816 protein-coding genes, 6 tRNA genes, 3 rRNA genes, 10 pseudogenes, 3 CRISPR repeat arrays, 3 riboswitches and 1 other annotated feature (2 of these 842 only partly in view) are annotated in these 922746 nt (G+C 46.6%); of the genes and pseudogenes, 620 read left to right on the forward strand and 215 right to left on the reverse strand.

Features of this window, described 5'->3' with window-relative positions:
• A pseudogene (locus AC1S8V_RS04310) lies at positions 1-138 on the forward strand (SDR family oxidoreductase) (it extends 766 nt beyond the left edge of the window).
• Between the two features lie 261 nt (positions 139-399).
• Complete coding sequence (locus AC1S8V_RS04315; RefSeq protein ID WP_482072574.1) at positions 400-1395, forward strand: cysteine peptidase family C39 domain-containing protein; 996 nt, start codon at positions 400-402, stop codon at positions 1393-1395.
• Positions 1396-1465: 70 nt separating this feature from the next.
• Here AC1S8V_RS04315 and AC1S8V_RS04320 read toward each other — a convergent pair whose 3' ends face one another.
• Positions 1466-1909, reverse strand: a complete 444-nt coding sequence (locus AC1S8V_RS04320) for a hypothetical protein (RefSeq protein ID WP_482072575.1) — start codon at positions 1907-1909, stop codon at positions 1466-1468.
• A 58-nt stretch (positions 1910-1967) separates the two neighbouring features.
• Here AC1S8V_RS04320 and AC1S8V_RS04325 point away from each other — a divergent pair, with 58 nt between their 5' ends.
• Together AC1S8V_RS04325 and AC1S8V_RS04330 are read left to right on the forward strand one after the other, a co-directional pair.
• On the forward strand, positions 1968-2387 hold the full coding sequence (locus AC1S8V_RS04325; RefSeq protein ID WP_482072576.1) for an ester cyclase: 420 nt from the start codon (positions 1968-1970) through the stop codon (positions 2385-2387).
• A 129-nt stretch (positions 2388-2516) separates the two neighbouring features.
• Positions 2517-4895, forward strand: coding sequence for a GH36-type glycosyl hydrolase domain-containing protein (locus AC1S8V_RS04330; RefSeq protein WP_482072577.1), 2379 nt, complete (start codon positions 2517-2519; stop codon positions 4893-4895).
• Between the two features lie 186 nt (positions 4896-5081).
• On the opposite strand, the gene AC1S8V_RS04335 is transcribed toward AC1S8V_RS04330, so the two are convergent.
• Positions 5082-5843 carry a GNAT family N-acetyltransferase gene (locus AC1S8V_RS04335; protein ID WP_482072578.1) on the reverse strand — a complete coding sequence of 254 codons (762 nt, stop codon included), beginning with the start codon at positions 5841-5843 and terminating at the stop codon, positions 5082-5084.
• 147 nt (positions 5844-5990) lie between these two features.
• Between AC1S8V_RS04335 and AC1S8V_RS04340 the strand changes: the two genes are divergently transcribed.
• Positions 5991-6653, forward strand: a complete 663-nt coding sequence (locus AC1S8V_RS04340) for a M48 family metallopeptidase (RefSeq protein WP_482072579.1) — start codon at positions 5991-5993, stop codon at positions 6651-6653.
• 112 nt (positions 6654-6765) lie between these two features.
• Here AC1S8V_RS04340 and AC1S8V_RS04345 read toward each other — a convergent pair.
• Positions 6766-6900: pseudogene (locus AC1S8V_RS04345) on the reverse strand (winged helix-turn-helix domain-containing protein); the annotation flags it as partial.
• Positions 6901-7028: 128 nt separating this feature from the next.
• Here AC1S8V_RS04345 and AC1S8V_RS04350 point away from each other — a divergent pair.
• The 4 genes from AC1S8V_RS04350 to AC1S8V_RS04365 all read left to right on the forward strand — a co-directional run bounded on the left by AC1S8V_RS04350 (position 7029) and on the right by AC1S8V_RS04365 (position 9804).
• Entirely contained in the window at positions 7029-7415 is a 387-nt protein-coding gene (locus AC1S8V_RS04350) for an iron chaperone (RefSeq protein WP_482074383.1), read from the forward strand.
• 46 nt (positions 7416-7461) lie between these two features.
• Positions 7462-7629 carry a hypothetical protein gene (locus AC1S8V_RS04355; RefSeq protein ID WP_482072580.1) on the forward strand — a complete coding sequence of 56 codons (168 nt, stop codon included), beginning with the start codon at positions 7462-7464 and terminating at the stop codon, positions 7627-7629.
• A 99-nt stretch (positions 7630-7728) separates the two neighbouring features.
• Positions 7729-9027 carry an IS110 family RNA-guided transposase gene (locus tag AC1S8V_RS04360; protein WP_482069879.1) on the forward strand — a complete coding sequence of 433 codons (1299 nt, stop codon included), beginning with the start codon at positions 7729-7731 and terminating at the stop codon, positions 9025-9027.
• A 444-nt stretch (positions 9028-9471) separates the two neighbouring features.
• Positions 9472-9804 (forward strand): isochorismatase family protein, encoded by a 333-nt coding sequence (locus AC1S8V_RS04365; RefSeq protein WP_482072581.1) that lies wholly within the window; start codon positions 9472-9474, stop codon positions 9802-9804.
• 287 nt (positions 9805-10091) lie between these two features.
• On the opposite strand, the gene AC1S8V_RS04370 is transcribed toward AC1S8V_RS04365, so the two are convergent.
• Positions 10092-10379, reverse strand: a complete 288-nt coding sequence (locus AC1S8V_RS04370; protein ID WP_017690567.1) for a DUF6809 family protein — start codon at positions 10377-10379, stop codon at positions 10092-10094.
• A 137-nt stretch (positions 10380-10516) separates the two neighbouring features.
• Here AC1S8V_RS04370 and AC1S8V_RS04375 point away from each other — a divergent pair, with 137 nt between their 5' ends.
• From AC1S8V_RS04375 to AC1S8V_RS04395, 5 genes are all read left to right on the forward strand, one after another.
• Entirely contained in the window at positions 10517-10732 is a 216-nt protein-coding gene (locus tag AC1S8V_RS04375; RefSeq protein ID WP_211083057.1) for a helix-turn-helix domain-containing protein, read from the forward strand.
• Between the two features lie 103 nt (positions 10733-10835).
• Complete coding sequence (locus AC1S8V_RS04380; RefSeq protein ID WP_339304021.1) at positions 10836-11045, forward strand: helix-turn-helix domain-containing protein; 210 nt, start codon at positions 10836-10838, stop codon at positions 11043-11045.
• 198 nt (positions 11046-11243) lie between these two features.
• Positions 11244-12827 (forward strand): glycosyltransferase family 39 protein, encoded by a 1584-nt coding sequence (locus AC1S8V_RS04385; protein WP_482072582.1) that lies wholly within the window; start codon positions 11244-11246, stop codon positions 12825-12827.
• Between the two features lie 4 nt (positions 12828-12831).
• Complete coding sequence (locus AC1S8V_RS04390) at positions 12832-13380, forward strand: hypothetical protein (protein ID WP_482072583.1); 549 nt, start codon at positions 12832-12834, stop codon at positions 13378-13380.
• Between the two features lie 417 nt (positions 13381-13797).
• Positions 13798-14787: a phosphotransferase enzyme family protein gene (locus tag AC1S8V_RS04395; RefSeq protein ID WP_482072584.1), complete on the forward strand. Its 990-nt coding sequence runs from the start codon at positions 13798-13800 to the stop codon at positions 14785-14787.
• Between the two features lie 85 nt (positions 14788-14872).
• Here AC1S8V_RS04395 and AC1S8V_RS04400 read toward each other — a convergent pair whose 3' ends face one another.
• The 5 genes from AC1S8V_RS04400 to AC1S8V_RS04420 all read right to left on the reverse strand — a co-directional run bounded on the left by AC1S8V_RS04400 (position 14873) and on the right by AC1S8V_RS04420 (position 16956).
• Entirely contained in the window at positions 14873-15151 is a 279-nt protein-coding gene (locus tag AC1S8V_RS04400; RefSeq protein ID WP_482072585.1) for a hypothetical protein, read from the reverse strand.
• Complete coding sequence (locus tag AC1S8V_RS04405; protein WP_482072586.1) at positions 15148-15351, reverse strand: S-layer homology domain-containing protein; 204 nt, start codon at positions 15349-15351, stop codon at positions 15148-15150. The genes AC1S8V_RS04400 and AC1S8V_RS04405 overlap by 4 nt, the downstream gene beginning before the upstream one ends.
• A gap of 52 nt (positions 15352-15403) precedes the next feature.
• Positions 15404-15802 (reverse strand): hypothetical protein, encoded by a 399-nt coding sequence (locus AC1S8V_RS04410; protein ID WP_482072587.1) that lies wholly within the window; start codon positions 15800-15802, stop codon positions 15404-15406.
• Between the two features lie 50 nt (positions 15803-15852).
• Positions 15853-16206 (reverse strand): CAP domain-containing protein, encoded by a 354-nt coding sequence (locus AC1S8V_RS04415; RefSeq protein WP_482072588.1) that lies wholly within the window; start codon positions 16204-16206, stop codon positions 15853-15855.
• A 147-nt stretch (positions 16207-16353) separates the two neighbouring features.
• A complete protein-coding gene (locus tag AC1S8V_RS04420; protein ID WP_482072589.1) occupies positions 16354-16956 on the reverse strand; it encodes a hypothetical protein in 603 nt (200 codons plus the stop codon).
• Positions 16957-17199: 243 nt separating this feature from the next.
• Here AC1S8V_RS04420 and AC1S8V_RS04425 point away from each other — a divergent pair, with 243 nt between their 5' ends.
• Both AC1S8V_RS04425 and AC1S8V_RS04430 read left to right on the forward strand, forming a co-directional pair.
• The gene (locus tag AC1S8V_RS04425) at positions 17200-17646 is read left to right on the forward strand and encodes a hypothetical protein (RefSeq protein ID WP_482072590.1); all 447 of its coding nucleotides are present in this window, start codon (positions 17200-17202) and stop codon (positions 17644-17646) included.
• Positions 17643-18083 (forward strand): hypothetical protein, encoded by a 441-nt coding sequence (locus AC1S8V_RS04430; RefSeq protein ID WP_482072591.1) that lies wholly within the window; start codon positions 17643-17645, stop codon positions 18081-18083. The genes AC1S8V_RS04425 and AC1S8V_RS04430 overlap by 4 nt, the downstream gene beginning before the upstream one ends.
• Positions 18084-18198: 115 nt before the next feature.
• On the opposite strand, the gene AC1S8V_RS04435 is transcribed toward AC1S8V_RS04430, so the two are convergent.
• Positions 18199-18603: a CBS domain-containing protein gene (locus tag AC1S8V_RS04435; protein ID WP_482074384.1), complete on the reverse strand. Its 405-nt coding sequence runs from the start codon at positions 18601-18603 to the stop codon at positions 18199-18201.
• 177 nt (positions 18604-18780) lie between these two features.
• On the opposite strand from AC1S8V_RS04435, the gene pbp4 reads away from it, so the two are divergent.
• Positions 18781-20868, forward strand: coding sequence for a penicillin-binding protein PBP4(5) (gene pbp4 / locus AC1S8V_RS04440; protein ID WP_482072592.1), 2088 nt, complete (start codon positions 18781-18783; stop codon positions 20866-20868).
• A gap of 115 nt (positions 20869-20983) precedes the next feature.
• Here the strand turns inward: pbp4 and AC1S8V_RS04445 are convergent, their stop codons facing one another.
• Positions 20984-21739, reverse strand: coding sequence for a class I SAM-dependent methyltransferase (locus AC1S8V_RS04445; RefSeq protein WP_482072593.1), 756 nt, complete (start codon positions 21737-21739; stop codon positions 20984-20986).
• A gap of 278 nt (positions 21740-22017) precedes the next feature.
• On the opposite strand from AC1S8V_RS04445, the gene AC1S8V_RS04450 reads away from it, so the two are divergent.
• The 14 genes from AC1S8V_RS04450 (at position 22018) to AC1S8V_RS04515 (ending at position 35104) form a co-directional block, all read left to right on the forward strand.
• Positions 22018-22434: a VOC family protein gene (locus AC1S8V_RS04450; protein ID WP_482072594.1), complete on the forward strand. Its 417-nt coding sequence runs from the start codon at positions 22018-22020 to the stop codon at positions 22432-22434.
• A gap of 151 nt (positions 22435-22585) precedes the next feature.
• Positions 22586-22762 (forward strand): hypothetical protein, encoded by a 177-nt coding sequence (locus AC1S8V_RS04455; RefSeq protein WP_482072595.1) that lies wholly within the window; start codon positions 22586-22588, stop codon positions 22760-22762.
• A gap of 35 nt (positions 22763-22797) precedes the next feature.
• Positions 22798-22974 (forward strand): hypothetical protein, encoded by a 177-nt coding sequence (locus AC1S8V_RS04460; RefSeq protein WP_249913492.1) that lies wholly within the window; start codon positions 22798-22800, stop codon positions 22972-22974.
• A gap of 151 nt (positions 22975-23125) precedes the next feature.
• Positions 23126-23725 carry a TetR/AcrR family transcriptional regulator gene (locus tag AC1S8V_RS04465; RefSeq protein WP_482074385.1) on the forward strand — a complete coding sequence of 200 codons (600 nt, stop codon included), beginning with the start codon at positions 23126-23128 and terminating at the stop codon, positions 23723-23725.
• Between the two features lie 32 nt (positions 23726-23757).
• Positions 23758-24978: an MFS transporter gene (locus tag AC1S8V_RS04470; RefSeq protein WP_482072596.1), complete on the forward strand. Its 1221-nt coding sequence runs from the start codon at positions 23758-23760 to the stop codon at positions 24976-24978.
• A gap of 137 nt (positions 24979-25115) precedes the next feature.
• The gene (locus AC1S8V_RS04475; RefSeq protein ID WP_090904771.1) at positions 25116-25283 is read left to right on the forward strand and encodes a DUF3934 family protein; all 168 of its coding nucleotides are present in this window, start codon (positions 25116-25118) and stop codon (positions 25281-25283) included.
• Positions 25284-25448: 165 nt separating this feature from the next.
• Entirely contained in the window at positions 25449-25880 is a 432-nt protein-coding gene (locus AC1S8V_RS04480; RefSeq protein WP_482072597.1) for a MarR family winged helix-turn-helix transcriptional regulator, read from the forward strand.
• 80 nt (positions 25881-25960) lie between these two features.
• Positions 25961-27136 (forward strand): YhgE/Pip domain-containing protein, encoded by a 1176-nt coding sequence (locus AC1S8V_RS04485; RefSeq protein ID WP_482072598.1) that lies wholly within the window; start codon positions 25961-25963, stop codon positions 27134-27136.
• Between the two features lie 626 nt (positions 27137-27762).
• Positions 27763-29315, forward strand: a 16S ribosomal RNA gene (locus AC1S8V_RS04490).
• Positions 29316-29629: 314 nt separating this feature from the next.
• Positions 29630-32557: ribosomal RNA gene (locus tag AC1S8V_RS04495) — 23S ribosomal RNA — on the forward strand.
• 139 nt (positions 32558-32696) lie between these two features.
• Positions 32697-32813, forward strand: a 5S ribosomal RNA gene (rrf, locus tag AC1S8V_RS04500).
• The 16S, 23S and 5S rRNA genes sit together here, the layout of an rRNA operon.
• Positions 32814-33061: 248 nt before the next feature.
• The gene (locus AC1S8V_RS04505) at positions 33062-33685 is read left to right on the forward strand and encodes a deoxynucleoside kinase (RefSeq protein WP_339308755.1); all 624 of its coding nucleotides are present in this window, start codon (positions 33062-33064) and stop codon (positions 33683-33685) included.
• On the forward strand, positions 33682-34338 hold the full coding sequence (locus AC1S8V_RS04510; protein WP_482072599.1) for a deoxynucleoside kinase: 657 nt from the start codon (positions 33682-33684) through the stop codon (positions 34336-34338). The genes AC1S8V_RS04505 and AC1S8V_RS04510 overlap by 4 nt, the downstream gene beginning before the upstream one ends.
• A 283-nt stretch (positions 34339-34621) precedes the next feature.
• Positions 34622-35104, forward strand: a complete 483-nt coding sequence (locus tag AC1S8V_RS04515) for a hypothetical protein (RefSeq protein ID WP_482072600.1) — start codon at positions 34622-34624, stop codon at positions 35102-35104.
• A gap of 563 nt (positions 35105-35667) precedes the next feature.
• Here AC1S8V_RS04515 and AC1S8V_RS04520 read toward each other — a convergent pair.
• The 7 genes from AC1S8V_RS04520 to AC1S8V_RS04550 form a co-directional block, all read right to left on the reverse strand.
• On the reverse strand, positions 35668-36411 hold the full coding sequence (locus AC1S8V_RS04520) for a MerR family transcriptional regulator (protein WP_482072601.1): 744 nt from the start codon (positions 36409-36411) through the stop codon (positions 35668-35670).
• 318 nt (positions 36412-36729) lie between these two features.
• Positions 36730-37395, reverse strand: coding sequence for a thiamine phosphate synthase (gene thiE, locus AC1S8V_RS04525; protein WP_482074386.1), 666 nt, complete (start codon positions 37393-37395; stop codon positions 36730-36732).
• Entirely contained in the window at positions 37395-38207 is an 813-nt protein-coding gene (gene thiD, locus AC1S8V_RS04530; protein WP_482072602.1) for a bifunctional hydroxymethylpyrimidine kinase/phosphomethylpyrimidine kinase, read from the reverse strand. The genes thiE and thiD overlap by 1 nt, the downstream gene beginning before the upstream one ends.
• Positions 38204-39133: a hydroxyethylthiazole kinase gene (gene thiM / locus AC1S8V_RS04535; RefSeq protein WP_482072603.1), complete on the reverse strand. Its 930-nt coding sequence runs from the start codon at positions 39131-39133 to the stop codon at positions 38204-38206. The genes thiD and thiM overlap by 4 nt, the downstream gene beginning before the upstream one ends.
• Positions 39134-39420: 287 nt before the next feature.
• Complete coding sequence (locus AC1S8V_RS04540) at positions 39421-40494, reverse strand: ABC transporter substrate-binding protein (protein ID WP_482072604.1); 1074 nt, start codon at positions 40492-40494, stop codon at positions 39421-39423.
• 163 nt (positions 40495-40657) lie between these two features.
• Complete coding sequence (locus AC1S8V_RS04545) at positions 40658-41470, reverse strand: ABC transporter permease (RefSeq protein ID WP_482072605.1); 813 nt, start codon at positions 41468-41470, stop codon at positions 40658-40660.
• Positions 41451-42224, reverse strand: coding sequence for an ABC transporter ATP-binding protein (locus AC1S8V_RS04550; RefSeq protein WP_482072606.1), 774 nt, complete (start codon positions 42222-42224; stop codon positions 41451-41453). The genes AC1S8V_RS04545 and AC1S8V_RS04550 overlap by 20 nt, the downstream gene beginning before the upstream one ends.
• A gap of 158 nt (positions 42225-42382) precedes the next feature.
• Positions 42383-42485, reverse strand: a riboswitch (TPP riboswitch).
• Between the two features lie 205 nt (positions 42486-42690).
• On the opposite strand from AC1S8V_RS04550, the gene AC1S8V_RS04555 reads away from it, so the two are divergent.
• Together AC1S8V_RS04555 and AC1S8V_RS04560 are read left to right on the forward strand one after the other, a co-directional pair.
• Entirely contained in the window at positions 42691-44679 is a 1989-nt protein-coding gene (locus AC1S8V_RS04555) for a glycoside hydrolase family 127 protein (RefSeq protein WP_482072607.1), read from the forward strand.
• A 139-nt stretch (positions 44680-44818) separates the two neighbouring features.
• On the forward strand, positions 44819-48775 hold the full coding sequence (locus AC1S8V_RS04560; protein ID WP_482074387.1) for a DUF5695 domain-containing protein: 3957 nt from the start codon (positions 44819-44821) through the stop codon (positions 48773-48775).
• Between the two features lie 176 nt (positions 48776-48951).
• Here AC1S8V_RS04560 and AC1S8V_RS04565 read toward each other — a convergent pair whose 3' ends face one another.
• Positions 48952-49899, reverse strand: coding sequence for a helix-turn-helix domain-containing protein (locus AC1S8V_RS04565; RefSeq protein ID WP_482072608.1), 948 nt, complete (start codon positions 49897-49899; stop codon positions 48952-48954).
• Between the two features lie 118 nt (positions 49900-50017).
• Between AC1S8V_RS04565 and AC1S8V_RS04570 the strand changes: the two genes are divergently transcribed.
• The 15 genes from AC1S8V_RS04570 (at position 50018) to AC1S8V_RS04640 (ending at position 69716) form a co-directional block, all read left to right on the forward strand.
• Positions 50018-51337 carry an ABC transporter substrate-binding protein gene (locus tag AC1S8V_RS04570; protein ID WP_482072609.1) on the forward strand — a complete coding sequence of 440 codons (1320 nt, stop codon included), beginning with the start codon at positions 50018-50020 and terminating at the stop codon, positions 51335-51337.
• Between the two features lie 110 nt (positions 51338-51447).
• Entirely contained in the window at positions 51448-52320 is an 873-nt protein-coding gene (locus tag AC1S8V_RS04575; protein ID WP_482072610.1) for a carbohydrate ABC transporter permease, read from the forward strand.
• A 5-nt stretch (positions 52321-52325) separates the two neighbouring features.
• A complete protein-coding gene (locus AC1S8V_RS04580) occupies positions 52326-53180 on the forward strand; it encodes a carbohydrate ABC transporter permease (RefSeq protein ID WP_482074388.1) in 855 nt (284 codons plus the stop codon).
• Between the two features lie 141 nt (positions 53181-53321).
• Positions 53322-54197, forward strand: coding sequence for a radical SAM/SPASM domain-containing protein (locus AC1S8V_RS04585; RefSeq protein WP_482072611.1), 876 nt, complete (start codon positions 53322-53324; stop codon positions 54195-54197).
• A 326-nt stretch (positions 54198-54523) separates the two neighbouring features.
• Entirely contained in the window at positions 54524-55192 is a 669-nt protein-coding gene (locus AC1S8V_RS04590; protein WP_482072612.1) for a pectate lyase, read from the forward strand.
• A 386-nt stretch (positions 55193-55578) separates the two neighbouring features.
• Positions 55579-56172, forward strand: a complete 594-nt coding sequence (locus AC1S8V_RS04595) for an ECF transporter S component (protein ID WP_482072613.1) — start codon at positions 55579-55581, stop codon at positions 56170-56172.
• Positions 56173-57750, forward strand: a complete 1578-nt coding sequence (locus AC1S8V_RS04600) for an ABC transporter ATP-binding protein (RefSeq protein ID WP_482072614.1) — start codon at positions 56173-56175, stop codon at positions 57748-57750.
• The gene (locus tag AC1S8V_RS04605) at positions 57725-58519 is read left to right on the forward strand and encodes an energy-coupling factor transporter transmembrane component T family protein (RefSeq protein ID WP_482072615.1); all 795 of its coding nucleotides are present in this window, start codon (positions 57725-57727) and stop codon (positions 58517-58519) included. The genes AC1S8V_RS04600 and AC1S8V_RS04605 overlap by 26 nt, the downstream gene beginning before the upstream one ends.
• 101 nt (positions 58520-58620) lie before the next feature.
• A complete protein-coding gene (locus tag AC1S8V_RS04610; RefSeq protein WP_482072616.1) occupies positions 58621-60924 on the forward strand; it encodes an outer membrane protein assembly factor BamB family protein in 2304 nt (767 codons plus the stop codon).
• Positions 60925-61055: 131 nt separating this feature from the next.
• Positions 61056-61865, forward strand: a complete 810-nt coding sequence (locus AC1S8V_RS04615) for a methionine ABC transporter ATP-binding protein (protein ID WP_482072617.1) — start codon at positions 61056-61058, stop codon at positions 61863-61865.
• Complete coding sequence (locus AC1S8V_RS04620; RefSeq protein ID WP_482072618.1) at positions 61862-62533, forward strand: methionine ABC transporter permease; 672 nt, start codon at positions 61862-61864, stop codon at positions 62531-62533. Before AC1S8V_RS04615 ends, AC1S8V_RS04620 begins: the two co-directional genes overlap by 4 nt.
• A 68-nt stretch (positions 62534-62601) precedes the next feature.
• On the forward strand, positions 62602-63438 hold the full coding sequence (locus AC1S8V_RS04625; RefSeq protein ID WP_482072619.1) for a MetQ/NlpA family ABC transporter substrate-binding protein: 837 nt from the start codon (positions 62602-62604) through the stop codon (positions 63436-63438).
• Positions 63439-64098: 660 nt separating this feature from the next.
• Positions 64099-65919 (forward strand): methyl-accepting chemotaxis protein, encoded by a 1821-nt coding sequence (locus AC1S8V_RS04630; RefSeq protein ID WP_482072620.1) that lies wholly within the window; start codon positions 64099-64101, stop codon positions 65917-65919.
• A gap of 70 nt (positions 65920-65989) precedes the next feature.
• A complete protein-coding gene (locus AC1S8V_RS04635) occupies positions 65990-66295 on the forward strand; it encodes a hypothetical protein (RefSeq protein ID WP_482072621.1) in 306 nt (101 codons plus the stop codon).
• Between the two features lie 229 nt (positions 66296-66524).
• A complete protein-coding gene (locus tag AC1S8V_RS04640) occupies positions 66525-69716 on the forward strand; it encodes a hybrid sensor histidine kinase/response regulator (RefSeq protein WP_482072622.1) in 3192 nt (1063 codons plus the stop codon).
• A gap of 19 nt (positions 69717-69735) precedes the next feature.
• Here the strand turns inward: AC1S8V_RS04640 and AC1S8V_RS04645 are convergent, their stop codons facing one another.
• The gene (locus AC1S8V_RS04645; protein ID WP_482072623.1) at positions 69736-70410 is read right to left on the reverse strand and encodes a response regulator transcription factor; all 675 of its coding nucleotides are present in this window, start codon (positions 70408-70410) and stop codon (positions 69736-69738) included.
• A 152-nt stretch (positions 70411-70562) separates the two neighbouring features.
• Entirely contained in the window at positions 70563-71426 is an 864-nt protein-coding gene (locus tag AC1S8V_RS04650; protein ID WP_482074389.1) for a helix-turn-helix transcriptional regulator, read from the reverse strand.
• 138 nt (positions 71427-71564) lie between these two features.
• On the opposite strand from AC1S8V_RS04650, the gene fabF reads away from it, so the two are divergent.
• Positions 71565-72803: a beta-ketoacyl-ACP synthase II gene (gene fabF, locus AC1S8V_RS04655; protein ID WP_482072624.1), complete on the forward strand. Its 1239-nt coding sequence runs from the start codon at positions 71565-71567 to the stop codon at positions 72801-72803.
• A gap of 122 nt (positions 72804-72925) precedes the next feature.
• Here the strand turns inward: fabF and AC1S8V_RS04660 are convergent, their stop codons facing one another.
• A complete protein-coding gene (locus AC1S8V_RS04660) occupies positions 72926-74155 on the reverse strand; it encodes a nitrate/nitrite transporter (RefSeq protein WP_482074390.1) in 1230 nt (409 codons plus the stop codon).
• Positions 74156-74582: 427 nt separating this feature from the next.
• Between AC1S8V_RS04660 and nirB the strand changes: the two genes are divergently transcribed.
• The 8 genes from nirB to AC1S8V_RS04700 all read left to right on the forward strand — a co-directional run bounded on the left by nirB (position 74583) and on the right by AC1S8V_RS04700 (position 91322).
• Complete coding sequence (gene nirB / locus AC1S8V_RS04665; protein ID WP_482072625.1) at positions 74583-76766, forward strand: nitrite reductase large subunit NirB; 2184 nt, start codon at positions 74583-74585, stop codon at positions 76764-76766.
• A gap of 20 nt (positions 76767-76786) precedes the next feature.
• Entirely contained in the window at positions 76787-78919 is a 2133-nt protein-coding gene (gene nasC, locus AC1S8V_RS04670) for an assimilatory nitrate reductase catalytic subunit NasC (protein WP_482072626.1), read from the forward strand.
• A gap of 338 nt (positions 78920-79257) precedes the next feature.
• Entirely contained in the window at positions 79258-79677 is a 420-nt protein-coding gene (locus AC1S8V_RS04675; RefSeq protein ID WP_482072627.1) for a hypothetical protein, read from the forward strand.
• 24 nt (positions 79678-79701) lie between these two features.
• Positions 79702-84672 (forward strand): DUF5724 domain-containing protein, encoded by a 4971-nt coding sequence (locus AC1S8V_RS04680; protein ID WP_482072628.1) that lies wholly within the window; start codon positions 79702-79704, stop codon positions 84670-84672.
• Positions 84673-85252: 580 nt separating this feature from the next.
• Positions 85253-87964, forward strand: coding sequence for a glycoside hydrolase family 3 C-terminal domain-containing protein (locus AC1S8V_RS04685; protein ID WP_482072629.1), 2712 nt, complete (start codon positions 85253-85255; stop codon positions 87962-87964).
• Between the two features lie 145 nt (positions 87965-88109).
• Entirely contained in the window at positions 88110-89675 is a 1566-nt protein-coding gene (locus AC1S8V_RS04690; RefSeq protein ID WP_482074391.1) for a glycoside hydrolase family 30 protein, read from the forward strand.
• A gap of 155 nt (positions 89676-89830) precedes the next feature.
• Positions 89831-90271 (forward strand): GNAT family N-acetyltransferase, encoded by a 441-nt coding sequence (locus tag AC1S8V_RS04695; protein WP_482072630.1) that lies wholly within the window; start codon positions 89831-89833, stop codon positions 90269-90271.
• 64 nt (positions 90272-90335) lie between these two features.
• Positions 90336-91322 (forward strand): WXG100 family type VII secretion target, encoded by a 987-nt coding sequence (locus AC1S8V_RS04700; RefSeq protein ID WP_482072631.1) that lies wholly within the window; start codon positions 90336-90338, stop codon positions 91320-91322.
• 263 nt (positions 91323-91585) lie between these two features.
• Here AC1S8V_RS04700 and AC1S8V_RS04705 read toward each other — a convergent pair whose 3' ends face one another.
• Positions 91586-92374, reverse strand: coding sequence for a formate/nitrite transporter family protein (locus tag AC1S8V_RS04705; protein WP_169482905.1), 789 nt, complete (start codon positions 92372-92374; stop codon positions 91586-91588).
• A gap of 346 nt (positions 92375-92720) precedes the next feature.
• Between AC1S8V_RS04705 and AC1S8V_RS04710 the strand changes: the two genes are divergently transcribed.
• The 6 genes from AC1S8V_RS04710 to AC1S8V_RS04735 all read left to right on the forward strand — a co-directional run bounded on the left by AC1S8V_RS04710 (position 92721) and on the right by AC1S8V_RS04735 (position 101189).
• Positions 92721-94814, forward strand: a complete 2094-nt coding sequence (locus AC1S8V_RS04710) for a B12-binding domain-containing radical SAM protein (protein WP_482072632.1) — start codon at positions 92721-92723, stop codon at positions 94812-94814.
• A 15-nt stretch (positions 94815-94829) separates the two neighbouring features.
• On the forward strand, positions 94830-96680 hold the full coding sequence (locus tag AC1S8V_RS04715) for a B12-binding domain-containing radical SAM protein (protein WP_482072633.1): 1851 nt from the start codon (positions 94830-94832) through the stop codon (positions 96678-96680).
• Positions 96673-98109 carry a coproporphyrinogen-III oxidase family protein gene (locus tag AC1S8V_RS04720; RefSeq protein WP_482072634.1) on the forward strand — a complete coding sequence of 479 codons (1437 nt, stop codon included), beginning with the start codon at positions 96673-96675 and terminating at the stop codon, positions 98107-98109. The genes AC1S8V_RS04715 and AC1S8V_RS04720 overlap by 8 nt, the downstream gene beginning before the upstream one ends.
• A complete protein-coding gene (locus AC1S8V_RS04725; RefSeq protein ID WP_482072635.1) occupies positions 98106-99593 on the forward strand; it encodes a peptide ABC transporter substrate-binding protein in 1488 nt (495 codons plus the stop codon). Before AC1S8V_RS04720 ends, AC1S8V_RS04725 begins: the two co-directional genes overlap by 4 nt.
• A 17-nt stretch (positions 99594-99610) precedes the next feature.
• A complete protein-coding gene (locus tag AC1S8V_RS04730; protein ID WP_186327758.1) occupies positions 99611-99775 on the forward strand; it encodes a hypothetical protein in 165 nt (54 codons plus the stop codon).
• Between the two features lie 106 nt (positions 99776-99881).
• The gene (locus tag AC1S8V_RS04735) at positions 99882-101189 is read left to right on the forward strand and encodes an MFS transporter (protein ID WP_482072636.1); all 1308 of its coding nucleotides are present in this window, start codon (positions 99882-99884) and stop codon (positions 101187-101189) included.
• Positions 101190-101320: 131 nt separating this feature from the next.
• Here AC1S8V_RS04735 and AC1S8V_RS04740 read toward each other — a convergent pair whose 3' ends face one another.
• Both AC1S8V_RS04740 and AC1S8V_RS04745 read right to left on the reverse strand, forming a co-directional pair.
• Complete coding sequence (locus tag AC1S8V_RS04740; protein WP_482072637.1) at positions 101321-101539, reverse strand: bacteriocin immunity protein; 219 nt, start codon at positions 101537-101539, stop codon at positions 101321-101323.
• A 358-nt stretch (positions 101540-101897) separates the two neighbouring features.
• A complete protein-coding gene (locus AC1S8V_RS04745; RefSeq protein ID WP_482072638.1) occupies positions 101898-102887 on the reverse strand; it encodes a quinone oxidoreductase family protein in 990 nt (329 codons plus the stop codon).
• A 138-nt stretch (positions 102888-103025) separates the two neighbouring features.
• On the opposite strand from AC1S8V_RS04745, the gene AC1S8V_RS04750 reads away from it, so the two are divergent.
• The 4 genes from AC1S8V_RS04750 to AC1S8V_RS04765 all read left to right on the forward strand — a co-directional run bounded on the left by AC1S8V_RS04750 (position 103026) and on the right by AC1S8V_RS04765 (position 107897).
• Positions 103026-103886 (forward strand): LysR family transcriptional regulator, encoded by an 861-nt coding sequence (locus AC1S8V_RS04750; RefSeq protein WP_482074392.1) that lies wholly within the window; start codon positions 103026-103028, stop codon positions 103884-103886.
• A 35-nt stretch (positions 103887-103921) separates the two neighbouring features.
• Positions 103922-105022: a threonine aldolase family protein gene (locus tag AC1S8V_RS04755; protein WP_482072639.1), complete on the forward strand. Its 1101-nt coding sequence runs from the start codon at positions 103922-103924 to the stop codon at positions 105020-105022.
• 325 nt (positions 105023-105347) lie between these two features.
• Positions 105348-106727, forward strand: a complete 1380-nt coding sequence (locus tag AC1S8V_RS04760) for a discoidin domain-containing protein (RefSeq protein WP_482072640.1) — start codon at positions 105348-105350, stop codon at positions 106725-106727.
• 291 nt (positions 106728-107018) lie between these two features.
• Complete coding sequence (locus tag AC1S8V_RS04765; protein ID WP_482072641.1) at positions 107019-107897, forward strand: LysR family transcriptional regulator; 879 nt, start codon at positions 107019-107021, stop codon at positions 107895-107897.
• Here AC1S8V_RS04765 and AC1S8V_RS04770 read toward each other — a convergent pair.
• Both AC1S8V_RS04770 and AC1S8V_RS04775 read right to left on the reverse strand, forming a co-directional pair.
• Entirely contained in the window at positions 107894-108883 is a 990-nt protein-coding gene (locus tag AC1S8V_RS04770; RefSeq protein WP_482072642.1) for an aldo/keto reductase family protein, read from the reverse strand. The genes AC1S8V_RS04765 and AC1S8V_RS04770 overlap by 4 nt on opposite strands.
• Before the next feature lie 96 nt (positions 108884-108979).
• On the reverse strand, positions 108980-110017 hold the full coding sequence (locus tag AC1S8V_RS04775) for a PocR ligand-binding domain-containing protein (protein ID WP_482072643.1): 1038 nt from the start codon (positions 110015-110017) through the stop codon (positions 108980-108982).
• A gap of 305 nt (positions 110018-110322) precedes the next feature.
• Between AC1S8V_RS04775 and AC1S8V_RS04780 the strand changes: the two genes are divergently transcribed.
• The 7 genes from AC1S8V_RS04780 (at position 110323) to AC1S8V_RS04810 (ending at position 118911) form a co-directional block, all read left to right on the forward strand.
• Positions 110323-111465: a glycerol dehydrogenase gene (locus AC1S8V_RS04780; protein ID WP_076333049.1), complete on the forward strand. Its 1143-nt coding sequence runs from the start codon at positions 110323-110325 to the stop codon at positions 111463-111465.
• A complete protein-coding gene (dhaK, locus tag AC1S8V_RS04785) occupies positions 111465-113234 on the forward strand; it encodes a dihydroxyacetone kinase subunit DhaK (RefSeq protein WP_482072644.1) in 1770 nt (589 codons plus the stop codon). The genes AC1S8V_RS04780 and dhaK overlap by 1 nt, the downstream gene beginning before the upstream one ends.
• A 359-nt stretch (positions 113235-113593) precedes the next feature.
• Positions 113594-114622, forward strand: a complete 1029-nt coding sequence (locus AC1S8V_RS04790) for a siderophore ABC transporter substrate-binding protein (RefSeq protein ID WP_482072645.1) — start codon at positions 113594-113596, stop codon at positions 114620-114622.
• 31 nt (positions 114623-114653) lie between these two features.
• Positions 114654-115664: an ABC transporter permease gene (locus AC1S8V_RS04795; protein ID WP_372238406.1), complete on the forward strand. Its 1011-nt coding sequence runs from the start codon at positions 114654-114656 to the stop codon at positions 115662-115664.
• Entirely contained in the window at positions 115661-116725 is a 1065-nt protein-coding gene (locus tag AC1S8V_RS04800) for an iron chelate uptake ABC transporter family permease subunit (RefSeq protein WP_482072646.1), read from the forward strand. Before AC1S8V_RS04795 ends, AC1S8V_RS04800 begins: the two co-directional genes overlap by 4 nt.
• Positions 116722-117474, forward strand: a complete 753-nt coding sequence (locus AC1S8V_RS04805; RefSeq protein ID WP_482072647.1) for an iron ABC transporter ATP-binding protein — start codon at positions 116722-116724, stop codon at positions 117472-117474. Before AC1S8V_RS04800 ends, AC1S8V_RS04805 begins: the two co-directional genes overlap by 4 nt.
• Before the next feature lie 258 nt (positions 117475-117732).
• Entirely contained in the window at positions 117733-118911 is a 1179-nt protein-coding gene (locus tag AC1S8V_RS04810) for an alanyl-tRNA editing protein (protein ID WP_482072648.1), read from the forward strand.
• Between the two features lie 298 nt (positions 118912-119209).
• Here the strand turns inward: AC1S8V_RS04810 and AC1S8V_RS04815 are convergent, their stop codons facing one another.
• Both AC1S8V_RS04815 and AC1S8V_RS04820 read right to left on the reverse strand, forming a co-directional pair.
• Positions 119210-119557 (reverse strand): DUF1801 domain-containing protein, encoded by a 348-nt coding sequence (locus AC1S8V_RS04815; protein ID WP_482072649.1) that lies wholly within the window; start codon positions 119555-119557, stop codon positions 119210-119212.
• Positions 119554-119913: pseudogene (locus tag AC1S8V_RS04820) on the reverse strand (GNAT family N-acetyltransferase); the annotation flags it as partial. The pseudogene AC1S8V_RS04820 and the gene AC1S8V_RS04815, both read right to left, overlap by 4 nt.
• A 91-nt stretch (positions 119914-120004) precedes the next feature.
• On the opposite strand from AC1S8V_RS04820, the gene AC1S8V_RS04825 reads away from it, so the two are divergent.
• The 3 genes from AC1S8V_RS04825 to AC1S8V_RS04835 all read left to right on the forward strand — a co-directional run bounded on the left by AC1S8V_RS04825 (position 120005) and on the right by AC1S8V_RS04835 (position 122385).
• Positions 120005-120460, forward strand: coding sequence for a GNAT family N-acetyltransferase (locus tag AC1S8V_RS04825; RefSeq protein ID WP_482072650.1), 456 nt, complete (start codon positions 120005-120007; stop codon positions 120458-120460).
• Between the two features lie 153 nt (positions 120461-120613).
• Positions 120614-120895 carry a hypothetical protein gene (locus tag AC1S8V_RS04830; protein WP_482072651.1) on the forward strand — a complete coding sequence of 94 codons (282 nt, stop codon included), beginning with the start codon at positions 120614-120616 and terminating at the stop codon, positions 120893-120895.
• Positions 120896-121032: 137 nt separating this feature from the next.
• Positions 121033-122385: an amino acid permease gene (locus tag AC1S8V_RS04835; RefSeq protein ID WP_482072652.1), complete on the forward strand. Its 1353-nt coding sequence runs from the start codon at positions 121033-121035 to the stop codon at positions 122383-122385.
• A gap of 103 nt (positions 122386-122488) precedes the next feature.
• Here AC1S8V_RS04835 and AC1S8V_RS04840 read toward each other — a convergent pair whose 3' ends face one another.
• Positions 122489-123463, reverse strand: coding sequence for an alpha/beta hydrolase (locus AC1S8V_RS04840; RefSeq protein ID WP_482072653.1), 975 nt, complete (start codon positions 123461-123463; stop codon positions 122489-122491).
• Positions 123460-124089 carry a TetR/AcrR family transcriptional regulator gene (locus AC1S8V_RS04845; RefSeq protein ID WP_482072654.1) on the reverse strand — a complete coding sequence of 210 codons (630 nt, stop codon included), beginning with the start codon at positions 124087-124089 and terminating at the stop codon, positions 123460-123462. Before AC1S8V_RS04845 ends, AC1S8V_RS04840 begins: the two co-directional genes overlap by 4 nt.
• 325 nt (positions 124090-124414) lie before the next feature.
• On the opposite strand from AC1S8V_RS04845, the gene AC1S8V_RS04850 reads away from it, so the two are divergent.
• Positions 124415-126169, forward strand: a complete 1755-nt coding sequence (locus tag AC1S8V_RS04850) for a methyl-accepting chemotaxis protein (protein ID WP_482072655.1) — start codon at positions 124415-124417, stop codon at positions 126167-126169.
• A 168-nt stretch (positions 126170-126337) separates the two neighbouring features.
• Here AC1S8V_RS04850 and AC1S8V_RS04855 read toward each other — a convergent pair whose 3' ends face one another.
• The 3 genes from AC1S8V_RS04855 to AC1S8V_RS04865 form a co-directional block, all read right to left on the reverse strand.
• Positions 126338-126484, reverse strand: a complete 147-nt coding sequence (locus tag AC1S8V_RS04855; RefSeq protein WP_482072656.1) for a hypothetical protein — start codon at positions 126482-126484, stop codon at positions 126338-126340.
• 21 nt (positions 126485-126505) lie between these two features.
• Complete coding sequence (locus AC1S8V_RS04860) at positions 126506-127018, reverse strand: GNAT family N-acetyltransferase (RefSeq protein ID WP_482072657.1); 513 nt, start codon at positions 127016-127018, stop codon at positions 126506-126508.
• A 129-nt stretch (positions 127019-127147) separates the two neighbouring features.
• Entirely contained in the window at positions 127148-127912 is a 765-nt protein-coding gene (locus tag AC1S8V_RS04865; protein WP_482072658.1) for a helix-turn-helix transcriptional regulator, read from the reverse strand.
• A 409-nt stretch (positions 127913-128321) separates the two neighbouring features.
• On the opposite strand from AC1S8V_RS04865, the gene AC1S8V_RS04870 reads away from it, so the two are divergent.
• From AC1S8V_RS04870 to AC1S8V_RS04890, 5 genes are all read left to right on the forward strand, one after another.
• Positions 128322-130643 (forward strand): beta-L-arabinofuranosidase domain-containing protein, encoded by a 2322-nt coding sequence (locus AC1S8V_RS04870; RefSeq protein WP_482072659.1) that lies wholly within the window; start codon positions 128322-128324, stop codon positions 130641-130643.
• Between the two features lie 82 nt (positions 130644-130725).
• Positions 130726-131292 (forward strand): Uma2 family endonuclease, encoded by a 567-nt coding sequence (locus AC1S8V_RS04875; protein ID WP_482072660.1) that lies wholly within the window; start codon positions 130726-130728, stop codon positions 131290-131292.
• A 396-nt stretch (positions 131293-131688) separates the two neighbouring features.
• Positions 131689-132420 (forward strand): hypothetical protein, encoded by a 732-nt coding sequence (locus tag AC1S8V_RS04880; protein ID WP_482072661.1) that lies wholly within the window; start codon positions 131689-131691, stop codon positions 132418-132420.
• A gap of 12 nt (positions 132421-132432) precedes the next feature.
• Positions 132433-134121 (forward strand): vWA domain-containing protein, encoded by a 1689-nt coding sequence (locus AC1S8V_RS04885; protein WP_482072662.1) that lies wholly within the window; start codon positions 132433-132435, stop codon positions 134119-134121.
• A gap of 20 nt (positions 134122-134141) precedes the next feature.
• Positions 134142-135281, forward strand: coding sequence for a toxic anion resistance protein (locus AC1S8V_RS04890; RefSeq protein ID WP_017690481.1), 1140 nt, complete (start codon positions 134142-134144; stop codon positions 135279-135281).
• Positions 135282-135425: 144 nt separating this feature from the next.
• Here AC1S8V_RS04890 and AC1S8V_RS04895 read toward each other — a convergent pair whose 3' ends face one another.
• Positions 135426-136049, reverse strand: coding sequence for a hypothetical protein (locus tag AC1S8V_RS04895; protein WP_482072663.1), 624 nt, complete (start codon positions 136047-136049; stop codon positions 135426-135428).
• Between the two features lie 155 nt (positions 136050-136204).
• Positions 136205-136798 carry a TetR/AcrR family transcriptional regulator gene (locus AC1S8V_RS04900; protein ID WP_482072664.1) on the reverse strand — a complete coding sequence of 198 codons (594 nt, stop codon included), beginning with the start codon at positions 136796-136798 and terminating at the stop codon, positions 136205-136207.
• Between the two features lie 192 nt (positions 136799-136990).
• Between AC1S8V_RS04900 and AC1S8V_RS04905 the strand changes: the two genes are divergently transcribed.
• A complete protein-coding gene (locus AC1S8V_RS04905) occupies positions 136991-137749 on the forward strand; it encodes an SDR family oxidoreductase (RefSeq protein ID WP_482072665.1) in 759 nt (252 codons plus the stop codon).
• Between the two features lie 163 nt (positions 137750-137912).
• On the opposite strand, the gene AC1S8V_RS04910 is transcribed toward AC1S8V_RS04905, so the two are convergent.
• The gene (locus AC1S8V_RS04910; protein WP_482072666.1) at positions 137913-138947 is read right to left on the reverse strand and encodes a LacI family DNA-binding transcriptional regulator; all 1035 of its coding nucleotides are present in this window, start codon (positions 138945-138947) and stop codon (positions 137913-137915) included.
• Between the two features lie 446 nt (positions 138948-139393).
• On the opposite strand from AC1S8V_RS04910, the gene AC1S8V_RS04915 reads away from it, so the two are divergent.
• From AC1S8V_RS04915 to AC1S8V_RS04930, 4 genes are all read left to right on the forward strand, one after another.
• Positions 139394-140680, forward strand: a complete 1287-nt coding sequence (locus tag AC1S8V_RS04915; protein ID WP_482072667.1) for a sugar ABC transporter substrate-binding protein — start codon at positions 139394-139396, stop codon at positions 140678-140680.
• A 43-nt stretch (positions 140681-140723) separates the two neighbouring features.
• A complete protein-coding gene (locus AC1S8V_RS04920; protein WP_482072668.1) occupies positions 140724-142079 on the forward strand; it encodes a sugar ABC transporter permease in 1356 nt (451 codons plus the stop codon).
• Complete coding sequence (locus AC1S8V_RS04925; protein ID WP_482072669.1) at positions 142076-142912, forward strand: sugar ABC transporter permease; 837 nt, start codon at positions 142076-142078, stop codon at positions 142910-142912. The genes AC1S8V_RS04920 and AC1S8V_RS04925 overlap by 4 nt, the downstream gene beginning before the upstream one ends.
• A 148-nt stretch (positions 142913-143060) precedes the next feature.
• On the forward strand, positions 143061-144347 hold the full coding sequence (locus tag AC1S8V_RS04930; RefSeq protein WP_482072670.1) for an MFS transporter: 1287 nt from the start codon (positions 143061-143063) through the stop codon (positions 144345-144347).
• Between the two features lie 94 nt (positions 144348-144441).
• Here the strand turns inward: AC1S8V_RS04930 and AC1S8V_RS04935 are convergent, their stop codons facing one another.
• A complete protein-coding gene (locus AC1S8V_RS04935) occupies positions 144442-146589 on the reverse strand; it encodes an alpha-amylase family glycosyl hydrolase (RefSeq protein WP_482074393.1) in 2148 nt (715 codons plus the stop codon).
• 460 nt (positions 146590-147049) lie between these two features.
• Here AC1S8V_RS04935 and AC1S8V_RS04940 point away from each other — a divergent pair, with 460 nt between their 5' ends.
• From AC1S8V_RS04940 to AC1S8V_RS04950, 3 genes are read left to right on the forward strand one after another with little or no spacing between them, the layout of a single operon-like run.
• A complete protein-coding gene (locus AC1S8V_RS04940; RefSeq protein ID WP_482072671.1) occupies positions 147050-148429 on the forward strand; it encodes an alpha/beta hydrolase in 1380 nt (459 codons plus the stop codon).
• On the forward strand, positions 148426-149844 hold the full coding sequence (locus AC1S8V_RS04945; RefSeq protein ID WP_482072672.1) for a cysteine peptidase family C39 domain-containing protein: 1419 nt from the start codon (positions 148426-148428) through the stop codon (positions 149842-149844). Before AC1S8V_RS04940 ends, AC1S8V_RS04945 begins: the two co-directional genes overlap by 4 nt.
• Complete coding sequence (locus AC1S8V_RS04950; RefSeq protein ID WP_482072673.1) at positions 149838-151253, forward strand: ANL family adenylate-forming protein; 1416 nt, start codon at positions 149838-149840, stop codon at positions 151251-151253. The genes AC1S8V_RS04945 and AC1S8V_RS04950 overlap by 7 nt, the downstream gene beginning before the upstream one ends.
• 108 nt (positions 151254-151361) lie before the next feature.
• Here the strand turns inward: AC1S8V_RS04950 and AC1S8V_RS04955 are convergent, their stop codons facing one another.
• Both AC1S8V_RS04955 and AC1S8V_RS04960 read right to left on the reverse strand, forming a co-directional pair.
• Positions 151362-153134, reverse strand: coding sequence for an alpha-glycosidase (locus tag AC1S8V_RS04955; RefSeq protein WP_482074394.1), 1773 nt, complete (start codon positions 153132-153134; stop codon positions 151362-151364).
• 213 nt (positions 153135-153347) lie between these two features.
• Positions 153348-153926, reverse strand: coding sequence for a hypothetical protein (locus tag AC1S8V_RS04960; protein ID WP_482072674.1), 579 nt, complete (start codon positions 153924-153926; stop codon positions 153348-153350).
• A 389-nt stretch (positions 153927-154315) separates the two neighbouring features.
• Between AC1S8V_RS04960 and AC1S8V_RS04965 the strand changes: the two genes are divergently transcribed.
• The 14 genes from AC1S8V_RS04965 to AC1S8V_RS05030 all read left to right on the forward strand — a co-directional run bounded on the left by AC1S8V_RS04965 (position 154316) and on the right by AC1S8V_RS05030 (position 176450).
• The gene (locus AC1S8V_RS04965) at positions 154316-156388 is read left to right on the forward strand and encodes a pectate lyase family protein (RefSeq protein WP_482072675.1); all 2073 of its coding nucleotides are present in this window, start codon (positions 154316-154318) and stop codon (positions 156386-156388) included.
• Positions 156389-156731: 343 nt separating this feature from the next.
• A complete protein-coding gene (locus AC1S8V_RS04970) occupies positions 156732-157745 on the forward strand; it encodes an ABC transporter substrate-binding protein (protein ID WP_482072676.1) in 1014 nt (337 codons plus the stop codon).
• Positions 157746-157842: 97 nt separating this feature from the next.
• Entirely contained in the window at positions 157843-158856 is a 1014-nt protein-coding gene (locus AC1S8V_RS04975; protein WP_482072677.1) for a FecCD family ABC transporter permease, read from the forward strand.
• Positions 158853-159896 carry a FecCD family ABC transporter permease gene (locus tag AC1S8V_RS04980; protein WP_482072678.1) on the forward strand — a complete coding sequence of 348 codons (1044 nt, stop codon included), beginning with the start codon at positions 158853-158855 and terminating at the stop codon, positions 159894-159896. The genes AC1S8V_RS04975 and AC1S8V_RS04980 overlap by 4 nt, the downstream gene beginning before the upstream one ends.
• Before the next feature lie 13 nt (positions 159897-159909).
• Positions 159910-160731 carry an ABC transporter ATP-binding protein gene (locus tag AC1S8V_RS04985; RefSeq protein WP_482072679.1) on the forward strand — a complete coding sequence of 274 codons (822 nt, stop codon included), beginning with the start codon at positions 159910-159912 and terminating at the stop codon, positions 160729-160731.
• A gap of 567 nt (positions 160732-161298) precedes the next feature.
• Positions 161299-162324 carry an ATP-grasp domain-containing protein gene (locus AC1S8V_RS04990; protein ID WP_482072680.1) on the forward strand — a complete coding sequence of 342 codons (1026 nt, stop codon included), beginning with the start codon at positions 161299-161301 and terminating at the stop codon, positions 162322-162324.
• A 68-nt stretch (positions 162325-162392) separates the two neighbouring features.
• Positions 162393-163748 carry a diaminobutyrate--2-oxoglutarate transaminase gene (locus AC1S8V_RS04995; RefSeq protein WP_482072681.1) on the forward strand — a complete coding sequence of 452 codons (1356 nt, stop codon included), beginning with the start codon at positions 162393-162395 and terminating at the stop codon, positions 163746-163748.
• Positions 163742-165175, forward strand: coding sequence for an MFS transporter (locus AC1S8V_RS05000; RefSeq protein WP_482072682.1), 1434 nt, complete (start codon positions 163742-163744; stop codon positions 165173-165175). Before AC1S8V_RS04995 ends, AC1S8V_RS05000 begins: the two co-directional genes overlap by 7 nt.
• The gene (locus AC1S8V_RS05005) at positions 165153-166940 is read left to right on the forward strand and encodes an IucA/IucC family protein (protein WP_482072683.1); all 1788 of its coding nucleotides are present in this window, start codon (positions 165153-165155) and stop codon (positions 166938-166940) included. Before AC1S8V_RS05000 ends, AC1S8V_RS05005 begins: the two co-directional genes overlap by 23 nt.
• Positions 166915-168750, forward strand: coding sequence for an IucA/IucC family protein (locus AC1S8V_RS05010; protein ID WP_482072684.1), 1836 nt, complete (start codon positions 166915-166917; stop codon positions 168748-168750). Before AC1S8V_RS05005 ends, AC1S8V_RS05010 begins: the two co-directional genes overlap by 26 nt.
• Positions 168747-169523 carry an HpcH/HpaI aldolase family protein gene (locus AC1S8V_RS05015; protein WP_482072685.1) on the forward strand — a complete coding sequence of 259 codons (777 nt, stop codon included), beginning with the start codon at positions 168747-168749 and terminating at the stop codon, positions 169521-169523. Before AC1S8V_RS05010 ends, AC1S8V_RS05015 begins: the two co-directional genes overlap by 4 nt.
• Positions 169520-170833 carry a type III PLP-dependent enzyme gene (locus AC1S8V_RS05020; protein ID WP_482072686.1) on the forward strand — a complete coding sequence of 438 codons (1314 nt, stop codon included), beginning with the start codon at positions 169520-169522 and terminating at the stop codon, positions 170831-170833. Before AC1S8V_RS05015 ends, AC1S8V_RS05020 begins: the two co-directional genes overlap by 4 nt.
• Complete coding sequence (locus AC1S8V_RS05025; RefSeq protein WP_482072687.1) at positions 170793-172640, forward strand: IucA/IucC family protein; 1848 nt, start codon at positions 170793-170795, stop codon at positions 172638-172640. The genes AC1S8V_RS05020 and AC1S8V_RS05025 overlap by 41 nt, the downstream gene beginning before the upstream one ends.
• A gap of 315 nt (positions 172641-172955) precedes the next feature.
• On the forward strand, positions 172956-176450 hold the full coding sequence (locus AC1S8V_RS05030; RefSeq protein WP_482072688.1) for a glycoside hydrolase family 2 TIM barrel-domain containing protein: 3495 nt from the start codon (positions 172956-172958) through the stop codon (positions 176448-176450).
• 108 nt (positions 176451-176558) lie between these two features.
• Here the strand turns inward: AC1S8V_RS05030 and AC1S8V_RS05035 are convergent, their stop codons facing one another.
• Positions 176559-177008: a hypothetical protein gene (locus tag AC1S8V_RS05035; protein WP_482072689.1), complete on the reverse strand. Its 450-nt coding sequence runs from the start codon at positions 177006-177008 to the stop codon at positions 176559-176561.
• A gap of 172 nt (positions 177009-177180) precedes the next feature.
• Here AC1S8V_RS05035 and AC1S8V_RS05040 point away from each other — a divergent pair, with 172 nt between their 5' ends.
• The gene (locus AC1S8V_RS05040; RefSeq protein WP_482072690.1) at positions 177181-177654 is read left to right on the forward strand and encodes a DUF4362 domain-containing protein; all 474 of its coding nucleotides are present in this window, start codon (positions 177181-177183) and stop codon (positions 177652-177654) included.
• Positions 177655-177765: 111 nt separating this feature from the next.
• On the opposite strand, the gene AC1S8V_RS05045 is transcribed toward AC1S8V_RS05040, so the two are convergent.
• Complete coding sequence (locus AC1S8V_RS05045; RefSeq protein ID WP_482072691.1) at positions 177766-178152, reverse strand: VOC family protein; 387 nt, start codon at positions 178150-178152, stop codon at positions 177766-177768.
• Between the two features lie 279 nt (positions 178153-178431).
• Between AC1S8V_RS05045 and AC1S8V_RS05050 the strand changes: the two genes are divergently transcribed.
• The 4 genes from AC1S8V_RS05050 (at position 178432) to AC1S8V_RS05065 (ending at position 184899) form a co-directional block, all read left to right on the forward strand.
• Positions 178432-179592: a CdiA C-terminal domain-containing protein gene (locus AC1S8V_RS05050; protein WP_482072692.1), complete on the forward strand. Its 1161-nt coding sequence runs from the start codon at positions 178432-178434 to the stop codon at positions 179590-179592.
• An 18-nt stretch (positions 179593-179610) separates the two neighbouring features.
• Positions 179611-180099, forward strand: coding sequence for a hypothetical protein (locus AC1S8V_RS05055; RefSeq protein WP_482072693.1), 489 nt, complete (start codon positions 179611-179613; stop codon positions 180097-180099).
• Between the two features lie 641 nt (positions 180100-180740).
• A complete protein-coding gene (locus AC1S8V_RS05060; protein ID WP_482072694.1) occupies positions 180741-183878 on the forward strand; it encodes a DEAD/DEAH box helicase in 3138 nt (1045 codons plus the stop codon).
• Between the two features lie 22 nt (positions 183879-183900).
• Positions 183901-184899, forward strand: coding sequence for a hypothetical protein (locus tag AC1S8V_RS05065; RefSeq protein WP_482072695.1), 999 nt, complete (start codon positions 183901-183903; stop codon positions 184897-184899).
• Between the two features lie 71 nt (positions 184900-184970).
• Here AC1S8V_RS05065 and AC1S8V_RS05070 read toward each other — a convergent pair whose 3' ends face one another.
• Together AC1S8V_RS05070 and AC1S8V_RS05075 are read right to left on the reverse strand one after the other, a co-directional pair.
• Complete coding sequence (locus tag AC1S8V_RS05070; protein ID WP_482071163.1) at positions 184971-185927, reverse strand: IS30 family transposase; 957 nt, start codon at positions 185925-185927, stop codon at positions 184971-184973.
• 158 nt (positions 185928-186085) lie between these two features.
• Positions 186086-186439 (reverse strand): helix-turn-helix domain-containing protein, encoded by a 354-nt coding sequence (locus AC1S8V_RS05075; protein WP_482072696.1) that lies wholly within the window; start codon positions 186437-186439, stop codon positions 186086-186088.
• Between the two features lie 143 nt (positions 186440-186582).
• Here AC1S8V_RS05075 and AC1S8V_RS05080 point away from each other — a divergent pair, with 143 nt between their 5' ends.
• From AC1S8V_RS05080 to AC1S8V_RS05120, 9 genes are all read left to right on the forward strand, one after another.
• Positions 186583-187098 carry a hypothetical protein gene (locus AC1S8V_RS05080; RefSeq protein ID WP_482072697.1) on the forward strand — a complete coding sequence of 172 codons (516 nt, stop codon included), beginning with the start codon at positions 186583-186585 and terminating at the stop codon, positions 187096-187098.
• A 632-nt stretch (positions 187099-187730) separates the two neighbouring features.
• The gene (locus AC1S8V_RS05085; RefSeq protein WP_482072698.1) at positions 187731-189545 is read left to right on the forward strand and encodes a type I restriction-modification system subunit M; all 1815 of its coding nucleotides are present in this window, start codon (positions 187731-187733) and stop codon (positions 189543-189545) included.
• Complete coding sequence (locus tag AC1S8V_RS05090; protein WP_482072699.1) at positions 189542-191017, forward strand: restriction endonuclease subunit S domain-containing protein; 1476 nt, start codon at positions 189542-189544, stop codon at positions 191015-191017. The genes AC1S8V_RS05085 and AC1S8V_RS05090 overlap by 4 nt, the downstream gene beginning before the upstream one ends.
• Positions 191018-191526: 509 nt before the next feature.
• The gene (locus AC1S8V_RS05095) at positions 191527-191853 is read left to right on the forward strand and encodes a nucleoside triphosphate pyrophosphohydrolase (protein WP_482072700.1); all 327 of its coding nucleotides are present in this window, start codon (positions 191527-191529) and stop codon (positions 191851-191853) included.
• 154 nt (positions 191854-192007) lie between these two features.
• Positions 192008-192148, forward strand: a complete 141-nt coding sequence (locus AC1S8V_RS05100; RefSeq protein ID WP_482071479.1) for a hypothetical protein — start codon at positions 192008-192010, stop codon at positions 192146-192148.
• A gap of 180 nt (positions 192149-192328) precedes the next feature.
• Entirely contained in the window at positions 192329-193744 is a 1416-nt protein-coding gene (gene ltrA, locus AC1S8V_RS05105; RefSeq protein WP_482072701.1) for a group II intron reverse transcriptase/maturase, read from the forward strand.
• 85 nt (positions 193745-193829) lie between these two features.
• On the forward strand, positions 193830-196175 hold the full coding sequence (locus AC1S8V_RS05110) for a DEAD/DEAH box helicase family protein (protein ID WP_482072702.1): 2346 nt from the start codon (positions 193830-193832) through the stop codon (positions 196173-196175).
• A 349-nt stretch (positions 196176-196524) separates the two neighbouring features.
• Entirely contained in the window at positions 196525-197475 is a 951-nt protein-coding gene (locus AC1S8V_RS05115) for a hypothetical protein (protein WP_482072703.1), read from the forward strand.
• Between the two features lie 83 nt (positions 197476-197558).
• The gene (locus AC1S8V_RS05120; RefSeq protein ID WP_482072704.1) at positions 197559-198500 is read left to right on the forward strand and encodes a hypothetical protein; all 942 of its coding nucleotides are present in this window, start codon (positions 197559-197561) and stop codon (positions 198498-198500) included.
• A 12-nt stretch (positions 198501-198512) separates the two neighbouring features.
• Here the strand turns inward: AC1S8V_RS05120 and AC1S8V_RS05125 are convergent.
• The 4 genes and pseudogenes from AC1S8V_RS05125 to AC1S8V_RS05140 form a co-directional block, all read right to left on the reverse strand.
• Positions 198513-199025, reverse strand: a pseudogene (locus tag AC1S8V_RS05125) (metal-dependent hydrolase); the annotation flags it as partial.
• Between the two features lie 25 nt (positions 199026-199050).
• Positions 199051-199818 carry a MerR family transcriptional regulator gene (locus AC1S8V_RS05130; protein ID WP_482072705.1) on the reverse strand — a complete coding sequence of 256 codons (768 nt, stop codon included), beginning with the start codon at positions 199816-199818 and terminating at the stop codon, positions 199051-199053.
• The gene (locus AC1S8V_RS05135; protein ID WP_482072706.1) at positions 199793-200719 is read right to left on the reverse strand and encodes a DUF2268 domain-containing putative Zn-dependent protease; all 927 of its coding nucleotides are present in this window, start codon (positions 200717-200719) and stop codon (positions 199793-199795) included. The genes AC1S8V_RS05130 and AC1S8V_RS05135 overlap by 26 nt, the downstream gene beginning before the upstream one ends.
• 59 nt (positions 200720-200778) lie before the next feature.
• The gene (locus tag AC1S8V_RS05140; RefSeq protein WP_482072707.1) at positions 200779-202035 is read right to left on the reverse strand and encodes an MFS transporter; all 1257 of its coding nucleotides are present in this window, start codon (positions 202033-202035) and stop codon (positions 200779-200781) included.
• 276 nt (positions 202036-202311) lie between these two features.
• Here AC1S8V_RS05140 and AC1S8V_RS05145 point away from each other — a divergent pair, with 276 nt between their 5' ends.
• A complete protein-coding gene (locus AC1S8V_RS05145) occupies positions 202312-203613 on the forward strand; it encodes a galactokinase (RefSeq protein ID WP_482072708.1) in 1302 nt (433 codons plus the stop codon).
• Between the two features lie 95 nt (positions 203614-203708).
• Here the strand turns inward: AC1S8V_RS05145 and AC1S8V_RS05150 are convergent, their stop codons facing one another.
• Positions 203709-204722 carry a DUF7309 domain-containing protein gene (locus AC1S8V_RS05150; protein ID WP_482072709.1) on the reverse strand — a complete coding sequence of 338 codons (1014 nt, stop codon included), beginning with the start codon at positions 204720-204722 and terminating at the stop codon, positions 203709-203711.
• Between the two features lie 284 nt (positions 204723-205006).
• Between AC1S8V_RS05150 and AC1S8V_RS05155 the strand changes: the two genes are divergently transcribed.
• From AC1S8V_RS05155 to AC1S8V_RS05175, 5 genes are all read left to right on the forward strand, one after another.
• Positions 205007-206275 (forward strand): DUF2399 domain-containing protein, encoded by a 1269-nt coding sequence (locus AC1S8V_RS05155; protein WP_482072710.1) that lies wholly within the window; start codon positions 205007-205009, stop codon positions 206273-206275.
• Positions 206260-207684 (forward strand): hypothetical protein, encoded by a 1425-nt coding sequence (locus AC1S8V_RS05160; RefSeq protein ID WP_482072711.1) that lies wholly within the window; start codon positions 206260-206262, stop codon positions 207682-207684. Before AC1S8V_RS05155 ends, AC1S8V_RS05160 begins: the two co-directional genes overlap by 16 nt.
• The gene (locus AC1S8V_RS05165; RefSeq protein WP_482072712.1) at positions 207674-208390 is read left to right on the forward strand and encodes a hypothetical protein; all 717 of its coding nucleotides are present in this window, start codon (positions 207674-207676) and stop codon (positions 208388-208390) included. The genes AC1S8V_RS05160 and AC1S8V_RS05165 overlap by 11 nt, the downstream gene beginning before the upstream one ends.
• Before the next feature lie 6 nt (positions 208391-208396).
• Positions 208397-211639 carry an SMC family protein gene (locus tag AC1S8V_RS05170; RefSeq protein ID WP_482072713.1) on the forward strand — a complete coding sequence of 1081 codons (3243 nt, stop codon included), beginning with the start codon at positions 208397-208399 and terminating at the stop codon, positions 211637-211639.
• A 274-nt stretch (positions 211640-211913) separates the two neighbouring features.
• A complete protein-coding gene (locus tag AC1S8V_RS05175) occupies positions 211914-212195 on the forward strand; it encodes a hypothetical protein (RefSeq protein ID WP_482072714.1) in 282 nt (93 codons plus the stop codon).
• Between the two features lie 102 nt (positions 212196-212297).
• Here the strand turns inward: AC1S8V_RS05175 and AC1S8V_RS05180 are convergent, their stop codons facing one another.
• From AC1S8V_RS05180 to AC1S8V_RS05195, 4 genes are all read right to left on the reverse strand, one after another.
• Entirely contained in the window at positions 212298-212843 is a 546-nt protein-coding gene (locus AC1S8V_RS05180; protein WP_482072715.1) for a hypothetical protein, read from the reverse strand.
• 96 nt (positions 212844-212939) lie between these two features.
• Positions 212940-214103 (reverse strand): Ger(x)C family spore germination protein, encoded by a 1164-nt coding sequence (locus AC1S8V_RS05185; protein WP_482072716.1) that lies wholly within the window; start codon positions 214101-214103, stop codon positions 212940-212942.
• Entirely contained in the window at positions 214100-215602 is a 1503-nt protein-coding gene (locus AC1S8V_RS05190) for a spore germination protein (protein ID WP_482072717.1), read from the reverse strand. The genes AC1S8V_RS05185 and AC1S8V_RS05190 overlap by 4 nt, the downstream gene beginning before the upstream one ends.
• The gene (locus tag AC1S8V_RS05195; protein WP_482072718.1) at positions 215574-216695 is read right to left on the reverse strand and encodes a GerAB/ArcD/ProY family transporter; all 1122 of its coding nucleotides are present in this window, start codon (positions 216693-216695) and stop codon (positions 215574-215576) included. The genes AC1S8V_RS05190 and AC1S8V_RS05195 overlap by 29 nt, the downstream gene beginning before the upstream one ends.
• Positions 216696-216894: 199 nt before the next feature.
• Here AC1S8V_RS05195 and AC1S8V_RS05200 point away from each other — a divergent pair, with 199 nt between their 5' ends.
• From AC1S8V_RS05200 to AC1S8V_RS05290, 19 genes are all read left to right on the forward strand, one after another.
• Entirely contained in the window at positions 216895-217788 is an 894-nt protein-coding gene (locus AC1S8V_RS05200) for an NAD(P)-dependent oxidoreductase (protein WP_482072719.1), read from the forward strand.
• A gap of 278 nt (positions 217789-218066) precedes the next feature.
• On the forward strand, positions 218067-218798 hold the full coding sequence (locus tag AC1S8V_RS05205; protein ID WP_482072720.1) for a nuclease-related domain-containing protein: 732 nt from the start codon (positions 218067-218069) through the stop codon (positions 218796-218798).
• Positions 218799-219058: 260 nt separating this feature from the next.
• Positions 219059-219916, forward strand: coding sequence for a hypothetical protein (locus AC1S8V_RS05210; protein ID WP_482072721.1), 858 nt, complete (start codon positions 219059-219061; stop codon positions 219914-219916).
• Positions 219917-220269: 353 nt separating this feature from the next.
• Positions 220270-220716, forward strand: a complete 447-nt coding sequence (locus AC1S8V_RS05215; protein ID WP_076253393.1) for a tellurite resistance TerB family protein — start codon at positions 220270-220272, stop codon at positions 220714-220716.
• Positions 220717-220751: 35 nt separating this feature from the next.
• Positions 220752-221345 (forward strand): TerD family protein, encoded by a 594-nt coding sequence (locus tag AC1S8V_RS05220; protein WP_482072722.1) that lies wholly within the window; start codon positions 220752-220754, stop codon positions 221343-221345.
• A gap of 90 nt (positions 221346-221435) precedes the next feature.
• Positions 221436-222011 (forward strand): TerD family protein, encoded by a 576-nt coding sequence (locus AC1S8V_RS05225; RefSeq protein ID WP_091015801.1) that lies wholly within the window; start codon positions 221436-221438, stop codon positions 222009-222011.
• A 93-nt stretch (positions 222012-222104) separates the two neighbouring features.
• Complete coding sequence (locus tag AC1S8V_RS05230) at positions 222105-222686, forward strand: TerD family protein (protein WP_482072723.1); 582 nt, start codon at positions 222105-222107, stop codon at positions 222684-222686.
• A 30-nt stretch (positions 222687-222716) separates the two neighbouring features.
• Positions 222717-223979 carry a TerD family protein gene (locus AC1S8V_RS05235; RefSeq protein WP_482072724.1) on the forward strand — a complete coding sequence of 421 codons (1263 nt, stop codon included), beginning with the start codon at positions 222717-222719 and terminating at the stop codon, positions 223977-223979.
• 137 nt (positions 223980-224116) lie between these two features.
• Positions 224117-225319, forward strand: coding sequence for an HpcH/HpaI aldolase/citrate lyase family protein (locus AC1S8V_RS05240; protein WP_482072725.1), 1203 nt, complete (start codon positions 224117-224119; stop codon positions 225317-225319).
• A 67-nt stretch (positions 225320-225386) separates the two neighbouring features.
• Positions 225387-226682, forward strand: a complete 1296-nt coding sequence (locus AC1S8V_RS05245; RefSeq protein ID WP_482074395.1) for a phosphoribosyltransferase family protein — start codon at positions 225387-225389, stop codon at positions 226680-226682.
• Positions 226679-227830, forward strand: coding sequence for a cysteine protease StiP family protein (locus AC1S8V_RS05250; protein WP_482072726.1), 1152 nt, complete (start codon positions 226679-226681; stop codon positions 227828-227830). The genes AC1S8V_RS05245 and AC1S8V_RS05250 overlap by 4 nt, the downstream gene beginning before the upstream one ends.
• Positions 227830-228678, forward strand: a complete 849-nt coding sequence (locus tag AC1S8V_RS05255; RefSeq protein WP_482074396.1) for an HAD family hydrolase — start codon at positions 227830-227832, stop codon at positions 228676-228678. Before AC1S8V_RS05250 ends, AC1S8V_RS05255 begins: the two co-directional genes overlap by 1 nt.
• The gene (locus AC1S8V_RS05260; RefSeq protein WP_482072727.1) at positions 228679-229728 is read left to right on the forward strand and encodes an ATP-grasp domain-containing protein; all 1050 of its coding nucleotides are present in this window, start codon (positions 228679-228681) and stop codon (positions 229726-229728) included.
• 266 nt (positions 229729-229994) lie between these two features.
• Positions 229995-230747 (forward strand): hypothetical protein, encoded by a 753-nt coding sequence (locus tag AC1S8V_RS05265; RefSeq protein ID WP_482072728.1) that lies wholly within the window; start codon positions 229995-229997, stop codon positions 230745-230747.
• A gap of 11 nt (positions 230748-230758) precedes the next feature.
• Positions 230759-231862 carry a toxic anion resistance protein gene (locus AC1S8V_RS05270; RefSeq protein ID WP_482072729.1) on the forward strand — a complete coding sequence of 368 codons (1104 nt, stop codon included), beginning with the start codon at positions 230759-230761 and terminating at the stop codon, positions 231860-231862.
• Positions 231863-232003: 141 nt separating this feature from the next.
• On the forward strand, positions 232004-232570 hold the full coding sequence (locus tag AC1S8V_RS05275; protein ID WP_482072730.1) for a hypothetical protein: 567 nt from the start codon (positions 232004-232006) through the stop codon (positions 232568-232570).
• 78 nt (positions 232571-232648) lie between these two features.
• Positions 232649-232837 carry a hypothetical protein gene (locus AC1S8V_RS05280; protein ID WP_482072731.1) on the forward strand — a complete coding sequence of 63 codons (189 nt, stop codon included), beginning with the start codon at positions 232649-232651 and terminating at the stop codon, positions 232835-232837.
• 244 nt (positions 232838-233081) lie between these two features.
• A complete protein-coding gene (locus AC1S8V_RS05285; protein ID WP_482072732.1) occupies positions 233082-234890 on the forward strand; it encodes an ABC transporter ATP-binding protein in 1809 nt (602 codons plus the stop codon).
• The gene (locus AC1S8V_RS05290; protein ID WP_482072733.1) at positions 234871-236709 is read left to right on the forward strand and encodes an ABC transporter ATP-binding protein; all 1839 of its coding nucleotides are present in this window, start codon (positions 234871-234873) and stop codon (positions 236707-236709) included. The genes AC1S8V_RS05285 and AC1S8V_RS05290 overlap by 20 nt, the downstream gene beginning before the upstream one ends.
• Positions 236710-236840: 131 nt before the next feature.
• On the opposite strand, the gene AC1S8V_RS05295 is transcribed toward AC1S8V_RS05290, so the two are convergent.
• A complete protein-coding gene (locus AC1S8V_RS05295) occupies positions 236841-238832 on the reverse strand; it encodes a DUF4832 domain-containing protein (RefSeq protein WP_482072734.1) in 1992 nt (663 codons plus the stop codon).
• Positions 238833-239474: 642 nt separating this feature from the next.
• Between AC1S8V_RS05295 and AC1S8V_RS05300 the strand changes: the two genes are divergently transcribed.
• From AC1S8V_RS05300 to AC1S8V_RS05330, 7 genes are all read left to right on the forward strand, one after another.
• Entirely contained in the window at positions 239475-240575 is a 1101-nt protein-coding gene (locus AC1S8V_RS05300; protein ID WP_482072735.1) for a Gfo/Idh/MocA family protein, read from the forward strand.
• Positions 240576-240586: 11 nt separating this feature from the next.
• Complete coding sequence (locus AC1S8V_RS05305; RefSeq protein ID WP_482072736.1) at positions 240587-241477, forward strand: carbohydrate ABC transporter permease; 891 nt, start codon at positions 240587-240589, stop codon at positions 241475-241477.
• A gap of 12 nt (positions 241478-241489) precedes the next feature.
• Positions 241490-242323, forward strand: coding sequence for a carbohydrate ABC transporter permease (locus tag AC1S8V_RS05310; RefSeq protein ID WP_482072737.1), 834 nt, complete (start codon positions 241490-241492; stop codon positions 242321-242323).
• A gap of 70 nt (positions 242324-242393) precedes the next feature.
• Entirely contained in the window at positions 242394-243737 is a 1344-nt protein-coding gene (locus AC1S8V_RS05315; RefSeq protein ID WP_482072738.1) for an ABC transporter substrate-binding protein, read from the forward strand.
• A gap of 303 nt (positions 243738-244040) precedes the next feature.
• The gene (locus AC1S8V_RS05320; RefSeq protein ID WP_482072739.1) at positions 244041-245066 is read left to right on the forward strand and encodes a LacI family DNA-binding transcriptional regulator; all 1026 of its coding nucleotides are present in this window, start codon (positions 244041-244043) and stop codon (positions 245064-245066) included.
• Positions 245067-245204: 138 nt separating this feature from the next.
• Complete coding sequence (locus tag AC1S8V_RS05325; RefSeq protein WP_482072740.1) at positions 245205-245771, forward strand: helix-turn-helix domain-containing protein; 567 nt, start codon at positions 245205-245207, stop codon at positions 245769-245771.
• A 226-nt stretch (positions 245772-245997) separates the two neighbouring features.
• Positions 245998-247242 carry a CynX/NimT family MFS transporter gene (locus AC1S8V_RS05330; RefSeq protein WP_482072741.1) on the forward strand — a complete coding sequence of 415 codons (1245 nt, stop codon included), beginning with the start codon at positions 245998-246000 and terminating at the stop codon, positions 247240-247242.
• 164 nt (positions 247243-247406) lie between these two features.
• On the opposite strand, the gene AC1S8V_RS05335 is transcribed toward AC1S8V_RS05330, so the two are convergent.
• Positions 247407-248312: a helix-turn-helix domain-containing protein gene (locus AC1S8V_RS05335; protein ID WP_482072742.1), complete on the reverse strand. Its 906-nt coding sequence runs from the start codon at positions 248310-248312 to the stop codon at positions 247407-247409.
• Positions 248313-248591: 279 nt separating this feature from the next.
• Here AC1S8V_RS05335 and AC1S8V_RS05340 point away from each other — a divergent pair, with 279 nt between their 5' ends.
• Positions 248592-249437, forward strand: coding sequence for a sugar phosphate isomerase/epimerase family protein (locus AC1S8V_RS05340; protein ID WP_482072743.1), 846 nt, complete (start codon positions 248592-248594; stop codon positions 249435-249437).
• A 61-nt stretch (positions 249438-249498) separates the two neighbouring features.
• On the forward strand, positions 249499-250509 hold the full coding sequence (locus AC1S8V_RS05345) for a Gfo/Idh/MocA family protein (protein WP_482072744.1): 1011 nt from the start codon (positions 249499-249501) through the stop codon (positions 250507-250509).
• Positions 250510-250620: 111 nt separating this feature from the next.
• Here AC1S8V_RS05345 and AC1S8V_RS05350 read toward each other — a convergent pair whose 3' ends face one another.
• Entirely contained in the window at positions 250621-252231 is a 1611-nt protein-coding gene (locus AC1S8V_RS05350; RefSeq protein WP_482072745.1) for a bifunctional metallophosphatase/5'-nucleotidase, read from the reverse strand.
• A gap of 258 nt (positions 252232-252489) precedes the next feature.
• On the opposite strand from AC1S8V_RS05350, the gene AC1S8V_RS05355 reads away from it, so the two are divergent.
• The 6 genes from AC1S8V_RS05355 to AC1S8V_RS05380 all read left to right on the forward strand — a co-directional run bounded on the left by AC1S8V_RS05355 (position 252490) and on the right by AC1S8V_RS05380 (position 257910).
• Positions 252490-253485 (forward strand): phosphate/phosphite/phosphonate ABC transporter substrate-binding protein, encoded by a 996-nt coding sequence (locus AC1S8V_RS05355; RefSeq protein ID WP_482072746.1) that lies wholly within the window; start codon positions 252490-252492, stop codon positions 253483-253485.
• 178 nt (positions 253486-253663) lie between these two features.
• Positions 253664-254461: a phosphonate ABC transporter ATP-binding protein gene (gene phnC / locus AC1S8V_RS05360; RefSeq protein WP_433754050.1), complete on the forward strand. Its 798-nt coding sequence runs from the start codon at positions 253664-253666 to the stop codon at positions 254459-254461.
• On the forward strand, positions 254458-255309 hold the full coding sequence (gene phnE / locus AC1S8V_RS05365) for a phosphonate ABC transporter, permease protein PhnE (protein ID WP_482072747.1): 852 nt from the start codon (positions 254458-254460) through the stop codon (positions 255307-255309). Before phnC ends, phnE (AC1S8V_RS05365) begins: the two co-directional genes overlap by 4 nt.
• On the forward strand, positions 255306-256112 hold the full coding sequence (gene phnE / locus AC1S8V_RS05370) for a phosphonate ABC transporter, permease protein PhnE (RefSeq protein ID WP_482072748.1): 807 nt from the start codon (positions 255306-255308) through the stop codon (positions 256110-256112). The genes phnE (AC1S8V_RS05365) and phnE (AC1S8V_RS05370) overlap by 4 nt, the downstream gene beginning before the upstream one ends.
• 243 nt (positions 256113-256355) lie before the next feature.
• Positions 256356-257324: a hypothetical protein gene (locus tag AC1S8V_RS05375; RefSeq protein ID WP_427435762.1), complete on the forward strand. Its 969-nt coding sequence runs from the start codon at positions 256356-256358 to the stop codon at positions 257322-257324.
• Between the two features lie 49 nt (positions 257325-257373).
• Positions 257374-257910 (forward strand): hypothetical protein, encoded by a 537-nt coding sequence (locus AC1S8V_RS05380; RefSeq protein ID WP_482072749.1) that lies wholly within the window; start codon positions 257374-257376, stop codon positions 257908-257910.
• A gap of 77 nt (positions 257911-257987) precedes the next feature.
• On the opposite strand, the gene AC1S8V_RS05385 is transcribed toward AC1S8V_RS05380, so the two are convergent.
• Both AC1S8V_RS05385 and AC1S8V_RS05390 read right to left on the reverse strand, forming a co-directional pair.
• The gene (locus tag AC1S8V_RS05385) at positions 257988-260777 is read right to left on the reverse strand and encodes a DUF5689 domain-containing protein (protein WP_482072750.1); all 2790 of its coding nucleotides are present in this window, start codon (positions 260775-260777) and stop codon (positions 257988-257990) included.
• Between the two features lie 222 nt (positions 260778-260999).
• Positions 261000-261476, reverse strand: a complete 477-nt coding sequence (locus AC1S8V_RS05390) for an RNA polymerase sigma factor (protein ID WP_315938010.1) — start codon at positions 261474-261476, stop codon at positions 261000-261002.
• A gap of 210 nt (positions 261477-261686) precedes the next feature.
• On the opposite strand from AC1S8V_RS05390, the gene AC1S8V_RS05395 reads away from it, so the two are divergent.
• The 7 genes from AC1S8V_RS05395 to AC1S8V_RS05425 all read left to right on the forward strand — a co-directional run bounded on the left by AC1S8V_RS05395 (position 261687) and on the right by AC1S8V_RS05425 (position 271366).
• On the forward strand, positions 261687-262400 hold the full coding sequence (locus tag AC1S8V_RS05395; protein ID WP_347399689.1) for a response regulator transcription factor: 714 nt from the start codon (positions 261687-261689) through the stop codon (positions 262398-262400).
• Positions 262397-263863, forward strand: a complete 1467-nt coding sequence (locus AC1S8V_RS05400) for a sensor histidine kinase (RefSeq protein ID WP_482072751.1) — start codon at positions 262397-262399, stop codon at positions 263861-263863. Before AC1S8V_RS05395 ends, AC1S8V_RS05400 begins: the two co-directional genes overlap by 4 nt.
• A complete protein-coding gene (locus AC1S8V_RS05405) occupies positions 263860-265023 on the forward strand; it encodes a hypothetical protein (protein WP_482072752.1) in 1164 nt (387 codons plus the stop codon). Before AC1S8V_RS05400 ends, AC1S8V_RS05405 begins: the two co-directional genes overlap by 4 nt.
• Positions 265024-265225: 202 nt before the next feature.
• Complete coding sequence (locus AC1S8V_RS05410; RefSeq protein ID WP_482072753.1) at positions 265226-265909, forward strand: ABC transporter ATP-binding protein; 684 nt, start codon at positions 265226-265228, stop codon at positions 265907-265909.
• An 18-nt stretch (positions 265910-265927) separates the two neighbouring features.
• Positions 265928-267298, forward strand: coding sequence for an ABC transporter permease (locus tag AC1S8V_RS05415; RefSeq protein WP_482072754.1), 1371 nt, complete (start codon positions 265928-265930; stop codon positions 267296-267298).
• A gap of 28 nt (positions 267299-267326) precedes the next feature.
• Positions 267327-268403, forward strand: coding sequence for an efflux RND transporter periplasmic adaptor subunit (locus tag AC1S8V_RS05420; protein WP_482072755.1), 1077 nt, complete (start codon positions 267327-267329; stop codon positions 268401-268403).
• A 518-nt stretch (positions 268404-268921) separates the two neighbouring features.
• Entirely contained in the window at positions 268922-271366 is a 2445-nt protein-coding gene (locus AC1S8V_RS05425; RefSeq protein ID WP_482072756.1) for a glycoside hydrolase family 6 protein, read from the forward strand.
• Between the two features lie 158 nt (positions 271367-271524).
• Here the strand turns inward: AC1S8V_RS05425 and AC1S8V_RS05430 are convergent, their stop codons facing one another.
• A complete protein-coding gene (locus AC1S8V_RS05430) occupies positions 271525-272352 on the reverse strand; it encodes an HAD-IIB family hydrolase (RefSeq protein ID WP_482072757.1) in 828 nt (275 codons plus the stop codon).
• A gap of 85 nt (positions 272353-272437) precedes the next feature.
• Here AC1S8V_RS05430 and AC1S8V_RS05435 point away from each other — a divergent pair, with 85 nt between their 5' ends.
• Together AC1S8V_RS05435 and AC1S8V_RS05440 are read left to right on the forward strand one after the other, a co-directional pair.
• Entirely contained in the window at positions 272438-273424 is a 987-nt protein-coding gene (locus tag AC1S8V_RS05435; RefSeq protein ID WP_482072758.1) for a LacI family DNA-binding transcriptional regulator, read from the forward strand.
• A 407-nt stretch (positions 273425-273831) separates the two neighbouring features.
• Complete coding sequence (locus AC1S8V_RS05440; RefSeq protein ID WP_482072759.1) at positions 273832-276243, forward strand: rhamnogalacturonan lyase; 2412 nt, start codon at positions 273832-273834, stop codon at positions 276241-276243.
• Positions 276244-276517: 274 nt separating this feature from the next.
• Here the strand turns inward: AC1S8V_RS05440 and AC1S8V_RS05445 are convergent, their stop codons facing one another.
• Positions 276518-277459 (reverse strand): helix-turn-helix transcriptional regulator, encoded by a 942-nt coding sequence (locus tag AC1S8V_RS05445; protein WP_482072760.1) that lies wholly within the window; start codon positions 277457-277459, stop codon positions 276518-276520.
• Positions 277460-277635: 176 nt separating this feature from the next.
• Here AC1S8V_RS05445 and AC1S8V_RS05450 point away from each other — a divergent pair, with 176 nt between their 5' ends.
• Complete coding sequence (locus AC1S8V_RS05450; protein WP_482072761.1) at positions 277636-278250, forward strand: Type 1 glutamine amidotransferase-like domain-containing protein; 615 nt, start codon at positions 277636-277638, stop codon at positions 278248-278250.
• Between the two features lie 33 nt (positions 278251-278283).
• On the opposite strand, the gene AC1S8V_RS05455 is transcribed toward AC1S8V_RS05450, so the two are convergent.
• Positions 278284-278895 carry a histidine phosphatase family protein gene (locus AC1S8V_RS05455; RefSeq protein WP_482072762.1) on the reverse strand — a complete coding sequence of 204 codons (612 nt, stop codon included), beginning with the start codon at positions 278893-278895 and terminating at the stop codon, positions 278284-278286.
• A gap of 181 nt (positions 278896-279076) precedes the next feature.
• Between AC1S8V_RS05455 and AC1S8V_RS05460 the strand changes: the two genes are divergently transcribed.
• The 10 genes from AC1S8V_RS05460 to AC1S8V_RS05505 all read left to right on the forward strand — a co-directional run bounded on the left by AC1S8V_RS05460 (position 279077) and on the right by AC1S8V_RS05505 (position 289403).
• On the forward strand, positions 279077-280090 hold the full coding sequence (locus tag AC1S8V_RS05460; RefSeq protein ID WP_482072763.1) for an AraC family transcriptional regulator: 1014 nt from the start codon (positions 279077-279079) through the stop codon (positions 280088-280090).
• A 198-nt stretch (positions 280091-280288) separates the two neighbouring features.
• Entirely contained in the window at positions 280289-281794 is a 1506-nt protein-coding gene (melA, locus tag AC1S8V_RS05465) for an alpha-galactosidase (RefSeq protein ID WP_482072764.1), read from the forward strand.
• A 230-nt stretch (positions 281795-282024) separates the two neighbouring features.
• On the forward strand, positions 282025-282384 hold the full coding sequence (locus tag AC1S8V_RS05470) for a PadR family transcriptional regulator (RefSeq protein ID WP_482072765.1): 360 nt from the start codon (positions 282025-282027) through the stop codon (positions 282382-282384).
• Positions 282381-283076, forward strand: coding sequence for a permease prefix domain 1-containing protein (locus AC1S8V_RS05475; protein ID WP_482072766.1), 696 nt, complete (start codon positions 282381-282383; stop codon positions 283074-283076). Before AC1S8V_RS05470 ends, AC1S8V_RS05475 begins: the two co-directional genes overlap by 4 nt.
• A gap of 32 nt (positions 283077-283108) precedes the next feature.
• Positions 283109-283630 carry a DUF4825 domain-containing protein gene (locus AC1S8V_RS05480; protein ID WP_482072767.1) on the forward strand — a complete coding sequence of 174 codons (522 nt, stop codon included), beginning with the start codon at positions 283109-283111 and terminating at the stop codon, positions 283628-283630.
• Positions 283631-283762: 132 nt separating this feature from the next.
• Complete coding sequence (locus tag AC1S8V_RS05485) at positions 283763-284533, forward strand: amino acid ABC transporter substrate-binding protein (protein WP_482072768.1); 771 nt, start codon at positions 283763-283765, stop codon at positions 284531-284533.
• A 112-nt stretch (positions 284534-284645) separates the two neighbouring features.
• On the forward strand, positions 284646-285305 hold the full coding sequence (locus AC1S8V_RS05490) for an amino acid ABC transporter permease (protein ID WP_482072769.1): 660 nt from the start codon (positions 284646-284648) through the stop codon (positions 285303-285305).
• 33 nt (positions 285306-285338) lie between these two features.
• Complete coding sequence (locus AC1S8V_RS05495; RefSeq protein ID WP_482072770.1) at positions 285339-286094, forward strand: amino acid ABC transporter ATP-binding protein; 756 nt, start codon at positions 285339-285341, stop codon at positions 286092-286094.
• A 375-nt stretch (positions 286095-286469) separates the two neighbouring features.
• Positions 286470-288578, forward strand: a complete 2109-nt coding sequence (locus AC1S8V_RS05500) for an RICIN domain-containing protein (RefSeq protein ID WP_482072771.1) — start codon at positions 286470-286472, stop codon at positions 288576-288578.
• A gap of 480 nt (positions 288579-289058) precedes the next feature.
• Positions 289059-289403 carry a DUF4190 domain-containing protein gene (locus AC1S8V_RS05505; RefSeq protein WP_482072772.1) on the forward strand — a complete coding sequence of 115 codons (345 nt, stop codon included), beginning with the start codon at positions 289059-289061 and terminating at the stop codon, positions 289401-289403.
• Between the two features lie 130 nt (positions 289404-289533).
• On the opposite strand, the gene AC1S8V_RS05510 is transcribed toward AC1S8V_RS05505, so the two are convergent.
• The 3 genes from AC1S8V_RS05510 to AC1S8V_RS05520 form a co-directional block, all read right to left on the reverse strand.
• The gene (locus AC1S8V_RS05510) at positions 289534-291720 is read right to left on the reverse strand and encodes a YhgE/Pip family protein (RefSeq protein WP_482074397.1); all 2187 of its coding nucleotides are present in this window, start codon (positions 291718-291720) and stop codon (positions 289534-289536) included.
• A 77-nt stretch (positions 291721-291797) separates the two neighbouring features.
• Positions 291798-292376, reverse strand: a complete 579-nt coding sequence (locus tag AC1S8V_RS05515; protein WP_482072773.1) for a TetR/AcrR family transcriptional regulator — start codon at positions 292374-292376, stop codon at positions 291798-291800.
• 402 nt (positions 292377-292778) lie between these two features.
• Positions 292779-293303, reverse strand: coding sequence for an HPP family protein (locus tag AC1S8V_RS05520; protein WP_482072774.1), 525 nt, complete (start codon positions 293301-293303; stop codon positions 292779-292781).
• A 118-nt stretch (positions 293304-293421) separates the two neighbouring features.
• Here AC1S8V_RS05520 and AC1S8V_RS05525 point away from each other — a divergent pair, with 118 nt between their 5' ends.
• Positions 293422-294306, forward strand: coding sequence for a LysR family transcriptional regulator (locus AC1S8V_RS05525; protein WP_482072775.1), 885 nt, complete (start codon positions 293422-293424; stop codon positions 294304-294306).
• Positions 294307-294660: 354 nt separating this feature from the next.
• Positions 294661-296528: direct repeats of the CRISPR family, unit length 33 nt; unit sequence GTCGCACTCCGTATGGAGTGCGTGGATTGAAAT.
• A 176-nt stretch (positions 296529-296704) separates the two neighbouring features.
• Here AC1S8V_RS05525 and AC1S8V_RS05530 read toward each other — a convergent pair.
• Complete coding sequence (locus AC1S8V_RS05530) at positions 296705-296935, reverse strand: helix-turn-helix domain-containing protein (protein ID WP_482072776.1); 231 nt, start codon at positions 296933-296935, stop codon at positions 296705-296707.
• A 397-nt stretch (positions 296936-297332) separates the two neighbouring features.
• Between AC1S8V_RS05530 and AC1S8V_RS05535 the strand changes: the two genes are divergently transcribed.
• The 9 genes from AC1S8V_RS05535 (at position 297333) to cas2 (ending at position 308432) form a co-directional block, all read left to right on the forward strand.
• Positions 297333-297689 carry a hypothetical protein gene (locus tag AC1S8V_RS05535; protein ID WP_482072777.1) on the forward strand — a complete coding sequence of 119 codons (357 nt, stop codon included), beginning with the start codon at positions 297333-297335 and terminating at the stop codon, positions 297687-297689.
• 344 nt (positions 297690-298033) lie between these two features.
• Positions 298034-298533: direct repeats of the CRISPR family, unit length 33 nt; unit sequence CGTCGCACTCTATATGAGTGCGTGGATTGAAAT.
• A gap of 283 nt (positions 298534-298816) precedes the next feature.
• Positions 298817-299608 carry a hypothetical protein gene (locus AC1S8V_RS05540; RefSeq protein WP_482072778.1) on the forward strand — a complete coding sequence of 264 codons (792 nt, stop codon included), beginning with the start codon at positions 298817-298819 and terminating at the stop codon, positions 299606-299608.
• Between the two features lie 798 nt (positions 299609-300406).
• Positions 300407-302863: a CRISPR-associated helicase Cas3' gene (cas3, locus tag AC1S8V_RS05545; protein WP_482072779.1), complete on the forward strand. Its 2457-nt coding sequence runs from the start codon at positions 300407-300409 to the stop codon at positions 302861-302863.
• Positions 302864-302940: 77 nt separating this feature from the next.
• Complete coding sequence (cas5c, locus tag AC1S8V_RS05550) at positions 302941-303663, forward strand: type I-C CRISPR-associated protein Cas5c (protein WP_482074398.1); 723 nt, start codon at positions 302941-302943, stop codon at positions 303661-303663.
• On the forward strand, positions 303660-305588 hold the full coding sequence (gene cas8c / locus AC1S8V_RS05555) for a type I-C CRISPR-associated protein Cas8c/Csd1 (protein WP_482072780.1): 1929 nt from the start codon (positions 303660-303662) through the stop codon (positions 305586-305588). The genes cas5c and cas8c overlap by 4 nt, the downstream gene beginning before the upstream one ends.
• Positions 305589-306458 carry a type I-C CRISPR-associated protein Cas7/Csd2 gene (gene cas7c, locus AC1S8V_RS05560; protein WP_482072781.1) on the forward strand — a complete coding sequence of 290 codons (870 nt, stop codon included), beginning with the start codon at positions 305589-305591 and terminating at the stop codon, positions 306456-306458. It begins immediately after the preceding gene.
• Positions 306445-307104 (forward strand): CRISPR-associated protein Cas4, encoded by a 660-nt coding sequence (cas4, locus tag AC1S8V_RS05565; RefSeq protein WP_482074399.1) that lies wholly within the window; start codon positions 306445-306447, stop codon positions 307102-307104. The genes cas7c and cas4 overlap by 14 nt, the downstream gene beginning before the upstream one ends.
• Positions 307101-308132, forward strand: a complete 1032-nt coding sequence (cas1c, locus tag AC1S8V_RS05570; protein ID WP_482072782.1) for a type I-C CRISPR-associated endonuclease Cas1c — start codon at positions 307101-307103, stop codon at positions 308130-308132. The genes cas4 and cas1c overlap by 4 nt, the downstream gene beginning before the upstream one ends.
• 9 nt (positions 308133-308141) lie before the next feature.
• On the forward strand, positions 308142-308432 hold the full coding sequence (gene cas2 / locus AC1S8V_RS05575) for a CRISPR-associated endonuclease Cas2 (RefSeq protein WP_482072783.1): 291 nt from the start codon (positions 308142-308144) through the stop codon (positions 308430-308432).
• Positions 308433-308625: 193 nt separating this feature from the next.
• Positions 308626-310147: a CRISPR direct-repeat array (repeat unit 33 nt; unit sequence GTCGCACTCCGTATGGAGTGCGTGGATTGAAAT).
• 432 nt (positions 310148-310579) lie between these two features.
• Here cas2 and AC1S8V_RS05580 read toward each other — a convergent pair.
• Positions 310580-312316 (reverse strand): methyl-accepting chemotaxis protein, encoded by a 1737-nt coding sequence (locus AC1S8V_RS05580; protein ID WP_482074400.1) that lies wholly within the window; start codon positions 312314-312316, stop codon positions 310580-310582.
• Between the two features lie 519 nt (positions 312317-312835).
• On the opposite strand from AC1S8V_RS05580, the gene AC1S8V_RS05585 reads away from it, so the two are divergent.
• The 12 genes from AC1S8V_RS05585 (at position 312836) to AC1S8V_RS05640 (ending at position 332295) form a co-directional block, all read left to right on the forward strand.
• On the forward strand, positions 312836-313045 hold the full coding sequence (locus AC1S8V_RS05585) for a tautomerase family protein (protein ID WP_091015745.1): 210 nt from the start codon (positions 312836-312838) through the stop codon (positions 313043-313045).
• Between the two features lie 56 nt (positions 313046-313101).
• Entirely contained in the window at positions 313102-314019 is a 918-nt protein-coding gene (locus AC1S8V_RS05590; RefSeq protein ID WP_482074401.1) for an ABC transporter permease, read from the forward strand.
• 12 nt (positions 314020-314031) lie between these two features.
• Positions 314032-314910 (forward strand): carbohydrate ABC transporter permease, encoded by an 879-nt coding sequence (locus AC1S8V_RS05595; RefSeq protein WP_063567831.1) that lies wholly within the window; start codon positions 314032-314034, stop codon positions 314908-314910.
• 42 nt (positions 314911-314952) lie between these two features.
• Entirely contained in the window at positions 314953-315990 is a 1038-nt protein-coding gene (locus AC1S8V_RS05600) for a response regulator transcription factor (RefSeq protein WP_482072784.1), read from the forward strand.
• Positions 315987-317825 carry a cache domain-containing sensor histidine kinase gene (locus AC1S8V_RS05605; RefSeq protein ID WP_482072785.1) on the forward strand — a complete coding sequence of 613 codons (1839 nt, stop codon included), beginning with the start codon at positions 315987-315989 and terminating at the stop codon, positions 317823-317825. The genes AC1S8V_RS05600 and AC1S8V_RS05605 overlap by 4 nt, the downstream gene beginning before the upstream one ends.
• 31 nt (positions 317826-317856) lie before the next feature.
• Positions 317857-318624, forward strand: coding sequence for an SDR family NAD(P)-dependent oxidoreductase (locus AC1S8V_RS05610; RefSeq protein WP_482072786.1), 768 nt, complete (start codon positions 317857-317859; stop codon positions 318622-318624).
• A 34-nt stretch (positions 318625-318658) separates the two neighbouring features.
• Complete coding sequence (locus AC1S8V_RS05615; RefSeq protein WP_482072787.1) at positions 318659-321028, forward strand: DUF4962 domain-containing protein; 2370 nt, start codon at positions 318659-318661, stop codon at positions 321026-321028.
• Between the two features lie 141 nt (positions 321029-321169).
• Positions 321170-322720, forward strand: coding sequence for an extracellular solute-binding protein (locus AC1S8V_RS05620; RefSeq protein ID WP_482072788.1), 1551 nt, complete (start codon positions 321170-321172; stop codon positions 322718-322720).
• Between the two features lie 29 nt (positions 322721-322749).
• Entirely contained in the window at positions 322750-327105 is a 4356-nt protein-coding gene (locus AC1S8V_RS05625; protein ID WP_482072789.1) for an alpha/beta hydrolase fold domain-containing protein, read from the forward strand.
• 342 nt (positions 327106-327447) lie between these two features.
• Positions 327448-329421: a CotH kinase family protein gene (locus tag AC1S8V_RS05630; protein WP_482072790.1), complete on the forward strand. Its 1974-nt coding sequence runs from the start codon at positions 327448-327450 to the stop codon at positions 329419-329421.
• Positions 329422-329936: 515 nt separating this feature from the next.
• A complete protein-coding gene (locus AC1S8V_RS05635) occupies positions 329937-331616 on the forward strand; it encodes a methyl-accepting chemotaxis protein (RefSeq protein WP_482072791.1) in 1680 nt (559 codons plus the stop codon).
• Between the two features lie 34 nt (positions 331617-331650).
• Positions 331651-332295, forward strand: a complete 645-nt coding sequence (locus AC1S8V_RS05640) for a CatB-related O-acetyltransferase (protein ID WP_482072792.1) — start codon at positions 331651-331653, stop codon at positions 332293-332295.
• A gap of 328 nt (positions 332296-332623) precedes the next feature.
• Here AC1S8V_RS05640 and AC1S8V_RS05645 read toward each other — a convergent pair whose 3' ends face one another.
• Together AC1S8V_RS05645 and AC1S8V_RS05650 are read right to left on the reverse strand one after the other, a co-directional pair.
• Positions 332624-332896 (reverse strand): HU family DNA-binding protein, encoded by a 273-nt coding sequence (locus tag AC1S8V_RS05645; protein WP_036606368.1) that lies wholly within the window; start codon positions 332894-332896, stop codon positions 332624-332626.
• 99 nt (positions 332897-332995) lie between these two features.
• On the reverse strand, positions 332996-333196 hold the full coding sequence (locus tag AC1S8V_RS05650) for a cold-shock protein (RefSeq protein WP_017690333.1): 201 nt from the start codon (positions 333194-333196) through the stop codon (positions 332996-332998).
• A 168-nt stretch (positions 333197-333364) separates the two neighbouring features.
• Between AC1S8V_RS05650 and AC1S8V_RS05655 the strand changes: the two genes are divergently transcribed.
• The 7 genes from AC1S8V_RS05655 (at position 333365) to mglC (ending at position 343008) form a co-directional block, all read left to right on the forward strand.
• Complete coding sequence (locus tag AC1S8V_RS05655; RefSeq protein ID WP_482072793.1) at positions 333365-334255, forward strand: tyrosine-type recombinase/integrase; 891 nt, start codon at positions 333365-333367, stop codon at positions 334253-334255.
• A gap of 344 nt (positions 334256-334599) precedes the next feature.
• Positions 334600-336207 carry a response regulator gene (locus tag AC1S8V_RS05660; protein WP_482072794.1) on the forward strand — a complete coding sequence of 536 codons (1608 nt, stop codon included), beginning with the start codon at positions 334600-334602 and terminating at the stop codon, positions 336205-336207.
• A gap of 26 nt (positions 336208-336233) precedes the next feature.
• Complete coding sequence (locus tag AC1S8V_RS05665; RefSeq protein WP_482072795.1) at positions 336234-338030, forward strand: histidine kinase; 1797 nt, start codon at positions 336234-336236, stop codon at positions 338028-338030.
• A complete protein-coding gene (locus tag AC1S8V_RS05670; protein ID WP_482072796.1) occupies positions 338008-339180 on the forward strand; it encodes a substrate-binding domain-containing protein in 1173 nt (390 codons plus the stop codon). Before AC1S8V_RS05665 ends, AC1S8V_RS05670 begins: the two co-directional genes overlap by 23 nt.
• A 150-nt stretch (positions 339181-339330) precedes the next feature.
• The gene (locus tag AC1S8V_RS05675) at positions 339331-340392 is read left to right on the forward strand and encodes a galactose ABC transporter substrate-binding protein (RefSeq protein ID WP_482072797.1); all 1062 of its coding nucleotides are present in this window, start codon (positions 339331-339333) and stop codon (positions 340390-340392) included.
• A 75-nt stretch (positions 340393-340467) separates the two neighbouring features.
• Positions 340468-341973, forward strand: coding sequence for a sugar ABC transporter ATP-binding protein (locus AC1S8V_RS05680; RefSeq protein ID WP_482072798.1), 1506 nt, complete (start codon positions 340468-340470; stop codon positions 341971-341973).
• A 15-nt stretch (positions 341974-341988) separates the two neighbouring features.
• Positions 341989-343008 (forward strand): galactose/methyl galactoside ABC transporter permease MglC, encoded by a 1020-nt coding sequence (gene mglC / locus AC1S8V_RS05685; protein ID WP_482072799.1) that lies wholly within the window; start codon positions 341989-341991, stop codon positions 343006-343008.
• 239 nt (positions 343009-343247) lie between these two features.
• On the opposite strand, the gene AC1S8V_RS05690 is transcribed toward mglC, so the two are convergent.
• Positions 343248-343583, reverse strand: a complete 336-nt coding sequence (locus tag AC1S8V_RS05690; protein WP_482072800.1) for a hypothetical protein — start codon at positions 343581-343583, stop codon at positions 343248-343250.
• 259 nt (positions 343584-343842) lie between these two features.
• Between AC1S8V_RS05690 and AC1S8V_RS05695 the strand changes: the two genes are divergently transcribed.
• A complete protein-coding gene (locus AC1S8V_RS05695) occupies positions 343843-345414 on the forward strand; it encodes an ATP-binding protein (RefSeq protein WP_482072801.1) in 1572 nt (523 codons plus the stop codon).
• A gap of 162 nt (positions 345415-345576) precedes the next feature.
• On the opposite strand, the gene AC1S8V_RS05700 is transcribed toward AC1S8V_RS05695, so the two are convergent.
• The 4 genes from AC1S8V_RS05700 to AC1S8V_RS05715 form a co-directional block, all read right to left on the reverse strand.
• On the reverse strand, positions 345577-346524 hold the full coding sequence (locus AC1S8V_RS05700; protein WP_482072802.1) for an iron-hydroxamate ABC transporter substrate-binding protein: 948 nt from the start codon (positions 346522-346524) through the stop codon (positions 345577-345579).
• 61 nt (positions 346525-346585) lie between these two features.
• Positions 346586-347602, reverse strand: coding sequence for a FecCD family ABC transporter permease (locus AC1S8V_RS05705; protein ID WP_482074402.1), 1017 nt, complete (start codon positions 347600-347602; stop codon positions 346586-346588).
• 2 nt (positions 347603-347604) lie between these two features.
• Positions 347605-348576: a FecCD family ABC transporter permease gene (locus AC1S8V_RS05710; RefSeq protein WP_482074403.1), complete on the reverse strand. Its 972-nt coding sequence runs from the start codon at positions 348574-348576 to the stop codon at positions 347605-347607.
• A gap of 201 nt (positions 348577-348777) precedes the next feature.
• Positions 348778-350508: a helix-turn-helix domain-containing protein gene (locus AC1S8V_RS05715; protein ID WP_482072803.1), complete on the reverse strand. Its 1731-nt coding sequence runs from the start codon at positions 350506-350508 to the stop codon at positions 348778-348780.
• 394 nt (positions 350509-350902) lie between these two features.
• Between AC1S8V_RS05715 and AC1S8V_RS05720 the strand changes: the two genes are divergently transcribed.
• Both AC1S8V_RS05720 and AC1S8V_RS05725 read left to right on the forward strand, forming a co-directional pair.
• Positions 350903-351904 carry a Gfo/Idh/MocA family protein gene (locus tag AC1S8V_RS05720; RefSeq protein ID WP_482072804.1) on the forward strand — a complete coding sequence of 334 codons (1002 nt, stop codon included), beginning with the start codon at positions 350903-350905 and terminating at the stop codon, positions 351902-351904.
• A 21-nt stretch (positions 351905-351925) separates the two neighbouring features.
• Complete coding sequence (locus AC1S8V_RS05725) at positions 351926-352549, forward strand: pyroglutamyl-peptidase I (protein ID WP_482072805.1); 624 nt, start codon at positions 351926-351928, stop codon at positions 352547-352549.
• A gap of 637 nt (positions 352550-353186) precedes the next feature.
• Here the strand turns inward: AC1S8V_RS05725 and AC1S8V_RS05730 are convergent.
• Together AC1S8V_RS05730 and AC1S8V_RS05735 are read right to left on the reverse strand one after the other, a co-directional pair.
• Complete coding sequence (locus AC1S8V_RS05730) at positions 353187-354029, reverse strand: 1,4-dihydroxy-6-naphtoate synthase (protein WP_482072806.1); 843 nt, start codon at positions 354027-354029, stop codon at positions 353187-353189.
• Positions 354026-354931, reverse strand: coding sequence for a futalosine hydrolase (locus AC1S8V_RS05735; protein WP_482072807.1), 906 nt, complete (start codon positions 354929-354931; stop codon positions 354026-354028). The genes AC1S8V_RS05730 and AC1S8V_RS05735 overlap by 4 nt, the downstream gene beginning before the upstream one ends.
• A gap of 1118 nt (positions 354932-356049) precedes the next feature.
• Between AC1S8V_RS05735 and AC1S8V_RS05740 the strand changes: the two genes are divergently transcribed.
• From AC1S8V_RS05740 to AC1S8V_RS05790, 11 genes are all read left to right on the forward strand, one after another.
• Positions 356050-356439, forward strand: a complete 390-nt coding sequence (locus AC1S8V_RS05740) for a GntR family transcriptional regulator (RefSeq protein ID WP_482072808.1) — start codon at positions 356050-356052, stop codon at positions 356437-356439.
• Positions 356432-357334 carry an ABC transporter ATP-binding protein gene (locus AC1S8V_RS05745; RefSeq protein ID WP_482072809.1) on the forward strand — a complete coding sequence of 301 codons (903 nt, stop codon included), beginning with the start codon at positions 356432-356434 and terminating at the stop codon, positions 357332-357334. Before AC1S8V_RS05740 ends, AC1S8V_RS05745 begins: the two co-directional genes overlap by 8 nt.
• Complete coding sequence (locus AC1S8V_RS05750; RefSeq protein ID WP_482072810.1) at positions 357309-359333, forward strand: hypothetical protein; 2025 nt, start codon at positions 357309-357311, stop codon at positions 359331-359333. Before AC1S8V_RS05745 ends, AC1S8V_RS05750 begins: the two co-directional genes overlap by 26 nt.
• A gap of 288 nt (positions 359334-359621) precedes the next feature.
• Complete coding sequence (locus AC1S8V_RS05755; protein WP_482072811.1) at positions 359622-360728, forward strand: hypothetical protein; 1107 nt, start codon at positions 359622-359624, stop codon at positions 360726-360728.
• Positions 360729-360816: 88 nt separating this feature from the next.
• Positions 360817-361830 carry an alpha/beta hydrolase gene (locus AC1S8V_RS05760; RefSeq protein WP_482072812.1) on the forward strand — a complete coding sequence of 338 codons (1014 nt, stop codon included), beginning with the start codon at positions 360817-360819 and terminating at the stop codon, positions 361828-361830.
• A 52-nt stretch (positions 361831-361882) separates the two neighbouring features.
• Positions 361883-362419, forward strand: coding sequence for a nickel-responsive transcriptional regulator NikR (nikR, locus tag AC1S8V_RS05765; protein ID WP_482072813.1), 537 nt, complete (start codon positions 361883-361885; stop codon positions 362417-362419).
• 288 nt (positions 362420-362707) lie between these two features.
• The gene (locus AC1S8V_RS05770) at positions 362708-364366 is read left to right on the forward strand and encodes an ABC transporter substrate-binding protein (protein WP_482072814.1); all 1659 of its coding nucleotides are present in this window, start codon (positions 362708-362710) and stop codon (positions 364364-364366) included.
• A gap of 44 nt (positions 364367-364410) precedes the next feature.
• Positions 364411-365406: an ABC transporter permease gene (locus AC1S8V_RS05775; RefSeq protein ID WP_482072815.1), complete on the forward strand. Its 996-nt coding sequence runs from the start codon at positions 364411-364413 to the stop codon at positions 365404-365406.
• A complete protein-coding gene (locus tag AC1S8V_RS05780) occupies positions 365403-366404 on the forward strand; it encodes an ABC transporter permease (RefSeq protein WP_482072816.1) in 1002 nt (333 codons plus the stop codon). Before AC1S8V_RS05775 ends, AC1S8V_RS05780 begins: the two co-directional genes overlap by 4 nt.
• 2 nt (positions 366405-366406) lie before the next feature.
• Complete coding sequence (locus AC1S8V_RS05785; RefSeq protein WP_482072817.1) at positions 366407-367363, forward strand: ABC transporter ATP-binding protein; 957 nt, start codon at positions 366407-366409, stop codon at positions 367361-367363.
• Positions 367353-367958 (forward strand): ABC transporter ATP-binding protein, encoded by a 606-nt coding sequence (locus tag AC1S8V_RS05790; protein ID WP_482072818.1) that lies wholly within the window; start codon positions 367353-367355, stop codon positions 367956-367958. Before AC1S8V_RS05785 ends, AC1S8V_RS05790 begins: the two co-directional genes overlap by 11 nt.
• A 186-nt stretch (positions 367959-368144) precedes the next feature.
• Here the strand turns inward: AC1S8V_RS05790 and AC1S8V_RS05795 are convergent, their stop codons facing one another.
• Together AC1S8V_RS05795 and AC1S8V_RS05800 are read right to left on the reverse strand one after the other, a co-directional pair.
• Positions 368145-369338 carry a MalY/PatB family protein gene (locus AC1S8V_RS05795; protein WP_482072819.1) on the reverse strand — a complete coding sequence of 398 codons (1194 nt, stop codon included), beginning with the start codon at positions 369336-369338 and terminating at the stop codon, positions 368145-368147.
• A gap of 415 nt (positions 369339-369753) precedes the next feature.
• The gene (locus AC1S8V_RS05800) at positions 369754-371763 is read right to left on the reverse strand and encodes a S9 family peptidase (protein WP_482072820.1); all 2010 of its coding nucleotides are present in this window, start codon (positions 371761-371763) and stop codon (positions 369754-369756) included.
• A 524-nt stretch (positions 371764-372287) separates the two neighbouring features.
• Here AC1S8V_RS05800 and AC1S8V_RS05805 point away from each other — a divergent pair.
• The 6 genes from AC1S8V_RS05805 (at position 372288) to AC1S8V_RS05830 (ending at position 376468) form a co-directional block, all read left to right on the forward strand.
• Entirely contained in the window at positions 372288-372845 is a 558-nt protein-coding gene (locus AC1S8V_RS05805) for an STM3941 family protein (RefSeq protein ID WP_482072821.1), read from the forward strand.
• A 48-nt stretch (positions 372846-372893) separates the two neighbouring features.
• A complete protein-coding gene (locus AC1S8V_RS05810; protein WP_482074404.1) occupies positions 372894-373757 on the forward strand; it encodes an aldo/keto reductase in 864 nt (287 codons plus the stop codon).
• A gap of 218 nt (positions 373758-373975) precedes the next feature.
• Positions 373976-374362: a GntR family transcriptional regulator gene (locus AC1S8V_RS05815; RefSeq protein WP_482072822.1), complete on the forward strand. Its 387-nt coding sequence runs from the start codon at positions 373976-373978 to the stop codon at positions 374360-374362.
• On the forward strand, positions 374355-375053 hold the full coding sequence (locus tag AC1S8V_RS05820; protein ID WP_482072823.1) for an ABC transporter ATP-binding protein: 699 nt from the start codon (positions 374355-374357) through the stop codon (positions 375051-375053). Before AC1S8V_RS05815 ends, AC1S8V_RS05820 begins: the two co-directional genes overlap by 8 nt.
• Positions 375050-375790, forward strand: coding sequence for a hypothetical protein (locus AC1S8V_RS05825; RefSeq protein WP_482072824.1), 741 nt, complete (start codon positions 375050-375052; stop codon positions 375788-375790). The genes AC1S8V_RS05820 and AC1S8V_RS05825 overlap by 4 nt, the downstream gene beginning before the upstream one ends.
• A 177-nt stretch (positions 375791-375967) precedes the next feature.
• Positions 375968-376468: an LURP-one-related family protein gene (locus AC1S8V_RS05830; protein WP_482072825.1), complete on the forward strand. Its 501-nt coding sequence runs from the start codon at positions 375968-375970 to the stop codon at positions 376466-376468.
• A 137-nt stretch (positions 376469-376605) separates the two neighbouring features.
• On the opposite strand, the gene AC1S8V_RS05835 is transcribed toward AC1S8V_RS05830, so the two are convergent.
• Together AC1S8V_RS05835 and AC1S8V_RS05840 are read right to left on the reverse strand one after the other, a co-directional pair.
• Positions 376606-377490 carry a WYL domain-containing protein gene (locus tag AC1S8V_RS05835; RefSeq protein ID WP_482072826.1) on the reverse strand — a complete coding sequence of 295 codons (885 nt, stop codon included), beginning with the start codon at positions 377488-377490 and terminating at the stop codon, positions 376606-376608.
• The gene (locus AC1S8V_RS05840; RefSeq protein WP_482072827.1) at positions 377438-378793 is read right to left on the reverse strand and encodes a helix-turn-helix transcriptional regulator; all 1356 of its coding nucleotides are present in this window, start codon (positions 378791-378793) and stop codon (positions 377438-377440) included. The genes AC1S8V_RS05835 and AC1S8V_RS05840 overlap by 53 nt, the downstream gene beginning before the upstream one ends.
• Before the next feature lie 234 nt (positions 378794-379027).
• On the opposite strand from AC1S8V_RS05840, the gene AC1S8V_RS05845 reads away from it, so the two are divergent.
• From AC1S8V_RS05845 to AC1S8V_RS05855, 3 genes are read left to right on the forward strand one after another with little or no spacing between them, the layout of a single operon-like run.
• The gene (locus tag AC1S8V_RS05845) at positions 379028-379828 is read left to right on the forward strand and encodes a nucleotidyltransferase domain-containing protein (protein WP_482072828.1); all 801 of its coding nucleotides are present in this window, start codon (positions 379028-379030) and stop codon (positions 379826-379828) included.
• Positions 379829-379885: 57 nt separating this feature from the next.
• Entirely contained in the window at positions 379886-381355 is a 1470-nt protein-coding gene (locus AC1S8V_RS05850) for a 3' terminal RNA ribose 2'-O-methyltransferase Hen1 (RefSeq protein ID WP_482072829.1), read from the forward strand.
• A complete protein-coding gene (locus AC1S8V_RS05855; protein ID WP_482072830.1) occupies positions 381352-384030 on the forward strand; it encodes a polynucleotide kinase-phosphatase in 2679 nt (892 codons plus the stop codon). Before AC1S8V_RS05850 ends, AC1S8V_RS05855 begins: the two co-directional genes overlap by 4 nt.
• 150 nt (positions 384031-384180) lie before the next feature.
• Here AC1S8V_RS05855 and AC1S8V_RS05860 read toward each other — a convergent pair whose 3' ends face one another.
• The gene (locus AC1S8V_RS05860; protein WP_482072831.1) at positions 384181-384573 is read right to left on the reverse strand and encodes a RidA family protein; all 393 of its coding nucleotides are present in this window, start codon (positions 384571-384573) and stop codon (positions 384181-384183) included.
• 437 nt (positions 384574-385010) lie between these two features.
• On the opposite strand from AC1S8V_RS05860, the gene AC1S8V_RS05865 reads away from it, so the two are divergent.
• Positions 385011-385262 carry an RNA-binding protein gene (locus tag AC1S8V_RS05865; protein WP_145320846.1) on the forward strand — a complete coding sequence of 84 codons (252 nt, stop codon included), beginning with the start codon at positions 385011-385013 and terminating at the stop codon, positions 385260-385262.
• A 64-nt stretch (positions 385263-385326) separates the two neighbouring features.
• Here the strand turns inward: AC1S8V_RS05865 and AC1S8V_RS05870 are convergent, their stop codons facing one another.
• On the reverse strand, positions 385327-386247 hold the full coding sequence (locus AC1S8V_RS05870; protein ID WP_482074405.1) for an AEC family transporter: 921 nt from the start codon (positions 386245-386247) through the stop codon (positions 385327-385329).
• A 121-nt stretch (positions 386248-386368) separates the two neighbouring features.
• On the opposite strand from AC1S8V_RS05870, the gene AC1S8V_RS05875 reads away from it, so the two are divergent.
• The 3 genes from AC1S8V_RS05875 (at position 386369) to AC1S8V_RS05885 (ending at position 389309) form a co-directional block, all read left to right on the forward strand.
• Positions 386369-386884, forward strand: coding sequence for a mismatch-specific DNA-glycosylase (locus AC1S8V_RS05875; RefSeq protein ID WP_482072832.1), 516 nt, complete (start codon positions 386369-386371; stop codon positions 386882-386884).
• 258 nt (positions 386885-387142) lie between these two features.
• Entirely contained in the window at positions 387143-387718 is a 576-nt protein-coding gene (locus AC1S8V_RS05880) for an RNA polymerase sigma factor (protein WP_482072833.1), read from the forward strand.
• Entirely contained in the window at positions 387696-389309 is a 1614-nt protein-coding gene (locus AC1S8V_RS05885; RefSeq protein WP_482072834.1) for a hypothetical protein, read from the forward strand. The genes AC1S8V_RS05880 and AC1S8V_RS05885 overlap by 23 nt, the downstream gene beginning before the upstream one ends.
• Positions 389310-389541: 232 nt before the next feature.
• Here AC1S8V_RS05885 and AC1S8V_RS05890 read toward each other — a convergent pair whose 3' ends face one another.
• Entirely contained in the window at positions 389542-390603 is a 1062-nt protein-coding gene (locus tag AC1S8V_RS05890; RefSeq protein ID WP_482072835.1) for a LacI family DNA-binding transcriptional regulator, read from the reverse strand.
• Between the two features lie 157 nt (positions 390604-390760).
• Between AC1S8V_RS05890 and AC1S8V_RS05895 the strand changes: the two genes are divergently transcribed.
• The gene (locus AC1S8V_RS05895) at positions 390761-392080 is read left to right on the forward strand and encodes a glycoside hydrolase family 125 protein (RefSeq protein ID WP_482072836.1); all 1320 of its coding nucleotides are present in this window, start codon (positions 390761-390763) and stop codon (positions 392078-392080) included.
• 596 nt (positions 392081-392676) lie between these two features.
• The gene (locus tag AC1S8V_RS05900; protein ID WP_482072837.1) at positions 392677-393429 is read left to right on the forward strand and encodes a hypothetical protein; all 753 of its coding nucleotides are present in this window, start codon (positions 392677-392679) and stop codon (positions 393427-393429) included.
• 155 nt (positions 393430-393584) lie between these two features.
• Here AC1S8V_RS05900 and AC1S8V_RS05905 read toward each other — a convergent pair whose 3' ends face one another.
• Positions 393585-394646 carry a Gfo/Idh/MocA family protein gene (locus AC1S8V_RS05905; RefSeq protein ID WP_482072838.1) on the reverse strand — a complete coding sequence of 354 codons (1062 nt, stop codon included), beginning with the start codon at positions 394644-394646 and terminating at the stop codon, positions 393585-393587.
• Positions 394647-394781: 135 nt separating this feature from the next.
• Complete coding sequence (locus tag AC1S8V_RS05910; protein ID WP_482072839.1) at positions 394782-395669, reverse strand: sugar phosphate isomerase/epimerase family protein; 888 nt, start codon at positions 395667-395669, stop codon at positions 394782-394784.
• Between the two features lie 129 nt (positions 395670-395798).
• Here AC1S8V_RS05910 and AC1S8V_RS05915 point away from each other — a divergent pair, with 129 nt between their 5' ends.
• The gene (locus tag AC1S8V_RS05915) at positions 395799-396695 is read left to right on the forward strand and encodes a helix-turn-helix transcriptional regulator (RefSeq protein ID WP_482072840.1); all 897 of its coding nucleotides are present in this window, start codon (positions 395799-395801) and stop codon (positions 396693-396695) included.
• A gap of 244 nt (positions 396696-396939) precedes the next feature.
• On the opposite strand, the gene AC1S8V_RS05920 is transcribed toward AC1S8V_RS05915, so the two are convergent.
• Positions 396940-397623, reverse strand: a complete 684-nt coding sequence (locus AC1S8V_RS05920; protein WP_482072841.1) for a serine/threonine protein kinase — start codon at positions 397621-397623, stop codon at positions 396940-396942.
• A gap of 353 nt (positions 397624-397976) precedes the next feature.
• Here AC1S8V_RS05920 and AC1S8V_RS05925 point away from each other — a divergent pair, with 353 nt between their 5' ends.
• Positions 397977-398894: a RecB family exonuclease gene (locus AC1S8V_RS05925; protein WP_482074406.1), complete on the forward strand. Its 918-nt coding sequence runs from the start codon at positions 397977-397979 to the stop codon at positions 398892-398894.
• A gap of 162 nt (positions 398895-399056) precedes the next feature.
• Here AC1S8V_RS05925 and ald read toward each other — a convergent pair whose 3' ends face one another.
• On the reverse strand, positions 399057-400190 hold the full coding sequence (gene ald / locus AC1S8V_RS05930; protein ID WP_482072842.1) for an alanine dehydrogenase: 1134 nt from the start codon (positions 400188-400190) through the stop codon (positions 399057-399059).
• A gap of 204 nt (positions 400191-400394) precedes the next feature.
• Here ald and AC1S8V_RS05935 point away from each other — a divergent pair, with 204 nt between their 5' ends.
• The gene (locus tag AC1S8V_RS05935) at positions 400395-402050 is read left to right on the forward strand and encodes a PucR family transcriptional regulator (protein ID WP_482072843.1); all 1656 of its coding nucleotides are present in this window, start codon (positions 400395-400397) and stop codon (positions 402048-402050) included.
• A 52-nt stretch (positions 402051-402102) separates the two neighbouring features.
• On the opposite strand, the gene AC1S8V_RS05940 is transcribed toward AC1S8V_RS05935, so the two are convergent.
• The gene (locus tag AC1S8V_RS05940; RefSeq protein WP_482072844.1) at positions 402103-402393 is read right to left on the reverse strand and encodes a hypothetical protein; all 291 of its coding nucleotides are present in this window, start codon (positions 402391-402393) and stop codon (positions 402103-402105) included.
• A gap of 321 nt (positions 402394-402714) precedes the next feature.
• On the opposite strand from AC1S8V_RS05940, the gene AC1S8V_RS05945 reads away from it, so the two are divergent.
• Complete coding sequence (locus tag AC1S8V_RS05945) at positions 402715-404784, forward strand: ATP-binding protein (RefSeq protein WP_482072845.1); 2070 nt, start codon at positions 402715-402717, stop codon at positions 404782-404784.
• A 47-nt stretch (positions 404785-404831) separates the two neighbouring features.
• Here AC1S8V_RS05945 and AC1S8V_RS05950 read toward each other — a convergent pair whose 3' ends face one another.
• Positions 404832-406682, reverse strand: a complete 1851-nt coding sequence (locus AC1S8V_RS05950; RefSeq protein ID WP_482072846.1) for a sigma-54 interaction domain-containing protein — start codon at positions 406680-406682, stop codon at positions 404832-404834.
• Positions 406683-407191: 509 nt separating this feature from the next.
• Entirely contained in the window at positions 407192-408115 is a 924-nt protein-coding gene (locus tag AC1S8V_RS05955; protein ID WP_482072847.1) for a proline dehydrogenase family protein, read from the reverse strand.
• A 411-nt stretch (positions 408116-408526) separates the two neighbouring features.
• Between AC1S8V_RS05955 and pruA the strand changes: the two genes are divergently transcribed.
• Both pruA and rpoN read left to right on the forward strand, forming a co-directional pair.
• Positions 408527-410074: an L-glutamate gamma-semialdehyde dehydrogenase gene (gene pruA / locus AC1S8V_RS05960; RefSeq protein ID WP_482072848.1), complete on the forward strand. Its 1548-nt coding sequence runs from the start codon at positions 408527-408529 to the stop codon at positions 410072-410074.
• A 315-nt stretch (positions 410075-410389) separates the two neighbouring features.
• Positions 410390-411694: an RNA polymerase factor sigma-54 gene (rpoN, locus tag AC1S8V_RS05965; protein WP_482072849.1), complete on the forward strand. Its 1305-nt coding sequence runs from the start codon at positions 410390-410392 to the stop codon at positions 411692-411694.
• Positions 411695-411824: 130 nt separating this feature from the next.
• Here rpoN and AC1S8V_RS05970 read toward each other — a convergent pair whose 3' ends face one another.
• Positions 411825-413258: an aspartate ammonia-lyase gene (locus AC1S8V_RS05970; RefSeq protein ID WP_482072850.1), complete on the reverse strand. Its 1434-nt coding sequence runs from the start codon at positions 413256-413258 to the stop codon at positions 411825-411827.
• 325 nt (positions 413259-413583) lie between these two features.
• Between AC1S8V_RS05970 and AC1S8V_RS05975 the strand changes: the two genes are divergently transcribed.
• On the forward strand, positions 413584-414861 hold the full coding sequence (locus tag AC1S8V_RS05975) for a methyl-accepting chemotaxis protein (protein ID WP_482072851.1): 1278 nt from the start codon (positions 413584-413586) through the stop codon (positions 414859-414861).
• Positions 414862-415059: 198 nt separating this feature from the next.
• Positions 415060-415905 carry a hypothetical protein gene (locus tag AC1S8V_RS05980; RefSeq protein WP_482072852.1) on the forward strand — a complete coding sequence of 282 codons (846 nt, stop codon included), beginning with the start codon at positions 415060-415062 and terminating at the stop codon, positions 415903-415905.
• A gap of 464 nt (positions 415906-416369) precedes the next feature.
• Here the strand turns inward: AC1S8V_RS05980 and AC1S8V_RS05985 are convergent.
• A pseudogene (locus AC1S8V_RS05985) lies at positions 416370-417343 on the reverse strand (ring-cleaving dioxygenase).
• A gap of 459 nt (positions 417344-417802) precedes the next feature.
• On the opposite strand from AC1S8V_RS05985, the gene AC1S8V_RS05990 reads away from it, so the two are divergent.
• Positions 417803-418564: a YwaF family protein gene (locus AC1S8V_RS05990; RefSeq protein ID WP_482072853.1), complete on the forward strand. Its 762-nt coding sequence runs from the start codon at positions 417803-417805 to the stop codon at positions 418562-418564.
• Positions 418565-418698: 134 nt separating this feature from the next.
• Here AC1S8V_RS05990 and AC1S8V_RS05995 read toward each other — a convergent pair whose 3' ends face one another.
• The 3 genes from AC1S8V_RS05995 to AC1S8V_RS06005 form a co-directional block, all read right to left on the reverse strand.
• Positions 418699-419493: an SDR family oxidoreductase gene (locus tag AC1S8V_RS05995; RefSeq protein ID WP_036612094.1), complete on the reverse strand. Its 795-nt coding sequence runs from the start codon at positions 419491-419493 to the stop codon at positions 418699-418701.
• Positions 419494-419701: 208 nt separating this feature from the next.
• Positions 419702-419965, reverse strand: coding sequence for a YqkE family protein (locus tag AC1S8V_RS06000; protein ID WP_036612099.1), 264 nt, complete (start codon positions 419963-419965; stop codon positions 419702-419704).
• 486 nt (positions 419966-420451) lie between these two features.
• Positions 420452-421102, reverse strand: coding sequence for a peptidylprolyl isomerase (locus tag AC1S8V_RS06005; RefSeq protein WP_482072854.1), 651 nt, complete (start codon positions 421100-421102; stop codon positions 420452-420454).
• A 166-nt stretch (positions 421103-421268) separates the two neighbouring features.
• Here AC1S8V_RS06005 and AC1S8V_RS06010 point away from each other — a divergent pair, with 166 nt between their 5' ends.
• Positions 421269-422573, forward strand: coding sequence for an MFS transporter (locus AC1S8V_RS06010; RefSeq protein WP_482072855.1), 1305 nt, complete (start codon positions 421269-421271; stop codon positions 422571-422573).
• Between the two features lie 103 nt (positions 422574-422676).
• On the opposite strand, the gene AC1S8V_RS06015 is transcribed toward AC1S8V_RS06010, so the two are convergent.
• From AC1S8V_RS06015 to AC1S8V_RS06025, 3 genes are all read right to left on the reverse strand, one after another.
• Positions 422677-422868 (reverse strand): hypothetical protein, encoded by a 192-nt coding sequence (locus AC1S8V_RS06015; RefSeq protein ID WP_482072856.1) that lies wholly within the window; start codon positions 422866-422868, stop codon positions 422677-422679.
• Positions 422869-422907: 39 nt separating this feature from the next.
• Entirely contained in the window at positions 422908-423279 is a 372-nt protein-coding gene (locus AC1S8V_RS06020) for a hypothetical protein (RefSeq protein WP_482072857.1), read from the reverse strand.
• Positions 423280-423400: 121 nt separating this feature from the next.
• A complete protein-coding gene (locus AC1S8V_RS06025; protein WP_017690239.1) occupies positions 423401-423562 on the reverse strand; it encodes a hypothetical protein in 162 nt (53 codons plus the stop codon).
• A gap of 144 nt (positions 423563-423706) precedes the next feature.
• Between AC1S8V_RS06025 and AC1S8V_RS06030 the strand changes: the two genes are divergently transcribed.
• Positions 423707-423988 (forward strand): hypothetical protein, encoded by a 282-nt coding sequence (locus tag AC1S8V_RS06030; RefSeq protein ID WP_062832955.1) that lies wholly within the window; start codon positions 423707-423709, stop codon positions 423986-423988.
• Between the two features lie 189 nt (positions 423989-424177).
• The gene (locus AC1S8V_RS06035; protein WP_482072858.1) at positions 424178-426040 is read left to right on the forward strand and encodes an ATP-binding protein; all 1863 of its coding nucleotides are present in this window, start codon (positions 424178-424180) and stop codon (positions 426038-426040) included.
• Between the two features lie 77 nt (positions 426041-426117).
• On the opposite strand, the gene AC1S8V_RS06040 is transcribed toward AC1S8V_RS06035, so the two are convergent.
• Together AC1S8V_RS06040 and AC1S8V_RS06045 are read right to left on the reverse strand one after the other, a co-directional pair.
• Positions 426118-426378 carry an NHLP leader peptide family RiPP precursor gene (locus AC1S8V_RS06040; RefSeq protein ID WP_260870959.1) on the reverse strand — a complete coding sequence of 87 codons (261 nt, stop codon included), beginning with the start codon at positions 426376-426378 and terminating at the stop codon, positions 426118-426120.
• A gap of 36 nt (positions 426379-426414) precedes the next feature.
• Positions 426415-427362: a hypothetical protein gene (locus AC1S8V_RS06045; RefSeq protein ID WP_482072859.1), complete on the reverse strand. Its 948-nt coding sequence runs from the start codon at positions 427360-427362 to the stop codon at positions 426415-426417.
• Between the two features lie 445 nt (positions 427363-427807).
• On the opposite strand from AC1S8V_RS06045, the gene AC1S8V_RS06050 reads away from it, so the two are divergent.
• The gene (locus AC1S8V_RS06050) at positions 427808-428545 is read left to right on the forward strand and encodes a hypothetical protein (RefSeq protein WP_482072860.1); all 738 of its coding nucleotides are present in this window, start codon (positions 427808-427810) and stop codon (positions 428543-428545) included.
• A 36-nt stretch (positions 428546-428581) separates the two neighbouring features.
• Here the strand turns inward: AC1S8V_RS06050 and AC1S8V_RS06055 are convergent, their stop codons facing one another.
• Complete coding sequence (locus AC1S8V_RS06055; RefSeq protein ID WP_482072861.1) at positions 428582-429835, reverse strand: acyltransferase; 1254 nt, start codon at positions 429833-429835, stop codon at positions 428582-428584.
• A 138-nt stretch (positions 429836-429973) separates the two neighbouring features.
• Positions 429974-430969 carry an LCP family protein gene (locus AC1S8V_RS06060; RefSeq protein WP_482072862.1) on the reverse strand — a complete coding sequence of 332 codons (996 nt, stop codon included), beginning with the start codon at positions 430967-430969 and terminating at the stop codon, positions 429974-429976.
• 150 nt (positions 430970-431119) lie between these two features.
• On the opposite strand from AC1S8V_RS06060, the gene AC1S8V_RS06065 reads away from it, so the two are divergent.
• From AC1S8V_RS06065 to AC1S8V_RS06090, 6 genes are all read left to right on the forward strand, one after another.
• Positions 431120-431461 (forward strand): phosphatase PAP2 family protein, encoded by a 342-nt coding sequence (locus tag AC1S8V_RS06065; protein WP_482072863.1) that lies wholly within the window; start codon positions 431120-431122, stop codon positions 431459-431461.
• Between the two features lie 219 nt (positions 431462-431680).
• Positions 431681-433429: a methyl-accepting chemotaxis protein gene (locus AC1S8V_RS06070; protein ID WP_482072864.1), complete on the forward strand. Its 1749-nt coding sequence runs from the start codon at positions 431681-431683 to the stop codon at positions 433427-433429.
• 342 nt (positions 433430-433771) lie between these two features.
• Positions 433772-436765, forward strand: a complete 2994-nt coding sequence (locus AC1S8V_RS06075; RefSeq protein WP_482074407.1) for a glycoside hydrolase family 9 protein — start codon at positions 433772-433774, stop codon at positions 436763-436765.
• An 89-nt stretch (positions 436766-436854) separates the two neighbouring features.
• A complete protein-coding gene (locus tag AC1S8V_RS06080) occupies positions 436855-440130 on the forward strand; it encodes a glycoside hydrolase family 48 protein (protein WP_482072865.1) in 3276 nt (1091 codons plus the stop codon).
• Positions 440131-440336: 206 nt separating this feature from the next.
• Complete coding sequence (locus tag AC1S8V_RS06085; protein WP_482072866.1) at positions 440337-441512, forward strand: glycosyl hydrolase family 28-related protein; 1176 nt, start codon at positions 440337-440339, stop codon at positions 441510-441512.
• 336 nt (positions 441513-441848) lie between these two features.
• Entirely contained in the window at positions 441849-442640 is a 792-nt protein-coding gene (locus AC1S8V_RS06090) for a C40 family peptidase (protein WP_482072867.1), read from the forward strand.
• Positions 442641-442760: 120 nt separating this feature from the next.
• Here the strand turns inward: AC1S8V_RS06090 and AC1S8V_RS06095 are convergent, their stop codons facing one another.
• The gene (locus AC1S8V_RS06095) at positions 442761-443666 is read right to left on the reverse strand and encodes an ArsR/SmtB family transcription factor (protein ID WP_482074408.1); all 906 of its coding nucleotides are present in this window, start codon (positions 443664-443666) and stop codon (positions 442761-442763) included.
• A gap of 183 nt (positions 443667-443849) precedes the next feature.
• Between AC1S8V_RS06095 and arfA the strand changes: the two genes are divergently transcribed.
• A complete protein-coding gene (gene arfA, locus AC1S8V_RS06100; protein ID WP_482072868.1) occupies positions 443850-445355 on the forward strand; it encodes an arabinosylfuranosidase ArfA in 1506 nt (501 codons plus the stop codon).
• An 84-nt stretch (positions 445356-445439) separates the two neighbouring features.
• Here arfA and AC1S8V_RS06105 read toward each other — a convergent pair whose 3' ends face one another.
• Entirely contained in the window at positions 445440-446198 is a 759-nt protein-coding gene (locus tag AC1S8V_RS06105; RefSeq protein WP_482072869.1) for an MBL fold metallo-hydrolase, read from the reverse strand.
• A gap of 131 nt (positions 446199-446329) precedes the next feature.
• Between AC1S8V_RS06105 and AC1S8V_RS06110 the strand changes: the two genes are divergently transcribed.
• Positions 446330-446761, forward strand: coding sequence for an Lrp/AsnC family transcriptional regulator (locus AC1S8V_RS06110; RefSeq protein WP_482072870.1), 432 nt, complete (start codon positions 446330-446332; stop codon positions 446759-446761).
• Between the two features lie 34 nt (positions 446762-446795).
• Here the strand turns inward: AC1S8V_RS06110 and AC1S8V_RS06115 are convergent, their stop codons facing one another.
• The 3 genes from AC1S8V_RS06115 to AC1S8V_RS06125 all read right to left on the reverse strand — a co-directional run bounded on the left by AC1S8V_RS06115 (position 446796) and on the right by AC1S8V_RS06125 (position 450953).
• On the reverse strand, positions 446796-447296 hold the full coding sequence (locus AC1S8V_RS06115) for a DUF5381 family protein (protein WP_482072871.1): 501 nt from the start codon (positions 447294-447296) through the stop codon (positions 446796-446798).
• Between the two features lie 104 nt (positions 447297-447400).
• Positions 447401-449218 carry an ABC transporter ATP-binding protein gene (locus AC1S8V_RS06120; protein ID WP_482072872.1) on the reverse strand — a complete coding sequence of 606 codons (1818 nt, stop codon included), beginning with the start codon at positions 449216-449218 and terminating at the stop codon, positions 447401-447403.
• Positions 449211-450953 carry an ABC transporter ATP-binding protein gene (locus AC1S8V_RS06125; protein WP_482072873.1) on the reverse strand — a complete coding sequence of 581 codons (1743 nt, stop codon included), beginning with the start codon at positions 450951-450953 and terminating at the stop codon, positions 449211-449213. The genes AC1S8V_RS06120 and AC1S8V_RS06125 overlap by 8 nt, the downstream gene beginning before the upstream one ends.
• A gap of 524 nt (positions 450954-451477) precedes the next feature.
• Here AC1S8V_RS06125 and AC1S8V_RS06130 point away from each other — a divergent pair.
• From AC1S8V_RS06130 to AC1S8V_RS06165, 8 genes are all read left to right on the forward strand, one after another.
• Entirely contained in the window at positions 451478-452401 is a 924-nt protein-coding gene (locus AC1S8V_RS06130) for an S-layer homology domain-containing protein (RefSeq protein ID WP_482072874.1), read from the forward strand.
• Positions 452402-453397: 996 nt separating this feature from the next.
• A complete protein-coding gene (locus AC1S8V_RS06135; protein ID WP_482072875.1) occupies positions 453398-454369 on the forward strand; it encodes an ABC transporter permease in 972 nt (323 codons plus the stop codon).
• A 15-nt stretch (positions 454370-454384) separates the two neighbouring features.
• The gene (locus tag AC1S8V_RS06140) at positions 454385-455293 is read left to right on the forward strand and encodes a carbohydrate ABC transporter permease (RefSeq protein WP_482072876.1); all 909 of its coding nucleotides are present in this window, start codon (positions 454385-454387) and stop codon (positions 455291-455293) included.
• A gap of 41 nt (positions 455294-455334) precedes the next feature.
• Complete coding sequence (locus AC1S8V_RS06145) at positions 455335-456930, forward strand: extracellular solute-binding protein (protein ID WP_482072877.1); 1596 nt, start codon at positions 455335-455337, stop codon at positions 456928-456930.
• A gap of 90 nt (positions 456931-457020) precedes the next feature.
• A complete protein-coding gene (locus tag AC1S8V_RS06150; protein ID WP_482072878.1) occupies positions 457021-458307 on the forward strand; it encodes an alpha-L-fucosidase in 1287 nt (428 codons plus the stop codon).
• A gap of 63 nt (positions 458308-458370) precedes the next feature.
• Positions 458371-459393, forward strand: a complete 1023-nt coding sequence (locus AC1S8V_RS06155; RefSeq protein WP_482072879.1) for a carbohydrate-binding family 9-like protein — start codon at positions 458371-458373, stop codon at positions 459391-459393.
• Between the two features lie 7 nt (positions 459394-459400).
• Positions 459401-462037, forward strand: a complete 2637-nt coding sequence (locus AC1S8V_RS06160) for a transglutaminase domain-containing protein (RefSeq protein ID WP_482072880.1) — start codon at positions 459401-459403, stop codon at positions 462035-462037.
• Positions 462038-462042: 5 nt separating this feature from the next.
• Positions 462043-463089 carry a glycoside hydrolase family 18 protein gene (locus AC1S8V_RS06165; protein WP_482072881.1) on the forward strand — a complete coding sequence of 349 codons (1047 nt, stop codon included), beginning with the start codon at positions 462043-462045 and terminating at the stop codon, positions 463087-463089.
• A 156-nt stretch (positions 463090-463245) separates the two neighbouring features.
• Here AC1S8V_RS06165 and AC1S8V_RS06170 read toward each other — a convergent pair whose 3' ends face one another.
• Positions 463246-465546, reverse strand: a complete 2301-nt coding sequence (locus AC1S8V_RS06170) for a helix-turn-helix domain-containing protein (protein ID WP_482072882.1) — start codon at positions 465544-465546, stop codon at positions 463246-463248.
• A 298-nt stretch (positions 465547-465844) separates the two neighbouring features.
• On the reverse strand, positions 465845-467359 hold the full coding sequence (locus AC1S8V_RS06175) for a glycoside hydrolase family 43 protein (RefSeq protein WP_482074409.1): 1515 nt from the start codon (positions 467357-467359) through the stop codon (positions 465845-465847).
• Between the two features lie 165 nt (positions 467360-467524).
• Here AC1S8V_RS06175 and AC1S8V_RS06180 point away from each other — a divergent pair, with 165 nt between their 5' ends.
• On the forward strand, positions 467525-468394 hold the full coding sequence (locus AC1S8V_RS06180; RefSeq protein WP_482072883.1) for a helix-turn-helix domain-containing protein: 870 nt from the start codon (positions 467525-467527) through the stop codon (positions 468392-468394).
• A 114-nt stretch (positions 468395-468508) separates the two neighbouring features.
• Here AC1S8V_RS06180 and AC1S8V_RS06185 read toward each other — a convergent pair.
• From AC1S8V_RS06185 to AC1S8V_RS06200, 4 genes and pseudogenes are all read right to left on the reverse strand, one after another.
• Positions 468509-468799 (reverse strand): annotated as a pseudogene (locus AC1S8V_RS06185) (YdeI/OmpD-associated family protein); the annotation flags it as partial.
• Positions 468800-468810: 11 nt separating this feature from the next.
• The gene (locus AC1S8V_RS06190) at positions 468811-469320 is read right to left on the reverse strand and encodes a DinB family protein (RefSeq protein WP_482072884.1); all 510 of its coding nucleotides are present in this window, start codon (positions 469318-469320) and stop codon (positions 468811-468813) included.
• 83 nt (positions 469321-469403) lie between these two features.
• Positions 469404-470321 (reverse strand): helix-turn-helix transcriptional regulator, encoded by a 918-nt coding sequence (locus tag AC1S8V_RS06195; protein ID WP_482072885.1) that lies wholly within the window; start codon positions 470319-470321, stop codon positions 469404-469406.
• A gap of 270 nt (positions 470322-470591) precedes the next feature.
• The gene (locus AC1S8V_RS06200; RefSeq protein ID WP_482072886.1) at positions 470592-471509 is read right to left on the reverse strand and encodes an ArsR/SmtB family transcription factor; all 918 of its coding nucleotides are present in this window, start codon (positions 471507-471509) and stop codon (positions 470592-470594) included.
• Between the two features lie 397 nt (positions 471510-471906).
• Here AC1S8V_RS06200 and abnA point away from each other — a divergent pair, with 397 nt between their 5' ends.
• The 8 genes from abnA (at position 471907) to AC1S8V_RS06240 (ending at position 481115) form a co-directional block, all read left to right on the forward strand.
• On the forward strand, positions 471907-472818 hold the full coding sequence (gene abnA, locus AC1S8V_RS06205; protein ID WP_482074410.1) for an arabinan endo-1,5-alpha-L-arabinosidase AbnA: 912 nt from the start codon (positions 471907-471909) through the stop codon (positions 472816-472818).
• A gap of 132 nt (positions 472819-472950) precedes the next feature.
• Positions 472951-474291: an ABC transporter substrate-binding protein gene (locus AC1S8V_RS06210; protein ID WP_482072887.1), complete on the forward strand. Its 1341-nt coding sequence runs from the start codon at positions 472951-472953 to the stop codon at positions 474289-474291.
• 157 nt (positions 474292-474448) lie between these two features.
• Positions 474449-475339 (forward strand): carbohydrate ABC transporter permease, encoded by an 891-nt coding sequence (locus AC1S8V_RS06215; protein ID WP_036611613.1) that lies wholly within the window; start codon positions 474449-474451, stop codon positions 475337-475339.
• A 26-nt stretch (positions 475340-475365) separates the two neighbouring features.
• Positions 475366-476208: a carbohydrate ABC transporter permease gene (locus tag AC1S8V_RS06220; RefSeq protein WP_036611483.1), complete on the forward strand. Its 843-nt coding sequence runs from the start codon at positions 475366-475368 to the stop codon at positions 476206-476208.
• Positions 476205-477683 (forward strand): family 43 glycosylhydrolase, encoded by a 1479-nt coding sequence (locus AC1S8V_RS06225; protein WP_482072888.1) that lies wholly within the window; start codon positions 476205-476207, stop codon positions 477681-477683. The genes AC1S8V_RS06220 and AC1S8V_RS06225 overlap by 4 nt, the downstream gene beginning before the upstream one ends.
• Before the next feature lie 857 nt (positions 477684-478540).
• Positions 478541-479521 carry a glycoside hydrolase family 43 protein gene (locus AC1S8V_RS06230; RefSeq protein WP_482072889.1) on the forward strand — a complete coding sequence of 327 codons (981 nt, stop codon included), beginning with the start codon at positions 478541-478543 and terminating at the stop codon, positions 479519-479521.
• A 201-nt stretch (positions 479522-479722) separates the two neighbouring features.
• A complete protein-coding gene (locus AC1S8V_RS06235; protein WP_482072890.1) occupies positions 479723-480568 on the forward strand; it encodes an EcsC family protein in 846 nt (281 codons plus the stop codon).
• 58 nt (positions 480569-480626) lie between these two features.
• On the forward strand, positions 480627-481115 hold the full coding sequence (locus AC1S8V_RS06240) for a prolyl-tRNA synthetase associated domain-containing protein (RefSeq protein ID WP_482072891.1): 489 nt from the start codon (positions 480627-480629) through the stop codon (positions 481113-481115).
• A gap of 126 nt (positions 481116-481241) precedes the next feature.
• Here the strand turns inward: AC1S8V_RS06240 and AC1S8V_RS06245 are convergent, their stop codons facing one another.
• The 7 genes from AC1S8V_RS06245 to AC1S8V_RS06275 all read right to left on the reverse strand — a co-directional run bounded on the left by AC1S8V_RS06245 (position 481242) and on the right by AC1S8V_RS06275 (position 487217).
• A complete protein-coding gene (locus AC1S8V_RS06245) occupies positions 481242-482516 on the reverse strand; it encodes an MFS transporter (protein WP_482072892.1) in 1275 nt (424 codons plus the stop codon).
• Between the two features lie 519 nt (positions 482517-483035).
• Entirely contained in the window at positions 483036-483527 is a 492-nt protein-coding gene (gene queF / locus AC1S8V_RS06250) for a preQ(1) synthase (RefSeq protein ID WP_076319044.1), read from the reverse strand.
• A gap of 208 nt (positions 483528-483735) precedes the next feature.
• Positions 483736-484509, reverse strand: coding sequence for a 7-carboxy-7-deazaguanine synthase QueE (queE, locus tag AC1S8V_RS06255; RefSeq protein WP_482072893.1), 774 nt, complete (start codon positions 484507-484509; stop codon positions 483736-483738).
• The gene (gene queD, locus AC1S8V_RS06260; RefSeq protein WP_482072894.1) at positions 484502-484993 is read right to left on the reverse strand and encodes a 6-carboxytetrahydropterin synthase QueD; all 492 of its coding nucleotides are present in this window, start codon (positions 484991-484993) and stop codon (positions 484502-484504) included. The genes queE and queD overlap by 8 nt, the downstream gene beginning before the upstream one ends.
• Positions 484990-485670: a 7-cyano-7-deazaguanine synthase QueC gene (gene queC, locus AC1S8V_RS06265; RefSeq protein ID WP_482074411.1), complete on the reverse strand. Its 681-nt coding sequence runs from the start codon at positions 485668-485670 to the stop codon at positions 484990-484992. The genes queD and queC overlap by 4 nt, the downstream gene beginning before the upstream one ends.
• Before the next feature lie 368 nt (positions 485671-486038).
• A complete protein-coding gene (locus AC1S8V_RS06270) occupies positions 486039-486743 on the reverse strand; it encodes an AIM24 family protein (protein WP_482072895.1) in 705 nt (234 codons plus the stop codon).
• Positions 486744-486761: 18 nt separating this feature from the next.
• Complete coding sequence (locus AC1S8V_RS06275; protein WP_482072896.1) at positions 486762-487217, reverse strand: hypothetical protein; 456 nt, start codon at positions 487215-487217, stop codon at positions 486762-486764.
• A gap of 331 nt (positions 487218-487548) precedes the next feature.
• Between AC1S8V_RS06275 and AC1S8V_RS06280 the strand changes: the two genes are divergently transcribed.
• The 3 genes from AC1S8V_RS06280 to AC1S8V_RS06290 all read left to right on the forward strand — a co-directional run bounded on the left by AC1S8V_RS06280 (position 487549) and on the right by AC1S8V_RS06290 (position 489751).
• Positions 487549-487716: a hypothetical protein gene (locus AC1S8V_RS06280; protein WP_482072897.1), complete on the forward strand. Its 168-nt coding sequence runs from the start codon at positions 487549-487551 to the stop codon at positions 487714-487716.
• A 207-nt stretch (positions 487717-487923) separates the two neighbouring features.
• Entirely contained in the window at positions 487924-488628 is a 705-nt protein-coding gene (locus AC1S8V_RS06285) for a hypothetical protein (protein WP_145320700.1), read from the forward strand.
• 151 nt (positions 488629-488779) lie between these two features.
• Entirely contained in the window at positions 488780-489751 is a 972-nt protein-coding gene (locus tag AC1S8V_RS06290) for a helix-turn-helix transcriptional regulator (RefSeq protein WP_482072898.1), read from the forward strand.
• A gap of 59 nt (positions 489752-489810) precedes the next feature.
• Here AC1S8V_RS06290 and AC1S8V_RS06295 read toward each other — a convergent pair whose 3' ends face one another.
• Positions 489811-490482 (reverse strand): 3'-5' exonuclease, encoded by a 672-nt coding sequence (locus AC1S8V_RS06295; RefSeq protein WP_482072899.1) that lies wholly within the window; start codon positions 490480-490482, stop codon positions 489811-489813.
• Positions 490483-491057: 575 nt separating this feature from the next.
• On the opposite strand from AC1S8V_RS06295, the gene AC1S8V_RS06300 reads away from it, so the two are divergent.
• Positions 491058-492863, forward strand: coding sequence for an FAD-dependent oxidoreductase (locus AC1S8V_RS06300; protein ID WP_482072900.1), 1806 nt, complete (start codon positions 491058-491060; stop codon positions 492861-492863).
• A 374-nt stretch (positions 492864-493237) separates the two neighbouring features.
• Positions 493238-495022 (forward strand): proline--tRNA ligase, encoded by a 1785-nt coding sequence (locus AC1S8V_RS06305; protein WP_482072901.1) that lies wholly within the window; start codon positions 493238-493240, stop codon positions 495020-495022.
• Positions 495023-495590: 568 nt separating this feature from the next.
• Here the strand turns inward: AC1S8V_RS06305 and AC1S8V_RS06310 are convergent.
• From AC1S8V_RS06310 to AC1S8V_RS06320, 3 genes are all read right to left on the reverse strand, one after another.
• Positions 495591-497390 carry a 5'-nucleotidase C-terminal domain-containing protein gene (locus AC1S8V_RS06310; protein ID WP_482072902.1) on the reverse strand — a complete coding sequence of 600 codons (1800 nt, stop codon included), beginning with the start codon at positions 497388-497390 and terminating at the stop codon, positions 495591-495593.
• 181 nt (positions 497391-497571) lie between these two features.
• Positions 497572-497988, reverse strand: a complete 417-nt coding sequence (locus tag AC1S8V_RS06315) for an ImmA/IrrE family metallo-endopeptidase (RefSeq protein ID WP_482072903.1) — start codon at positions 497986-497988, stop codon at positions 497572-497574.
• A 42-nt stretch (positions 497989-498030) separates the two neighbouring features.
• Positions 498031-498474, reverse strand: a complete 444-nt coding sequence (locus AC1S8V_RS06320; RefSeq protein ID WP_482074412.1) for a helix-turn-helix domain-containing protein — start codon at positions 498472-498474, stop codon at positions 498031-498033.
• Positions 498475-499315: 841 nt separating this feature from the next.
• Here AC1S8V_RS06320 and AC1S8V_RS06325 point away from each other — a divergent pair.
• The 7 genes from AC1S8V_RS06325 (at position 499316) to AC1S8V_RS06355 (ending at position 505312) form a co-directional block, all read left to right on the forward strand.
• Entirely contained in the window at positions 499316-499798 is a 483-nt protein-coding gene (locus AC1S8V_RS06325; protein WP_076209562.1) for an ArpU family phage packaging/lysis transcriptional regulator, read from the forward strand.
• Positions 499799-499897: 99 nt separating this feature from the next.
• A complete protein-coding gene (locus AC1S8V_RS06330) occupies positions 499898-501565 on the forward strand; it encodes a GAF domain-containing sensor histidine kinase (RefSeq protein ID WP_482072904.1) in 1668 nt (555 codons plus the stop codon).
• A 17-nt stretch (positions 501566-501582) separates the two neighbouring features.
• Positions 501583-502320 carry a response regulator gene (locus AC1S8V_RS06335; protein WP_482072905.1) on the forward strand — a complete coding sequence of 246 codons (738 nt, stop codon included), beginning with the start codon at positions 501583-501585 and terminating at the stop codon, positions 502318-502320.
• A gap of 193 nt (positions 502321-502513) precedes the next feature.
• Positions 502514-503089 carry an NADPH-dependent FMN reductase gene (locus AC1S8V_RS06340; RefSeq protein ID WP_482072906.1) on the forward strand — a complete coding sequence of 192 codons (576 nt, stop codon included), beginning with the start codon at positions 502514-502516 and terminating at the stop codon, positions 503087-503089.
• 24 nt (positions 503090-503113) lie between these two features.
• The gene (locus tag AC1S8V_RS06345) at positions 503114-503599 is read left to right on the forward strand and encodes a VOC family protein (protein ID WP_482072907.1); all 486 of its coding nucleotides are present in this window, start codon (positions 503114-503116) and stop codon (positions 503597-503599) included.
• Positions 503596-504231, forward strand: coding sequence for a VOC family protein (locus tag AC1S8V_RS06350; protein ID WP_482072908.1), 636 nt, complete (start codon positions 503596-503598; stop codon positions 504229-504231). The genes AC1S8V_RS06345 and AC1S8V_RS06350 overlap by 4 nt, the downstream gene beginning before the upstream one ends.
• A 121-nt stretch (positions 504232-504352) precedes the next feature.
• Positions 504353-505312 carry a hypothetical protein gene (locus tag AC1S8V_RS06355; RefSeq protein ID WP_482072909.1) on the forward strand — a complete coding sequence of 320 codons (960 nt, stop codon included), beginning with the start codon at positions 504353-504355 and terminating at the stop codon, positions 505310-505312.
• 95 nt (positions 505313-505407) lie between these two features.
• Here AC1S8V_RS06355 and AC1S8V_RS06360 read toward each other — a convergent pair whose 3' ends face one another.
• Positions 505408-505890 (reverse strand): hypothetical protein, encoded by a 483-nt coding sequence (locus AC1S8V_RS06360; protein WP_482072910.1) that lies wholly within the window; start codon positions 505888-505890, stop codon positions 505408-505410.
• A gap of 577 nt (positions 505891-506467) precedes the next feature.
• Here AC1S8V_RS06360 and AC1S8V_RS06365 point away from each other — a divergent pair.
• Positions 506468-508318: a DUF4127 family protein gene (locus AC1S8V_RS06365; RefSeq protein ID WP_482072911.1), complete on the forward strand. Its 1851-nt coding sequence runs from the start codon at positions 506468-506470 to the stop codon at positions 508316-508318.
• Positions 508319-508322: 4 nt separating this feature from the next.
• Here the strand turns inward: AC1S8V_RS06365 and AC1S8V_RS06370 are convergent, their stop codons facing one another.
• Positions 508323-508667, reverse strand: a complete 345-nt coding sequence (locus tag AC1S8V_RS06370; protein ID WP_482072912.1) for a YfjL-like protein — start codon at positions 508665-508667, stop codon at positions 508323-508325.
• Positions 508668-509137: 470 nt separating this feature from the next.
• On the opposite strand from AC1S8V_RS06370, the gene AC1S8V_RS06375 reads away from it, so the two are divergent.
• The 5 genes from AC1S8V_RS06375 (at position 509138) to AC1S8V_RS06395 (ending at position 513343) form a co-directional block, all read left to right on the forward strand.
• Entirely contained in the window at positions 509138-510031 is an 894-nt protein-coding gene (locus AC1S8V_RS06375; RefSeq protein WP_482072913.1) for a hypothetical protein, read from the forward strand.
• 390 nt (positions 510032-510421) lie between these two features.
• Positions 510422-510622: a YqzN/YkzM domain-containing protein gene (locus AC1S8V_RS06380; protein ID WP_017690177.1), complete on the forward strand. Its 201-nt coding sequence runs from the start codon at positions 510422-510424 to the stop codon at positions 510620-510622.
• Complete coding sequence (locus AC1S8V_RS06385; RefSeq protein ID WP_482072914.1) at positions 510622-512085, forward strand: phage tail sheath subtilisin-like domain-containing protein; 1464 nt, start codon at positions 510622-510624, stop codon at positions 512083-512085. The genes AC1S8V_RS06380 and AC1S8V_RS06385 overlap by 1 nt, the downstream gene beginning before the upstream one ends.
• Before the next feature lie 241 nt (positions 512086-512326).
• Positions 512327-512734: a phage tail tube protein gene (locus AC1S8V_RS06390; RefSeq protein WP_124117078.1), complete on the forward strand. Its 408-nt coding sequence runs from the start codon at positions 512327-512329 to the stop codon at positions 512732-512734.
• A gap of 174 nt (positions 512735-512908) precedes the next feature.
• Positions 512909-513343 (forward strand): phage tail assembly chaperone, encoded by a 435-nt coding sequence (locus tag AC1S8V_RS06395; protein ID WP_017690174.1) that lies wholly within the window; start codon positions 512909-512911, stop codon positions 513341-513343.
• A gap of 443 nt (positions 513344-513786) precedes the next feature.
• Here AC1S8V_RS06395 and AC1S8V_RS06400 read toward each other — a convergent pair whose 3' ends face one another.
• Entirely contained in the window at positions 513787-514443 is a 657-nt protein-coding gene (locus tag AC1S8V_RS06400; protein WP_482072915.1) for a leucine-rich repeat protein, read from the reverse strand.
• On the opposite strand from AC1S8V_RS06400, the gene AC1S8V_RS06405 reads away from it, so the two are divergent.
• From AC1S8V_RS06405 to AC1S8V_RS06555, 31 genes are all read left to right on the forward strand, one after another.
• Positions 514376-515170, forward strand: a complete 795-nt coding sequence (locus AC1S8V_RS06405; RefSeq protein ID WP_482072916.1) for a hypothetical protein — start codon at positions 514376-514378, stop codon at positions 515168-515170. The genes AC1S8V_RS06400 and AC1S8V_RS06405 overlap by 68 nt on opposite strands.
• A gap of 54 nt (positions 515171-515224) precedes the next feature.
• A complete protein-coding gene (locus AC1S8V_RS06410) occupies positions 515225-515854 on the forward strand; it encodes a LysM peptidoglycan-binding domain-containing protein (RefSeq protein WP_482074413.1) in 630 nt (209 codons plus the stop codon).
• Positions 515851-516837: an XkdQ/YqbQ family protein gene (locus tag AC1S8V_RS06415; RefSeq protein ID WP_482072917.1), complete on the forward strand. Its 987-nt coding sequence runs from the start codon at positions 515851-515853 to the stop codon at positions 516835-516837. Before AC1S8V_RS06410 ends, AC1S8V_RS06415 begins: the two co-directional genes overlap by 4 nt.
• Complete coding sequence (locus AC1S8V_RS06420) at positions 516830-517240, forward strand: hypothetical protein (RefSeq protein WP_482072918.1); 411 nt, start codon at positions 516830-516832, stop codon at positions 517238-517240. The genes AC1S8V_RS06415 and AC1S8V_RS06420 overlap by 8 nt, the downstream gene beginning before the upstream one ends.
• Complete coding sequence (locus AC1S8V_RS06425) at positions 517233-517688, forward strand: DUF2634 domain-containing protein (RefSeq protein ID WP_482072919.1); 456 nt, start codon at positions 517233-517235, stop codon at positions 517686-517688. Before AC1S8V_RS06420 ends, AC1S8V_RS06425 begins: the two co-directional genes overlap by 8 nt.
• Before the next feature lie 4 nt (positions 517689-517692).
• Positions 517693-518832 (forward strand): baseplate J/gp47 family protein, encoded by a 1140-nt coding sequence (locus AC1S8V_RS06430; protein WP_482072920.1) that lies wholly within the window; start codon positions 517693-517695, stop codon positions 518830-518832.
• Positions 518833-518969: 137 nt separating this feature from the next.
• The gene (locus AC1S8V_RS06435; RefSeq protein WP_482072921.1) at positions 518970-519560 is read left to right on the forward strand and encodes a YmfQ family protein; all 591 of its coding nucleotides are present in this window, start codon (positions 518970-518972) and stop codon (positions 519558-519560) included.
• Positions 519560-521008 carry a pyocin knob domain-containing protein gene (locus tag AC1S8V_RS06440; RefSeq protein WP_482072922.1) on the forward strand — a complete coding sequence of 483 codons (1449 nt, stop codon included), beginning with the start codon at positions 519560-519562 and terminating at the stop codon, positions 521006-521008. The genes AC1S8V_RS06435 and AC1S8V_RS06440 overlap by 1 nt, the downstream gene beginning before the upstream one ends.
• A gap of 436 nt (positions 521009-521444) precedes the next feature.
• On the forward strand, positions 521445-521876 hold the full coding sequence (locus AC1S8V_RS06445; protein WP_482072923.1) for a phage tail terminator family protein: 432 nt from the start codon (positions 521445-521447) through the stop codon (positions 521874-521876).
• 49 nt (positions 521877-521925) lie between these two features.
• Positions 521926-522135, forward strand: coding sequence for a YqzN/YkzM domain-containing protein (locus AC1S8V_RS06450; protein ID WP_482072924.1), 210 nt, complete (start codon positions 521926-521928; stop codon positions 522133-522135).
• A complete protein-coding gene (locus tag AC1S8V_RS06455; RefSeq protein ID WP_482072925.1) occupies positions 522135-523451 on the forward strand; it encodes a phage tail sheath family protein in 1317 nt (438 codons plus the stop codon). Before AC1S8V_RS06450 ends, AC1S8V_RS06455 begins: the two co-directional genes overlap by 1 nt.
• A 1-nt stretch (position 523452) precedes the next feature.
• Positions 523453-523911, forward strand: a complete 459-nt coding sequence (locus tag AC1S8V_RS06460) for a phage tail tube protein (RefSeq protein WP_017690162.1) — start codon at positions 523453-523455, stop codon at positions 523909-523911.
• Positions 523912-524081: 170 nt separating this feature from the next.
• Positions 524082-524504, forward strand: coding sequence for a phage tail assembly chaperone (locus AC1S8V_RS06465; RefSeq protein WP_036611390.1), 423 nt, complete (start codon positions 524082-524084; stop codon positions 524502-524504).
• A 201-nt stretch (positions 524505-524705) separates the two neighbouring features.
• On the forward strand, positions 524706-526679 hold the full coding sequence (locus AC1S8V_RS06470; protein ID WP_482072926.1) for a hypothetical protein: 1974 nt from the start codon (positions 524706-524708) through the stop codon (positions 526677-526679).
• Complete coding sequence (locus AC1S8V_RS06475) at positions 526680-527375, forward strand: LysM peptidoglycan-binding domain-containing protein (RefSeq protein WP_482072927.1); 696 nt, start codon at positions 526680-526682, stop codon at positions 527373-527375.
• Positions 527376-527388: 13 nt separating this feature from the next.
• Complete coding sequence (locus AC1S8V_RS06480) at positions 527389-528399, forward strand: XkdQ/YqbQ family protein (RefSeq protein ID WP_482072928.1); 1011 nt, start codon at positions 527389-527391, stop codon at positions 528397-528399.
• Positions 528400-528405: 6 nt separating this feature from the next.
• On the forward strand, positions 528406-528663 hold the full coding sequence (locus AC1S8V_RS06485) for a DUF2577 family protein (protein WP_482072929.1): 258 nt from the start codon (positions 528406-528408) through the stop codon (positions 528661-528663).
• The gene (locus tag AC1S8V_RS06490) at positions 528660-529073 is read left to right on the forward strand and encodes a DUF2634 domain-containing protein (protein WP_482072930.1); all 414 of its coding nucleotides are present in this window, start codon (positions 528660-528662) and stop codon (positions 529071-529073) included. The genes AC1S8V_RS06485 and AC1S8V_RS06490 overlap by 4 nt, the downstream gene beginning before the upstream one ends.
• Positions 529066-530124 carry a baseplate J/gp47 family protein gene (locus AC1S8V_RS06495; RefSeq protein WP_482072931.1) on the forward strand — a complete coding sequence of 353 codons (1059 nt, stop codon included), beginning with the start codon at positions 529066-529068 and terminating at the stop codon, positions 530122-530124. Before AC1S8V_RS06490 ends, AC1S8V_RS06495 begins: the two co-directional genes overlap by 8 nt.
• Complete coding sequence (locus AC1S8V_RS06500; protein ID WP_482072932.1) at positions 530121-530666, forward strand: putative phage tail protein; 546 nt, start codon at positions 530121-530123, stop codon at positions 530664-530666. Before AC1S8V_RS06495 ends, AC1S8V_RS06500 begins: the two co-directional genes overlap by 4 nt.
• A complete protein-coding gene (locus tag AC1S8V_RS06505; RefSeq protein ID WP_482072933.1) occupies positions 530667-533864 on the forward strand; it encodes a pyocin knob domain-containing protein in 3198 nt (1065 codons plus the stop codon).
• 1037 nt (positions 533865-534901) lie between these two features.
• The gene (locus AC1S8V_RS06510) at positions 534902-535399 is read left to right on the forward strand and encodes a phage holin family protein (RefSeq protein WP_482072934.1); all 498 of its coding nucleotides are present in this window, start codon (positions 534902-534904) and stop codon (positions 535397-535399) included.
• Between the two features lie 372 nt (positions 535400-535771).
• On the forward strand, positions 535772-536719 hold the full coding sequence (locus tag AC1S8V_RS06515) for a glycoside hydrolase family 25 protein (protein ID WP_482072935.1): 948 nt from the start codon (positions 535772-535774) through the stop codon (positions 536717-536719).
• 921 nt (positions 536720-537640) lie between these two features.
• On the forward strand, positions 537641-539287 hold the full coding sequence (locus AC1S8V_RS06520) for an ABC transporter substrate-binding protein (RefSeq protein WP_482072936.1): 1647 nt from the start codon (positions 537641-537643) through the stop codon (positions 539285-539287).
• A gap of 201 nt (positions 539288-539488) precedes the next feature.
• The gene (locus AC1S8V_RS06525; protein WP_482072937.1) at positions 539489-540493 is read left to right on the forward strand and encodes an ABC transporter permease; all 1005 of its coding nucleotides are present in this window, start codon (positions 539489-539491) and stop codon (positions 540491-540493) included.
• A gap of 230 nt (positions 540494-540723) precedes the next feature.
• Positions 540724-541623, forward strand: coding sequence for a nickel transporter permease (gene nikC, locus AC1S8V_RS06530; protein WP_482072938.1), 900 nt, complete (start codon positions 540724-540726; stop codon positions 541621-541623).
• A 732-nt stretch (positions 541624-542355) separates the two neighbouring features.
• Positions 542356-544236, forward strand: coding sequence for a molecular chaperone HtpG (htpG, locus tag AC1S8V_RS06535; protein ID WP_482072939.1), 1881 nt, complete (start codon positions 542356-542358; stop codon positions 544234-544236).
• 668 nt (positions 544237-544904) lie between these two features.
• Positions 544905-546320 (forward strand): deoxyguanosinetriphosphate triphosphohydrolase family protein, encoded by a 1416-nt coding sequence (locus tag AC1S8V_RS06540; protein ID WP_482072940.1) that lies wholly within the window; start codon positions 544905-544907, stop codon positions 546318-546320.
• Positions 546321-546341: 21 nt separating this feature from the next.
• A complete protein-coding gene (locus tag AC1S8V_RS06545; RefSeq protein WP_482072941.1) occupies positions 546342-547367 on the forward strand; it encodes an MsnO8 family LLM class oxidoreductase in 1026 nt (341 codons plus the stop codon).
• 285 nt (positions 547368-547652) lie between these two features.
• On the forward strand, positions 547653-549365 hold the full coding sequence (locus tag AC1S8V_RS06550; RefSeq protein WP_482072942.1) for a methyl-accepting chemotaxis protein: 1713 nt from the start codon (positions 547653-547655) through the stop codon (positions 549363-549365).
• A 269-nt stretch (positions 549366-549634) separates the two neighbouring features.
• Positions 549635-550612: a TRM11 family SAM-dependent methyltransferase gene (locus AC1S8V_RS06555; protein WP_482072943.1), complete on the forward strand. Its 978-nt coding sequence runs from the start codon at positions 549635-549637 to the stop codon at positions 550610-550612.
• Positions 550613-550738: 126 nt separating this feature from the next.
• On the opposite strand, the gene AC1S8V_RS06560 is transcribed toward AC1S8V_RS06555, so the two are convergent.
• Positions 550739-551695: a D-2-hydroxyacid dehydrogenase gene (locus tag AC1S8V_RS06560; protein ID WP_482072944.1), complete on the reverse strand. Its 957-nt coding sequence runs from the start codon at positions 551693-551695 to the stop codon at positions 550739-550741.
• A gap of 207 nt (positions 551696-551902) precedes the next feature.
• Here AC1S8V_RS06560 and thpR point away from each other — a divergent pair, with 207 nt between their 5' ends.
• Both thpR and AC1S8V_RS06570 read left to right on the forward strand, forming a co-directional pair.
• Positions 551903-552505 carry an RNA 2',3'-cyclic phosphodiesterase gene (gene thpR, locus AC1S8V_RS06565; protein ID WP_482072945.1) on the forward strand — a complete coding sequence of 201 codons (603 nt, stop codon included), beginning with the start codon at positions 551903-551905 and terminating at the stop codon, positions 552503-552505.
• 130 nt (positions 552506-552635) lie between these two features.
• Entirely contained in the window at positions 552636-553493 is an 858-nt protein-coding gene (locus AC1S8V_RS06570; protein WP_482072946.1) for a cell wall hydrolase, read from the forward strand.
• A 274-nt stretch (positions 553494-553767) separates the two neighbouring features.
• Here AC1S8V_RS06570 and AC1S8V_RS06575 read toward each other — a convergent pair whose 3' ends face one another.
• Positions 553768-554982 carry an MGDG synthase family glycosyltransferase gene (locus tag AC1S8V_RS06575; protein WP_482072947.1) on the reverse strand — a complete coding sequence of 405 codons (1215 nt, stop codon included), beginning with the start codon at positions 554980-554982 and terminating at the stop codon, positions 553768-553770.
• A gap of 381 nt (positions 554983-555363) precedes the next feature.
• Here AC1S8V_RS06575 and AC1S8V_RS06580 point away from each other — a divergent pair, with 381 nt between their 5' ends.
• From AC1S8V_RS06580 to AC1S8V_RS06595, 4 genes are all read left to right on the forward strand, one after another.
• The gene (locus tag AC1S8V_RS06580) at positions 555364-555945 is read left to right on the forward strand and encodes a TetR/AcrR family transcriptional regulator (protein WP_482072948.1); all 582 of its coding nucleotides are present in this window, start codon (positions 555364-555366) and stop codon (positions 555943-555945) included.
• A gap of 205 nt (positions 555946-556150) precedes the next feature.
• The gene (locus tag AC1S8V_RS06585) at positions 556151-558433 is read left to right on the forward strand and encodes a YhgE/Pip family protein (RefSeq protein WP_482072949.1); all 2283 of its coding nucleotides are present in this window, start codon (positions 556151-556153) and stop codon (positions 558431-558433) included.
• A gap of 672 nt (positions 558434-559105) precedes the next feature.
• A complete protein-coding gene (gene gltB / locus AC1S8V_RS06590) occupies positions 559106-563704 on the forward strand; it encodes a glutamate synthase large subunit (protein ID WP_482072950.1) in 4599 nt (1532 codons plus the stop codon).
• Positions 563705-563932: 228 nt separating this feature from the next.
• Entirely contained in the window at positions 563933-564088 is a 156-nt protein-coding gene (locus AC1S8V_RS06595) for a hypothetical protein (RefSeq protein ID WP_482072951.1), read from the forward strand.
• Between the two features lie 97 nt (positions 564089-564185).
• On the opposite strand, the gene AC1S8V_RS06600 is transcribed toward AC1S8V_RS06595, so the two are convergent.
• Positions 564186-564554, reverse strand: a complete 369-nt coding sequence (locus AC1S8V_RS06600) for a helix-turn-helix domain-containing protein (protein ID WP_047841965.1) — start codon at positions 564552-564554, stop codon at positions 564186-564188.
• Positions 564555-564931: 377 nt separating this feature from the next.
• Here AC1S8V_RS06600 and AC1S8V_RS06605 point away from each other — a divergent pair, with 377 nt between their 5' ends.
• The 28 genes from AC1S8V_RS06605 to AC1S8V_RS06740 all read left to right on the forward strand — a co-directional run bounded on the left by AC1S8V_RS06605 (position 564932) and on the right by AC1S8V_RS06740 (position 592165).
• Positions 564932-565336, forward strand: a complete 405-nt coding sequence (locus AC1S8V_RS06605; RefSeq protein WP_482072952.1) for a hypothetical protein — start codon at positions 564932-564934, stop codon at positions 565334-565336.
• Between the two features lie 154 nt (positions 565337-565490).
• Positions 565491-566249 carry a CpsB/CapC family capsule biosynthesis tyrosine phosphatase gene (locus AC1S8V_RS06610; protein ID WP_026081230.1) on the forward strand — a complete coding sequence of 253 codons (759 nt, stop codon included), beginning with the start codon at positions 565491-565493 and terminating at the stop codon, positions 566247-566249.
• Between the two features lie 34 nt (positions 566250-566283).
• Positions 566284-567039, forward strand: a complete 756-nt coding sequence (locus AC1S8V_RS06615; RefSeq protein WP_482072953.1) for a YveK family protein — start codon at positions 566284-566286, stop codon at positions 567037-567039.
• The gene (locus AC1S8V_RS06620; RefSeq protein ID WP_482072954.1) at positions 567020-567697 is read left to right on the forward strand and encodes a CpsD/CapB family tyrosine-protein kinase; all 678 of its coding nucleotides are present in this window, start codon (positions 567020-567022) and stop codon (positions 567695-567697) included. The genes AC1S8V_RS06615 and AC1S8V_RS06620 overlap by 20 nt, the downstream gene beginning before the upstream one ends.
• A 187-nt stretch (positions 567698-567884) precedes the next feature.
• The gene (galU, locus tag AC1S8V_RS06625) at positions 567885-568787 is read left to right on the forward strand and encodes a UTP--glucose-1-phosphate uridylyltransferase GalU (RefSeq protein WP_091035105.1); all 903 of its coding nucleotides are present in this window, start codon (positions 567885-567887) and stop codon (positions 568785-568787) included.
• Positions 568784-569482 carry a sugar transferase gene (locus AC1S8V_RS06630; RefSeq protein ID WP_482072955.1) on the forward strand — a complete coding sequence of 233 codons (699 nt, stop codon included), beginning with the start codon at positions 568784-568786 and terminating at the stop codon, positions 569480-569482. Before galU ends, AC1S8V_RS06630 begins: the two co-directional genes overlap by 4 nt.
• A gap of 34 nt (positions 569483-569516) precedes the next feature.
• A complete protein-coding gene (locus AC1S8V_RS06635; RefSeq protein WP_482072956.1) occupies positions 569517-570863 on the forward strand; it encodes an O-antigen ligase family protein in 1347 nt (448 codons plus the stop codon).
• Positions 570860-571318, forward strand: coding sequence for a PssD/Cps14F family polysaccharide biosynthesis glycosyltransferase (pssD, locus tag AC1S8V_RS06640; RefSeq protein WP_482072957.1), 459 nt, complete (start codon positions 570860-570862; stop codon positions 571316-571318). The genes AC1S8V_RS06635 and pssD overlap by 4 nt, the downstream gene beginning before the upstream one ends.
• Entirely contained in the window at positions 571315-571794 is a 480-nt protein-coding gene (gene pssE, locus AC1S8V_RS06645) for a PssE/Cps14G family polysaccharide biosynthesis glycosyltransferase (protein ID WP_482072958.1), read from the forward strand. Before pssD ends, pssE begins: the two co-directional genes overlap by 4 nt.
• 34 nt (positions 571795-571828) lie before the next feature.
• A complete protein-coding gene (locus tag AC1S8V_RS06650) occupies positions 571829-572899 on the forward strand; it encodes a glycosyltransferase family 4 protein (RefSeq protein ID WP_482072959.1) in 1071 nt (356 codons plus the stop codon).
• Between the two features lie 21 nt (positions 572900-572920).
• Entirely contained in the window at positions 572921-573856 is a 936-nt protein-coding gene (locus tag AC1S8V_RS06655; RefSeq protein WP_482072960.1) for a glycosyltransferase family 2 protein, read from the forward strand.
• A gap of 15 nt (positions 573857-573871) precedes the next feature.
• Complete coding sequence (locus AC1S8V_RS06660) at positions 573872-574894, forward strand: glycosyltransferase (protein ID WP_482072961.1); 1023 nt, start codon at positions 573872-573874, stop codon at positions 574892-574894.
• Between the two features lie 26 nt (positions 574895-574920).
• Entirely contained in the window at positions 574921-575820 is a 900-nt protein-coding gene (locus AC1S8V_RS06665; protein WP_482072962.1) for a glycosyltransferase, read from the forward strand.
• Between the two features lie 10 nt (positions 575821-575830).
• Positions 575831-577204 carry a lipopolysaccharide biosynthesis protein gene (locus AC1S8V_RS06670; RefSeq protein ID WP_482072963.1) on the forward strand — a complete coding sequence of 458 codons (1374 nt, stop codon included), beginning with the start codon at positions 575831-575833 and terminating at the stop codon, positions 577202-577204.
• Positions 577191-578219 (forward strand): polysaccharide pyruvyl transferase family protein, encoded by a 1029-nt coding sequence (locus AC1S8V_RS06675; protein ID WP_482072964.1) that lies wholly within the window; start codon positions 577191-577193, stop codon positions 578217-578219. Before AC1S8V_RS06670 ends, AC1S8V_RS06675 begins: the two co-directional genes overlap by 14 nt.
• Positions 578216-579598: a sugar phosphate nucleotidyltransferase gene (locus tag AC1S8V_RS06680; RefSeq protein WP_482072965.1), complete on the forward strand. Its 1383-nt coding sequence runs from the start codon at positions 578216-578218 to the stop codon at positions 579596-579598. Before AC1S8V_RS06675 ends, AC1S8V_RS06680 begins: the two co-directional genes overlap by 4 nt.
• A 32-nt stretch (positions 579599-579630) precedes the next feature.
• On the forward strand, positions 579631-580962 hold the full coding sequence (locus tag AC1S8V_RS06685; RefSeq protein ID WP_482072966.1) for a UDP-glucose dehydrogenase family protein: 1332 nt from the start codon (positions 579631-579633) through the stop codon (positions 580960-580962).
• A gap of 14 nt (positions 580963-580976) precedes the next feature.
• On the forward strand, positions 580977-581903 hold the full coding sequence (locus tag AC1S8V_RS06690; RefSeq protein ID WP_482072967.1) for an LCP family glycopolymer transferase: 927 nt from the start codon (positions 580977-580979) through the stop codon (positions 581901-581903).
• A gap of 20 nt (positions 581904-581923) precedes the next feature.
• Positions 581924-584047, forward strand: coding sequence for a hypothetical protein (locus AC1S8V_RS06695; RefSeq protein WP_482072968.1), 2124 nt, complete (start codon positions 581924-581926; stop codon positions 584045-584047).
• Between the two features lie 126 nt (positions 584048-584173).
• Positions 584174-584659, forward strand: a complete 486-nt coding sequence (locus AC1S8V_RS06700) for a VanZ family protein (RefSeq protein WP_482072969.1) — start codon at positions 584174-584176, stop codon at positions 584657-584659.
• Positions 584660-584752: 93 nt separating this feature from the next.
• The gene (locus tag AC1S8V_RS06705) at positions 584753-585274 is read left to right on the forward strand and encodes a hypothetical protein (protein WP_482072970.1); all 522 of its coding nucleotides are present in this window, start codon (positions 584753-584755) and stop codon (positions 585272-585274) included.
• A gap of 363 nt (positions 585275-585637) precedes the next feature.
• Positions 585638-585817, forward strand: coding sequence for a hypothetical protein (locus AC1S8V_RS06710; protein ID WP_036611302.1), 180 nt, complete (start codon positions 585638-585640; stop codon positions 585815-585817).
• 32 nt (positions 585818-585849) lie between these two features.
• Positions 585850-586758, forward strand: coding sequence for an ABC transporter ATP-binding protein (locus AC1S8V_RS06715; RefSeq protein WP_482072971.1), 909 nt, complete (start codon positions 585850-585852; stop codon positions 586756-586758).
• On the forward strand, positions 586751-587542 hold the full coding sequence (locus tag AC1S8V_RS06720; RefSeq protein ID WP_482072972.1) for an ABC transporter permease: 792 nt from the start codon (positions 586751-586753) through the stop codon (positions 587540-587542). Before AC1S8V_RS06715 ends, AC1S8V_RS06720 begins: the two co-directional genes overlap by 8 nt.
• 166 nt (positions 587543-587708) lie before the next feature.
• Positions 587709-588782 carry an AI-2E family transporter gene (locus AC1S8V_RS06725; RefSeq protein ID WP_482072973.1) on the forward strand — a complete coding sequence of 358 codons (1074 nt, stop codon included), beginning with the start codon at positions 587709-587711 and terminating at the stop codon, positions 588780-588782.
• A 224-nt stretch (positions 588783-589006) separates the two neighbouring features.
• Positions 589007-589402 (forward strand): GntR family transcriptional regulator, encoded by a 396-nt coding sequence (locus AC1S8V_RS06730; protein WP_482072974.1) that lies wholly within the window; start codon positions 589007-589009, stop codon positions 589400-589402.
• A 24-nt stretch (positions 589403-589426) separates the two neighbouring features.
• A complete protein-coding gene (locus AC1S8V_RS06735) occupies positions 589427-590527 on the forward strand; it encodes a DUF1648 domain-containing protein (RefSeq protein ID WP_482072975.1) in 1101 nt (366 codons plus the stop codon).
• A gap of 54 nt (positions 590528-590581) precedes the next feature.
• The gene (locus tag AC1S8V_RS06740) at positions 590582-592165 is read left to right on the forward strand and encodes an alpha/beta hydrolase family protein (protein ID WP_482072976.1); all 1584 of its coding nucleotides are present in this window, start codon (positions 590582-590584) and stop codon (positions 592163-592165) included.
• 89 nt (positions 592166-592254) lie between these two features.
• Here AC1S8V_RS06740 and AC1S8V_RS06745 read toward each other — a convergent pair whose 3' ends face one another.
• On the reverse strand, positions 592255-593613 hold the full coding sequence (locus AC1S8V_RS06745; RefSeq protein WP_482072977.1) for a hemolysin family protein: 1359 nt from the start codon (positions 593611-593613) through the stop codon (positions 592255-592257).
• Positions 593614-593979: 366 nt separating this feature from the next.
• Here AC1S8V_RS06745 and cls point away from each other — a divergent pair, with 366 nt between their 5' ends.
• Together cls and AC1S8V_RS06755 are read left to right on the forward strand one after the other, a co-directional pair.
• A complete protein-coding gene (gene cls / locus AC1S8V_RS06750) occupies positions 593980-595419 on the forward strand; it encodes a cardiolipin synthase (RefSeq protein ID WP_482072978.1) in 1440 nt (479 codons plus the stop codon).
• Between the two features lie 348 nt (positions 595420-595767).
• Positions 595768-596676: a YitT family protein gene (locus AC1S8V_RS06755; RefSeq protein WP_482072979.1), complete on the forward strand. Its 909-nt coding sequence runs from the start codon at positions 595768-595770 to the stop codon at positions 596674-596676.
• A gap of 57 nt (positions 596677-596733) precedes the next feature.
• Here the strand turns inward: AC1S8V_RS06755 and ligD are convergent, their stop codons facing one another.
• The 4 genes from ligD to ku all read right to left on the reverse strand — a co-directional run bounded on the left by ligD (position 596734) and on the right by ku (position 600994).
• Complete coding sequence (gene ligD, locus AC1S8V_RS06760) at positions 596734-597624, reverse strand: non-homologous end-joining DNA ligase (protein WP_482072980.1); 891 nt, start codon at positions 597622-597624, stop codon at positions 596734-596736.
• A gap of 72 nt (positions 597625-597696) precedes the next feature.
• A complete protein-coding gene (locus AC1S8V_RS06765) occupies positions 597697-598647 on the reverse strand; it encodes an ATP-dependent DNA ligase (RefSeq protein WP_482072981.1) in 951 nt (316 codons plus the stop codon).
• Between the two features lie 250 nt (positions 598648-598897).
• Positions 598898-599767 (reverse strand): VOC family protein, encoded by an 870-nt coding sequence (locus AC1S8V_RS06770; RefSeq protein WP_482072982.1) that lies wholly within the window; start codon positions 599765-599767, stop codon positions 598898-598900.
• 315 nt (positions 599768-600082) lie between these two features.
• The gene (gene ku / locus AC1S8V_RS06775; protein WP_482072983.1) at positions 600083-600994 is read right to left on the reverse strand and encodes a non-homologous end joining protein Ku; all 912 of its coding nucleotides are present in this window, start codon (positions 600992-600994) and stop codon (positions 600083-600085) included.
• 407 nt (positions 600995-601401) lie between these two features.
• On the opposite strand from ku, the gene AC1S8V_RS06780 reads away from it, so the two are divergent.
• The 7 genes from AC1S8V_RS06780 to AC1S8V_RS06810 all read left to right on the forward strand — a co-directional run bounded on the left by AC1S8V_RS06780 (position 601402) and on the right by AC1S8V_RS06810 (position 607781).
• The gene (locus tag AC1S8V_RS06780) at positions 601402-601698 is read left to right on the forward strand and encodes a hypothetical protein (RefSeq protein ID WP_076209630.1); all 297 of its coding nucleotides are present in this window, start codon (positions 601402-601404) and stop codon (positions 601696-601698) included.
• 4 nt (positions 601699-601702) lie between these two features.
• Complete coding sequence (locus AC1S8V_RS06785; RefSeq protein ID WP_482074414.1) at positions 601703-601879, forward strand: H-type small acid-soluble spore protein; 177 nt, start codon at positions 601703-601705, stop codon at positions 601877-601879.
• A gap of 221 nt (positions 601880-602100) precedes the next feature.
• Positions 602101-602583 (forward strand): tRNA (adenosine(37)-N6)-threonylcarbamoyltransferase complex ATPase subunit type 1 TsaE, encoded by a 483-nt coding sequence (gene tsaE / locus AC1S8V_RS06790; RefSeq protein ID WP_482072984.1) that lies wholly within the window; start codon positions 602101-602103, stop codon positions 602581-602583.
• Between the two features lie 2 nt (positions 602584-602585).
• On the forward strand, positions 602586-603434 hold the full coding sequence (gene tsaB, locus AC1S8V_RS06795; protein WP_482074415.1) for a tRNA (adenosine(37)-N6)-threonylcarbamoyltransferase complex dimerization subunit type 1 TsaB: 849 nt from the start codon (positions 602586-602588) through the stop codon (positions 603432-603434).
• A 198-nt stretch (positions 603435-603632) separates the two neighbouring features.
• A complete protein-coding gene (rimI, locus tag AC1S8V_RS06800) occupies positions 603633-604154 on the forward strand; it encodes a ribosomal protein S18-alanine N-acetyltransferase (protein ID WP_062833068.1) in 522 nt (173 codons plus the stop codon).
• Positions 604151-605206 carry a tRNA (adenosine(37)-N6)-threonylcarbamoyltransferase complex transferase subunit TsaD gene (gene tsaD, locus AC1S8V_RS06805; protein WP_482072985.1) on the forward strand — a complete coding sequence of 352 codons (1056 nt, stop codon included), beginning with the start codon at positions 604151-604153 and terminating at the stop codon, positions 605204-605206. The genes rimI and tsaD overlap by 4 nt, the downstream gene beginning before the upstream one ends.
• Positions 605207-605723: 517 nt before the next feature.
• Positions 605724-606062, forward strand: a binding site (T-box leader).
• A 162-nt stretch (positions 606063-606224) separates the two neighbouring features.
• Complete coding sequence (locus tag AC1S8V_RS06810) at positions 606225-607781, forward strand: 2-isopropylmalate synthase (protein ID WP_482072986.1); 1557 nt, start codon at positions 606225-606227, stop codon at positions 607779-607781.
• 639 nt (positions 607782-608420) lie between these two features.
• Here AC1S8V_RS06810 and AC1S8V_RS06815 read toward each other — a convergent pair.
• Positions 608421-610379 carry an ABC-F family ATP-binding cassette domain-containing protein gene (locus AC1S8V_RS06815; protein WP_482074416.1) on the reverse strand — a complete coding sequence of 653 codons (1959 nt, stop codon included), beginning with the start codon at positions 610377-610379 and terminating at the stop codon, positions 608421-608423.
• Between the two features lie 280 nt (positions 610380-610659).
• Here AC1S8V_RS06815 and AC1S8V_RS06820 point away from each other — a divergent pair, with 280 nt between their 5' ends.
• The 9 genes from AC1S8V_RS06820 to AC1S8V_RS06860 all read left to right on the forward strand — a co-directional run bounded on the left by AC1S8V_RS06820 (position 610660) and on the right by AC1S8V_RS06860 (position 616944).
• Positions 610660-611298 (forward strand): 5-formyltetrahydrofolate cyclo-ligase, encoded by a 639-nt coding sequence (locus tag AC1S8V_RS06820; RefSeq protein ID WP_482072987.1) that lies wholly within the window; start codon positions 610660-610662, stop codon positions 611296-611298.
• Positions 611299-611313: 15 nt separating this feature from the next.
• Positions 611314-611817 (forward strand): cyclic pyranopterin monophosphate synthase MoaC, encoded by a 504-nt coding sequence (gene moaC / locus AC1S8V_RS06825; RefSeq protein ID WP_339307274.1) that lies wholly within the window; start codon positions 611314-611316, stop codon positions 611815-611817.
• A gap of 37 nt (positions 611818-611854) precedes the next feature.
• Entirely contained in the window at positions 611855-612340 is a 486-nt protein-coding gene (locus AC1S8V_RS06830; RefSeq protein WP_215078340.1) for a MogA/MoaB family molybdenum cofactor biosynthesis protein, read from the forward strand.
• A 208-nt stretch (positions 612341-612548) separates the two neighbouring features.
• Positions 612549-612797, forward strand: a complete 249-nt coding sequence (tatA, locus tag AC1S8V_RS06835; protein ID WP_336759396.1) for a twin-arginine translocase TatA/TatE family subunit — start codon at positions 612549-612551, stop codon at positions 612795-612797.
• Between the two features lie 78 nt (positions 612798-612875).
• Complete coding sequence (gene tatC, locus AC1S8V_RS06840; protein ID WP_482072988.1) at positions 612876-613658, forward strand: twin-arginine translocase subunit TatC; 783 nt, start codon at positions 612876-612878, stop codon at positions 613656-613658.
• 400 nt (positions 613659-614058) lie between these two features.
• Positions 614059-614340, forward strand: coding sequence for a co-chaperone GroES (gene groES, locus AC1S8V_RS06845; protein WP_017690077.1), 282 nt, complete (start codon positions 614059-614061; stop codon positions 614338-614340).
• A 73-nt stretch (positions 614341-614413) separates the two neighbouring features.
• Complete coding sequence (groL, locus tag AC1S8V_RS06850) at positions 614414-616048, forward strand: chaperonin GroEL (protein WP_482072989.1); 1635 nt, start codon at positions 614414-614416, stop codon at positions 616046-616048.
• 183 nt (positions 616049-616231) lie between these two features.
• On the forward strand, positions 616232-616468 hold the full coding sequence (locus AC1S8V_RS06855; RefSeq protein ID WP_482072990.1) for a hypothetical protein: 237 nt from the start codon (positions 616232-616234) through the stop codon (positions 616466-616468).
• 128 nt (positions 616469-616596) lie between these two features.
• The gene (locus AC1S8V_RS06860) at positions 616597-616944 is read left to right on the forward strand and encodes a hypothetical protein (RefSeq protein ID WP_482072991.1); all 348 of its coding nucleotides are present in this window, start codon (positions 616597-616599) and stop codon (positions 616942-616944) included.
• A 126-nt stretch (positions 616945-617070) separates the two neighbouring features.
• Here the strand turns inward: AC1S8V_RS06860 and AC1S8V_RS06865 are convergent, their stop codons facing one another.
• Together AC1S8V_RS06865 and lacZ are read right to left on the reverse strand one after the other, a co-directional pair.
• Positions 617071-617517: a hypothetical protein gene (locus tag AC1S8V_RS06865; RefSeq protein WP_482072992.1), complete on the reverse strand. Its 447-nt coding sequence runs from the start codon at positions 617515-617517 to the stop codon at positions 617071-617073.
• Between the two features lie 394 nt (positions 617518-617911).
• On the reverse strand, positions 617912-621031 hold the full coding sequence (lacZ, locus tag AC1S8V_RS06870) for a beta-galactosidase, LacZ type (RefSeq protein WP_482072993.1): 3120 nt from the start codon (positions 621029-621031) through the stop codon (positions 617912-617914).
• A 93-nt stretch (positions 621032-621124) separates the two neighbouring features.
• Between lacZ and AC1S8V_RS06875 the strand changes: the two genes are divergently transcribed.
• The 7 genes from AC1S8V_RS06875 to AC1S8V_RS06905 all read left to right on the forward strand — a co-directional run bounded on the left by AC1S8V_RS06875 (position 621125) and on the right by AC1S8V_RS06905 (position 626582).
• Positions 621125-621991, forward strand: a complete 867-nt coding sequence (locus AC1S8V_RS06875) for a helix-turn-helix transcriptional regulator (RefSeq protein WP_482072994.1) — start codon at positions 621125-621127, stop codon at positions 621989-621991.
• A 196-nt stretch (positions 621992-622187) separates the two neighbouring features.
• Entirely contained in the window at positions 622188-623123 is a 936-nt protein-coding gene (locus AC1S8V_RS06880; RefSeq protein ID WP_482072995.1) for a helix-turn-helix domain-containing protein, read from the forward strand.
• A gap of 27 nt (positions 623124-623150) precedes the next feature.
• Entirely contained in the window at positions 623151-623639 is a 489-nt protein-coding gene (locus tag AC1S8V_RS06885) for a DinB family protein (protein WP_482072996.1), read from the forward strand.
• 188 nt (positions 623640-623827) lie between these two features.
• On the forward strand, positions 623828-624115 hold the full coding sequence (locus tag AC1S8V_RS06890) for a hypothetical protein (protein ID WP_482072997.1): 288 nt from the start codon (positions 623828-623830) through the stop codon (positions 624113-624115).
• A gap of 505 nt (positions 624116-624620) precedes the next feature.
• Positions 624621-624824: a hypothetical protein gene (locus tag AC1S8V_RS06895; RefSeq protein WP_482072998.1), complete on the forward strand. Its 204-nt coding sequence runs from the start codon at positions 624621-624623 to the stop codon at positions 624822-624824.
• A gap of 27 nt (positions 624825-624851) precedes the next feature.
• Positions 624852-625574 (forward strand): adenosine deaminase, encoded by a 723-nt coding sequence (locus AC1S8V_RS06900; RefSeq protein ID WP_482072999.1) that lies wholly within the window; start codon positions 624852-624854, stop codon positions 625572-625574.
• Between the two features lie 486 nt (positions 625575-626060).
• Positions 626061-626582, forward strand: coding sequence for a GNAT family N-acetyltransferase (locus tag AC1S8V_RS06905; protein WP_482073000.1), 522 nt, complete (start codon positions 626061-626063; stop codon positions 626580-626582).
• Between the two features lie 35 nt (positions 626583-626617).
• On the opposite strand, the gene AC1S8V_RS06910 is transcribed toward AC1S8V_RS06905, so the two are convergent.
• Entirely contained in the window at positions 626618-627826 is a 1209-nt protein-coding gene (locus tag AC1S8V_RS06910) for a hypothetical protein (RefSeq protein WP_482073001.1), read from the reverse strand.
• 50 nt (positions 627827-627876) lie between these two features.
• The gene (locus AC1S8V_RS06915; protein ID WP_482073002.1) at positions 627877-628227 is read right to left on the reverse strand and encodes a hypothetical protein; all 351 of its coding nucleotides are present in this window, start codon (positions 628225-628227) and stop codon (positions 627877-627879) included.
• Positions 628228-628662: 435 nt separating this feature from the next.
• On the opposite strand from AC1S8V_RS06915, the gene rhaD reads away from it, so the two are divergent.
• The 7 genes from rhaD (at position 628663) to AC1S8V_RS06950 (ending at position 641377) form a co-directional block, all read left to right on the forward strand.
• Positions 628663-629508: a rhamnulose-1-phosphate aldolase gene (gene rhaD / locus AC1S8V_RS06920; RefSeq protein WP_482073003.1), complete on the forward strand. Its 846-nt coding sequence runs from the start codon at positions 628663-628665 to the stop codon at positions 629506-629508.
• Between the two features lie 263 nt (positions 629509-629771).
• Positions 629772-631589, forward strand: a complete 1818-nt coding sequence (locus AC1S8V_RS06925; RefSeq protein WP_482073004.1) for an APC family permease — start codon at positions 629772-629774, stop codon at positions 631587-631589.
• A gap of 342 nt (positions 631590-631931) precedes the next feature.
• On the forward strand, positions 631932-632894 hold the full coding sequence (locus AC1S8V_RS06930) for a carbohydrate ABC transporter permease (protein ID WP_091033725.1): 963 nt from the start codon (positions 631932-631934) through the stop codon (positions 632892-632894).
• The gene (locus AC1S8V_RS06935; RefSeq protein ID WP_036669010.1) at positions 632891-633712 is read left to right on the forward strand and encodes a carbohydrate ABC transporter permease; all 822 of its coding nucleotides are present in this window, start codon (positions 632891-632893) and stop codon (positions 633710-633712) included. Before AC1S8V_RS06930 ends, AC1S8V_RS06935 begins: the two co-directional genes overlap by 4 nt.
• A 350-nt stretch (positions 633713-634062) precedes the next feature.
• Positions 634063-635436, forward strand: coding sequence for an ABC transporter substrate-binding protein (locus tag AC1S8V_RS06940; RefSeq protein ID WP_482073005.1), 1374 nt, complete (start codon positions 634063-634065; stop codon positions 635434-635436).
• Positions 635437-635865: 429 nt separating this feature from the next.
• Positions 635866-641031, forward strand: a complete 5166-nt coding sequence (locus AC1S8V_RS06945; RefSeq protein ID WP_482073006.1) for an S-layer homology domain-containing protein — start codon at positions 635866-635868, stop codon at positions 641029-641031.
• A gap of 133 nt (positions 641032-641164) precedes the next feature.
• Positions 641165-641377, forward strand: coding sequence for an immunity 17 family protein (locus AC1S8V_RS06950; protein WP_047842001.1), 213 nt, complete (start codon positions 641165-641167; stop codon positions 641375-641377).
• A gap of 257 nt (positions 641378-641634) precedes the next feature.
• On the opposite strand, the gene AC1S8V_RS06955 is transcribed toward AC1S8V_RS06950, so the two are convergent.
• Positions 641635-645042, reverse strand: a complete 3408-nt coding sequence (locus AC1S8V_RS06955; RefSeq protein ID WP_482073007.1) for a glycine betaine ABC transporter substrate-binding protein — start codon at positions 645040-645042, stop codon at positions 641635-641637.
• A complete protein-coding gene (locus AC1S8V_RS06960) occupies positions 645008-646237 on the reverse strand; it encodes a quaternary amine ABC transporter ATP-binding protein (RefSeq protein WP_482073008.1) in 1230 nt (409 codons plus the stop codon). The genes AC1S8V_RS06955 and AC1S8V_RS06960 overlap by 35 nt, the downstream gene beginning before the upstream one ends.
• Positions 646238-646737: 500 nt before the next feature.
• Between AC1S8V_RS06960 and AC1S8V_RS06965 the strand changes: the two genes are divergently transcribed.
• Positions 646738-647313, forward strand: coding sequence for a GbsR/MarR family transcriptional regulator (locus AC1S8V_RS06965; RefSeq protein ID WP_458125718.1), 576 nt, complete (start codon positions 646738-646740; stop codon positions 647311-647313).
• A gap of 114 nt (positions 647314-647427) precedes the next feature.
• Here the strand turns inward: AC1S8V_RS06965 and AC1S8V_RS06970 are convergent, their stop codons facing one another.
• Both AC1S8V_RS06970 and AC1S8V_RS06975 read right to left on the reverse strand, forming a co-directional pair.
• Positions 647428-649053 carry a helix-turn-helix domain-containing protein gene (locus AC1S8V_RS06970; RefSeq protein ID WP_482073009.1) on the reverse strand — a complete coding sequence of 542 codons (1626 nt, stop codon included), beginning with the start codon at positions 649051-649053 and terminating at the stop codon, positions 647428-647430.
• A gap of 184 nt (positions 649054-649237) precedes the next feature.
• Complete coding sequence (locus AC1S8V_RS06975; RefSeq protein WP_482073010.1) at positions 649238-650524, reverse strand: DUF5050 domain-containing protein; 1287 nt, start codon at positions 650522-650524, stop codon at positions 649238-649240.
• 336 nt (positions 650525-650860) lie between these two features.
• Here AC1S8V_RS06975 and AC1S8V_RS06980 point away from each other — a divergent pair, with 336 nt between their 5' ends.
• Positions 650861-651847, forward strand: coding sequence for a Gfo/Idh/MocA family protein (locus AC1S8V_RS06980; protein ID WP_482074417.1), 987 nt, complete (start codon positions 650861-650863; stop codon positions 651845-651847).
• 3 nt (positions 651848-651850) lie between these two features.
• Here the strand turns inward: AC1S8V_RS06980 and AC1S8V_RS06985 are convergent, their stop codons facing one another.
• Genes AC1S8V_RS06985 through AC1S8V_RS06995 form a run of 3 tightly spaced genes read right to left on the reverse strand, consistent with a single transcriptional unit; the run spans position 651851 to position 654467 of the window.
• Complete coding sequence (locus AC1S8V_RS06985; RefSeq protein WP_482073011.1) at positions 651851-652699, reverse strand: MurR/RpiR family transcriptional regulator; 849 nt, start codon at positions 652697-652699, stop codon at positions 651851-651853.
• A 36-nt stretch (positions 652700-652735) separates the two neighbouring features.
• The gene (locus AC1S8V_RS06990; protein WP_482073012.1) at positions 652736-653569 is read right to left on the reverse strand and encodes an ABC transporter permease subunit; all 834 of its coding nucleotides are present in this window, start codon (positions 653567-653569) and stop codon (positions 652736-652738) included.
• Positions 653562-654467: an ABC transporter ATP-binding protein gene (locus AC1S8V_RS06995; protein WP_482073013.1), complete on the reverse strand. Its 906-nt coding sequence runs from the start codon at positions 654465-654467 to the stop codon at positions 653562-653564. Before AC1S8V_RS06995 ends, AC1S8V_RS06990 begins: the two co-directional genes overlap by 8 nt.
• 446 nt (positions 654468-654913) lie before the next feature.
• Here AC1S8V_RS06995 and AC1S8V_RS07000 point away from each other — a divergent pair, with 446 nt between their 5' ends.
• Positions 654914-656749: an HSP90 family protein gene (locus tag AC1S8V_RS07000; protein ID WP_482073014.1), complete on the forward strand. Its 1836-nt coding sequence runs from the start codon at positions 654914-654916 to the stop codon at positions 656747-656749.
• On the forward strand, positions 656749-657798 hold the full coding sequence (locus AC1S8V_RS07005; RefSeq protein ID WP_482073015.1) for a hypothetical protein: 1050 nt from the start codon (positions 656749-656751) through the stop codon (positions 657796-657798). The genes AC1S8V_RS07000 and AC1S8V_RS07005 overlap by 1 nt, the downstream gene beginning before the upstream one ends.
• Before the next feature lie 152 nt (positions 657799-657950).
• Here AC1S8V_RS07005 and AC1S8V_RS07010 read toward each other — a convergent pair whose 3' ends face one another.
• The 4 genes from AC1S8V_RS07010 to AC1S8V_RS07025 all read right to left on the reverse strand — a co-directional run bounded on the left by AC1S8V_RS07010 (position 657951) and on the right by AC1S8V_RS07025 (position 662605).
• Entirely contained in the window at positions 657951-660158 is a 2208-nt protein-coding gene (locus AC1S8V_RS07010) for a serine hydrolase domain-containing protein (RefSeq protein ID WP_482073016.1), read from the reverse strand.
• Positions 660159-660209: 51 nt separating this feature from the next.
• The gene (locus AC1S8V_RS07015; protein WP_482073017.1) at positions 660210-660980 is read right to left on the reverse strand and encodes a DUF3169 family protein; all 771 of its coding nucleotides are present in this window, start codon (positions 660978-660980) and stop codon (positions 660210-660212) included.
• 1 nt (position 660981) lies between these two features.
• Positions 660982-661191: a helix-turn-helix transcriptional regulator gene (locus tag AC1S8V_RS07020; RefSeq protein WP_017690042.1), complete on the reverse strand. Its 210-nt coding sequence runs from the start codon at positions 661189-661191 to the stop codon at positions 660982-660984.
• A 163-nt stretch (positions 661192-661354) separates the two neighbouring features.
• Complete coding sequence (locus tag AC1S8V_RS07025; protein WP_482073018.1) at positions 661355-662605, reverse strand: MDR family MFS transporter; 1251 nt, start codon at positions 662603-662605, stop codon at positions 661355-661357.
• 165 nt (positions 662606-662770) lie between these two features.
• Here AC1S8V_RS07025 and AC1S8V_RS07030 point away from each other — a divergent pair, with 165 nt between their 5' ends.
• The 7 genes from AC1S8V_RS07030 to AC1S8V_RS07060 all read left to right on the forward strand — a co-directional run bounded on the left by AC1S8V_RS07030 (position 662771) and on the right by AC1S8V_RS07060 (position 673605).
• Positions 662771-664654 carry an ABC transporter substrate-binding protein gene (locus tag AC1S8V_RS07030; protein WP_482073019.1) on the forward strand — a complete coding sequence of 628 codons (1884 nt, stop codon included), beginning with the start codon at positions 662771-662773 and terminating at the stop codon, positions 664652-664654.
• Between the two features lie 163 nt (positions 664655-664817).
• Entirely contained in the window at positions 664818-666017 is a 1200-nt protein-coding gene (locus AC1S8V_RS07035; protein WP_482073020.1) for an outer membrane lipoprotein-sorting protein, read from the forward strand.
• A 394-nt stretch (positions 666018-666411) separates the two neighbouring features.
• Complete coding sequence (alr, locus tag AC1S8V_RS07040; RefSeq protein WP_482073021.1) at positions 666412-667599, forward strand: alanine racemase; 1188 nt, start codon at positions 666412-666414, stop codon at positions 667597-667599.
• 259 nt (positions 667600-667858) lie between these two features.
• Positions 667859-668140, forward strand: coding sequence for a CopG family ribbon-helix-helix protein (locus AC1S8V_RS07045; protein ID WP_017690037.1), 282 nt, complete (start codon positions 667859-667861; stop codon positions 668138-668140).
• A 3-nt stretch (positions 668141-668143) separates the two neighbouring features.
• Positions 668144-668494 carry a type II toxin-antitoxin system PemK/MazF family toxin gene (locus AC1S8V_RS07050; protein ID WP_024630714.1) on the forward strand — a complete coding sequence of 117 codons (351 nt, stop codon included), beginning with the start codon at positions 668144-668146 and terminating at the stop codon, positions 668492-668494.
• A 235-nt stretch (positions 668495-668729) separates the two neighbouring features.
• Entirely contained in the window at positions 668730-670919 is a 2190-nt protein-coding gene (locus AC1S8V_RS07055) for an alpha-galactosidase (protein ID WP_482073022.1), read from the forward strand.
• Between the two features lie 463 nt (positions 670920-671382).
• Positions 671383-673605 (forward strand): Tex family protein, encoded by a 2223-nt coding sequence (locus tag AC1S8V_RS07060; RefSeq protein ID WP_482073023.1) that lies wholly within the window; start codon positions 671383-671385, stop codon positions 673603-673605.
• A 183-nt stretch (positions 673606-673788) separates the two neighbouring features.
• Here AC1S8V_RS07060 and cmpA read toward each other — a convergent pair whose 3' ends face one another.
• Both cmpA and AC1S8V_RS07070 read right to left on the reverse strand, forming a co-directional pair.
• Positions 673789-673932: a cortex morphogenetic protein CmpA gene (cmpA, locus tag AC1S8V_RS07065; RefSeq protein WP_017690033.1), complete on the reverse strand. Its 144-nt coding sequence runs from the start codon at positions 673930-673932 to the stop codon at positions 673789-673791.
• Positions 673933-674113: 181 nt separating this feature from the next.
• Positions 674114-674470: a hypothetical protein gene (locus tag AC1S8V_RS07070; RefSeq protein ID WP_036669053.1), complete on the reverse strand. Its 357-nt coding sequence runs from the start codon at positions 674468-674470 to the stop codon at positions 674114-674116.
• A gap of 119 nt (positions 674471-674589) precedes the next feature.
• On the opposite strand from AC1S8V_RS07070, the gene AC1S8V_RS07075 reads away from it, so the two are divergent.
• The 3 genes from AC1S8V_RS07075 (at position 674590) to AC1S8V_RS07085 (ending at position 675315) form a co-directional block, all read left to right on the forward strand.
• The gene (locus tag AC1S8V_RS07075; RefSeq protein ID WP_482073024.1) at positions 674590-675051 is read left to right on the forward strand and encodes a SprT family protein; all 462 of its coding nucleotides are present in this window, start codon (positions 674590-674592) and stop codon (positions 675049-675051) included.
• Positions 675052-675144: 93 nt separating this feature from the next.
• Positions 675145-675220, forward strand: a tRNA-Asn gene (locus AC1S8V_RS07080).
• Between the two features lie 6 nt (positions 675221-675226).
• A tRNA-Ser gene (locus AC1S8V_RS07085) sits at positions 675227-675315 on the forward strand.
• Between the two features lie 221 nt (positions 675316-675536).
• On the opposite strand, the gene AC1S8V_RS07090 is transcribed toward AC1S8V_RS07085, so the two are convergent.
• Positions 675537-676235 (reverse strand): ArsR/SmtB family transcription factor, encoded by a 699-nt coding sequence (locus AC1S8V_RS07090; RefSeq protein ID WP_482073025.1) that lies wholly within the window; start codon positions 676233-676235, stop codon positions 675537-675539.
• A 107-nt stretch (positions 676236-676342) separates the two neighbouring features.
• On the opposite strand from AC1S8V_RS07090, the gene AC1S8V_RS07095 reads away from it, so the two are divergent.
• A complete protein-coding gene (locus AC1S8V_RS07095) occupies positions 676343-677002 on the forward strand; it encodes a flavin reductase family protein (protein ID WP_482073026.1) in 660 nt (219 codons plus the stop codon).
• Positions 677003-677098: 96 nt separating this feature from the next.
• Positions 677099-677770, forward strand: coding sequence for an MgtC/SapB family protein (locus AC1S8V_RS07100; RefSeq protein WP_482073027.1), 672 nt, complete (start codon positions 677099-677101; stop codon positions 677768-677770).
• Between the two features lie 64 nt (positions 677771-677834).
• Here the strand turns inward: AC1S8V_RS07100 and AC1S8V_RS07105 are convergent, their stop codons facing one another.
• Together AC1S8V_RS07105 and AC1S8V_RS07110 are read right to left on the reverse strand one after the other, a co-directional pair.
• The gene (locus AC1S8V_RS07105; RefSeq protein ID WP_482073028.1) at positions 677835-678731 is read right to left on the reverse strand and encodes a Cof-type HAD-IIB family hydrolase; all 897 of its coding nucleotides are present in this window, start codon (positions 678729-678731) and stop codon (positions 677835-677837) included.
• A 4-nt stretch (positions 678732-678735) separates the two neighbouring features.
• Entirely contained in the window at positions 678736-679512 is a 777-nt protein-coding gene (locus AC1S8V_RS07110; RefSeq protein WP_482073029.1) for a DeoR/GlpR family DNA-binding transcription regulator, read from the reverse strand.
• 309 nt (positions 679513-679821) lie between these two features.
• On the opposite strand from AC1S8V_RS07110, the gene AC1S8V_RS07115 reads away from it, so the two are divergent.
• The 4 genes from AC1S8V_RS07115 (at position 679822) to AC1S8V_RS07130 (ending at position 680774) form a co-directional block, all read left to right on the forward strand.
• Positions 679822-679893 (forward strand) — tRNA-Glu (locus AC1S8V_RS07115).
• A gap of 106 nt (positions 679894-679999) precedes the next feature.
• A tRNA-Lys gene (locus AC1S8V_RS07120) sits at positions 680000-680075 on the forward strand.
• A 17-nt stretch (positions 680076-680092) separates the two neighbouring features.
• Positions 680093-680175 (forward strand) — tRNA-Leu (locus AC1S8V_RS07125).
• Positions 680176-680348: 173 nt separating this feature from the next.
• A complete protein-coding gene (locus AC1S8V_RS07130; RefSeq protein WP_482073030.1) occupies positions 680349-680774 on the forward strand; it encodes a helix-turn-helix domain-containing protein in 426 nt (141 codons plus the stop codon).
• 110 nt (positions 680775-680884) lie between these two features.
• Here AC1S8V_RS07130 and AC1S8V_RS07135 read toward each other — a convergent pair whose 3' ends face one another.
• From AC1S8V_RS07135 to AC1S8V_RS07160, 6 genes are all read right to left on the reverse strand, one after another.
• Positions 680885-681787, reverse strand: coding sequence for an urease accessory protein UreD (locus AC1S8V_RS07135; RefSeq protein ID WP_482073031.1), 903 nt, complete (start codon positions 681785-681787; stop codon positions 680885-680887).
• On the reverse strand, positions 681762-682481 hold the full coding sequence (ureG, locus tag AC1S8V_RS07140) for an urease accessory protein UreG (protein ID WP_482073032.1): 720 nt from the start codon (positions 682479-682481) through the stop codon (positions 681762-681764). Before ureG ends, AC1S8V_RS07135 begins: the two co-directional genes overlap by 26 nt.
• Before the next feature lie 33 nt (positions 682482-682514).
• Positions 682515-683207, reverse strand: coding sequence for an urease accessory protein UreF (locus AC1S8V_RS07145; RefSeq protein WP_482074418.1), 693 nt, complete (start codon positions 683205-683207; stop codon positions 682515-682517).
• A 274-nt stretch (positions 683208-683481) separates the two neighbouring features.
• Positions 683482-685200, reverse strand: coding sequence for an urease subunit alpha (ureC, locus tag AC1S8V_RS07150; protein ID WP_482073033.1), 1719 nt, complete (start codon positions 685198-685200; stop codon positions 683482-683484).
• Positions 685197-685586, reverse strand: coding sequence for an urease subunit beta (locus AC1S8V_RS07155; RefSeq protein ID WP_482073034.1), 390 nt, complete (start codon positions 685584-685586; stop codon positions 685197-685199). The genes ureC and AC1S8V_RS07155 overlap by 4 nt, the downstream gene beginning before the upstream one ends.
• A 17-nt stretch (positions 685587-685603) precedes the next feature.
• Positions 685604-685906 carry an urease subunit gamma gene (locus AC1S8V_RS07160; RefSeq protein ID WP_062833121.1) on the reverse strand — a complete coding sequence of 101 codons (303 nt, stop codon included), beginning with the start codon at positions 685904-685906 and terminating at the stop codon, positions 685604-685606.
• Between the two features lie 261 nt (positions 685907-686167).
• Between AC1S8V_RS07160 and urtA the strand changes: the two genes are divergently transcribed.
• The 5 genes from urtA (at position 686168) to urtE (ending at position 691065) form a co-directional block, all read left to right on the forward strand.
• Positions 686168-687418, forward strand: coding sequence for an urea ABC transporter substrate-binding protein (gene urtA / locus AC1S8V_RS07165; RefSeq protein WP_482073035.1), 1251 nt, complete (start codon positions 686168-686170; stop codon positions 687416-687418).
• Positions 687419-687601: 183 nt separating this feature from the next.
• Positions 687602-688507 (forward strand): urea ABC transporter permease subunit UrtB, encoded by a 906-nt coding sequence (urtB, locus tag AC1S8V_RS07170; protein ID WP_036610830.1) that lies wholly within the window; start codon positions 687602-687604, stop codon positions 688505-688507.
• A 21-nt stretch (positions 688508-688528) separates the two neighbouring features.
• Positions 688529-689620, forward strand: coding sequence for an urea ABC transporter permease subunit UrtC (gene urtC, locus AC1S8V_RS07175; RefSeq protein ID WP_482073036.1), 1092 nt, complete (start codon positions 688529-688531; stop codon positions 689618-689620).
• Positions 689583-690392, forward strand: a complete 810-nt coding sequence (gene urtD, locus AC1S8V_RS07180) for an urea ABC transporter ATP-binding protein UrtD (RefSeq protein ID WP_482073037.1) — start codon at positions 689583-689585, stop codon at positions 690390-690392. The genes urtC and urtD overlap by 38 nt, the downstream gene beginning before the upstream one ends.
• A complete protein-coding gene (gene urtE / locus AC1S8V_RS07185; RefSeq protein WP_482073038.1) occupies positions 690370-691065 on the forward strand; it encodes an urea ABC transporter ATP-binding subunit UrtE in 696 nt (231 codons plus the stop codon). Before urtD ends, urtE begins: the two co-directional genes overlap by 23 nt.
• A gap of 33 nt (positions 691066-691098) precedes the next feature.
• Here the strand turns inward: urtE and AC1S8V_RS07190 are convergent, their stop codons facing one another.
• The 3 genes from AC1S8V_RS07190 to AC1S8V_RS07200 all read right to left on the reverse strand — a co-directional run bounded on the left by AC1S8V_RS07190 (position 691099) and on the right by AC1S8V_RS07200 (position 692939).
• On the reverse strand, positions 691099-691734 hold the full coding sequence (locus AC1S8V_RS07190) for a hypothetical protein (RefSeq protein ID WP_482073039.1): 636 nt from the start codon (positions 691732-691734) through the stop codon (positions 691099-691101).
• 28 nt (positions 691735-691762) lie between these two features.
• Positions 691763-691966, reverse strand: coding sequence for an XRE family transcriptional regulator (locus tag AC1S8V_RS07195; protein ID WP_482073040.1), 204 nt, complete (start codon positions 691964-691966; stop codon positions 691763-691765).
• Between the two features lie 271 nt (positions 691967-692237).
• Positions 692238-692939, reverse strand: coding sequence for an urease accessory protein UreF (locus AC1S8V_RS07200; RefSeq protein ID WP_482073041.1), 702 nt, complete (start codon positions 692937-692939; stop codon positions 692238-692240).
• Between the two features lie 425 nt (positions 692940-693364).
• Between AC1S8V_RS07200 and AC1S8V_RS07205 the strand changes: the two genes are divergently transcribed.
• Positions 693365-693447 (forward strand) — tRNA-Leu (locus AC1S8V_RS07205).
• 147 nt (positions 693448-693594) lie between these two features.
• On the opposite strand, the gene AC1S8V_RS07210 is transcribed toward AC1S8V_RS07205, so the two are convergent.
• Positions 693595-694074: a glutathione peroxidase gene (locus AC1S8V_RS07210; RefSeq protein ID WP_076330010.1), complete on the reverse strand. Its 480-nt coding sequence runs from the start codon at positions 694072-694074 to the stop codon at positions 693595-693597.
• Positions 694075-694435: 361 nt separating this feature from the next.
• A riboswitch (cyclic di-AMP (ydaO/yuaA leader) is annotated at positions 694436-694611 on the forward strand.
• A 115-nt stretch (positions 694612-694726) separates the two neighbouring features.
• On the opposite strand from AC1S8V_RS07210, the gene AC1S8V_RS07215 reads away from it, so the two are divergent.
• Both AC1S8V_RS07215 and AC1S8V_RS07220 read left to right on the forward strand, forming a co-directional pair.
• Complete coding sequence (locus AC1S8V_RS07215) at positions 694727-695125, forward strand: hypothetical protein (protein ID WP_482073042.1); 399 nt, start codon at positions 694727-694729, stop codon at positions 695123-695125.
• Between the two features lie 378 nt (positions 695126-695503).
• Complete coding sequence (locus AC1S8V_RS07220; protein WP_482073043.1) at positions 695504-696187, forward strand: HAD family hydrolase; 684 nt, start codon at positions 695504-695506, stop codon at positions 696185-696187.
• 131 nt (positions 696188-696318) lie between these two features.
• Here the strand turns inward: AC1S8V_RS07220 and AC1S8V_RS07225 are convergent, their stop codons facing one another.
• Entirely contained in the window at positions 696319-697614 is a 1296-nt protein-coding gene (locus tag AC1S8V_RS07225) for an Nramp family divalent metal transporter (RefSeq protein WP_482074419.1), read from the reverse strand.
• 397 nt (positions 697615-698011) lie between these two features.
• Between AC1S8V_RS07225 and AC1S8V_RS07230 the strand changes: the two genes are divergently transcribed.
• The 16 genes from AC1S8V_RS07230 (at position 698012) to AC1S8V_RS07305 (ending at position 712467) form a co-directional block, all read left to right on the forward strand.
• Positions 698012-698431, forward strand: a complete 420-nt coding sequence (locus AC1S8V_RS07230; protein WP_482073044.1) for an organic hydroperoxide resistance protein — start codon at positions 698012-698014, stop codon at positions 698429-698431.
• A 210-nt stretch (positions 698432-698641) separates the two neighbouring features.
• Positions 698642-698887, forward strand: a complete 246-nt coding sequence (locus tag AC1S8V_RS07235) for a zinc ribbon domain-containing protein (RefSeq protein ID WP_482073045.1) — start codon at positions 698642-698644, stop codon at positions 698885-698887.
• A 99-nt stretch (positions 698888-698986) separates the two neighbouring features.
• Positions 698987-699265, forward strand: coding sequence for a hypothetical protein (locus AC1S8V_RS07240; RefSeq protein WP_482073046.1), 279 nt, complete (start codon positions 698987-698989; stop codon positions 699263-699265).
• A gap of 138 nt (positions 699266-699403) precedes the next feature.
• Positions 699404-699826 carry a thiol-disulfide oxidoreductase DCC family protein gene (locus AC1S8V_RS07245; RefSeq protein ID WP_482073047.1) on the forward strand — a complete coding sequence of 141 codons (423 nt, stop codon included), beginning with the start codon at positions 699404-699406 and terminating at the stop codon, positions 699824-699826.
• 67 nt (positions 699827-699893) lie between these two features.
• Positions 699894-700757 (forward strand): DUF6612 family protein, encoded by an 864-nt coding sequence (locus AC1S8V_RS07250; protein WP_482073048.1) that lies wholly within the window; start codon positions 699894-699896, stop codon positions 700755-700757.
• 211 nt (positions 700758-700968) lie between these two features.
• Complete coding sequence (locus AC1S8V_RS07255; protein ID WP_482073049.1) at positions 700969-701352, forward strand: VOC family protein; 384 nt, start codon at positions 700969-700971, stop codon at positions 701350-701352.
• A 162-nt stretch (positions 701353-701514) separates the two neighbouring features.
• Positions 701515-702735 carry a nucleotide-binding protein gene (locus tag AC1S8V_RS07260; protein ID WP_482073050.1) on the forward strand — a complete coding sequence of 407 codons (1221 nt, stop codon included), beginning with the start codon at positions 701515-701517 and terminating at the stop codon, positions 702733-702735.
• The gene (locus tag AC1S8V_RS07265; RefSeq protein WP_482074420.1) at positions 702732-704036 is read left to right on the forward strand and encodes a TadA family conjugal transfer-associated ATPase; all 1305 of its coding nucleotides are present in this window, start codon (positions 702732-702734) and stop codon (positions 704034-704036) included. Before AC1S8V_RS07260 ends, AC1S8V_RS07265 begins: the two co-directional genes overlap by 4 nt.
• 40 nt (positions 704037-704076) lie before the next feature.
• A complete protein-coding gene (locus tag AC1S8V_RS07270; RefSeq protein ID WP_482074421.1) occupies positions 704077-704820 on the forward strand; it encodes a type II secretion system F family protein in 744 nt (247 codons plus the stop codon).
• 12 nt (positions 704821-704832) lie between these two features.
• Positions 704833-705702 (forward strand): type II secretion system F family protein, encoded by an 870-nt coding sequence (locus AC1S8V_RS07275; protein WP_482073051.1) that lies wholly within the window; start codon positions 704833-704835, stop codon positions 705700-705702.
• 11 nt (positions 705703-705713) lie between these two features.
• Entirely contained in the window at positions 705714-705905 is a 192-nt protein-coding gene (locus AC1S8V_RS07280; protein ID WP_169480099.1) for a Flp1 family type IVb pilin, read from the forward strand.
• Positions 705886-706563, forward strand: a complete 678-nt coding sequence (locus AC1S8V_RS07285; protein WP_482073052.1) for a TadE/TadG family type IV pilus assembly protein — start codon at positions 705886-705888, stop codon at positions 706561-706563. Before AC1S8V_RS07280 ends, AC1S8V_RS07285 begins: the two co-directional genes overlap by 20 nt.
• Before the next feature lie 64 nt (positions 706564-706627).
• A complete protein-coding gene (locus AC1S8V_RS07290) occupies positions 706628-708769 on the forward strand; it encodes a hypothetical protein (protein ID WP_482073053.1) in 2142 nt (713 codons plus the stop codon).
• A gap of 28 nt (positions 708770-708797) precedes the next feature.
• The gene (locus AC1S8V_RS07295) at positions 708798-709829 is read left to right on the forward strand and encodes a pilus assembly protein (RefSeq protein WP_482074422.1); all 1032 of its coding nucleotides are present in this window, start codon (positions 708798-708800) and stop codon (positions 709827-709829) included.
• An 11-nt stretch (positions 709830-709840) separates the two neighbouring features.
• Positions 709841-710356, forward strand: a complete 516-nt coding sequence (locus tag AC1S8V_RS07300; RefSeq protein WP_482074423.1) for an A24 family peptidase — start codon at positions 709841-709843, stop codon at positions 710354-710356.
• Between the two features lie 338 nt (positions 710357-710694).
• Complete coding sequence (locus AC1S8V_RS07305; RefSeq protein ID WP_482073054.1) at positions 710695-712467, forward strand: DUF6382 domain-containing protein; 1773 nt, start codon at positions 710695-710697, stop codon at positions 712465-712467.
• Between the two features lie 25 nt (positions 712468-712492).
• On the opposite strand, the gene AC1S8V_RS07310 is transcribed toward AC1S8V_RS07305, so the two are convergent.
• Together AC1S8V_RS07310 and AC1S8V_RS07315 are read right to left on the reverse strand one after the other, a co-directional pair.
• The gene (locus AC1S8V_RS07310) at positions 712493-713404 is read right to left on the reverse strand and encodes a TIGR01777 family oxidoreductase (RefSeq protein WP_482073055.1); all 912 of its coding nucleotides are present in this window, start codon (positions 713402-713404) and stop codon (positions 712493-712495) included.
• 160 nt (positions 713405-713564) lie between these two features.
• Entirely contained in the window at positions 713565-714032 is a 468-nt protein-coding gene (locus AC1S8V_RS07315) for a DUF2621 domain-containing protein (RefSeq protein WP_253506432.1), read from the reverse strand.
• A 170-nt stretch (positions 714033-714202) separates the two neighbouring features.
• Between AC1S8V_RS07315 and AC1S8V_RS07320 the strand changes: the two genes are divergently transcribed.
• Together AC1S8V_RS07320 and purU are read left to right on the forward strand one after the other, a co-directional pair.
• Entirely contained in the window at positions 714203-715309 is a 1107-nt protein-coding gene (locus tag AC1S8V_RS07320) for a deoxyribonuclease IV (protein ID WP_482073056.1), read from the forward strand.
• Between the two features lie 43 nt (positions 715310-715352).
• Positions 715353-716246 (forward strand): formyltetrahydrofolate deformylase, encoded by an 894-nt coding sequence (gene purU, locus AC1S8V_RS07325; RefSeq protein WP_062833143.1) that lies wholly within the window; start codon positions 715353-715355, stop codon positions 716244-716246.
• A gap of 74 nt (positions 716247-716320) precedes the next feature.
• Here purU and AC1S8V_RS07330 read toward each other — a convergent pair whose 3' ends face one another.
• Complete coding sequence (locus tag AC1S8V_RS07330; protein WP_482073057.1) at positions 716321-716800, reverse strand: hypothetical protein; 480 nt, start codon at positions 716798-716800, stop codon at positions 716321-716323.
• 434 nt (positions 716801-717234) lie between these two features.
• Between AC1S8V_RS07330 and tkt the strand changes: the two genes are divergently transcribed.
• The 5 genes from tkt (at position 717235) to AC1S8V_RS07355 (ending at position 722931) form a co-directional block, all read left to right on the forward strand.
• Positions 717235-719277 carry a transketolase gene (gene tkt / locus AC1S8V_RS07335; RefSeq protein WP_062833145.1) on the forward strand — a complete coding sequence of 681 codons (2043 nt, stop codon included), beginning with the start codon at positions 717235-717237 and terminating at the stop codon, positions 719275-719277.
• A gap of 150 nt (positions 719278-719427) precedes the next feature.
• Positions 719428-719745, forward strand: coding sequence for a pyrimidine/purine nucleoside phosphorylase (gene ppnP / locus AC1S8V_RS07340; protein ID WP_347399506.1), 318 nt, complete (start codon positions 719428-719430; stop codon positions 719743-719745).
• A 372-nt stretch (positions 719746-720117) separates the two neighbouring features.
• On the forward strand, positions 720118-721473 hold the full coding sequence (locus tag AC1S8V_RS07345) for a glucose-6-phosphate isomerase (protein WP_017689982.1): 1356 nt from the start codon (positions 720118-720120) through the stop codon (positions 721471-721473).
• Positions 721474-721690: 217 nt separating this feature from the next.
• Entirely contained in the window at positions 721691-722323 is a 633-nt protein-coding gene (locus AC1S8V_RS07350; RefSeq protein WP_036610785.1) for a YigZ family protein, read from the forward strand.
• Between the two features lie 5 nt (positions 722324-722328).
• The gene (locus AC1S8V_RS07355) at positions 722329-722931 is read left to right on the forward strand and encodes a TetR/AcrR family transcriptional regulator (protein ID WP_091015271.1); all 603 of its coding nucleotides are present in this window, start codon (positions 722329-722331) and stop codon (positions 722929-722931) included.
• A gap of 189 nt (positions 722932-723120) precedes the next feature.
• On the opposite strand, the gene AC1S8V_RS07360 is transcribed toward AC1S8V_RS07355, so the two are convergent.
• Positions 723121-723522 carry a secondary thiamine-phosphate synthase enzyme YjbQ gene (locus AC1S8V_RS07360; RefSeq protein WP_482073058.1) on the reverse strand — a complete coding sequence of 134 codons (402 nt, stop codon included), beginning with the start codon at positions 723520-723522 and terminating at the stop codon, positions 723121-723123.
• Positions 723523-723976: 454 nt separating this feature from the next.
• Between AC1S8V_RS07360 and cysT the strand changes: the two genes are divergently transcribed.
• From cysT to AC1S8V_RS07385, 5 genes are all read left to right on the forward strand, one after another.
• Positions 723977-724792: a sulfate ABC transporter permease subunit CysT gene (gene cysT, locus AC1S8V_RS07365; protein ID WP_145320373.1), complete on the forward strand. Its 816-nt coding sequence runs from the start codon at positions 723977-723979 to the stop codon at positions 724790-724792.
• Positions 724789-725586 (forward strand): sulfate ABC transporter permease subunit, encoded by a 798-nt coding sequence (locus AC1S8V_RS07370; protein WP_482073059.1) that lies wholly within the window; start codon positions 724789-724791, stop codon positions 725584-725586. The genes cysT and AC1S8V_RS07370 overlap by 4 nt, the downstream gene beginning before the upstream one ends.
• A gap of 1 nt (position 725587) precedes the next feature.
• Complete coding sequence (locus AC1S8V_RS07375; protein WP_482073060.1) at positions 725588-726652, forward strand: sulfate/molybdate ABC transporter ATP-binding protein; 1065 nt, start codon at positions 725588-725590, stop codon at positions 726650-726652.
• 25 nt (positions 726653-726677) lie between these two features.
• Positions 726678-727742: a sulfate ABC transporter substrate-binding protein gene (locus tag AC1S8V_RS07380; RefSeq protein ID WP_482073061.1), complete on the forward strand. Its 1065-nt coding sequence runs from the start codon at positions 726678-726680 to the stop codon at positions 727740-727742.
• 157 nt (positions 727743-727899) lie between these two features.
• Positions 727900-728346, forward strand: coding sequence for a hypothetical protein (locus AC1S8V_RS07385; RefSeq protein WP_482073062.1), 447 nt, complete (start codon positions 727900-727902; stop codon positions 728344-728346).
• 68 nt (positions 728347-728414) lie between these two features.
• Here the strand turns inward: AC1S8V_RS07385 and AC1S8V_RS07390 are convergent, their stop codons facing one another.
• Positions 728415-728579 carry a hypothetical protein gene (locus AC1S8V_RS07390; RefSeq protein WP_482073063.1) on the reverse strand — a complete coding sequence of 55 codons (165 nt, stop codon included), beginning with the start codon at positions 728577-728579 and terminating at the stop codon, positions 728415-728417.
• Between the two features lie 54 nt (positions 728580-728633).
• Here AC1S8V_RS07390 and AC1S8V_RS07395 point away from each other — a divergent pair, with 54 nt between their 5' ends.
• From AC1S8V_RS07395 to clpP, 3 genes are all read left to right on the forward strand, one after another.
• Positions 728634-729440, forward strand: coding sequence for an MBL fold metallo-hydrolase (locus tag AC1S8V_RS07395; RefSeq protein WP_482073064.1), 807 nt, complete (start codon positions 728634-728636; stop codon positions 729438-729440).
• Between the two features lie 118 nt (positions 729441-729558).
• Positions 729559-730431 carry an RNA polymerase sigma factor gene (locus AC1S8V_RS07400; protein ID WP_482073065.1) on the forward strand — a complete coding sequence of 291 codons (873 nt, stop codon included), beginning with the start codon at positions 729559-729561 and terminating at the stop codon, positions 730429-730431.
• 18 nt (positions 730432-730449) lie between these two features.
• Positions 730450-731031 (forward strand): ATP-dependent Clp endopeptidase proteolytic subunit ClpP, encoded by a 582-nt coding sequence (clpP, locus tag AC1S8V_RS07405; protein WP_017689971.1) that lies wholly within the window; start codon positions 730450-730452, stop codon positions 731029-731031.
• An 85-nt stretch (positions 731032-731116) separates the two neighbouring features.
• Here clpP and AC1S8V_RS07410 read toward each other — a convergent pair whose 3' ends face one another.
• Positions 731117-732553, reverse strand: a complete 1437-nt coding sequence (locus AC1S8V_RS07410; RefSeq protein WP_482073066.1) for an aminotransferase-like domain-containing protein — start codon at positions 732551-732553, stop codon at positions 731117-731119.
• A gap of 120 nt (positions 732554-732673) precedes the next feature.
• Between AC1S8V_RS07410 and AC1S8V_RS07415 the strand changes: the two genes are divergently transcribed.
• Positions 732674-733612 carry a DMT family transporter gene (locus tag AC1S8V_RS07415; RefSeq protein ID WP_482073067.1) on the forward strand — a complete coding sequence of 313 codons (939 nt, stop codon included), beginning with the start codon at positions 732674-732676 and terminating at the stop codon, positions 733610-733612.
• Between the two features lie 220 nt (positions 733613-733832).
• Here AC1S8V_RS07415 and AC1S8V_RS07420 read toward each other — a convergent pair whose 3' ends face one another.
• Positions 733833-734636, reverse strand: a complete 804-nt coding sequence (locus AC1S8V_RS07420; RefSeq protein ID WP_145320352.1) for a Cof-type HAD-IIB family hydrolase — start codon at positions 734634-734636, stop codon at positions 733833-733835.
• Positions 734637-734879: 243 nt separating this feature from the next.
• On the reverse strand, positions 734880-735884 hold the full coding sequence (gene lplA / locus AC1S8V_RS07425; RefSeq protein ID WP_482073068.1) for a lipoate--protein ligase: 1005 nt from the start codon (positions 735882-735884) through the stop codon (positions 734880-734882).
• 219 nt (positions 735885-736103) lie between these two features.
• Here lplA and cobD point away from each other — a divergent pair, with 219 nt between their 5' ends.
• From cobD to AC1S8V_RS07480, 11 genes are all read left to right on the forward strand, one after another.
• On the forward strand, positions 736104-737258 hold the full coding sequence (gene cobD, locus AC1S8V_RS07430) for a threonine-phosphate decarboxylase CobD (protein ID WP_482073069.1): 1155 nt from the start codon (positions 736104-736106) through the stop codon (positions 737256-737258).
• Positions 737239-738057, forward strand: a complete 819-nt coding sequence (locus AC1S8V_RS07435; RefSeq protein WP_482073070.1) for an adenosylcobinamide amidohydrolase — start codon at positions 737239-737241, stop codon at positions 738055-738057. Before cobD ends, AC1S8V_RS07435 begins: the two co-directional genes overlap by 20 nt.
• 47 nt (positions 738058-738104) lie before the next feature.
• Positions 738105-739085 carry an adenosylcobinamide-phosphate synthase CbiB gene (gene cbiB, locus AC1S8V_RS07440; protein WP_482074424.1) on the forward strand — a complete coding sequence of 327 codons (981 nt, stop codon included), beginning with the start codon at positions 738105-738107 and terminating at the stop codon, positions 739083-739085.
• On the forward strand, positions 739076-739735 hold the full coding sequence (locus tag AC1S8V_RS07445; RefSeq protein ID WP_482073071.1) for a histidine phosphatase family protein: 660 nt from the start codon (positions 739076-739078) through the stop codon (positions 739733-739735). The genes cbiB and AC1S8V_RS07445 overlap by 10 nt, the downstream gene beginning before the upstream one ends.
• A gap of 139 nt (positions 739736-739874) precedes the next feature.
• Positions 739875-740021, forward strand: a riboswitch (cobalamin riboswitch).
• A 442-nt stretch (positions 740022-740463) separates the two neighbouring features.
• Positions 740464-741462 carry an ABC transporter substrate-binding protein gene (locus AC1S8V_RS07450; protein WP_482073072.1) on the forward strand — a complete coding sequence of 333 codons (999 nt, stop codon included), beginning with the start codon at positions 740464-740466 and terminating at the stop codon, positions 741460-741462.
• A complete protein-coding gene (locus AC1S8V_RS07455) occupies positions 741459-742505 on the forward strand; it encodes a FecCD family ABC transporter permease (RefSeq protein WP_145320342.1) in 1047 nt (348 codons plus the stop codon). Before AC1S8V_RS07450 ends, AC1S8V_RS07455 begins: the two co-directional genes overlap by 4 nt.
• A 137-nt stretch (positions 742506-742642) precedes the next feature.
• Complete coding sequence (locus tag AC1S8V_RS07460; protein ID WP_482074425.1) at positions 742643-743395, forward strand: ABC transporter ATP-binding protein; 753 nt, start codon at positions 742643-742645, stop codon at positions 743393-743395.
• A gap of 45 nt (positions 743396-743440) precedes the next feature.
• Positions 743441-744598 (forward strand): nicotinate-nucleotide--dimethylbenzimidazole phosphoribosyltransferase, encoded by a 1158-nt coding sequence (gene cobT / locus AC1S8V_RS07465; protein WP_482074426.1) that lies wholly within the window; start codon positions 743441-743443, stop codon positions 744596-744598.
• A complete protein-coding gene (gene cobU / locus AC1S8V_RS07470; RefSeq protein WP_482073073.1) occupies positions 744595-745152 on the forward strand; it encodes a bifunctional adenosylcobinamide kinase/adenosylcobinamide-phosphate guanylyltransferase in 558 nt (185 codons plus the stop codon). The genes cobT and cobU overlap by 4 nt, the downstream gene beginning before the upstream one ends.
• The gene (gene cobS, locus AC1S8V_RS07475) at positions 745149-746033 is read left to right on the forward strand and encodes an adenosylcobinamide-GDP ribazoletransferase (RefSeq protein ID WP_482073074.1); all 885 of its coding nucleotides are present in this window, start codon (positions 745149-745151) and stop codon (positions 746031-746033) included. Before cobU ends, cobS begins: the two co-directional genes overlap by 4 nt.
• Before the next feature lie 54 nt (positions 746034-746087).
• On the forward strand, positions 746088-747671 hold the full coding sequence (locus tag AC1S8V_RS07480) for a cobyric acid synthase (protein WP_482073075.1): 1584 nt from the start codon (positions 746088-746090) through the stop codon (positions 747669-747671).
• A gap of 126 nt (positions 747672-747797) precedes the next feature.
• Here AC1S8V_RS07480 and AC1S8V_RS07485 read toward each other — a convergent pair whose 3' ends face one another.
• Positions 747798-749498, reverse strand: a complete 1701-nt coding sequence (locus AC1S8V_RS07485; protein WP_482073076.1) for a methyl-accepting chemotaxis protein — start codon at positions 749496-749498, stop codon at positions 747798-747800.
• A gap of 342 nt (positions 749499-749840) precedes the next feature.
• Here AC1S8V_RS07485 and AC1S8V_RS07490 point away from each other — a divergent pair, with 342 nt between their 5' ends.
• Together AC1S8V_RS07490 and AC1S8V_RS07495 are read left to right on the forward strand one after the other, a co-directional pair.
• Positions 749841-751238 (forward strand): L-cystine transporter, encoded by a 1398-nt coding sequence (locus AC1S8V_RS07490; protein WP_482073077.1) that lies wholly within the window; start codon positions 749841-749843, stop codon positions 751236-751238.
• A gap of 265 nt (positions 751239-751503) precedes the next feature.
• Positions 751504-752187 (forward strand): queuosine precursor transporter, encoded by a 684-nt coding sequence (locus tag AC1S8V_RS07495; protein WP_482073078.1) that lies wholly within the window; start codon positions 751504-751506, stop codon positions 752185-752187.
• Positions 752188-752477: 290 nt separating this feature from the next.
• Here the strand turns inward: AC1S8V_RS07495 and AC1S8V_RS07500 are convergent, their stop codons facing one another.
• A complete protein-coding gene (locus tag AC1S8V_RS07500; RefSeq protein WP_482073079.1) occupies positions 752478-753566 on the reverse strand; it encodes a M24 family metallopeptidase in 1089 nt (362 codons plus the stop codon).
• 252 nt (positions 753567-753818) lie between these two features.
• Here AC1S8V_RS07500 and AC1S8V_RS07505 point away from each other — a divergent pair, with 252 nt between their 5' ends.
• Positions 753819-755030 (forward strand): PQQ-dependent sugar dehydrogenase, encoded by a 1212-nt coding sequence (locus AC1S8V_RS07505; protein WP_482073080.1) that lies wholly within the window; start codon positions 753819-753821, stop codon positions 755028-755030.
• A gap of 269 nt (positions 755031-755299) precedes the next feature.
• Here AC1S8V_RS07505 and AC1S8V_RS07510 read toward each other — a convergent pair whose 3' ends face one another.
• Positions 755300-756031 carry an MBL fold metallo-hydrolase gene (locus AC1S8V_RS07510; RefSeq protein WP_482073081.1) on the reverse strand — a complete coding sequence of 244 codons (732 nt, stop codon included), beginning with the start codon at positions 756029-756031 and terminating at the stop codon, positions 755300-755302.
• 56 nt (positions 756032-756087) lie between these two features.
• Positions 756088-756630, reverse strand: a complete 543-nt coding sequence (locus AC1S8V_RS07515) for a hypothetical protein (RefSeq protein ID WP_482073082.1) — start codon at positions 756628-756630, stop codon at positions 756088-756090.
• A gap of 104 nt (positions 756631-756734) precedes the next feature.
• Here AC1S8V_RS07515 and AC1S8V_RS07520 point away from each other — a divergent pair, with 104 nt between their 5' ends.
• A complete protein-coding gene (locus AC1S8V_RS07520; RefSeq protein WP_482073083.1) occupies positions 756735-757598 on the forward strand; it encodes an SDR family oxidoreductase in 864 nt (287 codons plus the stop codon).
• A 12-nt stretch (positions 757599-757610) separates the two neighbouring features.
• On the opposite strand, the gene thrS is transcribed toward AC1S8V_RS07520, so the two are convergent.
• From thrS to AC1S8V_RS07535, 3 genes are all read right to left on the reverse strand, one after another.
• Positions 757611-759611: a threonine--tRNA ligase gene (gene thrS, locus AC1S8V_RS07525; RefSeq protein WP_482073084.1), complete on the reverse strand. Its 2001-nt coding sequence runs from the start codon at positions 759609-759611 to the stop codon at positions 757611-757613.
• 472 nt (positions 759612-760083) lie between these two features.
• A complete protein-coding gene (locus AC1S8V_RS07530) occupies positions 760084-761844 on the reverse strand; it encodes a sensor histidine kinase (protein ID WP_482073085.1) in 1761 nt (586 codons plus the stop codon).
• Complete coding sequence (locus AC1S8V_RS07535; protein WP_482073086.1) at positions 761841-762602, reverse strand: response regulator transcription factor; 762 nt, start codon at positions 762600-762602, stop codon at positions 761841-761843. The genes AC1S8V_RS07530 and AC1S8V_RS07535 overlap by 4 nt, the downstream gene beginning before the upstream one ends.
• Before the next feature lie 220 nt (positions 762603-762822).
• Between AC1S8V_RS07535 and AC1S8V_RS07540 the strand changes: the two genes are divergently transcribed.
• The 8 genes from AC1S8V_RS07540 (at position 762823) to AC1S8V_RS07575 (ending at position 770532) form a co-directional block, all read left to right on the forward strand.
• Positions 762823-763923: a peptidoglycan DD-metalloendopeptidase family protein gene (locus AC1S8V_RS07540; protein WP_482073087.1), complete on the forward strand. Its 1101-nt coding sequence runs from the start codon at positions 762823-762825 to the stop codon at positions 763921-763923.
• Positions 763924-764236: 313 nt separating this feature from the next.
• Positions 764237-764740 carry an N-acetyltransferase family protein gene (locus tag AC1S8V_RS07545; RefSeq protein WP_482073088.1) on the forward strand — a complete coding sequence of 168 codons (504 nt, stop codon included), beginning with the start codon at positions 764237-764239 and terminating at the stop codon, positions 764738-764740.
• A gap of 364 nt (positions 764741-765104) precedes the next feature.
• Positions 765105-765524, forward strand: coding sequence for a hypothetical protein (locus AC1S8V_RS07550; RefSeq protein WP_482073089.1), 420 nt, complete (start codon positions 765105-765107; stop codon positions 765522-765524).
• Entirely contained in the window at positions 765521-766810 is a 1290-nt protein-coding gene (locus AC1S8V_RS07555) for an ammonium transporter (protein ID WP_482073090.1), read from the forward strand. The genes AC1S8V_RS07550 and AC1S8V_RS07555 overlap by 4 nt, the downstream gene beginning before the upstream one ends.
• A 150-nt stretch (positions 766811-766960) precedes the next feature.
• A complete protein-coding gene (locus AC1S8V_RS07560; RefSeq protein ID WP_482073091.1) occupies positions 766961-767893 on the forward strand; it encodes a DUF1963 domain-containing protein in 933 nt (310 codons plus the stop codon).
• A gap of 403 nt (positions 767894-768296) precedes the next feature.
• Positions 768297-768764 (forward strand): DinB family protein, encoded by a 468-nt coding sequence (locus AC1S8V_RS07565; RefSeq protein WP_482073092.1) that lies wholly within the window; start codon positions 768297-768299, stop codon positions 768762-768764.
• A 145-nt stretch (positions 768765-768909) separates the two neighbouring features.
• Complete coding sequence (locus AC1S8V_RS07570) at positions 768910-769866, forward strand: aminoglycoside phosphotransferase family protein (RefSeq protein ID WP_482073093.1); 957 nt, start codon at positions 768910-768912, stop codon at positions 769864-769866.
• Positions 769867-770025: 159 nt separating this feature from the next.
• Positions 770026-770532, forward strand: coding sequence for a DUF2569 family protein (locus AC1S8V_RS07575; RefSeq protein ID WP_482073094.1), 507 nt, complete (start codon positions 770026-770028; stop codon positions 770530-770532).
• A gap of 121 nt (positions 770533-770653) precedes the next feature.
• On the opposite strand, the gene AC1S8V_RS07580 is transcribed toward AC1S8V_RS07575, so the two are convergent.
• Together AC1S8V_RS07580 and AC1S8V_RS07585 are read right to left on the reverse strand one after the other, a co-directional pair.
• Entirely contained in the window at positions 770654-771112 is a 459-nt protein-coding gene (locus tag AC1S8V_RS07580) for a threonine/serine exporter family protein (RefSeq protein ID WP_482073095.1), read from the reverse strand.
• Positions 771113-771130: 18 nt separating this feature from the next.
• On the reverse strand, positions 771131-771892 hold the full coding sequence (locus AC1S8V_RS07585; RefSeq protein WP_482074427.1) for a threonine/serine exporter family protein: 762 nt from the start codon (positions 771890-771892) through the stop codon (positions 771131-771133).
• Positions 771893-771990: 98 nt separating this feature from the next.
• Here AC1S8V_RS07585 and AC1S8V_RS07590 point away from each other — a divergent pair, with 98 nt between their 5' ends.
• Positions 771991-772122 carry a hypothetical protein gene (locus AC1S8V_RS07590; RefSeq protein ID WP_482073096.1) on the forward strand — a complete coding sequence of 44 codons (132 nt, stop codon included), beginning with the start codon at positions 771991-771993 and terminating at the stop codon, positions 772120-772122.
• 6 nt (positions 772123-772128) lie between these two features.
• On the opposite strand, the gene AC1S8V_RS07595 is transcribed toward AC1S8V_RS07590, so the two are convergent.
• From AC1S8V_RS07595 to tynA, 9 genes and pseudogenes are all read right to left on the reverse strand, one after another.
• A complete protein-coding gene (locus tag AC1S8V_RS07595) occupies positions 772129-772434 on the reverse strand; it encodes a hypothetical protein (protein ID WP_047842070.1) in 306 nt (101 codons plus the stop codon).
• Between the two features lie 64 nt (positions 772435-772498).
• On the reverse strand, positions 772499-773542 hold the full coding sequence (locus AC1S8V_RS07600; protein WP_482073097.1) for a S66 family peptidase: 1044 nt from the start codon (positions 773540-773542) through the stop codon (positions 772499-772501).
• Between the two features lie 97 nt (positions 773543-773639).
• Positions 773640-774974 carry a DUF4179 domain-containing protein gene (locus tag AC1S8V_RS07605; protein ID WP_482073098.1) on the reverse strand — a complete coding sequence of 445 codons (1335 nt, stop codon included), beginning with the start codon at positions 774972-774974 and terminating at the stop codon, positions 773640-773642.
• Positions 774971-775486: a sigma-70 family RNA polymerase sigma factor gene (locus tag AC1S8V_RS07610; protein ID WP_482073099.1), complete on the reverse strand. Its 516-nt coding sequence runs from the start codon at positions 775484-775486 to the stop codon at positions 774971-774973. Before AC1S8V_RS07610 ends, AC1S8V_RS07605 begins: the two co-directional genes overlap by 4 nt.
• A 174-nt stretch (positions 775487-775660) precedes the next feature.
• Complete coding sequence (locus AC1S8V_RS07615) at positions 775661-776182, reverse strand: ankyrin repeat domain-containing protein (protein WP_482073100.1); 522 nt, start codon at positions 776180-776182, stop codon at positions 775661-775663.
• Between the two features lie 34 nt (positions 776183-776216).
• Complete coding sequence (locus AC1S8V_RS07620; protein WP_482074428.1) at positions 776217-776621, reverse strand: NUDIX domain-containing protein; 405 nt, start codon at positions 776619-776621, stop codon at positions 776217-776219.
• 210 nt (positions 776622-776831) lie between these two features.
• A pseudogene (locus AC1S8V_RS07625) lies at positions 776832-777320 on the reverse strand (GNAT family N-acetyltransferase); the annotation flags it as partial.
• Between the two features lie 199 nt (positions 777321-777519).
• Complete coding sequence (gene flgB / locus AC1S8V_RS07630; protein ID WP_440387604.1) at positions 777520-777930, reverse strand: flagellar basal body rod protein FlgB; 411 nt, start codon at positions 777928-777930, stop codon at positions 777520-777522.
• Between the two features lie 200 nt (positions 777931-778130).
• Positions 778131-780416, reverse strand: a complete 2286-nt coding sequence (tynA, locus tag AC1S8V_RS07635; RefSeq protein ID WP_482073101.1) for a primary-amine oxidase — start codon at positions 780414-780416, stop codon at positions 778131-778133.
• Positions 780417-780611: 195 nt separating this feature from the next.
• Here tynA and AC1S8V_RS07640 point away from each other — a divergent pair, with 195 nt between their 5' ends.
• Positions 780612-781460, forward strand: coding sequence for a helix-turn-helix domain-containing protein (locus AC1S8V_RS07640; protein ID WP_482073102.1), 849 nt, complete (start codon positions 780612-780614; stop codon positions 781458-781460).
• 48 nt (positions 781461-781508) lie between these two features.
• On the opposite strand, the gene speD is transcribed toward AC1S8V_RS07640, so the two are convergent.
• The 3 genes from speD to AC1S8V_RS07655 form a co-directional block, all read right to left on the reverse strand.
• Positions 781509-782324, reverse strand: a complete 816-nt coding sequence (gene speD, locus AC1S8V_RS07645) for an adenosylmethionine decarboxylase (RefSeq protein WP_482073103.1) — start codon at positions 782322-782324, stop codon at positions 781509-781511.
• 129 nt (positions 782325-782453) lie between these two features.
• The gene (locus tag AC1S8V_RS07650; RefSeq protein WP_482074429.1) at positions 782454-783032 is read right to left on the reverse strand and encodes an SLOG family protein; all 579 of its coding nucleotides are present in this window, start codon (positions 783030-783032) and stop codon (positions 782454-782456) included.
• A gap of 62 nt (positions 783033-783094) precedes the next feature.
• Entirely contained in the window at positions 783095-784237 is a 1143-nt protein-coding gene (locus AC1S8V_RS07655; RefSeq protein WP_482073104.1) for an RluA family pseudouridine synthase, read from the reverse strand.
• A gap of 189 nt (positions 784238-784426) precedes the next feature.
• Here AC1S8V_RS07655 and AC1S8V_RS07660 point away from each other — a divergent pair, with 189 nt between their 5' ends.
• Positions 784427-784828: a hypothetical protein gene (locus AC1S8V_RS07660; protein ID WP_482073105.1), complete on the forward strand. Its 402-nt coding sequence runs from the start codon at positions 784427-784429 to the stop codon at positions 784826-784828.
• Between the two features lie 122 nt (positions 784829-784950).
• On the opposite strand, the gene AC1S8V_RS07665 is transcribed toward AC1S8V_RS07660, so the two are convergent.
• Positions 784951-785661, reverse strand: a complete 711-nt coding sequence (locus AC1S8V_RS07665) for a GT-D fold domain-containing glycosyltransferase (protein ID WP_482073106.1) — start codon at positions 785659-785661, stop codon at positions 784951-784953.
• Between the two features lie 91 nt (positions 785662-785752).
• On the opposite strand from AC1S8V_RS07665, the gene AC1S8V_RS07670 reads away from it, so the two are divergent.
• From AC1S8V_RS07670 to AC1S8V_RS07805, 28 genes and pseudogenes are all read left to right on the forward strand, one after another.
• Positions 785753-785887, forward strand: coding sequence for a hypothetical protein (locus AC1S8V_RS07670; protein WP_482073107.1), 135 nt, complete (start codon positions 785753-785755; stop codon positions 785885-785887).
• A 91-nt stretch (positions 785888-785978) separates the two neighbouring features.
• Entirely contained in the window at positions 785979-786668 is a 690-nt protein-coding gene (locus tag AC1S8V_RS07675; protein ID WP_482073108.1) for a glycosyltransferase, read from the forward strand.
• Between the two features lie 18 nt (positions 786669-786686).
• On the forward strand, positions 786687-787676 hold the full coding sequence (locus tag AC1S8V_RS07680; protein ID WP_482073109.1) for an SDR family NAD(P)-dependent oxidoreductase: 990 nt from the start codon (positions 786687-786689) through the stop codon (positions 787674-787676).
• A gap of 34 nt (positions 787677-787710) precedes the next feature.
• Positions 787711-789117, forward strand: coding sequence for a nucleotide sugar dehydrogenase (locus tag AC1S8V_RS07685; RefSeq protein WP_482073110.1), 1407 nt, complete (start codon positions 787711-787713; stop codon positions 789115-789117).
• Complete coding sequence (locus AC1S8V_RS07690; RefSeq protein WP_482073111.1) at positions 789104-789850, forward strand: class I SAM-dependent methyltransferase; 747 nt, start codon at positions 789104-789106, stop codon at positions 789848-789850. The genes AC1S8V_RS07685 and AC1S8V_RS07690 overlap by 14 nt, the downstream gene beginning before the upstream one ends.
• Before the next feature lie 132 nt (positions 789851-789982).
• The gene (locus AC1S8V_RS07695) at positions 789983-791092 is read left to right on the forward strand and encodes a glycosyltransferase family 2 protein (RefSeq protein WP_482073112.1); all 1110 of its coding nucleotides are present in this window, start codon (positions 789983-789985) and stop codon (positions 791090-791092) included.
• Positions 791093-791582: 490 nt separating this feature from the next.
• Positions 791583-792190: pseudogene (locus AC1S8V_RS07700) on the forward strand (Rpn family recombination-promoting nuclease/putative transposase); the annotation flags it as partial.
• A 276-nt stretch (positions 792191-792466) separates the two neighbouring features.
• The gene (gene recQ / locus AC1S8V_RS07705) at positions 792467-794347 is read left to right on the forward strand and encodes a DNA helicase RecQ (protein ID WP_347388119.1); all 1881 of its coding nucleotides are present in this window, start codon (positions 792467-792469) and stop codon (positions 794345-794347) included.
• An 840-nt stretch (positions 794348-795187) separates the two neighbouring features.
• Positions 795188-797230: a B12-binding domain-containing radical SAM protein gene (locus AC1S8V_RS07710; RefSeq protein WP_482073113.1), complete on the forward strand. Its 2043-nt coding sequence runs from the start codon at positions 795188-795190 to the stop codon at positions 797228-797230.
• Between the two features lie 511 nt (positions 797231-797741).
• Positions 797742-798161 (forward strand): tyrosine-type recombinase/integrase, encoded by a 420-nt coding sequence (locus AC1S8V_RS07715; protein ID WP_482073114.1) that lies wholly within the window; start codon positions 797742-797744, stop codon positions 798159-798161.
• 285 nt (positions 798162-798446) lie between these two features.
• Positions 798447-799052, forward strand: a complete 606-nt coding sequence (locus AC1S8V_RS07720) for a dienelactone hydrolase family protein (RefSeq protein WP_482073115.1) — start codon at positions 798447-798449, stop codon at positions 799050-799052.
• Positions 799053-799284: 232 nt separating this feature from the next.
• Positions 799285-799743 (forward strand): hypothetical protein, encoded by a 459-nt coding sequence (locus AC1S8V_RS07725; protein ID WP_482073116.1) that lies wholly within the window; start codon positions 799285-799287, stop codon positions 799741-799743.
• Positions 799744-799915: 172 nt separating this feature from the next.
• The gene (locus tag AC1S8V_RS07730) at positions 799916-800362 is read left to right on the forward strand and encodes a hypothetical protein (RefSeq protein ID WP_482073117.1); all 447 of its coding nucleotides are present in this window, start codon (positions 799916-799918) and stop codon (positions 800360-800362) included.
• Between the two features lie 664 nt (positions 800363-801026).
• Positions 801027-801776 carry a metallophosphoesterase family protein gene (locus tag AC1S8V_RS07735; RefSeq protein WP_482073118.1) on the forward strand — a complete coding sequence of 250 codons (750 nt, stop codon included), beginning with the start codon at positions 801027-801029 and terminating at the stop codon, positions 801774-801776.
• Positions 801777-801911: 135 nt separating this feature from the next.
• Positions 801912-802490 (forward strand): DUF6155 family protein, encoded by a 579-nt coding sequence (locus AC1S8V_RS07740; protein ID WP_482073119.1) that lies wholly within the window; start codon positions 801912-801914, stop codon positions 802488-802490.
• A gap of 276 nt (positions 802491-802766) precedes the next feature.
• Positions 802767-803183, forward strand: coding sequence for a GNAT family N-acetyltransferase (locus AC1S8V_RS07745; protein WP_482073120.1), 417 nt, complete (start codon positions 802767-802769; stop codon positions 803181-803183).
• A gap of 408 nt (positions 803184-803591) precedes the next feature.
• Complete coding sequence (locus AC1S8V_RS07750) at positions 803592-804092, forward strand: RNA-dependent RNA polymerase family protein (protein ID WP_482073121.1); 501 nt, start codon at positions 803592-803594, stop codon at positions 804090-804092.
• A gap of 44 nt (positions 804093-804136) precedes the next feature.
• Positions 804137-804973 (forward strand): hypothetical protein, encoded by an 837-nt coding sequence (locus AC1S8V_RS07755; RefSeq protein ID WP_482074430.1) that lies wholly within the window; start codon positions 804137-804139, stop codon positions 804971-804973.
• Between the two features lie 442 nt (positions 804974-805415).
• Entirely contained in the window at positions 805416-805619 is a 204-nt protein-coding gene (locus tag AC1S8V_RS07760) for a helix-turn-helix domain-containing protein (RefSeq protein ID WP_482073122.1), read from the forward strand.
• A gap of 139 nt (positions 805620-805758) precedes the next feature.
• Positions 805759-806316 carry a DUF6933 domain-containing protein gene (locus AC1S8V_RS07765; RefSeq protein WP_482073123.1) on the forward strand — a complete coding sequence of 186 codons (558 nt, stop codon included), beginning with the start codon at positions 805759-805761 and terminating at the stop codon, positions 806314-806316.
• A 778-nt stretch (positions 806317-807094) separates the two neighbouring features.
• Positions 807095-807424, forward strand: a complete 330-nt coding sequence (locus tag AC1S8V_RS07770; protein ID WP_482073124.1) for a DUF3024 domain-containing protein — start codon at positions 807095-807097, stop codon at positions 807422-807424.
• Between the two features lies 1 nt (position 807425).
• A complete protein-coding gene (locus AC1S8V_RS07775) occupies positions 807426-807770 on the forward strand; it encodes a hypothetical protein (protein WP_482073125.1) in 345 nt (114 codons plus the stop codon).
• 35 nt (positions 807771-807805) lie between these two features.
• Entirely contained in the window at positions 807806-808273 is a 468-nt protein-coding gene (locus AC1S8V_RS07780) for a UPF0158 family protein (RefSeq protein WP_482073126.1), read from the forward strand.
• Positions 808274-808342: 69 nt separating this feature from the next.
• A complete protein-coding gene (locus AC1S8V_RS07785) occupies positions 808343-808870 on the forward strand; it encodes an IS1096 element passenger TnpR family protein (protein ID WP_482073127.1) in 528 nt (175 codons plus the stop codon).
• 36 nt (positions 808871-808906) lie between these two features.
• Complete coding sequence (locus AC1S8V_RS07790; protein WP_482073128.1) at positions 808907-809416, forward strand: DUF6933 domain-containing protein; 510 nt, start codon at positions 808907-808909, stop codon at positions 809414-809416.
• A 312-nt stretch (positions 809417-809728) separates the two neighbouring features.
• The gene (locus tag AC1S8V_RS07795; protein WP_482073129.1) at positions 809729-810295 is read left to right on the forward strand and encodes a histidine phosphatase family protein; all 567 of its coding nucleotides are present in this window, start codon (positions 809729-809731) and stop codon (positions 810293-810295) included.
• Between the two features lie 88 nt (positions 810296-810383).
• Positions 810384-810734, forward strand: a complete 351-nt coding sequence (locus tag AC1S8V_RS07800; RefSeq protein ID WP_482073130.1) for a hypothetical protein — start codon at positions 810384-810386, stop codon at positions 810732-810734.
• A gap of 46 nt (positions 810735-810780) precedes the next feature.
• The gene (locus tag AC1S8V_RS07805; protein ID WP_482073131.1) at positions 810781-811365 is read left to right on the forward strand and encodes a chloramphenicol phosphotransferase CPT family protein; all 585 of its coding nucleotides are present in this window, start codon (positions 810781-810783) and stop codon (positions 811363-811365) included.
• Positions 811366-811407: 42 nt separating this feature from the next.
• On the opposite strand, the gene AC1S8V_RS07810 is transcribed toward AC1S8V_RS07805, so the two are convergent.
• Positions 811408-811779 (reverse strand): hypothetical protein, encoded by a 372-nt coding sequence (locus AC1S8V_RS07810; RefSeq protein ID WP_482073132.1) that lies wholly within the window; start codon positions 811777-811779, stop codon positions 811408-811410.
• Positions 811780-811938: 159 nt separating this feature from the next.
• Between AC1S8V_RS07810 and AC1S8V_RS07815 the strand changes: the two genes are divergently transcribed.
• From AC1S8V_RS07815 to AC1S8V_RS07850, 8 genes are all read left to right on the forward strand, one after another.
• Positions 811939-812232, forward strand: coding sequence for a hypothetical protein (locus AC1S8V_RS07815; RefSeq protein ID WP_482073133.1), 294 nt, complete (start codon positions 811939-811941; stop codon positions 812230-812232).
• Positions 812233-812368: 136 nt separating this feature from the next.
• On the forward strand, positions 812369-813409 hold the full coding sequence (locus AC1S8V_RS07820) for an ABC transporter substrate-binding protein (RefSeq protein WP_482073134.1): 1041 nt from the start codon (positions 812369-812371) through the stop codon (positions 813407-813409).
• A 1-nt stretch (position 813410) separates the two neighbouring features.
• Positions 813411-814187, forward strand: a complete 777-nt coding sequence (locus tag AC1S8V_RS07825; protein ID WP_482073135.1) for an IucA/IucC family C-terminal-domain containing protein — start codon at positions 813411-813413, stop codon at positions 814185-814187.
• Positions 814188-814232: 45 nt separating this feature from the next.
• A complete protein-coding gene (locus AC1S8V_RS07830; RefSeq protein WP_482073136.1) occupies positions 814233-815954 on the forward strand; it encodes a helix-turn-helix domain-containing protein in 1722 nt (573 codons plus the stop codon).
• 231 nt (positions 815955-816185) lie between these two features.
• On the forward strand, positions 816186-816443 hold the full coding sequence (locus AC1S8V_RS07835) for a hypothetical protein (protein ID WP_062833241.1): 258 nt from the start codon (positions 816186-816188) through the stop codon (positions 816441-816443).
• A complete protein-coding gene (locus AC1S8V_RS07840) occupies positions 816433-816705 on the forward strand; it encodes an aspartyl protease family protein (protein WP_482073137.1) in 273 nt (90 codons plus the stop codon). Before AC1S8V_RS07835 ends, AC1S8V_RS07840 begins: the two co-directional genes overlap by 11 nt.
• A gap of 154 nt (positions 816706-816859) precedes the next feature.
• Complete coding sequence (locus tag AC1S8V_RS07845) at positions 816860-817168, forward strand: hypothetical protein (RefSeq protein WP_482073138.1); 309 nt, start codon at positions 816860-816862, stop codon at positions 817166-817168.
• 21 nt (positions 817169-817189) lie between these two features.
• Entirely contained in the window at positions 817190-817669 is a 480-nt protein-coding gene (locus AC1S8V_RS07850; protein ID WP_482073139.1) for an SRPBCC family protein, read from the forward strand.
• 169 nt (positions 817670-817838) lie between these two features.
• Here AC1S8V_RS07850 and AC1S8V_RS07855 read toward each other — a convergent pair whose 3' ends face one another.
• The 3 genes and pseudogenes from AC1S8V_RS07855 to AC1S8V_RS07865 all read right to left on the reverse strand — a co-directional run.
• A complete protein-coding gene (locus AC1S8V_RS07855) occupies positions 817839-818504 on the reverse strand; it encodes an outer membrane protein assembly factor BamD (protein ID WP_307538682.1) in 666 nt (221 codons plus the stop codon).
• A 16-nt stretch (positions 818505-818520) separates the two neighbouring features.
• Positions 818521-819186, reverse strand: a complete 666-nt coding sequence (locus AC1S8V_RS07860) for a zinc-dependent metalloprotease family protein (RefSeq protein ID WP_482073140.1) — start codon at positions 819184-819186, stop codon at positions 818521-818523.
• A 103-nt stretch (positions 819187-819289) separates the two neighbouring features.
• A pseudogene (locus tag AC1S8V_RS07865) lies at positions 819290-819415 on the reverse strand (IS30 family transposase); the annotation flags it as partial.
• Between the two features lie 232 nt (positions 819416-819647).
• Between AC1S8V_RS07865 and AC1S8V_RS07870 the strand changes: the two are divergent.
• The 7 genes from AC1S8V_RS07870 to AC1S8V_RS07900 all read left to right on the forward strand — a co-directional run bounded on the left by AC1S8V_RS07870 (position 819648) and on the right by AC1S8V_RS07900 (position 826551).
• Positions 819648-819878: a hypothetical protein gene (locus AC1S8V_RS07870; RefSeq protein WP_482073141.1), complete on the forward strand. Its 231-nt coding sequence runs from the start codon at positions 819648-819650 to the stop codon at positions 819876-819878.
• A gap of 83 nt (positions 819879-819961) precedes the next feature.
• Complete coding sequence (locus tag AC1S8V_RS07875; RefSeq protein WP_482073142.1) at positions 819962-820597, forward strand: chloramphenicol acetyltransferase; 636 nt, start codon at positions 819962-819964, stop codon at positions 820595-820597.
• Positions 820598-820699: 102 nt separating this feature from the next.
• Positions 820700-821074, forward strand: a complete 375-nt coding sequence (locus AC1S8V_RS07880; RefSeq protein WP_482073143.1) for a hypothetical protein — start codon at positions 820700-820702, stop codon at positions 821072-821074.
• A 111-nt stretch (positions 821075-821185) separates the two neighbouring features.
• On the forward strand, positions 821186-822991 hold the full coding sequence (locus AC1S8V_RS07885; RefSeq protein ID WP_482073144.1) for a serine hydrolase domain-containing protein: 1806 nt from the start codon (positions 821186-821188) through the stop codon (positions 822989-822991).
• A gap of 139 nt (positions 822992-823130) precedes the next feature.
• Entirely contained in the window at positions 823131-823406 is a 276-nt protein-coding gene (locus AC1S8V_RS07890) for a hypothetical protein (RefSeq protein WP_482073145.1), read from the forward strand.
• Between the two features lie 512 nt (positions 823407-823918).
• A complete protein-coding gene (locus tag AC1S8V_RS07895; protein WP_482073146.1) occupies positions 823919-824305 on the forward strand; it encodes a site-specific integrase in 387 nt (128 codons plus the stop codon).
• Positions 824306-824721: 416 nt separating this feature from the next.
• Entirely contained in the window at positions 824722-826551 is a 1830-nt protein-coding gene (locus tag AC1S8V_RS07900; RefSeq protein ID WP_482073147.1) for an NACHT domain-containing protein, read from the forward strand.
• A 379-nt stretch (positions 826552-826930) separates the two neighbouring features.
• On the opposite strand, the gene AC1S8V_RS07905 is transcribed toward AC1S8V_RS07900, so the two are convergent.
• Positions 826931-827182 (reverse strand): helix-turn-helix domain-containing protein, encoded by a 252-nt coding sequence (locus tag AC1S8V_RS07905; protein WP_482073148.1) that lies wholly within the window; start codon positions 827180-827182, stop codon positions 826931-826933.
• A gap of 164 nt (positions 827183-827346) precedes the next feature.
• On the opposite strand from AC1S8V_RS07905, the gene AC1S8V_RS07910 reads away from it, so the two are divergent.
• Both AC1S8V_RS07910 and AC1S8V_RS07915 read left to right on the forward strand, forming a co-directional pair.
• The gene (locus AC1S8V_RS07910; RefSeq protein WP_421898256.1) at positions 827347-827532 is read left to right on the forward strand and encodes an aspartyl-phosphate phosphatase Spo0E family protein; all 186 of its coding nucleotides are present in this window, start codon (positions 827347-827349) and stop codon (positions 827530-827532) included.
• 35 nt (positions 827533-827567) lie between these two features.
• Positions 827568-827870: a hypothetical protein gene (locus tag AC1S8V_RS07915; RefSeq protein WP_482073149.1), complete on the forward strand. Its 303-nt coding sequence runs from the start codon at positions 827568-827570 to the stop codon at positions 827868-827870.
• Between the two features lie 125 nt (positions 827871-827995).
• On the opposite strand, the gene AC1S8V_RS07920 is transcribed toward AC1S8V_RS07915, so the two are convergent.
• From AC1S8V_RS07920 to AC1S8V_RS07930, 3 genes are all read right to left on the reverse strand, one after another.
• Positions 827996-829675 carry a type 2 periplasmic-binding domain-containing protein gene (locus tag AC1S8V_RS07920; protein ID WP_482073150.1) on the reverse strand — a complete coding sequence of 560 codons (1680 nt, stop codon included), beginning with the start codon at positions 829673-829675 and terminating at the stop codon, positions 827996-827998.
• Between the two features lie 309 nt (positions 829676-829984).
• Positions 829985-831595, reverse strand: a complete 1611-nt coding sequence (locus tag AC1S8V_RS07925; RefSeq protein WP_482073151.1) for a response regulator transcription factor — start codon at positions 831593-831595, stop codon at positions 829985-829987.
• Between the two features lie 269 nt (positions 831596-831864).
• On the reverse strand, positions 831865-833676 hold the full coding sequence (locus AC1S8V_RS07930; RefSeq protein WP_482073152.1) for a sensor histidine kinase: 1812 nt from the start codon (positions 833674-833676) through the stop codon (positions 831865-831867).
• A 170-nt stretch (positions 833677-833846) separates the two neighbouring features.
• Here AC1S8V_RS07930 and AC1S8V_RS07935 point away from each other — a divergent pair, with 170 nt between their 5' ends.
• The 5 genes from AC1S8V_RS07935 to AC1S8V_RS07955 all read left to right on the forward strand — a co-directional run bounded on the left by AC1S8V_RS07935 (position 833847) and on the right by AC1S8V_RS07955 (position 838090).
• Entirely contained in the window at positions 833847-834809 is a 963-nt protein-coding gene (locus AC1S8V_RS07935) for an ABC transporter permease (protein WP_482073153.1), read from the forward strand.
• Positions 834810-834825: 16 nt separating this feature from the next.
• On the forward strand, positions 834826-835698 hold the full coding sequence (locus tag AC1S8V_RS07940) for a carbohydrate ABC transporter permease (protein ID WP_169479013.1): 873 nt from the start codon (positions 834826-834828) through the stop codon (positions 835696-835698).
• Positions 835699-835973: 275 nt separating this feature from the next.
• Positions 835974-836555, forward strand: coding sequence for a hypothetical protein (locus AC1S8V_RS07945; RefSeq protein ID WP_482073154.1), 582 nt, complete (start codon positions 835974-835976; stop codon positions 836553-836555).
• Positions 836556-836597: 42 nt separating this feature from the next.
• Positions 836598-837155: a GNAT family N-acetyltransferase gene (locus AC1S8V_RS07950; protein WP_482073155.1), complete on the forward strand. Its 558-nt coding sequence runs from the start codon at positions 836598-836600 to the stop codon at positions 837153-837155.
• Between the two features lie 293 nt (positions 837156-837448).
• Positions 837449-838090 (forward strand): FusB/FusC family EF-G-binding protein, encoded by a 642-nt coding sequence (locus AC1S8V_RS07955; protein WP_482073156.1) that lies wholly within the window; start codon positions 837449-837451, stop codon positions 838088-838090.
• Positions 838091-838218: 128 nt separating this feature from the next.
• On the opposite strand, the gene AC1S8V_RS07960 is transcribed toward AC1S8V_RS07955, so the two are convergent.
• Positions 838219-838806 (reverse strand): NAD(P)H oxidoreductase, encoded by a 588-nt coding sequence (locus AC1S8V_RS07960; RefSeq protein ID WP_482073157.1) that lies wholly within the window; start codon positions 838804-838806, stop codon positions 838219-838221.
• Between the two features lie 247 nt (positions 838807-839053).
• Between AC1S8V_RS07960 and AC1S8V_RS07965 the strand changes: the two genes are divergently transcribed.
• The 11 genes from AC1S8V_RS07965 (at position 839054) to AC1S8V_RS08015 (ending at position 845304) form a co-directional block, all read left to right on the forward strand.
• Positions 839054-839452: a winged helix-turn-helix transcriptional regulator gene (locus AC1S8V_RS07965; RefSeq protein ID WP_482073158.1), complete on the forward strand. Its 399-nt coding sequence runs from the start codon at positions 839054-839056 to the stop codon at positions 839450-839452.
• Positions 839449-839943 (forward strand): NUDIX hydrolase, encoded by a 495-nt coding sequence (locus tag AC1S8V_RS07970; protein WP_482073159.1) that lies wholly within the window; start codon positions 839449-839451, stop codon positions 839941-839943. The genes AC1S8V_RS07965 and AC1S8V_RS07970 overlap by 4 nt, the downstream gene beginning before the upstream one ends.
• Before the next feature lie 3 nt (positions 839944-839946).
• On the forward strand, positions 839947-840393 hold the full coding sequence (locus tag AC1S8V_RS07975) for a hypothetical protein (protein ID WP_482073160.1): 447 nt from the start codon (positions 839947-839949) through the stop codon (positions 840391-840393).
• 300 nt (positions 840394-840693) lie between these two features.
• Positions 840694-841557, forward strand: a complete 864-nt coding sequence (locus AC1S8V_RS07980) for a DUF4085 family protein (protein WP_482073161.1) — start codon at positions 840694-840696, stop codon at positions 841555-841557.
• Positions 841558-841650: 93 nt separating this feature from the next.
• Positions 841651-841923, forward strand: a complete 273-nt coding sequence (locus AC1S8V_RS07985) for a hypothetical protein (RefSeq protein ID WP_482073162.1) — start codon at positions 841651-841653, stop codon at positions 841921-841923.
• 22 nt (positions 841924-841945) lie between these two features.
• Entirely contained in the window at positions 841946-842161 is a 216-nt protein-coding gene (locus AC1S8V_RS07990; protein ID WP_482073163.1) for a hypothetical protein, read from the forward strand.
• Positions 842162-842749 carry an HAD-IIIA family hydrolase gene (locus AC1S8V_RS07995; protein ID WP_482073164.1) on the forward strand — a complete coding sequence of 196 codons (588 nt, stop codon included), beginning with the start codon at positions 842162-842164 and terminating at the stop codon, positions 842747-842749.
• A gap of 20 nt (positions 842750-842769) precedes the next feature.
• Positions 842770-843243 carry an NUDIX domain-containing protein gene (locus tag AC1S8V_RS08000; protein ID WP_482073165.1) on the forward strand — a complete coding sequence of 158 codons (474 nt, stop codon included), beginning with the start codon at positions 842770-842772 and terminating at the stop codon, positions 843241-843243.
• Positions 843244-843323: 80 nt separating this feature from the next.
• On the forward strand, positions 843324-843650 hold the full coding sequence (locus tag AC1S8V_RS08005; RefSeq protein ID WP_482073166.1) for a hypothetical protein: 327 nt from the start codon (positions 843324-843326) through the stop codon (positions 843648-843650).
• Between the two features lie 62 nt (positions 843651-843712).
• A complete protein-coding gene (locus AC1S8V_RS08010; RefSeq protein WP_482073167.1) occupies positions 843713-844117 on the forward strand; it encodes a hypothetical protein in 405 nt (134 codons plus the stop codon).
• A 119-nt stretch (positions 844118-844236) separates the two neighbouring features.
• Positions 844237-845304 carry a glycine-rich domain-containing protein gene (locus AC1S8V_RS08015; protein WP_482073168.1) on the forward strand — a complete coding sequence of 356 codons (1068 nt, stop codon included), beginning with the start codon at positions 844237-844239 and terminating at the stop codon, positions 845302-845304.
• Positions 845305-845418: 114 nt separating this feature from the next.
• Here the strand turns inward: AC1S8V_RS08015 and sstT are convergent, their stop codons facing one another.
• Together sstT and AC1S8V_RS08025 are read right to left on the reverse strand one after the other, a co-directional pair.
• Positions 845419-846636 carry a serine/threonine transporter SstT gene (sstT, locus tag AC1S8V_RS08020; RefSeq protein ID WP_482073169.1) on the reverse strand — a complete coding sequence of 406 codons (1218 nt, stop codon included), beginning with the start codon at positions 846634-846636 and terminating at the stop codon, positions 845419-845421.
• A 269-nt stretch (positions 846637-846905) separates the two neighbouring features.
• A complete protein-coding gene (locus AC1S8V_RS08025) occupies positions 846906-847889 on the reverse strand; it encodes a cation diffusion facilitator family transporter (RefSeq protein WP_482073170.1) in 984 nt (327 codons plus the stop codon).
• A 263-nt stretch (positions 847890-848152) separates the two neighbouring features.
• Here AC1S8V_RS08025 and AC1S8V_RS08030 point away from each other — a divergent pair, with 263 nt between their 5' ends.
• The 8 genes from AC1S8V_RS08030 to AC1S8V_RS08065 all read left to right on the forward strand — a co-directional run bounded on the left by AC1S8V_RS08030 (position 848153) and on the right by AC1S8V_RS08065 (position 854798).
• A complete protein-coding gene (locus AC1S8V_RS08030; RefSeq protein WP_482073171.1) occupies positions 848153-848830 on the forward strand; it encodes a response regulator transcription factor in 678 nt (225 codons plus the stop codon).
• Positions 848827-850203: a sensor histidine kinase gene (locus AC1S8V_RS08035; RefSeq protein WP_482073172.1), complete on the forward strand. Its 1377-nt coding sequence runs from the start codon at positions 848827-848829 to the stop codon at positions 850201-850203. Before AC1S8V_RS08030 ends, AC1S8V_RS08035 begins: the two co-directional genes overlap by 4 nt.
• A 67-nt stretch (positions 850204-850270) precedes the next feature.
• A complete protein-coding gene (locus AC1S8V_RS08040) occupies positions 850271-851401 on the forward strand; it encodes an ABC transporter permease (protein WP_482073173.1) in 1131 nt (376 codons plus the stop codon).
• Positions 851398-852075 (forward strand): ABC transporter ATP-binding protein, encoded by a 678-nt coding sequence (locus tag AC1S8V_RS08045; protein ID WP_482073174.1) that lies wholly within the window; start codon positions 851398-851400, stop codon positions 852073-852075. Before AC1S8V_RS08040 ends, AC1S8V_RS08045 begins: the two co-directional genes overlap by 4 nt.
• Positions 852076-852238: 163 nt before the next feature.
• Positions 852239-852757 carry an NUDIX hydrolase gene (locus AC1S8V_RS08050; RefSeq protein WP_482073175.1) on the forward strand — a complete coding sequence of 173 codons (519 nt, stop codon included), beginning with the start codon at positions 852239-852241 and terminating at the stop codon, positions 852755-852757.
• 86 nt (positions 852758-852843) lie between these two features.
• Positions 852844-853437, forward strand: coding sequence for a DUF4304 domain-containing protein (locus AC1S8V_RS08055; RefSeq protein ID WP_482073176.1), 594 nt, complete (start codon positions 852844-852846; stop codon positions 853435-853437).
• Positions 853438-853478: 41 nt separating this feature from the next.
• On the forward strand, positions 853479-854486 hold the full coding sequence (locus tag AC1S8V_RS08060) for a phosphotransferase (RefSeq protein WP_482073177.1): 1008 nt from the start codon (positions 853479-853481) through the stop codon (positions 854484-854486).
• 18 nt (positions 854487-854504) lie between these two features.
• Complete coding sequence (locus AC1S8V_RS08065; RefSeq protein ID WP_482073178.1) at positions 854505-854798, forward strand: RNA polymerase alpha subunit C-terminal domain-containing protein; 294 nt, start codon at positions 854505-854507, stop codon at positions 854796-854798.
• A 19-nt stretch (positions 854799-854817) separates the two neighbouring features.
• Here AC1S8V_RS08065 and AC1S8V_RS08070 read toward each other — a convergent pair whose 3' ends face one another.
• Together AC1S8V_RS08070 and AC1S8V_RS08075 are read right to left on the reverse strand one after the other, a co-directional pair.
• Entirely contained in the window at positions 854818-855600 is a 783-nt protein-coding gene (locus AC1S8V_RS08070) for a hypothetical protein (protein ID WP_482073179.1), read from the reverse strand.
• A 1-nt stretch (position 855601) separates the two neighbouring features.
• Complete coding sequence (locus tag AC1S8V_RS08075) at positions 855602-855763, reverse strand: hypothetical protein (protein ID WP_482073180.1); 162 nt, start codon at positions 855761-855763, stop codon at positions 855602-855604.
• Between the two features lie 173 nt (positions 855764-855936).
• On the opposite strand from AC1S8V_RS08075, the pseudogene AC1S8V_RS08080 reads away from it, so the two are divergent.
• From AC1S8V_RS08080 to AC1S8V_RS08115, 8 genes and pseudogenes are all read left to right on the forward strand, one after another.
• Positions 855937-856344, forward strand: a pseudogene (locus AC1S8V_RS08080) (DUF2569 domain-containing protein); the annotation flags it as partial.
• 127 nt (positions 856345-856471) lie between these two features.
• Positions 856472-857086, forward strand: a complete 615-nt coding sequence (locus AC1S8V_RS08085; protein ID WP_482073181.1) for a histidine phosphatase family protein — start codon at positions 856472-856474, stop codon at positions 857084-857086.
• A gap of 25 nt (positions 857087-857111) precedes the next feature.
• Positions 857112-857573: a GNAT family N-acetyltransferase gene (locus AC1S8V_RS08090; RefSeq protein ID WP_482073182.1), complete on the forward strand. Its 462-nt coding sequence runs from the start codon at positions 857112-857114 to the stop codon at positions 857571-857573.
• A gap of 92 nt (positions 857574-857665) precedes the next feature.
• Positions 857666-858241: a GNAT family N-acetyltransferase gene (locus AC1S8V_RS08095; protein WP_482073183.1), complete on the forward strand. Its 576-nt coding sequence runs from the start codon at positions 857666-857668 to the stop codon at positions 858239-858241.
• Positions 858242-858270: 29 nt separating this feature from the next.
• Positions 858271-858903 carry a hypothetical protein gene (locus tag AC1S8V_RS08100; protein WP_482073184.1) on the forward strand — a complete coding sequence of 211 codons (633 nt, stop codon included), beginning with the start codon at positions 858271-858273 and terminating at the stop codon, positions 858901-858903.
• A gap of 289 nt (positions 858904-859192) precedes the next feature.
• Positions 859193-860179, forward strand: coding sequence for a radical SAM protein (locus tag AC1S8V_RS08105; RefSeq protein WP_482073185.1), 987 nt, complete (start codon positions 859193-859195; stop codon positions 860177-860179).
• A 431-nt stretch (positions 860180-860610) separates the two neighbouring features.
• Positions 860611-861633 carry a phosphodiester glycosidase family protein gene (locus AC1S8V_RS08110; RefSeq protein ID WP_482073186.1) on the forward strand — a complete coding sequence of 341 codons (1023 nt, stop codon included), beginning with the start codon at positions 860611-860613 and terminating at the stop codon, positions 861631-861633.
• Positions 861630-862643 carry a GtrA family protein gene (locus tag AC1S8V_RS08115; RefSeq protein ID WP_482073187.1) on the forward strand — a complete coding sequence of 338 codons (1014 nt, stop codon included), beginning with the start codon at positions 861630-861632 and terminating at the stop codon, positions 862641-862643. The genes AC1S8V_RS08110 and AC1S8V_RS08115 overlap by 4 nt, the downstream gene beginning before the upstream one ends.
• A 154-nt stretch (positions 862644-862797) precedes the next feature.
• Here AC1S8V_RS08115 and AC1S8V_RS08120 read toward each other — a convergent pair whose 3' ends face one another.
• From AC1S8V_RS08120 to AC1S8V_RS08130, 3 genes are read right to left on the reverse strand one after another with little or no spacing between them, the layout of a single operon-like run.
• Complete coding sequence (locus AC1S8V_RS08120) at positions 862798-864252, reverse strand: PTS transporter subunit EIIC (RefSeq protein ID WP_482073188.1); 1455 nt, start codon at positions 864250-864252, stop codon at positions 862798-862800.
• 29 nt (positions 864253-864281) lie between these two features.
• Positions 864282-864788, reverse strand: coding sequence for a PTS sugar transporter subunit IIA (locus tag AC1S8V_RS08125; RefSeq protein WP_482073189.1), 507 nt, complete (start codon positions 864786-864788; stop codon positions 864282-864284).
• Positions 864785-865669, reverse strand: a complete 885-nt coding sequence (locus AC1S8V_RS08130; protein WP_482073190.1) for a PRD domain-containing protein — start codon at positions 865667-865669, stop codon at positions 864785-864787. The genes AC1S8V_RS08125 and AC1S8V_RS08130 overlap by 4 nt, the downstream gene beginning before the upstream one ends.
• A 299-nt stretch (positions 865670-865968) precedes the next feature.
• On the opposite strand from AC1S8V_RS08130, the gene AC1S8V_RS08135 reads away from it, so the two are divergent.
• From AC1S8V_RS08135 to AC1S8V_RS08325, 39 genes are all read left to right on the forward strand, one after another.
• Positions 865969-866679 (forward strand): AAA family ATPase, encoded by a 711-nt coding sequence (locus AC1S8V_RS08135; protein ID WP_482073191.1) that lies wholly within the window; start codon positions 865969-865971, stop codon positions 866677-866679.
• 53 nt (positions 866680-866732) lie between these two features.
• On the forward strand, positions 866733-867221 hold the full coding sequence (locus tag AC1S8V_RS08140) for a cysteine hydrolase family protein (protein WP_482073192.1): 489 nt from the start codon (positions 866733-866735) through the stop codon (positions 867219-867221).
• A gap of 32 nt (positions 867222-867253) precedes the next feature.
• Positions 867254-867490: a hypothetical protein gene (locus AC1S8V_RS08145; RefSeq protein ID WP_482073193.1), complete on the forward strand. Its 237-nt coding sequence runs from the start codon at positions 867254-867256 to the stop codon at positions 867488-867490.
• A 195-nt stretch (positions 867491-867685) separates the two neighbouring features.
• Entirely contained in the window at positions 867686-868207 is a 522-nt protein-coding gene (locus AC1S8V_RS08150; protein WP_482073194.1) for a GNAT family N-acetyltransferase, read from the forward strand.
• Between the two features lie 263 nt (positions 868208-868470).
• Positions 868471-868953: a hypothetical protein gene (locus AC1S8V_RS08155; RefSeq protein WP_482073195.1), complete on the forward strand. Its 483-nt coding sequence runs from the start codon at positions 868471-868473 to the stop codon at positions 868951-868953.
• 59 nt (positions 868954-869012) lie between these two features.
• Complete coding sequence (locus tag AC1S8V_RS08160; protein WP_482073196.1) at positions 869013-869648, forward strand: hypothetical protein; 636 nt, start codon at positions 869013-869015, stop codon at positions 869646-869648.
• Positions 869649-869768: 120 nt separating this feature from the next.
• Positions 869769-870251, forward strand: coding sequence for a GNAT family N-acetyltransferase (locus AC1S8V_RS08165; protein ID WP_482073197.1), 483 nt, complete (start codon positions 869769-869771; stop codon positions 870249-870251).
• A 32-nt stretch (positions 870252-870283) separates the two neighbouring features.
• Positions 870284-870574: a hypothetical protein gene (locus AC1S8V_RS08170; RefSeq protein ID WP_482073198.1), complete on the forward strand. Its 291-nt coding sequence runs from the start codon at positions 870284-870286 to the stop codon at positions 870572-870574.
• A 33-nt stretch (positions 870575-870607) separates the two neighbouring features.
• Complete coding sequence (locus AC1S8V_RS08175; RefSeq protein WP_482073199.1) at positions 870608-871111, forward strand: DUF4188 domain-containing protein; 504 nt, start codon at positions 870608-870610, stop codon at positions 871109-871111.
• A 25-nt stretch (positions 871112-871136) separates the two neighbouring features.
• Positions 871137-871637, forward strand: coding sequence for a hypothetical protein (locus AC1S8V_RS08180; protein WP_482073200.1), 501 nt, complete (start codon positions 871137-871139; stop codon positions 871635-871637).
• A 205-nt stretch (positions 871638-871842) separates the two neighbouring features.
• Entirely contained in the window at positions 871843-872289 is a 447-nt protein-coding gene (locus AC1S8V_RS08185; RefSeq protein ID WP_482073201.1) for a LytTR family DNA-binding domain-containing protein, read from the forward strand.
• Positions 872286-872696: a hypothetical protein gene (locus AC1S8V_RS08190; RefSeq protein ID WP_482073202.1), complete on the forward strand. Its 411-nt coding sequence runs from the start codon at positions 872286-872288 to the stop codon at positions 872694-872696. Before AC1S8V_RS08185 ends, AC1S8V_RS08190 begins: the two co-directional genes overlap by 4 nt.
• Positions 872697-872711: 15 nt before the next feature.
• On the forward strand, positions 872712-873110 hold the full coding sequence (locus tag AC1S8V_RS08195) for a hypothetical protein (RefSeq protein WP_482073203.1): 399 nt from the start codon (positions 872712-872714) through the stop codon (positions 873108-873110).
• A gap of 494 nt (positions 873111-873604) precedes the next feature.
• Positions 873605-873883, forward strand: coding sequence for a hypothetical protein (locus AC1S8V_RS08200; RefSeq protein WP_482073204.1), 279 nt, complete (start codon positions 873605-873607; stop codon positions 873881-873883).
• Between the two features lie 59 nt (positions 873884-873942).
• Entirely contained in the window at positions 873943-874782 is an 840-nt protein-coding gene (locus tag AC1S8V_RS08205) for a P-loop NTPase family protein (RefSeq protein ID WP_482073205.1), read from the forward strand.
• Between the two features lie 62 nt (positions 874783-874844).
• Entirely contained in the window at positions 874845-874982 is a 138-nt protein-coding gene (locus tag AC1S8V_RS08210; RefSeq protein ID WP_482073206.1) for a hypothetical protein, read from the forward strand.
• A 35-nt stretch (positions 874983-875017) separates the two neighbouring features.
• Complete coding sequence (locus AC1S8V_RS08215) at positions 875018-875515, forward strand: YcxB family protein (protein ID WP_482073207.1); 498 nt, start codon at positions 875018-875020, stop codon at positions 875513-875515.
• A gap of 15 nt (positions 875516-875530) precedes the next feature.
• A complete protein-coding gene (locus AC1S8V_RS08220; protein ID WP_482073208.1) occupies positions 875531-875716 on the forward strand; it encodes a hypothetical protein in 186 nt (61 codons plus the stop codon).
• A 127-nt stretch (positions 875717-875843) separates the two neighbouring features.
• Entirely contained in the window at positions 875844-876413 is a 570-nt protein-coding gene (locus tag AC1S8V_RS08225; protein ID WP_482073209.1) for a phosphoglycerate mutase family protein, read from the forward strand.
• Between the two features lie 20 nt (positions 876414-876433).
• Complete coding sequence (locus tag AC1S8V_RS08230; protein WP_482073210.1) at positions 876434-876604, forward strand: hypothetical protein; 171 nt, start codon at positions 876434-876436, stop codon at positions 876602-876604.
• 11 nt (positions 876605-876615) lie between these two features.
• The gene (locus AC1S8V_RS08235; RefSeq protein WP_482073211.1) at positions 876616-877131 is read left to right on the forward strand and encodes a nucleoside deaminase; all 516 of its coding nucleotides are present in this window, start codon (positions 876616-876618) and stop codon (positions 877129-877131) included.
• Complete coding sequence (locus tag AC1S8V_RS08240; RefSeq protein ID WP_482073212.1) at positions 877128-877502, forward strand: hypothetical protein; 375 nt, start codon at positions 877128-877130, stop codon at positions 877500-877502. The genes AC1S8V_RS08235 and AC1S8V_RS08240 overlap by 4 nt, the downstream gene beginning before the upstream one ends.
• Before the next feature lie 41 nt (positions 877503-877543).
• Positions 877544-878086 (forward strand): GNAT family N-acetyltransferase, encoded by a 543-nt coding sequence (locus AC1S8V_RS08245; protein WP_482073213.1) that lies wholly within the window; start codon positions 877544-877546, stop codon positions 878084-878086.
• 20 nt (positions 878087-878106) lie between these two features.
• Complete coding sequence (locus AC1S8V_RS08250; protein ID WP_482073214.1) at positions 878107-878772, forward strand: Type 1 glutamine amidotransferase-like domain-containing protein; 666 nt, start codon at positions 878107-878109, stop codon at positions 878770-878772.
• The gene (locus AC1S8V_RS08255; RefSeq protein ID WP_482073215.1) at positions 878765-879658 is read left to right on the forward strand and encodes a PhzF family phenazine biosynthesis isomerase; all 894 of its coding nucleotides are present in this window, start codon (positions 878765-878767) and stop codon (positions 879656-879658) included. The genes AC1S8V_RS08250 and AC1S8V_RS08255 overlap by 8 nt, the downstream gene beginning before the upstream one ends.
• A gap of 40 nt (positions 879659-879698) precedes the next feature.
• Positions 879699-880151, forward strand: a complete 453-nt coding sequence (locus AC1S8V_RS08260; RefSeq protein ID WP_482073216.1) for a GNAT family N-acetyltransferase — start codon at positions 879699-879701, stop codon at positions 880149-880151.
• A 25-nt stretch (positions 880152-880176) separates the two neighbouring features.
• On the forward strand, positions 880177-880767 hold the full coding sequence (locus AC1S8V_RS08265) for an HD domain-containing protein (RefSeq protein WP_482073217.1): 591 nt from the start codon (positions 880177-880179) through the stop codon (positions 880765-880767).
• A 133-nt stretch (positions 880768-880900) separates the two neighbouring features.
• On the forward strand, positions 880901-881680 hold the full coding sequence (locus AC1S8V_RS08270; RefSeq protein ID WP_482073218.1) for a hypothetical protein: 780 nt from the start codon (positions 880901-880903) through the stop codon (positions 881678-881680).
• 138 nt (positions 881681-881818) lie between these two features.
• Complete coding sequence (locus AC1S8V_RS08275) at positions 881819-882499, forward strand: zinc dependent phospholipase C family protein (RefSeq protein ID WP_482073219.1); 681 nt, start codon at positions 881819-881821, stop codon at positions 882497-882499.
• A 98-nt stretch (positions 882500-882597) separates the two neighbouring features.
• Positions 882598-883020 carry a YhfM domain-containing protein gene (locus AC1S8V_RS08280; protein ID WP_482073220.1) on the forward strand — a complete coding sequence of 141 codons (423 nt, stop codon included), beginning with the start codon at positions 882598-882600 and terminating at the stop codon, positions 883018-883020.
• A 27-nt stretch (positions 883021-883047) separates the two neighbouring features.
• Positions 883048-883608, forward strand: coding sequence for a GNAT family N-acetyltransferase (locus tag AC1S8V_RS08285; RefSeq protein ID WP_482073221.1), 561 nt, complete (start codon positions 883048-883050; stop codon positions 883606-883608).
• Positions 883609-883741: 133 nt separating this feature from the next.
• Entirely contained in the window at positions 883742-884239 is a 498-nt protein-coding gene (locus AC1S8V_RS08290) for a PH domain-containing protein (RefSeq protein ID WP_482073222.1), read from the forward strand.
• Positions 884236-885789: a PH domain-containing protein gene (locus AC1S8V_RS08295; protein ID WP_482073223.1), complete on the forward strand. Its 1554-nt coding sequence runs from the start codon at positions 884236-884238 to the stop codon at positions 885787-885789. The genes AC1S8V_RS08290 and AC1S8V_RS08295 overlap by 4 nt, the downstream gene beginning before the upstream one ends.
• Positions 885790-886103: 314 nt before the next feature.
• Positions 886104-886880, forward strand: coding sequence for a Cof-type HAD-IIB family hydrolase (locus tag AC1S8V_RS08300; protein WP_482073224.1), 777 nt, complete (start codon positions 886104-886106; stop codon positions 886878-886880).
• A gap of 109 nt (positions 886881-886989) precedes the next feature.
• Complete coding sequence (locus AC1S8V_RS08305) at positions 886990-887160, forward strand: YHYH domain-containing protein (RefSeq protein WP_482073225.1); 171 nt, start codon at positions 886990-886992, stop codon at positions 887158-887160.
• A 35-nt stretch (positions 887161-887195) separates the two neighbouring features.
• Positions 887196-887858: an HAD family hydrolase gene (locus AC1S8V_RS08310; protein WP_482073226.1), complete on the forward strand. Its 663-nt coding sequence runs from the start codon at positions 887196-887198 to the stop codon at positions 887856-887858.
• Between the two features lie 69 nt (positions 887859-887927).
• Positions 887928-888452 (forward strand): NUDIX domain-containing protein, encoded by a 525-nt coding sequence (locus AC1S8V_RS08315; protein WP_482073227.1) that lies wholly within the window; start codon positions 887928-887930, stop codon positions 888450-888452.
• Positions 888415-888516 carry an RsiV family protein gene (locus AC1S8V_RS08320; RefSeq protein WP_482073228.1) on the forward strand — a complete coding sequence of 34 codons (102 nt, stop codon included), beginning with the start codon at positions 888415-888417 and terminating at the stop codon, positions 888514-888516. The genes AC1S8V_RS08315 and AC1S8V_RS08320 overlap by 38 nt, the downstream gene beginning before the upstream one ends.
• A 226-nt stretch (positions 888517-888742) precedes the next feature.
• Positions 888743-890530 (forward strand): cellulose binding domain-containing protein, encoded by a 1788-nt coding sequence (locus tag AC1S8V_RS08325; protein WP_482073229.1) that lies wholly within the window; start codon positions 888743-888745, stop codon positions 890528-890530.
• 137 nt (positions 890531-890667) lie between these two features.
• Here the strand turns inward: AC1S8V_RS08325 and AC1S8V_RS08330 are convergent, their stop codons facing one another.
• The gene (locus tag AC1S8V_RS08330) at positions 890668-891828 is read right to left on the reverse strand and encodes a glycosyltransferase family 4 protein (RefSeq protein WP_482073230.1); all 1161 of its coding nucleotides are present in this window, start codon (positions 891826-891828) and stop codon (positions 890668-890670) included.
• Between the two features lie 211 nt (positions 891829-892039).
• On the opposite strand from AC1S8V_RS08330, the gene AC1S8V_RS08335 reads away from it, so the two are divergent.
• The 7 genes from AC1S8V_RS08335 (at position 892040) to AC1S8V_RS08365 (ending at position 900011) form a co-directional block, all read left to right on the forward strand.
• Positions 892040-892609 carry a DMP19 family protein gene (locus AC1S8V_RS08335; RefSeq protein ID WP_482073231.1) on the forward strand — a complete coding sequence of 190 codons (570 nt, stop codon included), beginning with the start codon at positions 892040-892042 and terminating at the stop codon, positions 892607-892609.
• A 28-nt stretch (positions 892610-892637) separates the two neighbouring features.
• Positions 892638-892922 (forward strand): hypothetical protein, encoded by a 285-nt coding sequence (locus AC1S8V_RS08340; RefSeq protein WP_482073232.1) that lies wholly within the window; start codon positions 892638-892640, stop codon positions 892920-892922.
• Between the two features lie 222 nt (positions 892923-893144).
• A complete protein-coding gene (locus AC1S8V_RS08345) occupies positions 893145-893600 on the forward strand; it encodes a PTS sugar transporter subunit IIA (protein ID WP_482073233.1) in 456 nt (151 codons plus the stop codon).
• Entirely contained in the window at positions 893600-893917 is a 318-nt protein-coding gene (locus AC1S8V_RS08350; RefSeq protein ID WP_105408018.1) for a PTS fructose transporter subunit IIB, read from the forward strand. The genes AC1S8V_RS08345 and AC1S8V_RS08350 overlap by 1 nt, the downstream gene beginning before the upstream one ends.
• Positions 893918-893945: 28 nt before the next feature.
• Complete coding sequence (locus AC1S8V_RS08355; RefSeq protein ID WP_482073234.1) at positions 893946-895064, forward strand: PTS fructose transporter subunit IIC; 1119 nt, start codon at positions 893946-893948, stop codon at positions 895062-895064.
• Between the two features lie 248 nt (positions 895065-895312).
• Positions 895313-897991, forward strand: coding sequence for a mannosylglycerate hydrolase (gene mngB, locus AC1S8V_RS08360; RefSeq protein ID WP_482073235.1), 2679 nt, complete (start codon positions 895313-895315; stop codon positions 897989-897991).
• A gap of 52 nt (positions 897992-898043) precedes the next feature.
• Complete coding sequence (locus AC1S8V_RS08365) at positions 898044-900011, forward strand: BglG family transcription antiterminator (RefSeq protein WP_482073236.1); 1968 nt, start codon at positions 898044-898046, stop codon at positions 900009-900011.
• 106 nt (positions 900012-900117) lie between these two features.
• Here AC1S8V_RS08365 and AC1S8V_RS08370 read toward each other — a convergent pair whose 3' ends face one another.
• On the reverse strand, positions 900118-900891 hold the full coding sequence (locus tag AC1S8V_RS08370; RefSeq protein ID WP_482073237.1) for a sporulation protein: 774 nt from the start codon (positions 900889-900891) through the stop codon (positions 900118-900120).
• Between the two features lie 225 nt (positions 900892-901116).
• Between AC1S8V_RS08370 and AC1S8V_RS08375 the strand changes: the two genes are divergently transcribed.
• The 17 genes from AC1S8V_RS08375 (at position 901117) to AC1S8V_RS08455 (ending at position 915203) form a co-directional block, all read left to right on the forward strand.
• Complete coding sequence (locus AC1S8V_RS08375) at positions 901117-901557, forward strand: cupin domain-containing protein (protein WP_482073238.1); 441 nt, start codon at positions 901117-901119, stop codon at positions 901555-901557.
• 15 nt (positions 901558-901572) lie between these two features.
• The gene (locus AC1S8V_RS08380; protein ID WP_482074431.1) at positions 901573-902112 is read left to right on the forward strand and encodes a GNAT family N-acetyltransferase; all 540 of its coding nucleotides are present in this window, start codon (positions 901573-901575) and stop codon (positions 902110-902112) included.
• A gap of 47 nt (positions 902113-902159) precedes the next feature.
• On the forward strand, positions 902160-902684 hold the full coding sequence (locus AC1S8V_RS08385; protein WP_482073239.1) for a YfiT family bacillithiol transferase: 525 nt from the start codon (positions 902160-902162) through the stop codon (positions 902682-902684).
• 37 nt (positions 902685-902721) lie between these two features.
• Positions 902722-903243 carry an N-acetyltransferase family protein gene (locus AC1S8V_RS08390; RefSeq protein ID WP_482073240.1) on the forward strand — a complete coding sequence of 174 codons (522 nt, stop codon included), beginning with the start codon at positions 902722-902724 and terminating at the stop codon, positions 903241-903243.
• Positions 903244-903360: 117 nt separating this feature from the next.
• Positions 903361-903744, forward strand: coding sequence for a VOC family protein (locus tag AC1S8V_RS08395; RefSeq protein WP_482073241.1), 384 nt, complete (start codon positions 903361-903363; stop codon positions 903742-903744).
• Between the two features lie 220 nt (positions 903745-903964).
• Positions 903965-904684, forward strand: coding sequence for a class I SAM-dependent methyltransferase (locus tag AC1S8V_RS08400; RefSeq protein WP_482073242.1), 720 nt, complete (start codon positions 903965-903967; stop codon positions 904682-904684).
• Positions 904685-904734: 50 nt separating this feature from the next.
• The gene (locus tag AC1S8V_RS08405; RefSeq protein WP_482073243.1) at positions 904735-905511 is read left to right on the forward strand and encodes an SDR family NAD(P)-dependent oxidoreductase; all 777 of its coding nucleotides are present in this window, start codon (positions 904735-904737) and stop codon (positions 905509-905511) included.
• A 191-nt stretch (positions 905512-905702) separates the two neighbouring features.
• Positions 905703-906392 carry a winged helix-turn-helix domain-containing protein gene (locus tag AC1S8V_RS08410; RefSeq protein WP_482073244.1) on the forward strand — a complete coding sequence of 230 codons (690 nt, stop codon included), beginning with the start codon at positions 905703-905705 and terminating at the stop codon, positions 906390-906392.
• Positions 906389-907393: a sensor histidine kinase gene (locus tag AC1S8V_RS08415; RefSeq protein WP_482073245.1), complete on the forward strand. Its 1005-nt coding sequence runs from the start codon at positions 906389-906391 to the stop codon at positions 907391-907393. Before AC1S8V_RS08410 ends, AC1S8V_RS08415 begins: the two co-directional genes overlap by 4 nt.
• Before the next feature lie 116 nt (positions 907394-907509).
• Positions 907510-908265, forward strand: a complete 756-nt coding sequence (locus AC1S8V_RS08420; RefSeq protein WP_482073246.1) for an ABC transporter ATP-binding protein — start codon at positions 907510-907512, stop codon at positions 908263-908265.
• A complete protein-coding gene (locus AC1S8V_RS08425; RefSeq protein WP_482073247.1) occupies positions 908262-910187 on the forward strand; it encodes an FtsX-like permease family protein in 1926 nt (641 codons plus the stop codon). Before AC1S8V_RS08420 ends, AC1S8V_RS08425 begins: the two co-directional genes overlap by 4 nt.
• A 198-nt stretch (positions 910188-910385) precedes the next feature.
• Positions 910386-910925, forward strand: coding sequence for a ClbS/DfsB family four-helix bundle protein (locus AC1S8V_RS08430; protein ID WP_482073248.1), 540 nt, complete (start codon positions 910386-910388; stop codon positions 910923-910925).
• Between the two features lie 3 nt (positions 910926-910928).
• Positions 910929-911354 carry a GNAT family N-acetyltransferase gene (locus AC1S8V_RS08435; RefSeq protein ID WP_482073249.1) on the forward strand — a complete coding sequence of 142 codons (426 nt, stop codon included), beginning with the start codon at positions 910929-910931 and terminating at the stop codon, positions 911352-911354.
• Between the two features lie 56 nt (positions 911355-911410).
• Positions 911411-911845, forward strand: a complete 435-nt coding sequence (locus AC1S8V_RS08440; protein WP_482073250.1) for an N-acetyltransferase family protein — start codon at positions 911411-911413, stop codon at positions 911843-911845.
• Positions 911846-911953: 108 nt separating this feature from the next.
• On the forward strand, positions 911954-912376 hold the full coding sequence (locus AC1S8V_RS08445) for a hypothetical protein (RefSeq protein WP_482073251.1): 423 nt from the start codon (positions 911954-911956) through the stop codon (positions 912374-912376).
• Between the two features lie 176 nt (positions 912377-912552).
• Positions 912553-913773, forward strand: a complete 1221-nt coding sequence (locus AC1S8V_RS08450; protein WP_482073252.1) for an RtcB family protein — start codon at positions 912553-912555, stop codon at positions 913771-913773.
• Positions 913774-914024: 251 nt separating this feature from the next.
• Positions 914025-915203, forward strand: coding sequence for a DUF4272 domain-containing protein (locus AC1S8V_RS08455; protein ID WP_482073253.1), 1179 nt, complete (start codon positions 914025-914027; stop codon positions 915201-915203).
• Positions 915204-915398: 195 nt separating this feature from the next.
• Here AC1S8V_RS08455 and AC1S8V_RS08460 read toward each other — a convergent pair whose 3' ends face one another.
• Positions 915399-916439, reverse strand: coding sequence for a substrate-binding domain-containing protein (locus AC1S8V_RS08460; RefSeq protein ID WP_482074432.1), 1041 nt, complete (start codon positions 916437-916439; stop codon positions 915399-915401).
• Positions 916440-916967: 528 nt separating this feature from the next.
• On the opposite strand from AC1S8V_RS08460, the gene AC1S8V_RS08465 reads away from it, so the two are divergent.
• The 4 genes from AC1S8V_RS08465 to AC1S8V_RS08480 all read left to right on the forward strand — a co-directional run.
• Positions 916968-918350 carry an ABC transporter substrate-binding protein gene (locus AC1S8V_RS08465; protein WP_482073254.1) on the forward strand — a complete coding sequence of 461 codons (1383 nt, stop codon included), beginning with the start codon at positions 916968-916970 and terminating at the stop codon, positions 918348-918350.
• Between the two features lie 247 nt (positions 918351-918597).
• Positions 918598-921525 (forward strand): extracellular solute-binding protein, encoded by a 2928-nt coding sequence (locus AC1S8V_RS08470; protein ID WP_482073255.1) that lies wholly within the window; start codon positions 918598-918600, stop codon positions 921523-921525.
• Between the two features lie 75 nt (positions 921526-921600).
• A complete protein-coding gene (locus tag AC1S8V_RS08475; RefSeq protein ID WP_047842211.1) occupies positions 921601-922512 on the forward strand; it encodes a carbohydrate ABC transporter permease in 912 nt (303 codons plus the stop codon).
• Between the two features lie 2 nt (positions 922513-922514).
• Positions 922515-922746, forward strand: partial view of a carbohydrate ABC transporter permease gene (locus AC1S8V_RS08480; RefSeq protein ID WP_482073256.1) — the start only. The gene runs 632 nt beyond the window's last position; 232 of the gene's 864 nt are visible here — the first part of the coding sequence; it begins with the start codon at positions 922515-922517; the stop codon falls past the right edge of the window.

A 922746-nucleotide genomic window follows, 5' to 3' on the forward strand; every position in this document is an offset into this window, starting at 1 on the left:
TTGGCTCCAATACACCGCTTGGCCGTGCAGGACAAACCTGCCGAGATGGCTCCGGCATTTGTGTTCCTAGCAAGCCAGGAATCCAGCTATGTAAGCGGCGAGACACTGAATGCGAATGGCGGTACGGTTAGTCCATAAATAGCCTTAGGTAATATAGTCATTGTTACAGAGGATACTGTCTCCATATTAGGAGGGCGGTATCCTCTTTTTTGTCATTATACATAGGAGGATTAAAATAATTTTCTGTAATGAAAGCGTTCTTATTTAAAACGGAAATACTCCATGGTAATATGTTGAAGAACATACTATTTACTCCCATCTCTGAGAGTGCGTTGCTTATTCGATTTAACGTGTTCAGATGAATACACTATGCCTAGGAATCGAAGGAGGAATTCGATAATGGCCAAGAATGTACTTAAACTAGGTGACCCTGTCATAAGCACGTACACATCATACGGGACATTAACATCCATTATGAACGAAGATTTATGGCCATGGATTTTCAATAACTTTATACAAATCAGGTATGCACATGGATGGGGGATTTTCTCGTTTGATTCTCATCAGTTTCTGCTAGGTACCTGTCCGGGGATCTCCTTTTACAATCTGCCCCAAGAAATTGTGATTAGCAAATGGGGAACATCACTTAGGCATGTGATTACGGAAGCGATAGACATGGGATATTATCTATATATTTATGCAGATAGATACTATATTGCCAGTACAGACTATTATCAGAAGGAACATCTCATGCATGAAATATTAGTGTATGGCTATGATCTGGATCAGAATTTGATATACATTGCGGATAATCTGGAAGACGGGAAATTCATACAATCTGCATGCAGCCTGGATGAACTCGAGAAAGGCTATTGGACCATGTCTAATGAGTACAGTTTTTGGACAGAGGTGAGGTTTCTCAAACCTATCCAGAATATCAATTATGCAATTCATGTGGAGCAGATTATAAATGCGATGGAAAACTACCTTAATTCAAGCGAGACATATGACTTAGTGCGAGATCAGAAATACGATTTTGGAATGCAAGCCATTCAACGCATCTTTGCTGATATTGAGCATGCAGCCTTAGTTGAAGAAGCGATGGATCCACGAGTCTTTCATCTCTTGTATGAACATAAGCTACTTATGGAGCTGCGTTTATCTTATCTAATGGAGAAATCAATAATTGATCCAGATACAACCTTTATGGAATTAAGCACCAGTCTGAAACAGGACTACTTTAAGCTGAGAAATATAGTCCTTAAATACAATATAACGCGTGACGCAAATACACTCCGTAAAATAAGTGAGAGACTGCAAGAAAATCTCATGAAAGAGAAAGAATTTATTTCGTCTTTTATTGCCAGATTGCAAAAGGTCACAGCGCTGGCTTGAAGCCTCAAAGAATACACAAAAATCCTCATTTGTTTGTTGCAGAGCAAATGAGGATTTTTGTGTATTGAAGTTATTTCTGATCCGGTTTCGGTTCCAAAATGGCATAACTACCGAGTGTGGCCAATTGTGCTGTATTCAGAAGGGCTTCATCCACTGCAGCGAGGGCTTCGCCGGCAGCTGTCATCAACTCGTCGGAGTCAACAGGTGAGGCGAAACGGAGAATGACCCGGTTCTCTCCTTTTTTGAGTTCAGTCTCAGCCTTAGTTTTGTACTCATTCATGGATGCGACTTCGAGATCATTCTGCACATAATAATCATTGGCATCGCTCTCGCCACCAAACATCGCGAGCTCGGAATCAAGCCAGTAATCCTTATCCGCTATTGTTTTCTGACTTGCAGCAGTCTCATCGTTGGCATTGTACAGGAAGTAGGGAATATAAGGGTAGGGTTTAAGTCCTGTAGAACAATAGAACAGATGTAATTCCGTAGCGTGGGGTTCAATGCTAAAATACAAGAGTTACTACATATTTATATAAACAAGCGGATAATATGAATAGACTGGAGTGGCTCAGATGACAGCAGAACAGATTGTCAGAACCTTTTTTGAAGAGGTCCGATCAGGCCGTAATCCCGATTATGCAAGCAGCGTGATGGCGGAACAAGTATTGGCTCATCAAGTGATATCTGAAGAAGAGGTCACGGTGGCCCGAACACCTTCCGATTATGCGGATCATGTGCGAGAAATGATCGAAGCGTATGGAGAGTTTTCACTCGAAATACAAGAGTTACTTACGCAAGGTGATAAAGTCTATGTGCGCTGGAGACAAACGGGTACCCATGTTGGCGAAGTGGACGGATACAGCTCAACCAACCTCCCGGTGATTGAAATTGCGAGTGCGGTATACCGAGTGGAAAACGAACGAATTGCAGAGTATTGGATTCAGATCGACAGGTTGGGCATCGAGAAACAATTGGAACGTAATCGGAGCTGAGTTTTTCAGCTCTTTTTTAGTTTTCAGTTCTTTGTAAGCGTTCCCGTGTTATAATGAACGAAGTTGTATACAAGTTACCTAAAACGTTTTCTGTCTTTTAACTCCATAATCTGAAAGCGAGGTTCAGTGATGATTAAAGCAACGGAAGATAATCAATATGTTGAACTAACAAGCCCGACAAGTTTACCGAAGGCATCCGGATTCCTTTGGAATGAAAAGATGATGATTCATGTGAATTGCCGGGGATATGCTGTGGCCCAATTCATGCAGCCCGAACCTGCCAAATACTCGTATGCGCCCAACCTGGAAGCGAAGACGTTTATGCAGCCGGAGCAGCCATATTATGCCCACCATCCGGGACGGTTTGTCTATATTAAAGATGAAGTAAGTGGCGAAATCTTCTCAGCCCCGTATGAACCCGTTCGCAAGCAGGCGGATAGCTATACGTTCGCTGTAGGCAAACACGATATTCACTGGAAAGTGATTCAGGACGACATTTGCGTCGAGATGTCTCTGCGTCTGCCGAAGGAAGATGTGATGGAGCTGTGGCGTGTGAAGGTGACTAATCTTTCTTCCAGAAAACGCAAGCTGAGTATCTACCCGTATTATACGGTCGGCTATATGTCCTGGATGAACCAGTCCGGTTCATATGTGGAAGATTTGCAGGGCATTGTCTGTTCGGCCATTACGCCGTATCAGAAATATCAGGATTATAGCAAAATCAAAAACTACAGCGACAAAACCTATCTGCTTGCAGATCACCAACCGACCGCCTGGGAAGTGAATCATGAGAGCTTTGAAGGCGAAGGGGGACTTCATAATCCTTCCGGACTTCAGTCGGAGACACTGGCTGGAGGAGATGCACGGTATGAGACACCTGTGGCTGTATTGCAATACAGAGTAGAGCTGGAAGCGGGAGCGGAGCAGGCGTATCGATTTATCTTTGGCCCGGCTCATGATGAGACAGAGATTGAGAGCATTCGTCAGCATTATTTTGTGAAGCAGAATGAGGAAGGACAGGATGGCTTCACCGCAGCCGAACAGGAATATGCTGAATATATTGCAGAAGGGCAAGGAAACATCCAGATTGAGACAACGGATAGTTGGCTAGATAATGTCGTGAATTACTGGCTACCTCGCCAGATGTATTATCATGGCAAAACCAATCGTCTGACAACCGATCCGCAGACGCGGAATTATTTGCAAGACAACATGGGCATGAGTTACATTCAGCCGCAGATTGCGCGGGCTGCGTTCTTGACCGCTCTGTCTCAGCAGCATATAAGCGGCGCAATGCCAGACGGAATTATTTTGCACCCGGATGCAGAATTGAAATATATTAACCAGGTTCCTCATACCGATCACTGTATCTGGCTTCCGGTCTGTATGAAGACCTATTTGGATGAAACAAATGACTATAGCATTTTGGAGGAACAGGTTCCTTTTACAGACAGTGAACAGAAGGTTACCGTACTTGAACATATGAATCTCGCGATGCGCTGGTTGATCCATGAGCGGGATGCGCGCGGGTTAAACTATATCAATCAGGGTGACTGGTGTGATCCGATGAACATGGTGGGATACAAAGGCAAAGGCGTATCTGGCTGGCTGACCATTGCGACGGCATATGCGTTCAATATATGGGCAGATATTGCAGAGCAGGCAGGGCATACCGAGGTTGCAGCGGAATTCCGTCAAGAAGCCAATCGGACCAATGCGGTAGCGAATGAGTATCTGTGGGATGGGAACTGGTACGCCCGAGGCATTACGGATGATAACGTAGTGTTTGGTGTAAGCAAAGACGTGGAAGGACGCATCTATATCAATCCTCAGAGTTGGGCACTTATGAGCGGTGCTGCAGATCAGGAGAAACAGGAGAAGTTAATCCGCGCCGTAGAGGAGCAATTGGAGACGCCGTATGGTGTTGAGAAGCTCGCGCCGTCCTTTACAGCCATGCGGGAGGATGTAGGTCGTGTTACGCAGAAACATCCGGGAAGTGCAGAGAACGGAGCCGTGTACAATCACGCGGCGGCTTTCTATATTTATGCGTTGTATCTGGTGGGCGAGAAGGAGAAGGCGTATCGTCTGCTGCGTAAAATGATTCCGGGCCCTGATGGCGAGGATATTCTCCAGCGGGGGCAACTACCTGTATTTATCCCGAATTATTATCGGGGAGCCTATCGGCAATTCCCGCGTACAGCCGGGCGCTCCAGTCATCTGTTCAACACGGGCACGGTGCCTTGGGTGTATCGTTGCCTGATCGATGGCCTGTTCGGACTGCAAGGTCATGCACAAGGACTTCAAGTGCGTCCGCAGTTGCCTGAAGATTGGAACGAGGCATCAGTTATGCGGTTGTTCCGCGGGGCTGAGCTGCATGTAAACATGAAGAAGGATGCAACTGTCCAGACGATTGAAGTGCATGTTGACGGTCAACGAATTGAAGGCGACATCATCAAGAATATACAGGCCGGCGTGAAATATGAGGTGCTGGTGAAGCTGCCTCTGTAGAAAAACGCAGGGGGTACTGCTGAACGATGTGAAGAGTTTTGGACAATCACGAAGACAAATTAAAAACTGCCTTTCCTTTATAGAAGGAGGGCAGTTTTTGCTTTCAAGATGTTGTTTTGAATTAATCTGTTTGTCAGACTGAATATGATGAAAGAATTCACAAGCTAAGCTTGATTAGCAAACACTCTATTCTTTGACTCTGTACCAATAGCTATAAATCTCTGAATAACTCAGCTTGGCGTAAAGCTTTAACGCAGGTGCATTATTCGCAACCACTTGCAGGTAACTGGAGGTAGCGCCCTGTCTTTTTGCCCAATGCAATAGATGCAAGATCATCTGTTCAGCAAGTCCCCGATTCCGGAAGTTAGCGTCTGTAATGATGTCATATAATCCTATATAGCCACGCTCGATTACACCGAACCCACACGCGACGACTTGCCCGTCGATCAACAGCGAGATGAAACCTACCTTTGTCCGGATATTGTCCAACATTAATTCCGTCGTTTCCCGTTGCAGATCATTCACCTGATTTAGCCTGCAAAAATGATCCAGCCACGCTGTGGTCAACTGTTCGTCGATCTGTACAGCTTGGTGCACAGGCTCTTTGATCTCTTCCAGACTCCGAGTCTGGATACGGGTCAAATCGACAACGCCATACCCTTTTTCTTGCAAAAGTTGGTCGAGATGATCCGGCTGAATAAACGGTGTGATTTTGAATATGGTATTTAACTGATTGGAGGCATAGATGCGCTCACATTCCTCAATCTTTTCATGCACATCCAGAGTGGAGTAGTGGATCGGTTGAACGGAGTTGGCACGTTTGGTATATCCTTTGGCAAAACGTAGTACCCAACCGTCATATAGTAAGGTGGACAAGGGTTGCCAGTGGTTAAGCGATAGTTCTTCAATGGTTTTGTGTTCTGTATCTGCTGTATGCGTCATATCCATCCTCCGATTTCATGATTAAATAATAATACATATTAATGCATAAAAATACAACACAAATAGATATATCGCCAAACAGTATGCATTATAGCCGGAGATGGTATACAATTTGATTTGGTTGAATGAATAACTTCAGAAGCGGAGCGCATTATGTTAACGATAGAGATGCAAGGCCATAGTATTAACTGTCATATCGAATACGGCAAACGCAAGAAAGTTTCCATCACGATGGACTTGCCTTATATGGTAACGATCAAAGCACCCAATGGTACCAGTGAAGACATGATCCGGCAACTTGTAGAGCGGCATGGGGATGTGATTTTGAAGAAATCCGTTCTCATGCAGCGGGCGCTTGAAGGTCCTCAAGCCAAGGAATATGAAGATGAGGGCAAAGGGAAGTTTTTGCTTTTTGGCAAGGAACACGCACTGCATGAATTAATTCCTGTAGAGGGGCTTACAGAAGAAGAGCTGCGAGCGAATCTGAAGAAGTTTTATTTTGCCGAGTGTAAACGCATGATTGGGGAGCGCATCGGACGCTATCAGCAGGAGTTGAAGGTGAAGCCGAAGTCGGTAGAGATCGTAGATTCTCCCACCAAGTGGGGCAGTTGCAGCTGGGACAAAAAGCTTACGTTCAATTACCGCTTGGCGATGGCACCACTGGAAGTGATGGATTATGTCATCATTCATGAACTTTGCCATATTCACCACATGAATCATGATCGCTCCTTCTGGCGGCGTATTGGCAGTATCATGCCGGATTACAAAACAAAAGAAGATTACCTGATGCGAAATGGTCGGGCCATGACGTTGTAATTCCAGACCTAAGCTTTCACTTGGATACGCCATATCCTTCCATTATCATTTGTGAATTCCGCGAAGTCCCCACTGTTGCAGTGAGCGGCCTCGCGGATTTTTGTTGTGTCTATTGACATAATATTTTCAAGTGATGAGAGGCAATAGGGCGTGACATGGGGGCATGCTCTGCAATCTGTGATACGTTCATGCTCTCTTGATAAGAGCTTAGATTCTCGTAAATATCAATGACTTTATGGTTACCCACCGACTAATAAAATTAATATTCCAAGTTGCAGGAAAATAGCTGTTCCGTTTGTCCATATGAAGTACAATAAAAGCAAATATGCCCGTACCACGAATCCATTGATATATCCGTGGTGGAAGGAGTCCAAGATGGCTGAGAGTAACCATTATTCGGTGCTGGTAGATGAGTATATCTCGGAGTTTGCACCCGATGTACAGGTGAGATTACAGGCAGTAAGACAGCTTATTCGCGAGTCGGCTCCACACGCCGAAGAGAAGATCAGTTACAAGATGCCCACGTATGCCCAGTATGGGAATCTGGTTCATTTTGCCGCATACCAGCATCATATTGGCTTTTACCCTGCTCCCAGTGGGATTCTGGCGTTCAAGGAGGAACTTTCCAAGTATAAAGGGGCTAAGGGATCTGTCCAGTTTCCGCTGGATCAGCCATTGCCGGAGGATCTGATCCGCCGGATTGTGGAGTTTCGGGTGAAAGAAAATGTGGAAAAAGCCCGGGAGAAGAAACAGAAGAAGTAGGAAATGATGGATAAAAACCTGTTAGTCTACTGAAGGGGAATTGCAGATGAACAAAGCACTAATCGTGTTGGATGTGCAGTATGGGATTACATCAATGAAGGATTTCACAGCTCAGTTGGGCAAGATTGAAGCGGTTATCGCTGATTTTGAACAGCAACATGAGCCAGTCATATACATGAAACATGTAGATTACGATCAGGAGCTATTCCTGTAATGAAGTAATTTGAGTTTTGAATGAAAAATGCGCCTCTAGTATACTGGGAATCGTTGTTCCGGACAAGAACAATACCCACATACGAAAAGAGGCGCACAAATGAAGTATAAGATGAAACAGAAACAGAATCAACGTATTACGCGAATTACGGAAGGTACGCTAGTCATAGGAGCAGACATTGCCAAAAAGATTCACGTAGCTAGAGCGGTAGATTTCCGCGGCATTGAATTAGGAAAAGACTGCGTGTTCCACAACAATAAGGAAGGGTTAACGAAGCTAGTAACATGGATGAAAGAACTTCAGGAGGTTCATTTGAAAACGGACATTGTTTTCGGAATCGAGCCTACCGGGCACTACTGGTTTCCGCTAGCTGCTTTTCTGGAAGCTCGAGATATAAAGGTCGTCATTGTGAACCCGCATCACGTAAACAAGAGCAAGGAACTTGAGGATAACTCCCCGACGAAGAGCGACTATAAGGATGCCAAGGTAATCGCAGACCTCATACGCAATGGGAAGTACTCTGAGCCTAAACTACCGACGATGGAATACGCCGAATTACGGATTCTCATGAATTTTCGTGAAAAGGTTATGGTGAGTTTGAATCAAGTGAAGGCCCGCGTGCATAACTGGATCGACCGCTATTTCCCTGAGTATCTCAGCGTGTTTAAGGACTGGGAAGGCAAAGCTTCGCTAATGACCATGCGCCAGTTTCCGACACCGGAAGAGATCGTCTCTACAGGCGCCAGAGGCGTTCTCGCACACTGGAAAACGGAAGTGAAGCGCGGAGTCGGTATCAAGAGAGCGGAAAAGCTCTTTGCGACAGCCGGGACATCCATCGGGCTTACCGAAGGGTTACGAGCTGCGAGACTGGAGCTTCTGAGCTTGCTCGACCAGTTTGAGCTTTTCTCTAAACAGGTGGAAATGACCATGAATCAGGTCATGGACATCTTGAGTGAGATCCCGGGAACAACGCAGATGTTGAATATACCAGGCGTTGGCGCGGTTACCGTTGCAGGATTTCTGGCTGAGGTTGGCGATCTGAGTCATTACGACCACGGACAACAAATCATCCGGTTGGCGGGCTTGAATTTAAAAGAAAATAGTTCCGGTAAACGGAAGGGTAAAACGGGCATCACCAAGCGCGGACGCTCCAGGCTCCGAGCCTTGTTGTTCCGTTGCGTCATGCCAATGGTAGCTAAGAATGAGGAATTCAAGGCGCTTCACAGGTATTTCACAACACGAAGTCAAAATCCATTGAAGAAAAAGCAGTCCCTTATTGCGCTGTGTGGCAAACTGATACGCGTCTTGCACACGCTGGGGACAAAGCAAATCGCATATCATGCAAACGATGTTCTTGGACCTGTACGACAAAAACAGCTACAACAGAACGCAGCTTAAATTCAAACCAATACTACCTGAACCTCATCTCAACATCAGATATACAACTTGACAAATGAAGCACCGGAGAAGCCGAAGTTGAATAAACCATAAGGGCAATGACCCCGTATAGGAGCGAGAATCGGCCTCCACCCCTTGGCAGGTAGAACGAAGGAATGTAAGGGCAACGACCCAGCGTGACATGGGAGGGTAAACCCCAAGGGAAGATGTGGAGATCCACTGTGCGATCATACGTATCATCCACAGTTTGGAAAATCGAGTCCAAGCCCTGTTCCCGTCACCGGCCTTTTCAGAAAAATATGGTTCTAAACCAATCTCCTTCCATTACCCTGAGATGTCGAAGTTGTAAATCTAAGAATGAGAGAGAAAACAGGCGAAAACATTACTTTTTAGTGGGAGGGTTCTTCACTGTTCTATAAAGATGTTGCGAACCTGGAAATTATAATGAGTACCGGTAAGTATCCCGTTATGGAGAAAAGCAAACCAAGTGCTTTCAGCAATCCAGAGCTAAAAACTTGGCTACATGAGCATCAGGTAGGACATGTATTTATTGTTGGATTCAACATGGAATATTGTTGTCTGTTTACGGCAATTACTGTGGAACACGAAGGGTTTAAGGTAACCTTGATTGAGGACGCAACAGGTTCGGTGAACACAGCGGAGACGTATGAGATGCCGGGTCTGGACATTCAGGATTTTGTCGGTTCGATTCTGAATTGGTCTAATTGTATTGAAGTTTTATATGTGGATGAGTATAAAGAAATGTATCGTATCTAGCGTAGTTTACATGTGACGCCGGAGATTTGAGTATGGTATAATAAGAGCAGATTAGACGTAAAATGCAAAGAGAGCCGTGCTGGTAACACGACTCCTCCGAGCAATTGCCGCTTTTAAGGGCGGTGGGCTCCGCTTAGAAAGATGATCAAAAATAGACCGCATCCTTTTGCGAGGGGGGCGGTCTATTTGTGTGTATTGGACAGCTTCGTGCAAGGTAGCCGACCGACCCTTTTAAGCCTATTCTATTGCTTTGTTGATTATAGCATATTTTGTAAGAAGCCAAGTTGTTAGAAGCTGTTTATATGTAACTCGTTCATTAGCTGAAGGGCATCCCGAAACCCTTGTAAATAAATCTCTCTTTCGAGAAGTGTTTGCATAGAGAGTTGAGTATCTTCATATAGAAAAAGGGTTTGATTCAGTTGCTCCGGTAAAGCTTGGCGAATATTATGAAAGTAATGATCAGATTCTTTAGATAGTTGGGTATAATCAGGCTGCGTGTGAGATAAATTGTTGTATAATAACTCTAAGCGCGTTCGGATTAACGGTTCTGCTAAAGATTCCAGAGATTCTAGCATGTTTTCTCCCTACTTTCTATATGTATAGACTAATAATAACTCGTTGAGTTATGTTTGTAATTATATTAACTCACTGAGTTAATATCGTCAAGAGTTATTGAATGTGATATAAAATAAATATTGAGGGATGTTCATAGATGATAAAATTTACTCTCGACGAGGTTCTCAAAGATAAAGGAATGACCATGTACGCCTTAGCTAAAAAATCCGGTGTACGACCCAACACAATAGGTCAGTGGGTAACGGGTAATGGTGCTGAGGTCAAATCCATCACCATCGATACACTTGAACGAATTTGTCTTGCATTGGAATGTAAGCCAGGAGATATAATCAAGATGATTGATGAAAATTAAATAGTTGTACAATAGTTTAAGGCGTGTGAGAATCAAGTTTTGATATAAGTAATTCTGCAACTCTGTATTATCTGCTCTTTATGCTATCTGGAGGAGAATTCGTATGATCAAGATTCATTTATCTCGTATTATGGGTGAGAAAAGAATTAATATTGCTGATTTATCCCGACTAACCGGATTACATAGAAATGGGATTGCCAAATTATATAATGAAGAAACTGATGGTGTGAAGTTTGATACGCTGAATCGAATATGTGAGGCTTTGGATTGTGAGATCCAGGATATCATTGAGTTTATCAAGGAAGAGAAGTGATCTTCAAAATTAGCCTAAGGCCCTATACTTTTAAAAAATTGGACATATAGACCGTTACCTTATCGAAGGGAAGGTCTTTTTTTGTTTGTATACACATGCTGATCTGCACCGATTGCAAGCGTTACTCCCTTTCAGCGATTTTTCAGCCAGAGCCATTATAATACTCACGGAATCCTGTAATGGAAAAGGAGTTTTGGCATGTCTAAGATGCTGCAAAAATCGTTTTATCTCATTCTGCTCGTGTTTGTTACGGTGTTTATTGCTTCGTCCTTGTTGGTTCGGGCACAGTACAACTATGCCTTGTATGGGGACAATCCCATTTTGGGCATGCAGCAGTGGAGTGTTTTTCTCCCGGTCATTCTTTTGCTTCTTGGTTCAGGTGTCGGGCTGTATGCTCTGTGTCTGAAGCTGAACAAATACAGTCCGAGGGTTGTTATTCCGATCGTGCTGTTATGTTCTCTGGCCATTCAGATCATCATCATTTTCGTATTTCCGAGAGTGCCCACCGATGATTCACAGACTGTTCTCTCACTCGCCATGAACATGCTGTATGACCAAGACTACTCTTCGTTTGAAACGGGTGGTTATCTGCACATGTTCCCGTTCAACTATTCGATCGTGTTGTATCTGAAGACATTGCTGTACCTGTTCCCGGACAACTATCTGGTCATCAAACTATGTAATATGTTGTTCTCAACGTTAACGACGTTCATGATTTATCTTATCTATAAACAAGTGAATGACAGATCTACGGAACGTGATTACGGTGTGTTGATCTTTGCAGCAACGTACCTGCCGTCTCTGTTCCTGAACAACCTGATCTATAACGATGTGATTGCCACAGCTTTTCTGACATCGTGCCTATACTTTATCATTCGTTTTGTGCGTGAAAAGTCTTGGAAAACAATCGTCATTGCCGCCGTTTTCCTCGCGATGGGCAACTACTTCCGAAGTATCGGTGTGATCGTGCTGATTGCAGCCATGATGTATATCCTGCTGAATATGCGGAGCATCGGAGCGAAGAAAGTTCTCATTTCCATCGGTGTGCTGGCTATGTTGTTTAATGTACCAACCTGGACTCAGAATGCGGTTCTTCAATCCTCCGGTGCAGTGAGTGCGCCTGTTGGAGAGAATGCGGCACCGGTCTATATGTGGCTGAACATGGGGATTAATCTGGAGCGTTTTGGCTTCTGGGACAATATGGAGAGTTATCAGATCTATCAGAGGCAGGCCAACTACAATAAGGCCGAGAGCACAGCATTGTTCAAACAAGAGATTGGCAGCAAGCTGTCCGAAGCAAGTGCAGGTGATTTGGTGCAGATGTATTACAAAAAGATCATATGGACCTGGACCGAAGGGACATACCAGATGGACCGATACGGAATTGGCAATGAAAGTTCCTTGGGTGCAGGAAGAGGAAGGGGAGGCGCAATCGCAGGCTCTTACAGCTATACCAATGCGATAACAGAACTGTTTCAGGGGAATTCGGCTTATCGGACGGGGTTACTCTGGATCGTATATGTGATGAATTTCTTGATGTACTGTTTTATTCTCATCCGGTTGATCGGTGGTATTCGTCGTAAACGGTATGATGAAGTTTCATTGATCCTGGTCATTCTCGGATTCATCGGGTTTTATATTCTGTGGGAGATTAAGTCCAGATACATCTACCCTGTATATCCACTGTTGGTTGTGCTGTCCTATATGGGATTCAAAGATACGTATGATTTCATATTCCATCGTAAAGGTACCTTGGAGAAATATTCTCTGAGAAAGAGGTGATCATATGCGAAAGAATAAATATTTCACATCGGTTACAATACTCCTTTTGCTGGGGTGCTCGGTTATGCTTACGGCTTGTGATGTTATAACCGCGCAAAATATTACCAACGCCGGTTCCGCGCAAGGCATGAACGGAGGCGGTATGCCGAATGGCGGTGGCCTGGGAATGAACGGAGGAACACCGAGAGGTGCAAGGGACGGCGTGGGCATGAATGGCCGTACAGGCAGTCCGGACATGACGCAGGGGATGATGAATGCCGACATGACAGGTAGAGTCATCTCCGTGAATGGCAACACAGTCACTCTGGCGTTACTTGAGGTGCAGGATAACTCATCTCCGAGCAGGGAATGGAAGGATACCGGAATGGAAATGAAATTAAATATAAGCGATGATGTTGCTATCACTGAAGGTATGGAAACGCCGCGTTCGGGCAATTTCAGCCCAAGTGCAAATTCGTCCATTCATGTGTCTGGTCTTCAAAAAGAAGACATCGTTATGGTGTGGTATAAGGACAACACCGAGACGGTCGAACGGATGGCAGTTGTCCAGTAAAAAATGATGGGATTATCGTCATTTTGTAATTGCTTACATTTGGCTTATCGGCTATTATGGTAACAACTGTTTTTTTGAAGGGAGTGAGCGTCATGAAACGACGGTCTAAGATGGTATGTTCTATTACTACAATGAAGGTAAGAACGAACTGAATAATTCCGGCAGACCATCAGATGCAGGGTGGAACACATTTAGTTGAACTTATTGTTTCCCAGTCGATCTGAGATCTGCCGATATATAGGGATATAACTGCTCATTTTTTTTCTGGCGTATGCGAGGTTTATTTGCTTGTGCAAATTTCTCATACACTCAGAATTTTTTAAAGCCGCAGGCATAGCCTGCGGCTTTTTGCGCGCAAAAATAGGTATTCGATGGCTACAAGAATCCACATGAAACGATCAAAAAGGAGAAATGCCCATGTTAAAATTAAAATATTTATTTCAAAATAACGATCTTGCCGAGATGATCCTGAAGAATTGGAGTTATGATCCCGAATCGCTGGACATGTTTCAGTATTATCGCATATCTTCCAATGCCGTGTATCCGTTCAGAGATCAGGGTGAAGTTCGATTGCTTCGTTTTGCCCCGGTAGAGGAAAAAAATCAAATCAATCTTAGCGCAGAATTGGAGTTTCTCCGTTATCTTCGAACGAATCATTATGGAGCCATGGAGGCTGTACCTTCTCATTCAGGGACAGAACTCGTAGAGGCTCACACCCCATGGAGAGCGTACTATGCTTCCGTATTCAAGCGAGTCCCCGGATCGCAGTTAGGAAGCATCAATTTAAATGACTCCATCCTGTACAGCTATGGTCAGGCATTGGGTGAGCTGCATCAGCTATCGCGTACTTTCACGCCTGAGCAGGGGGAGAAGCGGCGCTGGAGCTATACGGATGTATTGAATTGGATGCAGGAGAACCTGAAGGAATTTCCAACAGAGACAGCAGCTCTGAATGAGGTGGAGTTTCTCCGAACATATTTTGCGACTTGGCCAATGACCCGGCAAAATTTCGGACTCATCCACTACGATTTTGAACCGGACAATGTCTTCTATGACGAAGGGAGCAAGTCTTGTTATGCCATTGATTTTGATGACTCGATGTATCACTGGTACGCGATGGATGTAGAGCAGAGTCTGGATAGCTTACGTGAGGAGATCGAGCCTGAGCAATGGGAACTGAAGAAGCAATTGTTCCTGAACGGCTATTGGTCCAAGGCGGGGGAACGTTATGATCTGGAGAAGATGTTCCCCGCTTGTCGCCGTTTTGCCGACTTGTACGGATATGTGCGCATGCTTCGGTCTGTTGCAGAGCAGTGGTCACATGAGCCGGAGTGGATGAGCGGACTAAGAGCGAGGTTGGAGAGAAAAATGACAGAAAAGGCAGAGAAATTCGGTCATCCGATTTAATTTCCACCCTAAATCGGTGCTTCCTTCGAAAAAAACAAACCAGCTGGGTATTTCGATGTAGAATCCCCAAGCTGGTTTTTATATGTTACTCGGTATAGTCACTAATCGCAGTTCGCCCTGCCTCTACACTGATCCAGTAGGAATAATCTTCGCGCACGTCGACATAGAGGTTGTGTTCTTTCACATCAAGGCTACTTACCGTTAGTTTGAAATTGCCATAGGCATCTGTTGTAACCTGCTGCGTCTGAATGTGTTCTACAACAGGCGAAGGTCCATGGATTTTAATGGGCATCGTCTGGTTAGCATACGCCGGGAACGTACCTTGAAGGACCAGAGTGTGATCAGTAGAATACACGGCTTTCATGGTCTGATCCGGAAGTCCGCCGTTCTTTTCATTCTCGCTAGCTTCGGTAGCGTTCTTCCTTTGACAGCTTGCCCCTCCGCAGCATCGATTCTCTGAATGACAGGGGAGTTGGCATACAGCTTGAACAACATGGAGAGAAATTCGGCTTCACTCACCTGATTGTTGGGTTTAAACGTTCCATCCTCGTACCCACTGACCATCCCCTGTTGAACGGCCCATTGAATGGCATCTTTCGCCCAATGTGTGCGGATATCACTTAATTGGGGGATCGATTCCCGTTACCGTAACAGAGACAACAGCTTCTTTCCCTTCAAAACGAATCCGAATTTCGGCTTTACCAGCCTGAAGTCCAAGTATTTTGCCATCCTGGATGGCAATGCGATCTGACGTCGTGGTGAAGGAAACGTTAGACTGTGGAACATAGGATGTTCCATTATCATTCACGGCAGTGATCGAAGGCAGATCTATCTGTTCTCCTGCTCGAACGTTCAGGTTCTGTTGTCCTGGCGTTATCCGGGTAAGCATTGCATCCTGAACACCGTCAACATGGAAGAAACGTGTGGAGTATGAGATTTCCGCTGCTGTACCGTTCTTCTTTTGCAGACCTGTAATTCGAATGTTGAACGTATCGCCATTCTTTAACAATTGCACATCGTCAGGACGGAAGATGATGGCGTAGCCATATCCACCTGTCTCTACATTTAAGCATGAATGCTTTTCGTCAGGACAGTATTCTTGGAACTGCTGGTAACGTACAGATTGGAGCTGCTGGCAGACTTTGAACCTGTGTCAAAGAAATTCTTTGGCATATCTCCCGGCTGCTTGGGATAATGGGACAGGTATCCTCCTGTGGAGACCACGACAGCTCCATGCTGAGCTTGACGGTTCAGTGTCGGATCAAGGACAAGATCGCCCTGCAAACCTGTGATAAAACGATAAAAATTGGCTGCGTTCAGGCCCTGCTCCAGATAAGCGTCACTTACTGCACCAGCAGAGTAGGGAGCACTTGTCGAAGGTGTTTCTGTATACAGGGGGGATGATTCATTGTCATTCATCCACTGATTTCATTTCTGTACAATCTCCTGCTGACTTCGCTCAGGCAGCAAACTGTCGATCTGTTCTGCATGTGCCGCTCATTTCTGAGCGAATGAAGAACATATGCATGTACAACATGTGACCTTCCTACATATGTATCTATTCTTTTAGTCGAGAATCAGGTCAAAATCAGGTTCACACATATAATCTAAAGGGTACAGATCATCTCGGGACGAGATTAATGCACGGAAGTGCAGGTAAAGATTATTTGGCTGTACCACAACGTCACCAACACGATACGGAACAAGCTCAGCTACCACAAACACATCCTCCGCGCGATTACATTTAAAAATAACATTCTTCGGATTAATGACTTCCTCCAGATAACTGTAAGTCATCACGTGAAATGTTTGTCCACGACAGGTTGTCTTGATCACTTTATAGGACTGTGTGCGAACCAGATCCAGATAACGTTCCAGCTGGAACGTATGCTCAAATTGCGTAATATAACCTTTTTTGTCCACATCAATCGTAAACTCCACATCATAGCTCACATGCATTTCATCTTTATAAGTTCCGTTCATGACCTTCATGGCGTCAAAGTGTGATCCGAATTCCGGATCTTCCACATAGGGAATGGTAACGAGTTCAGGATCAACATGATCTGTAATCTGGCTGTTCATGGAAGGTGGGGTGTAATACTTCGATGGTTGAAGATCAATCGATCCAATCATGCTTCCTGGGAAACCGGGGCTGCAAGTTATTCGCATAGTCATCTCCTTTAAATTTAATCAGTAGTTAGACGAATGACTTAGGAGAAAGTTGCACCAGAATCAGGCGATGGAGTTGTATTTCCAATCATCCTGCTCTTTTGATACAGTAACTGTAGGACATATTGGAGGTTATATCATATATGGAACAAGCCCTTCAGATACTGATGCGTAATGCGCGTGCAGAAGAGCACCCACCTCCCCATATCTGGATATGAGCAAAATTGAATTAGGAGGCCTACAATGTTATCCAATAAAGTGATTGATCATTGCCAGGAGCAAGGCTGGTGGCATGAAGATGTTCCAGCAGCATATGAAGAAGCATTGCGAAAGCTTGAGATTGATCTTCAGTCTGACTTCGCACAATTTTATTTACATGCAGAGGATGGACCGACTTTTTACAGCAGACATCAGGAGTTGTATCAGATCTGCTGGTTTATGGAGAACACCGTATATATGGAAGACATGAACGTAGCGCAGCTCACATTGGGACTACCCGAGGCGTATATTCCACTGGACAGTTTTGAAGGTGAAGGTGGATTTTTCTACAACCGTCAGACGGGAGAAGTGGTGCTGGTGGAACTGGGTGAGTCCATCGAACGGTTTCTCAATGGCGAGAGTAAGCCGCAGTGGGCTGATTTCAATGCTTTTCTGGAGTGGTATTTCGTTCTGGAGGAGGCTGTGCAATGAAAGATCTATCACCAGAACATGCCGAACGGGAGCGACAAATTATTGAAACGGTAGAAGCCGGTAATGTGCTGGATGAGACGCAGCAACATGAACAAGCGCTCATCTATTATGATCAGGCATGGGGTATGTTGCCCGAGCCAAAGATGGGATGGGAGATTGCGAGCTGGATCGCATCCTGTCACGCGAATGCGCATATAGATCTGAAGCAATATGGACTGGCAAAGCCGTGGGCTGAGATATCGTTACATACGCGGAGTACGGATAGAAATACGAGTCCATTGATCGATCTCGGCATGATCTGCATGAGACTTGAACAGCATGACGAGGCGTATTCGTATCTGCATCAGGCGTATGAGTTCGGCAGAGAGCGTGCATTTCAGGGAAGCCCAAGAGACGTGTTGAGTTATTACAAGGAAGAGCGGGCTAAGCGCAAGTAGAGTAATTCTGACCATACCATGAAAACGAAAAGGGTACCCCCATTGGCCAATCATTGACCATAAGCGTACCCTTTCGAGTTGAATATTCGTTTATTACGGGAAATTCCGCTTGAATCTAATCCGAAATGTTGCGCGTATAATATTCAATAATATCCTTACGACGGATAATACCGAGGAAGACACGATCGACATCTACCACGGGCACAAAATTTTGGTCTGCTGCAAGTGTCAGCATATCCTCCATTTCAGCCTCAATGTAGACACATTCATTATATACCCGATTGTTAATCTCATGGACTTGAACCTGATCCATATTATCGAAAGTCAATCCGGGTGTATTTCGCATTTTCCATAACAAATCGCCTTCGGACAGAGTAGCAACATATTTTCCATCCTGGTCAATCACGGGAATGGCGGTGTAGTGCTGCGATTCCAGTTGCTCAATAGCATCTTTCATGGAAGCGGTAGACTTGATATAGGCCACTTCGGTTTTGGGGAGTAAAAAATAGCTGATTTCCATCATCGGGCTCCTTTTCAGCCTTTTGCATAGCAAAAAAGCTTTAGTATGTAATCTCACTCTCCTTATTTAAACATATTATGTGAGCTTTCGGCTATTTTTAATGATAAATTCGTCAGATTTGTTTCATTGTTTAAATGGCTCTGGAAATCTATAGTGTATATTAGAGGTGATGTGACCATGAAATCCAAACGTAAATTAATGTACGGACTGCTGCCCATCTTGTTTGCAGGTGGAATCGGAATGTATCTATACATGCAGAATAACAAAGAAGCAGAAGCCAAGCCCCAGACTACCGTGAATCAGTACATAGAGCATCTGCAAAAAAAAGAGTTTGACCAGCTATATACTTTGATGACGTCTGCTTCGCTGGAAGAGTCGGGCATGAACAAGGAACAATTTGTTGAGAAATACAATGCGATCTATTCGGGTATGGAAGTATCCACCGTCAAGGCGGAGGTTAAGCCTGTGGATGTTGCCGAAACGGCGGCTGATGGCAGTAAGACAGATGCTGAGGATAAAAACCCGGATACGTATGAGGTGGACTATAACCTGCAACTGACAACCTTTTTGGGAGAAGTCAGCGAGACGCACACATTGAAACTGGTCCGGCAGGAGCTTGAGGATGGAGGGGAAAACTGGCAAATTACCTGGCAGCCTTCACTGATCCTGAATGACATGGTTAAGGGCAGTAAGGTACGCGTGAGGACACTGTTCCCGGAGCGTGGAGACATTGTGGATCGTGATGGTTTGCCGCTTGCTACCAAGGGCACGATGAATGAATGGGGCATTGTACCTGAGAAACTCGGTGATAACCCGGACCAGATGATTGCCCGAATCGCGAGTCATTATCAGGTTTCGGAAGATGCTATTCACAAGGCGCTTGCGCAGACATGGGTGAAGCCGGAATATTTTGTCCCGATTGGTTCAACGGAGGAGTTTGACGTGCCAGCGACTTTAAGCGGGGTTACGATGCAAAGCAAAGAAATTCGTTATTATCCGCTCGGCGAGGCAGCTGCACACCTGATTGGTTACGTACGTAAAGCCACCAAGGAAGATCTGGATAAGGATACGGAAGGGTATTATCGCGCAGAGGATTGGATCGGTAAAGCCGGTTTGGAGCAGTCCATGGAGAAACAGCTGCGCGGTGAACGTGGTGGTCTGATTGAAATCACCGATGAATCCGGTAACTCCCTTTCTGAGCTTATTCGTAAAGATGCTGTAGATGGACAGAATATTCAACTGACGATTAGCTCCAAACAGCAAAAGAAATTGTATCAGACATTATCCAGCGGTGGAGACGCGGGTGCGATGGTTCTCATGAATCCGACGGATGGCAACCTGTTGGCGATGGTCAGTGCGCCCTCCTATAACCCGAACAAGATGGTTACAGGACTTACACAGGCAGAGTGGGATGCTTACTCGGCGAATGAAAAGCTTCCTTTTATCAACAGAGTCACTACCCGGTATGCACCAGGATCAACCTTCAAAGCGATTACAGCCGCAGCAGGACTAATGGAAAAGGTGACCACAGCGGACAAAACACATAATATCTCTGGCTTGCAATGGCGTAAAGACGATAGCTGGGGCGGGTATTATGTCAAGCGTGTGAAGAGCTTATCCCCGGTGAATATGGTCGATGCACTGGTGTACTCGGACAATATTTACTTTGCAATGGAAGCCATCGAGATGGGCAGCCCCAAGTTTATTGATGGGATCCGGAAGTTTGGTTTTGGCGATAACTTTGGACTGGATGAACTGTATCTGAAGCCAAGCCAATATGCCAACGAAGCGCATCTGGATCTGTCGTCCGAGGTATTACTCGCTGATACGTCCTACGGGCAAGGGGAGATGTTAATGTCCCCGATTCATCTGGCATCGTCATTTACACCTTTTATTAATGAGGGGAAACTGGTGAAACCTGTCCTGATCGAGGGAAAAGAAACTTCAGACCCAGAGGTGATTATTACTCCCGAAGTTGCGAATACGGTTAAGGATGCTTTGGGAGAAGTTGTCTCCCGGCAGGGAGGCACCGCTCACTCCTTGAATTCAATACCTGGAGGACTCGCCGGTAAGACGGGAACAGCGGAGCTGAAAGCGAAGAAGGGAGAGAAGGGTCAAGAGAACGGATTTTTCGTGGTGTTTGATACCGATTCTCCGACCTTCCTGTTATCAGCTGTAATTGAAGAGGTGAACGGCCGGGGCGGAAGCCACTATGTCGTGGATAAATTAAAGCCTTTTTTGGAAAAGTTGGAGATTAGGCAGTAGTCTGATGTAATCAATAGATAGCTTTGCAATTATAATAAACAGCCCGGTCACCATCATGTTATGGTTCTCACATGTGACCGGGCCTTTTTATATTATTTTATAGATATGAAATCATTTATTTCCTTGCAGTAATCATAAAGCGTGCCGAGTTGGTACGAATGCCCTTCTCGTCGTGATTTTCTTTCACAAACTGCTGGAATCGTTCGAAGTCAGTTTCTACCTTTCCGAAATCAGGAATGATGGGTGCGTGGGTTAGGAGAAACATCAAATCTTCGGGTGTAGCGTAATGCTCCACCACATTATATTCACGGGCCTGAATGTCATGGAAACCTGCTTTTTGAAGTTCATGCTTGTATCGTTCCATCAATGTGCCAGGTTGAATGCCAAGACTTTGTCCACGGCCAAAAGCTTCCGAAATGTTGGATTTATCGTGTTCACTGACCTGCTGGGTTAGAAATATCCCACCCTGAGCAAGAACCCTGAATACTTCTGAAGCAGAGAATCCGGAGTGTCTGGAGGATACCACATTAAAGAAGTGTTGGGGAAATGCCAGTTTCTCTGCTTCCATATGCAAAAAGCGTACATTGGGATGAGGGCCCGCAGCCTGAAGATTCTGCTGTGCCGTTTCAATCATTCCTTGAGAGAGGTCGATTCCCACCAATAACAAGGCTTCTTTGGCAATGGAGAGAATAGCTTCTCCACCACCCGTCCCAATATCCAACAACAGATCGGACGATCGCGTATGGCGAACAACTTCCTCATAGAAGTTCCAACCGATTTTCTCCGAGACAACGTTCATGGAGCTGAAGTTCCAGCCATTCGTCCGGCCTATGCGTTCATAAAAGTCAGCGTAATCTATTTTGTTTTTCATTTTCATATGCCTCCAATGTGATTTTGTTTGAACAGGACAAGAGAGTTATGCCAAATCGTTCTATTGTAAATGGTCGAATAGGATCAAATGGACAGACGTGTCCCTTGATAGCTGGTACGCGTTTTGACCCAGCCCGACGACTACTTACTTCGAACAATACGGAGCAACATCCGTGTCACCTCACAAGTTGGAATGTCTCCATTATATTCAATTGACAGCGTATACGCGAGGTGTTATTTTGAGGTGGAATCTATTCTATGAGTTCGAGGTGATCCAGGGTGGCTATTCGTGCTAAGCAGATTTTTGTCAATTTACCTGTCCAAGATTTGAAGAAATCCGTTGATTTTTTTACTAAGGTGGGTTTTGAGTTTGACGCCAAATTTACGGATGAGTCCGCTACCTGTATGATCATCGGAGATAACATTTATGCCATGCTTCTGGTGGAGGAGCGTTTCCAATCCTTCATCTCGAAAAAAATCTCCAATGCTGCCGATACAACCGAAGTTATCGTTGCCCTGTCTGTGGATAGCCGTGAGCAGGTGGATGTAATTGTACAAGCTGCCCTTGACGCAGGAGCGAAGCCATACAACGAACCACAGGATCATGGATTCATGTATGGATGGAGTTTTCAAGATCTGGATGATCATCTGTGGGAAGTTTCCTATATGGACCTAAGTGCTTTTCCTTCGGAGTAACAAAATGAAAATAAGTAGAGCCTTCCTATAGTAAGTAGGAAGGTTTTTTTGCATCCATTTATCATCGGAATTATGCATTCACACATCCCCTTGTACATGGACATGAATAGGATAACGCATGCTTGATTAAAACGATCACAGGGAGATGACCATGACTCGTTCAAACGTGAAAAGTTATCGCTATCGTATTGGTAAAAAGCAATATATCGTGATCCAGATTTACCAGACGGCGAAGGGCTATGCCAACTCAGGGAACGTACTTGCAAGTAATGCAGTTAACGTGCAGATCATGAAACAGAAAGGTCGCCGTTCTTCTCGCAGACGTTAGTCTGGCAGCGGAAAGAGAAGTGGAGAGGGGGATGAATGATGAGTACACGAAAAAAGAAAGCAAAGCAGGTTAACCGGGTGGATGTGGACAAAAGCCGTTTGAAATTCCAGGCGCGACAGTCTGCTAAAGCTTCGGTTGGACAGGGCGGTAATGCATTCGCGATCAATGCCAACGAACTGGGCAACATCCGGGTGCGCGCAGGACAGCAATAATCTAGATAGAGGTACCATACGAGAATGGTCAATCAACAAAGGAGAGCTGGCATCGTTACCAGTTCTCCTTTTTGATTGCATATATTGATTGCAACTGTTAAAATACAAAACGAATGTTCAGTATGCATGGAACGGAGTGAAACGAATGAATATGAATAAAAAACAACTTCAGACTGAGCAGACCAAGAAAAAACTTGCGGATGCTTCCAAAGCCCTTTTTGTACAAAAAGGCTATAAAGCAACGTCCATTGAGGATATTGTAGCTGCGACGGGCAGCAGCAAGGGCAATATATATTACCATTTTAAAAGTAAAGAAGGCCTGTTCCTCTATCTAATCGATGAGTGGGATCGGGAGTGGGAAGAGAGTTGGGCCGCTAAAGAACATCTTTATCGCACCTCCACGGAGAAGATTTACGGCTTGGCGGAACAATTGATACTGGATGACATGAATCATCCTTTGACCAAAGCAGCCGATGAGTTCTTCACTGGGGAGAAGAAAGAAAATGATATCGAGGAACGAATAGCCGTAATGTTCAAGCGGCATCTTCAATTTAACAAACAAATGATAGAACAAGGGATTGAGAGCGGTGAGTTCAAAGCAGACAATGTAGATAATCTCGCGCTCATATTGGAAAGTACCATTATTGGTCTTAGTCAGATGTCACGGGGGATGGAGCCTGATCAGGCTCTCGCATTATACCGCCAGGCTGCCAGTGTATTCTTATATGGGATTGCAAAAGATAAAGCTTAAGCAACATTTTGACAACTACGGAGGATGGAATCATGGCATTACTAACACGGAACAGGGGCGCATTGCTGCTGTTAATGTTTAATATTTTTCTTGTTTTTACGGGTATTGGTCTGGTTGTGCCGATCATGCCTGCGTATATGGATCTACTGCATATCACCGGATTCACGGTTGGATTGCTGGTAGCGGCATTCTCCTTCACACAGTTCCTGTTCTCCCCGCTTGCGGGTCGTTGGTCGGATACGTTGGGACGTAAAAAAATTATCGTTGGCGGCATGCTGATCTTTGCCGTATCCGAGTTTATGTTCGGTGCGGTCAATGCACCAGTGCTGCTCTTCGCAGCCCGGATGCTGGGTGGTATTGGAGCAGCGATGATCTTCCCGGCAGTTATGGCATACACCGCGGATATTACGACAGAGGAAGAACGCGGCAAAGGGATGGGTTTGATTAATGCAGCGATTACAACCGGATTTATCATCGGCCCGGGAATTGGAGGATACATTGCGGACTTTGGCATTCGAATTCCGTTCTACGCCGCAGGGGTTGCCGGTTTGCTGGCATCAATTATCACATTGATTATTTTGCCTGAATCCACGCGAAGCACAGGAGAGCAAAGTAAACCTGTGGCTGGTGCAGTGAAGGTCAAAGCTCCGGGTATGGTATCCCAATTACTGAATTCGTATCGTGAACCGTACTTTTTCAGCTTGATTATCGTGTTTGTTATGGCATTTGGTCTGGCTAACTATGAGACGGTATTTTCACTGTTTGTGGATCACAAGTTTGGTTTCACGACGAAAGACATTGCATTCATTATTACATTTGGTTCCATCGCGGGTGCGGTTGTGCAAGTATCCCTGATCGGTTGGTTGCTCAACCGGTTTGGTGAAAAGATGGTCATTTCGGTCTGTCTGTTGTTTGTAGCGGTATTTATACTGTTGACTTTGTTTGTGCATACGTACTGGCTCATTCTTGTTGTAACTTTTATCGTCTTCTTGGGAATGGATATCTTACGTCCGGCGATCAGTACACAGATGTCCAAATTGGCACAAGAACAACAGGGCTTTGTGGCCGGACTGAACTCGGCCTACACAAGTTTGGGGAATATCGCAGGTCCAATCGTAGCGGGAGCACTATTTGATGTGAATATTAACTATCCTTACGTTTCAGCAGCTGCCGTTCTGGCGATCTGTTTCCTGTTATCCCTGCGGGTACTCAGAGGGGGCAAAACTGTGAAACAACCGAAGGCTGAAATGTAATTGTTCGGAAAAGACGTAGGAGCATCGATTTTTGGTATAATAAGAACTGCTGGAAGTGAATTAGATGGGCTGGGTTGCATAATAAGTTACCGAGGACGGTCATTTTTAAGCATATACAGGATTATTGGAGTGATAACATGAGCAAAGCAAAAGGAAAAGGCGGCACCGGCCGCGGTACAGGCAAAAAAGGCTGGAACCGTTGGCAAGCAGCTGCTAACCGGGCGAAAAGTGCCCCGAAGCCTTATAAAAGTAAAGGCACGAAGAAGAAGGATGATACCGAAACTTCAAGTGGCAAGCCCGAGTAAGTGTGGCTTGACGATGCCAGAGGAGAGAGCTGCCTGACTATCGGGTGGGTCTCTTTTTGTTTGGAAATATAAAAAATTAAATTGACAGTATTGTAGATCTGGTAATAATATAGAGCTTACGCAAATTAGATGGTAGTGCTACTATATGAAGAAAGGAGCATCAGCATGCCTGTAAATATGGATGAAAATCCACTTGGGCTGATTTTGTCACGTACGTATCTGGCATACAAAAAAACAACAACCAGAAATCTGAGTGAACAGGATATTACGCCGGAACAATTTGCAGTTTTGAATGAATTGAGCAAGGCGGAAAGTCATATATCACAGAAGAGACTGGCTGAATTAACCGTTCGGGACCAGACAACTGTGGGGAAAATTATAGACAAGTTGATTCGCAAAGGTCTGGTGACCAGAGAAGAAGATCCACAGGACCGCAGAGCGGTTTTGCTTTGTTTGACGGCGGAAGGACTGGAAATGAATAACGTCCTGACACCAAAGGCAAAACAGCAAGAGCAAGAGGCACTCGCAGAATGTTCCCCTGAAGAGCTTGAAGTATTCATGAATGTGATGAATCGAATCTATGAAAAGATGAAATAAATTTTTTTGGCCAAATACATGCATGTGCATATATATGTAGTGCAATTATTTTAATTTTAACCATTGGGAGTCGTGAACGAATGAAAAGCTTCAAAGAATTTTTGAAAGTACCACAGACGAAAATAGGATTGGTTTTTGCGCTAATTGTTCCGTTGTTATTTGTTGTGATCTGGATGACGGGTTATCATCAGGCCACGGAGAGAGTAGATCAACTTCAAGTTGCGCTGGTGAACGAAGATGGGACACCGGGAACAGAAGTGCAGAAGCAGATTGAAACGCTCGCGCCGTTCCAGGTACATGTGCTGGGTTCTGCGAAGGAAGCCGAGCAACAGATGAATGCAGGTAACTATGCCATGGTTATTGTGATTCCGGAAGGGTTTGCTGACCAGATTGGTAGCGATACAGAGGCGAGCTTGTCCTTTTATATCAATCAGGGAAATGCCGATGTAGCCAAATCGATTGTGGAACATGCTGCGACCGGAATGACTGCACAAATGGGTCAAGGGATTCTGGAATCGAAGGTTCAAGTGACGCTCGATAACGATAGTATTAACAGTAAAGAATTAAGTGCAGCTATTGGACAAGCGATGGCGAAGATGAATGAAGGGCCTGTGAAGGCTGAAATTAATAAAACGAACAGCGTGAGTGATTTTGCAACATCAATGCTGCCCATGATTCTGGGTTTTATCACCTACATTGCTTCGATGACCATGAACATTCAGTTCAATATTACGTCGAATGTCATGAAGCGTACCCATTCCAAATGGGAAATCTTCTGGGGACGGCAATTGCTGTTATTGTGTATAGCTGTGATTGTTCCCCTAATTGTGGATACAGTAGCTCTTCAGTTCACGGATGTTGCGAGCTCCTTCGGCGCTTTGTATCTGTATCATGTGTTGGTGAGTCTGGCTTGTATCTGTTTTACACAAATGAGTTTTGCCCTGTTTGGCAATGCAGGCCCTCTATTTAATGTAGCGATGGTTCCGCTCCAGTTGATGACAGCAGGAAATATCATTCCAGCCGAGATGTTGGCACCATTCTACCGTTATATCGGAAACTTTCTGCCCGCTTCCAATGGGGTACAGGGATTTATGCGTTTGATCTATAGTGGAGAAGCAGTGGGGGGATACATGGTTCATCTTCTATTGATCTCGATTATTACGTGGGGAATTACGTTGCTGCGAGTTGGCATGCAAAAAGCAGGTAATGGACAGATGACGATGACGTCTCCAGCATCAGCACAGGCACAGCATTAAAGGTTTCTTTCTATATATATTGTAATAACACACAAAAAAAGTGGTCCGCGTATAGTTATATGCGTGAATCACTTTTTTTGTTTAACTTCTATAGTACTTCTACTTATACTCGTGATAACTTTCGGCGCACCCTTTAATCTTACTTGATGTTGATAAAAGGATAAGCATAATTGAGCTTATTAATGAAGCTAAAATATATCAAAGGAGATTTAGTCCCCATAATTCTAAACGGAGAGCACCACAGTAAAAGGTAGTTAATTTTCAGTAAATGAATTTTATTAAATTAAGTGTTGTAATCAATATCTATCCGTGATATATTATTAATCCGGCCAAAAAGACACGAGAAATAAAGTGCCGCAAGCGAATAAAATAAGCTTCGAAAGAAACTTAAAAAAGAGCTTGCAAAGTTGGTTCGGACATGATATTATATAAGATTTGCTGAAGAGAACAACATTCAGTGAAAAAATGAGTTTGATCTTTGAAAACTGAACAACGAGTGAGTAAACATTCTGCTTGCAGAATGAACGCGAAAGTTGGAAACAAGCCTTGGCTTGGATCGACTGGAGCACAAATGAGATTTTTAATCTCGTCAGATTCAAAATGAGCTTATCGCTCTTTTCAATACTTTATTGGAGAGTTTGATCCTGGCTCAGGACGAACGCTGGCGGCATGCCTAATACATGCAAGTCGAGCGGAGTTGATAGGAAGCTTGCTTCCTGGATACTTAGCGGCGGACGGGTGAGTAACACGTAGGCAACCTGCCCTCAAGTTTGGGACAACTACCGGAAACGGTAGCTAATACCGAATAGTTGTTTTCTTCGCCTGAAGAGAACTGGAAAGACGGAGCAATCTGTCACTTGGGGATGGGCCTGCGGCGCATTAGCTAGTTGGTGGGGTAACGGCTCACCAAGGCGACGATGCGTAGCCGACCTGAGAGGGTGATCGGCCACACTGGGACTGAGACACGGCCCAGACTCCTACGGGAGGCAGCAGTAGGGAATCTTCCGCAATGGGCGAAAGCCTGACGGAGCAATGCCGCGTGAGTGATGAAGGTTTTCGGATCGTAAAGCTCTGTTGCCAGGGAAGAACGCTTGGGAGAGTAACTGCTCTCAAGGTGACGGTACCTGAGAAGAAAGCCCCGGCTAACTACGTGCCAGCAGCCGCGGTAATACGTAGGGGGCAAGCGTTGTCCGGAATTATTGGGCGTAAAGCGCGCGCAGGCGGTCATTTAAGTCTGGTGTTTAATCCCGGGGCTCAACCCCGGATCGCACTGGAAACTGGGTGACTTGAGTGCAGAAGAGGAGAGTGGAATTCCACGTGTAGCGGTGAAATGCGTAGATATGTGGAGGAACACCAGTGGCGAAGGCGACTCTCTGGGCTGTAACTGACGCTGAGGCGCGAAAGCGTGGGGAGCAAACAGGATTAGATACCCTGGTAGTCCACGCCGTAAACGATGAGTGCTAGGTGTTAGGGGTTTCGATACCCTTGGTGCCGAAGTTAACACATTAAGCACTCCGCCTGGGGAGTACGGTCGCAAGACTGAAACTCAAAGGAATTGACGGGGACCCGCACAAGCAGTGGAGTATGTGGTTTAATTCGAAGCAACGCGAAGAACCTTACCAGGTCTTGACATCCCTCTGATCGAATCAGAGATGGTTCTTTCCTTCGGGACAGAGGAGACAGGTGGTGCATGGTTGTCGTCAGCTCGTGTCGTGAGATGTTGGGTTAAGTCCCGCAACGAGCGCAACCCTTATATTTAGTTGCCAGCACTTCGGGTGGGCACTCTAGATAGACTGCCGGTGACAAACCGGAGGAAGGTGGGGATGACGTCAAATCATCATGCCCCTTATGACCTGGGCTACACACGTACTACAATGGCCGGTACAACGGGCTGCGAAATCGCGAGATGGAGCCAATCCCAACAAAGCCGGTCTCAGTTCGGATTGCAGGCTGCAACTCGCCTGCATGAAGTCGGAATTGCTAGTAATCGCGGATCAGCATGCCGCGGTGAATACGTTCCCGGGTCTTGTACACACCGCCCGTCACACCACGAGAGTTTATAACACCCGAAGTCGGTGGGGTAACCGCAAGGAGCCAGCCGCCGAAGGTGGGATAGATGATTGGGGTGAAGTCGTAACAAGGTAGCCGTATCGGAAGGTGCGGCTGGATCACCTCCTTTCTATGGAGAATCGTTTCCCGAGTGGAAACATTCAAATACGCAGACTTGATCTGCACAAACTACTCACTCGTTGCTCAGTTTTGAGAGCTCAAACTCTCAAACAGCTTGCTTTTGCATGGAGCTTGTTCTTTGAAAACTAGATATCGAAACGAAACAAACGCGAATTAGAACATTCCTTTTTAGCTGAACTTGTGTTAAAACAAGTTTCAATAAAAACGGTAGTTAATTGCTTTTGCGATGGTATTGGATGGGAGCGACTTTTGGCTTTGCGCAAGCAAAACAAGGGAAGCGAGCAGTCAAAACCGGAGCAATATGGTTAAGCTACTAAGAGCACACGGAGGATGCCTAGGCGCTAGGAGCCGATGAAGGACGTGGCGAACAACGAAACTGCCTCGGGGAGCTGTAAGCAAGCTTTGATCCGGGGGTGTCCGAATGGGGAAACCCAGCTGGGGTAATTTCCAGTTACTCACAACTGAATACATAGGTTGTGCAGAGGCATACCAGGGGAACTGAAACATCTAAGTACCCTGAGGAAGAGAAAACAATAGTGATTCCGTCAGTAGCGGCGAGCGAACGCGGAGAAGCCCAAACCAGAGAGCTTGCTCTCTGGGGTTGTGGGACGTCTCACATGGAGTTACAAAGGAACCGGTTAAGCGAAGAGGTCTGGAAAGGCCCGCCAAAGAAGGTAAAAGCCCTGTAATTGAAAGTTGGTTCCCTCCGAGACGGATCCCGAGTAGTGCGGGGCACGTGAAACCCCGTATGAATCCGGCAGGACCATCTGCCAAGGCTAAATACTTCCTAGCGACCGATAGTGAAGCAGTACCGTGAGGGAAAGGTGAAAAGCACCCCGGAAGGGGAGTGAAATAGAACCTGAAACCGTGTGCTTACAAAAAGTCAGAGCCCGTTTTAGGGGTGATGGCGTGCCTTTTGTAGAATGAACCGGCGAGTTACGTTCCCGTGCAAGGTTAAGGTGAAGAGCCGGAGCCGCAGCGAAAGCGAGTCTGAATAGGGCGAGTGAGTACGTGGACGTAGACCCGAAACCGGGTGATCTACCCCTGTCCAGGGTGAAGGTGCGGTAACACGCACTGGAGGCCCGAACCCACGCATGTTGAAAAATGCGGGGATGAGGTGGGGGTAGCGGAGAAATTCCAATCGAACTCGGAGATAGCTGGTTCTCCCCGAAATAGCTTTAGGGCTAGCCTCGGAAAACAGAGTCGTGGAGGTAGAGCACTGATTGGGTGCGGGGCCCGCAAGGGTTACCAAGCTCAGTCAAACTCCGAATGCCATAGACTTACTTCCGGGAGTCAGACAGTGAGTGCTAAGATCCATTGTCAAAAGGGAAACAGCCCAGACCATCAGCTAAGGTCCCCAAGTGTGTGTTAAGTGGGAAAGGATGTGGAGTTGCACAGACAACCAGGATGTTGGCTTAGAAGCAGCCATCATTGAAAGAGTGCGTAATAGCTCACTGGTCGAGTGACTCTGCGCCGAAAATGTAACGGGGCTAAACACACCACCGAAGCTATGGCTTGATGCTTTGCATCAGGGGTAGGGGAGCGTTGTGTTGGGGTTGAAGGTGTACCGTAAGGAGCGCTGGACACAACACAAGTGAGAATGCCGGTATGAGTAACGAAAAGATCAGTGAGAATCTGATCCGCCGAAAGCCTAAGGGTTCCTGAGGAAGGCTCGTCCGCTCAGGGTAAGTCGGGACCTAAGGCGAGGCCGAAAGGCGTAGTCGAAGGACAACAGGTCGAAATTCCTGTACCACCGTAAGCCGTTATGAGCAATGGGGGGACGCAGTAGGGTAGTGACGCGGACTGATGGATGTCCGTCTAAGCAGTAAGGCTGATGTGTAGGCAAATCCGCACATTGTAAGGCTGAGCTGTGATGGGGAGTGAAAATTACAGTAGCGAAGGTCATGATCTCACACTGCCAAGAAAAGCCTCTAGCCAGGTGATGGTGCCCGTACCGCAAACCGACACAGGTAGGCGAGAAGAGTATTCTAAGGCGCGCGGAAGAACTCTCGTTAAGGAACTCGGCAAAATGACCCCGTAACTTCGGGAGAAGGGGTGCCCCGGTAGTGTGAATAGCACGAGGGGGCCGCAGTGAAAAGGCCCAAGCGACTGTTTAGCAAAAACACAGGTCTGTGCGAAGCCGTAAGGCGAAGTATACGGGCTGACGCCTGCCCGGTGCTGGAAGGTTAAGGGGAGTGGTTAGGGAGTAATCCCGAAGCTGTGAACCGAAGCCCCAGTAAACGGCGGCCGTAACTATAACGGTCCTAAGGTAGCGAAATTCCTTGTCAGGTAAATTCTGACCCGCACGAATGGCGTAACGACTTGGGCGCTGTCTCAACGAGAGATCCGGTGAAATTTTAATACCTGTGAAGATGCAGGTTACCCGCGACAAGACGGAAAGACCCCATGGAGCTTTACTGCAGCTTGATATTGAATTTGGGTACGATCTGTACAGGATAGGTGGGAGCCTTTGAAGCAGGAGCGCCAGCTTCTGTGGAGGCAACGTTGGGATACCACCCTGATCGTATCTAGGTTCTAACCTGGTACCGTAAACCGGTGCGGGGACAGTGTCAGGTGGGCAGTTTGACTGGGGCGGTCGCCTCCTAAAGAGTAACGGAGGCGCCCAAAGGTTCCCTCAGAATGGTTGGAAATCATTCGAAGAGTGCAAAGGCATAAGGGAGCTTGACTGCGAGACCTACAAGTCGAGCAGGGACGAAAGTCGGGCTTAGTGATCCGGTGGTACCGCATGGAAGGGCCATCGCTCAACGGATAAAAGCTACCCTGGGGATAACAGGCTTATCTCCCCCAAGAGTCCACATCGACGGGGAGGTTTGGCACCTCGATGTCGGCTCATCGCATCCTGGGGCTGAAGTAGGTCCCAAGGGTTGGGCTGTTCGCCCATTAAAGCGGTACGCGAGCTGGGTTCAGAACGTCGTGAGACAGTTCGGTCCCTATCTGTCGTGGGCGTAGGAAATTTGAGAGGAGCTGTCCTTAGTACGAGAGGACCGGGATGGACGTACCGCTGGTGTACCAGTTGTTCCGCCAGGAGCACCGCTGGGTAGCTATGTACGGAAGGGATAAACGCTGAAAGCATCTAAGCGTGAAGCCCCCCTCAAGATGAGATTTCCCAGTATGTAAGACCCCTTGAAGACGACGAGGTAGATAGGCTGGGGGTGGAAGTGCAGCAATGCATGGAGCTGACCAGTACTAATCGGTCGAGGGCTTATCCAATATGCAAGTTGTAAATCGCAGGTTTCGTTTCGAATCTAGTTTTCAGAGAACAACACTCTGAAGATGCGCTGAACCATTCATCCACACAGCCGTGCCCGGACCGAATGGAACGCGAACGCATTTGTTATACAAATGCCCGTTTGGTGGCGATGGCGGAGGGGTTCCACACGTACCCATCCCGAACACGACCGTTAAGCCCTCTAGCGCCGATGGTACTTGGACCGCAGGGTCCTGGGAGAGTAGGACGCCGCCAAGCAATACAGAGACACACTTGAATGATTTCAAGTGTGTCTTTTTTATTTTTATTACGTTGTATACAACGTAATATTTTAATAGATAGAGAACTAATTACGTGTGACAGAAGGTTTACAATAGCATTGGTTCCGATTTGACTTGTTTTATACATAAAATACTGGCGTCCCAATCCTTAAAGCTGTGATACAATAGGTGAGGTCTATATAGAAACGGAAACACGCATAAGTACGAGGAGGAACAGTGAACACGATGAAATCAGCCCCGTTTATTGCCGTGGAAGGTCCGATCGGAGCGGGGAAAACAACGCTGGCAACGATGCTTTCCCATGAATTGAACCTTCCGCTGGTTAAAGAAATCGTAGAAGAGAACCCATTTCTGGCTTCCTTTTATCAGGATATCGACGAGTGGAGTTTCCAATTGGAAATGTTTTTTCTGTGTAATCGGTTTAAACAATTGGAAGACACGGGTGCTCATTATATAGAGCAGAATACCCCAGTCATTTCGGACTACCATATTTATAAAAATATGATTTTTGCCGATCGTACCTTGAAGGGAACGAAACGGGATAAATATCGCCAAATCTATCATCTGTTAACAGATGATCTGCCAAAGCCCAATCTGGTGCTCTATATTGAAGCTGAACTGGATACGTTGATGTACCGCATTAACAAGCGTGGACGCTCATTTGAGCAGGATATGGACCCGGCATATATGGAACAACTGATCGCCGATTATAAAACAGGCATGGACTATCTGGCAAATAGCTCAAATCCGCCAGTAATCATTAAGGTCAATGCAGAGCAACTCGACTTTGTGGAACATCCTGAACACTTCAGGCAAATTGTTAATCAGGTAAAGGAGTATATCATATGAATAACTATGGCATTCCAACGAATGCATTAATTACGGTAGCAGGTACGGTTGGAGTGGGCAAATCCACGTTAACGGCTGCACTTGCACAGCGTTTGAATTTCAAGACTTCTCTGGAACAAGTTGATCATAATCCATATTTGGAGAAGTTCTATCATGACTTCGAGCGTTGGAGCTTCCATCTGCAGATTTATTTCCTGGCAGAGCGCTTCAAGGAACAGAAGAAGATTTTTGAACTGGGTGGGGGATTTGTACAGGATCGTTCCATCTATGAAGATACGGGCATTTTTGCACAAATGCATGCAGATCAAGGAACCATGTCTGCAACAGATTTCGAGACATACAGCAGTTTGTTTGAAGCGATGGTAATGACACCGTATTTCCCACATCCAGACGTGCTGATCTATCTGGAAGGCAGTCTGCCTTCGATTTTAAACCGAATTACGGAACGCGGACGCGAGATGGAGATTCAGACGGACCGTTCGTACTGGGAACACATGCACGAGCGCTATTCGGTATGGATTAATCAGTTTACGGCCTGCCCTGTGCTGCGCTTGAACATTGATGAGTATGATGTGCATGATCCTGCATCGGTGGATGCCATTTTGGCACAGATTGCAGCTGTCATTCAGCCTTCCAAGGAAGCTCAAATATAAATATAAAATGCAAGCAACGGCAAACATCCCTTTTACGGCTATTAGGCTGCTAAAAGGGATGTTTTTTCGTATCATGAGAGTGCTTAGGATGCATTCTGTATGAATGTAAAATCGTTTATCTAAGTAAATATGGAAACAAACACCAAAAATATATCTATTCTAACATAATAGATACATGACACTAAAAGTAGAAAGTTGTTGAATAATAGGTCTTTTTGTGGTTTCATAGGATAGGTGAATTCTGGAAAATAAGCATAAGCATGACTCAGGAGGGAAAGACAACGTGGAAGAGAAACAAGGAATTAAAATCGGTATGCCGATCATTGGTGGCTTAATTGCAGCCATTCTGGGAGGCGTTGTATGGGCAGCTATTGCTGCAATGACCGAGTATGAGGTAGGACTGATTGCCATTTTGATTGGAGCGCTCACGGGTTACGCAGTTGTGTTGTTCTCCAATAAACGAATTGCGACGGTACATAAAGTCATTGCCGTACTTTTTGCGCTCGTCGGCATTTTGTTGGGGAAATATCTGACGGTGGTTTATTTTACTTCCGAACTGTTTGGTGATGTAAGCGTGATGGAACTCGTGTTTGATAGCGAGATGATCAGTGCGTTTGTGGAAACCTTCCAGGAGTACTTCAGTCAACCGATTGATTTGTTATTCATTGTGCTTGCAATTGTATCTGCGTGGCAGATTCCTGGCCGGATGGCGAGAACCAGTCTAGCCACGGATGCATCTTCATCGGATCACGCACCTAGAGCTTAATCGGATAGACGGTGGACGCTGGCAGTAAAATGAAGAACGTTTGACAGAAGAAACTTAATGCTGATCATCCTAAGCATCTGGTGAAAAGGTTATATCGAAGGACTGGGAGCAGAAGAAAACGTAGTAAAAAGCATCTACTTTAAAAGATATTTATAAAGTACTCAGAGTGAGCAGCAGTTAGGCTTGTTCACATTGCGGCTGAGTCACTTCCATATACAAAAGGGACGATACGCCTTAGGGCGTACGTCCCTTTTGTATATCCACTGGGCAGTAGGCGGGAAATGGCTCATAACTACTGCAGAAACTCGTATCGATTTAAATTACTTACCACATAACCCTAGTATATATCAACATGTTCATAAGGTTAATTACAAGAAAGATATGGTCACCCCAGGAGGTAGGTTCAAATATCCGAATGGTCATTTAACTGCGAATAAAGCTGATGACGAGAATATTTTTACCTTTACAGGACAGAGGGCTAACTTCCAGATTATCGTTTACAGTCCACATCTGACGGCAATGAGAGTTGAATAATACCGTATGTGGTTGAAGACAGGGCTATATTATTTGTTTTGGTCAGCAAATACAGCCATAGCATCTCTCATAAATACTGCCAATCCATCGCCAAACTGATCAATATTACGTGTGAAGCGTTCATCGTCCACGTACATCTGACCGAGTCCTCTGAAGGCTTCAGGTGAGTAGTTTCCCATTTGGTTCAGCCAAGTGTACCACTCTTTGATGCCGGCCTGTGCCTCCGCAGATGCTGGTTCTGTGTGACGAAGTGCAGACAGTCGCTTGTAGATTTCGTTCATTTGATCGGATAGAGCTTTCTGCTTTTCGCCCGACTGACTGTGCAGCTTCTGGTTTGCCTGATCAACGGCATGGTTTCCCCAGCGCTCCCGCGCTTCCTGTTCGTACGGATTCTGGCTAAAATCAAATCCTTCGAATTGTTCTTTGGCTGTCATTTTAATTTCTCCTCTCACATGTAAAACTGTTCTATCAATGGTGGCAATCATCTGGTCCAAGCGTTGGCGCTTCTCTAATAGAATTAATCGATGCATAATTAGTGCTTCCTCCGGATCGAAAGAGGGGTTGGTTATAATGTTTTTGATCTCTTTTAGAGAGAAGTCGAGTTCCTTGAAAAACAAAATCTGCTGCAACCGTTCCAGATTGGCATCTGAATATAATCGATATCCGGCAGAAGTTACTTCGTCCGGGGTTAATAGTCCGATCTCATCATAATGATGCAGTGTGCGCACACTGATCGAGGCAAGTTCGGCAACTTCTTTTACCTTCATGGGCATGAGTGAAACCTCCTTACAACACCGATTGTACAGTGTCACGTTACGTGAGAGTCAACTGTTGAAAATGAAAAAACAAGATGCGAGCATGGAAGCTGCATCTTGATCATGGATTGGTGACTAGATGTGACTGGTGTGACGAAATTATTGTATCATTCAGTCACTGTAGGGGAGCGGATGCGCTTCTGAGTCGAAGACATAGACTGCCGCACCGCAGGGGTGTTTTGAGGCTCCTCTGTTATGGAGAGGAGAGCGAGCGGTTATATGCTGCACCATGTATTTGGTGCAGCCCAAGGGGTTGGCAGTGCAGGGAGAGCAGGGCTACGCCTGCATCCCGCGCACTGCCGCAGCGAACTGCGCAGCCGCTGCGCACACATCGGCCGCGCCCGCGATGGCGGAGATGACGGCTACGCCGTCGGCTCCAGCCGCCATCACGGCGGCCGTGGTATCGGGCGTAATGCCGCCGATACCCACAATCGGAACTGCGATGCCTGCGGCGCGCAGTTCCGCCACCCCTGCGGGGCCCAGCACAGCGTGGGCATCCGCTTTGGAGCGCGTCGGGTACATGGGCCCGACGCCAAGATAATCGGCGCCCGCCTGCACGGCACGGCGCGCCTCATCCACGGAGTGGGCGGATACGCCAAGCATCCGCCCATCTCCAATGCGGGCGCGTACCAGCGCCGCGTCCGCATCATCCTGGCCGACATGCACGCCGTCGGCCTCTACTGCTACAGCCAGCTCCACATCATCGTTCACGATGAACGGGACCCCGTGCTGGCTGCACACCTCGCGAAGCCGCATCGCAAGCGTGATGCGAGCTTCGTGAGCCAGGGCGCCAGTTCCCTTTTCGCGGAACTGGAACAGCGTGATGCCGCCAGCAATGGCCTGGCGCAGCACTTCCACTGGGTCTTGCGTTGTATTGACGCTACCCATCACCAAATACACCTGCATCGTACGTCGTACGGCATCTGCATCCCAAAGGCGCATCACTGCTCACCCCGCTGTCTGCGCTGATACGCAAAATGATTCGTAGGCCCATGTCCGGCCCCAATCCCCAGCTCATCTTCGATGGCTGCCTGAATGAAGGCTCGCGCGGTCGTAACGGCAGCCAGAACCGATGAACCCTTAGCTAACTCTGCGGTGATGGCAGCAGAGTAAGTACATCCCGTTCCATGCGTATGGCGTGTGATCACACGAATATTCTCCAGATAATGAAAAGTCTGTCCATCGTAGAGCACATCAATAATCATGCCGCTACCCTCATCATGGCCTCCTTTGAGCAAAGCATACGTCGAGCCCATCTCTACGATCTGCTTTGTGGCTTCTTCCCGGGCGCTCAGATTCGTAATGGACATCCCGGTGAGCAGTTCTGCTTCCGGAATATTGGGTGTTGTGATCAGGGCATGAGGCAATAGCTCCGTGACAAGCGCCTGTACAGCTTCCTGCTGAAGCAGAGGAGCACCACCTTTGGCGACCATCACGGGGTCGATGACCAGATTAGACCAACGGTATTGCTGCCATTTTTCAGCGACGAGCCGAATAATCTCAGCACTATATAACATGCCGGTCTTCGCCGCAGTTGGCTGAAAGTCTTCCCCGGTCGAGTCCAGTTGTTGTTTGATACCATCGTAAGGGATGGGGAAAACGCCTTGCACACCTGTTGTATTTTGAGCAGCAATTGCAGTGATAACGGTCATGCCGTATACCCCAAGCTCCTGGAATGTTTTCAAATCAGCCTGAATTCCTGCACCGCCTCCGTTATCGGAGCCTGCAATGGTTAGCGCTTGAGCAATGCTCATACTGCACCTCCACGGATCTGACAGATCTGTGCGCGTTCTGCCAAGAGGTCGGGTGTCACTTGTGCCAGTTGATTCAACAATTCAATCTGGAAGCTGCCCGGCCCCTGATGAGCTGTCCGCTCTGCCGCCAATTCAGCTGCTACACCATAAAACGCGAGCGATTCAACAACACTGCCTAGAAGGTCGGCTTCCGATACCGCTATGGCTGTAAAAGCGCCAATCACTGAACTTAACAGACAGCCAGCACCCGTCACCTGAGTGAGCAGAGCATGTCCATTACTCGTGAGGAATGTGGATTGTCCATCGGTAATGATATCTTCTTTCCCCGTAATGACCACGACACACCCAAGTTTATGTGCTGCCCGCTCCGCAATGTCGATCCGGTCACCTTCACCTGATCCTGCATCCACACCTTTAATACTCCAACTCTCACTGATGACATTGGCGACCTCCGCCACATTGCCGCGCAGTACCGTGAGACGAAGTTCACGAACGAGCATCTGCACGGTTTCCGTGCGATAGGCGGTTGCACCTGCACCGACGGGGTCGAGCACAACAGGCACGTGATGCGCATTAGCTGATTGGCCAGCCAATCGGATCGCCTGAACGACTTTGTCATCGAGTGTACCAATGTTGAGTACCACGGCTCCTGACATCTTGGCGACATCGGCAACTTCCTCATGAGCATAGGCCATAAAAGGGGACGCACCAAGTGCAAGCAGACCATTGGCTGTAAAGGGAGCCACGACAAGGTTGGTAATGTTATGAACAAGCGGATTTTGCGTACGAACACGTTCCAGATAAGACATATAATTTCCTCCTTGTTTTGTATGTTTTCCAGAATCCTCTGACCAAAAAGCTAAAAAACGGCTGTTTATTCGGATATAACATGTCTCAGATTCCTTAGATTTCTGCAACCGCTCCAAATCCTTGAATAGGACGCCACAGATTCGTTAGCGCTCGCTGCATGCTCTGTTTCGATCAAGTTAAGGAGCGTTTCAGCTTCCAGTAGCCTTGAAGATAGGCGCTAATGTACATTACTAAATACATATCAACAAGCCACCCAAACGCATATCAAGCTACCCAGATGCACATCAAGCCACTTAGGATTGTTATAAATTCTTATCCTCAGATGCTTGCTTCAGGCCAATTCCATTTCGCAAACCTTGATGCATCTGATCTCCACGTTCTTGCTAACTTTGCTCTCCTTTACTTACTCTCCGTGCAGATTAATAAAAGCATCCTCGGCTTTCACTGATTCAGGAATCAATTCGTTTTCAACGAGCCATGCACGTACATTCTCCCACGACTCCATTTCCTGCCGACCAAACGGTTGACCTTCTTCATTCATAAGTGGCAGTAAAATAGCCAGACTTTTGGTTTCGATCTCGGCATCTAGCGGAGATGTTTCATTCTCATGAGCGAGCAGAATATTCAAGGCTTCCTCTGGGTGCTCCGTTACATATTTCTGGCCCTCCTGAATCGCTTTGACGAACCGGGTAAGTTGGTCCTTTTTCGCTTCAATGCCCGTTTCACTTGCGGTCAGGACCAATTCATAATAATCAGGCATACCATAATCGACGGGGTTAATCGATGTCATGGTATGTCCTTCTTTCTCCAGAATCAATTGCTCATGGTTAATAAAACCACCCATAATTGCATCCGCCTGTCCGGAAGCCAGCGAAGGAATCAGATCGAACCCGACGTCGACCAGATTCATGTTGTCCGGGTTGCCGCCATCGTGGCTGATCATCGTACGCACCATTGCTTCATACAGAGGAATCGAAGAATAACCGACAGTTTTTCCGTCAAGATCTTTGGGTGAACTCACGTTGCCATTTGCTTCGGTCAACAGATGCACAAGCGGGTGCCGAACAACAGCAGCAATGGAACGTACAGGAATGTTCTCGCCACGCGCGAGCAAGATTTGGGGCTGGTAGCTTAGAGCCAGATCAATTTTACCGGCAGCAACAAGTTTGAGTGAATCATTGGTATCCGCAGGCATCTGAATTTCGACATCCAGACCTTGGTCTGCAAAGTACCCTTTTTCCTGAGCAACATAGATGAAGGAGTGTACTGCATTCGGGTACCAGTCGAGCATGATGGACAGTTTATCTTTGGTGTCTGATGCTGGTTCTGTTACAGACGAGTCTGTTTGCTGTGCGTTGGTTGCCGAATCTGTTGTTGGTGTGTTTTTGCTAGTACTCGTGGTGCTGCATCCACTAACGATCAGCAACAGGCTGATAAGCATGATGGGAAGCAGGGAGTGTATACCTTTGTTATTCATAAATGAAGTTCCTCATTTCATCGTTTTGATTTGTAGAAAATGGACAGCAGCATGTTAACGGACCATGTGACAATGTACGGATTGAAGATGCTGCTTAAATTGTGCATAAGCTATGTTTTGAAGATCGTAACTCCTGTATTTACATCTAATTTCTGTCTAAGTTTTATCCAACTTTCCTTTTGCCTCCATGACGATGACGCCGTAAGCTAAACCGTTTCTCCAGCCAAGCAATCAGTGCAAACAAAACGATCCCCAGCAAGGATAACAGCACAATAGCGGCAAACATCGCATCCGTATTCATATTGCTGGACATGCGGCGGCTGAAGTAGCCGAGCCCTTTACTGCCACCGAGCCATTCGCCAATCGTTGCCCCAACCACGCAGTACACTACAGACATCTTTAGCCCCGAGAAAAAAGAAGGGAGTGCCAGCGGAACCTGGAGTTTGCGAAAAATATCCCATTTGCTGGCGCCCATGGTGAGTAGCAGTTCACGCTGCTCTGGGTCGCCTTGGCGGAGTCCATCGTAGGTACTGACCACAATGGGGAAGAACGCGATCAGGCACACCACGGCGACTTTGCTCCAAAGTGTATAGCCAAACCACAGGATGAATACAGGGGACAAGGCAATCAGCGGTATGGTCTGACTGACCACAACGAAGGGATATAAGGCCTTTTCAATCGAGCGGTTCATATGCATGCCTGTTGCTAGTGTAATTCCGGTCACTATGGACAAGCCAAAACCAACGGCAACCTCCATAAAGGTAGCCGGCAGATGTATGGTCAGCAGCAGACGACGATGCTCAACCAGTGAGCCAGCGATGGAAGTGGGTGCGGGAATGATAAAGGAAGGCACCCATCCCAGACGTACAATCGATTCCCAGATCGCCAGTAATAAGAGCATGAGCACAATAAACAAACCATATTGGAAAAACCACTTCGAGAGCCACGTCCGGACGCTAACCTTGTCGCTTCGCATGTAATTGTTCCTCCAGTTGTTGTCTCATCTGCACGAGAGCCGGTTCGTAGATCAGGTCCGAATGTCTTGGGCGTGGCAAAGGAACCGTCATTTCCCGCAGCTGCTGACCTTGCCCCCCTGGAGTTAACAGAATGATACGGTCACTTAACAGCAAGGCTTCTTCGATGTCATGTGTAATGAACAGCACGGTTTGGCACAATCCCTCCCACAGCTCCAACAACCAGCGATGCATTTCTCGTTTGGTTAAGGCATCGAGTGCACCGAAGGGTTCATCCAGCAACATGAGCTGCCCGCCTGTAAGCAAGGTACGAAGCAGTGCGACCCGCTGCCGCATGCCGCCGGATAACTTATCCGGATAGGCCTGTTCATAACCCGACAGGCCGAACCTTGCTAATCCAGCTATGATGTCGGCCCGTAACTTGTCCTTGTCTTGTCGGCCTGGTGCCAACTCGGCAGGCAGCATGCAGTTCTCCATGACGGTTCGCCAGGATAACAGCAGATCTTTCTGCGGCATATAGGCGACTCGTCCGAGCCGTTGTCCTTGCGGTACATCGGCAATGTCGATGGTACCGACGGTTGGCTCAAGCAAGCCTGCGAGCAGCTTGAAGAGAGTGCTTTTACCTGATCCGCTGGAGCCGATGAGCGAGACAAATTCTCCTTTTTGTACCTGAAGCGACACATTGGCGAGCACGGGGGAATCCTTTTTTTCGGGAAAAGCGAAGCTTACGTTGTGAATGGTTACATGGTTGGTCATCTGATCCTCACCCCCTTGATGTCAGACTGCAGGAATAACAACGGCATCTTGTACTCTGCAAAAGAAACAAAAAAGACCCACCCATTTCCGGAGAAATGAGTGGGTCTGTAAGTTAAATTCGCAATTTATCTTCACATACATGAAAAAATTCTGCTTACTAAAAGGCCGCTCCACTTCCCTCCGCTGGTATGATCCAGATCAGGTTCAAAGGGTCCGAATAGTCATATTCGTCTCAGCCGCAGGGCTCCCCTAGTGCAAAAGTTCAAGATATGCAGTTGTGTGTTCAGCATATATCACTCGAACATGAACTGTAAAGAGGCAGCATGATTGAATTCACGAGATGAACTTGGAGTCAGATCCGAGGAGTGAGGTTGTAATCATACAAATTTCAGTTGGAAATGATGATTTCATCGACCTGTAATGATTTGTAAAATGAGGATATTGAATAGAACAAGGAGAGGTTCCGATGAGAAATAAAATAAAAGATCCATTCTGGTCCCATTATGTTGATCTGGTGCGGACCGTGGTTGTCCCCTATCAATGGGAGGCACTGAATGATCGCATCGAGGGGGCTGAACCCAGCCGGGCCATCCGTAATTTCCGCATTGCTGCGGGTGAAGAAGAAGGAGAGCACTACGGCATGGTCTTTCAGGACAGTGATGTAGCCAAGTGGATCGAAGCTGCGTCATACCTGCTTGCAGCCGAACCAGATCCGGAACTGGAACGCATTGTGGATAGGGTCATCGAGACCATTGCTCATGCTCAACAAGCCGATGGATACTTGAATACCTACTTCACACTAAAAGAACCTGGAGCACGCTGGACGAATCTGGCGGAATGCCACGAACTGTACTGTGCAGGTCATATGATTGAAGCGGGTGTTGCTTATTATGAGGCAACGGGTAAACGTAATCTGCTGGATGTGGTCATTCGTCTGGCCGATCATATTGGGACGATATTCGGTACAGAACCGGGACAATTGCCTGGTTATGATGGACATCAGGAGATTGAACTGGCCCTATTCAAGCTGTATCAGACCACTGGGAAAGAGGCCTATCTGAATTTGAGCCGTTATTTTCTGGAGCAGCGGGGAACCCGTCCACACTATTTTGTGGAGGAATGGGAGAAGCGTGGGCGTAGTGTACATTTTGGAGAGCTGGATATGGTTCACCGTCATAGCTACTCCCAGTCTCACCTTCCGATTCGAGCGCAGGATACAGCCGAAGGCCATGCGGTTCGCTTGGTGTATATGTGTGCTGCAGTGGCTGATGTAGCGGCAGAGATGGGAGATGAGTCGCTGAAAGAAGCATGTGAGCGATTATGGAACAATACGGTCAACAAGAGAATGTACATTACGGGAAGCATCGGTTCATCTGCAAAAGAGGAAGCATTCACAGGGGATTACGACCTGCCGGGAGATACCGCATATGCAGAGACTTGTGCGTCGATTGGATTGATTTTCTGGGCAAAACGCATGTTTCAGATCAAGCCGGACAGCAAGTATACGGACGTATTGGAGCGAGCGTTGTACAATACCGTAATTAGCGGCATGTCACTGGATGGACAACGCTTCTTCTATGTGAATCCGCTCGAAGCCGATCCGGAGCTACACAAGGTCAATCCCAATTATGCGCATGTGCGGACACGTCGGCAGGGATGGTTCGGTTGCGCTTGCTGTCCACCCAATATTGCACGATTACTGGCTTCATTGGATCAATATGTGTATACCACCGATGAGGCTGCATCCACACTGTATGTGCAATTGTATATCGGTGGCGAAGCGGCGTTTACATTGAATGGTACGGACTTTTCCGTCAACATGAACTCGACCTATACCTCCAACGGCGAAGCGGTCATCCGGATCGAGTCTGTTTCCGGTGAGGAGACAGGATTCACAATGGCATTAAGAAAACCGGATTGGTGTGTATCTCCGCAGTTGTGGATTAACGGAGAAAAGGCAGATATAGACGAAACCATAATTGAATGCGGTTACATGAAAGTGCAACGATGCTGGCAAGCCGGAGATGAGATCAGGTTACGTTTTCCCATGGAGGTGTTACGCATGAGAGGGCATGACCACATCAGGGATACGTTTGGTAAAGTGGCCACTCAGCGCGGGCCCTTCATGTATTGTCTTGAAGAAACGGATAACGGTGCAGGATTATATCGTATTGAATTACCGGCATCAGCGAAATTTGAGGTGAACCATGGGGGAGGGAATCTGTTGGGTGTTCCCGATCTTACCATAGAGGCAAGGCGACTCGTCTCCCATGAGGGTGGTGCAGTTCAACTATATCGCAGTGATGTGAAACGGGACGTTCAAGCCGTGACGCTGCGATTCGTTCCCTATTTTACATGGGCGAATCGGGAAGAGGGCGAGATGAGTGTCTGGGTTCGAGAGAGGGACGGGGAGGGTCAACAACAACATGGAAAGGAGGTGATTCACGGGGACTGAAGCAGGCTTGGAATCGGTTGTTGTGGACTCCTTGTTCAGATAAGACGGAAGAATGAAGAACGGCTATAAGTCGTGTACCAGCCTATGAACGTTAACGATGAATCCATAAGAGGAGGCCAAGTTCATGAGGTTAAAAATGATGTTGAGCGCAGTGCTATCCCTGGCGGCTGCGCTTGTATTTGCTACGGATCAAACGTATGCCCACGAGTTGTCCACTGACAAGCTCATTCTCCAGACGGGAAGTCATGGCGAAATCTCTTCCATTAAGATCAAGGGCGATGCTTTTCCGACGGAATACGTTATGAATGCAACCGTTGCGCCAGAACAAAATACAGCAGACCACCAGTGGCTCGGTGAACTAATGTTCACGTACCGACTGAATGGTGGGGCGTGGACCAAAGCCTGGACCAATCTGTCAGCAGATGGGCGGACTATCACGAATTCCGGCAATCAGGTGACGGTGACATATGCCAATGCATCCAATGCCCAGGGTATCCGCAATTTCAAAGTGATCGAGACCTACACCACCCAGACAGATGGCTCCATTCTGTGGAAGATTGAAGTGCAGAATACGAGCGGCCAGAAGCTTGAGATTGGTGATTTGGGTCTGCCCTTGCCATTCAATGAACAGTGGACCTACGGGGATGCGATCTATGAGACACGAGTCGTTACACACTCGTTTGTTGGCAACAACAGCTCCTATATTACAGCCAGCCGTCCAAGCGGCATTGGTTCTTATCTGATGCTGATTCCGGATGCAACGACAGGAGCCGGATTCGAGTATCAGGATCGGTGGCGTAATGAAGAACATCCGGGTAGCAAGTGGGCCTGGAATCCGGCAAATGAAGGCAAATGGATTGAAGGACTGAACGTCTTCTATATCCATTCCAACGTGATCAAATCCACCAACCGGGGATATCTGCCGAATACAAGCCTGGTTCTGGAAGCAGGCCAGTCGAAGACGTACGGATTCAAGTTTCTGGCTGTTGCGGACGAACATGCAGCGAAGAATGCACTATATAACGCGGGACTTATTGATGTAACCGTAGTTCCTGGCATGATCGTGCCGACCAACCAGAAAGCAAAGGTGGATCTGCGTACATCCAAGACCATCACCAAAGTGCAATATGCGAATGGAACGGTTGTACCATTAAAGGAAAGCAAGCCTGGCGATCATAAAATCTATGAATTGCAGTTCAGCCAGCTGGGGCCCAATAACGTGACTGTGGAGTATGATGGCGGCAAAAAAACGGTGCTGCAATTCTATGCTATTGATCCAGTCGACAAAGCGTTGCAGGATCATTCGACCTTTATGGTGGATAAAACCCAGTGGAACCTGCCGGGGGATATCCGGGACAAAGTGTTTGATGACTGGATGATGAATACCAAGTCCAAACGTAATGTGTTCAACGGCTACTGGGGTTGGGGCGATGACTGGGGACTGACGCATGGACAGTTTCTGGCTGAAAAGAACACGCTGACACCCGTTGCCCGGGAAATTCGGGCCGTGGATGATTACCTGGAGACATCGATCTGGACCAATCTGATGAATGGACATCATGAAGATTATCTAATCCACGATTTTCTGATGCCAGAGCCGAATACAACACCAACCTACCGTGGATATGCTTATCCACATGTGTATAACACCTATTTCAGCATGTATAAAATTGCGGATTTATACCCTGATCTCGTTACTTACAAGCATGACAAAGAAACCTATCTGCTGCGCGCTTATAACATTTTCAAAGCCCTCTACGAGGGGCCTGTCGCCTACAACTGGAATACCGGGCTGATGGGAGAATTGACAACTCCGGATATCATTCAGGCTTTGAAAAAAGAGGGCTATGACACAGAGGCCAACGATATCATCACGAAAATGCGAACGAAATACGGGAATTTCAAGAATACAACTTATCCTTATGGCTCGGAATACAGCTATGACAATACGGGCGAGGAAGCCGTATACACGCTGGCGAAGTTGCATTCCGATCAAGTAACAGAGCAGAGTAGAGCATTGGAGATTATGGGCAAAATCAATCTCAAGACCCGTGCTTCCCGTGGACATATGCCAGTGTGGTATTACTACACGGACCCGGTAACGATTACCGGGGAGAATTGGTTTAACTTCCAGTACACGACCTCTCTGGCCGGATACGCCATGGATGACTGGATTCGGTTCCATGAAGGCACCAAGCGGGAAGAACAACAGCGCTTGTCCTATGCCGCGAAGATCGCCAACGTAGGCGCCATTAACTCGGGACAGATTAGTGCTGATCCGGACAATTTTGGTGCAGCTTCCTGGACGTATCAGGCGGAGAAAGGTAACTATGGGACAAATGGAACGGGCGGTGGCGCCAATGTACCACTATTGAATGGTTGGCGCGGGATGACAGGGGAAGCAGATCTTGGCCTGTTCGGTGCATTGCAGACATTGAGTGCAGATATTGCGGTGGACCCGATCTTTGGACTGACAGGGTACGGTGCAGATGTCACACTTACGAATGGACAATATAATATCACTCCACTGGATGGATTGTATAAGAGACTTAATCTGATCACTGAAAAGCTGTACATTGAACTGAACAAAGACCAGTATACAGGGGCCAAACTGGCTGTTGCGAAGGATTATGTCTGGCTGGATATGAAGAATCTGACGCCAGGCCAGCCGCACCAGACGTCCATTACGTTCCAGGGTCTGAAAACAGGCACATATCTGATTAAGGTGGACGGTCAGGTGAAAGGCAAATTCAATGCCTATCAACCGGTGAATACGTTGAAGGTAGATGCAGGTACAGCGGCGTCTTACAGTGTGGAGCTTACGCCTACGACCCCGGATGCCAACGCGGCTCCAACGGTTGACGCAGGAACGGATTCTTCCATCACGTTGCCTGACAAGATCCGTCTTCAGGGAACGGTTACCGATGATGGACTGCCGAGTGGTCAGTTAACTTTGGGATGGAGTTTGGTGAATGGACCGGCAGGAGCACAGGTCTCTTTTGCATCGCCAAATTCAGCGTATACGCAGGCAACCGTTTCGGCTGCGGGCGTGTATACATTCCGTTTAACGGCTAATGATTCGATATTGTCGGCAAATGACACCGTGCAAGTGACGGTGAATGCCGCACCGCCACTTCCGGAGAAGATGGCACAGTACAATTTTGACGAGAACACAGGCACAGCTGCCGCGGATTCTTCCGGTAGTGGCAACCATGCGACTGCCAAAGGTACAACATCCTGGGTAACCGGCAAAAAGAATCGTGCCATTAGTCTGTCAGGTACGGACGGTTATGTGCAATTACCTGAAGGTATTGTCAGCAGGGCCGATTCCGTAACCATCGCAACCTGGGTGAAGGCGAACGCTCTCAGTGATTTTACCCGCATTTTCGATTTTGGTTCAGGGACGGGAACCTATATGTTCCTGACGCCGAAGGTGGGGAACAATATGAGATTTGCGATCACCACCGGAGGGAATGCTGCAGGCCAGGAACAGACGATTAATGTGCCAGGTCTCCCGGTGGGCGTGTGGAAACATGTGACTGTTACCCTGACAGGCAACACCGGCATCATCTACGTGGATGGTGTGGAAGTCGGGCGGAATAACAATATGACATTGAAACCGTCCAGTCTCGGTCAGACCAAGAATAACTATATTGGCAAGTCACAGTACCCTGATCCGTATTTTAACGGGCTCATTGATGATTTCCGTATCTATAGCCGTGCGCTGAGCGCAACCGAAGTGGCAACCCTTGCATCCAGTACTTCGCTGGCGCTGAATGGGGAGGATGAAGTTGTTGTCCTGCCAGATCCGTCTGAAGAGAATACACCTCAGCCGAACGTTAGCAAAGTGGGAAGTGTGGATGTGACGGCTGTGGTGGGTGAAATGCCATCCTTACCTGCCGTTGTTGCTGTGACGTACAGCGATGGCACAACAAAGGACGTTACGGTGGTCTGGAATGAGATAACGGCTCAGCAATTAGCAGCTGCGGGCACGTTCACGGTTGAAGGAGCCGTGGAGGGTACGGAACTGAAGGCGCAAGCGAACGTGACGATCGTTATTGCACCTGAGGAGGAGCCAGTGGCTGGTGAAAGTTGAATGGATGTAGTCGTTAACCGTCAAGTAACAGGTATTAGGTAGCATCCTATATTCAATATCCGATATTATTGCGGATTGTACATGAAGTAGCGCCCAGTTTGTTCGAAGATAACTGTTGCAGAGCAACGTGATCTCGACCTACCGGGCGCTATTTTGCTATATCAACTTGGACAGACTTATAGCGACTTGGGTTTGTATTCGGTACCGGTAAATTTGTTACGGAAGTTGGAGGGTGAGATGCCTTCTTTTTTGGAGAAACAGGAAGAAAAGTAGGATACATGATTGAATCCAATCTCCTCGGCAATGCGAGCAACGGACCAGGCCGTTTGCAGCAGCAACTTTTTGGCCTGTTCGAGTCTGTAGTGTAACAGATATTCCATCGGTGTCATGCCGTAGACCTTTAACATACTTCGGGCCAGATAGTTCGGGTGATAATTCAGTTCCTTTTGCAGCAAAGGATTGGAGATCGGAAGTGAGTAATTATGACGGATATATAATTCAATCTTCTCGGCGATGCGAATGGCGGTTACATCGGACAGGGAGGATAGTCCACGATCGAGATGCTGCATGAATTGTTGAAAGGTCGCCTGTCTTTTCCAGTTTCGCATGGACTGGGGTTCCTGATCAAGCTGTGAAAAGTGTTCCAGCATCTCCATTTCCTTGAGTGAAATTCGCAGATGTTTGGGAATGAAGATGGAACATACGTCACAATGATTCAGATATGCGCTTTTCTTGTGTGTTTCAATAAGGTGGGCCTGATTCGCCAGACACTCATCCATATCGCTGGATTGCTTCCAGCTGCCATAGGTTTGAAAATGAATCCAGAGCAGTTCTGTCTCCGTTTCACATGCAGCACTGCCATAATGGTGGCCATCAGGCATCAGAATCAAGGCTTCTCCTTCCTGAAGTCGCCATTCCGTTCCATTCTCGTTGATGGCGAGAGAACCACGGGTAACGACAATGAGATCAAATACACCGATGTCACTGCGGCTGATATGGTATTCACCAGCTTCGTAATACGCACGTCCACAATCGATAAAATAGGGAATGGGCGGGGTGATGAAGTGAAGTATGGGTGAGTCCAATCCGGCACCTCCGAACAGGTTGGAATATTTAAAATTCATGTTGGCATCGAGCATTTATTTTTTATAATACAGCAAGTAACATAGAAAATAAAGCGCTTACGAAATTGGCTTTATCCTTCATCTGATTCATATCACAGCCTTGGGAAGGGGATTGTACATGAAGAAAATGCTGGTTTGGTTAGGGGTATGTATTCTTGCGGTAATGACGGTCTTGAGTGGATGCAGTACGACAAAGGAAGCGTCCAATGGGTCATCTGGGGGGAACGGAGGAAACGCACAAGGGGGAGCGACCAAACTCATTTTCTGGACGTTTGTAGACTCGCATCAGAAGTTTTATGAAAGTATGGCAGAGCAGTGGAATCAGGAACATCCGGATCAACAGATTGAATTGGAAGCGACCACGATTCCGTACGATGATATGCATACGAAGCTGCTGCTTGCATTACAGTCGGGTGTAGGCGCACCGGATCTGGTGGATATTGAGCAGAGTAAATTCCCCAATTTCATGAAAGGTGTTCCGCAACTGGTGGATCTGACAGACATGATCAAGCCAGAACTGAATAACATTGTACAATCCCGTGTCGAGATCTACAGCAAGGAAGGCAAATATTACGGTATCGATTATCATGTCGGTGCGACTGTAATGTACTACAACCAGGAGATTTTGGATCAGGCGGGTGTGAATGCAGATGATATCAAGACCTGGAGTGATTTTGAACAGGCAGGAAAACAGGTGCTCGCGAAGACAGGCAAACCGATGATTACATTTGAAGGTAACGGTAACTGGTCCTGGTGGCCGGCCATCAGTCAACAGAAATCGGATCAGGTGGATGCTGACGGTAATGTTACGGTGAACGCGGCTGTGAATGTGCAGACGATGGAGTTCTTCCAGCAGATGGTGAAGGAAGGGGTAGCAGCTGTCGCTCCAGGGGCAGGACATGATACGGAAGAATACTTCGGTTATATGGACCAAGGCAGCGCGGCGGCGGTATTTATGCCATTCTGGTTCATGAATCGGTTCACGGACCATATTCCGGATCTGAAGGGGAAAATGATCATTCGTCCGATGCCGGCATGGGAAGAGGGCGGCAATCGTTCAGCAGGTATGGGTGGAACAGCAACGTCCATTACGAATCAGTCCGGCGCTGTGGAGCTTGCCGAGCAGTTCCTCGCCTATGCGAAATTGTCCAAGGAAGGTAATCTTCAAATCTGGAAACAGCTTGGATTTGACCCGATTCGTACCGACGTATGGACCGATTCAGCCATGAAGGAATCGAACAAATACACGGATTACTTCGGTGACGATATCTTCGATACGCTGCTGAGTGTGAAAGATGAGATTGCTCCGGTCAATATTCGGGAGAAGTCACCCGAAGTGTTTGATGCGGTCCGTAACAAAGCCATGCCAGATATCTTTATTAATCTGAAAGATCCTGAACAGGTATTGAATGCTGTGCAGGCTGAGTTAACCCGTTAACCTAAACATAAAGAGTATACGGTTCATTCCAGGTTGGAGGTTGGTCCACAGTGCAGCTGCAAAAGGAAACAACGGTTTCTGTACGCGCTACCAGGCGGCGGAGAGTACGGATGAGTGCCAGAACATGGGCACCGTATCTGTTTGTGTTACCATTCATTTTGTCTTTTCTCATTTTCTTTGCCTACCCGTTATTTCGAGCCGGGGTTATGAGTTTCCAGCAGGTGCTTCCTGGAGACGTACAGTTTGTGGGGCTTGAGCATTACGGCAAACTGTGGAATGCCGATTTTCGGGCAGCGCTGTGGAATAGTACGCGTTACACGTTCTGGACGTTGCTCCTGCTGGTACCCATTCCGCTTGTGCTTGCTGTATTGCTCAATTCAAGTCGCATGATGGCTCGCAATGTGTTCCGCTCGGCTCTGTTTATTCCGGCACTGACCTCCGTTGTTGTAGCGGGGGTTGTGTTCCGGCTTATCTTCGGCGAGCTGGATGGTGCGCTGATGAATTCCATCCTGAACCTGCTGGGTATTCCGAGTCAGCAATGGTTGTACAGTTCGTCCCTTGCGATGGTCGCACTGGTTGTACTGGCAGGTTGGCGCTGGATCGGGATTAACATGCTGTACTTTCTATCGGCATTGCAGAGCATCCCCAAGGATCTGTATGAGGCGGCAGATATCGATGGGGCGGGTGTGCTGAACAAATTCACCAAAATTACCGTGCCGATGCTCAAGCCAATCACGATCTATGTGGTGACGATAACCTTATATGGCGGATATGCCATGTTCACGGAGAGTTACATGCTCTGGGCAGGCAAACCGTCTCCGCAAAATATCGGGTTAACGATGGTGGGGTATATCTACCAACAAGGTTTCCAGTATTTCAATCTTGGATTCGGTGCAGCAATTGGCATTACGTTGCTGGTGATAACACTCCTGATTAGTATGCTTCAGTTGACCGTACTCGGCATGTTCAGGAAGGAGGATTAGTCTTGATGCATAGATGGGGAATTAAACTGAATGTGGCTTCGCTACTGTTACTGGTGTTGTTCATGATCCTGGGTATCTTGATGCTGTTTCCGTTATATGCACTGATCCTCGCTTCGCTGAAACCGGCAACGGAATTGTTTCGATATGGACTTAATGTCCGATGGGATTGGGCGTTGATGAGCTTCGAGAATTATAAATCGATTTTCACCGGAACGGGAGCAGCAGGGAACTATTTTATATGGTACAAAAACAGTCTGGTCATCACGGCATTATTCACGGTATTAAGTCTGCTGTTCTCCTCGATGGTCGGATATGGGCTTGGGGTCTATCGCTTCAGGGGACAGAATCTGATCTTCACCTTGGTGCTGGTCGTCATGATGATCCCGATGGAGATTATCCTTCTTCCCTTATATGAACTTACAATTAAGTTGAAGCTGATCAATACGGTGTGGGGCGTTATTCTGCCTTTCATCGTGGCACCTTTACCTATTTTCTTTTTCAGGCAGTTTGCGCAAGGTTTGCCGAAGGATTTTATGGATGCAGGACGAATTGACGGTTGTACGGAGTTTGGCATCTTCTTTCGGATTATGGTGCCGCTGATGGCCCCTGCATTTGGGGCGATAGCCATCCTGCAGGCCATGAACAGCTGGAATAACTTTCTCTGGCCACTCGTGGTGCTTCGGACAACAGAACAATTTACCTTGCCAATCGGACTCGCATCTTTCGTATCACCACTCGGCAATCATTACGAAGAACTAATCGCTGGAGCCGTACTTGCCATTGTACCTATTCTGATTCTGTTCCTATTCTTCCAACGCTTTTTTATCTCAGGACTCACGGTTGGCGGGGTCAAAGGGTAATGGCATAAATCTTTAAACCTGTAAACAGTTCAACAATTTACCTCGGCTCACGAACCCGATATAATAGGGATGGCCCGTATAGGCCGGATCACAAAATGCAGGTGGGATTGTTCTCCCTCCTAGGCAGAATGGGGACCCAAGTTGAAAACGTTCAAAAAAGTATATATTGAGATCACGAGTATCTGCAACCTGGCTTGCAGCTTCTGTCCACAGACGCAACGTGCCAAAGGATTCATTGACCCTGAAGTCTTCAACAATATACTGGATCAAGTTAAACCACATACCAACCATATTTATTTACATGTCAAAGGTGAACCCTTGTTGCATCCCAAAATAGATCTGCTGCTTGATTCCGCACATGAGAAGGGACTCAAGGTGAACATTACAACGAATGGTACGCTGCTGCCCAAGACTCAGCATAAATTGCTCGGCAAACCGGCGCTGCGGCAGATGAACTTCTCCCTGCACAGCTTCGATGGGCATGAAGGTTCAACCGACCGTGACGGATACCTGCGTCATATTTTGTCCTTTGTACACGAGGCTGTTAAGCACAATGTCATCATCTCATTCCGGCTGTGGAATCTGACGCAGGATAACTTCACGAATGCTCAGATGAATCGAAATCGCGAGACCCTTGAAGTGCTGGAACGTGAATTCAATCTGGACTTCCGCATTGAGGAAAAAGTGGTTCCAGGTAGCGGAGTCAAAATTGCTCCTAATGTATACCTGAATCAGGACCATGAGTTCCAGTGGCCAAGTCTGGATGCACCTGAAGATGACGGCAAAGGCTTCTGCCATGCGCTGCGTGGTCAGGCAGCTGTGCTTGTAGATGGAACAGTGGTTCCATGCTGTCTCGATGGTGAGGGTGTGATTAACCTGGGTAATGTGCACGAGAAGTCATTCTCGGAGATAATTGAGGGTGAGCGAGCGAACAATCTGGTATATGGCTTCTCCAGGCGGGAAGCTGTGGAAGAGTTGTGTCGAAAGTGCGGTTATCGTCAGCGGTTTGGAGCCTAGAATATAAAGTGAAATATAATCATGTTTTCATAAGATCACGTTGTCTGTAACCGATGATGTGGTCTTTGTTGTGTATATGGGGCTGTAAATAGAGCATATCCGAAGTTGATATCGGTACATAACAAGTAAACACGATACTGCAAAGAATGCTGAGGCATCAGGTTTTATGCTGAAAAATGTAAACATGACCTAATGATTATTCTCGTAACATTCCCTTTTTTGGTAGGATCAGGGTAGGTTCTGAAGACAGAGATTTCTATCTTAGTTTATATGAAGACAAGTCTCTGCTTGAACCTATTCAATCCAAATAAGGGAGGATGTTTATTATGAAAAAGATGTTGACGGTATTGTTGTCGGTTGGTCTGCTTGCTTCTGCATTTGGTGCAATTCCGGTGTCTGCTGCTCCCGAGATTGTAAAGACAACAATCATTGTTCCCAAAGGAACGACGTATGATGGTAAAGGCAAGAGTGTTGCCGCAGATCCCAAAACATTAGGAGATGGCAGCCAGGCCGAGAACCAAAAACCCATTTTTCGACTGGAAGCAGGAGCTACGTTAAAGAATGTTGTGATTGAAGCACCGGCGGCTGATGGGGTGCACTGTTATGGTAACTGCAATATTGAAAATGTAACCTGGAAGGATGTTGGTGAGGATGCACTCACATTGAAATCCGCAGGGACTGTGAACATTACAGGTGGTGCGGCATATAAGGCCTATGACAAAGTGTTTCAAATGAATGCCTCCGGTACAATCAACATCAAAAATTTCAAAGCAAATGATATCGGCAAGCTGGTGCGTCAAAATGGCGGAACGTCCTATGCGGTAACCATGAATGTGTCCAACTCGGACATTTCCAATGTGAAGGATTCCATTTTGCGGACAGACAGCAGTACATCACAGGGCAAAATAACGAATACCCGCTATTCCAAAGTACCAACCCTGTTCAAGGGATTTGCTTCAGGTAAAACCAGTCAATCCGGGAATACGCAATATTAAGGCATTGCCACAAATACCCATCTGATGTACATTAGAAGCAATGAAATAAAGTGAACCGGGAGCTCAATGAAGTTGGGCTGAGAGAGTGGCCTTGTGCCGCTGACCGTACATCTGATCTGGGTAATGCCAGCGTAGAGAACATGGATTTACAATGTGTAAGGATGAAATGTGCAAATTTACGGGGGATAACAACAGGACTTCTTTCAGCTGTGGTGGTTGGTCTGCTGCAACGGAGAGGGAATGCTTGATATTCCGTCTTTGCGGCATCCATCCAATACATGATTGTGAGAATTGTACACTGTACGTAAGGCCTGCCCGGAACCGGGGAGGCTTTTTTTTGTTTACTTTTAAAACCCGATGGGGAGCAGAGGAAGGAAGTAGAGAAGATGGCAGCAACAGCAGGCAACAAACGATTGAAACTAACGGATATTTTGGTAACCATCGTGATCGCAGTGGTGTTTGGAGTGATTTACAAGATATGGGGACCTACGTATGACCTGATGAAACCCTTCGGCGTTCATGCGGAGCAGATGATCTATGGCATGTGGTTTATGGCGGGCACGTTTGCTTTTGTCATCATTCGTAAGCCGGGTGTGGCGATTCTTGCTGAAGTTGCAGCTTCAACGGTGAGTGCTTTTCTGGGCAGTGAATGGGGCATGTCCACACTGGTGTATGGTCTGTTGCAAGGATTGGGAGCTGAGATATTCTTCGCCGCATTTCTGTATCGAAAAACCAATCTGTTTGTCACCTGTCTTGCAGCCATAGGAGCTGCAGCGGCTTCGCTTTTGCTGGATTACCAGTACGGGTATATTGATTCACTCTCGGCATGGAATTATACGTTATTTATCGGTTTCCGCTTCATTGGAAGTATCCTGATTGCCGGAGTGTTCGCTTATTATCTCGTCAAAGCATTGGAACTGACAGGTGTAACACGCTCGCTCAGACCGGTATCCAAACAGGATTATGAGGCACTGGATTAGATGAACGGGGAAGGGAATTCGCAAGCGGTAAGTGTGACGAATCTAAGATGCAAGTTCCCGGGAGAGAAGGCCTTGGTATTTCAAGGCTTGTCTCTCTCTGTGCGTCAAGGGGAGAAAGTGCTGTTGCTTGGTCCGAGCGGCTCCGGTAAATCGACGTTATTGCAAATACTGAGTGGTCTGATACCACGTTCGGTTGAGATCCCCATGAAATGTGATGATATCCAGGTTCCAGCAAAGGCCGGAGTGGTCTTTCAAGACCCGGACACCCAGTTCTGTATGTCCTATACGGATGAAGAGATCGCATTTGTTCTGGAAAACCGAAATATACTGCGTGAAGAGATGGCGGATCTAATTGAATATTATCTGAAACAGGTTGGGTTATCCTTTGAACAGAATCGGACATGGATCCAATCCATGTCTCAGGGAATGAAGCAGCGTCTTGCGATCGCATCGATGTTGGCCATGGACCCGGAGGTATTGTTTCTGGATGAACCCACTGCACTGCTGGATGATGAAGGGACTTCCCAGGTGTGGGATACCGTCAAACGGATTGCCAGTGACAAAACGATCATCATCGTTGAACACAAAATAAACAAGATTGTGGATATGGTCGACCGCATCATTGTGTTATCTCCTGAGGGGGAAATCGTGGCGGATGGCCCCTCGCAGCAAGTATTTACAGAGGAAAGGGAAAAGTTGAAGGCTTATGGAATTTGGTATCCAGGCGTGTGGGAAGAGCGGGAGCAGGAGAGGGCAGCAAAAGAAGAAAAGGGAAATACTTCTGGAGAGCACCGGGCCTGTGAGGATCAGGGCTTCCCAAGCTTGGAAGCACAGCAATCGTCTGGCTTATCCGATCCAACGGGTATATTCCCCATATCTCACGTATCATCCTTATCGCCTGTATCACCGCCACATCAGCCTGCACTGAACTTGCACCAGTTCACCGGATGGCGTGGGAAAACACCTTTCATTCAGGTGGAACAGGCCAAGGTATGGCATGGGGATTGGATTGGGATTGTCGGAGCCAACGGAGCTGGCAAAAGTTCGTTGTTATTATCCCTGATGAATATTCTGAAAACGACAGGTGATTATGAGGTGGATGGTCAGCCCTCCGGTAGGACGGAGCAACTCGCAGATCGAATCGCGTTTGTATTTCAGAATCCGGAATTTCAATTTGTGACCAATACCGTCGCGGAAGAAGTGGGATTCTCCTTGCTTGGAGGCAGGCTTACAGCGGAAGAAAGACGTATCAAAACGAATCACATGCTGAAGCAATTTGGACTAATCGATCTGTCCGAGCGACATCCCTACCAAATATCAATGGGCCAGAAACGACGCTTGAGTGTTGCCTCTGCACTGGTGAGAGAGCAGCGAATACTGCTGCTGGATGAGCCTACATTTGGGCAGGATGCCCGCAATTCGTTCGCCATGTTAGCACAACTGGAGCAATTGCGGCGTGAAGGAACAGCCATTGTGATGGTTACCCATGATCGTGAAATTGTAAAAAGATATTGCACCCGAATCTGGACGGTGGATGACGGGAGGTTATCTGATGCAACTGTCGTTTCCTCATCGTGAAACCTGGCTTCATGCCGTCAATCCGGGATTAAAGATGATCATTCTGACGATGATGTTTGTCATCGTTATCCTCATTCACAATCTGAATGTAATGGCCAACGTTGCGTTGGCGATGATGCTGTTACTGTGCTGGACAGGTCATCCGTGGTATAGATTGATGCTGTACGCATCACCATTCATTCTGGTATTTATCTCCACTTCCACAGGCATGATGATGTTTGGTAAGGGAGAGACCACGTGGTATAAGTGGGGACTGATTCATATTACAGAAGAAAGCTTCTATCGCGGTCTACACTTGGGTTTTCGCTCACTGACTATGGCAGCGGCTGGCTTGCTGTTCGGACTGACAACGAAGCCGGTACGGCTGTTTTATTCCCTGATGCAGCAGTGGAGGCTTCCCGCAAAATATGCCTATAGCTTTCTGGCCGCGATGCGCATGATCCCGATTTTGCTGGATGAATTCCAGACGCTCCGTTACGCTATTCGTATTCGTGGAACACAGCAACGCGGCTCTCGCTGGAACGTGTATGGTACACTCAAGCGTTACGCTATTCCGTTGCTGGCACAGAGCATTCGCCGTGCACAGCGAATGGCGGTAGCGATGGAAGCGAAAGGATTTACGGATGGCGCGAGCCGAACATATTACATTCAGATTGGCTATTCGCGAGCTGATCTGTGGTTTATATTTTATTATATCCTCACCTTAACAGCTGCTTATTACATCGGGGTTACCTTTCCTTATCATGCTACGATGGTGGATGTAAGGTAATATTGGGAGATAGATAGAAATATATTGAGGTGAACGGTAACTTTTTCCTTTTTGCTGCGTCTCTATTGGAAATAACTTCTGATGGATGGGGATGAACGAGAGTGAAGACGGGTCCTGACTGGCAGAGAACGGGGTACAAATGGATTACCATGACTGGATTATCAGCTGTACTGTTGACGGGATGGATGCTACTGGATTCCAAAATGGTAGTGTTTGGAGGACAAGCTTTGGTTACAACGCCACAAGCCTTGGGTGCAAGTTCTCAAGTCTTATCAACACAGTTGGCCTACAAACAAGGAGATACCGTTACGCTCATGAATGACATACCTTTGTTCAAAAACAGAAGGGACGGCAGTGTGGCTGCTGACCAGATGGGGATTGAATACTATACAACAAAAAACGAAAAGTATACGTTGGCCTCGGTTCGAGGCGAGTGGGTGCAGCTTAAGTCAACCGATCATGGAGACTTCTGGCTGCCAAGTTGGTATGCACTGAAGGAGAGCAGAAACATGACGGAAACAGCTCCCCAAAGCTTCACGCTCAAATCAGGCAGCAAACTGTATTTGGCTCCAGACAGTTCCACAACCTGGTCTTTTGAGAAAGCGCTAACAGATAAGGCTGTTATTGTTGCAAAGTGGAAAGGATGGTATGGGGTCTCCATTGCCCCACGAGTCTGGAATAAAGAATCCTCCACGTATCGGCCAGGACTCTTCTGGATCAAGGGACAGGCTATAGAACAGCAGATGAATGTGGCTGATGGCTGGTTCAATAAGGAGGCATCGCTCCCGACTTCGGTTATTCGTCATCTGACAGATATTAAGCTGAACAAGGCAACCACCTCCAAACAAGTGGCTGAGTGGTTAGGCGAGCCGGATTGGAAAGAGAGTTCAAGCAATTTGAATGATACGGGTTATCCAATGAGTATTGGACAGACCTGGAGATATGAGCGGGAAGATGCACAATTTTTGGTCACATTCAACAAGAATGGCAAGCTGGTTAGAACACGCTGGAATCTACCAAAGGATGATCGAAATGTTGTGACTTCCGATTGGAACATCAGTCGGGCGGAGGAATATGGGTACACGACAAAAATCTATGGCACAACGCTGCCGACGACAATCCCTTGGCAACCGGTATGGAGCAACCGGGGGGATATCAACTACACTTTTTTACAAGCAGCCACGGATGACGTGCTCCTGTTGAAAGGGGATGACGGTGGATTTAGCGGGGGGTACTACGAAGGTTCCATATACGCTATTGACCGACATTCTGGCCAGAAATTATGGGGGACTAATGGGGGTTTTGGCAGGCAACAGGCAGAGGTGGATACAGGACACCAATACGTTACAATCTACAGCGATTATGACCCTGACAAGAAAAAATACGTGGATCGTATTCGTCATCTCAACTTGAAGAACGGACAGGTCAGGTGGACGTACACCCCTAAGCAAAATTTTAGACTAAATGGCATCACCGCAGCGAAGAACGTTGTGGTTGTGGATAGCCCGGTTGTAGAGGGCTCAAGCAACAGCTGGTTGACGGTTCTGGACAGTGCAAACGGAAAAACATTGTGGACGCGAAAACTGGCTAAGAGTTACGAATTATTGAACAAGAGTGCAGATGACCCTTATGTGTTGTATTGGGAAAAGAATAAGCTGATTGCAGCCGATCCGCAATCAGGGCGAACCGTATGGAGCTTGAAGGCCAAACGATCCACCATAGAACAATTTGTGAATGATCCATATTTTGATGGAATCGAGCGTCTTGACCCCTTTGCAACCACGAATGCTGAAAGATGGCTATCACTAGATAATCAGTGGCTTCTGCTTGATCTGAACACAGGCAAGAAACTTGCGCAATTTCCTGCTCGGGCAGGACAGAGATTTGAGGAGCTGAATGATGGCATGCTGTTGATCCGTGAGAACAAAAACGGCGATCATTACGGAGAATATGAAGATTTTACAACCACCCTGTACGATGCCAAGACAGGCAAAACACGCTGGACGCTCAAGGGCAAGATTGAACGAGGACTGGTGGAAGACGATCAGTTGTATGTGATTAAGAACGGCTATCCAGCGGCTTTGGATTATGATACGGGGGAGACGCGCTGGAATGCCAAAGATACGATTGCAACTCTAAGGTATCCAACGAATCAGGGAAGTTATCTGGTCATTGATGATCAGTTGCTGCTGCCCATGGACGAGAACTGGTTGGTATTGAATAAAAATAATGGAGCATTGTTAGGTCGTGTACATGACGTTTTGATGGGAAACCCGGAGCATCGCGACCGGGATGCAAAGAATGGAATGATCAACCGAATCGGAAATGAAGTGTATGTGGGTTCGTCCAACGGACGTTTTCGTTTGTATGAAGCTATCCATCTGAAGGAGGCAATCTCACCTTAAAAGCTTGTCTCATAAGGGATGTTGATTTATTATAAATGAACAGGCTTGCTCGCGCTCCGGTTATCGGCTGTGCGGGCTTTCTTCATGTGTTCTTGAAGAACCATGCATGATCATTCACGGGAGGACTCTCCATGATCTCATTATATGGTGTAAGCAAACGTTATAACGAGCGCGGTTCCCGTGCAGATCAGGGATTCGAAGCATTAAGCTCGGTGTCCCTTGAAGTGGGACAAGGAGAAATTCACGGCATCATAGGTTCGAGTGGTGCAGGCAAATCCACGCTTCTGCGGATGCTCAACGGATTGGAAAAGCCGGATGATGGTGAGGTTGTTGTGAATGGGCAGCACCTGACCCAGATGAATGAGCGGAGTCTGCGTCAGGCACGAAGATCCATTGGCATGATCTTTCAACACTTCAACCTTGTCAGTAACCGAACGGTGAGTGGCAATGTCTGCATGCCGCTGGAACTCGCGGGTGTATCCCGTGTGCAGCGAGTCGAACGTGGACTTGAGGTGCTGAGGTTTGTTGGACTGGAAGACAAGGCAGATCAATATCCTGCACAGCTTAGCGGAGGACAAAAGCAGCGTGTGGCCATTGCACGAGCACTCGCCAGTCGTCCGGATGTGCTGCTCTGTGATGAACCGACCTCTTCGCTTGATCCACAGACCACAAACGGCATACTGGATGTGCTGCGTCATATCAATGAAACGTTGGGCGTGACCATTGTTGTGGTGACACATGAGATGGAAGTGGCTCGCAGACTATGTCACAGGATATCCGTCATGAAGGATGGGAGACTCGTTCGAACGTTGTCTAAAGCGGAAGTGAACAGTATCCCTGCACCGCAGCCTGATCTGCTGACCTCTTTGCTTGCAGGTGACAAATACGGGATGACAGGTTCGTCTCTATCACGTCAGGCAGAACAGGAGGATAAGCCATGAGGTTACCTGAGTCTGTGCTGAAGTATCAGGATGAGATATGGCAGGCGATCGGAGAGACGTTTGTCATGGTGGGCATCTCCATTGCGGCAGCAGTTCTGATTGGGTTACCTCTGGGTACACTGCTGTACCTGTTTCGGAGAGGACAACGGTATCAGAATCAAACGCTGTCTTTTATCCTCGGTAGTGTCGTCAACATCGTTCGGTCGTTTCCGTTCTTACTGCTGGTTGTATTCATGATTCCATTCACACGAATCGTCGTGGGAACGTCCATCGGTACACTGGCGGCAACCGTTCCACTCTCGGTCATTGCGATTGCTTACTATGCCAGACTGGTGGAGCAAGCGTTGCTGGATGTACCCAAGGGAGTGGTTGAAGCGGCCGCATCCATGGGGGCATCGACGATGCAGCTTGTCGTGAAATTCCTGTATGTGGAGGCACGGTCTGGCCTTGTACTGGGACTCACGACAGCGACCATCAGCTTCATCTCTTACTCGACGGTGATGGGCATTGTAGGTGGCGGCGGGGTTGGCGATTTTGCCATTCGCTACGGTTATCAGCGCTTCGAAACGGAGATTATGGTATTTACGATCGTCATTATGATTATCCTGGTACAGATGATCCAATTCACAGGTAGCAGACTGTCCCACTGGCTGGATCGCAGATCCTGAACGGTTGGTTGGACCGCGCATTATCAAGAATAACCAATACAGATTATACGATGAGGGGTAGACATGAAATGAAAGCAAAAATGATGTTTATGTTGCTTGCAGTGATGCTGGTTGTAGCTGCTTGTGGACAAAAAGAAGAAACACCTGCGGCAGAAGGAACAAAGGAAGATCAGGCAGGACAAGAAGTTACGTTAAAAGTAGCAACCTTGATTCCACCGATGACAGACGTACTGGACATTGTAAAACCGTTGTTGAAGGAAGATGGCGTCAATCTGGAAGTTGTTGTACTGTCCGATAACGTTCAGCCGAATACGGCACTGGCGAACAAGGAAGTAGATGCAAACTTCTTCCAGCATGTTCCCTACATGACCCAATATAATGAAGCAAACAATGCGAATCTGGTGGCAGTACAACCCATCTATAACGCCATTTATGGAGGCTACTCCAAGAAGTACAAATCCATTGAGGAATTGCCAGAAGGTGCAACCATAGCAATTGCAAACGATCCTTCCAACATTGGTCGCTCTCTTGTGATGCTGGAGCAAAACGGATTGATTAAGCTGAAAGACGGCGTAGGTTTTAACGCCACACAGGCAGACATCACCGAGAATACGAAGAACTTCAAGTTCGAGGAAGTAGATTTGTTGATGCTGGCTCGCATGATGGACGATGCCGATCTGGTAGCCATGACTCCGGCATATGCCAGTCCGCTCGGTCTTACACCGAAGAAGGATGCACTGTTAACTGAGAAGGATGATTCGCATTTTGCGATCACCATGGTTGCCCGTGAGGATAACAAGGACTCTGAAGCCATTCAGAAGTTGGCTAAACGTATGGCGGGTCCAGAGGTCAAAGCCTTCTTTGAAGAGAAATATGCAGATATTGCTATCCCGGCATTTGAATAGTGAATATGTAGTCCTAATGTGAACAGCCTTTGAGATCTGAGCGATAACGCTTGGATCTTTTTTTATGGATCCGCAGGCTATTAACAAGTGTTTAGAAAGTTAACAATTTGGTCATATCGCTGGTTTACTTTATTTAATAGTTTTTTCGTATAATTTGTTTGAAAGTAGTTCTTTAGGATTATAAATTAAGAGATTTAAGTAATGTTTTTAGCGCGAAAAATGTCTTTTACGAGAGGTAGGACCTACTTTTTAATATCTTGAGGAAGGAGGGCTCTGTACTCTAAAAGAGCTATACAAGAGCTATATAAGCTGTACTAATCATTTACACGAAAACGGAGAGGACAGAAAAAACTGAAAAAGCGAAGCTAAAAGCTTTCTGCAAGAAAGCTACTTCGGAAGCATACGCTTCGCCTTTATCACCGGGTTTTCCCTTGAGAAGGGGAATCAAAAAATCTGGGGATAACAGCGATTGGAAGGTTGTTCTGTCATCGGAGTGGCAAGTGTAAATAATCCCTAGTTCAACTTATAAGTAGAACAAGTAAAACTAAATTAATCTGGAAGAGGTAGAGAAAATTGTCCCGAAAAAATAGCAAATCGAATTGGTTCAACAAGATCCATAATAACTTTAAGACAAAGCTGGTCGTGTCCTTTATTGCTTTCTTGGCAATTCCATCGTTCAGTATTGGAGTCATGTCTTATAACAGTGCGAAGAATGAAGTGGAGAAGCAAATTCTACATAGTGCGATGGAAAATGTGAATCTTGCCAGTGCGACCATCGATCTTTCGATTAATGCCAAGCGCGACCACATTGAATATTATGCGAATACGCTCGCAGAGGAATTGCGTCAAGAAGATGCTGAGGTTCGGGTTGTAAACGAATTGAAGGGGTACGCTGCACAGAACACAGACATCATCACCATAGGTGTGGGAACAGAAGCCGGTGTGTATCTGATGTCCTCTGATGCAGAGATGCCTCAGGATTACGATCCCCGAGTAAGACCATGGTATACCGAAGCAATGGGAGATCCGGAGCAGGTAATTGTTACAGATCCTTATATTTCTGCCGAGACAAACGAGATCACCATCACAATTGCCAAGGCATTGAATGACCAATCCGGTGTAGTCCAGCTGGATCTGGATCTGTCGAATATCAGTACCTTGGTGAGTGGAATTAACGTGGGAGAACAGGGATATCTGATTCTATTGGATGCCAGCGAAAAGTATATCTACCATCCCACGGTAGAACCCGGAACAGATGCAACAGAGGATTTTTGGACACCGGTGTATGCGAATGAATCGGGCAACTTCAACTATACCTTTGATCAAGCTGATAAAGTGATGTATTACGCTACTAATGCATCCACCGGATGGAAGGTCGCTGGCACCATGTTCTCTTCTGAGGTAGACGACGCGGCAGCGCCTATTCTAAATCGAATGATTATTGTTATTGTCTCCTGCCTCGTCGTTGGTATTGTGGTTATCTGGCTGGTGATGCGATCCATCATTAGACCCATTCGTCAGTTGAAGGATCAGGCGATTCAGGTGAGTGAAGGGGATCTAACTCAAACCATTACTAGCACAAGCCAGGTTGTCATCTCGTCGGATGAAATGACTCAGAGTGCGGAATCAACCAGTGCGGCCAGTGAGCAGGTCGCGCGAGCCATTCAGGAAATTGCGAGTGGTGCCGAGAAGCAGACCCAAGGTATTGACCACAACCATCAGGCCATGAATGAAATTACGATTGGGATAACACGAATCGCCGAACGTTCCATACAAGTCGCTGATTTGACTAAACATACAACGGTACAAGCGGAAGAAGGTGGCAACACCGTGAAGCAGACGGTGGGCCAGATGCACTCGATTCAAGAAACGGTAGCGCAGACGAATCAGATGATTCAGCGATTATATGAACGATCACATCAAATTTCAGCCATCACGGAGTTAATCGGAAATATAGCCAAGCAGACCAATCTGCTCGCGCTGAATGCATCCATTGAAGCTGCTCGTGCAGGTACGCATGGGAATGGATTCGCCGTTGTAGCAGCAGAGGTACGCAAGTTGGCAGAGCAATCAGGGCAATCCGTCAATGAAATTACCGTGCTAACCACGGCGGTACAGGAAGATATGGCTGCTTCCGTTCGCATGATGGAGAAAGTGACCACAGAGGTCGGAGAGGGTATGGAAATCTCAACAGAGGCCATTCGGAAATTTGAACGCATTCTGGAAAGTATGCGGGAAACGACACCTCAGATCGAAGAAATTGCAGCTACATCGCAAGAGATCACGGCAGGTGTACAGGAAGTATCCGCTGTGTCCAATGAACTGGCAGGTATTGCTTCAGGCAACGCCGCGGCCTCCGAAGAAGTTGCTGCTTCCTCAGAGGAGCAATTGGCAGCAATGCAGCAGATCTCTGCCTCGGCTCGGGGCCTGTCCTCCATGGCTGAACAGCTGCAGCGCCTCATTAGACAGTTTAAGTATTAAAAGGAATTGAGCAGACAGTACCACACAGAGACGGCTTTACATCATGTTTCATCAGAGGGAGTGAACAACCATGCAACTAGAACTCAAGGCCTTCTTACTGCTAACGGATGCGGTCATGATTACAGATGAAGATGGTGTGATTCTGGATGTGAACTCCGTTTATGTAACAAAAACAGGATCCTCACGGGATAGCACCATAGGTCAGCCTGCCCGATTGCTGATGGATACCCACTGGAGAGGAAACCAGACCTGGTCCGGCGTAGCCAAACTAATGAAGGCTGATCAGGAAGTGTGGGAAGCCCAAGTTACGATTACATCGGTTTATTTGGATGATTCTCTTTTTTATATCAGTATATTTAATGATGAATTTTCTTGAAATAAAATTGTTGTTTTGTGATAAGGGTATGTTAGTTGGAAGTAGTAATTATTTTCAAAAAAAGGTCAATATCGTCAATTGAATAAGGGAGCCCGGCATACTATGATTTGTGTACTGGGGAACTGCGACCGTGAATCTGACAACATTCATTGAATGCATGAAATCCTGAAGTCGTAATGTGGACGGTGACCATTTGCTACGCGATCTTGTATTAAATTTCACGCTAATTTTGATCTTTGTTTTTCTGATTCATCACTATCTGAACCAAACAAATGCTACCCGTTCAACATCCATCACGACTCGGATCATTATTGGTATTACGCTAAGCATGTTGGGCACGGCGCTCTATTATTTCTCTATTGTGCTTGAGGATGGAACATTGTTGAATTTCCGGGCCAGTGTGTATCTGCTCGCTGCTTATTTTGGTGGGAGTGGCTCTGCATTCGTTACTTTTGCATTCATGTGGATTTTTCGGATTAATATGGGGCGTAATCCCTTGTTGGAGAACTGGCAGTATGCGTTGACAGAATTGTTATTTGTTGTAGCCATATGCCTGATCTTTAAGTATGTCAGGGGATTTATGCAGAAGTGGTTGTCCGGAGCGTTGCTACTGCTAACTGTGTATGAGTTTTTTGTACTACAGATATATTCTCCTTCTCTGCTAATGATGGGGCAGATTCTCCTTTTTCAATGTATCTGCCTGCTGTCCGTTATATTATTCCTTTACTATCTGAACCAAAATCATCGATACAAGAGATTGGTCATTCAGAGGGATCAGGAAATGCTGGAGATGCTTCGTATGCAGCCGGGTTTTACTTTTAAAATCCGAAAACAGAACGGAAAATTCGAGTATCTTGTGCTTGAAGGAGAGATGCTCTCCCGACTGGGCTTGGATATGAGTAGTCTGAAGCAAGATTACAAACTGGGCACATTGGATATTTTACCTCAGGAAAAGGTAGAATTTCTGCGAAAGCAGTTCGACCGGGCATGGAAAGGGGAGTCTTTTTTTTACGAGATTGAGCATGGAGGTTACTATTCACTAGTGAAGCTTCGTCCGCTGCGAGAAGAGGGTATGGTGAAGTATGTCATAGGATATGGACTTGATATTACGGAACACAGAGCAGTTAAACGAAGGGTTCAAGAGAGTGAAGAGCGATACCGTACACTTGAACGAGTGTCAACAGACTGGTTTGTCGGTTTGGATGGCAACAGGTGTGTGGTGTCAGTTAATCAGAAATTTCTGGATGTTCTTGATCTCGACAGGCATGAAGTAATGGGCCGTCAGCTTGAAGAATTGATATTCATTGAGCAGTCGGCGAACTGGTTGTTATCTTTTCAAAAAGTCTTACACCACAATATACCTCAGGATACGGAATTGAGTCTCATTGTTGGGGAGGGAAAAGAACAACATGTTCGGGTTCACCTATACCCTGTAAAGGCCCCTAACTCGTGCGAGAAAGTCAAGGCAGTTATTCATGACATTTCGGATCAGTACCGACGTGTTAAGGCTGACAAAGCAAGTCAAGCAAAGAGTGAGTTTCTTGCATTCATGAGTCATGAGATTCGTACCCCACTGAGCGGAATTATCAGCTTTTCGTTGTTGCTGCAACGGACAGATCTAACCTCACAACAATTAGATTATTTGAGTAAAATCAATGCGTCCTCACAAACCTTGCTTACTCTGGTGAATGATATTCTTGATTTCTCGAAAATGGAGGCAGGTAAACTGGATTTGGAGAAAGTACCCTTTTCACCAGAGGATGTGTTCAAGCGTGTGGCAGATCAGATCGGTGTGGCCCTCGGGTACAAGGAGATCGAAGTCATCTTTAAGACCGACGCGGATCTGCCACTAACGGTTATTGGTGATCCTTTTCGACTTGAGCAGGTGTTATTGAATCTGCTCAGTAACGCGATTAAATTCACAGAACATGGATATGTTATCTTGCAGGCAGAGGTAATTTCATTGGAGGCCGAGCGAGTACAGGTTCGTTTTGAGATAGAAGACACGGGGATTGGAATTTCACTTGAACAACTGGACCAGCTTTTTGTCCCGTTTACGCAAGCGGAACCTTCAACTTATCGAACATATGGTGGCTCTGGACTTGGGCTGGTCATCTGTTATCTTCTGGTAACCTCCTTGGGAGGAAACTTGCGGGTGGACAGCGTGCTTGGAGAGTACAGTCTATTTTCATTCGACTTGATATTTGAACTTGCAGATTCGGAAGAAGAAGAGAGTTTCTCCCTGCAGACACACCCTCTCCTATATGGTGCGAATGATGTGGTTATCATTGAAGATGATGAACGAATGGGTGAAAATCTGAAGCAGCTGCTCTATTCATTCGGGATGAATCCGACGCTGTATACTTCCTTGAATCATATGATGGAGAGTGATTGGTATACTCCTGAAGTCGAAGGGGCAAGTTCGATGTTGATCATGTTGGATATGGATATAGAGGACACAGTCAACGGTTTGTTATGGGACAACTTCATGAAGCGATTGGATCGGACGAAGATTCAGATGTTGGGGTACACACGTGCATTTAGTGAAAATGCGCTGTGGATGGAGGAGAGATCCGTGCACCCTGATATCATGATGGTCAAACCGATTACACGTCTGGGATTATTCGAAGTCATACTTGCACTTCAGGGTGAAGGGCCGCTGGCAAAAAGTCAGTTGGTAGAAGGGGACGACCCTTATTCGCTTGATCAGAAACGACACATCTTGATAGCTGAGGATCATGAGATCAATCAACTGGCGATTCGGGCGATGCTGCAACATGAGGGGTTCCAGGTGACGCTGGCAGCCAGTGGCACAGAGGTTCTGAGAAAGTTAGACGAACAAGTATGGGAACTGATTTTAATGGATCTGTACATGCCCGACATGAATGGAGTGGAAGCAACGCGACATATTCGCAAGATGAGGGAATACGATCGTACGCCTATTATTGCGCTTACAGCAAATGCCCTACCAATAGATCATGAGAGATGTATGGAAGCTGGGATGAATGCCATCCTGACCAAACCCATCCATGAACAACAGATCGCAGACATATTGGCAACATGGATTGATATGAAAGGTATGCGGGAGATTAGCGGAATTGATGCAGATAAGGCGATCAGGCAGATGGGCGGCAAGCCACATATTCTGCAATATGCGCTCACGAAATTCAGGATGGAGTATGACTCGTTTCAGAACAAACTGACCACTCAACTTCGCCAGCAGCAGATTGCTGGTGCGATTCGCAGCGTTCATTCTCTCCGAGGCGTAGCTGCCAATCTGCATGCAGTGGAGCTGTTACGTCTGGTTCTTCAACTGGAATTACTTTTATCCTGTTCGTTATTCGAAGAAGAGGAACTGAGTTCGGTATTGGAGAAGGTGCAAAAGGAGATTGATATCATTACCGGATCTCTACCCTGGTGACATGAATGAAGCTGATGTGTTAAGGAGTGAACTTATATCCGATCCCCCAGATGGTTTGAATATATTGGGGGTTTTTCGGATTTTCTTCAATCTTTTTACGGAGCTTGGTAATGTGCACATCTATGGTGCGATCATTAATATAAGCATCAATACCACGAATGGCTTCAATCAAGGCATAACGACTGTAGACCTTGCCAGGATTGAGGACAAACAGCTTCATGATCTCAAATTCGGAGAATGTCATTTCCACTCGCTGGTTATTCAACAGGATGGCTCTCCGAGCCAAATCGAGAGATATTCCGGAATCCTGTACAGTGACAATGGAGCTGTTCAATATGGAGTAACGACGCAATACAGCCTCAATACGTGCTTTCACTTCCTGCATGCTGAAAGGTTTGCATACATAATCATCAGCTCCGTCTATTAATGATCGAATTCGCTCAGAGACTTCGGTTAATGAAGAGATGACGATGATGGGGATTGCCGTATGTTGACGTATGAGAGAACAGGGATTCTTGCCTTCCGAATCAGGGAGCAACAGGTCAAGAAGCAGGATATCATGCCGCGCTTGAAGCTGTAGAAGACCATCTCTTACGTTATCGACGCGGATAACATCATACCCCTCACCTTGCAAATACAGGGATAATGTATCTCCTAACATGTTATCGTCCTCAATGATAAGCACTTTGGTCATGATATTCCTTTCTGAATCCACTTCGTGTAGAAGGTCTACGATCCATGTGTTAGCTTAAATTTACTTATTCATGTATACCCTGATAATTAAAATATGCAACATAAGGATGTCAGGATTCTAACATGACTGGGCAAGACCTGAGAGATTCTGAGTTAATGCGTGCCAAGATGTGAATCTGCTTCACGCTCGATCAGGTGCATCAATTTGCGCTCGGTAGCGGTCTCTGGTGCCGGGGTGTAGACACTGCAACGTAGATCAGAGCTGCCTTGAACCTGCAACGAAGTCAGATCAAACAACATTTTTCCTGCTTTGGAATGTCTGAATTCGATTAATACATCCGGTGCACTGCTGACACTGCTTTGTTTCCAGAGCGTATGAAAATCGGGATGTTTGTTCATCATGTCATCCAGAAATAAATTATACCATTCATCATCGACATACTGACCATAATAAGCACGAAAAATCGCCAGAAATCCGCTAACAAAATCCTCCCAGTTCACCGCGAGCCTGCGAAATTCCTTTCGATCAAATAACAGACTGATCATATTCCGCTGTTCGGGGGGAATCTGTTCAAAATCCATAAAAACATGCCGGGCCGCGTCATTCCAGCCGACGATGTAACAACGCCGATCCGAGATCACGGTAGGGCAATATTGAAGTTCCTGCAAGATTTTTCGCAAGGAAGGGTGAAGTTGAACAGGTTCTTCTTCCAGCGTAGGCAGCTCCGAATGATGTTCCATGGCGAGCGAAAACAGATATTTTCGTTCATCCGCAGTAAGCCTTAGTGCTGAAGCGATGTTGTCTAAAACGGAATGGGATACCTGAATATCCCGACCTTGCTCAAGCCAGGTATACCACGTTGTGCTCACGCCTGCCAGTTGGGAAACCTCTTCTCTCCTCAGCCCGGGCGTTCTGCGCCGACTTCCCGTGGGTAAACCGACCGATTCCGGAGAAATTTTGGAGCGTTGTGTTTTCAGAAAAGTAGACAGGGCTTGTAACCTGACATCGTAGTTCAATCCATCACCTTCGATCCTCATTATCATGGTAGTCATTATACTATTATAATTGACAACTTGTAATAGGATATTCGAAAGTGCACTATTAGTGTCATAGCGTAAGAGTAAGGTAGCAAAACGTGCTGAAGGAGGATGGACATGGAACGAGTTGTGATTACGGGGATGGGAGTTATCTCTCCTTTGGGAAATGATGTAGATACATTCTGGAATGGATTAATTGAGGGTAGATCAGGTGTATCGCCTATAGAACATTTTGATACAGCTTCTTACAAAACCAGAATCGCTGGCGTGGTCCGTGAGTTTGAGGGTGAAGAGCGTTTTGGGCGCAAGGAGGCAAGGCGTATGGACCGATTCGTTCAATTTGCTATTGCTGCCGCAGATCAGGCCGTATCGCAATCAGGCCTCGTGATGGACGAACTGGACCGTGAGCGGGTAGGTGTGTATATTGGTTCCGGCATAGGCGGAATCCAGACATTGATGGAACAAGGCAAGGTCCTGTCCGATCGGGGACCTGCGCGAGTCAGCCCAACCCTGGTACCTATGATGATATCCAATATGGCTGCGGCTATGGTCAGTATGAGGTTCGGTTGTTGGGGGCCGACATTGTCGCCCGTAACGGCTTGTTCCATTGGCAATACAGCCATTGGAGAGGCTTTCCGGTTAATCCGCCATGGCGGAGCCGATGTCATTATTGCTGGAGGAACAGAAGCGGCTGTAACCGAAGTGTCGCTGGCAAGCTTCGGTAATGCGACAGCGTTGTCTACAAGAAATGAAGCGTTCCAAACAGCAAGCCGTCCATTTGATGCGGGGAGAGACGGTTTTGTCATGGCAGAAGGCGCTGGAATTCTGGTCGTCGAATCCCTGTCTCATGCACTGGCAAGAGGGGCGAATATTCTGGCTGAAGTGATTGGATATGGTGCCAGTTCAGATGCGTATCATATGGTAGCTACCCATCCGGAAGGCCGGGGTGCATATCTGGCGATGAAGGCATCATTGAGAGAGGCTCAGATTGGCCCAGAAGACATCGATGTGATTAATGCTCATGCCACCAGTACAGAGGCGGGTGATCTGTCCGAGACGAGAGCGATCAAACAACTTTTCGGGACAGCTGCCTATGATATTCCGGTCACAGCGAATAAGTCCATGACGGGACATATGCTTGGTGCAGCAGGCGGTGCGGAGGCGATCTCGCTTATCCAAAGCCTGCGACATGGCATCATTCCTCCAACGATCAATCAAGAGCAGAGGGACCCCGAATGTGATCTGGATTACGTACCTAACGAGGCAAGAAAAGCAGAGCTGCGGATTGGGATGTCTAATTCCTTTGGATTCGGGGGCCATAATGCCGTTATTGTTCTTCAAAAGTATTCATCTTGAGCAGAAAGAACAGCCGTAACCAAAGGAACAGCGCTGCCTGATGGGGCTACGCTGTTCCTTTGGTTACTTATGGATCATCCGCAAATACTGTACCGTGGTTGACGGCCGAGTGATTTTACACCTTACGAAGAGAGAGACGTCGATTCAGCCATGCCTTTGTTACCTCGGCTCAGCCAGCTTACACGCCAGCGGGATTGCATGAAGAGAACAAGGAACAGGGAAGCTGCTGCAATCAGGCTAAGAATGACAAAGCCTGGCGTGTAGGATTGATAACTGTTATACAGTTGGCCGAGAATCAGCGGCAGCGCGTACCCGCCCAATCCGCCAGCGGCACCTACTATACCTGTCATCAGACCAATCTCGTTGCCGAACCGTTGAGGAACCAGTTGGAACACAGAACCATTTCCGGCTCCCAGACACATCATACCGAGGAATAGCATGACGACTACAACCGGAAGCGGTGGCATGAAGGATACACCGATTAACATGACACAAGCTCCTGTGTATAGGAATGTCAGCATGCGGGTTCCACCAATTTTGTCCGCCAGGTAACCCCCAACAGGCCGGAAGAAACTGCCTGCGATCACACAGAACGTGGTAATGTCTGCCGCACGAACAGGAGAGAGTCCATACTGGGTGTTGAAGAAGATGGTGAGATAGTTACATAATCCAACGAAACCGCCAAAGGTTACACAATAGAATGCACAGAATACCCAGGCATCTTTTTGTTTAAGCAGACTTCCGTATTGGGACAATTTCTTGGGTTCAGGCCGATTAGGGCTATTCTTGGCAAAGAGAGAAAAGAGAATAAATACGATAGCGATTGGTATAATAGCAAGTCCGAACACGACTTCCCAGCTGCCAAAATGTGTAGCCAAGCGATTGGCAAACAACGTCGCGAGTACGGTTCCGCTGTTGCCCGCCCCGGCAATACCCATGGCTAGACCCTGATGCTCCTTGCCATACCATTGGCCCGCCAGAGGTAGCGCAGCGGCAAAGGAGGCGCCTGCCACACCCAGCAAGAGTGCTACCACGTACAGTTGGTTTAAGGAATCAACCCATAACCAGCCGAGTAACAAAGGAAGCAGTGTGACAAGCATACCGATCTGTGCGGTCAGTTTCGGCCCCATATAATCAGACATGAAGCCAAGCACAAGCCGCAGGATGGAGCCACCAAGTATAGGTAACGCGACCAGATTGGCCTTCTCCAGCGGAGTCATTGGATAGTCCAATGCAATGATAACTGCGAGTGGGCCAAGCATCCCCCATATCATAAAACTGATGTCAAAATACATAAACGCCCCGAAGAGGGTGGGCTTATGCCCGCTTTTCCAAAAACTTTTGCTCTCCATCATCCATCATCGCTCCTCATCCAATTGAAATCTTCGTGATTTGTCTATGTGCGTGTTGAGGCAGAAAAAGGCCGCAATTCGTCCAGATATGAACGATTTGCGGCCCCGTTGCCGACAGGCGGTACACGTCATTGTGTTCCCGCATCTGAGTTGATCACAGCACTGTGATTTTGATTCAAATTATAATCAAGAGAAAATAGAGATGTCAACAAAAATTACACGAAATTTTAAATAATTCATTTTTTAATCATGTTTCGGGTTTATCATGTTAATTATGTTGACATATGATTGAGATTCCCTTAATCTGAATCTAATATGAATCTACACAATGGCGTGTGGATTCCGGAGGCAACGGTGCCCTTTTCCGAATCATGGAGAAGGGATTTTTCTGTTTATTTTCAGGAGTGAGAGAGATAGGGGGCAGCCCATGAGCAGAAGCAAACTGGTGATTATCGGGAATGGCATGGCTGGAGTGAAGTGTGTCGAAGAGATCATCGCACTGGAGCCTAATATGTATGAGATTGTAATTTACGGTAATGAACCCCGTCCCAACTACAATCGGATCATGCTATCGAAAGTATTGCAGGGTGAGCATTCGTTACAGGATATCATTATCAATGATTGGACCTGGTATGCCGAGCATCATATACGGCTATGTACAGGTGAAACGGTGCATCGCATTGATACCCGTGGAAAATATATAGAGACGGAATCCGGAATAAAAGAAACCTATGATGTCCTGATTCTGGCGACGGGGTCTTCACCGTTTATCCCACCGATTCCGGGAATGGATAAAGAGCGTGTCATGTCTTTCCGAACGATTGATGATTGTACGCGCATGTCTGATTATTCCAAAGCATATCGTAAGGCCGCAGTCATTGGTGGAGGTTTGCTGGGTCTGGAGGCTGCGCGTGGGTTGCTGCATCTGGGCATGGAAGCTGTGGTGGTCCATAACGCACCTTACATTATGAACCGACAGCTCGATCAGAAGGCTGCAGCGATGCTTCAACAGGAACTTGAAGGGCAGGGCATGTCCTTTCTTTTGGCCAAAAATACGCAGAAAATTACCGGGCGATCACAGGCCCAAGGGCTGCTATTCACAGATGGTTCCAAGCTTGAAGCTCAGGTTGTCATTGTCGCTGTTGGGATTCGGCCGAATGTGGACCTGGCCAGACGAAGCGGAATCGCTACGAATCGGGCAATCATGGTGGATGATTATATGCGCACCAGTGCACCGGATATATACGCCGTTGGGGAATGTGCTGAACATCGGGGAATCAGTTATGGGCTGGTTGCCCCCTTATACGAGCAGGGGAAAGTACTCGCACGTACGCTCTGTGGACGGGAAACGCCTGAATACAAGGGTTCAATTCCTTACTCACAATTGAAGGTATCGGGAGTTGATGTTTTCTCGGCGGGTGAGATTAGCGGTGAAGGCATGCAGACTGCAATTCAACATCTGGATGGCATTCGAGGCACGTACAAAAAAGTACTGATGCAGGCTGGCAAAGTACGCGGCGCCATTTTATTTGGAGATACAGCTGAAGGAACGGCATTGCTTGGACTGGTGCAACGAGGTGCGGATGTAACGGAATTGGCTCCGCGTGAAGGGGCCCCGGACCCGGCTGAGGTGGCTGCTGCGGCATTACCGGCTCAGGAGACCGTATGTGCCTGCAACAATGTGACCAAGGCTGCCATTATGAAGGCTATTCAAGAACAGGGCCTCGAGACGGCAGATCAGGTTAAGGACCAGACGAAGGCTTCAGGTTCATGCGGTGGCTGTCGCCCGATGGTGGCTGCTCTGTTGAAACATACACATAATCTGAAAAATAACGGTGGTACTGGCGTAGTAACCACACCAGAGAAAATGGCTCCAATGCCTGTATGTGGCTGTACTGAACTTGGGCATGCAGGGCTAAAGGAAATGCTGGATGACATCGTTGTTATGGAGATAGACCTATCAGACATACCTTTGATTCTGCAGAAAATGGGTTGGGGTTCGGAACATGGTTGCACGGTATGTCGCCCCGTAATCCATTATTACTTACAGGTATCCAATCGATCGATCAATGACAGAGAGATCATGAATACGGAATATCTTATAGTTGAACGAAATGGAAATCAGGCTGAATTTTCAAGGGATGATGAGATCGAAGGTCACTCGGAGGTTCAGGTGCGCTGGGATGATTATATCCCATTGTCATTCTATGCAAGGGATGCAGGGAGCTTGGCTGCGCAGCTTCGTACGCGTTGGATCGGTGCAGCGATGCCGTCACCCGTAAATATAGGCGTCGCACCAGGAACGGGATCATTGGTTAGCGCACTTGTGCAGGACATCGGTTTGCTGGCTTCACCAGCTGGCTGGGAGATCTATGCAGGCGGTCATGCAGAGCATCCGGTCAAGCAAGGTGGCTTGCTCGGGGTGGCTGAGTCAGAAGTACAAGCGGCCACACTCGCATCAGCCTGCCTTCAATGGTATCGCCAAACCGCCTGGTATGATGAGCCATTATGGGCATGGACCGAGCGATTGGGATTCATGTCGATTCGGGAAACGTTGCTGGATGACCAGTTGCAGAAGGAACTTGCAGCTACACTTCAAGCAGATATATAGATGAAAGGCGGGGATGGAAGATGGGATTATCCGTGAGTTCAGAACCAACAGCCTCCAAGCTCTATGTAAAGGAAACCCAGTGTCCGTATTGCAGTGTGCAATGCAAGATGACTGTTGAAGAACTGGCTGCACCTATTGCAGGCCAGCGTCGTGGTGAGTATACAGTTCAGGGTGTTCCAAATGAAGCCTCTCAGGGCAGGCTGTGTGTGAAGGGTATGAATGCTCATCAACATGCGCTCAGTGGTCAACGATTAATGCATCCACTGATTCGTCGCGATGGCGAGCTGGAACCCTGTTCCTGGGAAGAGGCCATTCAGACCATCGCAGAGCGGTTCCAGGACTTGAAAGATTCTTATGGAGCAGATACGGTCGGGGTGTACGGAGGCGGATCTTTGACGAATGAGACGGCCTACCTGCTGGGCAAGTTCACGAGGGTTGCGTTGGGGACGAAGTATATCGACTATAATGGACGGTTCTGTATGTCAGCTGCGGCTTCGGCTGGCAGTAAAGTGTTCGGGATGGACCGCGGATTGACGTTCCGCCTGTCCGATATTCCGAAGGCGGGCTGCATTGTACTGGCAGGTACCAATATTGCAGAATGCCAACCTACCCTTCTGCCATACTTCAATCAGGCGAAGGAGAACGGAGCCTTCATTATCGTTATTGATCCACGCAAGACGGCAACCGCAGCCATTGCCGATCTTCACTTGCAGGTGAAACCTGGCATGGATGCCTTGTTGGCGGATACCATGTTGAAAGTGATTATGGATGCCGGCTTGGTGGACCCTCATTTTATAGGCGAACGAACGCATGGTTACGAGCAATTGATACAAGGGTTGGCTGATCTGCAACTCGAACAGGCAGCGCAAGCGTGCGGGGTTGATCTGGCGCTGATTCGTCAGGCAGCGATGGCCTATGGTGAGGCAGAGACAGGCATGATCATGACAGCACGTGGTGTGGAGCAGCAGACGGATGGGCATATGGCCGTGAGGCACTTTCTGAACCTGGTGCTGGCGACTGGCAAAATCGGCAGAGAAGGCTGCGGGTATGGCGCCATCACAGGTCAGGGGAACGGGCAAGGTGGACGGGAGCATGGGCAAAAGGCTGACCAGCTGCCGGGTTATCGATCCATTGAAAATGAAGCTGATCGTGTCTATGTGGCATCCGTCTGGGGCGTGGACCCTGCAAGTTTGCCAGGCAAAGGAGTCTCGGCCTACGAGATGATGGAGAAGGTCCATGATCAGGAGATTCGGGCATTGCTCGTAATGGGCTCCAACCCGGTCGTATCCAATCCCAATGTGCGTTTGGTGGAAGAAGGTCTGCGCAAGCTGGACTTTCTGATCGTGGCAGATATGTTTCTGTCCGAGACAGCGCGAATGGCCGATCTGGTTCTCCCGGTTACGTCTTATATGGAGAATGAAGGTACACTCACCAATCTGGAGGGGCGTGTTTTACTTCGTGAACAGGGGCGACCTGCGCCGGGAGAGACGCTCGATGATTGGGATATATTATGCCGAATTGCTGCGCAATTGAACAAAGCCGCTTACTTTCAATATGACACTGCTGAGGATATCTTTAATGAGCTTCGTGTGGCGAGCCGTGGTGGAGTGGCAGATTACTATGGCATTACCTATGAGCGTTTGCGTAACGAGAAAGGGGTGTACTGGCCGTGTTCTGCCCCGGAGGAGCAGGGAGAAGGGCTGCTGTTTGGTGAACGATTCGCTCATCCCGACGGCAAAGCGGCTTTCACCTTTGAGTCAAGCCCGGGATGGAATGATGTATCTCCGGAATTCCCCTTGATTCTGACCAATGGACGTGTGCTTCCTCATTATCTTACTGGTGTGCAGACACATCGTAGCCCGGCACTCGCAGCCCGTGAATTGGAGAACTTCGTTGAACTTCATCCGGCTACCGCTTCCCGTCATCGCATTCACGATGGAGAGTGGGTAGAGATTCAATCGGTGTACGGAAGCTTCACGGTTCGTTCGCGCATCAAAGATTCCATTCGGGAGGATACCTTGTTCGTACCGATGCATTGGGGTGGTATTCAGAATGTGAACCGGGCAACCAGACCGGAACTGGACCCGTTCTGCCGGATGCCTGGGTTCAAGACAGCAGCCGTAACCATTCGACCGTTGCGATTGGCCAAATGATTCATACCGATTTCAGATTACAGGTTTCCAGCGTCATAAGCTGTTTTGATGGTAGCTTAGCGGCTGCGCAGTCCATATTTATATGAGACTGTGCGGCTTTTTTTGCGTATATGTACGCAAGTAGGCCATAGTTCCGTGGTTCCACGTAAACATGAGGATTGGCTCATGAATATGGTTTGTATTTTAGTTATGATGTTCATTAGGGGTACATATGTACGTATTTTGATTATGTTTTGAGTCAGATAGCAGTTTCACGTTTAGGCCATTACACTTCGTGGTATAGATATCGGGGCTTATGGAAGCTTCTTCAAATAGAGCAGGACAGAGGGGGCAATACAGTGAACGTATGGATAACGGTAAAAAGTCTGGGTAAGCGCAAGCCGGTACTTGCCAAGCAAGCTGCCGAACTTCCGGAAACAACTCATACGTTAAGGCAGCTCATTGAGAACATGGTGGCTCTGCAAGTGAAAGCTCTTCAAGACAAGAACCAACAGGCAGAATTGCTCGCCTACCTGATGCCGGATGAGATTGAGGCGCAGGGAGCGGCGGGGAAAGTCGGATTTGGTGCAGTTTACAACGAGGGTGTTCCTGATCTGGTGGTTGCGATGGAGACAGCGATAACTGCCTATGAGGATGGATTGTACAAAGTGTTTCTCAACGATGAAGAATTGCAGGAGCTGGACGAGTCACTTGTTATAAAAGACGGCGATAACGTGGTATTTATCCGTTTTACAATGCTTGCCGGACGTCTGTGGTAGAGAGCGATCAAGGAGGAGAACAGGATGAATCAGGAAGATCAGGTACAGGTGTATATGGATGGATTGCAGGATAGAGCCAAGTCGTTCACAGGGGTACAGCTTGAGCTGGCAGGCTATGTTGTGGAGATCGCCGGGTCTACGTATTTGCGTGGAGACGAAAAGATGTTTTTGAATACAGAAGGGTTGCTTGGAAGGCTTGCCGCGGAAACGCAGAAACCATTATTCCAGCCACTATTGGATGTGCTCCAGCATCTGGCGAGCGAGTCATTGGTTGAACGATTCCGTTATATCGCAGAGCGTGCAACTCGTTTTCCATACAGTAACAACTATGAACGCCGGCCTTTTCGCACATCCGATCCGGAGCAACATGTAGCACAGGTCATCCGCAAACTGATGGGATTGTTCCGAATGGAAATGCAGAATTTCTCCCTGGAAGAATATGTGTCACTTCGTGAGTACAAGCTGGATTATCTGCATGAGATCCGTTGGGTCCTGGCGGATTGTATCGCATATGAACTGGATCATCAGGGCGGAGGTATGAAGCAGGCACTGCACGATATTATATATGGTGACAATCAGACGGCATTGTTAACCCATGAAATGATCAAAGGCATATTCATGAGCGATCAGGCGGATGCCTATCAGATGGTGGGTGAGCTGCTGGTTGCAGCAAGGTTGCAGGAAGGACTGCGCCAAAGCATTGTGGAGCGGATGGATGAAGGGACACTGGAAGCCTATATTTACATATTAAAAATCATTATCGACAACAACCTGATTCGTTTCAGTTCCGTGGTAAGAGCGCTCGCCGTATGGACGGGGATCGGCATAGAAGCAGCCAACCAGCGTGTTGCCGCACAGTTGATTGAACAGGCCTATCAGGCGCTTGTGCAACCAGAAGTACGCGAGGCCTGGCAGCAGGAAGCAAACGCCAACAAACTCTTTATCAGTCTGTGGGCGACAGCGGTCATTGAAGAGAATGAATTGAAGATCAAGATAATCGAGATTATGGATCAAGGTCAGTTATATCAGAAGATTGTTGCCCAATATGTACTGGCTAACAGCCAGAACAGGGAGCTTCGTTTGCACATTGCACGTCGTTATCTGGAGGCTCAGGATACCGAGTTGATGCACTGGATTGTGACCAACTATGATGCGATGTATATGTACAACTGGAGTTTCGAGAATGGAGAAAATCAGCGTAGCGTCTACGTGTGGCCATTGCCTGCTCTTGGAGATAAGGCCTTGCGGCGTCAGGACTTTGATCGGTTCAAACAGATGCTTGCTGTCATTCCAAAAGGCGGGTCAGGTGGACCGTCGGGTGTATTGGAGTATGTTCACTACCGGATTGATACGGATGATGTAGTGAAGAAAATGTTATATCTGGCCGCTTATGATATGGACCCGGAATGGATCGGTGAAGTCATCGCAATTAAGGACCATTTGAGCCCGGAACTGCGCGGAGAACTGTTGTCCCAGTTTGTTCAGCATCCCGAGAATGAGGTGCAAAGACAGTTTGTGTTTGAGAGTTTGTCTGATAAAAGTATGAGTAACCGGGAGAGTGCACTCGCCAAAGCGAAGCTGCTCACGTTGACGGTTGATGAGATGAAACAGATGGAGGCGTTGATGAAGCTCAAGACAGGCTCACTTCGTCAGAAGGTCATCCATGTATTATTACTGCAACCCGTGGACCAATTGACGGTCTCACTGAAGCGACTTTTGCAGGCTAAGAGTGAACTGCAGCGTCTGGGAGCGCTCGAATTGTTGACCGAGATTGCGGCAGATCCGGAGCGGGCAGACCAGCAGGAGCAATTGCAGCCATTGGCACAGCTGATTGAGACACCCACTGCCAAGGAACAGAAACTGCTGGATAAGCTGACAGATCAGGGGAGTCGTTACACAGCCTATAATGGATTTGGTTTATTCGATCCGAAGCGACGTGAGCCATTGCTGGATGAGAAGCGTGACCTCAAGGGCCGTACTCCGAAGGATATCTTTACGCTCTCTCTGGATAAGACCAGACCATTCCTGGAGGGGCTCAATGCATTGGTGCATGAACACAGGGATTATGAGTATGAAGTGGAGTACTACGCTGGATACAAAGACACATTGTTAGTCGGAGCGAGTCTTCGCTCCAGGGTTCCGTATGCAGAGCGCAATGAAATGAAGCAGCTTGATCAGTTTCCGCTTCATGACGTATGGGAGAACTATATTCAACATGCCGGGTTCAGCAGTGTGGAACTGATGCAGCTATACATGGTTATACAGCTCCGGGAGTTCAATGGCAATTTGAGCGATTTTTATAGTTATTTCCGTGAGCAGTATGACTATGACGAATTGCAGAAGATTCCGTTATTGGAAGGCTGGCGCAAGTCGTTTGCCGAGCAGATCTACCCTATGGAGGATATTGAAAAGCTACAGCAGATGCTGGATTCGTTAACGTATAAGGATCAGGTAGTGGTGCTGATATCGGCGGCATTTCTGGATAGCGATCCGATCGACACGTTTGAAATAGCTGAGAAAACCTGGGCCTCCATCATCGCGAGTATGCCTGCTGATCGACTCGAGAAGGAGTCAGGCATGCTTCATATTCTGACTGGACCTTGGAATTATGTAGTTCGTGGCAAAATCCATGACGATGACAGCTTCAAACGTTTCTTCCAGACAGCTTACCAGTTCACCAGTCTTGTAGAGAGTAGTCAGCCGCTGTCTTTACTGTCACTTGAAGATTTCCTGCGTGCGTACCAGTTGAACCTGATTGATGATCAGGAGATATATCGACAGGTGCTGGTCGGTGGGAATCGTCTGTTGTTTATTCGGGACTTAACATCCACTCGTACAGAAGTGATCGCGAGTGATCCGAAGCTTGTTCAATTGCGAGATGCGGTGGTCGATCGCATTTTGGAGATTGAGCTGACCCGGGGAGAGCTCTCTACAGAAGTAAGCACACTTGCCATGAAACTGGATCGAATTGAAGGCATGGAACACTGGGTACATCTGGTCTCTGCGATGGATCAGGATACATTTGTCCGTGGATATATCTACAGTTATGGGGACAACACAACACGCAAAGAGACATTCAGCTATCTGATTCAGAATTGTCATCCACGGGATGGAGAAGATGAGAAACGACTCGGAGAGTTGCTCCAGAAATATCCGGTGAATGAGAAAAAATTGCTGGAAGCAGCCATGTACGCCCCGCAGTGGATGGAGATTGTTGCGAAACATCTGGGATGGGAAGGTCTTCGCAGTGCAGCCTGGTACTTCCATGCCCATATCAATGAACGCTTTACTGCGGAGAAAGAAACCATCGTGGCCCACTATTCTCCAATCTCACCACAGGACTTCAATGAAGGTGCGTTTGATATCGTGTGGTTTGAAGAGGCCTATGCTGCTGTCGGGGAGGAACGGTTCAATCTGTTATACGATTGCGCCAAATATATCTCTGGCGGAGCCAATCACCGCAGATCTCAATTGTTCGCAGATGCTGCACTGGGCAAGCTTCGACTGGACGATATGCGTGAGTCCGTGTCAGACAAGCGAAACAAGGATCATTTGTTAACCTACAGCCTGATCCCATTCGCGGCTAATCGGGAACAGGATCTGCGTGAGCGATACGACTTCATTCAGAAGTTTCTGATGCAGAGCAAACAATTCGGTGCACAACGCCGTGCCAGTGAAGGTGTGGCATCACAGATTGCACTGGGCAATCTTGCTCGTAATGCAGGTTATGCCGATGTTACGCGGCTGATGTGGGACATGGAAGCACGTAAGTTGGATGAGATGAAATCCTTCTTTGAACCTCATGCATTGGATGCTGACACGACAGCACAATTGGTCATTGATGAGGAAGGCCAACCCGAGATGGTTATCGTTAGCAAAGGCAAGACACTCAAGTCTGTACCTGCCCGGTTCAAAAAAGATGGATATATCGCTGAACTGAAAGAGCTCAAATCGGATCTGGTGGATCAGTATCGCCGGGCACGGCAGGAGCTGGAACGTTCGATGACTGCTGGAACATCCTTTACACGTCAGGAAATTGCCAGTCTGATGCAAAATCCGGTTATACAACCGCTGGTAAGAACACTTGTATTCCAGTCAAGTGACAAGACGGGAAGATTCGATGTATCGTCCAGTGGTTTGGTTGCTCCAGGACCGGAGGGTACGATCCATGCACTATCGGAACAGGATCAACTGTTGATTGCTCATCCGCTTCATCTGTATCAGAGCGGAAGCTGGAGTGAATTCCAGCGGGATCTATTCAACCGTCAGGAGCGTCAGCCGTTCAAGCAGGTATTCCGTGAGCTGTATCTTCCTAATGAGGACGAATTGGCTAATGGTACGGTGTCCCGCCGCTATGCCGGTTATCAGATTCAACCGAAAAAAGCAGTGGCTCTGCTGAAAGGACGCCAATGGACGGTCAGTTATGAAGAAGGTCTACAGAAGGTAAGCTACGAGCATAACCTGATCGCGAACCTATATGCCATGGCGGATTGGTTCTCACCGGCAGATACCGAAGCACCAACGCTGGAGACGGTGCAATTCTACGATCGCAAGAGCTACAAACCTGTAGCGCTGCAAGATGTGCCGTTGACGTTCTTCTCGGAAGTCATGCGTGATATCGATCTGGTGGTCAGCGTTGCACATGTGGGAGGCGTAGATCCGGAGGCCAGCCTGACAACAATCGAGATGCGTCATGTCATTGTGAATGAATCGTTGCGTCTGCTGAAAATTGACAATGTACGTTTGGACGGGAATTACGCACGAATTGATGGTGAATTGGGTGAGTATGCTGTTCATCTGGGGAGTGGTAATGTGTTCAAACAAGCCACAGGTGCACTTCATATTGTTCCGGTGCACAGTCAGCATCGGGGTCGAATCTTCCTGCCATTCCTCGATGAAGATCCGAGAACAGCTGAGATTCTGTCCAAGGTGATGTTGCTCGCCGAAGATAAAAAGATCAAGGACCCGCAGATTCTGGCACAGTTACAGAACTAGAAGTGAACCGCCCCTCGTCGTGGGGCGGTTTTTTTATCTGTTACTCTGGAGAGATTCCAACATAAAGGCAACGGAGGAACCTGTTAAAAGGGACTTCAGTTGCTTTTATATTATTGAATATTTCAATGGGCGGGATTGGTTCCAGTTTCAAATAGACTTAGGACCCAGAGCGTCTGGGCATATTCCTTAATCTGATAATTAATTGCATTAATTGGTTGATCGGGAGTGGGTCGAACTGACTGTTTTTAAAAGTAAAGAATTTGTTCTAAAGTGGTTACGAAAATGTAAATAATTCGTTTTCTTATTCTGTTACCCGAATCCAAAGAGAGATGATTCCAAAGAACTAGGCTTGTTCTAATCGAGCTTTTACCAAATTTAAGGGGATGTAATTCATGAACAGGTCGGCTATCGTTAGGAAGCGAAATCTGCTGACTTGCTTGCAGGTTGCAGTTTCAGAAGCCATGTGCAGGACGACCTGAATGCTTGAAAGACTGGGATCAAGCCAGTTTGCATTCCCTTGTATACATGTATTCAAGATGTGTGCGAGAAAAATGATCAAGAGAGAAGGAGAGCTTACAACATGAACAGAAGACTCAATCTGATTTTCCTCAAACGATGGTTTATGTTATTAATCATCGTGGCGGTTGCGGCTATGCCGCTACACGCCTTCGCCGCGGAAGCGGAATCCGGGGCCGATCGGCCATGGATGAACACATCTCTATCTGCGGAAGAACGCACCGAGCTACTGCTCAAGGAGATGACGCTGGAGGAGAAAGTTGGATTCGTAACAGGAAAAGTCAATAACTATTATGGTTTCTATAATGATGGATTGGAGCGCCTCGGCATTCCGGCATTACAGATGGCAGACGGACCTGCAGGGGTACGTGTGGCTAACCCGGATGTGCAGGACAAAAAGTCCACAGCATTGCCTGCACCCATCGCGCTTGCCGCTTCCTGGGATACCAATCTTGCCAAGAAATATGGCGATCTGATCGGTCAGGAAGCACATGATACAACACATAATGTAGTTCTGGGTCCTGGACTGGATATTGCACGTACGCCATGGGGTTCCCGTAACTTCGAATCCCTCGGGGAAGATCCGCTACTGGCTTCGGGCATGGGTGCAGCCTATGTGAACGGGATTCAAAGTAATCCGGTTATCGCTACAGCGAAACACTATATCCTGAACAACCAGGAGACGGAACGTTTCACGACCAATGCTATAGCGAGTGAACGTGCGATTCAGGAAGTCTATGCGCGTCCGTTTCAGGCCATGGTCGAAAAAGCGGATCTTGGTTCGGCTATGTGTTCATTTAACCAGGTGAACGGTACATATGCTTGTGAGAACAAGGAGATGCTGACGGATGTCCTTAGGGATCAGTTTGGCTTCGAAGGGTTCGTCATGAGTGACTACGGTGCAAACTTCAGCACGGCCAAATCCGCTAATGCCGGCTTGGATCTGGAGACACCTGGAGAGCCTTACGGCAAATGGGGAAGTAAGCTACTGGAAGCCGTGAATAATGGCGAAGTGAGCGAGCAAACCATTGATGAGAAGGTTAGACGCATTTTGCTTCAAATGTTCGATAAAGGGCTGTTCGACAACCCTGTAACGAATACACAAATCAATGCCAAGAAAGACGGCAAACAAGCACGTGAAATTGCAGAAGAGAGCATGGTTCTTTTGCAAAACAACGATAATACGCTACCGCTGTCCAATAAAAACGTGAAATCTATCGCTGTCATCGGACCGGATGCTGATAACGCATCTGCTGCTGGTGGAGGTAGCAGTCTGGTTAATCCGACGTATACCGTAAGTCCACTGCAAGGCATTCGTGATCGTGCCGGTAATGATGTGGATGTAAAATATGCTGCCGGAACCGATCCAATCTCCGCAGGAGATGCATTTAATGGACCGTCTGCTGTACCTTCCACTCTTTTATCACCAGCGGATGCTCAGAAAAGTGAAAGAGACTATGGTACAGATCGAGCGGAATACGGTCTGCGTGCCGAATACTGGACAAACAAAGATATGGAAGGCAATCCTTCTCTGGTTCGTACAGATAATCAGGTCAACATGAATCTTGGATTCTACAACTATGAAGGTTTTAACGCACAATCATCCAAGCTTCCCGTGACACCAACGAAATTCAATGCCAAAATGTCCGCTCGTTGGACAGGGGCGATCACAGCACCTCAAACGGGTGAATATAAACTGTCCCTGACCAGTCTAGGTTCTGCGAAACTGTATGTGGATGATGAGTTACTCGTAGACAATCAAGGTGAAACATTGAGTACAACAAAGAAAGAAATCTCGTTTAAAGAAGGCGAGTCCCACAATATTCGAATTGAGTATCGTACGGATTTCCCGGTACAGACCAATCATGATATGGGTGCACAGGTTCGTTTTGGCTGGGAAGCTCCAGAAGACGCTGTTGATATCAAAATGCAACAAGCAGTTGATCTGGCGAAAAAATCCGATGTTGCCGTCGTGGTAACTCGTACGTATGACAGTGAAGGTTACGTCGACCGTTCCGACCTGGAGCTGCCGAATAACCAGGAACAGCTGATCCGCAAGGTAGCGGCAGCCAATCCAAAAACGATCGTTGTGCAAATGAGTGGTCGTGCTGTTGAAATGGATTCCTGGCAAAAAGAAGTGCCATCCATTGTTCAGGCTTGGTATGCAGGTCAGGAACAAGGTAATGCAGTGGCACGTGTGCTGTTCGGTGATGTGAATCCATCCGGTAAGTTGCCGGTGACGTTCCCATCAGATGATTCCCAGACCCCGGTATCCACTGCGGAACAATTCCCGGGTGTGAATGGGGTGGGCAACTACTCCGAAGGTATCTTTGTAGGGTATAAAGGATATGACAAAGAAGGCATGACACCGGCGTTTGCCTTTGGACACGGACTGTCGTATACCGATTTTGATTATCGTAATCTGCATGTGAAAAACACTGGCAAAGGCGATAAGGAAACCGTAGAAGTATCCCTGAATCTGCGTAACATCGGTAAAGTTTCCGGTGCAGAAGTTGTACAGGTCTATGTTGGCAATCTGCCAACTAAAGTTGAAACACCAGAGAAACAACTTGCTGGTTGGGCGAAGGTCGATCTGAAGGCAGGCAAGCAGCAACGGGTCAACATTCAACTGGATCGCAGCGCATTGTCCTATTGGGATGAAACATCCCATGAATGGGTAATGCCTAAGGGTAAAGTTCAAGTGTATGTTGGCAGTGCATCAGATGATATCCGTCTGACAGGCAGTGTGAATATCGGAAGCAAGTCCGGTAAATAAAATTGCAATCAGGGAGAGTGGAAGGTTGTTCTCCCAGTGAAGTTATTTGCGTCAAATGCAGTTTGTTCTACTTCATATATATAGGAAATTGAGTCGTGGCCTAGTGGCCGCGGCTTTTTCCACAATGGAAGGAGAGTGAAGCGTGATGAACATAGGTTGGCGAGAACATCCCAAACGATGGATGATCCTGTTGATCGCTGTTTGTTGTGTCGGTGTAGGAATCTGGCTTATCTTCAACCGAAGTGAACAACCCGTTCGGCCACCGGTTGTAGACAAGCAAAGAGCGACCGAAGTCTGGTTAACCACGGGAGATCAGCAAAATCTGCTCACACCACAGAAGCCCATTCCAATTACAGTTCACCATGATGCAGACACAAGTTCTTCAGTTTCTTCGACGCAGGAGTCAGACATTTCTTCGTCGGAGTTTACCATACAGATTGATCCAGACAAGACCTATCAGACCATGGATGGATTTGGTGCAGCGATGACGGGTTCGTCGGCACATCTGATCAACGAGCTTCCAGAGGAGCAGCAAGAACAACTACTGAAGGAACTGTTTACGACGGAAGGGCTGAACATGGATATGGTGCGTCATACGATTGGTGCCTCCGATTATTCGGTGGATGAATCAGGTGAGGCTTCAAGTTATACCTATGATGATATCGAGTCTGGCACGGATTATGAGATGGAACACTTTTCGATTGATAAGGATCAGGAAGTTGTGAATAAGCTGGAGCGTGTAGCTGGGCTGAAACCGGATCTTAAAGTGTTGGGTACACCGTGGACGGCCCCTGCATGGATGAAATATGGGGAGAAGACCATTAACGGCTGGTATCTGGATTACAACGATCCCCAGGTGTATGAAGCGTACGCGAGCTATTTTGTGAAATATATCGAAGCTTATCAGGCGAAGGGCATTCCCATCTACGGAATAACGTTGCAAAATGAACCGGAGTTCACCTCGGATAAATATCCCAGTATGAGTATGAGAGCCGAAGAACAAGCCATGTTCATTCGGGATTATCTCGGCCCGGCGCTACAGGATGCGGGACTGGATACGCGAATCATCGCGTATGATCATAACTGGGATCAGGCGGTCGAATATACCAGCAAGGTACTTGGTGATGAGCAAGCTGCTACCTATATCGATGGATCTGCTTTTCACTGTTATGCAGGTGATCCATCTGCCATGTCGGAAGTGCATGAGCGCTTCCCGGACAAACATATCTATTTTACCGAATGCAGTGGTGGGGAGTGGAGTCCTGACTTTGGCGAGAATCTGAGCTGGCAGATGTCCAATCTCATTATTGGTGCACCTCGCAACTGGGCAAAAAATATATTGCTCTGGAACATCGCACTCGATCCGCAAGGGGGTCCCACGAACGGTGGCTGTGAGAACTGCCGTGGGGTTGTGACGATAGACCCGGAGCGTGATGTTATCACTAGAAATGTCGAGTATTATGCGTTAGGTCATATCAGCCGTTATGTGCGTCCGGGAGCTGTAAGAGTTGATTCTACGCAAGAACAGGGCCAGATCGAGAACGTAACCTTCCGTAATCCGGATGGAACGATGGTGTTGGTTGCAGCTAACATGGGTGAGGCAGAAGTTTCCTTTGATGTAGTCATGGGCGGAGATTCGTTTCAATATATACTGCCTTCCCAATCGGCAGCAACCTTCCGTTGGAATCCCAAAACGGGGGGAGAACGTTGACTCAAGATTGGAAATTATGGGTACAGATTGAATGATGGACATGGTAAAATACACGTAGAGTTATTTCAAATTTGATGCATTAAATAAGTCCGATCTCAGGATCGGGCTTTTACATAGCCTTTTACTTTTACTAGAAAAGGGAGAATACATTGGACATGATAATGGTTGCATATCGGGAACAAGATCATGAAAAGTTGGTTGGAATCTGGGAGAGTGCTGTTCGGGCAACCCATACGTTTTTGGAAGAGCATCACATTCAGTTCTATAAAAAAGTGGTGAGCGATGTGTTGCAGCACAGACAATTTGAGGTTTGGGAAGCGCTGGATACGGAGCAACAACCCGTGGGTTTTATTGGTTTGCATGATAATTTTATTGAGATGTTGTTTGTAGAGCCGAGTCAACACGGACAGGGTCTGGGACGTCTTCTAATAGACCGTGCCTTCAAAATCAAAGGTCGTCACCTCAAGGTGGATGTCAATGAGCAGAATAGTGGAGCAGCCCGATTCTATCAAAAGATGGGATTTGTACAGATAGGAAGGTCCGAGTTGGATAGTTCCGGTAATCCGTTTCCGCTATTGCATCTGGAGATTAAATAGGAACAGGCTGCGAGTTATCATTGGTTGACCATAGGATAAATGACCACGAAGAGGAGTGTGCAGGATGACACAGATCAAGGTGACACCGGAACAACTGGAGACGGTCAGTGGGCAGTTCGCTAAGGCACATCAGCAATTATCGGGATTCATGTCCACATTGGACGGCAAGATGAGTGTCATGCGCAGCAATTGGGACGGGATGGAACGGGAACGTTTCTATAACGATTATTCAACGGCTCAAGGCACGATGAAGTCCGTTCTGGAACGGGTTCTGTCTATTCAATCGGAACTGAAGAAGATCGCTGAGCGTTTCCGCACGACGGATGAAGAGGCGGTAAGCAAGGCTCTTATGGCGGCTTTGACCGCGGCACAGACGCTTACAACCATGGGCAAAAATAAAGGCGAAGGTCTGGACAAAACGTCAGGCCCACCAAAGAACATGGAGGAATGGGATGAGAAGGATGCCGAGAAGTACCAAAATTATGATGAAATGCTGAAGAAAGCCGAAGAGATGGGCGACGAACAATTGGCGCAGCAGATTCAGGCCAGCATGAACATCATTCGGCTTCAGTATGAAGATGTGATCTACCAGACGGACCCGAATACGGGCAAGACGATTAAGATTACTGAAGATTCCATCGTGGGTACGTATCAGGTGAAAAGCGACAAGGGAGAAACGACCACCATCAGTCTGGATAAACAGGGCAATGTGGTGGACTATAGCAAGGATACGGAAAAGTATAAGTATTCGGAGCAAACGCACACGACCAGTCAAGGAGAGCATCTCTTTGGCAAAGTGGCACAAACGGCTACAGCCTACGGCATTGGTCTTCTGCTCACAAGCAAGACTGGCTCTGCCTTCACGGAACATGCGACAGGACTCGGTTCATCCTTCGTCGCGGACAAATTCCTGTTCTCCGTGCCGGAGGAAGGCGAGACACGTACGATGATCTACCGAACCAATAAGGAAACGGGCAAAATGGAAAATATGATCGTGGTCACGCGTGGCGACAACGATATTGAATATACTCCGTGGCGGGATTACTACTAAGCCGCGGATGGGTCGACAAGCGGGCAACGCAGGGCTACCTGATTGCGGCCTGCTTGCCGACCCACCGCATGGAGCCATGTGGTTGTATATCACATGGCTATGCGTGTGGAGGGCAGGCTGCTTATCCGTGAGCCTGCCCATAGAGAAACACCCCGGCAACCTTCTCTCTGAGATGGGCAGGATGCCGGGGTGTTTTGGGTTCTCCTTACCGAGCAGCCACGGTCGAATGACCGGGCTGTAAGGAGATCTTTTTTTGCCAGATATTAATGTGTCTCTTCATCGAGAAACGGTTTGTTCACCGCATAATACATAAAGCCCATCAGCAGCACACCGCCCACCAGATTACCCAAAGTCACGGGAACCAGGTTGTGAATCACGCCTTCAAATGAGATCGTCCCCGGATGGTTCAGCACAAGTGCAATCGCGAACGTACACATATTAGCGATGCTGTGCTCATATCCCGAGATGAAGAAGCAGAACACGAAGAGCATCATGGCGAACATTTTGGCTCCATTCTCCTTCATGAACATCGGCACAAAGAACGCCATACATACAAGCCAGTTACACAATATTCCCCGGAAAAAGAGCTGCATGGTCGGAACTTCCATCTTGTGCTCCACCACGCTTAACAGAAAACCATTCACCTGGGACGAGTCGAACAATCCCGTCAGGTAAATTAACAGGGCAAACACGGCCGCGCCCATCAGGTTACCGCTATAACTCGCAATCCACAGCTTGATGACTTCGAACCAGCGCAGTTTCTTGCGCAGCGCCGCATACGTGTAATAAAACGTATTGCCCGTGAACAGGTCACCACCACCGTAGGCAATCAGAATAATTGCCGCGCCAAACGTAATTGCTGCCATAGGATAGGTGAACGGGGACTGCTCCATATAAAAGAAGTTACCTGTCTTAAACGCCACGATGACGCCGAATCCAATAAACATACTAGCCAACATGGAGCGTGCAAGGTACCTGATTAAGCTTTGTTTATAAATCTTGTGTTTCTTCAGAGCCAGTTGTTCCACGTTGCGTAAAGCTTCCGTTTCCATAATTATCCTCCAGTGTGTTATGAGTGAACTAAGTTTTCTACATTATAACTGTATTTTGATTTGAGGGTTTACAGAATTTTGAAAATTGAATATAGTAAAAAATAAAAAACCTTTTTATGTATGAAAAACTTCTTTATCCCATCTAATTTACATTAAATGTAACGTTGATTTCAAGAACCGATACGACAGAAACTTAACTCCTGCACATCCTGCGTCTATTTACTCTCAAACTCTTCTCTTCCAATGAATGCAATGAGCTGAATCATTCTAACAGTCACCAGCCCTGAAAGTGAGGTGCTTCAGCATACAAACAAATCACAAGCTCTCTTACCCTTTAACCGTTGAAGTGTTTTCAACCGAAAGATTCTCCGATCAAGCCGAGATTACACGGTCTTGGGCAGCGATTGGTGTTCAGGTTCAGTGGATTTGGAGGTTGATACCGGAACTTCCGTCGATTCGGATTCTAGGCAAGGAAATTCGCATTGACAAAGCAACATTAATCCATTCAAGAGAAGGGGCAGTTCAGATCATTCTTTGCGAAGCCATATCTAACAATGGACAAGCTGTACAAGAAGTCATTCTCGATGAATTTTTTTATGATGCCGAATGGAGAAATCGTATTTTACTAAGTGGAGAACGTATTCTTGAGAATCTCGATAGAAGCGAACTTGGAAATATTTTAGCCCATGTCATTTCAGGAGTGAACTACATGGGTACCCGTACGAATACCGCTGAGCAGCGATACAGCTTGTACAATCCAGGCGAGCTGTTGCTCACCCCATCTCAGCAATTGATGGCGCGTGATCGTATTTTGTTTGAGTTTCAATCTCCGCCAGTTCAGCAACGGGGAAGGATATTATGGATTTTCGCTAATCCATATACGGACCTGATAGCAGGTCCGTATGGTCTGGATATATTGAACGGCATTAGCCGTGAGCATGGGTATCAGACGCGGCTGGTGAATCCTTTTTTGGAATATCTTGAACCGGAGCAGGGGTTGAAGGAGATCATCAGGGATTTTGAACCTGATCTGATAGGGCTCTCTCTTCGCAATATGGATGATGCTCTAATCATTCACAGTCTGGATGGAGATTCGAACGCTGTGGATACTCAGGATTTGCTGAAAAGAGTTCGAACATTGGTGGAAGGGGGCATGAGAGGATACGATGGACCTGTAATCATGGGAGGAGCTGCATTCGGCACGGCGCCTAAACTGCTGCTTGACTATTTCGGACTGCATTATGGTGTTATCGGAGCCGCGGATGAGGCGATTGGTCAGTTGTGTTCCATGTGGAGACCCTGTGATGTTCACGAGAAGGAACATCGTTGGCAAGCTGGTTTTCATAATATATGGAGGAATTTACCTGGTGCTGTCTGGACGGAAGGCAACGAATTTCATCATTGTCCTGCGAGTACATCCCGTGTACTCGAGCAGTCCTCAAGAATACGCAGAACCTTGCCATATACCCTGATGAATCGAAAAGAATGGATGCCTGAACCGGTAAGAGGTGCTCAGGGCTGTGCGTTAGGCTGCAGCTACTGTTTGGAATCGGTGAATCGTAAAGTCATGAGTTGGCGTAGCGTGGAAGACGTCGTGGATGAAATGGAATTCTCGTTACTGCATTACGGGATACAGGTGTTTCATCTTGCGGATTCTGAAGCGAACCTGCCCTTTCGGAGGCTTACCGATCTTGCCAAGGAGATTCTTCGTCGTGGGCTTGAAAAATATATTCTGTGGACGGCTTATCTAAATGTCAAACCGTTTGATACGTCAGCGATTCCTTTATTGATTTCTGCCGGATTATACCGATTCAAGTTCGCCATTGACCATTTTCACAATAATATGTTAACCAGCTATAACAAAAATTTTCGTGAAAAGGATATTGAAGTGTTGCTTGACAAGTTTCAGCCGTTTTTGAATCAAACGCAGTTTTATGCAGGAATATTGTTGGGTGGACCGGGCGAGAACGAAGAGACTTTGAATTACGCTGCACGCAGAATGCAGGATTATACGGCTAGAGGGTTTACATTCTATTACAACGTAGGTGTGAGAATTTATCCAGGAACCCCTTATGCTGAGCTATGGAAACAAAGTCGGGATAAGCAGGGCTATTACGGTCCAGGACAAGCGGATGAAGCTTTATCCCCGCTGGTCTACTGTGCCCCTGAAAGTCCTAGAGTGCTGGCAGCAAAACTGGAGAAACGGTTTGAAGATGATCCTAACGTATTTCGCATGAATCAGGAAAGAGTTCCATTGGTTGGCTACGAAGCTTATCGAAAATATCTCGTCGCTTGGCAAGCCTGGCTTGTTGGCAGGGAGGAAGAGGCCGCCTCCATTTTGGACAGTATCCCAAACTTGAGCCTGCTGAAGAAGGGTGAGGCATTGCGCCGATTACTGCGAATGCGTTCCCGTAACCTTAATAAACACCAAATGAACTAGAGGGGAGATACGGATATGAAAGTCTGTCTGGTTAGGCCGCTATTATCGTCAAATGCGTTTAACGGATATCCGCTGAATCTGCTTATTCTGGCTTCAGCCATCCGGGAAAAGGGGCATGTCCCGGTCATATGTGATTATGATTTTTACAAGGAGATCGATCCCAGTTGGATATCTGAGCCGTTTGCAGTCCGGGCTGCGGAAGATATTCTTGCCCATGAGCCGGATATGGTAGGAATTACGGCAATGTGCAGCAATTACGTACTGGCTGTGGAACTCGCTGGTGAGATTAAGCGCAAGGCTCCACATGTACATATTACATTTGGAGGACCCCACGTATCTTTATGTCCCGTCGAGACTCTGGACAGCTTTATGGCTGTTGACTCTTGTGTCGTTGGAGAAGGAGAGGTAACATTCCCTGAGTTGTTGGATGCACTTGAACATCACGCAAGCTTGGAGGGGATACCGGGAGTTCATTATCGCGATGACCAGGGGAACGCAATAAGCAACGGACCCCGCCCACTTATTAAGGATATTATGTTATCGCCTCGTCCTGCTTATGATTTGATTGATATGAGAGCATATATCGAGCATGCTGAAGATATTTACATGCAGGTATACGCAGGTTCGGGTTGTCCTTTCGACTGTTCCTTCTGTTCTACAAGCATTGTATGGGAACGTAAGTATCGTGTCATGGGTGCCGAGCGAGTTGTTAACGAAATTGAGTATCTGCATCGCACGTATGGCGTCACTCATTTTAATCTGGTACACGACAATTTATCTTCCAATAAACCCTATATCCACGGGATAGCGGAACAGATACTCGAACGAGGGCTTGATATTCGTTGGGGATTCTCCTCACGGATTGATACATTGGATGAAAAAACATGCAGGATCGCCAGTGCGGCTGGCTGCAACTATATATTTTTTGGCGTGGAGAGCGCTTCGGAGCATATCCAGCACACGATGGGTAAGCGTCTCAAAATTTCTAAAATTCATCAGACCATCCGAAATTGCCTTGAAAATGGCATCATGCCGACGACCTCATTCATTCTCGGCTTTCCAGAGGAACAGCAGGAGGACATTGAAGCTACCATTCGGCTTGCTTTTGCCTGCAAAGTTGTTGGGGCATGGCGTTCGTTCATTAATCTGTTAAGTCCGTACACAGGCACGCGGTTAATGAGAAATTCTGAAAAACTGGTCCTGGACTGGGAAAACGTTAATACGTCGATGGTCATTTTTCTTGAGGATCAGCATAAAAAAGAGATTGAAAAAAATCCGTTTATCTATGCCAACTTTTACTTCCTCGATTACTCCCGTTCCTATATGCAGGAAGGAGGATACTCCAATATCGTTGATTTTTACACCATGTGTCTCTTCAAATATCCGTATACCATCCATTATCTAATTAACGATCTGCAGCTCTCGCCACTCGATATCTATGAGTTCTTCCGTGAACAGGTGACGAAGCTTACTCCAGCCCAACGGGACCAACTGGACATTCAGATTACGGAGGAAGATTTGATTGGATTGGCAGGGGAACATTACGCCTACAATCTGGTGAGCTGCCTTAGGTACGATCAATCCATTGTTTTTGCCTCCAAAGCCGGATACGAGGGCCAGGTTTTATATAAAGGTTCGCTGTATTTACCGGATGACATCGCACCAAATCTGCTGGAACAAGAAGTGATTTTGCCAGGTATACGTTACTTTCTTCATGAGAACAAAAAGGGACATTTGGCCACATACGAGCTAACTCCACAGCAATTCGCTGCGTTTGAGCAGAAGGACCTGTCTGTGTATTACCCGGAGAGATGGGAAATGAATGTGGATCTATCCTATCAGGATGGAGGAAAACGTCATGCTTAATCCGGTAATCAATCCGCGCAAGTCTCTGCTCAAGTTCGATTTTCAATTACCTGTGTACAACTGGTACTATCCATTTCCAAATGAAGAGGATACCGTGATAGATACTACCGAAGCTTTGGAAGCAATGCCCCCTTCATCCACCCAAGGCCGGAGGGCGCTGTACTTTCATATCCCATTCTGTGACACGCTGTGTACATTCTGTCCTTTCTTTCGGTCAAGTCACTACACAGCCCAGGAAAAGACGGATGCGTATATGGATGCACTCATTCGTGAGATGAAATGGAAGGCGTCTTTTTCCGGTATTGGTCAAGTTCCCGTAGATGTCATATCCGTCGGTGGAGGAACACCGTCCGTGTTGACTGTAGAGCAAATTCTGCGCTTCGGAGAGGCGCTGCATGGTCTATTTGACCTGTCCCGGTTACAGGAGTTCACCTTTGAGCTGGAAGTTAAAAGTGTGACAAGGGACAAGCTGCAAGCGATGAAAAGCATTGGTGTGAACCGAGTGAGCTTCGGCATACAAACATTTCATCCGGTATATCGCCAGGTGTTCAATATAACATCTACCGTGGAGCAGGTGCGCGAGGTTGCCCGGATGGCTATGGATATATTTTCATACGTTAATGTGGATATGATCTTTGGTTTAGCTGGTCAGAGCCTCGATGATTTGCTGAAAGAAGCAGATCAGGCGATGTCGCTGAACACAACAACCATTGATTTTTATCCATTAAACTACATGTCAGCCAGTCTTAAGATGCATCGATTGTTCAAAGAAAACCATTTGCAGCCCTTATCACCAGCGACCAAGATCAGTTACCGAATGTTTCTGGATGAGTATATGCGTGCCAAAGGATATATTCCGATTAACGGGTACAGTTATACGCTCGATCGCAAATCGCACAGTCAACGTGTGTTGATTGATCGTGATCCGATTTTCAAATATCATGATCTGCTCTATGGATATGAAACGGATGAGGTTATCGGTTTTGGAGCCAGTGCTGTAACACAGACCCTTCATTTCAGTTCCTACAACTCAAATACCCTCAAAATTTACATGGAAGAGACGTACCTGGATCCCTTACAGCTGTCTCCACTGACACTTGGCAATAAGGAATGTCCCGAAAAAGGGATCGTTTATTTTCCTTATCGCGGCGTGCTGGATAAATCCAGAATTGACTGGGAACGGGTACCAAGCGAGACGTTGGAGGCACTGTCGCTTGCTGTAGCAGAAGGGTTGGTCGAAGAGACGGATGATCAGTATGAACTGACTCCGGCGGGATGGCTGTCCTATGTCAATTTGGTTTATTACTTAACCCCAGATTCGGGAAAAAGGTGGCTAAATGAGCGTATAGAACAGCGCATTGCCGAAGGTAGAGAGCGGGATGAAGTCCAACTATATGAATCGGTTCAGGAAGGGGTTGTAGCAAAATGAATATGATTTGGTGGGAGGATATGGTACTGGAAGGTGAGCGAAAAACGCTACATTTCCTGACACAGGTACCTCCATTAACGCTGGACCCCATGGAATCTTTTGATATCGTGACACGAAATGTGGTATCCAATCTCCATGAGGGGTTGGTTACACAAGAGCCGCGTACCCTTGAACCGCAGCCTGGCATTGCTTATTCTTGGGATGTCATAGAGCCTGGGGCAAGTTATCTGTTTTATTTACGGACGAACGCACGCTTCTCAGACGGGGAGCCGATTCTGGCGGACGACATCATCTTTTCCATTCAACGCATTGGACAGTTTCAGGGAAGTGAATTGGTCGCTACCCCAGGTGTGAACCCCAGAACGGTGAGGTTGGATATCTCTCCACCAGTGCAAGGAATTTTGGATCATCTAGCAACACCGCCTTTCTCCATTGTTTCACGTTCTGTTGTGGAAAACTATGGTTTTGCTCCAGATCATTTGGTTAGCTCAGGCCCATTCAGACTTAAGAAGGTGGGAGCATCAAGCATCAAGCACCCCTCGATCAAGTTACTGGAACGAAATCCCTACTACTGGGATCAGAAGGCTGTCAGGATTGATCAGGTGGCCTATATTCCAATTATGGATGCAGATGAGCGATTGCGTGTATTTCAAACCCGTTATTCTGCCGCAGGCAAGCGACTATACTATTTTCTTAATCATGGACCTGTGATGCGATATGAAGAATTGAAAAATAACCCTGAGCTTCAACCTGCACCAGTACATGCAACCATTGTGCTTACGCCCAACTTCAGTGTCACGCCTTTAGGGGATGTGCGTGTTAGACGCGCCCTCTCTCTGGCAATTTCACGTCAGCGGATGTTGACGGTCCTTCCCCATGTACAGGTGGCCGATGCATTAGTACCTCGGGATATGCGTGATTATCCTGAACCAAGAAAAATGATTCAAGAGGATGAATCTGAGGCAAGACGCCTCATGGCTGAAGCGGGGTACCCGGGAGGGCAACATTTTCCCGAACTCACATTAACATTGTTTGATCATGATTATCAGGAGCGGATGATTTTATATCTAATAGAAGATTTTAAGCGTGTTCTGGGTATTAAGGTGAAGTGCCGCAGGCTTCCTTGGAGTGAATATTTATTGCGACTGGAGTCTAAGGATTACGAATTGCTGTATGAGACGTGGCATGCAGATGTCCCCGATCCTGGTGCATTCCTGATTCCTTTATCGACAGATCATCCGTTTAATACGCCGGGGTACGCCAATTCAGAATTTGATCACCTAATGTTACTCTCCCTGGACGAGGTGGAAGTTCAACAACGAACAAAGCATTACCTGAAAGCAGAGTGGCTTTTGCTTGATGATATGGCTGTCATTCCATTATTGTACGACTCCCATTTTGTAATGATCGATGAAGGTGTAAAGGGAGCCCATTTAAATAAGGCCGCTGTTCTGCCACTTAAAAATATTGAACTTCTATCATGAAAGGAGGTGAGAACGATATGTCGAAAGTATTAAATACAACTCAAGTAGAAGAGGTTGTGCAACAACCAGTGGAAGAAACGGTAGAAGCTGTACTGGATAGCGAAAAAGTAACCGATACATCTGCACTTACACCTAAACGCCTGACCCGCGTTGTTACAAGCCGAGTTGTATCAGAATGGTAATTATTATGTGTTTGAGCGAGTAAAGCATGGAACGGGCTGTCTTTCACAAGAGAGCCCGTTCTGTTATTACAGCATCCAACACCTTACATAGGAGGCATCACATAGTATGAAAAACAAGACAGGCTTCAGGCAAGTCTTGCGTAATCGGAACTATATGCTGTTATGGATAGGGCAGACCGTCTCCCAGATTGGGGATGCCGTGACGCTGGTGGCGCTGCCCCTGCTGGTCTATGAATTAACACAGTCCGTTATGGGGCTGACGCTGACATTTATTATCGAAGCCATCCCCTGGATTGTGGTGGGGCCAATCGCAGGTGTATTTATAGACCGGATGAACCGTTTTGTTCTGTTGGTAGCAACTGATATCTTGCGTATGCTGCTCATCGGTGTAGTCTTTTTTACCGATCACGTCGGTGTAATCTATGGTATTGCTTTTCTGATGCAGGCCATGGCAGCAATTAATACACCTGTACGTTCCTCGATCATACCGGATTTACTGGATAAGGAGCTGTACGTCAAAGCTATTGGCATGTCTCATACAACTTTTCAGACTGTGCAGGTAATTGGTCCGCTGGTGGCGGCTGCAATTCTGTCGATGACCGGCGGCCCCCGACCAGTATTTCTGTTAGACAGTTTAACCTTCATGCTCTGTGTAGGAGCGGCCATTATGATGAAAATCCCTCCCCGAACCGCTCAGGTCGAGCAGCGGAAAGATGGACGTACGGCAGAACCCCCTCTGGTTACCTTTGGGCAGATGTTCAAAGTAGGTGCATCGTTTCTTTTTACGAATCGAGTGATGTGCTATGTGACTAGCATTAATCTGCTAAAGTCGGTTGTGCAATCGCTGGTGCTGGTTGGGACACTGCTCTATGTGAAGAGTACGATGGATCTCACTGCGAGCCAAGGAGATCGTATCTACAGTTTGGCGGTTGCAGCGATGGCGATCGGGGTCATCTCGGGCACGATCCTTATTACTGCTTTTGAGAAAAGAGTCCAGCGCCGTTATCTAATTACAGGCGGGCTTTTTCTTCAAGGCGTAACCCTGATCATGATGCAGTTTCATCCGCAGACTATCTGGTTACTCATCCTGCTGCTAATTGCTGGACTCGGGGCGAGCGGAGCGATGGCTCCTTTATCTGCATACTACGCAGAAACGACGCCGAATGAAATTCGGGGCCGAGTGTATTCTGTGACCAATTCAATGCTTCGTATCGCCGGGATGGCAGCTTATGTGCTCGCCGGTCCTGTAGGGGAATGGTACGGACCAGAAACCTTGTTCCTTGTAGTATCCGTGTTGCTGCTTGTAGGTATGCCGATCTTGACGCTATGGCTGAACGGATTATATGTACTGGCACCGAAGCCGTGCATTCCTGTTGAATCCCCTGTCCGGGATACGCACGCCTCACAGGGATGAAGAGAGGAGGAGCAGTTAATCCACTGGAGTTACTTTTGTATTTCATGAGTCTATTGGAAAAGGGAACAACTCTGCAAAATATCATCCTTTTGCTCAGCAGACATAAGTATTCGTTTGCCCCTGAATGGAGTTTATAATTGGGTTGGAAGAATGATCGGACGGGAAGCCAAGGCTTCTTCCACAATCTGTTCAGGCGTCAGGTCTCGATCATCCCAGAAAATCAGATTACTGATCTCCGCATGTGGAACCAGCTGCTGTAGCTCCGTCAACATACCATCCAACTCCGCTTCTGTTCCTTCGGAGTCCATCAGTTTGCGAACCAAATCGACTAAATGCAATGGATTGTCCATATCCATACCTCCTGAATGATTAATAGGGTGAACAAACTAGTCTTTCATGGGCTGATCTAATGGATCATATGTAACCATAATAGGCAATAATTTTGGTTCAAGCATCAGGCCAATGGGTTCTCCGTTTTGATCAGCATAAGAAATGATATAGCTTCCGAAATGAGATTCGTAGATGAAATCCTGGAATTGAAAGGAACGTTCGGGATACTTTATCTTCACATATAACGTAGTTACTCCTCGGGCAAAGGTTTCTTTCAACATAGGAATTTGGGCCAGAAGCATAACAGCAACAAGAACAATGAGTATACGTTTAGCGAGACGGATCAGTTGAATTCACCCCATTCATCTCAGACAGATGTTACTCCATAATTATAGCCAGATTACCAAACTGCTCGCCTTTTTCCATACGTTCGAATGCTTTCGCTGTGTCCTGCAACGGATAAACACCATCGATTACAGGATGTATGTCATGTTGCTCCACGTATTGCAGCATCTGGACAAACTCTTCACGGCTACCCATGGAGGTGCCAACCAGACTGACCTGTGGGAAGAAGATAGAGCGAATCGGAATGGTCAGATCATCCCCTGAGCTGGCACCATACATCACGATACGTCCACCTGGTCTGATTATATCAAAATATTTCGGGAACATGGCTTGTCCGATGCTATCCAAGATGATGTCCACAGGTTCCAGATCGCTCTGCAAGCTCCAATCGCCATGACTATCCAGCGCATGGGAAGCACCCAGGCGCAACGCCTCTTTTCTTTTGGCTTCACTTCTGGAGGTGACAGTCACCTTGGCACCAGCGGCTACGGCCATGAGCAGGGCATAGGTCGCTACACCGCCGCCAATACCGGGAATGAGGATGTGTTCACCTTGTTTCAGTTCACCGCGAGTGAACAAAGCGCGATAGGCGGTCAACGCCGAGAGAGACAACACGCCTGCTTCCTCCCAGGATATATGGGCTGGCTTAGGCAGAGCATTTTCAGCAGGCAACGTAATATATTGTGCGAGCGTTCCATCCGCAGGACCACCCACAATATCAGGAACGATGGGTACGTTATCCGCAAACTCCCAACCGAGCGTAGGATGAATAATAACTTCATCACCTACTGTGAATTCTCTTACGCCTTCGCCAATCTCAACGATGATACCTGCCCCATCCGAACCGGGAATGAGAGGGGCATCCTGACGCGCTCGTCCTGCCATGATGAACAGATCACGATGATTAATTCCAGCAGATTTCAGTTGGATTTGCACTTCCCCTGCCTCTGGTGTCCGAGATGTTAACTCTGTATATTGAAGACCTGCAAGGCCGCTCTGGCCTGAATGGATAATAGCTTTCATGTTCAATATTCCTCCTGTCTATGTAGCCGTACTTCACTACTGAGCCTCATTGTACAGATGGGACAGATTCACGTAAAATGAACAAAAATGAATGTCAGTATCATTAAAAATCATAGATATCAAGCAGGTGATCAGGGTATGGATGCAGGTGATTTGAAAATATTTCAGGCGGTTGCCCGCGAAGGTAGTATCAGTAAAGCTGCACTCGCACTCAATTATGTACAGTCCAATGTAACAACACGGATTAAACAGCTGGAGACTCAACTGCAAGTACCGCTGTTTCATCGTTCCAATCGAGGGATGTCGCTCACACCAGCGGGCGAGAATCTGCTTGGGTATGCGGATAGAATATTGGAATTATTATATGAAGCAGAGCAGGCCACGCAAGTGGGTAACCCACCAGCTGGCATGCTTCGTCTGGGTGCCATAGAGACAGCAGCTTCTACTTTTCTGACGCCCCTCTTGGCTGAATACAGTTCATGTTACCCGGAAGTACAGCATTCGCTTGTCACGGGTGGGACCCATGAACTGAACCAGAAGGTCATCCAACATGAATTGCATGGAGCCTTAATATATGGCCCGATTGATCATCCTGAGCTGAACTATATGAAGATGTATGACGAGGAATTGGTGCTGATCGCCGAACCTGGAGTACATCAATTAAACACGTTATTGTCCAGACCGATGTTGTTTTTTGAGATCGGATGCACACATCGCGATCAAGCGGAATCCTTTTTGAAAGAACAGGGTATACATACGCTTAACATCATGGAATATGGAACACTGGACACGATTCTGAATGGGGTATCTGCCGGGCTGGGTGTATCATTGCTGCCACGTTCTTCGGTTACCAAAGCAGAATCAAGAGGTGAGATCGCGGTGATGTCTTTGCCTGATCCCTATTGCCGGTTGGAAGTAGGATTTGTGTATTCCCGTGGTGAACATATATCTAGTGCGCTCAGCGCTTTGGTGGAGATTATTACAGAACCAGAACTATAAGAGGTTGAACAGGCACTATAAAGGAGTGAGTGATCTTGAAGGAAACCGCGTTAACGTTGGCTGATGCATTCAGTCAGGCAGACTTTATTCTTGGTGGGCACGGCAGTCGCAAAGTGAAGGTGCTTCAGGACGTACTGGAGCAGATCGATGGGGAGTTGTTCAGTGACCATTACGGTAACGGCCCCATCATTGAAGAATTTCAGCAACAGATGGCTGACGTTCTCGGCAAGGAATCGGCTGTGTTTTTCCCGAGTGGAACGATGGCACAGCAGATTGCATTACGGATCTGGTGTGACCGTAAAGGGGTAAAGCGAGTAGCTTACCACCCTTTGTGCCATCTGGAAATCCATGAGGAAGACGGACTGAAAGAGCTGCACCAGATTGAATCCATTTTACTGGCGGACAAGGACCGATTGATTCGATTGGAAGATATACAGGCGCTCGATCAGGACATTGCCTGCCTGCTGTTGGAACTTCCGCAACGCGAGATTGGCGGGCAATTGCCAGCATATGAAGAACTGGAAGCGATCTCGGCCTATTGCCGTGAGCGCGGGATTAAGCTGCATCTGGACGGGGCGCGCCTGTTTGAGATTACTCCCTATTATCAGAAGACACCTGCGGAGATCTGCAGTCTCTTTGATAGCGTGTATGTTTCCTTTTACAAAGGAATCGGAGGCATTGCGGGTGCTATATTGGCGGGTGATCTGGATGTGATGCAGGAATCGAAAGTATGGAAACGTCGGCACGGGGGCGATCTGATCGGTCTGTACCCGTATATTCTGAGTTCCCAGTATTACTTCAACGAACGAATTGGCAAAATGGAGCGATATTACGAGCAGGCTCAAGAACTGGCTTCCTTATTGAATGCTTGTCACGGAATACATACCTTGCCCGAGGTACCGGTATCGAATATGTTCCATGTACACTTTGCGCTCGCTGCTGCGGAAGTTGAACCAATTCTTGTGCAAATGGCTCAGCAGCATGGCATAGCAGTGACTTCGTATTTGAACAAGACGAGTGGGAACAGCTGTGCCTTTGAATTTTCTACGGGCGATCGTTACGAGCGAGTTCCACAGGACAAGCTGCGTGCAGCAATGGAATGGCTGGATCAAGAGATGCGTAAACAGGTGAGATAACAAGTAAAAGAGATTGATGTGCCAAATAAACTAAATAGTATTTATCTGCCTTGTCCAGATGCTGGACAGGGTATTTTTTGTGCACTTTTATACCTCTTTCTATGAAAGCCATTTCATGAACGAGCATATATCATTAGTCCAAAGTCCGATTTTTATCACAAGATTGAACTGAGCGATTGCATGAACCTGTAGCAAAAACAGGTATTCGGATGTATTCCAACATTTTCTTTATCATGTAAAATATTAAAGGTAATATATTCCAAACTAGGAATGGGGAGCAAATCAAGAGCGGTTCATAAAATTAGGGAGAGAAAGGATGAAGATCATGTTTACACGTCAAAAGTGCACGTTAGCTGTAATGTCACTCGCCTTATCTGCAACACTGCTGGGGGGAAGCACGGCATGGTCAGGAGAGGTGTCTGCAGCTACTGCGGCCGACTCTGGCGTATCGATCAGTGCTGTATTATCCGATATGCCTTCGGAATTAAGATCATCCATTGAGTGGGTATATGCCAATCGTATGATCAAGGAAGGTTCGGTCAATCGGAAGAACCTGATCTACGATCAGATTTTTGCAGGTCAAGGAACCATTAACTATGTTGTGCGCTGGCAGTCTACCAAAAATCTGACACTGCAAAATCGTAAAGATATTGAGAAGATGCTGGAACGACAAATGAATAACTGGACAAAACATCTGAAGGGTTATGACGGTTGGCCTTATGGTGATATTGCCGTTAAAGTAGTGGGTTGGGCAGTAGCGAATCCGGCACAGATTCAGGACAAGCAATCGAATGAAATCGTATATACGACGACAACTGTGGATGAACTGAGCAAGTCAGATCCGAGAATCCCGACAGCCTTGCCATATGCGCCTAACGCGTTGTCGCGATTTGAGCATTTTACGAATCCGAACTATGCCTATCCTGGCGGTTTGGACAAGCGGTTTGACATGTACCTGTGGGGAACGACGAACTTCGGCGGCGGTGCTGGCGGAGACTGGGGACAGCGGGTTTCGGATGATTACATTTTGAGAACCGTGAACAATCAGGAAATTGAAATTACCGAACACGAGATTGGACATGGCTTCGGCATGCCAGATTTCTATGAAGTACCGGATCGTCCGCCAGGTGGCTTCCCGATGCCAACGATTATGTGGGCAGGCAATTCGTCTACCATTACAAATTGGGATGCCTGGTTGCTTCGCTATACTTGGAGCCAGTTGAAGAAGGATACCTCACGTTTCCCGCTTGCACCATCCACCAATCAACCGGTTAATGTAGCTGCGAATGCCAAAGTGACGACATCGTATGTTTCTCCATGGGAAACGATTGCTGCGCTGAATGATGGACTGGACCCTGCACATTCCAACGACCGTACACAGGCTGTCTATGGGAACTGGCCAGAGATTGGTACGCATTGGGTACAGTATGATCTGGATCGGACCTATACGGTATCGCAAACGGACGTGTACTGGTTCAAAGATAACGGTGGCATCGATGTGCCTCGCTCGTACAAAATTCAATACTGGGACGGAAAAGCGTGGCGTGATGTGAAAAACGCCAAAGGCCGTGGCACTCGTGCAGATACGTACAATACCACGACTTTTGATCCGGTGAGCACCACGAAAGTGCGCCTTCAGATGGTATCCGGTGATGCAGCTTCCACGGGCATTCTGGAATGGAAAGTAACGGGTATTGCGTTGTAAGTGATAAGTTGATAGTAAGAATGGATCTGAACACACAGCGGCTGATCAGTGGCGAAAGTCCTGATTCAGCCGCCTTTTGCAGGAAAAGATAGACAAGTGACGAAAGGTACCTGAAAGGGGAAGTTCATCACGTATTTAAAGGGGGAGTTCAAGTGACGTCAATAGAATTAGAACCGATTCGGGAGATTGCTGTGGACTTTAATGAATTAATGACGATGCTGGCGGAGTCAGCGATTTGGGTTCAGGAACAGATGAAATAAGAGGTCAGACGGAAGGAAGCGCAACAGACGTATGGATATTCGAAAGTTAAGATACTTTATCACCGTGGCGGAAGAACTTCATTTCCACCGTGCAGCGGAAAAATTAAATATGACGCAACCACCGCTGAGCCAGCAGATTCAGAATCTGGAAGAGGAGCTAGGCGTGAAGTTGTTGGAACGTACGAGACAAATGGTTCGTCTGACGCCAGCGGGTGCCGTATTTCTGGAACAGGCCAGACTCATCATGGCCCAACTCGATCGATCCATCCAGCTTACCCAAAAGGCAGATCAGGGCATCATCGGGCATATATCCGTAGCCTTTGTGGATTCGGCTTCGGGGAGCATCATGGTGGATGTACTCAGGAAATTTCGCGCTGCGTATCCGCAGATTGAATTGACGCTGCGTGAGATGACTTCGTCCCAACAATTGCAGGCACTGGAAGACGGACAGATCCATATTGGATTTTTGCGATATCAGGAAGATACTCGTCATGTCTCATTCCGTCCCTGCCAGATGGAAACGTTGATTGCCGCGTTGCCAGATCATCACCCGATGGCTTCTCAGACTCAAGTTTCGATTCGAGAACTGGTGGATGAAGATTTTATTTTATTCCCACGTCATCTGGGCTCTCCATTTCATCGACTGGTTCTGGATTATTGCAGAGCACATGGCGTAGACCCTCGAATTACGCAAGAAGCTATCCAGATGTATACCATTGTGAATCTCGTTGCAGCGGGCATGGGTATTTCCATTGTTCCCTCCTCGGTGGATGTGTTCCAGCGAAAGGGTGTGGTCTTTCTTCCATTACAAGAAAATCCGCCCTCCGTACCGTTGTACACGGCATGGCGGACGGATATGAATCAGGAAGTGGTATCCCGTTTTATGAGCATTGTTGATGAATGTGTTTAACCCGTCTTGGCTGGATCACGCTCAATCCACGGATTCAATATTTCATCGATGCGAGACATGACCGCAGAGTCCAGTTTCACACCAGAAGCTTTTACATTTTCCAAGACCTGCTCTGGACGGGATGCACCGATAATGACGGAACTGACATACGAATGCTGAAGAACCCACGCCACAGCGAGTTGAGGAAGGGTTAGACCAATCTCTTTAGCGAGCGGAACAAGCTCTTGCACATCGGTAAGAACATCTTCACGTAACCATTGACCCGCTAATTTGTTGAAAAAGGGTGCCCCGGCCTCACCAGCTGCACGTGAACCGGCGGGCAACGCTTCGTTAGGCGCATACTTGCCTGATAGTATGCCCTGAGCCAGAGGTGACCATGTAATCTGTCCCAGACCTGCTTGGGCGCTTGCAGGTATCACTTCTTGCTCAATCACACGCCATAACATCGAATATTGGGGCTGGCTTGCAATCAAGGGTACGTGGAATTCCCGCGCCAATGCGGCTGCTCGTGCAATCTGATCCGCGTTCCATTCACTTACGCCAATGTAGTGAACCTTGCCCTGACGGACCAGATCGGCAAATGCCAAAAACGTCTCTTCCAGCGGAGTGTTGTAATCATAACGGTGAGCGTAATAGACGTCGATATAATCGGTCTGTAACCGACGTAATGAACCATTACATGCTTCCATAATGTGTTTACGGGAAAGTCCTCGGTCATTATGACCCGAGCCGGTGGGGTGACAGACCTTAGTGCACAGTTCAATACTCTCTCTTCGTATATCCTTAAGAGCCTGTCCCAGCACGGATTCTGCCTTGGTATTGGAGTACACGTCTGCGGTATCGAATGTGGTGATACCTGCATCCAATGCGGCTCGCACACATGCTTCTGCTATTCCATCATGGACTTGCGCTCCATGCGTAATCCAGTTGCCGAGTGAAATCTCACTGACGGTTAATCCACTGTTTCCTAATTTGCGATATTCCATTAATGCCGCCTCCCTAAGTCATCTGGACTCCATTGTAGCAATGGCAGATTAATAGGTGAAATATCTTTTAACCTCATCTTTGATACGAAAAAGATATCAGTGAATCTTCTCCTGGATGTATTTGCGATAGAGGGCGGGTGTAATCTCCTCGAACTTTTTGAATATTTTGATAAAATATCCCGATTCATTAAATCCCAGCTCATCACTGATCTGTGATACGGGCATGTCGGTGACCTCCAGCAATTGCTTGGCCCACTTTATCTTGAGTTTTGCCAAATAGGTGGTAAAGTTCTCACCGGTTTCCTTGGCAAACAGTCTGCTGAAATAACTCGGACTCAGGTGGCATAGATCGGCCATTTGTTTGAGTGAAACTTGTTCACTTTTGTGACTGTGAATGTACTCAAAAGCAGGCTGGAGCACCGGACTGGAGCTTTCCATGTCACTTGGGCTGTTCTTCAGATAGGCATCCGCTATCGCATTGGTCATCTCTTTTTTGATCGACTCGATATTACGAATGGAGTAACCCGGCAGAATGGTGGAGAGGTTCAGTGACTCCTGATGGCCTGAAGCTTTCTCGAACATTTCAACTAACAGATTTTTGTTGAGTGCTTCTTCCACAATATAGTTGCAGAGCAGGGATAACATGTTGGAGATTTTCACAATCTCTTCATAGGTCATCACAGGTAGCTGGGCGTAATCATCCTTTAATTCCTCCAGCTTGGCTGCATGCATGGGTACGTTTTTGGATGTGACAATTTGCTCCAAGTCACTACCCTTTTCCGGGTCGGCAAGTTTCACTTGTCCTGCCATGACAGCGCCGATATATTTGCCATCGATTGTGATCGGAATCGCGATATCTATAATATTGAAATGGCATAAATACACATAAGGCTCATTCAATCGAACGGCTTCCAGACCACCGCGTGAATCACATTTTTGGCAGTAGGGGAGAAGCTCCGGGTCTTTACGCACATTCTGGCAGAAAGCCTGACAGCTGCTGTGACTGGTTACGGGAATGCCTTTATAGTCAACGGTGAGGATCGCCAGTTTGGTCACTGTTGCGAGAGAATCTTGTAGACGCTTCCATTTATTAAGGTCGAGAATTTTGTTGATATGCAGATATTCTTTAATCATTGGTGCAACCTCCATAGGCTAACCTGATTTATAATTTAGGCCGTTAAAAGTTAGCAAGTTGTACATATTAAGATGTAATGATGACGGGTAATGTATAATGGGAGGTCAAAATTCAACCATCTCATGACAATAAGATACCATGATTGCGCCAAAAAGCAAAAAAATACGATTGTAAATTATAATAATTTGTTATCAAAGTCCACTGTAAACCTGCTGCCCATGCGTTATATTAAGGTCAATTGTAAGAAATTAAAATTTGATGTAACCACTACACTATTTCATATCCTTAGGAGGCATATAATATTATGAGAAAAGCATTTATCAGCCCAACCAAATATGTACAAGGCGAAGACGAATTGTTGAACCTGGGGTACTTTGTTAAATCCTTCGGAGAATCTGCCTTGCTGATTGCACATCCGGATGATGTACAGCGTGTCAAAGCAAAGCTTGATGCAACAGCTGAGAAATTCAATATTACGTTTGTTGAAAGCGGTTTTAAAGGGGAATGTTCCCGTGAGGAAGTTGCTCGTCTGCAAGCGATCGCGAAGGAAAAAGGATGTGACTCTACCATCGGTCTTGGTGGCGGTAAAGCCATTGATGCGGCTAAATGTGTAGCAGAAGGCGAAGCACTGATTATCTGCCCAACGATTGCGGCAACAGACGCACCGACAAGTCACTCCGCTGTATTGTACACACCGGATGGTTCTTTTGATGACTATGCTTACTTCAAACAAAGCCCAAGTGTGGTACTCGTTGATACAACGGTAATTGCTAATGCACCAACACGTTTCCTCGTATCCGGTATGGGAGATGCGCTCTCTACATACTTTGAAGCAAGAGCAACAGCGAAATCCTATTCCCGTGTAAACGCAAGTCTGCCAATGGGTTCCCGCGAAGGATACACACCATCTGCAGTAGGTACCAATGCGGCGCTTGCACTGGCAAAACTGTGTTATGAAATGCTGCTGACTGACGGTGCAAAAGCAAAAGTAGCCAGTGACAGCAACGTTGTGACACAAGCCTTGGAAAACATCGTTGAGACAAACATTCTGTTGTCTGGTCTTGGATTCGAAAGTGGCGGACTGGCCGCAGCACATGCAATTCACAACGGTTTGACTGTTCTGGAAGGCACACATCATTTCTTCCACGGTGAAAAAGTATCCTTCGGTACAATCGCACAGCTCGTCCTTGAAAATGCACCAACTGAAGAGCTGCATGAAGTCATGGACTTCTGTCTCGAAGTGGGACTGCCAATCAGCTTGGCGGATATCGGTGTAGATACGATTAGTCAGGAAGAGTTGTTGAAAGTGGCAGAGATCGCTTGTATTCCGGAAGAATCCATTCACGCCATGCCGTTCCCGATCACCGTTCCTGAAGTGGCTGCTGCCATTGCAGCGGCTGACCGCATGGGTAGGGAGTACAAAGCAGCTCGCCGGGAGGCAAAATAATGAAGAAAATTATTAACCAAGCCGAACATGTTGTTATGGAAATGTGCAACGGAATTGCGCTCGCGCACCCGGAGCTGGAATTCCTGAAAAAATACAAAGTCATCAAACGCAGAGAGATTCAGGCCGATAAAGTCAGCCTGATCAGTGGCGGAGGGAGTGGACATGAACCGGCTCACGCAGGTTATGTGGGGAAAGGGATGTTGGATGCAGCGGTATGTGGAGATGTGTTCGCATCTCCTTCCCAAATCCAGGTGTACCAAGCGATTAAGGCAACAGCCAGCAACAAGGGTACACTCTTGATCATCAAGAACTACAGCGGCGACATGATGAACTTCAAGAATGCAGCACATCTGGCTGAAGAAGATGGCATCGACGTACAGTATGTGCGTGTTGAGGATGACATCGCTGTACAAGACAGCTTGTATACCGTTGGGCGTCGCGGCGTTGCCGGAACTGTACTGGTTCACAAGATTGCCGGAGCAGCAGCCGAAGAAGGCCGTAGTTTGGCAGATGTGAAATCCGTTGCCGAGAAAGCAGCTCAGAACGTTCGCAGTATTGGTTTTGGATTCACATCCTGTACCGTGCCAGCCAAAGGTACGCCTACATTCGAAATTGCTGAAGATGAGATGGAATTCGGCGTAGGGATTCATGGTGAGCCAGGGATTCGCCGCGAGAAATTGGTATCAGCGGATGAATTGGCAGGCCGCATGGTCGAAGCGTTGCTTGCCGATATGAAACTTGATACGGATGCTTCTGCTGAGATTGCGGTGCTCGTGAATGGTTTTGGTGCAACGCCACTGCAAGAACTGTACCTGCTCAACAATTCCGTTCAGCGTGAGCTTGCAGGACATGCAGGTCTGAAGATCGCTACAACGTTTGTGGGAAACTACATGACAAGTATCGATATGGCGGGTGCATCGGTTACGATCCTGAAACTGGATGATGAACTAAAAACGCTGTTGTTCAAGGAAAGTGATACACCTGCGTTTAAAGTATCCGGTCCTCCTGTAGCACAAGTAGCGTATTCCGAGGCTCTGGAGGCTGTCGTGGGTGAAGATGCTCCGGTATCTTACGAAGTGGAGACGCCTGCAACATCTGCGGTGATTAGCAACAATCAATTCTCGTTGGACAACATCGTCTATCTGATTGATAAAATGGGCGAGATCATCATCAAGAATGAAGTACCATTCTGTGAACTGGATTCCCATGCCGGTGATGGTGATTTCGGTATGAGTGTGGCCAAAGGCTTCCGCCAGTTGAAACGCGAATGGAATCACATCATTAATGAAGATAAAAAAGACATTGGTTCGTTCCTCGATGCATGCTCCCTGGTTATCATGGAATATTGTGGTGGCGCATCTGGCCCGATCTGGGGTTCGGCATTCCGTGCGGCTGGCAAAGCAGTAGGGGATAAACAGCAATTAAACGTTGCTGAATTCGCTGAGATGATCCATGCAGCTGTGCAAGGGATTCAGTCCACAGGAGAACGTACCTTCGGACGTGGTGCTGTTGTAGGCGACAAAACCTTGATCGATGCACTCGTTCCGTGTGCCGATTCGTGGACGCAAAGTGCGGAGTCCGGAGATGACTTCAAAACCGCATTTGCCAAAGGTGCAGCAGCAGCCGTTGAAGGTGCGAAGAAAACGGAAGACATCGTGGCACGTATGGGCCGTGCCGGTACAGTTGGCGACCGTAGCCTGGGTTACCCTGATGCTGGTGCATATGCGCTGGGTGTTATTTTCACAGAGCTGTCCGAGTCGATGAAATAAGAATGTTGTGAAAATTAGATTATTTCGATGAGAGATATAAATTTATAAAGTGTTCTTACTGCAAAAGAAGTATCACATTGTGATACTTCTTTTTTGTTTGTGGTAAAATGTCGGTTTTTATGCATATAAATACATACTGTTGAATATTTGGTTCATAATTTCGCCATGAATTAAAATAATTAGGTTGTTGTAAATGCCTTCTAACTTGTTATAATATAACCTATTGATATTGATAATCACTATCATTTGTTGTTTTTGTCACTAAATTACGCACGAGGAGGTACATGATACTGATTTTATCCAAATACAATAGGCTGCATTTGGCCGAAATTTTCTAAATTCTAGGGGGTATAAATGAAATGAAAAAGTCTATTTCTTCAAAATTAATGTTTATCATGGTTGCAGCTTTAACTTTGGTGTTGGCAGCATGTTCAAGTAATGAACCTGCTACTTCTGGTACTTCTAATACAGAGGCCGCAACTGATGCTGCTACTACAGTTACAACCGTTGAAATTACGGATGCTCATGGAACAGTAACTGTACCTGTAAATCCAACGAAGGTCGTTGCTCTGGATAACAGAACATTTGAGACTCTGTCCACTTGGGGAGTCAAACTAGCAGCAGCGCCGAAGGATGTAATGCCTGCGGATTCACCATATGTGGCGGATGAATCGGTACAAAATATTGGGAATCACCGCGAACCAAACCTTGAACTATTGGCATCAATACAGCCTGACCTTGTCATTGTTGGTCAACGGTTTGCTAGCTACTATGAAGACATCAAAAAATTAGTGCCTAATGCAGCAGTGATCGACCTTAATATTGAGCTTGAAGAAACAGCATCACCTGGAGAAAACTTTGTTAATGGACTTAAAGATGCAACAACCAATTTGGGAAAAGTTTTCGAGAAGCAAAAAGAAGCTGCCCAACTGATTGCTGATTTTGATAAAGCTATTGAAGAAGCTAAGGCCGCTTATAATGGTGAAGATAAAATTATGAGTGTTGTCGTTTCTGGTGGAAACATCGGTTTCTCCGCTCCGCTTACTGGACGTGTATGGGGACCATTGTATGATATTTTCGGCTGGGTTCCGGCACTAGAAGTGGACAAATCTTCTTCTGATCATCAAGGTGATGATATTTCTGTTGAAGCGATCGCCCAAAGCAATCCAGATTGGATTTTCGTACTGGATCGGGATGCAGCTGTATCTGCTGAAGAAGGTGCCGTTCCAGCTCAGGACGTTATTGATAACTCACCTGCTCTGCAAAACACCACTGCTATTACTCAAAAACAAATCGTTTATGCTCCAAACGACACGTACACCAATGAATCCATCGAAACTTTCTTGGAGTTGATTAACAACCTTACGAAAGCTTTAGCTAAACAGTAAAAAGGAGTATGCTGCAGTGCAGAAAAATTTAATACCAAAATTAGCCGGGGTTGAGAATTCTCAACCCCAGCGTCATAATCCGAAAAAGCTATGGACCATACCTTTTATCATTGCGATTATAGCCACTATTATTTTAGGCATTACCTCACTGCTTATTGGAGTCTATGACATACGAGGACAAGCGGATGGAATGGAGATGTTCTTCATTACTCGTGTCCCAAGAACTGTTGCATTAATGCTTACCGGTGCCGCAATGGCAATGGCAGGACTGGTCATGCAGCTTATTACACAGAATCGCTTGGTGGAACCTACCACCACCGGAACAATGGAATGGTCAGGACTGGGGATCATGTTTATATATCTGGTCTTTCCTGCCCCGAGCTTAACGCTAAGAATGACTGGTGCAATCATTTTTTCTTTTATAGGAACGATGATTTTTTTTATGTTTCTAAAGAAAGTTAAACTCCGTTCGTCTTTGGTAGTCCCGATTATTGGGATGATGCTTGGAGCTGTCATTTCTGCATTTTCAACTTTCGTTGGGCTTGTGTTCCAAATGACTCAAAATATCGAAAGCTGGTTTGCAGGCTCCTTCTCATCTGTGCAAATTGGCAGGTATGAATATTTATGGCTCATCGTATTGGTGACTATTCTTATATTTGTTTTTGCTGATCGGCTGACATTAGCCGGACTAGGGGAAGATGTCGCTACCAGTCTTGGCGTAAATTATGACAGGATCATTCTTTTGGGTACTGCCCTTATTTCACTAGCCGTTGGAATCGTTGCAGCTGTCATTGGGAACTTGCCTTTTCTAGGGTTAATTGTCCCCAATATCGTTTCCATGTTTAGAGGTGACGATCTCAGGAGCAATCTGCCATGGGTGTGCTTATTAGGGATGGGTAGCATCATTGTGTGTGATATCCTGTCTCGAGTCATTATCATGCCTTTTGAAATACCTGTCTCCATGATCCTTGGAACAGTGGGAGCCGTCGTATTTATTGTCATTTTGTTAAGACAAAGGAGGTCAACAAGGAGGGTAAGATGAGCGACTTAGCAAGTAGAAATCCACTAAATATCGAAATCGATTCTAGCCGTCGTCCTAAAAAAAGATCAGCTAGAGCCTTCCGTACCAAGAAAGAAGAAAAGCGTTATTGGATTTTGCTGATAACATTGATTGTTTTGGGCATTTTTGCATCGGTTGGACTACTTGTTTATAACAATCCGGTCCCGGTATCTTCTCCTTCTTTCATACCTGTTGTTACAAGAAGAGTAGTTGCTCTGGTTTCAATGCTTATCGCTGCAATTTGCCAAAGTTTATCTACGGTTGCTTTTCAATCGATTACGAATAACAAAATTATAACTCCGTCCCTTTTAGGTTTTGATGCTATTTACTCAACCATTCATACGAGTACTATATTTTTCCTTGGTGCTACGGTATTTGTGAATTTTAGCGGTGTTGATTCCTTTTTATATCAAGTTGCTGCAATGGTCATCATGTGTTTAATCCTCTATGGATGGTTACTTTCCGGAAAATACGGCAATTTACAACTTCTACTTTTAGTCGGTATTATTATCGGGACCGGTCTGAGGTCTGTATCCTCTTTTATGAGAAGACTTCTTGCACCGTCCGAATTTGATATTTTGCAGGCAAGAATGTTTGCTTCCGTGAATAATGCGGATTCTGCCTATTTCCCAATTGCGATTCCTATCGTCATCATTGCAGCAATCCTGCTGCTTGCTAATGCCAAGAGGTTAAATGTATTGTCGCTGGGTAAGGATGTCTCGACTTCCTTGGGAACTAAACATCAAAGTAGTGTGATTTATATGCTGGTCCTGGTTTCCATTTTGATGGCCATTTCGACGGCTTTGGTTGGACCACTTACATTCTATGGATTTTTAGTTGCAATTTTGAGTTATCAGGCAGCGCAAACCTATGATCACAGATATGTTTTCCCAATGGCTCTTGCTATAGGGTTTGTGATCTTAACCGGTGCATACTTTATTATGAATCATGTTTTCAATGCCCAAGGTGTTGTTTCCATCATTATAGAATTGGTTGGCGGACTAACATTTTTAATTGTGATTTTAAGGAAGGGTTCTTTATGATACAGATCAATAATGTCAAAAAGTCCTATGCAGCCGAGGTAGAGATAGGCCCTTTGAATATTCATATACCCAAAGCTGGTCTTACTTCTTTAATTGGACCCAACGGTGCGGGGAAGTCGACGACACTTCTGATGATCGGAAGACTTTTGGATTTGGATGAAGGTCAAATTAAGGTTGCCAATATGGATGTTTCCACATCCAAATCAAGGGACCTGGCCAAAATTGTAACGGTTTTACGACAAGAAAATCATTTTGTTACAAGGCTTACCGTTAGACAACTTGCTGGATTTGGACGTTTTCCTTATTCTAAGGGAAGATTAACGGATGAAGATGAAGCTATTATTTCTAAATATATTGATTTTCTAGACTTAACTGATCTTGAAAATAGATATCTAGATGAGCTTTCTGGTGGTCAAAGGCAGAGAGCCTATGTCGCCATGGTGTTGTGCCAAGAGACGGAATATGTACTTTTGGACGAGCCTCTAAACAATCTGGATGTAGCTCGTTCTGTTCGGATGATGGAGCATTTGAGATATGCCGCTAATGAATTTGGAAGAACCATTCTGACGGTTATGCATGATATCAATTTTGCAGCCAAATATTCAGATCGAATATGTGCTATGAAAGATGGACAAATCGCCGCTTTTGGAACAGTAAAAGAAGTGATGGACCCCGAAATTTTAACAGATATTTTTGAAACGAAAATTGAAATTATCGATGGACCTTATGGACCGATAGCGATCTATTAGTTACAGGCTTCATAAAAAGTTGTTTGTTAAAACGGTTTTCAGAAAGTAGAGTGATCACTTCACTCTACTTTTTTTTGATAAATACCGAGCATCTTCCTGCAAACGTTTCTTTCTCGATCAGAAGCGATTTTCGCTCACAGAGCGTTCTTTTGGATATGAAAAGCAATCTTCTATGCCATTAATTGGCTTGACGATGCCAGATAGTGTAATCTGGAGATTATAAAAATCCAATTGAACGAGAAGGGATCGGGATCATTAATGACACAAAAAATCTATTATGACTCTGCTTACACCGGAGAATGGCATACAACGATTACAGGCAGAGTGGACAAGGAAGACGGCGTATATGTCACGCTGGCGGAGACTGCTTTTTACCCGCATGGGGGTGGACAGCCTTGTGATCTGGGACAAATTGGTGATATCGCTGTTCTGGATGTGAACATCGAAGATGGCGAGGTGTGGCATAAGCTGGAACGCGCGCCTGAACAGAATGAAGTCCAATGTGAGATTGACTGGCAGCGAAGATTCGATCATATGCAGCAGCATACGGGACAGCATTTGTTATCGGCAATCACGCTGAAGCTAACGGAAGCGATGACGCTCAGTTTCCATCTCGGTACGGAGTATGACACGATTGATGTGGCTTCGGCTGAACTGGGAGCGGATCAATTGATCGCCATTGAACAAGAAGTGAATCGTCAGATCTATCGTAACGCTCGGATCAACACTTCATGGGTTACAGCAGAAGAGGCCGCACAATTGCCACTGGTGAAGCAGCCGACGGTAACGGAAGACATTCGCATCGTCGAGATCGAGGGTGTGGAGTATAATGCTTGCGGCGGAACCCATGTGTCGGCGACAGGCGAGATCGGTATCATCAAACTGTTGAAAACCGAAAAAGTGAAGGGGGGCACCCGCATTTATTTCAAATGTGGAACAAGGGCGCTGAATGAATTCACTTCCACACAAAATGTGCTCAATAGCATCATGGTTAAATTAAAGACCAGTAAGGACGAGTTATTGGAGCGCATTGAAAAAATGGAAATGGAGCAAAAGCAGCTGCAAACCGAGCTGAATGCAGTGAAAACAACCAATGATGCCTATTATGCGGAGGAACTTCTGGCTGCTCGGCAAGGGCTGGTTATTGCTCAGGTCTTTGAAGACAAATCGCTCAAGGATATGCAGAGCCTGGCTACCAAGCTGACGGCAGAACATGAGGGGCTTGTACTGTTCGCCAGTATCTCGGAGGCTAAAGTCGTTCTGGCACAGAATGGACAACCGCCTGAATGGGCTTGTGGACCTTTCTTCAAAGGCAATCTTGGAGCCTACCAGGGTAAAGGTGGAGGCAGTGAAAAAATGGCTCAGGCAGGCTTTGCCAGCAGTGAAGATGCGCTTGCCTTTTATGAGTTCACCAAGGACCAGCTGGGACATCACTGATCTCCTTATTTAGATAAGAGACGGGTATTCAAGTGTACGTTCATGAGACAAGCACGTCACGTTGTGGCACTGTGTTAACCACCTTAATTAGTCTGGATGTTAAGCATCCAGCTCAGCAGGACGTTTCTTGGCATGCCCAGCGACTTCATATACAGACTTGTGTGATATGCAGCAGTTAGCCATGCCAGATGACCGCCGTATCCTATCAGCAATCTTAATAGCAGACTACAACAAAAAGAGGCATCCCGTAAGTTCTTGAACTTCATGGGATGCCTTTTTGATGTACAGCCAGATCTTCCTACAATTCTGCAGATGCCTGCGTCAGCAGACCGCCCAGCCATTCATAATCGGGCGTATCCTTTTCCTTGATCTTGATCGTTTTGCGCTCTTCCGGGCCTTCAAATATCCCATCAGGCAGATCGAGTCCGGTTGCATGGAAGATGGTGAAGGATAGGGCCTGTTTGGATGGCGAGATGACCGCAGCGTACTTCCCGTTTTTTAGAAAATGAGGTTTCTTGTATTGCACGCGTTCCTGCACATCAGGGATGGAATCATGTACCAACTGACGCAATTGATCAGCGACTTGAACTTGCCAGGGAATCTGAATCTGTTCAATAAACTCAGTGACTTCTGCATTCTTGGTCAATTTGGTTCACCCTCCGTATGGATCTGATTGTGTGCTTCCCATTCTGGTCTTAGAATTCCCATCATGAGGCGGTCGTAACGCTTACCATCACGATATACAGCTGAGCGTGCCCGACCTTCCAACTGAAAACCAGCCTTTTCATAGGAACGGATTGCTTTGGCATTGTAGGCGATGACATCAAGGCCAACCCGGTCCAGATTCATTTCATGGAATGCATATCGTAAAATAAGATTCAACGCTTCGGTGCCATATCCCTTGTTGCGATGTTCGGCGAGTCCGATGCCAATGGCAAGCTGTCCGCAGCGGTTGTTCCACTCAATGCTATGAATGACGACAAAACCAATCAGTGTATCCTCTTGTCATGAAACCTGACATGTTAGTAATATGAAATAATCGATTTAGATTAAATAACAAATACAATAAAAATGTCGGCAGGAGTGATACGTTTTGGAGATCAAAGTGGATGATTTGAGTGGAATACAGGTCAAAGCGTTAATTGCAGAGCACTTGCAAGGGATGGCAGCCGATTCACCGCCGGAGAGTATCCATGCGTTGAATCTGGATGGACTCAAGAAGCCTGAAATTACCTTCTGGTGTGGATGGGAAGGGGATGACTTGCTCGGCTGCGGGGCTATCAAAGAACTTGATCCAGAGCATGCAGAGTTGAAATCGATGCGTACCGCTTCGGCTCATTTGAGAAAAGGCGTAGCGAGAAAAATTTTGGCGCATATTATGGACGTTGCTGTAGAACGTGGCTATAAGCGAATCAGTCTGGAGACAGGCTCAATGGATTCGTTCATCCCGGCACGGAAGCTGTATGAAGATTTTGGATTCGAATACTGCGAACCATTTGCAGACTATATATTGGACCCGAACAGCATGTTTATGACGAAAACAATCTAAAGTGATTTGCATGAGAACCCAGTATTCTGTTGTTGCAGAATGCTGGTTTTTTTATTTGCAACATATCATACATATTCAAGTTTGGAAAAAGAGTAGAATAAACTCAATGATGCAACATGGACCATGCTATGAAAAGGGTGGAGGGAGTCGTGCATGATATATTGGTGGTTCGATCATATGAATCCGCTGTTTGCCGTCTTGGTGTTATGTCCCGTAATTGCTGTGGTGCTTGGAATCTGCAGTTATTTTGCCAAATGGTTTAGACTCTGGGTAGCGCTGATTATTTCTTTTATGCTGCCTTTGTTGTATATCGCGAGTGATCTTTCAACATTGGGTAGTAACATAGGCGCTTGGTTCATCTATGGGGCAGTGTACAGTTTGATCAGCTGGATTGTACACAGATTGCTTCGTGCCATTGTGGGGTATAAAACATAGGTTATGTCCATATATGTTTGGGATGAATTGGCCATAAGGAACTTCTGGGCTGATTGATGGACAATAGGGTATACTGGACATTATGTCTATGAAACAAGACAGCATTACAGACGTTTTTTACATCAGGAGGACTTGAATTGGCTCAGACAGAAGGAACACTACAGAAGAAGCTTAAACCAAGACACATCAGTTTTATGGCTATGGGTGGTGTCATTGGAACAGGAATTTTCAAAGGCAGTGCAGAGACGATTGGACTCGCAGGTCCGGGCGTTATTGTCACGTACATTTTTGCTGGATTATTGCTGCTGGTTGTTATGGCCGCGATGGCGGAGATGGCTACGGTGTACAAGAACAAAAATATGAAAGACTTCGTACAAGAAGCATTCGGTAGCAGAGTTTCCTTTGTTATGGGATGGATGTACTGCTTTCTATGGTTATCGGTGTGTGTCATTGAAGTGATTGCCGCCGGGAGTTTTTTGCAGTATTGGTTCACGGAAGTACCGCTGTGGATGCTGAGTCTGGCTTGTGCGGCGTTCATTATACTGGTTAATCTGCTCAGTGTGGGTGTGTTCGGTGAATTTGAATTTTGGTTGGCCGGGATCAAAATTGCCATGATCATTATTTTTATCTCCCTGGGTGCAGGGTTGATCTTTGGCATTATCCCAAGTGATAACACTCCATATCTGCAAAATTACACGCAAGCAGGCGGGTTCTTCCCGAACGGATGGTCATCGATCTTCTCGGCACTGCTTGTGGTCATGTTCTCTTATGGGGGATCGGAGCTGATTGGTCTGACCCTGACCGAGACGGAAAATGCAGAAAAAGTGATGCCCAAAATCGTGGGTAATTTCATGCTCAGAATTATTCTGTTCTTCACGTTGCCGATTCTCATCATCTGTGGTCTCATCCCATGGAATGAGATTGGGCCGGAGAGTAGTCCGTTTGTACAGGTGCTCGCCTCCACGGGACTGCCGGGAGCGGCACACATTATGAACTTTATTTTGGTGACGGCAGTTCTGTCTGCTGCGAATTCAGGGATCTACGGTGCATCACGGATGATGCACTCCATGGCAGTGGGTGGGGAAGCGCCGAAAGCATTGTCACAGACAAATCGCAACGGCAGCCCGGTGAATACGCTTTTGGTGTGCGCGGTTGTATTGCTCGGAGGTTCCATGCTTGGCCTGTTCGCGCAGCATCAACTGTTCCGTGTATTGCTCGCCGTTCCGGGGTTTGTGGTAATCCTGGTGTGGATCTGTATTGCTTCATCGCAGTTGAAGCTGCGGAAGAGATATCCGGTTCAACCAACCTTCAAAGTCTGGGGGTTTCCTTATATAACCGGAGTTGTGGTACTATGTCTCAGTGTGATTGCAGTGATGTTTGTGTTTGATGCAGGTAATCGGTTCAGCATTAGCATCTGTCTGGCCGTGCTCGCATTGCTGGTGATCTGGTCCCTGATTCGATTCAGGAGGACGAATGGACGAACAGTTTAGTATTTGTAATATATAAATGTGAGATAATACGTAACAAAGAACATCCCGGCGTTGGTACTCGAGCCGGGATGTTCTTTGTGTTAACAGTCTTTTGGTATTCAATTTATTGTCCTACATACTTATCCATAAAGTGATCTACTCTTTGGAAATATTCAGTTGGATAATGATTAATCGCATCGATGTGTTCCGTGTTTTGCGGATACCATACTTCTGCATTGGGATTATCTTTCAGGGACGCATAGATCGTTTCTGTATTTTTATAACTTATTTGCTGATCTCCAGTACCATGAATGAGCATAACCGGCTTGTCTTGCATTTTTTTAACCGCGTCCATAGGTGATACGGAATCAAGATCAACGTTAAAGACCCAATCCGCCATCCAAGTCGATGTGTAACTGAAAGGGAATGCAGGAAAACCTGAGAAGAATGGCAGGCCCTCTCTTAGGAATAAACCGGCATTACGAAATGGACTATCTGCAATTACAGCCTGGATATCATCACTTTCACTTGTGGCCAGTAGAGAAGTAGCAGCCCCCATAGAGAAGCCGATAACTCCAATATGGTCTCCTGCATGATCTCTGGATTTTAGATAGTCTACAGCCCCAAGTAAATCGTGTTTCTCACGGAGACCCAGCGTAATTAAATCCCCATCCGACTTACCCTGTGAGCTGAGATCAAAGGCCAGTACGTTATACCCCTTTGGAACGAAATGCTCTACCAACTTGGGAGTACGGCCTTTGACTAAACGATTGCTCGTATACCCATGTACGACAATAATTGTTTTGTTACTTGCTGTGCCTGAAGATATACTCGCTGGAAAGAAAGTTCCTCGAATTGTATTATCATTTTTCAAACTCTTGAATTCGACTTCCTCGTAAGGTGTTTTCTCCATATTCAATTCGTAGCTGACATTGGTATCCCGTGGATGATGTAACAACGTATCTACTATTTTATAGGATACAAAGAATACAAGAGAGACAATAAGCACAAGTGCTATCCCCAGGCCCCATAACAGTTTCTTGCGTTTCTCCATGCGACCTTTAAATGTCAGAACGGGTGGTAAAGATGGTTGACTCATTCAGATTCCTCCAGTGTTTCATCATGTTGTATTGGTGCAAACAGATAAAAGGCATGTCCCTTCAGATTCTCCCACTCAGGATGATGAAGGATGTCTTCACCGAGAGTTAAAGCTACTCCATTCAAAAAGGAGATATAACTACGAGAGATCATTGCTGGAGAGAAACGTTTGTTGAACTCCCCCATGGATTGCCCCTTTGCATAGACAGCTTCAATCGTATCGGTCATTATTTTTATGCTTTCAAGGACCTTCTGTGTAAGTTCGGGGAATCTGGTTCGTTGCCCCAAGACAGATTGAGCGAGTCGCAACTCATTGGTGTAGAAGTAAATATGACTGAATTGTTCTTCTACCATGTTTTTAATCAACGTACCTGGTGTTCCTTTTTGTTGTAGAGAAGCAAGTGATTTCTTCTGAATATCATCAAGCGGTTCAAGTACAGCGGCATGGAACAGAGCTTCTTTGCTTGGGAAGTATTGAAAGATGGTTCCGGAAGTTACTCCTGCAGTTTTTGCAATAATAGCCGTTGTGGTATTGGAATATCCGCTTTCGGCAAAAAGGATCACGGCTTCTTTTAGGATTCGTTTACGCCGCTCGAGTCTCTTTTCTTCATTAACCGGTCTGGCCAAAAGAATTCTCCTTTCATCATTTCAATTTAATTAATTAACTGATCAATTAATTAATAATATATCTGAATTAATTCCTTTTGGCAATAGTAAGTTGTTGATTCAGTTGCACTAATCTTTGAACATACTCTGATGCTTGCGTTGGAGTGTTTTGTTCCATCCAACAAAGCTACCAGGCCATGATAGCGTTTTTATGTAAACCCAATATTTTCTTGCCTAAATCGACATATTCGTTTACTATTTTCCCATACTTAGTGCTTCAAGCATGTGTTTTTTGGGTAGCGCCTAGTCAAAAAGGCTTGGGTTCACGGGAGAGGAAGAGGAGCGGATGATCGGTTTCTTTAGAAAACGTTTGGTTGTACGCATTGTTGCAGTAGTTACATTGGTCATTACGATCATTGCCGTTGGAAGCATGCTGTTACAGGTGGCCAATATGAAACTGGCTGCACAGGAGGCCATTTCGAGTTACAATATCCAAATTGCTCAGAGTTATATGAATCAGCTGGATACAGCATCTTATGCCGAGTTTGCCAAGGATCCCAAGGAGAATGACGCGTTCTTGAAGATTCGTGATGAACTGGATGATTTTCGTGTAAGTATCGGTGCAATGTATGTGTATTTCGTCAAAATAGATGACAAAGGTACGCCGCTTATTATGGTGGACGGCATGAAGGAAGCTGCCAAAGCTTCCCCGATTAATGAAGTAACGGATATTCCTGAGGATGCTGTTCAGAAGTTGTTGCAAGGGGGAACAGCCAGTTCTTCGATCATCAACAATGAGGAGTATGGCGACTACATATCCTCTTACGCTCCGATGCTGGATAGTAATGGGGCTTTAACAGGTGTGATCGGAATCGATACGGCGGTATCGGTTATTGGAAGCATTGAGTCAGACATTATGAATTCGAGTGTTCCCTTCTATGCTTTGTTGCTTTTAATTACACTTATAGGCATTGCTGTGGTCATGTGGTTTATCATAAGGGGGCTGCGGCCGCTTCAACCGCTTAAGGCGAGTGTGGAAAAAATGGCACAGGGTGAGCTTGCAGAAGCCAACCAAATTCTGACGTCATATCGTTTGCGGAGCCAGGATGAGATTGGAACAACATATCAAGCGATGATACATATGTCCGGGAATTTGAATAAGATCGTGAGTAACATGGTTGAAGGTGTAGCAGTAACTACAGATATTTTATCAGAATCAACCAAAGAGTTTAATCGCAGTACTGAAGAGATGCTCCAGATGAGCAAGACGGTTGACCAGTCTGTTGAACAGATCAGGCAAGGGGCACATACGCAGAAGCAGGGTGCAAGCGATAGCGCGAATGCGATGGAAGAGATCGCAAAAGGCATAACGGATATCTCCGAATCCTCGATGGTTGTATCAGATGCGGCCACAAGTGCACTTGCTACGGCAGAGTCGGGTAAACAGAGTATGACAATGATGAAAAAACAGATGGAGAGCATCTCAGATGTCTCGGGTGAAGTCGTGGCGATGGTTCAGGTGCTGAACAATTACTCTCAGGAAATTGGTGGTGCACTGCACACGGTTCGTGACTTTGCGAGTCAGACGAAGCTGCTTGCGCTTAATGCATCCATTGAGGCAGCACATGCAGGAGAACACGGCAAAGGTTTTGCGGTTGTGGCGGACGAAGTTCGGAAGCTTGCGGAAGCCTCAAGCACATCCATGGAACGGATCTCAGATCTGCTGCTTCGCATTCAACAAGAATCACAGCAGATTGGCTCACAGATGGGGGTTACCGCAACGGAGATTGGACAAGGTGTTACGATTACAGCAGAAGCGGAGCAAGCATTTGCCCATGTGGTTGATGCATTCCAACTCGTGACCCGTCGCATTCAGGAAGTCTCCGCTGCGACAGAGGAAATCTCGGCAGGATCAGAAGAGGCTGCCGCCTCGGTCAATACGATCTCCCAGATCTCAGCGGGGGTGTCGGATCATTCGGATGAAATCTATCGTTTAATGCGTGAACAGTCGGCCATGTTCAACAGGGTGGCGCAGACCTCCACAATGCTGGAGCAGCAGACCAACGAGATGAGTGAAGCCGTACGCAAAGTTAAAGTATAGTTTGAGTAAGGTGTAGTAGTAATAGTACCGGAAGAGATAATCAGACAAGAGTATAAAATATAGGTTTTTATGTGACTATGAAAAGTAAAAAAAGAAAAGTGCCCCTTTCTTGGAGAAGTTGGTGTTCATTCAAAACTTCCTTCAGAGGCGTGGAGCACTTTTTTACGTTTACACCGTTAAATGATCCAACTCAATCGCCTGTCTGAAGCGTTGGGCGAACCGTTCTGCCGCTAATGCGGCCTCCTTGGATTCCGTTTGGACGAAGCCAATGTGCATTTTGGGTCGATCGAACACAGCGATTTTGACTATCTTCATTAGGCTATCTGTCCATTAGGATTATGAATCATAACGGTAACAGATCGCTTTGCCTCCAGTACCCTCGGAGCTGAATTCCGCATCTTCTACAAAACCGAAACGTTCATATAGCCGGATGGCGTTAACCATCTGACCGCCCGTATATAAGTACACTGTATTTTTGCCCATCTCTTTGGCAGAATCAACGCATTGCTGGAGCAATTCTCTGCCGATTCCGTGGCCTCTCCATTGTGGATCGACACCCAACAGCCGAATAAACGGATAATCAATTGGCAGTTCAAAGTTTGGATAAGCCTTGTGCGCGGTTTCGAATAATTGGACTGTACCGACAATTTGATCCTCAATCTTGGCAATCCACAATTGTTTGAGATACGGGTTGTCCAGAGACTCTCTAATGTCTTTCAGATAGGCTTCCCATCGATCATTTTGCTCAAAAGTCTCCCGATACTCGGCATAACTTGCAACAAGGATCTCTACAATCTCTGGATGGTCCGTTTCTGCGGCAGGATGAATCGTAACGGCAGCCGTTGTCATCTTTTAATTCCCCTTCTCTTATGGGTTAAGTATGGAATACAGTTTTCTTGCATTTTACCATAACGGATTCAATCCGATTCATTCAATTTTTCTATAGTTAACTCAGTCATTTCTATCGGTCAGAGCGCGTCAGCGATTGAGCTGTGTGGAATACAGATGATTGCGATATTCAGTTGGCGTATTGCCTTCGTATTGCTTGAACATACGCAGGAACAGCTTGTAATCAGAGAAGCCGCACTGTCCGGCGATTTCTTTTACACTGGCATTGGTGTTGAGCAGCAGCTGTTTCGCCCGGCGAATTCGTTCTGTGAGGATATAGGTTTTGAGTCCAGTACCTTTCTCACGCTTCACCATTTTGGAGATATAGTCTTTGTTAAAATTAAAATTTTCCGCAATCTGACTCACCGTAATGTTCGTATGCAGATGAATATCGACCCACTTGCAGATATGGTCCACAATCGCATTGTGGGGGCGATAATCGGCCTCTATATTCCGCTCCAGCTCTCTAAACAACAATAGCAAGGCTGCGTCTGCTTCCTCCGTTGAGAAGGATGACACATGTAGCAATTGCTTGAATAACTGATTGGCCATGGAAGGTACCTGGATAGTGGCATGTGTCCTAAACCAGTTGAATTCTGCCGACATGGCATCATAGTGAACCCAGTAGAAACTGACGGGTGTGTCGCTCATCTGGTAGCCGTAATGGGTGCGGCCGGCGCGCAGAAACAACAGATCGTTGGCACGAACTACATATTGTTCCTCTTCTTCCGCGATGTACATCTCACCTTCCAGCATCAAAATGATCTCATGCACAGGCATGCTGCGTCTCATGTGGCTCCAGTTGCCTTCGGATATGAACTTGCCGCACAGGTAATGTTCCAGTGGCTTTTGCATAGGACGGATTTATCCACCTTTTCTTGGATTATGAGTCTGATGTAATTGTATTTTATTTGATAGTATGGGGATATTCAAGCTCTACAGTAGATTGATGAGTATTAGTCTTGTAGCTAATAAAACGGATTTTACCCCTCAAGAATGAATGGATATCTATATAAGTTGAACTAATCATTTACATGATAACGGAGAGGACAGAAAAAACCTGAAAAAGCGGAGCGTTCGCCTAAAAGCTTTCTGAAAGAAAGCTGCTTCGAAAGCATACGCTATCCCTGGATTTTCCCATGAGAAAGGGGATCAAAAAAATCTGGGGATAACAGCGATTGGAAGGTTGTTCTGTCATCGTAGTGTCAGTGTAAATAATCTTTAGTTCAACTTATATATTACATCCCGAGAAGGAGTGAGTGTCATGATTGATACGAAAAAAGGATTTCTGGGACCGGAACATGTAGATCTGCTAAATGGTGTGTTCCAAACTTCACAAAGAGTGGGGGAGCGTTACCTGTTAGCGCTGGATATTGATCGATTCCTGGCTCCATGCTTCGAAGCTCATGGTTTACCTGCCCGAAAAGAGCGTTATGCGGGTTGGGAGGCACGTACCATCAGCGGACATTCCCTTGGACATTATCTGTCTGCCCTGGCTGTGACGTACCAGGCAACCGGGAATATCACGTTAAAAGAAAGACTGGATTATGCGGTCACCGAACTGTCGAGAATCCAGCAGACCACGGGGAGCGGGTATATCGGTGGTTTGTCCGAAGAACCTTTCCACATGGCTTTTCGAGCAGAGAATATCGGTGGATTCAACATCGGTGAATACTGGGTTCCCTGGTACAGTGTGCACAAAATCTATCGTGGTCTGATTGACGCCTATAAACTCACTGGCAACGGACAGGCACTTGAGGTGGTTACTCGATTTGCAGATTGGGCAGTAGAAGGTTTGCTCCCGATGACAGAAGAACAGATGCAGACGATGCTTCAAAGTGAGCACGGGGGCATGAATGAAGTATTTGCACACTTGTATGGAATCACGGGCAAAGCCCTATACCTTGAGATTGCCAATAAGTTTACCCATCAATTGATCCTGAGACCCTTGGAACACAAGCAGGACGATCTTCAAGGCAAACACGCCAATACTCAGATTCCGAAAGTGATCGGTGCAGCCGAGATCTACAACCAGGACCATACCCATGAGAGTTATCGGACAGCGGCAGAGTTTTTCTGGGATACGACCATTCATCATCGTTCCTACGTCTTTGGTGCGACGAGCATATCGGAGCATTATGAAGCGAAGGGCATGGAGAGTCTCGGGATCAAGACAGGAGAGAGCTGCTGTACCCACAACATGATGCATCTGACGAAACAACTCTTTGCCTGGAATCACGATAGCGCCTACATGGACTATTATGAAAACGCCATCTACAATCACATCCTGGGCACGCAGGACCCGGATACGGGGAACAAAACGTATTTTGCCTCAACGCTGCAAGGTCACTACAAAATCTATGGTACACACGATACGGCTTGGTGGTGCTGTACAGGATCAGGCATGGAGAATCCGGGTAAATATGCCGAGGCCATCTATTTTGAAGACGAGCAAGACCTGTACGTCAACCTGTATATCGCTTCCCAGCTGGATTGGACGTCTCAGGGGATATCCCTGAAGCTCGAAACCGACTTTCCTTATTCGGAAAAGGTAACCCTGACGATCACCGGAGGCAACGCCTCGGCTCATCTAAGATTACGCGTGCCCTCATGGCTGCAACAGCCAATGACGGCAACCGTCAATGGGGATACGGAACATCCGTATACACGGATGGAACCCGGCTATCTTTCCATCGACCGCACATGGACTGCTGGCGATGTCATTACCATCACACTGCCGATGTCGCTTCGCCAGTACACCTCCCGGGATGATGCCCACAAAGTGGCATTCCTGTATGGCCCAATTGTACTCGCCGGTGCCCTCGGAAGCGAGGGTCTTCCAGAGGACACGATTGTGGACGAAACAGCACTGAATCCCAAGACCGCACCTGTACCTGTGATCTGGACGGAGCAGGAGGATGTACAAGAGTGGATCAAGGTTGTGGATGCAGACACGTTAACATTTGAACTTAGCAAAGATGTCACTTCCACAGGCCAAGCCGTGAATCTCATTCCGTTCTATGATGTGCATCATGAGTTCTATACGGTGTATTGGCCGTTTAACGATGAAGGTGATGCGCGGGAGAAAGCCTTGAATGATATCACAATCGACAGGGTTCAGGCGGATGGGCAGCAGGATGAGATTGGTCATCAACTGGATAGCAACTGCCGTGGGGAACACTATAACGGTTCGACCACGGATGGCCGTAACAAGCTGCATATGTGGCGAGAGGCTTTTGGCATCAGTGGGGCTTACTTCAGTTACCAACTGGCGGTGGATCGTGCCGTAACCAATTACCTATGTGTGGCCTATTGGGGCGGAGATCATTCTCCGTTTGAACGGGAAGGTACGTTATATGACAGACAATTCAGCATTACCGTGGATGGAACCGTCATCGGAGAGCAGCGAATTCACATGAACAAAATCGGCGAAGTGTTCTATGTGACCTATGATATTCCGGAGGCGGTTACATCAGGCAAAGACAGCGTTACGGTAATGTTCCAAGCGTTGGGTGACAACGGTTGCGCCGGAAAAGTCGTTGAGGTACGCACCACGCGAAGCAAACCGGAATCCATCTTTTCGTGAAAAGAGGCATGGTGTGAAAAGGCGCAAACACAATGTTATAATGAAAATAAATTACGGTTAGTTGTAAGAGGAGGTTGGAAGTGTGGCAAAACCCGATAATAAAGGTACGTATAGCTTTCAGGATTGGTTAACTTGGGAGGGGGCATGGGAATTAATTAACGGCAAAGCTTTTAATAATTCTCCAGCCCCCACTTCATTGCACCAGTTTATTGTGGGTGAGCTGCACTTCTCCTTGCGGACTTTTTTTCAGAATCGAAAGTGTTTCGTATTTGTTGCCCTTTTCGATGTGTATTTTAGCGAAAATGAACAATACGACGTACCAGATCACGTTGTACAGCCTGATCTATCGGTGGTGTGCTCCAAAGACCAGATATCCAAAAGTGGCTGCCACGGTGCACCTTCTTTAATTATCGAGGTGTTATCGCCTTCGACGGCGTTAAAGGATTTTAACGATAAATTTAACTTGTATCAGAAATATGGCGTGAACGAATACTGGATTGTTGACCCCGGCAATCAAACTGTCCATGTGTACACACTGGAGGATGGCAGTTACCAGACCCGTCATCTGTATACAGAGCAGGAAACGATTATTTCGGTCGTATATCCTGACTTGCATATTCCGCTGGATTCGTTGTTCAAGCTCAGGTAGTGGAAACACGAAAAAATGATGAACCAACGTATAAGAGACGAAACCGGATAATCTCCGTTTCGTCCTTTTTGCATTGCTCTTTTTCAGACAAGTCTTATATAAAAAATGACACGCATAGCTATTTTCCACGTATTACCTGATAACATTTCTTCTCCACAATCTGCCGTCTCGTAAGACGAACTTTTACGATTGACCACAAAATTTCCTGCCAAGTTCCACGTTGTCCCTGAAAATATGAAATGGGATAAGCCCAAACCACGTATATTATGAGTATCCAAATATCCAATGATATCCACCTGAGAGCGTTAACATCATGTACAATAAGAATAAGCTGAACAGGAAAATAACGACATAAAGCTTCAATATATAACATGAAAGGAGGTCGGATGATTGAACATGATCAAGTACATAAAATTGCTGGGGTTGATCTTTGGTATTGTGGCTGTGAATGTTCTCGCATTCTCACCCGGCTTTATCGGGCTGAATTTCGAAGAGGGTGCATTCACAACTGCGCTATCTGTTACCCTGTTGTTCGGCAGTGCAATGGCACTCTTATATGGGAGTTACACCTTGCTGTTCAGACAGCCCGTAGTCCTGCCCGTGAAGCATATCGAAACACATGAAGATTATGTGGAAGCACTATCTTTTTATAGACGGATCAAAGTCCTCGAAGAAGATATCACGCTGGGGCTGTCCCAACTTAACCGGATGAAAAAGAAGAAAGAAACACTCCTGAATGTGCTTCATCAGCGGTTTGATCCCGGGGAACTGAGCTACAAGAAATTCGCTTCGGTCACATTGGAAGTGGAGAAGCTGTTATACCTGAACATCCGCAGTGTATTGAACCGGTTGAATGTATTCGATGAAGCTGACTATGCCAACATGATGAAATCCAAATCCTCCACACTTCCCCAGAAGCTTTTTCAGGAAAAAACCAAGGTATACAACGATTATTTGTCTTATGTGAAGAATGCACTACACACCAATGAGGAAATTTTGCTCAAGCTGGATCAGCTGTTACTGGAGATTTCACGCCTCGACAGCTTTGAAGCCGGGGATATTGAACAGATGCCTTGTATGCAGGAGATTGATCAGTTAATCAAGCACACCAAATTATACAGACAGTGAGGGGTTGCTCGTATGGCCAAGAAGGGAAAGTTTTTTTTCATATCGATTGTAATGCTGGTACTCGTATTTGGTCTGGTCTATGCAGGGATTACACTGACGTCGAACTTTGGCAAGTCGACCACACAGGTGAGCACAGAGAATGCAGGTAAGGAACTGGGTAAACTGTATGCAGACATTGCACCAGCGACGGCGGAACCGGTCAAAGGACAGATTGATCTCGATCCGGTTGACGTGGCGGAATCGCTGCCGGATATCTCCAAATTCGCAATTGCCGTAGAGAATACAACAAATGATTACGTCGAAATCTTCTCTTCCACAGAGAAGTCGGGCAGCGGGGTAGACGGCTGGTTAACTGAGGTGGGTGAGGAGTTCAACAAAGCCAATATTACCGTTGGTGGCAAACAGGTATCAGTCAAAATCCGCAACATCGCCTCCGGTACGGCTACCGATTATATCAAGTCTGGCAAGTATATGCCGGATGCATTCACACCTTCTAACGAACTATGGGGCGAGATGGTTGAGGCTAGCGGGGTGAAGACGGAGATGGTTTCCGAGCGATTGGTCGGGAATGTTCCTGGTATTGTCATTTCCAAAGCCAAATATGACGCACTGGTTGATACGTACGGCTCCGTTAATGTGAAGACCGTAACCGAAGCGATTGCGAACAATGAACTCGCGATGGGATATACCGATCCGTTTGCCAGTTCTACAGGACTTAACTTCCTGGTAACCGCACTGAACACGTATGACAGTACTAACCCACTTGGAGAGAAGGCTATTGAAGGGTTCGAAAAGTTCCAGACGAATGTACCGTTTACAGCATCCACAACCATTCAGATGCGGGAAGCTGCCAAGTCAGGCAGACTGGATGCCTTTGTACTCGAATACCAGACGTATGTGAATACCGCTGATCTGAAGAGTGGTTACGTCTTTACACCATTTGGCGTGAGACATGATAGCCCGCTGTATGCATTGGGACAATTGCCGCAGAACAAACAGGAGATTATCCAGAAGTTTGCGGAATTTGTAACCCAGGCGAAGTACCAACAATCGGCGGAAGAGTTCGGTTTCAACGGGCTACAGGATTACAAATCCGAACTGGCTACAGTGGATGGCGGCACGTTACTGTCCGCGCAGAAAGTCTGGAAAGAGAAGAAGAACGGCAGTAAACCGATTGCCGCCGTGTTCGTGACGGACGTATCCGGAAGCATGGACGGCGAACCGCTTAACCGACTGAAAGAGTCCTTGCGCAAAGGTCAGAAGTACCTGGGCACAGAAAATAGTATTGGCCTGGTTTCTTACTCCAGCGGGGTAACCGTGAATCTGCCGATTGCCAAGTATGATACGAACCAGCAGTCCATGTTTGTCGGAACAGTTGATAGTCTGCAAGCTGGCGGCGGTACAGCGACCTTTGATGGGATCGTGGTGGCAATGAAGATGCTGGAGGATTATATGGCTGCTGATCCAAACGTGAAACCGTTGATTTTTGTCCTGAGTGATGGCGAGACCAACGAAGGTCATACCCTCAAGGATATCCGGGATCTGGTCGAAACGTACAAAGTGCCCATCTATACAATTGGATACAACGCGGACATCAAAGCCCTGGAGAGCATCTCCAGCATTAACGAGGCTGCAAGCATCAATGCCGATACCGACGATGTCGTGTACAAGATCGGAAACCTGTTTAACGTACAGATGTAAATATAAAGGGGGAACTATAGATGTCATTTTCAATGGAAATACCGAGCCAGAAGGAAATTCAGAAGGTCATTGAGGAAGAAGTGAAACCCGTGCCCGCCGAGGTCGCGGAGCTTCAACAAGTGGCAAATGCCAACGTAGAGATGATCATGACACTGGACCTTGAATCCCTGGAGAAGCGCAAAGAGATTTTGCAATCTATTGACGGTTTTGGCATGAACACGATGAGATCCTCTTCCGAGAAAAACGCCTTGCTTCAAGTCTCCGTTGGACATCTGTCCAAGACGGGAGACGAGGGCGGTCAGGTCGCCAAAGGCTTGACCGAGCTGCATATGCAACTGAAGGATCTCGACCCGAGCGTGGTCGACTTTGCCAAGACCGGTTTCCTTGGGAAATTGTTCAATCCGCTTCGCGCCTATTTCCTGAAATACCAGAAGGCTGACGCAGTCATCGCTGACATCGTAACCTCTTTGGATAAAGGTAGATCCACCCTGCGTAACGATAATACAACCCTGGAGATTGAACAGCAGAACCTGCGGGAACTTACCAAACGACTGCAAAAGGAAATCCAGCTTGGCGTGCTCATGGATGAGTCCATCGATGCACAGATTGAAGCGGCCAAGGTTCGGAATGAGGACCCTGAGAAAGTTCGATTTATTACGGAAGAAGTATTATTCCCGCTTCGTCAGCGGGTGATGGACCTGCAGCAGATGCTGGTCGTGAATCAGCAGGGCATCATGGCGATTGAAGTGGTCATCCGTAATAATAAGGAACTGATCCGAGGGGTAGACCGGGCGAAGAATGTAACCATCTCAGCACTGAAAATTGCCGTAACGGTAGCGAGTGCATTGTATAATCAGAAGATTGTATTGCAGAAGATTGAATTGTTGAACCAGACAACCAACGATCTGATCGCAGGTACATCCAAAATGCTCAAGGATCAGGGAATTGCCATCCAAAAGCAGGCGTATGAAGCCAGCATCTCCGTGGATACGATGAAACAGGCGTTCACTGATGTGTTGTCAGCGCTTGATTCCATCAGTCTTTATAAGCAGGAAGCCCTGCCAAGAATGCGCGAGACCATTAACCAGTTCCGTGAACTTGCAGATACCGGGGAGCAACAGATTCAGCGGTTGGAGAAAGGGCAGAAGCTGGGATTGTGATCAGAAGAGAGAAAAAACTACGTATTAGGTGCTTATCTTTATATATCATTAGAAAAAGCGACCGTTCTCCATTTGGCATGGGGAATGGTCGCTTTTGGATTTCTATGAATAGGTACTCTTTTTGGGTTTCTATGAAGATTGGTACTAATGTAGATACCCGATATTACGTGCATAAGGGTATATCTGCTGCTCGTATTGGTCAAGTAGAACGCCAGCCGCACGTACTTTGGCACGGCCTTGTTGCAGTATCTTAGAATTCACTTTGTTTTTGGAAACGGCTTGTTTGTACAACAAGTATCCTTCCAGCTGAAGGTAGCTTCCCTTGACATAATAGGCATGTATTTTCTTAAGTTCAGGATTGGAAGGCTTGATTTGTTTTAACATGGAGACTGTTTTTGTATAATTAGGGATCACTGTATTCGTAAGTTTGAGGTACATGGACTTGCGATTGGTTGAATTCACCTCACCTCCAACACTACTCAACGTGTTGATAGCTTTATCCTCATAAGGTACCAGACGAGATATTTGATCAAGGTATTTTTCGAAATCCTTTTGATCTTTAGTGAGCTCCTGTTCTGCATCACTTAATTCTAAGTCGTCAGCAAACTCTTCACTAAAGTCATCTTCGTCTTTACTATAACTCTGATCTGAATCTGAATATGTAGAGGTTGCTTCTTTGGCTGCATTGGCAGAACTGGCTGGAGAGAGAAGCACTCCGCCAAGCAAAACAAAACTGGTAATCAATGATATAATCCACGACTTCTTCAAATGTATTGTCATCCTCCTTTTGGTTGTATTCCATTGGATAATCTAACATATCATTACCAGAAATCACAGGAATACATTTACATAATTTCGGTGGTAAAGCTTTCTTAAAATTCCTCCAATCACCCTACTAGAGGCTAGTATGGTAATTGAAAATTTCAGTCTTTTAACACGACATTGTCAGGCCTGTAATGAATGATCTTGAACAACTCCTCGGCCATGTAGGCGGGGCTGTGCTTGAAATCTTGTCTGATCCACTCCATGATCATGCCGAATATCGCATGAGACTGGTAACTTGCTAACAGTTCAGGGTTAATGTGATGCGGGAAGATATGATTCAGATCCTGTAAGGAGAGCTCCCGAAGAACATCACAGATCATGCGCTGGAAGTTGGAAGAAGCCTCGGATTTCACAACCAGTGTGTAGAATTGTGCGTGCTGGTGGACATGTTCAAATATAGTGATTGCCGAAGAGGGCATCAGACCAACCTCGAACACTTTCAACCCTTGATAGGGTTTGCGAAAAGAAGTTACCAGATCCTGAATCACATCATCGATGATTTCGTTGAACAGGTCTTCCTTGTACTGATAGTGTCTGTAGAAAGTTCCTCGATTCAGGTCGGCTCGCTGCACAATATCCGTAATGGATATTTCTTTAAAGGGGTGTCTTTGCATCAAATGGATGAGTGCATCCTTCAGGGCAGCCTTTGATTTCTTGATTCTTCGGTCCATCGAATTCGGAGTTTCAGACATCTATTTTCCTCCTCGCCAGTTCACTTTATTAGTTAAAATACATTCAGGCTTATTAGTGTTGTTTAACGTACAACTGGACAAGCTTTTACTGATTGAAGTGAAACGCTATGACTTATTATACTAAGGATAGGAGTTAATGAACATTTGTTTGTTAACTTATTGTAAACAAATACACAAAGGAGGATACATGGAATGAAACTTCAAGATAAAGTCGCAATTGTTACAGGTGCAGGTTCGGGTATGGGGAAAGCAATCGCTACGTTGTATGCCCAAGAAGGTGCCAAAGTCGTAGTTTCAGATATCAATGTAGAATCCGCACAGGCGGTAGTTAATGATATTAAGGCCCAGGGTGGAGAAGCAATTGTACTTCTGGCCAATGTTGCCAAAGAAGAAGATGTGCAAAATCTGATCGATACGACGGTTAGCACATTCGGTACAGTAGATATTCTGGTTAACAATGCGGGAATTATGGATGGTATGGAGCCGGCAGCAGATGTAACGGATGAGAAGTGGGAAAGATTGTTCGCTGTGAACACGACCAGTGTGATGCGGACAACGCGTAAAGTATTGCCGATCTTCCTGGAAAAACAAAAGGGCGTCATCGTGAACATCGCTTCGGCAGGTGGCCTACACGGCGGACGTGCAGGAGCAGCCTATACGGCTTCCAAACATGCGGTCGTGGGCTTCACCAAAAATACAGGATACATGTATGCTGAGCAAGGCATTCGCTGTAATGCAATCGCTCCAGGCGCTGTGGCAACCAACATCAGCGCCTCCATGGCAGGTATTAGCCATTTCGGTGCAGGGCGGCAACAGCTTGGCATGGCAATCAACCCACGCATCGGGACGAGCGAAGAGATCGCCAAAGTGGCTTTGTTCCTTGGATCTGACGAGTCCAGCTTCGTGAACGGAACTGTCGTTACAGCAGATGCTGGTTGGAGCTCTTACTAATCCATTCAAGCGCAGTCGAGCATGGAGTACAGAAATAGTGTGTAAAGTCAGGAAGCCGCATGAGTATATGCGGCTTCTTTTTTTGCACCTATGCACTGTGGATAACAGCATCATAGCCCGTGTGGACAAACGTTTGCATTGCTACACGGATGCTCGAAATGAATCAATTTGAGGGTGACATTGGCTTGGAAAAGAGTGAGGATTCACGCACGATCAGACGATGGGGAATAATGACAGGATTATGAGGCTGTGATTCCCCGCTTAGAATTTTCAACAACACCTGAACGGCTGTGTAACCAAGCTGATAGGTTCCGATATCTATAGAGCTTAGTGGGGGTGAAGCCAGTTCTGATAAAGCAATATTGTTAAAACTGACGACACTAATATCTTCAGGCACCAGATAATGAAGCTCGGCAAGAGCTCTCAATACCCCAAAGGCCACATTGTCATCAATGACAACAATTGCGGTGGGTCTGTCCGGCAAGGACATGAACAGCGACATCGCTCTAAATCCACTTTCCTGCAGGAATTCGCCTTCCACAATCCAATCACTATTCGCATCCAGCCCGGCTTGGGCAAGTGCTTTTTGGTATCCTAGCATGCGATCATGCGATAACGTAATGTCTGGTGGTCCGCTGACAAATCCGATTCGAGTATGTCCCTGAGCGATCAGATGATGAGTCGCATCATAAGCGGTCTGCACATTATCGTTATCCACCATGGGGGCATTTGGATGAGCTTCACTGCGTCCGATTAACACAAAAGGAAACTTTTCCGCTTCCAAAAATGAAATGATGGGGTCGTCTCGTTTGGACCCGAGCAGCAGAATGCCATCCACTCTTCGGCCATGCACAAGGCGGGATATCGCATGCAATTCATTGTCTGATGAGGTTTCGGTTGTTAGCAGCAATTCATAATTCATACGGGTGGCGTGTGTAATGATACCTCGCAGCAGTTCTCCGAAAAAGTAATTCTGAAACAACTCTTCTGCAGGACGCGGAAGCATAATGCCTAGGGTATGCGTCGTTTTGGAAACGAGGCTTTTCGCCATGATGTTGGGATGGTAGTTCAATTCTTTCATGATTTGCTTCACTTTGAGAGACGTCTCGGTGCTGATTCTGGGATGGTTGGAAATCACCCGTGACACTGTAGAAGGGGAAACACCCGCCAATTTGGCAATATCCTTGATTGTAATCATGTAAAAAAATCCCTTCTGAACAATCGTATAAATATTCTCCTATGGTAATCCAAAGGATACGAGAAATCAATTGCTAACTGCCGGGTAAGGAATGCACGCGAAGTAAAATTAAGGAAGAAAGAGTCTGAACAAGGAAACAGGAAATTACTGTAGGTAGAAGAGAGAAATTGGTTAAAAATGAACGAATATGGCTTGTGCAAACGTTTGTGCAAAGAAAGTGCAGTATTGTATGATGTGATTGTTATTGTAGCGCTTACATCGGTGGAATTACATACTCCTTGACTTGTTTCTCCCTACATATTGAACGGATAGGTCATCTTGTCTTCCATTTGAGCAAACGTTTGTACAACAGAGAACATGGAATGCAAAACCTGGCAACATACGCAGACAAAAGGGTGAAAAGCGCGAACTTTGTTGGACCAAGCAGAGGGAAGGGGACATTTTACATGAGAAAATGGCAAGGGGCAACATTGTCCGTTATGATGGCGTTTACGCTGGCTGCGTGCTCTACGGAAGGTGGAAGCACATCTCCAACTACTGCAGGTGAGAATCCGGAGGAAGCTGTACAGCTGACAGCCGAGAACCTGCAGCCTGAAGAAGGCGCAACCCTGGTGATCTGGGAGGACAAAAATCAAAGCAGCTTTATTGAGCAAAGAGTCAAAAAATTCGAAGAGAAGTATGGGGTAACAGTCAAAATGGAGGAGTTACCTCCAACCGATCAGGTAACCAAGCTGACAACGGATGGCCCGGCGGGTCTCGCGGCAGATGTTGTAGTTTTCCCACATGATAAGATTGGTAGCGCTTCAGAGGCGGGACTTATTCTGCCCAATGACATATTCGAAGCAGAGACCGTAGAGAACACCAGCGACAACGCACTGAAGGCAGTGACGTTCAAGGATATCCTGTACGGCTATCCGTACAGCGTGGAGACCTATGCCCTTTTTTATAACAAGGCACTCTATCCGGAAGCTCCGAAAAACTTCGATGAGATTATCAGTTTCGCCAAGACATTCAATAATGTGAAGTCCAATCAGTATGCGCTGATGTGGGAATTGCAGCAATTTTACTATAATTATGCGTTCCTGGCTTCGCAGGGCGGATATATTTTTGGGGACAACGGGATGGACAGTGCGGATCTCGGTCTGAATAACGAAGGTGCCCAGAAGGGTGGACAGTTCTTGCAGACGCTGAAGTCGGAAGTGCTGCCGCTTAAGATGGGTGACGTGAACTATGATATCAAAAAAGGATTATTCTCCAGCGGCAAGCTGGCGATGGACATTAACGGTCCGTGGACCATTGCCGATTATCGCAATGCAGGTATTGATTTTGGCGTTGCTCCGCTTCCTGCAATCGATGGCAAACCGATGACATCCTTCTCAGGCGTGAAAGCCTATTATGTGAATGCATTTACGCAATATCCGAATGCGTCGAAGCTCTTGGCAGCGTTCCTTTCCAATGAAGAGGCTCAGATGGAGAACTTTGACCTGAACGGTACACTTCCTGCGAATAAAAACGTGGCTGCTGATCCGAAGTTACAGGAGGACCCAATCAATAAGGCGTTCCTGGAACAGTTCAACAACTCGACACCGATGCCTTCGCTGCCTGCCATGGACAGCGTATGGGGACCCATCACTTCGGCCATTACGGATATCTGGGATACCGATAAGGACGTGAAGGCATCACTGGATAACGCCGTAAAACAGATCCAGGAAAGCCTTGCAACCGTCCAATAAGGACGAACGACCAGGTTAGCAATAGGCGGGGAGGAGAGAGCGAATGCAACAGCAGCATGTCCCGGTGCCTGTTGGACCGAACAGGGAAAGACAGCATCGGATGACAGCGGCTATATGTTCCATCATACTGCAAGGTCTCGGACAGCTCTACAATCGACAATGGATTAAGGGGATTTGTCTACTGTTACTGGAGGGGGCAGGGCTTGCGTACCTGCTTCCTCGTCTGTCACAGGCCGTATGGGGCATATGGACACTGGGGGAAAATACACAGCGTTTTGTCAAAGTGAATGGATCCACGGTACTTCAAAAGGGAGACCATTCCATCTTTTTGCTGCTCGATGGCATTATCGTACTACTGGTGTTTTTTGTGTTTATCCTGATCTACATCCTGAATATTCGGGATGCGTATGTCACGGGGCTCGCGAGGGAGGAAGGCAAGCAGACCCTGAGTGCAGCAGCATCGCTTCGGAACATGATGGACAAAAACTTTCCGTATCTGTTCCTGTCCATCCCGGCACTGGGTATTCTTTTCTTCACCGTTATGCCCATCCTGTTTACGATCACGATTGCATTTACCAACTATTCGGCCCCGGATCATATTCCGCCAGCCAAACTCGTGGACTGGGTAGGCTTCAAGACGTTCAGTGATCTGATCCAGCTGAAATCCTGGAGCCAGACATTCTACGGCGTGCTAACCTGGACGGTCATCTGGGCCATCCTGGCGACAGTCACCACCTATTTTGGTGGCGTGCTTGTAGCACTGTTGATTGAACAGCGGGGCATACGCTTCAAGAAGCTGTGGCGGACGATTTTTATTCTGCCTTATGCCATCCCGCAGATTATCTCCCTGCTGCTTATGCGTAATCTGTTCAATGGCCAGTTTGGTCCAATCAATACGTACATGAGAGCGTTTGGGCTGGAGGGGTTGCCCTGGCTGACAGATCCGTTCTGGGCCAAGGTTACCGTCATTGTTGTCAACATGTGGATCGGTATTCCGGTCAGTATGGTACTGATTCTGGGTGTATTGACAGCCATCCCTCGTGATCTCTACGAGGCTGCTGAAGTGGACGGAGCATCTGGGTTTCAGAAGTTCCGGATCATTACAATGCCGTTCATTCTTTTTGCCACAACACCGGTACTCATCATGCAGTTCGCCGGAAACTTCAACAACTTCAATGTCATCTTCCTGCTGACCAACGGGAATCCACTGCGTGGAGACTACCAGTACGCGGGGGCGACGGACCTGCTGGTCACCTGGCTCTATAAGCTCACGCTCGACAATAACAAGTTCAACATGGCTTCAGCGGTAGGTATTATTATCTTCCTCATCATCGCTTCATTCTCCATCTGGAACTTCCGCCGCTCCAAATCATTCAAGGAGGAGGACATGATTCAATGAAGACACGTAATAATCCGCTGCGTTTGGCCCTGAGTTATGTGCTGTTGCTGATCATCGCCGTTGTCTCCATCTACCCGGTACTCTGGATCTTTCTCTCTTCCCTGAGACCCGGCGCGGCATTGTTCAGTGAACGGTTATGGCCCGAAGCATTCACGCTGACCCATTACGGGGAGCTGTTTAATAACCCGTCCTTTATGTACGGCAGATGGTATATGAATACGCTGAAAATTGCCTTTTTCACGATGATCTTCTCCACGTTGATGGTGACACTCGGGATGTATGCTTTGTCCCGCTTCCGGTTCCGTGGACGTAAAACCATTCTCTCCACCATGCTGATCCTCGGCATGTTCCCGAGTTTCATGAGCATGATTGCAATCTATATCATTTTGCTGCAAATTAAATTGCTCGATACCCACGCTGCGCTCATTTTGGTTTATTCTTCAGGGGCGGTACTGGGCGGATTTATCGTCAAAGGTTTCTTTGACACCATCCCGCGCAGCCTGGACGAAGCGGCGCGCATAGATGGTGCGAGTCACCTGCGGGTATTCACCAGCATCATCCTGCCCTTATCCAAGCCAATGCTGACTTATGTGGCACTGACCAGCTTCACGGGTGCGTGGATGGACTTTATCTTCGCCCGGCTGGTGCTGCGGACAAAGGAGAACTGGACGCTTGCAGTAGGCATGTGGGATCTGGTCAACCGTTATCAGGACAGTAACTTTACGATGTTCGCTGCGGGTGCAGTTCTGATCGCCATTCCAATTACACTGCTGTTCGTTTTCCTGCAGCGATTCCTTGTTCAAGGGCTGACGGCAGGAGCTTCCAAAGGGTAATACCGTGCCATAACAGCATAGTCAGCCGCGATACCTGCGGCACGCCAACCAGGCACTTCCGTAATGTCATGTCTTTGTCGACTGACAGAGCTGCGGAAGTGCCTGGTTCTGCATGGGCTTGAATAATGACTAGGGAGGAACGTGATGTATGGGCATGAACCCGTCCAGTGAGCCCGAGATTATGGGATACCAAGATGGACAAGCTGTATTGAATACTACAAAAGTTCCACGAACACTATGGCATAATGTCACCTTCCGCAGGATATTGTACAGCTACGGCATCTCGGTCTTTGGGGATTGCTTCAATGGGATTGCGATCAGCCTGTGGGTGTTACAGACCACAGGGAGTGCGAAGAGCATGGCGGCCGTACAGATCTGCAATATGGCCGTCAGCTTTCTGTTTGGATCGGTGGCGGGTACGGTTGCAGACCGATTGGATCGCAGGAAGCTGATGCTGGCCTCGGATGTATTTCGGGGCGTAATGGCTGTGCTGATTGCAGTTAGCTTATTTGGTTGGCATGCGCCGTTCCCGGTAGTGCTGTTGTTGCTCTCGCTTTCCATGTTTTCAAGTCTTTTTCAGGCACCTGCATTCCACGCCTCTGTAGCAAGTATGGTAGGCAGGGAGCATATTCAACAAGCAACCGGAACCATTCATATGGTGGATAATCTTGCTCGAATCAGCGGACTAGCCGCGGCAGGAGTTGCTGTTGCTGCATTTGGCGGATTCGTCGCCATATTAATTACAGGGGCAACTTTCCTGTTGTCCGCAGTCTGTGTAGTGATGGCGGGCCGCTTTCCAGAGGTACAGCGATCCGTTAGTCAGCAGACCACGTTTGCTCAGGAGTGGCGTAGTTCGTTTGGCTACATCTATCGGAATCGTCTGATTCGATCCATTGTATTGCTTAATCCGGTGCTGATCTTATTTTTCATGTCGGCGATGATGTTGGTTCAAGTGATGGCGGTCAAGGTATGGGCGGCTAATCCGGTACAGTTTGGATTGATTGAGACCTGTATTCCGCTCGGATATATGATTGGTTCTGCGCTGCTGATTGCTTCGGGGAAACGATTGAAGCGAAGAGGGAGATGGGTATTTATCGGTCTGATTGTGTTGGGGCCGATATATATTTTTTTATCGAACATGTCCTCGTCAATCATGGCACTGCCGTTAATCGTGGGTGGAGGTGCGATGTTCGCCTGCTGTACGATGCTCACCCAGATTATGCTGAGGACAGCCGTTCCGGACGAGCTGCAAGGAAGAGTCTATGGCGTGGTTGGAACAATCACCAGTACAGCGCCCATTCTGGGATTGACGGTGGTCTCCGTATTGGCAGATCAGTGGGGGGCAGCTTCTGTGCTACAAGGTGTGGGCATATTGCTGTTGGCAACAGGGATTCTGGCAGCCACAACATTGAAGTCCATCCGAACCTATCATTAGAAATGTGAGGAACTTATATAACATAATCCAATAGCAAAACCCGGAGCATACGCTGCGTTAGCGTAACTCCGGGTTACCTTGTGGACTGAATATTCTATTGCCAGTTTACATTTACAGTTGCTGTACCGCTGGTTGGTGTGGTGAACGTGTGGTTGGAACCACCTTCCCACGTAATGGTTGCACCATTTTTCTTGAAGAATTTGAACTCCAGTTGTTTCCCGGCAGGCACGCTCACATCATAGTACCAAGTTGGGTAGGCGTGGATAACCTGATTGAAAGCAGGGCCAATAGCTGTTGCACCCGTACTCCAGTTGCCGAGTTCTGCCACATTACCTGTCAGATAGATGTTCTGACCCAGTGTGGTGGAAGCATTGTTAATGACGAATCGTACGGTGACCTGATCACCCGTAAGGATAGTGAAGTTGTTATACGTATTGCTGTTGACACCATTCGCAGCTACTTTCACAGCATAATTGCCTGCGGCAACGGTTGGGATCGTAACTTTGATCTGCGTATCTTCCCAGGATGTAATGGCTGCACCGGTAACGGCTGTTGTACCGAAGTATACCGTTCCTTTGGTGGAACCGAATCCACGTCCGCTAATGGTAACGACATTACCCGGTTTGCCCATGACAGGACCCACATGTCCGATGGTTGGTGTCGTTTCGCTCGTGGTATACTGCCAGACCGCGGTTGCTCCGGCAGCCAGCGTGAATGAAGAGACGTTGCCATTGGTGGAAGTGATGTTATTACCGTTCAGTGCACCGCCCAGTACATCGGTGTAGTTGCCTGTTGGAAGTGAGGTGCTCAGATTTGTGATACTTGTTGAATTGGAGAGATTGCGATTCACTGCAACCACGGCTACACTTTTACCAAATTTGCGTTCATAGACGTACACATCATTGCTGATCCAGCGTTGCTGGGTAGATCCATACGCAATAGCCGGATTGGATTTGCGCAGAGGGGCCAGCTTGCTGATCACGTTGAAGGCAGTCGTTGTTTTGGAGAAAGAAGGCATTTTGGCCCGATTATCAGGGTCCCCGTTACCTGTCAGATACTGCTCGGTACCATAATAGATGGCAGGTACGCCGCGTGAAGTCAGCGTGAAGGCCAGCGCTTGTTCCAGACGACGGTTGTTCACGGCACTTGTTTTGAACCGATCCATATCGTGGTTGTCAATGAACGTGACTTGGTCATTCACCTGATTGTAATCCGCCGCTGTGCCCGTAATCATCGAATCGAGGGCATACATGTTGGAAGTGTTATCCCGGAAGACATCGCGCACAGCAGAGTTAAAGCGGAAATCGAGCAAGCTCATACCTGATTCGTTGGCAAATTCCGTGTTATCTGCATCTGATGCAGCTGATCCCAGGAACCATTCACCAAAAGTGAATACTGGCTGGTGTGCATAGATGGAGGACATCCAGCTCTTTTGCCAGCCGAGAGGCATATGTTTCACCGCATCAACGCGAATGCCATCCACGCCCATATCGAGCCATAGCTTGATCGCATCTTTGAAATATTGGTCAATGGTGCTGTTATTGTGATTTAGATCAGCCAGATCATAGAGGTTTTTGTAGATACCATTCTCCAGGGAGGAAAAATCGGAGCCGCCGTTGTGATGGAAATATCCATTCGTATCATTCGTGTATCCGCCAACAAGATTACCGTTATCGTACAACTTGCCATTCTCAGCAAAGGACGTATCGGTTTCCATGGCAGGAGACGTATGGTTCGGTGCAAAGTCAATGACGATCTTGATACCCTTGGCATGAGCGGTTGTAATCAGATTTTGAAAGTCAGCCATCGTTCCGAAATACGGATTGGTCTTCTTGAAATCACGTGCCCAGTAGCCATGATACGCTGTGTTGATTACGCCGCCGTAGTTGATCGTGGCGAAGATATTTTCAACGGGTTGGGAGATCCACAGTGCCGTAACGCCCAGATCGCTGAAATAGTTATCGTTGATTTTGTTGATCAAACCCTGCCAGTCACCGCCACAATACAGCTTCAGGTTGCTACAAGTGGCATCGTAGGCAGCTCCGGTAGGATTGTTGGAAGGGTTGCCGTCCAGGAAGCGGTCCGTAAAGATCTGATAGATGACATCTGTACTAAAGTTCTGCTTGTTGGTAACTGCGGTATCCGCATCGGCATAGATCGAAGAAGCAGGCAGAAAAGGAAGTGCACCGCCGGCAAGCAAACTGAGTGTCAGGGTCGTGCTGAGGAGTACGCGTTTAGCCATTTGAAACATGGTAATCCACCCTTCGTGAATGTAGTAGTTTAGATAAACAACTAACCTGGCTCTTGAATAATAGCGCTTTCAATACAACGGAGTGAGTGATACGCAGTGGATTGAAGTCTTCCCTCCTTTTGACACGCCAACAACCCCGGCATCTCCATCGGGAGTTACCGGGGTTGTCCTAAACCGCTCTGGTTTAAAAGCATGGCCCTCGAGTTATGATCACAACGCTATCGTAAGAAATATTGGATCTTATGTCAATAACTTTTTTGAGAGCATTTATTTTCTATTTTTATGTTTACAAAAGCATGTCCGGGGATTTAAACTATTCGCAGATTCACAATATAAGGGCTATGTATTCCATGGACATTCACGTGTTCTGGGACAACCCCGTCTCTTCTGAGGCGGGGCTATTTGTCTATGATGCAGTCGAATCGGGAGAAGAAAGGCGGTTGATGATCAGTTGAGTACCCATTCTGTCATCGAATGTTTGGAAGGCATTCAGGCGTCGCGGCTTGGCAATATCCGCAACATTTATGTGTATCTCCCGCCCGGTTACCATGAGCAGACAGACCGGGAGTATCCTGTGCTGTACGTTCATGCAGGGCAACGGGTTTTTGGTCCATCTGGGCCAGGCAATGAAACGTGGAATATGGATCAGGCAGCGGACGGTCTTATGGCCTCCGGGCAGATCGAATCACTGATTATTGTCGGTATTACACATGTCCGTCCAGTCACACACAACGAATTCTACCACTTCATCGCTCCTGAGAGAGAGGCCGTGAGTGTGGGTTGCTCAGGCATTGCCTATGAGCATTTCATCATTTATGAACTCAAGCCGATCATTGATCATCGGTACCGGACGCTGCCGGACAAGTCGAATACCGGGCTGTTGGGTTCATCTGCCGCGGCACTTTGTACATTGCACATGGGGATGCGAAATCCGGATGTTTTCGGGAAACTGATCATGATGTCGCCATTCTATGTGGATGTGCAGCTGGACGAAACGTTGGAAAGCGGACTGTTGGAAGAAAACATGTATCGCTTGCCAGAGGAGATGCCCGACCTTCGAATCTGGATGGATATTGGGGATACAGAAGGGCTGTTTCTGCCTTCCCAGGTCAGAAAGGTAGCTCATCAATTACTTGAAAGAGGGGTCAGGTCTGGTGAGGAATTGGCGTATCTGGAACAGCCAGATGCCTGTCATCAGGAGGGTGACTGGGGAGCACGCGTTCACCTGCCGTTATTGTACATGTTCGGTCAAGTGGGTAAGCCGTCTTCGGTCGAAATGCTTGGTAGGGATGTCATCGGGCTACAGGGCGGAATGGTCGTGAGCATCAATGCACGAATGCACTACGATAGCGGATTGGTTCAGAGTCTGTTGCACGGGAATTATACATCGAGTGCTCCGGATGTACTTCAGGTTCGTGCGAGTGGAGAGCTGGTTCCTGTCGGTATTGGAAGTGCATCCATCACTCTGACGGTGGGAGAACTGTCTACTACACGCATCTATACGGTCATTCCTGAATTGTCTACGCACGTAGAGGTCTGCATTCGTGCAGAAGTAGCCTCAGAGGAAGATGCGGAGGATACGATATATGGTGGCATGGGCATGAAGCTTGTTCGTTCCGGTCAAGGTCGATATGAAGGTAGTTACCGAGTCCCGCGTGATAGCGGCTTCTCCTTCCGGTTTACACATGGTTTCCGTCGTTTCGAGACCGATTTGGATGGCAAGCCTATTGCCAATCGGGTATTTCGAGCGACAGATGATATGTCTGTGCATTACCAAATCCAGTCCTGGGGCAGCACATCTGCCAAAGCGGGAACAGGAGGCCCAAAATGATCATTCCTTCATTCGCTCCAGTGCTGGACATTCCCTATTATTATCCCTGCAATTTCCCTCTGATTCATGAAGTGCTCCATCGACAAGGATCCATCACAAGTCTTGCACTGCTGGCGGCAAGTCGGTTGTACAGCCTTCCTTCGTGCGGGGATAACGGACTGGTGAAGCCTTATTTTCACAAGCTGGATTATGCAGAACCAATCTGGGAGATGTATGGTCAGCGGGAGCTGGGCAGCTTCGAGGAGGGGAAGACGCAGATCCGGCAGCATATCAGCGAAGGTGGGCTTTTTTTGGCTACAGGAACCAGTTATCATCTGCCTTATTGTGAGGATTATCAGAATCCCGAGTACATTCGCAAACACGTGAAGCAAGGCTCCCGTCTGCATCTGGTAGACCATTGGATTGCCGTATATGGTATGGAAGATGAGCACGTTCACGTCTACGATCCCGTGCCCTCCAAGTATATGGGGAAGGTTGCTCAAGTAGACTTTCATGACTTCTGGAAAGGCAACCAAAGAATACCCGAGCTTGCTCAGGCCAAGCGCAAAGAAGAACTCCGAACGTTTGGCACCATGGACATTCGGGCGACTGTGAAACTGGACTTAGCGGGTTATCGCGAGGTGTTGACCCAGGCACTGACAACACAGATTGAAGAATTTCTGACAGGCAGGACGATTACACAAGGAGAGCGCAATTACTATTTTGGACATGCGGTATCGCTGCAACTGTTACATGCACTGCATGAGGCGAATGAAGGGGAGCAGGCCAATGAAATGTTAATATCCGGTCTGCTGTTTGATATGCGATGGAGTCGATATTTTCTTCGAGATCTTCTTCAGGAGTCTGCCTTATGGCTTGGTTCTCCACTTGATCAATATGCAAGAGAATTTAGCGAAATTATCGTCCGGTGGGAGAAGGCATATAATAGGCTTCAGGTCAGTCGGATGAAGCAGCGTGAGCACTGGAAAGTACAGCTGACAGGTGTAATTAAAATGTTGGTCACGGATGAATGGCACTGGTATGAGTCGCTTCGACAGTCCATACCTCAAGCAGACTGCTTCCCACGTCAGACCGTTCCGATGATTGGACATGAACACAGGGAGGCGTTGCTCCGTATTGTGCTGGATAGTTGCCGAGAGTTAAACGCGTATCATAATACATCGATTCCGCTTGGTGAGGGTGGCAATGCTCCACTGTACGGACGAAGTGGACAACTGGATTCGCTGGAACTCGTGTCATTGCTGGCTGTGGTGGAACAGGGAATCGAAGATCGATGGGGTACGGGAATGGGAGCCGCTTTGTCGGAGATGGCTGCTGCTTCTTTACCGGAAAGCCCCTATCAGACCGTAGGTTCCCTTGTCGAATTTCTCGCACAGCAATGGTCGCCTGTCCGTGAGGAGGATGCAAAGTGGTGAACCAATTCTTGCTTGAGCGATTCGCGGAGCAGGGACAGCGTCCTGCACTGATCTGGAAGGATCAGGAGTACAGCTATCGGTGGCTGCTGGAACAGGTTGGTATCATGAGTGAGTGGATTGCAGCAGAAGGGCTGGCTGGGCAACTCGTCACGCTGGAGGAAGACTATTCCCCCTATGCAGCGGCAGCATTGATTGCTTTGCTCGGACAAGGTTGTATCGTGCTTCCGATGGATCGGTACCTGGTTGAAGTCAAACGACAGGAATATATCCAGCTGGCACAGGTGAAGTGGCGTTTGGGCATTGTGGAAGCCAAGTTGTGCATTCGGCAAACGTGTGAATTATCTGGTGAGGTTCCTGTGTTGTTATCCTCGCTGGCACAGGAGGGTGTAGGGGGCCTGGTACTCTTTTCATCAGGATCAACTGGAGTAAGCAAGGCGACCGTTCATCGTGCAGATCGGCTGTTACATGGTTTTCGGCGGCAGGTTCGGCCCTTGCGAACGATTCCTTTCATGATGTTTGATCATATTGGCGGTGTGAATACATTGCTGCAATCCCTGTCCAGTGGGGGCTGTTTGTGTATCATTGCGGATCGATCTCCCGAAGAAGTGTGCCGAACGATTGAGAAGTTTCGTGTGCAGGCGCTGCCTGTCTCCCCGACATTCATGAATCTGTTGCTGTTGGGCAGAAATGATGAGGGGTATGATCTGTCCAGTCTCGAGGTTGTGTCATATGGATCGGAAGTGATGCCTGAATCTGTTTTGACAGCCTGGAACCGGAGATTTCCACAACTAAGGACGATACAAGCCTATGGCATGTCTGAACTTGGCATTCTGCCAACCCGCTCCAAAGAGCCTGGCTCATTGCTATTCTCCATTCAAGATGAAGGAGTCAAGTACCGGGTGGTGGAAGGAGAATTGCAGATCCATACGGAAACAGCGATGATTGGATATCTAAATGCACCATCCCCCTTTACAGCGGATGGGTGGCTGCGAACAGGCGATGAAGCTGTGCTGGAGCAGGGGTACATTCGTATTCTGGGACGTCGTTCCGAGATCATTAATGTAGGCGGACGGAAAGTGTATCCTGCCGAAGTTGAAGGTGTTCTGGAACAGATGGAATGTATTGAAGCAGCGGTCGTTTCGGGAGAACAGAGCGGTATCACTGGTCAGAGGGTGAAGGTGACCGTACGACTGGCTACAGAGTGTACCCTTACCGATCTGCGGCGGTCTATCTGGGCATATTGTCGGGACAAGCTGCCTTCATACAAAATTCCGCAGAAAATCGTGATTACGCAAGAGGTGCTCGTAAGTTCGAGAATGAAGAAAATACGAAAACCGATGATTCCGGTGCCTTTCGCTTCGGCTGGGGAAGAGGTCGCGGCCACCACTGAACATCTGGCAGGAGAGTAGAGAACAACATCAATACTTTTTAGACTCCAAAGAGGCTGTCCCTGGTCGACAATATGACCTGGGGGACAGCCTCTTTGGAGTTATATTCCCTTGTTAGCCGTATTCATATCAGGCTTTCGCAGGTTGTTTGACCTCCATTTGCAGTAAGGAGAAGCCGTATGCTTCCAGATCGAGTGTCAGTTTATTTTGCCGAGCTTGCACGGTGTTTGATGTGAACAGATTTCGCCAGACGTTACGATCTCCCAAGGGGAGTTCAAGGGTACACGGTTCATCACCCGCATTAAGCACAAGAAGCATACGTTCACCTGAATTCGAATCCAATCGTTCGATGGCAAGACAAGGATCTCCGGCTTTCGCATATATGATCTTCAATTCTGTGCTGCGTAGGGCAGGGTGTTCTTTACGTAGGGCAATCGTACGGGTGAAGAATTCCAGAAGATCGCGGTTCTGCTTGGCCTCATCCCACTCCATACACTTGCGGCAACCCGGATCATATCCCCCATCAAGCCCTACTTCGTCTCCATAGTAGATACAGGGCACGCCTGGATACGTAAGCAGCAACGTAACGGCAAGTTTCATCTTGCGCTCATCTCCATCACACAAGGACAGCAGTCTGGGTGTATCGTGACTTCCGAGCAGATTGAAGGCGGCTTCCGTTACAGGCTGTGAATAGGCTGCGAGCAGTTTGCCAATCTCGTTCGCGAAGCCAAGTCCATCGAGCTTGCCATGCACCGTATAGTCCAATACCGAATTGGTAAATGGATAATTCATCACGGCATCGAACTGGTCTCCCTGAAGCCACATGAGCGAATCATGCCAGATCTCACCAAGCAGGTAGGCGTCGGGCTTGATGGCTTTTACCGTCTGACGGAATTCGCGCCAGAATTGATGATCCACCTCGTTGGCCACATCGAGCCTCCATCCGTCAATGTCCATCTCCTCAATCCAGAAACGTCCTACCTCCAGCAGATATGCCTTCACTTCAGGGTGTTCCGTATTTAGCTTCGGCATAAGCGGCTCAAAGGCAAAGGTGTCATAAGTCGGTATACCATCCTCCACACGTGGCGGCCAATCTTTGATATAGAACCAGTCTGCGTAGGGGGAAGAGGCTCCATTCTTCATGACATCGACAAAAGGAGGGAACTCTCTGCCGGAATGATTGAATACTGCATCCAGAACAACGCGTATACCGCGCTGATGACAGGCCTCCACAAAGGCCTTGAACTGTTCATTGGTTCCAAAGTGGGGATCAACCTTCATGTAATCGCCTGTATTGTATTTGTGATTCGTAGTGGCCTCGAACAAAGGACAGAAGTAGATAGCATTGATGCCAAGCTGACTTATATGATCCAGATGATCAAGCACACCTTGGAGGTCTCCGCCAAAGAAGTTCACCGGGGTAGGTTCTCCTCCCCAGGGTTCAGCATTTTTGGGACTGATGGATGGATCGCCATTGGCATAACGTTCCGGGAAAATCTGATAAAACACAGCATCCTTAACCCAGGCAGGCGGTTCAAAAATGTCGACCGGATTCATAAAAGGGAAATCAAAGAATTCGAGTGGATGATCAGGCAGCGCCTGCTCGAATCCGCGCTCCGTCATCCAGACCGATTCCTCTCCCTGAATCAATTGGAAGCCATACCGTAATCTGCGATAGGGAGGTGAAGTCTCGGCTTCCCAATAATCGAACATTTCATCCTTGGCAAAGATGTGCATGGGGATGTGCGTGATCGTCCGATCCCAGGCATATTTGTCCCCGGTAATAGCGATCACCGCATCCAGATCACCGCGTTTAGAACGAAGTCGCAAATGCATGGTCGAGCGGTCATAAGCATAGGACCAATTGAGTTTGGGGCGATGGTAAATGGCTTCAAGAATCATGTGAATCACTCCTCGTCAGATGATGAAATTCAGATCAATGCGGCCATTAAACGCAAAAAAGGCACAACCTCTATTGTCCACGAGGTTGTACCTTTCGGCAGCATAGCCTTTTGATTATAGTGTTATTATACGAACTAACTCAGCAAAAGAAAACACTTTTCTTCCTTAAATTTCAAATAATTTTATTCGAAACGCAGGATCTTTCCGCTTCATTTAAAATTCATATCCAAGTTTATTGGCGTAGGCAGACAGTTCTTTGTGAAACTTCTCGATATTTTTCTTGCCGGAATCAATTTTGGCATTGGCTTGTTTGAGGACAGCACTGTTTACCGTTGTTTTGGAGACCGCTTTTTTAGCGAGTTGGAATCCTTCAAGCTGTGTATAGCTACCTTTGATCAAGTTGGCATGAATTTTTTGCAACTCTGCATTTTGCGGTTTAATCAGCTTTAGCTTAGATACATATTTAGTGTAGTTAGGAATCGCTGTGTTGGTCAATTTGAGGAAAACAGACTTGCGATTGGAGGATGTAATGTAAAATCCACCTCCCAAAGCATTGAAAGCTTTCTCCTCATATACCGCTGCGGTATCCAGTTGATCCAGGTAGTTCAGGAAATCTTCTTCGTCGGCTGTAAGTTCCGGTTCTTCTTCTGACGTGTCAACTTCATAGTATTCGTCTTCCGAATATGTAGTGGTTGAGTTATCCGCAGCAGCGGCATAGGACCCTGCAGGTGCGAACACCCCGCCGAGCAAAACAAAACTCATAATGATGGATAGTACCCAAGATTTCTTCACTTGCTAATTTCCCCTATCTATAGATGTGATATTATTCCAATGGATAATCTAACATAGTACGACAAGAAATTACAGGTATCATTTTACAGTTATATGGATTTTTCATATCGTTTCATGCTGTTGCATATTGGTGAAGCGTCGTAGAGAGCTGGAGTGAAAGGGTTTATTGTAAGTAGGTATAAAGAGATATGGTTATGTTTAAACGTGTACGTTTGTTCGGAAAATTTGAATGAAGTTGGTTCTTTCAGAATATTTTCAGAAAGGATATATATGCAAAATTATACTGTACTTTAGGTTTATTTATTAATACTTTAAACCTATTTCCGTTTGTAACGGTATGCCCGATAAATAGCTTTGGAGTTGATTTATACATATTGGAGGAATAGTTCATGAGTAGAAACAAACGTTTTACCAAAATGATGGTCCTGGCGTTAAGCATAAGTCTTGTGCTCTCGCTTGGGCTGATTCATCCCGCTCAGGCGAGTGAATGGTCCCAGGATACTTTTGAGAATGGAAATACGCAGTGGACGTCTACAGGTGGTAGCTGGTCTGTCGTTCAAGATCAGGGGAACGCAGTATATTACCAATCGGGCAAGAGCGAGGCTAGAAGTTCGACAGGGGACCCGGAATGGCGTGATTACGCAGTTGCAGCGGATGTGAAAGTGGTTGATTTTAATGGATCGACTCGAACTTACGTAGCGGGCAGGTATACGGATGCCAACAACTACTATGCAGCTTCGTTGTATAACAGTGGTGGCGGAAAACTTGAAATTCGCAAAAAAGTTAATGGCTCAACCACAACACTTGCCACGAAATTGGATTATAAACTGGCAGTGGATACATGGTATAACGTCAAACTTGAAATGAGCGGCCCCTCCATTAACATGTACGTGAATGGTGTGTTGGAGCTGTCTGCTACAGATACCGATATCACTAAGGGGAGTGCAGGGCTGGTAACGTTGAAGTCCATTGTCATGTACGATAATGTAACCATTTCGAATATCGGAGATCCAGCAACAGGAACGCCGACCGATCCAACACTGGAGACTCCACCAACAGATCCTTCAACCGAAGTGCCACCGACCGATTCTACACCAGAGCCAGTAGTTCCGGATCAAACATCGGAAATGGCTGAATACCATTTGACTGGTTTTGCCGCAGCGAATACGACCGGTGGAGGTATCATCGAGGATACCGATTCACGTTATATGCAGGTATATACCGCCAGTGATCTGGCTGTGGCTTTGAAGAAAGGTTCCAAAATCAAAGTGATTGAGATCATGAATGATCTGGATCTGGGCTGGAACGAAATTCCGGCTTCAGTCAAGACGGCTCCTTTTAGCGCCCATAATAACGCCCTGACACATCCTGTACTGATGAAGACGGGTGTCAGCAGAGTGAGCATTGATAACTTTGATGGTCTGACGATTTTCTCGGCTAACGGTGCGACGATCAAACATGCCGCGTTTACGTTTAAGCGGAGCAACAATATCATTATTCGTAACCTTGCATTTGATGAACTATGGGAGTGGGACGAAGCTACCAAGGGTAATTATGACAAGAACGATTGGGATTACATCACCATTGAGAATAGCAGCAACGTCTGGATTGACCATGCGACTTTCCACAAAGCCTATGATGGCCTTGTCGATGTGAAAAAAGGTAGCCGTGGCGTCACGATTTCGTGGTCTTCTTTTGTAGGAGATGATCAAGGTCCGAACAGCTGGGTGACCCAGCAGGTGAATGCCCTCGAAGCGAATATGTCAGCTCATCCAATGTACGCTTACCTGAGAAGCAGTGCTGTTGGTATGAGTAAGGAACAGATTATTGCCATCGCATCCAGCCAGAAGAAAGGACATCTGATTGGTGCGACAGAGTTCGCCAGTGATAATGCTGACCTGGAAGTTACCCTGCATCACAATTATTATAAAGATATTCAGGATCGCATGCCGCGTGTACGTGGAGGTAATGTACATGTGTACAATATTGTTATGGATAATGCCGATACTTGGGAGATCAAAAAGAAGATAACATCCAGTATGTCCAAAGCGATCTCAGCTAAAGGATATCATTTTGGAATCACCAGTAATGGAGCAATATCTACAGAGGATGGCGCTGTATTGTTGGAAAAATCCGTCATTATTGGCGTACAGGACCCGCTGAGAAACAATCAGGTGAGTGTGTCCAAGAGTAATTACACGGGAAAAATCAAGGCAATCGATACGATATATGTATGGAATGGAGCAAGTTACAGAGGCGGAAGTGAGGATGCCAAAAGCCCACTTGTACCAGGCCCAGCAGCTGAGAAATCATTCGCTTGGAACGGATTTGCATCCTTGCCCTATAGCTACGATGCGGTTGACCCGGCTGACTTGCAGACGACACTGAATGCGAACGGTGGTGCCGGCGCGGGGCAGCTTGTATGGACACCAGTTCAGTGGCTGACAACCAGCTATAACTAAACGAATCGTTCATCTGTTTTTCTATTAGTGATTATGATTAATTATGCAAAAATGAAAACGCCTTGCCGTAGAGGAATTTACGGTGAGGCGTTTTTTCTTTAGTCAAAAGAGAGTCACAAAATAATTACATATATGTATATATAGAATGAGTATTATATTGATTTATATTATATGTATGGAGTCTAAATTTCCTTGTGTAAAGCTGTTTATCGACCTGACAAAGTTCGACATGATGTGAAAGCTTTTTCCAAATAAATGCTTGTATAATGGATTCATCTCCATTACAATACAATTGATAATGAGATTCAATATCATTTACAGAAAAAAGGGGGAGTTGGGTTACATGTTTAAAGTAAAGAAAAAGTTATACATTTATGCAGCACTTATTCTGATGATTTCGCTGCTTGCTGGTTGTGCTTCGGGTGGAAGTGCCGAGACAACGAATACGTCCAGCCAAGCTGCAAGCAGCAATGAGAGCAATAATGAAAGTGATACAACTGCCAGTGCGTCTGAAGATCAGACCCGAGTGATCAAGCACGCCATGGGCGAAACCACAATAAAGGGAACTCCGCAAAAGATCGTGACACTGTTCCAGGGTGCGAATGATGTAGTTGTTGCACTGGGCGTGAAACCGACAGGCGTGGTTGAATCCTGGGTTCAGCAGCCAGTCTATGAATATCTGAGAGCAGATCTGGATGGAGTAACCCAAGTAGGTCAGGAATCCCAGCCTAATCTGGAAGAGATCAACAAGTTGAAACCGGACTTGATCATAGCTACCAAGATCAGACATGAAGAGATCTATGAGCAATTGTCCCAAATCGCACCAACAGTAGTGACGGAGACCCTGTTTGACTGGAAAGAAACCGTGAAGACGACTGGTGAGGCGATGAATATGGTCGAGCAATCAGACAAGCTGTTGTCCGATTGGGATGCCCGTGTAGCTGATTTCAAAGAGAAAATGGGTGACCGTCTGCCAATTGAAGCAACCATTACGAACTTCAGAGCTGATCAGGTTCGTATTTTCTACATGGGATACGCAGGTAAAATTCTGAATGAACTTGGGTTCACCAGACCTGCCGGACATGACGCAGACACATGGGGAGTTGAATTGACTTCCAAAGAGAACATTCCGGATATGAATGCAGACATGATCTTCAACTTTAACTCAGGCACAGAAACAGATGCCATTCAGAAAAATTATGATGATTGGACCAGCAGTCCACTGTGGAAAAACCTTGACGCAGTCAAGAACAACCAACTGGTTCAGGTCGATGAAGTGGCCTGGAACATGGCAGGTGGATACACATCGGCCAACATAATGCTGGACGATCTATATAAGCAGTTCAACCTGAACTAACTAACAGGAGCAGGACCTGCCATGCACCAGGACATTCGTTAACGAAGTGTATGGGCAGGCAGGTCTTTTGTCATTTTACAGATGAAAGAGTGAGAGTATGTTTCCCCTTTTTACCAAGGCAAGTGCCAAGATCTATGGACTGGTTGGTTTATTCATATTACTTCTACTTGCTTGCCTAGCCAGTATGATTCTGGGACGTACACATATCACGTTTCAGATGGCATGGGATGCACTGCAATTCTATGACGAGAGTTCTGTGGAACATGTGGTTCTGCTGACGGAACGGTTGCCACGTACAGTTATTGCTGCTGTTGTGGGAGCAAGTTTGGCTGTGGCGGGCGGACTGATGCAGGCATTGACACGTAACCCGCTGGCATCACCAAGTGTGTTCGGGATCAATGCGGGTGCGATCTTTTTTATTGTCATTGCCATCGTGGTATTGTCCGTATCTTCGCTCACCACTATGATGTGGTTTGGTTTTGCCGGAGCTGCGGTTGCCGCGACGATTGTATACACACTTGGTTCCCTCGGTCGTGATGGCCTGACACCGATCAAAATTGTACTGGCGGGTACGGCTATCTCAGCGTTGTTTGCCTCGTTCACACAGGCCATTCTAGTGCTGGATGGAACCGGATTGCAGGATGTGCTGTTCTGGCTTGCCGGTTCAGTTAGCGGTCGGACATTGGATATGTTATATCCTGTTCTGCCTTACATGACAGCCGCAGCCATTGTTTCTCTGTTCATGGGCAGAGCCATCAATCTGCTCTTGACGGGTGATGATATCGCCAAAGGCATGGGACAGAATGTACTTCTGGTCAAGGTGCTCATGGGTATTGTTACGGTATTGCTGGCGGGTGGTTCAGTTGCCGTAGCCGGTTCGATCGGGCTTGTCGGTCTGGTTGTCCCGCATATCATGCGTGCACTGGTGGGCAATGATTACCGATGGCTCGTTCCTTACTCTATTGTAGGGGGAGCGATTCTGCTGCTGTCTGCGGATGTGGTTGCAAGGTTGGTGATTATGCCGCAGGAAGTTCCACTCGGTGTCATGACTGCACTGATTGGCGGTCCCTTCTTCGTGTACATTGCCCGCAAGGGGGTGACGAAGATATGAGGAAGCTGTTGACTTTCCGCAACAAAAAAGACACCATCTCGGTGCAAATGGAACGAAAATCATTGGTTGTCATCGGCATATGTATCCTCCTGTTCCTAGTGGCAGGGGTTGTTGGTACCAGTGTAGGCAGTGACTTTATTTCTCCGCTGGATGTGCTCAGAACGATATTTGGTCTGAATGCAGGGGAGCATGACTTCGTCGTGCTGACCCTGAGATTGCCACGAGTGTTATTATCCCTGCTCGTAGGTGCAGCCCTCGGTATGTCAGGTGCACTTCTGCAAGGCATTATCCGTAATCCGCTGGCCTCACCGGATGTCATCGGTATCACTGGTGGTGCAGCTGTTGCGGCTGTAGGTTTTGTTACATTGCTGGGCGGAGCGGTGAGTATCAAGTTGTTACCATTGTTCGCCATCGCTGGCGCAATTGTGACGGCATTGATCATCTACGTGCTTGCCTGGAAAAAAGGAGTCAGTCCGATCCGCCTGGTGCTGATCGGGATTGGAGTATCAGCTATTACCGGGGCCGGAACGACCTTTATGTTAATCCTGAGTCCGTTCTACACGGCAGGTCAAGCCTATATCTGGCTGACAGGAAGTATATACGGAGCATCGTGGACCGATGTCCGAACGATTTTACCGGTTATCGTGATTGTTGTACCGCTGGCGATCTGGTTCGCCCGTAGCCTGAATGCACAGGAGTTTGGAGATGATCTAGCGACAGGGCTGGGTGTAACTGTACAGCGGCATCGTTCAGCGTTGTTGTTATGCAGTGTACTGCTGGCGGGAATCGCCGTTGCGGTAGCCGGAACCATTGGGTTTGTTGGCCTGATCGCTCCACATATTGCCCGGAAGCTGGTCGGACGGATGTTCGGCAGTATGTTGATTGTATCAGGTATGGTTGGTGCTTTGCTCGTATTTGCAGCAGATTTGATTGCCCGCACGGCCTTTCTGCCGCTTGACGTTCCCGCAGGGGTATTCACCGCAGGCGTAGGTGCACCATTTTTCTTGTATCTGTTGTTCAAGAATCGAAATCAGTTTTGAGGAGGAGAGAGCCGTGAGTATTCTGGAAGCCAGGGAGCTTACTATCTCCTATGGAGCAGATCCCATTATTGAAAATTTGAACCTGACCATTCCCAAAGGGCAGATCACCGTCCTGATTGGCAGCAACGGCTGTGGCAAATCCACGTTGCTGCGCACGATGGCCCGGTTGTTGAAATCTAGCTCCGGTTCGGTGTTGCTGGATGGCGAAGAGATTGCGAAGCTGCCGACCAAGGAGATTTCAAGAAGAATGTCCATCCTGCCACAGGGTCCAACCGCGCCGGAAGGCCTGACAGTGAACCAACTGGTTAAGCAAGGACGCTATCCACATCAAACGTGGCTGAAGCAATGGTCTCGTGAGGATGAGCGCATGGTCAAGCTGGCACTGGAGTCCACACATCTGACAGAACTTGCGGATCGGCCTGTGGATGCACTGTCCGGTGGACAGCGTCAGCGTGCCTGGATTGCGATGACCCTCGCGCAGGGTACGGAAACGCTGCTGCTGGATGAACCTACAACCTATCTGGATATGACACATCAGATTGATATCCTTGATCTGTTGTTCGAGTTGAATGAACGGGAAGGACGTACCATTGTCATGGTACTTCATGACTTGAATCTGGCATGTCGGTATGCGCATCACATTGTGGCTGTTCACAACAAGTCCATCTATGCGGAAGGTAAACCGGAGGATATCGTTACACAGGAGATGGTCCGTAAGGTTTTCCAGATGGAGTGTGAGATTGCGGTAGATCCACTATTCGGCACACCAACCTGTATCCCGCATGGAAGAGGGAGGAAGCTGAATGGGGAACAGCGTTATACCCAATTGGCTTGAGGATCAAAAAGTCCGCTTTTGATTAATTCAATAATTATTCAAAACTCCACTACATGAGCATGCAAATAACAAATGAGGCAAGATATTGGTTAAAACATGTCCAATACTTGCCTGGTTTGTTGTGCCTATTAATCGATGCCAATACCCCACGGCGACTTAAACCCACACGAAATTCGATCTTATTTTTCCTTAAAAGTTTATTATTGACAATGTAGCTCGAATTGCCATAAAATAGATCCTATATGATATTGATAATCATTATCAATGTTGACTTACAAAAAAATTGATGAATGTATGAGTAATATAAGTTTAATTAATCATTTACATACAACGGAGAGGACAGAAAAAACCTGAAAAAGCGGAGCTACAAGCTTTCTGCAAGAAAGCTGCATCGGAAGCATAAGCTGCGCCTTTATCCCCGGATTTTTCCCTTGAGAAAAGGGAATCAAAAAATCTGGGGATAACAGCGATTGGAAGGTTGTTCTGTCATTGTAGTGTCGGTGTAAATAATCTCTAATTCAACTTATATAGGAGCGAATACCTTCATTCGATCGAGGAGGATTTTCAGTGTTTCCGAAAGGGATTCATAATCTGCAAAACCGACTCATTATAAGCAAAGCGAGAGAAATGGGCATCGCCTGTGAGCCACTTCTTCAGGGATGCGAAGATTTCCTGAAGCTGACTGTAGGGGACAAAGAGATCATCATTAACAAAACCAGATCTCATCGTCTGCCGTTAATTGCTGGTTTGCTCGCGAAGAACAAGCAGGCATGTAATATGTTGTTGCATGAACAGGGGATGCCTGTACCGTCATTTATCGTGATCCCGGAGATGGGAAGCGAAGCAGCAGATTTTCTGAAAAGACATGGTTCCATTGTGGTGAAACCGCTGGATGCGAGCAGCAGCATGGGCGTGACGCTGGATGTGCGTACTGAAGATGAACTGGAGGCAGCCATTCGTCTTGCAGGTGTCCATGGCAGCAGCATTATGTTGCAGCAATATGTGACTGGGATCGATTACAGAGTGCTGATCATCAACGGTGAAGTGGTGGCTGTGAACCAGTATCGACCTGTCTATGTCGAGGGAGACGGAACTTCAACCGTTCGGGCGTTAATTGAGCAGTTGAATCAGGAACGAATCGAGATGACACCCATTGGCGAGTATGAAGCGTTTCCCAAGATTAATGCAGAAGCTGAACGTCTGTTAGAGGTATTACGTGCACAAGGGACAACGCTGGATGAAGTACCTGCCGCTGGTAAAGAAGTCGAGTTATATGATCTCCGCAATTCTGCCGCCGGAAAAATCAGTGAATTCTACAAGGATTGTACCGAAATCATTCATCCTGAGAATGCCCGAATGATCATTCAAGCGGCCACAACGCTTCAGATTGATGTAGCAGGCATCGATGTTCGTTGTCGTGATATCCGGACGCCGATCTCGGCAGATCAGGGGGGCATTCTGGAAGTGAATGCTTTGCCAGATATGACACACCACGTATTCCCCCACGGCGGTACGACTCGTGATGTGGTTCGGTTATACCTGGAATACCTCTGTCAGGAGCAACTTGAATATAAGACGCATAACAACGGATAAAAGATCATGAACAAGAGTCACAGGCAGCAGGTTCAGCCTGAATCGATTATAAGGAGCGTTAGAGGGCTATGTCAGTAGAGGTGCAGACGGAATATCTGAAGATGCAAAATGAGAAGGAATCCAATGCAAGATCGTACCCCAGACATTTCCCACTTGTCATTAGCAAGGCCCATGGGGTGAAGATTACCGATACGGAAGGCCGCGTATTCTACGACTGCCTGGCTGGTGCAGGAACATTGGCGCTGGGGCATAACCATGACACGGTGGTCAACGCCATTCGCGATGTCCTGGATCAGCAGATTCCGCTTCATACACTGGATTTGGCAACGCCGCTGAAGCTTTCATACATGCAAGAGCTATTCTCCATCCTTCCAGAAGAGATGCGAGATAAAGCCAAAATCCAGTTCTGTGGTCCAACCGGAGCCGATGCGGTCGAAGCAGCCATTAAGCTGGTCAAACATGCCACAGGTGGCAAGTCCATTCTTGCCTTTCAGGGAGGTTATCACGGTTCGACCCAAGCGACGATGTCGATGAGTGGCAACCTGAGCAAGAAACAACATCTGCAAAGCCTGCTGCCGGATGTGCATTTCCTGCCGTTTCCTTATGAATACCGCTGCCCATTTGGTGTTGGTGAGGGCATGACGGCCCGGTTAAGTGCACAGTATATCGAGAACTTGCTCGATGATTGCGAGAGCGGGATTGCCGCTCCATGCGGGGTCATTGTGGAGACAGTTCAGGGCGAAGGCGGAGCAATTCCGGCAGATCTTGAATGGCTGAGGGAGCTGCGCCGAATTACGGCAGAGCGAAGTATTCCGCTCATTATTGACGAAGTGCAGACAGGCATCGGACGGACAGGCCGGATGTTTTCATATGAACATGCCGGAATTGTACCCGATGTAATCATCTGCTCCAAAGCGGTTGGCGGAAGTCTGCCGATGTCTGTCGTCATCTATAAGGAGGAACTGGATCGATGGCAGCCTGGTGCACACACAGGCACGTTCCGTGGCAATCAGCTAGCCATGGCTGCCGGACTTGCCACACTTCGGTATATCCGGGAACAAGACGTTCTGCACAACGTGCAGCTGCGCAGTGAGCAGTTCATGAGTCAACTGAATGCATTGAAAGAACGGTATGCAGAGATTGGTGACGTGCGAGGCAGAGGGCTGATGATTGGTGTTGAGGTGGTTGATCCAACAGGACGCAAGGATCGTCTGGGACATTATCTGCCTAATGGTGCGCTGGCTGAGTCTATTCAGCGTGAATGTTTCAAAAATGGATTAATTGTAGAACTGGGCGGGCGTCATTCAGCTGTTGTTCGTTTTCTGCCACCGCTGAATATTACGGAGCAAGAATCGGGTGCGATCCTTGCGATCTTTGAGAAATCGGTAGCTGAAGCGATTGCCTTAGCAACGGCCGCATGCTGAAGCTGTCCCTGATGAAAAGGCATGCAGTATTACTCGCGATTCTGATCGGTGCTTTTTCGCTGGTGCTGACCAACAGTGCATTTAACCTGCTGCTGCCTTATTTTGTGCAATATTATCAGATTTCTACGACAGCAGGCGGATGGATCATCGCGCTGTACATGCTCGCCATGACGTTAACGATGCCGCTGGCTTCCCTGATCGTGGACCGACTGGGACGTAAGCAGACATATATGCTGGGCATCAGCATCTATGGACTGTTCTCGGTGGCAGGTGCGTTGTTTTATCACTCCATCGAAGTACTCTTGCTGGTCCGTTTCATGCATGGGGTTGCCGCCGGGCTGATGATTCCGTTATCACTTGTGCTGCTGTTTGATGTCTACGGACCGGAGGTAAGGGGGCGAATTACCGGAGCGTGGGGCTTGCTGCTTATGCTGGCTCCTGCGGCTGGGCCAACGCTGGGTGGATTCATCATTCAGTATGGACGGCTTGAAATGTTGTTCTGGCTCAATGTCCCGCTGGCTGTGTTCTCGTTCATCGGGTGCGGTCGAGTCATTCAGACCTATATCCCTGCCCGCAGGAAAAAATGGCATCCAACCAGTGTCATGATGCTGATCTGCGCGGTAGGTGCCCTTAGTCTGGGCGTACAGTTGTACGCAAGTCCTGTCGTGCCGGTATGGGGTCCTTGGATGCTGATTGCGCTAGGTGTGGTGTTGCTCATTCGTTTTGTCCAGACAGAGAACGGTCGCAAGGAACCACTGATCCGGTACCAGTTGTTGCGGCGTAATGCCGTCTTTCCGCTGACCGTATTGATCTCGACGATTCAGGATTGTGTCATGTTTGGCGTGATCTTTGCATTGCCGTTATTGTTCCAGGATGTCTTCCACCTATCGCCGGCCTTGTCCGGTGCGTTGTTCATTCCCTTGTCGATCTGTACAAGTCTGTTCATGTGGATTGGCGGCAGCTTGCTGGATCGCGGTCGGTCCATGCATTTTATCGCATGGGGGACGTTGCTGGTGTCGATATCGATCTTGTCGTTTGCGGTTCTGCCCATGGGAGCATCGATCTGGGTCATCGGTATGCTTATGGCCTGCCGGGGAATTGGCGTGGGCTTGTCAGGCATGAGTATCTCTGCTATTGGTTTACAGGCGTTGCCGGAGGAAGACATGCATGAAGGCTCGGTGTTATCGACCACAATTGAGCGGCTGGCTTCTTCGTTTGCGGTGATGGGTATGACGCTGTATTACGATATGCGCTGGCAATGGCTCGCTGGAGCAGGAACATCCATGGAGCTGGCCAAATGGGGGGCGCTCAAAGAGATCTGTATCGGCCTTGGCTGCGCCATTCTGCTTACACTTCCCCTGGTCTTACTTATAACCCGAAAGAAGGTTGGCATCATTGTTCGAGATGGAAAACAAGCTCCGGTCTGAGGCTGAGCAGCAGGCCCATGAACATTCGTGCAAGCTGCTATTGAACTGTTACATCCGTGAGCTTGCGTTAGAGAAGGAAAGTGATATTCGGATCAATCCGAATACGCTGACGTACACTGTTGTTTTTCAAGTCAGTAGGGTGAAGGTGACAGGACGGCTATCCTATTACTCGGCCATGGGGGAGCATGAATACCTCAGCATGGAATCTGGCGGGGAAACGGTGCATTATCGCGACCTGGTTCGCTGGATCACATGTGAGCTAAGTGGAGATGGGGCACAGGGAGCGAGTTCGGATCACAATGGAATGATGAAAAGTGCAATGGAAATGGAGAGTCCACTTGAGCTGGAGGTTGTGCATCCAGTAGGTGAGAATACGAATCGCGTAGAGGCGGAGTATGCCAGAGATTTTGCACAAAAGGTAGATAACAGTGTGGGTAACCTTACATTGTATATCGAACAAGCAGCCGGTCTCGACATTCACGACTATCGCACATCGGAACAGTCACTGTTGGTGGGTCATCCGTTTCACCCGTTTCCGAAGAATTCCAAAGGATTCAGCGAGCAGGATGTTCAGAAGTATAGTCCGGAACTGCGAGCTTCCTTTCAACTCTGTTATATCGCCGTGAGGCAGGATGTCTATGTGCAGGAATGGGTGGAAGACGAACAGGCAATGGATTTGCATGACCTCCTGCGGAGCTATGTGGAGCCTATTTTAAAAGAAAAAACGGGTAGGTATGGGCTTCTGCCCGTCCATCCATGGCAATACGCTTACATATCACAGTTGTCCGAGGTACAGTCTTATATTGGAGATCAAAAATTAATTCTGCTCGGCAGTGCGGGGCCAACCGTCTATCCAACCTCTTCGGTCCGTACAGTCTACGTTCCCGCATGGAACTGCAATATCAAGCTGTCACTGAACATGCAGATCACGAACATGATTCGCACCAATAGTGCCGAGCAGATGCGCAGAACACTGGATGCCTCCAAATACGTCAGGCAGCATGACTGTTTCGGTGCTGAACCGCACACCCATATTGCTTATGAAATAGGTGTAGCGACCTGTGCTTTTGATGATGAGAACTTGACCAGCTTGTTTACCGTAGCTTATCGGCCAATTGAGTTCGACCCTGCGAATACGTATGTCTTATCCAGTCTGGTTGAAGCACCGCTTCCCGGGATGCGCTCCAGGCTGATGACGATGCTCGGTGGTGGACGTGACATAGCCAAGCGTTGGCTGGATTATTATCTGAAATGTTCTCTGCTGCCGATTGTACGGGCGGCGGGAGAGAAAGGCATTCATTTTGAAGCCCATTTACAGAATACCCTTGTGACATTGGAGGATGGGTTGCCTGTGGATTTTATCGTCCGCGATCTGGAAGGGGTCAGTGTGGATGAGGAACTTATCCGTGAGCAGGATCTTGTTACGTCCGATTTATTATTTTATTCGCGAGAGAAAGCCTGGGCGCGGACATCGTACTATTTTATCGTCAATCATCTGGGGTCTCTGATTCATGCCATGGCACGAGATGTGAACGTATCCGAGGAGCATTTCTGGAAGCAGGTACGTGAGGTACTTGTGGATGAACTGGAACGAACGGGCAATGAATATGTGCAACATCTGCTGACAACGGATGCATTTCTAGCCAAACAAAATCTGGTGAGTTGTCTAAGAGGGATCAGCCAGACCCCGGCCTACGTGCCGGTGAGCAATGTAATGAAACGAATAGGGAGTGAAGTGCGTGGGAGTCGTGGGATACAGGGCTGAAGCAAGCGGCAGGACAGAAGCAGTCTACGTGAGTGTACAGGAACGGATCATGCGGCAGACACTGGAGGCGATGTGGTTTGAAGGCATCTTGGACAGTCATGTAAGTGGGAGCGAATGGCGAGCCGAGGGAGTTACATCGTCAGGGAAACCTGTGGCGTACACGTGTGAAGCGGAGCGTAAGTTTTCATTTGGCCGGGTGAAGGTGAAGAAGGGGTCGATTCAAAGAGAAGGCGTGTCCTGCACCGATCTGGATCTGTTTCTGGAGGAAATGGTGCTGAACTCGTTGAAGGGGGCAAATGTGACGGCTTTTATACAGGAACTGCTCGAAACGATGGCAAAGGACAGTCAGTGCCGGGATATGTTGCCCTTGAACATTCCGAATGAAGATCGGCATTATGATGCGCTAGAAAGTCACATGACTGATGGTCATCTGTACCACCCGAGCTATAAGTCGAGGTTGGGATTTTCTATGAAAGACAATCTGGCCTATGGCCCTGAATTTAACGCGGAGGTTGCATTAGTCTGGGTTGCTGTAAAGAAAGAATTAGCTCAGACCGCTGTATCCGCGGGGTATAATTCTGAAGAACTGGTGGGGCAACATCTGACTGGGGAGGACGTACAGCGATTTCATCAGATGCTGGAGGGTGATGGGAAAGAAGCTTCTGACGCGGGTGATCGATATGTGTTCATTCCGGTTCATCCATGGCAGTGGGAGCACCAGTTGGAGTCGGTATATGCCCGTCAACGGATGGATGGAGATATCGTGTATCTCGGCCCATCGTCTTCGCCCTATCGCGCGCAACAATCGATTCGTTCACTCTCGAACCGGATAAATCCGGAAGCCCCTTACATCAAGCTGGCTCTCAGCATCACCAACACGTCGAGCACACGTATTCTGGCACAGCATACCACCCAGAACGCACCGCTGATCAGCGACTGGCTGGATAAACTCGTTCGTGAAGATGAGCTGTTGCAGCAGGCGCAGTTTGGCATTTTGAAAGAAATCATGGGACTGTCGTTCCGTTATGAGCAGTTGCCTGCAACTCAGTATGGACGGGCCTACGGTACACTCGGTGCCATCTGGCGGGAGAATGTATCGGTTCATCTGAAGCAAGGCGAGACGGCGTGGCCGCTGAATGCACTAATGTTGGTACAACCGGATGGTGTTCCATTTATCCAGGATGCTGTAGAGAGACATGGTGTGGAAAAGTGGAGCGAGGCCCTTGTGCGCACGGTTACGTTGCCGATTATCCATCTGCTCTATGCGCACGGAATCGCGCTGGAATCTCATGCTCAGAATATCATTTTGGTACTGGAAAACGATCTGCCGAAACGGATCCTTATCAAGGATCTGCATGATGGTGTTCGCTATGTACCGGATCAACTGTTACACCCGGAACGGGCACCGAGGCTGAACCCCGAGCCGGAAACCCATCGCAAGTTCAATCGGTATTCCTTCATCTATGCGGGAGATGTGTCGGAAGTCCGTGACTATACGTATGACGCATTCTTTTTTATCTGTATGACAGATATTGCGTTGGCGCTTGAGAAGTTTGGGTTGTCGGAGGAAGCATTCTGGCAGCTGTGTGCAGGTGTGATTGTGGATTATCAGAAGCAGCACCCGGAATACGCAGAGCGGTTCGTTGCATTTGACCTTTTTGCCGAAGATGCACTGATCGAAGAGATGACAAAGCGCCGTCTGTATGGGGATGGAGAGTTATATTTCCGCAAGGCGAGCAATCCGCTCAAGGTATCGAAAGATGTACTTGAATCAAAGGAAACACGCGAATTAAAGGGAATCGTCGAATGAGAATGAACAAGCTGAAGGAAAAAATTGCACGCAAACAGCCTGTCTATGGTCTTTTTGTATCCATACCACACCCGGTGATCATTGAGATGATCGGACATGCGGAATATGACTTTGTCATTATTGATCTGGAACATGCCGCAACATCGATGGAATCGGTGGAAGAGTTAATTCGGGCTACGGAACTGGTCGGCCTAACTCCGCTGGTACGGATCTCGAAGGTGGAGCGAGCGGAGATTCTTAAAGTGCTGGACTGTGGCGCCCAAGGCATCATCATTCCGCATGTCGAGCAACTGGAGCAGGTGGAGGAAGCGGTTCGTCACGCCTACTATCATCCGGTTGGCATGCGGAGCTTGAATAGTGGTCGTCCCGGTGTATTTGGGAAATATCCGCTCACCGGATACATTGAAGAAGCCAACGAACAAGTGATGGTTGTCCCCATGATTGAAAGTGCAGAGGGCGTTCGGCAAAGTGCACAGATTATGTCTCACCCACAGGTGAGTTTTGTATTGGAAGGTGCGGCAGATCTGTCGCAATCCCTCGGTGTGCCATGGCAGACAGATCACCCGGATGTGAGACGTGCTCTGGATGAATTGCATGCTACTGCCCAGCAGTGCGGAGTACCTTATGCAACGGTCACGAGAGGTGTGGAAGACATGTCGCTCTGGGCTGAGCGGGGAGTACATATTTACGTGCTTGGTGATGATCGGAATACGGCGTTTCGGGCGTATGCCCAAAAACGGAATGACTACAGGAATGCGGGTGGGCAGATATGAAACCTAGTGTATGGCATGCGATAGATGAACTACAACGCGGAATGGAAGACCCGGTATGTGCGTATGTCTATGATCTGGCTGGCATTCAGGAACAAGTACGTCAGATGCTGGACAGCATGCCCGGTAACACACAGTTGTTCTATGCCATCAAGGCGAATCCAGATCCGCGGATCATTGAGGCCTTGCTTCCATTTGTGAAGGGCTTTGAAGTGGCTTCTATCGGAGAACTGCTCAAGGTAAGGGCTGTAAGCCGAGAGGTTCCGATTCTATTTGGAGGTCCCGGCAAGAAGGAGAGCGAACTGAGGCTGGCGATCGAGCATGGCGTGAGCTACATTCATGTGGAAAGTTTGCTGGAGCTGCGCCGGATCATTGCGATTGCAATAGAGCGAGCGAAGGATCATGAACATGGGAAGGTGCAGGGGAGCAGGCAGAAGCAAAAACAGGGTCAAGCGCAGGAAGTGCGCATTCTGCTCCGGATCAATCTGCGAAGTAGTACGTTACCCCGGACGAAGATCGTTATGGGCGGCGGGCCAAGTCCTTTTGGAATCGATGAAGAGGCGGTGGAAGAAGCCGTCGAACTTATTCGTGTGGAAGGCGCGGGTGTGGTTCGGTTGAGCGGGTTCCATTTTCACTCCTTGTCCAACAATATGGATGCCAGGCTGCACGCCGAGATGATCGAGTTGTATTTGCAAAAGGTGGAGCAGTGGCAGCACAAGTATGATCTTCCTGTGGAAGTGGTGAATGCAGGAGGCGGATTCGGTGTCACGTATGATGGGAGTCCTGGATTTGACTGGGCGCTGTTTACTTCGCTGCTAGAGCAAAGTGAAGCCAGAGAGCGCCTTGCTTCACAAGGAGGTCAGCTGTATTTCGAATCGGGTCGACTGCTGGTGGCAGACCACGGGTATTACGCAGCAGAGGTTACGGATATCAAAACTTCTCATGATCAGTATTTTGCCGTGTTAAGGGGAGGTACGCACCACAATCGTTTGCCTGCTTCATGGGGTCATAACCATCCGTTTCAGATTATGGAGACGGACCGTTGGAAGCATTCATTTGCCAGACCAGAGGTAAGAGGTCGTCGAGTCCATATTGTAGGTGAGCTATGCACACCCAAGGATCGCATGCATTCCGATGCGGAGGTAACACTGCTGCGCGTGGGAGATATTATTTTGTTTGAAAAGTCTGGGGCTTATTGCTGGACCATCTCGCATCATGATTTTCTGGGGCATCCGCACCCGGCATTCCATTATCTAACGGAGGACAATAATCATGTCAACACTGATGAAGCGTTCCAGTCTGCAAGCCGCTGAACGCCGGATTATGGCGGATCTGATGAATTCATTCTTGTCGGAGCAATTGCTCCCATTGGAGGATCACCCGTTCATTGATTTTGCCGCAGCACCTGCACCGTTCCGACGATTGTACAAGGGATATGACGGCGAAGAGCACATACAGAATGGTGCTTCTCATGTCAGATTGCATACGCAAGGTGTATTGTGTCTGATTGAAACAGGAGTGAGACAAGCGATTCAGTGGGTTCAGGGTTCACCAATATATGAAGAGAAACCAGATGGAAGCTGGGTTCTCCTTGCTTCTCCGGCAGAGGTTGGACGTGCGGTGTTACAGAGGGCTTTGTCGGATGAAGAATATAGCCAGCCTGGGGTGGCTGAATTCCTGGCTAGTCTGGACATTGCTGTGGAGCAGTATGCTCTGGGCTGGGAACAAATCCAGTATCTGTCCGCCAACGTCCCAGCGTCTGCTTATGAATGGTTTATCAAGGGTGAACGCGTTGCTGCATTGCGCGATCGTCCATTTCACCCATCGTCCAAAGCTAAAATCGGATTCAACGCAGAGGATGTCACACGGTATGCAGCGGAATTCGGGAAGGCGATTTCGCTGCGCTGGGTGGCTATACGGCTGGATGCCGTGCAGCAAGGTAGTGAAGATGGACTGTCCATTTTGGACGTGTTAGACGATGTTCAGCGCGGAGTGGTGGAAGCCGAGTTTGCCCGAAAAGGGATCACGTTGGACGAATATCTGCCGATGCCTGTTCATCCATGGCAATTGCAGCATGTGATTCTGCCTCGCTTCGCTGGAGAGATCGAAGAGGGCAGCATTGTCGTATTGGATGTAGAAGTGGGCGACGTTCAGGCCACATCCTCTCTGCGCTCGATGGCTCCGTCAACTGAATCCACCCTAATGCTCAAGCTACCGGTTAGTGTTCTGTCTCTGGGGGCTGCTCGTTACCTTCCAGTAGTCAAACTGCTGAATGGCCTTGCTGGAGAACGGATGTTACGACAGGCCGTGGCTTGTGACGAGACGTTGAAGCACAAGGTGTATATGTGCGAAGAGCAGAACTGGTGGGGCTTCATGCCAGAATCCATGGGACTGTTCGATGATCATCCCCGGCATCTGGCTGCACAGATTCGTGTATATCCCGCTGAATTGTTGGGTGAAGCCTACAAAGTCATTCCAATGGCCGCACTGGGTGTGAATCTGGAAGGGCATCATCTATTAACGGAAATTCTGGGGGATAACCTGAGCAGCAGGGATGTTCTCGACTTTTATACCAGTATAGCTACTACATTCTATAATATCGTGATGCGTCTGTTCAAGGTGGGCGTTATACCTGAGATTCATGGTCAGAACTGCTGTCTGGTGTTACGGGATAATCAGGTAAAAGGTCTATTGTTCCGCGATCATGATTCCGTGCGTCTGCATCAGCCTTATCTGGACAAGCATGGTATTGCAGACCCTGCCTATCATATTCGTCCAGGCTACTCGAACAGCCTGTATAACGAGACGATTCAGAAGCTGATTTTCTATGTGCAGTCTTTGGGGACGCAGGTGAATCTGGCTGCGATCATGGAGGCACTTAGCGAGGTGTATCACATTCCGGAAACGAAGTTCTGGGAGATCACGGAGCAGGCTTGGAAGGAAGCGCTGCAACAGGTGCAGCTTCCTGAGTCCGACCGGGCCGCGCTTGCTCATGCGATATTCGAGAGCAAGGAGTGGCCCGTGAAGTTAGTTGTCCGTCCGCTGCTTGAAGCGGATGGGGTGCCTGGCGCGATGCCATCGGGCAAAGAGAAAGGGTCGAACCCTTTTTACAAAGGATAGAGGTTGAGTATGGTTGGTGTAGGCGTGTAGAGAGAAGAAGAAAGCGTGCTAAAGATAGCTATAGACGAGGTGACCCGTTTGACGGGTTGCCTTTTTGGCTTGTTGCCATCGAGAGTTCTAATGCTTGGAGGGATAAAACGTTCATCATTCTGGCTAAAAAATCTTATGAAATGCAGGTACAGGGAACAGACTGATGGTATAATCGGGTTATGTGTTATAGTCATACTTATGTATGACCGAAAAGGTTTTCGGAAAAAGCGACATCTACTGTTGTAACCGTAATCATAATTTACTTCAAGAAAGTGAGAATCTACCATGAATCAGAAGAGGCTTTTTAATGATGGATGGCAATTTGCGAAAAGCAAGCTGGATGTTACGGAACCTGCGGGTCTGGTGTATGAACCTGTAGAGCTTCCCCATGATTGGCTGATATATAATACGCTTGAACTGTATGAGGACAGCATTGGATGGTACCGCAAGACGTTCCATTACACGAAGGATGAGCAGCAGCTTTTGCTCTGTTTTGATGGCGTATACATGGACTCTTCGGTGTATGTGAACGGGCAGCTGGTTGGGGAGTGGAAGTATGGATACTCTGCTTTTGAACATGAGATCACGAATGCACTGGTGGAAGGTGACAACGAGATTGTGGTCAAAGTGGTGCATCAGAGCCCGAACAGCAGATGGTATTCCGGTGCCGGAATCTATCGCCATGTGTGGCTGAAGACGAGAGACCGCAACCATATTGTTACGGATGGAACTTATGTATCCATCAAGCAACAGCCGGATAGCTGGCAGGTGGAAGTGGATACGGAGCTGAACCTGGAACAGAATCAGCAAGCAGAGCTGGTGCATACGATCTTGTATGAAGGTCAGGTGGTGGCATCAACAAAGGCAAATGCAACTGCTGCGGTAGGTGAGGCAACGAATGTATCCATTAACAGTCAACAGCTTGGAGTACAGAATCCAAACCTGTGGAGCCCGGATGCACCACATCTGTATGAGTTGGTCACGGAGCTGCGATTGATCTCGGATGAACAGGAAGATCGGACAGTTGAGTCGGTATCACAGCGCATTGGATTCCGGAATATCCAGCTGAATGCCACTGAAGGGTTCCACCTGAACGGAGTTAAGATGAAGCTGAATGGTGTGTGCGAACACCACGATCTCGGGGCATTGGGAGCGGCGTTTAACCTGACGGCATTGCGCAGAAGATTCGTACTGCTCAAAGAAATGGGCGTTAACGCCATCCGAACCGCGCATAATATGCCTGCCAAAGAGTTCATGGAACTTGCGGATGAGATGGGTGTGCTGGTTGTGTCGGAAGCCTTTGATATGTGGGAACGTGCCAAGACGCCATACGATTATGCGAGATTTTTCCCGGAGTGGGTGCATACCGATGTGAAGAGTTGGGTGAAACGCGACCGTAACCATGCCAGTCTGATCATGTGGAGTATCGGGAACGAAATCTATGATACCCATGCGGATGAGCGTGGACAGGAAGTAACCCGGATGCTGATGGATTATGTGCTGGAATTTGATCCAAAAGGTAATGCTGGCGTGACGATTGGTTCGAACTACATGCCATGGGAAAATGCACAAAAATGCGCGGATATCGTGAAGCTGGCAGGTTACAACTACGCGGAAAAATATTACGACAAACATCATGAAGAGCATCCAGACTGGATCATCTATGGTAGTGAAACGTCTTCTGTGGTGCAGAGCCGGGGCATATATCATTTCCCGTTCGAACAGCCAATTCTGGCAGATGATGACGAGCAGTGCTCGGCTTTGGGTAACAGTACAACCAGTTGGGGCGCGAAGTCGGCAGAATACTGTATTTTGGCAGAGCGGGATACACCGTATTCGCTGGGGCAATTCTTGTGGACCGGATTCGATTATATTGGAGAGCCGACACCGTATCATACGAAGAATTCGTATTTTGGACAGCTGGATACAGCAACGTTCCCGAAAGATTCCTATTACATCTACCAAGCGGCTTGGACGGATTATAAAAAAAGTCCGATGGTTCACCTGTTCCCGTATTGGGATTTCAGCCCGGGTCAGATCATTGATGTACGCGTGTGCAGCAACGCGCCGAAGATTGAGCTGCAACTCAACGGCAAAACCATTGGCACGTACGATATCGATCATGCCAATGGAACACAGCTGTCAGGCTGGTGGAAGGTGCCGTACGAAGAGGGTGAGCTGAAAGCGATCGCTTACGATGAGAACGGTCAGATCATTGCAACCGATGTGCAAAGATCCTATACGGATGCGAAGAAAATTCGTCTGCAAGCGGATCGGGAGCAGTTGCAAGCGAATGGCACAGACCTCATTTTTGTAGAAATTGATGTGGAAGATGAAGCGGGTAATCCGGTTCACAATGCGAACAACCGCGTGCAAGTTCAGGTGACGGGTGCAGGTCGATTGCTGGGTCTGGATAACGGGGACAGCACCGACTATGATCCATACAAAGGATTGAGCAGAAGACTGTTCAGCGGCAAACTGATGGCCATTATCGGAGCGACAAATGAATCTGGAACGGTCCGGATTGAAGTTTCTTCCGAAGGGTTGGAAGGGGCTACGGCTGAGTTCGAATCGCGGGTTGTGGATGCGGAACTTGAAGTGAATGGGGTAGTTAATAATCCAACGCAAGCTGTTTTCATGCAAAATGAACAACGTCTGGTGCTTACGGGGAATGCTCAGGAGATTCCTTTGCGGAAACTCGAGATCATCAGTACTGCAGGACAGTTGCTCAATCCATCCAACCCGGAGCTCTTCGTAACCGCCAAGCTGTATCCGGAGAACACTTCCTATCGCGACATCGAGTGGGCTGTTGTGAATGATGCGGGGATTGAATCTAACATTGCCAAAGTGGAAGCCGTTCAAGCGGAAACGGGCGACAACGGTGAGCATCAACATACGGTCAAGGTATCGGCTATAGGTGACGGGGAGTTCCGGCTTCGCGCAACCAGTACCAACGGTACGGATAAAACGAAACTCATCTCCCAGCTGGAATTCAAGGCGGACGGTCTCGGAACAGCTTACAAAGATCCATACGGCTTCATCACGGGCGGACTGTACGATTACACCAAAGGTGAGGTTGGCAACGGTAATGAGCGTGGGGTAGCGACAAGTCGGGATGGAGAGACGCATGTAGGCTTCCGTAATATTGACTTCGGACCGTACGGCTCCGATACCATAACGATTCCTATTTTCACGCTATCCAGTGAGGAGTACTTCATTCAGATCTGGGAAGGTATGCCGGATGAAGAGGGAAGTACGATGATCGCAGATGTGGTGTATGACAAAGAGTCCATTTGGAATGTGTACCAGGAAGAGACCTACCAATTGTCCAAACGCCTTAGCGGGATCACGTCGATCTGTTTTGTACTGAAACAGAAGATTCATATTAAAGGTTTCTCCTTCGAACGTCAGAGTCGGGCCTTTGAACAGAATACGGCTGCATCCTGTGACCATCTCTATGGAGATACGTTCAAAATTGAGGGTGACAGAGTAGAAGGTATCGGGAACAATGTATCGCTGGAGTTTGAAAACATGGACTTTACGGCAGAAGGCACATCAAAGCTCGTGATCTACGGTCATTCACCGATGGATAAAAATACGATTCATATTCGCTTCGCAGGTGCGGACGGACAGAGCAACCAGCTGGTTGAGTTCACGCAGTCGGGTGGATATGAGGAGCGGGTGTTTGAGCTTGAGCAAGTGACAGGTGTGCAGAAAGTAAGCTTTATCTTCCTGCCAGGCAGTCAGTTTGACTTTGGCTGGTTCCGATTCGAGAAATAAGTGTGATAGAAATATAAATACCCTTCAAGCAGGCAGCGGTTCATGGCAACGTGAATCTGAATCGCTTGCGTGAAGGGTTTTTCTTGTATGTAGGTGTGAGAGAAAAGATCAATGAAACTGCTCTGCTTCAACTGAGAGATCTAAGTGATGACCTATTCTGCTATAGATGTACAACTTAATATCCGTGTCTTGTAATGCAAGCAGATTAATCGTTTTATCACTATTTCTGCTGATAGATGTTTCCATCGGTTCACTTACTTCGTTTACATACAACTTCACATATACCGTGTGGTTGCTGTTGTTTTCAATCGATATGTTGGCATGTGTCCCATTCGAAGCAATCATTGTGAAGCTGCCGTTGTATGCGGAACGACCTTCATGTTGAGTTGGAGCAATGAGCAGAACAGGTGTAGATGTTAGGGATGAGCGCTCCATTTCATGGGCTAATCCAGTTGACTGTCTCTCGTTTGTTGAAGCTAGAGCCGCTGTACTTGCTGAATGGGTGGATAGTAGTACAGATAGAGCCAGTGCTACACCGACCATTGTTTTTAACGTCATTAAATTAACCCCCTGCTAAATGATAAATTACTAAAATTTTCGTTCCTGTTACCTATAACTTTCTATGATTCTAAATGTTCGGAACAACGAGAGAGTTACAGATAAATGACAAAATAAGCATAATCATGCAACAAAGGATAAGATTGAACCGTTTCATAGATGAGGTGATGGAATGAGAAAAAATATGCTTATCCTATTGTTAGCATTAATGCTGTTAACTGCCTGTCAGGCAAATGATCCAACAACGAATGCTTCCGGAATTACGCAGGCTTTTCCAGAAATAATTGAGCCCCATAATCCAGAGCAAGCGGAGCAAAGCGGGGATGTGGTTGTGCTTCATGGAGGCATACGGAACGAAGATAAGTGGAACACATTTATGAAGAATGTGGAGAAAAAACAGCAGGATCAGGTTCGTGTAACGATGTATACCATTGAAGGTGGGCCCATTATCCAGGAATTGATCTATGATGGTACAGCTATTCAATCGACTTATGATAACTCAAGGGATCCCTATGGCTCCAAACAGGGAACGAAGACCGACACCTGCAAAGAGATCGGTACGATGAAGAGTGAGCAGGGGCATATTTACTACGTGTTAACCGGGTGTGAGAAGGAAGAGAACCCCTTTTGGATGCCTAAGCTTTAAATGAGATGTATCCATATGCAAACTCTTAATGAATTTCATAAACCCCAAAAACCTGCGAAGCCGAGGCTGTGCAGGTTTTTTGTGCTTTTTAAAAGGTGGGGAGTAGTGGGGTTATCCGTACAAAGCATTGGACAGTTCAATCAGGTTTCCGTCAGGATCACGTACATACACCGAACGAATGGGACCCAGTGCTCCCGTGCGTTCCACCGGACCTTCTTCGATCTTCGTATGATGTTGTGAGAGATGGAGAATCACTTCTTCCAAGGGTGTGTTGACCAGAAAACAAAGATCTGCCGAACCCGGCGTAGGGGTATGAGCTTTCGGTTCAAATTCTTTTCCCCGTTCATGCAAATTGATCTTCTGCTGTCCAAACTGTAATGCTTTTCGGCCTTGACCGAATTCAACTACCTTCATGCCTAATATGTTGGTATAAAATGAGATAGTTGCTTCCAGATTCTTTATGGTTAACACGAGGTGATCAAGTCGTTCTAATTGCATGGATAAGCCTCCTTCGAATTGGAGCATTTGTTCCTGTAAAACGAGGGGTGTATATAGTAGTATGTCATTTATTATACCTTAGAGCTCATTTGGATCGACATCGTATGAGAAGAAGGTAGACGAAAAACATGCACGAACACGCAAAATATCTGGCTACCGAATGTTTCCTGACTACTGAATCTTTAACGAGAAAATGAATCCTCCGTTTGATTCCAATCGACTTCTTCACTTGTTAAAATTTAGGTATAACTACTACGGTCAGGTTGGCGGTGAGGCGTAATGCAACGTATTCAGGTACATCCCGATGTGTTGGACGAGAAAGCACGATTTGTCCAGCAGAAGAAACAGGAACTCGAACGAATGGTCAGAGAACTGGAGAAATCAATCTATCTGTTGCAATCCGATTGGTCTGGAGTGACAGGAGAGCGTTTCTTCTGGGATTTTATGCAGGTGAAAGAAGTGTTCCCGACTACACTCGGGCTGTTGGACAAAATCCAGAATGAGTTCACGTTTATGGCGAGGAACTTCAGAACAACGGACGGCTCAGGCGAGGTTGCGCTGTACATTCCAGAGGAGCTAAAGCGAAATTTCGCTGTAGGGCTGCTCGATAAATCAATAGGAGAAACAATAACGGGAATGGGTCAGACGGCGGAAGCGTTCTTCTCTAACCCGTTCAGTACATTAAGCAGTGTGGCATATGCCATGACAGTGGGCAAAGTTGTGGACGTTGGGCGGGGTATTCAGTTTGCATGGGACACCGCCTGGGGCACGGGAACGGCGAGGTCTGATATAGAGCAATTTGTGGATGAGCAGAAGAAACAGATTGATCAGGATGGAATGGGTTATTATGGTGGAGCGATGACTGGTCAGGCTCTAGCCTACGTTTTGTTTGGCAAAGCTTTTCGTTCGAAGGATGACATTGGATCGGGGGGATCAGGGGGAGATAAGAAGGAGCCTGGAAAGGGAATTGACAGTCCCAGAGATCTAATAAAACCAAGTGGATCACCTAATCCAGAAGCCTTACCAAGTGGAGCGAGAACAAAAATTCCGAATAATGCGGATCAGGCGACTAAACAGTCTTTAGAATTAGAAAATGATGCTGCTGATCAATTGGCGAGAAGTGGATATCGGATTGAACAGAACCCTAAAGTTCTGGATAGTGATGGAATTGATTCCAAAAGAGATCCCGATTTTAGAATTGAAGGGCGTATATTTGACTGCTATGCACCAACTGAAAATAAAGGTATTAGAGGTATTTGGAGTGAGGTTCAAGAAAAGGTTGTGATTAAACAACAAACCAAGAATGTGGTGATTAATTTAACAAAGTGGTCTGGAGATGATTCTGCGTTGCTTAAGCAATTTAAAGAATGGGAAATCCAAGGTTTAGAAGAAGTTATCGCAATCAAAAAGGATGGTAAGATCATATCGGTATTCCCTTAAAGTAGAGGAGACAAGTCTATGGAATATTCACTTAAATTGAATGGAAAACAAGATGCGTTATGGTTGAAAAGATTAATTGAAAGTAAGAATTTTGAAGTGAATTATATGAACCGACAACACAATGCATTGTTCATTCATGAGTTTGATCTAAGCGGTGGTTTGAAAATAACTGCTTATGATAATAATTTTCCAGCCGATCATCCAGCAGCTTCTTATGAAACTATGTTTCAAGAAGAGGATTTTATGTATCAACAAACAATATCTTATGAATTGGAGAATAACCAACAATATGAATTATGGTATAAAACAATGTACGAGATTTCTTTTTCTGTTATCGGATCACTCAAAGTAGATGGAGTATTCTATCACACAGCTGGAGAAGAGATATTTTTCTTTAAAAACGGAAAGTATACGTTCAACGTAACATATCTTGAATTAATCCAAACGCATTATGGAGAACTTCTTGAGAATATCGAGTATTCGGTTTTTACGAAACCTCACAACTGAATTACAGATAAATAATATTAAAGGGCACTTCTACCAGACAAACGTAGAGGTGCATTTTTATGGAATAAGGATACTAGCAAGTACTACGAAGATGATATTGATTACTAAATGTTGAGGTGAAACAGAATGTTATTGGAAAGTGCAGTATCCAAATTAAATAATATAAATTGGGCCTTAGTAGGTCTTATCTGAATCAAAACTCATATGTGAAAAGAATATTTGATTACTATCTACAGTTGGCGAAGTACGCAGAGAGTACCCCGGGTATTAGTCAATATCTAGACATATATGAACCGTTAATTAAACTTTTTGAACGAGGCGGCTCTTTTACCATCAAACCACTCTCTCTAGAAATTATACAAGTCTCACATTTTCCACTAAACAATTGGTATGAAAAATTTGTTGAGAAAGATCCGATTGATATTTAATAATATGTATATCACTAGGTTAATATTTCACATAATGTATTCATAGAAAAAGCACTTCTACCAAACCACAAGTAGAGGTGCTTTTTCCTATGAAATCAAAACAACTAATGAAATCTTCCACAGGTTGGTCGATAATATAGAAGAAGCAACTTTTAGCTAACCGTATACATAGAGAACGATTCACAACCATCCTAACTCTCGCGAGGTATATTCATGAAACAAGGCATATATGAACAGCTTATTAACACCATCACCAGGCAGGAGATTTCGGCGCTAGACCCGGATGTGTATCACATTGGGACCGAGAAGCTGGATGCAGAGGAAGCACGTAAACTGCTGTCCACGTATTTGGCGGCAGTGACCCGGCGAGCACTAAAGATTGTACGAGAACAGACGGAAGATAAGACGGCAGTGTTGGCACAGATCCGAACGTGTAATGAGATTATTGCTACCCTGAAAGGCACGCTGGGAGAAGAAGAGTACAATGAATTGCAACTGGATGAGCAGGGGGAAGTGCTGACCCATGTGTATTCCAAGCTGAACAGCATTCGTGCGGTCCGGGATACCAAAATCGTACGTCCAGATACACCCATCTCCCAAAGTTCTTTGTTTACAGGTGCGAAGTCCGAGCCGAGTATGCTATTGGAGCTGCAAAAAGAGATCGTGACCGCCGATCGGATCGACTGGCTGGTGTCATTTATCAAATTCAGCGGGCTTCGCCTGCTTCTGGAACAACTTCAGCAATTCACGGCTGGCGGAGGCAAGCTGCGGATTATCACAACGACTTATATGGAGGCAACCGATCTCAAGGCCATTACTGAACTCAGCAAATTACCTAACACAGAGATCCAGATTTCGTATGATACCAAAGTGACTCGGCTACACGCCAAAACGTACATTTTCCACCGTGATACTGGATTCACTACAGCCTATGTCGGCTCTTCCAACCTTTCCAACCCGGCGCTGACCAGTGGTATGGAGTGGAACCTCAAGGTGACAGAGAAAGATTCACTCGATGTGTTGCGCAAGATTGAAGCCACCTTCGAGAGTTACTGGAATGACCGTGAATTCACGCGTTATATGGCTGAAGATGAAGGCCATGAGGCACAGTTGAAGGCGGCTCTGAATCGCAAAAAAGATCAGTCCAACCACTTCCACCTCGACATTCAGCCTTACGATTATCAAAAAGAAGTACTGGAACAGCTAGACGCTGAGCGTACGCTGTATGGACGAACCCGCAACCTGATCGTCGCCGCCACAGGCGTCGGCAAAACGGTTATCTCTGCCTTCGATTACAAGCGATTCCGTGCAAGCCATGCGGGAGTAAAGCTTCTTTTTGTCGCCCATCGAGAAGAAATCTTGAGGCAAAGCCGGGATACGTTCCGGTATATCCTGAAGGATATGAACTTTGGTGAGCTGCATGTTGGGAATCATCGGGCGGAGGCGCTGGAGCATCTGTTTGTTAGCATTCAGAGTCTTAACTCCATGAAGCTGACGGAGATCACCAGCCCTGAGTATTACGATTACATCATTGTGGATGAATTCCACCATGCCGCTGCACCTTCATACCAGAAGCTGTTGTCCCACTACGAACCTAAGATTTTGCTGGGACTCACTGCCACGCCTGAACGGATGGATGGCAAAGACATTACCGCCTACTTCGATCATACGATTGCCGCCGAGATCCGTCTAACTGATGCGATTGACCGGAAGCTACTGAGTCCCTTTCAATATTTTGGCGTCACCGATACTGTCGATCTGTCCCGGGCGAAGTGGTCGCGTAAAGGCTACGACCTGAACGAACTGGAGAAGCTCTATACTCATAACAAAATCCGTGCCAACCAGATCATCCAAAGTCTGAACAAATACGTAACCGATCTGGACGATGTGAAGGGGCTTGGTTTCTGCGTAGGGGTGGATCATGCGATGTACATGGCAAAAATATTTAACGAAGCCGGCATTCCATCCATGGCCCTGCATGGCGGGTCGAGTGAACAGGAACGTCACTCTGCGAAAGGACAGCTGGTGAATGGGGAACTGCGCATGATCTTTGTCGTTGATCTGTACAATGAGGGCGTGGATATCCCTGATGTGAACACCATCCTGTTCCTGCGTCCTACCGAGAGTCTAACCGTATTCCTGCAACAGTTGGGACGTGGACTACGGATGGCGGAGGGCAAAGAGTGCCTGACCGTGCTCGACTTCATCGGGCAAGCGCATCAGGAGTACAGGTTCCAGGATAAATTCCGTGCTCTGATCGGGGCCACCAAACATTCCATCTCGTACTACGTCGAGAACGGCTTCTCGAACCTGCCACGCGGCACGTTCATTCAGTTGGAGAAACAGGCGAAAGATTACATTATGCGCAACCTCAAGCAAATGAGTCGTAATCGCAGAGCGTTGATCCAGAAGCTTCAAACGTTCCAGCAAGACACCGGACTGCCGCTGACCTTGGCTCATTTTGTAGAGCATCACGGGATGACACTGGTTGAATTGTATGGTGGACGTGCGGGGAAAAGGTATTTCCGCGGCCTGTTGGCCGAAGCCGGATTAACAGCACCCATCGTGGATGAACACGAGGAGTACATCCGCAGACTGCCGTCTGTGCTGACGATTAACTCCCGAAGCTGGCTGACGTTCCTGATTGACTATATCGAAAAAGGCAAAGAACCCACGACCGCCGATGAACGGCGCATGTTGATCATGTTCTATTACACCTTCCACCGGGCTGCGCCCGAGAAATTGGGATTGAGTAGCATCGAAGAGGGAGTACAGCGTGTGCTGTCTTGTGAGGCATTCCGAGCAGAGCTTGTGGATATTTTCCAATATAATCTGGCTCATCTGCGATTTGTGGATAAAAGAAATTCGTTCCCGTACACTTGTCCACTGGATATCCACTGTATGTACTCCATCGACCAAGTGCTTGCCGCCTTCGGCTACTGGAATGCCCAGCAATCCCCCGCCTTCCGCGAAGGCGTGAAGTATTTTGCAGACGAACAGACGGATATTTTCTTTATTACACTGAACAAATCGGACAAAGACTTCTCTCCATCTACTCTCTATGAGGACTATGCGATCAACGAGCGTCTCTTCCACTGGCAGACTCAGAGCCGAGTATCAGAGCATACGGCTACCGCGCAGCGGTATATTCATCACCGGGAGACGGGCAATCGGATCGCGCTATTCGTGCGGGAGTATAAGGAGGAGCATGGCTATACGTCTCCATTTGTGTTTCTGGGCGAAGCGGATTATGTGAGTCATGAGGGGAACAAACCGATGAGCTTTGTATGGCGGTTAAGGGAAGAGATGCCTGCGAAGATGGTGGCGGTGGCGAATAAGTGTATTGTTTGAATTAAAAAGGAAGGATAAAATTATGAAAATCAATACTTCATATCTAGTTATGCTCTATATTCCACATATATTTAATATTCTTGTATTTTTATTTTCAGAAGATTTAAACACAAAGATTATAGTCACATGGTCTACGGCTACAGTTTTAGCTGTACAACTCTGTAGAGTAATTCCTAGTAGATTAGAATCTTGGATAGCATATTGCTTTTTAAATCTAGTTGTTCTGTTGCCTATTACTATGTACACTCTGGAGACGTTTTTTCTTTTGGTCACAATAGGATCGTTCTTTGTCGCATTATATTTACTCATTATGTTCCATCGATTCATTAATATTAAAATGAAGTTGGATATTTATCTATCTGTTCCAATTATGCTTATTTTAAGTTTGATGTTTTTCTTAGTTTGGATCTTTGGGTATTTCCCGTTTCTATCTAACTTAATTGAAACATATCCAACAAGTCCTTTTCTTATATCTCTAACAAAATATGTTACTTCGGACTTTATGAAGATTTTTGTAGTAGCTATTTTTTCGTTAATTCTAGTATTTAATGCTTTTGAAGCTCTATTAAAAATTGTAAAGAGTGAGAGGTTGGTTAGTAAATCAAAATATCAGATTATATTTTTATTTCTTTTCTCTTTTGGAGCTTTAATACTGCCTGATACAATTTTCTCACTTTTGTATTTATCTTTTTCTGAGACGATTGATTCCACTAAATTTATGAACCACGTAAATAATAATGATGTATCAAAAATAATTTTTTATTACATTAAATCCTTTTATTATTCCTTTTGTTTGCATTTTGCTGCCCCGATTCCTACAACGGAATTTTATAGTAATATGCAACATGCTGTGATAAGTTATCCTCATTTAAAAATATTACAATTTTTGCATTATACACAAAATAAACTTGTTGAATTAACATTATTTGCAGTTATAGCGGGTCATGTATCAAATGCCCTTGGACTTGGGACTAAAAATAGTAAAGAGGATATAAATAAAGCTGGTGAGAATCCTCTATAATTTTACCTTTGATAGTTCTCTGTTTTTTCAATTAAAGTGTTGGTGTGGAAAATTTTCCTCTCGACGGATTGTCAAACCAAGTGCGACAGTTCCTCTGTAAAAGATTCGTGAGCCGTCTTCCAACCCAAGCATTTTCGTGGTCTGTGATTCATTAGATCGAGTGAGTGTGCGAGTTCTTCATCCTCCACTTGAGCGAAATCTGTACCTTTGGGGTGGAACTCTCGTAGTAAGCCATTCGCATTCTCGTTGGAACCGCGTTGCCAAGAGGAATACGGATCAGCAAAATAAACGTGCAGGTTATGCGTGGTTTCCAGACTGGCATAACATGCAAACTCCTTTCCTCGGTCAGCCGTGGCTGTGAGAAAGGTCCCTGTAGGGTACTGTGAGATGGCTACACCGAGTGCAATCTCCATTGACAAAGCGGTACGGTCGGGCATGAGAACAGCGGTATATAGGCGTGTTTTACGTTCAATCAACGTGGCCACGCAGCCTTTACTTTTCCCACGGCCCGATACGACGGTATCCAGTTCCCAGTGCCCAAACGTTTCACGGGAACGTACCTCTTTGGGACGATCCGAAATGGATCGACCAATGGCAAATTTACCGCGAGTTTCTGCGGGTTTCTGACGCTTCCCTTTGTGCCGAAGAACCTGTAATACGCCTTGAACCAAGCGCCCCGTGTAGATCCAGCGATAGATGGTTTTGAAGGTGACGGTTGGCAGGCCTTCCATGCGGAAACGTTCGGTGATTTGTTCTGGAGACCACGTCGCCTGAAGCTTCTTCTCCAAGGAAGCAGCCAAGGCTTCTGACCATTTACCTCGAGAGACAGAAGCCTTACGGCGCTCCTCATAAGCGTTTTGAGCTTGTTCTGCCTGATAGGGTTGCGATGCAGTAACACGATCTAACTCACGACAAATCGTCGACGGATGCCTCCCTAGTACTTTTGCAATGGCTCTCGAACTTTGGCCTTGGCTGTGGAGGATTTCTAGCTTGCTGCGTTCGATTATGCTAAGATGTGAATAACTCATGGACTGATTCTCCTTGTGTGAATGCTTGTGTGGTAACTTTCATTCTACACGAATCAGGCTATGAGCCATTTTTTTATTTCCAGTAGGTGTCGCACTTCATATTACAATCTGTCTCTCAAAAAAAAGCAAAGCTTTTGTTAAATGCTTTGCTTTTTATGTTAGTCTCCTTTGGATTCATTAAGTAACTCTCTTATAATATTTCTGGATAAACGGATTTTAGTTGGAGAGGTTTCTCTCAACATATCCACTATCTCTTGAATCATTATATCTATCTCAATAAACTCAATTTCATCACTTACATAAGCAAAAAGTTGAGAGACATTGACCTCCAACGCCTTTGCTATTTTACCAAGATTAATTAAAGAAACATTCTTTTCTCCGCGTTCAACTTGTCCAATGTATGTAAAATGGAATCCACCTTTTTCTCCAAGTGCCTCCTGAGATAATCCTTTCTCTTTCCTTAAAACTTTAATTCGTGCACCGACTAATTTTAAAATTTTTCTATCATCCATACTATGCACCCCCTCTATGTAAAAGTGTAGACAAGATTTTGGGGGCTAAACATGAGTATATAAATCGTATGGTTTAACGATATTATATCTTTGAGTATTTATTTATTGTATAATATTGGTATTAACTCTTTGGAGGGATGACAATGGCAAGAAATTGGTCCATAACCGAAGCGTATTGTAATCACCAAGTAGATTTTACCCCACGTTTGCAAGACCATGATATCTCCACACAACCTAGGTCCAAACATATTCCTGCTTACCATACGCTACGTACTACAATAATGGCCTATCACCAACATGGTAAGTATCATCTCAAACTTGCAATCATCATGCGTAATCACAATCAGTTCAAAGCCTGCCTAATTCTATGTGATTGGGCTCTAGCCTCCATGATTAAGGCGCTTTATATCCATAAGTATCACTCAGTTCATCCACCCAAAGAACTCACCATGAACGAAATCTTGCCTCTAGTGCATACGGACACTGAACCCGGATTGGATATCGCTTTGTTCATCGGTACGATGCAACATATGTCATCTTTAGAGGAGTGCCCAGATTATCAGCCACTAGAATTGAACAACATCGAAAAGCTGATTCGACGAACAGAAGAGATATTGGAGGAGTTATCAGGGAGATTGATAATAGATTCATCAGAATAAATTTGTTGTTTAGGATACTTATATTTCTTAGAGTTAAAGGCTTGAGCTAAAAAGGAGAGGTATTTATCCAACTAAAGTGCGTGACGCATTAGAAATGAAATGTTCTTTAGTTTTACACCTGGAAATCGTGGGAGTTTCACTATTGCATTTAAAAGAGGTTCTAATCAAAGTTGGTGCTTGAAGTTTCGATCTATCGTGCTAATGGACGTAGCATGATCGATTGTGTTCTACAAGAAGTGATTGAAACTGCGATCGTAGTTGTGAAAGGCAGAGCGCGTACTTTTTAGGCATTCTATTTATGATTTAATATGTATTGTGTTTCTGATTTACTTCTAAATTGTAGTGCTAGTATCTCTGTTTAATCAAACAAAATATTGGTATGTTAGTTGTTCATCTGTCATTCTAACAGGTGGACTTGGTAACAAAACCATCTTGTGGAGTGTACAGGTGTTTTTCTATACTTAGGTGCTAACATAATGATTGATTAATTTTAAACAATATGATATTTTGTGGAGCAAAAATAGGAATCATTTTTTGAAGAATTTTGTTTTATTTTTGAGTATAATGTTATAAGTGATAAACTGTGATAGAAAGGCTACTAAAAAATTAAGCTAATGAGGAGTTATTATAATATGGCTAGTATAGAAAAAGATACAGAACTACAATTAAAAGAAGGTTTTCTTATAGATTATATCTCCGGAAAGCAAATTAAAGATACACCTGAAGAACGTGAAGCAGTTCAAGTTTTTTCAGAAATATTAGTTAAAGACTATGGTTATCCCAAGGAGTTTATTCAGACTCGCCCTCAGTGGAGAGTTAAGGTTAGACCTTCCGATAAGAAAAAAGAATATCCTATAGACATTGCAGTTTTTGATAGTGACGACAAGACCGATGATACCGCATATATCATAGTTGAATGTAAGAAGAAAAATAGAAAAGATGGAAGAAGTCAATTAGAAGATTATCTTAGATTTTCTAAGGCTCAATTAGGTGTTTGGTTTAATGGAGAGAACAGGCTTTTTCTTGTTAAAAACGAAAAAAATGGAAAAGTTAGGTTTGATGAAATACCTAACATTCCGAGGTATGACCAAAGGCTCGAGGATGTTGGACATTTTAAAAGGAAAGATCTGAAACCAGCAACTAATCTTAAAGTAATCTTTAAGACTATAAGGAACTATTTAGCTGCTAATGCTGTTGGTGCGACAAGGGATGAAGTATTTGCACAGCAACTGATCAATCTTATCTTCTGTAAGATATATGATGAAAGATTCACTAAGGGAGATGACATCGTCACCTTTAGAGCTGGTATTAATGAAGAAAGTACTAAGGTACACGGACGTATTGTTAAATTATTTGAACATGTAAAAAAGCAATATGATGATGTAATTGAAATAGCTGACTCAATACTATTAGATGCAAATACTCTAACTTACGTTGTGGGAGCATTGCAAAACTACTGCCTGGTTGATAGTGAAAGGGATGCAGTTGCTGAAGCATTTGAGATATTTATTGGACCTTCATTAAAAGGAGGGCAGGGACAATTCTTTACACCAAGAAACGTTGTTAAAATGATTGTCGATATGATTGATCCTGATCCACACGATAAGATTATTGACCCAGCTTGTGGAAGTGGTGGGTTTCTGGTTGAAGCATTAAGGTATGTATGGAATAAGGTTGAGTTACAGGGACGTGAATTAGGTTGGCCAGAAAGTGAGATTTATTCTGAAAAGCAGAAGGTTGCAATTAGAAACTTTCGCGGCTTAGATAAAGATAGCTTTTTAAGTAAAGTTGCAAAAGCGTATATGGCTATTTTGGGCGATGGTCGCGGCGGGGTCTTCTGTGAAAACAGTCTTGAATCCAGACAGAATTGGTCAACTGATACAAAAAGTGAGATTAATTTTGGTGGTTTTGATATTGTACTTACAAACCCTCCATTCGGTAAAAAATTGGCTATTGATTCGGAGGATATTTTATCTAAATACGATCTAGGACACGTCTGGAAGCCAAATGAGAATGGCGAGTTTGAAAAGGGAGCAAGACAAGAAAAGCAACCACCACAGATATTATTTATTGAACGTTGTCTAGACTTGCTAAAACCAGGTGGGAAATTGGGAATCGTACTTTTAGAAAGTACTTTTGGAATGCCTAAATATAGATATGTAGTTGATTATTTAACTAAGAAAACAAAAGTTTTGGCTATTGTGTCCATGCCAGAGGACTTATTCCAGCCTCATACGCATGCCAAAACATGTGTGGTTATATGCGAAAAAGTAAAGGAAAGACCAGAAAAACCCTATTCAATATTCATGAGCGAAGTAGCTTGGTGCGGCCATGATAGTAGAGGTAATCCAACATACAGGATTAATGCTGATGGCAAGAATGTGCTTCTTGATGATACTGTTGATGTAGCGGCGATTTACCATGAAGGGAGAAAGAATAATTCGTGATAAATTACTGGATTGAATCGTCTGAAATAAAAGACAACATATATATACCTAAATATTACAATCCTGGGATAATTGAAAAAATCAAAAGTTTAGAATCGACACATATGTGTAAAACAATAAAAGAACTTGTTTCTGAAGATATCATTGAATTTCATACTGGTCATGAGATTGGTAAAAGTGCTTACGGGACAGGAGATATTCCCTTTGTAAGGACATCAGATATTTCTAATTGGGAGATAAAAACCATCCCTAAACAGGGAGTGAGTAAGGAAATATATAATGAATACGCTGAGGTTCAAGATGTCAAAGAAGGAGATATTCTCTTTGTTAGAGATGGAACATACCTCATCGGAAGCAATTGTTTCATTACAAAAGTAGACAAAGAAATATTATTTCAATCACATATATTAAAGGTGAGAGTGAAGAAATCTGATTTTCTAGAACCTGAGTTACTGTTTTTACTCTTTAATACGGATTTAGTTCAAGAACAGATAAGATCTTTCCAATTCACTGCAGATATAATCGATACTATAGGTCATCGCTTTAATGAGATAGTACTACCAGTGCCTATAGAGAAAACGGTTAGAGTGGACATTGTTAAGAAGGTAAAAAAGGCCTTGATGGAGAGGCTCAAAGGAAAGGCCTTTATTAAGCACTCGCCAAAAATTGTGGAACAGGTTCTATTATCAAATAATACAGCCGAATTAGACCGTCTTCAATCGATGGATATTGATGAAATAACTGCTCTAATCTCTAATGAAACAATAACTTCTGAGTTTGGTGGTTTTAACAATTTCTTTATTAATTCAAATGAAATAAAAGACAGTATTTTTGTTCCTAAATATTATGATCCAACTATTTTGGAGGAATTAGAAGCAGTTGGAGCACATTGTGATTTAATTACTATGGGAGAACTTAGAGATCAGGAGATTATCACCTATTATACAGGGGATGAAATAGGTAAAATGGCCTATGGTACAGGTGAAATTCCGTTCATTAGGACATCAGACTTCTCAAATTGGGAGATTAAACATAATCCAAAACAAGGCATATCGGAAGAGATATATGAACAATATGCCAAACGAGAAGATGTCAGAGAGAATGATATATTACTAGTAAGAGATGGCACTTATTTGATTGGCTCATCCTGTTTAATTACTAAGTATGATTCAAAGTCTCTTTACTGTGGTGGGTTGTATAAAATAAGATGTAACGATTGGGAAACTATTGATCCATTCCTACTAGTTGGGCTGTTGAATTCATACATTGTTAAGAGGCAAATTCGTACAAAACAATTTACTAGGGATGTCATAGATACAATAGGAAATAGGATTGATGAGGTAGTATTACCAATTCCGAAGGCGTTTATGACAAGGCAAAAAATTAGTAAATTTATTCAAAATACAATTGAAACAAGAATTCACTCACGGGAAGAAATAAGTTCGTTAGCAAAATTTATCTTATCTAAATGATGTTTTTACTAATAAATACCACGTGAAATATTTCAAAAGACATCCCTCTGTTTGTTTTGTAAATTTTGAGCGATGTCTTTTGGATTTTATTTTTCCCGATTATAAAATTCAGGGTGAAAATACAAGATGATTATAATATTTAGTTTTCTATAAGAAGCACTAAGTTTAAAATATTTTAGATTATCCGCAGGAAAATAAAAAATAAAAAAAGTAAGACGAACGGATAAAGTAAAACTTTATGCACTGAAACTTGTGGAGTAAGCGTATGGCATGCCAAAATTATAGATCAAACCGAGTTATATGAATTCGATTTGATTCGTTGTACAAGACAAGATATTTTTGCAAATATGGCTGTGAATGAAATCATTACTCGTATGGAAAAACATCATACCCCAGCATTACTTTAAAAAATCCACCCATCCCTTCTCATAGCAAATGGTATAATGGCAAAAAGGGAGATTCTGGCGCGAGGCTTGAAGGCTCTCACAGCAGAAAGGATGTTATACCACATGCCTACATACAACAAATTGGTGCGGGACAAGATTCCGCATATTATCACATCCAGCGGTAAGGAATGTCGTACACGCATTCTGGACCCGGAGGAGTATAAGCAAGAGCTGAGAACGAAGCTGCGTGAAGAGTCGGATGAGTACGTAAGTGCAGCGAGCGATCAGGAAGCGCTGGAGGAACTGGCAGATATGCTGGAGGTGATCCGGGCGCTGGCAGAGGTTCACGGGGCGAATGCGGCGCAGCTTGATAAGCTGCGGGCAGACAAGGCCGAGGCTCGTGGTGGATTCCAGGAGCGGGTGTATCTGATCGATGTCGACGAAGCTTAACGTTAAACTCATTACAGACAACCTGGCCGATGAATTGATTGCCCGGATGCAGCATGCATCCGGGATTTATATGTGCGCCATGCATGGCGACTAACTAGGCGGTGAAAGTCCGCTGTGGGGGTTTGTAGTTACCAACCACTAGCCAAGAGCAAGGGTGTCCATCGCGAGGTGGAATCTGAAGGAAGCTGGCGGCAAAATTCCGGCCCGAGGAACACGAACATCATCAGGCATGGAACATGGGATGAGCTTGCATAACAAAGCAAAGTCCAATAACTACACGGACATGTCCATGTAAATGGTGCGGGTATATGGAAGGAAAGTGAGTCGTCTTACCGTGGGAGGTCTCATGGACGTGAAGAGATGGATTTCGAATCACGGTTGAAACAAGATTTATCATGAGAAGTCAGCAGACGCCATAGTACGCAAGGTGTTGCAACACCCTGCGGAAGGGCAGAACCTAAGGAGGTGTGGGTCAATGAAAGGGACTGAAGGAGGAGAAAAGTACAGCCAACCTCCGGAATCGGAGGGCTCTGCGCAGAAGAATAGTGCGGAACACGAAGGATATGCGAGAGTGTACGTTCCTGTGAGGATCGCTGAAACGGATAGCACCAACGTAAACGAGTCGGAGGAAAGATTGCTTGAGCACATCGTAAGCAGACACAACTTGAACGAAGCGTTCAAGAGAGTGAAAGCGAACAAGGGATCTCATGGGATCGACGGGATGAAAGTAGATGAACTTCTGCTCTATCTCCAAGAAAACGGAGAGACACTCAGGCGATTGATCCTGGACGGGAAATATCGTCCGAATCCCGTTCGAAGGGTAGAAATACCGAAGGAGAACGGAAAGAAGAGAAATCTGGGCATTCCAACGGTCGTGGACCGAGTCATTCAGCAAGCAATAAGCCAAATACTCACGCCAATTTATGAGAAGCAGTTCTCCGAGAACAGCTACGGTTTCCGTCCCAAACGGAGTGCACAGGATGCCATACGGAAAAGTCAAGTTAACATCCAGGAAGGATACACGTATGTCGTCGATATGGATTTGGAAAAGTACTTCGATACCGTCAACCAAAGCAAGCTGGTGGAAGTGCTGTCGAGAACGATGAAGGATGGACGCGTCATCTCGCTCATCCACAAGTTCCTGCAGGCGGGTGTCATGGTGAAGCACCAGATGGAGGAAACCGAAATCGGCGTACCGCAGGGAGGAAATGTGAGTCCCTTATTGAGCAACATCATGCTGAATGAATTGGATAAGGAACTGGAAAACAGAGGGCACCGGTTTGTCCGTTACGCAGACGACCTGCTCATCTTCTGCAAAAGCAGAAAGAGCGCAGAACGAACGCTGGCCCATATCCTGCCTTTCATCGAGGGAAAACTCTTTCTCCAAGTGAACCGGGAGAAAACCGTTGTGGACGAGGCAACGAAAATCCGATTTCTGGGCTTCGCATTCTATCATCGTAAAGGGGAGGCACGTGTCAGAATCCACCCCAAATCGATGGTGAGGATGAAAGCACGAATCAAAGAGCTGACATCGCGGAGCAATGGAGAAGGAAATGAGGCCCGAGCCAAAAAGCTTAGACGCTATATTCAAGGCTGGGTAAACTACTTCAAGATAGCGGATATGAAAAGTCTGATGCAAACCACGGATGCGTGGATGAGAAGACGAATTCGTATGGTCTACTGGAAACAATGGAAGCGAGTAAGGACCCGGTTTAAAAACCTGAAAGCACGTGGAATCCAGGTTCAGCAGGCATGGGAATACGCGAACACCAGAAAAGGCTATTGGAGAATATCCAACAGTCCTGTCCTCTCCAAGTCCCTCGGAAACCATAGCCTCAAAACCCTCGGATTTATATTCTTTTCTGATTATTACCGACAAGTCACGACGTAAACTTAGGAACCGCCGTATACCGAACGGTACGTACGGTGGTGTGGGAGGTCGGCTACTCAACTAATGGGTAGCCTCCTACCCGATTATGACGTCATTTATTATGCAGTCTGGGGTGAAGCTGCTTGCCCCACATTTGAAACGGGCGGCAGAACGTGGGGCCGAGGTGCGGATGCTCGCAGGAGATTATCTGTACATAACACAGCCAGAAGGATTGCGGGCGCTGTGTGAGGTTGATCCCCGAATTGAGACACGGCTGTGGCGAAGTATGGGCACTTCTTTTCACCCGAAAGCGTATCTGTTCGATCATGACAACGGGGAAGGACTGTTGATCGTCGGTTCGTCGAACTTCTCGTTCACAGCACTGAAGACGGGGTATGAATGGAATCTTGCGATGAATGCGGAGGCGGAGCCGTATACGTTTCAGTCAGCTTTGGACAAGTTCATGCAGAGCTTCTACCATGAGACGACATTGCCGGTGAATCCGGATTCGATTGAACTGTATGAGGCAGAGTACCGCAAATATCACCAGAAGAACCCGGAGATGATCCAGCGGATCACGGAGATGGAAGAAGCGGAATTTGGCACAGGTCTACCTGAGGACAAAGAGGAAGAAGCCGCCGAGCTATCGCTCGCCCCGATCCGGCCGCGTTTGGCACAGCTTGATGCGCTTGAAGCGCTCCATGGCACGATGGAGGAGCAGTACGACAAAGCGATGGTCGTCATGGCGACCGGGCTTGGCAAAACGGTTCTGGCGGGCTTCTTTGCCCAGCGGTTCCAGCGAGTGCTGTTTGTGGCGCACCGGGAAGAGATTTTGTTCCAGGCGAAGAAGTCTTTTCAGCGGATCATGCCGGAGCGCAGTCATGGGATATATAACGGACAGCATAAGGATGGGGCGGCGGATTGTGTGTATGCTTCGATCTTTACGCTGAGTATGCAAAAGCACCGGGACGTGTTTACGGTGGATGGCTTTGATCTGATCGTGGTGGATGAGTTCCATCATGCGGCGGCGAAGACGTACATGTCGGTGATTGAGCATTTTAAGCCGAAGTTCTTGTTGGGCATCACGGCTACCCCGGATCGACTGGATGGCAAGGATGTGTATGCGCTCTGTGATGGGAATGTAGCGTACCAGATGCATTTTATTGAAGCAATCCGGCGAGGATGGCTTGCTCCATTTCAATATTATGGGGTATTCGATGACATCGATTATTCGCAAATTCGGTGGATCGGGACAAAGTATGATGAAGAACAGCTCATGGCCGTTCAGTTGCAAGAGGAACATGTGGAGACGATCTATGAAGCCTGGCTGCGCCATAAGCAAACAAGAACGATTGGCTTTTGCTCCTCGATCCGGCAGGCGGATTATTTAGCTACCTATTTTCGCAGTCAGGGCGTGAAGGTGCTCAGTCTGCATTCGCGCACATCGGAGATGTCGCGGGAGGAAGCAATTCGGCAGCTTGATGCAGGCGAGCTGGAGGTTGTGCTGACTGTGGATCTGTTCAATGAGGGGACAGATATACCGCGTGTGGACACGCTTTTGTTCGTACGTCCAACCGAGTCGCTTACGGTGTTCACCCAACAGGTGGGGCGTGGTCTACGGCTGGCGGAGGGCAAATCGTATTGTGTCATTATCGACCTGATCGGGAATTACCGCAATGCGGATGTGAAGCTGAGTCTGCTGGACGTGCGCGGGGACGAGGAACGAAGCGGGAAAGCGATGGATTCGGCTGTGCCTGAAGTTCCGGACAACTGCGGAATTTATCTGGAGATCCGAGTGGTTAACCTACTCCAAGAGCTAAGCCGCAAACGGTTGCCACGCCGCGAGAAGTTGCATCAGGACTTTCTGAATGTGAAGCGAGAACTGGGAAGCATTCCAACATATCTGGAGCTGCATCTCATGGGACGTTCGAAGAGTATCGGGTACCGGAACGAATTTGGCTCCTATGTTGGATTTCTCTATTGGGCGGGTCTGCTGTCCCCGGATGAGGGAGAGGTGTACGTCCGGCAGGAGGCGTGGTTGCGCGATGTGGAGAAGACACTCATGAACAAAAGCTACAAGATGATCGTGCTGCTGTACATGCTGGAGCGAGGCGAAGCGCACTGGATGGACCCGATCACACCGGGGGAGATGGCAAGGTTCTTCCATACGTATCTGACGGAGAAGGAGTACCGGAAACGGAAGGACTTTTCGGACAAAGGCAAACTTGCGCTATGGGAATGGAATGAGAAGACGGCAACACGGATTGAGAAACTGATTATCGACATGCCAATGTCTATGTGGAGTGGGGCGAAGGACAGAATGACACGATTCGAGGATGGCCTGTTCTCGCTGAATGTGCAGGTGAAGGATGCGGAGGAACGGGCGCTGCTGTATCGCTGGACGAAGGAGATTTGTCTGTATCGGTTACATTCGTATTTTGAGCGAGGGTAATCCTCTTTTGGTGAGATTCATTGAAGTTGTTTTAGGATAAGTGGCAACGAGGCTGGTATAAACCTTGCTTTGATGCCACTTATATTTTTTTGATCGATTCATAACGAGTAATTTGCTTATCAATCTAGTTTTTAAATTCGTAGATAGCCAGAATTATAATAGCAATTAGTGCTATAAGAAAAAAAATAAAAAGAGTAATTAAAAGTCCGTAACCTAGTATAGAGGCTAACTTTGTAATTAATTTTTTCATTGGAAAAAACCTTTCTATTATAGGTTAATTTTACAAAATATCTTATATATAATAATATCATACATGTAAATAAATAACATATAAAGAAGGAGAAGTGAGATGAATAATTCTAGTAAGCTACTAAAACCAATACTTGCGTTCTCGTTACTGTCTGCAGCATTTATGCCTTATGCTATTTCTAGCAATACTACTTATGCAGATTCCCTCTCAGTCGAAGCATCAACTCCTATCACGAATGGCGTAAATAATGCCTGGACAGATGGTACTGTAAATAATGAACAGTTGAAAGAAGAAGCAGATTTATCGACTTGGAATATAAGATATGACGATGAGGCAAAGACGGTCTTGAAGAGTATTAAAAGCAACAATATTTCTGCTTTAAAAGCTCAGGCCCAACAAGAGGCTGAGGCCAAATTTTTGGAAGAAGTTCAACAATTCCAGTCTTCTACAAATGCCAATGATCAATTGAATTTTGCAGCGGCAGCAGAAAAAACAAAAGCACAGTATCGTTCTGATTTTAATTTGGTAGCGCTATCACTGGGCTCTTTCTCTTGCCCTTTTGCAGGACAGGCTCTTAAAAATTCGCTTCAGGACTCTCCTTCAGGACTCGATTATGCTGCAGGTAGCAGTCGTTCAAATGCATGGTCACTAACTTCAGCTTACACTACAGTTTCGATACCTATTGCCAAAGCGATTGATAATGCAAATGCTGCTGGGAAAACATTTGTTTCTGGTGATTCCAGTGTGGCTACAAGCGCTGGAAATGCGGGGTTGGATTTTTATCTGGCTCTGGGTAAAGTTACTGTTAGTTGGGCAGCTGAAAAAGTGAGTGGAAGCTGGAAAGTATATATTCATACTTATGATAAGTATGATTTTCAAGATAAAACTGTTCCAAGCAGCTTCCCGAACAACATAATCACTATTGCAAACAATGAAGGTGCTAAAGCTCAAGCAGCCGGAGCTATTGTTCCTTATTTCATTCACATCTATACCTCAACAGAATTACAAACCGTAATTTGGAAGTGTTACTTATTAGTATATAACACCTGAAAAAGAGTTTAGTTTCCCATTTTTAACAAAAGAGTGACTCTGAACTTCGGAGTCACTCTTTTTTACTTATGGAGACCTAGGTGGTGAACCTGCTTCAGGGGCTAAGCCGCAAACGGCTGCCGCGCCGCGAGAAGCTGCATCAGGATTTTCTGGATGTGAAACGAGAGCTGGGGCGTATTCCGACGTATCTGGAGCTGCATTTGATGGGACGTTCGAAGAGTATTGGATACCGCAGCGAATTTGGTTCGTATGTTGGGTTTCTGTATTGGGCGGAGCTGCTGTCCCCATATGAGGGAGAGGTGTACGTCCGGCACGAGGCTTGGTTGCGTGATGTGGAGAAGACATTCATGAACAAAAGCTATAAAATGATCGTGCTGCTGTACATGCTGGAGCGAGGCGAAGCGCACTGGATGGACCCGATCACACCGGGGGAGATGGCAAGGTTCTTCCATACGTATCTGACGGAGAAGGAATACCGGAAACGGAAAGACTTTTCAGACAAGGACAAGCTTGCGCTAGGGGAATGGAATGAGAGGACGGCAAACGAGATTGAAAAGTTGATTATCGACATGCCGATGTCCAAGTGGAGCGGCGCGAAAGGTAGTATGACCCGTTTCGAGGATGGCGTGTTCTCGCTGAATGTGCAGGTGCAGGATGCGGAGGAACGGGCGTTGCTGTATCGCTGGACGAAAGAGGTTTGTTTGTATCGGTTGCATGCATATTTTGGAGCGGGGGACAGGGAAGTAGAAAAGAAGCTGCGGCGATTCCAATTTGAATCGCTGCAGCTTTTTTTGATTACATTTAGACCTTCAAATGGAGTCTTAAGATGTTCATTAATAATTGTGCGGTTATTTTGTCACTGTGAAATAACTTCCCTTGCCGGAAATAATAGTGAGTTCATCAATTCTTACGTAATAGTTCCAGTGATATGGGGTGTTATCTGGATAGACAATAATATATTGCGGATCATTGACGGAGTAACGTTGTTGCAAAGAGTAGTTTATAATTGCATTAGAAATTCCTAAGCTTACAACAAATGAAGCCGCTAGTACTAATGAAACTATTGCAATGGGTTTAACTTTTTTATAAATTAATGTGATTGTAGTGGCAATGGCTAACAAAGCAGAAATGATGAGTTCATTATTTGATCCCAAGATTGCGAAATTCTGTTCTTGGTTCGTAAAAGGATAGAACAAATTAATTCCATTACCAAGAAGGTCTATAAGAAGATGCCCGATGAATAATGTGGCCATCGTACTTATCCATGCCCAGAAGAACCGAACGTTTAAGGTTTTATAGATGATCCAGCCATATGCAGCTCCAATCAAGGGAACCGTAGCAAGAGAATGTAACAATATATCACCAAAGTACTTAGTGATGTCAGGAGTGATAGCAATAATACAACCCAAAACAATAGTAATTATATAGTCTTTAGTAAGAGATAACCGCTTATTTAGAAAAAGTAATAGAATCGTTCCACCCGTAATCAAGTGTATAGCCATATGAAGAAACATTTGCATCGAGTTACCTCCTGAGCCTAGTTCATACATTTATGTATTTTCACTTCACACAAAATCACTTTTCCCCACCCTCCACAAAAACCATAATAGCTCGATACAAAAACCTTAAAAAATCCTCATCACCAAACTGATCAAAATAACCTGCGTATCGACGATCCGTCGTATAGGCTTCTGCAATACACCTCAAAATCTCAGCATCACAGACCATGAACTGTTCCAAGCAACTCTTCCATTCACGCACTAACGCTTGTACCTCACCAGCAGCAGGGGGCAGGTCCTGATGCTTCGCCAATTCCCGAAATACTGTCTCCATGTTGACCGAGAACTGCTGGTAGGCCTTTTCTTGCTCTTCCGCAGACAGTTCGCTCACATTGGCTTCAAATTCCTGATATTTCTTGGTATCTCCATATACAAACTTCGCCTCGGATTCATATTGCTCTTGAATGGACAGAATGGAAGAGTCGTCAAACAGATTAAGGTGAGAGATATCCGTTCCACCCACGTACTCGTCCAACTGGTCGATGATGGTTTCGAGTTTTTGTTTTCGTTGAACGAGTGTACTGCGGTGCTCTCTTAGGATATCCTTCTGTTCGTCTTTGGAAAGTTGCATCATGGATGCAATGTTTCTCAATGAGAAATTCATTTCTTTGAACAACAGAATCATCTGCAGATTCCCGAGTGCCTCTTGATCGTAATACCGATAGCCATTGTCTTCGACTTTGCTCGGTTTTAAGAGATCTGTTTTATCGTAATAATGTAATGCGCGTTTGGTGATGCCGGTGATCTGAATGATATTTTTAACGGTGAAATAGGGTGTCTTCATTCCAAAAGTCCTTTGTTTCAGCAAGGATGACACTTGCCGGAGTGATGGTTGCTTCGGTGATCGGTGTACCTGTTTTGTTCAGATAATATTGGATTAAATGATATCCGCAGGCATAGCCAGCCGCATAGGGCATACCTACGGGCGTGAAGTTTTGCATGATGGCAAGTTCATCGCCGTATAGATATGGATTAATTTGGTCAAAACCGGTGACATACAGCTGATCTTTTATCTTTGGTTTGATTACTTTATTCAAAGTCTCCATATCCGTTTTGGCTACCCAGGGGCCTAGCAAATCTTCTCCATACAGGGATGTCGCAAAGCTCTCGGCCAACCCTTCGCCAACAACCATTTCCCCAAGTGTAATCTGTGGATTCCACTGGATATGTTGATACCTCACATTATGATTGCATTCATGGGCTAACACGGATTGCATACGAGGTAGAGTATATCTACTCGGGATCAGGTTCGCAATAATATAACCCGGGATTCCACCATCTCCGCTGATACCTTCGTTCATGGTGAGTGATGGACTGTTCTTATCACCTAATAAAACCGTGTATAGATATTCGGAGACCGATAGCTCAATCCTGTGATCTGTAAAGGTGGATAGACTTGTACGAACAGCTTCATGACACTTTTGCCAAAATGCTTCAGACGAAATCGCTGCTAACGATTCGTTAATCTCGGTCGTGATATCTGCGGGAGCGATATTCATAAAATTATTCATCATGATCACATCGAAGCCGTGAGGCTCATGAGAGCGAAACGGGATCTGTTGAATGTTCCATTTGTTCATGAAGGGACCCATCATTCGCTCACGATATAACTCCAATTTCTCATCGGGTGCAGCCTGGATGATCTCCTCGTAGATTTTATCTGAACGTAACGCGGTAATCTTCATCCTTAATCTCTCCTTCATGTAAGCTTGAGATCATTATCAAGTATGACCTAACGTAACAGTCAAGCGTTGATGTCACGCTGCTGGCTCTCTGAATGATTCTGCATCTTCAGTGCGAATATCAGAGCAGACAGGATATAGATCAGGCTTAACAAGAGATAAGGGAGTTGCAACGAGAATACGCGATCAAAAGTCGTTTCACTAACCCGCACCAATAATCCGCCGAGCAGCGTACCAATAGCACTAATCCCAAAGGACAAAAAGCGAAACACGCTTCCGACCCTGCCAAGCATTTCATTAGGAACGGAACGTTGCAAGATAGACGAACGGGTAACATTGTAGATAATAATGAAAAATGCAGCACAGAAGTACAGTCCGCCTACCATATACGCATTTGTAGTTAGACCCACCACACCATAGATGATTCCCATGCACAAAATGGAGGAGATAATCAATTGTTTTGTACTCCATTTCTTGCGCATATAAGCAACAGCTTGGCTCCCTACAATGCTGCCGATGGTTGCAATGGAAATGAGGATACCGAATGCAGAAGCATCCAACTGAAGCACATCTCGTACAAAGAAGATCTGAGTAGCCAGAATGATCGAATACATCAGTGTAATAGTGACAGACAGAATGGCTAGTCCGCGGAGAAAACGATCATGATAGACATATTGAATACCCGACCACATCTCTCGTTTCCAATTCTTCATCGGGCGAACTTCCTTCTGGGTTGTTTCCGTATCCCCTGGGTAGAAGTTTCCCTTCAAACTAATCAAAAAGAGCAGAGCAATAACAGCCGTTACGGCGTCTATGGCAAAAGGAACAACAATATGCAGGGTGATAATGAACCCTCCCAAAGCAACGCCCAGAATGTCACTGGTGATTAACTGTCCGGCGGTGAACTGCCCATTGGCTTTTTCTAATTTACTCTCATCTACCAGTTGTGGAATGACCGTCTGCACCGTACTGTCGAATACGACTCGACTCAGACCAATCCCGAACATGAACAGAGCCAGAATCGGAATGCTCACCCATCCTCCCCAGATACATAACGTCAGGACAAGCAGAAGGATCGTTCGCGTAAAGCCTGCCCCAATCAGCATATGTTTGCGTGAGTAACGGTCGATGAGGACACCTACAGGAAGACTGAATAGTAGCCAGGGTAAACGAAGTGCAGTCATGGTGACGGACGCATACAGCGTATCGCTTGTAAGTGTTGATATGAGCCAAGGAACCGCAGCAAGTGTAAGTCCATCACCCAAAAATGTAAGCGAAAATGCACCGAATAACTTGGTATAGTTTGACTTGATTTTCATTGTTCCCTCCACCAATAAGATGTAAAGCATAGCAACATTGAGGTTGGAAAATAATGTGTTTTTACTCTATACAAATTTAAGTTATTGTAAAATGGTTTTCAATCCTGTTTTTACAACAAATAACTTCACAAAACGCTTACAAACTTTCAATTCTACCCTACCTTTTCCGCTACGAAGCTGAGATAATGGGAGAGGAATAAGGTATGAAACAGATGCGACAACCATGTTCACCAACAGTCTAAAAATAAAAGCTGCATATCCATAGGAGGATTATGAATGACGACACAACCATTGAATCTGATCCAATCCACGGAGGGCCAAGCGTTGCTTGCCCAAATGTATGGACAATCACAAGTAGAGGAACAGACTGCACGTTACACAAAGCTGAACGCAACGTTCGAAGAGTACTTTGGCGCACAAGAAGGAAGCAAGTTGTTCAGCGCGTCAGGACGGAGCGAGATTGGCGGTAATCACACGGATCATAACCATGGTAAAGTGCTGGCGGGCAGCATTACGCTGGATACGATTGCAGTGGCAGCACCAACTGCGGATTCGGTTATTACCTTTTATTCAGAAGGTTATGACAAGAAATATGTAATCGATCTCACGGACCTCACGCCAAATACGGAAGACGATGGCACAACAGCGTTGATTCGCGGTATGGCTGCGGGATTTGGAGAATTCGGATATAAGGTTGGCGGTTTCCAGGCGTACCTTTCAAGTAACGTGTTCTCGGCATCAGGGGTGAGTTCCTCGGCGTCATTTGAGATGCTGATCTGTACGATTTTGAATCATTTCTATAACGATGGAACACTGGATGTTGTAACCTTGGCCAAAATCGGTCAGTATGCGGAGAATCACTATTGGAACAAACCCTCCGGTCTGCTGGATCAGATGGCTTGTGCGTATGGCGGACTCATTGCTATTGATTTTGAGAATCCTGCACAGCCAGTCATCGAGCCTGTTCAGTGGGATTTCCAACAGAACGGTTACTCATTGGTCATTGTGAATACAGGTGGCAACCACGCCGATCTGACGGAAGATTACGCTGCTGTGCCATATGAGATGAGAGCGGTTGCTCAGGTATTGGGCAGTGAGTATGTTCGGGAAATTACAGCTGACTCAATCTATGCGAACCTCAAGAAGGTTCGTGAAGCTGCTGGGGACCGTGCCGTGCTGCGTGCACTTCATTTCCTGGAAGAAAACAATCGTGTCGATGGTCAGGTTCAGGCATTGCGTGATGGACGTTTTGCTGATTTCCTGAAACTGATTACAGCGTCCGGTAACTCGTCATGGAAGTGGCTGCAGAATGTATATCAGAGTGGCGCTGTGAAGGAGCAGGAGATTGGCATCGCGTTGGCACTGACCGAGAATTATCTGCAAAACCTGGGTGATGGCGCTTGTCGTATTCATGGTGGTGGATTCGCAGGGGTTATTCTGACGATCCTTCCGAACGAAAAAGTAGAAGAGTATATGTCCTGGATGCACGACATGCTGGAAACGCCGATTATTGTTGTTAATGTGCGTGCACAGGGTGCGGTATGTCTGAATGCATTGATCGCTAACGCGAACAAATAGGGATGTAGCAAATAAATCACGTGTATAAAAAAGCGGTTATCTACCCGGACTATGGCCTGGGCGGAAAACCGCTTTTGGTTATTTTATCCAAAAAACTAGTGCAAGAAATGATTCATTTCTTGTAAAACGTCCTCTACCATAGGTAGCTGCTCTGCCGTGTATACTTCAATATCGATAGAGCTAAGCAAGGGCAAAAGGGCTTGAGCCAATTCTGGTCGTGACAAAATCAGCCGGGAAGGCCTGTATTCTCGCTGCAAAAGAAGGTCAACCAATTCTTCTGCACATTGCTGAAAACTGCGTTTTTGTTCTGCGACGGCAGAGTGGATAATCATGCCGGAGGCTGGCTCAGTGACGATGATAATCTGTGGGAAATAGGGGCGTTCCTTATCACCAATGGATGTAGGCAGATAGGATAATCCGAATTCCCAGAATGATTCTGGGGGGCGAGGCAATTTGCGCAGACGCGCTTGTTGAAATTCATCAATGAATATAGATGCGGTTTCTTCTACAACGATAGGCTGTGGTTCAACCCACTGACTGCTCCAGATCAATGCTTGTCCATCAGATGAAAGCTCTGGCACACGTGTGAGAAATAATCGCTGATCTGAAGGAAAGAGCTGATCCGGGTCAGACCGTACTGCTGAAGCGACTTCAATGGCCTGCTCAACACAGGTGGCGAAGAATCGAAGGTCCTCGGCTTTCCGAACAGGTCCCGGCACGTATCCCGGTTCATACAGATGAAAGGTAGGCCAGGCGTTGCGTCCGCGGTAAGAGAAGCCTAAAGCCTTTAATTGTTTGTATTCTTCGGCAGTAAGCTCGTCCCGGTTATCGAAGGACAACAGGAAGCAGTGCTGGGTGAAAACAGGGTCTTCCGTTATGATCCCTTGCATCAGATTAGCCAAGGTATTCAGTCCTTCTGTACCCAGGTAGACAGCCATTCCATACATCTCGCCTCCGTTGCCCATCACGGTGCAGTAGCCGATCTGTCCGGATTCCGGGTCCTGGACACCAAAAGTATGGGAGTTGCTCAGCCATTGCCAGCTTGCTTGCTGTTTGAAACGATTGGCTGCTTCGTACAGCGGACGTGCTTCTTCAATAAGTAATTTCATTAATGATCATTACTCCTTCCATACCAATTCTTGATTAGAGTGATTTTACCATATTTATTCACGATTCCAAATCAATCAGCCATGATACGATAACGGACAAGGATGTTAACCCATTGTATTCAAAATCAGGTTTTATGCAGGCTAGCGTATTGCTGATACAATAGAGAATAATCTAGTACATGAGGATGAAGCGAGCAATGAGGGGATCAGAGCCAATATTGAATTACATAACGAATTATTTATTAAAGAAGGGCGAGGAGCTAAGGAGCACATCTCCAACTCGGATGGAATCTGCGGTTGAAGCGTCGCTTCATGAACTTCACATCATCCGCAAAACAGCCCGAACATTCCGTCATACAGGTACACTTATTATGGCTTTGGATTGTGCGGAAGAACCTGCAGAGAGCGGGGACGAAACCGGCTACTCGGAACAGACGCTGGCTCCGACCATTCTGCAAGGATGGACACCGGGCAAGAGGGTGGACATGGATGAATCGGAAGCATTTGATCTGATGCAGCAGGGCTGGATTATCAAGGAAATTCGATTGAAGCGGGATGGAAAGACGGTAGAGCGTGCCCATTATCGGATGGGATATCGTCTTTTTAGCTATATGGAGAGACAGGTATTATGTAATCAACAGGTTCAATCGGCTGAACTGGAGAAGTATCAATTACGTGTAGGTAATCTGACGGAAGTATACAAAGACAATCCAACCGGAAGGGCAACAGAACTCTCCAAGCCTGTACTTTTGCTGAATGAGAGTCTTCAATGGAACGTTGCTAAACTGCTGGAGAGCGAACACTTCCCTGCTCGTTGGAATGTTGAAAAGAGAATGAAGGGGTTACATTTCATACATGCGATTACAGAGATTGCGTTATCTGCTACTGTCTTTGACTGGAAGGAGATCGGTTCCCGCTATTATGGCGGAATTGGAGGTTCTAAGGCATTTGATATGCATCGGGAGGAATTCCTGTCATGGCTTGAGCACAGCTCAGGCACATCAGCTGAATGGTTGGGTATGATTAGTCCTGGGAAAATAACGCCCATGTATTTTGCAGGTCACCTGGAGGGGCAGTGGTCTTCATACAGAGCTGGACCTGTCCACGCGCTGACGGATCTGTCCATTGCCCAGGAGCATTATAGAACCAACGCTGAAACACTGTGGCTGGTGGAAAACCGGGCTGTGCTTACCCGAATGGCTGCTGAACCGGATTTCGTAGAGCAAACCAATTCACTCATCGTCTGTGTGGATGGACATATGCGCAGCTCGCACAGGACATTCATTCAACGTTTACTGGAAGAAGATAGGTCAATTAAACAAGCCATGCTGTGGAGTGATTATGATGCAGATGGACTTCTAATTACTGGTGAGATGAGCGCTGCTTTGGCTGGTCAAGAACTTGTGTTGAAATTCATAGCTCACGATCATCAGATTTATCAGGATCAGGCTGCATTTAAAGCATATATGGACTTACTACTGACGACTACTCATTTAGAACAGGAGCAGGTACTCGGTAAGCGGGAGGAGTGGACCAGATGGATCAATCTTTAATCTCTATATTTCAGCATAAGGATTCAGCACCCGAACTTCTTCAGACCATGCGGGATATTTCCTCCTTATCCGGTGTTCTGAGTGATCTGGGGTCACAGAATTTTTTTCAGACGCCCATCGAAATATTACGATTTTTACGGATCATCCAGTTAGTCAATGAGGCTGCCTTGGGGCTGGATGAACCAATTGAGAACGCAAGTACACTCTATTATCGTTATCGAAATAAATATCATGATGCTGAGCCACCGGAAATCAAGAAAGTAGAACAGATTGTAGGTGTGCTCGTTAAGCATAACTGGATTTCGAAGCAGACTCGGCAGATCAAGATGAGAGATGTGGGCAAGCGAATGATGGATGCCCTGATTCGCTTGGCGAATGACTCCTTGGCCTATTATATGCATGATGATATAGGCAGATCTCTTTTTCAAGCGAGACGGGATGCTGAGCATAGTGAGGCTTATGACGATCACGGTATATCAGGGGGCAATAAAATCGCAAGCATGATTCGTAATGTGGAGCATGCGCTTCAATTACTGAAGGAAAGAGAGTTGGAATTACTGGCTGATCGCAATGCGCTGCCACAACTGGAAATCATACATCAGCTTATGCAGGAACTTGAGCAGAAGCTGAGTGAGCGGCTTCATCAGTTTCAGACACTGGAAGACAGTCTTGTTTTAAGTCATCTTATGCAGCAGGGAACAGCCGTATTAGCAGAAGGTACCCACTTGAGTATAGGGATGATTAATAAGTACTTGAAATTCACAACCATGCAACAAACCATGTTGTCGTCTACGATTCATCCCGAGAAAGTTCGTGAATTTATTGTCAGTATGTATGATCCTCCGTTGGATTCTGACACCCCTAATGTTTACCAGCTACTTAGTTTTATGGAACAGAACCAGTATGCTGATGAAGCGATGGATGGTATATGGCTCCCCGTTAAATTTGCCTCTCCGTTGTCCGGTGCAGCTGTGAGTGAGTCAGTACAATACCTGGAGACATACGAACCTCTTACTGAACCTATAGATATGTCCGCCCCGGCTGAATTGCTGTTTGTAGAAGAAGAAGTATCTCTTGAGCAACTAAGTGAATTGATGGGAGATACCGAGTGGTTATTGACCAAATCCATGATTCAGACAGAAGCAATTGAGCAATATATGGCTGCTGTGGAAGAAGCACCTGTAGAACAGGTCATCATCGAAGCTACATCATCTGAATGGGGCGATGCAATAAATGCGCTGACTGCCATCTCTGCCCTGATCGGTAACAAAACATTGGATATGGAACAGATCAATGCCGTCGCATCAGGTCCACCGTATGCCAAGTTATGGGACTGGATCGATCCTGATGATCGGAATCAAAGGATAACCAGCCGTAAGCTGCGAAAGGAGGATCAGAATGACAGATGAGACAACAAATCTCTCTTTGGAAGAGGTAAACCAAGAGCAGGCAACCGAGGCTACAGACAACGTTAATGCTCTTCATGTGATGCAGGCGCTCAAAGGTATGCTTACAGAGCAGGAAGAGCTGGTGTTTATGAACCTGTTGTTTTCTTCGTCTGCCACGATTCGGGCAGGGAACTTTGGCTTGTCACGCCGAGAGGTTGAGAAGCAGCTGAATATTACAGGTCAGGAGGAAGCCTTTTATTCGTTTATACAGCGAGTGAATCAGGGCGTAAGCCGTTATTTTCAATTGATCTATGATGAGGATCGGGATCAGCTTGTCGTCATGATGAGAGTTCCAGCGAGAGCGGCCCGAAGTACGCTTTCCAAGGAAAGTCTGGCGATATTATTGTTCATGTTCTATCAACAGGAAGTATTGCAGCATGAGTATACACTGTTTGACCAACTTCTTGATGCATTTGGACATGAAACGACCAAGGCTAACCAGCGATTGCTCATGAATCTGGACCCTTTACGTAAAATTGGTGCTATCGAGGAGTATGATACCCGTTCACCCGAAAAGGCGTATCAATTAACGGCGATAGGAGTACATATGTTTTCCGATTCATTTTTACGCCGTACCGTCGAATTCAGTCAATCGAACCAGTTGAATAAAGAAGAAGTCATGAAATTTTTCAAAAGATATAATCTTCAACAGCAAGGAGCGGAATAACAAGAGATGATACCTTATAAAATGTGGTTCGCCGGAATTCGTGACTATGACAATACGGTAATGGATTTGTCGGGCAGACAGGAACATATATTGATTACTGGACCTAATGGGGCAGGGAAATCGACGATCACGTATTGCATGGGAGCGGTCTTGTATTCATCCAAAGTAGAACTGGAAGGTTTGAAATCCCGGAATCTGTTACCCGATCATACATGGAATGCACAGATCCGGTTGTTATTTCGCAACGAAGGGGACATGAAGATCGACGCTCCTGAATGGATTGAATTTGCGATATATATTTCGCAGGAGCCCGGATCAGGCCAGCCCATCAAGCGGGAGTATGTTGTATATTCTGGGGATCGTCCTGGAGAGTGGTTACACGAAACACGATATAGCTCAGGGGATCGGCAATATAATTTTACGGCATATAAAAGAGATCTGGAATACAAATATAAAATTGACCCTGATTTATTCTATTTGATCTGGTATCAGCAGGAGGTTAATCAGTTCGCGGTTATGCATTCGGAGGAAAGATTTCGGATATTTGCAGAGATGCATGGTATAGATGCAGTGCAGCGAAACTGGGAAGAAAGTGTGGAACAACTGCAGGAGACAAGGCAAACGCTGATTCAGGCTGAAACCAATGTGAGTAACAAAAAACAGTGGTTGCATATACAGAAGTCCAGTTTGGATCGATATGAGGATAACCGGAAACGTCTTCTGGAAGGCGGGAAATTATATGCTTCCTCCTTGCTTCAACTGGAGGATTACTACAAGCGTGAAGAAAAGGATCTCAAGGACCAGTTGGAACAACTTGAATTAGATCGGGAGAATTCGGAGGATCAGCTTGCCCACATCAGGCTTCAAGCAACAGAAATTCAAAGTAGGCAATCGGACAACGAGCAACAGATGCAGGCTCTGACAGTTGAACTGCAGCAACGTTGTAGCCGGCAAGAGGAGCTAAACGTTGAACAGGCACAAACGGTCGAGGTTATCCAGCGTCTGGAATCAGATCTGGCAGCAATCCAACAGGAGCAGCTACGGATTACCCGGACAGAGAACGAGGTGCAGCAACAGCTGGATCAGGTCGTTAAACAGTTGCAGAAGCGTGGTCTGGAGCATGAGCAGTTACAAAATAAGTTAAGCGCTGCTGATGATAGAGTTACCCAACATATCAAAGCAATTGCGTCAATGGAGACGGAAGCTGAACAAGATCGAAAGGCTGAACAGGAGCACATCGATTATTTGCAGCGGTATGCCGGGAGTTATCAGGTACAGGAAGAGATGACAGCGCTGGAAGAGCAGCTGAATGTGAGCAAGGATCTTAAACGTGAGCTGCTTCATCAGCAACAGGAGCTTCTTGAGGAAAAGGAACGTCTTGCATCCAACCGGGATTGGTCCAGCCGTCAGCGTCAGTCGTTGAGCTATTTCGATAAACGAGGGGTTCAGGCTTATCCGTTACGAGATCTAATAGAGATGGACGAAGGGGCTCCGCTTCAATCGGAGGAACGACTTGAACCGATTAAATATACCGTGTTTTTTGATGGTCGATATGCCAGTGTTCCCAATGATCTGTATCATGTGCCATTGAAGAGTGTCATTCCGGATAAATCAGTGATGAGAATTCCTTCCCTATATTTGAAGGTGAGACCAGATTTGGCTGAGGCATTATTGCCTTTCGCAATGAAAGCCCTATGGTGGGTAGAACAGTTTTTCCGGGAAGCCGAGCCCAGGATCAAAGAAGGTGTTTTGTTGGATAGCATGGGCATTCGAGGACCGCAGGAGGAGCGAAGATACATTTTGAGTGAACAGGCTCTTGTGCTCCGTAGGGAAGAGTTGGAAAAAAATATTACATTCCTGACGGGGAAGGTTGAACATACTGTCGAACGGATCACCCGCCTAGCCGGTAGGTTACAGGAACTGAACTCCATACTTCCTATGATGAAGCGTGCCGAGGCGTTCATGACGCGCGAACATGAACGCAATCATCGTAGAGACAAGCTGATGGAGGAAAATAGATTACTGGCGGCAGAACAACAAAGCATCCGGGAAATGAAGAAGCTGGAGTCCGGTATTATAAAACAACTTGTACAATTGGAGGAAGAACTTCGCGTATTGCAACTGGAAGCTGACTTTTATGTACGACTCGGTAACCTGAAAGGAAAATACGAACAATTGAATGTAAGCCAGCGCAGATTGGCTGATCTGAAGGCTCAGATTGGGAATATTCAAGATCAGATGAAGGGGGATGAGGACCAGCAGGATGCAATCAGCACTCGCTTACGGCGGTTGAAGCGTGAAGATAATGATACGCAGGCCCAATTGGAATCCGAGACCAATAAGCTGAATTGGATCAACAAACAGATGGAGAACCGTCGGGAGTCACTTGTTACTACGGAAGAAGAGCATGTGAAGATCATTCAGGAGATAGAGGATTTCAAACGGGACTCTGCGCTACTAATGGAGCAGGTTCTCGAAGAACAGCAGATTTTGCAATTGGATGAAGGTCAGGATATAGAACAGTCATCTCGTACAATACCTTCCCTTTCCCAGATTCGAATGGGCTATGAAACGGGGAAAACGAAGTATAATCACGCCCGTAATGAAGCCAACATTGATCCAGCAGCACCGGAAAACTACAGGGTAGTGAAAGAGGAATTTGAACGACTTCAGGATGAATACAAGCGGACCAAACTGTTATTTGAACAAGATGAAGAGCGGACCATTCAATTAAAGGATCAACTAGAGACAACGATACAGATGCGGGTCCTTGAGATCCAACAGCAATTTCGTTCGTACATGACGCTATTTCAGTTCGAAGGCGAAATCAACTGGGAGCAATATGCGGACAAAAAAGGGAGAACCCACTTTCATCTGTATATCCGTGCACGCAAGGAAGGACATCGAGGAACGATGGAAGATGTGAGTCTCAAGGCACGCGGAGGACGAGTTGGAAAAGGGGTATCGGGTGGAGAAGAGTCTCTGAGTTCGTTGTTATTCGCACTTGCGTTGTTGCGTAACTTGCAGACAAGCCCAGGTTTTATCGTGCTTGATGAGTTCGACAGTGCATTGGACGAACAACGCAAGCTGAAGGTCTTCGATCTGTATCATCGGGAACTGTCACGGAAATTAATTATCCTGACGCCCAAATCTCATGAGAATACCTATCTGGATCGATTCAAAAAAGCGTATGTTGTTCACCATAATCCGATTCTTACGCGAAGTAGAGTTGCAGGTATAAAGGTGTAAAGGCGAGAAAAACAATAAATTTCAATGTGCAGAGCAGTTTGTACGTGAATAATTACCAAAATGATGATAAGAAACCTTTAGTCGATTCCGGGCTTGCCCGGAATTTTTGGTGTATTCATTTATAATAAAACCCCAAACTTTGAAGGTACTCACTGTGTTATTTAAGTAGTGGTTTAGTTAGGTAGGTAGTGACCTGGAATACAGGCGTATTGATGATGGTTCGATTAGGTGAGAGGCTGTATCTCAATAATGTGCTCATGGGAGGAAGGATTAGATGATTACACCTACAGTGGCTGGGCAGGAAGAGGCTCAATTATACGAGGAGTTGCGGCGTACGATCAATGAATTCGAAGAGGGTGAGCAGCGGCAAAAAGTTCTGAGTCGGATGGTCAGACAGCTCGAGTTCGCCAAGTGGCGTAAAGATCGGATGCGCAAGGTTGATACATACTGTCAAAGGATCAAGCCCGCGACACTTTGGATCATATTAGCCACAGGCGCACTTACGCCGGTCTTGTTATTTAGCGTGTTCATCTGGGTATCGTTGTGGGTGGAATGAAGCTGTAGCGAAGAGGGATACATTATGAAGTTAATAAAAAAGAATCGCTAATCATCGGATATTAACATTCCGAGTTTAACGATTCCCTGAACTAGGTTTAGGTTAGTGGGACATTTGCGTAGATTTACCTTCTAAAGATTGTACTTTTCCCTGGATGTACTGGTGGTAATCACGGAAGCTGCTGATGTGATGCAAAGAATCGGAGTTTTCAGACTGGATCTTAATTTTACCGTCCTGAGGCAAATTTTTCATCTCAGCAATAACGGATTTGGAACCTTGGATATCACCGGACATGTCTTGAATTCGCTGTAATAATGCGGGATGTCCTTCATGCTGGAGCATTTCGGCGAGGGGTCTCATTTCCTCCAACTTTTGGCTCGACCGTTCAAGTGTGGTCATCACTTTGTCTCCATCTATACTCGCGCTAAGCGAAACCATTCGGTGAATATGATCTTTCTCCATACGCTCAAGTGCCTCCAGATGGGAAGCTTCCAGTCGTTTGGGATCGTTCCAGTTCTCGGATTGGACCGTGTTGTTTTGCTGGGACGCATTATTTGTATTTGCATTGGTATCGCCATTGCCACAACCCCATAATAGAGTCGAGCAGGTTAACACCGTTCCAACGACGATGATGCTTTTCAACCTCATACTGTCACTCCCTCAATATTTTCCTTCTGGTAGTATGAGCCGAGATTTGGTAATTATGCATCCCTTGTCCGTTCCTTCCGGGCATGGGGCTTGTTGCTACACTTTCCTCTTATATTTTCCCGTATAAGGGATCGTGAGGTGGATGTTCAGATCCTGGATCGAGTCCTCGGTGAGCATCATCTTGGTCCCGTTGTTTGATAACTTGCGCCACAGCTTCGGATTTTTGCGATACAGCTTCTCCTCCAGCCCGTAGATATCGACGCCACGTTCCAAGCCATGACGATAGGTTTGCATAATCTGCTCCCGCAGTTTGTCCTCGCTAATCTTAATCATCTGTTCATAAGAGGTAGGTACGATATATTCGTACAGGGCGGTTAAGTATTTGGCATCAATGTTGAACGTAACTTCTTCGCCCTGAATGACCGGCTTGATTTTAATGTTAGGCAAGCCAACACTGAGACCCCCATAGATCGTGCCGTCTTTTTGAATGAGTAATGGTGCTCGCCGCATGTCCTCAATCAGCCAGTGATAACCCGGGAGCTGACTTCGAGGCAAAAATGTAAAGGCAACTCCCCTTTTTTCGAAAAAGGCTCCCTCAATCATAAACAAATCCTGTTTCTTTTTGTTCTCTGCCCATTGGGTGTTATTCAGCGCAATACTGGGCAGATATGTGGTTGTAGCCGGATCATTATGGGTCGCGATAAGTTGGAAACTGAGCATGGGAGGGAACAGGGATTCTTCCCTGTAGCCTGGGAGTGGATTATGAAGAATGCTGTCCAGCGGCGACAAATTGTAGATGGATGTTGCGCTTAGAATGTCCTCCAATGGCTCTCGGGTACCATACACCCAGGTCGTATAACGTGATTCCGGGAAACGCCCCAGCATATCGAACACTTCCTTGATATGTTTGCTGGTTAATACGCCTTCAGCCATTACTATAGCTGTAACGTGCCCCCAGGCGATGTGTAATTGAGCAGTACGGAATAGCTCGTTCACCGCAAGACTCATCGTTTTTCCTTCAGCATGACCGACCCAGACGGGTGGAGTATCGGCACTTTTGGTCGAACTTTCACTTTTGGCGACACTGGCAAAATCAAGGGTTTGCACATAAACGTGATACATGCCGTCCTTGTAATCAATGCCTATCGCTTTCGCGTAGTCTACCTGTTGGATCTCAAATGCACTCCAGCAACCACTTGTCATGACACACATTGCCAGGCTTAACAAACCCAGCAATGATCGCCGCAATAAGCGTTTCATCGTCCGTTGCCTTTCTTGCGTGGCTCCTGGGTTTCGAGATATACGGGTCTGCGTTTGCCGAACCCCCTCGGCAGTTTGAATAATGAAGCTACGGCCTGTTTAAAATGGAGCGGAGTTAACGGAGCCAGATATGGAATGCCAAATGATTTGAGATCGGTCAGGTAGATGAGTAACAGGATCAGGGACAGAATGAAACCATAGATGCCGAGCGATACTCCCAGTACAAAACAGAAAAAGCGAAGGATCAGGATGGAACTCGTCATGACCTGATTTACGATCGTAGCGCCAGCAACAACAGTTACAGCAATGACAACGATCATGAGCGGGGAGACCATGCCGGCCCGAATCGCCGAGTCGCCAATAATCAGACCGCCAACCACGGTCAGCGTCTGGCCGATTGCGCTCGGCAGGCGAACACCCGCTTCCCGGAACAGCTCCATCAGGAGCATGATGAGGAACATCTCCACGCCTGATTCCATCGGCAGTCCCATCCGTCCGACTGATATCGTTGCCACCAGGGGGAATGGAAGCTGATCCATATGATATGATGTCAGCGCAATATAGAAGCCCGGCAGAAACACCGTTATCATCAAACCGAGAAAACGCAGCATTCGGCCCAAATTCACCGGAAGAAATGGAAAACTGGCATCTTCCGGGGATTTGAGCAGCAGAAACAGATTCACCGGGCCAATAATGGCACTGGGATTGCCGTCCACGATGAGGATGAAGCGTCCGTTCAGGAGACATTCTGCAGCAAAATCCGGTCTTCCCGTGTAATGAGTGAGGGGGAACAGGTTAATTTTCGAAGGGGACAACATTTCTTCCAGTTCATTCGCCGTCAGAATCCGTTCGGTTTCAATCTTCCGTAACCGATCCTGGACGTCTTCGATCAGCTCTTGATTCGCAATGTTTTTGATATACATCAGCGCCACCTTTGTTGCAGAACGTGAACCGATCAGTTCGATATTGCAGGCCAGTTGGTTCGTACGCAAACGTGTGCGTATCAGGGCAACATTGACGGCGAGAGGTTCAATGAACCCGTCTCTTGCTCCACGAATCGAAACCTCGGTGGTCGATTCCTCCGGCGTCCGAGTGGGGAGGTTGGAAATATCAATACTCCACATGGCTTGAAGAGAAGGAATACAGATCAGCATATGGCCTTCAAAAACACGGAGAGACATCAGCTCGGTTCCGAATGCCGGATCTTGCAGGTCCATCGGTGTCCACTGCAGGCTGATGCATTTCTCAATGTCGGACGTACGAACAAAGTATGTGTGCTCATACGTTCGTTTAAGTTCCGGGAGAATAATATCATAGATCGCTTCACTGTCCACCATACCACTGCAATAGGCCATAAGGATCTGCATCGGAGATTCTCCGATCATGTGACTATTAATGATGACATCATCAGATCCGGCAAAAAAGGTATTCAAGTTATGTTCGTTCATTCGGAAGGGTTCAACTTCACGATTATTCTTGGGCTGGGTTGAGATCGGCATGATCGGGAGCCTCCTTGTCTTTTTTGTGGATTAATGCAGCAATGGTTAGTATCACGGTAACGACGGATACATAGGCAAGCATGACGGGGAACTGAATATGGTCCACATAATAATCGACGTAATCAATGCGCCACCATTGCATTGCCATGAAGCTCATGATGACGGTAATGGTAAGAATGGCGATATATCGCTTCTTCGGTCTGCGGAAATTCAGCAGATCCACGATGAGATACATGGATATGGCCACCCTTGCAAAGGAACCACTAAGCCACTGATAGATGGACAAAAAATCAACGTGTTGCAGCAGCTTGCCGATATTCACAAGTTTCCATTGCTCATAGGGACTGTTTCGTTGTTTTGCTGCTTCTTCAGGACCGAATTCCACAATGGCTCCAATGGTTGGTCCGAGAGCCATACTAAGCATAAACAAACCGAGGATCAGGACATACCACCACCGAATTTTGCCTTTGACTTCATGTTGGAACAACATCAGAATCCAGATTTCCACAAGCCCGGCAAGGGAGTAGATCATGCCCCGCCACACGGGACCCATACCGTTCTCCATGATTGGGAACAATAGGCTGTAGTCTTTGTATTTCATATTGGCGGACATTACAAAATAACCGAGCAAAATCACAAAAGGCAGCAGCAGACTGGAAGTCATTGCAATGGAGCGTATGCCCTTGGCTGCCGCCCAGGCAGCAACCAGTGCTCCGCCTCCGGCCAGAACATAGGGAGGCGTGAATTGAAGATATGTAGATACAGTCCAGTTTGTAGTCTCATACAACGTATGTGTGCCAAGCATGAACAGCAGAAGGGAAGCGGAGATGCGGAAGATCCAGGAAGGTACAATTCCAAATTCACGGGTGATCCAGTCCGTCAGACGCTGCCCGCGAACCCGCCGGATGATGATATACATCATACATAGAAACAGCATAAAAAAGGGCGCAGCTACGACTACGGATAACCAGCCATCCCTGCCGGCTTCATTCAGAATGGCCGGAATGGACAGAACGTGGCATACAAGTCCGGCACTTAACAAAAGTATGGAAAAAGATAGCCATATGGTGATTTGACCTTTCTCACGACTCATGGGAATCCTCCTTTCCGATCAAGGAAGTTTCCGTTAGGTTGTACAGGAAATGGATTTTCGATTCTTAGTACATATTAATTTTTTTGAGAGCAGACAATGTAGAACAAGATAGACGGAAGAAGCAGAAAGCTTTAATATATCAATATAGCTATTCAAGAACAGCATTCCGAAACATAGAGAAACAAGGAGGAAACCTGCGATGACAAATACGACGAAGGCACCTGGAGAAACGAAAGTTGGCTTTATCGGTACAGGCGTGATGGGCAAAAGCATGGCAGGTCACATCCGGCAGGCGGGGTATCCGCTGCATGTTTACACGCGAACCGCAGCCAAGGCGGAGGCGTTGGTGAAGGAAGGTGCCGTATGGCATGATACACCAGGCAAACTGGCTGCTGCGTGTGATGTCATCATCACGATGGTGGGGTATCCGAAGGATGTGGAGGAGATTTATCTCGGTGAGGATGGTCTCGTAGCCAATGCCAAACCGGGGTCATATCTGATTGATATGACGACATCCAGTCCACTCCTGGCTGCACGAATCTTTGAAGCTGCTGAGGCCAAAGGACTGCATGCACTGGACGCGCCTGTATCGGGCGGTGATATCGGAGCGCAGAACGCGAAGCTGTCCATTATGGTTGGTGGTCGTTCGGAGGCATTTGAAGCCGTGCGTCCGCTATTTGAGCAGATGGGCACCAACATTGTGCTGCAAGGCAAGGCAGGAGCCGGGCAGCATACCAAAATGTGCAACCAGATTGCCATTGCCTCTGGCATGATGGGCGTATGCGAAGCACTCGCCTATGCCAAGACGTCTGGTCTGGACGCGGAGACCGTGCTGAAGAGCATTGCTACCGGTGCAGCCGGAAGCTGGTCGCTCAGCAATCTTGGTCCGCGCATGATCGCAGGCGACTATGAGCCGGGATTTTATGTGAAACATTTTATCAAAGACATGGGAATTGCACTGGAGTCTGCAAAAGCGATGGGCATGAAAACGCCTGGGTTGGCTCTGGCCGAATCCCTGTATCAGGAAATAGCGAATAATGGTCTGGAAGAGAAGGGTACACAGGTGCTCTACACCTATTATCTTCAGGCTTAACACCCAAGAGAACAGCAGCGTATTCTTTTTCTATTCAGGAAAGGGTTGCGCTGTTTTTTTTCAATTTTTCGGCTTGTTTATGCGTCTAAAGTCACGGGATTGGTTAAATGTTCATATGTACTTTGCGTATTGGAGAGATTTTGATCGTTTTCCCTTTATTTTTACCCCGCTTTATCCGACATAAGTAATAGAAGTTTACATAATGAATGTGTCAAAGGGTGTTATTCCTCCTGTAATGGTCACCCGTAACCCACACTATAATAGAACGGAGCTTGCCCATGTTCAAGAAAATCCTGTCTCTGTTCAAGACACAACCAGAGCTTGCGAACCAGATTACAGCCTCCGCTTCAGCGTTACCAGCGACGACAACCATTCCCCCGCGTATGGTCCGCAGTAAGCGCAAGAAAAAAGCGGAAGGGGATTGGACACGCCAGCTGGAGGAACCTAGTACAGCAGATCAGCTGATAGGTCTTCCAAGTCAATATAAAGTGCTGAACGACCTGCTCGTTACCAATCCGAAGTCACGCTCCGGTTATTCACAGATTGATCATGTCGTAATCGGCCCTCGGGCAATCTTTGTGATCGAAACCCGAAATCTGACGACAGGTGAGATTCGCGGCGGAAGAAGAGAGGCCAATTGGTCGGTCAGCAGCAGCCGGGTCAAAATGTACAATCCGCTCATGCAGCATCGTGCACATGTGGAAGCCATCCATGCACACCTCGGAGACTACAAAAGAGTACGTCTCGTCTCTATGGTGACCTTCACCAATCGTTGCCGCATTAGTGTTGATCCTGCTGTGAGATATGTGAATTCGGATGAATTGATCATCTACGACCATGAGTTGGTGGAGACGATTCAGCGCAAGACGGAACGACTTGAGACTGAAGTTCCCGAGACCGTCTTTCAAGAGAAGGATATTCAGGCGATCTACGCTCTGCTCTCATCGGTCAATTCCACGGATCCTCAGATTCGGTCAGAGCATATGGAGAAGGCTAAAGGTATCAAATAATTACGCTTCACGAACACTGTTGTCCATACGGGCGGCAGTGTTTTTGTGTTGGAGAGGAAATGTGCGAGTAGTAAAAGGCTTTAGACACAGGTATATCGTCGTATACAACCGATTTTTAACTTATGATAGAATGTAGACCATGTCCGATGGTGAATCAAGCATGTTATCTGAAAGGATATTTTTGTAAGTGAGTGTTCAAGGCTTGAAACAGAGGTTAATGGATCTCAGGAATATACAACCGATAAGGGGAAGATCATACGATGAAATGGAATGATACGATAAAGACGTTCACCGTCATGTTCAGTTTGGCAGCGATTTTGACAGCTTGTGGTGGTGGAGCTAGAGAGGCGTCATCGCCGGAGTCTGCTTCGGGTACAGAAGTTACTTCGTCGGAGACAAGCAGTCCAAATACGAACGTCACAGAAACAGTAGCATCCGCTTCGAATGGTAGTGAGCAGACAGGTTCAGCTACAGAAGAATCTTCTTCAGCTGACGACGGCAAGATTGGAAAGGATTCCACACTGGAAGAGTTGAAGCAGAAGTATGCGGATAAACTCGGTTATATCCGTATCCCGCTTACGGATCATCCCGTGCGTCGGGTCAGTGAGGCGGGTTCCAAAAACATTAATGTCGCCAATTATAGCGATGCCGTTGTGGACATGAATGCGGAGGTTCCAATTCATTCCGATTCGCAGCGGTTGATTGATGATGCCTTTCCTTATTTCACAACCGTACAGGCACCTGATGAATCTTATGTAACTTGGGAAGAAGCAACCAATATGGAACGTGCCATGGTGAAAACACTGTTTATCGCCCGTGAAGGTCTGCTGATTACTGAAGATGCGATGAAAAATAAGGATTATAGCAGTACATCGTTCCAGGATTCGATGGATTTCTTCAGGGTCACAGCGAAATTTGAATCCATGGCACCTGTTGCACAGCATCCTTATGACATTACGTTGAGTACGCTATACGACAAGGCCCGTACGTCATGGGGCAGGCTTGCTGCGATGGACCCGGAGCAGGATGAAGCGGCGTTTGCTGAGATGTACAAGACGACGAGGACTGATGCCAATAATGCCATGGGGTTGCTTAATGTTCTGTTGTCTACCAATTAGGAAGAACGTGTAGAGGAGATTTACGGAAAGGAATAGTAGTATTGAATAGAATTTGAATGAGTTGAACGAATTATATATATGCTGAGGTATTACATAGAACCCTGACTGCCGGAACGATCGGTGGTCAGGGTTCTATGTGTTGTATGCATTTTTTTGAAATCCGCTTGAAACTATATCCAGAACGATGCGTATCATAAGGTATTAATTGTTTTTTAATGTAGAATATTGCCGTATTTCAGAGTATAGTTAAGGAATAATTTAACTTATATTCAACATGATGTAGACATGAAAGTTACTGAAAAATCTTGAAAAGAATGTACGGTACACCAGGTTGAAACTATTGGAGGTTGAGTATGAGTTCATTTAAAAGCTGGTTAAATTCAACCAAACAAGGACTTGAAGAGCAAGTCAAAAAGTTTAAAAATAAAGATTTTATGGATGCCGTGGTTGCAGGTTGTGCACTGGTTGCTTTTGCGGATGGTTCCATTGACGAAGCGGAAAAGAACAAGATGGCCGGTTATATCAACTTGAGTCAGGAATTAAAAGTATTCGATATGGCTGAAGTGATTACACGCTTTAATCATTATGTCGCGAACTTTGAGTTCTCTCCAGAGATCGGGAAGCAGGAAGCGCTGAAAGCCATTGGGAAATTCAAAGCCAAGCCAGATGTAGGACGCGTTATTGTGGGTGTATGCAGTGCGATTGGTTCAGCTGACGGCAACTTTGATGATCAGGAGAAAAGAGTCGTTGCCGAGATATGCATTGTACTTGGACTGAACCCGGGTGAATTCAATCTCTAACTAGCTATTTTACATATGAAGGGAGGTGAAAATCAGTGGCAAGCATTAATTTGGTCAAAGGACAGAAAATTGATTTAACCAAAGGCAATGCAGGACTTACTGAGGTGATTGCTGGTCTCGGTTGGGACCCGGTAACTGCCAAAGGTTTCTTTGGAAGAAAAAAACAAGCGGATATCGATTGTGATACATCGGCGATCATGTTGAATGAAGAAGGCAAGTTGGTTAAGGACTCCAACCTGGTTTGCTTCCACAACAAGCAAAGTGCATGTCGTTCGGTTATCCACTCAGGTGACAATCTAACAGGACAGGGAGACGGTGACGACGAACAGATCAAAATGGATCTGTCCCGTATTCCTGCTGATGTTCATAAAGTATTAATCGTTGTTAATATCTACGATTGCGTCAATCGCAAGCAAGATTTTGGCATGATTGAGAAGGCTTATATTCGTATTCTGGATGGTAAAAATTCCAGTGAGCTCGTGAAGTTCAATCTATCCGATAACTACACAGGTTCAACAGCGTTGATCTGTGGAGAATTGTATCGTCATGGAGGCGAATGGAAATTCTCGGCAATTGGAGAGGGTTCCCATGCGGTACATATTAACGAACTCGCTCGCAGGTACTCCTAAGTACAAGATTTAATCTAATTCGACAATAATCCTAATATTCATATGTAACGATAACTACAATAAATTATAAATAAGCGAGGATGATCAACGATGGCAATTAATCTCTCCAAAGGTCAAAAGATCGATCTGACTAAAACGAACCCAGGTCTGACTAAAATTACAGTAGGTTTGGGCTGGGATACCAACAAATATGATGGCGGGAAAGACTTTGACCTGGATGTATCGGTATTCTGTGCCAATGCAAACGGTAAAGTAGAAGGCGAGAAAAACTTCATCTTCTTCAACAATCCACAAAATGAAAATGGTTCTGTTGTTCACACCGGTGACAACCGTACAGGAGATGGCGATGGTGATGATGAGCAGATCAACATCGACCTGCCTAACGTACCCGCAAATGTAGAGAAAATTGCATTCTCTATTACGATCTACGAAGCTACAGAACGTAGCCAGAACTTCGGACAAGTTTCCCGTGCTTATGTGCGAATTGTTAACGAAGCAAACAACGAAGAACTGATTCGTTTTGACCTGGGAGAAGATTTCTCCATTGAAACGGGTGTAGTTGTTGGTGAATTGTATCGTCATAACGGCGAGTGGAAGTTCAGTGCCATCGGTAGTGGTTACCAGGATGGACTGGTTGGATTGACACGCGACTACGGTTTGCAATAGGACGTACAGAATGACTTACAGGATGGGAAGAACCGTCTCCTGGACGGTTCTCCTTTTCATTTAATCAGATATCTTGGAAAGGTGGAAAAACAAATGACGATCAGTCTTGCCAAAGGACAACGTATTGACCTGACTAAGACGAATCCGGGCCTTACCCGTGTGGTGGTTGGTTTAGGTTGGGACACGAACAAATATAGTGGTGGAGTCGATTTTGACCTGGACGCTTCGGCTTTTTTGTTGTACGAAGATGGAAAAGCCAAAGGTACGGATGACTTTGTTTTTTACAACAATCCAAGCGGCGGTGCGGGTTCAGTGACACATACCGGTGACAATCGTACGGGGGAGGGTGACGGCGATGATGAGCAAGTTGTCGTTGATTTCAGCAAAATCCCTACGCACATTCACCGGATCGGAATTACGGTAACGATCTATGATGGAGATGGACGAGGACAGAATTTTGGACAAGTCTCCAATGCTTTTGTTCGTGTTGTAGATGCTGCAAGTGATCGGGAAGTGCTTCGTTTCGACCTCGGAGAAGACTACTCTACAGAAACCGCTGTGGTGTTCTGTGAGTTTTACCGTGCAGGTGCGGACTGGAAATTCCAGGCGGTAGGCAGCGGCTTCACCGGTGGACTATCTGCTTTATGCAAAAATTACGGACTGGATGCACAATAACATAACTTGGCATAGAAAGGTGATTCTGCTATGGCGATTTCTGTCGTGAAAGGCCAGAAGAGTGATCTGACCAAAACCAATCCGGGCTTGTCCCGTCTAACGGTAGGCATTGGTTGGGAGGCAGCTTCGGGTGTGGAGCTGGACACATCGGCATTCCTTCTGGCTTCAGACAATAAAGTGGCTGGAGATGAGGATTTTATCTTCTATAACCAGCCTTCTACCTCGTTCATCACGTATATGGATGGTGGGCAGGTTGGTGGCGAGAAGAAACAGTTTGCCATTGATCTTGGCAAAATCCCTGCCCGAATTGAGAAAATCGCCTTCAGCCTGACGATTCATGACGGTGAAGCACGACGACATCATTTTGGACAGGTGCAGCATGGTTTTCTACGGTTTGCCAATGCAGCTACAGGTCAGGAAGTGATGAGATATGATCTGGGCAGCGGTTTTACAGTGGAGACCGCGATTGTCATCGGTGAATTGTATCGTCATAACGGAGAATGGAAGTTTAATGCAATAGGGTCGGGTTTTGCAGGTGGTTTGAATGCACTATGTGCCAACTTTGGTGTGGATGTGGATGGTGGATCAGACCCTGCACCAACGACTTCAACCGTTCCTCCGACAGCTGTACCGACTCCACCGCCGCCCCCCCCGGTACCCGCGCCCGAGCCGACGCCTGCTCCTGTGAATTCGATCAATTTCAGCAAAATTGAATTGAAGAAGAAGGGGGACACCATTAACCTCAAGAAAAATGCGGGGGGACTTGGTGAAATCCTGATTAACCTGAACTGGAATCAACAGGGCGGCAAAGGGTTATTTGGTCGTAACAAGAGTATTGATCTGGACTTGGGATGCCTGTTCGAGATGAAGGATGGTACACGGGACGTGATTCAGGCTTTGGGACAAACGTTTGGTTCATTGAACCGTTTCCCTTATATTGCTCTAGATGGGGATGACCGGACGGGATCGGTTAAGACGGGAGAGAATCTACGGATTAATGGTGCCCGTATCTCGGAAATTGAGCGCATCTTGGTATTCACCTATATTTATGGTGGTGTGGCCAACTGGTCTCAAGTAGACGGTGTGGTAACTATCCACCAGAAGGACGGCCCAGATATCATTGTCCGAATGAATGAATACGGGAGCCCCCTTGGCATGTGTGGCATCGCGATGTTACGCAATGTGAACAATGAGACATTCAGTATTGAACGAATTGTGCAGTTCTATAATGGACATCAGGCATTGGACGAGGCCCATGATTGGGGAATGCAGTGGGTTGCGGGAAGGAAATAATCATTCGTATTTATTCATTCAATCCCTCCAGATTAAGGAGGGATTGGTTTTTATGCCCCGACAGCTGGAATCAACTATTGCAGATTGGCTATTGCCAAAGGTGCGAGGAGGAGACAATCCTGAAATATTTCAACTTTTTGAGTCTGGAAGAAGAAGATACGTTATTTTTCTCTTCACCCGTCTCGTTCAATCACCGGACTTCCAAAGATCTACTGGCATATGCTGTTGGGGCTGCTTTATATATGCCCGCGACGCGAACACATATCGCGGACGACATTATGAATGGTAAACATGAAGGTCTGACGACCATTATTATTGATCTGGAGGACGCTGTGGGTGACGACCAAGTGGAGTTTGCCGAGCAGTGTCTGGTACAGCATCTAACTCAACTGATGACTTATATGGAAACAGGCATGTTGAGTCAGGATCGAATACCTCTTCTCTTTGCTCGTGTACGTTCACCACAACAGTTGGAACGTCTGATGGATACGTTGGGAGAACTGGTATCCATGCTGACAGGCGTGGCTTTGCCCAAGTTTTGTGTGGGCAATGGAAGAGCCTATTTTGACCAGATCCGCAAGTATAATCAACGGAAACCGGATCATTATCCCGTTCTCTATGGAATGCCTATATTGGAAACGGCTTCAATTATATATCGGGAGACACGTTGGGAGACCTTACTGGGCCTTCGAAACATCCTCGATGAAAATGTTGAATATGTACTCAATGTACGCATTGGTGCGACCGATTTCTCCAGCCTGTTTGGACTACGCCGCAGCCCGGAATTGACCATATACGATATCGCCACGATCCGTGACTGCATCTCGGATATTATCAATCTGTTTGGACGGATGGACAAGCCGTATGTGATCTCAGGTCCTGTCTGGGAATATTTCAGTCAGCGGGAGCGCGTGTTCAAACCTCAATTACGACAGACCCCATTCGAAGAAACCCTGGGCAAATCAGGGCTGCATCTGAGAATGAAATATATTACGAATACAATGGATGGATTGATGCGTGAAGTCATGATGGACAAGGAAAATGGAATTGTAGGCAAAACGATCATTCATCCTTCTCATATCAAGCCCGTACAAGCGATGTACGTTGTTACACATGAGGAATATTCCGATGCCCAAGACATCATCGCCCGTAATAACGGTAGCCTGGGTGTGTTTAAAAGTAATTACTATAACAAAATGAATGAGATTAAACCACACTTGAGCTGGGCGAATCGAATTCTAATCCGATCACAAATATATGGGGTGTTACATGAACAGCAGCATTTTGTCGGGCTCTTGCCCAAGCATGAGCAACAACACAACTACGTTCCCAATTCTTGATCAATTCAGCCTGAACGCTCAGGTTACACATAACCCGCTGCAACTTCCACTAGAATCTCTATTTTCCATGGCTGCACGAATCAATAAGAAACGTTCATTTCTGTTTGTAAGCAGATTGCTGGGCAAACATATCCCAGTTAACCCGTATACTTCGCTTCTGAGCGGCGCGGCATTGGCTGTTCTGTTATATGAGCACCTGACTGAGGAGACGGAAGAGACGAAAGTTCAGATCACCGAGTGGAAACGGGAAATGGTCGAGGGACTGATTGATCCCCAGCAAGCCCGGCAAGTGTACAACATGCTGTTGCAAGAAAGCTTGAGTTTGCCGGAAACGATTCGTTTTGTTGGTTTTGCCGAGACAGCTACAGCGTTGGGCCACAGCATGTACGAGATGTTTGCTGATCAAGCTTCCTACATTCATACCACTCGCGAATATGTTCCAGCGATGCATCCGGATATTCAATTTGAAGAAGAACATTCCCACGCGATGGCTCATCGTTGTTATGCGCTGGATCATGAAGCCTTTGCAGGAGAGGGCCCGATTGTTCTGGTGGACGACGAGATTACGACGGGCAAAACCACGTTGAATATCATTCGGGATATTCAGGCTAGATATCCTCGGAAGCAATATGTGATTGCTTCACTGTTGGACTGGCGTATGGAAGCGGACGAACTTCGGTTTGCCGAACTGGAAGCTGAACTGGGAATTACCATTACACCGTTAAGCCTGTTGAAGGGCCGCATTGAAGTGGTGGGTACTCCACAGTTGGAACCAACACAGCAAGCTGATCAACCGTCCCTACACCCTGTAACCATTCAGACCTCTAGTGTTGCCGATGCCTTCGATCAGCTTCATGCCACTTCGGAGGATGGTGAAGGTAAACGTAGCACAGCGAGCTACGTCCAGCATACGGGCAGGTATGGTATGCAATCCCGGCATAATGGCGTATTGCGTCAGGAGATTAGCCGGATTGCAGAACGACTTCGGTCGCAGCGTGTGGGAGAACGGACTTTGGTGATGGGAACAGGGGAGTTCATGTACATTCCGATGCGTATTGCTGCCGAGATGGGAGAAGGCGTGTTGTATCAATCCACTACTCGCAGTCCAATCCATACACATCCGGCTCAAGAATATGCTGTTCGTAGTGGTGCAGGATATGCCTCACCGGAAGACGCATCCGTTCGTAACTTTATCTATAACATCGCTCCGGGACAATATGACGAGATTTTTGTTCTGCTGGAGAGACAGATGTCCGAAGAACGAATGGAACCGATGTTGAAAGTACTGGGGCAGTTGGGGTGCGGACACGTTCATATTGTATATTGCGGCTTGCCAGAGAAGACAGGGGACAACGAGCAATGAACTTAACTACACTGGAGCTAATCAGACAACGTGAGATTCCGTCTCCCGAGCCGATGGGCAGTTATGCTGCATCCGACGTTGTTTTCCTACTGAAGGATATCAGCCATGTGGATCTGGAAAAGGGAACGGGTGAACGAGAGCAGGCGATCCAATCCGGGATTCATTATTCGGAGATGCTGCCCGTGGAATATCAACCTACAGCAGAATACATCGAACTGTTCCATCAGACGCTGGAGCAATCCGCCGCGAGAATCGCACGTCATACCGCGATCGTGGCTGAGAAGATTGTAGAGCGCAGGGGACTGGATCTGGTTCTGGTATCTCTGGCTCGAGCCGGAACGCCTGTGGGCATCCTGATCAAGCGTTATATTGAATTGAAATACAAGGTGACGATTCCGCATTATAGCATTTCAATTATTCGTGGCATGGGTATGGACGAGAACGCAATTTTATATATTTTACAGCAGCACGGGCTGGAAACAGCCATTCAGTTTGTAGATGGTTGGACAGGAAAAGGGGCTATTCGCAAAGTGCTGAAAGAGTCCTGTGACCAAATGGAACGGACTTATGGCGTAAGTCTTGACGATGATCTTGCTGTGTTGGCTGATCCGGGGCAATGTTCAGGAACTTTTGGGACAAGGGAAGATTATCTTATTCCTAGTGCTTGTCTGAACTCCACGGTATCGGGACTGGTGAGCCGTACAGTACTTCGCGATGATCTGATTGGGCCGGCAGATTTTCACGGGGCCAAATGGTATCGTGAATGGTCCTCTGCGGATGTGTCGACCCAATACGTGGATACTATTGCTCAGTATTTTCCGCAAATGATGGACCTGACGGAGATTCAAATCGAGGACAATGCTACTGGTACTTCGGAAATTACCTGGAAAGGTTGGCAGGATATTGAGTCCATCCAGCAATCCTTTGGTATTGCGAACATCAATTTGATTAAACCTGGAATCGGAGAAACAACCCGAGTGTTATTGCGTCGGGTCCCCTGGAAAATTCTTGTGGATCGACTGGATAATCCGGATTTACAACATATCATGATGCTCGCCAGGGACAGAGAGGTTCCGGTTGAGGTATATCCGGGATTAACCTATTCCTGTTGCGGCATTATTCAATCCATGGGAGGTGGAGGAGAATGATGATCTACGCAAGTGATCTGGACCAGACGCTGGTGTACTCCCGTCGTGCGCTCCGTATTCCCGAAGATACACCGGGACTTGTTCCCGCAGAGTGGATTAACGGCAAGTTGTCCGCTTTTATGTCAGCATATGCACTGGAGCGGTTGCAGTCTTTGCCACAAGACATTGTATTTATGCCTGTGACGACACGTACCGTGGATCAGTACCGGCGCATTCATATTTTTCAGACCGAATGTATTCCGAAATATGCGGTGACGAGTAATGGTGGCAACATCATTGTTGACGGTCAGGTAGACGATGAATGGAACTTGCATATTCGTTCTTTGCTTCGTCAGCAGGCAGCTACTCCTGAAGAGATCCTGGATTTATTTGACGATGTACTGAGCCCGGAATGGGTGATTAATCAGCGATTGTGTGATGAGCTGTTCTTTGCATTGCTGATCGAACGTGACAAGCTTCCTATGGAGCGCATTGCGGACAAGATTCGGGTGTTAGAGACGCTTGGATGGGAGAGTTCGATTCAGGGTCGGAAGCTCTATCTGGTGCCTTCGGCCGTGAACAAACGAGCTGCAGTTGAGCATATTAGGCAACGTATCGGTGATGTACCTGTAATTGCATCGGGCGATTCCTTGCTGGATCGCTGTTTGCTGGACTTTGCGCACCATGCCATTGCTCCATCTCACGGAGAGCTGCATGTGGAGAGACAACGTGCACCTGAGCAAGTGCCATATCAATTTACGGAACAATTCGGTGCTTTTGCAGCAGATGAGATTCTCGATTACGTTCACCGTATTCATAACGATCAACAGACCCAGATAGACCATGCCGAGATAAGGGAGACCGTATAAATGAAAAAAATGAAGATTTACTTCAACCGTTGGTTCTCTGTAACGTATCATTATATGAATGCAATTCGGGACAATGAGGACGGCATGGAATTTGAGATCTACGGTACTCATCCTGATCCGGGACATATGGCATTACAGGGCTGTGATGTTGCAGAAGTTGAACCGCGTGTAACGGGCCGGGAATATGTTGATTTTTGCCTCGACTTTTGCCGTCGTCATCAGATTGATGTGTTTATTCCACGCTGGAACATGCTGGACATCAGCAGACATATCTCCCTGTTCGAAGAGATTGGTACACGGGTTATCGTATGCTCGGATACGGAATTGCTGGAACAATTGATGGAGAAAGACCGGTTCTATGAATCCGTGCGTGAGAAAGGCATTATGGAGATTCCGGATTATTTCACGGTCAGTAATGCTGCCCAATTTCAGCAAGCCTATGAGGCGCTGCGTGCACATGGACATGATGTATGTTTCAAACCATGCAATGGTGAGGGCGGCATGGGATTCCGGGTGATCAACAATGAAGGTGATCCGTTGCAGGAGTTGTTCGGATATGCGCTGAACTCGATTTCATATGAAGATGCCCTGCGCGCGTTCTCTTCTGCTCCGTCCTTTCCCAACGTCATGGTGATGGAGGTACTGGAAGGATATGAATACAGCATTGATTGTCTTTCGGACCGCAATGGGAAACTATTAACGGCTATTCCGCGTAGAAAAGAAAGAGGACGTTTGCGCTTGCTCGAAGAAAACGAGGAACTGCTGGCGATTGCCCGCAATGTGGCAGAGGTATATCGGATTCCTTATAATTTTAATATTCAGATGAAATATCGCAAGGATACACCGAAGCTGCTTGAGATCAATCCGCGTATGTCGGGTGGGTTGCACATGTCTTGTTTGTCGGGCGTGAACTTCCCGTATCTGGCGGTCAAGTCTGCACTTGGCCATGATATTGGACCACTTCATCCGAAGTTTGGCATTCTGGGTAGTCATATCGAACAACCATTTATAATCGACGTTCAGAAGGTAAGCGGAGTACATCACGTCTAGCTGAGAATTTCCCTCAACATTGACACCTTCTGGATGGTTTTTTTACAATACGGATAAGAGGTTATTCAAAAAGTCTACTTTTGATTACGAATAATGCCTTACGGCATCATCAGCATCGAATATGAAATTCAGCCGAAATGTCCGTTGCTCACGTAGTTTTCCTACGCTCCGCTACTCCATTTCTATCTTCATTCCATCTTCTCGGTACTGAAAACCAGACTTTTTGAATATGCACTGTATGTGTTGTTAAGGCAGGAGGACAAGTAATGTTACGGAAAACGAAGATAGGTATAGGCGCATTGGTCGGTTATGGTCTCGCGGCAATCACGAGTCCCTTTCTACCGGATGTGATCACGTGGGCAATTCCGGCGCTAGCAACTGTGGTCGGGGGACTGATTCCTTCACGTTCCACACCACGTACACAGATCGAGGGTTCGTCATCAGCTCCTGTACCCATTACAGATATCGGCAATGAATCATCCCGCTTGAACGGTGGACAAGCGCCGAGCGCAGTGCCAACAGAGGCAAGAGATGCTTCTCCGGTACAGCCCCATTCAAGTTCCACTCCCGCACAACATGCGGGCTCAGAACAAGCGAAGCCTTCCCGGACTGAACCAGATCCTGTATTTGATCCGGTGATTGAATACCTGGAAGTTCTGGAGGATATGATCATCTCCGAAGGTCAGAAGAACGAGCTGGATAATGAGATCGTGGAGAAATCACTGGCGCTGTTTGCCCGTCTGCAGCGTGTGATTCCTTCTCTTCAGGAGCTGAACAACGGGGATATCAATCATACGGTGCGCAGACTGATTTTGAAAGACCTGAACGGTTTTATCAATCCATTTCTACGTTTAAGTGGAGAAGCCAAACGCAATAATCGGCGTATGCTTCTGAATGGCCTTCGAGACGTGGATTCCAAGATATCCGATATTGTATCAACGATTGAACATAAAGACTTAATGGAGCTCCAGAACAAAGCGGAACTAATACATCAACGGTATAACAGCTCTGAATTATAGGAGGGATTGGCATGGCAACGGAATGGGCTCAGTTGAAGCAGGAAGATGAGCAACGGATTAACCAGGAAGCAACACAGCTTATTCAGAAAGTGTCCCAAAGTGATCCGGCTCACCTGGATACCTTAATGGATGATATCGGCAAGTTGGGTGTGAAAACACAAGAGAGAGCAGGACAGACCCTCAAGCTGCTCGATCGTCCAGTCAATGAACTGATGTCGGGGAATCGGGCTGAGGTATCGAACATGATCCTGAAGCTCCGTGATGAATGTGAGAGCCTGCAGCAGAGTAAAAATGTGAGTTTTGTCGGGAAGTTGTTACGTAAGAGCCCGCTGAAAAACTACGTGTACCGTTATCAATCCGTTCGCACGAACATTGATGCGATCATTAACGGATTGCGGGACGGCAAGGACAACCTGGAAGAAAGCATCGTGAATATGCGTCAGTTGAAACGTTCTTCCATTCAGGAAATCTACAATTTGCAGACCAAAATTTCCTTTGGTAATCAATTGAAAGAGTTGTTTGAAACAGAGATCGCAAAGCCTGAGAACGACAATCGTAAAGCACATCTGGAGCGTGGATTGCGCAAAGTGGTTACACGTACCCAATCCATGACAGAGATGATCATGCTATACAATCAGGCGATCGCAGCCACCGACATCATTAATGATAACAATGACAAGCTGATTGATTCAGTTAATAATGCCATTGATAAAACAGCGAATCTGATCACCGTTTCGGCCATGATTGCAATGGCACTCAATGATCAGGAGAAAGTCATTTCTGCTGTAGAAGCTACGAATAAGACGATTGAAGATCAATTCAAGGAGAACGCCAGATTGTTGAAGACAACAACAGAGAAAACGAATGAACTGTTGTCCAAACCGGCCATGTCCCTTGAAGCGGTTAATCAAGCGATGGGTGATCTGATGTCTGCTCTGGATCTGTCCGAGCAGTCCAATCGCCGGATCATCGAGAGCTGTAATGACTACACCAACAAGATGACAACACTTAACGCCAAAATGAGTGATCGACTGGGTCTGGAAGGGCCGAAGGCTGCTGCCATTCCGGAGAAAAACAAACCGGATTCCAGCGCATTAGGATCTTTCCTGGATTAGAGTAACAAGGTGAGACTCGCTGCATATGGCAGGAGATTGTTAGATGTATATCTTTCTATGAGGGGACGCCGAGTGCGTCTCTTTGTTTCATTTGATAGAGTGAAGTTAAAATTTGGGGTTATACGAAGGAGCTTGCTGAACATGCTGGACTTTTCATTCGAGATTATTGATGAGACCAAGATTAATATTCAATACAAATATGGCAGTGAGTTCTTTAACTTTAACCTGTATTATGCAAACGGGGAGTGGACACTGCATCCATTTGACGGCATACTGATCCAAAATCGTGAAATGTGCAGTCTGATTGTATCTGAGCTGCTCCGTAACAAAGATTTTCATGTCATGTTGGCCAAAGAGAAAATCATCTTATCCCAATTGCGCACCAGTGTTAACCTCCAGTCCAATGAGCCGGATGAATGGGTTGCAGATCGAAGAAACGCAGATTATTCCAGTCATGATGATGAGTTGATGGATTACATAGGGAACCACAGTTTTGAAGACATATTACAGCTTGAGCAAGAACAGATTGAGGCCAGAGTGCAATTCTTTCAACAGATCATTCAGAGAATGTTTATGGAGGGACTTGGACCTGAAGATGCCGATTTTATCAGAGTTCAGGCCGTTATACGGATATATAAAGAGACATATGATCGCCTGGGCGAGTTATATGATGACTATCGGGGTGAGCGTGGACGTAGAAGATGGTAGAAGAAGTCTCGCTTAGTATGTAAACAAATAACTATATTTCTACGAAGTTAGGCAGATCATCCTGATTTTGCAGGTGTCATGAATGCTTTTACAGAGAAGCGGATTATGCCCTTGGTGAATCGGTTGCACAATGACATTCTTGAAGATGTCGACAAAGACCCTTACATGAAATGGCCCATGGATGTATTTGCGGGGGAACCGGAGCGAATTCGTACCTATGTGGCTGAACGGCGGGAATATTTGACTGAGAGATTACATCAGCTGTAAGGATCTAACTAGTGTGGGGAAGGGAGACCTTCCTTTTTTACTGCCAAAATGATGAGAAGTTTATTGTATTGGGAAAAGTAGGGTAATAAGAATAGAAGCGGGATTGTAAAATACGCTATAATAACCATATGTGTACATAGAAATGATTACATATTGGATGCAGTGGAGAAAACAACATGTCTAATGGAGGCTCTGAGCTGGAACGTGTTATCGGTTTAGGGTGCTCCGAGCCGGAGGAATGCTTATGATCAAGCTGTTGTTCTACTTGAAGAAGTACCGAGTTGCCGCGATTGCAGCCTTGGTCATGATGTTGATTGAGCTCGTGGTGGAGCTGGCTCAGCCGTATCTGATCTCCAAGATCATCGATAACGGGATACAGCAGGGCGACCTGTCTGTCGTCTGGTTGTGGGGAGGTGTGCTCGTGGGCAGTGCTGTTGTGGCTTTTGCTGCGGGAATCGCCAGTTCGTTCTTTGCATCACATGCAAGCCTGGGGTTCGGATACGATCTGCGGGAGAAGCTGTATGAGAAAGTGCAAACGTTCTCTTATGCCGTCTTCAACCGTTTCGCGACGTCGTCCCTGATCACCCGATTAACGGGAGATGTGACCCAGGTTCAGGACACCGTCTTCATGAGTCTGCGCTTCATGACGCGTGTACCACTGGTGGTGATTGGCAGTATGATTATGGCAGTAATTGTGAATCCGAGATTGGGTCTGCTGCTGGTTGTCATGGTGCCTGTACTGCTCGTCGTTGTAGTTTGGATGATCAAAAAGGCAGCGCTGCTGTTCCGCAATGTGCAGCGCAGACTGGATGCCGTCAACGGAGTCATCCAGGAGAATCTGACAGGCATCCGGCTAATCCGTGTCTTCGTGCGGATGGGCCATGAGATTGAGCGCTTTGCCGGATTCAGCGGCAAGCTGATGAAAGGCACGATCTCCGCGCTACGCCTGACGGAGACTACGATGCCGTTCATGCTGCTGATGATGAACGTTTGTATCATCGCCGTGTTATGGTTTGGACGAGTAGACATCGCCTCCGGTAACGCGACCGTGGGTGAAGTGGTCGCCGTCATTAACTATCTTCTTCGCACGATTGGTGCCATGTCTGCGTTATCATGGATTCTGGTAACCTTCTCCAGAGCAAGCGCTTCGGCGCAACGTCTGAATGAAGTGTTCAATACGGAGGACACGTCGGAGACTGAACAGACGAAGTCTTTATCAGCTTCTGCACCATCTGCTGGATCTGTGAAATCTTCGCATTTTCCGCAATCTTCATACTCAGCGAAGAAACAGCGCGCTGTGCAGGGAGCGGTTGAATTCCGCAGTGTAGGCTTCAGTTATCCGTATAGTGAAATTACAGTACTGGATAATATCACTTTTACGGCAAACGCTGGGGAGCGCATTGCGATTATGGGAGCAACGGGCTCAGGTAAATCCTCACTGGTGCAGCTTATTCCTCGGTTATACACAGAGGATCAAGGTAAGGTACGAATCGATGGTGCTGATGCATCAGAGCTGGATCTGTCCATGCTGCGTGGTGCGATTGGTTATGTGCCTCAGGAGGTTGTCCTGTTTACCGGTTCCATACGGGAGAATATTGCCTGGGGTCAGGAAGATGCTACCTTGGATGAGATCGTGGAAGCCGCAAAGCGCGCGCAGATCCATGAAACGATTGAGAATTTACCAAACGGTTATGATACATTGCTGGGTCAACGGGGAGTGAATCTCTCCGGTGGACAGAAACAGCGACTTTCCATTGCACGAGCACTGGTACGTAGACCAAGAATTCTGATTCTGGACGATAGCACAAGTGCGCTGGATGTGGCTACAGAAGGCAGACTGCTGGATGCGCTGGAAGAATTGTCGTGTACCACGTTTATCATCACCCAGAAGATCAGTTCGACCACTTCGGCGGACCTGATTCTGCTGCTTGATGATGGACAACTCATTGGACAGGGAAAACATGAAGACCTGATGGAATCGTCAGAGCTGTATCGTCGAATTCATGAATCACAATACGGGGAGGGTGCACAGCATGTTCAAAGCATTCATTGAGCCTTTCCGTCAGCCGCCACCGCCGATTGACCCGGAGACGTTACGATCAGGCGGTGGTCGCAAACCCAAGGCAAGGGCGAAGAACTGGTCCGGTACGTTAGGCCGGATATGGACCTATCTGGCACGGCGTAAAGTCAAGCTGTCTATGGTACTGTTGATGGTGTTTGCCAGCTCCGCACTCGCTTTGCTTGGCCCCTACATGGTAGGGGTGGCCGTGGATGATTTCATCGCGGGTGAAGCCGGGGCAAGCTGGACTCGGTTTCTGATTGGATTAACCGCAGTGTATGTCTTGTTCTCTCTTACATCCTGGTTACAAAACATATGGATGATCGAAATTGCACAGGAAACCGTGTTCCGCATGCGGTATGATCTGTTCTCCCATCTGCACAAATTACCGATTCCATTCTTCGGTAAACGCCAGCAGGGGGAGATTATGAGTCGAGTGACCAATGATATCGAGAATGTCAGCGGTACGTTGAACAGCTCGGCCATCCAGATTTTTTCGAGTGTGTTAACACTGCTCGGGACGTTTGGCGTGATGCTCTGGCTTAGCCCGCTGCTGACTTTGCTTACATTTATCGTTGTACCGCTTATGGCAATGGGCATGCGCTGGATTACGCGCAGAACAGGGCCGCTCTTCAAGGAGCGACAGCGCAATCTGGGTGAGCTCAACGGGTATATCGAAGAGACGTTATCCGGGCAGCGGATCATCAAGGCATTTTCCCAAGAGGAGCGAGTGATCCGAGGTTTTGAGGAACGGAATACCCGCATCCGGATTTCCGGTTTCTGGGCACAGACAATCTCGGGGTTTATTCCGAAACTGATGAATGGATTGAACAACCTGAGCTTCGCGATTGTTGCGGGCATCGGTGGTATTCTGGCGATTCAGGGTTCGGTTACGGTTGGGGTGATTATTATCTTTGTGGAATATGCCCGTCAATTCACCCGTCCGCTGAATGATCTGGCGAACCAGTGGAATACGTTATTGTCCGCGATTGCGGGGGCTGAGCGTGTATTCGAGGTGCTGGACGAAGATGAGGAAGCGAAGGATGAAGGGGCAGCCATATCCCTGGACAAGGTGGAGGGAGCTGTTCGTTTCGACAAGGTATCCTTTGGATACGATGAAGGACGTAACATTTTGCATGACATCAGTTTTGCAGCCAAACCGGGAGAGATGATTGCCCTTGTGGGTCCGACTGGAGCAGGGAAAACGACATTGATCCAGTTGTTATCCCGTTTCTATGATCCGACTGGTGGCACAATAACGGTAGATGGACGCGATATGACCACCATTCGGCGTGAGAATCTGCGGTCCCATATGGCATTTGTACTACAGGATTCATTTTTGTTTCAGGGCACGATTCGAGAAAATATTCGATTTGGCCGTCTCGATGCGACGGATGAAGAGGTGGAAGCAGCCTCCCGGCTGGCGAATGCCCATTCCTTCATCGTGCGGATGAAGGACGGGTACGACAAAGTGCTCCAGGCCGACGGGAGCGGCATTAGTCAGGGGCAGAAGCAATTACTCGCCATTGCCCGGGCAATTCTGGCCGATCCATCCATACTCGTACTGGACGAAGCGACGAGCAGTATTGATACTGTTACGGAGATTAAAATCCAGGAAGGGTTGCAACGTCTGATGCAAGGCCGTACCAGCTTTGTCATTGCCCACAGGCTGAACACGATCCGTCAGGCCGACCGAATTCTGGTGCTGAAGGATGGGCATCTGCTGGAGCAAGGCTCGCATGATGCCCTGCTGCAACAAAGCGGTTTCTACAGCGAGCTGTATTACAGTCAACTGCGTAAGAAGGCACAGTAGCTTTTGGATAAAATCGGAATAATCGTTGTTCGGTGCGTTGGAAATGATGATTCACCTAAAAAGAGCAGGAATAAGGGTTTAATGCCCTCATTCCTGCTCTTTGCCTTTTCACCAGACGAGATAACCTGAGGTTACTTGGTTATACTGCTCAGCTTGAACGATCCGTCAGTCAGCTTATTCGTATTGGCAAAGTCCACGCCAGGTTGATTCGTTTCCGGATCAATGATCGCAATTGCGATATCATAGGTTCCGGCAGCAAGACCGGAGACCGGAATGGAGTTGGTCAGGGTGTAGGTACCCGTTTTCCACGTGGTCAGATTGACGGTTGTTGTTTTCTTCGCGACCACCGTATTGCCGCTACGCAGTTGAATTTCAACCGGCCAGGCAAATGGGAAGTGCTGTACGCCTTTATTCTCCACCTTAATCGTTGTGGTAAACGTGCTTCCGCTAATGGTGGACGGGTGCGAGATTTCCTTCACTACAAAATGATATCCCATTCGTTTCTTGAGTGCATCAATATTCGCCTGCAAAGCATGATTCAGCGGAAGTGAGGCCGGAGAGTTCGGACCGAGCCAACTCGGTTTGCTCAGTTCGGTCTGACGCAGGGTTTCCGTGAATCCGCTGCCGCTTGTTAAGGATGCCAGCATCCCCGAGGCACCGCCATAAAACTCACCACCGGAGATTCGGGTCTCCCAGAAGTTCGCATGTGCTGGCTGCTGCTGACCGATGTCATCCCAATAGCCATTCTGGGTGCCTGTGTACCAGCCCCAATCTGCATCAAAGCTGTCTTTGTGCCCAAACACATCGTTGAACATGCCCATGACCATGCCTTTGTTATTGGTTTTGGCGAGGGCGATACTACGCCGGATTAGAACCTGCATCTTATCCTCTTTACCAGCAAAGGCATCAATATAATGCTGAACATACTTGTTCGAGATATCATTGGTAGGGAAAGCGCCTGTGTAATTGGTTTCACCATTGGGTCCCACATAAGGCCAAGTATGGAACTCGCCCCAGTGTCCGAGGGAACCGATCTGGACAAAAGCGATGGGACGATCATTGGTATTGTACCTTGCGGCAATGGCATCGATCGCTAATTTATGCCGTTCTTGCAAATAGGTAGAGCTGTAGTTAGGAGAGAAGCCCATGTTGTTGCCTGTACCCATGCCGCCGGTTGTGTCGTTGTAAACCGTTCCGGGAGATTCTCCACGGGCAATCATGTCATTGTAGAGCCAGTCTGGAATATCTCGATGAGCCTGTCCTGTCGGGCTGTCCAGAATGAAGCGAAACACCACTTTGACGCCTTTGCTCTTCCAGTAGGAAAAATTATTGGTGGCTTCAATTGCACTAAAATCATACGTGCCTTTGGTAGACTCAAGCTCCTTCCAGGTCACTCCGGCATATACGAGCCTGTGCGGTTGTGCATATGTCGTGCTTTTGGCTGAAGGCGCCCAGCCTTTGAATGGATTGTTGAGTGGACTATCCAGTTCTACGGGATTCACCACAGTATTGTTCCCCGTACCATCATCCGATCCAGATGAGGTAAGAAGGTAAGCGGGCAGCGTTTGTCCTGCCGCGGGCAGTCTCGTCATATCCGAGCCGTTATCGATATACCCTACCCGTACCGTGCTACCTGCACTGATTTGCAGTGTAGATAGCGGAATAGCAACCTCGATGACGGAGGAGCTACGGTAGAATTGGGAGCTGGTCATCGTGCTGTTGAAATTCCAGCTCCAGTCGGTCCCACTGCCGCCATAGCGGTATAACCCCGTATTTTCAAGGAGCCACTCCACACCTGTAGTCCCCCAGCCCGCGGCCTGGTAACCGGTTGAAGTATTGTTATCGGTATTGATCCAGAAGTTTCCCATCGTTGTACTTAGTTCGGAGCCTTGAATAAGCAGATAGAGGTTGGTTCCATCATTAGTTGCTTTGAGTGTCTGGGCAGTGCCGCTATTGGTCGTGAGAGCACTAACGCTGTTCCAGTCGCTGACATTGCCATCAATGGTAATGGTTGCAGCAGAGGCTTTGGGTAAGGCTCCTGCAGGCAATAGCAGGGTAATCATGAGGACAAAAGCCAAAAACAGTCCAAGGCTCCGCTTGCTTCGATCAAATAATCTTGTCATGGTATACCTCCTGAGTAATGGATTTTGAATGATAACTCGTTCTGCCCGCCCCGAATTTCTATACGAGGGGAGAGTTAGGAGAGTTCAACTCCTTTCTGTTCCGCGTGAAATGTCGGAATGTTAACGTTTTATGTAAGAGTCATGGTAGTAAGTGTGGGATAATGAACTAAAAATATGGGAAATTTGTTTGCGGCAAACATGAAATGTGTCTTTAGTTCTTGGATTCCGCGTCTAAATTGCATTATAGGGGATGGAAACAGGAGATTCAATAGATATTTTTCCAGAATTTATTGAGTTTTCTATTGAAAATAAGAGTGTATTCATGGAGAATGAACATGATTAATTACAATTATAATATAGTATTTGCCGCAAATTAAACAAATTTAATTTAAAGTATATGACAATTAAACAAAAATGTAAACGCTTAATTTATGATAAATAAACAGTTATACTGTTTAGTATTATATAAAGCACATCGCAAATATGTTGCCGCAAAATAATTTATAAATTAGCCAAAAACAATTGACAACCCATAAAAACTACTTTACTATCGTTACATAGTCACAGTCTTGTTAGATTTCTTGACATCAAACTAGCTTTATGGCATTTGCCGCAAATTTACGAGCAACGGAGAGTGTAGGCATGGGAAAGATAAAAATGGCTTTTATCGGTGTAGGAGACATGGGTTCACATCATTGCATTGGTTTTGATTTGCTCGAAGATAGTGAGGTTCGTTATATCTGTGATATGAATGAGGCCAATGTGGTGCGTACGCTGGCTGAACTCAAGAACAGTAAACCCACCATTGTTAGTAATTATCGTGAACTGCTTGCCAAGGAAGATTTGGACGCAGTGGTCATCAGTGTCCCGAACTATTTGCATCGTGAAGTAGCGGTTGCTTTTCTGGAAGCTGGCAAGCATGTATTTCTGGAGAAACCGGTTGCCCATACCATTGAGGACTGCGATGCCATTATAGAAGCTGCGGAAGCCGCGGGACGGATATTGCAGATCGGATTGGTCTATCGGTATTCGAATCTGTATCGCCGGATGGAGAGAGAATTGGAGAACGGACGTCTTGGCGACGTGAAATTGATGTGGTGCAAGGAATTCCGCGATCCGTTCCCGCCTGCGGATTGGTTCTATGACAAAACCAAATCCGGGGGAGCAATTGTAGAAAAGGATTGTCATCACTTCGACATTTTCAACTGGATGATCCAGGCGAAGCCTGTCCGTGTGTTTGCCTCTGGAGGCCAGCATGTCATGAAGCAGGGAGAGCCTAATCAGATTCAGAATTCATACAGTCACTATCCGACGAAAGAAATTTCGAATACCTCCATCGTCGACCATGCATTTATTACCATTGATTATGATAACGGCAGCAAGGCCAATCTGGGCTTGTGCATGTATTTGAAACCGCGCAATCTGCTGGGAGAAGGGCTTGAGATCGGGCTGATCGGAGAAAACGGCGGTCAGATGGTGGCCCGCAATGACAAGACGATTGATATCGTTGGTGGGCAGGACTGGACGAAGGACCACCTGGAGATTGATGTGGCGTCGGATTCCATTATGGGGGGGCATACCGGGGGACAGACGCAGCGCATTGATTTTCTAAAATGTGTACAGGAAGGCAAACAGCCTTTTGCGAGTGCACAGGTTGGTCGTAACGCGTTGCTTATTGCCCTTGCGGCAGAGAAATCCATTTTGGAAGAACGGTATGTCTATTTAGAAGAAATTTCAGGCTGAGGGGTGTCATCATGAACAGGTTGAGAAAATATGACACACTGCTGTTCTTTCTCTTCATTTTGCCTTGGATCATTGGATTTATCACCTTTTTTCTGTTTCCGTTTGGAACCTCGATATTCTACGCCTTCACGGATGCCAGACTTCCTGGAGCAACCAACTTCAACTTTGTCGGTTTTGATAATTTTACACACATGATGGACGATCCCATCTTCTTGAAAAGTTTGCTGAACACCATGTATTTTGTAGTATTTGGTGTTCCGATCGTAACGGCAGGCATGCTGGGTCTGGCGATGCTGCTTAATTTTAATGTCAAAGGTATTGCCTTGTTCCGCACCTTCTTCTATTTACCAACCCTGGTGCCCATTGTGGCAACGGTCATTATCTGGCGGCTGGTATTCAACTCCGAGTTTGGCATCCTGAACGCCGGACTTGGCGCGCTGGGTATAGGAAAAGTGGACTGGATTGGCGGGGAGCATACGATTAAGCCGGTCATCATCATGCTTCAAGTCTGGATCTCCGGCAGCGGGGTACTGATCTTCTTGGCTGCATTGAAAAATGTACCCAGGCATTTGTATGAAGCGGCAGCCATCGATGGTGCCAGCGGGATTCGCCGATTTTTCCGGATTACACTGCCCATGATCAGTCCTTCCATTCTGTTTGTCATCATTATTCAGACGATGTATAACTTTCAGATGTTTACGGAAGCACTCTTGCTATCCAAGGGTGGACCGAACTACTCCGCCTATACATTTGTCTACAATATTTATAAGTCGGCCTTTACCGATCTGAAATTCAGCATGGCGATGACGCAGTCCATTTTCCTGTTCGCCGTGATCTCGCTTGTCACCCTGATCCTGATGAAAGTATCGAACCGCTTTGTGTATTACGAGGGAGAACGATAGGAGGAGAGTTACATGAACAGCCGAAAAATAGCGGTAAAAGCGTCCCAATATACATTGCTGATCGCAGCATTGATGCTATTCGCAGGGCCTCTTGTATGGATGCTCTCGACCATGTTGAAAACCAAAGCGGAAACCTATAAGGTACCTCCAACCATCCTGCCAGATGCATTCAGTCTGGAAGCCTTTGAACGGTTGTTCGCTGTCCAGCCGATGATGTGGCAATGGATTCAGAACTCATTTATCATTTCTTTTTTTGTTGCAGCGGGAGCTGTGGTGTCCAGTTCACTTGTCGCTTATGGTTTCTCCCGATTTGCAACCAGATACCGCAATATCCTGTTCCCGGTTGTACTCGTTACATTGATGATTCCCCCGTCCATTATGATGATTCCCTCGTACGTCCTTTTTTCCAAGTTAAACTGGATTGACACCTGGCTGCCGCTCATTGTGCCAGCCTGGCTGGGAGGAGCTTATTATATCTTCCTGTTCCGCCAGTTCTTCATGACCATTCCCCAGGAGCTGGATGAAGCTACATATCTCGACGGCGGCAATCGCTGGACGGTATATGCACGCGTGATTATGCCGCTGTCGAAACCCATTATTATGACAACCATCATTTTTGCCTTTGTGAATTCCTGGCTCGATTTTCTGGGGCCGTTCCTGTATATCAAAAATGCAGAATTGTTCACCCTGAGTGTTGGCTTGCAGCTGCTGATTGGTCAGACGAGTCAGGATCTGCCGGCACTTGCTGCGGGAGCATTCATCAGCATTGTTCCGATTGGTCTGCTGTATCTGTTTGCACAACGTTATATCGTTGAGGGGGTGGTGCTCACGGGCACCAAAGGGTAGAGTGGCTGCCTGCTTTCCGGTTTTCAGGTGAACAGGACTTATTGATATGACTTAAAGGGGAGCTGTGTATATGAGAGCGAAGAGTAAACGGCTATTCAATGTGTGGGCACTTGTACTTGCTACAGTGGTAGTAATCAGTGGATGTGCGAATGGAGGATCGTCCGAAAATGCCAACTCTGGAGGTTCCGGAAGCAGTGAAGGCGAGCCTGTAACCATTACGTACTCTCAATGGGGAACGGCAGAAGAGCTTCATCGTACACAGGAACTGCTGGATCAGTTCATGAAGGCCAATGGCGATATTAAGGTCAAACTGGAAGGTAAGGATTGGGGCAGCTACTGGGACGGACTCACAGCAAATGCAGCTGGGGGCACACTTCCGGACGTGTTCAAAACCAGTTATGCATACGTGGAGAAATACGCCGAGCTGGGTATTTTTAAGGAATTGGACGGCTTGCTGACGGAAAATCAGTTTGATCTGAACAACGTGGATAAAAGTCTGTTGGGTCTCCACCAGTATCAGGGCAACCAAGTATCCTTACCTATAGATGCCAACGTCATCGTATGGTATTACAACAAAGCGATCTTTGAGAACGAAGCCACGAATCCTCATAAAGCCCCCGTTCCATCGCTTGAACCCACATGGGATGAAATTACCGATATTGCAACTAAGCTGACGCTGGATAAGAACGGTAGAAGCGCAGACGAAGCGGGTTTTGATGTCGGAAACATTGTGCAGTGGGGCTTGTCCATTTCACCAGGATCTACGATGGATTGGTTCCTGGAGCCGGAGCTGTGGTCCAATGGTGCGAAGCTGGTGAATGATGATGGTTCCCTTGCCCTTGAGACACCTGAAGCGATGGAAGTGCTGAACTATTTTATCGACTTGACCAAAAAGCAAAAGATCAACACCACACCTGCACAGATTGAAGGTTTGGGTGGACAGGTGAACCTTGCGATTACTACATCCAAAGTAGCGATGAATCCGGGTGGCAGTTGGAACACAACCAACTACCAGGAGGCTGGTGTAGATTATGGTATCTCCTATTTGCCAAAATTCAAAACGAACCAAACCGTTGTTCAGCCAGCAGGTCTTGCGATTAGCTCCAACACGAAGCATGAAGAGGCGGCATACAAGCTGCTTGCCTGGCTTGCGGGTCCGGAAGGACAGACTGAACTTGCAAAGCAAGGGTATTCCATTCCGGCTAACAAGGCTGCGGCAGATGCCTATATTGCCACTGTAGGTGAAGATAATAAAATCTTCCTGGATGCACAGCAGTATGGCATTGTATCTCCTTTTACAACCAAGAAAACCGACCTGGTCTGGACGTACGGCGAGCAATCACTCAAACTTCCGCTTGCCGGAGATGGTGACCTGACCGCGGCGTTGAAGGATTTGGCCTCCAAGATGCAATAAGCAGATCAAAGACAGATGGAGATAAATAAATGGCATAATCAATTGGCGGCAGTCGTGGGGAGATCAAGCTCCCCGGGTTGCCGCTATTATGTTGTTTAGACTATCTATGTTCATCGTTATAGGGTGCGGCTCGCGAGGAGAGTAGATAGTCCATTTTGTTGTCCATTGCCTCATATCGCATTGACTTATGGTAAATTGGAATATAGAATTATATTTGCCGCAAATTTGGTTTTGCAGGAATGAAATTGCCCCAATATGAATGGGGTTTAAATACATAGTGCAGAGGAAAGGTGGGGACTTCACATGGCAAAATTGAAGGATATTGCAGAGCGGGTAGGTGTATCGATCTCTACCGTTTCGCGTGTAATGAAGAACGATGTCAACCGCTCGGTCAGCGATGAAACCCGCAAAAAAATATGGGACACTGCTGAGGAACTGGGCTATCGTTCACAGCGTCCGGTCAAGAAGAAAAAAGTTGAACCCAAAACGGCATATGCGATCGGCTGTGTAGTTGCCATTCCGCAAAATAAGTACAACAGCCCTTATTTTTCGGTCATTATGGAAGGGATCGAGAAGCAGCTTGCTGAAGCGGGCATGCGTCTGGAATTTGTGTACAGCATCGAGAACGATGGAGATACCGTGCAATTGCAATCTCTGGTGAAGGAACATCGGATTGATGGCATGATTGTAGTGGAACGGATTGACCCGGAAGCCTATCGCTGGCTCAAAACCAATGTACGGGCCGTAGTAGGCGTGGACATCACGGACCCGGACATTCCAGTCGTCGGTTATGATCGTGAAGAGGCGGCCAGAGAGGCAACGAATCATCTGATTGCGCAAGGACATCGGATCATCGCCTACATTGGCGGGGCGGAGTACAAGAATGATTTTCGTGAGGAAAAACGTTTCCTTGGTTACAGACGTGCGATGAATGATGCGGGATTACCTGTTGATGATGACTGGGTGATTGATGTGAAATGGGATGTTTCGCTGAGTTATGAATTGACCAAGCAGGCATTTACCAATAATGCGAACAGACCCACAGCTATTTTTGCCGCCAGTGATATGATGGCGATTGCCGCCATGCGTGCTGCAACAGAACAGGGACTCCGTATTCCGGAGGATATCGCCTTTTTTGGTGTAGATAATATTGAAATATCCGAATTTACCTCTCCGCCGTTATCAACCATTCATGTACCCAAGCTGGAGATGGGCATGTTCGCGGTTAAACAGCTGCTCGATTATCTGGATCATCCGTATGAAGTTGCTGTTAAAATGATCGTTCCATACCGCTGTATATTCCGCCAATCTTCCAATGGGAAAATATGATAGCTATCAACCAAAGAGTTTCCGTGTCCATTTTTGGATGGAGGAAACTCTTTTTTACTAAAAAGGGCTGTGTATGGAAATGAATCTAGATAAGCGATATACTAGCTATAATTGTTTTTTTGTTGAGGTGAATATCAAATGGACGAAGTTGATGAATCAAAACAATTTGTATTACAAATCGGCAGTGCCTTGAAAAGGTACAGAAAAGAAAAAAATATGAGCTTAGACGCCGTAGCGGAATTAACGGGTGTAAGCAAGCTTACTCTGGGGAATATCGAACGTGGCGAGACAAATCCAACCTTGGCAATAATATGGAAAATTTCAAAAGGGATTTCTTTACCGCTATTGGCTTTGTTCAAATCAGAAGACCCTGTTAGTTTGTATCGAGCAGGCGAAGGACTACGGTTTTCTAATGATCAAAAAAATTGGATTATTGAACCAGTCTTCAAAAACATAAGCAACGATATTGAAATGTGCCGGGCTTACCTACAGCCAAATAGCTCCTATCACCCTGAAGGTCATCATGTGAATACAACTGAAATTGCGACAGTAATGACTGGTTCCGTTGAAATTAAAGTCAATGGAGAGATCTACATATTGAATCAATATGATACGATCAGCTTCCGTGCAGATTGTCCACACTCTTATACCAATCATACGAATAGCGAAACAGTGCTCCATATATCCTTAAAATATGGTTTCTAAAAATTGAAAATTCCACTTATTAAATACAACTCTGAATTCCATAACGGGAATCCAGAGTTGTATTTTTGTTATGAAATGAAAAAAAAGTATTATATAAAATACTTATTGTTGAAAATGATATATTATAATATACTATTGTTGTCCGCGCGGATGTTATTGCATCGTTATTTATATTAATAAGCAGGAAACAAATCATAAGTATGAATTGAGGAAGGAAAAATGAAGAATGCCGAACAAACATAATCAAAATGCCGTACCATCCTCTATGGTTTTTCTAATTATTGGAATTATTGTTATTGCAGCTAATTTACGTACTCCCTTAACCTCAGTCGGTCCTTTAGTGAGTTTCATAAGGGATGACGTTCATATTTCAAATACATTAGCAGGCCTGATAACAACGCTCCCATTGCTTGCCTTTGCTTTATTGTCGCCTCTAGTACCCAAATTAGGACGAAGGTATGGAGTTGAACGTATCATTTTGTTTGCTCTAATCTTTCTGACGGTTGGTATTGTCATACGTTCTTTATCTGGCGTAACTAGTCTGTATATTGGAACAGCAATGATTGGATTATCAATTGCCGTATGTAATGTATTATTGCCTAGTATAATCAAAAGGGATTTCCCTAATAAAATTGGATCCATGACAGGTGTTTATTCTATTTCAATGAGTTTATGTGGAGCAATCGCATCGGGAATCAGTGTACCGCTAGCCGTGAACGCAGGTTTAAAATGGCAGGGAGCATTAGGAATATGGGGGATTCTAAGTTTTGTATCGATTTTCTGTTGGCTACCCCAATTAAGACATCAAACGAAACAAGCAACCACGACAAGTCATCAGACGGCCAGCAACAATGTGAATGTTTGGCGATCCCCTCTGGCCTGGCAAGTAACCTTGTTTATGGGTATACAGTCCATGGTATTTTACGTGTTGATTGCATGGTTGCCTGAAATTTTGAAGCAGCAAGGAATTGACTCCAACCAATCAGGATGGTACCTCTCGATCATGCAGTTAGCACTGCTTCCATTTAGCTTCATTGTCCCGGTTATTGCAGGGCGTATGTCTAGCCAACGTTTGTTAGTGGTCATCACAACCATGTTGCTTTTGACGGGAACGCTCGGACTTCTTTACGGAAGCTCCAACATTATTCTGTTGTGGATCATCATCCTCGGAATTGGTGGAGGTTTTGCCTTTAGCTTGTCTATGATGTTTTTCGGATTACGTACTGAAAATGCACATCAAGCAGCGGAACTGTCTGGCATGGCACAATCAATTGGATATCTTCTTGCCGCCATCGGTCCTGCCCTTATAGGATATCTGCATGATGCTAAGGATAGCTGGGACCTACCACTTTTCATTCTGCTTGGCGCTTCGGTCTTACTCTTTATTGTCGGTATAGGAGCAGCAAGAAACCGTTTCGTAGGTAGCCAAAATAGTTACGAGCTCCAGGGAAAGGACAATAAAAATGTTTGACAAGGGTATTGTGGCAATTGTTAAGCTAACGGGAAGATAAGTAAGCTTAACAAACTTGTCTGTTAAGGAACCGAGTTCAGAGAAGATCTACGTATTGGAAGCATAAATATGTATTTTGGCAAACTTATGGTTCAATCACAAACGTGTTGAAGATGACCGTTTTTTTACAACATTCTGGACAACTTCCGATATTCCCGGGGGGAAATGCCTTCATATTTGCGGAACATACGGCTGAAATAATGAATGTCCTGGTAACCGCTTTGTACACCTACAGCCTCAATGGAATAATCGGTTTCCCGCAGCAACTTACGTGCCTCGCTCAGGCGGATGGATTGAATATATTCGTTGGGCGGCATGCCCGCAATCTGTTTGAACAATTTGGCCATATGGTCCACGCTCAGGTTCAATTGTTTGGCGATGCTCGAATTGCTCCATGGGTCGGAAGGGGCGCCCTCTATACGTTTCATGACTTCGAGCAACTTCTCTCCGTGTACCGAATCATGGCGTGGCGAGCTTCGCCAGGATGAACGCAGCAGATGGGTCAATATCTGAAGCATCAATGCTTTGCATACCAATTCATATCCCGGTGGGCGCAGGGTAAACTCATGAACTAATTGCTCCATAAGCTGCACGGTAGCTGGAGATGGAGTATAGATCGGGTTAAAAGATAGCGGCGTCATGCCTTCTGCACAAGCTTCCACTGCGAATTTATGAGGCTGCACAGTCTCTTCGTTAACGACCATATCGGCCTCGGTCTGAATGGTCAATTCGTTGAAGAAATCAAAATGAATGCCAATGAAACGTGCTTCTGGACTGGAAACGACCTCATTCTGATGATAGACACCAGCAGGCAACATAATCAGTTGTCCCGCCTTCAAAATATGGTGTTTATCATTCATGTAGGTTGCGGCTTCACCTTGAGAGACGTACAGGAGTTCAAAATCATACAGACGTCTCTTCGCCAGCTTACCCGGAGGTAGGCTCTGGAACTGAGCATAATGTACGTTGGGGGACCATTCCTTGTAAGTGGCGGTTCGTTGCAGAGGATATATCGTTTGCTGGAGAGTCATGAATCCGATCTCCTTTCTCACTGAGATTGGCCGAAATTGATCAGTTATAAAACTGAACGGAATTGTGCAAATAATCTCTTTATATCCTAAATAAATGATCTGAATAATTATTTATAATATAAGTATTATCACATGTTTTTACGAGAGAGACAACATCACGGATTAAGATAAAAAGGAGAGGGTTAAGATGCGATCTCTCCCTCTGACTAAAGGGGTATGCTGGAGGGTCAACGTTTACCGTAATAAACAGGTTTCCATATTCTTAAGGAGGGGTTTGGGATGAAAAAAGGGATTAATATATGGTCGTTTCCAGGAGATGCCTCTATTACGGATTGTATTCAGACAACGAAACAAGCTGGCTTTGAGGGGATTGAACTATCCCTTAATGGGGAAGGCGAGTTGAGTCTGTCTGTCACAGATCAGGAGGTTCGTGATATTCAGGGACGTCTGGAGGAAGCTGAACTCGAAATCGCGGGACTTGCAACCGGATTGTACTGGGATTACCCGATGACGAGTGCCCGTCCGGAGATTCGCACGAAAGCACTGGATGTGTGTAAAAAACAGCTGGAGCTTGCCGCGGCATTTGGTGTGGATACCATTCTGGTCATTCCGGGTGCGGTGGGTGTGGACTTTATTCCAGACAACGAAGTGACGGATTATGAAGTCGCCTATGAACGGGCACAAGAAGCGATATTGCACCTGCTGCCGTATGCGGAAAGTGCCGGAGTATCGATTGGTATTGAGAACGTATGGAACAAATTTCTGGTGTCGCCGTTAGAGCTGCGTACCTTTATTGATTCTTTTAGTTCAGATTATATAGGTTCGTATTTCGATGTGGGCAATGTCGTACAGAACGGTTATCCGGAGCAGTGGATTCGCATTCTTGGTCACCGGATCAAAAAGGTGCATTTCAAGGATTACCGCCGTCAAGCAGGAGGACTTCATGGATTTGTGGATTTGCTGGCTGGAGATGTGAATTATCCGGCGGTGATGCAGGCTTTAAAAGCCATTGGTTACGACAACTACGTGACTGCTGAGATGATTCCACCTTATACTCATCATTCGAAGCAGATCATATTCAATACATCCAAAGCGATGGATGCCATTCTTGGACGTTCTCAGTAATAAGTGCATCTAACAACGTTAAAAAGAATGTAAAATCTATTTTTATTTGGGAGGTAAGAACATGTTAAAAGTGGGATTGATCGGTTTTGGGTTTATGGGACGTATGCATTTTGACAACTATGTACGCCTCGCCTCAGAAGAGGAACCCGTGGAATTGGTGGCCATCTGCGATCTGAGAATAGAGGAACTGAAGCACGGTAAAGCAGCCGGCAATATGGCAACAGAGCAAGAGGTATATGATCTCACACCTTATCGGTTGTACGACAACATCGATGCGATGCTGGAGCAAGAAGAACTGGATATCATTGATATTACTTTGCCTACACCACTACATGCTGAACTAACGTGTTCCTTGTTGGAGAAAGGTTATCATGTGTTGTGTGAGAAACCGGTTGCTCGTCATTCGTCAGAAGGCTGGAAGATGGCACAGACAGCCAAGGAGACTGGGAAAACACTGATGATTGGTCAATGTTTACGTTTCTGGCCAGCCTATGCTTATCTGAAATCCGTTGTAGAGGACGGTCGTTATGGAGCAGTTAACGCAGGTTATTTCTTCCGCGGTTCGGGTTTGCCTCAAGAGTGGTTTTTGGATGGAGAGAAAAGTGGAGGTTGCATATTAGATATGCACATCCATGATGCGGATATTATCCACTGGGTGTTTGGCAAACCGGATCAGGTATCCACGCTGGGTCGCAACGTCATTCCAGGAAGCGGCTATGATACCGTTTCTACCAATTATGTATACCCTGACGGAAAAGTGCTGAATGCCCAAGCCGACTGGACGCTGGGGGGAGACTATGGTTTCTCGATGACGTATCGCGTTAATTTGGAGCAGGGAAATCTGGTCTTTGAGAATGGTGAGCTGAAAGTAAATCCAAATAATGCTCCCGGTTTCGTCGCTGAACTGTCACCCGACTCGGGATATTATCACCAACTCAAATATTTTATCCAATCCGTTCAAGCAGGTGCGCCTGTATCGGTCTGTACACCTGAGAGCGCAACAGGAACGCTTGAATTGATTGAAGCTGAGATGAGATCGGCGGATGAGCATGGGGCATTGGTTTCAGTGTAGTAGGAGCAGGTTGAGGAAGAAGGGGCTGTCCCACTGTCATTAATATGACGGGACGGCCCTTTTAAGCATCAATGTAATTACAATCGCTTTGCCTCAATCGAGGCCATCGCCCTAATTCTGCTTGCCAACAACCTTCCAATTATCAGACTGTTCAGCCGTTAACGGTTGATGTCTGCGGATGTAATCTTCCACCAGTGCGGCCATATCCGTGGCACCTTCGTGCAGTACCTTTTTGCCTGGATACATCGCATAATCCCCGCCGCCAGCAGCGCGGTAGCTGTTCATCACCACAGAGTATGTGCCATCCATGTCCATGGGTTTGCCTTCACGTTCCAACTTCACAACTCGATTGCCTACAGGTTGGGAGATATCCAGCTCGTACTCAATGCCAGCCCACATATCGTAATTATAATGCTGAGGTTTGGGCTCCATATAGGCAGGATTCACAGCGACTTCACCAGAAGCATTCAGTTCAAAGTAACGAGCCGTTTGTTCCAGCGCCTCCCGGATATCCCGACCACTCAGCTCCAGTACTGTCAGCGTGTTGGGATAGATGAAGTTGGATAACACGTCTCGAACGGTGATATGGCTCCCGAATCCCCGAGCTTCTTCACTCAGCATGGCGGTATTGGATAGCTCAGCCCCAGTCGCTTCCATCTGCACCTGATGTACAAAAGCAATGAATGGATGCGCCTTGAGCCGCAGGGACGTAGCATTGGTGATGGATAAATCCCCAGCCACCTCGCCAATCGGTTGATCAAGCCATGCTTGTGCCTCGATTTCTACCTTATCCGTAAGTTTCAAGACCATAGCATCAGGCTCAACTTCACTATATTCATCCAGAAGTAACAACCGAGCCTGCTTATCGGCAATCTGCCACTTCCCGCTCGATGATTGTTCCAACTGAACGGATACATGCCCCGCACCATTTCCGCTGAATCCCGGCTGAATGACGGTTACGCCATGAATAGTAGCGGTAAGCTGACGATGTTGATGTCCGGTAAGCAGCACATCAATGCCTTCGATGTCCCGGCAGATGGCATAGCCTTGATTTTCTCCAGTTAACCGTTCGGCAGACTCGCCTGTCTCCAGATCACTCTCAAATCCGCCATGATAACTCACAACCATTACATCGGGTTGTTCATGCTCGCGTATATAGGTAACCCATGTACGAATGGTCTCCAAGGCATCAAGGAACTGTAAACCCTCAATATTTTTTGGGTGCTCCCAGTTCGGTATGTAATGCGTAGTTGCGCCCAACAGGGCAATTTTGACGCCTGAAGATAATGTTTTGATTATATACGGAGGACCGTAAGCAGGTACGTCCGGATGCTCATCTTTAACAATATTGGCAGACAGCCAGGGGAAGTTGGAAGCTTCAACGGCTCCGCGCAACAGATTCTGACCATAGTTGAACTCGTGATTGCCCATCACGGCAGCATCATAACCGAGTTCATTCAGTACTGCAATGAATGGATGCACTTCGTTTTTGGAAACTTGTGAAGCTGCATAAGAGGCCAAGGGTGATCCTTGCAGCAAATCCCCGTTATCGATCAGCATCAGTTCAGGGGAACGTTCGCGTTCCTTACGAATCAGGGAAGCGAGCAGGGCAAGTCCTGCCGGGCGGTATGCATTGGTATTGTAGTGAATGGGGCGGATGGCCCCGTGCAGATCACTGGTGAACAGGATGTCGAAGCTTGCCGTATGGTTTATGGATGTCATTTTACAATCTCCTCTAATATATAAGTTCAGATATATGGAATTACTATAAAACGGAGAAGACAGAATAGCCTGAAGAATCGAAATATACGCTGTTATCTCCGATGTTCTTCCTATATCTTCAACCATAATGAGCCTATTCTAACAGATACAAGTTGCGCTGACAGCCTGACAGGAAACTTTACAAAACTCCAAATTTCGTTTCACATCGCGCAAATATTTGGCAATTATAGTAGACAAGTACTGAAAAATAGAAACTCTTTGGAGGGTGTTCGTTTGAAGAAGTCTGCTTTATTTTTACCATTGTTGATTTTGGTTATGTTTCTGAGTGCTTGTGGGTCTAGTAGTACAAATGGTTCGGCTAACGGGGAAAATGCGAGTTCCAATGCATCCGGTACGTCTACGACAGAGACAGAGAAAGTTGTCGAAGGTTATGTGCCAACTGAACTGACGGTTCAATTCGTACCTTCCCAGAATGCAGACACGCTTGAAGCAAAAGCGAAACCGCTTGAAAAGTTGCTTGGTGACAAACTGGGTATTCCGGTAAAAGTCAGCGTATCCACCGACTACAACACGATTATTGAAGCAATGGCTTCCAACAAAGTGGACGTAGGTTTCTTGCCTCCGACAGCTTATGTACTGGCCAAAGAAAAAGGCGCTGCACAAGTTATTTTGCAAGCACAACGTTTTGGTGTAAATGATGAGACGGGTGCTCCAACCGAAGAGTTGGCGGATTCTTATAAATCCATGTTCATTGTGAAAAAAGATTCGCCGATTCAATCCATCGAAGAACTTAAAGGTAAAAAAGTCGCTTATCAAAACGTAACGTCTTCCGCAGGATATGTATGGCCAGCAGGTTTATTGCTCGACAGAGGGATTGATCCATTGAAAGATGTATCACCTGTAACGTTGAAAGGTCATGACCAAGGTGTTATCGCTGTATTGAACGGTGACGTTGATGCAGCAGCTATTTTCCAAGATGCTCGCAACACGGTAGCCAAAGACTATCCGACTGTATTTGAAGATACACGTGTACTGGCGTTCACTGAGCCTATTCCTAACGATACCATTGCCGTTCGTACAGACATGAATGCAGATTGGACTGCGAAGATCAAACAAGCCTTCATCGATATCGGTAAAGATACTGAAGGTCACCAGATCATCAAAGAAATCTATACGCATGAAGGTTATGTAGAGTCCGATGATAGCAAGTTCGAGATCGTTCGTCAGTATGGCGAAAAAGTGAAAGGTGAATAATTGTGATCCAAAAGTAGTTCGGGATCTGTTCACTTTGTAGTAGCTCTCTTGGATGGGAACAGCTTAATCGTAGCAATGGACAGGCCAGTTCAGCGTGATCTACGCTGCGCTGGCTTGTGCCATTATAGCAAGGACTTAGGTATGTATGATCATTATGAATGAAAGAAGGATTATTGCCATGATTGAGCTTCATAACGTTACCAAAACGTACGCTAACGGCACCAAGGGCCTGGATAATATTAATCTGAAATTTGAGCAGGGTGAATTCATTGCTGTAGTGGGCCTGTCCGGTGCGGGCAAATCAACCCTCCTGCGCTCCATTAACCGACTGCACGACATTAGTGAGGGCGAGATTCTGATTAACGGAAGCTCCATCACGAAAGCACAAGGCAAACGCCTACGCATGATCAGACGCGACATCGGTATGATTTTCCAGAGCTTCAATCTCGTGAAACGGTCCAGTGTACTCCGTAATGTACTCGCTGGACGAGTTGGATACCATTCCACCATGCGTACCATTCTGGGTCGTTTTCCAAAAGAGGATATTGAACTGGCATTTGGCGCCCTGGATCGCGTGAATATCTCGGAGAAAGCCTATTCCCGTGCAGATCAGCTGTCCGGTGGTCAACAACAGCGTGTGGCTATTGCCCGTGTACTGGCACAGGAAGCAAAAATCATTTTGGCCGACGAACCGGTTGCTTCACTTGACCCGCTTACAACGAAACAGGTTATGGATGACCTGAAACGCATCAATCAGGAGCTTGGGATTACCACCATCGTCAACCTTCACTTTATTGATCTGGCCAGAGAGTATGCGACCCGTATTGTCGGATTGCGAGCAGGTGAGGTGGTATTCGACGGCCCGGTGGAAGAGGCAACGGATGAGCGCTTTGCAGAAATATACGGCAGACCGATTCTGGCTGACGAATTGCTGGACAAGCAGGCTGTGCATGAGCAGGGAGAAGTTGTGGTATGAAGGGGCAGTCCAACGTTCCACTTCAGAATTCAGGCGGAGTGGGCAAGGAACCTGGTTCCAGCCCCGCTCAGGTTGTGAATCGCCCGAAACCGCCTGGGCGTACGAAACATCTGCTCACGCTGATTATCATTCTGCTCTTATTGTGGGCCAGTGCAAAACAGACCGATGCCGGCTTCACAGAGTTAGTTAAGGGATTCCCTGAAATGTGGAAATTGTTAAAGGATATGTTTCCACCTCGTTGGTCCTATTTTGATAATATCGTTCAAGGCATGCTGGAGACGATCCGAATGGCCCTGATTGGTACTACTATTGGTGCCATTATTGCGATTCCGGTCTCGATCATCTGTGCCGGTAACTTGATGCCGAGTCGCTGGATCTACTATCCGGCACGTTTTCTGCTGAACCTGATTCGGACCGTGCCGGATCTGCTGCTTGCTGCTTTGTTCGTAGCCGTATTTGGTCTGGGGCCAATCCCCGGAATCTTGGCACTGGCTGTGTTCTCCGTAGGTCTGATCGCGAAGTTGACGTATGAGACGCTGGAAACGATTGATCAGGGACCGCTGGAAGCGATGACGGCTGTCGGCATGAACCGGATTCAGCTCATCGTATATGGCGTGGTGCCACAATTGGCTGCCCAGTTCACATCCTATGTGCTGTATGCCTTCGAAATTAATATACGTGCTGCTGCCATTCTGGGACTGGTGGGAGCCGGAGGGATTGGACTCTACTATGAGGCCACACTTGGATTCCTGGAATATGACAAGACTAGCGTAATCATTCTGTTTACCCTCGTCATCGTCCTGGTCATTGATTATGTAAGTACTAAGCTGCGGGAGAAATTGCTATGATGAAAAATGAAACAAGCCGCATCCGGCCAAAACCACGGAAGAACCCGCTACGCTGGGTCATTGTGTTACTGCTAATCCTTGTGTATGCCTGGGCGCTTGCCGGTGTACCGTTTACTGGTTTCAAGGAAACCGCTGCCCAGATTATGAAGGCTATTGTAGCCGGGATTTTCTCACCGGACTGGGATTTTGTATATCTGCCTGAGGGAGAAGACTTGCTGCGCGGCCTACTGGACACGTTGGCAATCTCCGTACTAGGTACTGTAATTTCGGCCGTGCTCTGTATCCCGTTTGCATTCTGGTCTGCCCGTAATATGAGTGGACATCGTTCTATCTCGGGTGCAGGTAAAATGGTACTCAGCTTCATCCGTACGTTCCCTGAGATTATTATGGCCTTGATGTTCATCAAGGCAGTAGGTCCCGGATCGTTTGCAGGGGTACTCGCCCTCGGATTGCACTCCATCGGCATGTTAGGTAAATTGTACGCGGATGAAGTTGAAAATATCGACTATGGTCCATCTGAGGCGCTGCTTGCTTGCGGAGCCAATCGCCTGCAGCAGTTGTGGTTCGCCATCCTGCCGCAGGTTATGCCTGGATTCCTGAACTATACGTTGTATCGGTTCGAGATTAATGTACGCTCTGCGACCATACTGGGTGTAATTGGAGCAGGGGGTATCGGTACCCCGCTGATCTTTGCACTTAGTACACGGAACTGGCCGCGAGTAGGTATAATCTTGCTTGGTATTATCGTGATGATCACGATAATTGACTTGATCTCGGGTTATATTCGAAAGAAGCTGGTGTAGAGTTAATGTGGAAGTTGAGTTATGGATTAATGAGAGAGCTATCAAATGCCAGTATTATAACTGACATTTGATAGCCTTTTTTTATCTGGATATCTTTAGTTAAAGATATAGTTTGAAAGTTATGAATTTTGAAACAATTTCATACAAATAAATATAATCTGTGTCATTATTGAAAACTAATGTTATATATTGTTATAATTTGTATTGTAAACTCATTCAATTCTAAAGAGGGAGATTATTAGTATGAAAAAGTTTATGCTTTCTACGTTAGTACTTTTATTTATTTTAGGTTCTTATGGTTCAGCATATGCCTCAGATTTAAATTCTTCTAGCATAGAAGCTCGTATTGATCTATTGTATAAGGAAAGAGCTTCGGTAATGGCTGAGAAGAAAGAGGGTTATCTTGAAAAGTATGAATTACTAGGCATAAAGTTACGAGCTCTTGGGGTAGAGTTTCTCACAGAGGAACAAGTTCAGGAAAAGATGCGTATTGCGGAAAAGTCTGGAGATGCTGGTGCTTTGATAGATGTACCAAGTTCAAATACCATCGTGTGGTCCAGTTTTAGAAATCGTTTTGTTAAAAATGGTACAGAATATGAAGTCCAACATCTAACAGCAGAGCCGAATAGTAGTCAATCTAATCTTAAGGGGACGGGTATAGTTGCATTACAAACTTCAAGGTCATGGCAAGCGGGAGCTTTGGGACTTGCGAAAACAGTCGCATTTGAAGGGGCTTCCAAAATATCTGGCGGTGTAGATATAGCTCTTACTGTATACGATGCAGTAGCGGATTTTGTTAAAGATGTGAACTTTGGGAGAAGTACAGAAATTTCAGATGTTAGAGCTAACTATACATGGTCATATACACAGACAGTAGATTTTATGTACGTAAAAAAATCTGGAACTGCTGATAGCTCTCAAAATTTAGCATTTGTATCTACAGCAGTATCTGGAATCTACAATTGGACTATTCCATCCTTCACTTACAAGTCAAATGGTGCTATTAAACAACCTAATCTAATTACAGGACAAAAAAGATTTAGTAGTACTTCTTCTGGACATAGAAATGGTTCTTTAGCAGTGGCAGCTTTTTTAGATACATTCCAGCCAAGGAATTCCTATGTAACTAGAATTGATCTGACGGGAGTGGAGAATAAAACGGTTAAAACGATTTCTCCTCTAGCTCCAATGTTCCCTTCTCAAGTAAGATAAGTGATGTGCTGATTAACTTATTGACCATTGGTGTGAACTGGAGGTTCTAATGACATATAAATCATCTATTCTGGTTATGTTGATCGTACTGCTGGTTGGTGGTGGTCTATTCGCTTATTTTTACAAGTTTCCTAAAGAAGTCAATGTTACACGTGAAGCTGTAACCTATGCACAGGTTGATCCGGAAACTACCGAATTAACTGCAATTAAGGTAGAAGGAACGATGTACCGTCCACTATTTCGTCAGTCTACGTTCGAAGGCAGAATTACAATCGAAGGTAAAGATTTTACAACAACTGGGGATATGATGACTATCTACGTAGCGGAAAGCCAAGGAGGCATTCATATGGGAAACCTTCATTATCTAAAATCAGGTGAACCCTTGGAAACGTTATGGCATGGACTAATTTGGTTTGATTCAACGTGGGAGAATATTAATCTGAATCTTGGCAGAGCAGGACAGACGTCAGACCAGAATTTTTATGTGGTCGCTACAGCTCGCAATCAGCAAGAAGCTTACGAAGTTCAAGCGCGTATGAGTGAGCAATTTGGAGACGGATTTGCTCCTCGAAACAACATAGAATAAATAGAAAGAGGGCCTTTCTCCGTTAAACGGAGAAAGGCCCTCTTTGCGGATTATACAAGTTAAAATAATTAAAGCTCTTAGCTAGCCAAAGGCAATGCTGCTTTAGTAACTTGAACCGTAATTGTCTCTGTGCTTGTTACGCCTGCGGCGTTGATCAGCTCAGCACGGTACGTATATGTTCCGTTAGCGCGACCGGACAATTCAGTTGTAGCACTTTGAGAAGCTGGTGTTGCCGCGTTCAACGCTTGTGTGTCAATCAATACATCATTCTCATAGAGACGGTATTCGGTTGCGTTTGTACCCCACCAGAGGTTCATGGATACGTTATAGTTGCCGTCACCATCCCAGTTGTTTTGGGACAACGTAGCTTTGCCTGGAGCGGCATGGGTTACTTGTACCGTCAGCTCGTCGCTGCGTGTAGTACCTTTGTCATTGGTCAGCTCGGCTACGTAAGTATATGTTCCGTTGGCTTTACCTGTAATTGCCGTTTTGGAGGACTGAGCCGATGGTGAAGCCGCAGTCAACTTCTGCGTATCGATCAGAACGCCGTTCTCATACAGCTTGTACTCGGAACCATTTTCACCCCACCAGAGGTTCATGCTTACGTTATACGAACCTTCGAACAGGCCTGTGGTATAACCATTATCAGAAGAAAGCACCGGTTTACCCGGTGCTCCCGCAGCTGGAGTGGAAGGCACTTCGCCTCCACCTTGATCTTCAGCAGGTACAAAATCATTCAAACTTCTAGGTTTCAATTGATATACGTCTTTGAAAATAGCGGAAACACCTGTGATATCGATTTTGTCACCAGCTGCATAAGGGAAGGAAGTCTCCGTCACACCTGTACGTGTATCTACACGGATATGTGTGCTTGTTCCATCTGCTGCTACGGCGTCGAATTCAAATGATCCAACCGGTGTAGCACTGATGATATTCTCGATCGTTACATCTTTCAGTTGAACCAGTTGACCCTGGTTCGCATCTGTAATTGCTGTAACTTCGATTGGAGCAGGTACGGAAGCCGTACCTGTTTTCTCAATCGCAACGATATCGGTAAGCTCGAACTCGCTGTTATAGATGGTTGTTGCTGCCGTTACCTTAACCTTGTCACCAGCATGGAAGCCGCTAGTGTGCTGGAACACGTAGATTCCGGCAGTTTCATCCTGAAGATAGAAGGCTTGTCCACCGAATGCACCCGGCTCTGTCGTCACAACACCTTCGATGGTTACGGTAGTGCCAACGGCTTTGGTGCGTGCTTCAGCAACTGTGATCGCTGCTGGAATCGGTCCTTCTTCTTCCGGAAGCTGTTCTGCTGGCACATTGCCAACGGTCACGGCATTGGTGATCAGGTTGCTGCCATTCAGACGCAGTCTCAAGCTGGCAGCGCCAGTTGTACCCGGTTTGATGCGGACGTTCAGATCTTTGATCGCGCGACCTTTGCTGTCCGAGGTTACACTGAATGTAGAGCTATAGCCGTACGAAGTCGGCCAAGTACCACTTTCATTCTGGATCATGGCTACCTGTGTTCCGCCAGTCAGATAGATACCGGCACTATAACCGGATACAGTTGTGTTTGGAGCCATATTCTCCACAACTACACGAATCTGGAAGTCTTCTGCATTCGGAAGTGTATCCTGTTTCACGAAGCTGTAAGCAGCGTTCGCGCTGGATGCAGGGCCACCGTAAGAGCCAGCCTTGAACGTGGAACGATCGTACCACTTGTATCCGGCAGCAGGTGCTGACCAAGGTTCAGCCTGTGGTTCTGTGGAGATCGCCGGCTCTTCGAATGGCAACAGCGCTGTAGCTGTGTCCAGTTCAAGTCCGTTCACTTCAGTCAGGCTCGTGTAGTTTTCTTGTGTAGCGAGCCAGTTCACGGTATTCACGAGCAAAACCGCATCATCGGCTTCTTTAAAGCCGTCATAAGTCGTTTTGCGTGTGCCAGTCTCTTCACGCAAGTATTTTGGCGATGCATCTTCTACTGGAGAGGAGTCACCAATGAAGGCAGCTTTACCTGCACCCAGCTTGGATACGGCTACATAAGGACCTTCTTCGATCCCGCCACCGTTGTAGACGCCTTGGTCCACCGCGTTATTCCATTTTGCGTTGGTTTTTGGCAGGTACACAATGCCTTTTGCCTTTTCCGGATCAGTGATCGCGAGGGTTGAACCGGCGTGCATGGCTACAGCCGATACGCCTTCTGTGATGCCGAAGGCTTGATCTGCCGGTACGACGATATTGGCGTTGATATCGCCAAGTGCGTTATAGCGGAATCGTACACCGAAGTTATCGGACAACCAGTCCGAACTGGTTACATTCTGCATCACTTCAGAATTACGCTCATCTGTGCTCATGCCTTTGGCCGGATCTTCGAATGCTCCCCGACGATAGCCGTTGATGACTTCAGAGCCATCCCAGCGGTTTTTGTTACGGTCGGCATTATAGTGATCTCCAACGAAGAAGATGCTGCCGCCCGTTTCAACATATTGTTTCAGTGCTGCCTGTTCGGATGTTTTGAAAGGAATTTGAGGCTCTGCAATAACGAATACGTTATACTCTTTCAGATCATCATAGGTAAATGGAGTTGTCTTACGAAGTTCTTTGACATAATAACCATCATTCGCGAGTGCATTCCCGAAGTCGGAGAAACCTCCATCAATGACCCAGTCTGCAGCTCCAGCCGTTTGGCCGTGAGAGTTGTCGAACAAGACTTTTTTGCCTGCATTTTGGTTCACAACCTTTGCCTGGATGAACGGTGCCGGGTCTGTCGGTCCTTCCGCATGAACCGATGCATCTCCGTTCCATAATCCGATCTGAAGCGGCAAAGCCATGGACAATGCCAGGAGTGATTTTAAAAATACTCCTCGCATACCTGTTAATTTACCCAACCAAATCCCTCCCAAATATTAGTTGATTCATGAGTTCGTCCATATTCTACCACATGAAAATCTCACATAGTCATAACAATTTGTAAAAATTAACTCGATATTTGTAAAGTTGGGTCTTTTGGCATATCCATAGGTATTTAGGTCTGTCTTCATTTAATCCATCTGCCATGGCATATCGATTTTGCGTAAACAAAAAGCCATCTCTTATGAGATGACTTTGGCACGAATTCGATTGACGGCATGGAAGACAGAGGATTTAATCATACCTTCACTGCGATTCACCAGCTCTGCCGTTTCCTTAATGGAGTATCCATGGATGAGGCGAAGTTCTAATATTTTACGATGTTCGGTGTTGTTAATATGGGAGACAAGATCATGAACACCTTCGCTAATTTCAAGGTGGGATGTATCGACGTGATGGGTAGGTACCTCCAGACGACTGTCTCGTCTGAGTGTACGAGTCCGCCTGCGGAAGCTGTCCATTGCCAGGTTACGGGCAATGCGTTTGAGATAATAGAGAAGCCGATCTTCAGGGATATCCACGGTAACATTCATTAGTCGAATGAAACAATCCTGTGCCAGATCTTCTGCGTCTTGCGGTTGTTTGACGATATGGGATAGATACCTTGTGATTTCTGATTTATAGTTGACATAAGCATCATTAATTTGTGTGCTGTTCATATGATGTGAATCCCCCTTGATACAGATCAGGCTTGGGTCCGGTCTGGTATGAGTCTCTTATGATCCAAGTATATCGGGAGGTTGTTTCCAAACCGTTCAGAGTTGTATCGGAGTTGTAACATTTCGTGCTTCCCTCTATTCAAGCATACGGCTTGGGATACAAAATATAGGCAGATGAAATTCATAGAGCAGGGAGATTACGAAGGTATCATGAGACAAAAAGAGATTTTAATTATTGAGGACGAGGAGTCCATTCGCGATATTTTGTCCTATTCGTTACGTAAGGAAGGATTTGAGATCAAGGAAGCAGCTACGGGTAAAGAGGGTCTGAATCTGCTTCGGGATTCGAAGCCGGATCTGATCCTGCTGGATCTGATGCTGCCAGACATGAGTGGTTTTGATGTGTGCAGACAACTATCTGTGAACTCCAAGATACCCGTCATCATGATTACCGCCAAGTCAGACATGCTGGATAAAGTACTTGGCATGGAACTGGGGGCGGATGATTATATCACGAAGCCTTTTGATATCCGTGAGGTGGTTGCGCGCATTCGGGCAATCTTTCGCCGGATTGATCTCATCAGCGAGACACTGGAGAATCAATCTTATGAGGTGGTCAGGCTCGGCAAGCATATTGAGATCCGCAAGGATGAACGGGAAGTGTGGAAAGACGGGGAACGGGCAGGACTTACGAATAAGGAATATGATCTGTTGTTATTCCTGGTGACCCATCACCGGAAGGTGCATACACGTTCTGAACTGCTGGACAAGGTGTGGGGATTTGATTTTGCGGGGGATACCCGAACCGTGGACATTCATGTGCAACGGATTCGCAAGAAACTGGATAGTGGTGTGCAAGGCATTTCGATGATTGAAACGGTATTCGGTGTGGGGTACAAGCTGAATATTCAGGTACAGACATGAAGTGGACGATCCAGTTCAAAATGGTGGTGCTATTCTCGGTCATTGTATTTATCGGATTCTCCCTTCTGCTGATTCTGTCCAATAAGGTGGCACAGGAGAATATGTACCGGGAAGTGCACGAGGACATGGTGCAATCGAAGAAAAACCTGGATATCGCACTGAATCAGTACTTTCTGATTCATAACAAACGCATGAGCAGAGACTCGCTCGAAGCAGGAAGCCGCGAACTTGCGGAGCAGATTGGTTCAGCCGTTGGGGGGGAGATTACAGTATATCGTCCCGATGCTTCGTCATACGGATCGGTTGGCAAGGAGGTTAACGTTGCTAAGCGGTCTGACCATCCTGATATGGAAGAAGCCAAACAATCCCGAATCGCGTACACCACAGTCGTGGATAAAGGCCAGGTCACTGCGAGTCTGTCCTTCCCGCTCCAGATGGATCAACAATTGATTGGAATCGTACAGATGGAGAAGGATTATACGGACTTGTTCAAACGTAACCTTCGTTTTCAAAATACGATCAAGCTGTTCGCAGCGGTTATTTTCGTATTTGTATTTATCGCATCCATCTTTATTTCCCGGAAAATTACACAACCCATCCGTGTACTCACGAAACGTTCTGCGGAAGTGGCCCAGGGGAGTCTGAATGCAGACATTGAGATTACCACCAAGGATGAGATCGGTGAACTGGCTTCAAGTTTCACCGTCATGATTGATCGGGTACGGGAGCAGATTGATGTGATTGAGCGGGAGCGGGACGAAGTGAAACAAGTGCAGGCGCGAAGTAAAGTCTTTTTTGACAATGTGACGCATGAATTGAAGACACCACTAACGACGATTCTGGGATATGCCCAGATTTTGCGGGATAACGGATTTACCGATCAGGACTTTTTTGACAAAGGCATGAATTATATTATCAAGGAAAGCCAGCGTCTCAACACGATGGTTGCTGATATTCTGGAGGTGTCTGTCTCGTCTGCGGTCATTCAGGCATATCGATTTGAACGTATAGATGTATCGGACATCATTCGCGAAGCTTGTGAGGACATGTCGATTAAGGCGGGCAAGTACAATATAGGCATCCACTATGAGCTGGAAGAACACCAGTATCTACAGGGAGATCGTGATAAGTTGAAGGAGGTCTTCCTCAACGTTCTGGATAACTCGGTCAAGTACAGTGATGTGAATTCAATCATTGAGGTGCAATCTTTCCGACTAGGTGATTCCATCGCCATTGTGATCCGTGATCAGGGAGAGGGAATTGGTGCTGAAGCACTTCAGCATGTATTTGAACCTTTTTACCAGGATAAAGGGATCCATAGGGCGGAGAAAGGCAGCGCCGGGCTCGGCTTGTCAATTGTGAAGAACATCGTTGAACGTCACGGAGGAACAGTGGAGATGAAGAGTATCGTGCGTCAAGGGACACAAGTAAATATCAGTCTTCCGGGGGAAATGAACGCATGAGACATTCCGGATTTTGGCGTAAAAACCGCGACAGATTGATGCTGTCAGGGTTGTTAATCGCATTTGTCAGCGGAATTTTCGGGATTGGCAGCCTGTTCAGTATCGCAAACCTCAAACCAAGAACCGTAATTTTGCCAGGTGAGCAATTCAACAGCCGTCTGGCGCCGCCACCGAGCAGTACAATTCAGATCGAGTCGGCTACCAAGATTCCGAATGACTTCGCGATCTTTGATTTTGAAGTGGTAGACCGGAACACGATTATATTAAATCAACTGGAATCTTCCTATTCTGGGCTTCAGCTGTCTCTCCTGCATCTGGATGATAATGAAGTGAAGAGTATTGCGAGTAATACGGATTACGGTGTAGCGATCAGCCCGGATCACAAGAAAATCATTTACTCCCAGTACAGGGCAGGTCAGACGCAGAAGACGACGTATGAATATGTGATTGAGAGCGGGGAACGTCGCAAGCTTCCGAACGACAACTCGTATTATAGAGTATTTGCAGGGAACGAATCCTACATCGGTCAGGATGATCTCTTATTTAAACAAGTCGATCTGAGCCAGGGGACGAGTCAGGTCATCTACACGTATGATGAGCTGATGAGCATGTTCACAGGGCCAGGACAAGGGAAAGGTTCGAATGATACGTTTATCGTTATGGATGTCTTGCAGGTCAGTGAAGACCTGAAGCAGTTTTATATGCTAGTGATGCTGAAAGACAATTACGCCATCTATCGTGTATCGCTTGAGGACGAGCATGAAGTGAAGGCGTATGCTGCAATGGAAGACATTCAACAATTCAAGTTGCTGAAAAGTGGTGACATGCTCATCCAGGGAACGATGAATAAGGTACAGGGGCTGTATCGGTATCGTGCAGCGCAGAAGCAGTATGATCTGGTATTAAAAGGTTCCATCTGGAACTTCGAACTGGATGCAGAGGAATCGCGAATCGCTTACTTTTATCCGATGGATAATCAGAATCAGAAGAATGAGTTGCATATTGCCTACCTGAATGACAGCAAGCTTTCGTCGGATACGGTGATCTATCGCAATATTGATAACTTCATCAATCTGAGATGGAATGACGATGAGCTATTTGCAGTGGGCAGCACGATGGATAAAAGTGAGATGTACCGCTTTAGTTTCAGAGCTTGGTAAGCAACGGAAGGTATTCGAATATAGGACCTTGGTCTGGATGGAGCTGGCGATAGCTACTCTACGGACAAGGTCTATTTGTTTTGACATTTTACAAGTTGGATACAACTCCGGCCAGCCCGGATACATCTCCATCCTATAATAAAAGGGAATGTGCTGCGCGAATCTATACATATTTAGCAAGTAGAAAGGAAGACATGCAGTAATGCTTCAAGTTGAACAATTATCCCACTCGTTCCGCAATGCCCATGGAACCGTGCCGGTGCTTCAAGACATCAACCTGACGATAGGTGAAGGCAAGATGGTCGCCCTGCTAGGCAGCTCAGGTTCAGGTAAGTCCACACTGCTGAATCTGATGGCGGGACTGATGAAACCGGATCAAGGCAAGATTCTAATCGCGGGACAAGATATTGTGCGTTTCAGTGAGAACCGCCTGGCCGAGTTCAGGCGCAGTCACATCGGGTTTATTTTCCAATCCTATGAGCTGCTGTCTAATCTTACGATCCGGGAAAATGTAGAGTTACCCTTGGTGTTTATGGGCATAAGCCCTTCGAAACGTAAAACAAAAGCATTAAAGCTGTTGGAACAGGTTGGATTGGGTGAAAAAGCAAACTTGTTCCCGTCCCAATTATCGGGCGGTCAACAACAGCGTGTCAGTATTGCACGCTCGCTCATTACCGAACCCTCGGTGATCTTTGCAGATGAGCCTACCGGGAATCTGGATACTGAGACGGAAGAAGAGATTATTGCGATTTTGCAGCAGCTCAACCGGGATATGAATACTACCTTTGTCATTGTGACACATGAAGCAGAGGTCGCCGAGCAGATGCAAGTCGTGCTGACACTGCAACATGGAATACTGGTCGAAGAAGCTGTAAGGGAAGTTTGAGGCAAAAGGAGAGGAATTGTGAGAATACGGGATGTAGCACGTATGGCCTGGGGACAGATCATTCGCAGAAAGATGGTCACACTGCTGTGCATGATGGGACTGTCCATCGGCTCTGCCGCGATGATCATTGCACTTAGTGTAGGGCAGTCCGTACAGACCTATAGCGAGAAAACATTGAACGACAATTACAAGATGGATGAAATTACGATTACGCCCAATGAGGGCATTCGTACGGGCAACAGCAAGGGGAGCGGCCAAACATCGAAGTTTGAACGGGGTGCGCTGACGTTGGAAAAAATACAGATTATCCAAAGACTTCCCCATGTTGTTGCAGTGGCTCCCATGTTAAAGCTGGATTCGCTCGAAATGGTGCTTCCGGATGGTCGCAGCACCTATGTTGAGGTCATTGGTACACAACTGGAGACCCTTGACGGGTTTGGATACACATATGCTGAGGGACGTGGGGCAGAGGATGGTCGTATGGCGGTGACCAGTTATGGGGCTGCATTCGGACTTGTGGACCCCAAAGTAACTCAAAAGTTATTCGAACAGTTGAATGCTGATCCATATAACAATGAACTATTGGAAGAGTATATGGAGATGTCATCGAAGCAGGATCAGCTCGTCCAGCAGAGTGTTCAGTTTCGATATGAAGATTTTGCGAATGCAAGCAAAACCAAAATGAGCGGCTCCATACGTGTATCTGGTGCGTTGACGAAGCCTTCCAACATGGATGAGATGAGTGCTCAAAACGATAAAAAAGTATATCTGCCGCTCGATACAGCTCGTGCATTGCAGGATGAGCTTGGATTACAGCAGGCAGACAGTACTGCCGCCAAGCATCTCAATTCGGCTCTGGTCAAGGTAGAGGATAAACGTTATGTATCCCAGGTTGAAGAACAGATCCAAAAGCTGACGTTAAACACACAGAGTAATCTGTTCCAGGAGGAAGCGATGGCAGGCCAACTGGCGATGTACCAAAAAGCGGCATTGGGTATCGGTGGCTTTATCATGCTGCTGGCCTCGCTGTCCATTATTGTAGCGATGATCATGTCTACGCATCAGCGGCGTAAACAGATCGGTGTAATGAAGGTGCTGGGTGCGAATCTGTGGCAGATCCGCCAGATGTTCATTACGGAAGCAGCCATGCTTGGATTGATGGGGGGCGTGGCGGGAGTAGGGATTGCCTTTACTGCCCTCGGCGGGGTGAACAGTCTGCTGGCGAGTCAGATGGCAGATCAGGCGAATGGCCCGATGACCGTGGCTATTCAGCAGTCCGCTTTGCCGCTCGGTATCGTATTTGCTGTTTTGGTGGGTATCATCTCTGGGATCTATCCGGCGATTAGTGCATCCCGGACCAATGCATTGACTGTGATCAAATCGATGTAATTTTATCAGTGAAAGGGAAAATGGGCACATGAAGAAATGGATTAAAATCATCATCACCGTTGTACTTTTGGCAGGTGTGGGGTACTGGTTGTATGATAAGTACAAGCCGAAACCGGAGGCGCCTGTCGAGATCCCGCCCCCAATTACCTTTGATGTTACACAGGAAACGATGACGCAATCGATTCAGGTGAAGGGGAAATCCGTATATACCGATCAGACCGATGTCTTCGCCCCGTATGCTTCCAACATCAAGCAATGGCATGTGAAAAGTGGTGAGCAGGTGAACAAAGGGGATGTCCTGTTTACTCTCGACACTTCCGCGTTACAAACGGAAGTAGAGCAGTTGCAGAGCGATCTGGAGAAAGCTCAGCTGGAAAATAAAATGAATCAGGTTAGCCTGGATCAGGCGAATATGAGCGAGTCGCTTGGCGTGACGGAAGAAGAGCGCAAGAAGGCATTTGCAGACCGGGAGGGCAAACGCCTGACAAATGAATTGAATCAAAAAGCGCTGGTCCTCAAGGAGAAGGAGATACAGAAAAAGCAGGCTGAGATGAGCAAGTCTGTTGTGTATGCTTCTGCTTCCGGTATATTTCAGATGAATGAAGAGGACAGCAAGACACGTGCGGTGACGGAAGGACAGCTAATCGGGTCCATAACGAACATCAGCAAACTGAAATTTATGACGATTGTTGGCGAGGAAGAGATGTTCAGGCTCAAGGTGGGAATGCCGGTTAAGGTGCGAATGACAGCACAGAAAGACCTGCAATTCACTGGAAAGGTGAGTAAGGTATCCAAATTCGCCCGCAAGAGTACCGATACGGACCTCAAGCAAGCTTCCCAGTTTGACGTGGTCATTGATCTGAAGCCGGACGCCAGAATGTATGGAGGCGTGAGTCTGGAAGGGGATATTGAGACAACGCGGAAGGACAAAGTGACCGTTGTATCCAGCCTGGCGATCATGCGGGATCAGACCGAACCGTATGTACTGTTAGACAAAGGCAATGGACAAACAGAGCCGTTGACCATTCAGACTGGAATGGAGTCGGGGGACAAGACGGAAGTGGTAAGTGGGTTAAAACCGGGAGATATCGTCGTTCTGCCCTAGACGAGCAGTCAATTCGACCTTAATCAACACGAGGTTCATTGTGGCATATTGCCAGGATGAACCTTTGGTGTGGTTTGGGGCAAGGGATGTCCAGATTCCTGCCTGAATTATGGAAAAAAATATAATTAAATTTAGTTAATTCAATTTACAGTAATATTTACATGTCGTATAATCAGAACATAAGGAGGTGACACCGAACATCATGTTTGTAGATGGATAGGCGAAGGCCTTTTTTTAAACCTCAAAGAAAGCGCTTACTCAAATGGGGAGTCAGATATCCCGTAATCCTTTTTCACACTTCTTCATGTCTAACACACGTTCAACCACACCCACCACATTATACTCACACGGTTCGACTCCACACACGACTGTTCACTCAAGATTCCAGTTATACAACCATTTCTTTTGGAGGTGATACAACAAACTCATCCGAACGTTCTCTTCGTGCTAAGCATCTTAATGACACAGAGGATCAGACATGAGTACAACCCAATCTAACTAAAAGGAAGGTGGAACTTATGAAGACTACATTAAAAACCAAATCGAGAGGCAAGAAGATCCTGCGCAAAGGTGTAAAGCAAATGCTGGCAGCAACGCTGCTCGCGGCGGGGATTTTCCCGGGGATGTCTCCAGGCCTGACTCAGGCGGCTGAAGCACATGTGGATAATCCATTTGTGGGAGCAACCGCTTATCTGAACCAGGATTACTCAGCTCTCGTGGATACGTCCATTGCGCTGACCAACGATACATCGCTGAAGGCCAAGATGGAGACGGTCAAATCGTATCCAACGGCTGTATGGATTGACCGCATTGCTGCGATCTATGGCGGCACAGATAACGCTGGTCGCAAAAGCGTAGAGCAACATCTCGATGCCGTTCTCGCCCAAAAGAAACCGGGTACACCAATAACCGCTTCATTCGTTATCTATAACCTGCCAGGTCGGGATTGTCATGCACTTGCATCCAATGGTGAACTTCCATTAACACAGGCTGCGCTACAGACGTACAAAACGGACTATATTGATGTCATTGCAGATATCTTCGCAGATCCGAAATATCAGGATATTCGTATTGTAGCGATCATTGAGCCGGACAGTCTGCCTAACCTTGTGACCAATCTGAATACTCCGGCCTGTGCACAAGCCAGCTCAACAGGCATCTATGAAGATGGCGTCAAGTATGCACTGGACAAGCTGCATGCCATTCCCAATGTGTATAACTATCTGGATATTGGTCACTCCGGCTGGCTCGGATGGGACAACAACCGTACCGGTGCGATTGCCCTGTATACTGACGTAGTAAATGATACAGCGGCAGGTCTGCAGAGTGCAGATGGTTTTATCACCAACACTGCAAATACGACACCTACCCATGAACCGAATCTGCCTAATCCGGATCTGAATATTGGTGGACAACCGATTCGATCCTCCGATTATTATGAATGGAATCCGTACTTTGACGAGACGGATTTCACTGCAGCACTCTATTCCGGATTTGTACAAGCTGGATGGCCGAGCAGCACAGGCTTCCTGATTGATACCAGCCGTAATGGATGGGGTGGGGTGAACCGTCCAACATCAGCGACAGGAAATAATATCAATGCCTATGTGAATTCTGGCCGGGTCGATAAACGGGATCATCGTGGCAACTGGTGTAACAACAGTGGCGCAGGTATTGGTGAAGCACCTAAGGCTGCACCAGGACCAGCGCATCTGGATGCTTATGTATGGGTGAAACCTCCGGGTGAATCCGATGGCTCCAGCTCCGAAATTCCGAATAACGAAGGCAAAGGTTTCGACCGGATGTGTGATCCAACCTTCACAACTCGGGATGGTGTATTAACAGGTGCATTGCCTAATGCTCCGGTATCGGGTCACTGGTTCCATGATCAATTCGTGGCACTGGTGAAAAACTCATTCCCTGTACTGCCTGCCAGTAACGGTGGAGGCAATCCTCCGGGGGGAACAACAGCTCCGGCAGCACCAGCAGCATTGACGGCTACTGCTGGTAACGCTCAAGTCTCCTTGACGTGGACTGCTTCCACAGGGGCTACAAGTTATAGTGTGAAGCGGGCACTGAGTGCATCAGGTCCATTCACAACGATTGCAGCCAATGTAAGTGGAACGTCTTACAGCAATACTGGTCTGATCAATGGCACAACCTATTATTATGTGGTAACGGCAACGAATGCAGTAGGTGAAAGTGTTAACTCTGCAACAGCTACGGCCACACCCGTTGCAGGTGTAACTGCGCCAGCTGCACCAACAGCTTTAACGGCAACAGCAGGCAATGCACAGGTGAGCCTGACGTGGACCGCTTCTACAGGTGCGACAAGCTATAATGTGAAACGGGCGCTCAGTGCATCCGGTCCGTTCACAACGATCGCGGAGAATGTGAGTGGTACATCTTACACGAACACTTCTCTGACGAACGGCACAACGTATCACTATGTAGTAAGTGCAGTGAATACAGCAGGGCAAAGTGCCAATTCCGCTGTAGCTTCTGCGACACCTCAAAGTGTCGTTGTACCGACCAGTGATCTTGTCCTGCAATACCGTGCCGGAGATACCAATGCTCTGGATAGCCAGATCAAACCGTATTTCAATATCAAAAATCTGGGCAGTACCGCTGTGAACCTGAGTGATCTGAAGATCCGGTATTACTTCTCCAAAGAAGGATCGGCTGCGATGGATTCTGCCATCGATTACGCTCAAGTTGGCGGAGCCAATATCCAGCGTACCTTCACAGACTCGTATGTGGAGCTGAGCTTCACATCTGGTGCTGGCAGCATTCAGGCTGGTGGACAGACTGGAGACATCCAGCTTCGCATGTACAAAACAGATTGGTCCAACTTTGATGAGAGTAATGACTACTCCTTCGATCCAACCAAAACATCCTATCAGGATTGGAACAAGGTAACACTCTACCAAGGTGGAAACCTGATATGGGGCATCGAGCCTTAAAAGGAATCATCGGTGATCTGTAATTAGGTAATTCGGGAGTTAAGATAAGCTACATGCATGTTAACCCGTCAATAGTATGTAAAATACCGCCCTTCTCCGTTGAGGAAAGTGGCGGTATTTACATTGTACAGTCGATAGAACTTTCGCCAAAACATGAATTACTCCCCAAAGAAATTTCTGCATATATGCAAAATTCCCTCGGCGTATGGATAGGGGGCAACGTTGTGGTGATATGATTTTGCCTCGGTCGTTGCATTCTGGAGAAGATATCCATGGGTAACCATCTGAAGCATCTCGATGTCATTTCCACTGTCACCAAAGGCGAATGTATTGGGCAGGAGCACCTGATTGTAATCGATCAGGAATTGCACAGCCGCTTTCTTTCCGGTTCCTGCGGGGATAAAATCGACATCATAGGCATGCTCCGGATCACCCGCCTTGGGATTACATTGATTGATATTGATTCCGATTCCGTGATTGGTAGCCAGATGCCTGATAATATGAATATCATATTGGGTTTTGACTAAAGATTCTGCATAATAATAGTAGTTCATTTTGTAACCGGATTGACCTAATTGAGTCTGTTCGTGGAGAACAATGTTGTATGTTGATTTCAATTCACCAATTAAATCTTCTACATCTCTACGGGAGAATCCGGATTCTCGAATGATCTTCTGCCATGAAGGAATGGTAAGCAATTGTCCGTCATGCCGGACTTCCCATAGATCTGTCCCCAGATTGCTTGCTATAAAATGGGGGAACTGCGTCATACCGGCCGTTTTCATTTTTGCCTGTATTTGCTGAATGCTGCTTCCGGTGACCCAGGCTACTTTTACATGATGATTTCTGGCAAGGTGCTGGATATATCTTTCTAACTCGTATACCCTTCTGAGGTGTTCAGGCGAACATTCATGTGGGTAATACGTTTCGTCAAAATCAAAAAATATCAGATATTCAGTTACAGCCGGGGTATAGGTGACTTCCATTTGTGTTATTCCTCCCTAGAGTTTGTTTTCGATATCATAGTTGCTGGGAACGTTCCCAGGTCAATACTTTTCATATGAGGTGTTTATGTTGCCCACCATATTTGATATTTCACGTGTAAGTGGTCTTTCTAAATCTACGGTATCCCGTGTGTTAAACGACCATCCTCATGTATCCATTGAAAGCAGGCAAAAAGTAAAAGAAGCCATCAAGGAGCTGGGATATGTTCGCAATACACATGGGGTTCAGCTCCGCCTGCAGGCAAGCAATCATATCGGCGTGCTTGTCCCCGATGTGGAGCATCCCTATTTCAGCCAGCTTGTTAGTGCATTAGGTCGTTCCTTAGGCTCCGTGGGGTATCGACTTGTCATCTATCAGACTGAATTATCCCGCGAGTATGAACGTGATGTGTATGCCCGATTGTTACATCGGGAGATGGATGCTGTAATTATTGCGCATTCCCATTTCTCGGAGAGAGAAATTAAAGAATGGTTAGGTTCAGGCATCGGGATCATATGCAACGAAGCGATGGACGGGGAGTTTCTCGATGTCTTTCGAATGGATGAAGAAGATGCGGTTTTTCAAGCGACCTCATATTTGCTGTTGAGAGGACGCCGTCATCTGTTTTTCTGTATGGATTACCTGACACCATTGCAAGAGAAAAGATGGAACGGGTTTCAACGGGCTCACCAACAGTTCGGCCTTCCGTGTGCGAAATCACAATGTTATGCAGGTCTGGTAACTATGGAGGATGGTTATGCCTTGGGTGAACAATTATTTATTTCTGCTCCATTGCCGGATGGAATGATAACGGGTAGTGACTTTGTAGCTACTGGTTTATTGAGAGCAGCAAAGCAAAGGGGAGTATCCGTGCCTCAGGAAATGTCCGTTATCGGGTTTGATAACCATCCTGTCGGATTGATGACTAGCCCGGAGCTGACCACATTAACCAATTGTATTCCCGAAATGGTCAGGGACGTTACGGAATGTCTTACCCGGCGATTGAAGGGGATGCAATCTGCTCCTATAGTGAAAACCTACAAGACTTCGTTGATTATACGCGAGTCTACTTAGAAGAAAGTAAAAGGAAAAGAAGGATGGTGAAATCCTTTAAAGAGTGCGACAGCCCGATGTATGTGAATTGGAAAAGTATACCCCAAGTTAGTTAGTTAGTTAGTATGTGCTAATTAATTCTTTGGCGGGATAACCTCACAAACACTGAATATTAATCGTTTTGGACGGATATTTGCCTATGTCGTTCCAGGCAGGGTAGCTATAATAATACCCGACGGGCAGGATGGGGCTGCTCAGAGTAAAGAGGGCATGAAAGGGGGATGGAGCCGAGAAAGTCTGTTTAGGAAGATTATTCTTTTATATTTTTGTAAGCGCATTCAGTAAAATATGAACATATGGATTACCGAACGTCTAATCATCGATATGTATAAGCGTAACCTATTCTGTCTCAAGGAGAGTGAAGGTGGATGAACTCAGAAACAACAGCGCCGGTACATAAGAGATCGGCTTCAGGTCTGCAATCAGGTCGCAGGAAGGCACGCATACCGCTTGCAGCCAAGGTGCTCTCTTCGGCACTCAGCGTGGCCTTGCTCATTGGGGGAACAGCGGGAATCACCGGAGCAGAAGCTTCGAATGGGAAGGGTGCGCCGGAAGCCAGCCTGCAATCTAGCAAAGGAGGCAGTCACTTGAAAAGTATTCAACTGGAATATCTGGATCGCGGTCTGGTGGCTGCATCAACATCCGAAGGTGTGTTTCTTAGCTGGAGATTGCTTGGCGACGAGGCCACAGGGTACAGCGACAAAGGGCTGACAGGTACGGACTTTACCATCTACCGTGATGGCAAAAAGATCGCTACTGTTACAGATAGCACCAACTATGTAGATGCCGCAGGCAAATCCTCTTCCCGTTATGAAGTGGCAGCGGTGAACAAGAAGGGCAAGGAGGGTAAACGCAGTGCATCCGTCAAACCTTGGGCGAATGGGTATGTGGATATTCCACTGCAAAAACCTGCCGATGGCGTGACGCCTGCCGGAGAAGCCTATACGTATTCCGCCAATGACATGAGCGTGGGTGATGTGGACGGGGATGGCCAATATGAGTTTTTCGTCAAATGGGACCCCTCCAACGCCAAGGACGTATCGCAAAAAGGATACACAGGTAAAACCTATATTGATGCTTACACCTTGGACGGACAATTGTTGTACCGGATCGATCTTGGGGTTAACATCCGTGCGGGTGCTCATTATACACAGATGCTCGTTTACGATTTTGACGGGGATGGCAAGGCTGAGATGATGTTCAAGACCGCTCCGGGCACCAAGATTATCCAATATAACAAAAAAGGAAAAGTGACATCCGAGAAATACATCACGCTTCCCAAGCAGGATCGCAAGGCAGGGTACTCGAACGAAGATGATTATCGGTTGAGTGCTGACGGTTACTTCGACCACGTAGTGGATATGTTCAGAAACTGGCATAAACACGAAGAGGTTGTGAAGGGGAACTGGCCTGCGACATTGGAAGAGGCCTTTGGAATGGAGAAAAAGTACAACTATCCATTATCTCAGCAGGATGCCGAGAGCCTGGCAGACTACTTCATTGATGTGTATGCTGTAGAACGCAGCAACCGAAATGAGCTCCGCAAGTTTGAAGGTTTTATCGTGGATGGACCTGAGTATGTTACGGTATTTGAAGGCAAGTCAGGCAAAGAGCTGGAGACCATTCCGTATGAACCCGAGCGTCATGATGATGGTCTGATGTGGGGCGACTATGCCATGGCACGGATTGAACCGGGCAATCGAGTGGACCGTTTCCTGGCAGGTGTGGCGTATCTGGATGGCAAGAAACCGTCTGCTATCTTTGCACGCGGATATTATACACGTTCGACGATGGTTGCCTACAATTGGGACGGCAAGAAGCTGAAAAAGGAATGGAAAGTGGATAGCGGCTGGACGCCAATGAAGAACCCGTTCAATGATGGGCCACACGGCGTAGATGGTACAGATCCGCAATATGGCTCCATTACTACCCAGGGTGCACACTCGTTCAGTGTGGCGGATGTGGATGGAGATGGCAAACAGGAGATCATCTATGGCTCTGCTACGATTGATCATGATGGCAGCGTGCTGTACAGCTCCTCAGACCTGATGCCTGCCGAGAGTGCTGCACCGGGAACGATTGCCCGTCTGGGTCATGGAGATGCACTTCATGTTGCGGATATCGACCCGGATCGTCCGGGACTGGAGATCTTTATGGTTCATGAAGGGGGTCCGTGGGCTCCTTACGGTTATTCCTTACGGGATGCGAAGACCGGAGAGATCATCTATGGCGGGTACACGGGGAAAGATACCGGACGCGGCATGGTGGGAGATATTGATCCGACTCGTCGTGGACTAGAGACATGGGCTGTAGGCTTGTGGACCGCTACGGGTGAGAAAATCAGTGATCAGATGCCTGGTACGAATATGAACATTCGTTGGGCTGCTGATATGACGACTCAGATCGTAGACGGTGCCATCGACGTCACGCCTACGATCAAGGATTGGAAGCGTGGTACGGTGCTTACCGCAACAGGCACATTAACCAACAATCATACGAAAGGTACGCCTTCTCTCGTGGCTGACATCTTCGGGGATTGGCGAGAAGAGATGCTGGTAAGAACTGCGGACAGTTCGGCTATCCGCATCTATATGAGTACCGAGAAGACAGATCGCAAGCTCTACACGCTCATGCATGATGCGATGTATCGCGTGGGCATTGCGGGACAGAACAGTGGGTACAACCAGCCGTCCTATCCGTCCTTCTACATGGCATCGGATATGGACTGGTCAAAAGTAACGCTGCCGAAGTTCTACACACCGGGTAAAGGTGGAAAGTAAGCAGGCCGGATTAATAATAGCTAGCAATAGCAACACAACATGTGTTCAAGATCAGCCTGTAACGTAAAGCAACGTCGTCAGTTTTAAGAGTTGGTATCGAAGCTTTGAAGCTCTTGAATCCCAATGTGTCTCGGCACATGGAGGTTTCAGAGCTTTTTTTATAGTTTCCATGATTGTAGATCAGAGGTGAACTGAAGCATTCGGGGATGCAATCGAAAAGTTAGGATTGGCTTAGTTTTTCTTAGGGGGCGGTTTATTGGCAAGGAACTATGTATTAAGGGGCGTATCTCGTATATTGCTCTGTTGCCGCGTTCATTCGTTGAATTAATTCCAGTCGAACATGTTCCGGCTCTAGGCAACGCAGGCTACTTCCAAAGCTCATTAATATACCGAAGCCATAATCATCGTCTATAAAGGGGAGGTCCACCTGATATCGCTCATCTCCGAGATCGGTGATATGTTCCATCGTGCAATAATCCAGCATGCGATTCAGAGCGGATGAGTTAATGAGTAGTTTAATTGGAAAAGTTCTGGCACGCATCTGATTGGTAAAATCAGAGAAGGGATGTGGCAAGATACGCTGAGTAAAAGGAGTTTCTTCAACCGTCACCGCATACATTTTGCGTAACTTGAACAGTCTGTAACTCTGTGTTTGAGGCAGATAGGCCTGCACATACCAATAGCTTGCCTTAAACACCAGTCGTTGAGGTTCCACACCTTGAAGCTGCTCGGTTCCTTTGCGATTATAATAAGAAAAAGCTAAAGTGTACATTTTTTCCAAGGCTAATTTGATAGACTGAATAACGGTGTCGGAGTCATCAACGCCCATCCAGGACGTAAAGTCCACCATCATCTGATTTGTTTTCATAGTCATAGCATGAAACTGTTCTTCTGAAACAATGCTTCTCAACTTAACCAATGCATGGGATACTTCCTTACCTGAGAATGTGCTTTGCATTATGCCGAGTCCAGTCAGCATGGCAATCATATCATCTGTAGTAAATAAGCCCTTATTCAGTTTGTACTGCTCCATAATGCGAATGCCACCACCGGCACCAGAGCTTGTTGTAATGGGAATTCCTGCTGCATTAATGGATTCTATATCCCGATAAATGGTGCGCAGAGAAACTTCGAACAATTCGGCGAGATCTTTTCCACGAACCTTGCCACGTTGCAAAAGCAACATCACAATAGCGAGCATGCGTTCCAATTTCATAACTGATCCCTCCTTATTTCTATACGTATGAGAAGAGAGAGGCAATTTGTAACGCCTAAACTGCTGACTGTAAAAACGATAGGTTCATCACTCTTATTTTATAATGACTGACATTAAGCTGTCAGTCATTGCATGTTTTAATGAAGAGGAAGGAAAAGCGATGGGAGGCGTTAAAGATGAAAAAATTGTTTCTGACTTCATCTTTTGAAGAGACAGCGAGCTTGTTTGGTGCATTTGAGGAAGAATTGACGGGGAGAACGGTCACATTTATTCCTACAGCGGCTATTCAAGAGGAATACAATGATTATGTGCAAGCTGGCCGAAAAGCCCTTGAGGAATTGGGATTGGTGGTGGATGAGTTGGAGATATCCACAGTCTCACCTCAAGAAATAGAGAGTACGTTACAGCGAAACGATATGATTTATGTGACGGGTGGGAATACATTTTTTCTACTTCAAGAACTTAAAAAAAGCGGGGCGGACCAACGGATTCGAGCGCACATTCAGGCTGGAAAGATCTACATTGGAGAGTCAGCAGGCTCTATAATCTTATCGCCTCATATTGAATATGTGAAAGAAATGGATGATTCCATGGTGGCCCCGAGCCTTAAAAGTTATGGTGCATTAAATGTCATCGATTTTTATCCGGTCCCGCATCATGGATGCTTTCCGTTTGTTGAATCATCAGAAAAAGTTCTTGCAGAGTATCAGTCAGAGCTACCTCTAGTACCTATTACGAATGCACAAGCTATTGTTGTGGAGGGAGAACAACTCCGGATTGTTGGAGCTTAGCGTATCCTCGATTAAGCTTAGTGAAACGATCATTCAGAATTTCAGATGTTTAACGGATGCAAAGTCTTCGATGGTGTATTTTCCATTCTCATGAATTAATGTGGTGATGGAGCACTCGGGGATAAGTTGGTTCTGCAAAGTTATAAAATCGGAATGCCAGACGTTAAGCTCACGCTCGGTAAAATTTTGTACCAGAAAATCAGTAAAGAGTCCACCATGTGCAACCACAATAATGTTACGGTTCTCCTGCCCTTCATTAGCCAATTCCGTTAGAAGGGAGGCCAGACGTTCACCAGCCTGTTTGGCCGAGTCTCCTACGGGTGGAATGTAATCTGGGTCAGACGTACATCGATCCCACATTGCAATGAATTCTTCGAATGACTGATCCGGGCAATCTCCCCAATTGGCACGTTCACGCAGGCGAGGATCTACGATTATATGGGATTGAGTATGGTGGGCAATCATGCTGGAGGTTTCTTGGGCTCGTCGAAGTGGGCTGGTAAAGATTTTAGTAACGGGAAAGGTAGCTCTGGCAAAATGAAGTGCTGTGGCTTTGGCTTGTAAAGTCCCTTCGGAAGTGAGGGGGACATCCCCGATTCGTCGTTCTTTGAGACCATGTCTCACCAGGTGAAAGGTGGTACTCATGCGTGGAAACCTCCTTAAGTATAGACAGTTTATATAAAACGATTAGATTATATACTAATTATATATTTATCTAATTACAGAATACAACCATCATTTAAGTCAGGACAGTTTATATCCACCCGACAGAATTGTTACAATGGAGAAAAGTGAGGATCGATCGTTGTAGGATGGAGGTATGGATATGATTGTCACGAAGCGCTGGACAGGAAGCCTGTATCAGGAGGGACTACGAACGGAGGACTGTGGGCCGCGTTTCTATGCTTACTATTACAAGCAATGGGACGATTACCGTATGTCCTATCACCAACATGATTCCACGGAGATCATGTACATTATTTCGGGAATGTGCCGGGTAGATGTGCAGATGCCGGATGGGAGCTCGGAGCAGACTATTTTGAAAAAAGGACAGTTCATCATGCTCGACGCAGGTGTCCCGCATCGTTTGCTGGTGGAAGATGGTGTCCCTTGCCGGATGCTCAATGTGGAATTTGGATTCTCAGGCTCGCCTCCCGGACAGTTATCCATCCGTCAGCTCGCGTTGGAAGAGGAAGAAGTCCATACTCTACTCACTAATGCTTCGCCATATCTGGTACTGCCTGATCCGGAAGAGGTGTATCACATTATGAAGAGTCTGGTGCTGGAACTCGATCAGCGGGGTCTGCTGGAGCAAGGAAAAGCGACCACGCCAATGAGGATTATTTCACCAGAGGAAAGGGCGCAACAGCGCGAAGCCCGGAATCTGTCGTCTCCCGAGCAGGGGATGCTGGTGCGTACACTGTTTATCCAGTTACTGGTCCGTGTTGCACGTCTGCGTGGAGAAATGAGCCGGAGTGCGCCAGATCAGGCGGAGCTGTATGTCAAACGAACCATTGAATTCATGCATCACAATATGGATCGAAATATTCAGATGAAGGATATCGCGGCAGCCGTCAATCTGCATCCGGGCTATTTACATCGCATTTTTCGTCAGCACACGCAGCGCACACCTACCGACTACCTGACGATGCTTCGCATGGAGAAGGCCAAGATGCTGCTTCATCAGACGAATATTCCGATTTCGGAGATCTCCGACTATGTTGGAGTAGGCAGTCGTCAGTATTTTCATATGTTATTCAAGAAGACAACAGGCATGACTCCGGTTGAATTTCGCTCCTCTATGGAACGACATGTTAGTCAATACCCAGCGGATGAATGAGTCTCGATTGCAGTTATCTTTTAATATAAATGAGTATTGAATGATTGGATTAGGTTTTAAAAAGTTAGGATTTTTGACAACAAGATCTTGAACAGGTCATGATTTTGATAACGCTTCCCCTTTTGCCGTTGGTACAATGATTTCATGAAGAAAGTCATTAACCGAAGCGAAAGATTCGGATTAGGGGAGGACATAGGCATGTCATTTAAAGTGGCTTTTATCGGGGCAGGAAGTATCGGATTTACACGGGGATTGCTGCGGGATTTGCTCACGGTACCGGAATTTAACAACATCGAGATTGCGTTCTGCGATATTAACCAGCACAATCTGGACATGGTGACTGAGCTATGTCAGCGGGATATCCGTGAGAATGGATTGAATATTCAGATTCAGCCGACAACGGATCGTAAAGAAGCGTTGAAAGATGCGAAGTACGTACTGTGTACGATTCGTGTCGGGGGACTGGAAGCATTTGCAACCGATGTGGATATTCCACTGAAATATGGTGTAGATCAATGTGTCGGCGATACGCTGTGTGCAGGCGGCATTATGTATGGACAACGGGGAATCGCCGAGATGCTGGATATCTGTAAAGATATTCGTGAACAGAGCGCACCGGACGTACTGCTCTTGAACTACTCTAATCCGATGGCGATGCTCACATGGGCATGCAACAAGTACGGCGGAGTGCGGACGATCGGACTGTGTCATGGCGTACAGCATGGTCATCATCAGATTGCGGAAGCTTTTGGCTTGAAAAAGAGTGAAGTGGATATTATCTGTGCCGGCATCAACCATCAGACCTGGTACATTCAGGCGTCTCATGAAGGTAAAGACCTTACAGGTGATCTGCTCGAAGCCTTTGAGAAACATCCGGAGTATAGCCGCACCGAGAAAGTACGGATCGATATGTTACGCCGCTTCGGATACTACAGCACGGAATCGAATGGTCACCTGAGTGAATATGTGCCGTGGTACCGCAAACGTCCGGAAGAGATCAACGAATGGATCGACCTCGGCAACTGGATCAATGGAGAGACGGGTGGATATTTGCGGGTGTGTACCGAGGGGCGCAACTGGTTTGAGACTGATTTTCCAAACTGGATGAAGGATGAACCGATGCAATTCATTCCGGAAAAACGGGGCGAGGAGCACGGTTCGTACATTATTGAAGGGCTGGAGACGGGACGTGTCTATCGTGGACATTTCAATACCGTTAATAATGGAGTAATCTCGAACCTGCCGGACGATGCGATTATTGAGGCACCGGGATATGTGGATCGCAACGGCATCTCCATGCCGCATGTAGGCGATCTGCCACTTGGCCCGGCTGCGGTATGTAATGTGAGTATCTCCGTGCAACGTCTTGCGGTTGAAGCTGCGGTGAATGGAGACGACAAGTTACTTCGTCAGGCGTTCATGATGGACCCGCTCGTAGGTGCCGTGTGTAATCCAAAGGAGATCTGGCAGATGGTCGACGAGATGCTGGTTGCGCAGGCCCAGTGGTTGCCGCAGTATGGGGATGCGATTGCTGCCGCAGAAGCAAGACTTGCTGCAGGTAACTTGATTCCAACGAAGGAATATGAAGGTGCAGCACGTCTCAAGGTGAAAACCGTTGAAGAGATGCAGCAAGATCGCGATGCTGCCAACAAAAATGCGGGTGAATCCGATAAAGGAAAAGATCGCGAGAAAGTGCAGCAGTAGATAAAAGTGAGTAAGGGCTTCTCCAATGGAGGGGCCCTGTTTGTTTTTTATTTTTTTCGACATCGCTGATAACAAAGGCTCCATATTCTTCCAAACGAAAAGCGAGAGAGGAATGTTGCTAATGTTGCTCCTGCGATGCATGTTTACCATGTGACACATATTACCTTTACAGACATAGTAATATATTTTATAGTATACGCAGGATGGAAGAAAGTCGGTGAATTTCGCAGATGGATGTTCAAGTAATTAACAGTGATCTGATTCGGGGCAATATTGACCCCATCATTCTGAGTGTACTTATACCCTCAGATAACTATGGCTACAGCATTATTAAGGAGATCTATAGCAAGAGTGGAGAGCAGTTTGAATTGAAGGAACCTACGCTTTATTCCAGTTTGAAGAGGCTGGAGAAGAGTGGATATGTGGAATCCTACTGGGGGGAAGAAACTCAGGGAGGACGACGCAAATATTACCGGATTACAGTACAAGGTCTTGAAGCATATAGAGAACAGGTTCTCGCTTGGCAAGCAGCCAAGACACTGATTGACTGCATGATTGTATCTGAGGAAAGAGGAGTGGAAGACCTATGAGATTGGAAGTTCGCATTACCCGCCATATCAATCGTTTGTTCGCTCACGCACAAGATACATTGGACAATCGAGAATTAAAAGAAGAGATTCACAGTAATCTCGCTGCGCGGATTGACGACTATATCTCGCAGGGAATGAAGGAGGAAGAGGCATTCCAGACCGCCATTCAGCATATCGCTGGCATGGATCAGGTGATGAGTGACCATCGGAGGGTGCAACGTGCTCCTTACTGGACGGCGTTGTTGCAGTCTACCTTGATATATAGCCTCATCGCCTGGATCATTACCATCCCAATGAGAGTGCTGATGCAAGGCTCCGTCATTAACACTTTGCTCATGGTCGTGAGTCTCATTGTGGGTGGGACCTATGTATTGTATATGTTGACCCATAGGGCGAGCGATCCCGCGATCTCGGAGAAAACTATGGTTATTCGAACCCATGTCTTAATGCAGTGGAATCGTAGAATATGGTGGTTGTGGGCGACATTCGTGATCGTGCTGTGGGGAACGCAGGCAGCGTTGCGATTCGGAAGCAACATCTGGTTTAATCGCCCCATTCAAGTGGATGGACCCTACCAGTTTGCTGTGCTGGCCATTGTTTTTGCCGTCCCCTTATTGAGCATTATTGTTCCTTTGGTGGTGCATCGGGCGTATCGAATCGTTAGCAAGTATGAAGTGAGTGATGCGCTATGAGGATTAGAAATATATGGATTATAGCACTTGTTATGTTGGGAATCATTGGTTTGGTGATTGTTGAGGGCTTCGTTAATCCGAAGATCGAGGCGAAGCAGGCTCAGTACGAGGCAGAGCAGCAGAATCCGTTGACGCATGATTTTGCCGCTTTAGCGAAATATCGCAGTCCCTACATGGGTGATCATTCAAACCTTAGTCATCTGAATCAGGCTTTACCTTTACGTGAAAGATTGAATGGTTACCAGTTGTACCCGGAGACATTCACGGCTCAAGTGAATTACAGCTTGGATACGCGTGAGATGAACGCAGAGGAACTTGGACGGATACTCATATATAATGCAGTTGCGAACTTTGTCATGATTGATAATCTGGAGCAGGTCGTTTACCAGTTTGAGAATACCACTCATACCTTATCCCGTCAGGCTGCTTCGCAATGGGCGGCTACGGAGTTGAAGAAGCTCCAGAACCCGGAGCTATGGAATTCGACTGTACGCGAGAAGCTGGTGGAACCGGCACAAGTGAAAGAGGCTTTTTCACAGATTGTTGACAATTAAGCTGCATGAAATAGAAGGAAATAGGCAAGAGACTCGACTCTTCTCCCATGCTATGTTATTATAAATCTCTGATAACGTGGTAACGAACTAAAGCGTTTGGGTTTTGGTTATAGACATGGAGGGGTTCGAGAGATGAGAAAAAAAGCGATTCTACTATTATTCATTAGTATATGTGTATTGATTGTGGCTGGTTGTTCCAGTTCCGCAAGCAAAGACGATAACACGATTGTTGTAGGGATTGATGATAAGTTTGCTCCAATGGGATTCCGGGATGAGCAGAATGAAATTGTAGGTTTTGATATTGACTACGCAAGAGCGGCTGCAGAGAAAATGGGTAAAGAAGTCACATTTCAGCCGATTGATTGGTCTTCCAAAGAGTCTGAGCTGAACAGTGGCCGGATCGATATGATCTGGAACGGGTACACCATTACGGATGAGCGTAAAGAAAAAGTGCTTTTCACGAAGCCGTATCTGGAAAACAGTCAGGTAGCTATTACATTGGCGGACTCGCCAATCACAAAGTTGGATGAACTGGATGGCAAAAATGTGGGATTGCAGGCGCTGTCCTCAGCGGCAGATGCGTTGGCAGCAAGTCCCCTGAATGATAAAGTGAAGGCTTCTGAGTTCAAGGATAACGTACTTGCCCTGACAGATCTGAAGACGAAACGTCTGGACGCGGTAATTATCGATGAAGTGGTTGCGAGATATTACATGTCCAAGGAAGAGGGAACATTCAAACTGCTGGATGAATTTCTTGCACCGGAACAATATGGCATTGGTATCAAAAAAGGCAACGAAGAGCTCTTGGATCAGCTGCAAAAAGCACTGGATGAGCTCAATGCAGACGGAACAGCAGCTAAAATCTCTACCCAATGGTTGGGTGAAGATAAGGTTTTGAAATAGACAGGTTACACACCTGATATATAGTTAGAAACAAAACGGACCCCGTATTCCACGCTGGAGCGATTCATGCCCCAGAGGAATGCGGGGTTAACAGATTAGAGGAGACAAAATAATGAGTTGGGATTATCTATCGACCATTTTAAAACCTATGCTAGAAGGTGCACAGACCACGATTTTCATGTTCTTGCTAGCGATCGTCTTATCCGTACCGCTTGGATTTGCGGTCACACTGGCGATGAGAAGCCAGATTAAACTGCTGGCGTGGATTGCCCATACCTACGTTTACGTGATGCGAGGGACACCACTGCTGCTTCAAATTCTATTTTTCTGCTTCGGTTTACCGTTGCTTCCGGTAATTGGGGAATATTTGGTGTTTGATCGTTTTGTTGCGGCGGGGATTGCGTTCATCCTGAACTATGCGGCGTACTTCGCCGAAATCTTCAGGGGCGGGCTGCTGTCCATTGATAAAGGGCAACATGAGGCAGCAAAGGTACTTGGATTAACGAAATGGCAGACGATGACCAAAGTCATCATTCCGCAGATGATTCGTGTAGTATTGCCTGCAACGGCCAATGAGTCCATTACGCTCATCAAGGATACGGCACTACTCTATGCCGTCGCTGTACCTGAGCTGTTGTATTACGCCCAAGCGGCGGTGAATCGCGACTTGCAGTTGATCCCTTTCTTCGTGGCAGCGGTGATGTATCTGCTCATGACACTCGTACTCACGTTGTTGTTCAAGGCACTGGAGAAGCGGTTTTCATTTGAATAAATTAAATCTGATCAATCAAAGGACTGTCTGCATATGACACATATAATAGAAGTAAATCAGTTGAGAAAATCATTCGGTACACTTGATGTGCTGAAGCAGGTATCCTTCAACGTGGAACCAGGCGAGGTGATTGCCGTGATCGGGCCTTCGGGTTCGGGGAAAAGTACGATGCTGCGTAGCCTGATTCATCTGGAGGATATTTCGGGCGGAACGATTCGCATTCAGGATCAGACATTGGTCGATAATGGCCGTTACGCGGGTGCTGCGGATATTCGCAAGATGACGGATCGTATGGGTATGGTGTTCCAGCATTTCAACTTGTTCCCGCATCTGACCGTACAAGCTAATCTGGAACTCGCACCGAAGGCTTTGAAAAAAGAAAGCTCAGGCGTCATTCGGTACCGTAGTCTGGAATTACTCGGCAAAGTAGGGCTGTCGGACAAGGCCGATGTCTATCCGGCCAATCTGTCTGGTGGACAGAAACAGCGGGTGGCGATTGCCCGCGCCCTGATGATGCAGCCGGACATTCTCCTGTTCGATGAGCCGACTTCGGCACTCGATCCAGAGCTGACCGGGGAAGTACTACGCGTAATCAAGCAACTTGCACAGGAAAATATGACGATGATGATTGTTACACATGAGATGAGTTTCGCCCGTGATGTTGCGGATCGTGTATTCTTCATGGATAACGGCGAGATCGCAGAGGCAGGTCCACCAGAACAGATCTTTGGCAATCCAAAGCTTGCGCGTACCCGGACATTTTTGCAGCGGGTGGAAGTGGAAGGATAGACAACGGAAAAAGAAACCAAAAAGAGAGATATCCCATCATGACAGTTGGGGTATCTTTTTTTGAATCAAGAGATGATAACGGGAGGATTAATTTATAATAAAAAGATTTTATTTACATATTTATTTATTTTTACAAACGACAAAAACCCCCTTACTTCGACAAAGGAATACTATTAATATGAAGTGTATATCGTGTTGGAAGCTATAAATCGGTATACACCTTATCACGATGAAAGGAGGCTAATATATACATTCCTAAGATAATAATAATGTATTTCCAAGTTATGAAAGCGCTTAACTTATTTCGGCGTACACAAAACATAATCTTTATTTTGGTATATAAGTAACCCACTAGGAAGGGAGATTGATCCGATCATGCAAATTGTGCACAAGTTATGGAACAAGCTGGGGATGATGATGCTCGTTTTTGTTCTTTTGGCCGCCAGCGTGGGCAGTGGAAATGCATTAGGCGCAGCAAGCTCATCGACCACTTCGAATACAACACGAGTATCTGTACACGACCCGTCCATTTATTACGATTCAACCACAAACAAGTACTACATATACGGTTCGCACATGGCTCAGGCCAGCAGCACAGATCTCAGAAACTGGTCATACGAGGGAACACAAGGGTATGCTAACAGCACCTTGTACGCACCATCTACCTTCGAGGGCTACTATTACATTAAAAATAAAAACAGCGGCCTATACCTGGATGTCTCCGGTGGCTCGACTGCCGATGGCACAAGCATTCGTCAGTGGTCCTATAATGGATCGGACGCGCAGAAGTTCAGAATAATGCACTACGGCAACGGGGACTATTATCTTCTGACCGCCAATTCGGCCTACAGCAGCGCTCTTGACGTCAATGGCGGTTCAGCAGCCGACGGTGCCAGTATTGAGCAATGGGCGTATTGGGGCGGAACCATGCAGTTATTTCGAATTCAACAAAACGATGACGGAACGGTTGCATTGTTAACCAAGGCTTCCGGATATAGTAGTGCGTTGGATGTGGCGGACGGCAGCACGACAGCCGGTGCCAGTGTGCAGCAATGGAATTACTGGGGTGGAGATATGCAGAAGTGGGAACTGGTCAAAGCAGGCGGCACCGGCAATGCATCCCGAAGTTCGGGGGCTGCGCTGACATCGGCTCTGGCGGTATCCTATGCGTGGGCCGGTTATAACGATCAGGATAGCTCAGGCGGTCATGCCGTTTGGGCGCCGGCATCGCCGATCTACAATGCTGCATATACATGGGCGGACGGTTCCAAGGGTGCCTACATGTTGTATTACTCCACATCGTCCACCTATATTCGCTCAGCCATCGGTTTCGGCATATCCAAATCCGTTAAGGGGCCTTACGAATACATTGATACGATCGTCTACTCGGGATTCACAAGCGGAAGCAATCCGATCACGACCACGTCTTCGCTTGGAACAAAAACCGTGAACACGTGGGTTCAGAATACCAACATTCCCGAGTTAATCGACAAAGGGAATCTGTCCGGCACACGGAGCGGCTGGTTCTTGAACAATGGTGGATTTAATAATACACTTTTCCCAAACGCGATCGATCCTACCTTGACCTACGACAGCTCTGGCAAACTGTGGATGAGTTATGGATCCTGGTCAGGGGGGATTTATATCCTTCAAATCAATCCAGACACAGGCCAGCCGATATATCCGGGATCGGATAGTGGTAATACGGACCGTTACTTTGGCAAGCGCATTGCAGGAGGTTATGGGAAAACGGGAGAAGCTCCCTATATCGTGTATGACAAGGATGCAGGTTATTACTATCTGTATGTAACGTACGGCTGGCTGTCCAGTGAAGGCGGTTATCATCTTCGCATCTATCGTTCCACCACGATTGATGGAACATATACCGATGCCACCGGAAATCAGGCTGTATATGAATCTGCTTCGGTTAATCAGTCAACTCGGGGCGTGAAGTTGTTCGGCAACTATGCGCTGCCCGGTATACCGCTTGGTTACAAATCTGGAGGGCACAACTCCGCATTTGTTGACACGGATGGGGCGAGGTATCTGATCTACCATACCCGATTCAATAACGGAACGGAGTATCATGAGGTTCGTGCACATCAGCAATTCCTGAACGTCGACAAATGGCCGGTGACAGCAGTGTACGAATTTTTGGGAAGCAAAATTTCTTCTACTGGGTATAGTGCAACCGATATGACGGGAACGTACCAATTCGTTAATATGGGGCTGGATGCGTCCACCAGCAACGTAGGTATGATTCCCACGCAAAGTGTAACACTGAATGCTAACGGAACGATATCTGGTGCGGTAACCGGTACATGGTCGAATACTGCCGGTACGTATTACTGCACGATGGTCATTAATGGTGTGACGTACAAAGGTATATTCTTCAAACAGAAGAATGAGTTATCTAGCCATAACGAAGTGATGACCTTCTCACTGATCGGTTCCAACAATCAATCGATCTGGGGTTCCAAATAGGAACATGTGATCAGGTGATACAAGCACTAAATCGTGTGACATAGAGGTTGGAAGCCAGGAAACGGTGCAACCCGATTACATGATGTAAATAGAAAAAAACAAATGATTGAAAACACGTAATGAGTATATATCTATATGCTGTTATTACGTGTTTTTTTCGCTGTCGCACTCCGTATGGACAAACGACTAGGAAACAGAAGGGATTTTATTTGATGTGATCGCTAAGCTGCGTGATCTGTTCCTGAAGTTGGGCGTTCTCCTCACGCAGTTCCTTGATGGTTTGAGCATCTTCCATACTGCGCTCTATCGGCTTCAAAGTCTCGACAGACCTATCCGTTTCACTGCACAGTCATGCTTCAGCTAATTGGTCTAATGAAATGAAATAAATTGAGTGAAAGTCTATGATTAACAAAATATGGAACATAACTGCCCTTCAAATCCATTATAATGGTGTTACTTAATAAACAGGGAGGATTTACCTTGGAACATCGCGAGTATGATGTGGATAATCGTTATTATAACGACACACTGCCACCACCACCTTATGTGGTACCAAAAACTAATAGCAAGTCTATTGCAGCTCTTGTCATGGGGATTTTGTCGATCATCATTCCTTACTTGGGATTTTTGATCGGCATTGTAGCAATCATCTTTGCCTCCATATCACTTAAAGAAATCAAGTTACGTATGGAACAAGGGAAAGGGTTAGCCATTGCTGGGCTCGTTTGTGGAATCATCGGCACGGCGATCTATGCTATCATCATTTTGTTTTTATTGCTTGCAGTCTTATTTTTCGCAAGCACCGAGATTTCTTCTACATATTAGAAGTTTGAGCGGAGGTGACCTGCCTCGTTAGTTTAATGATCAAAAAAAGCAAGGACGTACCAAGCCAACACCCGCTGTGGTTTAGACGAGGATGAAGCTTGGGAATACGCCTTGCTTTTTTTATTTTCTATTACACGTGAAGCACAGCTTCCCCACTAACTTCCTCGACCTCACTGGTACGTTGCATCATGAAATACGTAAAGGTAGCAACTAAGCCAATGGCGGCAAAGATACACAGAATCCCGATTTGAGCCCAGGTTACACCGAACTGACCACTTGAGATGACTGCTTTATAACCCGTTACCGAATAGGTCATCGGCAGCCATGGATTGAAACCTTTCAGCCAATTTGGAATAAGCTCTAACGGGAACGTGCCCGCACTGGTTGTCAGTTGGAAGATTAACATCAGAATCGCCAGGAAACGACCCGGATTCTCCAGCCAGGTCACCAGTGCCTGAATGATGTACATGAAGCTTAGACTGGTAACAAAGCTGAACAAGAGAAACAATGGAACGCTCTGAACATCCAGCCCCAAGCCGTACAGTACAAGCCAGGAAGCTAGCAGAGACTGCACGGCACTCATGATGGTGAAAGCAAGCGTTCTGCTCACAAAACGATTCCAGCCACTTGCCTCGCTAACCGTGCTGCCGCGTGTGGGCACAACCAATGTCGCAATCAATGCCCCGACAAACAGCCCAAGTGACAGGAAGTATGGAGAGAATCCTGTACCATAGTTGGGTACCTCATTATATTTATGCTCATCGACCTGAACAGGCTCTGCATACATGGTTACCAGCTCATCCGTCTTTTGCACACTTCCCGTCTGCTCAGCCGCTTCATTCAGCTTGGTGGCAAGTTCGCCAGAGCCGTCTGTTAGCTTAAGAGTTCCTTCTTTTAACTGATCAGCACCGTCATCGAGCTTATGTGAGCCATCCGCAAGGATTGAGATTCCGTCTGTAAGCTGGCTTACACCCGCAACCAGCTTGCCTGCACCAGCATCCAATTGACCTGAACCATTCGCCAGTTTGGCTCCTCCAGCGGCTGCCTCGGATAATTTGGAATTGAATTGTTGTAGGCCAGTGGCAAGCTTTTCTTGTCCAGTGGATAATTGCGTGGCGCCTTGTACAAGTTGTTGTTCACCCTGCACCAACTGGCTGCTGCCTTGATGCAGTTGCTGTTGTGCAGCGTACAGGTTTTGGCTGCCTGCGACCAATTGCTGTCCGCCCTGATACACCTGTTCGCTGCCTGCGGCTACGGCCTGACTGGCTGTCAGGAGCTGCTGGACAGCCGGACTTGCGGCAAGTTCCGGACTGGCTTCAGCTAATTGGGCAAGGCCTTGTGCAACTGCTTTGGCACCTTCGCTAACTTTGGCGCTACCCTCAACAGAACTTTGCAGCCCAGCATTCAGCTTCGCACTGCCTTCCTCGGAAGCCGCCAGTCCTGCATCCAGCTTGGCTGCGCCTTCCTGAGCGGATTGAATGCCTGCCTGTAACTGTTTGCTACCTGTCTCAGCCTGGGTTGCTCCATCACCCAGCTTCGTACCTGCTGCTGCCAATTGGGACAGGCCACTGGACAGGGCACTTGCGCCAGTATGAAGATCACCTATGCCTTGGGCGAGGGTAGACGCGCCTTCTTTTAACGGAACTACGCCTGTTTCGAGCTTGTCGGTGCCTGCTGCCAGTTTGGATAGGTTCTCTTTTAATGTAGCAGCACTCTCATCCAGCTTGATTGCACCATCATGAATCTGACCTGCGCCATCCCCGGCATCCGCCAAACCGCCAGAGATTTTTTCGACCTGATCCAATAGCGTTTCCGTATACGATTCTGTGACTTTGGCAGCGACTTTGGAGCGAATTTGTTTGACCGCCGTGCCGCCAATCTGACCCGCGAGGAAGTTGTATCCTTCATTGGGTTCATAGATTAGGTCCGCGGGTTCAGGGTGTTCATCCATCAGAGTTGTTGCTTTGGTGGAAAAGTCCTCCGGAATCACAATGGTCATATAGTACGTGTTGTCTTGCATACCTTGTTCTGCTTGTTCACGAGTCACGAATTGCCAGTTGAAATCATCACTTTTTTTCAATTCATCGACCAGATTCTGACCGACCTCCAGAGATTTGTCGTTGTAGACTGCACCCTGATCCGTGTTGACCACGGCTACAGGTAATTCATTCATTTTGCCATAGGGGTCCCAGAATGCGTTCAGGAACAGGCCGCTATACAACACCGGAATGAACAGTACAACGAGAATCGGAATAAATACTTTTGGTTTCTTGAAGGCGGACTTCAGATCCTGCCCAAATACGTGGAATGATTTCATCATGTTCTCTCCCTATCCTCACGCTAATCCGTTTGTTCTATCTCTATTATGTTTTGAATCTAGTGGCATGCCGTTCTCTACGTGGGGGATAAGCCATTCTTGAGAAAGACGCCCACAAAAGCCTTGATCTGATCCTTGTGCAGCGTAGGATGCGCTTTGTTCCAATCCGATGTTAAGGTGACATACAGCTTCAGCAGGACAAAAGAAACCAGCTTGGGATCGTCCCTGCGAATCTGTTCCAACTCCATGGCACGGCTGACCTGACGCTCCAGGTATTCGAGAATGGCTGTCTCCACTTTCTGCAAACCTTCCTTGGCTTGCGGTGTACCGAACTCGTTGACCTCCTGAAAGAGCTTGATCAACAGCTCATGTTCCTCCCGGTACTCCAGCAAAGAATCCATACTCATATGCACGTTATCCAGAAAGGAGTTCTCTTCCTTCACTGTCTGCTCCGTAATCTGTCTCATATCCGCAATGATCGAGCGCAGAATCTCGCTGAACAGTTCTTCTTTATTCTCGAAAAAAGTATAGATCGTTCCCTTGCCCACATTGGCAAGTCTTGCGACTTGTTCCATCGTTGTGGCTTTGTAGCCAAACAGGGCAAAGGATTTCTCGGCAGAGTCCATCACCTGTTGCCTTCGATCTATCGTTTTCATGGTATATACACCTCCTCCTTGTAGGTTGAAAGGACAATGGGTAAGGTAAGTAATTAAATGACCTAATTACTATTACGGTCAGTTGGTCGTTAACAACTGTAGCACTTGAGAAGGGGAGGTGGATGTGATTTTTTTCATAGTGTGTATAGGGGACTTGGAAAGGAAGGAGATATAATTAAATAAGAAGTCGCTAAAACAGGTGCGAATGTGATGCTCATATGAAAAGCCTGGGGAGTTACTGCGGTAAAATATGATTAATAAAGAGGGTAAAGATACGTACTTTTTTGCTGTCGCACTCCGCATGGAGTGCGTGAATTGACATCTTTCTAGCAGGTAATATTCTGCTTGTTACAGATTTCGGGGCATTATTTTACGTCTAGTTCCTGTGATCGTTACATTAATTTATCGCCAAAATGTCGGATATTTCCTATGTTTAATCAGGTTGTTGTATAGCAAGGCAACGCACACAATAATAATAGAACCGATTAACACTGGAGTGAAAAGAAAAGACCAGGAGCTTGCGGCTGTGATCACAACGATTGGATTCGCACCTGCAGGAGGGTGTGTAGTTTTGGTTACGATCATCAAAGCAATCCCTAATCCAACAGCTAAAGATAAAGCCCAAATCCCTTGACCTATCCAATGATAAACAGCCAGTCCACATAGAGTTGTAATGAAGTGCCCACCGATAATATTCCGTGGTTGCGACACAGGAGCCTCGGGAAGTCCAAAAGCCAAAACACAGCTAGCTCCAAAAGGAGCCATCAATAAAGATAATTGCAATCCTTCAGAAAGACTCATTAACATAAATATCGTAATAAAACCACCTGTAAAAGCAACAACAGCATGCCACAGGCTTATCGTTAGTGGGGAACGAGTATCGGTTGAAAATTTGGTCATATAAGCTTTTAGATTTTTATACAACATGACTACTCCTCTACAAATGTTTTTTTCATCTACATGTCAGAGTATACATGAAGACTGGGCATCTATATAATGAATAATGTCGATGATCATTATCTAATAAATAGATGGAGTGTATATAATGCTAAACCAATTAGATGGTAAATATATGTATACTTTTTTAAAAACATATGAGCAACGAAATATAAGCAAGGCTTCTATTCAATTAGGCTACTCCCAATCTACGGTTACCAACCATATTCATATTCTTGAAGAGTTATTGAATGTACAATTGTTTCACAGAACGATCAACGGTGTAGTTCCAACCGATAAAGGTGAAATATTTGCAAAATATGCTCGAACATTTTGGCAACTAACACAAGAGCTATATGATGAAATCAATGAGATTAGCGGTATCGTTAAAATTAAAGCATTGGAATCGTTCTGTGTGACCCATTTTTCCAAACCTATCGTCGATTTTTTAGAACGGTATAATACATCTGAGATCAAATTAACGACGGGTTTTCATCAAAGTATTATAGACGATGTAATCAATCAAAAAATCGATTTTGGTATTGCTCCTGTTGATCCTAAACTTAATCAAATTAAGTGTACGCCTATTTTTGAAGAAGAATTTGTTTTTATTGGATCTAACCGCGTAACCGATGAGAGGCTGTTCAGTCATGAAATTAAAGTGATTACCTTTGGAAATAATTGCATTTATCAATCGGTGGCTAACAAGGTTCTAGTCGATCAAGGCAAATTTGATTACAAAAATATTGAATATGCTAGTCTGGAAATGATCAAGCAGACGGTGCTTAATGGTACGGGGATTGCATTAGTTCCCAAATGCTCAGTTGAAAATGAGTTATCCTCAAACACACTAAAAATTTTAGAATTAGGAAATCCTATCATCATCCGTCATAATATCATTGAATTAAAATCTAACAAAATGAACGGAATTTCTAGCTTGTTCAAACAGTTTATAATAGAGCATTTCAACCACGTTAATTCGTACACTAGCTAACCTCAGATGGGTGAATATAAAGAGCTCGCATGATCCGTATTGATTGAAAATGTAAGTTTTGGTAAGTTTAATCTTATAGTGTAAATTGATTTGTCTTCGGATCTATCAATGGATCGTTCAGATTGTTGATTGCCATGAGGTCATCTGGGCAGGTGCGAACCCTAAGCTCACATGATTTCCCTAGGAGATTCGCACCTCAGTTTTTGTCGAAAACGTCCTTTGTGTGACCTTTTGGCAACAGGTGAGTAGGATTTATGCTGATTTTTTAGCAAAATTGATGATGTAACTCTTTCGAATGCTCGGAAATACGTCATAATATATGAATATTCTAACTTTATGACGTGCGTTTCCGCTGTCGCACTCCGTATGGAGTGCGTGGATTGAAATATATATGTTCAGTCCTCCTTATCCCTGCCAGATCGGGTCGCACTCCGTATGGAGTGCGTGGATTGAAATTTTGTCTGTATAGAAAATTGTATCGAGCATATTGTGTCGCACTCCGTATGGAGTGCGTGGATTGAAATTTCCGAAACATCGCGTAGGAATCTGTCTGAGGCATGTCGCACTCCGTATGGAGTGCGTGGATTGAAATCGTTGAACCGCTGCCGCGCCACATGCTCAAGGAGTCGCACTCCGTATGGAGTGCGTGGATTGAAATAACCTTGTAAGGTCAATCGCGGCAGGGTCATGGGTCGCACTCCGTATGGAGTGCGTGGATTGAAATTGTACCTCCGTAAATGTTGTGACCCAAGAACAATTGTCGCACTCCGTATGGAGTGCGTGGATTGAAATTTCGGAGAGTTTCGCTTGGGTCGGGATAAGTTGGGTCGCACTCCGTATGGAGTGCGTGGATTGAAATTCTCTTCGCTGAACATAAGAAGGAGCTTCGCAGGTCGCACTCCGTATGGAGTGCGTGGATTGAAATTGTTTACATCATAAAAAAAAAATCTATTTCTAGCAGTCGCACTCCGTATGGAGTGCGTGGATTGAAATCTCACTCACATTTCTCTTCACGTTAACGTTCTTGCATGTCGCACTCCGTATGGAGTGCGTGGATTGAAATATGGAAGATTATATAAGGACTTTCCTGATTTGGGGGTCGCACTCCGTATGGAGTGCGTGGATTGAAATAAGATGTACATGCAGATGGTGTATGGAGGTACTGCGTCGCACTCCGTATGGAGTGCGTGGATTGAAATCTTCCAGCACCTTCACGAGCGCCACCACGCATATCGTCGCACTCCGTATGGAGTGCGTGGATTGAAATCTCAGCTGCCTTACGGATCATCTCATTCTTAATCCAGTCGCACTCCGTATGGAGTGCGTGGATTGAAATAACAGTCGTTGTAGGTGCTGTACAAACCTCTGTTAACGTCGCACTCCGTATGGAGTGCGTGGATTGAAATTCCTAGTTATAATGGCGGCTATTTTAGCAGTCTTGTCGCACTCCGTATGGAGTGCGTGGATTGAAATGGAAATGTTGATTTTAGCAACTGAATTGCTGAGAGGTCGCACTCCGTATGGAGTGCGTGGATTGAAATATAAATGAAGTTAGGACTGTCCAGATCTGAAATCAGGTCGCACTCCGTATGGAGTGTGTGGATTGAAATCAGTATCTTCGGATCGTTGTTATCCGCCATCCTTGTCGCACTCCGTATGGAGTGCGTGGATTGAAATCACCAAAGCACTCGCCCTGTTTTCAGCTCCCTACTGTCGCACTCCGTATGGAGTGCGTGGATTGAAATACGGACGGTGTGCCAAAGTATCGACCATCTACCGTGTCGCACTCCGTATGGAGTGCGTGGATTGAAATACTAGAGAAGTATGATCATGCCCAACAGTTACTGGGGTCGCACTCCGTATGGAGTGCGTGGATTGAAATCTTAGCGATACCCTTATGGGTTAACTGCGATGGTAGTCGCACTCCGTATGGAGTGCGTGGATTGAAATTCCTTCGTCTTTTTAGTTAAGCCCAAGTATGCCGCGTCGCACTCCGTATGGAGTTCGTGGATTGAAATAGTCTGCTTACTGCACATATTGAACTAAGCAGCATGTCGCACTCCGTATGGAGTGCGTGGATTGAAATAGCGGCACAGCTGGCAATGAAGGTAAGGGTATCGTGTCGCACTCCGTATGGAGTGCGTGGATTGAAATTAGTGTGATTGAATCGGATAATATTCAAGGTTGGAGTCGCACTCCGTATGGAGTGCGTGGATTGAAATGCGACTTGGAAAGAATATGGAGCGGATCTGAAGGGTCAAGTATTCGGGCAGCACGATTTGCTCCAGAGCTCTCACAAGCCGATAGACGTTTATTATTACAAGATGGTATACCGCTTAATAACTGTATATACTAAAAAACTAATTTCGTAGCTGTACAAGTAAAAAGAGTCGTGTAATTACCGACTCTTTTTGCTTTGGGGCATGTATTCCAGAAGGTCTCCCGGTGTAACATCAAGTCCGTCACAAAGCGCACCAAGAGTGTCGTAATCAATACGTTTTGTTGCGTTTCCTGCTAGTGATGTAATGGTATTACGGCTTACACCAGTTAGTGCTACAACGTCTTTATTTTGTAATCCACGATCTTTCATAATGTCCCCAAGACGACAGCGGATAAGTAATTCGTTCATATAAAATTCCTCCAATAAAAAATAATGCACAATATGTTGACATGTAATCAATGTGATAGTATGATGGGTTCAACAAAGTTAAGTCAATATGTTGACATGTTGAATTGTGGGCGAGTCTTGTTACGCCAATCGTAACAAAAGGGGTTATCTTTAGCAACATTGTAATCTAACGATATTCAAGGATGTAAATTTACTAAGCAGAAGTAAAACGATCAAATATACCGCCTCAAACATTGGAAACTTCTATAATTAGGGAGGGGAAATAAATGATTTTACATGTTAACAAGTTAATTTCGCATAACAGTGTTGTTGTGAACGCTCATACTCATGATTTTCTCATTAAAATGTCTGAGGGTAACCTTACGTTTGAAAATAGAATCAAGAAGGAAAACACGCAATGAGAGCACCTGAAAATTTGAAACTTGCTTCGTTAATACTTGGTCCTCTTGACGACGTTCAGGATTTTTATATTTACCAAGGATATGTTATGAATGAAAGTTATATCTTTTTTCTTGACGAAGGTACGCTATGGCTGCGACATGTACACAAAGTTGCTCACGTAGATCACTTATATATTAATGGAGATACCGGAGGAATAATTCTCGCTGAGCAACCCCAAGGAAATGTAAAAGAACTGATAGAGTCAATCGTGGATAGATTGTGCGGAATGGATGCGTTGACATTTCTCACGGATGTCTTATTGTGGACTCCAGAACGTGTTGATATGAATTTGAAGCTTGATCGTTTTCAATAAAAATATGATACGATGGTCATAGTAGCATTATAGAATGAGATCAAATACATTGAATATTGTCTTTGGTTCTTTAGATGTTGATATATGAAAATAAAATTTCTAAAGTAACAAAGATTAGACCTGCAAAAAGCATTACTTTAATGGTGCGAATGTTAAGCTCACATAAAATCTCTAGGAGATTCGCACCTCGAAAATTGTCGATAAAGCTAATGATGTCCCCTTTTGGCAACATAATTCTTGAATTAAATGGATTATTTGTATTAAAATGAATTTATTATCATTTACTAAATGACAGAATAACGTTAAAAACATCTTTTTCGAAACGACTATACGTTACTTTCTGCTGTCGCACTCTATATGAGTGCGTGGATTGAAATAAATTCATGTTGTTCTATGGTTGTTACCTGATCATGTCGCACTCTATATGAGTGCGTGGATTGAAATTGCAATTTGCTTTGGGCGGTTTGGCAGTTGGTGAAGTCGCACTCTATATGAGTGCGTGGATTGAAATACTACATACCGAATGATGAAATGACGCCAGATCGTCGTCGCACTCTATATGAGTGCGTGGATTGAAATTTTGATATCATTGGGACTCATGCTTCTTCCTCCCCGTCGCACTCTATATGAGTGCGTGGATTGAAATAGACCAGATCCGGCCACGATAATTTCCGATGATCGTCGCACTCTATATGAGTGCGTGGATTGAAATTCCCTCCTCATACTCTTGGATAAATTCGTTATGCCGTCGCACTCTATATGAGTGCGTGGATTGAAATAGGCCCACCAAAGGAGAGATAACACACATGGAAGTCGCACTCTATATGAGTGCGTGGAATGAAATCTTTGCAATAGCGTTGTTACAGGTACGGGTGTCTGGTGGCACCCCGGATGGAATTCAAATTGAATCCTAAAAAAAGTCTTACCTTTCTCATGTTAAGCATGGATAAGTGGGTAGGACTTTTCTATTTCAGAGAAATAAAAATAATTAAGTATAGAAACAATGCCGAAAACTGAGATGTTCTATTAAATGCAGCATATTTTAAGGTCTATTGTTAAACAATAGATTTGACCTATGGTAGAAAAATCAATATAATGTTATTAATTGTAAAATAAGGAGGAAGGGTATGTCGAGGTATTATGATGGATACGGATTAGACTCGACTGTGACACTTCTCAGAATAGCTTATGGTCTTGACAACTGGAGAGAGGTCGTTAAGTTAGGTGAAACACTTTATGAAGAATCACTTCGTATATATAATTTACAAATGTTGACTAAGGAACAGGACATCGTTGAAATACATACACAGCGGGCAATTGTCTATTACATTGGATACAGTCGTTTGATGCAAGGAATAGCGTATCAAAAACTACTAGAGTTTGATAAAGCAAGGGAATGCGTATTGCAATATAGTGATTTTCAGTGGATTAAATTGACTAATCAAGAGACACTTAATGAAATTGAATTTTATAGCGATATAGCCAAGATCAATTTAATCGTTTTGGATTTACTCGAGGGTAATGCTACAAAGCTTGATGAATACGTGGCTTACATTCAAAAGTCAAAAGGTGAGATCATATCTGGAATATTGACTCTCCTTGAAGCCAATCGTTTAAATAATTTACCTATTAAGAAGTTTGATTATCTATTTGAAGAACATCGTTTGATTAGTGATACTACCATAATGACTGATATTGATGTTTCTTATTATCTAAAATTTAGTTTTGAGTTGGCGCTGTACTATACCCGAAATGATAATAACTCCGATGCAATCGATATCTTACTGAATTGTTTGGCAATATCTCCTAAAATAAATCAGAATAAGATAAAATATGTAGCACTTTTTGAAAAAATCAGAGAGCAGGCTACACATGCACAGATTAGCTGTTACAAATCTATCTTAGAGGGGATGTTATGATGAAGAAAAGAAATACTCTAAATATAGTGTATTCAATTGTTTTGGCAGCGTTAGCAGCACTCCCAATTGAGAGTATAATGCAGTTATTTAATCATGGCGTTGGTCATTAATTTTTAAATAATCTACTGAATAAAGAAAATCCGTCCAAAGTATAAAATGTACCCTATAGAGTAGACACTTTAAAAAAGTCTCTTTATGGGGTATTTTGTTGTATTCATGATTTGAGACAAGGGATGAAGATCAACCCAAGAGTAAAGCAAAGGAAATGGAAACAACTTTACGAAAACCACGTTATCGTAAAGCAAATAATAAAGAATTAATAGAGCTATATCAAAAAAAGGATAGCTCCTTTGTCCTCGGCAGTATGGGAGTATAGGTGATTACAGTTAAGGGAGCGTACCAATGTACGCTCCCTTAATGTGGTCGAACCAATGTGCGGACACATATATAGTATACCCAATATTGGACTTCAATATGCACAATACAAAAATGGAAACCTCATGGTAGGTCGGACCGATGTACGAGTTAACATGAAGTTTCCCATATAGGAAAGTTAATTAGGTCGAACCAATGTGCGAGTCAATTAACTTTATATAACAATATTATACTCTGTAACTGAATCCGAGTCAATGATATAACAAGTTTAACACTGCTTAATAGGGATAGAAACTAAGGGTTTTTTTAAAAAATAAAAAGGAGTTTGTCGTCTGAAGTCGAAATGTTAATATAAGTAATTTTCCCAATTAATGAGTGTGGGAACCGGATTTGAATCTCTTTTCTGAAAGGAAGCGAGGCTTAATGACCTATATTGCGCATATCTGTCAAAAGGATGGAAGAATACAAACCGTTCAGGATCACTTAGTAGAGGTTAAGCAAGGGGCGGAGCAAGCTGGAGAGAAGATTGGTGTCAAATATTTGGCAGGCATTGCTGGTCTTCTGCATGATATGGGTAAAAATACAGATGTTTTTCGCAATTACATTCAGGAAGCTGTTGCGAACCCGGATGCTCCTCCTCGTAAAGGTTCAGTTGATCATTCGACTGCTGGTGGGAAGCTGCTGCACAGCCTTTATCATGGAAGTGGCACAACGCTTGAGTCAAAGTACACGGCGGAGTGGATCGCCAATTGTATTATATCCCATCATCAGGGTTTAAGAGACTACATATCACCTGATAAAACTTCACCTTATACAGAACGAGTCATTTCCAAAGAAATAGATCAATACGAGCAAGCGAAAGAAGAATTTTTCAAACACAATTCCCTAGACCAACTCGACCATATGTTTAAGCAAGCGACTGAGGAGCTTCAAAGATACATACAGATCATCAAAGAGCATAAGCTTCCACGAATTGCGGGGGCACTGCTTATCAAATATATGTTTAGCTGCCTGATCGACGCGGATCGAACGAATACAAGGCGATTTGAAGAAAATGAAACTATAGATGAAGAAATCAATTACAAGTCTTTTTTTCAACAAAGCTATGAATTACTATCTCAACATTTAAGCAAGCTTGAGCACAGCAGTATAGTAGACACATCCATTAATCGATTGCGACGTGAAATGTCCTCGCAATGCGAACAATTTGCGTATCGTCCATCAGGAGTATACACCCTTTCCATACCAACAGGTGGGGGGAAAACGCTTGCCAGTATGCGCTACGCGCTCAGACATGCCATTGAACATAACAAACAGCGGATTATATATATCGTTCCGTACACGACCATCATTGAACAAAATGCGGCTGAGATCCGCAGTATTTTGAAGAACGATGACATGATTTTGGAGCATCACTCCAACGTGGTGGATGACAAAGATGACGAACGCCATGAGGGCGACGAAGGGGAAACCCTGGATTTACGCAAAAAGAATCTCAAGCTTGCCCGCGATCATTGGGATCGGCCGATTATTTTTACGACGATGGTTCAGTTTTTGAACACCTTTTATGCCAAAGGAACCCGAAATGTCCGCAGATTACATCAGCTTTCCAATGCAGTCATTGTATTTGATGAAGTGCAGTCGGTTCCGGTTCATTGTATCTCCCTCTTTAATGCTACACTGAATTTCCTGCATGTGATTGGGAGATCCAGCCTGTTGCTCTGTACAGCGACTCAGCCTGCATTGGATTTTGTGAAGCACAAGTTACATTTCTCCAAGCAGCCGGAGATTATTCAGAATTTAGATGAGGTCGGACGAAGCTTCAAACGAGTTGATTTACAGGACCTTACGTGGGAATCACCTTCGGGTTGGGGTGCAGAGGAAGTCTCTTCTTTTGTCCAGGAAAAGATGAGGGAAGTGGACAGTGTGCTGGTCATTTTGAATACCAAAACAGCGGTCCGTAAACTGTTTGAACAGTTGAATGAGGTGGAATGGTTGAGAGAGAGTGGCGTTCAGGTGGTTCATCTGAGCACCAATATGTGTGCTGCGCATCGCAAAGAGGTTTTATCCGGGGAGTATGGCGTTATTCCGAGATTGGCAAAGGGTGAGCGTATCATCTGTGTGAGTACACAGCTTATTGAGGCAGGCGTGAATATCAGCTTTGATTGTGTGATTCGTTCCTTGGCTGGATTGGATTCCATTGCTCAGGCGGCTGGGCGATGTAACCGGCACGGGAAAGATGAGATTCGTAATGTGTACATTATTCGCTCATCGGATGAGGTGTTAACGAATCTGCCTGAGATTCAAATTGGTGCTGGGAAAACGGAGCGTGTACTTCAGGAATTCAAGGATGACCCGGGTTCGCTCGGCGATGACTTGTTATCTTCAAAGGCAATGTCCCGTTATTTCGAATATTATTTTAATGATATTGGAGACAAAATGCATTACCCCATTCCTAAGCTTGAACAGAACTTGTTTGATCTAATGGACCGTAATCGTTATTACGTGGATGCCTATAAGAAGAAGCATGACCGGAAGCCAGAGGTTGTGAATCACTATGCGATAGCTACGGCAGAGAAGTATTTTGAAGCCATATCCACGAATGCAACATCCGTAATTGTTCCTTATGGGGAAGAAGGAAAAGAATTGATTTTGGACCTGAATGGAGAAATGGAACCTGGTGAAATGAGTGAGTTATTACGCAAGGCTCAGCAGTATACGGTGAATATCTACGACCGTGAATTCCGGGCATTGGAGAAAAATGGAGATGTGAGACCTCTTTTGCATGGGCATGTTCTTGCATTGAGAGAACCTGCATATTCCGATGATTTCGGCGTGGAATCCAAGGGTGAGGGTGCTTGGGAACCTATGATGATCTGATCATATGATTCATTACATTTGGGAGATTCATGCCACATGTTTCTCCCTCCTATACCCCATAGAAAGGAGCTGAAATGTTGAGGAACCAAATCGAATTTGAGGTTTCTGGAAAATATGCGCTATTCACCGATCCACTCACGAAACTTGGAGGAGAAAAATTCTCTTATCAGATTCCTACATACCAAGCCCTCAAAGGGATCGTGGAATCAATCTACTGGAAGCCAACGCTGATCTGGATTATTGACGAAGTCCGCATCATGAATCCAATTCAAACGGAATCGAAGGGCATGCGTCCGATTGAATATAGCGGGGGCAACACACTGGCCTATTACACCTATTTAAGAGATGTTCGATATCAGGTGAAGGCTCATTTTGAATTTAATCCTCATCGTGAAGATCTGGTACATGACCAGAACGAACACAAACACCACAATATCGCTAAACGAGCTGTCCAGGTCGGAGGACGAAGAGATATTTTCCTGGGAACTCGTGAATGTCAGGGTTACGTCGAACCTTGCCAGTTCGGTGAAGACGAGAGCTTCTATGATCGTATAGGTGAGCTTGATTTTGGCACAATGCTACATGGAATCAGTTACCCGGATGAAACAGGAAGCAATGAGCGAGAAGTTCGCCTGTGGAAAGCGAAAATGCAGTATGGTGTCATTCGGTTTATCCGTCCGGATGAATGTACATTGGTACGCAAAGCGGGAGAAGGTACAGCTAAAATATTCGATGCAGGGAATATGCAATCTGTAGATGATCTTCACTCAGAATGGTTCGGAAATGAGGTGAGTGGATGAGCTGGCTTGCCAATTTAAGCAAAACGTATGATGATCACGCTAAGGTTGTCGGTCAATTTGAAATGAAGAAAAACGGTAAGGAATACGCCTTGATTCCAATCTCGCACACAACACAGACCGCGCATATTGAAGTGCATCTGAATGGAAAAGGAGATATCGTAAATGCCAAAGTGGTAGAAAAGAATGATGGCAGCACGATTATTCCTTGCACCGAAGCTTCCGCAAGCCGAACGAGTGCGCCTGTACCGTATCCGCTTTTTGACAAGTTATCCTATGTTGCAGGAGATTACACTCAGTTCTGCGGAGAGGTCAAGGGAACACCGTATCAGGATTATTTGACCCAACTGAAGGCTTGGTGCGAATCTCCCTTTACTCACTCTAAAGTACAGAGTGTACTTCACTATGTCACCAAAGGCACGCTGATCGCTGATCTAGTGGACAGAGGGATACTTCATGCGGATAGTCGAGGAAAGCTACTGGAGAAGTGGATCGCAGGACCAGGTGACCAGGAAGGCGAGAAACCGAAAATTTTTAATGTTATCGCTGCGGATCAGAGTGGGGCATTTGTTCGATTTGCTGTAGATATTCCAGGAGAACCCGAATCCAGATTATGGCGTGATGCTTCGGTACAACAATCCTTTATCCAGTTTTACGAGATGAGTTTGCAGGACAAGGATATCTGTTTCGTGACAGGTGATTACCTGCCAGTTGCTGATAAACATGCTTCTCGCATACGTCACTCAGGGGATAAGTCCAAGTTGATCTCAGCTAATGACTCTAGTGGATTTACGTATCGGGGTCGTTTTCGTACTAGTCGTGATGCAGCGGTAGTAAGCTACGAAGCCTCGCAGAAAGGGCATAACGCTCTGAAGTGGCTCATTGACCGACAAGGAACCACGATTGATGGCAAAGTGTTTCTGGTGTGGGGTAGTACAAGTCTGGATATGCCAGAACCTCAAGAAGATACATTTAGCTTGTGGGATGAGGATGATGAGGAAGCATTTGCTGGGGGGGACACAACTCATAAGGAGTTTGCTTTGCAAATCTGGAAGGCGATTGGCGGTTACCGATACGATGGGGAGTATAACTCCAAACATGAAGTGACCCTTATGACACTGGATGCGGCTACACCGGGTAGGATGTCGATTATGTATTATCGGAATTTAGATCAGAACGAGTATTTGGATCGAATATTAGCTTGGCATGAAAGCTGTTATTGGTTACATCGTTATCGGAAAAATAAAAACGATAAACCCGTCGCGTTTATTGGGGCGCCTGCGACCAAAGACATTGCTTTTGCAGCCTATGGCCCACGAGCCAGTGATAAGGTAGTTAAAGGATTAATGGAGCGGATGCTTCCATGTATTGTTGATCAACGTCCCATTCCGCTGGATATTGTTCGCAGTTCTATCCAACGTGCATCCAACCCGGTAGGCATGGAAAATTGGGAATGGGAGAAAACGCTGAGTATTACTTGCGCACTTGTTAATAAGAAGGAGGGGTACGGAGTGAGTCTGAATACTGAAACAACGGATCGTAGCTACTTATTTGGCAGAATGCTTGCCATTGCAGATGTATTAGAGAGAAGTGCTCTTGGTAAAGAGGAAAAACGAGCAACAAATGCCATTCGATATATGAACGCCTTTGCGCAACGACCAGGCAGAACTTGGAGCATTATTCAATCTAATCTCCAACCTTACCAAGCGCGAATGGGGACGGGTGCCAGATATTATAATTCGTTGCTGGATGAAGTTGGGGCCAAACTTCAGTTGGAAGATTTTACAGACAAGCCACTTACGGGATTGTACTTATTAGGGTTTTACAGTCAGCGTAACGATTTATACACAAGCAAGAAAGATAAGGAAGCCGCAGCTACAATTGATATAGAAGATGAAAACCAATTGAACGAACAAGGGGATAACTAAATGAGTACACTTGATCACAAAATCGATTTTGCTGTTGTGCTGTCTGTGCGTAATGCCAACCCGAATGGTGATCCACTGAATGGAAACCGTCCTCGTCAGAACTACGATGGTTTTGGAGAAATTTCGGATGTATGTATCAAACGTAAAATTCGTAATCGTCTGCAGGATATGGGAGAGTCCATTCTCGTACAATCCGATGAAAAACGTAATGATAGTCACCGTTCCATTAAAGATCGTGTTGATGCCAATGAGAATGTGCAAGAACATGCCAAAGGCAAGAAGGCAAACAAAGATCTGTATGCAGAAGCCGCTTGTCAGTCCTGGATTGACGTACGTAGCTTTGGACAGGTATTTGCTTTTAGCGGCACAGACGTATCTGTCGGTATTCGGGGTCCAGTATCCATCCATACCGCTGTAAGCTTGGATCGGATTGATATTTCCAGCATGCAGATTACGAAGAGTGTAAACTCAGTCACAACGGCTAAAGATCCGGACAAAAAAGGATCGGATACGATGGGCATGAAGCATCGCGTAGATTTTGGAGTATATGTATTCTATGGCAGTATCAACACGCAACTGGCTGAGAAGACTGGCTTTACATATGAAGACGCAGAGAAAATTCGTGAATCACTGAGAACGTTATTTGAAAATGATACGTCTTCTGCCCGTCCTGACGGTAGTATGGAGGTGCACCAACTGTATTGGTGGGAGCATAGTTCCAAGATGGGGCAATATTCATCTGCGAAAGTACATCGTTCTCTGCAAATTGAATTGAAGCCAGACGTAGCAGAAGCAAAGTCCTACGATGATTATAATTATACAGTGGTGCCGCTGGAAGGCTTGGCAGTCCAAGAATATGAAGGACTATAACGAAGAGGATTATCTGCTGCTTTCGGGGATTCAGCATTTTAACTTTTGCAGAAGACAGTGGGCATTAATTCATATCGAACAGCAGTGGGAAGACAATGTGCGTACCATTGAAGGAGATCATTTGCATCGAAAGGCAGATCAGCCAGCGCTTCGTGAAAAACGAGGCGATAAACTAGTGGTTCGTGCACTTCCGGTACAATCGAGAGAACTTGGCATCACAGGTATCTGTGACGTAGTTGAATTCATTCGTGATCCGGCTGGAGTTCCACTTGCAGGAGAGGAAGGGTTATACCTTCCTTATCCTGTTGAATACAAACGTGGGAAGCCCAAACGAAATGATTCGGATCACTCCCAATTGGTAGCACAAGTCATATGTCTCGAAGAAATGCTCGTATGTGATATTCCCAAGGCCTATTTTTATTATGACGAGATCAAACATAGGGTTGAAGTCATCATTACTGCGGCAGATCGGGAACGTGTGAAGGCAAGTATTCAAGAGATGAGACATTACTTTGAACGGAACTATACACCCAAAGCCAAAGCAGGGCCACACTGCCTAAGTTGTTCTTTGAACAATATTTGTGTACCTGATATCTTGAATAAACGCTCAGTTTCAAGTTACATCGAAAGCAGGTTGAATGAATGAAAAAACTGCTGAACACCTTATTTGTAACATTACCCGATACATACCTTGGACTGGATGGGGAAAACATTGTGGTGAAGCAGGAGGAAGAAATTCTTGCTCGCTATCCGCTGCATAATTTGGAGGCTGTATGCACCTTTGGCTATGCTGGAGTAAGTCCAGCATTGATGGGGGCTTGTGCTTCACGAAATGTTAGTTTGACGTTTATGACACGAACGGGACGATTCCTCGCACGTGTCATTGGTGAGGATCGAGGAAATGTGGTCCTTCGTAAAGAACAGTACCGCATATCTGACAATGAGGAGCGCAGTGCGCGGGTTGCTCGTAATATGATTACAGGAAAGTTATACAACAACAAGTGGATTCTGGAACGAGCCACGCGGGATTATGCACTACGCATCAACACGGAACGAATAAAGAAGGTCACGGAGTCGCTAGGCGAAACGATGAAGCTGTTGCGCGAGGTGGAACAATTGGATATATTGCGCGGATTGGAAGGATCGGCTGCCGTGCAATATAACTCTGTGTTCGATGATCTGATTCTACAGCAAAAAGAATCGTTTTATTTTTATGGACGTAGCCGACGTCCTCCGCTGGATAAAGTGAATGCACTATTATCATTTGCTTATACCTTACTTGCTAATGATATGAAGTCTGCACTTGAATCTGTCGGACTTGATGCATACGTTGGTTTTTTGCATCGGGATCGTCCTGGCAGAGCATCACTTGCACTGGATATGATGGAGGAACTTCGAGGAGTGTACGCAGACCGATTTGTACTTTCTCTCATTAATAAAAAGGTAGTTAACGATAAAGGTTTTTATGTCAAAGAAAATCTCGCAGTGATTATAGATGATGAAACACGAAAGAAAGTGTTAAAAGCATGGCAGGAGCGCAAACAAGAGAAGATTATGCACCCGTATTTGAATGAAAAAATACCTTGGGGGCTTGTACCATACACTCAAGCATTATTACTGGCAAGGTATATACGCGGTGATCTGGATGAATATCCACCATTTCTTTGGAAGTAGGTGTGACGATTGCTTATTTTGATTACGTATGATGTAAGCACGATAGATAGTGAAGGCCGTAGAAGACTATCTAAAGTGGCGAAAAAGTGTGTGGATCACGGTCAGCGAGTACAAAACTCGGTGTTTGAATGTATACTGGATGCTGCCCAGTTTAGACGATTAAGATTCGAACTGGAAGAATTAATTGATAAGGATACAGATAGTCTTCGATTCTATAACTTAGGTGATAATTACAAAAGTAAAGTTCAACATATGGGTGCCAAAGATTCCTATGATATGGGTGATCCGTTAATACTCTAGCAGGTGCGAATGCCAAGCTCACATGATTTTCCTGGGGGATTCGCACCTCGAAACTTGTCGAAAAGGTTGTTTTTGTGACCTTTTGGCAATAATATATAGTCGGAAATTTGTGATAACCGTTTTAAAGAAGTAGAAATATCGAAAATACGTTAATATCTATTCGTAAAGTATAGTTGTTACGTCACTTTTCGCTGTCGCACTCCGTATGGAGTGCGTGGATTGAAATTTTTTCCAAATGTGCAGTAAGTAGCGCCCTCTCTTGTCGCACTCCGTATGGAGTGCGTGGATTGAAATCTCCGGCTCACCTTCTGCAAATCCTATCCAATTGTACGTCGCACTCCGTATGGAGTGCGTGGATTGAAATGCTTTTAGGCCAGGACTCCAAACCAATTGTTGTTGTCGCACTCCGTATGGAGTGCGTGGATTGAAATCGTCAGCTCCACCAACATCAAACAGAGGTGACCAAGTCGCACTCCGTATGGAGTGCGTGGATTGAAATCAGAACACTTGAAGAAAGAGACAGTAGGTATAAGGGTCGCACTCCGTATGGAGTGCGTGGATTGAAATAATTGACACATCTTCGGTAACGACTACTTTTGCGTCGCACTCCGTATGGAGTGCGTGGATTGAAATTGCATACCGTCCGTCGTATCAGCGTCCTGCTCTTCGTCGCACTCCGTATGGAGTGCGTGGATTGAAATATCGCAGTAGCGAGTCTTGAAATCTCTCGAATCTGGTCGCACTCCGTATGGAGTGCGTGGATTGAAATCCAAGGATATTTCACAGCACTGGGCCAACTCTTCGTCGCACTCCGTATGGAGTGCGTGGATTGAAATAGTACGCGAACGATAATCCTCATCATCCTCGATTTGTCGCACTCCGTATGGAGTGCGTGGATTGAAATTTCCACATGCGCTGAGTATTCGCATCCCACACTTGTCGCACTCCGTATGGAGTGCGTGGATTGAAATTATACGAATCAGCCAAGGTCTAACAGCATGAGTAACGTCGCACTCCGTATGGAGTGCGTGGATTGAAATTGAATGATGGTCCTGAAATCTGTCTGCTCGATCATCGTCGCACTCCGTATGGAGTGCGTGGATTGAAATCGCTCACCTGGTGTAGCTGCCGCCAACGCTTGTTGTCGCACTCCGTATGGAGTGCGTGGATTGAAATATCTCCCAGTGAAAGAGACAGTCCAGGCATTCCGGTGTCGCACTCCGTATGGAGTGCGTGGATTGAAATTTATAGTCCATGTATATCCCTCCTTGGTAAGATGAAGTCGCACTCCGTATGGAGTGCGTGGATTGAAATATAGAAGTGAGGTTTGTCCCGATCTGTTTGAGAGTCGCACTCCGTATGGAGTGCGTGGATTGAAATTTCATCTCCGTCTTGGTAAGCATTGCAATGTACGTCGCACTCCGTATGGAGTGCGTGGATTGAAATTGGAATCATCGTAGCGATTTTGTTTTGGGGTCAACGTCGCACTCCGTATGGAGTGCGTGGATTGAAATTCAGATTGAGAGTTCGTGACGTGATTGGCAGCCAGTCGCACTCCGTATGGAGTGCGTGGATTGAAATACAAATGTTGACGTAATGTCCGAAATCGGACAAAGTCGCACTCCGTATGGAGTGCGTGGATTGAAATCTCATCAAGACTTACCAGGACTTTGAGCTTGTCAGTCGCACTCCGTATGGAGTGCGTAGATTGAAATACTAAAGACGAAGCACAATACTTGATAGATAATTTGTCGCACGAAAGCGTAGATTGAAATCTTAGTGGGGAGAGGCCCGGAGATCTCACTCCTAAAGTCGCACTACGTATAGATTACAGATTAAAGTCTTGATAAGAGTTTCGTGTAGTGGGGAATCGTGTCACAGATTTGTCTTGTTTTATTGGTTTCGATTCTTCATTGGAAAGCAACAATTAAGCACGAGTGAAGAGTTGGTAACGAAATTAACGAAAGGTCGTTCGTATTCGGAAAAGGTTGAAATAACCCTCACGCCAGAACAGGATCAACATATATCGAATGGGAAGGTCATAGAGCCTTTCTGGTAACAACAAAAAAACCAAGGCTTCGAGTCCAGTCACTCATGAGCCTTGGTTTTTTGAGGTATCTATTACTTTAATCTATGTCCTACTAATTCTATTCTGCGCGTACTTTAAAGAACGAGATCAGTTCTTGCAGTTGTTCGGATACAACCGAGAGCTCGTCGGAGGCACTCACAATGGCAGCCATGGAGGTTTCCTGCTCTTCAATTGACTGCTCAATTTGTTTACTGCTGCTTGCTGCCTTGCTGACACTGGCAGACAGTTCATCGGCCGTGGCAGACATTTCTTGGGTGCTTGCTGAAATTTCTTCGGTGGAGCTGGAGATATCCTGAATCTGGTTTGCAACTTTATTCGTAGCAGTCAGAATATTCTCGAAAAACACGCCTGTCTCTTGGGTAACTTCCAGGCCTTTGGTAACTTCCTTGGAACCCAGTTGCATCGCTTCGGAAGACTGCATGATATCGCGCTGAATTTCCTCAATTAACTGTCGAATTTGCTTGGCTGATTCCTGGGATTGCTCGGCCAGATTACGGACTTCGCCTGCAACTACGGCAAATCCTCTTCCTTCTTCGCCTGCGCGGGCCGCCTCGATTGAAGCGTTGAGCGCCAGCAAATTGGTTTGTCCGGCAATCTCCGTAATCAGATTGACAATGTTGCTAATCTGGTTCGAATTATTCTCCAAAGACTGGATGGAGTTTGATGTATTTTGCACCGCACCGGAGATCAGGCGCATCTGCTCAATAACTTGCTGCATTACCACATTACCCGAACTGGAGCGCTGCTCCATGCTGAGCGCTTCGTCTGCCACATCAGCTGAACTGCTGGCGATCGTCTGCACTACCGTTGACATCTCTGTCATGGCGCGTGCGTTCTCGACAGTGGCTTTGTCCTGTGACACCAGTCCGGTGGATATTTCTCGGATGTTGTTGCTGATGGATTGAATGTTCACATTATTTTTCTCGGAAATGCCCAGTAGTTGTTTGGAAGATTCCGAGAGGTGATGAGAAGTATTCTGTACTTTATAGATGGTTGTATTGAATCGATGGATCATCGCATTGAACTTCTCGTTAATGATACCCAGATCGTCTCGACCTGTATCGATGGTTACGTCCAGATTACCTGTGCTGACTTCCTCAATTCCCTTCATCAGGTTGCGGATGGGCAGCAATGTTCTTTTTAGCAAAATGAATTGCAGAACCATGAACAGAATCAGGAAACCGACCAGGAACATCAAACCGTACGTAAGCAGTTTGTTCAGACCTTTTGGCACGGCACTTGCATCTACATCGAAGAAAAGAGCAGCGTACATGGAGCCATCTGCGTTATTAATCGGATAGATCAGGGTGGTCCAAGTTCCGTAGTCATCGGTATAGAAATCACTGAAGGCAGGCTGTCCGTCCTTTTTCATCTGTTCCAGCACCACAACGTTATTCTCGGGCAGCGGGTACATGGCACCTGCGGGCAGATTGTCTTGCTCGAATGGCTCCAGCAGGTTCGTTGGAATCGCGATGATGGACGTTCCGTTTCCTTGCTCAAGTTCTGAACCGAAAATATACGCCTGCGCGATGTTTGGATAGAACTCATGAATGGAATCGAGATAGGCTTTCATCTCCTGTTGCACAGGACCTGTGTAACTTTTTTCATTGGCGGCTTGGGTCACTTTGGCTGTGTCCAGATCTTCATATGATTTTTGGGTGATGACGGTGGCCTGGTCGTGCAACTGTTCAACCAGAATGTTCTTTTGCAGCTGGTAAGCCGCAGTAATCAGGATAATACCAATCAAGGTGATGCTACCGAACGAGATCACCAAATTTTTAACAAAGAAAGGCATGGTACTCCAGCGAAGCTTATTAAACAAGATTGTTCACTCCTTCTACTAATATGAAAATGCACTATACCTGGATGGGATGCTATACGCTATGTAATCTAACGAATATTTAGTGGGAAATTGCTATCGTGCAACTTCTATAATTCTGATTTTTGCTGTGGTTACGTGACATTCTCTCATGCTTCAGTGTGCTTCTTACATTGTTTCAATTTCTACTTCACTTATAGGACCCCCAGGTAAGTTACTTCGTAGAATATATCGTTATAAAGTCATATTAATATTAGCTTTTAGAGCAAAAATGGTTCTAAGGTACTGGTTCTGTGGGTGTATTTTTCGTTTTCAAACTTTATTATTACGTTTGTTAATGCAAGCTCCAAATTATCGGATCTGTGGCGTGATAGTTCAAACACCTAAAGAAAACACAAGTGAACGAAAAGACAGTCCATTGTTGCCCTTTCGCAGGAACGCTAAGATGAAGTTGTTAAAGCGTTTACATCACGTGATGAAGGGAGCTTAAATCGGATGCCAGAAATTACGATCAGGCTGTATGAAGGCAGGACGGATGAGCAAAAGCAGGAGATAGTGGAGGTGTTCACACGCGAGCTCTCGCGTATTATCGACCGTGAGCCGGATTACATTTCCATCGAATTCAATGAAATTCCATGGGACGAGAACGTTCCTGATAACTTGAGAAGCGCGCAATCACAGAAGCAGGGAGGGGAGAAGACGTGAAGCCGGCAGATATCGTGCCACCAAGCCGGGGTGCAACCGGACTTCACTCGTCTGGTCTGGGCGCTCGGCTCGGAGATGCGGGACGTTATCTGTGGCGATACCGGATACTATATCTGCTCTCCGTGCCGGGCATTCTGTATTTTTTCCTCTTCAAATATGTACCTTTATTCGGTTCATTGATTGCCTTTCAGAACTACAACATTTTCAAAGGCATCAGCGGAAGTGATTGGGTAGGTCTGGAGCATTTCCAGAAGATGTTCAGCCATTATGATTTTTTAAGGATTCTCAATAACACACTTCTGCTTGGACTATATGATCTGGTGATTGCATTCCCGGTACCGATCTTACTGGCGATTCTGCTGAATGAAGTACGGATGATTGTGTTTAAGCGTTTGCTGCAAACGATTGTTTACATGCCTCACTTTCTGTCCTGGGTCGTCATTAGCGGTATCTTCATGGGTATTTTCTCGATGGATGCCGGGGTGGTGAACAAGGCACTTGGATTTCTGGGCATGCAGCCGATCTACTTCCTTGGAGAAGACTCGTACATTCGTTCCATTCTAATCGGTTCCGGGATCTGGCGCGACTCCGGGTACGGCACGATTATTTTCCTGGCTGCCATTGCGGGCATCAATCCTGATCTGTATGAGGCGGCAGAGGTAGATGGAGCCGGACGTTTGAAGCAAATATGGTCGATTACTCTGCCATCCTTGCTGCCAACGATTATGATTTTGTTGCTGCTGCACATCGGGAAGTTCCTTGATCTGGGCTTTGAGCGTGTGTTTGTATTCCTGAATCCGCTCAATCTGGAATCTGGCGAGATTCTCGATACGTACATCTACAAAGCCGGGCTTCTCTCACAGCAATACAGCTATACAACAGCCATCGGGTTGTTCAAGTCGGTCGTGGGCCTGATGCTTATTCTACTCGGTAACTTCTTTAGCAAAAAAACAACCGGCGAAAGCCTATATTAGGAGGCGAGATGGATGCGTACCCCCAGTGTCCGTTACCGTATATTTCGCATTGGAAATCTCGTTTTTCTTACGCTGCTCTCGTTGACGATGATTCTGCCTTTCATTAATGTACTGGCCCAGTCACTTAGCAGCTCGGAAGCGATCATGGGCGGAAAGGTTAGCTTCTGGCCTGTGGCTTTTACCTGGATCAATTATGAATATGTATTCGGCGATGCTTCGTTCTGGCGGGCTTTTGCGGTATCGGTTGGGGTGACGCTGTTCGGGACGCTGGTCAATCTCGCTGCAACGGCATCGCTGGCGTATCCCGTTTCCCGTCCAGAGTACAAAGGGCGCTCCCTGGTTGTCATGTTTGTCCTTGTGACCGTTGTATTCTCGGCGCCGCTCATTCCGAACTTTATCTTGATGAAGGAACTGCATCTGGTCAACAATCCGCTGGTACTGATTGTGCCAGGAGCGATTAATGCCTTTAACTTTTTCGTCATGCGCTCGTTCTTTGCACAGCTGCCGGGTGAACTGATCGACGCTGCCCGCATCGATGGCTGTGGGGAATTCGGCATTATCTGGCGTATCGTCATTCCATTGTCCAAACCGGCCATGGCATCACTCGGCATTTTCTATGCGGTGGGACACTGGAACGCTTACTCCACTGCGCTCTATTATCTGAATGATCCGGCCTGGTGGCCGATCCAGGTAACACTCAAGAAGCTGTTTGAGAGTGACGATATTTCCGTCGATCCAGGTTCTGCCGTCTACAGTACCCTTGCACATACGTCGCCGGAAGGCATCAAAATGGCAACCATCATCATCGCCACCTTGCCGATTATTATCATTTACCCTTTCCTGCAAAAGCATTTTGTAAAAGGAATCATGGTCGGTTCCGTCAAATCTTAAGTACAAGAAGCATACAGATCTGACGGAAACGGGGGAATGGCGATGTTCAGAATCTTGATTACGGATGATGAGCCGATGATTCGGATGGGTCTGGCGAAGATGATCAAGCAAGCGGGACTGTTCGACTGTGAGATTCGGCAGGCTGCGCATGGGGAAGAGGCCCTTCAGGTGGTAGATGCCTTTCGGCCGCACATCCTGTTTACGGATATCCGCATGCCGACGATGGATGGTATTGAGCTGTGTCGACGTTTATCCGAGCAAGGAAGTACGATGCGCATTATTGTGGTTTCCGGTTATTCGGACTTTGAATATGCAAGAGCCTGTATGGATTATGGGGTAAAGCGATATCTGCTGAAGCCTGTGGGACGACAGGAGCTTCATGAACTGCTGCTCAAATTGCTGACCACCGAACAGGATAAACCTACGGTTTCCCTTGTACCCGTGAGGGAGCTGAATGATTGGGCGATGCGTCTGGAAGAGGCTATATGGGAGTTACGGCAATCCGATGTGACGGAGCTGCTCGCAGCATGGGCTGGTCGGTATCCGGCATATTCCCTGATGCCTGAGCAGACAGCGGAGCTTTTTCAAGAATTGTTGGAATTGATTGTGGCCCGCATGAACGCACGTGGCAACGGAACGATGAGTACATCCTGCGAGATAAATGAAAGCGCTTCCTCAAAAGAGTGCTTCGAGGCTCTGGGCAATGAGATCCACACGTTAATGAAGGCGATCAAGGAAAAGCGCAGTGGCAAGCGCAAGCATCCGGTGGAAGAAGCAAAAGCCTATCTGGAGAAGCATTTGCGCCGGGAAGTGTCACTGGACGAGATTGCTTCCAAGCTTGGACTGAACCCATCCTATTTCAGCCAACTGTTCAAGCAGACGACAGGTCAGACCTTTATCCAATACCGGATACGCAGCAAAATGGAACTGGCCAAACGCATGCTGGAACAGCCGGGCAACCGGATTACGGATATATCCTACGAAGTGGGGTATGCGGATCATCCCCATTTTACCAAGACATTCAAGAAGATTACCGGACTGACCCCGTCCGAATACCGCAGCAAGTTGGGCATTGAATGATGAAGCGCAGCCTGTCCATCCGCTTGTTCTTTCATTTTGCCGTCGTGATTACGTTGTCCCTGTCTGCCATTGGCTTGTTTACCTATACCTATGCCTCGACTGAAATGAACGACCAGCTCGCGGACAACATCGCCCAAACGATGCGCAATACGGCATACCAGACCGATCTGTATTTGCAAAATTATGATCGTGCAACCTACTCCATCCTCTCGAATGGAAGTGTGAAGCACTTTCTCGATATGAATTCGGAGGATAGTTATGCCTATTACGAGTATAGCCGTCAGATTAAAAGGAACGTGTTCCCGCCTGTTTTTATGTTATACCCACAGATCAAGTTCCTGTATGTTATCGGGGAGAACGGGCGGGTAGTCATCGATGACAACCAGAATTCAGCCGGCATACCGGATATCGATGTTGCACATCAGTATAAGGAGTTGCTCGCTGCAACCCCTGCAAATGGCGAATCGACTTTGATTACCCGCAGCATTCGCAGTGGACAGAATGCAAACGTCATTACGATTGCTCGCCGGATCAGGGGAGTGTCCTCATATACACCAAACGGAGTGCTGGCGATGGAAGTGAATGTGCTGGAGCTTGACAACATCTGGGGAGAACTCGATCTCGGTCAAGTGGGCTATCAGTATGTAATGGATCAGAACGGAAATGTCATCTACACTCCTGGTGAAGAAGAGGCGCAGATCGTGATGACATCCAGCACGGTGGACAGACTTATGCACATGGAGGCAGGGTCACTGGAACAGAACACGGATGGCACCAGACGGCTGTTTATATCGGAGTTGTCTGCCTATTCGGGCTGGCGCTTTGTCGCTTCCGTGCCGCTGTCAGAGCTGCAAAGACCGATTGCAACGATCCGCTCAGCCACATTATGGGTTGGTGCAGGGACCTTGCTCGCTGCACTTGTTGTGGCCTACCGGATCGGAGCATCTCAAGTGGAACCGATTCGGGTGCTGATGAACGGAATGAGACAGACGGAGAAGGGAATCTGGAACAAGGTGGAGATGAAGGAAAGGCGCGATGAAATTGGTGTGCTGATCCGCAGCTATAATCTGATGGTCAGCCGCCTGTCGGACATGATTGAGAGTGTATACGAGTCGGAGCTGCGCCGCCAGAAGTCGGAAATTGAGCTTCAGCAGGAGGCACTGGAACGGCACCGTGCGGAATTTCAGGCGCTTCAGTTACAGATCAATCCGCATTTTCTCTACAACACCCTGGAAACAATCAAATGTTATGCCGTCGTACAGGACTCCGAAGAAATTGCACAGATGGTGGAATCCATGGCTCATATGCTCCGTTATTCCATTCAGACCAATCTGGAGGAAATTACGGTTGCCAATGAGTTGAAGCATGTGCTGGCCTACCTTTCCATCATGAAACATCGCATGGATCGGGAGCTTGAAGTTGAGGTCATCATTGCACCGGATCTGTTGCTGGAAAAAATGGTTCGACTCACCCTCCAGCCCCTGGTGGAAAATGTGTTACAACACGCATTTCCGCGAGGCATGGAGCCCGGTCATTTTATCCGCATCGATGCTCGGCGCCTGGAAGATCGATTTCTTGTCATCGTTCAGGATAATGGTATGGGCATGAGCAAGGCACGTCTGGAGAAGCTGCGTCGCCGTCTGGAACTGAACCGTCTGGCAGGTGAAGACACTGATGATGTTTATCATCGCGGGGGGATCGGACTTATGAATGTACACCGCCGGATTCAGCTGGTATTTGGAGAAACTTACGGCTTGATGATGGAGAGTGAGGAAGGCTTGGGAACGACCATTACGATGGCTCTTCCGGCGGACCAGCACAGCAAGCGAATTTAATTGAAACCAATAACAAGGAGGAAGATAGAACATGAATATCAATTTACAGAACAAAATCGCATTGGTAACAGGTTCCAGTGGAGGGATTGGTGCTGCTATTGCTGGAGCGTTGGCTCGTTGCGGGGCGAAGGTCGCTGTGAATGGTCTGCATAATATGGAGCGGGCGGAGGAAGTCGTGACTGCAATCCGGGATGCTGGTGGTAAAGCGGCGGCATTTCAGGCAGATGTGACGGATACGGATGCCATCAGAGCGATGGTTGAAGATATTACACTCCGTTTCGGCGGTCCAATTGACCTGTTGGTTAACAACGCGGGACATCTGGTGGAGCGGAGCTCCATTGAAACGATGAGTGAGGAGCTGTACAGCCGAATTATGGATGTCAATCTGAAGAGCACCGTCTTTGTCTCCAAAGCAGTCATTCCTGGCATGAAGGCGGCTGGTGGCGGACGAATTATCAATCTGACCTCCGTAGCGGCTCATAATGGGGGCGGGCCGGGTGCAGCTATTTACGCAGCATCCAAGGCGGCTGTCATGGCGTTAACCAAAGGGCTTGCCAAAGAGCTTGCCCCTGGCGGGATTACGGTGAATGCGCTCTCCCCAGGCTTCATCGGACAGACGGCGTTCCATGCTACGTTCACCTCGGCAGAAGGTCGGTCTTCTGCGGTAAGCAGCATCCCGCTTGGACGAGAAGGGACTCCCGATGATGTTGCAGGAGCGGCGCTGTACCTCTGTTCCGAGCTGGGTTCTTTTATAACCGGAGAAACGATTGAAATCAATGGCGGAATGTACATGCGTTGATGCTACACCATTGCGATAAGGAGGGGACGATACGATGGAAGTGAAGCGGAAGCTTGCAGAAAGACCGTTGTACCAACCAATCAGTGGGCCGTTCCATGTGGACTATGAACCTGATGAACATACCGTTCTGGCAGAGAATCCGCCAAGGTTTACCTGGATGGCAGCACAGCAGGAGGATGAGAATGCCTATCTGCTGCAGGTGTCGGCGAGCCCTTCTTTTCAGGAAGAAGAGACGATGACCTTTACGCCGCTCCCGTATAACTTTTTCACGCCAGACCGGGTGTTTGAACCGGGGGAGTATTATTGGCGATATGCGCTGCTTGTAGATTATCCAGTGCAGCAAGGGAGCGAATCCGAAGCGGACGTCTCACAGGGGAAGCAAGGAGAAATGTCGGCATGGAGTGAGGTGCGGCGATTTACGGTGTCAGCGGGATTACCGGAAACACCGCTGCCTTCCCGGGCACAGCGATATGTTTCCACAGACACGTCTCACCCACGGCTGTGGCTTGGTGAGCGTGGGCTGAATGCACTTGCCGATGGTGTTGCGTCCGATTCCACGTATTGCGGCTGGGATGCGTTTATGGCAAATTCCGTAGAGCCGTGGGCAAACCGTGAGCCCATTCGTGAACCGCAGCCTTACCCGGAGAACAAACGTGTCGCCGCACTTTGGAGACAAATGTACATCGACTGTCAGGAAGTGTTATATGCGATTCGTCATCTGAGTATCGCTGGGCGAGTGCTGCGAGACGAACGGCTGCTTGATGCGGCGAAAACCTGGCTGTTGCATGTGGCAGCTTGGGATACGGAGGGAACGACCTCCCGCGATTATAATGACGAGGCGGCTTTTCGGGTTGCCGCTGCGCTTGCTTGGGGTTATGACTGGCTGCATGATGAGTTGAACAGTGAAGAGCAGGAAGTGGTAAGGCGCAGTTTGCTGCGGCGGACAGAACAGGTAGCCCAGCATGTGATGGTCCGCTCCAAGATTCATCATGTGCCCTATGACAGCCATGCGGTTCGTTCATTGTCTTCCGTACTTGTACCGTGCTGTATGTCCTTGTTGCATGAGGAGCAGCAGGCTGCACAGTGGCTGGATTATGCAATCGATTATTATGCCTGTCTGTACTCCCCTTGGGGTGGCAGTGATGGGGGATGGGCCGAAGGTCCGATGTATTGGACAACAGGCATGGCCTATGTGACCGAAGCGATGAATTTGCTGCGAAACTATGCGGGTATCGACTTTTTCCGTCGACCATTTTTTCAGCGTACCGGGGATTTTCCGTTCTACGTCTACCCGCCTGATGCACGGCGCGCCAGCTTTGGGGACCAGTCTACGCTGGGTGACCCGGTAAACTTGAAAACAGGCTATCTTGTGCGCCAACTGGCTGGGGTTACAGGTAACCGCTGGTACCAGTGGTACTTTGAGCGTGTACGTCAATCAGACCCGGGGACAGAGGGTGCTTTTTATAACTACGGTTGGTGGGACTTTAACTTTGACGAATTAGTATACCGCCATGATTATCCCCAGGTGGAGGCTGAGTCGCCTGTGGACATCGAGTCGCTTAAGTGGTTCCGTGATGTGGGGTGGGTAGCCATGCATCACCGGATGGATGATCCGGATGAGCATATCATGCTGCTTCTCAAGTCGAGCCGTTACGGCTCGATCAGCCACAGTCATGCGGATCAGAACAGCTTTACCCTGCATGCATTCGGGGAGCCGCTCGCCGCGGATACCGGTTATTATATCGCGCACGGCAGCTCCTTTCACCGGGAATGGCGCAGGCAGACACGCTCCAAAAACAATCTGCTGATTGGCGGAGCAGGTCAGTATGCCGAGAACAACAAGGTGCTGAATATGGCCGCAACCGGACAGATCGAAGAGGCCTATTGGCGGGATGGCGATGGTTATGTGCGCGCGGTAGCGACCGATGCCTATGCCAGCACCGTACCCCATGTGAAGCGTGTTGTACGGGAGATTCATTTTCTGCAATCATCCTATTTCGTCATTGTGGACCACATTGACCTGGAGAAGCCGGACAGCGTTCAATGGCTGTTCCATGCACTGCACCCGCTACAGCTGAAAGGGCAGGGCTTCCGTCTGAACGGTAATAAGGCGGGGTTTGAGGGTACGTTTGTATATGCTTCCTCCGGTGAACTGGCGCTTAGCCAGACGGATCAATTCGCAGAGGTGGACCCGGCAGAGTATGAAGGATTAGAAAGACATTATCATCTGAGCGCGGAAACGCGACCTGCTTCAAGTCATAGAATTGTAACGCTGCTTGTACCATATAAGATCGAGGAGCCGAAGTATGTCCCCTATTTCATTGATGACCAGGATCACGGCATCCATCTCTATTTTACCGACAACGGTGTAACGAAGAAGATTGAGGTATCCAAGGCGTACTAGGAAGTGCTGACCTAAAGAAAACGCAATATCATCTAAAACATCCCCATTGTTGCAGGCGGTGGGGATGTTTTAATATCTATTTGAAAGCGCTTCACCAATGAGTGGTACCTAAATCTAAATCAGGATGAAAAGAGGGGTAGCATGAAAAAGTGGATGGTCTCAGGCATGGCGCTATTGCTGGCGGCAGCTGTCATGACGGGATGCAACAAAGGGAGCGGAGCGACATCCGGTGAGGGCGGGGGAGACGGCAAAACGAAATTTTCCATGTCACTACGTACGCTGGCGTATACGTATGTGGAGAAGTCACCCGACATCAACCAGGATAAATGGGTGAAAAAGCTGGAGGATTTGACCAATACCGATCTGAAAATCGTCCTGGTGCCCCATAAGGAATATGAACAGAAAATGGTCCAGATGTTTGCCACCAATGATATTCCTGACGTGGTGCAGGGTGACGGCGGCGTCAACGGCAAAGAGATGGCAGGCTCGGTCGAAGCCGGGGTTTTTCAGCCCCTGGATGAACTGCTGCAGCAGTACGGGCAAGATCTGCTCAAAGCTGTACCGAAGGAAGCTTGGGACCAGGTAACCCATGACGGCCAGATCTATGCCATCCCCGAATATCTATCCAATCCATCCCGCCGGGCAACCTGGATTCGCAAGGATCTGCTGGATCAAACAGGACTGCCGGTGCCCACAACGGTTGAGGAAACTATGGACGTTTTGCGCGCCTTTAAGAAGCTTGGCGTGGAAAATCCGTATATGGGGCGTGAGGATTTCAAATATGCGGATACCTTTTTCGGTGCCTATGACGTACAGCAATTCCTGTCCATGATGGAGCAGCAGGGCGACCAGGTTGTACCGAAGTTCATGGATAATGAGAATATGCAGAAAGCCCTAACTGTTTATAAGACGATGTACGAGGAAGGGCTCATCAACAAAGAGTTCGCGACAATTAATTCTACCGTATTCAAAAATACGATTCTCTCTGGCAAGGCAGGCATGTGGTCCATGAACGCCAACGAACTGATCCAATGGGAGAAGCAGATTAAAGCGTCGGTTCCCGATGCTAAAATCGAAATTATCCCTTCCCCTGTCGGCCCGGATGGAAAGGGTGGTTATTATTTGTACGGTCCGGTGACACGTGCCTACTTTATTAATAAGGATGCGGCTGATCCGGCTTCCATTATCCGTTTCTTTAACTGGATGGTGTCAGACGAAGCCGAGAAGTTTTTCACATACGGCACAGAAGGAGAGACCTACACAGAGGATAATGGCGTGATTTCATACACAGCTCCAACAGACTCTGCTGGTGTGGACGAAGAGCGTTACCGTCAGTCGTTCTTATGGTTCGTACAGGACACGACGTACAATAAGGGCTCGTTATCGCTGACAGAAGAAGGCAGAAAGCTGATGAATATTTACGATACCATTTTAGCCAAAGAAGGTCGGGATGGCATCAACTTTGATCCGCGTTTGGAAGCTTTTGTACAGAATCCCGATATTGCTCCCAATTCGGATACACCTCCTCAGGTATTGCTCACACACATGATCAAGATGGTTTATGGTAAGGAGCCAATTTCCGATTGGCCGAAAGTGGTAGAGGAATGGAAATCCAAGGGCGGCGATCAGGCAATCAAAGAAGCCACGGAGAAATTCAAAAATGGCGAAGGTGTCTCCGCACCCCGACGCTAGATTTAAGGGGTGTCCGGGAAACAGTTTAAGTGAGTCAGGTGAATATGGAGGGGATACAGGTGAAGGACTTGTTCAAAACGTGGAAGAAGCGGGTTGTACTTGTTGCCATGTCTCTTATGCTCATCAGCAGTACCGCCGTTCCGGTGCAGGAAGCCCGGGCCATGAAAGACGCTGTTCCTCATTCTAACTTAAACGCACTACAGGTAGGGAATATTGCAGAACCAGATGGCCCTGAACTTGAAATTTACGCGGAAAACTTCGATGACCCGGACAATTTTGGCTCTACTGGCGGAATTACGCTGAAGGCTCCATGGATACAGGAAGGAGAAGGAGGAAGCAAGGCCAAAACGTCCTCCTCGACAACCGCACCATCGCTGCCCAATATGATCAAGATAGATGGAACCGATGCACTCGCGCTGCCACTTGATCTGACCGGATACGGAAATATCCGACTGAGCTACTACACACGCGCCTCATCCTATATCAGCGGAAGCATTATTATCGAATGGTCGAAGGACGGAGGCAGTTCCTGGACGACGCTGGAAACCTTTGAACTTCCTCCAGGCACCCCGGATCTGAAAAACAAGGAAGGCAATACGCTTAAAAGCTGGTTGCTGGGTTCGGAGGCGAACAATAACAGCACGGTGAAAATTCGTTTTCGGACAGGAGATGCCATGCAGGCCAACATGTATATCGACAATGTTGCCATTTACGGTCAGGCCATTCCGGGTATAACGCCTGCCCCTTCCCCAGTGCCGCCTGGAGAGGAGAATACTGAATTTACGCCACCACAAGGAGTGACGTTATACGAGGATGTGGAGATTGGCAAGGCTGGTGGGCGAGGAATCTATTCATCCATTGCTGTTCCCGAGACAGCGGCAACTGAACCGATGCCAGTCATGATCTATATTCACGGAGGTGGGTGGAATCACGGGGACCGGAAGCAGGCATTGAACTCCATATGCAATTATGTACTCAAACGCGGTTACATCGGTGTATCTCTGGACTACCGGCTGACGCCTGAGGCGCCTTTTCCTGCCCAGATTCAGGATGTCAAACTTGCTATTCGATATTTGCGGGCCCATGCCGCCCAGTACAATCTGGACCCAAGTCGTATCGGCGTCTGGGGATCATCTGCGGGCGGTCACCTGGCCGCATTACTCGGGACCACGGGGGACTTGGTCGCTGGTGATCCCGTCGTGCTTGATACAGGAGTCACGGTAGAGGTACCAGATCTCGAGGGTTCTGGCGGATGGCCTGAGTATTCGGACAAAGTGCAGGCGGTTGCCGACTGGTACGGACCCGCTGATTTTACGACGACATTTGCCAATAATTATAGCTCGGTCACGGCTCTGCTTGGCGGTCATCGCGCATTGGATGTACCGGAACAGGCCAGACTTGCGATGCCGGGCACCTATGCTTCACCGGATGATCCACCGTTCTGGATTCGCCACGGGGATGCTGACGCCACCATTCCATACACGGACAGTGTTACTTTTGCAGAGCAGCTTCAATCTGCGGGTGTGCCGATTGTGGATGTGAAGATTGTACCCGGTCAGGGCCATGGATTTACAGGTACAGCTTCCGAGAATGCCAATGCGGAGGCATGGGCCTTCCTGGATGAACATGTGAAGAACCGGATCGTTACGGAGCCAATTATTTTCAAAAGCAACCCCGAAGATACTTCATCTGGCGAGGGCGAAGATGAAGAAGAACGACCGTTGATGGAGAAGGTCATCGCCAGCAAGCTGCCAAGCGACGATGCGGCGATTGATAGCAGCAAGCCTGATCTGAATTTCAATCAGGCTACAGGTTCCAGCACCGGATTACTAAGCATCTCTTCCACTTCGTCGACCAAGAAATATGTATATTTCAAATTTGATATGACCGGAAATAATTCCGAAGGAGACCGGTATCGACTGCGGATTGCAGCGAAGAAAGGCACTTCAAATACCGATACGGAGTTGTCCCTTTACGGTTTGGATGCCACAGACTGGAGTGAATCATCACTAACCTGGTCGAATGCTCCCGTCCAAAGTCTGAGAGAAGGTTCGCTGCTGGGCACATTTCAGGTCACGGCAGATCGGAATGGAAGCCCGGCCGTCTATGAAGTGGATATAACCGATTATGTGAAGGAACGTGCAGATGTTGGGCAAGTGGCATTTCTGCTCGCGGACGCGGGGGCAACAGGTGTTTCCGTGAACGTATACACCAAGGAAGCCAACGGAACGAGCAATCCGCGTCCACAGTTATCAGTCATTGCTTTAATCGAAGAGGGCAGTGACACGCAGTCACCCGAATGGGAGCAGGGAGCCGAGTTGGAGATTCGCAACTGGGGAACGGATTTTGTGGAACTGAGATGGCCAGCGGCCAGCGATGATACGGTTGTATCTGCCTACCGGATTTATCGGGATGGAGTTATGCTGGCAGAACAAGGTAAGCAGTCATTCAGGGACAGCGGACTTGCAGCGGAAACACCATATACATTTCAAGTGAGGGCGATTGACGAAGCGGGCAACATCAGCAGTTCTTTATCAACCGATATGACCACCCTTTCGGTTCCGGTATCGTCCCTGCCTGTGGCTTCCGTCACGGCAAGTGGCAGCGACGGTAACCTGGCGACCAATACCATCGACAATAACAGTTATACACGCTGGTCTGTTGCCGGAGAGGGGCAATGGATCACGTTTGATCTGGGGCAAGCACAGCATGTGGGCTATGTTGGGATTGGTTTTTACAAAGGGGATATCCGAAAGACATTTTTTGAGATGGAATCGTCTGTTGACGGTGAGCAGTGGACCCAGATATTTAATGGCGAAAGCAGTGGGGATACAACCGAAATGCAGGCGTTTGATATCCCGGACATGTCTACGCGTTATGTGCGATTCACCGGACGTGGTAATTCCGATGCAAGTATTTACACAAGTCTGACCGATGTGCATCTGTATGCTCCTTTTGCAGGGGGAGGGACACCTGTGGCTCAGATTCCATACATCGTGCCACAACCACCTGAAGGGACGATGCCCTTTATCGCCCCAGGTCTGACGGAAACAGATGGCACAACACATCCTGTCCATGCTCCACAGGCCGTGACCGGACGTACAATTGATGTACGGGAATATGGAGCAGATCCCGCTGACAATATGAGTGATGACCGCCCTGCTATACAGGCTGCCATAGACGAGGCCAACGTTGGGGATGAAGTATTTTTGCCTGATGGGGTGTACAATTTGTTATCCGGGCCGGATGGAAGCACCAACCTGATGCTCAAATCCGGAGTGAATCTGAGAGGTGAGAGCCGTGAAGCAACCGTGCTCAAGACATCGCTGGATCAGGTGACGGGAAGTGCCGTTCTGAAAGCATCGGCTCAGCATAGCATTCTCGTATCCAACATGACCATAACTTCATCCTGGTCCGGCAGCTACACGACTGATCATCAATCCAATAACCCCTCCGCAGGGGGGCCGGATAGCATGATCCATATCGCCAATTATGGCGAGGCACCATCGTATGACATTACGATTGACGGCGTAATTGTGGAGAAGTTCAAACGAATGGCGATCCGCATTGAGCACAGTCGCGATGTTGTTGTGAAGCATGCAACATTCCGTAATGCAACAGATCTGGGCCCTGGGGGTTCAGGTTACGGAATTTCGATTCAGGGAACGGCCAAGACCGATCGGCTCGGATTTGACAATGATACGTTATGGAATGTGGTGGAGGATAGTACATTTGAAGGTCCTTATCTCAGACATGGAGCACTGATTCAGTTTGTGGCTCATAATAACGTGTTACGTGGCAATACATTTAACGGAACAAAGCTGGATGCTATTGATCTTCATGGTGAACTGGAGTATTTAAATGAAATCTCCTGCAATGTCATTATGGATGTGCTGACAGGTGCAGGGATTGGGCTTGGCAATACAGGAGGTTCGGCGCCCAGCAACCACAGCAAGTCTGGCAAAGGGAACTACATTCATGACAACACAATCATGAACAGCCGAATCGGTATTTCGGTGACCATGGGTACCCCCGATACCCTAATTGAGGATAATCTCATCGAGAATACTACCATGATTGCAGAGGCAGCAGGGATCAAAGTGTTGAACGGACCGGGTACGGTGATTCGCGGCAATGTAATTCGTAACAATTCGGCGAGCGGTTACTGGGGCGTGAGGCTTGAGCGCGACAAAGGCGATGCCGGAGCAGGCAATGTCGGCGAAGGGGACCCTGAGAATGTGTGGATTGAACATAATCGGATTGAAGGGAATACAAACGGAATCGGTCTCTTTGCCGGAGTAGGCATTCTGCTGAAGGCCAACATTCTAAACAATGTGAATGAGGACTACTACAAAGCAGCAGGTGTGACCGTTACCGAGTTATAAAGGATCAGAACAAGTAGCCTGGCAGGCGTCTATATAAGTTGAAGCTCAATTTTACACCTAAACGGAGAGTGCAGAACCAATTTGAAGAAGCGTAGCGTTTGCCTTTATCACCGGATTTTTCCCTTAAATAAAGGGAATGATGAAAATCTGGGGATAAGAGCGATCGGAAAATGGTACTGCAATCGGAGTGATAAGGTGTAACATTTATAGTTCAACTTATGTAGCCTGATGGGCTACTTTTTGTTGTGAATCATTTATTTAAGATTCATTAAAGGTTTGTCCTCTACCATGGTTTCATAAGCCTACGTTGCTTAACAGAAACCAAGAAGGAGGATTCATCATTTGTATAGTTTACTACGTAAAGTTGCAGTAACGGCCTTGTCCGTGACGATGGTAACATCATCTTTTTTTGCTCTGGTAGGAAGCCCAAATGCTGCGTTTGCCGCTAAGGATACAACCACCAGCACAGGCATCACGCAAGCTTATGAATCGTTGTTCCAGACGGATAACGTCATTGACGTGAATGTAACGATTGATGATGCAGACTGGAAGAGCATGCTCGAAAGTCCGCTGGATAAGGATTATAAGAATGTTAGTGTGGAAGTGGACGGAAACAAGCTGGACAACGTCGGTTTCTCCACCAAGGGCAATCTGACCCTGAAAGCCGTAGCCTCAATGGAAGATTCGGCCCGCTACAGCTACAGACTGAAGTTTGATAAATACGACAAAACACAAACCCTGCTTGGACTGGACAAAATGGTACTGAACAATAACTACGCCGATCCGTCGTATATGCGTGAAGTTCTCCACTATGAAGCACTGCGGAGTATTGGCATGGATGTACCGATGACGAACTATGTTAATCTGTACGTTAACGGCGAGCTTGTTGGTTTCTATACCGGCGTTGAAGCGGTGGATGACAGCTATCTGGAGCGCAACTACGGTGAGGATTACGAAGAAGGCGTCCTCTATGATACGGATGAGAAGAGTTATCTTCAATATGAAGAGGGTGGCGACTACAGTACAATCACCAAAGACTTGGGTACAGACGAGAATAAAACCAAACTCAAAAACTTCATCAAAACGCTGAATGACATGCCTGAAGGTGAAAAGGGTGATATCGAGAGTGTGCTGGATGTGGATTCGGCACTGAAATATATCGCGGGCAACATGGTCTTTGGTAACTATGACAGCTATAGCGGCGACAAAGGGCACAACTACATGCTCTACGGCGATACAGATGGCAAATTCACCGTTGTACCTTGGGACTTTAACATGTCCTTTAATGGATACTCGGGTGGAGGCGGACGTGGAACAACAGGATCAACGACGACCAACACCAACGCAACGAACGTATCTGTGGACGAGCCTGTACTGGGCATTAGCATGGAAAATGTACCGATGATCAACAACCTGCTGGCCGTGCCTGAGTATAAGGAAAAATACTTGAGCTACGTCAATGAACTGACAGACTACCTGGAAGGTATTCAGGATCGGATTACTGGCCTTGCCAATGAGATTCGTCCTTATGTAGAAGCAGATCCCACGAAATTCTATACGACAGAACAGTTTGAATCCAACATCGCTTATTCTGCCAATGCAGATGCAGCAGGTGGTATGGGCGGTATACCACCAGAAGGATTTGAAGGCATGACACCACCTGAGGGCATGGAAGGCATGACGCCTCCGGAAGGTTTTGAGGGAATGACACCGCCCGATGGTACAACACCTCCGAATGGCACAACGGGAACAGGAACAACAGATAGCACAGGCAATACGCAGACACGTCCTGGCGGTAACTTTGGCGGAGGTGGAGGTATGGGCTCCATGGCAGCTGGATCGCTGACGACGTTTGCCCTGAACCGACTTGCGAATCTGCAAGAGCAGCTTGGACGCGATGTAACACCTCTGCCAGAGACTTCAGAAGATACAGGCACGGATAACGGAACAGGAACAACAGACAAAGCGATTACTGTATCCCTTGATGGCAAAGCGATTACGTTCCCGGATCAGGACCCGCTAGAGCATAGTGACCGGGTTATGGTACCAGTGAATGCCATCCTGGAAGCTTTGGGTGCAGAAGTAACGTGGGACAAAACAGCGAAGAAGGTAACAGCCGTTTTGAATGACCAGACCCTTGTACTCCAGATCGGAAGCAGCACGGCAACGGTGAATGGTGAAACGCTCGAAATTGATGCACCAGCGATCATTCAAAACAGTCGCACACTTGTACCGGTTCGCTTCATCTCTGAAGGACTGGGACTGACCGTGGATTGGGATCAAACGGCTGCACAAGTAACACTTACATCCAAATAAGCAATTTCTCTCGTAGAGTAACGTTGTTCTATGGAGAACGAGAAAGGGGATTCGATGGTCAGATCGAATCCCCTTTTTGCTCTGCTTTTTCAGGTTAGACGGAGCGAACATCCAGCAAAATTCGGCCTCGTCCATGTCTGGACTCACTTTTGGCATGTGCTTGATTCGCTTCACTTAAAGGAAAGATGAATATATCTTTTTGTCTTTATTCGTCTGTAGATGTCATACTGTGCTCAAACTTTCTTGCTTATGTTATTGGCAACATAATATAAAAATTTAAATACTGATTGTCACTATAAATTTCCAAACCGAAGGACATTCTCATATGATTACGGAGAAAACGTAAAAAATAGATCTTAATAGGCTATTTTTGTGATAAAAGTCACTGCATCATTATAAAATATGTGAACTATCCTACCGATAAGACTATATGTGATATTCGAAACGGAATCGAAATCGGCTTGAATATCCCCACAATTACATAGGGAAAAGGGTGGCTCACACACATACGAAGCATGAGCATCGGTACCAAAATCAGTTTGATCGTTATCAGTATATTTATCGTCTTCTCCTCAGCCGTGGCGATAAGTGTAATCCTGGAGATGAGACAGGGGATTACGACGTTCGCTACAGAGAAGGCAAAGCGGGATCTGGAGATGGCGAATCATATCATTACATATAAGCATCCAGGAGATTGGGCCATTAAGGACGGACAATTATTCAAGGGAGATACTGCGCTGGAAGGAAACTTCGAACTGGTGGATGAGATTGGAGAAGCTTCTGGTGACACCGTGACGATCTTCCGAGGTGATGAACGTGTCGCAACGAATGTCATGGTGGACGGGAAGCGTGCTGTAGGCACGAAGGTGTCCGAAGAGGTCGCTCAGACCGTTTTGCAGCAAGGGGAAAAATACTTCGGTGAAGCCGTGGTTGTGGGTCAGAAATATCAGACGGCCTATGAACCCATCAAGAATGCATCCGGAGAGATTATCGGAATTTTCTATGTAGGGGCTTCTCAATCGTTAATTGATGTGATTATCTCCTCGTTCCTCAAGACGTTCCTGATTGTATTCCTGCTCGCGATGTTGGTCGTGATTACCCTGATCCTGTTGTACGTTCGCAGGGTGAGAGTACGAATCGAACGGGTATCCATGGCGATTAAGCGTGCGGGTACGGGTGATTTCACACAGCCGGTTGTGGACAACGTCCAAGACGAGATTGGATTGCTGGGCACGGGATACAATGAGATGAGAAGTAATCTGCAGGTCATCATTCAAGGTGGACTTCAGGCTGCGGAGAAAGCAGAGCATTCGACCGGGCTTCTACTCCAGATTGCGGACCAAACAGCTAATGAATCGGCGCAGATTGCATCCTCCGTTGAACAAGTGGCACAGGGAGCCGAGAGCCAGACGATCAGTACGGAAGAAAATCTGCAGGCTATGGAAGAAGTGGCTATAGGTGTACAACGTATGGCGGACAAGGCCTCCAGCATCTCGGACTCTGCTTTGTATTCACGCAAACAGGCAGAAACCGGAGGTGAAGCGGTGCAACTGACCGTTCAGCAGATGTCTACAATCGCATCCTCCGTTACCACAACGGATGAAGTTATTCGTATGCTCGAAGGGAAGTCGGCCCAGATTAGCCAGATGGTTTCCACCATTCATGAGATTGCGAATCAAACGAATCTGCTTGCACTCAATGCATCCATTGAAGCGGCAAGAGCAGGGGAGCATGGCAGAGGATTCGCCGTGGTATCTACCGAGGTTCGTAAACTGGCTGAACAAGCTGGAGACTCTTCGGATCGTATTGAAGAATTGGTTCAAGCCATGGAACAAGACATGAAGCAGTCCCTATCGGCCATGTCGAGAGTGAAGGACGAAGTACAAGAAGGGCTGCGTTTGACCCGCGAAACAGAACAAAACTTCAGCCTGATCCGGGATACGAACCTGCGCATGGCCACAGAGATTGAGGACATGGCTGCGACGAGTGAAGAGATGTCCGCAGGCGTGGAGCAGATCGTGGCTTCCGTACATGAGATCGCTCGCCATGCGCAGACGGCTAGTGCCAATTCACAACAGGCAGCTGGATCTGTCCATGAACAGCTCAAGTCGGTAGAACAGATCAAGGCATCTGCGGCAATCTTGTCCAATGTGTCGACAGAGCTCCAGACCTCACTTAGTCCGTTTAAGATTTAATATCTGTTACAATAGGGAAAAGGAGGGACTGCCTATGGCCCCTGATAAAACAAAGCTTTTCCCGAATGAGAATATCCGTACGGTATGTTACATTCAAAACCTGCCGCCTCGTTCCAACGTGGACATCGGTGATTATACGTATTATAGCGATAACACGAATCCGCCAGAGCAATTCTATGACCGGATACAGCATCATTATGATTTTATTGGTGATCGTCTGGTCATCGGCAATTTCTGTGCGATAGCAGAAGGAGTGACATTCATCATGAATGGCGCCAATCACCGGATGGAGGGTATGACGACGTATCCTTTCAACATATTCGGTGGAGGATGGGAGCGTGTGACACCTACACTGGAACAACTTCCATATAAGGGTGACACGGTACTGGGGAACGATGTCTGGCTTGGGCAACATGTAACGATCATGCCTGGTGTAACCATTGGAGATGGCGCCATTGTCGCTTCCAATTCGACCGTTGTTAAGGACGTTGAACCTTATACGATTGTTGGTGGTAATCCAGCCAAGACTGTCAAAAAGCGTTTTGACGAAGAAATAATTGCACTGCTGCTCGAACTGAAGTGGTGGGAGAAGGATGAGGTATGGCTGGATACTTATCTTGAACGTCTTGTCTCTACCTATGATTCTCAGACATTGCGCGAACTTCTGAACAGCAAGTAGCACAGGTGTGAAAAGAAGACAAGAAAATGGCTGGTTCCTGAAGGAGCCATTTTCAAGCAAATCAGGCCCTGGACCGTTTTGAGCGGATCAGGGCCTCTTGTTGTCCAAGATGAAATGTTAATTTAGCGGGTGGGTGGTCGTAGGGTACAATTGGACTTTGTTGATGATGGGGACTTAGAGTGAGTGTGATCTTCTGTATGATCCGGGTTCGTCTGCTTACCTGAGTAAAAGTTAATGATATCATCAACGGTAGAAAAGACGACATTTACATCCATATTATCATTGTGTGTTTGAATAAAAACCTCTTTTCAATGGGTTGTTGCGTTGTTTAATTTAAAGCTTCTTTCATGCTCAAGCCTGCTGTGAATACAGGAACTTTACCTGCAGGTAATTGAATTTCTTTGCCTGTTTTCCGGCTTCTTCCGGTTCTTGCCTCACGCTTCTGTACTTCAAATTTCCCGAATCCAACCAGTTGAACTTCTTTACCTTCTTTGAGAGCTTCGAGAATCGAGTCCAGCACAACGGTTACAGCCTTTTCAGCATTCTTCTTGGAGAAACCGCCAGCCTTAGCTACTTCTGTGATCAATTGTTCTTTATCCATGGGGAATACCTCTCTTTCATTGTTGGGATGTGAAATCTTTACTGTGCAACATATGAGTAAATAAAAAGCTGCCTTATTAATAAGGCAGCTTTCATATAATTAAAGTTTAGTAACGTTCTCAGCTTGTGGTCCACGGTTGCCTTGAGTTACTTCAAATTGAACGCGTTGACCTTCGTCCAAAGATTTGTAACCTTCACCTTGAATTGCACTGAAATGAACGAATACGTCTGTTCCTTCTTCAGTTTCGATAAAGCCGAATCCTTTATCCGCGTTGAACCATTTCACTGTACCTGTTTGCATGTGATTCCTCCAAAAAATAAGTTTTTAGCCGATCATTATGACGAGTATAAATGAAAATTGACACTCACCTGGTGCATTTAAACCACAGACTTGATGTCCGCTAATGTATCGATTAATATGATAATACCATGTCCGCTAATATAAGTCAAGATTTGGAGGTATTTTCTAATGAATCAGTCATCAGTGATATCGGTGCAGCGGAAACCGACGATAGAGGAATTCATATATGTGCTTGCCAATGAGGGAGATTTACATCCCAAAACCGTGAAGGAATACGCAAGTGATCTGAAGCATTTTATCGAATGGTATAAGGAAAGCGCCAAGCTCGGCGAAGAATTCACACTGCGAATTGAAGACGTGAGCACATCCACTTTAGTCAATTATCGTGAAGATGCACACAAAGTTATGCTTTTGAAGCCGGCTACCATTAACCGGAGATTGATTACGTTGAAGCGTTTTTTCAAATGGGCTGTCTTGGAAGCCGGGCTCAGCAATGATCCTTCCAAGGCATTGAAATTCATTCCGGAAGACAAAGTCAGTCCACGCCGAATGACAGTCGAAGAAGAACAAGCATTCATCTCCGCGGTGGAGTGCGGCAACTCCCTTCGAGATCAGACCATTCTTACCCTTATGTTTCACACAGGCTTGCGCACGATGGAGGTATGCAACCTCACGCCTTATGATATCGAGCTTGGTAGACGGAGTGGTCACCTGACAGTAAGAGCTGACAAGCGCAATGGACAGCGAAAAATCCCTTTGAATGTGCAGTGTATTGTAATATTAAGTCAGTACTTATCCGTTCTCGCTACCGATAGTTCTTACCTGTTTCCCTCAGAGAAGACCAATGATCGTTTAACGGAGAGAGCACTGCGCCACCTTATTAAAAAAGTCATGATTGCAGCAGGGCTGGAAGGGCTGAGTTCACATGACCTGCGCCATCGTTTTGGTTACGCCATGGCAGAGCATACGCCGCTGCACCTTCTGGCGGAAATGATGGGACACACCAATCCAGATACGACAATGATTTATGTTAAAGCCTTAAGTGCGAATCATCATTGAAACCAGAATGAAGGATCGAAATTTTAGTTAGAAACAAAACTCCTCTTATTTAGAAGTACTTCGAAATTTACCGTGTTTGTATTACTTTAACCTACCCTTAGCATTCATATACTATCCTTAACATGTCACAGAGGCACTGCCCGTCAGGGTTGCCTTACCTCTAATGAAGAAAGCGGTTACATATTCCCGATAATATTGTATATTATGATGGCAACCCTGGAACGTATCAACATGAGCATTTTGTATAAATCCCGTGAGCGATGAATATCAAATGATGCAAAAAGCTAAGATCTATATTATTAATCGGGTGTAGGGCCCGTCATATAAAAGGGAGGAATCCGCACGTGTACCGGGTACTGCTGGTGGATGATGAAGAAGATGTGCGCGAAGGGTTAGTGGTGGAGGTCGATTGGGAAGCACTCGATCTGCGGATTGTCGGGTTGGCTGAAAATGGCCGGGAAGCATTGGAGATGGCGGAGCGGGTAGAGCCGGACATTGTGGTGACCGATATCAGCATGCCGTTCATGAATGGTCTGGAACTCGCACAAAGATTGCGGAAGCGAAACCCGCTCGTGAAGGTGGTCATTTTGACCGGATATGATGAATTTGATTATGCGAGGCAGGCCATTTCGCTAAGTGTGGATGAATATCTGCTGAAGCCGTTCTCGGCAGGACATCTCACTGAATTGCTGACAAGACTGCGCGCCCAGATGGCAGCTGAAGTAGCCGAGCGTGAAGATGTACAGCAACTGCGAGAGCACTACCATACCAGTTTACCTTTATTACAGGCAGATCTGATGGCGACCTTGCTCCATCGACAAAAATCCTCGACATATATTCATAGTAAAGCCAAACAATGCGGATTGGATCTGACAGGAGAACGTTATGGCGTATCTGTATTGACACTGCACATGGACGAAGATGCTGAACTGAAACGGTTTGCTGCACTTAACATTGCGGCAGAAGTCTGGGCGGAACACGGGGCTGGTCATGCATTTATGCATCAGGAGACGATCGTCCTGCTCTATGTGGATCGGTGGGGCGGTACAGATGGAGCTAAGCGACAACAGAAGGCATTGGAAAATGTCATGCGAAGCATCAACCACTATTTGCGCATCCCGGCGACGGTGGGATCTGGGCAGATCGTGAATACACTTGCGGATGTGAATCATGCCTATGAAGATGCCATGCTGGCACTGGATTACCGTCTTGTGCCCGGAACGGATTCAATTATATATATTGCGGATGTGGAGCGTCAGACGGCTGGCAAGCTGCGGTTTGACGAGTTGAAGCAGCAGACGCTGACACGTTGTCTGAAAGCGGGTACGCAGGCGGAGCTGGAGGAAGGGTTAGAGATCATTTTCCGGGAAATTACGGTTGAACATAGTCGTAGTGATATTCAACTGTATCTGATTGAAGTGTTAACCACGGTATGGAAGGCAGCGCAGGCATCAGGAGAAGAGATGGAAGACATCTTCGGTGCAGGGTTCCAGTTATATGCGGATCTGTTCCGACTGCCGGGACTTACTGAGGCACAGAAGAAGGTGCGGGAGGTCTGTCTGCTTGTACAACACCGCATTGCGAGCGGACGCCAGCATGTATATAAGGATATTGTCGAGCAGGCGTTAGTCTTCACGAAAGAGCATTATGCTGACCCGGACCTGTCCATTCAGAAAGTGTGCGGACATCTGCACATCAGCTCTGGATATTTTTGTGGCATTTTCAAAAAAGAAGTACAGCTTACCTTCCTGCAGTACCTGATGCAGATCCGAATGGAGGCAGCGCGTGAACTGCTTCGCTCGACAGAGCTGAAGTCGTTTCAGATTGCGGAGCAGGTTGGCTTCGCCGAACCGAATTACTTCAGTTTTTGTTTCAAAAAACATATTGGTGTCTCGCCGAAAGAATATCGTAAACAGGCTTCTCTGGCAGCAAGTGAAGGTTCGATCCGATGAGATCATTTGTCAGATGGGTGAAGTCCATGGGATTTCAATTACACTCTCGTCTGCGTTCATCCAGAGTCAGCAGTATCCGGTTTATTATCACGTGGTCCTTCTCCGTCTTCATCGTTCTGGTGCTGACCATCATGGCGATGCTTCTGCATGACAAGTTCACGCAGGCTGCCGAGCGAAGTGCGGAACTGACGACGAGACAGATTGTGGATCAGGTTAGCTATAACCTGGAGGATTACGTCCGCAGTATGTCGCATCTGTACCGTGCCATTGAGGAACACATGCTTCGTGACGGGACATGGGAAGGGGAACAGGTAGATAAACAGCTCGACACACTGCTCAGCAGTCGTGAGGATATCATCTCCATAACGCTGCTTGATTCCAAGGGGCAGTTGCTGAAGAACAGACCTACAGCTGAATTAAAAACCAGTGCTCATGTGACACAGCAAGGGTGGTTTCAGTCTGCGCTCCGCGTGCCAGATCATCTTAGTTTCTCGCTACCTCATATTCAGAACATGTACACAGGCCCATACAAATGGGTCGTTTCCATGAGCAAAGGCATAACCATACGGCAAAATGGTCAGGACCGACAGGTCATCCTGCTGGTCGATATCAATTTCAAACAGATGGATGAACTGAGCCGCCGGGTCAGTCTGGGACAACGGGGATATGTCTATATCATCGATGAGAGCGCAGGCAATATTGTGTACCATCCGCAGCAACAATTGATGTATATGGGGCTCAAAAGTGAGAATATCGAACAGGCTTTGGTGGCTACCGGCAGTTATGAAGATGAGGCAGATGGGCAGAAAAGGCTGAATACCGTGAAGTCCGTTGCCAATATCGGGTGGAAAATCGTTGGTGTCGCCTATCTGGATGAGATTATGACCACCCGTCAGGAAGTGAACGGATATCTCATTCGTGTACTGGTCGTTGTACTCGTGTTGGTTATTCTCGTGTCCCTGTTCCTATCCTCCAGTTTGACTCGCCCAATCCGGCGAATGGAACGCAAGATGAAGGCCGTGGAGCGTGGGGATTTCAACGTGGAGTTGCCTATTGAAGGGCCGCTGGAGGTGGAACGTCTATCCCGTCGCTTTAATCTGATGGTCAATAAAATCCGAACCCTGATGGATGAGATCATCCATGAACAGGAGCAGAAGCGACGTCTGGAGCTGGAGGCTTTACAGGCTCAGATTAATCCACATTTCCTATACAACACTCTGAATTCTGTGGTGCGCATGGTGGGCATGAGCCGCAATGAAGAAGTGATTACGATGATCACGTCACTCTCGCGCCTGTTCCGCATCAGTCTGAGTCAAGGCAAAACAATCATAACGATCAGGGAAGAGCTGGAGCATGCGCAGCATTATTTGACGATTCAGCAGATGAGGTTCAAGCGCAAATTCAACTTTACGATTAAGGCCGATGATACGCTTCTGGATTGCCTGACATTGAAGCTGGTGCTTCAACCCCTGATTGAGAACGCCATTGTTCACGGCATCGAGTACCACATGGACGAGGGATGTATCGAGGTCGATGTATATCGGGAGGAAAACAAGTTGGTGTTTCGCATTACAGATAATGGTGTTGGCATGACGGAAGAGCAGATGTCGGGATTATTGAGTGGCAGTCCGGTTGTCAAAAGCGGTGCAGGATCAGGTGTAGCTGTGCGCAACGTACATGATCGAATTCGGCTCTATTACGGGGAGGCATACGGTCTTGAGTTTGCAAGTGAGCTGGAAGAAGGCACCACGGTCTGGATGCGGATTCCCATTCAATTGCAGCAGAAGGAGGGCGAGCCTGATGACGGGCAACCAAGTGAATAGGAACGATGCCGATAGCGTTGAAGGGTTGAACATCCATGCGTTTTTGAAAAAGTTTGGTGCGAGCTTCTCTGGAATTCAGAAACGTCGATTTTTAACCCTGACAGCCGCAAGCTGCTGTCTGCTACTATGCACGGCCTGCGGCCTATCGAGTCCCGATGCCCGTACATTACCGCCACGTATCGCGCTAATTACGCCAGCTGGTACAGGGGAACTTGCGGAAGCCATCCGGCTTGGTGCTGAAGCTGCTGCCAAAGAGAGCGGGGCAGAATTGATGACCGTGGAAGCATATCCTTCTGACGGTAATGCGTACACGCCCTCCATTTCGGACTCCGTTGGCAGTCAGATACAGCTTAAACAGGCTAATGCAGACCGCCGAACGTTGTCTCGCATTGCGCGGGAGCAGGCTCAGGTGGAAGCCGCTGCCTTGGCTCTCAAGCAGGGAGCATCAGCTCTATTAGTCGATCCCCTGAGCGAGAAGGCGCTTAGCGACATTATTCAGGAGGCGCAGGCAACGAATTCCGATGGAGCCATCGTTCCCGTCATTGTGCTTAACGATGAATTTCCCGTGAAAGGCATCACCAGCGTCATCTCCATGGATAATGTGGAGGCTGGACGTCAAGCAGGGCAGGCCATGGCGGAGCTGTTGGAAGGACGAGGGCATGTGGCTTTATTGGGTCCAGATCCTCTTAATTCCGGTCTGATTCACAGAGAGCAGGGCGTTATGGAAATCCTGGAACGGTATCCTGACATCCAAGTGGAACCCAAATCGGTATGCAATACCCGGGACGGGTGTTGGCAGGCGGCGAAGCAGCTGCTGGACCAACAGCAGGTAGATGGCTTCATTGCCCTTCAAGAACCGGCTTCTCTGGGAGCAGCCGATGAACTGAATCGACGCAAGTCTGGGGATAAGGTAAAGATTGTTGGATTCGGCAGTGAACAACAGCAATTGGAGCAGCTGCAGGAAGGGGTCTTTGAGCATCTCATCGTCCAGAATGGATACAGTGCAGGTTATCTGGGATTGAATCAAGCCGTTGCGCGGCTGAACAATGAACAGGTGCAGGCGAGAGTGCTACTTGAGACGAAGCTGGTTAGTACAGACAATATGTTCTGGATGGATAACCAGAAGCTGTTGTTTCCTTTTGTACAATGATCGAATGCTGAATGATGAAATGAAGCCATTTCTTAACTTGAGGAAGATTTCGATAGAACAGGTGAAGATATTGTATTCGAATTTAATGTAAACCCTTTCATAATAAAGACATCGGTGAAGCCGAATGAACTTGGGGGAGGTCATTAGGATATGAAGAAAACGTGGATGACACTGTTGATTACGGCATGTATGGTTGTGGCGGCGGGTTGTAGCAGCGGCGGAGACAGTGCAGGTGGAAGTACGGGAACAGATCCAGGAGGTCAGACAGCAGCCGGGACGGAAACACCGAAGATTGGTGTCGCTATCTACAAATTCGATGATACGTTCATGACGGGTGTACGTAATGCGATGAACGCAGCAGCGGAAGGTATTGCGACCCTGGATATCGTGGATAGTCAGAATGCGCAGCCGACCCAGAATGAGAAAGTCGATCTGTTTGTATCCAAGAAATATAATGCAATGGCTGTGAATCCGGTAGACCGCACCGCGGCAGGCGTCATCATTGACAAGGCCAAGGCAGCGAACATTCCAGTCGTGTTTCTCAACCGTGAGCCGGTAGCGGAAGACATGAACAAGTGGGATAAAGTGTACTATGTAGGAGCGAAAGCGGAAGAGTCTGGTACGATCTCCGGACAGCTGATTGTGGATTACTGGAAAGCACATCCGGAAGCAGACAAAAACGGGGATGGCAAACTGCAATACGTCATGCTGAAAGGGGAACCGGGCCACCAGGATGCAGAGCTTCGAACCAAATATTCGGTTCAGGCGATCCAGGATGCCGGTATCGAAGTGGAAGCACTGGCGGAAGACACGGCGATGTGGGACCGCGTGAAAGGTCAGGAGAAAATGCAGGCGTTCCTGGCTTCCCATGGCGACAAGATCGAAGCCGTTCTCGCGAACAATGATGACATGGCGCTTGGAGCCATTGAGGCATTGAAAGCAGCCGGATACTTCAAGGATGGAAAATCCATGCCGGTGGTAGGTGTAGATGCAACAGCTCCTGCCATTCAGGCTCTACAGGATGGTACGATGCTGGGCACGGTACTCAATGATGCCAAGAATCAGGGGGCAGCCACGGTGGCACTGGCGTCCGTACTTGCTAAGGGCGAGACCCCAACGAAGGAAAATACCAAATACGACATTACAGATGGGAAATACGTCTGGATTGCATACAAAAAAATTACAAAAGACAACATCGCCGACGCCCAATAACAGCACGAGACAGGGACGTCCGTCATTCGGGTAGCGTCCCTTTTTTGCCGGTCATATGGAAGGGGAGGATACAAGATGGAATCACCTTACCTGCTGGAGATGAATGGAGTTTCCAAAGCATTTCCGGGTGTGCAGGCACTAAGTCAAGTGACCTTGAAGGTGAAGCGGGGAACGGTTCACGCCTTGATGGGAGAGAATGGAGCCGGGAAATCTACACTTATGAAATGTCTGTTCGGCATGTATCGCCCGGATGAAGGAACGATACGCATCGAAGGAAAGGATGTGGATATTCCGAATTCCAAAGCGGCACTTCAACAAGGGATATCCATGATTCATCAGGAGCTGAATCCGGTCCCGCATCGTCCGGTGATGGAGAATATCTGGCTGGGTCGTTTTCCGATGAGGGGATTACTGGTGGACGAGAAACGGATGTATACCGATACACTGGCCCTGTTCAAGGACTTGAACCTGGATATTGATCCAAAGGCTCAAGCTGGAACATTGTCTGTATCCAAGATTCAATCGATGGAAATCGCCAAGGCGGTCTCTTTTCAATCCAAAGTCATCGTCATGGATGAGCCAACTTCTTCCCTGACAGGCAAGGAAGTAGACCAGCTCTTCGCCATTATTAATGAACTACGCAGTCGCGGCGTGTCCATTATCTACATTTCCCACAAGATGGAGGAGATCCTGACGATCTCGGATGAAGTCACGATCATGCGTGATGGCTTCGTTGTTGGTACATGGGACGCCGCGGATTTAACAACAGATCTGATCATCACTCGCATGGTGGGTCGTGACATGGACGAACGATTCCCGGAACGGACGAACGTACCCGGTGAAGTCATACTGAAGGCGGAGGGTCTGACATCGAATCAGTCGAAATCGTTTCGGGATGTATCCTTTGAGCTGCGAAAAGGTGAAGTGCTCGGCATTGGCGGCCTGGTTGGAGCACAGCGGACAGAATTGATGGAGTCTTTGTTCGGACTGCGCGGTCTCGCTTCAGGTCAGATTTCGATCCATGGACGCAAAGTAAAGATTAATTCTCCCGCTGCCGCAAAGCGTTACAACATTGCGTTGCTCACGGAAGAACGAAGGGTGACAGGGATATTCCCTGTGTTGTCAGTGTATGAGAATACCATTATCGCAAGTCTTGGCCGTTACAAAAATCGCATAGGTTTGTTGAATGAGAAAAAGGGCCGCGAGGAAGCAAGGGAGCAGACACAGAAGTTTAGAACCAAAACGCCTTCGGTTAACACGCTAATTCGAAACCTGTCTGGTGGTAATCAACAGAAAGTTCTACTGGCCCGCTGGTTGCTGACCGACCCGGAGATTCTGCTGCTGGATGAACCGACGCGTGGAATCGATGTAGGGGCCAAGTTCGAGATTTACACCATTATTACGGAACTGGCTCGTCAGGGCAAAAGCATTATCATGATTAGCTCAGAGATGCCTGAACTTCTGGGCATGTCGGATCGCATCATGGTGATGAGCGAAGGGCGTCTCACCGGAATCGTGGACGGAGCCGAGGCAACCGAGCAGGATATTATGAGGCTGGCCGCGCAGCAGCGGATGGCTTAGTCAGGAGGGAAACAGATGAACACACAGATGATCAATCAAGTGAAACAATATGTAACACAGCGCGCCATCTTTATCGTACTGATTCTGCTCATCATTGGCATTGCCATTGCTGATCCGAACTTTCTTGCTTTTTCCACACTACGGGATATCTTACAGCAGTCCTCCACAAGAGCCATTATTGCACTGGGTGCAGCCTTTATCCTGGTAACAGGAGGGGTCGATCTCTCCGCTGGTCGGGTTGTCGGGCTGACGGCTGTTGTATCGGCATCCATGCTGCAGATTGACGAGTATGCGAACCGCTTCTTCCCCGATCTGCCACATATGCCAGTGTTATTACCGATTCTGGTTGGAATCACAGTTGGCCTGTTCGTGGGACTGGTGAATGGACTCATTGTCGCCAAATTACATGTGCCTCCTTTTATCGCAACGCTGGGTACGATGGTTGCCGTGTATGGTCTAAACTCCATTTATTTTGATACGGAACCCAATCAGTCGCAGCCCATTGGAGGATTGAGACCCGACTTCACCGTCATTGGTTCTGGATACATTGATCTGGGCGGTGGATATTCCATTCCGTATATCGTCCTGATTGCTATTGCGGTGGCGTTAATCTGCTGGGTGATCTTTAATAAAACTCGTCTCGGCAAAAACATGTACGCGATTGGTGGCAACATTCAGGCAGCGCATGTATCCGGAATTCATGTAGCACGTAATCTGGTTGCCCTGTATGCCATTGCGGGTGCTTTGTATGGTCTGGGCGGTGTGCTTGAAGCAGCTCGGACAGGTGGAGCTACGAACAATTACGGTAACATGTATGAGTTGGATGCCATAGCCGCATGTGTGGTAGGAGGTGTCTCAACGGCTGGTGGTATTGGAACGGTGCCTGGTGTTATGGCAGGGGTATTGATCTTCGGGGTCATTAACTATGGTCTAACGTTTATCGGTGTGAGTCCATACTGGCAGTTGATTATCAAAGGATTGATCATTGTTGCTGCTGTGGCTTTTGACATCCGTAAGTATATGGCGAAGAAATAAGATCAACTTGAAAGGTTACACCGTTGTACTCCGAGTGCAGTACCATCTTCCGATCGCCCTTATCCCCTGATTTTCTTGATTCCCTATATTATAGGGGAAAATCCGGTGATAAATGCGAACGCTATCGCTTCTTCAGATTGGTTCTGCACTCTACGTTATGGTGTAAAAAATCCATTCATCTTATATGGAAGAGTAGCAAAGAAGCCAGCCCTCGGGATATAGAGAGCTGGCTTTAAGCGTTATGCATTTACAAACCAATCTACAACAGTAATTATAGGGCCAATAATACAAAATACCAGCATAAATGCGGCCACATTACGGGCAACACCTGTGCCAAAATGCGCACGATATTTTTTGGCAATCAAGAAGGTTGGAATCCAGAAGATGGCTGCTACTACAAAAGGAATGTGAAGTCCTTGAGTTCCGTTGCTATAAATAGGCATGTTTATTAAGTTAAAAAGGTAATGACTGATCATAAAATTTGCTTTGCCCCATGGGAAGTTAAAGGCAAGGCCCATCGTCAGTACGAGCAGAGAGAGCGTTCCGAAGCCCAGCGGTTTTCGTTGTGTTGTCATGTGACATCCTCCCTAACCAAGAATGTATCCTAAATTAATCCATTAATGTATTCTACCACAATAATGATCCATGCGTAGAGGAATTGTTTCACTTTTGTCGATTACAATTACATCATATGTCCTATTGCCTTCATAATTTATACATTCGTGCGAATTTGACGAGCCTCCACTAATCGACAACATCAGCTAATCATAATCGATATAATACATGTACATAAGTTGTTAGATGTGAGTTTTATGTCAAAGGGGGCGAGGCTATTTGCTAAGTTACACGATGAAAATGGTGATATTCCCGCTGGGTTGTCTGCTTGTCATTCTGTCCTCTTATGTTCTAAGGCTTACCCCTAATCTGGCATTATTGTTGATTTCGGGTGCCCTGTTGGTTGCAAGTATCTATGGGGAGAAAAGATATCCTGTGCTGCGGAAGTTTCAGTGGATTTTTCTCGGGATATTCCATTATTTCAGTGAACTGAACTGGTGCAACATGCTGTATTATCTGCTCATTATTTCAATGATCCAGGACAAACAACGGTTGGCGCAGACCTTGCCGATTTCGTTGCTGCTTATGCTGCAATATACGGTGATTCGGCTTTCGTATGTGCCTGTAGATACATATGCTTTGCTGGTTTCGTTATTTGACCTGTTAACCTCGGTTGTTATCATTTTTTTGTATCATACCTTAATCAACAGTGAGGTCGAGAAGCGCAGGCTTCGGGAAAAAAATCGGTTCCTGACCCTGCATGATCCGCTTACCGGACTGTTGAATTACGAAGGTTACATGGAGGTGTTACATAAGACAGTAGAAGAGCAACGGTCTTTTTTGCTTGTCCTTTTGAACGTCAATAACTTTAGCGGCTTTAAAAAAGATTCAGAAGATCCTTGGTGTACCGTAATTACAGGTACAGGTCAGATGATCAGCAATCATTTCACTGAGGCCTATGGCATATCCCGGTATGCAGGAGACCGATTTGCGGTCGTTTTGCCGGAGATACAGGATGTGGAAGAACGAATGTCGTCACTGCTATCCGTTCAGCTTCAAGGACTCCAGGTAAGCTACAGCATCTCTCTGTACCCGGAAATGTCGGATTCGTTGCAGCACTTTATGACGGTTGCCGAGGATAGGCTGCTTCAACAACAGCGCAGCAAATGGCTGAAAAATGAAGAAGAAGTATTTCGTTCCGAAAGACTAAGGGCCGTGGGTGAACTGGCCGCAGGTATGGCTCACGAAATTCGGAACCCGCTTACCGCCATTCGGGGATTCCTGCAGCTGTCACGTGGACAAGCGTTCAATATCGCTCCATGGTATGAAGTGATTATGGGTGAGGTGACGAGAGTGACCGATCTGACGGCTGAATTTTTGCAGTTTTCCAAACCACATGCCAATCACATGAAGCCCGAAAAGCTTGGACACTGCCTTGAGCGGGTCATGTCTTTGACCGAGTCAGATGCGGCATCCCGAGGGCATCGAATTACGCTTGAAATGACTAGTGAGCCAGTCGTGGTCAACATGGATCGGGATAAGATCGTGCAGGTATTGATCAATCTGATTCGTAACGCTTTTGAAGCGATGACGGACCCTGGTGAGGTTCATATGGATCTGTTGCAAGATGGGGACGCAGTACTCATCTCGATTACAGACACGGGAAGTGGCATTCCGGAAAATTCATTTTCCACGATCTTTAATCCATTTTATACGACCAAAGAAGAAGGTACGGGACTGGGACTGGCTCTCTGCCAGAAGATCGCCCAAGATCACAACGGTAAAATTACGGTCCATAGTGAACTGGGGGTTGGTTCTACTTTCACACTTCATCTGCCAATGGAGGCGTAACTCGTATAACAGACCCAGAAACAGCAACAACCAACAAAAGAAAAAAACCTCAGTTTTGAGTGGAATAGAGCGTAAGTTGCTTCATACGAACGCTGTTCCGATCTCAAAGTGAGGTTTTTTTGTTATTTTTATAGATGATTTGTACCGGATGTACCGGACGCTCTACTTCTTGGCGAACATTTCTTTGGCTTCATCCATGGCCATTTTATTACCGATCGATGAGTAATCGAGCCAAGGTTGTGCCCCAATCGGGTATACATGACCGGCTTTGACTGCTTTCAGACCTTGCCAGATCGGGTTGTTTTGCAGTTCCTTGAACATGGTTTGGGCTTCATCATCCGAATTCACAACCACAAAGATCGCATCTGCATCATAGTCCGGCAAGATTTCACGGGAGACCACTTGATACGGTTTAGTCGAATCGATATCTGTAATCCCTTTGGCAGGAGTCAGACCGAGATCCTCATACAAAATGGGACCCATGGGACGGCGTGTACTGAATACACGCAATTCTTTGGCAGTAACACGGATCGCCATCACAGTACCATCACCAATCGTGTCATGAATCAGAGATTTCACTTCTTCCGTTTCGGTCGCGTAGTCCTGAATGTATTGCTCGGCTTCCTTCTCGCGATTCACGAGTTTGCCAATATCTTTCAGATGGTCACGCCATGTACCGTCATCCAGATTGAAGACATGCACCGGAGCAATTTTTTCGAATTTGGCAATGTCATCACCGGAGAATTCTTCATCCAGATAGATCACATCGGGTTTCAGGGCAAGCAAAGCTTCCATATCCGGGTCTTTCACGGGACCAAGCGGCGTTGTATTTTGAAGACGATCAGCAACATGGGACAGGAAAGCCTTAGCTTCGCCGCCAATAACGGAACCAACCGGAGTAATGCCGAGAGACAGCAGATCATTGGTCAGATGGATCGACATGGAGGCAATACGTTGCTCTCCTGAACTAGCGCTGCTGTCCTGATTTTTGGTTGAAGTATCCGTGGACGAGCTGTCAGAAGCAGATGATGAATTGTTGGCCGTTCCACAAGCTGCGAGCACAAGCACCAGACAGATACTCATGACAAACATAAGATTTTTCTTTAACATGGGTAGTCACATTCTCCTTGAACATCTCTTGGATGTCTTTATTGTTTTTTGAAAAAAAAGATTACTTGCTTCGTACTAAAAGGTACAAAAAGTAAGGTGCACCAATCGCAGCAACCACCACGCCTGCCGGAATGGCGTTAGGCTGAAAGATCGTTCGCCCGATCGTATCAGCGGTCACCAGAATAACCATACCGATGAGCCCGGCAGCAGGAATCAGATGCCGATGCATCGGACCGACAAGTCTACGTGCCAGATGTGGTGCCGCCAGACCGATAAAGCCGATCCCACCAGCCATCGATACACTGACGGCAGACAAAGCCACGGCACAGAGCAGCAAAATAATACGCTGGGATCGAACCGGCGTCCCGATACTGGTTGCGGCAGCATCTCCAAGATTGAAGGCATCGAGCGTTTTGGATCGATTCCAGATATACGAGATACAGAGAACAATCCATGGAAGCAGTGCTTGTACATGAATCCAGTCCCGGCCCCAGACGCTACCTGCCAGCCAGCGAGCGGCAAAGGAATAGGTATCTTCATCCAGTCGCAAGGAGAGATAGAGTGTCAAGGCATGGAATCCTGCCGCTACCGCGATTCCGACCAGGATCAGCTTAATGGGCGATAAGCCGTTGTGACGATCATAAGAGAGCAGCATGATGATTAGGGCGGCGGCAACACTGCCTGCAAAAGCAAACAACGGAATCAGCAAGGCTACAGAGCCATCCATCGTAAAGGAGAGACTAACAAACACCATTAGTCCGAACGCTGCCCCCGCATGTAATCCCAAAATACCCGGGTCCGCCAGTGGATTGCGGGTGATCCCTTGCAAGGCTGCTCCGGCAATACCAAGTCCTGCTCCAGCCAGTACAGTTACAAGGATGCGAGGAAGTCGGTAATCAAACAGTACAATCTGATCATCCGAACTGCCATTACCAAGCAAAGTCTGTAACACAGCCATTGGGGAGAGACGAATGGTTCCCGTGTTCAGGCTGATCACAATAACGGCAATGGCGATGCAGAGCAGCGTGATACTGACAACTATCGAACGTGTACCTCGGGAAGGTGAATTGAAATTCATCACTACAAGGCCCTCCTTTCTTTACGGGCCAGATAGAGGAAGAACGGTACACCAACAAAAGCGACCATAATGCCTACCGCGAGCTCCTCGGGCGGGTTCACGATGCGTGAGCCCAGATCGGCGAGCACCAGCAATATCGCTCCAAGCAGAGAAGACATCGGAATGATGAGTCGATAATCCACACCCACCAGTTTGCGGGAGATATGGGGGATGACGAGTCCGACAAATCCAATCGAGCCTACTGCCGACACGGACACACCAGCCAGCACAACAACCGCTGCGAGGGCGAGAAACCTCGTCCAGCGCAGGTTGATCCCGAGATTAATCGCTACTTCTTCACCGAGTGACATAAGCGATACACGCCGGGCGAGAGGCATAATCAGTACTAGTGTGGCGAGCAGCAGGGGAAGAATCAGCTTGAGATGCCGCCATTCTATTCCGCCAAAACCTCCCGCATACCAGAAGGCCAGATCCTGACTCAGGTCAAAATAAATGGCAACGCCTGTGCTGAGCGAGGTTAACATGGCTGCAATAACGGCTCCGGCAACGGTAAGTCTGATGGAATTCAGACCACCAGGTGCTGCCATTCCAAGCAGGAAGATAAGCAATGTGGCCAGAACAGCCCCCACGAATGATAAAACCATGATCCAGCCGTATGGCAGTCCAGGCCAAAAGGCAAAGCTCAGGGCCACAACAAACGTAGCACCTGCATTGATGCCGAGGATGCCGGTGTCTGCCAACGGATTACGCGTAATGCCCTGCATTAAAGCCCCTGCAACAGCAAAAGCAGCACCGATGATCACCGCAGCAAGGACACGAGGCAGCCGAAGTTCATGAATAATCTGATGCGGTGTCAAAGCTGGGTTGTACTGAAATATGGCAGTCCATACCGTTTCCAGCGTGAGTCCTTTGGCACCTAACGAGATTGCGACAAACATACTTAGCAGCAGTACGACTATGGCAGACAAAAACATAAGGCCAACCGTCCCTGCAGATTTTCGTGAATTGGATGGACGATGTGGCAGTCCCGGATGTTGAATACGGGTCACTCCTTTGGTACCAACAACGCATTTCATTGTTATTGATTATCATTATCAATTAGTGATCATTATAAAATCTTAATTCAGGCCCGTACATGGCATAAATTAAGATTTTGGGAATGGACATTTTTTAGATTACATAAGTGAAGGTTTGTTCGTCAACATCGAGAGCGCTTCATCCAGCTGGATGTTGATGGAATATGGAGCATATACCACCCATGAGTTCCAGTCGATGAGATGTACACGTCCGTTTTTTACCGCAGGATGGCTGTTCCACAGCGGATTCGAAGCCATCTCTTTCAACAGTGTTGCCTTTTCATGCATAGAATTAATCGCCAGTACTAGCACATCTGCCTCCAGTCCGTCCCATTCTCCTGGTGTGAAGGGCAGCCAGTTGAATCCAACGCCGGGTGATTTGCCAGCCAGCTCAGACTGAATCCGCTGAGGCGCGGCCAGTTGCAGGCTGCGGTAAAATACATGGCCGAAATTGCGGTGGCTGTACATCCGTGGACCTTTTGGTGTTAACGTGCCAACGGCAACAGTAATGTGCCCTACCCGTTCCTTGATTTTTTTGCGTGCACGCTCCGTCTTGCGCTCATGTCGATCCAGCCAATCTGTCGCTGCCTGGGTGCGATCCACGATGGATGCAATCTTCTGCAAATGACCGAAGACGTCTGTCTGATTCCAGGGAATGGTGATAATTGGGGCGACATCGCCAATATGCTCCATGGCTTTGGCTGCTGCGTTATCCTTGGTCAGAATTAACTCGGGATTCACATCCAGGAAAGCTTGGCGTCCCTGTTCCCATGGCTCATAGGCGTGGAAGGGCAGCGTTAGCGATTTGGGCATATGAGGCAGGTGGCCCTGAATCTGAGCTGCACATGGCGTGATGCCAAGTGTCATCAGATGATCCGTGTATGGATAGGAGAGCGACACGATATTCCGATGGACCTGCTTCGCATAGGAAGTGGGCGCATAACCTGCATGATTCCGGAAGCGGCGGCTGAAATAGAATTCATCACGGTAACCCACTTCGCGGGCCACATCACGGATACGCAGATCGGAAGTGAGCAGCAATTCTTTGGCCCGATTCATGCGCAGATGGGTGATGTATTCAATCGGATTCTTCTGCATGCGACTCTTGAACAGCTGGGAGTAATAGGACGGGTGCATGTCTGCCAGTTCTGCCAGCCTCACCAACTTGATCTCGTGCATATAGTTTTCCCTCATATATTGAAGGGTTGACCTGAGCCACTGCTCGGGTTCATCCTGTCCTGTTACTACGTCCGATTGGTCTTCCAGAGGCCAGAGCATGTGTAACAGATCCGTCAGGAGGAGTTGGGCTTTCAAACTGGTGTGCGAATCTTCCCTGGTCAGTTGAGTAAGCTGTGCAGCAATCCGTTGTATACCGTAAAATGGACCCTGAATCCAGCCTGTAACAGGTGAACTGAGCTCTCGTTCATAGATTCGTCTGGCTTCCGTTTTCTCCGTAGCTCGATACAGATCGAAGTGAATGATATATAGTTCCATATCATGGTCTTTATCAGCGATCAGTTCGATCGAAGTTCCTGGTGCGCACAGATATGCTGTTTTGCGAACGACGTGGGATTTGGTCCCATTCATGATCAGTTTGCCTGTGAATTTGTGCATATATATGAAGGTATGATGGGCAAGTTCGGTTGCCTGCCAGCGCCATTTCCCATTGACGGTAACATGCTCCGCCTTACGAAGTTCGATTAGGATATCTTTCAGGAATGCATCCAGTTCGGCTTGGGTTGGAGATTCCTTTCCCTGGCTGGAGTTAGCCTGCTCATGTAATGTTTGTGGAGCCATGCTGTTGTGGTCGGTGCCGGGAATGGTAGTCATGGTGCTGTGCAACCTCCTCTCTTTGGAACAGTTAGGTAATGATTGAATCTGGAGCGGATCAAACGGTCAGATGTGTTATCAATAGAACAGGGGTATAAGATCCCTTTATCAGGTGTAATCGATAATTTAACCAGATTGTCGCTGGTTACAAGTATGCTAAGGAGCAAGACCTCTTGGGCCTAGTCTGCTGATAATCTTAGCAAATCTGCTGAAGAATTGAAATGTGCACAGATACATTCGAGGCACTGATGAGCTGGATGAAGCCTGGGTTGGCCATAATCGAAATCGTTTTCTGACGTAAGCGTTTCTTTTTGGTAAAATTAAGGGGATAACATGTTGGCCTGATCTGAATCATGAACCTTTTCAACACCATTTGCAGTAGGGAGGCTTTAATATGACAGAAGTAGTGGGACGGGACAAAGTACGCTGGGGCATTATGGGCACGGGATGGATTGCATCTCAGTTTGCAAAGGATTTGGAACATGCCGGGAACGCAGTGAAAGCAGCGGTAGGTTCACGGACAGCGAGAAGTGCGGAGAAATTTGCAGCTGAATATGGTTTTGCACGCGCTTACGGCTCGTATGATGAAATGCTGCAAGATCCTGATGTGGATATTATCTATGTGGCAACACCTCATCCTGTACATAAGGAGAATGTAATGGCTTGTCTGGAGGCAGGCAAGGCGGTGCTCTGTGAAAAGCCGTTTACGATGAATGCGCGTCAGTTGGAGCAACTGGTGGATACGGCACGGGAGCGCAACCTTTTCCTGATGGAAGGGATGTGGACACGCTTTTTGCCGCCGATCGCTCAAGCCAGAGCATGGATTGCAGAAGGACGGATCGGTGAAGTTCGTTTGGTTCAAGCGGACTTTGGATTCCGTATCGGCTGGGAGCCGGAAGGGCGTTTACTTAACCCGGATCTGGGTGGGGGCGCATTGCTGGACGCAGGGGTGTACCCGATCTCTTTTGCTTCGATGATCTTTGGCGAACAGCCCCAGCATGTCTGGAGTACGGCAAATATCGGTGAGACGGGTGTGGACGAGCAGTTTTCTGTGTTGTTGTCCTATTCCGAGGGGCGTTCTGCATCACTAAGTGCTGCTATTCGTCTGAACCTCAGCAATGAAGCGGTTATATACGGTACGGAAGGCAAGATTCGTTTACCTTTATTCCTGGCAGGTAAAGAAGCCTATCTGCATGTGAATGGTCAGGACGAGCCCGAGAAATTCACGGATGATCGAACATGTATTGGTTATGCTTTTGAGGCAGAAGAAGCAGGACGCTGTATCCTCGAAGGCCGGACGGAGAGCCATACCATTAAACTGGACGAATCTCTGGAAATCATGAAGCTGATGGACACGATTCGGGGCCAGTGGGGATTGCGTTACAAATCGGAGTAAACAGACAGGAGCTGACGTGTGATGGTGAAGATTCTGATATCCGGGTTTGAACCGTTTGGCGGGGATGCGGTGAATCCGACGGGGGCGTTAATGGAAGCTCTTGCAAACGAAGTGGTGGAGGGTGCTGAGCTAAAAACAGTACTGTTGCCCGTGCACTTCAATGAATGTGCAGATCTGCTGATCGCAGAGATGGAAGCCTATCGGCCAGATGTTGTCATCGCCTGTGGGCTGGCCAAGGGCAGAACGTCCATCACACCGGAGCGGATTGCCGTTAATGTCAAAGACATTCCGCCTGGCTCCTACGCGGATAACCAGGGGCAGCGTCCTGTGGACGAGCCGATTGTAGATGGCAGCCCGGACGGTTTGTTCTCCACCTTGCCCATACGTGCCATGGTGAATGACATGTCCGCAGCAGGTATTCCGGCTGCTGTGTCCAATACAGCAGGCACGTATATATGCAACAACACGATGTACCGGGTGCTGGATCATATTCGTGTAGGGAAGCTTCCGATCCGTGCCGGATTTGTACACTTTCCAGCCTCAACAGAGATGGCTGTATTGCAGCCTTCCATCCCTTCGCTGCCTATTCCCGTGATGCTGGATGCGCTGCGGATGATGATTCGCACGGTTGTGGCTGAATCGTAGGTAGTGGTTGGAATCGTTCGGCTGCGGTTGCAGCAGATGAATATGAATTATGGATATGAATCTGAAATATTCAATGAAGGGCTGTCCCATCGTCAAGAATATGACGGTAGGGGACAGCCCTTTTTATGGTGCAAACTAATTGGAATCTGGGTTGCTGTAACTATTGTTTACCAGTAGTTCGACAGACACTCACGCGTGGAAGCGCTACTTGGCGAATGCTGTGAGTTCAGCATAGTAGAGAGAAAGAGAAAGAGAAAGAGAAAGAGAAAATGCTCATGTGACCCAGATGACCCTGTAAAGTCTGATTATATAGTGAGCAGGTAAGCTACGACGACGAAAGTTCCATGAATGAATGAATGAAGGGTTGTGAACTAGGTACACTCGAAAGCACCATATGCAGAACTCTAACGAATCGAGCACACGCTATTCGCCGAAAATACGCACATACCAATTTCTAACGAATCGTAGGATCGTTATTGTGCGAAACTAAGCGAGTTTGTCGACGATATGAACGACTTGTAGCCGAATACGGTGTCTGAGATTCGTTAGAATTCTCATACCACGTTATTCGGCTACATAAGATGCGCTGTGTTCTTTAGATGTAGAGCGAAGAGAAATCACTCACATTAAAGTCATGTTAGATTCGCAACAGATCAAGGTCAAATTCGGGAACAAGTCCTTCTTTCATGGCACGCCCAAGCAGTGCGGTAATTGCGCCATAACCATCATCGCCCAGATTGGCGCTGAATTCGTTAACATACAGGCCGATGTGCTGTGCAGCTACGTCAGGGTCCATTTCTTGGGCATGTTCCATCACGTATGCTCTCGACTCATCCGGGTGCGCCCAAGCATATTCAACGGAGGCACGTGCCCATCCGGCGAGGGCATGAGCATCCATGTTACGACGTGCAATGATTGCTCCAAGCGGAATCGGAAGGCCTGTGTCGCTTTCCCACCAGTTCCCGAGATCTGTCATCAGTTTGAGATCATAGTTCTGGTACGTGAAGCGTGCTTCATGGATGACCAGTCCGGCATCAATCTTGCCGTCCCGAACAGCGGGCATGATCTGGTCGAACGGCATGACAACAATCTCACCTACGCCGCCAGGAACATTTTGCGCTGCCCACAGACGGAACAACAGATATGCTGTCGAGCGTTCACTTGGCACAGCCACCCGTCGTCCAGACAGATAGCTGGGATTGGTCGTGCCATTTGCGGTTAGAACCAGCGGTCCGCATCCTCTGCCGAGTGCGCCTCCAGCAGGAAGCAGAGCATAGTCAGATAACACGTATGGCAGTGCTGCATAAGATATTTTCATCACTTCAGGTGTGTAGGGGCCATCCGGATTTGCTGCCAGACCATTGGTAATATCAATATCAGCATAACGGACATCCAGCTCAGGTGCGCCCGGGATCAACCCGTGCACCCACGCGTGAAAGATAAATGTATCATTTGGACAAGGGGAAAATGCAATTTTCATGATGTAATAACCTCCCGTAAAATGGAACTTGCAGCCTGGAGCGCACCCAGGGCATCCTTGATGCGCCAAGCGTCGCGGTCGCGTGGACCGACCGCGTTGGATATGGCCCGCAGTTCGAGTGCTGGCACGCCGAACTGCTGGGCAGCTGTTGCCACGCCGAAGCCCTCCATGCCTTCGGCGGCGGCATCCGGCACGCGGCGCAATAGCTCCGCAGCCGTCTCCGCGGTCCCGGTCGCCGTGGATACGGTGACCGCAGTGCCTCCGCTGACAGCGAGCCCGGCCCGCTGCAGCTCATGGCGCAGGCGAGCGGCAAGCTCCGCGTCCGCCGCCACAATGGACGAGCCGAATCCGAGCTCGTCCACACGAAGGAAGCCGTCTGGCGTCTGCGAGCCCAGATCGGCGGCAACCATGGCGTCGGCCACCACGAGGGAGCCGACGTCTGCCCGGCCGGGGAACCCGCCGCCGATGCCGGCACTGATCACCAGCATGTAGGCTGGTGAATATCCGGCTCCGGCAAGGGGCCCCGGCCTTGAAGATGTGGCAGATGTCTGTGCCACATCGGATTTGCTTGGCGGGGTGGAACCCTGCGCCAACGCACTCGTGCTTGCAGCCGCTACGGCATATGCCAATGTAGCGGCTGTTCCCGCTGCGGCCGAGGCTGGGCCAACGCCCGCAGCGATGACGTCAAATCGTTCCGCGGCCGTGTCTCCCAAACCGCGGAGGACCGCATCTTTCTCCGCATCAACCGCGGTTACAATTAACACACGTTGTGATGAATTTGTTTGGACCAGACTTGTATCTGAAGTCGTTGTTGCCCTGCTTAATTCTCCTTGTTGGTCACTAGTTTCAAGTGATGCATTCAATTTACTATTCTGCTTTCCATCTTGTCTATGTTCATTCATATCGGATTCTCCTTGTGAGGTATTAGAAGCGTAACATATGCTTCCATAGTATCTTTCTTATAGCAAGCTTCTAGTTACACTTCTTAGGGTTATTACTGACCTCTATATTTCGGTGTAAATGTATAGCTCGAATTATATAAATTAAATTCGAGAATACTTGTCCTCGTGAAAAGGACTTTTTCTCAATTTTGTCTTTCAAAGAGTGGACACTTTTTCTGAAAAGGTACTATCTCCATCCAAGCGAATGAAACACTATATATAGAAAATTTATGGTTGAAATGTTATAAGTGATCTATATGTAGAATGTCGATTCCGGAGTTCTTTTTCATGTCCGTGTCCACCCTTTGAAAGACATATCTACAATATGTATGCTCAGTGCGGACAGTAAGAGCATGCACTTCAAACGAACAGATTAACGATTGAAAAGGCTGAAGACTGCCCCGCTCCAATCAACGCTAATCATATATCGGCCATCGGATTTTTACCAACAAACCAAACGAATAAAGGGCCGAGTCTACATCCGATCCCTATATAGTAGCTCATTTGTGCCCCCCCGAACTTAAAGCAAATGTACAGTCTTGCTAACTCTAATATAGCTGTCTGCTGTAAGGCCAACCGCTGTGCAAGATAATAGATCTATAACGCAACATAACATATATAACGAAATACAGACTTAACGATCAAGGTAAATATGCATAAAAAATTCAAGGTACAGTGATTGTCGAACCCTTCATCTCCATCATAACGGAAGGGGAAAGGCCTGAACAACTTTTGCATGTAATCATGTCAAAAGCGGTAAAGCAAAGGTTTGGGGTAGCCGTATCACTTCAAGTGTTCACATCGTTTCAATTAGCCCGTTTTGCCTCACTTCATGTTAATACCACCCTGATCATACCCCGGCCTCAGCCGAAATGAATCTAATCCAACTAGCTCGATATGTCTAATTAACCATATGGTCAGTCTCTATTTAACGTACTCCGAATAAAACCAGAAGTCAAAGTCAACGGTTGACAATCTGGTTTAACTGTATTAATAATAGTAGTACAGTTAACACGCCTCAAATAGAGTCATTATTCAACCCATATGTAATAAACACATTTTTCGAAAGGAGGTGCGGGATGTTCGAATTAGATGTACGCAGCCGTAAGGCGATCTACGAGCAACTAGTGGACAAAGTCAAAGAAATGATCGTATACGGTATTCTAAAGCCCGACGAGCAGCTTCCTTCCGTTCGTGCGTTATCTACGCAGCTGACTGTGAATCCGAATACGATTCAGAAAGCGTATCGCGAGCTTGAACGTGAAGGTTACATTTATTCTTTGCAGGGAAAAGGAAGCTTCGTATCATCGTCTGTGGAACATCCGAATGAAGCCATGAGAGATGAGATCAGAGAGTCTCTGGTGAAGTTGATTGCAGAAGCTTTGTATTCCGGTTTGAGCAAGGCGGATATGACGCTTTTGTTTGAGGAAGCGATGGCCCGTATAGAGAAGGAGGAGCCTCATGATTGAGCTGAATCAAGTCGTCAAAGCGTTTGAACAGGAGAAGGCAGTAGATGGCGTAACCATGCACATACATAAGGGATCAATTTACGGTTTACTTGGTTCCAACGGGGCAGGCAAGACATCGCTGCTCAAAATGATGGCTGGCATTTACCGTCAGGATAGCGGGACTGTTCGTATTGAAGGAACTGAAATTTATGAAAATATGGATCTCAAAGGCCGTACGATTTTTATGGCCGATGCGCCTTACTTTTTCCCGCAATCTTCAATAACTCAGATGGCTGCATTTTATCGTTCCGTATATCCACGCTGGAATGAGGAACGGTTCAAGCAACTGGCGACCGTGTTTAAACTGGATGTAAAACGCAAGCTACATCGTATGTCCAAAGGCATGCGCCGTCAGGCAGCCGTATGGCTGGGACTTAGCTGTATGCCTGAAGTGCTGCTGATGGATGAGCCGATTGACGGCCTCGACCCGGTCATGCGCCAGCAGATCAAAAACTTGCTGTTCCAGGAAGCAGCTGAGCGTCAGGTAACCATTGTGATCTCGTCCCACAACTTGCGTGAGATCGAAGATCTGTGTGACCATGTGGCGATTATGCACAAAGGCCGAATTATTGTAGAGAAGGATCTCGATGATCTGAAGGCGGATACGCACAAAATCCAGGTCGCTTTCCGCCACCCGGACCATGCCAAAGCCATGGACGAGCAGATTGATATTTTACATGAAGAGAAGCGGGGAAGTGTATCCCTGTATATTGTTAAAGGCAACCGACAACAGGTAACTGATCAATTCCGTGTACATGATCCGTATCTGCTGGATGTACTGCCACTGACATTGGAAGAAATCTTTATCTATGAAATGGAGGACGCAGGGTATGATATTCAACCGATTGTTCTGTAACCGGGGCATCCTGATCCAAAATTTCAGACAGCATGGATGGATAGGCATCCTGTATCTAATCACATTGTTGTTCTCACTTCCGTTATATATCGCTACCGAGTACAGGGACGTGCCACAGCAGATTACAAGTCTTTTTCAAGCCAATGGTGAAGTGCAGATTCTGTTCGCCATTACATTGCCCGTAGCGGCTGGCATCTTTCTTTTTCGGTATATTCAGTCCGGTGCACCTTCTGATCTATTCCATAGTTTGCCGTTACGTCGTAGACATCTATTAACGGTTAATCTGTTGACCGGGTATGCCATGATTTTGCTTCCGATCTGGATTACAACTGCGATTACCGGCTGGGTATGGGCAGTACTGGATCAACCTGCTTTTCTGTTCGATGGCAGTACGATCTGGATGTGGGGCTTGAGCATGAGTATCTACTCGCTGTTTATGTTCATGCTAACTGTAGCGGTCGGCATATGTATTGGGCAATCTGTATTGCAGGGGCTCACCGTATACGCGCTCCTCTTGTTACCTGTTGTCGTATGGTTCATTATGTCACTTCATCTCCAGCATTATTTGCTTGGATATCCGTACGATGAATTGGGACGTAATGCGGAAATGTCACTTGTTCTTCGCATGGCTTCAATCAGTTATTCTCCTATCACTAATGGAGAACTTATAATCTATTCGATATTCGCAATCCTGTTTATTCCTCTGACTTATGTGCTCTATGCGAGAAGACAGGTTGAATCTGCTACGCAAGCAGTTACGTTTACTCTTGTGAAACCTATATTCCGATTTGGTTTAATGTTTACGTTGGTTCTGATTGGCGGAGCTTACTTCACGATTATTGCTCCAAGAGGATCAGCCGGATGGGGAATCTTCGGATATGTTCTTGGTGGAATTGTAGGTTATATCGTTGCCGAGATGATTATTCGCAAAACTTGGCTGATCTGGAGCAGCAGGCTGCTGCCCAAGCTGGTTTTATATGGTGTCATCGCTGGAATGGTACTGTATGTACCTGTTGCTGATTGGAATGGATACGCTGCCCGAGTGCCTGAACTGAACAAGGTTAAAAGTATTAAGCTTGGCGGAGAGCGTTACATCTACAGTAACGGTGTCAATCAGAAGATGGAGGACGGTCACCTCTATTCTAATGATCCGGAATACATGGGGGCAGTTATCGCTCTTCATCAAAAAATTGTGGATTCCGATCTTCCTTTATTGAATGATCCGATCAATCCAGGAATGCGTAATGATGAGTATGTATTTATTAACTACAAGCTGGATAACGGCAAGGTGATGAAACGTAAATACTATATTCCAGAAGCCGAATTCCATCAGGAATTAATGGCTCTGAAACAGTCCCAAGATTACAAAAGAGTCGCCTTTGAAACGTATAAGCTAGAAGAGGATGCACTAAGTTTTGGCATTCGCTCTGCCTTGAGTTCATTCCGGAAGGTGTACATTAGCAATCCGGAGCAAGTCCGTGAGTTCAAGGAACTCTTGAAACAGGACATATTGGATCAGACCTATGAAGAACAACGCTCCCCGTGGCAGTCGTTTGCCTACGCGGAGATGAATCAGGATTCGTCTTCGAAAGATCCATTTCAACCGAAAGAGATGTGGAATTTTGAGATCAAACCTGGCTATGATCGGGTGTTGGCTTGGCTAAAAGAGAACAAATTATACGACCAGTTGCTTGTCCAGGCAGATGAGATTGTCTCTGCTCAGTTTGCGAAACAGGAGATTAACAGTCCGGGTTCGCTTCAGTGGGCGAATCCGCAGCCAGAATATATCGATGGAAGTCTAAGCATCAAGAAGCAGGTCGCAACCCAAAATAAAGAAATCATTAGCGATCTGCTCAAGCGTCAACGATCTGGTTATCTAACAGAGAGAGATACCATCTATCAGATCAAGTTGAATGTAATTCGTGGCGAGAACATCTACATGATGCTGAAAGAAGAGGATCTGACCGAGGAAATGAAAGCTATTTTGGTCAATCAATAAGCTGAGCTGTATAAGATGTTAATTATATGAGGGATGGTTTCACCCGTTGATCGATGGTTTGCTATTAGACCAGTGAGACCAGATTTACTTGACCAGACTCATCGAATGGAATATATTAGAAAAAGGAAAGGTTCGAGCGACTCGTTCAATCGAATCACATATGGAACGGCTTATGAGGGAAGCACCCGTAAGAGCAGGCAAATGCCTGACTTGCGGGTGCTTTTTTGTCGTTCGCTGATTTCGTTGGCTATTCTGCTAAATATTTTAGAAGAAAGGGTGTAGGAACGCATGCAAACAGAAGCTTGGAAGGAAACGATAAATGAACAGGAGGCAATGGAGTGTTGTTCTTCCCTATTGGATCGAACAAGCGAACATGACTTCTTAGATCATCATGGCTTGGTGGAAGAAACGAAGGGTCGACAGCATATCGAAGATATAGCTACAGAAGATATAGCTCCAATGGAGACGAGTGACACCCCGTCCCCTTCTCCAATAGGAGTTAGCGATAGTCGTATAATGGAACAAAGTAACGTCCGGCGTCGTCAATTGCCATCGTTGACTCATCTTATTTTCGGATCACGCCTACTTATAGGGCTTGTGATTCTGTTCAGCACAGGCACGATCTACTTTGCTTCTTCAGTCGAGGCAGCGGATATAGATCTTGGCGTAACTGCGCAAAAAGCATGGGATTCCGTTTTGAACAAAGCCGATGCACAAACCAAGTTAACGTTGAAGCAAGCGTACGAGAAAGTGGGGAACTGGAAGACACAAGAGCAGGCTTGGGAACAAAAGATAAAGACACTTCATGTCGCCAATACCTCGGAATTGGAGCGATTGCGTGTGGAAATAAGACAAATTGATGATGCGAAGGTCACAGCTCTGGCTGAAAAGGTAAAGCAAACCCAAGCCCGATATGAACCACTATTCGCCCTGTACAGTTCAGTCAATCGACAGCTGGATGCAGCCAAAGCGATCAAAAATAAGGAATGGAGTGCAGCGATCCGTACACAGGCCGACACATTGAGACCCGTTGTGCAACTTGCCAGAGAAGATATTCGGATCAAGAAAAAGGAACTTGCGGATGCGCGTAAACGAAAGAACATGGAAGTGAAGCGTTTGCGAACTATGCTGGCAGGGGCCGACTCGGCGAAGAAACAGATTCAAACGGCTAAAAAACAGGTGAGTCTGGCTAAAGAACGATACTCCAACGCTCTGCAACAGTTCAAACAGAGTACAAAGCAAGGCCACACGTCACGTGTACTCAGCTCATTGAACGCATTGGCTTCTGCAGCGGAGAAGTGGGCAGGCTTGAAACAAAATGTCCACACACTGGAGCAAAAAGTATCCACTACATACGTGAAAGTCAGACAGGAAATCGCCAAGAGACCCAAATAAGAGGAAACCCGGTTCAATCCCTAACGTACACCACTTTAGATGTAAAGACACTTCAATGTGAAATGAGGTGAAGCTATTGCAGCCAAAGTTGGAAAAGAAACGTGCGGGGACGAGAGGTTTTAAACGTAAACGTTACTGGATTCCCAGTGTTGTACTAATCTTGATCATAGGTTTTATTGGAGTTGGTACACAATTGACACCGAAAATAACGGTTTTTTTACTAAAATCATTTATTGAGATTGCTAATCCAGACACAAATAGCAAGGACAGTATGATCTCGGAAGGCGTAACTCGTGTTGTGGGTGTACCCTATGCAGACGAAGGGCGTAATGACAGTACGCTGGATATCTATTATCCTTCCGTAACATCGGGACCTCTGCCTGTCGTGCTGTGGGTTCATGGTGGTGGATGGGTCTTGGGTGACAAAGAGGATATCGCAGATTATGCCGTAAAATTAGCCAAACAGGGTTACGTTGTCGTCAGTATGAATTATGCGCTCGCACCAGATACGAAATATCCCACTCCCGTGATCCAGACGAATCAGGCTTTGACTTATGTGAAGAAGCATGCCACTGAGTATCAGGGTGACCCGGAAAACATATTTCTCGCAGGCAATTCGGCAGGTGCCCAGATTGCAAGTCAGACTGCGGCAGTGGTGACAAATCCTTCCCTCGCCAAACTGATGAATATAACACCAGCCGCCCAGCCGGAAGAGTTGCGTGGGGTTCTTCTATTCTGTGGTCCTTACAATCTAAGCACGGTAGCAAATACAGGCTTTCCACTCATACGGACATTTCTCTGGTCATATACGGGAGTCAAAACATTCGAAGACTATCCACGTCTGCATGAAATGTCGACCGTGCTTCAGGCCACAGCAGAGTACCCTCCTGCATTTATTACCTCAGGCAATGATGACCCGTTGACCAGTCAATCGATTGAGCTCGCACAAGTCTTGAAGCGCCTTGATGTTGAGGTGGAAACCTTGTTTTTCTCGAACTCGTCAGAGAAGCTGGGACATGATTATCAATTTGATCTGGAGAGTGAAGCTGGTCAACAGGCGATACATTCGGCAGTACGATTCATGCAACAGTATAGTCGATGAGCAGACAAGTCTGTGGTACACTCGAAGCAAATGAGGGCGCAGGAGGAGAAGCATGGCAGACAAAGAAGATTTGACCCGGTTCGGGGTGGCGTTTCCTACACCTCTGATTGAGCAGTTTGACCAGTATATTGAGGAACAGGGATACAAAAACCGATCCGAGGCTTTCCGTGATCTTGTTCGAAAAACATTACTTCAACCCTCTGCACTGCAATCCAATCAGGATGTGGCTGGTACCATTGTGATGGTCTATGATCATCATGTCAGTGATCTTCCCATTCGCTTGATGGAGCTGCAGCATGAGGCGCATCATGACATTATTTCCAATATGCACGTGCACCTGAACCATGACCAATGCCTGGAGGTTATTGCAGTACGAGGAAACCTGGGACGGCTGCGTCATCTTCATCAACAGATTCAGGTGCAAAAAGGTGTGTTGTATGCAGAATTGTCTGTGACTTATGTGGATGAACTCAACAAACTGGCTCATGCTCAGAGTCGTGGTCTGGATGACAATCCGGATCAAAGTCTGGATCACAATCACAGTGCGGGTCAACATGGTCACAGCCATCATCATCGCTCTGCCGATTAAGACGAAATGCGAGTGCGATTCTCAAAAAAATAGCGAATGTAATCAAAACAGACCATTGGTTAGTTACCAGCCGTCTGTTTTTTTTGTTATTTGTCATAATACCTGACTTTAGAAAGTGCTTGAGATCCTTAATTATATATATATCAGGTCTTTCGTCTAAAATATGAAAATATTTGGATTTAGAAGTGAACTTTGTTGACATATGTTTTGAGTTTTGTGCTACAATTTCCCTAAAAAGTAACACGAAATGAATGAGTGTAGCACAAATTCAGAGGGGGAACGACCAGAATGGGCAGATTTTCATGGAGATGGAGAAAACGAACAGTTAACACAGGATTAGGCATCCTGCTTGTATGTTCCATTGGATTATCTGGTTGTGCACAGGGCGTAGCGCCGACAGCATCATCAGCAGAGAATGGAGAAGCGGGGGCAACCTCGACCAAAGACGAATTGGTGCTGGCCGTTGGTACAGAACCGGAAGGTGGATTTGATCCGACAACTGGATGGGGGCAATATGGTTCGCCACTTTTCCAGAGTACCTTGCTCAAGAGAGATGCCAAGTTGCATTTGGTTAATGATCTGGCGACAGGACATACCGTCAGTGAAGATGGGCTGACCTGGACGGTTACAATTCGGGACGATGTGAAATTTTCTGATGGGGAGCCTCTAACGGCAGCGGATGTTCAATTTACGTTTGATACAGCTTCGAAGAGTGGGTCTGTAATTGATTTAACCAATATGGCTGATGTGCAGGCACCCGACGATGGAACGGTCATATTTACACTGAAGTCGCCGCAGTCCACATTCATTAGTCTGCTGACGACACTTGGCATTGTGCCTGAACACGCCTATGGCGCCGATTATGCAGAGCATCCGGTCGGATCAGGACCGTACAAGCTGGTTCAGTGGGACAAAGGACAACAGGCGATCGTTGAGGCCAATGAAGAATATTACGGAAATAAGTCCATGTTCCATAAACTTACGTTCCTGTACCTGGATGAAGATGCAGCCTACGCTGCTGCGCAGGCAGGTACGGTGGATATCGCTGCTATCCCGGCAGCGTTTAGCAAGCAACAGGTGAATGGCATGACATTGGAGGCCGTGAAGACCGTAGATAACCGGGGCATTATGTTCCCGATGCAGCCTCCTGGTGCCAAGTCGGGCGAGGGTCTTCCCGCAGGGAATGATGTGACATCCGATCTGGCGATTCGCCAAGCGGTGAATGTTGTGATTGATCGTGAGGCTTTGGTTGAGGGCGTACTGGAGGGCTACGGTCGTCCAGCTTATTCCGTCAGTGATGATCTGCCTTGGAGCAATGCGGAAGCTGTATTTACGGATGCGAATCTCGAAGAAGCGAAGCAAATTTTGGCGGCTGGCGGCTGGGTAGATACGGATGGTGATGGTATCGTCGAGAAAAACGGCGTCAAGGCCGAGTTCAGTCTGCTTTATTTTGCAGGTGATTTAACAAGACAATCTCTGGCGTTAGCTGCTGCGGATATGGTTGCCCAGGCGGGAATTAAAATCAATGTTGAAGGCAAAAGCCGTGAAGACACGAAAAAGATGGCTTACTCCAACACTGTATTATTTGGCTGGGGCAGTCATGATCCCTTGGAGACCTATAACCTCTATAGCAGCACCCACAAGGGAGAAGGGTATTACAATGTGGGACTGTACAGTAATCCTGTCGTGGATTCATGGATGGAGAAGGCCCTTCAGGCAACCAGTGAAGAAGAGGCATTGCCGTTCTGGCAGAAAGCGGAATGGGATGGAACAACAGGTTTCAGTTATCAGGGGGATGCACCTTGGGCATGGCTCGTAAATATAGATCATCTGTATCTGGTTACGAATGGCCTGAACATTGGTGAGCAACAGATCCACCCCCATGGTCACGGCTGGCCGGTGACATCCAATCTGGAGGAATGGTCGTGGGATAACAGCACGAAGTAGAAAACGCAGCGGTAAGCTTTAGCCTGAATTGGGGAGAGATTGGGATGACAGGCAGGGATAGATGGGCCAGATTTGTTGGTTTTAAAATGTTGCGACTCTTATCTCTATTGGTTGGAGTCAGTGTATTGTCTTTTATATTAATGCAATTCTCTCCTGTGGATCCGATTGAGGCCTACATTGGTGGAGACATGATCCGGGTAAGCGCCGAACAGCGCAGTCTTATTGAAGAACGATGGGGATTGAATGAATCCCCTACAGAACGATTGCTAACCTGGGGACAAGCGCTGATTCAGGGAGATCTGGGAACATCGATGATCTACAGACAGCCTGTAGCGGATATTATCCAGGAACGATTCATGAATTCTGTAGCGCTTATGGCAGTAGCTTGGCTACTGTCTGGCATCTTCGGGTTCACTCTTGGCGTAGTTGCTGCCATGAGACGGGATTCGAAGCTGGATCGCTTGATCTGCTGGTATTGTTATACGCTGGCCTCCACGCCGGTATTCTGGATTGCGCTGTTGCTGCTCATGGTATTTGGGGTGTGGCTCGGATGGCTTCCGCTTGGCCTCGGGGTACCCGCAGGGATGTCGGCTGATCAGGTGACCTGGGGAGATCGGGCTATTCATATGATTCTGCCAGCGTTGACGCTCAGCTTGACCGGGGTAGCTTCGATAGCTTTGCATACCCGGCAGAAGCTTACGGATGTGCTGGAGTCAGATTATATTCTGTTTGCGAGAGCGCGGGGTGAGCGTGGATTTCAGCTGTTCCATCGACATGGGTTCAGACATGTTGTTTTGCCAGCGATAACGCTGCAGTTTGCTTCGTTCGGTGAACTATTCGGGGGAGCCGTGCTTGCGGAACAGGTATTCTCGTATCCCGGACTGGGTCAGGCAACGGTCCAAGCGGGGTTGCGCGGTGACGTACCACTGCTGCTTGGACTTGTGATGTGCAGTGCAATTTTTGTTTTTACAGGTAATATGGTGGCTGACATTCTGTATCGTATGATCGATCCACGGATGAAGGAGGAGCTGATGTCATGAAGCAGACGGTAGAACGCTCCTCCGAGCAGACGGCAGAAACAGCCGAAGTACAGAAAGTGAAAACGGCGAATCAAGAGGTGCGGTACAACATTCATACGGGGTTACTACAAGCTGAGACTGGAACAGGAACAACGCGTCAAACGAGAAGAAGGTACGTGGGTGCCAGCAATCAACGTTTCCGAAATCCTCGCCAAAGAGCGGTGATCTGGGGAAGCCTCGCGGTGATCTGGATTTCCGTTGTGTGGTTGACGGGCAAACTGCTTCCCGCTGGTTCTACGCTGACTTCATTAATGGATCGGAATATGGCTCCAACCTGGGCGCATCCTTTTGGCACGGATTGGCTCGGAAGAGATATGTTCATGCGTACGTTAAAAGGATTGGCAACCAGCATTCAAGTGGGATTACTTGCAGCGTGTGGTGGTGGACTGATTGCACTAATGTTGGGTCTGGGGGCGGCTTCTAGCAAGGCTGCTGACCGGGTGATCTCATGGATCATCGACCTGTTCCTGAGTGTGCCTCATCTGGTATCGCTGGTCATGCTGGCCTTTGTATTCGGTGGAGGATTGGCAGGAGTGGCGGCAGCGATTGCGCTGACGCACTGGCCAAATCTGGCTCGGATTGTAAGAGCGGAGATGATTCAACTGAAATCCGCAGAATACATTCAGATTTCACACAAGTTGGGTCAATCGTGGTTACAGATTGCGGTGCAACATATGCTGCCACATCTGGTCCCGCAGCTGTTCGTGGGCGTACTGTTAATCTTCCCTCATGCGATTCTGCATGAGGCAGCCATTACGTTTCTGGGACTGGGGTTGTCCCCGCAACAACCAGCCATCGGAATTATTTTGTCAGAATCGATGAGATATTTATCTGCTGGCATGTGGTGGCTTGCCTTTTTCCCGGGACTCGCGCTGTTGCTGGTTGTTCGTGCGTTTGATGTATTGGGAAACAGTCTGAAGACATTGACGGGTACAGGTAGTTCAAGGGAGGTGAGGTAAATATGGCTCTTCTTGATATTGAGGGGGTATCGGTGTCATTTCGGCGCGCTCGTGGTTGGTTTGGACACGAACAGACTTATGTCATTCAGAATCTGGATCTTACTATAAACGAGGGCGAGATCGTGGCTGTTGTAGGCGCAAGCGGATCGGGCAAAAGTGTGCTGGCGCAGGCCATTATGGGCATTCTGCCTGCCAATGCCAAGTTGGAAGGCAGCATTAGCTATGCGGAGAAACCTCTGACGATGGAGAGACAGCTTCAACTGCGCGGTGATGAACTGGTGTTAATCCCGCAAGCCGTCAGTTATTTGGACCCGCTGATGAAGGTGGGGAGACAAGTTCAGCCGGTAACCCGAGATTTGGGAAGGAAGCGTAGATTCATGAATCAAACCCACTTGAAAAAGACGGAGCAGGAGCTGACGGAGCGATATCATCTTCCTCAAGGAACAGCCGGAAAATATCCGTTTGAGTTGTCCGGAGGTATGGCAAGGCGGGTGTTGATGGCGACAGCAACCACGGGTCAGCCCAAGCTGATCATTGCAGATGAGCCGACACCAGGCATTCATCCCGAAGTGCTGGCCGAGACAATGAAGCAATTTCGCGAACTTGCAGATCAAGGTGTAGGCATTCTGTGGATTACTCATGATATCACGACAGCTCTGACGGCAGCGGATCGCATCGCTGTATTTTACGCGGGTGCCAATGTAGAGACGGCGCAGGTTGATGATTTTATGGGGAATGGAGAACGTCTGCGTCATCCATATACGAAAGCACTCTGGAATGCATTACCGCAGAATGGATTTCAGCCACTCCCAGGCTCCCAGCCGTTGGCGGGTCAAGAGATCACCACAGGCTGTTCATTTGCTCCCCGATGCAATGCAGCGACCGCTGTATGTACCCGTGAACGTCCAGAGCTTCGTGAGGTACGGGGCGGAGAAGTGAGGTGTTTCCATGTCACTTGAAGCACGGGAGGCAAGTTATCGTTACGATCAGAAATCATGGATATTCCAACAGATGAACATGCAGGTGCAACAGGGAGAAGCGGTTGGCTTGTGGGGGCCAAGTGGCTGTGGCAAAACAAGCCTTGGGCGCATCCTTGCAGGATATGCCGAACCTGTGGCAGGACAAGTACTGCTGGATGGGAAACCCCTCCCCCGCACAGGAACATGTCCGGTTCAGCTGGTATTCCAGCACCCGGAGAAGGCTGTGAATCCACGCTGGCGGATGCGTCGTGTACTTCAGGAGGCGGCTGTGCAGGATGAGCAGTTGCTCGAAGCTTTGGGAATTCAGCAGACTTGGCTGGACCGCAGACCAGGGGAATTATCCGGTGGAGAACTGCAACGTTTCTGTGTGGCGCGAGCACTCGGTACATCGACACGTTATGTGATCGCAGATGAGATGACAACGATGCTGGATGCGATCACTCAGGCACAGATCTGGCATACCGTGATGGGGGTGGCTCGCCAGCGTAATCTGGGGCTGTTGATCATAAGCCATGATCGGGATTTGCTGAACAGGTTGTGCGACAGAATTACACTGATGCCGATGTCACTGTAGCTTTAATTATTTTTTGAATAAATAAATGGATCGAATACAAAAGGGGTGCCCCTTGTGCAGTCATTGACCATGAATGTGAGTCATGGACTTGACTACGGGGCACCCCTTTTTCTATTTTGACAAATATTCGCCATTTAACGATCAGTACACGTTTTGTTCGCAACGTACATAGATGTAACTGACAGCTTATTTGCCCGACACATTGCTTAACAACACAGATAACCTGCGCATCGCCTCTTCAACCGTGGAACGTGGACAGGCTACATTAATGCGCATGAACCCTGTACCCTCCGTTCCAAAGAAGCTCCCGTCATTGAAAGCAAGCCCTGCTTCATGAAGCAGCATGTTGCATAGTTGTGCATGTGGGATATTCAGCTCCCGAAAATCCATCCATAACAGATAGGTTGCTTCGGGCAGATGCATTTTGATCTGCGGCATGTGTTCCGCAACATACTGCTGTACATACTCCATATTTCCACGGATATAGGCAAGGCACTCATCCAGCCAGTCCTCGGCACCATTGTAAGCAGCTTCGGTTGCAACGGCCCCCAGTGTACTAATACTGGCAAGTCCCATCGTTTTAACACCCTGCGCGAACGATTCCCGCAACTTGGCATTAGGGATGATAATGTTGGATGTGCAGAGGCCGGGAATGTTGAACGTTTTGCTTGGAGCCGTGCAGATGATGCTTAGATCAGAGACGGCGTCTGAGATCAGGGTTAGCGGTGTATGAGCTCCGCGTTGGTGAACAAGATCTGCATGAATTTCATCCGAAACCATCAGTACCTTGTATTGCAGGCACAGCGACGTGAGCCCCTCAAGCTCCTCGCGAGTCCATACCCGTCCAACCGGGTTGTGAGGACTGCATAGAATCAGCATTTTGACCCGACCGGTCTGCAAGCTGGATTCCAGTTGTTCCAGATCCATCGTGTAATGACCATTATTCTCTACCAAAGGATTGGTGATCAGTTCACGGCCCTGACCACGTACTACTTCATAGAAGGGCGCATATACCGGAGCTTGGATGACCACGGCATCTCCCGGATCCGTGAATCGTTGTACAGCAATGCTGAGTGCGGGCACAATACCTGGAGTGAATACGATCCAGTCATCGTTAATTTTCCAGTTGTGGCGCCGTTCCATCCACCCTGCCACGGCTGCATGATATGCCCCTGTTCGCACCGTGTAACCAAAGATACCGTGCTCCATCCGTGTTTGCAGGGCCTGAATGACGGATGGTGGAGCAGCAAAATCCATATCGGCAACCCACATCGGAAGCGCATCTGCAGCGCCGAAGATATCCTCAAGTGCATCCCATTTCTCTGATCCGGTAGAGATCCGGTTAATAGACTGATCAAATGTACTGTTATTGTTGTTCATCGTATTTAATCCCCCTTGAATTTCCGTTCCTTCGACCACAATCGACAAATCATTATCTAATACATTGGTTAATTTCGCAACTGTTGAGCGTATATGAGGAGCTTCATATGTATGGACCGGAATTCAGGACTTTATTCATATAAGAACACCTTAACAAGCCAGAGAATAGTGGGCAACGACAAAGACTATTTTTGTACGCCCCTGGTCCTGTTTTGTCCATTTATCGTTTACAACCTCTTACCAGATGCTATTATATTGCTAACATTTGATGGAACAACGGGCTGTTATCCGAATAAGCTCGTACCCCTACAGCAGGCGAAAAGCAAAAGCCGCCCGTTGAAATCGTAACAGATTTCATTGGACGGCTTTTAGGGTTGAAACCATATCTGGTTCTATACTCTGAACTAACAGTCAGTTACAGGTACTCGTTAAACCATCCGGCAATATGCTCCAGACGGCGTACCCTCAAGTGAGGATGACCTCCACGAGACAGCTCATGGTTGGCACCTGGAAAACGAACGAGCCTTGTGGTCTGCTTGCGCCGTTTCAACGCAATGTATAACTGCTCGGCCTGTTCAATCGGACACCGGAGATCCTGTTCGCCATGCAAAATGAGCAGAGGCGTGTTCACGTTCCCGACATAAGCGAGCGGAGAGTGTTTCCACAATTTTTCCGTGTCATCCCACGCGTTGCCGCCAATCTGGTCTTCCGTGAAGAAATATCCAATGTCACTGACACCGTAGAAGGATAGCCAGTTGGAGATGGAACGCTGGGTAACAGCGGCCTTGAAACGATCCGTGTGCCCAACAATCCAGTTGGTCATGAAACCACCATAACTGCCACCGGTTACGCCCAGCCTGGATTCATCAATAAACTCATATTGGGACAGGGCGTGGTCTACACTTTCCATAAGATCGCGATAATCGCCACCGCCGTAATCTCCACGACAGGCATCTACAAACTGCTGTCCGTATCCGAGGCCCCCGCGTGGATTAATGTAAACAACAGCGTATCCTTGTGCGGCAAGAATCTGGAACTCATGCATAAATGTAAAACCATACATCATGTGCGGGCCGCCATGAATCTCCAGAATGGTCGGGATTTTGACCCCGTCGACCATGCCATGAGGTTTCATGATCCACCCTTGCAGCCGCAGGCCATCTGAGGAATTGAACCAGAAGGTCTCGGGTGCACTAAGATGGATCTCATCCTCAAGCTGTGGATTGCTGCGGGTGAGCTGAATCGGTTCTACGCCGGAATCATCCGGTTGTTCATACACATAGAGGTCACCAGGGCTTCGCGTATCCGCAACAGCGGCAACGATCTGTCCGTTTTCCAATTCGGCAAATTGATAAATTTCCCGTTCGTCAGGCAATATATAGTCGGCACTGCTGCCATCTCGTGCGAATTTTGCGATGCGTACACTACCATGAATGGTCGCTAGACAGAGGATGGATGAACCATCCAGGCTGAATACAGGCCCTGTGGTTGTCAGATGTGATCGCATGTCGCCGACAATACTGTGATTCAACTGTACGTCCCAATCGGTGCTTAGACATACGAGCTCACTACCTGAAATGGGAAGGGTGTACAGCTTCACAAGCGTGGCATTTCCATAGGAACGGTCACTGGCGAGCAGTGCAAGAGATTGTCCATCCGGTGCATAGGCCAGCCGGCTGAACGTATATCCTTCCGGGGTCAGCTGCTGCACATCCAATCCGTCTGCCTTGGCAAGGTACACATGATTGGTTAGGGTGTAATCGTTATGATCCTCGCCTTCTTCGGGCATCTGCGCAATCCATGCGATGGATGTTCCGTCCGGTGACCAGGCGTAGTCTCCAACGTCATAATGACCTGTAGTTACAGGAAGTGGTTCCGCATCGATCGGTGCGAGAGTGAAGAGGTGGGAACGTCTACCGTTCCATAATCCACTGGCATCTGATTTCATTCGAATTCGATCTACGACATGTTCTTGCGGCAGTTTAGGTTTATCGTCTATAGGGTCTGTATGTTCTAATTCTTCTTGTCCGCTCATATCCACGGATGATTTCACAAGTAAGGTATGACCATCTGGTGACCAGAGCAGGGAACTGACGCCATGTTTCAGGTGACTGATTTGCTGTGCTTCTCCGCCATCTGATGCGATGATCCACACTTGGGATTTCCCATCAACCTCTCTTAAAAAGGCAAGCTGGGACCCATCTGGCGACCAGGCAGGGGAATGATCCTTCTCACCAGAGGTAAAAGGTCTGTCCTTTTGACTCCCTAGATGCAGCAGTCTCAGGTGAGAACAATAACCGTCACGTGCTTCATTCGTTTTCCGGCTTACATATACCAGTTGTCCGCCTTGAGGAGACGGAGTTGGATCATTAACCCATGTAATCTGATAAAGATCTTCCGATGTTATGCCGCGCTGACTCATCATTGTTTGTCCTCCCACCATGAATTAGAATTGGTTAATTTCCTAACCTTTCCATTTATATTAACGGAAAGCTAGAGACAGGACAATAAGCGTAATGAAGGAGGGGCAATACTTTTAACAATGTATATAAATTGAATTAAACATTTGCACGTAACGGAGAGGACAGAAATAACCTGAAGAAGCGGAGCGTTCGCCTTTATCCCCGGATTTTCACTTTGAAAAAGTGGAATCGAAAAATCTGGGGATAACAGCGATCAGAAGGTTGTTCTGTCATTGGAGTGTCCAGTGTAAACATTCTTTAGTTCAATTCATATAGGTGTGTTAAAAGGATTTGCTCGAAGGATGACGAATCCTAATGTTGAATAAGCGCAGAAATGATGAAAAATGGTCTTAATTTAATGTTTAACCTCAGTGAATTTGGTTTAATGGACAATGCCATTCCTGTTCTACATTTAGGTATTCGATTCATAGCCATTCGTTTATATAGAACTTGTATGATTCAGTCGTAATGAAGGAGGAACGTCACGTTGAGCACATCCTATGAGCAGCATGTGGAATATCCAAACCGGAAACGAATGGCGTGGCTTACGGTAGGGGCGGCACTTTTTGTGGCAGCCGGATTTTTTTTGATTTTTGATGGTTCTTCAGTTATGAATGATTCCATCCTTTCGGGTGTGATTGGACTTCTTTCCATTTTGTTTTTCGGCCTATGTTTCTGCTACAGTCTGGTAAAGATGATTAAGAAGGAACCTTCTTTTGTAATCGATGAGGATGGGTTTGTGGATGCATCTTCTTATGCTGCAGGAGGAGCAGTGGCATGGAGAGACGTTGAGAATATTTTCATGTATGAATTAATGGGACAGAAAATGATCGGGGTGAAATTGCGGGACGAGAAAGCCTTTCTGGATCGCCAGAACGGGATGAAACGCAAATTGATGACGGTCAACAGCAATATGGTCGATGCAACCATCAGCGTTGCCCAAAGTAGCCTCACAATTCCACTGGATCAATTGTATATCATGATGATGAACCACTGGAGACATGTGAGTGATAACATGATTTATGATTCGTATATTCGTCGTTAGAGAAGGTCGCAGTGTCCATAGAATCTTCAGAATGGAGGAATATAGATGATGCATGGTAATCAGACACGCACAATTCTGCTTCCAGATGGAACTGCCTTGCCTGCGATAGGACAAGGTACATGGAACATGGGAGAGAAGCAATCCAGTCGGGAAGAAGAAGTACGGGCACTGCGTTCCGGTATTGAACTGGGAATGACCGTGATTGATACGGCGGAGATGTATGCAGAAGGCGGGGCGGAAGTCGTTACGGGAAAGGCCATCTCGGGCTGTCGTGACGAAGTATTTCTCGTATCCAAAGTGTATCCCCATCATGCGCATCGCAAGCAAATGATTACGGCCTGTGAGCGCAGTCTCACGCGTCTTGGTACAGATCGTCTGGATCTGTACTTGCTCCACTGGCGTGGAGGCGTACCACTCGAAGAGACGGTTCAGGCCTTGGAACAATTGAAGCAATCCGGTAAAATCCTACGGTGGGGTGTCTCGAACCTGGATATAAGGGATATGCAGGAGTTATGGAGCCTGCCGGAGGGATCGCAGTGCATGGTGAATCAGGTGTTGTACCATGCCGCTTCGCGTGGTATTGAACATGATCTACTCCCTTGGATGAGGGAGCGACGTGTTACGGTCATGGCGTATAGTCCACTGGCTCAGGGTGGCAGACTTCGCAGTGAATTGTTGGAGCATCCGGTTATTCGGGAGATTGCACAGGACCGAGGAGTCACAACTTCCCAGATCGCATTAGCCTGGGTGACCAGGGACGGAGACGTGCTGGCGATTCCCAAAGCGGTACAGTTGAATCATGTGGCTGACAATGCGTTAGCAGTGAACATCGTTTTGACACAAGAGGAGTTAACCCGGTTGAATGAGGTATTCCCTGCACCTAAAGGCAAGGTACCTCTAGATATCGTGTAAAATAAGACGGAAATATGAATAATAAGTCATGCTGAGCAGATCTACACGATCTGCTCTTTTTTGTGTCGATGCTTATATGCAAAGTTATTCAAATACACAGATAGCCGAAGCTTCCGCATGACCTAGCAAAAATATGTTTAAAAAAATGGGCTTTACAATGTCACCTTACCAGTGTACTATGTAACTAACACACCAGTACAGAGAGGAGTGAGAGCTTTGTGACTATGGAATTTGATAACAACTTACCGATCTATCTGCAGATCATGCAGTACATCAAAAGACAGATTGTAACCGGGACACTTCAGGCGGGTGACAAAATTCCTTCGGTTCGTGAACTGGCGGCTGAACTACAGATCAATCCAAATACAGTACAACGGACATTTCAGGAGCTTGAGCGGGAAAAAGTGGTCGAAACCAAACGGGGCTTGGGCAGATATGTGACCAGTGAGGAGCGGAAGATTATGACGATCAAAAAAGAGATGGCCGGTGAATTGCTGGAACGCTTTCTGACCGGAATGCAGGAACTGGGGATCGAAGAGCAGGATATCTTATCCATCGTAGCCGATGCCGTTGCGGAAGGAAAGGGAGGAACAACGCATGAGTAACATCCTTGAACTGAACCAGATTAACAAGACATATGGCAGTAAGAAAGCGCTCAGTAATATTACATTGGATATTGCTCCAGGACGAATCGTAGGTCTGCTGGGTAGCAACGGCAGTGGAAAAAGTACGCTCATGAAGCTGGTTGCAGGTTTGTTGCATCCTAACAGCGGAACGATTCAAGTCACAGGTAAGCCTGTTGGGCTGGAGACGAAAGCGCTGGTTTCATTTATGCCGGATCGTCCATTAACCGAGAAGTGGATGAGAGTGCGGGATGCGATTGCGTACTACCGCGATTTCTATGCTGATTTTGATGAAGAGAAGGCACGGGAGATGCTGGATTTCATGAACCTTGTCGAGAGTGACCGGGTACGGCATCTGTCCAAAGGTATGAATGAACGACTACAACTAACACTGGCACTATCTCGTAAAGCTCGTCTGTATTTGCTGGATGAACCGATTGGCGGAGTAGATCCGGTTGCACGTGGCAAGATTCTGGATGCGATCGTCAAATTCTATGATGAAGACAGCAGTCTAATCATCTCCACACATCTGGTGAATGATATCGAACGAATTTTTGATGAAGTGGTCTTCATTCGTGAAGGTCAACTGGTGATGCGGGAAGAAGTGGAAACACTCCGTCTGAAATATGGGAAAAGTGTGGATGAGATGTTCAAGGAGGTCTATGCAGAATGATGACATTATTGAAGTATGACTTTAGAAGAAATTGGAATGTACTGCTGGCTGGGCTAGTCATATTGATTATTGCGCAAGTGGCGCTTTCCCTTTTCATGTCTGAGGTCACAGGGCTTGTGCTTGGCATTATGGGTTATGTTGGGGTAGGTGTGGCTATTTATGTGAAAATGATCAAAACATACACGTCCAATATCCGCTCTTATAATCGCCGTCTTTTACCCGTAACGGGCCTATCCCATGTGTTGTCTCCTTTGATCTTTGGAGCTCTTTGCGGGTTGGGATTAGTTATTATATTTACGATTCATGCCTACATCTATATCTCAATGAAACTCAGAATGAACATGGTTACCAATATTGATCTTTCGGGTCTGCATGTTTCAGATTATATTAGTTTGTTGCTGTTTAGCGCATGGGTTATGGTATTCATGACCGTCATCATCTTCCTTTCGATCTCGATTGCAGGCAGCTTCCGTTGGAGAACCGGGCCATGGATCGGAATCGTTGCATTCTTGGTCCTCGTTAATCTGATTGGCTGGTTGGAAAATATCATTATGACAGGACGTTTCAGTCCAAATGAGATGTTCCGTTACACCGAAGAAAGTACAGGGATCTCGATCACAGCCAATGGCGTATTATGGTCGGACGGCATGTGGGGAAGTACTATATTTGAAATCATCGTAGCCGTTATCTTGGTGTGGGCCACCATTCACCTGAACAACAAAAAAGTTGAAGTCTGATAAAGACTCACATGATGCGAGCAACCAGGGTTGCTCGTTTTTTATATCCGGTGATGATCCACCTTTTGAATCCAATTCTCATAGTTATACGTAAATGTAGATATATTGTGTGGGGAAGTACAACTGAAGAGTCATGTTTAACGAAAAGAACATTGAACTGGGAAAGGAGAAATCGTCATGGAACTATACTTCAGGGATAACTTTTTTAACGCGGGTTACACCGAGATTATGAATCCGAACCAGGAACAGGCAGGGCATCTGGATTTGAAAAGTGTCTTGGGTTCTTCGCTTGATGTATCGGATAACTCGGGATTGGTCTGCAGCGGCAAATTTCGCATGTTAACGAATCGTTGGGATATCACTGCAGCAGATGGGAGACATCTGGGTGTGCTTCGGGCAAGGTTCAGTTTTTTTAGTAAAAAGTATGAATATGATGCAGGATCGCGCGGTACGTATGATGTGTCTGCTCCAGCATTTTCACAGGAATATGATATAAGTGGCAGTGGTGGCCGCATCGTGGCCAGTTTTCGTCGCACCAGCGGCTGGTTTAGTTCAGGGGCATTTGTATTAGATAACCAGTCGGAACAACTGGACACGTATGAATTAGTTGCAGTAGTCATGGGCGTGCACGCGATTAATAAAAGACGGAACTCGGCTGCCAGCAGTGGTGGAACGTAGTACAAAATAATGGGTTCACAGACAGTTAGGTAGTTCTACAGGAATAGAGGAATAAGGTTTGGATAATATCATCCAGACCTTATTCGCTTAGATGGGTTTGCTTTTGACAAGTAGGCATTTAACCCACTCTCATAAAATTAATGGCCATCGGCATTCGCGAGAGGTTCATCATCATGCTGGTGCGGTATGATGCCTCGTGTGCGTTCAGAATGCTGATCAGATTCAGGATGCGCATAACGGGCTAATGCCTTCGCAGCTGTCTCGGACATTCGCTCTCGCAGCACTGTGTGGTCAGCGATTCGAACCCGTTTGCCGAGAAAACGCATCTTGGATAAGACGTAATCCATCTCATTCCGCGGAACGGTCAGCTCGATTCGATACGTCTGCTCGGCTTCCAGGTACTCGACCTGTTTCTCGAAGCAGGAGAAGGCATAGAGGATTCGGGATAACTCCTGATTGAACTCGGGCAGAACCTCTATGGTGATGGTCGTTTTGCGCTTCTCTGTAATTGCAGCAATTCGGGCAGTGTAACCCGAAGCGGTATCCGGTTCAACCGGTTGGGCTTCCACGGTAACGATACTGTACAGCTTGGTTGACATGAGTTTGTCGAAGCGAGGCGCGTACCAGAGCACATACCATTCTTTTTTGACCATGGAATACTCCAGTTTATACGGGTACCCAAATTCATCATGACTCGTGCGTCCATTGCGGACGCGGCCTGTCATTCGAAATCCCTGATGATGCAGAATGATTAGCCGCAAACGTCGAAGCAGTGGGTGAGAGACACTGTTTTCTTCGCTTTTGGCTTTTTCGGTCAGGTAATCCTGAAGGTTCAGGTCCTGCTCACCATTCAGCATGTTGTGCATTTTATCCAACGTTACAGGGCTCAGCGCTTCTCTCGCAGCAGGGTGATTCAGCATCATGCGAAGCCAGGCCCGTTCCTGTGAGGTCCAGGTGAACAGTCCATTTTCATTCAATCGCGTCATCATCTGGTAATTGAACATCTTCTCGAACAGGTTCATAATATTCCGCAATCTCCTTCCATTCCTTGATCATCTCCTGGCGTAGTCTCTGGGGCGCTATTATCTCGCAGCTTGAGCCAAAACTCCGTAACCACGGTTTGATCTCGGTGGTACCGTTGACCTGAATTTCGTAGAGAAAGGTATGGTCTGTTTCGGGTATAATCTTGCCCCATTGACCTTGCAGACGAACCCGATCCAGAATGAAGTTGCGCTGACCACGCTCCGGATGGAAAAAGCGAGCTTGAACTGTCACAGTATTCCCCGTATCCACGAGCCAACTGTAGCGACTAATGTTGGTCCACTGCTGCTTCAGTTCGAGCATGTATTCCTCTTCTACTGAATCTTGTTCCTCCAACTGGGTTATGCCTTCCATGCGGAATTTCACAAAGCCGCGGCGGCCCTGATATCCAATTACATACCAACGACCATACTGATGGTCATAGACCACTTCAAGGGGGACGATCCGGTTGGATCGACCACCTGCTTCCCGTTCAAAGCGTGGATTCGTATTCTGTGAACTGTAGCTGGATGGTTTTTTTGGTGAAAAGTACAAAAACTGCACACGTTTGCGCTGGCGAATCGCCCCAAGTAGTGTGTATAGATGGGCTTCGTCCAGGATACGAGAATAGTAGTGATACTTATAGATATAGGGCTCGGTAGCTTCTTCTTGCGGAAAACTTGCCGTAATGGCTTTCTTCAGACTATCCCGCAATAAATATCCCTGTACGGAAGGGACCTGGGTATTTGCCATCATATCCACAAAATCATACAACTCCAGCTGTTCCTCCTCCGTTAATCCGGTAAGGACGTCCTGTTGTAAAGCATATCGATATGGTCTGCCACCAGGCTCTTTCCGTATAACTCCAACCTCTTCCAGATACTTCAGATCAGAGCGAATGGTTTTCTCGTCAGGTAACGCCAGATCTTCCGGCAGATCAGCACAGCAGGCGTCCAGCAGTTCCATCGCGGTCAAGGCTTTATCTTGTAAGGTATGCAAAAGGACAGAAAGTCGCTGAACTTCAGTCTCTTTCATCGACTTGGCGCGGAAGAGGAAGAGCAGCATGGGCTCAGCGGATTCTCCGTACTGGAAGCGGACGAGATCAGCCATTTCCCGGCTAGCTTCGCTACCTGAACGTTGATCAGCGACGCTCTGCATGATGTCTTTTAATCTGCGATTGGTTTTATCAAAGGTATGTACGGATATGCCAAGCCGCTCGGCATACTGTTTGCGGTTATACGCACCGCTTGTCAGGGATAACATGCGTAAGAACTGAATTTCTTTGTCAAAACTCTCTCTTGCCATGAACATTCACTCCTTGTTATCCCTTCATTGTAGCAGGATGAGTGGCAGGTTTCATTTTAAACTTATGAAGCTCGTCATACTTTTGCCATGTTCGTATGTAGCATGCGTGGGTCATAATGAGGGTATGAGCGAGGCAGGGACACACGTTTAATCGATCTGATGAACAATGCGAAAAGGGAATAGGAATCCGTGATACATAATGTAATGTATTTGTTTCTAAAGGAGGTAATGGACATGACCTATGTTCATGAAGAAATGAAAGGTACGATTAGACAACAGCTGAAGCAGATTGAACAGGAGGAGCAGGTACGGATTATCTATGCCTGTGAATCGGGCAGCCGGGCGTGGGGGTTTCCTTCACAGGACAGTGATTATGATGTGCGTTTCCTGTTTGTAAGACCACTGGAATGGTACTTGTCGATTGAGGATCGAAGGGATGTTATCGAACGCCCGATCAGTGACCAGCTGGACATCAATGGTTGGGATCTGCGCAAGGCATTGAAGCTGTTTCGCAAATCCAATCCACCACTCTTGGAGTGGCTGCAATCTCCCATTCAGTATGATGAACAGTATAACGTGGCACAGCATATTCGTGCGCTGTCACCGTTGACCTTCTCGCCCAAGTCCTGCATGTATCATTATCTGAATATGGCGAAAGGGAATTTTCGGGATTATTTACAAGGTGAGCGGGTCAAGATTAAAAAGTATTTCTATGTGCTGCGCCCCTTACTCGCTTGTGGCTGGATCGAACGTTATGATGCAATGCCGCCGATGGCATTCGAAGAGCTGGTCCAAGAACTTGTACCTGCGACTACACCGCTATATACGGAGATTCATGAATTGCTGCGCCGGAAAAAGGCGGGCGAGGAACTGGATCTGGAGCCTCAGCTGCCCGCAATACAGACTTTTTTGGCGGAGAAGATCGAGCATTTTGACAGACTTGCCGGCCAGATGGAGAATGAGCAGATTATTCAATTTGAAGAATTGGACCGGATTTTCCGGTTGGCATTGCAAGAGGTGTGGAGGAACATCTAGGGCTTGATGACAACAGAGCGTGAAAGAAGATGGAATTGATTCAAAGGAGGAGAACTGATGCATCTGATCTTGAAAGCAAGCGGCGCTGACGCGGGGGTTGTATCCCATTTGTTAGCGAAGAATCCGCTGAATATATATGACCGCGTAGACAAAGGCGTGCGTGTAAGAATGGTGTACACCACGGCTACAGAGAACGAAACAGAAGTGCTGATTCATGCCGAGCCTGATCCAGTGGATCTGGTCAGGGGTACACCCGACGGGTATGACATTACGCAATATATCAATGATCGTGAGTTCGTGACCAGCAGCCTGTTCTGCTCCTACATACGTGCGGCGCTCGGGACGGCCCTGAATGGCAAGCCCAAGGAAGACTATGTGCAATGGGTAGGTCAATCTTTCGAGTTGGAACTGACCTTTGGCCCGGTGGCGTCCGATCTGCCGGATCGGGTTGTGGAGGAATTATTCTCGCCATTAGGATACGCAGTTTCGGTGGAACGTGGAGAGCTGTCCTATTCCTTTGATCTGAAAAATAAAAGCACAGTTCGCCATATCATCCTGCGTGGTCGTAATACGGTACAACATGCACTGCGTCAGCTCTTTCTGCTGATTCCAGTGCTGGATAATTACAAACATTATTTCATCAGTGAAGATGAGATCGATAAAATTAAACGTTACGGTGAAGGGTGGCTGGATGCTCATCCACTGAAAGAACTCATTGTGAAGCGTACGTTGCGTTTTGCCGAACTGATCCGGCAGTATGAGCGTCAAGAGGGTGCTTTGACTGTGTCCTTTGGACAGGAGAGAGGAATAGGTCACATCTCAGACACGGTTATTCGGGAGGATTACGTGGGGTATCGGGAAGGCGGAGAACAAGATCAACGTGGGCAATCTGAACAATCTGAACCGCCCGTGCGGTTAAACGAGTTGCGTTACCGTGTGATCACAGATGTGATTGCAGCGTTGCCAGTCAAACGGAGCATTGTTGATATGGGAGCGGGTGAAGGCAAGCTGTCTGCTCGTTTGGCATACATTCCTGGTGTGGAGTCGATTCTGGCCGTTGAACCTTCCGGCCAGTCGCGGCTCCGGGCCATGGAGCGCTTCGCGAAGCTGGAGGGTCGTTCTGGAGTGGTGGCTATGCCGGAGCCGATCATCGGTTCATTGTTTTATTTTGACGAGCAGCTGCAAAACCAGGACGTTATGATCCTGTGCGAAGTGATTGAGCATATTGAGGAATATCGTCTGAACGGAATTATGGATGCGATCATGAACGATTATCAGCCTGAAGTACTGCTGGTCACTACACCGAACAAGGAATATAACGATGTGTACGCAATGGAGCAGGAAAGTTTCCGTCACCATGACCACCGCTTTGAGTGGACCCGTGCGGAGCTGGCTTCCCGGTGTGAGGAATGGACGCAGCGGGGGAACTATGCCTATGAAATTAAGGGTATCGGTGAGAGTGTAGAAGGCTATGGACAACCTACCCAACTGGTCATTTTTGAGCGGAGAAAGGAGAGTCATTCATGAGGAGAAAAATGAGACCTAACGAAATATCAGATACAGGCAGAGGACAGCAGGGTTGGGAAAGTGGGACAGAGGAAAGACAACGTGAGATTCGTCTGCCTCATGCAGGTATCGTTGTTCTTGTCGGCCCATCTAACAGTGGCAAAAGTACGTTGCTGGATCGTCTCGTTGCAGAAAGCATCATTCGCCGCACGGAAGCCGTCTCATCCGATCAATTCCGCATGCTGGTTGGAGATGATGAGTATGTGGATTGGAAACATCGTCCGCGCAGCGAAGCGGATGTGATCTATGCGGAGTATCAGCACGTATCGGCCAAAGCATTTGAAGCGATGGAGGCGATGCTGGCAACCCGCTGTCGTCTGAACAAGTTGACCTGGGTTGATGCGACACATCTGTATCCCGAGGATCGCGAGCGCCTGATTCAGGTGGCTTGGAAAGCTCATGTGCCCGTGATTGCTGTGGTGCTCGATATCCCGGAAAAAGAATTGCTGGAACGTGATGCCCAGCGTGAGTATCCGCGTGGTCGTCAACGGGTGAAACAACAGGTGCAGCAGTTCAAGCGTACATTACGCTCAATCCGTGAGGATGGCTTTGATGCCAGTTATGTGCTGAAGCAGCCGGATGAGATTACGTTTGTCCGCACATCCAATCCGCTGGTGACCGACATGGGTGCAGGTATTGATATCATCGGAGATATTCATGGTTGTTACGATGAAATGATGGAATTAATCGTGCGTCTCGGGTATGTGGACGAGGATGGAAGTGGCTTGTACCGTCATCCTGAAGGACGGAAATTGGTTTCGGTTGGTGACGTAACGAGCCGTGGGCCAGAATCGTTAAAATGTCTGTTGTTCTGGCAACGTCATTGTGACGCCGAGCTTGCCTACATGATTGACAGTAATCACGGCTGGAAGATCGCACGGTATCTGGATGGTCGAGACGTGACGTTGAGTCATGGTGACGAACGGGTAGAGATGGAGTTGCTACAGCTTGAGCAGGAGCAAGGTCAAGAGACAGCAATGCGAGTACGTGCAGAGCTGAGGACCTTTCTGCTTGGTGCACCATCTCATCTGGTCTTTTCCCGGAACGGGGTAAGACAGGTGGTTGTGGCACACGCAGGGATTCGAGATCATTTTATCGGAAAACAGTCCAAACGCATTCAGGACTACTGCCGGTATGGAGATGTGGAAGGTACGGATGAGCAGGGTCGGCCTGTGCGCAAGGATTGGTACGTGGATCACAATTCGGGTGAATGCATCGTTTGGGGGCATGATCCTCGTCCATACCCTACGATTGTGAATGATACAGTCAATATTGATCAAGGTGTTGTTTTTGGTGGCATGCTCACTGCTTGGCGAATGCCAGAGCGTGAGGCAGTCAGTGTTCCGGCGAAGCAGGATTATGCGGGAGATCCGGATAGTCCATTAAAGCGCTGGGAACAGCGGCGTTTTGCTGCGCCCAACATACGTAAGTTCAAGGAAGGTTTCACGGTTCAGACAGCATCTAAACTTGATGTGTCTGTGCACGGTGAGGTGGCGAAGACGGCAATTGATACGTTTTCCCATTATACTGTGCCGCTGGAAGAACTGCTCTACATCCCGCCTACGATGAGTCCACCGCCGGGTGTGTGTTCTGTAGAGGGATACCTGGAGCATCCACAGGATGCATTCCAGTATTATCGCTCACAGGGCGTTACCCGTATGGTTGCCGAGAAGAAACACATGGGCAGCCGGGCCATTTTGCTTCTTTTCCGCGATGAGCAAGCTGCGGTGCAGCGAGTGGGCAGGCCGATGCTGGGGAACATTGTGACCCGGACGGGCCGATCCTTTTTTGACCCTTCGACAGAGCAGGATGTGCTTTCCAGATTACATGCGGACTTGAGCGCAGATGGTTATTTTGATCGTCATCAGACGGAGTTTGTATTGCTCGATGCGGAGATTGTACCTTGGAATCTAAAGGCGCGTGAGCTGATTGCTTCACAATATGCACACGTGGCCGAAGCCTCGCTCATGGATCGGTCTACGGTGCTGGACAAACTGCGTGAAGCTCAAGCAACAGGTCGTAACGTAAAGGAGTGGTTGCAGGAGACAGCAGGTAAACTCGCTAATGCCGAGACGTTCCGCAATGTATTCCAAAAATACTGCTGGGATGTGGATGATATCGGGGACATTCAGATTGCGCCGTTCCATACACTTGCACATAGCACGGGAGCATTTTGGGAGCAAACCCATGAATGGCATATGGAACAAAACCGTGAGTTCGCCAGGATGTCGACCTTGATGATGGAGACGGAATATCGCGTGATCGCAAGTGAGGCAGATGAAGCGGATGTCATTCGTTGGTGGGATGAGATTACGGCGGAAGGACATGAGGGGATTGTGATCAAACCGGAAACGTTCCGCGCCTGGAATAGTAATAAAATCATCCAGCCTGCGATTAAAGTACGAGGACGTGCATATTTGCACATCATCTATGGGATGGATTACCTGGCACCTGAGAATCTGTCCCGACTTCGTAAACGAAAAACGTCCAAGAAAGAACGTCACGCCTTAATGGAGAGTGCTTTGGGTATGGAGGGTATTGAGCGCTTTATACGCAGAGAGCCCGTGGAACGAATTCATGAATGCGTGCTGGCAACACTATCGCTGGAGTCAGAGCGAGTAGACCCGCGTTTGTAAACTGTTAAAGTAAAAGAATAAGAAATCCTAAAGAAGCAGGTTCGGAATTAATCCGCATCTGCTTCTTTTTTTGTGTATGAACTTCGTTAAAGGGAGTAACTTATCACGCATTTTTGCTTTGTGCTGCAACGTTTGAGGTGACCTGGATAATCAGTTGGTATGAGCAACGGCGCGAATCTCTATCAGTTGATGAGGGAAGGCGAGTCCGGATGTCCCGACCATCGTAACCGCCGGACGATGAGTACCAATGTACTCTTTATACACGGCAACACATGGCTCAAGATGCTCCTGCGGGTGAACCAGAAAAATCTCCAGTTCAGCAATGTTCGACTTGGTCACATCGAATGCGGCGAGCACGCGATCCAAGTTATCGAGTGTCTGGCGAACTTGTGCTTCAATATCATCCACGCCAATAAACGTCCCCTGCATATCATGCGAAAATTGTCCTGCAATGTAGATCGTACCGTTAATACTGTATCCCTGAGCAACGCTAAATGCTTCTTCCCACGGGACACCGTGGCTATATATTTGAGCTGTAGTCATATGTTTCTCTCCTTTGGAATTTAAGATAAGGTTAGGGCGTGTCTCAAAACTCGCTGAAGTGCATCTTTTACCGCCTTTTCGCTCCCTGCTGCGTCACTTTCCCTTGACGTGCCCCGGCACGCCTGCGAAAAACTTCCTTGCTTGGAACGAAAATTCGGCAAAATCTGCTTCCTTCGGAGTTTTCAGACACGCCCTAGTATAAACGGAGAAAAACGACTTGGGCAGTACGCACTTTCATGACAGTGACTATCCAGAAGGATAACGTGAACACAGTGTTTGTAAGCCTAACGACTCATTTCGGAGAATCTTTATATCAGGATATTTAATTTTGGCATAACTAACTTAAGTCCTATATCCTTCCATTACAATCTGGGTAATAATTATAGCAGGCAAGTGATTACTGGAATCTCATAACGTAACGATAGGGGGTAACCTGTATGGCATCCATGATTCTGCTGGTGAAACAGACGGAGGACGATGAGAAGGTTATTTATCGATTCGGACCGAATGAGCGAAAGATGGGGCTCATTGAGATGAATAAGATCAAGGAAAGTGTGAGGGAACTGGAACCTGTCCAGGTGGATGGGGTAAGCCCGAGTTTTTTCTTTAACCGAGCCGCGCAGCGTTTGGTACGATGTTTATTCAGGGAAGGCGGCAAGTTCCCGGAACGAACGACGTTTGAATCATAGTTTTAGCATCTCAAAAAACAAGCCCACAACCCTCTTCATGGGTCATGGGCTTGTTTTTTTATGTTCAGAACGTTTTGGCATAAGAGATCAGCGCCGTAATCGTGATGATATTAAGCAACGTTGAGATCAGCACCGTCTGGGCTGCAAAATCGGGTTCGTTGTCGTATTCTTCTGCCAGGATGGATGCGTTGACACCGGTCGGCATACCCGAAGCGATAATGAGTGCCTGTGCAGCAATTCCTTCCAATCCAAGCAGGAGCACAATTGAAATCCCGATAGCCGGGCCAATCAGGAGACGCAAAAATGTGCTAATATACACATCAAGACGGTACAGTTGGATTGGATATTTTACAATCTGTGCCCCGAGTGTCAGCAGCGCCACGGCAACCATACTTTGCTGCGCATAGGTCAGCGGCATGGACAGGAACGTAGGCAAGGGAACATGCCACATGTGGAACAGAATCCCCAGCAAGAGTGCATACGGAACGGGCATTTTAAGAAATCCAATAATCACGGCACGGTAATTACCTTTGAGCTTCGCTCCCTGAATGGACAACACGCCGTAGGTGAATGTCAGTAATGCTTGTAAAGACATGACCAGCGCCTGGATGGAAGAGGCGAGCGGATCACCGCGGAATACCAGTGCATTGATGGGCAGACCATAGTTGCCTGCGTTATCCAGCATGATACTATTGTTGAAGGCAGCCTTCATGCCTTTATTCATCCGAAGTGAGCGCGCAAATACAGAACCCACAATATAGAGAATCAATACATATATTGCGTAAAAAAGTGTCACAGTTCCGAGCAGTTCGCCCGACATATCCGAGTGATACATGCTCATAAAGACGGCTGCGGGGGTAATACAATAGAAATTGATTTTGGCGAGTGTGTACAAGTCCAGCTTGAACACCTTTTGCATCCAGGACCCGACGGCGATCAGGAGAAAGACGGGCAGGACGACTTCAAGCATGATGTCTGCAATCATCAGTTCAGCTTCCTTTTTCATGAAAATTTCAATCCGATTTCGAAAATGCTTTGCTTATTATATCATTTTATACACAACCGAACGTGGTAATAGGCTAAAAAACATCAGGAGGTGTTGCATCATGATTCCAGATCATCTGGATGTTGGTTTATCGATATTGTTTATCGGCTTCAATCCGAGCATTACGTCTGGAGAGACGGGTCATCATTATGCTTACAAAGGAAACCGGTTCTGGCGCATCCTTGAACGGTCTGGATTAACCCCGCGTTTATATGATGCACAGGAGGATGGAGAGTTGCTGAAGCTGGGATATGGATTCACGAATATCGTGGCCCGTCCCACCAGAGGTGTGGAAGATATTACGAAGGAAGAGTATGCAGAAGGACGCCAGATTTTACGGCAAAAGCTGGAGGACTACCGACCGGACATCGCCTGTTTTGTCGGAAAAGGCGTATATACCCAGTACAGCAAGCGCGCCAAAGTGCAGTGGGGATTCCAGGACGACCCGGTCGTCAAGGAGATTCAGGAGTTCGTCGCTCCGTCGTCCAGTGGACTCGTGCGCATGTCAATGGATGAGATTGTGGCGATCTATTCCCAGCTTGCTGATTTTGTTGCAGAGAAGAACAGGGAAGATTAAGAGGCAAGTAGGACAGGAGAGAAAGATAGCAGGAAGAGGTTACAACGGAATGTGTGATTCGGGTTGCCAGAAAATTCCCCACGAAACCTGTAGAGAATATGCAACAGCGATCACAGAATGTAGGTACGCAGAGTTCACCCAGTCGGCTTCGCCGATAAGGGCGAATTCTTTTTTTTGGATAAAGTGAGAGGTTTCGGGAACGGCTTCCGTCTATATAGTACAGAACCATGCATGGAAGCTGTAGAGAAGGGGGATTACATGACTCAACAGATACCGGAGGAGGAGCTTATTCAGCGCATTGTTGCTGGGGATAAGCAGTTGTTCTCCGTGCTTGTGGATCGATATAAAAATAAAGTCTACGGCATCATGCGGGGAATGGGTGCGAGTCATCCAGATGCACAAGATCTCGCTCAGGATACGTTTATTCGTATTTATCGCTATCTCCCGTCGCGGCGGGAGGGGAGTCGTTTCTCGTCGTGGGTGTACACCATTGCGGTGAATCGGATGCGGGATTTTATACGGGAAAAGAAACCCGTGATGACTGCGGTCGATCAGGGGATCGAACCTGTCAGTAATGAAACACCGGAAAAGCGTGTGCTGCATAAAGAGATGCAGCGTGAAATATACCGTGAGCTTGAACAGTTACCTGAATCGTATCGCCTGGTGTTATTACTGAAATACACAAACGAGTTGAGCTATGAAGAGATTGCAGACATTACAGGCATGAGTTCAACAAAAGTGCGAAACGCCCTTTATCGCGGGAAAAAAACACTGAGGAAGCAAATGGAACGCAAAGGAGGTTTAGCTACGTATGAAGCCTATTTCAAGGGATGAGGATCGGTTATGGGAGGAGCACTTGTACCGTGAGGAGCCGGATGCGGATTTTACGCTTAAGGTGATGCAGAAGCTGGATGGGGTGTCATTGGAAAGTGGAGAAGATGAGCATTCATTCGTAAAAAAATCCATGAGAGCGCATTGGATGCGCCGGACTGGAATCGCCGCAGCGGCAGTGGTGATCCTTGCCGGAGGGGGTTGGTTTGCTTTTGATCGAACAGCAGAGCCGCCCTCCCCCTCAGTGAGCGCTGTGGATCGCCCCCCGCTACCGAACATGCCTGTGCCGGAAGAATTGAAATATTCCTATTTTGCAGATGATTACAAACGTCTTAAACCTCTCGGACTTGTGGTTAATCCGGATATTAATATCAATGACCAGGGCTACACGCTTAAAATTGAAGACGTGCTTGTAGACCGATCTCATATGGTAATGACCATGCAACAAACAACACCTGATGGATTAGGGTTATCACGGTTGCTGTCTGAGATGGGGAGAATTCATGTTACGGATGAAGAGGGGCGACAGGTTGCTACTCTTGCAAGAGATACCAGAACTAAGGGTTCCGTATCTGAACGATTGTTATTCCAGTTTCATGATGAAATTCCGGATCAGGTGGTCGTGCGGGGTGAACTGCGTAATTTGAATTTGGGCAGATATTATGATTACGAGAAGAAATCCTACGAAGATAGAGATGTTACGGTGGATTGGAGCTTCCAATTCAATATCGATATGACCAAAGCCAAATCATTGGCTGTTGAAAATTCTATGGATAACACATATACGACGCCAGAAGGATTGAAGCTTGATATGACACAGCTTGTACGCACGCCAAACGGAACCCGGCTTGACCTGAATGTGAGTCTGGATGATGAACTTCGTGCCAAAGTTAATGAGGATTGGGCGAACTATATGAGCATCATCTACCATCTTGAAATCCCTGAAACAAATGAATACCGAATTTTCAATGGGATAAGACCAGATTCCCGTCAAGCCAAGTTTCGGCTCCAAGATCTGAGTGACTTAATGAATGGTGGGCCGTTGAAGTTGTCGGAGACATGGGACCCTGCATTTGTTACGGTAGATGCGAAGAACATTCGCTTTGTTCTGGATGGTTACACCCTCCCGGTAAAGGAAGAGAAATCAGTGGAAGTTGATCTGAGTAAGATGCGTAAGGACGCTAATTTTTATACTTTTGTACATTTTGAACAGCTTGGAGATGAAATATTATTTTATGATTTTGATTACGAGCCAGTGATGGAATCGTATGATCCTCCGAAGGTTGATGTAAAGAAAGGGTATTCACTAGTTCTAAAGGGAAGAGGGACGTTCCGAAATGCTTTCATGGGTGATCGCTGGGTTGCAGTAGATTCGGATGGAAAAGAGTATCCTGTTGAAGTGATCGGTTATCCGGATCAGCCTAATAATAATGGTGAATACGTTGAAGATGATCTGCAATTGAAGATTCGTGGTTTTAACGAAGAAAAAGGTACAAAATTCACCTTAAAACGTGAGGTGGTCGATAAAGAGTTCCTTGATGTGAATTGGGAAGTGGATCTTCCGTCGTACAATAGCCTGCCTTGGCTGAAATAACCACTAGTACAATTCTCAGACATGAAGTAAATGAAGCTTCGAATGGAAGATATAAGGGTGGATGGATCAACAGATTTAAGTGTGGATGTATAGACATATAAGTATATAAGCCTAATATACGAAAAGGCCCTGCATAAGTGGTATGCGGGGCCTCTTTCGTATGCACCAGACTTACGGGACAGCAAGTACCTAACGAATCCATCTTCAGAAAAGAGCAGTTACCCTTTCCGAATTATGCCGATTCCCTTGGAATCAACGTGGTCGATAACATAACCGTCTCTTTCGGTGTCCCCGGGCGTTCGATCCGGCGTTGTAAAGCTTCAACCGCACGCTGTCCAAGTTCCTCTTTGCACAGGTTAACCGTGGTCAGAGGCGGGGAGGACGTAACGGCAGAATGTACATTGTCGATACCGATGACAAGGCAATCTTTAGGCGTGGAGATGCCCATCTCCTGTAATTTGTGCATCCATTGCAAAGCAATATCATCATTAACACCAATCCAGGCATCGGGACGTTTGTCATCTGGCATGTTTTGAATGGTGGTTGCCAATTGGTTAACCCATTCGCCGTTCTCATACGGAATGTTCCATTCTCTGAAACTGGTAGTATGACTGGTGTCCACATGGAAATGATTCAGAGCCAGTTCAATGCCAATCTTCCGCTGCGCGAAGCTCGCAGCACGACCATCATCTGTGATGAGGCCGATCCGTCGGCAATTCATGGACATTAAATATCTCGCCACGGTGATGCCAGCTTCCAGATTATCATGGCTGATCGTATCACAATTCAGTAGGGGCTCCTGATGATCTACCAGAATAATAGGACGGCCGGTCTGAGAGAGTCGTTGCAGAACCGTATGAGGAAAAGCCCCCATGACAATAATCCCCGCACAACGTTCCCAATCCAAGTGAGGAGCAATGGCTTTTTCGGGAGAGGTGTTCTCATCCGTCACTCCGAGTGAGGGAGATACAATGGCATGATGCCAGCCACGCTCATTACAGGCGGAGATCATGCCTGACAGAACACGTTGCCAGTAGTGGGGTTCACCGCGGTTGAGTTGATTCATGCATATGAGAACGAACGGGGGATCGGACGGATCCACATGGTTTGCAGCAGCAGGAATATTGTTAGCACCCGGAGTGCTTTGGCGATACCCCAGTGCCCGAGCGAGTTCCAGAACTCGTGCACGTGTCGCTTCACTGACGCCCGTCTTGCCGCTGAGTGCACGGGAGACAGCATATTTGGATAATCCGAGCTGGTCAGCCAGCGTCTGAATGGATACTTTGCGTGACATATCATTACTCCTTCATTTGACGATCATCTTCTGACACAGTACACTTACAAATAATAATGTTATTATAATTTATCATAACAAAAATAACAATAGTGTAAGAGTGTTAGGGTCAATCTAAACCAATTTGCTAAACTTCAAATCAAAGGAGACGACATCCATGGAACAGTTCAGATTACCGAAAATCCCTATGCCGCATCTGGAATTGCCACAAGCTGTGCAGGATATTCTGACTGAGGCGGACGAGCGTTTGCAACATCGACCGAGATTACTGGCGCAGTTTCGAAATTGTTTTCCCAATACGCTGGAAACGACCACGAAGCTACTCGATGATGGGACAACCTTTGTGATTACAGGGGATATTCCCGCGATGTGGTTAAGAGATTCGGTAGAGCAGGTTATGCACTATGTTCCGCTTGCGAAGGATGACGAGAAGTTGCAGCGTATTATCGGAGGGCTGATCAAACGGCATACGTTCTACGCTGTTATGGATATCTATGCCAATGCATTCAATGAAACGGCGAATGGATGGCATTGGGATGCCAATGATGAGACGGAGATGTCACCGTGGGTGTGGGAACGGAAGTTTGAGCTGGATTCCCTTTGTTTCTCCATGAAGCTGGCTTATACATATTGGCGGGAGACGGAACTGACGGATATATTTGACGAGCGCTTCAAGAGGGTGATGGAGAATATCGTACAACTATGGGAGACAGAGCAGCATCACACAGAGCGTTCACCTTACCGGTTCATGCGTCGTAATTGTCCAGCCCATGATACGCTGCGTAATGAGGGGTTGGGTATGCCTGTGAATTACACGGGGATGATCTGGTCCGGTTTTCGTCCGAGTGATGATGCCTGTGATTTTCATTATAATATTCCGGCGAACATGTTCGCTGCGGTAACCTTGCGCCAGATGGGGGAGATCGCGAAGTGGGTGTTCCGGGATGAACAACTGGTGAGCCGGATGGCTCGATTGGAAGAAGACATACGACATGGCATTTCCCTGTACGGTACTTATCGTCATCCAGAGTATGGACAGATCTACGCCTATGAGACGGACGGTTACGGCAACTTTTGTCTGATGGATGATGCGGGCACGCCTGGGCTGATGTCCATCCCGTATATGGGGTATGCTTCGATCGAAGACATGGTGTATCAGAACACACGCCGATTCATTTTGAGCAAGGAGAATCCGTTCTACTATGAAGGGCAGGTAGCCAAAGGCATTGGTAGCCCCCATACCCCTCCGGGATACATATGGCACATGGCGCTATCCATGCAGGGTCTGACCGCAGACAATGACGAGGAAATGCTGGCCATGATTGAATTGCTGGAGAACACGGATGCGGATACGGGATATATGCATGAGGGTTTCCACGCCGATGATCCCAACACGTTCACAAGACCGTGGTTTGCCTGGTCCAACAGTCTGTTCTCGCAGTTGGTGTATAAGGCAATGAAAAAAGGAATTTTATAAAATGATGTAAAATGAGATTGTACTCTCCGTTTTCTTGTGTGTCAGTTTATATATAGGGATAGTGCAAATGAAGCCCGCGTTGCAGGAAGACTGCAGTGCGGGCTTCATTTATTTTTTACCTGTGTTGTAATCGATCCACTGATCTAAGTTAGTCTTAGTGAAAATGAGTTTACCGTTCAAATTAGCATAAGGTATAAACTGATATGTGTCATAAACTGATGATGTATTCTGTTTCCGATCAATATCTTTATTTATGATATCATCCAACTCAGATACAGAGAGCCGTAAATATTCAGCCGCATCTTATTTCGTTAACATAGTGGAATTTACTGAAGTTTGAATTGTCGGTAGATTTTCTGATTTCTGTTCAGAGGTAAAATAGCTGTTAACGAAGCTGCTTAGAATCAATGAAACGCCAATGATTAATGAGGGGACAATTAGCTTCGAATCCTTAAACATATGTATCACTCCTTTGTAGTTATAGGTTTATTATACATTTATTTATTTTTTTTGTAAAAATAAAGAAGGATAAATAAGTTTTTTGTCGTATATTAGTGTTGTATACCAAAAAAATACATGGGAAATAAGGATTTAAATTGAAAAAAATTACATCGGTGTTATTATCTTTATCCACAGCTTTAACTATTCTAGTACCTGCGGCTTCTGCAGAAAGTGAGTTTGGCAATGAGATTCAATTAAACCCTAATCCGATAGTTGATGTGACGACCCCGAGTACTGAATTTATAGTTAGTCAAGACTTGGATGGTAATAAGAAGTATGAGACGCCTGGCAACCCGAATGCTACATATGAATTTGTTGATCCTAAGCTTGTAAGAAAAAACAATAGTGAGATCACACCACAAGCAGGTGATCGTCGTATTTATGTGAAATCAGGTTATTCTGTAAGTAAATCCGTAATTACTGGTTACTCTGTAGGGCCCATTGAACAACAAACTCTTTTGATAAGTGTCCCAAAGGGTAAAACTTCATCAAAGACTTCTAAATCATCTGTAAGTGGTACGGTGAAGTTTTCTGCAAAAGCTGATATAGGCATTAAATACGTAGTCAATCAGAGTCTGACAGGCGAGGTAAGCGGTACAATTTCTAAAGAATGGGGTACTACTGAGGTATACTCTGGCCCCCCTGAAAGTTCTGCGTTCAATACAAGAAACTATTATGCAGCTATGAACTACGATCAATATAATATTGTAGTAGTAAAATATGATTACTATGATGAATATGTTGGAACAGTATTCCAAGGAAGAGTGGCTGAAAATGCTGGTTACACCTATTTAAATGGTACTAAAAAGCCAATTGTTATCGAATATCCAGTAGATGTGAAATACTAATTGAGTTAACCTCAAGAATCCCTTGCTAGCTATTTGCTGGCAAGGGATTCTTTTATTGCTATGTAAAGTTAACGGGTGGGTTTGACTGGTGATGAACCCTCTTCGTTTCTTAATTGTAATATGCACTCATAATGTGATGGAGGGGCATAGTATTTTTACACATTCCCCGTTCTCAGCAGATCGGCGATGATTACTTTCTGGCCTGTGCGTGCGCTTTCCAAGGATGCAAGGACCATAGCCATACTGAACTGGTTATCACTGCAATTGGTTTCGGGTAGTCGTCCGGATTCCAGTGCAGCGAACATGTCTTCGAGACAGCCGTGATGTCCTGTTTTGTCCATGACAGGCAGTTCCGCTTCAATCCGCTCACTTGGCTGGAAAAAGGATGGTTTGCCGTCAGCATCCAGGCTTTGCGCAGTAACTACCTCAGCATAGATGTCATCATGACCATCCCAGATGGCGGTTCCTTTTTCACCGACTACGCGCCAGCTTGCTTCCCATGATGTGGGTACACCTTCTGCGCACCAGGATCCGCGATAGTTGAATACGGACCCGTCAGACATCTCAAATATACATAACGCCATCGCATTGCCCTGATACCAGGAACCTGGAGGATTGAACTCATGGCAGTATACCGATACCGGGTTGGCTCCGAGAATATATCGTGCCTGATCAAATGTATGTATCGCCATATCGAGCAGCAGCGGGCTATCCATCAGATCCCGGAATCCGCCGAAGTGTGGCCCGAGGAAGAAGTCGGCTCCTGCGTAACCTACCTGCCCTATAGCTCCGCCGGAAATGAGGTGCTGGTAGGCGCGGATACGCGGATCGAACCGACGGTTCTGCATGACGGCTTGAATGTGTCCTGTACTGCGAGCAGTTTGCACAATATCTGTGCAGTCGGAGAAGGACTCTGCCAGTGGTTTTTCGCCAAATACATGACATCCTTCCTTCAGCGCTGTCATAGCAATGCCGTAATGACTCGCCGGAATCGTGACATCGAATACGATATTTGCACCAGTCGCTTGAATGGCCTCACGGATATCGGTGAACGTGGGGCAGTTGAGGCCATGGCGTGCGGCAAAAGCGGTAGCTGTCTGCTCATATAGATCGACTAACCCGACGATTTCTGTATCCGGTCTTTGCAAGGCGTAGTCGGCCCATGTGTTCGCCATGGCACCGCAGCCAGCGATAATTACCTGATAAGGATGACTCATCCTCTCATCTCCTTCGTATGGATTGTGGTTTGCAGCTCGCATTGTTTTCGAGAAATGAAAAGTGGATTAAATTAATATTTTATCCAATTTTAGGACATTAGTAACTTAGGTTAAGTTTCAGTGGAGGTTGATTTTCTATACCGGATTGGGCACAAAATCGCCGCCGCGACATTGTTTCAAATATCGCAATGCATGCACCTGTCCGGTCATTTCGAGTTCGTCTTTGTAGACGGGATCATGCCAGCCTTCAATATCAATCGTGCCCTGATAACCGTTCTGGCGCAGAATGGTGATAATGTCTGCCCAGTTGTTATCTCCGAAGCCCGGGGTGCGGTGCCAGACAAATTCTCGTGGGCCATGCACGCCATATTCCTTGACAATATCCCAGGCAATCGTGGCATCCTTGCCATGTACGTGGAAGACTTTGTGAGCCCATTTGCGTAGCTGTGGAATAGGATCGATCAGGCTGGACATTTGATGGCAAGGCTCCCACTCCAGGCCAACATTGTCATCTGGAACAGCATCGAACATCATCTCCCAGGCCGTCGGATTATGGGCAATGTTCCAGTCGCCTGTCTGCCAGGTGCCATCCATATCACAGTTTTCAAAAGCAATCCGTACACCCCGGTCTGCTGCCCGGCGTGCCAGTTCACCAAATACTTCCTTGAACCGGGGGATGGACTCGTTAATGGGTTGATCGGTCAGACGTCCGGTGAACCCGGAGACGATATCTGCACCGAAGAGCTGTGCATGATCGATAACTCGCTCCCAGCTTGCCAGTGTATCGGCGTTGTCTCCGGCTCCGGTGAGCGGGTTACCAAATACACTCACCGCGGAGATGACAATGCCTTGTTCGTCCACGATTTCACGGACACGTTTGGCTGTCTCTGCCAAGTCCAGCTCGCCAGTTGTTTGCCAGAAGGTCAGGTTAAATGATTCGAAGCCGTGTTGCATGATCTGCGGGATAACGCGGACGGCGTCCTGCCCGCCTACAAGGGTACCGATGCGTAATGATTTATTCATGGTTGTATTTCACTCCAATATTGGCTTATAGTACTTCGTGACACACTCATTATAGCCGTGGATTAACGGGATGGCTCTAAACAATCTTGTGTAATAATAGTCGGATCTTGTGAAGAGGGGGAAGAAGTCGTGCTGGATCTGAAAGCGCTTCACGAAAATACCCGAATTGATCATAAATCACATCCATTTCAGCTGTTCCAAAATCGGTGTTCAGATATGAAAGCTGAAGAATGTATTCTGTATTTGCATTGGCATGAACATTTTGAACTGATTATCATGCGCAAGGGAAGTGCGCTGTTTCATATTGATAGCAAACCTTATGTGGTTCGAGCAGGTGAGGTCATCATCATTCCTGGAGGTACATTGCATGTCGGGTATGCTCTGGCTGAGGGGGATGTGCATTATGATTCCGTTGTAGTCAACCGTGCACTGTTCCATGATTTCACCCATGATCCTGTGCATGAGCAATATGTCGCGCCCTATTTGGAAGGAAAAGTGAGATTCCCGGTCAAACCGGCAGAGGAAAACACAGCCTGCACAGGCTATTATTCTTTGCTGAATGAAGCTGTGGAGGAAATGGCGTTACAGCCCCCGGCTTATCAGCTCGTGGTGAAGTCCAAGCTGCATGCTTTGTTCACCCTGCTTGCGCGTACCTTTATGCCACAGCAGCTGCCGGATAGATCGGTCGGATCGTATTTTCCTAATCGCGAACGCTTCAAGCAGTTGATTGCACAGATTGAAGCAGACCCTACAGGTAAGATGTCTGTTACGGAAGCGGCAAGTCATGTGGGACTGAATGCGTATCACTTCTGCAAAATGTTCAAAAAGCTGACCGGACGTACCTTTGTGGAATACGTGAACGGGTGCAGGATGAGTGAGGCAGAGCAACTGCTGCAAGGCAGTAGTCTGACCATTACAGAGATCGCCGCCAGAGTCGGCTGCGACAACGCCAACTATTTTACGAAGTTATATAAACAATACAAAGGCATGACCCCCTCGCAGGGTCGGGGGAGAAAAGAAGGTTGAGCACGACCAGTTTAGCAGTAGTCTCGAATAAAATGTCCATAACGAAGGTTGTAGTCATATGCAACTCGCAGTCGCAATTGTGAGCAGAAGCAGAAGCAGAGCACACAGCAGTGATTACCGTAACAATCATCATACGCATACGCACATCTATGAAGAATAACCCGGATAAAGGCCTCTTTAAGGCTGTTATCCGGGTGGTTTTGATTCAATATTATGAAGACAATCATCTATGTGTACAACGTGCTTATTTCATAAATCTGGAGAACAGACGATTGGCTTTCTTGGCGAGGTCGTCCATTTTGACATTGGCATGATCGAACTGATTGTATCCCCATTTGATCGTTTGCAGCATGCGTGGAGATATGGGCGTTCCTTTGATCCGTGGATAGATATTGTGATAAGCCCAGACAAGATGCTCCCAGCGATTGTCATTGCCGTCCTGAATATACTCGGATACGTCAATCACTTTCCCGCGTCCGTTCTGGAGAATTACATTTTTCAGATGAATGTCGCGGGGGTTCAGCCCACGGCTGCGAACGGCTTCTCGCGCTGCGTCCACATCGAGCATCACCTGCTCGGGGACGGGGATTCCTTTTTCCAAACATTCCAGCAGCGTATCCCCGGGTTCAAAACTGATCACGAGCACGTTCCGGCCGCTGCCGTAATAGGTAGGGAAGTATGGCAGGCCTTTGAGATGCTCGTATACCTGTTTTTCATTTTCGAGTTTGTCCAAGGCATGATCCGAGTACATCTTGAAGGCATACTGCGGCAAGCCGTCATACGTAAATACAGCCGCATCCGTACCTGTGCCAATGCAATTTAAACCTTCTACATCGCCGATGATGTTTACGAGCTCATTCCGGTCGCTTCCGATGACTTGGATCTGTTGTAATGCTTCTTCCGCCTGGAACCAATCCGGTCGATTCATGGGTGGTGCCTCCTTTTAGGATATGCCTGTACAATTTTTTCACATAAAATCATTTTCTAACGAACCGAGTACGTCTTATTTCACGTTTGTGTGCGTGATTCGTTAGAGCCGGGCCCGCCCTGGGCACATACCAGCATCCCGGATTCATTGTCCTCTATGAAGTATATTATGCGTTCTGCTCCGCAATTTCATCTTTTGGTGATGTTACTATATAAACGATACGGATCGAATCGGAAACGGTTGCGTCAGAAGAAAATAACGGAAGCATGCTTGCGGCGAGGTTGCCCTGGCTATATACTGTGAGCATTAAGGGATTTCATGCAGATCCGGCATACAGAAAGGCAGAAGTTCTTATGGCACAATACCCGCAGTGGTCTTATTCGCAGTCGCGGGCGAGTATGTTCGATGAGTGCCTGCGCAAATATTATTATCATTATTACGGTGCCCATAACGGCTGGAAGACAGACTCTGCTGATGAGATGCAGGTTCGTCTGTACCGTTTGAAGCAACTCAGCAATCTGTATCTTGTCTTCGGGGACCTCGCACATCGGATGTGTGAGTCGGCAGTACGCAGCAGGGAAGAGGGCAAAGATAAACCGCGTGAACACTTTCTGGAACAGACGATACGCAAGCTGCTGAATCAGGCGTATGTGGAATCAATGGACTCGGATCAGTGGCGGCTGAATCCCAAGAATCGCACGATGCTGTCCGAGATTTATTACGGGGATGATACGTTGAATGACCGGATTGCCACGATTAAGGAACGTGCTTCGGCCTGTGTCAGCAACCTGTACCAGACGCTTACGTGGGAGGACTTGTCCCGGGCAAGTACGGACATTCTGGAGATTGAGAAATGGGATACCATGATGCTGCACGATACACGTGTGTATGTGAAGATGGACTTATTGTATCGGCGCAGTAACGGCAACATTGTCATTGTGGACTGGAAGACGGGCAAGGAAGATGACTTCTCGGATCAGTTAATGCTGTACGCAGCCTATGTGAGAGAGCACTACCGAATTCCTTTGGAGCAGATTGAGCTGCGAGTGGAGTACCTGTTAACCGGAAAGCACCGAGAGTTTACCGCAACGGAAGAGGATATTCGGAAGGTAGAGGAGAACGTGGGCCGTTATATCGAGGAGATGCGATCCTGTGTGGAGGATGAGTATTACAACCGTCCCAAGGACGTCACCTACTTCACGGCAATGCCTTCGCTCCGGTCCTGCCGGGACTGTAACTTCCGCGAAGTGTGCAGCGAACGTGCGGTCTAAATTGCCAACTTCGGAGGAACATCAGGCCTTATACCAACGAGCTATTTCATATGTGAAAAAAACAAAGAAGCGCAAGCCGGGAACATCATCTCCCCGACTTGCGCTTCTATTGCGTTCCACAGGCCTGGCGACAAGGCGCCGGGTGGAACGATCATATCAAGATCACTGGACAGCGGCGGTATTCTCCAGCGCCTGTCCCGCAGGAACATAGGCATGCCCGAGGTCCCGGGCAACCGCCTCATACGTGATGTGTCCATTCAGCACGTTGACCGCGCTGCGAATGGACGAACTGCCGCGAATTGCGGCTGCTGCACCGTGGTTCGCCAGCTGCAGCGCATAAGGCATGGTGGCGTTGGTCAGCGCCACCGTGGACGTACGCGGCACGGCGCCCGGCATGTTCGCCACCGCGTAATGCACGACGCCATGTTTCACATAGGTCGGTTCATCGTGGGTCGTGATATGATCAATGGTCTCAACGATCCCGCCCTGATCAATCGCCACATCCACAATGACCGAACCTGGTGCCATGGTCTTCACCACCTGCTCGCTGACAAGGGTTGGCGCCTTGGCGCCTGGAATCAGCACCGCACAGATCAACAGATCTGCCGCCGCAACGGCTGCTGCAATGTTGGACGGGCTGGATACCAGCGTGTGGATCTGATTGCCGAAGATATCATCTAACTGGCGCAGACGATTCAGATTCAGATCAAGGATGGTCACATCGGCGCCAAGACCAATAGCAATTTTGGCTGCATTCGTTCCCACCGTACCGCCACCAATAATGACGACTTTCCCTCGACTGACACCCGGTACACCGGACAACAGGATGCCCTTGCCACCTTCCGTCTTCTCCAATAGCTGTGCTCCGATCTGGGCGGCCATGCGGCCTGCAACTTCACTCATAGGTGTTAGCAGGGGCAGAGTACTGTTGACCTCCAGCGTCTCATATGCAATGGCCGTAACCCGGCTTTCAATAAGTGCTTTTGCAAGTTCCGGTTCCGCGGCGAGGTGCAGGTAGGTGAACAGGATCAGCCCCGGACGAAAATATTCGTATTCACTGGCAAGCGGTTCTTTGACTTTGATGATCATTTCGGACTCTGTCCAAACGGACTTGGCATCATTCTGAATCTCAGCACCTGCGGCCTGATATTCATGATCTGTGAATCCACTGCCGATGCCTGCGCCTTGTTCAATCATCACCTGGTGGCCAGCTCTGATGAAATCTGCTGCCCCGGCAGGAGTCATTGCTACACGATTCTCATTATTTTTGATTTCTTTGGGAATTCCGATTCTCATCGCCATGCACCTCGTCCATTTATTGGTTGTTAGCTTATGCTACAAGTTTATGACCTGGATAATCGTTTTGCACCTTACCTGATGTCTAATTTTTGGGAAACCAACTCAACATATTGTCGAAAAAGACTGTTCAGGACATCTGTGCATGGATTATAATGTAAGAAAAAATAACACGAAGAGGGATCGCCATTGCAAAATGATCGCGTGTTTACCATCAGAGATATCCTGGCACGTCCGGTATTTAGCCGAGCAAGAATTGCGGCAGGGAAGGATGGAGTGAACCGGCAGGTTGGCTGGGTTCATGTGTTGGAGATTACAAATGTATCTCCATTTGTAAGCCCTCATGATCTTATTTTATCCACCGGACTGTGGCTTCAATCGGAAGAAGGGCGTGAAGAGTATCTGCTCCAGCTCATTGGCAGTGAGGCCGCGGGGCTGTGTGTGGAGTTTGGTACCAGCATCTACGGAATTCCCGAAGAACTGATTGAACTGGCGGATAGACACCAGTTTCCGCTGATCGTATTTGAACAACCGGTCCGTTTTGTCGAGATCACACAGGATATTCACTCTCTGCTTATTAATCATCAGCATCAACTGCTGAAAAGTCTGGAAGCTTACTCCCGGCAGCTTCAGCAGCGAACATTACAGAGTACGGATATGTCTGCTGTGCTGAACCTGCTGCATGAGTACGCTGCAAAACCGGTGGTGTACATTTCGTCCATGGAGCCGGGCAGTTTTGTGCCCGAACTTGCCCCGGAGATGGAACAGGCCATCTATACCTGGTATGAGCAGGAGGTAGAACATCTGGATTTGAATGATTCAGATACCGAATTATGGTTCCACATGAACGAAGAGAAGGCTCTGCTGTGTCATCCGGTCGTCTGTTTCGGCCAAGTGTTCTCCGCTGTAGGCATGATCGTGCATCCGTCTGCTCCCGTGGAGTACCTCAAGCTGCTGCTCGATTATACAGCGAAGGCAGCGGCAGCACTCACGCTTCGTTCCCAGTTCCTTGAAGAGAAGATGGTCCGCAATCAGAACGAGCTGATCCAGGATCTAATGAATGGCAACATCCATCAGGAGGAGCAAGCTCAGACCCGAATGGGACTTCGTTTGCTGGTTAAGGGACATTATTGGTTTGCTGGAGGGGTTATAGAGGTTGAGCATCGGTTGAAGGGTACAGGCCGGGAGCGGATGGAAGCCAATCATCAGGATATTCTTGTCCTGCTTCGATCTTTGCTCAAGAAGAATAATCTGCCCAGCCTGATCATGCTGAAGAACAATCAGGTGTATCTGTGCTGTGCGAAGGAAGCAATAACTGCTAATGCGCGTCATCAACTGCTGCGCTTGCTGGAAGGAATCGCGCTGGATGTGAACCGGTTTGCCAGCCGTAACTTGAAACAAGTCACCATCCATGCGGGATTTGGCAAGTTACGCAGCCGTTTGACCAGCCTGCCGGAGAGTCTTCAGGAGGCCTATCAGGTGATTGAAGTTTCGAGATCGGTAGATCAGATGGAACATGTTCACTTTTACGAACGTATGGGTATATATCAAATGTTAAAAGCCTTACCCCAATCCTTCCTGCAACCCTTTGTCCAGGATCACTTGGGTGTGCTGATTGAACATGACCAGACGAATCACCTGCGATTGGTAGAAACGCTGGATGCCTATCTGAAGAATTTTGGTTCCAAACGGGATGCTGCTGCCCAGTTGTTTGTTCATCGGCAAACGCTGTACAACAAACTGGAGAAGCTGGAAGAGCTGATGGGACCTGATTACATGAATCAGGAGAGAAGAATCTGTCTGGAGATGGCGCTGCTCGCGCATGCGATGATTGAGAATGGACAGTGGCAATCCTCTTGATGGGGTGATATGAGATGTTTGTGCATTGAGCTTACACTACCTCGTGCACAGTCTAGCAGTTTTTGCTGATCCGCCGAGTACGTTGTAACGAGGCGGGCGGGTGTTGCAGGGTGGGAGTGGAACGGCGTCCCCGATATAGTTTCGTTTGACCAGAGGATGGTGCCAGTGATAAAGAAGAAGGAGCAGCCAGCCGATATGGGGGTGTTGACCGGTCGGGGCGTCCTCCTGGTTCTGCCTCATTGGCTGCCATTGAAATACCGCTTTGGAGCAGCCATTCATTAAGTCGTTTGGGATTGATTCCGAGTTGTCCGCTCAGATTACAGATATCGAGGTTTATTCTCACACAAATCCGCCTTTCCTGGAATATCGGGCTGGTAGTAGGGAGTGAAAGGGAAGCATGAATTCGAGATCGGTAAATGCTCATGTACATGTTGGCTGTGCTTGATCGGCGGAATGATCCATTATGATAAGAAAGAAGTAGCGCGGAGGCGTTTATGTATACCTTGTTATACGTTTCCATGTCCGCTGTTTTGAATATTTCCATTAAATTGGCTTTTAACAAGATTCTATCACTTCACATGCAATTGCGCGTCTCAATATAGTCTCATTTTTGAGAGAATATATTGTGTATTAAAAGTACCAGTATCTAGTACGGAGGACATATATGGGAAACAGTAGTGAGGCACAATACGACAAATATGTTAAGGACGGGAAACGTTTCGTTGGTCGAACCAAGGAGCTGACGACACTGGAGGCGTGGTTTAATCATCCGGAAGCCCCATTAACCATATTTTCAATTACGGGCATGGGAGGCATTGGTAAATCTTCCTTACTTTCAGAGATGTTATCCATATCTCGGGATCAAGGTGCAACGGCAATATGGATGGATGGCCGATCATGCGGTGCGACACCTTCTGTCTTTATGGAATATTTGTCCTCTACATTGGGTCTGGAAATACTGGATGGTGAAGGATACCCACGACCACTGAGCCTGCTGAGAAACACTTCAATCGAGAAGCGAATGGTCCTGGCGGTGGATAATTATGAAGAACTCGCTCTGCTGGAAAGTTGGTTCATGGAAGTCTTCATATCCAAACTTCCGTTAAGAGGGATACTTGTCATTCTTGCCTCACGCCCGGAACTGGCATCTGCCTGGAGGACACATCCCCGATTGCATCAGCGCTTTGTACCGATGAGGCTTCAACATTTTACAGCGAATGAGATTACGGAGTATATCACGGTGGCAGGATTCCTGAATCGGGGCATGGCAGGCACCATTACGAGAATGACCGATGGACATCCGCTCGGCCTGGCCCTTGCTGTGGAGGCTGCGGATCAGAGACGGAATCTTCCTCAGGCCGAATGGGCTGAGTTATCACACATGATCAGTGCGCGATTATTATTGGAACTGACGAATCCCCGTCTACATCCCATGGTGGAGGTACTGACACTGATTGAGACAGCCAATCAGGAATTGTTATCATCTGTACTGGACATGACTGTGACGCAAGAGGAGTACCACATGCTCAGACAGATGTCGTTTATCCGTTCCGGCCCGGATGGTCTTGGACTTCATGACATGGCCAGGGTGCATCTGCTGCGGGATTTTCGCCAGCGTGAGCCACATCGGTTGCAGACGATGCGTATCAAGATTGCGAAGTTGCTGAAACCGTTGCATGAACAGGCAGGGGCTCATGAGCGTCGCCAAATAGCCAGGAAGATGCTGCTGCTCTGTCAGGAATCGATGCTTCAATACCGCAAGTACGCAGACGTGTCTCGTGATTCCTTGTTCTCGCCTCTTGAAACGATGAGAAAAGAGGATCTGCCCGCTCTGCACAGCTTGTTAAAGCAATGGTGCGAGTACAGCGTGGAACCATGGCAGGCTGTGTCCTATGGCCCCTTCCTGGATGAACTGGCACAACGTTATCCCGAAGGAATCGTATTGATGCGTGACAAGCTTGGGGAGACGATCGCCATGTTCATCACCGTACTTGTACATAGGGATAGTAGTAAGCTGCTTTTGAAATATTTTCCGAATGAGATGCATGAATGCTTCACTCCACAGGAACTTGAGAATGACCCGGATCAGAGTGATACCCACTTTGCATTGCTGGCTGCGGCAAGAAACGACGTGCCTGGTTACACACGAGAAGAACTGGTGGGATACATGGCACTGGACCGACTATCTCTGTTGGGCGATGGCGCGAGAGCGATACTGGTAGCAACGAACCCTCATCTGAAATTGTTCTTGCAGAGCATTGGGTTTCGAATGCGAGGAACACGTACTCGTGTCTGTGACAGATACGAAGATCAGGCTGATGTGCTTGATTTGGATTTGCGTAGCGGGCAGTTCGGAGCCTGGGTCATGTCCCTGCTTGATCCCGAAACACAAGAGGAGTTAATACAGCCAGAAACAACGGAGGCGGATCGTGAAGTCTGGACTGAACAGGATGTTCGCAAGATGTTGGGGCATCTTCGTTCTCCGGGAGAATTGCATGAATATGCTAACAGGATCGCAGGGGTAAATGATGGTATCCAGTTACAATTGTACATCCTGGACTTGCTGGAAGGCAGATTGCATGGCGTGTCACCGCAGGATCAGAAGCTGCTCCATGCGGCCTATTGGACACATGCTGGCAATCCAACTGCCGCAGCCCAGACATGTTCGATGAGTCGGGCGACATTCTATCGCCATCTCCGAACAGCGCTGACTCGCTTGGCGCGGATTTTGTAGGGTTCTATTCATTCATCATACCGATAATATCGACAAGAAGAGGCTGGTCATAGACCAAGCCTCTTCATGCGATTATAGAGCGTTGCTCTGGAGATGCCGAGTTGTTTCGCGAGTGTTCGTTTGTTGCCACCTGCTGCTTTCAGATATTGAATTAGAAGTTGCGCTTCATAGGTGTCCATTTTTTGCTGGTAGGTATCATTGGTGACAAGTGTGGTATCATCCGAAACATCCGAATCCCCCACATTCGCAGCAGTTCGAGGTTTTTGTTCCGTCCCCGCGGAATATTGGCTTTGCTCGTGTTCACTGTTGGAATGTAAATGAATTCCCGATGTCTGCTGAACTTCGGACTGTTCTTGAAGGGTTAATAGGGAAGTGAGGGTATCAGGCAGGTATTCCGGCTTGACCTCCCCATCTGTGGTCAGAATGGTCAGGCGTTCTATCACATTTCGTAATTCACGTACATTGCCTGGCCAATCATATTGGAACAGTAACTTGAACACTTCAGGTGGAACCAACTCAATGTGACGGTTATACAGCAATGAGAACTCTTGCAGGAACGTCTGGGTTAATTCGTATATATCTTCCTTGCGCATTCGCAGTGGAGGGATGACGAGATTAATGACGTTAAGTCGATAGTACAGGTCTTCCCGGAATTGATTACGGGCAATCATGCTGAGCAGGTTCTGGTTGGTTGCTGCGATAATCCGGCAGTCGGCCTGTTTCATACGTGTTCCCCCCACAGGAAAGTAACTCTTCTCCTGCAACACCCGAAGTAGCTTCACTTGCAATTCCAATGGCATCTCACCGATCTCATCCAGAAAAAGAGTACCACCTTCGGCAAGCTCAATCTTGCCCTTTTTGCCTTTGGGATCAGCGCCAGAGAATGCGCCTTTCTCATAGCCAAATAACTCACTTTCGAACAAGGAAGCGGGAATTGCCCCACAGTTAATCGCGATAAATGGTGCAGTCTGCAATTCACGAAGATCATGAATGGCTTTGGCGAATAACTCCTTGCCTGTGCCACTCTCTCCGAGGATGAGTACTGTAGCTGAGGTGGTACTGATCTTGCGGATGGTATCCAGACACTGGCGAATCACCGGGCTGCTGCCTTTGATGCGAGCAAATGGATCTGTGTCAGGACGCAACCTGGCAACGGCCTTCTCCAGATGTTGGACTTTGGATGTCATATGTAATAATTCCTGATGCAATCGAATCTCCGTTGTAATATCCACTTCAGCAGCTACTGCGCCCACAATGCGTCCATCCAGTTGAACCGGGCGGGCGTTGATCAGAGCGAACAGATCTGGTCTCGGCTGATGTTGTTTGCGATAGACCGTTTCGCCGGTATATAACGTCTTGAGGGATTGAAGTCGGTCGGGCGGAAAAAAGTCTGCTGCAGGCTGTCCGATAATATCGTTTTTGCTAATTGAAAATACATGCTCTGCACCAGATGTCCAGTAGGCCACCTTGGCTTCTTCATTGATTAAGGTCAAGGCAGAACCTGCTGTTTCCAATGTGGTCTCAAAATAGGCTTCCATCAGCCGATGCGCATGCATCATGGCATGCAAGACATCGGACACCGCGATATAGCCTTCGCATTCGCCCTGATCATTCTTTATTAATAGAAAAGGGCTCGTAGCGAACAGGGGGATAACTTCCGCAAGTTGGATCGAAGCAGAGACGACAGGCACAGGCAGACTACCGTAAGGTGTTGTTCTATTAGGTTGGCTGTACAACCAAGCGTACCCTGTAGTGCAGCGTATGAAGACAGGTTTGTCTGCACTTATATGGGGTTCTGACTGTAGAGACTGAAGTGTATGTTCCTCATGGAGGACTTCATCGTGAATACTCATATCTATTCGTAACAAAGAATTCAGTTCAGGAAGTAAATGTCTCATCGGGATCACCTCGGTTACAGCGTATACTTATACAAAATGAAGAATGTGAAATTATGTATATTATAACGTTCGGATGAAGGTGTGTATATATTTTTTGACATCGGGTGTTCAGGTTTAATGATGGGAATCTATGGTTATGATCCTATCCCTTATTGTATGCGATTACATTGGATGGAAGTGGGGTAAAAGCTTCTGTTATCCATAAAATTAGTTGGTTGCGGTGGTTTTAATGTTAAGAAACATGACGTAAATAATTCTGTGTAATGGAGTGAAAAACGGAGGGAAGGAGGAAACGGGGTTATTTGAAAGGCTGAAGAGGCCCTGCTGTGTCCATTATATTAGACATTTCAATTTGAGGTTTCTTATTTTTTAGACATATTAATCAGGTTATAACACGCTAAAGAATGAGAATTCAGTCTTATATCTCATCCAAATTTATAGATTAAAAAACCATGCTATCCAAGAAAACAGGGCAGCATGGTTATAGAGGTAATTCATTCTGGAATGGTTTAACGGAACATGTTTTTAACAACCATCCAGAGATTAGCCGGTTTTTCGGCCAAACGGCGGGTGTAATACGGATACCACATGGTGCCATATGGTACGTAGCAGCGAATGCGATAACCTTCTTTGGCGAGACGTTCCTGTTCACCCATGCGCAGACCGTATAACATCTGAAATTCAAAGGCTTCCGGCGAAATTCCCCGATCCTTGGCGTATTGTTTCGTCCAGTTAATGATGTGATCGTCATGCGAGGCAACCGCTGTGTACACGCCCTGATCAAGATGGTTGCGTATCATCGTTTTGAATTGATGAATGACTTCAGAAGCATTCTGATAGGCAACAGATCCGGGTTCCTTATAAGCTCCCTTGACCAGACGCAGCCTGATGCCTTCCCGAATCATATCACGCGTATCTTCCTCCGTACGATGAAGGTAAGCTTGCAATACTGTGCCTGTATTGTGCAGTCCTTCGGCGTGCAGCCTGCGCACAATGTCCAGTGTCGCTTGAGTAAATGGACTGTCTTCCATATCGATTCGGACAAACAGATCATGCAGTTTGGCTTGTGCAGCTACCGTACGGATATTTCGATAACCCTCTTCAGGGTCGAGTGCGAGGCCCATTTGGGTAGGCTTTAGAGAGACGTTGGAATCGGCCTTCTCACGTGCAATGCCTTCGACCAGTCGTACATACTCATCCCTGTATAATGCCGCTTCGCTTAGACGGGTGATGCCTTCGCCCAGATGATCGAGTGTAGCCATGATGCCCTTGTTGTTGAGTATGCGAATCTCTTCGAGAGCTTCCTCCAGGGCATTGCCTGCGATGAACTTACCTGCCAGCTTTTTGCCGTATTTGATGGATAGGTTCTCTACTGCTTTGTTGCCTGCCACAGTCAACAAGGTTTTACGATATATTTCCGTTCCTACACTCATTTTCGTTTCCTCCTTCAGCATTGTGCATCCTTAATTCAAGCAAAAAACGTGCCAGATTTGGCGATGGTCTACTATTTTTTTATATGAAAATTATCTATATAAATTGAACTAAACATTTACACAAAACGGAGAGGACAGAAAGAACCTGAAGAAGCGGAGCGCTCGCCTTTATTCCCGGATTTTAACTTTATAAAAAGGAATCAAAAAATCTGGGAATAACAGCGATTGGAAGGTTGTTCTGTCATCGGAGTGGGCAGTGTGAATTTTCTTTAGTTAAATTTAACGAGAAAAATATTTCAGTTCCAAACGGAGTTGGCATGGATTTTGCTACATATATTTGGTGATGAGTAACATGCATATCAATTCAGGCGAGCAGCCAGTGAAACCCACATCCTGAAGGAGGAATCATTCATGAATATCCCTTTTGTTAACGAACCATTCACACCTTTTGCGGTCCCGGCGAACCAGGAAGCATTCGAAGACGCACTTCGTCAGGTAGAAGCTGAACTTGGGAAGGAATATCCGATTATTATTGGGGGGCAAAAAATAACAAGTAGCCGCACGTTAACGTCCGTGAACCCCGCAGCCAAGAATCAGGTTGTCGGAACCATTCACCAGGCAGATCAGGAATTGGCCGAAAAGGCCATTCAGACCGCAGCGGAGACATTCCACACCTGGAAACACACTGAACCGAATGAACGGGCCCGTTATCTGTACAAAGCAGCTGCGATTATGCGCCGTCGCAAGCATGAGTTCTCGGCATGGATGGTCTATGAAGCTGGTAAGACCTGGCCTGAAGCCGATGCGGATACAGCCGAAGCCATTGATTTTATGGAATTCTACGCACGGGATATGCAGCGACTGAGTGAACCACAGCCCCTCGTACGGATTGCAGGGGAAGATAATGAGCTGAGTTATATTCCGCTGGGCGTTGGCGTTGTCATTCCACCTTGGAACTTCCCGCTGGCCATTATGGCAGGCATGACTTCGGCTGCACTGGTATCCGGCAACACGGTGGTCTTGAAGCCTGCCAGCACAACGCCGGTAATTGCTGCGAAATTCATGGAACTGCTCGCAGAAGTTGGCTTGCCGGATGGCGTAGTGAACTTTTTACCTGGATCAGGCAGTGAAGTTGGCGATTATCTTGTGGATCATACGCTTACCCGATTTATCAGCTTCACCGGTTCCAGAGATGTAGGGCTGCGAATTAATGAACGTGCAGCTCGTACCGCTCCGGGTCAAAAATGGATCAAACGAGTTATTGCAGAGATGGGTGGCAAGGATTCCATCGTTGTAGACAGCGACAGCGATCTGGAACTGGCGGCAGAGTCCATTACCGCTTCGGCATTTGGTTTCTCAGGGCAAAAATGTTCGGCGTGTTCCCGTGCCATTATTCATAAGGATGTATATGATGAAGTGTTGCAAAAAGTGATTGAACGGACACAGAAACTGACGATGGGCAGTCCACTTGAAGTTGGCAGTCAGGTCGGGCCGGTTATTGATGACAAGGCCTATGCGAAGATCACGGAATATATTGAAATTGGCAAGGGAGAGGGACGTCTTGTGCATGGAGGTGGTACAGGGAATGTCGAGGGTTATTTCATTGAACCAACCATTATTGCCGATGTGGACCCAAAAGCCCGGATTGCTCAGGATGAAATTTTTGGACCTGTGCTTGCATTTATCAAAGCAGAATCTTTCCAGGACGCATTGGATATCGCCAATAATACAGACTATGGCCTGACCGGCGCGGTGATCTCACGTAATCGTGAACATCTGGAACAGGCAAGACGTGAGTACTTCGCGGGTAATCTGTACTTCAACCGGAAATGTACCGGGGCACTGGTGGGCACGCATCCATTTGGCGGATTTAACATGTCGGGCACAGATTCCAAGGCAGGTGGAAGAGACTATCTGCTGTTGTTTACACAAGCGAAGCTGGTATCGGAGAAATACTAGAAGGATTATTATAATTCAGCTAAAAGAGTGCTTACAATCGCTTGAATAGTATGCTATTATCCCTGCAAATGCTTTTGTTCGTATAAGAGGTAGTTCAAAAAGTCCACTTTTGATTACAAATCATGCCTAGCGGCATCGTCAGCATCGAATATGAAATTCAGCCGAAATGTCCGTTGCTCACGTAGTTTTCCTACGCTCCGCTACTCCATTTCTAGCTTCATTCCATCTTCTCGGTACTGAAAATCAGACTTTTTGAACACGCATTATAAGAAAAACAGAGGTTTATTGCCCAGCAACGCATAAGGAGGGACACGGATGTTAGGTGTTCAGTTGGTACAGGAACAACGTATTCGGCTGTCCATCACGCCGGAGATGAAACAATCCTTTCATTTGCTAACCTTGTCTGGTCAGGATCTGACCCGTTATTTGCAGGATGCCACAGAAGAAAATCCAGTGCTTGAACTGGAAGAACAAGCTGCGCCCCTCGCCCGGATCCCACGGCGAATGGATCAGCGCAGTTATGCTTCCTATGATCCGCTGCTTCAGGTTAAAGGTGCCGAACCTACACTGGAACAATTGTTGATTGCACAAATTCGAGTGATGACCATTCCAGACAAATGGGGAAATATATCAATATACTTGGCAGGGTGTGTTAATGATGATGGGTATCTGACGGTTGAGCTGTCAGAGGTGCAAGCAGCACTTGGACTGCCCATGAATGAGATTACAGCGGGACTGGAACTTCTCCAGTCGCTGGACCCCGCAGGTATAGGGGCGCGGAATCTGCAGGAATGCCTGCTGCTCCAGATCAGGCGTGATCCATCGGCTGTTCTGTACGCTGAACGCATGGTGGAAGCGGGATTGGAAGCACTGGTTCCTTTTCACCCAGGTAGAACAGGAAGTCGATTGGGTATGACTTCACGTGAAGCCCAGGCTGCCTATGACTATATTACACGTCTCGACCCCAAGCCTTGCCGATCCATCGGATGTACGGAACGACCGCATTACATTATTCCGGATGCCATTGTCGGATTGCGTAATGGTGAGGCCCATTTCAGTCTGCATGCGGCAGGTAACCCTCGTGTATCCATGAATGAAGCATGTACCCGCTGGATCAGGGATGAGGCACCGGACGAAATCTGGTCTAACCGCGCGGCAGAGGCGAGGGCTATCATTCGTAGTGTGCACCTGCGGCGCAGAACATTAATGCGTGTGCTGGCGGCCGTGATGGAAGAGCAGAAGCGCTTTTTGACCAGCGGACCATCCGCGCTAAGACCGCTTAATCTGGCTGTTATTGCAGAGAAGATTGGCATGCATGAATCAACGGTAAGTCGTGCGGTGAACGGTAAATACATTGACACCCCGCATGGTGTATATGAACTCAGAGCTTTTTTTGCCTCGGGAATTGGTACAACGTCAGGGGATAAAACCTCCGCATCAGCGGTGAAACGGAGATTAAAAGAAATTATTCGCACGGAACAGACGCAGCGGCCGTACTCGGATAGTCATTTAGCCACACTGCTCGCAGCGGAGGGAATTGTCATCTCCCGCAGAACGGTTGCCAAGTACAGGGAGGAACTTCAGATTCTGCCTTCCCTTGAGCGTAAACGATGGGCTTAACGGAGTAACAGGCGTTTATCATCTCCCAATGCAAGAACCCCCGCAAACCGGATGAACGGTCTGCGGGGGTTCTTTGGGATGTTATTTGTATTGGGTTTTCTGCATTCCCTGCATTAGATCTCCTGATTACCTACAAACGTTCCATATTACGCAGGAAGTGTTCTCCGGCAATCCCTGGTGTAGTCATCTGTTCCGGATGAAGAATCTCTTCCAGTTCTTCCGGTGTCAGCAGTCCGCGTTCCAAAATAATCTCTTGCAAGGAAAGTCCAGTCTTGAGCGCTTCCTTCACGATGGAAGCCGCCACATTATAACCTAAGTGCGGGTTCAACGCCGTAACCACACTGAAGCTCTGCTTCATAATTAATTCACAGCGCTCGCGGTTTGCTTCCATCTCTTCCACAGCATAACGTGTGAAGACATCAATGCCGTTATTCATAATTTTCAGTGATTGCAGCAAGTTAAACGCAATAACCGGGCCCATGACATTCAACTCGAATTGACCAGCTTCACATGCCATACAGATTGTATGATCGTTCCCCATGACCTGGAAGGATACCTGGTTAATGACTTCTGCCATAACCGGGTTCACTTTGCCTGGCATGATAGAGGAACCTGGCTGACGCGGTGGCAGGCGCAATTCATTGAATCCTGCACGCGGACCTGAAGCCATCATGCGAATGTCATTACAGATTTTGGACAGGCTGACCGCACATACCTTCAGCGCGGCTGAAAGTTCCAGATAGGCATCCGTATTCTGCGTCGCATCCACAAGATCTTCAGCTGTCTGTAGTGGTAGTCCGGTAACATCCGACAGATGTTCTGTAACCTTGATAATATACTCGGGTTTAGCATTGAGTCCTGTACCTACCGCAGTTGCACCCATGTTAATGGTAAGCAGGCGGCGATTGGCGAATTCAAGACGCTCGATATCCCGTCCGATTACACGGGCATAAGCTCCGAATTCTTGTCCAAGGCGAATAGGCACAGCATCCTGAAGATGGGTACGACCTACCTTGACCACATCGTTGAATTCCTCTTCTTTTTTACGGAACGCATCCTGTAGTCTTTTCATGGTAGCGAGTAACGTCTCGGACAATTGATACGCCGCAATACGCAGTGCTGTAGGCACCACGTCATTGGTGGATTGGGACATGTTTACATGGTTGTTCGGATTGCAATGGAAGTAGTCTCCCTTGCTTTTGGTTAACAGTTCCAGCCCGCGGTTGGCCAAAATTTCGTTCATATTCATATTCATGGAGGTACCTGCACCGCCCTGAATGGAGTCCACAATAAAATGATCCAGATGATGGCCCTTCATCATTTCTTCAGCCGCCATGACAATCACATCGCCAATTTTGCTTGGTAGCATTTTCAGCTCCATATTCGTAACTGCCGCTGCCTTTTTCACCGCAGCCAGAGCTGTGATCAGCTCCCGGTGTACCGGAACGCCGGTAATCGGGAAGTTCTCCACGGCCCGCACCGTCTGAATGCCGTAATAGGCATAAGCCGGAATTTCTTTTTCACCGATAAAATCTTTCTCCGTCCTTGTGGACATAGTAGACATTTCGTTCGCCTCCAGTGGCATCCAATAAATAGGTCAGCTCCGGCATTGCCGAAGCGCACTCAGTATATCATTTAAGCAAAATGGATGCCAAGCTAAATCATTTTGCCTGTTTTACCGATAATAATTTAAATTAGGGATTAAATTTACACGCAGTTGCTCATTAAAGGGGGCTGAAAAGCTTGTCTTATTCATTATGCACTACATGGTAGTGAAGTCATGCATGAACCAGAAACAGGGAGTAGATAGAACGTTTTCAGTGATGTATGTCACATGATATTTGGTACATGATTGGTAAAATAGGAAAAAAGGACTACGGGGTGTAAACATGAAATGGACTTTAGGCGCAAAGACAGTCGCAGGTTTGGTACTAATCTCAATTATTACGTACGGAACTAGCGGCTTTTTTATATTTTTCCTCCAGGACTGGCTCTCTTTCAACATGCCAAGCTGGTTGTATATCTCCATCATCCTTGTTATGGGGGTATGTTGGAACGGGATTCTCGGGTGGTTCGCCTCTCGCTGGCTGACTCGTCCGATTGTTCATCTGTCTCGTGCGGCACAACAAGTTTCATCCGGGGATCTGACAACCGAGATTCCGCAGCGACGTGCACAGGATGAACTTACCGTATTATATGATGCATTTCGCGTAATGGTTTCTAATCTCAGAAGTATTGTGAATGATATTGCGGACAGTACACGGACAACTTCTCAGAATGCCCAGTCTCTGAGTGAAGCAATTACCCAGGCCGCCGAACAGATCGAGATGATGTCGGATGCGGTGGATCATATTGCGGTAGGCGTAGAAGAGCAGAAGGTCACTTCCCATCAATCGCTGATCACAGCCGATGAGATGTTAAACGATTTTCAGCGTATGCATAGCCAGTCCATGGGCATGACAGAGATGTCCGGTCAGATGGAACGATCCGTGGATCATACGAAACAGACTTTCTCATCGTTAATGAAAGGAATGGACGAGCTGGCCGAGTCTCACAATCGTTCCCGCGACATTATGCTGTTGCTGGAGAAGGAAGCCTCCGATATCGAGGTGATTACACATTCTGTAAAAAACATTGCTGAGGAAACAGGGCTACTTGCCCTGAATGCGTCCATTGAGGCTGCACGAGCTGGCGAAGAAGGCTCAGGATTTGCAGTCGTTGCACAGCAGATCCGCAAGCTGGCAGATGAGAGTAAGGAATCGGTGCACCGTATTAATGAGCTGATCAGTCGTGTGCAGCAGCGAATCAGGGAGACAGCACAACTGACTCATGAGCAGCATGGTCTGGTGGTTAATGAATCCGAGCGAACTATCTCTGTGGATCAGACGTTGCATGAACTGACAGGTACGGTGGAAGTGTTTATGAAGGGTGCACATGATATCGGTTCCAAGATTGCAGAACAGACAGGTCGCGTGGAACAAACGCACGGTCATGTGAAGAAAATCCAGGGGAAAGCCGGATCGTTCTCGGATGAGGCAAGACGAATCATGGATGCCGCACACGAAGAGACAGCCATTATGGAGGAGATTTCATCCTCGGCTGAAGAACTGAGACAGTTAACGGATCGGTTAATGGACAAAACCAAAGCATTCCGGATGCAGCCTTGAGCTGTGTTCGGAATTTTTTTTGCTTTTTAGAGATGTATTTGGCATGAAATTTTGCTTATTCTGGTTAAAGCCGAACGTTCTTTCGTGAAAATGAAAATTTGTAAAGATTATTTTATGAAAGATTAACAAATTCGCAACTTGCAGGCGATAAATGAAGATATAATAGGATTATCACAACAGATAAAGGAGCCCAGTATATTGAAAACTTGGACAGGTATCCTGCTGATGATTATTTTGGCGGTAGCTACGATTAGTACAACTTCGGCTGCCAGAACCATGAATGAATCGCAAAAACAGCTTAACATAGATGAGCAATCCAGCCAGACCGCAGTGGTCGAGGCTTCCAATATAGATAAAATGCACGACACAGCGAAGACAACAACGGAATCCTTGCCCGTGAAAGAGGAATATGTTTCGATTGCTCCAGAGAATGAGAACGTCAGATTATACCCTATGAAAGTCGAGGGTTCAGGATATATATATAACGGAATGATTTTGGAAGTGGACGGCAAGACGCGAGAATTTAGTGATTGGCAAGGAGAAGGCGGGTCTTACAAACCCGAAGTACACGAGCTGGATCTGAATGGAGACGGACAAAAAGAGATTGTTGTTTTATATACGAAAGGACATGGAACAGGTATTTATTTGGGACAAGCACGTATTATTAATCCGGTGACGCTGGAAGAGATGAAGATGCAATCCCTAGATGAGATCGTGAAGCAGCATGTGAAGTCGAATGTTTCGGTTAGATCAGACCGTGTTGATGTTGATGTTGCCGTTGATGGCGTTCAAGCAGAACCTTCAAGGATCGAGGGAGACACGAGTGGCGGCGTGTATAACGAAGAGTTGGGATTTGGCGGAGTAACATATTACAGTGTGGAGAATGGCCAACTTGTCGTATCAGCAGCAGGATCTTACGGTGTGGCTTTATATGCTGGTGATCTAACATTTGCATATGAATATATGGATGGTGAGTGGAAAGCTACAGATTTGAAGTACAGCATGGAAGTGTATGAAGAAGAATATTATGAATCTTTTGATTGATAACATCATGTTGATATCGTAGAGCAGCAGGCATTGGAAGTTCTCGAGTGTAGTTTAATGAGCATTTGAAAAGAATATCTCCCTTTCTGCGTTTACGGACAGTGGGGAACAGGGCGAGGCTGAAAAAATCGGGACATACAGCCTCGTTTTGTGCTGCCCGGAGATAGGGAATTGTGCTACGGTGACAACCAAAGATGCAAATGGTAAAACGGTGTTGGAATCTACCGCATGGCATACCAAAGATCCCGCGGAGACGACTTACAAAGGCAAGTCTGGACGTGGATGTATCGGGTACTGAAGCTGTTTTTGTTGAGATTGTTTCAGAAGATCCAGGTTCATCGCTGTTTGTACCTCTTACAACATCGTATTTGGTTAAATAAAATAGACGTAATACAAAAACGATGATCAACGATGATGTTGCTGGATCAAGTCCATAACACACATTGTGATAATCGTTTTTATTTTTAACGAATGACGGTGTCCAGCGGTTTAAGATTGGCTTCAATTTCCGCGCGGCGACTTTCAAGGAATGGTGGCAAGGCAAGCGATTCTCCCAGATGCGCCATTTCTTCGTCTGTATCGAATCCCGGACCATCGGTGGCCAGCTCGAACAGTATACCGTTTGCTTCACGGAAATACAGGGAGCGGAAGTAGAAGCGGTCTACAAAACCGGAATTTGGGAATTGGAAGTTATGAACCCGCTCTACCCATTGTTTCAGCTCTTCCTCATTGTCCACACGGAAAGCTACATGGTGCACGCTACCACGTCCAGGACGTTCTTGTGCAAGATCGTTACGTTCTTCAACATGCACCTCGGAGCCACTACCACCTTCGCCCGATTCAAAGACCAGTACATCAGGTTGACCTGGAGTAAAGGCCGGGTAACTTCCTTTGGCTCTGAAACCAAGCAGTTCGGTGAGAACCGGAGCGGTAAGAGAGGCGTCTTTCACTGTAAGATGGATAGGGCCCAAGCCTACAATGCCATATTCAGCGGGCACAGGGCTCTGATCCCATGGTTTGCCACCAGCGACACCTGTATTGTGTTCATCCGAGACCAGAATCAGACGTTGTCCTTCGAAGTCGTGAACGAGAGCGTGGCACGACCGCCCCGTTCAACAATCTCTCCATGATCAACTTCGAATTCGTCAAAACGCTGCTGCCAATACGTAAGTGCCGCATCACTTGGCACACGCAGTGACGTTGCTGAAATGCTGTTCACGCCTTCACGAGTCTGTCCGGCCATCGGAATTTCGAAGAAGGTAAGTTCGGTACCTGGATTGCCTTTCTCATCACCATAGAAGAGATGGTACACGGACACATCGTCCTGGTTGACCGTTTTCTTAATGAGGCGAAGCCCCATGATATTAGTATAGAAACGATAGTTCTGATCGGCATGTGCGGTTAGAGCGGATACGTGGTGAAGTCCTTTAATTTGCATAATAATTCCTCCTAAGTTAGGTTATAAATTCAACTAAGGATTATTTACACTGGCACTCCGATGACAGAACAACCTTCCGATCGCTGTTATCCCCAGATTTTTTGATTCCTTTTTGAAAGGGGAAATCCGGGGATAAAGGCGAAGCATATGCTTCCGATGCAGCTTTCTTTCAGAAAGCTTTTAGCTCCGCTTCTTCAGGTTTTTTCTGTCCTCTCCGTTATCGTGTAAATGTTTAGTTGAACATTTGTTGAGTGCTGTATTTATTATTATTTCAATTAAGAAAGTTACTAACTTTTCGTTTGTTTCGGTTCTGAATTTATCTTAACATAAAGATATTTAAATTACAATGCTTATTTAGAATTCCAACTGGACAGCACTTTCATTCAATGGCAAAATGAAAAAGTTAACATTAAAGAGAGATAATGTTGGTGAGATCCTTGCAAAGGAGAGAAGAGATGCATGGCGTATCCACCATGGCTGGACCCTTATGATGCAGAGCCGTTTATCCTGTTCTCCACTTCACATATCGTTTCAATTAGCGTAATTACAGCATTGATTGTAATGATGTTTTTGCTTCGACACCATCTTCGATCATGGTCAGAGAGGGCACGCCGCATACTGCGGATTGTTCTGGCCTGTATCATGTTTGCCTGCGAAATCGTGCTACAACTCTGGTATGTGTACGGAGGGATATGGAGCCTGCAGACGTCACTGCCACTCGAACTATGCAGTCTGTCTCTGCTATTATCGGCGTTGTTACTACTGACACGCAGTCGACTGTTACATTCTGCACTGCTGTTTGCAGGCATTGCTGGAGCCCTTATGGCGATCCTGACTCCTAATTTGGGTTATGCTTATGCACATTTTCGATTCATCCAATTTTTCGTCGCTCATGCCTGTATCATTCTGGCTTTACTCTATATGACTTGGGTGGAGCAGATTCGTCCTGACTGGAGATCTGTGGCAGGTTCAATGATATTTGTGAACGTAGCAGCACTGTTCGTTTACATTGTAGATATCCTGCTTGATGCGAATTACATGTTTTTGAGATACAAGCCGAGTACACCCTCGGTGCTGGACATGCTAGGCCCTTATCCCATATATATCCTTGGGGAAGAGGTACTGGCTCTCGTCTTGTTCTCGCTGATGTACATTGTGCTCTTTGTCATTCCCGACCGGTTAAACCATCGTGTGAAAAAAGGTAAAAGCTCCGCGGTATAGAGGTAATCCTTATAGTTGAGCCTGCGCCGTATTATAAACTTCTTCTAAGATAAAACATCCCGCAGTAATCTGACCGGATCAGATCGATTGCGGGATGTTTGGGCGTTGTCCCTGAATGGGGCCAACTTATATTTTTATCCACGGAGCAGAGATTCCGCACCATCCACATAGATTCGTGTACCTGTAACATGAGAGGCTTCATCGGAAGCGAGGAACAGAACGAGGTTAGCTACTTGCTTCGACGTTCCAGGTTCGCCCTTGAGCGGATGTTCGTGACCTTCCGGGAATTCAACAGGAATCTGTACTTCTTTCAGATCATCTGACGGATAGGTGTTATCATCAATGTTGGTATCGATAGCTCCTGGGCAGACGGCGTTTACACGGATCTTATAACGAGCCAGCTCCAGTGCAGCCATCTTCGTAAATGCTGTTTGTCCTGCTTTGCTAGAAGCGTATGCAGAGAATCCAATCCCTGAGAAGACCCGGTTACCGTTAATGGAACTGGTGATAATGATGCTGCCGCCATGTTCTTTCAGATGAGGGATGGCATATTTGACGGTTGCGAAGGTTCCGCGCATATTGATCTCCATCGTCTGATCCCAGTCCTCGATTTCCATTGTTTCAATCGGGGCCATCGTTCCGTTGATGCCAGCATTCGCAAATATGATATCCAGTTTACCGGCTTCAGCCGCAGCCTGATTGATCGCCTTCTGCACATTATCCGGTTTGGAGATATCACATTCGATGACATACGCTTCTCCGCCAGCCTTTTCAATCGTCTGCTTGGTTTCCTCCGCATTTTCGGGTGTGCGATCCAGCATGTACACTTTGGCTCCATGCTCGGCGAAACGAATAGCGGTAGCCTGCCCAATACCCGATCCACCTCCGGTTACAATCGCCACTTTACCTTCCAAACGTTGTTCAGTCATCTCTGATCCCTCCGTATGGTATAGATTATCGTTGTACGCTCTACTTCTACATACCCGGCTCAAGACTGGTGAATCATATGTGTCTATATCAAAAAAACAGGCCCGCAACGCGGCCCTGTTCTGTGAGCAGATCATCTTCATGATCTGTCTGCTGTGATATTATTTTGGCATGTGGATGGTAAGAAGCTTTCTCAGGTCATGCTCGCACTTACTTATGTTTCTTCCAGTCCATAGCGCTGTTATTGAGCAAATATTCGAAATCGTTATCCCGGCGCTTCTGCTCCGCTTGACGAGCTTCTTCTGCCTGCTGACGTTCCTGCTCTTTAAGAGCCGCTTCGGCAGCCTTGGCTTCATCCGCCTGAGCTTTCAGCTTCTCCAGCACATCACTGCTAAGCAGGTCCTTCAGTGTTGTGGGTTTATCCTGTGCTACTGCTGCTTTGGGAGCAGGAGTGCGTTTTTTGGATTTTGCCATAGGAAAATCTCCTTTCCAAACATAAATCAAGTTCCATTTATCGTACAGTAGTCATAGTATATCAGGTTCCCGTAATGCATTCCATGAAACTGCGGAACAAAAGCAGGAAAACGAGGGTTGCATGACGAATGAAAACGGGTATAAAATCATATACTATTACCGATACTGCGACTATTCCCTGGAGAAAGGAGTCGTTGTTCGTGGAAGTAAACCGTGGTTTACTGAAAGGGCTTGCATGGGGCGTTGCCTTCAGCTGCCCGTTATGGATTGCGATTATCGGCTGGTTACGTTTGATGGGATGGATGTATTGAGGATGATGCCGGAAGAGGTCATTTTTTATAAAGTCATATATGTAACCGCTATCATTAAAATCAATAAATAAAGCTCTGCCTTGCGACATTCGCATAGGACAGAGCTTTTGTTTGTTTAAACGCTCCAAAGCAAGCTTTGAGCCTTGGATTTTTATCCGATAGGTAGGAATGTTGATTAGGGCATCTTAACCGGCTCTGGATACTCCAGACCATGGGTGTCTACCGTAACTTTTTTCATAACTTGATCGGAAACCGGTTTGTCATCTTCACCTATTTCCTGAGCAGCAATACCATCAACGACTTCCATACCTTCTGTTACCTTGCCGAAGGTAGCATATGCGTTATCCAAGTAATCCGCATCAGCTAACATGATGAAGAATTGGGAACCTGCTGAATCAAGATTATCCGATTTACGCGCCATCGAAATGATTCCCCGAGTATGATTCAGATGATTTTTGTGACCGTTGGATGTAAATTCACCTTTGATCGCATAACCTGGGCCTCCTGAACCGTTGCCATCTGGATCACCACCCTGAATCATGAAGCCCGGAATGACCCGGTGAAAGATCAGGCCGTCATAGAACCCTTTATTCGCAAGGGAGATGAAATTATACACCGTGTTGGGCGCAATCTCGGGATAGAGCTCAATGACAATCTTCTGACCATCCTGCATCTCAATGGTAGCTACCGGATTTGGACCTTCAGGTGCAGCCGGAACCGGCGTTTGCTCGGCACTGGTCGCAGGGCGTCCGCAACCACTAATGACGATAAGCAGCATCGCAAGAACGAGCGATACTGCGGTTGTTTTTTTCCACCGTAAAGACATGAAAACGTTCCTCCTTGCATCTCTGCATCATATATTTTCTCCAAATCTTATTTGGATATTTACCCAACTATCATACCGTTTTTGTGGACAGGATGGCAATGTAATACGTGTGGTTGTGGTGAACAAGGGATGGCCTTCGTGGAATGATGGGTGTAAAATAAGGAAAATGCTTCCGCATCGGGGACGTACGGGTCTGCTCCGTCCGCTCCAGTACACGGCAGTCCCGGCGTCAGTAACGGAAAGGGCGTGCGGGTATATGAACTTCTCGTGGAAGCGAAATCTGGTGATATTGTGGATTGGTGTATTTTTTTGCAGCACCGCGTATTCGATCTCAATTCCATTCCTGCCCCTGTTTCTCAGTGCTGACTTGGGGGTTCGTAATCACCTGGAATTATGGTCAGGACTAGCGTTTGGCATTACGTTTCTCGCGAGTGCGCTCGTGTCTCCGTTCTGGGGATCACTGGCTGATAAATACGGGCGCAAGCCCATGCTGATCCGGTCGGGATACAGCCTGGCCGTTTTGTATTTAATCAATTATTTCGTGCAGGACCCCTATTCACTGATTGTTGTTCGATTGTTTCAGGGGTTGCTTGCAGGGTTTGTTCCAGCAGCCATTGCCCTGGTAGGCACGAATACACCGGAAGAGAAGACAGGGTATGCACTGGGTATCATGTCTACAGCAGGAGCAACAGGTGGCATTATCGGGCCGTTAATTGGTGGCGTGGTGAGTCATTATTATGGGAACCGGAATGCATTTTTGTTTTCGGCTATTGTTGTGTTAGTCTCAGCAATCATCGCAACCTTCTGGGTAAAAGAAGAAAACTTCAACCGGAACAAAGCTCGTTCCCACGTCATGGATGACATTCGTGAAGCGAGAGCGAATCGTTTGTTTATGACGGTGCTTGGCATGATGGGCATATGTACATTCTCCGTCATGATTCTGGAGCCATTATTAACAGTGTATGTGATGGAAATGGGCATCCAGCCTGACCGTGCCTCACTCAGCTCGGGTATTATTTTCTCGGCGGTAGGTGTAGCGACAGTTATTATGGCACCACGCTGGGGCAAGATTGGTTCAAGGATTGGATACGGTAAAGTGCTGATCATTGGACTGGTTGGTGGGGCTGTAGGGAATCTTCTGCAGTTCTTTACAACAGGGTATATCGGATTTGGCATATTGCGATTTGTATACGGTTTATTCTTTGCGGCTGTATTTCCGGCGATTAACGCCATGATTGTGCAGGCTACTGCATCTAGTTTTAGAGGAAGGGCCTTTAGTTTAAATCAGTCCGCTGCCCAGATCGGGACGATGGCGGGGCCGATCATTGGTGGTGTGCTTGGTGGCTGGCTGCCGATACGCTGGATTTTTATCATTAACGGAGTTGCATTGTTACTCACTGCAATTGTAGCGAAGTGGTCTGGATTGGATCACAAACTGCCCGTGGCAAGTAAGGTTTCCGCTAAGCGGTGACGCTGAATTGCAAAGAGAAAATGAACTTACAGGTAACAAAAAAGATGACGCTGTGAAATTTACAGACGTCATCTTTTTTAAGTCTACTACGGATCTATATAAGTTAGTCATCCGAAGAGGGCTTACGAGAAGCCTTCTCTTTGGGAATGGCATGCTCGACCGCATCACGTTGATCCTCATCCTCAAGTGCTTCGGGGAAGGAGTCCTCAGTGAACAGTCCGAAGTCCGGGTCAATATCCCGTTCGGTCACGAGATTATCCGGTTTATGCACATGCTTTTGGCGATCTTCCTTCATCGTGTATGCACCTCCTCATTCAGGATGTCATAACAGCTGTTAATGTCGTGGTGGAATGTCATTCTCCGGTTTGGCATCCGCACCAGCACCATTAAGCAGATCGGTACCATGCAGCGCATCCGGATCGGGTGCAGCAGGATCAACCGGGCTGTTTGGTTGCAGCAGATCTGCATCGGGTACGGATTCCAGCGGCGTCTCAGCCAAACGTGAATCCAATTCCGGCTCGTCCACAGCCGTTGCTGCTACCGGTGGCAGATTCGAATCTTCCGTGACAATCCGTCTGCCGGAAACCTCGTCAAAGGTATCCATATCACCTTCCGGAACTTCCGTCTCTGGTGGAATATCGCGGGACCTCTGATAACGGTCGTAATAGCGGTCGCTCTCTTCGTTACTGATTGGTTTGTCAGACATGAGTAGCACTTCCTTTCATTTGAGTTGCCCAAAAGCTTCTTACCCCGTAGTTACCCAAAGCGCTGGTATTGTAATCTTGCAAAGGTTATTATCTCCGGGTGTCCACTACGATATGAATGCCTTAGAATTTGGGGAATACATACTTGACCAAAAAGTATAAAAATCCAAAAAAGATAATGATATACGCGGCATATTTAATAAATGTGGAAGCGACCATACTTGAATCCGATTTATGCTGAACATCCTTATGTTCTACCTCAACCGTACGATGTGGCTCATTCATTGGAATCATCTCCTTAGGGTGTTTGTTTGCTTTGAGAAACCATTACACCCGAAGGAAAGGATTGAATCGCAGCGACCGTTTTTGCAGCTTTTCATGTTTTGCCTATGTTATGATGAAGCATGAATATGTAAGGGAGGGATTCAAGTGGACTGGTTCACACTGGGCAATATGATCACACGCATTCGTATCGGGCAAAAGGCGTCCACACCCGGGTTCTCCCGTACCGTCATCCGTCGTCCGGATGGTTTGTTTTGGGTAGGCGGTATATGGTCCGGACAAGTTGTCCAGCTGCGGGATTTCCTTTTTTCCGATATATGGACCATCTATGATGATGAGGAAACAGAGCAGTGGCTTGAATTCCGCAGTCAAGTTGAACAAAAAGAACGTGAAATGATAGAGAATCAGTTCGAAGATCTGCGCGATTAACCGAATGATTTTAACAATAAAATGGAAATAAGACTATAAATCGACTTAAATGTGAAATTTCATTTTATCTCAAGAAGGTGACGTGACAAACGGTGGCGAATGATAAATGAGAGAATCTAAGATAGGGAAAATTAGAACTTTGAGGTGCTGTGAATGAAAAATGTGCCCAAAGCTATCGTCATCTTATGGATGAGTGTATTGATTATTCTAGGCATGCCACATGGGATAGTCTTTGCAACTACAGGAGTGGTTCAGCAGCCTGTATCCATTACAGGATGGGAAGTAAAATGGGGGAACGTTGACGATCAAGGGTTCATCAGTGAGGTTAAGGGAGCAGACGAGATATGGGAAAAGCAGGGCGTCGATAAGTTAGAGTACAGCAAAACAGATCGATCGAGTTCCTTATGGACTCGCCTGACCATCCCTGAATTGAGTGAGGAAAGTTTAGCCATTCGATTTGAGAACATTAAAGGCAATCATATTGTTATCTATCTGGAGGACCGCAAGGTCTACGAGAACTACCATTACAATTATGATAATAATGCTGTGTTGCTGCCCTTATCCAGCAAAAATTCAGGGGACACGCTCTATGTATGGTCGCAAAATGAGAAAGGCCGTCTGGGCATACAAGGTACTGTTCAGATTGGACCTTATGCCGCGTTACAGGAGAGATATATTCATAACGGACTAATTGATGTAATCTTGGGGGCGACCTTTGTTTTCACAGCGATTACGATGCTCAGTTGTACGTTCTTCCTTGGCAAATTCCATAAGGGATTATGGATCTCACTATGCATGGTGATGGGTTCCATCGGCACGATGATCATCACGTACTCGCAATTTTTGTATACGTTCTATCAGGTATATGGTGACCTGTATTCCGTAGTCTTTGATCTGGCGATGCTGCTGGGTATGCCAGCGCTATGTTATTTTTTTGAACAGATTATCGGGCCAGGACTGCATGGAATCTTCACCAAACTGCGAAAAATAATATTCATATATTCAGTTGTCGCTGTGTTCTCTCTATTTATTTATGTTATTTCAGGCGGGCAATGGGATGTGCTCTACAATCTGCTCGTACAGCGTGTAGTTGGCATGGTGCTGGTCATTCTGCTGACGATCCTATTGGTGGGTACCCTCGCCAAAGCACTACAACGAAACCGGGAAGCGATGTTGCTTGCGACAGGATTCGGTACATTTGCCTTAATCAGTGTGGCTGAACTGTTGTGGTATTATCAGCGGAGCGGGACGTATCATCTGTTATGGTGGAAATGGTCGATGGTTGCATTTGTGATCTCGTTAATTGCCATTCTCGGAAGTCGTTTTGCCGAAAAACATACCAAAGTTCTAGAGTACTCCAAGGAATTGGAGTTGTTCAACAATGAGTTGCAACGATCCGAGAAGATGGAGATTATTAGTGAACTGGCTGCTTCCGTTGCCCATGAAGTGCGTAATCCGCTTCAGGTGACAAGAGGGTTCCTGCAGCTTATGACAGAACAGGAAGACAACAAAAATAAGGGGTATGTTCGAATTGCACTGGAAGAACTTGATCGGGCTTCGGGCATCATAACGGACTTTCTTACCTTTGCCAAACCTGAGTTTGACCATATCATCTCGCTCAATATCTCGGATGAATTCAATCATATTGAAGGCATTCTTGTACCGATGGCTAATCTGGAGGGTGGCAAGATCACAACGGACATTCCGCCAGATCTGTATATTCGGGGCAATTCCTCAAAGTTCAAACAGGCTTTTATCAATATTATCAAGAATAGTATCGAAGCTCTGCAGGGACAGGGCCAGATTGATATCTGGGCGTATAAGCAGGATGGTATCATCAAAGTGCATGTCAGGGATAACGGAGAAGGGATGGACGAGGAAGCACTCTCCCGGTTGGGCGAGCCTTATTTCTCCAATAAAATCAAAGGCACAGGTCTGGGCATGATGGTTACTTTCCGAATTGTGGAAGCGATGCAAGGGCAGATCAGTTTTACAAGCACCAAAGGGGTAGGAACAGAAGCGGTTGTATCTTTTGCCGAGTTCGTCGAATGACGAACTCACAGAAGGATACAGCGGCTTTTTTCTGTTCCTACCCCTGACTTCTACACTACAAAATTAACTCACCCGATTTAGCTTCTCCAAGGTCCACAATTCACATCATAATTTACCTTGGAAGGATTGGGAGGTATGACAAGAACATAGTCATTCTGCTGTTCCTCAACGGTACGTACCTTAATGTGTTCCGGGATTACGATGCCGAACGCTTCACGAAGCGCTTGCTTCGGATTGGAGTGCAATTGTTGTCTGAAGTGCTCATCGCTCCAAGCCTTTTCGATAATATCCTCATGCAACGTTTTCTCTGATACCATCATCGTCAACATTCCCTTCATATTTAAAATTAAACCGAATCAGCTTCATCCTTGTGCTCAGGATTCCAGTTGTTGATCGCTGATCCAGTAATGAAACCCGCCTTGGAGGAGCCTTTTTTTTCGTTGTGTAATCTCCTGAACAGCTTGTACCAAAGTGCTGCATAAATAAGAATTAAATGCTTCAAGGTATGATATTCCCAAGTTAGAAGATGTTAATGTACGATTGTAGTGATTAGCAATGTCTACGTAAGAGTTCATGAGTTGTGTATTGTATACATTGTCATGTATACAGTCCCTTAGCGGATGATCTGGATAGTTGTGGTTCAGTGCTGCGGATATGTGGGAGAGGTAGCTGTTGTAGTTTCCATGCACAGCATCTTGTTGCGTGTCTGTGAAGTCATCAGTCATCTGGAGTGTCATGAGTGTAATGTTGATGGCAGAACACACCGGGATGATCCGGTCGGACTGTTTCAGCAGAAGGAGTGCACCAGTAGCTCCAATGAGCAGAGGGGAAGCCTTTTGCGCAATCAACAAGGGACTGTTTTGGAAATAATCAATGGAATGCTCACCCGTTACACTCAGGGCCCAATCCACGACATATTGTCTGAAATAGATCCAGAATATGGAGGTAAGATCGAACAACTCCGAGTAGGATTGAAGTGCATCCATGTAGTATAGATTACCCAGGGATAACTTCCGTGTGACATCCTCAGGCTGTTCATCCATCACGTCGTCCTGATTCAGGAAATATAACATGTGAATGAGACAGGCTGTACTCAATTGTTGTGCGTTCTCATGGGATAGTCCATCCGAATGTTGCATCCAGAGTGGAATGATATACCCGATATAACTGTGTCCCGAATCTCGTAACAGCGGATTAACCGAACGAAGCTGTTCTAATGCATGTCCTGACAAGGGTTCGGGATATTTCCGTACGAGTTGTTCCGCTGAAGCAAACACGACCTCCAGATCGGATCTAAACGGATCTAACCAATCTCTCTGCATCGTTACATCTCGTCCTTCCTGCGATAAGGTGACTAAGGACGTTCGCTATATTAGTTGAAATAATCATTTACACGATAACGTAGAGGACAGAAGAAACCTGAAAAAGCGAAGCGTTCGCCTAAAGCTTTCTGAAAGAAAGCTACATTGGAAGCATATGCTATCACCGGATTTTTCCCTTGAGAAAAGGGAATCGAAAAAATCTGGGGATAACAGCGATTGAAAGGTTGTTCTGTCAGCGTAGTGTCAGTGTAAATAATATGTAGTTCAACTGATATAGATCATGAAGTTACATTTAGTATAGCGGAAACAAACTGAAAAAAATAGGATTTTTTGTGATCATTTGTGAGAAAAATGATGACTTTTTGTATTTTATGGCATAAAAAAGTGGATTTTAGGCTCAAACTAGGAAGGCATAGGATTTCGACATTGGAAAGGCGGCAGAAAAATGCAAATGAAATGGAAAACATGGATGGCAGCCGGATTGGCAGCCGTAGTTATAACAGCAACAACAGGGCATGTGGCATTCGCTGATCCAGCCGTTCGTGTTGAGGAACATGAGGATGGGTCTAAAGCTTCTTCTTCCGGCAAACAAGCGAAGCCATGCATGCAGGCAGGACATGGCCTGTTTATGATTGGTGAAACGGCAGATTTGCTTGGGATTGGGCTTAGGGATTTGAAAGAACAGATGGAGCTGGGTAAGACATTGTCCCAGATTGCCAAAGAGCGTAAGGGACTGAGTGAGGAGCAGTTATTGCAGAAGTTGAAGCCTACACTTGCGCAGCGTCTGGATCAAGCTGTAGATGAGGGTTGTCTCACCAAGGAACAAGCAGCAGCTACGAAGGCGGACATGGATACCAAGTTGAAAAAGGTTATCAATACGCCGCTTCGTGATTTGCGACGTGAGTTTGCCCACCATGGCAAACGTTCCATGGTAGATAAGGGCGCTATTGCCCGGTTTATTGGAGTCACCCCTGCTCAACTGCACGAGCAGCTTCAGGGAGGGAAATCCCTGGCTGAGATTGCTCAGGCAAAAGGCATTAGTGAAACGCAGCTGGTGGACAAGCTGAAGGAACAATTAACGGGTGATCTGAAGAGGTTTGTGAATCAGAAGGGCAACATGCATCCAGCCCCGGGTCCCCAGGAACCTGTTCCTGGACGATCAACTTCGAGCGAAGTGAAATAAAGAAGAGCGTCTCCGTGAGGGGACGCTCTTCTTGCTTCATAATGTCTCACGCGTTCCCCGACTGTGAGCGGGAATAGGTGAGGGGCTTGGCTGGGGTGAGTTTCTCTTATCCGCATTAACAGATGAATTAGGTATAGAACGTGGTTTGCGCATTAACCCTACGGTGAAGCGGGAGCCAGGAAGCTTGGACAGCGCCCAACTGATTGCAAGAGCAATACCAACTGTTACAAGGAACGATAGCAACGTTACAGGCAGATGCCATCCACTGAGTTGAAGCGGTCTGGTTACATAAGCGATCGCGTAGATCACCAGTGCATGAACCAGATATCCACCAAATGAATAGCGGCCAATCCAGGATAATAGGCGCTGAAACCGTGTATCTTTGCCCCGCATCAGTACAAGGAAACCATAGAACATGAGCATCTGAGCCATAATGATCAGGAATGTGGTTGGTTTCAGATAGGTGGAGATATTCAGATTAACAACATCCCCGGACCCACGCAGCACATCGTAACCAAGCCATACATACATCCCTATAAATAGACAGATCGTCCATGGCAGGATCTTGGTGGTCCAACTCCTCCAGCTATCCACTGACCAGGCACATACGGCACCCAGTAAAAAGTAGAACCAGTACATCACCCATGAATAGGAGCGATATTGCAGCAACGTTGACCATGGCTCAGACATGGATTCTGTCCAGCCACCCATATTATAGTAGGACCATTTCATAAGCAGGGCATACAACGCTGCTGCAAGAAGAATTAGCCCCATAATGACTTGCATAGGTGTGAAACGTGAGGCGTTCTTGATACGTCTCTGAATGGCTGTCGCTCCCGCCAAAAACAGGGGGAACAGGATGTAAAACTGAAACACCATAATGACAAACCAGAGATGATATCCCGTCTGCGGGACAAACAGTTCATGAATAAGACTGCGAAAATCGGGTATGCCTGCAAGCCAGAACGTGGGGGTGAAGATACGGACAGCAAGCCAGTAGATCAGTGTCCATACGACAAACGGCATATAAATATCACCAAATCGCTTCCGAATGAAGCGAGGATAGTCCGGTTTGGTGTTACGATGATGGTAAAACAACATGACACCCGATAGAAATACAAACGTTGGCGTACCGAACCGGGTCAGATGATAAATCATGGTTAGCATAATGGAATCCGGTTGCTCAATATCGGCGCGATAGATATACTCAGCGATACTATGCTGCATGACGATTGCCAGAAAGGCCATGCCCCGCAGCTTGGTCCATTCCGCTATTCGCGGTTTTTTCACAAGTAATCCTCCCTCCAGGAAACGGAGTTCATCATATAAGGGTACCTGTTAAACATTAAGGCTGCATTAAATGGAGAAAATAGGTACAAAAAAAGACGGCTTCGGCCGTCTTTTCTGTTGGTGTAGCTCATGCTTGTTTTAGTTCTGTTCGTCTGATGATTGGCTCTCGGAGGACAAGGTATCTTCTTCAAACCGTTTCTGAATGTAGGACTGGAGTTTGGTTACATCGACACCCAGTACCTGAGCTGAGCCCACGAGTTCATTGGTGAGCAGTTTGTTCGGTGGAATCTGCTGCTGATCGATATCGTTCACATGGATATCGAAGCCAAGCGATGCTAGTTTTAACATCTGGGTTGGACTAAGGTCCGTCTCAATATAGGGAGCGATGGCTTCCAGGATATCCGGGATTTTGAAGAGTGACGTGGTGCTCTGCATTTTCTTGGCGAGCTCTGTCATGAAGATCCGCTGCCGTTCGGTGCGCGTGAAATCCGAGGTGGCATCATGCCGGAACCGAACATATTGAAGGGCGGTCTTGCCGTCCATATGCTGCAATCCTTTTTTTAAGTCGATGTCGTACATATGTTTATCTGCTTTACTGGTGTAATACATGTCTTTCTCTACATCGATCTCAATACCGCCTACAGCATCAACGAGTGCCATGAAGCCCGTAAAGTCCGTGTAGACATAATGCTGAATAGGGATACCGAGCAGGTCACTGACGGTTTGTTTGGTGAGCTCCGCACCCCCGTAGGAAAAGGCTGCATTAAGCCTGCTCTTGCCATGCCCGGGAATTGCGACATAGGTATCTCGCAATACAGAGAATAGATGGGCTTTCTTGGTGACAGGATCAATGGAAGCCACCATGATAGAGTCCGAACGCCCTGCATCATCACCTCTGGAGTCTCCACCAAGCAACAGAATGTTCACCCGTTCCTGGCCCTCCCACCTTGGAATCGTTGTAGTCGGTTTGTCTGAATCGCTGTCTGTGCCGGAAGAGGACGAGTTGGATGAAGTCCCGGAAGCAGTGGAGATGCTATTGGCAAAATGAACAATCGAATATCCGTAGTAAACAATGACACCTGTGACAGCAAGTGCCAGGGTCAGGGCTGTACCCCATAACCATTTTTTTAGCATAATCTTCACCTTTCTATGATTGAACTGATATGTAACCCAAATTAGTTTAACAAAAAGAAGGCAAAATGTCCTCTTTGATTTCGTAACTTCGGTCAAATGGTAGATTGTTTGACAAATAGTTAGTGTATATTTATTATGTAAAAAATAATCTTGTTTTGTGCAGTCGGCCATCCGAGGCCTTTTGTGGAAGGGACCGTGCATCAGCTGGTTACACATGTACCTGACCCTTCTTTTCCCAGTAAACATGCTTCCTTTGTATTTGCTCTCGCGGCCGCTTCATTCTTTATTGGACGTCGTTTCGGGTTATGGATGCTCTTACTTGCTGTGTTGACAGGGGTGTCTCGTGTATATGTAGGTGTACATTATCCAGGAGATATCCTGGGAGGATTTATTCTGGGTTGTCTGCTTAGTGTGGTTCTGATTACGACCCGCAATTATACCAAGTCGATTCCCGACTTCTTCATTAACATCCACCAACATGTTTTTCGATAGACCTTGATCTATGTGTGAAAAATGTCGATTGTCTCATTCCACATATAGAAGTCTCTTATCTCTGGTGCAGCCAAAGATAAGAGACTTCTTTTGTGTTATTTTCGAAGTTACATGAATTTATAGACATTGAAATTCTAACATCTTCAATTCATGACGATAGGTGTCGATATACTATAAATATATACAAGTTAATGCACCAAGCAGCTGAGGAGTGGGAATATGAAAGATACGAGGGGAAACATGTTGGGGAAAATGAAGTTAACGATTCGGATGAAATTGCTGGTTGGTTTTCTGGCAGTGGTGGCCTTGCTGGTTTTTGTAAGCAGCTATGCGTTGACTCAGATTTCCGGAATGTCTAACAAGGCGGGGGAGATTGACAGAGCATGGATGCCTGCCACGACTCTGTTGGGAGTTATGAATGGGGATATTTCAGATGCGGAGAGATTGGCGCTCACCATTATCGTTGAGACTAATGAGGGGGAACTCGCCAGGCTGAAGGATTCACTGAATCAATTGCTCGCCAAAATCGAGAAAGAACGAGAACAGTTAAAGGTTCTTGTGTATAACGGTAACAGCGAAGGCAGTGATGTCGCTAAGATGTTCGAGTCATTTAGTGATAACTTTGACAAATACTCGAATAAATTACCTGAATTTATTCAGGCTGGACTAGAAAATAACTTTGATGAGTCCAACCAACTACATGCTGAGGCTTTAGTGTTTTGGAATACAGCGAATAATGCTATCACCCAATTGATTGACTATTGTAACCAAGGCGCGCAAGCAGCGGCGAGTGCTTCAGTTGCAACGGCTGAGGAAGCCTTTAATATCATTTTGGTGGCAACGATCATTGCATTCCTGGTAGCTGTATTTATTGCCTTCTTCATTGCCAGCATCATCTCACGTCCAATCAAAAAGATGAATGAAGCAGCCATGGCCATTGCCAATGGGGATCTGACGGGTGAGACGATTGTACTGAAGAACAAGGATGAATTGGGAACACTGGCAGCTTCCTTCAATACCATGAGTGGTAATCTACGCGGGATGATTCAATCTGTAGCGGTGACTTCTGAGCAAGTAGCGGCTTCATCAGAAGAGCTTCTTGCAAGTGCAGAGCAGAATACCCAAGCCTCGGAACAGATTTCCGAAACGGTAGAGGAACTGGCTACAGGTACGTCGGATCAGGTCGATATTGTGAAGCGTTCTTCACAGGCGATGAATGAGATGGCGCTAGGATCGGAGCAGATTGCCGAGCTTGCTCAAAGTGTATCCGTATCAGCTGTGGATGCCGCGAATCAATCTTCCGAAGGAAATATGATCATTCAGCAAGCTGTTGAACAGATGGGTTCTGTTCGGAGTTCTATTGCTTCCCTGACGGAGCTGGTTACAGGGCTGGGGGAACGTTCAGCAGAGATTGGCACGATTACCGAGGTGATCAACAACATTGCCCGGCAGACCAATCTGCTTGCACTGAATGCAGCCATTGAAGCCGCACGAGCAGGAGAGCATGGACGTGGTTTCGCGGTAGTTGCAGGAGAAGTGCGGAAGCTCGCCGAGGAATCTTCCACATCTGCGCAAAGAATTACGGATCTCGTTCAATTGATTCAGAAAGATACGGATCATGCTGTTCAGGCTGTTAAAGTGAACAGCAGTGAGACGGAAGCAGGAATCGAGATGGTTACAGCGGCTGGACAAGCGTTCGAGCAGATTTCGGATGCGGTCAACAAAGTAGCGGGTGAGATTCAGGAAGTATCTGCAGGTTCAGAGGAAATGTCTGCGAGTACGACTGAGGTTGTAGGATATGTGAGTCAGATCTCCAACATTGCCGGAGAAGCAGCAGGCGGAGTGCATAATGTATCTGCCGCAACTCAGCAGCAGCTGGCTTCAATGGAAGAGATTGCGTCTTCCGCAGGTTCATTATCCAAGATGGCGGAAGAACTGCAGGAGCAAATTAACAAATTCAAAGTGTAACCAATGAGATGTCCTGACACATTGTGATGTGCAGGAACACACAGGCTGGATGGTCAGAAATGCCATTCGGGTTGTGGTGTTGGTTACAGCCTAATCAAGAAGCTGTTTCTCTAACGCATATATGCGTCAGAGAAACAGCTTTTTTGTCGCATGGCACCGAGCAGGTCACAACAATGTTATTTTAGAAGTCACCAACGCTTATATTGCAAGTTAACCAAACGACTATAATGGTAATTAATGGTGGAAGTTACACGGAGTTACACCATGGGGAGGAGCGGGTTCAATTCGCAGTCCAGAGGAAAGTATACGGAACATTCATGAAGAGGAGATGAATAGTTGAACATGAAGGGGAGCTGGTGGAGACGAGTCGCCATGATTGCGTTATCGACAGGACTACTGGCAGGAAGTTTATCGATGGGTACAGGATTTCGTAAGGCGGATGCGGCCGCCGGAAACCAGAACTATGCTGAAGCATTGCAAAAGGCCATCTATTTCTATGAAGCGCAGCGTTCGGGTCCATTGCCAGCGAATAATCGGATCGAATGGCGTGGCAACTCGGGTATGCAGGATGGTGCTGATGTAGGCGTTGATCTAACCGGGGGATGGTATGATGCCGGAGATCACGTGAAGTTTGGTTTTCCGATGGCTGCTTCCGCAACGATGCTCGCCTGGTCTGTCGTGGAATACGGTGACGGATATGAACAGGCCGGACAACTGGAGGAGATCAAGGATAATATCCGATGGGCGACCGACTATTTTATGAAAGCGCATACGAAACCAAATGAATTATGGGGACAAGTCGGGGCCGGGAATACCGACCATGCCTGGTGGGGACCCGCAGAAGTCATGCAGATGAACCGTCCTTCGTTCAAGATCGATGCTTCATGCCCGGGCAGTGATCTGGCGGCAGAAACGGCTGCAGCACTTGCAGCGTCATCGATTGTATTTGCAGATGATGATCCGGCATATTCGGAGAGACTGCTCCAACATGCGAAAGAGCTGTACAACTTCGCAGATACATATCGGGGGGAATACACCGATTGTATCACTGATGCCGCAGCGTTTTATAATTCGTGGACAGGATACGAAGACGAGCTGGCATGGGGTGGCGCATGGCTTTATTTAGCTACCAATGATAGCGCTTACTTGTCCAAAGCCATTGCAGCTACGGACCGGTGGTCTTCTAGCGGAGGCTCAGCCAATTGGCCCTATACCTGGACACAAGGTTGGGACAGTAAACATTATGGTGCCCAGATCCTGCTTGCCCGAATTACGTCCAGTTTGAACATGCCGGAGGCGACGAGATTTATTCAGTCGACTGAGCGCAATCTGGATTATTGGACGGTTGGAGTCAATGGGACACGAGTCAAGTATACGCCAGGAGGTCTGGCGTGGCTGGATCAGTGGGGCTCGCTCCGGTATGCAGCGAATGCATCTTTTATCTCGTTTGTCTATTCTGACTGGGTCAGTGACCCTGTGAAAAAAGCAAGATATCAGGATTTTGCCGTCTCACAAATGAACTATATTCTAGGTGATAATCCGCGTCAGAGCAGTTATGTGGTCGGATACGGACAGAATGCACCCCAGCATCCACATCATCGAACCGCTCACGGTTCTTGGATGAACAACGAAGATATCCCGGCGAATCACCGCCATATTCTGTATGGTGCGATGGTCGGTGGACCGGATGCATCCGATGGGTATACCGATGATATCGGGGATTATGTGAGCAATGAGGTGGCAACAGACTATAACGCGGGATTCACTGGTGCACTGGCCAAAATGAATCTGCTGTTTGGTCAGAATCATCAGCCCCTTGCGAACTTCCCTGCACCTGAGGTGAAGGGTGATGAGTTCTTTGTAGAGGCTTCAATTAAATCATCCGGTTCCAATTATACGGAAATCAGGGCACAGCTTAATAATCGTTCTGGTTGGCCTGCTCGCATGGGAGATCAACTGTCCTTTAAGTACTTCCTTGATCTGAGCGAGGTGTATGCTGCCGGACGTACTGTCTCGGATGTGCAAGTTACAACGTCCTATACGGAGGGGGCGACGGTATCCCAACCGGTTGTGGTGAATGCAGCCCAACATATCTATGCCATTACGGCGAACTTCGGTAATACGAAGATCTATCCAGGTGGGGAAGGGAACTATCGTAAAGAAGTACAGTTCCGCATTACAGGCCCACAGGGCGCATGGAATGCAAACAATGATCATTCGTTCCAGACGCTGACGACAGGCAATCCAGTTAAAAGCATATACCTTCCAGTCTATGATGCAGGGGTGAAAGTGTATGGACAGGAGCCTGGTGTAACACCAGGCACGGTTCCTGGCATACCTGCTGGCGTGCAGGCTGTGGCGGGAAGCAATCAGGTTAACCTGACCTGGGCAGCTGCATCCGGGGCCGAATCGTATACGGTGAAGCGTTCCGAGGTGAGTGGAGGACCGTACACATCTGTCGCGACGGGTGTTAACGGGCTGACCTATACGAACACGGGACTGACCAATGGGAAGACTTATTATTATGTAGTGACTGCTGTGAATTCAGCTGGGGAGTCAGCAGGTTCTGTGCAAGTGTCGGCTACGCCGCAAGCAGCAACGACAGTTCCGGGGGCACTGACTTTAAGTGGGACAGCTGGCAATGCGCAGTCGGCCCTCAACTGGACAGCAGCTTCGGGCGCTACTAGCTACAAGGTGCAACGTTCGGTTGCAGGTGGAGCATATGCGGATGTGGCAACCGGATTGTCTGTGCTGACTTACATTGATACGACAGCCGTGAATGGCACCACGTACAATTACCGGATTGCAGCAGTGAATGTGAACGGACAGACGCTGTCCAATGTCCTGGCACTGACGCCTTCTGCACCTCCAGTGACGACCGGTACACTCGAAGTGCAGTACCGTAGCGGAGGGTCCGGGAATTCGAGCAATGCGGTGACCCCGCAGTTCAACGTAAAGAATACCGGAACACAGCCGATTGACCTCAGTACAGTGAAGATCCGATATTACTTCACCAAGGATGGTACAGAGAATATGACCTTTTGGTGTGATTATGCCCAGATGGGCACGGCCAATATCGAAGGGGCATTTGTCGCAGTGAATCCGGCGAAGGGTACAGCAGACACCTACCTGGAGATCAGCTTCAAGTCCGGAGCGGGCAGTTTGGCCGCGGGAGCAGAGACCGGCGTGATCCAGACACGCTTTTCCAAAAATAATTGGAGCAATTTCGATCAAAGTAATGACTATTCCTATGACGCTACCAAGACGGCCTTTACCGCTTGGAACAAGGTGACCGGGTATCAGGGAAACACCAAAGTGTGGGGCTTGGAGCCGTAACTGACCAATTATCAAAAGCCGAAAGAGCAGCATGGGCAGACCAACAGCGATTGATAATGCATTTCCACTATTTCAGGGAGGTATAAAATATGTTGAAATCAGCTGCGAAAAAAAGTTTAACAGCCATGCTTGCGGGAACCGTCATGTTGACCGGATACACCGGTCTCTGGGCAGGGCCGCAAACGGCACATGCCGCAGATCAGGCCATTGAAATTCAGGCAGACAGCATTAATGAAGCCCGGTTTTTGCAATTGTATGATCAGTTGAAAGATCCGGCGAACGGATATTTTTCACCAGAGGGTCTACCGTATCATTCCATTGAGACCCTGCTGAGTGAGGCACCGGATTATGGTCATATGACGACGTCCGAGGCATACAGTTACTGGCTGTGGTTGGAAACGATGTACGGTCACTACACGGGAGATTGGTCCCAATTGGAAGCAGCTTGGGACAGTATGGAAAAATACATTATCCCGGTTAACGAAGGTGACGGCAAGGAAGAGCAGCCTACGATGAGCTCATACAACCCGAACAGCCCTGCTACGTATGCAGCGGAAAAACCTTTCCCAGATCAATATCCATCGCAACTTAATGGTCAATATGCAGCGGGTAAAGACCCGATTGATGCCGAACTTAAGGCGACCTATGGTGACAATCAGACCTATCTCATGCACTGGCTGGTCGATGTGGATGACTGGTATGGATATGGCAACCTGTTGAATCCATCACATACGGCTACCTATGTGAACACGTTCCAGCGTGGGGAGCAGGAGTCTGTGTGGGAAGCCATTCCGCATCCATCCCAGGATGATAAATCTTTTGGTAAGGCAAACGAAGGCTTCATGAGCTTGTTCACAAAGGAAAATCAGGTACCGTCAGCGCAATGGCGTTACACAAACGCAACGGATGCCGATGCACGTGCTGTACAGGTGCTATATTGGGCAAAGGAGATGGGATACAACAATCCGGAATATCTGGATAAAGCGAAGAAGATGGGGGACTATCTGCGCTATGGTATGTATGATAAATACTTCCAGAAAATTGGAAGTGCAAAGAACGGTACACCGACTGCGGGTACAGGCAAGGATTCCAACATGTATCTCATGGCTTGGTATACGTCTTGGGGTGGTGGCTTGGGTCAAGGTGGGGATTGGGCTTGGCGCATTGGAGCGAGCCATACCCATCAGGCTTATCAAAACCCGGTTGCAGCGTATGCCTTGTCTGACCCGGCTGGCGGCTTGATTCCGAAATCAGCAACAGCGAAGGCAGATTGGAATGCTACGCTGAAACGTCAGTTGGAATTCTACACATGGCTACAATCTCATGAAGGAGCTATCGGCGGGGGAGCAACCAACAGTATCGGCGGTTCCTATGCGGCTTATCCGGCAGGAACAAGTACATTCTATGATATGGCCTATCAGGAGGCACCTGTATATCGTGACCCGGATTCCAACACCTGGTTTGGATTCCAGGCATGGCCGCTGGAGCGTGTAGCCGAGATGTACTATATTCTTGCGGAGAGCGGTGATCTGACCTCTGAGAACTTCCAGATGGCCAAAAAAGTGATCACGAAGTGGATCGACTGGAGTAAGGATTATGTATTTGTAGGTGAGCGTCCGGTGACGGATGCGCAAGGCTATTATCTGAATGCGGCTGGACAGCGCATTTTGGGTGGAACTAATGTTCAGGTAGCGACAACGCCGGCTCCGGGAGAGTTCTGGATTCCGGGTGGTCAGGAATGGCAAGGTCAACCTGACAAATGGAACGGATTCAGTTCGTTTACGGAAAATCCGAACTTCCGTGTAACGACCAAAGATCCAGTGCAGGACACAGGAGTTCTGGGAAGTTACGTTAAAGCTCTGACCTTCTTCGCAGCGGGAACACAGGCAGAGAACGGCACACTTAGCGCGGAAGGCCAAGAAGCCAAGGATTTGGCTGAGGCTCTGTTGGATACAGCTTGGGATTACAATGATGGTGTGGGGATTGTTACGGAAGAAGAACGTAAAGACTACTTCCGCTTCTTTGCCAAAGAGATCTATATCCCGGCGAACTGGTCTGGAACCTTTGGTCAAGGCAACACGATTCCAGGTACAGCAGGTGTACCTTCCGATCCGGCGAAAGGTGGCAATGGTGTATACATTGGATACTCCGACCTGCGTCCAGCTATCAAGCAAGATCCGGCATGGGCTTACCTGGATAACCTGTACAAAACGTCGTATAACCCGACCACGAAGCAGTGGGAAAACGGTGCACCTACCTTTACGTATCACCGCTTCTGGTCACAGGTGGATATGGCTACAGCGTATGGCGAGTATGATCGTCTCCTTGGAGATTCTGATAGTCCGGAAGTGGAAGTACCCGCTGCTCCTGCTGGTGTAACAGCAACCGGAGGAAGCGAGCAAGTGGTTCTGAATTGGAGCGCAGCTACCGGTGCAGCCTCGTATACCGTGAAACGTGCAGAAGTGAACGGAGGTCCTTATACGCCAGTAGCGACAGGAGTCACAGCATCGACATTCACGGACACGGGGTTGACCAACGGCACAACGTATTATTATGTCATCACTGCGGTGAATGCCGTAGGTGAGTCCGCACCGTCAACACAGGCATCTGCAACACCACTGGCAGGTGTCGTTGTGCCAGGCGTATTTACCCTCACGGGAACGGCTGGCAATGCCGAAGCTGTACTGACATGGACAGCATCAACCGGGGCAGCTACTTATAAAGTTCAACGTTCGGTGGGTAACGGGGCATACGCGGATCTCGCAACAGGTCTGACCACACTGACGTATACCGATGCTACGGCGGTGAATGGTACGGCTTACAATTACAGAGTCGTTGCCATCAATACGAGTGGTCAGACGAATTCGAATGTATTGGTGTTGACACCATTGGCACCTCCAGTCACAACGGGAACGCTTGAAGTGCAATACCGTAATGGTAGTTCAGGAACGTCGGGCAATGCGATTACTCCGCAGTTCAATGTGAAGAATACAGGTACAACGGCTGTGGACTTGAGCAAAGTGAAGATCCGGTATTATTTCACGAAGGACAGTGCCGCTGATCTAAGCTTCTGGTGTGATTATGCACAGATTGGTAGCAGTAACGTGGAAGGGCATTTTGTTTCGGTAGATCCGGCCAAGGGCACGGCAGATACGTACCTGGAGATTGGATTCAAATCCGGTGCTGGCAACTTGGCTGCGGGTGCCGAGACCGGAGTCATCCAGGTACGTTTTTCGAAAAACAACTGGACTACTTTTGACCAAACGAATGATTATTCCTTTGATTCAACCAAAACTGACTTCAGTGCCTGGACGAAAGTGACAGCTTATCAGGATGGCACCAAGGTATGGGGAATTGAACCTTAAACGAACTGGCAGACCAGCTCGTTGGTAATGATACTAAATATACAGGATAAGCTGGGGAGAAATCCCTGGCTTTTTCTTTTTTTTTTAATAGAAATACTTCAAATTTGAACAATTTTGACCGAAGAATATAAAGGGTAATTATGTAAGTAATTCAACTATTTTAAATGAGAGGAAGGTAGAGTATGTTTAATGTTTTTGGGAAAAAGATGCGAACCAGCTTGTTACTTGCCGTTGTTATTACGTTTGTTCTTCAGGATTTCACAGGGGGTGTCCACATCGCTGAAGCAGCGGGTAATGTCATTAAGGCTACGGACTTAGGCGTGAAGGTCAACTCCAAATCTTCACAAACGAAGGAAATTCAAAATGCATTGAAGTATTTCTATGACCGAGGCGTAGAGGGAACGGTCCATTTTCCAAAAGGAACATATCTGGTAGACGAATCCATTCGCCTATATGCAGGAGTAAGTCTGTCCGGTGACGGAATAGGCCAAACGATATTTAAGAAAACCGGATTGGCGGGCCAATATGTGATTGGTAACCCGATTCTGCGCAACAATGATACACGGCTCAACATCAAGTTATCAGATATCACGATCGACGCCGATCGTACGAATCGCGAGGCCCGTGGCGAGAGTCAGGTAGGTGGCATTATCATGGATATGGCTGTTTCTCACCTCACACTGGACCGCATGGAGATTCGGGATACAACGATTGGTGCACTACTTCGCAGAACAAAGGATTCGGAGATTATCAATAGCCGTTTTGACCGGAACAATGGACATGCCATCGCCACAGGACACGAGAGTTATCCGGCAGGTGAGTTCACGAATGTTAAAATTATGAATAACCACATTACCAATTCAGGCGGAGGCAGTGGCATCAATCTGTCACGTGCAACCTTCACAACGGTATCCGGGAATCAGATTATAAATAAAACCCATCAAACGGATGGATACGCAGGTATTCGCATTCCCAATGAAGGTGCGAGCAACACGATTAATAACAATGTCATTGAGAATTATCCGCGTGGAATTTTTGTACTGACAGGGGCGACAGGCAACCAAGTCTACGATAATACGATTATTAATTCATCCCTGCAGGCAATTCTGGTGCAATCGGACAACAATACATTTATCAATAATACCATTTTCCAAAGAAACGCTGCGCTGAAACCCGATGCAATCATTCGACTGGCCAATGCCAACAACAACAAGCTCATTGGTAACGAGATGACGACGTATTCTGGGTTTTCCGGAATTGGCATACGTATCACTTCATCGAGCAACAATGAGATCCGCAATAATGTAACGGACACTGCTGGTAAATCAATCAGTATTGAGGGTGGAAGCAAAAATGTGAATATGGGTAACCGAAATCGGTAAACGAACCGTAGTAATATTTACCATATTTTCGATTTTAAACATTAAAACCTAGGTCATATGGCGCATGTCCTGGATGAGAAACGACCTAGCTCTTGTATCGCGGAAAAATCAAGCATATCAAATAGTTACAATAATTTAACCTTTGAAAAAGAAGGAATCGGTAGTGTTTTTTGCCAGCAGACGATGGACAGACCCTGATACTTAGTGCTCAAGTGCGCCTGGAGCAATACAGGACTTTCGACTGATGAACGTTATGGATAGCCCGTTTACAATGGGGCAAGCCGGGGAGAACCAAGCCAGGTTAAAATTCTGTAACATCAGGGGGAACTCGACATCATGAACTGGAAGAAAACCATTATTACGGCAAGTGTCACAGCAACGATGCTGATGGGAAGTCTGACGACAGGAGCACTAACGGCACAGGTATCAGCAGCAGCTGTTGACAATTCACAAGTAAAAGTAATCTGGGGCGTAAACCTTCGCACATCACCTACTTCTTCTGCGAAGATTGTTCGTATGGTCGCTAAAGGGGAAACGGTAACGGTGCTTCAGCAATCCGGTTCGGATTGGTATAAAATTAAGGATTCTGCTAATCGGACAGGCTACATATCTTCTTCATCCAAATACACACAAGCGGTTAGTGGCAGCACAAGTGGATCAGGTTCGAGTGGTACAACGGTAACCGGTAATGCAGCTGTGGAGAAAGTGATTGCTGCAGGCATGAAGTATTGGGGTACACCTTACGAATTCGGAGCTAGTCGTAGCAGCACAGCGACGTTTGACTGTTCCAGCTTTGTACGTCAGGCCTTCATCGATGCACTGGGCATCAAGCTTCCAGCGGATTCCCGCAAACAGGGGGCCTATGTAAAAGCCAAGGGTACGGTTCAGACGAATTGGAAAAACCTGAAACGTGGCGATCTGATGTATTTCATGTCTTATAAAGGTAGCTCTGCATCATCGTATTCGGGCGTGAATAAATCTAGCGCAACCATTACGCACACAGGGATTTACCTGGGCGACGGAAAAGTATTACACACATATTCCAACGCTGGCGGTGGTGTAACGACGAGTGATATCTCCGGTAAACACTGGGAGTATCGCTTCCTGTTTGGTGGCAGTGCGCTGTAGGTTAGAACAAGAACCTTCTTCGATATTCTGCGCATGTTCATATGCATAATTAAACACCTTCCATTTGCCTTTAAAAGGCGAGTGGAAGGTGTTTTTGTGTTATTTATTATTCCGATGAACTCAATCCTGATAGTACAGTCGGAACAGGATATCCTGATTGTAGTTGCCGAATCCCTCACCGTATAAGGTAAGACCGCCTACATGCTGAGCATCTTCCTCCACCGAGAGACGAAGGGTCCATTGGTTGCGTTCCACCGGAATATCTGCGAGTGTAATTTCGGATAGATGTTGTCCATCGATAAATGTACCCTCATTCGTAATTCGCAGCACCTTGAGCATGCCATATTGATTGATACTATCACTCCACCATTCCGGGGTGAACATGCCGCGTCCGTTGCCTGAGTCTCCAGGGCTTGTCCATTCCCCCAATCGGATGCCATTAAGCATAAATGTAATATCCGAGGGCCAATTCGGATTCACTGAAGGGGCTTCTGATCCGATCTCCAGAGACAATTCAATGGCATTGATCTGCTGTCCGGATAAGATATAGTTTGGGATTTTGTACTCCACAAATCCACGGCCAAACCACAGAATATGGGCATGCATCCGCTCAGGGTCAAGAAAATAACGAGGGTCATCGTACTGTCCAATGACCTGACTGGATGTAGCCAGACCACATGTGGGATAGACATCAAAATGAGTATAATGTCCCACAGGAATGGAAACCTCATGCAGCTTGCGGGCTGTCCCGCTTTCCTGAGGCATGGAGATGCCAATCCAGTCTACTGCAAGGCTGTTCATTTTATGGGTGCCGCCGTCTTTGCGTATCATTTTGGACTGAATAATGCCCACATCCTGAAGTTTGCGGACATGCATGGTCACGATGGCACTACTCAGACCCAGTGAAGCAGCGAGGTCTTTCACATTCATGGGTGTCTCTGCAACAAGGCGGATGATCTGTAAACGAACTTCACTGGCGAGTGCTTCATATAGGGGTAGCCATTCGGCATCGGTATTTGCTCTGATCACAATTGTTCCTCCAATTTTCTCGTATAGAATTAAGTTAAACATAAATCCAGTAAAAATAATAACATTTTGCAAAGTTCCTGTTGAAATTATGACTATAATCGATTTTAATATAAATATGAACGTTGATCCATAGAACATGAATTTATTTTTATATTAATCTTAGGGGGGTTGGAATTCATTATGGAAAAAGCAAAAATGACGGTAGACAAGGATTTTACGATTGGCGTAATTGATAAGCGTTTATATGGTTCGTTCATTGAGCATCTCGGACGTGCCGTGTACGGTGGAATATATGAGCCAGGACATCCATCTGCCAACGAACAGGGTTTTCGCACGGATGTGCTGGAGATGGTCAAGGAGCTGCAAGTACCGATTGTACGTTATCCTGGGGGTAATTTTGTATCCGGTTACAATTGGGAAGATACAGTAGGACCTGTGTCTGAACGGAAACGCAGACTTGAACTGGCTTGGAGAACGATTGAGACCAATGAATTTGGATTCAACGAATTCGTGGACTGGGCAAAACAGGCGAACTCCGAAGTGATGATGGCGGTCAATCTGGGAACACGGGGTACGGATGCAGCTCGTAATATTGTGGAATACAGCAACCATCCGGAAGGTTCGTATTATAGTGATCTTCGAATCAAGCATGGTTATAAAGAGCCTCATGCGATCAAAACATGGTGCCTGGGCAACGAGATGGATGGCCCTTGGCAGATTGGTCACAAAACGGCAGAAGAGTATGGACGATTAGCTGTGGAAGCGGCAAAAGTCATGAAGTGGACGGACCCGACGATTGAACTGGTAGCCTGCGGAAGTTCGAACCTGAATATGCCATCGTTCCCGGAATGGGAAGCAACAGTGCTGGATCATACGTATGATCACGTGGAGTATCTGTCCCTGCATCAGTACTACGGCAACCAGGAGCAAGATACGCCAACGTTCCTGGCACGCTCGCTTGAGATGGATCGTTTTATCGATACGGTGAAGGCGACCTGTGATTATATCAAAGCGAAGAAACGCAGCAAGAAGACGATGTATCTGTCCTTTGACGAGTGGAATGTATGGTATCACTCTAACGAAAATGATTCGAAGATGGACCCATGGCAGATTGCTCCGCCACAGCTTGAGGATATCTACAATCATGAGGATGCACTGCTTGTCGGCTGTATGTTGATCAGTATGCTCAAACATGCGGATCGGGTCAAAATGGCATGTCTGGCACAACTCGTTAACGTGATTGCACCGATCATGACAGATACGGGCGGTGGTTCATGGAGACAGACGATCTTCTATCCATTCATGCATACATCTCTCTTCGGACGCGGAACAGCATTGGTGCCATTGATCCAGTCTCCGAAATACGATACAAAACAAATCACAGATGTACCTTATCTGGAAGCTATTGCAGTGCATAACGAAGAGCAGGGTGAAGTGACTGTATTCGCAGTCAACCGCCATCTGGAAGAATCCCTTCCGCTCGAAGTGGACCTGCGCAGCTTCGGGAAGTGTACCGTGATCGAGCATATTGTGCTGGAAAGTGATGATCTCAAAGCATCTAATACGGCAGCACAACCGAATCGTGTCGCTCCTCATAATCGTGGGGGTGCAGTCATCTCCGATATCCTGATTACGGCGAGTTTGGCAAAAGCATCATGGAACGTGATTCGTTTGAAAGTACAGTAATGGATCAGCGTACTTCTTGAATCAAAAAAGCTGGGTGCGAGTTCATCGCATCCAGCTTTTTTTCGTCACGTGCTACGGTCTCACTTACGAATTAAACTCAAAACTTTCGCCATCGCGTGGAATGAGCACCTGACCATCCAACTGCTCGGATGCCAGATAAGTGGCGAGATCCGTGCGAGACACCACACAATGGTTAATCGCATCCATGTGCACAGCGATGACATGAGCAGACGGAGCATGGCGCTTCACGGCAACAACATCAGGCCCGTCCATCGTAATGGGATCACCCTCTACGAAGCGAGCTCCTCCGGCATTCAAGACAATGACTTCAGGGCTATATTGGCGAATGGCTTCAGCAGGTTCTTCACACCAGATGGTATCCCCGGCAATGTACGTGACAGGTTCTCCATTTGCTTCGAGTACAAAGCCGGACACCTTGCCCATACGTTCGCCGATTTCACCCGTACCATGACGCCCGGAAGTACGGGCGAATCGGACAGAGTGATGCTCATGCTTCTCATCTACAGCTGTTACATCCGTGAATCCATCCTCCAGAAATACGTTCTCGTCCCCAGGCTGGCAGATCAGAGGGATGTCCTTGCGAAATTGCTTCGCTGAGGCTTCATCCCAGTGGTCCAGATGGGTGTGTGTGATAATCAACAGATCCGGATTCAGATAATCCGTTTCGATTTCAGGCAGACCGACTCTCGGATTACGTAGCTCATTCGGTGTGTTTGGAAATGCAGGCATGACTTCAGCGTCCATCAACATCGGATCAACGAGGATGTTCAGCCCTCCGAATTCCAGCCAGAGTGTAGCATGGCGAATCAATTGAATTTTCATTATATTTGCACTCCTTCAGGTTCTTTAATAGTATTACCCTATATGGTATACAACCCGTTTAATGTCGTACATAACATGATGAATGGAAACAGGTTGCACTAATTTCACGGTGAAAGGATTGCTAGAGCTAAATGAATGAAACGATAGATCACACAGATATACGCATTCTGCAGATCCTGATCCGGGATGCCAAATGTTCTCACAAAGAGATTGGTGAAGAGGTGCATCTCACAGGGCAGGCTGTCGGTGCAAGAGTGCGCAAGTTGCAAGATCTGGGTGTAATTGAAGGGTATACGGTAAAATGGAACCCGGAACGTGTAGGCCTCGGCCTACAGGCCTTTGTCACGGTTTTTTTGAACTCCGGCCACAGACATGCCGCCTTTCGTGCATTCATCGCTGAACGTGAGGACATCGTTGAAGTCCATCGCGTCAGCGGAGAAGGCTGCTACCTGATGCGAGTGCAGACCGGCACCACAGAGCAGCTGGGCCAACTGCTGGAAGTGTTGCTGCCTTACGGCAATTACAAAGTCAGCCTGTCCATAGGTGTGGAGAAATCACAGTGATGTGTGGGAAGCTTGTCCTCATCCATCCCGATGTTCAAAGAGCTTGCTGCTGTTCCTGTAAAGCCTGCTGTAGCAAAGTCACTGCCTGATTCAGCTCTTTTTTGCTGAGCAGGTGATCGGTCTGAACGTGAGATCGCGTGCCGTCCTTCAGGTACAGGACGAACATGGGTGAGGTGGATAGTAGCCACTTACTACGAGCGGGTGAGGCAAGTTCAACTTTGCGAATCTGGCTCCAAGGAATCTTTCGTTTGCCAGTACGTACAGACTCATCATCCCAAGACAACAAAACAGCGGGGGTTCTGGTTAGTCGAGACAGGAACATGAAGAACAATGGCCCGATCAACCACATGCCCAGTACGGCTACGATGGAATAGTATATCGTCTCCAGTCTTTCGGCTTGTCCATCCACGATGATCCACAACAGGATCACGCACAAGAGAAGGAACAAGAAGCATAGACTTCCTTTCCATATAGCCGTGCTGCGACGGTAACGAATCTGCTGACCGTCATGCTTGGGTGTTTCAGGTTGTTGCATAGATACTCCTCCTAATGAACATTGCTGATCGATATGCCAAACGTGCCGCCTGCATGAGCAGAGCGGCATGTTCAACGTTCTGTATTTACTATAACTCAGGTTTATTATCCTGATATAGCTGAATTTTTACCTGCATCACGCGCATGGGTGTACAAGTCGGCATACACGCCTTTGGCTGTGATCAGTTCCTGGTGTGGGCCTTCCTCCACAATTTCCCCATTCTCCATCACCAGAATTCGATCGGCATGCATCACCGTGGACAGGCGATGAGCAATGACAATGGTGGTGCGTCCTTGGGATACCGATTCCAACGCCTGCTGCACAAGCTGTTCAGTGTGTGAGTCTAGATTGGCGGTTGCCTCATCCAGGATGAGCACTCGGGGCTGGAACACCACGATCCGGGCAAATGAAATCAACTGCCGCTCCCCGGCAGACAGACCGCTTCCGCGTTCGGATAGATGCGTATCATACCCTTGCGGCAAACGTGAAATCATCGCATGTGCTCCGACAAACCGGCAGGCCTCAATCGCTTGCTCTCTTGAAATATCCTCACGAAACATTCTCACATTATCAATAATGGTACCGGAGAACAGGAAGGGTTCCTGTTGAATCAGCCCCACGATCCGATGAAGCTTGGCCTGCGGCAGCTGCCGGATATCGGTACCATCAATCTCGATACTGCCCTTGTCTACATCATAGAAGCGATTGAGCAGGGAGATCAGTGTACTTTTACCGGCGCCTGTTGTCCCCACGATACCTACCATTTCACCCGGATAGAGGTGGAGGTTCATCTGCTGAATCAAGGGCCGATCTGCCCGATAACCGAACGACACATCATTAAAATCAATCTGCCCCATCACATTCCGAGGTTCCAGCGACGATGCCTGTTGAGGTTCGGGATCGGCAACTTCAGGCCGCGTATTCAGAATGTTCCAGATGCGATCCATCGAGACGGTGGTAGACTGGAACGTATTCCACTGCATCGTAATCTGGTTAATCGGTTGAAAGAACTGACGGATATAGCTGATAAACGCATACAATACCCCGACTTGCAGCGACTCACCCAGTACGGCGCGACCTCCAAGCCAGACCATCATGACCAGTGCCGCATTGCCAAGGATATCAAACGTGCGGTTGAATATGACATTGGAACGGGCTTGCGCAATGTTGGCTTTCAGATGGAGCGCATTCTGTTCCGAGAAACGTTTCTTCTGTTCTTCTTCCTGGTGAAAAGCCTGAATCAGGAACATGCCGGACAAGTTCTCCGCTGTAAATGCGATCAACCGGGAAAGACGCGTACGGGCATTCTGATAAGCTTTCCGCAGTCGACTACGGAATAGTACCGCTACAACGGCAATGACAGGCAGCACGATCAGGGAGTAACTCGCCAGAACAGGATCAAGCTGGAACATAAAAACGATAATGAGCACCAGCATCATACCATCCCGAATCAGACTGAGTAGTACTTGAGTGAAAAAGCTACTGATCGTCTCCGTATCACTGGATACGTTCGTGACCAGACTGCCGATATGGAAACGGTCAAAGAAGGACATGGACATTTTGGAGATATGTTTGAACAAGTCCTTTCTGATCCGGGATACAATGTTCTGTCCCACATGCTGCAACAGATTATTCTGGATATAGGTAAAAATAAAACTGATGATAGCCAGCCCGAGAAAGATGGCAGCGAGCTGAACGAGAAAGCCCACACTGGTCTGGCCTATGGCCAGATGATCATCAATGGCGATCTTCACCAGATAGGGTTGCAGCAGATCTGCCGATATGCCAAGCAGTGAGCAGAAGAAGATACCGGCAAAAGCCCATTTATGAGGTTTGGCGTAAGCCATCATGGCCTTAAACGAAGTTCGTTTACTCTGATCGGCCTCTGGATCCGGGCGAAGTTCAGCGTTAGTGTTAGACATGATGTAATCCCTCCTCCTGCAAACGATAGGTTGCCGCATATAATCCCTTGGCAGCCATCAGCTGAGCATGTGTTCCCTGTTCAGCAACTCGCCCGTCATCCAGAACGATAATATCGTCGGCATGGCGGACCGCGCTAATGCGGTGAGAGATGATTAATGTGGTCTTGCCCTTGCCGATCTCTCGTAGGCTGCGCAGAATACCACTCTCTGTGACAGCATCAACCGCGCTCATGCTGTCATCCAGAATAAGTAACTGTGCTTGCTTGATCAGTCCTCTTGCGAGGCTGGTTCGCTGACGTTGTCCGCCAGAGAGCGTGAGCCCTCGTTCGCCAAGCAGTGTATCGAAGCGGTCAGGAAATCGGACAATATTGTCATAGATCATGGCTTGGCGCGCACTATGCTCCACGGTATCCTGTGATACTTCCCGGTCGCTGAATGCAATGTTATCCCGGATGGTGGTGCTAAACAGGAATCCATCCTGAGGAACATAGGCGATACGGGATCTCAGGCTCTCCAGGGACAGCTGCCGAATGTCTGCACCATTGATGCGGATCGTCCCTTCAGGTGGTTCATATGTACGCAGCAATAGCTTAACCAGGGTGCTCTTACCTGAGCCCGTCTTGCCTACAATACCGACCGTTCGCCCGGCACGGATATTCAGTTGAATATTTTTGAGAGCAGGAGATGAACTGCCAGGATAGGAGAAGGTCAGATTCTCCATGGTGATATCTTGTACGGTTTGGAGCGCTGTGGCTTCAGGAAGTTCACGCACATCCGCTACTTCGCTGAGCAGGTCATTCACCCGCTCAAGTGATGCGCCTGAGCGCTGAACGGTATTAATGACATTGCCAATCTGTTGAAGCGGCCCCATGATCATGCGGAGATATAAGGTCAAGGCGACAAAACTTCCGAGTGTAATAGAATTCTGCATGGTCATAATACCTCCGACAAGCAGAGAAATAACCAATGAGATGGCTCCCAACAGGGGGAGCAAGGCTTGAAACAAGGAAGACAGACGAACGAGCCGCAGCTGTTTGCTTTTGATCGCATCGACGGTGGTTCCAAAGCGTGCACGAGCACTGTCTTCGATGGCAAATGTCTTGGTTACGCGAATGCCACCCAGCTGCTCTTCTGCGGATTCCGTCATGGTTGCAAGAGCTTCCTGTACGTCGCGAGAGCGCTTGCGAATCCGCGGACCGAAAAACACGACCAGAAATGGAATGGCCAGCAAGGGTACAACACTGATCAGAATGAGTGTCAACGGAATCCCGCTAAGCAGCATCATGACAATGCAGGATAACAGCAGGAAAGTAGCATTGGTCATGAGCGTCACACCATTGGATATCGCTTCACGGACGGAAGTCACGTCATTCATGACATAACTGAGCAGCTTTCCGTTCCCCTGTTTGGAGAAATAATGCTCACTGAGTTCGGAAAACTTACTGAAGATCCGCTCACGCGTCATGAACTCGAAGCGTCGACCGAGCTTCATAATCATAAATTGCCCGGTACCGAAGAGCAGATTATACCCGATGGCAATCGCCAGGAGGGAAAGGCTATACCTTACGACCGTCTGCATCTGAAGCGTATTCTGCATCAACTGGTCGGTGAAACTGCCCAGTATGCGGGGGAGGGATGCCTGCCCGACATTGGAAGCAATAATTAGAAGAACGGCAACCAGATAGATAGTCCAGTTCGACACAACATAACCGCGAAGTAATCCTTTCTTGGACATAAGCATTGTTCTCCTTTTGGTATAGTTGAAGTCAGTTCAGCAGGTGGAGTCAAGAAAAGGGCCGACACCTGGTTATTAGCGCGTCGTGCCCTCTTACTGTATGCGATCCGGTTTGATGTTTATCCGTCATCCGATGGATTTCTCTATTCTTATTTTTGCGCTAATCCGAATGGATGTCAACGAAGCCACTTAGGACGTGTCTCAAAACTCGCTGAAGTGCATCTTTTACCGCCTTTTCGCCCCCTGCTGCGTCACTTTCCCTTGACGTGCCCCGGCACGCCTGCGGAAAACTTCCTGGCTTGGAACGAAAATTCGGCAAAATCTGCTTCCTTCGGAGTTTTCAGACACGCCCTAGCAAAAAGCAGGTGATTTAGATTATCGGCGTTGGAGAAGAGTTGTGTGCAGTGTTCCCGTGTTGTATTCACCAGATGTCGAAATTACTGAAACATTTTCTAAGGGTATCCCGTCTGTAGGGATGAAGAGGTAAAAAATAGGTTTTACTAATCATATGGAGGTGCCAGGAAATGAAACATAAAAAAGGATTGGCTGCAACGCTTGCACTCTGCGTTTCTTTGACAGCAGGAGGTGCGTCGGTACTCGCTTTTTCAGATGTGAAGGATGAAGGGCAGAAGTCGGTTGTCGATTCATTGAAATCAAAAGGTATTGTTAACGGAGTGACAGCGGATCAGTTCCGTCCAGATCTCGCATTGTCCGAGCCACAGGGTGTTCAACTGATTGTGAATGCATTTGATCTGAAGAATGCATACGCTGCGACTTCTGCACAGGATAAAATTAGTCCAGACACGTGGTATGCCGATGCTGTGCAGGCCGCTACCCAGAATGGACTGTCCGTTCCGGTGGAAGTTAATCCGCAGGGCAAGATGACACGTGAGCAATTTGTTATTTTGCTGCATGAAGGAATTAACACAACCGGCAATTATCCGGTGATCATGTTGTATAATGATATCAAGGACGAAAATAAAATTGGTAAGGACGCCAAATCTGCGGTCCAGAACTTGCTGAACATGAACATCATTGAACTGGATAAGGACGGTAACTTCCGTCCAGATCAGTCGCTTACCCGTATGGAGGCTGCAAGCATGATCTTCAATGCACTTGAATTTGTGGATAAACACGGCAATGGCGGCTCAACAGAGCCAGCTCCAACCACTCCGGGTGAAGGCCAGCAAGCGATCGTACCTGAAGTAACAACGACGAAGGTTGATGACAAAACAACTAAAGTTAAACTCAGTGCTGAAATGCCTCACCCTGGTTATGGATTGAAGATTGATGATGTAAAATTGGAGAAGGATGGACGCGCTATCGTGCTCTATTCCATTATTCAGCCTGATCCGGACATGATGTATCCGATGGTGATTACGAATGTGACTGCGGAAACGGATATTCCAACAGGATATACGGCAGAAGCTCAACCTTCTGGCAAGTAATTCACTGCAAACCATATTAACTAAACGCTGATAAAACGGATATGTATCCTCAAACCCACCTTCCATATATGTATGGAGGGTGGGTTTTTCATTTGAGTTGAAGCTGTACATAGGCCTTTAACCGCTAAGAATGTGGATTACATCCTGGTAGTTGGAAAGGGAAGAAATGTGAATGGTGAAGTGAATTCATCTCAGTCAAGTTACATCACGACTATTCTTTTAGATGGTAATTTAAATTACATTTCATGAAGTTTGATGGGTTATTTATGTTATGTTAATTTACACGAATGCTCTCATATATGTAATATAAAATGGTATTTGTTTAGGTTATACAGCTAATTTGTGGTTATCGTAGCAGCTTTCATTATGGTCTTTTTCCAAAAAAAATCACAGGACTCAGTTTCCAAGCCTTGTGCAAAATCTACATATACGACTCGATATTCCCAGTGTTTACAAGCGTTTATGTATCCTGTAGGCAAAGATAAAAACAACATATATACGAAAGAGGGAGGAGAATTATAGAATAAGGGCAAGCAATTACAGGCTTGTAATATGCGATATGTATATGATAGATAATATTACATTAAGGTTTAACATTTAATCGTCTTTCCCTGGAGTATGATGCTTTTAGACATGAATACCATGGTCAGATAAGTATGTGGGTTTTGACTTTAAGGCTTGTTTTCTAACTCCATTTAGATCTGATATCTTTCCAAGTTCATGTGATGAAACCCTAAATGACATCTACAGGAGGGAAAAGGGTCAAATTCTACATGTTTTACTTCCCCAAAATGACAATGACAAGCTAAAAACAAAAAGTGTAAACCCCCGTTGTAACAGTGTATTCCGTGATTTTAAGAGTGAAGATTGAAATGGCATATTTACGGATTCGTGAATGATCCATAAACTCAGTGTGTAAGCGTTACCAATTAGCGAGGGAACAGAGCCGCCCGTCATAGAAACGCGGTTCGGAACTCCAAAAGGAGGAAACAACTGATGCAGCTAAATGGGGAGTCTCCCTCGACGCAAAACTTAACGGTAAACACGATTCCGAACAGCAAGAAAAATAAATTATGGAGAAGGATGATTCGAAACTGGGAGTTGTATCTGTTTATCGCACCAGCCTTTCTATACTTTCTGATATTCCATTATGGTCCGATGTACGGCATACAAATTGCATTTAAAAACTTTATCCCAACGCTTGGTGTCACAGGAAGCCCATGGGTCGGATTTGATCATTTCATCCGTTTCTTCAATTCTTATTATTTCTGGGATTTACTATGGAATACCCTTAGCATCAGCTTGTATGAGCTGGCTATCGGTTTCCCGTTGCCGATTATTCTGGCGTTAGCGTTCAATGAAGTAAAGGATTCCTTCTTCAAACGCACAGTGCAGACCGTCACGTATGCACCACATTTTATTTCGGTCGTCGTGATGTCGGGGATGATCATTACCTTTTTATCACCCTCTTCAGGCATGATTGTCAATTTGGTGGAGGCCCTTGGATTTCAGGCACCTCAATTCCTGACGGATCCTGCTTGGTTCAAGACAGTATATGTGCTGTCGGGAGTCTGGCAAAGTGCAGGCTGGGGCACCATCATATACCTTGCCGCCCTATCGGGCGTGGACCCGCAGTTGCATGAAGCAGCTGTGGTGGATGGTGCGAGCCGGTTTAAACGGATTCTGCATATTAACATTCCAGCGATCATCCCTACGATCACCATCTTGTTAATTCTGAATATGGGCAGTATTTTGGGCGTCGGATTCGAGAAAATCCTGCTGCTGCAAAATCCGCTGAACATGGGCTCGTCCGATGTTATCTCAACATTTGTCTATCGATCCGGTCTGGTCGATGCGCAGTACAGTTTCTCTACGGCGGTGGGATTGTTCAACTCCGTAGTTAATGCCATTCTGCTTATTACCGTGAATCAGATTGCACGCCGCACCAGTGAAAACAGCCTGTGGTAAAAGGAGGGAATACACATGTCATCCGCAGTGAAAGAAAGCAGAAGTGATAAATTGTTCTTATTGTGCAATTACATCTATCTGACGGTAGCGCTCGTCATTGTGCTGTATCCGCTGTTATACATCATCAGTGCTTCAATCAGTGATCCCAAATATGTAGCCTCCGGTGAGATGTGGCTGCTTCCGAAAGGCATTACGTTTGAAGGTTATGCCCGGGTGTTTGAGAACACCAACATCTGGATTGGGTACAAAAATACGATCATATATACCGTTGTAGGTACCATCGTTAACTTGATTGTTACACTACCGGCAGCCTATGCGCTCAGCCGCTCGGACTTTGTGGGACGCGGATTCTTCATGGCGATGTTTATGGTAACGATGTTCTTCGGCGGAGGGCTTGTCCCAAGTTACCTGCTGGTCAAGGATCTTGGTATGGTGAACAGCATGTGGGCACTTATTTTGCCTGGAGCTGCATCCATCTGGAATATTATCGTATGCCGGACGTTCTTCCAATCGACCATTCCCAAGGAGTTACAGGAAGCGGCGCATATTGATGGGTGTACCAACACCCGGTTGTTCATCAAGATTGTGCTCCCGCTTTCCATGCCAATCATTGCTGTTATGGCACTCTTTTACGGAGTTGGACACTGGAACAGCTATTTCAGTGCCATGATCTATCTGAATGATTCCTCCAAGTACCCGTTGCAGCTCTTTCTACGCCAGATTCTGGTGCTTCAGGAAATGGCGGCTCAAGGAGGGGGAGCGATTGATACCTCTGCGGCAACGGCGATGAATACCAAAGCGGAGATCGCTGCGCTGGTCAAATATGCTGTCATTATTGTTGCCACCCTACCGGTCATTGCGGTGTATCCATTCCTCCAGCGTTACTTTGTACAGGGTGTTATGATCGGTTCCGTTAAGGGATGATCTTAATCCATATACCACATTAAACAAGGGGAGTTGTTGTCATGAAAAAGCTTCGCAAGGCTTCATCCATTACACTCTGTCTCACCTTATTCGCAACATTGCTTGCAGCTTGTGGTTCAACCAATGAAGACGGAAGCACGACCTCCAAAGTAGAGGGGGTCAAAAAAGAAGGTTTCCCCATTGTAGACAAAACGCTAACGTTGAAGGTCATGTCCCAGGATGCGGGCGTAGCCGACTGGAGCACGATGCCTGTGCTGCAAGAAATGGAGAAACTGTCGGGCATCAAGCTGGAATACCAGCTTTCACCGATCGACAGCTTTGAAACGAAGAAAAATCTGGTTTTCGCGAGCGGAGACTTGCCAGATATGTTCTATGCTGCGGACCTCAAGCCAGCCGAACAGGTGACTTATGGCAGCCAGGGCATCCTGATCCCGTTGGAAAAATACATTGACGAAGGTTATGCCCCGAATATCAAAAAGATTCTCGATGAGAATCCGGATGTCCGTAAATCATTTACAACACCTGATGGGCATATGTATGCACTCCCATTCATTGATAAAGCGGCCGTGTGGTATAGAGGCCCAATGTGGTACAACGGGGAATTCTTGAAAGCACTTAACGTAGAAGAGCCTAAGACTACGGAAGAATTGTATACGTATCTCAAGCGTGTAAAAGAAGAAGATCCTAATGGCAATGGCCAACAAGATGAAATTCCGCTTACTTCTGTAAAACTGGATGATCTTCGCATGTTTTTCTTCGGCTTTTGGGGAATGTACAACGAAGGCATCTATTCCGATAAGGACGGTAAAGTTCACTACCCTTATCAAGAAGAAGGTTACAAAGGTTATCTTACATTCATGAACCGCTTGTGGAAGGAAGACTTGCTTGATCATGAGACCTTCTCTCAAACAGGTGATCAGAAAAAAGCAAAAGGTGAAAGCAACAAACTTGCACTGTTCAACGATTACCATCCATACTTCACGCTCGGTGGTGAACCTGGCACGGATCATCCGCTGATGACACCAGTGAAGAGCGAGGTGGTAGACTCTCCGGTATACGGCAAGCATCCGGGCATGTCGGCTCGCGGTACCTTTGCTATTACAAGCAGCAACCCGTCACCCGAGGCGACGATGCGATGGATCGATTACTTATACAGCTATGAAGGTGCGACACTGTTCAATCAAGGTCCGGAAGGTGTGCTGTGGAAATTCAAAGACAAGGAAAATCACGTTAAAGAGTGGCTCCCCGTTCCCGGAGGTGGGGATCGTGAGGAATACCGCGGTAAAATCACGCCGAATTTTGGTATCTTGACACCGGGTATTAATGATCCGGATGTAGCGAAGGGTCTTCGCACCGAATTTGATGAGTGGATTGACCAGCAGAATCAAGAGAAGTTGGTACCTATCGGAAAAGCTCCATTTCCTAACGTTTATTTGACGAATGAAGAGCAAAGCGAAGCAACCGCTCTATTGTCTGACCTGGATACGTACGTTAAACAGATGGAAGCAAAGTTTGTGACCGGCCAGGAACCACTTGAGAACTGGGATAAGTACATTGCACAGATGAAGAAAATGGGCAGTGACCGTATCATCGAACTGTATCAGGGGGCATATGACCGCTGGAATTCGGGGAAATAAAGCCTATCGAGGTACATCCCATACAGAAAGACAACAGTTAGCTTCATTGACTGACTATTCGCCGAATTCTCGGGGGAGGTGTGGACAGGTATGCAGAAATGGTTTGAAGAAGCCAAACTGGGGATATTCATCCACTATGGCATCTATGCGGTGGACGGGGTTGCGGAATCCTGGTCCTTCTATAATGGCAGGATATCCTATGAAGAATATATGAAGCAGTTGGATGGTTTTACAGCATCGGAATTCAATGCGGAGAAGTGGGCGGACTTGATTGAGAAGTCTGGTGCCCGGTATGCCGTATTGACAACGAAGCATCATGATGGCGTTGCTCTATGGGATACGCAATATAGCGATCTCAATGTTGTCAAACAGACACCGGCGAATCGGGACATTGTGAAGGAATATGCGGAAGCGATTCGGGAAAAGGGCATTCATCTGGGGATGTATTTCTCGCTGATCGATTGGTCGCACCCGGATTATCCCAGTGTATATGAAGGCGGAAAAGTACCGGAGGATCTCAGCAGGGTCAACCCGCATTCAAGTCCTGTGGACGGCGTTCAGGATCAGGAAAAGTGGCAGAAGTTCCTGCAATTTAATAACCATCAGCTGGGTGAGATTTTGACGAATTATGGAAAGGTGGATCTGCTATGGTTTGATGGCGATTGGGAACGGAGTGCCCAGCAGTGGAATCTGCCGGAGTTCAAGCATTATTTGCAATCTTTTAACCCGGATATCATCATCAACTCCCGTCTGCAGGGTTATGGGGATTACAAGACGCCAGAGCAGGGCATTCCGATTACAAGACCGGAGGGACCCTGGGAGTTCTGTACCACGATCAACACATCTTGGGGTTATGTGCCGACAGATCATAAATATAAATCGCTGAATCAGATCATTCGAATGTTCTGTGACTGTATTTCGATGGGCGGCAATATGTTGCTGGATATCGGCCCGCGCGAAGATGGCACCATCGATCAGAGGCAGGAAGATATTCTGCTTGGGCTGGGAGCATGGATTCGAACCCATGAGGAGGCTGTCTTTGGAACGAGTGAAGGTATTATGCCTCGCTATTATTTTGGGGGAAGCACGGTATCTGAGGACAGAAAGATATTGTACCTATTCGTGTATGACGATCCAAAAGAGAATGTGTGCATCAAGGGTCTTTGTAATCAGATCAAGAAGATAACCGTGCTGCATTCGGGCAAAGAGCTTAATCATGAGATTCATGGGGGTGTGCCTTGGTTCAATATCCCGGGGACAACGTGGATCAAGATGACCCCGGAGGACACGCATGAACAGGTGACCGTTCTTAAGCTCGAATTCGATGAGGAGCTGGAAATGTACGGCGGCTCTGGAGCCGTTGTCACCCATAACTAACCATTACGGGGAGGGCGTGTGCCGATAGATGCATGCCCTCCCTTACGAATTGGAGAGAGCGACATGAACAGAAGTGGAGTGCCAGAACCCAGGATTGAGTATGCTCCCAAACATTATATATGCAAGCGTGCGCAGGAACCACTGGTGTTAGACGGCCGTGTGGATAAGGTATTTTGGGATGCGGCCCATTGGACAGATGATTTCGTTGATATCGAAGGGGATCTTCGTCCGAAGCCCGGGAAACAGACGCGTGTAAAAATGCTGTGGGATGACGACTATTTCTACTTTGCTGCCGAACTGATTGAAGATCAGATCTGGGCTACGTTGACCGAGCGTGATTCCGTTATTTTCTATGACAATGACTTTGAGATTTTTATCGATCCCGATGGGGATTCCCATCAATATTATGAGTTCGAGATCAATGCGCTTAATACGGTATGGGACCTGCTATTGGTGAAGCCATATCGGGATGGCGGACCTCCGGTCAACGGTTGGGATATCAGCGGTCTCAAGACGGCCGTATATATCGATGGGGAACTGAACAGACCTGGCGCTGATAACCGGAAATGGAGCGTGGAAGTCGCAATTCCCTGGACCAGTCTAAAGGAGTGCGCCGAAGGAAACCGTCCACCTGCGCCGGGTGAGTTCTGGCGCGTCAACTTTTCGCGCGTGGAGTGGCAAACCGAGGTGCAAGACGATGAGTACCGCAAGGTGCTGAATCCAGAGACGGGCAAACCTTATCCGGAAGACAACTGGGTTTGGTCACCCATGGGTATTATCAACATGCATTACCCGGAGCTGTGGGGTTATGTTGTATTCTCGGATGACGGAACGGATCAGTCGTTTGAGTTGCCGGAAGACGAACGAATCAAATGGGAGCTTCGCAGGCTCTATTACCGTGAACGCAATTATTATGAAATGCATGGTGAATTTACACAGGATGTGAAGCTGCTTATGGGTGAGGAATCGTGGAGCTGTGAGCCTGTAATTGAAACGACTCGCAGCCTGTTCCAGATTACTGCGCCTTCGTCGGATGGCACAGCCTTAATCTGTATTCGGGAAGACGGCAAGCTGTGGAAGGAGTGAGAGTACAATGACCAGCCAAACCTTGGTATTTTCCCTTGATGTACAGTCATTGGAGAGGATCGAGCAGCAGTTCCAGGAGAAGGTACGTTTTGCAGAGGCTCGCAAATCGGAGTTGTTTCATATTTTTCAACAGGACCTAACGGAAGAAGAAACATGGGCATTGAAGTATATCTATGCTTACATGCCTGTAAATGACTTGGCTGATTATGATGGGGACCTGTTCTTGAGCCATGTACGCCGGGCCTTGGATATCCGCAAACGTGTCCCTTGGGGAGATCGTGTCCCAGATCATCTGTTCCTTCATTTTGTGTTGCCTTATCGGATAAACACGGAAAATATTGAAGATTTCCGCGGGTTGATATATGACGAATTAGCCGAGCGGACAGCAAAGTTATCCATGGCCGATGCCATACTGGAGACCAATTACTGGTGTCATGAGAAAGCGACCTATATCGGCAGCGATCTGAGAACCATATCGCCGCTAACGATGATCCGGAATGCTCGTGGTCGATGCGGCGAAGAATCCACGCTGGCGGTGGCCGCTCTTCGCAGCATCGGCATACCTGCCCGTCAGGTCTACACACCGCGCTGGGCTCACTGTGACAGTAATCATGCCTGGGTAGAAGCCTGGTCAGATGGTCAATGGTACTACATCGGGGCATGCGAGCCGGAAGCCCGTCTGAATCAAGGGTGGTTCAGCCCGCCAGCCCGCAGAGCCATGTTGATTAATACGAGGATCTATGCCGACTATCCCGGACCGGAGGATATAACGCTCTCCGAGAAGGGATTTACGGAAATTAATTTGCTTGAGAACTATGCGCCGACGCGGGTCATTAGTGTGAAGGTGAAAAATGAGCAGGGAGAGCCCGTACCCGGAGCGAGTGTCCGCTTTGAGCTGTACAATTCGGCTGAATTCTATCCGATTGCCGAAATCAGGACGGATGTACAAGGGAAAGCTGCTTTTAAGACAGGCTTTGGCGACCTTTTGATTCGTGCGGTCAGCGGCGGCAAGTGGAGTGAAATCCTATTCAAGGCTCAGGCAAACGAGCTTGTAGAGCTTGTGCTGGACTCGTCAGAGCAGCCCACAGGGATCGCAGATTTTGATATGGTTCCTCCGCCGGAAGGGGAGGGGGAGGTCGTGGTTGCGTTACCTGAAGAGAAGATTGAGATTCATAATCGTCGTCTTGAGGAAGGGGCGCAGACCCGTGCCGGGTACGAGGACACCTTCCTGAGTGAGGAGGAGGCTGTCACACTGGCTAAAGGGGTTGGATTGCCCTCGGTGCGTGTATGGGATATTCTCCAGAAGGCACGGGGTAACAGCCGTGAAATTGCAGCTTTCCTAGAGGAGTGCTCCAATCCATACGGTGAGTGGCCACTCCGGTTGTTGGAGTCAATGAATGAAAAAGATTTAATTGATACCTTTCGCCAGACGCTGGACGATCATCTGATTGGTACGCTCTCGCAAAAAGGATCATGGGCGGAAGAAACGTTCGTGAGCTACATCTTGTGCCCGCGGATTTCCTACGAAATGCTGCTCCCTTATCGAGGCGTATTCCAGAATGCCTTTTCGGCGGACGAGGCAGCGGCGTTCAGGGAAAATCCAGCGACGCTTGCCCGAATGCTGGAACAGCAGTACGAATATTATGAAGATCTCCCTAATCTAAAAGGTAAAGGGAATCCGATCGGGACATTTAGTCTGATGAAGGGGGACTCTCAGTCGCTGGATATTTTGTTTGTGGCTGTATGTCGCAGTTTAGGTATTCCGGCACGATTACATCCGAGCACGCAGAAGTCACAGTATCTAAGTGACAGCGGCTGGGAGGATGTAGTGTTCAGTCTCACCTCACCACCTCAAACTCAGGAGAGCACAAGCTGGGGAATGATCCAACTTCATAGGGATATAAAAGCTTCGCAGGATACACCTGAAGCATCTTATTTCGAGAACTTTACGTTTGCCCGTCTGGAAGATGGCGTCTACAAGACGTTGATTTATCCTTATGGCAGTACGGATGTCTATAGCAAGCCATATGAGGTTGAGGCAGGCGCTTATCGCTTAACGACAGGCATTCGTCTGAAAGATGGAACGGCAAAAGTACGATTCGTTTACTTTACCGTGCGCGCCGGAGATACCACTGAGGTTGTATTGTCTTATCGCGAGACTGAGATTGATATTCCTGTACTTGGTAAACTGGCACCAGGCAGTGTACTGACCCGTCTGGATGGTTCAGAGGTTGAAATGAAGGAACTTCTGGGATCGGAGGGTGCCATTGCTGCCTGGATTGAACCGGAGCGGGAACCGACCAAGCATCTGATTCGGGAGCTGTGCGAACTCGCTGAGCCGCTGAGTAAGCTGGATATGCCAATTGTACTCATAATCGGAGATGCAGAATGGAACGCTTCCTTTGATCCTGTTGGTTATCCAAAGCTGCCTGTGCGCACGGTTTTTGTACGAGATTCCAGTTATGCTTCCTTGTCCGGTTTCATTTCGAAGCCTGCAGCTAACGAAGCGGGCTATCCGCATCTGTTCGTGCTGGATACTCAGCATCAAGTTCGTTATTCGGCTTCCGGGTACAAGATTGGTACCGGGAAGGAAGTCCTGCAGATTGCTGCTGCGATATCTCAATCATCGAACGGAGCGGAGTGAAGAGAGTGACGAAATATATTGCTGTGGGTTATGCCGTTGATTCAGTTCTCCCCGATATGACACATGAGGATCTGTTGAAGTTAACACATCTGAACGTAGCCTTCGGACATGTCAAGAATGATGAAATCACCACCGAGCATTTAAAGAACGGTCACGTTATCCAGACTATGAAGCGGGAGCATCCGAATCTTACGGTGATGCTGTCTGTTGGCGGATGGAGCGCTGGCGGTTTCTCCGAGGCCGCCTCAACCCAGGCGGGGAGGGACACCATGGCCGCATCGGCAGTCCGGGTGTTGGAGGAATTCCCTTTTGACGGGATTGATCTGGACTGGGAGTATCCTTGTTATGGTGAAGCTGGTATCGCATCCAGTCCTGATGATAAACGGAATTTCACCTTGCTACTCAAGACGATCCGGGAGACACTGGATGCCAAGGGAGCCGAGGATGGCCGTCATTATCTGCTCACCATTGCGGCAGGGGCTGACCAATACTATGTAGACGGTACAGAGATGGATGAGGTGCATCAGTATCTGGACTACGTCCAGTTGATGACCTATGATATGCGAGGTGGTTTTCAGGTTCTAACCGGACATCACACGAATCTGTACACGCCAACAGGAGATCTGTTTCGAATCAGTGCGGATGCTTCCGTGAACCTGTTTGTTCGAGCCGGCGTTCCGAGGGAGAAAATTGTGATCGGTGCTGCGTTCTATTCCCGGATCTGGACTGAGGTTCCTGACCGAAACCACGGGCTCCATCAAATGGCTGGCAGCACAGGCGGCTATGGTCCTTCATTTGCAGAGCTGGAAGCGAAGTACATCAACAAGGATGGATACATCCGTTATTGGGATGAAGAAGCCTGTGCACCGTTTTTGTTTAATGGGTCCAGCCTTATATCTTATGATGATGAAGAATCGATCCAATGCAAATGTGATTACGTAAAGGATCAAGGTCTGGCCGGGATCATGTTCTGGGAGTACGGCTGTGATCCGACCCACCGTTTGCTGGGTGCAGTGCATCAAGGGCTTCAAAATTTTCCGACTGGGAAATAGGATAAGCACGTCGGAGCCGACGGATCGATTATGTATATGGACTAAAAAACATACGAAGGGGCCGTCCTATACGTCATGAGCATGACGTATAGGACAGCCCCTTGTTTGCGTTATTTTGGTCTAATGAATCTGGCACATGTTATTCGCTCTCTCCCTTTATCCAATACATTCCTCGTCATCATCATCAGGGGAATCGGCGGAGCCGTTGGGACGGTGCATTTTACGGTATTGCCCTGGGGTATAACCCGTCTCTTTTTTGAATTTGCGGATGAAGTTTGGTGTATCCAGGTAACCGACGCGCGTGATGATATCTTTTAACGGATCGGTAGTATGCAGCAGTAGTCGAATGACCTCATCCATCCGTTTCTGCCAGATATATTGGGTGAAATTCATGCCGATCTTTTCTTTGAAAGAACGACTGAAATACGATGAAGAGATCGTGAAATTCGATGAAATCGTACCTAAACTGAGATCATAATCAGAGAAATTGGCATCGATATAAGCAACGATTTCATCCATCAGGGAACTTTCTTCCGTCTCACTCTTCGCCTCGACATGGGCGCAGATTTCGGCGGCAAGGCCTGTCAGTTTTTTCTCCAAATCCTCCAACGAGTCGTAGGAAGTGATCCTTGGAAGTTGATCAACCACATGATGGATTCCAAGCTCCGAGGCGGTTTTTAGCATGGTATTCAGAATATCAAAGCAGATGCAACGCAGCAACGGTACAGATGGCATTTCGGATTTCAGGGTATTCAGGGCAGTTGATACCATCTGAACTGCCACATCATAGCTACCCTGTTTTAAGCTTTGAACCAGCTTTAATAACACATCCTTAGGGACCCAGAAGGAAGCATCCTGTGCACTGGAACCGGAAAGGGCGTTGAAGAAGGTACTGCTGCCCTGTCCATGCAGCATCGATGCTTCCAGAGCGGTCGATGCCTCGATGTAGGACTGATTCAGCTGTTTCGGATAAGTGTACCGATTGCCTATCCCGATTGCGGGCGCGCCCCCGGTATGTTCTATCACCATCCATTGCAGTTTTTCAACGATAGGCTCCATACGGGTATTCAGGCTACCTTCATGCCCAATTTCGGCATCGAATCCTACGATAAGGGCCAATTGGTCTGCCTGTGGCAGCTCCACGCCGTAAGCATAAGCGGACAACTCCGGCAGCTCCACATCATTCATCAGCTGCATGACAGTAGGTTGCTCGGGGGTATCACCGTTAGGAAAAGCACGCATTTCCCAACCCATGATCATGACAAAATAATGGGATAGGTTGAAGCGTATGCCAAGCTTGTCCGTAAATTCAGAGGGGAAATCTCCGGTATGGCCGTGTTTCAGCAACATAAGTAAAATATGATTGCGGGCATAGGGCTCCTGAAGATCTACGCGCTGACTGTAATCATGTAGTGTTTTCTTGATCCATTCCAGCTCGTTGATGGTTGAGGACGTATTAGAATCATTCTTCAACCGAATGAACTCCATCAAGTCTGAAATCGGATGGTATTGTCTCCGGGCCAACATGATGGCAAGCATGGTGCCCATCGTCACCACGAAGGAGAAAACAAGGATAATAAAGGTGCGAATATGGACAATTCGGCTGAAAAACTGGTTGCTTGGCATAGCGGTAACATAGGTCCAGCCCGCATCCGATTTAACGGATACAACCGAATGTGGTTCTTGATTTAAGGAGATGCTGTGCGTTCCGGGCTCAAGAGCAAACAGAGCGCTGACTTCCTGTCCAGTAATAATTTCTCCTTTGTAATTGGCTGCCAGAACTTGCCCGTAATTATCAAAAATATAAGTCATCCCGTGATAGTCGCTGAGGATGGAATCGATCAAGCCGGTCAGATTGGATTCGTGAATCAGGTACATGACGGTTCCGTGGGCGGGCGTATTGTTAGGTGCAATCGGTACAAGGTAGGCCAGCATGGAATTGGGTATTTTGGTTCCTTGAACGACTTGTTCCGCCGGTCGGATCGTGGGGAACTGCACGCTATTCAAATCCCGGATCATGTCTGTTTCGTTCCATGTATTAAATTTGTAGCGGCCCGTGAATACATCCAGATTCTCAGAACCTTGAGAAGAGTAGATGCTGTCATCTCCACGGAAGAAGAGGAACAGCTCATCGATAATGGAACTGGTGGCTTTGTATTTGACCAATGCTCCAATCGATTCTCGGCTATAGTACGGATGGTGGGTCCAATACCGCGTTAACTGCTCATCGTAGGCGATACGAAACGCGATGTCCTGTAATTCCTTCATACGATCATCAATGACAGTTTTGGCTTGAGTGAGCTGGTTGACATTGGTCTGTTCAATCTCTGAACGGAGCGTGTCCACAGCATTGTGGTAAATAATGATGGTTAAAATAACAAGAGGTATAAGGAAGATGGAAATATAGGAAAATGTGTACTTAAGCAGAAGCTTGGACTTGAAGTGATTCCATTTCATATCTGCAACCTCCCATTTTTCTTTCGTGCTGCAGCGATAGCGCTCTCATAAGGACAGTAAAGCTATTGCCATGATGCGAGATACGGGGTGTACCTACTAAAAATACTAGGAGAACTTCTCTAATAAAGCAATGGATCTTTTATAAATTTCAGAGCAATCATAGAGAAAGGTATAGCTATAGCAAAATCCCCTCGAAGTTTACTCATTTCCTTATGCTACCACATAAGGCTTTTCAAAGAGTATCTACTTTAAGGGGATAATTATAGTTGAGCAAATATTAATTTAGGAGTTAAAACGATTATTCTTCCAGAGGTTCATAGTCGAACCAATTGAAACTTGCAGGAGTACGTCCCCCCGATGGATCATAGGCATACATGGCTATCATCACACCTGTGAAACCACTTGCTACTTCGGTAGATAACAGATGTGTTTCTCCTGAACCCACTTCGATGGCATCGGATGAACCTAGCTGGTAGAGGAACGTAAAGTGATTACGGTCGGCTTTGATCTGTAGAACAACGGGACCCTTCTCACAGTCAAGAATCTGTTCAGTTCGTAGAGAGCCAACAGTTCGCCGCAGTATAATTTTATTTTGGCCGTCGATCTGTGTTACAGCCAAGTCGTAATGATATTTATCATTCATGAATACAGTTAATCCAGCTTCGCCGCCTCTCGCACCTGGCTCATAAAGCAGCTCGGCTGCCATGTTGCATAAGAAATGGCTCAAGCGACGCCCGACAAAGGCGGGATTTCCTCCATCATTGAGCGAAATCGGATGACCACGCAGGATGAGTTGCCCGGGATTTTCAGTAAGCGTCCAACTATCCGGACCCGGGTTCCGCAAGAAGATCCAGTTCATGTCCAATGTTGGTTCGTCAAAATGATCCCGGATAGCCCGGGGTGACCAAAGGTGCTCAGGCAACGAAGGTCCGGTCATCTCCGGCTCAATATGTCCGTCCACACCGATCATCGGCCAACCGTCATCCGACCAAGTGACAGGTGCCAGGAAGGTTTCACGTCCCAGATGGTGCCGCATGGGGTAGCCTGCTGGACGAAGGCCAAGACATACGGCCCACCAGCTTCCATCCTGGATCTGGACAAGGTCTGCATGACCAGTTGCATGGATACTGGATTTCATGCTTCGATTGGACAGAATCGGATTATGAGGACACGGATCAAATGGTCCATATGGATCTGTACTCCGAGCAATGGTCTCCATATGACCATACTCGGTTCCACCTTCGGCGATCATCAAATAGTAGAAGTCGTTTATTTTGTACAGATGGGGAGCCTCGGGGGCTGCTCCTCCGGTTCCGGTCCAGATCAATCGGCTATCGGTTAGTCTGGCTCCGGTCGTGATGTCTATCTCGCACTGATAGATGCCCTCGCCCTCATCCCTATTACAGGCAGTTTGAAAATACACACGACCATCTTCATCAAATAGAAAAGAGGGATCTATACCATTTTGATCAACAAAAATTGGAGCAGACCATGGTCCCTCGGGTTGGGTGCTGCGTACATACAGATTTCCGCCGCCGCTTACATTGGTCGTTGTCATATAGAACCAGCCATCATGATACCTGAGTGTTGGAGCATAAATACCGCCAGAGCTGCCTGCATTCGCTAGAGGAAGTTGCTCAGTTGTTGTGAGGACATGGCCGATCTGTCGCCAATTCACAAGGTCTTTGCTGTGAAAGATCGGCACACCCGGGAAGTATTCAAATGTACTGGTTACCAGATAATAGTCTTCATCTACACGACAGATACTTGGATCTGGATAAAAACCCGGAATCACCGGATTGGTATATTTCATCATGTTATACTCCTATTCATTGAGAGAGTTTAGTACGAATCTGGACACATTGAAAATCCCTGCTACAAGGCGAATTATAACGCTTTTAAGTATATTGCACCTTGATTTTTCGGTCTTGGAATAGCATGATATAGACATTCAACCCAACAATGTTCGTGGAGGGGAATGCTTTTGAGTAATGCATATTTGAGATGGTTTACTTCAGATCAACAATTTCCATTTTTCATTCAGTACGGTGGACATGTTGAGGACATGGAGCTTCATAATCATATGGATTTTACGGAACTTGTGATTGTCCTGAATGGTCATGCAACTCATGTGGTGAACACCGAAGAATTTTTCATTAAAAAAGGGAACGTATTTGTGATCAATGGCGACACCCATCATGCGTATAAAGACCCTCATGACTTTAGGATCTGTAACATTATGTTCAGTCCTGAGATGCTTGCTTCGGCTGGGCCCGATCTGAGGAAATCCAATGGCTTTCAGGCGCTGTTCGTTTTGGAACCGTTTTATCGTAATACCCACTCATTTCCCAGTAAACTGGCGTTATCCATTGCAAGTCTGGAGTATGTAGAATCACTGATATCGTTCATGATTGAGGAATATCATCGTAAACAGCAAGGGTATCAGACCATGTTGATCTCACGTCTTACGGAGATGGTTGTATATTTGTCGAGGCAATATGATACGCAGGAAAAGGGCATTGGGGGCAACAATCTGATGCATTTGGCGAATGCCATTTCATATATTGAAGATCATTATCTTGAGCCATTGTCGCTGGAGGACATTGCGGGAAAGTCGAATATTTCGATTAGGCACCTGAATCGGATTTTTCGATCCTATTATCAGATGACACCGATCTCTTATCTGCAGAAGTTGCGTCTGGAAAAGGCTTGTCATCTGTTGAAAAACGGGAGTCTGTCCATTACGGAAATTTCGTATGAATGCGGATTTAACGACAGTAATTATTTCACCCGCCAGTTCAAGAAAGCCTTTGGCGAGTCTCCCAAAACATACAGGCAGACTCATTAATACCTGCCCGAATATAAAACACCAAAACAGGGCCTCCTTATATGGAGGTCCTGTCTGCATTCAATAGTCCAAAAGCCGTCCGTTGTCATGCCATTGACCGTACATTTTATTTTAGCCCAATTTCTCAAGACGACGGACACGTTCCTTGTTCAATTCAGTCCATGAGCTACGTTTCCTTCTAGGCGACAATCTCTGTGCTAATTGAGTCTCGGATATTTTCTTTTTGAATCCATCGATCCAGCCAAAGCACAGCGACTCCTCAACCACGTCCAAATACAGCAGGGTATTAGGCACGGGTTTTATGCTTATAATTACCCAGCAAGATTTCTCGACTTTTCCATGCGTCCGCAACCAATTTCTCAATTCATCCCTCGACGTCAAGGGTATACAATGTATATGTTCCATCCGATTGTCAACTATGCTTGAGCCAGTTCCTGATACCAATAGAGAAAATAGTCATTCATGATGGAGGCATGCCCCAATTGACGCAGCATGGTAGAAACATTGCCTCGATGATAGGTGCCGTGGTTAACCGCATGGAATACGATTTCCGATAAGCTGGTTTTGCGAACTCCGGCAAATGGATTATCGAGTAGAATGGTTTGCTCCAGATCAGCTTGGCCTCGTAACCACTCACTGTATTGTGCCGACAGGTCGGTAAAACATTGGATGTACTCATCCACGGAACCGTGAATCTCACCATTAAGCAGTATACATGCTTGCAGTGCCTCGGGCATACCGGTGCCATTCAATACCTCGTACCACATTTTATCTACTGCGTAGATATGGCTGAGTGCGTGAGCAATGGTTGGAAACGAACTGTTCACTTCCTGACTCAGTACAGAAGAGGGCAGTTCCTTGATTCTGCCCAGGATCGTTTGGTTGGCCCATGCGTGGTAGTTATACATTTGTTCCGGATGATTCATTGATGATCGTCTCCTTTAATTTGGCGATAGATTGGGTTAACTTACTGAGATGATTATAAAAAAAGAAGTATGACAACAGCGTGTCATACTTCTTCATAGAGCTTAAGTGCGTTTCGATGTTGTTCTTTCAGAATGTCTCGTAATTCAATTGGTTCAAGCACCTCAGCGCCACTTCCCAAACTAAGCAGAAACGACCATAACCACTTGGCTTGTAACGGCTGATGGACCTGGATACGCATCGTCATACTTCCATCCTCGTGAAATTGCTTATCTGCTTGTTGAAAATGATCCATGGCTTCCGCGAGCGCTTCCGGGTTCACCCGAAATACCACATCACTTACCTGATCTTGCCATGACGGATCTGACACAACCGTCTCTTGGGGAAGCTCAAGGTGGGGTTGGAAGTGTTCCGATGTCAGTTGCACGTTCATCATTCGGGACAGTCGGAACTCGCGATAATCCTGCCGTGTCTGGCAAAATCCATAAACATACCAATTACGATATTTAAAATGAAGTCTTACCGGTTCCAGATGGCGGGGTGTATGTTCATTTTTATAATTGATGTAGTCAAAACGGACAACCTGATGATCCGTAATACCTTTACGCAGATGAGGAAGGGCATCAGGTTCTGTTCGGAGAGTCTCCAGATCCACGGATAGACTTGAGATTTGATGCTCTAGTCCAATCGTCTGAAGACGTTCAATCGTTCCCTGTGCACGTGCATCTTCGAACACCGTGGATAGACTGCTAAGGACCGTAATCAGGGCATCGACATCATAAGAACCGAGCAAGCTCTTATCCATTTTATATCCGTCAATCATGCCGTACCCGCCTTTAAGTCCCTGATGGGAGATGACCGGGAAGCCGGCGGCACAGATCACATCAATATCCCGATAGATCGTTCTTGGGGACACCTGAAACTCTTCTGCCAAGGTGGAAGCAGACAACACTTCGTGGTTCAGCAGTTTATATATGATTGAGATTAATCGCTCCAATTTCAAAAGCTATCCCCGCCCGTTGTTCCATTTTGTCATTCCAGGCCATTATTATATCACGACATCGTGAACAAGATGGATGACTACAACTGGTCAATAAAGTTTATATAATCAAGTGTATTTTTTTCTCATGATTGTACAAGGTATAGGCCGGGATGAACAACAAAAAAAGAGTGCTGGATCGCACTCTTTCTGAAGGCACATTATTGTTGTGTGGAACAAGGTATCTTGGCAGCTCTGTTGAGCTTTATTTCGAACGTTTAGCCAGAGTGGGTTCTATTCTTCTTGTACGTTATAGAGAACGCGGGCAAGCAGATTCTGTCCGTAATTGCCAAAGTTCTTGCCGAAGATTGTTAAGCCCCGTTTGTTCAAAGGTCCGTCGGTAACCGCAATGCGGAAGTGAATATCGCTTTTGTAATCCAAACCGATCTCGTCCAGCGTTACATCCGAGATGCGGCATCCGTCGATATAGCTGCCTTCCCGCGTGATCCGAATCAGCTTCAGCATACCGTACTGATTCAGATGGGGAGGCCACCATTCCGGGTTGAAGGTACCGCGTGTATTGCCAAAATCCCCCGGACTCGTCCAGCAGCCAATCTCAATACCATTAATGTAGAAATAAATATCCGAAGGGTAATTGTCACAAAAGCCAGGTGCCTCCGAACCCAGTTCCATCGACAGCTGAATTTCGTTAAACGACTGATTAGGCTTGAGATAGTTGGGAATCCGATACTCCAGATAACCTTCAGCCAGCCAGATCATCTCCGCATCAATTCGCAGTGGATCAGCAAAGTAACGCGGATCATCGAACTCTCCGACAATGCTGTCCCGGGTAGCGAGACCACATGTAGGTGCAGCCTGATAATCGCTGTAATGCCCTACCTGAATTTCCACCTCATAACGGTTGCATATCTCCTGTGAACGCAGATCAACCATTAACTTTTCCTCATTGAGATAACATATCTTCTGAATACCATGCTTACCGACGGCGGTGTTAATCTCGATCAAACCACTTTCCTCAAGCTTCTTGATATGCATTGTGATCGCACCATTACTGAGCCCGAGCTTGGTTGCAAGATCATTGAGATTAAGACTTTGGTTCTTGGCCAAAAGCTCAATGATCTGAATTCGAATTTCCGAACTGAGCGCTTTGAATATATTCACACCCGACATCAGATCTTTAATATAAATCATAGGTGGATTTCCTTTCCCCGTTCTGAACAAAGTCTTCGACACAGACATTTGCACATTTATATGTTTTATTTCAGATAATTATAAATCATTCGCTCATGGAAGGGAAGGGCGGAGAAATGGAAGCCAAAACCCTTGTGTATAGCGAAAATATGAAAATATAATCTATATTTTGTTCACTATTCCGGTTAAAATAAGTGTTAATCAGTTCACACATATTTGAAATATACCATTGAAATGTAATGTAACCGCTTTTATAATCCTATTATACCTAAAATGATTCATTACTTCATGAACCTAATTAACCATTTGATCAGGAAAGGTGGAGTTCGGTTTGGAAAAGTTAAGCAATGTGAAGAGGTTTAAGTGGAAACGGTTGGCGTTACCGGCATTACTTGTGATGGTATTACTGCTGGCAGGTCAGTCAAAAGCTTTGGCGGCGTTCTGGAATCTGACCGGAGATACCGCTGTTCATGATCCATCAATTATCAAAGAGGGTAGTTCCTGGTACACCTTTTCCACTGGCCCGGGCATTCAAGTATTGAAATCGGATAATGGATCGTCCTGGTATCGTGTTCCACAAATCTTCTTAAGTAAGCCATCCTGGTGGGCTTCTGCTGTTCCAGGACAAAGCGGATTGGATGTATGGGCACCGGACGTGGAGCAGTATAACGGAAAAGTGTGGCTCTATTACTCTATCTCCACCTTTGGCTCCAATCGGTCTGCGATGGGTCTTGCGTCTGCGAACAGCATTGGAGCAGGGCAGTGGAAGGACGAAGGATTGGTACTTCAGACTACGACCGCCAATAATTATAATGCCATTGATCCGAATCTGGTCATTGATGCTTCAGGTAATCCGTGGCTGGCCTTTGGTTCTTTCTGGAGTGGTCTGAAGATTGTCAAGCTGGACAAAAACACGATGAAACCGACGGGAAGTATAACTTCCATTGCTGCACGTCCGAATAACGGGGGTGCTATTGAAGGACCAAGTGTTGTGTATCGCGGGGGATACTATTACCTGTTTGCTTCCATCGATTCTTGCTGCCAAGGGGTGAACAGTACCTACAAAATGGTCTACGGGCGTTCGACCAGTATTACAGGCCCTTATGTGGATAAAAACGGAGTGAATATGCTGAATGGCGGCGGAACGGTACTGGATACAGGCAATGTGAAATGGAAAGGACCAGGTGGTCAGGACGTGTACAATGGCAATGTCATTGCACGGCACGCCTATGATGCAGAGGATAATGGCAATCCGAAATTGCTGATTAATGACTTGCGGTGGGACGCCAACGGATGGCCGATGTATTAATTTATTTTATATAAATATAAAATGTTTTAGAAAAGTATTGACTAAAGTGATCTGGATTTGATAAGTTTAACAACAGAAATCATATTTCATCCAATTGAATACGGTTACAAATCCAGATCAGGAGGGGTTCAGATGGTAAAGAAAAAGAGTTGGGTCACATTTATGCTTCTTATGCTGGTAAGTGCACTGGTACTTGCGGGCTGCGGAGGAAGCAGCGGTGCAAGTGGGGACAAGGAGTTAACGTTTATGTTCCGCGGTGGTACTGACGAGCAGAAAGCATACCAGGCGGTGGTCAAGAAATTTGAAGAAGATCATCCGGGTGTGAAAGTCAAAATTATTGTAACGGCTGCGGATCAATATGCAACCAAGCTGAGAGCGGCAATTACAGGCAACAGCTTGCCTGACGTATTTTATATCAATCCGGGCGATGTGAAAGCGTATGTGAACAGCAATGTGCTGATGAACCTCACTTCGTATATTGAAAACAATCCGGATGTTGATCTTGATAATATCTGGAAATACGGCGTGGACCTGTATCGTTATGACGGTCAAATGGCAGGACAGGGCGATATCTACGGTATGCCGAAGGATCTGGGGCCATTTGCACTGGGCTACAACAAGACCTTGTTTGAAAAAGAAGGCATTCCATTCCCTGACAAGGATAAGCCATACACATGGGAAGAGTTCATCAAGGTGAACCAGCAAGCGACCAAGGATACCAATGGAGACGGTAAACCGGATGTATACGGTACTGGATTCAACGTACAGTGGGCACTGCAATCCTTTGTATGGAGCAATGGTGGCGACTGGCTGGATGAAACCAAAACAAAGGTAACGATTGATGATCCAAAATTCGCGGAAGCACTGCAATTCTTCGCGGATATGCAAAACAAATACAAAATCACACCTTCCATTGAGGAAGCGCAAACATTGGATACGTATCAACGCTGGATGAAAGGTGAAATGGCTTTCTTCCCTGTAGGGCCATGGGATATGAGTACATTTGAGAAATTACCTTTCGATTATGATTTGCTGCCTTTCCCTGCGGGATCGACTGGCAAATCGGCAACGTGGATCGGATCTCTGGGAATCGGAGTATCGGCGAAGACAAAACATCCGGAAGAAGCTGCTGCATTGGTGAATTACCTTACAGCTTCGAAGGAAGGCATGCAGCAACTGGTGGATGCCAAGGTACAGATTCCGAACTTGCTTGATATGGCAGACGAGTGGGCCAAAGATACATCCACGAAACCAGCCAACAAACAGGAATTCATTGATATTGTTGAAGATTACGGCCGGGCTCTGCCAGGTAACTACACGTACAATGCGGAATGGTATGACCTGTTCTTCACAGACATCCAGCCGGTATTGGATGGCAAGATTACAGCCGCAGACTATGTGAAGCAGCAACAGCCGAAGATGCAGAAACTGCTCGACAAAGCGGTTGAACAAGAAAAGAAATCTCAGAAATAGTAGATAGGAAAGGGTGATGCCGGCAGCCTGCAATCATGCTGCTGGCATCATTCGTGTTGGAACTTATGGGATTCCATACGAGCATGTGGCATTCGTTGATCGGCAAGGTTCAATCGAAGAATGCCACATGCTGATACTAGAAACAGGGGTGAACGCCGTGATTACAAAATCGAGTTTGTATCGCAAAGAGATGCTGTACGGATATCTGTTTATTTTACCTCCGATTCTTGGGTTGCTGATCTTTGTCATGTTCCCGTTCCTCTACTCCCTTTATGGTTCTTTTACCGATTGGGACGGACTGGGACAGATGAACTTTATTGGTTTGGCCAACTTCAAGGATTTGCTCACGGATGACCTCTTTTACAAAGCGATGTTTAATACATTCTTCCTGATGCTTGGGATCCCGATTGGATTGTTGCTCGCATTATTGCTGGCGATGGGTCTGAATCGTAAAATTCCCGGTACCACGACATTCCGAGTGATCTATTACATTCCGGTCATTTCTTCCCTCGCTGCGGTATCCATCATGTGGAACTGGGCGTACAACGGGGATTACGGTCTGGTGAACCAGTTCCTTGACCTGTTTGGGATTAAAGGTCCTAACTGGCTTGCGAACAAAGACACGGTCAAACCGGCTCTGATTATTATGACGGTGTGGAAAGGTCTGGGATACACCATGTTATTGTATCTGGCGGCCCTGCAAAGTGTATCACGTACATATTACGAAGCGGCTGAGCTGGATGGAGCCAATGGGTTCCAGATCTTCCGTAACATCACCTGGCCTATGGTGAAGCCAGTTACTTTTTTCCTCATCGTTACGAATATTATTGGCGGTTCCCAGATTTTCACCGAGATGAACATTATGACGCCTACGGGTGGTCCTGAATATTCTTCGGCATCCATCGTTTTCTACATCTGGCAGAAAGCTTTCAGTAACTTGCAGATGGGTTATGCCTCAGCGATGGCCATGATTCTTGGTATTTTCATTTTTGTCATTACCCTGGTGCAATTCAAAATGAACGAAAAATCAGCCTATGATGGGGATTGATTGTCAAGGAAAGGAGTGAACCGGTGATGTCTTACAGTCAAAAGAGGAAATTAACAAACTCGATTATCTTTATCGTACTCGCGATTGGTGCGATTGCGATGATTGCACCACTGATCTGGATGTTGTCCACGTCATTGAAGGAGAAGCAGGATGTGTTCGCGCTTCCGCCTGTGTGGATACCTGAAGTATTCCAATTCGGGAAGTATAAAGAAATCTGGGAAGCAGGACCGCTGCTCAGCGGGATCAAAAACAGCCTCATCGTTGCGGTGAGTGTAACGGTGGTGGGTACCTTTACGTCCAGTATCGCTGCTTTTGCCTTTGCCAAATTAAGATTCCCGCACAAAAATAAACTGTTTCTAGCGTTGCTGGCATCCATGATGATTCCTTATCCGACAGTCATGATCCCGCAATTCATCATGTTCGCGAAGCTGGGCTGGGTGGATACGTTGCTGCCACTGATTGTTCCTGGCCTGTTCGGTAACGTAATCATGATCTTCTTCCTGCGCCAGTACCTGCTTAGTGTGCCTGATGCGATTATTGAGGCAGCCAAGATTGATGGAAGTTCCTATTTCCGGCTGTACTCCAGTATTACGTTCCCGCTCATCAAACCGGCGATTGCTGCACAGTTGATTCTCTGGTTCATGGGCATCTGGAACGATTATCTGGCACCGATTATTTATCTGAATTCACCGGAGAAGCAGACGTTACAGCTGGTTATAGCGAACTTCAATGCTACGTATGCGATTCAAACCGATTACCCACTTATTATGGCGGCGTCGATTGTAGCCCTGTTGCCGGTATTAATCATCTTCCTGATCTTCCAGAAACAGATTATTGAATCGGTTGCGATTTCGGGAGTGAAGGGATGAATCAGCGGAAGAACTTCCGAGGGTGGACATTTTCGAAGAGAGGGGTTGTGGCTTCCATGTTGTTACTGCTGATCGGGGCTACGGGTTGTTCAGGAGATAGGGGAGGAGATGCGGGTTCACGACCCGTATTTCCGGAAGCTCCCCAAGATACGGCACTGTACGACAATTCTATTCTGGACGATGAGTCACGCTGGACGGTGAACAATGCACATGATCCAGCCATTATCAAAACCGATCAGGGATACTACGTCTATTCCACAGACGTTCGTGTAGCAGGAGAAGCGAAACCCGGCGTCATGGTACGCAAATCAGATGATCTGATCCACTGGACATGGGTAGGCCAGGCTCTGTCGGGTATTCCGCAAGAAGCACTGGACTGGACAGGTGCGGTCAATCTGTGGGCACCGGATGTGATTCAGGCTGGCAATACCTATCGGATGTATTATTCGGCTTCTTCTTTTGGCAGTACCCAGTCGGCTATTGGTCTTCAGACATCCTCATCTCCAGAAGGTCCTTGGACAGATGAAGGACTCGTTGTGAAAACTTCTGCGAATGAACAGGACAAATTGAATGCCATTGATGCTAATCCCATCGTAGATGCTGAGGGCAATTCGTGGATGGTATATGGTTCATTTTTTGACGGCATCTACATTGCGCCACTTGATCCCGACACCGGGAAATTCAAGGACGAGGGTTATGGTACCCGTATTGCTGCTCGGGATCATGCAACCGAAGAGGGCGCAGTGGAAGGTCCATACATTGTGTATAACCCGGAGTTCAAAAAGTATTATCTGTTCGTCTCGTATGATTCCTTATTCGAAGATTATAACGTGCGGGTTGCGCGTGCTGATTCAATCACAGGACCGTATACGGACATAAACGGCAATAACATGCTGGATACGGAGCATCTGCCGCAATATGAGATCGGCACCAAAATTCTCGGGGGTTATCGCTTCACAGAAGGTGAAGGCTGGGTTGCGCCTGGTCATAACTCCGTTCTGAAGGACGGAGACGATTATTACATCGTGCATCATGCACGGGGCGAGACGGATAAAAACTGGCCCTATCTGCATGTACGCAAAATGTTATGGACCAAGGACGGCTGGCCTGTGGTTTCACCGGAGCGTTACGCCGGTGAGACCGTACAGGATATTCCGAAGTCCATGATTGCCGGAGAGTGGGAAGGCATGGCGCTTGATCCGTCCGTGGACGGGCAGATTCAGGCAGTGCCTTATACCCTAACGGGCAAAGGTAAGATTCAAAGCGAAAAAGGTTCAGGAACCTGGACATTTGATGGCAAACAAACACTGACGTTGGAATGGAAAGAAAGCCCATGGGGCGGAGCTTCCACGGAAGAGCTGAAGCTGCTCCCGTCCTGGGACTGGGAGCGAAGCCAGCCCGCGCTGGTGGTGACAGGTCTTGATGACCGCGGCATCGCGGTCTGGGGCAAGCAGATCAGCGCAGCTGAGGAGTAAGGGGCGATCAGCGAGCGTGGTAAGAGCCGAGCTGCCGCTCTAAGGGTGCACAAGCAGTGAGGGGGAGGAAGGAGCCGCAGGAGCGAGTTTGTCATCCGATTTCAACCGCCAGGAGCGGTGGAAAAAGAAATCGGAGGACAAGAGAGCACCAAGGCCCTGCTACTCCCGAGCGCCCGCGGTGCATGCAAAACTGGCCGATAACTCTGCGGCCAGCCCTGCATTACATGGGGAGAGTTGACCGTGCGAAGCGGTCAACCCCATAAGACCGAGCCAACAAAAAGGCTCGAAGTGAGGTTGTAACCCAGCGAGCGCGAAAAGAGCGAGCTTCTGCTCTGATGGTGCACAAGCAGTGAGGGGGAGGAAGGAGCCGCAGGAGCGAGTTTGGTATCCGATTTCAACCGCCAGGAGCGGTGGGAAAAAGAAATCGGAGGACAAGAGAGCGCCAAGGCCCTACCACCCCCGAACGTTCGCTGTGTATCCAAAGCTGGCCTATAGCTCTGCGGCCAGCTCAGCATTACATGGGGAGAGTCGACCGTGCGAAGCGGTCGGCCCCATAAGACCGAGCCAACCAAAAGGCTCGAGGTTAGTTTGTAACCCAGCGAGCGCGAAAAGAGCGAGCTGCTGCTCCGAAGGGGCACAAGCAGTGAGGGGGAGGAAGGAGCAGCAGGAGCGAGTTTGGCATCCGATTTCAACCGCCAGGAGCGGTGAAAAAAGAAATCGGAGGACAAGAGAGCACCAAGGCCCTGCCACCCCCGAGCGTCCGCTGTGCACCACCCAAAAAGGTTTTCGCTTTTTCGCAATTGGGTTACATCCCCAACTTCAAGCCACACACATTCATTTGAAAGGGGAGCATTCCCATGACTGATTCCATTACCTTTACTAATCCCATTCTGGAGCAGCGCGCTGATCCGTGGGTGTACCGTCATACGGACGGTTACTATTACTTCTCCGCATCCGTACCAGCCTTTGACCGGATTGAAATCCGGCGAGCAGAGACTTTGGAAGGGTTAAGAGATGCTGAGCCAGTAACGGCTTGGACGAAGCGTGACACGGGGCCGATGAGTGCCAACATCTGGGCACCGGAAATTCATTTTATCGATGGCAAATGGTACATACACTACGCTGCGGCTCACACCAGTGAGACCAACGAAGGCCTGTTTGATCACCGGATGTATGTTCTGGAGAACGATTCCGCGAATCCACTCGAAGGAGAGTGGGTAGAAAAGGGCCAGATTTATACTCGCTGGGAATCATTCGCGCTGGATGCAACAACCTTTGAACATAAGGGAATCCGCTATCTGGTCTGGGCACAGAAAGATCCTGATATTGTGGGCAACTCGAACCTGTACATTGCCGAAATGGAAAACCCGTGGACGATACGCGGCGAACAGGTCATGATCTCTACGCCGGAGTATGATTGGGAAATCATCGGCTTTAAAGTCAATGAAGGAGCAGCCGTGATGCATCGCAATGGACGATTCTTCATTGGATACTCGGCGAGCGCGACCGATTACAATTATTGTATGGGTCTGCTCACCGCAGATGAAGATGCCAACCTGCTTGATCCGGCGAGTTGGGTGAAATCACCCAAGCCGGTGTTCCAGACTTGTGAAGCGAACGGCCAATACGGTCCGGGCCATAACAGCTTTACGGTGTCACCGGATGGCAAGACCGATATCCTGATCTATCATGCGCGTAATTACAAAGATATCGAGGGTGATCCCTTGTATGATCCGAACCGTCATGCCCGCGCTCAAGTGATTCATTGGCGTGAAGATGGCACACCTGACTTCGGTGTTCCGGTACCGGATGGAAAAGCAGCAGCGGAAGCGAAATAAGAGGTAGTGTAACAGTGTAACCTTTCATACGAGAGCCCTTAGTTAGCGAGTAATGCTGATTGAGGGCTCTTCCGTATGTAAACGATAAGGAAGAGTGGTCTGCGTATCGATGTCTTGGATATAAACAAAGCAACCACAACGATATCTCTGCGTATGAGAAAGATACAGATTACGATGCAGAACCTATTAGGAGGATCACTTATGGATTCACGCGAAACATTGGACCAGGAACTTGAACAGATTTTGAAATGGGAGAAACAGCAGAAGGACTTGTTTATATGGGATAAAATCGGGCGTTTGCCCTTTGCGATGTTGGATAAAGTGATGCCTAAAACACTGAAACAAAAGATCGGAAATTCCCTGAACGACGTTGGTCAGTATGTACAGCATGGGGGCAAGTTCCTCGTACAGAAGAAAAAAGTAGCGAAGCTACTGCAAGAGGAAGCCGAGAAGTCCGGTTATTCCATGATGGACACGACCTATCGTCTGGAGCAGGATGCTGAAGCGGAGGGGACAGCGAAGATTCATAGTGTGGAGAATCTGCCACTTAAGGTACTGGACCAGGTGGCTGATAACATTACCGAGAGTCGAACGAAGTTTGCCGCGGCTCAGGGAGCAGCTACAGGTTTTGGTGGCATTGTAACCATTGCAGCAGATATTCCGATGGTGATGGGACTTTCCTTGAAGGTACTGCAAGAGATAGCTCTATGTTACGGGTATGATCCAGACGAACCGCTGGAGCGTATCTTTATTGTCAAATGTCTGCAATTCTCCTCTGCCGATATTGTGGGCAAGAAAGCGATCATCGAAGAACTGGCTGCTTACGACGATCCGGACAAGCCAATTGAGGTGGTATCGCAAATGCAGGGCTGGCGGGAAGTTTTTAACTCCTACAGTGAATCCTTTGGCTGGAAGAAGCTGTTCCAACTCGTTCCGATTGCCGGTATGGTATTCGGTTCGGTGAGCAACAAAAATACCATTCGAGATGTAGCCGAAGCAGGCAAAATGCTGTACAAAAAACGGCTGATCCTTCAGCGTTTGAAGTAATATTAGAGAAGAAGTAATATTACAGAAGAATACTTATATTGAAAGAGATGAATTTTACATGTTAAACAAACAGGGTTTCTATGATCTTTTAGATCGCAATAATATCGTTTACGAGAGTGTTGAACATCCCGCAGTATATACGATGGAGGAAATATTCTCTTATCAAATTCCACATACAGAACATATTGTTAAAAATCTATTTTTACGTGATGACAAGAAGCGTAACTATTATCTGGTGACGATTGCTGGAACGAAATCAGTTGATTTGAGAAATTTAAGCGAAAAGATACCCAGCCGCAAACTCAGTTTTGCCAGCGAAAAGGATTTGTTGGAATTCCTCGGATTGGAAAAAGGGCACGTCAATCCTATGGGGGTTCTCAATAATATTCAGAAAAACGTAACCGTAGTCTTTGACAAGGATCTGGTCGGTCAAAAAATCGGAATTCATCCCATGGAAAATACAGCGACGGTATTCCTTGAATTTGAAGATGTTAAGGAACTGATCACAGCTCAAGGTAGCAGCGTTGTCATGTGTGACGTGGAATAGAGCGCTTAAAGCTAAATACGAGAAAAACAAATATAACAAAAGGGTTCCTGCCGGTCTGTAAATACAGAGTCGGTGGGAACCCTTTTTTGTTATGGTTCAACTTTTTATTCAGGCTGCAAATGCAGGTTACTCTTTACTACCATTTTCTTTCGCCCAGATATTGAGTAATTTATCAGATGGAAGCAGGAACGTGAAGATCCCGAGCAGTGGCAGGAAGCTGCACATCTGCATTACCGGTGATACGCCGAAGACATCAATCCAGTTGCCCAGAACAAGTGCGCCTAGACCTCCCATACCAAAGGCCAGACCTGTGATGAGGCCAGAGACCGTTCCGATTTTGCCTGGAATCAGCATTTGTGCGTACACAACCGTAACGGAGAAGCTGGATAACATGATAAAACCAATAATGGTTAGCAGTACACCTGTCCAGAACAGATTCGCATAAGGCAATAAGAGTGCCAGCGGAGCAGCTCCGGCCATGGACAGGAAGATCAGGTTACGTTTGCCGAATCGATCCGCCAAGGGGCCTCCAAAGAACGTACCAAGTGCTCCGGCAGCCAGGAACAAGAAGATATAGATCTGCGCGTCCTCTGTGGACAATCCAAAGGTATCTTTCAGATTAAACGCATAGAAGCTGCCGATGGAAGCGATATACCAGGAACGAACAAAGACGAGCAAGATTAATATCGTAATGGCGGCAGTAATCTTTTTACGTAAAGCAGGATTGGGTGCACGGCGGGCAGCAGCCTGTCTACGCAGGTATCCTCCCGATTGCAGCATGCGTCCGTACCAACGGGCTATGTAGATTTGAACTGCAATCCCCATGGCAGCAATGCCTGTAAATCCAATAGCTCCGAATAGACCAAACGGGATAAAGATCCAGCGTGTAAGCAATGGGGCAAGGGATTGCCCAGCGTTACCACCAACCTGGAAGATGGACTGTGCCAGTCCACGGCGTTGACCAGCAGCCATGTGCGATACACGCGAACCTTCCGGATGGAAAGCAGCGGAACCCAGACCGACAAAAATAACGGAAATCAGGACAGCCATATAACTGTCAGCAAAGGCCAGCAGCAACATGCCGGTAAATGTAAAACCCATACCGATGGGCAGAATGGACGGCGTCGGTTTTTTATCTGCAAACCAGCCTACGACAGGCTGCATAATGGATGCGGTAAAATTGATAGCAAAAGAAATCCATCCGATCTGAGTATACGTGAGATGCATAGAGTCTTTCAGAATCGGAAAAATGGCTGGAATAACCGACTGGATCGAATCATTGAAGAGATGAACCAGACTGATGGCAATGAGTATCCGGTAAACGGTGCTTTGGGTATCCGATCCGGGTGGGGCTTTCGAACGCGCGGCGGCGTCCTTGGTTAATGTGGATTGCGTAGACATGTACAATTCTCCTTTGGTCGCGGTCACGAGGGATCAGCGCCTGATGTTGTAATCTATGCGTGTAAGCATATTGTTACATAATAGGATAGATTGATTGGACCGACAAGGGGAACACAAGAGAAATTTAATCGATTTAAGAGGGAAGTTACAGTGAGTATAGAGTTCGCCCAAGGGCATTCACATTTACAAAGAAGGATAGTGATTTAGCATCTAATGTAAAGGAACCCTATGTATACTTGATAAAGGAGGGGGACATTTGAAATTACTTTCACCCTATGTTCTTGCCAAACGTAACTTGGCGATGACCATTTTATTCATGTCAGTCATGACTTTCCTGGCTACTTATGTTGAGACATTACATCAAAAAAGTGAAAGAACTAAAGGACGATAAATCCATATGATCGCTAGTCGATCCAACTGCATAGATACACTGATTTTTATCATTTCAGGTTTATATTGAAAAAAGCCGAACTTCTTCAGATGTGAAGAGTTCGGCTTCTGTGCATTCTATGATTCGAATTAACGATTATCAATCGTCTCCGGATACATATCATGATTCATCATACGATGGTCGGCCATCTGCTCGTACTTTGTTCCCGGCTTTCCGTAGTTGGTATACGGGTCAATGGAAATACCGCCGCGCGGTGTGAATTTACCCCACACTTCGATGTAACGCGGGTCCATCAGCTTGATCAGGTCGTTCATGATGATATTCACACAGTCCTCGTGGAAATCACCATGGTTACGGAAGCTGAACAGGTACAGCTTGAGTGATTTGCTTTCGACCATTTTCACATCAGGAATATAGCTGATATAGATCGTCGCAAAGTCTGGCTGACCCGTAATCGGGCACAGGCTGGTGAACTCCGGGCAGTTGAATTTTACAAAATAATCGCGGTACGGATGTTTGTTATCAAAGCTCTCCAGAATGCCCGGATCATATTCAAACGTATATTTTACGTTCTGGTTGCCCAGCAACGTCACATCTTGCATCTCATCAGGTTGTCTCATCGGTTATTAAACGCTCCTTATCCCGTTCAAGCGCAAAGCTATCCGGTCTATATGATAGGCGATTATGCCTGTATAACTGGCTTCAATTTATCTTGATATTTTTTATCCTTTTTACACGCTCATCCATACTCTTCGGTACATCATGCCGCCCATTCCACCCATAGGGCCCATAATCGTTCACTTCACCCATACAGGCGAAGACTGCTCATCAAACGCCGCGTTTATTCCCCCATACCAGCGTATGCAGCTGAGGTAGCACACGAACGTCATTCAGATCGTCAGATGCACTGACTTGGTCGATCAGCCACTCATAGCGAGCAAGCAGTGAGGACGCCAGATCTGGCGTATCAGCGGAAGTGACATCCGGGTTCCCGGTTTGTAAAAATAAATCCGTGCCCGGATACCGTGCATGCACACGGCGGGCATAGTCCAGGTCTGTCTCATCGAAGATTACGATCTTCAGACTGTGACTTCGGTCTACCGGGCCAGCGGCCAGCCGTTCGATCAGATCATCCAGCACGGCCCAATCGGTGTCCATGCCGGAGCTGGGTGGCTTGGGCGAGACGGTGACTTCGTCAATGTCCGCCAGCCAAGGCTGCCAGCGGGATCCCTGTGTCTCCACCGCGGTGCGGATGCCGTTCCCCCGCAGCAGGGCAACCAATCCGCCCAGCGAAGCGAGCAGGGCGGGATTACCGCCGGAGATGGTGACATGGGAGAAACGCGTGCCGCCAACGCGGCGCAATTCTTCCCATACGTCCTCCGGCGTAATCCTCCGAATCTGGTCCTTGCCACTGCCGTCCCAGGTGAAGGCCGAGTCGCACCAGGAGCAGCGATAATCGCAGCCCGCGGTGCGAACAAACATCGTTTTTTGACCGATCACCATGCCTTCGCCTTGAACCGTCGGGCCAAAAATCTCCATCACAGGGATACGAGCCTCTTGGTTGCGTTCGCGAGACTGTCTCTGTTCTACAACACTACTCATCGATCATCCACTCCCGTCTGACTTCGGCGTAACTGGTTGGTGTCTCGAAGAGTCGGACAAACTCTGTCCGCCCGCCGTCAGTCAGTCCGGCATAGGGCTCCGTCTGTAGTGCATGTTCCATCTGTTCGAACAGCCAGACGACCATATTCTCGGCTGTTGTATTCATTAAAGGAAGTGTCTCGTTGAGGTACTGATGATCCAGATATCCCTCAATCTGAGTTTTCCATATATCTTTGATATGTCCAAAATCAACCGTCAGCCCGGTTTCACCCGGATAACCGCTGATGCCAAATATAACTTTATACGTATGACCGTGCAGGTTCTTACACTTGCCTTCATAACAATGCAGGTGATGTGCCGCGTCAAAAGTAAACTCTTTGCTGACCAGCACACGCTTGCGGTGATATCTCAGCTGTGTAGGCAGGATGTCCTCGTCAATTCGCTGCAGATGCTCTACAATACGGAATGTTCCCGGCTCTCTCATCGTACATCCACTCCCGTAGAACCAGCAGCAGTACGTTGCTGTACATAACGATCCAGTCCGGCTTTGCGCAGTTTGCAAGCAGGGCATTCTCCGCATCCATCGCCGATCACGCCGTTATAACAGGTCAGGGTACGCTCGCGTACATAATCGAAAGCACCGAGATCATCGGCCATCTTCCACGTCTGGGCTTTGTCCAGCCACATGAGCGGGGTGTGAATGACAAATGGATAGTCCATCGACAGGTTAAGCGTCACATTCATTGATTTCACAAATGAATCCCGGCAATCCGGGTATCCGCTGAAATCCGTCTCGCATACACCTGTAATCAGGTGACGTGCTCCTTTTTGCTTTGCCATAATGGCCGCAAAACTGAGGAACAACAGATTCCGTCCATCTACAAATGTACTTGGCAGTTCGCCTTCTTCATGGGCAATCTCCACATCTGTGCGAGTGAGCGCATTGGGTGCAAGCTGGTTTAACAGGCTCATATCCAGTACCGTTTGCTGTACGCCCAGATCGCGTGCAATCTCCGTTGCGCACTCAATCTCCAGCTTGTGACGCTGACCATAATCGAACGTAACGACCTCGACTTCGGCAAACTGTTGTTTGGCCCAGAACAGACACGTGGTACTATCCTGACCGCCGCTGAATACAACGACTGCTTTTTCATCGTTCAACATAAAAAAACCTCTCCATCTTCTTGAGATCAAACCATGCACATAGGCATAGCGTGTCGGAAGAACAGAGAAGTTCATGAACTGGCATCCATCAAAAAACACACCTTCTCGATAACCGCTTCAAAAAAGCAGGCAAGAGTAAGTGTCCTTAGTTTTTTACGTACATGATTGCATTGTGACTGCAACGTGTACGCAAGACTCTGACCATCGCATGGTCATGTCTTATAGAGGGAGTTCGCGAACCTCTCCCATGCCCTAGGCATGGATTTTCTTCTTCAATTGTCTGATCCATTATAACATGAAAACGCGTGGTGACCACCCACTGGAGCATAGTGGCAGCTAATCGGGCGGTTTCATCCTATAACAGCTTATTTGATCAGTACATTACCGAAAGGAATCACTTCTTTCAGAATTCGTTTGAACAGTCCCTCATCGTTGAGATCCTGTTCCAGTCGATGATTCTCCCGCCCAGCTTGGAAGAGTACCGAGCCATGTCCTGTCATCTTCCAATGATAGTTCATATGCTGACTGGCAAGGTTGTTACCATATACGGTGAGTTCCAGATGTGCATTTTCGGGATAGGCAATAATGCTGCCAGCATCCACATAGAGCGGGGCTGTCGGATGCAGTTCCTGCTGACAGACCTGGCCTTGTGTGAGCAATCCGATTTTACCTTTGCCGGAAAATTTCATTTTGACTGCATCGCGGGTGATCAGCATGTTTTTAATTTTCTGAATTTTGGTATGCATGGTTACACCATCAGAGTAGAAGAACAAGTGGCGGAAGTCATAGAGCAGATCGCTGTCCTCCGTGAGCTCCACTTCCTTCATGGTGAATCCGGGAGGCAGGGCAGCCACAAATTGGCAAGGTCCGGTAATTTCGGATTTAATCAGCTTTTTTTTGCGATATATACCCGTGATATTCATGAATTTATCATTACGACTACTACTTGGACCGCGGAAGGCCACAATTTGCTGCGGATGCAAAATATGAAGGCAGTCATCTTTAATCAGTGAGAATGTGACGACTTGTCCAGTTCCGCCTGCTTCAGCATGGTTCAGGTGTATGTTCATGCAGTTGCTCCTGTTCTTTTATACTCGGCCCGAACGGCGACGCATTCCCCAGCGCATCACGCGAATCAGAATAAAGTAACCTAATATGAGAGAAACGACAGTGATGATCATCGTCTGAATTCGTTTGCTGGCAGCCGCTTTGGCATTCTGGTCATCCTGCAATTTGCTTACCATTTCAGTAAGTTTCTGGTTCTGAGCCAGCAGCTGTTCGTTCTGGGTCTTGAATGCTTCGACATTGGCCTGGGCTTGTCCCAATTGGGCAGACGTTTGATTTAATTGTTCCATCGTTTGCTTATAACTTTCCTGCAGAGCGTTCACTTCTCCGGGCAGTTCGGAGACTCGCTCCCATCCGCTGTATATATCCGTGAAAATGTTGGCACTGGCTGCACTAACTGTGGAAGCTATTGAAACGGTAAATAGAATGCATGTGGTGAATAACACCCGAATGAAATAACCCTGAATGGATTTTGGCATCGTTAACACCTCTTTCTTCGGTAGATAATATAGATCGCCGAATTCGTCGTCTATTGTTGAAATACGGCTCTTACATTATACGTCAAAACCGGGACGACGGGTTCAAGATGATATCGTTTTATTACCCGAAATATTTAAAATTATTTATGAACAGAGCTGTTTAACTTATAAATCTATGGGGTAATAGAAAGATATGCAGCACACCGGACCGTTCTCGCACATTCTTTTACTTCAGTTCCGGGTGCATGCTATTCACAAATACGCAATTTAATGAACGATTCCAATATATCCGATTGAATATAAGATCGTGAACATGAAGGAGTAGAAACATATGTATACAGCAGATCAGGACACAGCAACCAAAACAATCATGATCACTGTTAACGGAGAGCCAGTGGGCCGTAAGCTGGTCATTGACAGTGTCACCTATGCTCCGGTTACCGAAGCAGATGATGTACAATATTTACACAAAATGGGAATCGATCATCCTACCGTTTAATTTGGGACTTGTCATAGAGAAGTGATTGAAAAGCTTGGCATAGTGCCAGGCTTTTTCGTCGTTTATTGTCGTATTGAGACGGATTTAGGGATGTAAAACTAATATATTGGAAAAATTTAATACGAACATGTGTTCCGTGACAATATAGTGTCCATTCACCCTGATAACTTAGAAGATAATACACATAAATCGGGGGAGAGACAACCAGTGAACTCAGTCTTTGAAGTATCTTATTCGTGGAATAAAGAGGCCATACCGACAGGGGGAGCCGACCCCGTATATATGATGGTTGAGTGGCGTAACGGTGCCCCTGCCAAAAGACTTAGGAAAATAGCACCCAAAATTGTATCAAGAGATTTGGAACTTTTGCTCAAACCGGAATTTGGAGTACAGCTAAAAGGCATCTATGGATGTCGTTCCAAAGAAACGGATATTGGCTGGGTACTGAGGCTTGGCGATATGTACAAGGGGGAAAGCAAACAAATTTTGCTTGAGTTTGTCATGGGACCCCGTGTATCCGGAAAAGCTGCCGTATGTTCAGCCTATTGGAGCACAAGGAAGTTGAAGCAAAGTCAACGCGTATTGTTACGAAGAGAACAGCTGTATATTCAGTACACCAGTCATCTGGGCATGTTGCGGCAGCCGGAAGATCCCAAGGTGGAGAAGACGATCAAATTAAGTGAAACCGTGCCACTGATCAAACAAGCCCTGCGCGCCTATGAAAGAGGCCGGGTTCAAGAGGGAAGTAATATGTTGCGTCGTCATGCAGATGCGCTGTTAATTGAAGCTGCGCGGAAGCAGGATCTGGACTATTACGCGGAAGCCGAGATCGTTGAAAAGCTGCGTTATCACTATGGGATCACGTTTACAACCGGATATCATGACCGTGAAAAAAAGATATTAGGGGAATAGGGTTGATTTCAGATGGTAACGGTTTAGAGAGAGTCTACATATTTGAAGGTGAAGTTTAGGAAAAGGTCGAATCTATGTATCAATATCATACTAAACAATGGATGGAGTTGTATCAAATTTATTGAAACGACATCGTGGAGGGTCCGGCAAAATGACAGACCGACTAATCCGATTAATGCGCATTATAACGCTGGTACAGGCCAAGCCGGGTATTCTGGCACGTGAGCTTGCCGAGCGGTGCGAGACAACGGAAAGGACGATATACCGCGACATGGAGGCCCTCAGTGCAATGCATATCCCGATCGCCAATATGGGACACGGGCAAGGGTACATGTTTATCAGCCATTTTGCCATGTATCCGCTAAATTGGTCTGATGAAGAAGCCCAAGCTTTCATGCATCTTGCTGAAGTTATGGAGAATATTCGTCCTTTGCTGAAACCTGCTTTTGAGAGCGCTTATGAGAAAGTGGTTGCTGCGAGTCAGAAAAACAAAACAGAACGAGTGGAATGGTCGGAGCAAATTAGTAGCTTGTTTAAACTGGGATTGCCTGCATGGCAAAATGAGAGAAACGATCCCCAGAATCAATCCCTAATTACCTTGCTTCAGGCCGGCATTTCACAGAACACTATTGAAGGGGAATATCTGTCTCAAGGTAAAAAAGGGATCGTACGCTTAGATCCTTACTGTCTTATCCCTCGTGATTACAGATTTGAGCTGTTAGCGTATTGTCACCTGTCGGAGAAAATGCGAATATTTCAGGTGAGTCGGCTGCAGAGGATACGGATATTGCTACGCACGTTTCGCAAAGAGGATTATCTGATACAATCGCACTTCCGCATTCCTTGGGCATACGAGGGAAGTACGGAGTGGACTGCGTTCAAAATTCGATTTGCACCCCATGCTGTGGAGCGTGTGACGCAGGAGCAATTCTTTATACGCCCCATCTTTACTATAGAACCGGAAGGCAGCCTGTTATTTGAAGCCATATTAAGTGATGTTGAGGAGATTCTCGTATGGGTGTCTAAATATGGACCTGATGCGGAAATCCTCGAACCTGAGATTTGCCGCATCATGATGAAAGAACGCCTGAACTGTTGGCAACAAATGTACGATAGAAGTTGAGATAAGAATGGAGTCTATCTTTAAAGCTAAGACACGAATAAAGACTGTGTCGTGGACGCCTATTCTTTGGTTTTGAAAAGGCTAGCCAGATTGCCAAAAGGTGATTCTTTCTCTTCGCCTTCTGTGGAGCTGGAATAGACGAGCTTGGATGCAATGCCCTCATCATCCGCTGCACAGTTGTTTTCCAGCGTGAATCGGTCAAATTGATGCATGAACACCTTGGCTGTGTTGATGGCATCATCCAAAGCACGGTGCTGGGTACCATCGAATTCGATTCCGCAGATTTCAAGAGCCTGCGCGAGTCCGAGTTGACGGAACTTGCCTTCTTTGTGAACTGTGCGGGACCATTGCTGCTGGAGATCGTTATGATTGGTGATCCAGGCCACGTCGAGCTGGTGGGTACGACAATGAGAGATCAGTTTGCTGCGGTCGTCGGGTCCCCAGGAACACATGTAATAGGATTCGCTTCCCATCCAGGCGATGAATTGATTCAGTGCTTCAGGAAAAAGAGGTGCTGCATCAATATCTTTCTGCGTGATACCTGTAAACTGAATCGTGTCGGTAGACAGCACGGATTTGTTGGAAGGACGAACATACGTATGGAATGTATCCGTAACGGCCAATCCATCAGCACTTTCCGTAACTTTGACGGCACCGATATCAATAATTTCAGATGAATAGCGAGTATTGCGACTTACTGTGAATTCAAGATCATATATGATATATGGCATAGGACAAGCTCCTTTATCGATTAATACCAAGGGTATATTTCTATTTCTCTATATTACAGGGAACGCGCTGTCATGTCAGCCATCGTTACGGAATTCATTGTAATCGGGATGAATGAACAGTCTAAGTGTTTAATTATCTCCCTAATGCATTTCCGGTTTTGGTAAGTCTTTACTTCACAAAAAGTGGTCGTTATAATGAGGGAAGTTAGGAACTTTCCTATGTTTTTGTCTGTATTTATGGCAACATGAAAGTAGAATTTTGCGTTTTATTATCAACACTTCCTAACACAGTTTGAACTGTTAGGAAGTTTTTTGTTGTATAGCCTACTCATGTAGGAAAGGAGAGAAAGATAGTCGGTTGATATTAGAGCATAGGAAAACTGCTTCACGAGTAAGTATTATTGAATTTAAAGTACATATGGAGGTTTGTTTCTTTGATTAGTAGAAAATTAAAAATAACAGTAATTACAGCTAGTGTGTTTATTGTTTTAGTGTGTGTTGCATATGGTGCATTCTATATTTGGAACAAAAATTATAAATTTAATAATAATTATGTATGGCAGCCTTTGGAGGACGTGCAATCTACAATAAACCTGAAAGATTCCTATAACGTTATTGTAGCTGGAACGGATCCGGAAGGCATTACGGCTGCCTTATCTGCTGCTCGTAATGGGATGCATGTGTTGCTGGTGGAAGCAAGAGATCGCAGCATGTTGGGAGGATTGATGACCGAGGGAGGCCTTAATACGCTGGATTTAAATTATTCCCCTGAACAACCCCAGTTATTGAGTAGTTTGCGGCAGCCTGACTTTTTGAATAAAGGCATTTTCCAAGAATGGTTTGACCAGATAGAGGGTAGTTCATTTGATACCAATACAGCGGCTAACATTTTCTATCGAATGGTTCGTTCCGAACCTAATATTGACCTGTTGATGAATGCTAAGGAATTAGTTCCTCTTACTGAACAATCTACGGGGGATCAGACGACAATAACGGGGTTGAGCATAACTAAAAAAGACGGAACAACTGTTCAGATTTCAACCCGCTCCATCATTGATGCTACGCAAGATGCGGATATTGCAGCTGCTGCAGGAGTTCCATATTCCATAGGCAGGCAAGATATTGGAGATGGTAAATCCAAAATGGTCTCTACGCTTGTATTCAAGCTAAGTGGTGTTACAGATGAGGTATGGCAAAAATTCAGGGAAAGAGAGGGTACCGGGGTTGATAAGATGAGTGCTTGGGGATACGGTGATGCGAGGCAGTATGAATCCTCCAATCCACAACGTATTAAGATCCGCAGTCTGAATATCGGAAGACAGAATGATGATACCATCTTGATTAATACGATGCAGATCTTTGGGGTAGATCCGTTAGATCCGATATCCGTGAAAGAAGGTCTGGAAATCGGGCGTAAAGAAGCCCCGCTAATTGTTGATTTTCTGAAGAAAAATTATGAGGAATTTGCAGGGCTACAATATGCTGGAACAGCGGATGAGCTCTACGTGAGGGAGTCACGTCACATCTATGGCGAGTACCGATTAACATTAGCTGATGTCATGGAAAATCGGGATCATTGGGATGCCATTGGATACGGTTCATACGATATTGATATTCAGAGCACGAGTGTTGGAAATCCCGGAACGATTATGTTGAGTCCGATTCAATATGGTGTACCCTTTCGCTCGCTTGTACCGCTAAAGGTTGATGGTTTGCTCGTCGTCGGACGTGCAGCAAGTTATGATACAATCCCACATGGTAGTGCAAGAGTTGTCCCACTGGGAATGGCAGAGGGAGAAGCAGCAGGAGCAGCGGTCAAACTGGCATACGTCCATAAGGAGTCCTTCCGAGAACTCTCAGCTTCTGAAGAGCGAGCATCTGAATTACGCAAAATGCTGGAGAACCAGGGTATGGATCTGAAAGTACATCGTTTCGAGCAACCTGATTATATGGACCATAAGGATTACAAGGGATTGCTGGCTGCAGCGAGTATGTATATGACTTCAGGCAATTATAATAACGATGGTTGGGAACTGGATAAAGGAATGAATCCAGAACGATTTTTAAGTAAATTGAAAAGAATGCAAGCGATGTTTCCAGAAGCCTACACAGGCAGTGCCGACCAAGCTCTAGCAAGTATGGAGAATGCCTCAACCCTGCCTTTAACGTTGGATCAGGCTGCGTATATGTTATGTCTGGCAATGGGATCTTCAGAAACTGAAACATCACTTGAACAGGCACTTGCTCAATTGCAAACGCAAAACTTTATAAGTGAGAACACGCTTGCTGGCATTGCTGACAAGAACAGTCTTACAAATGGGGATGCGTTTATGCTCATTCGTGATGTAGTGGAATATTATTCTGGGGTTGTATTCGACTAACTGGTTGACAATTTCTTGTATATGAACTAATGTGATCAAAAATGATAACAGCGTTATAACGAGGACATGATTGCGTTGGTCAGCTTCAACAGAGAGGGAACAGTGTGGTGCAAGGTTCCTGTGGTTGCTATGTAATTCCTACCTCGCGAGCTGCGGAAGAGAATGCCCATCCAGGGTTGTAACCTCCGCCGGAAGGGCCCGTTATGCCCCGTAGGACTGCGTATCACAGATCGCATAGATTGCGAGCGAACGGTTTAAAGTGCAGTTAAACAAGGGTGGTACCACGACACATTCGTCCCTTGACGGATGTGTCTTTTTGCTGTCTATAACTCTAGATAACCAATAACCATGAGAAAGATTAGGAGTGTGTTCAAATGCGTCAAAGTGAAATGCTTGTTCCAACCTTACGTGAAGCGCCAGCGGAAGCAGATGCTGCGGGACATCGCTGGTTACTGCGTTCCGGTATGATTCGCCAACTGGCCGCGGGAATTTACAGTTATCTACCCCTCGGACGGCGTATATTGTTGAACGTTGAACGAATCGTTCGAGAAGAGATGGATCGTGCGGGGTGTCAGGAAGTATTGCTACCGATTATGCAGCCTGCCGAGCTGTGGGAAGAATCCGGAAGGTACACACAGTATGGTCCTGAATTGATGCGTCTGAAGGATCGTCATGCACGGGAATTTGCCCTTGGACCAACACATGAGGAAGTTGTAACCGCATTAGCTCGGGACGAGGTGAACTCGTATCGCAAGCTGCCATTCACCCTGTACCAGATTGGAACCAAGTTCAGGGATGAACGCCGTCCTCGATTTGGATTGCTTCGCGGGCGTGAATTCATCATGAAGGATGCGTACTCTTTTGCTTCGGATTGGGAAGAGCTTGATCGTACCTATCAGGCGATGAATACAGCCTATAGTCGCATTCTGGAGCGTTGTGGTCTTGACTATATCCGTGTTGAGGCGGACGCGGGAACGATTGGTGGTCAAGGGGAAACGCACGAATTCATGGCTCTTGCTGATGTAGGTGAAGATACGATTGTAACGTGCAAACATTGTGGATATGCTGCCAATTTGGAGAAAGCTGATTATCAGACTTTCGGAGATATTGGGGAAAAAGAAGCAAGCTCAGAAATTCCAGAAGTATCTGCGAGTGCAGATTCCGCGCTTCAAACGGATGAGAAATCAGGAGCGGAAACCGTGGTACGTATCTCGACACCTGGCGTTCGTACGATTGCAGAGTTAAGCGCCTTTGTCGGCGAAGGTGCTGAACATATGATCAAGACGCTGCTATATGTGGCAGATGGTCAGCTCGTCGCTGCGCTGGTGCGTGGAGACCATGAACTCAATGACATCGCACTGAAGCAGGTGTTGGGTGTAGAGGAACTGATTCTTGCAGACGATGCGGCCATTGCGGCATATCCGAGCCTGACGGTAGGTTTTTTAGGTCCGATTGGACTGAATCTGCCGATGGTGGTGGACGCTGATGTGGCAGTGATGAAGAGTGCAATTACAGGAGCCAATGAAGTGGATGTGCATGTTTCCGGCGTACGCCCAGGCATTGATTTTGCATTGGACCGAGTAGAACGAATTCGCTTTGCTTCTGAAGGGGATGCTTGCCTAACGTGTGGATCGCCGCTTGTGTTTACCAAAGGCATCGAGGTTGGACACATATTCAAATTGGGAACGAAATACAGTGATGCAATGGGTGCTTCCTTCCTGGATCGCAATGGTCGCCAGTGCGCGCCAGTCATGGGATGTTACGGCATTGGCGTATCCCGTCTGATGGCCGCTATAGCTGAACAATATGCGGGAGATGAAGGCATTCGTTGGCCGGCAGCTGTGGCGCCATATGATGTGCATCTGATTACAGTAAGTTGGAAGGATGAGCAACAGCGTCAGCTCACCCTTGAACTGGAACAACAATTAGTCGATGGTGGTTACACGGTATTGGTTGATGACCGGGATGAACGTCCAGGTGTGAAATTCAAGGATGCAGAGCTGATCGGATTGCCTGTGCAGATCGTCATTGGCAGAGGAGCAGCAGAAGGGCAGGTTGAACTGGGATCACACGCACTTGCAGCATCTGGTGAACCGAAAAGAATCGGGTTGACGGCACAGGAGGCTGTGCTTTATGTAAAGGAACAGCTCACTTCCTAGATTCAGGGGATTGGCTGAATATATGAGTTCATATAATAGTACCGAATATGATGCGGTAGATGATTTTGATTGCTGAAGTTTCAATGTGAGCATGAAAAAGAGGGCTATTGGCATGCCAATAGGCGGGATTTTAAGTATTGTATCATACGAAATAACTATATTTGGACATGTGTATTTAGTATATAGATGATTTTACAATTAAGGGTCTGAGGATGATTATACACAGGCAGATTTATGTGCAAGTATGCAATTTTGAGTAGACAGAGATGTCGAACTTAAATGTACAATAACCGCATGAACACGGTAATTCCGGAGATTTTTTATATAGTTCGGTGTCGAAGGTGCGTAATAAAGTTGGTCCGTAAAGGCCACGCCGGGATTTATTTTTGCCTCAGATGATTGTCGAGATCAGCAGGATATGTCCGCAGGAAATGTTCAAGTACCTGATGTGGATTGATGTTTAAGAACTGAGATACAAAAGGGTGTCCCCTTAACCAGTAATCTGGCTGGGGGACACCCTTTTTGTTATGACAAGATATATCCGTCATGCTGCTGCTCTGTATTGATCTTAAGAAGCTGCAGGCAATTTCAATTGTTGACCCGGATAGATCCAGTGTGGATTTTTGATATTGTTCAGCTTTTGCAGCGCCTGCCAAGTTGTACCATATTGTTTGGAGATGGAATACAGGGAATCTCCGGATTTAACAACGTGCAGTTTGGCTAGAGCTGGTTTGCTTGGCGTCGGTTTAGACGGTTTTTCCGGTTTTGGTGTTTCTGGTTTTGGCTTGGTTGGAGCTGGAGTTTCTGTTGCCGGAGTTTCCGGCTCTACTGCAGGTTTTTTCGCTTCACTGATCCGACCATCTGTTTTGATGTCTACAGCGCCAAGCTTCTGCATGTAGTTAATCAACGCTTCATCCAACGCGCCGTACATACCTGTTGTAGCATATTTGGTGAACATGGTGTACTCGTCACCGCCAACAGCAGTGAAATCATTGGTTGCCAGCGTGTATGTTGCTTCCGGATCAAGGGCTTTATCGCCAACGGTTACGGAATGTACACGGCTACCTTCTGCAGCGGAAGTGTCGATTTTGAACTTGATTCCAGATACTTGCGGGAATCCACCGCTTGGTTCAGGGTAGGAAGCTACACCGACTTCAAGGGCTGCCAGAATATCGGCCCCTTTCACTTCAAGGGTTACGACTTGATTACCAAAAGGAAGAACAGTGATAACAGCACCCTTGGTTACAATTCCTTTTTCAATGGAAGCACGGATACCACCACCGTTAGTCAATGCGATATCGGCGTTGCTGACATCACGAATTGCATCTGCAAGCAGGTCACCCAGGTTGGTTTCACCTGCACGTACCTGTTCACGTTTACCATCCAGCAGAATGGCTGTATTGGCTACTTCTTCTTTTAAAATAGGCTCTTGTTCTTTTTGAATGGAGTTCACCAGTGCCGCAACTTTCTCATTCGGTTTGATGTCTTTTGCTTCCGTTTCATCAATCAATGTGGCTTGTTTCTTCGTTACTTTACCACCGTCTACCCACAGATCGATGACACCTACGTAGTTCGTATATTCTCCTGCACTTGCGATCAATGTTCCATGATCGGATACAAGACCATCGTGAAGGATAGTGTGGCTATGTCCATCGATGAATACATCAATGCCGGGAACTTCTTTAACTACTTTTAAACTAGTATCCGTGCTGGACGCGTCTTGTCCAAGGTGTCCCAATACCACAACAACATCTACTTTGCTGCGGATCTCGTTCACCAGAACTTTAGCTTCTGCAGATGGATCTGTAATATCAATACCTTCGACATTTTTCGGATTTGTTTTGTACATCGTTTCCGGTGTGGACAGGGCAATGATTCCAACCTTTACACCATCAATTTCTTCAATCAGGTAAGGATCGAAGAGACGAGTTCCGTCTTTTTTCTTCACGTTGGCACTAATCATTGGGAAGTTCATCATGTCTGCCAGTTCGATCAATCGATCCGAACCATAGTTGAATTCGTGGTTACCCGGTACGATGGCTTGGTAGCCCATTTCATTCATGAGTTTCACGATGCTTTCACCATTCACGAGAGTGGCAAAAGTTGTACCATGTACAGCATCTCCCGCATCAAGCAGGAGCGTGTTCGGGTTGTCGCTACGATATTTGTCAGCGATTCCAGCTACTTTGGCAAAACCCATAGCAGGTGAAGATTCAACTGCGCGAGCATGTGTATCATTCGTATGTAGAATCGTAATGTGTTTGCCTGTGCCCGGCGTGGTATCCGTTGCAGCTGCGGCAATACCTACACTGCCAAACAGCAAACAGACCGTTAGCAGAAGTGAAACGTAATTCTTCCAGATTTTCATATAAATCCGAAACCTCCCAAAATAATAATCTAATTGAGCGTTTACACAGCTCATGTTGTATTTTAGCAGACTATTATGTGGAAATCTCGCGATTTACGTAAAAATAGGTAACCTGAAAGTGACATGTAAATCTTCTAATGGAAAATAGAAAGGGAATAAGCATTGAATAGAACATATGTTCTTAAATCATGTAAAAAAAATGCTGCGCTTCACGCGGCAGTCCGGTACGCAAACAGAATTTCTCCAGAGATTCATCCGGCTCAGGCATTACTCCGGAAGTTAACAGTTGAATGGCAAACCGGTTGGCCTGTCGTTCCAGCTTGCCTGGAGCAAAATAGGAATGCTCCTCCAAAAAGAATCGATTGATCCCTTTGTGAAGCCGATCATGGCCAAGCTCGTGGGCACATACGAACCGCTGCCATTCCGGCGGCAAATCATTGTGTATGACGATAAACCTGCGCCGGAGCTTCCGAAAGTACAGTCCTTTGGTGGACTTCCCCAAATTGGTGAAACGAATCTGTATTCCAACTGCGCGGGCAATGCTGAAAGGGCAGTTGGTCCGGTGTTTTCGAATCAGCTTTGTTACGATGTCATCCATATGATCTCACCTGCTGCCTCATTAAATTCAGTTCGTCGTGCCTCATGGGCGCTTGTCCGATTCGTCTGTCTTTTTGCGTTTGTTCATCTGTTTGGCTTCCCAGAACAGACCTGTCAGCACATCCTTAATTCGTTTCTTGTCATCTTCATCGAGTGGAATGCCGTCAAACATCAGATCATCATCGTCTTCCAGCATCTTTTTGAAATCACGACGGTCTTTGTATGTAGCCCATTCCGGCACGTCCTGAAGTTCAGTGGAACTCCCTGGTTCAATATAACCGGCATGCTTCATCATCTCTGTATAGGGAACCGAGAGTGCATCTGAAATTTTGCGAATGGTTGCAGGTTTGGGCACACCCCGGACCCCGTTCTCAATGCGTGAAATCTGTGAGTTGCTTATTCCGGCTGCTTCGGCGAGCTGATTGATGCTATATCCCTGTTGCTCGCGCAGTTGTTTCATATAAGGACCAAAAGCGTGCTCCACAATTCATGCCAACTCCTTCGATTCGTACAAGTGCTTGAAATTAATATTAAGAAGAAAGTTGAATGCGACAACTCCTAAACCTCTGCGGGTGCGCCGTTCCGGATTCGGATCGTTCTTTTGATCGCTGTTATCCCCGGATTTCCTGTTTCCCTTTTCTAAAGGGTGAAATCCGTTGATAAAGGCGAACGCTTTGCTTCTTCAGAATCGATTCCGTCTCCTCCACTACGTTCGCTCTTGGTAAGTACATTAACACATATTTCAAAGGTATCTTCTTAATATTAAAAATCAAATGACTTATACGGAAGTTCATTAATTAAACAGTACTATAACGTATATATACCATTAGGTAAAGAGATATGAAACAATTATGCCAAAAGGCATAGGAAATGAGAGCGAAGGTTTTATTTTATCGTCAAAACGAACCAAAATGAAGGTTTACTCCGATCTCCAGAAAGTGGTATCCTCAAATAGAAATACGAACAGTATACGAACAAAATGTAAACTTGATACAGGTTGGTGTTTTAGAAATTACCTTCTGAACAATGGAATTCCCCGGATTATAGCGGTTTGGATTGATTCCAAAAGGCAACAGGGAAAATTGAAGAAATGTCGTTACTTTTTTGGAAAACTGGACAACTCTATGAATAAGAGCCTTTTGCTATCGTCCAAAGAACGATGGCAAAACAAAATGACGTGAACGATAGAGTGACTTGAATTGATTAATGAGAAGAAGTGCGGGAGATGAGATGGTTGTATGTTTAACTAGATTGTTCTGTCATCCAAGTGAGCATACGGAACCAGTTGATATTCATTTTACAAAGAACACTAAAGGAGGAAGATAAATATGGAATTGATGCTGCCCGAATTGGACCGACGCAAAACGCAAACAGCTGTTGAAGCTGCGCTGGAAAAATACCGAATCTATAAAACCATTGCATTTGAAGAACGAGAGGTTATGGTGACGGCAAGTTATGCCGAGCGTTTCCACGGTGCAACCAATGTGACGGGGGATTCCACGGCGAGAACGGCGATCTATAATGTGGACGTGCAGCGCGCGCGTCAGGCATACTGCGATACGATTGATTTTATTGTGTCCCGGTTGAGTGAGAAGGAACGTGTACTCGTATGTGAACGATATCTGAAAGATGATGATGTGTTTGACTATAAAGTGTATAACCATGTGTTTGATCCGCCTGTCAGCAAGGATACGTATACGAAGATTCGAACGCGTGCTTTCTACAAAATGGCGCTGGCTCTGTCAGATCGAGGTCTGATTAATATGGAGCCTTTGTCAGTGTCCCGGAAAGAGCGGCAGAAGCTGGGCTAAGCGAAACAGGTAAGAAGTTGATCCTTTAATATCCAAGGTGGATTGGTTACAATAGTTGAACAAACCACTGTTGGCACAGTCTAAGGAGAGAAGTCTGTCATGTCGGAAGAACTCGGAATGCAGGAAATGGTCACGCTGAAGACAATCGCGGAAACGCTCAATACGTCCAATGATCTGAACTTAATGCTGGATACCGCAGTCGGCAAATTGCTGGAATTAACCGGGTTAACTGCTGGCTGGGTGTTTCTCATTAATGAACGTGGAGATTATACCTGTGTTTCGGATTATAACCTGCCCCCTGCATTACTGCGGAACGATAAAGAGCCGATGCGAACGGGCACTTGCTGGTGTGTGAACCGTTTCAAGGACGGTCGACTGAATCATGCGGTCAACATCATTAACTGTAAACGGCTGGAGGATGCGGTGGAATTCCAATGGGGAGATACTCAGGATGTAACCCATCATGCGACCGTTCCACTGCGATCAGGTGAGAAGATGCTTGGCCTGCTCAACGTTGCCGCACCAGCTAAGGAACATTTCAGCGACAGCGAACTGGCATTGTTACAGGGTGTTGCCTATCAGATTGGGAGTGCGATGGAGCGGATGCGATTATATCGCGCGGAGCAGCGACGGGCTGACCTATATGCCAAGCTGGGAGAGTTCAGCGCCGCCTTGGGTCTGGCGGTCAACGAATGCAGTAATTCAGAGGCTTTTTCTTTAAAAGTTGTGCAGCTGCTTGGACAATATTATGACTGGCCTTTGGCAGCAATTATTCAGCAGAAAAATGGCGTATATACGGTACAGGCAGCTTATGCGGGTGGCATCGTTCAAACGTTACCAAGTGCGACTCTATCTTCGGAAGCAGGAGACCACATGAACCGTGTGATTAATAGTCACCGGGCTGTCTCCTTGTCTGCGATAGAAATGAATGAGATTTTTACGGTGTGCGAGCCGGAGAAACCAATAGATTTCCTCACTTCGGGAATTGTTGCTCCCCTTCCGTATCATACGCCAGGGGAAGCGGGAATTCTGGTGATTGGAGAAGGAACATCAGGTCCTATTCAGGCAGACCGTGAAGTGCTGGAGGCTTTGGCCGAGCATATTACGGCCTCGTGGGAGAGTCTGAAGCTGGCGGAGAATCGCAATGAACTGGCACGACTGGAAGAACGTAACCGACTGGCTCGCGATCTGCATGATTCGGTCAATCAGATTCTTTTTTCACTCTCGTTAACCGCTAAAGGTGCGGAAAGTATGTTATCTGGCTCTGAGCAGTTGCACCCGGCAGCGGAAGTGATGAAGGATATTCGTGCTTTGTCCCAGGAGGCCCTCAAGGAAATGCGCGCATTGATTATGCAGCTTCGGCCCGCGGGACTGGAGGCAGGACTGCTCCGTGCGTTGCAGGAATATGGTACCAGCCAGGGTCTTCAAGTGGTGGTGGATCGGACGGGAATGCGGTCTTTACCCCGTAATATAGAAGAAGCATTGTGGCGAATCGGGCAGGAAGCACTGAATAATGTACGCAAACATGCGGGTGTCCCTTCTGCTGAAGTCGCACTCAAGTTAAGTAATCATGAAGCGGTGCTCACTATCACAGATCAGGGAACAGGCGGTGCAAAAAGGCCAAAAGCATCGTCTGGAAGCTCGCTGGGCCTGTCCATTATGGAGGAACGGGCTGAATCACTCGGGGGCAGGTTAGAAATGGTCAGTTCTTCCCGCAAGGGAACGACAGTAACGGCAGTCATTCCACTTCCGTTCGAATCTGTATAATGTCAGGGGGAAGAGAGATGCCGATTACGATATTGCTCGCAGATGATCATGCGATGGTGAGACGAGGGTTGCACGTTTTCTTGACCACGCAGCAAGACATGGAGGTTATTGGTGAAGCATCGAACGGGCAGGAAGCTCTGGCGCAGGCGGAAGCGTTAAAACCTGACGTGGTATTAATGGATCTGCATATGCCGGTCATGGATGGAATTGAAACAGCAAGACGGTTGCGTGCATTAATGCCAGAAACGCGAATTATTGTGCTCACATCGTTTTCCGATCAGGATCATGTCGTTCCTGCTGTGCGTGCAGGGGTGAAAGGATATCTGCTCAAGGATATTGAACCGGAGGATCTGGCTGTGGCCATTCGCAATGTGCATGCCGGTCAGGTAGAATTGCATCCCGCCGCAGCAGGTCAATTGATGCATGTGATGGCTTCATCCGATTGGTCTATAAATGAACAGCAATCACAGCATATACCGACAGATCCGTCAGCAGATAGTCAACTTCAAGAGCTGAAGCAGACGACGGGGAAATCCACTGAAGCGTCCCTTGGTGGTCCGGATATGCTCACTCGCCGTGAACAAGAGGTTTTGGGGCTGATTGCTCAAGGGCTGAGCAACAAGGAAATTGCGGTCCAATTGGTCATCACCGAAAAAACGGTCAAAACCCATGTCAGTCATCTGCTGGACAAACTGGGGCTGGCGGATCGGACGCAAGCGGCTCTTCATGCCGTAAGAAATGGCTGGGTCGTCTGACCAATTCCGACATAACTTCATACTTAAGTCGTATAAACTCAACCTAAAGGTTGAGTTTTTTGGTATTTCAAGTTAAGTCTATCTGCTGACGAATTGGCTGCGGAACAAAGGTAAGATAAGGATAACCAAAGACGGATCGGTTGAAGGAACGTTAGAGTTTGAAACAATAAAAAAACCAAGGAGAGTGACATGGATGAATATCGTTATTTTGGCAGGAAGCAATCGGAACAATGCAACCAGTACACGTTTGGGAGAGTATGCGGTGGAGATTATTCGGGGTCAGGGACATCAGGCCAGTCTGTTTGATCTGTATCAGACACCACTTCCATTCTACGCACCAGATGAAAAGCAGGTGGATCACGAACATCTGGCAGACCTGAATACACGTATGCTCGCGGCAGATGCAATCATCTTGTCTACACCAGAGTATCACGGCAGTATTAGCGGTGTGCTCAAAAATGCACTGGATCACCTGAGTCAAGCTCATTTCAGCGGCAAGCCCGTCCTGTCCATCAGCTCCTCTGGCGGAGCGGTGGGAGTAAGCTCGCTTTTACAACTGCAAGCGATTGTTCGCAATCTGCATGGTATCAATGCCCAAGAGTGGATATCCATTGGTGGTGCACAACGCAGACGATTCGAAGCGACATTTGACGGATATGAAGAGTACGAAGGGAGTCAGGATATAGAGGACCGAGTTCAGCGGGTCATTGGATCGTTTTTGAATCTGGCTCAGACGTTAACGAATGCGCGGAACTCATCCATGAGCTAAGAACGAACGAAAGCGACGACGAAAATGGGCAAAGGAAAAGAGGTTGATCTCATGATTACAGGCATATTTGAAACACATTTGAACGTGACGGATTTGGAGAGATCCCATCATTTCTATGAAACAGTCCTGGGTTTACCTCATGCCTATGGGCAGAAAGAACGTGGGAACTCCTTCTATTGGATAGGTGGAAAAGGCAATGCCATGCTGGGATTGTGGCAAAAGGAACCTTCCGAGGTGAGGCGTCAGCACTTTGCTTTTCATGCATCTCTGGAGGATATGAAACATGCGGTGGCTCACTTGGAGAACAAAGGGATCAAGACACAGAACTTCCTGGGTGATGATATCGGTGAACTGTACGTCTTCAGCTGGATGCCCGCGGTATCTGTGTATTTTACCGATCCGGATGGTCATTCGCTTGAATTCATCGCCATGCTCCCGGATGAAGCGAAGCCTGAACTTGGCATGGTACCATGGAGTCAGTGGGAGGAGATGCAGGAGAAGAACGTATGATGATCGAAGAATTACAGTTATATACAACACGGCTGGAATACCTCAAGCAATTTTATAGCGTTACGTTGGGAATGGAGGTGTCCAATGCGACGGATCAGGCCTTCAACCTGCAGGTTGGAAGAACAAAGATGATTTTCAAACAGTGTGAAACAGATCGTGAGCCCTTTTATCATGTGGCCTGGTCGATTCCGACGAATCGGTTCAAGGAAGCGAAGCAGTGGGCTGCATCACGTGTTGTTTTAAGCAGAGAAGGAGATCGGGATGAGACGTACTCTACTAACTGGAACTCTCATTCTCTCTATTTCGAAGATCCAGCAGGCAATATTATCGAGCTGATTGCTCATCATCGTATTCAGAACGAGAGTGACCATAACTTCTCTGTTAAAGACATATTACAGGTGTGTGAGATTGGACTGGTGACGGATGATGTTCTGTCTACGGTGAATGAGCTTCAGCAGATTGGACTCACGCGCTGGGGTGAGGTTAGTGATACCTTTGCTCCTGTGGGAGATGTGCACGGTCTGTTTATTGTGGTGAAGAAGGATCGGACGTGGTTTTTCTCCAAGCAAAAAGCAGAAATCTATCCGCTGGAAGTATCCATCCGTGGCGTGGGCAAGCTTCGAATTGGCTAAACTTTGCATTCCGGGGCAAAACGGGCATATGTGGAACATTTCCATCATGTTATAGAAGTAAACGCTTTATTTGTTCAATTCAGAGTAGTTCGTGTGATAGGCTTACATATGATGAAGGGTGGTGGCAAGCTTGGATCGACGTTTGTTGGAAGAGGGACTATCGATTATCGTTTCCAGTCGGGAACGTACAGGAGATCTGTGGCACGCCCATTATGGAGCAGGTGCGATTGCGGCATATTTTTGGGTACGGGAAAATCGTCTCACTGCCCTTGCCGCCGGCAGTGTTACGGCCGAAGCAAAAGCCATGCTTCGCCAGCATGGAATCAGCCCTGGTCAGACCTCTCCGATTGGTGAAATGATGGCCAGAGAAGATGCCGAAGCGCGTATTTCGGACGCATTGGATCGAACGATTGGAGAGCTGCACTGGGTTGGACACCAGGCCATCTACGGGGCAATCAGCCTGAAAGCCATTCGTGAACTGGATGGATGGGGTACTGCGGAGGATATTGGTCGGCTGGTTGAACTGATCGATTCATTCGATCGAACCATCCCAGGAAGATCCTGGATGAACACAACGATGAAAGAAATTCGCAGTCTGAAGCCGGAAAAAAGCGATGGTTTCCCTGAGATTGAAGATCCAGTTCAGTTGTCACGTCTGATTCTGGATGAGCTTGGTGCGTTCCAGACCATATATCACGCGGAAGCGCATCATGACCTGATTGGCCATATGCTGACCTATGGACATGCGCTTAACATATTATATGAATTGGGTTATCCGGCATTATTCCACAAAGGCATCCCGCCTTTCCTTACCATGGTAAAGGCACTACGCTTAAGCCGAGATGTGGATATTGAACAGGAGATGCCGACATTGCAGTCACCCGTAGACCTGCTGCCACTAGAACGGGCTGAACGATCGGTGGCACTCCCTCATGAACTGGAATACTGGCTCACCGACAGACGTTCCCGTGACTGGTACGGAGGTCATGTATTCAAATTCCCGTTCAGCTTCTATCATCATGCGAAGAAGGGGGAGTCCGTACCGGAAACATGGGAGAACTTTCGTTATATCATCGCGTGAGATGGAACATACATTTCAGAAGGGGTGTCCGTCATGACGGACACCCCTTTTAGGCATTATTCTGGTCTACCGAATTGTGGGCAGCCTGCATCTTTTTAACGGGGCCAAATTTCAAGGATAAAAAGGATCAGCATGACTCTGGACACCAGCATGTATGGTGATTTTCGTACGGGTTGACGCGCTGCCCATATTCCCCAGGAACTCATAAGTGCAATACTCCCCCAGAACATCCATAAGGAGATGCCTTCGGGCGTAAATAGAAAGGACAGCTTGGGCAGTCCCCTGTTGCCAGCCCCAAGAAGAACAGTGGTCATATAGACGAGGACAAGGAAAAACAACTCGAAGAGCAGGGTTTGCAGCCAGAAATAATAGATGTTGAACACTCGTAGCATGATGACTGTGATCAGGATAAACAGGATACCAACGGATAAGAATGTTGCCGCAGTCCATCCAATGAGAGATGATGTTACAACATCTGTTTCCTGATATAAGATGTACATCGCCAACGCATACATAGCGGGGCCCGCCATATAACTGGTGACAGCAATCCAAAGATAGAAGAAATGCCTTTTTTTCATGGTCATATCCATCCTTTATTGTACATAGGATTTGAAAAGCTACTTACGTCATATAAACATCATCAGGATGGGTTTGGTTGGATTATCGATAGGAGTTTCTCGCGAGAAAAAGACATTTAACCGCTATAGAGACGACCACATTCATGCAAAATTCATCCCGTTTACCGTCAGCGCGAGTGGGTAAAGGCGGTAAAATGGTATTATCGGATCAGCAGCAAGGAGGACACACTGACAGCTCATACGCTAAAGTATTGACCGGCCATGGGGCCGGTTTTTTAATGCGGTGATTGCATCCTTGCCCTGATCGGGTATTAAAGACTAGATATATAAGTTGAACTAACGATTTACACGAGAACGAAGAGGACAGAAATAACCTGAAGAAGCGGAGCTAAAAGCTTTCTACAAGAAAGCTACTTCGGAAGCATACACTACGCCTTTATCCACAGATTTCTACCTTTATATAAGTGGATCAAGAAAATCCGGGGATAACAGCGATCGGAAGGTTGTTCTGTCATCGAAGTGGCAAGTGTAAATTTTCTGTAGTTCAACTTATATAGATAACAGGAGGCTACGTGATATGAAAACAGTATTGTATGTTCCACTGGATGATCGTCCAGCGAATCTGGATGATGTGATTGTGCAAGGGAAAGCAGCCGGTATCCATATCGTTACACCGAACCTGAGTGATATTAAGAATCGTCTGGACTCGGAGAAAACCGTAGATGGCACAACGCTGCTCGGTACCTCCACGCCGGTCTATGGCAAACCGTCTAAAGTTCATGACTTTATTCTGAAACATGCTGCCAAAGTCGACGGATTCATTATCTCATCCGATATGCTCGCCTATGGCGGTCTGATTGGCAGTCGTCAGCTCCGCGAAGATGGAGGAGGTTCCTATCCAGAATACGATGATGAGACCACGCGTTTGCTGAATGTGATTCGCGTGATCAAGCAGAAATACCCACGCAAACCTGTATTCGTAATGGATACCATCATGCGTTTGGCTACGACCTCGTTTGCAGATGGCTTGGCACTCGATGCATATAATGAGTCCCGTGCGTTGATGCAGCAGCCACGTCAGACATACACCGAGTTTGATGATATTATCGAAGGTTATAACCATTCCCCGGATGGGGAGCAATATGGAGCAACGACCTATTTTAATAAAGAACAGTATTACAATACAAGACAACATAAATTCAAAACAAACCTGTACATTCTGGATCAGCTGGCTCGCACAGGTTATATCGATTTCCTCGCGGTTGGAGTCGACGATGCTAATACGCAGGGTGTTCAGATCAATGAAATCAAATATGTGGAAGCAAGGATCAATGAATGGCTGGGTGGAACCAATGGACAAAATCCGGATCGTGCTATTATCTTGCCGGATGCGGATGGTCTGGGGCACGCTTTGGTCGCTCGCATGGCTAACCAGTTGTTCCGAGGCGGGGCGAAGACACGTTACGGAGTGAAATATTTTGGTCCTCACGGCAATACCATCATCAACACGTATGAATACATGGATGTACACGAGAATGTGGTTCGTCATGTGGATATTGTAGGTGGTGTGCTTGTAGCGGTTTCAGCATATCCTGAACCGGAGGTGGTGACGGATGCGAGTGCTGGCTTGGAAAATGAACAGCTAGTGGCTGTAGCAGCCGAACAAGTTGTCCCGTTTGACATGGCCTCCGAACTGGATCGTATGACGAAGGGTCACCCGGGTAATTCCGGGGAGAACACGGGCATCGACATGGAGATTATTGCCATTACCGCTCTGGATCAGGTGCAGGCTGCGTTGGAGCAATTGACGCTGAATGGGGAGCAAGGTCTGCCCTCGGTCGTGATTGATTTTGTGGGTAAAGGACCAGCGAAAGTTGATGTTGCTGAAGCGTTGCTAAACAGTCCATATACTGGACGGGTTCTGGGATACAGTGCCTGGAACACACCGGGCAACAAGATCGGTATTGCCGTAGGCATGGGGCAGTCGAGGTACGCGTTGATCACAACAGAGAAGCATAAGCATAAGTTGCGAGAAGCGATGAACGCGCATGGCTCGTTGTTGTTTAAGCGTTTCCTGAAGGATTATTACTACAAAGCGGTAGCGATTGCGGACATCCGCACATATTCCCGAGCCCATGCGCTGTATACCAACGTGGCTACCCTTTCGGACCAAAATATGTTGCTGTTCAACTCAGAGGAAAACTATGCCCATTTGCAAACATTGCTGCGTGATTTGATGCAGACTTACACCACGGCGCTTGCGAATAAAACAGCCTTCCAGACAGGCAATGTGGCAATTAAACAGATCTGTAATGACGAATTATCCTATGCGACGTATGGCAGTGCGCTGCTGGAATATGCAAATCCCGATTTCATCTGGGGCCGTGCATTTGAGATCACATTGAACCCGCAGGTTACGCTGAACTAAACTGTTATCTCACCATGGGCTCCTCATGTTTAGGATCATCACTGGTATGACTGTACTGCTTAATCTCTCCGTTGTTAAAAATGATGTATTGATACTTCGCTTCGAGTTCGTTCGCGAATGTTACGGAGGCACCATAAGGTGCTTCAGAGCTTTTTGAAGAGTAAGTCCCTTTTACTTCAATAAGCTGTTCGGGTGAATAACCTTTCTGTTCAATCAGATAAGTGGTTACCTGTTGTTCAGCATCATTTTTCTTGAGCGGATTACCAAGCAGTCCGAAGTAAGCCCAGCAGGATATCCCGAGTATAAATGCTAAGACGGCAAGTGAAGTGATCTTGAGTTTTTTACTCATAGGTATTCCTCCCTCTTTTACGTAAGCGACAACGAATTTAATATTGAAATATTAATGTATTTGGATAAATTTATCAATTCATTGATCTTAATCTTAATGCTTACTTAGGTATCCTTTAAAATGATGATTCCAGAATCGTCTTTTTTCCACCCGTATGACTCCCTTAATCGCACCGAAGTCGTACGGAACACCATCCGCGCTAGGAATGAAAGGGTGTAAGATTGTATTATCGGATCAATAACAAGGGACACACCGAAAGCACATACGCTAATGTACAGACCGGCCAGGTGGCCGGTCTTTTTGATGCGGTGAATGTAGTCCCGGTACTGGTTCGATAGCAATACAGACTCTGAGTTAAAAGGGGGAGTCTACTGCTGCTGCATTGTCGCTGCACAGTGTGGGCAGATCTCAAACTTGCAGCCAAAGGGGGCGAAATGAATGTGTCTATGAGAAATGAGATTAGCACTGCCATGAGCACCAGTAAAATGAGTACACTCATTAAAAAAACGCTGAAACAGAAGCTCGTGGTACTTGTTCCAGAGTGGGACGGTCGTGTGCTGGATGTACCTGCGTCAGGCGAAGTGTTGGCTGGGCCTTGTGCAGTTGTTGCGTTTGCCGAAGAAGTGCCGAAGTCTGCCTGGGCGGGATATCGACGGATCATTAAAATCTCACCATACGCTCGTCCGGAAGATGGCGGCGCTGAACAAGTAGAAGCTTGGTCAGCCGATCTAATCGAAGGGGTGCACCAGGTAAGACTGATTGACGAAGAAGGTGGAGCCTTCACCTGCATCTATCTGGGTTCTTCAGATAGTGACCGGGTGGATGCCGGGTCCGGCATGGTTACGCGCAGTCTACGATTTGGGGTGTATGTTCCCGAAGACTCGGGAGCTGCTCTCGCTGAAACAGGGGACGCGTGGTTAGCTGCACTTCAAGGCTGGACACAGCACGAGCTTGGCTCGGACTGGTTGGTATATGGTGATGTCTGGCCAGGTGGATACGATACGCCGTCTGTGTTATGGCGATTGACCGGATGCAGCACATCTGTGGCGGGCACTTCGGCATTGGAGGTTCGACAACAGTGGATTGGGCATGTGCTCACCGATCATTCGGTGCTAACACGGCAGACCGTTACTCGGTTGGTCGAGCAACTTGCAGTGCAATCTCGTCTTGCCGTCACTGAAACGGGTGGCGAAGAGCACGAAGGTAACACACGGTATGTGACGGTGGATGAGGTCACGGCAGATCTGCAGACGGATGCGTATCTGAATGGACAGATTCGCCTGACGTTGCAACAACGGATTCGTCGTCCGGGTACGAATGTGCCTTTCATTCGTGAGATTCACCATAGCAAAGGGATGGAGTAAACGTTGAGCCCAGAGGAACTCCATCACAGGTGGTTCCAGATGATAACTTTAGAATGAGAATGTAGCTTTGAGATGATTGATTTAGCTTCAATAGTATAGCTTCAAATTCATAGGGTTCTTAGGATCGAAAATTCATAGGTCAAAAACTATAGCTTCAGGATATCTAAGTTCAATTAAATTTACACGATTACGGAGAGGGCACAAATAACTTGAAGAAGCGAAGCGTTCGCCTTTATCCCCGGATTTCACCTCCTAAAAGAAGGAAACAAAAAATCTGGGGATAACAGCGATCGGAAGTTATTTTGTCATCGAAGTGCTGGTGTAAATATCTTCAGTTGAACTTATATCGTTTTACGAAATCAGTAGTCAAACAAATGAGGTGAGATGGCAATGGCAAGCTCAGTGAAAAAAAGCAAACAGACCGCTCCACGGTATACACGGGCTGAACTGATGAATCATGCGGAAGCCCTCTTTGCCGTTAAGGCTGAGGTGCTGTATGGTGCGCTGTACGAAGCGGCGCAAGAGACGTTTTCCATTGAAGAAACGCAAGAACGAATTAACCAATTTATGAAAGCGAAGGTGAAGGGATAATGGCAGGCGGAACTTGGGAGCAAACGAATCGTCCGGTCCTTCCGGGCTTATATATGAATTTTCAGGCGGCAGCATCCTCGGCCATTCAAGCAGGTACGCGGGGAACGGTCGTTGTGCCAATCAAGGCCAACTGGGGTCCTGTGGGGACTTTTGTTGAGGTAGGGAGCGAAGCGGCGATTGAACGTATCTATGCGGCGAATGTCCTGGATAACGGTACGGCTTATACGTCCTTGAAGCTTGCCCTGTTGGGTGGGCCGAAGAAGTTGCTCGCTTATCGGGTAGCAAGTGCTGCGGCCAAAACAGCCACGCTTACCTTGAAGGACAGCGGTGATGTAAATGTGCTGCAACTGGATGCGAAGTATCCGGGGGATCGTGCGAATGGATTCTACGTCACCATCCAGCCAGGTGTGATTGATAATACGAAGCATGAAGTGCGCCTTTTTGAAGGGAACCGGATGTTGTATGCGCTCCTGACAGCGGATATTACCGCAGCTTCTCTGGCAAAAGAGATTAACGCGGATGAACGAAATGTCTGGGTAACGGCGCAGGCGATTGGCGATGGTACTGGTGTGGTTGCTACTGTTGCGGGTGCGGCATTCAAAGGCGGCGTAAGTGGCAACGATGACCTGACCAATGCGGAATACATTGCTGTACAGGGCGCGCTAGAAGGGGAGCAATTCGACGTCTTGGCTTTGGATCAGGCGGCAGATGCACCTCTGCTTGCGAGTTATGCGGCATGGGTGAAACGTGTACGTAGTGAAGGTAAACCTGTGGTGGCTGTATTTGGCGGTTCCGCAGCAGATGATACCTCTGCTACAGCAGCACAAAAAGCGGCAGCACGTTCGCTTGCGCTCAACCATGAAGGTGTGATTAATGTCGGCACAGGCGTGCGCCTTGGAGATGCATTTTACAGCTCGGCGGAAACATCAGCCTATGTTGCTGGACTGATCGCCGGACAACGTCTGAACCAATCCACAACCTATGCAGCTACTCCGTTTGATGATGTGACACGTCGCTGGACGCGTACAGAACAGGAGCAAGCGGTACAGAATGGCGTATTTATTTTCTTCCATGATGGACGTCAGGTGAAAGCACTTCGCGGTGTAAACACACTCGTAACCCCGGCCGCTGGACAGAATAATGCGTGGAAAAAAATCCGTTCCATTCGTGTGTTGGACGCCATCAACACGGATTTGCAACGTTCCGCAGAAGATACGTATATCGGTAAAGTGAACAATACCGAAGAGGGTCGTCAGGCACTCATTAGTGCCATGAAGGCCTATTTGGCGCTGCTCGCACAGAGCAATGTGATTGAAGCTGACGGTTATGATGTCATTCTTGACCCGGCATATTATGGCGCGGCACCAGTTCTCAAACCGGAAGCGGATCAAGTGTTCCTTCAATGGAATGTGAAGCTGACGGATGTGATGGAGCAGTTGTTTGGTACATTTTACGTGCAATAAGGTTGTGTGGAGGGAAAGAGCTTCTTTAAAGAATATTACTATACGTTGAACAGATGGTTTACACGATAACGGAGAGGGCAGAAAGAAGCTGTAGAAGCAAAGCGCTCGCCTTTATCACCGGACTTTCCCTTTAAAAAGGGATCAAAAAAATCTGGGGATAACAGCGATCGGAAGATTGTTCTGCCATCGGAGTGTACCTGTGTAATATCGATCAGTTCAACGAACCCAAGGAGGAAAATATATGTTGGATGCGTCAAGAGTAATTCTCGGTACCCATGGTCAGCTGCATATCGATGGTGTGTGGCAGACAAACATTAACAAGTTGGAAGCGAGTGTGGAGATTGAAAAGCGTGAGCTGAATCTGGTCGGTAACGACTGGAAAGTGCACAAAAACGGTGCAAAAAAAGGAACAGGCACGATGACTGGTTACAAAGTCACTTCGGATATGATCCAGCGCGGCTTTACCAAATTCGAGATTATTTCCAAGCTGAACGACCCTGAATCGTATGGACATGAGAGTGTATTGCTGAAAGGTTGCATGGTGGACAAAATTCAGCTTGCCAACTGGACAGCGGGTGAGGAAGTACCGGAGGAAACGGGCTTTACGTTTGAAGGATTTGAATTGCTGAATCCGATTGTGGCGAACTAAGCTTTGAAATAGGCACGTGATTGGGCTAGTTTGCTCAAGCGTGATTGCATAGTTACTTCGTATAATATGGACACCAATGCGGGCCGAGATGATCTCGGTCTCTTTGTTGTCTCTACAGGCTGGGAAGCTGGCATAGATAAACCCATTTGTGAAATAAGAAGGAGATTACACCCGATGAGTATGAATGAAAATATGTCCGAAGAACAGATTTTGGATCAGTTGTTTGAAGCAGCAGAACGTTTGCCAGAAGAGAATGTGCGCATTCAGCGTCTGGATCTGTTGTTGACCTTGCGTGGGCTGACTTCCTCCAAAGTGGATCACATTCGCGAACGTTGTACGATTCGTAAAACGACCAAAGGCCGCACCGAGGAAAAGGTGGATACCGAAACGTTTAACGCGCTGCTCATTTCTGAAGCAACCGTAAAATTGAAAGTCCGCAGCCTGGAATTATCCGGCTGGGGGGATACCCGTATTACTGGCCGTATGAAGCTATCCGGTGGCGAACAGGCGGTACGTCGTATGTTGCTGGCTGGTGAATTGGATGCCGTAGGTGATAAAGTGCTGGAGCTGTCCGGCTTTGGTGTGGAGATTGAAGACCTAAAAAACTGATTCACTCCGGCGGGATGACCACGTTCCTGTATCACATGTGGGTGCGTCATCATCTCCGGCCCGGAGAGTTCTGGTCTTTGCCACGCGGGGAGCGCTCGCTGTTAATTGCGTTCTCGGAAGAGGAAATAGAAGGTGCTCTAGAAGAATAACGGCCAATGGAGGTGATATAGTTTGTTTGAAAATATAGTTAGTGATGGTATTAAATCATTTAGCAGGTTGAGGAATTATATGGGGAAATCCAATAAAAAGAAAGCTTTTAGCTCACCTGCTATAAGTACAATTCATAAAATTGTTTCTAAGAATACGAAATTTAAAAATGATAATACAATGAGTAAAATTAATAAATCTAATTTTATAAAAAAAAATAAAAGTTTGGTCAAATTAATTAAAGGTACAGGCTCATTGATAGCGGCTACGGCAAATCAGAAAAGTTATAGTAATGGCTATGGATCGAATACGAACGTTAAAAACAAAGATTCGTGGATAGACAACAATGTAAAGTGGTTGTGGAAAAAGGGTGTATCGGCTAAGGATGCTACATTTTCCGGGATAGACAACAATGTAAAGTGGCTGTGGAAAAAGGGTGTATCAGCTAAGGATGCTACATTTTCCGGGATAGACAACAATGTAAAGTGGCTGTGGAAAAAGGGTGTATCAGCTAAGGATGCTACATTTTCCGGGATAGACAACAATGTAAAGTGGTTGTGGAAAAAGGGTGTATCGGCTAAGGATGCTACATTTTCCGGGATAGACAACAATGTAAAGTGGCTGTGGAAAAAGGGTGTATCGGCTAAGGATGCTACATTTTCCGGGATAGACAACAATGTAAAGTGGTTGTGGAAAAAGGGTGTATCGGCTAAGGATGCTACATTTTCCGGGATAGACAACAATGTAAAGTGGTTGTGGAAAAAGGGTGTATCAGCTAAGGATGCTACATTTTCCGGGATAGACAACAATGTAAAGTGGCTGTGGAAAAAGGGTGTATCGGCTAAGGATGCTACATTTTCCGGGATAGACAACAATGTAAAGTGGTTGTGGAAGAAGGGTGTATCGGCCAAGGATGCTACATTCTCTTGGCTTAGCAACAAGAGTGTTGGCATTAAAGATTGGTATGAGAATTCTAAAGAAGAAATCAAAAAGTTTTTTGAAGTCTCTGACTGGTTTAACAAAGGTAAAGAGGGCGGTCAAAAAATACTGGAGACCTTTAAAAATTATGGTTACGGACTAAGTTACAAAATGCAAGATATGTGGGATCATCCATGGACTAAGCGTGTGAGAAAAGTAGGGAATGGCGCCTTTAAATTTCTTGATATTGTTGGAAATATAAATAAAGTTGTACATGCTTCTACACCAGAAGAAAAAATGATTGAAGTAAGCAAGATTATTGGAGCGAAAGTAGGATCTATAGGTCTAGGAACTGGATTGGGTGCTTTGGGGGGAATCATTCCAGGTGCGCAACCAGCTATCCCAATCCTTGCTGGTACTGGAGCATACCTTGGAGATAAGTGGGGAGAGATATTAGGAGAATGGGGCGGTAAGGCTCTTACCAATATTTGGCCTAAAAGTTGGTGGCCTTTAAAAAAGGTTAACACTAGCAGTATAAAGACTACAAAAAATATAGGGTTAGATAAAAGTAAGGCAAATAATATCTTATCTTCTTCAACCAAAAAAACCAAGCAAATTAATGTGAATTTACCTAATGGCGCAATCCAAATATCCAATAATAATCATAAGTTGGATTATAGTGATCTGGCAAATCAAATTAGTAATCAGTTTGTTAAAGAATTACGCCGTGCCATGGAAAACCGAAAAACCATTATGGCCTAAGCAGAAAGGAGGCCGTGTATGACTGTATTTGAAGATAAAGTGGAAGGGATCAGAATGGAATTTATCCTGATCGATGGGAAAACAAAGTTCCAGTTTCCGGTGAAACCGGAAGAACTGACGATCTCACGTTCCAAAGGATATGAAACGATTAATATGCTGGAGCATGGCGAGTTTGATTTTGCGCAGGGGGAGAAGGTGAAGGAGATCACCTTCTCTTCTTTTTTTCCCAAAGAATATGATGCGTCCTATTGCATGTACGAAGATTTGCCTGATCCGCGGGTAGCGATGAATATGCTTAATACGTTTCTGGTATCAAAAAAACCGCTGCGCTTCATCATTACCAACACGGGGGTGAACGTGCCGGTATATCTGATCTCGCACAATACGACCTTCCGGGGCGGCGAGAGCGGAGATATTTACTTCGACATTACGCTGCGTACATGGCGGGATTCCAAGGTGGAGAAGGTTGGCGCGGCTACATCCACGAGTAAGTCAGGTTCGCGTACGGATTTGAAAAAGAGCAGTAAGACCTACACCGTCAAATCTGGCGACTCTCTGTCCAAAATAGCAAAGCTTGAGCTGGGCAGCAGTTCCAAATGGAACGAGATTTACAAGCTCAACGCAAAGATCATCGGGAGTGATCCGAACCGGATCAAACCCGGGCAAAAGCTGGTGATGCCATGACCTACAAGGTCATTGTGGACGACAAATATGACATCACGAAGCTCGTGGAGACGATTACGCTGAAGGATTCGCTGGACCAGATTGCGTATCAGGCCAACATCCGGCTGGCGGTGTCTGCGTCTTCCGGTCTGCCTTCGATCTCACCGGGTATGGCGGTGCGGATTAGCGGGGTTCCTTTTGGCGAAAAATCAATGGTTCACTTGCTGCATCCTGCGGTCATCTGGGAGGTGGAAAGCTCGAACAGCGGCACTAAGCGGCTGTCCCTCACGGTGTACGACCGGATGATTTATCTGGAAAAATCGGAGGACGAGTTCCTGCTGCCCAAAGATCAGACTGCCACACAGCGACTTAAAACCTACGCCAAAGAGTGGAAGATTCCATACGCCATGCTGCCGGATACACAGACAAAGCTGGGCAAAGCCGTGTATCGGTCGCAGACGATCTTTTCGATGATGTTTGCCGATCTGAAGGAAACGGCGAAGTCTGGTGGAGATATGTATCATCCACGGATGACACCTGGCGGGTTGCAACTCTTCCAGGTCGGAAGTAATGCGAAGGTGTATGAGCTGGATCGACTGATCGATCTGACCCAGATGCGTACGCTCGAAGGGGCGGTTACCAAAGTTAAAGTCATGGCAGCGTCGGAGTCTACGAGTGGTAATGAGGTACCATCCAAGGTGCTCGCGATTGAGCAGAATGGTGTGGAAGAACTGGGCACATTGCAAAAGCTGATTGAAGATGATCAGGTGAAATCGACAACCGCCGCGAAAAAACTGGCGAAAAGTCATCTGACGGGTATTCAGGAGACCTTTACGATCTCTGCACCGGATGTGAATACGATTCGCGCCGGGGACGCGGTGTTGTTAAAAGGACTGAAGCTGATCGTCATGTCGGTTAGCCGTGATCTGTCTGCCGGACCTGGAACGATGACGTTAGAGCTGGGGACGGCCGAGCTGGTGAAAAGGAGGTATTACCTTGAATAAAGATGATCCGTATGGGCATTTTGCCGATGTCATGCGGGGGGCGATGAATACACATTCTCGTCAGGCCGTGAGTGGCATGGGCGCGGTATTGGGTACGATGACCTCGTCCGGCGTGAAGCTGGATGATTTCAAACACGAAGTGCAGGATTATCTCGTGGCCGAGTTGCCGGGCACGCTTGGACTGCCAGAGCGCGAGGCTGCTGGCGCGATTTCCGGTATACCTGACGTGGCAAACGGCGGAACGACGGGCACGGGACGTTTTCTTTTGCAAGAAGAGGAAGTGGAAGAAACGGTGTTGTCTCTTGGCAAAGGTCTGAAAGCGGGAGATCGTGTGCTGGCGATACGGGTGAATGGCGGTAACGACATTGTGGTGCTGTGTAAGGTGGTGAGTGCGCATGCCTAGTTTGTTCCCCGAAACGGGTGTGGTCTGGGGAGATGAGGAGGATCTGTCGGGGGCGGCTTCGGAAGAGGTACGCTTTGGACGGAGCTGGCGATTCGATTACGATGCAGGGGATTTTGTATTGACCCCAAGTGGCAAAGTAGCTGCGGCGGGTGCGCATGAAGCCTGGGTGCAGTGGTGCATTAAGGCAGTGAAAACGCCACGGTACAGACATGTGATTTACTCCCGGAACTATGGTTCGGAGCTGGAAGATCTGGTAGGGCAGGGTGATAGCCGGGGTGTGATGGAAAGTGAGATTACACGGATGGTGACGGAGACGTTGCTGGCTGATCCACGGACGGATTCGGTAGACCAGTTTACGTTTGATTGGAATCGGGAGCAGTGTATGTTCTCGTGCCGGGTGGCGAGTGTACAGGAAGAGATGTTTATTCTGGAAAGTGAGGTGATCTGACGGGATGGCTGAGATTCCGCGTTATTTGGAGGACCAGACGGAGGAACAGATTATGCAGCGCATGCTGGATCGTCTGCCCGCGGATCTGGATAAGTCAGAGGGATCGTTCCTGTGGGATGCGGAGGCTCCGGTTGCGTTTATGCTGTCTGAGGCGGCTTTGTGGGCGCAGGAATTATTGCGACGGGGGTTTGCTAGTACGGCTGCGAGCAGTGATCCGAATTTTCGTTCGGAAGAGCTGGATCTGCGGGCAGGAGAGCACGGCATTACGCGGCGGGCTGCGGTGGCGGCACAAGGTGCGGTGAGGTTTACGGGTACGCCGGGGAAAGTGGTACCTGCGGGAACGGTCGTGGCTACACTCGCGGATGAAGTATCTGCTGAAGCTTCGCTCGAATATGAGACGGTAGGACGTGTGGAACTGGATGCTGAGGGCTCCGGGGTGGTAGGCGTGCGAGCGCTTGTTGCCGGAAAAGAGAGCAATGTGCCTGCGGGCACGGTAACTGTACTGTCTACACCTGTAAGTGGCGTGACTTCTGTCACGAACGTTGAGGTGATTAAAGGCGGTGCAGATATTGAAGCCGATACGGCGTTGCTGGAACGCTTTTATGCCAAAGTACGCAACCAAGGAACAAGCGGCAATAAAGCACAGTATGTGCAGTGGGCAAGTGAGGTGCCGGGTGTTGGTGCAGCACGTGTCATTCCGTTGTGGCAGGGGCCAGGCACGGTGGGATTGTATCTGCTGGACACGGATAAACGTGCTGCAGGTACCGATCTGGTGGCGGCTGTACAAGCGTACGTTGATCCAACGCAGGATGGACAGGGTGAAGGTGTTGCCCCAGCGGGGCCGGTGGTGTCCGTGATGCCAGCCGAGGAAGTGCCGATGAACATTCAGGTGAAACTGACGCTGGCAAGTGATGCGACATTGGCCGATGTACGAGCATTGATCGAACGCGGGGTGACCGCGTATCTGAAGCAGTTGGCTTTTGCCGATCCACTCGTTCGTTACACTCGCATTGCCGCGATCCTGTTAGACATTCCGCCGATTATCGACTATTCGGAGCTTACCGTGAACGGTGTGAGTGACCAGAATATCGAGATGAACGCGAGTCAGGTGGCGGTGTTGGGGACGGTGGATGTGCATGAGTAGTCTTGGGCAGATGGTGGATGAGGAAGTAGTTTGGGAGTGCGGAGACCCAGGAGGATTGGGAGAAGTACGCCGATCCGGGTTGGAGCTGGTGAGCGAGACACTCCATGTTGATGTGAAAGGAAAGGAGGGGACTGGGCATGAGTGCTCCTTCTATTGTAGATGTTGGACTGACGAGTGAGAAAGGGCGGGAATTGTTCTCGTATTTGCCACGGTATTACGAGACTTCGCGTGTCATGCAGGCCGATATGCAGTCCAAAGGAACCGAGATGGATCTGCTGTATCAGGCGCTGGATGAGACGTTGGATCAGTTTTTTGTCCGTACGGCGACGTGGGGATTGGACTTCTGGGAGCAGGAGCTTGGCATTGAGACGGATCGTCTCAAACCTGTGGACCAGCGGCGTGCGGTGGTGGAGTCCAAACTGCGCGGTGCCGGGAAATTCTCCGGCAGGCTGGTTGCGAATGTGGCCGAGGCATATGCCGGGGGCAAGGTGGATGTGACGTTTCAGCCGGAGGCGTGGAGTTTTACGGTGAGCTTTGTGGATACGATGGGGATTCCGCCCAACATTGATGATCTCAAACGGTCAATTGAAGAACTGAAACCGGCCCATATGGCCGTGGAATATGAGTATCGCTATCTGATCTGGGACGATCTGGACAAGAAGCAGAAAACATGGGATGAACTGGACGCCGCGTCCCTGACGTGGAATGAACTGGAGGTGTGGGCGTAATGCCACAAGAAACGGATCGATTAAAGTTACTTCTTCCATTGGGGAACGAGAATGTGACCCGGGAGAGTATTAACGGGATTTTTGAAAAGATTGATGCTGGTGTTGCGACGCAGGCCGGTTTGGATACGCTTCGTGAAGCGGTGAGTCAGATGGATATTCCTGATGCGTCTTTGACGCAGAAAGGCAAGGTGCAGCTGTCGAGCAAGACGGACGGCACGTCAGAGACGGTGGCGGCAACGGAGAAGGCGGTTAGGGATGCGAAAAATGCGAGTTTGCCGCGTACAGGCGGAGTTATGACTGGGAGACTAATTATGAATCAATGGGGAACTTTTTCAGGTTCTTCAAATGGATCGGTCTTATACGGAAGTAATTGCTTTCTTGACGGTTCAACATTCAGGTACGAGAACAATCACACTAACCTAGGAGCACGGGGGATTTACATGCGTTACACAGGTGGTGCCGGACCAGAAGTCTACATGTTTGAGACAGGTCCAGTGGCAACTACAGCTGGAGGAGCATTTACCCCCTCCTTAACAAGAATTGTTAATACGGCTGACTCATGGCAAAAGCATCAACTCACAGATGACAATGGTAAAAATAAGCTTACTTCCGGGATAGACCTCAACTCTCTGATGGTAAATGGACAGTATAATGGCAACAATTTAACCAATGCTCCGTTACCAGCCACTGCTGATATGTGGTGGTATATAGAGGTCCAGTGTCACACAAATGGTGAGGGATATGTACTTCAAAGAGCGAGTAGACTAAATGGTGGGACTCCCACCTTATATCTTAGGACAAGAGAGAACGGTGTGTGGTCCCCATGGAGTCTTGACGTTTTTCAATCTGGCGTTGATGCAAAAAATAGCATTGTGGGTGCCATTAACGCCAAGGGTGGAAGTGCATCCACATCAGATACATGGACGCAGCTTACGGCTAAGATAAATGCTATACAGCAAGGTCATTACCAAAGTATGGACTTACCTTCGCGATCAGAATACTTTGAGGTTCCTGGTGGTTATGTAGGATCGTTAGGTAACGCAGTCCTAGCTTTTCCTGCGGGGACAAGGGTAATAAGTTTGATAGCCCCTGTCTATGGTTCTGCTTTCTTGAATGTGTACAACTCCTATGGAGGGCTAAAGACAGCTTTTGCTTTACGGGACTCACAGGGAGTTATATGGCCGATAACCATACCCGTTGGCACCATTGGGGCGGCTGGAGGGATAGATTTTAGGGTATATAGCGTACAGGTAGATATAGTCAGTGGCTTATGCCGGAGCAACGGTTACTCGGTGTCTCAAAACTCCAACTCCTATTGGAGCACAACAAAACCGTCCAATTTTAACGCAGATGGCCCGATGACACTTGTATGTGCCTGCATCGAAAATACAACGGTCACAAGGCAAGTATCCTTCACAACATATAACACTAGAGCATTATCGATGTAATAGAGAGAGAACGGGTATCATTATTGTTTAGTATCACCCGGGATAGACAGTATCCCTTATGACAGGGGGATATTTCACATTAATATGACTTAGGACACACTAGCACAACTGGATCGTGTTTTTGTGCTTGAATTTGGCTGAGAAAACTCCAGAAGATCCACCGATACCATGTAAAAGTAAAGGTCCTACGGAGAATTCTAAAAAGACCAATCTGCGGCAGTATTCTGGTAGACGGACAATTTTTTCAGGAAAGTGGTCGTCTTATTGTATTAAAAAATCTGTCTTTCGTCGACGTTTAAGATGAAGGGAAATATGTGTATCTTTTTGTTTTCAGTCTATAAACTCCAAACGAAAGGTTCAATCGATTTGACGAGCACTGATTTTAGAAAAGAGGAATTTAGGGTGTGTTAACTTTACTACTTAAAGGAGGTGAACCATGACCACAAACCAACTAACCACAGCTATCACAAACACGCTAACTCAGTACTTTCCCAACATCCTGATCCAACCTGCAACAGGCGGGACAAGCTCCACCTCAGAAACCAAAGGCATCACCTACCGCCTGCTGTCCGCGCAACTTACCCGGGAACGCAGCGACCGCTTCGTGCAATCTCATGCCTATGAAATCCGCTGGCTTGACGCAGACAATATCCCGGCAACACTGCCGGATGAGCTCTTCGAAGCGTTGGAAACCATCGACGTGGAGGGCACACCCTATCGCGCAACAGAGCTACGTTGGGAGACCGAGAACGATACTCCGCGAATGCTGGTGTACTATACCATGCGAACCACCAAAGTGTCGGAGTCCGCCGCTACCATGCGACAACTGGAGCAGCGACCCACCGCACTTAAAGCTACAAGAGAATAACTAACCAAATGAGGGGATCAGTATGAAAGGAATAGGAGGCGCATTGGCAATGTTTACGAAAAAAGAACCGGACCCTAAAAAACCGGAAGCTCAGCAGAAAAACAACCAGAAATACAGCAAAGCACAGTTCGCCGAATCCCGGCAACTCAACCGGATGGAGAAAGATATTTTGGCAGCAGTTCTGCTGGAACAAGAAACATACACCTTACAAGAAGCACAAGAACACATCCAACAATTTATGAATGGGGAGGCACAATAATGGCTGGAGGAACATGGACGACTCAAAACAAGGTACGCCCCGGCGTATATATGAATTTTGCATCAGAGGGCTCATTGCCGGGTACGGTAGGTGAGCGGGGAACGGTGGCTTTGGCACTTCCGTTGTCATGGGGAGAAGCAGGTACAATTCTGACCATACAGGCAGGTGAAGATGTACAAGCCAAATTGGGCTATGACTGGACAGCACCTCAACTGCTGCTCATCCGAGAGACATTGAAACGGGCACAAACATTGCTCCTGTATCGTCTGAATGCAGGGACACAGGCCAAGGCAACGCTAGGAGAACTAACAGTTACAGCCCAACATGGCGGCGTGCGCGGAAATGATCTGGCTGTTGTAATTTCTGCCAATATCAATGATCCAGACCGATTGGATGTCTCCACTTTGCTTGCGGGTAAAGAAGTGGACAAACAAACTTCGTCCACCATCGAAGCTCTGGAATCCAACGCATACGTCACATTTACTGGTGAAGGTGCACTCACAGCTACAGCTTCACTTCCACTAACAGGTGGATTAGATGGTGCAGCAACCAACCAAGAGCATGCTGATTTCCTCACCAAGCTAGAGGTGCTGGATTTTAACACAGTCGGTCTGATCTCAGACGATGCTACACTCAAGTCAGTCTACACAGCCTACATCAAGCGCTTGCGTGATACCGAGGGCAAGAAGGTGCAACTGGTTCTGTCCGATTATCCGGCTGCAGATCATGAAGGCATCATCAGTGTCAAAAATGGTGTTGTGCTCGCAGACGGTACCGTTCTTACGCCGAAACAAACCGTAGCATGGACTGCCGGAGCTACAGCGGGGGCTAATCTGAATGAATCCCTGACGTTCCGTGCGTATGACGATGCCGTGGATGTGAATGGCAGATTGACACATACCGAGACAGAAGCAGCATTGCGTAATGGCGAGTTTGTGTTTACGGCGAGCAGCAACCGCGCGGTGGTGGAGCAGGATGTAAATACGTTCCGTTCGGTGACACCGGATAAGGCGCGTCATTTTGCCAAAAACCGTGTAGTTCGTGTTCTCGATGGCATCGCTAACGATATGAAACGGATTTTCGAGTCCTATTATATCGGCAAAGTGAACAACAACGAAGATGGGCGCAGCCTGTTCCGTTCCCAATGTGTCACTTATCTGAAGCAACTTCAGGATATTGGGGCGATTCAAAATTTTGATTCCAAAACAGATATCACTGTTGCTCCGGGCAATGAAACCGATAGTATTCTGATCGAGATTCAGGTCCAACCTGTGGATTCCGTTGAAAAAGTATATATGAAAGTGAAGGTGGTTTAAGATGGCATTTTTGAAAGCAAGCGACACAATCTCCGGCCAGGAAGGCCGCGCATACGCAACGATTAACGGACAGACGGAAGAAATGTTCTATGTGAAGACGCTGGAAGCAACGGTGGAGAAACAAAAAGCAGAGGTCAAAACGTTGGGCCGTCGCGGTGTACAGCACAAAGCAACCGGTTGGTCTGGTTCGGGTTCCATGACGATCTTTTATACCACTTCCCGTTTCCGCGAGCTGATGCTCCAGTACATGCAGAATGGTGTGGACACGTACTTCGACATTGAAGTGACCAACGAAGATCCTTCCTCTACGATTGGCAAACAGACCGTGACCCTCAAAGGCGTCAATCTCGACAGTGTAATCATGGCATCTCTGGATACCGAGGCGGAGGCGTTGGAGGAAGAAGTGAGCTTTACCTTTGAAGATGTCGATATGCCTGTATCGTTCAATCTGCCGAAGTAATGTAGCGTGAAAGCATAATGATTTGAGATTCATAAAGAGTAAAACTTAACAGCAGGTTTGTAAAAGAAACCTGTTCAACTTGCCTGTGTTACGGGCTATTTGGCGTGTCAAAATACTGTTCTTCGCCGCTTCGTGCGGCGGGGGACCTAACTTTAGAGGAGGAACAATACATGAGTGGATTGAGTATGTTTTTTGCCCAAAATGCAGCAACAGATACAACGGAGGAGTTTATCGTATCCCCCCGTTTCAAAGATGAGAAAGGCGAGCCCGTTGCCTGGAAGCTGCGCAGCATGACCGAGGACGAAAACCAGGAATGCCGCAAGGCAGCTACCCGCAAAATTAAGGGTAAGAACGGTGTCTACACACCCGACATCGATGCGAATGATTACATGGCTCGCCTGATGAGCGCAAGTGTAGTTTACCCCGATTTGAAAAACGCAGAACTCCAACGTTCATATGGCGTGATGGGGGCGGAATCGCTTTTGCGGAAAATGCTGTTGCCTGGGGAATTTGCTTCGCTCGGTGAACAGGTTCAGAAGCTGAACGGTTTCAATCAGGACATGAACGAACTGGTGGATGACGTAAAAAACTAATTAAAGAGGGCGATTCCGAAGCCAATCTGGCTTATTACGCTCTCCATGAATTAAACATTTTGCCGCATCAGCTAATGGCCTTCTCCATGCGAGAACGAGCGGCCATCTATGCGATGATCTCCATCCGGGTGGAGGAAGAGAAGAAAGAACGGTCCAAAAACCGCGCCCGGAAAAAATAAAAAAGAAAGGAGGGAGAAATGAATGTATGCCATGTTTGCAAGACTGTACCTTACTTCAACACGTATAGTAACGCAATTTCAACAATTACCTGCTGCTATAAGTGCCATGTTTAATTCTGCTCGATTGAATAGTATTGCAGTGGCATCCAAACTGTTACAGGGGGTATCCGAGGAACAAGCCAAAGTAAACGCAGCTTTTGCAGAAGGAGCCCAGCGCGTGCGATCCTGGATCAGCATGATCAAGTCAGCAGGACAAGCGGTTCTTGTTCCAGCAGCACAAGAAGAGGATCTGAAGCATCGCTATATGGCTGCTACGGGTGATGATGCTCAGGGGGAGACGATCTTTAATCGCTACCGTGCGGAAGCTTTCAAGAGCGGACAGAATGTTACGGATGCCTTGAAAGGTACACTATCGCTCATCCCGTATGCACAGAATACGGATCAGGTTGACCAACTGAGAGATATGACTAAACGGTTGAGCATGCTTTCTCCAGATGGAAAAAGTATGTCGGATGCATCCAGTGCCTTGGTTGCTGCCATGAACGGAGACAACGGTGAACTTGCCAATTCTTTTAACATTCCTGCTGAAGCTCTTAGCGGAGCGGGTCTGCAACAAACCATCGATTCATCCAATCTGGATGGGTTTATCACAAAGCTTGATGTCATTTTGCAAAAACAAGGCTATACCCAACAGGCTTTTGACACCATGCTGGATTCACCACTACAGAAGTGGAACATGCTTGTGAATCAGTTTAATGGGGTTCTCGGCCAGATTGGACAGGTAGCTCTTGTTGCCTTGACGCCTTTATTAGATCGATTAAATGAGGCTTTTGCCAATGGTGAATTCACTGGCATTATTGAATGGCTTAGCAATGCATTTACGGTTGCGGCAAACGCGCTGACGATGCTGGTAAATGGCATTCTGTATATAGCAAGTGTGATCCAACAAAACTGGGATATTATTCAGCCAATCCTTATGGCGCTTGCGCTTGTGGCTCTGGCTTTGGTCATTATCCAAGTTTACAGTCTGGTTGCAGCCTGGTTATTACTGAATTGGCCTATTCTGCTCGTCATTGCTGCCATCGCAGCTGTTATCGGTATTTTAAGCATGATGGGAATATCGGGAACTGAGATTTTGGGAGCGATTATCGGTACATTTATGCTGCTTGGGGAGATGGTACGAGTTGTAATCGCTACAATGTGGAATTATTTTGCCATCTTCGCAGAGTTCATAGCCAATGTCTTCAAAGACCCATTCTATGCATTTCAAAAATTGCTTTACGATTTGGGAATGTTCGGGATGCAGATATTTTACAATCTTATTGTAGGAATTGAGGACTTTCTGGGCAAAGCGATGGGGGCAATTGGGAAGGTAGCTTCCTTTATTAATGATATCTTTGGTACAAATTTGGCTGTCATGTCCGAAGCCGATATCAACATTGCTAGTAAAAACGTCAAGGGTTGGATGGATACATTGAAATCATTTGAGTCACAGAGTGACAAAGATGTATTCCACATGAATCGAATGGACGGAGAATTCGATCCAAAGGTTTCTGACAAGGGACAAGATGTAGCAAAAAAACTATTATCAAAAATACCGTCCCTGCCTGATCCAAATTCCAAAGAAACAGAATTACCCGGAAACTTCGGCGGTTCAACTCCCAAAACACCTCCTATGCCATCGATACCAACTGCACCTGCTCCCACCGTTGTCCCGAGCAACAACATGAGTAACATCAACAAAATCAACAATATCGGACAGGTGGACAAGATCGGTGACGTGGACGGCACAGTGGATGTGACGAGCGAGGACTTGAAATTGATGCGTGAGCTTGCCGAGATGCAGGCGATTCAACGATTTGTCAGTCTGACGCCAACTGTTCAGGTCACCACAGGGGATATCAACAGCGGACATGATGTGGACAGCATCATCAGCAAAATCACCGATGGACTGAACAGTCAGATCGTCTCCAGTGCTCAGGGGGTGTATGGATAAGTGGAATATTATATTCAACTAAGCTTCAATAACCGCTCCGAATACATGTTTTTCCCGGTCACACCAGAGAGCATTGAGTTTTCGGATTCGGGAGACGGGAGTACGTTTAACGTGAGCGCTTTGGGTGAAATTAACGTGATCAAATCGCCGAAGCTGCGTGAAGTCAGTTTCAGCGGGATTTTCCCGTCAGACTACAGCCCGTATCATCTGAACTACGATGCAAGACATCCGGCAATTCAGAAGCAGTTTTACCGTGATCCCTATGAATATGTGAAAAAGATCATCCGCTGGATGCAGACGGGCAGACCCGTCAGACTGTTCTTTTCCAGTGCAAGGTACACCATTAATATGGCGGTTTCCATTGAGAGCTTCGACTGGAAGGAGACTGCGGGTACGGTGGGGGATATCCAGTATGATATCAAGCTGAAGCAGTTCATTTTCTATGCCGCCAAAAAAGTAGTGCCACTCAAGGACAGCAAGGATACGGCTGCTTCGAAAACAAAAACCAAAGCCTCCCGGCCCAATGAAAAAATTCAGCCCAAGACCGTCACACTCAAAGCCGGAGACTCCTTGTGGTCTGTAGCTAAAGCCCATTTGGGAGATGGATCTCGCTGGAAAGAGCTGCAGAAGCTGAATAGCATCAAAGATGCACAACTGAAGAAGCTGCCGATTGGACTTGTGATCAAGCTTCCGTGAAAGGAGAGGGAATATGCAAGAGCAGATCAGGCTGGATGATAAGCTGGCAAACATGAAGGAACGGTTATTACTTGATGACAAACAGGGCAACATCTGGGATATTAGCGAAATTGCCGGTGACATTACGTACAAAACCTCCCGTATCGGCAAGCCTTCCTCTCTGGAATTCACGTTGATCAAGGGCAGTCTATACCAGAATAAGAAATTCACCTATGAGAATGGATATGTCGTGAAATATATCAGCAACGAGGTAGGCATATTTTACGGATATATCTTCTCGGTGGATAGCGGCAAGGATGAAAGTGTCAAAATCAAAGCCTACGACCAGACTCGTTATCTAACCGCGAATCAGACGTACAAGTTCGTTAACGCAACCGCTACGGATGTGATCAAACGAATTGCTACTGACTTTCAGTTGAAGGTGGGCGAGCTGATCCAGCCCAAATATGTTATTCCACGCATGTTATTTGATAACAAAAAGCTGATTGACATGATCTGTGAGGCGTTGGACCGAACGCTGATCTATGGCGGTAAAAACTATATCTTCTACGATGATTTCGGCAAACTTGTGCTTCGGGATGTGGAAGAGATGCCTTACGTCTTTGTTATTGGAGATAACAGTCTGCTCACGGATTACAGCTATACGCGGTCGATTGACGACCAGACGTATAACAAGATCAAGCTGTATCGGGATAACAAGGATACGGGAAAAAGAGAAACCTATGTTCATCAGGATTCAGGCAGCATCCGTCAATGGGGGCTGCTTTTTTTGTACCAAAAAGCGGATGATGGCCTGAACGAAGGTCAGATTGATGACATGCTGAAGACCCTGATGACCCTCCGTAACCGCGAGACGCAGACGTTGAAAGTGGATGCGCTTGGTGATTTCAAGGTGAGGGCAGGCAGTTTTGTTAACATCCAGATCGATGAACTCAAGATTAATCAATATTTTCTGGTAGACGAATGTACGCATAAGGTACAGGGGGGCGTGCATACGATGTCACTGGATTTGAAGGTGGTGTAACGATAAATGATGCTGGACGTGATTAAAAAGGCGGCGGTGGCCGCTGTAGATGCCAAGTCTCCCGTTCAGATAATGTACGGAAGCGTGACAAACACTCAGCCTCTGGAGATTACCGTTGAACAACGGATGGCATTGGCTGAGCCTTTTCTTGTACTGCCGGAATCCGTAGTGAACAAAGCTTGGACCGTGGGTGACCATGTCTTGTTGTTACGTGTTCAAGGTGGAGACAGCTTTGTCGTGCTGGATCGGCTGGTGAATCCATGATTCCACAGGGTGCGCAGATTAGCGCAGAAGATCAGGAAGAATCTGCTGTGCTTCCAAGTCTTACGTATGTATTTCAAGCTTCGGGACAACGAATTGGAAGGTTGCAATTGGATGGAAAAGATGCGGTAAAACAGGCGGTGTATAAAGCGTTGTCTACACGCCGCTACGAGCATCTAATCTATTCCTCGGATTACGGCATGGAATGGTCCTGGGAAGGAATTGCCGGGAGATCCATGGTTGAATCGGAACTGGAACGCTGGATTCGCGAAGCGTTGCTTCCGGATGATCGTATATCGGATGTAACGGAGTTCGATTTCGTCCACGAGGCCGATGGAGTGCGGGTGTCTTTTACCGTGGAAACAGATTTTGGCAGCTTCAGGCAAGAAACGGAGGTGAACATGGATGTATGAAGAGCAGACGTTTGAAATTATTTTAAATCGAATGCTGGATAGGGTACCAGATGGTGTGGATAAACGTGAAGGCAGCATTGTCTATGATGCGCTTGCGCCAGCGGCTGTGGAAATGGCTCAGATGTATATTGAGTTGGATGTGAACGCCAACCTGAAGTTTGCGGATACAGCCTCTGGAGAGTATCTGGATCGCGCAGTGGCTTGGTCTGGCATTAGTCGAAAAGCGGCCACGAAGGCACGTTGGGTTGGCAGTTTCCGGGATAACGAAGGGAAGCCTGTTGAGGTTCCATTGGAGAGTCGTTTTTCTACGGGGGATCGGGTGTACGTTATTGTGGAGCGCATCGCGGCAGGGCAATATGTGTTGGAGTGTGAAGTCGCGGGAGCGGAAGGTAATGAATATACGGGGGCACTGCTGCCCATCGATTATATTGCCGGCCTGACGACGGCTGAATTAACACAGTTGCTTGTTCCTGGCGAAGACGAGGAAACGGACCAGGCCTTGTACGACCGATATCAGGATAAAGTATCCCGTCCAGTCACGAGTGCCAACAAATATCAGTATGAGTTATGGGCACGGGAAAACTCCGGTGTGGGCAAAGCGAAGGCTTTTCCACTGTGGGATGGTCCAGGTACAGTCAAAGTGGCATTGCTGAATAATGAAATGCAAACACCTGCTGAGGCGGTCATTGAGGCGGTCCAGGAATATATCGATCCAACCCAGGATGGAATGGGCGAAGGTGCTGCTCCTATCGGACCTGTGGTCACAGTAGTAGGAGCGGAAGAGGTACCTATTGATGTGGAGGTACAGGTCACGCTTGCTTCCGGTTCAACGTACGAGGGCGTGAAGACACTGATTGAAACGGGAGTTACGGCGTATCTGAAAGAACTGGCCTTTGCCGATCCGTTGGTTCGTTGGACACGTATTGCCAATGTCATTCTGGATATTCCACCCGTGATCGATTATAGCGATCTGCTGGTGAACGGTGGTATGTCCAATCTGGAGATCGCCCCCGGCGCAGTAGCTGTTCTTGGGACGGTGAAGGTGACATGAGTAAAGCAGAGGTATTAATGACTCTTTTGCCCCCGTTGTATGAAAATGTGCTGGAGATGCAATTGCTCACGCAGACGGAAGGCCGGGAACTGAACAGATTGGTTCAGGGGCTGGATGGAGTGTTGGACCAATTCTACCCGGAGTCTGCGACCTGGGCATTGGAGAGGTATGAGCGGGATTTGCAGATTTCGACGAATCCAGCCAAGCCAGACGACCAGCGTAGATCCGTGATTATTTCCAAAATGCGCGGCAGCGGCAAAGTCTCTGGCTCCATGCTCAAGAACGTGGCGCAGGCGTATGAGAGTGGGGACATTGAGGTATCGGTTGAGCCGAGCGAGTACCGGATTATGATCCGTTTTGTGGATACGTATGGCCTGCCGCCCAATTTGGACGATCTGAAGGCAGCGATTGAAGATATCAAACCGGCACACATGACTGTGGAGTATCGTTTGCGGTATTTGACGATTGCGGAGGTCGAAAGTATGACGTTGGATGAGATTGAACACACTCGACAGGATAAATTTTTAGGAGGTGGAGCATAGATGAATGAACCAAAGACACCGAATTTGGGGTTGAATAAGATTGATCGTTCTTCGCCATCGACCACCTATTTTGATCTGGATAAGTATTTGGATCAGAACTGGGAGAAGGTTGATGAGGGTGTAGGGCAAGTGGAAGAAAAGGCTAAGGAAACAGCATTTAAGGTAAGTGGCATTCAGGAACGTTTGGATGTGGAGAAGAGAAGAACGGTAACGCTGGAGCCAGGATTGCAGATTATTAATGCTGAACGTTCCTCGGCATTTAAATTGGAGGGTTTGAAGGGCCGAACGCTTGTGAATTTGTTGGGGCGTGATGGTGGGTGTGAAGACTTATCTAAGATTGGTGTGCATCAATCGACATTAACTTTAGATAGTACGAACAAAGTACAGGGCTCTAACGGTTTGAAAATAGCGATTAGTACAGGTACATCAGGTATTGGCTTTTTTACTGTATCGCTTAAGGCAGGGAAATCGTATGTAGCAATCGCTGAAGTCAAAAATTTTGATGGGACAAGTATGTTTATTAATCTCCCCGGAGTCGGGGCGGTGGGGAATCCTGTAAAGGATGAATCTAAATTTAACATAACTTGGACCCGTTATACGGCACCAACGGATATAAAGCTAAATATCGACGTGGGGGTTTCAGGTACAGCCGCAGGTCAATACGGTTACGCAGATGCAGTACGTCTCTATGAAGTCAGCACTACCGATTACGCTGCGCTTGCCAGTATGTCACCGGAACAAGTAGGAGCTAAATATCCATATGTCGATAGCATTCAGCCTGTTCGAAATCCTTATGTTATTCGCTACGGAGAGAATTTATTGCCGCCATTTTATGAATGGGAGCACACAGGACACACTTTTCTGGAAACGTCTCCTTATATGGCTAGTGGTGAGTTAGTATCTGGCTCTATTGGAACTGATGCTTATGCCGTCACTTACTTGAGTGTACTAGCAAATCAAGATTACACGATTAGTAACCCGGCAGCAAGTACAGGCAAAATTCGAGTAAGTGTATACGATTCATATACAAGATTACAAGGTATGTTCATCAATCCTGGAGAGACTAAAACCATAAAAACAGTCTCAAAGGCTATAAAAATGGGTGTGAATCTAAGTGGTGTTACGCAATATACAGAAGATTTTGATGTGAATAAATGGACATGGTCTACGGGGAATAAAGCGAGTTTTGCACATCCAATCATGACTCTTGGTAATGTGGTGAGACCGTTTAAAACACGTGAAGATTCTATGTTTGCACTTCAAACGAATTTATATGCAGACCCGGTGACAGGATTGAATGCTGACGAAGTGTTTGAAAAAAATGGACAATGTTACAAGATGACCAAGTGGCGCAAGATAATTTTGAATGAAAGTCTTCGTTACCGACCAATAGCAACATCGTCTGGTTACAAAATAGTTGGCTGTACTCTATCAGAACCAGTAGCAGCTTTTAATAGCTTGGTTGTTACGAAGTACAATGGTAATGTGCTTACTAAAAACGGAAATATGTCTGAATCTGATAATGCCTACTTCAGAATTGCAGATTTATCAGACTTCAATGTATCTATTGCTAATGCAGATAGTGGTTGGGGAGACTCATATACGCCAACATTTGACGATATTAAGGCTTATTTCATGGGTTGGCGGATGCGTAATTGGAATGATTTAATGCCATATAATGGTTCAGGAGAGAAAGCGTGGGGGAGTGTAGTGAGTGGAGGCGCTGCACATTGGACAGCAACACTGCCAACAACAGAGGCGGTAGATTATAAAATCCCATATCAACTCATATACCAGCTTGCAACACCAACTATCGAACCGATCGCGTCAGAGGGGCAATTGACGTTTATTAAGGGAGATAACCAAGTTGAAGTAGGTACAGGAATGATAAGTAGAGAGTGTGTTAAACCTGTATATACTTCAGATGTGCATAAATCATTTAACATTAATAACTATAATTTGTCAGCTAAATTAAATAACCGGGTAAAAAAAATACTGACCGTTTATAAAAATGATGTCAGAGATTACTGGGATATCCTACGATTTAATCCGGAGTCAGAAGTTTATGGATTAGAGTTAGCTTCCTTGCCAGCCTCTCAATATGATTCATCGGCTTATTATACTGTAACATATCAGGCTCAGGGTCCATTTTCACCAATATCGATTAACGGAACGATAGGAGTAAGTGAGAGATCTATTATAGAACAATTTATAAACGATTCTTCCAATATTTCAAGGCAGCTATCCGTATTGGAAAGTAAAAATAACGAAATGGAATTACAGCAGTATGCTGACAAAAACTATCTCAGAAAATCATCTAGCATTAATGAAAATGAGGATCTAAATAGCTTTGTATCTGAAGGAGAGTTTTATTGTCAATTTAGTCTGACTGCTGAAACTCTAAAGAATTGTCCTGTTGGAGTGGCTTTCAGTCTTAAAGTTAGTAAAAATGGAACGCAAAATAAAGAATCAATCCCAGGAGTAACACAAACTTTAATAACATTCCTTCCAGTAGGGTTTACGACATGGCAACGAAATCTTTATGATACTTGGGGAGCTTGGGTCCAGATTCCGTCCAGAGAGGAATTTGAGAGTTTAAAGTCCTCTGTCAGTGATGGGAAATCGGCTATCGCTGCCGCCATTACTGGCAAGGGTGTAGTAGCATCAGGCGGCGATACACTTTCGCAGTTGGCAACAAAGGTGGAGAAGATTAAGCAAGGGTACTATCAAAGCGTGACACCGGTTGTAGGGGGTATCGGGCCTACTTTCCCAACAGAAAATACAGGCATATCCCACACAATTGCCACATTCCCAGCAGGCACGAGTCTAATTTCGGTAATACCTACTAGCGCTAGCTCTGCACGGATAAGATTCTATGCCAATTCTGGATCTGGATCATACTCGCTAATTTTAATCGATGGATCGGGGAACTTCTGGTATCTGGGCCGGCCCACAAACACTCTATCTGGGGTAAGTATATTCAGCATACAAATTTCCAGTGCAGGGGCGTGGGTTATGGATACGTTGGGAGAAGCCAATCCCGAAACAACATCCGCAAAAGTTATCCATTACAGCATTAAACCATGGTTCTTTGATATGGAAACACCAATGACGCTATGCGTGTACTGCTATGGCCATGGTGCTGGTGTCACATCCGCGTACGCTCAAGTGATAAACATGCGGATCACATCCGTGTGAATTTATGGGAGGCAATAGACAGGAATTATGATTCTTAAATAGTCAGGTGGGCGAGGTATGGCTGTATACCATATCCGAAAACCGGATATCGAAGGGCTTATCGAAACGGAAGCGGAAATACCCGTTATCTGCGCTTCGTCTGATTTCTGCGCATAAATCTTGAAACAAATTACATCACCCGACAAACGTTACAAACGGAAATCGACAATCTAAAGAAAAAATGAACAATTATCAGAAGAAAACAATGCCAATCAACTCGTACTCATAGAACTGCACATACTGCTGCTGAGTGTGTTGCCTGATGAGAGTTAAGTTTGCAAGACTGCTCATCCGCTTGGCTGTGGCCCTTGTGAGAGGGGGGAGACTATGTTAGTTGTGTATGTAAAGGCTTGATCAAACTGGAGCAAGTTCCAACAGGCAGCCGCAAGAAGTATCTGAAGCGCTGGAAGCAGAAGAAATGGACAAAAACGGAAATATCGTGTAACAAGCGTTCCCACATCGGAGTGCTATATTTTATGGAGAGGTAAAGGCCATTGTAGGGGCTTTTAACCGCCAAATACCCGTATTCGTCTTTGGCCGGGCAGTTGCTGACATATCAGGATCTGCTTTAGCTGCTGCAACGATGGAAATGACGGGTTCGGCGGTTATGGATATGGCAACCAATGCTAAGGCGATTACATTCGAGAGGTTACGAAACGGGCTATCATGGATGTTAGTTTTGGTACAGTCGCGAAAGATAGCCGATACCATGTTTAAATTTCTGTAATTCACAGGTCAGTTCAAACCAGGTGATCAAATTATCATTGATGCCAACACATTTAAAATCACACAAAACGGTATGAACGCTTCACATTTACTATTTTAGAAGGTGATATTATTAATTGAAATTTAAATCTAAATCTTAGTGAAAACAATTTAACATGGACAGACCCTTGTTCAGGGAATAAACGAACTTGTATTAAGGACTACACGTAATCCACTAATTTTTTTAATTTTGTTTCTAAAACGATTATACGAATCACAAAGGAGGTGAAACCATGGAACGATGGGATACCCTATGGAAATGGGGAATTGCGCTCATGAGCAGCTCTGTAACCTACTTCTTCGGAGGTTGGTCAGGCGTGCTCGGCGTATTGCTCGTGTTCGTCATCCTCGACTACCTAACCGGCATCGCTGCGGCGGGTATGACTGGCAAGTTAGAAAGTAATGTTGGCATGTTCGGCATCGCACGAAAGGTATTTATATTTGCTATGGTATCGGTGGCTCATCTGGTGGACGGTGTTCTGGGAGACGGACATTTGTTCAGGGATGCGGTCGCCTTTTTTTATATCGCGAATGAGCTGTTATCCATTATTGAAAATGGGGGCAAACTGGGAGCACCGATTCCACCTGTGATCCGACAGGCTATTGAAGTACTCAAGGGTAAAGGAGGAGACGGGGGGATTTCCGGTAACTATACTCCTGATTCCAGAGAATCTTTTGTACAGTCAGATCATGAGGACGCTGATCAACAGATTAGAGATGAAACGAAGTAAATGCTCAGCATTCATTCAAAATTGTCCTGTGGCAAGATATAGAGCACTACAGAGTCGAAAGTCTGCACCATTAGCCTACAAGTAGTGAAAGAGACGGAATCGATTCTGAAGAAGCGGAGCGGTCGCCTTTGTCTCTAAATGTTAACCTTTAGATAATAAATCATAAAAATTTGGAGACAACAGCGATCGGAAGAACGATCCGTATCTGGAACGGTCACGTACCGACTTGGTATGTTTTCCCTAAGAGGGTGGATAGATACTCATTGAACTTAGCTTTTATCATCGACAAGGGACACGCACACAAGCGACCTCTGATCCAACCGCATTAATTATATACAAACGGCAATTTGCCGCATAAAGGGTGTGAGAAACATGCAAACGAGAAGTTCGGGCAACACACAGGGCATTGACGTCTCCCGATACCAGGGCAATATTGACTGGGCCAAGGTGAAGGCAAGTGGGATGACATTTGTATTCATTAAGGCAACCGAGGGACAGACATATACCGATCCGAATTATCAGAAAAATGTAACAGGCGCACTGGCGGCGGGCATGCTGGTCGGAACGTATCACTTCTTCCGCGCGACCTCTACCGATGGTGCTAAGGCAGAAGCGGCTCATTATGCCAATACACTTAACAAAGTTGGAGGCGCAAAGGCTTTACAACTGCCACCCGTCATGGACTACGAGAACAACCCCGGCAACCTGAGCAAAGCGCAGATGAATACAGTTGCCAAAGCTTTTTTAACCGAATTACAACGTCTGACAGGTGTAAAACCGATCATATACACAGGCAATTCATTTGCCGGGAATTTTGATACATCACTCAGCTCATACGATCTGTGGATTGCACGTTACAGCAACACCCGTGTACCGGAAGACCAGCCGGCATGGAAGCGTTGGACGTTCTGGCAGTATACGGATTCGGGCAAGGTGAATGGCATTAGTGGCAACGTGGATATGAATGAATTCGAGGGAACAGCGGCACAGCTCAGAGCAAGATACGCAGCAGTAACTCCAAAACCACCGGAGCCATCCAATCCGACGAATCCAAGTAATCCGATTCCACCAACCGAACCACCGAAAGGGGGCGGACCGATGACAGCCGAAGAGAAAGCAGCGTTTGATGCGCTCAAATCCCAGGTCGACAAACTGCAGGCGCGTCAGCAGATGGAAGTTCCAGTATGGGCAAAAGCAGCTGTGGATGCAGCGCTGGCATATGACACCAAAAATCCATTGTTCAGCATCGATAATGGGGCGAGTTATGATTTTTACCGTTTTATTACCGTGATGCATCGCAGAGGTTTGTTTAAAAAGTGAGCTGATTTTTAGCAAATTAAAATGTTGATTTTATCTGAATGTGGATTGAGTGGAGAAGGAACACGAGACGCTTTTTGTCGAACTGTGTTCCTTTTTTGTGTTTTGTGTAAGTAATATTAACGCATATAATAAAGTTGAAGACTTATGTCTGTAAATCTCTTGTCTAATTGATTAATGTGATGTAAAGTAAGTTACACGAAATTGTTTTTCACCACAGTTTATTTACACAATCCTCCTCATCATGACAAAACCATAACATATAAAGTTATTGTAATGTCTCCCTGTTGTAAATCCAGTATCTCAAGATGACTCGTTCATACATTTTACACATCCAATCTGCAAGAGAAAACCACCGTAATAAACAACTTACACATCCAAACAACCTAGCCTATGTTGAGTTTCTTTCATCCGTAATGCAAACGAACGATACCTAATCCGTTCCCATACTCCATGCTCAAGACGACACGCTCAAGGAACAGACTTTATTGCGTAGCCAGCAGCGTAGTATCCATATGCCCATCTGTATTTTCAATCTACTGACTTAAACTTGCTCTTACCGGTCCGTAACCGTTCACTGTTTCTTATTGACCTTAGTTCAAATAAAACGCAACAATCTCATTCAATTTCATAGATTCATCTCACAAGATACGTTGTTGAACCTTTTTCTTTATCTATAAAAGTATTCAACCGATGTCCTCAATCCTGTGCATGATCTGATATTTACCTGTATCCCATACGTATCCCATGTTGTTTTTACATTTCATAGACTACCTTACTTTTCCCAGAACTTTAATTCAGGTATCGCAGGCATCTTAAGCCTTTTATATGATACATAGCACCAAACCGATTGCCAACATTGGAGATCTTTCATGCCAGCATCACACACATTATGAGACAGGGAAGGGTGTTGTACGTATGCGAATGAGAAAAAAATGGATGTCCGGTGTTCTAACGATGGCCTTAAGTACCGTATTGGTGTTGTCCGGTTGCTCCAGTAATGAGAGTGGAGAGACTACGCCTGCTCCGGCGGAAGGAACCGACCCTCCAACCGAAACGGTAGCGCAGGATACGATGATTATGGGGCGTGGTGGGGATTCCGTAGCACTCGACCCGGCGATTGTAACAGATGGGGAGTCGCTGAAGATTGGGCATCAGGTGTTTGATTCGTTGCTGGACTACAAGGAAGGTGAAACGGAGGTTGTTCCTGGACTAGCAGAGAGCTGGGAGATTTCGGCGGATGGGCTCAAGTATGTGTTTAAGCTGAAGTCCGGTGTGAAATTCCATGATGGAACGGACTTCAATGCCGAGGCTGTTGTGTTCAACTTCAACCGCTGGGGTGATCCAGCGAGTGAATATAAATTTGAGGGAGATTCCTTCGATTATTACGATTCCATGTTTGGTCCAGAGGACGGACGTGTGATCAAGGAAGTGAAGGCGACGGACGAGACTACGGTGGAGTTCACATTGAACCAGCCACAAGCACCTTTCCTGCAAAATATTGCGATGACGCCATTTGGCATTGCCAGTCCAACCGCGATTCAGGAGAAAAAAGAAAACTTTAAGAGCGAGCCTGTGGGCACCGGCCCATTTGTATTCAAAGAGTGGAAGCGTAACGACTCCATCACCCTGGAGAAAAACGCGGACTACTGGAAAGAAGGACTGCCAAAGCTGAACAAAGTGATCGTGCGTTCCATTCCGGATAATACCGCTCGCTTTAATGCCCTGCAAAACGGCGAGATTGATGTCATGGAAGACCTGAACCCGGACGATCTGTCCATCCTTGAAGGCAACAGCGAGTTGCAGAAGATCGAGCGTCCACCGTTCAACGTGGCGTATATCGGCTTTAACTTCAAGAAGAAACCATTTGATAATGTTAAAGTCAGACAAGCTCTCAATCATGCGGTGAACAAGCAGGCCCTCATTGATGCGTTCTTTGCGGGACAAGCTGAGCCTGCCGTGAACCCGATGCCGCCAACGCTGTGGGGATACAACGATACTATTGAGGATTACCCATATGATCTGGAAAAAGCAAAAGCTCTACTGGCCGAAGCTGGCTTCCCTGACGGATTGCCTGATCCGGTAACCTTTTATGCGATGCCGGTATCCCGCCCGTATATGCCTGATGGCAAAAAGGTAGCCGAGGCGATCCAGGCCGATTTTGAGAAAATCGGAGTGACCGTCACCATCGAATCACCGGAGTGGGCAACGTATCTCGAAGATACAAAGGCCGGGGAGAAGGACGATATTTACATGCTCGGCTGGACAGGTGACAATGGTGACCCGGATAACTTCCTGTATACACTGCTGGATAAAGATGCCATTCCAAGCAACAACCGCAGTTATTATGTAAACGAAGAATTACACACATTGCTGACGGGTGCACAGAAAGAAACCGATCAGGACAAGCGTGCTGAACTGTACAAACAAGCGCAGGTGATGATCAAGGAAGACGCACCATGGATTCCTCTGGTACACACGACGCCAATTCTGGCGGGTAAAGCCAACCTAAAAGGTTTCGTCCCTTCTCCACTGGGCACCGAATCCTATGCCGGTACTTATTTCGAGTAAGCTGTAAACTGAACTTATCAATTTCAGGATAACTGCGATCTGAAGATGGCACTACAGTTCGGAGTGATTACGTTTTAATTCTTAAGCGCTGGTGAGACGCAATGCTTGGCTGAACCCACATTCGGACGTAACTATCCAAAGCATGCGTGTCTGCCGGCGCTTTTTATTTTTGCACGATATGTCGAAGGCAGGTGAACAGGATTGAACAGCTATATTGTCAAACGTGTGCTTGTGTTGCTGCCCGTGCTGCTGGGCATGACCATAATTGTCTTTTCCATCATCCACGCCATTCCCGGTGACCCGGCTGAGACCATACTTGGGCAAAAGGCAACCGAACAATCCAAGCAGGCCCTTCGTGACCAGCTTGGACTGGATAAACCTTGGTTCCAGCAATATTTCGCCTACTTGGGTGATTTACTCAAAGGAGACCTCGGAACATCCATCCGCACCAAGGTGCCTATTGCCCAGGAAATTGTGCCTTATCTGACAGCAACCCTTGAATTAACGATGGCAAGTATGTTGTTTGCTGTCATTATTGGAGTGAATGCCGGGATTGTCAGTGCATGGAAGCACAACTCCTGGTTTGATTATTGCTGTATGGTCATTGCTTTGGTGGGTGTATCCATGCCAATCTTCTGGCTCGGTCTGATGGAACAATGGCTGTTCGCGAACAAGTTACAGTGGCTGCCATCCATTGGGCGCATGAATGCACGTGATCCGGTGGAAGCCATTACGGGCTTGTATGTGCTGGATACGATGATTGCCGGACAATGGAATCAGTTGTGGACAGTAACAAAACATTTGTTGCTCCCAAGTATTGCACTGGGCACGATTCCGATGGCCGTTATTGCCCGGATGACCCGTTCCAGCATGCTGGAAGTGATGAGTTCGGATTACATTCGTACAGCGAAGGCGAAGGGACTGGGTCCGTTTTTTGTCGTATATGGACACGCGCTTAAAAATGCATTTATTCCCGTGCTCACGGTTATCGGCATCCAGACCGGATCGTTGCTCGGGGGTGCGGTGTTGACCGAAACGATCTTTGCCTGGCCGGGCGTGGGACGTTATATATATGAAGCGATTAGTTCACGGGACTATCCCGTGATCCAGAGTGGCATTCTGATCGTGGCGTTCTTTTTCGTGGTGATTAACCTGATTGTGGATCTGCTCTACGCCGTGTTTGATCCTCGTATTAGTTATAAATAGGAACTCCATAAAGAACCAATCTGTAGAAGCGAGGTTAAAAGCTTTCTGGAAGAAAGCTACACCGGAAGCATAGGTTGTGCATGTATCACCATATTTTCACCTTTAAAAAGGTGGATCAATAAAATCTGGGGATAACAGCGATCAGAAGATGGTACTGCAATCGTAGTGCTTGAGTGTAATAGAATTTGTTGATCTTTTGTTATATTCATATCCAAGAAAGGAGACGCCGTATGGCCAAATTATCGACCAATACCGGACCATCCATTGACGCTGCATCGGCAAGCACATCCGGTCCATGGCGGGAAGCGTGGAGAACGTTTCGGAAAAATCGGCTTGCGCTTGCGGGCTTGATTATCATAGTTTTTTTCATCCTGTTGGCCTTTCTGGCGCCATACATCGCTCCTTACGATTATAAGGAACAAGTGCTGGCTGATCGGCTTCAGGCTCCTTCGGCAGAGCATTGGTTTGGTACCGATGATCTGGGGCGTGACGTGTTTTCCAGAGTGCTGCATGGGGCGCGTATTTCATTGTGGGTGGGCTTCTTCTCCGTCATTGGTTCCATTATCGCGGGTACATTGCTTGGTCTGATTGCCGGATTTTATGGAAAATGGGCGGACATGCTCATTTCGCGTTTATTTGATATCTTGCTCGCATTCCCTGGGATCTTGCTGGCCATTGCCATTGTGGCGATATTGGGCCCATCGTTGCAAAATGCACTGCTCGCCATCGCCATCGTGAACATTCCGACCTACGGAAGATTGGTGCGTTCACGGGTACTCAGCTTGAGACAGGAGGAATTCATTACGTCGGCACGGACACTTGGAGCGGGCAACGGGCGAATCTTGTTTCGTCACATCTTGCCCAACAGCCTTACTCCGCTGATCGTGCAGGGTACTCTAGGGATTGGTACGGCGATCATCGAGGCCGCTGCGCTCGGATTTCTGGGTATGGGTGCGCAACCACCCGACCCGGAGTGGGGTAAAATGCTGTCAGACTCCCGTCAGTTTATCCAAAAAGCACCGTGGACATTAATCTTCCCCGGCGTTTCCATCATGTTGACCGTTCTCGGCTTCAACCTCATGGGCGATGGACTGCGCGATACCCTTGATCCGAAAATGGCGAAAAAGTAAAAGTTTCTAACTCTAACTGTGAGTGTCTCTCCCTAAGTCGGTTCGAACTTTGGTTCGAGTCGGCTTTTGTATTGCCTGCGGGATTACGTTAAAATGATTGGTGATGTGCAAAAGTTGAAGGATTATTCGATCTTTTTGTTAAAATAACCGCCTGCGTATTGACACCCAATTTTCCCATATGTTATATAAAAGGAAGGGTTTAGCACTCCGATCATTAGAGTGCTAACAAATGATGTTTTTACTACACGACTACATATGGAATGATTCTGTTTTTGAAAATAGATATTTTGAACCTGAGTAGGACATGCGAAGCCCGAGGGGCACAATAGACCTGAAGAAGCGGCGTTCCACAGTTAATAACAGATATCACTTCATTAATGATCTCTATCCTAAAAAATAAGTCGCTGACCAAATGCGAAAGTAGTGCAGGGGACGAAATCGATTTGGAGGAAGCAAAGCGTTCGCATTTATCACCGGATTTCTCCTTTTTCAAAAGGGAATCAAAGAAATCTGGGGATAACAGCGATCCGAAAAACGATTCGTAACCGGAACGGCTACATTGCAGAACGTCATGCACTTATTTTTTCCAATGAGCAGTTGGAGTGATTAACAATGTTTGTGGACTAGAGCGATCAAAGGTTTTTGAGTCTACTAATGGCCGCAGGATTTCTCAGTTATTTCTATTTTCAAACAAATCATTCGATATCCAATTTGAAAGGAGTCCAACCACTCATGGCTAAAAAAGAATTCCAGGCAGAATCCAAACGTTTGCTGGATATGATGATCAACTCCATTTATACCCAAAGAGAAATCTTTTTGAGAGAATTGATCTCCAACTCCAGTGACGCCATTGATAAAATCTATTACAGAGCACTTACGGACGATGCGCTCGTTTTCAACAAAGAGGACTACTTCATCAAGCTCACGATTGACAAAGAAAACCGCACGCTCACACTGACGGATACCGGAATCGGGATGACGCAGGAAGAGTTGGAGAACAATCTGGGGGTTATCGCGAAGAGTGGTTCCCTGGCGTTCAAGAAGGAAAACGAAGCCAAAGACGGCCACAACATCATCGGACAATTCGGGGTTGGTTTCTACTCGGCATTTATGGTGGCGGACAAGCTGACCGTAACGAGTAAAACGCTGGGCAGCGACGAGGCATGGAAATGGGAGTCCGAAGGTGCAGATGGTTACACCATTACACCGGCTGAAAAAGACTCCGTAGGTACAGAGATCGTCCTGACGATCAAACAGAATACCGAAGAAGATTCGTATGACGAATTTTTGGAAGAGTATCGCCTGAGATCCATCATCAAGAAATACTCCGACTTCATTCGCTACCCGATTAAGATGGATGTAACGGGTCAACGTCCGAAAGAGGGCACGGAGAACGAGTTCGAGGAATACCAAGAAGAACAAACCGTGAACAGCATGGTGCCGATCTGGCGTAAAAATAAAAGCGAACTGACCGACGAAGATTACAATAACTTCTATATGGAAAAACGCTACGGTTTCGACAAACCGCTCAAACACCTGCACATCAGCGCAGATGGCGCAGTGGTATACAATGCAATCCTGTTTATTCCGGAGAATACGCCGTTTGACTACTACACGAAAGAGTATGAAAAAGGCCTTGAGCTTTACTCCAACGGTGTATTGATCATGGATAAATGCGGGGATCTGTTGCCAGACTACTTCGGATTCGTTAAAGGTATGGTGGATTCGGAAGACCTGTCCCTGAACATTTCCCGTGAGATGTTGCAACATGACCGTCAGCTTAGCCTGATCGCGAAGAACATTAAGAACAAAATCAAGAGCCAACTGCAAAGCCTACTGAAGGACGAGCGTGAGAACTACGAGAAGTTCTACCAAGCGTTTGGTCGTCAATTGAAATATGGCGTATATAGCGACTATGGTGTGAACAAGGATACATTGCAGGATCTGCTGTTGTTCACGTCTTCCAAAGAGAGTAAACTCGTGAGCCTGGACGAATATGTCTCCAGAATGCCGGAAGATCAGAAGTACATCTACTATGCATCCGGTGAGTCAATTAGCCGTATTGAGAAGTTGCCACAGATCGAGGGTGTTCTTGAGAAAGGGTACGAAGTATTGTACTTTACCGATGACATCGATGAATTCGCGATCAAGATGATCATGAACTACAAGGAGAAAGAATTCAAATCCATCTCCAGTGGTGACCTGGGTATCGAAGATAGCGCGGACAAAGAAGAAACGGACGCTCAGGATAACGACAACAAAGAGCTATTTGAAGCGATGCAAGCTCAATTGGCGGGTAAAGTGAAAGCCGTTAAAGCTTCCAAACGTCTCAGAAGCCACCCGGTATGTTTGTCCACCGAAGGTGAGCTGACGATTGAAATGGAGAAAATCCTGAAAGCTATGCCGAACAGCGAAAACGTACAAGCCGACAAAGTGCTGGAAATCAACGTGAATCACGATGTCTTCAAATCGTTGAAAGACGCTTTCGCGCAGGATCAGGAAAAGCTGAACCTTTACACAAGCCTGTTGTACCATCAGGCCTTGCTGATTGAGGGATTGCCAATTCAGGATCCAGTAGAGTTCACTAACGATATCTGTAAGGTTATGGTGTAACAATCCGTCGTATAAGGGTGCGATAATACATCCTTGATGCAAAAATTCACGCAGTTTAAAGAGTCAAATTACGTGAGTATTAAGGCTAGAAATTAAATTACTTCGCTGCATCTACCATATTCATCCGACAGGGCATTCGTCCTGTCGGTTTTTGTTTTTTACCCACAACGGGGAGGGTGTGGGGGAGGCAGACTATCATTGAAGCAAATGATGATATTATTATTAGTTGAACTTATCTTCTCGATTTTAGCGAGCTGAATGGTGAATACCATTATTGTATTTTAAGGACAGCAAAAGTAGTGAAGGGGACGGAATCGATTCTGAAGAAGCAAAGCGTTCGCCTTTGTCTCCGGGTTTTTCCCTTTGTAAAGGGAATTCAGAAAACCTGGAGACAACAGCGATCATAAGAACGATCCGTAACCGGAACGGCCACGCAAACTGTATAAGTCACTTTTTTCACCATTAGTCACGTTAGTGTGAATTCAATATGAATCATTATCATTTAGATGCACGGATGATAGTCTGGCAGGGTATAATAAGAGAAGATGACTGTTCATCACAAGCTGATGTAAGAAGAGATGACAATCACAGACAGGTTTTACTTTTCGAAACCACAGATGTTGTGTATAATCACTCAAAATAGAGACAGTCGGCTAGGAGTGATCCCCATGCAATGGAACGATCTGAGAGAACATAGACAATATCCCGAACTAACCAAATTGGATGGATCTCGTGCAGCGTATGAACGGGACTATTCCAGACTCATTCATTCTCCGACCTTCCGTCGGTTACAGGGCAAATCGCAGGTGTTTGGCGCAGGAACGGGCGATTATTATCGTACTCGCTTAACCCATTCCCTGGAGGTAGCGCAGATTGCACGAGAGGCTGCCCGAAGCCTGATTCGTCGCTTTCCCGAGGTAGACTGGGACCGGGCGGACAGCCCCGGCCTCATTATTGATTCAGAAGTGGTGGAGTGCGCTGCAATCGCACATGACTTCGGTCACCCGCCCTTTGGACATAAAGGTGAAGAAGTGTTGGATGGTATTCTGGATGACCTGATCAACACCGAGGCTAAGAAAATCATGAAGAAAAGCCGCAGCACCAAAGTTCCCAAGGTGGAATCCGAGGTTCGTGCAGAGCTTAAGCGAAAATACGAGCATTTTGAAGGCAATGCGCACAACTTCCGCCTCATTATGCACTTGGAGAAGCGTGAAGATATCGACGGACTGAACCTGTCTGATGCGGTATTGCTTGGAATTAACAAATATCCGTACCCGGGCACGGAGAGCAAGAAAGGCATGTATCATCATGAGTGGCAATATATCCGGGATATCCGTGATCGCTGGAACATGCCGGCAGGCAAGAAGACGCTGGAAGCGCAGCTGATGGACCTGTGCGACGATATTGCATACTCCTCGCATGACCTGGAGGATGGCATCAAAGCAGGCAAAATTGAGGTACATGAGCATTTCCTGCAAGATCCGTATGTCAATCGACTGATTGTGGATAAGATTACGACGCTGGAGGATCTGTTCTGGAACGGATGGACCCGAGAAGCGATTGGGCAAAAGGTAGAAGAGGTCCTCGCTTCGTTCCTGCGCATCTGGAATGAGAAGATGCCGTTCTGCGAGCATGATTACTCCCGTACCCGCCGTGAGGTGAAAGCCTACTGGGTGAGCTTTTTTGTAGGTAGTCTTGGCGTTATTGACGACGGCGACTGGAAAAAAGTAACCTTTGTCCGTGAAGGGGCAGAAGACCTCGACATGCTGCGTACGGTAAGTGTGCTCAAGAGCTTTGCCTGGGTGACCATGATTCGGGACCTGCGTGTGCAGCGGCTACAAAAGCGCAGTGAGTGGATGATTAAACGATTATGGGATGCATTCCTCGATCCGGAAACGTCCAAATCCATTATTCCATCCGACTGGCTGCAGCGGTATGAGAAGGATCAAGCCAAAGCCCAGCCGATCTGGACTTGGGAACACATGGTGATTGATTATATTGCAGGAATGACAGATGCATTTGCCGAGAAAATATACAATGAACTCTACGGGCTGAAGGTGGGTTCCATCTACGATCTGGATTAGAGTTCACCAAGATAAAGGGAGATGAGATGCTTGGCTACGAAAATGAGGGAGAAGTTCAGTCTGGGCGTACTTGACCTTGTTCCAAGGTTACACGATGCCACAGCGGAACAGGCTCTTCAGCAATCGGTGACACTTGCGCAACATGCTGAGACTTGGGGATACGCCCGATACTGGACGTCTGAGCATCATGATATGGCTGAACTGGCATCGGCCTCTCCCGAAGTACTGCTATCCCACATCGGAGCAAGAACGACAACGATCCAGCTTGGCTCCGGTGCGGTTCTGTTGCCGCATTACAGCCCACTCAAGGTTGCAGAGTCGTTCCGTCTGCTGGCTGCGCTCTATCCGGGGCGCATTGAGCTGGGGCTCGGACGTGCTCCTGGCGGTGGACCTCATGCCACGATGGCACTCAGTGGCAATTACTTGCAGCATGTGTCCAAGCTGCCCGAATCACTCGCAGCACTGACGGAGCTACTTGAAGACCGTTATACCTACGAGGATCATCCCGTGACGGCTCGTCCGATCCCCGAGCTCCCGTTATCGCTCTGGATGTTGGGGACCAACGTGAAGAGTGCAGAATTTGCGGCACGGTTTGGCATGGGTTATGTCTTTGGTCAATTCATGAGTGATGCCGATGGTACAGAGGCTGTAAGGCGATACCGAGAAGGATTTATTCCCAGTGCAACTATGAAGGAGCCTGAAGTTATGGTGGCAGTCAGCGTATTGTGTGCCGAGTCAGAGACGGATGCTATGGCCTGGAGTCGTGACATGGCGGAGAGACGCGAGGCAAATGGGGAAGAACGTTCAACCAAGCCGAATTCAAGTGGTATCGCGGTCTCTAACACGAATGATGCAGCCGTTATTGATCATAATGAATCGGTGCGGCACTATGCAGGTACACCTGAGCAGGTATGGGCTCGATTGCAACAGGTGAGTCGCAGGCTGGATACGGAAAGTTTGCTTCTGGTTACGGCAGGACCAGATTATGAGCGCAGGTTGGATTCATATCGATTGCTGGCTGAGCATAAGACAGCAATACTGAACTAGGCTGATCACTTTATGATGCTAGCCGTTGAAATCCGAACAAACCGAAGAACTGCGGATCGGGACTTTACCGTATGCTGCAGCTCTTCGGTTTGGACTTTGTCAAGATTCAACAATATTTTACAAAACCAAGCATCTTAATGACAAAATAATGTTATAATACTTTACGTCTATTTTCCTATCGATATAATATAGATAAGTTCTTTTGACAAGAGGTCAAAAGAAGGGGAAAACAATGACAAAAGCACCTGAATTCGGGATGACCGAAGAGGTCAAGGGGGAAATCATATGTTCAGCAGATTCAAGATCAAGAGTATCGGTCTGCGTATCAGCATCGCGTTCTACTTGTTAATCCTCTGTTTAATTGTTTTGAGTGTCACGATTGTCACCCGGATGAATTCAATTGAATCCAATACCAATGAAATTACGAACAATTGGATGCCATCAATCCAGCAAATTAACCGTTTAAATTATACCACAGAGCATGTCCTGTCACTAAGTTATCGTCACTTTGACGCGGATGAAACGGACAAGGCATTTTTGTCAGAAGAGCGTACCAAGTATATTCGTGAGACGACGCAGGCGATTAAAATCTATGATCAGCAGGAGAAGTCTGCGGATGAGCTCGAACACTGGACTGCGTTCAAGAACAAATGGGAAGCGTATCTCAAGATTAATACGCAATCGATCAAGCTGAGTGATGAGGGTCAGACACAGCTGGCGAAGGAAGTATCTGATAAAGGTGCTGATTCCTTTGACAACATGCAAGTTGATCTCGATTATCTCGTGGAATACAATCAGGAACAGTCCAATCTTGCGGCGGCTCAAACAATCAGATCGGTACAGGATGGTAGATTAATCATCATTATCGGTGTTCTTGTCATGATTGTCATTACAGCGATCAGCATTCCGATTATTCGTTCACAGGTCGTGAAACCACTGCTACGTGTCATTAGTGCGGTGAAACTGATTGCAGAAGGCCAATTGAATGTTCAGGACATACATACCAAACATGAGGATGAAGTCGGTGTTCTGGCCAAAGCAGTGAATGACATGAAAGGTAACCTGACTTCGATGGTTCTGAGCGTCAGACGAATTGCGGAAGCTGTCAATCTGCAAAGTGGGGAACTGGCAATATCTTCAGAAGAGGTTAAGATTGGTAGTCGCCAAATTGCTGTGACCATGGAAGAGTCAGCCAAGGCCGCAGAGAGCCAGGCAGAGACAGCCGTGGAATCAGCTCGTACGGTTGAAGTGTTGAATGATCACATTCAGAATCATACGGAACAAGGCAGCCAGCTGCGCGTCATGTCGGATCTTGTGCTGGAGCAAGGGTTGAATGGTCGTAAGGCGATGGAACAGTCGGTGCAGCAGATGCAACAGATTTCCGGTTCGGTATCGGCTTCCATGAACAAGATGGAACGGTTGAATCGTAAAAATGAAGATATTTCCAAGCTGGTTCAAGTCATTCATGACATTGCACGTCAAACTAATCTGCTGGCATTGAATGCCTCCATTGAGGCAGCACGTGCGGGAGAGAGTGGACGCGGATTCGCCGTAGTGGCATCAGAAGTGCGGAAGTTATCTGAGGCTGTGCAGACTTCGGTCGAAGAGATCACGGCGATTACCGAGGATATTCAACAGGAGTCACAAGGGGTGGTTGCGGAATTACGTACGGGCGTTCAGGAGACCGAACTGGGTCAGGAACATGTGCTTGCTTCAGGTCAACTCTTCCGTACAATTAACGAATCGGTGGAAGGCATGGTTGGTGTCATTAGCACTATGACAGATGGACTGGCGGGCATGCAGGAAGCAAGCGGACGAATGAATGATTTCAGTCAGCAGATTTCCGCTGTTTCGGAACAATCGGCAGCGAGTGTGGAAGAAGTTTCTGCATCGGCGGAAGAGCAAGTAAGTTCCATGGAAACGATTAGCGGCAACATTCAAAGTCTGAAAGAATTATCGGAAGATTTGCTTACATCCATTGAAAAATTAAAAATATAACCTTCTTCTTATAATAGAAGAAGCTGGAATCACACAGGCGGCGATTGGTGAGAATCTCTAAATAAAGTAAGGCGTTCCTCAATAATGGGAACGCCTTATTTTTTTCTTTCCAAATAGATACGTGCAAGAAAATGAATAGTTGTCTAGGAGTCTAACATTGTATACAATGACTACCTGAAGCAAACGTATGAGTCGTATTTGATATGTTTTCAATGAGCTTACTATTTATATAGAAGAAACATGATTAATGAAGGAAGGAGAGGGGGATTTTGCCTGATGAAACACTTGGTATTTACGCTATTTCTGGGAAACACCTCTATACCTTTGCTTGCCACGAGAACGAACTCGAATTATGCACGCTGGAACTGAACACACTGCTCGAACCGAGTTCGGAGATCCGCTCAGACGGGGGTTCGTATGTATGGTCTGATATAAACATACCACCTGGACGAAGTCCGTTTATTCATGGCAGACTGGATGTGATCGGTGAAGGAGACACAGTGAATGATCTGCTTCCCTTTTCCAAAGAAATCCAGATATTGCCAGAAGAAACCTTTAAGGTAGTATGTCTGAAAGAAGGGGATTATGTTCCTGATTACGCGCAGTCCCGTCAACTGGAAAGAGAAGTCGGCATGTTCATTAAAGGCAAGGCACAGATGAAGCAACCTAAGGTGACTTTCGGCCTAATCCGAACAGGAGAAAAATGGATCTTGGGCCAGTGGACAGAAGCAGATCGATCATGGCAGATTCACCGGCAGAAGCCGCAAAACTACTCGACCGGATTCGGCATTACACTGGCCAGAGCATTGGTTAATATTGCTGTTCCGAGGGTGGAAAACCATCGATTGCTTGATCCTTGCTGTGGTATGGGAACGGTTGTCATTGAGGCTTTATCCATGGGAATGGATGCAAAAGGTAATGACCTGAATCCTCTGGCTGTCCGAGGTGCGCGTATCAATCTGCCGCATTATGGATATGATTCGGATCGAATCACACTGGGGGACATGAATGAACTGCAAGGTTTGTATGATGCAGCAATTCTGGACATGCCCTATAATCTCTGCTCTGTACTTCCAGATGCTGAGCAACGAGCCATGCTGGAGAGCTTGCGCAGATTGGCAAAACGGGCAGTGGTTGTTTCCACAGAGTGGGTAGAAGAGCACTTGCTGGAAGCGGGATGGACGGTAAAAGAGTACCGAATAGTACACAAAGGCACGTTTATACGTCATATTTGGCTGTGTATGTAAGCATGGATAACAAAAAAACTCCAATCTGGAAGGAATTACATTTTCCGGAAATGGAGTTTTTTACTTTTTATCTGGAATCATAACAGATGTAATTTGCACAATATTGCATGGGAACGGGTGTTTGTGTTAATATTTATGACTATAATCCACCAGGTTAAGCGGCAGTGTCTGGCGAGCAACATAAGCTTCCAAATTTTTGACGAAAATATCGACCGCTCGATCCGCGTATTGCTCTGTACTTCCTGCGATATGAGGCGTAATTAACACGTTATCCATGCCCCATAGCGGGTGGTCTGCCGGAAGAGGTTCTTCTTCGAACACGTCCAGTGCGGCGAAGGCAACTTGGCCGTTTTGGAGTGCATTCAGCAACGCTTCCGTTTTCACACTGGGGCCACGGCCCACATTGACGAAGCAGGCACCGGATCGGAACTGCTCAAATGCAGTTTGATCATATATATGTTTGGTTTCATCGGTTAGCGGTAAAATGTTAATTACATAATCGCCCTGGCTCAAGGCTTCATGTAAACCGGTCATGTCGTACATTTGGTCCACATTGGGGACATCCTTACCTGAGCGGCGAACTCCGATCGTGCGCATGCCGAGGGTTTTGAGAATACGGGCTGTTTCCGTGCCAATCTCACCTACACCAACGATGACCGCTACTTTGCCATGCAGTTCCGGCAGTGGTTTGGCAGGAACTTTCCATTCTGCCTGCTGTTGATGCAGCATAGCTTGTCTCAGCCAGCGACTGTGGGATAACATCATGCCCAGAATAATTTCGGTGATTGGAATCGCGTGAACTCCATTTGCACTGGTGACCTGAACGTTCTTTTGTTGCAAATCTGCGAAGGGGAGATTGTCCACACCAGCAGACCAGACCTGAACCCACTTCAATAGGCTGTCCTGTTTCAATGCATGTTCTGTGACGAGTGGGGACCAGCCGAGAATAATCTCAGCTTCTTTCAACTCAGCGGGGTCCAATTCCTTGGCTTTTCCGAATTTCAGGGTATATCCCGGTGCAGCATTCTGAATGCGTTGTTGCTGTTCTTCGGATAGAGATGGAAAACATACAATTTTACCCATAATGTGTGGTCCTCCTGAGATAAATAGTTTGATGAGTTTGATAATTAAAGTGTATCAGATTTGGTGTTGGATGTGCATTAAGGTGGGAAATGCAGGAATCTAGCCTTATTTGCAAATGGTTATATTTGTGTCACTCTATACTTACCCAACTTGAAACGATATGTATAGTTATGAAATAATAGAGCGAACTTTAGAGAGGTGTATGCAATGAATAACCAATCACATCAGGATCATTCATCCCGACGGGAAAGATTATTTGTAGCAATTCGTCTTCCTGTTGCTGTTCAGCAGTCTCTTCAGATGGATGCGAGGCTTGTACAGAACAAGCTAGATTTTCGTAAATGGACAGATCATAGAGATTATCATATAACCTTGCAATTTCTGGGGGATACGTTAGTTAGTGACATCGGGCACCTGCGAAAAGCATTGCGCTCAGCAGCAAGCGGATTTCAACCGTTTGAACTTCAGCTTTCCAACTGGGGCACATTTGGACTTGAAGAAGCACCTAAGGTGCTTTGGAAAGGTGTTTGCGGAGAGATAGAGCACTTGTTTTCATTGCAAAAACAAATCGTGCAGGCGACTTCGCCCCTTGGGTATGAAGCTGAATTAAGACCTTATGCTCCCCACATTACCATTGCCAGAAAATATCTGGGACAGCTTCCAGGTAATGAAAATAAAGGGGTATCTGGAGTGCTTCCGGAACATTCCACAGGTGCTAATTCATGGATGGTGGAGGACATTGTACTTTATGTGACAAGGCTGGGCCAATCACCAATGTATGAGGTCGTGGATACGTTCACTTTTTCCTGATAATCATTTTTATGCCATAAAATCACATTGACATTACGTTTATCCCTATGTAATATTAGCCATCGTTATTCAAATTCTTTTTTTTGGGTTACTTAGTTAAGGGAATTGTTTCGACAGGAGGAATCTTCGAATGAACATTATAAGCAAAAATCGTTGGGTAGCACCGATGTTATCAGTGCTGCTTGTATGTATAGTGGGGGTAAATGTCGTTCAGGCGACGGGGAAGTGGAATGAAGCTAGTGATAGTAAACAGATGACCGAACTTGCGGCTTCTGTGCAAAATAAACAAACATCTACGCAAGAAGAGAGGCGCATGATGGAAGATGGGACAAGTCTGTCCTCTAATCTGTCTGCCCAAACCGTAGCGTGGACTGGATCTCTGCCAGCAAAGAACTGGCTTACGACTGCTCAAGAAGAGCAGGAACTGCAAGAAGCCAAGGCCAAGAACAAAGCTAGAGCGGTAGCTGCGGCCAAAGCCAAAAAAGAAGCTGCACTGAAATTGGCCAAAGTGAAACGTGCCAAAGAAGTCGCTGCTGTAACAACTCCCCCCCAAAAACTATACTTTACCCGGACCAAACTTCTGAACCAGGAAGACTCGAAACTTGCAACCTGGTCTTACAGTGTGTCCGATAAAGAACTGCATCTGCTGCAAAAAATCGTCATGGCAGAAGCGGAAGGTGAACCGTACGAAGGCAAAGTGGCAGTTGCCAATGTTGTCTTAAACCGGCTGCGGTCAGCCAATTTTCCCGATACCATTTACAAGGTCATCTATCAGAAATCCCAGTTTAGTCCTGTAGCGAACGGACGTATGAAACGTGTGGTTCCCAACGAGGACAGCATCAAAGCAGTGAATGCTGCGTTGAACGGGAAGAAGGAAGTTGCCGATGATACGTATTATTTCTTATCATTGACGCTTGCTGACGATCTGACAGTTGCTCGCTCGCAGAAAAAAGTAAAAACGATCGGTCATCATACTTTTTACAAGTAATCGACCCGTAAATTCTGCAAACAGGCAGGGTAGTTAACTGTGTGTGCATCACACGGCCCTTTAAAAAGCCTGAATCGTAGTTTTATTTCGTTATTTAAAATATCGTTATACTCTAAATTACCCTTTTTTCTGCCAAATCATACGGTGGAATTAGTGAAAATAAAAGAAGGTTCCCTTCCAAAAATTCGGAAGGGAACCTTCTTTGTATATCGTGAGCAATTGTCTTGTCCTCTATAACACCTCGTGAGAGCTGTTCTGTAGGTCCGTAGAGACGTTAGAATGGTATTCTGGTACCTGACAAGGACGTGGCAGCAATTCCGGCTGTAAAGCGTTCCACGGGCGTTGTTGTGACTTCGGCTGTAGTTGGGAATAATAAGTCATGAACAGCCTGGGCACAACATGTCGGATCATAGACCGAACTTTTGCCTGAGTTATGCGCTACGTTCAGCGGGCTTTCAGCTTGAGCAGATGCCTGCTCACATAGTTGTCTGAAACGATTGGTGATCACATCGGCTGAATGAATGACCTGACCATATCCGGCTTGTACAAAGTATTCGCAATTCTCTTCCTCTTGACCCGCAAGTGGAGGTATGAACAACATCGGTAAACGCTTAGCCAGCGCTTCGGTGCATGTCATGCCCCCAGGCTTCGTGATCAGCACATCGGATACATCCATCAGTTTGCTTACTTCCCGTGTATACCCCAAAATACGAATATTGGGGTGCTGGAAGCAAGGCAATTCCTTCATCTTTGCGATCATTTTCTCGTTGCTTCCCAGACAGAACACCAATTGAATACGATCTGCCCAGGACGTGAGAGCTTTCATATGATCCTCATCAAACGAAAGTCCCCATCCACCACCCATAAGCAGGGCGGTAGGCATGTTCTGAAGCCCCATCTCTTCCCGTAGCTTCACCTTGTCTCCTGCTTCCCAGAAGTCCGGATGCACAGGGATTCCCGTGACCTGAATATGGGATGGATCCACCCCCCGAATCTCAAGCAATGCTTTGACTTGAGGGGTAGAGACCAGATATTTGTTCACTTCCGGGTTAATCCATGTTCCGTGCACATCATAATCCGTCACGACGGTATAGAGAGGGATATTCAGACCCTGGCGTTTGAGCCGGGAGATCACTGCATTCGGAAAAGGATGGGTACAGATCACCGCATCCGGTTTCAGCTGGGATACGACCTGCGCCGTCTCTGTATAGAAAATCCGGTGCAACGCGAGCTTGGTAAAGCCATTTAATGATTTGTTGTATTGTGTGCGGTACAACAGGCTGACCAGTTTGGGTTGGACCGATAGTGTCTTTCGATATGCAGAAAAAATTAGTGGAGCTACCGTTGGGTTCAAAAATTTGCCTAGTTCAATGACACGACTGTGAACATGTGGACTGACTTTTTTGATGCCATGTGCCAGCGCATGAGCGGCCTGAGTGTGACCGGTACCGAAACCTTCCGATAATAAGAGCACTCTTGGTTTTCGCATGAGTTCACCTTTATTCATAAGTTTAAATTCAAAATGAAGATATTCATCGATTATTCTAGCTATAAAATACAATTACTACATGAATATACATTGAAGCGCAAAATCATGTTTCTTCTATGAATATTTACACCATATATCTTACGATGAGACAACCTAACTTCATTTATATACGTATTGTTTGAGTCATCTTACACTATAGACGACGACAGAAGGAGTTTCCACTGCATTTAGGTTAAAAAATATTAACCCAATTTTTAAAATGTTAGGGTTGCAATCTTATTTCTAAGGTGGTATTGTAGTTTTTGACCGAATGACTGAATTGTATTTTTGGTCATTTATATGGAACGTTTGAACAATGAATCAGCATAAAGGAGGGATACGATGGCTCCGATTGACAGGAGACAGCAGGTTATTCATGCAGCAGCCCAGTCGTTTGCCATGTTTGGATACAAAGCAACCACGATGGATCAGGTCGCCAAGATTGCGAACGTTGGCAAAGGAACGATCTATACATTTTTCACGAATAAAGAACAATTGTTTGATCAGATCCTGGTAGAAGTGATTCAGGAAATGAAGAACATCGCGCATCGTGAAGTACATCAGGAAAGTGCATTTTTTGATAATCTGTTTCGGGTACTGGATGAATTGTTAGAGTTCCGTCGTGATCACGATCTGCTGGTTAAGTTATCACAAGAGTTGAAGGACTTTGGAACGCTGCAGGCCAAGGAAGGTTTGGACAAAGTGGAGAAGGTCATTTCCGACTTTTTGGCTAAGGAACTTGAGAAAGCAAAAGACAATGGAGAAATTCGAGAATGCGATCCGCAAGTCGTCGCTTTTATGATGATTCGCCTGTACATTGCACTCACCTCAGACTGGAGCAAGCAACATCAACCGCTGAGCAAAGAGGAAATTAAGACGTACTTTCGCCTTTTCTTAATGGAAGGAATTGCTGCTGTAACGTAATCCGAATTTAATCTACTATATATATGGGTTTTTACGCGTATCAAGCAGTGAGGCTTGTCGGAAGACAGGTTGTTTTTTTGCTCTAAAGTGACCGTTTGAGGAAAATGGTCAGTTCGTGTTTCAGTATGTTTTCTGGAATGCGGCATTTTATTTTATTAAGGTTATTCCTGCTCATAGAGCAGAGAGATTAAGGGGAGAAAATGACATGAAATCTTTATCCGTGTTTTTCAAGGATGTGGGATCGGCCGTGAGAAACCCGAAGGTGTTGATCCCTGTTATTGCAATTATGTTTATACCGATCCTGTATAGTGGCATCTATCTGGCGGCCTATTGGGACCCGTATGGTCATGTGGATGAGATGCCGGTTGCCGTTGTCAATCTGGATCAAGGCGCTGAGCTGGAGGGAAAATCCCTCCATGTAGGTAGTGATCTGGTTGATGAGCTGAAGAAAAATGCAGATTTCAAATGGGACTTTGTCAGTGCAAGTCAAGCCAAAGAAGGCATGAGTAATGACAAATATTATATGCAAATTACGATCCCGGAGAACTTCTCATCTCAGGCAACAACGTTGCTCGATGACAAGCCAGAGCCGGCTGATCTGATCTATGAACCCAATGGCAATTATAGCTTTGTTGGTGCACAGATCGGTAAGACTGCTATTAAGGACCTGAAAGCAAAGGTCTCGGCCAAAGTGACAGAATCCTATGCGGAGACGTTGCTCGACAAGTTCTCCGAGGTATCCGATGGTTTGGCTGAGGCAGGTGACGGAGCAGGGGAACTGAATACGGGTGCAGGCAAACTGGATGATGGTGCAGTGAAGCTCAAGGATAACTTGGCGAAGCTCGCATCCGGAACACTTGAACTGCAGGAAGGACTTTCTCCATTAAGTGATGGCGTTAATGCATTGCATACGGGGGCGACCAAACTTGAGAGTGGTACAACGAATCTCGTCTCCGGTCTGCAACAGCTTCAGGCAGCCGCTTCGAGCCAGCTTCAGAGCGGAGCAGATCAGTTGAAAGATGGCAGTGCCAAGCTGGAAACCGGACTACAGTCCTCACTGGACGGCACAGGCAAGCTGCAGGCTGGCCTGCAATCGTCCGAACAGGGTAGCGCGAAGCTGTCTGAAGGTCTGCAAAGTGCAATCCAGGGTAGCGGTACATTGGCAACAGGCTTGCAATCGGCCGTAGATGGCAGCGGCAAGGTTGCTGATGGTGCACAAGGCGTAGCTGCCGGATTGAAACAACTTGCTGCATCGAACCCGGAACTGGCCGAAAATGCTGATGTACAGAAACTGCTTGCGGCGAGTGAAGCTGTTGCGGATGGCAGTGCACAACTGCATGAGAGCGAGCAGAAGCTGGCACAGGGTGCAGATCAGCTGCATCAGGGCAACCAGCAGCTGGCTGCAGGTGCAGCCGAGCTTCATGGAGGCCAGGAGCAACTTCTTGCTGGTGCGAACCAACTGGTGGATGGTCAGAAGCAATTGCTGGCTGGTGCCGGACAGCTTAGTCAAGGAGGAGCGAAGCTCTCCGATGGCCTGAAGCAGTTCAGTGGCAAACTGGGTGATGCTGCAAGTGGCGGTACATTGCTTGCGGATGGTGCCAAGCAGCTGGGCTCAGGTACAACAGCTCTGCAAACGGGTGTAGGCAAACTCAGTGGTGGTGTTCATTCACTTACCGATGGTTCCAAGCAATTGGGCGATGGTGCAGGCAAACTGGCTGACGGCCTTACCGAGCTAAAAGATGGCTCAAGTGAACTGGCAACCAAGCTGAATGATGCCGCGCAGAAAACATCCGAAGTTAAGAAAACAGATGATGTCGTGAACATGTTCGCTGAACCGGTAAACTCCTCGGAGAACACAGCAGAGAACGTGAGCAATTATGGTACAGGATTAACACCGTTCTTCCTGTCGATCGGTCTTTTTGTGGGATCGTTGATTTCCACGATTGTATTGAAAATGCGGGAAACGTCTGTACCTGGTGCAACAGGCTGGAATCGTTTTGTCAGCCGGACACTGGTATTTGGCTCCGTGAGTATTTTCCAATCGGTTATCGTGGCAAGCTTCATGTTATACGGTCTTGGACTGGAGACGCACAGCGTAGCGCTGTTCTACCTGTTCACCATGATTACAGGGCTGACCTTCATGTTGATTGTTCAGGCACTTGTGACTTGGCTGGATCTGCCTGGACGTTATGTTGTCATTCTGCTGCTGGTCTTCCAACTTGCGGCTAGTGCAGGTACTTTCCCGGTAGAACTGATTCCATCGTGGCTTCAAGCATTTAGCCCTTGGTTGCCAATGACACACAGCATTATGGGCTTCAAGGCGGTTGTATCGAGTGGCAATCTGGATGTAATGTGGCATCAGGCAGGAATTCTCAGCATATATGCTGGTGTGTCCATCGTGCTGACGCTGGCCTACTTCCTTTGGAATGGCAGACGTCCGAAAAAAGAAGCGGAACTCGCTGATTCTGGTCAAGTTGTGACAGCATAAGTCGAACCTGATCATCAGCAACGTGATATTTACGAAAAAAAACTTTATTTTCATGTAGTGAAATTATGCAATATAGTAGTCAAATAGTGCAAATAGTCTGTGACCCCAAAAAGGGGTTGCAGGCTATTTTGTATACAAATGCATAGAGAAGTAAAGATTCGCTGGCTTAAGCAGTGAAAATTTGGTGGAATTATGGATAAACACAGGCCACATATGGAACGATTTTCTTCTGTCAGCAATTTAATTCAGTTGTACTCTGACTTAAAAAGTGTATAATTATTCGAAAAAGAGATGAATTTAAACGTCATTACAGTAAAGCTGTACTGCAAAACATTTCTTATCAGAGGTATTAAAAAGTTTAAATTGCGCTGATGTTAGGTCGGTGTTAAAATAATAGAACTATATCAAAAAAACGTCGCTCCATTTCAGTAGTCGTGCCAGCGGCTGCGTGTTGATTTATACAGGCTGTTTGCCGGATCGTCCGGATCAGCTCATCTCATTTAATGGCTTCTGCCCAATAGCAGGCATTATTTTTGACAGTCTCATGCTGTCACCTCTTCTATCTAGCAGGCTCTATCGCAAGCGAAAGGCCAGCTCCTCCCGTTTCATTGTTGCCTGTTGCCTATGTTCTTGATCTTTCCGAAATACTTCATTATAGAAAGGTTGCGTTCCATGAGACACATCGGATTACCTCCAAAACAGGGTCTGTATGACCCGCAGTTCGAAAAAGACGCATGCGGAATGGGTTTTGTTGCCAACATCAAAGGAGTACCTTCACACGATATCGTTAGTCAGGCTCTGACCATGCTTAGTAACATGGAGCACCGTGGAGGACAGGGAAGTGAGCCGAATTCCGGTGACGGAGCAGGTATCCTGATTCAGATTCCACATCGCTATTTTGCACAGGAAGCAGAACGTCTTGGTTTTGCATTGCCTGAACAGGGCTTCTATGGCGTAGGGATGTTGTTCCTTTCCCAAGATCCTGCCATTCGTAGTGCGCATGAAGAGAGCCTTAAGAAGATTATTGAAGAAGAAGGACAGACGTTCCTGGGTTTCCGGGATGTTCCTACTTTTGATGAAATGCTTGGACGTTCTGCGCTTGCAGCGAAACCTTATGTACGTCAGGTGTTTATTGGAAGATCCGCAGATGTGAAGGATGAGCTTGGATTCGAGCGTAAGCTGTATGTTATTCGCAGACGCGCTGAGCTGGCTATTCGTTATTCGGCAGATGAAGCAGAAGGCGGTTCATTCTACCTTCCAAGCTTGTCTTGTCGCAAAATTGTATATAAAGGCATGCTGACAACGGAACAGGTGGGAGAGTTCTATCTGGATCTGCAGCAAGACCTTGTTGAATCGGCTATTGCACTCGTGCATTCCCGTTTCAGTACAAACACCTTCCCAAGCTGGGAACGTGCCCACCCGTATCGCTTCATGATCCACAACGGTGAGATCAACACGATGCGTGGTAACGTGAACTGGATGCATGCTAGACAGTCCTTGTTCGAGAGCGAGTTGTTTGGCAACGACATCGCCAAAGTGAAACCAGTCATCAATCCGGACGGTTCGGATACAGCCATGTTTGATAACACACTGGAGTTCCTGTATCTGAGCGGTCGTTCCCTGCCACACGTGGCCATGATGATGGTTCCTGAACCTTGGAGCACAGATGAGGGCATGGACCCTGCCAAAAAAGCATTTTATGAATATCACAGCACGATGATGGAGCCTTGGGATGGACCAGCAGCAATGGCCTTCACAGATGGTTTGCAAATTGGTGCAACACTTGACCGTAATGGATTGCGTCCAGCTCGTTATTATGTAACCAAGGATGACCGTATTATCCTGTCCTCCGAAGTTGGGGTACTTGATATCGCGCCAGAAGAGATCCTGTACAAAGATCGTCTGCGTCCAGGTCGGATGTTGCTTGTGGATACACAAGAAGGCCGCATCATCGCGGATGAGGAAGTAAAAGCAATTATTGCAGCCGAGAATCCGTATCAGGATTGGCTTGATGAGCATTTGATGGATCTGAGCGAGTTGCCGGAAGCACCGGAACTTCCTGATCCAAAACATGATAACGTGACTCAGCTTCAGTTGGCATATGGTTATACATTTGAAGAACTGCGTAAAATCCTGGAGCCCATGGCAACAACAGGTATGGAAGCTACGGGTTCGATGGGTTATGATGCACCGCTGGCTGTGCTGTCCGATCGTCCGCAGCGTCTTTACAACTACTTTAAACAGATGTTCGCCCAGGTAACCAACCCGCCAATTGATGCAATCCGTGAAGAGATTGTAACGTCTACAGCAACAACCATTGGTCCTGAGCGTAACTTGCTGAACCCTGAACCGGAGAGCTGTCGCCAGATCCGTCTGGATACACCGGTATTGTCCAATGAAGACTTTGCGAAGATTCGCCATGTGCGTCGCCCAGGCTTCCGCTCCATGACGATTCCAATCTTCTTCACCGCTGCGGAAGGAGCAGAAGGACTTCGCAAAGCGATGGATTTGCTCTTCGAAGCTGCGGATCGTGTCATCGACAAAGGTCATAACATTCTGATCCTGTCTGACCGCGGTGTGGACGCAGAGAATGCTGCCATTCCTGCATTGCTTGCTGTAGCAGGTCTGCATCACCATCTGATTCGCCAGGGAACCAGAACCAAAGTCAGCATTATGCTCGAATCGGCAGAACCGCGTGATATTCACCACTACGCGTTGCTGCTGGGTTACGGTGTAAGTGCGGTGAACCCTTATCTGGCCTTTGAAACGCTGGATGACATGATTCAGCAAGGGTTGCTGCGTGGCATCTCGCATGAGAAAGCAGTGAAAAACTACATTAAAGCAGCTACCAAAGGCGTTACTAAAGTGTTGTCCAAAATGGGGATTTCTACGATTCAATCGTATCGTGGAGCTCAAATCTTCGAAGCGGTGGGTCTGAAATCAGACTTCGTTGACCGTTACTTTACCTGGACACCTTCCCGTATCGGTGGAATTGGGTTGGAAGAAGTGGCAGCCGAAGCGTTGACACATCATAACCGTGCCTTTACAGAGAAAGACGGTAACGATAAAGTATTGGATTCCGGTGGGGATTATCAATGGCGTAACGACGGAGAAGAGCATCTGTTCAATCCGCAAACCATTCATACCCTGCAACACGCGGTACGCACTGGGGATTACAAGCTGTATAAAAAATATTCCAAACTTGTACAAGGTGAGAATGATCAATTGTTGACCATTCGCTCCATGCTGAAGCTGAAACCGGTTGGAGCTTCCATTCCACTCGAAGAAGTTGAATCGGTAGAAGATATCATGCGTCGTTTCAAAACGGGTGCAATGTCCTTCGGTTCGATCAGCAAAGAGGCGCATGAAGATCTTGCCATCGCTATGAACCGTGTTGGAGGTAAATCCAATACCGGTGAAGGTGGAGAAGATCCGGCTCGCTTCATTAAAGATAGTAACGGGGATTCCCGTCGCAGTGCGATTAAACAGGTAGCATCCGGACGTTTTGGTGTTACATCCAACTACTTGGTTAATGCCGACGAGATTCAGATCAAAATGGCTCAGGGAGCTAAACCAGGTGAAGGCGGACAGCTGCCAGGACGTAAAGTGTATCCTTGGGTTGCTGAAGTTCGTGGATCTACACCGGGTGTAGGTCTGATCTCGCCACCACCGCATCACGATATCTACTCGATCGAGGATCTGGCAGAGTTGATCTATGACTTGAAAAATGCCAATCCGCGTGCTGAGATTAACGTGAAGCTTGTATCGGAAGTGGGCGTGGGTACCATCGCAGCTGGTGTAGCCAAAGGCCGTGCCGATATTATCCTCGTCAGCGGTTATGACGGAGGTACAGGTGCATCACCACAAGGTTCGATTCGCCACGCAGGTATGCCTTGGGAACTAGGTCTTGCAGAGACACATCAAACGTTGATGCTGAACAATCTGCGTGACCGTGTTGTCCTCGAAACAGATGGCAAAATGCTTAACGGCCGTGACCTAGCGATTGCTGCCTTGCTTGGAGCAGAAGAGTATGGATTCTCTACGGCACCACTCGTTGCACTTGGCTGTATCATGATGCGTGTCTGTCAAATGGATACCTGTCCGGTTGGTGTAGCGACACAGAATCCGGAATTGCGTAAAAATTATATGGGTGATCCAGCTCATGTGGTTAACTTCATGCGATTTGTTGCTGAAGATGTGCGTGAGATCATGGCTGATCTTGGTTTCCGTACTATTCAGGAGATGGTCGGACGTACAGATTGCCTCGAAACGGTAGAAGCCGTAGATCACTGGAAGAAAAAAGGTGTGGATCTGTCTGTATTGTTGCACGTGCCTGAAATGCCGGAAGGCTCTGCACGTTACCGTACACAGCATCAGAATCATCAATTGGAAGAAACGCTGGATATGCAACAATTGCTGCCACTGGCACAGTCTGCGATTGAATCCGGTCAACCGGTTGAAGCGGTACTTCCAATCACGAACGTTAACCGTGCAGTAGGTACCATTTTGGGTAGTGAGATCACACGCAAATATGGACTCGCAGGATTGCCTGAAGATACAGTTAAATTCAAATTTGTTGGTTCTGCCGGACAAAGCTTTGGGGCCTTTGTACCTAAAGGTATGACCTTGACCGTTGAAGGCGACTCCAATGACTATGTAGGTAAAGGACTGTCTGGAGGTAAACTGATCATGATGCCTTCTCCGAAAGCAACATTCGAGGCGGAAGATAACATCATTATCGGTAACACGGCACTCTATGGAGCAACAAGTGGTGAAGCGTATATCCGTGGTATTGCAGGTGAGCGATTTGCAGTACGTAACTCGGGCGCCAAAGTAGTCGTTGAAGGTGTCGGCGACCATGGTTGCGAATATATGACGGGCGGACGTGTCGTTGTACTCGGCGATACAGGTCGTAACTTTGCAGCAGGAATGTCCGGAGGTATTGCCTATGTGTATGATCCGGAAGGCACATTCTTGCAACGTTGTAATCTGGAAATGGTTCTTTTGGAGCGTATCGAAGACGTAGCTGAAAGTGCAGATCTTCGAGGCATGATTCAACGTCACGTTGCCAACACAGGAAGTGCTGCCGGTCAGCGCATTCTGGATAACTGGCAAGATGCCTTGAATCAGTTCGTTCGTGTTATTCCGAAAGACTTCAAGCGGATGACAGAACAGATTGAACGGATTCAGGCGACAGGTCTGACTGGAGAAGCAGCATTGCTCGCAGCGTTTGAAGCGAACATGCGTGAACTTGCGCGTGCGGGAGGCTAAAAACTTCCTTCTTCAAGTGTAAGTGCATGAACAGGTTGTATTAAGAATAATAGGAGCTATATGGTTGCCATGCTGGCGCCAGATAGCTCCTATTTTGCTTTCGACAAAATTAGAACCCCTTCAAAAAACGTTATCGTCATGAGACGACAACATTGAGGAAGTTTCTCAAGTATAATAAGGCTAGTTTTGGAGGGCAGGGAAAGTATAAAGATAAGAGAGGTTAGCGGAATGAATATGAAGCATCCAAACAGGGGCGATCGTAAGCCGACAGGTAAACCAGTCGAAGCAACTCAGATGGACATCATGAAAGTTTTACTGCAATGCGGAATCGACCCGGAGCGTTGGAACCAATTCGTATCCTCCGTCAACAACAAGCGTCCTTGACAGGATAGACAACCATGGAGTGGAGGGAATTCAAGACACAAAAAAAGCCCAGAAGCCAGAGAGTGTATCTCTCGGGAACTGGGTCCTCTTTTCGGGTTTAGTCCATGCTGCGTTCCATTCGGACAAAAGCGATAAAACGACGTGCCTCTTCTTCCGTTAAGGATTTACCATCAATCATCAGATCGAAGCGCTCCAGCACTTCCTTGTCCGATAACTCCAGAGTGTCAACGAATTCACGAACGTCTTCATCCATCACGACATCGCTTTGCTTCGTACGTCCAATGAGATAATCAATAGACACGTCAAAGATGTCAGCAAGTCTCGTTAACACTTCGAAATCCGGTTTACGTCGGTTCTTCTCGTAGTGGGAGAGAGCAGCTCTTGTAATATGAATGGAGCTCGCAAGTTCTTCTTGAGTTAGTCCCCGCTGTTCCCTTAATTCAGCAATGCGATTTCCGTAGCTCATAAGCTAGTTCCCCCTGAACGACATCAAATATATATTGAAACAATCCTGAGCCAAGTTTTTGATCAGGGCAGCTTTCCTGCAAAAAAGCATCTCCTCGTGCGTTTCCTTCAACCATTTCCATTTGTAAATAGGTCTGTCTAAGGACATCTCATAATGTCGTAAATCAAAAGAACCATGTCCAAATACCGCTTGACATGATACGTATTGTATCGTAAATTGGACGTATGGAGTTACAAAATGTATCATTTGGAATATTTTAAGTATCTCCTTGTTGCCTGAACCATATACCTGTGAGAAGGAAGTAAAGGCAGTCCATGTAGGCTAATCCATTCTAAAGGAATGAAACCATGCATTCAATAATTCAGGAATGGGCTGATATGAAATTAAATGTCCATATGTACATTCAGGAGTTTCGTGGGAAAATAGTAGACCGCAAAAGACGCCCCGTTCTGTTACTTGGAATGGACACGCAAGCGATTACCTTCCTGAGCGACCTGAACTTGCCAGTATCATCAGAAATGCTCATTGGGTTGGATGTTGAAGATCATCATGTATGTGTAAGACTTCACGCAAGGTTGCAATGGAAACAGCCCTTCGGAGAGCTCACAATGTATCATTCAAACTTGCATATTCAGCACGAACAGAAACTATATATAACTGGACAGTTAAACGCAATGCTTACTGATGTTCAGTTCCCAACGGTTTCCCGTTTTCACTATCACAAGGCAACTGATCAACAACGCTATCAGGAAGCATATCATAACATTGATTTTACCATATGAAACTTGACACTTTCTAACCAAATTCTGAACAAGCATGTACTTAACGCCATTTTACTATATTTCATAGCGTTATGCATTAGTTCTTTAACACCAAAAGCATTTGCGCAATGAATAAAGGGGCGAGGGGGCTCATACTATTTCAGGAAGTTTGGATATGGTTGAAATGCACTGCCACATATTATCCGGTCTGGATGATGGTCCTGTTCGAATGGAGCAGTCCGTTGCAATGGCTGAGAAGGCGGTAGCCTCAGGAATTACCTCCATTATTGCTACTCCGCATCACCTGAACGGGCAATACAACAATGAACCGATGGTGGTCAATCAGGCCGTGAACCTGCTTCATGCAGAACTTCGCAAACGTAACATTCGCCTGGAGATCCGTCCTGGACAGGAGATCAGGGTGCATGACAACCTGATTGGAGACTTATATGCAGGAAAGTGCTGCACACTCGCCGGAAGTCGTTACATGTTGCTGGAACTGCCCTTTGGTCATATTCCCTCCCAGTTCCCCAGGATACTGCATGAATTACGAATAGCGGGAATTACCCCTATTATTGCTCATCCGGAACGCAATCGTGTCATTTTGAAGAAGCCAAAGCTGTTGGCGGATTACTTGAGTCAAGGCGGACTATGTCAGCTCACGGCTCAATCTTTCACTGGGCTTTTCGGACGGAAAGTTCGGCAGTGGTGTTTTCATTTTTGTAAAGAAAACGGGTTTCATTTCATTTCATCAGATGCACATGATACGTGCAAAAGGACATTTGCCATAAGTGAAGGAGAGCGGGCCATTGAGCGTCGTTTTGGAGCTGAAGCCGTTAAGAGGCTGGCAGAGAATGCGTCGCACATTCTATCGAATTCGTGCCTGGTCACAGAACGCTGGAAACCTCGCAAATGGCTACTGTCCATCTGGTAGTTACATAGGATAGATCACACAACGTATAGGAGGAATGAAAGTGGAACTGAAAGGATATTTTCGACTCTTACAAAAGAAACTGTGGTTGATTGTTGCAATTGCTTTGATAGCGGGTGTGGGTGCAGGGGTTAAAAGTATTTTCTTCACACAGCCCATCTATGAGGCAAGTTCCAAACTGATCGTGAATCAGACCTCTACCGTTCAAGGTCAGGCGATGATGGATTTCAGCATGATTCAAACCAATATCAAACTCATTAACTCATACAGAGAAATTATTAAATCATCCGCCATTATGGATAAAGTTGCTACCACGTATCCGGACTTGGGCTTAACCTCTGCCCAGCTCATGAATAGCACCTCCGTCTCTACAGCCAGTGAATCCCAAGTGATGAATATAACTGTACAAGGGACTACCTACGAAAAAGCCGCAAAAACGGTTAATGCCATCTCCAACGTGTTCCAATCTCAAATCCCCCTGATCATGAAAATCGATAATGTGGCTATCCTCAGTGAAGCAAAAGTGGATAGTAACGCATCTCCAATCAATATGAAAACCACATTAAGCATCATTGTCAGCCTGTTCGCAGGTCTTGTGCTCGCGATTGCACTCGTATTCCTGCTGGATTATCTGGACGATACATTCAAATCCGAAACCGAACTGGAAAAAGAGCTGGGCCTGCCTGTGCTTACGGTTATATCCAAAATGAAAAAAGATGATCTGAAAAACACGAAGAATCACGTATCTCAACAGAAAGTGGGGGATGGCAAATATGTCGCGGCTAACCAATGAAAATAACAGTCTGGTGACCTATTTTAACTCCAAATCTCAAATCTCGGAGGGATACCGTAAACTACGGACCAACATCCAGTTCTCTTCGATCGACAATCATATCAAAAAAATTATGGTAGCTTCGGCCGAATCTGGCGAAGGCAAGACCACAACCATTAGCAACCTGGCGGTAACCTATGCCCAGGAAGGCAAGAAAGTTCTGTTGATCGATGCGGATCTGCGTAACCCTTCCTTGCATCAGGTGTTTTCCGTACCCAATCATATCGGTCTTAGTAGTGTGCTGTCTAATCAGTACAGTGTGGAAGAAGTGCTCAGAGAGAGCTATATCGATAATCTCCAGTTGTTCACTTCTGGCCCAATTCCGCCGAATCCTTCCGAGATGATCGGTTCCAACCGGATGAAAAAGCTGATTGAAGAGTTAGAGGATCAATATGATGTCATCATGTTTGATACACCGCCGGTGCTGGCGGTAACGGATGCCCTCATTGTAAGTTCGCTGTGTGATGGTGTGCTGCTTGTGGTGAACTCAGGCAAGGTCAAGAAGGAATTGGTGAAGAAGACCAAGGCTGCTCTGGAGCATGTGAATGCACGAATCCTGGGCGCAATCCTGAACAATATCAAAAACGCTGTAGTTCCGGTGGGCTACGGAGAGAAGTAAAGTTCTATCCGATGTTTCCAAGTAAACAGGTAATGTCTACTGCACCTTTATCACTGTAGGCACTCGGTCATGCTGTGGGTTCAGTGAACCTTAGACGTTAATCGTCGAAGGTATGACGTGAGGAGGGGTTAGATGCCCTGGTTCAACGTTTATCAAACTAAAAAAAAAAGAGGATAGGGTGGTATTTATGAAAAAAGTGAGAAAAGCAATCATTCCTGCAGCTGGACTGGGTACACGTTTTTTGCCAGCCACGAAAGCGATGCCCAAAGAAATGCTCCCTATTGTGGACAAACCAACTATACAGTATATCGTTGAGGAAGCCATTGCCTCTGGAATTGAAGACATTATCATCGTAACCGGTAAAGGGAAACGGGCGATTGAAGATCATTTCGACAACGCTTTTGAACTGGAACATAACTTGCTGGAAAAAGGGAAGCTGGGCCTGCTTGAAGAGGTTCGCAAATCCTCTAACGTGGATATCCACTACATAAGACAAAAAGAGGCCAAAGGACTTGGTCATGCTGTCTGGTGTGCGCGTAACTTTATCGGTGACGAACCTTTTGCCGTGTTGCTCGGAGATGACATCGTCGTATCGGAAGTGCCATGCACCAAACAATTGATCGATCAATATGATCAGGTTCAACATTCCATTGTTGGCGTACAAACCGTACTTGCTGAACAAACAGACAGATACGGCATTGTGGACCCGCTGCAATCGGATGGTCGTTTGACAGAGGTTCTCAGATTCGTAGAGAAACCTGCCCAAGGCACAGCGCCTTCCAACCTGGCGATTATGGGGAGATACGTACTGAGTCCAGAGATTTTCGAACATCTGGAGCAACAGGAGATTGGTCAAGGGGGAGAGATTCAATTAACAGATGCGATTCAGCGTTTAAATGAGACACAAGGAGTATATGCTTACGATTTCGAGGGAGTACGTTATGACGTGGGCGAGAAACTGGGATTCATTTTGACGACCATCGACTTTGCTCTGCAAAAACAGGAGCTTAGAATTCCAATGCTGCAGGCTCTGCAACAAATCCTGGAAAAAGAGTCGGTAGAACATGCAGCCGGGGGGGAGTTTGAATGAGTCCATCTCCCCAAACGAAGGAAGCGGAGATTGTTATGGACCCAAGTCTGGGGTACAATGCATCAACGATGTCAGGACAAAATGCGGATAAAGTGTATCTATTTATGAAAAGAATGCTCGATTTGCTGGGTTCTTTCATAGGTTTGATCATTTTGTGCCCCTTGTTTGCGGTCATCGGATTACTGATCAAAATCGAGGCCCCGCAGGGGTCTGTTTTTTTTCGTCAGGTACGGGTCGGACAGAATGGAAAAGAGTTTCATATGTACAAATTCAGGTCGATGGTTGCGAATGCAGAAGATCTGCTAGAACAGCTGATTGACCAGAATGAAGTGAACGGGAATATGTTCAAAATGAAAAATGATCCCCGCATTACCCGGATTGGCAAGTTCATTCGGAAAACCAGTCTGGATGAGCTGCCTCAGTTGTGGAATGTATTCAGAGGAGAGATGAGTCTCGTTGGACCCAGACCGGCTCTGCCCAGAGAAGTGAAGAACTACACTTCTTATGATAGACAGCGCCTGCAGATGATTCCGGGATGTACGGGATTATGGCAAGTCAGCGGTCGAAATAGTGTTGGCTTTGATGAAATGGTAGAGCTGGATCTGACGTATGCCCGTGAGCGCAGCATGATGGTGGATATCAAAATTATCTTCAGAACGTTCAGGGTCTTGGTAGGTTCGAAGGATGCGTTTTGAAACACGATTCTGGCTTTGAGGTGGCATAGCAGATATGCAAAAAACAGACTATTTTGCTTCTTCCAGAGGGAATACGTTATATATCATTCTTTCCTCACTGATCATTATTGGCATGGCAGTATACTTACCGATCATTTCGGTCATGGCATTGGCACTACTGATTATGTTCGGGATATACATGAAACATCCAAGTTGGGTTTATATGATCGTGATCGGTACATTCTCGCTATCGATGGACAAAATCTTTAGAATGCAAATGATGGGTTTTGACGCTTCTTCCTTTTACAAGCTACTGATCCTGTTTTTTATACTTCCGATTTTTTTGAGGTATGGTTTGAAAAAACAATTTATTTATCCGGCTTTGGCTGTAGGGTATCTCTTTATTCAAAGTTATTTTTTATCTGTCATGCCAGGCAAGATGAGTCCACTCGATCCCTTTAAAGCCTTTTTGGGATTGGTTGTTCCCTTCCTGTTACTGATGGTGAACTTTCCAAAGGAAGTTAGCCAAAGGATCATCAGAGTCCTCGCCTGGCTTCCGGTGTTTAGTTTGATAGGTGGTCTCATTCTGCAGCAATTCGGCATGTTATCCATCTCCAATCTGGAGGGTTCAGGTGTCAGTCGTTTACAGGGAGCTAATATTGCAGCACATTTGGGAATGCTTTGTTTTATTTCGATCTGTGTGTGTCTGATGGAGATTCGATACAAAAATCAGGTAATCTTGAATTATGCCCTTACGCTAACCCATTTTATTATTTTGATTCAAACGGGAACCCGCGGGCCTTTGCTTGCACTGATTCCCATCGTGTGTATGTATTTATATGACCATGTAAGAAAATTTGTGAAGGGTAGAACGAGTGCTCTTCTTCCTGTTGTTTTATTTCTGGCAGCCGTCTCCGTGATGGTTGTTTTACAGTGGGATAATTATGAGTTGAGGCAGGAGAGCAAGGGATTATCAGGTAGAGACTCCGCTTGGGCCTTCTTTATCAAAAAAGCGAATGAGTACCCCATTTTTGGTCAGGGACTGGGCTCCGCATTGGTTGCCAATGATGGCAGTATCTTCTCAGGCTTTACCGTTCCCCATAATGAATACATTCGCTTTTATTATGATGGGGGATTAGTAGGGGCTTTACTGATTTTTGGGGCCTTATTATTTGTCTATAAAAAGGTGTATACCAAGTTGAATCGACTCGTGAAGCCTTATTTTGTTGGGATGATTGTTGGCTTCTCTATCTATTCTTTTGTCGATAATACATTATCCACCATTCATTTAATTGCTCCTTTTTGTGTGTATCTTAATGCGTTATATCAGATCAGTGATGAGAAACGTGTTGTCCCTGATAACCCCCAGGAGTTTGTCCCTCGAAAGGAGATCATGCAATGAAAGTCTGTCTAGTTAGTTCCACAGGTGGCCATCTGAATCAATTGTTAAACCTGATCCCTGCGGTGGAAGATCATGATTATTTCCTTGTAACGGAAAAAAGTGAAGCAAGCAGCAAATTGAGTCTTTCCAATCGAACCTATTTCCTCTCTCAGCAGGAGCGTAAGAATATTCTGTTTCTGTTTATTGTGCTGCGGAATATCATGGCTTCGTTGTTCATCCTGTTGAAAGAACGCCCGAAAGTTCTGATTACCACTGGAGCGGGAGCGGTGTATCCCTTGTGCTTACTTGGGAAATTGATGGGAGCCAAGCTTGTTTTTGTGGAAAGTTACGCCAAAATATATTCGCCAACCCTGACGGGGAGAATGATCTACAAGTTTGCTGATGAATTTTATATCCAATGGGAGACGCTTCAAGAGGCTTATCCGAAGGCGAAGTATAGGGGGGCTTTATTTTGATCTTTGTCGTGCTTGGAACACAGCGGTTCCAGTTTAACCGACTTTTGAAAGCTGTTGATCATCTCATCCAGGAAGGGCGGATGCCTTCGGACGTCCTTGTGCAATCCGGTTACAGTGAATATAAGCCTATGCATTATCAACAAAAGCCTTTTTTCAATCAGGAAGAGATGAATGATCATATTGCGAAAAGTGAATTTGTCCTGTCCCACGCGGGAGTAGGGGTTATTACCAGTGCACTGCAGATGAACAAAAAGGTAATCGTAATGCCAAGGCGGAAGGATCATGGGGAGCATGTGGATAATCATCAACTGGAGATCGCGAAGGTGTTTCAAGATAAAGGTTATATTTCGGTGGCCCAGAATGAAGATGAACTCCACGCATTAATCGCCACCATTGATAAACTCGACTTTCAACCCTATGTGAAAAGTAACTCGCAGTTGCTCTCCTCTATTAAGGGTTATATTAATTCTCTTTGATGGGATGGGTTCGTTACGATTCAAAAGGAGTGGAATGATGAAACCTAAGGTGCTGGTCATAGGTTCTTCTACGAAGGACATGGGTGGAATTGTAAGTGTCATTGTAAATATTGAAAATTCATTGATCGCCGAGCAGTACCATTTACAGCGGATTGAAACCTATATTACGGGTAGCGTGCTTGCACGACTATTCATCTTCATCAAAGGTTTTTTTCAATTTCTCGTGAAGCTTGTTACATTCAGACCGGACATGATTCATATTCATATGTCTTACAACGGGAGCTTCTATCGTAAAGCGTTGTTCATTCTCGTTGGCCGTAAAATATTCAGGGTGCCAGTCATTGTGCATATTCATGCTTCCAGCTTCGATGTGTTCTATAATCGGCATCCATTGCAGCAGAAGTTATGCAAGTATGTCTTGAATCAAGTGGATAAATTAATTGTACTGTCGTATACATGGAAGAGCTTTTTTTCCCGGATCGTGCCTGAATCCAAAATCGAAGTGCTCTATAATGGCGTATTCATTAAAGAACCTCCGATCAGAGAAGAACGTCAGGTTCCCCGTTGTTTGTTCATGGGCCGTCTTGGCAAGAGAAAAGGTGTGTATGATCTCCTGTTAGCTATTCAACAATTGAAGCAAAGAGGGGTCAAAGCGGTCTTCACGTTGGCTGGTGATGGGGAAGTTAATGAAGTTCGCGCGCTGGTGGAGCGTTACGGTATCACAGAATACGTGGAAGTGCCAGGGTGGATTAGAGGCGAGGAGAAGGAACGTCTGCTCCACGATGCAGATCTGCTGGTTCTACCTTCTTATCACGAAGGGCTTCCAATGGCGATTCTGGAGGGTATGAATGAAGGCTTGCCAATTGTTTCGACTCGGGTGGGTGGTATACCTGAAGTAATTACAGATGAGCTGAATGGTTTTCTCGTTGAACCTGGGGATGTAACCGCTCTGGCCCATGTGCTGGAGAGACTTATTCTGGATAAGGAACTGCGAATGCAAATGGGATTGAACAATAAGGAACTGGTCACATCCAAGTTCAACATGAACAGTCTCATTGAAAATTTATCGTCCATCTATGACAAGGTGCACATGAAAGTGTCCTAGTTTCAAGGGAAAGGTGGTTCTATGGAAGCATTGGTGAGTTGTATTATAACAACGCATAATCGCGTTGAATTGTTGAAAAAGGCCATGGCAAGTGTGTTGGCACAGACCTACCCTTTTCTGGAAATTATTATTGTGGATGATGGATCACAGGATCACACCGAAGAGGTATGCAGAGCATGGACCAAGGAAGATCACAGAATACAATATATCCAGGTCCCTTATGCCCAAGGTGCCAATCATGCCCGAAATTTGGGGATACAACGTGCCAACGGAAAATATATTGCGTTCCTGGACGATGATGATCAGTGGTTGCCTGATAAAATTCAATCCCAGACTCAAGCCTTGGAGCAAAATAAGGAACTTTTTTGCTTTTGCAGTAAAGTCCTTGTCTATGTAGATCAGGATCACAAGGTGACGCGCAGGAAGGTGTCGGTGGAATCTCGGGAACTTGTATTCTATCAGGATTTGCTGACCTACAACTGGATCGGTGAAACCTCCAAAATTATGGTGCAGACTCAGTTGGCGCGCTCCGTCATGTTTGATGAACAATTAACCTCTGCACAAGACTATGATTTCTATCTTCGTATTCTGCAAAGAGGACATCATGCAATCAATATCAAGGAACCCCTTGTGTATATCTATATCCATCAGGGCCCGCGAATCTCTACCTCATCCAAGAAAAAGTTTCAGGGACAACGAAAAGTACTGATTAAATATTACAAGGATATGAGTGAGGAACAAAAGAGACGTCAGCTTCATCATTATCGCATGATGGAATGGTCCAAGAATCCGAAGCGAAATGCTCTTTTTCTCAAAAATACATTAACTCTTTATCCATGGTGGAAGAATTTCACGTTGTTTAAGCGCAATATCAGAACCATTTTGGTCGGTTATCGTTTGAGAAAACAGCTCCGAAGCGAAATGTTAAGCAAAGAAGAGTATAAAGGAACAGCCTAAAGCAGAGGTGTAGTCATGCGTGAACCTGTAGTATACATGTTGCCCAAAATGATCAAGACGAACAAATTCAATGAATTATTATCGCAGTCCATCGAAGATCAGGGATGGGATGTGAAGCATTTTTCCAAAAAAGACTTAAAAAATATCCGTAAAAATGATGTACTTCATTTTCACTGGCCGAGTTTTTATTACAAGGGAAACAACGCGTTCTCGACATTCATCAAGTCCATATTATTCATTCTCATGATTATGTATGTGCGACTAAAGGGTGCGAAGTTGTTCTGGACGGTTCATAACATATGGCCGCATAACAGCGGCAGAACATGGCATGATTATTGGATGAGAAGGTTTCTGGTTCGGAATTGCACCAAACTGATTGTGATGGGCAAACCGCTCATTCGCAGCGTAAGTGAGACGTTTCACGTGTCTGAGAACAAGATTGAAGTTATCCCTCACGGGCATTATCAGGGGGTATATGGACGAACAGGGCAGAACATCAGAGACCTCTTTAACATCCCGGCAAATGACTATGTCTTTGCTTTTTTTGGTCAGGTTTCACCGTATAAAGGGGTGGATGATCTAATCAAGGCGTTCAACCATCTGGATTGGAAGGATGCTCATCTGCTCATCGCTGGCAAGAAGGCAGCTGACTATGATCTGGAGGATTCGATACGCCATTCGGATCGGATTCACACGTATTTCAATTTTATTCAGGATGGAGAGTACTCGGATTATTTTGAAGCCATTGATTCGATGATTTTACCCTATAAAAATATTGCGACATCAGGCAGTGCAATTCTGGCACTGTCTTTTGGCAAACCTGTCGTTGCCCCAAGAATAGGGCTCATGGAAGAGTATTTGCCCGAGAGTTGTGCCGTATTATATGACCCTTCCGATCAGGAGGGGCTGGAAGAAGCGATGAAGAAGATCCGAGCAAAGGATGATGAGTTCAGGGAAGGCCATGGATTCCAATCTATGCTTGAGAAGTTGGAATGGTCAGGGATCGCAAAGCGAACGATTTCGCTCTATACGATCTAAATCAATGAGGATGCGGGGACGATCGAATGAAAGCCACTGTAGCCATTTGCACGTATAACAGAGCCTATGATCTGAGTGAATCTGTTCTTAGTGCCACTCGGCAACATGTTGAATATGACGTTGAAATTATTGTGATTGATAACAATTCAACCGACCACACAGCGCAGCTTGTTCAGGAGATTCAGGACAGCGAAGGTGTAAATAACGTCAGGTATGTCCTGGAGAAAAAGCCGGGCTTATCGGCCGCAAGGAATCGAGCCATTCGTGAAGCGCGCGGGGAGTACATTCTGTTCCTGGATGATGATGCAATCGCATCTCCACTATGGATTCAACATATCGTTGACGTATTCGAAAGTGATTCTTCTATCGGATGTGTGGGGGGCAAGATTGAACCTCTCTGGGAGAGCCAGAAGCCAGACTGGATCCCTAGCGAGAACTTGTCGCTTTATACCATTTTGGATTATGCAGACCATGTGATTGAGATGCCTAATCCATCAATACCGTTCGGTGCGAATGTGGCGTTTCGTACACAGCTCTTTCAGGATATTGCACCTTTTCGTGAGGACTTGGGCAGAGTGGGGAAGAACTTGTTATCCAATGAAGAGAGTGAGCTGATCTCGCGGATCAGGGTCCAACATAAAGTGTTTTATACGCCTTTTGGCTCCGTTCAGCACAAGGTATCCAAAGAACGAACGACCAAGAACTGGTTTTTGCGGCGTGTCTTCTGGCAAGGCGTCAGTGATGCTATACGTAAAAAAGACAAGGGCGCGATTCGAACGATCAAACATGTTATCCGTTTGGGGCAAGGAGTTATTCGGGCATTATTATGCATCTATAGTCCGAAGCGTTTTACTCGGCAACTCGCTCAAATCTGCTACCGAAACGGTCTGATCATCGGGATACTCAGATATAACAGTAAGGAATGAGGAATAATTCATGTCACAACTCGCGCTCCCAAAACTCTTAAAAGGCAATAGTCTGTTACAGACCATTGTGCATACCAGTGGAACAAACGTCATTATTATGGTCTTTACCACGATTACGTCGATTATTACTTCTCGGATGTTTGGTGTTGAAGGTAAGGGAGCTTTTTCGGCGATCTTGTTCTGGCCAACATTTCTCATAGGTCTGGTAAGTTGGGGACTTCCAACCTCAATTATCTATAACCTGAAACGGGAAGCTGCGGAGAAAAGCGCTGAATATTTGCGACTTAGCTTCATGGTCCAAATTCCGATCAGCGTTATCCTTGGAGCGATTGCCTGGATCTACATGCCTTCCTGGATGGCGGATTATCCGCCAGAGGTCATTACGATTGCCCGCTGGTTTACCGTCACCAGTATTCCGGTGCTGATCCTGATTAATCTGTTATCTGCCCTGTCGCAGAGTCGTGACAGATTCCAGGTCTACAACGGGATACGGTTATATAATCCGGTGCTGAAAGTGATTGTCATGATCTCCCTATGGTTGCTTGGTGCGATGAGCATTGGAATGGCTTCTTTTGTATCCATAGCGAGTTCAGTGATTGTTGTCGCATGGGCAGCATATACGCTAAGAGAAAGCCTGAAGTTTAAGTGGTTTACCAAGGCGATTGATCGAAAGGCAGCCAAAAATCTGTTTGGTTACGGCAGTCGGGTATTTGGTGTGGAACTCCTCGGTACCCTCTACACCCAGTTCGACAAGATTATTATATTGGCTCTGCTCACCCCTAGAGATTTCGGACTCTATTCCGTCGTTTTTGCGTTATCTCGCATCTATAACGCGGTGCAAAATGCCATAAGCAGTGTTGTATTTCCAAAGGTCACCGGATTACCACAGGATCAGGTCATTGGTACCGTTGGGCGAGCATTCCGACTCTCTTTAATTATCATGACGATCATCGTTGTACCCACCATGTTTGTGGGGAATTGGCTGATGGGTGTTTTGTTTGGAAAAGAGTTTTTGGAGGCGAGTCAGGCATTTTATATTTTGGCTTTTGAATGTATTATTGGCGGCGGTTCCTGGATTCTCGCTTCTGCATTCAATGCTTTGGGAAGACCGGGGCTGGTTATGATCAGACAACTCATTGCATTGTCTGTCACGATTGGTCTGTTTTTTGTGCTAACTCCCCTATGGGGCTTAAACGGTATCGCCATTGCCTTACTTATCGGATCGATCGTGCGTATGTTAGTCACCGTTGCAGCGATGAAAATCGCATTTAAAGTCAAGTTCAGTGGCATGTTTTTTGACAAAAAGGATATATCTTTCCTGGCTGAACGGTTGAATAAAAAAAGAAGAGTTACCCAAGGAGGAGATGGAGATGCTGGGCACTAACAATATTCATCCCATGGAAGAGTTGAAGGGACACTTACTTCAGATTCTGAAGGTGATCCCGCCGCGTACCGATATCTATTATCTGGATTACCCGGTTCACAGCAATGGCGGAGATTTGTTGATTATGAAAGGTACGGAAGCTTTCTTCCGAGACAATCATATTAATGTACTTGCCAGATATAGCATTCTGGATTGCCCTTTGTCACTCAAGGTACCGGAAGGTATTACGATCGTGTTGCACGGCGGAGGTAACTTTGGGGATCTGTACCCGGCCCATCAGAAATTGAGAGAACGAATGATTGCTCAGCATCCGAATCATCGGATCGTCATTCTGCCTCAGACGATGTTTTACAAAAGCGATATTGAATTGAAAAAAACAGCCCAGGTATTTAACCGTCATAAGGATGTGCACTTTTTTGTCCGGGATACCTTATCTTATGAGATTGCGAGTAAAGAATTTCAACAAACGAACGTATATCTTTCTCCAGATATGGCGCATCAGTTATGGCCTCTCAAGTCGAAAAGCCAACCTGTTGCCGAGATGCTCTATTTCTTTCGGAAGGATATTGAGAAAACCCAGAATCAGGTACATTACGAGTCCATCCGTGGGCCCAAGGCCACGTTCAAAGATTGGGAGACATTGTACAACCGGGTAGACCGGAAAATAATTCGCATGATTTCATCCCGGTTGAAATCAGGTAAAGGCAACGCTCTCGCCCGCTGGTTGTGGTACAAATACTCTGATCGGATGGTACATACAGCCGTAAAGGAATTCAATAAATACAAAACCGTCACGACATCTCGTCTGCATGGACATATTCTGGCTTGTCTTCTGGATCAACCGAACATCCTTCTGGACAATTCGTATGGTAAGAACTCGAATTATTATACAGCCTGGACGCGGAACAATCCGGTAGGCAGATTGGAAGCCGGTCAGACCAGCACATATAACCAACCAGCCAAGGTAGGTAAAGGATCTGGGGCGGTTGTGCTCTCGGATGGAGCAGCGCTATGAGAAGTATCTTGTTATCCGGTGGATCGGGTAAGCGTCTCTGGCCATTATCCAACGATTCAAGGTCCAAGCAATTTCTTAAAGTGCTCCATGGGCCTAAGGGCAACACGGAATCGATGGTGCAACGGGTATGGCGGCAACTGAACGATGCCGGACTTGCATCACAGGCACTGATTGCCACCAGTCTGCCTCAGGTGGAGATTCTGACTTCACAGCTTGGGGACGATGTGAAGCTGGTCGTGGAGCCAGAGCGCAGAGATACGTTTCCTGCCATTGCGCTCGCCGCTTCCTACCTGTATTCGGTGGAGAGTGTCAGCCTGAGTGAAACGGTTGCTGTACTTCCGGTAGATCCATTTGTCGAAAAGGAATTCTTCGAGGTTCTGGCGACCTTGCCTGAGATGCTCGATAAGTCAGGTGCCGATCTGGCCCTAATGGGAGTGGTACCGACCTATCCGTCAGAGAAGTACGGATATATCATTCCACAATCCATATCTTCGGGTGACAGTAACAACGAATACGTTAATGTAGCGAAGTTCCAGGAGAAACCCTGCGAATCCGATGCGGCCCTCATGATTGAGCAGGCTGCATTATGGAATTGCGGGGTTTTTGCTTTTAAGCTGGGATATTTAATTAATCTGCTCATTAAGATGGAACTGCCGATACAGTATGACGAGATACTGAAGCAGTACGGAAGACTGCACAAAATCAGTTTTGATTACCAGGTTGTCGAGAAGGCGAGTCAGGTTATTGCCATTCCTTATAACGGATTTTGGAAAGATCTGGGCACATGGAACACACTCACGGAAGAGATGGGAACTTCGGTGGTAGGTAAAGGCTGGATTACGGATGATTCTCATGATACTCATCTGATCAATGAATTGAACATCCCGGTTGCCGTTTTGGGGTTATCGGGTGTGGTTGTGGCCGTAAGTCCGGATGGCATTCTGGTCAGTGACAAAGAGGCTAGCCCACGCATCAAGGAAATCTTGAAAAACGAGGATCAACGCCCCATGTATGAGGAGCGCCGATGGGGGTGCTACCGGGTGCTGGATTATACGAGAAATGAAGCTGGCGGCGAGGTTCTCACCAAACGAATCTGCATTAGTGCCGGAAAGAACCTGAGCTATCAATACCATCTACTCCGCAATGAAGTATGGACGGTTGTATCAGGAACAGGGGAATTGATACTGGATGGTCAGCAGCGAACGATCAGCCAGGGAGATACGGTTATTATTGATCGGAGCACGCTTCATTCGGTCAGAGCAATTACTGAACTGGAGATCATTGAAGTGCAAATCGGCAGTCAATTAATTGAGGAAGACATCGTTAGAATATCCATGGAGTGGCAGGATATCGTTCAGACTTATATGAAGCACGTTTAAGCAAGAATTTTATGACATGGGGGAGATTATGGATGAATATTACGGTGATTGGCACAGGCTATGTAGGTTTGGTATCGGGCGTATGTTTTTCGGAACTGGGAAATAACGTGATCTGTGTCGACAATAATGTTGAAAAAGTAACTTTGCTGACAGGTGGTCATGTTCCAATCTATGAACCGGGACTCCAGGAAGTCATGACTTCCAATATGGAAGCGGGCCGGCTGACCTTCACTACCAACATTCAGGATGCCATCCATCGTTCAGATATCATTATTATTGCGGTAGGAACACCATCACTGCCGAATGGCGAAGCGAATCTGAGTTATATTGAGCTTGTTGCGCGAGAAATTGGTTCTTATATGGATAATTATAAAATAATAATGACTAAAAGCACTGTTCCTGTCGGAACCAACGATCGCATTCAGGAATGGATCAGCAGTTTGACGAATCATCCGTTTGACATGGCATCGGTACCTGAGTTCCTTCGGGAGGGCACGGCTGTGAAGGATACATTGTACCCTGACCGGATAGTCATCGGGACACATAGTGAGCGGGCAGTCGCCACACTGAAGGAGCTGCATCAGCCATTAACCGATCAGATTATTGTTACGGATATTCGCTCGGCAGAAATGATTAAATATGCATCTAACGCTTTCCTGGCCACCAAGATCTCATTTATCAACGAAATCTCTAACATCTGTGAAAAAGTAGGCGCAGATGTCAGTCGAGTGGCTGAAGGCATGGGGTATGACAGACGAATAGGTGCATCTTTTCTCAAGGCAGGCATTGGTTACGGAGGTTCCTGTTTCCCTAAGGATACACAAGCACTAATTCAAATTGCAGGTAATGTAGATTATGACTTCAAACTGCTGAAATCCGTGGTGGAAGTGAACAAGGATCAACGTTTCAACGTGATTCGTAAACTGGAAGAGGCACTAGACGTACTGGATGGCAAACAAATTGCGGTCTGGGGTCTTGCTTTCAAACCGGACACGGATGATGTACGAGATGCACCGGCGGTTGAAATAATTCAGCGTCTGCTTGATCAGGGAGCAACAGTTAAAGCTTACGATCCCATTGCTACTGAAAACTTCCGGAAGGAGGTCGATTCACCGGCAATTACATGGACCTCCAGTGCAATGGAGGCTGCCAAGGGTGCTGATGCACTCTGTGTTCTAACGGAATGGAAGGAGTTTATGGAGGTCAATCTGACCGAACTGGCAGTGCATATGAAGCAACCGATTCTAATCGATGGAAGAAATATTTATGAAGAAGACCAGATCAAGGATACAGCGTTTCAATATTACTCTGTAGGTCGTCCGGGATTAACGAATATTGATGGAAGAAAAACCGCAGTTCTGTAACCGGAGGCATGAACATGAAACTCAAACTGGGGATCAAAATTTCGTTGGCAGTTCTCATCCTTATGGGAGCCATTGTACTTGGTTACGCGGTCTATCTGTACCTTCATGTGAAATCAGCTGCAGACAACATCTATGAGCCCCGTGAACCCATCAAACAGGTATCTATTGCCGACAACAGGGGAGGAGGCAGGTTTCCCATTGACATGGAAAATCAGGAACCTTTCAACGCCCTGATTTTGGGTGTGGATGAGCGAGCCAATGATCGTGGACGATCTGACACCATGATCGTGCTTAGTGTGAATCCGGCTCAAAAATCAGTACTCATGTTCAATATCCCCCGCGATACGCGCACGAGCATCGTGGGGCATGGAACAGAGGATAAAATCAACCATGCCTATGCCTTTGGTGGTGTGAACATGTCTGTGCAAACGGTTGAACAATTCCTCGGCGTACCCATAGACTATTATTTGAAGGTGGATATGGAAGGATTCGCTAAGATTATCGATTTGGTTGGTGGGGTAGATGTCCACAATCCTTTTGCTTTTGAATATGAGGGTCATCGATTTGAGAAGGGAACCCTTCACTTGGATGGTGCGAGTGCATTGGGGTTTTCACGTATGCGTCACGATGATCCCAAGGGGGATCTTGGGCGAAATGATCGGCAGCGTGAAATTATCAAACAGGTATTGAAAAACACCGTTCAGATATCGACTGTATTTCAGTTGGAGTCGTTGCTCGGAGAAGTGAGCGAACATGTCAAAACAGACGTTTCTTTTGATGAGATGAAGCAAATGCTCACTAATTATCGTAACGTGCTGGAGCATGTGGAATCGGTTGAAATTAAAGGCACAGGTAAGAAAATCGACGGAGTATACTACTATATGGTGGAACAGTCTGAGAAAAATCGGATACATCAGCTGATCAAAGAACACTCCGGTTAAATGGATAAGGGGTGAACCACATGCGTATGTTCAGACTGCCCAAATTGGTATTGATCGTCATTTTAATGTATACACTTATGATTCCGACATCCAGTAATGTTGTTCAGTCTGCTGAAAGTTATCAATGGGATCAGATACCCATTGGCGGTGGAGGTTACGTTACAGCGGTTGTTGTTCACCCAACGGAACCTGATTTGGTCTATGCTCGTACGGATATTGGCGGTGTCTATCGGCTCGATCCCATAAATAACAGGTGGATTCCTTTATTGGATCATATTGAGCCGGACGAAAGTAATCTATACGGCATTGATGGGATTGCACTGGATCATCAGAATCCGGATATCATCTATGTTGCTGCCGGAAAGTATGCGAATGGGAGTCCCAGTGACATTTTGAAGTCGACAGATCGGGGCGCCACATGGAACCGAACGGGATTAAATCTTCGTAATGTTTCGAATGGAAATATTCATAGGGCCATGGGGGAGAGTATCGCCGTCAACCCATCAAACTCGAATTATCTGCATGTAGGTACAAGATACGATGGATTATACACATCCAGTAATGGCGGAGATACATGGAGCCAAGTACGTGAAGTTCCCTATGGTCTCTCAGGGCAGGGGATTCGGAGTGTTGTATATGGAGTTAACCCGGCAGCTAAGCATGAGCAAGTGGTGTATGCCGGGGTAAGAGGCATTGGAATCTTTGCCAAAATGAAACGTAGCAATGGCCAGATGACGTGGGAATTGATTAGAAACAGCCCGGAGAGTACAGCGCGGATGACGGTTTCCAAAAGCGGGATTTTGTATGTGACAACAGATAACCGTGGAATCCTGAAATATAATGGTAAGCAATGGACTAATATTACCCCGAGTGCATCATATTCATCTTATTATGGTATTAGTATTGATCCCTCCAATGATAATCACATTCTGGCTGCTGTTCGAACGGGTGGCAGTAACTTACCCTTATATCGCTCCACCAATAGTGGTCAAACCTGGACCAACGTGAATAAAACGTTGAACGACAGACCCCCATGGTGGTCATCTAACATGTTTTTTTCGGCGACATCAAGTGTTGTGTTTGATCCCCATCATCCCGGAAGAGTATATGCCTCCGATTGGTCAGGGGTATTTAAGACAGATAACATCACACAGCCAATGACGCAATGGGATGCGATTACAGATGGACATGAGGAAGTCGTTGCCCTTTCAGCTGCGACACCACCTCAAGGAGCCGCATTTTTTAGTGGTGTGGCTGATCAGGTAGGATTCAGGCATTCGGATATATTCAATACACCTATCCAAAAGCTCCCACTTGCAGGAATGCAGGAAGTGGTTAGCATCGATTATCACGAGGCAGACCCCAATCAGATCATTTATTTGGGGAGCAACGATTGGTATGGAACCATCACCAAGCTATTTGTGTCAACTGATAATGGACTGACAACTACCTCTGTGAATGTTCCAGCGGGTTCTCAATTGGGGCGTATAGCTTATTCGGCTTCCAATCCGGATTTAATTATTTATTTTCCGCAGAAAGGAAATGCAGTGAGGAGCACCAATAAGGGTGTAACCTGGCAAAGTATGAATGGACTTCCATCAAACAATACTGGAGGAGAGTCCATATTTACGTATAATCAGACACTGGCAGCTGATCGAACAAATGGGAATAAGTTTTATGCGTATTACGCTGGACATTTGTATCGAACAATTAACGGTGGAGCTAACTGGATTAAGGCGAACATAATTGCATTGCCGCAAAGTGAGAAAATCAAGGTGGAGGCTGCGCCAGGAATGGAAAACGTAGTTTGGGTGAGTCTTGGGGGAGCAGGCTTGTATGCTTCTAATAGTTCCGGTGCTGCGTTCACCAAAATACAAAATGTACAATCGTCCGAATTATTTGCTTTTGGAAAAGGGAAATCTGGCGGAGTTAATCCTGCTGTCTTTATCTACGGCACGGTCAACCAGGTCAAAGGATTTTTCCGTTCTGACAATATGGGACTCACCTGGGAGAATATCACACCTGCAACGGGGATCGGTATCGGAAATGAGCCCCAAGTCATGGAAGCCGACCGCCAAACGTACGGAAAGGTCTATGTAGGTACGAATGGCCGTGGATTATTTACAGGCTCTTTTGTTCAATAATCTGTACTTGGCACTATAAGAAGTATAGAAAGAGATATGAAAGTGGTGATTACAATCCTAATAGAGGAGGGCTCCCGGCGTAGGCGACATAATCATAAGCGAAAAAGATACGGATACCTGATCTCCGTGCTTCTGATTATATCGTGGATTTTGTTCATCTGGTCCATGTCCGCACAATCCTATCAGCAACAAACGATTCAGCCTTGGCTTCATCAATGGTCTGAGCAAATTCAATGGGTATTAAGCTTGCCTGATATCCAGTTCACTTATGGTGAGCATTATTATTCACTGAACGCACGCCCCTATGACTTTGCCGAGTTCATATTTCGTAAAAGTGCGCATGTATTTGTTTATGCTGTGCTAGCTGTGCTTGTCTATTGTGGCATGCGTTATCGAAGAAGCGGTATGAAAACCTGTATAGGAATTGCACTGGCTACTGTGGTTGTGATCGCATCAATTGATGAATATATCCAGCAATTCAGCCCCAATCGGACAGCTTCCATTCGAGATGTGGGAGTTGATCTGATTGGTGGTCTCTGTGGTGTTATGTTATGGATAGCGGGCGTAGCGATCTATCGGAAATTAAGGTCATTTAGACGCTCGCATCGCTAAAGAACGTGATTTCCCAGGAAATTAGATGTATCGTTCAACTTCTACTTGTCTGCCATCCATCATAAGTATGGAGTAGGACAAGGAGGACTGGACATGCTGCGAAGAAGGAACCGGAATGTTTTGCTCAAAAAGATCGGATTCATAGCGATCATTTTGATATTGCTATGGTTGATTGGCAGAACCATTCCGTATTTATTTCGGGCAGATACACCGGATGAAGCTGCTGCTGTTGCCGAAGAGTTTTACAAATATGAGCAGTCGGGTGATTTCGGCAGTTCGTGGGAATTGTTTCATCCCCTGATGAAAGAGCGGTTTCCCAAGAGTGCTTACGTTCAGAACAGAGCACATATATTTATGCAGCATTTTGGCGTGGAAACCTTTGAACTGGAGATGGAAGAGCCGGAGCGTGAGTTCGATGTAACCGTGATCGATGGTGTTAAGCCGTTTTCTGAAGCCTACAGAATCCGGGTTACTCAGACGTACTCAGGCACCTTTGGGCAATTCGATATTGTGCAGACCTGTTATCTGGTAGAGGATGGCGATGAGTGGACCTTACTCTGGTATTATCCAAATCAGAAAAATGAGGATACCTCGCAAGTCGACAATAGTGACTGATCAGGAATCGTGGGCATCGTTGTGAAAGAGACTGGAACTCCGTCATAATGATATTCACCCATACGTTGCACCGAATTGTATCATTTACCTAACATAGAGCTTCATAAATGCGAGACTTTTGTCGCATTTATGAAGCTTTTTTTGTGTTTTTATTGTTTTTTGGCGGGTAAAGCCTTGACATTAGTCCCGGTGTCAAGTAAATTACGAGGTAGATACAAAATGTATCAATTTCCAGCGTCTAACGACAAATAACAGGGACTTCTAAGCTCCTTGTGAGGGGAAGGAATATCATTGATCGAAACGGGCCGCTTTTACTGTGTCAGTTGTGGGATGATTGTGTCGGTCACTAGAAGCTCTGTCGAAATGAAGGAAGAGGGCAATGGAGGCAATCACGTATTTCGCACCGGATTCTACCGGAGTGAAATGCCGCTTGGATGCTGTGAAGCGTGTGTAGTTGAAGCGAAACGTCAGGGGAAATCCCAGTTTGCGGGACAATATACTAAAGATTATGATACACTATGTTCATATGAGAAACGGGCATGAAGTATATGCTCGTCCATGAAGGAGGGGATTGAATGCAGCAGGAGCCGGTCGTCCGGATTCAGGGCGTCAGCAAAATCATATCCTCCCGATCATTGGTCAGCGACCTGACTCTGGATATTTCTCCGGGGCAGGTTTTTGGTTTTTTAGGACCTAATGGTGCGGGGAAAACAACAACAATTCGCATGATGGTTGGACTGATGTCCATCAGTAAAGGTGACATTTTCATCTCAGGACACAGTGTGAAGAATGAATTTGAGAAGGCGGTAGCCCAGGTAGGAGCTATTGTAGAAAATCCGGAAATGTACAAGTTTCTGACCGGGTACCAGAATCTCGTTCACTTTGCCCGCATGTCGCCGGGAGTTACGAAAGAACGGATTGCGGAAACGATTGAGCGTGTGGGGCTTACGGCCCGGATTCACGATAAGGTCAAAACCTACTCACTGGGCATGCGCCAGCGTCTGGGTGTCGCGCAAGCGATATTACATAAACCGAAGTTGCTTGTACTGGATGAGCCGACCAATGGTCTGGACCCCCAGGGCATACGGGAACTGAGAGATTATTTGCGTCAGCTTACCCAAGATGAAGGTATTACGGTCTTTGTATCCAGTCATCTGTTGTCGGAGATGGAACTGATGTGTGATACGGTGGCCATCATCCAGAACGGCAAGTTGATTGATGTAAGAAACCTTCGGGCTGAAGCCGGTTCGGATGCATTAATCGAAGTTGCTTTTGAGCTGAATGATGCAGACCGCGCTGCGGATCTAATTCAGGGTGCTACCGTACAGGGCAATGTCCTGGTGGTACGGTTGTCTCGTGAGCAGGTTCCGGATATCAATGCCAAGCTGGTTAGCGAAGGGTTTCAGGTATACGGTATTCGTAACGTGACGCACACCCTGGAAGAACAATTCTTGCAAGTAACTGGGGGTGGAGGCATTGGGTAGTTTCGGTAATCTGGTATTGAATGAACATATGAAAATTTTCCGTCGTCCCCGTACCTGGATCATGTTATCGATTCTGGCGTTGATCTCGCTGTTAATGCCAGTGTTGCTGCGAGAAGGGATGGGATCCAATGAAGTCTTGTACTGGGAAGCGGCTGTGACGACCATTCAGATTACGTTTTTCCTGAACACGATCTTCTGTGTCGTGATTGCAGCGGAATCGGTCGCAGGTGAATTCACCTGGGGAACCATTAAGCTATTGTTGATCCGTCCATGGTCACGCAGCAAAGTTCTCGCTTCCAAATATCTGACTGTAGTTGGCTTTAGCATTTTGAGTACATTGCTGGTCATCGTGATGGCCATGCTAACGTCTTATATCCTTTTCTCGCATGATGCTCCGGGAGGCAGCAGTAGTCCGGCTACGAATGCTCTGACGTTATGGGGATATTTGTACGTTGATCTGTTCATTACGCTTGCGATTGCCTTCATGGTATCCTCCGTATTTCGTTCAGGCGCCCTTGCGATTGGATTATCCCTGTTCATTATGTTCTCACAAAATATCTTCTCACTCATATTTAATCCGGACCGTTATGAGTGGGCCAAGTATGTTCTATTCAACAATATGGATCTTAGCAAATACATGACCTCCGGAGCGGATTTTGCGCTATTTGGCGGTCCGAGTGCAGGAATGACGCTTGGTTTCTCCATTGCAGTCCTGGCCGTGTATTATGTTATTTTCATGGTAATTTCCTGGGTCGTATTCAGCAAAAGAGATGTGGCAGGCTAACGCCTGCTTCTTTTTTTTGCTCCAATGCTGTTTTGGGAAGAAAAAAGTGTATATTCAGCATCGCCTGTGGCATGACTGTCATTAACGGGTACATAGTAAATGACCAGATATACATATCACCGCCGCAGTCACTTTGGCAGAGCCGCGCATGGAGGGATCGCGTTTCTTGATAAACAACAAGTTTTACCGCATATGCACAGCGATTATTCTGCTGCTGCTCATCGTGTATCTGGGGGATAAAGTGAATTTTATTTTCAGACCCCTGACCTCACTGATTCACATCATCATCATTCCGCTGCTGATTGCTGGTTTTTTCTATTATCTGTTGCGTCCGCTCGTTGATTATATGGAAAGGCATAAGATCAAGCGTGCACTGTCAGTTCTGATTATTTATGTCGTGATTGCATTAATGCTTGCAGGTTTCAGTGTGCTGGTATGGCCTTCCCTGCGTGAACAACTGATGAATTTTGTGGAGAATGCTCCAGCGTTGGTTGCTTCGCTCAGCGATCAATTGGCTGGACTAGAGAATAATCGTTTCGTCTCCAAGTATCTGCCAGAGGACTCCGATCTGTTCGCGCGATTATCGGATTATCTGAGCCAAGGAATCACTCAGGTCACCGATTATGTCTCCGGGTTATTCTCGGTGGTATCCAATCTGGTTATTATCCTGGCAACGTTCCCGATCATGCTCTATTACATGCTCAAGGAGGGAAGCAAGTTTGGGACGAATCTAACCTTGTTATTGCCGAGGAATTATCGCAAGGATGGAGAAGAAACCGTCCATGAGATCGATGAAGCACTAAGCAATTATATCGTCGGCCGGGTTATCGTTAATGTAGCCCTGGGGATTCTGATGTACATCGGTTTTCTCATCTTAGGTTTGCCTTATGCATTGCTGCTGACCGTCGTATCCATTATTCTGAACTTTATTCCTTATGTGGGGGCTTTGCTGGCAGCGATCCCGGTTGTCATTGTTGCGTTTATCGAATCACCTTCGATGGCGATCTGGTCACTGGTCATTATCGTGATTGCACAGCAAATTCAGGATAACCTGATCTCACCTTACGTCTATGGCAAGCAGCTCGATATTCATCCACTGACTACCGTTATCTTGCTCCTCGTAGGTGCCGATCTTGGGAATATCTTGGGCATGATTATTGTCATTCCGTTATATATGATTCTGAAAATTATAGTTCGCAGAATCCATTATCGGATTGTCGAAGATAAGACTGAGCTCTGAATGGAATTTGAAATACAACTCTGTCATGTGTCTCCACTAATGTTTGCTCTTGATTCACATAGATAAGCTCATCAGGATAAGCCGCATATCAGTGGTGAAGGGTCAGGTAACTGCCCTCGCGATTGAGATGCGGCTTTATTTTTTTATTTTCATACTTATTGCTCCCTCATGTTATACCTGTTATACTTGATATATAACAGATAACAAAAAAAGAAGGTGAACTCTTGATTATTCAACTGGATATGCAGTCCGAACTCCCCATCTATTCGCAGCTTGTTTATCAAATTATCGAAGGCATTGCCAGCGGTGAGTTACAGCTAGGTGAGGCGCTACCTTCGGTTCGGAATTTGGCAGCAGATATTGGCGTTAACCTTCATACGGTCAACAAGGCTTATACACTACTCAAACAAGATGGATACATTCTAGTTCATAGACAAAAGGGAGTCGTAGTAAACCCTGATGGAATGCCTGGTTTAACGGATGATTTTTTGAAAAAGCAGCAAAGCGAATTAAGACCGATTATTGCCGAAGCGATATGTCGCGGAATGACCAAAGAGGAACTATCTGCGGTTTTAGACCAAATCTATGATGATGTAAAGATGGGTCACAACAAAGAATAAGCGAATCAAGGGAGTGTGTTATGTATGCAACTATTTAGTATATTACCTGTCATCTTAATCTTTGCTCCATTAGCCTTACTTCTATCCTTTGCACCATATATGACAAGGGAAACAATTAGCTTTGGGGTTACGGTAAGTGAATATAATTACTACACACCCATCTTACGTAAGCTAAGGAGTACGTTTGCTACAGTAAGTCTGATCGGAAACGGGATGATTATACTTGTCTGTCTGTATTTACTCCGATCTGCTAATGAAGATTCTACCGCAATGATTACCGGTGTTAGCACAATGATATTTATTATGTACTGGGCAGCACTACACATATTATTCCATTTCAAGATGAAAAAGATAAAAGGAACACTTACAACTGTAGAAGCACCTCAAAGAGTTAAAATCGATACCACCTTCCGCCAAAATAAACTCACCTATTCCAACTATTGGTTTCTCATTCACATTGCTATTATTGTAGCCATTGCGATCATTTCGATCCTGAATTATAAGGCACTACCTAACGTCATTCCAATAAAATATGATCTTCAGGGCAATGTCACTTCCAGTGTGCCTAAAACCTACCTCTCGGTACTGGCTATTAATCTTGTACAGCTAGGAATCATTGCACTTATGATGTTGGTTAACTGGAGTATTAAAACAAGCAAACAACAGCTTACTACGTCTAATCCGGGCCAATTTGCTGCTGAAAATATTCAATTCCGCCGTAAATGGTCCCTATTTACGCTTGTAACAGGTTTACTTCTTACCATTTTATTTGCCTTCATTCAGATTAATATGTTCGTCCCTAATCTGGTTTTGTTAACAGCTATTAGCTTCATCACTCCTGCGGTGATCGTGTTAGGTGTTGTATGGCTGTCTCTCACAGGCAGACAAGGCGGTGGGAAAATTCGTAATCAACAAGAGGATCGCGAACGATCTAAGGAGCAGCCTGTGAATGACGATAAGCATTGGAAGCTTGGTTTTATTTACTTCAATGCCAATGATCCTTCTTTTACCGTAGAAAAGCGTTACGGAATAGGCTGGACGATTAACTTCGCTCGTCCACTATCTTGGGTCCTGTTGTTATTCATCATTGCTATTGTTGTTATAAGTATAGTCCTGAGCCAATAAATGCTCATAGATCTATGCATATAATAGATAAAATGATTAGGAGGAGTTATTACAATGAACAATTGGAAAAAGCTATTACTTTCTCTTACTTTCGTAGGTCTCATCCTTCCGGTGACATCCATCTCAGAAGCTGCTGAAAAACCCGCTGGTAGTGAAAATCTTGTTCCTATTCGTGAGATTGCAGAAAAGAATGGGGCAGAGGTATCTTGGCAACAAAAAACAGGACAAATCACAATACGAAAAAATGAGCTTACTATTGTAGTTAAGGTAGGAGAGAAACAGGCGATTGTGAATGGGCAAGCCATATCCTTAGACAATCCTGTTCAGTTAACGAAAGGAGTTACCTTTATGGATGGGGGATTACTTACAGAGACGCTGTCGGCAGCACCTGAGGATATATTTATTTCACTTATAAGTGAGGGCAATGGCAAGGAGGCTGCCAAGTATGTTCATACCTCTGTGAGTGGAGTGTTGTCACCTACGTTGTTGAGTCAGCTGTGGGGAGCTTTAGAAGGACAAAATGGCAAAATTACAAGTGAAGCCATAGCTAAGCATGTAGAAAATAATACAGTACATCGCAATGTTACCTATACGTTCAAAACAGAGCTGACTCGTTTAAATATTACGGTCAGAATGAATCATAACGGACTTGTGGATGATTTGCATATTGCCGCCGCTACTCCAGATGTGTATCAAAAACCAAGTTACGACGACTCATCTGCCTATACAGAACAAGACATTACGGTTGGTCAGGGTGATTTAGCTTTACCAGGGACATTAACTTTGCCCAAGGGAGAGGGACCTTTCCCGGTTGTCATTCTGGTACACGGATCCGGGGCTAGCAATCAAGATGCTGCCATTGGTGGTGCGAAGCCATTTCGCGATCTTGCGGTAGGTTTAGCTTCACAAGGCGTTGCTGTATTAAGATACGATAAGGTCACGTATGAGCATACCTATAAAGTCGCTTCACAGCCTGAATTCACATTAAAACAAGAGAGCGTAGATCAGGTAACCGATGCAGTAGAATTACTTAAAAAGAATACACATATTGATTCTACAGCGATTTTTGTAGCTGGACATAGTCAAGGCGGGTTTGCATTACCGTTAATCATTGCTGAGGATAATCAACATGATATTGCAGGAAGTATTCTACTTGCTGCACCAAGTAGTAGCTTTGTGGATGTGCTTACCGAGCAGCAGGACGAATTGGTAGATCGGATGAAGCAGCTTGGTTTAGACACGGATGTCATTCAAGGACAAGCTGATTTTTATAAAAATGTGGCTGCGATGGTCAAAGATCCAAAATATTCTGTAGATCATCTTCCTGAGGCATTTCCACTTCAACCTGCCTATTGGTGGTTTGAGCAGAGAGATTATGTGCCTGCGGAACTGGCTAAAACACAAAATACACCTATGCTTGTTATACAAGGAGAAAACGATGTGCAAGTGTCTATGAATCAATTCCAAACCTGGAAATCGGCTCTTCAAGGTCATTCCAATGTAACGTACAGTAGCTATCCAAAGGTAAATCATCTTTTATCCAGCTATGATGGGCTTTCGATCGGTCAAGAGTACGCTGAGCCATCTAATGTCTCCAAAGCCATTATCGATGATATTGCGAAGTGGGTATTAAAATAACATGGGGAAGTGACACATGGGGCGAGATATAAAAAGAGGAGCACTTACCAATATAGGCAAGTGCTCCTCTTCTTATTTATAAATTTGCTTTATTTAGACCAATTGGACTCTTTCTCGTCTTCATCGGTGTAATCAGACATGGTCAGTGGTTCCTTGGGAACAACGGCCACTTTGTAGAACCGATTCTTGTCTTTTTCCAGCAAAACGAAAGTCAGATTCTCGAACTCATATTCTTCCTGTTCGTTCATCTCAGGACGATGGCTATAGAGCCATCCGCCAATGGTATCCCACTCATCTGCATCGAGGCTGGACATGAACATGTCGTTCACCTTCGATAAGGAAACCTTTCCATCCATAATGACATAGTTCTCATTGATGACCTGGATATCCTCCACTTCGTCTGCGTCGAACTCGTCGCGGATCTCACCAACAATCTGCTCAAGTACATCCTCGATGGTTACAATTCCGGAAGTTCCTCCATATTCGTCAACCAGCACGGCGATGTGTACGCCATCCTTCTGCATTTTCTTGAGCAAGTCCTTTACAGGAGTTGTTTCGTGAACAGCCGATACAGGCTGAATCAGGGAAGACAGATCGACAGGTTCATCATTTCCGTAAAGTTCCAGAAAGAATTGCTTCGTATTAATGATTCCGATAATATCGTCTTTACTCTCATTAACTACTGGAAAACGGGTATATTGCTCTTCACGAATAATCTCCAGGTTTTCCTCGTTCGTTCTATTCACATAAAGGCAGACCATATCGGTCCGGGGTACCATAATTTCTTTGGCTAACATCTCATCAAAGGCAAAGATCCGGCTTACATAACCGAACTCGGCTTGGTTGATTTTACCACTTTCAAAGCTTTCATTAATAATGATCTGCAACTCTTCTTCGGAGTGTGCATCTTCATGCTCGGAAGCAGGTTTGATTCCGAACAGTTTCACCAGTTGGTTCGCTGAGCCGTTTAACAGCCAGATAAAAGGATACATAATTCGGTTAAACCAGATGATAGGTGTAGACGTCAGCAGTGCAACAGTCTCGGCTTTCCGGATTGCAATCGTTTTTGGGGCGAGTTCACCAACTACAACATGCAGATACGTGATGGAAGCAAACGCGATAACAAATGATAAGAATGAAGAAACCGCATCAGGTACATGCATGCTTTCGAACACAGGGTGGAGAATCTTCTCTACCGTCGGTTCACCCAGCCAGCCCAGTCCCAGAGATGTGATCGTGATTCCAAGCTGGCAGGCAGACAAATATCCGTCCAGATTGGCGACGGCTTGTTTAACAGCCAGCGCACGCTTGTTTCCTTCTGCAATCATTTGGTCGATCCGGCTCGGTCGAACCCGCACCAGAGCGAATTCCACTGCAACAAAAAACGCCGAAAGTCCTATCAAAATCGCAACCAATACTAAATTTAACGCATACCTCTCACTTTCCATTCACTGCTCTTCTCCTTTAGGTAATAAGTTTTTAACGAGTATTATATCTAATTTTACGTAAGAAGACCACCTCCCGACAAAGAAAAGAGGAAGAGTCTGGAAGCGAAAGGGAGCAGATTGCTGTTACCATGCGGTTCTGTTCCATCATTAATTTGATATGTAGAAGGGAACACAGTCAGAATATACAACCAAGGAGCAGAAATTACGATTACCAGAATCAAGTATTCCGCGTGCTTATGTAAAGTTTTATCTAAGTAAACGTTACGAACAGGGCTTACATTGGGTATCTATGATTAGCTGTAGGCTTAATCGTCAAAGCTGTGTAAGTGAGGAAAACGAAGAGATTGTCACCAAGGGGGAAGCCGAATGTTTTGGCTGGTCATTATATTAGTCGTATTTATATTTCAAGCAGCCACGATTCTTTTGCTGGAATTTCGTAATCCGGCTAAGGCTGTGGCCTGGCTGTTTATTTTGTTCTGCGTGCCGCTGATCGGTTTTGTGGTGTACTATTTTGTGGCGCAGGATTATAACAAACGGAAAAAACTTCGCAAGGGTGGATCACGTATCTTCCGGGAGATGAGGGAGACGATCTGGGAACAAGCGCACATCATTGGAGATGTTGAACAGATGTCAGGTAATCGTTACAACCATCAGCATCGATTGTTTAACCTGTTATCCCATCTGTCGGAGAGCCCCATCACGGGTTGCAATAACAGTACAGTGCTCACGAATGGGGAAGAAGCATTTACAGCGATGCTGAAGGAAATGGAAAAAGCAAAGCATCATCTGCATGTGGAATTTTACATCTTCCGTGATGATGTCATCAGCACGAAATTTCAGGACGTCATGATTCGCAAGGCACAGGAGGGCGTGAAGGTCCGGTTTATCTGCGACGGTCTTGGTAGCCACAAGATGAGCTGGAGCTTTATCCGCAAACTGCAGGATGCCGGCGTAGAATTTCATTATTTTCTGCCGCCACTGATTGCAACGATTGACCGAAGAGTCAACTACCGGAATCACCGCAAAATTGTTGTTGTGGATGGACAGGTTGGTTTCGTGGGTGGCATCAATGTAGGCGATGATTACCTTGGACAATATCCGGAGGTGGGTTTCTGGCGGGATACACATGTGCAGATCGAGGGAGATGCCGTATATTTCCTGCAAAGTACGTTCCTGAACGACTGGAAGTTGGCTTCCGGTGAGCGAGTTACCGAACCCCAGCTTGCGGAATTGTTTCCACCCCATATCTGTAGCGGGGAAGAACGAATTCAGATTCTGGCCAGTGGGCCGGATCAGGACTGGGATGCCATTCAGGAAATGTGTTTTGGCGCCATTTCAGTAGCCTGTGACCGGATTTACATTACCACACCTTATTTTATTCCTGATCCTGCCCTGTATGAGGCACTCAAAACTGCTGCTGTCAGTGGAGTTGATGTAAAAATTATCATTCCGTATCAATCTGATTCAAGGCTTGTTCATTTGGCATCTCTTTCATATGTAGAGGAGCTTCTGCGAGCAGGTGTTGAGTTCTTCCAATATCGTAAAGGTTTTGTACATGCCAAAGTGATGATTGTGGATGAGTTGCTTGCAACGGTAGGAACGGCCAATATGGACATGCGCAGTTTTTTCTGTAATTTTGAAATGACGGCTGTATTGTTCGAGAGTCCTCCGATTCATCGTTTGGTTGCCGACTTTGAACGTGATCTAGGGGAATGCAGCAAGATCGACCTCAAGGTTTTTCAGGGTCGTTCAAGGGGACAAAAAGGGGCAGAAATGCTTTCTCGGATGCTTTCTCCGCTTCTTTAGCCGATTTAGGGCAGATTTCTAAAGATAAGTTCACTTTTTGTGAATTTATCTTCTTTTTGCTAACTATTTTGTGCAAATTTGATCTTTTATGATATAATAGATATATAAATCATGTCTTGGCGAAGGAGGGAGTCTGCGGGAAAACAGGCTCCCTTTTGCTCTCTTTTGAAAGTGTAAACCGGAATTAAGACAATCTTGAATCCATTTCATATAGCCTTTAGGTGCTTGTGCTCGTACTGACAGGGTACGTATAGAATCAATCTTTTGTTCTCTATATGTAAGTTCCCCGTGGAGTATTTAAATGATTTATGAAATGGATTCACATACTGATCCAACGGGGGGGATACCATGTCCAATGTAACGGTTAAAGAACTGACATCCAAGCCTGACCGAGGCGTCAAGAGCTCGGTGTTTACATTAAAGTTGCTGCAACGTATTGTAATGATTCTGATCGGTGCTGCACTGATGGCTGTATCACTTGAAATATTCCTTGTGCCCAATGGCGTCATTGATGGGGGAATTACAGGGATTTCGATTATGGTGTCAGAGCTAACGCATCTGCCACTCGGAATGTTCCTGACCTTGCTTAACTTGCCATTCCTGATTCTGGGTTACAAGCAGATTGGCAAAACGTTTGCCCTATCAACCCTGCTCGGGATCGTGGTGATGTCCATTGGGACTGCGTTGTTGCACCGCGTGCCTGCATTGACACCGGGGGAACCATTGCTTGGAGCCGTGTTTGGGGGGCTGATTCTGGGTGTGGGTGTTGGACTTGTTATTCGGTCTGGCGGTTCACTGGACGGCACGGAGATTGTGGCCATCTTGCTTAGTGAGAAATCACCGTTGTCTGTAGGACAGATCGTATTGTTCATTAACGTATTTATTTTCGCGGGAGCAGGTTTCCTGTTCGGCTGGCCGAACGCCCTGTATTCCATGATTGCATATTATATTGCGATGAAGATGATTGATATTGTCAATGAAGGACTTGACCAGTCCAAATCGGTATGGATCATTAGTGAGAAGTATCGTGATATCGGTTCAGCCCTGACAGACCGTCTTGGTCGTGGTGTAACTTTCCTCGATGGAGAGGGCGGATTCAGCGGGGACGAGAAAAAGATCATTTTTGTCGTGATTACCCGTTTGGAAGAAGCGAAGCTGAAGACGATCGTTGAAGATTGGGATCCGCAAGCCTTTGTGGCGATCGGTAACATTCATGATGTGAAGGGCGGACGTTTCAAGAAAAAAGGTATCCATTAGCGATTCATATACACGCATGAATGATAATAGCCGACACCCTTGTGATGAGGGAGTCGGCTATTTTTTCTTCAAATGCTTGAGAATGTGTTCAACGGGTTGGGGTTCAACGGCTGCGATCAAATCGCCTGTTGCAGTCAGCCGTTCAACAATGTTCATCAGATGATAATCCTGGATGGAGACGTTGTTACGAACCTCATCCCAGGTAAGTGGAGTAGAGACAGTGGCGCCGGATTTGGCACGTGGTGTATAAGGGGCTGCAAGGGTTTTGCCACCGTAATGCTGAAGGTAGTCAAAATAAATCCGGTCTCCACGGTCCTTTTTGAGTCGTTCCAGTGTGAATAGATCCGGGTGCTTCTGAGTGACATATTTACCTACAAAATAACCGATATCCCGTAATTCATCAAAGGTTACACCTTGAATAATCGGAACGATAATCTGAACGCCTGTTGCGCCTGAAGTTTTGGGAATGGACCGCAGACCAAGGGAAGTCAGGGTTTCGCCAACGATGAGTGCAGCTTGCATGATCCGGGGTTCATGTTCCTGAGAGGGGTCCAGATCAATCATCCATTCACAGGGCAGAGTACTTCCAATTCCATGCAGGGAAGGATGAAATTCAAGTGCAGCCAGATTGCCAAGCCATAACAATTCGGGTAGTCCATTCATGACCACATAGCGGATGCCGTCATGTACTTCAGTCCGAACATAATCCGGGACGGGCTCAGGGGCATTCTTTTGATAGAAAAATGTCCCTCCTGCGCCGTGAGGATATCTTATAGTGGTGAGCAGTCGATTGCTTGTATACGTGAGCAGATACGGAGCCAGGGCGGCCAGTTTTTGCAGATAGATAGCTTTGGTGACACCCGCATCTGGCCATAACAGCTTGTCCGGGTTCGTGACCGTTAGCTCAGTGCCTTCTATTATGATGGTTCCTTGGATCTTGGGGGCCATAACAGAACACCTCCTATATGTGTAATGAATTTTTGAAACATGGGCTGAAACACGAGTGCAGCAATCTCTTCATCATGGAAGAAGCTGGTTCGCCAGGCAATCCTCGCGGGTTACATCGGCGAAGGTCTGGATACTGGGATGACGCAATGTGCGATGATGTGTCAGTTCCATATATTGAACTTTTACACCTATTCGTGGTTCCACCCAGGTAGTCTCCGCACTGCGCTCAGGTATATTATGGAATGGCCTGTTCTGCCTGATTAGAGGTTCGATCTGATGCGTAAGTTCCCGCCAAGTATTGGAATTGAGCTTGCCAGTCCCGACATGACCAATATAGACAAAATCAGGCCCATCATATACACCAATCGCGACGGCATTCACGATACCGCTCCGGTACGTGACACCCCCGATCATGGCATATACATCATGCATGATTTTGACCTTCTGCCAGCGCTGATCCTTGCCCTGAATGCCATAGCTGCTTGTTAGATCCTTGCAGACGATTCCTTCCATCTGGTGCTGTCTCATGACCGTAAGCAGGGAAGCCGCATCAAGTGTATTTGTCACCTCTTGAACGTGTGGAGCAGCGTTGAGAACCTCGTGTAACAGACGTTGTCGATCTGCCAATGGCTGATCTGTGACCCATTTCCCCTCATAGAACAGGATATCAAATACCATATAAGTAACCGGAATCTGGTGTACGGCTTGGGCGATGCCTTCGGGTCTGCTCATACGATCCCGCCGCAGAACGTGATAAAACGAAGGTTTTCCGGTATCAGGGTCCAGTGCAATCACTTCTCCATCCAGAATATATGAGGAACCAGAGCATAGATTACGTGGTGTTACCAGCTCGGGATACTGTGCGGTTCGTTCATGTAATCTGCGATTCACCAGGCGCAGCTCCTGCCCGTCCTCATAGGCAAGCATACGAACGCCATCCCACTTGACCTGGGCAATCCATTGCGGTCCTGCGGGCAAGGTATCCCGGGATATGGGTTCGAACGGAATCAACGGTTTGAACATGGAGAACTCCTTTCTCGTCCGGAGCATTAGAGAAACGAACAGCCTAAACATCATACGTCTGTTCGATCATCCCTATTTTTTAATCTAACTTGTCGGAGTAGTCGTTAGGATGCACGAATGTGGACAGTCTTATAAAAAGCAAAGCGAATTAAAAAGCCCGGGTACCCGATCTCTCTGTGATGTGGAGAAATCAGGTCCTCGGGCTTGTGTTATGAAATTATTCATAATGATAGTGTGTGTGCTAACAAAATCAATTCGCAGCTGTTAGACGTACACGGATGTTCTGTGGGTCTACCGTAAACCAGGTATCCTCCACTTGTGTAACGGCTGCGCCGGATTGACGCAATTGCTCAAGTGCCTGTTTAACATCTTCCTTTGTGGCGTAAACAATGGTGAAGTAGTCAATTCCAGTAGCGTTATCCGGATTGACAGGTGCGTGCGAACCTGCCCAAATATTGAGGCCCAGATGGTGATGATAACCGCCTGCGGAAACAAACAGCGCAGACATGTTGGCGAAGTTGCCCACGATATCGAAACCGAGTACACCGGTATAGAACTTGCGAGACTTTTCCAGGCTACGAACGTGGAAATGTACGTGACCAATGACTGTTCCAGCAGGCAGCCCCTGCCAAGGTTCATTCTCCGATAAGGCAAACAGACTTTCTACATCCACAGGATCACTTGCCATCACGTAATTATTGTCGCTATCCCGTTTCCAGGTATCTCGTGCCCGGTCAGCATAGATCTCAATTCCGTTCTGGTCGGGATCGGAGATATAGAAGGCTTCACTGACGAGGTGATCGCCTTGCCCAATCTCAATTCCGGATGTAGCCAGATTACGAAGAGCGAGCCCCAGAGACTTACGGTCAGGCAGCAGGATGGCGAAATGATACAAGCCAGCATGTGAGCGTTCAGGCAGGGTAATTCCATCCGTCAACTCTTCCAATCGCAGCAGGGACTGTTTCCCGTCGGCTGTCAATGTAGCTACTTTGCCACTCCGCTCCAGCAATTTCAAGCCAACCACATCGGTATAAAACTGGATCGAACGGTCAAGGTTCATAATTCGCAAACTCACTTCACCCAGATGGGTTGTGGCAGGGATTTGATACGTCGTATTCATGATTGTTTCCTCCTGATTATTAGATAATATGGCTAATTCTTTGATTCTTATATGAGTTGGAATTGAATTGTTGGATTGCACTTGGCTGAAGTGAAAGTGCAGGTTAACTGTATATTCATAAATAAGTTACTTTTCATAAGTTAATATAAAATATAAATTACCTTTCGTCAATCGTATTTGCAAATATAGCTGGCGTTTTATTGACAAGAATTGTTCTAAAATTTCCGTAAAACAAAAAAATCCGACTGTAAAGCCGGACCTGAGTTGAACTCATTACATGGGCATATATCGGCGTAGTTCTTGCTTGGGCGCCATTCAAACCTTTGGTTTGGGTGTGGCCTTTTTTCTTTTGGCTGGAGCAGGTGCATCGGATTCTCCCCCGGCAACAGCTTGAGCGGACGTTTTTCGTGGTGCACGTATCTTAGGCTTGGCGGTTGTTGTCCCAGGGTCCGCTGGAATGGGCTTCACAGCCTCAATGCTTGCCTGCAACGCAGCCATCAAATCCATCACATTAGCTTCAGGTTTGGCTGGAGCAATCTTGATTTCTTCGCCTGCCACTTTGTGCTGGATAAGATCCAGCAATTTGCTGCGATAGTCATCGGTGTATTTACCGGGCTCAAAAGGCGTAGACAGTTGATCAATCAGCAGCTTTGCCATCGTGAGTTCCTTCTCATTCACGTTCTGCACTTCTGGCAGGTTAGGCACCTGGGAGACAGGACGAATCTCGTCCGGATAGAAAATCGTCTCCATGGAGAGGCAATCTTCCAGCACACGTATGGCAGCGAGACTGCTCTTCGAGCGGATGGAGATTTTGGCGATGCCAATCTTGCCGGTATCTCGCATAGCGTTCATCAACAGCTGGTATGCATTACCCCCAGCCTGATCGGGCGAAAGGTAATATGTTTTCTGAAAATAGATCGGATCGATTTCGGTCAAGTCGACAAAATCCAGTATGGTAATGGTTTTGCTGGTAGAATCATTTAACGCTTCCAATTCATCTTTCTCAAAAAGTACGAACTTTCCCTTTTCATATTCATAGCCTTTGGTGATCTCTTCCCACTTCACATCCACTTCACAGGAGGGACATTGACGAACATAAGCGAGCGGACTGCCGCAGACTTTATGGATGTAGCGCATGGAGATGTCTTTGTCTTCGGTAGCCGAGAACATTTTGACAGGGACATGCACAAGGCCAAAACTGATTGCACCTTTCCAGACGGTATGCATAGGACGGCTCCTTTCGAAAGGTTGTTCAAAAATTCCGCTTTTGATTACGAATCACGCCTAGCGGCATGTTCAGCATCGAATATAAAATTCAGCCGAAATAAGCGAGAGGCTTACGAAGTATGTTTCCTTTGGAAACATTGTAGTTGCTCACGTAGTTTGCCTACGCTCCGCTGCTCCATTTCTAGCTTTATTCCATCTTCTCGGTACTGAAAACCGGAATTTTTGAACACGGATTTATATTCAATAGTATGGGCATCTGGCGCGAGGGATAATCGTTTTATGGACGAATGAATTCGTATGGTTCGGCGAGACTCGGGGATGATAACAGAAACATGCTTGAATTCCAACAGGAAGATGGGCATGGGATAGGTAGTCATTCTCGCAGGACATATGCCGGGAGGTGCAATATGAAGAACAGACGGGATGAGGAAGAAGCACACAAACATGCATTTTCTCCGTATCCTCTTGCCAAAGCCGAAAGCGCTGAAGAATTCTATACACCCGCTACAGCTGTGAATTGGGAAGCGGTCACTTCGGAAGAATTACCTCTCGACCGGGAGTCGTTCATGCTCGACATTGACCGGATGGTGAATGAAGGGTTAGGCGGGGGACAAGTTACGGAAGATAACGGTTATATTGGTGAAAGTACAACAGATAGCATGGTTCGTGAATCACATGATGATCCGGAAGGGGAGTATGAATAAAATGATGGATGTAAAGCGCGCCAAAGCAATCTATGATTCGAAGGATACCATTGCCGTTACGCTGGAAGGTGATCCGGTCTGGATCGAGAGTGTGGATGAAGCCAATGGCATGGCAACCGTTCAGGTGGGAAGTAGCCCAGGAAATACTCATACGGTACGTGTGGATCGCTTGGAGGAGTAGTGACAGGTAGCGTGCAGCCGTAGAGAAATCGTTGAATGCTGGAAGCTAAAAGATGCGTATCACATGGCCGGTACCTAGAGGTGCCGGTTTTTTTTGTTGTACCCGTTAACGAACGTTTGCCATCCGCTTGTTTCCTTCGATGTTGCGGGGGAAGAAAGGGACCGATATAATAAGGGTCAAAGTGATCTCAGGCGGCTGGACCGCCAAAGGTGGGGCGTATATTGAATCAGACGCACGAGCAGTGGGTGTATCCATCCCATGGCATTGCAGATACAGAATTGCTCGCGTCCGCACTCGCCAGACAGGCAAACGCTGGTATGGTGATTGCTCTGGATGGTGATCTGGGCGCGGGAAAAACGGCATTTTCACAGAAATTTGCCTGGCATTTGGGTGTACGTGATGTGGTGAGCAGTCCCACATTTACGTTAATTAAGGAATATGAAGGGCGTCTGCCCTTGTATCACATGGATGTATATCGCATTTCGCTGGAAGAAGCAGACGAGCTTGGACTTGATGAATATTTCTATGGCGCTGGAGTCAGTCTGGTTGAATGGTCGAGTATCATTCCCGAATTGCTGCCGCAAGAGCACTTGCATGTGCAGATTGAAACAACGGGCCTAGAGGATCGAACGATTACACTGGATGGGTACGGCGAGACTTATGCAGCCATGTGCCGACAGTTCAGACAGAATGGAGTCAAATGATGATGGAAGATTTACAAAAAGAGCCGCGTCAGCGGTTTTTGGCGTTGGATACGTCCACCGCAGTGATGGCAGCTGCGATGATGGAAGATCATGCGCTTCTGGAAGAACGCAATGAACGGGCAGAGCGTAACCATTCGGTACACGTTGTACCGGTGATGGAGCAGCTGCTGGCCGCCAGCAGCACACAGCCAGGTCAGCTGGACGGCATTGCTGTCGGCATCGGCCCAGGCTCGTACACGGGCATCCGCATTGCGGTGACCGCGGCGAAGACGCTTGCCTGGGCGTGGGACATCCCCGTAGCCGGGGTGTCCAGCCTTCAGGCCATCGCCTGGGGCGGCTGGCATAGCGGCCTTGCCGCCAAGGCGGAAGCTGCGGCAGAGGATGCCGCAGCAGGGGCTGGCGGAACGCCATCCGCGGACCAGGGCAGCACAGGTGCTGCCCCTGTCCACTGGATCGTTCCGCTTGTGGATGCACGACGCGGTCAAGCGTGCACCGCGCTGTTTGCCTCCGCCGGGAGCGATGCGCCCCGGCGTCTGGCGCCTGATGCCATCCGCAAGATGGACGGATGGCTGGAAGCCCTCGCCGACCGCATGGCGGAGGCGGCGCCGGAAGAGCGGCCCGTAGCCGTCTGGATCGTCGGCGAGACAGGCCCTCATGCTGCGGCAGCGGCGGAGCTTCGCTGCCCCGCAGGAACGGCGCTCCAGCTCGTACCTTATGAGCTGGAAGGCCGCTGGGTTGGGCGCCTTGGCGCCGCCGCGCTGCTTGCAGGTCAGCGTGATGACGTGCATGCGCTCGTGCCGAACTACACCCAGCTGTCTGAAGCGGAAGCCAATCTGCTGCGCAAAGGCTAAAAGAGGTTGTTCAAAAAGTCCGCTTTTGATTACGAAGGATGCCTGGTGGCATCATCAGCATCGAATATGGAATTCAGCCGAAATGTCCGTTGCTCACGTAGTTTTCCCTACGCTCCGCTACTCCATTTCTAGCTTCATCCCATCTTCTCGGTACTGAAAACCGGTCTTTTTGAACATGCACTAAAGGGGGGGAAGCAGATGGACAACGTGGCGAATAACAAGCAGGAAGCAGCGCTTCAGTTCAGGTTCATGACACTCGCGGATATTCCTGATGTGATGGAGATTGAACATGAGGCCTTTACCCTGCCCTGGACGGAAGAAGCATTTCAAAATGAATTGACACACAATCATTTTGCGAAATATATGGTGATGGAATTGGAAGGCAAGGCCATTGGCTATGCAGGTATGTGGACGATCATGGATGAAGCCCATATTACCAATATTGCAGTCAGAGGCGCGTATCGTGGACGCAAGCTTGGTGAAAAGTTACTGGACGAATTAATGAGCACAGCGGCGTATCTCGGGATGGAACGAATGACGCTGGAGGTCAGAGTCTCGAACAGCATTGCCCAGCGTTTATATCAGAAAAAAGGGTTTGAATCGGCGGGTCTTCGTAAAGGGTATTACTCCGATAATGGGGAAGATGCGATGATTATGTGGGCGAACTTGCCGTCTGCAGGCCGGAGCGGCGAAGAGGAAGGAAGCGTACTGGATTCATGAACGAACTCAATGAAAAAATAAATTTTGCCCCATCCTACATTTTGGCGGTGGAGACAAGCTGTGATGAAACATCGGTAGCGGTAGTCAAGGATGGACGGGAAGTGCTGTCCAATCTGATCTCAAGTCAGATCGAGACGCATAAGGCATTCGGTGGCGTTGTACCTGAAGTGGCTTCACGCAAGCATGTTGAAGTCATTACACTGATGCTGGAACAGGCGATAGAGCAGTCGGGCATTCGTCCACGTGATCTGAGTGCGATTGCCGTGACGCAAGGCCCGGGACTGGTCGGGGCATTGCTGGTAGGAATCGTGGCGGCCAAAACGATGGCGATGGCACTGGGCAAACCGCTTATTGGCACACATCATATTGCCGGGCATATCTATGCCAACCGACTTACTCATGAACTGAAATATCCGGCGATGGCACTGGTCGTATCCGGTGGGCATACGGAACTCGTGCATATGGAATCCGAGGGCAAGTTCAAACTGATTGGTCGTACGCGTGATGATGCTGTAGGCGAGGCGTATGATAAAGTAGCACGTGCATTGGGCTGTCCTTATCCGGGAGGCCCGCATGTGGATCGGATGGCGTCTGAAGCGGAGGATGTAGTGCCATTACCACGGGTATGGCTGGAAGCAGGTTCGTACGATTTCAGTCTCAGTGGTCTGAAGTCTGCTGTACTGAATGCGCTCAATCAGGCTAAAATGCGCGGAGAAACCTTGGAGCCGTCTGCGGTTGCACGTGGTTTTCAGGAAGCTGTTGTTGAAGTGCTGGTGGAGAAAGCTGTAAGAGCGGTGCGTGAGTATGGTTCACGACAATTGCTGTTGTGTGGTGGTGTTGCGGCAAATCGCGGATTGCGCTCTGCATTGCAGGAGCGATGCACGAAGGAAGGGCTTGAGTTGTTAATCCCGCCAATGGAATATTGTACGGATAATGCGGCCATGATTGGAGCGGCTGCGTATTTGAAATGGCAGCGGGGAGAAATCTCGGAATTTGATGCCAAGGCAGATCCAGGACTTTCCTTGGAGGAATGGTCCGTTCAGTCCGTATAGGCAAGCAGTTTGAAATTAAGAGTTGACAGCAGGGATGTAAAGAATGTATATTTAGTTACAAATTTAAACAGGAATTCAGATTCCTGAAATGATAAACGCAATGAACAGGAACAGTAAGGTCATTCCCGGTCTTAGAGAGCTGCGGTGTGGTGCAACGCAGTCGAAGGAAACCTGAAACTCACCTGGAAGCGGAACGATGGAACACGGTGACTCCCTGGGAGAATCCGAAGGCCGATCATGGCCCAAAGTACATGGTTACGGGTTGCCTCCGTGAATGGGCCGTTGTCGGTAGGACCGTTATTACAAGGATCGACTGACGATAACTGAGGGGGCTTTCAGGCTGCTTCAAGTGATCCGGATATGCGAAAGCATTCAGGGGTTGTCTTGAATGAACAGGAAGGAAGTCAACAAGAGTGGTACCGCGAAGGTGAACAGCCTGTCGTCTCTTGCATTATTGCATGAGGTGACAGGCTTTTTTTGATTTTCAAAATAAGGATGAATGAAGTTAGGTCATATTATAAATGTGATGAACGGGAGCAGTAGAACGATAAAGCGCTCAGAGAGCTGCGGGTTGGTGCGACGCAGTGGCTGGAATCCTTCGAATCTCGCCCGGGAACGGAGTTGTGGAAGCGTGGGGACGATATCGATCGTCCAGTTGTCCTGATGGACAACGACATGTGTTACACAGCAACGGTTAACCCCCGTTATAGGGTGTTTCTCCGAATTCCAGTGATGTCGTGCGTGCACGCACATCCAGCGGATCTCGGAGACGACGAGGTGGATGGAGTCCGGCGCAAGCTTGGCCCATCAAGCGAGAGTGGTACCGCGGAGGGGATAATAACCCGCCGTCTCTTATATGAGATGGCGGGTTATTTGTGTTTGCTGCCGGCAGCAGGGTGGGCAAGGGAATGAACCATATGGAGATTAAAAGTCGGAAGGTCAGGGTGTAAGTCGACGTACACTCTGTTGTGGTGAGGAACAGGATGAACATTTTACAATTTGATGGAGGTTGATGAATATGACAACGACTAATAACAAACGCAGGATTGAAATTTTTGATACAACGCTGCGTGATGGAGAACAGGCACCGGGAGCAAGTCTGCAACCCGAGCAAAAGATCGAACTGGCGCACCAACTGGCTTCTCTGGGTATCGACGTCATTGAGCCTGGATTCCCGATCTCCAGTCCGGGTGAGTTCGCGGCGGTTCAGGCGATTTCGAGACAGTTGCAGAATGTGGAGATCTGTGGATTCGCACGTGCAGTCAAAGGCGATATTGATGCAGCCGTTCAAGCTACAGCAGATGCAGCACGACGTCGAATTCACCTGTTTATCTCTTCTTCGGATATTCATATTGAGCATCAGCTGCGTCGTCCGCGCAGTGAAGTGGTGGCTACAGCCCGTGAGATGGTGTCTTATGCACGACAGTTCACGGACATTGTAGAGTTCACCGCGATGGATGCGGCTCGGACAAAGATGGATGATCTGATCGAGATGGTTGAAGTAGCGATTGAAGCAGGGGCCAGCATTATCAATCTGCCGGATACCGTGGGTTATGCTCTGCCACATGAGTATGGAGAGATGTTCCGCCGGGTACGTGAGGGTGCAAGAGGCGGCGAACAGGTTCGCTATAGTGCCCACTGTCATAATGATCTGGGCCTGGCCGTAGCGAATAGCCTGGCTGCCATCGCCAATGGTGCTTCGCAGATTGAAGTGACCATTAATGGTATCGGAGAGCGGACAGGGAACTGTGCGCTGGAAGAACTGATCATGGCGCTGGAGACTCGGGGAGATGCGATTGGGGCGACATCGCACATTAAGCTGAATCAACTGTATGAGACCTCTCGTCAGATCAGCCGGGCAATGCACTTTCCGATTGCTTACAACAAGCCGGTGGTAGGGCGTAATGCATTCCAGCATGAATCCGGCATCCATCAGGATGGTTTGCTGAAGAATCGGAACACCTATGAGATTATGGACCCGGAAGCGCTGGGTATTCCGCGCAGCATGATTATTCTGGGCAAACACTCCGGTCGTCATGCCCTGAAGGATCGGGTTCGCAAATACGGTTTTGAGCCGGATGAGCAGCAGATGGAGCAGTTGTATGAGGTGTTCAAAGAAACCGCAGACCAGCAAAAAGTGGTCAGTGACGACCAGTTATTGCAGATGGTTAGCCAGACCATGAATATTCCTGCACAGGATTACGAGCTGGTTGAATTGCAGGTGACGGCGGGCAGCATGACGGATCGAATGGCCGCCGTTCGCATTCGCACAAGCGCTGGTGAACAATCCTACTCCGCTGTTGGCGGGGGACCTGTGGATGCGACCATTCGTGCGATTGGTCAGAGCATTTCGGATGATATTGCATTTGTCGATATGGAGATGCATGCCTTGAGTGGCGGAGAGGGTGCAAGCGCAGAGGCGGTAGTTACCGTGGAGCGTGCAGGACGTGAGTTCCGTGGAACGGCAACACATAATGATATCGTCATGGCTGCCGGTTTGGCTTATGTAGCGGCTTGTAATGCTGCTGGGCTGAAGGCGGAGTCTTCTGAACATCATGAACAAGCACATGCGTAGATCATCTTGGTCAGATCGCATTTGCAGCAGCAATAGTAGCGATCGCGATTCGATGTAATCTGCATTGCATGAAGTGAGTAAACAACGGGCAGGCCTTGAACTATAGGGGCCTGCTTTTGTCTTTTTATGGAGGAACAATGAGGAGAGGGGGAATGCATTTGTCAAGGTGTGACTATAGTTATCCACATATCCAGTGTAAATTGTGGGTAACTGCCGCAAAGTCAAACCAGTGATGTTTTCGAAACGAAAAGGATTTAGGGGATAGAATGGCTCCTTACTATCCACAAAGTTGTGGATAATGTGGATAACTTGGTGGATAAATATGGTTTTTGTGTGAAAAAGTCTATTCTACCGCTGTATAATTAAGCTTATTAATGTGCTTACTATCTTGCTTTGCTGTGGATAAATACGAGGGGGAGGCATATAAAAATATTTCTCCTCATTCGAGTGAATTTGACAAAAGCGAAAACATGTCCCCCAACCTCCGTATGTTAGAGTTTCAATCTCAAGGAACATAAAGAACATAAGGGACATGGCTTCAATATATTCAACCTCGACAAAAAAGCTGATCCCAAAAAGGAATCAGCTGGTGGTATGGCTATGCTTGTCAGGACAGACTCAGCCATGGCTTAGCCCATACTACTCCATGGCTAGTTCTTCCCATTCTTCGTATGCCTTGGTGAGTTGTGTCTTGTGTTCCTCCGACTGTTGCTGGAGTTCTTGCAGCTTCATATAATCCTGATAGATTTCAGGCAGGGCCATCTGTGCCTCGAGTTCTGTAATTTTCGTTTCCAGCTCTGCAATCTGTTGTTCCAAAGCTTCTTGCTTGCGTTGCCGGTTACGCTCTTCACGTTTCGCCTGTTTTTCCGCTTCGAATGAAGCCGCTCCGGATTTTTCGGTTGTGGCTGTACTTGAATCCAATTTGGACGAGTTCTTGGACGAAGCCTGGCGTGCTTCGGCAGCTTCCCGTGCGATGTCTTCAAGTTCCTGTTTTTTCTCCACATAATCATCATAATTACCGAGATAGTGTTCCGTTCCGCCCGGATGAAGCTCGACAATCCGCTCAGCCATTTTGTTGAGGAAGTACCGGTCATGGGAGATGAACAGCAGGGTGCCTTCATAATCCATTAATGCCGCTTCCAGCACTTCTTTGGCAAACAGGTCGAGATGGTTCGTAGGCTCATCAAGGATGAGCATGTTGGCTTCCTTCAGCATCAGCTTCGAGAGAGAGACACGTGCTTTCTCACCACCGCTGAGGGAGGAGATCTTCTTGAGCACATCGTCACCGCTGAACAAAAAGTTCCCCAGTACGGTCCGAATGCGTGCTTCTTCCATTCCGGGATAGGCACTCCACAGTTCTTCCAGAACCGTGTTGGACGGATTGAGCCCAGTCTGCTCCTGATCATAATAGCCAATCTGCACTTTCGTTCCCCATTGGATCTCCCCGGTTACCGGACGTAAACTTCCGGTAAGGCACTTCAGCATGGTGGATTTACCAATACCGTTTGGACCAATCAGGGCAACCGTTTCCCCGCGCCGCAGATCGAAGGATACATTGCGGAACAATGGAGAAGCCTCGTCATAAGCGACGGACAGCTGATCCACACGAAGCACTTCTTTACCTGACATGACGGCGGTTTCGAAGGAAAAGTGGGCTTTTTTCAAATCGCCCATCGGTTTATCGAGTCGCTCCATCTTGTCGAGGGCCTTGCGGCGACTTTGAGCCCGTTTGGTCGTCGAAGCACGTACAATGTTTTTCTGAACAAATTCTTCCATCTTGGAGATTTCGCCTTGCTGTTTCTCATATTGCTTCATCTGAGTTTCATACTCTGCAGCTTTGAGTTCCATATAACGGCTGTAATTGCCCGTATATTTTTTGGAGCGGTGACGTTCGATCTCAACGATGGTCGTGACAAGCCGATCAAGGAAGTACCGGTCATGAGATACCACGAGCAGTGCACCTGAATACCCTCTTAGATAATCTTCAAGCCATGTGAGAGTGGCAATATCGAGATAGTTGGTAGGCTCGTCCAGCATGAGCAGATCAGGTGCCTGAAGCAAAATGCGAGCAAGCGCAAGGCGTGTCTTCTGCCCGCCGCTCAGAGTAGCAATAGGGGTGTCTGGCGAGAATTCGCCGAATCCCATTCCGTGCAGAACGCTGCGAATACGGGTTTCCATCTCATAACCGCCATGGTCCTTGAACCAATCGGAGCGTTTCGCATAACGTTCCAGCAGGTCCGCGTACTTTTTCTCATCTTCCATCTGGGCAGGGTCGGCAATATCGCGCTCCATCTGACGCAAATCAGCTTCAGCCTGTGTCAGGTGAGCGAAGACGTTCATCATTTCTTCCCAGATGCTGCGATCAGATTGCAGCCCGCTGTTCTGAGCCAGGTAACCAAGCGTGGTTTCTTTGGATTTGAAAATCTGTCCTCCGTCATAGGACATTTCACCGGCTACAATTTTGAGCAAAGTGGATTTTCCTGCACCGTTTACACCAACGAGGCCGATGCGCTCGCGTTCTAATATTTGTAAGTTCACGCCGTCCAGGATTGGATCGACACCAAAACGTTTGATAATTCCGGATACTTGCAGCAGCATAAAATTAAGTTCCTCCATAGGTCCAGTTCTTGATATGACAACTATATCCCAGTTTACATGAAATAGAGAGCAATTGCACCGATTGGGAACGCATGGGGCATGTAGTCTTTTTGAGCAATCAATGATAAACTGAAAGAAGGCATGTTATTACATGAGGATTTTGCAGAAAATGAATCATTTTAACCATTTCAACAAGATGACACCTGGTCATAACATATACATTGTTTTTCAATGAAAGCTTTTTTCTACCTTCCCTATCAACAGGAGGTTATTCAAGGATATGCAGGATCATGCGGAACTGAAAAGCCAGCTTCGATCCAGACTGAGACAGAGCCGTGATCTGATGGATGCGAGCATGCGTCAGCAGGCGATGACTAAGATTAATGCCGGAATGAAGCGGGAGCTGGAGCGCCTTAGACAGGCCAAAGGCAAGGACGTGAACAGACCACTCGTCATATTCAGTTATTGGTCCTATGGAAGCGAGGCATCCACAGCTTTTCTGTTTCAAGAGGGCTGGAGCCATGGAGATGTGATGTTAGCACCGAAAGTTTTGGCGAATCCACCTCGAATGGAACTGCGGCAAGTAACCGGAGAACACGATCTGAAGCCAGGCATATGGGGCATACCGGAACCCAAGGATTCCTGTGAAGTTCTGTCAGCTGAAGATTGGCCGGATATCGATCTCGTCTTGGTACCGGGACTTGGTTATGACCTTCATGGAGGACGCATTGGTTATGGTGGCGGTTATTATGATCGTTTTGCCGAGACGCTTGCAGCACAATGTGCGATGACGGAGCAGAAACCGTTGATGGCTGCGATGGTATTACCGGGTCAGCTACAGGATGAGATTCCGATGGACCTGCTCGATCTGCGGATTGATCTGTTGATAACAACCGAAGGTATATTACATATCGAATAAAGGGTTGTGATGTGATTGAGTTCAGAAGCGAACAACGGCCAGCCTTCCGGTGGCAAACTGACCCACTTTAATGAACAGGGGCGGGCCCGAATGGTTGATATTTCGGGTAAGGAAATTACTGTGCGTACGGCTGTGGCTGTAACGAAAGTGACGATGAACCCGGATACACTGGAAGCGATTCGGGAGGGCCGGATCGGCAAAGGTGACGTTCTGGCTGTGGCTCAGATTGCCGGAATTCAAGGCGCGAAGAAAACGTCGGACTGGATTCCAATGTGCCATCCTTTGGCATTGACGGGTGTGGATATTCGTTTTCATGATAACGGTGTGGATGAATTACACATTGAAGTTACTGTCAAAACCGAAGGCAAAACGGGTGTGGAGATGGAGGCACTCACAGCGGCTTCGGCTGCGGCACTGACGGTCTATGACATGTGCAAGGCGATGCAAAAAGATATGATTATCGGTCCAACCATGCTGAATTCCAAAAGTGGTGGCAAAAACGGCGATTACAGCCGATAAGCAATATTTATTTTCATAGAGGAGAAGGGTGATCTTTATGGTGTGGAGAACAGCAATCCTGACAGCCAGCGACAAAGGAGCCCGCGGGGAACGTGAGGATACGAGTGCACAAGTCATTCGGGAACTGGTGGAAGAAGAGCTGGGTGGTCAAATCGTGGAGTACCGCATCGTTCCAGATGAACCCGATGAGATTATTGCGGCTTTGATTGAGATGACGGATTATTTTCACGCCGATCTGGTGCTGACTACCGGTGGCACGGAGCTGGCCATTCGTGATATTACTCCAGAGGCAACCCGGCGCGTGATTGAACGGGAAGTTCCCGGGATGGCAGAGGCCATGCGGTACAGTGTAATGGGCAAAAACCGTTCTGCAATGCTGTTCCGTGGTGTGTGTGGCATTCGTGGACGCACACTGATCGTCAATCTGCCAGGTACACCTAAGGGTGTGCATGAACATCTGGCTGCTATTATGGACCAGCTTCCGGAAGCTTTATTGATGGTTACGGGTCAGTTCAAGCAATAAGCGGGTACAGAGTCTTGGGCAAGATATCCGATTAGACATAAACCGTTGTTGGTTGTTAAGGTGATATCTCTTATTTGTGAATATTGCGGGTTATGTAAGTGGTTACATCTGTGGTATGATGGGCTTAAATTAAGAACGCAGCAGAGACATCTATGAACATATGGCCGAATATGCGCATCTTTGAAGCTTGAGACGAGGAGGAATATCAATGTTTAGTTCCATTGGACCAACGGGTTTTATTTTGCTGGCCGTGATTGCATTGTTGTTGTTTGGACCCAACAAACTTCCGGAACTGGGACGTGCAGTTGGGCGTACCTTCCGTGAATTCAAAGAGGGCGCTCGCGACATTATCTCGGATGATGACTCGTCCAATCGCAAAGAGCAGGAGAAGGCGAAACCGCTGGCAGCTGAGAGCACACCTGCAGACAAGCCTGCTGATAAACGCCTGCCGGAATAATCTTGACGGCAATGAAAGAGAAATCCCTTCCTGCCGGAAGGGTTTTGTATTTTAAGCTGGCAATAATGGGGGGCAGGCATGACGCAGCAAATGGAAGAAATGTCGATTACGGAACATCTGAGCGAGCTGCGGAAGCGGCTGATTTATGTATTAAGCATTTTTGTGCTGGGACTGATTGCAGGATTTTTTGTGGCGGACCCGGTATACCAATACCTGACCAAGGCAGAGTCGGCAAAAGGTTTTGTATTGCATGCTTTCTCGTTCTGGGACGGGATTGGCATCTACATGAAGATTGCAGGACTGTTTTCACTTATTATTACACTGCCGTTTACGGTGTATCAGATCTGGAAGTTTGTTAGTCCAGGGCTAAAACCGCGCGAACGAAAAGCAACGCTGAAGTATGTGCCCTATGTCTTTCTCTTATTTCTGACAGGTATGTCTTTCTCGTATTATGTTATATTTCCGATGGCACTCGCCTTCACGACAGCGATTACGGAGAAGATGGGGCTTGTGGAGACCTACGGGATGAAGCAGTATTTCAGCTTCCTGTTTGGCATTGTGTTGCCTGTGTCCCTGTTATTTGAGCTTCCTTTACTTATTATGTTTCTGACAGGACTGCGGATTCTGAATCCAATTCGTCTTCGCAAAATGCGCAGAGTCTCTTATTTTGTTCTGATCTTCATTGCAGTGGTTATTACACCTCCAGACTTTATTTCTGATCTGCTGGTGATGATTCCCTTACTCCTGTTATATGAGATCAGTGTGTTATTGTCCGCAATCGTATACCGCAAGCAACTTGCTGCCGATGAAGAGATCGAATCCCGCTACGTTCGTGCCGAGGATAAGAAACATGCGGGCTGAATGAGGATGATCTGTAATGTGCCCGGAAAAGACGGTCTGTTCTTATCCGGGCTATTGCTGTAGACTGCCGACCAACACGACAGGACAAGCAGGCATATTATGTTCAACAATGGATACAATGGGAAAGGGACTTCCTGATAACGTTGCAGAAGGGCTAAACAATTTCGTAGAATAAGATTAGTGAATTGCAACATATAACCAGGCACAGCGGGTGTTATTTGGTTGTGTTCGTGTAAATTCAACGTAAATTCTCGCAAGAATTCGTCAAAAGGACTTGAAATCATGCTTCAAGTTGAGTATCATAAAGTTGGTTGTTAGCACTGAACACTGTCGAGTGCTAATACATATGGCTACAACCTACAATGTAACGTTATATAATTTCAAAAGGAGGCTATTTTTCATGATCAGACCTTTAGGTGAACGCGTATTGGTAGAACCACTGGAGCAAGAACAAACAACTTCTTTCGGGATCGTACTCCCGGACTCCGCCAAAGAAAAACCGCAAGAGGGTAGAATCATTGCAGTTGGCGCAGGAGTATTGAAAGACGGCGTACGTGTGGCTCTGGAAGTGAAAGAAGGAGATCGCGTTATTTTCTCCAAATATGCCGGTACAGAAATCAAATTCGAAGGTAAAGAATATTTGATTATGAAAGAAAGCGATATTCACGCGATTCTCGACTAATTCAAATTTAATCGGATAACCGAACCATATAGCAATACCATTTTCCAACAAAAACTAGGGAGGTTTTCTTAACATGGCTAAAGACATTAAATTCAGTGAAGACGCTCGTCGCTCCATGCTTCGTGGTGTGGATGCATTGGCTAACGCAGTAAAAGTAACACTCGGTCCTAAAGGCCGTAACGTGGTTTTGGAGAAAAAATTCGGAAGCCCGCTCATCACTAACGATGGTGTAACCATTGCTAAAGAAATCGAACTGGAAGATGCATTCGAGAACATGGGTGCACAACTGGTTAAAGAAGTAGCAACGAAAACCAACGATGTTGCCGGTGACGGTACTACAACAGCAACTGTATTGGCGCAAGCGCTGATCACAGAAGGTCTGAAAAACGTAACTGCAGGCGCTAGCCCAATCGGTATCCGTAAAGGGATCGACAAAGCGGTTAAAGCTGCGGTTGCTGAATTGCAATCCATCTCCAAACCAATCGATTCCAAACAATCCATCGCACAAGTTGCAGCAATCTCTGCAGCTGACGAAGAAGTAGGCGAACTGATCGCTGAAGCTATGGAAAAAGTAGGTAAAGATGGCGTAATCACAGTAGAAGAATCCAAAGGATTCGCGACAGAGCTTGAAGTGGTTGAAGGTATGCAATTCGACCGTGGATACATCTCTCCTTACATGATTACAGATACGGACAAAATGGAAGCTGTTTTGGACAATCCGTACATCTTGATCACAGACAAAAAAATCTCCAGCACGCAAGACATCTTGCCATTGCTTGAGAAAATCGTTCAACAAGGCAAACCGCTGGTATTGATCGCTGAAGATATCGAAGGCGAAGCACTGGCTATGCTGGTTGTGAACAAATTGCGTGGTACATTCAATGCTGTAGCTGTTAAAGCTCCAGGATTCGGTGACCGTCGTAAAGCGATGCTGCAAGACATCGCTGCCCTTACTGGTGGCCAATTGATCACGGAAGAACTGGGTCTGGACCTGAAATCCGCTGTTGTGGAACAACTGGGTACAGCTCGTCAAATCCGTGTAACGAAAGAAAACACAATCATCGTTGACGGTGCTGGTAACAAATCCGATATCGATGCACGTGTTAGCCAAATCCGTACGCAACTGGAAGAAACAACTTCCGAGTTCGACAAAGAGAAACTGCAAGAGCGTTTGGCTAAATTGTCCGGCGGTGTAGCAGTAATCAAAGTTGGTGCGGCTACTGAAACAGAATTGAAAGAACGCAAACTTCGCATCGAAGATGCCCTGAACGCAACTCGCGCTGCGGTTGAAGAAGGTATCGTATCCGGTGGTGGTACAGCGCTCATGAACGTATATAACGCGGTTGCAGCTGTAAGTCTGTCGGGTGACGAGCAAACAGGCGTAAACATCGTCCTGCGCGCTTTGGAAGCACCAATCCGCACAATCGCAGCTAACGCTGGCGAAGAAGGTTCCGTAATCGTGGAACGTCTGAAAAAAGAACAAACAGGAATCGGCTTCAACGCTGCAACTGGCGAGTGGGTTAACATGATTGAAGCAGGTATTGTTGACCCTGCGAAAGTAACTCGTTATGCATTGCAAAACGCTGCTTCCGTAGCGGCAATGTTCCTGACTACTGAAGCAGTTATCGCTGACAAACCAGAACCTGCAGGTTCTGGTGGCGGAATGCCTGACATGGGCGGTATGGGTGGAATGGGCGGCATGATGTAATAAAGGTGTAAAAACCTTTGTAATGCCGATTAGATGAAAGGCTCCCGAGAGGGAGTCTTTTTTTATATAATTAGGTAGGGTGCTCTGAATAGGAAGCCCTGAGAGTGAAACCTTGTTTCTATGATTTCGTATGTACTGTGATACATAGACAGGTTATCAGTAACGACTTGAGGAGGAAATGATTTGAGAAGGGGTACAAAGTGGGTATTATGGATTCTGGGCCTGATGCTTGCTGCAATTTTTATCAACTTCTTTATGAATCTATATAGCTTTGCTTATGCATTGATTACCGTGCTTTTACTTGCCTTTATGGGATGGGGATTTTTAGCAAAGTTAAAGAACGACGTCCGTCAGCATGAAGACCATCATAGAAGAGAGCACCAATCTGCGATCGATGATATCGATCAATACACAAGATAGGTCACACATGATTTATTACACGTAACGTAGTTTAGCTCTGATCTGATAATCTAGCGAATTGGTTTATCAGCCGTTTATCGAGATTGATTTTTCAATTTTTGGTTATTTTATTGTATTGGAGGGATTTTATGAAATTATTTAAACTGCCATTGATTCTTTGTACTATATTACTTTTATCTATTTTGTCAGCTTGTGGTGCGGATGATATAATACACGGAAAGAGCGATAACTGGGATGTATCTCTTCAGAGATCGACAGGGAGCTATAGTATCACCTACATCGGTGATGAGACGCACATAAAGGATTTTGTTTTTGACCTCACTGGCAATAATATAGACCAACAAGGGAAAGCGCTTGAAGAACAAGAGGTCCCGTTCAGTATGTCGGGAACGGTTACTGAGGCGGAGAAAACGAAAGACCCGATTACTTTTAAAATGAGTTGGAACAATCAAAGCGAGATAGTAACTTTTGAGTAACTCTCGCATTCGGGAGGTGTTCATCATTGGTTTGGTGGGAACTACTGAATTATCCAAACAGTACATTTTACACGTTAAGCCGTTCCTTCATGGAGCGGCCTTTTTGCCTTTTTACACAATGGGGCCTCACTTTGCAACAGTTATTTCAAAAGTAGAGTGATCATGGCCCTGTACGCTGAAACGATATTCCAATCCATTGCGAACCGTCGCCCCATCAAAATCAAGCTGGTTCACATCGCGATCCAATAGATCGATATCCTGGATGACATCTTGTGCATCGTTATACGTGTACTCACTATTGGTTGTGAGAATGAGCGCGGCGATAGCAGTCAAAAAAATTCCACCCGTTGGTTTGCTCGTATCACCATTTGCATATAACCTGACTTCCTGTACGCTGCTCTCATCTGCATTCATAGCACCAGCCAAGCGTAATTCGTCATTGAATACATATTCGAAAGTGCCAATACCCTGCTCGGAAGTGTCTTTCATATTCAAGCGGGTGATACTCAAATCATTCAGTCGGTATTTGCCCACGGCGCTATTAAACTTGTTTTTGAATTCATCGGTAGTCATATGGAGGCCAGAAAGTTCAATCTGGGATGAAGGGGTCTGATCTATTCCAGGCTGAGTAGAATTTGAAGATAAAGTAAGCATTCCATACAACCCTATTGAAGCAATTACGAAGCATAACGCCGATAGAATAATATATCTTATCGTTAATCGGTTATGTTTTCGTATGGAGAGGATCATCAGAACAACAAATACCAAGAAAGCAATAAAGCCAAGAATGAAGAGAGCGGTAAACAGATATTGCAAATTCTCACCTCGTAATAGAGTAATTGTTGGGAAAATCGTGTTTGCACCTCATTCATTATAATGTTCCCATGAAAAAGTTCAAACTCCCACTCCTTACTGCCCCAACAAAAAAAAGCACTACTGGGATACTGCCAGCAGTGCTTGATTGGTGTTATACAGGTTTTACCGTAAAGGTGAAGTGATACGCGCGGTTGGCTGGCAAGGTGTATTCAGCGTGGGTACGTGCGCCCCAGCTGTCGTCTCCACCAACACCCATTTGTTTGTAATTGATGCGAGCGACAGTCTGCGTGCTCTGAGGTAATTTGTACACATGGTCGTTTGCTTCCAGTTCCTCCGGAGTCCACGGCAACGCATTGATTTCAAATGGTATGGTGGCTTCAACATGCAGGCCACTTTGACCATCAGCTGACGTAATTTTAGCGTAACGTACATCGGTTTTGTTACCACACTCTTGTGGTTTCAGGTATGGAACGAATTGATCTCGAACCGCACCTGTGTAATAGCCGAGACGTGCACTGGTTAGACGGTCTGCGTAGTTGTCATGCGGTCCTCTGCCGTACCAGGAAATGGTATCCAAACTATTATTCAGTTGCAGCAGCATACCGAATTCCGGCAGATCGGGGAGGCCCACGCCTGGAATAAGGGTTTGACTGATTTCGAGCACACCATCCGGATCAATTCGGTACTTAATAGACAGCGTACATCCCGGATGTGAATCCCACGTGTAATCGGTCGTCACGAGAATGCCTTGCTCGTCTGCATGGTGCTCGAAGCGAATTAATCTGTTGGTAGCGTGAGCATCTCTCCAGAAGGCAGAACGCTCATTCAGGCGGTTCCCCATATCATTGTCTGTCATGGCTCTCCAGAAATTCGGCCGGACAGGTGCGAGCAATTGCTCCTGATTGTTGATCTGATAAGACGTTAACGCGCCAGTAGCTGGATTGAAGCTCAAGGTTACTTTATCCGTTGCTACTCTAATTTCATCTTGCAGATTCTGAACATGAAGCGCATTGCCTTGTCCTTGATGCACCGATTGGATTGGAAGCAATCGCGGAGATACCACGAACTGATCCCAGGCGATTTCATGACCTGTTCCTGCCCATTTGGTTGCGACTTTGGTGACCAGAGATACAGTCAGCACCGCTTCCTGGAATGGATCGGACGATGGTGTGTATGGGATACGGACTTCAGCCGATTCGCCAGGCGGTACCGCGATGTCCAACGTGCCGTTCTCTACGGATACGCCATCGTGAGTTACTGTCCATACGAGCGAATATTCGCTCAGATCCGTGAACAGGAACTGGTTTCGGATGCGTAGCAGGCCGTCTTTGATATCAACGGTTTCCATACGAACGTTCTGATAACATTTCTTCACTTCTTCAAGCTTCGGTGTAACCGTCTTATCGGCAAGAATCAGTCCGTTACCGCAGAAATTGCCATCATGAGGGGATTCGCCGAAATCACCGCCATAAGCGAAATATTCTACACCGTCTGCCGTAGTGGTACGAATGGACTGATCGACCCAGTCCCAGATAAATGCACCCTGTAACACATCATATTTATCGAACAAATCCCAATACAGATGGAGTCCGCCGCAGGAGTTACCCATGGCATGGCTGTATTCGCAGATAATATAAGGTTTCTTTGGTCCCTGCATGCGGGCATAATTCTCCACATGTTCAGGGCTGATATACATCGTTGATTCAATATCGCTTGCCGAATCGGAAGGACGATAATGGAAGGTTCCTTCATAATGAACGAGACGGGTTGGATCGACTTGTTTCAGATAATCGTACATGGCGATGAAGTTATCGCCGCCGAAGGACTCGTTACCCAGAGACCAGATAATAACGGACGCATGGTTTTTGTCCCGCTGGAACATGGAGTTACAGCGATCTATCACGTTGTTACGCCATTCCGGCTTGCTCGCGGGAATATTGTTCTCATTCATTTCCTTTTGCCCATAATACCATGTACCGTGAGTTTCCAGATTCGTTTCGTCAATGACATAGAGGCCATATTCATCACATAGTTCGTACCAGAGTGTCTGATTCGGATAATGGGATGTGCGCACGGCGTTAACGTTATAGGACTTCATCAACTCGATGTCACGGATCATGTCTTCCCGCCCAATGGCCCGACCCGTATCCGGGGAGAATTCATGACGATTCACGCCTTTGAACACAATACGTTTGCCATTGATTTGCATCAGGCCGTCCTTCAGTTCAAACTTGCGGAATCCGATCCGGCTGCGAACAGCCTCCAGCGTTTCGCCCGATTCATTCTGAATGGAAAGCACGAGCGTATATAGATGAGGGGATTCGGCGCTCCATAGAAGCGGTTGGATAACCTCTGCTGACAAATTGAATGAAAGTTCATCCTCGCCCTGGAAAGCAACCGCCGCAGTAAGTGGCTGCTTCAACACAGTCTGCTGTTGTGCATCATAAAGCTGTGCCTGAACGGACAATCCGGCAGTGGTCTGCGCGGCATTATGATTAAATAACTTCAAATCCAGCAGTAGCTCCGCATCCTGATACGCGTCATCCAGTTCAGTACGAACAAAGAAATCGGCGATCTGAACCGGTGAAGGTGAATGCAAATATACACCACGGAAGATTCCACTTAACCGCCAGAAATCCTGATTCTCTAGCCAGCTCGCATCACACCAGCGGTATACCTCCACAGCCAGCTTGTTCTCACCTTCCGTTAGATACGAAGTGATATCGAATTCTGCGGGCGTGAACGTGTCTTCGCTATAACCGACCAGTTCCCCGTTCACCCATACATAAAAGGCAGATTCAACGCCCTCAAAGTGAAGCAGGACAGGACGGTCTTTCCAGTCAGCAGGAACCGTAAACGTGCGCATGTACGAACCCACCGGATTATAGCTCGTTGGTGCAAATGGTGGCTTCAATTCAGGCTCACGCTCGACCCACGGATACGTCATATTCGTGTATTGGGGATAATCGTAACCTTGCAGCTGCCAGTTGGAAGGAACGGCGATTTCGTCCCAGTCACTGGCATCATAGTTGTTCTCATAAAAGGATGAAATCCGTTGCTCCGGTGTCTCCGCAAAGGAAAACTTCCACGGACCATTCAGTGATTCGTACCATGGCGATGCGCTGGAATCATTGGACAATGCTTCTGCTATAGATGAAAACGCTACCATAGACGCATGTGCGGGTAGACGGCCTACTTGAAAAATCTCGGGATTGTTGTTCCATTCCGGGTATCCATTTGCCGGAGGGGTGTGTACCAGTTTCTTTCGCATAACAGCAACTCCTTCTGAAATGTTATAATATTGTCATTATAGAATTGAATGATGACTTAGAAAATAAAGAATATTGCCCATATGTATCACAATATGAAACTAACGATGGAGAAAGTGGTGTACGGGATGGATACCCGGATTTTTTTTGGTAAAACAGAAGAAGCTGCTCGCCTGCCGATCTATATGACCACGGTTGGTTACTGGGAACACCAATATGAAACCGAGCGTCCAGAGGGATTCCCGGATTATCAGATCCACCAGATTATTCAAGGTCAGGGGAGACTGATTATACAAGAAGACGAGTATATCGTCGGACCGGGTGACGTTTTCTTTCTGTATCCTGATGTACCGCATCGATATATGCCCATTAGTGACCGTTGGGAGCTGGCTTGGGTCTCGTTTCAGGGTAGAGAGGCCAGCCAGTTATTATCTTATGCGGGGATAACCGATTCACGCGTATGCAGACTCAGGACAGCAACGCTGTTGCGTGGCCTGGAGCAACTTCTGGTTAGAGGAGAGAATGGGGATACTACGGATTACGCAGATTACGATGTTGAATGCTCCAAACAATTATATGCCCTGCTGCTGGATCTGAAGCCACTGCTCATCGCATCAGCCAATTATAATGATGAACTGGAGCGTTTGAAGCCTGTGCTCCGTTATATCGCAGAGCATCTGGATCGTTCACTTTCGCTGAAGGAACTGGCCGATGTGGCTGTGGTATCTCCCCAATATTTGTGCAGGCTGTTTCAGAAGGCACTTCATACCAGACCTGTATTTTACGTGAACCAGGAACGGATCAATCGAAGCAAACAACTCATGTTCAGTGAGAGAGAGCTCCGAATATATGAAGTTGCTGATCGGGTGGGATACGAGAACGCCAGTTATTTCTGTGCGATGTTCAAAAGGCATACAGGTATGAGTCCAGAGCGTTTTCGCAAACTGCACGGACTGAATTGAAAGCTGAATTCTGTTTCCATTAAGGTTGCGAAGGTAAGATAAGTCTTGTAAACCCCTTCTCGTGTTAAATAGATGTGTGACTGGCCCTATCGGATTGTCCTCCGGTAGGGCACTTTTTTTCTTCATTTATTCGGTTGATGGTATGATAGATGAATACATAACGTACAACAAACTCTAGTGATCGGAGGGACGTATTGTGGATCCTAGTCTACATCCGCTGTTTAAGCCGATTCAGATGAATGGAACGTATTTTAACAGTTATTATGTTGAGAAAATACCTGCTGCCGGCTTGATGGCTTATGTGGCCTGTTATTGGGAATCGGGATCTCTTCCGAACACACATGCGGATGTTGCTGCGGGAGAAGGTCGAGAGCGATCAGTGATGACTGTCCCTGCCCGGGTATTGCCGGATGGTTGCACGGACATGCTGATTACATACGACCCGGTCTGTTCAGTACATTCCTATGCTTACTGTGGCAACTATACACAGCCTTTCGCTGTACCGGAGTCATCTAACGATGATGCTCCTACTGGAGATTATACCTTTGGTGTGCGGTTCTTCCCGGGCGGGGCACATGTCTTCCATGGCCTGCCTCTGGAATGGTTTACAGATAAGCGAATTGCACTTCAGGAATGTTGGCCCGAGAAGCTGAACGAGCTTCAGGAGCGGATGGCTGAAACGAATAGTTTTGCAGAACGAGTAGAGGTTATGAATGCGTACTTGAGTCCGTTGTCGGTGCAGTCAAGTACATATGAGAACGATCTGATGAAAAACGTGCTGCACCGCATCTTCAAGGATGGGGGACGTATGAGTGTCCAGGAGCTTGCAATGCGTGAGGTAGTCAGCGAGCGGCAGCTGCATCGCAAGTTCTCGGAATGGATTGGAATCAGTCCCAAACGATTCAGTGAAGTGGTTCGTTTTCATCGTGTATTGAGCGATATTCATCAGGGGAACACGGCAGATTGGGCAATGCTTGCCCAGAATCATGGATTTTTTGACCAAGCCCATCTGATTCGGCAATTTCGCAAGTTTTATGGAGAGACTCCGTTGACAGCAGCGAGGGAGCATGGCAGAATGTTGTCCGATTTGTACAATAGATCTGTAGCACCTTCGGTTATACTAAAATCGTGAGAATAAAAGATAAGGGAGACATCATATATGAATGGAACATTGCAGATTCGGGATCATTTGTTAAATGAATTGGAAACAGGCGTACGGACGGGGGCTTCGTTAATTCGCTTGATCCGTTCGGAGGATTGGTCTTATCGTCCACAGGAGAATATGCGTTCATTGGTGGAGCTAGTGCATCACTTTATTCAAATCACGGCATCGGATCTTGCCATTATGCAGGAAAAAGGTGAAGCTGAGGTTGGGCTGGTGGAGAATAGCCTGTCGGGGATTGAGGATATCGAGAAGCTTGAAGCAACGTTGTGGAGCAACTTTGAATCCTACAAAGCATATATCACGGGATTGAGCGAAGATGACTTTTTAAACCGCTCTACAAAGGCTTTTTATATGGAACACGGGCACGTACAAGTCAAATGGCAGATCGAAACGGTAACCCATGTGTTCCATCACCGTTCGCAGATATATAACTATCTCAAGCAGCAGGGTCATGAATTGAACTTTTTCATGTTGTATGCGTAGCAGCCTTGTTATATATAATAAGCTTTATCAGCTCCATCGGATGTTTCGGTGGGGCTTTTTTTTGCCTACACTTGTCTATCAATCTATGAATTCTATCAAAATTGGACATTATGACGCTGGTAATTCACCGTTGCTTTAATAGATTTCAAGCATAGAATACCGTATCAAAGCAAAAGGAGGTGATTTCAATGGCCATCCTTTTACCGCAACAGTTTTACAATTTGGCTGCAAGCGTGGGTAAATCCTACTACGAAGATCTGACTGGTGGAACCAATGCCAGCATCACGGTTAACAACTTTGGTCCGTTCGCAGTCGATTTGGTTGTTACTCGTGTGAATGCACCAGTCATCACGTATTTAATCCCTGCCGGCAACAGCCTTACACTGTCTGTAGATTTGCTGCTCGTAGCTGCCCTATTGACTAGTGCAGCAGGTGCTTCTACAGGTACGATTCAGATTGCAACATCTGATTTCTAAGGTTGCAATTCGCTTGTTGAGCCTCTGCCGGACATGTTTCCGGCAGGGGTCTTTCTTTTTTTGTGGATATACATAGGTTTAAAGGGGTATTTTGAGATAATAAAAGTTAATAAAATACTTGCCGCTTTCTATTATGGTGATGCAGTAGATGAAAACGTTAAATTCGTTGGAACAACGATAGCGTACGTAGAAGGGTAAATCCTTTCTGAAGAGGAAGTAGAAGTAACAACTAATAACCACATAAATGCGAACCTATAGATTGATTACTATAACGAACAGAACAAAGCGAGCCTTTCATAAGAAAAAATTAAAATTTTAAAAGAAATAACCCGCCATAGGTTGCCGTATGGAGTGGAGATCTGGCTTCACAGAATCTAGTATTTTTACAATCGATATTATAGAGTAATAGATAAAGGAGATAAATTATTCCAAATATGTGTTATAGTATATTTGGGTGGGAAATACAATATTTTGAATTTCTATGAACAAGAGGTGGAAAACAACTATGAAAAATAGAAATGTAACAGGTATTGTAGTGGCCATAATTTATTGTGTTGTTCTTTATGTTTTTTTAACTGATGCCCCCCCTGGTGAAGCTCCAAATAATCCGTTATGGATTTATTTATTGATTCCAATTGGAGCTATTGTAATTACGTCTCTTTTTGATTATGTGATCAAGTTCGATTTCTTCAGGAAAAAGAAGAAATAGAAGTAAAGAATGAATGAAGGATAAAAAATGATAGGATCAAAAATTTCTAAAACATTTTTTGCAGGAGTTCTGCTCTCTACATCTATCTCACTACCAGCCTTTGCTCAGGATCAGGTAGATTTACCAACTTCTTTGCCAGTGTCACAAGTGGACAAAAGCCTCTTAGATTTAGTTGAAAGCACAACCAGTAATTCTGTAACTTTTACAGATGGTTCTACATTAGTTCAATATGACAATTACTATATTGCGACCGATTCAAATGGAGAAGATGAGTTAAAAATTACAAAAGTCGATGATAGCAAAGTAAAGTATGAAAACCTGCAAACCGGCGAAGTGAATTATGCAATCAAAAAAGTTAGACCCGTTTATGAAGATCTCAGTTACGCTCCACAGGCATTAGCAGATGATTATGTATATAAAGGCAAAGTAGAAAATTCAACTGAGATAATATATGCCACAGCCTCTGCAGTAGCAGGTATACTTGCTTCCTTTATAGGAGGACCTGTAAGTGGAAAAATAGCTGGAATACTTGTAAGCATTGGCGGTTATTATCTTTCTAAAGATGCACCAAGAGCCTATTGGATAACAAAAACATACACTAAAGGTGTTATTAATGGTTACAGTGGGACTTTATTCATTAGGAAAGACCATCACTATTATAGATATCATGATTATACTGGATTTATTAATACTGTTTCGACAATTCAGACTTGCCAACCTTATGGTTGTGGTACAGTCAATGAATTGTGATCTGTTAGTAATTGTAGATTGACGTTAGTTCCAACCTAGAACCCCCTTATTAAAAGAAGGGGTGAAGTTAAGAAAAGATGTAAATAGAAAGTAAGAAATGAATATTGATAAGATTGTTACTCAACTTCCCCAGCTTAAATCACCAAAAAAACCTTGATATAGCTGGGTAAACCAGAAATCCATTCTTGTAGTTGACAAAAAACAGCCCATTTACACACCTTTCTTGTTTATGGTTGATCGACACTTCCATGATACCAAACAAGAGAGGTGTTTTTTTGTCACTAGAAACAGTACTGTTTAAATCTTCTTACGCCCACAAGGGGTTGACTCATTATTTTAAGTGCGAAAGTTGAGTAAATAATAAATGCGTATTACCTTTAAACTTTAGTGACCTCTTTATATAGGTTTGTTTACTTTAGTGGTCATTCGATTAATTTAAGGTATAGGCGGCACGCAGATTTGTGTTGGCATACAGGAGGTTAGTCGATGATGAACAGAACAATTTTATTTGAAACCGAACGGCTGGAATGTGCGACGTGGCACGAAGGGGATCGTGCGCTGGCCTTTGCGCTGTGGGGCGATCATGAGATTTCGAAGTGGATTAGCAGCAAGGGATTTCTAAGCGAGGATGAAGTAGAAGCGAGATTAACACAGGAAATTCAAAGGCAGAAGGAAGTGGGGGTGCAATATTGGCCCTTTTTTGAGAAAGAATCCGAAGTGTTTGTCGGCTGCTGTGGTTTGCGTCCGTATTCTCCAGAAGAGGATATGTATGAACTGGGATTTCATCTAACCCGGGATCACTGGGGCAAAGGGTATGCCCAGGAAGCAGCGCGTGCGGTGATTGCGTATGTCTTTGAGGAGATGAAGGCGAAGGCACTGTTTGCCGGGCATCATCCGGATAATGAAGTGTCACGTCATATCTTGATCAAGCTGGGATTTGAGTATACAGGTGATGAACGCTATGAATCGACAGGAAAGATGCATCCATCGTATGTGCTGCGAAAATAAGAAACCCCCGACCAATGAAGGACAGGGATTGCGTGTTAGGCGATGCTGAATAATACGGTTTTGGTTCCGACAAGTGTAGATCCGCTGTTAACAAAATAATAGTTGGAGGCGGCATCCAGCGTTAAAGGTCCTGTCCAGGTGATCGTAGCAAACTGACTGCTGAATATGCCGGTGGGCGGTACATCGCTAAGCGCGAGTGTAACAGTCACATTGCCATTCATCGTCGAATTGGTAATATGGGAGTAGCCTCTTACATTAATGGTGCTGTCTGAGGTGCTATCCACCATCCGCTGAATATTCAATCCAGTATGAACCATCGTGTTGATCCGACTGTGATACAGGTACGTGTTCAGAGTGCCCATGTGACCCGATTGTACGATATTACCCACGACTCTGGCATTGAGCAGTTGGAATTCAATGGTCGTGAACGGGTCACCCACAGCCACGTTCTGAAAAGCGACGTCACCACTTATAATGGCGCCGTCCGTGTAGTTGGTGTGTGTACTGACGGATGTACCATTATTGAGTGTACCAATTACCGTAACGGGACGGGCAATAAAAGCAGGTCCTTGGTCCTGATAGGCATCTTCTTCTGCAGGATTCGTCTGGATCGTGACATTACGCGGGATGGAAGAAGCGAAGTTGGCCAGATCGGAGTTACCGAGCTGCCATGGACCGAGACCCAGAAGCTGCACATGTCTTGCGGGTGGAATGACAATGTCTTCATCAAACGAAGAATTACCGGCGATCAGAATAATTAAACGGGCTCTCATGCCAAAAGTAACCGCAAGTGGGCTATTCGTCGCTGCGTCAATAGCAGCCTGCAGGGAATTAAATGGATCAAAGGGTGATCCGGTACCTGGTCCTGGAGCGCTGGAATCAGCCCAATAGATCGTCTGTCCCCACTCGAAGTCGGGAGTGCAACCTTCAGCACCCAGCAATTCAGAAGTTACCAGTCGATGGGCAGCGACCAATTGCCCTGTGGCATTTTTGCCCCACATGGAAATGTCGGTTAAGCTCTCTGCCAAGCCACTGGTAGTGAAAACAAACTCAAAGCCATCCAAGTCTGCATAATAGCTCTTGGTGAAGACTTCATTGGGAGCAAGCGAGATGGATTCCAGTATATACAAGGTTCGGGTTCCGTTCAGCGCATATCCTTCGATAAGAATATTTGAGGTGTTGACTGGATCTTCGTTATCAATTTTGACAGTAACCGATTGGGTGAGTCTTGATCCGGATACCATGTTGTTCTCAATGGGCCCGGACGAGATTGTGGCCAGCTTGTTTCCCCCTTTTATAGAGCTAGTTCATTTGAAACAATGCGGTGTGCGGTGACGATTTGCCCGGTGCTGTCTTTTCCCCACACCGAAATTTCAGTCAATGCGGCTGCGTCTCCACTCGTTGTAAATACATATTCGTATCCATCCAAATTGGCATAGTAGGTTTGAGAGAAGACTTGCCCGGGATTCAGATCAACGGATTGAAGCACGTATAAGCTCCTCGTTCCATTCAGGAAATAACCTTCAATAAGTACATTGGACGTATTGATGGAATCGGTATTGACCATTTTGATGGTGACTTGTTGTGTAGGCCTACTGCCACCGGAGAGGTTGTTCTCGATCGGGCCTGTAGAAAGGACTGGCATAGGTCCATCTCCTTTTTTATGAATGTCTTTTCCTGAGAAAAGCTAGAATAACATATGCTAGAATTGACGAAAGCGTTTGGACAGAGATATATGTATTGAATGAAAAGGAGGCACTGAATCTTCTGTCCAAAGGGGATATATGTTTTCATGCTTTTTTTATTTCGCTTTCAGCTTCTATTAAGGTAGCAGAGGTATGATAAGTCTTGTAAACCCCTTCTCGTGTTAAATAGATGTGTGACTGACCCTGCCGGGCGCCGGCAGGGTATTTTTTTGTTATATTTTCAAACAAACAAAATTAAACAAAAACAAATAAAAGTTTATTTCTGTGTTTATTATTGACCATCAAAGATAAACAAAGGTATAATGAATGTGAAAAAAGGAACTTACTATGTACGTGGCAAGCCATATGATTTTCAATATAAGGAGAGATTGATCATGAACGTGACCCTTACAAACGAAGCAACACAGGCCGCCGGTTTCCATATTCCATTTGTCCGTGAGATGGCTGAAATTACTCAACATATGTGGAAAAATGGCTGGGATGAGCGCAATGGTGGTAATGTCAGCTATTTGCTGGAGGAAGAGGAAGTAGCCCAATATATCGATATCCATCATGTGATTCGCAAGATCAAACCGGCATTTTCGGTGCAAGAGCTGGCAGGCAAATATTTTATCGTGACCGCATCGGGCAAATATTTCAAAAATGTACTCGCTGATCCCGAAAGCAATCTGGGGTTGCTGCGTGTATCGCAAGATAGTCAGGAGCTGGAAGTTCTCTGGGGATTGAAGTCGGGGGCGAATCCAACGAGTGAATTACCTACCCATTTCATGAGCCATATTGAACGTCTGAAATTGGACCCGAACCATCGGGTTGTCATGCACAACCATGCGACCCATGTGCTAGCGATGACGTTTATCCACGAATTGGATGAGGCGAAATTTACGAAGACCTTGTGGCAGATGTGCACGGAGTGTGTGGTTGTATTCCCGGATGGGATCGGTATTATTCCTTGGATGATCCCTGGGTCGAATGAGATTGGCCGCGAAACGGCTGAGAAAATGAAAGAATACCACGCGGTCATCTGGCCGCAGCATGGCATATTCGGAACAGGTACAACGATTGACGAGGCATTTGGTCTGATCGAAACTATCGAGAAGGCAGCCCAAGTGTATATGCTGGTTGCTGGTCACGAGATCCGGCAGAGAATTACGGATGAACAGCTGACCACACTGGCGCAAGCATTTGGTGTTACTCCTCGTCCCGGTATTCTGGGCAGTTAAATATAATCAACGCATAGATCAAGGAAGTGGTCTTCGGTTCATTGAACCCAAGGCCGTTTCCTTTTTTTTTGACGAACAAACGTCGTTTTGGTTCAAAAAAGTTCAAATTGCTGAACAAGAATGGCTTTGTTATCGATTATTGAATCGTAGAATGCATTATCACATGCTGGCGAATTTCGGGTGAAATGACGTATTGTCAATGGCTCTGCGATTTTGCATAATAACAATGCTTCACAGATGAGAGACGGAAGGAAGTTATGATCATGCTTGGCAAAATGAAGAGAATCTTAATAGGCAAGCCCATGAAATCGGCTGAATTGGATGGAGAAAAATTGGGGAAATGGAAGGCGCTCGCCATCCTGTCCTCGGATGCCCTATCGTCCGTTGCCTACGGTACGGAACAGATTTTGCTGGTGCTCGTTGCGGCCGGATTCGCCGCCCTGTGGTACTCTGTTCCGATTTCCGTCGCCGTGCTGGGATTACTCGTCATTTTAATTTTTTCCTATCGTCAGACGATATTTGCTTATCCAACAGGGGGCGGCGCTTATATCGTAGCCAAGGATAATCTGGGTACCACCTCCAGTCTGATTGCCGGAGGATCTCTGCTCGTCGATTATATTCTGACCGTTGCCGTAAGTTCGTCCGCAGGGACGGATGCGATTACGTCGGCGTTTCCAATGCTGCATGACTACAGTGTCGTGATTGCACTCATTATGATTGTTTTTCTAACGATTATGAATTTGCGGGGAGTGACGGAGTCAGCGTCTGTGCTGGCGATCCCCATCTATCTGTTTATCTTTTCGATTGCAGTTCTAATCATCTCGGGCGGAATCAAATTTCTTGCCGGGGGGATGGAAGCAGCTGCACCTGAGTTCGGAACAAGTCTATCCCATGTGAGTATGTTTCTGCTGTTGAAAGCATTCAGCTCCGGTTGTTCGGCTCTGACTGGTGTGGAAGCGGTAAGTAACGCGATCCCGAACTTCAAGCAGCCTGCCGAGAAAAATGCTGCGGGTACGTTACTGCTCATGGGTTGTATATTGGGAGCCATGTTCATTGGCATCACGTTGCTGGCCTTCGGTTATGGGGTGAAGCCTGATCCCCATGCCACGGTCATATCCCAGATTGCCGAGGCTACATTTGGCAGAGGGTGGATGTATTTTATCATCCAGGGTGTGACGGCACTGATTCTGTTCCTGGCAGCGAATACGGCGTATTCTGCCTTCCCGCTATTGTCCTTCATGATGGCCAAAGACAAATATATGCCTCATATGTTCATGGTCCGAGGAGATCGGCTTGGCTTCTCGAACGGTATTATTTTTCTCAGTGTGATGTCTGCGCTTCTGGTGGTTGGGTTCAAAGGAAACACCGAAAGCCTGATTCCGCTCTATGCGGTAGGAGTGTTCATTCCATTTACGCTATCGCAACTCGGCATGATGATTCGCTGGATCAAAGTCAAGCCGTCTGGCTGGCAGATGAAACTGCTGGTTAATACAGTCGGTATGCTGACTACGCTATCGATTACCCTGATCTTTATTTTCACCAAGTTCACGCAGACATGGGTCATCTTTATCTTTTTGCCGCTCGTTGTCTATGTGTTCATGCGTATTCACCGTCACTATTGCAACATTGCTGATGAGCTGCGGATTGATATTCAGGTCGATAAGCCAGCCCAAAAAGGTAATACGATTGTCATTCCTGTTGCAGGCATTACCCGGGTTGTCATGAACACGATCAGTTACGCCCAGACGATGTCGGATCACGTGGTCGCGCTGTACATTGGATTCGATGATGAGGCTATACGCAAGATGGAGCAGAAGTGGGAGGAGTGGAACCCAGGGGTCCGTCTGGTCGTGATCAAATCGAGGTACCGCAGCATTATGGGGCCGCTCAAGAAATTCATTGATACCGTAGAGTGGAAAACGGCCGAGACCGATCACATCACCATATTGATTCCGCAATTCATCACCAAGCATTGGTGGCAAAATGTACTGCACAACCAGACCAGCTTCATGATTCGGGCTTATCTGATCAATTACAAAGACGTGATTGTCACCACGGTGCCATATCATCTTAATCGTTAACTCGAACGGTTAATCGCTTAACCCCATTTGGGAGATTTACAGATTAATGTAAAATGAGTCGCTTTCATTAATAGACAAACGTTCATATTCCATTTACACATCGAACCGCAGGGGCATCTCCAAACAGGAGAGTTCTTGCGGTTTTTTGTCGTGAAATCTAATTCGGATTCGGTGTAGAGTTGATCCCTGATTTCGTAAAGCCCCTTGTCCATGATTAACGTTATGTTGATTCAGAACAGATTTTGCTGTGACATTCGACTCTTACACTAGATAACGTGGTGCTGAAGTTGATGTAGCATTTCACACACACTGAATGCGTGAATCAAGGGGGAAGAAAATCCGATGAGTGAGCTTGATAACCGGATCAGCTTGCCCGCCGCCAAACGGCGCGTATCAGGTACGAGTGAGCGTCGTACAGCCTCGCTGCGTGTGCAGCGAATGCGGGAGAATATGCTGGCCTATGGTTTCCTGGCACCATCGCTGCTTTTGTTTGCAGTGTTTCTGTTTTACCCGATGTTTAAGTCCGTGTATCTCAGTCTGCATTCCACAGATCCGACGGGGCAGATTGCGGCTTATGTAGGACTGGATAACTTCAAGGCTGTGTTCCAGTCAGGACTGTTTATGCAAGGGATGAAAGTGACGTTACTATTTGTTCTGTTTACAGTGCCTACGGGCATGCTGGCTGCTCTGATTCTGGCTGCACTGACCCACAACCGGTTCAAGGGAATGCGTGTTTTCCAATTTGTATTCTCTTTGCCCGTGGTGTTATCCGTCGGTTCGTCAGCGGTGATCTGGAAGTTTCTATTCCATCCGACTCTGGGCATGCTGAATTATCTGCTTGGCAAAGTAGGCATCGACCCAATCCCCTGGCTTACCAGCCCGGATTGGGCATTGATCTCAATCTCCATCATGACGATCTGGATGAACCTGGGATTCAACTACATTATTCTATCCAGTGGTCTAGCGGGCATCCCGGATGAGATCTACGAGAGCGCCAAGATTGATGGCGCAGGACCATTGCTGACGTTTCGTAAAATCTCAATGCCGCTCCTGTCACCAACGTTATTCTTTGTTACGGTCGTATCGATCATTGGCGCTTTTCAATCGTTCGGTCAGATCAACATTCTAACCCGGGGTGGCCCGATGGACAGCACGAATGTTTTCGTCTATTCCATCTATCAGGAAGCCTTCGTTAATTTCCGCTTTGGTACAGGTAGTGCGCAGGCACTGATCCTGTTCGTGGTCATTATGCTGCTGACCCTGATCCAGTTCAAATGGGTAGAAAGGAAAGTGCATTACCAATGAGTGCGACATGGACCAAAACACTGTTGTATGTATTACTTACGATCTGTGCAGCGCTTGTGCTGTATCCGGTGATGTACACCTTTTTCATGGCCGTGATGACGCCGGAAGATGCGAGCGCTTATCCGCCACATATCATTCCAAATTCAATCGATCTGTCCAACTTTAGCGAAGTATTCGATATTGTTCCGATCGGTCGATTTATCGGCAATACCTTTCTTGTCGCAGGCTTGACGACGCTTGGTCAATTGATTACAGCGAGTATGGCAGCCTATGCTTTTGCAAAAATGCAGTTCAAAGGCAAAAACGTCATCTTCAGCATGTTTGTCGCAACGATGATGATTCCATGGGAAGTGACGATGATTCCCAACTACCTCACGGTTCGCAGCTGGGGCTGGCTGGATAGTTACCAGGGGCTTACCGTGCCGTTTCTGGCAACGGCGTTTGGTACATTCCTGCTAAGACAGTTCTTCATGCAGCTACCCAAGGAATTGTTCGAGGCGGCGAGGATCGACGGTTGTGGTCATATTCGCTATTTCATATCACACGTCTTGCCTTTGTCCCGTCCGGCACTTGGAACACTGGCAATCTATTCATTCTTAAGCATGTACAATTCGTATCTCTGGCCGCTGCTGGTGACAAACACACCAGAAATGAGAACCGCACAGATCGGAATCTCGATGCTGGAGTTCCAGGAATCCACAGCGTGGAATCTGGTATTTGCCGGAACAGCAATGGTCATTCTACCATCCTTACTGTTATTGATTTTCGGGTTGAAACAGCTTGTCCGCGGAATGGCCGCAGGCGCACTGAAGGGGTAGGAATAGAAAGTTTTACAAGTATTTAATTGAAGTGGAAGATTTAAAGGTTTTGAATTAAACCTTGTATCTTCGTACAAGGTCTTAAGGGCTGGATACCAGGAGCGAATAAACAAGGCTCGCGTGTTGAAATAGGATCTTGAAAAGAGAAACCACGGTAGTAGTGGAGGGGACGAAATCGATTCTGAAGAAGCGAAGCGTTTGCCTTTATCATCGGATTTTCACCTTTGAAAAGGTGATATAAAAAATCCGAGGATAACAGCAATCAGAAGAACGATTCGTAACCGTAACGGCCACGCCGTGTCATCTCCAAGATTTTATGTTGAAGCGAGCCATATAAAAGGAGAGCGATTATGAACGGATTTCGGTTGAAAAAAAGAGGAACATTCGCATTAATGCTGGCTGCTCTAATGTTGGTTATCTCTGCTTGCGGAACAAAAGCTGAAACAAGCAGCCCTGCAAGTGGAGCACCTGCAGAAGCGGCCGCAGCTGAGACAACACAATTGACCTGGTGGCACTCCATGTCGGGTGCAGGGGAAAAAGCGATTAACCAGCTCGCTTCCGACTTTAACGCAAGTCATCCGGACATTCAGGTGAAACCCATCTATCAAGGGAAGTACGATGAAAGTCTGAACAAACTCAAAGCATCCATGGGCTCAGATAGCGGTCCTGACATTATCCAGGTCTACGAGATCGGTAGCAAGTTCATGATCGATTCGGGCATGATTACGCCAGTACAGCAGTTCATCGACAAGGACAAGTTTGACCTGTCCCAACTGGAGCCAAACATCATCCGATACTACACGATTGATGGCAAGTTGAACGCCATGCCGTTTAACACATCGAACCCGATCCTGTACTACAACAAGGATATGTTCAAAGCAGCAGGTCTGGACCCGGAGAACCCGCCGAAGACGTATGAAGAGTTTGAGCAAGCGGCAAAAGCATTGGCGAAAGACGGTAAGCCAGGTGCATCCATGGCGATCTACGGCTGGTTCATGGAACAATTCTTTGCGAACCAGAATGCAGATTATGTAAACAATGGAAACGGAAGAACCGAAGCAGCTACAGAGTCTCTGCTGAACTCCGAAGCTGGAGTGAAGACATTAACATGGTGGAAAAAGATGATCGACGAGAAAACCCTCTCCAATCTGGGGCGTAGCACAGACGATACGACAGCAGCATTTACAGCACAACAAATCGGTATGACCCTGGATTCCACAGCTGGCCTGCGCAAAATCGTAGAAGGTTCAGGTGGCAAGTTTGAACTGGGAACAGGCTTCCTGCCTCGTCCGGCTGATGCCAAAGTAGGCGGCGTTGTGGTGGGTGGAGCGAGCTTGTACATCATGAATAACAAATCGGAAGCACAACAGCAAGCGGCATGGGAATTCATCAAGTACTTGGCAACACCTGAGGTACAAGCAAACTGGAGTGTTGCGACAGGATACTTCCCAATTACGACAGCAGCCTACAATGAGCAAGTATTAAAGGATAATATGGTGAAGTACCCGCAATTCCAGACAGCAGTCGACCAATTGCACGCTTCAGCGGATTCGACAGCAACATCCGGGGCATTAATGGGTGTATTCCCAGAAGCCAGACAACTTGTCGAAGGAGCGATTGAAACGGTGTTGAATGGACAAGGTACACCACAAGAAGCATTGGATGCAGCAGCCAAACAAATTACAGACAAGATTGCCCAGTATAACAGTACGGTGAAGAAGTAATTATAGGCTAATATCAAAATAGATGCGGCGATCATTCCTGATCGTCGTATTGCTATGCCTGTATCTTGAAATTTACTATAAGCCTTAAGTCTGATTTTTCTTAAAAAAGGGTAGATAGTTGCCGTCACGAATTGTCGAAAAAGTAAATGATTCATACCTTGTATGTCAGTGTATCTAACGTAAGTGGTTTAATGTGCACATAAATATGACTCGGAAAGATCAGAAAGACATGATTTTGATCTGAAAATAGTCCTGTTTAACTTTAAAGAATAGAATATGATTTATTTTTGTGATGTATATGTTCTATTTTCTTTCATAACGAAGAAATATTGTTTACACAACTCTGTTATTCAGTTATCTTATATTTGAACTAATGTACAAGCTGGCTGAACAAATGATTGCCAAGTTGAAAACATGGGGGTAGGACGAATGAACAACAAGCAAGTGAAACGTTGGGCACAAGGGTTTCTGGTTTTCGTTCTTGTCGTTACAGGTGCGGCACCAATCGGTGGATTAAGTCGTACCGCATATGCTGATGATGAAAATGTAGTAACGGAGCAGCCCCAAACAAGTGATCAGGAGACAACCATACCTGATACTGTTCCAACGGAAGAATCGTCAGATCTGGAGGGGACGGGGTCACCGACCAACGAAGATGATGATCTTGATGAAACTGATAGTAAGGAACCAGCTGAGACGGATAATTCAGAAGTACAGGAAGCAGACGGGACTGAAATTATCCCCATCGCTGAGGCGCGGACACTTGCGCCAAATACAAATGTAGCTGTATCAGGTGTCGTAACGTACAGTGAACTCTCCGGAGAATTCACGAATTATTATATTCAAGATGAAGAAGCTGGCATTGTAGTTCGAGCAAAAAATCAAATTGAAGTCGGAGATCGCATTGAAGTGTATGGTCCAATTACTCACTACAGCGGGCTCGTTCAGATTGAGAAGGATAAGTCTGGTTTTACTGAAGGATACATCCATGTTATTGGGCAAAATATAACACTCCCCGAACCCAAAAATATGGTTTCCACAGACTTTGTCAGACCAGCAGACCAAAGTAACAAAGGTCCGGGCGAAAAGTATGAGGGAATGTTTGTCGAAGTAAGAGATATTCAGGTAACACGTGGCAGTAGTTCGACGTTCTACGCTACGGATCGTCATGGTGCTGAGATGACGATCTATGCCAAAAACTCTCCTACCGCGCTAACTGTCGGCAAAACCTACGAATATGTGCAAGGTGTTCTCACGTTCAACAGTAATTACGGATTAGAGATTTTGCCTAGAACAGCTGCAGATGTTGTAGAAAATAGCCTGTCTGTGATGGCAAGTGTTCCATCCGGTGGGATTCCCCGAAACAATGAAGTCACCTTAACCTCTCCAGCCAAGGGTGCAGTTGTACATTACACAACGGATAATACGGAGCCTACTTCTTCTTCCACCGTGTATAGTAGTCCAATAGTGATTGATCAAGACATCGTAATCAAGGCCGTTGCCATTCTTAATGGACAATCCAGTACGGTGTACACCTTTACGTATCAAGTACTTCCAGATAAAGAAAACTTGCGTATCCATGATATTCAGGGTGCAGGACATACCTCTGTTTTTAACGGATATGATGTTAAAGATATCGAAGGTATTGTTACCTCCGTCAGTACAAGCAGTTTTTACATGCAAGAGCTTCCGGATGAGATTGACGAGGATGATCGGACCTCCGAAGCCATTCAGGTATATAAACCGAGTCATGGAGTCCTCGTTGGCAACCAGGTGAAGGTATCCGGCAAAGTTACGGAATATGGAGCGGTTAACGAATTAACCACCACGCAAATTACGGCGAGTACCATTGTAAAAGTGTTAGATAAGGTCGATCTGCCTGCACCTGTGAAGTTGGGTGTCAATGGACACATCATTCCAACAGTGATTGACTCGGACTCTTTTGCAGAATTTAATCCCGAGAAGGATGCGATAGACTTCTATGAAAGTCTGGAAGGCATGCGTGTTGAACTGGAAAAGCCTGAAATTATAGGTCCATACTCCAGTCAACCGGGTTTGGCCGTTGTTGTGGATAATGGTGAGAACAATCCACTTCGCACACCTGCGGGTGGTGTTATTCTGACCGATAACAAGAAAGGTATGAATGAGAGCGATCTCAATCCGCAGCGTCTGTTTATCGGCAAGAAACCTTCCAAAGCAGTAAAAACAGGTGACAAATTGGATGGTAATGTGATCGGAGTAATGACATATTCTGCCGGGAATTTCAAGGTGAATCCTGAAGGGAATTTGCCAGCGGTCATTCCGGGAGAAACGAAACAAGTGGTTACTTCCATTGAGAAAGCAGCAGATAAACTGACGATTGCCACATTTAATGTAGAGAATTTCAGCAAAAAGGATGCAACACGAGCCAATAAAATCGGCAAAATCATTGTTGATAATTTGAGAACGCCAGATATCATTGGCATTATGGAAGTTCAGGATAACGATGGCGATGCCGATACAGGTACAACAGCGGCCAATGAGAGTTTTCAGACTCTAATTGATGCAATCAAAGCGAATAATGGACCAACATATCGATACAGTGAGATTGCTCCAGAAAATAACAAGGATGGCGGGGCACCGGGTGCCAACATTCGGGTAGGATTCCTATACCAGCCGAACCGTGTATCGTTGGCTACGGGTATCGGAAAAGGCGATGCTACGACAGCGATCACAGTCAAAGCAGACGGCAGTCTCTCCAATAACCCAGGTCGTATTGCACCAGGGGACGAGGCGTTCGCCAGCTCCCGCAAACCGCTCGCAGCGGAATTCGAATTCAATGGTGAACGTGTAGTGGTGATTGCCAACCATTTCAATTCCAAAGGTGGAGATCTGAAGCCTTTTGGAAGCATACAGCCTGCGACTCGAAGCAGTGAAGTTCAACGTGCGAAGCAGGCTGCATTGGTGAATGGGTTTGTGAAAGAGTTGCTTAACAAAGACCCTGAGGTAAATGTCGCTGTTCTCGGCGATTTCAATGACTTCCAATTCTCAAATACATTGAACATTGTCGAAGGTAATGAACTGGACAATCTGGTAAACCAACTGCCAGAGAACCAGCGCTACTCCTACATCTATGATGGAAACTCTCAGACACTGGATCACATTCTGGTGAGTAAAAACCTGACTGAGACGGCAGCCATCGAAGTGGTACATGTGAATGCTGATTTTGAAACAGCGGATGGACGGGTAAGCGACCATGATCCACTACTTGCACAATTGAGTATTGGAGGTCCAGTGGAAGAAGGGGACTTCAACCTGCGCGTGCTGCACACGAATGATACGCACGCGCATCTGGATAATATCCCGCGCCGAGTAACGGCAATTAAGGAAGCACGCAATGATAATACCCTGGTGCTGGATGCAGGGGACGTTTTCTCAGGCACATTGTACTTCAATCTGTTTAACGGTCTGGCTGATCTGGAGTTCATGAACATGATCGGATACGATGCCATGACTTTCGGAAACCATGAGTTTGATAAAGGTCCAAGCGTACTGAAAGAATTTATTGAAAAATCAGAGTTCCCGTTTGTGAGTGCCAATATTGATTATTCAAAGGATGCGAGTTTGAGTGGTTTGTACAACAATAGCATCGGTGATCCGGGTGAGAAAGCCGAAATCTATCCGGCCATTATTACGGAAGTGAATGGTGAGCGAGTCGGTATTTTCGGACTGACGACACCGGACACGGTATCTCTTTCTTCACCAGGAGATGACTTGAAGTTTGAGGATTACAAGGCAAGTGCGCAGGCAACTGTACAGATGCTGCAAAATGAAGGTATCAATAAAATCATCGCTGTGACTCACCTTGGCTACTCAGAGGATCTAAAATTGGCTGAAGCCGTAGAAGGGATCGATATTGTGGTAGGTGGTCATTCACACACCATTCTGAAGGAACCGATTGTTGTAGGCAGTCAGGATGAGCCAACATTGGTCGTGCAAACCGGTGAATATGACGTTTCTCTTGGTCAATTGGATGTTACGTTTGATGAAGCAGGTATATTGAAGAAGTGGAACGGCAAGTTGCTGAATCTGGATGCGAAAGATGCTAACGACCAATTCGTCTATGCTGATGATGTGGAAGCTGCAAACAAGCTGAAAGAATATGCTCCTCAGTTGGAACAGTTCAAGAAAACGGTTATTGGTAAAACGAATGTCTTCCTTGATGGAGAACGGGGTACCGTGCGGAAACAGGAAACCAATTTAGGAAACCTGATGACGGACGGTATGCTGGAGAAAGTGAAATCCATTGTGAAGGAAAACGACGTCAAAGGATACGTGGCGATCCAGAACGGCGGAGGCATTCGAGCTTCATTCCAGACAGGTGATATTACGCTGGACAATCTTCTGACTGTGATGCCATTCGGTAATAATCTGTCTGCATTGAAAATGACAGGCAAGGAAATCACAGCCGCGCTGGAAAATGGCGTTAGTGGTGTGGAAACGGGAGAAGGGCGCTTCCCGCAAGTGGCAGGCATGCGGCTCTACTACGATTCCACAAAGCCAGGCGAAAAAATGGATGCCACGACCAACACCGTGACCCAAGTCGGTCAACGTGTGGTCAAAGTTCAGATTAAGAATGCAGATGGTACGTACTCGGATATCGATCCGAACGGGTACTATATCGTCGCTACCAATTCATTTATGGCTAACGGTGGAGACTTCTATCGTGCGATGAGAACCGCGAAAGATGATAATCGATTCTACGAATTGAATCTGGTCGATTATGAAATCTTCCATGAACATCTGGACCGTGTAGGTACAGTCGATCAAAAGACGGAAGGACGTAGTACGGATCTGAAGGGTGCGCCACTTCCGGGGGACGGAAATGGAAGCAACCCTGGTAATGGTGGCGGGAATAATGGAAGTAATCCGGGTAGTGGTAACAGTGGAGGAGGTTCTACAACACCTACCCCGCCTGTAACTCCAACTACACCGACTGCACCAACCAATCCTGCGAACCCAACTACGCCAACCGTTCCGGGCAATGGTGGAGGTACTAATCCACCCCCTCCGGTTGTGGACCTGAAAGATATCGGGAATCACTGGGCAGCTGCTGCCATTGAGCAGGCCATTTCCCGGGGAATTGTGAACGGATATCAGGATGGTAATTTCCGTCCGAATGCACCAGCCACACGCGCCGAATTCATTGTTATGTTGGGAAGAGCATTTGAACTTCCAGCCAGCAACAAGGCATTGACGTTTAAGGATGCTGCCGGAATACCTGCTTGGGCGCAATCCTTTATTGCACAGGCAGTGGATCAAGGCATCATTAGCGGGTATACGGATGATACGTTCCGTTCATCGGGCAAAGTATCGCGGGTAGAGATGACAGTTATGCTCGTCAGAGCACTCGGCCTCCCGGTACAATCCAATCCGTCACTGAGTTTTTCGGATGCAGATAAAGTACCTGCCTGGGCCGTTCCATATATCGCTGCTGCATATGATGCAGGACTGGTAAAGGGAACCGGGCAGAATAAGTTCAACCCACTCGCTGAAGCAACACGTGCTGAAGTGGTGACCCTTTTATTATCGGCAAGTGAATTGCAACAGCAATAAAACGCAGGATATAAACTTAAAAAACAGCTTGCAGACTACCATCTGCAAGCTGTTTTTTTACTAATTAATGCCTGTTAATTTTCACTAAGTGAAGGTATAGTATACAGGATTATATTAAAGGAGTGTTGACGACATGCAAGATCAACCCGTTTTAATCGCACTATTTGCCATAGCGGCAGGAATTTTTAGTTTACTCGGAGGAATCAACAATTGGGACTGGTTTATGAAGAGTTTTAGAGCAGGGATTTTTGTGAAGACCATTGGACGACAGGGCGCAAGAGTGGTATATGGTATTCTCGGTGTTGTCATGATTGTCATTGGTGTATTACTGTTACTGATCGGTTAGCTGCAGTTAAAGAATTCTACAGGTCTTGCTTACATAGAACATGTAGTTTGAATGCATTTAAGACGTAGATTGACACGAGCGCGTAAAGAGGAACTAGTGCAACGGTAGAAGAGAAAACGTTTGACTTCACGTTGTCTGAGAAAGACAACAGAATAAAGAAAAGGAAAATAAAATAACGCTAAATAAAAAAATCCCACCGGAATTATTAATTCTCGGTGGGATTTTTACCTAATTAAGGTTTATGCATCTCAATCTGGTTAATTATCTTTTAAATCTGTAATGGATTTGACATCCATGTAAGCTGGTACAACGAGTCCGGTTTTGACACCGGTCATATTCGCGCCGAGATCGTCGATCTGGTCTTTGTATTTATCCCAGTAATCGGCATGCGTGAGAGGCAACCAGGCTGCAGGAGAGGCATCCACATCACCTGTAGATACGCCAGTCCACATCGGTCCAGCTTCGACTTGTAACGCCGTTACTTTGTAACCGAGATTGGTCTCCATCACATATTTCAGCAAGTTCGTGCTAGCGATTTCGGAATCCCAAGCTACATAACCCAAGCGGAATGCATCACCGTTTACCGGGGTCAGATCTTTAGTCCATTCATCGATCTGATCCTTATGTTTCCCGGCATAGTCCTTAGCAGCTTGCTCCGGAGAAGTACCGCCCTGAATAGCAATCATCATCTCGCCCATATCATCAGAAGTCCACTGGAAACGGGACAAGAATTCATAAGCGACAGGGTGATCCTCTTTCAGACCTTTACGGGCAATAGTGTGAATTTCTTCCGCGTCACCATAGACCTTGTCGGGATCTTCCAGATACTTCAGATCATACTGATTGAACATCCAGTGCGGAGTCCAACCTGTAATGATAATTGATTCCTCGTTCTTAAAAGCTTTGTCCAGTGTAGCCGTCATGGCTGCTCCGGAGCCTTCAATCAACTTCCAGTTGGTCAGTCCGTATGTTTCAATCGCACTAGCCGTGGATTTCATAATACCAGCACCTGGATCGATACCGATGATCTGGTGATTGACTTCCGGACCAACAGCGGATGGTGCAGGAGAAGCATCTGTATTATCTTTCAAATCTTTAACAGAATTGATATTCATGTAAGTTGGGACAACCAGTCCTTGTTTGACCCCAGTCATACTGACTGCTATATCTTCAATCTGGTCACCATATGTTTTCCAGTAGTCTCCGTGTGTAAGCGGGAGCCAAACGGCTGGAGAAGCATCGATATCTCCTGCTGCCAAGCCTGCCCACATCGGTCCGGCTTCAACTTGCAGTGCTTTTACTGTATAACCCAGTTCCGTCTCAAGCACATACTTCATCAGGTTCGTACTCGCAATTTCAGAGTCCCATGCAACATATCCGAGACGTAAATTGTCACCACTAACAGGGGTTAACCCCTTGGTCCATTCTTCAATTTGGTCCGGATGTTTTTCTGCATAAGTCTTGGCAGCTTCTTCAGGCGAAGCGCCCTTTTGAATGTCAACCATGATTTCACTCATTTGATCTGCAGTCCAATTAAAGCGAGAGAAGAACTCATAGGCAACGGGATGATCTTCCTTTATCCCTTTACGTCCTACGGTGTGAACTTCCTCGGAATCGCCGAAGATTAAGTCGGGATCGTCCAGATACTTCAGATCATATTGATTGAACATCCAGTGGGGAGTCCAACCTGTAACGATGATTGGCTCTTGATTTTTATAGGCTTTGTCTAGCGATGCAGTCATCGCTGCTCCGGAGCCTTCAATCAGATTCCAGTTAGACAATTCATAATGATCGATGGCTCTTGCTGTGGCCTTCATGAGACCTGCGCCCGGGTCGATACCAACAATTTGGTAATTAACCTCTTCTCCCACATTGGCACTTGCCGCTGGAGCGGAAGAAGCGGCACCTGTCTCCAGATCTGCAATCGAATTCACTTCAGTCATGTAACTAGGAACCACGAGACCTGTACGTACACCCGTCATGTTGGCCCCCAGATCGTCGATCTGGTCCTTGTACTTATCCCAATAGTCAGCGTGTGTCAGTGGCAACCAAGCCGCTGGAGAGGCATCTACGTCGCCTGAGGCAACACCCGTCCACATCGGTCCGGCTTCGACTTGGAGAGCATTAACTTTATAACCCAGTTTGTTTTCCAGTACATATTTCAGCAAATTGGTACTTGCGATTTCGGAATCCCAAGCCACATAGCTAAGTTTAAAGTCGTCGCCGTTCACCGGAGTCAGATCTTTCGTCCACTCATCAATCTGATCTGCATGGTTCTCGGCATAAGCTTTGGCTGCTTCTTCCGGAGATGTGCCCTCCTGGATGGCAGTCATCATTTCACCCATTTCATCGGAAGTCCATTGGAAACGAGACAGGAATTCATAAGCAACAGGATGATCTTCTTTTAACCCTTTACGAACGATGGTATGAATTTCTTCCGCATCACCGAAGGACTTCTTGGGATCTTCCAGATATTTCAGATCATACTTGTTGAACATCCAGTGCGGAGTCCAACCCGTAATAATGATCGGTTCCTCAGCTTTGATCGCTTTGTCCAGTGTGGCAGTCATGGCTGCGCCTGAACCTTCAATGAGGGTCCAGTCGGACAGATTATAATCATCGATCGCTTTGGCTGTGGATTTCATGATACCCGCACCTGCATCGATACCAATAATCTGATAGTTAACCTCTTCACCTACAGCATTGGCTGGTGCATTGTTGCCACCGGCAGAAGTGTTTCCCCCAACGAAATACTGAGAGAAACCAGCTATGAGTACAAGCAACGTTGCCGCAGCAGTAATCCATGCTTTTTGCTTTGTCGTGATCCGTGAGGTTCTTTTGCGACCTGGCATAAACAGATTTTGTGTAAAACGGTCAAGCACAATCGCGAGTACGACGACAGCGAGACCCGCTTCGAAACCTTTACCAATCTGAAGCTGTGTTACCGCACGATATACTTCCGCACCAATACCTTGTGCACCGATCATGGATGCAATAACAACCATGGACAGTGAGAGCATGATGGTCTGGTTAATACCGGACATCACGGTAGGCAGCGCGAGTGGAAGTTGTACTTTGAACAACTTTTGCATAGACGTCGAGCCGAAGGCATCAGCTGCTTCGACCAATTCACTAGACACCTGCTTGATACCGAGGTGAGTCAGACGAATCGTTGGTGGAATCGCAAAAATGACGGATGCGATAACACCTGGAACAACACCAAGGCTAAAGAACGTAACAGCAGGCAGCAAGTAGACAAATGCAGGCATCGTCTGCATGAAGTCAAGCAGCGGTGTAATGATACGCGCCGCAGTTTTACTGTATGCAAGCCAGATTCCGACAGGTACACCAAGCAGGATCGAGACCAATCCTGAAGTGATAACCAGGCCGAGTGTGTCCATCGATTGGGACCAGTATCCGAGGTTATCGACGAGCAAGAACCCGATAACCGTGAATAGGGTAAGTGGGAGTCGACCTACGAGAAACGCAAGAACACCCAATATCGCAATGAATAGGAGCGGATGGGGCAACATAAACAGCCCAGAGAAAAATCCGACAACCTCTTGAATAACGGTGGAAATTACATTAAACAATCCGGAGAGCGAGGAGCTCATCCAGTCAACGATGGATTCAATCCACGACGCTAGTGGTATTTTGGGAATCATTCACAAGTTCCTCCTTTACTGCAACTTCACCGCTAAGTGCTCCCAGCAGGGCACCACGGACGATAACACCTTGCAGACGGCCGTTCTCACCAACAACAGCGAGAGGCACGTGAGCGGAACTTACAATTTCGAACAATTCATGAATCAGGGTCTCAGGCGACACCGTCGGCCCGTCCGTGATCAGAATGTCTTTTAATACTTTGTTTTCACGCATCGCACGGGAAGCGTCTTCTGCTGTAATGACACCAAGCAGCTTCTTCGAACGATCAATGACAAACAGGTTGGAAACGCCACTTTCGCGCATTAATTCGAGGGCAACGCGAGGTCCACGGTCAAGCGTGATGGTTTCAGGGCGACGCATGACGTGAGCGGCAGTGAGGACCTTGGACAAGTCCACATCTTCGACGAAGCGGGCCACGTAAGAGTTGGCAGGTTGAATCATGATTTCTTCCGGTGTACCAATCTGCACAACTGCGCCGTCTTTCATGAGGGCAATGCGATCGCCGATGCGCAGCGCTTCGTCCAAGTCATGGGTAATGAAAATAATGGTCTTTTTCATTTTATCCTGAAGCTCAATCAACTCATCCTGCATATCACGACGAATCAATGGGTCAAGTGCACTGAAGGCTTCATCCATTAGCAGTATTTCCGGATCATTGGCAAGGGCACGGGCCAAGCCAACACGCTGCTGCATCCCGCCACTGAGTTCATCTGGCATCTTGTCTTCCCAGCCTTTAAGGCCGACCAGCTCAAGTGAGGTTGTCGCCTTCTCGCGGCGTGCTTCCTTGTCTACTTTCTGTATTTCCAATCCATACTCCACATTATCAAGAACGGTACGGTGCGGGAATAACGCAAACTTCTGGAAGACCATGCTGATCGTTTTCCGGCGCACTTCGCGCAATTGTTCTTTGTTCATCTTGCGTAGATCTTTACCATGGACCAGAATTTCTCCTGATGTTGGTTCAATCAGACGATTAAACATCCGAACCAGTGTGGATTTACCACTACCAGACAGCCCCATAATAACGAAAATTTCGCCTTCTTTAATTTCCATGTTGACCCGGTTAACACCAACCGTTATCTGTTTTTCTTTGGCCAACTTTTCTTTGCCCCAACCTTGTTCCAGTAATTGAATACCTTGCTCGGTTTGGGAACCAAATAGTTTACTTACATTTTTTACTTCAAGTATGGTCATGGTTTCACCCCTTCTGATGTGTTGTGCACTTCGAACGGCTTTTAGCATCCACAAGCCCATACACTTGTGCGCCCAGCCACGAAATCCGGTAATTGTTGCTTCGCTTCCCGTCTTTCTGGGTAACGTTTTTAATACTAACAATACTTAACGAGTATATCAACTGAATAAACAGTACATAATGTTTGTACAGTAAAAACTGTACAAAGTTTTTCGTCCAAATACTCCGTCATTCTCCTTATTATGGCTAATAAGGCACCTTTACATTTGACATTGCTTTTCCTACAATAGAAAATGAGCTGAATTGAAGCTGATTTATTTGGTTAAAAGATAGTCATAGGCAAATGTAGTCTGGTAAAGTTCCCATTTTCATACATTGGGTGAAAGAAAGCCCTCTGGCATATAGGATGTCCGGCCGGATGCTTTCCCATGTAAACAGGACTTTTAAAGTGTTGCAATTATTTTGCCAAGACTGTGGAATGTTCAGAATGGAGGTTGCAAGCATGGGCTTGGACCATTTACAAGAGGAACAGCAGGCAACCGTGCTGAGGATTCGTAAACGCGTCATAGAAGCCATTGGACGTAATATGGATCTTTACGGCGTTACGCTGTCTACGGGACACTTATATGGATTGCTATTTTTTGCAGACAAACCAATGACCCTTGACGATATGGGACGGGAAATGGAAATGAGCAAAACGAGTATGAGTACAGGTGTAAGAACACTGCTGGATTTGAAAATGGTAAACAAAGTATGGAGCAAGGGCTCCAGGAAAGACCTATATGAAGTGGAATATGACTGGCATCAGACATTTACGGATTATTTTGCGATTAAGTGGAGAAAAGCCGTGGAGAGTAACCTGCAGGTTCTACGCAAATCGATTGAAGAACTGAATCGATTAGTTGAAGATCTGGATGAGCAGGCAGATGCTGAACTTATCCACATTCTGATGGAAGACAAACATAAGGTTTTGCAAGCGGAAGCATATTACAAATGGTTGGATCGGTTGATTGATACCATGGAAGATGAAGAGATATACAAGCTGGTTCCGAAGGAAGAGATTAAGGAACATTCATAACTACATGAAGGGCCCCTTCCGTTACAGGAGGGGGCCCTTTGGTTTGTTAATTATAATGAAGAAACACGATCGAATAAATAAACACTACACATCATTGCGAGCTGATATTCTCGTTTAATGTCCGATCAGACCTGCCTGAGGAAAGGCCACAGACTGCTGTGAAATCTGTTCCAGTTCATTCAGAATCTGCAATTGGCCAGCCGGAGTCCAGCATAACCGTTGCCAATTTGAGATATCGTGAACGTTACCTTTCAACACGGCAGGAGATCGATTCCACGATGCCGTTTGCTTCATGCGTCGGAACACCTTTTCACTGGCAGGCTGAAGCGTAGCACGATGGATAAACAGATAATCCGTATCCAGCACGGGGATACTATCCGCGACATACTCATTTCTGGAACTTTCGGGAGATACAAGCTGAGCAGGCTGGAGTCCCAATTCAGTATACAACAAGTGATTTAATGGGTGCTCGCCAGATCCCTGCAAGCGGATGAACTGGTTCGTGATGTGCATCAGTGCAATACGTCGCTGTTCAAAATAGGATTGTAGGTTCTGATCTGCTTCAAACTTGCGAAACTCAAGTTCCTTGAAATTCAGCAACGCCTGCTTCTCACGTCCAACCAATTCGGCTATGCGAATATGGTTCTCTTTCCAGTCGTCAGTGGACTCCAAGATGATGGTGGGTGCAATACTTTTCAGGCGATCGTAATAGGGCTTGTGGTAAAAGTCACCGATGATCAAGTCTGGCTTCGCCTGCCGAAGTTGATCTAATTGCCTTGTTAATCGGCGTTCTTGTTCACAATCATCCAATTCCCGGTCAAGGGCTCCTTCCAGCACAGCTACCGGGCGTAGTCCAAGCGAGGCCAGGTTCTCATGGAATCCCATGATGGATGCCGTGGCAACTCGAAGTTGATCTCTTTTCATATATACGCTGGGTGCAATACCCAAGGTTTGTTTGAATTTGCGGCTAAAATAATACTCGTTGCCATATCCGACAGATACCGCGACGTCTTTGAGGACACATGGTTCCGCTGTCAGCTGTTTTTTGGCTTCGTCTATACGTAAACGATTCAGGTAATCGGTAGGCGACATGCCTTTGGCCTTCTTGAAACTGCGTGAATAGGAGCTGGGTGTAAGTCCAGCGATTTTGGCAAGCTGATCCATGCTGATTCCTTCACTCATGTAACGTCGCATATACATAATACTGCGTTCCAAGGCAGGGTCTACCTTCTCATGATTGGCTTCCAGCCGATTCTCCGAGAGAAATTGCAGCAGTTCATGCAGCTGGCTATGTATGCTGATAAAGTGATCCGGTTGAAGACCACGATAGGTTTCATACAGTTGTTCCAAACGTGATACAGCCTGCTGCTCGTGACGAACCAGCAATCTGCCTGTCTGCCAATCCAGCGGGAAGGCGGGTGAAGAGGTCATTTTCCATTCACCGCGCACTTGCTGCAAACGAACCGTATCCATGCTTAGCAATATACATTCGGTCACATTCGAGCGTGCAGCGGCCTCAATGGTTGTACCTGGCTTCAGTACGAACAAGCTGCCCGCTTGAGCCGTATAGACTGTATCATTCAGGACCAGAACACCGTCTCCTTGCAAAATAAGACAGAGCATGGGCCGGGACACCGTCTTGCCTTGCACACGGAAATTCTCCCCACGACGCACACGGCACATGGAGGAGAGGAGCGGTAGAGATGAGGTTTCAGCAATGAAGGGAAACTGTTCAGTCATACGGACCATCCTTTTGTCTTATTTTCTTAATGATAACAATTATCATTCTCATATGGAAGATGTTTTTGAAAAATAGTTTTCGACACCAAAAAGGACTACCAAGAGCCATTATGGCTGCAAGGTAATCCTCATTGTTATGGACAAGACTGTTAAATAGGCTATGTGTCTGAATCCACAGTATAGGTTAGTACGGTGTTACCAATAGAATATTGTCGAGGAAAACGTCACTCATTACTTTTTTACCAGTTCCACCCGTTTGCACGTGATACAGGCGATACTGATCTTTGGCATTGATGTAGAACAGGCCGGCAACATCATCTCTGATATGGAATGCATCCCATTCGTCACTGGTAAGTTTGGTTACCTTGAGAGCTGTGTTGACTGAATAGAGACCGTTGTTGCCCGAGATGTATGCAGCCGTAGATGTGCCATTGGTCAATTGATTCGCAACATACGTTACATTGTTCAGGTTCAGGTTGGCGGACTTGGTCACTTTGTTGTCGGAGACCGTTTTGGCATAAGCCTTTTTGTCTGCATCAACAAGGATAACCTTGTCTGTACCGAGTGCACTCACTTCCCTGACGCTCTTGCTGTGAAGCTGAAGCGTTTTGGCTGAAGTCGTTAACGCAAATGCTTTGCCTTTGGCGTAATTGTAATCCTTGTTGCTGTCGAGCTCGATTCCTTTGTTATACACGTAAAGATTGTTTCCCCAACCACCGGAATATACAGCATTCACATCCAGCTTGGCTTTGGGATTAACAGCAGTGGCCTTGCCAGTGTTGTAATTCACCTTGTACATGACGACAGCATTGGTGGAGTAGAACTGCTCGTAGGGATCTGTATTCACCATCAGTTGCAGTTCTTTTTTGGCTTGATTGGTAAAATAACGACTTTCTACTGCACCTGCGGCAATCCGCTGTACAGATCCAGAACCGTTGGACGTTTTGGAGACGATCCATGTATTTCCATTAACTAACGCATTATAGTATACACGCCCTTTGGCGACCACGAGAAACGGAAAATCGGTATCGGCCTTGTCGGCAATCTTGGTGACAGCGGAAGCATCACTATTGCCATTAGCGCGATAGATCGTGCCTGTTGCGTCCAGATAATAGATGAACCCGTTGTCCGTATAATAGCTGAGCACATCTGTAGCAAATGTCTCTGCCGCATCGCTGGACCCGTCATTCGGAACCCGAAGCAATGTTGTGGAAGAAGCAGTCTGAGTGTAGTAGAGATAAGAGCCTGCTGCGAGCAAGTCCACCCCTTGGAAATCAATTAATACTTCCGTTGTGTTGCTGCTGTCAGCGGATACTTTGTACAAGACTCCGTCGGACTCATAATACACTGTGGATTGGCTGAGTGAAGCTGCTTGGGCTGCGCTTCCGCCTCCCAATGTCATTGCTGCAAGCAGTGTAATGAGCAGCAATGTACAGATGGTGCGTTGTAAGGATGTATACCCTGTTTTCATTCTTTCATCGTCCCCTTCGTTCTTCTATATGTATGTAATTAACGCCTTATGTTATATCGGTAAACAATGGAAGATATGTTAGGTCTCGAATATGAAAAAAAGAAGAGAATGAAATTGAATTTCATGCATATTCCACCCTGAAATCGAATTGCGCATGATGCTGCCAATCCTGTCCCAAAGCATTCTCCACCGGACTTGCTCGTGATAACATAACACTCAACCAGAGCAGAGGAGTGAGCGATCATGTTATTGAATATGGCGATCACCGTGATAAACCGGTCAAGGATGAGGCGAACAGGCCGACTGACAAACCAACGACAGGAGCGAAACGATATGATGAATATAGCAACGATTGGTACAGGGTCCATTGTGGATGCCATTTTATCCGCGATAAATGAACTAGAAGATGTCACTTGTACAGCGATGTACTCCCGGAAGAGAGAGACAGCACAGGAGCTTGCGGGTAAGTATGGGGTCGGTACAATCTATACGGACCTGGAATCCCTATTCTTGGATGCGAATGTAGATCTTATCTACATTGCTTCACCGAACAGCATGCACTACGAACAGGCCTATCAGGCACTTCAACATGGCAAACATGTCGTCTGTGAAAAACCGTTCACGTCCACGCTTCAGGAAGCAGAAACGCTGATTGCACTTGCAAAAGAAAAGAATCTGTTGCTGTTTGAAGGCATCTCCAACATTCATCTGCCCAATATTAAAATCATACAGGAGCAACTGCCCAAGCTCGGGCCAATCAAACTCATCCAGTGTAACTACAGTCAATACTCGCGCAAATACAATGATCTGCTTGCAGGGGAAACACCGAACGTATTCAATCCACAATTCTCTGGTGGAGCGCTGATGGATATCAACATTTATAATCTGCATCTGGTCATGAATCTGTTCGGTAGTCCGAATTCTGTATCGTATACCGCGAACCAGCATGCGAACGGAATTGATACTTCAGGTGTTGTGGTTCTCAAGTACCCGGAGTTTATTGCGGAATGTGTAGGTGCCAAAGATTCAAGCAGCATGAACTTCGTCCTCATTCAGGGAGAGAAAGGATATCTTCAGGTTGTGGGGGGAGCAAACGGTTGCCGGGAGATCAGGCTTCAGATTGGGAATGAGCCTACTGAGGAATATAATGCGCAGACCAAATCCAATTGGTTGTACTATGAGTGGGAAGCGTTCAGGGACATCCATGCAAGTGGGGATCACAAACGGTCTTATGAACTGCTGGAACACAGCCAGTCTGTGATGAGTGTACTTATGAGTGCGCGTAAGGATGCCGGAATTCAATTCGCAGCAGATCAACGGTAATCGTTAATACGTGTCGCTAATGCTTCCCATGTACAACATGTCGAAAATATAAAGTACAGAAACCATCGAAGACATTTTAGACAGCCTTAATTGTTCATTGTATCCATAAGCCAGTAACGTTTCGTCACAATGTCTGGACAGGGTTGAATGGTTGTTGCCCGTGACCGCGATGACTTTCATCTGTTTGTTGCTCAGCACTTTGGCGGCTTCAATCATGGATTGGTTCTCACCTGTGTGCGAGATAACAAAAGACAGCGTCAGGCTATTGGGGTTTATCGTGTTCAAATAATGCATGTTGGGACTATTGTGAGCAATCGCAGATATGCCGAGTTCATTCCACTTAGCACAGGCCTGTTGCGCCAGATAATAATTCATATCACTGCCATAGATATCGATGCGTCCGGATTCTTTGACCCAGTTCGCGATTCGTAGCAAAACAGGAGCGTTTAACATCCGGCGGGTATCATCCAGCGCCTGCTGATACAGGTAAGGAACCGAGTCGATGGCAGCCAGCACGTTTCCTTGTTCTGCGGATGGAGAATTCAGCGTCTGCAACGCGGAAGGCCTCTGTTGATATTCAAGAGCAAGCTTTAACTGAAAGTCTGGGTACCCCTTGGTACCCAGTTTTTTGCATAAGCGAACAATGGTGGATGAGCTTGTATAGGTCTGCTGAGCCAGTTCATGGGCTGTAGAATCAAATACAACTTCGGGATTGTTCAGGATGTAGTCCACAATATGCTTCTCCTGTGCCGTTAATTGTGGAGCATATTTTAATTTTTGAAGTAGTTTAGATTCCATGCGGTTGTTCCATTCCTCTCTATTATCATCCGAAAGTACATGTCTCCACATCATAACCTGCGTTTATTTATTTCTCAATCTGCACAACACTCAGATCTGACTTTCCGCCAGTTGCTGACGACTATTCCACAGCGTGACCAGACGAAGCAGAACCAAACTTATGAGCAGGAGTACAGCTCCAATCATGAGTAACATCCAAGGACCGATCAGCAGCATGCCACTGGCCTGACCAGCGACTAAGGCGATCAGGGGAATGACAACCAATCCTCCGAGCTGATAAGCTTCCTGGAACCCACGAACCTTGGCCGAGATCAGGACGTTTAACAAAATCACCATAAGACTGCAAGAAGGAACAACCCACAGGACCAGAATCATCCAGTTCAGATTGGGAAACATCAACGTTCCAAACATGGGGTACATCAGAATATTGGCAATCAATCCGTAGATCAGAAAAGTAACCCAGGATAATAGAATGGAGGGGATCAGGGCAGCCAGTACTTTACCTTTAAACAGAGTGTCCATGCTGATCGGTGTGAACAACAATCCTTCCAGCGTCTTGCGTTCCTTCTCACCAGCGAAACTATTGGCCGTCAAAATACTGGAAGCCATCACCGGAATGATGAGAAACAAGGGAGCGAACATATACATGGCCAAATAATAGACAATACGATGATTATCTGTAGGCATGGAAGCAAGCTGAGGAATCTGTCCACTATGGGTTAACGTATCCAATGATTCGAGCAGAAAGCTGATGTTGCCCAGAGAACGAAGTTCCATTCTGGAGGCCGCCCACAGGAGCACAGAGGGCATAACAATTCCGATGATCAGTGGAACGATTAACATGGGCAACCAGAGCTGAACACTGGCTGTGACGGACCGAATATCTTTGCGTACCAGTGCACGTATGGCTTGGCGGTTATTCATGGTGGTGTGCCTCCCTTATAGCAAAATAGATGCTTTCCAGATCACTGCCCGTGATGCGGGCCTGATAGACTTGGCCATGCTCCGTTAATTGCCGTAACAGCAGTGGAATATCCTCACGGGATTGAAGCTGATACGTCGCTTGATATGCGGATGTCGTCTCAGGCGTATAATTAGTTGAATTGTGCCATCCATTAGGCATGTTGGCTTCTACTTCGAGCTTTGGTGTGGACAGGTATCGGCTAACGATCTCCTGTTCCGTACCCTCCTCAACAATGCGGCCCTTTTCCATAAAAATATAACGATCACAGACAGCTGACAGTTGGGACAGCACGTGGGATGAAACCAGTATCGTCATCTGTTCTTCCTTATTTAACTGACGGATAATGCGCAGCACCATCTGAATTCCATCCGGATCAAGGCCATTGGTTGGCTCATCCAGAAACAGGATGGAAGGACGGTGCAAGAGCACTCGTGCAAGGCCCAAGCGTTTCTTCATGCCTGTGCTATAGGTGCCGACTTTTCGATGCTGATAATCCTGCAACTCAAACATGGTTACAAGCTCATCAATTCGTTCTCTGGCTTGCTTCAGACCAAAAGCATCAGCGAAGAAAGTCAGATTGTCACGCCCACTCATATTTTCATATAATCCACTTTGTTCGGTAAGGGTGCCACACATGGCCAGTACTTTCTCCGCCTCACGAGCGGCGTCCAATCCGTTAATGGTTACCTGTCCACCTGAAGCGCCCAAGACACCATTCATGATGCGGATCAGTGTGGTTTTGCCCGAACCGTTGGGGCCAATCAACCCGGTGACGCTGCCTTGTTTAACTGTGAAGCTGACATCATTCAGTGCTTGATGCACCTTGAATTGTTTGGATATATTGCGTACTTCGATCATGTACATTCACCGTCCGATCTGAGTTTGGAGATTATACGTCCGGTAGGACCATATCGTTCAAATGGACAGCAAAAAAAGATGTATTTCTCCTTCAATAGTCCCGGATGAAGGATGCACACATACCCTCAATTCCCCTTCAAATCGGGTCTCAGGTTTGTTTTCACTATGGCTTGTACCATGTATCCTTATTGTAAGGATACAATATCCGTTTCATTGCTATTGATGACGTGGTAATGAAAGATGAGGCCTTACGTCTCATGAATGCCTGCAATATTCATCTAACGCCGGTCTTGGTGATCCAGGGCCGGCTTGACGTGATGTTATGGCGTGCCTGTCACGGGAACGTCTGTTTTTAACGATTACATAATGAATTCGTCTAACACATCCATATGAATACATTGTATGGGTACATATTGTGTTTGGACGTAGAGGAAGGTGAGTGAGTCATGACAGCATCCAATGAATATCGCTTTCAAGTGAACCTGAGCGGGATGATCCAGATTTTGTCCAACCATCTATATAGCAGCCCTAAGGTGTTCTTGCGCGAACTGATGCAGAATGCGACCGATGCGATTACCGCACGAACGGAGGCGGAGCCAGGGTATCAGGGCAAAGTTCGTGTGGAACTGACAGGAACAGGTGAGCAACTGACCATGATGGTGGAGGACAACGGCATCGGTTTGACTGAAGCTGATATCCATGAATTCCTGGCGATGATTGGACAATCCTCGAAGAGGGGGCAACAAGCGCTGCTGGATGGAGAGACTTCGTTTATCGGACGTTTCGGGATTGGGTTGTTATCCTGTTTCATGGTGAGTCACGAAATCGTCATGCTGACGCAATCCGCGAAGGGCGGCCCTTCGATGGAGTGGCGGGGCAAGCCGGATGGTACCTATACGATTCGACAATTGGACACACAGCTGTCCCCGGGGACCAAAGTATATCTGCGTTGCACACCGGACGCGGCGCACTACTTTGAACCGGATTATGTGAAAGAAGCTCTGTTCTATTACGGTGCGTTGTTGCCTTATCCGGTCACGTTGATTCATGATGGGGTGCAATCTGTTGTGAATCAGGATTCTCCGATCTGGTTAACACGTCCGGAGCTTGCCCGTTCTTGCCGAGCGGAAGTGCTTGCTTTTGGTGAACGTCTGCTTGGGGAGAAGTTCCAGGATTTCATTCCGTTGACGACGGCTTCAGGCCGTACCGGGGGTATTGCTTTTGTACTGCCACACGCGGTTAATCTGAATGCCAAGCGTTCTCACCGGGTGTACTTGAAGCGGATGCTGATTTCGGAGAAAGCAGAGAACATTTTGCCAGAGTGGGCGTTCTTTGTGAAATGTCTGATCTGGACAGATGAGCTTCAACCGACGGCATCACGGGAACATTTTTATGAAAATGAGAAGCTGGAGGAAGTTCGCTCCGAACTCGGAGACGCACTCCGCAAGGGACTGGCCGACATGGCTGAGAGCCAGACGGAACGGCTGCAGAAGCTGATTCGCTTGCATGCTCTGTCCATGAAGGCACTGGCTGTGCAGGATCAGGCATTCTACGGGATGATTCATCGCTGGCTGCCATTTGAGAGCACGAGGGGTCACCGGGATCTGGGTGAGCTAATCGATGAAGGAGAGACGTTGTATTTCACGTCCTCTGTTGATGAGTACCGTCAGATTCACCATGTGGCATCCGCACAATCGATGCTGGTTATTAACGGTGGTTACATCTATGACAGCGAGTTGATGGCGACACTTCCGTTGGCTGTGCAGAATGTCCACACGGAGCGGCTCCAGCCGGATCAGGTCTCGATGAGCTTCACCGATGTGCCACCCGCTGAACGCAATCCGTATTATGATGCGTTGCGACTGGCTGATTCCGCTTTGCAGCGCTTCAGATGTCGGGCTGAGGTCAAAGGTTTCAAGCCATCGGATCTGCCGGTGTTGTTCACGCTGTCTCAGGAATCCTCTACCCTGCGTGCGCTGGAAAAAGCAAGCGAAGAGAGCACGGAATTGTTCTCATCTGTTCTGGGTTCGATGTCTTCTGGCATGAGTTCAGCAGGATATTCAACCTTGTACTTGAATGTGAACAATCCGGTTATTCAGCGTGTGTTAACGTCACCGGATGCCCAGATGACACCGATTGCCATCGAAATGTTATACGTCAATGCACTGATGATGGGGCATTATGCCATGAGCAAGCAAGAGCTTGAAGTGTTAAATCAGGGCATTGTTCGTTTTATTGATTGGGGTTTGCGTGCAAATACAGATCGTAAGGGGGATGCCTGATGAAGACAGAGATGGATTTTGAAGAACTGATGGACGAGGCCTATGGCTTGCCGAATGGTCCGGCGAAGCTCGGTATGCTGGAGGAAGCAGCAAGAGTTGCCGATGTGAACGGCATGGAGGAAGAGGCATATGAAGCAAGATCGGAGATTGTGGAGACAGCAACATTCTGCGGTTATCCGATGAAAGCACTGATTGCTTTTTCCTGGCAGCTGGGCAAGTTCGACCAACAGCCCGAAGAATATGATGAAGAAACGTTAATGTGGTCGTACAAATGGATATTGGGCAAGATGCCCGACTTCCCGGAAATATCACGCGAGAAGATCCTGGAGCTGTTGGAGGATTTCGGACGGCGTTTCAAGTCCTACGGTTACAGCGAACGCTCCTACTGGTATTATCGGTTCCGGATCTTTATGGATTTTGGGGAGCTGGAGGAAGCGGGACGCAGTTATGATCGATTCAGAACGATGGATCGTGACTTTATGAGTGACTGCGAAGCCTGTGAGCAGGATGAGATTATGCGATATTTCTTGTTAAAAGGAGACGATGAGAAGGTGTTGGAGGTGGCACAGCCTATCCTGAAAGGGCGTATGAGCTGTGCGGAGATTCCGCATCTGACCTTGTCCGAAATTCTGATGCCGCTATATCGGTTGGGACGGACTGCGGAAGCAGATAAACATCAGACCAAGGGATATCGCCTGATCAAAGGCCAAAACGATTTTGTGCAGAGTTTTGCGGAGCAGATGGATTATCTCACACGTACGAATCCGGCAAAAGGCATTGATGTGCTGGAGGAAACACTGGTGTTTGCTGCTGATCATGAAGATCCTTACGCCAAAATGTTGTTTTATGCCAGAGCAGCATCGTTGCTTCGCCGCTGGGTGGAAGAATCTCCAGAATACCGATTGCGTCTGCCAGCGTCCTTCCCGTATGAAGGTGATCCAGGCGACCTGCTCAAGCTGGCCGATTACTTTGCGGAGCATGCTCAGACCGCTGCAGCCAAGTTTGATCAGCGCAACGGGAACCGCCATGTATCTTCGTTGATCGAATAGAGACGGATATAACTCAGTAACAGATCGCTATAATAAGTTATTAAAAGTAAGGAAACAGGCTTGTTCGAGAAGGATCGTACCCTTCTGAACAAGCCTGCTTTTTCCTGCATCATAAGCATGATAAATCTAATCGGTATGAAGATGTTTTATTTTTATTGTGCTGAAGTCGCAGAAGGGACCGGCACTGGTGATGGAATCGGTGCAGTTTCAGACGTCTCCTCTGCAGCTTCGGCTTCTTCAGCAGGTTCTGCTTGCGGCTGCTGAGCAGCCATCAGTTCAGCGACGATTTGATCTGTTGGTTGGGTAAGCAACGCATACATAATCGCAGCCTCTTCCTGACGAATCAGAGGTTTGCGGGAAAGTAAATCAATGGATCCATCTTCCAGCACTTTTACCTCAGGTCCATGGATACCAAGCTTCGCCATCATCTGAACGGCTGGTACAGCCCATGGGTCCGTATGTCCCGCAAGTTTGACATCCGTGAACAGTTCACTAGGATATTGCAGTTGCAGAATCCTCCACATCATGACCATGGCTTCCTGTCGAATAATTACTTGATCCGGTTTAAACTGCTGTTCGTCCGTGCCAGTAATCATACCCAATTCATATCCGAGTTGGATATATCCGGCTGCTGCATGGTCTGCCCAGTCGGTGCCTGCAGGAGGTGTTGTTTTGCTGGGCTTCAATCCACTCAGTTTAAGGGTATTCTCAATAAATTCAGCGCGTGTCACAGCTGTTTTCGGTTGGAAAGCCTTGTTGGCATCATTCTCATAATATCCAAGAGATTGTATTGCATAGATTGCTTCAGCATAAGGACTGTTCTCACGAACATCCCGGAAGCCCATCGGCTTTTGTCCTTTTTTCTCATAACCCATAGGGTTGAGGTAAGGTTCTTTCATATAGATGGTTCCATCAGCATTTTTCTTGAATGCTGTGAATTGACCGGTCAATTCATCTTTGAAGAGATGATCTTCCACTTGAATCAGGTTACGTTGACCCAGAAAAACGTCCGAAATGCTCAGTTGTCCAGGCTCTGTACCGCCATTTTTCAGGGAGCTGACGATCGTGCTAATTCGTAGATCTGCGTACAATCCGGTGAAGCGTTGCAGCTCAGCTGCGGATTGCGGCGTGTATTCCTTGAATTGCACTGGCTCTGCATATTGCGGGAAGAAATTCTGAATGAATGCCGGGTAGAACAGATTACGAAGTGCTCCATTCTGATTATACGTCAGGAAAACGCCTGTATTTTGCTCGGGAATAAGGAAGAGATAAGAGCTGAATCCGGTCAGATCGCCTCCTTTTGTAATGATACTTGGACTACTTCCTGCTCCGGGAAGCTGAAATGCAGCTTCGAATCCATACGTGGTGTTTGGTAACAGTGGATGAATGGAAGAACGGTACTGTTCCATGCTTTTCACCGTGGATTCCTTGAAAATTCGCTTGTTGTCCTTCACGCCATCGTTCAGGAACGCAATCATGAACTTCCCGATGTCCTCAGCGGTAGACAACATGCCACCTTGAGGCATTGGTGTTGGAGAGATGGTGTACAGATCAAGCGGATTGTGTGCCGCATCATAGCCTGTAGCAAGCTGTTTTTGGAACTTTTTGTCCAGCATGAAACTGCTGTTATTCATACCTAGTGGTTTGAAGATATGTTGTTGCATGTAGGATTCAAAAGGTTCACCGCTTACATTCTGGGCAATCATGCCAAGCAGCAAAAATGAAAAATTATCGTACATGTAGGCGCTACCAGGCTCTCGAACGACAGGAGGCATGTGTTGCTGTGCGTAATCCTCCATCGCTATGTACTTGTCGAAATCAGTATGGATGTCTTCCTGCTGCGGATCACGAATCTCGAATCCGGTCGTATGTGTGAGCAGGTTCTCCACAGTTACAGGTTTGTCAAAAGGATTATCAAATTCGAGCCCTTTCACATAGGTCTGAAAATCAGCTTGCAGATCAACCTTGCCTTGCTCCACCAGCTGCATGACGGCTGCTGACGTGAATGTTTTGGAGACAGAGGCTACACGGAAGGCGGTATTTTTCGGATCGATCGGTGTTTTGTTCTCCTGATCAGCATAGCCATATCCTTTTTCCGCCAGAACTTTACCATCCTTCACAACAACAACAGAAGCTCCAACATAATGGGCTTTTGCCTCAGGGGAATCGAAGAATGAATCGAGAAATGCTGTAGCTGATTCGGTTGTCAGCGCTTTCGCTTTTCCTTGTTCAGCAGCTACAGAAGTCGGGGTCTCCGCCTGAACCGCGGGTACCCACAGGCTGAGAGACAGAACCACGGCCATGAAAGCTCCTGTTAGTGAGGTGAACCTGAAACGGGTCTTTCGTTTGGATAAATGCATGCAAACACTCCTTTATGAAAATATTTACAAAAAAGTTACTTCCCCCATGTATTACTGATTACTCGCACGATAGGTTTCACGATAATAGATTCCGATGTTGGCAATCCAGATCACAGAGAGCATTACAATTGGAAATGGAGCAAAGCTAAAGAGGGATGAGTATAACACCATGGAGACCATGCCGATCCCAAGCAAAATGTTCATCATCTGGAAAGAACGATAGGCTGCACGGTATACGATCCATTTCTCACCTTCATCCAGTTTCTCAAAGTGATCCTTCTTCATGTTGCGTGAATTCAGATCCAGTGAGCGATCAGGGAAATAGCGATTGTATCGCTTCACAGTCAGTGTTTGCAGTACAACGACGATGATGATAGAGATACACGCAGCAAAGAGATTCAAGAGGTTAAACAGTTCGGGAAAATTCGGCATGTTTCTGTTGGAAGCGTTTAAGGACAGAGCAAGTGCGACCCAGGTAAACGCAACAATAACGCTCAATCCGCTGAGGATCATCGCTTTTCCGAGGGAACGCTCAGCGGGAGAGGTGAGTGAGTCAGAATCTCCATACACCTCATCTTCCGTTGGAGGCACAGATGGCGTACGAACAAGACTGAGCGTGTTCCACAACATCATAACCACCACTGAAGCAGCCAGTAATGCAAATAAAAGATCATAGTCATAGTAAACGGACAGCGTCCAGTTCAAATTAGATGGAATTTTGTTGATTCCGCTGGCTCCGAGAAAACCGACGACAGCACCACCTGCTGCGTACAGAGGAAGACGTAATCGCTTCTTAATGGATGAGGAGGATGAATGTTTCAATCTAATCGCCACCTTTCAGTTCAAAGATTTTTTCGACGGGTTCACGAAAGACGTGGGCTATTTTTAATGCCAGGACGACTGATGGGGAGTAATCTCCACGTTCAATCAGGGCAATGGTTTGGCGGGATGCGCCGATGAGTTTGGCTAGTTCTGCTTGGGATAGCCGGTCTCTGGCTCGTAACTCCCGAACGTGATTGTGCAATTCTTCCACTTGCTCACCTCCATGAACATAATGTAAATGATATTTAACTAAATGTAAACTATAATATACAAAATGTTAAAAATAATTTACCTGTCTGCGATGAGATTGAACTTGAAAAAGAGAGCCTGCCCGGGCTCCCTTGGAAGATTATTTTGTTGCCGGAAAAGTGAAATCAAGATGCATCTGCACACGGCAGATGTTGATTCGGTTCCTCTGTCTGCCGAAGTACCATTCGGAAAAAGATGAGCGCTCCAAGCCCCATCAGGATATACAGACCAGCCATCGCATAGGAGGGCAGAAAGGCTCCAATGGTTAACCCGAGACTGCCGAGGAGGGCAGCAGCGTTGTAACTCAACCCGTCAGCAGCCATATAGGCAGCACGGTCCGAATCGGGAATCATACCCGCGAGCATGACCTGACGAACAGGGGCATACATCAATTCTCCAATGGTTAGCAATATAGCGGATGAGATGAGTAACCAGGCCCAGTTGCTGAAAGCAAGCACGGCGAAGCCTGCGGTATACAGGCACATACCGACAGTCATGATGGACCTGAATTGGAAGCGACCGATCCATCTGGAGAATGGAATGGCGAGCAAGGCAACCAAGACGGTGTTGATGACCATGATCAGGCTGAACATATGAAGACCAGAAAGATCCAAACCGAACAGTTGTGAGGTGAATTCATTTTTTAGACGAACAGCGATGTATTTATCCAACTGAAATTCCAGGGAGACTGCAAGTACAGTAGCCGTGAAAAATATCATGAAACGTTTGTCCTGAAAGACCGCCCAGTACGTTTTCAGTATGTTCCTCTGGATGGGAGCATCGCCACAATCAAACACACGTTTATCCATTGTTTCACGAATCATAAAGATCAAAATAAACAGGGTAGCTAGGCTTTCAAGGCATACCAGACTGAACAATAGGAAACGAAATGATTCGAAAAATAGCCCGCCCATCAGTGCACCAAAAGTTACAGCAACGTTTGTTGTCCAATATTGCAATCTGTACACATATTGACGTTCATGTTCACTGCTTACGTCGACAATCATGGCATTGGCAATCGGAACCGTGATTCCTGAACTGAGACTGCTGAGGAGAAACATGAGACAAGTGACGATGATCGAATCCATCCACGGCGAATTTGCGATAGCCAAGCCAAGTAGAGCCACGACCTGCAGACTTTGTGCGAGCACCATTAATTTCTTTCTTCCAATTCGGTCAGACCAATATCCTGCCCACAATCCTATAATCATGGAAGCCACAATATTAACGGTCAGCAATAATCCAGCCAAGCCTGCCCCAATCTGAATACTCAGATAGATCGCCATGAATGGGATGATGGATTTCTGGGTCAGATCGGTGAAAAAATCAGTAATGATACGTATCCTGATGTTCGGGTGTAAATCGGCGTATTTCATAAGTCGTTCTTCTTCCTTCCCACTGGTCATGTTGCTGTTACTGAGTATAATGGAGGAAAACCTGAAGAAAAACTGTAGAAGCAATCGAATGGATTTCGTATTTTAGCAGATAGAGACAGAAAGTTAAAAGATAGAAGTTAGAAGATAGAAGAAGGAAGGGCATATATGGACGTATCAGAACATTACATTCAATTGCGGTTGAACTTTCTGCATGTACATGAGGAACAAGAAATACATACCACAGTGGGTGAACTTGCCCATCATTTGTGTTGTACCATGCGCAACATGAACCTGATTATGAACAAATTTATGGATAACGGATGGGTAAGATGGAACCCGCAGCGCGGCAGAGGTAAAACATCGTTGCTTGTCTTCTGTATGCCGCTGCTTGAAGTGGCACGTGAGCGGTTTGAACATCTCCTGTATGGGAACAGAATGGAAGACGCCTATGAACTGGCTTCAACCCTGCCATTCACGATGCGAGAACAATTGATGCGCGAGTTACAGAACCAATTCGGGCTACGTTCGAATGAAGGAGTTAGAGGCAGAGTAGACACCTTGCGGATTCCACAGAATACTCCTTTTAAGACATTGGATCCCACGCAGACGGCCATGTGGGGAGAAGTATTTATTATTGCGGAGGTTTTCGATCGTTTGGTTCGCTATAATGCTGAACACCAGGTCTGTGAACCGAGTCTTGCCGTGGCATGGGAGAGTCATTCGGAGGGGAGGGAATGGACCTTTTATCTGCACAAAGGTATACCATTTCATCATGGCAGGGTATTGGATTCAGAGGACGTGAAGTTTACCTTTGATCGCATTATCTCTGACAAGAGTAACCCGTGCAGGCCTCTGTTTGGTTCCATTGAGAGCATAGAAGTGTATGACCAGTTGACTGTACGTTTTGTGTTGAATAAGCCCAACTTCATGTTCCCGGATCTAATGAGCAGTATGTGTGCATCTATCCTGCCTAGAGATGTGGAGATGAACCCGCTTCATCCAATTGGAACAGGACCTTATCGATTGACCCGTCATGATTCGAAGCTGCTCGTGCTCGAGGTGTTCCTTGCCTATTTCAGAGGGAGGGCTTATGTGGATCGCGTTGAAGTGTGGCAGCTCCCCCACTTGGGAAAGGTGGAGTCCATCATCAAGCATGATTTATTTCCGGATGCACAACCTCGAGCTGTACAGCATGAGATGCAGGGCGGAGTGTATATGACGTTTAATATGCAAAAGGAAGGGCCACAGCATGATGTGAATTTTCGCCGGGCTGTTCAACAGCTATTGAATGCGCAGGAGTTGTCGCAAGCGCTCGGAAGCACGAACACGCAGGCTGCTTATAGTCTGATTCGAGGACGAGTACAGCAACCTTTAAAGGTGGGTTCAGATCAAGGGGAGCCTTGGGAACAGCAATCGGAACAAATGGAATATTCTGTTACACCTGTACCTGAACTTTCCGTGGAGACCTCACTGGCGCGGGCCTCAGCATTATTGCGTTATAGCTCTTACCAAGGGCAGAGTTTAAGTCTGTGGGTGGAAGAAGGCGAGAAGATGGAGGCAGATATGGTCTGGTTTGCAGAGAGAAGTAAACAGATTGGCCTACATATCAACATTATGCCGGGAGATCCGGTCCATGCCGTCTATCAAGATGGGTTCGGGGATTGTGATCTGATCTATACAGGAGAAGTCTTCAATGATCATGTCGTGCTGAGTCTCGTGACGATGTTCACCTTCCAGAACACGTTATTCCTGATTGCGATGAATGATTACTGGAGACTTGAACTGGAACAGGAATGTGGACGAGTGGTCATGATTCAGGAACCTGCGGAGCGGTTGAATAGATTGATTCGGTTAGAAGATCGACTGATTCAGGAGGCGTTGCTTCTGCCCACATACAGCTTCAAGGAAGAACACGCCCATCATGATTCGTTGCGAGATTATCGTCTTGCGGGGTATGGTCTGCCTGATCTGCGCAGGTTGTGGGTGAAGAGAAGCCCCGGTGCCGAGGAAGAGGTTGCGAGTTATCCGGTGTATATTCCGTTGTGGTAGGACTATGCGAGCGTAGCAATGCCGTATTAACGGACTTCACCGATTGCTTGTCAAACTAGTCCGCATATATCGAACAAGTCCCTCATAACATGTACTAATCAAGTAGGGGTTCTGCTGCAAGCACAATCCTGAAGTGAAAACATGTGCTAAAGGGGATGATGTCATGCGCCGAATATCATGGATGCTTGCCATGGTATTGGTCTTATCGGCCTTACTTGCCGCCTGCGGGAAGAAGGATGCGGCAGCTGTGGTCAAAGATCTGAACGAAGTCGTAGGAGAGATGGAAAGTTACCAGGGGGCAGGTGTGATGACGCTGCATACCGGAGATACGCCGCAGCAGTACAAGGTCGAGGTATGGCATCAGAAGCCTTCCTATTATCGTATTGCGTTAACTAATGCCAAAAAGGATGTAACACAGATTGTACTGCGTAACGATGAAGGTGTGTTTGTTCTGACGCCGAGCCAGAACAAAAGCTTCCGTTTTCAGAGCAATTGGCCAGATAATCAGGGACAGGTATATCTCTATGAAACATTGATTCGGAGCATTACGGGGGATACAACCCGTCAGTTTGCGGACGAGAAGGAGAGCTATGTATTTGATGTAGCTGCCAATTATAATACACACGCACTTGTCAGACAGAAAATCTGGCTGAACAAAAGTGATTATGCACCTAAACAGGTGGAGGTATCCGACTCCAATGCCAATGTTGTGGTCGATGTGAAATTTGACTCCTTCAAATTCGGGACTGAATTTGAGAAAGATGCCTTTGACATGCAACGTAACATGACAGCTGCTACAGAAGAAGGCGGCAAAACAGGAACGGACTCCGGTGTGACTCCTGCGGAGCAAACCGGTAATGAAGGTGGTAAAGAACCTGCCAATCCTCAGACTGCGCCTGAACCTGACGGAGCTGTCACTGATGGACAGACGGGGGTAAGTGGTGATACAGAGCAACAAGGTACAGAGGGTGCTGCAACAGGTCAGGAAGGCGAAGAACCAACGCTTGCAGAGCCGGAAGGTGCAGACAGTTTCGGTGTAATTCAGCCGACGTATGCGCCGGAAGGGGTCCAGCTTAAGGATGATCAGATTTTGGAGGAAGCAGGAGACTACTCCGTCATGCTTCGTTATGAAGGAACATACAATTACACGATATTCGAAGCCAGACCACAGGATCGAGCTGTGTCGCTTGCCCCATCTCGTGTACTGGATCTGGGATTCACACTGGGGATGGTCAGCGGAGATGCACTGCAGACATTGACATGGACGACAGATGGCATAGAATATCGAATTACCAGTGCCGACCTGCCTGATAACGAAATGGTACGCATTGCAACATCCATGCAGGAAGAGTCAGGCAAATGATTTTTGAACGAATCCACGAATAGTAGCATAAACATAAGGAATGCTAAGAAGCATCGGAGACCTGTTCTCCGGTGCTTTGCTTTGATATAAGACAGGTATTCATCTGGAACCGTTGTTCTTACTCCAAACATCCAATAATGCAAAACGCGCTTCTATGCAGAGGGAACCGGGTAAATAATCGATATAAGCAGATATTTGCTGGGGGGAAAGTGAAATTTTGCCCAGACAATCTTGCTTATCGGTCTTCTTCTGTGTTCGCATTTGTTCCTCAAACGGCGCACCTTGCATATGTTTTGGAATGCGAAACTTCGGTTCATTTGACAGTCACATGCTGGAGCATTACGATGGAGTCTGACGTGAGCCGGATTAAGATGATTAGAGAAGGTGACTTAACGTGCAAGGACAATATCGGCCGACCCAAGCGGAGATCAATTTGGATCATTTGTGCACTAACGTAGAAGCTTTCCGCGAGGCATTGCCTCAGGGCATGAAATTCCTCGCCTGTGTGAAGGCCAATGCCTATGGACACGGAGCGGTGGAGACGGCCAGAGAACTGGAACGAGTGGGTGTGGATTACTTAAGTGTTGCTTTTCTTGACGAAGCTCTGGAACTGCGACAACATGGGATTACGATTCCAATCCTGGTATTGGGTTATACGCCGCCTGAAGGGATCGCTGTTGCATGGCAACATGATGTGACCGTCACACTGTTCAGCAGGGAAGTGCTTGACGCCATTCGACATCTGGATGCGAGCACATTTGCTAACAAACTGAAGGTTCATATTAAAATCGACAGCGGCATGGGCCGATTAGGTCTGTTGCCTGGCGATGAGGCATTGGCTTTCATTCAGGAAGTAGCTTCGCTCAATCAGGTGATGCTGGAAGGCATGTTTACCCATTTTGCCAGAGCAGATGAAGAAGACAAAACCTATACACTGGAGCAGTATAGACGGTTCCAAAGCGTGGTTCATGCGCTCAGGGATCAGGGGTGTTCCATCCCGATTATACATACGGCGAACAGCGCCGCTGCCATTGATACACCGGAATTGTCCTATGATATGGTACGTGTGGGAATTAGCCTGTACGGATTGTATCCTTCGGCTGAGGTGAATCATCAGGTGGTGAAGCTATCCCCGGTATTGACGTTGAAGACAAAAGCGGTTCTGGTCAAAACACTGCCACCCCATTGGGGGATCAGTTACGGAACCCGTTATTTTACGCAAGGGTACGAACGAATAGCGACCCTGCCGATCGGATATGCAGACGGATTCTCCAGAATGCTGACAGGTAAAGCACAAGTGCTTGTACGCGGCCGCCGCGTTCCTGTCGTCGGTACGATCTGCATGGATCAGTGTATGGTGTCGTTACAATCTTTCGCGGAAGAGGCGGAAGAAATTCAAGTCGGCGAAGAGGTTGTCCTCATCGGTCATCAGTCTGGTGGCGTAATAACCGCAGACGAGGTGGCATCCCAGCTCGGTACGATTGCTTATGAGGTGATCTGCATGATGGCGCACCGCATTCCACGGGTATATACCCGCGGGGGAGCAGTAGTCGCCAGAATCAATCCACTTTTGACATCCTGACAGGTAAACTGGACGTCATTACCAATAAACTTTTTTTCAGAACAGAAGGAAAACTGTCGGAGCATCTCGAATTATGTATGACGGTAGGATTTAATTCCTGAATTGAGATGTTTGGTCTGTACGAATATTGTTCCCCGTGTTTATAATGGAGTACAGCATACTTGATATACTCGGGGCATATATATTCCTTTGTATAAAAGTTCTGGAAAAACGTAATACTGGTTCACAATGGCGAAAGGTTTGTGGGGGTGGAAGAAAGGTGGCCAACTTGCAGAACACCAAGCGGATCATGATCAGTTTACCTGATTATCTTTTGCAGGAAGTGGATGGCATCGTAGCGCTGGAGAATTCCAACCGCAGCGAATTGATTAGGCAGGCTATGAAGCTGTATTTAACGGAGCGTAAGAAACGTTACATCCGTGAAACGATGCAGCGAGGGTACATGGAGATGGCAAAAATTAATCTGACCATGGCATCCGAAGCCTTTCATGCGGAGGAAGATGCGGACAGCACTCTGGACCGCTTAGTTAGCGGGGTGTAGACATTGATCGTAAAACGTGGTGACGTTTTTTTTGCGGATCTTTCTCCCGTTGTCGGTTCCGAGCAAGGTGGAGTCAGGCCGGTTCTGGTGATCCAGAATGATATCGGCAACCGGTTCAGTCCAACTTGTATTGTGGCGGCGATCACCGCCCAGATCCAGAAGGCAAAGCTGCCAACGCATGTGGAAATTGATGCGGCGGCACACGGCTTTGACCGGGACTCGGTTATTTTGCTCGAACAAATACGGACGATTGATAAACAGAGGCTGACTGACAAGATTACCCATCTGGACGAGGAGACCATGAAATTGGTCAACGAAGCCTTACAGATCAGCCTTGGTTTAATCGATTTTTAAGGCAGCAACCAGGGTCTTGTACGTTGCCTTGCCGTCCGTTGGCAATGGATGTTCCTGTAAGGGAACACACTAATTTCAGACTGTAACCAAGAGAGCGTATGACATCCTTCGGGCTGTTATGCGCTCTTTTGATTAAAGCTTGATGAAAGCGTAGAACATTGGCGATCTTTTCGCTATAATGAAACCTGAGAAACCGTTTACCTGAAAGACCTATATATAGAGGTGGAGGAGACATATGAGCATTTACATCAATCAGGAGAAACTTCAATTTCATTTACAGACCCGTGAGGCCAGTTACGTATTTCAGGTACTGCCTTCAGGATATTTGGTGCATTTGTATTATGGCAAAAAATTACGCGACACCGATTTGAGCTGGTTGCATGTACGGACAGAACGAGCCTCCTTTAGCCCTAACCCGGTACCAGAGGATCGTACGATCTCATTCGATACGTTGCCAGTGGAATTGCCAGTGTATGGCACGAGTGATTTCCGTAATCCTGCAATCCAATTGGAACTTGAGAATGGCTCAACGGTTTCGGAGTTTACGTATTCAGGTCATCGATTGGTCAAAGGAAAGGCAGCGCTTACCGGACTGCCAGCAACGTATGTTGAATCCGATGACGAAGCAGAGACGCTGGTTATTGAGCTGGAAGACCGCGTTGCAGGCATCAAAATCGAGCTTTCCTATACAGCCTTTACGGCATTTAATGCGATTACACGCTCCATGCGTATCGTTAATGAGAGCGCTACCTCAGTAAATGTGGTGCGTGCGCTCAGTTCTTCTGTTGATTTCCCGCATGCGGATTATGAATTGTTGCAATTGTCAGGGGCTTGGACACGAGAACGTGATATCGTTCGCAGACCGCTTGCGTCAGGCCTGCAAGGGATTGAGAGTCGTCGCGGTTCAAGCAGTCACCAGCAGAATCCATTTATTGCGCTAATGACACCAGGCACGGATGAAGATCAGGGTGAAGTCTACGGATTCAGTCTCGTCTATAGTGGCAGCTTCACCGCACAGGCTGAAGTGGATCAGTTCCACACCACCCGTGTATCGCTCGGGATCAACCCGTTCGAGTTCAGCTGGAAGCTGGAGCCACAGGAAGTGTTCCAGACACCTGAGACAGTTATGGTGTACTCGGCTGCAGGTTTGGACGGTATGTCACAGTCCTACCACGAATTGTATCGGGAGCGTCTTGCACGCGGCAAATTCCGCAATGCAGAGCGTCCGGTGTTGGTCAATAACTGGGAAGCGACTTACTTTGGTTTTGATGCAGACAAGATTGAACAGATCGCTCGCGCTGGACAGAAGCTGGGTATTGAACTGTTTGTCTTGGATGATGGCTGGTTTGGACACCGGGACAGTGACAACTCCTCGCTGGGTGACTGGATTGTAGATAAAAACAAATTGCCACAGGGACTGGATGATCTGGCTAACCGCGTAACAGGTCTGGACATGCAGTTCGGATTGTGGTTTGAGCCTGAGATGATCTCACCAGACAGTGAGTTATATCGTGCACATCCGGACTGGTGTCTGCATGTGCCTGATCGTCGCCGGACAGAAGGACGTCAACAACTGGTACTCGACTTCTCTCGTCAGGATGTACGTGATGAGATTGTGCGCATGTTAACAGACGTACTTGGTTCTGCACCAATTACTTATGTGAAATGGGACATGAACCGGAATATGACGGAAGTGGGTTCTGCGTTGCTTCCGGCAGACAGACAGCGTGAGACCGCGCATCGTTACATGCTGGGGTTGTATGACGTTATGGAACGAATCACTTCGGCATTCCCTAACATTCTGTTCGAGAGCTGTTCAGGTGGTGGTGGCCGCTTTGATCCAGGTATGCTGTATTACATGCCACAGACGTGGACAAGTGACAACACCGATGCGATCTCCCGGTTGCGGATTCAATACGGTACCAGCCTGGTGTACCCGGTAAGTTCGATGGGATCACATATCTCAGCGGTACCGAATCATCAGGTGAACCGGATCACTTCTCTTGAGATTCGGGGACATGTTGCGATGTCGGGCAACTTCGGGTATGAGCTTGATCTGACGAAATTCACGGAGGAAGAGAACGACATCGTGAAAGCGCAGGTTGAGCTGTACAAAGAGATCCGTGGAACGGTTCAATATGGAACATTCCGCCGTTTGCTCAGTCCGTTTGAAGGCAATGAGACAGCGTGGATGTTTATTGCACCGGATGGAAGCGAAGCCGTTGTATTCTACTTCCGTGTGCTCTCTGAGCCTAATGCGCCACTTCAGCGCCTGAAGCTGAAAGGATTGGACCCGGATGCGGATTACCGTCTGAAAGGCGGATCGGAGACCTTTACCGGCGATGCTTTGATGTATGGCGGTATTTCGGTAGGCAGTGCATCAGGAGACTATCTGAGCGAGATGTTCCGGTTCGAGCGCGTCTAGATAAGTGAACTACATTTTATTTACATTGATGCTACGATGACAGAACAACCTTCCAATCGCTGTTATCCCCAGATTTTTCGATTCCCTTCTCTCAAAGGGAAAATCCGGAGATAAAGGCGAACGCTTCGCTTTTTCAGGTTTTTTCTGTCCTCTCCGTCATCGTGTAAATGAGCAGTTTCACTTATTAGATTGCTATTGTATATAAAGTTTTAAAAAAGGGAGGACCGAGGAGCGTCGTGTTGACGTTTTTCGGTCTTTTTTTGACGTAATGGGGAAGGCTGGAGAATGACATCATTCTGTCAGAACTTGTATGCTTGCGGATTGATGGAAATCTGGACGTGATTTTGTGATAATATAAGGTAGAGTGGATGAATCTGATGATTCAACCATACTGTAATTACAGCAGCAGAGCTGCCCTGAAATGATTGTAACGAATGATTCAGGAAGGAAAGAGGGATTTATTTTGTCTGAACAGGAAACGGTTCTGGAACCCAATGAAGAAACAATAAAGGCAGAACGCCATGAACGAATCATCAAACAGGTAGCCAAGGAACTGTCACTGTCCTTGAAGCAGGTCCGCACGACGTCGGAGCTTCTGGACGAAGGCAATACGATTCCATTTATCGCCCGCTACCGTAAAGAAATGACTGGAGAGCTGGATGAGAACCAGCTGCGATCGATTGAAGAACGCATTGTGTATCTGCGCAACCTCGAGGATCGCAAATTGGAAGTCATCCGTATTATAGAGGAACAGGGCAAGCTGACCGGAGAACTGCAGAAATCCATTACCCAGGCTGTGAAGCTGCAGGAAGTGGAAGACTTGTATCGTCCTTACCGTCAGAAGCGGAAAACGCGTGCCAGCGTAGCCAAGGAAAAAGGTCTTGAACCCCTTGCTGGTTGGATCTGGGGTCAACCGAAACAAGGAGATGCACTCCAGGAAGCTGCGCGTTATATCAATGCTGAACTGGGCGTAGAAGATGCGGAGTCGGCGCTTCAGGGAGCCAAAGACATTCTCGCGGAGAACATCGCAGACGATGCTGCCATTCGTGCCTGGATTCGTCGGTACACCTTGGATCATGGCATGCTGACTTCGGAAGCGAAGGATGCTCAAGAGGAGTCCGTATACGAGAATTATTATGATTACCGCGAATTAGCCAAGAAAATGCCTCCACACCGTATTCTCGCGATTAATCGTGGTGAACGGGAGAATATTCTGAAAGTCGGTCTCGAAGTACAGGCAGAGCCAGCCCATCGCCACATGGAAGGACAGATCATTCGTGGTGCTTCTGCTGTACAGGACGTCCTGCGTGCTGTAATTGAAGATGCCTACAAGCGGCTTATTGCGCCTTCCATCGAGCGTGAAGTTCGTGGAGAACTTACGGAAAAAGGTGAAAATCAGGCCATTTCGGTATTCTCGGCTAACCTGCGTAATCTGTTGCTTCAACCGCCGATTCATGGCAAACGTGTGCTGGGTGTCGATCCGGCCTATCGTACCGGTTGTAAACTGGCTGTAGTGGACGATACAGGCAAGCTGCTGGAAGTAGCTGTCACCTACCCGACGCCACCACACAACAAGAAACGTGAAGCTGCTGAGGTATTCCATCGGATGATCAAGCAATATGATATCGGACTGATCGTCATTGGTAATGGTACCGGATCGCGTGAAACGGAGCAGTTTGTTGCCGAGATCATTCAGGAGAACGGTGATGAAAGTCTTGTGTATCTGATTGTTAACGAAGCAGGTGCGAGTGTATATTCTGCATCCAAGTTGGCCCAGGAAGAGTTCCCGGATCTGGATGTTGCGGAGCGCAGTGCAGCTTCCATTGCTCGCCGGGTGCAAGATCCGCTGGCTGAGTTGGTTAAGATTGATCCAAAAGCCATTGGCGTGGGTCAATATCAGCATGACGTATCCCAGAAGATCCTGGAAGAAAGTCTGAAGGCTGTCGTGGAATCCGCAGTTAACCATGTGGGTGTGGACGTGAATACAGCTTCGCCTTCATTGCTGTCCTACGTTGCCGGAGTTAACGCTACGATTGCCAAAAACATCGTGAAGTACCGTGAAGAGAATGGCCGGTTTACGAACCGCCGTCAGCTTCAGAAGGTGCCACGCCTGGGTGCCAAAACCTATGAGCAGTGCGTAGGATTTATGCGTATTGGTGAGGGTGAGAATCCATTGGATCGTACACCGATTCACCCAGAGTCATACAAGGTTGTGGATCAGCTATTCAAGGAGCTTCAGGTTGCACTGGACAAGCTGGGCAGCAAGGAGCTGTCGGTGTTACTGTCGGAGCAACAGCCAGAGCAATTGGCTGTGAAACTGGACGTAGGTGTGCCTACATTGCGTGACATTCTGGACAGCTTGCAGCGTCCGGGTCGTGACCCGCGTGAAGAAATGCCGTTGCCAATCTTCCGTACAGATGTATTGAAAATTGAGGATCTGGTAGAAGGCATGGAGTTGCAAGGTACGGTTCGGAACGTAATTGATTTTGGTGCCTTTGTTGATATTGGGATTAAGAGTGATGGGCTTGTCCATATCTCACAGCTCAGCAACGGATATGTTAAACATCCGATGGATGTTGTATCTGTAGGGGATAATGTAACGGTCTGGGTTATGAATGTGGATACCAAAAAAGGCCGTGTCGGCCTGACGATGAAGAAGCCTGCTTCTGCGCAACAGTCTTCTTAAGTAATAGGATTGGAGAACAGCCTTCCCTAACCAGGAAGGCTGTTTGTTGTCGACAGTAATGGTCCGTTATCCGTTCTAATTCCTCTAGTAAGTACGGTGGGCTATGATCATGGGCTTTTTCTTAAAGTGCGTGTTTAAAAGGCCATCCTTCGTAATCCCATGCGGACTTTTTTGAACACCCTCTTAAAGTTCGTTCTCCGCGCTGCGTGGTGTGCCATTTGCGGGTTTGTTACGATAAAAGAACCAGCATTCGTTCAGCAACTTGATTTGCCGGCTGTCCTTTTTGTGAAATGCACGCATCAGTTGATTGCAAAGCCATTGAGGCAAGGGTATCTCCTCCTCTTGCATAATTCATCTGTACGTTAGCATATGTGGCAATAGCCTGGACTGTGCGGGATAAGTGGAAGCCTCCGGCAAATCAATCTTGTTCACTCAAAAAAAGCACAAATCCCAATTCAGGGAAATGTGCTTTTCGTTCTCATCATTATAAAATGATACCTGCGGTGAATTAGAGAGCTTCCATCTCTTCTTCATACCATTGTTCCAATTGGGCCTGGAGAGCCCGGATTTCGGTAAGCAGAGAAATCAAAGGATAATGGCTTTCGCGTAGTACTGCAAAAGATTCTTCAAGCGCATTGATATAATCAAGGCCGCCGATAATGGTAAGATTTTCGTTCAGGAGATCGAGGCTGTCACATTCGGCGATCGCCCAAGGCAGGACAGGGACATCTGCTGCAGTGAGTTTATCAATTTCCTTGTGCAGGCGCAGGTTGAGCGCACTGAGTTGATAGGCGTAATCTGCCGGCATTTCCACGAACTGCAATTGTTGTTCCTGCTGCAGGATGACATAGCGCATTGTAGGCATAACGAGTAATAATCTCCCCTCATACATTCTACTTGACAGTGTAGCCTACGAAACGGTTAAAATTCAAGTATTATGCCGGAAAAACAAATGCTCCGAGGGGGTGCAAGGAGAGGATACCGATGGAAAATGAGGAATTGCAACAATGGATTGAACAGGTATCACTGGATCATTTCGGAGTGCCGTTCACCCATAAAGCGTTGTTTAACGGTCGTCTGACCACTACAGGTGGACGTTATATGCTCAAAAGTCACCGGATTGAGATCAATCCGCATCAACTCGAAGCCTACGGGCGAGATGAGGTTGAGAAAATCATCAAGCATGAGCTGTGTCACTATCATCTGCATATTCGTGGGCGAGGCTATCAGCATCGTGACCCGGAATTCAAGGCTTTATTGCAGAAGGTGGGCGGCTCACGGTTCTGCCAATCGCTTCCTGACGGCAAAGGCAGAAAGCCGCTGCCATATCGTTATAAGCTGGTGTGCAAGAGCTGTGGTACGGAATATTTGCGCAAGCGGAAAATAGATCCGAAGCGTTACCGTTGTGGCCGTTGCGCAGGAAAACTGAGTCTTCAGAATATCTGATGTGTGCATTGTTCGCTATGCGTAAGAAAGTGATGGAAGGGATGTTGACTTGGATTATTAATCATGATAAATTAATCTTATTCAAGTTAATTTTCCCTGATAGCTCAGTTGGTAGAGCACTCGACTGTTAATCGAGTTGTCACAGGTTCGAGCCCTGTTCGGGGAGCCATTTCTTGGAGAGATACCCAAGTGGCTATAAGGGGACCCTCTGCTAAGGGGTTAGACTGCGTAAGCGGTGCGAGGGTTCGAATCCCTCTCTCTCCGTTCTGATTAAACTTCTCTGCAAAGGGATGAGAACCCTAAAGGTTCGTCGGAGCATAAGCTTCGTTAGCAATACTTCGCAGTCTCGAACGAAGTGAGAGTACCCCTCTCTCTCCGTTCTGAATACAAAAAATCCCCTTCACATTTGACTGGTTAACGGTCACTGTGAAGGGGATTTTTTTTGCGTTTACTCATCTTTGGTTATAAGTCGTATATACTTCTGCCTAAAGTGAAATGCCCAACACCTCGTATAAACCTTTCTTGCCTGCTTCCGTTACTTCGACAGAGCGACTTCCTGTTTTTTGACGAATCCAGTCCAGTTCCGATAATCGATGTCTGAGTTGTTCCCCAAGCATACCTGAGAGATGATGGCGGCGTTCGCTCCAATCCAGACATTTACGAGCGATGGCCCGGCGTGATCCCGGCTTCATCTGAAGTTTAATTCCAAACGTAGTGAACCATTGCGCTCCTTTCTCCGTAACATGATAATCCTTGCTATGTGCCTCTTCGGGCTCTGCAAGATAACCCTTCTGTACTAAGGCTTCACAGAGCGAGATTCCCAATTTCCCGGCCAGATGACCATAACAGGTCCGTGCATAACTCAGCTGTTGAAGCTGATCCGATTGTTTGAGAGAACGAATCTGTACAGGCGGGGCAATACTGGCCATCGTTTCAATCAGATTAGCAATTTCTTTACTTGCAAGACGGTAGTATCGGTGGCGGCCTTGCTGTTCAACTTCGAGTAATCCTCCCTCTACGAGTTTGGCGAGATGGCTGCTTGCCGTCTGGGGCGTGACGCCTGCCATATGAGCAAGCTCTCCTGCGGGCAACGCCCGCCCATCCAGCAAGGATGACAGAAAAATAGAGCGGCTTGGATCAGCGATTAACGACGCAATAACGGTAATATTCGGATATACATTCATACTTCGATCATATCTGAACTATTACTGTATTACAATCCAGTTGTAGGGTCCCATACGGGTCAGATTCAGCTTATAAATCATTGGAATTGGAACAGGAGAGGTACAGGATGAAAAAGATAACGAAACAGGACTTTGATAAGGAGCAGTTGTCCGAGAGTCCAGAAGTGATTCAACATGAAACGATTAACCCGAGTGTTTTATATTATGGTACGCCTGTAGTGCTGCTAAGTACATTAAATGAGGATGGGTCAACCAATCTGTCTCCACTGTCCTCATCTTGGGCGCTGGGGGACTGTCTGGTGCTGGGTATAGGTACACAGGGCAAAGCCTATGAAAATCTGAGTCGACATCCGGAGTGTGTGATTAATTTGCCGGATTCATCTATGTGGAAACAGGTTGAAGCTTTGGGGCGTTATACAGGAGTAACCCCGGTTCCTGAGGAGAAAAGGCAGATGGGCTATGAATATTGTCATGATAAATTCACTGTAGCTGGACTGACATCTGAATGCTCGGTTCAGGTGGCTCCAGATAAAATAGCTGAATGTCCGCTCCAGATTGAAGCGGCTGTACAACACATACGTATTCCCGAACATACACCGTTCATGGCGATTGTCGAAGTGAAAGCGTTGAAGGTGCACGCGCACACAAGACTAATATCTGGACCGAACAAGATTAACCCGGAAGAATGGCATCCTCTGATATATAATTTCAGACATTATTACGGATTGGGAGAGAGACAAGGGAGCAATTTTCGGGCAGAGAATTGACCTGAGTAGAAGTTCAACTTATGTAGTCAGGGAAAGATTGGGTAATAGTAAAGAAAGACACATGTAAGCATATACATAATGAAAGAGGTGATGTGCATGGAAGTGGAATATTTGATGCGTGTACTCATAGCTGGAATATGTGGTGTGCTAATTGGGTATGAGCGAAAGAATCGAATGAAAGAGGCGGGAATCCGTACTCATTTTGTGGTTGCTGTCGGTGCTGCCCTGATGATGATTGTGTCCAAATACGGATTCCAGGATCAGGCTGGCTGGGACAATCTGTCTCTTGATCCATCAAGGATTGCTGCACAAGTCGTGAGCGGTGTGGGTTTCATTGGAGCTGGCATGATCTTCACACAGCGGCACACGGTCAGAGGTTTGACCACAGCGGCTGGCATATGGGCTACGGCAGGTATGGGACTTGCTGTGGGTTCAGGTTTGTATTGGACAGGTGCAGGCGTGACACTGCTTATTGTAGTGGCACAGATGTTACTGCATAGACCCACACGCTGGCTGGTATCCGCCCGAACAGAGACGTTAACCATCCACCTGCAAAAGGAGGGAGATGCCCTGAAGACTGTTTTGGCACTGCTGGGACAGGAGAAGATCTCGGTCATCGGATTTAAGACAGAACAGCAAACAAGCACAGACTCCGTGGAAGAGACCGTGCTTGAGTTCACGTTGCAACTGCCGGGTTCATACCGGGGCGAGCAACTGATTATTTTGTTACAGGACGTGCCTCATGTTCGATCTGCTGAGTTAAAATGAAGAGAACCTGCATGGATCAACAGGCGACCATGCAGGTTCAGTGCTTAATTCAGTATGGGTTCGATTACTGACCTTCTCCGACAATCGTCTCCGGACGGGACACCGGTTTGCCTTCAAGCAGGCACTCGATGGCATGGGCAACACCGTGCTCCACATTGGTCAGCGTTATGGCTTTGGCAAGTGCCTGGATTTCGGGTTCGCCATTACCCATGGCGATGCCGAGTCCTGCCATTTTTAACATGGAGACATCGTTGAAGTTATCGCCAATCGCTGCTGTATCTTCCATGGAGATGTTCAGGTGAGCCGCCAGTTTGGTGAGGGCATTACCTTTGGATACGTCCGGGTGCTGCATTTCGAAGTTGTGCTCGAAGGATACAACCATGGCGACATCGGATCGGGAAGCGAAGTATTCTCGTCCTGTCTTTACTTTGTCCGGATTCATGGAGAAGGCCATAACATTGTAGATGCAGGCTTCTGCCGGAATTTCGAGGTGGCTGTTTACACGGTGGTAGTCTTTTTTGTCATAGTGTTTCTTGATGGCCCGAATCATGCGCGCAATGTCCTCACCAGGGTTCGAACCAAGAACACGTTCCATCTCGGCGAGCAAGGTCTCATGACTGCTACGTGGGGCATAGATGCCTTGCTGCGTTGAAGCCTCATAATAGACATCATGATCTTCCAGCCACTGCATGACGGAAGCGGCTGTGTCACGCTCAAGCGGAAGATGGAATAAACGTTCACCGTCTGCATCATGAATCGTCGCTCCGTTGGAGCCGATAATTGGGGTTTTGATTCCGCCTTCGCGGCTGATGGTCACAACATCGGAATAGACACGTCCTGTAGCAATCGTCACTTTCATACCTGATTGTTGGGCCTTTTGGATAGCTGCTGCATTCTCCGGGCTAATCTGGCTATCTCTGTTCAATAAAGTTCCATCTAAATCTGTAGCAAATAATTTCATATATTTACAACTCCTTATCATCTGTAGGTTCAGGAATGAGAATCTCAACCTGTTGTTTGGCTAGGAAAACAAGCCATTCTTTGGTTGGCCATTGATCCGTAATCAATACATCCACCAATGACCAGTCAGCAAAACGATAACCAGAACGTTTATCAAACTTGGATTGATCTGCAAGAACAACAACTTTCTTGGCAGCTTTCATCATTTGGTGTTTAATTTTCCCTTCCTCTTCGGAAGCACTGAAGCCATCCATGGTGATACCACCAATTCCGATAAAGGCTTTATCTACATAATAGTGGGAGAGGGTCTCGATCACAGAGGTACCGTAGACATAACGTTGTTCCTTATCTACTTTGCCTCCGAGCAAACGAATCTGGACAGCAGTGTGATTGGAGAGAAGATCAGCGGAATGAATCGAATTCGTAATGACGGTACAGGATTTGCCGTTCAAGTTCTCGGCACAGGCCTGCACAGTCGTGGAAGAGTCCAGAATAATGATCTCGCCTTGCCTGACAATGGCCGCAGCGAGTTTGCCGATGGCCCTCTTTTCCTCAGATACATCGAGTAAACGGTCTTTGTAGGATCTGAATTCTTGCGGAGGAGGGGGGAGAATCGCACCGCCACGTGTTCGAATAATGGCATCTTGTTCCTCAAGCTTGATCAGATCCCTGCGTGCAGTATCCCGTGATACATCAAACAAGGCGACAATATCATCGGCTGAGATGCGATTGTGTTTGCGTAGATGTTCAACAATGAGCTGCATTCGTTCTTCTTGGAACAAACATGTCACCTCCGGGTATATGGATGACCGTACTTAAACTGATACTTCAATTATAAGTATTCTTAATGTACTTTGCAATATTATAAGTGAACGTAAGTTTTTATAAGTGTTTTAATGCGAGGGTTACACTGTTCTTGTACAGGGATGACATTGGCATGAATGGGAAGGTGACGAATAACGGATCTTTGAAGAACAGTATGCAATGGACAAAAAAGGATTGAAAAATAAATTTCAAAAAAAAGTGTTGCAAGTTTAAAATATCCTGTGGTATACTCGTTCTTGTCGCCAAGAAAGACAACTTGTTATTAAGGCCCGTTGGTCAAGGGGTTAAGACACCTCCCTTTCACGGAGGTAACAGGGGTTCGAATCCCCTACGGGTCATATCTTCACCACCTCATGAGATCTATATTTTCGATGAGAAATCCTCAAAATCAATGCTTTTAGAGACAAGAATGAAGCGTGGCACATCCGGTGAAGTTTACAGCAAGAGCCATTAGCTCAGTTGGTAGAGCACCTGACTTTTAATCAGGGTGTCGAAGGTTCGAGCCCTTCATGGCTCACCATTTTTACAATTGAATATGCGGTCGTGGTGGAATGGCAGACACGCTATCTTGAGGGGGTAGTGGGTGTATACCCGTGGAGGTTCGAGTCCTCTCGACCGCATCACAGCAACAACGTTATTAAGATAGACTTCCATGATCATTTATGGGAGTCTATCTTTGTGTTATACGATATGCTTCATCATATTTCAGGTATTTAAAGGCTGAGCATTCAGGAATAATGTGGTATAATTCAAGCAGATGAGTTGATTATTACGGTTGGAAGGCGGTTCTTGTATGCAGTCGATCTATGAGCGAATTGAACACCTGATTGCCGAACGAGGAATGACCAAGAAGGCTTTCTGCCAACAGCTGAAGATTAGCACAGGCAATCTGGGTGACTGGAAACGTGGCAAGTCTATTCCGAGTACGAATAAATTAATTGAGATTGCTTCGTTTTTTGATGTGAGCCTCGACTGGCTCATGATTGGGCGTCCATCGAAGGAAGCGATGGTTCGGGAAAAACGGGAGGATTATTTTTTTGACGTTTTGCGGCAATTGAATTGCCAGGAAAGTGAGTTATCGACTGTGGAACAGTCTTTTATCAGCGAATATATTGAGTTCACCCGTTACCGTAAATCCAAGGAAAGCAAGGATACAGGCGACTATCGCTATAAGTCTGAGGATGAATCAGAGAACAATTCTGAGGAAAACGAAGTGTAAGTGATATGAGCAGCATCCATAGACTGAATGAACAAAAACCTCTGGACTAATCCGAACACACTCGGAGAACGTTCAGAGGTTTTTGTGTTAACCATGTATGCTTCACGCCCTTATTTACGAAAGACGAGGGTTTCTTTGCCCAGCAGATGGGGACGGAGTGTGTTCCAGATCTGAAGACATTGCTCCTGAAGCTCCCAAGCTGCCATGCCAAGTAGTCGGACGCCGATGCCTCCGGTTGCCAGCAAACTCGCACCTGCGAGCATTCGTCCATCTGGTGGCAGCGCAGACCTGACTTGTTCCAACTCCGTAGTGCCCAGTCCTGGGGCAATCATCCACAACGCAGCCGTGTGGGTATAGTGAAGGAGGGACGCTGAGTGTTTAGGGTCATCGGTTTCCGGTTCGAGTCCGAATCGATCCCAGACAGCCAGTTGCTCACCTTGCCATATCTCCGTCAAGCTACGGTAACGCTCGAACTGGAAAGCTTCTCCCCGATGAATCCGTCCGGCAGACCAGATGTCTGCGTAAGCGAGGATCGCCTGTTCTTCCAGCTTAAAGGTTACAGCGAGTGAAGAAGAACTTCCCTTGAAGGGAATAACGCATTCAGGGAAATATTCCAGTGTGGCTCCTTTTCCCAACCGAAAGTGATGATTAACGGACGAGGGAATGGAAGGTGTAGGATGAAGCCTGGTTGCTGAAGTACTGCTCAGCATCACATGGGTTCTTTCGCCTAATTCCCACTCCGAATGATAGTGATCCCCGTTCAGGACTCCGGGAGAGACGTCTGAAGTGTACACACATAATTCGGTTCCACCGCCGGGAGGTCGAAAGGATCGGCTAAACCGGAGAGGTGCGCTGTAATAACGATCAGTCATGACAGTTCGGTCGCCTTGAAAGGCAAAGGTGGCCCGAAGCTCGCTGCGGCGCGTGACGGGCTCACCTGCACTTTCGTTCCGATTCACCTCTGTCCCCGTGGGGACATAAGATGAATTAATGCGAGTGAGTGCCATGCTCATGGCTGTGGGAATGCAGATGTGCAGCGGAAGCATCGTCATCCATATATTGATGTTCGAGCCAGTGGACAATCTCGGACACACCTTCACCGCTCATTAGATTAGACATGACATAAGGGCGGCCTTCACGTACCCGCTCGGTATCATTTTTCATAACATCCAGGTTTGCACCAACGTAAGGGGCAAGGTCGGTTTTGTTGATTAATAGCAGGTCTGAACGCGTGATGCCGGGACCGCCTTTGCGAGGGAGTTTCTCTCCTTGGGCAACGTCAATAATGTAGATGAACACATCAGCGAGTTCCGGACTGAATGCAGCGGAGAGATTGTCGCCGCCGCTCTCGATGAAGATTAGTTGCAGATCCGGGAAACGTTCAATTAACTCGTCAACCGCTTCGAAATTCATGGAGGCATCCTCGCGAATAGCCGTGTGCGGGCATCCGCCTGTCTCTACGCCGATAATACGCTCTGGTGCCAGGGCGTTCTGACGCAGTAAAATCTCGGCATCTTCCTTGGTATAAATGTCATTCGTGATGACAGCAAGGCTATAACGTGTACGCAGTGCCTTGGACAGCTTCTCCACAAGGGCTGTTTTACCTGAACCTACCGGTCCGCCGATTCCAATTCGCATCGGACGACTCCGATCAAATGCTTTGCGTTCCCACTCCGGATGATGGGTATGATTAGCTCCTCCACACATAACAATTCCTCCTTGGTTCTATTAAAGTTGTAGTTAAGACATAAACAATCGCGCAGGCAAGCTCTCGTGCCGCATGGCGTAGATTTCCTGGGCGATTCCAAAGCTGTGCATATCTTCCGGGTCATTTTCCCGAATGAGCACCCATTCCGCTTCGATATCATGAAGCAGTTTCTGAATCAGCATCTGCGCCTCGGTTTGTCCGATGGGCAGCAGGCGAAGTGCGCTGTTCACATAAGCGTTAACTGAGGTATACAGATGCCCGGTAACGGCTTCATCCAATCCAATCTCCAATTGATAGTTGATATAACCGTGAATGGTCGTGATGCCACAATACGCGCCGTATTCCCGTATGGCCTCATCAATTAGGGTAAAGTCCATCCATGGATAGAGTGAACGGGCCAGCTTGAGCAGTCGCTTTCCCATTTTGTGGCCGCTTTCCCTGAGTTCCCGAGGGGAGCGCTGGGCGTGGACACGTTTGTCATACAGGGCAAGTAGAGCGGCATCTTGCTGTTTTATCGCCTGATAGACGCCTTTGATGGCAAGGCCATCTAGTCGTACAAGACTGGAGTGAAGCTGGCTGCGAATAAACTGTTCAAGCTGCGCGGTATTTTGCACGGTGCCATCATGGGTGTAAGCTTCCAGACCGAAGGAATGGGAGAAACCACCGATGGGCAGGGCCGAATCCAGCAGCTGAACGTAACGGAGTAGCTTCGTGCCACTGTTCATCACGATACGTGTCCTCCTCTTGGTGTTTAATTCACAATCGAAATCTAATATAAAATATTTAGAAATATCAGATGAGCAAGCGGTTTACACGAAAACGGAGAGGGCAGAAAAAGCCTGGAGAAGCGCAGCGCTCGCCTTTATCACAAGATTTCTCCCTTTCAAAAGGGGATCAAAGAAATCTGGGGATAACAGCGATCGGAAGGTTGTTCTGCCAGCGGAGTGACCATGTGTAACCGGAATGGTCCAACTTATATTTCGCTTTTTATATTAAATGTCAAAACATAAAGTACCGCTGTGCCATAGGCAACTCGTCTGCAGGTTCGCAGGTGAGAAGCTCGCCGTCGGCACGTACCTCATAGGTTTCGGGATCGACTTCAATGACAGGGGTCACGTCGTTATGAATCATGTCTTTTTTGCTGACCGAGCGACAGCCTTTAACAGGTTCTACCCGTTTCTTCAGGCCCAATGACTCTTTGATCCCCGCATCTGCTGCGGCTTGGGAGACAAAGGTGATCGATCCGCTGGCAATGGCGCTACCATAAGCTCCGAACATGGGTCTGCCAAATACGGGCTGAGGTGTCGGGATGGACGCATTGGGATCGCCCATCTGGGCAAATGTAATCATGCCACCCTTGATGACAATCTCGGGTTTAACTCCGAAGTAAGCTGGTTTCCATACGATTAGATCGGCCAGCTTTCCAACTTCCACTGAACCGACAAGGTGTCCGATTCCGTGAGCGATAGCTGGATTGATGGTGTATTTGGCCACATATCGCTTGATCCGATCGTTATCGGAGGGGGAATCCGGGTTGAGTTCAAGTTTGCCCCGCTGTTTTTTCATTTTGTCGGCTGTCTGCCATGTGCGGATAATGACTTCGCCCACTCGGCCCATGGCCTGTGAATCGGAACTGATAATGCTGAACACGCCGAGATCATGCAAAATGTCTTCGGCTGCTATGGTTTCGGGACGAATCCGCGAATCGGCAAAAGCGACATCTTCCGGGATGGAAGGGTCCAGATGGTGACACACCATCAACATATCGAGATGCTCTTCTACAGTGTTGCGTGTGTACGGTCGTGTTGGGTTGGTTGATGAGGGGATAACGTAGGACTCCCCAGCAGCCCGGATAATATCCGGTGCGTGTCCGCCACCAGCGCCTTCCGTGTGGTACGTGTGGATCGTCCGGCCGTTGATCGCAGCCAGTGTGTTTTCGAGAAATCCGGTTTCGTTCAGGGTATCGGTATGGATAGCCACTTGAACATCATGTTCCCCGGCAGCAGTCAGGCAGGCATCGATAGCGCTCGGGGTAGTGCCCCAATCCTCATGCAACTTCAGGCCGATTACACCCGCTTCAATCTGTTCGATTAAAGGTGCGGTGCTGGAACTGTTGCCTTTGCCAAGGTAACCGATGTTCATGGGAAAAGCCTCTGCCGATTCTAACATCCGGTGGATGTGCCAGGCTCCTGGTGTGCAGGTGGTGGCTTTGGTTCCTGTTGCAGGTCCTGTTCCCCCGCCGATCATGGTCGTTACCCCGGAGGATAATGCGGTCTGAATCTGCTGTGGGCAGATGAAATGAATATGGGTATCAATGCCGCCAGCGGTTACAATCATGCCTTCACCAGCGATGATTTCGGTGGAAGCACCGATGACCAGTGCGGGATGAACACCATCCATTGTATCCGGGTTGCCGGATTTGCCAATGGCGCAGATGTGACCATCCCGAATGCCGATATCAGCTTTTACAATGCCCCAATGATCGATAATGATGGCGTTGGTGATAACAGTATCAGGAGTGCCGTCACTTCGCAGAGCAGAGGTGGACTGGCCCATCCCGTCGCGGATAACCTTGCCACCTCCGAACTTGCTCTCATCTCCGTATACGGCATAATCATGTTCAATCTCTGCCCATAGTTCGGTATCCGCAAGTCTTATGGCATCACCGGTTGTGGGGCCGAACATCGACGCATATTGTTCGCGGCTCATTCGTTTCATGAAGGTTCACCTCCATCTTGTATGGGAGGGGAGAACGTCTTCAGGAATGCCTCCAGTTTCTGTGGATCAGGGGCCTGATCCGCAGAGCCTTCCGTTAATCCGTTGAACCCGTGTATCTGGCGTTTGCCGCCAAAGGTCGTGAGTTCGACAGGTTTCTCTTCACCGGGTTCGAAGCGGACTGCGGTGCCTGCCGGAATATGCAGGCGATGTCCGAAAGCTGACGTGCGATCAAAGTCCAGGGCTGCATTAACTTCATAGAAGTGAACGTGAGAGCCGACCTGGACGGGGCGGTCGCCGCGGTTGAGGACAATCAGGCGTAGGGTTGGACGATCCGGATGACAGATGATGTCGTCATCTGGCTTCAAGCGGTATTCACCAGGAATCATGGTTTCTCCTGCCTTTCTCAGCGTATAGGTTCATGTACGGTAACCAGTTTCGTACCGTCAGGAAATGTGGCTTCTACTTGTACTTCAGGAATCATATCGGCAACACCATCCATACAGTCTTCACGTGTCAGGATGGTGCCTCCGTATCTCATTAATTCGGCAACACTCATTCCATCCCGTGCCCGCTCCATAAGTTCGGAGGTCAACAAGGCGATGGCTTCGGGGACATTCAACTTAAGTCCGCGTGCTCTTCGTTCGCGGGCGAGGTTAGCGGCCACGGTAATCAGGAGTTTTTCCTTTTCCTGCTCAGTCCAGTGCAAGGCAATCCGACCTTTCGCTTATAGTGTCTGATATGTTCATGGATCATGTTATATGTTAAATATACTCACACAGGGTGAACCCTTTGTCAATAAGCTTCAAAGCTTATTAGCACTATGCATGAAATGAGTAGGCATGAAATAAAATTATGTAAGCTATATTGACATGAAGAGTGTGACGCTCCATAATTTGGATCAACGAACATTTCGGGTGTAAATGACCTTAATGTTCGTCAATAGACTAAAAAAAGGGAGTGTAGGCTATTGAAGAAGAGGTCGGTCAAGTTATGGAGTATTTTGCTCGGTGCGGTCATTGTGATGACAGGATGTGTGGAGGGCACTGCGCCACCTGAGGCTTCAGGTTCGGGTGGTACAGGAGAGCCGGCTGCATCCGGTGAACCGATTAAAGTTGGCATTCTTCACTCTCTCAGCGGAACGATGGCGATCAGTGAGGTATCTGTTAAAGATGCCGAGATGCTTGCCATTGAAGAGATTAACGCCGCGGGCGGAGTTCTGGGTAAACAGATTGAGCCTGTAGTTGAGGATGGCGCTTCGGATTGGCCTACTTTTGCGGAGAAGGCTGGGAAGCTGCTGCAACAGGATAAGGTCGCTGCTGTATTTGGCGGATGGACCTCTGCAAGTCGGAAGGCTATGCTCCCGGTGTTCGAACAGAACAAAGGCCTACTCTTTTACCCGGTGCAATATGAAGGATTGGAATCATCGCCGAACATTTTTTATACAGGAGCAACAACCAATCAGCAGATCGTTCCATCCGTAACCTGGTTACTGGAGAACAGGGGCAAGACGTTTTATCTGCTCGGTTCAGATTATGTATTCCCGAAAACGGCCAATCAGGTCATTAAGGCACAACTCGCAGCAGAGGGCGGCGAAGTGGTAGGTGAGGAATACACACCGCTGGGACATACCGATTACAGTACTATCATTAGCAAAATCAAGGCTGCCAAGCCGGATATTGTATACAATACGCTGAACGGAGATAGCAATGTGGCCTTCTTCAAACAATTGAAGGATGCCGGGATTTCCTCGGATCAGATGACGACCCTGTCGGTGAGTGTAGCGGAGGAAGAGATCCGTGGTATCGGCGCAGACGTATTGAAGGGGCATCTGGCTTCGTGGAATTATTATCAGACAACGGATACACCTGAAAATGCAACATTTGTTGCCAAGTATAAAGAAAAATATGGTGCTGATCGGGTGACAGCAGATCCGATTGAAGCGGGATATGTGGCGGTTTATCTCTGGAAGGCGGCGGTGGAGAAAGCAGGATCAACCGACGTGGAGAAGGTGAAGGCAGCTGCCAAGGGTCTGGAGTTTGATGCCCCGGAAGGTAAGGTAACCGTGGATGGAGAGAATCAGCATATCTACAAAACCGTACGGATTGGTGAGGTGCAGGAGAATGGGCAGTTCAAGGAATTGTGGAATTCTGGTGCGCCTGTCAAGCCGGACCCTTATCTGAAAACATATGAATGGGGAGCTTCTCTCAGCACCAAATAACATAGAAACCTCGTAATAAGCACAGGTAACTCGCTTCAAAGCAGTCGATTCATAGACGAGGGTGTGACAACACATCCTCTAACCGCATTGCGGTAAAGCGTTACTGTAATGTGAAATGTGTGGCGCTGTGCTATTGGAAGTCATGTGTAATATCGAGAGTCACGTTACGGAGGAGGGGATAGCGTGGATATGTTTATCCTGCAGATGTTCAATGGTCTGAGTATCAGTTCGATTCTGCTGTTGATTGCACTCGGTCTGGCGGTAACGTTTGGGCTGATGAATGTGATCAATATGGCTCACGGTGAACTGATCATGATCGGTGCATATGCAACGTATGTAACACAAAATCTGTTCATGTCCTATGCTCCAGCGGCGTGGTTTGGTGCCTACTTTGTTGTAGCTTTGCCGATTGCGTTCATTGTGGCTGCTCTGATTGGCTGGTTGCTTGAAGTGGTGTTGATCAGGCATCTGTATGGCAGGCCGCTTGATAGCCTGCTTGCGACATGGGGTGTAGGAATGATGCTGCAACAACTGGCCCGTACGATATTCGGAGCGCCAAATGTGGGGGTATCCAGTCCGGCCTGGCTCAATGGGGGATTGGCGATCTCGGATGGCATTGTATTTCCGTACAAGCGAATTTTCATTATCGCATTGGTTGCGGTTGTACTGCTGTGCATGTATCTCTATATCTATCGAACATCTTCCGGAAGACGAATGAGGGCGGTGATGCAGAATCGGAGCATGGCGGGCTGTTTGGGAATTTCGACCCGCCGGGTGGATGGCATGACCTTTGCCATTGGTTCGGGCATTGCTGGAATTGCTGGCTGTGCATTAACGCTCATTGGTCCGATTGGTCCTTCACTTGGCACGTATTATATTGTGGATGCATTCATGGTCGTTGTTCTGGGTGGAGTAGGGAAATTGGTCGGAACCGTGTGTGGTGCACTGGGGATTGGTATGTTTAACACGCTGTTCGAAACCTATACCTCGGCCTCCATCGGCAAGGTGCTTGTGTTTGTATGTATCGTTGCTTTCCTGCAATGGAAACCACGTGGCTTGGTTGCGATGCGCACACGGAGTCTCGATTAACGTGAAGAAGGGGGTTAGTTCATGTCGGCATTACTCAAGACTGGCAGTCTGAAAATGAGGATTATCTGGGCGGTTGTACTCATCATGATGTGTCTTGCTCCACTGATCTCCACGGAGTTTCGTCTGAGTCTGTTAGCCAAGTTTTTGGCGTTGGCGATCCTGGCCATCGGTCTCGATCTGATCTGGGGATATGGGGGTGTGCTGAGTCTTGGGCATGGGGTGTTCTTTGGTCTGGGTGGATACGCGATGGCGATGTATCTGAAGCTTCAGGCCAGTGGAGCAACGCTTCCTGATTTCATGGGATGGAGTGGTCTCAGCGGTCTGCCGTGGTTCTGGGAACCCTTTCGCTCTTTCCCGATGGCGCTGCTCTTGGGGATAGCCCTTCCGGCATTGCTTGCCTTTGCTCTGGGGTGGTTTACGTTCCGTAACCGGATTACCGGTGTATATTTTACTATTCTGACACAAGCCTTGGTTCTCATTACGGTGACATTATTTGTTGGCAAACAGGAGTGGACGGGCGGAACGAATGGCATTACCGGGTATAATTCGATCTTTGGTTTTACACTTCATTCCGCAGGAACAACGATTGCTCTCTACTATATAACGCTTGCTGTTCTGGTGATCGCGTATGTGCTCTGTCGTCGAATGGTGAACAGCCGGTTCGGTCAGGTGCTCGAAGCGGCGCGTGATGGAGAGAATCGGGTGCGATTCCTCGGATATGATCCGGCGGGATATAAAACGCTGGCTTTTGCTTTTTCCGGTGCGCTTGCAGGCATCGCGGGTATGCTGTTTGTTCTTCAGGTCGGTATTATCTCGCCATCGATGATGGGGATTGTGCCTTCCATTGAGATGGTCCTGTGGGTTGCACTGGGTGGTCGCGGTACGCTTATTGGAGCGGTCATCGGAGCAGTGGTGCTGAATGCAGCCAAAACAGGCATAAGCGAGGCTTACCCCGAAGGGTGGCTGTTCGTCATCGGTGGGCTCTTTGTAACAGTAGTTTTGTTCATGCCAAACGGTATTGTAGGTGTGTATCGTCATGTCGTTCGCTTGCTGAAGCGGAGAGGAGAGAGTACGCATGTCCAAGTCACTCGGGAAAAGCCTAAAGTCTACTGAAGGATCAGCGGTGTTAGTAGCTGAGGACATTACGGTGGCCTTTGGTGGGTTCGTTGCTGTCAAAGGCATGAATCTGAAGCTGCATGAACATGACCTGCATTTTCTAATCGGACCCAATGGTGCAGGGAAAACAACGATGCTGGATGTGATATGCGGCAAAACAAAACCCATGTCCGGCTCGGTGAAGATGGCGGATGGTACGGAATTAACACGACTGAAGGAGCACCAGATTGTCCGCAAAGGTGTGGGACGCAAATTCCAGGCGCCATCGATCTTCACGGGTCTGACGGTACAGGAGAATCTGACACTGGCGGCGGAGACTCGCCGTTCCCCTTTGCAAGCCATCGGTATTCGGAGATATGGGAAGATGAGTGCGGCCATGGAGCATATTACCCTCCAGATTGGTCTGCAAGACCGTATTAACGCCCGTGCAGGAGCATTATCGCATGGGGAGAAGCAGTGGCTGGAGATCGGCATGTTGCTTCTGCAAGAGCCGCGTGTGTTGTTACTGGACGAACCAGCCGCGGGCATGACGGATGAAGAAACACACAAGACTGGGCGACTTCTGCAAGAGATTGCACGTGAGCGCTCGGTTGTGGTGGTAGAGCATGATATGGAGTTTGTGCGAGAGTTCGCAGCCAAGGTGACAGTGATGCATGAAGGGAAACTGCTGAAAGAAGGTACGATGGCGGAAGTACAGGCAGATCCGAAAGTGGCAGAAGTGTATCTGGGCAAAAGGAGGGATGACCATGCTGTCGCTGCAACGAATTGAATCTGGCTACGGGGAAAGCAATGTGCTGCGAGGTGTGAGCCTGGACGTACAGCCTGGACAGGTGGTGTGTCTGATGGGCCGTAACGGTGTAGGGAAAACGACGTTGATGAAGACATTGATGGGGTTGCTCAAAATACGCAAGGGCAGCATTCAGTGGCAAAATAAGGAGTTATCCACGTTGGACACGGCCAAGCGGGCAAAAGCAGGGATCGGTTATGTACCGCAAGGGCGGGAGATTTTCCCGCAGCTTACGGTGAAAGAAAACTTGTTGCTCGGCCTGGAGACAAGTGTACCAGGTGTAAAGACGTTCCCGGAGGATGTGCTCGCGATGTTCCCCGTGCTTGCTACGATGTATGGACGGCAGGGTGGAGATCTGAGTGGTGGACAGCAGCAGCAGTTGGCGTTCGCCCGGGCGCTGGCTTCGCGTCCGGGGTTGTTGCTGCTTGATGAGCCGACAGAAGGCATCCAGCCTTCCATTGTGGAGGACATTCGGCAGGTCATTTTGCAGCTCAAGGCCAAGGGGGATCTCTCTGTTCTGCTGGTGGAGCAGAGTATTGATTTTGTACGCAATGCTGCAGATTATATCTATATCATGGACAAAGGAACCATCACCCTGCATGGGACACCGCAAGAACTGGATATGTCGCAGTTTGCACATCATCTGTCCGTGTAGTTGTAGTTAACGTGTCGAGTGGAGAGAGAGGGTTCAGGAGCGCTTGTCCAGGATGTTCGAGTATTTCGGATATAATCGCCGTATGCATTCCGGGCAGATATCATGGGTGAATTCGGCGTGGGTATGCTTCTCCAGATAACTTTCGACGGAGTTCCAATGTTCTTCTTCATCCTTGATCTGTTTGCAGACGGCGCAAATAGGCAGCAGTCCACGTAATGTACGCACTTCAGACAGGGTCTTCTTCAATTGACGTTCTGTCTTTTTCTGTTCCGTAATATCCAAATGTGCAATCAAAGCGAGATCGGTGTCCGAAATGGGATCGGCATGGTGTAGAGGGGTGAGTTCCATGCGAAACCACTTCTCTTCGTTATATGCCGTATAAACGCAGATGTCATATGTATGATTTCGATTAAAGGGTGTTCCTCTTTCTTTCAAATTCTGCACTACAAGTGCCATATTCGCTTTCTTGCCTCGTGATGCCCATGTTTCCAATAGACGCAGGTAATGTCTATGGTTATCATTCGTATTCGGACTTGGTGGATATTGACCGAGTCCTTGTTGCCAGGCACGGTTACAACTGTGGATAATCCAGTGGTGATCAACGATAATAAGCTGGTGACTTATAGACTGGAACGACAGCCTCTCCAGATCGGATGTGACATATCTCATGGACGAGGTCCTCCTTTTGGCGAAAATCTTATCTCAGTTCATCTGGAATATCCAAAATATCAGCGACCTGATGTCTAAAACGGGTTGCTTTGCGTGTGCCGTGAATGAGATTGGATAAACGATAGGGTGGGATGCCGTACTGTTCACAAAAAGTCTTCTGGTCCACTTGGAGTTCGGTTAGCCGTCGTTTGATGGCCCATCCGAAGGGAGTCACTGGTTTTTTCTTGTTCAAAAGGGTTCACCCCTGGTTCGAATGTAGTATTCAGTCGCCCTTTCTTCATGTAGAATATATAGAAATGCGAGCTGTATATCATATTATATACGTTAATCCGTCATCTAACAATTAAAAAAGACGGAAAAAAGTGTATTTTGTGATGTTAAATGGCGTAAATGCGTTAAATAAACAAATAAAATGACAAAAAACACGTCGGCAAGGAGGTTGCCGACGTGTTTTTTTTGAATAGTTCGAATGAAGAGGGGAGCAGGTCTGGGGAAAAAGAGGATTAGGCCCTGTAGGCATGAAGTCCAGCTCCAAGCATGTGGAAACTGGGGAAAAACGATTTCATGGACATCGAGGTTGGTTGTACCAGTCCATCCGCAGCCGAGGCGCTGACGGTCTTCCATTCATTCTCCAGATCTGTGGCCAGGCGGACCATCAGATCCTTGGTTGTATCGTTGTTCAGGGGGATGACTTTGGAGGCTTCGGTTATGCAGGCATTCATGGCTGAATGCAGGTAACCAAGGACCGCCTCCTCGACCGGGATGTCGAGGTGGTGGTTAATCCAGGCGTGAACAGTGGAGAGACAGCCAACCGAATCATATTTGGCAAAGATCTGTTCGAGTTGGCTGAAATCAATCCAGGGGTGCAGAGCGCGTGCGAGTCTGATCAATCGTTTACCCATAACAGCAGCTTGTTCTCTGAGATCTCCAGGAGTTCGCTGAACATGGACGAGCTTGTCGATCAGAGCTATCCGCCATGTATCCTTGTGATCTGCTGCGGTATAGATGCCTTTGATGGCCATGCCTTCAAGACGAACGATGCTGGGATGCAACTGACAACGCATGAATGATTCGAGATCTTCAGCATTACGAATGGTACCCTCCTTGATATGGATATCCATGCCGAAGGAATGGGTGAACCCTCCAACCTGAATAGAGGAATCAAGCAGTTTGACATAATCGAGCAGCTTATTCCCACGGTTCACAATCATTCGCCTCCTGTGTTCGTTAAATGTTACATTAAGTAACATTTATATTCCTTTTTGTTTGCTTTGTGTTTGAAAATCCGAATTTTATGATAGTAATCATCCCATAAATGTCCGCTTTTTGTCAATAGAATCATTGGAATTTAATGTTTTAAATTTGAATTCCGTTATTCGTGTTATTTTATATAACGTTAGTGGTTAAATATTCGCGAAGTGTAGGGAGGACTATATATAAATGATTACACAGATCGGCTCTATCCGGAAAAGAGGGGATCAAAACTAATGATATGCAGTTCATGACTGAACATGACGAGAATATGCGATTTTTGAGGAAAATGCCTAGCTGATAAAGAAGTATTAAAAAGTGCTTTACTTTTAGATCTAAAGCCGGTATAATCAATTCTGTTGCCGATTATTTACGACATGCGGTCGTGGTGGAATGGCAGACACGCTATCTTGAGGGGGTAGTGGGCGTATGCCCGTGGAGGTTCGAGTCCTCTCGACCGCATCATATGAACGTTTAAGAAGAAGCTTTCCTTTATTGGAAAGCTTCTTCTTTTTGTATTTTCGATCAGTAGAACCTTAGGTCAGAAAAAAGGCCATCCATTACCGGGGGCAATGGTGCTCTACCTTCCGGCTACGGGTGGCCAATGTATTATTTTTGAAGCAAGTTCTTGATATCTTCTTCAATCTTGTCAGGTGTTGTTTTGGGAGCATAACGTTTAAGTACCTGTCCATTCTGATCCACAAGGAATTTGGTGAAATTCCATTTGATTGCTTTGGATCCGAGCAGGCCGGGTGCTTCTTTGCTAAGGTGCTGGAAGAGAGGGTGAGCGCTTGAGCCGTTCACATCAATTTTCTCGAACATGGGGAAGCTCACGCCATAATTCATCTGACAGAACTCGGCAATATCATCGGAAGAGCCTTTTTCCTGTGCAAACTGGTTGCTTGGAAAACCAAGGACTTCAAATGGTGCATCCTGGAACTTGTCTTGCAATTCTTGCAGACCTTTGAATTGAGGTGTAAGGCCGCATGAGCTTGCCGTATTCACAATTAGTAACACTTTGTCACGGTAGTCGGACATTTCAACTTCTTGACCGCGAAGGGTATTCACTTTGTAATCGTAGACTGTCATCTAAATCGCCTCCATTTATATCCTCTATTATATTGGTTACAATTAAATAATGCAAAACTAATGTGGTGTTAAAAGAATCAAAACAGGCAAGTTGTGCAGAATACGTGAATGAATTGCGATGTGATTTTCGTCAGAGTGAGAATTAGATAGATTTAAAGAGATGCATAGAGTATGATCTTGTTGTAAGCGTTATTATGGGTGGGTATTGGCAAAAATCTGCCGATTCGGTGATCTGTGCGGACTTTACACCGTCATGGCGCGGGTGTATGATTCATAACGTAATTTCAATTTAAACTAAATTGTACCTGAAAAACGAAACAAACGATAATATCGCTCGATCTTACCTTAAGGTATACGAACGATGTTTTAATCGCTGAGTTTCCATTCATTGATGAGTGGGAAACGGGGGAACCAACAGAATGCGCTGTCCAGGACAGTAGGCATTCATGGGGTGAATTTTCCGGTGACAGCCGGAAATAGGGCGACTCTCGCGCCCGAATCCGTCAGCTAACCTCGTAAGCGTTAAAGGGAGAGGCAACAAGCCGTACGCTGGTTCATGGCGTTTTCGCCATGAATTATTTAAGAAGCGTTCGGGAGGCCTTGGTCCCCCACGCTTCTTTTTTGTTGTCTTTTCACGCCAAGGGAGGAACGAATGATGGATACTGAGATGATCTTAGTGACTGCTCCGAATGAAGCAGGACGCAAATTTATCAAATTGCTGATGTACAAAAAAATGCCGTTTGCCGTTCTAACCAACAGTGCAGGGGAAGAGCGGAAACTCCGTAGAATCGGGGTAGAGCATGTTATTCGTATGAATACGGCTGCAGCTCAAAAATGGTTTTTGCCGCAGGGTAGCGTAGGAAACGTGTTTATTTTCGAGAACAGCCTGAATCTGACCTGTCGATATTTGCAGATCTGCCGTTCGTGGACATCGAAGTCCCTGTGCGTCATTACGGAGCAGAGTCATCCAAAGGGCATCTATCGAGGAATGGGTGCAGACCGGATTGTGTATTCACTTAATGGAGAAGTCGGCTTTCTCCTGAATGGTTAGTGCGCTAGCTTGTTAGCTTGTGATTGCTCCGGTGTAAGGGGCCTGTTATAATTGAACATATCAATAAACGGAAATTTGAGGAGACTCATGCGTGATGGTGAGTCTTCTTTTTTATGGTTTTAAAGGTAGTTCAAAAAGTCTGCTTTTGATTACGAAGGATGCCTAGCGGCATGATCAGCATCGAATATGAAATTCAGCCGAATAAGAATATGCTTACGAAGTATGTTTCCTTCGGAAACATTGTAGTTGCTCACGTAGTTTTCCCTACGCTCCGCTACTCCATTTCTAGCTTCATTCCATCTTCTCGGTACTGAAAACCAGACTTTTTGAACACGATTAGGATGAGGAATCGCCTGTGGCTTACAAGGAGGAATTGGCGTGCCGGATGTATGTGGATTAAAGTGGTTGTTTTTTGATGTTGGAGATACGTTGGTGGATGAATGGGAGCCGGTTGATGATATTATCGGACAGTTCGTCCGCGAGGCTTGTGCTTTGGGGTATCCGGTGAAGATTGAGGCGGTACGCGAACTGTTCGCGAACTGTTACCAGAAATATGAGCAATGGCCTATGAGAGTGGCGATTCGCACATTCATTGGAGACGAGAAGCACCAGAAACAGATTCAGGACAAACTGAAATTTCAAAAAGATCTTGAACATCCTTTTCCTTCAGCGGATTCGGTTCTTCAGCACTTGTCGAAGCATTATCGCATTGGCATTATTGCCAATCAAAGTCCCGGAACGGAAGAGAGACTGGAGAGCTACGGGTTGCGGAAGTATGTTGATGTTCTGGCCTGTTCCGCTGAAGAAGGGGTGTCCAAGCCAGACCCTGAGTTATACGCTGTGGCCTTGAAGCAGGCCGGTTGTGAACCAGCTGAAGCCGTCATGATCGGGGATCGGATCGATAACGACATTATTCCTGCTCGGAAGCTGGGCATGCGTACGATACGGATTATGCAGGGTTACGGGAGATTCCAGCCGGAACTATCGGATGACGAACGTGCGGATTGGACCGTTGATTCATTGGATCAGCTCCTGCCGTTATTGGTGCCAAAGCAGGATTAGATGATTGCGTACGAGAGGTTCTACTATAAATGAAAACACGTTGCTGTACAGCGACAATAAAGGCTGACCAACTTGGGTATTGCATACCGGAGTTGATCAGCCTTTTTATTATTTAGTCAATTAGAATGAGATTAGAACAACCGGATTGTCTGAATGATCAGATATACATTTAGCACAACGATAATAGCGGCAATGACCCATGAGATGATTTTGAGCCATAATTTGTTGGCGAATGCACCCATGCTTTTTTTATCACTCGTGAATATCACCAGGGGGATTACAGCAAAAGGTAATTGAAGCGACAGTACGACCTGGCTCAAAATGAGCAGTTCTTCTGTGCCGTGTTCTCCTGCAATAGCTGTGACAATTACCGCCGGGATGATGGCGATCAGACGTGTGACCAGTCTGCGCAGCCATGCCGGAATTCGAATATTCAGGAAACCTTCCATGACAATCTGCCCGGCGAGTGTACCTGTAAGGGTAGAGTTCTGACCTGATGCTAATAGCGCCACACCGAACAGGATACTTGCAACCGTTGTACCTAATAGAGGTGTCAGCAGATGGTAGGCATCTGCGATCTCGGCAACCTGCGTCATGCCTGCACTGTGAAATACAGCAGCAGATACAATCAGGATGGCCGCATTGATGAACAGGGCCAGTGTCAGCGCGATTGTTGAGTCCATGGTCGAGTACCGAATGGCTTCTTTTTTGCCCTGTGGTGTCTGTTCGATCTGACGTGTCTGTACAATGGAAGAATGCAGGTATAGATTATGCGGCATCACGGTTGCTCCGATAATACCAATGGCGATATAGAGCATGGCCGGGTTTTGCAAAATCTCGACATTAGGTACAAAACCATGGAGAACACCGCCCATATCCGGTTTCGCCAAGAATAGGTCGATGCCGAAACAGAGGGCAATGGTCGCCATTAGCACAATGACGAGAGTTTCCAGAGCGCGGAAGCCTTTGTTCTGCAGTACAAGGATCAATAGTACATCGACTGCGGTGATGATCACGCCGTATAACATAGGAATGTTAAATAACAGCTTTAACGCGATGGCAGAACCAATGACTTCTGCCAGATCGGTGGCTGCAATGGCAAGCTCACACAGAATCCATAACATCATGACGACCGGCATGCTGAAACGTTCGCGACAGGCTTGAGCCAGATCCCGTCCAGTGACAATTCCGAGTTTGCCAGCCAGCGATTGAAGTACAACGGCCATCAGGTTGGAGAGTAGGATGACGGATAACAAGGTATACCCAAACTGTGAACCGCCTGCAATATCTGTTGCCCAGTTGCCGGGGTCCATATAACCTACGGCAACGAGGTACCCTGGGCCTACAAAAGCGAGGAATTTCTTCCACCATGCAGCATTCTGCGGGACTTTCATCGAGCTATGTGCTTCTCCAAGAGAAGGAGCCATGCCCGCAGTAGACAATGATTCTCTTGAAGGCGCGTTGAACGGATTTTTTTTACTCATACGATAATCACCTGACTTGGAATTATTGATTTTGATATATTGATGCGGGACAAACCGCTCATGATATATCTAAATTTTTATGTTTATTGTTACATTGTACTCCTTCAATAATTTTTGTCTAGTGCAACTTTTATGTATCGGCACAAAATTTCGATTGCAGCTTGAGGATGTCCCTTGTATATTAACCAACCTCAGGGAAAATACAGCCATGAAGTTGAGATGCATGAAAATAATAAAGATGTAAAAGCTGATAAAGAGTTAAAATGCGTTTCAAAATGAGCCAGAAGTTTAAATTGAAGTGAAGGCAATTAAAACTATATGGATAAGGGAGAGATTCTTAATGGAAGCTTTATATACAGCAGTAGCGACAGTTAAAGGTGGACGTACAGGTTCGGTGACTTCTTCGGATGGCGTGCTCAAGCATGATCTGAAAATGCCCAAAGAGCTTGGAGGTTCCGGTGGTGAAGGTACCAACCCTGAACAGCTCTTCGCCGCTGGATATGGAGCATGTTATGAAAGTGCCCTTGCCAATGTAGCACGTAAAGCAGGTGTGAAATTGGAGAATGTGGTCGTTACAAGTAACGTATCCATTGGTAAAGACCCTGCGGATGACGGTTTCCAGTTATCTGTTCGCCTGGACGTGAGTATGCCTGGTGTGGATCACAGTCAAGCAGAGGATCTGGCCCGTAAGGCGCATGAATTCTGCCCGTATTCCAAAGCAACACGCGGCAACATTGATGTTGTATTAAACGTAGTCTAAGACCTGACTCCCGGTAGTAACTGGGAAGATATAGAGCAGGGTATCCTGGATACCTGATGTTCAAGCGCAGAGCCCTGCTGGCAATCGGCAGGGTTTTGTGTTGGTTATAATACATGAACATGATGCAGGAGATTAGATGTCAGATCGCGTACTATTTTACATAATTGCACTCCCACTTGATGCTACACATTCCATAAAGGGGGAACGAAGATGAGTATTGAAGAGATGATTGAGCGGCGATTTGTATGTACAAAATGCAGGGGGACGGATTGTAACATTAAGGAAGTCTCCATGTCAGGAGCAGGTCTGAGCAAAGTGTTTGATATCCAGCATAACCACTACCTGTTCGTGGCCTGTTCTTCCTGCGGGTATGTTGAAGTTTTTGATCCGGATGTCTTGAAAGGGAAAAAACAGGGGCAGGTGGGCACGATTCTGGATATTCTGTTTGGCGGGTAGACTTGCGTGAGTTGACATTGAACTGAATTTTCTTTAATATGACTTAGTACTGAGTAGTGTCATTGCATGAACCAAATTTGAATTAAACAGGTGATATCCATGTCTTATAGACCGCGTATTGCAGATTTAGAACTAGCTTATGGTAACAAGGAAGACGGATTGTATGAATTTAAAATGAAATTGGTAGACGGTACAAAATGCCGTGTATTCTACTCCCGTTCTCCGGAATGGAAAATGACCAATATCAGCCGTCTGCAGAAAACGCCTTGTCCAGTATGTCGCAAAGATTTCATTTGCAAATGTATGGACCAATGGGCAACTGACCTGCATCAACAGATGATCGATGACCAATGGATGGAAAAGGCAGTTACGGAGTAATTGTCGGACAGATACGAGCGTGGGCACAATGCCTGCGCTCTTTTTCTTTTATTTCCTATAAATAATATTTAGAATTAGTGAACAATATGGCCCAGATTGGGTAAGTTACTCTAACCGCAACAATAGGAGGCAGCGAATATGACAGCAAATCAAACGGATGAGCATCTGGGACATCCCATCGTACTGGTGGATGGCGTCTGCCACTTCTGCCAGGGATTAACCAAGTGGATTATCAAGCGTGACCCGGAAGGGAAATATCATTTTGCTTCGCTCCAATCCGATGTAGCCAAGGAATTGCTCGAGAAGGGTGATTTGTCGACAGACAGTATGGACACCTTTGTGCTGATTGAAAATGGAAAATACTATACACGTTCAACCGCCGCGCTGCGATTGGCCAAAGGTCTGAAGTTCCCTTATCCGTTGTTATATGTGTTCATTATCGTTCCGAAGTTTATTCGTAATGCAGTCTACAACTGGGTTGCGCGTAACCGTTATCGCTGGTTCGGTAAGGACGAAGCATGCATGTTGCCTACCCCAGAGATCAAAGATCGATTTTTGTGATTGTGATTAATAACGGAAATAATTGGGTAATGACAATAGATCATATCTATTTTGGGAGGACAACAACTTGAAGAAGTGGACTACATTATTTATCGGGGCATTATTAGCAGTAAGCTTGGCAGCATGCGGTAACGACACAGATAACACGGCAACGCCGCCAGCGACTAACAACGAAACGTCTAACGAGGGCAATACACCTGCAGAGCAGGAGACCAAGATCCCTACCCTGGACGAGTTGATTACCAAAACCAATGTAGCAACCAAAGAAATGAAAAGCTTCACAACCGAAGCAAACATTGATCAGAATCTGAAACTGGATGCTGGTGAACAGTCCCAGGATCAACAGGTTAAAACATCGCTCAAGATGGATATTATCAAAGATCCAATGATGATCTATCAAGAGATGAATATGGAAATGTCGGGACAGGAAGCTCAGAATGTGAAGCAGTATATTACTTCAGACAAAATCTACTCCCAAGTTGGGGAGCAATGGGTTGCGATTCCTGAAGCTCAAACCAAGGAACTGATTGAGCAGATGAAAGCAAGCATGAATCCGGAAGGTGAATTGGAGCAATTCAAAAAGATCGAAGAAGATACTGAAGTGACCGAAGAAGGCGACAATTATGTGATTAACGCTGACGTATCCGGTGATAACGTGAAGGAACTGGCCAAAGCCGTGATGGAGCAGAACGGATCGGATGCCCAGATGCAAGCCATGCTTGATCAGATGAATATCACCAGCATGAAGATGAAATACATGATCAACAAAGAAACCTACCTGCCTGCAAGTACTGACGTAACCATGGTCATGGAGATGGAACAGAATGGACAGAAAATGACGATGGACATGAAGATGACCAGTGCATTTTCTAACCACGATCAAGTGGAAGAGATCAAGATTCCACAAGAAGCATTGGATAGCGCTAAATAAATTGGCGATGACAAATGAAATGTTAAAGATCGTTTAAAGCGTTAAACGCGCATCCTTATATGCCGTTTACAGGCACCTCTGAACTAGATCTGTGTGAGCCGAGAGGTTTACCGGATTAGAATCAGGGGTGTTTTTCAGTTTAGCGGAGATTATGGTCAGGGTTCAAGGTGTTATAGTATAGTCATATTGAAGTAGAGAGGGGAGATAAAAGATGATCGAATATGCACACATCCACCATGTTAGTCTAGCTGTACGTGATCTGGAAATCGCGAAGAAATTCTATTCGGGGTTACTGGGAATGCAGGAGATTGAACGTCCGCCTTTCCGCTCCACAGGTACATGGTATGCCATCGGTAGCCAGCAGCTTCATCTGTTACAGCACCCGGAGGGTCACACGTTACGCGAAGCTGGTATTGATACTACAGACGGTCACTTTGCGATCTGGGTGACCAGTTATTCAGGGACTATAACTTGGTTGGAGCAGCAAGGAATTGAGTACGAAGCGAGACCTGACAGTGTGGCTGGATTCGCACAGATTTTTGTACTTGATCCGGACCGTAACATTATTGAGTTCGATTCACCGTATAACTCTTAAGGGAAGAGGGTTAGAATAAATCCCTTGCTCCCCCAGAAATTGTATGCTATATTATCCATACATTCATAGCACGTGACGGAAGCACCGTCCATATACTGCATATTCATGCGGTTATTGGACGGTGCTTTTTTTTGTGCTTTTTGACAGGGAGGGAAGGAAAAATTGATTGTACTGAAGGCAGTATTGGTTTCCAAAGACAGAGATTACATTAGTGCCTGGCTTGATTATGTACAGGGAAGTTCGTCAGGTTTCCAAGTGCGTTTTACGGCCTTCTCCCAATGGGATTCGTTCAGAGATCACATGAACGAGCAACAGGAAGGTCGGGAGATGCCGGATCTGGTCGTTGCGGAACCGGAATTTCTGAATAACTGGCTGAGAAATGGCGGAGAAGCATCGGGTGTACCTTGGCTAATGCTGAGTGAAGGGCTGGACGAGGTGGATGAGGCGAAGCGGCTGATGAAATACCAACCATTGCCTACGTTACTGGAGGCTGTGATGAATGCTTGCCGGCAGCTGCGCCGCAAGAAAATGCATCGTCCGGGGCAGGAGACTCTCTCCATCGGTGTAGTGTCCGCTTCGGGCGGGAGTGGCAAAACGGTAGTGGCCCTGCACATGGCAAAGCAGTTGGGGCTCGCAGGTTATGCTGTACTCTATCTTAATCTGGAGACACTGGATAGCACGCTCCCGTTTCTGGAGAAGGGACTTTCCAGAAGTGCGCAACGCAACCCGGATGCGGAGACGGGGTTGTCACGCCTGCTTTACGATCTGAAGGTGGGCAGAAAGGAATCGGGCAAGCAGCTACAGGTTCAATCCAAGGCTGTAGATGGATATGTGATCCGTCATGAAGCGCTGAAGTCCGATGTGTTCTGGCCGTTATCCAATCGGAAGGAGCTGCTGCAAATGACTCGTGAGGATACGTCGAATCTGCTTCGTTATTTGACCGATTGCGGACAATATGACGTGCTCATTCTGGATGGCGATTCCGGCTGGGATGGACGCAGCGAAGGGGTGCTGGATGCAGCAGACGCCTTTGTCTGGCTAGTTGAAGATGATATATCTGCCATGCATCGATGGGGACAGTGGTTACAGCATGTCGAGCGTACCAAGCCAGATGTGTACGAGAACGTGTTGGATCGTTCATGCTTCGTGGTCAATAAATATCGGGACAATGTCGTTAATGCACTTCCGCGATCTGATCTGCATCTGGATGCGGTGTTGCCATATATCCCTTCATGGAAGCAGCTTAGTCAGGAAGAAGTCATGCTTAGTTCTCCGATCTTCCAGCGCGAAGTGAAAAGATTATGTGCCCTTCTGGTACAGGATGGAGAAGAAGAATTGAAGCAGACGGGGCCAATTCAGAAGCAGGATCGGTGGGCGTTATGACGGACTCATCCAATAGAATACTGGATCGTGAAGAACAGTTTCAGATCATGCGCAGGGAGGTCAGGGCTGGCCTCGATTTAACCTCTTCCGCAGGAGACGATGAACTATGGCAAGGGATAGAACGCAAAGTTCTCACTGATCCGAAGCTGGATGATCTGACCTCCGGAGAGCGTCATACCCTGGTACAGCGATTATTTGACTCTTTTCGAGGATTGGATATTCTTCAGCCACTCGTGGATCATCCCGATATTACGGAAATCATGATTAACAGTCCCAAGGAGATTTTTGTGGAGCAAGAAGGTGAGGTCAGTCAGATCACCCTTGAATTTGAGTCCAGGGAACGGCTGGAGGACATTATTCAGATGATTGTGTCCGGGGTGAACCGGATTGTGAATGAGTCTTCTCCGATCGTGGATGCCCGGTTAAAGGATGGTTCACGGGTCAATATCGTATTGCCTCCCATTGCTCTGAAAGGCCCCACGATGACCATTCGTAAATTCCCGAGTGAGCCGATGAAGATGTCTGATCTGATTGAAAAGGGAGCCCTGCATGAAGAAGCTGCAGAATTGCTGCAACAGTTGGTACGGAGCAAATACAACATCTTCATTGGAGGGGGTACTGGTTCGGGAAAAACGACCTTTCTGAATGCACTATCCCAGTTCATCCCCGCCGATGAGCGGATTATTACCATTGAGGATTCGGCTGAGTTACAGATTGTAACGGTACCGAATCTGGTGTCACTGGAGACCCGGAATGCGAATACCGAGGGCAAAGGGCAAATCTCCATTCGTGATCTGATCAAGTCTTCCTTACGGATGCGTCCGAACCGGATTGTGATTGGCGAAGTAAGGGGCGCAGAAGCGTTGGATATGTTACAAGCCATGAATACGGGGCACGATGGATCGCTGTCTACAGGGCATGCGAATACCATCTCGGATATGATCAGCAGACTCGAAACGATGGTGCTCAGTGGTGCGGATCTTCCCATTGCGGTTGTACGACAGCAGATTAGTTCGGCGATCGATATATTTGTACATCTATCCCGACTAAGGGACCGTTCACGGCGGGTGACAGAGATCAGTGAAGTGATCGGTATGCAGGATGGTGAGGTTTTGCTGAATCCACTGTTTCGTTTCCAAGAACATGAAGAGCGGGAAGGCAAAATTATTGGCGGGTTAGTACAGGTTGGAAAGTTGAATCAGATCGACAAAGTTCAGATGGCTGGGCTCGGGGAATGGCTGAATGAATACATAGGAAAATATAGTGTTGAATCAGATTCAGCAGATAACAACGTGAATTAAGGTGATTGGAAGGTGATTACTGTTGGGTGAAGCCAGACAGATGTTGACGGATTACACCGTATATACGCTTTCCCGGAGGCAACGAATAGTCTCTATGCTGATTAGTGGTCTGCTGTTCTTTGGAGTCGGACTTCTGTTCTATCACCACTGGTTGGCGGGAGCGATTCTGGCTGCAGGCTGCATATGGGTACCAAAACACTGGACTAAGGTACTGCTGGAACGAAGAAGAATGACGCTCAGTTTACATTTTAAGCAAGCATTATATGCATTGTCTTCTGCACTGGCTGCAGGAAAATCAGTGGAAAATGGATTCAAGGAATCCGTAGAGGATTTGCGGATGTTGAACCCGGAAGCGGATACCGATCTGATTCGTGAGTTCACGATATTGCGGACACGGTTGGAGTATGGACAACCGATTGAAGAGGCGCTACAGGATTTTTCCGATCGGGCGCAGATCGAGGATATTACGAATTTTGCAGACGTGTTTATTACGTGCAAACGAACTGGCGGGGACCTGGTTGAGGTTGTGCGTCGTACCTCTGCGGTGATTGGTGAGAAGCTGGACATTCAGCAGGATATTATGGTCGCGGTATCGCAGAAAAAGTTCGAATCAAAGGTGATGTTTGCCGCTCCATTTATTTTTCTGATATTCCTCAATCTGACCGCCAAGGATTTTATGGAGCCGTTATATAGCGGGATGGGTTACCTCATCTCTAGTGGTGCCTTGGCAGTACTCGCCTGCTGTTATCTGTGGATTACTCGCATTATGGATATCAAAGTATAAGGAGCTGAAAGGATGCTGCTTCCCGTTATAGTCGCAGGGATGCTCGGAGCGGGATGGCTGGTGCTGGATCGAATCCGGGGGCAGACCTACCGGCATCTGCGCAAGCTGGATATGGAAGGATTACGACTGAAGAAATGGCATGGACCCTTCCTGTTTCTAATGGACAAGTTCGAGATTGGACGCAGATTGCCAGTGCTCATGTTTCGAATGCAACATGCCATTCAGAAAATGTATGGCAACCAGCACAGTGGAGAGAAAACGATGCTGTATTGCGCCGAAATGTTGACCTATACGTGGCTCATGCTGATGGTGGGCTGCCTGTTATCACTCGTTGGAGATATGGGCATCGGAGGCATGGTGGGTGGACTCGCGCTAGGAATAGCTTTACCTTTTGCACTCTATAAAGACCTCAATACGAAGGTGCAGCGAAGAGATCAGGATATCCTTATGGAGCTACCGGAGCTGTTAAATCGGATTGTTCTGCTGGTTGGTGCAGGTGAGACCGTGCAACGTGCCATCGTTCACTGTGTGACAAGCCAGGGGGAACGGAATCATCCGCTGTACAACGAACTCAGAAAGACCGTGGGAGATTGGAATAACGGTTATTCGTTTCAACAATCACTTGAACAGTTCAGCCGCCGCTGCGGTGTGCAGGAAGTGACGATTTTTACAACAACGGTACTACTGAATTTCCGGCGTGGAGGAGGTGACTTTGTATTGGCGCTGCGGGATCTGTCACATGTGTTGTGGGAGAAACGGAAGGCTGTCAGTCGGGCGAAGGGAGAACAGGCTTCTTCCAAACTGGTGTTTCCGATGGTACTAATCTTTTTTACGATCGTGGTTATGATCGGGGCACCTGCTTTTATGATGATGAATATGTAGGAGGAATTGGGATGATGGAAGTGTTGAAAAACAAGGTAAACGCATTTTGGAAGGAAGAGGACGGACTCGGCACATTGGAGCTGATTCTGATTATCGGGGTTATTATCATTATTGCTTTGATTTTTAAAGACCAAATAACGGCACTAATCAAGTCTCTTCTTAGCAAAGTGGATACAAAAAGTAATGAATTTTTCCCGGGTTAACAGGCTGAAGAAGGAAGAAGGGAGCTTCACCGTTGAAGCCTCCCTGATCTTCCCTGTCGTGCTGTTTATTCTTGTGTTGTTGCTCTTTTTTACTATGTACATGTATCAAAAGACATTTCTGAATCAACATGCCTATGCGGCTTCTGAACGTGCAGCCTATAGTTGGGATAACAGCCACAAGCAGGCGATGACTGGTGAATTTGTCGCTGGAGAACATGACAATCTGTACTGGAGACTGACGGATGATCGTATGCTCGGCGCACTGTTTGGTTGGGCGGGAGCGGATAATCAGGTTAGCGTTTCCGTACCTGCTGGTGAGGGCGGAAGTCTCTCGGAACAGAAATTATCGCAAGCGGTTCAACATATGCCTCCAGCCATGAAAGGAACAATTGAATATCAGAATTCTCTGATTCAGAGGAAGATAACGACCAAGCTGGATCAGGTGATTTCTCTGCCTCTTCCTTCTTTTTTGTTCGATTCAGGTGACCGTGTGCAGACTCAGGGATCATCCGCAGTTGTTGAACCGGTTGAATTCATTCGAACGGTCGATCTGGTCCGTTATTACGCAGCCAAGTTTAAAGGCAAAGGCGGTGAAGCCGCGAGTACTGCTGCGGAAGCAGGACAGGTTGTACAGCATTTTGGCAAAAGCAAAAAGTGAACAAAGGAGGAGGGCAGATCTGCTTAGGAAAAAAGACGGTGAGTCGGGGGCTGTAACCCTTTTTTTGATATTAATATTAGCTGGAGTCTATATGTTTGTAGCTATATTTATTGATTACGCTCGTATAGCGGCATTCAAAGTGCAGACCGAACGAATGACACATGCTGCAATGAGATCCGTCATGTCAGCCTATGATACATCACTCCGGGAGTATGGTTTATTCGGGTATGGTGACAGCAGTGGGGATGCGATTATGGCTAAAGTGTTGAATGATAGTGTGAAGCCTTCATCCGTGAAAGATGGATTCCCTATTCTGGATATCCAGTGGGATACAACTTCGCTCAGCATGGAGCGTGAACTGGGCAGATACGATATATTTAATCGCCAGATTCAGGAGGATATGAAGTATCGGGCTCCGGTTGATTTTACCCTTGAAGTAATCAATCGTTTCAAACCGATGTCGGACGAGATGAAGGAAGCTGCGCATACGGTAGACTTGTTGAAAAAATTACAGAAGTTATATGACAAACGTGAAAAATTGCTTGACGAAGTCATTGTGAATCAGACGGAATCTGCGGAGAAGCTGAAGAATCTTCCGAAGTTGATCATGGACCCGCCTTCACAAGTCATCTATGAAGAGATGCTGGAAGAAACACCAGAGACAGCTGCCGAAGCAGCGGCACGTTATGCAGATTATCTAAACAAGAAACGGGCAGATGAGGGACTGCCATTCAGAGAGCAACAATACATATTGGAACTGGCGCGTTATCGGACTGGGGTGAGTAATGTGGTGACAGGCATCAGCATGATCATACAGCCCGCGTTACAGGCCCATCAAACGAAGCTGGAGGAAGCGCAGTCCAAGATCGAAGAAGCACGCAAGATGAATGAGGAAATGAAACGTGTGATTGCAGAGGGGGAGAACCGTTCACAGAATGCCAGTTATGACAACGTGGGAAACTCAAATCTGCCTGGAACCAGTCCTGCATCTACAGGATCAGGGAGTGAAGCCAAAAGCACACGTTCCCTCGCTTCTGAGCTTGTGAGGACGGATAGTTTGTTTGATCAGTTGAAGGCACGTGTGGATTCACAAAATTCGGACTTCTCTAACGTCAGAAGAGACAACATGGAGTTGAATAATCAGCTTCGCAGCGTTACGGGCATGAGTGGGGTTCCGATTAAACCCGCGGTCAGACAGGCAAGTCAGATTACGGAACGTTATATGGATACCTATGTGCGTAATGGTCCTGCCAATCTCATCCTCCAGAGTAAGCAACAGCTGGAGAGTGGTCGAGGTTCGGATGCCCAGCGCAAAGCGAATGACAAAGAATCCAAAGGGAAGTTGAAGGAAGTTAAACGGATCTTGTCACAGATTGAAAAAGGGAGTTCCGGATCAATGGACGCTTTCAAACAGCTGGAGGAGTATTACAACGCTAATATTGCTTTTAACGGGGCTAGTCGTGAGGAAGCCAAAAAGGCAGAGATTGCTGCTGATCCCTATGACTCTGGTGGGAATGCCATGAAGGGAATGGACAGTTTGTTCGGCGGGATGTCGGGTCTGCTGGATAGCCTTGGCGATGAATTATTTCAGAATGAGTATGCCCTTGCCTATTTTAACTCCATGGATTTTGGTCAGTTATTTACCTGGACTGAAGGTGGAGATGCCGGTGATGTCTTCAAATTGGAGAATCAGGAACTGGAGTATATCGTATACGGGTTCCATAATCCTTCGGGTAACATGGCTGCGGCATATGCGGAGATCTTTGGGATGCGGCTGGCTATTCGGACGGCAGAAGGGTTAATTGAGCACAGCAAGCTGGGGAATCCACTTCTGGTGTTATCAGCGGCCATCTTGCACGGAATTACAAATGCGATAGCCGATATGGTGAAACTTGCGAAAGAAGGCAGTGTGGAATTGTCCAAGTATATCAAAGTTAAACTGACGTACAGGGATCATCTGCGATTGTTCCTCTTAATGCATAGCAACAATGAACGCAAAATGTCCAGAATGCTGGCTCTGATCCAATTGAATACCGGCGTGAATCCAGATGAGAAACAGACGTATGCTTCAGGTAACATCCGAAGTAGCGTCAAACTGTGGTTTTTGCCAGGGGTGGTTAGAAGCATAGGTTCAGTTATGGGGAGTGCGGATCAGGTTGAAGGTGGGAGATTTTTCATTGAGCGGAAGGCGGATTATTCCTATTGATGATCGGGATCGTTTCGGTGGAGGGATCATGGATAAGCAGCAACGATATGAAAAAGAAAACGCACAATTACAGATTCGTTTAACACGAATATGCAGAATGGCACGTTTGAAGTCTTTGAAAAAGCAGATGTGTTTTCCGAGAAAAGAACAGGGCAGCATGGTTCTGGAAGCATCACTGGTTTTGCCTGTCTTTCTGTTCTTTATCATGTTTCTCATTTTCATTGTGCAGATGACTCTAATCTCCACAGCGCTACAGAGTACGGCGGGGGAAGCGGTAAAGCAGTTATCAACAAAAATATATCCGGTATCCCTCGTGTTCACACCTTCTGATTCTGCAGGCGGTGAAGGCTCCGGAGGGAGATGGAAGATACCGGAGCTGTCTCTGACGGAATGGGCAGAAGGATATGCTTCTTCACTACCTGAGCCATTAAGTGATTGGGTACGATCAGCAGCAGCCAGTGGTGAACAGCCCTTACAGGAGATCAAGACATCCGTACTGGAAACGGTGCTTGATCCGACGGTCAAACCGTTGCTACAACCATTTATCGAGCCAACTCTGCTGGATATGGAACGTGTCCATGTGAATGGTATTTCCATACCTGATCTCAAGAACAAAACGAATCCATATTTCCGACTTGAACTGAGTTATGAATTACCGATAAAGGTACCCTTTCTCAGCAAACCGTTGCGGATTCAGGCTGCTGCGGCAGAACGGATATGGATTGGAGATACAGGAGAAGGAGCTGATGGTAGCGGAGGAGACGGGCATACTGCGGGCTCTGCAACGGTACTGTCGAAGCCTGACCCGGCTTACATAGGCAACAATGCAACGATCAAGGTGAAGGTAGAACCAGGAGCGACAGCCAACTTAACGATATTTTACAAGTCAGGTGAAAGCTCTGCGAAGCACATCGGCTGGGCCACCGCAGATGAGAATGAAATTATTGAGTGGAATTGGTTTGTCGGTACTCGGACAACAGAAGGAACATGGAGTTTTGTTGTCGAGACAGGGGACGGTGCCAAGACAGAGACTACGTTTACCGTGGCCTCCAGAAAATAAGGAAGGGGATGATGGGGGTGGAGTGGTTTTACATTGCCTGTGGCATATACGTTATTGCCGCTTTTATTACAGATATTCGTTCCATGAAAATTCCCAATCGATTGACTTTACCTGTGACTGTAGCTGGCGTACTAGCCCATATCATATGGGGAGGATGGGATGGTTTCTTGTTCTCAGCCGCCGGATTTGCAGCAGGTTTTGGTATCTTGTTCCTGATGTATGCGATTGGAGCGGTAGGAGCAGGAGATGTGAAATTGTTTGGTGGTATTGGTGCATGGACGGGACTCGCTTTTGGCATTCATATGATTATTTATTCGGTTTTGTATGCGGGAGCCGTTGGTTTAGTGATACTTCTGTTCCGTAAGAACTCAGCGAAATGGATTCGAGGCATGGCAGGAAATCTTGCAGGGTTCTTCATGCTTGGTTCACTCAAGCTGGTGAACAAGGAGAAGACATTGAAGTTCCCATTTATGCTGGCGGTGTTACCTGCGTATATCACGGTCCTTATCCCTGCACTTTTCCCTTGATATCAGGAGTCTGGAAAACTCTAGGATAACAGCGACCGAAGATGGCACTGCGATTGGAGTGGAAAAGTGTAACATATTGTAACTCAACTTATATCAACTAAACTTTTTACACGAGAACGGAGAGGACGGAAAAAACCTGAAGAAGCGGAGCTAAAAGCTTTCTGAAAGAAAGCTGCATCGGAAGCATAAGCTTCGCCTTTATCCCCGGATTTTCCCCTTTATAAAAGGGAATCAAGAAATCTGGGGATAATAGCGATCGGAAGGTTGTTCCGTCATCGAAGTTTCAGTGTAAACATTCTTTAGTTGAACCTACACAGCAATGGAAAGAGAGGATTGGCATGTATGGATTAACGAGAGATTTTATTCGTAATGGCGGAGCGTTCATGGTTTTGGAAAAAGCAGATGGGTTACGAATGGAGGAATTGAGCCGGGTACAAATGGGGATGTTGTCCTCCAATCAGATCCCGCGACTTCTGCCTGTACATATTCGGGAAGTGGATCGAAATGTAACTTTGCAGTACGACATATCGGGTTACAAGATGTTATCCCAAATGTTAAAGTCAAGCAAAATCCAATTGCGTGTTCTGTATGGTCTGTTGTTCCAACTGGCAGATGCCTTCACGGAATGCCGACAATATATGTTGGAACCTCGTAAATTATTGATTCAGGAGGAGTACTTGTTCATCAATGGTTCATTCGAACAGGGTGAACTTGGGATGGTATATGTACCGATCATGGATAAGGATGAAGATGATTCGACGCCTCAGCAATTCCGTGAGCTGGTGATCAGGCTGATGGCCCATGTAGAGGAACTGCAGGGAGTAGGCATTCAGCGTGTTCTGCAGTTATGCGACAATGAACGCTGGGATATTAGACAATTACGAGAGCTACTGCTGGAGTTATACGCTGACGAGCAAGAGACTGGAGAAAGCGCAGCATTCCTCTCGTCGAGAAAGTCGGAAACGGGCGATGATCCAAGAGTAAGAGGTGCCTCACATTCGTCGATATCTGAGCGAGATAGTAGGCCTGTTGCTGGTAATTCCGGGCATCAGTACAGTGCTCCCATTCAAAATGCTTCTGTGGAGTCCCCACTAAATTTTCGTCAGCAGCAGAAAATGAGTGCTTCGGGGGTTGAAGACATTCCGCTGAGGTCTCGAACCTCTTCGGGCAGACGCTCATCTGGACATTCTTCATTGGAGGACTCAAGCAGCGTGGATCAAGTATCGGGTAACCCATATCATTCGCTAGAGCATCCTGATATGGAAGTGGAGGAGAAGTCTGGATCTTCCAAAATAACTTATATCATACTGGGCTGCATGGTGGCCATGGCATTGGTATGGAGATTCATATACATGGAGCAACCTGGTCAGACACAGATGATCCTATCCGCGGTACTAAGTCTAGGTTTGCTTGGTGTGGCAGGATGGACGTGGAAGCGCAAGGGGAAGCCTCAGAGTGGCTCAGATGATAAACATTCTTTTTCATTCAACCTGGGTAAGAACAAAGGGAAGAAAACTGAAGATGAAGAGGAACTATTTCAGGAAAGTTGGCGCTGGAATGCAGCTGATAAGCTGGAGGTACGTATAACCCAAGCTGCTGAATCAGCTTCAGAAGGAATGGAGCGTTCCCGTTTTCAAAATCTGAATATGACAGCTGAACCTTCCGAACCACCGTTTGTACAAGGTCAGGCACAAGTTGCAGCTTCAACTTCGGAGTTAATCCGACATGATACAGTTGCGGAAGCAACCGTGAATTTGCAAAATCTGACTGGAGGCAAAGTTACAGGGTCGGGCCCTATAGTGCCGTCATTTTATCTTGAGCGAAGATCGGGAAGCAGCGATCAACATGAACGAATGGATGTTCAAGGCGCATCTTTTGTAATCGGAAGATCAGCAGACATGGTTCAGTGGGTGGACACAGCGACCGGCGTGTCCCGTGCTCATGTTGAATTGAGCCGGAACAAATCGGGCTATGTCATTAAAGATCTGGGTTCCGTCAATGGAACCATTCTTCAGGGCAATATTCTTGCTCCTTATAAGGAGTATCCATTGGCGGATGGAGACACATTTTCACTTGCGGAATCTGTCTACACTTATCGGTCGATTGGATAAACTAGGGTCCAATCCCGTGGTTCAATCAGTCGGATAAGCCACGGTGCTTCAGATCTTCCAGGGCCTGGGTTAAGGTAGGGAAGGTGAATTGGAATCCGTGGTCGAGTGCTTTTTGCGGAATGACTCTCTGCCCCTGAAGCACAACAACGGATAGTTCTCCGACCAAGGTTTTAATCAGGAAGCCGGGTACGGGGAACCAATGTGGGCGATGATAGACCTTGCCGACCGTGCGACCAAATTCATCATTGGTAACGGGGTTTGGTGTGGAAGCATTTACTGGCCCCGAAATCTGTTTGTTCTGAATGGTGAAGTCGATTAGTCTGACGATATCCATAATGTGAATCCAGCTTGTCCATTGCTTGCCACTACCAAGCTTGCCGCCAGCACCCAGCATATAAGGTAGTTTCATCAATGGAAATGCCCCTTTTTTATGACCCAGTACCAAGCTAACCCGGATTTTAACGAGTCTCACATTTTTGATCGCATCTGCAGCAACTTCCCATTGTTCCGAGACCCGGGATGGGAAATTCATGGATTTTTGCGGACTGCTCTCGTCGAAGGTTTCGGTAGGGGAAGTCCCATAGATGGCCATGGCAGAAGCCTGTACGACCACTTCCGGTTTTTGCTCCAGTGATTCCACCAATCGGGCTACCCGGGCGACAGTGGTTACTCTGGATTCAACAATCTCCAGCTTCGCCTTGGTTGTCCAACGTTGATTCAGCGTTTCTCCGGCAAGGTTAACGAGAGCGTCCATGCCTTCAAGTAGTTGAGGGTGCTCTTCGACTTGTTCCCACGATATATATGTAAGATTCTTGCTTGGATTATGCAAGTCAGGCAGTTTGCGTGTGATGATTTTCACGTGGTGTCCGGCTTGCAGCCAATAATCCACAAGCGCTCCTCCCACAAATCCAGTACCTCCACAAATGGCAATTTTCATAATGAACATCCTCCCTGTAATTTTCACTGCGCTGAGATATACCGTTGGATCGACAAACAGCCCCGTACGGTAAGCAATGCCTGTTGGGAACAACTTACCTGACGGAGCATATCTGTATCTAATTAACCAAATCTATATGCCACTTAACTCATCTTTTATTTTATTTAATCAAATGTTGATAAGGGGAATAATCGATTTTGTTTTTCTCCAAAAATTTTACCAAAAACTTATTATCCCGCTTCGGTGTGGCAATAATGTATCCTTTGATGCAATGATCTCTCGATACTTCTGTGGCATTGTCTTCAACTGCAATCTTACCGATCTCTGCAGCAATGGAATGTTTGGCGATGTCACGAAATGGCCCGGGAACAGGCTCCACTAGTTGATCCAAAAAAGCTTTGGCTTCATCTGTCCATAAGTGACGGCTCGCTTCAACCCAATAATTCTGCCAATCCAGTTTGGACTTTCCGTCCGCTTTTGGTAGCACTTTCAAAAACTTGCGCATCATAAAAAATCCACCGATACACATGCTGCCAAGCAATAAAAAAGTCCAGAATGCGATCGTATTCATAAACCAATTGCTGGGGGAATAGCTGGTCAGTATCATCGCGTAGGAGTCGAAAATCATTGCGGAGTCACCTCGGTTCATTGATTTTCACGGAAAGACGGATTCAGTCTACCCATGTTCCACATATTAGCTGTCAAAAATAGCCTCTATCCCGAATTATAGCGCATTTCTAGATTTATTTCGATAATCGCGTTAGAATAAGGGATAATTCAGATTAAGGGGGATCAATAATGCTGAAAATCGGCTCCCACGTGTCCTTTTCGGACAAGGGATTATTGAGTGCAACGAAGGAAGCGTCCTCGTACGGTTCCAGTTCGTTTATGATATATACGGGTGCACCACAGAATACACGTCGCAAGCCAATTGAGTCCATGTATATTGAAGAAGGCAAGGTAGCCATGCAAGAGGGTGGAATGGAAGATATCGTTGTCCATGCACCGTACATTGTTAATCTTGGCTCATACAAAGATAACACGTTTAGACTGGCTGTAGATTTCCTTCAGGAAGAGATTCGTCGGACACATGCCATTGGTGTGAAAAACATCGTATTACATCCCGGCGCATTCACAGACAAAGATGCTCACTATGGGATCGGACGGATCGCAGAAGGGCTGAATGAAGTGCTGGAGGGTGTGAAAGAGACGGATGTGAACATCGCTCTGGAGACCATGGCTGGCAAAGGTACGGAGATGGGTCGCAGTTTCGAAGAAATCGCTCAGATTATCGAGAAAGTAACGTATAATGAGCGCCTGACTGTGTGTATGGATACATGCCACATTCATGATGCCGGATACGATATCGTTAATGATTTTGACGGTGTACTTGAACAATTCGATCGTACGGTAGGACTTGACCGCATTGCCGTAATGCATATTAATGATAGTAAGAATGCTGTGGGTGCGCACAAGGACCGTCATACACCGATTGGCTCTGGCTGGATTGGCTTTGAGGCGATTAACCGCATCGTTAACCATGAGAAGCTGCAAGGACGTCCATTTATCCTGGAGACTCCTTGGATTGGCAAAGAGGCCAAGACACAGCGTCCAATGTATGAGGTGGAGATTGCGCTGCTTCGTGGGGATGTTGCCGGTCGATTCGGCCAGGAATTCCTGACAGAAGTAGAACAGATACAACACTTTTTCAAAGGTAAAGAGATTGAGTCCCGTTCGTATATTCTGGATGTATGGACATTGCTCAAAAATGATGCCAAAGCCAAAAAGGCAGATCCGCGCGAACCGCTGGAACGTCTCTATGACATGGTGGCTGAAGCTGCATTGTTCCCGCATTTGAATGAAGAACAACTGAATCATCGCTTGATTGCCTGGCTTGCGGGTTAACCCCCGCAGGTCATGGCTTAATTGAAGGAGGAAGAATAACCCGATGGAGATCCACGCTAAACAAGTACGCCCTGATTCTAAAAACCGCGCCGATCGTGCGCGCATGCTTATTTCCTGTCCGGATGGTCCAGGAATTGTTGCTGCCGTATCTCATTTCCTGCACCAGCATGGTGCAAACATTGTTCAGTCGGACCAGTACACCATGGACCCTGCTGGCGGTATGTTCTTTATGCGGATTGAGTTTGATCTTCCGCAGTTGTTGATCAATTTGCCAAAATTGGAAGCCGATTTTGCAGAAGTGGCAAGCCGTTTCCAAATGGAATGGACGCTATCTGCGGTCAGCCGCAAGAAAAAACTGGCTATCTTTGTATCCAAAGAAGATCACTGCCTGGTTGAATTGTTATGGCAATGGCAGGCAGGTGATCTGGATGCAGATATTGCTCTGGTGGTCAGTAACCACCTCGACATGAAGGATTATGTAGAATCATTTGGCATTCCATATCATCATATTCCGGTTACAGCAGATACGAAAAAAGAAGCGGAACAGCGCCAGCTGGACGTCATCGGCAATGATGTGGATGTGATCATTCTGGCTCGTTACATGCAGATCATCTCTCCAATGTTCATTGAGCACTACCGCAATCGAATCATTAATATTCACCATTCGTTCCTGCCAGCCTTTGTGGGTGGTAAACCGTATGCGCAAGCGTATAACCGTGGTGTTAAAATTATCGGTGCGACAGCGCACTATGTTACGGAAGAACTGGATGGAGGCCCGATTATTGAACAGGACGTGCAGCGAGTTAGCCACGGGGACGATGTAACCGAGCTGAAGCGTATTGGACGTACCATTGAGCGTGTTGTGCTCGCACGTGCCGTGAAATGGCATGTTGAAGACCGTGTTCTTGTTCACGAAAATAAAACCGTTGTATTTTAAGCTCACGCTTTAATACTGTGCAAGGTTGATTCGGAACCACGTAATAGACTAACAATAAAGCGACCCCAATTCGTTTACGAAACGGGAGTCGCTTTTTTTGTTGTGTTGATATACTTTCCGCACAAGCCAAGCATAATACCGAATAGCAGATGTCCTGCAATCCAGTAGAGGATGGCGGACACATCGTACAGGTCTGGCACACGTGATGACAATTGAGAGAGTGGGATATAGAGCAGGGACGAGACTGCACCAAGTAAAAATCCTTTGATCATAGGGCGGCCTGAATGCCTTACCCACCACAGATAGAAGATACCGATGACAACGGACACGATGAGATGCAAAGCAAATTCAATGAATTCGGGTAAGGTTGGTGGAAGACCAGGCACAAAATCAATATTCAGAAGCAGAGTATATACTTGTTCACCTGTGTTGGCCTGAATCATTTTGAGGAAAAATCCCAGGACAACTCCCGAGAGAATTCCCGTTAAAATACCGGATATCCAGGGTAATGAGTGTTTTACCGATGTTGATGGGTGAGCAGCGGGATCTGGCATGATCGAGACCTCCTATGATTGACGCATGTACATTTGAGAAGTAAACCACAGCCCAACTTTCGAATCCATATTCAGGAACATTATATGTGAATTGAGGATGAATATCTAAAAAATGCATGGTTTTCAGGTTAAAGGTTATACTTCATGCGATGGATTTGCGAGGCTCCTTAAGTCTGCTTTTGGAATTTAGTACCTTGTACAGTACGATTTTTGCTTGATAGGCCAAGGATTATTCATCACAAACCACCGATTTTTCACGAACTTCTAAAAGAAGGTTATGGAAAAGCTTCACGCCAAGTGATACAATACAAAAGTGAATAAGTCAAAATGAAACACTCAAGCGGATTCACTTATTGTGAAATTCGGTTTGCTTGGTTGATGAGAGGGATTCGCTTGCGCACCCGACTTATCTAAAGACATGAGGAGGACAAACCATGACTGACAAGAACGAAGCGATTCAAAAGGACGAGAACACTACAATCGACAATCTGTCGATTACGACCGTACGTACTTTGGCGATTGATGCAATTGAGAAGGCAAATTCCGGACACCCGGGTATGCCTATGGGCTCCGCTCCGATGGGGTACCAACTTTTTGCAAAAACGATGACTCATAACCCGGACCACCCAACTTGGGTTAACCGGGACCGTTTTGTCCTGTCTGCAGGACATGGCTCCATGTTGCTGTACAGCTTGCTGCACCTGAGCGGATATGATCTTCCAATGGAAGAACTGAAACAGTTCCGTCAATGGGGAAGCAAAACACCGGGTCACCCGGAATTCGGACATACTGCAGGTGTTGATGCTACAACCGGCCCACTGGGTCAAGGTATTGCAATGGCTGTAGGTATGGCGATGGCTGAAGCTCAATTGGGCGCAACATACAATAAAGACAAATTCAACGTAGTTGACCACTACACTTACGCAATCTGTGGTGATGGTGACTTGATGGAAGGCGTATCTCATGAATCAGCTTCCCTGGCTGGACGTTTGCACCTCGGCAAACTGATCATGTTGTTCGACTCCAATGACATCACGCTCGATGGTAAATTGGATCTGTCTTCTTCCGAAAGCATCGCGAAGCGTTTTGAAGCATATGGCTGGCAAGTGCTGCGCGTCGAAGATGGTAACGATCTGCCTGCAATTGAAAAAGCCATTCAGGAAGGTCAAGCAGATACACTGCGTCCTACACTGATCGAAGTTAAAACGGTTATCGGTTATGGTAGCCCGAACAAACAAGGTAAAGGCGGCCACGGCGGTACTCACGGATCTCCACTGGGTGCAGACGAAGCCAAATTGACTAAAGAGTATTACAAATGGGTTTACGAAGAAAACTTCCACGTACCAGCTGAAGTTCGCGATCACTTTGCACAAGTGAAAGATCGTGGTATCTCTGCTAACAAAGCTTGGGACGAGAAATTTGCCGAGTACAAAAAAGCATTCCCTGAGCTGGCAGCTCAATTTGAAACAGCGATTAACGGCGATCTTCCAGAAGGTTGGGACCGTGATCTTCCTAAATATGCAGCAACAGACAAAGCTCTTTCCACTCGTGTAGCATCCGGTAACGCTCTGAATGGTCTGGCGCACAACGTGCCACAACTGACAGGTGGATCTGCTGACTTGGAAAGCTCCACAATGACTCACCTCAACAACCTGGAGAACTTCACACCTGAAGATTACTCCGGCCGTAACATCTACTTCGGTATCCGTGAATTCGGTATGGCTGGTGCGATGAACGGTATGGCACTGCACAGCGGTGTGAAAGTATTCGGAGGTACGTTCTTTGTATTTACCGATTACCTGCGTCCTGCTGTTCGTCTGGCTGCCCTGATGGGATTGCCTGTAACGTATGTCCTGACTCACGATAGTATCGCTGTTGGTGAAGATGGTCCTACGCACGAACCAATCGAGCAACTGGCATCCCTGCGTATCATTCCTAACCTGACGGTTATTCGTCCGGCTGATGGTAATGAAACTTCGGCTGCTTGGGCTTACGCGCTTGAGAACAAGAGCAACCCGGTTGCACTCGTACTCACTCGTCAAAACCTGCCGATCCTGGAAGGTACGGTTGAAGGTTCACGTGAGAACGTGAAACGTGGTGCTTATGTTGTCTCTGATGCAAAAGATGGCAAAGCGGTAGCACAAATCATCGCTACAGGTTCTGAAGTGCAATTGGCTGTTAAAGCTCAAGCAGCACTTGCAGAACAAGGCATCCAAGTTCGCGTAATCAGCATGCCAAGCTGGGATCTGTTCGAGAAACAAGACAAAGCTTACAGAGAGTCCGTTCTTCTTCCGGATGTTAAAGCTCGTCTTGCGATTGAAATGGCTTATCCAATGGGCTGGGAGAAATATGTTGGCGATCAAGGTGACATTCTCGGAATTAGCACATTCGGTGCATCCGCGCCTGGCGACCGTGTGATCCAAGAATATGGCTTTACAGTGGATAACGTGGTTAGCCGCGTAAAAGCATTGCTATAATAGCTTCATAAGCGCTGTTATGGTTGGGAGGGGCATCATGCTGTCCTGATCCATGGCAGTAAGTTATTTCCGCAGAGATGGGCGGTGACTCGTTATCGCCTTGATCTGTTTTGCCTTTTGTTTTCATTAACTTCAGGGGAGCGGGTACGCATGTCACAATTCGATCAAGTCAGTGTAGTGAAAGAGGCCAACATTTATTATGATGGTCAGGTAACCAGCAGAACGGTTATTTTGGGGGATGGCAGCAAAGTGACTCTGGGCATCATGCTTCCAGGCAATTATGAGTTCGGTACGGATTCCCGTGAAATTATGGAGATTCTGTCCGGAGATCTGAAAGTATTGCTTCCCGGAGAAGAAGAGTGGCAAGAGATTCAAGGTCAAGCTACGTTCCACGTGCCTGCCGAATCCAAATTTAAACTGGAGATACGCAGCGTTACTGACTACGTCTGCTCGTACCCGGCGGAATAACATAAGAAGGGTAAGCAGAACCGCAACCCGCGGATTCGGTTTACCCTTTTTGCTTCTTGAATTCTAACGACAAAGTTCGAGCTGCAAGCTTGTCAGCCCCGTGGATTTGAAGTATCCTTAAGGCAAGTTGTTTAGAATGGAATGCGGATACGGAAATAATATAAGAGGTTGTTCAAAAAGTCCGCTTTTGATTACAAAGGATGCCTGGTGGCATCATCAGCATCGAATATGGAATTCAGCCGAAATGTCCGTTGCTCACGTAGTTTTCCTACGCTCCGCTACTCCATTTCTAGCTTCATCCCATCTTCTCGGTACTGAAAACCGATCTTTTTGAACACGCACTATAATCGAAATCAGGAGGTTTTTGAGATCATGGCAAAAAAAGTGACATTTGACTATAGCACGGCATTGCAATTTGTAAATCAGCACGAAGTGGACTATTTCGCTGAACCGATTCGTTTGGCTCACGAACAGCTTCACAACGGAACAGGAACAGGCTCCGACTATCTGGGCTGGATTGACCTGCCGACGGCTTATGACAAAGAAGAGTTCGCCCGCATTCAAAAAGCAGCTGCCAAAATCCAAAGTGACTCCGAAGTACTGATCGTTATCGGTATCGGTGGATCATACCTGGGTGCACGTGCAGCGATTGAAATGCTGACACACTCGTTCTATAACAATCTGCCAAAAGACAAACGCAAAACCCCTGAAATCTATTTTGCAGGAAACAATATCAGTTCAACATACGTAACTCACTTGCTGGATCTGGTTGAAGGTAAAGATTTCTCCGTCAACGTCATTTCCAAATCGGGTACAACAACAGAGCCAGCAATTGCATTCCGTATCTTCCGTGCAGCTTTGGAAGAAAAGTACGGTAAAGAAGAGGCTCGCAAACGCATCTATGCTACAACAGACAAAGCGCGCGGTGCACTGAAAGAGCTGGCGAATGCAGAAGGATACGAATCTTTCATTATCCCGGATGATGTAGGTGGACGTTACTCCGTTCTGACGGCTGTAGGTTTGCTGCCAATCGCAGCAGCTGGTATCAGCATCGAAGAAATGATGCAAGGTGCGGCTGACGCATCCAAGGAATACAGCAACCCGAATGTAGCTGAGAATGAAGCATATCAATATGCTGCGGTTCGTAACGCCTTGTATCGCAAAGGTAAAGGTACTGAGATCCTTGTAAACTATGAGCCATCCCTGCACTTCGTGTCCGAGTGGTGGAAACAACTGTTCGGAGAGAGTGAAGGTAAAGACTACAAAGGGATCTATCCTGCATCCGTTGACTTCTCTACAGACTTGCACTCCATGGGCCAATTCATCCAGGAGGGTAGCCGTAATATCTTCGAAACTGTTATTCAGGTTACTGAAGTTGCGGAACATATCTCAATCAAATCCGATCCGGACGATTTGGATGGTTTGAACTTCCTTGAAGGAAAAACCATGGACTTTGTTAACAAAAAAGCGTTCCAGGGAACACTGCTTGCACATACGGATGGTCAAGTACCAAACCTGATTGTGAACATTCCAGATATGACTCCATATTCTTTCGGATATCTGGTATACTTCTTTGAAAAAGCATGCGGCATCAGTGGCTACTTGCTGGGCGTCAATCCATTTGACCAACCAGGCGTGGAAGCTTACAAGAAAAATATGTTCGCATTGCTGGGCAAACCAGGCTTTGAAGAAGAGAAAGCAGCGCTCGAAGCGAGACTTTCCGAATAATTCATCGGTCTGCTCATATAGTTGAATAAGGTAATGTAAATCTAACCGGGAATCACTGTTTGTATAAGATGCAGGGTTCCCGGATGTAGATAACCAGGGCAGTTCGTCCGCGTTCGCGCGGGGAACTGCTTTCTTGTAAAATGGGGTAATGGAATATTGAACTCCGAAAAAAGATCAAAAGTTGGACTCAGGAAAAGATCAGAAAGTTGGATTTGCAATGATTGAACGTTATCGCACGGTTCGAGGACCGGGCAATCTGGAAATTGTAATCAAGAAGTCGCGATTTATCGGTCATATTATGCCGGTCACGACAGAGGAAGAGGCCGTTGCCTTTATCGATGAGATCAAGAAAAAACATTGGAATGCGACTCACAACTGCTCTGCGTACATGATTGGGGAGCGGGATGAGATCCAGAAGCAATCTGATGACGGGGAACCCAGCGGAACAGCAGGGAAACCCATTCTTGAAGTGATCAAAAATCAGAAATTAAAAAATGTGGCGATTGTGGTTACGCGATACTTCGGGGGAATTATGCTTGGAGCCGGTGGGTTAATTCGCGCTTATACGGATGGAGCTGTAGCAGCCATTGAAGCCGGAGAAGCCATTACCAACGTGCTGCATCGTGAAGTGTTTGTTGAACTGGATTATACGTGGCTGGGTAAAGTGGAAAATGAGTTAAGAAGCCGGGAAGTCCGTACAGGTGAAACTGGATTCACCGATAAGGTTACGTTGACTTGTCTTCCGCCGGATAGTGAAACCGAGGCTTTTGTTGCCTGGATCACGGATTTGACGCAAGGGCAATCCCGGATCACGGAGGGACAGCGGCTTTATTTTATTGAAGGGGAATAAAATATATGGCTAGAAGAGCAGTCGAACAGGAGTTGTCGAGGGAGCGGATACTGGAGGCGGCGAGGCACCTTTTTATTACCAAAGGATACCGCGCCATTTCGATGCGAAGCATCGGCCAGCATCTGGGCTATAGTCATGGGTCGCTGTATTATCACTTTAAGGAAAAGGCAGAGCTTTTCTATGCCATCGTGGTTGAAGATTTCAATCATCTGGGACATTTGCTGCTGCAAGCTATGGTCAGGCCGGTTCGTGATGATGTGAGCAAGGTAGAGCACATTATGATGGAGTTTATTCGCTTTGGTCTGGAGAATCCCTATCAATACGAAATTATGTTTATGATTAGAGACGAAGAACTGTTGTCTTATTGTCGTACCGAACAGGGACGCTGCTTCGAATTGTTTGCATCAATTATAAGGCAGTATATGAATGAAGCGAACTGTACGGAAGAGGACATTCAAAGGGTACCGCGTACGCTATTTTTGGCTATGCACGGATTCATTTCTTATTACATTCAGGACCGTTTAACGTTTGTGGAGATTGAATCGTCTGCGCTATCTCATGTCAAAGTGCTGTGCCGCAATCTGGGTCAGCAGCCTGGCGTCCAATAATGCGCTATTGTTGCACCCCTACACTTCAGGGCGGTGATTTGTCATAACTTTAATTCTTTATAACGTTGTCTCGCGAAAGTCAGTATGCGCCAAAGACCAAGTCAGGGCGGCTCCAACCCGAAATGAGGGTGGACCGCCTGTTTGTGTTTGCAAAATAAATGAGTAGTAGTCAGGCCAGTTGGGCTGACTCTAGCCTTCCATGATTTTGAGGAAGTACTCCCGCTCACGTGGCCCATCGAATTCGCAAAAGTAAATGCCTTGCCATCGACCAAGCAGCAGCCTGCCCTCATGAATAATCACCGTCTGGGATGGCCCCGTTGTGATCGATTTGAGGTGAGAGGCTGTATTGCCTTCGGCGTGTCGATATTCGGGGTGCTTCCAAGGGTACACTTCGTCCAAACGCAACAATACATCGTGTTTCACATCGGGGTCTGCATTTTCGTTGATGGCAATACCCGCTGTCGTATGAGGACAATAGATGAGCACCGTTCCATTTTGCACCCCGCTACTCTGGATAACCTGCTTCACGTCCCATGTGATATCTCTCATTTCATCTCGTCTGGAAGTGGATATATTCTTCGTATATAACATGTTCAATCGCTCCTTATCATCTCATTTCTTACCCTCGATTGTACCTTAACCACTACATACCAAACAAACCACATATGATGCTGATTATGGGAATCATACAATAACGGAGAGGGCAGAAATAACCTGAAGAAGCGAAGGCGTTCACCTTTATCCCCGGATTTCCCCTTAAAAAGGGGATCAAAGAAATCTGGGGATAACAGTGATCGGAAGGTTGTTCTGGCCGCGTAGTGGATCGGTGTGATATTTATTAATTAATCTCATATGTGGCCCAATTATATTCAATAAAAGCATTGACGATTAGCACTGCAAACTGGTAAAGTATCAGAAAAGCAAAACCAAGTAGACTAATGGGAATAATATTAAAGTAATATCATCCAACTTAGGAAAAATGTCGTATTGAAGCAGGGAGACTGCCGACCGGAACGAAAGCCGGAGGCTGGGAGGGAACGCAGTAATGAATACCGTTCTTCGTCATAAGGGATGGACTTGGGGATTTCGCAGTACCGTATTGTTATATTTTATCGTACTTATTGTACTTCCAATCATCGGTGTGTACGTCAATTCCTTCTCCGAAGGATGGAGCAACTTTGTTCAGAGCATTATGGACCCAATCGCGTGGAAAGCCGTACTGCTGACCATTCGGCTGGCCGTGATAGCCACGTTAATTAATGTGGTGCTGGGCACAATGATCGCCTGGGTGCTGACGCGGTATCGCTTTGTGGGCCGATCGTTTCTTAACAGTCTGGTTGATCTCCCATTTGCACTGCCAACAGCGGTGGGCGGCTTGATGATTATGTTGCTTCTGGGTCCGGTCAGTGCCATCGGGAAACTGGCAGAATCCATGGGATTCGAGATTGTATTTCACCAGCCCGCAATTGTTATAGCAATGACCTTTGTAACTTTTCCATTTGTGATCCGTGCGGTTCAGCCTTTGCTGGAAGAAATTGATCCTTCCGAAGAAGAGGCCTCGTACACGATGGGGGCATCCAAGGCTCGCACGTTCATGCAGGTTATTTTGCCATCCATGGCACCTGGCATGATCAGTGGGGGGATGTTGGCTTTCTCCAGAGGACTGGCTGAATTCGGGGCTGTCGTGCTGGTGGCTGGTAACATTCCAGGCAGAACACTGACCGCTTCCGTATTCATCTACGGGGAGATTGAAAGTGATAATCCAACGGGAGCCGCTGCTGTATCCGTAATACTTCTGACGCTCTCCTTCCTGATTCTCTGGCTGATCAATCTGGTGCAGATGCGGGGGAGAAGACGATGAGAAGACTATTAATCGGGCTGACGTTTGCGGTATTTATTGTACTGATTATCATCCCGCTCGGACGCATTTTTATTGGCGCATTTGAAGACGGGGCAGGCGGATTCCTGAAAGGGCTGATGCGCCCGGAGGCGCTGCACGCCTTGATGATGACCGGAATGGTTGTACTGGTGGTCACCCTGTTAAATACATTGTTTGGCATTATGATGGCCATGTATCTGGTTCGTGCCGGATGGCTTAGCGAACGGATAAGAGGACTGCTGAACAGCATTGTAGACCTGCCATATGCGGTATCACCTGTCATTGGCGGGCTGATGATTGTGCTGATGCTGGGACCTAACAGCATTATGGGCGCTTTTTTTGAAGGAATCGGATTCAATGTGGTATATGCCTTCCCGGGTATGGTTATTGCCACACTGTTTGTTACTTTCCCGCTGATGGTCCGAGAGGTTATGCCTGTCCTGCAGGAACTCGGTTCACAGCAAGAGGAGGCCGCATCCACACTTGGCGCCTACGGGTGGAGAACGTTCTGGAGTGTGACCTGGCCTTCGATCCGCTGGGCGGTGGTGTACGGTCTAGTCTTGACGGTTGCACGCTCGCTCGGGGAATTCGGGGCAGTGTTGGTCGTATCCGGTAATATTATGAACAAAACGCAGACAGCAACAACGCTAGTCTATCAGGATGTAGAGAATTTTAATGTGTCTGCCGCAAATGGTGTGGCATTGGTGCTGGTCACCTTCTCCGCCCTGCTGCTGCTCATGATGGAATGGGCCAAGAAGCGAAAGGAAGTGCATTGATATGCATGTAGAAGTCCGTGATTTGAACAAACATTTCGGTGATTTTCATGCGGTAAAAGATGTCTCGTTCGATATTGTCAAAGGCCATCTAATCGGTCTGCTTGGCCCCAGCGGAGGCGGGAAGACGTCCATTCTGCGCATGCTTGCGGGTCTGGAGAATCCGGGTTCCGGAGAGATTCGTTTTCACGGAAAAGTCGTAAATCATCTGCCTCCACAGGAGCGGGGCATCGGATTTGTATTCCAGAACTATGCCTTGTTCAAACATATGACGGTATTTGAGAATATCGCCTTTGGACTTAAGGTCAAAAAGACGCCGAAAGCCCAGATCCGTGATCGGGTTATGGAACTCGTTGAGCTGACGGGGCTAAAAGGTTTCGAACAGCGCTATCCGCATCAGTTGTCTGGTGGGCAGCGTCAGCGTGTGGCTTTTGCCAGAGCACTCGCCCCGGAGCCGCAACTTCTATTGTTGGATGAACCGTTCGCGGCCATTGATGCCAAGATCCGTCAGGAACTGCGTTCATGGTTGCGTGAGTTGATTGAACGGGTAGGGATTACTTCGATATTTGTAACGCATGACCAGGATGAAGCGATTGAAGTGGCGGACGAGATTATGATTATCAGTCAGGGTCGTCTCGAACAGAAGGGCACACCTTGGGATATCTACAAAAACCCGCAGACACCTTTTGTCGCTACATTTATTGGGGAGTCTACGGTTGTGGAGGATGCTTCACAGCTGAAAGGGTTTGAACATGCCGTCGAGGGTGAAGGTACACGAGCGCTGATCCGACCGGAGTATATTGAGATTGGCTTGAAAAACGAGTTCACCATGTTGTCTGCAACGGAAAAAGGTACAGTCAAACATCTTCATTTCCGCGGCAGTGAATGGATGGTAGAGGTGGAAGTACAGGGGCACAAGTTAATCACATATCGTTCCCTGGAGAAAACGACACTGGAGATCGGCCAACAGATTAGGGTCCTTGTACATCGTGCCTATCTGTTCAATGATTCCAACAGTTGGGTCGTTGAGAACCGACTGAAGGAAGATCCGATGCCGGTGATGATTTAGATCAAGTGGAAGAAAGGGGCTGCCCATGCAGACGAGGAAGAAGAAAGCCATACTCCTATATGTTGCCCTCATGCTTCTGCTCGTCTGCATGACCACTGGATGCAGCAAGCAGGAGGAGTCAAGCGAACAGAACGAGCCCTCTGGTAACGATTCATCCAATACACTGGTGATTGGTGCTTATAGTGTAGCCAAAGACGCTGTAGGCGAGTTGTTGCCCAAGTTCCAGGAGGAGTGGAAAGCGAAGACCGGACAGACGATTAACTTTCAGGAGTCCTATGAAGCTTCGGGTACACAGGCAAGAGCCATCGTTGGTGGATTCGAGGCTGATGTAGCCCTGCTCGCGATGGAGAGTGATATCGACAAGCTGGTCAAGGCTGATCTGGTTAGCTCCGATTGGAAACAGACCCCTAATGAGGGCATGATCACCCGTTCGATTGTTGTTCTGGGTACTAGAGCAGGCAACCCGCTCGGAATTCGTGATTTTCAGGACTTAACCAAGCCGGGAGTGAAGGTACTCTACCCTAATCCAAAGACTTCCGGGGGCGCGCAATGGGATATCAATGCCATTTATGGTGCCGGATTGAAACTGTCGGAGGAGCAAGAGGGGAAGAAAGATCCTGCCGCAGCCAAGGTTTTTCTCGAACAGGTACATCGTAACGTTGAATCATTGGACAAGAGTGGGCGTTCTTCGATGGCGGCATTCGAGTATGGAGTCGGTGATGTAATTGTCACGTATGAGAATGAACTGCTTGCCCGGATCGCCAAAGGTGTAGATTATGATATCGTCATTCCGAAAAATACGATCCTGATTGAGAACCCGGCAGTTGTGGTGAATAAATATGCCGACAAACATGGGAATCGTGAACTGGCAGAAGCCTTTGTCGCATATCTGCGTACACCAGAAGCACAGCACATTTTTGCGAAACATGGTTTTCGTTCAGTAGATCCAGATGTATTTGCACAGACGGAGTCCACATTCCCAACGCCAGAAGGACTATTTGATATCAATTATCTAGGGGGATGGGACGAGGTTCGCAGTACATTGTACTCCAAGCGCGGCGTGTGGTATCAGGTGCTCGCGGGAATATGAGTATTGTTGATGCAATCGCATAGGTAACTGAGCATATGCATACTAAACCTTCATTTCAATGGAAGTAGAGATGGAGGTTTTTTACTGCCAAAAGGTTATAATAGAGGTATACTGAATCATGATTGTTACATAGTATCTGCAGGAAGGTGTGAGTTGAATGAGTTCAGAGATCAAATTATCCCAAAGTACAGCGATTCGACTGGAGCAGGCCCGCGGTAAAGGGATGCCTGAGGAAGAACTATTAAAAGCCATCCAAGCCAAAGATGTTCCCGCTTTTGACGCCGTGTCTGAAGAGGATTACAGATATGATACATTTTTCTCGTATGCGGACGAGCATGGCGAGAATCTGAAAGCGGCAGTACAAGACGGGTACCGGATTACCTTTAATACGCGTGGTGGGCTCGGAATCTGGTTGGAAAAGGCCTTTAAGGTGCAGCCCGAGAAAGACTTCACGGTGGGTGAAGGGATAGTTACCGGATTACAGTTGAAACCGGAGCAGGCAGAGGTGCTGGCAGAGCGGCTTGCGTCGAATTGGGTCATTACCGATTCGAAGGATGTACCTGCGGGTCAGGAACTGACATTGAAGCTGCGAGCACTGGTGTAGTTCCAGCGCTAGGTGGTTGTGACTCGAATTAATCGTTCGTGGCCTATGAAAAAGGTATGGCCTGCTCTTCATGCGGGCGACCCAGGTATAAGGGGGCGTACCGCATGCTGACGAAGCGCACGCTCCCGAATGGAGCGAAGCATGGAGATGAAGTCTGACGGTGAACGGTCAGACCACAGACTGTCGCGAATTGCAGTGGAGAACTGCAGCGGGATGGTCTTTTTTTTTTGCAAAAACAGAGGTGGACGATTACAATCTACATATCATTAATTCAGGGGGAATGCGGATTGAATCAGCTAACATTTCTGGGCACTGGCGATGCGATGGGCGTTCCACGTGTGTATTGTAATTGCGAAGTATGTACAGAGGCGAGGTTTACGGGAGAGAATAGACGGAAACGCTCTTCTGTTCTGATTGACGGTGATGGCGATGGTGCTAGCGAAGAATTCATGATTGACTGCGGACCAGACTGGAGATCACAGATGGAGGATCAGGGATTGCGTATGGTGCATACGCTACTTGTCACTCATGCGCATTTTGACCATATTGGAGGATTGCCGGAATGGGCGGATGCGTGTCGCTGGCTGGGCGTGAAAGGACGTTTATATGCACCGCGTGAAGTGATTGCCACCATTCAGGGACAGTTTCCCTGGTTGGGCCGTCATATGGATTTTTTGGAAACGGATGATGGTATTGAACTGGGCGGCTGGAAGGTACATTCCTGGAAAGTATGCCATGGACATAACGGGTATTCGTACGCATATCGGCTGGATCGGGACGAGTATAGCTGGGCGTACTGTTCAGATGCCATTGACCTGAAGGCCGCTGAGAAAGAGCCATTGCACGGACTGGATCTGCTGGTGCTCGGAACGAGCTTTGTGCATGAGCTTGCGGAATTCTCGACACGTTCCGTGTACGATATGCGCGAGGCACAGGAGCTGCTGCAGGAACTGAAACCTGGTCATACGTATTTTACACATATGTCTCATGACGTCGATGTACGGCAGAATTATAATCTGGATCAAGGCATTACGATTGCCCTTACCGGGATGAAGGTAGCGCTTGGAACCGTATATCCGGACGCGAACGCGTAACTCAGCTTAACGAGCGTAACAAAAATAAATTCAGAAGAGCGTATCCTTTACAAGGGGTTCTTCGTTTACATAGTGTAAGTCAAAATCAATCAGGAACCAGCAAAGGGGGGCCCCCAAGATGGCCTTTGTGAAGTCCGTGGATTGCAGAATCAACAGACCACATGATGATGGTGAAAAATATCAATCTAATATTGAATCCGGTGGTAACGCCGGACCAAATCAATTGAACCGAAGTATCCATGCCGTATTACCCGACCTGATGGGTTCGTTGTATGCGTACTGTTTATCTTTGACGAAATCAGTACCAGAGACGGAGGATCTGGTTCAGGAGACCTGTCTCAAAGTGTTGTCGTCGCGTGTGGTTCAATCTTCCGGAATGACTCAAGAGGTCAACTGGGAGGCATATCTGATTCGTATTGCACGCAATACGTGGATTGATATCATACGCGAGCGTGAGAGAATGGAATGTAAACTGGACAGCTTGAAGCCACTCCTGCACGAAATAGAGGAAGAAAGGCGATTCGAGGAATTGGAGTCTGCCGTTCAACTCCTTATAGATAAGCTACCACCATGGCAGCGAGCGATATATGTATTACGTGAATTAATGGGTTACAAGGCGGCAGAGACTGCGGAAATGTTGGATACGACAGAAGGCGCAGTGAAAGCAGCGTTAAGTCGAGCTCGCTCTGCCATAGCTGAAGTGAGGCACAAGTTGGAACAATCGGACACTGAATTGCAGTATGAAGAAGGCACAGTGGCAAACAATCGGGAGGAACTGCGTAGCTATCTGCTGGCATTTCGTAATGGTGATACAGCCCGAATCATTGATCTGTGCCTGAATCGGACTGATGATCCGATGGCTGTGGCGGGGACTATTTTGCAGCAGACATTGCCGTCTCCATCCATGCAGCCAATGATGTACGGGTACTCCACTTCTGGCACGAATTCGATGTCGTATGGAGGAGGATACACGGCCACCATGGTTGCCTAAACCAAGGAGGCGACATACATGAATGTAGTACCTTATGTAGTGGAACAGACAGCTCGCGGAGAACGGAGCTATGATATTTATTCACGTTTGCTCAAAGACCGGATCATTATGGTGTCCGGGGAGATCGAGGATCAGATGGCGAATGCTATCGTGGCCCAGTTGTTGTTCTTGACTGCGGAGGACCCGGAGAAGGACATCCAGATGTACATTAATAGCCCTGGTGGATCGGTGACTGCGGGATTCTCGATCTATGACACGATGCAATTCGTGAAGCCGGATATCTCTACGATCTGTACAGGTATGGCGGCGAGCTTTGGCACGATCTTGCTGGTGGGTGGAACAAAAGGCAAGCGTATGGCGCTGCCGAACAGTGAGATCATGATCCATCAGCCACATGGCGGTACGCGCGGGCAGGCATCCGATATGTTGATTCATGCCAACCGCATCATTCAGCATCGTCAGCGCCTTAACAAGCTGTTAGCCGACCATACAGGACAGTCGATTGAGCGGATTGAAAAGGACTCGGATCGAGACTATTTCCTGACCGCTGCTGAAGCCGTCGAATATGGATTGGTGGATAAGGTCATATCCAGCTCATAACAGTAGCCCGGAAGGTCATGTGACCTTTCGGGCTTATTTTTGGCTTCTAACGATACGCTTATGTCGCATAGGCAGGAAGTATGGATCATTTTAATTTAAACGACATTTCTTTGGCCAGCGTAATGAGCCTGCTCATGCCTTCCCGAATCTGCTGCTCATGTGCATAAGAGAAGGACAGGCGCAGCTTGCGACTGGCTGAATTATCCGAAGAATCAAATACGGTTCCGGGTACAAAGGCAACGGATTGTTCCATGCATCGGTGAAGCAGTCTCCCTGTATCCACACCCTCAGGAAGCTCCACCCAAAAGTTGAGTCCGCCCTCGGGTCGGGTCCACGTCCAGTCCGTTTCCAGTAGACACTGTTCCATCACTTCCATTCGTAGCTGGATGGCGGTCCGCAGCTTGGACAGATGCTGATGCATGCGTTCTGACTGAAAATAACGGAGAAAAAGCTTCTGGTTCAGAAGGGCTGTTCCGTTATCTGTCAGTGATTTTACAGCCTGTAGTCCTGGCATGAATCGTTGACGGCATATGATGGCTGCAATTCGCAGCCCGGGTGCAACATACTTGCTGTAACTGCGAATGTACAGGGTGTGTCCAGTGGTGTCGTAGGTGAAAATGGGCGCAGGAGGTTTCTCTTTAAAATAGATATCATAGGTGCTGTCGTCTTCGAGCAAGAAACAACCATACTGTTCTGCAAGTTCCGGTAATTGCTTCCGCTGTTCAACTGGAACATTAACCCCGGTCGGATTATGAAAGGTTGGTGTCGTATAGAATAAGCGTGGTTTCTCCGTTTTCATCAGATGCTCAATCTGCTCCAGATCATACCCATCGGGGTGAATATCTGTAAAGATCAGACGGGCACCCTGTTTGCGGAAAATTTCCATTGCAGGGCCATACGTGGGCCTATCCATCAGAACACGATCACCGGGTCTGACCAGACTGCGGGAGATCACATCGATGGCCTGCTGGGCCCCCGAGGTAATGAGCACTTCGTCTGCCGAGAGATAGAAGCGTTCTTTTTTCGTTAGATGGCTTGCCAGCGCACTTCGCAATTCCAGATCTCCCTGAATTGTGGAATATGTGCCGAGCAAACGGGGATATTGATCGAGCAGATCACGCATCAGTTCACCCCAATAACGGTTGGGCAGAAGAGAGGGATCGATTAACGATTTGGAAAACTGGTATTCTGCTTCAAGAGACTGTACCCGTGCTAGTGAATCCCAATGCAGCCAGGCAGACACAGCGGGATCATCCGCCTGATCGGTTACAGAGAAGGGGGTTGCTGGACTGACATAGTAGCCAGACTTGTCCTTCACATAAACATTCCCACGTTCCTTTAACTCCTGATAAGCTTTGAAAACGGTCAATCGATGTACGCCGAGTAGCTCGGACAGGCTTCGTACAGATGGCAGTTTTTCATGTTCAGCCCATTCTCCCGCTTCTATACGCACAACGAGATAATGGATGACTTGCTCATATAGTTTCAGGCTGTTATCTGTCATCATCATGGTTTTGCCCACCCGGCTCACACTCCTTTTGAACTCTATTGTAACAGTAAACGGAAGATAACTGTTCTGTTTTGTTCATTCTGTTCTATACACAGTGCTATATGATGGAGAACAGATAAAGGGGTGGTTATCATGGTGGGGATTGCATTTACGGTTATGTGTCTTATTTTCGGTACAACATTTCTGGCTATTAAAATTGGAGTGGAGGCAGGTATGCCGCCTTTTCTGTCAGCCGGACTGCGATTTGTAATCGCGGGAGCGCTGATGTTTGCATGGATGTGGATGAAGGGGAAGGTCAATTTTTCCCTGCTGTGGCGTAAAGAAATGCTCATTACAGGTGCAGGACTGACGTTTGGTACATTTGCGACCTTATATTGGGCTGAACAATATGTGAGTTCGGGCGTTGGTGCGATTTTGTCAGCCACAGGTCCACTCATGATTATGCTGATGCAGACAGCTTTGTTACGACAAAAAACATCTGCACGCATGATTATGGGATGTCTGATCGGCTTTGCCGGAGTTGTGCTAGTCGTTCTGCCGGGTGTGTCCATTGGTGGAAGTCCACTATGGCTATGGGGCTGTATTGCCGTTCTGGTGGGAGAAGTGTGTTATTCAGCAGGTGCGTTATACTCCAAGAAGGTTATCAATCAGTTCAAAGAAGCAAACCCCGTAGCGATTAACGCAGTACAGATGATGTATGGAGGACTATTGTTAACCTTGCTCTCAGCGGTGACAGAATCCTGGAATATGTCCGCTCTGGATTGGGTGCCTGCTGTCTCGTCCGTAATTTATTTGACGGTAGTTGGCTCAATGGTTGGTCACAGCCTGTTCTACTGGATCATGTCTCGCACGAATCCGCTGTTCCCGGCGACCTGGTTGTACATCTCCCCGCCGATTGCGGTTGGTCTGGGTGCCGTTGTCTATAATGAACATGTCAGCTGGATTACGTGGATCGGTGTGGCACTGGTGGTTGCAGGCCTGCTGGCAATGAACGAAAAAGTGATGGGGTGGTTAAAACGAGGTGGGCGCACAAATCCACTGGTTCAGACTTCCAAAACTGTGGTAAAATAATTTGCGATTGCGGCTATTTGGGACGAAAAGGTGAATTCGATGAAAAGTATGGGGATAAGAGTAAATAAGTCTTACTTATTTCAGATTCGTAATTAAGTGACAATAAGATTGGTTTGAAAATAAGAACAGCCCTGCACAAGCGAGTTAACGTTGTGTAGGGCTGTTTATTTTTTGTGTTTTGATCAAAACACATATTGTGCAAAAATGCTTCCCTTGAACCTTACTCTGCGTTCAGTACAAACTTCTCGATAACCTCTTTTACGCCATCTTCGTTATTGCTCGCCGTAATGTAGTCAGCCAGCTCTTTAAGGGCAGGGATCGCATTGCCCATGGCTACGCCAAGTCCTGCAACTTCCAGCATCTCATGGTCATTCCAAGAGTCGCCAATGGCAATGCACTCGCTCAATTGGTGACCAAAGTGGTCTGCGAGGAATGTAAGGGCGTGGCCTTTGGTTCCTTCATTATGCATGATCTCCAGGAAATAAGGTTTGGACTTCGTGATATGCACTTGTGGTCCGAGCAATTCACGCAGGTCAACGGCAACCTTATCCAAGTAATCCGGCTCATCGATGATAAGCAGTTTTGGTGTTTGTTGTTCAATTACTTTGATGAAATCAGATTCGATGTAATATTGTGTGCCGTTCAATTTGGCATAATCACGCAGTTTGTCGTTTTCTTCACGAGCATACAGTTTGTCATCAATGTACGTTTGAAGGTGGAGATTATTCTCCAGGCAATAATCGTACAATTTACGGGAAGCCTCCTGTGGAACGTAACGCTCATAGAGTACTTTTTCGTCCAGCAAGTTTTTCACCAATGCACCTTGATACGTAATGATCGGCACGTTAAGTCCGGTTTGACGAGCAAGCGCTTGTGCGGAAGCATAAGCACGTCCAGTCGCCAGCGTTACGGTTACACCATGGGCAACCGCTTGTTCCAGCGCAGTTTGCGTGGCAGGGGTTACTTCCTTGTTGTCGTTGATCAGAGTGTCATCAATGTCGATTGCGATTAATTTGTAGGTCATCTGAGTTTCTCTCCTTTTTTATCTGTATCTATACTAACGAACGAAAAAATAAGGTTTACACGAGGCCACTCCGAATACAGATTCATCTTTCGATCGCTGTTATCCCCGGATTTTTTTGATTCCATTCCCCCAAGGGGAAATCCGTTGATAAAGGCGAACGCTTCGCTTCTCCCGATGAATTCTGTCTTCTCCGTTAACGTGTAAAGTTAGACTTCGTTCTAAAACTATACTTACATCTAAAACCTACTCCTCCAGGAATACAAGGCCGATAAAGTCTTCCAGCTCCAGGTTGCCGAAGTAGTGTTTTACATCCAGGCCCTCAAGTGCAGTCCGCACCTCGGATTCCTCATAACGCTTGCCGCGCAGCATATCTTCAATATCTGCCACATCGCCTACGCCGAAGAAGTCGCCGAAGATTTTGATATCTTCAATTCGTCCATCCTTGATGTTCATGCGCAGGTCAATAATGCCGACAGGGAATTTGCGGGTATGCTTCACATTGCTTTCTGGAGACAGACCATAGTTCCAGTCCCAGTTGCTATAACGCTCGGCAGAGATTTCCTTGATTTTGTCCCAGTCTTTCTCTGTGAGTGTATATTGCGGGACGTCTTGCGGCTCCATTCGGAAAATGTGACGCAACAGCTCATCGCGGAACTGCTCAATTGTAAGGTTACTGTCGATCAGGTCACGAATGTTGGCGACCCGGCTGCGCACGGATTTGGTACTTTTGGATTTGAATTTCTCGGGATTCACGTTCAGGGATGCCTGTACATGATCCAGATTCAGGTTAAACATCAATGTGCCGTGACTGAACATGCGTCCGCGGGTAGAGAATTGGGCATTGCCCGAAATTTTCTTTTCTCCCACTTGCAGATCGTTACGCCCGGTTAGTTCAGCATTGACTCCAAGTTCCTGCAAGGCTTCAACCACAGGCTGGGTGAATTTGCGGAAGTTGTGGAAGGATTGACCGTCATCGGCTGTAATAAAACTAAAATTCAGGTTGCCGAGGTCGTGATATACCGCTCCGCCTCCCGAGAGACGACGGACAACCTGTACACCGTTATCTTGCACGTATTCGATATTAATCTCTTCAATGGTATTCTGGTGCTTTCCGATAATAATGGACGGGCGATTGATGTAGAACAGCAGGTAGCTGTCATTCTCCATCGGCAGATGTTTCAGAATATACTCCTCAATCGCGAGGTTTACAGACGGATCTGTAATGCCCTGGTTATCAACAAACAGCATGGTCATTCCTCCATTAATATATGTGAGGGATTGAGATCCCTTATGTAGTGATGCTGTGAGAACTGAAATTCCTTCTCTATTGTAAACGAATTGTGGATGGGACACAAAGGAATTAGGACAAGTTTGCCGGGATTGGAAGGAACACACCCAAAACGGGATTGACCCGTACCTCCCACGCCATCCATAATAAAAAGGACATGTAGAAAGGGTGACGGAAGAATGACCGGTTATATCGAAGTTTTCGGACATGGCGGTGACGTGGAGACGGCCGCATCCCGGTTTGGAGGGAGCGCTGCGGATTTTCTCGATTTTAGCGCAAATATCAATCCATTGGGCCCACCAATAGAAGTCTTGGAGGCTTTGGAGCAAGGATTGCAGTCGGTTCTTCGTTATCCTGATCCGGGTCATCGGGGGTTCAAATCATTACTCAGTGAACGTTTGGGTGTGTCACAGCACCATATTTCGGTGGGCAACGGCGCTGCCGAAAGCATGGCGCTGATCTTGCTCGGACTTGCTCCGCAGAAGGTCGGCACAGTGGAACCCGGATTTTCAGAATATCGTTCTTTAGCGCGACAATTTGGTGCGGAAGTCCAGCATGTGGAGGGACGTGAGGAGCTGGAGTGGCGTGCTGAACCTGAGGACATTGAACGACTGATGGAGCAGGTAGACCTGCTGTTTCTCGGTCAGCCCAACAATCCGAATGGCGTACAATATCCGGTGGAGGTATTGCATCGTCTGGCTCGCAAAGCAGAGATAACAGGTACTGTCCTGGTCATCGATGAGGCATTTATGGATTTCATACCTGAATCAAGGCGACAATCTCTTGCCCCCAGCTTGGACGAATACCTACAGGTGATCATCATCCGATCGATGACGAAGTTTTATGCCATTCCGGGTCTGCGTCTGGGGTATGCCTTGGGGCGTCCAGAATGGATTCGTGCCATGACGGAGAAACAAGTGACCTGGAGTGTGAATGGATTGGCGTTGATTGCAGGTGAAGCCTGTCTGCGCAGTGGAGAACGGTTCGAACAGGACACACTGGCACAGATCGCACGGGAACGAGCGCGTTTAACGAAAGGATTGGAGTCGTATGGTTGTGTGGTAACGCCGGGAGAAGCCAATTTTATTCTGATACAGCTGGCTGAGCCCTGGACAGCGGCATCCATGCAGGCGGCTTTGGGTAAGCGTGGCATTCTGATCCGTAGCTGTGCCATGTATCCAGGACTTGGTGAACGACATGTTCGCTTGGCAGTAAAGGACGCAGAGGCCAACGAGCGTTTACTCGAAGTGTTAGGAAGTGTAATGGAGCAGCTACACCACAAGCGACACATGATCGGAGCAGGGGGGACGTGCGATGACACTGGCGTTTTATAATTACTACAAGAATGCACAGGCAGACGAAAACGAATATTGTTCATCTTCGTGGCCCGGACTGAAGATTACTGCACACGATCAACATATCAGAGCTGCGAGTCCTTCTGTTGCAAGTTCACTTTCCAGTGCGGTGTATGGGGGCGGGATGCTCGAACTGGATCGGATATTTAACATCTATGTGGATCGGCATTATCGCTGTGATGATCCTCCTCGCGATATCGAACGTTCTCTGAAAGAATGGCAAGAGCAGCTTGATCAATGTGCGGGACTGTTGACTGCGGTTAGACTGGAGCATACCTCCATTCAGGAATACGCCAGTGAGGAATTCGGAGTTCTGTGTTGTACAACAGCCGGGGTGTCCAATGCTGCGCGGGCAGGTTCCGTAAGAACCGTATTTGATACGGAGGGAAACGAGACTGTTGCTGTAAGACCTTTAAAATCAACATCCCAATCTCAATTCATGAAGCCCTATGTCCCGGGCACGATTAATGTCATGTTATGGATGAATGGGCGCATGACATCGGGAGCGATGGTGAATGCCATTCAGACTGCGGTGGAAGCCAAAACGGCGGCGTTGGCTGATTTCGGTGTTGCGGATTCAGAGAATGGGCTATTGGCCACTGGAACAACAACGGATGCTATTGTACTTGCGGTGAGTCAGGTGGACGAGCACAAGCCGCTAATTGCTTACGCAGGAACGGCGACGGTTGTTGGTGCGGCCATTGGTAGGTTGGTCTATGACACGATCACGGAAAGCCTGCAAGCCGGACAGCAGTGGAAAGAAAGGAACTGGGTGTAATGACATTTCAGATTGAACAACTGGTCTCCTGGCCGTTCTGGACGGGAATGGCGGGTGCCTGGATTATGATAGGGGCATACATACTTGATCGATGCATCGGTGATCCACGCTGGATTCCTCATCCTGTTATAGGCATGGGGAAAGCGATCTCTACGCTAGAACGTAGCATTCGTTCCCGTGTGAGCACGGAATCCGGGCTGAAGAGAGTCGGTCTATTATTTCCGCTGCTGATTGCGGGTGGGGCGTTTATAATCACTTGGGCATTCGTATATGTGCTGGGTCTCATTCATCCCGTCGTAGCGGTAGTGGCTGAAATTGTGCTTATTGCGACTACGATTGCTTCCAAAGGCTTGAAGGATGCAGGCATGGAGGTGTATCACCATCTAATTCAGAAGGATTGGCCTGCTGCAAGACGTTCACTTGGCATGATTGTTGGACGTGACACAGCTCATCTGGATGAACCGGAGGTCGTGCGAGGAACGGTGGAGACGGTAGCCGAGAATATTGTGGACGCCATCGTGTCCCCTTTGTTCTATGCGTTAATTGGTGGCGCACCACTGGCGATGGCCTATCGTGCTGTGAATACATTGGATTCCATGGTTGGTTATAAAAATGAGAAGTATCTGCATCTCGGCTGGGCTTCCGCCCGTCTGGATGATTGGGCAAACTGGATTCCCGCACGGCTTACCGCCATCCTGCTGATCGTGGGCGCGTGGGTCATGAAACTGGATGCCAAAGGTGCAGCACGTATGGTGACCCGGGATGCCAGAGTGCATCCAAGTCCGAATAGTGGTTTTCCTGAATCGGCGGTGGCCGGAGCACTGGGGATCAGACTCGGGGGACACAACGTGTACCATGGAGTAGCTTCTTTTCGTGCCTATATGGGTGAGGCAACACGTCCTATGGCAGCAGAGGATATTGTGCGAACGACACGTCTCATGTTCTGGTCGGCGGGTTCTTTTGTAGTTCTGTGTACATTGGTGACGCTGGGAATATGGCTTGCTGGAGGTACGTTGTTATGGACGTAACTGTAGAGCAGAATGGATCACAGCAGCGAAATATTCTGTTTATACGTCATGGCACAACCGCGTGGAATGTGGAAAAAAGATATCTGGGACATACCGATATCGCTTTGCTGCCTGATGCAGAAAGAGAACTGGCTTCGCTACGCGAGCAATTGAGCAATGTTCCGTGGAACTCGGTATATTGCAGTGATCTGCTCCGTTGTCGGCAGACGCTGGCATTGATCGGGCCTCATTCATTAGGGCAGGTCAAGCTGGACCCGCGTCTGCGAGAGGTTGATTTTGGTCAATGGGAAGGATTGACGTACGATCAACTCAAGGACAACCCACAGTACCGGGACTGGATCGATGCTCCTCAGGACGTCACCCCACCCGAAGGGGAGTCATGGCAGGCATTTACTGTGCGGATCGATTCATTTCTGCAAGAATGCTTATGGGAGGATTGTTCGTCGATGCAATCTTGTGAGGTTGGCGCGCCAACGATCATTGTTGTTACGCACGGCGGTGTAATCCGGTATGCATTATCTCGTCTCATTGCCGATCTGGGATTCTGGGACACGCAGGTGATTCCGGGGCAAGCGATACAGGTACGGCTGGAACAACATGGAGATCAGTGGATTGGCACGAGGATGGCTTTTCCGGGAATCGGGTTGTAAGGATGTGCAATATAACCTATAATCACAACAGAAGTGTGACAGCACTGTAGTTTCGTGTGACAGGCAATAATGCCTGCACATGAATGCAGATTGCTCACTTGAATGGTTAATCCATATCAGCGACCAAGGGTCCCGCGTGCATGCAGTAATGGTTCATGGCACTCCATAGTCATGGATGGCATGCGGGTGAAATAGGGAAGCCGGTGCAAGTCCGGCACGGTCCCGCCACTGTAAATCAGGAACAATTCCTGTAAGTCAGGTTACCTGCCCTGGACGTTCAAACCGGTGTTCCTTCGAGGAAAGGACAGCGTTTCGGGCAGTTCTATGTGCATGCACAACAATACGTTGGACGTGTACAGATCGCCATATGCGAGACGTCATCCCTAATCCTGGACGTAAGGATTGGGGATTTTTTATTGTTCATTTAAGATGAACCGAACTTTTACACGTTAACGAAGAGTGCAGAACCGATCTGAAGAAACGAAGTGTTCGCTTAAAGCTTTCTACAAGAAAGCTACATCGGAAGCATACGCTTATCACCGGATTTTCCCTTTCGAAAAGGGAATCAAAAAATCTGGGGATAACAGCGATCGGAAGATGGTACTGCAATCGGAGTGGCCTTGTGTAAAATTGATGGGTTTAACTTGTAGAGGAACACCAAGGCAAGGGTAGTAAGAGTTTGAGCATTAAGAAAAAAGAGTGTAAATAGAGAAGGGGAGAATAACAGAATGAATTTCAAGAATTGGAAAAGCGTAGCGTCACTGCTGAGTGCAGCGGCACTCGCACTGGCTTTGGCCGGATGTGGCAATGCAACAACGAACGAGGGCACAGGTACCTCACAGCAGCCAGCACAGGAGCAGTCCCAGGGCCAGGCGCAGGCAGATCTCAAAACACAATATCCACTTACCGTTACCGATGCAACGGGTGAGTCGTTCACGTTTGACAAGGCACCAGCCAAAATCGTATCTGTGTCTCCAGCTGAGACCGAAACGTTATTCGCCCTTGGATTGGACGAGCAGATTGTAGGGGTATCCGACTATGATGATTATCCTGAAGCTGCAACGACCAAAGCGAAAATGGGTGGCATAACCAAGCCAAATGAAGAGTCCATCATTGCGGCTGAAGCCGATATTGTATTCACAGGCATCTCCATGAGCGAAGATGCAGTGAAGAAGCTGCGTGAGCTAGGTATTACCATTTTCAAAACCGATCCAAAATCAATCGACGATGTAATGAACAATATCGAAACATTCGGTAAAATCACGGATCATCAGGAAAAAGCTCAGGAGCTCATCACCCAGATGAAACAGGATGTGACGGATGTAACTGAAGCGGTGAGTGCAGTTAAGCCGGAAGAGAAGAAAAATGTATACGTTGAATTCTCCCCAGGTTGGACAGTAGGTAAGGGTGAGTTTATGGATGAACTGATCACTGTAGCTGGAGGAATCAATGTTGCTGCGGACAAAGAAAAATGGTACCAGATCAATGAAGAAAATGTGATTGCCTCCAACCCGGATGTGATTCTGTATGCGAATGATGTCATTGATGAAAACTCCAAAACACTGGATCAAATCATTAAAGCTCGCAGTGGCTGGGATCAAATTACGGCTGTGAAGAACGATGCAGTCATTGGCCTCGATGCCAATCTGCTCAGCCGTCCGGGACCTCGTGTAACCGAAGGACTGAAAGAAGTAGCCAAAGCGATCTATCCTGACCTGTTCCAATGAGTAAAAAACTGGCCGTGTACGCATCGGCAGGAATCATACTGCTTGTGTTAACCGTGCTCATCTGCACGGGTATCGGTTCGGTTTCCTTGCCTATTCGTGACATTGCAGGTATTCTGCTTCATCACTTGCCATGGATCGGAGACTGGATCACGCCGGACTGGAGTGCAGCAGCCGAACAGATTATATGGAAAGTCAGATTCCCGCGTGTACTGCTTGCCGTGCTCGTGGGCGCATCGCTGGCAATTGCCGGTGCGGGATTCCAGGGGGTTCTTCGGAACCCGCTCGCAGATCCGTTCACCCTGGGCGTATCATCCGGTGCTTCGGTGGGTGCAGCCTTCCTGATTTTCTTCGGATTGCAGTATGCACTGATCGGAATCTGGACGTTGCCACTGGTGGCATTTTTGACGGGTGTATTAACATTATGGTTTGTCATGTCACTGGCTCGTGAAGGACGCAAAATACCAACGCATAGCCTGATTCTGGCTGGTGTAGTGATGCAAAGTTTCTTGGGAGCGGTGGTTTCCTTCCTGTCGACGATGTCGAAACAGACCATTAATGAAATTATATACTGGACGATGGGAAGTCTGGCTCTGCGTGGGTGGTCGTATACGGCCATCCTTTTCCCGTATTTTCTGCTAGGGCTGATCTTTCTCTGGAGCCGTGCACGTTCCTTGAATGTTCTGGCGCTCGGAGAACGTCAAGCTGCGCATATCGGAGTTGGAGTCGATCGGCTGAAGCTGTCCGTGCTCGCTGTGGGAACTCTTCTTACCGCAGGAGCGGTCTCCGTATCCGGTGTAATTGGATTCGTTGGATTGGTAATCCCGCATATCCTTCGGCTGCTTGTGGGGCCTGACTATCGATTGCTGGTGCCTCTGTCTGCTATTGGCGGCGCCATCTTCATGGTCTGGGCAGACACGATTGCCCGATCCTTACTGGCGCCGACCGAAATTCCGCTCGGTGTGGTTACGGCATTTGTAGGTGCACCATTCTTCGCGTATCTGCTGCACCGGAATAAAAAACTGCGGAAGGGGATGATGCCATGAGTGGGGAGATGCACCCAAATGTAGATACCCAAGCGGGTTCAGTTATCCAGTCGGATTCGACTATCCGTTCGAATTCAGCTACGCATTCCAATCATGGTTCAGTCGAATCCCTCATCGCGGTTGCCGGGGCAGGTAAGATGTATGGCAGTCATCAAGCCCTGGACGCGGTGGACTGGCAGGTTACGGAGGGGGACTGGTGGGGTGTCGTCGGTCCAAACGGCAGTGGCAAGTCTACCCTGCTCCAGCTCCTTGCCGGAACAGAACAGTCAAGCGCAGGCAGTATACGTATTGATGGTCGGGATATTGCCACATACAGTCGGAAAGATCTGTCACGCATGATCGCTGTGTTACAACAGGATGGTCTGCCTGCAATTTCTTATCCTGTAAGGGATGTCGTGGAGATGGGGCGTTATCCATACCAGAATTGGCTTGGGCGAGAATCAGCAGATGGAGCGGCTGTGGTTGACCGGGTACTGGAGGAACTGGGATTGACGGATATGGCTGAAAGGCCATTGGATGCACTAAGTGGAGGACAGAGACAACGGGTGGCACTTGCCAAGGTCATGGCTCAGGAGCCCAGGTTATTATTGCTGGATGAACCGACTACGTTCCTGGATATCAAATATCAATTGCAATTTATGGAGTTATTATCGACATGGCGGCAAAAGAACCGAATTACGATTGTGGCTGTGCTGCATGATCTGAATCTGGCTGCGCAGTTCTGCGATCACATTCTGGCGCTGCGAGAAGGCAAAGTGGTGGGGAATGGAACGCCCCATACCTTGATGACCGAGGACAATATTCAGGACATCTTTCGCGTGAAACCTGCGATGGTGATTCATCCTGACAATGGAATACCTCAGCTCTTGCTGCGGCGGGAGAAGGAATGAATGAAGCGGGGCAACCCATATTTTGATGAAGGAAGTGCTGGCTGTATGAATAATGAACAGGTGTTGGAACAGTTACTGGGTCGGATCGTGGGTCCTAATGAAGAAGTTGCGGCGGAAGCCTCCGCCCATGTGGATGTATTGACGAAACCACCCGGCAGTCTGGGGAAGCTGGAACAGCTGGTTATTCGTCTTGCGGGGATCACTGGCAAGGCTCGTCCGCGTTTGGATCGCAGAGCCGTCATTGTCATGGCCGCAGATCACGGCGTGGTGGCGGAAGGTATTAGTGCTTTCCCGGCCGAGGTAACGCCGCAGATGGTCCTTAATTTCCTGGCTGGAGGGGCTGCAGTTAATGTGCTTGCCCGCCACGCCGGAGCCGATGTGATCTGTGTGGATATCGGGGTTAATGCCGATCTGGAACATCCTGACCTGCTTTCCCGCAAAGTTCGTAAAGGTACGGCCAACATGGCAAAGGGTGCCGCAATGACTCGCGACGAAGCGATTCAAGCGATTCTTGCAGGGGTCGACGTCGTATCGGCAGAGGTGGCAAAGGGAACACAGTTGTTCGTTACCGGGGAAATGGGGATTGGCAATACAACCGCAAGTGCGGCGGTGATGTGTGCATTGACTGGGATTGCACCAGCTTCAGCGGTTGGGCGAGGAACGGGTATTGATGATGCGGGATTGCAGCGGAAAGCCGCCGTGGTTAGCCAGGCTCTTAGTGTGAATTCACCGAACAGGGAAGATGCACTGGACGTACTTTGTAAAGTGGGTGGCCTGGAGATTGCCGGACTGACGGGTGTGATTCTTGCTGCCGCTGCGAACGGCTGCCCTGTTGTCGTGGATGGATTCATCTCCACTGCTGCTGCCTTGATTGCAAGACAGCTTGCTCCCGTGAGCACAGCCTATATGATTGCTTCCCATACCTCGCATGAAAGTGGGCATGCAACCCTGCTTCGTGAACTCGACCTGAAACCGATGCTGGATCTGGATATGCGGCTGGGCGAAGGAACCGGAGGTGTGCTCAGTCTTCATCTGATTGATGCAGCCTGTCTCCTTTTGAACGAGATGGCGACTTTTGCAAGTGCAGGAGTATCCGATGGAACGAATAAGGCTTCGGATGCCGATGTGAGTGCAAGTGAGGGTAATGTAGCGGACTCTGATGTTACAGGTGCTTCAACGGTTCAAGGAGAGGGTTGGCTATGAGTGTGTTGGTGACGGGTGGGGCGCGTAGTGGTAAAAGTTCATTTGCCGAACGTCTCTGTATGCAACGTTCCTCGGAGGCTTGGTATGTGGCTACGGCTCAGGCGTATGATGACGAGATGCGCGAGCGTATAAGTCTGCACCAGAATCAGCGCGAGGCATCAGGTTATCTATGGCATACGTTGGAAGAACCACTCGCATTACCGGCACTCATTACACGCATGGGAGAAGACCATACGGATACTTCTGCACCGACGATTCTGGTCGATTGTCTGACGCTCTGGTTGACCAATGTTTTGCTTGCACATGAACACGAAGGGCAGGTTTTGCAAGATCACATGGATGCACTGGTAGAAGCAATCAGGTCGTACCCGGGTCTGCTTGTGCTTGTCACGAATGAAGTGGGCGATGGTATTGTACCAGAGTATGCGCTTGGCAGAAAATATAGGGATCTGGCAGGCATATTGAATCAGCGAATCGCTGCCATATGCCGTGAAGTGTTCCTGGTGACTGTAGGCATTGCGATTGAGCTGAAAAGTAAGGAGTATCGTTTATGACAGATCGCACTCATCAACGTAATCATGCGGCTGCGGCCGCTTTTCAATTTTTATCCCGATTTCCGGTAAAAACGCAGATTGACTTCGTCCCGCCGCTACTGCGGGAAAGTGTCGTGTATTATCCGCTGGTGGGTGCAGCGATTGGACTATGCGTTTGGCTCGCAGGGGCCTTAACGGGTACGGTTCTTCCCGCCTTTCCCGCTGCCGTATTAACCTTAACATTATGGGTATGGCTCACTGGAGGCCTTCATCTGGATGGCTGGATGGATACGGCGGATGGATTGCTCAGCTATCGTACCCGTGAGCGGATGCTGGAAATCATGAAGGACAGCCGAGTAGGGGCGATGGGCGTAATCGCCTGCGTCCTGCTGCTGATGATGAAAGCAGCCTTGATCGCAGATTTTATCGCACGTGGTAACTGGATCTATGGTGCGCTGTTGATCCTGCCCATGATCTGGAGTCGCTGGTTCATGGTGTATGCCATCTCAGCCTGGCCGAATGCACGTGGAGATGACGGACTTGCAGTCCTATTCAAAGGATTGGGTGAGCGGAAGGAAGTCCAGCGTGCGCGAAGCTCTGCGGTCGGGCTGACCCTTCTTGCAGGTGTAATTACGTTTGCTGCTGTATGGATATTTCGGCCGGATATAGGCACCGCAGATGCCATGATGAGTAGCCTGGGAACATTGCCATGGTGGTTGTATCCTGTGTCGGCTGTCATTGTTGTACCTTTTGCGTGTTACATCATTGGCAAATTCGTTGCTGCACGCATCAGTGAAAGGCTGGGCGGACTTACAGGAGACACGTACGGAGCGATGAATGAGCTGCTGGAAGCGGCTTTGCTCACGGTGCTTAGTGTGCTTCAGGGACTCTTTTGGCTGTGAAAAACGCACGGAATGAGTAAGGTGAGACATAACAGGAGACTGAGGTGAAGGTGCATGGAAGATACGCCTGTACAACAACCGGCGGCAGTACTCATGCTGCAAGGGACGGCATCGGATGTGGGGAAAAGCGTGATTACAACGGCGCTGTGCCGTATATTCAAGCAGGATGGCTTCAAGCCAGCCCCGTTCAAGTCACAGAACATGGCACTGAATTCCTACGTAACAGAAGACGGCAAGGAGATTGGCCGGGCTCAAGGAGCGCAGGCTGAAGCCTGCGGTATTGAAGCGACGACGGATATGAATCCGATTCTGATCAAGCCTGTGCGGGACATGCATTCACAGATCGTGGTACACGGTGTGCCTTTTGCCCAGATGAGTGCATCGGATTATCGGCAGAAGTTCCTGCCTGAGGCGAAGCAGACGGTGATGGATGCGCTGAATCGGCTGCGGGACACATACGATGTGGTACTGATGGAAGGAGCAGGCAGTCCTGCGGAGATTAATCTGAAGGACCGGGATATCGTGAACATGAATCTGGCAGGTTGGGCGGATGCACCGGTGATTCTGATCTCCGATATTGATCGGGGCGGCGTATTTGCGTCCATAGTTGGCACACTGGAGCTGCTAGAGCCACATGAGGTTGAGCGAGTGAAAGGTTTTATCATCAACAAGTTTCGCGGCGACCTGTCCCTGTTGCAGCCAGGACTCGACTGGCTCGAAGAACGGACAGGCATTCCAGTATTGGGTGTATTGCCTTACATAAGAGATATTCAGATTGAAGCGGAGGATTCCGTAGTGCTGGACTCCATGCGTCATGGGAAATCAGGCAAGACAGATCTGGATCTGGCGGTGATCCGATATCCGAGAATTTCCAACTTTACAGACTTTGACGCACTTTCCCGTGAACCGGATGTGAATGTGCGTTACGTGACCTCGCCAGAGGAATTGGGCAGTCCGGATGCCATTCTTCTACCGGGTACGAAGGATACGATAGGAGATCTGGCGTTCCTGCGTGAGTCTGGACTGGAGCAAGCGATTGCCAGCCAGACCGAACGTGAGAACGTTCAGCTCGTAGGGATATGTGGCGGATACCAGATGCTTGGACGACATCTGAAGGACCCGTTTGCTGTGGAGGCGAATCAGGTCCAGGAAGCGAAGGGACTTGGCTGGCTCCCGCTATCGACAACATTTCTTCAGGAGAAGCAGACGGTCAGGGCTTCCGGACGGGTGCAATCTCATCATCCCATTCGTCTGCATAAAGAGCCGGATAAGGCAGGCACTCCATTACCCATTAACGGATATGAGATTCATATGGGTGTAACGGAGTGCCACGAACCTGAACGTGTAACCGCACTATTTGAAATCTCCCATCCAGGTGGTGAACCATTCCATGAAGGCTGGGGCACAGTGGATGGCAGCGTGTGGGGGACCTATCTGCATGGTTTGTTTGAAAGTGATCCATTCCGTCGTTCGTGGCTGAATGCCTTGCGTGCAGGAAAAGGACTCTCCCCGCTTCAGGAGACATATAGTGCGCATGAACGTAAGGAGATGGAGTTCGATCGGGTAGCCGAATCGTTGCGTTCGGCATTGGATATGAAGCGCGTGTATGAGATTATGGGTGTTCAAGCACCAGAGTGAAACAAGAATACCCCCATGTCTGACAACCCGTTCTCTAGAAACGGAATGTTAGCGGCATGGGGGTATTGCATATCCTATGATTAAATGAGGTTTAAATCAGGGAATGATGGGTTAATGGTATACCTGTTAGTTTATTTTAAACTTCTTCATGGCGGATTGCAGTTCTACCGCTTGCTCATGCAGATGACGAACCGTATTCGAATGTGAATCCATCTCGCTGAGCTGAAGATCTGCTGTTGAAGCAATCTGTAGCATGCTCTCACGGGATTTGGACGTAATCTGAGCCGTTTCTTCAACGGACGCACTCACTTCTTCTGCACCAGCGGATACTTGTTGTGTAGAAGCAGAGACGGTCTGGATGGTGAGATTGACGTTTTGGATCAGTTCATTCAGTTGTTGGAACGCTGAACCTGCTTGTTGAACAACAGTCGTACCTGAACCAATCTCTTGGGTTACACGGTTCATGGCGTCAACCGAACGCTCAGCGTCTTCACGAATGGTAGCGAGATAATCCGAAATCTCTTCGGTAGCTGTTTTGGATTGTTCGGCAAGCTTGCGTACTTCTCCGGCAACGACAGCGAATCCGCGGCCGTGCTCTCCGGCACGTGCTGCTTCAATGGAAGCGTTAAGTGACAGCATGTTAATCTGTTTGGTGATTTCAAAAATGGATGCAACAATGGTGCCGATGGCTACCGAACGTTCATTCATGGTTTCAACATAACGCAGCGATTCGCTTGCAGTCTGACCTACACGTTCCATCTGCTCAACAGCATTCTGAGCCAGTCGGTTACCGTTAACTGCCTCGTTGGCTGCTTCACCAATTTGCTCGGACACTTCAGCGGAAGAAGAAGCAATATGCATGATACCCTGCGTAATTTCTTCCATAGCTCTGGCGTTCTCGGATGCGCTTGAGGCAATGCTGAAGCTGCCTTTCTCTGCATCTTCTGCGGAGCGGCTGGAGTTTCGAACCATACCAGACATCGATTCAACCCGCTGAAGCAGGTCATTGGAGCCAGCAACAACTTCATTGGACGTGGACAAGGCACGGCTGATCATTTCTTTCAGGTTATGCGTCATCGTCTGGAAGCTTGCGGCAAGCTGGGCAATTTCATCTTTACCTTTGATCTCTAGCTCAGCAGTCAGATCACCTTGGGATATTTGTTTGCTATGTTGAACGAGCTTGATGATCGGTTTCGTAACTCTTTTGATCATACTAGTGGAGATAAGCCAGCCAAGCACGAACACTAATGCTGTAATCCCAAGACATAACCAGAAGATCTGGGTAATTTTGTCCTGAATGAACTGGGCATCCATGCTCACAGCCATAATCATGTTACTTCCTGCAATTGGAATAAAGGCTGCTTTATGTACACCAAAGGAATCGGAGTAGACATCGCTGATTACCATTTCTTTGTTCTCAATAGCTGCATTCATTGCTGGTTCTACATGAATATCATCCTGGGCTTTCATGCCTGAGGAAGAGTTGGCAACAACCACTTTGGCTGAGCCATCTTGAATAGCAACAACGTAAGCTGCATCCAGATTATGTTCTTTTGCTTTATCTGCCAGATACGATTCCACGGTCATGGCAGCACCTTCAGATCCGGCTCCGCCGCTCTGTACCTGAAGAATTTTGGAAGCTGAAGTATTCTTGTATATATCCTGAATGGACGTGTTTAGGACTTTGTCGAACTGCGGGAGCACGTAACTTTGAATAATATTCATCGATACGGCATAGAAACTGATACTGAACAACAGGGAAGCAACCAGTAAGACGAGGAACAAGGTGCCTCTGATTTTACCGGCAACGGTGCGATTACGAAACATATGATCATCCTTTCACGTCATGTTCATTAACATTGTCGCTTTTCCGTAATCATAAGACCTATCTACCAATGAAGAAAGACCTAAATTATACGTTGAGAAAACTTGGGAATAAGCGGATATACCTATATTACAAAATTAACCGGAGGTTGAATAGAACAATTTTCAGAATTGGGTGTATTTTTTCAGAAATAGATGAATCTATTACATGCATATTACATAATATCAATTAATACCTACCAGAATAGTTTGGTATATGATATATTGTACAATATCGCTTTTAGCGAAGAAGAGAAAGCCGGATACATTCCGGTTACGCACACATATGAGGAGGATTTAAAAGTAATGAATACTTTTCTAGTTATTTTAAATGTAGTGGTCATACTTGCATTGCTGGGTGTGCTCTACTGGATGCAGAAGAAACACATTTCCTTTACGAAACGCGTATTTGCGGGTCTGGGCATGGGGGTTGTGTACGGTGTAATTCTGCAATTGATCTACACATCTGGTTCGGATGTCATCACGAAGTCGGTCGATTGGTTTAATCTGGTCGGTTCAGGATATGTTCGTTTGTTACAAATGGTCGTGATTCCATTGATTATGGTATCGATCATTTCAGCCATCATGAATCTGAAAGGCAAGCAAAACCTCGGTAAGATGAGTGTTTCGATTATTGCGATCCTGCTGATCACAACGGCTATTGCCGCAGGGGTCAGCATTGTAACGAGCCTCAGCTTCAACCTGACTTCGATTGAGATCGAGGGTGGAGATCGGGAGCTTGCGCAAGGACAGCGCATGGAGGAACGTCTTGTTGATGTACAGGATCAGACGATTCCACAACAGGTGCTGGAATTCATTCCTTCGAATCCATTTGCAGACATGACAGGAGAACGTCGTACGTCCACACTAGCAGTCGTTATTTTCTCTGCCTTTATCGGTGTAGCTGTACTTGGACTGGATCGCAAAAAACCACAGCAGGCGGAAACGTTCCGAGGCATGGTTAATGCGGTGTATGCGGTGGTTATGCGGATTGTAACATTGGTACTTCGATTAACGCCATACGGTATCCTGGCCCTGATTACGAAGGTAACGGCGACCACGAATCCGGATGAGATTCTGAAGTTAATTAAATTTGTTGTCGCTTCCTATGTAGCATTGCTCGTTATGTTCATCATTCACTTGATTATCATTGCGCTCTCTGGCTTCAACCCACTGACGTATCTGAAAAAGGTTCTGCCAACACTGGTATTTGCCTTTACGTCCCGTTCAAGTGCGGCAGCCATTCCGCTGAATGTGGAGACACAGACCAAAAAATTGGGCGTATCGGACGGGATTGCGAATCTATCTGCAAGCTTCGGGGCTACGATTGGTCAAAACGGCTGCGCCGGGATCTATCCGGCCATGCTGGCGGTGATGATTGCTCCAACGGTCGGCATCGATCCGCTGAGCTGGGACTTCATTGTGACTCTGATCCTCGTAGTCATGATCAGTTCATTCGGCGTAGCCGGAGTCGGCGGCGGGGCAACCTTCGCTTCCTTGATTGTCTTGTCCACCATGAACCTGCCTGTAGCCTTGGCAGGATTGCTGATCTCGGTTGAACCGCTGATCGACATGGGTCGTACAGCATTGAACGTGAACGGGTCCATGACTTCAGGACTTGTAACCAGCAAAATTTTGAAAGAAAATGATCAAGACACATTCAATGATCAGAGCCGTGAATTGGATTCAGCCGTTCAGGCGTAATACAGAATGGATAGGTAGAAGCTCCTATAAAGAGCCAAAACCATGTACAATTCAATTGAAAAGAGCCGTCCTTCGGAGAAATCCGAAAGGCGGCTTTTTTGTGGAAACCGCATTAACACGAGTAGCCACTCGGGAAGACTTGGGGTTATTTAGTGCTGTTCAATGACGGAGAAATGTGATAGAGTATTCATGTTTTGGCCCTGAGCCAAACCGCGGTTCGTAACCATCCCGCGTAATCAAAACTAGGAAGGCAGTGTACGTATTTATGTTTAACTTAGGGTGGGGAGCGGTTTTCGTTCTCGTAACGTATGGATTTTTCCTGCTGTGTTACCGCTTGTTCGGTAAAAAAGGTCTCTATGCCTGGATTGGTGTGGCTACGGTTATAGCCAACATTCAGGTGACCAAAACGATAGATATCATGGGAATCGTGTTGACGCTAGGCAATACGATGTATGTCAGCATGTATCTGACCAGTGACCTTCTCAATGAGAAGTACGGATCGGGTGAAGCGCGGAAGGCCGTATGGTTCGGATTCTTCACGCTCATCATGACGACGGTTCTGATGCAGATGGTGTTGTTCTTTGACCCGGCACCGACGGACTTTGCACAGGATTCGATGAAAACGTTGTTCGGTCTGCTGCCACGTCTGGCACTCGGAAGTCTGACCGCTTATTTCATCAGTCAGTTCCTGGATGTGCGATTGTTCAGCTGGCTACGCAAGGTAGCACCTGGACGTAATCAGTTATGGATACGCACGAATGGTAGTTCGATCATCAGCTCATTTGTGGATACGCTGGTGTTCTGCACGATTGCGTTTGCGTTTATCTACCCTTGGGATATCTGGCTGGAAATCTTCTTGACCACGTATATCATCAAATTCGTATTGACTGCGGTCGGAACACCGTTTCTGTATGCTGCACGTAGCTTTAAGTTTAAAGATGAAGCCTAGACCGGTGCTGTCCATAGATTGTTAGGGAGCATGCGCTGTTATGCGCTGCACACCAAGCTGTATACAGATTTGCATAGCGGCAAGATTGTAAGCCCACATCAAAAAGTCCCGCAAAGCCATGACTTCATGGTTTTGCGGGACTTTTTGCATATAAGGCTGTAACCAACCTGTACACCCATACGTAGAAGGAAGGCGTACGTGTACGGTTGGGATTTCTCCAGATTAGCGCTCACTACTTGGAGTTAAGTATAAGATGAAGCTTCCGTGAACCGGGTCGATAAAGAATAGGATTAGTCGGTAAGGATTTGCAGTTCTTTGGGATATGTTGTCAGAACTTCGACACCCGTCTCGGTCACAATTACATCATCTTCGATACGAACGCCGCCTGCCGCGGTATATATGCCTGGTTCAATCGTGAACACGGTACCTTCATTCAGGATGTCCATATTTTCTCCATGGAGAGAAGGATACTCATGCACGTCGATACCCAAGCCATGGCCTACTCTGTGCATGAAGCGCTCGCCGTATCCCGCTTCTTCCGTGACCTGGCGTGCTGCACGATCCACTTCTGCGCAGGTAATGCCTGGTTTCACCACTTGGATGGCAGCTTCGTTCGCTGCGAGCACGGTGTTATAGATGGTTTTGAGTTCAGGTGAGATGTCACCAAAAGCGAATGTACGCGTGATATCCGAGGCATATCCGCCAGCATACACACCCATGTCGAACATCAACAGGTCACCATGTTGCAGTTTTCGTTCACCCGGTGTACCGTGTGGCAGACCTGTTTTGGGCCCTGTGAGCACCATGGTATCAAAGGATGGGCCATCAGCACCCAGTTTCTTCATCTGATACTCCATCTCGGCAACAAGCTCAATCTCGGTTACGCCTGTGCGAACGTGAGAGAGGCCTTGACGCAATGTTTCTTCGATCAGATAAATAGCGTGGCGAATGCGTGCTACCTCATCAGGTGTTTTCTTGACACGCAATGTGCGAAGCAGGGGGCCAACATCTTGGAAGCTGGCAGCACCCAGTGCGGCGGTCAGTTGCTCATAACGTGCGACCGTCACGTACTCTTTTTCGAGACCTAATCGGCCCAAGCGCCCTTGATAACGATCAAACAAAGCGTATGGATTATCCGTATCCGTGTGAGTGGCAATGTTGGATACCGAGGAAGCGGCAGCGGCAGCTTCAGCATCGAGTGCAGGAACGATTAACAAGGGTTCTTCTCCGCGTGCCAGAACCAGACCAAGGAAACGTTCATGCGGATTGCTTGCGAATCCAGTCAAATAGTAGATATGTTTCGGATCTGTAATGAGCATGGCGTCCAATCCTTGCCCGGACAGACCGGCTTCAAGACGAGATAAAGGGTTTTGATTCATGAGTGTATATGTCCACCTTTCCATTCCTTCTATCTTTCTATTATAAAAGATTATGGAGGAATTCCAAACTGCAGTAATTCCATATCCTTGGAATCCCTATAATTCTCCGTTTAGGTGGCGAGCGTGAAGGGTAATACAGGGCGAAACCGCTTTAACACATGAATAAAAACACTACAATTATAGATAAAAACGCAATGAAGCGTAGCTTATTTATTTTATACGAAAAAATGATCTGCGAAGGGAGATGTAATCATGAATAATCGAGTAACCGTTCCACTGTATGCTTCTTTATTAAGTATGGCACTCTTAACCGCGTCATGCTCTCCAGGTGAGCCTTCTACGGGAGAAACAGAGCAAGCGTCTCAGGGACAGGGAACAGATCAGGGACAGACAGCCACTGGAGGCAATAACGGTGGGAATGGAAACGAGAGTGGAACGCAGGGAGAGGCGGTTATTCCGTATCAGGCTTCCGTTCTGGTTGAAGGATTGAATGCACCATGGGAGATTGTAAGTGTGCCTGATGGTCGGATGTTTGTAACGGAGCGCCCTGGTGCGATTCGGGTCATTGAGGATGGCAAACTTGCTCCTGAACCACTGATTGAATTCTCAGCCCCCTTTAATGAAGAAGGTGAAGGAGGTCTGTTGGGCCTTGCAGCGGATCCGGACTTCGAGGAGAACGGTTATCTGTATGCGTACCACTCCTATCTGGAAGGCGACGACATTGCCAATCGGGTGTTACGCCTCAAGGTGAATGATGGGAAAGTGGTTATAGATCAAGAGTTGCTTGGTAACATTCCAGGCGGAACGAATCATAACGGTGGACGGATCAAGATCGGCCCGGACAAGTTGCTCTATATCACGACAGGTGAGCGGTATGAACCGGAACTGTCACAGAACGAAGATAGCCTTGGGGGTAAAATATTGCGGATTGGTCTCGACGGATCGATCCCTGCAGACAACCCATGGCCGAATTCACCTGTATACAGCATGGGACACCGCAACGCACAGGGACTGGCCTGGAACCCGGATAACGGGTATCTCTATTCTACCGAGCATGGTCAACGGAATCATGATGAGATTAACCGGATTGTGGCTGGTGAGAATTATGGCTGGCCTGAGGTAGAAGGAGATGAAGATGACAACGGTGCATATCAGGCTCCGCTTGCACATAGTGGGAATGACACATGGGCGCCGTCTGGTGTAGCTTTTGTTGAAGAAGGACCATGGGCCGGATCACTGATTGTTGCGAATCTGCGTGGAGAGCAGCTGCTGAAGGTCACTCTTTCGGAAGATGGCACAAAGGTAGAGCAGGTGGAGCCGATCTTTGAAGATGAGTGGGGACGTATTCGCAATGTGAGTGCGGGTGAGGACGGAAAGTTATACGTGCTTACGAACAATCGGGATGGACGGGGATCGCCACGTGATGGGGATGACAAATTGATTGTGCTTACTCCGGAGAGTTAGGGCGAGGTGAATTACTCCCTCTCTATAATTTCTCTAGCGAACCTGACGCACCTTATATAGAGATTTAGAGTTCGATGAAAAATGCACTTGTTTAATTAATCAAATGGAGCTGTCCCGTCAAGTTCATGACTTTGGGACAGCTCCTTGATTGTATTTTATGTGTCGTACGAATTCAGGATAGTATGATGTTAAGCCGAAAGCATACACGTTGAATTCCTACCAATGAGAACTTATGAGTCTGCACTCTCAGCAGAGGCTGTGTTCATTCCTTACTCTGCGCTCTCCGCAAGTGTGGCAATGCACTCAGCAGGATGGTTGGTGTACTCTCCGCCGTGATAACAGAGAATCTTATTGAGTTTAAGGTCTGTCAGTTTCTTCAGGCTTCGCAGCGCTTCAGGCATGTCCGGTGTCGCGGGTGGCGCAGGGCCAACCAGTTCATCATCGACCACACGAAGTTCATCGGCAGCGAGTAAGAACTGCTGCTCCCCGAAATACAGGCAGATATGACCTGGTGTATGTCCCGGTGTATGAATGACCTGTGTACCGCCTTGAAGGGGTAACAGGTCTCCGCCTGCCAGCATTCTGCTGATGTTCACTTCAGGCAGTTGCAAGAGCAGTTGGTCTGCCAAAGCCAGAATAGGAGCAGGTAGCAGAGCACGACGTTCAGGCGTGAATTTGATCAAAGGTTTCTCACCTGTTAGATATGGAATCTCATCGGCATGTGCCCAGATTTCCAGATCGGGGATAGCATCCAGAAGAGCGCCCAGATTACCGATATGATCGATGTCTTGATGGGTAATAATCACACGTTTGACGTCCGAGAGTTGTACGCTCTCTTGTTCCAATGCGGATTGAAGTTCAGCAAATTGTCCAATCATGCCCGTATCCACCAGGGTAACGCCATCTTCGTCACGAAGCATGACGGGGAATATGGGGCTGTTCCCGGAAGGTGTGGGAATCTGGAGATTTAGGACAGTAATCGAAGTTGTTGGATGGCTCATGGTGATCCGGACCTTAGTCCGGTACACCTCCTTTTCTTTTTAAGCGATGATTGTTGTTATTCAGGACGATTATATTTTAAGTGTTTTCTATATTTTTTAACGGTATGGAGTAGTGCTTCGAACGTTTCTTCTTCATTACTGCCATCTTTAACGATGGTGACAAATGAGAAATTATCATGAACGAGCTTGTTTCTCGTCTGAAACACCTGACTAAGGGCTTCGGCAAAGTATTCCTTTTCGGATTCCAGGGCAATGAATTCTTTACTTAGTTCAGCCTGAATAATCTCCATGTTGGAACGTGCACGGTAGGCAGGAGTTTTCATCAGCTGGGTCGAATTAAACTTTTTCTGATAGACGTGTCTGTACAGTTGATTTAACATTTGTTCAATAATGGCGCATAGTTCAATGACGAGTGAAGCATATCTTCGGTTTTTGCGTTTACGGGTAAGCTCACGTGTTTCTTCGTCGTCCAAGATACCGTATTTTTCATACAGCGTAGAATCGACGCTCTGCAAGATATCCTCATATTCCTGTTCGAGTAGTGCGATTTCAAGTTTGGCTTGTCTTTTAACTTTTTTAAAATCTTCTTTGGTCAGCATACTTGTCCTCCCATGGAAACCGAGATGTGATCCTATCATTATCTCATATTGTCTGTCGTCGCGCCTCTAATTTCGGAACCTCTGGTTCAGAAGGGAAGTACCTCATGTCCATTCAGACAGCAATTGTTACAGGAGCCAACTCAGGTATGGGGTTGGCAACTACTATTGAACTTGCAAGGCAAGGATATCGCGTAATTATGGCATGCCGCAGTGAGAAGCGCGGACAGGAGGCTCTTCAGGAAGCTGTGCGTCAGTCCGGCTCTTCTGCGATTGAATTGATGCTGTGTGACCTGGGTTCACTCGAAAGCATACGCCAGTTTGCCCGCACATTCCGCGAGCGCCATGATCGCCTGGACGTTCTGGTTAATAATGCGGGGGTGGTTATGGTCAAGCGGAAGGAAACCTCAGACGGGTTCGAACAGAGTATCGGCATTAACCATCTGGGGCATTTCCTGCTGACCTTACTTTTGATAGAACCTCTGAAAGCTGCAAAGCAGGGACGGGTTGTGAACGTTTCGTCAGGTGCATACAAGGCCGGTAAAATTCACTTCGAAGATCCACATCTGCACAAAGGTTATAATCCGATCAAAAGCTATGCTCAATCCAAATTGGCGAACGTGCTGTTCACTCGTGCACTGGCCCGCAAACTGTTAGGTACTTCTGTCACAGTGAACTGTCTGCACCCTGGTGCGGTGGGAACCCGTATTGGCGTGGATCGTAATACCGGATTCGGCACACGCATTATGGCTTTTGCAGGTAAGCTTCCATTCTTTCTGTCCCCTGAAGAAGGGGCGCGAACGGCTGTCTATCTGGCCACAAGCCCTGAAGTCGTTGGGATCACCGGGCGTTACTACTATCAACAGAAAGAGCAGCAGCTGAAGGCACATGCCGTTGATGATACTTCAGCTGAGCGTTTCTGGACGTGGAGTGAAGAACAGGTTGGGCTGAAACCTGACGAGAAGTTGTGACGCGGATGTGGATCAGACTTTAGCTTTCACCGCTTGTTGGATCATTTCAATAAAAGCTTCAATAGATTGGATGCCTTGATCTCCCTGACCGTATGCACGGACAGAGGCGGATGAGGCATTTTTCTCATTCTCACCGAGTACGAGCGAGTAAGGCACTTTTTCCATCTGGGCTTCACGGATTTTATATCCCAGTTTTTCGCTGCGCAGATCTGTTTCTACCCGGATGCCCGCAGCGCGGAGCTGGCTTTGTACTTGAAGTGCGTAATCGGCGTAATGATCCGATACAGGCAGCAGCTTCACTTGCACAGGTGCAAGCCAGAGTGGGAACGCGCCTGCGTAGTGCTCAGTCAGGATGCCGATGAAACGATCGATGGAACCGTAGATGGCACGGTGGATCACGACAGGACGGTGTTTCAGGCTATCCTCGCCAATATAAGTGAGGTCGAACTTCTCCGGCATTTGAAAATCAAGCTGGATTGTTCCGCACTGCCAGCTACGCTTCAGCGCATCGAGGATATGAAAGTCAATTTTCGGGCCATAAAAGGCACCGTCTCCTTCGTTAATGCGATATTCCACGCCCCGACGATCCAGAACATTTTGCAATGCACGTTCTGCCTGATCCCACAGCTCCTCCGATCCCATGGAATCTTCCGGACGAGTGGACAACTCAATCTTATATTCGAATCCAAAAATATCGTACATACGTCCGATCAGTGAGATCGCCTGATTGATCTCGTCCTCGATCTGCTCCGGCATGACGTAGAGATGAGCATCATCCTGGCAGAATGTCCGCACACGCATCATACCGTTCAGGGCACCTGAGAATTCATGACGGTGAACCTGACCGAATTCCATCATGCGAATCGGCAATTCGCGGTAGGAATGGCGTGTGTTTTTGAAGATCAGCATGTGCCCGGGGCAATTCATCGGTTTCAGTGCAAAAGTCGCATCGTCCACTTCCGAGAAATACATGTTGTCCTTGTAATGCTCCCAGTGACCGGATTGCTCCCACAGCCGGTTGTTCATCATGAGAGGAGTCCGGACTTCCTGATATCCCTCTTGCAATTGCAGCTCACGGGAGAATTGCTCCAGTTCAGTGCGAACAGTCATGCCTTTGGGCAGATAGAAGGGCATGCCGGGAGCTTCTTCGGAGAACATGAACAGTTCAAGCTCTTTGCCGAGTTTACGGTGATCTCGTTTCTTCGCTTCTTCGAGCATGTGCAGATGTTCATCCAGCTGGGCTTTGTTCGGAAAAGCAGTGCCGTAAATGCGTTGTAGCATCTTATTATCCGAGTTCCCTCGCCAGTACGCACCAGCCACATTCAAGAGCTTGAACGCTTTGATCCGACCAGTGGATGGAAGATGGGGACCGCGGCATAGATCGAAGAACTCTCCTTGTTCATAAATTGAAAGCTCAGCGTCCTCTGGCAAATCCTGAATGAGTTCAAGCTTGTACGGGTCCCTGATCTCTCCGAAGATCCGAAGGGCTTCTTCACGGTTAACCACACGGCGAATGATCTTATGATTCTCCTGAATGATTTTGTTCATTTCCCGTTCAATGGCGGCCAGATCACTGATGGACAGGGCGTATTCCAGATCGACATCATAATAGAATCCATCTTCAATGACGGGGCCGATACCCAGTTTTACTTGTTCTGCACCGTAGATACGTTTGAGCGCCTGTGCCAGCACATGTGCTGTGCTGTGACGATAACGATACAGACCTTCCGCACTGTCCAAAGTAACGATGACAAGTTCGCAATCTTGCTTGAGCACATAATCGAGATCGACATTTTGACCATCTACAATACCGCCAATGGCCTGTTTTCCCAGGCTTGTGCTGATAGATGAGGCAACCGCACCTACAGTGATGCCTGCTTCGTAGGAACGTACCGCGCCGCCTTGCAGACGGACCTCGATGGAATGACTGGATTGTTGCAGATCATTTGCTTGGTTGTTAATTTCGTTACCTGATTTGTTGCTTGCAGCGTTACTGTTATTCGATTTGCTCATGTGAACCACTCTCCATTTCTTAAAATGAAAGCGCAAAAAACACCCGTCCCGGAAAAGGGACGAGTGCGCTTGGCTCGTGGTTCCACCCTAATTTGGTTATGGTGCCCCCTGATCTCGACCAGCCGCCGTGAACAGGAAACATCATAACCCTCATTGGAATCCGTTATCGGGGATCAGGCGGTGAACTCTACTGGCAACAATGCTGAACATCCGAAGGGAGTCCGAATGCTGAGGTTCGAGGTCACGGCTGCAGAGGGGTAATTCCGGTCCGTTCGCTGAAGAAGGTTTCACCAATCCCCTCTCTCTCTGGGCAGCACGCAATCGAAATCTTGTCTCTGGTCATCGCCAAATATGTTAGATCAACTCATTAGAATGATTCTGAAATGTGTTGCATTCAATATCAATATATGGGAACAGGTGTTATTGAGTGTCGATTATATAGACTGAAAATGGAAAGGTCAAGTGGAACATTTTAATTGCTTTCGGTCGGCCCATCCCATATTAAGCGAATGATCGTTCCTTCACCAGGCGTGGAATGTACCTCAATACGACCATTCATGGCTTCGATCAAACCTTTGGTTACCGCCATGCCCAGCCCTGATCCAACATCCGATGTACCTGTATCTGTACCGCGATAGTATCGTTCAAATAACTTCCATACCGTCTCGGGGTCCATGCCTCGTCCATTATCGGCAAACTGAATGCTGAATTCATCTGCCTGCTTACCAGAATGCACACTGACAACCAGGATGGACTCGGGCGGATTATGAAGAAGGGCATTGGCAGTCAGATTATCCACAATTCGTTCAAACGACGGAATATGGACAAGTCCATACACAGGCACTTCGGAAGGTTGGAAGAGAATGCGACCTTCCCCATATGCCGGATTCCGTTCGGCGCGCTGGATCAGATCACGGAGCAACGTATTTACGTCAGTCTCTTCCACCACAGGTTGATATCCTCCGCTGCGTAATCGATAGGTCATGGCAAGGTCGTTGACAAGCCTGTCCATATACATGGATTTATCGAGCATTATGCCTGCGAATTCCCTGACTTCTTCCTCGGTCCAGCTATACTTATCCGCCTCAAGCATATGAGCATATCCCTGAATGGAGGAGAGGGGTGTCTTCAGATCATGTGTTATGCCGGCGATCCATTCCTCGCGTAGAGAATCGGTCTGTTTCCGAAGTTCTTCATCTTGCTTCAATGTGTGAGACAGGGCCTGCATGGAGCGAAGCACTTCAGCATACACGTTGTATTTACGCTTCCACTTTCCGTTACGACGCTGACTGCGAGGCACTCCTAACGCTCCGGTAGGTTCCTCGTAATGCCCTCGCTCCAGACGCTGTAACCATTGGAGCATATGCAGCATGGGCGAGCCGAAGCGGTTGGCGTACCAGAAGGCGAGCAAGATGAGCAGAATGATGATGCTCACGATCAATATAACCAATGCCGGTTCCAGAATAAAACTGTAGGGGTTCTGATTCCCGGTGGCGGATGGGTCACCAGGAATGCTAATCAGCCAAGTGGTTTCATTCTGTTCGTCGTACCACGTTGCAACAGACAGGCCGAATCGACTCGGATAGCGAACTTGCAGAACGAGTTCCTGAATGGTGTATTCGGTCGGTACGTCCATGGCTGGTTTGTTGAAGGAGGAGATTTCACGTCCTGACGGGTCCAATACTTGAAGGTAGGCATTGGCGGCACGAATGGCCTCCTGTTGGTCGGGCTGAAGAGCGAATTTTCCACTGACGGGACCTCGATCCGAACGAATTTGATCTATTAGGACCCTGGCCGGGTTACTCTCGCCATATAACAAGGTGAAGTCCTTCCCGTTTTTCTCTCGGATCAGCATGACAATCTGATAAGGGAACGGCTTTTGGCTTTCCCAGTATGCAATCAATTCCCCCGGTTTATAGTGAGTAGGAACATCGGCGGGTGTGTGATATTCATCAATGGCGTAACCTTGTTCATCCAGAACCTGGAGCCAGCCTTTATTTTTATCCACTTGCTTCAGCAATTCGGGGTCATATTGGATGGTATCATCTGGCATGATTTCTGCTGTATTAATTAATTGGTCCAGACCGTTAGTAGCAAAATCATCTACCAGATTCACTTCATTTACCTTTTGCACGACCCAATAGGTGGCTAAAGAACCAAGCAGAATGATAAGAACGACTGCACCAGCAAGCATCCCGATAAACCGGGTCATTAACCTGCGACGAATACTCATGGGCGTGACACATGTTCCGGCTGAATCAGTTTATATCCCAGACCCCGGACGTTAACGAGAAACACTGGATTGGAAGGATCGGCTTCAATGCGCTCCCGAATGCGGTGAATATGAACCATCACGGTATTGTCATCACGAATGGCTTCAGAGCCCCATACCCGCTCATATAGATCTGATTTGGTGAATATGCGATTGGGATGCTTGCAGAAAAAGAGCAGCAGTTGAAACACAAGTGCCGGACAGGATACGGATTCTCCTTCAACTCGAAGTTCACCAGCCCATTCCAATACCTGGAATCGTCCAAAGTCGTACACACCCTCCGGCATGCTAGGGAATGACGTATTTACGTTAGATGAGACGAGGTCCGAGATGGTTACTGTTTTTGATGGCAAATAACGCTTCAGTAATGATTTAATTCGAGCAACCACTTCTAGCGGATTAAAGGGTTTGGAGACATAATCGTCGCCACCGACGGCGAACCCAGTTAATTTGTCATAATCCGTTGTTTTGGCTGTTAGAAACAGGATGGGTGCATCGGTGACCTGCCGTAGAAAAGGGCAGATTTCCAGTCCGCTTTTCCCAGGGAGCATGATGTCGAGCACGATGCAATGATACGTCTTGTTGTTGCAGGCCTCAAGGGCAGCTTCGCCTGTTGTAACGGTATCAATATCGAGAAACTGCTCTTTGAGCAGCACGGTTTTGAGCATATGCAGAATAGCCTGTTCATCATCCACAAGCAGTAATGAGACGTGATCCATAGTTTAAAAATGACCTCCTGATATTTCCTTTGTGTTTATTGCTAATCATACCATCCAAGAGGGCTGTATAGCGCACAAGCTATCTTAACGGAGTCTTAATTATGCAGCTTTAGAGGGCAAGTCGAGTTTAACTACTGGTAAGTTGGGGTTAGACGAAGGATAAGACTCATTCTGTACACTTAACTGGAACGTATAACGATTAATAGAAGGGATGTTGAAAATGAACAGGGAAGGTCATCTGAACTCAGAACAAAACACACATTCGAAATTACAGCATAGAAAGGGCTGGAAGGTCCTTGCAGTTACCCTTGGAGCTTGCGTGATATTGTCTGCTTGTGGCAACAGCAACTCGATTACTTCCGACCAGGCGGAGCAGCAGTCAGCCGAACAGGCGTCCCATAATGAATCGAGCAAGAACTCCAATCTGGAGCAAAAATCAAGTTCAGAGGTGAGTGTGATGGTTACACCGGACAATTTCATAGATACGTTGATGAACGGTTCAAAGGATGCGATCTATAGTCAGTTTTCTCCGGAATTGAAGGAAGCCTTAACGTTGGAACAATTCAAGGAAGCTGCTAACCAGTTTCTGGAGGGTGTGGAATCTTGGGAGTTAGTGGTAGATGCCGAAATGAATCAATTAACCGAGCGTAGCTGGAAGGATCAAACTGGAACGAAAGGTGTACAAGTTTATTTTTCTGAAGAAAATCAGATTGAGGGTCTCTTAATTCAGCCGTTAGAAACTTATGAGGATACGGACAGCAAATTCACCAAAACCGAGTTTCATTTCCCCGTGAAGGGCGAGTGGTATGTATTCTGGGGAGGCCATGATGTGTTTTCCAACTATCATTATGAGCATGAAACGCAGCGCTATGCGCTGGACATTGTTCGCACAAAAGACAAATCAAGCTATCAAGGTGATGCAACGTCAAATGAAAACTACTTTGCTTTTGGTGAACCGCTCTATGCAGCTGCCGATGGTACTGTCGTGGACATCAAGAACGATATTCCGGACAATGTACCGGGTGTGATGAATCCGGAAGAGCCCCCGGGTAACTATGTGGTGATCGACCATGGAAATGGGGAGTACAGCATTACGGGACATATTAAGAAAGGCAGTGTTGCGGTCAAAAAAGGAGATAAGCTCAAGCAGGGAGACCTCATCGGTGAGCTTGGTAATTCGGGGAACTCCAGTGAAGCTCATCTGCATTTCCAGGTATCGGACGGCCCGGATCTGTTCACATCTCGCTCAATCAACATTCGTTGGGCAGACCAGAGCCAGCAGTTAACGCGTGGGAACACAATTCAGGGACTTCCAGAGTAATGCTATATATATATATATATATATATATGTTAAAACATTGAATTTACAATGGACGACTCCGCGGTCAGAACCATCTTCCGATCGCTGTTATCCCCAGATTTTATTGATTCCCTTGTATAAAGGGAAAATCCGGGGCTAAAGGCGCACGCTTCGCTTCTTCTGATTGGTTCTGTCCTCTCCGTTTTCGTGTAAATATTTAATTAAACATATACAGATTTCTCTGTCAGAATGTAAGGGGTGACGAAGACTTCTCTTCTCCGTTATAATATCTTTTATAATTAGAGGTTCGATCTGGAATGATGGAGGAGTAGCGATGAAGCTGGAAGATGTGCAGATTGAATATGCGCGCCTGGAGGACTTGCCGAGAATTGTGGAGATTTATAATTCTACCATTGAGAGCCGTATGGCAACAGCGGATTTGGAGCCGGTGACGGTGGAGCAACGTATTCCGTGGTTTGAGGACCATTCACCTGATCATCGTCCTCTTTGGGTGATGAAGCAGGCAGGGCATGTGGTAGCTTGGGCAAGTCTCAGCTCGTTCTATGGGCGCCCTGCGTATAATGGAACGGTGGAAGTCAGTGTATACGTGGATCAGCAATGCCGCGGAATTGGGGCGGGTGGACGTTTGCTCGAAACTGTATTTGCGGCGTGTCCTGCACTTGGAATTACGACCATTCTCGGATTTGTCTTTGGGCATAACGAACCGAGTCTGGGGTTATTGCGCAAGCATGGTTTTGAGCAGTGGGGATATTATCCCGAAGTGGCTGTGCTGGATGGTGTGAATAGAGATCTGGCGATTTTGGGCAAAAAAATATAAGTGACGTTCTTAATCATGAGATAAGAACATCTAAAACCTCCAACCTAGTTATAGGTTTGGAGGTTTTTTGTCGTTTCAATGTAGTGCTCTCTATGAGAAATGGAGGTAGTGTTTATACGTCAAGCTGATGCTTAATCCTCCAAATGTGGATGCTTGTTCTGTAAGCATAGAGAATTAAATGATTGGATGCGAATAACTATAATAATTAACCTTGTTAGGTGCAGTTAATTTGAAATAAAAAAAGCCGTTCTCCACGAACGATCATTTTCAAACGGTAACATCTCCAAAAAAAGATTGACGGACAGACCCCGGCAAACTATAATCGGTAACAAGTAACTCAATATGTAAGGAGTCCTGACATGATATGTTAGTAATCGACGAGGTGTATCACCATACAGCATTGCAAATATCATCGTCCGATTTATTGTACCTTATCGAACGGCTGAAGGTCAAAAAAGAAAATGAGATCGAAACGCTCAAGCAGAAGATTGAACAGTTCGAACAAAAGCGTCGAGCGGAAGAGGTCGCTTATCAATCGTTATCAACCGTACGCAAATGGTTTGCGGGACGCCCTGCAACCCACCATCAGGCGGTGGAATATATGGTTCAGGTGAAGGAACGTTTTCGCAAGATGGAACAGATTCGCAGACGCATACGTGAATTGGATCAGATCGCAGAACGAATTAAGCATCCGGACAGCATGGAGCGGGACGAGATTGAGCTTGCGCCTGATACAATCCGCGAGCTCAGACAGCTTAGTGAAACGGAGGATGTACAAGCATGACTTTGGAGACGTTAAGTACCGGGGTCGATACGGTCTGGGTCGTACTGAGTGCAGCGATGATTTTATTGATGGAGGGTGGATTCGCCCTGCTCGAGGCTGGCTTTGTGCGTTATAAAAATAGTGTGAACATTATTATGAAGGTTTTTGCTGACATTACGATTGGAACGTTGCTGTTCTATGCCATCGGTTTTGGACTGATGTATGGTTCGGACGTTGGCGGTTTTGCGGGAGTAACGGGATTTTTCCTGAATGGGGATTTGTCTCACCTGGACGTACCGGTATCTCTGGAGACATTCTGGTTGTTCCAGGCTGCCTTTACCATTGCTGTAATTTCCATCGTTTCAGGAGCAGTGGCAGAGCGCATCAACTTCCGTGCCTATCTTCTGTATATCATATTGATGACGGCGATCATCTATCCAATTGGTGGACACTGGGCATGGGGCGGCGGCTGGCTTAGTCAGCTGGGGATGCAGGACTTTGCCGGTTCGGCTGTCATCCATGCACTCGGCGGATTCTCGGCATTGGCGGCTGCGATTATCATTGGCCCGCGTAAAGGCAAATACACGCCACTTGGCGTAAGTGCCATTGCACTCCCGAGCAATCTGCCACTGGCATCTGTAGGTGCATTTCTGTTATGGTTCGGCTGGTTTGGCTTCAATGCGGGTAGTACACTCAGCGCGACGGATGTAAGAATTGGTCACATTGCCATTGTGACGATGTTATCCGCGGCTTCGGGTGGTGCAGTTACGCTGTTGTATACGTTATTCCGCTTCAATCGTTCGGATGCACCATCGGTCATTAACGGTTCGCTTGCGGGACTGGTCGGCATTACGGCAGGCTGTGCATTTGTTGGCGATGTAGCAGCGATATTCATTGGTGCAGTATCCGGTTTATTGATGATGGCTGCAACCAACTGGCTGGACCGTCGGCAGATTGATGATCCAGTCGGTGCATTCCCGGTGCATGCCGCATCGGGAATGTGGGGTACGATTGCTGTAGGTCTGTTTGCCACGGATGGTGGATTATTCATGGGCGGCGGCTGGAGGTTGCTGGGTGTTCAGGCACTTGGCCTTACAGCCCTGGTCATCTGGGGATTCGCCATGACTTGGATCGGTTTAAAGCTGATTGGCAAAATTGTACCTGTTCGTTCGACTGAGGAAGAGGAAGATCTGGGTCTGGATATCAGTTATCATGGTGTGATGGCAGCCCATCAGGCTCATGAATTCCTGGATGGTGAGGAGCATATGCGTGCTTACCAGGAGAAGTCTTCTGATCGGAACCGTTGAAATGGAATATAGAATAAGGAAGTAGACTGACAAGGAATGTCAGTCTCTTTTTTTGCTAGAAGCAGGGAAAGACGTCCGGGCGGAAGAATATACAGGGGTGAACCTGAATATGTCTCAGCATAGGTGTATTGTCAAAAGGGGAGGATCTATATGATTAAGCCAGAACAATGTGAACGTCTGACCAGAAAAGCCCGTAAAACACTTGAGGAATATGGTTTGGGAGTCGCTGCAGATCTATTGTTATCTTCAAGCCGCTGGGGTATTCGCCTCGATGTATCCACACTGGACGAATATCGCAGAACAGGAAACTCACGTGTCGGTGGACATCCAGATATGCCAAGTCGCATGGAATGGCCCGTAACACAAGAAGGAGTTCCGATGGCTTTCCTGGCCCAGTTGAACCTGGTGGACTTATCGCCATATACGCCGAATGATGGGCGCGGGACTTTGCCTGAACGTGGAATGTTATACTTTTTCGTTGGCACGGATGAATCTGCTTGTCCCATTGAACATCGTGTGATCTTTGAGCCGAGTTCTCATAACCTGATAAGGCGAGAGCCAGAAGGTAATACCGCGCTGGATGGAGCTCCTTTTGTTGCACATTCGGTGACTGTGCTGCCTAATCTTGAGTTTCCTACATATGCATATATAGACGCCAACGCGCTGAACGAGCTCTCGCCTTCGCAGCCTGAGACCGAGGCGGAAATAGATCTGTATGACCGATACCTGGAATTCGAGTCGAATTGGAATCATCCGAGTACACTGAATTGGGGTGGAATGTTTGGATACCCTGATGGGCAGCATCCGGATGCCGAGCATCGGGCCTTATTACAGATCGCACTGGGAGAAGAGTACGATTATAATGAGCAGGAATGTGAGAAGAAGCTCACCTCGCATTACGGCGGTGATGAGGATCGGACATGGCAGGAACTATCCGATACGCTGCTGCTGTTGAAGATAGATACACATGATGCCATTGGTTTCCAATGGTGGGATTGCGGGGAATTGCAATTTTTCATTCGCAAGTCTGACCTGGAGGCTGGACGATTCGAGCAAACGTATTGTTCGTTATACTCCAGTTGAGCAAAGATTTGAACTCAAATAAGCAACAAAATGTCCTGAATCCCGTCTGTAAGAAGGAGGAAGGACTTTTTTGTTCGTAGATTGTTATATAAATTGAACTAAAGAATATTTACACTGCCCACTCCGATGACAGAACAACCTTCCGATTGCTGTTATCCCCAGATTTTTTTGATTCCTTTTATAAAGGGGAAATCCGGGGATAAAGGCGAAGTGTATGCTTCCGAAGCAGCTTTCTTGCAGAAAGCTTTTAGCTCCGCTTCTTCAGGTTCTTTCTGTCCTCTCCGTTTTGTGTAAATGTTTAGTTCAATTTATATAAATTTGGTGTATAGCTTGTTTATATATTAGGGAGGGATATCTTGGTTGATAACCGATCATATGTTCTGTATAATGGGATAAAAAGGAAGTGTATCTGTTGATTCAATCTGCATTCAAACATATTGATGTGGCAGTAACATCATTAATTGATATATGTGATCAGCTGTCAGAAGAAGATTTGGCTTTGACTCCAATTGAGGGCAAACGGCCTGTTGGGGAACTGCTGTCCCATCTGTCTGTGATCTGCCGAGCGGATGTTTATATTTCGGAAGGTGCATCGGAAGAAGAGATGGCTCTATTCTATGCAGAGAATCAGGTGCATTCGCTCCGTGAGATCAAGCAGGCTCTGATTGATAACCAGATGTATCTGTACCAACGCTACAGGCAGTTTAATACCGAAGAATTACTGCATGTGACGGATTCATACTGGGGAGCTTCCTATAGTCGGCTGGAGTGGTTACTTGAGATTATGGGGCATGTGTATCATCAAAGGGGACAATTGTATACGATGCTGACCCTGACAGGCAAAGAACCCAAATCCGTGCTTTTTAAATAGGAAGATTTTATTCACTACGGGACATATGGTAATGATAGGAATGGATAGAATACATATAAGAGTGTTACAGGATATACTGAGCACTAAAGTGAAAATAGAACGACGATACTACACGCTATACGTGACACAACGGAGGATTCGGGACTTGGAACAACACAATACATGGAATGCATCGATGGACGATACGTTGATTGACAGGTTAAAACAGATTCCTGAATTTTGTCAGGCTACGCGGATTGAACCTGTTAGGAAGGGTTATTCAGCGGATGTTAAATTCAAAATTTTTGTCCCTGGCCAAGGCCATGTGCTGGTGAGGGTATATGATATTGCTGAGGATTGGATGAAACAAAGGGAATATCAATGCATGAAGAGCATGCAACAATTAGGTGTAATGTGTCCAGCAACGTTAGGCACAGGTAGATTGGATGAGAAGAGCGGTTATATGATTCTTAGCTACATCGAAGGCGAAGATGCTTCCGAGAGACTGCCTCAACTGAATGAACAGCAGCAGTGGGCGGTTGGCTTGGAAGCAGGAGCACAGTTACAGCTGATTCACCAGTTGCCGATGGAGAAACAGATCGAATCGTGGTACATACGCAAGGGTACGAAGCATCAACGTTACGTTGAGCGGTATAAACAGTGCCCTATCGTGATGAAAGAGGATCATGCTATTCTAACGTTTATTGCAGACCATCTCGGTTGGATGAAAAATCGTCCAGACGGATTTCAGCATGATGACTTTCACCCGAGCAATCTTATCGTGAATCAGGATAAGCTCGCAGGAGTGATTGATTTTAATCGTTATGATCAAGGTGATCCCATTCATGAATTTTTGAAGCGGGGTTTATTTGCTTCGGAGATCAGTATTCCATATTCCATGGGTCAGCTTCAGGGCTATTTTGGTGGCAATGAACCGGATGAGTCATTCTGGAGATTGTATTCACTGTATACGGCTATGGCGCTGGTGTCTTCTGTGGTGTGGATTCAGCAGGTGAAACCGGAAGAGACACATGAGATGATGACCAAGATCGAGCGTGTCCGTGAAGATCACGATGATTTTCGCAGTTTCATCCCTCGGTGGTATACTTTGAACAGATCATGAATTATAGAAGGGAAAGGAATAATGCCGTGGCACAGCCAGCAGATTATGCTAAGGGATACCCGGATCAGAAGGTTATGTTGAGGCCAGGCAACGAAGTGGAAGTTAGGCACAAGGGGGTTATTACTGGCGACGTTTAATATTCGGTATGAGGAGGATGAAATGAACAATAGACACATGAATTCGGATGGAGAACTGCCTGGCATCTCCGGATTGGGCGGATGGCTTATTTTAATCCAGATCAGTCTTTGGCTTTCGCTGGTGTTTCTCATCTCGGATGTCTCGCGGGTAAATGTCGTCATGGACCCTGTCAGATGGGAAGGAGGCCGTGGCGTTGATCATCAGATCTATACGGAGGTGATACGTCCACTCCTATGGTTTGGCTTCATAAGCAGCATCATTCTATTGATGATCGTTATCGTGAATCTCGTTCTTTTATATAAACGGAAGAGACAGTTTCCACGCATGATGATGGTGATGTATATTATGAATGTGATCATAGGCATTGTGACATGGATTCTGATTGCACGAAGTGAGATCCCAAGAGAACAGCATGTGCTTGATGCAACTCCGGCTTTTCAGCTGATCGTACGATCCATTCTGACGTGCTGTATCTTCATTCCATATTTTCTGAGATCGGTGCGGGTAAAAAATACGTTTATAAATTAACAGGTTTCGATTGGTAGATTGCCGCTCGATAAGAAGGCGATGGAGAAGGCCCGTTAGTCTTCAAGAGTCCATCCTGTATGCTAACGGGCCTTTCGTGTGTGGAGTAGTATAGAAAGAACGATCATTTCGACGATGATTTTGTCCGCATCGAGCCAGGAATTCGGCGTATCATCTGGTTCAATACCTCGGATAACACAAGGCCTACGGCAATGGCACCGGATAACATGAGTGCCTTGGCGGCCATCTCCATAGCGGCACTGTAGTCATTTTGCACAAAACTTCGCATCGCATTGTAAGCCAGTCCACCAGGAACGAGGGGAATGATGCCTGCGACGCTGAAGATGATAACGGGTGCACGAAACATGCGAGAGAATACCTGGCTGATGACACCTACGGCTATGGTCGCTGCAAGTGTAGCAGGAACCGCATCCGCTGCATATTCAAGCACGATATAGATAATCCAGCCGATCATGCCGACAAATCCACCGTGGAGCAGCATGCGCCGTGGTGCGTTGAAGATGATTCCGAACGCGGCTGAAGCGACAAAACTGGTTAAGGCTTGTTCAATAAAATGGAGCATATCCTGCATTCCTCCGTCTTACATAAAAAGTGAAAATACAACTGCAATGCCAGTACCTATGGCAAAGGCAGTCAGAAAGGCCTCGGCTCCCTTGGATAATCCGGATACCAGATGCCCAGCCATCAGATCGCGTACTGCATTGGTAATTAACAATCCCGGTACCAGTGGCATAACCGAACCAATAATGATTTTGTCCCGTTCATGTCCTGCTCCCATGTAGACCAGGAAAAAAGCGAGCAAGCCAATGAGGAAGGACGCCGTAAGCTCGGCAAAGAATTTGACCCGTACCAACCGGTGAAAGGCAATAACGGCTGCATAGCCTATACCACCGCAGATCAGCGCCGGAAGAAAGTCGCTCCAGCCCCCGCCAAACATAATGGTAAAACAACCACTGGATAACGCTGCGGCCCCAAGCTGCACAGCCGTTGAATAGGAGGAGGGCTTGCCTTCGATCTGTACCAACAGATCATGAGCTTCCTGAGCGGATAGCTCACCTTGTCCGATGCGGCGGGAGACCGCATTCACCTCGGACACCTTGTCCAGATCCGTCGTACGCTCGGAGATGCGAATCAGCTTGGCAGGTTCCGTTGCATCGACAGAGAAGAAGATACCTGTTGGCACAACATAACTGTGCGAATGGGGTAAACCCAGCGCTGCGGCCATACGTTTCATCGTATCTTCCACACGGTAGGTCTCACCACCGCTTTGCAGCATGATTTTGCCTGCGAGCAGACAGATTGCAATCACGCGGGATTGTTCAGTAGGGTTGCTGCCAATCATACCCGTCTCGGCTTGTGATACGGGTGATGAATCATGACGTATGTATTCCAACCGGATCAAGCTCCGTTTCATATGAGATATGGGGTGGTGCGACACCATTGTATCATATTTCACACGCTCGCAAGGAATCATACCGCACCATCGCCAAGAACATAAAAAAGCTTCGTTCCAAAGACCAGAAGGTCACAGGAGCGAAGCTTCTTGAAGCGGGTTCGAATATCGTGGCATAATACTAGCTACATTAACAGTGTAATAACCAACAACTCATACAGCACAAGTGGCAAAATCGTCGGTCCAAACAAGGCACGTGGCTCAGGGTATCCATGCATCGGGGTAACCTGGAGATACAAAATCCCCCGGTCTGCACTGATGATGACACCTTCCCACACTTGCCCATCGATATTCTGGACTTGTACTTTCTTGCCTACATGCTGCCGGGCTGTATGATGAAGCATATTCCGCACACTTTGCACGGATTGAAGCATCGGTTGATTGGCTTGATACACGACACGCGTGGACGGCGTGGATGTGGATTCAGACATGCTGCACAACCCTTCCTCAAAATAAGTTCTTACTTCAAGGTATGCATCTGCCTACAAAAGGTGATTACACAAACGCCATCTCAAGGCTCCCGCATCCATTTTCATAAGCCACTTTGCCCAATGCTCCATTCACAAAGGTGAGCTGAGGCGGAATATGACCAAGATCCACATCGTACAGTACAGGGACATCCAGATCCTCCAGTGCAGCGAAGAGGGCATCGGTGAAATTGAAATCGGCTGTATCAGAATAACCCGCAGGTCTGCCGAACATGAAGCCTTTCACACCTGCAAACCAGCCGGCCTGTCTCATCTGCCACAGATGACGGTAAATATCCCCCGCGTTCATCTCACAACTCTCCAGATACCAGATGGTTCCTTCTTCAGCACAATACTGATCAAGATACGCTTCAACTGGTGCATATGGCGTGCCAATCAGACAGGTAATTGTATCCATACAGCCGCCGATCAGCCGACCGGAGAAGGCCACAGAGGTATCTGCATCTTCCGGTTGCCCGAGCTGTTTCCAGCGGGAAGGTGTATCCAGATTGAATCCAGGTAGATCTGGTTTCCATGCGGATTGATAATGTGTAGAGGACAATTGTGTGATCTGTCCGCCGTATTCGGCCTGTAAAACATCAATCCAGCGCGCAGTCACCGGATCGAGGGCGCTTGATCTTAAATCCACATAATTGGTGCCATGTGCTGATGCTGTTCCGGTGATCAGGGTGTATGCAAACAGGAAGGTGCTGATATCCGAATATCCCATGACCCATTTGGGCGGCAATGTTTTCAAAGCTTCCCAATCCAGCAGGGGGAGGATATCCATGAGGAACTCCCCACCCCATGGAGGGATAATGGCTTGAATATTTGGATTGCGGAAAAATTCATTCATCTCTTCGGCGCGTTCCTCTTTGGAGGCACTCACACATTTGATGTTGTGGCGGAGCGATGGGCTTTCCTGCACGTGAAAACCAAGGCGCTCCATATTGCGTTTGCTCTCCTCAAGATAATGGTGCAGGGATTCGCCTACACCACTGGAGGGTGCTGCCACACCGATAATACCCCCTTGCGAGAGTGGCTGTGGATAACGGATGGAACGTTGATTCATGTCTAAACACACCTTCCCGGTTAACATCATTGCTCGTCTTCACGAATGCTTCCATTATATAGAATATTCGCGATAAACACAGCCTGCTGATGTAAGATTAACGGTTCACAGGAATATCCAATGAGAAGGGCAAGTTAACTTTCATTGGATAGGAGGAGATTTGCATCTGTATTTTCCCATTCATCTGGGCTCCATTTTCGACAGTAGAGGAAACAATGGAATGACTATCATCTGTCCCCTCCCCGCTACTCCAACTGAAGCCAGGAACTTCATATGACTTCCCTGCACTGTCTGTAACTTCTCCGAAAGCGAGAACAAATCCGCCGTCCATACTGCCAGCAACAGAGAAGTCAATAATTAGATCTTTGCCTTCAACCTTGCTGCCAACCATCTTCAATCCAGGAGGGCCACCTGTAATCTGACGTGATTGTAGATCAAGAACAAGATCCAATTCATCCTTATCCAATCCGGAGAAGCCAGATCCCTGTAACGTCAGCTTTTTCGGTATGGAGAAGTACATGCTTTCGAAGTAAATAGATCGCTCATCCTCACCTGTCGAGGTATCTGTTCTCCACGCGCGACCTTGTTCGTCGACCAGTTGAAGATCGCTGAGGCCAAATACCTTCTTGGTATTATTTGTATCAAAATTTACATCAAGTACAAGACGAGTTGGATAGAGGGTCGCCTGTTTCACATCAATACGCTGTCCATCCACTGTTAACGTCTGATTCACGGGAATGACTTTTTTCATGCCTTTGGTAAGATTCTTGTCTACCGGGAACGTCATTTTCCACTCTTCGGAACTGGCGATATCTCTGGACTTAAACACAACGCTCAGTTCTTCGGGAGGAGAGGTTCCATCCGTGAAGATGACATCAATCATATTTTCATACACATTCTCGTCTGAGGTCGGTTTAGGTGAAGAGTACCCAAATCCAACAGGAAGATCTTTACCGTTCTCATCCAGCAAATCAATGTCGTAGTTGAATTTCTCGGGATCTTTCATGCCTTTCATTGTGTAGAAAATAACCATGCGTGACTCGTCTGTGATAATGCCTTCAACGGTCACGGAAGCACCATCATGCTCGTCGGTGACACCGACCTTCTGTAAGAGGGACTGATCGATTGCCATAATCAATCCTTTGTCCTGACGAATCATGCTTACAACCCCCTCCATACCAGGCAATTGCTCCACGAAGGACGCAAAGGCAGGAGAGACGCGGATACATCCGGTAAATAGCAGGATGAGGGCAGCTGCCGAGATGGAACTCATATACCAGTGCAGCCGGGACTTGCGTTTGCGGGCAGCCTGACGGATTCCGGACTGAACAGCCTGATAGGCAGCATCCGGTACAGGCATTGTTTCGTATTCCGTTTTGCGAGCATTCAGCCGTTCTTCCAATGCGTCAAATGATTTTTGTTCATCCGTCATAAGGATGCATCTCCTTTTGTTTCAAGTTGATCACGGAGCTGTCCGAGTGCCCGATGTAATCGGGATTTTACGGTTCCGGTTGGGATTTCTAAAATTTCGGCGACTTCTGTTAAGGAGAAACCTTCGAAATAACTCAGGATAATAATCTGTTTGCAATCCCGGTCAAGAGTGGATACGGCGGCAGCAAGATCGGGGTCCGCAGGACGATCCCAACTGCTGGATTCATGAAAGTCGGTGACAGGACTGAACCGACTTTTGCGTTTGCGTTCGTCCGCACAGTAGTTGAGCAAAATGCGGATGAGCCAAGTGCCGAAGTAGGAGGGCTCTTTTAATTTTTTGAGTTTATGGAATGCCCTGAAGGTTGATTCCTGAATCGCTTCGAGCGCATCACCTTCGTTATGCAGGTAGGCATAGGCGATACGGTACAGTTGGCTCTGATGCAATTCCATTAAGGCTGCAAAAGCCTCGGCATCCCCTTTTTGTGCGGCGATGGTGAGCTGAGAAGGGGTCACATGGCTCCTCCTTTCATGGATATGTTGAGTATTAGACCGTGTAAGGCGTCAAACGGTTCTTATTTCCTGAAAAAAATATAGAGGACAACAAATAACCGTCAGACCTTCTCTTTGTACTCCAAAAAGAGTTCTGGCGGTTATTTACTATTGCCCATGCTTATCTGATCATTATTGCTACTGAGCTGCAACGGCTGATCGCAGGCAGGAAGCTGTAGAAGTGTTGCCACGTTCTAGTGCGATGTCCAGTGCGGTTTGGCCTGATGAGTTCAGCGCGTTTGGATCGGCCCCGTGCTGGAGCAACTTCTCAATAAGCTCGGTCTGATCGGTATGAAATGCTGCCGAGTGCAGCGCACATTGTCCATCACTGTCCAGAAGGCTCGTGGATGCCCCATGTTCGAGTAAGAGGCGGATAACTTCTGGCGAACGTTCTCCGGCAAGAGCGGCATGCAGTGCAGTATTGGACGGAATAAAGGAAATACGGGAATGGGAAAGGGCGTTAACATCGGCACCGTGCTCAAGAAGAACACACACTGCTCCTGCTTGTCCAAAATGAGAGGCATATCCCAACGGAGTCAACCCATCCTGATTTTCAGTATTGGCGAGTTCCGGGTGGGATGCAAGAATGCCTGTAATGATTACCACATCTCCAGCCTGTGCAGCCTGAAATAGTTGATTAATCTGTTCTGCATGATTCATAAAGGAATACCTCCATCTGATGAGATATTAGAATTTACAGGGATTCGTTATATAACTTCTTCACAGCTTCCAGCCCAGGCACGGCAAAGCAGGCGAGTGGAGAGGGCAGATCATGGAGTGGAAACCAGCCGATCTCACCAATGGCTCCGCCTTCTTCCAGATTACGAGCATGGCCGCCAATCACCTTGGTGGAATAAAGAACGGATATCCAGTGTTCCTTCTGCTGCGGCTGGATCGTCTCTGCCGTGCATAGTAGTTGTTCGATAGCAATATCCAGATCCACTTCCTCCTTGATTTCACGAATAACGGCGGTTTCCAGTGATTCATAGGGATCGACTTTCCCGCCGGGAATACTCCAGGTATGCTGTTCGGGCTGACGATTCCGCCAGGCGAGAAGTACTTCGCCCCGTTCATTCAGGATGACCGCGCCTACACCGATGCGAGGTGAAATTTCAGATTCACCTTTTAGATCTGAACTTAATTCCGACAGGGACAGCGCAGCTTGTTCGTTCCCATTACGCTGTGAAAAACCACCTGCTACCATTTCCCCAGATTCAGGCGTATGAGTAGACTGGAATGACAATGGGAGCCCAGCCTGTGCCGACCATTCTTCTGCAAGGATACTCATCGAGATCAGGTCATAATGCATGCCATCTCGCAAAACTGCGGAACGTTGGCGACCCTCTTCCCGGAATCCGGCTTTCAGGTACGCACGTCTCGCGGCTTCATTGTATTCGATGACTTCCAGTGCAATCCGGTTCAGGTTCAATTCGTGGAAGCCATACCGAAGAATCAGAGCCAGAGCGTCGCTTCCGTAACCTTTACCCCGATCATTTTCTTCGCCGATCCCAATCGCCAGACGAGCGGAGCGATTGTTCCATTCAATCCGGTAGAGAGCCGTGAATCCAATGAATCGGTTACCCTCCAGCGTACGTAATGCAAATTCAAATCCGTTGTCTCGGCGGACAGAGGAGGACCCTGTCTCATCCGGCGTTAACGGGATCGCGATATCGGTATCCATGTTGCGCAAATATTCATAATCGTCTGTGAAGCGGGAGAGACGCATACAATCTTCCGGGCATGGGGCCGCGAGTCTGACTTTGGAACCTTGAAAACCATTTAAATGACGTGGAGACATGTTGCACCTCTTTTGTTAGATATGAAATCTTTCGTTTCTCCCCATTATACTACGAACAGGAGCAGATACCGAAAAATGGCATCAAACCGTTGATTTGCCGGAATGAAGCGGGCTGGATCAGATGTTTAACGGTTAACGGATACTTATCTCGAAAAAATTCAACAAAAAAAAGCAGCCATCACGGGCTGCTGTACATTCATTATTTCAAATCATTTAATAAATTTTTCATTTTTTTGTAATGTCCACTGACCCGATCAACCATGTAGTTATACATGAGCTGATTCTCCGAAAGATTCGCCATTTCCTTGTCAATGTCAACGTTATTGTTGTTATTGTTCATGGCTGTTTCGTTGTTCTCGACAATTCGGTACTGTACGATGGAAGAATTGGGATCACTGACAGGGAAGTGTTTTTCATGAGTCCGTTTCATGGCGAGCTGATCGGTTTTGCCATTTTCAACGATCCGTCTCAGCTCTTCCTGAAACTCTACCGTTTTCTTTTTGTAGTTGGGCGTGTCTGCATTGGCTATGTTGTTGGTAATGGCATTGTGCTGTGCAGTAAGCGCTTGTAACAGCGATTCGTTACGTCTTGTCGTATTCGTTTCGATCACGGGCTCAGTCTCCTTCACTGCAGATTAATACAGTTACTCTTTATAATAGAAAACATTGTCGCACACTGTCAATATAACAAAGAAAAAGACAAGCACATGTCGGAGGTTCCTCTGAGAAGAGGAAGGTTTCCTTCATGATATCTTGTCTTGGTCATTTCCCGTGTACAGGTTAATGTGTACAATCCATTAAACACAGTCAATCATTTTTTCGTATTCAGCGTTGGCGTCTGGTCAAAAAAGTTCCACGGCTTCAGCATCGTATAGACCCATTCCGTTGGCATAATTGGCCATTCCTCTGCACGGGCAACATGCGTGGTACCCGTCGTCATCCAGATGACGTTGTCGGTGTTCACAATGTTATCATCGTTGGAGGTGAATTGTCCGAGACCTGTGTCCGATTTGGAGCGATTCGGGTACTTGCCTTCTGGATAACGTTCATTTTCATCATATTTGGTCACCCATAGCTGTTTATTCATGAAGGATACCCGGTTATACAGCCACTCGTCTTCACTGAAGTTGGCACCTTTGGCAATCGGGTGTGTTCCGCCTGCATAAGGGATAATCTGATACGAGACCGGGTTGCCCACTTTGTTTTCCTTGTTCATGTTGGTGATGAGGCGAATAGTGGACGGATCGAATTTCTGTGCAGCTTGCTGTTCGGTTTCCACCACACGTGTTTCAGTTGTCATGGCACTTGTTCGCGGGCCACCATCTGTGTTTTCTGTGACAACCGGATCGATCTCCATAAAGGAATTCTGTTCGCCATCGATATCCATATCGAGACGGAAGTTGTAGATATGCTGGTGAGTCGTACCCACGATGTTGTGATCAATCAATGTACCATATTTTGTATCCTCGGATGCGGTATCATCATGCATGGTGCTGCTTTCCACCCCCTTGACCGCTTCAATGCCCGTTGCTCCGGCATTGATTTTGATCGTACCGTTTTCAGCAAAGATCCAGTCGAAAATATAATCGTAGTTCCCTACCGTGCTGATCCAGCGGACAACGAGTTCACGCCGTTCGGCACTGACGTTGGCTTGTCCCATCTCCTGATGCTTGTACTCTGGTCCGGCATACTGCTCAAATACGGCGATGGCATTCGGAATGGTCATAGGTTCGCCAGTATAGTCAGCAATGGTGGAATCCATAAGAACGGCGTTATCCGGCACATCTGTACCACGCTCCATCGGAGAAGTGAGCGTGCCCATGCCGTACTCGCCCGAATCCAGATAAGCCTTGAAGTACCAGCCGAGATCCGGATCACCGTAAGGTACAATCATGCCCCCGAGCGAGCCTTCATACATAATTTTGCGCTTGGTGCCGTTATCGTCATACGTGACGGTAGACAGAATCGGACCTACACGTGAATCCATCCGCACATGGAAGTCCCAGTTTTGCCAGTGGATCGTCTGACCGGTAATGGTGTAATTTTTTCCCTCTGGCTCCGTGATATCCAGTGGTTTGGATGTGTTATTGGCAGAGTCATCACCTGTGTATGGTCTTGAAGCCATCGGAATGGGGATGACACCATCATCTTCCACCTTAATGATTTTTTTCTGCTCCAGGTCTACCACGGCAACCAGATTTTCGATCGGATGGGCCCAATAGTTGCCGTCTCCAGTGTTCAGATATGCGATGACTTTGAGCAAGCGCAGGTCCTGCGTCAATTCATCCTTGCCGTCAAAATAACCTACCGTAAGTGGTGTGGTGACCACTTTGCTGATGTCATCAATGCCACGTTTCTGCAGCGCTGCGACATATTCGGGACTGGTCTCAATCGCGGATTGTACGGTGGCGAAGTCATCCAGCAGCACCATGCCGTGTGCGCCCTCGATCGGTTCCCATTTGGTCAATCTTTGGGAGACGAGATTAACTTCGCCCTCAATGACCGATTTGCCACTTAGAATGACAAATTCCGCACGGCGATCCGTATTGGGCTGCTCGCCGGTGTAGACAAAATTCCAGATCTCCGACTTCGGCGGCGTTTTCAGTGAAATTTCCGTGAAGCGATAGTTATCCTCGTATTTTCCCGAAGCTTTGAGAATGTTAACCGTCTCCGTAATTTCGTCCGCATGTAGTGAATTGAGCGGGTGGGCTTTTTCTTCGATCTGGAAGGTCTGATCCAGCCCGGATTGAAAGACATCATTGATGAAGTGATGGGATACATAAGCTGTGCCGTTTTTCGTGATAACAGGGGACTCCAGTGTCAGGGGTTGCCCGTTAAAGAGGGCTTGATTCGAATTAGGCTTTAATTTGACGATAGTCCCATTTTTATGAATGGAGATCGTCCGGGAGAAAGCATCCCACTTGACGGTAGCACCGAATTCTTCCAGTGTGGTGCGTAATGGAATGAAATCTTCCGTTCCGCCGTGAGCTAATACCGTAGGCTGAGCCAGTGGCAAAAATGTAGCCGTCCCCATGACAACCGTGAAAGCAGTGCCTAAAGCCATGGTCTTTCTTAGTAATGATCTTTTCCAGTTCATGTGGTTAGCCTCCCATGTGATGATGTGTGCTTGTCTGTGTTTACGTCAATATTAATCACATGAAAGAGTGGAGTATTGTAAAAATCGGAACTTTATTGTTTTATCATGTAATGTTATATTACATTTAAGATATTTAAATTGACTAAGATCTGTTTTTGTTTGGATGAGATGCTTCACAAGAACGGGGGATTAACAATGGGATTGAGGAAACAACGAGCTTATCCAGACCGTTATCAAGGGGTTCAGTATGGTTTCGAGTACAGTACGGCTGAGTATCGGGAATGGTATGTGAGTTATGGGTCGGAGACGGTCATCTATTATGAGTTTGGAACACGGGCTGATTCGGGTGTGATTCAAGTGGTTCCGGATGGCTGTGTGGATTTCCTTTTCTGCTGTGATAGCAGCGATCCGCACGGGATGATCTGTGGAAGTGTATTATCCGGACAAAATATCACTCTCCGCCAGGAGACAATCTATTTTGGTGTTCGGCTGACACCTGCGCTCAGTATGCGTCTGCCTATGCTTCCGCTGCGGGAGCTGGTCGAAGTGCAGGCCCCGCTGGAGGAGGTTATGCCGGCGTACCGGTATGTGGCCGCCCTTCTCGGCGAACAGACTTCCTTGGAAGCACGGATACTGTGTTTTGAAAGACACTGCCAGTCTTTGCTGCAAACTCCCCGATCCGGCAGCCCCAGTCTTGTGGAGTATTGCCTGAATGAGATGCACCGCAATTATGGCATCATATCCGTGCATAAGCTGGCGGACCAGGCTGGGTATTCGGAGCGTTACCTGAGGAATCAGTTCGAGAATGCGCTTGGCATCACACCCAAAATGTACAATCGGATTATCCGTTTCCAGCACACCCTTTCTTCCATCATGTCAGACCCGTCTTCCTTAATGGAGATTGCGGTCAGGACCGGTTATTATGATCAGGCTCATTTTGTAAAAGAATTCAAAGCCTTCAGTCAGTTCACCCCACTTCAGCTAAAAAAAGAAAAGGACAAGCGCATGCCGGAGGCTTCCGTTACGAGAACCCTGCCTTCATGACATTTTATCCTTGTCAGTCTTCCCTGAATTGTTCTGTTGAATCAGCCATTAAGAGGGACGATTGATGTTTTTGCCATAATAGATCTCATCCATCTCCAGCTTCAACCACTCCGTAATCTCCTGTTGTTCCTTCTTACTCAGCTTATCTTTGGTGTACCCAAACAGATAATTGTCGAGATCGAATTCCCTCAGCTTACATTTGGTATGAAAAATGTTCTCCTGATAGACGTTCACGTCAATCATATCGAAGCTGCTCTTGATCTCGTCCGGAATATAATTCTGAATCGAACCGATCTCATGGTCAATGAACAGCTTGCGTCCGCTCGTATCCCGCGTGAAACCACGTACCCGGTAATCCATCGTCATAATGTCCGTATCGAACGAGTGGATCAGATAATTCAGTGCCTTGAGCGGAGAGATCTCACCGCAGGTGGAGACATCGATGTCGGCACGGAAGGTACTGATGCCTTCACTGGGGTGAAATTCAGGATAGGTGTGCACAGTGATATGGCTTTTGTCGAGTTGCATGACCACGTTATCGGGCAAAGGGCCAGGAGACTCATCCAGTGATTCCTCGGGGATCTCCACGATTGGACCTTCCGAGACCAGCATCGTCACACTTGCGCCTTGAGGCACATAATCCTGCTGAGCGACATGTAGCACGTGGGCTCCGATGATATCAGAGACGTTGTTCAGAATTTTACTCAGCCGGGCGGCGTTATACTGTTCATCAATATATTCAATGTAAGCTTCGCGTTCGTCTTTGGTTTTGGTATAACAGATATCGTACATATTAAAGCTCAGCGACTTGGTCAGGTTGTTAAATCCATGCAGTTGAATGCGCTGCTCTGGCGTAATTGTCATGGTTGCAGTTCCCCTTATCCCATACGACATATCATCGCAGTTATAATACTACTTATACCCAACCTGCCTCGAAAAAAAACATATGTACGTCATTCGAAATGCTATTCACCTCTGACGATCTATAATTATTCAGAATGAAGAATCGTCGAAGTCAACAATATCGTTCATGCGTTCATCCTCGGCTACAGATTGGATATCCTCCGAAGTGACGCTAATGATCGTATAGTTCTCGTTCTGTTGTTTCTTCACGGCTTTTTCCTTGATAAAACGGGGACTGCCTTCTCCGACATCTTCGTCATAGACGAGCAGAAGACCGTCGCTTTTGCGCAGCAACAGGTCATCCCGTGCAGTGAACTGCCACGGTCCAATATAAGGCTGATTGCTAATCGCACCGTAATAGTCCACACCCGAGAGGATGGAACGGTAGTACTCCTGCTTGTCTTCTTTCCATTGCTCCTCGGGGTTCTGAAAGGCAGTGATGATCGACAGTTTCAGATGGGGGTACAGCTTCTTCAGATCAATCACCACTTCGCAGGCCCACAGGTCGACACCGTATTGTCCCGGTGTAAGTACCCACTCCAGACCATCCTCGACAAAAGGCGTGAGGCGGGAGGCTATGGCCTTTTTGATAAAAGGAATACCTTCATGCTTCTGTCCAAATATCTGCAATTCATGCGCCCGGTAACCGGTAATTAGCAGGTTATTCAGTGTCCGTTCCTCCCTTCAGGCAAGATCAATCCGTCATTCAGCCGATTCTCTATAAAGTGAAGTTATTTCGCGGGTGGCGCATCTGCTCGGAACGGATACAGGAATGGCTTCGGAATATCCGTCTCAAATGACATCAGTTCATCGGTTGTCGGATGAATAAAAGAGAGTATACGTGCATGAAGCCCGAGTCGGCCGAGGTCCCTTGTGCGTGCGCCGTATTTTCTGTCACCAGCAATAGGATGTCCGAGATCTTCCATATGCACACGAATCTGATTTTTGCGACCTGTCTCCAGACGCACTTCCAGCAGGGAGAACTCGCGGTTGGACTTCAGACGTTTGTAATGTGTAATCGCATGTTGTCCGTCATTGGGACGAGAGCTGGAGTACATTTTCAGCGTTTTGGTTTCCTTCAGCCAGGAAGAGATTGTGCCTTCTTCTTTGGCTACTGTCCCTTCAACAAGGGCAACGTAGACGCGATCCTGCACGTTTTCTTTCCAGTTGTTTTGCAGCTTCTGTTGCACCTCTTCACTTTTGGCAAACATCATGACACCCGACGTATCCCGATCCAGACGATGGACGACAAAAATCCGGTTCAGCGGATTGGTGCGGCGCACATGCTCTGTCAGTTGGCGATAAGCTGTCAGGTCATCTGTCTTGTCAGCGGCAATGGACAACAGTCCGGCTTCCTTGCGGATCACAATGATGTCATCGTCTTCATGCAAAATGTTAATACCTGTCAAGGAAGGAGCGGCTACAGCACCCTCTTTACGGATGTATACAATCTGACCTGGCGTTAATGCCTCATTAAACTTGGTTACGACCTTCTGATCCACAGATACCTGTCCGCGACCCAGAATGGATTTAACCGCGTTCCGTCCCGATTTCAGATGTTGCAGCAAGAAATTCAGCAGCTCATCCGGTTCCGTTACTTTGTACTGGCGTGGTGGTTCCTGCTTGCGATAATAGGAGTTGCCCGGGCGTTTGGCTGCACTGGCATTTTTGGGTTTGTTGCCTCCGGCTTTCTTGCCCGACGATTTCGCGGTTAATGGCTTCTTGTTATCCTCCGTATTGCGTGATGCGGAAGCTCCTGTTGATTTTGCAGATGAGAAGTTAGACTTGCCGGAACGTGCTGTAGATGAACCAGCATATGATTTCCCCTTGGCCGAGGCCGATGTTTTGCCTGTTGGACGTTTGCGTTTATTCATGAATAGTACTCTCCTTCTGAACAGCCTGTACCGCTTGTGTGCATACGATCCGTTCATTTCGTTATGCAGTTCAATATACCATTAACAGTGGACAAATAAAAATAGGTCCACGGAATCTGGCATTCATCCAAACCAGAGAGAGTGGAGACTCATAGAATAACGTATCCTATAGTATTGGAGGTGTTACTCATGGGTACCTTTCTAGACATGAGAAGTTCGATGAACTCAGCAACTGCAGGACTGCCCGGCGTATCCATTTCAAATTCCCCGGTATTGTTCGGCATTATTGGATTGCAGACCCAGGGAGTTTCCAATCCGCTTATTACCTTCGCTGGTACGATCGGCGTTATTGGTGAACCTGGGGATTCGTTCGTTGTTGAGATCGTACGTGGCAGCGTATATACTCCGGCGAACGTGATTTATCGGGCTGAAGCTACTGTAGGTGAAGGTGTCGAATTCCATTCGTTCACGGCACAGGATCTGAACGTCCCGCCAGCCCTGGAGAGTGTGTACTCTTCGTTCATTTCGGGGGTCTCCACAGCTACACGAACCGGACCAGAAGTATTCTATGGTATTGCAACTACAAACTAGTTCAGTCAACTGATGTCAAGTAATAAAAGAATCCCGGCTCAAGTGAGTCCGGGATTTTTACTATTCAAACATATGAAGGTGATACCAAGACTAATCGAGCTTTGTCGGGATCTGACCGCAGATCAGTTGGCGCGGCCATTCAAAATGATGCTGTTGGCTTTGCCGAAGTCGATGGCGACTTTGCCCGCCAGTGCTGCCGTGCGCTCAGCGAGTATAACGGCGTTGACCCCGCAGGAGAAGAGTGCCACATCGAAGGAATGCTGGTTCGTTTTAATCCATTGCAGCGTTTCCGTCATCTGATCATAGTTATCGAAGGGAAGAGCAGCCGCAATGTTCAGATGATAAGGTTCCTGCACAAGCGCGGCTCGAAGTTTCTCGATCTCGCGAGTAACGAGCAGCACTCGTTTACCTGCAAGAATTCTCCAGAAGCGAGGCATCTGAACCAGTTCCCGATTCACACAGGCATGGCATGTGAGCGCTGGAGAGATGCCGAAATGCGCAAACAACATGTCGGTTAGCGGTCTTTTGAGATAATCCGGAGCATTGATTGTAAGGTCACCAAGTGGAAGTACTCCTACCAGATTGGCCCGTTGCAGGGAAGCGGCAATCAAATCCCTGAGCTCAAAGTTGGGCAGATGAACCCCTTTTTGACCCCGATTGGCCTTAATGGCCCAGCGTTCCTGAAGTACCTGTTCCGTGGTCCAGACGACGTCCTGGGACATGACAATATTCTCTCCATCGCCCACCCGGACAAGAGAGAAGGGACGCTGTTCTTTGAGCGCCGCCTCAAGTTGGTCAAGCACACCATCCATTTCAAGATAGATCGGATTCATGGCAGGATATGGCCCCCTTTTAAATTCAACTACTCTATTCTATGATGCAAATCCGAAAACGTTTTGTACGTTCGACCCGGAGGGCGAAACTATGGGGGGATATCAATCTAATTCGTTCAAAATCAGTGCATATGTCCGTACCGCTTCTATTAACATTTCATACTTTATAGAGTCGGCAGGATTCGCAAGCGAGACCCGGATGGATGTCGGCTTCCAGACAGCCTGAGGTTGTGTTGCGCATGGAAGCGACTGTTGAAACTATGAAAATGGTCTGTATCCGCTGAAGGAAAATGGCAGAGTTCATGAGGAGGAATATTATGTCCAGGAAAGTGGTTATTGAGATTAATTTCAACAATTATGGGTTCCACTCACAGCGATTGACGAGAGAATGGCTGGAGCGGCGGATGGGCATTTTTCGCACATTTACATTGCACTGCCTGAAAGCTCAGACGAATCAGGATTTCCTGACGGTGGTGAAGTTATCCAAGGAGTCGGGAGAATTAATGCAGGAGATTCTCGCGGAACAGGAGCCGTTGCCAGCCAACATTCGTTTCGGAACTCATATTGAGAGTGTACGTGCAATTTTGGCATTTGCTGAAGGGACGGAGCACATCTATATTGCCCGTCTGGATTCGGATGACCTCTATCACCGGACCTTTGTACAGCAGCTATATGACGTGCAGCCACAGCCGCAGACGATGGCCCTGATTAATCAGAACGGTTATTTGTGGGATAGCGTGAACAACGAGATGGCACCGACGTTCCACCGTTCTCCGCAATTCTATGTCTACCCGTACAAAACGGCGGAGTATGCATCCGGGTATCGGGTGAAGCTTCCAGGCCGAGGCACTCACGGCAATGTCATCGATCTGCCGCATGAACTGCTGGCGCCGCGTAATTACGTCAATATCGTGCATTCGAGCAATACTTCAGTCAAAAAGGTACCAGCTAAAGCCCGGTTAAGCCGAGATGAGATGGCACAGGTATTACGCGAATTCATGAACTGATCAGGGAGGGGGATACGCATGATTAAAGGACAAACGATTCTGGTTACCGGGGGCACCGGCTCCTGGGGACAAAAATTGACCGAGGTGCTGCTAGAACAGGACCCGGCAGAGATTCGCCTCCTGTCTCGTAACGAATATGCCCAGATTGCGATGCAGCGTGAGTTCAACCATGACCCGCGTTTGCGATTCGTCATTGGGGATATCCGGGATTATCGGGCAGTGGAGGACGCGTGCAAGGATGTGGACGTACTCTTCCATCTGGCAGCGTTGAAGCATGTTCCGGTCTGCGAGGACCAGCCGGATGAAGCGTTCAAGACGAATGTGATCGGGACGCAGAACATTATTCGGGCTGCGATCCGCATGCAGGTTCCCAAAGTCATTGATGTCTCCACCGACAAGGCGGTAGATCCGATTAACGTATACGGCATGACCAAAGCGTTGGGTGAAAAAATGATGATTCGCGCCAACTGGCTGAGTGAGAGTACCCGGTTTGTCTGCATCCGAGGTGGCAACGTGCTGGGAACCAGCGGAAGTGTGGTGCCCTTATTCCGTCGTCAGATTGATGAAGGCAAGAGCCTGACCATTACGGACAAAGGCATGACCCGTTTTTTCCTGACCCGTACAGAAGCCATACATTTGCTGCTTAAGGCGGCTGAGGCAGCCGTGGGCGGGGAGACATTTGTGATGAAAATGAAAGCCTGCAAGATGACGGAACTGGCATCCGTCATGTTGGAACAGGCAGGTCGTCCATCCTTCGATTATACGGTGACAGGAATACGTCCAGGCGAAAAACTGCATGAAGTGCTGATTTCGCCCTTTGAAGCGCCGCGCACGTATAAGTATGACGAGCAATATTATGTGATTCTGCCGCAGGAACCGGACAAGCGCCTGACTGATCCGTATAGCAGCCTGCCTCGGGTGACCTTCTCCGAATACCGTTCGGACAGTGCCATGATGAATCGGCAAGCAATTGTCCAGTTTCTGCGTACAGGTGGCTTTATCGACTAACAGAAGGGAGGCGGACCGTTTGGAGGTGGAAGAAATGAAAGAAAATACCCAGCTTCAAAAGATAAACAAGCGCTCCCTGCAAGCCGTCGTGATTGGTCTCGGCTATGTGGGACTGCCCATGGCGGTGGAGATGGCGCAGGCCGGTTATCGTGTGCACGGGATCGACATCGATGCATTCAAGGTGGCGAGGCTGCGTGCGGGATATTCGTATGTCATCGGCATTGAAGATGAAGTGGTGCAATCGCTGACGGAAGCCGGATTGTTCACGGCAAGTACCGATTATGCTGCAGTGGCGCAGGCGGATGTCATTGTCATCTGTGTACCCACTCCACTGACAACAGAGCATCAACCGGATATTTCCTTTATCGCTTCTGCCGTGGATGGCATGACTCCTCATCTGAAGGAGGGTTGTCTTGTCATACTGGAGAGTACGACGTATCCCGGTACGACCGAGGAGCGTGTGAAACAGCCGATCGAAGGCGCAAAAGGATGGACAGCAGGGAAAGAGTTCCATGTCTGTTATTCTCCTGAGCGGGTAGATCCGGGCAGTGTCCATTATGGAGTGAAAAATACGCCGAAGATTATAGGCGGCTCCACGTCTTCCTGCCTGTCTTATGGAAAACAGTTCTATGGCTCGTTCCTGAACGAGATCGTCCCGGTGAGTTCAACCACCGTGGCTGAAACGGCCAAATTGTTTGAGAACACGTTTCGCAGCGTGAACATTGCGCTTGTGAACGAGCTGACGCCAGCATGTGAACAGATGGGAGTGAGCATTTGGGAGGTGCTGGATGCAGCAGCGACCAAGCCGTTCGGATATATGCCCTTCTATCCCGGTCCGGGCATCGGCGGACACTGTATTCCCATCGATCCGATCTATCTGTCCTGGGCCGCAGGCCGTCAGGGATCGGAGCTGCAGTTCATTACGCTTGCAGACACAACCAATCGGCAGATGCCGGAGAGAGTCGTAGCGCGTGCAGCGGAGTTGCTGAATCAGAATGGTACACCCGTCAAGGGTGCTCGAATTGTGCTGGCTGGTATGGCTTACAAAAAAGATATCGATGACCTGCGCGAATCTCCTGCGCTGGACGTATTCAGGCTGCTGAGTGCGGCCGGTGCCGATGTTGTCTTCACCGATCCGATGGTGCCCGTCTTCCGCAAGGACGACGGCACCGTTGTTCAGGCCCAGCCAGCATCCCCCGGTCTGTGGGCATGGGCCGATCTGGTGGTCATTACCACAGACCACACGGCCTTCAATTATCAGGAGATGGCGGATCACGCCAGCCTCATCTTCGACACACGCCATGCAACCGCAGGATGTCAGGGTGGAAACATTGTAGTGCTTGGACAGCCGATCCGGCCAGATGTGATGCAGTGCAAGATGAAGGAAGTTGACAATGCCCAACATTCGCAGGGGGAGGTAGCCAGCCATGGTGAATCATGATCGTGTGAGTGAACGTTATTATGGGATGATCAATTCGGAAGAATCCCACGAAGCGACCCGGACCCGAATCCACTGGATGTGCCAGGAAACGACAGGCCAGAGGGTTCTGGATATAGGATGCAGTCAGGGAATCACCTCGATTCTGCTGGCTCGTGAAGGGTTTCGTGTCACAGGCATTGATCTGGAAGAAGAGAGTATCCGGTATGCCCAAGGAGAACTTGCCAAAGAGTCCAGGCCTGTCAGGAACAATGTTGATTTTCGCTTGCTGGACATTACGCAATGGAAAGTAAGGGCTGCTTTTGACACCGTGCTGCTCGGGGAAGTGCTGGAGCATTTTGCCCATCCCGAGACGTTACTGATGCAGATTCATCGCCTATTGTATGAAAAAGGAACACTGGTGCTAACGGTCCCTTATGGGTATCATCCGTTCCATGATCATAAACAGACGTTCTACGCCGGCAATCTGGCGATATGCCTGATGCCATATTTTGAAGTCTTGAAGCTGGAAGTTCATCATAAATATCTATGTTGCGTGGCACGCAAGCGGCGGGAAAAGAAGCTGCATGTCTTGCCAACAACAAGTCAACTGATGGAGTGGATGAAGCTGGACTATACCCATTTTGCCGCTGTTGAACAGAATCACCTTCGCCTGATGAATCAGCGCAAAAAGGTGCTGGACAATACGGTAGAGCAGGTTAAACGTCTGCGTCGCCAGGAGTCTGGAGAAGGATAGTGGATTGGAAGCTGGAAAGGCAAGCAGGCAAGAAAGTAAGCGAGGGAGTAAGTTAGAAAATAATCAGGGAAATAGGTAGGTAATACGCGTATGACAGGAAGGGGCTAAAACGTGATCACTATCAGTCTTTGTATGATTGTGAAGAACGAACAACGCACACTTGCGCGCTGTCTCGACTCGATCGCCGGAATCGCTGACGAGATCGTCATAGTGGATACCGGTTCATCCGACCGTACGTTGGATATCGCTGCGCAGTATACCGACCGGGTCTACACGTATGAGTGGACGGATGATTTTGCTGCGGCAAGGAACTACTCATTCGATCAGGCCACGCAGGAATATATCCTGTGGCTGGATGCGGATGATGTGCTGCTGCCCGCGGAACGGGCGAAGCTTGAGGTGTTGAAGCAGCAGTTGCCGTCCGGGGGGGAGACGGCGGCTGTGATCATGAACTACACGCTGGCCGAGGGGCCGGAGGGAAGTCCGCTGGTGGCTGACCGACGCTTGCGCCTGGTCAAGCGGGATGCCGGGTGCCACTGGCATGGCCGGCTGCACGAGCAGCTTAGCTTCCCGCCGAGCGGGGTCATTACGGCAGACATTGCCGTCACGCACCGCCGCGAAGCGGGACATCATTCGGCGCGAAACGTGCGCATCCTGCGCAAATGGATCGCCGAAGAGGGCGTAGCCCATGGTCGCCTGTTGTTCTATTATGCAGGCGAATGTTATGACCGCAAGCAGTATGCGGCGGCGGCACGCGGGTACGCGAAGCTGCTGGATCAGCAGAGCGGATACCGCGAGGATCGGCTCATGGCCTGCGCGCGGCTGGCAGAATGTTATGAACGGCTTGGCGAGCCGGGCCGTAAGCTCGGTGCTTTGCTGCAGTCGTTCCAGTATGACTTGCCACACGCCGACTTCTGCTGCGCCATTGCTGCCTGTTTCCAGAAACGGCAGGAGTGGATCTCCGCCATCTACTGGTATATGCAGGCATTGGACGTGAGCAGTCGCGATCCAGGGCTGCGCCCGATTCCTGCGGTCTGCCGTACCTGGCTGCCCCATTCCCAGCTGTCACTGTGCTATGCCCACATGGGCAATTGGGAGCAAGCGCTCTTGTATAATGGGAAAGCGCTGGACTATCTGCCGCATGATCCTGGTTTGCTGGGCAACCGGCAGAAGATTGAGGCTGTTCTGGGTAAAGAAACCGGAAGCCGTGAAGAGAGTGATGGCGGAAACAAGTCGACATAACTAATGATCCGTTTTTCAGCCCAGACCCAATTGTCAACAGGGGATTTAATCATGTTACAAGAGATCAGCCGGCTGGTTGAGATCTAAGGCCGCTACTTCTCGGGTGACAGGCAGCGAACGTACTGCTCTTTCATGCGCAGGCTTTTGCAAGCGAAGCCCCAGCCATCATAGATTTCTTCATCGATGTTCAGCGTTATGCTGTCATCGCTGGTATCGCTCCGGTTCTCGATCCGGAGCGTTTTTCATTTTCCCATTCGAAGTGGTTGGCTCCGTGGTGTTCCGCTCGGTATATGGTTTTTACCATTGAAGGGTTGGGTTCGGCCATATTTGGCTTCACATCCACCCATAGCGTTACTCCACCTGCTGCACCGCCATAAGGCACACCATGGATCTCAGCGACATACTCTCCATTTGGTGATGGGATGGAATAGGTGAGTTCGCCTTGTTGGGAGCGATCAAACGTCGAAAAGTAGGGGCGAAGCAGGAAATACATACGGATAAAGATGCTCCACTGGATAAACAGTCCATCTTTGATATATGGGCGAAAACGTGCGTTACCATTAATATTTTGAATTACTCGTTTATCGCTAACGAGCGTTATCATAATGTGTTTCATCTGAGGGAAGACCACACCGGATTTGAACTGAGTGATGATCTTGAAGTGCATTTCATGGAGCTGTCCAAACTGGACGATCAATCCGTTCCGATGGAAGGCGGACTGATTAACTGGCTCTTGTTCCTGAAAGGTGCTGACAAATCCAATTAGGAGGTGCTGTAAATGAATGAACCTACGTTGAAGAAAGCGATGGATACGCTGGAGTTTCTCAGTCAGGATCAGGAAGCGCGTCGCCTGTATGAAGAGCGGCAAAAGTATTTGCATGATGAAGCCTTGATGATTGAATGGGCTACGGAAAAGGGAATAGAAAAGGCTTAGTGGAAGGTGAAAAAAGAAAGACGATTGAAATTGTAAAAAACATGCTCTCATTTGGGATCGAAGTTTCAGTTATTGCCAAAACAAGTGGTCTAACTGAGTCTGAAGTTGACTGCGCTGAAAGATTAGAAGCACAATCAGTACGAAACAGTCGCTGGATGGCTTAGTGGTTTTGTTAAAATTTAATGCAATCGTTTTGTCCAACTAGGGCAGGACGGTTGTTATTATTTTGATGAAGAAGCCAAAGATCGTTTTACAGTAAAACGCGGTTGCTCATTCGGGTCTGGGCCGTTAAACTAAAGGGAGCGGCGTTTGCTTGACGGACAAGTCATGAGAACGCCATTTTGTTGTCAAGGATGCGGCATATGAGCCGCTTTCGGATGTCAGAATCGGATCGGACCAAGCTGGTGGAAAAACACCGGTGATAAGTAAGGAGTCTTTACATGAGTGTGCAAACACCTACTATTGAAGAAGCGCAGGGTCTCCTGCAAAAATATTATGGCTACCCCGACTTCCGTGAGGGACAGAAAAAGATCGTAGCCAGCCTGCTCGAACGTGAAGATACGTTGGGTATTATGCCAACCGGGGGCGGTAAGTCGATCTGTTATCAGATCCCCGCTCTGTTATATTCGGGTCTGACACTTGTTGTCTCCCCGTTGATCTCATTGATGAAGGACCAGGTCGATGCGTTGACGACCGCCGGAATTGCTGCCGCGTATATTAATAGTACACTGAGCGGCAAAGAAGTGAATGATCGCATCCGCGCGGCGCAGCGCGGTGAGCTGAAGTTGCTCTATGTCGCGCCTGAGCGACTGGAGCTGGATTGGTTCCGCGAGGAGATGGGCTATTTGCCGATCTCTTGCGTTGCTGTGGATGAGGCCCACTGTGTATCACAGTGGGGGCATGATTTTCGGACAAGCTACCTGGCGGTAGCGCCGTTTGTGGACAGTTTGCCGGAGCGGCCGGTGGTTGCGGCCTTTACGGCTACAGCGACGCCCGAGGTCATGGGCGATATTCTGCGGCTGCTGCGTTTGCAGGACCCGCAGACATATGTGACCGGACTTGGGCGGGATAATCTGGCGTTTAGCGTGCTGCGCGGCGAGAGCAAGAAGGATTTTGTCCTGAATTATGCGCGCGAGCATGCCAGCGAGCCAGGGATTGTATACGCCGCGACCCGTAAGGACGTGGACGATCTGCATCAGCGTTTGTTGCAGGCGGGATTGCCCGCTGGACGCTACCATGCCGGAATGACGGACGATGAACGGTCCCAGAGCCAGGAAGCTTTTTTGTACGATGATATCCGAGTGATGGTGGCGACCAATGCGTTTGGGATGGGGATCGATAAATCGAACGTGCGTTACGTAATTCATAACAGCATGCCGAAGAACATGGAGGCATATGTACAGGAAGCGGGACGTGCGGGCCGGGACGGAGAGCCAAGCCAGTGTATTTTGCTATTCGGGGCACAGGACATTATCACCCAGAAGTTCCTGATTGAGCAGAATCCGATGGAGGGCGACCGCAAACAGAACGATTACCGGAAGCTGCAACAGATGGTGGATTACTGTTACACGACGCGTTGTCTGCGCAGTGCGCAGTTGGATTATTTCGGTGAGGTGCATGACGATACGCCTTGTGGTATTTGCAGTTCCTGTACGGATGACCGCGAGCTGGTAGACATGACGATTGATGCACAGAAAATATTCAGCTGCATTCACCGCATGCGTGAACGGTATGGTGTATCGCTGGTCGCTTCGGTGCTCAAAGGCTCCCGTGCCAAAAAGGTGCTCGATTACGGCTTCAACTCTCTGCCAACCTACGGCGTGATGGGTAATCGGACAGAGCGCGAGATATCGGAGATCATCAACGTGATGGTATCGGAAGGGTATCTGATGTTGTCCGAGGGACAGTATCCGGTTGTTCGTTTGCAGCCCTTGGCGGTGGAAGTACTTAAAGGCCAGCGTGAAGTGATGCAGCGTGTCGTCCGCAAAACAGCGGCGACGGCTTCGGGTACGAATTATGGTGGACGTCGTGGTCGTGATGCGATGCCATCTGCAGTCAACGAGACTGTATTCGAACAGCTTCGTCTAATCCGGCGTGATTTGGCGGCGAAAGAGCATGTGCCATCGTACATTATCTTCAATGATGCGACTTTGCGCGAGATGAGTGTGGTGTGTCCACAGACAGAACGTGACATGCTGGATATCAAAGGGGTCGGTGAGGTCAAGTACCGCAAGTACGGACTGCCGTTCCTGGAGTTTTTCCAGAAGCAATCGGGCGAAGAAGTGGATACGGATGATGATGCGTTTTACGAGTATGAGTAGGTATAAGCAGGTATGAGTGAGTATGATCAATTATGAGCGAGTGTGGCTGGTTGGGATAGAGTGTGAATTGTTGTTACATTCGCGCTTTCAGGTCTTTGAAGTTCATTACCGTGAAGTTTAATTGTTTGAAAAGATGCTATATATGTATCCAGAGGATATCTTCAAACCTGCGGAAAGCCGGAGCATAACTGCGTGTCAGGGGCAGAACATGGAGCGGGAGCGCTAACGAACCTGTGACCTCTTATTCAGGGATTTGAAGCGCCCGCAGCAATCTAAGGAATCTGAAACTCGCTGATATTCCTTTAACGTATCTCTTGCCTGGGTTTGTAAACACACTCTAGTAAGGTTCGATGGTTTGTCCATGATCCGGGGGAGTGTCCGGCACAGAGTTCGAGGCTAAAACCTAAAACCTAAAACCTAAAGGCTCAAGGCAGTAAGATTTGGATATCGAATTGTGGATGGAATGCGAATGAGGTCTTTTACAAGTTGAAGTTGAGTTTGAAGTTGATTATGGTGTCTCTGTGGTGTGGACAAAAGACAGTGGATTGTCTTTCAAAAGGTGGACATGGGCGTTAGAATTGGCCGACAGTAGATTGTACAACATGTAGTTTGATTGTATGTGTTTTATACTGTATGTTGTGGTTTTCGTTTGACGGGGTGTATATGTCTTTTTGAAAAGAGTGTCCACTCTTTGAAAGACAAAAGTTGGATATGTCCATGAGACATGGAATGGCTAGTTCAAAAGAGGTTTAGATGAACAGCGTCCGAGGTAGGATGGCTGTGCAGCTTTACTTTTACCAAAAAAATATGGTCTGGGTGTCCAGGCAAAGGTTGTGAACCATGAAGGTTATTCTTTCTACATTAAATGCAAAGTACATCCATACCTCCTTGGCCTTGCGTTGTCTAAAGGCGTACAGTGAGAAGGATTTTGATATTGACCTGGCGGAGTATACGATTAAGGACCCGGTGATGAACATTGTGTCGGATCTGTATCAGCGCGGCGCGGACGTGATTGGGTTCTCGTGTTACATCTGGAACATTGAAGAGACGATCAAGGTCATTGATAATCTGAAAAAGGTTATGCCGAACGTGAAAATTCTGCTGGGCGGACCGGAAGTGTCCTACGATACGGAATATTGGATGAACCGGATTCCCAATGTGGATTTCATCGTGATGGGTGAAGGGGAAGAGACGCTGCATCAGCTTTTGACGGAGCTGGAGGGGAGTAAAAAGTTCCACTTTGTGTATGGACTGGCGTATCGCAAAGGGGAAGAGGTCATTCTCATGCCAGGACGGCCGAAGGCGGATCTGAACGATCTGCCGTCACCGCATCGATTTGAAGAGGATATTCCCGATCTCGGGAAGCGTGTTGTTTATTTTGAGACCAGCCGGGGCTGTCCGTTCAGTTGTCAGTTCTGTTTGTCCAGTATTGAGGTCGGCGTGCGGTATTACGATATTGAGCGGACGAAGTCAGACATTCTGTACCTGATTGAGAAGGGCGCGAAGCTGATCAAGTTTGTGGACCGGACGTTCAACATCAAGCGGGATTATGCGCTCGAAATGTTCAAATTCCTGATCGAGAATCATCAGGGGACGGTGTTCCAGTTTGAAATTACGGCGGATATTATGCGACCTGAGGTACTCGACTATCTGGCAGAGAATGCGCCGCCGGGCACATTCCGGTTCGAGATTGGGGTACAGTCCACGAATGATCCGACGAATGAACTGGTGAAACGCCGTCAGAACTTTACCAAGCTGAGTCGTACCGTGAACAAGGTGAAAGCCAGTGGCAAAATCGACCAGCATCTGGATCTCATCGCCGGACTGCCGGAGGAAGATTACAATACGTTCCGCAAGACGTTTAACGATGTGTTTGCACTGGGGCCGGAAGAGCTTCAGCTCGGATTCCTCAAAATGCTGCGTGGTACAGGTCTCCGTCTGGATGCGGAGAAGTACAACTACACATACATGGATCACGCGCCGTATGAGATTCTGGGGAGTGACGTGCTGCCGTTCAGTGACATCGTTCGCCTGAAGCGGCTGGAGGATGTGCTGGAGAAATACTGGAACGCACACCGGATGGACCATACGCTAAAGTATCTGATGGAGCAGGAGTTCAACTCGCCGTTTGACTTCTTCCAGGCGTTTGGGGATTACTGGGAGGGTCAGGGTTGGCAGAAGATCGGTCACCAACTGGAGGATCTGTTTACCCGTCTGCACAGCTTCCTGGAGTCGCGGAATACGCCGCATATGGATATTGTGCTCGGCTTGATGAAGCTGGATTATTTCCTCGGTCACAAGTACAAACCACGCAAAATCTGGTGGGAAGATCCGCTTCAGAAAGACCAGTGGGCGGGTTATATGAAAACGTTGGCTGAACGTCCGGAAGACGTTCGTCTGCCACGCGTTGCCGGTGCCGCAGGCTCGGCATGGCTGGAAAGCAGCGGCACGGGTGCGAGTGCCGCTGTGGGAAGTTCGGCTGCTGCCGAGGAAGACGCTGCCGCAGATGCGGCGGGTGTAATCGGCAGCGAAGCCGGGGTTGCAGCGTCGCTCACTTCGGGCGACGCAACAGGGTCCGCCGCGGATGGAGCGGCGGACGGGGAAGACGGCAACGCTTCGCGTGCGTTGCCGATGACCTCGGCCATGACCGCACAGACGGTCATGGGAGCCCGTGCTTTCGCCGACCTTGGTCTCGGCGAAAAGGAATTGCAGAAGCACACCGTATTGGATGTGCTTCCATTCCGGCTTGAGCGGGTGCTTGCTGGCGCCAGCCCGCTTGCCGCGAAAGGCCGGACGCTGCTGGTCGTTGTATACCAGCAGCATGAAGGGCAGCAGGCGCAGTATTACACGCTGCCTCTGGGAGAAGAAGCCGCTGCCATGTAGGTGCAGCGGCTTTGGGTTAGCTGCATGGTCGGTTGGCGGCATGCAGCGGGAAGGAGCGCCACGGCTTTAGCGTCGTGGTGCTACAATGCTGAGCACCGCGATTATTCCGCGCGGTGCCCCTCCATGAGGTGCTGCCCGATGGGCGCAGCATCATACCCTTACACGGCTTGCCATTTCATAAGCCGCGTCAAGCTTTACCTTTTACAACAGCATAGTTCCGAAAGCATCGGAAGGTCATTAGATTCCCCTATGGGATGAGAATGGTCTTCTTTTTTTTGTTTTCCAAATTCAATAGAATTTACATGTCCAATTGAGTCAAAGAAGAGTTTTATGAAGGATAAAACAGAAGCTACCATCATTTCAACCAAAGGTTCGGCTGATTCATTATATGTTCAAATTCCTTATAATACTGTGCATATTCAGCGCATCCAGTGTCCATGCATATTGTTTGAGTTTGCTTGAGCGAGGAGCTTCCCATTCCAGTGTAAATCAGACGAAGCTGCCCAATGTCATGTCTGAAAAAGAAGTTGCTCAATTGCTTAAATGCGTAACTAATCTCAAACATAAAACGATTCTGTATCTTACCTATTCGGCTGGGCTTCGTGTAGGCGAAGTCGTTCGTCTACGCTATAGCGATTTGGATATCGAGCGTCAGACACTTATCGTAAGACAGGGAAAAGGCCATAAGGATCGGAGAACTCTTCTTTCTACTCTTGCTTGGGAAATTGTGCAGAAATACATTGCTGAGTATAGACCCAATCGTTGGCTGTTTCCAGGGCAATCTTCGGATCGTCATCTTACTGAGCGTAGCGTGCAAAAGGTTTTTGAAGAAGCGAGACAAAGAGCAGGCATTGTAAAAAAGTTTAGTATTCATGCCTTGAGGCACTCATTTGCTACTCATTTACTGGAAAACGGAACAGATCTGCGCTAAATTTAGGAGCTACTTGGCCACACGAGTGCAAAAACAACGCAGTGATATACGCATGTTAGCACGAAAAATATTCAGCGGATTCAGAGCCCGCTGGATCGTATGGACATGGGAGATTGAGCCTCTAAATAGTTCTCCCTTTTCCACCAAATTTTTCTTCGCAAATATCACCGCATAGGTTATCATATACGTAGTTCACATATTACGTTGAAAATGTGGTATTTACGAAGTACATAAATTAGACGTTATCTGAAACCTGTGCAAAAAACCTTGAAAGATGTGAATAGAATGGATAAGAATTCTAAAAGATCATTAGTGATCATTCTTCATGAAATATATGGAGTCAACGATCATATAAATTATTACAAGGATGTTTTGACTAATGAAGGATATGATGTGCTTATTCCAGATTTATTGAACAAAGAATCTTTTTTATATGAAGAAGAGGATCAAGCGTATCATTTTTTTATGAATGAAATTGGTTTTAATAAATCATTACAAGAAGTTATACGATTGATTAAAACAAATAGAAAGAAGTATGATCTGATTTATATATTTGGTTTTAGTATTGGAGCAACAGTTGCTTGGATGAGCAGTGAATATGAGATAGATGGAATAATTGGATTTTACGGATCAAGAATTAGAAATTATACAGAAGTCGTACCCAAATGCTCAACGTTATTATTTTTTTCAAGTAATGAAAAATCATTTAATGTGATCGAATTAGAACAAAAATTGAAGAACAAGAAACATACAAAGATAGAGATAATAAACGCATTACATGGATTTATGAATCCTTTTTACAAGAATTATAATTTAGAAGAATCTAAAAGATGTATAGAGAAGTGCATAGATTTTCTTAAGCGAATCGAAGAAGGGACAGGCACCAGATAACACTGTATTCACGCTACGTCGCTATCGCTCCTTGGTCCGGACCGATGCAGGAAGAAGCGGTTTCGAAGAAGTGGACTCAGTATCAGTGAAGCACATTCAGCCGGACAACCTTGCACTGCACTGCCTAACCATGTCGCGGCCGTTCCCTTCGGTCACATAAGGCAGTGAAGGTTCGTGAATACAAGAACGTTAGGCGAAATCGCTCGGAACATATATTTAAGGGAGTTATTCAATGAAGATATCAACTATTAAAATACAAGAAAAACTTAGGGAGGGTTATCCCGGCCTAATTATCTACGGCGATATTATTATCAATGACACCTCATTACACGAATTAATAGCACATGAATATGATTTTGTTTCATGTTTAGGTTGGGGAAATAAAGAATTTCAGGGACAACAAATAAGAAGATTATTACTACAGGACCATTCTGATTTTCCTAATAATCGTAATTCAATCTACATATGTCCGGCATGTGCAGACTTGGGTTGTGGTGCAGTAACGATAGAAATTGAAATAACAAACGATATTGTGAAATGGTCTAAATTTGGGTCACAAGATAATATACACAATTCTATTGAGTATTTTGATAATATTGAAGAATTTCATTTCAATCTTGATGAATATAGAGAAGCGTTGATAAATTCAAGAGGAATTGGATCGTACAAGTGGCCTTGGGATAAAGAGTGATTGTGGAAGTAGATCAGGAGAAGCGAGATCGCCTAACAATATATTCAAGCTGCGGCTCCTTTAGAGCCTTGTCTGCGGGATGGATTTCGGAGAGGAATTTCAGCAGACAACCCTGTTGGGATTCATGAATACAGGAACGTTATACGACAGTACGAAGCAAAGGGTGTAAGTAATGTCATTATTCACATTACAAAAAGCAATGGAATACGCCTCAAAAGATGATGTGGAAACATGGATACATTTATTTTTACAAGATGAAGGGAACAATGTTGCCTTATCTGAGGGCTTACAAAAACAAAAAAGATATTGGGTAGGACCTATTGAAATGAATATTTCAGATGTAACCAGAGTAGTAGGGCCTGAATCAGAAATGGAATATATGGAAGACCAAGAATGGTGGAATTTTAAAATAACACAAATCGGAGAGCGATTAAAGCTAGGTTGGGATATGCCGCCCTTAATTGCAGAAAATCGAAATGGGATCTTTAGTATAAGAGACGGAAATCATCGATTGGGGGCATTAGAGAAATTAAACCATGAGACATGTACTGTGATCATTTGGGATGATCACAGTATTGATAATATTATGGAAGTTCTTCAAAGCAAACGAAATGGGTAGCTTATGGTTATGTGGATAGACAAGGAAATGAAGTGTTTAACGAAAAAGCAAAAGATAATGAAAGAATAGGTGTAAGTAACTCAAAGTACCGTCGTATAACACCGCATTCTCGCATAGGGCTGGCGCCCTCGGTCGCAGACGTGGGTTCGGGGAAGTGGTTGCTGCGACAACCTCTTGCGGAGGTTCGTGAATGCGAGGAACGTTATAGGATCGATTGAAAACTCAAAATCGAACAGTAGATTGATAGATACTATGAATGTGAATAGACATTTGTTTTTGATTCTGATCCAAGAGGACTTGATTCTGATTTAACTGTTGAACATCTTGTCTAAGGGCTTGAAGTTCTTGAAGGATCTGTTTAAGAGTCTGTTCCACAAACAATCCCACCTTTCATGAAGATGATTATAACATGGATACACAGATTGAAAAATAAAAGAAAATTGAAAAACGAGATAAAAGGAATTGGATAAAGATTTAAATCCTTGAGAATGATCAGGGCGTGTAAAGAATTTCGAAGAAGAACGATCCATCCTATAACATAATGTTCACGCTGCGGACATACGTCCTTGGTCCGGCATTCGCCGGGTCGTGAATACAGGAACGTTATGAGAAATTATTGCAAGCAAAATCAAGATAAATAATAATCATTAAAGGAGAAGCCTAGATGAAGATTGCAATTCTAACTGATATTCATGGTAATTATCCGGCATTGAGTGCGGTATTCTCTGATATTGATTTCCGTGGAGATATCGAACATACATATTGTCTGGGTGATATGATTGGCATTGGCCCTAACTCCAACGAAGTGCTTGAAGAGATAATGAATCGAGAGGATGTAACGGCGGTTTCAGGTAATCATGAAGAAGCGGTTTTAAAACTACTGCAAGGGAAGGATACCTTGCCGGGTCATGAAATGATCGCTGAACATCATAAGTGGATAGGTAGGTATCTTAAAAAAGAAAATATCAAGTTTATAGAAAATCTCCCTCAAACATTAGATGTTGAAGTAGGAGGGCAAAAAATATTAATAACCCATTATCATATGAATAAAGAAGAAAGAGAAGTAATAGATGAGAACCCTTCAGGATTAGAATTAGACGCAAAGTATAAAGGCTCACCTTACAATCTCGTTTGTTTTGGTCATCATCATCCAATCCATTACTTCAAGACAGATCAAAGAGTTTATTTGAATCCTGGAGCTTTAGGTTGTAATGATCATGCGATTGCAAGATACGCGGTAGTAGAACTGCAAAAAAGAACAATCAGTATTCAACTTATAGGAACCACATATGACAATAAAGCATTTTTGGAGTCCTTTGAGCAGTTAAATGTTCCAGACAGAGAGTTTATGATAAAAGCTTTTCATGGGAACCAACTTGAGAGAGATTTCAAAGATGGAAATAACATCTCATAACATAATATTCAAAGCTGCGGTTCCTTACAGAACCTAGGTCTGCTGGATGGATTTCAAGGAAGCGTTTCAGCAGACACATCCGACTACGTCGGACGTCATGAATACAAGAACGTTAGACGAAAGGACGAAGCGAAAATGACTAAAGAAAAAGGTGCAACTATGACTGAATCTAAGAAATTGTCGATTCCCGAAATAAAGAAAGCGTTAAAAACCTACGATAAGGAATCTTTAATATCAATTCTTATGGATTGCTATAAACAAAGTCGAGATGTGAAGAACTACATTCATGTGCTCCTGAATCCAGAGGAAGCAATTGAAGAGCTATATCAGAAGTCTAAGAATCAAATATTACATGAGTTTTTCCCTGAACGTGGTTTTGGGAAAATTAGATTGTCAGTTGCCAAGAAAGCAATCACAGAATTTAAGAACTTAAGCAATGACGAACTTAGAACTATTGATTTGATGATTTATTATGTAGAAATGGGAGTAGATTTTACAAATACATATGGAGATATTGATGATCAATTCTACGATAGCATGATATCAATGTATGGAAATGTAATTAACAAAATCCAGGGGAAAGCAGGATTATATAATCAATTCAATAAAAGGCTTGGAGCAATCGTAAAGAATACTCAAGGAATAGGCTGGGGATTTCATGATGAGCTATCTTATTTATTTGGAGAAATATTAACGGAATTTGAAGAAGATTAATGATGTGTGAGTATTTCTAGGACTCTTCGTCTAACAACATATTCACGCTTTTCAGGCAAGCTGCCTCGGTCCTGCTGAAGTTAGATTAGGATTCGGGGATGCAATTGGCAGTAGCAGGAAGCGAATTCAGCCGGACACATCCGCACCACCCGACCGCGTCGCGGCCAGTCGCTTCACTCCTTTAGGGTGGTGGGACGTCATGAATACGAGAACGTTATAAGAAAGTCAGGTAAGCCTGGATAATCTTAAAAAATATTATATTTGGGGGATTACAAGATGTATGAAATAAGAGAAATGACGATTAACGATTATGAGATGTCAATAGAATTATGGCAACGCACAGAGGGCATGGCATTAAGTGAAGCTGACTCTAAAGAATCAATAAATTACTATTTAAACAGAAACACTGGTATGAGTTTTGTATGTGTAAATAAGGAGCAAGTAATAGGGACAATATTGTGTGGACATGACGGTAGAAGAGGATATATTTACCATGTTGCAGTTGATCCAGAATTTCGAGGTGAATCTCTGGGAAAGAAATTAGTGCTAAGTAGTTTAGAGAAACTTAGATTAGAAGGAATTGGTAAGTGTCATATCATGGTGATAGCAGATAATGAAATAGGTAATGAATTTTGGACAAGAACAGAATGGACTAAAAGAGATGGGATTTTACTATATTCAAGCAATACATAACAAGAAATTAGAAATAATAAATCCTAACAACATATAGAAGGGCATTTTTGTATGTAATTTCAAAGAGACCTGACCATCACATAACAATGTGTTCCCACTGCGGAGCATACGCCCCTTGGTCTGCAGGAGGAATTTCGAGGAAGTGATTCAGCAGACACACCTGCACTGACTAACCGCGTCGCGGCCGCCCCTACGAGGCTTAAGTCAGTGACGCGTCGGGAACACAACAACGTTATACGACAGAATTATAACAAAATGAGATCTATTAAAAATGAATGGAGATTTATGATGAAATTAACAATGTATAATTTGATTAAGTGTGGATTTTTTTAAGATAATCTACCATCTCAAGTATTCACAAGTATTGAAATAGCAGATTTTCTTAAAAATAATCCATCAATCATAAATTTGAGCTCAACAAGTTTAAAATCTAAAAAGATTGAGTCTACTCCTTGTTTATTTATTTCAAGTTACAAGAGTGATCTTGAAAGAAGAATTATAGCTCTCCCTCATATAGATTTGTATCTTATGCTGTGCGAAGCTATTGAAAAACATAGAAGAGTTATAGAATATAAGCTTCGCCAAAATCAACATTCGTATTCTAATATCATTGCACCTAATCAAATCAGAGGATACAAGGTCTTTTCCAGATTTATGAAGAATTATCATGACCGCACTATTTATTCTGCTGGCTACAAGTATCTTTTAAAAATTGATCTTAGTAAATGCTACGAGAACATCTATACGCATAGTCTAACATGGGCTTTATATGGTAAGGAAAATTCAAAAAATGAACTTAAAAAAAGTCCATCACAAAGAAATCCGACATACGCAAGTTATGATGAGTTTGACAAGTTGGTTAGATCTATAAACAATAATGAAACTAAAGGTACTCCAACAGGTCCTTAAGTTCTCGAATTGTTTCGGAAATTATTTTAACCTCTATTGATGAGATTTTAAGTGGGAAAGGGCACCACTTTAAGCGCTATGTGGATGATTACAACTTCTATTTTAGAACTGAAAGTGAGATCAATGAATTTATCCCTCTACTTCAAAATACACTTTATGATTATAAACTGCACATTAATACTGAAAAGACACAAATAAGTAAATATCCATATCAGTTAAACCAAGACTTTACCAAAATTTTAAAAGAACATGATTTTTCTAAAGACGGATACTTAAAATATATAGAGAGAATGATAGAACTTCACCATAATAACAAAGGTGTTCTGAAATACGGTTTGAAAATTTTAAGTAGTCACACTATTCCGAATAAAGAGAAGAAACTTGTCTTCTCGCACCTAGTTAATATAATTTTATCATTCCCCAATATGGCGGAATATGTACATAATGTAATACTTAATAATAGCTTCACTTTTGATAGATCCATACAACAGAATATAAACAACATATTAGCAAGTTGCCTTAATTATAAACATGAACTTGAAACCATATGGCTACTTTGTGTAATGGGCTCTCTTAATATGGAGATTGAAGTGGAGAATCTTGTTAATATTATTGATCATGCTGAACCATTATCTACAATTATGGCTTTAAACTATGTTCGCAAGAAAGGTTTGAATAGAGAGAATGAAATTAAAATTAGTAAAAGTCACTTAAAATCTAAACTGAATAATGAAACTATCTACGGAGATAAGTGGATTCTCATATACGAAATCAACAGAAATCAATGGATTACAGGATTAAAGCAAATGCTAAATCAAAGTAGACTTTTAACGGAGGCATTAAGTAATAATGTGCGTTTTTATCTTAGCCCCTTTAATTAAATGGTAAATACACTAAATAATATGAATTAAATCATGTGGAAATTCCGTCGTATAACATAATACTCACGCTGTGGACATACGTCCTTGTTCGGGCATTGGCGGATACATCCAACTGTGTTGACGTTATGAATATAGAAACGTGTTTGAAGTAAAGATTCCGATCAGATGAGAATTGATTATAGATGGCGTTGTTCTTGAGAAGGTCGCTATATAAAGCTTCAATTCGATTACGAATCAACGAATCAAGTAAGACTTCTAAAGAATTATGCATAAATGATCACCGTCCGTTATGTTTTATTTTACGAATGAAAATTTAATTTATTGAATATTATTTTATTATAATGAATTTTTAAGTCAAGACATAGCAAAGATATTTTTGATTAAGGAAATATACTTTCATATAATAAAAGAAAAATTCAATTCGGATATGAAGGGATACCAGATGATAAGTTATAAACCATTTCAAAAATTATTGATTGACAAGGAGATTAAGAAGCAAGATTTATTGAAAATGACGGGGATTTCATCGGCAACGATGGCAAAGCTCAATACGAATGAGTATGTATCGTTAGAAGTAATTGATAAATTATGTACGGCATTGGGATGCCAGCCTGGAGATCTATTGGAGCATATAGAAGATCAATGATGGGATAAGAACAACTGCTGGTTACTCGATGATGAGCTTCCGTCGTATAACATAAATATTCAAGCAGCGGCTCCTTCGGAGCCTTGGTCTGCGGATGGATTTCGGGGACGAATTTCAGCAGACAACCCCTTCGAGGTTCATGAATACGGGAACGTTATTTGAAACCATTGAAACCTGTAAATCAACAACAAGGAGAAAAATAATGTACGTTATAAGAGCTACACAAAAACTGCTAAAAGAAATGGATTGTAAAGTACAAAAAGTAGATATATCTGTTCCGTTAAATACATGGCATGCCAATATGTTCACTTTGAATAGAAGAAAAACAATCGTATTCATGAATGACTTATCAAGATTAAGTTTAACGATCGTAGGAGTTAAAAAGGCACAATTAAAAAATGTAGAAGAGTTATTCGTTAATGAACTAAGAAATTATTTAATGAGTGAGGAAATCGAAGAAAAAGTAATCAGCAGGTATATCGAAGAAAATGAAGGTATGATTATCACAACTACTGATAATCGAAGTGTGATAGGAACATTAAATGAAATTATCTATACGATGAAAATCATAGAGCGAGAATTTGTTGAAGGAATAGAAAGAAATCAATGGAATAACCGATTCATTTATAAAGCTATAAAATACGAGTATCCCATTGAGGTGTTCAAGAAGGAAGTGGAAGAAAAATACAGAGGATAATGAAAGTAAGAGCAAAGAAGCAACGGAATCAGATAACATAATATTCAAGCTGCGGCTCCTTCGGAGCCTTGGTCTGCGTGAAGGATTTCGGGTTAGGCAGATATGCAGAATACTTTGCAAAGATGGAATTTGCATCGTATGGTTTAGAAGTATTTAGTTCCGAGGTAGAAATTAAAACATTTATCAGTTGATTCTCGGAGGGGGATAACATCTTATAACAATGTTTTCACGCCATGTGCATCCCCCCTGGTGTCCGACATTTGTCGGACACACAGCATGCGCTGGGTCGTGAATACAGGAACGTTATAGGAAAGATCAAAAACACAAAAAAATAAAGTCACTCAAATTGAATGACTATAAGTTGTCATTGTCTATTAAATTTTTCGAATTCAGATTCCAACCGAAATATGGGTTTGTTTAAAGTTGCAACCTCAGAATCTTTGTCTGTAAAGTTATGATGAATTTTTTCTAAAAGAGCAAAAATGTCTTTAGGTTGTCCATTCTCTAGTCGAACAGTAGATTGAATTTAAAGAGAAGAGTTGAGAATGATAAGACCATGTAGGGAGTTTCGAAGAAGATTGATTCATCGTATAACATAATATTCAATCGGCGGCCATGAGGTGTTGCCCCATTGGGCGCAGCATCTCATCCTGACGCGGCTTGCGATTGTATAAGCCGCGTCCCGTTTACTTTTCAAAAATAGAGCATCATTTAAATCGGAGAAAACAACATGATATAATCAAAGTAAAACGGATCCAGGCAGGGGGAGTTAGAAAACATGGATGATTTTACGAAGAAGCGGATACAAAAGATTATGGACCATTACACCGAAAATGCTGTACCCGATCATGTAAAAAGTCAGATTAAAATCAGCTATAAGATCAGAGGGAATCATGTGACGTTGATTGAAGAAAGACAAGCCTTTCAAAGTGAACAATGGGTACAGATGTCGGTAGCACAGTTCAGATTGGATGAAAAGGCATGGAAAGTGTATTGGCAGGACAGTAAGAGCAAGTGGCATTTCGGCGATGATATCGAACCGAACGAAGATTTTGAAACACAGCTCAAGATCGTGGACGAAGGTCATAACGGAATGTTCTGGGGTTAATTTGAAGAAAAATAATACACCAAGACATAAAAGGCTTAACCGTGAAGGCAGACTTCGTGCGGCAAAATCATGGTTACGTACGTATAACGGAAAAAACATTGTCAGAGGGTACAGTAAACATTTTGCCATTGATCTATTGGGTGCCGTAAGAGAGTTGGAAATGATCGGAATAAGCATAGATGACAACTACAAAAAGCAACTGAGAGCAGATTTGCAAAACAAAATTAGAAGAAAGGAAATAATAAAACAGAAGAAAGCATTAGATGAGCAAAATATAATTCCCTTTCATTGGGAGTATATGGGAGAGCTTCTTGAGGATGATGAAGACATCGAATTACCTTTTTAGTTCAAATAGATGAATCTTGTGAAGGGGTGAGTAAAATGAAAGTGAATTTACAAGAGATCATTGACCATATTGAAATGCAGTTTGAAGGGACCGGTGCGTATGTCAATCTGAAAACGGGTGAAGTGGTTTCCATATCGGAAGATGATCTAAGAGACGCAGAGGAAATGGACGAGCAAGAAATAAGTGAATTACAGGATTGGCGGCAAGTGGATATGGAAATTGCAATCGAATTCATCGAACATGAGGACGATTATGCAGCCCTTCCAACTAAAATGGATTACAATGCATACGGCATGATGGAGAGATTTATTGCTACATTAATCGATGACAAGCAATCCGCGATATTAGACGATGCTATTCGGGGTAAAGGGGCTTTTAGGAGATTCAAAGATAAAGCGGCAGATCTGGGACTGTTGGAAGCATGGTATCGCTATCAAGGTCAGTGTTACAGAGAGATCGCAATCGAGTGGTGTGAAACGAAAGGAATAACGTATGAAGAATAGTGAAATGTGTGAACATGTTTTAGCCAATAGAATATTTTAAATTTTTATATACAGAGAGGTGTATCTGCCATGGCAGTTTATCTGTTTAAAATAACAAACAAACATAGAAAATCCATCTGGAGAAAGATAGAGATCCAAGAGACTCAAACATTAGGTGACTTTGATCAGATGATTAGGGAGTCATTTGGTTACGATGATGATCATTTGAGCGCGTTTTACAGAGAAAAGGCTTGGTCAGCACAGGGTTATGGAGAGATTGAACCAGGTGGACAAGGTAGGGGAGCAAACAAGGAGATCCAAGATTTGAATTTACAATCGGGAGACAAGCTGGAATATATATATGATATGGGTGACAGTCATATTAGTCTTGTTGAACTGATGGATATCGGTGCAGAGCAAGCTGGGGTTACTTATCCCAGAGTCCTGGAAAAGAATAAGCGAAGAAATAAATACTGTGAACAATGCAAGTCAAAGGGTAAAAAACAAGTGGCTGTATACAATGTTTACTATTTTGAAGCGGAATCATTAGAACAATTATGTGAGCCATGTATGGAATCTTTAGAAGAAGACATTGATGTTACAGAGATCGTTTACTAATTCATAATTAGCTTAAAGAGCGAAGGGGAGTCGTGCATGATTATTTTCAAAGCAACCCAACTTACATTAAAAGATATGAATGTCAAACCGGAAACCATCAAAGACAGCGACACCTTTTTTAGTTGGCATGTTAACTTCTTCACGTTGTATGGCAGAAAACACTATGTGTTTATGAATGATTTGTCCAGATTAAGCTTAACAGTCAATGGGATTAGAGCAAATCAGGCGAGTAAACTGGCAGGAATCTTTAAAAAGAATTTAGAGGACTATTTGGCCGTTGAGAAGCTTCCTGACCACCTTGTGAACTATTATACAGAAAAATGTAACGAGAGCACGATCACCAAAACGGATAGTCGAAGTGTTATAAGTACCATGAATGAAATCATGCTTGTGATGAAGACGCTTGAAGTTGAAGATAATGATTTTCGTGATAAAGATGAACGGCACATGTGGAATAATAGATCCATGTATAAACCCATCGACTATAAAGAACCCATTGAGGTATTTGTTAAAGAGCTTCAAACACGGTTTGAAATGGAGAGGTAGAGAAACAACTGTCTTTCAGATTAGACATTCTTCTAGCAGTGGCGTATCTTGGCTTGCTGATTTACAGACTGAGGAAGAGCAATTACAGCAAAAAGCAAAAGGTGATATACATCATGTCTGGCATCTCGACTGCTATACTGGCTGCTTTTATTGTCGGATGGAATTTGTATGTTTAGAGTGTTGTAGATATGTCCTGATTCCAAACCTGTGTATAAGTTGGTGTGCTGCATTGATCGGTACCGGCACTTGGTTGAGTGAAGTAATGATAGTTGTGAATTTCGATTGCGCACTTTGCTATTCAAGGAGGGTCCTATGAAGACCATCGTTTATATGGTAAGGCATGCGGAGTCACCGTATACGGAAGGAACGGAAAGAACGAGGGGGCTTACCCTGCAGGGCAAGATGAATGCAGAACGAATAACGGAAATATTAACGAATGAAGGAATACATTCCATTGTCTCAAGTCCTTATGCCAGGGCGATTCTAACCTTAGAAGGTGTGGCAGCAGCGTTAGGATTAGATATTCAGATCATGGAGGATCTGCGGGAAAGGCATTTTTCAGATGATATGATTGCGGATGAAGAGTTTGAGCCTGCTTCGAAGAAGATGTTTGATGATCCTGATTATGCACTGCCAGGAGGCGAGTCGAACACGGTTTGCCAGAATAGAGCAGTGGGCGTGTTGAAACAGATTTTAGAAGAATACAAGGGTAAAAAAGTGGCGATCGGCACACACGGACATGTAATGACGTTGATGATGAATTACTTTGATTCGAGTTACGGATTGGATTTTATGAATCAAACCAAGAAACCGGACATTTATCGATTACAATTTGACGAGATGGAATTAGAGAATGTGACAAGGCTATGGAGCGAATAGGGTGAAAGTGAATAAGCGAGAACGCTTGTTCATAATTTTGGTTACAGGTAAAATATAGATATCATTGAATTTTAGAGGGGTGACTCCAATGACGTTACAAAACTTGTTTCATGAAAAACCAACGAAACTATGGAATGAGAGAATGATTGAAGGCGGAGATGAGCTTTTCACAGAAGAGAGATTACTCATGTCTGATCAAGCCCTGGATACATATTTGCACCAATTAATAGCATTACAAGAAACGCAAGATTCTGAGCGCATGATTAAGGTTGTAGAAGAAGTTGTGGTTAGGTTTAATGAAATGAATGAGGCCAATGGTTACTTTATTGAGACGATGGAACGTGAAGAATTGGCTGATTTTATAGACAAGGTGGCTAGGCTGGTTGGATTGGACATCCAGGAGGATGAAGATATTACGGAAGAATGGAGAGAGTGGTAATTCGGCAGAACAGTGTTTTCCAATTTTAATGATAAGGGTGATCAATATGGAACGAGGACTCATTATATTTTTGAACGGAACGTCAAGTTCGGGGAAGACGAGCATTGCGATGGAAATGAAAAACCAGGGAGATATTCCGTTTCATCATCTATCTGTAGATCAATTTCTGCATAATTATGATCAATTTATCGACAATACATATCCAGATATGAAACCAACAAGAGAAGTAGAGCACCATGTGATGACAGATATCCTGTTCGACCCGATCAATTCGATGTACTGTGCAACCATTAAACTGTTTTCGGAAATGGGTTTGAATGTCATCGTGGATACAGTCATCAGCAATGACAAGTGGTTTAATGATTTTTATGAGTTACTATCGGATTATCCGATATTGTTTGTAGGCGTGCAGTGCTCGAAAGAGGAACTTACCAGAAGAGAGCTGAGCAGGGGAGATCGCGAGATTGGACTTGCTCATTCCCAGTTCGACTACATCTACTCCTATGATGAATATGATCTGGAAGTGAATACGGAAGAGCTTAGCTCAGCTGCATGCGCGGAAAAGATATTAAGTTATATGAAGTCTGATCAGGAATACTCGGCATTTAAGAAATTAAGCAGAAGAGACTGAAACTGATTGCGTCAGATCATATGATATCCATTCAAATGAAAGTTAGGGATTCGGCCAAATCTTTTTCTTAGCGTTGCCAGGACCTAATAAGTAGATTTTATCAACACTCCCATAAGTATTAGAGAATGAAATTGTGAAGTCTTTACTACCACCGATAGGAAGTTTACTGCCTTTAATCTGAATGAAAAGTGAATTGTTATGATGTGAGAGGTAGTAGCCGTGATATCTGCTAATACTGTCTGCAAATCCACCTTTTATAGTAATAAGCTCAGGAGAAACTTCAGTTCTCGTAACCATTGTCTCGTCAGGATCGACAACCTTGTTCAACATATAAAATCCAATGATAATAGGAACAACGACAATAATAACTGCGCTAATAATAATGCTAAACTTCATGTTTGGTCGCATACTCATGATTCACCTCATAATTAGATGATATGAATCGATGTCTCAATACTCATTGGGCATCGATTTATTGTATTTAATCAGAACAGAATTCTACGTTTAGAAATATTAGGCTCATTTAAATAATATACTAATTCATTTTTTTGTAGAGATAGGGGGAGTTCACCGATGGAAATTAACGCTAAGAATCCAGAAGATTATATTCAACACATGTTACAGGCAATCATTGAAAAAACACAATCCATCATCAACGATACTGGTAAACAATCCTTCGGCTCTTTAGAGTATTTCTTGGAGCACATTATAGCGTACCGGGATGAACAGCAATACATGTTTAACGAGTGGCATATCCGCACACCGCGCTGGCTAGGGGAATATGGAAATACACCGGAGGAAGAAGAGCTTCTTTCAGACATTTACCGACTGCAAGCATATATTTCTGAAAAATTAAAGGGCGGATAAGTCGCTCGCCATGTCGCATTAGTCCGGCTCAAATGTCGCAAAAGTACATGGTAACGCGATGCGGAGATCGTATATACTCTCTTTATGTTTCGATAATGAAAATCATTATCAGTATTATACATAAGGGGGATTCATCATGAATCAAGGAACAAAGGGGCAGGCTGCCGGAAGCAAGGCATATGCTGCCCACAAATCACGATTACTTATGGGCTTGATGTTGGCCCTTATTCTAGTCCTGACGGCTTGCGGTGCCGCAACAGGTACAGATAGCGGTAAGCAATCTGCGGCAACGCCAGCGGAGACACCTACGAATGAAGACACTCAGACTACTGGAGCTTTTCCTGTTACGATCAAGCACATGAAAGGTGAGCTGACGCTAAACGAAAAACCACAGAAAATCGCTGTGCTTGATGTCAAATTTCTGGATCAAATGTTAGCGGTTGGCGAGAAGCCGGCTGGCAGTGTTATCGCTGGAGGCAATACCGATTTTCCAGAATACTTAGGCGATCAGCCGAGTAATGTACAGGTTCTGGGTACACGGGACGAGCCTAATCTGGAAGCGATTGTAGCGTTGGACCCGGATCTGATTATCATGACGGACTTCCAGGAGAAGCAGTATGAGAGTGTAAGCAAAATTGCACCTACCCTGGTACTTGATTTTTACGAAGACTGGCGTGATACGTTAGCCACAGTTGCTATGATTACAGACAAGCAGGACGAGGCGGAGAAAGTGCGCACAGCCTATGAGGAAAAAGTTGCTGGAATGAAGACCAAGCTGGCGGAGAAGATGGGTGATGAAACGGTAGCGCTGATTCGTCCGCGTAAAGAAGGCATTCGTGTTCATGGGATCGAGCATCGCACAGGCGGCATTCTGTATCAGGATTTGGGCTTAAACATGCCTGAACTCGTTAAAGAGATCAAGGATGATACCTCTGTTGAAATCTCAATGGAGAAGGTTCCTGACATTGGGGCAGATCGTTATTTTGTGCTATCGGATGAGCTGTTTGCGGCAGAGGCAGAGGCTATGGTGAGTAATCCAGTATGGAAGTCCCTTGATGCTGTGAAAAATAACCGCACGTATGACGTAAACTCAACACTTTGGATTGCATACTACGGACCTCTTGCTATTAATCTGATTGTAGATCAGGCATCGGAAGCCCTGCTCGGATCGAATTAATATGAACCCGTATCTCTCGACAGACTTATGGAAAGAGACAGTGGAGGATCATTCGATTTTGCTTGGTGAGCCGCCTGAACATAGTGTCCGTACCATTGCTCTAAGTGAGCTGCATGACGAAGCGGCATGCCGGGAGTATATCGGTTGGTTTCAGGAGTATATCGATGCGCCTGACATGAAGGTTGCCGCTTCGATGTTAGCCAAACGGATTGGTTATCTGTGGACGGCTCCGCTGGTGACCGCGATGACTTTTCATCATCAGCATGTTTCTTTTCAGCTGGAGAACAGCTTTCTCTATCATCCGGCGCTCTCAGATCATGAGGGCGGCACACGATTTCCTTTTCTAGCGGTGAATGGACTTCAGGCTGAAGAAATAACGGGAGACAGGGCAGCGTGGCGGGAAAAGGTGGTCGAGGAGATGTTTGCAGTACAGCTTACACCCCTGTTAAAGACGCTTGCTGCGATTGCGCCACTGTCGATGAGTATTCTCTGGGAGAACATCATGGTACGTATCGGCCGACTATTCGCTCCTGATGAAGCCGAGACTGAGCAGGAAAGTAAGATCATTCGAGAGGACTTTTCATATCTGACGCAAGTAGCGTCCGGGCAAGTGTTCGGTGTGAGAAAGAATCCGTTAACCCGCTTCACCGATTGTAAGGACAATGTGTATGTTGCCAAAAGCGAGCGAATTACCTGCTGTTTCTATTACCAGATGTCAGGCGAATATTGTCTCAAATGTCCGAAAATTGACAATGAGAAAGAATCTCAACTAAAATGACAACAACAACAACTTTACCTTTGCTATTGTCAGGAGATGAGAAAAATGCCGCTGCAAGAACAGACAAGTCTATGGAGTGATACAACGATCAAGATGCTTGATGGGTATAGCGGTACTTTGCAGACAGGCAGCGTTTTACACGAAACGGATTTAACTTCAAATGTGCTGCTGCTGGCATATGGAGGGGAAGGGGAGCTTGCAATGAATGGCGAGGATAGCCACATTGGAGCTTCTTTTGCCTGTCATGTGGTGAAGGGAGCATCCTTTACGCTGACGGCCAGATCAGAGGAACTTTATTATATCGTGATCATGTACGAGGCTTCTTCCATGGAAGGAGCCTCCCATGCCATGCCCTCGTATCGCAAACATCCTCTGCAAAATTCGTTTATTCAGAACCCTGTGACTCAGGCAGAATGGATCCAGAATGCGGAAAAAATCGTTGCCAAATGGCGTCGTGGCGAAGGACTGGAACGGTTTCATGCCCATGCGTTGCTCCAGGGGATGATCTATGAACTGATCATGGAGTATGAACGTGGTCAAGGCGGAGCAGAATCCGATATGGTGGATGTAGTCGTGTCATATATATCATCGCATTATCGCCAGAATCTGGAGCTTAAAGAGCTGGCGGCTCTTGCCGGTTGCAGCGTAAGGCAGTTACAGCGACGATTCAAACAAGAGAAGCAGCTTGGACCGATGGAGTACGTCATCCAGCTACGGATGGAAAATGCATCGCGGATGCTGCATCATACAGATGCGTCCATTGGGGAAATTGCTGACAAGATGGGCTACCGTGACATGTATTACTTCAGTAGGGCCTTTAAGAAATATTATGGGGTTCCTCCGCTGCGTTATCGGCTTGATGCCGCTAAGGAAACAGATGCAAATTATGCTCAATCCTTGCTGCGGAATCGCATGGCTTCTTCGTACGAGTCGGACCAAGGTCCAGTGATATGCCATATGCGAGGTGAATATCCTGTCACCCGTTCTCCACTGCGTATCGCTGTACTCGATGTGCAATATGCAGATCATTTGTTTGCGCTTGGATTGTCTCCAGCAGGAAGTGTGGGATTGGGAAGTGGAACGTTCCATTTCCCGCAATATATCAGGGCAGGACTTCAGGAAACCGGGATACTCGGAACGTATGAGTACCCTGATCTGCTTGCTGTCGAACGACTGTCCCCGGATCTGATTATTTGCACCGAGGTACATGATCAGTACTATGAACGGTTAAGCCGGGTCGCTCCAGTTCTCATGTTTAAGCGTAATGAAAGCTGGCAGACCATTCTAAGCCTGTTTGGGGAATTAACTGGTAAACGAGCAGAGGCAAAACGTATACTTGCGGATTATCAACGACGAACCACATTGCTTTCTGAAGAACTTGCTCCAGTACTGGCAGGTAAGAGCGTGGCGCTGATTCGTCCACTGGATTCTCTGGTTCGCGTACATTCTGCCTCTCATCGCACAGGTGCTGTGCTATATCGAGATCTGGGTCTACCTGTCCCTTTATTTGTATCCGATACCGCCGACACGGCCTATCATATCTCGGTTGAGAGATTACCTGCTGTACAAGCCAGCCACTACTTTTTGCTGAGCAATGAACTTATGCAGGATGGGATATCCGCGACAGAACAGCTTGTGTGGGGGATGCTGGATACGGGTGAGCGACAGCAAATACATTCCGTAGATGCCGCAACATGGATCGGTTGTTATGGACCTACAGGTATCAATGGCATAGTGGATCAGATCGCGCAGGCTTTGTTGGCTTAGCAGGTAGCTTTTTCATGAGAGAAAAACAAAAGAAACCGTTCCGTAGTAAATGGAAGTGAGAGCAACCATATACCAACGGAGACGGTTTCTTTGTACATTTTACATACTAGAGTGAGGATACATTGGACTAGGTTGGCTGTTATGAATACAGGATGGAATGATATATGAAGTAAGGGTATATGTTAAAATGATAGAAAGTTGAACCACTACGATTAACAGGAGGTATAACACATGAAATGGCAAGAGGTTAGAGAACTGTTTCCTGACCAATTTGTTCTGGTTTCTATCATTCATTATCATGAGGAAGATAACAAAAAAATCGTAGATGAAGTTGCACCAATTCGCACCGTATCAGAACAAGATGCGAATAAAGAGTTTTTTCGAGTAGAGCCTGGTAACGTTGTATATCATACGTCGAATCAAGACTTTGTAATCCATCTCCGTAAAGATCCATTAATGAGAGTGAGACGTAATACGAATGAAAATTAACTATGATGGACAGCTAATTACAACGTCACTTACCGTTACATTTAGAGGAAGAACACTGAAAATAGACGATGTTATTATAGACACTGGATCTTCACATACGATCATTAGTCCTGATGTTTTAGAGGAAATTGGCGTGACTTTTGAAACTGGGGATTCAATTTTTGAAGCATACGGGATTGGAGGGAGTATTCCTTTCTACACCAAAATCATGGATAGGATTGTAATAGGCACAAACTGCATTGAGAATATAGAGACGATGTAGGCATATTGCCTAAAGGTCATAAAGGTCATACAGGTCTTGTTGGCTTGGATATTCTGAAACAACAAAATTATATCATTGACTTGAAGAGATTAGAGTTACATAACTGAATTTTGAAAATCTTGATATACGTCTGAGGTAGAAGGAGAGAATGTAAATGGACAACATAAACTCTCATAATTGCAACCTAAATATAAGATATAATCTGCCTGATGAGGTGTGGGCTAAAGTTTATAAAGTATATGAGCGTATGCCAGGGTGGATTGGTTATAAAAGTGGAATTCCATATTGGTTTGGAACTGACGAGGATGATGTTTTCATTGAAGCATCCGTTGAGCCTAGTGGACTATCATTTTATGCACAGATGAATGATAATGATTGGACTTCTTGGATAGAAACATTTAAGTTTGAAGCGTCAAAAGTGTTGGGTTTTGATGTTGGTGAACCTGAAGATGGATATGTGTGATGAAAGAAGGAGGATGAACAGGTGAATGAATATGGTGCATTACTTGAGTCAAACGGTCGGTATGCTTTGAGGTTTGAACGATTTCTTCATCATAATCCAGAAGATGTTTTCTTTGTGATCACGAAGTCTAGTTCCTTCGCCCAATGGTACCCTTTCGCAACAGGAGAGATGGATCTCAGACTTGGTGGCAAGATTGCCTTCGATGATGGTGAAGGAACGACATATGAGGGGACCATTACAGAGTTAGAAAAGCCATATGTATTTGGTTTCCGTGAAGTTGATGATCTGATTAACATTTCATTGCAGAAAGAAGATAAAGGGTGTCGAATGATCTTTACCCATACGTTTAACGATGATTCATGGGCAGTGAACACGGCCGCAGGATGGCATAGGTGCCTGGATGTATTGGTCCAAATTATCAATGGTAAGCCCATTCAGTGGCATGATAACTCAACTGAGCTGCGTGAAATCTATAGTGAAGCATTTAATATGAAAGGTTAACTGAAGTGTGAATGTGGTGTAGGAACCTTCATTCTACACGAATCCGGCTTTAGGCGCTTTTTTATTTATTTACAGTAGTGTCGCACTTCATATTACAATCCATCAGATCATAAAATCCCCTCCAAATAGTCTTAAAGGGGATAATAGTGAACTTTTCTATTTTTCATTACTAATTAGACCAGAGTTCTTTAATCTGCTCTACCAAGTTATTTAACGTTTTACCATCTGTTTGATTTGTGAAATTTTTCATTTCTTCAGATTTCCCTTGGTACGCAGACAAAACATAATCATCATCAACAACATAATAAGTGGCATACCTAGTGAAAGAATAACTGCCTTGTTGTTCTGGCGCTGTTCCTTTTTTCACTGAAGCAACAATCTTCATACCTGGTTCTAAATCTGGTTCAACCCCTATGAAATCAGCATTGTAGAACAAGTTAGTAGTTTCATCAACCTCTTCCCCCACAATCACCTCATCCACTTTTACTTCATATGAAACAAAAGTAGGTTTATATGGCTCAATACCTTGAGCTTTATCTTTCTCTGCTGCATCACCCTCTGGTGTTCCTGGTTCTGCAGTTAAGGTAGATTGAAAACTAGGGTTTTGCTTAACAACTTCAGCAATAATTACTGCATCTGACATTTCTAATATTTGTTCGAAGGGAACATCAACGGATTGGGCTAAACTAGCATTACCTTCTGAAAGAGGATATTCTTTGCGAAGTTCTAGAATTCTTTCATCCGAAAGACTTGAGGTAATTGGTTTATTACTTGAGCAACCCATTACAACTAATACTACACTTAAAAATAATATAGTTATCAAGATTTTTCTCATCTTAATCTCCTCCATCTTAATATTTGTTGTTAATATCATTTAAATCGTGTTGTCTAGGTACATAATAACCCTCATATTGGCCACCAGATCTCATGATTGACTCAACACTTGTAGGATAGTAACTAACATTGGGATGACCTAAACCCAGAACATGGCCTATTTCATGGACTATAGTAGCAACCTTGTGATTGCCTGGGTTAGAACTGCTATAGTTAGCGACATATGGTGACATATATATTTGAGCTGACGAAATCCTTTTCGAAGACTGTTGCACAGTTGATGAATCTATAACAATTCCGTCTGTTGTCTTCAGATCTGCTATTCCTAGTGTCCCGGCTCCACCCACACCAAATCTATCTGACCAATATGCCTTTGTTCCTGTGGCTATGTCAACGTTTGAAGAACCATAACCGACTTTATCAATTACAATTTTCTGAGAATATGTTGACCATAACGTAGCTGCTGTTGTGTAAGCGCTTGTATAATCGGAATTTAATCGATCCCCGTTCACCTTAAGATAAGGTTTCCCGTTATTTAAGTTATTCCATTTAACAGGGATTGCTGTCCAATTTGGAGCTGACCCGGAATAATACATTTCGTGGGCACTTAGACTCGGACTACTAGAGAATACTGAGATTACAGCAATTAGAAAGAACGCCATATACTTTTTCTTAAAATTCACAACCCTACACCTCTCTTTTATGGGATAGTTTTCTAGTCTTAGAGGTTTACAATACAATATGATATATAATATGTCAATTGTTGGTTTACCATATGATATATTGTCAAAATAATTGCGACAGTTCCTCTGTAAAAGATTCGTGAGCGGTTTTCCAACCCAAGCATTTTCGTGGTCTGTTGTTAATTAGATCCAGTGAGTGGCCGAGATCTTCATCCTCTACTTGAGCGAAAAATACTTCGAAAGCACTGACAGGTACTTTTAGATTAGATACAAAAGGGCTTGATAAAGAAGGAATTATGAGTTAAACATTAATGTTAAAGAATAATATAGCAATTGAACAAGTCGTAGGAATAAACGAACCTTAAGGCTCATCAATATCGGATAACAAAGTGTTAATGTGTGGGTCAGGCTTCCTTTTTGCTTTAAATAGTGGTGTTTCCTTAAAGGAGGATTTTAAAATAATGAGAAAACGACATTCTACTGAAAAAGCGGAGTGGTCAGAAACAAGAGAGAACCAGTATCACAAAGACTGCAAGGATATGGTATTTGAATATGGCGATAGACTCATTGAAGTGGATGGCACGGTTTATTTGAAACGAAAAAAAGTCGAGATTAAGGTAATAAAACCTCTTAAACGAAAAACATTTTGGTATGAAACATGGCTAAAGATTAAAGAAATCTACAATACATAGTCTAATATGAAATTCAACATGATCGCTTAAGAGCCAGTGAAGGCTGATTAATCATTTTGTGAGTAATATCTGGAGGTAATTGAATGACGATAATTTGTCTCGAAGGTGCCAGTTCTGTAGGTAAAAGTACCACTTGTCAGCAGTTCGCTACACAATATGATGCATTTATTGTTCCAGAAACAGGGTTCCTTTTTGAAGCTCCTCAACTTGAAGGTAAGGAACTTATGATGTGGTTACTAGAGAGACAAATCGATAGATGGCATATTGCATATGAGAAGAATCAACAACATGAGTATGTGATTTTGGATGGCGATGTATTTAAGATTTGGTACAGCTGGATATATGGTTTTGAGCACCTATCTTTAGATGAAACAGCAAACTTCTTTAGAAGAAAGTTATTGGAGAATGAAATATCATTACCGGATGCTTATGTACTATTCTGGGCAGAAGAAGATGAACTGCGCAAGCGAAAGGAGATGGATCAGACACGATCCAGAAGAAATTTTGATAAACATCTGCGCATGATTGAACCTCAAATGAGATACTTCCATTATCTTAATGAACTGATACCAGGATATGTGGGGATTCATAAAGCAGAGACTTTAGCAGATAATATACATCATATTGTAAAGCATTGCGAGACATTACCGGACATAAAAAAACGAGAGATCGAAATCTTTGATAGAGTAATTGATTTTTACAAGAGTACTACTCCTTAAACTCAGTGTGCTTTTAATATGAGATACCAAGCTACTCTAGCTGTGTCTTGGATAACTGTCAAAATACTGCATACAGAGGAAAAGAAATATGCGAGGTGAGTTATGGGCGTAAGAAAAAAATATAAACGTAAAATCGTTCGCTCCAATCGATTATTTTATTGGTATGTTGAACCGGATATTGACGATGAAGGGATAATCAAATTACATATCGTTTCTGAGGATAAGAAGTTAATCGTCACTTATGAAGTTGGACAACACAGTATCAAGAACAAGCCCCCATTTATAGTCATCATCGGAGAAGAATTCGAAGGCTGGACAACAGAATATATAGGATACAGAAGAGTATTAACACCGCAATGGAGCGATGAGATCATCACGCCAAAATGGATAGGTGAAATCATTGATTGGTGCCTCTTGAAAGATAAAGAAATAAACATCGTTAATTGGAAAGGTGAAATTCTCCGACCTCTCTCCTGAATGGAGTGTAATTGCATTTGAAAATAATTTGGAGTCATATGGACTCTTTTGAAAACGCATACTCGAAAACAAGAGATGTAATTAACATTTAATCTAAAAGGAGAGAAGCTAATGCAGATGAATCGTGGATATCACACGGTTAACAAAGTAATCGCTTGTGTTCTGTCATTCATATTTATCATTATGGCAATAGCGGTACCTGCCCACGCTGAAGAGAAACAGGTTGAGACTACACCATCAAGGATTCCTTTGTCAAAGTTAGAGGAAACGATTGATGCTTATGTTGCCTCGTATGAGAAGTATACCGCTGCCGTTTCGGTTGTGGCTATTAAAGACGGTGAAACCATTGTGAATAAGGCATATGGTTACGCAGATATTGAGAAGCAGCGAAAGGCGGATACCTCTACGGTTTTTGAATGGGCTTCCATCTCGAAACTGTTGGTCTATACGAGTGTGATGCAGCTTGTCGAACAAGGAAAGCTTGATTTGGATACGGATCTCCAAGAATATCTGCCAGAGGGGTTTTTCAAAAAGCTGAAATATGATGATCCGATTACACTAATGAACCTGATGCATCACAATGCGGGTTGGGAAGATCAGACAGCGGCCGAGGTGTTTTATTACTCAGAGGATGAAACGTTAGAATTAGGAGAAACGCTGCGTAGAAATGAGCCGAAACAGATATACAAACCGAATAGCATAGTGGGTTATTCGAACTATGGCGTTGGTCTAGCTGGTTACATCGTGGAAGAGATAAGTGGCCAACCTTTTTATGAGTATGTCAATCAACATATTTTCGAACCACTTCATATGAACGACACCTCGATTCATCCAACGGGGCAAGATCATCCAGATCTAGTACAAAGAAGGAATGAGATTGAAGGGTATACGAAAGATTTGAAACTGATCCCTGAGAACAGAGTATACGTTACGTTTTATCCTACAGGGGCAGCTATTGGGACAGCAGAGGATTTAGGGAAATTCTTAGCAGCGCTGATGCCTGTGGATGATAGCAATGTATTATTTAAGGACAGGGATACGTTGAACGAAATGTTGTCAACAAGTCTATATTATGAGGGGACTTCTACTCCGCGATTTGCGCATGGGTTCGTTGAGATGGAATACTGGGTGCCTACACTGATGCATGAGGGGAATTTGAAAGGGTTTTCCAGCAAACTTGTCTTTGATCCCGAATCTAAATTTGGGATGGTAGTCATGACAAACCAGTCTTTTGAGGAAATTTATTATTATGGGCTTATCAAAGAGATTTTCGGTGATAACGTCAATTCTAATAGAGTTACTTCGGAGGGGGGAGGATATTTTCAATCCGCACGACGGGCAGCATCTAGATTTACTAATTTATTTACTGCCCTTGATATAAAGAAATTCACAAAAGCTGAGTTAAGTAGTTCTTATAACGTTGTCGAGCATAATGGGGTTATTGAGAAAATTTCCGTCACTCCTTACATTGATTATTTACCAGTATCGAATCTAAAGGTGAACTTACTTAAGATATCTCTTATTCCTGTTGCGCTAGCCGCCATTTTCAGTTTATGTGCTTTGATTGGCTATCTAATCTTGATGCTTCTTAACAAACTAAATAAACGAGGAAATCTTACCACCAATTTTAATAAATATCATCTTGCAATCAATTTTGCAGGTGTGGTACTGCTCCTTAATCTTTTCATCATACAGACGAAGATTAGTTTTCCAAATTATCCTGCTTATTCTTCGTTACGGATCAATTTAATGTTTAATCTACTTTATGTGGTTCTAGCAGTGGCGTATCTTGGCTTGCTTATTTACAAACTGCGGAAGAGCAATTACAGCAAAAAGCAAAAGGTGATGTACATCATGTCTGGCATCTCCGCGTTCATCTTGGCTGCTTTTATAGTGGGGTGGAATTTGTATGTTTAGAAGGGCAGAAGCTAAATGGGTAACTTAAGCATTATTGATAAATGCCATGGTTAGACTTCGTAATTCCGATCTTAGGGTGTGAGATGTCAAAGGATAGATCAGAGATAAGGAGGCCACAGAATGGAAACTAAAATGCTGTTTGGCGTTGGTACTAGTCTTTGAAACACCGGAATTCGGAACCGTCGTTATGGGTGCCAATGCAGAGTTAGATGGATTACTCCCTTCAACAATCAAAGAGATGATCGGTAAACAGATTATCATCAAAAAAACGGATGGAGAAGAGCAAATATATAAAGTTTTTTCTTCTCAAATTAACCATTCTATAGCCAGCAAGAAGAATATCGGTATATGTTTGGGAAAAGAGATATCCCCAGACGAAATACCTGCGGGTTCAATCGTCTACTGTTATCCATGAGGACAAATTGATCAGTAGTGCAGGGTTGGGTAAAGATGCTATAGAGTGGCGGCTTGCTATTGAAATTGCTTGGCGGATCTCGACTTTTTAAACATCCTATATGATTCCAAAAGAATTAGTGAAGAAGGGCCTTCCTTTTTGTTTATCACTTATAATGAAAGATTCCACTGATTCACTCACATTCGAATCCCATACAACCCAGCATATATTCAGTGTATTCGCCAAATTACGGGCAGACAGTGGGAATCCAAACTGAAAGTATGCAACATCCCCTGCTATTCAGGAGTTCATAAATCAGTTCGCTCCAAATGATGTTCAGATTATCCCGAAGTAAAGAAACGTTGCAGAAGGTACTAAAGTTACGAGGATAGCCGCGAAACGATTAAAGCGTATTGTAATCAGGTTGAACGTTTTCTGAGTAGTCTTCCGCTAAAAAGTACAGATATGACTACATCCAATGTTCAGACGTATTGTTTAGGTTTGCTTGACCGGAGAGATCTCCCATTCAAGCCGTGAATCAGACCATTAGCGCTATCCGTTTCTATTGCAAACATATGCTTTATTACCCTACGGATACCCAGTATATTCGTCCCAAGAAGCAGACCAAGCTTCCGCAAGTGTTGTCCGAAAAGGAAGTTGCTCATTTACTCAAATCCATAACCAACTTTAAACATAAGGCCATATTGTTTCTGACCTATTCACCGGGCTTCCTTGTAGGTGAACTTGTGCGTCTGCGTTGCAGTGATCTGTATATTGAAAGGAAAACATTCCGTAAAACAGGGGAAGGAGGAAAAAATCTGAGGATGCTTCTTTCAAGTTTCGTCTGGGATATCGAAATGTTTTCGGAGAGCAAGACGACATGCAGAATTACAAAAAAAGAAAAATATATCATGCACTGAGACGTGCGGTCACTATACATCTGTTGAAAAACGTAACAAATTTGCCTATATACAAGGTTGCTCAGTCGTACAAGTAAACGCAGAATACAGCGTTACATAAGTGTTAGCACAAAAAAATCTAGCGCATAACAAACTCACTTGATACGAGAGACTAAGCACTCTGTTGATCGTCCTCTTTTTTAAAAATTTTGTTCACGAATGTCACATTATGGGTTATTATGTGAATAGCTAAGATGTTACTTGAAGTGAGAACGATTGCATTAAGATATATTAAAAAAGGAGTTTTAAAAAAAAGTGCAAAAGAAATATTGAAAGCACTCTAATTTTAGGTGGATATAAAACCAATTTCCGTAAATAATGTTAATTTTCGAGTCTTATTTACTGGGAAATAAATACATAATTTAAGAGGTGAAACTATGGTAAGTAAAGAAGATATAATTTCTTTTTCAGTGGAATTAGTTCAAAATAACATTGATAGATTTATAAAGGGATTGGGTAGTTTTGGTAGTGATTCTTATAAGAATATAAAAGTGAAATCGGGCATGGCTTTTAATAATTATTTAGAGACCACCATAAAAAAATACAGTGAATTTAAAACTATTCTATATAGAGATGTGCCTGTTTTTCTCTATGAATTCTATGAAGATTCAGAGTTGAGTTTTGGAGATAAAGTTATCGATACTAGCGATGTTAATAATATATTTGAGATAAGTAACAAAATTATTATATCAGGCTCAGCAGGCACCGGTAAATCTACATTAATGAAGCATCTATTTTTAAATTCTATTGAGAAGAGAATTCAGATTCCAATCTTCGTAGAACTAAAAAATATAAATAATATTCCTGATATTCATGAGAAATTCATTTCGGGTGAATTTACATTGCTTGATTTTATTCATCTAAGTGTATCAAATCTTAACTTTAATTTAGAAAAAGAGTACTTTTATAAGTCAATAAATAATGGTAACTTGTTGTTTTTTTTCGATGGTTTTGATGAAGTTAACCCTGAGATCCGAGAGAATTTATCTCTACAAATAGTACAATTGGGAGATAAATATTATGATAATTCTATAATTATTTCTTCAAGACCAAGTGATGATTTTATTACTTGGAATAGTTTTACGGAACTTCGGATGCTACCCTTGTCTAAAACAAAAGCCTTAAAATTAATAGAAAAGATCCACTATGATAGCGAAATTAAGGGCCGATTCATAGAGGAATTGGATAGTAAATTATATGATAGACACCAATCGTTTTCATCAAATCCCTTACTTTTGACGATAATGCTTATGACTTTTTCACAGTTTTCAGATATCCCTGAAAAAATGTATCTATTTTATCAACAAGCTTTCGAGACCTTATTTTCTAAGCATGATTCTACAAAGGGTGGGTACAAGCGTAGAATGTATTCTAGTCTAGCTATGGACGATTTTGTAAAGATACTGTCTTCGTTTTCGATTCAAAGTTATTCGAATAATAGTATTAGCTTTGAATACAATACAATCATGAAGTATTTAAATGGTGCAATAAAAATAAGTAATATTAATTTTAACACGTATGATTATTATAGAGACCTATGTGAATCTGTTTCGCTAATTGTTAAGGATGGTTTAGTATATACGTTCTCTCATAGGATCTTTCAAGAGTATTTTACAGCAATTTTTATTATTAATTCCTCGGATGAAAGACAAATAAAACTTTTAGACAAGCTATCATCAAGGTTTAGTACAGACAATGTATTTGATATGTTATTTGAAATAGACAGAAATAGGTTGGAGAGGAATTATATTATTCCATATTTGGAAGCATTAAAAATTGAAACAGAATATGAAAGTATTAATATTTATGAGTCAACGTTTAAATATTTAAGAATGATATTTAAGACGGTTAACTTCAAAAACAAAGAAGATGCAGCAGGAGTACAAGAATCTTACTCTATTAGAGACAACCAGTTATTTAGGTCTGTTAGGAAAATATATAGAAAATATGAAGAAATTTATAATTTTGATATAAAAATAGAACAAAAAACTGATATTAAATTACTTTATAAAAAGTATTTTCCTGGAAACGAAAACAAAAATGTTGATTTAGATGATTTTGCATCTATCGCTAAAAAGGAAGAATTAGTGAGGTCAATGCCTTTTGTGGATGAGTATACTTTCATAATGAATCTCTTAGAAAAACTTAATTTAGAGCATAGAAAACAAGACCAATCTATTGACAATATTTTATTTGAGCTAGTTTAAACAGAATAATAAAGATCTATTTATCTAAGTTTTAAACATCAGAAAGCCGGTTGCCTCCACTTTGAGACAACCGGCTTTCTGATGGAAAAGAAAAAATACATGTTATAATGTACTTTAGCTATCATAAGTATTGTGAAACGGGGCACGTGCCATTAATCGTGGCAAAATACTCACGCTTTGAATAAAATGGATTGTTAAAATTATATAGCTAAAGTATGTACCTGGTCAAATTAAACGAAAGTCTTAGTATGTGACATCTGTCTGTATTCCTTATTTCTTATGGGGAAAGTTGTATGCAGTAAAGTGGATGTTGTTTCTTGTATGAAGAAAAACACTAGGTTATATACAGGAATAATGTCGCTATATGCGAACACTTAATTTACTTTGTTTCTTCCCCAAGCAAATACCCCACTGAAACCTCTAACGCCTTCGCAATTATCACCACTTCATAATCCTGAACAAGACGATATTGACCCTCAAGACGGGAAAGGCTAGTCTGACTGATATCCAAACCAAGTGTTTGCAGTCTGGCGAGGAATTCTCGTTGTTTAATGCCTTTACTTTTACGGATAGTTACGACTCGGGAGCCTATGATGTTTTTGTCGCCAGGTGGTTCTTGTCTATGCTTCATTATGTACACCCCTCATTTCAACCAAATTGTATGAGAAATAATGGTTGTTTTAATGCGGATATCGAATTAAAATAAAATAAACCGATAATCGCATTAAAATTGACTACTCACGTCTAGTCTTAACAAGACATGGCGTAGTTAAGACCCATCAGAGAGGTGGATGTATGAGCCGGTTGCTTGACTTATTGGAAGAGGAACGGCGCAAGCTTAATCAGCTTGGTGAGGCATCCTTGAAGCAAGCGATTCCGTTGTGGGACAATCCCGAGGTTCAGGAACAGAGCCGAAGGGTGGATGAACTGGTGGCCCAAGTGAGTGAGATGAAGGCGAGACATAACCGAGTTGTACGATGATGAGTGAGGTACATAATGCGTGGGGAGGAGAAAGAATGGATTTTCCATCGTGGATGCAACAAGCGATTCAGGCAAGGCTAGATGAAGTATCTGCCCGAATCGAGCATGACCCTGTATTGAGTCGTGTACGTGAGGAAAAGGACGAAGCGTTCGAAGGGTTGTTTGCTGGTAAGGATATCGAGCAGACACCTGAATATGCTGAGTGGGAGAGCCGACTCATTATCAGCAGAGGAGTAGAGAATGAGCGGTTATACATGCAAGGGCTGAGGGATGGCATTCAACTCACAGTATCCTTGCTAGGTGTGTCGATGCCGGAGGAGATTGATACGAAGGCTTGATGCACTAACGCGAACGCATAAGCCAGGAGGAGCGGCCTAATCTCTAACTAAATAAAACCAGCCGAAGCGTATATCTTACCGCTTCGGCTGGTTTTGTTTACTCTTTATTTTCCAAAATCCAATTCTTATTTCGCACTTACCGACTTAAACCATTCATTCACTTCTTGCGTGATCTGATCTCCGCCATTGGATTTCCAGTTGGCGACGAATTGGTCAAAGGCATCAACTGGCAGTTTGCCGTAGATGATTTTGTTGAAGGTTTCCATCTCGGACTGACGGAGCAGGTTCCATTTGGATACCATGGTTGGTGTGGCCGCGCCAGTAAAGTAGTTTTGTTTACGGATGTCGATCTGGGACATAACCACTTTACCTGCATACCAGTTTTCCGGTTTACGGAATTCGGCCATTTGTTTCTCGTAAGGTGTTTCAGGCTTCTCGCCGTTGGCCAGCTTCACGAGTGTTTTCATGTACAGATCCGGGATACGTGCTGGGCCGGTCAGGAAAGGGAATTCGTTGGAGAAGTCTTTGATCTTCTCTTTGTCACTGGTCGGTTGTCCGTCAATGATATCCCAGTCGTAACCTTTGGCGAAGCCGTATTCATACTCACTGCCCGCTTTCGGGTTAGCCAGGTTATCGAGCAAGTAGTTGTAGTACAGGAAGATGGCTTCTGGATGCTTCGCATCCTTGTTGATCATGATACTTGCGTTGACACCAGAGTTCTGCCACTTCGTACCGATCTTGCCGTCTGGGCCAGCTGGAACAGGGTAAGCTTTATACTTTGAGCCAGGTACGTTCTTCAGCAGGTCAGGTGCAGGCCAGTCCGGTACCCAGTTTGCGCCAGGCAGAATGCCCGCTTTGCCAGCTGTCCAGCTTTCAGCGGATTTGCCTTCGTCCCACAGAGCGGAGTCAGCGTGGATATAACCTTTATCCATCCATTCAGCCAGCTTGGCAAGGGCTTGTTTGGCACCCGGGTTAACGGAGCCGTACTCGAGGTTGCCGTTTGCGTCTTTGTTCCATTGCTCCTCGATTGTGCCGTATGCCCCGAACAACCAGTCGAGCTGACCCATCCAGGTGTTGGTGTTATTTTTCAGCGAGATCGCCAGAGGGAATACTTTGTCTGGAGATAGACCGTCCGGGTTCTCGTTCTTGAATTTGTCCATGATGTTCTCAAGATCTGCAATGGTTTTCGGAGCTTCCAGTTTCAGCTTCTCCATCCAGTCCTCGCGGAGCCAGAGCAGTGTATCGTCGTTATCGGTGTACTCCATGATCGGCATGTTGTATTTCTTGCCGTCCTTGGTAAACGGATACCATAGCTCAGGATGTGCTGCTGCGTGATCTTTCAGGGTCTGACTCGCGTACTTGTCGAACAACTCATCGATGGCGATGAATTGACCGGAGTCGATCAGCTGATTAGTCAGTACCGCATTGGTGGGTACGGATACAAAATCAGGCAGCTTTTCGCCAGAGGCGATAGCCAGTTGCAGCTTTTGTCTGTATTGATCGTCATTGGCCGGATACCAAGTATCTTTATGCTTCATACCCAGCGTTTCGAGCATCCAGCGATCGTGCACGTTATTTTCTTTGGTATCTCCTTGCACGTATTTCTTCGGCATTAATACCGAACTGAACTCGATCGGTGGGTCATATTTTCCTTTAGCAAAAGCAGCTTCTGCTTCAGCTGAGCCGACAGTTCCCGGCGTATTATTGGTACCATTGTCACTGGCTGTCTCGCCACTGCCGCACGCAGTGATCGTGATGAGCGCGATAACCATGAGCAGTGACCACCATGTTTTGAATTTGATCATTGTTCAATCCCCCTACGGTGTATGATCTTTACAATGTAACTGTACCAATTTGGGCGGGAGGGCATCTATATGAGTTTGTTAGTTTTGATAGGACTCTATTAGTGAATGTTCAAATGAATGTTCAAATGAAGTTCAAAAAATTCGGTTTTCAGTACCGAGAAGATGGGATAAAGCTAGAAATGGAGTAGCGGAGCGTAGGCAAACTACGTGAGCAACGGACATTTCGGCTGAATTCCATATTCGATGCTGATGATGCCGTGAGGCATCCTTCGTAATCAAAAGCGGATTTTTTGAACAACCTCTAAGATGTTATTTGTGCTGGTCTCTGTATTCCTGCGGCGTAACGCCAAACTGGCGCTTGAACACTTTGATAAAATAAGCCGGGTCCATATAACCAATCTCCATGCTGATTTCGTACACTTTTTTGGTGGTCGTTACCAGCTTGTGGCAGGCACGATCCATGCGCAGGCGCGAGATATAATCACTAATGCCTTCGCCCGTTTCGATCTTATAGATCTTGGACAAATGTGTCGGGTGCAGATTGACATGGTCAGCGAGCACACGCAAAGACACATCCAGATGCAGGTTCTTATCTGTAAAATCCTGAATCTTCTTCACATACTCGGAACGGATGTCCTTGATCTCGTTGGACGTGCCTTCCTTGAGTTTGCCCAGCACACTGAGTGACCATTTCCGCAATTTGCTGATGGTGGCGAAAACTTCCCCACTTTGCAAACCCTCGACATCATTTCCCATTAAAGTGGTCAGAGTCAGCTTGTTCCGGTGGGCAATATTGGTGAACGAAGCCGTAATGAGAAAACCAGCCTCCATGCAGTGCTCCCATGATTCTGACCATTTCTCATCCAGCTCAGCGCAGACCGCGAGGATTTTCTCTTCGGCAGCATCCCACTGTCCGCTCTCTAGCAAACTAATGAAGGTGGGCGGCGTGTACAGTACATCCAAGGGACCTTGTGCCGCAGGTGTCTCGACATCGCTGACACGCATGACAAATTCGCGTTCATCGCCAACGATCTGCCGGAAATAGGCGGAAGCCTGACGGAAGCGATCGTAGAGCTGATCCGGAAAGGTGAACCACTCGGTGATAACGATGGAGAGGGAGCCTTTCAGAAATTGTTTTACTTTAGATTGGAGCTGAATCGATAGCTTCTCCAGAATGGTTTCTTTGCCAATATCGCCTTTCCGATCTTTCAGCTGAAGCAAAAATACCAGATATCCGTGCTCCTCCTTGACGCCCCACACTTCCGTAAACTCACCTATAATCTCTTCTGCCATATTGATGATCGCATATTCGATCAGGGTCTGATCGTTGCTGTCATAGTGTCCGAATTCTTCTTCCAAACGAACCAACATTAATGCGGCATCACCGGTGTGAAAGGGTAGATCGTAATTGGCGAGCTTCCGATCCCATTCGGCAGCGGCGATTCGTTGTCCCTGCAACGCCCCTAGGAGCAGTCGCCCCCGCAAATGGGGTAGATTCTCTCGCAACGTAAACTGCGTTCGTGTCAATGAACTGACGAGCGCCCATTCGTTATTCAATTGATCGATGGCTTTCTGGACAGCGCCCATTAATTCATCGTCAGTGGGTGGCTTCAGCAGATAGTCTACGGCCTCGAACTGGATGGCTTTTTTGGCGTAATCAAATTCGGAATACCCGGATAACAGAATACATTTTATTTTTTTGTCCCGGATGCGGATGCGTTCGATCAGTTCAATGCCTGTCATTTCAGGCATCTGAATGTCTGAGATCACGATATCGATGGGGTGCGTGTCGATCATTTGTAGTGCTTCGTGTGCCGAGTATGCTTTATGCACATGTTCGATCCCCAGGGTGTGCCATGGCTTGGTCATGGACAGGTTATCGACCCAGTGTGCTTCATCGTCTACGATCATCATTTGCATGTTTGTATTGTCTCCTTGGTGGTTGAACGCAGACATCTGTACACTTGCCACTCCGATGACAGAACAACCTTCCGATCGCTGTTATCCCCAGATTTATTGAATGAGTTTTATAATGTGTAAATCTGGTGATAGCTTATGCTTCCGATGTAGCTTTCTTTCAGAAAGCTTTCAGGCGAGCACTCCGTTTCTTCAGGTTTTTTCTGTCCTCTGCGTTATCGTGTACGTGATCTTGTTCAAAATTAAATCGTCAACTTATCGTTCGTATCGTATCAATTTGTATCGGTATTTCCTCTATCGGAATCGTCGTCCTCTTTCGGTATCTCCCAGATAATCTCGGTTCGGAATCCGCCAAGTGGGGATGGGCCGAATAGGAGGTAGGAGTGACTACCGAACAGGTGCGTGATTCGTTGGTACGTATTCCAAAGGCCGCAGCCCATTTCTTCTTGTAAAGGTTCCTGCATTTTCAAGTTCAGTGCTTCGTACTGTTCTGGGCTTAAGCCAGGACCATCGTCGTCGATGTATATTCTGCCAAAACCATTCAAGCGCTCCCCGGTAATTCGAATCTCCCCGGAAGAATAGGACTTCGCCACGCCGTGTATGACGGAATTCTCGACCATCGGTTGAAGCATTAATCGTGGCACCGACTGGGCAAGCATATCCTCAGGGATATCGATGTGATACTCAATGCGACCATTGCGCAGCTTCTGAATGTCGAGATAGTTGATCAGCAGCTTGATCTCTTCTTGTAGCGACGACGTCTCCCGTTCCATACGGGTGGTGTAGCGATAATACGCACTTAGGTTATGCGCCATGGAGACCACGGCTTGCTCGTCTTTCATCTGGGCCATGTTGATGATATAACCTAGACAATTATATAGGAAATGTGGATTGATCTGCGCTTGTAATTGCTTCAGCGTAGCTTCCCTGGCTCTAATTTTCTCATGGAACACATTCTCGATCAGATCCTGAATCTGATGGGACATATCGTTGAATCGGCGGAACAGGAATGAGAACTCATTCTGGTTTTTGCTATACAGTCGGACAGAATAATCCCCTTGCTCTACACGGCGTAAACCTTTGATCAGCTTTTTGATCGGATATTGAACATTCCGGTACAGCAGGATTGAAGCAGAGATGCCCACAACCAGCAGCAAAATCATACAGGTGTAGAACAGATTCTGACTCAGCGAGATAGGTTTCAAAATCTGATACAGTGGGATCACATCCACCAGATGCCAATCCAGATAAGTGGACTTCACAGAGCTAACCAAATAGTTTTTCCCGTTCAGCTTCACGACATCTTGTGTGGTGTCTTCCGGGGAATGCGTATCCAGATACTGAATGAGTTCTGCGGATAATTGCTTGTCCGCGCTGCGATTGAGAATGGGTGAATTTCCTTTGTGATACAAGAAAGGATCGCCTTGTCCGCCCGCTTTATACGTATCCAGCATATTTTGAATGTTCTCATAACTGAAGCTGGCTTCAATCACCAGATTACTTCCCGTGAGCATCCCCGGCTGTGCCAAGGAATCGGTATAGAACCAATAGAAGGAATTTAGTTCATCCTCTGATACGGCTCCCTGATCCCCATAGGTCCATCGTCCACTCATGTTCTTTTTCAAATAATCCTCATCATATCCTGTCGTTTGGTTGTAGTTGGCGATGACATCCTCATTCTGCTGTGAATGCACCGCATATCGGGTGGGCCATATATCCGTAACGCCGGTTTGCAGCATCATCTTCTCTTGTATCACATAACGGGTCTGCATCCGGTCGTACCGATCATCCCACATATTGAGGCCGTTGAATGCTCTGACATTTGGATCTCGGGAGAGAATCAGGCTGAAATCCATCATCTGGTTGATGCGGGAGTCGATCTGACTGGACAGAAACGTGAGCTGTTTCGTGTTGGAGATCTGCAGTTCCTTGCTGACGACATCATAGGTGACGTTATTCGAGTAGGTGTACATGATTAGAATGGGGATGAACAAGACCACAATTAACAAGTTTATTTTGGCAAAAAGACTGAATGGGGATCGAGTCTTGCCTGGAAATAGGTTTAAGCGCTTCCATATATGCATAAAAAGTCTCCTTCAAATTCATGTGTAAACAACCTCTTCCGATGATACCCTAACAAAACACTATCAAGCCTAACAATGTTATATAGTCAGACCTCAGAATGGCTTGATACTATTTATATCAGAGAACCCGATCACACACAAAAACTTTTTTTGGGAACAGGAGAAGCGCTATGGAGGCTAAATTGGAGGGTAAGCGGATCCCACAGGCAAACGTTGGGAACAAGCTGGATAAAAAGAGAAAAAAACGCTACAAACAGCCATGGATTCTGCACTTTATGGTGTTGCCGGCGGCCATTATGGTCTTTATATTTTCATACATTCCGATGTCCGGGATTTTGATGGCATTTCAAGATTATAAACCTGCACTGGGATTTTTCAATTCCGAATGGGTGGGACTGAAGCACTTCAGGTACATGTGGGAAAATGATTATTTCCTGCAAATTACGTGGAACACGTTGTTCTTTGCCTGTTCCAAGATTGTCATGAACCTGATTATTCCGTTTGTATTCGCCTTATTACTTAATGAGGTACGGAAGATGGCGCTGAAAAGAACGATTCAAACGCTCGTGTATCTTCCTCACTTTCTGTCCTGGGTTACACTATCTGGCATTCTGATCGACATTCTGGCCCAGACGGGTATTGTCAATCAGTTCCTGGTTTCGGTATTCGGCATCAAGCCGATCTTCTTCCTGGGGGATGGCAGCTGGTTCCGATTCACGATTATTGCGAGTGATGTCTGGAAAGAGTTTGGATTCAACACAATCATCTTCCTCGCGGCACTGTCCGGCATTAACCCGTCACTCTATGAAGCGGCTGAAGTGGATGGAGCAGGACGCTGGAAACAAACGATGTATATTACCATCCCGGCACTTATTCCCATTGGGATCGTAATCGCAACCCTGGCACTGGGGAATGTGCTTAACGCCAACTTTGACCAGATCTTTAACTTATATAGTCCGTTGATTTATCAACAAGGAGATATTATCGATACGTTTGTGTACAGAGAAGGTCTGCTTAGTGGGCAGTTCAGTTTCGCTACCGCTGTGAATCTGTTCAAATCGGTCATCAGCCTGATCCTGATTGTGATCTCGTACCGACTGGCTTACCGATTCGCCGGATATCGAATTTTCTAGAAAGGATGACGAACCCATGTATCATAAAACGATGCCTTACCGCATATTCAGCATATTCAACAATGTGTTATTGACCATCCTTTCACTGCTCTGCTTGCTGCCTTTGTATCACTTACTCATGGTATCACTTAGCGCATCTGCACCTGCAAATGCTGGTCTCGTAACGTTCTGGCCAATTGGATTTACACTGGAGGCGTATGCGAAGACATTTGCTAATACCAACTTCCTCTCCTCCTTATGGGTATCTGTGGAGCGGACGGTACTCGGTACTGGACTTGCATTAATTGTTAATACGATTGCAGCCTATGCGCTTTCCAAAGAGACGCGGGTGTTCCGCGCACGTAACATCTATCTGTGGTATTTTGTCATCACGATGCTGTTCAGCGGTGGCCTCATTCCGGGGTATATCCTGATTCTGAAGCTGGGACTGATGAACACTTTGCTGGCCTTGATCCTGCCGGGATTGGTTGCGGTGTTCAACATCATTCTGTTGCTGAATTTCTTCCGTACCGTTCCGAAGGATCTGGAGGAAGCTGCATTTATCGATGGCGCAGGTCACTTTCAGACGTTTATCAAAATCTATCTGCCTGTCTCGGTACCCGTTATTGCAACGGTTTCGCTCTTCATGATGGTTGGGCATTGGAACGCGTATTTCGACGGGATCATCTACATCCGTGATGCGGAAAAACTTCCACTCGCGACATTCATGCAGACGATCATTGTGCAGGCCGACATGTCGAAGCTTGATCCGGAAGCAGTTGCGAACCTGTCCCAACGGACGATTCGGGCTTCGCAGATCTTTATTAGCGCGCTGCCGATCCTGCTTGTGTATCCATTCCTGCAACGGTACTTTGTTACTGGGATCGTGGTTGGTGCTGTGAAGGAGTAGTTGAATGTAGGGGTTAGAATAGGGTTGTGAAAAAGGAGTCACTGAACTGGGGAAGGCCAGGGAGGTGGCTTCTTTTTGTGTAATGTGAAACATGTGTATATCACCTTTATTTGAATAAAATGGTAAGATAGAAACAATGAAAGAGATATCCTTTTTCATTTATATAGAGTTGTGTACGAAGTGTAGAAGTTATGATGGTTACCCTAGAAAATTTTCCAAACAATAGCTTGACCCAACGTTAAACTCATTCATTTTGCGTGAAAGGAGAAATATCAATGATTCAAGATTACAACTCGTGGTCCGTTTGTATATCAAGTGACTTTGAATTGAATTTTTTGATCTATGTAGCGAGTGCGTATGGCCTTCTTAAAGAGCAGATCAATGAGCAAAATGCGTGGCCGTCCAGGCAAATGGTAGAATCAGATCAACTTCATCAAAAACTAGAAGTACAATGGAAATCGTTCTGGGGTCGTAGCATTCAGAAAAAAGCTCATAAAAATAATAATTATGCATCATTTATTCTAGGATTGCCTAATTTTGAGTTAGTTGAACAACAAGAATTAAGAGAAGCATTTGTTAATCTATGGCCATCATTTATTAGTTGGTGGAACATGCCTGCAGGTGGTCAAAATGCTATGCAGTACTGGGAGAGCAAACCCGATCTTATACGTTATATTCAAGAATTTGAAAATGAAGTGGGTAGAAAAATTAAAACATTTCATTTAAATATTGATTTAATCTATATGGGCTCTAATGAGCCGATTGAAGTGAATGAAGAATATATTATTATGCCAATCAGAATTGAATACTTATTGAAGAAGGACTGGTGGATAAGTAGATTTAAAGAACGGTATTAACCTTGTAACTGCGAGTCTACATAGATTAATGGAGGGATCAATATGCTTCCTTTTCAAGTTAATGAATCCATTGAAATAAAATTAATACACCCGAAAGAACGAGATGAGTTGTATGTGTTAATTGATGAGAATAGAACACATCTTCGAGAGTGGTTGCTCTGGGTAGATAAACGACAATCACCAAGCGACTTAGATTCAATTATAGAGATGTGGACACAACATTATGAAGATCGAAACGGATTTGACGCGGGGATATGGTTTAATCATAAATTGGTTGGGATGATCGGATTACATTACATCGATTGGAAGAACAAAGCAACCAGTATTGGATATTTTTTAGCTGAGCCAGATCAAGGAAAAGGGATTATTACGAAGTCAATTAAAGCACTACTTCATGTTCTGTTTTCTGAATTAAAGTTAAACCGAGTCATTATTCAATGTGCAGAGAATAACCATAGAAGCAGGGCGATACCCGAAAGAATGGGTTTCTCAAACGAAGGTATTTCCCGAGAAGCGCAATGGATTTACGATCATTATGAGAATATCGTGACGTATAGTATGTTAGCTAATGAGTGGCATAATAAATTATGTGAGACCTGAGTTTTATAAAATCGGACTAGGGTAAGGCTTTGTTTAGCCGTTGCCTACACTATGCGTCCCCTGCTATAATTTCGATATATCTATCGTATTGGGGGTTATGACGTGGCAATATGGATGATGCCGGATTGCTCGTTCGCTAGAAAGCCTTACGCAAAGCCTGAATAGGGGCGGACTTTGTGTAGGGCGCGACAAAATGAGATTGTTTGCCCTGGAATCAACATCAACATAATGTTACATCCCGCAGGCTTTGCACCTTACTTTATTTTCTTAATAAATATAAGGGGCTGAAAGCCATGCAAACACCATTTATTCAGAATCATCAATTTAATTATATTCAAAAACAAGCTGATTTCCTGCTCAAAACGCTACGATCGGTTGTGGATCCCAAAGTATTGGAAACCGTCCGTTATACGGTCGGCACAAATGCGGTGAGCATCTTCAGTGAACTCACTTCGGAGCAGAAGCAACTGCTGGAGCAGTTATCCACGTATGAGACGACACATGAATTGCAGACGTATCTGAACCGGCTGCAATCATATCTGATTCCATATCCGCAAGTATCAGCGAAGCAGATTCAGAAGTTGTTTCCTAAGGCGAAGAAGCTTAAATTGCCGGATCTGGAGTTAGTCGATTACGCACGTACTACCTATCTGAGATGGACTGACATTGCGACGAGCCGTTTGTTCATCGTGTACCCGTATGAAGGCAGATTGCTCGGTATTGAGGGACGGATTACACCCACGAACAAAAAAGGGTACTGCATGTTCTGTCATCGTCATCAGGAGCTGGGATTCTTCAACGTGAAGACCAAGGCTCATTCGCCGGATAACTTTTCTTCCATTGCCCAGTACGTATGCACGGATAACGCAGCTTGCAACCATAGCATCACCGATATCACTATGCTGGAGAAGTTTCTTCTCTCGACAGTAAAATAATGCAAGACACACAGGCAGGGTCGCTCTTCGGAGCGACCTTTTTGCCGTGTTCAAGTTAGTGATTCGCCATTGAACGTACCACAAAACTTCAGAATTCATAGTCGGGTCATACCTTTTTTCTCATACGATCATGGAGTCGGAATATCGTTGGCATAGTTCAGTCCCAAGTGATGTGCATGGTTCAGCAGTGCCTCATAATGCTCAGGCTTGGATTCCAACGTTTCATATAAAAACTCAACCCTCGATTGGGACACGCCGCAGTAATCGGCAATCCCCACATTGAGCAGGTTGGCGATCGATTGACCATAGTTGCGCTTCTGCACCTGTTCTTCCGTCACACCCGAAAGAGCGATCCACAATATCTGCTGATGAGGGAGCTTGTTCGCGCCGTAAGCAAATCCGTTGTTCATGACACGATCCACATAACCTTTCAGCATGGCTGGCAGATGCCACCACCAGAGAGGAAACACAAAAGCCACAGCATCGTGTTTCTTCAACCGCTCCATCTCCGTCTCAACCTCAGGCGAGAATACCTGATTTACTTGGGTATAGTCCGGTTCATCCAACTCTCGGAGAATCGGGTCGAAGCCAATCCCATGCAAATCCAATATCTCATAACCGTGACCAGCCTCGGCAAGGCCTTGTACGAAACGATCGGCAACCTGGAAGGTCAGGGAATCCTTTCTCGGGTGGGACACTACAACGAGTACGTTCATCTTAACTTTCACTACCTTTCTACATTGCGGTCTTGTAGCCATAAATCAATGGCTGATGCTATTATAAACAGGTATGAAAACATCTGGAAGTACGCACTTTGATGTTCTATAGGAAGAATGAAGTGCCATAGGAACATTAAAGTACCCTAAATTCATGCCTCGAAATGGGCTTAAATAATGGAAAAAAGAGCAGCAAAAAGATTATATTTTCACTTGGGATACAGCCTGATTATGGAGGGGTTCAAAAATGACGGAACATGGAGAAACGAGCGCTACAAAAAAATATAAAGTAGGCGTGGAAGCGGCCTTGGAAGTGATGGGCGGGAAGTGGAAACCTTTGATTATTTATCACTTGATGACCGGACGGAAACGCACGTCAGAGCTTCGACGATTAATCCCCGACATTACGCAGAAGATGCTGACAACACAGCTCAGAGGTCTGGAAAAGGATGAGATTGTACAGCGCAAGGTATATTCGGAGGTACCTCCGAAAGTGGAATATGAGTTAACGGACTACGGTTGGGGATTAAAACCTGCTCTGGACCATTTGTGCTATTGGGGAGAAGAGCATCTGGAGAAGGTGCACGGGGATAAGTTCAAGGTTCTGGAGGACTTCGATTCTGAAGAAAAGGGGGTGAGAAATTGAATGGTGCAGAGCACGTGAAACAGGCAGTCCCCATTCGTTGTGAAGGCGTGGCTGTAGTTCTGTTGAAGAAGAGCCTCGAACAATACCGTGTACTGATGCTAAAGCGGGCTGGCCGTATGTTGCATAACGAGTGGTGTTATGTTGGCGGCGGTATAGAAAAGGGCGAGAAAGCGTGGAAAGCTGCACTCAGAGAAGTTTACGAGGAGACAGGTATTACGGAAGTCCGTTTGTATTCTGCCAACCAATTCGAACAATATTATTCACCCATGGAGGAGTATATCTATATTGCTCCCGTATTCGTAGGATATGTGGATGAAGACCAGCCTGTCCGGATAAATCATGAACATACGGAGTACCAATGGATGACGTTTGACGAAGCCAAAGAAAATGCGGCATTGCCCGGAATTGATGACATTTTAGATTTTGTTGAAAAGCATTTTGCTAAGAAAGCCCCTTCCGAGTGGCTTCGGATTAATGGAGAGAATGATTAGGAGGTGGAACTCATCACATACAAGACGATTTATCCAAGAGCATGGTTGAACCTACTATGTATGTTGGTCATTGAAGCTATACTTTTCAGAAATGATATTTACGATGAAAACGGTATTCTGAAGTACTCCCTGATCGTTATATTGACCTTTATTCTGGGTTATATCGTTTTCCTGCTCTGGCGTTTATTTTTCACTAAACCCAGTATTACGCTGGAAAGCGATCATGTGATTTCTATGAAACATCAGAGATATGATGCATCTCAGATTGAGTGTATTTATATGAATTACAGACGGATTGGCATCAAACTCTATGGTAAACGGTTAGTGCCGATGGATCTATGTTTTTATTTTCAACGAGGTCAGGAGTCCGCAGGCGTAGAAGCTGTGCATGAATGGGCGGCGCGAAACGACAAAGAGATCAAACATAAATTGTTTCAAACCGTGGGGTAGAACAGTGCGTTCGTGAATATAAGGAATCGTTGAGGTTGAAGATTTTGGAGGAGTAGCGATGCAAACAATCGAGCAATTTCTAACGAGATCGATCTGAAGTGGTCGAGGTGTTAGAATTTACGAGATCTGTTATCGCTAATATGATCATTGAATATGATATTGTCAAAAATTATCCTAAACCATGAACAGCTTATTTTAAACGAACACGAATTCCAAGTGTGGCTAAACTCTCGTCACAAATTAAAAAGGTCTATGCTTCAATAGCAAAGTAGATTCTAAAAATCAGCAGGAGAGATGCCCATGAGATATCTAACGAAAGAATGGTATGAGCTGTGTCAGCAGACACATCTTCATTTTGGTTTAAGAGTACATAACGGAGCATACGAGTTCGATGAGAATCTATTTTTAAGGCTCTATAAAAGAAAGGAAAAAGCGCATGTGAAGCAGGAGCGAGAGCTATATAACTTGGACCCACGTTACATGCTGGAGCATGATGGTCAAGTACTTACTCGCGTAGACAAAGCTTTCAGTGGCGAAGAAGTGACAGAAGAGGATCAGATCGTTTATCACATGCCTCCGGAAGAACGAGCGCATATCGAGAAACGCATTGCAGAATATGATGTACGACCTCCTTTTGATGAGAAGAAATGCAAGGAAGAGTACAAAGAATCAATGGAGTGGAATATCCAATACAAGACGGAGAATTTGCCACAGGAAATCGTTGAACAAATTGCGGATATTCGTGTATTTACGCTGGGATATTGCACGAGAGAAGTTATGCGCAAGTTGAAGAAACAGAGTGCGGAGAATAGAAGAGAGATGGAACGCGTATCAGATGAATATAGGGAAGATATTGTGGCACAGGATATTCCCTACGACATTTACAGCCAGATTCAATTTCATGATTGTACGGTAACGGAATTACTAACGGGAGAGGAAGTGGTCATTCGTTTTGACACCCGTGGGGGCTTCACCAACATAAATAAACTTACGCTGGTTGCACCCGAAATCATCAAGCAAGAAGGTAAGATTGTAGGCAGTTACTGGCTGTATCAAGAGCTGTATCGGATCGATAACGGATATGAGCTTCATGTTCTATTTGATGGAGAAAATATGCCTGAATTGATTGTTCGCTGTGCTGACATTCTTGTAGAGGAAGAGTGAGGCGGATTTCATATTGAATGAGAAGGAAGAAGCCATCGAAAATACATTTGGTACGGCGGGTATACAATAAGAAGGAAGTTGGAGGAAATAGAGATGGAATGGACCACCAGTACCTTTGGTTATTTATCTATTCCCGTGTTTGTCGTTGGCGTTGCATTTTACTTCTTTCCTGACCTTTTATACAAAATATTTGTTCTGATGAGATATCGAAAAATCAAACCAAATAGCGAGTTCGAAGATAACCCACCCAATAGCGATATTCCTGAATTTATAGAAGTGATCTTAAAGGTACTAGGCACCATTATGGTTATCCTAGGGATGATATGGTTTTGGTTTTCAGAAGAGTTTTACGACTTATTATTTTGACAGCATGGAGTTGAACAACAATATGGAATTTTTCTGGGCTTTAATCGTATCACTAATAAGTTTTATTGTGGTTCTTATCATTGCTGCAATTGTACGTTATGCGATAGATTCATCCAAAACATCGAAAAAGCTGGATCTACTAATCAAAGAAGTGCACTATCTGAAAACTGAAATTAAAAAACAGCAACACCATAAGCAGCAAGATGACAGCAAACATATTATTGACGAGAAAGTATAGATGAACGACTTGAAATTTTTTCTGAGAAAGGAACAGACCATGTTGAAACCACAGGGGAACGTACAAGCTGTTTTTATAGACAGAGATGGAACAATCGGTGGTACAGGTCATTTTATTCATCCGAGAGATTTCAGATTATACCCAAATGCTCGAGAAGCAATTATGCATTTAAAACGAGAAGGAATTTTGGTGCTGGCTTTTACTAATCAATACCGAATTTCACGTGGAGAAGCAAGTGTTGAGGATTTTGAAGAGCAATTTCTCGAGTACGGATTCGATCACTCCTATATATGTCCGCATGAGCAAGAATGCAGCTGCAGAAAGCCTAAACCCGGAATGTTATTACAGGCCTCAGAGGAACACGGTCTGGATTTATCCAAATGCATAGTTATTGGAGATGTAGGAGATACAGACATGCTTGCTGCCCATGCCGTAGGAGCGACCAAGATCATGGTGAGAACAGGCTGGGGGGAATCTTCATTAACCAAATTCAGAGACAAATGGACGGAGACCGAACCTGATTATATCGCAGAGGATATTTGGGATGCAGTACAATGGATCATTCATGGAAGGGAATTCAGAAAATAAAAGACAGGAGGTAACTGTGTATGGGCATGTCAGACTATTACAAAAACCTGAGGGACAAGATCGGCAACGAGCTTATTTTTATGCCGGGTGTAGCTGGGATTATCCGAAATGAACAAGGGGAGATTCTGTTCGGTCGTAAACATAACGAATCAACCTGGGGGCTCATTGCTGGAGCAATCGAACTTGGTGAGACACCGGCGCAAGCGATGGTAAGAGAGGCACAGGAAGAGACAGGTTTGGTTGTTGAACCCGAGAAGATTATCGGAGTATACGGGGGTGAAGCAAGTCGGTTTACATACAGCAATGGTCATCAGGTCGAATATTTGACTATCGTATTTGAATGCAGGATCAAATCTGGACAACTCACACCAAATAATGAAGAGATGAAGGATCTGCAATTTTTCCCCGAGGATCAGCTTCCACCCTTTGCAAACCAGTACCCGGATTATATTTTTAGTTCCAATCAAGAGAAACGAGCGCATTTTGAAAAATAATTCAGTGAGGAATTTGGAGTCTAAAAGTTACCTTGTGTTTACCAAATGAATCAAGATCCTAGATATATGAGGAGAACCATATGTTAATCAATCCAACGATTAATGAGATCAATAACTTATTCAAGATGCATCATATTAACGAAGTAATCACTGGAATTCAAAGTTTGTCAGGTACCACTGCTGGACGTGTTTATCGGTTGAGTACGAGTCTGAATAAGTATTATATTCTGAAATCAGATGAACCCGAACAGATTCACATCGCCCAGCAGTTTTTGGACACGTATAAAAATTCTCCGTTATTGCCTGAAGTTTTGTTGACTGATCCCGATAACACTTATTTTATTTATACGTATATGGAAGGCACGACCCATTTCAACCGGGGACAAAAAATGAATGGAAACGAATAAGCGAAGAATTTTGAAATAGGAATGCTTTCATCCTAGAGAAATAGGATCGATTTTATTGCCATTTGAATATTGGGAGCGTGATCTACATCGTATTGACATCAGCAATCGTATTCTCCATCCTGATTCTGATCGTTATTCTCTTTCAGGTTGCTTTAGCTGCGGGTATGCCATGGGGAGAATATGCGATGGGTGGGAAGTTTCCCGGGAAATACCCAATATCCATGCGTTTTGCTTGCTTGTTTCAGATCGCAATTCTATCCTTCCTTGCTTTAGTTGTTCTAAGTAAATCGGGACTGCTCTTGCCTGGATGGTCTGCATTTGCAGATATAACGATCTGGTTTATTGTGGCGTATTTGGTGCTAGGGACGATATTGAATCTGATTACGAGAAGTGTATGGGAACGAAGAATCTGGGCGCCCGTAACTATACTACTGCTAATAACCAGTATAATCATCGCCATTTCATAACAATGAGTAACTGCGAAATATCCAAAGCTGAAGCCCTGGTATGTATGCCAAAGGGCGCTTTTAACAGTTACCGGGTGTCATTTACATAGAGAAGATTAACGGAGAGGGGAGGCTTTATTGTGCCGATATACTACATTGCAGCAGGTTTACTGATTGTTGCAGCCTATATGGTTTGGCGTAAGCTCAGGATATTCCGTCCAGCAGGAGGCCGCAGGAAGCAGACGAAAGTGACGTACAGACGCAAAAAAGTACCTTTGAATCTTGGACTTCGTGAAGAAATTTCGTATCAGCAAACCATTCAACAATTAGAAAAAAGCTTCAATAAGCATTTTGCCAACAAACTCAAGCTCCGTATTCAACAGGAACATCCTCACATGAAAACGTTGGAGTATCGGTGGAAACTGATAGAGCTAAAGCGATACTTTATTATGGCTTCTTTGCTTAAGCAGGTGCCGATGTTCAGTGATGAGGTAGATGAATTGTGGCATGAAATGCTGATGTTCACGAAATCCTACGCTGACTTTTGTACAGAATTTATGGGTTCCACGGTACATCATGAGCCGGCAATCACCCGCCGCGAAACGCCAGGAGCACGTGCCTGGTTTGACTGGGTGTATTGTCAATTATTCGAATTCACTCCCTACAGTGCCGCAATTTGGGGTGATTTCTTCAGCTATCCAATCTCCAGTGATGTGCAGAAACTGATCGCACAGGGAGATCAATCTGAAATGGTGAAGCAACTTTTTCATGCCAGACGTATGCAGGAGGATTCGGAAGCTGCACAGGTAATTACCAACTTGATTGAAAAACTTCAAAGTTCGGCCAGTCTAAGTGAAAAAGAGCTATCCTTTCAATCCTCCGGTACGAGCGATGTGGGTCTCATCATGGCGAGCGCCATGGTGTACCATTCCATGCATCATGATGCGACATATGGGGTGCACATGGCCCGGCTGGAGCAAGAAATTCTTCCACAGGAAAAGACAGCCTATGGTGCTTCGTCAAGCAGTGGTTGTACAAGCAGTTCCAGCTGTTATGCGGATCATTGCACAGACAGTAGTGGTTCCTCGGGAGGTTTCCGGTTCCTCCTCAGGATCATCATCCGACTCTTCTTGCAGTTCATCCAGCTGTTCATCTTGTGGCGGTGGTGGGGATTGAATAAACAAAACGCAATGAGTGAGGAAACCTGATCGACTTGGTGAATCAGAAACAGACTGCAAATGAAACTTGCAGTCTGTTTCTGATTTCTGCCAGATCGTATCATCACCCGATTCTGATGGAGATGAACACTGGCAAAACGTTGCTCAAGCGTTTCCTAGTTCCTTTCGCTTCTTTGCATACTCCGCAGTTGCGGTAAACAGCACATCGGAAGAGGAGTTCAGAGCCGTTTCGGATGAGTCCTGCAGCACACCGATAATAAAACCGACGCCAACGACCTGGATCGCAACTTCATTCGGAATGCCGAACAAGCTGCACGCCATCGGAATGAGTAAGAGCGAGCCGCCAGCAACGCCAGAAGTACCTGCTGCAGACACGGCCGATAGAAGACTGAGAATAAGCGCGGTACCGATATCGACTTCAATGCCGAGGGTATGAACGGCAGCCAGCGTCAAAACCGAAATGGTAACCGCAGCGCCCCCCATATTAATTGTCGCGCCTAACGGAATCGATACAGAATAGGTATCAGGATCCAGCTTCATCTTTTCACACATTTTCATATTAATCGGAATATTGGCAGCGGAACTGCGTGTGAAGAATGCAGTGACCCCGCTTTCTCTCAAGCAGCTAAAGACGAGCGGATATGGATTGCGGCGAATGGCCACATATACAATTAGCGGGTTTACCACTAAAGCAATAAACAGCATACATCCAACCAGAACAAGAAGTAATCTTCCATAATCAAGCAGGGATGCAAGTCCGTTGGCTGTAATGGATTCATATACTAGTCCCATGATCCCCAGCGGTGCGAGGTTAATGACCCATTTGACGATCAGGGATACAGCATCCGAGAAATTGGATAACATGTTCTTGGTGCTGTCCTTGGCATTCTTCAAAGCGACACCGAGAAGAATGCCCCAGGCAAGAATTCCAATATAGTTGGCATTCATCAGAGCACTGATCGGGTTATCGACGACATTAAGCAGTAACGTTTGAAGAACTTCTGCAATCCCGCCGGGGGGAGTCAGACCTTCAGTTCCTTCTATAAGGGACAGATTGACTGGAAAGAGAAAGCTTGCGACGACGGCAGTCAGACCTGCCAAAAAAGTGCTTACTACATAGAGCAGAATAATCGTTTTCATGTTCGTCGGACGGCCCTTTTTATGCTGAGAGATAGCCGCGATCACGAGAAGAAAGACTAAGATAGGTGCAACCGCTTTTAGCGCAGATACGAATAAGGAACCAAACATGCCGATTCCGGCCGCATGGGGAAAAGATAAAGCGAGAATAACCCCTACTACAATTCCTGCAAGTATTCGTTTAACCAAACTAAATTGGTTCCATTTGTTCAGCAATGTAATCATGATATCCCTCCGGATTGAAAATGGAAAAACTTACTCACTTCACAGCGGTGAAGCGTTTTGCGTTTAGATATTAGTTTACCATGAAATAATCCCTTTGCAATGAAAAATATTGCGTCCTGTCGGATTTATATAAGGCTGTAATCTCTCTTGTGGTTAAGTAATCCATGAATAGCAGTGTAAGGATTAATGTTGCGGTACAACAATAGGACGCTCCCTTCAGGTGGGGAGCGTCCTATTATGTTTTTGTGGGATCGGTAAATCCCAAAATCTCAATGATGATGATGCGCATGGGCATCCGGTGTGTCGCCTTTCACGGTACATAGTACTGAGGTATCGTGCAGATGTTTTTCAGACTCCACTTGGAGCGTTACATGTTTGATTTCTTTATGTTCCAGCATATGTTCAATCTTCTGAACCAGGATCTCGGATGCATAGACATCCATCATTCCATCCACCACAATATGAGCGGTCAACGCATTCAGGTTACTGGTAATGGACCAGACATGCACATCGTGTACGCCTTTGACGCCATCGACTTGTTTGATGGTCCGCACCAGTTCATTCACATCGACATTGGCCGGAGTGCCTTCCATCAAGATGTGCAGGGACGATTTGGTGACATAGAACCCACTACGCAATACCAACGCCGCGACAATTACACTCGCAAGTGGATCGGCCCAACCCCAGCCAAAGAACATCATGAGCAGCGCCGCCGCAATGGCCCCGATAGATCCCAACATGTCACTGATGACATGGAGATAAGCACCGCGCATATTCAGGTTATTCTCCGTATCGCTACCACGCATCATGATCCAGGCCACCAGAATATTGATGAGCAATCCAATGACGCTGATGATTAACATGCCTACGGTTGCGACTTCTGGCGGGTGGATAAAACGCCCAATCGCTTCGTAGAAAATGTAGAGCGCAATGGCGATTAACGTTATTCCGTTTAAAGTAGCGGCCAGAATTTCAAATCTTCTGTAGCCGTACGTCTTACCAGTATTCACTGCTTTTTCACCAAAAGTGAACGCCAGTAAAGCGATCCCGAGTGCAATGGAGTCTGACAGCATATGACCTGCATCCGAGATTAGCGCGAGACTGTTGGTGATGAATCCACCAATGGCTTCAACGATCATATAGAGGGTAATAATAATGAAGGAAAACAGCAGCACTTTCTTGTTATTGGTGGTGTGAGCGTGGTTGTGTCCATGATCGTGCCCATGGTTATGACTGTGATGATGTCCGGACATATAAAATCCTCTCCTTTGGAGCCTTGCTCCGTTATGTAATATGATTTCTAGTGTGACTACAAATGAATATATGAGCGTTTGTTCATATGTTATGGTTTTATTATAGTTGCGCCTCATAATAGTGTCAACCAGATTCATGGAAATATAAACATGGCCGCGGTGTTTCCGGGAATGTGTGCTGGCGGATAAGATTGCTTTTATGCTACCATCTGTGCAGGATCAAAGTGAGCTGTACTCGCTACATAGAAGGGCGGACAACTATTATGAAACATCTGTTGCTGGCAGACGATGATGCCAATATTCGAGCACTCCTGCGGCATGTCATGACCAAGGAAGGATATCGGGTCCATGAAGCGCAGGATGGACTGGAAGCGGTCAAACTGATGCAAGAAACGCCAATCGATCTGGCGATCTTAGATGTGATGATGCCCGGTATGGATGGACTGGAGTTATGTGATTTCATTCGGCAGCACTACGATATTCCAATCATGCTATTGACGGCACGAGATCAGCTATCTGACAAGAGAGATGGTTATTTGAAAGGAACAGATGAATATGTGACCAAGCCGTTTGAACCGGAAGAATTAGTCTATCGGGTAAAGGCGTTATTTCGTCGGTACCATCGCACATCCAGCGATATCATCCGGATGAACCGGATCGTCATTGACCGTAACAATGTGGAGGTTACCGATGGGAAATCCATTCTCTTTTTGCCGATGAAAGAATTTGAATTACTCTCACAGCTTGCGCAGTTCCCGGGCCGTTTGTTCTCGCGTGATGAACTCATTCGGCTCGTATGGGGAGCAGATTACGAAGGAGATGACCGTACCGTTGATGTGCACATTAAGCGGCTGCGTGATCGGTTTGCCGAATATACGGACGATTTCGTCATCCAGACTGTGCGAGGGATTGGTTACAAGATGGAGGTGAAAGTACCTTGAGGACCTTGTACGTCCGGGTATTTCTCATTACGATTGCGGTGATTATGGTCAGCGGCATGTTGGGTTTTCTTTTGTCGAATATCTACTATCATGCAAAGCTCAAGGATTTCAATGATGAGAAGCTGGTGGGCATTGCGACGCAAATGAAGCAATTTGTGGAGCAGCAACCCGGCACAATGGAGCAGTATTTGAACAATGCCGCCGCACTCGGGTACGAAATCTATGTGACAGATGGAAAGGGCAGCGACCGATTCTACGGCCGCGAATTTCGAGAGAAAGATCTGGACAAGCAAGCTGTAGAACTGGTGCTGAATGGTGAGGTATACCATGGTGTCGCTCAGTTTCCGAGTAAACCGTTCATTACCGGTTTCTTCGATAATCAATTAAGTAACACCGTGGGTGTTCATCTGCAACTGGGCAATGCCAATTACGCTCTCTTTATGCGCCCGGATGTAATTCTGCAATTCGGTGAGCTGCGGATCTTTTTTGCGCTGATTGGAGCACTCACGATAGGCATTAGTATTCTGATCTTTCTGATCAGTACCCGCTATCTGGTCAATCCGATTGAACGTCTGTCTGAGGCGACCAAGCGGATTGCGCAAGGAAAATATAATCTGAAATTGCCTACCGCAAGGCGGGATGAGATTGGACAGCTGGCCCAGCATTTCATGACCATGAGTCGTGAATTGGAGAGGGTCGATCAGGCGCGGCAGCAGTTTGTATCCAACGTATCCCATGAGATTCAATCGCCGCTGACCTCGATTCAGGGTTTTGCCCAATTGGTGGCGGATCGGGATCTGCCTGAACAGGAACGGGAGCACTATGCATCGATCATTGAGGAGGAGAGTCGTCATCTCTCTTTGCTCAGCAAACAACTGCTTCTCCTGTCCTCCCTTGAACAAGGCAACGAAGATCTGACCAAAGTGAAGTTCTCTTTGCGAGCTCAATTCCGGCAAGCGGTTCAGGTGCTGCAATGGCAACTTGAAGAAAAAGAACTGCTGCTTCGGATTTCGGTACCCGAATCCATCCAGCTAGTCGGCAATGAAGTGCTGCTCATGCAGGTGTGGATGAATCTGCTGGGCAATGCGGTGAATCATCTGCCACAGGGAAGAAGCATCGAGATTCATGCCGAGCAGACGGATACCCAATGTATGATTCAGATTCGGGATACAGGAGACGGGATTGCTGCGGATCATCTGCCTTTCCTGTTTGATCGATTCTATCGGGTGGACCGTGCGCGGGAACGTTCTTCCGGACGAACGGGACTTGGACTTGCCATTGTGCAGAAAATTATCCGAATTCATGACGGTACCATCGAGGTTTCCAGTTCGCCTGAGGGCACGGTCTTTACCGTGACACTTCCGCAGATGTAATCTGTTATTCATTTGCCGTTCATTTTCGCCTCCTATACTTGGGTTATCAAGAGGGAGGTCACAGAACATGTACTTGGCTATTCGGGAAATGAGGTATGCCAAAGGGCGGTATGCCTTAATTGCTACAATCATGGTGCTGGTTTCATTTCTGGTACTGTTTGTTACAGGTCTTGCACAGGGGCTGGCGTATGATAACGCAGCTTCGGTCAAAAATATGGCAGCAACCCACTTTGTACTGGAACAGGATTCGAATCATCGATTTACCCGCTCACAAGTGGATCAGGATCAACTTAATCAAGCTCGCTCCGCGGTAGGGCAAGAGAACGCTGAGCCACTGGGTGTGAAAATGACAACTGTCAGTCCAACGGGCGATACAAAAAAGATCGATGTTACGCTGTTCATGGTGAACCCGGAAGGTTGGCTTGCTCCAACGGTTACTGAAGGATCTCCGGTTACGGATCAGACAAACGGGCAGGTTGTGGTGGACCACAAGCTGTCTGAATCCGGCGTCACGATTGGCACCGTCCTGGTCGATCAAGCCTCGGGAACGGAGTGGACCGTCGGTGGATTTGTACAAAATGAGTCCTTTAGTCACTCTCCGGTGGTGTTCCTGAATGAACAGGAATGGCTCGCACTCCAGGGAAGTTCACGAACTTCGCAAGGTTCAGCAGACACCAATGCCAATGCTCCGATATACAATGCTATTGCGATTAAAGGTGCTGGAGAGCAGGTAGACCGCCTGAGTGCTGCATTGTCTAATGCGGAAGTCATTACGAAGTCGGATGCCGTATCGGCCATTCCTGGATACAAAGAAGAGCAGGGATCGTTGCTCATGATGATCGCTTTTCTATATGTCATCTCGGCGTTTGTGCTTGCGGTGTTCTTCTATGTCATCACCATTCAGAAAACCAGTCAGTTCGGCATATTGAAAGCCATCGGAACGCGGAATGGTTATCTGGCGGGTAGTGTTTCTTTACAAGTATTGATCCTGTCGGTTGGTAGTCTGCTGATTAGCGTGCTGTTGGTTCGACTGTTCGAGTCCATCTTGCCAGCATCAATGCCGTTTCAATTAGGTTTGTCCACCCTCGCACTGACCTGTGTATTATTCATACTCATGTCTGTGGCGGGCTCGTTATTCTCGGTGTGGAAGGTTACCAAAATTGATGCACTTGATGCGATTGGGAGGACTGCAGCATGAGAAACCGACTGGTATTACAGGGAATTACACAGACCTTTGAAGATGGTGGCAGTAAACGCACGATTCTGGACAAGTTGGACCTTGAGGTAGCTGAAGGTGAACTTGTGGCTGTGATGGGGCCTTCCGGCTCGGGCAAAAGTACATTCTTGTCCATTGCTGGTGCACTTCTTGAACCAACGGAAGGACAGGTTTTGCTGGACGGAGCGAGTGTTATGGGCAAAAGCAAACAAGATATATCCGATGTACGGCTTCAGCAGCTTGGTTTTATATTTCAAAGTGCCAATCTCATTCCGTATCTGAAAGTAGAAGAACAACTCATGGTCGTTGCAAAGCTCGCCGGAACGGATAAAAACAAGGCGGAGAAACGAGTGGATGAGCTATTGGATACGGTAGGGTTGACCCATCGGCGGAAGGCGTATGCCGAGAAGCTGTCTGGCGGGGAACGTCAGCGGGTCGCCATTGCACGGGCCTTGATGAACGATCCGGCTGTCCTGCTCGCGGATGAACCAACAGCCAGCCTGGATGCGGAACGTGGGCTGGATATTGTCGGCATGATTGCACGGCTCGTGAAAGAGCAGGGCAAGAGTGCAGTGATGGTTACGCATGATGAGCGGATCTTGCCGCTCTGTAGCCGGGTTCTTTTTTTGGAAAACGGAAAGCTGGTGCAGCATTAGAAGGAGAATGGTCTGAGAGTCTGGAGACAATATTGATCCAAGGCTTAAGGGCAGAGAGTGTAAGATGAGGGTCACGTATTCCCGGTGGGAAAGTGGCCTTTTTTCTGTGTTTTCGACTATAATTGGAAGAATAGTGGAATTGGATAGAGAGGAAAGGATGCAGATGAGCAGCTTGAATGCAGAACAATTCCCGGCACTGAGTACGTCGATTCATTGGGGGATTATAAACGACATCGTGGATGAAAAGCTGGTGAGTAATATTAGCATCATTCCATTTGTCGGGGATCAATGTGTTGTCTTCCAACTGGATAATGGAGCCTGGGAGCTGCCTGGGGGGACGCTTGAAGCCGGTGAGCATTACATGGATGGACTGAAACGCGAACTGATGGAGGAACTTGGGGCAGAAATGCGGTCCTATCAGATCTTTGGCCAATTCTATTGCACATCAGGTGCGTTGGAACCGTATCGAGCGCATATCCCGCATCCCCATTTTGTACGAATCATCGGATATGGAGATGTTGAACTTGTTGCTGATCCGCTGAATCCGGAGGATGGTGAGCAGGTGGTTGCAGTTGAAGTGGTAGAGATCGACGAGGCGATCCGAAGATTCCAGGAACAGAACAGATATGACATTGCGGAGATGTACAAACTGGCTTATGTGCTGCGCGAAGAAGCTAAATAGTATTTTTATAAAATAGAAGAAGCAGGATTCTGAATAAAAAAGGGTATCAACTTATTTAATAAACTTTGCCTTGGGAGTGATATCTTATGCAGGAACTTTTTAAGAAGATCATCAATACAGAAGTCAAACCCGTATTTGCCAAACACGGCTATTCCAAGAAAAATCTGAATTTCTACAAAGCGGATGGAAACCTCACATATAAGTTCAACATTCAAAGAGCAAAGTATAACACCAGTAGTCAAGTCCAGTTTTATGTTAATTGTGGTGTTCATTCCACCGAACTTGCGGAGTTGCATTCCGTTGGAATGAATGGAGACATATTGGAGTACATATCTCATTTTACCTGCCGAATCAGAGCAATAGCCCCTTCCGCTCCGGCCCACTATACCTTAACGCCTGATATCGATCCAGACGCTTTATCGAAAGAACTGGTGTCATATTTGGAAGAGGGCATGTCATTCCTACACTCGCTAACAGGGGCCAGAGATATAGTCCATTATTATATGGACAAGACAGCGCTACATTTAAGCGAAGTAACCTTCCGCTTCCTGCTAAAAGCCGGCGATACGGAAGAAGCCAAGCATTATTTACAGCAACTGCACGCCAAATACGGAGCCGAAAAGCGCTGGACGATATTAGAAAAGAAATATGCAGCCGTTTTTGCCGAGTACGGAATGTAATCTTTGATTCAGACAAATACCAAAATGAAAGGGGATAACATATGAACGATACTCAATATACTTTAAATTTTGAGAAACTGTGTAATGAGTTACAGCTTGGTGATTTGATCAGTTCGCCCAAACCGATTTCAGGTGGACTTCTTCATCGAATGTACGCCATTGAAACCACGCAAGCTAATTATGCAGTTAAGGCATTGAATCCCCAGATCATGATAAGACCTACTGCTGTGCAAAATTATATTGATTCAGAAAAAATAGCAAACGTGGCAGCTGAACATATCCATGCTCAACCTGCAAAAAGGTTAAAGGGTGCTTATATGCATAACATTGATAATCAATTCTATCTAATATTTGATTGGATTGAGGGTCAACGTTTGGAACAAGATGAAGTTACTATCAATAACAGTTCTCTGATGGGAACGATCCTTGCAGATATCCATAAAACGGATTTTAGACAACTAGAATTGGATAGTTCACAGGTGACTAATTCTAAAAAAATAGATTGGATGTTTTATCTGAACAAAGGAAAAAATGAGAATTCGAAATGGATTGAGATTTTGGATTCCAATATGGATAAGCTGTATGAGTGGAGCATGAGGGCTAAGAATTCATCTTCAATGCTAGCATCCGATAATGTTATTAGTCACAGAGATCTGGAGCCTAAGAATGTGATGTGGAGACAAGATATACCTATTATTATAGATTGGGAATCGGCAGGTTATATTAATCCGATGCATGATCTGGTAGAAACAGCTGTGTATTGGTCAGTAGATAGCTCTGGAAGTATAAACGAGGAAAAGTTCTTGGCTTTTATAGGTGGATATAAGAAGCGAGTGGGGAGTCTAACAGCCAATTGGGAAGTGGTTCTGGATATTGGTTTTGCTGGAAAGTTGGACTGGCTCGAGTATAGTCTTAAACGGTCACTGTGGATTGAATGTACGGACATAGAGGAACAGCTAGTAGGAACATCACAAGTCATTTGGACTTTAGAGGCTCTAAAACAATACGAAAATATGATTTCAGATATTAAGAACTGGTTGAATACTTAATTCAGGAGTGATGCCCACATGGCAAACGATAAAGGAACACTCAGAACATGCGAACAAGGACATTCGTATTATAAAAAAAGTGATTGCCCCACCTGTCCAACGTGCGAAGCTGAACGTAAACCGACAGAAGGATTTCTAGCCTTGCTGTCAGCTCCCGCCAGACGTGCCTTGGAGAGTGAAGGCATTACAACACTACTGCAACTTGCGGAGTACACGGAGAAAGAAATCCTGAAGCTGCATGGAATCGGGCCATCTGCTATGCCTAAACTGCGGAACGCATTGGAAGAAGAGGGATTATCTTTTAAGAAATAACCCTCTTCACGATACTCCACTAATCCAAACCAGAAGCGAAAGTAATCTCCTCCATCGTTACCCGATATAACAAGTTACCTTCACTGAGTAGCAGACGATGCTGGCGAAAATCCTGCCGTGCCTGCTTGAAGGGCTGATCATTTTCATTTAGCAAATCAATCTTCTGTCCTTTGCTCAATCTTCCGGGTTTCTCCATTTTCTTAAGGACAAACATCCCATGTTTACCGTACCCGGCATCGAACAAGTAATGATAACCATCTGTACTGAAGCCGGAGGAACCAGAGTTGTTTGGATTCATAAATGTCACTTTGGGTTCACTGGTGCCCCCTGAGATACAACCGAGTTCGAAATCGGTATAGAAGTAGAACCAGACCTGGTTATCATTTACGACATTGAGTGCGTAACAATCCGCAATGTCAGCTGCGCGGTTTTCGTACACTTTTTTACCGTGCTCATCCCAGGCCAACAGACCGTTTGATCCAATTGGATCGCTCCATCCGTAGTTACCAAATACCCCTTCATCGAAGTAACTGGTCCAGATCGTTCCCTTCTCTGTGACCTGTACACTTTGGATACCGTCTCCCAACAGAAACTCGCGAATTGTATTTCCGTCTAAATCACACACTTTGGCATTCAGATCAAACTTTTCATTTCCGTAATTCGCACACCGTGCTCCGACGAGCAGCAGATGATCATGTAATGGTTGTACGTAATGATAATTGAACGTCTGCCCCCAGATGACAACTTCCTCGATAGTTTGATCTGTCACAATAAGCACTTTGTACGTATAGCTTTGGTTCAATTTACACTGAACCGAACATACCTCGTTCTCTTTCGGGGATCTGATTCATCAGCAGCACATAGACAAGGCCATCACCGCCCCACTGGGTGGAAACGATATCGAAGCCTTCGACATAATTTGAAATATCGGCAAAAGGCAAAAGTTTTACTTTGGGATTGGGCATATCCATATCCTCCTTCGTAGTCGAATGCAGAGTCACCACTTGTATCTATATAAGAGGATTATGACGTACGTGTACTTTGCTGAACATGGCGCAAGTATAGCGAAGGTCTTCTTTGGCTTTTACAGCGTATGAGTACGATGTTATGAAATTGATACCAGAGTGGATTATTTCTTACGGTAATTCTGCTTGCAGTGCAATTATTTCAACAGATAATACCTACATTCACAACGGAGACTTGGGAAATGCTAACCTCCAAACAATCGGACTACTATCACCCGTTATGGGGTCCGGTACTTATTTTTGAGATGGTGTACAATACGCTGTTTTTATTATTTAGTGTCTATACAATTTTTGCGTTTTATAGCAAGAAAGCAATATTACCCCGTCTGATGATCATATTCTATGGTCTCAGTCTAGCTGTTGGTATCATTGATTACCTATTATTACTCCAGATTCCGTTAGCAAAAGAATTGGAAGATGGAAGCTCGATCAGAGAAATTGCTAAATCTGTAATCACTTGTGCCATCTGGATTCCTTACTTTATCAAATCAGAGCGAGTTCATAACACATTTGTAAGATAAATGGTAAGCAGGAAATACCCGATCTTGGATAGAAGCTATCTGAGGTCGGGTTTATTTTATATATGCCGGGCTAGTCATACAGTGTAAAGGATATTGTTCATTAAAGAAGTGAAAAGGAGGAGAGATCTTGAAAATTTATCTGGTAAGGCATGGGATGGATGAGGAAGGGTATCGAGGCGGATGGAGTGAGCGTGGACTTACGGAACAGGGAATCAATCAATCCAAGAAACTGGGAGAGCATTTGCATCATCACGCTGAGGAGTACAACATACATACGATCATTAGCAGTGATCTTCCTCGTGCAGTGCAGACAACACGGGAAATTGAGAAGAAATTAAACATGCAGGCTAGCTTAATGAAAGATTGGCGGGAGATGAATAACGGAGATTTGGCAGGTATGCTCCATAAGGATGCTGAAGAGCATTACCCAGGGGTTTATTTCAACACTCTTGAGATGGACTCCCCGTTTCCGGGAGGAGAAAGTCCAAGGGATTTTTATAGCCGGATAAGCACAGCTTTCGAGAGTCTTTTCAGAGGTCTAGAGGAGCAGACAATCAAATCCAATGTTCTCTTAATTACTCACGGCGGAGTGATTAACATCCTATATTATCTGCTTGAGAATAGGGAATGGAGCAATAAATCCAGTTTTTATCCCATGGACAACACCAGTGTACATACCATTGAAAAAGGAAGGCATGGTTGGATACTTAGCAGCGTAAATGTGTTGAGTCATCTAGATTAATTGTTTTACCTTGGAGGGAACTCAGATGAACATCAAACAAACTCTGGATCACGAGCTGATAAGTCGACTTAATCAGGAAGTGCAGACTCTGCACGCCACCATGTATCCAGAACATTTCAAAGCATATGATTATGGTGTAGTTAATCAATTCTTTAGATCTATCATGACTAACGTGAATTTCCAGTTCTATGTTCTTGAACAAGATGAGAATGTACTCGGTTATATCTGGTTTGAGATCAAGGAGTATAACGAGACTGCTTTCAAGAAAGCATATCGTTCCATTTATGTACATCAACTTAATATTCTGGAGAAGCACAGGGGTAAAGGGCTCGGTAAAAGATTGATGGACAAAGTGGAGGAAATTGCCGACTTGCATCGTATCAAGAAAATTGAACTAGATTACTGGTCGAGGAATGATCAAGCGAAGGGTTTCTATGAGAAGAACGGATATACACAATATAGAGAATTGTTATTTAAGAATCTCTAGGAAAGGGATTATTTTAGTGTTGATAAAAAGAATAAAATATTGACCGATTTGTTCTATGTTCTTGGTCCTAACAATCTGAGGAGGGTGAATCTATGAAAACGATTGAAAGCTTCTTCGAACCATTTCCGATATTAGAAACCGAACGAACGTTGCTCCGGCCCCTTAGCTATGATGATCTGGATGATATGTATAGTTATTGCGTTGTACCTGCTGTATCGGAGTTCACCACATGGGACGCGCATCAGAGCATAGAAGACACAAAAGCTTTTTTAAATTTTGTCATGAGTCGCTATGAGACGGATCTAATAGGCCCATGGGGGATTGAAGATAACCACACCAAGAGGCTGATTGGTAGTTGTAACTATTTAGGGTGTGATAGCGATAATAGAAGAGTCGAGCTGGGATATGTGCTATCTGACCAAAATTGGAATCAAGGCATCATGACCGAAGTCGTGAAACGAATCATACAATTTGGATTTGACGAAGTGGGACTCGAGCGAATCCAAGCTAGATGTTTGGTGAATAACACAGGCTCTGCCAAGGTTATGGAGAAGGCAGGTATGCAATTCGAAGGTGTGCTGAGGAAATACATGAAGGTAAAAAATGAACTTCAGGATCTCAAGATGTATGCTTTTTTAAAAGAAGACTTCTATTCTCGTATTAAATAAAGAACGTGTTTTTGAAAGGGCGATGAAGGTTGAACAAAGGAATTCTGTATTTTATTCTATTCATGACTTTTTTAAGTAGTTCAGAGGTGACATACAATCGTAATGCCGTTTCAAAAGAACCTCCTGCATCCCATGCAACTAAGATATTTACTGAGGATGAATTCCAATTTCAGATTAAATCCAAAGATATTACCATTAAATTAGGAAGTACTCGTGAAGAGGTTGAGCAGCAACTTGGACTCCACGTGGATTATTACTACTATACGAATGTCTACCAGTACAAAGATATGAGTATTCATTACAAAGATGGCATTGTGGATGGCATCATGATTAATGATCCGGCAAAGTTCATAAAGTATAAAACGCCAAGAGGGATAGGTTATGGAAGTACAGTCCAGGAGGTCTTCCAACAATACGGCAAAAAAGCTTTTATAGATACTAAAAAAGGAAAAGTAAAAAGTATTACATATGTCATGGAGAAAAATAAAAAAGGCAATTACCATGTCATACCGTCCTTTGACCATGCAATATTAGAAGGAGGATTTGAGAACATGAAAGGGTTGTCCATGAATTTTGATCAAAAGGGGCGTGTGTCATTCATCATGCTGGCGAGCCATGAGTTTGCCTATAATCCTGAGTCCAACAAGGACGACATACAATAAAGGAGGAAATAAGATGAGTTTGATTGGACAATATCTGGCTTTGCCTCATTCTGGGATTATCTAATATCACACCTGACTGAGATTCAGAAGTTCTACCGTATTGCTGCATCGAAAGGTCAAGGTATCGTATTTTATATTGTCTAATTCAATTAACATATACCAAGCTTTGGCCCATTCCCGATCGTTGAGGAAATGGGTTTTTATTTTGTTTTCCGGCATGAAACGTACATAATGTCATATCGTCAACTAGGCTCCTTCCGCTATAATCTTCAAGTTATCCAAACGTGGAATGAATGAAGGAACCAGGAGGTACAACGAATTGATAGCCAAAAACAGATATAAATCACTCGAACTGGAGACACCCGGCGTATATGAGCTGGAAGGACTTGAGGTGGGAGTGACATCGAACTGCAACTATAAATGCGACTATTGCTGCGCCTACAATCGGGATGATGGAGTGTGCATTGATAGTCAGGAAGTGATCCGTATTATTAGTGAGCTTCCTCGTCTCAAGCGAGTGCGATTGTCCGGGGGAGAAGTTACTCTGAAATACCAGGATTGCCTGGAGATTGTTACGTATTGTGCGGCACATGGCATTGATACACAATTGAACAGTAATGCCAGTCTGCTGACAGAAGAACGGATTCTCGCGTTGCGTGATGCAGGTTTGTCCAACATTCATATCTCGTTCAATTATACGGATGCGGAGGCCTATGCTGCGTACTACCGTGTGCATCCTCAGATGTATGAGAGACTGGAGCAGAATATCCGTTTGTGTACGGAAGCCGGTCTGGAGACGGTATTGGAAACCTTATTGTTTGAAGGTAACCAGGCGAACATGCAGGCCATTAGCGATAAGGTGTATGATCTGGGGGTGCGCATCCATGAGATCCAGAACAGCATTAAGATGCCACATACGGATTGGAGTCAGATTGTCTCGAGAGAGTCCCTTGTTCGATCTGTAACGGAGCTGATTGAACATAAGAAGCCGGATACAACGCTCTATTTTACCTGTATGGATCGGTTCGCTGAACAGTTGAATTTGCGTGAACAACCTGGTGTGTATTTCTCTAATTGTGTGGATGGTACAAAACAGCTGCACCTGCACGGCAACGGGGATATTCTCATATGTGAGTTATGTCATCCTGTCGTGATTGGCAATATCTATAACGGAACGTCGTTGAAGGATATCTATGCCCAGCAGCCACCAGCGTTAACGGAATTCCTGGAAAAGCGGCCTTGTCCCGCGTATGATGCTCTTTTTGCAGACGCATAACAGGAAGATCTGTTGAAGATATGTGATATGTATGCTGAACGAAATATGTACACGATATTAGTGACCTTTAAGGTCGTATAGATTGAAATCAAGGTGATCTGATTTCCCCGATGGGGAAAACGGATGGCCTTTTTTGATTGAACTATTCATTTACACAATAACGGAGAGGACAGAAAAAACCTGAAAAAGCGAAGCTAAAAGCTTTCTGCAAGAAAGCTAACTTCGGAAGCATAGGCTTCGCCTTTATCCCCGGATTTTCCCCTTTAGAAAAGGGAATCAAAAAAATCTGGGGGTAACAGCGATTGGAAGGTTGTTCTGTCATCGTAGTGTCAGTGTGAATATTCTTTAGTTCAATTAATATGGTTTCAGATTCATTTAAGCTACCCGGCCTAATATGGCCTTAAGAACATAGATGAAGAGGTGAGCTTCACATGATGAAGATTGATGAGAAACCAACCCGGAAAAACCCACATAAAAGACCCATTTCCCCAAGAAAGCGCAGATGGCTCATCATCACACTTGTCAGCGTGCTCGCGATAGGTGGAATCCTGTACAGCCTGGCTGACCGTTATCTGATCCGGCATGTGCAGGTGGTTGTAGCGGATGAGAACACGGCAACGGCAGCAACGGCAGCAACGGACAACACCAATGATTCCAACAGCACATCGACCACCACGACTGAACTGAATGCAACGTCAGATGATTGGAATTATTCGAGTGATGATATGAAGGTCAATATTGAAAAGGTACAGACCGGTTCCGGCTCGGATCAGATTACGTATTATGTCGCCGATGTTCAGCTAACGGATGCAAGCAGTCTGCGAACCGCGCTGGCGGACAACAGCTTTGGAACGAACATTACCGAAAATACGTCAGAGATTGCCGCCGCCAACAATGCGATCTTTGCCATTAATGGTGACTATTATGGATTTCGTGAAGATGGTGTCATTATCCGAAATGGAACCTTGTACCGGGACAGCCCAACGCGGGATGCACTTGCCCTGTTCAACGACGGAACGATGAAAACATATAACGAGAACGAGATTTCTTCCTCGGAACTGCTGGCCGAAGGTGCAACCAATACGTTATCCTTTGGACCGATTCTGATCCAGGATGGCGAGATTGTCAGTGATTTTAGCAGTGTGAAAATCGATAACAACTTCGGCAACCGCTCCATCCAGGATGCGAATCCAAGAACTGCGATTGGCATGATTGCTCCGAATCATTACGTTTTCGTGGTGGTGGACGGACGGCAGGACAACAGCCGTGGCATGACCTTGGCAGAACTGGCCGATGTCATGAAAGGTCTCGGAGCAACCGAAGCCTACAATCTGGATGGTGGCGGTTCATCCACGATGTATTTTATGGGCAGAGTCGTAAATAACCCGCTGGGGCGTAACCAGGAACGTGGCGTAAGTGACATTCTATATCTGACGGAGGGACAAGGATCATGACGATATTAATTCCATCATATGAACCCGATGTACGTTTACTGAATCTCGTTCTGCAACTGCAAACATTTAAACTTGGACCCATTGTGATTGTGGATGATGGCAGTGGCCCGGGGTACCGTGGGATTTTTGAAACGACAGAAGCGTATGGCTGTACGGTCCTGACACATCCCGTCAATCTGGGTAAGGGAAGGGCGTTGAAGACGGGTTTTCAATATATTAAGGAGTACGGACCTCAGGGCGGTGTGGTGTGCGCAGATAGTGACGGACAGCATCTGCCACATGATATTAAGCGTATCTTCGAAGTATTGCTCGCACAAACGACACCAGGAATAGTACTCGGCAGCCGTCGATTCAGTGGTGAGATTCCAGCACGTAGTCGTTTTGGCAACACAGTCACACGGGCAGTTTTTTCCCTCACGACGGGTACCAAAGTATATGACACACAGACGGGTCTTCGCGGTTTTCCTTACTCCATGCTGGATTGGCTGAGTCAGATTCCTGGGGATCGGTTTGAATACGAGATGAACATGCTGTTAACGGCACACAAGGAAGGGTATGAGATTACGGAGGAGTTTATTGATACGGTGTATCTGAATCACAATGAGTCCTCCCATTTCCGCCCGTTGGTTGATTCGTTCCGGATCTATATGCCAATCCTGATGTTCAGCACATCTTCGGTGCTGTCCGCTCTGATTGATTTTGGACTACTATTCGTCATCCAGTATTTCACGCATAATCTGTTTCTGTCGGTTGTCGCAGCAAGGCTGTGCAGCTCCATCTTCAACTATACGATTAATCGGAAGTACGTATTCTCCGCTGGACGAACCTCTAAGGTTCGGCAGTCTTTGCCCAAATACTTCTCACTCGTCCTACTGGTGCTGCTATTAAACTACGGTTTACTGTATTTTTATAATGAAAAACTGATTATCCCGCTGCTCGCAGCCAAGCTGTTAACTGAGGTGTCCATCTTTGTATTCAGCTATTGGGCACAGCGCAGATTTGTCTATTAACCCTGAAGAGAGAGTAGGCCTAAGGCTTGCTCTCTTTTTTCAATCAAAACCGTTTCAAAAGAATATCCTGCGCTTCTTGGTTAACAAAAAAGGCCGAGAACAGGGGGGGGGAATACCCTTGTTCTCGGCCGTTAAACTCACAGGAGGACGAGCGTTACATCAGCTTCTTAATCTCATCCTTCAGGATTTCGGACTGGGTGCCGAAGATGACCTGCACAGCTCCACCACCGAGCCTCATGACGCCGGAAGCGCCAAGCTGTTTGAGCGCCTGATCGTTGACGGCTTTGTCGTCCCTAACAACTAGCCGGAGGCGAGTGATGCAGGCGTCGATGCTCTCGATATTATCTGTTCCCCCGATCTCGGCGAGCACTTTGCCAGCCTTGGTGTCGGCGGACGCTGCCACGGCGGAAGTATCATTGGGGGCATTGGCATCATTAGCGTCATCCTCGCGCCCCGGCGTTTTCAGGTTGAACTTGACAATCATGAACCGGAACAGGAAATAATAGACGACCGCAAATGCGAGTCCGACCGGGATCATGAGCAGCGGATTGGTCGACAGCTTCATGTTCACGAGGTAATCGATCAGACCTGCAGAGAAGGCGAAGCCCAGCTTAACATTCAGCAGGTACATGATCAGGGCCGCTGCACCGGTAAGAATAGCATGCACCACATACAGCAGAGGAGCCGCGAACATGAAGGAGAACTCGAGCGGCTCGGTAATACCCGTTAAGAGCGAAGCCACCGCTGCGCCGATAAAGATCGAAGCGACCATTTTGCGCTTTTCAGGCCGGGCTGTATGAATCAAGGCTAGCGCCGCCGCCGGAAGAGCGAACATCATAATCGGGAAGAAGCCAGACATGAACATGCCTGCCGTAGGGTCTCCGTTGAAGAAGCGGGTCAGGTCGCCGTGCACGACTTCCCCGGCTGCATTGGTATAATCTCCAATCTGGAACCAGGCGATGGAGTTGAGGACATGATGCAGACCGAGCGGGATGAGTAGGCGGTTGGCGATCATAAACACCATGGAGCCAACGCCTCCAAAACCTACAATCCAGGCGCCGAAAGCGCCGATGGCATCTTGAATCGGGCTCCAGACCATGCCGAACAGGATGGCCAACACCAGCATGGAGCCGGCGGTGACCATCGGCACAAAGCGTTTGCCGGAGAAGAAGCCGAGCCAATCAGGAAGCTTAATATTATGATATTTTTTATACATATAGGCTGCAAGCAGTCCGGCAAATATCCCGCCCAATACGCCCATATCCAGCTTGACATCGTCAGGAATATAGCCGAATACACCTGGAACGGCTCCCAGAATCCGCGTCAGCACCATATAAGCGATCAGGGCGGAAAGAGCGGCGACCGCATCCCCCGCCAGTCCGATTGCCACCCCAATGGCGAAGATGAGCGCAAGGTTGCCGAAGATCGCCCCCGCTCCCTCATTCAGGAATGGAACTACATACTGATTAAGAAATCCCCCGATCACGGGACCGAGCGGAATGTCCTTTTCATAATTAAGAAGACCGAGGCCTTGAAGAATACCTGCCGCAGGCAGGGTTGCTACAGGAAGCATCAGGGATCTTCCCAGCTTTTGCAGTGCTTTCAGCATATTGTTCTTCCTTTCTTTTTTGATTTAGGTTATTTGGATAAGCTGACTTTCATGATAGTTCCCATGCCTGCTTCTACGCTGCCATACTCCGGGTGCGACTCCCACGGCTGTTCAGCCGCATTCGCAACGATGACAGGGGTGATGACCGGATAACCGGCCGAAGCGATCGCATTCAGGTTAAATTCAATCAGGGTCTGACCGATAGTGACCTGATCCCCGGTCTGCACTTGGGGTGTGAAGCCTTGTCCTTTCAGGCTGACAGTATTCATACCGATATGCAGCAGCAGCTGCAGCCCGGAAGCATGCTCAATCATTACGGCATGGTGCGATTTGATCAGGTGCACCACAGTGCCGTCGATAGGGGCGACCAGCCTGCCCTCCTGGGGAATCATTGCGACTCCCGGTCCCATAAGTCCTTGCGCGAACGCTTCGTCAGGCACTTCTTCCAAACTGACGCAGGTTCCGGTGAGCGGGGAGGCGACGGATATTGTTTCAGATGTTTTGGCAGATTTGTTGTTTTTCCATTTCCAGATCATTGTGTGTTGTCCTTTCTGTTGTTGGTTTTGGCATGGGTTTGAAAAAGCCGGTATAAATGCATGGCGAGAAAAGCCGTTTCTTCCTCGGGCACTTCTGTACCCAAATCCTCGGCCATTACAGCGCTCAGTTTTCTGGCCAACTGGTATTCGGACGTATATTCATTTTTCACATATTGTGCGAAGGTGGGGGCCGTCATCGGCTGCTGATACAGGCGTTCCATGGAGAAGCGCAGGTGTATCATGAGTCTTGCCTGGCTAAGGCTGCCCTGATCAAAGCGAACGCCACCCTCCTCTTCAATAATCGACTGAAGCTTGCTGATCACATTGGATACCTTAACCAACTGTCCGACAGGGACGTGATTTACGGAGGAGTACACATGGTATGTCAGGAACCCGGCCTCATCCTCGGGTACCTCTACGCCAAAGGCCTCTCCGATCATGGCCGCCGCTTCCGAGGCGATTTCGAATTCTTTCGGAAAACTGAGCTTTGTCTCCGTAAGAAAAGGATTCAGAATCTCCATCCCGTTGCGGATACGATATAAGGTGAACTGAATATGACTCGGAAGAGCAAGGTAGATCTTGTCATTCAGCTTGCCGGGAAACTGATCAGCGATGCGACGGATAATTCGGTCAGAGATGTCGATGACATTGGGGTCCAAGTCCCTCATCAGCTCCTGCGCCTGCCCCCACTCCTCCCGGTCTTCCAACCGGAATCTTTTTTCAATCCGCGGATCATCGGCCTGAACGGTACTTTCCACCTTGAACGCAAATCCCAACCCTTTGCCAATCAGTACGTACTCCTTGGTATTCTGGTGCGAGCGGGCCAGAACAATATTACTGCCGACGACCCGCTCCACCTGCAGAATCATTCCTTTACTCACGGTTCACCGCCTCCTCGTTTCTAAAGTTAACGCTTTCATGCCTCCGGAACGCAAAAAGAGCCAAGAAGCGAGTATAGTCTCATGTTCGCTTCTTGGCTCATGCCCTCTGGGGTGGTAACACGCCAATTCATTTTATGTTTTTATCAGAACGTTCTTCCTACATAATATAAAAGCTGATCTGCCACCGTCAACCATAATTTTGTCATCCATTTGTTCGTCGTTTAAAATATAGGGAATGTGTAAACGAAAAGGTACCTGCCGTAGATGGAGCAAAATCTAACATGAATAGGAGTATGCCTATGTATCTTCGAAGTGTGGAACTCATGTCGGCCAAGATTGAGAATCGGGACCAATATCCTTTTGACATCCCCGCAATACGGTCCTTGGAACGGTTGGAACTCAGGAATAACGTTACATTTTTTGTAGGTGAAAATGGTTCAGGGAAATCTACGCTGTTGGAAGGCATCGCTCATCAATGTGGATTCAATACCGCAGGGGGCGGCAGGAATAATACCTATGAGACACATGCTTCGGAATCCTCGCTCGGGAATTATCTCAGGCTAGCCTGGTTGCCCAAAATAACGAATGGTTTCTTCATGCGCTCTGAATCGTTCTATCAATTCGCATCACATGTGGATGAGATGCCGGCGTCGCTTCAATATTATGGCGGGCGTTCATTACATGAACAATCGCATGGGGAGTCTTTTCTCAGTCTGTTTGTCAATCGGTTCAGTTCCAAAGGCATCTATCTGCTCGACGAGCCCGAAGCCGCTTTATCTCCAGCTAGGCAGCTTTCCTTATTGCGTATCCTTCATGATCTGTCAGGCACTTCGCAATTCATTATTGCGACGCACTCACCCATTTTACTGGGGTATCCGGGGGCAGAGATTTTAAGTTTCGACGATAGCCAGATTCAAGAGGTAGCCTATGAGGATACCGATCACTATCAGATTACCCGCAGCTTTCTGGAGAACCGTGACCGGATGCTGAATGAATTATTTAAAGATTAAATTGATATTGTGATACCAAGATTAAAACTACATTTTGTATGAGGAGAGATTGGATGAAAGTAGGTTTGCTTATTGTTGATATGCAAGAAAGTATTGTGCGGAAAAAGATGGACCAGACTTCGATAGACCATGTCTGCGAGTACATTAACCATGTGGCTAACGTGCTGCGATCGAATGATCATGTGGTCGTTCACGTGCAGGATGTGGAGGGCATGGAGGGGGCAGCGCCAGATGAGTATCGCATCATTCCTGAGGTGGATGTGAATGAGAAGGATCTCACGGTTACCAAGGAAGCTTCCAATGCCTTCTGGCAGACTGATCTGGAGCAGGTGTTGAAGAGTCATGGAATTGAATTGGTGATCATCGCCGGTTTTGCCGCAGAGGAATGTGTTCTATTCACATACAACGGAGCAATGGAGCGAGGATTCCGTCCGGTGATGTTGCAAAATGGAATTCTTAGCACACATCACGAAGCGGTGATTTCAACGTACAGAGATCGCAATGTGATCTCATATCCTGTGGTTGATTATCTAATTCAATAAGTGTCGGCTATATCCAAATGGAGGTGATGGTTATGAACGTGTTTCACATTGCTTTTGTCCTTGTGATCTCATTGGCAGGCGTTGTCTTCGGTGTTCAGGGATTGAAGAAAAAGTCTCCAGTCATGATGTATATTAGTGTCATATTTATTTTCTTTCCGATACTCCTTTTGATGAATTGGTTGACGTTCTTACCTTTTATTGCTCCGGCAGCACTTGCCAGTGGATACTTAGTGAAAAATAAAGACAAGAGCACCGACAGGACCCTGTAAAGGGTCTATTTTTATTGCACAAATGTACATCTCACTACGACAGTTAAGGTTACTTCACGATTTTAATCAAACTTTGCCTATATCTGCTGTGGTTGAAAGGATATATTGAGAACAGGGCACAGCAAGCTCGCTGTGGATATCGGCAAAGTCATGTATGGATCACTAACCAACTCATTAACTTAAGGGAGATGTGCAATGGAGATGAATGTACAAATTAAGAGTATTTTGGCACAACAAAAGGAATTGTTTCTCAACCTGTACAACTTGTATTTATATGATCTGTCTGAATTTTCTGGCGAGGATCTACTTGAAGAGGGGAAATATGATCCAACGAACACGTATCTCTATCTGGAACGCGATGAATTACATCCATTTTTGATTCAATATGATGGGAAAGTTATTGGATTCGTACTGGTGTGCTCACCCCCATATGTGCCAGAAGATGTGGATTATACGGTTCAGGAGTTGTTCCTGGTCAAAAAATATCGTGGAATGGGCCTTGCAGCACAAGCGATTGACTTGGTGTTTGCTCAATTTCAGGGTACATTCAAAGTAGAACAGCTTGCTAACAATGCAGCAGCGGTCTCGTTCTGGAAAAAATATTATGAGCAGCATCAGATTGAATATACCGAGTCTGAATATAGCATTGAGATTGACAACATCGCTGGCAGCCACCGGATTTTGTCTCAGACTTTTGTGCGTGGAAGAGAGAAATAATATTTGTATTGGATAATACTGAGGCATGATCATGTGACCAATGAGTTAATGGAGAGGTACCGAGAAGAAGAAACAGCATTTCTGAGTAGACGAAGGATTTTATGAATGTAAGGAAGTTTTTATCAAGGTCCTATTTTGCTTCTCCTAAATTAGGAGGTGGATAGGATCTTTTTCAATTTCCATTTACCAATACATGGGTTATGATGAATTAAGAGGATTGAATAGATATTGAAGAATGGGTAAGTGTAACGGAGGTGCGGGTATTGCCGAATCATCATTTTGTTATCGAAAACAAATCGCAAGTAGACGGGAATATTCATACCTCCTACTCATGGGATTCACAAGGGAGACTACATGGAAGTGGATTAACCACAGAAAATCATGCGACCTTGGAAGACGAGTTCATTGCGTACATCTATGATTCTCTTTGTTGGTTGGATACATGGAATCCATCCACCTGTATGAGATGTAGTGGACTGAACAACTATGGAATAACCGTTATTGAAGAGCGGGATGCTTTATTGAAGTTTCATCAACTGATTCGGGCCTGGATTGATCTATTCAGCCATGCGGCGGATCCGATTGTTCTAACAGGGAGTTACTGTTTTGATGGAGAAGAACAGAAGGGCTGTTACGAGAAACTTGTGTACAACAAAGTTGAATTAATCAACGAATTACATAAGCTTGCGAACATGGCAAAGTATGCTGAGGTAAATGGAAAATGCATTGTGCATTTTGGGATATAAGTTTTAAAAGCTTAGTGCTCACCCGCATTTCATATTTCAATAAAGAAAGGAGTTTTTAAATGCCTTGGCCTATGGTTCATTTTGCAATTGCATCGGAATTGAGATCAGATCCATCCCCTGAATTGTTATTGGGAAGCCTCGCTCCTGATTCTATCCATGTAAGAACTAATCTTCGTACCGAAAAGGCAAAAACCCACCTCATGCCAGAGGCAGGAAGATTCGCAACAGACGAAGAACTTAAAGAATTTTTTGAGTTCAACAAGAAGTTAGCTTATAGTGATCCCAAATTCCTGCAATATCTGTGTGGTTACATCGCCCATATCTATACGGATCGGGTGTGGACATTCGATATTTATCCTGCATATGAAGTCCACCCCAACGGAAGAAGTGTGTATACACAGGATGTCACAAAGCTTGAATTTATGATTTTACGAAAATGGACTAGTGCCCATGAATGGTTAACTGAGCTGAAAGCGGGAAGAGCATTTGATTTAGGCGGATTGCTGGAATCTGAGGTGTATCAGTACAGGGGAGAGAAACTTGAGTTTTTAGCTAACCCTGACAACGAACCCTTGGGTGACTTAAATATTTTATCCATGGAAGCTATGCAAGAGTTCATACATACAACAGAGTTAGCGCTAAAACAATTGTATACAAAATGGAATGTGTATAAAGATTTACGTGAAAGGAAATAGCATGGTGCAGAAAACAATAATAGAACTATCTGATCTGATGAAGAATTGTCCCAAGAGTGCGGCACTTTTATTACCTGACTTATTAGAAGATAACTATATTGAAAGGAGCGGTGTTCGGAAATGGAAAACTCAATTCGTTTGGCTCTTTATCATGAGCAATATGACCAAGATTTGGATGATTTCGCTCTAAAAGGAGATCAGCTTCAGTTTACTGCAATGCCTGCGGATGTGATTGAGGAAGCGATTCAAAATCCGGACAAAGATCCGATGGTTATCCTTCATGAAGAGAAACCTGTTGGATTCTTTATATTACATAAAAATTCTGAATACGTTGAAGATAAAGATGCGTCTCATACCATACTGATACGCGCACTATCCATATCGATGGAACACCAAGGAAACGGGTATGCGAAGGCAGCAATGAAGGCATTGCCTGAATTTGTTCTCCAGCTCCATCCGGAGATCAATGAGATTATTTTAGCTGTAAATGAAGGGAATATTGCGGCACAACAGTTATATATGAAAGTGGGTTTTCTTGACAGGGGCGTACGAAAGATTGGCATCCATGGTCTCCAGTTAATCTTACATCATAGAATCGCATAGAGGAGGACGGCAATGGAGCCACGGAGGTAACCATGACCATCCAGACCGAACCTGGAGAATATCGATTCCGGATCAAGAAACGTTCGCAGGTAATCGTTCAATTCATGGTGTATGAGATGAGTGATAACTTTAGCATGGAAGCCGTCACAGAGGGCCATTTACTTATGTCCGAGGAGTTAACTTTGGTCAAGTTGACCAAGCTGTTCTACAGAGAACTAAGCAAAATGAAGGAAATGGTACCGGAGGAATATCACAAACGGTGGAGTTTTGATTTCCCCATGGATGCCTATGAGCGGATAGGAAGGGTCGTCCAGATCCGATGAAATCGAATGTTTTTGACGAGAAGGAGGGGTGACGTGCCGAACATATATAAGGGAAGATACTCAGCTCAGATTGATGGAGAATTTGTTGTTTTTATCATTGGAATGAGGATCAATCGTCTGTGGGCTATCCATAAATGGCTGCCTGTCTTAAAGTCCATGGGTCCGATGATTAAAGAACTCTATATGAATCCGGAGACCGGATTTCTGAGTACAGAGTATTTTATTAGCTGGCGTGGGGTGACGCTACTACAATACTGGCGTTCTTACGATGAATTGGAGAAATACGCACGGGGCGGATTACACTTGGAAGCTTGGAAAAAATTCAACCGATCCATTGGTTCCGATGGAACTGTAGGGATCTATCATGAAACATACAAAGCTCAGTCAGGTTCCTTCGAGACCATATACGCCAACATGCCAAAATTCGGATTAGCTAAAGCGTCTGAACATGTGCCTTCGACAGGCGGGATGGAGACATCCAGACGCAGAATGGGCGGAGAGAATGACCCGGCAGTGGAAGCACCAGAGAATCCTTAAAGTGGTGAAAAGAAAGGAGCATGTTATGAAGGTTAAACTTCGACCAGAAGATATATATTCAAAGCAACTTAGCTGGCTGTGTATTGAACCGATGCTTGTTTCGGTACGGGGCAGAGATATGGCAGCCAAAACAGAGATATACCGAAAGTTACATGAAGGGCAACAAGCTTTATTTCTGTTCTATTCCTATCACAATCACACGAAGAGTCTGGCAGAGTTTTATTGGTTTTCGGCATATAACATCATTGAGATCAAGAGTTGGCATGGCATTAAAAAAGGAATACACTTTTTTTGTATAGATAAGCTGGTGACTGTATTGGACCAGATTGAAAGTCTCATTACGGACAAAAATAAAATGGGTGAAGAGTGGCGTGAGGTGCTAGCAACGGATCTGGAGAAGGACCCAATCCTGCTCCAGAGAACAGAGGCATTGTATGCTACCTATCAGACTGTGGCACAAGCAGCTATAACACACATGAACAAGATGATCCTGCAAAATCAGGAGATGTATCTGGAGGTTGAGTAGGTTAAGGCAGCCCTTGATAAAAAAGAATAGCTCATGCCTCGAATACTCTGGATGAGTACATAAAAGAACTGCTCCTATGGAGTGGTTTTTTTATTGTCTACGTAATGCCGATGCAACAAACCTGCAAAATCATGCAACAAAACGCAATACAGTGGGATTGTCATAACTATGCTTGTAATATGAGTTGTGAGAGGAGGGGCAGCACATGAAAGTCATTTTTGAAGAGGACACAGCAATTGATAAAAGGGTGGCTAAGGTCATAACTCATCCTGCGGAGAAGTCGAAGTGGGATCGGATTCAGAAAGCGATCGGCCAGTCGGAAACCCAACTAACGGTCATTCATGCCAAGAATAATCGCAATATACAGATCCAACTGAGCTCAGTGGTCGCCATTGAGTCAGAGGATCGAATGTGTTGTGTACGTGTAATTACAGGCGAGAGATACTTGCTCAACAAACGTTTAAAATTTGTAGAAGAGGATCTGGATGACGTTCATTTTGTGAAAATCAATAATCAAACGATCATCAATACGCGGTACATCACCGCATTCTCTGCAACAGACCATGCTCGGATTAAGGTAGATCTGAGCGATAGCTCCAGTTACTTTGTCAGTCGATTTTATATTAAAAACTTTAGGGGGAAATTATCATGATGACTCAACTTAGACATTCTTTTTTTCAAGTATTTACTATAATGACGCTATGGATCACGCTTTTGGCAACAATATTCTTTGGTGATCTGCCCATTCAGATGTCCTATTTATGGAATATAGCGGGTATTGCTTTCATAGCAGCTGTGTTGTTTGGAATGATGTATAACATGCTGTGGAACTATTTTACGTTAAAACCGGTATGGAATATCGTCATTTCTTCCACATTCAATATTGCAGGAGGTATGGCGATGGTATGGTTATTCTCGGTAGACATGTTCCAGTTCATCGCTCCCTGGTTCCCCGGCATGTGGTTGTTATCTATCGTGCTGCACGTCATCGCTTTTTATTTTTATGCTAGAATGGATAGCAGGAAAAAAGCGGAAGAGTTAAACAACATTCTGAAGTAGGCAAGGTGTATACGTATGAACGAGGAAGAACTGCTGGAGCTGTACGGGGTGGAACCTGACGAGGTATACTGGGAGGCCATCCGACAGCTGCTTCACCAAGAGATGGAGAACCGAAACTCAGCGGATAACGAAGTTCTGAAACTGTTGTGCATCATGTTGTTCTGTATCGGAAATGTAGAGGACACTGAACTGATCTGGCAGGCCAAACAAAAGAATCAGGATACGAGCAGTTATATTGATGTGCAATTATTATGTGGTGCAGGGTATGAGGAGACATTGTTTTACCTGGAAAATATGGACGGGGAACAGGCGCACAAGGAGTTGCTTTACCTTCAACAGTGCGAGCCGTATGATTTTGTTGATTTCTCCAAAACGGAATGGGTCTCGGATTATAAGCGATATTATAGTGTTTGATATATGAACATACTCTCAACCAAAAAGTCCTGCTGATAACCACGCTCTTTGCATGATGTAACTCGTGCAGAGAAGCGTGTTTTTTGCGTGAAAAGCGATAGAAACAGAGATGGTTTACTTCGATTATTCGCAAATTCCACATTATGGGTTATGATGTACCTTGAGAGAAAATTTTACATACATAGGAAGTCTTCGTTCTAAATATAAGGCATTAAGGTCTTTACCAGGGGAGTGTTATCCATGATTAAATGGAGGGCTGATTATGAAAAAGTTAACCGTAGTTTCATTATTGTTTGTACTTCTGGTGGCCTGTCAGAACAAGGGAAACACTGAAGATGCACAGCAATCAATAGAATTACTCGGCTCAAAGTGTCACAGAAAAAGAGACACAACAAGATGAAGAAATATCGACATCCCAAGAGAAGGAAGACATCCCACCAGAGTATCTCGATGAAACAAACTATACCGGTGACAAATTGGAGATCGTCAAACTTATGAATGCCCGTATGCGTTATTTATACGAAAGGGATGAAAAGCGATATATGAGTCTTGTTGATCCTCAAGCTCCTATATCAGGTATGGGAAGATACAAAGTTCTCAAGGTTACTTCTATGAGCGACATAACCATACAGGAGCAAAGGAAGCTCTATCAGGCAGTGGTGATGGTTAACGAGTTAAAAGAGAACGACGAAGAGTATAGCATTACGATGGTGTTTTGGAAAAAGAAAGAAGATGGCGATTCTGCGCAATGGGTTATTGCAGATATTGATTAATAACATAGTGTCTGACACATGGAAGATCCATATCTTCACACAAAATAAAGGGTGATGTAATGATGGCTAGGCAATTAATACTGATTGAAGGATTACCGGGTTCAGGCAAGTCAACGGTTGCCAAAATGGTATCCGAAATCCTGATAGGACAAGGCAAGGAGGCACAACTATTCCAAGAAGGGAACCTGGATCACCCTGCTGATTACGAAGGCGTTGCTTTTTATCATGCTGGAGACTTCGAGGCTTTATTGAGCAAGCATGAAGATTACAGAGAAGTTCTCGAAAGTAATGCGATTGCCTATGATCAAGGTTTTCTGATCCCATACCGTAAGATGAAAGAACAATTGGGAATAGAGCTTCCCGATCACATTGTACAGGATATTTTCAGCCGAGATATTTACGAAATTCCTTTTGAGCAAAATGTTAAGCTGATCACCGAGAAGTGGCGAGATTTCACCCAAAACGTGTTAAGCACGAATGATGACTGCATCACGATATTTGAGTGTTGTTTTATCCAGAATCCACTAACCATGGGTCTTGTAAAATGCAATCAATCCAAAGAGCAGAACGTGCAGTATGTATTGGGACTTGGGCGTATCATTCATGCTCTGAATCCGCTTCTCATCTATATCGACCAGAAAGATATATCCTATACCTTTGATAAGGCGGTCAGTGAAAGACCAAAAGAATGGTCAGAGGGATTCATTAATTATTATACGAACCAGGGTTTGGGGCAGGCACAGGGTTATCAGGGTGTTAAGGGTACGGTACAGGTTTTGCAGGAAAGAAAGAAGCTGGAGTCCGAGATCTATGGCTTAATTCAGATGGATAAGGTATGGCTGGATAATTCGGATTATGACCTAGAGGTTTGTAGGCGCAAACTAGAAAAGATTCTGTAATAATCGTACGGTGCTAGGATCATCGAGAGCTGGTGAATAAAACAACATGAAAAAAACGTTATTTGAGCTTAGACTCATTTTTGGAAGCGGCAGCCGAGTGGGGGCAAGAGTCGGTAGATGGATTACTCCATTACGAGAAGCGGGATAACCCATGGAAGAGATGTGCTCAGATCATAGATATGGGCAAGATTTATGAGTGAATTGATAGATTATACAAGTGGAGGGAATTAGTAACATGATGCGTATTCATCTGACAGAAGAAGATTACTGGCAAATGAACAAATTTGCGATGTTTAAACTGTATGGGAAAGGCGTGCTGATCGCTGTATGTGTGCTGCCTGTGGCTATTGCCATAATATTTAGACAATTAGATTTTTCCTGGGTACAAGCCATTATTGCTGCGCTGCTCTGCAGTACATTTGCCAATGTTATGACGTACATAAGAACCAAAAAGAAAATTAAGAAATTGGCACGTGAGAGCAAGGGGATACTGGGTGATCATCAACTTGAAATCTCAGAGCAGGAGATTCGCTGGAGCAATGATATGACTTCAGGTGCAACGCAGTGGAAAGGTCTGGAGAGCTTCAATGAGACAAAAGACTATTTCTTTATTTTCATTAATAAGGCAAGTGCGCATGTGATTCCAAAACGATCTTTTGAAACTGAGACGGAAGCAGTTCAGTTTGCAGAACAGGTCAGAACATATATGAAAATTGCTCATCATAATACATAACGGAGGTTTATTTTCATGGCGTTTTTTGAAATAGTATTCATTGTTGTAACGGCTCTATTGTTAGTTATCGGTGCAAAAACCAAACGTAAATCATTGGTTAGATGGGGCATAGCCAGTTTAATTTTATTACTCGTACTCATCATTCCGTCATTCATCATGGGATTCATGGATGGATTGTCCGATGGATGGTCAGCGAGATGAGTAATTCAGAAAACAAAAATATATCGTATGAGCAGCAAAACAACAAATTCAACTTTCGTGTGGCAGGTATTGACTAACCTTCATGATGTGAAGTTCATCCAATATTATATTGAGGAATAGAGGGCTTATGGACATTACATTTATTCGTCATGGTCATGGTGAACACTTGATGGATTACCCTTACCAATTAAATTGCCTGCACCCCGGCCTAACTGAGTTGGGGAAAAGTCAGGTTATAGCGTTACGTAAACAAGTGGTTTTTGCGCCTGAAGACGTCATTTTGATTAGTCCAACGAAACGTACGATTGAAACAGCACTCCTTCTAATCCCTAATAAAAATCTTGCGTTCTTCAGCCCGCTGGTTGGCCCAAGAATGTTTCCTCAGAATTCGGAGTTTGTTCCTTTCGTCTGCGATCAGATCTATACGAAGGAAGAACTCAGCAATCAGTATACTGACATAAGAATGGTTGAATTGGGATTGGATTGTTGGGAAGAAAGTATTAATCAGATGGATGCACGTCGATTCAAGATATTAGCTGAACAGCTTCTTGAATGGTGCAGGAAACAGAGTGGCAATACCTTTATCATTTCACATGACGGTACGATATCGAACTACAGGATTTTACTCGGAGAAAAAGGGTTAACCAAAAGTGATTTTCTTGGTGAAGCAGGGCATTACACAATCAGGAACTTTTAATGATTAAAGGAGATCCCATCATGACTCATTTTCCTAATGTAGAGACTGTACAATTGTACCTCAGAGAGTTAACCCTAGCGGATCGGCAGGTTGTATATGAACATTTCGCTGAACCCGATGTAACCCGGTTTATGGATATTGAGCCTTGTCGTGACGTAATCAGTTTTATAAGCGACTATAACTGCACTTAGGGGGATTTTCAATGAAGTTATCGGATTATGACTATCTAACTTTGGCTCTGGAAGAAGCAGAACAATCACTTATCGAAGGGACGTATCCGATTGGTGCGATAATCGTGGATATGGATGGGAATGTCGTGAGTAAAGGCCGGAACCGAGTCTTCTCTGATTGCGACCCCACCGCACATGCTGAGGTGGATGCCATTCGTCGGGCAGGAAAACATTTGCTGGATGTAGAGAAGAAGAGATTCACGAAGAAGAAAGACTTGACGCTTTATACTACCTGTGAGCCTTGTCCCATGTGCTCTTGTACCATTTTAATGTCGGGGATTAAAAAGATTGTATGGGCAGCGGATGATGAAGAATACGGTGGGCTTCGACGTTTCAAGGAAGGGCCTCATTTTATCCATATGTTCGACACGCTATCCTGTGTTGCAGCACCCTATCTTGATCTGGAGAACAGACAGAGGGCTTTGCTCGCCAAATGGAACATTGGTAGAGGTTTGCCTAATACAGAGTGGGAGATTCCTAAACAATGAAATCTATTCCGTTCGCTATACTCTTAGCCAGTGTCATTTTAGGTATCTCGTTTATTATTGGCTGTATATTGCTAACGACTCAGGAGAGAAATAGTGAACTGACTCAGGCAGCAGAGCAAGATGTACCTATTGATAAAGCATTAATGACGATTCAAGAAACTGCCGAATATCTGAGTATGACTGAAGAACAGGTGATGAGTATTATTAAGGCTGAGCAAGGGAGCTTTACGGTGTCAGGTTTCTTTGATGGGAGAATGTTTCCGTTCATTAAGGTTCAGGATAATTTTTTTATTAGTAGAGTGGAGTTGGATTTGTGGGTTCAGGAAGCATCTGCAAGTCACAGAAGATATATTAATGGGCAGATGCAGTAGTCTATGGGAAAGATGGCATAATCCAAAGGGGATGAATTCACATGGAATTCGTGGGAGAGAAGGTAAGAATAACAACAGTCACAGAGCAGGACCTCGACTTCATATGTCAACTTGAATGTGACACAAATATATGGAGCTTTGAGGAAACTGTTGAAACGGATGAGGAAAAGGTCTGTGAGAAATATCGCAACCATTTTGCTGTCACAGATGAGAAACCGTATGCCTATGATTTCGTTATACGCCGCTTGAATGATCCGGAGGACACACCCATCGGTATCGTTCAAATGTGGAGTTATGTGGATTACCGAAAAAGCTGGGAACTTGGATTCGCAGTACTTTCGGAATGTTCAGGTAGAGGATACGGGAGTGAAGCTACCCGACTTTTGCTACAATTTGCGTTTCAAGAGTTACAAGCTCATAAGGTCGTTGGCATGTGCAATTCACAAAACGTTCGCTCAGCCGCACTGATGCAGCATGTGGGTATGTCACGAGAAGCCGTCTTCAGGGAAGAACTATGGTGGAACAATCAGTGGACAGACCAGTATTTTTTCTCGATTTTGGATAGAGAGTTTAAGCCAGTCTAATAGGTGGGGGAGGAAATCAGATGACTACGTTGGTTCTGCTAAGTGATTTGGTATTCGAATCTAACGATAAATTGGATCAGAGAATACGAAGCTTATTCAACAGTGGACAGCCTTCCATCGGCTATATTCCTTCATGTTCTGATCCGGAGCGGAAATATGTTGAGCACACCAGACGTTACTACAACCGATTAGGTATCGATACTATGCATTATTATGATCTCGATATGGAGTATGAGGAGAATACATTTGGCTCTATTTTCGAATGTGATGCGATTCATCTATCCGGAGGAAATACGTTTTATTTTCTAAGTTTATTACAGAAGAGAAATGTGCTCGGTTTACTGCGGTCCTATGTGGAAGGTGGCGGCATTCTGATCGGGGTCAGCGCAGGCAGTATTCTGACTACACCTACCATAGATATAGCGGGATATGGGGAAGATGCTGATGAAAACAATGTAGATCTGAAAGATATGAAAGCACTGGGGCTTGTTGACTTTGAGTTTGCACCGCATTGGGATGGTTCGGAATATACCCTGAATTCATTAAGAGAGTATACGCGCGTTAACCGTACAACGGTTTATGCGTGCGAAGATGGTGGCGGTGTTGTAATTGATGGTGAGAGCGTAGAGTTATATGGAAATGTGCGTCTCATAGATTACAGAGAGAGTGGGTCTGTTGATGAGTAATATTACGGTCTATCATTATGATGCGTTCTCCACACTTCCTGGCCAAGGTAATCCTGCAGGAGTGGTTTTTGATGCTGATCATTTCAGTGAGACGGCGATGCAGCAGATCGCTTATAAGGTTGGATTTAATGAGACGGTATTTGTGTTGAACTCTGAAATAGCTGACGTCAGATTACGTTATTTTACGCCGGGTCATGAGATTAATCTGTGTGGTCATGCCACAATGGCATCACTGTATGGTTTGAAGACGCGTGGTATGTTGGGTGACAAAGAGTTAATCACGATTGAAACCAATGTAGGTATATTACCTATACGATTTGAGCGCAATGCCGACACCATTTACATGGAAATGAAACAGGATCAGCCGCAGTTTATACCATTCCAGGGTGATATCGAGAAGCTGGTGAACGCCATAAACCTCACTCTGGATGATGTAGACCTTTCTACTCCAATCGTTTATGGAAGTACAGGAACCTGGACGTTATTAATCCCGATTCGTGAACTGAACTCTTTTATGAAAATGAAACCGGATTCTTCCCTGTTCCCAGGAATTTTAATTGAGAATCCCAAAGCTTCCCTACATCCCTTTTGTTTCGAAACCCGTGATTCCGATGCGATGATGCATGCCAGACATTTCTCTTCACCTTACTCAGGTACGACGGAAGATCCAGTGACTGGAACAGCCTCGGGTGTGATGGGGGCTTATTATTTAACTTATGTGAAACCGGAGATCGATGAGGTACAGTTTGTGGTAGAGCAAGGACATGAGATTGGAAGAGATGGAAAGGTTCAAGTGAGTGTGATTCGGGATGGTGAGGATATGGATGTCAGAATAAAGGGGACAGCTGTTTTTGTGCGTGAACTGAACGTTGAATTGGACACCTGATCATATACGAAAGTAAAAAGCGCGAAGGGAGATTAACATTTTGCAAATTTTTGATATTCGGCAGAAGCCGGACGTACTGCAAGAGGCAGTACAGTATTTCTGGAAACAATGGGGCTCGGAATCAAGCTTCCACTTCTATCGGGATTGTATAGAGCGTTCTGTGGAGACAGAGAGTGATGTGCCAAGATTTTATGTGATGCTGGATGGAGAACGAATTATCGGTGGGTACGCATTATTAAGAAGCGATCTGAATAGCAGACAGGATCTCTTTCCATGGTTTGCGTGTCTTCATATTGATCCAGAATATCGGGGACAGAACCTGGGTGGACAACTCCAGACCCATGCATTGAATGAGGTGAAAGCAAAAGGGTATGACAAGCTGTATTTGTGTACTGATTTGACTGATTATTATGAAAAAAATAACTGGGCCTATATCGGTAAAGGATATCTGTTTGATGATGAAGAGACGAGAATCTATGAATATACGATTTGATTTCGGATATGAAGGAGGATGTGCTGTGAGCGAATCATTACAGGATCAGATTCAATTTCTCATTGAGATTGATAAACTAAAAACGATTGAACGAAAGACGAGAATTATGCATGGTGAGAGACTTGAAAATGACGCGGAGCATTCCTGGCATCTGGCGATGATGGCTTTGGTTTTACAGAGTCACGCCAACAAGGATGTGGATATTCTTAAAGTCATGAAGATGCTTCTCGTTCATGATCTGGTCGAAATTGATGCCGGAGATACTTTTGCCTACGATACGGTGGGGAATACGGATAAATATGATCGTGAACTCAAAGCGGCTCATCGGCTGTTTGGTATGTTGCCTAAGGAACAGGCTGAAGAACTACTCCAATTATGGTTAGAGTTTGAAGCAAAGCAGACTCCTGAAGCACAATTTGCCTCATCTCTCGATCGGCTGCAGCCTCTTATCCACAATCATCAGAATGAGGGAGATACATGGCAGAAATATAACATTACAAGTGATCAGGTATTAAACAGAAACCGTGAGATTGCGAACGGTTCCGAAACATTGTGGGAGTATGCGCAGCAGCTTATTCAGAAATCCGTGGATCAGGGAATCTTGACCAAATCATAAAAGTTTAGATGGGAGAGCGTTTTTAACGTTCACCATCTCACACTCGAACAGAATTATCATTTTTCTCTCAGTGTTTTATCTTTCCTGATCTAGTATGATTAACGCATCATTCCAGTAAAGAGAGGTTCATGACATGGATGCTTTTTTAGAGCAAATTAACGAGTTAAACGAGCTTCAGAAGGACTTGGTTAGCCTACATCCTTTGTTTGCAGAACATTATCCAGTGGTTGTAGCCTATGAAGCTTTATTATATATCTATGATTATTCGTCCAAAACGCAGCAATATGAATGGGTAAAGACGGTACCGGACGATTTATATATTCCAGATGAATGCCTTGCCGCAATGCCGGTGCATCATATGAACGGACGAATGTGTGCGATCGTAACGGACGCAGCGTTCAAAGATCTGGAGCAGAAAGTCTATCTGTTCCACGAATATGTTCATTGTTATGTATATGAGAAATATGATGAGCGGATCGTGAGCCGTCTCCAGATTAAGCATAAAATGGACCAACTGAAGCGCGTAACATGGGAACTGGATTATGAGTTTCCGTATGAAGATGAAATCGTTGTGGAGCGGATTAACTCATTGTTGTCTGCTTTGAAGAGTAAAGACCTAACGGAAATACAAACAGCTAGAAAGGCGTTGTTCCGTTCATTAAATGAAGAACAAGCCGAGTACTGGAGCTGGCTGGAGTGGAACGAAGGTTACGCAAGGTATGTTGAGAATCTAATTCGGGCAAAATTCGGACAGGAAAGCAATCATTTTGGAGATACAGCTCCGTTCAATCGTCTGGTATTCTATGAGTGTGGGTCGGAATATATTAGTCTGCTCGCAAAGGAACAGCCGGAGTACCATACGGATCTGGAGCAATTGTTTGACTGGATGCAATTGGAGAGAATTCAGGGATAGTCACATATTACACGGTGAAAAAAGCTGGAACATAGCGGAGTCTCACTATTCCAGTGACCTGTACGTTGCACCAGTAGGTTATATCGTTTCTTTTCCTAAGTATAGTAGAATACTTCCCGATCAAAGGAGATCAACTCTATGCCGTTACCCATGGTTCATCTCAATATTGCTAATCTGATTGCAGACTCGCTGCAAATGCAGGCTGATCGAGGTTCATTCTATCTGGGGAACATCGCCCCGGATTCCATACATATGCGCGAAGGTACAACCAGAGATGATAAGCAGTATACCCACTTCAATCCGGAGGACGAAGGAGATTACGCTGGACGACTTCAGGAACTCTACTCATCGTATATGCAACAACTCCTCGATGAAGGATGGAAGTGGTTTGTGCGAGGATACTTTATGCATGTGCTGACAGACTATTACTGGTTCCGGAGTGTGCATCCTGAATTCGTCGAACGGGTCAACAAGGTAGATCAACATACAGGCAATAGCAGATCGAAGGATGAACTAGCGCGTTTATATTACCAGGAGACGGACCAGATCGATTTCAATCTTTATCAAGGTTCAAGTTGGAGCGAAGAGGTATGGCAGGTGCTCAACAGTTCACCGGGTTATGACATGACGGATCGTTTAACTGCTGATGAGATTATTCGCTGGCGGGACCACACGTTTTCTTTTCTTAATGGGGAAGAACCGGGAATTACTCCTGAGTTCATTACGGGTGAGAGGGTTCAAGTATTTGTGGAAGAGACCGTAGAACGACTGATCGCTTTGTTGTCTTCATGGGACCCGGAGTTACGTAACTTGATATGACTATAGATAGTTAGTGCAGTTGAGTCATTAGATACTGTATTTATTACTTCTCTACTCATTACTAGTCTATTTAATACTAAGTCAGGGAGGCACGCAGTATGGTGAGATATGTAGGAGTGTTGCTCGTATTTGTCATTTCCACGTTCATTGCAGGGTGCAGCAAACCGGATGAACCGAATGCGGAAGAGGGGCTTCCTGTGCTAATCACCTTAACCTGTAATCCAAACCTCACCTTGGAACCATGCCAAGATGTTGAGTTTGATCGATCTGATGAGATACGGATCATGATGGAGGCCATACATAAGGCTGAGCGTTTGCCCGGCATTCTCGATTATGGTACACAGTACAAGATGAGCATAACAAATGTGGACAGCTCTATAACACGGTATGATTTTTCATTAGGAATGGATCCCAAGATGCAAGGGCTGTTAGTAAACCAGGAAGACACGCACACTGGGTATAGCATTCCTCTTGAGGATTCGAATCAACTAAGAAGACTGATTCAGCGACGTACAGATTAAGAAGGTATATGGAACGGAGAAGAACCTGTGGATGACAAAATTACTATTGAACCTTTGACGCGAACAGATGTAGATGGAGCGTATCAGGTGTTCGAGACAACCATTCCCGCAGCATTTGATCAGGAGGGAATAGGCTCGCTTCTGGATGATATTCAGGGTGAAATAACACATAAGAAAGCATTGATTCACACTGCATTGCTGTCAGATCACAACAGGGAAGCAAGTGTATTTTTCCTCGTCGCCAAAATGGGAGATGTTCTTGTGGGCACAATCTCGTATGGACCTTGTGGTGAGGAGATTCGAGAATGTACAGATGGCCGGCTGAACGATATCGGAGAGCTGGGTAGCCTATACGTTTTGCCCGAGGTTCAAGGTCTGGGGATTGGTTCGGCGCTCATTCTCGCCCTGGTTACTGAACTGCAGCGGCTGGGAATCCAGCAATTCTGCCTGGATAGCGGCTATCGAATCGCACAGAGGAAGTGGCAACGTAAATTCGGTGAACCCTATGTGGTGAAGAAGAACTATTGGGGAGAAGGAACAGACCATATGGTATGGCTGTGTGAAGTACAGGATTTTATAGTAAAATGAAATGAACAATAGAGATGGCGATCTGTACTGTACAGGGGTCATCTCTTTATCTTTCTGCATCGATCGTGGACGATTGTTCGTACAGTGTATTATGTGTGTTTTTATGTATCCCAAGGAAAAAAGGAGTGAACATATGTCTATCCAGTGGAATACACCCGAGCAACGGCTTTCCCCTCATGCGGTAAACCTGTGGAGAATAAGCGCCATCATATGGAATATGATAGGCATTCTGATCCTTGCCGTACTGTTAATACTCGACTCCATCTATGGATGGAAGACATGGATTGGTTGGATATTGTGGGGCGTTACGGCCATATCTGTGCTCTATGCGGTGTGGGATATTTTCATCCAGCCGTCATGGGTATACAAGCATTGGTACTATGATGTGAATGAGGAGTTCCTGCAACTGAAGCGTGGGGCGCTAACCAAGGTACATCAAATCATCCCTATGGCGAAAGTGCAATCGGTTACAACGAATCAGGGACCTTTGATGCGAAAATATGGACTCTATTCCGTATCGGTTGGCACGATGGGTTCATCGCATGACATTCCGGCCTTGCCAGAGGAAGTGGCGCTTGCACTCCGTCATCAGATTGCGTCCTATGCGCGGATTAATGAGGTGGATGAATGATCGAAATGAAACGACATCATCCATTAACCATGCTGTGGAGCTTGTGGAAACTGGTGAAGAATTCGTTCGCTATCGTCCTGTTTTTGTTTGTTTTTCGACAGGGCTCAGAGTCCCAATGGGTCTTCTATGGAAGAATCGCCTTTTATGTAGGTATCTCCATCAGTATGATTTCGATCATCTGGAAGTGGTTTACCTCTCGTTATACAGCAGACGATACGGCCTTTCATATCTACAGTGGTGTGTTCATCCGTACCCGAAGAACGATACCTTATACCAAGGTGCAGAATGTGAATCGTCAAACGACGCTGTTTCATCGCTTGTTCAGCGTGACGTCGATCCGATTCGAGACCGGAATTAAGGGAGAAGATGCTACCTTTCAGTTACACGTTGTTTCACTTTCCGAAGCAGAACAGCTGGAGAAAAAGGTAGCGGGTTATCTGGCTGAGGAAGCAGAAGCAGCAGAGGAACATGTTACGTTAGAGGTAGATGAGTCCATCGAAGAGGGAGAGGAGCAATCTGAACCTATTGTAACGGATGAAGTCATGTCACTACCTGTAAAAGAAAAACAGGAACGGGTTGTTCATTATCATTCCACTCGCAAGGACATATTGAAAGCATCCTTTACGTCACTTAGTTTTCTCGTACTGATTCCGGTCCTGGGTACGCTCTATTCCTGGGTGAAGGACTTCTTCCCTGATGAAGAAGTAACGGAAAGTTTGTTATTAACCTGGCTTGATTCCTGGTGGATTGCCGGTTTGATGATTGTAGTTTTATTGATCATATCTATTGCTCTGGGCATAGTCAGAACGTTTGTGAAATATGGAAACTTCCAGATTACCTCGGATGCCAAGCGGATCTATATCACGAAGGGCATGATGGAGCAAACGTCATTTTCAATCCTGAAAGAGCGAGTCCAAGCCGTGAAAATTACACAGTCTCCGATGAAAAGGCTGCTTGGATTAGCCGAAGTAGAATTGACTACTGCAGGTAGTCTGGGAGAATCCGATCAAGAGGTGAACTCACTCTATCCATTCTTGCCTGTGAAGCAAGCCTACACCATGATTGAGGAGATTCTACCATCCTATAGGGTTACGCAGGAGATGGAAAAACTTCCACGAATATCATTATGGTTGCGCCTGCTCAAACCAAGTTGGGGATGGATCATGATCACGGGTTTACTGTGGTATTTCAAACCATTCGTGTTTGGACAGAAGCATGCCTGGTGGATGATTTCGGCGATTCTGTTCGTGTGGATTGCAACATGCAGAGTGGTGGACTTTTTCCATACCCGATACATGCTGAATCAGAATTTCATTCAACTTCGTACCGGCGCGCTCACGTCAACACTCTTCATCTCCAAACGTGAGAAAGTCATCGAAGTACAGATCACCCGTAATGTGTTACAACGCTGGTTCGGGGTGGCTTCCATTCATACGGTAAACCGTGCCAAACCTGTTCTGCATCATCGGGCACACGACATCCCCCTGGATACGGCGGAATCATTTCAGTTGTGGTATATGGGACGTACCCAAGATGTCCAGACCCGTTAACCGCAAGAGCAAGTGCAGGATGACCGCATCAGGTTATTCTGTACTTGTTCTTTTTAATTGAGGAATTGTATCAATAAGGAGGGGGTCAACGTGAGTAAAAGGAAAAAAATTATATCACTGACGATCTTGATCACTCCCTTGCCATAGTCAAATTCAAGGATGAGCCTGATGTCGAATATATCTATTTTGCTCATAATGATGTTCTGCAATTTACTCACCGCATTTCGGAAGAAGCACAGAAGAAGGGCAAGACGAAGTCTGATCTGAAACATTTCGTACCCATGAGCGACCAGGAGTAGAGGAGGAAGAACATTTTGATTAAAGCCGTGTTCTTTGATGTGGACGGTACATTGCTGAGCGAAATAGATCGGAGTTTATCACCAAGTACAGCAGAGTCGATCCAGGAATTGATTCGGAAAGGGATTCAAGTCGTACTTGTCACAGGAAGGCCCTATAATTTATGCGAAGAATTCAGAAATCTGGGAATCAATACGATCATTTCAGCTAACGGAGCATTGATCAAAACCGGCGATGAAGTAATACATAAGTCTGTACTTTCTACACAGATGGTTAGAGAATTCAGTGGTTTTGCTGAGTTACATGGGCACAGTATTTCATATTTTACAGAGTCCTTCGAGATGAACGGGTTGTGTACAGCAGATGGTCGTGTTGCTGAGGCATTGCGAGATACGCTGGGACTGGCGGATTCCCCACAGAAAATCAGTACGCTGGAACAGGATGTATATTGCATCTGCTTATATGCGGATGAGGCAGAGACGGAGAAATTTCAATCCAGATTTCCTTCATTACGATTCGTGAGATTCCATCCGTATGTAGTGAATGTGCTGGAAGTGAGCGAAGTCAGCAAATCTATAGCAGCAGGGAAAGTTCTCGACTACCTGAAGATAACCAGAGATGAGATGATGGCCTTTGGGGATGGGGAGAATGATGTGGATCTGCTAACATATGCGGGGATTGGAATTGCTATGGGAAATGGCGGAGAGCGGATTAAACAAAGCGCCGATTATGTCACCCTGCGGGCAAGTGAAGATGGAGTCACCCATGCATTGAAACAATTTAAGATTTTATAAGAATGGATCGGCTAAAAAGATGAAGGATATCCCAATTGTGGATTTTCATGTAGAATGATATAGCACGTATTAAACCCTAAAGTATAGGGTGTAGATCGAAGGGTGACTTATGAAAAAGCTTGTTATTGTAATCCTGTCTATCGTCGTACTTGTCGGTGTATCCTCTTCCGCTTATGCTCATCCAGGCAGACTGGATAAAAACGGTGGGCATAACTGTTCAGCCAAATCCAAGCAAAAGGGGCTGTGCACGGGCTATCACTATCACAAAAAGAAAAAATAAGACTGTTTCACATTCTTGAACTGGGGGGAAGAGTGATGGATCATATTAAAGCCGTTATTTTTGATCTGGACAATACAATTCTGAACAGAACGATGACCTTTGACGGCTTCGCTCGGAGTTTGATTAAAACCTATTTTGCCCATCTTGAGTCCACGGGGGATATTCTCATAAGAATCATTGAGCTCGATGAAGATGGTTATAAGGATAAACGTATGTTGTTCAACGAGTTGTTGCATGAACTGCCTTGGGCAGAGCATCCGCCGCACGCGGAGCTTATGGAGTTCTATGGCAGAGAGTATGTGAGAAGTTCAGTTCTGATGGAACAGGCGCGAGAAGTCGTTCAGCATCTTCGGGGGAAATATCGAACTGGGTTAATTACCAATGGGCAGACCAATATTCAGTATGGGAAAATCGATCAACTCGGTATCCGGGAGGATTACGACCATATTATTGTTTCAGAAGAGGCCAGAGTTAAAAAGCCTGATCCACGCATATTTTGGCTGGCGTTGGATCATTTCGGTCTAAGCCCAGAGCAATGCATCTACATTGGCGATCATCCGGTGAACGATATTGAAGGAGCAGCAAGCGTAGGCATGAGCACCATCTGGATGAAGGTTAACCAGCCGTGGCAGGATAGCATTACGTCGGGTCCTTTACATACGATTGAGCATCTAAGTGAGTTGAAGAAACTGCTTTAGAAGACGGTTAGACAAGTAGATACCTATAATCACAGTCTGGAAAGCGAGGAACATATGGAGATTAGACAGATGGCTACAGCATTTTTGAGTCATGGCTCAGACATGCTGATGATGAAGAAGGCAGGCAGCAGACTGTTTGATTTTGAATTTTGGGGTGGCATCGGCGGGCATCTGGAACAAGGGGAACTGAACGCGCCCATGAGCGCCAGCTATCGGGAGATTGAAGAAGAGACCGGGTTCAAGCAAGAGGATGTCGAACACTTTCGGCTTCGATATATTCTGTTGGAAGTTAACGGTGGTGAGATTTGGCAGCAGTTTGTATATTTCGGAGAGGCTACGCATCGACATTTTGTGCCCTCCGATGAAGGAGAGTTATTCTGGATACCACTGGATGGGGTGCTGGACTTACATTCGTCTATTCTGATCAAAGCAACGCTCAGGCACTATTTACAACACCCGGGAGCGGAGGACATCTGGATTGGCAACGTTCAGAACGGAACAGGCCTAAAGGGCAGTCCACAGGTAATATGGAACAGAATGCAAGAAACGATATCATTTGAGCCTAAGGATCGTCATCCGATTCCATCCTTATGAGGTTGCACCCTACGCTAAAGGATTTGTAGATATCAAAGTCCCATACAGTAAATTCAACCAATAGATCGTATGCAATAAAAGACATGTTCCAGTTCGATGAGGTCATGTCTTTTTCTATATACATCATTAAAAATATTCTAAATAATTCCATCATTTTCTGACATTTTATAGTATATTAAGAGTGTCCAGGAGGTGAGTGATGAGATAATCCATGTCGTTAATCTGTTTGGCTTCTATGTGTCTACATACCGTGTGAATAGCTTAACCCATCCCATGAAGGAGGTTTTGTTATGAAGCGTATTGGAAACATGTTTCGTAAAGCAATGCTGTTCTCTCTGTCATTGATGCTGGTGTCTATCGCGTACTCACCTCATCCAGCTTCGGCTGCAAGCGGGCCTGTCAAAGGATTTCATGTAAGCGGTACCAAATTACTGGATGCTACAGGTACACCTTTTGTCATGCGCGGGGTGAATCATGCTCATACCTGGTTCAAAAATGATCTGCAAGCGGCCATTCCGGCCATTGCTGCGACAGGGTCCAACACCGTGCGAATTGTCTTGTCCAACGGAAGTCGCTGGACGGCAGATTCACTGGCGGATGTGGAGCAGATTCTGGCGCTGTGTGACCAGTATCAATTAACCGTTATGCTGGAAGTACATGATGCCACCGGGTCGGACAGCATTGCGGAACTGCGGAAAGCCTCGGATTATTTTATCAGCATCAAGGATGCCCTGATTGGCAAGGAAGATCGCGTGATCGTGAACATTGCGAATGAATGGTACGGTTCATGGGAAACCGCAGTATGGGCGGATGGATATCAACAAGTGATTCCTGAACTACGTCAGGCGGGCATCAAAAATACGCTTGTCGTGGATACTGCAGGATGGGGACAGTACCCTACAGCGATTTTCAATCGTGGACTGGATGTGTTTAACGCGGACCCACTGGCGAACACGATCTTTTCCATTCATATGTATGAATATGCGGGTGGTAATGCGGCAACGGTCAAAAGCAATATCGATAACGCCCTCGCCATCGGCGTACCTGTCATTGTAGGCGAATTCGGATTCAAGCACACCAGTGGTGATGTGGATGAAGCAACGATCTTGAGCTACGCACAGCAAAAGGGAGTCGGCTGGTTAGCCTGGTCCTGGTACGGTAACGGTGGCGGTGTAGAATACCTTGATCTGAACAACGGTCCAGCAGGTTCCCTGACCGATTGGGGACAGACCGTGGTCAATGGACCGAACGGTACGCTGGCAACCTCTGCATTAAACACGATCTATACAACCCCTGGATATCAGCCGGTGCCAGATAACGGTGGTGGGGGAGTCGTCTCGATCCCGGCTGCGCCGACAGGTGTAATAGCCACAGCGGGAGACGGACAAGTAAACCTGAACTGGAGCGCATCTCCCGGAGCAACGAGTTATATTGTACAGCGTGCAATAACGAGCGGAGGAACATATACGGATGTAGCCACGAATGTGAGCGGCACAACCTACACCAATACCTCTTTGACGAATGGAACCACCTACTATTATAAAATCAAAGCCGTGAACAGCGCGGGCAGCAGCCCAAGCTCGGTACAGGTGAGTGCGACACCGCAGGCGGGTACAACCACGCCAACGTCGAATCTGATTCTGCAATATCGAGCGGCAGATACCGATGCAACGAACAATCATATCAAACCCTATTTTAATATCAAAAACAATGGTACATCCGCTGTCAGCCTGAGTGGTCTGAAGATCCGTTATTACTTCACGAAAGATGGCTCCGAGGGGTTAAATACGGTCATCGATTGGGCACAGATCGGAGCAGCCAACATCACAACCAGCATTGGAAGTATCACGGGCACGAATGCAGATACCTATGTCGAGATTGGTTTTACTTCGGGTGCAGGGTCTCTGCCAGCGGGAGGTCAGACGGGAGACATCCAGCTGCGTATCCACAAGGATAATTGGGGCAATTTTAACGAAAATAATGACTATTCCTTCCGTCCAACGCAAACTACCTATGACTTGTGGAACAGGGTAACCCTTCATCAGAATGGCACTCTGATCTCCGGGGTCACACCTTAACGCTCAGCGTATCCACTATTCAGGCTGACCGTAGCACCGTATACATGCTGTGGCAGCCTGAACGGGCGAACCGTTTTAACTTTACAGAGGGCAGAGGCGGTTATTATGGGTTTTGGGAAGAAGCTGATTTCATCAGACTACGCTGTAATAATTCGATCTTTCGTTCGTCTGTTTCGATGTTCGATAGCTTCCTCATAATCCCCGATCAGTGTATCAAAAATATGCTCCCACGACCGCTGCTCAGCAAGCTTTCTGCCTTCCAGTCCCATCATCCTCAATTGATCGATGTGATTTCCCCAGAGACATATCTCCCGAATCAGTGCATCAGCCTGACCTGGCTCGAACAACACACCATTGCGGTGGTGGGATACCAGATCCTTTACACCTCCAGCATTGGCCGCCAATACAGGAAGTCCTGAAGCCATCGCTTCCAGCACCACATTGCCAAATGTCTCCGTAGAGGAAGGAAATACAAATAGATCTGCCGAAGCATACATAACAGCAAGTTCTTCCCCATGCATATACCCTGTAAAGGTGACATTCGTTGGGGTTTGCAGACGCATTTTGGGGAGAGATGGGCCGTCGCCAACAATAATCCAGTGTACACGGGACTGCATTTCCTGGGGTAATTGAAGCATGGTAGTCGTGAGCGTAGCGATATCTTTTTCCGGGGCAATGCGACCAACGTAGAGTAAAATAAGGGGAGCGGTGATGTGGTATCGTTCACGGATATCCGAACTGCGTTTATCAGGAGAGTACAGGTTGCAATCAATTCCGCGGGACCATATCTTCAGACGCTGAATGCCTTGGACCTGAAGGGTGTTTAACGTTTCCTGCGATGGGGTGAGTGTTGCATCACAGGCACGGTGGAACCATTGGATATATTTCCAGTAGAGCGGAATCATGCTTTTCAACCGGTAATATTCGAGATAACGATCAAAGTGGGTATGGTAGGAGACAACATGCGGAAGATGATATTTGAGCGCATACCTCAGGCCAAGCAGCCCCATGTTAAAAGGCGTGGCGATATGCAGCAGATCGGGTTGAAAGGCTTGTAGCTGTTTGTGCGTGTTGGCTCTGTTGGGTAGAGCAATGCGGCATTCGGGATACAGAAAAAAAGGAATGTTGGCAACTGACCTGACTTGAGTCTCATGGCTTCCTTCAATGACGGAGTTCGGCGTAAACAGCAGATGTTCAATTCTTCTGCGGTTCAGATGGTTACTCAAGCGGTGGAGCGTGCCAGCAACACCATTGGTTTCCGGAAGATAGGTGTCTGTGAACAAGGCCAGGCGCATCATTACCCCTCCCAAGACTCGTGATGCCAAGATCATAACAGCGGAACATTTTCCAGAGGTCAAGTGCATGTTAACTTGACGATATTTCCTGTAAATTTGATAACAGGATACACAATACCAACTTCCATAAGTTCAACTTATACATCGTATTCTGCTATGATGGAATAACGTGTCGGCGTATATATAGACAGAGAGATACAGGAGGCAGGAAAAGATGAACAAGTTACAGGAAGAACTGCAGGAGTTGTTACCACTCGATCAGCTTGAAGAGATGTCAGGTGAAGAAATGGTGGGGAGTGTTGCCATGGACCTTTATCGGGCTGAATTTGCAACGATTCGAGAGAACGGGCTGGAACTTCCACAAGTATTGCGAGATACCATTCTAATCATCGATCTGGATACCGAGCTGTCCATGAATGGTATGACCGGTTTCCTTGAGAATGCCAGCGGGCAGTATCTCGGTGAGACCATAGCAGCGATGGAGCGGATTGGTAATGAGGCAGATGCCGTGATCCTGAAGAAGATCGAGCAGATATTGTCCGAAAGCGGCGTAACGCACGGGCAATTACGAGATAATGTGAATGGCCTGTCCGAAGATGACATCACGACAAGCCTGCAAACACACGGGGAACAGATTCATGAGCTATTGCAGCAGATTGAGCTGGAAGCCGCGAATTTAAGCATGCAATCCGATAACGAAGAAAGTTTCGACCTGCTGTATCAGTATGTGGATGCAAATAAAGATCGTCTGAAACAGGAGATGCAGCACTTCTTGTCTAATTGAATGGGGAAGAGGAGGTAAAATGACAAACATGAACAAACGATTAGCGATGGAATCCGTTCTGGTTACCCTGTTATTCATCATCGGTTTTGCAGTCTGGAATGTCGTTCAAGGCATGATCGTGACTATGAATTACGTACCTGATCTGACGAACACCGCTTCTTCCGGTACCCCATTGCAATCCAAGGTTGCTTTTGGAACTATTGTTCGATGGGATACTACATTCATGATCATGGCTGTTGCCGGATTCATTTTGCTCGCCGCAGCATATTACGGTCTTCGATCAGGAATCCAGCGCTGGACACAGCGTTCCTGAAGTTTGTCCGCTTAGGCTCCCCACGTCCATTTATTTTTGCTATCTCTGTAACACACCAATTGCAATTGCCCTGAGTCCATTAGACTCAGGGTTTTTAATATGGCTAATGTTTTTCCTCTTCGAAGGGGAAATTTTCTAGATCCAAGGTCAGAAGAGAATCCGTTACAATGTTCTTGTAAGCGCTTATCGTTTTGGATAGAGAGAGGAGGAGAGACAGAGATCATGATTACAACGAATCAGATTTATCTCGATCAGACATTGCATAGCAAAGAGGACGTATTGGATTTCATATCCGCGGAGGCGGAACGTTACAACATAACGAATAACCGTCAGCAACTTGCGGCTGATCTGTGGGAACGCGAACGTGTCTACTCCACCGGACTTCAGGATCACTTTGCGATTCCCCATACCCAGAGTGAAGTTGTAACACGTCCGGCAGTGATGGTCATTCGATTGCGGGAGCCCATTGATTGGGAATCTCATGACGGCAAGCCGGTAAAATTTATTTTTGCCATCCTTGTGCCGAAAGGTCATGTAGACGTATCCCATCTGCAAATCATCTCTTCACTTGCCACCTTATTGTTGGAAGATTCATTCAAAGAGGCCATCGCAGAAGCGGTGCAGCCGGAAGATGTATATGCGTTGCTTCATCAATATACGGAAGGATTGGTGTCATAATGAAAATCGTAGGTGTAACGTCATGTATCGCAGGTCTCGCGCATACCCCGATGGCCGCCAAAGCATTGGAGAAAGCAGCTCAGCAACTGGGATATGAGATCAAAGTGGAACAGCAGGGAGCCATGGGACAAGTCAATAAGTTGACCGAAGAAGATATTGCTGCAGCGAATTTTGTACTGATTGCAGCGGATCAAACGGTGAAGGACATGGATCGGTTTGGCGACAAAAAAGTCGTACGTGTCAAAATCGGTCATGCCGTAAGTCAGGCAGAAGCGGTATTAACCAAAGCCGTTGAGGCTGTGAACGCACAAGTTTAACCCACCTTCCACATGAGGAGAGAGTACGATGAAAAAATGGTTCGGTGAAGCAAAAACACATCTAATGACAGGTATCTCCTATCTGCTGCCGGTCATTATCGCGGGTTCCCTGGTTGTTGCCATCTGTAAAATTATCGCACTGTCGATGGGCATTACTGATCTTGATCCGTACAAAGATGGAAGCGGATTCTTGCATATTTTATATCTCGTGCAAAATGTAGGATGGAGCGGCATCGGACTATTGACGATTGTCCTGTCCGGTTACATTGCGTACTCCATTGCCGACAAACCTGCGCTGGCCGCAGGTCTGATCGGCGGGGTGCTGGCACAGCAGACCAACGCCGGTTTCCTCGGTGCGTTGATCTCCGGTTTTTTTGCCGGATACATCACCTTGTGGGTTAAAAACAAAGTCAAGATTACAGGTCCGGCCGCTGGCTCGGTACCGTTAATCATTTTACCGCTGATTACCGTCGGTTTAACCGGATTTCTGATGGCGGTTATTCTGGGGGGCCCGCTGGGCGCGCTGAATGAGTATCTCATTGCTTGGGTTCAAAACATGAGCAAGAGCGGAACGAATACCGTTCTGCTTGCGATTATTCTGGGAGCGATGATCGGATTCGATCTCGGCGGACCTGTCAACAAAGCGGCATGGATGGCAGGCAACGCCCTGTTCCTGTCCGGTGTCTATCTGCCGAATATTTTCATCAATATTGCCATCTGCATTCCGCCGCTTGGTTATGGCTTGGCGACATTGCTGATGAAGAAACGTTTCTCCAAAACCTATCAGGAAGCGGGGAAAGGTGCAGTGATTATGGGCGTGATCGGCATCACGGAAGGTGCTATTCCTTTCACGCTGCGTAACCCTGCCAAAATGATTCTGGTCAATATGTTTGCCTGTGCAACGGGTGCTGCCCTGACCGCATTGCTGGGAGCACATATCATCATGCCACCGATCGGCGGCTTATATGGAGCTGTATCGGTAGGTACCCCAATCGCGTACCTTGCCGGTGGCCTTGTCGGCGCACTGATCGTGGCGGGTGGCACCATGCTGGTGAACTTCCGCGATGAAGAAGAGAAACAGCCTGCGAAGACTCAGGAAGCTTCGGTGAAGAAAAACGGGGAAGAAATCGAACTCGTTTTTGACTAAAAGTACATGTTCAAAAAGATCGGTTTTCAGTACCAAGAAGATGGGATGAAGGTAGAAATGGAGTAGCGGAGCGTAGGGGAAACTACGTGAGCAACTACAATGTTTCTGAAGGAAACAACCTTCGTAAGCATCCACTTATTTCGGCTGAATTCCATCTTCGATGCTGATGATGCCAACAGGCATCCCTCGTAATCAAAAGCGGACTTTTTTGAACAACCTTTAAAAAGCATCTGGAGGGATATAGAGATATGAGTGAGAGAAATCGTACCAAAGTACATGTAATTCCACATACACACTGGGACCGGGAATGGTATTTTACGACCTCCCGTTCCAAAGTGTATCTCGTCAAACACGTCAAGGAAGTATTGAATGCACTGGAGAATATCGATGGATTTCATTATTACCTGCTGGATGCACAGGGCTCGCTGCTGGATGATTACATCCGCTGGTGTCCCGAGGATGAGGAACGTATCCGCCAACTGGTTTCAGCCAAACGACTGATGACTGGACCCTGGTATACACAGACGGATCAATTGGTGATTTCCAGTGAATCGATGGTCCGAAACCTGTATTATGGTATGAAAACAGCACAAAAGTACGGGCATGCGATGAAGGTTGGTTATGTCCCGGATGCGTTTGGACAATCGGCACAGATGCCGCAGATCTATCGCGAGTTCGGCATTGAACGTTTTCTGTTCTGGAGAGGCGTATCAGATAATACAAATCCACATACGGAATTTACGTGGGAAGGATCGGATGGCAGTCGTGTATTTGCTGTACAGATGCCATTCGGGTATTACTACGGCGGTAACATTCCGGAAAATGAGGAAGATCTGATCCCTTATCTGGAGAAACAGATTGGTGCGCTTGAACGGAAAGCCTCCACCAGGCATATCTATTTCCCCAATGGGTTTGATCAGGCTCCTGTCCGGTTGAATCTGCCGGAATTGATTGAACGGTTCAATGCGCTGGATACCGAACGCGAATATGTGATGAATGAACCGGAGCGTTTTCTGGCGGAGATCGAAGCGGATAGTCAGGATCTGCCTGTACTTCGGGGTGAATTAATGGAAGCCAAGCACATGCGGATTCACAAGTCCATTTTTTCCACCCGTGCGGATCTCAAGCAACAGAATAACCGGATTGAGAATCTGATCGCTAACACGCTAGAACCTGTGCTTGCGATTAGCCATTCTCTCGGGCATGATTACCCGCATCGCATTGTGGAGGACATCTGGAAGCTGTTGTTTGAGAATGCGGCACATGACAGCATCGGTGGCTGTAACAGCGATACAACGAATCAGGACGTTGCGTTCCGTTACAAACAGGCCTATGATATCGCACTGAATCTGCTTGACCTGCATATGCGGATGATTGCTTCAACGATACAGCAGGAGGAGACATTTGCGTTCACCCTGTTCAACACGCTACCGTATGTGCGAGGCGGGGTTACTGAGATTGAAGCTTATATTCCGGAAGAATCCTTTGTGATTCGGGACACGAAGGGACGCGAGCTGGCCTACACCATAGTGGAAAAAACAGATCAGACCGATTATGTACTTGGACAGCACATCGATCTCAATCCAAGCCGCAAAGTGCATCTTCCGGAACGGGTATATCGCGCCAAATTGCTGGTGGAACTGCAAGAGGTACCGGCAATGGGTTACACCCAGATTGTTTTTGATTTCAGTCAAGGAGCTGCACCTGTCATGGAGCGGCGTAACGGGGACACGATTGAAAATGAACATTTCAGCATTACGCTGCAAGCAAACGGTACCTTGCAAATTACAGATAAGCGGTCAGGCCATGTGTATGCGGATCAAATGGTCTTTGAAGATAATGGGGATGACGGAGATTCCTACAATTATTCTCCACCCGAGCGTGATCTGATTGTTTCTTCGGCAGGTAGCCAGATGAGCGCAACGACCACCCAAACGTCTGTATCCCAGACATTATCGCTGCGTTTCACGCTGGATGTTCCCTATGATCTGGAAGAGCGCGCAGCAGGCATCACGTCGGGGGCATTGCCAATGCAGGTGCAGATATCTCTTCGCAAAGGAGAGAAGTTGATCCGCTTCCAGGTTCAGGTGCAGAATGAGGTGTTCAGCCACCGTCTGCGTGTCCTTTTTGATACAGGAATTGCTTCATCCCTATCCATTGCAGACCAACCGTTTGGTGTAATAGCTCGTCCAACCTCATTGCCAGAAGTGGAGGTATGGGAGCGCGAACAATGGCAGGAGAAACCGATCACCATTGAAGCGATGCAGAGTTATGCCGGGTTGAACAATGGTTCGCATGGTATGGCTGTGATGACGGAAGGTGTACGTGAGTATGAGATTGTTGGGGAGCAAATGGACACCATTGCCCTGACCTTGTTCCGAACTTTCGGCTTTATGGGTAAGGAAAATCTGTTGTATCGTCCTGGCCGGGCTTCCGGTGAGAAAATTGTAGCAACACCAGACGCGCAATTGCTTGGCGAGCTCTCCTTTACCTTTGGCCTGCATATCCAATCCTCAGGGTTTGATGAGGCGAATGTAGCTCGTGCTGCGCGTGAATATTTAACACCGATTAGCAGTTATCAGCTATGCGACTTTTTGAACGGACGACTGATCTTTGCTTTCCGCGATGAGGCACGTGTTCTTGATACAGACTACAGCCTGATGTCGTTCAGCGACGATTCCAACGTGGTGTTAAGCAGCTTCAAGAAAGCAGAGCAGAGTGATGGATACATTATACGTGTCTTCAATCCATATTTGGCGCAGTCTGCAAACGTGAACATACACTTTAATCAACCTGTACATGCAGAGCGTGTATCTCTTGGTGAACAACCACTGCAGCCTCAGCAAAAGTTAACCGATGGAGAAGAGGTCGTTCGTTTGCCGGAACTCGCACATTGTAAATTGATGACGGTACTTGTATCGATATAAGGTGAGCTTTAGTTTGACACAATCCTGATCAGAAGGGAGGTCGGATATCGGTATGATTTTTCCAACTAAACGATTGAAAAAGCTGTTCCACCTCATTCATGGTGAAGGACAGGAACAGGCTTGGACGAGTCAAGCACTTGCAGACAGGCTGGAGGTTACTGTGCGTACCATTCGGGATGATCTGAAAAAGTTGGATCATATCCTGGCAGGACATGGCGGGAGCCTGGAATCCAAGCGTGGGCGGGGATATTCCATCCGTGTGCATGATGCGAAGAGGTATGATGAACTGCTGGAGAAACGACAGGATGATCGGCAAGCAGGCGCACCCGTACCTGGGTCACCGGATGAACGCATACGTTATGAATTGTTCAAGCTGCTTGGTGAACCGGGTCATATCAAGATGGAAGACCTCGCTGATCAGCTGTTTATAAGCCGTGCAACGATGAACAATGACCTGAAAATTATTCGTCAGATTCTGGAGAACTACCAGCTTCAGCTTCAGATCAAGCCAGGACATGGTGTGAAGGTCGTCGGAGACGAGCAAAGATTCCGCTATTGCCTTGCCGAGTACGCCGATGCGCGAGATGAAGAACTGGGACCGGAAGGAATGACAGCTGCACAGGAACGGTTGTTGTATCCAATTGAACCCGCGCACATCCGCGAGATCGTCATTCGCCATGTAGGCAAACAGGATGTTCGTATTGCGGATGTGGCACTGAAAGATCTGATTACGCATCTGGCTGTTATGGTATTGCGTATTAAGCAGGGACATGAACTGGAGCAATTCGAGAAAGTGGAGGCGAATGTTCAGGATCAGCAACTTGCGCAGCAGATTATTCAGGATCTGGAGTCGTTATATTCCATTCATTGTCCAGTTGGAGAACGAGATTATCTGTTGCTGCACATTGTTAGCAAAAAAATGACCGCTACCGATTGGAATAATCTAAGAAGTGATCCATTATATGTTGCTGTACAGCAGATGCTGGGTCATATCTATGATCGGTACACCTATGATCTGCGTGATGATGACCGCTTGCCGAATGATCTGTATGCGCATCTGAAACCCATGATTACGCGATTGGAACATGGCATGAACATGCGGAATCCACTGCTGGGACATATACGTAAATATTATCCGCTGGCCTACGAGATTACGATCAGCACAGTGAAACAGCTACAGACATACGTACCTTACGAGATCAATGACAGCGAGATTGGTTACCTGGCTCTTCACATTGGTGCAGCATTGGAACGTAAATATCAGATTCCTCATCGCAAACGGAAATCCGTGTTGCTGGTCTGTGGGTCAGGATATGGCACAGCCCGCATTCTTGAGTCGAGATTGCGTTCGTTATTTGCCGAGCTGGAGGTCTCACGTGTAGTTTCGCTACGGGAGTACGAGGATCTGGGGAGTGTGCCCGAAGACTTGGTCATTTCCACGATCCGGTTACGTGAGTCCAAAGGCAAACCATCGGCTGTGATTGCTGCAATTCCATCGGAACGTGACATGGCAACGATCACTCATCTGGTGCGAACCAGTGATGAACAGGAGGAAATGACACTGCTGCGTTACTTTGATCCGGAGTTGTTCATGTTTCGGTCGGATCAGCCTGACAAAATGACACTTATGGCTGAGATGAGCAGGGCACTGTTGGAGAAGGGGATTGTGACGGAGCAATTTTGGCCAGCTGTGCAGGAGCGGGAAAAGATGTCTTCAACCGCGCTCGGAAGAGGCATGGCCATTCCGCATCCCATGGAGCTGAGTTCAACCCGTACAACCGTATCGGTATGTCTGTTAGAGAAGCCGATTCCGTGGGATGAGGAGAATGAAGTACATGCTGTATTTATGTTATCCATCTGCAAAGAGGATTACGAACAGGCGATGGGGATCTATGATTTGTTTGTAGAATTGATCCGGCAGGAGGAGCAGCTGGAAAGCCTGCGATCCTGCGGCAGCTTCGATGCCTTTGCACAGCTTGTATGTGAAACGTTGAGTCTGAAAAGTACCGAAGTGTATTAGCGGCTCAGCACAGCTCGTTACGATGTGAAACTGCCCCAACCTAATAACCGTCCTTCATCAGATTTGTCTGATAGAGGACGGTTTTATTTTTTCCACAGACTATAGATTAGATATGTTTGGAAATGACTTCTTCCAGTCCTTGAGCGACAGAGTGTGCACCCCGTTCCAGATGTCGTTCATACAGATGCAGGCGGACAAAACTTTCATCCGTGCCCAACGCTTCCGAGAACATTCCACTGAGTCCACGAGCGCGGCGATCGATCTGTAATAACAGTTCGAGCGAATCGCCCATGGGATAGAACATGACTTCCAGCTCATCCAGATGCCCACGGAATTTGTTTGTTGGTACAAATTCAAACTCTTGCACAAATGGCAGATTGCCGCCCAGCTTTGGTGCATAGTCATTGGTTACTTCACGCAGTTTGAAACCAAGGATATCAATCGCATCCAGCACGGTGTTCATGTCTTTGGTAGGAACGACATGCAATCTGTCCCGGTCTGAGGGGTCCACGGCGCTTGAGATATCGAGGCCCGTCTCTACCCACACTTCTGCACGATGCAGTGTAATCGGCAGATTTTCTGGCAGGTCAAATGAGAAGTCTTTCTCCAATTTGGCTCCGGGCTGTAATGTAAAACCTTCGGTGAGCAAATATTTGCCTATAACGGCTGTTTCTTTTACTTTGCGATCATCGCGCTCCCGTATGTAGTGGGTTTTGATTGAAAGATAGATTCGATCTACGTTCTGTTCCACATCTCCACCTTCAATGTACACGACCCCCGAGATGATTCCTCCAGGCGTGACCTCTGGTGTATGCAATTCCGTATTTACTTTGGCTGATCCAACACCTACACTGGCTAACATTTTCTTGAAAAATGACATGCGCTCAACCTCCAGATCAGATGGTTTATTATTTGGGGATACATACGACTTCGACCTTAATACGGAAACTGGAAGAGAAGCGTTTCAAATTTTAGCAAAGATATATCGACTATCCAAACAGGAGAATTGACTTGCCTATGTCGAATGTTAGGGTAAAGGGATTTTTTGTCAGGTAGAACCTTTAGACTCAACCATATCTGGCAGGCCGTAAGGAGCTGAAGCCGATTGAACACAGAATTTTCAGAACAGAAATATGGTGAAACTGGTGTCAAAACCAGCTTCGAGCAGATGGCGAACGGGGAACAGAAATATAAAATGATATCAGAAGATGGCAGTTATTATTGTAGAACCGTTGCCTCATCCCAGGGAGCTTGGCAAAACAGTCATGTACATGCCAATTTAACGGAGTTTTATATGGTGCAAACCGGATGGATTGCTTATGCCAGTTATGGAGATGATCAGATGCTTTCCATACGAGTGATGCGTGAAGGAGAGCATATCGTTGTCCAGCCGGGAATTCATCATAATATATATATGTCTGCACACAGTGCGATCCATACCATCAAGCATGGATTGAATACCTCCAGTGATTGGATGGCCTCCCCTGAGTTGGATAGGTTAACTCAATGTTATACAGAGAAGGAGCTACTTCAGAAGTATGGTTAAGGAGTAATCAGAATGATGAATGTATATGAATCGAACGAAATCATCGTACGTTTCTTGGAAACAGAAGATGAACACCATCTGGTGAAGTGGCTGTCCGACCCGGAAGTTCTTCAATATTATGAAGGCCGTGATCGGGCGCATAATCTGGATATGGTAAGCGAACATTTTTACAATCAGGATGATGATGCTACTCGTTGTATCGTGGAGTATGGAGGAAATCCGATAGGATACATTCAGTTCTATAAGCTTGAGGAGGAAGAACGAACGGAGTATGGTTATGGAGACACGGATGAGATCATTTATGGAACGGATCAGTTTATTGGTGAGGTACATTACTGGAATAAAGGTATAGGTACACAGTTGATGCAATCCATGCTTAATTTTCTGATTAACGAAAAGCGTGCGCGAAAAGTGGTCATGGACCCTCAATCCTGGAACGTGCGAGCGATATCCTGTTATGAGAAATGTGGTTTCCAACGGATCAAGCTGTTAGAGAAACATGAGCAGCATGAAGGACAGATGAGAGACTGTTGGCTCATGGAATATACCCCGTAGATGCTGATAGAAATATTTCGAATCACACAAACAAGGAGGAATAATGGATGGATGATAGATTTCCAATTGGACCATTTGTACACACGGGCGAGGTTACGCCTGCAGAGAGAGAGCAGTGGATTCAGGACATTGCTGAGCTACCTGAACGCGCCCGAGAAGCGGTTAAAGGACTGAGTGAGGAGCAATTAAGTCTGCCATACCGAGAAGGTGGATGGATGCTCAAACAAGTGATTCACCACATGGCAGACAGCCACATGAACAGCATGATTCGTTTCAAGCTGGCACTGACAGAAGATACACCTACGATTCGGCCTTATTATGAAGAGCGCTGGGCTGAATTAAGTGATTCTAGGGACATGGATATCGAATTCTCGCTGCAAATTCTGGATGCGCTGCATCGTCGTTGGGTGTTTCTGTTAAACGCGTTGACAGATGCAGATTATGCCAAACAATTCTATCATCCCGCATCGGAAGAAACGACGAGATTGGATTACAATCTGGGCATGTATGCTTGGCATGGCAAACACCATGTTGCCCACATCACATCGCTTAGAGAAAAACTGGGAATATAAAGAATCGATAAACCTGTTGTAAAGGGAGAGTGCTGTGATGAATATACATATACGCCTCTTGAATGAGAATGATCCACTTGTAATCTCGCAGGCTTTTCAAGCGCAGGGATGGCAAAAATCTGCCGAGCAGTATCTTCATTACCTGACCGAACAGCAGAATGGGGAACGTGTGACCTTGGTTGCGGAGTTGAATGGAGAATTTGCCGGTTACGTCAATGTATTATGGGCATCATACTATCCAGCGTTCAGGGAGCAGGGGATTCCTGAAATCAACGATTTTAATGTGCTGATGAAGTACCAGCGCCAAGGTATTGGTTCGCGGCTTATGGACCGAGCAGAGGAAGTCATTCTGGAACGAACGGATGTAGCAGGCATTGGTGTAGGCGTATTTTCCGATTATGGCAAAGCGCAAATTCTATATGCCCATCGCGGATACATACCAGACGGTCACGGTGTTCACAAGCACGATCATTACATTCAGCCGGGTGAAGAAACAATAATGGACGATGATGTTGTACTTTATCTTACGAAGAAGTTAAATGCCGCGCAAGAAATGTAATGTGTACTTGCTAAAAAAGATGATAAAAAAGCTGTCCTGCATGTTATACTCTATTGGAATTTGAGGAATGATAAACAGGATGTTGAGAGATTAGATGATCAGAGGAGTGATTGATCCATGTTTAGCAAAGTCGGCCAGATTATGTTGTATGTCAACAATCAAGATGAATCACTGGCATTTTGGACGGAAGTTGCGGGCTTCCATATTGTGGATGAAGTAAACCTGGACGAGGGCATGAGATGGATCGAGATTGCGCCTACCCCAGATTCGCAGACGAGTATTATTCTCCATGACAAGGAGTTCGTTGCGCGGATGTCGGCGGGTGTGAATCTGGGCACCCCTTCGTTAATGTTCTTCACTGAAGATCTGGATCAATTATATGCCGACTTATCTAGTAAACATGTAACGGTGGGAGAGATTGTCGAGATGCCAACCGGACGTGTCTTCAACTTTGCCGATAACGAAGGGAATTACTTCGCCGTACTGGAACGGGCAAAGTAAATGACAACTCAGAACCGCTACTATTGTAAGCGATCGACATCCATGTCGGTCGTTTTTTTGTTGGGAAAAAGCTTATGTTTTTAAGTAGAAAAACACAAGAAAAATAGAGAACTACTGGGTAAAAATGTTATAATAAAGTGTGGCTGATTTAATGAAAATAACAAGAAATTGATAGCAAAGAATGAGGATTGGAACGGAGAATTGAAGGAGGAATGTGGTTGTGGAAAAGACGATTAAAAGTGTGCAGGATCTATATGATATGCTCGATGCGGACTTCAGATCTGCCAAGCAGTTTTGGGAACCTTTCTATGAGGATCGGAACAGGCCTATTCCCTTTTTTCCAAACAAACCGGATGAGAATCTGGTAGCGCATGTGAACGCAGGTTTGTTACGTGGCGGCAAGGCACTGGAACTGGGTTGTGGGCCGGGCAGAAATGCGTTGTATCTAACACGCCAAGGATATCAGGTCGATGCTTATGATCTTTCGGAGACAGCTATTGCTTGGGCGAAGGAGAGGGCTGCAGAAGAGCAACTGGACGTGCATTTTGAATGCCGCTCCGTGTTCGAACTGGCCCCAGAGCAAGAATATGATCTTGTCTACGACTCGGGTTGTCTGCATCATCTGTTACCACATCAGCGCATTCCCTACATAGAGATGATCCACAGTGCACTCCGACCGGGAGGATACTTTGGAATGACTTGTTTTGCTCCGGGTTATGGCGATATTGGTGGGCCAGAGATCGTTATGAATGATTGGCAGGTGTATCAAGAGAAGTCAATGCGAGGTGGTCTGGCGTTCACGGAGGAGAAGCTTCGCTACATGCTGGAAGATGGCTTCGAGTGTGTCGAGTTACGTGCGATGAAGGCGATGGAGCAGCATGAAGCGTGTTTTGGTGTTCCTTTTCTGTGGGCTACATTATGGAGAAAGAAAGATTCGTAGGCTTATATTTGGATATGATCAATTGTAAATAGAGGAGACGTGGTATTGGAATGGGAACAGGAACAGGAACAGGAACAGGAAGAAGACACTTTATCATTACAGGTACATCGAAAGGAATCGGTCTACAGCTTGCAGAGTTATTATTAGCCAAGGGTGACTGGGTCTACGGTATTTCACGCGGGAGCTCAGATCTGTTGGAATCAAGCGAGGAATGGAGCGGGCGTTACCGCCATGTTCAGTACGATCTAGCCGACCTGACCGGGATTGACGATTTGGTTACACGCATATTGGATCAAATTCCGTCCCAGGAAGCGGATTTCATTGGACTTATTAATAATGCAGCGATGCTGGAACCTCTAAAACCCATAGATCAATGCAGTGCGGCAGAGATAAGTCAGAGTCTCAACATCAGTCTCGCAGCGCCAATGATATTAAGTTCATCTTTTATTCAACAGACGAATCATCTGTCCGCTAGACGTAAAATTGTCAATCTTTCATCGGGTTCGGGAAGTTATCCCGCGCCTTCAATGGCCGTGTACTGTACATCCAAGGCAGGCATGAACATGTTCACCCAATGTGTATCTTTGGAACAAACGGGACGGCAGAACCCTGTTGAGATGATTGCTTTTGATCCGGGGATGGTTGATACGGAATTGCAGGCTGTTGCACGAGGCAAAAGTGCAGATGAATTTGCGCTATCCGGGCTATTCAGCCAGGTTTATGAAGCAGGCCAATTAAGATCGCCACGAGATGTGGCGAAGCAGTTGATCGAGCGGATCGAGGAACACAGTGATGCAAGCCATGTGATACACACTATTGAGAGCTAATATGATATACGTATTTCGGTTCGTTTTCTTTACAAAGTATGGATACCTTTTGATATAAGCCCAACTTCCCTGTACACTGGAATCAGCGATCGGAAGAACGATTCGTAACCGTAAAGGTGATCCTGCAACAACGGAGTCTAACTACCTTTACCTTATTCAACCTTAGAAGATCAGAAACGTGGTGAAGTCTCTTGTTTAAAATTATGCTCATTGAAGACGATGAATCGTTATTCAGTGAAATCAGGGAACGCTTGTCCCAGTGGTCGTATGACGTGTATGGTGTGCAGGACTTTGGCAAGGTATTGCAGGAGTATAGCAGGATTCAGCCGCAACTTGTCATTATTGATATTCAGTTGCCTCAATATGATGGGTTTCATTGGTGCCGAATTATTCGTTCGCACTCCAATGTGCCGATTATCTTTTTGTCCTCACGGGATCATCCTGCGGATATGGTTATGTCCATGCATTTGGGTGCAGACGATTTTATCCAGAAGCCTTTTCACTTCGATGTATTGATTGCCAAGATCCAAGCGACTTTGCGGAGGGTGTACAATTATAATACAGAGCGGGTTGAATTACGAACCTGGCGTGGTGCTGCTATTGAATATATGAAAAATACACTGACCTGCGGGGATGAATCTGTCCTGTTAACCAAAAATGAGATGTTCATTCTTAAAGTACTGATCGAGCACAAAAATCAGATTGTTACCCGTGAGGAACTCATCCGGAGCTTGTGGGATCATGAGCATTTCGTGAGTGACAACACGCTGACGGTTAACGTTAATCGGTTACGGAAGAAACTTGAACCCATCGGCTTGGAGCGGTACATTGAAACCAAAGTAGGTCAGGGCTACATGGCGACGGAAGAGGCGGAAGCATGATCAGAAAGTACATACGAGAAAGGGCTAGTTGGTTATGGCTACTGGTAAGCATACAACTTATTATTTTATTGGTGGCCTACCTGGACTCGTCCATTCCCTTCCAATCTGTGATGTATATCGTAGTACTGAATGTGGTGGTATGCCTTGTTTTTATCTGGGCGAGATACCTGAAAGAGACCCGTTTCTATAAAAAACTGAGCACCTGGGATCATACCTATGATCTTGGGGAGCTTGACATCGCCGAGAGTCCATATGAACTGATTGTACACGAGGCCATTACCTCTCAGACGCAGCGGTATCGTAAGGAGTCATCACATCATTTTATCACCCTGGAACAGGAGAAGGACGAGATGTTGTCCTGGATTCATGAGGTGAAGACCCCACTGACTGCGTTGCAACTGATGATCGAGCGTTTGCCAGATGACAAGCTACAGAGCCAAATGACATATGAATGGCTACGAATCCATCAGTTGCTGGATCAGCAGCTTCACCAGAAACGGATTCCATTTATGCATAATGACTTGTTCATCGAAGAGACAGAACTTGAACCGGTGCTGAAGGGCGAGATTCGAGCCCTGAGATCGTGTTGCATTTCCAAAGGCATTGGCTTCGATGTCTCCCTCACAGTTACTCGCGTGCTGACAGACAGCAAATGGTTAGGATTTATTATCCGGCAGTTGCTGAGCAATGCGGTGAAGTATAGTGATTCATCGGATATTCTTATTGAAAGTCGGGAACAGGATGGACACATCGTACTGATGATTCAGGATCACGGGCGAGGGATTGAGACTCAAGATCTGCCGCGTATATTTGATAAAGGATTTACGTCCACCCAAGGAAGAATGGATGGGGCGGCTACCGGGATGGGTTTATATTTGGTTCGTCAGGTGGTCCAGACGCTTCATATGAGCATTCATGTAGAGTCTTCTCCTGGCGAGGGCACAACCGTCACACTTACTTTTCCGCGAAAAAACGACATGGTGCATCTTGCAGGCGTGTGACAACAATGTCACATGCTTTTTGGTTTTGTTCGGTGAATCGCACGATAACACTGCACATCCCGCCTATGATATAGATATGAGCATTTTGCAGAAGATCTAAGAGGAGTGAGTGGGATATGTGGATACTGGAAGCCAAAAAAATTCATAAAGTCTATGGTAATAAATTAAATAAACAGGAAGTGCTGAAGGGGATCGATCTCGGGGTAAGCAAAGGAGAGTTTGTTGGTATCATGGGCCCTTCGGGTTCGGGTAAAACGACGCTGCTTAATGTACTTTCCTCCATCGATCGGGTGAGCCAGGGTACGATTGATATTGAGGGCAAGGAATTCACCGGGATGAAGGAGAAACAGCTGGCTGAGTTCCGCAAACATCATCTGGGCTTTATTTTTCAGGAATATAATCTGCTGGATACCCTTACGGTGAAGGAAAATGTACTATTGCCGCTCTCCATCACGAGCATTCCAAAACAGGAGGCACATCGGAAGTTTGAACAGATTGCCCGTGAACTGGGGATCTACGAATTGAAAGACAAGTATCCATCTGAGATTTCAGGGGGGCAGAAGCAGCGGACTTCGGCAGCACGAGCATTTGTCCACGAGCCAAGTATCATTTTTGCGGATGAGCCGACAGGAGCGCTGGATTCCAAGGCCGCTTCGGATCTGCTCGGCAAATTAAGTGATATGAACAGCGCACGAAAGGCGACTATTATTATGGTAACTCATGATCCGGTTGCCGCAAGTTACTGTAGCAGAGTGATCTTTATTCGTGACGGTCAGATCTACACCCAACTGAATAAAGGAGACGAGTCCCGGCAATCATTCTTCAACGACATTATCAAAACCCAGGGCGTGTTGGGTGGTGTGCAGCAATGAGCTTGAGTTATATCATCTTCCGTAATCTCAGGAAAAATCTGAAGAATTATTATCTCTATGTATTTGCACTCGTGTTCAGCGTGGCCTTGTATTTTTCCTTTGTGACGTTACAGTATGATCCTTCCATGGATGAGGTGGCTGCTTCAACGAAAGGTGCAGCGGCTATAGGCGCATCTTCGGTATTGTTAATCGTCATTGTCGGCATCTTTTTGCTCTATGCCAATACGATCTTTATCAAACGGCGCAGTAAAGAAATTGGGTTATTCCAATTAATCGGACTGACAAAAGGCAGAATTTTTGGCATTTTGAGTGCGGAGAACAGTATTCTCTATTTTGGCTCCATGGTTATCGGTGTGTTGATGGGATTTCTTGCGTCCAAGCTGGTATTGATGATCTTGTTCAAAATTCTTGGTGTGGATGCGATTACGAAACTGTACTTCTCTCCGATGGCCTTGATGCAAACGGTCATTGTCTTTACGGTTATATATTTGCTCATCATGCTAATGAACTACACCTTTATCAAAGGACAAAGCATTCTCTCGCTCTTTCGGGTGTCGGCCACTTCGGAGCAGCAGGTACAGAAGATGTCTGTCGGACAGATGATGATTGGCGTCTTGGGCATTGCCCTGATTGTGTATGGATACTTCTTGTCTGCACGGTTGTTCAGCGGTGAGGCAATGGATATGCAGCAATTGATGTATACGATGATCCTGATTCTCTTCTCGGTCATACTGGGGACATACCTGTTCTATAAGGGGTCCGTAAGTTTTATTTTTAATCTGATTCGCAAAAGTAAAAACGGATACCTTACCATTCATGAGGTGTTGTCTTTATCTTCAATCATGTTCCGCATGAAGTCGAATGCATTGCTGCTCACAATTATTACCACCGTGTCGGCGCTTGCTATTGGCATGCTGTCGCTCAGTTACATTTCGTATTATTCTGCAGAGGCGCAGGCCAAGGAAAGCTTGCCGGAGGATTTTTCTTTTGCTCAGGCGGAGGTGAAAAATCGCTTTGTAGCGGAGTTGGAACACAAACAGATTCCATATGAAGAGAAGCATAGACAGCCCATTTACATTGAAATTGATGCTCATGAAGTGATGGATGCATCCATGACAGAACAATACTTGTTCAGTAGTCTAGTTAGTGACAACATGGTGGATAACATTGATCTGCAACCGGGTGAAGTGGTCTTCATGGGATATGGAAATGCCGTTCAGCAGTTGATATCTATTCAGGAAAAAGGTCCGATCGTCTTGCATGGATTGAAGCGAACGCTAGACCAACAACTGATCGGAACCACCAAACAGGGGGTTCTTCCTTCATACTATAGTAGGGGCACGCCGGTTGCCGTAGTGGATGAAACGGTATATGAGCAGTTGCAGCAGGATCTCGATCCCGAGCTGCAGAAAGCCGAGTGGGCTGAATACTATGGTGTGCATATTCTGAACGATGGACAGGCTGAAGAAGCATATGCTGTATATAAGGAGTTGGAATTGGAAGCTCCGAGCTTCTCCCAGATTGAGTTCAGAAATAACCAACGTAACACTATGGGCCTGATTATGTTCATCGTTGGTTTCCTTGGGTTGACGTTCTTAATCACATCGGGATGCATCCTGTACTTTAAACAAATGAATGAGAGTGAAGAGGAGAAGGACAATTATACCATTCTTCGTAAACTTGGATTCACACAAAGCAATCTGTTGAGGGGAATTCAGATCAAGCAATTGTTTAACTTCGGTATTCCGCTTGTGGTGGGACTCAGTCATAGTTACTTTGCCGTGAAATCAGGTTGGTTCTTCTTTGGTACGGAGCTGGCGACACCTACGGTCATTGTCATGATGGTCTATACCTTGTTATATTCGATCTTTGGTCTGTTGTCTGTGTGGTATTATAAGCGGGTGATTAAGGAAGCCTTGTAGAATTGGGTTCAGGAGTATGCTGATATAACAAAATAGGTTGATTTATGGGCAGCTGTAATGTGTACAGACTGCCCTTTTTTCTTTTTCTAAGTATAATGCCACATGGAAAAAAGGATGATTATGGAACTTGGTCGAAATGATGATAGAGTCCAAGAATCTGATTCATGTATACCGGTGAAACGAGGGGAGTGAAGTAGCATGCCTGGAGTTCTTTATGGATCGAAGAAAGAGTTAAGTGAGACGATTCGGCGCACCTATGTGTTGTTTGAGGGTGAATTCAATGACATCCATAACAGCGACAAAGATAAGCTGGTTGAAGGTGTGGATAAGACGCCTGCCCAAATGATCGCCTACCAGTTGGGATGGATGAAATTGGTGATGGACTGGGAGCGAAATGAACAGTTGGGACATGAATGTCATATGCCGGCACCAGGATATAAATGGAACCAACTGGGGCCATTAAATGAATCATTTTACGAAAAGTATTCAGGCTATACCCTGGAGGAGCTGCGCTCTTTGTTTCAGGAGACAGAACAACAGTGGCAGAACTGGATTGACTCACTGAGTGACGAGGAGTTATTTGAACAAGGGATGAGACAGTGGACAGGAAACAAGCCCGGGTGGGCTATGGTGAAGTGGATCCAGATTAATTCGGTAGCTCCTTTTAAATCTTTTCGGACCCGAATTCGTAAATGGAAAAAAGGTCAGTTAACCAATATGGATGTGAGGAGCGAATAGGAGATGTCTAAAGGAAATATAATCCCAAATACCGAGCAAGATTCGGCGTATGTTCGTCAGCAATTAGTCGCATATAATGCGGCCCATGTGAGCGAGGAATTAAGGAATCGTTATGAAGAATTTAATTATAATATCAAAAATGAGGCTGGCGAAATTGTCGCAGGAGTGCTCAGTACACTTTGCTGGAACTGGGTGGAACTTGATATTCTCTGGGTAAATTCTGATCAGCGGCATAGGGGGTACGGTTCTCAGTTGCTTCTTGAAGTTGAGCGCATTGCGCGCGAGAAATCTTGTGACTTCATCCAATTGAACACCTTCTCGTACCAGGCACCAGAATTCTACAAGAAGCACGGATACCAACTGATTACAACGATAGAGAATGCACCAAGAGGGCATCATCATTACTATTTCAAGAAGGACCTCACATAAGATGGAATATAGAATACTAGATTAGCAAATAAGATAGAACGTCAGGGGGACATATTATGGTTACGATCAAAGCCGTTGAACTAGAGGATCTGCCGGCTTTAAGCAGACTGTATCATGAGTTGATAGGAACGTCTTCGAACGAGCAGCAGATGCAGAAGATGTTTCATTACATACAGCAGAATGGTCATTATCACGTGCTCGGAGCATTTTACAATGGCGAACTGGTCGGGTCCGTTATGGGGATTGAGTGTATGGATCTGGTAGGCCAATGCAAACCGTTCATGGTTGTGGAGAATGTGATTGTATCGGATCAGGTGCGCAGGCAGGGGATTGGTCAGAAGCTGATGCTCCAGATTGAGCGGATTGCGAGAGTTCTCGGATGTGAATACATGATTCTGGTGTCTGGCGATCAGCGCAAGGAAGCTCATATTTTCTATGAGAAGCTGGGTTTTAAGGATGAGAAGGTTCAGGGTTACCGGAAGCATTTCTGAATAACCGAGCGGATGAAAAGTTCTTATACGAGTGGAAGGATTACTTAATGAGCATGGCGAATAAGGCATAGTCTTAATAAAAGAGATGAATAAGAGGGAGGCACTCTCGTGTTCAAAAAATGGGCTAATGTCTTCATGATTCTAAGTCTGGTATTCGCCGTATGTTCTCCCACCTCCCATGCTGCCGCCAAAACGGTTAAAGTCACTGTGACGCTGGTGAGCGCAGAGCTAGTAGAGAATAACTCTGTGGGCAACGAATGGGCCATCGGAGCAAGTGTGAACGGCAAAGATCTGGAAGAGGGTTCGTCGGTCACCTTAAACCTGAAATCCACAGGTACGTTGAAACTGGAGGCCATCGCCGAAGAACAGGATAAGATCCCCGATTACGGGAGCAAAAGCACCAACGTCAAACTATCTTCGTTCTCCAAATCAACCAACAAGACACTTTCCGTGGTGGTGACCGAGAACAGAGGTCGGTATTCTGGTAACACAGCGACTTGGTCGTTCAAGTTTAAAATTACCAAGAAGTGAATAGGAATCAACCAAGAGAAAAGGGAGCCGAGCTCTCTTTTTTTATGCATAGATAATGGTTAGCTGAAAGGAAGAGAACGTTTCGAGCCACGCTGATCTTTGTTAAACTAATGAAAGCAACAGATAGAAATATAAGATGAAATATTCAAAATAATACATAGGAGGTTAACACGATCATGCGTATCATAGATAACATTAAAGTCTGGGGGGAGCCGCTGGAGAACGCTGTAAGTCAGGCGGTGACTTGCTCGCAATATGGAGATGTACTGGGTGTGGCTCTGATGGCCGACCATCACAAAGGCTACTCGCAACCCATCGGTGGTGTTGTCGCTTATCGGAATATGATCAGTCCGTCAGGGGTCGGATATGATATTGCCTGTGGCAACAAGGCTGTGCGCACAAATCTGATGTGGGACGATATTCGGGATCAGATTGCAACGATCATGGATGACATCAACTCAACCATATCCTTCGGTGTGGGCCGCAATAATCCAACACCGGTGGATCATGAACTGTTTGATGATGCGAGCTGGAAGTTGTTGGATACCATTGAACCGGGATTACAGCATAAGCTGAAGACACTCGCACGCAACCAGCTTGGAACTGTAGGCAGTGGCAATCATTTTGTGGATATTTTTGTAGAAGAGGCAACGGGAAAGGTATGGATCGCGAATCATTTTGGCAGTCGCGGGTTCGGTCACAAAGTGGCGAGTGGATTCCTTAACCTCGCTGCAGGACGCGAGTTCAGTGGTAAAGCTCCGGGCGAATCGATGGATCAACCGCCTACACTGTTTGGCCTGAATAGCGAAATGGGTGATATGTATTGGAACGCAATGACTTTGGCGGGCCGGTATGCCTATGCAGGGCGTGACTATGTCATTGAACAGGTGCTTGGAATTCTCGGGGCAAGTGCTGAATATGCCGTTCATAACCATCACAACTTTGCCTGGAAAGAACAGCACATGGGTGAAGAGGTAGTCGTGGTCCGCAAAGGCGCAACGCCGCTGGCACCCGGGCAACTCGGTTTTGTTGGAGGTAGCATGGGCGATATCTCCGTCATCGTGGAGGGTATTCATAGCGAGGAGAATACCGAATCATTCCGCAGCACCGTACATGGGGCTGGACGCACGATGAGTCGAACCCAGGCGGCTGGAAAAATGAACTACAAGCTTCGTACACGCATGGGCGGTGAGATCAGTGAAGCACAGATGCATGAAGCAATTCGTGCCTATGGCGTTGAGCTCCGGGGAGCGGGCACGGACGAAAGTCCGTTTGTGTACAAGAAACTGCAAGACGTACTGAACGCACATGCGAATACGCTGAAAATCAACCATGTGCTGCGTCCCGTTGGCGTTGCCATGGCCGGAGGCAATGAATTCGATCCGTACAAGGATTAGTCATATATGTTCAACTGAACATTTACACGATAACGGAGAGGGCAGAAATAACTTGAAGAAGCGGAGCGTTCGCCTAAAAGCTTTCTAAAAGAAAGCTACATCGGAAGCATACGCTATCACCGGATTTTCCCTTTCAAAAAAAGGAATAAAAAAATCTGGGGATAACAGCGATCGGAAAGTTATTCTGCCATCGGAGTGCCAGTGTAAATATTCATTAGTTGAACTTATATAGAGAGAAGAGGGTGAACTTCATGAGAAATTGTGCGATATACAGCTCTCAGTTTGATCTGGATCAGTTGTTTGAAGTGATTCAATCCATTTATCCTGAGGGTACGATTAAACGCCGGGAAGACAAGACCCATATTCAAGTGACTCAGAAAAAATGGCTCAGTAAGAAAACAAAGGGCTTCAATATTATGACCAGCCAGACACATCCTGAGGAAATTACGACAATGATTCAGGGGATGCTTGGTTTTTTGAGTCGGATTAAAGGGCGTAATGCTGCGCTCCAGGAAAAGGTATTGATCAAATGTTCCACACTGAACATGGTGATTGGTATTGAGACGGAAGAGGATATCTCGGAAGAATTCTATGACGAGTTATTGCGTGTGGCTGATGCGCTGGATGCCGTCATCTTCTGGGGAGGTGGGGCTCTGCTCAATGCACAAGGCCAGCTATTGCTGGATGTGACTGGAGAATCTGAGGTGGAGGATTACACGGTGACAGCGCACACTAGTTTCCTTGACGACTCCAGACCCCAATCGGAGTCTGCGATTGAACGTAAAAAGCGGTCAGAGCAACTGTTAACTGAACAAGGAATTCCGTTTAATGCGAACTTGCCCGCCAGATCAGGAGACGAGCACACGACAATTCGAAGTAAAGCAGAAGTCGCGCGCCGTGCGGTTTCCTTGTGTCTTGCCGCGCTTAAGGGGGAGTGTCTGGGAGCTGGCGAAAGTGCGGACGATACTGCGGCGTTGGTTCAGGAAGTGATCGACAAGTATGAGGCTGAATCCTTTTTCTCACCCGTAGAGAAGAGGTTTATCGACCAGCACGGAGCAGAGCAGCAGGAGATTATTTCCTTCTCCTGGGGATATGAAGCCTACCACGTAATGTTGTGGGCGCTTGGTTATGTGAAGGAACTAGGTGCACCAACGGAGTTATGTAACGTAGGGAAGGATGTCGGTTATTTGCAGCAGAAGGATAGTTTTACCGACTTTCTCACGTATGCATCCCTGCGTAGCAAGAGTGAGATTCTGGATGAGGCAGATCTGATCTATCGTTACAACTGGGTGTGTGTGGATAGTCGGGTGAATGACAGAACACCTCCCGCTGGATTGAATGGCGGAGTGGCTTATGAACGTCACCGTGCATTGAATTGGCTGATCTGTTACCTGGATCAGGAATGGGATGATGTGCGCACGGATACGTAGAACGGCATGATGTGACTGCCCATTGTAAATAAACAAATAACATGACACAACATACAACAATGCAAACACCCCTAAAGCCGCACGAATACGGTTAAAGGGGTATTTTGCGTGCTGTTCAATGTGGCCATAAGTGTTATTCCGTATATGATTCACTATGTGTATTCACACATATGTACCACAAGGTATTTTGACTTATTACCCGCTATGCCTGCTGAACTGTTCACGAATAATGACGTCAGCAAGAATCAGCTTTTTCTCTACGCTGCTCTCTGGGTTCGCAATTCGCCATAACATCTGATCCACTGCACGCGCACCGAGCAACTCCTTGTTCACATTGACTGTAGCCAGTAATGGGATATTGTCGTATAGATTATCAAATCCGGTGACAACACACTGATCGGGTACACGAATGCCCATACTCTCAAGAGCTTCTATGGTGTATAGCCCATAGAAATCATTCGCACATACAAACACTTCAGGCAGGTTATCCTCATTGATCACTGAAGTGAACGTCTGGCGGAACTCATCCAATGCCTGATTACTTAGCTCGGGAACCTGGTGTATCTCCATTCCATGGCCCATGAGCACAGAAGTATAAGCAATCCAGCGTTCATAGAAGCTATGAGCATCACTGATATTGCCGACGAACTGGAAGGTTTTGAAACCCTTGCGGAGCAAATAGAGCATGATCTCGCGCATGGAAGCAAAGTTATCGGTAAATATACTGTCACTGTGGAAAACAGGGTCCAGATGATCTACCATTACAACCGGAATTCCCAGACGCTTGATTTCAAGTAGAATCGGCGTCGAGATGGAACCAACGGTAATAATTCCCCGAATAGCATCCGGATTCAATAGCGTGAACAACTGATCTGCTGAAGGTTCCGTCAAGGTCAGGATATTTATACCTTTCTGGTTTAGCTTGGACGAGATTCCGTTAAAGACGGGTCCCCAGTATACGGAATCTTGATTTTGATATCGAACATTGGGAAATAAAATCAAGATCGTACCACTTGATCGAGTACTCTTCAGATCCTGAAGAGATTCATTGCTGTTATACATTTCACCAGACAACATGCTGTTATCTTTGAAATATCCAAGTTTACCAGCGGCTTTGAGAATGACATCCCTCGTCTGATCGCTAACGCCCGATTTCCCAGACAAAGCTCGTGACACCGCGAATTTCGACAAACCCGTAAAATGTGCAATTTCCTGAATCGTTACCTTTGTCTTCATCATACCATCCTTACATTCGTAGTTCTGCCGTATCTCGTATTTGGAGCGATATCCAACTGATCCTAGTATAACATGCTGTATTTCTCTTAATCTAATAACGGACAGAGAATTCAAAATGTTAGTGATGCACAGCATTTTACGATAGAAATCCAACATGAAGGTAAGCACATTATCAGATAGAATGACGAATTTTGTCTCTTTAATTATTATTTTGTTATTGTTTTTAGATAACAAAATAACGAGGGGGTATTCCTTGGTTTAATAAGCGTGTACTTAGGGTGTGGACTGCTGAATAAGCTGTAACAAAGGTTAAATAAAGATTAATCAGCATTTTATCAGAATAATTAGAAAATGTTAACAACAAAAATGTTGACGCTTACATTTTGCTGTGTTAAATTTTGTTTGTCAAAAACAAACAAGAAAATAACAAATGGTGGTGGTCGTTTATTTTCGATTGGTTGATGGATGGGGTTAACGATTTAGGGTGAACCATGATTGGTATACACATTCGGGGAGGTTGTTAAAATCATGATTAGAAGATGGAATGTTCTACCTCTGATGTTATTGGCTGTGATTCTTTTTGTATCCGCTTGCAGTGGTGGGGGGACAACGCAGACGGGTACCGATGCAGAGGGAGCAACAAACTCAGGCAACAGCACCGAAGTCGCTGACACAGAGAAAGAGGGCGGAGCGGAAGAAGCTGTGGTTAATGTTCCTGATCTCGGTGGACGTGTCATCAAGGTTGCGGCCTGGTGGGATTTGAAACCGGCGGGAGAGACGGCCTCGGATAAGGCCAGACTTGATAAAATTGCAGAGGTCGAGAAGAAATACAACGTGAAACTGGAGTTTGTCAACGTACCTTTCGAAGAATACATGAACAAATTCACAACGTCTGCGCTGGCTGGCGAACCATTTGCCGACATCGTTCAGATGGAGTATAAATCCGCACTACCCGCCATCCTCAAAGGGCAATTGTTGCCCATTTCCGAATTCACTACACCTGAGAACAATATCAACCAAGAGGCTAACCTGATTGCGAAATTCCCTGCCATTGCAGGCAACGAATACGCCTTCGAATCGCCAACCAGCATCGGTCTGGGACTTCACTATAATCGTGACTTGTTCAAAAAACTGTCATTACCTGATCCTCAGGAACTGTATAACCAAGGTGAATGGGATTGGGATAAATTCTTGGAACTCGCCAAACAGGCAACGAAAGATACGGATAATGACGGCAAAACAGATGTATACGGATTTTCTGGTTGGGCCCTTGATGTCGTTCGTCATTTTACAGCAGCCAACGGTGGAACCATCGTGGATGATACAAATAGCAAAGAAGGATTGTCCGATCCGAAAACGATTGAAGCTGCCGAATTCGTCAAACGCCTGTATAACGTGGAGAATGTCGTGAAGGTTAAAACCGGAGACAAAACCAATTGGGAGGAAAGCAATACCTTTAAGGATGGAGACGTAGCCCTGTTCACTGCTGCTGAATGGCAGTTGGGCGATCTCACCTTTGCTGTCGGCGTTGTACCGATTCCGAACGGGCCACAGGGTAGCAAAGAGGTAACGTATGCAAACAACGCGGCATCAGCGAAGTTCATTCCGAAAGGTGTGGAGGATCCAAAGATCGTCTACCAAATCTATGAAGAGACCTTCGACATTCCGCAGATCGAAGAGTATCCAGGTCAAGATTATCTGGAGAGTCGTTATACCGATGAGAAGGATATTGCGATCATTCGTGAGCACATCGCTGGAACGGGCCGCATTTTACTGGATGATGCTTACACGGGTTACCCATTCGGAGATTACGTGAACGATATCATCAAAAACAACGCTTCCGTGACAGCAACAGCCGAGAAATACAAAGCACAGGCACAAGCTGCAATCGATAAACTCGGCAAACAATAACAACACTTATCATCGAATCAATTTCATAATACCTTCAGCAGCTTCAATCAAGGCTAGATATAGATCAAAACGATTCAATTTGTCTATATCTAGTTACAAAAACGATAATTTAATGAGTTATGAAATTGATTACACCAGCAAACGATTCAGGCAGGGGCTCGTGTTGGCAATGTTGCACGGAGCCCCTTTTTCCTGAACCACCAAATCGGCATTGCTGGCATCAGCCTTGATGAGGAGGACTCGTAGGATGGCTGGAATTCTACAACGTAAGACATGGATACTGTCCACAGTAATCATCGTGGCGGCAGCCTGCATCATTCTATATTTAACTTCCGGCGCTGATGGGGAGAGTGCAGACATTCCACCTGGCAGTCTGCCTGCCATTGAAGTGGAAGCGATCTTGCAGCAGACCCGGCAGAAAAAGGGATACGAACAGTATCGATCCGGAACGGATCAGGCTACACAGCCGAATGTGGACATCACCATTGAAGCAGGAGATTACATAAAAGCCGAAGGTGAAGACGTCCGCAAACTGACTGATTATGAGGGAATGGATGGTGTATCTCTCCATACTGGAGAGACCGGACAAGTCGATTGGACGATTAACGTGCCGGAGACCGGGCTGTATAATCTGTCCGCAATCTATTTTCCCATTGAAGGCAAGAGCTCAGCCATTGAGCGTGCATTGTACATTGATGGTGAACTTCCTTTTGCGGAAGCCGCCTATTTGCAGTTTGACCGGGTGTGGGCCAATGAGAAAGATGTCGTTGAGCAGGATAATCAGGGCAATGATCTACGTCCGAGACAAGTGGAGAAACCTCGCTGGATGGAAGAAACGTTTCAGGACTCAGACGGGTACGAACAGACTCCATTCAAGTTTTATTTGGAAAAAGGGGAACACACACTAACGCTAAAATCATCGCGCGAACCCATGGTGATTCGGTCCATTCGTCTTTTCAATGAGAAGACAGCTGTTCCTTACGCGGAGACTGCGGGGGCACAACAGTCGGATTCCTCCGGGCAGCCGAAGGATGTACTTATTCGCATTGAGGGAGAAGCCGCAATTGCCAAATCTTCACCTACGTTATACCCGACGAGCGAAAGGTCAAGTTCTGCTGTATCTCCTTACAGCGCTTCCCAGGTGCGTATCAATACAATTGGCGGCTTTAACTGGCGTCTGCCAGGACAATGGATTGAATGGGAAGTGGATGTGCCGGAGAGCGGACTTTATCATATCGGTTTTACCGGACAGCAGAATTTTGTCAAAGGCATCTATTCCACACGCAAACTGACCATCGATGGTGAAGTTCCGTTTGCAGAGATGGCCAAAGCCCCTTTCCGTTATCAGAGTGACTATCGCATTGACGTCATGGGCGGCAAGGAAGCATACAAGTTTCACTTGGAAAAAGGAAAACATGTGCTGCGGCTGGAGAACAGCCTCGGAGATTTTGCACCCCTTATCCGCAATGTGGAGGACAGTCTGTACAACTTGAACTCCATGTACCGACGAATTCTGATGATTACAGGTACGAAGCCTGATGAGTTCCGGGATTACCGGGTGGAGAAGCAGATTCCGAACCTGCTTGAAGTGTTCAGCGGGGAAAGTAAACGACTCAAAGACGTGGCCGCACAGCTTCGTCTTCTGTCAGGACAGTCCAGCGATCAGGAAGCGCTGATCAAGACAATGGCGCTGCAACTGGACGAGATGATTGACAAACCAGATACCATTCCAAGAAGGCTTGCGGCATACAAAACCAACACAGGGGGTCTCGGCACATGGGTGCAGCAGGCACGAGAGCAGCCCCTTGAGATCGACGCACTGTACGTCACTTCGATCGACCGTGATATTCCCGGTACAGGCATGGGGCCACTTGCCAAGCTTGGTCATGAAGCGAAGATATTCTATCATTCGTTCTTCATTGATTATAACGAGATCGGCAATGTAGCCACATCGGAAGATCAGCGGACCGTAACCGTCTGGATTGGTAGCGGACGTGACCAGGCGAATACGATGAAAGCGATGATTGACAAGACCTTCACACCAGACAGTGGAATCCATGTCAATCTGAAGCTGGTGAATATGGGAACCTTGCTGCCAGCGACCTTGTCCGGTGAAGGGCCGGATGTAGCGATGCAGATCGGCAATGATCTGCCCGTGAACTTTGCGATGCGGAACTCGGCTGTAGATCTGACGCAATTCAGTGATTATAGCACCGTGGAACAGGAATTCAGGGAAAGTGCAATCGTGCCGTATGCCTATGATTCAGGCGTATATGCCCTGCCGGAAACCCAGACCTTTAACATGTTGTTTTATCGTAAAGACGTGCTGGAAGAACTCGGGCTTGAAGTGCCTCAGAACTGGGATGATGTCGAGGCTCTGCTCGCGATTCTGAGCAAAAACCATATGGAATTCGGTATGCCGATTGTGACTCAGGCGAATATGCAGGGTGTCAATATTCCGCCGAACTCGCAGTATGCCACGATGCTGCTCCAGAACGGCGGCGCCTTCTATCGTAACGATGACAAGGAGTCGGATCTGGATTCCCGGATCGGAATCGAGACCTTCAAGCAGTGGACCGAATTCTATACCGATTACAAGCTGGAGCGGGAATATGATTTTGCCAATCGTTTCCGGACAGGACAGATGCCTATTGGACTAACGGATTACACCATGTACAACCAGTTGTCTGTATTTGCACCGGAGATTCGCGGACTATGGGGATTCGTTCCAGTGCCGGGAACCGTTCAGACAGATGGTACCTTGAATCGGGACGTACCGGGTGGAGGTAGCGCGGTCATGATGCTGGAGGGTGCCAAGGATCAGGACGCGGCGTGGGAGTTCATGAAGTGGTGGACCAGTACACCGATTCAGGCTGAATTCGGACGGGAGATGGAAGGACTGATGGGTGCCGCTGCCCGTTATCCAACGGCCAACATCAAGGCGCTGGATTCCCTGCCGTGGCCTGCGGAGGATTACGCCAATCTCAAGGCACAATTCGAAACGGTGAAGGGCATTCCTGAAGTACCCGGTGGTTATTTTACAGGCCGCCATCTGTTCAATGCATTTTACAAAACCGTTGTTGGCCAAGTGGAAGCCAGGGAATCCATTATGGATTATACCCAATATATTCAGGACGAGATTCGCGTCAAACGTAATGAATTTGGTCTTCCGTAAGCAGAGGGAGGGTTAATCGTGCCACAAATATCACTCCGAGACGGACAAAACAGTCCTCCTGAGAAAGCGTCAAGGATGGGCATGAAATCGTGGTGGAGCTGGAAGCTCCAGGAAATGAAGGCCAGCAAACATTCTTATGTTCTGCTTGCACCTTATATGCTCCTGTTCCTCATGTTTACCGTGATTCCGGTTGTCATCTCGATCATACTCAGCTTCACCTACTTTAACATGCTGGAATTCCCGCGGTTTATTGGCTGGCAGAACTATACTCGTCTGTTTCTGGAGGATGATGTATTCCTGATTGCAATCAAGAATACGTTGTTGTTCGCCATCATTACCGGACCGATCAGTTATATTGCCTGTTTTGTCTTCGCGTGGATCATTAATGAGTTAACACCCAAATGGAGAGCGTTCATGACGCTGATCTTCTACGCGCCCTCCATCTCGGGCAATGTGTATTTTATCTGGCTGATGATCTTCTCGGGAGATCGTTATGGTATTGCCAATGGGCTGTTGATCAAATGGGGTTTTCTGCTGGAGCCAATCCAGTGGCTGAAGACAGAAGCTTACATTATGCCGATCCTCATTCTTGTGCAACTGTGGCTGAGTCTGGGCACTGGATTTCTCGCCTTTATCGCTGGTTTGCAGACGGTGGACCGGACGTTGTACGAAGCAGGAGCGGTGGATGGCATTAAAAATCGCTGGCAGGAACTATGGTACATTACCCTGCCTTCGATGCGTCCACAGTTGATGTTTGGCGCAGTCATTCAGCTGACAACCTCGTTTGCCGTGGCCGATGTGTCGATCGCACTGGCCGGGTTCCCAAGCGTGAACTATGCAGCAGAGACGGTGGTGACCCATTTGATCGACTTTGGTACTACGCGGTTTGAGATGGGATATGCATCGGCAATTGCCACCGTACTGTTCATGATTATGGTGGGCACCAACTTGCTGGTACAGAAACTGCTTCGAAGGGTGGGAGAATAGCTATGGCTGCAATTGCGACAGGCAAAAAGCGGGTGAATCGCTCGCTATCGGGAAGCCTCTCCCTGTTTGCCCTTCTGCTCGTATTTGGTGCTTTCATGGTGCTGCCGTTGATCTATGCGATCAACAATGCATTCAAACCATTGGATGAGATTTTCACCTTTCCACCAACGCTGTTTGTCAAAAATCCGACGTTCAGCAACTTTACGGATCTGCTGAATCTGCTGAGTGACTCGT

The sequence above is a fragment of the Paenibacillus sp. B46(2026) genome, from assembly GCF_056786355.1.

Excerpts from the sequence above, each read along its gene's own strand:
- AC1S8V_RS04900 (WP_482072664.1), bottom strand. The coding sequence starts at position 136,798 with ATGTCTGAAACTCCGAATTCGATGGACCGAAGAATCAAGAAATCAAAG.
- cas7c (WP_482072781.1), top strand. The coding sequence starts at position 305,589 with ATGAGTACACTTGATCACAAAATCGATTTTGCTGTTGTGCTGTCTGTG.
- tatA (WP_336759396.1), top strand. The coding sequence starts at position 612,549 with ATGTTTAGTTCCATTGGACCAACGGGTTTTATTTTGCTGGCCGTGATT.
- AC1S8V_RS05820 (WP_482072823.1), top strand. The coding sequence starts at position 374,355 with ATGAGTAACATCCTTGAACTGAACCAGATTAACAAGACATATGGCAGT.
- AC1S8V_RS06040 (WP_260870959.1), bottom strand. The coding sequence starts at position 426,378 with ATGAAGGGAATGTTGACGATGATGGTATCAGAGAAAACGTTGCATGAG.
- AC1S8V_RS07950 (WP_482073155.1), top strand. The coding sequence starts at position 836,598 with ATGCTTCCTTTTCAAGTTAATGAATCCATTGAAATAAAATTAATACAC.
- AC1S8V_RS06395 (WP_017690174.1), top strand. The coding sequence starts at position 512,909 with ATGAGTATGAATGAAAATATGTCCGAAGAACAGATTTTGGATCAGTTG.
- AC1S8V_RS05230 (WP_482072723.1), top strand. The coding sequence starts at position 222,105 with ATGACGATCAGTCTTGCCAAAGGACAACGTATTGACCTGACTAAGACG.
- AC1S8V_RS07275 (WP_482073051.1), top strand. The coding sequence starts at position 704,833 with ATGCTGCTTCCCGTTATAGTCGCAGGGATGCTCGGAGCGGGATGGCTG.
- AC1S8V_RS04460 (WP_249913492.1), top strand. The coding sequence starts at position 22,798 with ATGATGAGTACACGAAAAAAGAAAGCAAAGCAGGTTAACCGGGTGGAT.
- AC1S8V_RS08335 (WP_482073231.1), top strand. The coding sequence starts at position 892,040 with ATGAACAAGTTACAGGAAGAACTGCAGGAGTTGTTACCACTCGATCAG.
- AC1S8V_RS08045 (WP_482073174.1), top strand. The coding sequence starts at position 851,398 with ATGAGAAACCGACTGGTATTACAGGGAATTACACAGACCTTTGAAGAT.
- AC1S8V_RS07460 (WP_482074425.1), top strand. The coding sequence starts at position 742,643 with ATGTATGGCAGTCATCAAGCCCTGGACGCGGTGGACTGGCAGGTTACG.
- cls (WP_482072978.1), top strand. The coding sequence starts at position 593,980 with ATGTTTTGGCTGGTCATTATATTAGTCGTATTTATATTTCAAGCAGCC.
- AC1S8V_RS07230 (WP_482073044.1), top strand. The coding sequence starts at position 698,012 with ATGGAAGCTTTATATACAGCAGTAGCGACAGTTAAAGGTGGACGTACA.
- AC1S8V_RS04720 (WP_482072634.1), top strand. The coding sequence starts at position 96,673 with ATGCTTAATCCGGTAATCAATCCGCGCAAGTCTCTGCTCAAGTTCGAT.
- AC1S8V_RS07090 (WP_482073025.1), bottom strand. The coding sequence starts at position 676,235 with ATGAATGTATATCCGAATATTACCGTTATTGCGTCGTTAATCGCTGAT.
- AC1S8V_RS08325 (WP_482073229.1), top strand. The coding sequence starts at position 888,743 with ATGAAGCGTATTGGAAACATGTTTCGTAAAGCAATGCTGTTCTCTCTG.
- AC1S8V_RS06130 (WP_482072874.1), top strand. The coding sequence starts at position 451,478 with ATGAAACATAAAAAAGGATTGGCTGCAACGCTTGCACTCTGCGTTTCT.
- AC1S8V_RS07330 (WP_482073057.1), bottom strand. The coding sequence starts at position 716,800 with ATGCCAGATCCCGCTGCTCACCCATCAACATCGGTAAAACACTCATTA.
- AC1S8V_RS05955 (WP_482072847.1), bottom strand. The coding sequence starts at position 408,115 with ATGAGTGTAGGAACGGAAATATATCGTAAAACCTTGTTGACTGTGGCA.
- AC1S8V_RS07235 (WP_482073045.1), top strand. The coding sequence starts at position 698,642 with ATGAGTATTGAAGAGATGATTGAGCGGCGATTTGTATGTACAAAATGC.
- AC1S8V_RS05350 (WP_482072745.1), bottom strand. The coding sequence starts at position 252,231 with ATGACATCCATAAACCATACGGCAAGCTTCGACATCCTGTTCACCAGT.
- AC1S8V_RS05580 (WP_482074400.1), bottom strand. The coding sequence starts at position 312,316 with ATGCCTTTCTTTGTTAAAAATTTGGTGATCTCGTTCGGTAGCATCACC.
- AC1S8V_RS07485 (WP_482073076.1), bottom strand. The coding sequence starts at position 749,498 with ATGTTTCGTAATCGCACCGTTGCCGGTAAAATCAGAGGCACCTTGTTC.
- AC1S8V_RS06180 (WP_482072883.1), top strand. The coding sequence starts at position 467,525 with ATGCTTTTGAGTAATGCATATTTGAGATGGTTTACTTCAGATCAACAA.
- AC1S8V_RS06375 (WP_482072913.1), top strand. The coding sequence starts at position 509,138 with ATGAGCACCAGTAAAATGAGTACACTCATTAAAAAAACGCTGAAACAG.
- AC1S8V_RS08105 (WP_482073185.1), top strand. The coding sequence starts at position 859,193 with ATGAATGAAGGAACCAGGAGGTACAACGAATTGATAGCCAAAAACAGA.
- pruA (WP_482072848.1), top strand. The coding sequence starts at position 408,527 with ATGAATATCCCTTTTGTTAACGAACCATTCACACCTTTTGCGGTCCCG.
- AC1S8V_RS04730 (WP_186327758.1), top strand. The coding sequence starts at position 99,611 with ATGTCGAAAGTATTAAATACAACTCAAGTAGAAGAGGTTGTGCAACAA.
- AC1S8V_RS04540 (WP_482072604.1), bottom strand. The coding sequence starts at position 40,494 with ATGAATAACAAAGGTATACACTCCCTGCTTCCCATCATGCTTATCAGC.
- AC1S8V_RS05700 (WP_482072802.1), bottom strand. The coding sequence starts at position 346,524 with ATGTTAAAGAAAAATCTTATGTTTGTCATGAGTATCTGTCTGGTGCTT.
- lacZ (WP_482072993.1), bottom strand. The coding sequence starts at position 621,031 with ATGCGAAAGAAACTGGTACACACCCCTCCGGCAAATGGATACCCGGAA.
- AC1S8V_RS07435 (WP_482073070.1), top strand. The coding sequence starts at position 737,239 with ATGACACTGGCGTTTTATAATTACTACAAGAATGCACAGGCAGACGAA.
- cas1c (WP_482072782.1), top strand. The coding sequence starts at position 307,101 with ATGAAAAAACTGCTGAACACCTTATTTGTAACATTACCCGATACATAC.
- AC1S8V_RS06330 (WP_482072904.1), top strand. The coding sequence starts at position 499,898 with ATGTCGGAAGAACTCGGAATGCAGGAAATGGTCACGCTGAAGACAATC.
- AC1S8V_RS06940 (WP_482073005.1), top strand. The coding sequence starts at position 634,063 with ATGAACGGATTTCGGTTGAAAAAAAGAGGAACATTCGCATTAATGCTG.
- AC1S8V_RS07935 (WP_482073153.1), top strand. The coding sequence starts at position 833,847 with ATGGAGGCTAAATTGGAGGGTAAGCGGATCCCACAGGCAAACGTTGGG.
- AC1S8V_RS04470 (WP_482072596.1), top strand. The coding sequence starts at position 23,758 with ATGGCATTACTAACACGGAACAGGGGCGCATTGCTGCTGTTAATGTTT.
- AC1S8V_RS07920 (WP_482073150.1), bottom strand. The coding sequence starts at position 829,675 with ATGATCAAATTCAAAACATGGTGGTCACTGCTCATGGTTATCGCGCTC.
- AC1S8V_RS07680 (WP_482073109.1), top strand. The coding sequence starts at position 786,687 with ATGATTAAAGGACAAACGATTCTGGTTACCGGGGGCACCGGCTCCTGG.
- AC1S8V_RS05020 (WP_482072686.1), top strand. The coding sequence starts at position 169,520 with ATGAAACCTAGTGTATGGCATGCGATAGATGAACTACAACGCGGAATG.
- AC1S8V_RS05475 (WP_482072766.1), top strand. The coding sequence starts at position 282,381 with ATGAGATTGGAAGTTCGCATTACCCGCCATATCAATCGTTTGTTCGCT.
- AC1S8V_RS07815 (WP_482073133.1), top strand. The coding sequence starts at position 811,939 with ATGGAAATTAACGCTAAGAATCCAGAAGATTATATTCAACACATGTTA.
- AC1S8V_RS07095 (WP_482073026.1), top strand. The coding sequence starts at position 676,343 with ATGAAAAAGATAACGAAACAGGACTTTGATAAGGAGCAGTTGTCCGAG.
- ku (WP_482072983.1), bottom strand. The coding sequence starts at position 600,994 with ATGCATACCGTCTGGAAAGGTGCAATCAGTTTTGGCCTTGTGCATGTC.
- AC1S8V_RS06695 (WP_482072968.1), top strand. The coding sequence starts at position 581,924 with ATGCGTATGTTCAGACTGCCCAAATTGGTATTGATCGTCATTTTAATG.
- AC1S8V_RS04685 (WP_482072629.1), top strand. The coding sequence starts at position 85,253 with ATGAACAGAAGACTCAATCTGATTTTCCTCAAACGATGGTTTATGTTA.
- AC1S8V_RS06310 (WP_482072902.1), bottom strand. The coding sequence starts at position 497,390 with ATGAAAATCTGGAAGAATTACGTTTCACTTCTGCTAACGGTCTGTTTG.
- AC1S8V_RS05850 (WP_482072829.1), top strand. The coding sequence starts at position 379,886 with ATGCATCTGATCTTGAAAGCAAGCGGCGCTGACGCGGGGGTTGTATCC.
- pbp4 (WP_482072592.1), top strand. The coding sequence starts at position 18,781 with ATGAAATCCAAACGTAAATTAATGTACGGACTGCTGCCCATCTTGTTT.
- AC1S8V_RS06245 (WP_482072892.1), bottom strand. The coding sequence starts at position 482,516 with ATGTCTACGCAATCCACATTAACCAAGGACGCCGCCGCGCGTTCGAAA.
- AC1S8V_RS07910 (WP_421898256.1), top strand. The coding sequence starts at position 827,347 with ATGAGCCGGTTGCTTGACTTATTGGAAGAGGAACGGCGCAAGCTTAAT.
- AC1S8V_RS08310 (WP_482073226.1), top strand. The coding sequence starts at position 887,196 with ATGGATCATATTAAAGCCGTTATTTTTGATCTGGACAATACAATTCTG.
- AC1S8V_RS08215 (WP_482073207.1), top strand. The coding sequence starts at position 875,018 with ATGATGCGTATTCATCTGACAGAAGAAGATTACTGGCAAATGAACAAA.
- AC1S8V_RS08140 (WP_482073192.1), top strand. The coding sequence starts at position 866,733 with ATGAAAGTAGGTTTGCTTATTGTTGATATGCAAGAAAGTATTGTGCGG.
- AC1S8V_RS08355 (WP_482073234.1), top strand. The coding sequence starts at position 893,946 with ATGAAAAAATGGTTCGGTGAAGCAAAAACACATCTAATGACAGGTATC.
- AC1S8V_RS05055 (WP_482072693.1), top strand. The coding sequence starts at position 179,611 with ATGGAATATTCACTTAAATTGAATGGAAAACAAGATGCGTTATGGTTG.
- cobD (WP_482073069.1), top strand. The coding sequence starts at position 736,104 with ATGACCGGTTATATCGAAGTTTTCGGACATGGCGGTGACGTGGAGACG.
- AC1S8V_RS06965 (WP_458125718.1), top strand. The coding sequence starts at position 646,738 with ATGGGCTTGGACCATTTACAAGAGGAACAGCAGGCAACCGTGCTGAGG.
- AC1S8V_RS07660 (WP_482073105.1), top strand. The coding sequence starts at position 784,427 with ATGGGTACCTTTCTAGACATGAGAAGTTCGATGAACTCAGCAACTGCA.
- AC1S8V_RS07790 (WP_482073128.1), top strand. The coding sequence starts at position 808,907 with ATGATTATTTTCAAAGCAACCCAACTTACATTAAAAGATATGAATGTC.
- AC1S8V_RS07615 (WP_482073100.1), bottom strand. The coding sequence starts at position 776,182 with ATGAATCATGCAGAACAGATTAATCAACTATTTCAGGCTGCACAGGCT.
- AC1S8V_RS05905 (WP_482072838.1), bottom strand. The coding sequence starts at position 394,646 with ATGAGTCATCCTTATCAGGTAATTATCGCTGGCTGCGGTGCCATGGCG.
- ppnP (WP_347399506.1), top strand. The coding sequence starts at position 719,428 with ATGTCACAATTCGATCAAGTCAGTGTAGTGAAAGAGGCCAACATTTAT.
- AC1S8V_RS06970 (WP_482073009.1), bottom strand. The coding sequence starts at position 649,053 with ATGACTGAACAGTTTCCCTTCATTGCTGAAACCTCATCTCTACCGCTC.
- AC1S8V_RS04445 (WP_482072593.1), bottom strand. The coding sequence starts at position 21,739 with ATGAAAAACAAAATAGATTACGCTGACTTTTATGAACGCATAGGCCGG.
- AC1S8V_RS06630 (WP_482072955.1), top strand. The coding sequence starts at position 568,784 with ATGAGTCCATCTCCCCAAACGAAGGAAGCGGAGATTGTTATGGACCCA.
- AC1S8V_RS06875 (WP_482072994.1), top strand. The coding sequence starts at position 621,125 with ATGAAACTAACGATGGAGAAAGTGGTGTACGGGATGGATACCCGGATT.
- AC1S8V_RS05025 (WP_482072687.1), top strand. The coding sequence starts at position 170,793 with ATGTCAACACTGATGAAGCGTTCCAGTCTGCAAGCCGCTGAACGCCGG.
- AC1S8V_RS05130 (WP_482072705.1), bottom strand. The coding sequence starts at position 199,818 with ATGAAGACACCCTATTTCACCGTTAAAAATATCATTCAGATCACCGGC.
- AC1S8V_RS08220 (WP_482073208.1), top strand. The coding sequence starts at position 875,531 with ATGGCGTTTTTTGAAATAGTATTCATTGTTGTAACGGCTCTATTGTTA.
- AC1S8V_RS08245 (WP_482073213.1), top strand. The coding sequence starts at position 877,544 with ATGGAATTCGTGGGAGAGAAGGTAAGAATAACAACAGTCACAGAGCAG.
- AC1S8V_RS07370 (WP_482073059.1), top strand. The coding sequence starts at position 724,789 with ATGAGAAGACTATTAATCGGGCTGACGTTTGCGGTATTTATTGTACTG.
- AC1S8V_RS04800 (WP_482072646.1), top strand. The coding sequence starts at position 115,661 with ATGAGCGACTTAGCAAGTAGAAATCCACTAAATATCGAAATCGATTCT.
- AC1S8V_RS06990 (WP_482073012.1), bottom strand. The coding sequence starts at position 653,569 with ATGAATAACCGCCAAGCCATACGTGCACTGGTACGCAAAGATATTCGG.
- AC1S8V_RS05995 (WP_036612094.1), bottom strand. The coding sequence starts at position 419,493 with ATGACTGAACAACGTTTGGAAGGTAAAGTGGCGATTGTAACCGGAGGT.
- AC1S8V_RS04920 (WP_482072668.1), top strand. The coding sequence starts at position 140,724 with ATGCAACAGCAGCATGTCCCGGTGCCTGTTGGACCGAACAGGGAAAGA.
- AC1S8V_RS06740 (WP_482072976.1), top strand. The coding sequence starts at position 590,582 with ATGAACAATTGGAAAAAGCTATTACTTTCTCTTACTTTCGTAGGTCTC.
- AC1S8V_RS08280 (WP_482073220.1), top strand. The coding sequence starts at position 882,598 with ATGGTGAGATATGTAGGAGTGTTGCTCGTATTTGTCATTTCCACGTTC.
- recQ (WP_347388119.1), top strand. The coding sequence starts at position 792,467 with ATGAGTGTGCAAACACCTACTATTGAAGAAGCGCAGGGTCTCCTGCAA.
- AC1S8V_RS05170 (WP_482072713.1), top strand. The coding sequence starts at position 208,397 with ATGATACCTTATAAAATGTGGTTCGCCGGAATTCGTGACTATGACAAT.
- AC1S8V_RS07245 (WP_482073047.1), top strand. The coding sequence starts at position 699,404 with ATGACAGCAAATCAAACGGATGAGCATCTGGGACATCCCATCGTACTG.
- AC1S8V_RS04945 (WP_482072672.1), top strand. The coding sequence starts at position 148,426 with ATGATCATTCCTTCATTCGCTCCAGTGCTGGACATTCCCTATTATTAT.
- tatC (WP_482072988.1), top strand. The coding sequence starts at position 612,876 with ATGACGCAGCAAATGGAAGAAATGTCGATTACGGAACATCTGAGCGAG.
- AC1S8V_RS05835 (WP_482072826.1), bottom strand. The coding sequence starts at position 377,490 with ATGAACCTGTTCGAGAAGATGTTCAATTACCAGATGATGACGCGATTG.
- AC1S8V_RS05810 (WP_482074404.1), top strand. The coding sequence starts at position 372,894 with ATGCATGGTAATCAGACACGCACAATTCTGCTTCCAGATGGAACTGCC.
- AC1S8V_RS07670 (WP_482073107.1), top strand. The coding sequence starts at position 785,753 with ATGGGGGGATATCAATCTAATTCGTTCAAAATCAGTGCATATGTCCGT.
- AC1S8V_RS05145 (WP_482072708.1), top strand. The coding sequence starts at position 202,312 with ATGACGACACAACCATTGAATCTGATCCAATCCACGGAGGGCCAAGCG.
- AC1S8V_RS04375 (WP_211083057.1), top strand. The coding sequence starts at position 10,517 with ATGATAAAATTTACTCTCGACGAGGTTCTCAAAGATAAAGGAATGACC.
- AC1S8V_RS07720 (WP_482073115.1), top strand. The coding sequence starts at position 798,447 with ATGGATAAGAATTCTAAAAGATCATTAGTGATCATTCTTCATGAAATA.
- gltB (WP_482072950.1), top strand. The coding sequence starts at position 559,106 with ATGAGACACATCGGATTACCTCCAAAACAGGGTCTGTATGACCCGCAG.
- AC1S8V_RS08305 (WP_482073225.1), top strand. The coding sequence starts at position 886,990 with ATGAAAAAGCTTGTTATTGTAATCCTGTCTATCGTCGTACTTGTCGGT.
- AC1S8V_RS08065 (WP_482073178.1), top strand. The coding sequence starts at position 854,505 with ATGGCAAACGATAAAGGAACACTCAGAACATGCGAACAAGGACATTCG.
- AC1S8V_RS04910 (WP_482072666.1), bottom strand. The coding sequence starts at position 138,947 with ATGATTACAATCAAGGATATTGCCAAATTGGCGGGTGTTTCCCCTTCT.
- AC1S8V_RS06595 (WP_482072951.1), top strand. The coding sequence starts at position 563,933 with ATGAATATGAAGCATCCAAACAGGGGCGATCGTAAGCCGACAGGTAAA.
- AC1S8V_RS06105 (WP_482072869.1), bottom strand. The coding sequence starts at position 446,198 with ATGAAAATTCAATTGATTCGCCATGCTACACTCTGGCTGGAATTCGGA.
- AC1S8V_RS05515 (WP_482072773.1), bottom strand. The coding sequence starts at position 292,376 with ATGAAAACGATAGATCGAAGGCAACAGGTGATGGACTCTGCCGAGAAA.
- melA (WP_482072764.1), top strand. The coding sequence starts at position 280,289 with ATGTCATTTAAAGTGGCTTTTATCGGGGCAGGAAGTATCGGATTTACA.
- AC1S8V_RS08290 (WP_482073222.1), top strand. The coding sequence starts at position 883,742 with ATGTCTATCCAGTGGAATACACCCGAGCAACGGCTTTCCCCTCATGCG.
- AC1S8V_RS04580 (WP_482074388.1), top strand. The coding sequence starts at position 52,326 with ATGCATAGATGGGGAATTAAACTGAATGTGGCTTCGCTACTGTTACTG.
- AC1S8V_RS05390 (WP_315938010.1), bottom strand. The coding sequence starts at position 261,476 with ATGAACAGCACACAAATTAATGATGCTTATGTCAACTATAAATCAGAA.
- cobU (WP_482073073.1), top strand. The coding sequence starts at position 744,595 with ATGAGTGTGTTGGTGACGGGTGGGGCGCGTAGTGGTAAAAGTTCATTT.
- AC1S8V_RS05705 (WP_482074402.1), bottom strand. The coding sequence starts at position 347,602 with ATGAATTTCAATTCACCTTCCCGAGGTACACGTTCGATAGTTGTCAGT.
- AC1S8V_RS04955 (WP_482074394.1), bottom strand. The coding sequence starts at position 153,134 with ATGATTCTTGAAGCCATTTACCATCGCCCCAAACTCAATTGGTCCTAT.
- AC1S8V_RS05785 (WP_482072817.1), top strand. The coding sequence starts at position 366,407 with ATGGCTCTTCTTGATATTGAGGGGGTATCGGTGTCATTTCGGCGCGCT.
- AC1S8V_RS06075 (WP_482074407.1), top strand. The coding sequence starts at position 433,772 with ATGAAGGGGAGCTGGTGGAGACGAGTCGCCATGATTGCGTTATCGACA.
- AC1S8V_RS05715 (WP_482072803.1), bottom strand. The coding sequence starts at position 350,508 with ATGACTACCATTCCCGGCACCGACCACAACAGCATGGCTCCACAAACA.
- AC1S8V_RS06480 (WP_482072928.1), top strand. The coding sequence starts at position 527,389 with ATGCAAGAGCAGATCAGGCTGGATGATAAGCTGGCAAACATGAAGGAA.
- AC1S8V_RS05950 (WP_482072846.1), bottom strand. The coding sequence starts at position 406,682 with ATGAGACATTTACTTCCTGAACTGAATTCTTTGTTACGAATAGATATG.
- AC1S8V_RS06050 (WP_482072860.1), top strand. The coding sequence starts at position 427,808 with ATGCAAATGAAATGGAAAACATGGATGGCAGCCGGATTGGCAGCCGTA.
- AC1S8V_RS06345 (WP_482072907.1), top strand. The coding sequence starts at position 503,114 with ATGGGCAAAGGAAAAGAGGTTGATCTCATGATTACAGGCATATTTGAA.
- tkt (WP_062833145.1), top strand. The coding sequence starts at position 717,235 with ATGACTGACAAGAACGAAGCGATTCAAAAGGACGAGAACACTACAATC.
- AC1S8V_RS05775 (WP_482072815.1), top strand. The coding sequence starts at position 364,411 with ATGACAGGCAGGGATAGATGGGCCAGATTTGTTGGTTTTAAAATGTTG.
- AC1S8V_RS08270 (WP_482073218.1), top strand. The coding sequence starts at position 880,901 with ATGGATGCTTTTTTAGAGCAAATTAACGAGTTAAACGAGCTTCAGAAG.
- AC1S8V_RS08475 (WP_047842211.1), top strand. The coding sequence starts at position 921,601 with ATGGGCATGAAATCGTGGTGGAGCTGGAAGCTCCAGGAAATGAAGGCC.
- AC1S8V_RS04565 (WP_482072608.1), bottom strand. The coding sequence starts at position 49,899 with ATGAATTTTAAATATTCCAACCTGTTCGGAGGTGCCGGATTGGACTCA.
- AC1S8V_RS04575 (WP_482072610.1), top strand. The coding sequence starts at position 51,448 with ATGAGTGCCAGAACATGGGCACCGTATCTGTTTGTGTTACCATTCATT.
- AC1S8V_RS06810 (WP_482072986.1), top strand. The coding sequence starts at position 606,225 with ATGACAACGACTAATAACAAACGCAGGATTGAAATTTTTGATACAACG.
- AC1S8V_RS05945 (WP_482072845.1), top strand. The coding sequence starts at position 402,715 with ATGGGAAACAGTAGTGAGGCACAATACGACAAATATGTTAAGGACGGG.
- AC1S8V_RS05185 (WP_482072716.1), bottom strand. The coding sequence starts at position 214,103 with ATGAAACGCTTATTGCGGCGATCATTGCTGGGTTTGTTAAGCCTGGCA.
- AC1S8V_RS06365 (WP_482072911.1), top strand. The coding sequence starts at position 506,468 with ATGAAAACAGTATTGTATGTTCCACTGGATGATCGTCCAGCGAATCTG.
- AC1S8V_RS06905 (WP_482073000.1), top strand. The coding sequence starts at position 626,061 with ATGATGAACAGAACAATTTTATTTGAAACCGAACGGCTGGAATGTGCG.
- AC1S8V_RS08205 (WP_482073205.1), top strand. The coding sequence starts at position 873,943 with ATGATGGCTAGGCAATTAATACTGATTGAAGGATTACCGGGTTCAGGC.
- AC1S8V_RS06780 (WP_076209630.1), top strand. The coding sequence starts at position 601,402 with ATGAAGAACAGACGGGATGAGGAAGAAGCACACAAACATGCATTTTCT.
- AC1S8V_RS05425 (WP_482072756.1), top strand. The coding sequence starts at position 268,922 with ATGAAGACTACATTAAAAACCAAATCGAGAGGCAAGAAGATCCTGCGC.
- AC1S8V_RS07010 (WP_482073016.1), bottom strand. The coding sequence starts at position 660,158 with ATGCATTTATCCAAACGAAAGACCCGTTTCAGGTTCACCTCACTAACA.
- AC1S8V_RS07300 (WP_482074423.1), top strand. The coding sequence starts at position 709,841 with ATGGGGGTGGAGTGGTTTTACATTGCCTGTGGCATATACGTTATTGCC.
- AC1S8V_RS06505 (WP_482072933.1), top strand. The coding sequence starts at position 530,667 with ATGAATGAACCAAAGACACCGAATTTGGGGTTGAATAAGATTGATCGT.
- AC1S8V_RS05830 (WP_482072825.1), top strand. The coding sequence starts at position 375,968 with ATGGAACTATACTTCAGGGATAACTTTTTTAACGCGGGTTACACCGAG.
- AC1S8V_RS06615 (WP_482072953.1), top strand. The coding sequence starts at position 566,284 with ATGAAAGTGGAACTGAAAGGATATTTTCGACTCTTACAAAAGAAACTG.
- AC1S8V_RS07940 (WP_169479013.1), top strand. The coding sequence starts at position 834,826 with ATGTATCATAAAACGATGCCTTACCGCATATTCAGCATATTCAACAAT.
- AC1S8V_RS04330 (WP_482072577.1), top strand. The coding sequence starts at position 2,517 with ATGATTAAAGCAACGGAAGATAATCAATATGTTGAACTAACAAGCCCG.
- AC1S8V_RS06995 (WP_482073013.1), bottom strand. The coding sequence starts at position 654,467 with ATGATCGAAGTACGCAATATATCCAAACAATTCAAGGTGCATCAAGCA.
- AC1S8V_RS05655 (WP_482072793.1), top strand. The coding sequence starts at position 333,365 with ATGAATCAGTCATCAGTGATATCGGTGCAGCGGAAACCGACGATAGAG.
- AC1S8V_RS05825 (WP_482072824.1), top strand. The coding sequence starts at position 375,050 with ATGATGACATTATTGAAGTATGACTTTAGAAGAAATTGGAATGTACTG.
- AC1S8V_RS06540 (WP_482072940.1), top strand. The coding sequence starts at position 544,905 with ATGCAATGGAACGATCTGAGAGAACATAGACAATATCCCGAACTAACC.
- AC1S8V_RS06710 (WP_036611302.1), top strand. The coding sequence starts at position 585,638 with ATGAAGGAAGAGGGCAATGGAGGCAATCACGTATTTCGCACCGGATTC.
- AC1S8V_RS08190 (WP_482073202.1), top strand. The coding sequence starts at position 872,286 with ATGATGACTCAACTTAGACATTCTTTTTTTCAAGTATTTACTATAATG.
- AC1S8V_RS07905 (WP_482073148.1), bottom strand. The coding sequence starts at position 827,182 with ATGAAGCATAGACAAGAACCACCTGGCGACAAAAACATCATAGGCTCC.
- AC1S8V_RS06435 (WP_482072921.1), top strand. The coding sequence starts at position 518,970 with ATGAGTGCTCCTTCTATTGTAGATGTTGGACTGACGAGTGAGAAAGGG.
- AC1S8V_RS06175 (WP_482074409.1), bottom strand. The coding sequence starts at position 467,359 with ATGAAATATACCAATCCGGTGATTCCGGGTTTTTATCCAGATCCAAGT.
- ltrA (WP_482072701.1), top strand. The coding sequence starts at position 192,329 with ATGAAAGGGACTGAAGGAGGAGAAAAGTACAGCCAACCTCCGGAATCG.
- AC1S8V_RS05345 (WP_482072744.1), top strand. The coding sequence starts at position 249,499 with ATGTTAAAAGTGGGATTGATCGGTTTTGGGTTTATGGGACGTATGCAT.
- AC1S8V_RS08380 (WP_482074431.1), top strand. The coding sequence starts at position 901,573 with ATGAATGTATATGAATCGAACGAAATCATCGTACGTTTCTTGGAAACA.
- AC1S8V_RS05620 (WP_482072788.1), top strand. The coding sequence starts at position 321,170 with ATGAAAAAGTGGATGGTCTCAGGCATGGCGCTATTGCTGGCGGCAGCT.
- AC1S8V_RS08040 (WP_482073173.1), top strand. The coding sequence starts at position 850,271 with ATGTACTTGGCTATTCGGGAAATGAGGTATGCCAAAGGGCGGTATGCC.
- AC1S8V_RS08235 (WP_482073211.1), top strand. The coding sequence starts at position 876,616 with ATGAAGTTATCGGATTATGACTATCTAACTTTGGCTCTGGAAGAAGCA.
- AC1S8V_RS07930 (WP_482073152.1), bottom strand. The coding sequence starts at position 833,676 with ATGCATATATGGAAGCGCTTAAACCTATTTCCAGGCAAGACTCGATCC.
- AC1S8V_RS05305 (WP_482072736.1), top strand. The coding sequence starts at position 240,587 with ATGAACAGGTTGAGAAAATATGACACACTGCTGTTCTTTCTCTTCATT.
- AC1S8V_RS06925 (WP_482073004.1), top strand. The coding sequence starts at position 629,772 with ATGCTTGGCAAAATGAAGAGAATCTTAATAGGCAAGCCCATGAAATCG.
- AC1S8V_RS06140 (WP_482072876.1), top strand. The coding sequence starts at position 454,385 with ATGTCATCCGCAGTGAAAGAAAGCAGAAGTGATAAATTGTTCTTATTG.
- AC1S8V_RS06655 (WP_482072960.1), top strand. The coding sequence starts at position 572,921 with ATGGAAGCATTGGTGAGTTGTATTATAACAACGCATAATCGCGTTGAA.
- AC1S8V_RS05540 (WP_482072778.1), top strand. The coding sequence starts at position 298,817 with ATGTCGAGGTATTATGATGGATACGGATTAGACTCGACTGTGACACTT.
- sstT (WP_482073169.1), bottom strand. The coding sequence starts at position 846,636 with ATGATTACATTGCTGAACAAATGGAACCAATTTAGTTTGGTTAAACGA.
- AC1S8V_RS06985 (WP_482073011.1), bottom strand. The coding sequence starts at position 652,699 with ATGATGTGGAGACATGTACTTTCGGATGATAATAGAGAGGAATGGAAC.
- AC1S8V_RS04405 (WP_482072586.1), bottom strand. The coding sequence starts at position 15,351 with ATGGTCAGTGGGTACGAGGATGGAACGTTTAAACCCAACAATCAGGTG.
- AC1S8V_RS07360 (WP_482073058.1), bottom strand. The coding sequence starts at position 723,522 with ATGTTATATACGAAGAATATATCCACTTCCAGACGAGATGAAATGAGA.
- AC1S8V_RS07135 (WP_482073031.1), bottom strand. The coding sequence starts at position 681,787 with ATGAGCATGGCACTCACTCGCATTAATTCATCTTATGTCCCCACGGGG.
- AC1S8V_RS04595 (WP_482072613.1), top strand. The coding sequence starts at position 55,579 with ATGGCAGCAACAGCAGGCAACAAACGATTGAAACTAACGGATATTTTG.
- AC1S8V_RS05970 (WP_482072850.1), bottom strand. The coding sequence starts at position 413,258 with ATGTCTACTATGTCCACAAGGACGGAGAAAGATTTTATCGGTGAAAAA.
- AC1S8V_RS05875 (WP_482072832.1), top strand. The coding sequence starts at position 386,369 with ATGATTCCAGATCATCTGGATGTTGGTTTATCGATATTGTTTATCGGC.
- AC1S8V_RS06575 (WP_482072947.1), bottom strand. The coding sequence starts at position 554,982 with ATGCGAAAACCAAGAGTGCTCTTATTATCGGAAGGTTTCGGTACCGGT.
- AC1S8V_RS07375 (WP_482073060.1), top strand. The coding sequence starts at position 725,588 with ATGCATGTAGAAGTCCGTGATTTGAACAAACATTTCGGTGATTTTCAT.
- AC1S8V_RS06665 (WP_482072962.1), top strand. The coding sequence starts at position 574,921 with ATGAAAGCCACTGTAGCCATTTGCACGTATAACAGAGCCTATGATCTG.
- AC1S8V_RS06620 (WP_482072954.1), top strand. The coding sequence starts at position 567,020 with ATGTCGCGGCTAACCAATGAAAATAACAGTCTGGTGACCTATTTTAAC.
- AC1S8V_RS07830 (WP_482073136.1), top strand. The coding sequence starts at position 814,233 with ATGCCGCTGCAAGAACAGACAAGTCTATGGAGTGATACAACGATCAAG.
- AC1S8V_RS05255 (WP_482074396.1), top strand. The coding sequence starts at position 227,830 with ATGATCTACGCAAGTGATCTGGACCAGACGCTGGTGTACTCCCGTCGT.
- AC1S8V_RS04750 (WP_482074392.1), top strand. The coding sequence starts at position 103,026 with ATGGATGCAGGTGATTTGAAAATATTTCAGGCGGTTGCCCGCGAAGGT.
- AC1S8V_RS08185 (WP_482073201.1), top strand. The coding sequence starts at position 871,843 with ATGAAAGTCATTTTTGAAGAGGACACAGCAATTGATAAAAGGGTGGCT.
- AC1S8V_RS05180 (WP_482072715.1), bottom strand. The coding sequence starts at position 212,843 with ATGAGGTTGAAAAGCATCATCGTCGTTGGAACGGTGTTAACCTGCTCG.
- AC1S8V_RS05075 (WP_482072696.1), bottom strand. The coding sequence starts at position 186,439 with ATGGATGATAGAAAAATTTTAAAATTAGTCGGTGCACGAATTAAAGTT.
- AC1S8V_RS06360 (WP_482072910.1), bottom strand. The coding sequence starts at position 505,890 with ATGAAAAAAAGGCATTTCTTCTATCTTTGGATTGCTGTCACCAGTTAT.
- AC1S8V_RS05510 (WP_482074397.1), bottom strand. The coding sequence starts at position 291,720 with ATGAAATCATTCCACGTATTTGGGCAGGATCTGAAGTCCGCCTTCAAG.
- AC1S8V_RS05150 (WP_482072709.1), bottom strand. The coding sequence starts at position 204,722 with ATGAAATTACTTATTGAAGAAGCACGTCCGCTGTACGAAGCAGCCAAT.
- AC1S8V_RS06335 (WP_482072905.1), top strand. The coding sequence starts at position 501,583 with ATGCCGATTACGATATTGCTCGCAGATGATCATGCGATGGTGAGACGA.
- phnC (WP_433754050.1), top strand. The coding sequence starts at position 253,664 with ATGATTGAGCTTCATAACGTTACCAAAACGTACGCTAACGGCACCAAG.
- AC1S8V_RS05165 (WP_482072712.1), top strand. The coding sequence starts at position 207,674 with ATGACAGATGAGACAACAAATCTCTCTTTGGAAGAGGTAAACCAAGAG.
- AC1S8V_RS08000 (WP_482073165.1), top strand. The coding sequence starts at position 842,770 with ATGGGCATGTCAGACTATTACAAAAACCTGAGGGACAAGATCGGCAAC.
- AC1S8V_RS06240 (WP_482072891.1), top strand. The coding sequence starts at position 480,627 with ATGTTAAACAAACAGGGTTTCTATGATCTTTTAGATCGCAATAATATC.
- AC1S8V_RS06585 (WP_482072949.1), top strand. The coding sequence starts at position 556,151 with ATGAAATCTTTATCCGTGTTTTTCAAGGATGTGGGATCGGCCGTGAGA.
- AC1S8V_RS05430 (WP_482072757.1), bottom strand. The coding sequence starts at position 272,352 with ATGGAAGTCACCTATACCCCGGCTGTAACTGAATATCTGATATTTTTT.
- AC1S8V_RS07710 (WP_482073113.1), top strand. The coding sequence starts at position 795,188 with ATGAAGGTTATTCTTTCTACATTAAATGCAAAGTACATCCATACCTCC.
- AC1S8V_RS05015 (WP_482072685.1), top strand. The coding sequence starts at position 168,747 with ATGAGAATGAACAAGCTGAAGGAAAAAATTGCACGCAAACAGCCTGTC.
- AC1S8V_RS05265 (WP_482072728.1), top strand. The coding sequence starts at position 229,995 with ATGTTACGGAAAACGAAGATAGGTATAGGCGCATTGGTCGGTTATGGT.
- AC1S8V_RS06385 (WP_482072914.1), top strand. The coding sequence starts at position 510,622 with ATGGCAGGCGGAACTTGGGAGCAAACGAATCGTCCGGTCCTTCCGGGC.
- cobT (WP_482074426.1), top strand. The coding sequence starts at position 743,441 with ATGAATAATGAACAGGTGTTGGAACAGTTACTGGGTCGGATCGTGGGT.
- AC1S8V_RS08110 (WP_482073186.1), top strand. The coding sequence starts at position 860,611 with ATGATGAAGATTGATGAGAAACCAACCCGGAAAAACCCACATAAAAGA.
- AC1S8V_RS07240 (WP_482073046.1), top strand. The coding sequence starts at position 698,987 with ATGTCTTATAGACCGCGTATTGCAGATTTAGAACTAGCTTATGGTAAC.
- AC1S8V_RS05070 (WP_482071163.1), bottom strand. The coding sequence starts at position 185,927 with ATGAGTTATTCACATCTTAGCATAATCGAACGCAGCAAGCTAGAAATC.
- AC1S8V_RS05845 (WP_482072828.1), top strand. The coding sequence starts at position 379,028 with ATGACCTATGTTCATGAAGAAATGAAAGGTACGATTAGACAACAGCTG.
- AC1S8V_RS08050 (WP_482073175.1), top strand. The coding sequence starts at position 852,239 with ATGAGCAGCTTGAATGCAGAACAATTCCCGGCACTGAGTACGTCGATT.
- mngB (WP_482073235.1), top strand. The coding sequence starts at position 895,313 with ATGAGTGAGAGAAATCGTACCAAAGTACATGTAATTCCACATACACAC.
- AC1S8V_RS06390 (WP_124117078.1), top strand. The coding sequence starts at position 512,327 with ATGTTGGATGCGTCAAGAGTAATTCTCGGTACCCATGGTCAGCTGCAT.
- AC1S8V_RS06190 (WP_482072884.1), bottom strand. The coding sequence starts at position 469,320 with ATGAATCATCCGGAACAAATGTATAACTACCACGCATGGGCCAACCAA.
- AC1S8V_RS07555 (WP_482073090.1), top strand. The coding sequence starts at position 765,521 with ATGACTTTGGAGACGTTAAGTACCGGGGTCGATACGGTCTGGGTCGTA.
- AC1S8V_RS04870 (WP_482072659.1), top strand. The coding sequence starts at position 128,322 with ATGATTGATACGAAAAAAGGATTTCTGGGACCGGAACATGTAGATCTG.
- AC1S8V_RS07530 (WP_482073085.1), bottom strand. The coding sequence starts at position 761,844 with ATGAGTATTCGTCGCAGGTTAATGACCCGGTTTATCGGGATGCTTGCT.
- AC1S8V_RS07595 (WP_047842070.1), bottom strand. The coding sequence starts at position 772,434 with ATGTCTGAATCCACATCCACGCCGTCCACGCGTGTCGTGTATCAAGCC.
- AC1S8V_RS06155 (WP_482072879.1), top strand. The coding sequence starts at position 458,371 with ATGAACAGAAGTGGAGTGCCAGAACCCAGGATTGAGTATGCTCCCAAA.
- AC1S8V_RS07730 (WP_482073117.1), top strand. The coding sequence starts at position 799,916 with ATGTCATTATTCACATTACAAAAAGCAATGGAATACGCCTCAAAAGAT.
- AC1S8V_RS06960 (WP_482073008.1), bottom strand. The coding sequence starts at position 646,237 with ATGACCATACTTGAAGTAAAAAATGTAAGTAAACTATTTGGTTCCCAA.
- AC1S8V_RS04420 (WP_482072589.1), bottom strand. The coding sequence starts at position 16,956 with ATGCGAATAACTTGCAGCCCCGGTTTCCCAGGAAGCATGATTGGATCG.
- AC1S8V_RS06020 (WP_482072857.1), bottom strand. The coding sequence starts at position 423,279 with ATGTCTGACAAACCAATCAGTAACGAAGAGAGCGACCGCTATTACGAC.
- AC1S8V_RS04435 (WP_482074384.1), bottom strand. The coding sequence starts at position 18,603 with ATGGAAATCAGCTATTTTTTACTCCCCAAAACCGAAGTGGCCTATATC.
- AC1S8V_RS05405 (WP_482072752.1), top strand. The coding sequence starts at position 263,860 with ATGAGACATTCCGGATTTTGGCGTAAAAACCGCGACAGATTGATGCTG.
- AC1S8V_RS04745 (WP_482072638.1), bottom strand. The coding sequence starts at position 102,887 with ATGAAAGCTATTATCCATTCAGGCCAGAGCGGCCTTGCAGGTCTTCAA.
- AC1S8V_RS07400 (WP_482073065.1), top strand. The coding sequence starts at position 729,559 with ATGGCCTTTGTGAAGTCCGTGGATTGCAGAATCAACAGACCACATGAT.
- fabF (WP_482072624.1), top strand. The coding sequence starts at position 71,565 with ATGGAACGAGTTGTGATTACGGGGATGGGAGTTATCTCTCCTTTGGGA.
- queF (WP_076319044.1), bottom strand. The coding sequence starts at position 483,527 with ATGAGACAACCTGATGAGATGCAAGATGTGACGTTGCTGGGCAACCAG.
- clpP (WP_017689971.1), top strand. The coding sequence starts at position 730,450 with ATGAATGTAGTACCTTATGTAGTGGAACAGACAGCTCGCGGAGAACGG.
- AC1S8V_RS05160 (WP_482072711.1), top strand. The coding sequence starts at position 206,260 with ATGGATCAATCTTTAATCTCTATATTTCAGCATAAGGATTCAGCACCC.
- AC1S8V_RS05175 (WP_482072714.1), top strand. The coding sequence starts at position 211,914 with ATGATTACACCTACAGTGGCTGGGCAGGAAGAGGCTCAATTATACGAG.
- AC1S8V_RS05460 (WP_482072763.1), top strand. The coding sequence starts at position 279,077 with ATGATTGTCACGAAGCGCTGGACAGGAAGCCTGTATCAGGAGGGACTA.
- AC1S8V_RS05780 (WP_482072816.1), top strand. The coding sequence starts at position 365,403 with ATGAAGCAGACGGTAGAACGCTCCTCCGAGCAGACGGCAGAAACAGCC.
- AC1S8V_RS07685 (WP_482073110.1), top strand. The coding sequence starts at position 787,711 with ATGAAAGAAAATACCCAGCTTCAAAAGATAAACAAGCGCTCCCTGCAA.
- cysT (WP_145320373.1), top strand. The coding sequence starts at position 723,977 with ATGAATACCGTTCTTCGTCATAAGGGATGGACTTGGGGATTTCGCAGT.
- AC1S8V_RS04830 (WP_482072651.1), top strand. The coding sequence starts at position 120,614 with ATGATATATTGGTGGTTCGATCATATGAATCCGCTGTTTGCCGTCTTG.
- AC1S8V_RS05665 (WP_482072795.1), top strand. The coding sequence starts at position 336,234 with ATGGGATTTCAATTACACTCTCGTCTGCGTTCATCCAGAGTCAGCAGT.
- AC1S8V_RS08450 (WP_482073252.1), top strand. The coding sequence starts at position 912,553 with ATGCGTATCATAGATAACATTAAAGTCTGGGGGGAGCCGCTGGAGAAC.
- abnA (WP_482074410.1), top strand. The coding sequence starts at position 471,907 with ATGGTATTACTGCTGGCAGGTCAGTCAAAAGCTTTGGCGGCGTTCTGG.
- AC1S8V_RS06885 (WP_482072996.1), top strand. The coding sequence starts at position 623,151 with ATGAATGGAACATTGCAGATTCGGGATCATTTGTTAAATGAATTGGAA.
- AC1S8V_RS05205 (WP_482072720.1), top strand. The coding sequence starts at position 218,067 with ATGTTCAAGAAAATCCTGTCTCTGTTCAAGACACAACCAGAGCTTGCG.
- AC1S8V_RS08390 (WP_482073240.1), top strand. The coding sequence starts at position 902,722 with ATGAATATACATATACGCCTCTTGAATGAGAATGATCCACTTGTAATC.
- AC1S8V_RS05215 (WP_076253393.1), top strand. The coding sequence starts at position 220,270 with ATGAGTTCATTTAAAAGCTGGTTAAATTCAACCAAACAAGGACTTGAA.
- AC1S8V_RS05670 (WP_482072796.1), top strand. The coding sequence starts at position 338,008 with ATGACGGGCAACCAAGTGAATAGGAACGATGCCGATAGCGTTGAAGGG.
- rpoN (WP_482072849.1), top strand. The coding sequence starts at position 410,390 with ATGTTAGGTGTTCAGTTGGTACAGGAACAACGTATTCGGCTGTCCATC.
- AC1S8V_RS05280 (WP_482072731.1), top strand. The coding sequence starts at position 232,649 with ATGAATGCTTTTACAGAGAAGCGGATTATGCCCTTGGTGAATCGGTTG.
- AC1S8V_RS08420 (WP_482073246.1), top strand. The coding sequence starts at position 907,510 with ATGTGGATACTGGAAGCCAAAAAAATTCATAAAGTCTATGGTAATAAA.
- AC1S8V_RS05605 (WP_482072785.1), top strand. The coding sequence starts at position 315,987 with ATGATGAAGCGCAGCCTGTCCATCCGCTTGTTCTTTCATTTTGCCGTC.
- AC1S8V_RS04370 (WP_017690567.1), bottom strand. The coding sequence starts at position 10,379 with ATGCTAGAATCTCTGGAATCTTTAGCAGAACCGTTAATCCGAACGCGC.
- AC1S8V_RS06135 (WP_482072875.1), top strand. The coding sequence starts at position 453,398 with ATGCAGCTAAATGGGGAGTCTCCCTCGACGCAAAACTTAACGGTAAAC.
- AC1S8V_RS05800 (WP_482072820.1), bottom strand. The coding sequence starts at position 371,763 with ATGATGAGTCAGCGCGGCATAACATCGGAAGATCTTTATCAGATTACA.
- queE (WP_482072893.1), bottom strand. The coding sequence starts at position 484,509 with ATGAGTAGTGTTGTAGAACAGAGACAGTCTCGCGAACGCAACCAAGAG.
- AC1S8V_RS07780 (WP_482073126.1), top strand. The coding sequence starts at position 807,806 with ATGAAAGTGAATTTACAAGAGATCATTGACCATATTGAAATGCAGTTT.
- AC1S8V_RS07315 (WP_253506432.1), bottom strand. The coding sequence starts at position 714,032 with ATGATTTTCGACTCCTACGCGATGATACTGACCAGCTATTCCCCCAGC.
- AC1S8V_RS04380 (WP_339304021.1), top strand. The coding sequence starts at position 10,836 with ATGATCAAGATTCATTTATCTCGTATTATGGGTGAGAAAAGAATTAAT.
- AC1S8V_RS06045 (WP_482072859.1), bottom strand. The coding sequence starts at position 427,362 with ATGCAGAGAGATTGGTTAGATCCGTTTAGATCCGATCTGGAGGTCGTG.
- AC1S8V_RS06340 (WP_482072906.1), top strand. The coding sequence starts at position 502,514 with ATGAATATCGTTATTTTGGCAGGAAGCAATCGGAACAATGCAACCAGT.
- AC1S8V_RS06350 (WP_482072908.1), top strand. The coding sequence starts at position 503,596 with ATGATGATCGAAGAATTACAGTTATATACAACACGGCTGGAATACCTC.
- AC1S8V_RS05520 (WP_482072774.1), bottom strand. The coding sequence starts at position 293,303 with ATGTTGTATAAAAATCTAAAAGCTTATATGACCAAATTTTCAACCGAT.
- AC1S8V_RS04770 (WP_482072642.1), bottom strand. The coding sequence starts at position 108,883 with ATGGAATATCGCAAATTAGGAAACAGTGGATTAACCGTCAGTGAGATT.
- AC1S8V_RS04925 (WP_482072669.1), top strand. The coding sequence starts at position 142,076 with ATGAAGACACGTAATAATCCGCTGCGTTTGGCCCTGAGTTATGTGCTG.
- AC1S8V_RS06000 (WP_036612099.1), bottom strand. The coding sequence starts at position 419,965 with ATGGCAAAATCCAAAAAACGCACTCCTGCTCCCAAAGCAGCAGTAGCA.
- AC1S8V_RS06910 (WP_482073001.1), bottom strand. The coding sequence starts at position 627,826 with ATGGTATCCGGATCAAGACTCACCCAATCGGTTACTGTCAAAATTGAT.
- AC1S8V_RS08200 (WP_482073204.1), top strand. The coding sequence starts at position 873,605 with ATGAATGCCCGTATGCGTTATTTATACGAAAGGGATGAAAAGCGATAT.
- AC1S8V_RS07740 (WP_482073119.1), top strand. The coding sequence starts at position 801,912 with ATGACTAAAGAAAAAGGTGCAACTATGACTGAATCTAAGAAATTGTCG.
- AC1S8V_RS07295 (WP_482074422.1), top strand. The coding sequence starts at position 708,798 with ATGGATAAGCAGCAACGATATGAAAAAGAAAACGCACAATTACAGATT.
- AC1S8V_RS04415 (WP_482072588.1), bottom strand. The coding sequence starts at position 16,206 with ATGAATGACAATGAATCATCCCCCCTGTATACAGAAACACCTTCGACA.
- AC1S8V_RS08405 (WP_482073243.1), top strand. The coding sequence starts at position 904,735 with ATGGGAACAGGAACAGGAACAGGAACAGGAAGAAGACACTTTATCATT.
- AC1S8V_RS05275 (WP_482072730.1), top strand. The coding sequence starts at position 232,004 with ATGCTGGACTTTTCATTCGAGATTATTGATGAGACCAAGATTAATATT.
- AC1S8V_RS04915 (WP_482072667.1), top strand. The coding sequence starts at position 139,394 with ATGAGAAAATGGCAAGGGGCAACATTGTCCGTTATGATGGCGTTTACG.
- AC1S8V_RS06220 (WP_036611483.1), top strand. The coding sequence starts at position 475,366 with ATGTCTTACAGTCAAAAGAGGAAATTAACAAACTCGATTATCTTTATC.
- AC1S8V_RS05330 (WP_482072741.1), top strand. The coding sequence starts at position 245,998 with ATGCCGAACAAACATAATCAAAATGCCGTACCATCCTCTATGGTTTTT.
- AC1S8V_RS08230 (WP_482073210.1), top strand. The coding sequence starts at position 876,434 with ATGACTCATTTTCCTAATGTAGAGACTGTACAATTGTACCTCAGAGAG.
- AC1S8V_RS06735 (WP_482072975.1), top strand. The coding sequence starts at position 589,427 with ATGCAACTATTTAGTATATTACCTGTCATCTTAATCTTTGCTCCATTA.
- AC1S8V_RS05195 (WP_482072718.1), bottom strand. The coding sequence starts at position 216,695 with ATGAGTCGTGAGAAAGGTCAAATCACCATATGGCTATCTTTTTCCATA.
- AC1S8V_RS07190 (WP_482073039.1), bottom strand. The coding sequence starts at position 691,734 with ATGAGATATGTCACATCCGATCTGGAGAGGCTGTCGTTCCAGTCTATA.
- AC1S8V_RS04385 (WP_482072582.1), top strand. The coding sequence starts at position 11,244 with ATGTCTAAGATGCTGCAAAAATCGTTTTATCTCATTCTGCTCGTGTTT.
- AC1S8V_RS04570 (WP_482072609.1), top strand. The coding sequence starts at position 50,018 with ATGAAGAAAATGCTGGTTTGGTTAGGGGTATGTATTCTTGCGGTAATG.
- AC1S8V_RS06085 (WP_482072866.1), top strand. The coding sequence starts at position 440,337 with ATGCGAACCAGCTTGTTACTTGCCGTTGTTATTACGTTTGTTCTTCAG.
- AC1S8V_RS08255 (WP_482073215.1), top strand. The coding sequence starts at position 878,765 with ATGAGTAATATTACGGTCTATCATTATGATGCGTTCTCCACACTTCCT.
- AC1S8V_RS06935 (WP_036669010.1), top strand. The coding sequence starts at position 632,891 with ATGAGTGCGACATGGACCAAAACACTGTTGTATGTATTACTTACGATC.
- AC1S8V_RS06070 (WP_482072864.1), top strand. The coding sequence starts at position 431,681 with ATGAAAGATACGAGGGGAAACATGTTGGGGAAAATGAAGTTAACGATT.
- AC1S8V_RS07955 (WP_482073156.1), top strand. The coding sequence starts at position 837,449 with ATGCAAACACCATTTATTCAGAATCATCAATTTAATTATATTCAAAAA.
- AC1S8V_RS04980 (WP_482072678.1), top strand. The coding sequence starts at position 158,853 with ATGAGGAAGCTGTTGACTTTCCGCAACAAAAAAGACACCATCTCGGTG.
- AC1S8V_RS05380 (WP_482072749.1), top strand. The coding sequence starts at position 257,374 with ATGACATATAAATCATCTATTCTGGTTATGTTGATCGTACTGCTGGTT.
- AC1S8V_RS08440 (WP_482073250.1), top strand. The coding sequence starts at position 911,411 with ATGGTTACGATCAAAGCCGTTGAACTAGAGGATCTGCCGGCTTTAAGC.
- AC1S8V_RS07690 (WP_482073111.1), top strand. The coding sequence starts at position 789,104 with ATGGTGAATCATGATCGTGTGAGTGAACGTTATTATGGGATGATCAAT.
- AC1S8V_RS05335 (WP_482072742.1), bottom strand. The coding sequence starts at position 248,312 with ATGACTCTCCAGCAAACGATATATCCTCTGCAACGAACCGCCACTTAC.
- AC1S8V_RS05885 (WP_482072834.1), top strand. The coding sequence starts at position 387,696 with ATGAAGCCTATTTCAAGGGATGAGGATCGGTTATGGGAGGAGCACTTG.
- AC1S8V_RS06315 (WP_482072903.1), bottom strand. The coding sequence starts at position 497,988 with ATGGATGACATCGTAACAAAGCTGATTCGAAAACACCGGACCAACTGC.
- AC1S8V_RS06560 (WP_482072944.1), bottom strand. The coding sequence starts at position 551,695 with ATGGGTAAAATTGTATGTTTTCCATCTCTATCCGAAGAACAGCAACAA.
- AC1S8V_RS06745 (WP_482072977.1), bottom strand. The coding sequence starts at position 593,613 with ATGGAAAGTGAGAGGTATGCGTTAAATTTAGTATTGGTTGCGATTTTG.
- AC1S8V_RS06675 (WP_482072964.1), top strand. The coding sequence starts at position 577,191 with ATGCTGGGCACTAACAATATTCATCCCATGGAAGAGTTGAAGGGACAC.
- AC1S8V_RS08465 (WP_482073254.1), top strand. The coding sequence starts at position 916,968 with ATGATTAGAAGATGGAATGTTCTACCTCTGATGTTATTGGCTGTGATT.
- AC1S8V_RS06290 (WP_482072898.1), top strand. The coding sequence starts at position 488,780 with ATGACAGACCGACTAATCCGATTAATGCGCATTATAACGCTGGTACAG.
- AC1S8V_RS06035 (WP_482072858.1), top strand. The coding sequence starts at position 424,178 with ATGAGTGTATTGATTATTCTAGGCATGCCACATGGGATAGTCTTTGCA.
- AC1S8V_RS06500 (WP_482072932.1), top strand. The coding sequence starts at position 530,121 with ATGAGTAAAGCAGAGGTATTAATGACTCTTTTGCCCCCGTTGTATGAA.
- AC1S8V_RS05650 (WP_017690333.1), bottom strand. The coding sequence starts at position 333,196 with ATGCAAACAGGTACAGTGAAATGGTTCAACGCGGATAAAGGATTCGGC.
- mglC (WP_482072799.1), top strand. The coding sequence starts at position 341,989 with ATGAACACACAGATGATCAATCAAGTGAAACAATATGTAACACAGCGC.
- AC1S8V_RS04625 (WP_482072619.1), top strand. The coding sequence starts at position 62,602 with ATGAAAGCAAAAATGATGTTTATGTTGCTTGCAGTGATGCTGGTTGTA.
- AC1S8V_RS08240 (WP_482073212.1), top strand. The coding sequence starts at position 877,128 with ATGAAATCTATTCCGTTCGCTATACTCTTAGCCAGTGTCATTTTAGGT.
- AC1S8V_RS07870 (WP_482073141.1), top strand. The coding sequence starts at position 819,648 with ATGAGAAAACGACATTCTACTGAAAAAGCGGAGTGGTCAGAAACAAGA.
- AC1S8V_RS07350 (WP_036610785.1), top strand. The coding sequence starts at position 721,691 with ATGATTGAACGTTATCGCACGGTTCGAGGACCGGGCAATCTGGAAATT.
- AC1S8V_RS05750 (WP_482072810.1), top strand. The coding sequence starts at position 357,309 with ATGATATTCAACCGATTGTTCTGTAACCGGGGCATCCTGATCCAAAAT.
- AC1S8V_RS05395 (WP_347399689.1), top strand. The coding sequence starts at position 261,687 with ATGAGACAAAAAGAGATTTTAATTATTGAGGACGAGGAGTCCATTCGC.
- AC1S8V_RS07980 (WP_482073161.1), top strand. The coding sequence starts at position 840,694 with ATGAGATATCTAACGAAAGAATGGTATGAGCTGTGTCAGCAGACACAT.
- AC1S8V_RS07225 (WP_482074419.1), bottom strand. The coding sequence starts at position 697,614 with ATGGCTCCTTCTCTTGGAGAAGCACATAGCTCGATGAAAGTCCCGCAG.
- AC1S8V_RS06670 (WP_482072963.1), top strand. The coding sequence starts at position 575,831 with ATGTCACAACTCGCGCTCCCAAAACTCTTAAAAGGCAATAGTCTGTTA.
- speD (WP_482073103.1), bottom strand. The coding sequence starts at position 782,324 with ATGACAATTACGCCAGAGCAGCGCATTCAACTGCATGGATTTAACAAC.
- AC1S8V_RS07380 (WP_482073061.1), top strand. The coding sequence starts at position 726,678 with ATGCAGACGAGGAAGAAGAAAGCCATACTCCTATATGTTGCCCTCATG.
- AC1S8V_RS04740 (WP_482072637.1), bottom strand. The coding sequence starts at position 101,539 with ATGGACAATCCATTGCATTTAGTCGATTTGGTTCGCAAACTGATGGAC.
- AC1S8V_RS07665 (WP_482073106.1), bottom strand. The coding sequence starts at position 785,661 with ATGAATCCGATCTATCTTGAAATGGATGGTGTGCTTGACCAACTTGAG.
- AC1S8V_RS05340 (WP_482072743.1), top strand. The coding sequence starts at position 248,592 with ATGAAAAAAGGGATTAATATATGGTCGTTTCCAGGAGATGCCTCTATT.
- AC1S8V_RS06450 (WP_482072924.1), top strand. The coding sequence starts at position 521,926 with ATGTTTACGAAAAAAGAACCGGACCCTAAAAAACCGGAAGCTCAGCAG.
- AC1S8V_RS05720 (WP_482072804.1), top strand. The coding sequence starts at position 350,903 with ATGACAGAAGTAGTGGGACGGGACAAAGTACGCTGGGGCATTATGGGC.
- AC1S8V_RS05080 (WP_482072697.1), top strand. The coding sequence starts at position 186,583 with ATGGCAAGAAATTGGTCCATAACCGAAGCGTATTGTAATCACCAAGTA.
- AC1S8V_RS05250 (WP_482072726.1), top strand. The coding sequence starts at position 226,679 with ATGAACTTAACTACACTGGAGCTAATCAGACAACGTGAGATTCCGTCT.
- AC1S8V_RS05745 (WP_482072809.1), top strand. The coding sequence starts at position 356,432 with ATGATTGAGCTGAATCAAGTCGTCAAAGCGTTTGAACAGGAGAAGGCA.
- AC1S8V_RS07540 (WP_482073087.1), top strand. The coding sequence starts at position 762,823 with ATGAACAGGGAAGGTCATCTGAACTCAGAACAAAACACACATTCGAAA.
- AC1S8V_RS06115 (WP_482072871.1), bottom strand. The coding sequence starts at position 447,296 with ATGCAACAACCTGAAACACCCAAGCATGACGGTCAGCAGATTCGTTAC.
- AC1S8V_RS06440 (WP_482072922.1), top strand. The coding sequence starts at position 519,560 with ATGCCACAAGAAACGGATCGATTAAAGTTACTTCTTCCATTGGGGAAC.
- AC1S8V_RS04600 (WP_482072614.1), top strand. The coding sequence starts at position 56,173 with ATGAACGGGGAAGGGAATTCGCAAGCGGTAAGTGTGACGAATCTAAGA.
- AC1S8V_RS08150 (WP_482073194.1), top strand. The coding sequence starts at position 867,686 with ATGGAGATGAATGTACAAATTAAGAGTATTTTGGCACAACAAAAGGAA.
- AC1S8V_RS05870 (WP_482074405.1), bottom strand. The coding sequence starts at position 386,247 with ATGATTGCAGACATCATGCTTGAAGTCGTCCTGCCCGTCTTTCTCCTG.
- AC1S8V_RS04855 (WP_482072656.1), bottom strand. The coding sequence starts at position 126,484 with ATGAAGATAGTCAAAATCGCTGTGTTCGATCGACCCAAAATGCACATT.
- AC1S8V_RS07355 (WP_091015271.1), top strand. The coding sequence starts at position 722,329 with ATGGCTAGAAGAGCAGTCGAACAGGAGTTGTCGAGGGAGCGGATACTG.
- AC1S8V_RS05730 (WP_482072806.1), bottom strand. The coding sequence starts at position 354,029 with ATGAAAATTGCATTTTCCCCTTGTCCAAATGATACATTTATCTTTCAC.
- AC1S8V_RS06685 (WP_482072966.1), top strand. The coding sequence starts at position 579,631 with ATGAATATTACGGTGATTGGCACAGGCTATGTAGGTTTGGTATCGGGC.
- AC1S8V_RS04760 (WP_482072640.1), top strand. The coding sequence starts at position 105,348 with ATGTTTACACGTCAAAAGTGCACGTTAGCTGTAATGTCACTCGCCTTA.
- AC1S8V_RS07035 (WP_482073020.1), top strand. The coding sequence starts at position 664,818 with ATGCGCCGAATATCATGGATGCTTGCCATGGTATTGGTCTTATCGGCC.
- AC1S8V_RS07285 (WP_482073052.1), top strand. The coding sequence starts at position 705,886 with ATGAATTTTTCCCGGGTTAACAGGCTGAAGAAGGAAGAAGGGAGCTTC.
- AC1S8V_RS05610 (WP_482072786.1), top strand. The coding sequence starts at position 317,857 with ATGAATATCAATTTACAGAACAAAATCGCATTGGTAACAGGTTCCAGT.
- AC1S8V_RS07505 (WP_482073080.1), top strand. The coding sequence starts at position 753,819 with ATGAATAATCGAGTAACCGTTCCACTGTATGCTTCTTTATTAAGTATG.
- AC1S8V_RS05270 (WP_482072729.1), top strand. The coding sequence starts at position 230,759 with ATGGCAACGGAATGGGCTCAGTTGAAGCAGGAAGATGAGCAACGGATT.
- AC1S8V_RS06380 (WP_017690177.1), top strand. The coding sequence starts at position 510,422 with ATGGCAAGCTCAGTGAAAAAAAGCAAACAGACCGCTCCACGGTATACA.
- AC1S8V_RS04775 (WP_482072643.1), bottom strand. The coding sequence starts at position 110,017 with ATGATTAAAGAATATCTGCATATCAACAAAATTCTCGACCTTAATAAA.
- thrS (WP_482073084.1), bottom strand. The coding sequence starts at position 759,611 with ATGAGCAAATCGAATAACAGTAACGCTGCAAGCAACAAATCAGGTAAC.
- AC1S8V_RS07900 (WP_482073147.1), top strand. The coding sequence starts at position 824,722 with ATGGTAAGTAAAGAAGATATAATTTCTTTTTCAGTGGAATTAGTTCAA.
- AC1S8V_RS07280 (WP_169480099.1), top strand. The coding sequence starts at position 705,714 with ATGATGGAAGTGTTGAAAAACAAGGTAAACGCATTTTGGAAGGAAGAG.
- AC1S8V_RS05680 (WP_482072798.1), top strand. The coding sequence starts at position 340,468 with ATGGAATCACCTTACCTGCTGGAGATGAATGGAGTTTCCAAAGCATTT.
- AC1S8V_RS07795 (WP_482073129.1), top strand. The coding sequence starts at position 809,729 with ATGAAGACCATCGTTTATATGGTAAGGCATGCGGAGTCACCGTATACG.
- AC1S8V_RS07560 (WP_482073091.1), top strand. The coding sequence starts at position 766,961 with ATGATTAAGCCAGAACAATGTGAACGTCTGACCAGAAAAGCCCGTAAA.
- AC1S8V_RS08435 (WP_482073249.1), top strand. The coding sequence starts at position 910,929 with ATGTCTAAAGGAAATATAATCCCAAATACCGAGCAAGATTCGGCGTAT.
- AC1S8V_RS05710 (WP_482074403.1), bottom strand. The coding sequence starts at position 348,576 with ATGTTTTTGTCTGCCATAGTCGTACTGCTGCTAAGTATGTTTGTCGCA.
- nasC (WP_482072626.1), top strand. The coding sequence starts at position 76,787 with ATGGGATTATCCGTGAGTTCAGAACCAACAGCCTCCAAGCTCTATGTA.
- AC1S8V_RS05320 (WP_482072739.1), top strand. The coding sequence starts at position 244,041 with ATGGCAAAATTGAAGGATATTGCAGAGCGGGTAGGTGTATCGATCTCT.
- AC1S8V_RS04455 (WP_482072595.1), top strand. The coding sequence starts at position 22,586 with ATGACTCGTTCAAACGTGAAAAGTTATCGCTATCGTATTGGTAAAAAG.
- AC1S8V_RS05890 (WP_482072835.1), bottom strand. The coding sequence starts at position 390,603 with ATGTCACGCAAAGTATCCATTCAGACGCTGGCTGACCAGCTCGGATTA.
- AC1S8V_RS06785 (WP_482074414.1), top strand. The coding sequence starts at position 601,703 with ATGGATGTAAAGCGCGCCAAAGCAATCTATGATTCGAAGGATACCATT.
- AC1S8V_RS06680 (WP_482072965.1), top strand. The coding sequence starts at position 578,216 with ATGAGAAGTATCTTGTTATCCGGTGGATCGGGTAAGCGTCTCTGGCCA.
- AC1S8V_RS04890 (WP_017690481.1), top strand. The coding sequence starts at position 134,142 with ATGTCATTTTCAATGGAAATACCGAGCCAGAAGGAAATTCAGAAGGTC.
- AC1S8V_RS05065 (WP_482072695.1), top strand. The coding sequence starts at position 183,901 with ATGAAAATCAATACTTCATATCTAGTTATGCTCTATATTCCACATATA.
- tynA (WP_482073101.1), bottom strand. The coding sequence starts at position 780,416 with ATGAACTGGAAAAGATCATTACTAAGAAAGACCATGGCTTTAGGCACT.
- AC1S8V_RS08415 (WP_482073245.1), top strand. The coding sequence starts at position 906,389 with ATGATCAGAAAGTACATACGAGAAAGGGCTAGTTGGTTATGGCTACTG.
- AC1S8V_RS07855 (WP_307538682.1), bottom strand. The coding sequence starts at position 818,504 with ATGAGAAAAATCTTGATAACTATATTATTTTTAAGTGTAGTATTAGTT.
- AC1S8V_RS06235 (WP_482072890.1), top strand. The coding sequence starts at position 479,723 with ATGGATTCACGCGAAACATTGGACCAGGAACTTGAACAGATTTTGAAA.
- AC1S8V_RS04680 (WP_482072628.1), top strand. The coding sequence starts at position 79,702 with ATGAATCAGGAAGATCAGGTACAGGTGTATATGGATGGATTGCAGGAT.
- AC1S8V_RS06930 (WP_091033725.1), top strand. The coding sequence starts at position 631,932 with ATGAGTGAGCTTGATAACCGGATCAGCTTGCCCGCCGCCAAACGGCGC.
- AC1S8V_RS05860 (WP_482072831.1), bottom strand. The coding sequence starts at position 384,573 with ATGACTACAGCTCAAATATATAGCCACGGTGTCCCGTGGGAAGAAGCA.
- AC1S8V_RS05920 (WP_482072841.1), bottom strand. The coding sequence starts at position 397,623 with ATGAATCGACCGGATTGGTTCCAGGCGGAAGAAGCATTACAACAGATC.
- AC1S8V_RS05290 (WP_482072733.1), top strand. The coding sequence starts at position 234,871 with ATGTTCAAAGCATTCATTGAGCCTTTCCGTCAGCCGCCACCGCCGATT.
- AC1S8V_RS04510 (WP_482072599.1), top strand. The coding sequence starts at position 33,682 with ATGAATAACTATGGCATTCCAACGAATGCATTAATTACGGTAGCAGGT.
- AC1S8V_RS05535 (WP_482072777.1), top strand. The coding sequence starts at position 297,333 with ATGAGAGCACCTGAAAATTTGAAACTTGCTTCGTTAATACTTGGTCCT.
- AC1S8V_RS08370 (WP_482073237.1), bottom strand. The coding sequence starts at position 900,891 with ATGTCATTTTTCAAGAAAATGTTAGCCAGTGTAGGTGTTGGATCAGCC.
- cas3 (WP_482072779.1), top strand. The coding sequence starts at position 300,407 with ATGACCTATATTGCGCATATCTGTCAAAAGGATGGAAGAATACAAACC.
- AC1S8V_RS06770 (WP_482072982.1), bottom strand. The coding sequence starts at position 599,767 with ATGAATACGACGTATCAAATCCCTGCCACAACCCATCTGGGTGAAGTG.
- AC1S8V_RS05235 (WP_482072724.1), top strand. The coding sequence starts at position 222,717 with ATGGCGATTTCTGTCGTGAAAGGCCAGAAGAGTGATCTGACCAAAACC.
- AC1S8V_RS06570 (WP_482072946.1), top strand. The coding sequence starts at position 552,636 with ATGAACATTATAAGCAAAAATCGTTGGGTAGCACCGATGTTATCAGTG.
- urtE (WP_482073038.1), top strand. The coding sequence starts at position 690,370 with ATGCTGTCGCTGCAACGAATTGAATCTGGCTACGGGGAAAGCAATGTG.
- AC1S8V_RS06690 (WP_482072967.1), top strand. The coding sequence starts at position 580,977 with ATGAAACTCAAACTGGGGATCAAAATTTCGTTGGCAGTTCTCATCCTT.
- rimI (WP_062833068.1), top strand. The coding sequence starts at position 603,633 with ATGGACAACGTGGCGAATAACAAGCAGGAAGCAGCGCTTCAGTTCAGG.
- AC1S8V_RS08005 (WP_482073166.1), top strand. The coding sequence starts at position 843,324 with ATGTTAATCAATCCAACGATTAATGAGATCAATAACTTATTCAAGATG.
- AC1S8V_RS07145 (WP_482074418.1), bottom strand. The coding sequence starts at position 683,207 with ATGAACAGTGGCACGAAGCTACTCCGTTACGTTCAGCTGCTGGATTCG.
- lplA (WP_482073068.1), bottom strand. The coding sequence starts at position 735,884 with ATGCTGTTTGTTGATAACCAGGGCATTACAGATCCGTCTGTAAACCTC.
- AC1S8V_RS06975 (WP_482073010.1), bottom strand. The coding sequence starts at position 650,524 with ATGAAAACAGGGTATACATCCTTACAACGCACCATCTGTACATTGCTG.
- AC1S8V_RS07310 (WP_482073055.1), bottom strand. The coding sequence starts at position 713,404 with ATGAAAATTGCCATTTGTGGAGGTACTGGATTTGTGGGAGGAGCGCTT.
- AC1S8V_RS08095 (WP_482073183.1), top strand. The coding sequence starts at position 857,666 with ATGAAAACGATTGAAAGCTTCTTCGAACCATTTCCGATATTAGAAACC.
- AC1S8V_RS08365 (WP_482073236.1), top strand. The coding sequence starts at position 898,044 with ATGATTTTTCCAACTAAACGATTGAAAAAGCTGTTCCACCTCATTCAT.
- AC1S8V_RS04590 (WP_482072612.1), top strand. The coding sequence starts at position 54,524 with ATGAAAAAGATGTTGACGGTATTGTTGTCGGTTGGTCTGCTTGCTTCT.
- AC1S8V_RS06010 (WP_482072855.1), top strand. The coding sequence starts at position 421,269 with ATGCTTCCGCATCGGGGACGTACGGGTCTGCTCCGTCCGCTCCAGTAC.
- AC1S8V_RS05035 (WP_482072689.1), bottom strand. The coding sequence starts at position 177,008 with ATGACGTTAAAAACAATGGTCGGTGTAGCACTGGCTCTATCTGTACTA.
- AC1S8V_RS04850 (WP_482072655.1), top strand. The coding sequence starts at position 124,415 with ATGATCGGTTTCTTTAGAAAACGTTTGGTTGTACGCATTGTTGCAGTA.
- AC1S8V_RS04905 (WP_482072665.1), top strand. The coding sequence starts at position 136,991 with ATGAAACTTCAAGATAAAGTCGCAATTGTTACAGGTGCAGGTTCGGGT.
- AC1S8V_RS04355 (WP_482072580.1), top strand. The coding sequence starts at position 7,462 with ATGAACAAAGCACTAATCGTGTTGGATGTGCAGTATGGGATTACATCA.
- AC1S8V_RS04555 (WP_482072607.1), top strand. The coding sequence starts at position 42,691 with ATGAGAAATAAAATAAAAGATCCATTCTGGTCCCATTATGTTGATCTG.
- AC1S8V_RS06225 (WP_482072888.1), top strand. The coding sequence starts at position 476,205 with ATGAATCAGCGGAAGAACTTCCGAGGGTGGACATTTTCGAAGAGAGGG.
- AC1S8V_RS06410 (WP_482074413.1), top strand. The coding sequence starts at position 515,225 with ATGGAATTTATCCTGATCGATGGGAAAACAAAGTTCCAGTTTCCGGTG.
- ald (WP_482072842.1), bottom strand. The coding sequence starts at position 400,190 with ATGAGAATCGGAATTCCCAAAGAAATCAAAAATAATGAGAATCGTGTA.
- AC1S8V_RS05095 (WP_482072700.1), top strand. The coding sequence starts at position 191,527 with ATGCCTACATACAACAAATTGGTGCGGGACAAGATTCCGCATATTATC.
- AC1S8V_RS06170 (WP_482072882.1), bottom strand. The coding sequence starts at position 465,546 with ATGAAATGGAATCACTTCAAGTCCAAGCTTCTGCTTAAGTACACATTT.
- AC1S8V_RS07845 (WP_482073138.1), top strand. The coding sequence starts at position 816,860 with ATGGACAACATAAACTCTCATAATTGCAACCTAAATATAAGATATAAT.
- AC1S8V_RS08145 (WP_482073193.1), top strand. The coding sequence starts at position 867,254 with ATGAACGTGTTTCACATTGCTTTTGTCCTTGTGATCTCATTGGCAGGC.
- AC1S8V_RS06610 (WP_026081230.1), top strand. The coding sequence starts at position 565,491 with ATGGTTGAAATGCACTGCCACATATTATCCGGTCTGGATGATGGTCCT.
- AC1S8V_RS05200 (WP_482072719.1), top strand. The coding sequence starts at position 216,895 with ATGACAAATACGACGAAGGCACCTGGAGAAACGAAAGTTGGCTTTATC.
- AC1S8V_RS08350 (WP_105408018.1), top strand. The coding sequence starts at position 893,600 with ATGAAAATCGTAGGTGTAACGTCATGTATCGCAGGTCTCGCGCATACC.
- AC1S8V_RS05445 (WP_482072760.1), bottom strand. The coding sequence starts at position 277,459 with ATGAAATTGGAACGCATGCTCGCTATTGTGATGTTGCTTTTGCAACGT.
- AC1S8V_RS07735 (WP_482073118.1), top strand. The coding sequence starts at position 801,027 with ATGAAGATTGCAATTCTAACTGATATTCATGGTAATTATCCGGCATTG.
- AC1S8V_RS04935 (WP_482074393.1), bottom strand. The coding sequence starts at position 146,589 with ATGGCTAAACGCGTACTCCTCAGCACGACCCTGACACTCAGTTTGCTT.
- AC1S8V_RS05855 (WP_482072830.1), top strand. The coding sequence starts at position 381,352 with ATGAGGAGAAAAATGAGACCTAACGAAATATCAGATACAGGCAGAGGA.
- AC1S8V_RS05880 (WP_482072833.1), top strand. The coding sequence starts at position 387,143 with ATGACTCAACAGATACCGGAGGAGGAGCTTATTCAGCGCATTGTTGCT.
- AC1S8V_RS05485 (WP_482072768.1), top strand. The coding sequence starts at position 283,763 with ATGAGAAAAAAAGCGATTCTACTATTATTCATTAGTATATGTGTATTG.
- AC1S8V_RS04620 (WP_482072618.1), top strand. The coding sequence starts at position 61,862 with ATGAGGTTACCTGAGTCTGTGCTGAAGTATCAGGATGAGATATGGCAG.
- AC1S8V_RS06210 (WP_482072887.1), top strand. The coding sequence starts at position 472,951 with ATGGTAAAGAAAAAGAGTTGGGTCACATTTATGCTTCTTATGCTGGTA.
- AC1S8V_RS07345 (WP_017689982.1), top strand. The coding sequence starts at position 720,118 with ATGGCAAAAAAAGTGACATTTGACTATAGCACGGCATTGCAATTTGTA.
- thiD (WP_482072602.1), bottom strand. The coding sequence starts at position 38,207 with ATGAGCATTGCTCAAGCGCTAACCATTGCAGGCTCCGATAACGGAGGC.
- AC1S8V_RS07515 (WP_482073082.1), bottom strand. The coding sequence starts at position 756,630 with ATGCTGACCAAAGAAGATTTTAAAAAAGTTAAAAGACAAGCCAAACTT.
- AC1S8V_RS08195 (WP_482073203.1), top strand. The coding sequence starts at position 872,712 with ATGAACGAGGAAGAACTGCTGGAGCTGTACGGGGTGGAACCTGACGAG.
- cbiB (WP_482074424.1), top strand. The coding sequence starts at position 738,105 with ATGGCGGGTGCCTGGATTATGATAGGGGCATACATACTTGATCGATGC.
- dhaK (WP_482072644.1), top strand. The coding sequence starts at position 111,465 with ATGAAGAAAATTATTAACCAAGCCGAACATGTTGTTATGGAAATGTGC.
- AC1S8V_RS07005 (WP_482073015.1), top strand. The coding sequence starts at position 656,749 with ATGAAGACAGAGATGGATTTTGAAGAACTGATGGACGAGGCCTATGGC.
- AC1S8V_RS08470 (WP_482073255.1), top strand. The coding sequence starts at position 918,598 with ATGGCTGGAATTCTACAACGTAAGACATGGATACTGTCCACAGTAATC.
- AC1S8V_RS05455 (WP_482072762.1), bottom strand. The coding sequence starts at position 278,895 with ATGAGTACCACCTTTCACCTGGTGAGACATGGTCTCAAAGAACGACGA.
- AC1S8V_RS08385 (WP_482073239.1), top strand. The coding sequence starts at position 902,160 with ATGGATGATAGATTTCCAATTGGACCATTTGTACACACGGGCGAGGTT.
- AC1S8V_RS08055 (WP_482073176.1), top strand. The coding sequence starts at position 852,844 with ATGCAGGAACTTTTTAAGAAGATCATCAATACAGAAGTCAAACCCGTA.
- AC1S8V_RS04475 (WP_090904771.1), top strand. The coding sequence starts at position 25,116 with ATGAGCAAAGCAAAAGGAAAAGGCGGCACCGGCCGCGGTACAGGCAAA.
- tsaB (WP_482074415.1), top strand. The coding sequence starts at position 602,586 with ATGGAAGATTTACAAAAAGAGCCGCGTCAGCGGTTTTTGGCGTTGGAT.
- AC1S8V_RS04315 (WP_482072574.1), top strand. The coding sequence starts at position 400 with ATGGCCAAGAATGTACTTAAACTAGGTGACCCTGTCATAAGCACGTAC.
- AC1S8V_RS04560 (WP_482074387.1), top strand. The coding sequence starts at position 44,819 with ATGTTGAGCGCAGTGCTATCCCTGGCGGCTGCGCTTGTATTTGCTACG.
- AC1S8V_RS06580 (WP_482072948.1), top strand. The coding sequence starts at position 555,364 with ATGGCTCCGATTGACAGGAGACAGCAGGTTATTCATGCAGCAGCCCAG.
- AC1S8V_RS04365 (WP_482072581.1), top strand. The coding sequence starts at position 9,472 with ATGAGTACCGGTAAGTATCCCGTTATGGAGAAAAGCAAACCAAGTGCT.
- AC1S8V_RS06550 (WP_482072942.1), top strand. The coding sequence starts at position 547,653 with ATGTTCAGCAGATTCAAGATCAAGAGTATCGGTCTGCGTATCAGCATC.
- AC1S8V_RS05635 (WP_482072791.1), top strand. The coding sequence starts at position 329,937 with ATGAGCATCGGTACCAAAATCAGTTTGATCGTTATCAGTATATTTATC.
- AC1S8V_RS06150 (WP_482072878.1), top strand. The coding sequence starts at position 457,021 with ATGCAGAAATGGTTTGAAGAAGCCAAACTGGGGATATTCATCCACTAT.
- AC1S8V_RS08395 (WP_482073241.1), top strand. The coding sequence starts at position 903,361 with ATGTTTAGCAAAGTCGGCCAGATTATGTTGTATGTCAACAATCAAGAT.
- AC1S8V_RS04505 (WP_339308755.1), top strand. The coding sequence starts at position 33,062 with ATGAAATCAGCCCCGTTTATTGCCGTGGAAGGTCCGATCGGAGCGGGG.
- AC1S8V_RS07450 (WP_482073072.1), top strand. The coding sequence starts at position 740,464 with ATGAATTTCAAGAATTGGAAAAGCGTAGCGTCACTGCTGAGTGCAGCG.
- AC1S8V_RS05190 (WP_482072717.1), bottom strand. The coding sequence starts at position 215,602 with ATGCCGATCTCAACCCAGCCCAAGAATAATCGTGAAGTTGAACCCTTC.
- AC1S8V_RS08180 (WP_482073200.1), top strand. The coding sequence starts at position 871,137 with ATGAAGGTTAAACTTCGACCAGAAGATATATATTCAAAGCAACTTAGC.
- AC1S8V_RS06950 (WP_047842001.1), top strand. The coding sequence starts at position 641,165 with ATGCAAGATCAACCCGTTTTAATCGCACTATTTGCCATAGCGGCAGGA.
- AC1S8V_RS08275 (WP_482073219.1), top strand. The coding sequence starts at position 881,819 with ATGCCGTTACCCATGGTTCATCTCAATATTGCTAATCTGATTGCAGAC.
- AC1S8V_RS04480 (WP_482072597.1), top strand. The coding sequence starts at position 25,449 with ATGCCTGTAAATATGGATGAAAATCCACTTGGGCTGATTTTGTCACGT.
- AC1S8V_RS05470 (WP_482072765.1), top strand. The coding sequence starts at position 282,025 with ATGGATGTTCAAGTAATTAACAGTGATCTGATTCGGGGCAATATTGAC.
- AC1S8V_RS07765 (WP_482073123.1), top strand. The coding sequence starts at position 805,759 with ATGAATACGGGAACGTTATTTGAAACCATTGAAACCTGTAAATCAACA.
- urtD (WP_482073037.1), top strand. The coding sequence starts at position 689,583 with ATGTCCAAGTCACTCGGGAAAAGCCTAAAGTCTACTGAAGGATCAGCG.
- AC1S8V_RS06125 (WP_482072873.1), bottom strand. The coding sequence starts at position 450,953 with ATGTCCAAGAAAGGATTACTTCGCGGTTATGTTGTGTCGAACTGGACT.
- AC1S8V_RS07420 (WP_145320352.1), bottom strand. The coding sequence starts at position 734,636 with ATGACCTACAAATTAATCGCAATCGACATTGATGACACTCTGATCAAC.
- AC1S8V_RS07055 (WP_482073022.1), top strand. The coding sequence starts at position 668,730 with ATGAGCATTTACATCAATCAGGAGAAACTTCAATTTCATTTACAGACC.
- AC1S8V_RS08090 (WP_482073182.1), top strand. The coding sequence starts at position 857,112 with ATGAACATCAAACAAACTCTGGATCACGAGCTGATAAGTCGACTTAAT.
- nikC (WP_482072938.1), top strand. The coding sequence starts at position 540,724 with ATGGCCAAATTATCGACCAATACCGGACCATCCATTGACGCTGCATCG.
- cobS (WP_482073074.1), top strand. The coding sequence starts at position 745,149 with ATGACAGATCGCACTCATCAACGTAATCATGCGGCTGCGGCCGCTTTT.
- AC1S8V_RS04635 (WP_482072621.1), top strand. The coding sequence starts at position 65,990 with ATGCAACTAGAACTCAAGGCCTTCTTACTGCTAACGGATGCGGTCATG.
- AC1S8V_RS05030 (WP_482072688.1), top strand. The coding sequence starts at position 172,956 with ATGAATCAGAAGAGGCTTTTTAATGATGGATGGCAATTTGCGAAAAGC.
- pssD (WP_482072957.1), top strand. The coding sequence starts at position 570,860 with ATGAAAGTCTGTCTAGTTAGTTCCACAGGTGGCCATCTGAATCAATTG.
- AC1S8V_RS06510 (WP_482072934.1), top strand. The coding sequence starts at position 534,902 with ATGGAACGATGGGATACCCTATGGAAATGGGGAATTGCGCTCATGAGC.
- AC1S8V_RS04690 (WP_482074391.1), top strand. The coding sequence starts at position 88,110 with ATGAACATAGGTTGGCGAGAACATCCCAAACGATGGATGATCCTGTTG.
- ligD (WP_482072980.1), bottom strand. The coding sequence starts at position 597,624 with ATGGCCCCCAAGATCCAAGGAACCATCATAATAGAAGGCACTGAGCTA.
- cas4 (WP_482074399.1), top strand. The coding sequence starts at position 306,445 with ATGAAGGACTATAACGAAGAGGATTATCTGCTGCTTTCGGGGATTCAG.
- AC1S8V_RS07500 (WP_482073079.1), bottom strand. The coding sequence starts at position 753,566 with ATGAATCAAAACCCTTTATCTCGTCTTGAAGCCGGTCTGTCCGGGCAA.
- AC1S8V_RS06660 (WP_482072961.1), top strand. The coding sequence starts at position 573,872 with ATGCGTGAACCTGTAGTATACATGTTGCCCAAAATGATCAAGACGAAC.
- AC1S8V_RS06815 (WP_482074416.1), bottom strand. The coding sequence starts at position 610,379 with ATGCTGCTGCAAGTATCCGGAATTATCAAACGTTTTGGTGTCGATCCA.
- AC1S8V_RS06325 (WP_076209562.1), top strand. The coding sequence starts at position 499,316 with ATGGAATTGATGCTGCCCGAATTGGACCGACGCAAAACGCAAACAGCT.
- AC1S8V_RS05865 (WP_145320846.1), top strand. The coding sequence starts at position 385,011 with ATGGCATCCATGATTCTGCTGGTGAAACAGACGGAGGACGATGAGAAG.
- AC1S8V_RS06460 (WP_017690162.1), top strand. The coding sequence starts at position 523,453 with ATGGCATTTTTGAAAGCAAGCGACACAATCTCCGGCCAGGAAGGCCGC.
- AC1S8V_RS04605 (WP_482072615.1), top strand. The coding sequence starts at position 57,725 with ATGCAACTGTCGTTTCCTCATCGTGAAACCTGGCTTCATGCCGTCAAT.
- AC1S8V_RS05675 (WP_482072797.1), top strand. The coding sequence starts at position 339,331 with ATGAAGAAAACGTGGATGACACTGTTGATTACGGCATGTATGGTTGTG.
- AC1S8V_RS05260 (WP_482072727.1), top strand. The coding sequence starts at position 228,679 with ATGAAAAAAATGAAGATTTACTTCAACCGTTGGTTCTCTGTAACGTAT.
- AC1S8V_RS07715 (WP_482073114.1), top strand. The coding sequence starts at position 797,742 with ATGTCTGAAAAAGAAGTTGCTCAATTGCTTAAATGCGTAACTAATCTC.
- AC1S8V_RS05140 (WP_482072707.1), bottom strand. The coding sequence starts at position 202,035 with ATGAAAATCAAGTCAAACTATACCAAGTTATTCGGTGCATTTTCGCTT.
- AC1S8V_RS05840 (WP_482072827.1), bottom strand. The coding sequence starts at position 378,793 with ATGGCAAGAGAGAGTTTTGACAAAGAAATTCAGTTCTTACGCATGTTA.
- AC1S8V_RS06900 (WP_482072999.1), top strand. The coding sequence starts at position 624,852 with ATGATAGGATCAAAAATTTCTAAAACATTTTTTGCAGGAGTTCTGCTC.
- AC1S8V_RS07130 (WP_482073030.1), top strand. The coding sequence starts at position 680,349 with ATGCAGTCGATCTATGAGCGAATTGAACACCTGATTGCCGAACGAGGA.
- AC1S8V_RS06400 (WP_482072915.1), bottom strand. The coding sequence starts at position 514,443 with ATGCCAACACTCTTGTTGCTAAGCCAAGAGAATGTAGCATCCTTGGCC.
- AC1S8V_RS06295 (WP_482072899.1), bottom strand. The coding sequence starts at position 490,482 with ATGCCATATATCATATATGATCTTGAATTCACAGTAAGTCGCAATACT.
- groES (WP_017690077.1), top strand. The coding sequence starts at position 614,059 with ATGATCAGACCTTTAGGTGAACGCGTATTGGTAGAACCACTGGAGCAA.
- AC1S8V_RS08295 (WP_482073223.1), top strand. The coding sequence starts at position 884,236 with ATGATCGAAATGAAACGACATCATCCATTAACCATGCTGTGGAGCTTG.
- AC1S8V_RS06445 (WP_482072923.1), top strand. The coding sequence starts at position 521,445 with ATGACCACAAACCAACTAACCACAGCTATCACAAACACGCTAACTCAG.
- AC1S8V_RS08135 (WP_482073191.1), top strand. The coding sequence starts at position 865,969 with ATGTATCTTCGAAGTGTGGAACTCATGTCGGCCAAGATTGAGAATCGG.
- AC1S8V_RS04810 (WP_482072648.1), top strand. The coding sequence starts at position 117,733 with ATGACACAAAAAATCTATTATGACTCTGCTTACACCGGAGAATGGCAT.
- AC1S8V_RS06915 (WP_482073002.1), bottom strand. The coding sequence starts at position 628,227 with ATGCCAGTCCTTTCTACAGGCCCGATCGAGAACAACCTCTCCGGTGGC.
- nikR (WP_482072813.1), top strand. The coding sequence starts at position 361,883 with ATGGCAGACAAAGAAGATTTGACCCGGTTCGGGGTGGCGTTTCCTACA.
- AC1S8V_RS05410 (WP_482072753.1), top strand. The coding sequence starts at position 265,226 with ATGCTTCAAGTTGAACAATTATCCCACTCGTTCCGCAATGCCCATGGA.
- AC1S8V_RS07520 (WP_482073083.1), top strand. The coding sequence starts at position 756,735 with ATGTCCATTCAGACAGCAATTGTTACAGGAGCCAACTCAGGTATGGGG.
- AC1S8V_RS07255 (WP_482073049.1), top strand. The coding sequence starts at position 700,969 with ATGATCGAATATGCACACATCCACCATGTTAGTCTAGCTGTACGTGAT.
- AC1S8V_RS04390 (WP_482072583.1), top strand. The coding sequence starts at position 12,832 with ATGCGAAAGAATAAATATTTCACATCGGTTACAATACTCCTTTTGCTG.
- AC1S8V_RS08165 (WP_482073197.1), top strand. The coding sequence starts at position 869,769 with ATGGAAAACTCAATTCGTTTGGCTCTTTATCATGAGCAATATGACCAA.
- AC1S8V_RS05450 (WP_482072761.1), top strand. The coding sequence starts at position 277,636 with ATGAAAAAATTGTTTCTGACTTCATCTTTTGAAGAGACAGCGAGCTTG.
- AC1S8V_RS05725 (WP_482072805.1), top strand. The coding sequence starts at position 351,926 with ATGGTGAAGATTCTGATATCCGGGTTTGAACCGTTTGGCGGGGATGCG.
- AC1S8V_RS05530 (WP_482072776.1), bottom strand. The coding sequence starts at position 296,935 with ATGAACGAATTACTTATCCGCTGTCGTCTTGGGGACATTATGAAAGAT.
- purU (WP_062833143.1), top strand. The coding sequence starts at position 715,353 with ATGGAGATCCACGCTAAACAAGTACGCCCTGATTCTAAAAACCGCGCC.
- AC1S8V_RS07580 (WP_482073095.1), bottom strand. The coding sequence starts at position 771,112 with ATGCTCCATTTTATTGAACAAGCCTTAACCAGTTTTGTCGCTTCAGCC.
- AC1S8V_RS04360 (WP_482069879.1), top strand. The coding sequence starts at position 7,729 with ATGAAGTATAAGATGAAACAGAAACAGAATCAACGTATTACGCGAATT.
- AC1S8V_RS06280 (WP_482072897.1), top strand. The coding sequence starts at position 487,549 with ATGTATACAGCAGATCAGGACACAGCAACCAAAACAATCATGATCACT.
- AC1S8V_RS06370 (WP_482072912.1), bottom strand. The coding sequence starts at position 508,667 with ATGAGTAAAAAACTCAAGATCACTTCACTTGCCGTCTTAGCATTTATA.
- nirB (WP_482072625.1), top strand. The coding sequence starts at position 74,583 with ATGAGCAGAAGCAAACTGGTGATTATCGGGAATGGCATGGCTGGAGTG.
- AC1S8V_RS07105 (WP_482073028.1), bottom strand. The coding sequence starts at position 678,731 with ATGAAATTATTTGCTACAGATTTAGATGGAACTTTATTGAACAGAGAT.
- AC1S8V_RS04970 (WP_482072676.1), top strand. The coding sequence starts at position 156,732 with ATGTTTAAAGTAAAGAAAAAGTTATACATTTATGCAGCACTTATTCTG.
- AC1S8V_RS07490 (WP_482073077.1), top strand. The coding sequence starts at position 749,841 with ATGAATACTTTTCTAGTTATTTTAAATGTAGTGGTCATACTTGCATTG.
- AC1S8V_RS08250 (WP_482073214.1), top strand. The coding sequence starts at position 878,107 with ATGACTACGTTGGTTCTGCTAAGTGATTTGGTATTCGAATCTAACGAT.
- AC1S8V_RS05300 (WP_482072735.1), top strand. The coding sequence starts at position 239,475 with ATGGGAAAGATAAAAATGGCTTTTATCGGTGTAGGAGACATGGGTTCA.
- AC1S8V_RS07640 (WP_482073102.1), top strand. The coding sequence starts at position 780,612 with ATGGGATTGAGGAAACAACGAGCTTATCCAGACCGTTATCAAGGGGTT.
- AC1S8V_RS07025 (WP_482073018.1), bottom strand. The coding sequence starts at position 662,605 with ATGAAATACGCCGATTTACACCCGAACATCAGGATACGTATCATTACT.
- AC1S8V_RS04545 (WP_482072605.1), bottom strand. The coding sequence starts at position 41,470 with ATGCGAAGCGACAAGGTTAGCGTCCGGACGTGGCTCTCGAAGTGGTTT.
- AC1S8V_RS04520 (WP_482072601.1), bottom strand. The coding sequence starts at position 36,411 with ATGCCCATGAAGGTAAAAGAAGTTGCCGAACTTGCCTCGATCAGTGTG.
- AC1S8V_RS04465 (WP_482074385.1), top strand. The coding sequence starts at position 23,126 with ATGAATAAAAAACAACTTCAGACTGAGCAGACCAAGAAAAAACTTGCG.
- AC1S8V_RS07945 (WP_482073154.1), top strand. The coding sequence starts at position 835,974 with ATGATTCAAGATTACAACTCGTGGTCCGTTTGTATATCAAGTGACTTT.
- AC1S8V_RS05050 (WP_482072692.1), top strand. The coding sequence starts at position 178,432 with ATGCAACGTATTCAGGTACATCCCGATGTGTTGGACGAGAAAGCACGA.
- AC1S8V_RS04725 (WP_482072635.1), top strand. The coding sequence starts at position 98,106 with ATGAATATGATTTGGTGGGAGGATATGGTACTGGAAGGTGAGCGAAAA.
- AC1S8V_RS05400 (WP_482072751.1), top strand. The coding sequence starts at position 262,397 with ATGAAGTGGACGATCCAGTTCAAAATGGTGGTGCTATTCTCGGTCATT.
- AC1S8V_RS04325 (WP_482072576.1), top strand. The coding sequence starts at position 1,968 with ATGACAGCAGAACAGATTGTCAGAACCTTTTTTGAAGAGGTCCGATCA.
- AC1S8V_RS06430 (WP_482072920.1), top strand. The coding sequence starts at position 517,693 with ATGGCTGAGATTCCGCGTTATTTGGAGGACCAGACGGAGGAACAGATT.
- AC1S8V_RS04715 (WP_482072633.1), top strand. The coding sequence starts at position 94,830 with ATGAAAGTCTGTCTGGTTAGGCCGCTATTATCGTCAAATGCGTTTAAC.
- AC1S8V_RS05895 (WP_482072836.1), top strand. The coding sequence starts at position 390,761 with ATGGAACAGTTCAGATTACCGAAAATCCCTATGCCGCATCTGGAATTG.
- AC1S8V_RS04860 (WP_482072657.1), bottom strand. The coding sequence starts at position 127,018 with ATGACAACGGCTGCCGTTACGATTCATCCTGCCGCAGAAACGGACCAT.
- AC1S8V_RS07810 (WP_482073132.1), bottom strand. The coding sequence starts at position 811,779 with ATGAGTATGCGACCAAACATGAAGTTTAGCATTATTATTAGCGCAGTT.
- AC1S8V_RS07535 (WP_482073086.1), bottom strand. The coding sequence starts at position 762,602 with ATGGATCACGTCTCATTACTGCTTGTGGATGATGAACAGGCTATTCTG.
- AC1S8V_RS06160 (WP_482072880.1), top strand. The coding sequence starts at position 459,401 with ATGACCAGCCAAACCTTGGTATTTTCCCTTGATGTACAGTCATTGGAG.
- rhaD (WP_482073003.1), top strand. The coding sequence starts at position 628,663 with ATGAACGTGACCCTTACAAACGAAGCAACACAGGCCGCCGGTTTCCAT.
- AC1S8V_RS04995 (WP_482072681.1), top strand. The coding sequence starts at position 162,393 with ATGTCAGTAGAGGTGCAGACGGAATATCTGAAGATGCAAAATGAGAAG.
- AC1S8V_RS08340 (WP_482073232.1), top strand. The coding sequence starts at position 892,638 with ATGAACAAACGATTAGCGATGGAATCCGTTCTGGTTACCCTGTTATTC.
- AC1S8V_RS07990 (WP_482073163.1), top strand. The coding sequence starts at position 841,946 with ATGGAATTTTTCTGGGCTTTAATCGTATCACTAATAAGTTTTATTGTG.
- AC1S8V_RS07385 (WP_482073062.1), top strand. The coding sequence starts at position 727,900 with ATGAGTTCAGAGATCAAATTATCCCAAAGTACAGCGATTCGACTGGAG.
- AC1S8V_RS07760 (WP_482073122.1), top strand. The coding sequence starts at position 805,416 with ATGATAAGTTATAAACCATTTCAAAAATTATTGATTGACAAGGAGATT.
- cas8c (WP_482072780.1), top strand. The coding sequence starts at position 303,660 with ATGAGCTGGCTTGCCAATTTAAGCAAAACGTATGATGATCACGCTAAG.
- AC1S8V_RS06715 (WP_482072971.1), top strand. The coding sequence starts at position 585,850 with ATGCAGCAGGAGCCGGTCGTCCGGATTCAGGGCGTCAGCAAAATCATA.
- AC1S8V_RS08170 (WP_482073198.1), top strand. The coding sequence starts at position 870,284 with ATGACCATCCAGACCGAACCTGGAGAATATCGATTCCGGATCAAGAAA.
- AC1S8V_RS05420 (WP_482072755.1), top strand. The coding sequence starts at position 267,327 with ATGAAGAAATGGATTAAAATCATCATCACCGTTGTACTTTTGGCAGGT.
- AC1S8V_RS04425 (WP_482072590.1), top strand. The coding sequence starts at position 17,200 with ATGTTATCCAATAAAGTGATTGATCATTGCCAGGAGCAAGGCTGGTGG.
- AC1S8V_RS07800 (WP_482073130.1), top strand. The coding sequence starts at position 810,384 with ATGACGTTACAAAACTTGTTTCATGAAAAACCAACGAAACTATGGAAT.
- AC1S8V_RS05735 (WP_482072807.1), bottom strand. The coding sequence starts at position 354,931 with ATGAATGAACATAGACAAGATGGAAAGCAGAATAGTAAATTGAATGCA.
- AC1S8V_RS06980 (WP_482074417.1), top strand. The coding sequence starts at position 650,861 with ATGAATATAGCAACGATTGGTACAGGGTCCATTGTGGATGCCATTTTA.
- AC1S8V_RS05135 (WP_482072706.1), bottom strand. The coding sequence starts at position 200,719 with ATGAAGATTACCGCGTTACGTTCAGATAAAATCTACGAGGAGATCATC.
- AC1S8V_RS06545 (WP_482072941.1), top strand. The coding sequence starts at position 546,342 with ATGAGATGCTTGGCTACGAAAATGAGGGAGAAGTTCAGTCTGGGCGTA.
- AC1S8V_RS07770 (WP_482073124.1), top strand. The coding sequence starts at position 807,095 with ATGGATGATTTTACGAAGAAGCGGATACAAAAGATTATGGACCATTAC.
- AC1S8V_RS04885 (WP_482072662.1), top strand. The coding sequence starts at position 132,433 with ATGGCCAAGAAGGGAAAGTTTTTTTTCATATCGATTGTAATGCTGGTA.
- AC1S8V_RS06275 (WP_482072896.1), bottom strand. The coding sequence starts at position 487,217 with ATGCCAAAATCCATTCAGGGTTATTTCATTCGGGTGTTATTCACCACA.
- AC1S8V_RS06765 (WP_482072981.1), bottom strand. The coding sequence starts at position 598,647 with ATGTTCAAACCGTTGATTCCGTTCGAACCCATATCCCGGGATACCTTG.
- AC1S8V_RS05375 (WP_427435762.1), top strand. The coding sequence starts at position 256,356 with ATGAAAAAGTTTATGCTTTCTACGTTAGTACTTTTATTTATTTTAGGT.
- AC1S8V_RS06025 (WP_017690239.1), bottom strand. The coding sequence starts at position 423,562 with ATGAATGAGCCACATCGTACGGTTGAGGTAGAACATAAGGATGTTCAG.
- AC1S8V_RS04485 (WP_482072598.1), top strand. The coding sequence starts at position 25,961 with ATGAAAAGCTTCAAAGAATTTTTGAAAGTACCACAGACGAAAATAGGA.
- AC1S8V_RS06110 (WP_482072870.1), top strand. The coding sequence starts at position 446,330 with ATGAATGAAACGATAGATCACACAGATATACGCATTCTGCAGATCCTG.
- AC1S8V_RS08455 (WP_482073253.1), top strand. The coding sequence starts at position 914,025 with ATGAGAAATTGTGCGATATACAGCTCTCAGTTTGATCTGGATCAGTTG.
- AC1S8V_RS05795 (WP_482072819.1), bottom strand. The coding sequence starts at position 369,338 with ATGAACAACAATAACAGTACATTTGATCAGTCTATTAACCGGATCTCT.
- AC1S8V_RS05790 (WP_482072818.1), top strand. The coding sequence starts at position 367,353 with ATGTCACTTGAAGCACGGGAGGCAAGTTATCGTTACGATCAGAAATCA.
- AC1S8V_RS06830 (WP_215078340.1), top strand. The coding sequence starts at position 611,855 with ATGGTGTGGAGAACAGCAATCCTGACAGCCAGCGACAAAGGAGCCCGC.
- AC1S8V_RS07100 (WP_482073027.1), top strand. The coding sequence starts at position 677,099 with ATGGAAGTGGAATATTTGATGCGTGTACTCATAGCTGGAATATGTGGT.
- AC1S8V_RS04395 (WP_482072584.1), top strand. The coding sequence starts at position 13,798 with ATGTTAAAATTAAAATATTTATTTCAAAATAACGATCTTGCCGAGATG.
- AC1S8V_RS06520 (WP_482072936.1), top strand. The coding sequence starts at position 537,641 with ATGAGAAAAAAATGGATGTCCGGTGTTCTAACGATGGCCTTAAGTACC.
- AC1S8V_RS08160 (WP_482073196.1), top strand. The coding sequence starts at position 869,013 with ATGCCTTGGCCTATGGTTCATTTTGCAATTGCATCGGAATTGAGATCA.
- AC1S8V_RS04880 (WP_482072661.1), top strand. The coding sequence starts at position 131,689 with ATGATCAAGTACATAAAATTGCTGGGGTTGATCTTTGGTATTGTGGCT.
- AC1S8V_RS07000 (WP_482073014.1), top strand. The coding sequence starts at position 654,914 with ATGACAGCATCCAATGAATATCGCTTTCAAGTGAACCTGAGCGGGATG.
- AC1S8V_RS05310 (WP_482072737.1), top strand. The coding sequence starts at position 241,490 with ATGAACAGCCGAAAAATAGCGGTAAAAGCGTCCCAATATACATTGCTG.
- tsaD (WP_482072985.1), top strand. The coding sequence starts at position 604,151 with ATGAACGAACTCAATGAAAAAATAAATTTTGCCCCATCCTACATTTTG.
- AC1S8V_RS06455 (WP_482072925.1), top strand. The coding sequence starts at position 522,135 with ATGGCTGGAGGAACATGGACGACTCAAAACAAGGTACGCCCCGGCGTA.
- AC1S8V_RS07545 (WP_482073088.1), top strand. The coding sequence starts at position 764,237 with ATGAAGCTGGAAGATGTGCAGATTGAATATGCGCGCCTGGAGGACTTG.
- AC1S8V_RS05755 (WP_482072811.1), top strand. The coding sequence starts at position 359,622 with ATGCAAACAGAAGCTTGGAAGGAAACGATAAATGAACAGGAGGCAATG.
- AC1S8V_RS07675 (WP_482073108.1), top strand. The coding sequence starts at position 785,979 with ATGTCCAGGAAAGTGGTTATTGAGATTAATTTCAACAATTATGGGTTC.
- AC1S8V_RS08075 (WP_482073180.1), bottom strand. The coding sequence starts at position 855,763 with ATGCCCAATCCCAAAGTAAAACTTTTGCCTTTTGCCGATATTTCAAAT.
- AC1S8V_RS05690 (WP_482072800.1), bottom strand. The coding sequence starts at position 343,583 with ATGACAACACAACGAAAACCGCTGGGCTTCGGAACGCTCTCTCTGCTC.
- AC1S8V_RS04340 (WP_482072579.1), top strand. The coding sequence starts at position 5,991 with ATGTTAACGATAGAGATGCAAGGCCATAGTATTAACTGTCATATCGAA.
- AC1S8V_RS05495 (WP_482072770.1), top strand. The coding sequence starts at position 285,339 with ATGACACATATAATAGAAGTAAATCAGTTGAGAAAATCATTCGGTACA.
- AC1S8V_RS06650 (WP_482072959.1), top strand. The coding sequence starts at position 571,829 with ATGATGAAACCTAAGGTGCTGGTCATAGGTTCTTCTACGAAGGACATG.
- AC1S8V_RS07835 (WP_062833241.1), top strand. The coding sequence starts at position 816,186 with ATGAAATGGCAAGAGGTTAGAGAACTGTTTCCTGACCAATTTGTTCTG.
- AC1S8V_RS06890 (WP_482072997.1), top strand. The coding sequence starts at position 623,828 with ATGGCCATCCTTTTACCGCAACAGTTTTACAATTTGGCTGCAAGCGTG.
- AC1S8V_RS05480 (WP_482072767.1), top strand. The coding sequence starts at position 283,109 with ATGTTGGGAATCATTGGTTTGGTGATTGTTGAGGGCTTCGTTAATCCG.
- AC1S8V_RS04840 (WP_482072653.1), bottom strand. The coding sequence starts at position 123,463 with ATGAGTCAACCATCTTTACCACCCGTTCTGACATTTAAAGGTCGCATG.
- ureC (WP_482073033.1), bottom strand. The coding sequence starts at position 685,200 with ATGAAACGAATGAGCCGCGAACAATATGCGTCGATGTTCGGCCCCACA.
- AC1S8V_RS06600 (WP_047841965.1), bottom strand. The coding sequence starts at position 564,554 with ATGAGCTACGGAAATCGCATTGCTGAATTAAGGGAACAGCGGGGACTA.
- AC1S8V_RS06425 (WP_482072919.1), top strand. The coding sequence starts at position 517,233 with ATGCCTAGTTTGTTCCCCGAAACGGGTGTGGTCTGGGGAGATGAGGAG.
- galU (WP_091035105.1), top strand. The coding sequence starts at position 567,885 with ATGAAAAAAGTGAGAAAAGCAATCATTCCTGCAGCTGGACTGGGTACA.
- AC1S8V_RS04400 (WP_482072585.1), bottom strand. The coding sequence starts at position 15,151 with ATGAAAGCCGTGTATTCTACTGATCACACTCTGGTCCTTCAAGGTACG.
- thiE (WP_482074386.1), bottom strand. The coding sequence starts at position 37,395 with ATGCGCCTTTGGGATGCAGATGCCGTACGACGTACGATGCAGGTGTAT.
- AC1S8V_RS07840 (WP_482073137.1), top strand. The coding sequence starts at position 816,433 with ATGAAAATTAACTATGATGGACAGCTAATTACAACGTCACTTACCGTT.
- AC1S8V_RS07550 (WP_482073089.1), top strand. The coding sequence starts at position 765,105 with ATGTTAGTAATCGACGAGGTGTATCACCATACAGCATTGCAAATATCA.
- AC1S8V_RS06015 (WP_482072856.1), bottom strand. The coding sequence starts at position 422,868 with ATGAAGGAAGATCGCCAAAAGCATGTGCATAAACCGGATAATCTCGTG.
- AC1S8V_RS05910 (WP_482072839.1), bottom strand. The coding sequence starts at position 395,669 with ATGAATAAATCATTACGCATCGGTACCCTTGTAGGCGGGCAGGACGCC.
- AC1S8V_RS06955 (WP_482073007.1), bottom strand. The coding sequence starts at position 645,042 with ATGATTCCCAAAATACCACTAGCGTCGTGGATTGAATCCATCGTTGAC.
- AC1S8V_RS05315 (WP_482072738.1), top strand. The coding sequence starts at position 242,394 with ATGAGAGCGAAGAGTAAACGGCTATTCAATGTGTGGGCACTTGTACTT.
- AC1S8V_RS06895 (WP_482072998.1), top strand. The coding sequence starts at position 624,621 with ATGAAAAATAGAAATGTAACAGGTATTGTAGTGGCCATAATTTATTGT.
- AC1S8V_RS07695 (WP_482073112.1), top strand. The coding sequence starts at position 789,983 with ATGATTGTGAAGAACGAACAACGCACACTTGCGCGCTGTCTCGACTCG.
- AC1S8V_RS06305 (WP_482072901.1), top strand. The coding sequence starts at position 493,238 with ATGCGTCAAAGTGAAATGCTTGTTCCAACCTTACGTGAAGCGCCAGCG.
- AC1S8V_RS05000 (WP_482072682.1), top strand. The coding sequence starts at position 163,742 with ATGCTGAAGCTGTCCCTGATGAAAAGGCATGCAGTATTACTCGCGATT.
- AC1S8V_RS06485 (WP_482072929.1), top strand. The coding sequence starts at position 528,406 with ATGATGCTGGACGTGATTAAAAAGGCGGCGGTGGCCGCTGTAGATGCC.
- AC1S8V_RS08125 (WP_482073189.1), bottom strand. The coding sequence starts at position 864,788 with ATGATCTGGAAATGGAAAAACAACAAATCTGCCAAAACATCTGAAACA.
- AC1S8V_RS05210 (WP_482072721.1), top strand. The coding sequence starts at position 219,059 with ATGAAATGGAATGATACGATAAAGACGTTCACCGTCATGTTCAGTTTG.
- AC1S8V_RS05595 (WP_063567831.1), top strand. The coding sequence starts at position 314,032 with ATGCGTACCCCCAGTGTCCGTTACCGTATATTTCGCATTGGAAATCTC.
- AC1S8V_RS07415 (WP_482073067.1), top strand. The coding sequence starts at position 732,674 with ATGGTGGGGATTGCATTTACGGTTATGTGTCTTATTTTCGGTACAACA.
- AC1S8V_RS04430 (WP_482072591.1), top strand. The coding sequence starts at position 17,643 with ATGAAAGATCTATCACCAGAACATGCCGAACGGGAGCGACAAATTATT.
- AC1S8V_RS04765 (WP_482072641.1), top strand. The coding sequence starts at position 107,019 with ATGGATATTCGAAAGTTAAGATACTTTATCACCGTGGCGGAAGAACTT.
- AC1S8V_RS06415 (WP_482072917.1), top strand. The coding sequence starts at position 515,851 with ATGACCTACAAGGTCATTGTGGACGACAAATATGACATCACGAAGCTC.
- AC1S8V_RS07210 (WP_076330010.1), bottom strand. The coding sequence starts at position 694,074 with ATGACAGTCTACGATTACAAAGTGAATACCCTTCGCGGTCAAGAAGTT.
- AC1S8V_RS05440 (WP_482072759.1), top strand. The coding sequence starts at position 273,832 with ATGAACTCAGAAACAACAGCGCCGGTACATAAGAGATCGGCTTCAGGT.
- AC1S8V_RS04965 (WP_482072675.1), top strand. The coding sequence starts at position 154,316 with ATGAGTAGAAACAAACGTTTTACCAAAATGATGGTCCTGGCGTTAAGC.
- AC1S8V_RS04735 (WP_482072636.1), top strand. The coding sequence starts at position 99,882 with ATGAAAAACAAGACAGGCTTCAGGCAAGTCTTGCGTAATCGGAACTAT.
- AC1S8V_RS04335 (WP_482072578.1), bottom strand. The coding sequence starts at position 5,843 with ATGGATATGACGCATACAGCAGATACAGAACACAAAACCATTGAAGAA.
- AC1S8V_RS05975 (WP_482072851.1), top strand. The coding sequence starts at position 413,584 with ATGAAATGGACTTTAGGCGCAAAGACAGTCGCAGGTTTGGTACTAATC.
- AC1S8V_RS05045 (WP_482072691.1), bottom strand. The coding sequence starts at position 178,152 with ATGCAATTAGAACGACTTGATCACCTCGTGTTAACCATAAAGAATCTG.
- AC1S8V_RS06145 (WP_482072877.1), top strand. The coding sequence starts at position 455,335 with ATGAAAAAGCTTCGCAAGGCTTCATCCATTACACTCTGTCTCACCTTA.
- phnE (WP_482072747.1), top strand. The coding sequence starts at position 254,458 with ATGAAGGGGCAGTCCAACGTTCCACTTCAGAATTCAGGCGGAGTGGGC.
- AC1S8V_RS07655 (WP_482073104.1), bottom strand. The coding sequence starts at position 784,237 with ATGAATAAACGCAAACGTCCAACAGGCAAAACATCGGCCTCGGCCAAG.
- AC1S8V_RS04645 (WP_482072623.1), bottom strand. The coding sequence starts at position 70,410 with ATGACCAAAGTGCTTATCATTGAGGACGATAACATGTTAGGAGATACA.
- AC1S8V_RS07875 (WP_482073142.1), top strand. The coding sequence starts at position 819,962 with ATGACGATAATTTGTCTCGAAGGTGCCAGTTCTGTAGGTAAAAGTACC.
- AC1S8V_RS06270 (WP_482072895.1), bottom strand. The coding sequence starts at position 486,743 with ATGAACATACACCTGAACCATGCTGAAGCAGGCGGAACTGGACAAGTC.
- AC1S8V_RS06090 (WP_482072867.1), top strand. The coding sequence starts at position 441,849 with ATGAACTGGAAGAAAACCATTATTACGGCAAGTGTCACAGCAACGATG.
- AC1S8V_RS04550 (WP_482072606.1), bottom strand. The coding sequence starts at position 42,224 with ATGACCAACCATGTAACCATTCACAACGTAAGCTTCGCTTTTCCCGAA.
- AC1S8V_RS06120 (WP_482072872.1), bottom strand. The coding sequence starts at position 449,218 with ATGTCTAACACTAACGCTGAACTTCGCCCGGATCCAGAGGCCGATCAG.
- AC1S8V_RS07605 (WP_482073098.1), bottom strand. The coding sequence starts at position 774,974 with ATGACGGATGAACAAAAATCATTTGACGCATTGGAAGAACGGCTGAAT.
- AC1S8V_RS06865 (WP_482072992.1), bottom strand. The coding sequence starts at position 617,517 with ATGACTACCGATGAATTCAAAAACAAGTTTAATAGCGCCGTGGGCAAA.
- groL (WP_482072989.1), top strand. The coding sequence starts at position 614,414 with ATGGCTAAAGACATTAAATTCAGTGAAGACGCTCGTCGCTCCATGCTT.
- AC1S8V_RS05115 (WP_482072703.1), top strand. The coding sequence starts at position 196,525 with ATGAATAATTCTAGTAAGCTACTAAAACCAATACTTGCGTTCTCGTTA.
- AC1S8V_RS04700 (WP_482072631.1), top strand. The coding sequence starts at position 90,336 with ATGACACAGATCAAGGTGACACCGGAACAACTGGAGACGGTCAGTGGG.
- AC1S8V_RS05085 (WP_482072698.1), top strand. The coding sequence starts at position 187,731 with ATGGCTAGTATAGAAAAAGATACAGAACTACAATTAAAAGAAGGTTTT.
- AC1S8V_RS05245 (WP_482074395.1), top strand. The coding sequence starts at position 225,387 with ATGGCTGCACGAATCAATAAGAAACGTTCATTTCTGTTTGTAAGCAGA.
- AC1S8V_RS05155 (WP_482072710.1), top strand. The coding sequence starts at position 205,007 with ATGGAATCTGCGGTTGAAGCGTCGCTTCATGAACTTCACATCATCCGC.
- AC1S8V_RS06495 (WP_482072931.1), top strand. The coding sequence starts at position 529,066 with ATGTATGAAGAGCAGACGTTTGAAATTATTTTAAATCGAATGCTGGAT.
- AC1S8V_RS08115 (WP_482073187.1), top strand. The coding sequence starts at position 861,630 with ATGACGATATTAATTCCATCATATGAACCCGATGTACGTTTACTGAAT.
- AC1S8V_RS07305 (WP_482073054.1), top strand. The coding sequence starts at position 710,695 with ATGTATGGATTAACGAGAGATTTTATTCGTAATGGCGGAGCGTTCATG.
- AC1S8V_RS05385 (WP_482072750.1), bottom strand. The coding sequence starts at position 260,777 with ATGCGAGGAGTATTTTTAAAATCACTCCTGGCATTGTCCATGGCTTTG.
- AC1S8V_RS04660 (WP_482074390.1), bottom strand. The coding sequence starts at position 74,155 with ATGGAGAGCAAAAGTTTTTGGAAAAGCGGGCATAAGCCCACCCTCTTC.
- AC1S8V_RS06755 (WP_482072979.1), top strand. The coding sequence starts at position 595,768 with ATGTCCAATGTAACGGTTAAAGAACTGACATCCAAGCCTGACCGAGGC.
- AC1S8V_RS05225 (WP_091015801.1), top strand. The coding sequence starts at position 221,436 with ATGGCAATTAATCTCTCCAAAGGTCAAAAGATCGATCTGACTAAAACG.
- AC1S8V_RS06945 (WP_482073006.1), top strand. The coding sequence starts at position 635,866 with ATGAACAACAAGCAAGTGAAACGTTGGGCACAAGGGTTTCTGGTTTTC.
- AC1S8V_RS07270 (WP_482074421.1), top strand. The coding sequence starts at position 704,077 with ATGTTGACGGATTACACCGTATATACGCTTTCCCGGAGGCAACGAATA.
- AC1S8V_RS04780 (WP_076333049.1), top strand. The coding sequence starts at position 110,323 with ATGAGAAAAGCATTTATCAGCCCAACCAAATATGTACAAGGCGAAGAC.
- AC1S8V_RS05490 (WP_482072769.1), top strand. The coding sequence starts at position 284,646 with ATGAGTTGGGATTATCTATCGACCATTTTAAAACCTATGCTAGAAGGT.
- AC1S8V_RS06465 (WP_036611390.1), top strand. The coding sequence starts at position 524,082 with ATGAGTGGATTGAGTATGTTTTTTGCCCAAAATGCAGCAACAGATACA.
- AC1S8V_RS06605 (WP_482072952.1), top strand. The coding sequence starts at position 564,932 with ATGAAATTAAATGTCCATATGTACATTCAGGAGTTTCGTGGGAAAATA.
- AC1S8V_RS05770 (WP_482072814.1), top strand. The coding sequence starts at position 362,708 with ATGGGCAGATTTTCATGGAGATGGAGAAAACGAACAGTTAACACAGGA.
- AC1S8V_RS08025 (WP_482073170.1), bottom strand. The coding sequence starts at position 847,889 with ATGTCCGGACATCATCACAGTCATAACCATGGGCACGATCATGGACAC.
- AC1S8V_RS07785 (WP_482073127.1), top strand. The coding sequence starts at position 808,343 with ATGGCAGTTTATCTGTTTAAAATAACAAACAAACATAGAAAATCCATC.
- AC1S8V_RS07985 (WP_482073162.1), top strand. The coding sequence starts at position 841,651 with ATGGAATGGACCACCAGTACCTTTGGTTATTTATCTATTCCCGTGTTT.
- AC1S8V_RS04930 (WP_482072670.1), top strand. The coding sequence starts at position 143,061 with ATGGGCATGAACCCGTCCAGTGAGCCCGAGATTATGGGATACCAAGAT.
- AC1S8V_RS05925 (WP_482074406.1), top strand. The coding sequence starts at position 397,977 with ATGGCACAATACCCGCAGTGGTCTTATTCGCAGTCGCGGGCGAGTATG.
- AC1S8V_RS05500 (WP_482072771.1), top strand. The coding sequence starts at position 286,470 with ATGCAAATTGTGCACAAGTTATGGAACAAGCTGGGGATGATGATGCTC.
- AC1S8V_RS07585 (WP_482074427.1), bottom strand. The coding sequence starts at position 771,892 with ATGATTGGCAGCAACCCTACTGAACAATCCCGCGTGATTGCAATCTGT.
- AC1S8V_RS08060 (WP_482073177.1), top strand. The coding sequence starts at position 853,479 with ATGAACGATACTCAATATACTTTAAATTTTGAGAAACTGTGTAATGAG.
- AC1S8V_RS06060 (WP_482072862.1), bottom strand. The coding sequence starts at position 430,969 with ATGCTAAAAAAATGGTTATGGGGTACAGCCCTGACCCTGGCACTTGCT.
- AC1S8V_RS07480 (WP_482073075.1), top strand. The coding sequence starts at position 746,088 with ATGGAAGATACGCCTGTACAACAACCGGCGGCAGTACTCATGCTGCAA.
- AC1S8V_RS08225 (WP_482073209.1), top strand. The coding sequence starts at position 875,844 with ATGGACATTACATTTATTCGTCATGGTCATGGTGAACACTTGATGGAT.
- AC1S8V_RS06820 (WP_482072987.1), top strand. The coding sequence starts at position 610,660 with ATGCAGGATCATGCGGAACTGAAAAGCCAGCTTCGATCCAGACTGAGA.
- AC1S8V_RS07725 (WP_482073116.1), top strand. The coding sequence starts at position 799,285 with ATGAAGATATCAACTATTAAAATACAAGAAAAACTTAGGGAGGGTTAT.
- AC1S8V_RS05525 (WP_482072775.1), top strand. The coding sequence starts at position 293,422 with ATGCTAAACCAATTAGATGGTAAATATATGTATACTTTTTTAAAAACA.
- AC1S8V_RS05615 (WP_482072787.1), top strand. The coding sequence starts at position 318,659 with ATGGAAGTGAAGCGGAAGCTTGCAGAAAGACCGTTGTACCAACCAATC.
- AC1S8V_RS07030 (WP_482073019.1), top strand. The coding sequence starts at position 662,771 with ATGGACGTATCAGAACATTACATTCAATTGCGGTTGAACTTTCTGCAT.
- AC1S8V_RS06230 (WP_482072889.1), top strand. The coding sequence starts at position 478,541 with ATGACTGATTCCATTACCTTTACTAATCCCATTCTGGAGCAGCGCGCT.
- AC1S8V_RS07885 (WP_482073144.1), top strand. The coding sequence starts at position 821,186 with ATGCAGATGAATCGTGGATATCACACGGTTAACAAAGTAATCGCTTGT.
- AC1S8V_RS06080 (WP_482072865.1), top strand. The coding sequence starts at position 436,855 with ATGTTGAAATCAGCTGCGAAAAAAAGTTTAACAGCCATGCTTGCGGGA.
- AC1S8V_RS07320 (WP_482073056.1), top strand. The coding sequence starts at position 714,203 with ATGCTGAAAATCGGCTCCCACGTGTCCTTTTCGGACAAGGGATTATTG.
- AC1S8V_RS08330 (WP_482073230.1), bottom strand. The coding sequence starts at position 891,828 with ATGATGCGCCTGGCCTTGTTCACAGACACCTATCTTCCGGAAACCAAT.
- AC1S8V_RS07825 (WP_482073135.1), top strand. The coding sequence starts at position 813,411 with ATGAACCCGTATCTCTCGACAGACTTATGGAAAGAGACAGTGGAGGAT.
- AC1S8V_RS05645 (WP_036606368.1), bottom strand. The coding sequence starts at position 332,896 with ATGGATAAAGAACAATTGATCACAGAAGTAGCTAAGGCTGGCGGTTTC.
- arfA (WP_482072868.1), top strand. The coding sequence starts at position 443,850 with ATGGAAAAAGCAAAAATGACGGTAGACAAGGATTTTACGATTGGCGTA.
- AC1S8V_RS07915 (WP_482073149.1), top strand. The coding sequence starts at position 827,568 with ATGGATTTTCCATCGTGGATGCAACAAGCGATTCAGGCAAGGCTAGAT.
- AC1S8V_RS06200 (WP_482072886.1), bottom strand. The coding sequence starts at position 471,509 with ATGATTTATATTAAAGATCTGATGTCGGGTGTGAATATATTCAAAGCG.
- AC1S8V_RS07075 (WP_482073024.1), top strand. The coding sequence starts at position 674,590 with ATGGAAAATGAGGAATTGCAACAATGGATTGAACAGGTATCACTGGAT.
- AC1S8V_RS05325 (WP_482072740.1), top strand. The coding sequence starts at position 245,205 with ATGGACGAAGTTGATGAATCAAAACAATTTGTATTACAAATCGGCAGT.
- phnE (WP_482072748.1), top strand. The coding sequence starts at position 255,306 with ATGATGAAAAATGAAACAAGCCGCATCCGGCCAAAACCACGGAAGAAC.
- AC1S8V_RS07925 (WP_482073151.1), bottom strand. The coding sequence starts at position 831,595 with ATGCAAATGATGATCGTAGACGATGAAGCACACTGGGTCGATAACCTG.
- AC1S8V_RS04790 (WP_482072645.1), top strand. The coding sequence starts at position 113,594 with ATGAAAAAGTCTATTTCTTCAAAATTAATGTTTATCATGGTTGCAGCT.
- AC1S8V_RS08120 (WP_482073188.1), bottom strand. The coding sequence starts at position 864,252 with ATGCTGAAAGCACTGCAAAAGCTGGGAAGATCCCTGATGCTTCCTGTA.
- AC1S8V_RS07575 (WP_482073094.1), top strand. The coding sequence starts at position 770,026 with ATGAACAATAGACACATGAATTCGGATGGAGAACTGCCTGGCATCTCC.
- AC1S8V_RS05990 (WP_482072853.1), top strand. The coding sequence starts at position 417,803 with ATGGCGTATCCACCATGGCTGGACCCTTATGATGCAGAGCCGTTTATC.
- AC1S8V_RS06515 (WP_482072935.1), top strand. The coding sequence starts at position 535,772 with ATGCAAACGAGAAGTTCGGGCAACACACAGGGCATTGACGTCTCCCGA.
- ureG (WP_482073032.1), bottom strand. The coding sequence starts at position 682,481 with ATGTGTGGAGGAGCTAATCATACCCATCATCCGGAGTGGGAACGCAAA.
- AC1S8V_RS05295 (WP_482072734.1), bottom strand. The coding sequence starts at position 238,832 with ATGACAAGATTATTTGATCGAAGCAAGCGGAGCCTTGGACTGTTTTTG.
- AC1S8V_RS05435 (WP_482072758.1), top strand. The coding sequence starts at position 272,438 with ATGTTGCCCACCATATTTGATATTTCACGTGTAAGTGGTCTTTCTAAA.
- AC1S8V_RS07960 (WP_482073157.1), bottom strand. The coding sequence starts at position 838,806 with ATGAACGTACTCGTTGTAGTGTCCCACCCGAGAAAGGATTCCCTGACC.
- AC1S8V_RS07215 (WP_482073042.1), top strand. The coding sequence starts at position 694,727 with ATGATGGATACTGAGATGATCTTAGTGACTGCTCCGAATGAAGCAGGA.
- AC1S8V_RS04695 (WP_482072630.1), top strand. The coding sequence starts at position 89,831 with ATGATAATGGTTGCATATCGGGAACAAGATCATGAAAAGTTGGTTGGA.
- AC1S8V_RS07600 (WP_482073097.1), bottom strand. The coding sequence starts at position 773,542 with ATGAATCAACGTTCCATCCGTTATCCACAGCCACTCTCGCAAGGGGGT.
- AC1S8V_RS07445 (WP_482073071.1), top strand. The coding sequence starts at position 739,076 with ATGGACGTAACTGTAGAGCAGAATGGATCACAGCAGCGAAATATTCTG.
- AC1S8V_RS07965 (WP_482073158.1), top strand. The coding sequence starts at position 839,054 with ATGACGGAACATGGAGAAACGAGCGCTACAAAAAAATATAAAGTAGGC.
- AC1S8V_RS07155 (WP_482073034.1), bottom strand. The coding sequence starts at position 685,586 with ATGATTCCTGGTGAATACCGCTTGAAGCCAGATGACGACATCATCTGT.
- AC1S8V_RS07265 (WP_482074420.1), top strand. The coding sequence starts at position 702,732 with ATGACGGACTCATCCAATAGAATACTGGATCGTGAAGAACAGTTTCAG.
- AC1S8V_RS08430 (WP_482073248.1), top strand. The coding sequence starts at position 910,386 with ATGCCTGGAGTTCTTTATGGATCGAAGAAAGAGTTAAGTGAGACGATT.
- AC1S8V_RS07820 (WP_482073134.1), top strand. The coding sequence starts at position 812,369 with ATGAATCAAGGAACAAAGGGGCAGGCTGCCGGAAGCAAGGCATATGCT.
- AC1S8V_RS08460 (WP_482074432.1), bottom strand. The coding sequence starts at position 916,439 with ATGAAGACAAAGGTAACGATTCAGGAAATTGCACATTTTACGGGTTTG.
- AC1S8V_RS07880 (WP_482073143.1), top strand. The coding sequence starts at position 820,700 with ATGGGCGTAAGAAAAAAATATAAACGTAAAATCGTTCGCTCCAATCGA.
- AC1S8V_RS07455 (WP_145320342.1), top strand. The coding sequence starts at position 741,459 with ATGAGTAAAAAACTGGCCGTGTACGCATCGGCAGGAATCATACTGCTT.
- AC1S8V_RS04615 (WP_482072617.1), top strand. The coding sequence starts at position 61,056 with ATGATCTCATTATATGGTGTAAGCAAACGTTATAACGAGCGCGGTTCC.
- thpR (WP_482072945.1), top strand. The coding sequence starts at position 551,903 with ATGAATAACCAATCACATCAGGATCATTCATCCCGACGGGAAAGATTA.
- AC1S8V_RS04805 (WP_482072647.1), top strand. The coding sequence starts at position 116,722 with ATGATACAGATCAATAATGTCAAAAAGTCCTATGCAGCCGAGGTAGAG.
- AC1S8V_RS05600 (WP_482072784.1), top strand. The coding sequence starts at position 314,953 with ATGTTCAGAATCTTGATTACGGATGATGAGCCGATGATTCGGATGGGT.
- AC1S8V_RS07805 (WP_482073131.1), top strand. The coding sequence starts at position 810,781 with ATGGAACGAGGACTCATTATATTTTTGAACGGAACGTCAAGTTCGGGG.
- AC1S8V_RS07510 (WP_482073081.1), bottom strand. The coding sequence starts at position 756,031 with ATGAGCCATCCAACAACTTCGATTACTGTCCTAAATCTCCAGATTCCC.
- AC1S8V_RS06705 (WP_482072970.1), top strand. The coding sequence starts at position 584,753 with ATGCTGCGAAGAAGGAACCGGAATGTTTTGCTCAAAAAGATCGGATTC.
- AC1S8V_RS08345 (WP_482073233.1), top strand. The coding sequence starts at position 893,145 with ATGATTACAACGAATCAGATTTATCTCGATCAGACATTGCATAGCAAA.
- AC1S8V_RS05640 (WP_482072792.1), top strand. The coding sequence starts at position 331,651 with ATGGCCCCTGATAAAACAAAGCTTTTCCCGAATGAGAATATCCGTACG.
- AC1S8V_RS06635 (WP_482072956.1), top strand. The coding sequence starts at position 569,517 with ATGCAAAAAACAGACTATTTTGCTTCTTCCAGAGGGAATACGTTATAT.
- htpG (WP_482072939.1), top strand. The coding sequence starts at position 542,356 with ATGGCTAAAAAAGAATTCCAGGCAGAATCCAAACGTTTGCTGGATATG.
- queD (WP_482072894.1), bottom strand. The coding sequence starts at position 484,993 with ATGAGAGAGCCGGGAACATTCCGTATTGTAGAGCATCTGCAGCGAATT.
- AC1S8V_RS06470 (WP_482072926.1), top strand. The coding sequence starts at position 524,706 with ATGTATGCCATGTTTGCAAGACTGTACCTTACTTCAACACGTATAGTA.
- AC1S8V_RS05040 (WP_482072690.1), top strand. The coding sequence starts at position 177,181 with ATGAGAAAAAATATGCTTATCCTATTGTTAGCATTAATGCTGTTAACT.
- AC1S8V_RS08425 (WP_482073247.1), top strand. The coding sequence starts at position 908,262 with ATGAGCTTGAGTTATATCATCTTCCGTAATCTCAGGAAAAATCTGAAG.
- AC1S8V_RS06005 (WP_482072854.1), bottom strand. The coding sequence starts at position 421,102 with ATGTCTTTACGGTGGAAAAAAACAACCGCAGTATCGCTCGTTCTTGCG.
- AC1S8V_RS05285 (WP_482072732.1), top strand. The coding sequence starts at position 233,082 with ATGATCAAGCTGTTGTTCTACTTGAAGAAGTACCGAGTTGCCGCGATT.
- AC1S8V_RS05110 (WP_482072702.1), top strand. The coding sequence starts at position 193,830 with ATGACGTCATTTATTATGCAGTCTGGGGTGAAGCTGCTTGCCCCACAT.
- AC1S8V_RS05740 (WP_482072808.1), top strand. The coding sequence starts at position 356,050 with ATGTTCGAATTAGATGTACGCAGCCGTAAGGCGATCTACGAGCAACTA.
- AC1S8V_RS05585 (WP_091015745.1), top strand. The coding sequence starts at position 312,836 with ATGCCAGAAATTACGATCAGGCTGTATGAAGGCAGGACGGATGAGCAA.
- AC1S8V_RS07495 (WP_482073078.1), top strand. The coding sequence starts at position 751,504 with ATGTTTAACTTAGGGTGGGGAGCGGTTTTCGTTCTCGTAACGTATGGA.
- AC1S8V_RS06860 (WP_482072991.1), top strand. The coding sequence starts at position 616,597 with ATGAAATTATTTAAACTGCCATTGATTCTTTGTACTATATTACTTTTA.
- AC1S8V_RS08030 (WP_482073171.1), top strand. The coding sequence starts at position 848,153 with ATGAAACATCTGTTGCTGGCAGACGATGATGCCAATATTCGAGCACTC.
- AC1S8V_RS04975 (WP_482072677.1), top strand. The coding sequence starts at position 157,843 with ATGTTTCCCCTTTTTACCAAGGCAAGTGCCAAGATCTATGGACTGGTT.
- AC1S8V_RS05005 (WP_482072683.1), top strand. The coding sequence starts at position 165,153 with ATGGAAAACAAGCTCCGGTCTGAGGCTGAGCAGCAGGCCCATGAACAT.
- AC1S8V_RS07995 (WP_482073164.1), top strand. The coding sequence starts at position 842,162 with ATGAACGACTTGAAATTTTTTCTGAGAAAGGAACAGACCATGTTGAAA.
- AC1S8V_RS04865 (WP_482072658.1), bottom strand. The coding sequence starts at position 127,912 with ATGCAAAAGCCACTGGAACATTACCTGTGCGGCAAGTTCATATCCGAA.
- AC1S8V_RS07070 (WP_036669053.1), bottom strand. The coding sequence starts at position 674,470 with ATGCCTACAATGCGCTATGTCATCCTGCAGCAGGAACAACAATTGCAG.
- urtC (WP_482073036.1), top strand. The coding sequence starts at position 688,529 with ATGTCGGCATTACTCAAGACTGGCAGTCTGAAAATGAGGATTATCTGG.
- AC1S8V_RS04705 (WP_169482905.1), bottom strand. The coding sequence starts at position 92,374 with ATGGAAACGGAAGCTTTACGCAACGTGGAACAACTGGCTCTGAAGAAA.
- AC1S8V_RS08315 (WP_482073227.1), top strand. The coding sequence starts at position 887,928 with ATGGCTACAGCATTTTTGAGTCATGGCTCAGACATGCTGATGATGAAG.
- AC1S8V_RS05060 (WP_482072694.1), top strand. The coding sequence starts at position 180,741 with ATGAAACAAGGCATATATGAACAGCTTATTAACACCATCACCAGGCAG.
- AC1S8V_RS07745 (WP_482073120.1), top strand. The coding sequence starts at position 802,767 with ATGTATGAAATAAGAGAAATGACGATTAACGATTATGAGATGTCAATA.
- AC1S8V_RS06490 (WP_482072930.1), top strand. The coding sequence starts at position 528,660 with ATGATTCCACAGGGTGCGCAGATTAGCGCAGAAGATCAGGAAGAATCT.
- AC1S8V_RS04350 (WP_482074383.1), top strand. The coding sequence starts at position 7,029 with ATGGCTGAGAGTAACCATTATTCGGTGCTGGTAGATGAGTATATCTCG.